The sequence below is a fragment of the Aggregatibacter sp. HMT-949 genome, assembly GCF_041734645.1.
Classification (GTDB): domain Bacteria; phylum Pseudomonadota; class Gammaproteobacteria; order Enterobacterales; family Pasteurellaceae; genus Rodentibacter.
This window is the reverse complement of record NZ_CP162010.1, coordinates 228,068-1,150,813: the sequence shown is the minus strand read 5'-3', so window position 1 is coordinate 1,150,813 and position 922,746 is coordinate 228,068. Positions and strand designations below refer to the sequence as shown.

Here is a 922,746-nt window from a genome sequence, read left to right as displayed (position 1 = left end):
TTACCATAATCATACCGGAGTGAATCCAATAGTTCACATATTTGCCGTCGTGCGCGCAACAAGATTGGGCGATTTCATTTTCGTGGTGCGGGAACATTAAATCCGAACCGCCGCCGTGAATATCAAAATGATTGCCAAGCCATTTGCCATTCATCGCCGAACATTCAATGTGCCAACCCGGGCGGCCGGCTCCCCAAGGCGAAGGCCAACTCGGTTCATCCGGTTTGGACATTTTCCACAACACGAAATCCATTGGATTTTTCTTGATTTCGTTGATTTCGATACGTGCGCCTGCTTGTAGTTGCTCTAAATCTTGGCGCGATAATTTGCCGTATTCTTTAAAGGATTCTACATCAAACATCACATCACCATTATCCGCCACATAAGCATGCCCGCGTTTGATGAGTTGTTCTACGATATCAATAATTTCCGGAATATGATGCGTTGCGCGCGGTTCAAAATCCGGGCGAAGCACGTTCAATGCATCAAAGTCTTTATGCATTTCAATTACCATGCGATTTACCAGTTCGTCGCAGGTTTCTTTATTTTCTAACGCGCGTTTAATAATTTTGTCATCTACGTCGGTAATGTTGCGTACGTAAGTCAGGTTATAGCCTAAATAGCGTAAATAACGGGCGATCACATCGAAAGACACGAAAGTACGTCCGTGGCCGATATGGCATAAATCGTAAACGGTGACGCCGCAGACATACATTCCAACGTGGTTTTCACAGATAGGTTTAAAAATTTCTTTTTCTCGGGTTAGGGTATTGAAAATTTTCAGCATGTTTAACTCGTTAAGAGATTGGAAAATGAACCGCGCTTTTATAGCACTTTTGGTGCGATTGTGGAATAATACGCCCCTTAATTTTTCAGAAGGAAAACAAAATGGTTACGTTACATACAAATTTTGGCGATATTAAAATTAAATTGGATTTTGATAATGCACCGATTACCGCAGAAAACTTTTTAAATTACTGTAAAGAAGGCTTTTATAATAACACGATTTTCCACCGCGTAATTGACGGCTTTATGATTCAAGGCGGTGGAATGGAGAGTGGAATGCGTGAAAAAGCCACCAAAGCGCCGATTAAAAACGAAGCGAATAATCGTTTAAGCAACAAGCGTGGTACCATTTCGATGGCGCGCACTTCTGATCCGCATTCGGCTAGTTCGCAATTCTTTATCAACGTGGCGGATAATAGTTTCTTGGATTACCGTTCAAAAGAAATGTTTGGTAAAGAAGTGGTACAAGAATGGGGCTATGCGGTGTTCGGCGAAGTGGTTGATGGCATGGATGTGGTAGATAAAATCAAAGGCGTGAAAACCGGCAACCAAGGCTTTCATCAAGATGTACCGAAAGATGATGTGGTGATTCAATCGGTTTCAGTTGAGTAATTTATATTGCAAGGACGAATGACATTCGTCCTATTTTTTTCAGTTTATAATTGATGGGCAAATGCGATTTGCTTCTACAATAAAAAATATTATGCCCTTTTTCGATACCCACACCCATCTTGATTATCTCCAACAATTCACCGGTGAACCGCTCGCTCAATTGGTTGAACACGCTAAACAAGCCGGCGTTGCGAAAATTCTCATTGTTGCGGTGCTTCAACGTGATTTCAAAATTATCCAAAACATGGCCGCACTTTTTCCGGAAAATTTGTATTATGGGCTGGGATTACATCCGCTTTACATCAAAGAACATACAGAAAATGATTTGGTTCTGTTGGAACAAGCCTTGGCAAACCGTGATAAAAATTGTACAGCAGTGGCGGAAATTGGCTTGGAGCGTGCGATTCCTGAATTACTCACTGACAAACTTTGGCAAAAACAATGCCACTTTTTTGAAAGTCAGCTTTATTTTGCGAAAAAATTTGATTTGCCGGTGAATATCCACAGCCGTAAAACCCATGATCAAATTTTTACTTTCTTAAAACGAATTTCTGTACCGAAACGTGGCGTGGTGCACGGTTTTGCCGGCAGTTATGATCAGGCAAAACGTTTTGTTGAACTCGGTTATAAAATCGGCGTGGGAGGAACGATCACTTATGAGCGTGCGAATAAGACCCGTCAAGCCATTGCTAAATTGCCATTGGATTCCCTCGTGCTGGAAACCGACAGCCCGGATATGCCGGTATTTGGTTTTCAAGGTCAGCTTAATCGACCTGAGCGTATTACGGAAAGTTTTAAAGCGCTATGTTCGTTAAGAAACGAAACGCCGGAGTTGATCGAACGAATCACTTGGCAAAATGCTGTAGCATTATTTGCTTAAAGTTTAAATCGGTGAATCACCTGATTCGCCGAACCCCGCCAAACTAAACTCGGATCTGCTTGTTCCTGAATAAATTTGCCGTCAATTAACACATCAATATAAGGCAACATTTTGCGTTGTTGCTCGTCAAGTTCGTCAAGTTTATAGCCTGTCCATACCCAAATATCTTTATCGGGGCATTCGCGTTTCACCCGTTGCACAAAAGGTAACAGGGTTTCTACATTGCGCGGGTGCAATGGATCACCGCCCGAAAGGGTTAAGCCTTGGCGTTTGATTCGCGTATCTTTCAAGTCATTGATAATTTGTTGTTCCATTGCTTGGTCAAACAATGCACCGGCGGAAAAAGACCAACTTTTTTGGTTATAACAACCTTTACAACCGTGAGTACAACCGCTGACAAAAAGCGTGCAGCGGGTGCCTTCGCCGTTGACGACATCGGTGGGATAGTATTGTAAATAATTCATTTCACTTTATTTAAAATAATCATATTGTGCAGAGGCCGCGCAGGGCGGGGCTCCAATGCGGTGCTAATTTTGAGGATCATTTTATTTCGTTGGACCTTTTCATTGTCGCTTTATAAACATTGTATGTACAAGATAAAAACGATCGGTTTAAATTCTCGCCAAACCCATCGCATTTTACAATTAATCTTTGCAATGATGCGCCGATTCTTGCATAATAGCGCGCAATCGCGTCAGCGATATCAATGGAAACCTTCTCGGTCTCTCGCAACGGTGTCCGGTTTACTCGGTCAGGTTCGGAAGAAAGCAGCCAAAGTCGGAATTGCTGTGTGCCGAGAATAAGCTGGGAAGGTTTCCGCCCAACTTCCTTTCTTTACAACCGTTCAATTAATCTTCTAAAAAATCCGTTTTCTTTCGTGATTAAACTTTCGTAATTGCCTTGCTCAATGAGTTTGCCTTCATCAATTACGCAAATTTTGTCGAATTGTTCAATGGCCGTTAAACGGTGTGTCACCATAATTAAGGTTTTATTTTCTGCGTGTTGCAGAATTAAGCGCAAAATTCGGCGTTCGGTTTCGCGATCCAATCCCTCCGTTGGCTCGTCTAACAACAAAATTGGCGCATTATTAAGTAAAATACGCGCGAGTCCCAAGCGACGTTGTTCACCGCCGGAAAGCGGACGGCCGCCGTCACCAAGCCAAAGATTTAACCCTTGTTCTTGTTCGAGCAGTTTGCCTAAACCCACTTGATTTAGCACTTCCGTCATTTTTTCGTCAGAAATTTTTTCAAGGCGAGCAAATTGTAAATTCTGACGAAGTGTGTCGCTAAACACGTGCACACGTTGAGTTAAAAAACACATTTGGTTGCGTAAGGTATTTTCTGAATAAGCGGAAATCGGTTTTTCGGCTAACAATAATTCGCCCTGATTCGTGTCATAATTACGCACTAAAAGCTGAAGCAAAGTGGATTTTCCGCTGCCGGTTTTGCCAAGAATAGCGATTTTTTGTCCTTGATGTAAATCTAATGTGAGATTTTTTAAGACGGGATCTTCTTGCTCCGGGTAAGCAAAACTTAAATTTTTTGCTGAAATTAAGTTTACTTTTTCTTCAAATTTGGCATTGTCGTTAAATTCGACCAAGGGTTTTTGCTCAACAATCTCGGTTACACGATTTGCGGCCGCAATTACTTGACCAATATGCAAAAAAGCAGCGCCTAAGGGCATAATGATTTCAACGGCGGCTAATGCGGCGAAAGTGAAAAGGGCAATAAATGCCATGCGATATTCATCGTCACCAAAATCCGCTTGTGAACTAAACCACAGCATTCCACAGACCAATAAACCATTTAAGAACATCACAAGTGCGGTAGAAAACCCGCTTAGTTTTGCTTCTTTGTCTTGATCGGCCTGCCAATTTTTCTCTATTGTAACCATTTTTGCTTTTAATCGATCTTCTGCATTGAACAGCAAAAGTTCAGCTTGTGCTTGGATGAATTCTAAAAATTGTGTGCGGTAAGCGGCGCGTGTCTGAATTAAACGTTCGCCGAATTGTTGTCCTAAACGATAAAAAATCGTTGGAATGGCAATAAGCAATAGCAATAAAAAGGCGCCCAAACCCAATGCGAGCGGAGCATTAATAAAACTTAAACCGATGGTCATTGCCGTAATCACAAAAACAGCGCTGAAGAAGGGCGCGAGTAAGCGTAAATAAAGGCTGTCTAGCGTGTCCACATCAGAAACCAAGCGGTTTAATAGATCGCTGTTGCGATAACGGTTTAATACGGCCGGGCTAAGCGGAATGATTTTACTGAACACTTGCACGCGCAATTTGGCCAAAATGCGAAATGTCGCATCATGGGTAACCAGTTTTTCGAAATAACGCGCAACGGTGCGTCCGATTGCCAAACCGCGCACGCTGGCAGACGGATAGAAAAAGTTAAACAAAGTGCCGAGTCCGGCAATTGCGGTTGCCGCCAGGAACCAGCCTGAAACCGTGAGCAAAGCCATACTGGAGCCAAGCCCGAGTATCATCAGTAGCAATCCTAAAATCAGCGGTAATTTAGCGAATCTAAATAAACGTATAAAAGGCAGTAGGGCGCGCATTATTGAATATCCTGTTGTCGTTGTGCTAAAAGTTCGGCGAAAAAGCCTTCGTTTCGTAGGGTTGCAAAATCGCCTTGTTGCACGATTTCACCGTTTTGCATTACAAAAATTTGATCGCATTGTTTTAAATCTTCAATGCGGTGCGTAATCATGAGTGTAGTTTGACGGCGACTCATTTCATTGAGCGCCTGAAGCACAAGATTTTCCGATTGTGCATCAAGGCTTGCTGTCGGTTCATCCAAAAGCAGCAAATCCCCCTTGCGAAGTAACGCGCGTGCAATGGCAAGGCGTTGCGCTTGCCCTACGGAAACGCCCAATCCGCCGTCTTTAATTTTATACTCCAAGCCTAATTTATCGATGAAATCTTTAGCTTGCGAACGCGCTAAAGCGCGCTCAATTTCTTCATCGTTCGCTTGAATATCGCCAAGCAACAGATTTTCTTTAATTGTGCCTTGCAACAACAACGGATTTTGTCCTACCCAAGCAATGTGTTTGCGCCAGTCGGCGAGATTGCTTTCATGTAATTCTTGCCCATTGATTTTGAGTGAACCTTCGTAAGCTAAAAAGCCCAAAATCGCATTCATTAAAGAGCTTTTACCGGCACCGCTTTGACCGACTAACGCTACATTCTGATTCGCAGCAATATGAAAGGTTAGCGGTTTAGTCAATGCGGTGCCATGCGAGGAAAGCACGACCAAATTTTCTGCTGAAATTTCTATTGTGTGCTCTGACGCGGTTTTGATAGGAATTGTTTTTTCATTTTGTCGAACGGTTAAATAGTCCGCTTCCAAGAAATCCACGATAGCATCTGCCGCACCAATACCGGCTGCGCGGTCGTGATAATAAGTGCCGAGATCGCGCAGTGGCTGGTAAAACTCGGGCGCGAGAATTAAGCAGAAAAAACCGCTAAATAGGGTAAGTGGCGCACTGTAGCTGCCGAAATCCAACTGTCCCAAATAGCTAAAGCCAAAATACACCGCCATCAGAGCAATAGAAACGGATGTGAAAAATTCCAATACGGCGGAAGATAGAAAGGCCAGTTTTAGCACGTCCATGGTGGTTTTGCGAAAATCTTCCGTGCTGTTTTCGATATGTTGGGTTTGTTCGGCGGTACGGTTAAAAAGACGCAAGGTTTCAAGCCCGCGTAAGCGATCTAAAAATTGCGCGCTCAACCGAGCTAGTGTATCCATATTTTTTTGGCTGCTGTCCGCCGCTGCAATGCCCACCAGAATCATAAAAATAGGCACAAGCGGAGCAGTGATCATTAAAATCAAACCGGCCGCCCAGTTTAACGGAAATACCGCAATTAAAATAACTATCGGTACAATGGCGGAAAGGCTTTGTTGCGGTAGAAAACGGGCGTAGAAATTATGCAAGTTTTCAACTTGTTCCAGCATGATACTTGCCCAACTGCCCGCCGGTTTTTGATTAATCGTCGCCGGGCCGACAAGGTGAATTTTGTCGAGAATTTTTTGCCGAATATGACTACGTAATTTACGACCGCATTGGAAGCCGATTTTTTCCCGCGCCCATAAAATCACCGCACGTAAAGCAAAGCCGGTAATTAACCCGAGAAAATAAGGAATGAGTTCATTACGCGGTACATTTTGCATAATCAGCTTATCAAGTAGCGTAGCCAGAAAATAGGTTTGTGCGACTAAAATCAGCGCGGAAAGCGTGGCAAGGGCGATATTCGCGCCCATGAGTTTTTTGATGGGTTTTTGTTGAGCACGAAGCCATTTTTGTAAGTATTTTTGGCGAAGTTTATTCATGGGTTTTACTATTATAGGATTGGCGAGTATGTGAATTTGAAAAATCTACACACAAGAAATGGATAACAGGTGTATGAAACGTTGTTTCATACACCCTAAATTTTAATTACGCTTGAGCATCCAAAAATTTTTCTGCATCCAACGCCGCCATACAGCCCGTTCCGGCTGAAGTGATGGCTTGACGATAGTTATGATCCATCACATCACCGGCGGCGAATACGCCTTTCACGGAAGTGGCGGTGGCATTGCCGTTAAGGCCTGATTTCACCACGATATAACCATTGTTCAATTCCAATTGGCCTTGGAAAATTTCCGTATTCGGCGAATGACCGATTGCCACGAATAAACCATCCAGATTAAGTTCTTCTTTTTCACCGGTTTTAGTGTTTTCTAAACGCAAGCCGGTTACTCCCATATTGTCGCCCAACACTTCATCTAAAGTGCGCTCGGTGTGCAGCACAATTTTGCCTTCTTCTACTTTTTTGTATAAGCGGTCGATGAGAATTTTTTCTGCACGGAAGCTATCGCGGCGGTGGATCAAATGCACGCAACTTGCGATGTTGGCTAAATAAAGCGCTTCTTCAACGGCCGTGTTACCGCCACCGATCACGGCGACCGGTTTGTTGCGATAAAAGAAACCGTCACAGGTCGCACAAGCGGAAACGCCGCGGCCTTTGTAGTTCTCTTCGGAGGGAAGGCCAATATAACGCGCAGAAGCACCGGTTGCGATGATTAAAGCATCACAGGTGAAATTTTGTACATCGCCATAAAGTTTGAATGGACGGGAAGACAAATCCACACGATTAATGTGATCGAACAGGATTTCGGTGCCGAATTTTTCTGCATGTTGCAACATTCGTTGCATTAAGCTTGAGCCGGTTGTCATTTCAAAATCACCCGGCCAGTTTTCGATTTCGTCGGTGGTGGTAAGTTGACCGCCTTGTTGAAGGCCAGTGACGAGAACCGGTTTTAAATTAGCGCGCGCTGCATAAATCGCTGCCGTATAACCGGCAGGGCCGGAGCCCAAAATTAATAGTTTGGCGTGTTTGATATCTGACATAAAGTATCCTTGTTTATGATTTGCTGATTAAATCTTCGGGCTCTTCATTGTGGTATGTCGAGCGCGTCTCAAAAAGGCGAATAGAATGAAGTGCTGAATTAGCACCGCATTGAAACCGTTTGAAAATTGAAATCGTTTGGCGGCGCGTTTGATTGCTATTTTGCGCTTGACTGAAATGACATCGCGAATCAGCACCGCATTGAATTCCCGCCCTCTGTTTTTGATGCTCTCGGCACAAACGGAGCGAAAGCGAGGGGCGGATTATAAGCTTTTCTATTAATACAACAGTGAATAAAGTAATCGACGAAATTTATTCGTCAGCGGATCGCTGTTTCCCATGGCGCTTAAAATGGCTAAAAATTGTTGTTTCACTTCGCCGTTCAGGACGTTTAAATCGGTTTTTAAAATACTGAACAGTAGCGTCAATGCTTCTTCGTTTCTGCCTGCTTGGTGCAATTGTACGGCAAGTTTAACGGCGATTTCGGGCGTCGGATTGTTGGCGTAATCCGTTTGCAATTGTTGAATTTCGGGCGTATCGGCTGCTTGAATCAGTAATTCAATTTGCGCCTGCAAACCTTGCCAGCGACTGTCGCGATCTTGTAATGGAATTTGGTTCAAAATTTCTTGCGCCGGCTCGGTTTTCTTCATGGCAATATAGGTTTCGGCATAGAGCAGCGCCGCATCGCTATTTTTTTTATTGGACAATTCCCAAGCGTCTTTTAACAGTGGCAATGCCGCATCGTAGTTTTCTACCTGTAAGAAATCCAGGGCTTGTTGGAATTTTAACTCTTCTTCCTTCGGCAAAATCGTGCTTAAACGCTGAATTAATGTTGCTTCATCAAGCGTTCCCGGAAAGGCGTCTAAGGCTTGCGCTTCTTTGAATAAATAGGTGGTCGGTAACGCTTGAATACGGAATTGCGCGGCAAGCATTGGTTCTGTTTCACAGTTTACTTTACCCAAAATAAATTGGCCTTGATATTGCTCAGCCAGCCGTTCTAACAGACTTAAAAATTCTGTTGAAGACTGATGGCTCGGCGCATAGAAGTTGAGCACTAGTGCTTTTTCAAGGGATTGTTGCAGAACCTCGGTGAGATTTTGTTCGTTAATATCAATGATAAAAGAAAAATCAGCCATGTTTTATCCTTACGGCAAAAATAATGGCTGATTTTAGCAAAGTGTGGTCGATTTTAGAAATGGTTTAAGGTCGACAGCACACTCAAGGATTAAAGAATCACACTACCGATTAACGCGATAATAAAGCCCACCACACCGATAGAGGTTTCAAGAACGGTCCAAGTTTTTAATGTGGTTTTAGTGTCCATTTCAAGAAAGCGACTCATTAACCAGAAACCTGAGTCATTTACATGAGAAAGCACGGTAGCACCTGATGCAATCGCAATGACGATAAAGCAAAGGTCAAATTGGCTTAAATCGGTCGCTGCGGCAACGGTCGGTGAAATTAAGGCGGCGGCAGTTGTTAACGCAACGGTGGCGGAGCCTTGCGCTACGCGCATCATCATAGCAATAACGAAGGCGGCAACGATAATTGGCATTCCGGTATCAGACAGCATGGTAGAGAGTACGTCACCGATACCGCTGGCGCGTAATACACCGCCGAACATTCCGCCGGCACCGGTCACTAACACGATGGAGCAAATTGGACCTAAGGCGTTATCGCAGATTTTTTCGATTTGTTCGTAGCTACGTTGATCTTTTAATAACAAAATCGCTACGATTAAGGTAATTAATAGTGCAATTGGCGTTTTACCGATTAAACGTAAGACTTCCACCCAAGTTTGCGAACCGTCAATCACTTTCGCCACGCTTAATGTGTTTAAGCCGGTGTCGAATAAAATTAAGATAATTGGTAACAACAAAACGGTGATTACGCGCGCGAAACTCGGCGGATTCTGTACAGAGGTTTCGCTAATGGCAACCGCATTCAAGAAGGCTTTCGGTAAATCGACATGGATTTTCTTACTGATGTATGTACTAAATAAATAGGTACCGATATACCAAGTGGGAATTGCGCAAATTAAACCGACCACGACCAACAACCCCATATTTACGCCGAGCAAATCGCCGGACGCTACCGGGCCCGGATGCGGTGGTAAAAAGGCATGCATCACAGCAAATGCACCGGCAACTGGGAAGGCATAACGTAATACAGAACCGCCGAAGCGTTTCGCTACGCTGAACACGATCGGTAACATCACCACAAGACCGGCATCAAAGAAAATCGGGAAACCAAAAAGTAACGCCGCCACGCCTAATGCGAAGGGGGCTTTTTGTTCGCCAAATTTGTTGATTAAGGTATCCGCCAGCACTTTAGCGCCACCGGTGATTTCCAGCAAACGCCCGATCATCGCACCTAAGCCCACTAATAAGGCGACAGCGGCCAATGTATTACCAAAACCGCCGAGCAATGTCGGCAGAATTTTTTCCACCGGAATGCCGGCGGCAAGCGCCGTGAGTAAGCTCACGATAATTAATGCCACAAAAGCGTGGACTTTGAATTTAATGATAAGTAAAAGCAGCAATAAAATTGCGGCAATCATAATGGCAATAAGCATAGGAAATCCCCTTGTTGAATTGTTACGGGTAACATACTCTTAATTCTTAACTTGGTAAACGATTGCTTATTAAAATTGTGAGCTTGTTCACATTATTTTTACTCTCAAAAGTCGGTTGATTTTTATAGAAAATTTATTTTGTGAGTATGATCACAAAATAAAATGTTACTGGTAACATTTTGATGTGAATTCCGGTATGGTAACAAAAACAATGAAGGAGTATCCGATGAGTGAACATGAGCAACAAGGCAAAAGTTTTATTTTAATGGGCGTTTCCAGTACCGGGAAAACTTCCGTAGGAACGGAAGTAGCGCATCGTTTGGGGATAAAATTAATCGACGGCGACGATTTGCATCCGCGCGCCAATATTATCAAAATGGGCGAAGGGCATCCGCTTAATGACGATGATCGCGCGCCTTGGTTAGAGCGCATTCGCGATGCGGCCTTTAGTTTGGAACGTAAAAGCGAAGTGGGGATTATCGTGTGTTCGGCGTTAAAGAAAAAGTATCGTGATTTGATTCGCGACGGCAATGAGAGCGTCAAGTTTTTGTTTTTGGAAGGTTCTTTTGATTTGGTGCTCGAGCGTATGAAACGACGCAAAGGGCATTATATGAAAACGGAAATGCTGAAAAGTCAATTCGATACTTTAGAAGTGCCAGGTGCAGACGAGCCTGATGTGATTCATATTGATATTGATGGCAGTTTTGACGAAGTAGTAGAGCGTTGCATTAATGCATTGAAGCCGTTGATTTAATTTTGACTGTTGATTCGGTATTTCAATGCGGTGCTAGTTCGGCACTTCAATGCGGTGCTGATTTGAGACTTCAATATAATTTTCCTTAGTGGTTGCTCAGCATAAAAAGCCTGTGCAATATTACAGGCTTTCTCCTAAATGAATTTTAAATCCTAAATCAATCATTTCTTCTTTTAACGGTTCGCCGTTTAAGCGCGCGATTAATTCTTGTGCGGCCCGTTTGCCGATGTCCAAACGCGGTGTAATCACCGTGCCGAGCTGCGGCGTGACGGAAAAACCGACATCGTGTCCGTGGAACCCGGCAATGGCGATTTGCGTCGGCACCGCAATGCCGAGGCGCTGACATTCAAATAGCGCACCGATAGCCAGATCGTCGTTGGTGCAAAAAATGCCGTCGGTTTGTGGCCGTTTGGTTAAAATTTCACGCAATTGTTTGCCGCCCAAGGTGAATGACGAGGCTTCTTCAGTAATTAGGCTATAAGGCTCCAGTCCGTATTTTTTCATGGCTTGTTCGTAGCCTTGCATTTTGAGTTGGGTGCGTTTATCCATGCGCGCAGTGAAATACACGATATTTTTATGTCTGCGCGAAATCATCGTTTCCACTATTGATTGTGCCGCTGCCACATTATCGAAACCGATCACTTGTTGAATGCCGGCTTGGCTACTGTCCATAATTTCGATCACCGGAATGTTTGCCACTTCAATCATTTTTAGCGTGCGCAACGAATGGTAATTTTCCGACAAGATCAGCCCGTCCACATTATAGGAAAGCAGGCTTTCGATGCGGTCCTCTTCCTTTTTGACGCTATAACCGTAGTGCGCCAGCATGGTTTGATAGCCCGCTTCGTCGGCGATCAGTTCAATGCCTTTCAACACGTCGGCAAAGACGTGATTGGTGAGCGATGGCAACAGTACGCCGATGGCTTTGCTTTTCGCGTTGGATAAAATTTCCGGTGCGCGATTGGGTATATAGCCGAAGCGCTCGATAGCCGCAGCAATGCGGTTCCGGGTTTCTTGTGCGACGGCATTCGGATTGCGCAAATAACGGCTGACCGTCATTTTGGTGATGCCGAGATGTTCGGCGATGTCTTGCAGAGTCGGGCGTTTGTGTTTCATTGTTACAATAAGCAAAAATCGGTAAATTAAAATTTTCGCGGCAGTATAGCAAAAACGTTTGATTTTTTGACCGCACTTTCATCGCAAAAAAGGTATAATGCGCCATCCATTTATCACAAGGAATGCAGTATGACGGACGAAATTCGTTTAACTCAGTACAGCCACGGCGCGGGTTGAGGCTGTAAAATTTCGCCTAAGGTGTTAGGGACTATTTTACAAACGCAACTTGAAAATTTTGTCGATCCGAATTTATTGGTCGGCAATGATACAGCGGATGACGCGGCGGTTTACGATTTGGGCAACGGTAGCGCGATTATCAGTACTACGGATTTCTTTATGCCGATTGTGGACGATCCTTTTGATTTCGGACGCATCGCGGCAACCAATGCCATCAGCGATATTTTTGCCATGGGCGGTAAGCCGATTATGGCAATTGCGATTTTAGGTTTTCCGATTAATCAATTACCGGCGGAAATCGCACAAAAAATCGTCGATGGCGGACGTTTTGCTTGTCATCAAGCGGGTATTTCTCTCGCCGGTGGGCATTCTATTGATGCGCCGGAACCAATTTTCGGCTTGGCAGTAACGGGCGTGATCAATACGGAAAAAGTCAAACGTAATGCGTCGGCGCAAGTCGGTTGTAAGCTTTATTTAACCAAACCGCTTGGTATCGGTGTGCTGACTACCGCGGAGAAAAAAGGCAAGCTAAAAGCCGAACACCAAGGCTTAGCAACAAAAATGATGTGCCGGATGAATAGCATCGGTAGCCGATTTTCTGAAGTGGACGGCGTGACAGCAATGACGGATGTGACGGGGTTCGGTTTACTTGGGCATTTGATTGAAGTCTGCGAAGGCGCGAATCTCAATGCGGTTCTATTTTTCGATCGCATTCATACGTTGGATGGCGTGCCGGAATATATTGCAGAAGGCTGCGTGCCGGGCGGTACGACGCGTAACTTTGACAGTTACGGAGATAAAGTCGGTGCTTTAACGGATTATCAAAAAGCAGTGTTATGCGATCCGCAAACCTCAGGCGGTTTGCTGGTGGCGGTGAAACCGGAAAGTGAGCGACAAATTCTTGATATTGCACAGCAAGAGGGAATTGAGATTTATGAAATCGGCAAGCTGATCGCACGTAAGCCGGAAGAACGAATCTTGGTGGAAATTCGTTAAAACAATAAGAACGTAAAAAGCGCGGCATTGAACCCGCGCTTTTTTATGCGATTTTTATATGATTTTTTCTAAAATTAATTTTCCCATCATTGCAATGTGTGCGGGCACCGCATTCAAGGCCGGAATATATTGATAAGACTCGCCGCCATGCGTTAAGAAATACTCGCGGTTTTCTTCATCAATTTCTTCAATGGTTTCTAAGCAATCTGCAGCAAAACCGGGACAAATCACCGCAATTTTGTTAATTCCTTGCGCACTTGCATTTTGCAAAAACTTATCGGTGTAAGGCTGTAACCATTCTTCGCGACCAAAACGCGATTGGAAGCTCATCGCCCATTGGTTTTTCGTTAAACCAAGCTTATCCGCCACTGCGATAGTGGTTTGTTTGCAATGTTCGCGATAATAATCGCCCATATTTTCATAACGCAGCGGGATGCCATGATAAGAGAATAACAAAAACTCGTCAGCTTTTAAGCGCGCTTGAACGGATTGTGCCAAGGCATTAATGTAGTTTTCATTTAAATGATAGGAATGGATGAAATCAAAAGGCACAAAGCCGCGTTCTTGTTTCAGCGCATTGGCAAAAGCATCAAGCAAGGCGCCCGTAGTGGTACTGGAATATTGCGGATAAAGCGGCAAAACGATAATTTTTTCCACCTGACTTTTAAGCAAATTTTTGACTGCACTTCGCATTGACGGATTGCCATAAGTCATGGCGATTTCGACTTGCACATCGATTCCTTGCGCGCTCAAATAAGTTTGCAATGCCTGTTGTTGCTGTTTGGTAATGGCGAATAAAGGCGACCCTTGTGTTGTCCAAATGGCTTGATAATTTTTCGCGATGCGTTTGGAACGTAGCGGTAAAATAATCGCTTTTAGTAACGGAAACCACTTCCAGCGCGGTAAATCCACTACGCGCGGATCTGTTAAAAATTCCCATAAATAGCGGGAAATGGCGGAAGATGTCGGTTCGTCAGGCGTGCCTAAATTGGCTAAAATGACCCCAAATTTTTTTGTTATTGTCATAGCGTGATAATAGAAAGCGTTAATCGTGCAAGGCAGCAAAGTTTATCTTCTTCCGTGCGGATGTCAATTTGCCAAACATGGGTATTGGGGCTTAAATTAATTGGCGTCGCTTTGGCGGTGACTTTGCCTTGTCTCACCGGGCGAAGATGATTGGCGCTGATCTCCGCTCCGAGCACCGCATTGCCTTCCTCCACGGCAAGAAACCCTGCCAGCGATCCGACGGTTTCCGCCAGCGCTACCGAAACGCCGCCGTGCAGTAAACCGAAAGGCTGTGTCGTGCGATGATCTACCGGCATGCTTGCTTCCAACCAATTGTCGCCGAATGCTGAGATTTCGATGCCGAGATGTCCCACCGCACAGTTTTTCCCCATTTCGTTAAGTTGCGGCAGTGTAAATGTTTTTTTCCAGATCATTGATTTTCCTAGATGATTTATTTTTAACATTATTCGTTATTAACGAAGTCGATTTTAATTAAATATACCGAATCGCTTTAGGATAACCAATTTGAATGTCTAACGAACGATCCGAGCTTATCAGATTTTCTCTTTCTGCAATAAAGAAGCGTGACGTCATCGCTTTCTCACCGTTATTTATGAAAATCTCCACAATTGAGCGATCAAAGAAAATTTCTATCAAATGCAATTCTTCCACTTCGCAATAACGCTGCGTTCCGAATTTTTTCATTAACTCGGTTTGCTCGGATTGACTACGATCCAAACAAATCAAACTATTTTCGTAAGATAAGCTTAAATACTCTCCTTTTTCGTTAGTAAAGAAATTCAATTTAAACGGTTTATTACCCGCCTCGAATTTTAAATAAGCACGATCTAAATCGGCGACGTGCATTTTTCCTTGCAAGGTGAAGGTTGAAACTGCGGTCAGATTTTCATCGATTTTTGCAATCGGACGCTGATATAACCGATTGTTTTCTAAATGAATTTTGCGAGGTAATGTGAGGGCGGAATGCCATTTGAATTTATCTGTTGGATAAGTGAGATCAGGTAAGCCGATCCAACCGAACATCAGGGTGCTTTCTTTATTTTCTAAGCCGCTGAAAGTTTGTGGTGCGTAAAAGTCGAAACCTTGGTCGAGTTCGGCGATGTGTTCGGCTTCCAGCATATTACCGTTCAAGTGCCCGATAGCGTAAGTGGCGTGGTAGTTATTTTGAAATTGATGCGGTGCTCGATCTTTGCCTTGTGGCGACCAAATGAAAATGTCTTTATCACTTAATTTAAACAAATCCGGGCATTCCCACATAAATACCTTGTGATTGTTAAATGCCGGCACGGCAAGTTCGCCGAGTAAATGCGGTTTATCGTTTAAGTTATCCATTTCAAAAATAATTGCGGTGCCGCTAAGGTTTTCTCGTTGCGCACCGCAGATGAAGCGAATTTTGCCGTTTGGGGCGAAATAAGGTTTTGGATCGCGCACATGCTCAGTGTAGCCGGCCGGTGAATTTTCGATTAATGGACGCTTGTCGATGAGTTTACCGTCTAAATCGAAAATCGCTAGATTTTGGTACGGTACGCGTTGATTATCGCTCGGTCGGCGAGTGTTGCCGGTATAGAACATTGCCAATTTGTCACCCACTTTCAATGCGCCGCCGGAATAGCAACCGTGCGATTCGAATAATTCGCAAGGAATTAAATCGTCGGCCGCTTGGTAAGTGTGAAAATCATGTGTGACGAAATGTTTCCAATGCTTCATACCGTGCAATGCATCAAATGGAAACCATTGATAAAAAAGATGATATTTTTCGCCATCAAACACCAATCCATTTGGGTCGTTTAATAAGCCGGTTGGCGGCGCAAGGTGGTAAGTCGGATAAAAATCTTTGTCGCCGGCTACCGTTTTCAGCACCGCATTGAGCTCGCCCGGTGCGGCAGCAAGGAGACTTTTGTATTTGCCGTTATTGAAAATAATCATTTGAATCTTCTGTCAGAAATGGAAAAGGTACAGATTAAAATTTATGCACGTAAATGAAATCAAGGTGCGTGAATATCGTTATTCACGCACCTTGTGGTTAATCGGCTAAAAATTCAGTGAGTTGCGCTTTATTCGGCAAGGCAGACATCGCGCCTTTGGCCGTTGTGGCGAGTGCACCACAGGCATTGGCTTGGCGGATAACTTGCTGCAACACATCATCTTCTTGCCAGTTTGGATGTTGAGCGAGTCCGGCAAGTAATCCCCCTACGAAAGCGTCGCCCGCACCGGTGGTATCGACCGGTTTTAATGCTTTGCCGACCACCACGTCTTTTTTGCCGGCAAAATGATATAGCGCGCCCTCTTTGCCAAGGGTCACGATAATTAATTTTTCCGGATAAAGCGTGGTGATGCGTTCGAATGCTTTTTCCAAACTATCGGTGTTGGTAAGCAGGGTGAGTTCTTCCTCGGAGAATTTCAATACGTCTGCCAGTGCCACTGCTTCCATCACCACGGTTTTCATTTCATCTAAATTAGCCCAAAGGGATTCGCGCAAATTCGGATCGAATGAGAAGAAGCCGCCCGCCACTTTAATGCGTCGAATCGCTTCAAAGGTTGCTTCGCGCGACGGGTTATTGATCAGCGCGATGGAGCAGCAGTGCAACCACTCGCCCGCTTGGAACGGCGGTAAATCGGTCGTTTGCAGGAATTGATCGGCACTCGGATTCACCATAAAGGTGAAACTGCGTTCGCCGTTATCTAAACCGACCACAACCGTTGAAGTGCGATGTTGCGGATCGAGAATCATGTGTGTGATGTCCACGTTTTCCGCATTTAGTGTTTCTTGCATAAATTGACCGAGCGGATCGTTGCCCACGCGTCCGATAAAGGCACTCTGACAACCTAAGCGCGCCACGCCCACCGCCACGTTAGCCGGCGCACCACCCGCACAACGTAAATAATGATTTTCACCATCGGGAATCAAATCCACCACGGCATCGCCGGTTACCCAAATTTTTTGGCTCATAGTATTTTCCTTTTGTTGATAACAGCGTATTTATAAATATTGCTATTGAGCTTCTTCGTGTTTTCCATTTATGGCACGTAATGACCGCGAAAATAAAGGCTTCAATGCGGTGCTAATTTCAACTTTCATTGCGACTTCATCGCCATTTCTTTGTGTTATGTTGATTCTTTAATTAAAAAATAACCGCACTTTAAAAGCGCGGTTATTTTCCGTTTTTATTTCACCGTTACGCGCGCAAACTTGCGTTTGCCTACTTGGTAAATATTTGTGCCTTTTGGCGCGTTGACTTTTATGTCTCCCACTTTTTCGCCGTTGATTTTCACGCCGCCTTGTTGTGCGGAACGAATCGCTTCAGAAGTGGAAGGAACGAGGCCGGCTTCTTTTAATAAAGTCGCTAAACCGATTTCTTCCGTGAAAGTGAATTCCGGCATTTCATCCGGTATGGCACCTTTTTGGAAGCGATTGATAAATTCTTGTTCGGCAGCATCAGCCGCGGCTTCATTGTGGAAACGCGCGATAATTTCTTTAGCCAGTAAAATTTTTACGTCACGCGGATTTTTGCCGTTTTCTACGTCCGCTTTTAGTTGTGCGATTTCGCTTAATGGGCGGAATGAAAGTAAGTTATACCAATCCCACATTAAATCGTCCGAAATCGACATGATTTTACCGAACATGTCATTTGGTGCATCAGTCACGCCGATATAGTTACCTAGCGATTTAGACATTTTTTTCTCGCCGTCTAAGCCGACGAGCAATGGTATAGTGATGGCTACCTGCGGTTTTTTGCCGGCGGATTTTTGTAATTCGCGACCGACTAATAAATTGAATTTTTGGTCGGTTCCGCCCAGTTCGATGTCTGCGCTTAATGCGACGGAATCGTGTCCCTGCAATAATGGATAGATAAATTCGTGGATGGCAATCGGTTGATTATTGTTGAAGCGTTTTTTGAAATCGTCACGTTCCAACATACGGGCGACGGTGTAGTTACTTGCCAAGCGAATCATGCCTTCGGTTCCGAGTTTGCCTAACCATTCGGAGTTGAACACAATTTTAGTTTTCGCCGGATCTAAAATTTTGAAAATCTGTTCTTTGTAAGTTTCTGCATTGCGTAGCACGTCTTCGCGGCTAAGGGGAGGGCGGGTGGCGTTTTTGCCTGACGGGTCGCCTACCATACCGGTGAAATCACCGATTAAGAAATATACTTCGTGACCGAGTTGTTGGAATTGACGTAATTTATTTAACACTACGGTATGTCCCAAATGAATATCCGGGGCAGTCGGGTCGGCGCCTAATTTCACTTTTAAAGGGCGATTTTCTTTCAATTTTTCGATTAAATCCGCTTCTGAAAGGATTTCATCCGTACCGCGCTTTAGTTCTGCGAGAACGGTATTAATATCAGTCATCGTTATTTCCTAATTGTGTTTTGTAAAGGGCTTTATTATAGGGATTCTGAATGAATTGTGAATAAAAAAAACGCCTATTTGTGGGGAAATAGGCGGGAATATTGGAGTGATTATCTAATATTGTTGTTGGAATGGTTAGATGATAATTGTTCTCAATAATCTTGTCAATAACTAAATGCAAATAATTCTCAAATTTATTTATTTGATATAAGGAACGTCTTCCGTCAATGTGAGTGCAGTTGGAATTCCATCTGAAATCTTAAATTCTCCTGCATAGGCATAAGCCTCTACGCCTTGTTCGATTGCTTCTTTCAACAAGCGATCGTATTCAGGATCAATATATTCAGCAATTTTGAAATGCTTGAAACCATTGTGTAGCCCGGCAAATAGCACTACAGCGCGATAACCTTGTTTTTTCATTGTCAGCAATTCGCGCACGTGTTTTTGTCCGCGCGTAGTGACGGCATCGGGGAACATGCCTAGTTCGTCTTTTACCAACGTAATAGATTTCACTTCCACATAACAATCCGGCAAGTCTTTGCCTTTTAAAAGGAAGTCTATGCGACTGTTTTCTTCGCCGTATTTGACTTCAGGATGAATTTCATCGTACATTGCCAGCGCTTTAATTTGCTTGTTTTGTAATGCTTCGAACACCAGTTGATTAGAGCGATGCGTATTGATACAGCAAAGTTGGCCGTTTGGCAGTTGGGTGAGTTCCCAAGAATGGGGATATTTACGGGTTTGGTTGTCAGAGCGAGAATACCAAACGATATCGCCTTTTTCATCGCAGCCGGTCATTGCACCGGTGTTGGCACAGTGAATAGTTATTACTTCGCCGTTTGGCAATTCAATATCGGCAAGGAAACGTTTATAACGTCGAATTAATTTTGCAGATTGCAGAGAGGGTAGCAGCATAATGTTTCTTAAAAAGGGCGAATTATAGCGAATTTTTGTCGAAACATCACTAACACATTGATGCTGACCTGTAGAAGATCAGATTTAATCTGACAGGCACGAGTTTTTAAATGGGGGCTGTCAGATTGGGTTTAATCTTCTACAGTTAAAGTTTCGAATAGCTGTGGTCAGGAGACGCGCTCTATCTAGGGGATTCCATCTCCCTTTAACCGATTGAAATCCCCCCATTTTTACTAAGCTATTCATTACATATCCCCTTATCCCATTTGGAATTTTTATAACCGCATTCTGCGGGCCAAAATTTTTTATATCCTTTTGTTTCCATACAAGATTGAAATTCTTCGTATTTACCAGTTTTATTAATGTAGTAAAGTTCTTGATCTCCATATTTACTACCACAGCTAACAGCATCTTTCCAACGCTGTTGCTGATCAGTTTTACCTATACTATAATGCTTTTGATAATGAGCTATTGATGAGAACACTTCTCCTTTTTTATAGCAATTACTTGAGACAACCTGAATGATTGGTCTAAAACATTCACCCTCAAAAGAATATAAACAACCACTTATCAAAAACACTGAAATAATTAATAAGATTATTTTCATGTTAATTACCTCCTAATTTAAAAAGTACTTCCATCATATCCGAACTAATTAGATCAGATACAGCAAATGGTGCGGAAATAGGAATTGCTATTTCTGTTGTTCGATCTGATAAAAATTGTTGGATATTATTTTTCTGAGAAGTATTACCTTGTTTGTCATACCAGCCCCAAATTTGCCCTCCAAGCATATCGTGAGTACCTGCATAAATATCGCCATATTTAATACTACACTTACTTAAATCAATCCAACATTGCTTAGAATCTGTATGACCTAAACTATAAGGTTTTTGAAATTCAGCAACATAACTATATGGTTTACCCAAAAATTGTTGTCATTTCATAATAATAATCGTCTTTTGCTGAATAACATCCTGTTATGATGGATATAAAAATTAGGATAAATATAACTTTTTTCATTATCTTACCCCAAACAACAAATTCATAACCTCTATAGATAAAGTGTACAGTAAAAGAAGATCTCATTAATTATGCGTATTTTTTACTTTCTACTTTGATATTGTTCTTTGTTTTCATTTTCACAATAATACATGACATGTACATTTCCTTTATATTTCATACATATTTTCTTTCCATTAGCCTCTTTGTTCATTTTATTAAGATTATGCTAAGCCTCATCTGAAGAATGTGAAAGGCAAGATTGAATAAAAATAGTCATGAAGGATATAACTAAAATTTTCATTATTTCTATCCCTATAACTAACGCAAGGTGTATGAACCAAAGATTAATGCACGCTACCTTGCTGACGAATTAATTTTCTTTCTCTAAAAAAAAAACATAGTCATTTTTCAGATTGTTTTTAAAATTTAAAAACTCCTAAATTTTTGACCGTACTCTATTTAAATAATAAATTCAATGCTTTATAAGTTACATTTTCCCTTATCCCACTTAGAATCTTGATAGCCACATTCAGCGGGAGAAAGATATATATACTCCTTAGTATTCATACATTCATCAAGATTTTTGTATCTTTTGCCATTTATTTGATAGTTTTGCGGATAGTAGTGTAGATTTATATCACCATACTTTCCTCCACAAGAAACAAAATCTTTCCATCGTTGTTTTGAGTTTGTATGTCCTAGTAGCCCTTTTTTTTGATATCCTGCAATTAATGGATATTCTTTCCCCTTATCAACACAATTAACCATTTGTGGAGTATAAAAACATCCGTTTGAATACCAACATCCGTTTAATATAAAACAAAGAAGAAATAAGGAGTATCTCATTTTATTTACCTCCTATTTTTATCAAAAGTTCAAACATATCTGATGACATTACATCGGACAAAGCAAATGGTGCAGATACTGGTATTGCAATAGCAGTTGTTACTTAGTAGGCTATTCATTACATATCCCCTTGTTTAAGCTTTTAGGTTCTTTTACACCACATTCTGAGCTGTCAAATATATGATATCCTTTACTTTCCATACAAATACGAAATTCATTTCGGAAATTTTGGGGTTTAATAACACTCCATAAATTACTATCTCCATATTTAGCTCCACACAATTCAGCATCTCTCCAGCGCTGATTTATATCAGTATGTCCGATACTATCTATTTTTTGATAATAAGCGATAGAAGAAAATGGCACTTTATCCATATAGCAATTAACCATTTGCGCTGTATACAGACACCCATTATGCCAATAGCAACCATGAAGGAATAATAGAGATATCATCAAAAATTTTTTCATTTTTATTTCCCCCCCCATTTTCATCAAAAGTTCAAATGTATCTGATGATAATACATCAGATAGCGCAAATGGCGCAGACATAGGTATTGCAACAACGGTGGTTATATCTGATGCTACTCCAGTAATCTTATTTTTAGGTACTGTATTTCCTTGTTTGTCATACCATCCCCACATTTGTCCACCTAATAGCTGTAGTCAGGAGACGCGCTCTATCTAGGGGATTATATTCCCCTTTAACCAGTTGAAATCCTCCATTTTTACTAAGCTATTCATTACATATCCCCTTATCCCATTTGGAATTTTTATAACCGCATTCTGCGGGCCAAAATTTTTTATATCCTTTTGTTTCCATACAACTATGAAATTTTTCATAATTATCACTATGAAGCTTTTTCAAATCATAATCACCATATTCAGCTCCACACTTAACAGCATCTTTCCAACGCTGGTGTGAATTAGTTTTACCTATACTATAAGGCTTTTGATAATGTGCTATAGCTGACCATGATTTGCCTTTATCAACACAATTAACCATTTGTGGAGTATGAAAACATCCGTTTAATATAAAACAAAGAAGAAATAAGGAGTATCTCATTTTATTTACCTCCTATTTTCATCAAAAGTTCAAACATATCTGATGACATGACATCGGATAAAGCAAATGGTGCGGATACTGGTATTGCAATAACAGTTGTTACACCTGATGCTACACCAGTAAGTTTATTTTTTTCTGCAGTATTTCCTTGTTTATCATACCAGCCCCATGCTTGGCCTCCTAACAGGTCGTGAGTACCGGCAAAGGACTCTACCGCCATATCCGAGATAGAACCGATGCTATACGGAATTCTCGTAAAATGTAGATTCCACTCACCTTGAACAGGTTGAAAACCACCGGTTTCTCCATACAATCCACCCGCTTTTTTATTTTGTTGCGGATCAATAACATCATCTAATGTATAGTCTTTATTACCTTTAAATATGATTGAATTATCATCATTATAAGTACAAGTCCCCATGTTACTATTGCAAATAGCATCAACATCAATCCTTACACCACCTAATTTTACTCCATCAAAATAACCACTATCATAACTATCATTACGAAGAATTTTCCCCGTCTTCGCATCTTTAATTCCTTTGAATAATCTTGAATTAGCTAAAGTCTCCTCTCTCATCTTCGTTGCGGCTAATTGCAAAGTTCCTTGTGTTATTGCAACATCAGGCGAACCCGATACGATGCCTACCACGGTTTCAAGCAAACGTTTTTGATACTGCAATTTATAAATTTCATCATAAAGTACGGTCTTTTCCTCTTCCGTTTTGGCTTCCTTGATTTGTTTTCTCAATTCAGCCTGTTTTGGAAGCACATAGGCATCAATCATTGAGAAGGCATTTTTACGAAAATCTTGAGTAACTTTCACTTGAATGTTGAGCTCTTTCATCACCTTGTCTTTATCAAAATGATTTTCCAACTTGCCGGAATGCTGCTCTGCATTATCCGTAGTTACATCGGTTTTAATGCTATCTAGCGTCTGCTCAACCGTTTCACCGGTTTTCGCCAGTTGTTCCGCTTGGTCTATAATTTCAATATTCTTGGTATTAATACCACTTTTTGTCACGCTACTTTGACTTTCTTTATCTCGCCCAATGCCAAATCCTGTTGAGGTTTCTAAAGAATTCCAACCTGTAGCAAGTTGTTTTGCGTTGTCTTTACCCTGCGCATTTTTGGCTTCTGTGGTCATTTCTCCTCGGTCGTTTCTATAAATTAGATTGCCATTATCATCCACCGCCTGTTTACTACTTTGTACTTGACCATCTTTCCCAAACGGTGTCTCAAAATTCGCCGCCACACTACCACTCAAACCAAAGCTTGAACCGCTGTAGTTCGAGTGGTTTTCAATATCGGCGTGGGAGAGGGTGGCGGTGGAGATTTGGTTTTTACCGTCATCTTCTGCTTTCTGCGTAGATGTGATAAGCGCACCTTTTAAGTCTGTGTGTTTATTGATGTTGATGTCATAGCCATCATCACCTGCATAAATCCCCGCCTGCTCATTTACGCTGGCATGATCGGCGTTAATTTTAGATTGGCTGTAGCTGCCACCAGCAGAGAAACCGTAGCCCACCGTCACACTACCACTTACATTCATTTGCTTACCTTTGTAAGTGGATTTGTCTTGCAAGCTTTCAATGTTGAGATTTTCAGCATCGACTTCAACACGCTTGCCTTTCACTTGGCTACCGATGAGGTTCGCATCACCGCCTGCATGAATTGTGGTCTGGCTGTTCATATCGCCTACATGGCTTGCCACATAAGTGGTTTCATCGCCGTTACCGTAGCCTTTACCATAGTTGCCGCCAACTGTAACACCGGCTGCTACACCGCTGCCGACTTTAATCGCTACACCCACATTGAATCCGCTGGATTTGTTGGTACTGCGTTCTTTATGTGTTTGTTCGGCGGCTTTAATGTTTACTTGATTATCTGCGGCAAGATGCGTTCCTTGTTTGCCGGATACATCGGCGCCTTCTATATGGATGGTCGAGTCTTTGTTCGCCCCTGTTGCCGTGACATTGACTTTTCCGCCCGCATTGACTTCGCTTGTAGCAGCGGTTTTGCCTTCGGTATGGGTTTTTGATTCGCTTTTTTGTTGCCCATAGGTAATTTGAATACCGACCAAGCTGTCCACGCCATCTTTGGTGATGTTGGCCGCATCAGCCACACTTTTTACCGCGTCTTTCGCCCCATTCACTGCCTGATAAGCACGATACGCACTCATCCCCGCATTGGCCGCGGCCATCGCGTTCACTCGGTCATTTTTACTCTGTCCGACTTTTTCTACGGATTGTACCGCGCCTTGCACTGCCTGAAGCGCCGAGAGTATCGGCGAAGTAATGGCGATGGTTAAGCCTTTTTGTTGGAAGGTTTGTTTGGTGTTGGTTTCGTATCTGTCATCGGCGGCTTGAATGCCAACTTTCCGGGCGAGGATATTCACATCGCCGTTTACACTACTCACCGTGCTGGCCGTTTGCGTGTAAGTTTTGTCAGCAACGATGTTCGTATTGCCGTTCAAACTTCCCGCCTGACTGCCTTGCGCATAGCGTTTGGTTTGGTCGCTTTCGACGGTTTGTTTTTGGGCGCCGAATGTAATGCCTATGCCTCCGCCGGTCAGTACGCCGGATTTTTTCTTCGCGTGAAAATCATCGGAATAAACGTTATTTTCAGCTTCTTTAATTGCAATGTTTTTTGCGCTAACCGTGAAGTCCTTTTCCGACACCGCATTGGAGCCTTGTAGCGTGGCATCGCCATGAGTGGATTGAATGTTGATTTTATTCGCATCTAAATTTGATGATTCTGCCAGATTGTAGTTGTGATTATGGCGACGAATTTCGGTTTTAGATTGGAACATCCCGCGTTTCGTCCACTTTGTCCCTTCGGCAAGGCTTTCTTTTTGACGGCTTTCTTGAATATTAATGTCACCATGGGAAAGCATATTTATTGTGCCGTTACTTGTGGCTGAAACACCGCGCATTTCAATTTCGGCGTCACCGATAAAACGACCATCACCTTCAATGTTTAACCGATTTCCTACTTCATTTTGTTGATGAAGTTTGTAGTAGTTGTCGCCGTCTTTAATAAAGTGTTGTTTATTTTCCGTTTCAATCGTACCAAGGTGAAGTTTGTTGCCGGCTTGGAAAGTCGCATTGCCTTTGATATCCATATTCGCCCCTTTTACGGTCAATTCTTCTTTTGCATAAAGGGCGATATTGGCACGATTATCTTTATCTCCGGCTTGAATCGTCGCTATACGGTCAATATTTTTATGTTTAAAGTGTCCATTATTCGTCGTTTCAGACAGGGTGCTTTCAATATCAATATTTTTTGCTTTTGCTGTAAGATTTTGTTCGGCAGAAAGTGCACCGCCTAAATGATGCAAACGATTTTTCGCAAATAAATACACATCTCGGCCTTGTAGTTTTCCTCCTTGGTTTTCAATATTGTTTGCGCTCAAGTGCGTAAGATTGCGCCCGGCAATAATACCGCCGTTTTGTACATTACCTTGCGTGTTAATTATCACATCATCAGCGGAGATCAGCGCGCCACGGCTGTTTACATGCGCATTGCGTCCGACAAGATAAACTTGCGGAGTTAGCACAGTCGTTTTTGTACCGTCTTGCAAGATAACTTCGCGGTTCACCATCCAAACCATATCTGATGTTAAAGCTTTCATTTGTTCGGCAGAAAGGGCTACGCCCGGAATCAGATTCAGTTTTTTTGCATACAGTATTCCGTTATCCATTAAGGCCTTGTATTGCTCATAATCGGATAAATAACCGTCTAAGAAACGTCTGCCTGTGAGCTGATTGATTTGTTCGTTAATTAAACGTTGTTCATAAAAACCGTCACCTAAGCGTTTTAGTTGATTTTGCGGATCGTTATTAAGTTGTTTAAACATATAATCACTACTTAACCATTTACTGCGATCGGTAAAACGCGGATCCGTTTCCACTAAAAAAGAAGAGGTTGAACTCGGATTAATTTTATACAGGCTTCCCTGCGGTAGTGTAATCTCCGGCAAATGGGTTTTAATACCGAGCTCATCTCGGTTTTTTACCATACCCGAAGTGATAGTCCCCGTATTTACAGGATTTCCCGTTAAATCGGTATTTAATGGCGTTTTTTGTGTAACGGAGACGCCTTGAAAATCCGATTTCTCATCAACGGTTGCACCGACTGAAACAATCGGTTCGCCAATTTTCAATAGTTCTAAACCGAAATTAAAGTGTTGCGTAGCATGTACATCGTTAAAGGCGCTATGATGATGGTAATGATTATGCCCTTTGCGGCCTTTTTTCCTTCTCACCCGATATTCTTGCGCAAAATCGCCGTTATCAACAATATTTATCTCGCCGATGAGATCCTCGTTATTAAGTCTGGAAAGGGCGCTACTTAAGACTTTATCGCTGCTTTGAAGAAAGGCGTTGTCATCCAATAGTAATTTTTGTCCCACTAAGATTTGACTGTGTCGGTTATGAAGATTTTCACCGGAAAGATGAAGTTCGCCTCCCATTAAAATCTTACCCGGATCTTGATGTTCAATCGTACTGGTGACAGTTGTTCTTGTGAACTCCCAAATTTTCCAGCCAAAGCCTTCAATGCGGTGCCCGTTGGTTAATTGAAAATAGGAATTCGGATTACGACTGCCGTTATTTAAATTAAAATAGCCGTCTTTGCCGTCACGATAACGATGTGTATTACTGCCTAAGGACACTTCTTTAATTCTTTCATGTTTTATTTTATCACCCAGTTTTAGATGTAAATCATGATTTAAGAGATGACGGGTTTGCACTCGACCGCTACCTAATGCTTCGATAGTTGCGCTGCCGTTATCAATATCATTAGCATAACCTAGCATTTGATTATTTTTATCCAATTTTCCGCCGATATAGAGATTGCCCAAACTCATAATGAGGGAATGATTGCGATTGACGAGGTTAGCTACGCCTAAATCGAGACGTTCGCGTGCGGCAATCGTAGCGGCATTGCCGTCGGCATCTTCAAGGTTGTTAAGATTTTTCGCTTCTATGGCGAGCCGTCCGCCGTAAATACGTGCTTTACCGATATTATTGGCTTCGCCGGCTTTAATCAAGGTGGTATTGCCGTCAATTAAACCGAAGTTATCCAGTGTTTGGCTTTGCAGGCGAGTATCCGAAGAGGTAATTTCGGCCTGAGCTTCGTTTCGAATTGTCGCTCCTTCAATCAAAGCGCGATTTCCTACAATAAGATTCGTGTTATTGACAAAATCTCCTTGTGTACGAAACGTTAAATTATGGCCCACCCCGAAGCCTCGATTTAGTGTAAAGCTATCCTTTAAATCAATGGCTAAATCACCTTGGGTATTGATTGAACCCTCGACCAAGGATTTCGCCTGCAATGCGGTGCTGATGGCAGAGTCCAGTTTGCCCAACGTATTATCCACTGCCAACGTAAAACCGGGGTTAATGATATTAATATGACCGGTAGATAAAATTTCACCTTGTCGGTTATTCAATAATTGATTAATGGCAAGATTTGCGGATTTCGCCGCATAAATTCCACCGCCTTGGTTTTCAAGAACATCGCCATTCATGACTAAATCGGCTGCTTGAATTCCTTGTGTCGGCGTGGATTGTGTGGCGTTGGTGTGTTGATTATTGATGCGGGTGATGTTTAGCACTAAGCGCTTGGTTGCACGAACAAGCGAGCCCGCATCACTTTGGCCTTGATTATCTAGTACGCTGAAATTTAGTATTGAATTGTCGGCTTCAATTACACCTTCTTTGTTATCGGCGGTGTCGCCGGACAGAGTCAAATCTTGCGCAGATATTTTCCCTTGCGCATTGTTAAGCTGTTGTGCGTTAAGGATCAACTCCCGTTCACTTTGAATGAGGCCTTGTTGATTATCTAAAGCGCTTGTTTCAACGACAGTATGAATACGTGATGAAATAATTCCGTTTTGATTTTGCAGGGTTTGCATGTTCAGCGTGGCGTTGCCTTGGCTATAAATTAAGCCTTGGCGCTGATTATTGAGTGCCGTCACGTTGAGGTGGGCTTGTTTATCTGAAATCAGCTTGCCGCCATCATTATCCATCTGTTGCGCAGTAGCGGCGATCTTCGCCCCGATAATTTCTCCCGCTTGGTTAGAAATTGTCTGCGTATTCAGTGTGATATTGCCTTGGCTATAGATTAAACCTTGGCGTTGATTATTTAGCGCCGTCACATTGAGATGAGTTTGTTCACTTGAAATCAGCTTACCGCCTTCATTGTTTATCTGCTGTGCCGTGATGAAAGTGTTAGCGCTTGAGATTTCGCCTTGTCGGTTATTAAGACTTGTCGTATTCGCACTTAATTGATATTTTCCAAAAAGGTTACCGGCTTGATTGTCAATCCGTCCGCCTTGCGCATTCAGTTGCAAACGATGGTTTGACCAAAGCACACCTTGGCTGTTTTGAATCGATGGCGTTTGAAGGGATAACACACCCTCAGTTGCGATGCGGCCTCGGCTGTTATTTAATCCTGCGCTCAAGTTTAACGTAAGCGTTTCGCGACCGCGCTGAATCCAGTTGCCTTGTTGATTATTCAGCTGCGTGCTATTTACCACAAAGTTTTGTGCATTGAGATTTGCCGCTTGCGTATCAATATTTTGTGGGGACGTTAAACCTGTTTGCCCTTCACTATATAACGTCGCCTGATTTAACACTAATGGCGATTGGCTTGAGCGAAGGTGAATGCCGTATGCGCTTACCCGGCTTTGCGCTAAATCCACCGAAACGGCATCGACGTGTAATTGCCCACCGGCTAAATGTTTGGCGCGGGACGTCACCGTTTCGTTGGCATTGAGCGTAATATTCGCACCTTGCGCGTGTTGCGTTTCTAACCTACGCGTTTTGCCGTCGGTATTCACACCCGCAGCAATTAATGCGTCTTTTTCGGTGTGAATGTTTTGGGCTTGATACATAATATTGCCTTTTGCGATGCTTTCACCACGCTGAGAAATATTTTCTTTCGCTTGATAAGAAATCGCGCCTTGGCGGGCGAGGACGGCGCCGTGTTGTTCAATGCGGTGCTGTGAGGCAAGTTTAATTCCGACTTGTTGCGCTTCAATTTTACCGCTATTTTGAATGTCGCCTTTGGCCCGAAGGTGGGCTTGTTGGGTTGCGCTGAGGGTGCCTTCGTTGACAATTTGCCCTTGGCTGTCAATTTGCACGTTGCCAGCCGAGGCGCCGATGTGGCCGGCATTGCGTACGCCTAAACCCGCGCCGTTATCCACCAGCGTGATTTTCTCGGCGTACATACCGCCGAGTCGGCTGACGTCCACGGTGTAAACCGGATTTTCGGCGTCCTCTGCGTTTAATGCGGTGCTGTTTTGAGCGTTCAATGCGGTGCTATTTGGGGTATTCGCGTGGTCGCCAATGTACACGACGCTTTGATTATTCTTGTCGACTTTGTTTTGACCGGTGGTGACTTTAATGCCTTTGTTCGCCCACAGGCCGCCGTCAATTTGCGCCCGTTCGGCGATGATGTCGGTGTAATCGGCTTGGCGGTTGTCCAGCCCGTTGTCGCCGACGCTGAGCTTGCCACCTTTGACTTCAAAGCCTTTTAATTCGCCGTTTTCTATTTGTGCGTGGCCCGTCGTCATTGTTGCTCTGCCGGCGTTGATGATGCCGCAGCCGTCGCACGCAATGCCGTTCGGGTTGGCAATCACCACATCGGCTTTTCGCCCCGCCACTTCCACGTAGCCTTTTAAACGGCTCGGATTTGCCGAATTGACTTCGTTTAAAATCACTTTCGCTTCGCCACGCGCCAAATTCGGGTTGCCCTGCACCCAACCGGCCATCTGTGTTTGCGCGGCGTTGCGCGCATTGTTTAAAATCGCGCCTTTTTCGGTGACGTCAAATTGAGCATATTGATTACGCGACACGCCCGCCGCGCTCGGCGTTTGGATGTTCACTTGCGGCAAGCCGTTGGCGGTGTGCAGAATTGTTGCCTGTTGGCTGCTTGGCGCAGATTTATCGGCGCGAATGGCCATTTCTGCCGCACCGTTTGGCTCCGCATTGGCGGTCGGATTCGGCGCCGCCAAGGCGCTTTCGGACAAACTCACCCAACCCAAAGCCAACACCAGCCCGAAACAAAGTGGCTTTAAAGACAGCGTCAATGCGGTGCCATTTTGGAACTTCAATGCGGTGCTATTTTGACCTTCCGCCACCGCTTGATTGTTTTCATCCGCCGCTTTGCCTTGCGCTTTTGCCAATTCGGACACGACCACCGGTTGATTTAACACGCGGCTGAAAATGACTTTGTAGTGATGTTTGTTCATTATTTTTTTCCTTTCTTTATTTCTTTATTTCTTTTTTCTTTTTTCTTTTTTCTTTTTTCTTTTTCAGGTGGAACCTTAGAGCATAGAGCATACTTTTTATTTAAAAACGATAACTGAGGTTGAATCCCGTCGTGACATGACTTGTCCGAAATCCTTCCGGTTTACGTATCGGCGTGCCGACAAAATATTCGTAATTTAAGCCCCAAAGTTTGCCGCGTAGGCCAATGACGCCGCCGGTCAATTTATTGCCCACTTGCCATTCCGGTCGGCTTGAACGCACTTCGCCGTGGTCAAGACCAAGGTAGAGTTCGTGGCCTTTGTTCATGACGTTCCATGCCAATTCATTGCGCCACAGCCAGCCGCGTTCACCGGACAAGGTTAGTTCACCGTCAAAGCCGCGCACGCTGTAACGCCCGCCGAGGCTGAATTTGTCTTGTTGCACCAGTGGCGTAAGGTGCCATTGGGCGTTCCAGTTGGTGTTAAAACGAAAGGCTTGGTTGTGAATGCTGAAGGGGGAGGTGAAATCGAGTGAAGCGGTGAGAATTTGCATTCGGGAGGTGCCTTCGCCGAAGGCTTCTTCCGGGGCGCGCAGTGCGCGATGGGCACCGGTGCCGCGTTTGTAATTGGCGGCAAGTTGAAGCGTGGCCTGCCCGAGATATTGCGTATGGCTCAGTCCCACTTCCCAACCGGCCGTTCGACGGCGTTGTACTTCGATTTCGGTGTCATTGATGTAATTGGACGATTGGCGCGCCCACAGCGCCGCATTGAGATAGGTTTTGTGTTGACTGCCACGGGTAATCAAACGGCTTAAATTCGCTTTCATTTGTCGGCTTTCGCCGGAATAGGTGTAGGATTCAAAGGCGCCGGCAACAGTTTGATGATAAGTGTAACGCGAGCCGGAAAGGGCGAATAAATAATTTTGCCAAGGAATCGAATAATACAGGCTGACATTTTTGCTGCCGTAATCGCCTTCGGCTTTGTCACTGTCGCGTTTGAAACTGCGCGTGCCGCTAAGGTAAAACAGGTCATTTAAGCGCAGCGCATTGTCCCAAGAAAAGGTTGCCGAGCCTTGCAAACGTCCGGTTGTCTTTGTGCCGGCATCGTCTAAACCAAGGGTTAAATGAAAAGGCAGGCTTTGTTTATATTGAATCACCACGTCCGTTTCGCCTACCGAGTCGGTAGGCGTCAATTCAATGTCGCTCTCCGCACTCGGCACGCGTTTTAAATTTTCCAGGCCTTGCTCAATATCGCGCACATTTAATATATCGCCTTGTGCTATCGGCATGGCAAACCACAAAGTGCCGCGCGTAGCAAAGGGAATCGCGCTTCGGTCTTGTAATTGAATGCGCCCGACTTTGCCCGGAATCACCGTGAGCACTAACCTTCCCGAACGCAAATCTTGTGGCGCCACCACCACGCGCGTGGTTACAAAGCCATCATCAATCAGCTGATTTTGAATGCGACGCAACAGCACATTAATACCTTGCGAACCGATACAGACCGGCAGAGCAAAATCACCTTCGGCATAGGCGGCCTGCAAGGCCCAAGAAAAACGGCTTGGTTGAATCCGTTGCAGCGGTTTAGATGCCGTTTTGAGCACCGCATTGGCGGGTTGGGCGGTATCGGCATTGGCATTGGCATTGACATCAGCATCAGCATCAGCACCGGCATCGGCATCGGCATCGGCATCGGCATTAAAATCGGTGAGAACCAGTTGATTAATTGGAAAGCATGGTGCTTCGTTGACCGGAAAAGCAACAGATTTCGTTTTTTCGCTTTCCAAGTGCACGTTTGGATTTTGCACTTGCTGCGCTTGAATTTCCGCATCAAGCGCGGTTTGTTGTTGCTGTTGGCGGGCACTGAATTGCTTTTCGGCGGTGGAGGGAGTGGAGGGTGCGGCCTCTATAAAAGAGGGAAGGCTTAGACAAAGTACGGGAAATAGGTAAGTCGGTTTCATATTTTTCTCAATTAAAAATTTAGCGAGAGAGTAGGGCGGTTAAATACAGGATGCAAAGGAGGAGCGAAAATTCTGTGATCCGATTCAATTTTTAGAAGAAAAAAGGGTTAAAAATCGTTAATTTATGGAAATTCTGTAATCTGTGATCCCTCTCACAATGCCAATATGACAATAATCATAAGCTTTTGAAAAGCATTGTATTATTTTTATGCCATGTTAGTTATATTGGGAGGACAACATATGTTTATAACAATACTTAGCTTCCTCATCGTAACCGGTTTGGTGGCATATATCTCTTGGTTAAAAACGAAGAATGATGACCTTAGTACGTCTAAGGGTTATTTCTTGGCCGGGCGTGGCTTAAGTGGGTTGGTGATTGGTTGCTCAATGGTTCTTACTTCACTTTCTACCGAGCAACTTATTGGCGTGAATGCTGTATCATATAAAGGCAACTTTTCTATTATCGCGTGGACGGTGCCGACAGTGATACCACTTTGTTTTCTGGCGCTTTATATGTTGCCGAAATATTTGCGTAACGGCTATACCACGGTGCCCGAATTTTTTGAAAGCCGTTTCGACCGTCAAACTCGTTTGATTATGTCCACGCTGTTCTTAATTTTTTACCTTTTAATCGTCATTCCAACCGCACTTTATACCGGTGCGATTGCGTTTAATAAAATCTTTAATTTGGAAACCGCATTCGGCTTGAGTTATGGCGCAGCGATTACCTATACGGTGATTGCTATCGGCGTGGTGGGCGCGATTTATGCGATTTTTGGCGGTTTGAAAGCGGTTGCGGTGTCAGATACGATTAATGCGGTGATTTTGGTTGTCGGCGCGTTACTTGTGCCATTTTTTGCATTGATGTATTTAGGCGAAGGCAGTTTTACAGCAGGATTAAATACCATCACAACAAGCCATATTGAAAAATGGAATGCCATAGGAAGTGAAACCGACGCCACACCTTGGCCAACCATTTTTACCGGTATTATGGTGGTGCACTTTTTCTATTGGACAACCAATCAAGCTATCGTGCAACGTTGCTTGGGGGCGAAAGATTTAAAATCCGGTCAAAAAGGGATCTTGATTGCGGCGTTATTCTTATTAACGTTACCGATTATCTTAAACTTACCGGGCTTATTAAGCTTCCATATTTTGGGTGAAGGAATAAATCCGATTGATGCGTCTTATCCACTATTAGTGAATAAAGTATTGCCAACATGGTTGCAAGGCTTCTTCATTGCGGCGTTATTTGGGGCGATCTTAAGTACTTTTAACTCTTTCTTAAACTCTGCCGCAACCATTTACTGTAAAGACTTATTGCCTTCTATCAGTAAAAAAGTGCGGTCGGAACAAGAGTTAATTGTATATGCGAAAAAAGTTTCCACTATTATGGCGATTGTTACTATGATTTTCGCGCCGTTATTGATGTTCGGTACAGACGGTATTTTCTTAATCACTAAACGTTTTGCCGGTTTCGTAAATATTCCAATCGTCGCCTTATTTGCCGTAGGGATGTTTAATAAAACCGTTTCAGGCACAGCTGCGCGTATCGCTTTACTTGCCCATGTTATCCTGTATTTCTGCATTGTTTGGGTCTTTGACGTTAAAATTAATTTCGTGTATGTCATGGGTGGCTTATTCGTATTCGACGTGGTATTGATGCTGTTCTTAGGTCAATTCTTACGTCGCGAGCCTTACATAGAAAACAAGGAAAATCTAGGTGATGTGGATTTAACCAACTGGAAATATTTGAAAGTCACCAGTGTATCTTTAATCTTAGGTTTGCTCGCTCTTTATGCTTTCCTTTCGCCAATCGGCATGGCTTCCGAAAGCGGTAATCCGTTAATGGTATTAGGCGTGTGGGTAGTATTGCAACTTATCGTGTTGTTGGTTGTACGGAATAAAGAGGCTAAATAATGAACATTATCTATATTCTATTGGATCAGGTGCGTAAAGATATGATTGGTGCTTACGGGCACCAAATCGTCAAGACTCCTAACCTAGATCGTTTGGCAAAAGAAGGCATTCGTTTCAACAATGCTTTTACGCCGGCATCGGTTTGTGGCCCCGCACGTACGTCGTTATTCACCGGATTAATGCCATCTTCCCATGGCATTATCCGTAATGGCGAAAAGGGTGGTACGGGTGAGATCAGCCGAGATGCACCGAATATCGGTAATCTGAAAGGATACAACACTTATGTATTGGGTAAATGGCATGTGGGTACCAAATCTGTACCGGAAGATTACGGCATTCAAGGGCATAACTTCGACGGCTACGGTTATCCGGGCAGTGGCGTGTATAAAAATCTGGTGTTCAATCAACCTCCGACCCATTCCAACCGTTATAAAGAATGGCTGGAAGAAAAAGGCTACGAGATTCCCGAAGTAAGTCGTGCGTATTTCGGCGACAACCCACATTTGCGCGTGCAAGAACTATGCGGGCTACTTTCCGGCAGCAAGGAACAAACCATTCCGTATTTCATCATTGATGAAGCGAAAAAATACATTCAGCAATCTCTTGATGAAGATAAACCGTTTTTTGCTTGGATTAATTTCTGGGGGCCGCATACTCCTTGTATCGTGCCGGAACCTTATTATTCAATGTACCGCAAAGAAGACGTGGTGTTGGATGAAAGTTTCTTTAAACCGCTAGAAGGTAAACCGGGACATTTCCGTACCATTTCCAAAATGTGGGGCATGTGGGAAGCGAGCGAAGATCATTGGAAAGAGGTGATTACCAAATTCTGGGGTTATATTACACTCATTGATGATGCTATCGGCGAGCTATTCGCGTTCTTGGAAAACAATCGAATTTATGATCGCACTTTTATGGTGGCGACAGCCGATCATGGCGATGCTATGGGCGCGCACCGCATGATTGAAAAAGGCGAGTTTATGTTTGATACCACCTACAACATTCCGATGATCATCAAAGATCCGCGTTCCAATCGAGTGAATCAGCAAGATGACAACTTGGTTTATTTGCATGATTTAACTTCCACTGTGTATGATTTAGCCAATCAATTGGTTCCTAAGGAATTTGAAGGTGAGAGTATTTTACCGATTGTGCGCGAGAATAAAGATAACGCACGCAAAGGTGTATTGGCGCAACTTGCCGGTCATTTCGTGTATTTTGAACAGCGTATGTGGCACCGCAAAGATTATAAATTGGTATTTAATGCGTCAGATTTATGTGAACTTTATGATGTACGCAACGACCCGGGCGAGCTGCACAATTTGTTCTATGATTTGAATTATCGGGATGTGAAAAAAGAAATGTTGGAAGAAATGCGAGCCGAAATGCAACGGCTTGGCGATCCGCTGGAAAACTGGGTTTACCGCATTATTAACGAGATTTAATTGATTTTTGTTAAAAGAACTAAGGTGGGGCGTAGTAAACATGCGCCCTCTGTTCGTTTTATTTATCATCGGACAACAATATGAAAACTACATTGTTAAAAACACTGACGCCTGAACTTCATTTAATCCGACAAAATGATATCCCCATACTTTATTTGAAACACACTGTTGGTACCGCAAAAATTGCGCTGCAAGGCGCGCAACTTATTAGCTGGCAACCTAAAAATACCGCTAAGGATGTTTTATGGTTAAGTGAAATTGAACCTTTTCAAAGCGGTGTTGCAATTCGTGGTGGTGTGCCGATTTGTTATCCTTGGTTCGGCAGCGTAAAACAACCTGCGCACGGTACTGCGCGTATTCGTTTATGGCAGCTGAGCCATTACGATATATCAGCACAAAAAGTGCGATTAGAATTGGAATTATTTTCAGAATTGAACATTATTGAAGCGAAAGTGAAGATGATTTTTGCCGATACTTGTCATATTACCTTCACGCATTATGGTGAAGAACCGGCGCAAGCTGCGTTACATAGCTACTTTAATGTGGGAGATATTAGTCAAGTCGAAGTAGTAAATTTGCCGACGGTTTGCTTTAATAGCCTAACGAAACGCCAAGAAAATGTGCCTTCTCCGCGTAAAATTAACGAAAATGTAGATTGTATTTATGCGGCGGAGAAAATACAGAATCAAATTATTGACAGGGCGTTTAATCGTATAATTGAATTACATCATCATAATGCAAGTCAAATTGTGCTTTGGAACCCATGGCATAAAGAGATCGGCGCCATGAGCAAACAAGCCTATCAATACATGATTTGTTTAGAAACTGCAAGAATCAATAGGTTACTTGAATTCGGTGAAAGTATAAGCGTAGAAATTGCGGTAACGGGTTAAATTTTGTTGCATCAAATTTATGAATACTATAAAATCCGCGCGTTTTTGCTCATTTTTCATGGGTAGCCAAAATCAGAACCTTTTGCTTGTCGCGAGAGGTTTTTTAGTTAAATACATAGAAGGAATACGATTATTAAAACCGTAAAAAAAGCGCCGGCAGTCAATCGCCCAAATCGCATTAACGATGAAATTCGTGTGAAAGAAGTTCGTTTAATTGATCAAGATGGTGAACAAGCAGGGATTGTTTCCGTCCAACAAGCGTTAGAGATGGCAGAGCAAGCGGAGCTTGATCTTGTGGAAATCAGCCCGAATGCGGAGCCGCCGGTTTGCCGAATTATGAATTACGGTAAATTCCTTTACGAGAAGAGTAAAACCGCTAAAGAGCAAAAGAAAAAACAAAAAATCGTACAAGTAAAGGAAATTAAATTTCGTCCGGGTACGGATGAAGGTGATTACCAAGTTAAGTTACGTAGTCTAATCCGCTTCTTAGAAGATGGCGATAAAGCGAAAATTACTGTGCGCTTCCGCGGTCGTGAAATGGCTCATCAAGATATCGGTTTTGAGGTCTTGGAACGTGTGAAAAATGATTTAGCCGAGATTTCCGTGGTTGAATCCGCACCGGGTAAATTAGAAGGTCGCCAAGCAGTGATGGTGTTAGCACCAAAGAAAAAATAAGAATTTTGCTGGGGATTCTCAGCGAATTTTTTTGTTTAAGCTTAGCTTAAATGAAAAGACAATTGCACGTTGGGCACACTACGCAGCCTAACTGCTTTTGATAAAGGCAATTTAGTTTGCCTTATGACGGAAATAATCAGTGCTTCCAAGTAACGTTTTAAGTTCGCCTGATTATGTTGTTTTAAACGAAAAATGCGGAGTTATTTTAACAATGCCTAAAATCAAAACAGTACGCGGCGCAGCAAAGCGCTTCAAAAAAACTGCTTCTGGCGGTTTCAAGCGTAAACAATCTCACTTACGTCATATTTTGACTAAAAAGACAACTAAGCGTAAACGTCATTTACGTCATAAATTAATGGTTGCGAAAGCTGACCAAGTTTTAGTCGTAGCTTGCTTACCATACGCATAAGCCGTTATTTAAGCGAAACGTATGATTAGTTCATTTTAGACAAAATATTACATAGGAGATTAAATAATGGCTCGTGTAAAACGTGGTGTTATTGCAAGAGCACGCCATAAGAAAGTTCTTAAGGCTGCTAAAGGTTATTACGGTGCGCGTTCACGCGTGTATCGCGTTGCTTTCCAAGCGGTGATCAAAGCCGGTCAGTATGCGTATCGCGACCGTCGTCAACGTAAACGTCAATTCCGTCAATTATGGATTGCACGTATCAACGCAGCGGCTCGTCAAAACGGTTTATCTTACAGCAGATTTATCAACGGTTTGAAAAAAGCATCTGTTGAAATCGACCGTAAGATCCTTGCCGATATCGCAGTATTCGACAAAGTCGCATTTGCTGCATTGGTTGAAAAAGCAAAATCTGCACTTTAATTTTTAAAGTTTAGATAAAAATAAGGACGCTCATTTGAGCGTCCTTTTTTGTCTTGATTTCCATAAGCTTGATTTCCATAAGCTTCATTTCCGTAAGTTTCATTTTTGTGAGTTTTAGTGCGGTGTCGAAACAGCACCGCATTGAATTCAACCTTCCCCTTCTGTAAAAGAGAATGAAGTTACATTTTTTCGACGGTTTTAATGCCGAGCAAATCTAACCCTTGTTTTAAGGTTTTTTCGGTTAATAATGCTAATTTCAAACGGCTTAATTTCACCGCCTCATCTTCAGCATTTAAAATCGGGCAGTGTTCATAGAAAGAAGAAAATACGCCGGCAAGTTCATACAAATAAGCGCAAAGCACGTGCGGTGTACCTTCTTTTCCGACGGTTTGTACTGCTTCTTCAAATTGCAGCAGTTTAATCACAAGAGCGCGTTCTTTTTCGTCAACGATCATTAACGGCGCAGTCGAAAGTATGCTTGGTTCGACATCGGCTTTATTGAAAATGGAACGAATTCGGGTGTAAGCATATTGCATATAAGGCGCGGTGTTACCCTCAAAGCTTAGCATATTGTCCCAATCGAATACGTAGTCGGTGGTGCGGTTTTTAGAAAGATCTGCGTATTTCACTGCACCGATAGCCACAGCTTCAATAACCGCTGTTTTTTCTGCATCGGATAAATTGTTATTTTTTTCGTTAATGAGCAGGGTTGCGCGTTCAATGGCCTCGTCTAATAAATCCGCTAATTTCACCGTGCCGCCGGTGCGGGTTTTGAAGGGTTTGCCATCTTTACCCAGCATCATTCCAAAATTTTTGTGTTCAAGGGAAAAACTATCCGGCACATAACCCGCTTTACGGGTAATTAACCAGGCTTGTTGCATATGTTGGCTTTGACGCGTATCAGAGAAAACCAACGCGCGATCTGCTTTTAAGGTTTCATAGCGATATTTTGCGGCCGCGATGTCGGTAGTCGTATAAAGAAAGCCACCGTCTTTTTTCTGAACGATAACACCCATGGCGTCGCCTTCTTTATTTTTGAACTCGTCCAAATAAACCACAAAGGCACCATCGTCTTCCACGGCTAAACCTTGTTTTTTTAGATCTTCGACAATCCCAGGCAGCATAGGGTTGTACAGGCTTTCACCCATTACGTCTTGTTCCGTGAGTGTTACATTTAAACGATCATAATTGCGTTGATTTTGTTGCATCGTAATATCAACCAAGCGTTTCCACATGGCGCGGCAATATTCGTCGCCGCTTTGTAATTTCACCACGTAATGACGGGCTTTTTCGGCGAATGCTTGATCTTCATCATAATGTTTTTTCGCTTCGCGGTAGAACGCTTCCAAATCTTGCAATTCCATTTCGCCGGCCTGTTCGTTTTGCATTTTTTCAAGGTAAGCGATCAGCATACCGAACTGTGTTCCCCAGTCGCCCACATGGTTTGCGCGAATGACGTGATGACCTAAAAACTCCAAGGTGCGCACGACGGCATCACCGATAATTGTGGAACGTAAGTGACCCACATGCATTTCTTTTGCAACATTTGGCGAAGAGTAATCGACGACGACGGTTTGTTTTTGTGCCGCCTGAATGCCTAGGTTCTCCGAGAGCACCGCATTGGAAGCTTGTTTTGCAAGCCACGCGGAATTTAAGAAAATATTAATAAAACCCGGACCGGCAATGTCTAATTTTTCCGCAATATCGGAAAGGTCGGCCTGCTGCAAAACTTTTTGGGCAAATTCGCGTGGATTTGTGCCTAATTTTTTTGCAGCAGCCATAATGCCGTTGGCTTGGTAATCGCCGAACTGGGCTTTGCCGGATTGGCGCACCAGTGGGTCACAAGATTCGTCTGCGCCCGCGGCAATCATTGCTTGTTTGATTTTGTCGGATAAAATGGATTGAATATTCACGGGTTTTCCTAGTTCAAAATTGAATAATAAAAATAATCGGCTATGATACCGTTCTTTATTGATTTATCAAAGGAGCAATATGACAAATTTAGATGGAGATTTGGCTGCACTTCAGGCAGATTTGAAGGATTTTGAACAAAAAATTCAACAACTTGCCGGCGAAATGGCAGTTAATTTATCTGACTATGAAATTGATCATCTTGCGTTACGCGTCAATAGCGAACAAAATGCCAAAAATTGGCAGACGGTTTTATTAAAGTGCGGTAAAATTTTATCCGACAATGTTGTCAACGGGCGGCCTATCTATTTAATTCAATTGGAGAGAGCGCTTGTTTTTGCGGGGCAGTTTGTCGATATTATTGAGTTGCCTTTTCCTAAAAATAAGCAATATCCCCAAGAAACTTGGGAACATATTGAAATCGTTATGCCTTTTTTAGCCAATGAATCAAATCAACAATGGATTAAAAGGATAAACAACCAATTTTTATGGCAACGTTCGCCCCGACTGACGACGAAAATTAGTGAACCTAAGGTGGAAGGCGAGCGATTGCCGAATCCTTCTATTGCGGTTAGTTTTGCGGATAAATTGGTAAATCACACCTGCATTAAAGTTCACCCTTACTCGATAAAAAAAATATTTGAGGTTTAATATTATGAAAAAAATTACAATAGCATTGGCGCTTGCCGTTACATTAGGCGTGACCGGCTGTGCAAACACCGATATTTTTAGTGGCGACGTTTATTCTGCGGATCAAGCGAAAGAAGCGCGTTCAATTGAATATGGTACGTTGATTTCCGTTCGCCCGGTGAAAATTCAGGCGGATAATAAAGGCGTGATTGGTACCGTCGGCGGTGGTGCACTCGGCGGGATTGCGGGGAGCGCAATCGGCGGCGGTCGCGGTCAGGCGATAGCTACGGCGGTGGGTGCGGTTGCCGGTGCGGTTGCCGGTAGTAAAATCGAAGAGAAGGCCAGCCAAGTAAACGGCGCAGAATTGGTGATCAGAAAAGATAATGGCAAAAGTATCGTAGTGGTGCAAAAGGCGGATTCTCGCTATGTTGCGGGAAAACGTGTGCAAATCGTCGGTGGTTCGACACTGAACGTTTCCGTCATTAACTAAACAAGTTAAAACGAATCCTGTAAAAAAAGCGAACCTAATGTTCGCTTTTTTATCTTTCTATTCTTGACATCATTTATGTCCGCTCGCCGCTCTCTGCTTAAAACAGCACCTCATTGAAACCTCGACTGTTGGCGGATTTTATCGGGCATTCAAAATAGCACCGCATTGGAGGCAGCTTCAATGCGGTGCTATTTGGACACTTCAACCTAATTCCGCAGACAAATTTTCTCAAATTCTTGAAAGAACGTCGGAAAGGTCTTTGCCGTACATTTTGGATCTAAAATCGTGACCGGCGTGTTTGACAGCGCGACCAGGGCAAAACACATCGCCATACGGTGATCATTGTAAGTGGCGATTTTGGCATGCCGGAATTGATTCAATGGGAGCGGTTGAATACGAATAAAATCTTTCCCTTCTTCCACTTCAGCCCCCAATTTACGTAGTTCCGTTGCCATTGCCGCTAAACGATCCGTTTCTTTTACGCGCCAGTTATAAATATTGCGAATAACCGTTTCTCCTTCGGCGAATAAGGCGGTCGTGGCGATGGTCATCGCCGCATCGGGGATATGATTCAGATCTATATCAATGCCGTGAAGTTTTGCATGCTCTGCTTGAATGAAATCTTCGCCCCAGGTGATTTTGGCGCCCATTTTTTCCAGTACGTCGGCAAATAAACGATCGCCTTGAATCGAATTTTTGCTGATACCGGTCACTTTTAACTTGCCTTTAATTGCGCCGGCTGCAAGGAAATAAGAGGCAGAAGACGCATCGCCTTCCACCAGATATTTACCTGGCGAAAGGTAGATTTGATTGCCTTTAATGTAGAATTTTCGATACGCTTGATTTTTAACGTTTACGCCGAAATCGTGCATCATGGCGAGTGTGATATCGATATAGGGTTTGGAAACCAATTCGCCGACAATCTCAATTTCCGTATCGTTTTCCGCCAGCGGCGCAGCCATTAAGAGTGCGGTTAAAAATTGCGATGAAATGGAGCCGTCGATTTGTACTTTCCCCCCCTTAATGCCGCTGTTACGAACGGCTAGCGGCGGGTAGCCCGGATTTTCTAAATAACGCACATCGGCGCCGGCTTGAACGAGTGCATCGACTAAATGCAGAATCGGGCGCTCTTTCATACGCGGTTCGCCGGTCAAAATTACTTCGCCTTCAGCTTTTCCTTTTAAGCAAAGCGCCGCCGTTAGAGGGCGCATTGCAGTGCCGGCATTGCCAAGGAAGAGGGAAAGCCCGCCTTGTACATCAAATGCGCCGCCTTGTCCTTCGATTTCGCAAATGGTTTTGTCGGCGGAAAGCCGGTAATTTATGCCGAGTGCTTTTAGGGCGTTAAGCATGTGGCGAATATCGTCACTATCCAATAAATTCGTTACTTTTGTTGTACCTTTGGCAAGTGCGGCTAACAATAATGCGCGATTTGATAAGCTTTTGGAGCCGGGTAAATTGATCGTGCCTTCAACGGTATTGATTGGGGCTAAGGTGATTTGTTCCATTACAGTACCACCGTTTTATTTTTATAGACGAAAATCCTGTCGTGCAACGCGAGATCCAATGCGCGACTTAACACGGTTTTTTCCACGTCACGGCCGGCACGCATCATGGCGTCGGCGCTATAAGTGTGATCTACGTTAATCACGCTTTGCATAATAATCGGCCCTTGATCTAATTCGTTATTAATGAAATGAGCTGTTGCGCCGATAATTTTCACGCCGCGTTCGTAAGCTTGCTGATAAGGTTTCGCACCGATAAAAGCGGGCAAAAAAGAATGGTGAATGTTAATTACACGGTTTGGATAACGTTCGACAAATTCGGGATTTAAAACGCGCATATACTTGGCTAATACGATGTAGTCCGGTGCATATTCGTCGATGTGTTCCGCCAGTAATTTATCGTGCTCAATGCGGTTTAATCCTTCGTGACTAACAAGATGGAAAGGAATATTAAAGCGTTCGACCAGTTCGCGTAAATTATCGTGATTGCCAATAACCGCAGAAATTTCAATATTTAAAGCGCCGTAATAATTTTTCATTAAAATATCGCCGAGACAATGGGCTTCTTTAGTAACTAAAATTACAATACGTTTACGTTTTCCATCAATTAATCGACAATTTGTACCTTCGGGTAAACTATATTTAAGATCCTCAAGTAATGTCGTTTCGTTAAAAATACCTTCAAGTTCGGTACGCATAAAAAAATGTTTGGTCTCAAAATCGACAAATTCATTGTTATGTAAGATATTAAGTTGATGTTTATAACAAATGTTAGTGATTTTAGCTATTAATCCCTTATCATCCGGGCAATCGGTAAGTAGTATTTTTTTTTCTATCATAATTAATGTTATATTCTCAGATATAAAAAAATAGAACCCATAAAATGGGTTCTTATTTTAGTTAAAATGATTAAATTTCAAAATCTGACAATGTTTTACCTTCATCCAACGCCTGTTGAATCACACGCGGAGTACGGCCTTGACCCGTCCAGGTTTTTTGTTTGCCATTGGTATCGATATATTGATATTTTGCAGGGCGTGGTTTATGTTTTTTACGCGCATTTGTCGGTATAGCATCGATAATCGCTCTTAATTCTTCTTCGGTGATACCTTCTCGTTTAATTAATTCTTTATATCTGGCAATACGCTCTTTACGTTCATTTTCCGCCTGTTGGATTTTATCTATCTGTATGCGCTTTTCAGCAACAGCCTCTTCAAATTTCTTTAATGAATTTTCAGCTTGTTCTAATGTTAAATCGCGAACGACGGCACGAATGCTACGAAGATTAGTAAAAACTTTAGTTAATTCAGACATAATAAACCTCTTAGAAAGACTATATGTAAATAAGGTGGTTTTATACTAGCGAAAATAAATCTTAAGGTAAACTTAAATTTCAAATAAATGCTGAATAATTTATTTGGTAAGCCATATTGATTAAATTATTTAACAATTTTTATACAATATTTATTGATTTATCTCTCTGTTTATGTTGTAAAAAATTCTCTAATTGAAAGAATTTATTAGATTTTCTATGAATTTTACTGTAATCTTCACGCCAACCCTATAAAAGTAGAGGTGCAATTTCTATAAGTATTTTTTCCGAGTGGATAACGATGACGAAAAAGGAAAGGAGAAATTGCCGAAATCGGTTAAAAGTCGTTTTGACCGGTTGGGAACGTATCCGAAAGGTGCGTTACTGTCATAGTGATCAACATCAACTATGGAGCGCTACGGTTAGGCGGGTCGCTTTAGTCCTTTTCTACCGTTGTCTCCATTATTTTAGGTATAACTTAATGGAACTTATCGATTATTCTTCCTCAATTTGGTCTGTTACCCCCGCATTGTTGGCGATTGTGTTGGCAATTGCGACGCGCCGCGTATTAGTCTCGTTAAGCGCCGGGATCATCGTCGGTGCATTGATGCTCAATGACGCGTCAATTTTTCCAACACTAACTTATTTAAAAGGTAATATTATTTCGTTGGTGTATAGCGACGGCGCAATAAATTCGAATATGAATATTGTCCTTTTCTTGCTTTTGCTTGGTATTTTGACCGCGCTTTTAACCGTTTCGGGCAGTAACCGCGCTTTTGCCGAATGGGCGCAAAAACGCATTAAAGGACGTCGCGGTGCGAAATTATTAGCGGCATCATTGGTATTTATTACTTTTATTGATGATTATTTTCATAGTCTTGCAGTGGGAGCCATTGCGCGTCCGGTAACGGATCGATTTAATGTTTCTCGCGCTAAATTGGCTTATATTTTAGATTCAACCGCAGCCCCGATGTGTGTGATGATGCCGGTTTCCAGTTGGGGAGCGTACATTATTACGCTGGTTGCCGGTTTATTGGCGACTTATTCCATTACCGAATACACGCCGATGGGTGCCTTCGTTGCAATGAGTTCTATGAACTTTTATGCAATTTTCTCTTTGTTAATGGTGTTTTTTGTCGCCTATTCCTCTTTTGATATTGGTTCGATGGCGCGTCATGAAAAGGCAGCGTTAGAGCATAACGATACCGAGTCTGAGGAAGAAACGGGAGCCAAGGGACATGTACGCAATCTCGTGTTACCGATTTTGGTACTTATCGTTGTAACTGTTTCAATGATGATGTACACCGGCGGTCAAGCATTGGCCGAAGCGGGTAGCGCATTTAGCGTACTCGGCGCTTTTGAGAATACCAATGTGGGCGTATCCCTTGTGGTAGGCGGCTCCAATGCGGTGCTGATTTCGACTCTGCTGATTTGGTTTGACCGTCAAGTGTCATTAGACGAATACGCTCGAGCTTGGATCGCCGGTATTAAATCGATGCTTGGTGCCATTGCGATTTTATTTTTTGCTTGGACGATCAATAAAATCGTGGGCGATATGCAAACCGGTAAATATTTATCTTCTTTAGTGAGCGGCAATATTCCGGTGCAATTCTTGCCGGTATTGTTATTCATTTTAGGTTCAGCGATGGCATTTTCCACCGGTACCAGTTGGGGTACTTTCGGTATTATGCTGCCGATTGCCGCCGCAATGGCCACTAATACTGCACCGGAACTTTTGCTTCCTTGTCTTTCTGCCGTGATGGCTGGTGCAGTATGCGGCGATCACTGTTCGCCGGTGTCGGATACCACTATTCTTTCTTCGACCGGTGCAAGATGTAATCATATGGATCACGTTACCACGCAGCTTCCGTATGCGGTAACCGTAGCTGCGGCAACTTGTGTGGGCTATATTGTGGTGGGTTTTACGGATTCCGGTTTAGCAGGTTTCGCTGCTACGGCACTTTCTTTGGCAGTTTTAGTTTTTATTGTTAAAAAACGCTAAAAATGTGATCCAATTCAAAAAAACAAATAAAAAATAAAATTTTGTGATTTTTATAAAATGCGGCATAAAGTCGCATTTTTTTATTTTTAGCTTTTTATTTTTTTATATTCATCTTAATTTCTTATCTATTTTAGATTTTTATTCCAATTAATTGAGCGTTTTCTCGTGAGATGATGTTAGACAAAGCATTTCTAACTGCTATGATGGGCGCCGTTGAATAAACCGATTTGCTTTTAAGCAGTATTTGATAAACAGCGCATCAATAAAACTACAGCTAAATTTGAGGAGAAAATGATGAAGAAATTATCCGGTGCGGAAATGGTGGTTCAATCGCTACGCGACGAAGGCGTTGAATATTTATTCGGTTATCCGGGCGGTGCGGTGCTGGATATTTATGACGCGATTCACACGCTTGGCGGTATTGAGCATATTCTGGTTCGTCATGAGCAAGCAGCGGTGCATATGGCGGACGGTTATGCGCGTTCAACCGGGAAAGTGGGTTGCGTGCTTGTAACATCCGGTCCGGGGGCAACCAATGCGATTACCGGAATTTTAACTGCATATACCGATTCAGTACCGATGGTGATTATTTCCGGTCAGGTGATGAGTAGCTTAATCGGTCGCGATGCGTTCCAAGAATGCGATATGGTGGGAATTTCCCGTCCGGTGGTAAAACATAGTTTTATCGTGAAAAAAGCCGAAGATATTCCGGCAATTCTAAAAAAAGCGTTTTATATTGCCTCAACCGGTCGTCCCGGCCCGGTTGTGGTGGATATTCCGAAGGATACGGTAAACCCGAATATTAAATATCCGTACGAATACCCGAAATCTGTTGAAATGCGCTCCTACAATCCAACGCTAAACGGACACAAAGGCCAAATCAAAAAAGCGTTGAAAGCTTTATTGGTGGCGAAAAAACCGGTGTTGTTCGTAGGCGGTGGTGCGGTTTCTGCGGAATGTAGCGAAGTATTAACGCAATTCGCACAACGTTTAAATTTACCGGTAACATCGTCTTTAATGGGTCTAGGTGTGTACCCGAGCACGGACAAACAATTCCTCGGTATGCTGGGTATGCACGGTACATACGAAGCCAATAACACGATGCACGAGAGTGATTTAATTCTCGGTGTTGGCGTGCGTTTTGACGACCGCACCACGAACAATCTAGAGAAATATTGCCCGCATGCAAAAGTTATTCAAATCGATATCGACCCGACTTCAATTTCTAAAAACGTACAGGTTTCCATTCCTATCGTTGGTAATGCGAAAAACGTGTTGGAAGAATTTTTAAGCCTACTGGGCGAAGAGGGTTTAAATCGGCCGCAAAATCATTTGGAAGAGTGGTGGAAACAAATTGATGTTTGGAAGGCGAAAAAGTGTTTGGATTTCGACCGCACTTCCGGTGTGATCAAACCGCAACAAGTGATGGAAGCGGTTTATCGTATCACCAACGGTGAAGCTTATGTAGCGTCCGATGTTGGTCAACATCAAATGTTTGCTGCATTGCATTATCCGTTCAATAAACCGCGTCGTTGGATTAATTCCGGTGGTGCGGGCACCATGGGTTTTGGTTTGCCGGCCGCATTGGGGGTAAAATTAGCGCACCCTGATGCCGGCGTTGTATGCGTCACCGGTGACGGCAGTATTCAAATGAACATTCAAGAGCTTTCCACTGCAACCCAATACGGTATTCCGGTCGTGATTATTTGTTTGAACAACCATTTCTTGGGCATGGTAAAACAATGGCAAGATTTGATTTATTCCGGTCGCCATTCGCAAACTTATATGAATTCCTTGCCGGATTTTGTGAAATTGGCAGAATCTTACGGTCACGTCGGCATTAAGATTGCGACGCCGGACGAGTTAGAAAGCAAATTAAAAGAAGCTTTCGACATTAAAGATAAATTAGTTTTTGTCGATATCAACGTGGACGAAACCGAACACGTTTACCCAATGCAAGTGCGTGGCGGGGCGATGAACGAAATGATTTTAAGTAAACCGCAAGGGGAGAACGAATAATGCGTAGAATCTTATCAGTTTTATTGGAAAACGAATCCGGTGCATTGTCACGCGTGGTTGGTTTATTCTCCCAACGTGCTTTTAATATTGAAAGCTTAACCGTTGCGCCGACCGATGATCCGACTTTATCGCGTATGACTATCGAGGCGGTAGGCGACGAACAAGTGTTAGAACAAATTGAAAAACAACTGCATAAATTGGTGGATGTGTTTAAGGTCATTAATTTAAGTGAACAGGAACATGTCGAACGCGAGGTAATGTTATTGAAAGTTCGCGCTACAGGTTCTTCACGTGATGAAATTAAACGTTTGGCGGATATTTTCCGCGGGCAAATCGTGGATGTGACACCAAAATCTTATACCATTCAATTAACCGGCACAAAAGACAAACTTGATGCTTTTGTGAGTGCCGTAAAAGAAGAAACAACGTTGTTGGAGATTGTTCGTTCCGGTTTGATTAGCCTATCACGCGGCGAAAAGAATATTCTTTAATTTCTCGTTATTATGCCGTTGCGACATAAAGTATAAAATTATGCCAATTAAGCTTGAAGCGTTGTGCATTTTTATTTTATTGTCGACATGCTAAAACAGCACCGCATTGGAGCCGCATTCAATGCGGTGCTATTTTTATAGTTCAACATCGCTCAATATAAAGTGAGCAATCGAATCGTTCGGCCCGTTTCTACGTCGTATCAAAAAAAGCAGGAAAATTTTATGTCTAAAACGCCCTATATCCCTTCTTCCGATCTTAAAACCATTCTGCATTCTAAACGCGCTAACTTGTATTATTTAGAACATTGCCGGGTTTTACTCAATGGCGGGCGCGTGGAATATGTGACTGACCAAGGCAATGAATCTTTGTATTGGAATATCCCTATTGCGAACACGACTTGTCTATTGTTGGGCAGTGGAACTTCCATTACGCAAGCGGCGATGCGTGAGCTTGCCAAAGCCGGGGTGATGGTGGGATTTTGTAGCGGCGGCGGAACACCACTGTTTAACGGCACGGAAGCGGAAATCGGTTGTGATTTTTTCAGCCCGCAAAGCGAATATCGCCCGGTGGAATATCTACAGCAGTGGTGTGCTTTTTGGTTTGACGATATGAAACGTTTAGACGCAGCGAAATCACTGCAACAAATCAGATTGCAAATTTTGCAACAAAGCTGGGAAAAATTGGATTGGGATATTGATGCGAAAGCGCTTGATTCCGTCATTCAGAAATTTCGGACTGAATTTCAACACGCGCCGAATAGTCAGGCGTTGCTTGCCGCAGAAGGACGCTTTACCAAAGAAGTGTATAAATTAGCCAATTATTTTACCCTTCGCGATCCGGACTTTGTGCGTAGCGAACGGGGCAATAGCATTGATTTAACCAATCAATTATTGGATCACGGTAATTATTTGGCGTATTTTCTAAGCTGCCTATTCGGCAGTGAAGTAGGTATTTTAATTGAAAATGCGGGGTATACCAAGCTATAGGCTTATTTAGGAAAGAAAATCCCTTTTTTATCGTTATATTTTAATCTATTGTTTTTAAAGGATAAATTTGGGGTGTAAAAATAAAAGGTAAAATTGGATGGAATTAAAAAGGAAGTCGAAGGACTTCCTTTTTATCGTGATAAGAAATTACTTCTGGCGCATTGCCGGGAATAAAATCACATCGCGGATAGATGGTGCATTAGCGTAGAGCATTGCTAAACGGTCGATACCCAAGCCTTCGCCGGCAGTTGGTGGCAAGCCGTGTTCTAATGCAACCACGAAGTCTTCGTCTTTAAACATCGCTTCATCGTCACCTGCTTCTTTCGCGGCAACCTGCGCATCGAAACGCTCATTTTGGTCTTCTGCGTCGTTTAATTCAGAGAAACCGTTACCGATTTCACGTCCGCCGATGAAGAGTTCAAAACGGTCGGTGACTTCCGGGTTTTCATCGTTACGACGGGCAAGCGGTGAAATTTCCGCAGGATGTGCCATTAAGAATGTCGGTTGAATTAAGTGATGTTCCGCTACTTCCTCAAAGATCGCATTTACAATGCTGCCTAAGCCCCAAGATTTTTGTACTTCGATACCTAAGCGAGCTGCAACCGCTTTCGCGCGATCAATATCGTATAAATCTTCTTTTACGATACCTTTGTCTGCGCCGTATTTGATGGTGGCATCATGTAAGGTGATACGTTCGAACGGTTTACCGAAATCGAATTCGTATTCGCCGTATTTTACGATGGTGGTGCCGAGAATATCGATAGCAAGTTTGCGTAATAATTCTTCAGTGTTATCCATTAAATCGTGGTAATCCGCGTAGGCTTGGTAGTATTCAAGCATCGTGAATTCAGGGTTGTGACGAACGGAAACGCCTTCATTACGGAAGTTACGATTTAATTCAAACACGCGCTCAAAACCGCCGACCACTAAGCGTTTTAAATAAAGTTCCGGTGCGATGCGCAAATACATGTCCACGTCCAACGCGTTATGGTGTGTCACGAACGGACGCGCCGCCGCGCCGCCCGGAATCACTTGTAGCATTGGGGTTTCCACTTCCATAAAGCCTTTAGAAAGGAAATATTCACGAATACCGGCAACTACTTTAGAACGAATCACAAAAGTGCGGCGGGATTCTTCGTTAGAAATTAAATCTAAATAACGTTGACGATAGCGTACTTCTTGGTCGGTCAAACCGTGGAATTTATCCGGCAACGGACGAAGGGCTTTGGTTAATAATTGAACTTCGGTAGTTTTCACGGTGAGTTCGTTGGTTTTGGTTTTGAATAAGGTGCCTTTTACGCCTACGATGTCACCTAAATCCCAGTGACCGACGTCATCTTTGTACACGCCTTCAGGCAGATTATCGCGTGCTACATAAAGCTGGATTTTGCCACTCATATCTTGAATGGTAATAAACGTGGCTTTGCCCATTGCGCGGCGGGTCATAATACGACCGGCGACAGCAACTTCAATGTTTTTTTCTTTTAAGGCTTCACTCTCTTCTGCATCGTATTGTGTATGTAAATCTTGTGCTAACGCATTACGACGGAATTGGTTCGGAAATGGGTTACCTTTGGCACGCAATGCGGTTAATTTTTCACGGCGAACGCGCATTTCGCCGTTCAGGTCTAATTCTTTTACTTCTTGTTCTGACATTTTTGTTTACCTTGTTTTTAAAATAAAAAATTCTGAGAAATATGACCGCACTTTAGAGTCCGGCTTTCAAACTTGCTTCAATAAAACGATCTAAATCACCGTCCAACACCGCTTGCGTATTTCGATTTTCCACGCCGGTGCGCAAATCTTTAATGCGGGAATCGTCCAACACATAAGAACGGATTTGGCTGCCCCAGCCAATGTCCGATTTACTTTCTTCCATTGCCTGTTTTTCAGCGTTTTTCTTCATCATTTCCATTTCAAACAATTTTGCTTTTAACTGTTTCATGGCTTGATCTTTATTTTGATGTTGGGAACGTCCATTTTGACATTGCACCACAATACCGCTCGGCATATGGGTAATGCGCACCGCACTTTCGGTTTTGTTCACATGCTGACCGCCTGCGCCGGAGGCACGATACACATCGATCCGCAAATCGGCAGGGTTGATTTCAATATCGATATCGTCATCAATTTCCGGATAGACGAAGGCTGCGCTGAAAGACGTATGACGGCGGTTGTTGGAATCGAACGGGCTTTTACGCACCAAACGGTGAATGCCGGTTTCCGTGCGTAGCCAACCATAAGCATATTCACCACTCACGCGAATGGTGGCGGATTTTAAGCCTGCCACATCGCCGTCGGAGACTTCCATGAGTTCGGTTTTGAAACCTTTGCTTTCCGCCCAACGTAAATACATACGCAACAACATTTCCGTCCAGTCTTGCGCTTCAGTACCGCCGGAGCCCGCCTGCAAATCTACATAGCAATCACAAGCATCGTGTTCGCCGCTGAACATACGGCGGAATTCCAGTTTGGCGAGTTGTTGTTCCAGTTCGTCTAATTCTGCGACAGCTTCATTGAAGGTGTCTTCGTCTTCCGCCTCTACGGCAAGTTCCAACAAACCGTCTACATCTTCTAAACCTTGCTCAAGATTTTTAATCGTGTTTACGACTTGTTCAAGAGAAACGCGTTCTTTGCCGAGCGCTTGCGCTTTCTCTGCGTTGTTCCATACATCAGGCTGTTCCAATTCGGCGTTGACTTCTTCTAAACGCTCAACTTTGGCATCAAAGTCAAAGATACCCCCGAAGCACGGCAGTGCGGTCGGCTAAATCGGTGATTTTATTTTTGATAGGATTGATTTCAAACATGATAAATACACTCAGTCACAAAGCGTCGGATTATATGTCATTTTACGTATTATTAACAGTGCAATGCTTGCAGAAATTACGAATCTCTTTATAATTTCGCCCGGTTTTATTTAACAAATTTAGGAACAAAAAATGAAGAAAATTTTAACTGCGTTTTTATTTGTCGCCGGCTCCAATGCGGTGCTCGCGGACGATGTCGCGATTAAGAACAAATTGCAAGCCCTTGGCGCGCAAAACATTGAAATCAATGCTTCGCCGATTACCGGTATTAAAACCGTAATAACCGATGAGGGAATTCTTTATATTACCGAAGACGGAAAATATGCGCTCCAAGGTAAACTTTATGAATTAACCGCTAAAGGGCCACTTGATGTAAATGGTAAGGTATTGATAAATAAGCTGAATTCATTTAAAAATGAGATGATTATTTATCCGGCAAAAAATGAAAAACATGTTGTAACCGTATTTATGGATATCACATGTCATTATTGCCATTTATTACATCAGCAAATCAAAGAATATAACGACCTCGGCATTACCGTGCGTTATTTAGCATTTCCGCGGGCGGGTATGAATGCTGAAAGCGCGAAACAAATGGAAGCGATTTGGACGGCGAAAGATCCCAGCTTTGCCTTGAATGAAGCGGAAAACGGCAATTTGCCGAAGGAAGTGAAAACGCCGAATATTGTGAAAAAACAATACGAACTTGGCATTCAGTTCGGTGTAAAAGGCACGCCAAGTATTGTCACTTCAAGCGGCGAAGTGATTGGGGGTTACTTAAAACCGGCCGATTTATTGGCGGCGTTGGAAGGATAATTTAGGTGGGCGATAGCCCACCGATTTATTTATAGCAATTAAATTCTTACTCTATTATTGTCGTGAACAAACTCATCAAACGTCGCGAAATTCCCGTCGGAGAAGCTGTTTCGGAAGCACCGTTATTGGATCGTCTTTATCGCGCACGCCACATCAAAAACAGTCAAGAATTAGACCGCACTTTAAAATGTATGCTGAACCCGAATAAACTTCATGGCATCGAACGCGCTGTGGAATTATTGTTGGAAGCATACCGGCAACAGCAAAAAATCATTATTGTCGGCGATTTCGATGCGGATGGCGCCACCAGCACCGCATTGACGGTGCTCGCATTGCGTCAGCTGGGCTTTAATAATGTGGATTATTTACTACCGAATCGCTTCGAACAAGGCTACGGCTTGAGCATTCCGGTGGCGGAAATGGCGTTGGAAAAAGGCGTGCAACTTTTAATGACGGTGGATAATGGCGTATCTTCGTTTGACGGCATTGCGTTTTTAAAAGAAAAGGGCGTGCGCGTTTTGGTTACGGATCACCATTTGCCGCCGGATACGTTGCCACCGGCTGATGCGATTGTTAATCCGAATTTAAACGACTGCGCTTTTCCGTCGAAATCCTTAGCCGGCGTGGGGGTGGCATTTTATTTAATATTGGCGGTGCGCGCCGAATTTCGCAATTTAGGGATTTTCAGCGCAGAAACGCAACCTAATTTCACCGAATTGCTTGATCTCGTCGCGCTTGGTACCGTTGCCGACGTCGTTCCGCTTGATCAAAATAACCGCATTTTAATCCATCAAGGTTTACTGCGTATTCGTGCCAAGCGTTGTCGGCCGGGAATTATTGCCTTGGCGGAAGTGGCGAATCGCAATCCGGAACAATTTTCTACCGCTGATCTCGGATTTTCTATCGCACCTCGTCTTAATGCAGCGGGACGTTTGGATAATATGTCGCTTGGTGTGGAATTATTGCTCGCCAAGGATATGCAAAGCGCGCGTGAATTAGCGCTCGATCTTGATCAGCTCAATCAAACCCGCAAAGAAATCGAAGCAGGAATGAAATTGGAAGCGCTAAAAATTTGCCGGAATTTTACCGGATTTTCCAATGAATTACCGATGGGCATTGCGCTTTATCAGCCGGATTGGCATCAAGGCGTGCTAGGCATTGTATCGTCGCGTATTAAAGATCAATATCACCGCCCCGTCATTGCGTTTGCACAAGATGGCAAGGGTGTGCTGAAAGGTTCGGCGCGTTCTATCGAAGGCCTACATATGCGTGATGTATTAGAGCGTATTTATTCGCAGCAGCCGAATATGATTTTAAAATTTGGCGGACATGCGATGGCCGCGGGGTTAACAATTCGCGAGGAATGTTTCGATGATTTTCGACGAGCGTTTAATCAAGCCGTTACCGATTGGTTGGACGAAGAACATTTACAAGGCGTAATTTGGAGCGATGGCGAATTGCGCGAAGACGAATTTACTCTGGCAACGGCGGAATTGTTAAAAGCCGGTGGGCCTTGGGGACAAGCGTTTCCGGAACCTTGTTTCGACGGAGAATTCAACATTTTAGAGCAACGTGCTATCGGGCAAAATCAAAATCACTTAAAAATGTTGGTGGAGCCGAAACGCGGCGGGCCACTTTTAGATGCCGTCGTCTTTAATATCGACCCGCGATTATATCCTGATTTATCCATTAAACAGGCGCGTTTAGCCTATAAATTGGATATTAATGAATTTCGCGGCAATCGTAGTGTGCAATTATTAGTGGATTATATCGAACCCATCGATGGCTAAAACAATGTCATGGCGGACAGCATTGCCTTGGATTTGCGTCGGCTTACTTTGCGCTTCCAATGCGGTGCTCGCGGAGCCTTCCGGTAGGGATTTTTCCGCCCGTATTCAACCGCATTTACCGGCGCCGAGTCAAACCCGCTTTAAGGACGGGCGCGATTATTTTTCTTATAAAGAACCCGTCAGACAGCCGCAGCGCGCGGATAATAAAATTCGCGTGCAATTTTTTTTCGATTACGATTGTCGCGTTTGCTCGTCGGCGCAGGATATTCTGGAACTGTACGGACAAATGCGCGCCAACAAAATTGCACTGGAACAATATCCCGTTGCCACGGCAGAAAATCAATTCAGCGCACGTGTTTTTTATACGCTGAAAGCGCTTAATGCGGATGAATTATCCGATGCATTGCTATTTGAAACGGCGGAAAAATCTCGCTATGCGGAGCTTTCCTCGCCGGCTAAAATACTTAAATGGGCGGAGCAACAAGGTTTTGATAAACAGCTTTTTAGCCAAACGGAAAATTCGCCGGAAGTGAAAGAACGGGTTAAGCACGCCGTCGAATTAACGGAAGAGTATGGCGTATTTACCTATCCTTATGTGGTAATCGGTGGGCGATACGTACTGACCGCCAGCACGCTTTATAATGACGATTACAGCGTGGCGGTATTAGACTATTTAATCAATAAATTAGAACAGGAGCATAAAGAATGAAAATTGGCATTGTCGGCGCAATGGCGCAAGAAGTCGAAATTTTAAGTGGTTTAATGACCGACAAAACAGAAACGCGTGTGGCAAGCGCAGTAATTTTAGAAGGTAAAATTAACGGCAAAGCGGTGGCGTTATTGCAATCCGGTATCGGTAAAGTCGCTGCGGCGATTGGCACTGCCGCACTGTTGCAACTGACCAAGCCCGATGCGGTGCTCAATACGGGATCCGCCGGTGGCGTCGCAAGAGGTTTAAAAGTTGGCGATATTGTGATTTCCGATGAAACCCGTTATCACGATGTGGACGTCACAGCATTCGGTTATGAAAAAGGCCAATTGCCGGCTAATCCGGCGGCGTTTTTATCGGATAAAAAATTGGCCGATTTAGCCGAAAAAGTTGCCCAAGAACAAGGCCAATCGGTCAAACGCGGTTTAATTTGTTCCGGTGACAGCTTCATTAATAGCGAACAAAAAATAGCTCAAATTAAGGCGGATTTCCCGAATGTTACCGCGGTGGAAATGGAAGCAACGGCGATTGCGCAAGTTTGTCATGCCTTTAATGTGCCTTTCGTCGTGGTGCGTGCGATTTCCGATGCGGGCGATGGAGAGGCAAGCCTTTCATTTGAAGAATTTTTACCGCTCGCTGCGAAACAATCCTCGGCTTTAGTGTTGGGCATGTTGGAAAAATTGTAAATCGAGAATTTTGAGAAAAGCGCATTGTTTAGGCAATGCGCTTTTTTTTCGGCGAAGATGTGCTTGCGTCAACTTGTTATTAGACTGCCGAAATAGCACCGCATTGAAACCGCGTTCAATGCGGTGCTATTTTGGTACATCAGTTTTGTTCGATAAATGCGGAAATTATTTTGTATTTTGGTTACAGAATCTTTTTTGGCGTTTATTTTTATAGAACGGAATGGAATATTATAGCGGGATTAATTATTAGAGCGTTATAAAGGTTTTTCCTAAAATAACCGCCCATATATGACAAAAATAGGAAAATATATGCTTAACTTCATCAAAAAGGTCGGCCTTGCGTTTGTGGTATTGTTTTATGCTGCGCTATCTCAAGCCGAAAACGAAAAAACATTGCGCGTGGGAATCGATTTGACTTATGCGCCTTACGCGTATTTAGAACAAGGCAAAGCAGCAGGTTTCGATCCTGATTTAATGACTTTACTCGGGCAGAATTTAGGCAAAAAAGTCGAATTTAAAGATACCCGCATTGAAAACATTATTATCGGTTTAAATGCCGGGCATTATGATGTGGTGGCTTCTGCGTTGTATGTGAATCCACAGCGTGCGAAGCAAGTGGATTTTCTTCCGTATTTGCAAACCGGTGGTGTGCTTGTTGTGCGCGGTAATGATTCTTTTGCGCCGCAAAAATTGGAGGATTTATGCGGTAAAAGCATTTCTTCAATGAAAGGTGCGGCGTGGATTCCGACGATGGAGAAAATTTCGCAAGAATATTGCGCACCAAACAATCTTAAGCCACTCGTGGTGAAAGAATATCCGAGTGCGCCGGAGGCTGCGCAAGCGCTGTTATCCGGCGGTGTGGATGTGCAATATGAAGATGCCGCTGTGGCGCAGATGGTGATTGATCAATTAGGTTCAAAATTAAAAATTACCAATAAGGCACAACTTTACCCGGTTTTAATCGGCTTGGCTTTCAATAAAGACGATGCGAAAGGCAAAGCGGAAATTGCACAGGCGATTAAAGATACGCTTGCTGACGGTTCTTATGAACAATTGTTGAAAAAATACAATCTTGAATTTCCGAATGCGGAATTGTTAAAAGCTAATGGATTGGAAAATGCCATTGAACAAGCTATTGCGGTAAATTCCGAAGGAACTTCATCTATTGCGGAAAAAGGATTTAATTGGGCTTATTTAGGCGGTTTGTTGCTTAATAGCGATTTCTGGAATGCGGTGCTTACCGTTTTAGAATTAAGTACCTTAACGTGGATTTTTGCTATTTTGTGGGGTTTTATCCTTGCGTTAGGTTCACAATCAAACAATAAAATTTTTAATAAATTCACCAAAACCTATATTTGGTTGTTCCGTAGTTTGCCGTTATTGGTTTTATTAATTTTCATCTATAACGTGCCGCAATTTTGGCCGGCAAGTTCCGTGCTGTTATCGAATCCGTTTGTAGCCGGCTTAATTGCTATGGTGTTAAGCGAATCGGCGTATATTGCGGAAATTCATCGCAGTGCCTTGTCGGCCGTTCCGAGAGGACAATATGAAGCGGGAAAAGCGTTAGGTATTCGTTTCTGGGGCATTCAACGTTTAATCGTGATTCCGCAAGCATTAAAAGTCGCCTTACCGCCGTTGACCAATCAATATATTACGATTGTTAAATTAACTTCGTTGGTTTCGGTGATTTCATTAACTGAAATTTTGCTGGTCGGTCAACAACTTTATACCCGTAATTTCTTGGTGTTGGAAACTTTGTTGGCGGTGGCGTTTTATTATGTGGTGATCGTGACGTTACTGACTTGGTTGTTAAAGAAATTCGAGAATAAGCTTGATGTTTCCTTGCGCCAAGCGCACGACGATGTAAATGTTGACGTGAACAAAGCGGAACTTGCGCCTTATTCGGTGGTTAAGACAGAAAAACAAAATGGCGAAGATGCGTTGAAGGTTCAAGGTTTAAGAAAATCATTCAACCATGTGGAAGTATTAAAAGGGATCGATCTTTCATTGAAATGGGGCGAAGTACTGTCGATTATTGGTTCTTCCGGTTCGGGTAAAACAACTTTGATTAGAAGTATCAACGGTCTGGAAACACTCGATCAAGGCAAGGTTTATCTGGAAGGGGAAGAATTTATTAATGGCAAACACTTCGCTTCAAATGCACAAGATAAAATTGTCGATTTGGGCATGGTGTTCCAAAGCTATAATTTGTTCCCGCATAGAACAGTGTTAGAAAATCTTTTATTAGCACCGGAATATCATGGTAAAGCGGAACATGAAACGCGTTTATTGGCTTTGGCAATGTTGGATAAAGTTGGGTTATTGGCGCATGCCAATAAATATCCGCATCAATTATCCGGCGGTCAGCAACAACGTGTGGCGATTGCGCGCGCTTTGGTGATGAAACCGAAAATTATGTTGTTTGATGAGCCAACATCCGCACTTGATCCCGAATTAGTCGGCGAAGTGTTGCTGGTTATGGAAGAATTGGCGAAAGAAGGCATGACTATGATTATCGTGACCCATGAAATGCAATTTGCATTAAAAATTTCCGACAAAATTGCCTTTATGGATTCCGGCGAGATTGCTTTCTTACAAACACCGAACGAACTAAGACAAAATGATGATCCACGCGTACGTCGTTTTATCAATAATGAAATTTTATTAAATGATTTTAGTATTTAAGGAGTGAGTTATGTCACAAGATTTTCCTGAATTTGTTGAAATTGGCATTTTGCAGCAACGTAAAATCGAAGCGGAAATTATTAAACCGATCTATGAAATTATGAAACGTGAATTTGGCTTGGAAAAAGCTAAATCCATCATTGAAGAAGCAGTCGCCAATGCGGCCGTGGAGGCGGGCAAAGAATATGCCAAACGCGAACCGAACGGCACCAGCGTAGAAAGTTTTGTGGCGTTGCAATATTTGTGGGAAAAAGATGATGCCTTACGGATTGAAGTGCTGGATAACACTCATGAAAAATACAGTTATAACGTACATCGTTGCCGTTATGCGGAAATGTATAAAGAAATGGGGTTAGAAGAAATTGGCTTTCTTTTATCTTGTAATCGCGACAGTAAATTTATCGAAGGTTATGCGCCGAATGTGAAATTAACTCGGCCGCATACCGTCATGAACGGCGACGGTTTTTGCGATTTTAGATACCAATTGCAATCTGATGAGAGCAACTCATGATAAAAATTAATCGTGCGCGATTATTGGGATTACTGCATGATTTCGCGCAATTCGGCAAAACTGAAAATAACGGTGTGACGCGTCTTGCTTTATCCGATGAGGATAAATTGGCGAGAGACTATTTTATTAAGCTGGCAACGCAGGCGGGTTTTTCCGTTAAAGTTGATGCTATCGGCAATATTTTTGTTCGACGGGAAGGCAAACAAGCTCAATTAGCACCGATTTTGATCGGTTCGCATGGGGATTCTCAACCGTTAGGTGGCCGCTATGATGGGATTTATGGCGTGTTGGCGGGGCTTGAAGTATTACTATCGCTCAATCAGCACCGCATTGAAACCGAACGTCCTGTCGATCTTGTGATGTGGACGAATGAAGAAGGTGCGCGTTTTGCTCCTGCAATGATGGGCGCGGCGGTTTTTACCGGAAAATTGTCTCTTGACGAAGCGTTTAAGAAACAAGATAAACAGGGCATAAGCGTTAAATCGGAATTGGAACGCATCGGTTATTTAGGTAACGATGATTTTTCCGATTATAAACCTCATGCCGCCTTGGAACTTCATATTGAACAAGGGCCGATTCTTGAACGTAATCATACGGATATCGGCATTGTGAGCGGCGCATTAGGGCAAAATTGGTATCGAATTCAATTAGACGGGTTGGCTTCTCACGCCGGAACAACACCGATGAATCTGCGTCGTGATGCTGGCATTGGTATGGCGGAAGCAATGGTGAAATTCAATGAATTGGGGTTGAGGGAAATAGGAAATCAAGGGCGGGTTACAGTTGGCTCAATTCAACTTACCCCGAACTCACCGAATGTGATTCCCGGTCGCTCTAATTTTAGTTTAGAAGTACGCCATCCTAGCCAGCATTCTTTAGAGCAAATTGATCGCGAAATTCGCCAAATTTTAGCTGATGTCGCCGACAAGCATCAATTGGCTGTTCAACTTAATCAAGTAGTAAAGCTGGCGCCCTTGACGTTTAATTCCGAGTTGCTTGAAACGCTCCGACAAACGGCAGATGAACTAGGGTATCGTCGCGAAGATATTGTTTCCGGCGCCGGGCATGATTCTTGCCACTTGAACGACAAAATGCCGACGGCGATGCTCTTTATTCCTTGTATCGACGGATTAAGCCATAACGAATCGGAAAATATTAAGGATGAGTGGTGCGAGAAGGGCTGTAATATGCTTTTCCATGCGGTATTAAAATTAGCGCAATAACTGAATTCTCACTATAATACGCAGAATTTTTTTGTGAGGACAAATGATGGGAATAATTATTACCGTAGACGGCCCGAGCGGAGCCGGAAAAGGCACCTTGTGTTATGCCTTGGCGGAAAAATTAGGCTATGCTTTGCTTGATAGCGGAGCAATTTATCGGGTTACGGCGCTGGCGGCGCTGAAAAATGCGGTGGATTTGACTGACGAATTCGCTTTGGCTGAATTGGCACGTAAGTTAGATATTCAATTTATTCCGCAAGAAGGCGAAGTGAATGTTTTGTTAAACGGTGAAAATGTTAGCCGTTTAATTCGCACCCAAGAAGTGGCAGAAGCTGCCTCAAAAGTGGCGATTTTTCCGCAAGTCCGTGCTGTTTTATTGCAAGTTCAACAGGATTTCGCGAAAAATGATGGTTTGATTGCCGACGGACGGGATATGGGAACGGTTGTGTTTCCAAATGCACAAGTAAAATTGTTTTTAGACGCCAGTGCGGAAGAACGTGCAAAAAGACGTTATAACCAGTTGCAAAATAAGGGAATTAATGGTAACTTTGCGCAGATTTTAGCCGAGATAAAAGATCGCGATTTTCGTGACAGAAATCGCCAAGTAGCCCCCCTTAAACCGGCTGAAGATGCGTTGTTGCTGGATAGCACCGCATTGAGCATCGACCAAGTGATTGCGCAAGCGTTAACTTATATTCGACAGCGCATAGACAATTAAAACTTTGTTTGTTCAAGGATGAACGGACGTTTATTATCAACCCCGCATTTTATGGATTAAATGCGGATGTTATTAACTTTTAAAGAAGATTATTTATATGTCAGAATCTTTCGCTCAACTTTTTGAAGAATCACTAAAAGGCCTTGAAACCCGTCAAGGTTCAATCGTTAGCGGTACGGTAGTCTCTATCCAAAAGGGTTTCGTGCTTGTTGATGCGGGCTTAAAATCTGAATCTGCAATTCCGGTTGCCGAATTCTTAAACGCACAAGGCGAACTTGAAATTCAAGTCGGCGATACTGTAAACGTAGCATTAGACGCAGTTGAAGATGGTTTCGGTGAAACTAAACTTTCTCGCGAAAAAGCAGTTCGTCACGAATCTTGGATTGAATTGGAAAAAGCTTACGAAGATAAAGCGACTGTTGTCGGTTTAGTTAACGGCAAAGTAAAAGGCGGTTTCACAGTTGAGCTAAACGGTGTTCGTGCATTCTTACCGGGTTCTTTAGTTGATACTCGTCCGGCTCGTGATGCGGATCACTTATTAGGTAAAGAATTAGAATTCAAAGTAATTAAATTGGATCAAAAACGTAATAATGTCGTTGTTTCCCGTCGTGCAGTAATTGAATCCGAAAGTAGCCAAGAACGTGAACAAGTGTTAGAAAATCTTGTTGAAGGTTCAGAAGTTAAAGGTATCGTTAAAAACTTAACTGACTATGGTGCATTCGTTGATTTAGGCGGTGTTGATGGTTTATTACACATTACCGATATGGCTTGGAAGCGCGTTAAGCACCCAAGCGAAATCGTTAACGTTGGTGATGAAGTTACCGTTAAAGTATTAAAATTTGATAAAGATCGTACTCGTGTATCTTTAGGCTTAAAACAATTAGGTCAAGATCCGTGGGCGGCAATTGCAGAAAACCATCCTGTAAACAGCAAATTAACCGGTAAAGTAACAAACTTAACTGACTACGGCTGTTTCGTTGAAATTTTAGATGGTGTAGAAGGTTTAGTTCACGTTTCCGAAATGGATTGGACAAACAAAAACATTCATCCATCTAAAGTGGTGAGTTTAGGTGATGTAGTTGAAGTGATGGTATTGGAAATCGATGAAGAACGTCGTCGTATTTCTTTAGGTTTAAAACAATGCAAACCTAATCCATGGACTCAATTCGCCGAAATGTACAATAAGGGCGATAAAGTTGTCGGTAAAATCAAATCTATCACCGATTTTGGTATCTTTATCGGTTTGGATGGTGGTATTGACGGTTTGGTTCACTTATCTGACATTTCTTGGAATGTTCCGGGTGAGGAAGCAGTTCGTAACTACAAAAAAGGTGACGAAGTTTCTGCAGTAGTATTAGCCGTAGATGCAGTAAAAGAGCGTATTTCTTTAGGTATCAAACAGCTTGAAGAAGATCCGTTCAACAATTTCGTAGCGATTAACAAAAAAGGCGCAGTAGTATCTGCAACTGTTGTTGAAGCTGATGCGAAAGGTGCCAAAGTTGAATTGGCTGGCGGCGCAGAAGGTTACATTCGCGCAGCTGATTTAACTAGCGAAGTTGTTTCCGGTGATGTTGTTGAAGCGAAATACACCGGTGTAGATCGTAAAGCTCGTATCGTTCATTTGTCCGTTCGCGCTAAAGATCAAGCAGAAGAAGCGGCTGCAATTGCAAATGTAAATAACAAGCAAGAGGATGTTGTTATTCCAAACGCAATGGCTGAAGCTTTTAAAGCGGCTAAAGGTGAATAATTTATTTATTCTAAGAGGGCTGGGGAAACCCAGCCTTATTTTTATAAATTTTATTGATAACTTATTCAAAAATAATAAATTATCAATAAGATTTATCATAAAGCTTGTATATGAGTAGGTAAAAGAGGAGAAATGAGATGACAAAGTCAGAGCTTATCGAAAATTTATCCGCGAAACATCCTTCTTTAGCGATAAAGGAAATAGAAGGCACTGTAAAAGATATTCTAGAACTCATAGCACAATCATTAGAAGATGCTAATCGCGTGGAAATTCGAGGTTTTGGTAGTTTTTCTCTTCATTATCGTCAACCTCGTCTTGGAAGAAATCCGAAAACTGGTGATTCGGTAAAATTAGATGCGAAATGTATACCGCATTTTAAAGCGGGGAAAGCGTTAAAAGAACGAGTGGATGTATTCGCTTAGAACTCACAATAAATGAAATTATGACACTTAGGTGTCTTTTTTTCGTAATGATTTTAATGTAGTAAGACTATATTTCTTAAAGGGTTTCCATATGATCAAATATATTTTAGGTTTTATTATTATTTTGGCGATTGTACTTGTCGCAATTACTGTCGGCGCAAATAATGATCAAATTATTACGTTTAATTACATTGTCGCCCAAAGCCAATTTCAACTTTCAACATTGGTCGCAATTTTATTTGGATTAGGTTTGATTTTAGGTTGGTTTATTACGGGCTTTTTCTATTTGAAATTAAAAATTAAAAATATGGCATTAAGTCGGCAAATTAAACGTCAAACCTTACAGATTAACGAATTAACCACAACACGCGATAAGGCAAAGGCTGAATAATGCTTGAGTTACTCTTTCTGCTTTTGCCAATTGCCGCTGCATATGGCTGGTATATGGGGCAACGTAGCGCAAAAAGAGATCAGGAAGATATTAGTAACAAACTTTCCCGTGACTATGTCACGGGTGTTAATTTTTTACTATCCAATCAAACCGATAAAGCAGTAGATTTGTTTTTGCATATGTTACAGAAACAAGAAAACGAAAATGAAATCGAAAGCCGTTCTCAGTTTGAAGCCGAATTAACGCTTGGTAATTTATTCCGTTCACGCGGCGAGGTTGATCGCGCATTGCGTATTCATCAGGCGTTAGATCGCAGTCCTAATTATACATTCGAACAAAAACTTCTTGCTAAACAACAGCTCGCTCGTGATTTTATGACGATAGGTTTTTTGGATCGCGCGGAAAATCTCTATATTTTATTAGTGGATGAACCCGAATTTGCTGAAAATGCTCTACAGCAGCTTTTAGTTATTTATCAAAAAACTAAAGAATGGAAAAAAGCCGTTAATATCGCAGAAAAGCTTGCGAAAATTTATCCGCAAGAAAACAATATCGAACTAGCGCAGTGTTATTGTGAATATGTTCAAAGTTTGAACACTGAAAATGCCATCGAAAAGCGTCAAATTTTACAAAAAGCTTTGTTGGTTTCTTCTCGTTGCGTAAGGGCTTCGATATTGCTTGCTGAGCTAGATATGGAGGAAGAAAATTATCCTCAAGCGATTAAAAACTTAGAAGAAGTGCTTCGACAAAATCCGGATTATATTGGCGAAGTTCTTTCAAGTTTAAAACTTTGCTATAAAAAATTAGATCAACTGGATAATTTTGAATTATTTTTAATTCGCGCTGAACAACAAGTTAAAAATGATGAAGTAGATTTAGCATTGGCAAAATTACTCGAAGAAAAAGATGGCAAAGCTGCGGCGCAGACGAAGCTTTATCAACAGCTGAGCAAAAAACCAAGTACCTTAATTTTCCATCGTTTTATTCAATATCAAATTGACGATGCGGAAGAGGGGCGCGGAAAAGACAGTTTAATTTTACTTCACAAAATGGTAGGCGAACGTATTAAACAAAGTGCCGCTTATCGTTGTTCCAATTGCGGGTATCAAATTCATAAATTACTTTGGAATTGCCCGTCATGTCGTCATTGGGAAACTATCAAACCTTTATCCGCACAAGAGCATAATTAAAAAATACACAGAGAGGTAAAATTATGACCAGTAAAGTTATTGTCGCCCTGGATTATGAAACGGAAGCCGAAGCGCTTGTATTAGTTGATCAAATCGATCCTGACTTATGTCGCTTAAAGGTCGGTAAAGAAATGTTTACAACGCTGGGTAGCAGCTTTGTGAAACAATTGCACGATCGCAATTTCGATGTTTTTCTTGATTTAAAATTTCATGATATCCCGAACACCGTGGCGCGAGCAGTGCGTTCAGCTGCCGATTTAGGCGTATGGATGGTGGATGTACACGCCAGCGGTGGCTTGAAAATGATGGAAGAAGCAAAAAAAATCCTTGAGCCTTATGGTAAAGACGCGCCGCTTTTAATCGCCGTTACCGTTTTAACCAGTATGGAGGATTTAGATTTGCTTCAAATCGGCATTAATGCCTCGCCGATGGAACAAGTATTGCGTTTAGCGCATTTGACTCAACGAGCAGGATTAGACGGCGTAGTTTGTTCGCCGCAAGAGGTGGAAATTTTACGCAATAGTTGCGGAAAGGATTTTAAATTAATTACCCCTGGAATACGTCCAATCGGTAGCGATTTTGGTGATCAGCGCCGAGTAATGACACCGGCTGCCGCATTACGTTCCGGTTCGGATTATTTAGTAATTGGTCGTCCGATAACTCAAGCGGATAATCCAGCCGATGTGCTTCGTGCTATCAACGCCTCAATTGCATAATCATAATGAGTGATTCAGTTTTAGTTTATTCCACTGAAAGTGGACGTATTAAACAAGAAAAAGCGATATCGACATGTTCGAAAGGCGACGGTGTTGTGCGTATTCAAAAGCAAACCAGCGGTAGGAAAGGTGCTGGCGTGTCGTTAATCAGCGGCTTGGATTTAAGTGATGATGAATTAAAAAAACTCGCCACAGAATTAAAAAAACGCTGCGGTTGTGGCGGTTCGCTGAAAGGCGGCAATATTGAAATTCAAGGCGATAAACGCGATTTATTAAAGCAACTGTTAGAACAAAAAGGCTTTAAGGTGAAACTCGCCGGCGGCTAAAAATAAATGGATTGGCATTGACCAATCCATTTTCCTTTCTATCTGCATTAAAAATGCGGTCTATTTTCAAAAATTTTAATGAGGTAATTGTGGCACTTATTAGTTTAACCAACGGATATCTTTCTTTCAGCGATGCGCCTTTGTTGGATCACACAGAGTTACATATAGAACCTAACGAACGTGTTTGTTTGGTTGGTCGCAACGGCGCAGGCAAATCCACATTGCTTAAAATTATTGCCGGCGATGTCTCTATGGATGATGGCAAAGTGCAGTATGAAAAAGACTTGATGGTTTCCCGTTTAGAACAGGATCCGCCACGTCATGCTGAAGGCAATGTATTTGATTATGTGGCCGAAGGGATTGGACATTTGGCCGATTTGTTGAAGGAATATCATCATATTTCTGTGCAATTGGAGCAACATTACAGCGAACAGACCTTAAATCAGCTGTCTCAAATCCAAGCTAAACTGGAACATGCCAATGGATGGCAATTTGAAAATAAAATCAATGAAGTATTACAAAAATTAGAATTAAACCCAAAGACTAAACTCGCCGATTTATCCGGTGGTTGGTTGCGCAAAGCTGCTTTGGCGCGCGCCTTGGTGTGTAATCCTGATGTATTGTTGTTAGATGAACCAACGAACCATTTAGATGTGAATGCTATCGAATGGTTAGAAAATTTCCTGTTAGAGTTTAGTGGCAGCATTGTGTTTATTTCCCATGACCGTTCTTTTATCCGCAAAATGGCGACCCGCATTGTAGATTTGGATCGCGGTAAATTGGTTTCTTACCCCGGCAACTATGATTTATACCTTACTACCAAAGAAGAAAATTTGCGGGTGGAAGCGTTACAAAATGAATTATTCGATAAACGCTTGGCGCAAGAAGAAGTCTGGATTCGCCAAGGCATCAAAGCCCGCCGTACCCGCAATGAAGGACGTGTACGCGCGTTAAAAGCCATGCGTGAAGAACGTCGCCAACGCCGCGAGGTGCTCGGCACGGCAAAATTGCAGTTAGATACGTCTAGCCGCTCCGGCAAAATCGTGTTTGAAATGGAAGACGTCAGTTACAACATCAATGGCAAACTGCTTCTTAAAAATTTCAGTACTACCATTTTACGTGGCGATAAAATCGCCTTAGTTGGTCCGAATGGTTGCGGTAAAACCACTTTTATCAAATTGTTGCTCGGTGAAATTCAGCCGACAAGTGGTTCCATTCGTTGCGGCACGAAATTAGACATTGCTTATTTTGATCAATACCGCGCAGATCTTGATCCGGAAAAAACCGTTATGGATAACGTCGCCGACGGCAAACAAGACGTAGAAGTCAATGGTATCAAACGCCATGTATTGGGCTATTTACAGGATTTCTTGTTCCCACCGAAACGCGCCATGACGCCGGTCAAAGCCCTCTCCGGCGGCGAACGAAACCGTCTGCTATTGGCAAAACTCTTGTTAAAACCGAATAACTTATTGATTCTCGATGAACCGACTAACGATTTAGACGTGGAAACCTTGGAATTGTTGGAAGAAATCCTGACTGATTACCAAGGCACGTTGCTTATCGTCAGCCACGATCGTCAGTTTATTGATAATACTGCCACGGAATGTTACATCTTTGAAGGCGACGGCGTGCTGAACAAATACGTTGGCGGCTTTTTTGATGCAAAACAACAACAGGCCAATTATTTTCTCGCTAAATCGACATTGGAAGTGCCGAAGAGCACCGCATTGAAAGCCAAAGAGAACTCGTTAAAGAGCACCGCATTAAACGCTAAAGGGAACTCGTTAAAGAGCACCGCATTGAACGCTAAAGAGAACTCGTCAAAGAGCACCGCATTGAACGCTAAAGAGAACTCCTCAAATAGCACCGCATTGAAACCCAAAAGTGTCAAGCTTTCTTACAAAGAGCAGCGTGAACTGGAACAATTGCCGCAATTATTGGAGGAATTAGAGAAAAAACTCACTTCTCTGCAAGCCGAAGTTGGCGAACCCGATTTTTTTCAGCAATCCCATGACGTGACAAATGCGAAGCTAAAAGAACTGGCGGATACCGAGGCTGAGCTGGAAACCGCTTTTTTACGATGGGAAGAATTGGAAGAGAAGAAAAATTGGACGGAGAGTAAATAAGTTCTTAACAGAGTAGATAAAAACGCGGCGGGTTTCTTAAATCCACCGCGTTTATTTTATGCGCTTAATTCGTCTGCAATTTCTTCCGCTTGCTTAATCACATAGCTCACGGCTTCTTCCTGTTTATCGGGCGGATATTTGTAGCGTTGCAAGGCGCGTTTCACCAGAATGCGCATTTTGGCACGAACGCCTTCTTTGTATTGCCAGTCGATAGTGACGGATTTTCTGAGTGTGTCGGTGATTTCTTTGGCAAGTTTACTCAACACGTCATCGCCCATCAGTTCCCGAGCGCTTTGGTTTTGAGCCAGTGCCTCATAGAACGCCAGTTCTTCTTTCTTCAAGCCTAATTTTTCACCCAATGCCAAACGGGCTTGGAAGTCTTGGCTCATTTTGAAGAGTTCATCCAAAATTTCGATGACGCTTAAATTGTGGTTGTGATATTGGTTTAAAGCTTCTTTTAAACGCTGTTCAAAGTCTTTTTGTAAGGTGAGGTTTGTGCCTGATTTGGCTTTGATTTCACTTGCTAAATACCGCTCCATTGCGCTGACCCATAGGTTCTTCGTCGGGCTGTTTTTGATGGTCTGTAAAAACTCTTCGGAAAGCAGGCTGATTTGTGGCTGCGGTTTTTCCAGCAGATCAAATAAATCAATCACACCTTCGGAATAGACGGCTTGATTGACCAATTTTTTCAATAAAATTTGTCTTTCATTTGTGCCTGTACCGTTTTGTTCGCGCTTAGTGAGAATGGCTCGCACGGCATCGTAAAAGGCTATTTCTTGGTTGTATGGCTCAACTTCCGCTAAGGCACCACACAACATATAGCCTTTTTTCACCAAGCCTGCCGCTTTCAAAAAGGCTTTTTTGCGTGGCTCGGCTTCTTTTTTATTAAACCAATGTTGCTCGTGCGCTTTGCCATCAAAAGGCAATTGATCGAGACTTAAAATATGGTTGGCGGCAAAACGAATCGCCATCAGCAATTCATGTGGCTCGTCCTTCTCTAAGGCGGCTTGAACATCAAAAGTTTTCCCTTCAACCGGCGTTGCAAACAGGCTACGGACGAACTCTAAATGCTCTTTCATTTTAAAGAACACATCAATCACGCTATCCGTCAGCTTGCCATTGTCTTGTGAATTGGTGTATTGCCGGGTGGCTTCTTTGAGTTTGTCAGCAATGCCTACATAATCCACAATCAAGCCGCCGTTTTCTCGGCTTTTGTTGCGGAATACACGATTTACTCGGGCGATGGCTTGCATCAGGTTGTGCCCTTGCATCGGCTTGTCGATATACATCGTATTACAGCAAGGTGCATCAAAGCCCGTCAGCCACATATCGCGCACAATCACCACTTTCAGCGGATCGTTCGGGTCTTTAAAGCGGCGTTCCAGCGTTTGTTTTTCCTGTTTACTGTAAACGTGTTTCTGCATTTCCGGCGCATCGGAAGCAGAACCCGTCATCACAATTTTAATCACCCCTTCGTTAATATTGTCCGAATGCCATTCAGGGCGCAGTTTGATGATTTCATTGTATAAATCCACGCAAATCTGACGGCTGGAAACCACTATCATCGCTTTGCTGTCCACCACTTCATTGCGTTTGGCAAAATGTTGCACAAAATCTGCGGCTAATTCGATAAGACGTGCTTGTGAGCCTAGTAATTTTTCCTGTAAACGCAGGGAAGTCGATGGCTCCTCTTCTAGTAGAGCATCAATTTCTGCAAACAAAGCATCATGGTCTTTTTTATTTAAGCGAATTTGGCGAGCATCATCAAACACAATCGGTACGGTTGCGCCATCTTCCATCGCATCTCGCAAATCGTAAACAGATACATAACGTCCGAACACATCTTGTGTGTCTCTATCTTCTAGGCTAATCGGCGTACCGGTAAAACCGATAAACGAAGCATTTGGCAGCGCATCACGCAAATGGCGGGCGTAGCCTGCCTGAAACTTGCCGTTATGCAGCTTTTGCGTAAAGCCATATTGGCTGCGGTGAGCCTCATCGCTGATCACAATAATATTGCTGCGCTCATTTAAAACAGGGAAGCGGCTTTCTTCTTCATTTAGGGCGAATTTTTGAATCGTGGTAAAAAATACGCCGCCCACTTCATTTTGCGCGAGCAGTTGGCGCAGTTGTTCGCGGTCTTCCACTTGTTGCGGCGTTTGTTTGATTAAATCTTTGCCTGAAGAAAAGGTTTGGAAAAGTTGACCGTCCAAATCGTTGCGGTCGGTGACCACCACAATGGTGGGATTTTTCAATTCAGGCTGCGCAAGCAGTTTGCCGGCATAAAACAACATGGAAATCGATTTACCCGACCCCTGCGTATGCCACATCACGCCAATGCGGTGGTCGCCTTTTTCTGAAGTTGCAAAAAGAGTGGAATCGACTGCTTCATTTACGCCGTAATATTGATGGTATGCGGCGATTTTTTTAATGGTTTTACCACCTGAATCCCGTTCAAATAAGACGAAATAGCGGATATAGTCGAGCAAATCTTTGGGCTGCATTAAGCCATTGAGCAGGCTTTGCAATTCATCGTCAAAATATAAGCGCGCGCTTTTATTTTTTTCATCCACCACTTTCCACGGCGTAAAGCGTTGGAAATCAGCCGAAAGCGAACCCAAGCGTGCCGCAATGCCGTCTGAAATAATCAAGGCTTGGTTATAAACAAATAGCTCGGCAATTTCATCTTTATAGGTTTCAAACTGATTGAACGCCTGCAACAAATCCGCCGATTCACGCAGCGGATTTTTGAGCTCAAATACCACCAATGGCAGACCATTTACAAAGCCGATAATATCAGGAATCCGTTTTCCCCCTTTACGGCTGCGGATTTCCAGCTGATTGACAGCAACAAAACGGTTGTTCTTCACATGCTCAAAATCCACCAAGCGCGCCATTTCGATTTTTTGTTCGCCGTTTAACGTATATTCCACCCGCACGCCATCGCGCAACAGTTTATAAAACGCCTGATTACGCACCACCAAGTCGCCAATATCGCTTTTTGTCGCCGATTTGACCACAGAATCCACCGCACTTTCAGGCAGCTGAGGATTAAGCTTACGCACTGCCTCACGCAGTTGCTCAACAAAGACTACGCCGCTCAAATCGCCACGGGCAAACTCGCCTTCATGAACAGGCAAGTCTTTACCGTAGCGATATTCCCAATCGAGGGATTGCAGGCGTTGAAGGGTGATTTGTTCGATGTCGTTTTCGTTGAGCATGATGGGTTCCTTAGTGTGTGGTTTAAATCTCCCCTAACTCCTCTTTACGAAAGAGGAGAATGGTATTGAGCGTAGTGTTAGTTTAGGTGTTTTTCGTGAGTAATATTCGCTGTTAACTCGACTGCTTGCAGTCAACAAACCTCTCAAATAGTTCCCCTCTTTAGCAAAGAGGGGATAGGGGAGATTTGGCTGAAGTGAAATTAACCTCTATATTAATTATCCCTATTTTCTAAATAGTATTCTTTGCTTAATTTTATAATTTCTAAAGAGTCACTAGATAAATTCTTCCAAAAATCTAAGCTTCTTAAAGAGTTGTATATTAGATCTAAGTGAGTAAATTCCTGATTATCATTGTTTTCAGGATATTTTAATGATTCATACCAATTATCTATAGTGATTTTATTGGTATCTAAAAAATTCTTTATTATTGAATTTGGAGATGCCGTGTAACTTTCAATCTTTTTAATGAATGGAGAATCTTCATTTAGATATTCTTTTAGTTTTTGGATTAAAATTGTAAATTTATGCGTTCTAGGTTTATATTCATTATCGCAAAATAATATAGTACCCTTGAGCATTAATTCAATTCCATGATAAAAGTTAAAAAGAATAGGAATTCCGATATTATGATCAGACCATTTTGTTTCTTCATTATATTTATCTGGAGATATTTCTTCATCTGATGAAACTACCCATGGATTGCCAGTTACTACTAATTGTTCAGATGTAACATTTGCTATTCTTAGAAATCTTTGTCCCATTGTCCAATAAGCAATCGCTCTATCTTTTGAGCACATAATTAAATTTCTCCATTTAATAATTTAGGCAATAACAAATCTCTAATTTTAGCTAAACTAGAATTCTCTCTATCTTTAATGAAAATTTTTGAGAAACTCTCTTTTACATATTTCCCAAATAATTCTGTTAATTCTTCTGGTGGAACAATAATTTCCTTAATTAAAAAATCAGGGAAATGCCCTTTATATTCCACAAACTCTTGTTTTCCTAACGTAGCAAGATAAAGCCAATACAAATTGCATTCTTTCCCTTTGAAGGCAAATACATTTTGAATAGCACTAAAATCGTAAGAGATTAAACGCATATAACAAGTGTGATTAGCAAATACAATAATTGGATCTTCAATGCTTGCTTTTACGCCTGGTTTATCATTGTGATAACCAATAACACCTGATCTACCTTGATCCAAAATAGGTACTAAACCTTCTGAAAATGCGGTTTTTGAGCTATATTTTTTACCTACAGGAATTTTTTGAATAACTTCATCAATTCGCTTAACCTCCCACCCCTTCGGCACTTCACCCCCATCAACCTCCACCATCTCACACGGAAACGCTTTGGCGGTTTCGGCTAATTCGGCGTAGCGTTCAGGCTGTGTTTGTGAAAGTGCGGTCAGTTCTTTGGGTGTTTTTCCGCTGATTGCCTGCATGACTGCCAGTTCTGCTTGTTCAAAGCTAAGGCCGTCTGAAAGCGCTTGGACTTTAGCACGCACGGGATCGAAATCGACAAACCAGCTTTTAAACAGGGCTTGGGCGATTTGTTCCAAGGTTTGGTTGATTTGGGTGTTGAGGTGGATTTTACTTGATAAATGATCAAGTATTTCAATAATATAATCTTGTTCTTCTAAGGTTGGAAGATGTATTGTTAATGATTTTAATCCTGTTATAGTCAATGCTGGCTGTGTAGAGCCAATAGTAATTTCTTTTAAAGCTTTTCTTCCAACAGGCGAAGAAAACCAGTAATAAAGATATTTACTACGCAAAATATTATTAAATTTTCTAAACCAGGTTAGATTTCCATCTTTAAAATAAAATTCTTCTTTATAATTTACAAAATATGGAACACCTAATGTACCAACAGAGGTAAGTAAAATATCTCCATAACTAGGTGTTCCAAATTTGTTCTTTATTTCTAAAAACCGTTCTTTTGAAATAAATAACTCAGTTGTTATTTCATTTCCAGAGTTTAATTCTATAATTTCTTTTGATCTGAAAAATGGAATACCATTTTCTTGATATTCTGACCTCATAATTCTTTTACTAGAAGTAATTTCTACAAGCTCATCTAATTTATATTCTTTCCAATTACTCATACCCCAATCCCCCTAAATTCTTTTTAATCTCTGCTTCCAACTCCGCACTTTTGGCAAATTGTTCTTTTAAAAGAGCGGTCAGATTTTGCATTTTTTCTGCAAATGGCACGCCGTCGTCTTCTTGTTCTGCGGTGCCGACGTAGCGCCCCGGTGTGAGGACGAAGTCGTTGTCTTTAATTGCTTCTAACGTAGCGGATTTGCAGAAAGCGGCTTGGTCTTCATAGCCGTCTGATTTTTGCCAAGCGTGGAGGGTGTCGGCGATGTTGGCGATGTCGTCAGCAGTGAAATCGCGCAAGACACGGTCTTTCATATAGCCGATTTGGCGGGCGTCGATAAACAACACTTCGCCTTTGCGCTTTTTGTTGCGGTTTAAGAACCAAATACAGGCGGGGATTTGGGTGTTGGTGAAGAGCTGACCGGGCAGGGCAACCATACATTCCACCAGGTCGGCATTGATGATGGCTTTGCGGATCTCGCCTTCGTTGTTGGTTTGGCTGCTCATGGAGCCGTTGGCCAGCAACAATGCCATTTTGCCGTTGGGTGAGAGGTGGTAAATCATGTGTTGCAGCCAAGCAAAGTTGGCATTGCCTTTAGGCGGCGTACCGTATGCCCAACGTGGATCATCGGCCAGGGATTCGCTCCACCAATCGCTGATGTTGAATGGCGGGTTTGCCATAATGAAATCCATCTTTTTGTCGATGTGTTGCGGCTGGGTGAAGCTGTCGGCGTTGTGTTTGCCGAAGTCGTAATCAATGCCACGAATCGCCATGTTCATGGCGGCGAGTTTCCAGGTGGTGGGGTTGAATTCTTGTCCGTAGATGGAAACGTTGTTGATGTTGCCTTGATGGGCGGCGATGAAGCGTTCGGTTTGCACGAAAAAGCCGCCGCTGCCCATGGCCGGGTCATACACGCGGCCGGAGTATGGCTCAAGCATTTCGACAATCAGGGAAACAATAGATTTCGGTGTGAAATATTGTCCGCCACGTTTGCCTTCGGCTTGGGCAAAGCGACCGAGGAAGTATTCATAAACGTGACCGAGAATGTCTTTTGCGCCTAAATGCACGGGCTCGCCGTTGTAAGTCTGACGGGTAAAGTGGGTATCGGAGAAGAGGATAATCAGCCCGCGCAGGGTGTCTTCGTTTACGGCATAGCCGCTGATGCGTTGGAGGACGCCTTTGAGTTTTTCGTTATCTTTTTCAATGGCATCGAAGGCATCGTCAATGAGTTTTGCCACGCCGGAAAATTTCCCTCCCCAAGGCAGCTCTGCGCCGATGTTTAAGATGGAAACGGCTTTAATCTCGTCCCAACGGGCTTGCTGCGGCACCCAGAACACATTGTCGGCAGTGTAGTAGTCGCGGTTTTCCAGTTCAGCGGTTAAGGCGTCTTGATATTCTTCTTCGGTGTCGTAAAAAGTGCGGTCAAGATAGAGTGGATTTTCGGGATAAGTCAGTTCAGCCTGAATTTTGGCTTGTTGATGGGTGAAACTATCGGAAATGTATTTTAAGAAGATCAGGCCAAGAACAATGTGTTTATAGTTGGCGGCGTCAAGCTGTTGACGCAATTTATCAGCAGATGACCAAAGTTTTTCATCTAAATTATTAAGAAAGGCTTGTTGTATTAAAGAATTATTGACACAATCTTGGTGGCTTCTGGCTTCTGGCTTCTGGCTTCTGGCTTCTGCATAAAATTCGTCCTGTGTAAAGTGAAATTTAAGGAATATTCGAGAAAAGAGCCGTTATTCTATAGAAAAATTTTTAGGCGAACAAATGATTGGCTTAAATAGCCAGTTAATTTTTTGACAAAATGTTAAAAAAACAAAACCGAGCAATTGCTCGGTTTTTTTGTGGATTAGAATAGGTTACTGATGAAAATTACCACAATGATGACCGGTACGACAAATTTTACGTAGTTAAACCATATTTGGGTAAAGGTGGAATTGGGCGTTGAGGACAGTTCTTTCTTTGCTTCGTCTTTTAACACGAAACCGACGAAAATCGCACAACCCAATGCGGTAAGCATAAACAGAATATTGCCGCTAACGTAATCGAAGAAGTCGAAAATGCTTTTATCGAAAATGGTTATGTCTTTCCACAAATTGTCGCCTAAAATTGACGGTACGTTACCGAGTAAGAAGATGCCGCCGAGCGTTAATGCAATGGCTTTTCCGCGACGCATACGAAGTTTTTCTTGTAATGCTGTGATGATCACTTCGTAGATAGTGATAGAAGTGGTTAATGCCGCAATTAATAATAAGCCAAAGAAAATAATCGCGAAGAATTTACCTGCCCATAAATGTGAGAATACTATCGGTAAACTTTGAAATACCAAGGTTGGGCCCGCGTTTGGTTCAATTCCAAAGGTAAAGAGCGACGGGAAAATCATAAAGCCGGCAAGCACCGCGATAATGGTGTTGGTAAAGCCGGTGATTACTGCGGTTTGAATCAGATTTTCTTCTTTGTTTAAGTAGCTTGAAAGCGTAATTAATACGCCGAAACCAAGACTTAAAGCGAAGAACACTTGTCCTAATACGAAAATAAATAGCTGCGGGGTGATTTTGCTGAAATCCGGTTTTAAGTAGAAGGTGATGCCTTCCATTGCACCCGGTAAGGTAATGTTACGGATTACCATGCCGATGAGAAAAATAAAGAGCAACGGCATTAAATATTTTACCGAGCGCTCAATCCCGCCGATAATGCCTTTCGCCAAAATAATGTGGTTCACAGCTACGAAAAGAAAGGTATAAAACATAATTTCAAACGGGCTGTTGCCGATATGCAGATCATAGAAATTTTTTGCTACGTCTTTGGTAATTGGTGCGGAAATATCAAGACTGCCGCTGATTAGACTGACGATATAGGAAATTACCCAACCGCCGAGCACCATGTAATATGCCATAATACCGAAAGCACCAAGTAAGCCCATATAGCCCAAAATTTTCCAGTATTTAGAAATGCCTTTGCCTTTATCGTGAATTTTATCGCCGAAGGCATCAATAGAATTAACGCGCAAACGGCGCCCAATCACGTTTTCTACCAGAATCATCGGGATACCGATTACGATCATGGCAATACAGAACAGCAACACATAAGCGCCGCCGCCGTTTTCACCTACAAGATAAGGGAAGCGCCAAGTCGCGCCGAAACCCACAGTGGCACCGGCAACAGTCATTACATAAGTCAGGCGGCTCGACCAGGTTTGGCGTTGTGGTTTTGTTGTTGTCATGGTTTTTCCTATTTAAAAGTGCGGTCAGAAATAAAACGTTTTTGACCAAATTAATATTCCGTTTTGTATTTATATTCACACAGATCTTCAATAATGCACGAGCCGCAATGAGGTTTGCGTGCTACGCAAGTATAGCGACCGTGTAAAATCAGCCAGTGATGAACGTTCGTTTTAAATTCGTCCGGTACTACTTTGAGCAGCTTTTCTTCAACTTTTACGACGTCTTTGCCCGGTGCGAAGTTGGTGCGGTTGCAAACGCGGAAAATGTGTGTATCCACCGCGATGGTTGGATGTCCGAATGCGGTGTTCAACACCACATTGGCGGTTTTTCTGCCCACTCCGGCAAGGGCTTCAAGCGCTTCGCGACTTTCCGGCACTTCACTGTTGTGCTTTTCGATTAAATCGCGGCAGGTTTTGATGATGTTTTCCGCTTTACTATTAAACAGTCCGATGGTTTTGATGTAGCTTTTTAAGCCGTCTACGCCTAAATTTAAAATGGCTTGCGGCGTATTGGCAACGGGAAACAATTTTTCTGTGGCTTTGTTGACGCCTTTATCGGTCGCTTGCGCCGATAAAATTACCGCGATTAATAATTCGAAGGGCGAATTATACTGCAATTCAGTGGTAGGGTGGGGATTTTGATCACGTAATCTTGTGAGTATTTCGATTCTTTTTTGCTTATTCATATTTTTCTCCTACTTTCTTACTTGTACAAGAAAGTAGCAAAGAACACACGCCTGACTAAATCGCTTTTCCGCCCTTATTATTTTTTGACGGAAAATTTTGAACGCACTGCGCTCAGATATATAAAATTTTCCTAAAGATGACAAGTCGATTGGGCGATTTACAGGGAACCTTGATAAAGGCGGTTTAACTATTTGTTCCTATTATCGATTCTGTTTTTAATGGCAAGTAACAATCCTAAGCCAATAAACGCACCGGGCGGCAGGATAAAAAGTAAAAAGCTACTCTCGGTGTGGTAAAGGTGGAAAGAGAGAAATTTTGCGCCGTTGCCAAACAAGTTTTCGATGCCTTCAAAAATCGTGCCTTGACCCAGAATTTCACGTAAAGCGCCGAGCAGGGTAAGACTTAATGCCATGCCCAAGCCCATGGAAAAACCGTCCCAAGCGGAATGTAAAATGTTGTTTTTTGAGGCAAAGGCTTCGGCGCGGCCGATTACGATACAGTTCGTGACGATTAACGGAATGAAAATGCCGAGGGATTGATAAAGCGTGTAAGTGTAAGCGTTCATCAATAATTGCACCAGGGTAACGGTAGTGGCGATGATCATTACGTAAATCGGGATACGGATTTGGTGCGGAATCTGCTTACGAAACAAGGAAATGACCGTGTTGGTACAGGTTAAAACTAACAGGGTGGCAAGCCCTAAGCCAAGCGCATTAGTCGCTGTACTTGAAACGGCAAGTAACGGACAAAGCCCGAGTAATTGCACGACGGCTGAGTTATTTTTCCAAATGCCTTGGATAAAAATTTCTTTCCAAAGAGATTTTTCCGCGGGTTTGTTGTCCGTTTTGATCGTGGAATCAACAACATTGACTTGCGTTTCTTCGGGTTTGATGTTTTCTTCGGTTAAATCTGTCATCTTATTGCCCTAATTGATTGGCGAGGGATTCCAATGCGGTGCTATTGGCTAACATCACTAATGCTGAACGTTTTACTTGGTTGACAATGGCACGCGGCGTAATGGTCGCGCCGGAGAATTGGTCGAATTTACCGCCATCTTTTTTCACCGCCCATTCGTTTAAATTGTCGTTATTAATCGGCTGATTGTTGAAACTTAAAATCCAGTCGGAAATGCGTAATTCAATTTTATCGCCCAAGCCCGGTGTTTCATGATGTTCAATCACGCGCACCCCCAACACTTCGCCTTGTGGCGTTAAACCCACTAACAAGCGAATATTGCCGGAATAGCCGTCCGGCGCAGTAGTTTCATAAGCATAAGCGGAAATTTGGCCGTTTTTTTTCGCCAAATAAATTTTTTGAATGCCTTGTAAACGCTCGTCTTGCGGAATCGCCACGGTTTCCGCCGGATTATTATCAAAATAATTTTGCGGAATAACCTGCAATAAAAGCTCGCGTTGTTGCGCCGCCATGGCGTCATCAATTTTGCCCTTGGTCAGAAAGAAAATCCCGCTAGAAATCGCAGTGCAGAGCAGGGCGACCAAGCCCAATAACGCGCCGTAGCGCGACGTAATTTTAATAACGTCCATTATTTTATTCCTTTGGTTTGATAACCGGCAACGCGCGGACGTGTGTAATGATCGATAAGCGGTACGCAAATGTTACTTAACAAAACAGCAAAAGCGACGCCGTCCGGAAAGTTGCCGTGATAGCGAATAAGATAGACGAAAAGCCCGACTAAGGCGCCGAACACAATTTTTCCGCGCGGTGTAATGGAAGCCGTAACCGGGTCGGTGGCGATAAAGAATGCGCCGAACATCATAGCACCGCTGAACATTTGGCTGACTGCGCTTAAATGTGTGCCACCGGCAAGGGCGGTTGTGCTAGCTAAGCAGAAAAAAGTGAGTAGCATCGCTATCGGAATTTGCCAGTGAACGGTGCGTTTTAATACAAGGAAAAGTCCGCCCACTAAAAAAGCGAGGTTCACTTGCCACCAGCCTTGCGCAAAATCCGTACCGTTGCCCATAAAGATTGGCATTTTGACTAATTGATAAAAATCGTTAAGTTCGGTATGGCTCTTATAGAAAATTTTTGCGCTGTCCAACGGGGTGGCTTGTGTAATGCCATCAATGCTGTGCGCCAGCTGCGACAGGGTAAAGCCATCGGTGGTTAAACCGGAAAAAATTAACGATATCGCATCCGCAAAGCTTGGCGGTTTTGGTAATAAATCAAGCGGCGGCATCCACGTGGTCATTTGTAATGGGAACGAAATTAGTAAAATTACATAACCGATCATTGCCGGATTAAAAGGATTTTGTCCCAACCCACCGTAAACTTGTTTGCCGAGCAACAGTGCGCACAACGTGCCGATAATAATAATCCAATAAGGCGCATAAGGCGGAATGGCCATAGCGAGAATTAATCCGGTCAGCACCGCAGTGAAATCCGCCAAATAAGCAAGTGGCGCTCTTGCGCGTAATTTTATCGCCACAAATTCCGCAATTAGCGCAATGACAATTGCCAGCATAGACTGAATCAACACGCCGTAGCCAAAATAATAAATTTGTGTGAACAGCGCCGGCATCATTGCCAAAATCACCCAAAGCATAATGCGCGCCGTTAATTTCCCTGAATGAGTGTGGGGTGAACTGACCATTTTAAACATTGTTTATTCCTGCGATTCATCTAATTTTTGTTGAGTTTGCGCTGCTTTTTTGGCTTTTGCGCGGGCAATTGCGGCGGCAACAGCGGCTTTTTTCGGATCAAGCGTCGTCGATTTTTCCTCAAATGCAGACGTTTTTTCAGCGGCAGCTTCAGCGTTATTGGAAGTTGAATTTAGCACCGCATTGGAGGCTTCTGCCGCTTGGTTTTGTTCAGCTTGAGCTGTTGGGCTTTGTGCTGCTTTTTTGGCTTTTGCACGGGCAATTGCAGCGGCAACAGCGGCTTTTTTCGGATCAAGCGTGGTCGGTTTTTCCTCAAATGCAGGCATTTTTTCAGCGGTAGCTTCAGTGTTATTGAAGGTTGAATTTAGCACCGCATTGGAGGCTTCTGCCGCTTGGTTTTGTTCGGTTTGAGCTGTTGGGCTTTGCGCTGCTTTTTTGGCTTTTGCGCGGGCAATTGCGGCAGCAACGGCGGCTTTTTTCGGATCAAGCGTCGTTGGTTTTTCCTCAAATGCAGGCGTTTTTTCAGCGGCAGCTTCGGCGTTATTGAAGGTTGAATTTAGCACCGCATTGGAGGCTTCTGCCGCTTGGTTTTGTTCGGCTTGATCTGTTGGGTTTTGCGCTGCTTTTTTGGCTTTTGCGCGGGCAATTGCAGCAGCAACGGCAGCTTTTTTCGGATCAAGCGTCGTCGGTTTTTCCTCAAATGCAGGCATTTTTTCAGCGGCAGCTTCAGCGTTATTGAAAGTTGAATTTAGCACCGCATTGGAGGCTTCTGCCGCTTGGTTTTGTTCTTTTTGACTTTGTGCTTGTTGGCGGGCAAGCCGGCGGGCTTGACGTTGCGCCATTAAATCGGTGTTATCCGGTAATAGTTCGCCTTTGGCAGAAGTGATAGTTTTTGCCTGAACCGTTTCATTTAATTCACTGGACTTTCTCGCTTTTAAGCGTTCGAGTGCGGCTTTCACCGGATCTTCACCTCGGCTTTTCGCCAATTCTTCACGACGCGCTTCGGCGGCCCGTTGAGAGCGTGCTTTGCGCTCTTGTTCTTCACGTTCCATGCGGGCTTGTTTAGCTTCAAAGCGAATTTTCGCTTCCTCGGCTTTTTTCTGTTTTTCTTTAATTTGCCAAATTTTCGCCTTTTCTTGGCGGAAATATTGAATTAACGGAATGTGGCTTGGGCAAACATAAGCGCATACGCCACATTCGATACAGTCTTTTAACGCATATTCTTCCGATTTTTGGTGATCTTCGCTGCGCGCGAACCAATACAGTTGCTGTGGCATAAGATTGACCGGACAGGCATCGGAGCAGCTGGAACAGCGAATACAGGCTTGTTCCGGCGCCGGTTCGGCATATTCGAGATGATCGGGCGCGAGCAGGCAGTTTACAATTTTTGTCACCGGCGCAGTCAGGTTCGGTAATTCCAAGCCCATCATCGGGCCGCCGGCAAACACCGGAAAACCTTCGTCGAATTGATAACCGACGTGGGTGAGTGCATGAAAAATCGGTGTGCCAAGACGTATCCAATAATTGCCTTTTTGTTGAATTTTGTTGCCGGTTAGCGTGACCACGCGTTCAATTAGCGGTTCATCATCAATAATCGCTCTTTTGATGGCGAATGCGGTGCCAACATTGTGCATCAGCACACCGATGCTTGACGAACGCGCGCCACTCGGGACTTCCATACCGGTAAGCAGATAAATAAGTTGTTTTGCCGCACCGGACGGATATTTGGTCGGGATTACGCGTACATCAATGTCGTTGGCGCCGCGCAGTGCATTATGGATAGCGTTAATGGCTTCTGGCTTGTTATCTTCGATGGCAATCACGACTTTTTCCGGACGTAAAATATAACGAAGAATACGACTGCCTTCGATAATTTCAGCTGCGCGTTCCTGCATTAGGCGATCGTCGCAAGTGATGTAAGGTTCGCACTCGGCGCCATTAATAATCAGCAATTTGGTTTGCTGCCCGGCGGAATGAATTTTGGCTGCCGTCGGGAATACCGCACCGCCCAAACCCGCTACGCCGGCGAGGTAAATTTTTTCGATTAATTGTTGTGGCGACAGCGAGAGAAAATCTTCAATCGGTTGTCGCGCAATCCATTGATCCAGACCGTCTGCTTGTAAATGTACGGTTGGTTCTTTCAAGCCGGACGGATGAGCGGCAGCATAAGGCGCAATGGCTTTAATCACACCGGAAGTCGGTGCGTGCACCGGCAACATACGTAAGCCGTCGCCTTGGGTTAAGGGCTGTCCTTTATAAACATAATCGCCGACTTTGACTAACAAATTTCCTGCGCTGCCCGCGTGTTGTTTGAGCGGAATATAAAAATCCGTGCCAAGCGGCAGCGTTTGTAGCGGTTGATGAGCAGATTGAGATTTCATATCGGGCGGGTGAATGCCGCCTTTGAAATCCCACAATTTGCCGGAATTAAAACGAGATAATACGTCCGTCATTTTATTTCCCCACCACTAATTTTTTCTCGGTTTCGGTAACGTTCACCACAGGAATGACTAATTTTGCATCGAATTTCCAATCCCAACTGTCAATTTCTTTTTTTACTGGGATCATCGAAATACAATTCGTCGGGCAAGGCGCGACACAGAGTTCACAGCCGGTGCAAAGATCCGGAATAATGGTGTGCATCATTTTGTTGCTGCCGATAATGGCGTCTACTGGGCAAGCTTGAATACATTTGGTGCAGCCGATACACATATTTTCATCGATAAATGCCACCATTTCAGGCGGCTCTTCGATGCCGTCCATCGGCGGCACGTCAACGCCCATAATTTCGGCAATTTTTACCACCGTTGGTCGTCCGCCCGGAACGCATTTTGTGATGATATCGCCATTAACAATAGCTTCAGCATAAGGTTTACAGCCGGGATAACCGCACTGACCGCACTGGCTTTGCGGTAATACGGCATCAATTTTTTCGGCAAGCGGATCGGCTTTCACTTTCAATTTTAGTGAAGCAAACCCTAAGATTGCCCCAAAAATCAAGGCGAGTAGGGTGATGACGATAAAAAGAGCGGTCATTATTACTTATTTTTTCCTGAAAACTTTTGATAGAACCCGATAAATAAAATTAACAGAGTAATCGACATTAAAAGATAAATCATGCTTTGACTAAGCCCGCGAAGCCCATAAAGGCGAGGGACATTAAGCCCGCCGTGATTAAGGCAATGGAGGAACCACGAAATGTAAGCGGCACGTCGGCGGCAACCAAGCGTTCGCGCAACGCGGCAAACAGAACCAAAACGAGGGCAAAGCCAAGGGACGCGCCGAAACCGTAAATTACCGATTCCGTTAAATTGTGTGCCGAATTAACGTTTAACAAGGCTACGCCCAATACCGCGCAGTTGGTAGTGATTAAAGGCAAGAAAATGCCGAGCAAACGGTAAAGCGTCGGGCTGGTTTTGTTAATCACCATTTCGGTGAATTGCACCACTACGGCGATCACTAAAATAAATACGAGGGTGCGTAAGAATGTGGCGTTTAAAGGCAGCAAAATATAATGATCGACTAAATAGGAGCAAAGGGATGCTACGGTTAACACGAAGGTGGTTGCTAGGCCCATGCCGACGGCTGTTTCGATTTTTTTCGATACGCCCATGAAGGGGCAAAGCCCTAAAAATTTCACCAACACGAAATTGTTAATCAATGCGGTGCCGATAATCAATAAAATATAATCTGTCATTGCAATCTGCCTTTTTTGTGAGGCCGTTATTATCCTTATTTATAAGGACGAGAACAATAAAAAATTTGGGGTAGAAGCGCTTAAATCAAGCGTTAGGCAGGTATTAAAAACAGCACCGCATTGAACCTTCAAAACAGCACCGCATTGAACTTTCAAAATAGCACCGCATTGAATTTTCAAAACGGTACTGAATTAAACGGGGTTGTTTTAGTCCGGTCGGTATGGCTTCGGCGTGAAAATAACCTGTCGATTATTTCAATTTTTCCAATCGCGCCATTAGCACATCATCGCTTAAACTTTGAGTTTTGCGCATTCGGTAAAACAGCAGCACCGCGGCAAAGGTGAGCGAGACGACAAAGGCGAGCCAAAACCCTTGAGCGCCGATGCTTGGCATCAGTAAATCCGTGCGGGCGAGGACGTAACCTAACGGAATGCCGATTACCCAATAGGAAAACAGCGTGATGTAGAGAATGACTTTGGTGTCTTTATAACCGCGTAACACGCCGCCAACGACCACTTGAACGGTGTCGGAGAACTGGTAAATCGCGGCAAGAAAAAGCAAGGTTGCAGCCATGCCGATTACGATTTCGTCTGTTACAAAAATCGCGGCAATTTGGTAACGATAGAAAATGGTGATGAACGCAGTGACAACGGTGAGCGTTAGGCCTAGCAGCAATGCGGCATAAGACAGCTTTTTCGCTTTTTCAGGCGCACCCGCACCGAGTGCTTGACCGACTAAAATCGTCGTCGCCATGCCGATGGACATAGGGAACATAAAAATAAGCGAGCTGGTATTCAGTGCAATTTGGTGGCTTGCCACAATGTTTGCGCCCAACGGCGAAAGCAATAGGGCGGTAATGGCGAATAGCGCCACTTCACAACAAAGCGCGATAGCAATCGGTAAACCCAACTGAAGTAATTTTTTTAAGGTTGCTGCGTTCGGTTTTTCAATAATTTGGCTGAACACCTGCAATTTGCGTTCTTGTCGATTGAAGTAAGAGTAACCGATCATCATCAAGCACATTGACCAGTTCACGATCGCTGTAGCAATGCCGCAACCTACCGCACCGAAGGCGGGAATCCCCAGTTTGCCGTAAATAAAAATATAGTTAAGCGGAATGTTCAGCATTAAACCGAGAAAGGTAATCACCATGGCCGGTTTGGTTTTTGCAATGCCGTCGTTTAAGCAGCGGAAGTTCATCAGTAATAAATAAGCCGGTAAGCCCCAAAGCATAGCGTGCAAATAATCTTGTGCAATATGCGCCATATGCGGTTCCATTTGCATAAAGCGTAGGGCGAAATCGCTGTAATAAATCAGTATGCCGAGCGGAATACAGCTCGCCAAAGCAATCCAAATGCCTTGCCGAATTTGGTGTGCAATGCGGTGCTGTTGGCCGGATCCGTTTAAATAAGATACCGTTGGCGGTAGTGCGAGCAATAAGCCGTGGCCGAATAATACAAGAGGCAGCCAAATGGAGGCGCCGACGGAAATCGCCGCCATATCGGTAGCGCTTACACGCCCCGCCATGATGGTATCCACCAAGCCCATGGAGTTTTGCGCAATTTGCGCCAATAAAATCGGCAGTGCAATTTTGATGAGTCTTTTAATATCGGCGTGATAAGACGACAGTTGGGAGAAAAGACGAAAATTCATAAATTTTGATATACTGTGCAAAAATTTTTTATTGAGGAACATCTATGTTTAGCGGAATTGTACAAGGCGTGGCACCGATCCATTCCATTACGGAGAAGGCAGATTTTAGAACACAAGTGGTAAAATTACCACCCGAAATGCGCAAAGGGTTAGCAATCGGCGCGTCTGTTGCGAATAACGGTGTTTGTTTAACGGTTACCGAAATCAACGATGATTTGGTCAGTTTTGATTTAATGCAAGAAACTTTGCGAATTACCAATCTTGGTGCATTAAAAGTGGGTGATTGGGTCAATATTGAGCGTGCGATGCAAATGGGTGCGGAAATCGGTGGTCATATTTTATCCGGCCACGTGTATTGCACGGCGACCATTTCCAACATTATTGCTTCCGAAAATAATCGTCAAATCTGGTTTGAATTGCCGAATACCGAGGTGATGAAATATATTTTAACCAAAGGTTTTGTTGCGGTGGACGGCATTAGCTTGACCATCGGTGAAGTACGCGGTAATCAATTTTGCGTTAATTTAATCCCTGAAACCTTGCAACGTACGTTAATGGGACAACGTAAGCTAGGCGACCGGGTAAATATCGAAATCGATTCACAAACTCAAGCAATTGTGGATACGGTGGAGCGTTATTTGGCTAATCGTACTTAATTTAGGTAAAAAATACGGTGGTTTTTTAAAAATCTACCGAAACTATGCCGCTATTACACAAAGCTAAAATGACCTCACAAAACAGCACCGCATTAAAGTGACTTATTGAAGTGACTTTCAATGCGGTGCTGTTTTGTGATTTAAGCTTATACTTCACCGGGAGGGTTTCGTGCATTTACTATCCAAGACCGAAATCTAGCGTGTTTTTATGTGCTAAAAAACTAGCCTTGTTGCTTTTTCGATTTTTTCCATTTCCAAACCAAAAATAAGCCCAATAGGCCGATAAGCACATAAATCACCATTTGGCCTTTTTGGATTTGTTCATGCAACCAGTGTAAATTTTTTGCACCGAATTCGCCGAGGTAAACCCAAATCGGCACCGAGATAATGGCGGCACAGAAATCAATTAATACGAAACGGGTATAACTTACCCGACGCGTAATGCCGGAAACCATATAAATCGGGGCGCGCAGACCCGGCAAGAAACGCGCCACGAATAACACGCGGTTGCCATATTGAGCAAATTTATCGCGCACCATTTTTAAGCGTTTTAAGGTGACAATTTTTCTCATTGGGCGGAAACGCAAAATGCGTGTACCGTAAATGCGGCCGAGCCAGTACATGCAAGAATCGCCGATAAGTACGCCGATCATACTGACCAATAACATTAAATGGGAATTGACGCTTTCAGGATAAAGCCCGGCGATTACGCCGCCTGATACGAGCGTGACGTCTTCCGGAATCGGCACACCGAAACCGCAGATAATCAAAACGAAAAGTACGGCCCAGTAGCCGTAATCAGTAAAAAAACTAATCAGAAATTCCATTTTTTCCCGCTATTTTTAGTGAAATTTATTGCCAAAAATTGCGAGTTATTCTAATCGTTTTAAGGGAGATTGCCTAGAAAAAGTTTGCTTTAATAACGTCTATCCTTTATAATCCGCGCCCTCAAAGTTGGTCTTTGAGTCTGTTTAGGAAAATTGCTGGGTCGCCTGCAATTTTTTAATTTTTAATCTTACTTAGAAGAGAACATTAAAATGGCATTTAAATTTAACGCTGAAGTTCGTTCCGCGCAAGGTAAGGGTGCGAGCCGCCGCCTGCGTCATAACGGTCAAATTCCTGCAATCGTTTACGGCGGCAGTGAAGCACCGGTTTCAATCATCTTAAATCACGATGAATTAAACAATGCACAAGCTCAGGATGCTTTCTATTCTGACATCATCACTTTAGTGATCGAAGGTAAAGAAGTGGCTGTGAAAGTTCAAGCGATGCAACGCCACCCGTTCAAACCAAAGTTGGTTCATATTGATTTTAAACGCGCTTAATTTTTTGCGTTAATAAGAAACACCAAAGATCGTTCTTTGGTGTTTTTTTATGGAAAAAGAGGTGGAAAATGAACATCGCGTTAGGCATTGAATATAACGGCCAACATTATTTCGGTTGGCAACGACAAGAAAAAGTGCGCAGTGTACAAGAAGAATTGGAAAAGGCGCTTTCCTTTGTGGCGGATGAAAAAGTTGATGTTTTTTGCGCGGGCAGGACTGATTCCGGTGTACACGGAACAGGACAGGTGGTGCATTTCAAAACCAATGCGGTGCGCTCGGATAAGGCTTGGGCATTCGGTACTAATGCGAATTTGCCCGATGACATTGCGGTAACTTGGGCAAAGGTGGTGAGTGATGAATTTCACGCCCGTTTTTCTGCTACAGCGCGCCGTTATCGTTATATTTTATATTGCAACAAATTACGTTCAGCGATTTTGCCGGCGGGCATCACTCATTGCCACTTGGATTTAGATGCCGACAAAATGCAACAGGCCGGTCGATTTTTATTGGGTGAGCACGATTTTTCCTCTTTCCGTGCAGCGCAATGCCAATCTAATACTCCTTGGCGCAATATACATCATTTAAATGTGATACGCCGAGGTGCTTATATTATTGTGGATATTCAAGCTAATGCTTTCGTGCATCATATGGTGCGCAATATCGTCGGTAGTTTGATTGAAGTAGGCGCAGGCAATCAGCCGATTGAATGGATAAAATGGTTGCTTGAACAACGTAATCGCAAATTGGCGGCACCGACGGCAAAACCGGACGGGCTTTATTTAGTGGATGTGATTTATCCCGAAAAGTTTGAAATTCCCTCACATAAATTAGGGCCGCTTTTCTTACCGGATAATCTTGTCTGACTAGCAAGCCGAATCGAATTGTGATTTAATACACAGAATTTTTTAGTGGATAAACAGGTAAAAAAATGAGCTGGATTGACCGAATTTTTAGTAAAAGCCCGTCTTCTTCAACACGTAAAGCAAACGTACCGGAAGGGGTTTGGACAAAATGCACTGCATGCGAACAAGTGCTTTATAGCGAAGAATTAAAACGTAATCTTTATGTGTGTCCGAAGTGCGGTCATCATATGCGAATCGATGCGCGCGAACGTCTTTTACATTTGTTGGACGAAGGTTCAAGCCACGAAATCGCTGCCGATTTAGAGCCGAAAGATATTTTAAAATTTAAAGATTTAAAAAAATATAAAGATCGCATTAGCACCGCACAAAAAGAAACCGGCGAAAAAGACGCACTAATTACGATGACTGGTACCCTTTATAATATGCCAATCGTAGTTGCGGCCTCTAATTTTGCCTTTATGGGCGGTTCAATGGGTTCCGTAGTCGGTGCGAAATTTGTGAAAGCAGCGGAAAAAGCAATGGAATTAAATTGCCCGTTCGTTTGTTTCTCAGCCAGCGGCGGTGCGCGTATGCAAGAAGCACTTTTCTCATTGATGCAAATGGCGAAAACCAGTGCGGTGCTCGCACGGATGCGCGAAAAAGGTGTGCCGTTTATTTCCGTATTAACCGATCCTACATTGGGCGGTGTTTCCGCCAGTTTCGCCATGTTAGGTGATTTGAATATCGCCGAACCAAAAGCCTTAATCGGTTTTGCCGGTCCGCGCGTGATTGAACAAACTGTTCGCGAAAAATTACCGGAAGGTTTCCAACGTAGCGAATTCTTATTAGAAAAAGGCGCGATCGATATGATCGTAAAACGCGGCGATATGCGTCGTACCTTGGCAAGCGTATTAAGCAAATTAACCAATCAACCTTCACCTTTTGCTGAGTCCGAATTTATTCAACATGAAGCATAATATGAATTTAAAAGCCACTTCGCCACTCGCTGAGTGGCTTTCTTATTTGGAAAACAGTCATTTTAAAGCCATTGATCTCGGCTTGGAACGAATTAAAAAAGTCGCGGCAAAACTCGATCTTTTAACGCCGGCGCCTTATGTCATCACGGTGGGAGGAACTAACGGAAAAGGCACCACTTGCCGTTTGTTAGAAACAATTTTGCTTAATCACGGCTTACGCGTAGGCGTCTATTCATCGCCGCATTTGTTGCGTTACAACGAACGCGTGCGTATTCAAAATCAGGATTTGCCCGATGAAGTGCATACGGCGTCTTTTGCCTTTATTGAACAAAATAGAACTGAATCGCTCACTTATTTTGAGTTTAGTACGCTTTCTGCGTTGCATTTATTTAAACAGGCGAATTTAGATGTGGTGATTCTCGAGGTGGGATTGGGCGGCCGTTTAGATGCGACGAATATTGTAGATAGTAATCTTGCGGTGATCACCAGTATTGATATTGATCATACGGATTTTCTCGGCGACACGCGCGACGCTATTGCTTTTGAAAAAGCCGGAATTTTCCGTGAAAATTGTCCGCTAGTGATTGGCGAACCGAATGTACCAAACAGTATGCTTGCACAAGCGGCGCGTTTGCATTGCAAGGTTTCCCGCAGAGATGTGGATTGGTCGTTCCGACAAAATAACGAAAGTTGGCAATGGCAAAGCAGCAAAAAACGCTTGGAAAATCTTCCATTTTGTCAAATTCCGTTGATGAATGCGGGCACCGCATTGGCGGTGCTTGAGCAGCTGCCTTTTGATATTAGCGAACAAACCATTCGTCAATCTTTGCAAGAAGTGGAACTTGTGGGACGCTTCCAAATGATTAAAGCGGACAAGCGGGAAAAACTCGCCTCTTTTGTCGCTAAAGATATAAAGACATTGCCGACGGTCATTATTGATGTGGGACACAATCCCCATGCCGCCACCTATTTAGCGGAAAAACTCAGCGCATTGAAAGCTCGAACTTCGGGCAAACTCATCGCCGTATGCGGGATGTTGAAAGATAAAGACGCAAGTGGTGTATTTAAGCAGCTTATGTCGTTAATCGATGAATGGCACTGCGTTACCCTAGACGGTTATCGTGGTCAATGCGGTGCTGATTTGTTAAGTAAACTCGTCAGCGTTTCCCCGACGCTTAAGGCTGTCGCCGAAAATTCCGTTATCGATGGCGTAAAAGCCGCGTTAACCCACGCGTCTTCAAATGATGTTGTTTTAGTATTTGGTTCGTTCCACACGGTTGCAGAATTTTGCCGGGTAGTGGAATAGATCGAATAGCTTATTGCGAAAACCAAACTTAATCGCGATTATTTTTCTTGATATTTTTGAAAATATTCGTAAATAGGCGGCAATAATTGCGCGATTAGATTCAGTTGCTGAAACGGAATCGCAAAAGCGGATTTTTCTTTAATTTGGGTTTCATTCCATTGAATTTCTTTTAAGCTTGATTCAATATTTTCTCGCAATTTAGCGAAGACTTCGGGCGAGAGTTTTTCGATATTTTCTAGCGCATAGATAATTTTTTTCGCGGTAGGATAGAAACCGGCGAGAAACTGCGCGGTTTGTTGGAGTTTCGTCATCCGATAACGGTAAGAACCGAGTGCGGAGATGTAACTCAATAACGAATAATTGATTTTTAATAAGTCAAAACCTTCTTGTAAATAAGCTTGATATTTTTGTGGTTCATTATTCATATTGGACAAAGTTGTGCTTAATGCCGCCGCGTATTGATGCGCATTACGGCGGGCGATACGATATTTCAAATCGTCGCTTTTACCGAATTGTAATTGAGCGATGATATGCAGCAAATATTGCGCATCGCTACGAATAGCTTGTCGGCTGACTTTGTCCAGTTGCAAATATTTCCAATCAGGCCATAAATAAGATACGGCAAACCAAGATATTGCGGTGCCGACTAAGGTGTCGAGCAGGCGCGGCAAGAGCGCGGTGGCAGCGCCGAAGCCCATGACGTCGAAACTGATTAATACTTGCAAGGTAATAAAGAATGTAGAAAAGCTGTAATTATTACTACGGAAGAAGAAAAACAGCGTGCAGGTGAGCACCATTAACCCCAGTTGCATTTCCAATGTTGGATTTAAATAAGGTAAGGATGAGCCGACCAATACGCCTAAAATCGTGCCGATAATACGTTGGCGTAAGCGGTTTTTAGTTGCTGAGTAGTTCGGTTGGCAGACGAAAACCGCGGTAAGCAAAATCCAGTAACCAAGATTGAATTGGAAAAATTCGACAATCGCGCAGCAAATAAACACCACAATCGAAAGTCGAACTGCATGACGAAAGAGCGGCGACTCAAGCGTGAAATTGCTCAAGATGACCGAGATGATATTTTTAAAACCGATGATTTGTTCGGTGTGGATTTGCGCGATTGGGCCATTTTCGCTGCCTTCTTGTTCCAACTGACGAAGTTGCCAGTTAATGCTTTGCAGATTATCCAGCAGCGTTTGAATAACTAATAATTGCTCGCTTTGCGCACAATGCCGGCTGTAAAGTTCAAAAGACTGCATGGTGCCGAGCATCGCTTTTTCGACCCGTCGATTATATTGATAAGATCGATTTTCACGCAGTGCAGCTGCGATTTCACGGCACGCTTGGGCTTGCAGTTCAAGTAGGCGTTGAATGCGGAAAATCAGATCGGTATTTTTTAATTGTTCGGCGATTTGTTTGTAATCAAAATGGCTTGAATTGGCGCGTTCGTGAATGTCTTGTGCGGTGAAATAATAGCGAATCATACGTCGCGTGCGAGGATGGCGATGCTGTCCACGAATACGGTAAAACAATGTCGTGCGCGCAAGGTTAAAAGCGCTAACTACGTTGGTGTTTTTCATCGCAAAGTTGAAATGCTTTTTTTCAATTTCATCGGTTTCATCAGGATCAAAAAATTCTGATTTCGCATCTAAATATTCGCCCAAGGCGTAAAAGGCTTTCGCCACGCTTTCTTGCACCGGGCGATTGGGGAAAATCAGATATACGATAAGTGTAACCAAGCTGTAAAGCAGCGTACCGATAATGATCATCAGCGGATTGACATACCAATTTAGCACCGCATTGGGCGAGTAAGTCAGCGTGGTGTAAACGGCAATAACCAAGGTGCCGAAGGCAATGGTTTTGTAACGTTCGCCGATAGCACCAATCATCGTAAACAGGAAAGTGCCCAATGTCATTAAAATCAGGTAAGACAGAGCATGGCCGATATTAAGTTGCACGATGACGGCAGATAGCGTGAAAGCGATGAGTGTATAAAAAATATTTTTTAATCGACCGGTTAAACGATTATCCAAATCCACCAAACCACCGGCAATAATACCCAACACTAAAGGCATAGACTGATTGGAAATATCAAACCACCAAATGCCGAAAGCGGCGATGTTCACCGCAATAAAAACGGGAATAGCGGCAATGACTTTTGCGTTTAACCAGTGATTCATTTTGAGTCCTTAGTGAAATAGAAAAAGTGAGCGACAAGGCTCACTTTTTTGTTCTGCTTTTTGTTCGATAAAGTGCGATTCGAAATCTAAAAGACGTTGATGATGCTGATAAGCTTATTTGTGGGATTTTGCCCAGTTTAAGAAACGCGCTTGGGTTTCTTTGTCCGCTTGTTGGAACCAATATTGTAGTTGTTGTTCCGCTACGTTTTCACCTTGCACGACCACTTTACCTTTGGCGGCTTTACCGTTGCTTGGTGTCATCGCCATCATTGGTGCGGACGGCATATTGGCAGTAGCAAAAGCAGGTACCGATGCAGTTGCGCCGGAGGCATTATAAGTTGCCAAATCGCTTACGATATTCGCTGAAGGAAATAACCCTTCTTGTTTTAAAATATCGATTTTGGCCGGAATTTCTTGGCCGGATGCGGTTTTGAGAGTAATTGACGGCGAGGTATTGAATTTTTCACCCTCTGTTTTAGAACGAATGGTCGGGGCAGAAATGATCACATCGTCTGCACTACCTTGGAAGGTTATGATAATTGGGCTGGATTCAAAGAGAGATTGGTTAGAACCGCTACTAATGATTTCTCCCACGCGCACAACGACTTGGTGAGTATCGGTGTCATTGATATTAAACGAATGAGTTTGTTTGAGAAGCGATTTGCTTGCTTTTTGCCCGTCAATGGCTAAAAAGTCCATATTTGAGGACGTAGAAACCATACCGGCAAAACTTGCGCTACTAAGCAATAATGTTGCGATACCGAATGTAACGGCGCGTAATTTCATAATTACTCCTTTTATTTATGAATGAGAATCGTCGCCTATGCTATGCTAATTTTCAGAAAAATAAAATAGTAAAGTGCGGTTAAACCGAAAAACTTTTAACCGCACTTTAGATTTATTGAACCCGCTTATTTTTCGTTTAGCACTCGTGGAAATAGAATATTATTTTCTAAATGGATGTGATGCATTAAGTCGTCAATAAAAGCGTTAATGCCACTGTAAAGAGCGCGCCAACTAAAACATGCGTCTGCCGGCGGAGTGAGATGGTTAGTAAGCGATTTTAATACTTCCACATCTTGCCCGGCTTCGTCGTGTTCCATTTCCATTACGCGAATCGGCATTGCTGCCATTGCATAATTGCCTGCTTTGATCATTGGGAACAAAATTTGCTCTTCTTTCATCATGTGCTGGCTTAATTCCGCATAGATTTTTTCTAATTGCGCCGCCGTGCCGATAGGGCAATCATCGCGATCCGCATGGACGCTTTCTACTTTTTCAGCCAGCGTAATGAGTTCGGGTAATTGCTCGCGGTGGCGGTCATGAAAACGCGGAATAATGTAATCAATAATTTCTGCGTAAGACGCGTTCGTCCAATCTTTTTCCGTATTTTCATTTTTATGTTTAACCAATTCCGCTAAACGGCTTTCAATTTCAGCGAGATTAAGATTTTTTTGTTGCGCCGCAACTTCTAAAAGCACTGAACCACCGCAGCAAAAGTCCAAATCGTACTCACGGAAAAGTTTTGTGGAACCAGGGATAGAAACTGCTAATTCGCTAAGTTTTTGTTGAGCAAAAGACATAATTTACACTCCATTTGTTAATTGAACTTATCTGATAAAAATAGTAGGTTATTTTCTTTCGAAAGGAAAGCGGATTACATAATTTCTTAGTGAATTTATGACTTAAATCAAGCAAAATACATCCGAATAGGTAGGCGAAAGGATGCAAATATGACAAAAAAATTTCTTGTTTTCGGACGTGTACAAGGTGTGGGATTTCGTTATTTTACTTGGCAAGAAGCGAAAAAATTGGGGCTTAAAGGCTCGGTTCGCAACCGCATTGACGGCTCAGTGGAAGTGATTGCGCAAGGCGACGAGACACAAATGGCAGATTTTGAAGGGTGGCTTAATAAAGGGCCTAAAACGGCGAAGGTGGAACGCGTGTTGGTGTTCGAACAGGCGGAAATCAAGATGTCGAATTTTTCCATTGTTCGTCGTTGAGATCTTGTTTTAGCACCGCATTGGAGGCTTTTGCTAAGCGGTTTGATTTTGCGTAGAATGAGCCACTTTTTTAAGGAGTGCGATATGCGCAATCAAACTAAATTTCATCTCGAACAGCTTCAAAAAACAATGCAAAACCTTAATTTGTGGCAAACAATGCCACCGGTGCAAGAAGCATTTTTGAGCGAACAACCGTTTTTTCTTGATACGATGGAGCCGCATGAATGGTTACAGTGGGTTTTTATTCCGCGTATGAGGGCACTACTTGAAAGTGACGCACCGTTACCAAGTCAAATCGCGATTTCGCCGTATCTTGAAGAAGCTTTAAAAGAATTTGATGATTTGGAAAGGTTGCTGGCTCCGCTGTTGGCGCTAGAAGAATTGTTGCAAAATCAATGATGCTTGAAATTTTATATCAAGATGAATATTTGGTTGCCGTTAATAAACCGGCGGGCATGCTGGTGCATCGCAGTTGGTTGGATAGGCATGAGACGCAGTTTGTAATGCAAACTTTACGTGATCAAATCGGCCGCCATGTTTTCCCAATTCATCGGTTGGATCGTCCAACTTCCGGTGTGTTACTGTTCGCTTTAAGTGGCGAAACAGCAAATTTAATGTGTCGGCAATTCGAACAAAAAATTGTGCAAAAAATCTATTTGGCTGTGGTGCGCGGTCATTTGCAAGGGGCGGGGCGAATTGATTATCCGTTGAAAATTCAATTGGATAAGATCGCCGATAAGTTTGCGCAAGAAGATAAAGCGCCGCAAGAAGCAATAACGGATTATACGTGTTTAAACATTGCAGAAATGCCTTACGCGGCAGGGCGTTATGCGACTGCGCGTTATTCTTTGCTGCGATTAATTCCTCAAACGGGGCGTAAGCACCAGTTGCGTCGTCATTGCAAACATATTTTTCATCCGATTTTGGGTGATACACAATATGGTGATTTGCAGCAAAATCGTGCATTAACGCAAAATGTCGATGTGAAACGTTTATTTTTGCATGCGGAAACATTGCGTTTTGTTCATCCTATTTCGCAACGAGAGATCAATATTTTCGCGCCGTTAGATGAACAATGGCAAAAATTAATTTCAAAATTTGGTTGGTAAAAAATGTTAGATATTCAATTAACCCACGAAGAACAACAAAAAGCGGTAGAAAGAATTCAACAATTAATGGCGCAAGGCGTAAATAGTGGCGAGGCGATTCAGATCGTGGCGAGGGAACTACGCGAATTACATGATAAATCCGATAAAACTAAAATATTTTGTGATCTTCATAACACTTTTTAATATTACTCATTGCATCAAAAAACAAAATATTTAAATATAGCGCTTATTGAGGTGATAAGGCATGAGTCTTATTAGTTTTATGATTGTATAGGCGAAGCCTAAGAGGTCTATTATGGAAATTGGTGTTGTTAAGTGGTTCAATAATGCAAAAGGATTTGGGTTTATTTCCGCAGAAGGCGTGGATGCTGATATTTTCGCACATTATTCTGTAATTGAAATGGACGGTTATCGTTCATTAAAAGCGGGGCAAAAAGTACAGTTTGAAGTTATTCACGGCGATAAAGGATCTCACGCCACAAAAATTATTCCGGTTGCGGAATAGGTGAGCGCGCGAATAAAATCGCGTTCTTAAATTTTCTTTTTCTCTATTTAGTTAATGCAAAGGCAAGGTTTTTTATATCTTGCCTTTTTTATTTTAATAAATTTTTTAAACTATTTTTCATTGCCGACATTTGGCTTTCATACAGCGCTTTGCTTTCGCGCTCATCAATCATATAACTAATGGTTTCCGAAAGGGTCATATTCATTTTGTGTGAATATTTTGCAAGACGTTTCCATACCGCGTATTCCAAATCGATGGATTTCTTTTTGGTAGATTGCTTTTCCGCGTTAAAAAAGCGTTTTCGGCGTGCGCGAATTGCTTGATCAAGTTTAATCGGTAAAGCTAACGAAAGATGTCGTTTAATCCAGCTTTCAATCTTTTCCGGATAATTTTGACTTTCCAGCAACTCGGTAATCACCGATTCTTGCAGGCTTTTTTCTTCATATCGCGTAATATTTTCCCCTTCGCGATATTTGCGAATAAGGTAAATCCATTTCCAATTCGCTTCTTGATTTTCGAGTTTTTGGTATTTCATAGTGGTATTGTTTAGTGACGTGGTAACTCGCGTAATATACGCGTTTTAATGATGTTTTTCCAGTTGATTTTAATAATACGGATAAATATGAGATAATGCGCCCATTTTTATTAATGAGATACCACCTGTGAGTTCATCTTTCTTTCAAGAACGCGCCTTTGATTGGAACGAGCTTCAACCTCAACTAGCCGTTACCGAACAACCGATACATCCCCTCAATTTTTGGGCATTACAACCGAACGCTAAAAACGCACTTGCATTATTTTTACGCAATCCAAACCGTCCGCTGATGGTATTGAAAGCGGATGATCAAGCAGAATACGCCGCATTATTAATGTCTCTTATTCGTCAAATACAACCAAAAGAACGCACGATTTTTGGCGTAAACTATTTGGTGGAACAAGGTGATTCTTTTTCTTTCCCGCATATTGAAATCGAACCGGCGCAGTCTTTAGCTGATAATTTTGCTGCCTCAGGGGAAGTGCTTAGCGCATTGTATTGCGATCAATTTCAATTGTTTGGCAATGTAAAAATGCACCCGCGTTCGCAAGATATTCAACTTACGCCGGGCTTGATTCATCGTGCCAACGGCGGCGTGTTGATTTTGAGTGCAGCTACATTACTTGCGCAATTCGATTTATGGCAGCGTCTCAAATATATTTTACAAAGCCGTCGATTTGATTGGCATTCTTCTCATCCATTTAAAGCTTTACCGTGCGAAATTCCGAGTTATCCGCTTGAAACTAAAGTGATCGTACTGGGCAACCGCACTGAACTGGCGACTTTAGGCGAGTTGGAAGAAGATTTATACAGTTTTGCTGACTATGCAGAAATCGAAAGTTATTTGTCCGTTGCAGATGTTAATGAACAAGAAAATTGGGCGGGTTTCGTTCGAGAAGTGGCGCAAGAACTGCGGCTTAGCCTGGATTTTTCGGCCTTCAATAAACTTTATCAACTTTTGGTACGTGAAAGTGAAAGTCGCTTTTTGATTAGTGCGTCACCCGCCAAATTAAAAAATATGCTGCTTAATGCAGCGACACTTGGACAAAAAAATCGCCTAATAGCGGATGATTTCGAACAGGTTTTTCAACAACAAACGGCTCAGTATGGTTTTTTAAAAGAACAAACTTACGCGGATATTTTAAACGAGCAAGTTTATGTGGCGACGGAAGGCGAGATTGTCGGACAAATTAACGGACTATCGGTGATTGAATATCCCGGCACGCCGGTTGCCTTCGGTGAACCGTCGCGCATCAGTTGTATCGTGCAATTCGGCGACGGTGAAGTGGTGGATGTCGAGCGTAAAAACGAGCTTGCCGGTAATCTTCACAGCAAAGGTATGATGATTGCGCAGGCCTGTTTATCGAATATTTTAGATTTGCCGTCACAACTGCCTTTTTCTGCTTCACTAGTCTTCGAACAATCTTACGGCGAAATTGACGGCGATAGCGCTTCTTTAGCAATTTTCTGCGTACTCGTCAGTGCACTGGCAGATTTGCCTTTACCGCAACATATCGCAATAACAGGCGCTATTGATCAATTCGGCTTGGTGCATGCAGTAGGCGGTGTGAATGATAAAATCGAAGGCTTTTTCAGCATTTGCCAACGTCGCGGTCTAACGGGCAAGCAAGGCGTGATTATTCCGGCAACCACGATTCAACAACTCAGCCTTTCCGATGAAGTGGTCGAAGCGGTTAAACACGGTGAATTTTTCATTTTTCCGGTAGAAGATATTTATCAAACGTGCGAATTGATTTTTCAACGAGATTTATTGGAAGAAGAGGGCTTTTACGATGAAAGCAAAACGCCAATCGCACGCTTGATTCAGCACCGCATTGAAAGTCGGTCGGAACCGCCAAAGAAAGGTCTGTTAGATTTCTTTCGATTTTAATTTTGCAAGAGCGAACAAATAGTTCGCTTTTGTTTTTTATCAAGTCCTCTTTTTTATTTCAATGGACTGATCGGACAAGTTCAGCGAACAAATGTTTGCCGTTTACAGTTTTTATTATTCCTTTTAGAATGCACGCCTGTCAGTAATAAGCTGAATAAAACAGAGAAAAAAGGAAGGAAAATGCAAAACACTTGTACACCAAATAAAAAAGAAAGCTACAGCTACGAGGATTTACTCGCTTCCGGTCGCGGTGAATTATTTGGTGCCGAAGGTCCGCAACTCCCTGCGCCGACCATGTTGATGATGGATCGTATCGTAAAAATGACTGAAGACGGCGGCGCGTTTAATAAAGGTTACATTGAAGCGGAATTGGATATTCATCCTGATTTACCGTTTTTCGGATGCCATTTCATTGGCGATCCGGTGATGCCGGGCTGTTTAGGCTTGGATGCAATGTGGCAACTGGTTGGTTTCTTCCTCGGTTGGGTCGGCGGTAAAGGGAAAGGCCGCGCACTTGGGGTTGGCGAAGTGAAATTTACCGGTCAAATTTTGCCTTCTGCCAAGAAAGTGATTTATCGCATTAACATGAAACGTGTAATTAATCGTAAATTGGTAATGGGCATGGCGGATGGCGAAGTGGAAGTAGATGGCCGCGTAATCTATACTGCGACGGATCTTAAGGTTGGATTGTTCCAAGACACGTCGAGTTTTTAAGATTTTAATGATTGATGAGAAGCCTTAGTTAGAGATAGCTAAGGCTTTTTGTTTTATTACATCGGGTTGCGTCCGATGAGTTACTTACTCTTCTTTTTCGATCTCTTCTTTTTTTGATACTAAGAAAATAGATGAATTTAATTTAAAGCCAGGCAATAAAATAAACTTATTCCTCATCAACCACATCCATAAATTCCGCCCCTAGCAATTTAGCCAGATCTTTCGGAGCTAATTCCACACTCAAACCTCGTTTTCCACCGGATACATAAATCGTCTCGAATTCCAATGCGGTGCTGTTTATGAAGGTCTTTAAACGTTTTTTCTGGCCTAGCGGGCTGATTCCGCCCACTAAATAACCGGTGCTTTTTTGTGCAATCTCTTTATCTGCCATTTCCACTTTTTTTGCACCGACAGATTTGGCGGCTTTTTTCAAGCTGAGCATATTGGATGTCGGCAACACGAAACAGGCGAGTTTTTTCTGGTCGCCATTTTCCGCGACAAGTAAGGTTTTAAAAGAACGATGGGGATCGATGCCTAATTTTTCCGCTGCTTCGTCGCCGAAATGCGTGTTATGCGGATCATGATCGTAAGTATGCGGAATAAAAGGAACTTTTTGTTTTTTAAGTAAATCAATTGCGGGTGTCATTTAATTTCCTATCGGTATTTTGTAGAATAACGCGTTTTATTTTACAGCGGAGAAAAAAATGGACGCAAGTCTAAATATTGCCATTGCAGCGGAGTTTGAATTGGCAGAAAAAATCGTCGAAAGCCTTGAACAAAGCGAATTAAATATCGGTACGCTAGCGATCGTCGAAATTTACCCTTTTGAAGAAGAACAGGGCGTTCGTTTTAATAATCAAAGCGTGGTGCAATATTCCTTGCAAGAAATGGACTGGTCAAGGGTCAATTATTTATTGTTTGCAGGCGATATCGAATATGCCTCTCATATTGCTGCCGCGGCAGAAAACGGTTGTGTGGTGATCGATATGAAAGGGGTATGCGCCGTACTTTCCGACGTTCCGACAGTGGTACCGGGCATAAATGAAGCAGACTTAGTGGAATTGAGACAGCGTAATATCGTGAGTTTGCCGGATCCGCAAGTCAGTCAGCTTGCTTTGGCGATTTATCCGGTATTGCAAAGTACGAATATCGGTGAGGTTTTTGTTACTTCCTTGCTGCCGGCTTCTTATCAAAACGGCGAAATCGTGAATCGACTTGCCGGCCAAACCGCGCGTTTGCTTAACGGTATTCCGCTAGATGAAGACGAAACACGCTTAGCCTTTGACGTGCAGCCGCAAAATGTGCGGGCTTTGCCGCAGCAACTGCAAAAGATTTTTCCTCAATTGAATGCGGTGCTGTTTCACGCAGTGAATGTTCCGGTGTTTTACGGGTTAGCTCAGAAAGTGACAATAGTTTCCGATTATGCAATCGATTTTAAACCGCAAGATAACGCGTTTTTACAGTATCATGAAGATCTTGTGACGCCGGTGACGAATGGCGAAATCGAAAGTGTGGAAGAGCGGGCAAAATTACATGTTAGCCAAATGAGTGCGTTGGAAAACGGCATGGAATTTTGGACGGTCGCCGACGAACAACGTTTTAACTTGGCATCGCTTTCGGTGAAATTATTGGAAGCGATTTATCGCAAAGGTTATTAATTTAGGGCTATTAATTTTTAAGGAATCATTATGTTAGAACGACTTTTTAAATTGCATGCGAAAGGCTCGACCACCAAGACAGAAATTATTGCGGGTATTACGACCTTTTTTACCATGGTTTACATTGTTTTTGTCAACCCGTCCGTATTGGGAGACGCGGGTATGGATAAGCAAGTCGTCTTCGTCACCACTTGCTTGATTGCCGGACTCGGTACTATCGCCATGGGGCTGTTCAGTAATTTGCCGATTGCTTTAGCGCCGGCCATGGGCTTAAACGCATTTTTCGCTTATGTGGTGGTGGGCAAGCTTGGTTATTCGTGGCAAATCGGTATGGGCACAATTTTTTGGGGCTCAGTCGGCTTATTCATATTAACGTTGTTGCAAATTCGTTATTGGTTAATGGCGTCCATTCCGTTGGCGTTACGCGTAGGTATCGGCGCGGGGATCGGTTTTTTTATCGCGCTGATCGGTTTTAAAAATATGGGGCTTGTAGTAGCCAATCCGGCTACTTTAGTCGCACTAGGCGATTTGCATGATCCGAAAGTACTGCTTGGTATATTGGGATTTTTCATTATCGTGGTGCTTGCCGCGCGTAATATTTTCTCCGGTGTATTGATTTCAATCGCCGTCGTCACCGGTTTAGCTTTATGGTTGGACGATACAGTTACGTTCCATGGCGTCATTTCGATGCCGCCGGCGTTGGATGCGGTGCTCGGTAAGGTGGACATCGCCGGCGCGTTAGATACCGCTTTGCTCGGTATTATTTTCTCTTTCTTGCTGGTCAACCTGTTCGACTCTTCCGGCACCTTACTTGGCGTAACGGACAAAGCGGGCATCAGTGACGAAAAAGGACGTTTCCCAAAAATGAAACAAGCGCTTTTTGTGGATAGCATTAGTGCCGTGGGCGGTTCGTATATTGGTACATCCGCCATCAGCACTTACATCGAAAGCGGCGCCGGTGTTTCTGTCGGCGGGCGCACCGGTTTAACGGCAGTTACCGTCGGCGTGTTATTTTTGCTTACTATTTTCTTCTCGCCGCTTGCCGGTGTGGTTCCGGCTTACGCCACCGCCGGCGCATTGGTTTATGTAGGGATTTTAATGGCATCCAGCCTGATCCGCGTGCAATGGGACGATTTAACCGAAGCCACGCCGGCATTTATCACTGCCGCTATGATGCCGTTTACTTATTCCATTACGGAAGGCATCGCGTTTGGTTTTATCAGCTACTGCATTATGAAAATTTGCACCGGCCGCATCAAAGAAATCAATGCCCCGGTTTGGGTCGTGTCGATTTTATTTATTGCGAAATTTGTTTGGGTTGGTTAAAACGGATTTAAATTCAGAATAAAGGAAAGTCTGTGGGCTTTCCTTTTTTATTGGCTTTTGTTTGTGTTAGACTTTCACCGTTTTTACAGAACCAATAAGGAGATCCGATGCAAAATATTCTATTTATCATTCATTCCGCGCCTTATGGTGACGAACATTTTTTTAGCGCATTACGTCTTGCGCTACAAATTCAAGAGCAACACAAAAATGCGGTTAATTTGAAGCTCTTTTTAATGTCCGATGCGGTGCTCGGCGGACTAGCAAAACAAAATCCCGGCGAAGGTTATCATTTACAGCAAATGTTGGAAATTTTAACGGCGCAAGGAGCCGCGGTGAAACTTTGCAAAACCTGCACCAATGCGCGCGGTCTCACCGAATTGCCGTTAGCGGAAGGCGTCGAAATCGGCACGCTGATTGAACTTGCCGATTGGACGGTGGAAGCGGATAAGGTAATTAACTTTTAATCAACAAAAATGGCTTACGCAACGTAAGCCATTATTTTTTCTGAATAGATTCATTCTGCTTCTTTATGGCAGCCTGTGCCAATGAAATAAGGCTCGGTAAAAAAATCACTTTAGTACATAGCTAAAATAGTCGTTAACTTCTAAAATAAACACACTTATTTTCTAACCCCAAAAATCATGACAAATCCCATTCCGCTTAACCCTGTCACATTACCATTAAATCAAGTAAATTTAATTGAAGCCTCAGCCGGCACAGGAAAAACCTACACTATCGGTTCGCTTTATCTTCGACTTTTGTTGCAAGCCGGCGAGCCTCGCTTTGCTCGTCCATTAAACGTGGAAGAAATTTTGGTGGTGACCTTTACGGAAATGGCGACGGAAGAATTAAAACAAAAAATCCGCGAACGCCTTACCGATGCCATTCGGAAACTTTCCGCTTATGCGCAAGACAAGGACGAATCCGTCTTTGCCAATGACGCTTTTCTTGCCGATTTGTATAAAACCCTCGATGATCTACCGCTTGCCATTCGACGTTTAAAACTTGCCGAACAAAATATGGATCTTGCCGCAATTTTTACCATTCACGGTTTCTGTCGTCGTATGCTAATGCAATATGCGTTCAATTCCGGTGTGCATTTCAATTTAGAATTAGTCAAAGATCAGTCGGATTTGCTTAAACAATTTGCTAACGAATTTTGGCGCGAGCATTTTTATCCGCAACCGTTTGCCATTGCGAATTTTATCGCCGCCGAATTGGGTTCACCCGATGCGGTGCTGGAGCTGTTGAAGTCGGATTTGGGGCGGGATCTGTGGGTAGATACGGATTATCACGAAGCCTTATCCTTATCAACAGATGAATTTTTGCGCCAATATCTTGGCGGAGAACTTGCCGCCGTGCAAGAAATCAAGCAATTATGGGCTTCCAATGCGGTGCTCATTGGCGATCTCATTTTTGCCGAACTCAATAAAAATTATTCCAAAGGCGTAAAAAAATCGCTTAATCGTAAAATTTATCAAGCCAAGCGCACGCAAAATTGGCTCACGCAAATTAATCAATGGGCGGAAAATCCACACGATTATGTCGTGCACGATAAATTGCGCGGCTATTTCGTGCAATCCGCTTTCGCACAACATGCAGAAGAAGGCGCGGTGCCTTTAACTGCACCGATTTTCAGCGAACTGGAAACGCGCGTAAAAGCACTGCTTGAGCCCGATTTATTGCGCAAATTGCTCCTTTATCATTATCGCCAAGGCATTCGACAAAAACTGTTCGAACATAAGCGCAATCATCAAGAAAAATCTTTCGATGATTTGCTACGTTTGTTGTTTGAGGCTTTGCAAAGTGAGCGGGGAGAGCAATTGGCGGAAATGATCCGGTTTCAATATCCTTTTGCCATGATCGACGAATTTCAGGATACGGATGTGCAACAGTACGCCATTTTTTCTAAAATCTATCGCGAAAATTCGGCGGAAAACAGCGGCTTCATTATGATTGGCGATCCGAAGCAGGCGATTTATCGTTTTCGCGGCGCAGATATTTTCACTTATTTCAAAGCCGCCGAGCAGGCGGACGAACGGTTTAATTTAACTAAAAATTATCGTTCCGAAAAAAATGTAGTGAACGGTGTAAACGCGCTATTCGGTTTTTCGTCGTCGCCTTTTATTTATGACGATATCGAGTTTTCGCCGGTGGATGCGCGCGAAGATCATCGTCGATTTTATTTGCACGGCGAATGTGAGCCCGCCTATCGATTTTATTTAACCTCGGAGTCCCTCGATAGCACCGCATTGGCGCGCAGCTGTGCTGTTTCGATTCAGCATTGGTTGAAAAGTGCGGCGCAAAAGCAAGCATTTTTTCAATGCGGCGACGATATTAAACCTTTGCAAGCGGCAGATATTGCCGTGTTGGTGCGCGATAAAAACGAAGCGGCCTTAGTGAAAAACGAATTGCAGCAATTAGGCATTGCCTCCGTTTATTTATCAGATCAAAGTAGCGTATTTGATAGCCTCGTCGCGAAGGAATTGGTATTTGTGTTGAAAGCCTGTTTGCAAGTCACTGAACGATCGATTTTAAATGCCATCGCCACGGCATTGTTCGGCCTAAATGCGGCGGAAATTCACCAAATTCGGCATTCGGAACAAGATTGGCAACGCTGGGCGGATAGTTTTGCTCGCTATCAACAAACTTGGCAATATCAGGGCGTGTTGCCAATGTTGCATCGATTGTTATTGGAACAAAGCATTGCCGAACGTTTGCTAAGTCGGCCAACGGGCGAACGGGATTTAACGGATTTTTTACATTTGGCGGAAATTTTACAACAAGCGGCAATCTTAAATGACAGTGAAGCTGCGCTAGTTAGTTGGCTCGAACGACAAATTCAAGGCGAGGGCAGACAGGAAGCGCAAATTCGGTTAGAAAGCGAACGTCAATTGATCAAAATTGTGACAATTCATAAATCCAAAGGGTTGGAATACGATTTGGTATGGTTGCCGTTTCTAGCTGTACCGAGCCGTGATCCGGGCAAAGCGAACAATAAAACCAAAGACTTCAATCTTTATTATTCCGCAACGCAAGACGCGATTTTGTGGGATATGCAAAATCGTCATTCGGCGGAATTGTACCGCGAATCTTTCGCCGAAGAACTGCGTTTGCTGTATGTGGCGTTGACCCGTGCGAAATATCAAATGGCGTTTGCCTTGCCGACGCAGTTTGAGAAAAAATGGAACCCGTTGCTTTATGTGTTAACACAAGGTGAAATCGGCGAGGCTTCGGATTTACCGCAAGCATATGCCGCTGAGCCGTTGCTTGAGGCGTTTAAAGCGCGGATGCCAAGTGTGCAAATTAGCGCGGCCGAAAGTTTAGTAAAACTGCCACCGTTAGCCTTATCCGAACAACAAGAAACGTTGTGCGTGGCGCAATTTCACGGCGAAATCGAGCAAAATTGGCAGGTCACCAGTTTCACCGCTATTGAACGGGCTCATCGTTGGCAAAATGACTTTGCTGAAAGTAACGTGCTGGATGAAAATACATCGAAAAGCGCTATTGTTTTTGATGAGGCAAAAGATTACGACGGGCAAATTGAATCAGAAACTTCACTGAGTTCAATTGCGGTTTCTTCTGAATCAAGAACGGAACCGAGCGGTTTAGATTTACCGCACGGTACGCAAACCGGCACGTTATTGCATCGCTATTTGGAAAAAAATGATTTTGGTGCGTTAGCTGATAAAACCGCGCTTGAAAAACTTTGCCAAGATTTGCATTTAGATGAAGCTTTTGTGACACCGTTACAAAAATGGGTTGAGCAAATTGCATACACGCCTTTTTCGACGGATCCGATGCTCTATCTTGCCGCTTTGGCCGCGCAAGATTGTATTAAAGAAATGCCATTTTATTTGGCGATTCGTGAGCGTTTTAAGGTTGCCGATTTTAACCGAGCGCTGCAAGCCCATCACCATTTGCCAAGCGAACCATTGCGATTTGACGATATTCAAGGCATGTTGCGTGGCACCATCGATTTGGTTTTTCGTCATCAAGGCAAATATTATTTGCTGGATTACAAATCTAATTTCCTCGGTGAAAATACGGCGGATTACGCGCCGTCGGCGTTGCAAAAAGCCATGTTGTATCATCATTACGATTGGCAATATTTGCTGTATTGCTTGGCGTTACACCGTTATTTGAAACGTGTCGATCGTGATTATGATTACGAACGCGATTTTGGTGGCGTATTTTATTTGTTCTTGCGCGGTATGAATGGTGAAGCTCAATCCGGCGTGTTTTTTGATCGCCCGAGCGTGCAATTGATGCAAGCTATAGAGGAGGCGTTTTAATGTTAAGCCTGTTAAAAGAACTGAACGAACGGAACATTATCAGTCACGGCGATTATTATTTCGCCAAATTGATTGCCGATAAACAGCCGACGGACTTACCGGAACCGGTAAAAAACTTGGCGATTTTACTCGCTGCCCTGTGCAGTTGGCATTACGCGCAAGGCAATACCTGTATCCTGTTGGAACCGGCGTTAGCGGGCAATTTGTTCGGTTTGGCCTATCGCGTTACGGAACGGAATTATCTGCTCGATATTCAGCATCGCATTTGGCACCGCATTGAAGCCTTGCCGGTTGAGCAATGGCAAAAGCGGCTGCGTGGTCATCCGGCGTTTACTGAAGATCCTCTTGTGAATGCTGCACCCTTGGCGTTTCAATTCGACGCGTTATATTTTTATCGCGCTTGGCAAGATGAATATCGCATCGCGCAATATATAAAAAACGCCTTGAAAAGCGAGCCCCGTTTGCCTTTTTCGGTGCCACAAATTCGCGAAAAATTAGCGGCTTATTTCCCGCAATCTGATTTTTCCGCAGCAACAAATATTATTGATTGGCAAAAAGTCGCGGTGGCTACGGCGATTAAAAGCCCGTTTTGCGTAATTACCGGCGGCCCGGGCACCGGTAAAACGACCACGGTAACCCGTTTGTTGTTGGTGTTGCAGGAATTGTATCAACATCAATTGCATATCAAATTGGTGGCACCGACGGGCAAAGCAGCCTCGCGTTTGGAAGAATCAGTGCAAAATGCCTTACGTTTTTTAAGCCGTCAAATGGCGTTGCCTGAGGCGTTAGTGCAATCCGTACCGCAAAACGCATCGACTTTGCACAGTTTGCTCGGCATTAATGCATTTAACGACAATACGCATCATAACGCGCGTAATCCGTTGCAATTAGATGTGTTGGTGGTGGACGAAACTTCGATGATTGATTTGCCGTTAATGGCGAAATTGATTAACGCATTAAAACCCGAAACACGCTTAATTTTATTGGGCGACCAAGCGCAATTAGCTTCCGTAGAAGCCGGTGCGGTGCTCGGCGAATTGGCGCAGTGGCGTCATCAACCTTACAGCCGTGCGCAGGCGGATTATTTGCGCGAAACCAGCGGTTATACGGTGCCAAGCACGGAAAATGCGAATCCGTTGCGCGATGCTTTATGCCATCTTACGTTTAGTCGCCGTTTTGATGAAAATTCCGGCATCGGCAAATTGGCCGAGCAGATTCAGCGCGGCGCAGCAGAAGAAAGCCTCGAATTATTCGGACAATATCCGGAATTGCATTTTCAGGCTTTCAATAATACGGAAAATGAGGCCGAATTGGTGCGGCGGGTGGTGCAAAGTGCGGTGCAAAATTATCGTGTTTTTTTAACGCAATTGCGTCGTTTACAATTGGAAAAACGGGACTTTAATGCACTTAATCAGGAAGGCGAAAGTTATGCGGAAGCGATTCAAGCGCTGTTTAATTCGACAAGATTTTTGACTGCGCTGCGCAGCACCGCATTGGGCGTAGAAAATCTTAATCGGGAAATCGCACTGGCGTTGCGTGGCGAAAATTTATTGCGATTTCGCCACGAACAAGATTGGTATATCGGCAAGCCGATTATGATTACGCAAAACGATCATAATGTGCGCTTGTATAACGGCGACATTGGCTTGTGTTTGGCGCATGGCAAAGTGTGGTTTGGCAAGCGTGAAGTGCCGACCAGTCGCATTCCGGCGCATGAACCGGCGTTTATGATGACGATTCATAAATCCCAGGGTTCGGAATTTGAGCACGCGTTAATGGTGCTGCCGACGGAACCGAATCCTGTATTATCGCGCGAATTAGTGTTTACCGGCGTGACTCGCGCGAAACAACGCCTCACCGTTTTCGCCGACGAAAAAATCTGGAAAATGGCACTGCGTCAAACGGTAAAACGGCAAAGCGGATTAGGAAAATTATTAGAACGGTTAATCTCAATGGATGATTAAAACAGCACCGCATTGAAACCCCGTATATGGCGGCTTTCAATGCGGTGCTGTTAGGAGACTTCAATTCGTTTTGTGTTTAAACCGATATCTACGCGGGCCGAGGCAAATAAAAGGATTAGCCGGCTTAATGTGATTCTTCAGCGTTGTTTTACTTGACGAGAGAACGCATCCATAGATTCTGAAAGGAAGTGATAGAAGTTAAACAGAAGCGATAAAAAACCTACCGGCCGGTAGGTTTTTTTATTTAACAAGCACTAAGCGTGGCAAGTTTGACAAGCGGCTTGGAACATCCAGACAAGTTTTTCTTGTTCTTTAATGTAGTCGCTCATTTGAGAGTTCGTCCCTTCATCGCCTGCTTCACCGGCAAGCTCAAGAATTTCACGTTGTTGTTCAAGTAATACTTTTAAGCCCGCTAAGGTGCCCGATAAACAGTCCTGCGCGCTGCTTACCGCGATTTCTTCTTTAATACGTGATGCTTTTAAATATTGGCTGTAGGCATTATTCGGCGTGTAACCTAAGGTTAAGATACGTTCGGCCACTTCATCCACTTTATTGATTAAATCCGTGTAGATTTCCTCAAATTTAGCGTGTAATTCAAAGAAGTTTACGCCTTTAATATTCCAGTGATAACCGCGCACGTTGGTGTAGAAAACTTGGTAAGTTGCAAGAAGATCGTTTAATTTGCCCGCAAGTTCTGCAGATTGTGCTTTATCTAGTCCGATAGATGTTTTTGACATTGTATTTTCCTCCATATTTAGTTGATTAATTTTGCTCTAAGCGTTTTTGCTTTCGATGGAGCACATTATACGTAGGAATTATGTGGGGTAAAATGGCTTTGCTGGATAGAATTAATAGGTAATTTATATTGAATTATTAAAATTTTTTAAATTTTAACGATTGATTGATGTTCAAGGGGCTTATTACGTTACTTTTTAAAGTCTCGACAAGTTACCGAACGTTGCCAAGATTTCGATTTGATGTCGGTAAAACCGGTTTTGCATTTATTATCAATTGCCGCTCGTTACAGCCATACTGCGATCCCGCAAAATAGCACCGCATTGAAACCTCGTATATGGTGGCTTCAATGCGGTGCTATTTTTAATGTTCAGCAATAGACTTAATGTAAGGAAACGTTTTAGGCTTTTTTTACTTGCAGATAGTTGGCAAGCGTGCCGAAAAGTTGCTGAATTTGTTCGGCGCGATGTCCCAGCGCTCGTACTGTTATGCCGGCTTGATGAAGCAACGACGCGCCGACCAACATGTTTTTTTGATTTCCGATAATGGCATGAATTTCTTGTAATTGGTCTTTTAAGTCTGCCGCGTTTTTCGCTAAGTTCAAATAAATCAGCGTGCCTTGGTGAGAATAATTTTCCATTTGGCTTAAGGCGGTCAAATTCATTTGAGCGGGTAGCCACTGAATACAATCGCTTACCAGCGGGTGTTTTTGGCCGTTATTTTGCCACGCTACAATTTTTAAATGGGAAGAAAATTGACGAAAAGCAAAGCGCTCATGAGTTAACACACGTCCGATTGCTACGATTTCGCCGTAAATTAACTCACTGTTTTCGCTCATTTCAATTTGAGTTTTTTGTTTGAATGCCGAATCTTTGTGTAGCACTAACGGATGCGGTAAATAGAACAATCGGCTGTTTTCGACTAATTGAATCTGCGTAATTTGCTCGGCAAGATCGCCTTCATTCATTGCCTGCACGCGAGTAAACGCCTGTGTGTTCAACGAAAGTGTGCTTGCCTTTGTAAGCTGAATTTGAATATCCAATTGATCGCCACCTAATAAGCCGGGGGACGACGACATCAGCACCGCATTCAATCCGTCACGCCAATGTTCGCCGTAGTTTGGCAACGTCATGAGTTTAAACGGCGGCGTGGCGAAACACTCGGCAAGTTGGGTTTTGCCGTTGGCGGAGAGCTTGGTAGAAAGTTTGAGCTTGCTGTTCATTGCATTTTGCACAAATAGTTAATCCTGTTCTTCCCTCCGCTTACGGAGGGAACCTATTTATCGAACTAACGACGACGGTTCTTCCACATTCTTTAACAACGCGTATTTTTCAATCCAGCCGATCACGCCGTCCAAATTTTCTTTTTTCATTAAATTGGTAAAGATAAACGGCTGGCCATTACGCATACGGCGGGCGTCAGCTTCCATTACGCTTAAATCTGCGCCTACGAACGGGGCGAGATCAGTTTTGTTGATGACGAGTAAATCCGAACGGGTGATACCCGGTCCGCCTTTACGTGGGATTTTTTCACCTTGTGCTACATCGATTACGAAAATCGTCACATCCGCTAAATCGGGACTGAAAGTGGCCGAAAGGTTGTCGCCGCCTGACTCAATAAATATGATTTCCACATCAGGAAAACGCGTCGCCATTTCGTCCACCGCTTCTAAATTCATCGATGCATCTTCACGGATCGCCGTGTGCGGACAACCACCCGTTTCCACGCCCATAATGCGTTCCGGTGGAAGCAAACTGTTTTTGGTTAGAAATTCCGCATCTTCTTGGGTATAGATGTCGTTGGTAATTACCGCCACGCTGTATTTTGACGCGATTTCTCGGGTGAGTTTTTCAATTAACGCTGTTTTGCCCGCGCCAACAGGACCCGCCACGCCGATTTTGATGTAGTTACGCATTTGTTTTTATTTCCTTTGGTTTACGTAGGATGTGTGGATGGATTTTGTAATTTACGCACGAAAATCAATTCCGTGTGTGAACCGGGTACACACTGCCTACAGGTTATGACATATATAATCTGGTATAAAGTTGTTCGTGCTGCATTGCCCGAATATCATTCGCTAGAGTTGCTGCGCCAAGCCATTCTTCGTCGGGTTCAAGGCTTAATTCCACCGCTTGCACCAGTGAATCACGCAAATTAAATAGAATATCCTGTCCGTCCATTTGGCTGAGTGGAATTAATTTTACGCCGTTAGTAATCGCGCCGACGGCTGCATTGTAGTAGAACGCGTAGAGCGTATCGGCTTTGCTTAAACCCATTGCTTGGGCGACCATGGCAAACACGATAGGGAAATAGCCTTGCACGCGTTTTTCTGTAATCGCTTGTTGGTATGCGGTGAGTAGCGAATTCGTTTCGTAGCGGATAAAAATTTTCAGTAATCGAATGCCAAGTTTAAAGCTGCCTTCGCGACTTTCGCGTGCGACTTTGGTGGCAGAAAGTTGCCAATCCAGCTCACATAAGCGGTTGAAATTACCTTCGTTCATTGCATCAAACGCGAGTGATAAATAGGCGCCGTCATTGTAAATCCAGTTTTGTAATAGCTGGGTTTGCACATATTCTTCAAGTGTAGCTTTGCTTGCCACCATACGTTGTTGAACGAAGGTTTCCAAGCCGTTGGAGTGATTAAAACCGCCAATCGGCAGGGTAGGATCGACTAAGTGCAATAATGCGCCGAGATCCGTCAATGAGCGATTTAATGCCTGTGCCAATTTCCGTCTCCGTGGTGGTGATAGCCGTGATGATCGTGCGAATGGCTGTGAGAATGCCCGTGACCTTGCGCCGAGTTCGCCCGCAACGCTTGGCTTAAACGGCGTTCTGCTTTTTGCGGCGCAAATCCCGCCGCTTGTAGCCATTCGAACATCGGTTTGTCATATGGCAATGTGACTTCATTGCCATCTAAAAAGAGCGGCGAATGTTTATTGCCGATTTCATAGCAAGCACGAGCCATTTCAGGCAGGGTTTTCGGCGAAAGCACAATCACTTCGCTTGGCTGAATATCGATTACGATCGCCAAGTTATCGTTAAGAAACACCACGTCATCATGTTGCAAACGTTGCCCTTCTTTAAGCAAACGCAACGCCACCTCGCGCCCCGTTTCAGTCGTTTTACGTAAGATGTTACGTTCGCTTTCATACCACTGTAACGGCACGCGTTCAATGGTTTGAGTAGTGATTTTGCCTCCAGCGCGAAGTGCGGTTAAATTGCCCAAGATATTTTCTATAACAGGCAGAATTGGCTTGATGATTTTCATATTATTTCTTTAATTTTACGAAAGCTCGGGGCAGTACGTATCCAAATTGGATATTAAATGATTGGTCGATTGGTCAATAATCGCAAAACAGTACCTATCGCTAGAACATAAAATACCGCTGCGCCAGTGGCACTTTTTTCGCGGGTTCGCAGGTGATTAACTCGCCATCTACCCGCACTTCGTAACGCTCAGGATCGACAGTGATTTCAGGCGTAGCGTTGTTTAGCACCAAGTCTTTTTTGCCTACATTACGGCAGCCTTTAACGGCAATGAGCTCTTTTTCTAAGCCGTATTGGGATTGAATATCCGCTTGTTTGCCGGCTTCGGAAACAAAAAACACGGCAGTTTGGGCGGTGGCTTTCCCTTGGCTACCAAACATTGAGCGGTAGAACACCGGTTGCGGGGTTGGGATAGAGGCGTTTGGATCGCCCATTTTTGAAAAACTGATGAAGCCTTTTTTGATTACGGTTTCCGGTTTTACACCGAAGAACATCGGTTTCCAGAGTACAATGTCGGCGATTTTACCCACTTCCAATGAACCAACGTGATCGGCTATACCGTGTGCAATCGCTGGGTTGATGGTGTATTTTGCAATGTAGCGTTTGATGCGGAAGTTGTCGTTGCCTTCATTGCCGAGTTTGCCGCGTTGCGCTTTCATTTTGTCGGCGGTTTGCCATGTTCGTGTTACCACCTCGCCCACGCGCCCCATGGCTTGCGAGTCAGAACTCATAATCGAGAATACGCCGATATCATGTAAAATATCTTCCGCAGCGATGGTTTCAGGGCGGATACGGCTGTCGGCAAACGCCACGTCTTCAGGTACGCGTTTATCCAAATGGTGGCAGACCATCAACATATCCAAATGCTCGTCAATTGTGTTTACCGTGAAGGGGCGAGTCGGGTTGGTGGAAGCGGGGAGCACGTTCGGATACATCGCTGCCTTGATAATGTCTGGTGCGTGTCCGCCGCCCGCACCTTCGGTGTGGAAGGTATGGATCACGCGTCCGTTAATCGCTTTCATCGTGTCTTCTAAGAAACCGCTTTCGTTCAGCGTGTCGGTGTGGATCGCCACTTGCACATCCATTTCATCGGCCACTTTTAACGCTGCATCAATTACTGCCGGCGTTGCGCCCCAGTCTTCATGAATTTTCAAGCCCAATGCGCCTGCACGAATTTGCTCGCGCAGCGGTTCAAGGGTGGAGCAGTTGCCTTTGCCGAAAAAGCCGACATTCACAGGCAAGGCTTCTGCCGCTTGGAACATGCGTTGTAAGTTCCATGCTCCCGGAGTACAAGTGGTGGCGTGGGTGCCGTCCGCCGGACCCGTGCCGCCGCCGATCATCGTAGTGATGCCGTTTTCAATGGCGTGCTGTGCCTGTTGCGGACAGATCCAATGGATATGGGTGTCAATCCCGCCTGCAGTGGCGATTAAATGTGCGCCATTATGTACTTCGGTACTCGCGCCAATAATCATATTCGGGGTTACGCCGTCCATCGTATCAGGATTACCGGCTTGACCGATGCCGACAATACGTCCGTCGCGAATACCGATGTCTGCTTTGATGATGCCGAGTTTGGCATCAATAATCATCACGTTGGTGATTGCCAAATCCAACACGCTCGGATTGTCGCGCGTTGCCGTGCCGGATTGCGCCATACCGTCGCGCACGCTTTTGCCACCGCCAAATTTGCATTCGTCGCCTTTGGTCAATAAATCTTGCTCAATAGTTGCCCATAAATCGGTGTCGCCCAAACGCACGCTATCGCCCACGGTCGGCCCGTAAGTCGCCACATATTGGCTTCTTGAAATCGTTAATGCCATCATCGCCCCCTATAATTTACCGCTAATTTCATTATGGAAACCATAAATCACTTGGTTTCCGCCAAAGGCAACCAGTTCCACTGTTTTGATTTCGCCCGGTTCAAAACGCACCGCATTGCCGGACGGTACGTTTAAACGCATACCGCGCGCCAATGAGCGGTCAAATTCAAGGGCATGGTTGGTTTCAAAAAAGTGATAGTGTGAACCGACTTGGATCGGACGATCACCCTTGTTCACCACATCAATTTTCACAGTCTTTCGCCCCGCATTGGCATGAATGTTACCTTCGGCTAGTTTGTATTCGCCTGGGATCATATTGTTTAAATCCTTCTATTTTTAAATTTGCACGAAATGCCCTCTTTTTGCTAAGAGGGAACTTCTTTTTATCTAATTGGGTTATGTACCGTCACCAACTTCGTACCATCCGGAAAGGTCGCTTCAATCTGCACTTCGTGCACCATTTCCGGCACGCCTTCCATAACATCTTCAACACTTAATAATGTTGCGCCATATTGCATTACCTCCGCTACGCTCATGCCATCGCGCGCCGCTTCTTGCAAGTGGCTGGCGATGTAGGCGATGGCTTCCGGATAATTTAATTTTAGCCCGCGCGCTTTGCGTTTTGCCGCCAGTTCGCCCGCGAGGAAAAGCATCAGCTTTTCTTGTTCTCTGGATGTTAGATGCATGTTTGCCGTCCTTTTATTGATTTTACGGATTAAAAAAATTGCTGAGTTTTTGTGAACTTAAGGTACTGTGATCGACTTTATTTTTAAACCATAACATTAGCCAAGCCGCCACAATAAACCCGATAGTATAAGGGGCGAGGCCCATTTTCGCTACGCCAAATTGAATCACTACGGTCAATGCGGTGCCGGTGAGCACATAAACAAAATCTCGTAGCCGTTTGCCGGCAAAGGCACACGCCAATAAAATCGCGGAAAAGCCGTAGATGCCGTTTGCTAGTCGGTTTGGTTCAATGTCGAACAAGCAAGTGGCAAAGAACGAGCTGAAAACAGCTGCCGTCATGCCCCACATTGCCGCCCGGGGAGAATTGATCGCGATGGCAAGAAATAATAGCAAGCCGGTAATTAAATCGGCGCCAAAATTAACTTCCGCCCAAGCGTAAAAGGGTTGCTTGATGGCATCTAGCGTTGTAGTGTGATCCGCTAAATTTGGTGTAGTTTGCGATAAACCGAACAAACCAAAGTGCGCTATACCTTGGCAAAATAGCCAACAAGTCGCAACAAAAGGAAAGGTGTAAGCGGTGAGGTTTCGTTTGGTGAATTCACGCATGAGAAGCGTGGAGAGCACCGCATTGAAGGCGCCTAGCGCAAGGATTAAGGGCGATAAACCGGTTAGTCCGAAAGTGAAGATTGTGCACATAAAAGCAAGGCTGGCGTTGAAGCCGTATAAACCTTGTTTAATTTCGTTTTGTGGATAGTGCAATAGGATAGCCGATGCGGTGCCGATGAGCGAGCCGAGTAAACAACTTAAGCCTAGCGCCCAGTGGCTAAAAAACATGGCGATAGCGATGATAAGTCCCGATAAACCGTTTTCTTGTAAAAAGATTTGTCCGATTCCGACAAGGACGATTTTTATAAACCGCACAAAAATGCCTCCTAAAAAATAATGCTTTTGAAGTTTAGGGAGATTTCATTAAAACTCAAAGTGTTTATAGTTAAAATTCTAAAGAAAGAAGATTTAATTTAGATTTTATCTAAAAATATTAATTTATTTTTAGATTCGTATTGATAACATCGTCCCCTGCTAATTTTTCCTTAAAAACAAAAAGCGCATACCGAGATGCGCTTTTATGTATGTTTTGCTTAGATTAAAGCACTTTCACAATACTTTCACACAAGTAACGGATATTATCTTCCGTAATGCCCGCCACGTTGATACGCCCGGATCGAACCGCATAAATGGCGAATTCTTCTCTGAGGCGATCCACTTGTTCCGGCGTTAAACCACTGAAGGAAAACATGCCGTTTTGTTCCATAATAAAACCAAAATCCTGTTTTGCGCCGTATTCTTTCAGAAGTTGCACAAATAAATGGCGCATTTTTTTGATGCGTTCACGCATCTCAGTCAGTTCATTTTCCCATTCTTGGCGAAGTTGCGGATCGTTTAATACGGTCGCGACCGTTGCGCCACCGTGCGATGCCGGGTTGGAGTAGAGCGTGCGAATAATGGATTTCACTTGAGTTAATGCGGTTGCAGCGATATCTGCGTTTTCCGCCACCAAAGTGAAGGCGCCGACGCGTTCGTTATATAAACCGAAATTTTTCGAGAACGAACTGGCGACCAATAATTCTTTGTGATTGGCGGCAAACGTGCGTAAACCGACCGCGTCTTCATTTAAGCCGTTGGCTAAGCCTTGATAAGCAAAGTCGAATAATGGCAACCAGCCGTTTTTTACGGAAAGTTCGGCCAATTGTTTCCACTGTTCCGGCGTCGGATCGATCCCCGTCGGGTTATGGCAGCAGCCGTGGAAAAGCACCACATCGCCTTCATTGGCATTGCTTAAATCGGCAATTAAGTTGTCCCAATCCAATGCTTTACGTTCGGCGTCGTAATAACGATATTCGCGAATCGTCATGCCCACCGCATTGAAAATCGCATTATGGTTCGGCCAGGTCGGCGTGCTAATCCAAACGTTTTGCGCTTTGGTTTGGCGTTTGATAAATTCGGCCGCAATGCGAAGTGCACCGGTGCCGCCTAAACTTTGCACGGTTCTGGCGCGATCTTGCGCAATAATTGGGCTATCTGCGCCGAAAAGAAGTGCTTTAGTGCGTTGATTGTAATCGGCGATACCATCAATGCCGAGGTAATTTTTGCTGTTTTCTTTCGCCAATAAACGCGCTTCGGCTTCTTTCACAGCGCGCATAATCGGCGTTGCGCCTTGTGCGTCTTTATATATGCCGATACCTAAATTGATTTTATTTGCACGAGTTTCTGATTTGAATGCTTCGCCTAAGCCTAAAATCGGATCTGCCGGCGCGGCTTTGATATTTTCAAACATAGCGTTTTCCTTCTTTTGATGTGTGTTATGGAAATTTATTTGCTGTTCTTATACTGCAACCTTTTGCCTTTAGCAAGCAAAAACGCCGCAAAATTTAACCACACTTTAAGGAGGTTAATCCGCCTTAAAAAAGTGCGGTTAAAAATGAATTTATTTTAATTGCTCAATTGCCCAGTTTAAGCCAGATTGATAATCATCCGGTAATTCGCCGCGCAGTTTTTCCAATAGCTGAATCAAAATGGTTTTATCCGGATGCGTCAAATTAATATGACCGACTTTGCGCCCCGGGCGTACTTCTTTGCCGTACCAATGCAGCTGCGCGAACGGCGTATTGAGCCATTGTGCGTTGTGTTCCGTGCCGATTAAATTGACCATCACGCTCGGCGCGAAAATTTGTAATTGTGGCGTAGGCAAATCGAGCAGGGCGCGCAAGTGCAATTCAAATTGGCTTATGGAACAACCGAGCTGCGTCCAGTGGCCACTGTTATGCACACGTGGCGCCAGTTCATTAATCAGCAATTGATCGCCAACCACAAAACATTCCATCGCCATCACCCCGATATAATTAAGCTTATCCATAATTTTGCCTAGCATGGCTTCCGCTTGTTTTTGCTGCGCGGGTTGTTGAGCAAACTGTTGCGTCAATGCGGTGCTCACAACGCTATAGCGCAAAATACCGTTTTGCTGCAAATTGTGCGTGACCGGATAAAAACGTTTTTCGCCGTTTTTGAAACGCGCGCCGACAATCGAAACTTCGTAATCGAAGGGAATAAATTTCTCCGCAATTACTTCGCCGAAAAGATCGTTACTAATATCGGTTTTATTTTTATCGTTGATAATCCACTGCCCGCGACCGTCATAACCGCCCGTACGGCGTTTTACCACGACTTTTTCGCCGATAGTTTGGAATACGTCCGGCCATTGATGGTTGTCTTTTAATAAACACCAAGGCGAAGTGGGAAGTATCAATTCGTCCAACAGCGATTTTTGCGTGAAACGATCGGCTAATAAACTGAACACGTTTTGATTCACAAAATTTTTATGATTGCCGAGGAGTTCGGTTAACGGCGTTTTTTCCCAACGTTCGATCTCTGCCGTGAGCACCGCATTCGGCGGTAAATCAAACAACGGCGCATCGAATGCAAGAGGCTCGACTTGAATATCCAACGGCGCGCCGGCGTAGCGCAACATGCGGCCTAATTGACCATTGCCGAGTACGTAAACAGGGGGATAGAGAGAGGATTTTTGCATGAGGTTTCTTCTTATGAAAATGAAAAAACAACCGCACTTTGAAAGTGCGGTCAGTTTTTTAAATGTTTTTAAACGCGCGGATCCGGATTATCCAGCACCGCATTGGTTTGATTTTCGCGGAACGCTTGCAAGCGCGAACGCAATTCGCCATCCCAAGTCGCTAAAATTTGTGCCGCTAACAGACCCGCATTGGCGGCGCCCGCCGGGCCGATGGCTAATGTGCCGACCGGAATGCCTTTCGGCATTTGCACGATGGAATACAGGCTGTCCACGCCGCTTAGCATGGAACTTTTGACCGGCACGCCCAAAACGGGGACGAGGGTTTTTGCGGCAATCATTCCCGGTAAATGCGCGGCACCGCCGGCGCCGGCAATGATGACTTTATAGCCGTTTTGCTGCGCATTTTCGGCGAACGTAAAGAGTTTATTCGGCGTGCGGTGGGCGGAAACGATTTCCACGTGATAAGGCAGTTGAAGCGTATCTAAAATTTGCGTGGCTTCCTGCATGGTCGCCCAGTCGCTTTTGGAGCCCATAACGATGGCGATTTGTGGTTGATTGGCTGACATTGATTTGCTCTCAATATAAAGAAAAAACGGGCGTAGAATAGCATAATTTCGCTACTTTGAGCAAACGTTTGCTTCCGCTTGAGGAAGGAAAATCTCATTGCAAGTTGAGTCGTAAAATTTTATTCTAGGCGCGGTTTTTTGTTAGAAAAGAGCAGATTATGTTAGCCAAGGCAAAATATAGAAAAGATTATAAACAACCTGATTTCACCGTAACGGATATTTATTTGGACTTTCAACTAGATCCAAGACATACCGTTGTCACGGCGACCACAAAATTCAAACGTTTAAATAAAAATGCGACAACCTTTCGCTTAGACGGTCATAGTTTCCAATTCGCCTCGATTAAATTTAACGGCAAACCTTTCACCGCTTATCAACAAGACGGTGAAGGTTTAACGCTTAATTTAACAGGCAAAAGTGTGGACGAATTTGAGCTGGAAATTGTGACGATTCTTGTTCCTGCCGAAAATACCTCATTACAAGGTTTATACCAATCCGGCGAAGGCATTTGTACTCAATGCGAAGCGGAAGGCTTCCGTCAAATCACTTATATGCTGGATCGTCCTGACATATTGGCGCGCTATACGACCAAAATCACGGCCGATAAAACCAAATACCCGTTTCTACTTTCCAATGGGAACCGCATTGAGACCGGTGATTTAGCCGATGGTCGTCACTGGGTGGAATGGAATGACCCGTTTCCGAAACCAAGCTATTTATTTGCTTTAGTGGCGGGCAATTTTGATTTATTGCAAGACAAATTCGTTACTCAAAGCGGCAGAGAAGTGACACTGGAACTTTATGTGGATCGTGGCAATCTCGATCGTGCCGATTGGGCGATGGAAAGTTTGAAGAAAGCGATGAAATGGGACGAAGAACGCTTCAATTTGGAATACGACTTAGACATTTATATGATTGTCGCCGTGGATTTCTTCAACATGGGCGCAATGGAAAATAAAGGCTTAAATATTTTCAACTCGAAATTCGTGCTCGCCAATCCACAAACCGCGACGGATGACGATTATCTCGCCATTGAAAGCGTCATTGCGCACGAATATTTTCATAACTGGACGGGTAACCGCGTAACTTGCCGTGACTGGTTCCAACTAAGCTTAAAAGAAGGCTTAACGGTTTTTCGTGATCAAGAATTTTCCTCCGATACCGGTTCTCGTGCGGTAAATCGTATCAACAATGTAAAATTCCTACGTACCACGCAATTTGCCGAAGATGCAGGGCCGATGGCGCACCCGATTCGTCCGGAAAAAGTGATTGAAATGAATAATTTCTATACTGTAACGGTGTATGAAAAAGGCGCGGAAGTGATTCGTATGTTGCACACCTTATTAGGCGAGCAAGGCTTCCAAAAAGGTATGGCTCTTTATATCGCCGAAAATGACGGTAAAGCGGCAACTTGCGAAGATTTTATTTCCGCAATGGAACGTGCAAACGATTTTGATTTAACCCAATTTCGCCGTTGGTACAGCCAATCCGGTACGCCGGAATTATTCATTAGCGATGCTTACGACGAACAAACGCACAGCTATCGTCTGAAGGTGTCTCAATTTACACCGCCGACCGCCGATCAAATGGAAAAAGTAAATTTGCATATTCCGGTTAAAATCGCTTTGTATGCGCAAGACGGCACTAAACAAATGTTGCAATGTAATGGCGAACCGTTGAGTGAAGTATTAAACGTTACTGAAAAAGAGCAAATATTCGAATTTCACGGTATATACGGCCGTCCGGTGCCTGCTTTGTTGGCGGATTTTTCCGCACCGGTGAAATTAGATTACGCTTTCACCACGGAGCAACTTCTTGTTTTATTAAAATTTGCCGAAAATTCTTTCGTTCGATGGGATGCAGCACAAATATTATTTGTGAATGAATTACGACGTAACGTAGCGCATTTTCAACAAAACGAAGAATTTGAAATTTCTCCGCAAATTTTAGTGGCACTCTCCCAAGTGTTAGACCATTACGAAGAAAATGTTGAACTCGCTGCGTTAATTTTAACTTTACCGAGTAATCTTGAATTTGCCGAAAATTTCAAAACCATTGATCCGGACGGTATTACGGCAGCGCGTGAGTTTATGTTGCGCGCGATAGCAGAATATTTGAAAGAGCCGTTGCTCAAAACCTATAATCACATCCGCTTAGAAGGCTACCGTGTCACACAGCAAGATATAGCCCTTCGTGCTATGCGTAACTTGTGTTTAAGCTATTTGGCATATACGTCACTTGGTAATAATATTGTGCAAAAACATTACAATTCTGCCGATAATATGACAGACAAGCTTGCCGCGTTGAGTGCCGCCACCAGCACCGCATTGGCTTGTCGCGATGCGTTGCTTGCCGATTTTGAGCAAAAATGGCAACACGATGGCTTGGTCATGGATAAATGGTTCGCTTTGCAAGCCATCCGACCGGATGAAAATGTATTAGAGATTGTGAACCGTTTGATGGATCATCCAAGTTTTAATTTCAACAACCCAAATCGTTTACGTGCATTGGTGGGGAGCTTTGTTAATCGAAATCTTAAGGCTTTCCATAAAATAGGTGGTTCAGGATATCGCTTCCTAACGGATATTTTAATCAAATTAAATGACACCAATCCGCAAGTGGCTGCGCGTTTAATTGAGCCGTTAATTCGCTTTGCCCGCTACGATGCACAACGCCAAACTTTAATGAAACGTGCGTTAGAGCGATTGAGTACGGTGGAAAATCTTTCTAAAGATTTATTTGAGAAGATTGAAAAAGCGTTGCAATAAGCTGAAGGGTCACATTAGGACAGGTTTTATACCTGTCCCAAGAGATAAACAAGTATGTATCAGTTATTTCGTCAGGCGATTTTCCAAATGGATGCGGAAAAAGCGCATAATTTTACTATTCAATGTTTGAAACTGGCAGGAAAGCCTTGGTTCCAGTCGCTTTTAAAATCCTTAATCGGTACGCCGAAAGGTTCGCCGAAAACGGTGATGGGCGTGCTTTTTCCGAATCCGATCGGGTTGGCAGCAGGTGCCGATAAAGACGGTGAGGCGATTGACGGCTTTGGTGCGTTGGGGTTCGGTTTTATTGAAGTGGGCACGGTAACGCCCCTTGCGCAAGACGGCAATGCCAAACCGCGCCAGTTTCGTTTGATCGAAGCAGAAGGTATTATTAACCGCAACGGTTTCAATAATAAGGGTATTGATTATTTAGTCGAAAATGTAAAAAACGCCCGTTATAAAGGAGTAATCGGTGTTAATATCGGCAAAAATAAGCAAACGCCGTTGGAACACGGTAAAGACGATTATATTTTTTGCTTGAATAAAGCCTATAACTACGCGGGCTATATTACCGTGAATATTTCATCGCCGAATACGCCGGATTTGCGCCGGTTGCAATACGGCGATTATTTCGATGATTTACTACAAAGCATTAAGGCGCGTCAGGCAATTTTGGCGGAGCAATATAACAAATACGTACCGATCACGGTGAAAATTGCGCCGGATTTATCGGAAAGTGAATTGGTGCAAATTGCCGATGCCTTGGTACGTTATAAAATGGACGGCGTCATTGCGACCAATACCACTATTTCACGTGACACTGTCGCGGGATTAAACAATGCCGAGCAACAAGGCGGCTTAAGCGGCAAGCCGTTACAACACAAAAGCACAGCGGTTATCAAGCGTTTGCACAAAGAATTGAAAGGGCAGATTCCAATTATCGGCAGTGGTGGCATTGACGGCGTGTCAAACGCGCAAGAAAAAATCGCCGCGGGAGCCGAGCTATTGCAAGTGTATTCCGGCTTAATTTATCAAGGCCCGAAATTAGTCAAAGAATTAGTAAACGCAATTAAATAATGACGAAAAAATACGATTTACATTGCCACAGCACCGCATCGGACGGCGTACTTTCACCGCGAGAAGTGGTGCTGCGTGCATTTGAACAGGGTGTCAATGTACTGGCGTTATGCGATCACGATACCGTTGCAGGTATTGATGAGGCTAAACAAACTGCCGATGAAATTGGCATAGCGCTGATTAGCGGCGTGGAAGTCTCAACAGATTGGGAAGGGCGTGGCATTCATATTGTTGGACTGAATTTCGATAAAATGCATCCGAAAATGCTCGCCCTTTTGGAAAACCAAAAAGTACTACGCGAAAAAAGGGCGTTAGAAATTGGTGCAAAATTGGAAAAAGTGGGTATTCCTAATGCCTATGAAGGCGCCAAAACCCTTGCTGATGGCGAAGTTACGCGCGCTCATTATGCCCGATATTTGGTACAAATCGGCAAAGTTTCAAATGACGGCCAAGCATTTAAACGCTATTTAGGACCGGGCAAATCCGCTTTCGTGAAAGCCGAATGGACGAATATTCCCACGACTATCGAAACTATTCATGCCGCCGGTGGAATAGCGGTTATTGCTCATCCGTTACGTTATAACATGACGGGAAAGTGGGTGCGCCGACTAATGTCGGATTTTAAAACCTGGGGCGGTGATGGTGTGGAAATAGCGGATTGCGGTCAAACGAAGGACCAACGTCAGATATTGGCGCGTTGGGCGAATGAATTTGATTTGTTGGGTTCTGTCGGATCGGATTTTCATTTCCCTTGCGGCTGGGTAGAATTAGGCAAGAATTTGGCATTGCCGGAGGGTGTAAAACCTGTTTGGGCAGGATTTTGATGGTTTTTCTAAACTCATATGGCATTCCGCCCGATGAATGAATCATTTTTATTTTGTTTTGGCGCGGACTAAGCGACTTTTCCTGTTACGGTTAAATTCGAATACCGGCCGGAAAATGGAAGGTAAAAATAGCACCGCATTGAAAGCTTGTGGGATAAGGCTTCAATGCGGTGCTATTTTAACAAGCCGTTTTAGACGTTTAGTCTTTGTAGAGCGCGTTATAAAGTGCGCTTTCAAACTGTACTAACGGGCCGCGTTTAGTTTTGCTTTCGAGTTCACCGGTAGAGTAGCCGTTAATAAATTGAACGAAAGCGACTTTTTCACCTCGAGCGTTGTTCATAAAACCGGCTAAGTTATATACGCCTTTCAGTGAGCCTGTTTTAGCGATAACGTTTTTTACTAACGGCGGATTAATTAAACCGCCACGACCGCTGATGGTGCCATCCACTCCGGCGATGGGAAAGGTTTCCATTAAATGGAGTTTGTCTTCGTTGCGGGCGATGTATTCCAGCACGGAAAGCATAGTTTTCGGTGCAACAAGATTGTGGCGAGAAAGGCCGGAGCCGTCGGCTAAGATGCTGTTGCCGAATTTGATGCCTTGTTTTTGTAATATGGATTTTACTGCCAGGGTGCCGAGTTGGAAGGAGGCGGGGCGTTTGTAGTAATGGTAGGCGACTGCGCGGAATAGCGAGTCGGCAATTTGATTATCGGATTTTTTCATCATTTTTTTCAATAAATCCGGTAGCGGTTTGGAAAAATGTTGCACGAGCAATTGACCTTGCTGCATTTTTTGCGGTTGCAAAACTTTGCCATTAAATTCAATGCCAAGACGTTTTAATTGGCGTTGAATAATGGCCGCGGCGTAGGCATCGGGATCTTGCACGGCGAAACTTAAACCGAAGGGTTTGGTTTGACGCGCTAAACAGCCTTTTACTTGGTAGCGATTATTGTCGTGCACCACTACGTCCAATTGGCAATAAGGCGCTTCGTTGCTATCCGCGATATAAACTTGCCCGAACACTTGAATAGGAAATTGCGCCGGTACATTAATTTTAACGGTTTCACCCGGTGCTTGATTGGCATCAAGTTCTGCGTAGAAACAGTTATTATCGATATTGGCGGCGGAAGGCGGTGAGTTGAAACACATCGTGAGATCATTCCAAATCCAACCTAAACCACGGTCGTGACTGGAGAAAACCGATGTATCTAACACTAAATCGCCGTTAATTTTATTCACGCCTTGTTTTTTCAATTCGGCGAGTAAGTCGTAAAGTTGCCCGCTAGTGAGATCGGGATCGCCGGTAAAGCGGACGATTAAGTTGCCGTCCAAATCACCGTTTTGGATTTTTCCATTAGTGAGTAATGCTGTATCAAATTTGAATTCGTCGCCTAATGCTAATTTTGCCGCCACGGCGGTAAATACTTTTTGGGTACTTGCCGGCAACATAAAGGTGGAACCATTGTAATCAGCGACAATTTTATTTTGATCGATATTTTTTGCGATAACTGCAGTGCTGGCGCCTTCCGGCAAATTCGCGACCAAGGGGGCAACGTTCACTTCTGCGACGGCGTTAAAAGAAAGTCCAAAGGAAATAAAAAGGGTACGAAATAGGGTTGAAATTAAAGGTAATCGAGTCATATTTGCGGGTTTTGGTTGCTATTTTTTTTTAGGCGAACAATAATAGCCACCGAACGAATGAGTGTAAACCTGATTTACCCATTTTATCGATTTTGTTTAACACTTTAGTGGACTGCGGCAAAATTCTCGGATTTTGCCGTGGTTTTCTTTTTGACTAAATTTTAAGGAAACAGGCTATGAAACAAATCCCGATGACCGTTCGTGGTGCTGAATTATTAAGAAAGGAATTAGATTTTTTGAAAAATGTACGTCGTCCGGAAATTATTAAGGCCATTGCGGAAGCCCGTGAACACGGTGATTTAAAGGAAAACGCGGAATATCACGCAGCACGCGAACAACAAGGTTTCTGCGAAGGTCGTATTCAAGAAATTGAAGGTAAACTCGGTAATGCGCAAGTAATTGATGTGACTAGGTTACCAAATAACGGCAAGGTGATTTTCGGTGCAACGGTGGTTTTAGTGAATACCGATACTGATGATGAGGTGACTTATCAAATCGTGGGAGATGACGAAGCGGATATTAAGGCCGGCTTAATTTCGGTGAATTCGCCGATTGCACGCGGTTTGATCGGAAAAGAACTGGATGATACCGTGAATATCGTTACACCAGGCGGCACGGTGGAATTTGAAATTATTGAAGTGAATTACGAATAGTTAAACGGTAGGGGCGCATGTATTTGCCCCTACAACGATAATAATTATTTACGCGGAAGCTGAATTTTAGCCTCTTCGCTCGGGCGATAAAGGACCAAAATATGGCCGATGGTTTGCACCTTTGAGGCTTTTGTTTCACGTACAATGGCATTGATGATTAATTGTTTGGTTTCGCGTTCGGCACCGGCGATTTTTATTTTGATAAGTTCATGATAATCAAGCGCATTGTCAATTTCGGCCAACACGCCTTCGGTCAAACCGTTGTTGCCGAGCATAACCACCGGATTAAGATGGTGCGCAAGGCCTTTAAGAAATTGTTTTTGTTTGGTTGATAAGGTTGTCATAAGGAATCCTATAGCAATAAATAATGAGGAGCTATCAATGCGGTGCTTTCCGCACTTTTAAACTCCTCAGGTCTTGAATTCGGCAGATTGTATCCAAATATAGGCGAAACTACTACAAAAATGATATAAAAACAGAAATTATGGGAAAGAAAAAACGTTCGGCGAGTTCTTCTCGCTGGCTAAATGAACATTTTAAAGATCCGTTTGTGCAGAAAGCTCATAAACAAAAACTGCGTTCGCGTGCTTATTTTAAGCTTGATGAAATTCAACAAACGGATCATTTATTTAAGCCGGGTATGACGGTGGTTGATCTCGGTGCTGCGCCGGGTGGTTGGTCGCAATATGCGGTGAGCCAAATCGGCGGTAAGGGCAGAGTGATTGCCTGCGATATTTTAGAAATGGATCCGATAGTCGGGGTGGATTTTTTACAGGGCGACTTTCGTGATGAGAAAGTATTGAATGCCTTGTTAGAGCGGGTCGGTAAAGACAAAGTGGATGCGGTGCTGTCCGATATGGCTCCGAATTTCAGCGGAATGCCGTCGGTAGATATTCCGCGAGCAATGTATTTGGTGGAACTCGCCTTGGATATGTGCAAACAAGTGTTGGCAAGCAAAGGCAGTTTCGTGGTAAAGGTATTCCAAGGTGAAGGTTTTGACGAATATTTAAAAGAGATACGCGCTCTTTTTAATATTGTGAAAGTCCGTAAACCAGAAGCGTCGCGCGGGCGTTCGCGTGAAGTTTATATTGTGGCGATGGGGTATAAAGGCTAATCGCTCCGATAGCTTTTCAGCGTTGGCAATATATAGTATCTTGTGTCGAATTTATTAACTTAAGGAAAGGCAGGTTAAACTTTGAACGATATGGTCAAAAATTTAGTCCTTTGGATTGTGGTTGCGGTCGTCATGATGACAGCATACCAAAGCTTCAACGGCTCTTCGGCAGAGAGTTCTACCGATTATACGACTTTTGTTTATGACGTAAGCAATGGTCAGGTAAGAGAAGCGCGTTTTGATACGAACGAAATTACGGTAACCAAAAATGACGGTTCTAAATATATGACCGTTATGCCACCGTTGGAAGATAAGAAATTATTAGATGACTTACTTAGCAAGAAAGTTAAAGTGGAAGGCACACCTTTTGAGAAACGCAGTTTCCTTTCACAAATCTTAATTTCTTGGTTCCCGATGCTATTCCTTGTAGGCGTTTGGATTTTCTTTATGCGCCAAATGCAAGGCGGTGGCGGGAAAGCCATGAGCTTTGGTAAAAGCCGTGCGAAAATGCTTAATCAAGATCAGATTAAAGTGACTTTTGCCGATGTGGCGGGTTGTGACGAAGCGAAAGAAGAAGTGGGCGAAGTAGTTGATTTCTTACGTGATCCGAATAAATTTCAAAATTTAGGCGGCAAAATTCCAAAAGGAATTTTAATGGTAGGACCTCCGGGGACCGGTAAAACCTTGCTTGCCAAAGCCATTGCCGGCGAAGCGAAAGTACCGTTCTTTACCATTTCCGGTTCCGATTTCGTTGAAATGTTCGTTGGTGTCGGAGCCTCCCGCGTGCGTGATATGTTCGAGCAGGCGAAGAAAAACGCGCCTTGCTTGATTTTTATTGATGAAATCGATGCGGTGGGACGTCAACGCGGTGCCGGTTTAGGCGGTGGTCATGATGAACGCGAACAAACCCTAAATCAAATGTTGGTGGAAATGGACGGGTTCGGTGGCAATGATGGTGTCATCGTTATTGCGGCGACCAACCGTCCGGATGTGCTTGATCCGGCATTGACCCGACCGGGACGTTTTGACCGCCAAGTGGTTGTAGGCTTGCCGGATGTACGAGGACGCGAGCAAATTTTAAAAGTTCATATGCGTAAAGTACCGGTAGCCGATGATGTTGATGCGATGACATTGGCGCGTGGTACGCCGGGCTATTCCGGTGCAGATTTGGCAAACTTGGTGAACGAAGCGGCGTTGTTTGCTGCACGTATGAACAAACGTACTGTCGGGATGCTTGAGTTTGAAAAAGCGAAAGACAAAATCAATATGGGGCCGGAACGCCGCACCATGATCATGACCGACAAGCAAAAAGAATCCACAGCTTATCACGAGGCCGGTCATGCGATCGTCGGTTATTTGGTGCCGGAACATGATCCGGTGCATAAAGTAACGATCATTCCACGCGGTCGTGCTTTAGGTGTTACTTTTTTCTTGCCGGAAGGCGATCAAATCAGCATTAGCCAAAAACAATTGGAAAGCAAACTTTCTACGCTATATGCGGGGCGTTTGGCGGAGGAGTTGATTTATGGTGAAGAAAATATTTCCACCGGTGCGTCTAACGATATTAAAGTGGCGACTAATATTGCCCGTAATATGGTGACGCAATGGGGCTTTTCCGACAAACTCGGGCCGATTCTTTATTCTGAAGATGAAGGCGAAGTGTTTTTAGGGCGTTCCATGGCGAAAGCCAAACATATGTCTGATGAAACCGCTCATGTGATTGACGAAGAAGTTCGTGCGATTGTGAATCGCAATTATCAACGTGCGAAACAGCTGCTTATCGACAATATGGATATCTTACACGCGATGAAAGATGCGTTGGTAAAATATGAAACTATTGAAGAAGCGCAAATCAAGCAATTGATGAAGCGCGAGCCGGTTACTCCACCGTCAGGTTGGGAAGAACCGAAAACGTCGCAAGCGGCTTATGCAAGCACAACGACTGAAATAAAATCAGAAGAAACGCCGCTTGAAAATTCAAAAGATTCCGAATAATCAAACAAAGCCTTTCCAAACGGAAAGGCTTTATTTTTTCTTATTGTTTTTTTCCCTCCTTGATTTCGTTATAATTCCGCACCTCAAACTCACCTTAGAAAATCACCGTTTTTATGAAAATTTATGCCAATGGCAAATGTCTGGACTTATCCGCACCTCAAATTATGGGAATTTTAAATTTTACCCCTGATTCATTTTCGGACAGTGGGCGATTTTTTCGTCTCGACAAAGCGCTTTTCCAAGCGGAGAAAATGCTTAATGAGGGTGCCGCAATTATCGATATTGGCGGTGAATCCACTCGTCCTATGGCGGAAGAGGTCTCCGAGCAAGAAGAATTGCAGCGTGTCGTGCCTTTAGTGGAAGCGGTGCGCGAGCGTTTTGATTGTTGGATTTCGGTAGATTCTTCCAAAGCGCTTGTGATGCGCGAAGCGGCAAAAGTCGGTATGGATTTAATTAATGATATTCGTGCATTGCAACAACCGAATGCCTTGCAAGCCGCCGCAGAGCTTGGCTTGCCTGTTTGCATTATGCATATGCAAGGCCAACCGCGTACCATGCAAGCAAATCCAAAATATACGGATGTCGTGCAAGATGTGTTGGCATTTTTGCGGAACCGTTCAGCAGAATGCATTGCGGCAGGCGTACGTAAAGAAAATTTAATTTGGGACGTGGGCTTCGGATTTGGTAAAACCGTGCAACACAATTATCAATTATTGCAGCGATTAACTACCTTTTGTGAAGACGGTTATCCACTATTGGTAGGATTATCGCGTAAATCAATGATTGGTGCGGTGCTGGATAAACCGGTTGAAGAGCGTCTTATCGGTAGTGCGGTTGGCGCCTTAATTGCGGCACAAAACGGTGCGAGAATTTTGCGCGTGCATGATGTGGCAGCTACTGCTGACGCGCTTAAAGTTTGGCAAGCAACAATAAATGCTTAATTATTTAGAAAAAAGAAGAAATTAAAGGAATTTCATTATGGCAAATCGCAAATATTTCGGTACTGACGGCGTACGCGGTAAAGTCGGCAGTTATCCCATCACACCTGATTTCGCGCTTAAACTCGGCTGGGCAGCAGGCAAAGTGTTAGCTTCGCAAGGATCAAAAACCGTGTTAATCGGAAAAGATACGCGTATTTCCGGTTATATGTTGGAATCCGCATTGGAAGCGGGGTTAGCTGCGGCAGGGTTATCCGCGGCATTCACTGGCCCGATGCCGACGCCGGCCATTGCTTATTTAACCCGTACTTTTCGAGCTGAGGCGGGCATTGTGATTTCTGCTTCGCATAATCCTTATTACGACAACGGAATTAAGTTCTTTTCTGCACAAGGCACAAAATTGCCGGATGAAATCGAAGAAGCAATTGAAAGCATGCTTGAACAACCGATGGATTGCGTTGAGTCGGCAGAGCTGGGGAAAGCCAGCCGTATTAATGACGCGGCAGGACGTTACATCGAATTTTGTAAAAGCACTTTTCCGGCACATTTAGGCTTGGAAGGTTATAAAATCGTGGTAGATTGCGCAAATGGTGCTACTTATCATATAGCACCGAATGTATTGCGCGAATTAGGCGCGGATGTTATCGAAATTGGCTGCGAACCGAACGGTGTGAATATCAATGAACGATGCGGTGCGACCGATGTACGTGCATTGCAAGAAAAAGTATTGGAAACCAAAGCGGATCTCGGCTTGGCCTACGATGGCGACGGCGACCGCATTATGATGGTGGATCACCTCGGCAACAAAGTAGATGGTGACCAAATTCTCTTCATCATTGCCCGTGAAGCTTTGCGATCCGGTCAATTAAAAGGTGGTGTAGTTGGCACCTTAATGAGCAATATGAGCCTTGAAATCGCGCTCAAAATGCTTGGTGTACCTTTTCTCCGCGCGAATGTAGGCGATCGTTATGTGCTTGAAAAAATGCAGGAAAACGATTGGACCTTGGGAGGAGAAAATTCCGGCCATATCATTATTTCCGATAAAAATACCACCGGCGATGGTATTGTCGCCTCCCTAGCCGTGTTAGCGGCGATGGCAAAACATAAACTTTCGTTAAACGAATTGGCCGGCGCAGTGAAATTATTCCCACAAGTGTTAATTAACGTGCGTTTTGCCGGCGGTGCGAATCCACTTGACAGCAATGCGGTGAAAGTGGCGGCGGCCGATGCGGAAAAACGTTTGGCCGGTAAAGGCCGAATCTTGTTGCGCAAATCCGGTACTGAACCGTTGATTCGCGTAATGGTGGAATGCCAAGACGGCGAATTAGCGCAACAATGCGCGGAACAAATCGCCGAAGCCGTAAAAGCAAATTAATACATTTTTGACCGCATCTTTAAGGTGCGGTCGATTTTTTGGTTAAAGTTAGGAAAGCTACGTGAAAATTTTTATTATGCGTCACGGTGAAGCCGAAGTAATGGCGAAAACGGACAAAGCGCGTCGTTTAACGGAATACGGTAAAAAACAAGCCTTTGCGCAAGGGCTTTGGCTTGCGAAGCAGTTAAATGCGACCGCATTGGAACGCGTGTTGGTCAGCCCTTATCAACGGGCGCAGGAAACCTTCGAGCAAGTTAATCGCGCTTTTGCCGGCGAACTCTCGTCGCTACAAGAAATTTGGGAAGGTATTACGCCTTACGGCAACGCAGAATCGGTGGCGGATTATCTTTCCGTATTGGAAAACGAGGGAATGAAAAATATTTTGCTCATTTCTCATTTGCCTTTAGTCGGCGAGATCGTCGCCGAGCTTTACGGCAAGCGTAATCCAATTAGTTTTTATCCGGCGACGCTCGCGCAAATCAATTATAAAGACGGAAAGGGTGAAATTTTGAATTATCACTACCCGACGGAGATATTGTAAATCGATACGCAGTAATGGCGAAAATGCACAAAATACTCTGAGGCGGCAAGCGTTTTTGGCTTGCTCTTGGCGTCGAATTTGAACTTGCTAAATAGCACCGCATTGGAAGCCGCTCCAATGCGGTGCTATTTTGATACTTCGATAGACGCGCTTTAATGCATAGTCGTTTTAGTTTTTAGCGTAATATCGGCGAATTTTTATAACCAACAGTAGAGATGTTGAAAAGGGAAAACAAAATGTTGTGTAGTATTTATAAAAGTCCCAAAAAACCGGGAAGTTATCTTTATGTGCCGATACGTGATGATTTTTCCGCCGTGCCGGATGCATTACTAAGCCATTTCGGTAAACCCGAATTGCTCATGATGTTTAATCTTGCCGGCAATAAACCGCTTCACAATGCCGATAAAGCAGAAGTTTGTAAGAAACTTGAGGCACAAGGGTTTTATTTACAAGTGCCTAAGCAAGACGACGGATTATTTAATAGTTTGAGTGAGATCAAATAATCGATTAATTCTTGTCTGAAAGGTGCGAAATTTTGCGTTAGCTCAAATTTCTCGTAAAAAAACTCTTTTAGAATCGGCGCTCTTTTAGGCCATAGTTTAAGCCTAATAAAATTTAAAGGAGAGGAAAATGAGCAGCTTTTTTATTACCGGGATTGATACCAATGTCGGTAAAACGACGGCTTGTCGTGCGATTATTCAAGCTTTGCAAAATAAAGGCGTGAATATTGTCGGTTTTAAACCGATTGCTTGTAGTTCGGAAGAGAGCGTTTATCCTGTCGAGCAAACTTTCACGTCGGATTATGATAATAAAGAAAATTACGATGTACTGACCTTGATGGATTCAACCAAACAGGCGGTAAGTTACGAAGAAATTAACGCTTATACTTTTGATCACACTTTGCCAATGTTGGTTGAAGCCAAAGAACGTATAAAGTTGGCTAAAATCAATCAAATGCTTGATGAATTAACTCAAAAATATCAATCAGTTGCGGTGGAAGGGTCGTTTGGTTTGTTGACGCCGATGGCTGAAGGTAAAACTTTTGCCGATTGGGTGAAATCCCGCAAAATGCCCGTGGTGCTTGTAGTTGGCATTAAAGATGGTTGTATTAATCACGCATTATTAACGGTGCAAGCCATTCAGAATCTAGGCGTACCATTATTAGGCTGGGTGGCAAATCGTATTAATCCGTTATTAAGTCATTATGCGGAAATCGTAGAATTTCTTGAAAATCATATTGATGTACCGCTATTAGGTAAAATTCCTTACGTTCATCGCCCAGAAACCCAAGAACTCGGACATTATTTAACCAATATTGAGCGTTTACTGTACGTGCAAACGGAACAGGTCAAGTAGAAAAAGCAAGTAAAAAAACTAAGTAAAAAAAGAACTAAGTGCGGTAAATTTACCGCACTTCTTTTATTCAACATTATGTGCTTTTTTCAAAATATCCTCTTCTTCCAGCGTTAATAAACGCGCAATAGCATTGCGATAAGAAATCTCCAGGGATTCACGACTGGTCGCCATTACGCCTTGATCGACCAAAAATCCGTCATTCACATCATAAACCCAACCGTGCAACGATAATTTTTGGCCACGCTCCCATGCGCTTTTTACGATGGACGAGCGACCGAGATTATAAACTTGTTCTGCTACGTTAATTTTGGTCAACATATCCGCACGTTTTTCCGGCGACAGTTTGCCGAGCAAATGCCCGTGTTTGAACCAAATATCGCGAATATGCAACAGCCAGTTGTTAATTAAACCGAGATCTTGATCCGCCATCGCCGCTTTAATACCGCCGCAATTCGTATGTCCGCAAATGATAATATGCTCGATATTCAGCACATCTACCGCATATTGCACCACGGAAAGACAATTGAGATCCGTGTGAATGACTTGGTTTGCCACATTGCGATGAACAAAAAGCTCGCCCGGTTCGAGATTAGTGAGTTTTTCCGCCGGCACTCGGCTATCGGAACAACCGATCCAGAGATAATGCGGTGTTTGGTGATCGGCAAGTTCTTTGAAATAGGTGGAATTTTCCTCTTTCATGCGTTGCGCCCAGCTTAAATTGTTGGCGAAAAGTTGCTCGATTTTGTTCATGGTACTTTCCTTAAAAATCATGAAAAAAATTGACCGCACTTTATTACAAATGCGGTCAGAATTAGGTCTGTTTTAAAATTAAAAATTCGCGTTTCTCGGTGCGCGTGGGAACGGGATAACGTCGCGAATATTTTGCACGCCGGTTACATAAACGATTAAACGTTCAAAACCAAGACCGAAACCGGAATGTGGCACGGTGCCGTATTTGCGCAGATCACGATACCACCAGTAATCTTCCGGGTTTAATCCCATTTCTTCCATACGTTTATCAAGGACTTCTAAACGTTCTTCACGTTGCGAACCGCCGATAATTTCGCCGATACCCGGCGCTAAAACGTCCATTGCGGCCACAGTTTTGCCGTCGTCATTTAAACGCATATAGAACGCTTTAATGTCTTTCGGATAGTTTTTTACCACTACTGGCGATTTGAAGTATTCTTCCGCCAAGTAGCGTTCGTGTTCGGAAGAAAGATCAATGCCCCAAGAAACCGGGAATTCGAATTTTTTACCGGATTTTAATAATACCTCGATCGCATCGGTGTAATCAATTTGAGCAAAATCGGCATTAATAAAGTTTTCCAAACGTGTAATCACATCTTTATCGACGTGTTTTTCAAAGAATTTTAAATCGTCTCGGCGTTCATTAAGAACCGCGCGGAATACGTATTTCAACATATCCTCGGCCAGTTTGGCGTTATCGGCGAGTGTTGCGAAAGCTACTTCCGGCTCAATCATCCAGAATTCCGCCAAGTGGCGTGTGGTGTTGGAGTTTTCGGCACGGAAAGTCGGGCCAAACGTATAAATTTTGCTTAAGGCGCAAGCGTAAGTTTCGCCGTTTAATTGCCCTGAAACCGTTAAGAAAGATTCTTTGCCAAAAAAATCTTGACTGAAATCCACTTTGCCTTTTTCGTCGCGAGGCAAGTTTTCTAAATCTAAGGTTGAAACCCGAAACATTTCACCGGCGCCTTCCGTATCCGATGCGGTGATGAGTGGCGTTGCCACCCAATAAAAACCTTGTTCGTGGAAGAAACGATGAATCGCTTGCGCCAAACAATGGCGGACGCGGGCAACGGCACCGATGATATTGGTGCGTGGGCGTAAATGAGCTACTTCGCGTAAATATTCGATAGAATGACGCTTCGCTGCCATTGGGTAAGTGTCGGGATCTTCAACAAATCCTGTTACTTCGACGTTTTGTGCTTGCAATTCGACCGCTTGACCTTCAGCCGGCGATTCGACGACTTGACCGGTAACAATTACGGAACAGCCCGTAGTTAGGCGTAAAATTTCACTTTCGTAATTTTCAATATCATTGTTGACGATCGCTTGAATCGGATCAAAACATGAACCGTCATACACGGCTAAGAAGGATAAACCGGCTTTAGAATCGCGACGAGTGCGCACCCAACCACGCACCGTGACGGTTTCGCCAATCGCCACGTTTCCTTGTAACACATCGACAACGGATGCAACTTTAGACATATAAACCTCAACTCATTAGGGCATAAAAAATGCGCCTAGTTTACCTTAAATCGCAAAATTTTCCATAAAAACTTATGGCCTTCATGACCAACTTAAGTAGAATAGCGCGCCTATAATCAATAACAATCTGTAGGGAGTTTTTATGTGGTCGGAAATTTTAGTCGGTTACGGTATTTTTATTTTGGAAATTTTGACGCTATTTGTTGTTATCGCGGCGATTACGGCGTTTATTATTTCCGCACGTCGACACAGAGCCAATGAGCAAGGCGAATTAGTTATAACGGACTTATCGGCGCATTTGCAAGATACGGTAAAACAGTTGCGTGATTTTCAGTTATCCGAAGAAGAATTAAAGCAGCAAGAAAAAGCCGAAAAGAAAGCGGAAAAACAAAAACATAAGGCATTAAAAGATAAACTGAAAAAAGGCGAAGTGCTTGATGAGACAAAACCCTGCCTTTATGTTTTAGATTTTAAAGGTGATCTGAACGCCTCCCAGAGCACCGCATTGAGAGCAGAAATTTCGGCGATTGTCAGCGTAGCAAAACCGCAAGATGAAGTTTTACTGCGTCTGGAAAGTGCAGGTGGCATCGTTTACGGTTACGGCTTGGCCGCTTCGCAATTGGCGCGTTTAAAACAAAAGGGGATTAAATTAACCGTTTCGGTGGATAAAGTGGCCGCCAGCGGCGGTTATATGATGGCCTGTGTTGCGGACAAAATCATTGCCGCGCCCTTTGCGGTAATCGGCTCAATTGGCGTGGTGGCACAGGTACCGAATATTCATCGTTTATTAAAAAAACATGATGTGGATGTTGACGTGATGACGGCAGGGGAATTTAAGCGCACGGTGACAATGCTCGGTGAAAATACCGAAAAAGGTAAACAAAAATTCCAGCAAGAACTAGAAGAAACACATCAATTGTTTAAGCAATTTGTTAGTCAATATCGACCAAAGTTGAATATTGATCACGTGGCCACGGGTGAGCATTGGTTTGGTTCGCAAGCTTTGGAATTAGGGCTGGTGGATGAGATTTCGACCGGTGATGATATTTTGTTAGAAGCAATGAAAGATAAATCTGTGATTGGCATCGCTTACAAAGTGAAAAAACCGTTATTGCAGAAACTCGGACGTCAAGTAGAAGAAAGCGCCGATGCGTTGATTCAACGTTATATGCACAAAAATACACAGGATTTTATGCGTTAAATTTTGTAAAAATATTGTAAATGAAGTGCGTTAGATGAGGCTTTTATTTACAAAATCGGTTTTTATGATTAGTATAAGTGCCGAAACTTTTATAGTTTCTTTATTCTAATTCAATAGTTTAATGGTGTTTTTCTTAATATTAGGAATTGCACTTTAATCGTTAAATAGAAGGTAAAACATGAAATTGTCTCGTATTTTATTATCTGCTGCGGCAATAGCGAGTTTAGCGGCTTGTGGTAATTTAAGTGAAGTCACTGCGGAAGGGATGCCGGAGTACAAAAATGTTAATGGCGTTGAGGTTCCTCAGTTGGTATGGCCGAAAATTAATGACGGTCAATCCGGTACCTGGCCGAATTGGGATAATGTTCGGATGATCGAACGCGGTATGAACAAAAAACAATTGTACGCGCTAATCGGTCAACCGCATTTCTCCGAAGGATTATACAATGTAAGAGAATGGAATTACGTATTTAACTATCGTGAAAACGGTGCACACAAAATCTGTCAATATAAAATCTTATTTGACAAAAATTACCAGGCACAAAGCTTCTTCTGGTATCCAAACGGCTGTAACAATAACACCTCATTTACTTTGAGTGGTGATTTCTTATTCAATTTTAATGAGGATAGTCTTACCCCTCAAGGTAAAGAAATGGTTGATAACATTGCGCAGCAATTGAAAACATCAAATGCAAAAGATGTTAAGGTTGCGGGGTTTACCGATCATTTAGGTTCTGATGCCTATAACATGGAGCTTTCGCAACGTCGTGCAAACCGTGTTAAAGCTCGTTTGGTAGAGGATGGTGTGGTTGCGCAAATCACAGCTATCGGTTACGGTAAAAATTATCAAGTGAAAGTTTGCAACGGATATGCGCATTTAAGCCAAGAAGAAAAAGACTGCTTGCGTCCTAATCGCCGCGTAGAAATTACTTCAAGCGGTTCTTCGCTGAAATTGCAACAAGAAGGGGCAAATGTAAACGGCGGATTACGCGGCCCGAGTCTGCTCTATCAAAAATAATTCTAACCCAAAAACAGCACCGCATTGAAACCCATTTCAATGCGGTGCTATTTTTTATCTGCAAATTAATTAGCGTTCTAGCAGCTTATCTAATGTTTTTTGCGTGAGATGAACATAATTTCCTAAAAAACGTTGGCTGAAATTCAATAAATAATAAAGTTGATAAATGTGTTTTCTTTCCGCGTAACCTTCTCGGTCTATCGGGAAAGCGCGATCATAATTTTCGTAGAATTTTATCGGGAATGGTTCAAAAAGTTCAGTGAACGCGAGATCGCATTCTCTATCGCCCCAATAACAAGCCGGATCATAAGTAGCGGTTTCGCCATTTACAATACAAACGTTTTCAATCCATAAATTGCCGTGTAAAAGAGATGGCTTCGGATTATGTTTGGCTAGTTTTTTAGCTACCGATTGAACAATTTGATCGATATTGCCGAAATCCAAACCTTTATCTTTACAAAGCTGCAATTGCCAACCAATACGTTGTTCGCTAAAGAATTTTGCCCAACTGGCATGCCACTTATTTGGTTGATGAACGGAACCTAACCAAGTATCAAAATCCAATCCATAATATTTTGTACCGGAAACCTGATGCAACCGGGCTAACTGAGTACCGAAATCTTCGGTTAATGAAGATTGTTGCGAAATAGGAAGTGCTTCAAGAAGAAGAAAACTGTGATTTGACGAACACCCGACGCCATAAACCATAGGAAGTCGAAATGCGTTTATTTTTCGTAACATCTCAAGTTGGTCGGCCTCGGCTCGAAACATGGAACGATAGGACCGCTCATTGGCTTTGACGAATACCGCTTGAATACCGTCGCTAATAATCCAAGCTTCATGAATTTCGCCGCGGTGAACGCATTCTTTTTCTTTAATTAAGTAATAAGCACCGAATTGATCCGCTAAGACTTGAGAGATCGATTTCCACATAGCTACCTCCTAAATACAACACAACAATTCCGTTTTTATTCTATTGAAATTAATAAAGATTTCTGTGATAAAGGTCAAAATTTTCATTATTTATTGACTCGGATTAAATCCAAGGAATTCAAATAAAAACGTGATTTTTTAATGTATAGGTATTATTATTAGCGCCATTTTAAGCAATGGAAATTAGTCAGAGGAAATTATGCAACATCTGAAAGATCTTGTTGAAAAAGCAAAATCGGCGATTGATATGATCGAGAACAAAAGTTTAGCAGCGTTAGATGAAATTCGCGTTGAATACTTTGGTAAAAAAGGTCATTTTACTCAATTAATGCAAGAACTTCGCAACGTTGCGGCAGAAGAACGTCCGGCATTAGGGGCTAAAATTAATGAAGCAAAACAAATCGCACTCGATTTTTTAAATGCCAAGAAAGCGGAGTGGGAGCAAGCTGAACTTAATGCAAAATTAGAAAAAGAGCGTGTAGACGTCACTTTACCGGGTAAGAAAGTGGAAAAAGGCGGTTTACACCCGGTAACGATAACAATTAATCGTGTGACGCAATTCTTTTCTGAGTTAGGTTTTTCCGTAGAAAACGGGCCGGAAATCGAAAGTGATTATTATAATTTTGATGCGTTAAATATTCCGAAACATCACCCAGCGCGTGCCGATCATGATACTTTCTGGTTTAATCCCGAATTATTGTTGCGTACGCAAACTTCCGGCGTACAAATTCGCACGATGGAAAAAATGCGCCCGCCAATTCGCATTATGGTGCCGGGACGCGTATATCGTAACGACTACGATCAAACCCACACGCCGATGTTCCACCAAATTGAATTATTGTATGTAGATAAAAATGCTAATTTCACCGAATTAAAAGGCTTGTTACACGATTTCCTACGCGCATTTTTTGAAGAAGATTTACAAGTGCGTTTCCGTCCGTCTTATTTCCCGTTCACTGAGCCTTCTGCGGAAGTGGATGTCATGGGCAAAAACGGCAAATGGCTTGAAGTGTTAGGTTGCGGTATGGTGCACCCGAATGTGTTGCGTAACGTGGGCATCGATCCGAATGAATATTCTGGCTTTGCCGTCGGTATGGGGGTAGAGCGTTTAACCATGTTACGCTACAACGTCACGGATTTGCGTTCATTCTTTGAGAACGATCTCCGTTTCTTAAAACAATTTAAATAATGACTTCGGCTAAAAACGATAGAAATCACAATTTTGAAGGATAAAGAATAATGAAATTTAGCGAACAGTGGGTAAGAGAATGGGTTAATCCGGCAATTTCGACCGAACAATTATGCGAACAAATTACCATGCTCGGTTTAGAAGTGGACGGTGTGGAAAAGGTGGCGGGCGATTTTACCGGTGTGGTTGTCGGCGAAGTGGTTGAATGCGCGCAGCATCCTGATGCAGATAAATTACGCGTTACCAAAGTTAATGTGGGCGGTGAACGTTTATTGGACATCGTATGCGGTGCACCGAACTGTCGTCAAGGTTTAAAAGTGGCATGTGCCACCGAAGGAGCCGTGTTGCTGGGTGATTTTAAAATTAAGAAAACCAAATTACGCGGTCAGCCTTCGGAAGGGATGCTTTGCTCTTTCTCCGAATTAGGCATTGATGTTGAAGCTGATGGTATCATCGAATTGCCACAAGATGCGCCGATTGGCGCGAACCTTCGCGAATATTTAAGTTTAGACGATAAAGCGATTGAAATCAGTTTAACGCCGAATCGCGCGGATTGTTTAAGCATCGCCGGCATTGCACGTGAAATCGGCGTTGCGAATAAACAGCCTGTCAATCCGCCACCTTTCAATGCGGTGCCCGTGACGACGTCTGCTAAAGTAGCAATTGAATTACAGGCGCCACAAGCCTGTCCGCGTTATTTATTACGCGTGGTGAAAAAGGTAAACGTAAAAGCCGCATCACCGATTTGGTTGCAAGAAAAATTACGCTGCTGCGGCATTCGCTCAATTGATCCGGTAGTGGATATCACTAACTATATTTTGCTTGAGTTAGGCCAGCCGATGCACGCATTTGATGCGGCAAAAGTGGCTCAACCGGTTCAAGTGCGCTTGGCTAAAGAAGGGGAAGAATTAGTATTGCTCGACGGCACAACCGCAAAATTACGACCGAATACTTTGCTTATTGCAGACCAAAACGGTCCGCTAGCCATGGCCGGGATTTTTGGTGGACAAGCGAGCGGCGTTACCGCTGAAACCCAAGATGTGATTTTAGAAGCTGCATTTTTTGCCCCTTTGGCCATTATCGGCCGCGCAAGACAATACGGCTTACACACCGATGCGTCACACCGCTTTGAACGCGGCGTAGATTTTGAGTTGGCACGTAACGCCATGGAACGCGCAACGGCCTTATTGCTTGAGATTTGCGGCGGTGAAGCTGGGGAAATTAACGAGGCCGTCAGCCAAGAATTCTTACCTACAGTGAAAACCGTACGACTTCGTCGCGAAAAATTAGATGCTTTGCTCGGGCACCGCATTGAAACCGAAACCGTTACGGAAATTTTCCAACGTTTAGGTTTTAACGTTCAATTCGCTGATGATGTTTGGAACGTCACTTCAGCAAGCTGGCGCTTTGATATTGAAATTGAAGAAGATCTCATTGAAGAAGTGGCGCGCATTTATGGCTATAACAGCATTCCGAATAACGCCCCGCTAGCGCATTTACGTATGCGTGAGCACAAAGAAGCGGAGCTGGACTTAGCGCGTATTAAGACCGCATTGGTGGATGCCGATTATCAAGAGGCGATTACTTACAGCTTCGTCGATCCAAAAGTTCAAACTTTATTACATCCGAACCAAGCGGCATTAATATTGCCGAATCCGATTTCGCTAGAAATGTCGGCTATGCGCGTTTCCTTGCTCAGTGGCTTGCTCAATGCGGTGCTATATAATCAAAATCGTCAACAAAATCGTGTACGTTTATTTGAAACCGGCTTACGTTTTATTCCCGATGCGAAGGCAGAATTTGGCGTGCGTCAAGAATTCGTGTTAAGTGCAGTCATTAGTGGCTCAGCCAAAAACGAAAGCTGGAACAGCAAAGCAGAATCGGTTGATTTCTTTGATTTAAAAGGCGATTTGGAAAGCTTGCTTTCTTTAACCGGTGTGCGTGACGACATTCGCTTTGTGGCAAAAGCCTTTGACGCGTTGCATCCCGGTCAATCCGCCGCAATTGAATTAAACGGCGAAGAAATCGGTTTTATCGGCACAATTCATCCGTTCATCGCACAAAAATTAGGTTTAAACGGTAAAGCGATTGTCTTTGAAATTTTATGGCGCGCCATTGCGAAGCGTAATCTGGTACAGGCCAAGGAAATTTCAAAATTCCCTGCCAACCGTCGAGATTTGGCGCTTGTAGTGGCAGACGATGTTGCCGCCGGCGATGTGCTTGAAGCTTGTAAACAGGCCGGTGGTGAGAAACTGACGCAAGTTAATTTATTTGACGTTTATAAAGGTATCGGCGTACCGAACGGAGCGAAAAGTCTTGCCATCAGTTTAATCGTGCAAGACAATCAAAAAACTTTAGAAGACGAGGATATTAATGCCGTTATTTCCGCCGTCTTAAATGAAGTTAAACAACGTTTTAACGCTGAATTAAGGGATTAACTTATGACGCTAACAAAGATCGATATTACGGAATATCTGATTGAGAAATATCAGTTACAAAAATCGGAAGCTAAAAGTTTGGTAGATAACTTTTTTGAAGAAATTCGCCTATCCCTTGAATCCGGTAATAAAGTGAAATTATCGGGTTTCGGTAGCTTTGAATTACGTGACAAATCTTCCCGTCCGGGACGTAATCCCAAAACCGGTGAAAGCGTAGCGATTTCAGCTCGTCGTGTCGTTGCATTCAAACCGGGACAAAAACTACGGGCTCGAGTGGAAAAAGCGATTAAGAATAATCAATAAAATAGCCGGAAAAAGCGCGGTTATCTGCGAGGGTTATGCATTTAAATGCATAAACGATTGCCGATTAGAAGCATAAATTGATGTGCCCAAATAGCACCGCATTGGAACCGCCTCCAATGCGGTGCTATTTTATGAGAGTAATTTCCGCGTTGTATATTTCGGTTATTTGGATCATACTTTTTTATTTATATGTCGAGATAAGAAAATGAAATTTATCAATAGCTTTTTATGTTTTTTTGTAAGTATGCTGTTATTCGCCTGTTCCTCAAACCGTTTTGGCGGGGAGGATTATGCCATTAATTACAAAGGCAGTATTAACGATCCGATTATGGCAATCACCTTGTTGAGCGAACAGCAATATGATTGGGCGGGCACGCCTTATGTATTAGGCGGGCAGTCGCGTAAGGGAATTGATTGTTCGGGATTTGTACAAAAAACTTTTATGGATCGCTTTAACATTGCGCTTCCACGCACCACAAAAGAGCAAGCTCATCACGGCAAATTAGTGCATAAAGAAGAGATTCAGACCGGCGATTTAGTATTTTTTAAAACCGGACTCGGGCCGAACGGTTATCATGTGGGGATTTATGTGAAAGAGGATAAATTTTTGCATGCATCAACGAAAGGCGGGGTAATTTATTCTTCCATGAATTCACCGTTTTGGTCGAAAACCTTTTGGCAGGTGAGACGAATCTAATCGGAATTAAAAAAGTGCGATTGAGCAAATCAGCCGCACTTTTTTTCTTTAATGTTTTTTTTAATGTTTTTTTAATGATGATGCTCAGGCTTCGGCGGTAGTTTGGCGAGTCCTTTGCCCACCGGCAAAATCAAGGTGGAGTAGCTTGCGGATTGTTGGCAAACCGCTTGATCGGCAAACGGCGTTTTATGAATCACTTTGATTTTCCAGATCCCTTCAATTAACGGAATAATATTCACGCGGCCTTGGCTATCGGTTTTACCGGAAAAACCTTGTGGTTCGCGATGTCCGGTTGACGCCTCCAAATCTTTTACAACCACCGTATCCGCCGTTGCGATCACTGTTTCGCCGGCAAGAGGCATATCGTTATAAAAAATTTGAACAGGGAAAGGCTCGCCCACTTTGACTTTACTCGGATCTTTCAACGGTACGATTTCAAGTGGCAATCCCACACGGGTCATCGCCATATCAGCATTTACAGGCTGTTTTCCAACATTCACTAAGCCTTTGCCGAACATTTGGGTTTGTTCGCAATAAACCGCGTTCGGTGTATTTGGTAAATTATCCATTTTCCAACCTTCGGCATTTTGCGACCAAAAGGTCGGTTGATAAGTTGCGGTTACCCAATAAGAACCAGCTTTTAACGGTTTTTCGGATTGATATTGATAATTCTCGCCGGTTTGTAGCAAAGTTTGTTGTTCGCCATCTTGATTAATCATCTTCAGTGGCGCAAAAATGTGCAAACGCGCCTCTGGAATTTTCTCTACATAGGGATAATCGCCATAAGCCAGTTCTGCTTTTAAAACCGTATCCGCTTTTAATTGCGACGGTGCGGCAACCCAAACTTCATGCGCTTGAGCTGTGCCGGCAAGGAGTAATAATCCCGCAATAAATGTTTTTTTCATGTGTTCTTTCCTTTTAAAAATACGTTGAAATAAATGGTAGAAAGTAAATCTTGGAGTGGGCGTAAAAGTATAGGGAAAAGCGGGCGTACATTGAAATACTATTTCAAGGAATCATTAAATTTGTGAGGATGATCACAAAAGCGCAATGGGTTCTTTATACATTTTTAACCAAAGAACCGTTCATATTGTTGCGCATTATCTCGCTAAATTGAGATGCAAAAAGTTGGAGTGTAAAAATAGCACCGCATTGGACTACTTCCAATGCGGTGCTATTTTGAGTAAAGAATCGGGAAGAGCAAATTTGGTTCAGACTCGCTCAACCTGCGTCATTTCAAGTTAATACAATAATCTATCGTGCAATTAATCTTCTTTTTTGGACGGTTTAATCGCAAGCAAATTACAGCTTAATTTACTGATGACATGTTCAGCGGTGTTACCTAAAAGCGCTGCGGATAACCCCGTGCGCCCGACGGTGCCGAGAATGACAAGTTCCGCTTCAATTTCTTTTGCGACTTCAGGAATGACCTCTTCAGGGAAACCCTCGCGTACATGGGTGTGATTTTCATCGATAGCGAATTTTTGGCGAAGCGCTTTCATATTGATTAAATGCTGACCGCGAATGCCGTTTTCATAACCCGAAGTGTTAAATTCCGGTAAATCAATCGCCATATTAATTGGCGTAACAGGGTAGGCTGCGACAAGGTGAACGTTACCACGGTTGAGATTTTCGGCCAATGACATACCGGTTTCGACTAATTCTTGGTTAAATTTGTCTTGGTATTCTTGTTCACCGGATACGTTTACCGCAATGAGAATTCGACGTTGGTGTTTCCAGTCGCCGTCACGCACGATAAGCACAGGCACCGGGCATTTACGCAATAATTGCCAATCCACCGGCGTGAAAATCAGCGAGGTAAAACTTTCTTCGTTTTTAGTATATTTCACAACGAGATCGTAGTCGTTTTTTTCTACATCTTCACGAATGCCTTCCGCTTCATTGCTGTTCCAAACAATGTGAGATTCAAATTTAATTTGGGGATCGGCGTATTTATCCAAATAAAATTGTACCGCTTGACGATGTTGTTCAATGGCGGTTTTATGCATTTCTTCGCGTTCTTCGGAAGAAAGCAGGGCGGACATTTCATAAGATAAATCGTAAACGGCGAGAAGCGTCGTGATTTTTACTTTATCAACATTTTCTTGCTCTTTTACCAAACGCACGGCGCGGGCGAGAGCGTATTGTTTTTCATTGTCGGGATTGAGAACGACTAAGATATTTTTAAATTTCATATAACCTCCGTGATGGACGCCGATAGCATAAGAAAAAATGGATTCGATAACAAGGAATGAGCCTCGGAAAGTTGATATAAAAAAGCGTGAAAGTTTCACGCTTTTTCCTATTCCGCCATGGTAATTTTAGTTTTGTTGGTGCCGGTAAGTTCGACTAAGGCATTGATATCATTAATGATAATGTATTTACCTTGTACAGAAAGTACGCCGAGTTTTTGAAAACGACCTAAAAGACGGCTGATTGTTTCCACGGTTAAACCGAGGTAATTGCCGATATCGCTACGTGTCATAGTTAGTCGGAATTCTTTGGCAGAGAAACCGCGGGCAGAGTAGCGCTTGGACAGATTATAAATAAATGCGGCCAAGCGTTCTTCAGCATTCATTTTGGAAAGCAACAAAATCATTTCTTGATCACTTTTAATTTCGCTACTCATTAAACGAATAATTTGTTGGCGTAGTTTAGGCATTTTGCCCGCTAAGTCATCTAAAATATCGAAAGGAATTTCACACACCATTGCCGTTTCTAAAGCCTGGGCAAAGCTTGGATGCTGCATATTGTTGATGGCATCAAAGCCCACGAGATCTCCCGGTAAATGGAAAGAAGTAATTTGTTCTTCGCCGGCTTCACTGATTGTGTAGCTTTTAATGGTGCCGGAACGAATGGCATAGATTGAATTAAGCGAGTCGCCAGCTTTAAATAAGACTTGGGATTTTTGGATGGGTTTTTTACGTTCGATAATATTATCGAGTTGATCAAGTTCGTGTTCATTTAATGTGAAAGGAATACATAGTTGGCTAATACTGCAATCCTGGCAATGGATTGCACAACCTCCCGATTGAACTCGGCGTCCTGCCTTAGTTTCTGAAACGAAATTTTTCATTTAGCCCTCAGATTTTATTTAAAAAATAATGTAAAATTGATCTAACGCAAGAATTTTAACACTAAATAGGCATTTTAAGAAGATGGCAACGGAAAAATTAACGAAGAAAAGACTAGTACAAATTTTAATCATGTTATGTATTTTAATCGGTGCTTTTATTTGGCGATATTTTTTATCTTAAATAAACTGTTTTGTTTAAATTTAAATCAATCAATCAAAATCCTGAAATTTTTACTTGCTACGTGTTTCGATATACGTATAATCTCCGCGTTCCCAAGCCTGGGTGGCGAAATTGGTAGACGCAGCGGATTCAAAATCCGCCGGTGAATAACCGTGTCGGTTCGAGTCCGACCCTAGGCACCAAATCACTAAACAAACCCCCGCGTAACTCAACGCGGGGGTTTGTATTTAAACGTTGTTATATTATAACTATCGAATTTAAGCTCAAATTAATCTGAGAGGCACGAATTTTTAAACGGGGGAGTGTCAGATTAGGTTTGATTTTCTACAATTTATTACTATCAACGTGACATATTCGTAATTATGTAGCAAATGCACAAAACCATTTGAATTAAGCATGAGTTTGCATAAAACAACAGCACCGCATTGAAAGCGGCTCCAATGCGGTGCTATTTTGCAAGGGTAATTTTAGCGTTGTGCAACTGCTACATAATTTCGGACATATTCAAGATAAATAGAAAGGGCGGAGTTCTATAGATTATAGAACTCCGCCCTTAAATTAATAGTCTAGATTTTTGGGGTCAGATCATTTTAACCACACTTTTTGTTTATCTACGCTGAAATATTGTTACATTTTCGGAATTTCAACGCCAGAAGAGAGTAGGTCTTGAATATCTGATTTCAGTACATCGGCTTTTGGCCCGTAAATGGCTTGAATGCCCGTACCTTTAACAATAAAGCCCATTGCGCCTGCTTGTTTCCAAGCTGTTGCATCACCCACCAGCTCAGGGTTGTGAACGGTGATACGTAAACGGGTCATACAAGCATCCACCTCTGCAATATTGTTGCGTCCACCGAGAAGATTGATGATTTGCACCACTTGTGCACTGGCATTAGCGACGTTTTTCTCCTCAGCAGGGGCTTCGTCAGTACCTTTTGCGTCGTAGTTGCCGTTGCGACCGGCGGTGGCTAAGTTGAGTTTCTTAATCATGAAATTCGCAATTAAGAAGGTCGCGATCGCAAACACACTGGATACCCAAATGAAGTTGATGAGATCCATGCCGATGCCCGCTTTAATCGCCATTGGTGTACGGGTTAAAAACTCAATGTTACCGAATGAGTGAACGCGTAAGTTCACAATATCTGCCATGGCAAATGCGCAACCTTGGATAACCGCATAAACAAGGTAAAGCGGTAGTGCAACGAACATAAACATATATTCGATCGGTTCTGTTACGCCGGTTAAGAACACGGCAAGGGCAGAAGAAAGGAAAATCCCTTTGTAGATGGTTTTCTTATCTGGATCAACGTTCACGTACATGGCGAGGGTAATTCCCATTAGAATACCGCTTGAACCGATCATTTGACCTACTTTAAAGCGCGCCGGTGTTACGGTTGAGAGGAGTTCGTTATATTGCGTCATATTGCCCGCGTCTTTCAGGTTGATTAAATCACTGATCCAAGCAAGCCATAAAGGATCTTGTCCGAATACTTGTTTGCCTTGTTGCATACCGGTTAAGAATTCATAGGTACCGCCCAATGAGGTGTAGTTCATCGGAATGGTGAGCATATGGTGTAAACCGAAAGGCAGTAAAAGACGTTCTAATGTGCCGTAAACAAAAGGAGCAAGGATAGGCGCGGAGTCTTGTGAGTTGGCAATCCATTCGCCGAAATGATTGATCCCGGTTTGTACCACCGGCCAGAATACCGCCAACACTAACGATACTAAAATGGAACGGTAAATGACTACGAATGGCACAAAGCGTTTACCGTTAAAGAAGGTAAGTACTTCAGGCAGTTTGCGGAAATTGTAGTAGCTGTTAAAGGTGGTAGCCCCTACAAAACCGGCGATGATCCCTACAAATACACCCATATTTAATGCAGGTTGTCCAAGGATATTCACAAAGTAGTTGGCCACCGGAATATCACCGGCCAAGATAGTGCTGACGTGGGCATTCGGATCGGTCAGCATTTCAATTTTTACGCCGAAGAAATGACCGGTAATCAAGTTGATTAAGATAAAGGCAAGGCCTGCGGCAAACGCACCACCCGCACGTTCATTTGCCCAACTACCACCAATCGCCAAAGCAAATAAGAGATGTAAGTTACCAATAATCCCCCAACCAATTTGCGCAATGATATGACCAATGCGAGCCAGCCATTCAGCATCACTAATTAATGGTAATGAGTTACCGATACTCACCATTAAACCTGCAGCAGGCATTACGGCAATCACGACCATCAGACATTTGCCGAATTTTTGCCAAAATTCAAAACTGAGCAATTTTTTCATATGTGTTCTCCTACAAAATGAGCTCAACGTCTAAACCGAAATGATCGGAAACGACCGGTTTATTTTTGCCATTAAAAACCACCTGACTGGATAAAACCTGTTTCGGTTGATTTAAAAAAATGTAATCTAAGCGCTTTTCTTCGCTGTGGCCTTTCCAGCCATCAATGGCTTTTTCAACAGTAATCCCACTATCTTTCTGTTCCGCGATCTCAAAAGTATCAAGTAAACCGAGAGATTTGATTTTCTGATAAGTGTTTGGATCGCTGATTGCATCCGTATTGAAATCGCCCATCAAAATTTTAAGATTTCGGCTTTGGCTGCGCTCTACGATATTGCGAATGTTGTCCAGTTGATTTTCACCTGCGCAATTCGGTAAGTTGATATGGCAGGAGTAACAATCTACAAGTTGGCCTTGATATTCCACGGTTAAGCCAATAATTTTGCGAGAGAGGATAGAATCGAGGCGCTGATGTTGGCTGCAATAAAAAGCATCCACGTCATAAACGGGTAGGTGGGTTAAAAAGGCGATACCTTCGTCATATTTATCGTAGCCAATATGTGAATTGCTCCAAAATAGCGAATATTTTTGTGTCACCCGTTGATTGATTTTATTCAGTAACACAACGCCATAGTTATCTTGCTTTAATGCTTGTGAAATTAGGGGAGCTGACATTAATTGATTCACCTCTTGTAGGGCTACGATGTCGTAACCCTTTTCAACAATGGTGTTGGCAATAATGTCGATTTTTTCCGCTTGGTTATCTTCTAACCAAGCGTGTACATTGAGGGTGAGTAGTTTCATACGTTCCCCTTAATCCTCACAATGCCAAATATCAGCGTTATATTGTGCAATGGTGCGATCCGATGAGAAGAACCCGGCTTTGGCTATGTTATGAATCACTTTTTTATTCCAGCTATCTTGATCTTCATAATCCGCCAAAATCTGTTCTTTTGCCGTGACATAAGCATCAAAGTCAATTAAGGTCATAAACCAGTCTTTATTGAGCAATTCATCATGTAGGCGTTTTAAACGTGCTTCATTGCCCAGTTTTACCAGCGTAGAATCAAGGATAAAATCGACCGCTCTTTTAATGTGTTTATCCTTTTCATAGTAATCTTTCGACACATAACCGGCAGTTTCATACAGCTTGATAATGCTTTTAGCATCCTTACCAAAGGTATAAATATTTTCTGTGCCGGCTAATTCTGCAATTTCGACATTTGCACCGTCCATTGTGCCCAAGGTTAATGCGCCATTCAGCATAAATTTCATATTGCCCGTTCCTGAAGCTTCTTTTGAGGCAAGGGAAATTTGCTCTGAAATATCTGTTGCCGGAATTAATTTTTCCGCCACGCTGACATTGTAGTTTTCCACTAAATAGACGTTTAAATACTGATTCACATCCGGATCGTTATTGATTAATTCAGACAAGCAAAGAATTAAATGAATAATATCCTGTGCAATCACATAAGCCGGTGCGGCTTTCCCACCAAAAATCACGGTAATTTTACGTTTTGGTAGTTTGCCTGCTTTGATTTCAAGGTATTTATGAATCACATAAAGCGCATTCATTTGTTGGCGTTTATATTCGTGGAAACGCTTAATTTGTGTATCGATAATGGAATTCTCATCCAATTCAATGCCTTTATTTTCTTTAAGATAAGTTTTTAGCGCTAATTTATTCTGGAATTTAATTTCAGCTAATTTTTGATGCACTTTTTTGTCATCTTTAAAGGCAAGCAGTTTTTCCAATTGAGTTGCATCATGTAAGTACTCATCGCCGATAAGTTGTTTAATATAAGCAGATAAAGCTTGGTTAGAAAATTCTAACCAACGACGGAAGGTGATTCCGTTAGTTTTATTATTAAACTTCTCCGGATAAATTTCATAAAACGCTTTGAGTTCGGAATTTTTCAAAATTTCCGTGTGTAATGCCGCCACACCGTTCACAGAGTTTGAAAAATGAATATCCATATGCGCCATATGGACGCGTTTTTGCTTATCAATGATTTGTACATCAGGATTCGGATATTCTTTCTGCACCAATTTATTCAGTTTTTTGATGATCTTCACTAAATGTGGAACCACTTCTTCTAAATAAGCTAAAGGCCATTTTTCTAAGGCTTCGGCAAGAATCGTATGGTTCGTGTAGCCCACCATATTGCGCACGATTTCTACCGCTTCTGCAAATTTAATACGATGTTTTTCCGTTAATAAGCGAATCAATTCCGGAATCACCATGGATGGGTGCGTGTCATTAATTTGCACATAGGCATAATCGGCTAAATCATGTAAATTACTGCCACGTTCAATGGCTTCATCAATTAATAACTGCGCCGCATTGGAGACCATAAAATATTGCTGATAAATACGTAATAATTCACCGTTTTTATCGGAGTCATCCGGATAAAGGAATAAGGTCAGATTTTCTTTGATTTTTGTTTTATCAAAGGTGATACCTTTTTTAATCAATTTATGATTAATCGATTCAATATCAAATAAGTTGAGATAATTTTTGGTGTCTTTTTTGTAACCAAGAATATCAATACGATCTAATTTAGAGGTTAACGTGAAGTCTTTAAATGGTACTTCATAACGGATATTTGTCGGGATTAACCAAGAGTCTTTTTCAATCCAATCATTCGGTTCGGCATGTTGCTCATTGTTTTTAAAGACTTGTTTAAATAAACCGCAATGGTAATTCAAGCCTACACCTTCCGCATTTAGCCCGAGTGTGGACATGGAATCAATAAAACAGGAAGCTAAACGACCTAATCCACCATTCCCTAAAGACGGTTCCGGTTCAATATCTTCAATATGGCTTAGTGATTTTCCTGCCTGCGCCAATTCATCTTTGATTTCTTGATATACGCCAAGATTGATTAAATTGTTAGACAGTAATTTACCAATCAAAAACTCCGCAGAAATATAGTAAACCTTACGTTTTCCTGTGTTTTTCGGTTTATCTGCCGCAATGTTTTTCACGTAATTTAAGAGCTGCACATAAATTTCGCGATCGCTTAATTGTTCAAGGGTTTTCTGTGTTGCTGTTTGCACAAAGGTCGTAAATTTGAGCATGTTTTTTTCCTTATTGGCGCGTCCATATAACGTGGTTATTTGGGTTAAAAAATCTTTTTTGGCTTTTGTTAAATCACTTTCTTGCATTCGCCATTCCCAGTTTCCACCTATGGTGGAAGGAATATTCATTCTTGAGCTGGCGGACAAATCTAAAATATCTTGCATGGTGGCAATCGCCGTATTACTTACGGTAGCAAATAATTGGCGAATCATTGCCTGACAAATAGATTCATCCGCAGCACGATGGGTATAAGCATTGATATATTGTTGCTGTTTCAACGTTAAACCGTCATACCAACCATTTGTGACATCATTGTCATGTGTGCCGGTGTAGGCGATGCAATGCGGAATACAATAATGTGGGCTATCCAGGCTTTCACCACTTACATCTTCAAAACCAAATTGCAAAATTTTCATGCCGGGATAACCACAATCAAGCAGTAATTTCTTCGCTTTTTCATCAATATTGCCGAGATCTTCAGCGATAATAGGCAAATCACCTAGCTGTGCTTTTACTGCTTTGAACAAATCATATCCCGGGCCGGGCTGCCAGCTACCATATTTGGCAATGTCTGCTTTACCATCCACTTGCCAATAATCGGAGAAACCTTTGAAATGATCGATACGAAGTACATCGTAAATTTTAAAGCTTTCCTCAATGCGATGAATCCACCAAGCATAGCCTTGTTTCTTATGTTCAGCCCAGTCATAAAGCGGATTGCCCCAAAGCTGTCCGGTGGCGCTAAACTGATCGGCAGGAACACCGGCGACGAAAAGCGGATTGCGTTCTTTATCTAATTGGAAGAGTTCCGGCATTGTCCACACTTCGACGCTGTCTGCCGCCACATAAATCGGCATATCGCCGATAATTTTAATTCCTCTTTGATTAGCGTAGTTTTTCAATGCCAACCATTGTTGGAAAAAGAAATATTGCGTTACTTTGAAATACTGAATTTGCTCTGTCAGCATTGCGCGGTATTTTGCAAGTGTCTTCGATTGACGGGCAACAACCTGTTTATCTTCCCATTCTTGTAAGGCCTTATTGCCGAAATGCTCTTTGATTGCCATAAATTCCGCATAGTCTTCCAACCAAGTATGGTTGCTTTTTTCAAAGTTTTTGAAGGCTGCTTGGTGTTTTTTATCGGCAAGGAAATGTTTAACGGCAATTTCTAAGATCGGGCGACGAGCATGAAAAATGCGTTCGTAATCCACTTTTGTCGGATCATCACCAAAATTAACCGAAGCATAATCCGTTTCTTGCAATAAACCCATTTGGATGAGTAAAGCAAAATCAATTAAATGCGTGTTACCTGCAATAGCAGAGAAGGATTGATAAGGAGAATCACCGTAGCTGGTGGTGGTTAATGGAAGGATTTGCCAATAGGTTTGTTTCGTTTCAACTAAAAAATCCACAAAATCATAAGCAGATTGTCCAAAACTACCAATTCCAAATGCATTGGGTAATGAGGTGATATGCATTAAAACACCACTTGACCGAGTAAGCATAATTTTTTCCTTCAGAAGTAAAAGTTGTAGAGATTCTAATCTAAATTTTATTTTACACAATAACTTTTACGTAAAAGTTTAAATGTTTTCGTAAAAGTGTGATGTTAATCACAAAAACTATACGTATAACTATGAGAGTTTATGGTATTCTATTACAGGTTCAAATAAAGGAATAAAAGTAAAAAATGGAGTGGAAAAGTGAGTAAATACAAAGCGGTTTATAATGATATAAAAAGCAAAATAACCGATGGAATTTTACCGCCAAAGCAAGAATTACCCAGTGAAAGTGAGCTTATGCAAGAATATGGTTTTTCTAAAGACACCATTCGCAAAGCCCTTTCTCTGCTTGAAATGGACGGTTACATTCAGAAACAACAGGGGCGAACTTCTATTGTTCTCGAACATAATTTATCTACACCTCAACAGCTTTCCGAAATCAAAACCGTTGGGGAGCTGAATCGCCCTTTAACCCATCAAGTGAAAACAACCCTAACCAGTTTGTATATTGTGCAAGGGGAAGAAGAACTAATGCGGATCTTTAACGTAAATGACCAGATTGACTTTTACCGTATAGGTCGCGTTCGTGAAATTAACGGGGAAGCGGTGGAATACGAAGTCTCTTACTTTGATCGTCGTATTGTTCCTTTTATTAATCGTGAGATTGCGGAACAATCCATTTATCATTATTTAGAAAGTGAACTTGGTCTAAAAATTAGTTATTCACAGCGTGAAATTGCGTTTCGTTATGCCAATGAAGAAGAAGAAAGCACCATGGATCTAGGTGAGTATAATATGGTTGTGAATGTTACCAGCACCACTTATTTAGCCGACGGACGCCCATTTCAGTACGGTAGCATTAGTTATCGCCCTGATAAAATTACCTTTGCTTCCACTGCGAAGCGACATGTTTAAAAAAATAGCGCTTTTCTCTTCCGTAAAACAAAAAAGCTGAACCTATTCTGAGATTCAGCTTTTCTTTTATTTGTGAACGACTATCTGTGATTAGGCTAATTCCGCACGTAATTTCTTCGTGACATCCACCATCACTTTTAATGCCGCGATAGTTTCCGGCCAGCCACGGGTTTTTAGGCCGCAGTCCGGGTTGACCCATAAGCGTTCTTTTGGTACCACTTGTAATGCTTTGCGAAGAAGATGTTCGATTTCTTCTGCGGTCGGTACGCGTGGGCTGTGGATATCGTACACACCCGGGCCGATGTCGTTCGGATATTTGAAATCACCGAAAGCGGTAAGCAATTCCATGTCGGAACGGGAGGTTTCGATGGTGATCACGTCAGCATCTAGGGCGGCAATGGCCGGTAAAATGTCGTTAAATTCGGAATAACACATGTGTGTATGAATTTGTGTATCATCTTTACAACCCATTGAACTTAAACGGAAAGCTTCGCCAGCCCATTGTAAATAAGCATCCCAATCGGCACGTTTGAGCGGTAAACCTTCGCGGATAGCCGGTTCGTCAATTTGGATCACTTTAATGCCTGCTTTTTCTAAGTCCAACACTTCATCAGAAAGCGCCACGGCAATTTGTTTACACACCGTTGAACGTGGAATGTCGTTACGCACGAAAGACCATTGTAAAATCGTTACCGGGCCGGTCAGCATGCCTTTCATCACTTTGTTGGTGAGGCTTTGGGCATATTGCGACCAACGCACGGTCATCGGTTCCGGGCGGGTCACATCACCGTAAATGACCGGTGGTTTTACGCAGCGGGAACCGTAACTTTGTACCCAACCGAATCTGGTGAACGCAAATCCATCAAGCAATTCGCCGAAGTATTCAACCATGTCGTTGCGTTCTGCTTCGCCGTGCACTAACACGTCCAAATCTAATTTTTCTTGTTCACGTACCACAAATTCAATTTCTTTTTTCATTGCCGCTTCGTAATCCGCCAAGCTGAGATCGCCTTTTTTGAAGGCGGCACGGGCATGACGAATTTCCGTGGTTTGCGGGAAAGAGCCAATATTGGTGGTTGGCAATAACGGTAGATTTAACCACGCATTTTGTAATTTAATCCGTTCTGCAAATGGCGATTTACGTTGATCGGCATTTTTCGGCAGATTTGCCAAACGTTCCGCCACACAAGTACGATGGATTTCACGAGAGTTTTTACGCGCGTCAGCGGCTGCTTGGCTGGCATCAAGCTCTGCTTGCACCGCCTCACGTCCTTGCTCAAGTGCGGTTTTAATGACGCGTAATTCTTGAATTTTTTGTAAGGTGAATGCCAACCATTGATAAAGCTCCGGCTTGTTGGCTTGCAGTTGGGTTTCCACCGCCAAATCATAAGGCGTATGGAGTAGGGAACAGCTTGGCGCAATCCATAAACGCTCATCTAATTTCGCTTTTAATGGTTCAACCACATCTAACACTTGGTTTAAGTTCGCACGCCAAATATTACGGCCGTCAATTACGCCCACAGACAGGATTTTGTCATAATTTTCAAAAGCAGAAAGTTGTTCCGGCGCGCGCACCAAATCAATGTGGAGACCGGCTACCGGCAAGGATTTCAATAAATCCGCATGTTCTGCTACGGAGCCGAAATAGGTGGCAAGCAAGAGTTTGGCATTGACTTGTGCAGCAAACGTCGCATAAACCGCTTTATAAGCGGCAATCCATTCTGCCGGTAAATCAAGGGTTAAAGCCGGTTCGTCAATTTGAATGTATTCCACACCTTCAGCCACACCTTCAGCGGTTAATGCGTTTAAGATGTCCACATAAACCGGCACGAGTTTGTTTAACAAATCTAAACGATTAAACGACGCGCCTTTTTCTTTGCCTAACCAAAGGAAGGTTAATGGGCCAACGATAGTGGGTTTTACTTTGTGGCCGAGGGCTTTGGCTTCACAGATTTGTTGCACATAGTGCGCCGGGTTGGCTTTAAATTGAGTGTCCTTGTGGAATTCCGGCACAAGGTAGTGGTAGTTGGTATCGAACCATTTGGTCATTTCAATGGCAAATTGTGTTTTGTTGCCACGCGCCAATTGGAAATATTGGTCGAGCGTTAAGTTTTGACTGTCGAAGCCAAAGCGTGCAGGAATGGCGCCTGTTGCTACTTGTAAATCTAAAATATGATCGTAGAAAGTGAAATCTGCCACCGCCACGAAATCCGCATTCGCATTGGCTTGATGTTGCCAGTTAATTTCACGCAATTTTTTTGCAATGTCTAATAAATCGGCTTCAGCGATTTCACCGCGCCAGTAACGTTCTTGGGCAAATTTAAGTTCACGTTTTGCCCCTACGCGTGGGAAACCCGATAAATGAAATGTTGTCATGTTAATTCCTCATAAATGTGGTGATAAATAATTTAGACGTCTAAACGTCCGTGCGAACTTAGAATGCGTCAATTAAGCGCATTATGCAAATTCATTATTTTCACAAAATTTATGAAATATTTTAATTTTAAATGTTAAACGATAGCGATTTTTCACTGATATCGATTATTCGTCTGATACGATTTTACGAATCCCCACCGACTCATTGAACTCTTCAAATAGCACCGCATTGAAGCCTTGCGGCACAAGGAATGTTCCTAGGTTTAATTGAAAAAATTCGGCGATTTGGCTAAATCAATAAATTCTTTGTAACTCTAAAGAGGTGAATTATAATTTGTTATTTACATTAATATATAACGAATTATAATTTGCCGGTCTATATATTTTTATATAGCGTATCTAGTCTTAATTTTCTAAGGAAACAAAATGAAGAACCAACAGTTCAAGCTTAGTGTCTTGACCTTTGCTATTAGCACCGCATTGGTAGGTGCGGCTTACGCAACTACGCAAGAAACGCTCGATGAAATTAATGTAACCGCAGAACAACAAGTGAAACAATCGCTCGGTGTTTCGGTGATTAGCGAAAAAGATCTCGCGCGCAACCCGATCGAAAACGATGCGTCGGAAATTATTGCCAAACAACCCGGTGTGACATTAAGTACCAATGCGCCGGGCGGCGCGCGCGGTAATAAACGCCAAGTGGATATTCGCGCGATGGGGCCGGAAAATACCCTTATTTTAGTGGACGGAAAACCGGTTAAATCTCGTAATTCCGAGCGCTACGGCCGAAACGGTACGCGCAACACGCGCGGTGATACCAACTGGGTGCCGGCGGATGCGATTGAATCCATTGAAGTTTTACGCGGACCGGCAGCGGCGCGTTACGGTTCCGGCGCTATGGGCGGGGTAGTGAATATTAAAACCAAATCGCCAACAGAGGCATTTCACGGCAGTTTAAATCTTTACACCGAGCAACCGGAAGATCCTAAAGAAGGCGATACCAATCGCGTAGGCTTTAATTTAAGCGGGCCGTTAATTAAAGACGTGCTTGGTTTTCGTCTATATGGCAATCTTGCCAGAACTGATGCGGATGCGTTGGATTTGAATGCAAGCGAAAACGCCAACGCAAATACCATTAATGCCGGACGCGAAGGCGTGCGAAATAAAGATGTGGCCGGGCAACTGGTTTGGAATATGACGCCGGATCAAAAATTAACCTTTGATGCGAACTATAGTCGTCAAGGAAATATTTATAACGGTGATTCACAAAATGTGGCAATTTTGGTGCCCGGACCGAGAAATATTCGTAATAATTTAGCCGCGCGTAGGGCCGAAACATCAACGCTTTATCGTCAAAGTTACAGCCTGACTCATGAAGGTAAATGGGAAAATTTTGATAACCGTACTTATTTTACCTTTGAGCAAACCCGTAACTATCATTATCCGGAAGGATTATTAGGCAGTTATGAAGGCACTTATAACAGCGATATGAAGAAAACAATCGGTTTATTACGCAATTATCGTTTCAGTAATGAATTCTATATTCCGTTTACCACCGGCAATACGTCTCACATGTTGACGGTTGGCGTGGAAGCGTCCCGTTCAGAATTGAATGACGCGGCATCTATGATGGCGACGATGGAAACTTATGCATTTATTCCTTGGCTACAAAATCAAGGTCGTAGCGGCAAGGTATCACAAAACGAATATGCGGTCTTTTTAGAAGACAATATTTTGTTGTCGAACAATAAAACCATTGTAACGCCGGGAATGCGGTTCGATACGAGCACCAATTCCAAACCGAATTGGAGCCCTTCGGTAAACTTCTCGCATCAATTAACCGAAAATTGGAAATTGAAAGGTGGCGTCGCGCGTGCTTATAAAGCGCCGAACTTATATCAATCCTCGCCGAATTATTTGTTAATTAACGCAAGTAACGGTTGTCCGATTGATCGCGCGAATAATTGGAATAATCCGAATGCATTAAATAATACCGGCGGGACAGGAACTCCAAGCAACCCATTCGTCAACAATAATCCGGGTGGCTTTGATTGGGGACGCGCCTGTTATTTCCTCGGTAATCCGGACATTAAACCGGAAACCAGTTGGAATAAAGAAATCGGTATTGAATATGAAAATGCCGGCCGTTTATTCTCCCTTGCTTATTTCCACAATGATTATCGCAATAAAATCGTCTCAAACGGCGAATTTGTAACGACCATCGATGCACCGGCAGGCGGCTATAATCGCGAAATTCGCTCTCCTAATACACCGAATGGTGTACCGGTTTGGCGTAACTACACGGCAACTAACGTTTATCGTTGGGGCAACGCGAAACGAGCATTAATCGAAGGGGTTGAAGGAAATTTAACACTTCCGTTCTTTGATGAAATTTTGACGCTCTCAACCAATTTCACTTATATGATTAAAAACGTGAATAAAGATACGGGCAACCCAACGTCTATTGTGCCGAAGTACACGATCAATAGTTCATTAAATTGGAAAATTAATGATAATTGGGATGTGAATACTACTTACACGCGCTATGGCAGACAAAAAACGGTGAATAATCCGGAAAACTTCATGCAAGTGATTTATACCAATGGCAGAAGCTTAGTGAAACAATACGAGCTTGGTAGCTACGGGGTTTGGGGCGCAAATATCGGCTATAAATTTAACGAAAATTTCAGCACCCGCATCGGCGTTAGCAATATTTTAGATAAACGTATTTATCGTAATGCAAACACCGCCCGCACCTATAACGAACGGGGCCGCGCTTATTATGCTACGTTAAAATATAGCTTTTAGTTGTTAATTTATTGAACTCTCCAAATAGCACCGCATTGGAAGCCGTTTCAATGCGATGCTATTTTTTGAGTGCACCGGTAAGTGCGTTTGAAATTTTAGTGATTTTGAAAATGGCGAATTGAGTGGAATTTGTTTAAAACCGATATTTCCCTTTTCCTAATCCGTTGGCTTTTTTAATTATGCCGCTAGCCAGCATCTTGCGCAGCAATTCCGAGGCCGGAGAAGGGGTGAGTGAAAGATATTTGATTACGTCAGCACGTGAAAAAACGTTATCTTTAACGCATTGATATAGCGTTTGAACATGTCGTTTGGTTTTTTCTGAAAATGCAGAGCCCTCAAAGTAAATTGTTTTGTCCTGTTTTTCTTCTTCAATGTCCTGTTTTTCTTCTCCAATGTCCTGTTTTTCTTCTCCAATGTCCTGTTTTTCTTCTCCAATGTCCTGTTTTTCTTCTCCAATGTCCTGTTTTTGTTTTTTTAGATTTTGAAGATGGTTTGCATAATGAATATGAAGCTGCCGGTTGCTTAATACATAATTTTCATTAAGTAATAAGTTACGAATAAAAAGCACTAAATATTTTGCCGTTTCATAAATACCCTCGGTAATATTATTGTAATTTGCACGCACCAAAGCATTCCGAAAATACCAAGAATTCTCAGCAAAGTTATCATTGCTAACCTGAAAACCGAGTGTTTTTAGGTATTTGATAAAAAATACCGCAGTAGTGCGGGTATTTCCCTCTTCAAACACATGAATTTGCCATAATCGAGCAATAAAAAATGCTAAATGATCGATGGCTTCATCAATAGAAATCCCTTTGTAACTAAATTTTCGCTCTTGCGCGAGATCATATTCTAACGTTTCTTTCAATTCTAAGGCGCTGCCGTAAGAAATCGTATCGCCGTTTAAAACCCATTCTTTTTTCGTTATATTGAAAGTGCGAATTTTTCCGGCATGAGGGAATATGTCATTAAAAAGATATTTATGGATTGATAAATATTGCTGTGCATTAAAGGAAAAAGCCGGTTCTGACAATAAACGGGCAATACGAACTGCCACTTTGTCGGCCTCTTCCGTACGATCTTCATCATCAGAAATAGGGTTTTGCTGATAATATTGGCTTACCCAATTTTCAGCCGTTTCTATGGTGATTTCACCTTCAATATTTTTGATGGCGGTATTAATTAAATAATGAGAGGGTTTTAAACCGTCCACATCTTGTAAGCCTATGGCTGTTTGCCATGCGTAGCTTTTTTCTTTTTTTTCCGCATCAATATGGCGAATATATTCTGCAAAGGGATCTTTTATCATTATCTTAGAGTAAAAGTTCGGTGAAAATATGATGTAATTTTATCTTTATAATTTGCATTCAACAAATCTAACCTATAAAAAAACCGCACTTTAAAAAGTGCGGTTTTCTAGAACGAAATGATTGAATTATTTTACGCCGACCATAACAGAAGTGGCTTTGATGATGGCATAAGCTTCTTTACCTACTTCTAAACCTAATTCTTTAACGGCAGCTAAAGAAATAGTTGAAGAGATAACATTACCACCGCCGATATCAATGTGCACGATTGCATTTACAGAACCGTTTTCAATTGAAACAACTTTACCTTTTAATTGGTTTCTTGCACTAATTTTCATAACATTTCCTTTGTTGTTAGAAATAAAAAGGGAAGGGCATTGTAGCTATTCTTTGTACAAAAACAAAGCACAAAAACAAAGCATTTAAAAAATCACTTCAAAGGAGGTAGCCCTTGAAGAATTTGTTCGGCATTTTCTTTGCTTAGTGCATAGTTGTAATATTTTTTGTAGAAGGCCTGCGTTTTTGCCACCATATCCACGTCTTTAAATAAATTAGGGTGGAATAATTTGGCCGCCCATAACACTTGAAGCGCCTCTTCCGCACTGTAGCGATCCCAAGGGAAGGTACCGGTTGGGTTGACAAATACCCGTTTATTTTTCACCGCATTGACACCTTGCCAATTAGCATCTTGTAAAATTTTATCTACGCTGGCCTGTGCATCGGTACTACCAACAATAATCACATCAGGATTGGCTTTTAATACATCTTCCATGCTGACTTCGACTAAATTGGCTTGGTCCGGAAAGGCATTACGACCACCTGCCTTATTGACCCAATCGCCGATAATGGACTTACCGCCGTCAATTTTTAGCTGGTTGCTACCGCTGGAAATATGCAGTACGCTCGGTTTGTCTTGCTCCTTCACATCTTTCGTGCGCGCTTCCACAAACGCGATATTGCCTTCAAGTTCTTGAATATATTCTTGCGCAATTTTAGGTGCATTATCGCCAAGAACATCGGCTGTGATTTTTACCGTTTTCTTTAGTCCGTCAAAATTCTGAAAACTTACCAAAACACCGGTAAGTCCCGCTTGTTTTAATTCATCAAGCATTTTCGCATTTGAAAGTAATGCCACTTGCGGATTACGTTGTAACAATTCTTCCATTTGTACCGTTTGTCCGTTAGTCAATGCCGGTACATTTTTAATGTTCGGATAGACCTCGCCAAACCAAGGATTTTTTTGAATCACATCGGTGGTAGCGACTAATTTATCCGCACCGCCCAATAACAAGACGATTTGGTTGTTGGCGTGCCATAAATCTGCCACGCGCGTCACTTGAGTCGGAATTTCGATTTGATTGCCTTTGACATCCTGCACGATTTTGACTTCCTGCACATTTTTAGCATAAGCGGGAAGACTTAAAAAAGCGGCAAAGGAAAGGGCGATAAGACCTTTTTTTAACGTATTACGTAACATAGTTTCTCCTTAAAGGTGAGTGATTGCGCAAATTTCGCGTTGTAATTCCGGCACCGCAATCAAACGAAGATCCGTATGATACAGTGCGGTCAGATTTTCTTGCGTAATAATTTCCGGTGCGGTGCCCGTTTGTAGTTTGCCTTGTTCGTTTAAAATCGCCACACGACTATGAGGAAGGCTACTGTGTAAAAGCATCGGATGATCGGGATTATGGGTGGTCATGATGATGCTAAAGCCTTGCAACGACAATTCTTTTATCAGCGTCAAGGTTTTAAATACATTACCGTAATCCAGCGCGGAAGTCGGTTCATCGAATAAAATCAGCTGTGGCTGTTGCACCAAAATACGCGCTAAATTCACCAGTTGTTTTTCTCCGCCACTCATTTGCATATAAATTTTATCGGCAAAATGACGAATACTAAGCTTCTCCAATGCGTGATCGACCAAAGCAAAATCCATTTCGCTCGGCTTGTCAAATACGCCTAAATGCGCGGCGCGCCCAAGCACCACATAGTCACGCACTTTATATTGATAAGTTTGCGGACTATGTTGCGATACATAAGCGATTTTTTGTGCAATTTGTTTTGAAGTTAAGCGGTTGAGCGGTTGGTTTTCTAATAAAATTTGGCCGCTTTTAGGGCTGAGAAGCCCGGCGATACAGTTGAGCAATGTGGATTTTCCTCGTCCGTTGGCGCCGAGAATGGTTAATAATTCGCCTTGTTCAATCTGTAACTCAATGCCGTTTAATAAAGGGCGTTCTACATTGTGCCAAAAATGAAGATTTTGAATTTGTAACATGCGCAATCCTTAATCGACCACTTTTTGTTTAATGAGTACCCAAGCGAAGAATGGCGCACCGATAAAGCCGGTGAGAATGCCTAGCGGAATTTCTTGAACGTATAAATTACGTGCCAAAGTATCCACCATCAGCAAAAAAATTGCGCCGATTAAGGCCGCCATCGGTAAACTTTTCACGTTATTATCGCCGATAAATAAACGCGCAAGATGCGGGATCACTAATCCCAGCCAGCCGATGGTACCGCTTAAACACACGGCGGAAGCGGTCAGCAAGGTCGCCGCACAAACCATCATACCGCGTTCGAAACGAATATTCGCGCCGATAAGTTTCGCTTCACGATCGCCTAAAGAGAGAACATTAATGCGCCAGCGCATAGCGAGTAAAATAGCAGTTGTGAGGACAATAATCGGCGCAAGAATCATCAAGTTATCGTAGTTGGATTTAGTGAGGCTGCCGAGTTGCCAATAGACGATGTCAGCAAGTTGCGTTTCAGGATCGGCGAGGTATTTTATCAAACCAAGACTTGCCATCATAAAGCCGGAGACAATAATGCCGGATAGCACTAATACAATGGTGGAATCACGTTGAATCAAACGCGGTAAATTCATCGTCAGCAACACGGCAATCAAACCGCCCGCGAAAGCGAAAGTTTGCACGCCGAGCATTCCGGCGCCCATTAAAATCGCAATCGCCGCGCCTATGCACGCACCGTTTGATACGCCTAAAATATCCGGCGAAACCAATGGGTTACGAAAAATACCTTGATAAGTTGTACCTGCCACCGCAAGAGCGGCGCCGACCAAGATGGCGGCTAAAATGCGGGGTAGGCGAAGATTAAAAATAATATTGTGTTGAATTTCGTTTTGACTGTTGTTTAACAGCGTATCAATAACGTCTGAGGGAGGAATGGTGTAGCGTCCCCAAGAAAGGGAAAGCAGACAAAGCCCGACAAGTACGACCGAAAGGAACGGAAAATAAAAGGTGTTTTTCGTCATTTAGTGAGCAAAAGCGGTAAATTTTGAAGGGCTTCATTATATAGAAAAATATATTAAGATCTAGAAGTATTTGGCAGGGGAGTCGGAGAGTCAAAATAGCACCGCATTGAAGCTTGTCCGATAAGCTTTCAATGCGGTGCCAAAATGAAGTTACAAGCACTTCGCCGGTTTCGGCAAGCCGGCTAATTTGGTCGCTTGTTTGGCCGGGCCTTCGGGAAATAAACGTTGTAAATAACGGCTGTTGCCTTTATCGGCACCGAGCTTTTCTGCCATCGCTTTTACCAACATCCGAATCGCAGGAGAGGTGTTGTATTCTTGATAAAAATCGCGCACAAAATAAATCACTTCCCAATGGGCATCGGTCAGTTCAAGATTTTCCGCTTGCGCGATGGCACGCGCCACGTCTTCGTTCCATTGCGTGTGCTCGAGCAAATAGCCGTCTTTGTCGGTGGCCAATGCGGTGCTATTTTGGATGTTCAACATACTAATTCACTTCTTTGAAACGGATCATTTCATGCTCGGAAAAATCCATTTGTTCTTCATCATCAAGTTGCATTGGCGTGATGCGTTCTTGGTCAAACGCAATGTCGCCTTCAAGACCGTCTAATGTCTGGCCACGGTTGATGTTTTTAAAATTGAATAATTTTGGATCAAGCATATGTGACAGGGTGATATTTTGCATAGCGCCGAACATGGTTTCCAAGCGTCCCGGATATTGACGATCCCAAGTATTGAGCATTTCTTTCACAACTTGACGCTGCAAATTCGGCTGCGAACCACACAAATTACAAGGAATAATCGGGAATTGTTTTGCCTGCGCGTATTTCTCGATATCTTTCTCTTTGCAATACGCCAACGGGCGAATCACGATTTGTTTGCCATCATCGGAAATTAATTTCGGCGGCATGGATTTTATTTTTCCGCCGTAAAACATATTGAGAAAGAGAGTGGCAAGCATATCGTCGCGGTGGTGCCCCAATGCAATTTTAGTGGCGCCGAGCTCCGTTGCGGTGCGGTATAAAATGCCGCGACGCAAACGGGAACAAAGGGAACAGGTGGTTTTGCCTTCCGGAATTTTTTCTTTCACGATGCCGTAAGTATTTTCTTGTACGATTTTGTAATCTACGCCGATACTTTCTAAATATTCCGGCAGAACATGTTCCGGAAAACCCGGTTGTTTTTGGTCAAGATTTACCGCGATGATATCGAATTTTATTGGTGCGCTTTGTTGCAGATTACGCAAAATATCCAACAATGTATAACTGTCTTTACCGCCGGACAAACACACCATAATTTTGTCACCTTCTTCAATCATGCCAAAGTCGGCAATGGCATTGCCAACATTGCGGCGTAAACGTTTTTGTAATTTGTTGAAATTATAATTTTGCTTTTTTTCTAATTGAGTTAATTCGGTCATGTTTTTTTCGCTAATTTATGAAAAGCGCACATTATACGTGAAAAACAGGAAAAGTGCGGTTGCGCCAAAAGAAGATTTTTAAGATCCATGAAAAATCCTGTATAATCGGCCACAATTTTTTGTTCAATTTTAATGCGTTACAACTTCAATGATTGAAACCTCCCAAACAATTCCCGAACTCGTGTCTTGGGCGAAAGATCGCGAGTTTTCTTTGAATTTACCCACCGAACGCTTAGTTTTTTTGTTGGCGATTGCGATTTATAACAACGAACGTTTAGACGGCGAAATGCTGGAGGCGGATCTGGTGGATATTTTTCGCCATACGGCAAGTGCCTTTGAACAATCCGCAGATGCCATCGCGACACGCGCCAATAACGCCATTAATGAATTAGTGAAACAGCGCTTATTGAATCGTTTTAGCAGCGAGTTTACCGAAGGTTTAGCAATTTATCGTTTAACACCGCTCGGCGTAGGCGTATCCGATTATTATATTCGTCAGCGCGAATTTTCCGCTTTGCGCCTTTCCGTGCAACTTTCTATTGTGGCGGATGAAATTCAGCGCGCATCGGATTCTGCGGAAGAGGGGGCAACGAATAGCGAAAACGAACATTATTGGCGCCGCAACGTGTTTGCGCCGTTGAAATATTCCGTAGCGGAAATTTTCGATAGCATTGATCTTTCGCAACGCACGATGGATGAAAATCAGCAAAGCATTAAAGAAGAAATTGCCGAACTTTTAACCAAAGATTGGCAAGCGGCAATTTCCAGTTGCGAGCGTTTGTTAGATGAAACCTCCGGTAATTTACGCGAATTACAAGATACCTTAAATGCGGCGGGCGATAAGCTGCAAGCACAATTATTACGAATTCAAGATTGCGTCATCGGACGTGACGATTTGTATTTTATCGATCAACTGATTACGGATTTACAAGCCAAACTCGACCGAATTATCAGCTGGGGACAGCAAGCCATTGATTTGTGGATTGGTTACGACCGCCACGTGCATAAATTTATCCGTACCGCCATTGATATGGACAAAAACCGCGTATTTTCCCAACGTTTGCGTAATTCCATTCACCATTATTTCGATCATCCTTGGTTCTTATGGACGGCCCAAGCCGAGCGATTAGTGGATTTGCGCGATGAAGAAATGACGCTGCGCGAAGATGACGCGTTGGGTGAATTGCCGGAAGAATTACAATATGAATCTCTTTCCGACTTGCACGATCAAATTGTGGAACATATGCAAGGTTTATTAATTACATATCGGGAAAATAATCGCCCAATTGATTTGAGTTTGGTTTTAAAAACACAATTGGAAAATTATCCGATTTCCCGTCATTTTGACGTGGCGCGGATTATTGTGGATCAAGCTGTGCGGCTAGGTATGGCGAACGAGGATTTGTCGGGCGTTTATCCGAATTGGCAAAGCATTAATCAATGCGGTGCTGAAGTACAGGCTCATGTGATTGATAAATATTAAATTGTAGAGGCGAATTCCATTCGTTTTATCAGGATATAAATGCGGCAAATGCCATCATTTGCCACAATAAAAAGCAGAGAACAGAGAATGACAGACAACCTTCAAGATGTAATTTCCCCCAAACTTGCGATGGCAATTGCCAATCCGTTATTTCCGGCAGTGGATAGCCTGTTGCGGAGCGGTCGCCATATTGGCACGGAATATTTGGACAATCACGCTTTCTTAATGGATTTTCAAAATGAATTGGACGGTTTTTACCGCCGTTATAACGTAGAATTGATTCGTGCGCCGGAAGGCTTTTTTTATCTTCGCCCGAAAGCAACTACGCTGATTGCGCGTTCGGTGCTTTCCGAGTTGGAAATGTTGGTGGGGAAAGTGCTTTGCTATCTTTATTTAAGTCCGGAGCGTTTGGCGCAACAGGGGATTTTCAGCACGCAAGAAGTGTATGACGAATTATTAAACCTTGCCGATGAAGGAAAATTATTAAAGGCTGTGAATCAACGTTCTAGTGGTTCCGACTTGGATAAACAAAAACTTGCGGAAAAAGTGCGCGCCGCCATTGGGCGTTTGCGCCGTTTGGGGATGATTCAAACCGTAGGTGAACAAAATAGCGGCAAATTTACCATTTCCGAAGCCGTCTTCCGTTTCGGTGTGGAAGTGCGCAGTGGCGATGATGCCTTAGAAGCGCAAGCCCGCTTAATCCGCGATGGGGAAGCGGCTACGCCGGAGTCCTTGATGTTAGAAAAGCAAGCCCAAACCACCGAAAATGATGCCGAAAATACGGATGAAATTGACGAAGAATTTGACGGAGAACCAGCATAATGTCCGATATTTTAGAACGAGAAAATGAAATCGAATTAGAGCAAGAAGAAAACGTAATCGAGACTGATGCCGCCGAAGAAATCATTGAAACCGGCGTGCCCGGCATTGCGCAAAATAACGGCGTAGAACGTGGCAAATTTCGTTCTTTAACCTTAATTAACTGGAATGGCTTCTTTGCCCGCACCTTTGATTTAGACGAATTGGTCACCACACTTTCCGGCGGTAACGGGGCGGGTAAATCCACCACGATGGCCGGTTTTGTGACGGCATTAATTCCGGATTTAACGCTTCTCCATTTCCGGAATACCACGGAAGCCGGCTCTACAGGCGGTTCGCGCGATAAAGGGCTACACGGCAAATTACGTCCGGGAGTTTGTTACGCGGTATTGGATACGATAAATTCCCGTCATCAACGTATCCTTGTCGGCGTGCGTTTGCAACAGATTGCCGGCCGCGATAAAAAAGTGGATTTAAAAACCTTTTCCCTTCAAGGCGTCGAATTATCACAAAATCCGACCGCACTTTTCACGGAAACCGTAGGGGAGCGTCAAGCGCGCGTGTTAAATTTAACCGAACTAAAAGACAAAATCGAAAATCTCGGCGCGCAATTCAAGCAATACCATTCCATCACCGATTATCACGGAATGATGTTCGATCTTGGCATCATTCCGAAACGCTTACGTTCGGCATCGGACCGTAGCAAATTCTATAAACTTATTGAGGCCTCCTTATACGGCGGTATTTCCAGCGCGATTACACGTTCTTTACGGGATTATTTGTTACCGGAAAACCTTGGTGTGAAAAAGGCCTTTCAGGATATGGAAAGTGCGTTACGCGAAAACCGAATGACCTTGGAAGCCATTAAAGTGACCCAATCGGACCGCGATTTGTTCAAACATTTAATCACCGAAACAACCAATTACGTGGCGTCCGATTATATGCGTAACGCCAACGAACGGAGAGGCAATATCAGCACCGCATTGGAGTCGCGCCGCGACTGGTACCAAGCCAAGGCGGCGCAGGTTTTGTCGCAACATCGTTTCATTGATTTAAGTCGCGAAGCAGCGGAACTGGCCGAAAGCGAACACACGTTGGAAGTGGATCACCAAAGCGCGGTGGATCACTTAAATTTAGTACTGAATGCGTTACGCCATCAAGAAAAAATCAGCCGTTATCAAGAAGATGTGGCGGAGCTTTCCGAGCGTTTGGAAGAACAAAAAATGGTAGTTGAAAACGCCAACGAACAATTGGAAGAAAGCCAAGCACAATTCGAACAAACGGAAACCGAGATTGATGCGGTACGCACACAATTAGCAGATTACCAACAGGCGCTTGATGCGCAACAAACCCGAGCGCTTCAATATCAGCAGGCCATTGCTGCCCTTGAAAAAGCCAAAACCTTATGTGGTTTGGCGGATTTAAGCGTAAAAAATGCAGAAGATTATCAGACGGAATTTGCCGCTCATGCGGATGGCTTAACGGAACGCGTGCTTGAACTTGAGCACAAAATGTCGATTTCCGAAGCGGCAAAATCGCAGTTCGAGAAAGCTTATCAATTAGTTTGTAAAATTGCCGGCGAAGTGCCTCGTTCGAGTGCCTGGGAAAGCGCGAAAGCATTGTTGCGAGAATATCCGAGCCAAAAACTACAAGCGCAACAAACACCGCAACTGCGTGCGAAATTACATGAACTTGAACAACGCTATGCGCAACAACAAAGTGCGCTCAGATTACTCAATGATTTTAATCAACGTGCTCATTCACATTTAGAAACCGCTGATGAATTAGAAGATTATCATGCCGAACAAGAGGCATTGATCGAAGATATTTCTGCGGAACTTTCCGAACTGGTAGAAAGCCGCTCGACACTCCGTCAAAAACGTGAAAATTTAACCGCACTTTACGATGAAAATGCGCGTAAAGCGCCGGCTTGGTTAACGGCGCAAGCCGCCTTAGAGCGTTTAGAAGAACAAAGCGGTGAGCATTTTGAACACAGCCAAGATGTGATGAATTTTATGCAATCACAGTTGGTGAAAGAACGCGAATTGACAATGCTACGCGATCAGCTTGAGCAAAAACGTCAGCAGTTAGAGGAGCAAATTTCGCGTTTAAGTCAGCCGGACGGTTCTGAAGACGCGCGTTTAAATACGCTTGCCGAACGTTTCGGCGGTGTGTTGCTTTCCGAACTTTATGATGATGTGCCGATTGAAGATGCGCCTTATTTCTCCGCACTTTACGGTCCGGCGCGTCATGCCATCGTGGTGCGCGACTTGGATGCGGTGCGCGAACAGCTGATCGATTTAGAAGATTGTCCGGATGATTTATATTTAATTGAAGGTGATCCGGCGGCATTTGATGACAGTGTATTATCGGCGCAGGAATTAGAACTCGGCGTGGTGGTACAGGTTTCAGATCGTGAATTGCGCTACTCTAAATTTCCGGAAATTCCGTTATTTGGTCGTGCGGCGCGCGAAAAACACTTAGAAGAATTACAAGTTCAACGCGATGAAATTGCCGAAGAATATGCGCAAATCGCCTTCGACGTACAGAAATGTCAACGTTTGCATGAACATTTCAGTCAATTTGTCGGTTTACATTTAGCCCTTGCGTTCCAGCCAAATCCGGAAGAATTAATGGCGGAAGTTAACCGCGAACGCAATGAAATCGAGCGCGAATTAAACCAATTCAATAGCGGTGAGCAACAATTGCGCATTCAATTGGATAGTGCAAAGGAAAGAATTCAATTGCTCAATAAATTGATTCCGCAATTAAATGTACTTGCGGACGAAAATTTAATCGATCGCCTTGAAGAGTGTCGCGAGCAGTTAGATGTTGCCGAACAAGATGAACATTTTGTTCGCCAATACGGCGAGACGTTGTCACAATTAGAGTCGATGGCCGAGAGTTTACAAAGCGATCCGAAAAATTACGAAGGTTTAAAACAAGAATTAACCCAAGCCATTGAACGTCAAAAACAAGCACAACAACGCGTATTTGCTTTGGCGGATGTGGTGCAACGTAAACCTCATTTTGCTTACGAAGATGCGGGACAAGCAGAAACTTCCGAGCTTAATGAGCGACTTCGTCAGCGTTTAGAACAAATGCAAGCGCAACGTGACGCCCAGCGCGAACAATTACGCCAAAAACAAGCGCAATTTGCACAATACAATCAAGTATTTATTGGTTTGCAAAGCGCTTACGACAGTAAACTTCAGCTGTTAAAAGAATTGATTGATGAAATCGGTCAACTTGGTGTGCGTGCGGATGAAGGCGCAGAGGAGCGTGCTCGTATCCGTCGCGATGAATTGTATCAACAGCTGTCAACCAGTCGTCAACGTCGCGCTTATGTGGAAAAACAATTAACGTTGATTGAAAGCGAAGCGGAAAACTTAAATCGTCGAATTCGCAAAGCAGAACGCGATTACAAAACTCAACGCGAATTAGTGGTGGCGGCGAAAGCCAGTTGGTGCGTGGTGCTACGCCTATCGCGCAATGCCGATATGGAAAAACGCCTGAATCGCCGTGAATTGGCATATTTATCTGCCGACGAATTACGTTCTATGTCGGATAAAGCCTTAGGTGCATTGCGTACTGCCGTCGCGGACAATGAATATTTGCGCGACAGTTTGCGTGCGTCGGAAGACAGCCGCAAACCGGAAAATAAAGTACGCTTCTTTATTGCGGTATATCAACATTTACGCGAACGTATCCGCCAAGACATCATTAAAACCGATGATCCGATCGATGCCATTGAACAAATGGAAATCGAGCTTTCACGCTTAACCGCCGAATTAACCGGTCGTGAGAAAAAACTAGCGATCAGTTCCGAAAGTGTGGCGAATATTATGCGGAAAACTATACAGCGCGAACAGCACCGCATTCGAATGCTTAACCAAGGCTTACAGAATATTGCTTTCGGTCAAGTGAAATCAGTACGTTTGGTGGTCAATATTCGCGATACGCATGCGATGTTGTTGGATGCGCTTTCCGGCCAGCAAAACGAATATCAAGATTTGTTCAACGACAATCGGATGACCTTCTCAGAAGCTATGGCGAAACTCTACCAACGCATTAACCCGCATATTGATATGGGGCAACGCACCGCGCAAACTATCGGTGAAGAATTGTTGGATTATCGCAATTATCTTGAATTGGAAGTGGAAGTGTTCCGTGGTGCGGACGGTTGGCTGCGGGCGGAAAGTGGTGCACTTTCAACCGGTGAAGCCATTGGTACCGGGATGTCGATTCTGTTAATGGTGGTGCAAAGCTGGGAAGAAGAAAGCCGTCGTATTCGCGGTAAAGATATCGTGCCTTGTCGCTTGCTATTCTTAGATGAAGCCGCACGTTTGGATGGCAAATCCATCTCCACTTTATTTGAGCTTTGCGAACGTTTGGATATGCAATTATTGATTGCCGCTCCTGAAAATATCAGCCCGGAAAAAGGAACGACCTATAAACTGGTGCGTAAAATTGCCGGTAATCAAGAGCACGTTCACGTGGTCGGCTTACGCGGTTTCGGCGCCACGGAATAGAAAATACACGGAATAGAAAATAAAAGAGCAGTGCGGTCAAAAAATTTTTGAATCCTTCAAAATTATAGCTGTTGTACAAGGCTGAAATGACCTCACCAAACAGCACCGCATTGGAAGTCGCTTCAATGCGGTGCTGTTTTATGACTTGAACTCATACCTCAATCGGATGGTTTTGTGCATTGCGGCATAATACCGGGATTCTTGAGCGTAGTTTAATTATGTAAGGAACAAAAATGTATCATCTCATTCTCGCCATTCTTTGTAGCGTTGCGGTTTCCGTATTATTGAAAATTGCGCGCAAAAAAAATATCGTTATCGACCAAGCCATCGCATTTAACTATATTACGGCAATCACATTTAGCTATTTCCTGCTGAAACCGGATTTCAAAGGACTTGCATTTATTGATTACATCGCGCAAAGCGAAAGCATACTGATTTTCTTAGCATTAGGGATATTGCTCCCAACGGTATTTCTTATTATGTCGAAAGCGGTGGAGTTCGCCGGTATCGTGCGCTCCGACGCGGCGCAGCGTCTCTCCTTATTCTTACCGATTTTAGCTGCTTTTTTGATCTTCCACGAAACCCTAAGTCGGTCCAAAGTTCTTGGCATTACCTTCGCGTTTATCGGTTTATTTTGCTTATTAAGTAAGCCAAACCAAGACAAAAGTGTGATCAATTTTAAAGGGGTATTAGGACTTGTCGGCGTATGGTTCGGCTACGGCATTATTGATATTTTATTTAAACAAGTGGCCAAAAGTGGCGGGGCGTTCCCGGCTACCTTATTTATTTCATTTTCCCTTGCGGCTTGCTTGATGTTTATCTATTTATTATTAAAACGTACCCAATGGACGGTGCCAAGCGTATTCGGCGGTATTATGTTAGGCGTGTTGAATTTCTTTAATATTTTGTTTTACATCAAAGCACATCAAAGTTTCGGCGGTAACCCTACATTAGTTTTTGCCGGAATGAATATCGGCGTTATTTGCCTCGGTACGATTACCGGCGCGTTAATATTCAAAGAAAAAATTAGTAAACTTAATTGGTTGGGTATTATGTTTAGTTTGGCTGCTATTTTCAGTTTGTATTATTTAGATAAAATTATCGTATAAAAAAGAGGAATTATGACGAAAGATTTCAGCTTCTTTATTTACGATTACGAAAGTTTTGGCATTAGCCCGGCAAACGATCGCCCAGCGCAATTCGCCGGTATTCGGACAGACGCGGATTTTAATATTATTGGCGAGCCGGTAATGCTTTATTGCAAGCAAACCAATGACTATTTACCAACGCCCGATGCGGTGCTGGTGACGGGGATCACACCGCAGGAATGTAATGAAAAAGGTATATCTGAACCGGAATTTGCAACGAAAATCCTAGCAGAATTTTCTCAGCCAAACACTTGCGTGATGGGCTACAATAACATTCGCTATGACGATGAAATGACACGTTACACTTTTTATCGTAATTTTATCGATCCTTATGAATATAGTTGGAAAAACGGTAATTCACGTTGGGATTTACTGGATTTGGTACGGGCTTGTTATGCACTGCGCCCTGACGGCATAAATTGGGCTTTTGATGATGAGGGAATGCCGAGCTTTAAGCTGGAAAAACTAACAGAAGCTAATGGTATTGCTCATGAAAATGCGCATGATGCAATGTCCGATGTTTATGCAACCATTGCTATGGCGAAACTTATCAAAGAAAAACAGCCTAAAATGTTCCAATATTTCTTTGAAAATCGCGGCAAAAAGGAAATTGAAAAACTCATTGATACGGCAGAAATGACGCCGTTGGTGCATGTTTCGGGTATGTTAGGAAATTATCGTGGAAATTGTACTTGGGTTTCGCCGATTGCCTGGCATCCAAGCAATCAAAATGCCGTGATTGTGTGTGATTTAACCGGTGACATTGATAATTTGCTGGCAAAAAATGCAACCGAATTACGCGAAGATTTGTATACTAAAAAAAGCGACTTGGAAGAAAAGGGCGTTTCAGCGGTACCGTTAAAATTAGTTCATATCAATAAATGCCCGATTTTAGCTCCGGCAAAAACTTTATTACCTGAAAATGCCGAACGTCTGGGCATTAACCGTCAATTATGCTTAGAAAATTTAGCAAAATTACGTGCATCTTTTGATATTCGTGAGAAAGTCACGGATATTTTTACCGAAGCGCGTCAATTTGAACCAAGCGATAATGTTGAAACCGAGCTATACAACGGTTTTTTCAGCCATGCCGATAAAAATAATATGGCGATTTTACGCAGTTTACCGCCTGATAAATTAGCTGACTCCGGTTTGGCTTTTGAAGATAAACGCATTCCGGAGTTATTATTTCATTATAGAGCACGTCATTTCTACAAAACGTTAAACCGAGCGGAACAAGTTAAATGGCAGAAATATTGCCGACGTAAACTTGCGAAAAGCGCGGTTGATTTTGAGGAGCGCTTACAACGTCTTATTGAGGAGTATGCGAATAATCCGGAAAAGCTAGCGCTATTACAACAAGTTTATGAATACGGCGCCAAGTTGCTAGGTTAGTTTCGTGACAACATAACAAGATAAAATTTTATAACATAAAAAAAGCACATTCGAAGGAATGTGCTTTTTTCTTCTAAAGGGATTTACTCACATAATTTTCTTAAATTTTATCTGATTAGATAATCAAAAAAACATTATTCAATTTCCGCAATCACTTTATATACCAGTTAATAATTCACCAAAAATACGGTGAAGAAATGTCTTGAAATACCGTTTTATCTTGTTTGAATAGGATTTATCACTTGTGCATAAGTCTGTGATTTATTTAGCCCGTAGTTTTCACTTACCGGATAACTAATTCCGCATAATCAATATTATGTTAAATAAAATATATGGGGACGTCACTTTGTGAAATAATCTCTCCTCTTTATTGAAGAAAAAAATCAAGATTGATAAACGGGAATAAATTAAATTCACCTAAAAAAGAAAAAATTAAGCGAGTTTGCGGTACGTAAAATTTGAGTCGAAATTTTAAGATTTTGGCAAGGACGAAGAACTGTGACGTGGTCTTGCAATCATAAATATTTTTTAAGTAGGTAAATGAGAATAATTTATGTTGTTTTTATTATTGAAAATTAATGGTTTATGATTTTTTTTAAGAAAAATAACTTGCAAATTCTCATTTAACCCTCTAAAATGCGCAACGCAATTTGAGCTTTATTGTTTTATAAAACCGATATGGAAAGGAGTTAGTTATGCTTAATCAAGCAATTACAGACAAATTGAATGAACAGATTAACTTAGAGTTCTACTCTTCTAACGTTTATCTACAAATGAGTGCATGGTGTTACAAACACGGTTATGAAGGTGCTGCTGCATTTCTACTTCGTCATGCCGATGAAGAATTGGAACATATGCAAAAATTATTCCAATATGTGAGCGAAACCAGTGGTATGCCGCTTTTAGGCAAAATTGAAGCGCCTAAAAACGACTACAAAACGTTGAAAGAAGTATTTGAGACAACGTTACAACACGAAAAATTAGTAACATCCAAAATCAATGAATTGGTTGAAGTGACTTTTGCACACAAAGACTACTCTACCTTCAACTTCTTGCAATGGTATGTAGCGGAACAACACGAAGAAGAAAAATTATTCAATAGTATTATTGATAAATTTAACCTTCTTGGTGAAGACGGCCGCAGTTTGTACTTTGTTGATCGTGATTTAGCTACTTTATAATAAATAGGAGAAATAAAATGTTATCAAACAATGTGATTAAGCTGTTAAACGACCAGATGAATTTGGAATTTTATTCTTCTAACTTATATCTTCAAATGAGTGCTTGGTGTGAGCAACAAGGTTTTGAAGGTGCGGCAAAATTCTTATCCGCGCATGCTGCAGAAGAAATGCAACACATGCGCAAATTATTCACTTATTTGAATGAAACCGGTGCGCAAGCGATTATCAGTGCGGTTGAGGCTCCGTCTCATGAATATAATTCATTAAAAGAAATTGTTGAATTAACGTATCAACATGAAAAATTGATCACCAGTAAAATCAATGAATTAGTAGGTAAAACCTTTGAAGAAAAAGATTACTCTGCGTTCAACTTTTTACAATGGTACGTGGCAGAACAGCACGAAGAAGAAAAATTATTCAGTAGTATCTTGGATAAATTAAATCTTCTCGGTGAAGACGGCGAAGGTTTATTCTTAATCGATAAAGATTTAGGAAATCTTGCTACCGCCGGTTAAATTCGGTTGAAAAAAAGCTCGGTTTAAACCGAGCTTTTTTATAAGGCTTTTCAAATTATATACGTAAGAATTCATCTAACAAAATAGCACCGCATTGGAAGCGCTTCCAATACGGTGCTATTTTTATGCTTCAAGTCGACAAGCATTTTATCCGTTTATTTGATTTTCTTAATTTACCATTTTTCTAGCGCTTGTTTATCCGAAGTCCGTGCATCGATCCAACGTTCACCTTTGTCGGTTCGTTCTTTTTTCCAAAAAGGCGCTTTCGATTTTAGAAAATCCATAATGAATTCATTAGCTCGATAAGCCTCGCCACGATGCGAAGAACTCACACCGACCAGCACAATCTCATCACCGGTTTGTAATAAGCCGACACGATGAATTACCGCGACTCGTTGAATCTCCCAACGTTGCTTAGCCTCAGCAACAATTTCCTTTAACGCTTTTTCAGTCATTGCGGGATAGTGTTCTAAATAAAGGCTTGAAACGTCATCGCCTAAGTTAAGTTCGCGAACTTTACCGACAAAAATTACCGCAGCGCCTACTGAATTTTGCTCTGAAAGCCAATGATAAACCGCATTTTGGTCGAATTCGGCCTCTTGCACGGCAATTCGAATATCGTTCATTTATCCTCCCGTAACCGGTGGAAAAAAGGCGATTTCATCGCCAGACTTAATTGCACTCTCGAGTGGCATCAACGTTTGATTAATCGCCACAAGCAACTTTCCTTTTTCTAATGCCAACGCCCATTTATCTCCTTTTTGGCTTAAATGTTCACGTAACGCGTCTGCCGTTGCAAAATCTTGTTCAAGCACAATTTCATCAATACCGATTAATTCACGGGTTTGAGCAAAAAATAATACTTTTAACATATGATTTTTCCCTTTTCCTAGTGATTCTCGGCCATAAAGTGACCGGATTTTCCACCGCGTTTTTCAAGCAGGCGCACATGCTCGATCACCATGTCTTTTTGTACTGCTTTGCACATATCGTAAATAGTCAATGCGGTGATGCTGGCAGCGGTCAATGCCTCCATTTCCACCCCGGTTTTACCGGTGAGTTTGCAAAAGGATTCAATGCGCACCTGGTTGCTTTCAACTAAAGGTTCAAGGCTGACTTCCACTTTAGAAAGCAACAGCGGATGACATAACGGAATCAACTCCCAAGTACGTTTTGCCGCTTGAATACCGGCGATACGTGCCGTGGCGAATACATCGCCTTTGTGATGTTGTCCGTTTAAAATCATGGATAAGGTTTCTTGTGACATGGTCACCAAGGCTTCGGCACGCGCTTCGCGTACGGTTTCCGACTTGCCGGAAACATCCACCATGTTAGCCTCACCTTGGCTATTGATATGGGTAAATTGGGTCATATTGGATACGAGTAAGATTAATTTTTAAAAATTTTTAGCCGCCGATGGAGGCGAGATGATTACGAATTCCGCTATCGCCTTGATGCAAATAATGATGTTCGCGCTTGCCTTGTAATGCGGAAAAAATACGGGATTGTAAAACGCCTTGCTGCTCTTCCGATTGTAATAAATCGCGCAACTCAATGCCTTCTTCACCGAATAAACAAAGGTGTAACTTCCCTTTTGCCGATACGCGTAAACGATTACAACTGGCGCAGAAATTCTTTTCATAAGGCATAATCAAACCGATTTCGCCTTGATAATCAGGATGACTAAATACTTTAGCCGGCCCGTCGGTGGCAGCACGTTGTTGTAACTGCCAACCTTGTGATAACAATTTTTGTGCAAGAATTTCACCGGAAAGATGATGACGCTCAAAGAAGCTGTCCATTTCACCGGTTTGCATCAGTTCGATAAAACGCATTTGAATCGGGCGATTTTTCACCCAGGCCAGAAATTGATTAAATTCGTGATCGTTAAGATTTTTCATCAACACGGAATTCACTTTTACCTTGTGATACCCCACGTCAAACGCACGATCGATACCACGCATCACTTCATCAAATTTATTGATGCCGGTAATTTGATGGAACATTCTCGGATCGAGGCTATCTACGCTGACATTCACGGAAGTTACGCCCGCACGTTTCCAATCCGCTACATCCTTCGCCATGCGGTAGCCATTAGTTGTCAACGCCACGTGGCGAATTCCTTCGACATTCGCCACGCTTTCGGCAATAGTAAGAAAATCTTTACGTAAGGTTGGTTCGCCGCCGGTTAAACGAATTTTTTCTGTGCCCATTGCCGCAAAAGCACGCGCAACGCGGGTAATTTCGCTTAAGGTAAGAAAACTCGGTTTATTTGCTTCCGGCTGATAACCGTTCGGTAAGCAATAGTTGCAACGAAAATTACACTGGTCGGTAATCGACAGTCGCAAATAGTAATAGTGGCGTTGAAACGCGTCCACAAGACGTTCGTTTCCCACGTTTTTGATTGGAATTTGCATTAGACACCTTTCTAAAATGGAGAGGACAAGCCGTTTCCGACTTATCCCTGAATAACGAATTGCGTTATTGGCATTGCCGTCATATTCCCTAAGAGAACTTAGACTAAACAAGCTCGGAGTTATGCGATAAAATATCGGCGCTTATTTTAAAAGATTCTCACCAATTAACGCAATCAATTCGTTCCGATGCCATGCGTATTTAATTAAATTCTTATAAATCAATCATATAAATAATTATATAGCGATTGTTTTTATAATATTTTAGAGGTAGGAAATAGAAAATTTTATGTCGGATTTACCCCCCCCATCGCCACTATGAATTCTTGAATCATTCGCATATTGTTGCCATTGGCGGCGGACACGGCTTGGGACGCGTCATGTCAGCGCTAAGTTTTATCAAAGAGCGCCTAACCGGTATCGTCACTACCACGGACAATGGCGGCTCCACCGGACGCATTCGGCAACAACAAGGCGGCATAGCCTGGGGCGATCTACGCAATTGCTTAAACCAAATTATCATCGAACCTAGCACCGCATCCGCGCTATTCGAATATCGTTTCAGCGGCAACGGCGAATTGGCAGGACATAATCTCGGCAATTTAATGCTCAAAGCGCTTGAAAATATGCACGTTCGTCCGCTAGATGGCGTAAATTTGATCCGCGATTTGTTGCACGTAAAATCGCACCTGATTCCCATGTCCGAAACGCCCGTTCACCTCGCCGCCAGCCTTGGTGCCGGTTCCAGCATCGTGGGCGAAGTCGGTATTGATAATTTAACCGAAGCGCCGCAATCGCTTTTTCTCGTGCCCTTGGTGCAAGCCACACCGGAAGCCGTGCAAGCCATTTCACAGGCAGACGTAATCATATTCGGCCCGGGCAGCTTTTTAACCAGCATCATGCCGCCACTACTTTTAGCGGATATCGCGACGGCAATTCGTTTAAGTTCGGCAAAAAAGATTTTTATCGACAATTTAGGCACGGAACTCGGAGCGGCGGCCGAACTCTCTCTAGAGCACCGCATTGAATGGATTCATCACACGGTCGGCGCAGCCGTCATTGATGGCGTAATTACGCCGATAAGGAAAAATAGCGGTTTCAATGCGGTGCCCGTTGGCGATCTCGGCAATGTGAAAATATTAGAAAAACGCCTCAATGCGGATGACATCAGTTATCGCCACGACCGCACATTGCTGGCGAAAGCCATTGATGAAATGTTGGAAGAATTGGAGCGAACTTAATCGCCCTTTGAAAACGTAGGGCGCCTATTTCAAGATTATTTTTTCGCGAATACCCGCACGTTAACGAAGCCATTTTCTTTCAGATACAACGCTTGCAATTTACTCATTACGCCGCGTTCACAATACAATACGTAGTTTTTACTTTGATCCAGCGAACCAAATTGCGATGAAAGCTTATAAAACGGCATTTGCTTCACTTCGTGAGTTGCGGATTCAAAAGGCTTTTCATCCATTTCTTCCGGACTGCGAATATCCAAAATTATATCGTTTTCACCTAAGACAGAGCTTGCCTCCACTTCAATTACTTGTCTTTCGGTTTCTTCCGCAATTTGGCGAATATCTAAAATTTGCGCATTTTTGACCGCACTCTCGAGAACGGCAAAATCAAAATGCCCTTCTTCTTCAACGATCTTCTCACGAACAGCTTTGATGGTCGGATTTTTTGAAATCACGCCGCAAAATTCCGGCATAGATTTGGCAATATCTTCTGTGCCGATTTCTTTCGCCATGGCGATAATTTGTTCTTTGTCGTGTGTAATAAGCGGGCGTAATACAAGCGCCTCAGCGGCTTCATCAATTAAGCGCAGATTAGTTAGCGTTTGGCTGGAAACTTGACCAAGTGCCTCCCCCGTTACAATCGCTTCAATATTGAAACGTGCCGCCACTTTACTTGCCGCGCGCACCATCATGCGTTTCAACACTACGCCCATTTGGCCGTTGTCGATTTTTTCTAAAATCTCGCCGACTACGCCTTCAAAATTCACCGCGATAAAACGCACTTTGTGGGAGCTGCCGTAACGTTGCCAAATATGATAGGCCATTTGTTTTACGCCGATTTCATGCGCCGCGCCGCCGAGATTAAAGAAGCAGTAATGTACGCGCGAACCGCGACGCAGTAGCATATAACTGGACACGCCGGAATCGAAACCGCCGGAAATAAGCGAAAGTACGTCTTCCTGCGTGCCGATGGGATAACCGCCGATGCCTGCATGACGCGCTTTGACCAGCATCATTTTGTCGTCTTCAATCTCAATGCGCACAGTCACGTCGGGATTTTTCAAGCGTACTTTAGCACTTTCGATATGTTGATTTAAGCCGCCGCCGATATAGCGTTCCGCTTCGATGGAACTAAACGAATGTTTGCCCTTTCGTTTTACACGCACGCAAAAGGTTTTGCCTTGCAATTGTTGTTCTACATCGGCGAGCGTCAGTTCAAAAATATGATGTAAATCCGTAAACGGTTTTTCTTCCACTTCTAAAAAATGATGAATGCCCGGAATACGTTGTAACAACGCGATAAGTTCGGCACGATTCTCTTCATTTTTCGACCGCACTTCAATGTAGTCCCAATGGCGCACTACGGCGGTTTCTTCATCAAATTTTTGTAAAATATTGCGGATATTGGAGGTCAGAATTTTAGCGAAACGCTTACGCACGGTTTCGCTTTTAATCATAATTTCAGGGAAAAGTTTAACGACAAATTTCATAAAATCATTATCTGATTGGCTTAATAAAAATGGCGGGTATTTTACGCGAAGATGAAGAAAAGTCTATACAGTAACAGGCTGTATATCAGGCTGAAATAATTTTTAACAATGCCCGTAAAATAAAGTACAATAGCGCGCAATTTTTACTGCGAAGAAAGGAATGATTAATGGCTCGTAAACCGGCTGCGACACAGGATTTTGAAACGACGTTGTCGCAATTAGAAACCATCGTTTCGCGTTTAGAAAGCGGCGAGTTGCCGTTAGAAGAAGCGCTAAAAGAATTCGAGCAAGGCATTAAATTGGCGCAGTTGGGGCAAGAACGCTTGCAACAGGCGGAACAGCGCATTCAAATTTTGTTACAAAAAAGCGAAACCGCTACGTTAAACGACTACCAAGGGAATGCCTAAATGAATCGATTTTCTGCAGATTTAAGGCTGATTCAGCACCGCATTGACGCCTTTTTGGAAGCGTACTTCGAGCGCATTGAAAGCCATCATGCGCCATTGCGTGATGCGATGAAATACGGGGTGTTATTGGGCGGCAAACGGGTTCGCCCTTTTTTAGTTTATGCGACCGGCAAGATGTTGGGCGCCAACGAACAAGCCTTAGATTATGCCGCCGCCGCCATTGAGCTGATTCACGCATATTCCCTAATTCACGACGATTTGCCGGCAATGGATAACGATGATCTGCGCCGCGGTCATCCGACTTGCCATATTCAATTCGATGAAGCCACCGCCATTCTTGCCGGCGATGCATTGCAAAGTTTAGCTTTTGAAATTTTGACGCAAACACCGCATATTTCCGCCGCACAAAAACTGGCTTTAGTGCAAATTTTAGCGCAAGCCTCCGGCGCGCAAGGAATGTGTTTAGGGCAAAGTTTGGATTTAATTTCCGAACACAAACAAATCAGTTTGGCTGAGTTGGAACAGATTCATCGCAATAAAACGGGAGCGTTGCTCGGCACCGCATTGAAACTCGGTTTTATCTGCTCGCCGCAGCATGCCGATCAAAATTTGGAGCAAACTTTGACGCGCTATGCCGACGCTATCGGACTAGCCTTCCAAGTGCAAGACGATATTTTGGATATCGAAGGTGACAGCGCGGAAATCGGCAAACCGGTAGGATCCGATCTTGATTTGGATAAAAGCACCTATCCCAAATTACTCGGTTTAGCCGGCGCAAAACAAAAAGCGCAAGATTTGTATCAACAGGCTCTTGCCGAATTGGAAGGTATTCCATTTGATACCGGTGCGCTTCGCGCTTTAGCAGAATTTATCATTACGCGTAAAAGTTAATTGCGACCGCGTCACATTTTTCCTACAAAAATACCGTCGAAAATCAAAATTTTTTAAAAATGACTCACGATATGAACCATTATCCTCTTTTATCTCTTATCAATTCTCCGGAAGATTTGCGCCTTTTGCGCAAAGAGCAACTGCCTCAACTTTGCCAAGAGCTGCGTGATTATCTTTTAAACTCTGTTAGTCAAACCAGCGGCCATTTAGCATCCGGCTTAGGAACGGTAGAACTTACTGTGGCGTTGCATTATGTGTATAAAACGCCTTTTGACCAATTAATTTGGGATGTCGGTCATCAAGCCTATCCGCACAAAATTTTAACCGGACGACGTGATCAAATGTCTACAATTCGTCAAAAAGGCGGAATTCATCCGTTCCCTTGGCGTGAAGAAAGCGAATTTGACGTCTTAAGTGTTGGCCATTCTTCCACCTCAATTAGCGCCGGACTTGGCGTAGCCTTAGCGGCAGAACGCGAAAACGCCGGGCGTAAAACCGTGTGTGTGATTGGTGACGGCGCAATTACTGCAGGTATGGCATTTGAGGCATTAAATCACGCCGGTTCGTTACACACCGATATGTTGGTGATTTTAAACGATAACGAAATGTCTATTTCAGAAAATGTCGGCGCGTTAAATAATCATTTAGCGCGTATTTTTTCCGGTTCTCTCTACTCAACATTGCGCGACGGTAGCAAAAAAATTCTTGATAAGGTTCCGCCGGTAAAAAACTTTATGAAAAAAACCGAGGAACATATGAAAGGCGTGATGTTTTCACCGCAAAGTACGCTGTTTGAAGAGCTTGGTTTTAACTATATCGGCCCAGTGGACGGGCATAATATTGACGAATTGGTGGCAACGCTAAGCAATATGCGCAATCTGAAAGGTCCGCAATTCTTACATATCAAAACCAAGAAAGGTAAAGGCTATGAGCCGGCAGAAAAAGATCCAATCGGCTTTCATGGCGTACCGAAATTTGACCCGAGCCGTGGCGAATTGCCGAAATCTAATACCAAACCGAGTTATTCTAAAATCTTCGGTGATTGGCTGTGTGAAATGGCAGCGCAAGATCCGAAAATCATCGGCATCACACCGGCCATGCGCGAAGGCTCCGGTCTGGTGGAATTTTCCCAACGTTTCCCTGAGCAATATTTTGATGTTGCCATTGCCGAACAGCACGCTGTGACATTTGCCGCAGGCCTTGCTATCGGCGGTTACAAGCCGGTTGTGGCGATTTATTCGACCTTTTTGCAACGCGCTTACGACCAACTGATTCACGATGTTGCCATTCAAAATTTGCCGGTGCTATTTGCGATCGACCGCGCCGGTATTGTCGGTGCCGATGGGCAAACCCACCAAGGCGCTTTCGATTTAAGTTTTATGCGCTGCATTCCAAATATGATCATTATGACGCCAAGCGATGAAAACGAATGCCGCCAAATGCTTTACACCGGCCTCCGATGCGGTAAGCCGGCGGCGGTGCGTTATCCGCGTGGTAATGCGCAAGGCGTAGATTTAGCGCCGTTAGAAATGTTGCCGCTCGGTAAAGCGCGTTTGATTAAAGAAGGAAAAAAAATCGCCATTTTAAATTTCGGCACATTACTTCCAGCAGCGTATAAAGTGGCGGAAAATTTGGGTGCAACATTGGTCGATATGCGATTTGTGAAACCGTTAGATACGGAAATGATTAACGTATTGGCGCAAACTCATGATTATTTGGTGACATTGGAAGAAAATGCCGTTCAATGCGGTGCTGGTTCAGCCGTTGCCGAAGTGTTAAATGCCTCCGGCAAACCTCACATTTTGTTACAGCTCGGTTTACCGGATTACTTTATTCCGCAAGGTACCCAACAAGAAATATTGCACGAACTAAAACTAGATGCAGAAGGCATTGAACAACAAATTCTCGCATTTATGGCCAAATAGTATTGGCTGATTTTTCTAAATTTTTTATCAAAAAAATATGAACTTCTTCATAGAATGAGCATCTGATAAAGTGCTAGTGCACTGCATATCGCAATATCGCAGTTTTTTTTAAATCTTATTTTAAGACCATCCCGCTACTCAATTGAGTAGCGGTTTTTTATTTTGGAAGAAGGAAACGTTAAACAGCTGTTTTGTGTCAGGCTACAAAACATTTATCGAACTGATTAAATAGCACCGCATTGAAAGCGCGTTCAATGCGGTGCTGTTAGCGTAGTACGCCGACGGAAATTGTTCACAGCTGCTGATAAACCCGCATTGCATAAGCGTCAGACATCCCCGCGATGTAATCACAAATCACCCGTTTTTTATGTTCGGGTAGCGCCTTTTGCCATTTTTGTGCGGTATTGTGTGGTAACAAACGTAGCGGGTCAGATTCAAAAATTCGGAACAGTTCCGTCAGCATGCGTTGCCCTTTATACTCAATGCGCTGGGTTTCCACATTACGAATCACATATTTCCAGACGAATTGTTTGAAGATCTCTAACACCTTTACGACATTTTCCGGCAATTGTGCGTTATAACGTAACAATGGTTCGTCGAAGTTTTCGGTTAGCGTCCAGCGCACGTTGGTAATGAAGAAGTTCACCAATGCTCCAATGGCATTTTTTCGTTCGAAATGCTTATCGGAAAAAAGCCCAAAACTAATGCGTCGAATATTTTTCTGCAGCCATGGCTGCGGAATTTGCATCAACGCGGTGCTCGCTTCTTGCCATTGTTGCGCATTTACCATTTTTGTGACTATTGCATCTTCTAAATCATGCACCGCGTAGGCGATATCGTCCGCCAATTCCATAATGCTGCAATCCAGAGATTTAAAGCGGGTCTTTAAAAATTCAGCGGAATCTGAGCGTGCGTTTTGGAGTGAACAAAACAATGTTCGATCCTGTTCAGAAAGATTTTTTAGAAGCCATTCGAACATCGTTAAATCATCACGAAAAATGCCTTTGCCGGGCTTCCAATCACTGATTTTTACATAACGCGCATCGGTTTGGCTAAGTTGCGATAAATCTGCATATTGCGGCGAAGCGCGATCTAAAATCGTCGGATATTTAACTACGCCGAGTAAAGTGCGGCGGGTCAAATTCATGCCGGCGTTTGCCGTGTAGGGTTCCAGTTTGGTAAGAATACGAAAAGTCTGCGCATTACCTTCAAAGCCGCCCTGTTCGTGCATCATAAAATTTAGCGCCACTTCTCCGCCGTGTCCGAACGGAGGGTGACCGATATCATGAGCGAAACAAAGACTTTCGATCAAATCGTTGCTTGGCAATAAACTTTTCAGCTGTTTTTGTAATTCTGCAGCATCAACATTAAGTTGTTCGGATAAATTAGTGAAAGATTCGGCAAATTTTAATTGCGCCACAAGGCTGCTGCCGATTTGCGCCACCTCCAAAGAATGCGTTAACCGAGTACGATAGAAATCATTCTCGCCGACTGCATGAATTTGGGTTTTCGCCTGCAAACAACGAAATGCGGCGGAATGCAGAATACGTCCGCGATCACGCCGAAACGGCGGGCGATGATCTCTTTCACGCGGTGGATCGGCAATAAAACGCTCGGCCCAAGCGGGCGATAAAGTATTTTTCATAATATTAAGCAGAAATTAAGGAAGAAACGGGCGGATTGTAGCATAAAGCCACCATCGAAACAGATGGCGGTTTTATTTGGATTAGACGAATAAGTAAATGATTTTAAATACTAAAGGCGCCAAAATGGAACTGATAATGCCACACAATACTAAAGAAATAGAGCTGTAACTGCCCGCTTTCGGATTGATTTCCATACAACTTACAGTACCAAGCGCGTGCGAAACGGAGCCTACCGACAAACCGATGGCTTCTTGATGACGTAAGCCAATTTTTTTCAAAATCAAATAACCGAAAATTGAGCCTTGTAAACCGGCAACTACGACACCGACCGCTGTAACGGCTGGGATGCCGCCTAAATGAGAAGACACTTCCATTGCGATCGGTGTAGTGATGGATTTCGGTAATACGGTAGCCACCATTTCCGGCGTAGCGCCTAAAATTAATGCCAAAATTGCGCCGGTAAGCATGGAAAAAACGGAGGCAAGCACTACCACAGAAAGAATAATGCGCCATTGTTTGGCGATTTGTTTGAGCTGCTCATAAAGTGGCAAAGCGAGGGCAACAATACTCAACGCGAGCAAATTATTAATCGGCGCATTACCGGCCATATAATTATCGTAAGGAATTTTGCCAACCAATAAAATTAATACCAAAATTAATACGGTTAAAATAAACGTATTAAAAATTACCGATTTCCAGCGTTTACTGATTTGTAAGGCAAGCCAAAAACCGAAAATTGTTAAAAACGTATAAAGATAAATTGCGTAATTCATTGATTTTCCAAGTTAAATTTATTTTTCTATTTCAGCCATGCGTTTTGCCAATACTTTTTGGCGTTTATGCCCGAAAGATTGGCGATCAAACAGCATATTTGCCATCACGCCGATAAAAACTAACGTAATACAAGTGCTGACGATATTCGGAATTAACAAAATATTCATCTGCGCCCATAATAAGTCGGAATATTTGATAATTCCCACACTCACCGGTACAAACAAAATTGCCATAAAACGAATTAACAAGCTTGCGCCAAAGTAAATCCACTCCAAACGAATCGTCTGCGTAGTTAAGCCGATAAAAAGCACTAACAAGCCCCAAATACTCCCCGGCACACCAACGGGCACAAAATGCGCGATTAGATTACCGAGATAAAGCATAATATAAAGAATCAATAAGGAGCGCGCCAAAAGAAAAGCCTTCTTGTATAACATTTTTGCCCTTTCAACTTTTTTAATAAAATTTGAAATTATTCTACGCTTTTTTTCAAGATTAGCGAGTTTTTTAGGTAAAATACACCAATCCGAATTAGCCTTTTCCTAAACATGATAAAGCACTATTTGCTAATTTTATGCGTCTTTTTCACCTCACTTTCCGCTTGTTCCAGCCCGCGCAATAGCTGTTTTGTGATTGGCGTGAGCGACGGCGATACGCTAACCTGCTTAACCAAAAATAAGAAACCGTTCAAAGTACGCTTAGCAGAAATCGATGCGCCGGAAAAAACTCAAGCTTTCGGACAAAAAGCCAAACAAGCCCTTTCCGCTATGGTATATAAACGTCAAGTTTGCTTAGACAGCATAGGCAAAGATCACTACAAACGTACTTTAGCAACCGTTTATCTCGGCAACGAAAATATTAATTTAGCGTTGGTGAAACAAGGCATGGCTTGGGCATATAATCAGTATCTTCATCACCCGATTTATTTACAAGCGCAACAACAAGCGCAGGCGCAACGCTTAGGATTATGGGCGGACAAACATCCGATTCCACCGCACGAATGGCGCAAGCAGGAGAAAAAACATGGCTTTTGATTATCAAGCGTTCCGGCAAGATTTCCCTTATTTTCAACGTTCCGATGCGGTGCTGTATTTAGATAACGCCGCGACAACGCTAAAACCCACAGCGCTTATTGAACGCACGGCTGAATTTTATGCTTCCGCCGGTTCCGTGCATCGTAGCCAATACGATGCGGCACAAACAGCGCAATATGAACGGGCTCGCACGCAAGTTAAACAATTCATCAATGCAGAAAGCGAAAAAGCAGTAATTTGGACATCCAGCACCACCCACGCGATCAATTTAGTCGCAAACGGCTTATTGCCCCAATTAAAAGCCGGTGATGAAATTTTAATTAGCCAAGCGGATCACCACGCTAATTTCGTCACTTGGTACGAAACGGCGAAAAAGTGCGGAGCCAAAATACGCGTTTTGCCGATTTTAGATAATTGGTTGATTAATGAGCACGCGTTGAAAGCCGCCTTAAATGAGAAAACCAAATTGGTGGCGCTGAATTTCGTATCGAACGTCACCGGCACGCAGCAGCCGATTAAACATTTAATTAAAATTATTCGGAAACATAGTCCTGCCTTGGTTTTAGTCGATTCGGCGCAAGCCGTCAGCCATATAAAAATCGATTTACAGGATTTGGATGCGGATTTCCTCGCCTTTTCCGCTCATAAAATTTATGGCCCGAACGGCCTCGGCGTATTAAGCGGAAAATTGACCGCCCTTACTCAACTGCAACCGCTGTTTTTCGGCGGGAAAATGGTGGATCGCGTATCAAGTGAAAACATCACCTTTGCCGATTTGCCCTATCGTTTAGAGGCCGGCACGCCGAACATTGCCGGTGTCATTGGCTTCAATGCGGTGCTGGATTGGCTAACCAAATGGGATCTTGTCGCCGCTGAACAACATGCGATCGACTTGGCGGAATCAGTTAAAGCGCGCTTAAAACATTACCCAACTTGCCGTTTATTTAACTCGCCGCAACCTAGCAGCGTGGTGTGCTTCGTCTTTGACAAGATTAATTCGTCCGATCTTTCCACTTTATTAAGTGAACAACATATCGCCTTGCGGGTCGGCGAACATTGCGCCCAGCCTTATTTGGCACGTCTTGGCGAACGCACCACATTGCGCCTTTCCTTTGCGCCTTATAATGCGCCGGAGGAGGTTTCTGCATTTTTCAGCGCATTAGATAAAGCCTTGGATTTACTGCAATGATCGAACAATTAAAAAATGCCAAAACTTGGGAAGAACGTTATCGACTTATCATTCAAGCAGGTAAGAATTTGCCGCGCCCGTGCGATGAAGAACTTGCCGAGATGCAGCCTATTAACGGCTGCGAAGCGCAAATGTGGTTCCAAATCTTGCCGAAAACCGATCGCACTTTCACCTTCCGGGCTTTCAGTGAAGCACGCATTATGAATGGCTTGTTATGGATTTTGTTAAACCAAATCAACGGCAAAAACGTCGAACAATTGCGCAACTTTGACCTCGGCGCGTTCTTTAACGAACTCGGCATCGCACAACGTTTGAGTGAAACGCGCTTGAACGGGCTGAATCAAATCGCACAACAATTAAAAAATTTATGTATTTAATCGAACCCTATTTTCGCATTACCGCTCTTGAAAATCACATCGTCGAGCAAAACCGCGTGCTAAATGCGCTGATCGATCAATGGCGTTACAATGGGCAAATTATCGGGCGCGAAATTTCGCTGTATTTAGTCGAAGACAACGGCGCACAAGGTTTCGCTATGCGCGTGGTTTGTCCGGAACAAGACAGTCTTTTTCCCCAAAACAATAACACCGAAGTGGATTTTGCCTTGCAGCAGGCAGAAAAATTTGGGCTTTTTTTAGAAAATTTTTTGCTACTTGGCGACGATCTTAATGCCGACCAAACTGCTGAAAACGCGCGTCCCGCTTGGCAAGTGTTATACACCACGCACTTACAAAGCTGTTCGCCGATTCATAGCGGTGAAAATTTTGCGCCAATACCGTTATATAAACAGCTAAAAAACCAACCGCACTTAAGCCAAGACGTACTGAAATGGCAAGAAAATTGGCAAGCTTGCGATCAGTTGCAAATGAACGGTGCGGTATTGGAACAAACAGCACTTTCTGAAATTTCCGACGTACAAAGCCGGCTTTCTAAACACGGTCGCTATTTGGCGCAAGAAATCGAAAAACAAAGCGGCGTGCCGACTTACTATTATTTGTATCGCGTCGGCGGCGAATCGCCGGCGCAAGAACGGCGCCGTTGCTGCCCTCAATGCGGTGCTGTTTGGACACTTGACCAAGCGCTTTTTGATGTGCTTCACTTCAAATGCGACGCTTGTCGTTTGGTATCCAATCTTTCGTGGAATTTTTTGTAAAATGACCTCTCAAAATAGCACCGCATTGAAATGGTATGAAGTAAAGATGGCGTACGCGACCCTACAATAGAAATAAACGACAATAGAAATAAACAACAATGGAAACAAAATGAACAACCAAGACAACTGTTTAACATCCCTTAAACTCGGACAAAAAACCGAATACGCCGCCAACTATGATCGCACCTTATTACAGCCCGTACCGCGCGCGTTAAATCGCGACGCTTTGGGCATTACCGATGCACAACCGTTTACAACCGGCGCGGATATTTGGACGGCTTATGAAATTTCCTGGCTAAACCAAAAAGGCTTGCCACAAGTGGCCATCGCCGATATTTATTTGGATTATCGAAGCCGAAATTTAATCGAATCAAAAAGTTTTAAACTCTATTTAAATAGCTTCAATCAAAGTAAATTCGCCGATTTTGAGCAAGTTGCGCATACCATGCAACGAGATTTAAGTGATTGCGCGCAAGGCGAAGTCAAGGTGCGGTTAAATCCGCTGGCATTTTATGACGGCCAAATCATTAAATCGCTACACGGCGAATGCATCGACGAGCAAAATATCGAAATTCGCGATTATGAATTTAACGCTGAGTGGCTAGAAGATTGCGTGTCTGATGAGATCGTAGAAGAATATTTAGTCAGCCATTTGCTAAAATCTAACTGCTTGATTACTCATCAACCGGATTGGGGAACGCTGCAAATTCACTACGTCGGCAACAAAATCGATCGCGAGAAATTATTACGTTATATCGTGTCATTCCGCCAACATAACGAATTTCACGAACAATGTGCGGAACGTATTTTCTGTGATTTAATGCGTTATGCCAAACCGCAAAAACTCACGGTTTATGCCCGTTACACGCGTCGCGGCGGTTTGGACATTAACCCATTCCGCTCAAATTTTGAAACCATTCCGCAAAATTTACGTTTAGCCAGACAATAGAGATCGTTATGTCGAACATTCATTTTATTAATCCGAAAGGTAGCATGGATCAGCTTTCCCATCTTGAAGTGGAACAGCTAACTAAAACCGCACAATCAGATTTATATCAACTCTATCGCAACTGCTCGCTCGCCGTGCTGAATTCCGGTGCGGTAACCGATGACAGTCGCGCGCTGTTACAGCAATATGCCGATTTCGATATTCATCTGATTGCCCGTGAACGCGGTGTGAGTTTGGAACTGCATAATCCGCCGGAAAGCGCTTTTGTGGACGATAAAATGATGCTGAACATTCAATATCATTTATTCGCCGTATTGCGCGATATTTTGTTCGTCAACGCGCTGCATCAACATGAAAAATTGCAAGACAGCAAACAAATCACCAACCAAGTATTTTCTATTTTGCGTAATGCGAAAGCCTTGATTGTGGGCGAACATCCAAATCTTGTCGTGTGTTGGGGCGGCCATTCGATTAGCGAAGTGGAATATCAATATTGTCGCCAAGTTGGGCTGGAATTGGGTTTGCGCGAAATGAACATCATCACCGGTTGCGGTACGGGCGTGATGGAAGCGCCGATGAAAGGCGCGGCAATCGGACATGCCAACCAACGCTATCAACACAGCCGTTTTATCGGCATTACCGAACCGTCGATTATCGCTTCCGAACCGCCAAATCCGATTGTCAACGAGTTAATTATTATGCCGGATATCGAAAAACGCTTGGAAGCCTTTGTGCGCATGGGACACGGTATTTTAATTTTCCCCGGCGGCCCGGGTACATTTGAAGAATTATTATATGTACTGGGGGTAAAACTTAATCCGGAAAACAAAGCGCAACATTTACCACTGATTTTGACCGGCCCGCAAGAAAGTGCGAATTATTTCGCAACAATTGATCGCTTTATCGGCGATGTATTGGGTAAAGACGTGCAAAAACTGTATACGATCATAATTGATGATGCCACAAGTGTCGCCCGTCATATGAGAAAAGCGATGGGAGATGTGACAACGCAACGTCGTCAAACCAATGATTCCTACTGTTTTAATTGGTCGCTTAAAATCGATCCGCGTTTGCAACAACCTTTCGAGCCGACTCATGAAAATATGGCGAATTTAGCCTTGCATTTTAACCAATCAAAAATGGATTTAACCGCCAACCTGCGCCAGGCTTTTTCCGGTATTGTGGCAGGCAACATTAAGCCGCAAACACAAGACGATATCACCCATTTCGGCAAATTTAAGCTGCACGGAGACCGCACTTTAATGGAAAAAGTGGATAAACTACTGGAAGATTTTATTCAGCAACATCGAATGAAATTGCCGACCGGAAAAGCTTATGAGCCTTGTTATGAAATTGTGAAGTAAAGAAGACTTCGCCGGTAGTAACTTGCTTAATCGTTCAACATTCAAAATAGCACCGCATTGAAGCCCCTAAAATAGGGGCTTCGCGTTTTCGTTTTTTAAGCCCGATGAAATGAAGCTTTTGACGATGCCGGCAAATCTGTTTACGCCGCCGCGATACAAAAAAAACTAAACTTGTTTCAAATCATTCGCCTGCTGTAATAACTGGCGGCTTTCTTTTAAGAATTGCTCAGAGTAATCGCCGAACCATTCACGGACTTGGCAGAAAGCATCAATAAAGCCTTGTCGGTCGCCATTTTCAAAAAATTCTAAAGCCTCTTCATAAGTCTCTTTCAAACTTTCGATCACATCAAGGTTTTCCGCTTTATCCATGATAATGTCAGCGTAAAGTTCGGCATCTTGTGCAAATAGGCGGCCGATCATAGCCAATTCTAAACGATAAATTGGAGAAGAAAGCGCGAGCAAATTCGCTAAATTTACCGGCTGCTTGGAAAGATGTAGGCCATTAGCGAAGGTGGCGAAGTGGCGCAGGGCTTGCACGTAAGTCATATTATGATCGTGTTCGGCGGCGTCTGTTTGATAAATTTTCGCGCCCCAAATTTGGATTTGCTCAAGCAGCCATTCGTAACGTTCGGCAAAACGCCCATCGCAACGTACCACCACTTGTTTCGCCATGCTAGTGATATCCGGCCCGAACATCGGATGCAAGCCCACCACTGCGCCGGTATGCACTGCCAACATTTTGGCAAGCGGTTCGCGTTTCACGGAAGTGAGATCTGCCAGTAACATATTTTCACTGAGATACGGTTTTAATCGTTCAATAGTGGCAAGAGTTTGATTAATGGGTACCGAAATCAGCACCGCATTGGCGCCTGCTAAAATCTCTTTTGCGTGTTCCCAATCATTGCGATCTAATATTGTGACAGGATAACCGGAAGCGCGTAAATAACGGGCAAATAAGCCGCCGAGTTTTCCGTTACCGCCTACGATAACGATTTTCTGAATATCCGGATTGACGGTTTTAAAACCAAATCGGTTTTCATTGCTGTAGGATTCGCGCATAAAACGGCGCAACACGTCTTCGATTAAATCGGCTGAAATACCGGCTTTTTCCGCCTCTTCGCGGCGCGCTTTAAGCATATCAATTTCGCGTTGCGGTGCATAAATCGGCAAGCCATGTTGATGTTTAATTTTGCCAATCTGTGAAACCAACTCAAGGCGTTTGGCAAAAAGTTGGATAAGTTTGTGGTCAAGTGCGTCAATATCGGCACGTAAATCTTTAAGGGCTTCCATAATTCACCTGTAATTTTTTGTTTACAATACTTGTAATGAATAAATTACAGGAAAGACTACTGGAATTTCATTAGAAAGGCAAATAAATTATGAAAAGAGAAATATCTAAAAGAAATCCGTTATTTCCTCAAATTTTATCTGATAGTTTATTTTATAATCGATTTAATAAAATCGATAAATCTATCGTAATAACGAATATCCGATAATTCTTTTTCATAAAGTAATCTATTTTCTAGCCTAGAATAATCTCTTTTACTTAGCTTATTCGCTAAAATTTCTGTTAATTCATCTTGATTATTTACATTAAACGTAAAAATTAAAGGAGATTTATTATTAAAATAGCTATGTCCAAAATTATTTGCCATAATAATCGGCACGCCGGTTGAAAGCGCTTCTATAATAGATAAATCAAAATAGCTTTGTCTATTCGCATTAATGACATAATCGACAGAATTATACCAACTAATCGGATCTTTAGAAAAACCGACATCTATAATGCCGTCCTCTACAATTTTTTCACCTTTTCCAACAATATAAAGTTGTAAGTTCTTATTCTTTTTCCTTGCTTTTCTAAAACTTTCTAAAATGAGATCAAATCCTTTGATTTCATTTCGTCTTTAGAGGCATTTCAAAAAAACGCACTAATTAATAAAAGTTTTTTTATAAATAATTTACTAGTCTTACCGGTCTAATCACACAATCCTGCCCGATTTGTGCAATTCCCAAAAATAAATTCTCGGCAGAAAACAAGCGTACTTGGCCTTGTAATTGTTGCCGGTTGGTAAATTTCAGGCGCTGACCAAAGCCAATCGCTCTACTCTGCTCCGCAGTCAAATGTAAGGTCGGCAGTTTGGCAACTGCACTATCCGTCGGCAATAAATGCGCATCCAACAATGATAGATCCTGCCGCTCTGCTAATCTTTGCAACTCATCCCAAGTCATCATTTTTTCCGTCGGATAATTCGCCACAGCGATTCTGCGTAGCATGGTTACATGAGCACCGCATTGAAGGGCTTCACCTAAATCATCGATTAAGGTACGAATATAAGTACCTTTTGAACAATATACTTCAAGCGTTAAATAAGGCGCTTCATATTCAATGAAGTTTAGTTCAAAAATCGTAATGGGGCGTGCTTCACGGGCCACGGTAATGCCTTGACGCGCGTATTCATATAATGGTCTGCCATTATGTTTGAGGGCGGAAAACATGGTCGGCACTTGCAAAATACTACCGCGAAACGCCTCAAGTGCGCTCAAAATTTCAGCGGTACCTACATTTACCGCACGAGTTTCTACAATCTGCCCTTCTGCATCGGACGTATCGGTTCGCTCACCTAATTTAGCCGTCACAACGTAACGTTTATCCGCATCTAATAAGAACTGCGAAAATTTAGTCGCTTCGCCTAAGCAAATCGGTAACATTCCGGTCGCTAATGGATCCAACGCGCCTGTATGGCCCGCTTTATTTGCTTGGAACAGACGCTTTACTTTCTGCATAATGTCGTTAGACGACATACCTTGCGGTTTATCCAGTAAAAATACACCATCAATGTCACGGCCTTTTTTACTTGGTCTAGACACGATTAATCCTCTTTATGTTTCGCTTCGTCTTCACGAATGACGTTAGAAACAAGATTTGACATACGCATTCCTTCAACCAACGATTCGTCATAAATAAATCGAATCTCCGGTACGATGCGCAAACGCATCGTTTTGCCAAGCAATGTGCGAATATAGGGGGCTGCTTTTTCCAAACCTTTCATGCCTTGTGTAATCGTCTGTTCATCGTGATCAAATAAGAATGTGACGAAAACTTTGGCATACGCCAAATCACTAGACACTTCCACATCGGACACCGTCACCATGCCAATACGCGGGTCTTTGACTTCACGTTGTAAAATTACCGCAATTTCTTTTTGGATTTCTTGCGCGACACGGTCGCTACGTTTAAATTCTCGAGCCATTGAATTTCTCTATTTTTATTTTAATATCTGGTTTCACCGATGGTGAAATCCTGACTTAATAATACAAAATCGGTCTTCACTCCCGTAAAGACCGAATCATTAATCATCGTTTAAAACTAGATCGAACGTTTAACCTCAACGACTTCGAACACCTCAATCTGGTCACCGACTTTCACGTCGTTGTAGTTTTTCACACCGATACCGCATTCCATATTACTACGCACTTCGGCAACATCGTCTTTAAAACGGCGGAGCGATTCCAATTCACCCTCAAAAATAACTACGTTGTCGCGTAATACGCGGATTGGATTGTTACGTTTTACGACACCTTCAGTCACCATACAACCGGCGATCGCACCGAATTTCGGATGACGGAACACATCACGCACTTCAGCAAGGCCAATAATTTCTTGTTTGAATTCCGGCTCTAGCATACCGCTCATTGCCGCTTTGATTTCATTTAACAATTCATAAATGATGGAATAATAACGTAAATCGATGTTTTCTGCTTCAATCAGGCGACGTGCTGATGCGTCGGCACGTACGTTAAAACCGATAACAATCGCATTAGACGCAGCTGCTAAAGTTGCGTCGGTTTCGGTGATACCGCCCACGCCGGAGCCCACCACTTTCACTTTCACTTCATCTGTTGAAAGTTCGTTTAAAGATTGAACGATGGCTTCTACGGAACCTTGTACGTCCGCTTTTACGATAACGTTTAATTCCGCCACATCACCTTCCGCCATATTACTGAACATATTTTCTAATTTGGCTTTTTGCTGACGCGCTAACTTCACTTCACGGAATTTACCTTGACGGTATAACGCCACTTCACGCGCTTTTTTCTCATCGCGCACCACGGTGGCTTCATCCCCTGCCGCCGGCACACCGGAAAGTCCAAGCACTTCCACCGGAATAGACGGGCCGGCTTCGTTGATTTCTTTACCATTTTCATCGCGCATTGCACGTACGCGACCGTATTCAAAACCGCAAAGGACAATATCCCCTTTGTGTAAAGTACCGGATTGAACCAAAATAGTTGCAACCGGACCTCGACCTTTGTCAAGATAAGACTCGATCACTACACCGCTCGCCATACCATCTTTTACGGCAGTTAATTCTAAAACTTCCGATTGAAGTAAAATCGCATCTAACAATTCATCAATCCCTGTTCCCTTCTTAGCGGAAACCGGTACAAATTGCACTTCACCACCGAATTTTTCAGAAATGACTTCGTATTGCAACAATTCTTGTTCTACCCGTTCAGGATTGGCTTCTGGCTTATCAATTTTATTTACTGCAACCACTAGCGGTGCGCCCGCCGCTTTAGCATGTTGAATCGCCTCAATGGTTTGTGGCATCACGCCGTCATCGGCAGCTACTACGAGAACCACAATATCGGTTGCTTTCGCACCACGCGCACGCATAGAAGTAAAGGCCGCGTGTCCCGGTGTATCTAAGAAGGTGATCATTTTGCCGTCATCCATTTCAACGTGATACGCACCGATGTGCTGAGTGATCCCACCCGCTTCGCCAGCTGCCACTTTAGCTTTACGAATGTAATCAAGCAGCGATGTTTTACCGTGGTCAACGTGGCCCATAATAGTGACAACCGGCGCTCGGGTCACTTTTTCCGCGTTCACGTCACGATCACCCAATACAGCTTCTTCAAGTTCGTTTTCGTTACGAAGAATGACTTTGTGCCCTAGTTCTTCCGCCACTAATTGTGCGGTTTCTTGGTCAAGCACTTGGTTAATGGTCACCATTTCGCCCATTTTCATCATCGTTTTAATAATTTCAGTAGCCTTGATTGCCATTTTATTGGCAAGCTCGGCAACAGTGATCGTTTCGCCGATAATTACATCCGCTTTCACTGCTTGAACCGGTTTGGTGAAGGCTTGTTGCAAAGCAGCGCCTTTCTTACCGTTTTTACCTTTACCTAATTTACCGTCTTTTGGATTTCTACGATTGGATTCCCGTTCATTTCTGTTATTTTTACTATTGTCATCGTCGCGTCCGCCTTTTTTCGTTTTCGCTACTCTATTTTTGCCTCTACCGCGATTTTCATTACGACGCTCCTCTTCATCTTCGGCTTCGAGAGCATATCTTGAGCTTAGATTGTAATCGGCATAATCTTCGGAAGAAGAATCATCGTCGGAGTTATCGGAATCCGCATAGCGTTTAGCTTCCTCTGCAGCACGGCGAGCTTGTTCCTCGGCTTTTTGGCGAGCTAATTCTTCCGCTTTACGACGAAGTTCGGCTTCTTCTGCTTTACGTTTTTCTTTTTCAGGATCAACAGATTTCGCTTTAGATTCGACCGTACTATTAGCGGCTTTTACAGATTTGGCTTGTGCTTTAGCTTTTTCTGCCGTCGTTTTTTTCTCTTTTTTGACTTTTTCCGCTTGAACGCGGGCTTTTTCTTCCGCCTCCGCTTTTTTAGCATCCGCATCTTGTTGCGCTTTTAGTTTTGCTGCTTCTTCCTCTTTTTTGGCTGCATCAGTCTGAACCGTACGTTTTTTACGTACTTCCACTTGCACCGCTTTGCTTTTACCACTTGTGGTCGTTGCACTTACCGTGGTCTTAGTTCTGCGTTGAATACTTAATTTCTTTGGTGCTTCTGTATCCGTTTTTTTTACTTCATCAGTCATTCTAAACTCTCCTTACTCTTCGCCGAACCAACAGATATTACGCGCCGCCATAATTAAATCGGCCACTTGTTCAGCACTTAATTCTTCAATATCCGTTAAATCATCAACCCCCTGCTCGGCGAGTTCTTCAAGGGTAGTAATTTGTTTTTCCGCCAATTTGAAAGCAATATGACGATTCATCCCGGCAAGATTTAATAAGGCATCTTCAATATTGGCTTTTTTCAAAACTTCTTCTTCCGCTACTGCCGCTGCAGTAATTGCATTTTTTGCGCGAGTTTGCAGTTCTTCAACCAAATCTTCGTCTTCTAAACCGTCAATTGCAGTTAATTCGCTCACTGGCACGTAAGCAATTTCTTCTAAATTAGTGAACCCCTCGTCCACCAGAATTTGAGCGAATTCTTCGTCAAGCTCTAAGCTATCCATAAAAAGATCAATCACTTTTCTGTCTTCAGCTTGATGTTTTGCCGTTAAATCATCGGTGGTCATCACGTTTAATGTCCAACCGGTCAATTGAGTGGCTAAACGTACGTTTTGACCGTTACGGCCGATGGCTTGCGCCAAATTGTCGGCTTCAACCGCGATATCCATAGAATGATTATCTTCATCTACGATGATGGAAGAAACATCAGCCGGCGCCATTGCATTAATCACGAATTGCGCCGGATTGTCGTCCCAAAGCACGATATCGATACGTTCGCCGCCCAATTCATTAGTGATCGCTTGAACACGTGCGCCACGCATACCGACGCAAGCGCCTACCGGATCGATACGCTTGTCGTTTGATTTTACCGCGATTTTTGCACGAGCTCCCGGATCACGTGCAGCACCGCGGATTTCAATCATTTCCTCACCAATTTCCGGCACTTCGATGCGGAATAATTCAATCAACATTTCAGGTTTTGCACGGGTGACAAATAATTGAAAGGTTTTGCTTTCCGGATTAACTTTATAAAGTACGCCACGAACGCGATCGCCCGGCCGAAAATTTTCACGCGGCAACATATCCTCGCGCATAATCACGGCTTCGGCCTTGTTACCTAAGTCTAAAATAATGCTGTCGCGATTTACTTTTTTCACCGTGCCGGTAACAATTTTGCCTTCTTCGGAAAGGAATTGTTCGACGACTTTAGCGCGTTCCGCTTCACGAATTTTAGTGCTGATCACTTGACGTGCAGTTTGCATTGCGATGCGGTCGAAAGCGATAGATTCGATTTGATCTTCCACATAATCACCGAGTTGAATAGCCGGATCTTCAAATTGTGCTGCTTCCAAAGTTATTTCTTTGGTCGGCACTTTTACTTCGTCCACCACTAACCAACGACGGAAAGTGTCGAATTCACCGGTTTTCGGATTAATTGAAACGCGAATATCGGTTTCGTATTCGTATTTTTTCTTAGTAGAAAGCGCAATCGCACTCTCTAACGCTTCAAAAATTTTCTCACGCGGTAATAACTTCTCGTTAGATACCGCTTCCGCCGCCAATAAAATTTCTTTACTCATTTTTCTTTTTCTCCTTTTTAAAATTTTGCCACTACATTCGCTTTTTGAATGTTACCAAAAGCAAACGTCTGTTCTTGACCATCAACGTTCAAGATCAGCATATCGTTTTCAAGGCGTTCCAATTTACCTTGCCACTTGCGTCGCTCCATCACGGGAATACGCAGATGAATCGCAATATCTTGCCCCAGGTAACGCCCGTATTGAGCTAAACTGAACAACGGACGATCTAATCCCGGCGAAGACACTTCCAAGTTATATTTATCCGCTATCGGATCCTCGACATCCAAGATCGCACTGATTTGACGACTAACATCGGCACAATCATCTACGCTGACACCCCCTTCTTTGTCGATAAAAATACGCACAGTCATGAAACGACCTGTACGCTGACATTCAATGCCCCAAAGTTCGCAGCCCAAGTCTTCCACTGCGCCTTGCAACATTTCGTGTAAATTTTGTTCTAATGTAGCCAATTTTCGCTCCTGTTATCGATGATTCGTTTAGCTCCGCTTACGGAGGTAGCACAAGCAGAAGATATTTAATAGGGTTCAATGCGGTGCTAATTCGCAACTTCGTTGTTCTTCACTTCTTCTATAATTAAAAATTAAAGAAGCCAAGTCTTCTGTTCCGCGCTAAATTTCAGGCGTAAAAAAAGGGTTAGGTTCATAGAACCTAAGCCCAGTTTCTAAATTTCTCGTATAAAAAAACCCCAATTTGGGGTTCTTTTTACTGAACTTGTTATTGGTTGCGGGGGCCGGATTTGAACCGACGGCCTTCGGGTTATGAGCCCGACGAGCTACCAAGCTGCTCCACCCCGCGTCCGAAATATGCGGCGTATTATAATGAGCGAAATCAAAAGATCAAGCGATTTTTACGAAATCTTCAAACTTTTGTGAAACCTTAAAATTTTGTATTGTTGGGCGGTTAACATACGACGTGCGGTTTTTTACTTAAAAACCCATCCCCGTACCGATACCCAAACCGACGCCCACGCCGTTACTACCGCCTCCGACGCCGATGCCACCACCAAACGAACAAGCGACTAAAAAAGCCGACAATACTAAAACAGAAAAGATTTTTTTCATGGTGCTTCCTTTTAATGAATAAGTTCAAACAAACGATAAATTGCAATTAAATCTTTTTTTGCGAAGGGTTTGAAAGGAAAAAATAAATAATAGAGCCAACGAAAACGAGTTAAATAATTGATCATTATCGCCCAATTTCTCCCATTACAATGGGCTTGATAATAAGTGACAATTTCCGTTATCAGGCGGTCGGAAATGGAATCTTCACGGCACAAACTATTGAAAAAAAATAATGTATCACGCGTTATTAACCAATCGTTATTTTGACTGTTCGAACGAGATTCAAAATCTAAAAACGTAATTTTGCCGTTATTCCACGTAATATCACGTACCGCCGGACGTCCGTGCACAAGCCCCCGCTGATGTAAGTCGATCAGCGCTTGGGCTGCATCGGACAAAATACGAAATTTTTGTGCCTGCGAAAGTGCCGGCTCGTCCATCCAATGAGAAATGCTAAAACCCGCATCCTCCAGTACAAAAAAATCATCGCCGTAATAAACCACATTGGGCACTGGCGCTTGTTGTCGCGCTAAATCAAGCAACACGTGCAATTCATTGATAAACGATTGTTTCGGATTCGGTTTTAACAGCAACCAAATGCCGGACAGTTTTTCCGGCTGTTTCAACCAAAAATCCCGCCCTTGATAACTAAATTTATAAACTCTACTATCTTTATGCACGTCTCTTAGTTGATCAACATAGGCGCGAAAGCTCGCATTCATTATTTCCACTCCAACCGTTCAGATTACGACCGTTCCTAAAAAAGGTTCGCTATTGTACGGATTTATTTTTATCTTTCAACTTAGCGCCGCTCACTCAATTACGGAAAAATGTTTAACTCCTCCGAGAGCACCGCATTGAACGCCCGCAAAATAACGCACGAATGGGCAAATAAAACGCTGATTATTTTGCGTCGAAGGAATTTAATGAAATGACAACTTTAAAACCCATCACCTTGCCGCTAGCCGTAACATTTTCTAAACGAACCTTAAAACGATGTAATTCGGCAATGCGAAAAACGATTGATAATCCCAGCCCGCTTCCCTTTTCATTTTGTCCCGCGGGTCGATAAAAACGTTGTCCCAATTGCATCAAATCGGTTTCCGATACGCCGCCACCGTTATCTTCTATCACGATATGATCTTTCGTTAAAATTATTTTCACATAAGCGCCGGATTTCGCATATTTAATCGCATTATCAATAATATTTCTCAACATTTGATAAATCAAAAGCGGCTGCCCGTTAAGATGAGGCGGAATGCCTTTCTCTTCAAAAATTAACTCAATGTCGTATTTTTGCGCATTGAAATAAAGCTCGCCAATTAAAGAAGAAATCGTTGCTTGCCAATTTATCGGCGCAACACCTTCCAATTCCTGTAAATTGTCCAAGCGGGACAACATTAAAAGCTGTTCGATTAATTGGGTAGCGCGATCTATGCCTTGAGTTAAATTGAGCAATGCCTGAGCGCGTATTTTTTCATCATCACCGGCAAGTTGCGCCACTTCCGTTTGAATACGTAATGCCGCAAGCGGACTGCGCAATTCGTGTGCTGCATCGGAAATAAAGCGTCGTTCTCTTTGCAACATTGCCGATGTACGCCCTAAAAATTGATTTAAATTTTGAACTAAAGGTAAAATTTCCGTCTGAATTCGTGTCGTTTTAAGCAACGAAACATCGTCCGGCCGTCGTTGTTGAAGTTCTCGACTTAGGTGTTTTAACGGCATCAGTTCTCTTCGAATAAACCATGCCAAAATTCCTAACAAAAGTGGCAAACCGGTAAACCAAATCCACATTTGGCCGAAAATCATTTGATTGACCAATTCTTCACGGTATTCCAACTCTTGCCCCACGACGACGATTAAATTGCCGCTTCCGACGGGTTGCCAAAATAATCGCCAATCATCGTCATCACCTTCAATTTGATTTTGACTGAAGCCGATTTTCGCTTCAAAAATAAATCTGTCGCCGTTATCGCCGTCGCTCAATACGCGTTTTCCTTCCTTAGTAAAAACCGCAAAAGCCAGCGCATCGTCATCATAATGCCTTTTATAAGGCTTAAAACCACCGTAATGGGAATCCGTTGACCGGTTTAATAACAAATGTTCCAAATCAGAACTTGCCAAGCGTTCGGCAAAAAGGATTTGTTGCGCATCAAATACATCATTGACTTCTTTCTTCGTTTGCAGCCAAGCGACGCCTGTTGCGATAAGCCAAATTAAACACGAAGTCGCAGATAAGATTAGCATCAAACGAAAATTAAGACTTTTCTTCGCCATTTTCCTGTCCCAACGTATAACCCACACCGTGAACGGTACGGATAAATCCTTTACCCAATTTTTGACGAAGATTATAAATATGCACATCCAAGGCGGCACTACTAATATCTTCATCCCAAGTAGATAATTTTTCTTCAATCACGGAACGCGAAAGCACGCGATCTTTGTTTAGCATAAATAACTCGAGCAATTTATATTCTCTGGCGGTTAAAGAAAGCGCTTTGCCGTTCAGTTCAATGCGGTGCTGATTTTGATCCAGAACCACATTCAAGTGGTTTAATCGCGCCGCACTATGTCCACAACTACGACGAATTAAAGCCTGCAGACGCGCGGCTACTTCAGCTAATGCAAAAGGCTTGCAAAGATAATCGTCGGCGCCTTTCTGCAAGCCTTTTACTCGTTCATCTAAGGTATCTCGAGCCGTTAAAATAAGCACAGGCACAGTTTGATTATTGGCCCGCCATTGTTGTAATACCTCTAATCCGTCCATTTTAGGCAAAGTCAGATCCAATACCACCGCGTCATAAGGCGCCGAATCAAGTGCTTGCGCACCGGCTTTCCCGTCGGTAAACCAATCGACAACAAAACCGGATTGACTTAATCCAATTTGTAACCCGTTACCGATTAGGGCATCATCTTCAATTAATAAAATTCGCATAATATCGATCGTACTTTACTCGTTAATCCAAAAACAAAATGGTGAGCATTATACTCACCATTTTTCATCTTAGTTTGCTTTTTCTAAGCGATACACTTCAACTTCTGCTTTCTCAAAGGCTTCGTTATCTAATTTTCCACTGATACGGATTTTATCTTGCGGCCCAACGTTTAAGCCGTTCCATACGCGTTTTTTGATTTCTATTTTAATTTGCTCGGAACCATCGGTGAAAAGATATTCGTCATCATCAATTTGCTTAGTGATATTTCCCACTAAAGTTACCATTGAATTATCTTTTGCGGATAAGGCTTGTTTCACGCTGATAACTTCTGCGACCGGTTGTTGGAAGCCGCCTTGAGTACCGGTGTTATCGTTAAAACCTGCAAATGCACTTGAAGTTGTGATTGCCAAGATTGCCACTAATGTTAATTTTTTCATAAATTTTCCTCTAAATAAAAGTTAATAGGTTGGTTTATCAAAGCACCATCGCTTTGTTGAGATGAATTAAACAATATAAATCTTAAGTAATTCTTAAGAGACCGTCACTTTTTTTAATTAAGAAAAAAAGCTGGCAAAGCCAGCCTTTTCAATGCTTCAATGCGGTGCTAAAACCACTAGTGAAAGAAGAATTTTACTCTTCGTTTAACAATTTCAATTCCCGGTTGCGAACTTGATTTTTCAAGATTTCCGCAAATTCTTCTACCGTAAACGTACCTAAATCCGTACCTTTACGAGTACGAACGGCAATTTTGCCTTCCGCCACTTCTTTGTCCCCACAAACGAGCATATAGGGCACGCGACGTAAGGTGTGTTCACGGATTTTGAAACCCACTTTTTCGTTACGAATATCCGCTTTTACGCGTAAACCGGCATTAGAAAGGGTTTTCACCACTTTTTGCACATAGTCTGCTTGGCTATCGGTAATATTCATCACGATTGCTTGAGTCGGGGCTAACCAGGCCGGGAAAAAACCGGCGTATTCTTCGGTAATGATACCGATGAAGCGTTCAATTGAACCTAAAATTGCACGGTGAATCATCACCGGTGTTTTGCGGTTGTTGTCTTCCGCAACATAGGTTGCGTCTAAACGCCCCGGCAAGGCAAAGTCTAATTGTACCGTACCGCATTGCCATTCACGACCTAAGCAATCACGCAATGCAAACTCAATTTTCGGGCCATAGAAGGCACCTTCGCCCTCTTGAATTTCATATTCAAGACCATTGTGTTTTAGCGCGTTCGCCAAACCTTCTTCCGCGCGATCCCACATATCATCGGCACCGATACGTTTTTCCGGACGGGTTGAAAGTTTCACGTAAATATCGGTGAAGCCAAAAGTACTATAAATGTCGTAAACCATTTTAATACAGCTGGTTACTTCGCTTTCAATTTGGTCTTCAGTACAGAAAATGTGGGCATCATCTTGAGTGAAGCCACGTACACGCATTAAACCATGCAAAGAACCTGATGGCTCATTACGATGGCAAGAGCCAAATTCCGCCATACGGATCGGTAAATCACGGTAAGATTTCAAACCTTGATTGAAGATTTGAACGTGTCCCGGACAGTTCATTGGTTTAATCGCATATTCACGGTTTTCTGATTGTGTAGTAAACATCAAATCGCCGTAGTTTTGCCAGTGTCCGGTTTTTTCCCATAACACGCGATCCATCATAAACGGACCTTTTACTTCTTGATAATCGTATTCTTTTAATTTAGTACGTACGAAGGTTTCCAATTCACGGAAGATTGTCCAACCATCGTTATGCCAGAACACCATACCCGGCGCTTCTTCTTGCATATGGTATAAATCTAACGCTTTACCGATTTTACGATGATCACGTTTTGCGGCCTCTTCTAAGCGTTGTAAGTATTCCGCTAATTGTTTTTTATCTGCCCATGCTGTACCGTAGATACGTTGTAACATTTTATTTTTACTGTCACCACGCCAGTATGCACCTGCAATTTTCATTAGTTTAAAGTGGTGGCAAAAACGCATATTAGGTACGTGCGGGCCGCGGCACATATCGATATATTCTTGGTGATGATATAGCGCCGGCGTTGCAGTGCGTTCGATGTTTTCATCTAAAATCGCCATTTTGTACGGTTCACCGCGTTTTTCAAAGGTATCACGCGCTTCTTGCCAACTGACGCGTTTCTTCACCACGTCATAATTGGTTTTCGCCAATTCCAACATGCGTTTTTCGATCGCGTCCAAATCTTCTTGGGTTAAAGAGCGGTCTAAATCCACGTCATAGTAGAAACCATTTTCAATCGTTGGACCGATTGCCATTTTCACATCAGGGAATAATTGTTTGATGGCGTGACCAAGCAAGTGTGCGCAAGAGTGGCGGATAATTTCTAAACCGTCTTCATCTTTTGCGGTAATAATTTCTAAAGTGGCATCTTGCTCAATAATGTCACACGCATCACGGCGTTCACCGTTTACGCGGCCTGCAATGGTTGCTTTGGCAAGGCCTGCTCCGATATCTTGCGCCACTTCAAGCACAGAAACAGGACGATCGAATTGACGTTGGGAACCGTCAGGTAAAGTAATAATTGGCATTGTTTTTTCCTTAATACAGTGGTCACCCATACGAAAGGTGACGTGTTCATTTAAAAATTTTACAAAACTAACCGTACTTTTTCGCCGAATCCGCTTCGCTCCTACTATTGAACGGCAAAACTCGGGATAAAAGTGCGGTCGCGAATTCTATCATTTAATGTGTGGCTTGTTAAATCGTGCGCGCATATTTTCCGAAAACGAAAAAATACTTTTCGTAAATAAAACTTTATCTCTGAAAAATAATCGCTAGAATGAGCGCACTTTTTTACGCCCCATTATTTCAAAGGAAACAAGATGAGCAACGTATTAGTCTTAAAATCCAGTATTCTTGCGGACAATTCTCAAAGCAACAAATTAGCCGATTATGCTATCGAAAAATTACAAGGCAATAACATCGTAGTACGTGATTTAGCACAAAACCAATTACCACAATTTGATGCAACGGCGACAACAGCCGTACGCGGTGAACCAAAAACTAATGAAGAAAAACAACTTCTTGCGCTTTCTGACGAACTCGTCACCGAATTAAAAACGGCAAATGTCGTTGTAATCGGTGCACCGATGTACAACTTAAATATCCCGACACAATTAAAAGCTTATTTCGATTTTATCGCACGCCCGCGTGTAACCTTTCAATATACTGAAAATGGCCCTCAAGGTTTATTAAAAGGCAAAAAGGCCATTGTGTTATGTACATTCGGAGGCTTATATGATGAAAAAAATATCGTTACTCAATACATGAAAGCGATTTTAGGCTTTGTGGGCATTACGGACGTGCAATTTGTCTATGCGCAAGGTATTGGCTTCGGTGCCGAAGCAATTGAGAAGGCCATTCATCTCGCTAAAGTGGAAATCAACGATATTATCCGTTCACTTTAATCTCTTTATCGCAAAGCCATCCTTATGATGGCTTTATTTTTAAATTTTGAAAATCCGCTTGACTTATTTTTTCTGTACTAGTCTAATAGTACAAAATTTCAAAAAAGGATTTCATTATGTCACATCATGCTTTTATTGCGGTGACCACGCAACCGGTTCCTTACCATGCAGATACCACCGCAATTTTTAACACCCTTTGCAATCATCCCAATACGCTCCTCCTCGACTCCGCTGAAATCGGCAGTAAAAACAGTTTACAAAGTCTAATCTTAATTAACGCCGCAGTAAAAATCACCTGTTTAGGCAACAACGTCACATTTAAAGCCTTAAATGCCAATGGCAAACAAGTGTTAAAAGAAATCCAGCCGATTTTAACCGCACTTACGCAGTCAAAAGGCAGTGAAAGTGCGGTCAATTTTGACGATAAATTTTCTGTGGATTTTGCACCGCTGGATAATCAATTAGACGAAGACAGCAAACTCCAATCTGCGACAATTTTTGACGGTTTGCGTGTGATTTCCAATCTTTATCAACACAGTCAAACACCGGTATTCTTAGGCGGTTTGTTTGCTTATGATTTGGTCGCCAATTTTATTCCGATGAACGGGATTGCCTTAAAAGACGATGGCATTCATTGCCCGGATTACAGTTTTTATCTTGCCGAACATCTCATTACGATTGATCACCAAAGCCAACAAGCCACGCTAAAAAGTTTTTGCTTTGCGCAAGAAGAACAAGTGAATGTGGCAAAAACCGCCCTTTCCATCGCACAAAATTTAAAAAATATCGACAATGTGCTTTCCATTAAATCCGCCAGCGATGAAGTGAAAACCAATTTTGACGATCCGGAATTTACCGGCATTGTGAAAGCCTTAAAACATCATATTAATATTGGCGATGTGTTCCAAATTGTGCCGTCGCGCCGTTTCTCTCTTGCCTGCCCGAATGCGCTCGCAAGTTACGCGCAACTTAAACAAAATAACCCAAGCCCTTATATGTTCTATATGAACGATGAAGAATTTATTTTGTTTGGCGCCTCACCTGAAAGTGCGCTCAAATATGCGCCTGAAAATCGTCAATTAGAAATCTACCCGATTGCCGGCTCTCGACCGCGTGGTTTTGATGCTCATGGCAATATTGATGCGGAACTCGATGCCCGTTTAGAACTTGAACTTCGTCTTGATCACAAAGAACAGGCAGAACATTTGATGTTGGTGGATTTGGCGCGTAACGACATCGCGCGCGTATGCCAAAGCGGTACGCGTAAAGTCGCTGAATTAATGCAGGTGGATCGCTATTCGCACATTATGCACTTGGTTTCACGCGTAATCGGCAAACTTCGCCCTGAATTAGATGCCCTTCACGCTTATCAAGCCTGTATGAATATGGGAACGCTTACCGGCGCACCGAAAATCAAAGCCATGCAGTTAATTTATCAGTTTGAGCAACAAAAACGCCATAGCTACGGCGGCGCCGTGGGTTATCTCACATCCGACGGGCGTTTTGATACCTGTATCGTCATTCGTTCTGCCTTTGTGCAAAATGGCATTGCGCATGTGCAAGCGGGTTGTGGTGAAGTATTGGATTCCGATCCGCAAATGGAAGCGGACGAAACCCGCCACAAAGCCGCTGCGGTATTAAAAGCCATTCGTCAAATCAATACACAAGCAAAATAAGGAAGGCAAATTATGGCAAATATTCTTTTTTTAGATAACTTTGATTCCTTTACTTACAATCTTGTGGATCAATTCCGTGTGTTGGGGCACAGCGTGAAAATTTACCGCAACGACTGCGATTTGGATCAGCTCGTGAGCACCGCATTGAACACGCCTGACACCGTGCTCGCGCTCTCCCCCGGCCCCGGCACGCCGGCAGAAGCGGGGATTTTATTGCCGTTGATTGAACGTTTGAAAAATCAGGTACCGATTGTCGGCATTTGCTTAGGTCACCAAGCCTTAATTCAAGCCTTTGGTGGCAAAGTGGTACACGCCGGTGAAGTGCTACACGGTAAAGTATCCCGAATCACACACGACGGCGAAGCCATGTTTAAAGATCTTGCCAACCCAATGCCGGTGGCGCGTTATCATTCCCTAATGGGGCAAGACTTACCGCCGGAATTTATCGTCAACGCAGAATACAACGGCATTATTATGGCAATCCGCCACCGTGAATTACCGATCTGCGCCTTCCAATTCCACCCGGAAAGCATTTTAACCGTGCAAGGATCGCAGTTATTGCAACAATCGATTGAGTGGTTGTTGAATAGATAAATGTAGGGCGGACTAAATTCCGCCGAAAATAATCGATAACAGCGGCGGACTAAAGTCCGCCCTACGAATAATAACCTATTGATAAAAATGCTAAAATAATGCAAACAACTTTTACGGAGATTTTATGGTAGTAGCAATGCAACAACGAGAAGAGCTTCAACGCCGTATTTGGCAAATCGCTAATGATGTCCGGGGCGCTGTTGATGGTTGGGATTTTAAGCAGTATGTTTTGGGTACACTTTTCTACCGCTTTATTAGCGAAAACTTTGCTAATTATATTGAAGGTGGTGATAAAAGCGTGAACTATGCTGGCTTATCTGATGACATCATCACGCCAGAAATTAAAGCAGATGCGGTAAAAACCAAGGGTTATTTTATTTACCCAAGCCAATTATTTAAAAATGTCGTGGCGACAGCCAACACTAATCCGAATTTAAATACAGATCTAAAAAGCATTTTTACAGATATCGAAAACTCCGCTACTGGCTACCCTTCCGAACAGGATATCAAAGGCTTATTTGCTGATTTTGATACCACTAGTAACCGATTGGGCAATACCGTTGCCGATAAAAACAGCCGTCTAGCCGCTGTATTAAAAGGCGTTGCCGAGTTAGATTTTGGTGACTTTGAAGATAATCATATCGATTTATTCGGCGATGCTTACGAATTTTTAATTTCCAACTATGCCGCTAATGCCGGTAAATCGGGTGGTGAGTTCTTTACACCACAATGCGTTTCCAAGCTAATTGCTCGACTGGCTTTATATGGACAAGATAAGGTCAATAAAATTTACGACCCTGCGGCGGGTTCGGGGTCTTTATTATTGCAAGCGAAAAAACCATTTGATGAACACATCATCGAAGAAGGATTCTTCGGGCAGGAAATTAATCACACCACTTACAACCTTGCCCGTATGAATATGTTTTTGCATAACATCAACTACGACAAGTTTGATATCGCCCTTGGCAACACCTTAATGAATCCGCAATTTGGTGATGATAAACCCTTCGATGCTATTGTCTCTAATCCGCCTTACTCCGTGAAATGGATTGGCTCTGACGACCCAACGCTAATTAACGATGAACGATTCGCCCCTGCCGGTGTACTTGCGCCAAAATCCAAAGCGGACTTTGCCTTTATTTTGCATGCGTTAAGTTATCTTTCAGCAAAAGGCCGCGCGGCGATTGTCTCCTTCCCCGGCATTTTTTATCGCGGCGGTGCCGAACAAAAAATTCGTCAATATTTGGTGGATAATAACTATGTAGAAACGGTGATTGCCTTAGCGCCCAATCTCTTTTTCGGCACCAGTATTGCAGTGAATATTTTGGTGCTTTCCAAACATAAACCCAATACTCAAACCCAATTTATTGATGCCAGCGGTTTATTTAAATCCGCCACTAATAACAATATTTTGGAAGAGGAACATATTGAGCAAATTCTCAAACTGTTTGCCGATAAAGAAGATGTGCCGCATCTAGCCAAATCCGTGTCCTTTGAAGAAATCGTCAACAATGAATACAACCTTGCGGTGAGTTCTTATGTGGAGCAAAAAGACACCCGAGAAGTCATTGATATCGATAAACTCAACGCAGAAATTAAACAAACCGTTGCTAATATTAACCGCTTGCGCGCGGAAATTGACAAGATTGTGGCGGAGATTGATCAATAATTAGATAAGGAAATAGAATGGCTATTTATAAAATATTCTGTGATGAAAGTTGTCATTTAGAACATGATGGATCTGATATTATGGCAATTGGAGCAATTCATTGTTCTGCAGAAAAAGCAATTGAGTTAAGTAAATCAATTAAAGCATTGAGACATAAACACAATTACTTACCGGAACTAAAATGGAGTAAGCTAAATAAGCAACAGTGGAATCTCTACCGCGATCTAATTGATCTCGTTTTAGATAATGAAGAAATTCATTTTAAAACGACTGTCGTAATGAATAAAAAGTCTTTAAATCACAAAATCTTCAATGAAGGCTCACACAATAATTTTTACTATAAAGTACTCTATTACACAGTACGAGATTTCTTAGAGAAAAAAAATATTTACCGTATTTATTTAGATTATATGGATACATTGGGTGCAGATAAATCTAAGAAATTATGCGAAGTATTACAAAATGGTACAAACTGGGATTTAAAAGCAGAAGTTACAATCGTGCAATCTTATCAGGTACAAATTATTCAACTTTGTGATTTATTAGTCGGGGCTATCGCTTATAAGAACCGAACTGATATTGACCATAAAAGTGCGATAAAAAAACAATTTGTAGAATATTTGGAACAAAAACTATGTCATCCTTTAGACATCACTACTGTACCTTGGGAAAAGCATTTTAATATCTTCCGTATGCAACCACAGGGAAGAAAACGATGCTAGATGAGATATTAGAATTAAATAAAATTGAAAGTGAAAATTTATTTAATTATTTATATTCCATTTTCCATTCAGACTTTGTAGAAAATAAAACTTATTTAGCTGAAAAAATTTATATAGACCCTAAATCGCACGATTTAGAAGATAATAAAGAAAAAGTCTTTTGGCATCTAATCTCACGAGAAGAAAAAGAACTCTATTGGGAAAATGGCATAACGAAATTTCGTTCACTTGGTCGCTATCCTGATTATAGACGGGCCGAAAGAATTGGCTGGGTGAAAGAGATTCTAGAAAATCATACTCATGAAAAAATTAAGCTTTTTTATCATCGTGAAAGTAACAAAAAACGAGACATTCGCTTATATTTATGGGCTTATGAAGAAGATTTTGTTGTGATTTTACAGAAACTAGGTAAATCCTCTTCATTCTTAGTGACAAGTTTTTATATTGATCACCAAGGAAAACGTGATGATTATCAGAAACGCTACGAAAAATACCGAAATGGTGATGAAACCTTGAAAGGGTGCGAATGGTTCTAACGATAGAGAAATGGTCGCCTATTGTAAGCCGGGCGAACGGCTACCTCTTTCTACTAAAGAGTAGGTGAGCTGGTAGGATTATAGTTATTCAGTAACAATTAGGCAAGCTTTTTCTGACTCTTGAAAATTTTATGATCATGTATAGTATTCAAAACAGATTAAAATCCAACAGTCAACTAAAAGTTGGCTGTTCAACATTTGTAGGGCGGACTTCAGTTCGCCGAGAATATCAATACCACTGTTGCCAATATCGACCGCTTGCGTGCAGAAATTGACAAAATTGTGGCTGAGATTGAGGGATAAAATGTAGGGTGGGCTTCAGCCCACCAATTTACGATAACAGGCGGTGGGCTAAAGCCCACCCTACGAGGAGCAACAAAAATACAATGAAAAACAACCGCACTTTTTTAGAGAAATTATTGGATGGGGTTGAGGTTGAGTGGAAGCCCTTAATTAAAGTAGCCTCTTTGACAAGAGGGAGAGTTATATCAAAGGAATATTTAGCTGATCATTTAGGAGATTATCCGGTATATAGTTCTCAAACTGTAAATAATGGTGAAATTGGAAAAATAAACTCATTCGACTTTGATGGAGAATTTGTTAGTTGGACTACTGATGGTGCTAATGCAGGAACAGTATTTTATCGGTCAGGAAAATTCTCAATCACAAATGTTTGTGGCTTGATAACAATTCAAAATAACCTTGAACTAAACTATAAATTTTTATTTTATTGGCTTTCAATTGAAGCAAAGAATCATGTTTATTCAGGTATGGGAAATCCCAAATTAATGAGCCACCAGATGGAAAAAATCCTAATCCCCATCCCCCCACTCTCTGTCCAAACCGAAATCGTAAAAATTTTGGACGCATTGACAGCGCTTACCAGCGAGCTTACCAGCGAGCTTATACTACGCCGGAAGCAGTATGAATACTATCGGGAGAAATTGTTAAGTGAAGAAGAACTTGGGAAGGTTGGATTTGAGTGGAAAACGTTGGAAGAGCTTGTTGAAAAAACTCAAAATATAAGATGGCAAAACAATACTAAAACATATCGCTATATAGATTTAACGTCTGTAGATAGAGAAAATAATAGTATTACTGGAACTATTGAGATCAATGCTCTAAATGCACCTAGTAGAGCACAAAAAATAGTCAAAGAAAATGATATTATCTTTGCAACAACCAGACCAACACAGCAACGTATTGCATCAATTACTAAAGAATTTTCAGGTGAAATAGCGAGTACAGGATACTGTGTGTTACGAGCTAATACAGATATTGTTTTACCAAAATGGTTATTTTACTTTTTATCTACCATTAACTTTAAAAATTATGTGGAAGAAAATCAAAGTGGATCTGCATATCCTGCAATCTCAGATTCAAAAGTAAAGGAATTTAGGATACCTGTTCCCGATGTAACTATCCAGCAAAGTATTATTGAAAAGTTAGATAAATTCTATGGTCTAACAAACTCATTACTCCATGGTTTACCAAAAGAAATTAATAACCGTACAAAACAATACTTATATTATCAAAAAGAGTTACTAAATTTCAAAGGCGAAGATTTATGAGTAAAAAATTATCAGAATTATCTCAAGATTTAATGCAAGACGAAGGGAGAGTTCATTTAATTTATGCCTTCAATGGAGTAGGAAAAACAAGGTTATCAAATGAATTCAAGAAGCTAGTTCAATCATCTACATCTATAGATGATAATAGAAAAATAATATATTACAACTCGTATACTGAAGATATTTTTCATTGGAATAATGAGAGCCCGATACCAACATTAAATATCCATAAAAATAAATTTATTGATTGGGTAAACAATACATTACATGAGGATGAAAAAGAAGAAATAATTTTAAACTTTCAAAGATATATAAATAATAATAAATTAACCCCTAATTTTGATGAAGACTTTTCTAAAGTTATTTTTTACTATGCTAGTGGAGACACTCAAGCAGAAGAAAAAATTAAAATATCAAAGGGGGAAGAAAGTAATTTTATATGGAGTATCTTTTACACCATTTTAGATAAAGTAAAAAGTAGCTATGAAGAGTCCGATGATAGGTTTGAAACTATTGAATATATTTTTATCGATGATCCAGTTAGCTCTTTAGATGAGAATCATTTGATAGAACTAGCTATGGATTTGGCAAAAATAATTAAGATCATAAAATCCAAAGTAAGAGTAATAATATCAACACACAATCCATTATTTTATAATGTATTACATAATGAATTTAAGAAAGACAAGTATAAAAAATATTTTCTAGAAAAATATGAAAATGGAACATACGCTCTAATTAAACAAGATAATGATCATCCATTTTCTTACCATATTTATTTAAGAAAAGAAATTCAGAAAGCCATAGCTAATGGAACTCTACAAAAATATCATTTTAATTTTCTCCGTAATCTCCTAGAAAAAACATCTACTTATCTTGGATATAAAGGATGGAAAGATCTCTTAGAAGCCATTAATAAAAAAACAGGCAATGATTTTAAGCCTAGACTAATTGATCTAAATAGCCACTCAGCGCATTCAAGCGAAGAAACTTCAAATTTAAGTGATTCTGATAAAAATGATGTAAAAAAATTAATTAGGGCTATTGATGAATTCTGCAATTTCGTGGAATAACACTAATGAGCGATTTAATCATCTACAACACCGACGACGGTAAATCTCACGTTGCTTTATTAGTTGTTGAAAATCAGGCTTGACTGACCCAAAATCAGCTTGCCGAACTTTTTGACACCTCTGTACAAAATATCGCCTTACATATAAAAAATATATTAGAAGACAATGAATTAGATGAAAATTCAGTTATCAAGGATTACTTGATAACTACCCAAGATGGTAAACAATATCAAGTAAAAGATTTCAGATAGATACTGAATATTTAGAAAATGCAAAAGATCTGAAAAAGCAAAAAAATCATAATTAAGGAACATTCATGACCCAATACAAAACCATTGCCGAATCCAATAATTTTATCGTTTTAGATACCATAGATATCGTAGGGTGGGCTTTAGCCCACCAATTAACCATCATAAATAAAACGGTGGGCTAAAGCCCACCCTACAAAAACTAAAAAAGCAAAAGCATTAAGGAACCACTCATGACCCAATACAAAACCATCGCCGAATCCAACCATTTTATCGTTTTAGATCAATACAAAAAGTTTGTTGAAGAACCCAATGCAGGCTACCAAACAGAAGGGAGTCTTGAGCGTGAATTTATCCGTGATTTACAGAAGCAAGGATATGAGTATTTACAAGGACTTAATAATCACGATGAACTGATTAAAAACTTACGTATTCAATTACAACGGTTGAATAATGTTGTTTTCTCCGATGCAGAATGGCGACGTTTTTTAGAGGAGTATTTGGATAAACCCAGTGATAGTCTAATTGAGAAAACCCGTAAAATTCATGATGACTATATTTATGATTTTGTGTTTGATAATGGACGCATTCAGAATATTTATCTACTAGATAAGAAAAATCTTGCCAATAACGCCCTACAAGTCATCAATCAATTTGAGCAAACCGGTAGCTATGACAATCGTTATGATGTGACGATTTTGGTGAATGGTTTACCGCTTGTGCATGTTGAATTGAAAAAACGCGGTGTGGCTATTCGTGAAGCCTTTAATCAAATTCATCGCTACAGCAAAGAAAGTTTCAATAAAGAAAATTCGCTCTTTAAATACATTCAGATTTTTGTCATTTCTAATGGCACAGATACCCGCTACTTTGCCAATACCACCAAGCGAGATAAGAACAGCTATGACTTCACAATGAATTGGGCAACAGCGAAAAATACTCTGATTAAAGATTTAAAGGATTTTACAGAGACTTTTCTACAAAAACATACTCTGCTCAATGTGTTGGTGAATTACTGCGTGTTTGATGTTTCCGACACCCTATTGATTATGCGCCCGTATCAAATTGCCGCCACCGAGCGTATTTTATGGAAAATTAAAAGTTCTTATTTGGTTAAAAATTGGAGCAATAAAGAAAGTGGCGGCTACATTTGGCACACCACCGGCTCCGGCAAAACCCTCACCAGCTTTAAAGCTGCACGCCTTGCAACGGAATTAGACTTTATTGAAAAAGTATTCTTCGTGGTAGATAGAAAGGATTTGGACTATCAAACCATGAAGGAATACCAACGCTTTTCGCCTGATAGCGTGAATGGTTCGGAAAGTACGGCAGGATTAAAACGTAATATCGAAAAAGATGACAATAAGATCATTGTTACCACCATTCAAAAACTCAATAACCTGATGAAATCGGAAGATAAATTACCGATTTACGATAAACAGGTCGTTTTTATCTTTGATGAATGTCATCGTTCTCAATTTGGTGAAGCGCAAAAAAATCTAACAAGAAAATTTAAAAAATACTATCAATTTGGTTTTACCGGCACACCAATTTTTCCAACTAACGCATTAGGTGCTGAAACTACAGCAAGTGTTTTTGGCGTTGAACTCCACTCTTACATTATCACCGATGCAATTCGTGATGAAAAAGTGCTGAAATTTAAAGTGGATTACAATGATGTACGGCCACAATTTAAAAACATTGAAACTGAAAAAAATCTTGAAGAGCTAACAAAACTCGAGAAAAAACAAGCCTTTTTACAGCCTAAACGTATCGAGCAAATTGCCCAATATGTTTTAGACAATTTCAAACAAAAGACCCATCGTTTTAATGCGGGTAACAATGGCTTTAATGCCATGTTTGCCGTAAGCAGTGTCGATGCGGCTAAAATCTATTATGAAACGTTCAAACGGTTACAAAGTGCGATCAAAAATCCACTTAAAATTGCGACAATTTTTTCCTTTGCCGCCAATGAAGAACAAGACGCCATTGGGGATATTGCGGATGAAAGTTTTGAAGTGGAAGCGATGAATTCTACTGCCAAAGAATTTTTAAAATCAGCCATTGTCGATTACAACAACTATTTTGCGACAAATTACGATGTGGATGGTAAATCTTTCCAGAACTACTATCGTGATTTAGCCAAACGCGTCAAAAATAAAGAAGTGGATTTATTGATTGTCGTTGGGATGTTTTTAACCGGTTTTGATGCGCCGATGTTAAACACGTTATTTGTAGATAAAAACTTGCGTTACCATGGTTTGATTCAAGCTTATTCACGCACAAACCGCATTTATAACAGCACTAAAAGTTTTGGCAACATCGTGACCTTCCGCGATTTGGAACAAGACACTATTGATGCCATTACGCTTTTCGGTAAGTCCAATACACGCAATGTCGTGCTGGAAAAAAGTTATCAACAATATATGGAAGGCTTTACCGATGCCGGTGTTGCTTGCCGTGGATATGTTGATATTGTGACTGAGCTAAAAGAAAAATTTCCTGATCCAAGTGAAATTCAAACGGAAAAAGATAAGAAAGACTTTGTGAAATTATTTGGTGAATATTTGCGGGTTGAAAATATTCTGCAAAATTATGACGAATTCGCCGCTTTGCAAGCATTTCAATCACTCGATACCAGCGATGCAAAAGCCGTTGAAGCCTTTAAAGAAAGATATTATTTAACCGATGAAGCTTTTGCTGAAATGCAACCCATTAATATGCCAAGCGAACGCCGCATTCAAAATTACCGTTCGACTTACAACGATATTCGGGATTGGCTCCGTCGTCAAAAAGATGGCGAGGAAAAAGCAAAATCGACGATTGATTGGGACGATGTAGTGTTTGAAGTAGATTTATTAAAATCCCAAGAAATCAATCTGGATTACATCTTAGAATTGATTTTCGAACGCAATAAGAAAACGAAAAATAAATCTGAACTCATCGATGAAATTCGATCTATCATTCGAGCAAGCCTAGGAAACCGAGCAAAAGAAAGTTTGATTGTGGATTTTATTAATCAAACGGATTTAGATGTAATTTCAGATAAAGCAAATATCATTGAAGCTTTCTTTACTTTTGCACAACAAGAACAGAAAAAAGAAATTTCTGCATTAATTACCGAAGAAAAGCTCAATGAAACCGAGGCAAAACGCTATATTTCAGCTTCTCTTAAACGTGGTTATGCCAGCGAAAACGGGACTGATCTCAATAACGTACTGCCGAAAATGAGCCCATTAACAAACCCAAACTATCTCAAGAAAAAACAAAGTATTTTCCAAAAAGTTGCCAATCTTGTAGAAAAATTTATGGGTGTGGGTGGAACCTTTTAATAAACGGCAATATATTTATAAAACATAACATAACATAACATAAACAAGGATATAACATGATTACCATTTACGGACTCAAAAACAGCCTTTCACCACGTCGCCAAGCTATTGCAGATGTGATCTATAATTGCCTTTATCTCGGCTTGGATATTCCAAAAGGCAAACACGCCATTCGTTTTTTATGTTTAGAAAAAGACGATTTCTACTACCCTTTCGATCGTAGTGATGATTACACCGTCATTGAAATTAACTTAATGGCAGGGCGTATGGAAGGGACAAAAAAACGCTTGATCAAAATGCTGTTCAGCGAACTTGAATACAAACTCGGCATTCGCGCTCATGATGTGGAAATCACCATTAAAGAACAACCGGCACATTGTTGGGGCTTCCGTGGCATGACGGGCGATGAAGCGCGTGATTTGGATTATGATATTTATGTTTAAGAACAAGGAATAATTTATGCAGCACGACCAATTATTAGAACAACTTTATAACGGAAAAGCACTGGATAAAGCAGAAAGTGCGGTTATTTTTAACGCCATTATGCAAGGCGAATTGAATAACGAACAAATCGCCGCCATGCTCATCGCTTTAAAAGTACGTGGCGCCACCATTGATGAAATCAGCGGCGCAGTTGAGGCTTCGTTAAAAAATGCGAAACCTTTCCCGCGCCCTGATTATCCTTTTGCGGATATTGTGGGCACAGGCGGCGATGGTCAAAACACCATTAATATTTCTACCGCAAGTTGTATTACTGCCGCAGCGATGGGCGCGAAAGTCGCAAAACACGGCAATCGCAGCGTTTCCAGTAAATCTGGTGCGAGTGATGTGCTTACCGCATTAGGTGTCAACGTCAACATTCCTCCTGAAACCGCACGTCAAGCCTTAGATGAAATTGGCGTCTGTTTCTTATTTGCACAGCAATATCATTCCGGCTTCCGCCATGTAGCACCGGTTCGCGCGGCGTTAAAAACACGCACGATTTTCAATATTCTCGGCCCACTCATCAACCCTGCTCGCCCAAATTACAGCCTGCTTGGCGTGTATGCCCCTAAATTAGTTAAAACCTATGCGGAAACGGCCGTGGCATTAGGTCATGAACACACTTTTGTGGTGCACGGTTCCGGTTTGGACGAAGTGGCGTTACATGGTGAAACGCAGGTGGCAGAAGTGAAAAATGGCAAAATCCACTACTTTACTTTAACCCCGGAAGATTTCGGCTTGAAAACGCAATCCCTTGAAAGCTTACGTGGTGGCGAACCGCAAGAAAATGCCCAAATGCTGACCCCACTTTTACAAGGTAAAGGCAAACCTGAACACGCCAATGCGGTGGCGGCAAATACCGCCTTATTGTTGAAATTATTCGGTCACGATGATCTCAAACAAAATACGCAAAATGTGTTGGAAACCTTGGCAAGTGGCAAAGCGTTTGAAACATTGCAGAAATTGACGCAGTATTAATTCGTAGGGTGTGTGGATTTGTAAAATCCACGCACCATTTTGTTATTCGCGTGCGTGAAATGTATCATTTCACACACCCTACCGGAAAGGTAACATAATGATCACCCAAGACTTCTCCAAACCTATTGATTCCGCCACCGTGTTGCAAAAAATCGTTCTCGATAAAGCCGCGTGGGTAAAAGCCAAAGAAGCATCATTTCCGCTTTCGGCATTTCAAAAAAACATCACAAAATCCAACCGCTCTTTTTATGGTGCATTAGCAAAAGGTTCTCATACAAAGCCGGTTTATATTTTGGAATGTAAAAAAGCCTCCCCTTCTAAAGGGCTGATTCGTTCGGAATTTAACTTAGAAGAAATCGCCAACGTGTATAAACATTATGCGTCCGCCGTTTCTGTTTTGACTGACGAAAAATACTTCCAAGGGAATTTTGAATTTTTGCCGCAAGTGCGCAATATCGTCAGCCAGCCGGTGCTATGCAAAGATTTTATGATCAGCGAATATCAGGTTTATCTCGCACGTTATTATCAAGCCGATGCGATTTTACTCATGCTTTCCGTGGTAAATGATGAAACCTATCGCGTGCTTGCCGATCTCGCTCATTCCTTAGACATGGGCGTGCTGACCGAAACCAGCAACGAAGAAGAATTTGAACGCGCCCTTGCGCTCGGTGCAAAAATTATCGGTGTGAATAATCGTGATTTACATGATTTAAGCGTGGATTTAAATCGCGTGGTAAAACTCACGGAAAAATATGCCGATCGCATTCCTGCTGATGTGCGTATTATCAGCGAATCGGGCATTTACAATCACCGCCAAGTTCGTCAATTACAAAAAGTTGCGCACGGATTTTTAATCGGCAGCAGCTTAATGGGAAGTCGTGATTTAAATAATGCGGTTCGCGCCGTGATTTTCGGGGAAAACAAAGTATGCGGTTTAACGCGCGCGCAAGATGTCAAAACCGTTTACGAAAACGGTGCACTTTACGGCGGATTAATCTTCGTCGAACATTCCAAACGTTGCGTGAGTTTACGTCAAGCGCAAGAACTTGTGACTGCTGCGCCCCTTCGTTTTGTGGGCGTATTTCAGAATCAAGAAATTGATTTTATTGTGAAAATCGCCCGGCAATTACAACTTTACGCGGTGCAGCTGCATGGCTCGGAGAGCACCGAATTCAGCACCGCATTGAAAGCCCGATTAGGAGGCCTCTGTCAAATTTGGAAAGCGGTTTCGGTGAATACAGAAACCCAAAACGCGATTGATTTTGCCGATGATTTGAATGTCGAGCGTTACATCTTCGACAGTCAAACCGCCGGACAACAAGGTGGCACCGGCAAAACATTCGATTGGTCGCTGATTCCTGAAAACCTAAAACACAAAATTATTTTGGCCGGAGGAATTTCGCCGGATAATGTGGAGCAAGCCATTCAGCAAGGTTGTTTAGGTGTGGATCTGAACTCCGGTGTGGAGAGTTCGCCGGGTGTAAAAGACAAAGCCCAAATACATTTAGTTTTTCAGAAAATTTTCGCTTAAATCGCATTTGAATATTTGCTGAAAGAAATTAACGAATTTGTTGAACTCTTAAAATAGCACCGCATTGGAAGCAATTTCAATGCGGTGCTATTTTAAGAGTTCGATAAAAAAGAAATTATTTTGGACAAGCTTTTTATCATTCGTTGAATATTTTATGTAAATAACAATTAATCGCATTTGTGGCGACATTTTATTCATAAATTGAACATATTTTTTACAAAATATGTTTTTTCGTGATAACGATCAAATTTTTTATAATTAAATGCATATATCATTTTGCAATGACCATAAAAAATGTGTGTCTTTGGAGTGATACTATGAACAATAACGAAGGCGTTTTTTCTGCTCTTGCGGATATTTCTCGCCGTGATTTTATGAAATTATGTACCGCACTTGCAGCAACGATGGGCTTAAGCTCAAAGGCCGGTGCGGAAATGACCGCGGCGATGACTTCGCCTTCACGTCCTCCTGTGTTGTGGATTGGCGCGCAAGAATGTACAGGTTGTACAGAATCGCTATTACGCGCAACCCACCCTACCGTAGAAAATCTCGTGTTAGATTTGATTTCCCTTGAATACCATGAAGTGCTTTCAGCAGCATTTGGCGAACAGGCGGAAGAAAACAAACACAATGCAATTCATAAATATCACGGTAAATATGTACTTGTGGTAGATGGTTCGATTCCATTAAAAGACGGCGGTATTTATTGCATGGTCGCCGGAAAACCTATCGTCGAACATATCCGCGAGGCGGCAAAAGGCGCAGCGGCAGTGATTGCAATCGGTTCTTGTGCCGCGTGGGGCGGCGTACCTTCAACCGGCGGCAATCCGACCGGTGCGGTAAGTCTTGCAGAATGTTTACCGAAAGGTACACCGATTATCAATATTCCGGGCTGTCCGCCAAATCCTCACAATTTCTTAGCAACCGTTGCTTACATTATTACTTATAAGAAATTACCGGCAATGGATAAGTTAAACCGTCCGTTGTTTGCCTATGATCGTTTAATTCATGAGAACTGCTACCGTCGGCCACATTTCGATGCGGGGCGTTTTGCTAAAGAGTTTGGCGATTACGGGCATCGTCACGGTTGGTGTTTGTATCACCTAGGCTGTAAAGGGCCGGAAACCTACGGCAACTGCTCTACTCTTGAGTTCTGCGATGTGGGCGGCAATAACTGGCCGGTGGGAATAGGTCATCCTTGTTATGGCTGTAACGATAAAGGTATTGGTTTTACTAAAGGTATTTTCCAGTTGGCCAACGTTGAAAATCCAACACCGCGCGTTGAAAAACCGGATGTCAATAATACCGAAGGCGAAGGTGCAAGCATGAGCGCTATTGCGTTATTAGGTGGCGCAGCCGCCATTCTTGCCGGCGTGAGCGTAGTGACGTTGCGTGAACTCAGCATCCAACATAACGCACGCAAAAAAGCCAATGCGGAACAAAACGAACGCCAACATACAGGTAAATAATGATGGATAGACGAAAATTTCTTAAAGCCGGTGTGCTTGGGGGAATCGCCTCTTCTTTGCCTGTATCCAATGCACAAGCAACAGAAGCTGTTGAGCCCATTCCCGGTGCGCTCGGTATGCTTTATGACTCCACGCTTTGTGTCGGCTGCCAAGCTTGCGTGGCGGAATGTCAGCAAGTAAATAGTACGCCGGTGAATCCGAAAGGTGAGCAAATTTGGTCAAATAATGACAAACTCACTCCCTTCACTCGTAATATCATTCAAGTTTGGTCAGACGGCGACGGACAAAATAAAGACCAAACGGAAAACGGTTACGCTTATGTGAAAAAACAATGCATGCATTGTGTCGATCCGAACTGCGTGGCGGTTTGCCCCGTTCAAGCTCTCACTAAGGACCCGAAAACCGGTATCGTGAAATACGATCCGGATATTTGCACCGGTTGTCGTTATTGCATGGTGGGTTGCCCGTTTGATGTACCGAAATATGATTACGACAATCCATTCGGTCAAATCAGCAAATGTGAACTTTGCAACCAAAAAGGCCTGGAACGCTTAGACAAAGGCGAATTGCCGGGTTGCTGTCATGTTTGTCCAACCGGTGCGATTATCTTCGGTACACGCGAAGAACTATTGGCCGAAGCCAAACGTCGTTTAACGTTGTTACGCGGTAGCCAATATGATTATCCGCGCCAACACGTGAACAGCAACGATAAATATCGCGCCACTGTACCAGCTTATCAATTCCACGTTTATGGTGAAAAAGAAGGTGGTGGTACTCAAGTACTTGCATTAAGCGGTGTGCCGTTTACTAATCTCGGCTTACCGGAATTAGATGAAGTCGCGACCGGTTCCCGCGCAGCTCACTTACAACACTTCTTATATCGTGGTTTAGCGCTACCGTTAGTAGCCCTTGCCGGCCTTACCTTTATGACTTATAAAAATATGCATGGCGATAAAATCGCCGAACGTATCGCCAAACAAAAAGAAGCGATGCGTCAAGCTCGTAAAGAAATTGAAGAAGCGGAGGACGAACATCATGAGTAATCCACGTCCGGTGGGCGGTCGTCTGATTTCTGCCGCCATTTTGTTTTTTGCGCCGTTGGCCATTATCTGCATATTGCTCATTCTAAAACGTCTGGTATTCGGTATCGGATCCGTCACCGCATTGAACGGTGGTTATCCTTGGGGTTTATGGATCGCTTTCGACTTATTGGTCGGTACCGGTTTTGCTTGTGGCGGGTGGGCATTAGCTTGGACCGTCTATATTTTCAATAAAGGAAAATATCACGGTCTTGTTCGTCCCGCGCTGTTAGCCAGCTTATTCGGTTATTCTCTTGGTGGTTTATCCATTACCATTGATATGGGACGTTACTGGCATTTACCGTATTTCTATGTGCCGGGGCAATTCAACACAAATTCCGTGTTATTTGAAACCGCATTCTGTATGACCATCTACATCTGCGTGGTGACATTAGAATTTGCGCCGGTATGGCTCGGTTTCTTTGGTTTGAAAAAATGGTTTGACAAACTCAACAAAGTGATGTTTTTCATTATTGCCTTGGGTGCCTTGTTACCGATGATGCACCAATCTTCCATGGGGTCATTAATGATTGTTGCGGGTCATAAAGTGCACGATGTATGGCAAAGTTATGAGTTGTTGCCGATTCTCTCTTTACTCACCGCCTTTATTATGGGCTTTTCCATTGTGATTTTTGAAGGTTCATTGGTAAAAGCCGGTCTTGCAGGTAAAACCCCGGATGAACGTCATTTATTTACTCAATTAGCACGGGTAACTGCCGGTTTAATTTTCTGTTTCTTAGCTGTACGTTTCGGCGAATTGATTTACCACAATAAACTTCATTTAGTCTTCGGCTTTGATAAATTGAACAAATTCGAAGCGTGGATGTTCTGGATGGAAGTTTGGTTAATGGTATTACCATTACTCACCCTTTTCCTTGGCGAGAAAAAATCCGATTCCCGCTGGTTATTTATTTCAGCATTGAGTATGTTACTTGGCGCCGCATTATGGCGGATGAACTATTCGCTGATTATGTACGATCCGGGTAATGGCTATAAATATTTTCCTTCAGCCGAAGAATTATTAATTTCAATCGGTTTTGTATCCATTGAAGTCTGTGCCTATATTTTAATTATCCGTTTATTCCCTGTTCTTCCTGTTTTCAAAGAAAAACATACAGAGGATTCCGAAAAAGTTATTGCCGAAAAAGCGGCATTCAGTAAAAAAATGAGTGGAGCTGAATAATGTCAGAAAAAAAACGCATTTCCATTGACCCGATTACTCGTATTGAAGGTCATTTACGCATTGATTGTGAAATTGAAAACGGTGTCGTCACTAATGCGTGGTCATCCGGTACCATGTGGCGAGGAATGGAAAATATCGTAAAAGGTGCGGATCCGCGTGACGCATGGATGATTATGCAACGTATTTGCGGCGTCTGCACTACCGTACACGCCATCATCAGTGTGCGTGCGGTAGAAGATGCTATCGGCGCAAAAGTACCGGTGAATGCACAGTATATCCGCAATATGATTTTAGCCGCTCATAGCATGCACGATCACATCGTCCATTTTTACCAACTTTCTGCTATGGACTGGGTGGATATTACCGCAGCGCTTCAGGCTGATCCTGAAAAAGCGGCAAATATGCTCAAAGGTATTTCGACTTGGTCATTGAATAGTGCGAACGAATTTCGCAACGTACAGAAAAAAATTCAAGCCTTAGTGGATAGCGGACAGCTCGGTATTTTCGCCAACGGTTATTTTGGTCACCCGGCAATGAAATTACCGCCGGAAGTAAATCTCATCGCCGTTGCGCACTATTTGCAAGCGTTGGAATGCCAACGCGATTGCAACCGCATTGTAGCCTTGCTTGGCGGTAAAACACCGCACATTCAAAACTTAGCCATCGGCGGTGTAGCCAACCCAATCAACTTGGATTCACAATCCGTTCTAAACTTAGAACGTTTAATGTTTGTGAAAGCCTGTATCGATCGTTTAAATGATTTCGTTACCCAAGTTTATCGTGTCGATGCGGCGGTGATTGCTGCTTATTATCCGGAATGGCTAAACTTAGGCAAAACCTCCGGAAACTATCTTTCCGTACCGGAATACCCGATTGATGGAGACAATTCTAAATTTGCATTAACCGGCGGTTATATCGAAAACTTCGACCTAACTACTTTCCGTCCGATCACCCAGCAAAAAGATGACTTTGTGGTAAAAGGCATTAAAGAAAGCGGCAAACACGCTTGGTATGAAGATGATGAAGCACTCGAACCTTGGGCCGGTTTAACCCGCCCGAAATACACCGGTTGGCAAGATGAGGGCAAATATTCTTGGGTGAAAGCTCCAAGTTTCTACGGCAAAGTGGTGGAAGTCGGTCCATTGGCTTATTTAATGTGTAACTTGGCAAGCGAAAATAAAGACACCTTAAATCATTTCAACCACATCAAAGGCTTATACGCGACCTTAACCGGCAACGAGCTTTCCGTTGATCAATTACACTCTACTCTTGGACGCATTATTGGCCGTACCGTGCATTGCTGTGTGCTAAACAACATTTTGGCGCAACAATGGCAATTGCTCATTGATAATATTGGCACCGGTGATACTGTGGCCTACTTAAAAACCGATATTCCACAAGAGGGCGAATTTAAAGGCGTCGGCTTTGGTGAAGTGCCACGCGGTATGCTTTCCCACTGGGTGGTGATTAAAAACGGTCGTATCGAAAATTATCAAGCCGTAGTACCTTCCACCTGGAATGCAGGGCCGCGTAACCAAAATGACGAAATGGGGCCTTACGAGCTTTCCATTATCGGTACGCCGGTGGCGGATCCAACCAAACCACTGGAAGTGGTGCGTACTATTCACTCCTTCGACCCTTGCATGTCCTGTGCAGTGCACGTTGTGAATACAGAAAATGGCGAAGTCACACAAATAAAGGTGCTTTAATGGCTGAAATTGCAAGAAAGCCGTTGATTTTAGGTGTCGGCAATATTTTACTGGGTGATGAAGGCGTAGGCGTACGAATCGCTCAAGCCTTAGAAAAACGTCCTGAAATCCTATCGCACTTTGATATAGTGGACGGCGGTACCTGCGGCATGGAATTGCTCGATGATATGGCAAATCGCGAGCACATTATCATCGTTGACGCGGTGCTGGCGAACAAGGCACCGGGCGAAATTATCGTATTACACGATGAGCAAGTGCCGGTATTTTTCTCACGTAAAATTTCACCGCATCAACTTGGTATTTGCGATGTGCTATCCGCCTTGAAATTAACCGACGAATTCCCGAAAAATCTGTGCTTAATTGGCATTCAACCGGAAACGCTTGAATCGCAAATCGCCTTAAGTGAAATCGTGCAAAACCAATTTCCGGCGGTTTTTGAAACGTTAGAAAAGGTTTTGAAAAACTATCAATTCTCGATAAATTTATCATAACGCTACGCCTTCCTTCCGCTTGCCCAAGCCTAAGGAAGGCATTCAATGCGGTGCTGATTCGCACTTCCGTTGCGGTCTTGTCTTAGCAGCGCCTGATAAATGAAGAACGAACACAATTAATTTATGTACCGACACGAAAAGACACTTGAAAATAGCACCGCATTGGAAGGTGTAATAACGGGTTTTGAACAGGATCCCTCTGCCCTTTTTCAATCGGCAATGGAAGCCGTCTCCAAAGAAATGCAAGATTTGCCGTTTTATCGTCACGGCATCAAATGCTATTGCCCGAAATTTGTTTTATTTGAAAACCAATGGATCGGCACGGTTGTTACGCCATGGATGTTAAGCGTTGTCATTCTGCCCGGTAAAGGGCAACAATGGCAACCGCGCGAGCTGGGCGATAAACTGACCATTCAACTGCCGTACAAATCCCTCACTTTTACGGTAAGCGGTATAGCGCAAATTCCACAATATTTGAGCTGCTCGCTTCATTCTCCACTCAATGCGGTGCTCTCCAACGCACAAGCCGTTCAGCTCGCGCAAGATTGCCTTCGTATGATTTTATCCATGCCGACAAAAACACCGAGTTTTGATCAGGATCGTCGCAGCTTGTTCCGTGCGATGGTAAAATAAGCGCAATTTTCAACAGGAGTGAATGAATTATGTGTTTAGGTGTGCCCGGTCAAATTGTCAAAATCGGCGACAGCGCGCTACAACTCGCCACCGTGGATGTATGCGGCGTGCAACGTGACGTCAATATTTCCCTCATCTGTGATGACGACCCAAAGCCTCTTCTTGGTAAATGGGTCCTCGTTCACGTCGGCTTTGCCATGAGCATCATCGATGAAGAAGAAGCCAAACAAACCCAAGAAGCCTTGCTTGCTATGAGCCAGTTAGAACATGAAGTGGGGGATTTTTTGGGGTTGAATCAGCGTTAAGAGAAAACGAAAGTGCGGCCAATTTCACAAAATTTCGAAATTATGTAGCAGTTGCACAACGCTAAAATTACCCTTGCAAAATAGCACCGCATTGGAGCCGCTTTCAATGCGGTGCTGTCGTTTGATGCAAACTCATGTTTAATTCAAATGGTTTTGTGCATTTGCTACATAATTACGAAACGTTTTTAAAATTCACCGCACAATGACACGCCCAACGCTTATTCACTTTCGTTATAACTAAAACGCCGTATATATATTTAACAATTCTTTCGTTTTTTTCTTTTGCTTTGCTAGATTTTTACCATCTTATTTCATTAGAGGAAAAACTATGCAACACCGTGATCTTTACCCCCATGAAATCTTACAAGATGTCATTGAAAAAAGTTATGCAAAATCAGAAGGACGCTTAAAAACGCTGGCGATTTTAAGCTTTTTAGGCGGTGGCTATGTCAGTTTTGGTTATATGGCCTATTTAAAAGTGGTGAGCGGCATTCCACCGGAATGGAGTGGATTAGCCACCCTGCTAGGCGCGGCAGTCTTCCCAATTTGTTTAATTTGTATTTTAATCGGCGGCGGTGAATTGGCCACTGGCAACATGATGATGGCATTAGGCCGTTTAACCAGAAGAGTGAGCTTTATGTCGGGCTTTCAGAAGGTGCAGCTGCCGCAAAAACTATCGCCATTGCCGAAGCCAAAGTGCAAATGGATTTTGGTCGAGCCTTTCTTTCCGCCATCGCCTGTAACTGGATGGTCTGTATGGGCATTTGGTTCTATTTTGGCGCGAAACAAACCTCCGGCCGAATCCTTGCCATGTGGTTTCCGGTGATGATCTTCGTTCTTGTTGGATTACAACACTTTGTCGCCAATATGTTTATTATTCCGGCAGGCATTTTTGCCGGCGCGAATGTCACTTGGCACCACTTTTTCTTTAACATGATTCCGGTCTTTCTAGGCAATGTGACCGGCGGTGCAGCATTTGTGGGTGCCTCTTACCTTTATGCCTATCGTCATCTGTTAAAAGAAGATTATTGCATTTAGCCATAAAAAATCTGCACCTCAATGGTTGGATGTTGAGTCCAACGTTTGGGGTGCAGATCATTTTTTACTTACATAATTAAATAAGAAATGTATAAAAATAGGGCAGAAATTCCGCCCTATTTTACATTTTAAAATGACCGCACTTTTTTAGCGTCGTGCTTCAAATTCAGCTAAAGCGGCATCAAATTGTTCCATCACTTTCGGATGCACCGGGGCGAACACGGAAGAGGTAATGGTGATGAAAGAACAGACCAAGAAACCTGGGACGATTTCATAGAGGTGAGATAAATCTTCCCAGCCCAAGTATTTCATTAATGGACTCCAGACCACTACGGTGATAGCGCCGGATAACATCCCCCATAATGCCGCTTTGGAGCTAATATTGCGGTTGAATAAAGAGAGGATAACAACTGGACCGAATGCGGCACCAAAACCCGCCCATGCATAGGAAACTAAGCCCATTACTTTAGAGTTTGGATCTTGTGCGATAGCGATGGCAACCACTGAGATTAACAATACCATTAAACGACCGACCCAGACCAATTCAAGGCTTGAGGCTCCTTTACGGAAGAAACCTTTATAGAAATCCTCCGTAATTGCAGCGGAGCACATTAATAATTGGGCGGACAGGGTACTCATGACCGCTGCTAAGATCGCGGATAATACGATGCCGACAATCCAAGGGTTAAACATTGCTTTACTTAACTCAATGAAAACTGCTTCTGCATTGTATAGTTCAATATTTTGGGTGGTGAAATAGGCCAATCCAAAATAGCCCACTGCAACGGCACCACCAAGGCAGAGGAACATCCAAGAAATTCCGATTCGACGGGCTTTTTCGAGAGAGGCGACAGAGTCTGCTGCCATGAAACGGGCAAGAATGTGTGGTTGTCCGAAATAACCCAAGCCCCAAGCCAATGCAGAGATAACACCGATACCGGAAACATTGTGTAACCAGTTGCTATAAGGAATACCTGTGACTGCAGATTTTGCTTCCAAAGACATTGTGATTTCATCCCAGCTGATGTTTAGCAATACCATAACCGGTGCAAGAATCAGGGCAAAAATCATTAATGAGGCTTGAATAGTATCACTCCATGAAACGGCTAAATAGCCACCGATAAAGGTATACGTAATAGTCGCTAATGCCCCTAACCAAAGTGCGGTGGAGTATTCTAAGCCTAATAAGCTTTGGAATAACTTCGCTCCCGCAACCACGCCGGAAGCGCAGTAAATGGTAAAGAAAAAGAGAATAATGCCTGAAGAAATAATTTTTAATGCTTTTTTCTGACGAGGAAAACGTTGTGCAAAAAATTCCGGTAAGGTCAGCGCATTACTATATTTCTCAGTGAAAATCCGCAAACGTCCTGCCACAACGCGATAGTTCAAATAGGCACCAACGGTTAAGCCGACAGCAATCCATGCTTCGGAAAGGCCTGATAAGAAGATAGCGCCGGGTAACCCCATTAATAGCCAGCCGGACATGTCGGAAGCACCGGCAGACATGGCGGTCACAAAACTTCCCATTTTTCGACCACCCAAAATGTAATCGTCAAAATTTTTGGTGGAACGATAGGCGTATAACCCAATGCCTAAAATAATTGCCAAATAGAGGCCAAAGGTGATGTAGATTTGCATAAAACACTCCTTTTATTCTTCTTGAGAGGACATTAATGAGGTATTTCCACCTGCCGCAGTGGTGTTATAACTGCGAGAAAACTCATCATACAATGGCAGTAAATCTTGGGTATCTTGCCAGTCGTAACATTTGAAAATGGCTCTACTGTTTTCAGCCAGCCATTGGCGTTTGGCTTTATCAAGTGCGGTCAAATAAATACCTTTTTGACAGTGACCTAACTTCGTATCAACACGAATACCCGGTTTAGCTTTGGCGGCTAATGGATGCTGTGGTTCCACCAAAATGCTAAAGCCTTTGGCAAGCAGTTTCTCAGCGGCTCTTTCTGCCGCAGCTAAGTCGCCATTTAGAATAGCCACTTCACAAGGTAGATAAGCTAAGGAGTTGTGTTCACCGGTGATACTTTCTAATACCGGTTTGGTTGTGCCTAGCGTATTTTCATCACCAAATTGGCTGTAATAGCGAGGTGTACGGGTTAAGCGTTGCAAATAGAACTCACCGCCGGCTTTCGGCCCTGTGCCGGATAATCCGTGTCCGCCGAACGGTTGAACACCAACTACCGCGCCTACAATATTACGGTTAATATAGAAGTTACCGCAGTTTAAGTGGCGTTCCACTATATCCATTTGTTTACGAATACGGGTATGACAACCACCGGTCAGCGCATACCCTTTTTCATTTACCGCTTTAAGAACATTGAGCAAGTTATCTTTTTTATAACGTACAATGTGTAGAATCGGGCCGAAGACTTCGCGTTGCACTTGATCGAGGTTATCCAATAAATACACACTCGGCGCCACGAAATGCCCTTGCGTTGGTGTGTCGATTTCCGCATAAGCACGGGCAACTTTGCGCATGGTTGCTTTGTGGTTTTCAAGATTTTGTTTGGCTTCTTCATCAATCACAGGACCGATGTCGGTTTCCAATAAACGTGGATCGCCCAAACTCAATTCTTTAATGGCTTCGGTGATCATCTTGTAATAGTGATCTGCTACATCTTCTTGTAACAATAAGATGCGTAATGCGGAACAGCGTTGACCTGCTGAGTCAAAAGCTGAGCTGAGAACATCGGCAACGACTTGTTCCGGTAAGGCTGAAGAATCAACAACAAGGACGTTTTGACCGCCGGTTTCTGCAATCAACACAGGATCGTTATCTGCGAATGTCAGACGTTGCTCAATGAGTTTGGCCACTTCGGTTGAACCGGTAAATACAACCCCATCAAAAGCTTGTTGGACTAACGCAGCACCTAAATCCCCCGCCCCTAACACCAGTTGTAGGGTTTCTTTCGGGATGCCGGCTTGGTGTAAGAGTTTCACGGCGGCATACGCAATTAATGAGGTTTGTTCAGCCGGTTTTGCAATCACCGCATTGCCTGCCGCTAAAGAGGCGGCAATTTGGCCGGTAAAGATGGCTAACGGGAAGTTCCATGGAGAAATACAAAGCACTTTTCCACGAGGCTCGGCAAGGTGATTTTGTGTTGCGAGCTGTTCTAATTGAACGGCGTAATAACGTAAGAAATCGACGGCTTCACGCAATTCTGCAATGGCGTTTGGCAAGGTTTTGCCCGCTTCAACCACAGCGAGTTTCATCAACAAGCCGAAATGTTCTTCATATAAGTCGGCAGCATTGCGTAAAACGTTGGCTTTTTCCACCGCACTTTTAGCTTTCCATTGGGTATTGTCAGCAGCGGTAAACACTTTTTCCGCCTGATTTACGGCTAAAAAGGCGACTTCTGCAACCGTTTCATTGAGATTGGCCGGATTAGTCACTTGATGTGCCGGCTCATTTTCGGCATTTTCAAATGCAACTAAAGACACCGCATTTTCAATGGTTGCCGTATTAAGCGCTTGTTCTAATTTTGTTAATTCCAGTTCATTGCTCAGATCAAAACCGGCGGAGTTTTTACGATTCTTAAATAATTCTAACGGATTGAGGACAGACTTATTCGGCTCGCCATGAGATTTGGCATAAAGCTTCCATGGTGGTGTAACAAGTCGTTCGACCGGGATATTTTCATCAACCAGTTGATGAACGAAAGAGGAGTTTGCACCGTTTTCTAAGAGACGGCGGACTAAATAGGCTAATAAGGTGGCGTGAGTCCCCACCGGCGCATAGACACGAACTTGTCGGTTCAGATTTTCTTTCCCCACAATATTGTCATAAAGAGATTCCCCCATGCCGTGTAGGCATTGGAATTCAAAGTTTTTACCTTGTCCTAATTCGTGAATCGTGCACATAGTTTGCACGTTATGAGTGGCAAATTGCGGATAAATGACATCTTGTGCGGCAAATAATTTTTTCGCACAAGCAATATAAGAAATATCGGTATGATTTTTACGTGTGTAAAGTGGAAAACCGTCCAAACCATCCGCTTGCGCCCATTTGATTTCGCTGTCCCAATAAGCACCTTTAACAAGGCGAATCATTAAATAGCCTTGTTTTTCTCGGGCTAAATTAATTAAATAATCCAATACAAATGGACAACGTTTGGAGTAAGCCTGTACTACGAAACCAATGCCTTTGTAGCCTTGTAATTCCGGTTCATCTAATAATTTTTCCACAAGATCGAGGGAAAGCTCTAAACGGTTGGCTTCTTCCGCATCAATATTGATACTGATGTTGTATTTTTTCGCTAATAAGAAGAGTTCTTTTAAGCGAGGGTAAAGCTCATTAATGGTACGATCATATTTGGAGCGGTTATATTTCGGGTGAATCGCAGAAAGTTTAACGGAAACACTGTTGCCGTTATAAATGGTTCTGCCGGTCGCATCTTTGCCCACTTCTTCAATGGCGTGTAAATAGTCATTGAAATAGCGTTGCGCATCGGCTTCAGTCATTGCAGCTTCGCCCAACATATCAAAAGAGAAGGTAAAGCCTTTTTCGTAGCGTGGTTTGATGTTTTGCAGCGCCTCTTGCATAGTCACGCCGGTAACGAACTGTTTACCCAAAATCTGCATAGATTTGATAATTGCCATACGCATAATGGGCGCAGACAAACGGGAGAAACTACGGGTGAGCGCATTCGATAAACTGTTTTCATCAAGCGTTTCGCTGATTTTTTTACCAAAGAGTAGGCCATAACTTGCGGCGTTGATGAAGAACGAATTGGAATTGCCGATGTGAGATTTCCAGTTCCCTTCTTGTAATTTCTCATAAATTAAGTCATCGCGGGTTTGTGCATCAGGAATACGTAACAAGGCTTCAGCCAAGCACATTAACGCCACCCCTTCTTCACTGCTTAATGAAAACTCTTGCATTAAGGCATCCGCGCCATATTGTTTTTGTTTAAGTTGGCGTAATTTTTTAATTAACTTAATAGCATTGTCTGTGATGCGTTGTTCTTGTTCTGGAGAAAAATCTAATGTTTTCACTAAAGAATCGACCGCACTTTTCTCATCTAAACGATAGTTTGCAGTGATCGCTTGGCGAATAGGGCTATATTGTTTTGATAGTGTGAATTGCATGAGAGAACCTCCTTTTGTTATATAATTGTTAACAAAGTATAGATGGTCTGTTTATTAGTAAACGACTTTTTTGGTGATCTGTGATTGAAGTCACATAAAAAATAAGGTTTTGTTGTTCGTAATCTGTACTAAGTGGATAGTTTACATACTGAAAAAGACGAAAAAACAACATGCCAGTACATTTTAGAAAGATGACAACTTTATCTTTTCCTTGTATTAATAACGTTGTAGGCTGAATTCCAAATTTTTCCTCTAATTTTTCAATGAGATACAGAAGTGTTGAGGTTTTACCTGTGTTTTCAGCACCGGACAAAGCAATAAGGATTTTTGCCATTACAATAATCCCTGCCGTTTGGCTTCCATTTCAATTGGCTTAATCATCATTTCATACAGTGTTGTATTACAAAATTTTTCAACTGAATCTTTTCTTTTTCTAGGGAGTGCATCAATAGAAGATTTTTCACAAATTCCATTCGGCAATTCACTTAATTGATATAGAAGTACAGTAAAAGCATCTGATACTTGATTATGACCATAATCATCAATAATTGCCTGATTAATTCCCTTAATATTCTCGGATTTTGTTGCCGGATTTAAAAATTCTCGATTAGTCATTTCTCCATACTCATCTAACGTCTTCGCAACAGTTACAGAAGAAATGCCCATTAATAATACGCAAAGTAATTTTTTCATTTTGATTTTCCTTTAAGTTTTAGCAGTGTTGTTTTACTTCTTATGTCAATAAGAAGTAAACGGAGTATACCCCGTTGAAAAATAAGTAAAAAAAATAGAAAATCGATAAAGTTTAAGTTACTGGTAACGCAAGCCCCCATGATGGCGCACGTTTCCCAACGTGTGCCTTTCAAATAATCTAAAATGACAAGCACACGCTATGAAGCGTGCGCTATCGTTAACGTAAATTAAAATCCATCCGAAATGATGTAGCGGTTGCAAAACCGAAATTACCTCACCAAATAGCACCGCATTGAAGCTACTCCCAATGCGTGCCGTTTTGCAATTCGCACTTCACTCGGATGGTTTGTACAACCGCCTCATTGATAATATTTAGATCACACTAAAATCCATCATAAAGCCCCGCCGCACTTTTCCCCCACTCTCCCCAACCACGCAATTTATGATCTCAATCACGGTTTTGTGAAAATGACTTGGGTAGAATAAAAATCCCATATTAAATATAAGGATACGACTAATGACTTCGGCAGAACTTTTTGGTGAAGGAATTAATCTGATGTTTTCAGGAATGGGTTTTGTGTTGGTCTTTTTGCTCATTTTGATTTGGGCGATCGGACTGATGTCGAAACTTATCAATAAATATTTTCCCGAGCCTCAACCCTCGCCAAAAACTCCCCAAAATTCTACCGCGCTTTCTGCGCTTTCCACTGACGATTTTGAGCGTTTGCGCCCTGTGATTGCAGCGGCTATCGCGCACCATCGCCGTACCCAACAGTTCAAATAATAAGGATTGTACTATGACTAAAAAAATTAAAATGACCGAACTGGTGCTTCGTGATGCTCACCAATCTCTTTTCGCGACCCGTTTGCGTCTTGATGATATGTTGCCGATCGCACAAGAATTGGACAATATCGGCTATTGGTCGTTAGAAGCTTGGGGCGGTGCAACCTTTGACAGTTGTATTCGTTTTTTAGGGGAGGATCCTTGGGTACGTTTGCGTGAATTGAAAAAAGCCTGTCCGAAAACCCCGTTACAAATGCTGTTACGTGGTCAAAACCTCTTAGGTTATCGCCACTATGCCGATGACGTGGTAGAACGTTTCGTCGAACGTTGTGTGGCGAACGGTATGGACGTTTTCCGCGTATTTGATGCGCTTAACGATCCACGTAATATGAAAGCGGCGTTGCAAGCCGTGCGTAAATTCGGCGGTCATGCACAAGGGACATTAAGTTATACCACCAGCCCGGTACACACCATGCAAACTTGGCTTGATACCACCGAACAATTATTGGAAATCGGTATCGACAGCTTAGTTATCAAAGATATGTCAGGTATTTTGAACCCGATGGCGGCGGCAGACTTAGTGCGCGAAATCAAAAAACGTTTCGACGTAGAATTGCATTTACATTGCCACTCCACTACCGGCATGGCAGAAATGGCGCTATTAAAAGCCATTGAAGCAGGCGTAGATGGTATTGATACTGCGATTTCCTCTATGTCTGGCACCTACGGTCACCCAGCGACAGAATCCATGGTAGCGACCTTGCAGGGCACCGAATATGACACCGGTTTAGATATTCCACGCTTGGAAAAAATCGCTGCCTATTTCCGTAATGTACGTAAAAAATATGCCAAATTTGAAGGTCAGCTACGTGGCGTAGATAGTCGTATTTTAGTCGCACAAGTGCCGGGCGGCATGCTTACCAACTTAGAAAATCAATTAAAACAACAAAATGCTTCCGATAAATTGGATTTGGTTTTAGAAGAAATTCCACGCGTACGTAAAGACTTGGGTTACATTCCGCTTGTGACGCCAACCTCTCAAATCGTCGGCACACAATCGGTCATTAATGTGCTCACCGGCGAACGTTATAAAACCATCGCGAAAGAAACTGCCGGCATTTTAAAAGGTGAATACGGTAAAACACCTGCACCGGTAGATAGCACATTACAAGCTCGCGTATTAGAAGGTGCAGCTCCGGTGACTGACCGTCCTGCCGATCACATTGCGCCTGAAATGGCGAAAATTGAAGCTGAAGTTGCCGAACAAGCCAAAGCGAAAGGGGTGAAATTAGCAGATAACGCCGTGGACGATGCCTTAATCGTAGCGCTTTTCCCTCAAATTGCTTGGAAATTCTTAGAAAACCGCAACAACCCTGCAGCCTTTGAACCGGCACCAACCGGCAATGAAAGTGCGGTGGAAAATAAACCTGTTTCTAAAGCAGCGCCTGCAGCATCCGGCTCCGCCGTTTATACCGTGGAATTGGAAGGTAAAGCCTTTGTGGTGAAAGTCAGTGAAGGCGGCGACATTTCGCACGTAGCGACAACCACAGCACAAGCTGCACCGCAAGCCGCACCAGCGCCAACCAGTGGTGGCACACCGGTGACTGCGCCAATGGCGGGTAACATTTGGAAAGTGGTGGCAACAGAAGGTCAAACTGTCGCTGCAGGTGATGTATTATTCATTCTTGAAGCCATGAAAATGGAAACTGAAGTCAAAGCGGCACAAGCCGGTACCGTGCGTGGTATTTGTGTCAAAGCAGGCGATGCCGTCGCGGTGGGTGATACCGTCATGAACCTCGTCTAAGGAGTTACCTATGGATAGCATTATTGCATTAATTCAGGGTATGGGACTTTTCCATTTGCAATGGGGGCAAGCGGTGATGATCGCTATCAGCCTGCTCCTGTTGTGGCTCGCCATCGCACGCAAGTTTGAGCCATTGCTATTATTGCCTATCGGCTTTGGTGGCTTGCTATCAAACATTCCCGAAGCCGGTCTTGCCATGACGGCATTAGAGAATTTGCTTCATCTTGGTTCACCGGAGCAAATTGCCGTTATTGCTGCGAAATTAGATGTCGCCGCTGATCCGGCAGTCATTAAAACTGCACTTTCGACAGCTTCCGGCTCTACCGTAAATCAACTGGAAGCCTTGTCAATGGACATGGGGTACAGCGCCGGGATCTTGGCGTTGTTCTATAAAGTGGCTATCGGTTATGGCATTGCACCGTTAGTGATTTTCATGGGCGTAGGCGCGATGACAGATTTCGGCCCGTTATTGGCAAATCCGAAAACCTTGCTGCTTGGTGCAGCGGCACAGTTCGGTATTTTCGCCACCGTACTCGGTGCATTAGCATTGAATTATTTCGGTATTATCGAATTCACCCTCCCGCAAGCAGCATCCATCGGTATTATCGGTGGTGCGGATGGTCCGACCGCGATTTACCTCACCAGCAAACTCGCACCGGAATTGCTTGGTGCCATTGCTGTGGCGGCTTATTCCTACATGGCGTTAGTGCCATTGATTCAGCCACCGATCATGAAAGCCTTAACCACGGAAGAAGAACGCAAGATCCGCATGACGCAAATGCGACACGTGAGCAATCGTGAAAAAGTCTTGTTTCCAGTAATTTTGCTGTTGCTCGTGGGTTTGCTTTTACCGGATGCCGCCCCATTGCTCGGGATGTTCTGCTTCGGTAACCTCATGCGCGTCAGCGGTGTTGTCGAACGGTTAAGCGATACCACGCAAAATGCCTTGATTAACATCGTCACCATCGTGCTTGGTTTGTCTGTAGGTTCTAAACTTATCGCCGATAAATTCCTACAACCGCAAACTCTAGGCATTTTAATTCTTGGCGTAATTGCTTTCGGGATTGGTACCGGCAGCGGTGTATTAATGGCGAAATTGATGAACAAATTCAGCAAAAACAAAATTAATCCGCTCATCGGTTCTGCCGGCGTTTCTGCCGTACCGATGGCAGCCCGGGTTTCCAACAAAATCGGATTGGAAGCAGACAACCAAAACTTCCTACTCATGCATGCCATGGGGCCGAATGTTGCCGGTGTGATTGGTTCCGCCATTGCTGCCGGGGTAATGCTGAAATATGTGGGTGCGATAATGTAACATTAAAAACGTTGCGAAAAAAAGCACCACACTTTTTAAGTAAAATGATGGCGCGTGTTTCCTAACACGTGCCTTTTTATTTTTCTAAAACCTAAAATCCATCTCAAAAAACAACCGCACTTTTGTTCCTCCTTGTTCAAATTTCTTAGTAAAAATTCTATATTTTTTTGTACTAGTGTAGTAGTATGTTCCGTATTCACGTAAAGATGCGGTCATTTTTTATGACAAACTTAGTATTATGTAGTAAACACACAAAACAGCACCGCATTGGAAGCCACTTCAATGCGGTGCTATTTTGTAAGGTCATTTCAGTTTTGTGCAACAACCACATAACTTTGGATAAACGCAAAAAACACATGTTTAATGAAAATTAAGGAGAAAAAGATGACAAGAATTGCACTGGTTACGGGGGCGACCGCCGGGTTTGGTCGCGCTATTTGTCGTACATTGTTAGACGCCGGATATTTCGTTATCGGTACAGGACGAAGAAGCGAACGTTTAGCGCAACTGCAACAAGAATACGGCAAACACTTCTTCCCGCTTGCCTTTGATATTTCCGATCGTCTCGCCGCCGAACAAGCCTTAAAATCCCTCCCGCCGGAATGGCAGGCGATTGATTTATTGGTCAATAACGCGGGGCTTGCGCTTGGATTGGAATCTGCTGATAAAGCCGATTTGGGCGATTGGGAAAAAATGATCGATACCAATGTGAAAGGTTTGGTGACCGTAACGCGTTTAGTGTTGCCGCAAATGGTCGCACGTAATCAAGGACACATTATCAATTTAGGCTCTATCGCAGGCAATTACGCTTATCCGGGCGGCAATGTTTACGGCGGCACCAAAGCTTTTGTGAAACAGTTCAGTTTAAATCTACGCGCCGATCTTGCCGGCACCCATATTCGCGTTTCTAATGTAGAGCCGGGCTTGTGTGGCGGTACGGAATTTTCCAACGTGCGATTTAAAGGCGACGATGCCCGCGCGGCACAAGTGTATGAAAACGTGCAATATGTCACGCCGCAAGATATTGCCAATATCGTCCTCTGGCTTAACCAACAACCGGAACACGTGAATATTAACCGCATTGAAGTAATGCCGACGGCACAAACCTTTAACCCGTTAAAAGTGAGCAAAAATGACTAAACAACCCGGCAAACTTTCCCGCTTTTTAACTGAAATTACTGAGCCTTATTTGGCCTTTTTACGTGGGCTAACGCCTGCCTTGCTGTTTTTTGTGCTGTATATGGTGATGACGGAATACATCAAAGATCCGGAATTTAGAAAAGAATTATTTTTCTATATTAATGAGCCCGATTTAATCGACATCGTCTATTATGTAATCCGTTGTTTTGTCGCCATTCCATTGTTAATTATGCTCTCCGCCTATTTGCTAAGTTTGCGCAGTTTTTATCTGAAACAACAAAATATCCTTGCCGAAATCAGTTTTAGCTCGATTACGACATTTTTACTTTGGGCGATTTTTTGGCTAATTCAACTGATTTCAAGTGTATTTGTTGTATTATTCGCTGTCATAAATTTCTACAAAATCTACGACAGCCTGTTTTTAATGTCATAAGGAAAACTCATGTCTGAAACGATTTTAAACCCTTATTTCGGCGAATTTGGTGGAATGTATGTACCGGAAATTTTAGTGCCGGTGTTGCAACAGTTGGAAAAAGCCTTTGTTGAAGCGAAAGACGATCCTGAATTTCAGCGCGAATTTCAGGATTTATTGAAAAATTATGCGGGCAGACCGACCGCACTTACCCTTTGCCGCAACCTAACAAAAGGCACAAAAGCCAAAATCTATTTAAAACGCGAAGATTTATTACATGGCGGCGCCCATAAAACCAACCAAGTTTTAGGTCAGATTTTACTGGCAAAACGCATGGGCAAAACCCGCATTATTGCGGAAACCGGTGCGGGACAACACGGTGTGGCAACGGCACTTGCCTGCGCCATGTTGGATATGCCTTGCCGCGTTTATATGGGTGCAAAAGACGTGGAACGCCAATCGCCAAACGTCTTCCGTATGCGTTTAATGGGCGCCGAAGTGGTACCGGTGGAGAAAGGCTCCTGTTCCTTGAAAGACGCTTGCTGTGAAGCCATGCGTGATTGGTCGGCAAACTATGAAACGACCCATTATTTATTAGGTACGGCAGCAGGGCCACATCCGTTCCCGACGATTGTGCGTGAATTCCAAAAAATGATTGGTGAAGAGACTAAGCGTCAAATTTTGGAAAAAGAAGGTCGCTTGCCGGATGCCGTGATTGCGGCGGTAGGTGGCGGCTCAAATGCCATCGGTATGTTTACGGATTTCATTGATGAACCGAATGTGCGTTTAATTGGCGTAGAACCTGCCGGTAAAGGCATTGAAACGGGCGAACATGGTGCACCATTAGGGCACGCCAAAGTCGGTATTTATTTCGGCATGAAATCGCCGCTCATGCAAACGACAGACGGCCAAGTGGAAGAATCCTACTCGATTTCAGCAGGGCTAGATTTCCCTTCTGTCGGCCCACAACATGCTTATTTGCAAAGTATCGGACGCGCAGAATACCCGAGCATTACCGATGACGAAGCCCTAAGCGCGTTCCAAGAACTGGCGAAACATGAAGGCATTATTCCGGCGCTGGAAAGCTCCCACGCCCTTGCGCAAGCATTAAAAATGATCCGCCAAGAACCGAATAAAGAACAAATTTTAGTGGTGAATTTATCCGGTCGTGGTGACAAAGACATTTTCACCGTTGATAAAGTATTAAAAGAAAAAGGAATGCAATCATGAGCCGTTTTGAAACTACCTTTGCCCAATTAAGCGCGAAAAATGAAGGCGCATTTGTTCCTTTTGTAACCTTATGCGATCCGACTTTCGAGCGTTCTTTTGACATCATCTGCACTCTTGTGGATAACGGCGCGGACGCCTTGGAACTGGGTTTTCCGTTTTCCGATCCGCTATTGGACGGTCCGGTCATTCAAGCTGCCAATAATCGCGCGTTAAATGCCGGTCACAGCACAGAAGACAGCTTCAAATTGCTGGAAAAAGTGCGGTCGAAATATCCGGAGATTCCAATCAGCTTGTTACTTTGCGCTAATTTGATTTTTGCCAAGGGCTTGGATAATTTCTATCAACGTTGTGCCGAAGTTGGCGTGGATGCGGTGTTGGTCGCCGATATTCCGTTATTGGCAAAAGACGATTACGTTGCCGCAGCCAAAAGACATGGCATTCAGCCCGTCTTTATTTGTCCACCGAATGCGGATGAAAAAACCGTTCAAGGCGTAGCGCAAAGCAGCGAAGGCTATACTTATCTGGTTTCTCGTGCCGGCGTCACCAGTGCGGAAAACCAAGCCCATGCAGCGAATTTGGATACGCTCGTAGAACAATTAAAAGTGCATAATGCGCCCCCTATTCTACAAGGCTTTGGTATTGCACAGCCTGCTCAAGTAAAAGAAGCGTTACAGCTTGGCGCAGCAGGCGCGATTTCCGGTTCGGCAACGGTGAAAATCATTGAACGGAATTTAGATAATCACGCTCAATGTTTAAATGAACTGGGCGAATTCGTACACAAAATGAAAGCGGCGACGAAATGCTCAAATTCATAAAAATCAACTATATCGCAAATGTACGAAATAATTGTTGTCGAAGTACTTGCTGCCTCTATCGATAAACAATAATTTCAACTTTAGCCGGTCTGATCTAAAAACAGCACCGCATTGAAATTGCTTCAATGCGGTGCTGTTTTGTGAGAACAATGTCATCTTTATGTATGACATATGACGCTGTTTCAAAAAAATACCCGCATTTTCATGCGGGCAATGTTATATCAATTTTAAATCAAATCGCTTAATCAACGATGCGCAAATGAGACGGCTTAGGTGCTGTTTTCTTGTTAGATGTTTTTGGTTTATTCACCGCTTCAGTAAAGTCATTGGGTTGATCTATATCCGGCTCGCTATTTAATTCGTCGTAAATTGCTTCCGGCTCAAACATAATCCCATCGCCATTCTCGCGGGCATAAATCGCAAGCGCTGCACCCATCGGGATATAAAGTTCACGCGAAACACCTTTAAAACGAGCATTAAACTGAATGAAATCGTTCGCCAATTGTAAATTGCCGGTGGCGTGAGCGGATAAATTGAGTACAATTTGGCCGTCTTTTACGTACTCAAGTGGCACATCGACACCCCAATATGTCGCATCTACGACTAAATATGGAGTGAAATTGTTATCCACTAACCAATCGTAATAAGCGCGCAATAAATACGGGCGCTTAGGAGAAGATTTATATTCCATTATTTATCGTCCATTAGATTTTTCGGCGCCACTTCGCCTACAGATTGTAAGAATGAATCACGGCTAAATACGCGATCCATGTAACTCTTTAATGCCTTGCTACCGGCACCGGTGAACTCTACGCCAACTTGTTTTAATTTCCATAGTAACGGTGCCACATAACAATCGACAAGACTAAACTCTTCGCTCATAAAATAGGGCATTTGTTGGAAAATAGGTGAAACGGCCAGTAATTCTTCCTTTAACTGTTTTAAGGCTTCCGCACGTTCCGCGTCATTTCCTTTTTCCGCTTTCGCCAATGCAGGATACCAATCTTGTTCAATTCGTAGCATTAAAAGACGGCTTTTACCACGCGCAATAGGATAAACTGGCATAAGCGGAGGGTGTGGAAAACGTTCGTCAAGGTATTCCATAATAATTCGTGAGCTGAATAACACCAAATCACGATCGACTAATGTCGGCAACGAACCGTAAGGATTTAGTTCCATTAAATCTTCTGATAGCGCATGTGGATCAACCTCTTCATTCTCATAAGCCACGCCCTTCTCAGCCAATACAATTTTCACTTGATGACTGTAAATATCATCTTTATTTGAAAAAAGTGTCATGACGGAACGTTTACTTGATGCATTGGACATTGATTCCTCCGAAGATCCAAATTAGGTATAGATGTTATAAAACGGTTGGGCATTCTAACACAAAGCGCGACAAAAGCGTTAATAGAATATTATTTTCTCTTTAGATTCAGTAAGTTATAAAAATTTTGAAATCTTTGAAAACATAAAAAAAAGCAGAGATTGCTCTCTGCTTTTTGTAAAAACGTATAAAAATTAACGTTTGGAGTATTGTGGACGACGACGTGCTTTGTGTAAACCCACTTTTTTACGTTCAACGCGACGTGCGTCACGAGTCACGAAGCCTGCTGCACGAAGTGCCGGGCGTAGGGTTTCATCGTATTCCATCAATGCACGGGTAATACCATGACGGATTGCACCCGCTTGACCGGAAATACCACCACCTTTAACAGTGATGTATAGGTCTAATTTATCAGTTAATTCAACCAACTCTAATGGTTGACGTACGATCATACGAGAAGTCTCGCGACCGAAATATACGTCTAATTCACGTTGGTTGATAGTGATCTTACCATTGCCCGGTTTGATAAATACACGAGCTGAAGAGCTTTTGCGGCGACCTGTGCCGTAGTTTTGATTCTCTGCCATATCCTAAAACCTCGTGATTAAATGTCTAATACTTGTGGTTGTTGTGCCGCGTGTTGGTGTTCAGCACCTGCGTACACTTTTAATTTACGGAACATTGCACGGCCTAATGGACCTTTTGGCAACATACCTTTAACCGCAATTTCAATCACTGCTTCAGGACGGCGCGCGATCATTTCTTTGAAAGTCGCTTGTTTGATACCGCCTACATAGCCTGTGTGCCAGTAGTAAATTTTATCGCTTTCTTTGTTACCTGTTACGGCAACTTTGTCCGCGTTAATCACGATGATGTAATCACCCGTATCAACGTGCGGAGTATATTCAGCTTTATGTTTACCACGAAGACGACGCGCTAATTCAGTCGCCAAACGACCTAAAGTTTTACCTGTCGCATCTACTACATACCAGTCGCGTTTAACCGTTTCCGGTTTTGCTACAAAAGTTTTCATTAATTAATTACCAAAAATTAGTTTGATACCCAGTGTTCTTGCGAACACAACCATTAATCTAAATCGCACCCCTTCGAGTGGATCTCGACAAAATAATGCGCGGTGGGAATCCGCGCATTTACAGGGTCGGCACATTATACATGCTTTTAAAACAAATGCTAATTTTTTGCCCAAATTTTTCAACATTTGTCTCGTATCGAAAAGTATGATTGGAATTAATACTATAAATGAATTTATTCAAATTGACTGATATAAAAAGTTACTTTATCGTAGCGCGACGACATTATTTTATAGGAAATCCAAAATGAGCTATGCAAAAGAAATTAATAACTTAAATCAAAATATTGCCGATTTTAATAAAAAAATCGATGTTTCCTTTGAATTCTTCCCGCCTAAAAATGAAAACATGGAAAATATACTATGGGAATCCATTCATCGATTGAAACTACTGGAACCCAAATTCGTTTCGGTCACATACGGCGCAAACTCCGGCGAACGTGATCGCACTCACAGTATTGTCAAAGCGATTAAAAAAGAAACGGGACTAGATGCGGCTCCGCATTTAACCGGCATTGATGCGACTCCGGAAGAACTCAAGCAAATCGCAAAAGATTACTGGGATAGCGGAATTCGTCGCATTGTGGCATTACGTGGCGATATTCCGCAAGGCTATAATAAACAGCCTTTTTATGCGGCAGATTTAGTTGAACTTCTCCGTTCAGTGGCCGATTTCGATATTTCTGTCGCTGCCTATCCGGAAGTACACCCGGAAGCCAAATCGGCGCAAGCGGATTTAATCAATTTAAAACGAAAAATTGATGCCGGAGCAAATCACGTCATCACACAATTCTTCTTTGATATTGACAGCTATCTCCGCTTCCGCGACCGCTGTGCCGCAATTGGCATCGATACGGAAATCGTGCCGGGTATTTTGCCGGTAACCAATTTCAAGCAATTACAAAAAATGGCCTCATTTACCAATGTGAAAATTCCAAGTTGGTTGGCAAAAGCCTATGAAGGCTTAGATGATGATCAAACTACACGCAATCTGGTCGCCGCAAGTGTGGCAATGGATATGGTGAAAATTTTGTCCAACGAAGGAGTGAACAATTTCCATTTCTATACGCTTAATCGCAGTGAACTCACTTATGCGATCTGCCATATGTTAGGCGTTCGTCCGAAGGTTTAATTATTTTTAAACATTTTTCTTAAAACAAACGTGCAATAAATTTTCGGAATGATATCGCGGTTGGAAAAAGCTAAAATGACCTCAAAAAATAGCACCGCATTGAAACTCACTTCAATGCGGTGCTATTTTCATCTTCCACTATTTTTTTCGTTCAACCCATTTTCCGTCCACAAAATCCACAATCCATTTAGTAGCCTTGCCGTCTTTTTCAGAAGTTACATATTGCTTTTTCTCTTTGCGACTGAAACGAATAATAGCTTCGTTGCCTTCCGGATCTTGTTGTGGCGCATCAGCTAAATACATTAATTTTTCCGGTAAACGCGCGCGATATTTGGCCAATTCCACCACTTTTGCCGGACGGGTTTCGCGCGATTTCGGGAAATTATGGGCAGACATAAATACGCCGCTGGCGCCATCGCGCAGTACGAAATAGGCATCGGATTTTTCACACTTAAGTTCCGGGAAGTGTACCGGCTCTTCTTTTGGTGGCGCCACTTCACCGTTTTTCAAAATTTTGCGCGTGTTGTCACAGCTAGTACAGGCCATGTATTTGCCGAAGCGACCGAGTTTTAAGTGCATATCCGCACCGCATTTATCGCATTCCACAACCGGACCATCGTACCCCTTAATTTTGAAAGAACCTTGCTCCACCAAATAACCATCGCAGTTTGGATTGTTCCCGCAAATATGAATTTTACGATGTGCGTCAATCACATAGCTATCCATTGCCGTGCCGCATTTCGGGCAACGTTTACGTTCCATTAAAGCTTTGGTTTCGGAGGAATCATCCAATACATTCAACAATTCCGCTTCCGGAATTAAATTAACGGTAGTTTTACAGCGTTCTTTCGGCGGTAAGGCATAGCCGGTGCAGCCCAAAAATACACCGGTACTTGCAGTACGAATCGCCATATTTCTAGCGCAAGTCGGACATTTAATATCAGTTTCTACCAAACTGTTAGGACGCATTCCGCCTTCCAGCTCATTGAGTTCCGCTGTGGATAATTGTTGAGAGAAATCTTTAAAGAACTGATTAAGTTCCGCTTTCCAATTCATCGAACCTGATGCAATTTTATCAAGCGCATCTTCCATATTTGCAGTGAAATCGTAATTCATTAAGTCGCTGAAAGATTCGTTTAATCGATCAGTAACGATTTCGCCCATTTTTTCTGCATAAAAACGACGATTTTCCGTCCGCACATAACCGCGCTCTTGAATGGTGGAAATAATCGCCGCATAAGTCGAAGGACGACCGATACCGCGTTTCTCAAGCTCTTTCACCAGCGCCGCTTCGGTAAAACGTGCAGGTGGTTTCGTGAAATGTTGGCTCGGTTGCACTTCTTTTAAGACAAGTTTTTCGGTAACGGCTACCGCAGGTAATTCCTGATCTTCCGGACTTTTACCCATTTGCGGTAGCACTTTCGTCCAACCGTCAAAACGTAAAATTCTACCTTTAGCCTTTAAATCATAATCACCCGCTTGCACACTTAAGGTCGTGCTGTCATATTGCGCCGGCGGCATTTGACAAGCCAAAAATTGACGCCAAATCAAATCGTAAAGGCGCACCGCATCTTTTTCCATGCCTTCTAAATGTTCCGGCAAGGTACGCACATCAGACGGACGAATAGCTTCGTGTGCTTCTTGCGCATTTTCTTTGCTGGAATAAAAATTCGGTTTCGCCGGTAAATATTGTGCACCTAAGTGCTTTTCAATATAGCTGCGCGCCATATTTAACGCGTCTTGGCTTAAATTGGTCGAGTCCGTACGCATATAAGTAATGTAGCCTGCTTCGTACAAACGCTGCGCTAACATCATGGTTTTTTTCACGCCGAAACTTAAACGTGTACTGGCAGTTTGTTGCAATGTTGAGGTAATAAACGGTGCGCGCGGACGCGAGCTGGTCGGTTTGGTCTCCAAATTTGTGACAACGTAATCGGCAACATTTAAAAAATCTACGGCACTTTGGGCTTCTTGTTGATTTTTTGGATCAAATTTTTTGCCTTTATACTCCGCTACATCCAAGCGAATTACTTGTTTGCCGGCGGTTTGCGTCAGCACGGCTACTTCCCAATATTCTTCCGGTTGAAACGCTTTAATTTCGCGTTCGCGTTCCACTAAAAGTTTCACCGCAACAGATTGCACGCGACCGGCGGAAAGCCCCCGCGCCACTTTTTTCCAAAGCAATGGTGACACCATAAAACCGACCACTCGGTCTAAAAAACGACGGGTTTGTTGTGCGTTTACGCGATCCATATTGATATGTTCGGGATGCTCAAAGGCTTGTTTAATCGCGTTTTTAGTAATTTCGTTAAATACCACACGACTAAAACGCGCCTCATCGCCGCCAATGACTTCTCGCAAATGCCACGCAATAGCTTCTCCTTCTCTATCCAAGTCGGTAGCGAGATAAATATGATCAACTTTTTTTGCAAGAGATTTTAATTCGGCGACAACTTTTTCTTTACCGGGCAAAATTTGATAATTCGCTTGCCAGTCGTGATAAGGATCAATGCCCATGCGCTTCACCAAAGCGCTACGTTCTTTTTCCGCTTTTACTTTGGCTTTTTGTTCCGCATCCATACCTTTCGTTGAAATCGGTTTAGCTTTTTCGCCGGTGCTTGAGCCCACCGTCGGCAAATCGCGAATATGCCCCACGCTGGATTTCACCACGTATTGATTGCCTAAATATTTATTAATGGTTTTCGCCTTAGCCGGCGACTCCACAATCACCAAAGATTTACTCATTTGATTACCTAAATTTGCTGGAATTCGTAAAATCGGCGGTATAGTGCAAACTTATGTTGCCAAAATCAAGTATTTTTTCAAAAAAGGGAACAAATGGATAAACTGAAGGTGATCTCGACTTTTTTATTTTTCTCTTTTAAAAATGGAAGATCAAAATAGCACCGCATTGAAAGCTTGTCGGACAAGGCTTCAATGCGGTGCTCTCAGCGAAACCCAATATCAAAACCCCAATTACACATCCAACAAAATCAACATCGCCGCTTCCCCGCCCCATTCTTTCGGCGCTTGGTGCAACGCGCGCACTTTCGGGTGCTGCACTAACCAAAATGGAATTTGTTTTTTCAGCGTAAAAGTGCCGTAGCCAGTCATAATACTGGCGCAATCGACGCGCTCTTTTTCACAAGCCAAAAGCAAAGCAGCCAGTTCCATTTTCGCTTGCTCGCGCGTCAAGCCATGCAAATCCAAAAATAGCTCCGGTGAAAAATCGCCGCGGCGTAACTGTTTAAGCAAATGGGAATCTTCCCCCTCACGCAAATATTTCACAATGCCGTCGTGTTCATTGAGCAGCGGCTCGTATTCGTCGGAAAAATAAAATAAGGTGTCCGTTTTTTCGCGCAGCTCGCGCAAATCGGATTTTTTCCGCGCATTCCTTGAATGCGGTGCTATTACGGTATCTTGCTTAATCGGTTTAATGTCTTTCGTTTCAGCACGAAACAACTCGAATTCCTCTTGCATATTTTTCTCGCTAACTTCAAATTTTGCGTATCTTATCATAGTTACCAGCGGCCTTTTGTGGTATAACCCTGCGCAAATTTTTTCACGAGGAAAAAAATGGAAATCGCACACAATCAAGAATTAGTCGCCACCGTTTTAGCCGATAAGGTGGCGCACGAACTGCACAGCATTCAAGATTTTTTACGTTGGACCTATAGCGTATTTAATCGCGCCGACATTTACTACGGCCAAGGTTATGACAATGCGTGGGACGAAAGCCTTCAATTGGTACTCGGCGGACTTCAATTGCCACTTGATTTACCGACAGAATTATTTCCAAGCCGTTTAACTCCTTCCGAAAAAGAAACCCTTGTTCAATTGGTTTTGGCGCGCATTCAACAACGCGTACCGGTGGCTTATCTCACTAACAGCGCGTGGTTTTGCGGCCATGAATTTTATGTGGATGAACGCACGATTATTCCTCGTTCGCCGATTAGTGCGCTCATTCAAGACCGCTTTAAAGGCTTGTTGGATGCGGTGCCGCAACGCATTCTCGATCTTTGTACCGGCAGCGGTTGTATTGCAATCGCTTGCGCTTATGCCTTTCCTGAAGCGGAAGTGGACGCAGTGGATTTATCTTTTGATGCACTCAATGTTGCGGAAATTAATATTGAGCGTCATCAATTGGCGCATCGCGTATTTCCGATTCAATCGGATTTATTTGCAAACATAGTGGGGCAAAAATACGATTTAATCGTCACCAACCCGCCTTATGTGGATGAAGAGGATCTCGCCGAGATGCCGGAAGAATTTCATTTTGAACCTGAACCGGCACTGGGTTCCGGCATGGACGGCTTAGACATTACCAAACAAATTCTTAAACAAGCACCGAATTATTTAACCGAAAACGGCCTGTTGGTTTGCGAAGTGGGCAACAGCATGGTCAGTCTGATAGAACAATACCCAGAGGTTCCTTTCGAATGGGTTGAATTGAAAAACGGCGGCTTGGGCGTTTTCGCGCTGCGCTATAAGGAATTGGTAAAATACCATCATTTGTTTTAAAAAGGGTGGCAACATTATCTAAAACGAGCTGCCGAAACAGCACCGCATTGAAACCTTAAAATAGCACCGCATTGAAATTGTGGCAGAGCAAACAAAAGGGCGATTGAAATTTTTAATGAATTTCAATCGCCCTTTGTTTATCGGCCTTACTTCATTTCTAATTTTACATTATCAAATAATTTCTTCACTGCCGTGTTGTCGCGCAATTTTTCCGCTTTTTCGACCATCGGACGGGTTAAATGCGGGGAGAAATATTCAATGAAATCGTACATATAATTGCGCAAAAAAGTACTGTGTTTAAACGCAATTTGCGTCATGCTGGAACGGAACAAATGGCTGGCGTCGATGGCCACGAGATCGTTGTCGAGTTGCGTATGCGCCATACTCGCCATAATGCCAACGCCCAAGCCTAAACGCACGTAGGTTTTAATCACATCCGCATCGGTGGCAGTAAACACAATATTTGGCAAAATACCGGCAGCGTTGAAAGCATAATCCAGATCGGAGACGCCGGTGAAACCAAACGTGTAAGTGACTAAAGGATATTTGCCGAGTTCTTCGATCGTTAAATTTTCCACTTTGGCTAAGGGGTGATCCGCTTTCACAATGGCGGAACGATTCCACAAATAACATGGTAATTGCACCAAATCATCAAATAAATACGGCGCCTCTGTGGTAATGGCGAGATCCACTTCGCCGGATATTAACGCATCATGAATTTGGGTCGGGGAGCCTTGGTGAATATGCAGGCTGACTTCGGGATATTGCTTGGAAAACCGTTCCACCACCGCCGGCAACATATAACGCGCTTGCGTATTGGTCGTGGCGATGCGCAACACGCCGTGATTCGGGCGGGTATATTCATAGGCCACAGATTTAATACTTTCCGCTTTCACCAGCAATTCGCGTGCAATGGCGATGATTTTCTTACCGGCCGGCGTGACAGCTTTAATATGTTTGCCGTTGCGTTCAAAAATTTCCAAACCGAGTTCGCTTTCCAACAAACGGACTTGTTTACTAATGCCCGGTTGTGACGTGTAAAGCGTATTCGCCGCTTCCGTAACATTTAAATTTTGATTCACGATCTCAACAATATAGCGAAGTTGTTGCATTTTCATAGCAGATACCTATTTTTTGTAGCGCTTGCTCAGTTCCGTATAACGTTTCACCGCTTTGCGAATTTGTCCCGATTTCGGACGGCGATGCAGTTTGGTGACATCAAGTTTACTTTCTGTTTCCGGTGGTAAACCCACCAACTCACGCAAATAATTTACATTTTGCAAATCCATTTCTTCCCAGCCACCACGTGGTAAACCCTTCATCAATTTAATGTTACCGTAGCGAATACGAATCAAACGACTCACCTGAATGCCTTGCGATTCCCACAAACGACGTACTTCCCGGTTACGTCCTTCCATTAACGTAACGTCGTACCATTGATTCATACCGATGCCGCCGTTAAATTTGATATCGTTGAAATGAGCCGGACCGTCTTCCAACTGAACGCCTTTGCGTAAACGCGCAAGCATCGCTTCATCCACCTGACCGAACACACGTACGGAATATTCGCGTTCCACTTCGCGGCTCGGGTGCATTAAGCGGTTTGCCAACTCACCGTCGGTAGTGAACAACAATAAACCCGACGTATTAATATCCAAACGCCCTACCGCAATCCAACGCGAACCGTTTAAACGCGGTAAACGATCAAATACCGTTGCGCGGCCTTGCGGATCGCTACGCGTGCAAAGCTCGCCTTCCGGTTTGTAATACATCAGCACGCGACAGGTTTCTTTTCGTGCCTGCTGAAGATTGATAATACGTCCGTCGATACGTACTTTCACGTCGGAACGAACATCAATGCGGTCGCCTAAAGTCGCTATTTTTCCATCGACACTCACACGATTTTCCGCAATCATCGCTTCGATTTCACGACGCGAGCCTTGTCCGGCGCGCGCTAACACTTTTTGTAATTTTTCGCCTTCTGCTTTGCTTTGAAGCGCGCGCCTAGGCGTTTTGCTACGACTTACACATGTATTATCGGAATTGAACGCCGTTTTGCTTTCTTTGCGTTCATTTTTTTGGCCAGTGGCTTTTTCGAACGCAGAATGTGCTCGATTTTCATGACGTTTTTCACCTCGCTTTGCGGAAGCATTATTGGTGAATTTTCTTGATTGATTTGATTTCATATTGTTTCCTTTGTCGCTTTCACAAGCGTCCGTTTTAACTGAAATGGCTCATTTTCTCTTAATCGAAAGATGCCTAAGGCGGCAGGAGAAGGTTTCAATGCGGTGCTATTTTGGAAGTTCGCCGCGCGCCGATTAGTTTGCAATCATGCCGCGAACGAAAGCGTTTCTAAACAAAAGGCGTAACCGCCCCGCTGCCCCGGCGCAAAATTACCGGCGTTTCTTCCGTTAAATCGACCACCGTGGTTGGCTCTTGTCCCAAATAACCGCCATGAATAATTAAATCCACTTGGCGTTCCAAACGATCGCGAATCTCTTCCGGATCCGATTGCGTGGTGTGTTCTTCCCCCGGCAACATCAGCGAGCAGGACAAAATCGGCTCGCCTAAAGCTTGCAATAAATCCAACGCGATTTGATTATCCGGTACGCGCAAACCAATAGTTTTGCGTTTCGAAGTCATTAAACGACGCGGCAGCTCTTTGGTTGCCGTTAAAATGAACGTGTAACGCCCCGGCGTATTATTTTTAATGAGGCGATACGCCGCGTTGCTCACCGTGGCATAAGTCGATAGTTCGGATAAATCGCTGCATACTAATGTGAAATTATGGCCTTCCGGCAATTTACGAATCGTGACAATGCGATCCATCGCGTGTTTATCCCCCATCATACAGCCCAAAGCGTAACCGGAATCTGTCGGGTAAACAATCACGCCACCTTGACGCAAAATCTCCACCGCTTGATTAATTAAACGCGGTTGCGGATTTTCCGGATGAATATAAAAAAATTGGCTCATGGTTTTTTCCTTAAAAAAATTCGGCGCAATTATACACCTTTCGCTATGGTTTTATAAAAAATTGTTATAAAAAAATCACCGCACGTTGAAGACGCTTCAATGTGCGGTGAGATGATCGGTAATGGTTTCTCGCGCGTTTTTTTATTTTAATAATTCTCGCAATGCCGAACCAATTTCTGCCAAACTGGTTACGGTTTTTACCCCAGCAAGCTTAAGAGCGGCGATTTTATTTTCCGCCGTTCCTTTGCCACCGCTGATAATCGCACCGGCGTGTCCCATGCGTTTGCCTTTCGGTGCGGTGACGCCGGCGATGTAGGCCACCATAGGTTTTGTGATATGCGCGTTAATATAAGCCGCCGCCTCTTCTTCCGCCGAGCCACCGATTTCACCGATCATGACGATGGCTTCGGTTTCCGGATCTTCTTGAAAACGTTTGAGAATATCAATAAAGCTTGAACCCGGAATTGGATCGCCGCCGATACCGACACAAGTAGATTGTCCGAAACCTTCGTCAGTAATTTGTTTTACTGCTTCGTAAGTCAAGGTACCGGAGCGAGAAACAATACCGATTTTGCCTTTTTTATGAATATTCCCCGGCATAATACCGATTTTACATTCTTCCGGCGTAATTACTCCCGGACAATTAGGGCCAATCATCATTATGCCGGTTTCGTTCAGTTTTTGTTTTATGACAAGCATATCGAGGGTCGGAATCCCCTCGGTAATACAAACGATAAGTTGAATCCCCGCATCAATAGCTTCTAAAATGGCATCTTTACCAAATGCAGCCGGTACGTAAATCACACTTGCCGTGGCACCTGTCTCTAGCACCGCATCGCGCACGGTATTAAATACCGGCAAGCCTAAATGCATCGTGTCGCCTTTGTTCGGCGAAACGCCACCGACTAATTTTGTACCATAAGCAAGAGCTTGTTCGGAATGAAAAGTGCCTTGTGTACCGGTAAAACCTTGGCAAATAACTTTAGTGTCTTTATTAATTAAAATAGACATATTTCGCTCCTCTTTTATTCGCCTATTCGCCGCTTGCAGCGTTCACCACCGCTTGTGCGGCATCTTGCAAGCTGTGGGCTGCAATAATGTTGATGCCGCTTTGCGCTAAGATCTCTCTGCCGAGCACCGCATTGGTGCCTTCTAAACGCACCACGACCGGCACGGTGACGCCCACTTCTTGAATCGCCGCGATAATTCCTTCAGCGATCAGATCACAACGCACGATACCACCAAAAATATTCACCAAAATGGCTTTTACTGCCTCATCGGTAAGAATAATCTTGAAAGCTTCGGCAACCCGTTCTTTAGTTGCGCCGCCGCCCACATCAAGAAAATTTGCCGGTCGTCCGCCGTAAAGTTTCACGATATCCATGGTTCCCATGGCAAGCCCTGCACCGTTCACCATACAACCGATATTGCCTTCTAGCGCTACATAATTAAGCTGGTGTTTTTCCGCTTCAGCCTCGCGCAAATCACTTTGGGTTAAATCACGAAGTACGCGTAAATCATTGTGGCGGAAAAGCGCATTGTCATCGATGGAAACTTTTGCATCCAAGCAAATCAAACCACCTTTTTTAGTCACCACAAGCGGATTTACTTCCAAAAGTGATAAATCTTTTTCGACAAACAGTTTCGCTAGTTGTATGAAAATATGTGTAAATTGTTTATTTTGTTCACCGCTTAAACCCAGTTTAAATGCCAATTCTCTACCTTGATAAGGCATTCCGCCGAAGAGTGGATCAAGCGTGATTTTATGAATCAAATACGGCGTATCACGCGCTACCTCTTCAATATTCATACCACCGGCAGAAGAAGCCATAAAAACAATTTTTTGCAAAGAACGATCAATTACCGCTCCAAGATAAAGCTCTTTTTCAATCTCGCAGGTTTCTTCAATATAAATGCCGTTTACCGGTTGTCCCCATTTATCCGTTTGAAACGTCACTAAACGTTGCCCAAGCCATTTATTCGCAAAAGCGCGCGCCTCTTCTGCATTATGGATTAATGCCACACCACCGGCTTTTCCACGCCCTCCGGCATGCACTTGGCACTTGGCCGCCCAAATACCACCGTTCAATTGAAAAAGTGCCATTGCGGCTTCATCGGCCGAACGACAAAAAATACCTTCGTTAACCGGCAAACCGTACGCTTTAAAAAGTTGTTTCGCTTGATATTCATGTAGATTCATAACTTCACCTGAGTTTTCCGGGTTATCCAATACGCATTTGAACGTTGCATATTTGACTAAAAAAACAAAAATGCGATCAAAAACTTCCGTATTTTGACCGCATTTTTTGCTAACTCTAAATTTCTAATAACAATCGGGTCGGATCTTCTAATAAATCCTTAATCGTCACAAGAAATCCGACCGATTCTTTACCGTCAATTAAGCGGTGATCGTAGGATAACGCCAAATACATCATCGGACGAATCACCACTTGACCATTTAAGGCAATCGGACGCTCTTTGATCGCGTGCATCCCTAAAATTGCGCTTTGTGGTGGGTTGATAATCGGTGTGGACATTAATGAACCGAACACGCCGCCGTTGGTAATAGTGAAATTACCGCCGGTTAAATCTTCTACTGTTAATTTACCGTCTCGTCCCTTCTCTGCTAAAGCCTTAATTTGTTTTTCGATTTCTGCCATGCTGAGTTTGTCACAGTTGCGCAATACCGGCGTGACTAAACCGCGCGGGGTGGAAACGGCAATACTGATGTCGAAATAATTGTGGTAAACAATATCATCACCGTCAATGGAGGCATTCACTTCAGGGTAACGTTTTAAGGCTTCTACTACGGCCTTGATGTAAAACGACATAAAACCTAAACGCACATTGTGCTGTTTCTCAAATTTTTCGCCGTATTGTTTGCGCAAACTCATAATCGGCTGCATATCCACTTCATTAAACGTAGTGAGCATTGCGGTGCTGTTTTTCGCTTCTAATAAACGTTCGGCGATGCGTTTACGTAAACGGGTCATCGGCACACGTTTTTCCGAACGGGTACTATAGGCTACCGTGCTAATCGTATTATGTTCCGTCGCGACATTTTGTTTGGCTTGTTGCGTATTGCGTTTCGCGATTTCGCGTTCGATATCTTCACGCGTCAATCTGCCGCCCACGCCGGAACCTTGGATGCCTTCAGGATTTAAATCGTGCTCCGCTAATAAACGGCGAATTGCCGGGCTTTGATCCGCTGCATTCGCATGACTGTTTTCAATTGCAGAATTTTGACGATCTGCCGGTGTCGGTTCGTTCGTTTCTTTCACAGATGCGGTGCTCATATCCCCCGCCTGTACGCTGGAAAGTTTAGCAAGAAGCTGTTTACTCACCACCGTTGCACCTTCCGCTTCAAGAATTTCGGCAAGCACACCGTCAGCCTGCGCCGGAACTTCCAGTACGACTTTATCAGTTTCGATTTCAACTAAGACTTCATCACGTTTAACCGCATCGCCCACTTTTTTATGCCAAGTAGCAACAGTGGCATCGGCTACAGATTCGGGTAAATCGGGAACAAGAATTTCGATTGTCATATTTTTTCCTTTTTTAATTTATTCTCTTCATTATCTTTGACACTTTGACAGCGCACGCTCCCTTCACGAAAAGCGCTCTCATAAGGCGAAATTGCAACAAACGGAAGTGTGAATCAGCACCGCATTGAAGCCCCTGTTTTAGCCTTTAGATCTTACTGAAGGGAGCTTTTAAACTAATGTTCACAGCTTCAAGGCTTCTTCTACCAATTGTTTTTGCTGTTTAACGTGTAGCGACATATAACCAACGGCCGGCGAGGCGGAGGCCGGGCGGCCGGCATATTTCAGTTTCACGTTATCAGGGATGGAACTTTCAAAATTATGTTTACTGCTATACCACGCGCCTTGGTTAAGCGGCTCTTCTTGACACCAAACATAATCTTTCACCTGTGCATAAGGCGCAAGTGCTTTTTTCACATCTTCATGGGGATACGGATAAAGCTGCTCAATACGAATAATTGCCACATCAGTTTGATTATTTGCGCGGCGTTGCTCGAGCAAATCATAATATACTTTGCCGGAACAAAGTACGATGCGTTTTACAGCTTTCGGATCCAGCTCGTCAATTTCGCCAATTACCGTTTGGAATGAACCGTTAATTAATTCATTCAAACTTGAAACTGCCAACGGATGGCGCAGTAAGGATTTCGGTGAAATCGCAATTAACGGGCGGCGCATTTTGCGTAACGCTTGACGACGCAACATATGATAAACCTGAGCCGGCGTAGAAGGGATACACACTTGCATATTCTGTTCTGCGCAAAGTTGCAAATAACGTTCTAAACGAGCAGAAGAATGTTCCGGGCCCTGCCCTTCGTAACCGTGCGGTAACAACATCACAAGACCACACATTCTGCCCCATTTTTGTTCGCCGGAGCTGATAAATTGGTCAATGACGATTTGTGCGCCATTGGCAAAATCACCGAATTGCGCTTCCCAAATGGTCAGTGTTTTCGGATCGGTGGTGGCATAACCGTATTCAAAAGCAAGGACGGATTCTTCCGAAAGCACGGAATCCCATACTTCAAAGCGGCCTTGATTGGCATGTAAATGAGTTAGAGGCACATAACCGGTGCCATCATTTTGGTTATGCACCACGGCATGACGATGGAAAAACGTACCTCGCCCCGCATCTTCGCCGGATAAACGAACATTTACGCCGTCGTCTAATAAGGTGGCATAAGCCATTGTCTCCGCCATTCCCCAATCGAATAATTTTTCACCTTGGTACATGGCCTTACGATCGTTATAAATTTTTTCTACGCGAGGATGGGCACGCAAACTTTCCGGATATTCGCATACGCGTTTGGCAAGCGTTAAAAAACGCTCTTGCGGGAAACGACTTTCATAAGGCGCGGTCCAGTCATAATGGAGATATTGCAGCCAATCCATTTTCGCCATATCCATTTCGCGCCATTCAGTCACTACACGCTCACCGTTATCAAGCGCATCACGGTATAAATTCATCATTTCGGTAACTTGCGCTTCGCTAATTACACCTTCGGCAATTAAACGATCGGCATAGACTTTACGCGGTGTCGGATGTTTTTTAATGATGCTGTACATCATTGGTTGGGTCGCCAATGGTTCGTCCGCTTCATTGTGTCCGTGGCGACGATAAGAAATTAAATCAATGAAAATATCGCGTTTAAACAAACTGCGATATTCCACCGCCATTCTCGCAGCAAAAGCAACCGCTTCCGGATCATCGCCATTTACGTGAATAATCGGCGCTTGGATCATCTTGGCAATATCGGTACAGTATTCTGTTGAACGGGTATCGTTTGGATTAGATGTAGTAAAACCGATTTGATTGTTAATTACGATACGAATCGTGCCACCCACGGTGTAACCGCGTGCATTCGACATATTTAACGTTTCCTGCACCACACCTTGTCCCGCTACGGCGGAATCACCATGTACGGTAATCGCTAATACTTGAGCGCGCGTGGTATCATTTCTTTTGGTCTGACGTGAGCGCACCGCACCGATAACTACGGGGCTGACAATTTCCAAATGCGACGGATTAAATGCAAGGGTTAAGTGAACGCGTTCATCGCCTACAGCAAAATCGGAAGAGAAACCTTGGTGATATTTCACGTCACCGGTGCGATCGCCAGAATGCTTACCGGCGAATTCATCAAACAAATCTTCCGGTTTTTTACCCAGCACGTTCACCAACATATTTAAACGTCCGCGATGAGCCATTCCCATAACAATATCTTTCACACCTTGTTTACCGGCATGACGAATAATTTCTTTCATTAACGGAATAAAAGCGTCGCTTCCTTCCAAAGAAAAACGTTTTGCGCCAGGGAATTTCGCACCGAGATAACGTTCTAAACCGTCTGCCGCGGTCAGTTCATTTAAAAAATTAATTTTTTCTTGATTGCTGAAAAGCGGTTTATTTAAGCGGCTTTCTAATTTGTTTTGCAGCCACATTTTTTGTTCCATGTCTTGCACATGCATAAATTCTAAACCGATAGAACCACAATAGGTTTCTTTCAGCATATCTTTAAGTTCGGCAAGCTTAATGGTGTCGCGCTGATAAACGTAATGATTGATATTGAAGGTTTCGTTAAGATCTTGTTCGGTAAAACCGTGATAGCGGTAATTTAACTCCGGTACACTGGAAACTTTCCAACGATAATAATCAAGCGGGTCAAGTTTCGCTTCCAAATGGCCTCGGAAACGGTAGGCATTAATAAATTGCAACACTTTAACGAGTTTCGCACTCGCTTCAGGATCAATCACCGTCACCGCTTCGGTAGTATTTTCACGGGCAAGGCGACGGAAATAATCTCGAACCGGCGAATGGGGCTGCTCCGGTGCGGTTAAATTCGGCAATGAATCAAAGATTGCTTTCCAGCTTTCATCAATAGAATTTGGCTCATCTAAATAACGCTCATATAATTCTTCGATATAGGCCTGATTCGCCCCTCCCAATGCGGTCGTCTCCAGCCATTCATCAAAGCTATTTTGTTGCATATTCACCTCAAACAATATTCTCTAGGGAATTAATTTCGGCGTTATTATACATAGGATTCACTTGGAAAAAACGCGCCAAATCGCATTTGTTACAAATTTGTGATCCAGCTCAACAATCCTTTTATCTTCAAATTTATAATTTAAATACAATAAATAAAATCAATTCATTCCGATACAAAAATGAGCAAAAAAAAGTGCCTCGAAAGAGGCACTACTCGGAAAGCAAAATAGATACAGGCTATTTAAGATAGCACTTATTTTTAATGGCTAAAAAATAACGTTATTTAAAATGTTATGCAAATATCAATCTTTAAATCTGTGAACTAAGTCACGGTTTTTCTTGATTTTTTTATTTCTAACATAAAAAAGAGCGCTTATATTCGCGCTCTTTTATTCATTCGGCATAAATTAACCGTTAATAAATTTCTCGCCTAATTCAATATCTGCACGTAATGTCGGTAACATTGCGTCTAATGCCTTTTGTTCAAATTCGCTTAACGGGCCGATCGGAAGAATTTCTTCCACGCCTTCTTTGCCCAAGCGAACCGGCTGAGCGAAGAAACGGGCATATTTGCCATCACCTTCAACATAAGTGCATTCAACCACGGTTTCACCGTTTAAGCCTTTCACCAAAGAACGGGCAAACCGTGCTGCCGCCTGCGCCATAGAAAGTGTAGCCGAACCGCCGCCGGCTTTCGCTTCCACCACTTCCGTACCGGCATTTTGGATACGTTTGGTTAACGCTGCAATTTCCGCTGCGCTAAATTCCGCATAAGGTACTTGAGAAAGCAACGGAAGAATAGTAACACCGGAATGTCCGCCAATCACTGGCACGGTAGTGCGAGAAACATTTAAGTTTTTCAATTCGGCCACAAAAGTTTCCGAACGAAGTACATCTAATGTCGTCACGCCGAATAATTTACGTTTATCGTAAACCCCAGCTTTTTTCAATACTTCAGCGGCAATCGCCACAGTTGTATTAACCGGATTGGTGATAATACCAACGCAGGCTTTAGGACAGGCTGCCGCCACTTTTTCGATTAAACCGCGCACGATACCCGCATTAATATTGAACAAATCCGAACGATCCATACCCGGTTTACGCGCAACGCCGGCTGAAATTAATACCACGTCTGCACCTTGAAGTGCCGGAGTCGGATCTTCACCTGAAAAACCTTTTACTTTAACAGCCGTCGGAATATGGCTTACATCCGCCGCAACCCCGGGAGTTACGGGTGCGATATCATATAAAGCCAGTTCGGATTCCGCCGGTAATTGTAATTTCAATAACAACGCCAGAGCTTGACCAATACCGCCGGCGGCGCCTAATACTGCAACTTTCATATTTACTCCTTATTAAGTAGATTAATTAAGCCAATAGATTTTAAAAGTTTCATTCATAAATTACAAATACAGAAAATAAAATATGGGATCTTACTCAAATTTCTTATAAAAAACCTTTGCTTTTCAAATAAAAAATGCCTTTTTAGTTGCATATTATGAATTTTTATGCAAATCTTATGCAATTTAAATTATCTTATAGGAACAAAATGGATAATCTTACTCGTGCTTTTAAGGAATTATTAAATCAAGAGCGTTTCGCATCACAAAGCGAAATCGTCGAAGCGCTTAAAAAGCAAGGTTTCTCCGGCATTAATCAATCGAAAGTTTCCCGCATGCTCGGCAAATTCGGCGCGGTGCGTGCACGTAACGCTAAAATGGAAATGGTGTATTGTTTACCCAATGAATTAAGCGTGCCGGCGACCAGCAGCCCATTGAAAAATTTAGTGTTGGATATTGATCACAATAACATGTTAGTCGTAATCAAAACCACGCCGGGTGCTGCGCAATTAATCGCTCGTTTACTTGATTCCGTCGGCAAACCGGACGGTATTCTCGGCACCATCGCCGGCGACGACACGATTTTTGTCACACCGACACGCACCACACCAATTTCAATCTTAATTGAACGCATTCAAGATTTGTTCGAACGCTCGCTCTCATGAACATTTTCATCACCGGCGGCACAGGACTCATCGGCCAAGCATTAATTCCCGTTCTATTAAATCAACAACATCAACTCTCCCTTCTCACGCGTTCGGAGAAAAAAGCCCGTCGGCTTTTCCCGCAAAAAAACTTGCGATTTTTCACTTCGCTTACTGCGCTTAAAAACCTCGACGAATTCGATGTGGTAATTAATCTCGCCGGCGAGCCTATTTTTGCCAAAGCTTGGAGCGAGGCGCAAAAAGCGACATTATTTAATAGCCGAGTAAAATTAACCGAACAAATAGCCTTATTAATTAATGCCGGTCTTAATCCGCCTCGCTTAATTTCCGCTTCAGCGACAGGAATTTACGGTGACGGCGGCGATCAATTAATGAACGATGAAAATAGCACCGCATTCAACACCTTCAGTGCGCGCCTTTGCCAAGCTTGGGAGAGCGCTGCATTGCAAGCGAAAACGACAGTTTGCCTGCTTCGTACCGGCATCGTACTATCACCCAAAGGTGGTGCCTTAGCTAAAATGTTACCGCTCTATCGTTTAAATTTAGCCGGTCGCTTAGGTTCCGGCAAACAATATTGGGCTTGGATCGCCTTGGAAGATGCCGTCAATGCGGTGCTATTTTTAATCTCAAATCTCGACTGCAAAGGCATTTATAATTTAACGGCGCCGCACCCCGTAACGAATAGCGAGTTCAATCAGGAATTGGCGGCGGCGCTACATCGTTGTGCACCGTTCCCTGTACCGGCATTTGCCTTAAAACTGGCACTCGGCGAACGCGCCGATATGTTACTTGAAAGTCAAAATGTGTTTCCGAAACGCTTGCTTGAGGCAGGATTTAAATTCCAATATGTAAATTTGAAGCAATATTTCACCTCGCTTTTCCCCAAAAAATAATATAAAAAAACGCGCTTTGATGCTCACCAACGCGCGTTTTTTATTAGGTTAAACTTAATCGTTATTGCTTGAAAAGATGGAAAGTAATCTTAATAAGCTGATGAATAAGTTATAGATTGACACATAAATGCTTACGGTAGCACGAATGTAGTTAGTTTCGCCGCCGTGAATAATATTACTGGTTTCGTACAAAATCGTCATAGTCGAAAACACTACAAACAATGCACTAATGGCAATGGCTAATGCCGGAATTTGGAAGAAGAAACTCGCCACCATGCCTAATAGTAACACGATGAAAAGTGCAAACATCGCCGTAGAAAGAAATGACATATCTTTTTGCGTAGTCAACACATAAGCCGAACAAGCGAAGAACACGATCGCAGTGCCGGCAAAGGCCAACATGATTAAATCTTCCATACCGTTCGCCACGTACATATTTAAAATCGGCCCGATGGTGTATCCCATAAAACCGGTAAAAGCAAACGCAGCTAAAATGCCGGCTGGACGATCAGCCAAACGATGGGTAATAAAAAGTAGGCCGTAGAAACCCACTAATAACACAATAATGTTCGGATAAGGCAAATTCATCGCCATCGAAATGTAAGCGACGACCGCCGAAAATGCCATTGTCAAACCAAGCAAGAAGTACGTGTTACGCAGTACTTTATGAGTGCTTAATAAAGATTCGCGGCTTGAATCGACAATAATGCGTGATTGCATAAAAGCTCCTTTTTCTATTAGTTAATACGCAGGCTGTAAAGTAAGGGCGTGCGCCTAGAAAGTCAATGGTAAACAAAAATTTATTTAACTTTAACGAAAAAACAACATGCATAAACGTCAAACAAATTTTATTTTCTGTTTTTATGTATGTACGATTAAATCCAATGCGGTGCTATTTCGGCAGGTCGATTTTGGCATATAAATCAAACAGATTTCATCGTATCGATTAATGCCAATCGCACATTCCCATGTTCATTTTTACCAACAAAATCGTTCATTCACAAAGTTTTCTGAGCGTTCTTTTTGCCATGTCGATTTATTTTCCGGATTGGCGAAAAATGCATCTTGTTCTTGTAAACGCGCTTTTAATTTGGCTTCTGCTTCTTTCAATGCGGTGTGACGATCGGCAAATTTCGATGGCAATGCTTTTATAAAGAGAATTTCGTAAGGATGGTCAATCGTCCAATTCAGTGCATTTTCGGCTGCTTTGCGTTGTTTGGTTAAATCGCAGAACGCATACGGATTGATGAACTGCCCCACTATTTGAGCGAATCCCGTATTGTCATCCACCGTGCGTTTAGGTAAATCCAGCACGTAAAGTGCCGTAATAAGGCGATTTTGCCCGCGATAATACCAATCTACAGCCTCATCGCGCAGACCGAAATCATAAGCGCGTGTGGCAAGCGTGAACATCGTCATCGGTGAAATTCGCGCTGGATTTTCTTCCGCAAATTTGGCTGCATTTTCATACCCTCCGAGACTATTTTCGCGCAGCATCGGATCAATTTTGTTATGCACAAACACATTCTCCGCTTTGCCTTTTTGTGCGGAATAATAAGGTTTCACATAAATATCAATGGATTTCACCGGCGCTTTACTGATAGAACTACAAGCATTCAAATAAAGTGCGGTCAAAATCAACGAAGTTTTTATCAATACTTTCATCTTTTCTCTATATAATGGCGCGACAAATTTGTCCGTTATCCTATCATGAAAATTCATCTTATCCGCAGCCGAATCAGCCTCGAATTCAATAATGAAACGAGTTTACTCGATCATCTTGAACATAATCATATTCATCACGAATATCAATGCCGTAGCGGCTATTGCGGTTCCTGCCGAGTGAAAATCAAAAAAGGCAAGGTATCCTATGCACAAACGCCCCTTGCCTTTATTCAATCCGACGAGATTTTGTTGTGTTGTTGTCACGTAGAAAGTGACATCGAAATTGAGTTATAAATTATTTAAATCCAACACGTCCGTCATATCGAACAAACCTTTTGACTTACTTTCAAGCCATTTGGCGGCTCGCACAGCGCCGTTAGCGAAAGTCATGCGGCTGGACGCTTTGTGAGAAATTTCAACGCGCTCGCCAATGTCAGCAAACCAAACCGTATGCTCGCCTACCACATCGGAAGCCCGAACGGTCGAAAAGCCGATTTCATCGCGTTTACGTTCGCCAATAATGCCTTCGCGGCAAAAAACACCGTGAGTTTTCAAATCGCGTCCTAAGGTTTTTGCGATATGTTCCCCCATGCTCAATGCGGTGCCCGATGGCGCGTCCACTTTATGGCGATGGTGCGCTTCGATAATTTCAATGTCGCAATAATCGCCCATCACTTTGGCGGCTTTTTCCAATAATTTAAACACCAAATTTACACCGACGCTGAAATTTGAAGCAAACACAACGGCAATTTTTTCAGATGCCACTTGAATTGCCGCTTTGCCCGCCTCATCAAAACCGGTGGTACCAATGACCATTTTTTTGTTGTTCGCCAAACAAAATGCGATGTGTTCAAGCGTGCCTTGCGGACGAGTAAAATCAATTAATAAATCAAAATTATTTTTTTGCGCTTGTAGATCATCAGACACTACTACGCCTAAATGGCCAATTCCGGCAAGCTCGCCGGCATCTGCTCCCACTAAAGTGGAACCTTTGCGCTCAAAGGCCGCACCAAGTTCTACGTTTTCCACCGCCTGCACCGCTTGAATTAATTGACGCCCCATTCTGCCGCCCGCGCCGGCGATGGCAATTTTTAATGTCATATTTACTTCCTTCCGTCTAATGAATCATTTCGTTAATACCGCTGTAAATCAGCAACAAACCGAAAAATAAAAAGACCGCACCCGCCGTATTATCAATATAACGCGTGTAACGGCCGTAAATTCGTTTGGCAATATTACGCGAAAACACCAGTGAAATCACATAAAAATAAACAAACCCTTCCGACACGATAATCGCCAGAGCCAAACTCATTTGCCACACATTGGTAATATTGGCAAGCACCAGCGACATCACGCTAGAAAAGAATACCACCACTTTGGCATTGGATAAATTCACCAACAAGCCTTTCATAATTTCTTTGCGGATACTGGTTTGTTGGTTAAGTTCTTGCGCCGAAAGCGCGCTCAATTCGACGTTCGTTTTAGTGCGCCAAAGAGAAACGCCGCAATAGCTTAAATAGGCGCCGCCGAGCAGCATAATCGCACCGTGTAACATGGGCAATGTTGCAAGAATAACGGCAAGCCCAAGTAACGAAAGTGACGCCCAAAAGCCGATGCCGATACAAATGCCAAGAATCGCACAAATAGCATTACGACGCGAATTACCGGCCGACATCCGTACCACATAGAAAAAATCCGGTCCCGGCGTCATCAGACCGAACAAATTGACAATCATTAAATTCAGCATGCTCACATCCAAATTCGCACAATAAATACCACAAACAACGCGTAAACCGCAGCCAATACGTCATCCAGCATAATGCCAAAACCGCTTTCCAATTTTTCATCGAAATAGCGAATCGGGAAAGGTTTTAAAATATCAAAAAAGCGAAACAGCACAAACGCCGTCAAAACCCATTGCCACGATAAATTCGGCACGGCGGCGAGCACGATAAACATACCGACAAATTCGTCCCAAACGATGGAACCGTGATCGTGCACGCCCATATCGTTGGCAGTTTTTTGACAAAGGTAACAGCCTAAAACGAAGCAAAGCACAGTCAAAATCAAAAAACTTTTCATACCGAGCAACATTAATAACGCCACGCCAATAAAAGTGCCGGCAAGGCTGCCCCAAGTGCCGGGCGCGGGATGGATTAAACCCGAGCCGAATCCCAACGCAAGCAAATGTACGGGATTGGTTAAAGAAAGCCGTTTTAACGGATTTCCCGAAGTGGTTCGATTATTCATAATGTTCATCCTTAAAATGATCAAAACCCGACATGGGTGTCAATTGCACCGCTTCGCCATGACGCAGAAAATTCAGTGCAAACCCACCGCGTGTTTGTGCCGTAACGATTCGGCCAATGCAAGCGCAAGGCAGCTTTAAATTTTTTAGCGCCAGCTCCAATTTTTCTTTATTTTCCACCGGCACGGTGAAACACAGTTCGTAATCTTCGCCACCGCTTAAGGCAAAGCGTTCCGCTTGGTCGCGAGAGAAAAGCCGTAATATCGAAGAAGAAAGCGGCAGGGCGGCAAGTTCGATTTCAGCACCGCATTGACTGCGTTTTAGAATATGCCCGAGATCGGAAAGCAAGCCGTCAGACAAATCAATCGCCGCATTGGCGATGCCGACTAAAACACGTCCTAGCGCTACGCGCGGTGTTGGGCGAAAATGGCGATGAAGCAAAAATTCTCGGTCAATATCAAGTGCGCTTTTGCCCTTCAATTCGCCCGCTAAAATCAGCTGCAAACCGGCGGCGCTGTCGCCTAATGTACCGGAAACATAAATTAAATCTCCCGCTTTTGCTTGATGACGGCAAAGCGCTTTGCCCTTTTCTACAAAGCCTTGCGCAGTAATGGTAATAGCGCGCGTGCCTTTGGTGGTGTCGCCGCCGATTAATGTGACGTTGTAATCGCGTAACGTATTTATCAAACTTTGACTAAATGCGGAAAGCCATTCTTCATTTATTTTCGGCAAAGTTAAAGCAAGGGAAATCCATTTAGGTTGCGCGCCCATGGCGGCCAAATCGCTTAAATTCGTTGCAATTGCTTTATAGGCTAAATCTTCGGCAGAAATATCGGGAAGAAAATGCGTATTTTCCGTCATAGTATCGGTGGTAATCGCCAATTGGCAATCAGGCGGAATACAAACCAATGCGCAATCATCACCGATGGATAATTGTACAAAATCATCAGCATTATTTTGCGACCGTTCAAAATAACGTTTGATTAAATCAAATTCACCCATTGCCATTTCTCCGTTTTCTTACCGCCAGAAACGAAAAGGCACGCGTAAAAACGCGCGCCATTTTTCAAATTAAAGGAACTATTTACGCCCTAATGCCGGCGCAATTTTGTCTAATACGCCATTGATATATTTATGGCTTTCATCGGCGCCGAATACTTTCGCCACTTCAATGGCTTCGTTAATCACCACCTTGTACGGTACGTCCGATTCAAAACGTAATTCGTACACCGCTAAACGCAAAATTGCTTTTTCAATCGGATCAAGTTCGTCAAAAGCGCGGTCGATATAAGGCGAAATGGCAAAATCCACGGTTTCGATATTTTCCACCGTTTGACGGAATAATTTACGAAAATAAGGCTTATCTACGCCTTCGAGATCTTGATCCAGTACGAATGCAAGCTCTACTTGTTCGGCCGTATTGCCGGAAAGCGCCCAAGAATATAAGGCTTGTACCGCGCACTCACGAGCGCAACGACGGGCGGAAGGCTTTTTCACTTGTTTTTGTTGCTCAGTCATGGTTATGCCGCGTCGATTTGTTGTAAAAGATTCACCATTTCAAGGGCGGTTAATGCGGCTTCTGCGCCTTTATTACCCGCTTTGGTGCCGGCGCGTTCAATGGCTTGTTCGATATTTTCGGTGGTTAATACACCGAACGCCACCGGAATTTCCGCTTCCATCGCCACTTTGCCTAAACCGCTGCTGGCTTCACCCGCGACGTATTCAAAGTGTGCAGTACCACCGCGAATGACCGTGCCTAAGGCCACGATGGCATCGAATTTTTTGCTCTCCGCTAAACGACGCGCCACTAACGGCAATTCATAAGCGCCCGGTGCGCGCACCACCGTGATATTTTCCTGTTTCACTTGACCAAGACGTTTTAACGCATCAATCGCACCTTCTAATAAACTTTCGTTGATAAAGCTGTTGAAACGGGCAATTGCAATTGCAATTTTTGCATTTGGTGCGGCGACCGCGCCTTCTAAAACTTTCATATTTTTTCCTGTTAAATTCACGCTAATAAATCGGGGCGGATTCTAGCACAAAATTTGTCGCCAATCAGCATTTATCTCTCAAGAGGCGCTTCAAACGGGCTTTCAATGCGGTGCTATTTTGGAACTTCAATGCGGTGCTATTTCGGACACTCAATGCGGTGTTATTTTAAAAGCTCAACATGCATCGATAACAAATTCAAACCAATCAATCACGTCTTTTTCATGCACGCCGTCGGCAATCAATATCCCGGCGTTTTTCACTGAATTAGGATCGCCCGAAATCAACGGATGCCAATGCGGTAGCGGTTTGCCTTCATAAATCAAACGATAGGCGCAAGTTTGCGGCAACCAATGAAAATCCGGCAGATTCTTTTTGGTCAGCTTAGTGCAATCCGTTTCAAGCTTAAAACGCTCGGGATAATTACCGCATTTGCCGGTTTTCACATCCAACAAATCGCAGGCGATGCGCGTGTAATACAGTTTTTGCCGCTTGCCATGCCCTTGAATATATTTGCGATAACAACATTTGCCGCAACCGTCACAAAGCGCTTCCCATTCGGCTTCGTTCATTTCAAGTAAGGATTTGGTTTGCCAAAAATGATTTCGCATTGTTTTTACCACGAAGAACGGCCGAAATCCGTGATTTCCAGCCCCAATTGTTGTTCCAATTCGTTAATTTTATCGCGCAACTGTTCCCGTTGTTCAATGGCGTAAGGGCGCATTTTAGAATCAGCTTGCTCGGTATCACCTAAAGCCTTTAATCGCTCACGGAGACGTTTTAAACGATAAAAATCCGCTTCGTGTTCACGTTCGAAAACCACCCGTTGCCGCCCGCGTTGATATTCGGCTTCCAAGCCCGCCGCATTCGAGCAAATTCGATAATTCATCGGCAAACCGTCGTAACCCAAACGATAAAATGTGTTATTCGCACAATACCCGTTACGATAACCACGCTCAAAGGCCGCCTGATCAACTTTCCGATATTCGCCGCAACGTCGCGTATAATAGTCGATGCCGTCCTTTGCCGTTTCACGTCCGTCCGCACCGTACAAATAACCGGCGTGATACCAATCCTGACTGACGCGCACGCAATATTCCTCCGTCGATTCGCCGACTACGGATTCCAACATCGCCATCGGTAGCGTAATCGGCAAGGTGACAATCGCCCACAACGTTTCGCAGCCCGCTAATCCGAAACAGGCTAGTAGCCCGAAGAATTTGAATTTTTTCATTTTATTTTTCTTTGTGTAAAAGTAAGGAAGATTAACAAATTTGCCAATCTTCCCTCTATCGTTATATTTAAAATGCGGACTTCAATAATAGCACCGCATTGACTTAGCTAAGATGCGTATTTCACTAAAAACCTTCTTTCAAACTCACCGTTAGGTTAAATACCAAATGTTCAGGACGGCTGTCTTTGCTGTCAGCGCAGAAGTAGCCTTCGCGTTCGAATTGGTAGCCTTTTTCAGCGATCGCGTTACCAAGGCTTTGCTCTACAAAACCGTGTTTTACCACTAAAGAAGTGGGATTTAACACACTTTCAATGTTTTCTTCTGCACCCGGATTTGACACAGTGAAAAGGCGTTCATATAAACGGAATTCCGCCGGGTGATTGTGTGCGGCGGAAACCCAGTGAATCACGCCTTTCACTTTGCGACCGTCCGTCGGATTTTTGCCCAAGGTTTCCGGATCGTAAGTACAGAAAATCGTGGTGATTTCATCGTTGGCATCTTTTTCTACACGTTCCGCTTTAATCACATAAGCATTGCGCAAACGCACTTCTTTGCCCAACACCAAGCGTTTGTATTGTTTATTCGCTTCTTCGCGGAAATCCGCACGATCAATGTAGATTTCTTTGCTGAATGGCAATTGGCGCTCCCCTAATTCCGGACGATTCGGATGATTCGGCGCGGTCAATATTTCTTCACCATTAAAGTTTTCAATCACCACCTTGACAGGATCGATAACCGCCATCGCGCGCGGGGCATTTTGGTTTAAATCGTCGCGAATGCAAGATTCCAACGCGCTGTATTCCACCACGTTATCTTGTTTGGTCACGCCGATACGGCGACAGAATTCACGAATTGATGCGGGCGTATAGCCGCGACGACGCAAGCCGGAAATCGTCGGCATACGTGGATCGTTCCAGCCATCCACAATGCCTTCATTGACTAATTTTAATAACTTACGTTTAGAGGTTAAGGTGCCTTCCAAATTCAAACGGGAAAATTCATATTGGTGCGGCAACGGACGTTCAATACTGATATTTTCCAACACCCAGTCGTATAAACGGCGGTTATCTTGGAATTCCAAGGTACACAATGAATGTGTAATACGTTCCAGGGCATCGGAAATACAGTGGGTGAAATCGTACATTGGATAAATGCACCATTTGTCGCCCGTTTGGTGGTGGCTGGCAAATTTAATGCGATAAAGTACCGGATCGCGCATTACCATAAACGGTGACGCCATATCAATTTTGGCACGCAGGCTGGCTTTTCCCTCGGCAATTTCACCGTTTTTCATTTTTTCAAATAACGCCAGATTTTCTTCTACGCTACGATCACGATAGGGACTGTTTTTACCCGGCTCGGTTAAGGTGCCGCGATATTCACGCATTTCTTCCGGCGAAAGTTCATCCACATACGCTAAGCCTTTTTTGATAAGCTCAATAGCGTAATTGTAAAGTGCGTCAAAATAATCGGAAGCGTAATGCACCTCGCCTGCCCAATGGAAACCAAGCCATTCCACATCAGCTTTGATGGAATCCACATATTCCACATCTTCTTTCACCGGATTGGTGTCGTCAAAACGCAGGTTACACAAGCCTTGATACTCTTTTGCTAAACCGAAGTTTAAGCAGATGGATTTGGCGTGACCGATATGCAAATAGCCGTTTGGTTCAGGCGGGAAACGGGTGTGAACGCTTTGGTGTTTACCGGAAGCTAAATCTTCATCAATAATTTGGGTAATAAAATTGTGCGGACGGGCATTTTCTGCAAGGTCTAAAGTGTGTTCTGTGTTACTCATAATCTTCTCAATTACCGGATAAAATATTCGCGCTATTCTATACGAAAAGCCGTGTTTTGTGAAACCTCGCATTTTTCGAGCGCAGCTGTGGCGCTAATTCGCCATTCATTCTTTTACGTCCTCTTTCTTATTGCCATTACCGTTAGATAAACCAAACTTTTTAGCAAAATTTTGTCTAAGCGCAAGATTTTTCGTGCAAAAAACCGATGAATCATTAAAATATCACTCCTGAACAAATGTTCATTTTTAAATGGATCATCATGAAAAAAATTATTGTTATTCTCGTAATTTTAATTTTAGGCACTCTCGCCTACTCTTTTTTAGTCGTCAACCAGGCCGAACAAGCCCGCTATTTAACTGAGTCCGTCACGCGCGGCAATATCGAAAAAACCGTAGTGGCCTCCGGCTCCATCAGCAGTGTCAATGAGGTGGATGTAGGTGCACAAGTATCCGGCAAAATCACCAAACTGTATGTCGCGCTTGGGCAAGACGTCAAAAAAGGCGAGCTTATCGCAGATATTGATTCCACTACTCAGCTCAATAACCTCAACACCAAAAAAGCGGCGCTCGCGAGCTATCAGGCGCAATTAAAGGCAAAAGAAACTGCGCTTTCCGTGGCACAATCGGCGTATTCCCGTTATGCTGAACTTTACGCCAAAAAAGCCGCTTCGCTTGATGACTTCAATAACGCCAAAAACAATTTTGATGCGGCACAAGCCGAAACGAACGCATTAAAAGAATCCATTAAACAAGCAGAAATTGAAGTCAGCACCGCTGAAACCAACTTAGGTTACACTAAAATCACTTCCCCCATCGACGGCACCATTATTTCTACCCCGATTGCCGAAGGGCAAACCGTCAATTCCGTCCAAACCGCGCCGACCATTGTGAAAGTGGCGGATTTAAGCAAAATGCGCGTCAAACCGGAAATTTCTGAAGGCGACATCACCAAAGTCAAAGCAGGGCAAGCGGTGCGTTTTACCATATTGTCCGATCCAAACACCCATTACGAAAGCGTAATTTCGTCGGTTGATCCGGCCACCACCACGAAAAGCGATAATTCATCAAGTTCCTCGTCAAGTAGTTCAAGCAGCGCTTCAAGTAGCACCAGTGCGGTTTATTACTACGCCAATTTAATCGTGGACAATCCCGATCGCACTTTACGCATCGGAATGACCACGGAAAACAATATTAAAATTGCCAATGCACAAAACGTATTATTGGTACCCAATATGGCAATTCAAAAGAAAGACGGCAAAACCTTCGTCAATCTGTTGAATGGCAATAATCAGCCGGAACCGCGCGAAGTGGAAGTCGGCGTGCAAAACGATTTCCAAGCAGAAATCAAACGCGGTTTGAGCGAAGGTGACCGAGTCATTGTGTCTCAAGTAGCGGCCGGCGAAAAAGTGGGCAACAACGGCCGCGGGCCGAGAATATTCTAAAACGCGGTAGAAAATCCATGAATATTATTGAAATCAAAAATCTTAACCGCAACTTTGGCGAGGGCAAGAACCGCGTACATATTCTGAAAAATATTTCATTGAATGTTGAAAAAGGCGACTTCGTAGCAATTATCGGCCAATCGGGTTCAGGCAAGTCCACCCTCATGAACCTTATCGGTTGCTTGGATACGGCAACCAGCGGTTCTTATAAAATTGACGGTAAAGAAATCGCCAGCTTATCTTCCGATCAACTATCCGATTTGCGTAGCCAAAAATTCGGTTTTATTTTCCAACGCTACAATTTGTTATCTAGCTTAACCGCGGCGGAAAATGTCGCGCTCCCCGCCATCTATGCCGGAATGCCCCGAGAGCACCGCATTGAACGTGCCAAACTGCTCCTGGAGAAACTGGGCTTGGGCGACAAATGGCAAAATAAACCGAATCAACTCTCCGGCGGTCAACAACAACGGGTCAGTATCGCGCGTGCCTTAATGAACGGCGGCGAGATTATCCTTGCCGACGAACCCACCGGTGCGTTGGACTCTCATAGCGGACAAAAGGTGATGGAAATCTTGCGCCAACTGCATGGCGAAGGCCATACCATTATTATGGTCACCCACGATCGCAATATTGCAGCACAAGCCAATCGGATAATTGAAATTAAAGACGGCGAAATCATCGCCGATACGCAAAAAGAAGCCGTCGAAAGCAAAGCACAAAACCGGCCCCAAATAAAACCGCACTTTGGATTGAGTAAAGACCAATTGATTGAAGCGTTTCGGATGTCCGTCAGCGCTATCGTGGCACATAAAATGCGCGCACTGCTGACGATGCTCGGCATTATTATCGGCATCACTTCCGTGGTGTCCGTGGTGGCACTCGGTAACGGTTCACAGCAAAAGATCTTGGAAAATATTAAAGGCATCGGCACCAGCACAATGACCATTTTTAACGGAACGGGTTTTGGCGATCGGCGTGCCGAGCAAATGCAAAATCTCACAGTCGGCGATGCCGATGCGCTGAACAAACAAAGTTACGTGCAAAGCGTGACGCCGAACAGTTCATCGAGCGGTATTTTGGTCTATGGCAACCAAACCTTTTCCTCCACCAATTTAAAAGGTGTAGGCGAACAATATTTTGATGTGGATGGACTGTCTTTGAAACAAGGTAATTTGTTCTCCGCACAAGATGTGGCGGAAAATAATCAAGTGGCATTGATTGACGAAAGCGCGCAAAAATCGATATTTCCCAATGAAAATCCGCTCGGCAAAGTGGTGATGTTTAACAAACGTCCGCTGCGTATTATCGGCGTGGTGTCCGATAAACAAATGGGCGGCGCCAGCAGTTCGTTGAATCTGTACGCGCCTTATACGACAGTGATGAACCGTATTTCCGGCAGTAAAAAGATCGCTTCAATTACGCTGAAAGTATCGGACGACGTAAATACAACCGTAGCGGAAAAAGGCATTACGGAGTTACTTACGATGCGCCACGGCAAAAAAGATTTCTTTATTATGAACAGCGACACCATCAAACAAACCATCGAAAGCACCACCGGCACGATGAAATTACTGATTTCTTCCATCGCCTTTATTTCCTTAATTGTAGGCGGCATCGGCGTGATGAATATTATGTTGGTTTCGGTGACAGAGCGCACCAAAGAAATCGGTGTGCGTATGGCTATCGGTGCGCGTCAAGCCAATATTTTGCAACAATTTTTGATCGAAGCGGTGCTGATTTGTTTAATCGGTGGCCTAACGGGAATTTTGCTATCGGGCGTAATCGGCTTGCTATTTAATTTTTTTATGCAGGATTTCAATATGGCGTTTTCCACTGCCTCCCTCGTCAGTGCGGTGCTATTTTCAACGCTTATCGGCGTGCTATTCGGTTATATGCCGGCCAAACGCGCCGCGCAACTGAATCCGGTCAGCGCGCTTGCCCGTGAATAGATTTTGTAAAACATCAAATTGCGGTTAAAATCTACCACGTTTTTTTTAACGAAACTGAAGGAAAAATCATGTTAAAAATGAAGAAATTAGCCCTTGCCGTACTCATGGCAACAACCCTCGCAGGTTGTGCCAATATCGGCGATTCTTACAAAGCCAGCCTGGAGGATTACCAAAAATACGAAGAAATCACCAAACAATTCAATGTAAAAGAAGATTGGTGGACACTTTATCAAGATGCACAACTTAACCGCGTAGTAGAACAAGCCTTGCTAAATAACAAAAACTTAGCCAAAGCCGCCATTGCGGTCAATCGCGCGCTTTATAACGCTAATTTGGTCGGCGCCAATTTAGTGCCGTCCTTTAGTGGTGCCACAAAGTCCAGCGCACAACGTCGTATCGATACATCGGCTAACTCTGCGGTTTCCCACAGCGGCTCCTTAAACGTAAGTTACACCCTAGATTTATGGCGCCGTTTGGCGGATTCTGCGGATGCTGCAGAGTGGACCCACAAAGCCACCGCGCAAGATTTGGAAGCAACCAAACTTTCTTTAATAAATTCCGTAGTTATCACGTATTACCAAATCGCTTATTTAAATGATGCAATTGCGACCACCGAAGAAAGCATCAAATACTACAGCGACATCAGCAACATTATGCAACGTCGTTTAAGCCAAGGTGTCGCAGATTCTGCCAGCGTGGATCAAGCGCAACAATCGGTTCTAACCGCACGTAACAGTTTGATCACCTACCAAACCCAACGCAAAACCGCTGAACAAACCTTGCGTAATTTGCTTAACTTAAAACCTGACGAAGCATTAAATATCAATTTCCCACATATTCTTAACGTGAAAAATGTCGGCGTGAATTTAAACGTACCGATTTCCGTTATCGCCAACCGTCCAGATGTTAAAGGCTATCAATTCCGTTTAAGCAGCGCTTTTAAAAATGCCAGAGCAACCGAAAAAAGCTGGTTCCCTGAAGTTACCTTGGGCGGCAGTTTAAGCTCGACCGGCAACAAAGTCGGCAACGCACTTCACACGCCTGTCGCCGGCGGCACAGTAGGCATTAGCTTGCCGTTCTTAAACTGGAACAGCGTAAAATGGAACGTGAAAATTTCCGAAGCGGATTATGAAACCGCGCGTTTGAACTACGAGCAAAGTATCACCACCGCATTGAACGACGTGGACACCAACTACTTCGCCTTCACCCAAGCGCAAAGTGCTTTTGCCAATCAACAAAAAACTTTTGATTACAACAAACGCATCACGCAATACTACCGCAACCGCTATAACGCGGGGGTCTCCGAGTTGCGCGAATGGTTGAATGCGGCAAATACCGAGAAAAATTCGCAGCTAGCCATCTTGAACGCAAAATTCAGCTTGATTCAAGCGGAAAATGCCGTCTATAGCGCCATGGCCGGTTATTATTCACGTTAACTCATAACTTAAGCAAAATAAGGAAGTTTCGACTTCCTTATTTTATTTTCGGAGAGGAAAAATGAAAAAACAGCTGACTTTCTACTTCATCCGCCACGGCAGAACCGTTTGGAATGAACAAGGCTTAATGCAAGGGCACGGCGATTCGCCATTGACGGAAATACTGTCTCCGAAAATTTTCGTTGAATCTTAAACTTTCTATCTATTCATTTCAGCACCGCATTGAAAGCTTGCCGGACAAGGCTTCAATGCGGTGCTATTTTGCGATCTCAAATCACGCGTACCGATAACTCCCGTATAAATCGCCCACTATTATTTTCTAAAAAAATACACATAAAAAAACGCTCACCTTCCGGCAAGCGTTTTTTGTTCTTAATTCAAACTATGCGGCAATCTGCAATTTTACTTTGCGCGACTCCGCCCATTCTTTTAGTTTTTGCAGGAAGATCTGTCCCATCGGGCGTGGATCACCGGTAAATAGCGTACTCAAGCCGTTATTTTCGATGATCTGACGACGCAATGCCAAGCGTTCTGCATGGTTTTCCGCTAGGCGAATTGAGCGTTCTACGTATTCGTCCACGGTGTGAGCAATAAGCCATTCCGGCAAGCCTAAACGACGGAACAAGCCTTCGTCGATATGTTCGTGTACTTCCGGACCGGTTTTACAAATACCGACCAAGCCTATGGTTACCATATCGATAATACCGTTAGTATTACCGAACGGGAACGGGTTCACCATCATGTCGCAATTTTTCAAAATATCTAAGTATTGCAAATAAGGCGTTTGCGGGTGTGCCGTGGCGTCGTTACCTAAATAGGACTTAATAAAACGCGCCACATAAGGATGTGTCACACCTTGCGATTGCCCCAACGCGAAGTGGAAATGCACCTTCACTCGGGCACGATCGCGAATGGCACGTAAAGCTTCCAAGAAGAACGGGTTTAATTTCATCGTGGTGGAGGCGATACCGATATTCACCACTTCAGGATTTTCGCGCAATTTGTATTCCACCTGCGTCGGTGCCAAAGCAGAAGGCACGTAAGGTAAGGCGTCTTTCGGCAAACGCAACAGTTTTTCGCTGAAACAGGCTTCCGAACCGACATAATCGTCTTCTACCACCACATATTCGATAAATTTTGAATGGGTGGTCGCCGGGTGACCCAAAGCAATCGCTTGAATTGGCGCTACTCGGGTATTACTCAAGAAAATCGGCAATAAATCCATACCGATAGACGGCATATATAAAATCGCTGCTTTGTTTTCCTCGCACACTTCACGCACTACTTTCATTCGGTCGTACACATGGCCGGACGGAATCAATTTGAATTCATCGAACACTTCTTGACCGAGCTGATCCACTTGTTCATTCCCCATTCCGATCAAATAGAAATGCTCGCGTGCCGCCCGCATTGAAGTGGAGTGAGTACGATAAATAGAGTGCGCCGAATGGAAATGCTCTAACACAACAACCATTACCGGCTTACCGTTGCGGTAACCGATATTTTGCACATCAAGATCGCGCCAACCAAACAAGAAATTATGACGACGCACCACTTTATTTAGCGCACCTTTTACATCGTGTTTATTAGCCGCCACATCATAACTACAGTGCATGTACACATCGTGAGAAATGGCGTTTGGTACGTTATTTAAATCGTTTAAAGTTTCCAATCGTTTCGGGAACCACTGTAAAATCGCCGCGCGTTTGCTGAAAGCCGCCGGTGTACCGATAAAACGTGGCGACTGCAAAGCGAAACAAAGTGAGGCGCAAATATCGCGATCAATCTGCCATAACATATCCAAGTTCAAATTCAAATTGGATTCCGGCAAGTACAAAATACAGAATTTAATCAACGACGGACGCTTCGCTTCGATTTGTACTTCCGACGAATTGCGATCCGGATTACGGTTATATACCTGTAACACGTGATCCGCATTCACATAATGGGAGCTTGCAAAAATGAAGGAAATCCAACGTTGCAAGGAAAAGAAACGTTGCATTCCGGCATCGCTCACTTCTAACACCGGATCGCTAAACAATTCGGAAATTGCATCCGCCATTCGGGTACAAAAATATACCGTCAACTCCATTTCCATGTTTTTATCTCGATATTGGTCGGGATAAGCAAATTCAATGCCTTGCAAACCGCCGAAGTTTTCGTCTAATTTACCGAGAATCGACAGCAAAGTATTACAAGCGCGTTCATAATCCTTCTCGCGTACAGCACGCTCGAAACGCGCTACATTCGGCGTAACCTGCTCTTCTTGTTGAGCTTGTGGTTGCGGATTTTCATTTTGCATAAATAGGCTCCTATAAATAACTCATTCGTTGACTATGTTTTAAAATTTCTAACTTATCGCGCGTTTTACTTATGGCCAACGCCCATGAAGCTTTCGGCGATTCTACACGGATCGCGGTTAAATTCGGATACCACATATTACGCTCTCCATCAGATCCCCAACGCCAATCGCCGATAAACGGTAGTAATAACAGCGTCTTCACGCCTAACCCGCCGGCTAAATGCGCCACCGATGTATCCACCGTCACCAAATAATCCATATTCATCAAATAAGCACCGGTTTCCATTAAAGAGGCCGCATTTTCCGCCAAATTAGGAATATCGTATTCCGCAAGCAAGAGCTTTTCCTGTTCATTGCATTCTTTCTGCAAACAATACCAATTTATCCCTTCTATATCGAACAGCTCGCGTAATAATTCCGTTTGATGAATGGAACGATAAGCATCGTTTTCGTGCGTCGCATTACCGCGCCACACAATCCCGACATTTAATCCTTTCGGCACCGCATTGGTTTTGGGCTTAACTTGCATAATTTTATTTTTAGCCTGCGCCACATCCGCCGCCTCAATAAACAAATAAGGATGGCGCTTGATTACTTGCTCAAAAGGCAAATCAATATAAGCCATAATATCGTGCGGAAAAACCCAATAATCAAAGTCAGTCAATTCCACTTCAATCTTACTACTGTCGATCACCACATCAATATCCGGATGGGTGTTCAATAAGTCAACGATCGGTGTTTGCCCGATCAATGTGATTTTTTGCGCATTCAACTGTTTTTTCAATGCATAGGCCAGTTGGGAAAACATCAGCTCGTCACCCAAGCCGAATTCCGTCCAAATCACTAAATGCTTACCCAACAAATTTTGCCCTTGCCATTTTTTCGGCTGCCATTCCGCTTTCGGTGGTGGTTTAGCGCGAAAGGTATCGCTAATCAAAGGCTGACGCGCCTTAAACCCATGATGATAATCCCCTGTCATAATGGTATCCAAAGCGGCAAACACGGCGACATTCGGGTTTGTCATACGTTGACGAAATAGCCGCCAAACCGTCGACACACCGTCCACTAAACCTAATTGTTGATAAATTTTTGCTTGATACATTGTCGGATGAATATGTAAAGGCGCTAAGATCTCCATCTTATCCAACAATGACAATGCCTTGGCAAAAGCACGTTGACTTATTAAGTGTTCCAACTCCGCTTCATAATCTTCGTAACTCCGACTATGCGGTAATTTAGCAAATACCAATACATTACCCGAATCCAATGGACTCAATTCTACAAATTCAGTAACGCGTTCAAAAAATGCATCTATATTCGCTTGTGCGCTTTTTGGCAGCACTAAGGCGCCATTTATCTTCAGCACACGCAACCAACAAATAAAGCTGCTGTAGTTAATCGGGCAAGATTCATCAACCATAAGGATATCGTAGCTCTCCGCCGATACCGCATTCAACTGATGTCTCATTCCCATCTCCGGTAACCATTGAACCAAAGACAGCCCTTTCACATATTGTTCGTTAAAATTACTCAAAAAATGAGGATTACATAACAACAACGTAGATATTTTTTCAGTAGTTTCAATCGATGATTGTTGATTATTCATAATTTAATCTCTGGTAAAAATCGCGAGGGTTTGCGCCCCCGCGATTTTATCTTAATTATGGCTTAACGCCTAGCGATTACCATTTGTAACCGACACCTGCGCCAACCCCGGCTTCGCCGTTGCTGCTGACTGCACCGTTGAGTTTAATAATGACTTTGCCATTATCCAACGCACGGGAGTAGCCGACAGCCACTGCGCTCGCCCCACCTTGTGAGCCGACCGCTGCAGAAACCATGGATTCACCGGCTGCCGTCACTTGCGGTAATGCCGTTGCCGCCATCGCATTCGCTGCATAACCTCGCATTCTCTTATCGAGTTTATTTACGCGTTTGTTCAGGTTATTCACCGCACTATTCGTTGCTGTCGCATTGAAACCGGCAAGCGTTGTGTTCACATAACGTTTCACATCCCCCATATTCGCCGCGTCGGTATCTGCTGTCGCATTACCTACGTTTTGAATGCGGTTGCCGCCCATGTTAACAGTCGTTCCGCTCGCAACTTTCACGCTCGTACCTGCACCGCCGCCTAAGGTCACATTGCCTGTAGCAGTGAGATCTCTGGTGGTCACACTGTTCACGCTGATATCACGCGCCAAGGCAACACTTAAACCGCGTCCGGTTTGGGTAATAGCGATATTGTCTCCCGCGTCGAAGGTGACAGTATCGTTACCTCTCACGTTTGCAATAGACACGTTGCTCACATTGCCGGTGGACGCACTTGTTGTCAAGTTCCAGCCTGCATTGGCTTGCGTTGCGTTAGCAAGCGCAGCCGTAGCATTCGCATTAGCAGAATTTGCGGTGCTATTCGCAATATTCGCCGTGTTGTTTGCAGTGTTCGCCGTTGTGTTGGCCGCATTGGCTGTGCTGTTCGCAGTGTTCGCCGTTGTGTTGGCCACATTGGCTGTGCTGTTTGCAGTGTTCGCCGTTGTGTTGGCCGCATTGGCTGTGCTGTTCGCAGTATTTGCCGTTGTGTTGGCTGCGTTAGCAGTGCTGTTTGCAGTATTAGCGGTGCTATTCGCTGCGTTAGCAGTGGAGTTCGCAGCGAAGGCGGTGCTATTAGCCACATTTGCGGTGCTATTAGCCACATTCGCAGTGCTATTCGCTGCATTAGCAGTTGAGTTAGCAGCGAAGGCGGTGCTGTTAGCTACGTTTGCAGTGCTGTTAGCTACGTTTGCAGTGCTGTTAGCCACATTTGCAGTGCTATTCGCTGCATTTGCAGTTGAGTTAGCGGCGAAGGCTGTGCTATTAGCCACATTTGCGGTGCTATTGGCTGCATTAGCAGTGGAGTTAGCGGCAAAGGCGGTGCTGTTAGCTACGTTTGCAGTGCTGTTAGCCACGTTCGCGGTGCTGTTGGCTGCATTAGCAGTGGAGTTAGCGGCAAAGGCGGTGCTGTTAGCCACATTCGCTGTGCTATTCGCTGCATTTGCAGTTGAGTTCGCAGCAAAGGCGGTGCTATTGGCCACGTTCGCTGTGCTGTTCGCTGCGTTAGCAGTTGAGTTAGCGGCGAAGGCTGTGGAGTTAGCCACGTTTGCTGTGCTATTGGCTGCGTTCGCTGTGCTATTGGCTGCATTAGCAGTGGAGTTAGCGGCGAAGGCTGTGGAGTTAGCTACGTTCGCGGTGCTGTTCGCTGCGTTAGCAGTTGAGTTAGCAGCAAAGGCGGTGCTGTTAGCCACGTTTGCAGTGCTATTAGCAACATTCGCGGTGCTATTCGCTGCATTTGCAGTGGAGTTAGCGGCGAAGGCTGTGCTGTTAGCTACGTTTGCAGTGCTGTTTGCAACATTCGCTGTGCTATTCGCTGCATTTGCAGTTGAGTTAGCGGCGAAGGCTGTAGAGTTAGCCACATTTGCAGTGCTGTTAGCTACGTTTGCAGTGCTGTTAGCCACATTTGCAGTGCTATTCGCTGCATTAGCAGTTGAGTTCGCAGCAAAGGCGGTGCTGTTAGCAACATTTGCAGTGCTATTCGCAACGTTCGCTGTGCTATTCGCGTTGTTAGCCGTTGTGTTCGCAGCGTTCGCGGTACTGTTGGCTGCCAATGCGGTGCTATTTGCATAGTTCGCTGTGGAGTTTGCAGTATTCGCGGTTGTATTAGCCGCGTTAGCTGTGCTGTTGGCTGCGTTAGCGGTGCTGTTAGCTGCAGTCGCTGTGCTATTCGCGTTGTTAGCCGTTGTGTTCGCAGCATTTGCGGTACTGTTTGCTGCCAATGCGGTGCTATTTGCATAGTTCGCAGTGGAGTTTGCAGTGTTCGCTGTTGTATTGGCTGCGTTAGCGGTGCTGTTGGCTGCTGTCGCTGTGCTATTCGCGTTGTTAGCCGTTGTGTTGGCTGCATTTGCGGTACTGTTGGCTGCCAATGCGGTGCTGTTTGCATAGTTCGCAGTGGAGTTTGCAGTATTCGCGGTTGCATTCGCCAAGTTCGCGGTAGTGTTTGCGATCGTTGCGTTTGCCAATGCTGCATTAGCAGTATTGTTCGCAACAGTTGCAAGGCTATTAGCTGCGTTTGCAGTGCTGTTCGCTGCGTTTGCAGTTGAGTTAGCAGCAGTTGCAGTGCTATTCGCGTTGTTAGCGGTTGTGTTTGCAGCGTTGGCTGTACTGTTTGCTACCAATGCGGTGCTATTTGCATAGTTGGCAGTGGAGTTTGCAGTATTCGCAGTTGCATTCGCCAAGTTCGCAGTAGTGTTTGCGATCGTTGCGTTTGCCAATGCTGCATTAGCAGTATTGTTCGCAACAGTTGCAAGGCTATGAGCTGCGTTTGCAGTGCTATTAGCTACATTCGCTGTGCTGTTAGCCACGTTAGCTGTGCTGTTGGCAGTGTTCGCAGTCGTATTAGCCGCGTTCGCAGTGGAGTTTGCAGTATTCGCGGTTGTGTTAGCTGCGTTAGCTGTGCTGTTAGCTGCATTTGCAGTTGTGTTAGCCGCAGTCGCTGTGCTGTTCGCGTTGTTAGCGGTTGTGTTCGCAGCATTCGCGGTACTGTTGGCTGCCAATGCGGTGCTATTTGCGTAGTTCGCAGTGGAGTTTGCAGTGTTCGCGGTTGTGTTGGCTGCGTTAGCGGTGCTGTTGGCCGCTGTTGCTGTGCTGTTTGCGTTGTTAGCAGTTGTGTTCGCTGCATTCGCGGTACTGTTAGCTGCCAATGCGGTGCTATTTGCATAGTTCGCTGTGGAGTTTGCAGTGTTCGCGGTTGCATTCGCCAAGTTCGCGGTAGTGTTTGCGATCGTTGCGTTTGCCAATGCTGCATTAGCAGTATTGTTAGCAACAGTTGCAAGGCTATTAGCTGCGTTTGCAGTGCTATTAGCTACATTCGCTGTGCTGTTAGCCGCGTTAGCAGTTGAGTTAGCCGCAGTCGCTGTGCTATTTGCGTTGTTAGCCGTTGTGTTGGCTGCATTTGCGGTACTGTTGGCTGCAGTCGCTGTGCTGTTCGCGTTGTTCGCGGTTGTGTTCGCTGCGTTAGCTGTGCTGTTAGCTGCGGTCGCTGTGCTGTTCGCGTTGTTAGCCGTTGTATTGGCTGCATTCGCGGTACTGTTTGCTGCCAATGCGGTGCTATTTGCATAGTTCGCAGTGGAGTTTGCAGTGTTCGCGGTTGTGTTAGCCGCGTTAGCTGTGCTGTTGGCTGCGTTAGCAGTTGAGTTAGCCGCAGTCGCTGTGCTGTTCGCGTTGTTAGCGGTTGTGTTCGCAGCATTTGCGGTACTGTTCGCTGCCAATGCGGTGCTATTTGCATAGTTCGCTGTGGAGTTCGCAGTGTTCGCGGTTGTGTTCGCTGCGTTAGCTGTGCTGTTAGCTGCATTTGCAGTTGTATTCGCTGCAGTTGCTGTGCTGTTCGCGTTGTTAGCCGTTGTGTTCGCAGCATTTGCGGTACTGTTAGCTGCCAATGCGGTGCTATTTGCATAGTTCGCAGTGGAGTTTGCAGTATTCGCGGTTGTGTTAGCCGCGTTAGCGGTGCTGTTCGCAGTATTCGCAGTTGTGTTCGCTGCGTTAGCTGTGCTGTTAGCCGCAGTCGCTGTGCTGTTCGCGTTGTTAGCCGTTGTGTTCGCAGCGTTCGCGGTGCTGTTTGCTACCAATGCGGTGCTATTAGCGTAGTTCGCTGTGCTGTTCGCTACCAATGCGGTGCTGTTTGCGTAATTCGCAGTGGAGTTTGCAGTGTTTGCGGTTGTGTTCGCTGCGTTAGCGGTGCTGTTAGCCGCGTTAGCAGTTGTGTTAGCTGCAGTCGCGGTGCTGTTCGCATTGTTCGCGGTTGTGTTAGCTGCGTTAGCTGTGCTGTTAGCTGCTGTCGCTGTGCTATTCGCATTGTTAGCGGTTGTGTTTGCAGCATTTGCTGTACTGTTGGCTGCCAATGCGGTGCTGTTTGCATAGTTCGCAGTGGAGTTTGCAGTATTCGCCGTTGTGTTGGCTGCGTTAGCAGTTGAGTTAGCTGCTGTAGCCGTGCTATTCGCGTTGTTAGCCGTTGTATTGGCTGCATTTGCGGTACTGTTCGCTGCTAATGCGGTGCTATTTGCATAGTTCGCTGTGGAGTTCGCAGTGTTCGCGGTTGTGTTAGCGGCGTTGGCTGTACTGTTAGCTGCGTTAGCAGTTGAGTTAGCTGCAGTCGCTGTGCTATTCGCGTTGTTAGCAGTTGTGTTTGCAGCGTTCGCGGTACTGTTAGCTGCCAATGCGGTGCTATTTGCATAGTTCGCTGTGGAGTTTGCAGTGTTCGCGGTTGCATTCGCCAAGTTCGCGGTTGCATTCGCCAAGTTCGCGGTAGTGTTTGCGATCGTTGCGTTTGCCAATGCTGCATTAGCAGTATTGTTAGCAACAGTTGCAAGGCTATTAGCTGCGTTTGCAGTGCTATTAGCTACATTCGCTGTGCTGTTAGCCGCGTTAGCAGTTGAGTTAGCCGCAGTCGCTGTGCTATTCGCGTTGTTAGCGGTTGTATTGGCAGCATTTGCGGTGCTGTTCGCTGCCAATGCGGTGCTATTTGCATAGTTCGCAGTGGAGTTTGCAGTGTTCGCAGTTGTATTCGCTGCGTTAGCTGTGCTGTTCGCTGCATTTGCAGTTGAGTTAGCTGCTGTTGCTGTGCTGTTCGCGTTGTTTGCCGTTGTGTTTGCAGCATTAGCTGTACTGTTAGCTACCAATGCGGTGCTATTTGCATAGTTCGCAGTGGAGTTTGCAGTGTTCGCGGTTGTATTAGCCGCGTTAGCTGTGCTGTTAGCTGTTGTTGCTGTGCTATTCGCGTTGTTAGCTGTTGTGTTTGCAGCATTAGCCGTACTGTTGGCTGCCAATGCGGTACTGTTTGCATAGTTCGCAGTGCTGTTCGCTACCAATGCGGTGCTATTAGCGTAGTTCGCAGTGGAGTTTGCAGTATTCGCGGTTGTGTTAGCTGCGTTTGCAGTGCTGTTGGCTGCCAATGCGGTGCTATTTGCATAGTTCGCTGTGGAGTTTGCAGTATTCGCGGTTGTGTTGGCTGCGTTAGCAGTGCTATTTGCTGCAGTCGCTGTGCTATTCGCGTTGTTAGCCGTTGTGTTCGCAGCGTTCGCGGTGCTGTTTGCTACCAATGCGGTGCTATTAGCGTAGTTCGCAGTGGAGTTTGCAGTGTTCGCGGTTGTGTTGGCTGCGTTAGCGGTGCTGTTAGCTGCATTTGCAGTTGTGTTAGCAGCAGTCGCTGTGCTGTTCGCATTGTTAGCGGTTGTGTTCGCAGCATTTGCGGTACTGTTGGCTGCCAATGCGGTGCTGTTTGCATAGTTCGCTGTGGAGTTTGCAGTGTTCGCAGTTGTGTTGGCTGCGTTAGCAGTGGAGTTAGCTGCGGTCGCTGTGCTGTTCGCATTGTTAGCCGTTGTATTCGCTGCGTTAGCGGTACTGTTAGCTGCTGTCGCTGTGCTATTCGCGTTGTTAGCCGTTGTATTGGCTGCATTCGCGGTACTGTTGGCTGCCAATGCGGTGCTATTTGCATAGTTCGCAGTGGAGTTTGCAGTATTCGCGGTTGTATTAGCCACGTTAGCTGTGCTGTTCGCAGTGTTCGCAGTTGTGTTAGCTGCAGTCGCTGTGCTGTTTGCTGCCAATGCGGTGCTATTAGCGTAGTTCGCAGTGGAGTTTGCAGTGTTCGCTGTTGTATTGGCTGCGTTAGCGGTGCTGTTGGCTACCAATGCGGTGCTATTCGCGTAGTTCGCAGTGGAGTTTGCAGTATTCGCCGTTGTGTTGGCTGCATTAGCGGTGCTGTTAGCAGCAGTCGCTGTGCTATTCGCGTTGTTAGCGGTTGTGTTTGCAGCGTTGGCTGTGCTGTTCGCTGCCAATGCGGTGCTATTTGCGTAGTTCGCTGTGCTATTTGCTACCAATGCGGTGCTATTTGCATAGTTCGCTGTGGAGTTCGCAGTGTTCGCAGTTGTGTTGGCTGCGTTAGCCGTGCTGTTCGCTGCATTTGCAGTTGTGTTGGCTGCATTTGCGGTACTGTTGGCTGCCAATGCGGTGCTGTTTGCATAGTTCGCAGTGGAGTTTGCAGTATTCGCAGTTGTGTTCGCTGCGTTAGCTGTGCTGTTCGCTGCTGTCGCTGTGCTATTCGCGTTGTTAGCGGTTGTGTTCGCAGCATTTGCGGTACTGTTCGCTGCCAATGCGGTGCTGTTTGCATAGTTCGCAGTGGAGTTCGCAGTATTCGCGGTTGTATTCGCTACGTTAGCGGTGCTGTTCGCTGCTGTCGCGGTGCTATTCGCGTTGTTAGCCGTTGTATTGGCTGCATTTGCGGTACTGTTCGCTGCCAATGCAGTGCTATTAGCGTAGTTCGCAGTGGAGTTTGCAGCATTAGCCGTACTGTTGGCTGCTGTAGCGGTGCTATTTGCGTTATTAGCGGTTGTGTTTGCTAAATTCGCAGTGCTATTTGCTGCAGTCGCCGTGCTATTCGCGTTGTTAGCGGTTGTGTTTGCAGCATTTGCTGTACTGTTAGCCGCCAATGCGGTGCTGTTGGCGTAGTTCGCAGTGCTGTTCGCTACCAATGCAGTGCTATTTGCATAGTTCGCAGTGGAGTTAGCAGTATTCGCAGTTGTATTCGCTGCGTTAGCCGTGCTGTTAGCTGCTGTAGCGGTGCTGTTCGCGTAGTTCGCAGTGGAGTTTGCAGTGTTCGCAGTGGAGTTTGCAGTGTTCGCGGTTGTGTTGGCTGCGTTAGCGGTGCTGTTGGCTGCTGTAGCGGTGCTATTTGCGTTATTAGCGGTTGTGTTTGCTAAGTTCGCAGTGCTATTTGCTGCAGTCGCCGTGCTATTCGCGTTGTTAGCGGTTGTGTTCGCTGCGTTAGCCGTGCTGTTAGCTGCTGTAGCGGTGCTATTTGCATAGTTCGCTGTGGAGTTTGCAGTGTTCGCTGTTGTGTTAGCTAAGTTTGCAGTGCTGTTCGCAGTGTTCGCGGTTGTGTTCGCTGCGTTAGCGGTGCTGTTTGCATAGTTAGCGGTGCTGTTTGCGTAGTTCGCAGTGGAGTTTGCAGTATTCGCCGTTGTGTTGGCTGCGTTAGCGGTGCTGTTGGCTGCTGTTGCTGTGCTATTCGCGTTGTTAGCCGTTGTGTTAGCTAGGTTCGCGGTGCTGTTCGCTGCCAATGCGGTGCTGTTTGCATAGTTCGCAGTGCTGTTCGCAGTATTCGCGGTTGTGTTAGCTGCGTTAGCCGTGCTGTTAGCTGCAGTTGCTGTGCTATTCGCGTTGTTAGCCGTTGTGTTCGCAGCATTTGCTGTGCTGTTGGCTACCAATGCGGTGCTATTTGCATAGTTCGCTGTGGAGTTCGCTACGTTGGCAGTGCTGTTAGCTGCCAATGCGGTGCTATTTGCGTAGTTCGCAGTGGAGTTTGCAGTATTCGCAGTTGTATTAGCTGCGTTAGCTGTGCTGTTAGCCGCAGTTGCAGTGCTATTCGCGTTGTTAGCCGTTGTGTTGGCTGCATTCGCCGTACTGTTGGCAGCTTTGGCTTCGGTGGTGGCGTTGTAGGCCACTTGGGCGACGGCGTAGAGTTGTGAGCCGTTGACGGCGTCAGTCGAAGTATTGCTCAGAAGACCGGCAGCGACGTTTTGGATGCGGCGTTCTTGGCCGACTGCGCCGACGCTAACCACGCCTGCCGGGGTGCTGCCTGCGAAGTTCAGGGTGATAGCGCCCGGGCCGCTGCCGAGGGTTTCGGAGGCGTATGCGCTGAGGCCTTTGGTGCTGGTGCCGGCGGCGACGTAGGCGCTGTTGGAGCCTAAGAAGACGGAATTATTCGTCGTCGTGCTGATGTCGTTACCGAGGGCGAATACGCCGGTTTGGCCTGCGGCGAGAGTGTTGTTGTTACCGACGCTGTAGGACGCGTTAGCGTTGATGACGCTTGGGTCACCAAATGCGCCGGAATTGTGGCCGTGGACTTGGTTGCCTACACCGATTCCGATGGATTGGTTGCCGGTGACGTTGGAGGCGTTACCGATAGAGATGGATTCTTCGCCGGTGGCATTAGACCATGCACCTTGGGCGATGGAGTAATTGCCTGAAGCGGTAGAACTCATACCCTGAGCAATAGCAGCATCAGCTGTCGCTTTAGAAACTGGGCCGAAGGCGATAGACCAAAGTCCGGTGGCGTTGCTTTGAAGACCGATGGCATAAGCATGCATGGCGGAAGCGGTGGCTTCATAGCCGATTGCGTATGCGCCAAAATCAGAAGCGTTGGCTGATCTACCAAGCGCAACTGATGAGCTACCGCTGGCAGTAGTGCCATTACCGATAGCAATGGAAGCAAAGCCGCTAGCATTGGCTTGGTAACCCTGCGCGATGGAATAGCGGTCGGAGGCGTTGGCTTGGTAGCCTTGGGCGATGCTGTAATTCGCGGATGCGGTGGCGTTATGACCAACTGCAAGAGATGAAATATTGCTTGAAGTCGCATTCATACCAATGGCAATCGCATCTTGTCCTGTCGCGCCACTACCATCACGGTTGCCGGCAATTGTCGAATTCACGCCGAAATATTTCACGGAGTTTTTGCTGACGTTGTAGAGTTGTGCACCGGTTACGGCGTCGGTGGAGTTTTCGGATACTAAACCTTCGGCTAAACCTTGAATGCGGCGGCGTTCGTTGGCGCTGATGTTGCCGACGGAAATCACGCCGACGGCACCGGTTACACCTGCGGTAAGGTTATTATCTGCGGCGGTGTAAGCACTACCGGAACCTAAGAATACAGAATTATTTGCAGTGTTTTTGATGTTATTACCGAGCGCAAATACATCTGTTTGACCGCTTGCTAAGGTATTGTTATTACCCACGCTGTAGGATGCGTTGGCGTTAATGATGCTTGGGTCACCGAAGGCACCGGAATTGTGGCCAGTCACAATATTGCCAACACCGATAGCGATGGATTGGTTGCCGGTGACGTTGGAAGAGCTACCGATGGAAATGGAGGCCTCGCCACTCGCTTGGGAAGCATTACCAATGGCCATGGAATCATTAGCCGTAGCATTGGCGCCGGAGCCAATAGCCATTGGTCGCCAGTCGGCGTGAGCCTTCGCACCCGAGCCAATAGCAATCCCTTCATAAACGCCATTGCCCGAAAATGGACTAATGTATGTCGTATTAGCATAAGGACCAATTGCGACAGAATACAGGTCAGCCTGAGAGTCACTACCAAGACTAACGCCGTTTGATGCCCCTCTAGCACGTTCACCTATCGCTATACCGCCGCTAGCGTCCGCGCTATTACCAATGGCGACACCATTAACCGACTGAACATTTGTCCCGATCCCGATCCCTGATTGAACGCTCACGGTTTTCCCGATAGCTGTGGAATTTCCTAGTGAAGTTACGTTATAACCCAACACGACTGAGTAATCAGCCACAGAAGTTCCACCTAGTGCCGACGAATTTTCCCCGATAACAATTGAATGATTACCTAACGCGCTTACGTTATACCCCTGCGCAATAGAAAAATTCCCCGTGGCATTAGCGTTCACACCTTGAGCAATAGAATGATTACCCGCTGCAGAGGCATTCGGGCCGAGGGCCATGGCGTTGATGCCGGTGGCGCCGGCTGTTGCGCCAGGTTTATCAAGGTTTCCGGTTAGGGTCGAGTTGACATGGAAGTAACTCGTGGTGGTTGAAGTGGCGTACACGCTGTAGTTACTATAAGTGTCATTGGCATAATAAATGCGAGACCCTAGCCCCATAGTACCTGTACTGCTTACGTTCATATTTTCGGTATGAATCGTCATTGTTGCATAGCTATCAACAAACCCAGCGGAAGAGAGCGAACCTGTGGTCATAGGAGGAATATAATCGCCCCCCATATACAGGGCATTCTGAGCTCCACTAGAAACATTATTAGGATTCGTTACACAAGTTATTCTACCATCCGCCTCGGAGAATGGCTTACCGGCTTGTGTTCCCCTATAGTTTGGATCAGTCATAAGCATACGAATCATGCGATCCGCTTCTTGAACGGACAAACTACCATCAGCAGTAGAATAAGCCGCTTTAGTTGTGGTGTAATTTGATACGAACCCAAGTACAGGGTTTGCAGCAATAGCTTGAGCAGTAGTAGCACCACCACCCAAACCAGCATTGGAAGAATAACTAAAATCTACTTTAACAGCCGTGCCATCGGTATAACATACGCCTTCCAAACAAAGATTTGTTGCTAATAAACTTTTTCCATCATCCGATACACCTAAATATTTCCATGCATTGGCGGGCTGGGTACTAAGCCCCCATACTAAGGTGCCCGCAACGACGGCCGTCAATGCGGTGCTCGTGGCGGAGGCTTTTACGTGCCCGCGTGCGAGTTCGGATACGACGACCCAAGCTTGTTGGGCGGCGTTCCAGACAATTTTGTATATTTTGTTCATTAAAAATCACATCCTCTTATAAAGTTGTGGGTAAAAAATACGGCAAAACGCCGTTTAAATGCGTGTGTTTTACACAGACTTAAACAGCGTGAAACGGCGTTATGCCTAAATGTTTTCTGGCGAAATTTTAACCGTTTTCCTGCCAAAAAAGCGACGATATTCTATGGGAGTTTTGGGGGAATGTAAAGGCTGTTTTGGGTAAGGATAAATGACGTATCGGTTCTGCTTTCAGCCACTTGGGGCGTGGTGACAGCCTTTTCGGTAAACATAAGCGAGAACAATCTGATGCCATTGCGATTTTTTGAAGGAACAAAGCAGGATTTTTTGCGGCTTCAATGCGGTGCTGATTTGGTAGTACGGTAATAAATACCATTTTACTTTTAGATAAAATCAAACTACCATTGCATTACATTTTGCATTACAAATGAGGGAAATTATGGCTACACTAAATGTTCGTTTAGACGACGAATTGAAACAAAAAACTTATGCGATTCTTGAACGTTTAAATATTTCGCCGAGTGAAGCGATTCGTCTTTATTTTCAATATATTACGGAAAATCAAAAATTGCCGATTAAGTCTGTCAGCGTAACGGATGAGGAACAAGAATTATTGGAAACGGTGCGTTATCGTTTGGCAAATCCGCAACAAGGGATTAAGGTGAGTTTAGATGAATTATGAATTAGAGTTTGATCCGCGGGCGTTAAAAGAATGGAAAAAGCTAGATGAAACGGTGAAAACACAATTCAAAAAGAAATTAGCAGCCGTGTTAATAAACCCGGATATTCCGGCCAACCGTCTAAGAGAATTTCCTTATTGTTATAAAATCAAGCTGAAAAAATTAGGCTATCGCTTGGTTTACCAAATTCAGCATGAAAAAGTCGTGGTTTTTGTTGTGGCCGTGGGCAAACTAGAAAAAGAAGAAACTTACGATAAAGCCAAAGAAAGACTTTTCTTTTAACCCGTAGAAAATTCAATGCGGTGCTGATTTGAACTTGCGTGGGAGCACCGCATTGGAGTGAAATTTGGGTGACTTTTAAGGTGAATAATTATATTATTCGCCTTATTTTTTAAGGCAAATAGAGGAAATAATTGCCGTATGAACACGCAAAGCTATATTTGGCAACAGGAAAATTGGACGGATTGGCAATATGATGCGGTGGCGGTGACGGATTTATTAAGTCAGGCGCATTATCGACAGGGATTGTTATTGGGGCGGTTATGGGATATCGGGCTAGCTGAGCGAACGGCGATCAGTTTGCAGATGTTAAGCGAGACGGTGCTGAAAAATAGTGAGATTGAGGGCGAGCTTTTAAATGCGCAATCCGTTCGTTCGTCCTTGGCGCGTCGTTTGGGCATTGAGACGGGCGGGCTTACGCCGGTCGATCGCGTGGTCGAGGGCGTGGTGGAGATGACGTTGGATGCGGTGGAAAATTATCAAACACCTTTGACTCTTGAGCGTTTATTCGGCTGGCATGCTGCGCTATTTCCTACCGGTTATAGCGGGATGGCAAAAATTCATGTGGCGCAATTTCGCGATGATCGAGAAGGCGCGATGCAGGTTATTTCCGGTCGTTTCGGTGAACCGAAAATTCATTTTCAAGCACCGCCAGCCGAGCGGCTAAAAAGTGAAATGCCGCTTTTTTTGGCTTGGATAAATGATGAAAACGGGCTTGATCCTTTTATTAAAGCGGCTATCGCCCATCTTTGGTTTTTAACGTTGCACCCTTTTGAAGACGGAAATGGACGTATCGCACGTGCAATTGCGGATTATTTATTAACCAAGGCGGATAATCATGGGTTTCGTTTTTATAGTCTTTCAGGGCAAATTCAAAAAGTGCGCGCGGATTATTATGATATTTTGGAACAAACGCAAAAAGCCGAGGTGTCATTAACGGCGTGGATCCGTTGGTTTTTGCAGGCGGTGATTGATGCGATGCGTAATGCGCAAGAAACATTGGAAAACGTGTTGATAAAAAATCGTTATTGGCGCCATTGGCATACTTTTTCGTTAAACGAACGTCAGAAAAAAGTGTTGAATCGTTTGCTTGATCATTTTGAAGGTAACCTGACGAATAAAAAATATGCGGCGTTGACAAAAGTTTCGCGCGATACGGCATTGCGTGATTTAACCGATTTGGTAGAAAAACGCATTTTGCAACGTGCGGAAGGCGGCGGACGAAGTGTGAGTTATACGTTGTTGTCGCCTGAAATGTTATCCGCCGAAGATTAGCTCGCCGTCGGGCAAATTATTGAACGAAGCCGCGTTGCGGCTTTTTTTGTGGCTTCAATGCGGTGCTGATTTGAAGTTGCGTGGGAGCACCGCATTGGAGTGAGGGTGATTGCATTATTTTTTAGCAGTTTTATAATGTTTCACAAAATCACATTTTAGGAGGAAGCAGATGCAATCGACCTTAAGACAACAAGGCGGGGCGGCGGTATTGACTGTTCCGATGGCAATTTTGCAACAGATGGGTTGGCAGATCGGCTATAAAATTAATTTGCAGGCACAGGGCGAACAGATCGTGTTAACACCGGTGAAACGCGCGGCGCGCGGGCGGAAGACGGTGTCGGAATTGTTGTCCGGGATTGATTCGACAGAGATTGCCGAGCTAAATGCGTCGGTGAGCGATTTTAGTGAGACGAAATGCGTGGGCAAGGAGATGATTTGATGCGTGTTCCGAAAAAAGGTGAGATTTGGCATGTCGATCCGGATCCGACCAAAGGCAGTGAGCTGCGTCAGCCGCATTATTTTATTGTGGTGACCGATGAGTTGTTAAATCGGGCATTGGGTACGGCGTTGTGTTGCCCTATTTCAACCGGCGGAAAGGCGGCACGTTCGCAAAATGTAACGGTGGCGCTTGAGGGCAATAGTACGGCGTCCGGTACGATCACCGGGGTCATTCTTTGCCATCAAGTGAGGGCATTGGATTTAGCCGCGCGTCAGGCTAAGTTCGCGACAATTGCAGAGGATTATTTGATCGAAGAGGTGGTGATGAAACTGGTGGATTTGATTGATCCGCAATAAGCTTTCCTCCGTAAAATTCTATTAAGCCGCGTTGCGGCTTTTTTTTTGCGGGAACTTTACGGCTTCAATGCGGTGCTGATTTGAAGTTGCGTGGGAGCACCGCATTGGAGGTGTTTTGGATTTTGGGGTTTTGGGGGAAATCAGGACAATTTTTAATTTGAAATCAAGGCAAACAAGGCTATACTTAAAACGTATCATTAAGTGATACTAAAAAGGGCTAAACTAAAGGATTAACGATTGGGGAGAGGCTGAATTTTGTCAGCAATGTAAATTATGAATATGCGACTACAAGTGAAACAATGGGGTAATAGTAAGGCAATCCGTTTACCAAAGGACTTTACTGATGCAATGAATTTAAATATGGGCGATTTTTTAGAGTTAGAAAAAATTAGTCACGATACGATTAAAGTGGTGATTCTTCCGAATACCCCGGAGAAAAAAAGAAGATTAACATTAAGTGAACGCCTTGCCATGACTGAACTTGAACGGTTACCCGTTGTTGAAGAATGGGATTCACTCACACCGAGAGGAAAAGAAATTTAATGGCCGGTTCAACATTTAAAAGAGGCGATATCATTACTGTTTGCTTAAATCCGGTGGTAGGAAATGAACTGCAAGGAGAAAGACGCCCGGCTTTAGTATTAAGCAGTAGCAAATTTCACAAATTAGGATTTATGATGATCGCCCCGATTACACAAGGCAATGCGGCGCTTGCCAGAAATAATGGCTTTGCCGTGACATTAAGCGGAACCGGCTGTAGAACGCAAGGCGTTATCGTTGCATATCAAGCTCGAATAATTGATTTCAGGAATCGAAACGCCCAAAAAATTGAATCTGTGCCTGATTATGTTTTATCTGAAACGCAAGATATCATTGAAGCTATTTTAAAAGATGAGTAAAAAATGCCCCAAATTTGGGGCAATTTTTTTACACAATACACACGGCCAAACTTAATTGTTTGTTGTGGAATTGATGAAGGGTGCCGCGGTGGCCGATGCTTAAAATAATCATATTCGGCAGGCGGGTTTTGATGGTTTGATAAAGTAATTGTTCCGTCGGTTCGTCCAGTGCCGAGGTGGTTTCGTCGAGAAACACGACATCGGGTTTGGTGAGCAAAATGCGAATGAAAGCGACGCGTTGCAATTCACCCGGCGAGAGAACGGCTTGCCAGTCGTTTTCTTGATCCAGCGCGGGCAAGTATTTCTCCAAACAACAATCGCGCATTATGTTTTCCAGTTCTTCGTGATGCGGATTGATGTCAGGATAACAAATGGCTTCGCGCAAGGTGCCTTGCGGCATATAAGGACGTTGAGGCAGGAACAGGCTGCCGCTGCACGGATGTTCGGCAATGCCGACGGTTTCAAAAGGGTAAATTCCCGCAATGGCTTTCAATAAAGTGGTTTTGCCGGTGCCGGAAGCGCCTTGAATCAGCAAGGCGTCGCCATTTGTTAATTCGACGTTAATATTGTTAAGCAAAAGGCGTCCTTGTTCGTCTTTTATGCCGAAATCTTTCAATGCTACGCGATTTGAGCATTTGTAAGGCCGGCTTACTTCCGATTGATCCAGGTCGTCTAATTTGGTCATAAAGCCGTGCAGACGATTTAGGCGCGCTTGGTAAAGGGTGAATTGTTCGTAAAACAAGCGGAAAAAGGATAATGCGGTCATTAAGCGGTTAAACGCTTGTACGGTTTGGTGCATATCGCCAAGTTTGATTTGGCCGCTGAAAAAACGCGGTGCTTGCAACATTAATGGCAGCAATTTGGCGGTGCGGGTGACGCCGGTGTTAAAGCCGTCCAAGCCGAGCATTTTCAATACAATCGCCCAGCGGTTGCGAATAATGTCGGCAAATTTGTGCTGCAAGAAAATGCGTTCTTTTTGTTCGCCTTGATAAAAGGCGATACTTTCCGCATTGTCGCGCACGCGAATGAGGGAATAACGATAATCGCCGTTGAGTTTTTCTTTGTTAAAGTTGAGTTTGATTAGCGGGTGGCCGATCCACACGGACATTAGCGTAGCAAAAATGATGAAGGCATAAATAAAAAAGACGACGCCCTTTTCGATGTTCAATCCAAATAGGCTTAACACACCGGACAGCGACCAAAGAATAATGGTGAATTCAATGGTGGTGAGAACAGAATTGATGACGCCGCGCGCAATTTGTACGGTGCTGGAAATAAATTCGCGTGCATCTTGTTCGATCCGCTGATCGATATTGTCGGGCAGTTCGCGTTCGTATTTAAGGCGATAATACTTTTTGTTTTCCAGCCAACGTCGTAACAGCACCGCATTGAGGCTTTCCAGCCAGCGGATTTCAAATACCTGGCGTAGAAAATAATCGGCGATGGAGTGAATCACTTGCACTAAAACCAGCACCGCATTGAGTTTGGCGAAAAACCAGAATTTATCGGCGTCGAGTTCTTGCATTGCGCTATATAAGCCGTTGTAAAAAAATGAGTTAAGCACACTAAAGCGCACTTCAAGCAAAATCATTAAAAATAGCAAGAGTAACAACGCGATGATTTTGAAGCAGTTTTGCCGCGTTACGGAAGGCGCGGCAATTTGCCAAAATTTTTTGCCGAAGGCGGTTTGTTTCAAGGCAGCGATGCTGATGACAAAGCACAACACCACCCAGAAAAGGGCGTTTAAAAGCCAGCTTAAACTGTTATTAAGTTCGGTTTGCCAGTTCATAAATTTCCATAAACGAAAAAAGGGCGAAAGCTTCGCCCTAAATTTTAGCGGTTAATTAAAATTCCACTTTTGCGTTAAGCATTACTTCACGACCATAGCCTAAAGACACCGGCACGATGTAATTATCCGCATTACCGGAAGTGGATTGATAATACACTTTGTCGGATAGGTTTTTACCATTCAATTGAAGGTTAACTTTTTTACCCGCAATTTTCGTTTCGTAAGCTAAATAAGCATCGTAAACGGTGGCGCTTGGAATTTTATAAGCCTTTTTATAGTTAGAACTATAAGCCGTCCAACTGCCGAGATAACGCGCGCCGGTGCCGACACGCCAGTGGCCGCTTAAAAACTCGCCTAAATCGTAGCTTAAGAATAACGCCGCTTGATGTTTTGGTACGCCATTTAATTGTTTACCTACCGCATCGCCGTATTTATCGTCTTTTAAGCTTTTCACTTTGGTATAAGTATAAGTGGCGGAAGCGCTTAATTTATCGGTAATGTTACCGTTAATATCAATTTCGATACCGCGAGAACGTTGTTTGCCCGCGATGTAAACGTCACCGTTTGCATCTGTTTGTGAAACGTTGTGTTTATTGATATTAAATAAAGCCAAGGTGGCATTAATATCAGCGCTTTCGTATTTCATACCGGTTTCAATGGATTTGCCTTTTTCCGGTGCCAAATCCGAAGACACTTTATCCGCAATACTATATTGCGGACGGAAAGATTCCGCATAATTGGCATAAGTCGCCCAGTTTGATGTCAACTTATAAACCGCACCGAATTGATAAAGCAGTTTGCCGTCATGTTGTTTGGTGTTCGGTACGAAAGTCGCGCCAATGCGGTGCCGTCCGGCTACTTGATCAAAATATTCATAACGCAAGCCGCCGGTTAAGATAACGTTATCGGTAAGGTAAGCGGTATCTTGAAGGAATGCGCCAAGTGTTTTGATATGGTTAATCTGATAGTTGTTTGCTGCCGGTGCTGCCACTGCCGGCGGATTGGTATAAACCGGATGATCGATATTAATGGTGCGCCATAGCCCGTTGTTATAAACTGGCCCGGTTGTGCGATAGTTGCGTGTTGCATCCAGTCCAAAGATAAAACGGTTGGCCACTTCGCCGATAGCGAATTCACCGATTAAATTGGCCGATGCAGTATGAATGCGCTGATCGGCGGCTTGCATTTCGGTACGACGCAATGCAGTGCGCGGTGCCAAAGGATTGGAATAAATTACCACGCCCCGCGCATTGCGTTGCTGATAGGTTAAAGTTGCGCTATCGTTGGTATTTACTGCCACTACACGGGTTTGGCGATAATGATATTTATCGCGCGCATAACCGTAAGCAAAGTTGATTTTCCATTGGTCATTTAACTTATGTTCGAGTTTTACTTGAATATTGTCGGTTTTGCCATAGGTTTGGTTATTCGGCTCGTCTAAACGACGTTCCGCCGGAATATTCACTACGTGGCCGTTAACCAATTGGGTACCGCGATCAAACGGCTGTGTATAATCAAGATGTTCGTAAGTCGCTAAAACTTTTGTTTTACCGTTTTCCCAAGAAAGCGACGGGGCATAAGTGGTACTTTTGATCTGACCGAAATTACGCCAATAATCTTTTTCTTGTTTGTCGTAAATAAAGCGATACGCAAAACCGTTGCCTAAACCGCCTGTAGAATCGAATTGCGTCCCCCACATATTATGAGTGCCGAAGCTCGCCCCGACTACGTGTTTACTTTCTTGCTGCGGTTTTTTGCTAATCACATTAATAATGCCGCCCGGATCTTGAATACCGTAAAGCACTGATGCCGGCCCCTTCAAGACTTCCACGGTTTCCGTGGTCGCACCGAAGTTATGTGACGGCCCCGCTTGCATACCGTTACGCATAATTGAATTATCACGGTTACCGCCGAAGCCGCGTTTTTGCACCGCATCAAACACTCCGCCCAACGTATTGGCTTGGCTTACCCCGCTCACGCTGGAAAGGGCGTCAATCAAATCATTCGGTTTACGATCTTCGATTAATTTTGTTGTCACCACATTTACCGTGGTCGGCGTATCAATAATCGGCACATTTACTTTTGAAACGGACGAAGTTCCGACAGCGTGATAACCGATTTGCTGTAATTCCTGTGCGTTTACGTCAATCGTATCCAGCACTTCCGTATTTTCGCCGACTTTTGCTTGTTTTTGCTCTTGCGGATGCGCCAACGCGGAACCGGCAATACTCGCCAAAATCGCGGTATAAATTACGCTATGTTTAAAAGTCATTCTTGGTTTCCTTAAAATGAGAGTAAAAAAACGGCGGCAAGTATAACGAAAACGATTGCCCGACTCAATAGGAATTATTCGCATTAATTATCCCGTCATAAAAATTCTGTGAACATCGAAATCAGCACCGCATTGGACGCTTATCCGGCGGGCTTCAATGCGGTGCTGAAACGCGATCTCGATAAACCGTTGGAATCAGGCGAACTTCCGGCAAAAAATAACCGCACTTTAATTCGTTCCTCAAAAACAAACTAAAGTGCGGTTATTTGAGTTGGTCTGTAAGCCGAGTTCTGTCGCGGACAATCATTCCTCTAGACGGCGAATTACTCCGCCGTTCAAGCAACCTACCCGAACTCAGGGCGGGCCACCCCTTTTGAGTCCCTACTTGGTTTTGCTACGAGTGGAGTTTACCCTGCTGCCAACCGTTACCGGCGGCACGGTGCGCTCTTACCGCACCCTTTCACCCTTACCGTTTGCACGGCGGTCTGCTCTCTGTTGCACTGGTCGTAGGCTCGCGCCCCCCGGACGTTATCCGGCACTCTGCCCTGTGTAGCTCGGACTTTCCTCTCGTTTACTTGTCCCGCTATGTTGTATTGCACAGGCGTGCAACACGGTTAAGGGCTTCAATAAACCAGCGATTGTCTGACCAACTCGGCGCGTAGTATAGAGATTAACAAAAGTGCGGTCAATAAAACCTAACGAATTTTAAATGCGCATATATCATAGCTTCAGGCGCAATATCGTAAGCTCTCGTATCAGCAAGAGGACATAATTTTTCATTCGTTTTTTGATGCCATTCAGCTAAAATAGCGCCATTTCAACGCAGGTTAGGATGGTTATGAATTATCTACAAATCGCTCGCGACACGCTTGCCGTGGAGAGCACCGCATTGACGCAATTAAGTCGACGTTTGAACGATGACTTTAATCAAGTCGTGGAATTGATTTTGGCTTGCCGAGGACGTTTAGTTATCGGCGGCATCGGTAAATCCGGTTTAATCGGCAAGAAAATGGTGGCGACTTTTGCCTCCACCGGCACGCCAAGTTTCTTTTTACATCCGACAGAAGCCTTTCACGGCGATTTGGGTATGCTTAAACCGATTGATATTGTTATGCTGATTTCTTACAGCGGCGAAACGGACGATGTGAACAAACTGATCCCGAGTCTGAAAAATTTCGGTAATCAAATTATTGCGTTAACCAGTAATAAAAATTCGACGCTGGCCCGTCACGCGGATTATGTATTGGATATTACGGTGGAACGCGAAGTTTGCCCGAATAATTTGGCGCCAACCACGTCTGCCTTAGTCACTCTGGCTCTCGGTGATGCGTTAGCGGTGTCTTTGATCACCGCGCGCGATTTTCAACCGGCGGATTTCGCCAAATTCCATCCGGGCGGTAGCCTTGGACGTCGCTTGTTATGCAAAGTGAAAGACCAAATGCAAACGCGCTTGCCGGTTATTGCGCCAAACAGCAATTTTACGGACTGTTTAAGCGCAATGAATGAAGGTCGAATGGGGGTGGCCTTAGTGATGGAAAACCAACAACTAAAAGGCATTATCACTGACGGCGACATTCGCCGCGCCTTAACCGCAAACGGTGCCGACACGCTGAACAAAACCGCGCAAGATTTTATGACCCGTTCGCCGAAAACGATTCATCAAGAGGAATTTTTAGCCAAAGCGGAAGAGTTGATGAAAGCGAAGAAAATTCACTCGTTGGTTGTGGTGGATGATGAAAATCGCGTGGTCGGATTAGTGGAATTTTCAAGCTAAGGAAACCCAAGTTAAGGAAGCATCATGCAACAAAAATTAGAAAAAATTAAATTGGTGATTACCGACGTGGACGGCGTGCTGACCGACGGACAACTGCATTATGACGCCAATGGCGAAGCGATCAAAAGTTTTCATGTGCGCGACGGGTTAGGTATGAAAATGCTGATGAACGCCGGTATTCAAGTCGCCTTGCTATCCGGCAGAGATTCTGCCGTTTTGCGCCGTAGAATCGCCGATCTTGGCATTAAATTATTTTTCCTCGGTAAATTAGAAAAAGAAAGCGCCTGTTTTGATTTAATGAAACAAGCCGGCGTTACGCCCGAACAAACCGCTTATATCGGCGATGACAGCGTGGATCTGCCGGCATTCGCCGTGTGCGGCGTTGCTTTCGCGGTAGCCGACGCGCCAAGTTATGTGAAAAATACGGCGGATTATGTCCTTTCTACCCAAGGCGGCAAAGGCGCATTTCGGGAAATGTCCGATATGATTCTGCAAGCGCAAGGCAAATCTGCCGTATTTGACAGTGCGCAGGGATTTTTGCAATCGGTGAAGAATATGGGGCAGTAAAAATTGACGTTCTCCTCTCAAAACAGCACCGCATTGAAAGCCGCTTCAATGCGGTGCTGTTTTGCTAGGCTAATTCTGCTTTATTTCAACAAAATGCTCGATTAATTTGATCATCAATTCCTTTTGCTCCGGCAAACTTTCCGCCACCAACAACGCCAATGCTACAAGGGTATTTTCGTTAATCAGCCGTTCTACCGGTTTTGCCAATAAATGTTGATTCAAATGCAAGTACAACAAAAACAAGAAAGAACCGGTGCGTTTATTTCCGTCTGCAAGCGGGTGATTTTTGATCACGAAATACAACAAATGCGCCGCGCGACTGGCCACATTCGGATAAAACAATTCTTCGCCCGTTTAGAACTAATGCGGTAACCTACGGAAATAATGGCATCAAGGTTATAGTGTTTTAACGTACGCTTAACCTGACGTTTTCCCTCTTGGCGAACTACCGAGAAATCCTCGGTAGTTAGATTCTCATCAAGCTCACCTTCTGCGTAAATATTTTTCAAGTGCAAACTGATATTGTCGGTGCTCGTATCAAATAACATTGCCATTTGAGGTTGATTAAGCCATACCGTCTCATTTTCCAACGAAACCTGTAACGAAACTTGCCCGTCTTCCGATTGATAAATTTGAATTTGACTGTTCATCGTTCTCTCCTGTAAATGAAATCAGGTAGCTCTGGTGAAATTTTAAGAAAAAGACAAGTATATTTTGTTGATTTTTTGAGCCGAATTGCAAAATGACATTTGAATGGCAATAAATATAAGGAGTTCTTTTACTTCAATAACGCGTTTACTACTTTTGGAACACCAGCTCCGGCTTTCATCGCGATAATTTCAACTTGTTGACGAATGAACCCGCTATTCGGATGCGGATCGATTAAATAAATTTTTGCCCAGCTCGGCGCTTCATTGACCAATCCATTTGCCGGATAAACTTGCAATGATGTACCGATGACAATCACGATATCCGCTTTTTTCACCAGTTCTTCGGCTTTCGGCAACATCGGTACATTTTCGCCAAAAAAGACGATGTGCGGACGCATTGGATAGCCATTTTCATCTTTGTCCTCTAATTTCTGATCGTCAAAACAAGGAACAATATAATCAGGATCAAAACTACTTCTCGCTTTGTTAAGTTCGCCGTGTAAATGAAGTACATTTTTACTACCAGCCCGTTCATGTAAATCGTCCACGTTTTGCGTGATGATGTGAACGTCATAGGCTTTTTCTAACTCCACCAACACCAAATGTGCCGCATTCGGTTGAGCTGCTTGTGCGTTGCGGCGGCGTTCGTTATAAAAATCCAACACTTTCGCACGATTTTTCTTTAAGGCTTCCGGCGTGCAAACTTCTTCAATTTTATGCCCCGCCCATAATCCATCTTCCGCGCGGAAAGTCGGAATTCCACTTTCGGCACTAATGCCCGCGCCGGTCAACACAACGCAAATTGGTTTTGTCATAGTTTTCTCCGCTGAAAAGTGCGATCAAAAATTAAATCGTTTTTAAATGTAAAAAAAAAGGGCTATCACCACAGCCCTAGTCATTATTTCACTTCTCTAAATAAAATCTCGCTTGGAATTACCGAACCTTGCCAGTAAAGCTCGGTGGAAACTTTTTCAGCAAGTTGTAAGAAGGCTTGGGTGATTTCGCTTTCAGGTGCTGCCACCAAGGTTGGATTGCCTTTATCCAGATCTTCACGAATGCGGATATGTAATGGCAATTGCGCCAACACTTTCACATTGTATTTTTCTGCCATTTTTTCTGCGCCACCGGTGCCGAAAATGGCTTCGTGATGGCGGCAGTTGCTGCAAATATGCATCGACATATTTTCTACAATGCCAAGCACCGGCACAGATACGCGTTCAAACATTGAAACGCCTTTCACTGCATCCAATAAAGCGATGTCTTGCGGCGTGGTTACCACTACTGCGCCCGTTACCGGAATTTGTTGGGACAAAGTGAGTTGAATGTCGCCGGTGCCAGGAGGCATATCGATGACAAGATAATCCAAGCTATCCCACAAAGTCTCGTTCAATAATTGGCTTAAAGCACTGCTTGCCATCGGGCCGCGCCAAATGGTTGCGCTGTCTTCATCCATTAAGAAACCGATGGAATTTGCCGATAAACCATGCGCTTTAATCGGCGTGATATGTTGATTATCCGGTGAAGTCGGACGTTGATGCGGTGCTCCCAGCATATGTGGAATGGACGGGCCATAAATATCTGCGTCTAAAATCCCTACGCGCGCGCCTTGAGCTTGTAATGCAAGGGCTAGATTGACGGACACGCTGGATTTTCCCACGCCGCCTTTGCCCGACGTGACGGCAATAATATTTTTCACGCCTTTTACGGCCGGTTGATTATTCGCACGTTTCAGGGTGGCAATTTGATAATTCACCGCCCATTTAATTTCTTTGCAATCCGCCGCTTTTAATAAAGCGTCGGAAACGGCTTTTTTCAACGCCTCTACGCCCGTATTCCACGCAAAAGGCAGTTGTAATTCAATGCGTAAGATCTCGCCGCCCTCTTCCACTTTTTTTAAAGTATTCAGCGCAATCAGATCTTTTTGCAGGCTTGGATGTTGGAATTGTTGAAGAATTTGTTGAATTTGGGTTTGCTGTTCAGCGGTTAGATTGTCGGAAAAGTAGGTTGTCATAAAACTTCCTTTCTGTTTAGTAGAGTAAATTTGTCGGGATATTTAAACGCGGCTATTAAACCACGGAAAGTGCGGTGTGTTAAGTTAAAGTTTTTGAAAATTCTTTTTCTGATTTATTCTTTTATCCCATTCGCTTGTTTCTTGTATCAGATCTAACTATTCGTTACTATACAATCCATCTTATCTAATAGTTAACAAATTAAAATAAATAGGAAAATATATGCAACATATTAAACCTCAATCACAAGCTAACACTGATTTTCAAAAGAAAATCTTGTCACGTTTTGAACAATCATTAACGGAAGAACAACGTTTTTTACAAAGTGTACTGAATGATGAAATTAAAACCTATTCACATGAAGAAGTAGTCGCGGATTTACGTAAGGTATTGAAACGATGAAGCAAGATTATATCGTTCGCTGGTCTGAAATGGCGCGTTTTCAACTTTTAGATAAAGCCGAATATATTTATAGCCAAAGCCAAAATATGGAAATAGCCGATCAATTCATTAACGAAATAGAGCAGCTGGCAGGAAAATTAAGTTATGTTGCAGCAGCTTATCGTGACGGTCAATTTCATATTTTTCCTTTGAAAAACGGTCATTCGGTTAAATTTCTAGTCGCAGAACCTTATGTGTTAATTTATGCATTTTTACCAAAAGGCATTAACCATTAAATTTAATCTCCAATTTACCTTTCCCTCAGTTTTCCAACTGGAAAAAAAGCCTTTTTTCAGATAAGATACCGCCCAATTTTTTGCCTAATAAAAGAGAATAAAATGTCAAATCAACCCCGTAAAATTTTAGTGACTTGTGCCCTGCCTTATGCCAATGGCGCAATTCATTTAGGCCATATGTTGGAACATATTCAAGCGGATATTTGGGTACGTTTTCAACGTATGCGTGGCAATAAAATCTATTTTGTCTGTGCCGACGATGCACACGGCACACCAATTATGTTGAATGCCGATAAACTCGGGATTACGCCGGAAGAACTCATTGCGCGCGCAAAAGCGGATCACGCGCGCGATTTCGCCGGTTTTAATATTAGTTTTGATAACTATCACTCCACGCACAGCGAAGAAAACAAACTGCTCACCGCGGAAATTTATAATAAATTAAAAGCCAACGATTTCATTAAAAGTAAAGTGATTTCTCAGCTGTTTGATCCTGAAAAAAAGATGTTCTTGCCGGATCGTTTTGTGAAAGGCACTTGCCCGAAATGCAAAGCAGAAGATCAATATGGCGATAACTGCGAAGTGTGTGCTTCAACTTATAGCCCAATGGATTTAATCAATCCACGTTCTGTCGTTTCCGGTGCAACACCAATTGTGAAAGAATCCGAGCACTTCTTCTTTGATTTACCGGCATTTGAAGCCATGTTGCAAGACTGGACACATTCCGGAACGCTTCAATCTGAAATCGCTAACAAAATGCAAGAATGGTTTGAAAGTGGTTTGCAACAATGGGATATTTCTCGTGATGCGCCTTATTTCGGCTTTGAGATTCCGGGGGCAAAAGATAAATTCTTCTATGTTTGGTTGGATGCGCCAATTGGTTATATGGCGTCCTTCAAAAATCTTTGCGACCGCGAAGGTATTGATTTCAACGAATTTTGGGCGGAAGGCAGTGAGGCGGAACTGTATCACTTTATCGGTAAAGACATCGTGTATTTCCACAGTCTGTTTTGGCCGGCAATGTTAGAAGGCAGTGGCTATCGTAAACCGACTAACGTTTTCGCACACGGTTATGTCACCGTGGATGGCGCGAAAATGTCAAAATCACGTGGCACCTTTATTCAAGCGAGTACATATTTGAATCACATCGATCCGGAATGCTTGCGTTATTACTACGCGGCGAAACTGAACAATCGCATTGAAGATTTAGATTTTAACTTAGAAGATTTCGTACAACGCGTAAACACGGATATTGTGAATAAGTTGGTGAATTTGGCTTCACGTAACGCAGGTTTTATCGCAAAACGTTTTGCCGGCAAACTTGCCGATAAATTAGAAGATGAAACCCTATTTGCGGAATTTACTGCGCAAGCAGAACAAATCGCTACTTATTACGAAAGTCGCGAATACAACAAAGCGATCCGCGAAATTATGGCATTGACCGACAAAGCCAACAAATATATCGACGAGAAAGCCCCTTGGGTGATTGCGAAAGAAGAAGGCAAAGAAGCGGAATTACAAGCGGTTTGCTCAATGGGCATTGAGCTTTTCCGCGTGTTAATGGCTTATTTAAAACCGGTGTTGCCGAAACTGGCTGAACGCGCTGAAATCTTCTTACAAACAGAATTACGTTGGGACAACATCAATCAGCCATTGCTTGGTCATACGCTCGCGCCATTTAAAGCATTATTCTCACGTTTAGAGAAAAAACAAATTGATGCGGTGCTGGAAGAAACCAAAGCGCTCTTTGCCAATTCGGCTAAAGCCGATGCCGAAGCCAATAAAGCGGCAGAAAAAACAGCGGCAAAATCCACCGCACTTTCTTCTGAAAACGCCAATGTTGAGCCTATCGCCGAAACCATCACTATCGATGATTTTGCTAAACTCGATATGCGTGTCGCGAAAGTCTTGAAATGCGAAGCGGTGCCTGAATCCAACAAACTCTTACGTTTTGAATTGGATCTCGGCGATCACACCCGCCAAGTGTTCTCTGGCATCAAAGCAGCTTATTCAAAACCTGAAGAATTAGAAGGTCGTTTTGTAATTATGGTGGCAAACCTTGCGCCGCGCAAAATGAAATTTGGCGTGTCAGAAGGCATGATTCTTTCTGCCGGCACAGGCGGCAGCGATTTATTCTTGCTTTCCGCCGACAGCGGCGTGACGGCAGGTATGCAGGTGAAATAATTCATTTCAAACAAATTAAAGCGGCTTCGGTCGCTTTTTTTATTTTCTAATTGAAAAAAATGCGTTCATAACCTAGTATAATTCTCAACTATTTACCTATTTGGAGAAACATTATGAAAAACGAATTAATCTGCTATAAACAAATGCCCGTTTGGACAAAAGATAAATTGCCACAAATGTTCCAAGAAAAGCACAATACCAAAGTTGGCACTTGGGGAAAATTGACGGTGCTAAAAGGCAAACTTAAATTCTACGAACTTAACGAAAATGGCGATGTGATTGCCGAACATATTTTCACGCCTGAAAGCGACATTCCTTTTGTTGAACCTCAAATTTGGCACCGCATTGAAGCCTTGACTGATGACTTGGAATGCTCTCTTGCCTTTTACTGCAAAAAAGAAGATTACTTCAGCAAAAAATACAATATGACTGCCACTCATGGCGATGTGGTGGATGCCACCAAAATCATCAAACCGTGTAAAGTACTGGATTTAGGCTGCGGACAAGGGCGTAACTCACTCTATTTAAGTTTGCTCGGCTATGATGTCACCGCTTGGGATCACAACGAAAATAGCCTCATGTTTTTGAACGAAACCAAAGAAAAAGAAAATCTAAAAATTCAGACCGCGCTTTACAACATCAACGATGCCAATATTCAAGAAAATTACGATTTTATCGTCTCTACCGTCGTCTTCATGTTTTTGGATCGCACCCGTGTACCGGCAATCATCGAAAATATGCAAAGCCATACCAATCCGGACGGTTACAACCTTATCGTTGCCGCCATGTCCACACCGGAAGTACCATGCCCGGTTCCATTCTCTTTTACTTTCGCTGAAAACGAATTGAAAAACTATTACCAAGGTTGGCAATTTTTGGAATATAACGAAAATATGGGCGAATTGCACAAAACCGATGAAAACGGCAATCGCTATAAAATGAAATTTGTGACCATGTTGGCAAGAAAGAAGTAATTCGCTGATTAGAAAAGAAAACGACCGCACTTTTACATCACAAAGTGCGGTCGTTTTTTGTTTTTTAAATTATTCTTCAATAGAGCGCAATAATTCATTAATGCCAACTTTACCTAAAGTTTTGGCATCAACTTTTTTCACGATAACTGCGCAGTACAAACTGTATTTGCCGTCTTTGCTCGGAAGACTGCCGGAAACGACTACAGAACCTGCCGGTACGCGTCCATAATAGACTTCGCCGGTTTCACGATCGTAGATTTTGGTGGATTGACCAATAAATACTCCCATGGAAATCACACAACCCTCTTCCACGATGACACCTTCTACCACTTCAGAACGGGCACCGATAAAGCAGTTATCGCCGATGATCGTCGGGTTGGCTTGGAGCGGTTCTAATACGCCACCGATGCCTACACCGCCGGATAAATGCACGTTTTTACCGATTTGTGCACAGGAACCGACCGTTGCCCAGGTATCTACCATCGTACCTTCACCAACGTAGGCACCAATGTTCACATAAGACGGCATTAATACACAGTTTTTGGAAATATATGCGCCTTTACGCACGGTCGCGGATGGCACCACACGAAATCCTTCTTTTTGGAAACGTTCTTCGGTGTAATCGGCAAATTTTAACGGCACTTTGTCGTAATATTTGGTTTCAGCCCCCTCAACGAGTTGATTATCGTTGATACGGAAGGATAACAACACCGCTTTTTTCAACCATTGGTGAGTAACCCATTCGCCGTCAATTTTTTCGGCGACGCGGTATTTACCGCTGTCTAAGCCTTCAATCACTTCTTCAATGGCGGCTTGCGTTTGCGCATCAACAGTTTTCGGCGTAATTTCAGCACGTTTTTCAAAGGCATTTTCGATGATTTGTTGTAAGTTTGACATTTTGCTTCCTAGTTTTGTAAATGAATAAATCGGCGCTATTTTTACCATATTTTTGATTTTCAAGCAAAAAAACATAAAAAATCACCGCATTTTACCTGATGCAAAATGCGGTGATTTCACAAATATCATTCCAATTAAAAAATTGAAACAGCTAACCCTACAACAATAGTCATACTAAATACCACCATAATCATGGCATAACCAAAATCGCTCATTTTTGCTCCTTTTTTGATGCGTTAAAACGGCCGTCATTCTAGCAAGAAAAAGAAAAAAAACGATCTTTTTTAAAAAATTTTTATCCTTTGCTTAACTATTCCCCTGCAATCCTTATAATGGGAAAAATTTTTCTAAGGGTATCTCATATGGCAACTATTAAAGATGTGGCGAAAATGGCCGGCGTGTCCACTACCACTGTTTCCCATGTAATTAATAAAACCCGATTTGTGGCGAAAGAAACGGAAGAAGCCGTTCATCAAGCCATTAAAACTTTAAAATATTCGCCGAGTGCCGTAGCGCGCAGCTTAAAAGTAAATACCACCAAATCCATCGGCATGATCGTAACCACCAGTGAAGCACCATATTTTGCCGAAATTATTCATGCGGTGGAAGAACATTGCTACCGTCAAGGTTATTCGCTGTTTTTATGCAACACGCAAAACGAACCGGAAAAGATCAAAAACCACTTGGAAATGTTAGCCAAAAAACGCGTAGACGGCTTGCTCGTAATGTGTTCGGAATATACCCCAAGCTCGTTGGACTTATTGTCTAATTTTGCTTCGGTACCAATGGTGGTAATGGATTGGGGACCGAACGGCAATACGGACATCATTGAAGATAACAGTTTTAGTGGTGGCTATCTCGCGACCAAACATTTAATCGATTGCGGTCATAAAAATATTGGCATCATCGCCGGCGAACTCAGCAAAACCACCGCTCGCACCCGTTACGAAGGTTTTCAAAAAGCGATGCGCGAGGCAGGTTTAACCATCAATAAAAACTGGGTGACGGAAGGCTATTTCGAGCCGGAAGACGGCTACGAATGTATGAACAAAATTTTGCAGCAAGAGGAATTACCGAGCGCAGTATTCTGTTGCAACGATGTCATGGCGCTCGGTGCGATTTCAGCGATTACCGAAAAAGGTCTACGCGTGCCGGACGATATTTCCATTATCGGCTACGACAATATTCACGCCTCCCGTTTTTACGCGCCACCTTTAACTACGATTCATCAATCCAAATCGCGTTTGGGCGCACAAGCGGTCAATTTATTGTTCGAGCGTATTGCACAAAAAGATAAAAATGAACTTCCCCACGGGCACCGCATTGGCATCTACCCTGAATTAGTATTGCGCAAATCCGTCAAAACACTTTTATAACCCTCAAAAAAATAACTGCATTTTCTAGATAAAAACTAGGAAATGCGGTTATTTTTTAAATTAAACTTAATTTTTCTATTTTTTACCAAGTTTTCTTTTAATAGAATTTGACCCTCCTCCTATTTTTAGTTATACCTGTGCCCGTTTTTTTTAAATTTTACTTTTCAGGAGTTTGTATGACACAAGAATATGTCACGCTACGCAGTAACATCAATATGTTAGGGCGTTTTCTCGGAGAAACCATTAACGATGCGCAAGGCGCTGATATTTTGGAACTGATTGAAAATATTCGCAAATTATCGCGCGACTCCCGTGCGGGAGACGATAATGCGCGACAACAATTGCTTACTACCCTCGCCAATATTTCAACCGACAACATTATCCCCGTAGCGCGTGCCTTCAGCCAATTTTTAAATCTCACTAATATTGCCGAACAATATCAAACTATCTCGCGCGAACATTCGCAAAAAGCACCATCGGATCGTTCGTTACAAGCGCTGTTTCAGCGTTTAAAAGCGGAAAACGCCTCGAAAGAAAAAGTTTATAAAACTATCGAAAAACTCTTAATTGAACTGGTGTTAACCGCACATCCGACAGAAACCACCCGTCGTTCACTGATTCATAAACACGTTGAAATCAACAAATGTTTAAGCAAATTGGAGCATGACGATTTAACCGAAAAAGAACGTAATGTAATTGAGCGTTTATTGCTACGTCTCATCGCCGAAGCTTGGCACACTAATGAAATCCGTACCGTTCGCCCAACGCCCTTCGACGAAGCCAAATGGGGCTTTGCAATGTTGGAAAACAGCTTATGGCAAGCAGTACCGGAATTTTTGCGTCAATTAAATGAAAACGCGCGCAAATTTTTAGGTTACGATTTACCGGTAGGTTTAAAACCGGTGCGAATTTCTTCTTGGATGGGCGGTGATCGTGACGGTAATCCCTTTGTAACTGCAAAAATCACCCGCAAAGTCTTACACTTTGCTCGTTGGAAAGCGGCGGATTTATTCTTACAAGACATCAGCGAACTCGCCGACGAACTTTCTATGACGAAATGCACCGATGAATTTCGAACCAAATACGGTGATCATTTAGAACCTTATCGCGCTGTAGTGAAAGGCTTGCGTGGTAAGCTTACCGACACCCTTGCTTATTTCGACGATCGCTTGGCTGATCGTGCGCCGCGCTTTTCCGAAGACAACATTATTTTGACAGACAACCAGCTTTGGGAACCGCTTTACGATTGCTATCAATCGCTTATTGCCTGCGGTATGCGGATTATCGCAAACGGTTCGTTATTGGATATTTTGCACCGCATTCGCTGCTTCGGCGTGACGCTTTCACAAATGGATATTCGCCAAGAAAGTACGCGTCACACTGAGGCCATTGCGGAAATCACGCGCTATATCGGCTTAGGTGATTATTCTCAATGGACGGAAGATGACAAACAAGCCTTTCTGATTCGAGAACTCAGCTCGCGCCGTCCGTTAATTCCGCGAAATTGGACACCCTCGGAAGAAACACAAGAAATTTTAAATACCTGTAAAGTTATCGCCGAACAAAAAACCGGCGTTATCGCCTGCTACATTATCTCCATGGCGCGCACCGCATCGGACGTACTTGCCGTGCATTTATTGTTAAAAGAAGCCGGCGTGCCATTCCATATCCCTGTCGTGCCGTTGTTTGAAACCCTAGACGACTTGGACGCTGCCGAAGAAGTCATGTGCCAACTGTTTAATATCGGCTGGTATCGTGGCGTCATCAATAATCGTCAAATGGTTATGATCGGGTATTCCGATTCGGCAAAAGACGCCGGCATGATGGCAGCCTCTTGGGCGCAATATCGCGCACAAGAAGCCTTGGTCAACTTAACGGAAAAACTGGGTATTGAACTCACCTTATTTCACGGCCGTGGTGGCACTATCGGGCGAGGTGGCGCACCGGCGCACGCAGCCTTACTTTCCCAGCCACCGCGTTCGCTCAAAAATGGGTTACGCGTGACCGAGCAAGGAGAAATGATCCGCTTTAAACTCGGTTTGCCTGCTGTAGCGGTAGAAACATTCGATCTGTACGCCAGCGCGATTTTAGAAGCGAACCTGTTACCGCCACCAGAACCTAAACCGCAATGGCGCGATGTGATGGAGGAACTTTCCGCGGTTTCTTGCGAGATTTATCGCAATGTGGTACGCGGCGATAAAGATTTCGTGCCTTATTTCCGTAGCGCTACACCGGAGCAAGAACTTTCAAAATTACCGCTCGGCTCCCGTCCGGCAAAACGAAATCCGAACGGTGGCGTAGAAAGCTTGCGTGCTATTCCCTGGATTTTTGCCTGGATGCAAAACCGCTTAATGTTACCAACTTGGCTTGGTGCCGGCGCATCAGTGCGTCAGGCGATTGAAAGCGGCAAAGGCGAACTTATCCGTGAAATGTGCGACAACTGGCCGTTCTTCTCCACCCGCATCGGAATGCTGGAAATGGTATTCAGTAAAACCGACACTTGGCTTTCGCAACAATACGACCAACGCTTGGTTAAAAAATCGCTTTGGTATTTAGGTGAAAGCTTGCGCGAACAGCTACGGGCGGACATTCAAACCGTACTCTCGCTTTCCCATCGAAGCGAACTGATGTCCGATTTGCCGTGGATCGCCGATTCCATCGCTTTACGCAATATTTACACTGACCCGCTCAACCTTCTGCAAGTTGAATTGCTTCACCGCTTGCGCGAAAATCCGCAAGCGCCGAATCCTGACGTGGAACAAGCTTTGATGATCACCATCACCGGCATCGCAGCGGGTATGCGCAATACAGGTTAATTCCGCACAGGCCAAAATAAGTCGGATAACGCTGCGATTATGTGGCATACGCCAACAGCACCGCATTGGAAGGGCTTCCAATGCGGTGCTATTTTTGAACACGGCAATTCAACCAAAATCCGAACAAAATATGCCTTTGCCGACTTTGTATAATAGCGGCTATAACACCGTAAACGCCGAGAAATTTGACCGCCTTTGTGATTTCGGTATGATACCGCTCGGCTTTTATCGAACAAGGACACAACATGACAACTGATATTCAAAAACTCGATCCCGATACGGCAATTAATATCGCTTACGATATTTTCTTGGAAATGGCGGGAGAAAATCTCGATCCGGCGGATATTGTGCTGTTTAATCTGCAATTTGAAGATCACGGCGCCGTGGAATTTGTGGAAACAGCGGACGATTGGGAACAGGAAATCGGCGTGCTCATTGACCCCGATGCCTTTGCCGAAGTGTGGATTGGCTTAGTTAATGCTGATGACGAAATGGACAATGTATTCGCTAAATTCTTAATTTCTCACCGCGAAGATGAACGCGAGTTTCATGTAATTTGGAAAAAATAAACTAAAGAGCGATCACAATCGCTCTTTTTTATCTTTATTTCCAAAAGCATTTTCTCACCGCGGCGGTAAGCCCGAAAGTCAATAGAATCACCGGAAAAGTCAGCCCCAACAAGCTTTCCCATTCCAGCCACATTAACACGCGGTAAAGCACAAAACCGATAAACCAGAGAGTTAAGCCGACCGCGTCCAATGTGTTGCGCGGCTCGGTTCGTTTAAATACGAAAAAATCCGCCATTAATACGCCAATCATCGGCGCAAAAACCGAACCGATAAAAAACAAAAAATGTTCGTATTGCGTCACCGGTAAGGCAGACGCCAATGCGGTGCCTACAAGCACGGTTAAAATTGAAAGCGCTTTTACGTTTAATTTCGGCCAAATATTGTTCAAGCTCATGCCCGTTGAATGGGCGGGCAATGCGGTGTTGATCATAGTGGAAGTAACGATAATCAATACACCGACAATACTGACGCCGGAAAGCGCCAAGATTTGCGAAATTTCCGATTTACCGGTCACCAAGGCGGCGCCAAGTCCGATGGAATACATCCAGCAACTCGTGAGCGTATAAATTAGCGTGGAAAGTAACGTGGTTTTTAACGGCGTTTGAGTATTTTTGGTGTGATCGGAAACCACCGGAATCCAAGACAATGGCATAATTGCAGCGATTTCGACCGCTGTACCGAATTTAATCGCCTGGCTTTCCATCGGTATGAAATCATGCCGAATAATCTGCAACGTAAGCCAAAGCATTAATAGAAACATGGTGCCGAGCGAAACACTTTTGATTACCCCCAGATTAGTAAAACCGAGCAGTAACCAAATGATAATCAGCAAGCCTAAACCGAGAGTAAATAAGGGAAAAAAGGCGTTATCAATACCTTGTCGATTTAAAATGGAAATGACTTCCGCGCCCATATAAATCATCACTGCCGTCCATCCCATTAACTGTAATGAATTCAGCACGGAAAACAGCGCCGAGCCTTTTCGCCCAAATGAAATTTGTACTGTTTGCATCGCGCTTTTTTGGGTTTTCGCACCGATAAAACCGGCGCAGAAGAACATCGCACCACCGATAAGATGGCCGCATACAATTGCCAGTAGTCCTTGTCGCCAGCCCAATGGAGAAAACCAAGTGCCGGTGAGAATTTCCGCCATGGAAATAGCGGCACTAAACCACACCAGGCTAATCGTAAGATTTGAATATTTTTGTTGCATCTTCTGCTCCTTTAGATAACCGGCATCAATTTAACCGGAAAAATTATTATTAGGGGTTAAATGGGAATACTGGAAAAAAAGACCAATAAAAGCGGCGGTAAAATATTGGTGACAAAACCGAAAGAAATGGCAATCGGCGTCACTTCAATGCCGCCGGACTTTTGGATAATCGGCAGTGTACAATCCAATGCGGTGGCGCCGGTGATGCCAATTGCGGTGGAACGAAAATGCCGCATAAAAAGCGGAACAGCAAAGAGGCTAATAATTTCGCGCGATAAATCGTTAAAAAATGCGATACCGCCCTGCACCGGCCCCCAGGCGTTGGTCAACACCACGCTGGATAAAGAATACCACCCCATTCCGGAAGCAAACGCCAAGCCTTGCGTAATCGGCATGGCCAGTACAAATGCGGCAATTATGCCGCCACACAAAGAAGTAACGGTAAACACGATACCGGTTTGAAAGCCGCGCTTATTAAATAGCGCTTCTTTTAAAGAAATACCGTTATTACGCAGTTGAATGCCGACGAAAAAAATCAGCACGATCAACACATAAAGATTAATGCCTGCGGGCAACATTAGATGAGATTTAGACAACCACCCGCATAGCGTACCGATAACCACCGTGCCGGAAAGCTTAAAGGAATCGATTAAAGCATGCCGGCGGGAATCGATTTTAGCTTTCGATTTAAGCGGCACGGCGGGATTAAAACAATCGTAAAGCATCAACCCGAGCAAATTTGAAGCCAGAATAATGGCGGAAAGCGTTGCCGCCGTTTTGCCGATAATCGGTAATTGGTTTTCGAGATCATCAAGTTGTCCCAACAAATAGCCCATTAAAAACAAAATGATATACAGCAAAAACATCACGATATGATCGATGTTCGCAACTTGCTTATTATTTTTAATTTTTATCGCATAACCCGATAACATCGGCGCTAAAACGATTAACAGTCCATTGATCATATCTTGCATAGCGCGCTCCTTTTTTCGGCAATCGGTCGATATCAAAAACAGCACCGCATTGGAACCCACGCCAATGCGGTGCTGTTTTCAGCGCTCGGAATTTGAGCGCGATTAGAATTATGAATTGATTTTACGGCGAGCCAGTACGGCGTCAGATAATTGTTTAAGCAACAATTCGCTATCTTCCCAACCGATACAGGCATCGGTAATGCTTTGACCGTAAGTCGCGGCTTTGCCGTCAACCAAATCTTGGCGCCCTTCGACTAAATGACTTTCCACCATAACGCCGAAAATTTGCGTTGAACCGCCGGCGATTTGCTTGCATACGTCTTCGCATACGTCCATTTGTTTTTTGAACTGTTTACTGCTGTTGGCGTGACTAAAATCAATCATTACGTGCGGCACGCGACCGGATTTTTCGATGTTGGCACAAACTGCCGCCACATCGTCCGCGCGATAATTCGGGCCTTTATCGCCGCCACGTAAAATAATATGGCAGTCTTCGTTACCTTTGGTGGAAACGATGGCGGAGTGACCGAATTTAGTTACCGACAAGAAGTAATGCGGTGCTTCCGCCGCACCGATAGCATCAAGCGCCACTTTCACGCCCCCGTTAGTGGCATTTTTAAAACCGACTGCGCAAGATAAACCGGAGGCAAGTTCACGATGAACTTGAGATTCGGTTGTGCGCGCCCCGATTGCGCCCCAACTCATAAAATCCGCCACATATTGCGGTGTAATCATATCCAAAAATTCACCGGCGGAAGGCACGCCGAGATTATTAATGTCGGAAAGCAATTTACGCGCGATGCGTAAACCGTCGTTTAAACGGTAAGTATCGTTTAAATACGGATCGTTAATTAAGCCTTTCCAACCCACCGTAGTGCGTGGTTTTTCAAAATACACGCGCATAATGATTTCAAGGCTGTCTTTATATTTTTCGCGTAACGGTTTTAAGCGGTTAGCGTATTCAAGCGCAGCTTTCGGATCGTGAATGGAACAAGGGCCGATAATCACCAATAAACGATCATCTTTGCCGTGAATAATATTATGCGCTTTATGACGGGTTTGTTGAACTAATGCGGCGGCTTCTTCACTGGCCGGAAATTTCTCCAATAAGGCAATAGGCGGTAAAACCTGATCTACTTTTTCAATACGTGTGTCGTCATTTGCCACTTTAATTTCAATTTTTTCTTTCGTCATAATCACTCTCTTATAATTATTTATGTTTAATAAAAAATATGTGGGGTACTCTACACTTATTTTATGTACTAGTAAACTAGTTCATTAGAAATATTTTAACGCTGAATTAATGATTACTCAAAACTTGAGCCGGTTGAAGTTTGGCTGCTCGATTCGCCGGATAAAGGCTTGCCAACAGACTGAGGAGTAACGCTGCCGCTAAAACAAGCAAGACATCTTGCCAATGAAGCTCACTCGGCAGAAAATCCACAAAATAGATGCCATCGGAAAGTAATTTCTTGTCGAATAAACGTTCCAAGCCTTGAATTAAACTCGTCAAATTCAACGCGAACAACACGCCCAACACAATCCCAATCAAACAACCTTTCATCCCCGCCTGCAAGCCATACCAGATGAAAATACGCTTAATAAAACCGTTATTGGCCCCCAATGTTCGCAAAATCGCAATATCGCCCTGCTTATCTTTCACCGCCATAATCAGCGTTGAAACGATATTGAAACATGCTACGCCGATCACCAACACCATCGCGATGTACATCACGCTACGAATAAGCTGAATATCGCGATACATATAACCAAATTTAGCAATCCAATTTTGTACATAAAGCGACTGCGGATAATCACCTAACGCAGAATAATCCAGTTCCTGAACTTTAAATGGATCGGCGACTTTCAATTCGACGCCGCTGATTTGCACCGCCTGATAGCCTAATAATTCCTGCGCTTGTGGCAAAGAGAGCAAGGCATAGCTATGATCAAGCTGACCGTCTAAGCGCAAAATACCGGTCACTTGCACTCGTTCGCGATGAGGTTGCGACACATTCTCCGTGCCGTTTTGTTGTGAAATTAACAACGTAACCCAGTCGCCGGCATTTACTTCTAAATCTTTTGCAATGCCCGAACCGAGCACTAAACCGCCCTCCTTCCCAAATCGCTGCCAACCGTCATCTTGTACGTATTTTCCGAGAGAACTGACTTGATCTTCCACGTCTTTATCCACGCCTTTCACTTGCACCACTTTCAACTTACTGCCATTTTCTACCAATGCGGTGAAGCTGACAAAAGGCGAAAGTGCAACAATTTTTTCGTTCATTTTTAAACGGGAAATTAACATATCTTTGTGATTAATCATTGCCTCATTGGCATTCGGGTTAATCGTAATTTCCGCGTGCGGCACAACGGCGAGAATGCGTTGATTAAGTTCACGCTCAAAACCGTTCATCGCGCTCAAGCCGACAATCAACACCGCAACGCCAAGGGCGATGCCAACAGCAGAAAATTTTGCGATGAGCGCCACCAGCGGATTTTTTTGCTTGCCGCGTTGATAACGCCAGCTAATAAAAAACGGCGTATTCATTACAAGTCTTCCTTTAGCACGCCGTCTTGCATGGTTAGGCAACGTGATAATTTTCCCGCCAAATCCATATCGTGGGTCACCAATAAAAAGGCGATATGTTGTTCTTGGTTAAGTTGCCGAATCAACTCGAAAATACTTTCCGTAGTTTTGTGATCTAAATTTCCGGTCGGCTCATCGGCAAGCACTAAAGCGGGGTGATTCACCAATGCTCGGGCAATCGCCACACGTTGCCGTTCACCGCCGGACAATGCCGAAGGGCGATGTTCAATGCGGTGCCCCAAGCCCACCGCATTGAGCATCTGCTCCGCACGATCTTTAGCTTCGGTTTTATTTTGATTACCAATTAGCAGCGGCATCATCACATTTTCCAAAGCACTAAAATCCGCCATTAAGTGATGGAATTGATACACGAAACCGAGGTTTTGATTACGCAATTTAGCTAATTCTGCTGCGGAAGCTTTTTGCAAAGAGCGGCCTTTGATAAACACCTCGCCACTGCTTGGCTGATCCAACCCGCCTAGGGTATGCAAAAGCGTACTTTTGCCCGATCCCGAACTGCCGACAATCGCGACCAATTCATTCGGCCGCATAGCGAAAGAAACGCCTTTTAGTACTTGCGTTCGAAGGTCGCCTTCTTGGTAAAATTTACTGATGTTTTCGCACTGTAATAGATATTGACTCATGATTTACTCATAACGTAATGCTTCTGCGGGCTCGGTTTTTGCGGCACGATAAGCGGGATAAACGGTTGATAACAACGATAATAATAAAGAAAACGCAATAACAATCACGATTTGTAACGGCGCCAATGCAATCGGCAAAAAAACACCGCTCGAATTGAATAGCGCGATAATTTCTGTCAGGTTTAGCGTAATTAGCACGCCTAATGCGGTGCCAATAAGCGTGCCCACCAAGCCGACCAATAAGCCTTGATAAATAAATACCGCGCGCACTTGCGATTTGGTCAGCCCTTGGGTTTGTAGAATGGCGATTTCTCCCTGTTTATCCACCACCATCAAACTCAATGAGGTGACGATGTTGGAAATCGCCACCACGATAATCAAGCTAATCAACAAGCCCATCATATTTTTTTCCATCCGTACGGCTTGGAAAAATTCGCCTTTTTGCACGCGCCAGTCGGTAATTTGTTTATCCGGAAAAGCTTGCGGCAATTTGGTAATCAAAAAAGGATCATCCAAAAATAAACGATATCCTTGAGCCTGATGCGGCTGAATCCGCATTAAACGCCCGATGTCCGACAAATCGGCAAAGGCCTGATAAGCGGAAGCTTCGCCGTAATCGAAATAAATTTCGCTGACGGTAAATAAACGCTGCATCGGTACGCGGCCAAACGGCGTATATTGACTGTTTTCGGTAATCATTAAACGAATTTTATCGCCGATATTCACGCCGAGTTTTTGCGCCAGTTGATCGCCGATAATAAGCTTAAATTCGCCTTCCGGCAGCACCGCATTGAAATGCCGATTATCAAGGCTTTCCAATAATGGATCGTCCGAAAACGCCTGTACGCCGATCACTTGTCCGGCACTGACGCCTTTTGCCGTTTGAAAAATCACATCGGTACGATTAATCGGTACTGCTTTTTGGACGAAAGGCGGCAGATTTTCCAACCTTTCTTGGCTGGAAATCGGTTCTGCTTCGCTCACCACTGCGTGCGGAATGGCGGAAAGCACTTGTTGTTTTTGATAGCCTTCCAAACCGTTCATCACCGAAAGCACAATGATCAACGCCATAACGCCCAGTACAATACCGAAACTGGCGAGATTAGCGACCAATCGTCCGAAACGGTCGGCGCTTTTGGCGCGCCAATAACGCAAGGCGATATAAAGGGAAATCGGTAAATTCATGTTTTCGTTCGTATTGCTCGACATAAACGGTACAAGGTCATTTCAGCACCGCATTGACGCCGTTACCTTTAAGTATGCAGGCATTAAAATAACCCATACCGTTCATATGGGGAGGAAACTATAGACTTTTAACGAAGTCTTCGATATTTTGCGTCACTTTTTTCACTAAAGTCGTCACCGCGCTATCACTTGCCCAAGCGATGTGTGGCGTGATAATTAAGTTTGGCATGGTTTTGGCTGCCAAAATTAACGGATTGTCTTTTTCCGGTGGTTCTTTCACCAATACGTCCAACGCTGCACCGCCCAAATGACCGCTTTTTAACGCGTCCAATAAAGCGGTTTCATCCACTAAAGGACCACGTCCCGTATTGATTAAAAATGCGCCTTTTTTCATTTGTGACAGAGTGCGCGCATTGATTAAATTTTGGGTATTTTCTGTCAACGGGCAATGTAAAGTAACGATATCCGCTTGTTTTAATACCTCGTCAAATGGCGTGTAACCATCGCGACAAATCGTCGCATCTTGGTGCTCGGCATATAGCACCTTCATACCGAGTGCTTGCGCCAAACGTCCGACTTCGCTGCCTAAACAACCTTTACCGAACACACCTAATGTAGAACCACGCACATCGGTAATCGGATAATCGAAATAACAAAATTGCGGACAATCCGCCCATTTGGCCGATGTTTGATCACGCAACCAACCAGCCAAACTGTGTTTGAGCGCGAAAATTAAGCCTAAAACATGTTCCGGCACCGTCGTACTGGAATATCCCATCACATTACGCACTGCCACGCCTAATTCTGCGGCCGCGACCAGATCAATGTTATTGGTTCCGGTCGCCGTTAGCGCAATTAGTTTGAGTTTTGGTAATTGTTCTAAAGTCTTGCGATCAAAAATTACTTTGCTGGTAATCACAATATCGGCGTCTTTCGCCCGCTCGACGGTTTCTTCTGCTGAAGTTCGTTCATATTCAATCCAATCATGCGCAAAATCCGGGCGTGGAATCGGGATGTGTTTTGGAATAGCGGTGCTATCTAAAAAAACAATTTGCATCATCAATATTCTCCTTTTGAGCGGCACTATAAAAATTTTCGTTTTTTAACCGCACGTTAAATTAAATTGAAGTATCCAATTCCGGGAAAGATTTTACTAGATCATCAATCGCTTTCATTTGTGAGACAAAATCTTCCAATACGGAAAGCGGCAATGCCGAAGGGCCGTCGCATTTGGCATTTTTCGGATCCGGATGGGCTTCTAAGAATAAACCGGCAATACCTACTGCCAAACCGGAACGGGCCAGTTCGGTCACTTGAGCACGACGACCGCCCGATGCGGCACCGAACGGATCACGACATTGTAATGAATGGGTTACGTCAAAAATGACCGGACTGCCCTTGGAGACTTTCTTCATCACCCCGAAACCCAACATATCCACGACTAAATTATCGTAACCGAAATTCGTACCGCGATCGCAAAGAATGACTTGATCGTTACCGCATTCCTCGATTTTTTCTACAATATTACCCATTTGTCCCGGACTCAAAAATTGCGGTTTTTTTACGTTAATCACTGCACCGGTACGCGCCATCGCCTCAACCAAATCGGTTTGGCGCGCTAAGAACGCCGGCAATTGAATCACATCCACCACCTCAGCAACCGATTGGCATTGATAAATTTCATGTACGTCGGTAATAATCTTTACGCCGAAAGTGTCTTTTAATTGTTGGAAAATTTTCAATCCCTCTTCCATGCCCGGACCGCGATAGGAATGCACGGAAGAGCGGTTAGCTTTATCAAAGGATGCCTTGAACACGTAAGGCACACCGAGTTTTTCCGTCACTTTTACATAGGCTTCGCACACTTGCATGGCCATATCGCGACTTTCCAACACATTCATGCCGCCGAAAAGCACGAAAGGTTTATCATTAGCGACATCAATATCGCCGATTTTTACAATTTTGTTTTGCATAAATTTTCCTTTATTAATTAATAAGATGACGTGCTTTTTCTACTTCACCTTTGAGTTCTAAAAGTTGAGTGCGAATTAAACCCGCAGTCGGATCTTGCGGGTGTTGCTCTACGAAAAATTCTAAATCTTGCAACGCCGCTTGATACGCACCCATTTGCGCCAATACCAAACCGCGATCGCGAATATCGTAAGGATTATGTTTTGCGCGAATCAAGGATTCAATGTAATGAAATGCCATATCGTTATGTTCTTCGCGGATCAGCGCGTTCTTCGCCAACTGCTCAAAACGGGAATACAACAAAGGCAAATCGGCGCGCGCCAATTCTTCGGGTTGAATTTCAGCACCGAAACCAAAAGCGCCTTCGTAAAGTCGCTGTAATTTTTGTTGCGACATATAAGTGCCGTTCCAAGGATCAATAAACACCGCTTCGCCATTCGTTTCCGCACGCAAAATTAGTTGGGTCGGAAAATTAACCGGATAAATCGGCAAATCCAGCGCCTCGGCCAAATACAATACAATGGCGCCAAGGCTAACCGGCATACCTTGGCGATATTCCAATACGTAAGGCAAATAAAGATTACGTGCGTAAAAATATTCGTCGGCATCGCAATGAAAGCCCCAATCGCCGTAAACCAGTTGCAGCAAGCGTTCAATGCGGTGCTCTAACGGCAGGTCAAGGGAAATCTCGCGGCGGGCTTTGCGCACTAAACCGCCCATTAACGAACGAACGCGTCGTAGTGCATTACCTTCATCGTCGCAAACCGCTAAATAAAAAGTGACAAATTCATCGTATAACGCACGTCTATTGTATTTCATGATTTTTCCAAAATCCTAAGGTAACACGTTCATTGTCGCCGTAATCCCGCACCGTTGCAACTTGCCGCCCTAAATTCTCGCGGAAAATCGACCGCACTTTTGCACCTTGTTGCCAACCGTGTTCCAGTAGTAACGCGCCGTTTTCCTTCAAATAATGTGGCGCTTGCTCGATGATATGACGCAAATCCGCATAGCCTTGTTCTTCCGCTACCAATGCCGAACGCGGTTCAAAGCGCAGGTCACCTCGGCTTAAATGCACATCGTCTTGGTCAATATAAGGCGGATTGCTGACGATAATATCGAATTTTCCGGTTACCTTTTCAAACCAATGACTTTGTAAAAAAATTGCATTTAGTTGATTTTTCACCGCATTGGACTTCGCCAAGAGCACCGCATTGGGCATGAAATCTACGCCGATGATTTCTAATTGAACACCTTGTTTTTGACAGCGCGGCGTTAGCTCGGAAGTCAGCGCTAACGCAATAGCGCCGGTGCCGGTGCCAAGATCGAGAATGCGAAGGAGTGAGTTTTTTTTATGAAGCTTTTCAAGCGCAATGTCCAATGCCTTTTCCACTAAAATTTCCGTATCCGGACGCGGAATCAACGTATCCACCGACACATTCAACGGCAACGACCAAAATTCTTTTTCACCGAGAATATAAGCGATAGGTTCGCCTTTTAACCGACGCGCCAAAAGCGCGGTTAAATCAGCGCTCATTTTTTCATCTATTTGCGTTTCCTCGAACGCTAAAATTTGCGTCCGCGATCTACCGGTCGCGTGTTGGAGCAACACCAATGCATCAATTTTGGCATTTTCGTTCGGATTGGCCTGACTAAGTCGTTGCGTTGCGTCAGCCAGCCATTGTTGGTAATTCATTAATTTTTAACAACAATCGTTGACATAATAATATCGGTAAACGAACGACGTTCCTGATTCACAAATGCAACAATAGCATTAATAATGACCAGCCCCGACGTATTTAAACCGAAATCTAAAAACTCTCTGATGACATATCGCCCGAAACTGAGCGGTCGGTTTGTCATATAATCCAGCACTCGAATATTTAACCAACGCTTTCCAAGGGTTTGTCCATAGGTTTTCATAACATAGAGTTGCAAAATAACATATAAAACCAAGCCGATAATGTGGCCGATATCAATTGTGCCTAACAAGTTAAATATCATGATTCCCATGAACATAAAACCGTAACACATCAAATTATCAATTAATGCCACACACCAACGTTTAAATCGACTTGCAAACTGAATCGGATAAACGCTCGCGCCATTATCGGAATAATCTGCACTAGGGTTTTCTACCAACATCTGTTCATTTTCCGTAGTAAATTTAATTTAAAAGGACATCCGAAAACAGGATGCCCCAGAGGTTAATTTTGTTCTGACAACGCCGCCAACTGATCCGCTTGATATTCGGTGATAATTGGCTGGATTAACTCATCGATTTTGCCGTTCATCACTTCGTCTAAACGATAAATTGTCAAGTTAATGCGGTGATCCGTTACACGACCTTGCGGATAGTTATAGGTACGGATTTTATCAGAACGATCGCCGGACCCTAATAAGTTACGGCGCATATCCGTTTGTTCCGCGGCTTGACGTTCCTGCTCCGCCTGTACAATACGTGATGCCAATACAGACATTGCTTTGGCTTTATTTTTATGTTGCGAACGCTCGTCTTGGCATTCCACCACGATGCCGGTCGGAATATGTGTGATACGCACTGCGGAATCGGTGGTATTTACGTGCTGACCGCCAGCACCGGACGAACGATAAGTATCAATACGCAAATCTGCAGGGTTGATTTCCGGCATTTCCGATTCCGGTAGTTCCGGCATCACCGCAACGGTACAAGCGGAAGTATGAATACGCCCTTGCGATTCGGTTTTCGGCACACGTTGTACGCGGTGACCGCCCGATTCAAATTTAAGCTGTCCATACACGCCCTCGCCGCTAACTTTTACAATCACTTCTTTATAACCGCCCTGCTCGCTTTCATTGGCGCTAAGCATTTCCACACGCCAGCGTTTGCTTTCTGCATAGCGGCTGTACATACGAAACAAATCGCCGGCGAAAATCCCCGCCTCATCACCACCGGTACCCGCACGGATTTCCAAATAACAGTTATATTCATCATTCGGATCTTTCGGCAGCAAGAGAATTTGAAGTTGTTGTTCCGTTTCTTCAATTTCCGCGTTGGACGCTTCAATTTCCATTTGCGCCATTTCTTTCATTTCTGCATCGTCGAGCAACATTTCTGCTTCTTCAATATTGCGATTAAGCTGCGTCCAACGATTGAAACATTTCACAACTTCTTCAAGTTGCGCATATTCTTTGGAATAGGCGCGAAATTTATCCTGATCACTAATCACTGAAGCATCGCCTAGCAACGCCTCTAATTCTTCATAACGTTCTTTCAAACTTTCTAATTTGGTAATAATCGAATCTTTCATAATTTTAAAGTTAAAGCCAAAAATAAAATCGGCGTATTCTAGCCGATTTAGGGAAAAATTGACAGCGCGGAAGCGCCTTCAATGCGGTGCTGAAACGCCCCCTCAATTTGGTGTCGAAATCAACCGAGCTTGCACTCGACAAATACGTCTTTAGCCTAAATCCTCGTTACATCAAATTTTTCCAATTCAATGCGGTGCTGTTCCGTACCATAAAATTTCGCCAACGCACGGCGTAAAGTTTCTGCGCGTTGCGGCAAGCCTTTTTCCGCATAAACCTTGACTTGTTCATACACCGCCAATTTAAACGGCAACGTATCGCCCGGATTACCATTTAGATTATCGGCGCTGGCAAAATAACGAAAACCGGCAGCGGTAGCTAAGATCCATTCGATCGCTTGCGGTTTTACTTCGACTTTTTCAAAATCTCGTTGACGCGCTTCCGAACGACCATCGGGCTCGTACCAATACCCGAAATCCTCCAATTTGCGCCGTTCTTTGCCGGCGACCAACCAATGTGCGATTTCATGTAACGCGCTGCTGTAAAAACCGCGTGCAAAATAAATGGCGTTATACGGCACCTGCTCGTTGGCCGGAAGATAAATTGGTTCTTCGCCGCCTTTCACCAAACGCGTATTATATTCTTGTTCAAAACATTGATTAAAAATCGAAATAATATCTTCTAATTTATGTTCTATTGTTGCGTTCATCGTATTGACTCCATAAAAAGCGCAGAATTATACACTACCAAAAACTCATTTGTTCTTGTTTATTTCCTTCCGGTAAATTCACATGAAGACCGAGTAAGCGCACGGATTTACCTTGGCTGCGTTGCCAAATTTGACCAAGTAATTGTCGGAAGCTGTCGAGACAAAGCGGCAAGCCGGTTTTTTCTAAGGTCGTCACTTGAAAGTCTGCAAATTTGAGTTTCACGCCAATTTTACGAAACGCCGACAAAGGTGTATTCGGTGCACTGCGCTCAAGACGACGAAGCAGTTCAGCATAAAGATTCTCCAGCAATGCAAGACCCTGTTCGGCGGTATGAATATTTTCCGATAAAGTACGCTCTACACCGACGGATTTTCGCACGCGGTGCGCTTGCACTTCGCGTTCATCAATACCGTGGCTGAAATCCCATATGCGCTTGCCCATTTTGCCGAATTGATTAAGTAACAGGTTTTGTGCCGATTTTTGAATATCCGCGCAGGTTTCCAATCCCATATCCAGCAAACGCTGTGTCGTCACTTTACCCACGCCGGGAATTTTCTTTAACGGCAAAGTTTTGACAAAACTTGCTACGTCATCGGGTTTAATTACAAATTGGCCGTTCGGTTTGTTCATATCCGAGGCGATTTTAGCGAGAAATTTCAGCGGTGCCACGCCGGCTGAAGCGGTTAGCTGCAATTCGTCAAAAATTGCTTGACGAATTTCTTGCGCAATCCAAGTGGCGGAACCGGCGCATTTTTGGCAATCGGTTACATCCAAATAGGCTTCATCCAACGAAAGCGGCTCGATAAGGTCGGTATAACGATGAAAAATTTGATGAATTTGTGCGGACACTTCTTTATATCGCGTCATATTTACCGGCAACAAAATGAGATTCGAACATTTTTTCAGCGCCTGTGCCGTCGGCATTGCGCTATGCAAACCGAACTTACGCGCCTCATAATTGCACGTGCTAAGCACGCCGCGCTGACGCGAACTGCCGCCCACTGCAACGGGCTTGCCTTGCAAGGTGGGATTCTCGCGAATTTCCACCGAGGCATAAAAGCAATCCATATCAATGTGAATGATTTTGCGGGCTGGAGACATAGTTAAAAGGCGGCTTCAATGCGGTGCTGATTACGCACTTGATTACAATTTTGGCTTAGTATATCTGCAAGCAAAATACTGTTCAAGCATACAGATAAATTAAATTTAAGCGAAGCGTTTGCGCAAACTTTCAAGCATTTATTTGCCATCGCCGGGAGCACCGCATTGGAAGCCCAAATCAGCACATCATCAATTCTTAGAAAGCCGCCTCCTGCTGAAAGCGCACGATATAAATAGATTCTTTGATTTATCACTTTTTTTTGATAGACTAGCGCCCAATTTTGGGGCTGATTCTGGATTCGACGGGATTAGCGAAGCCCAAGGTGCACGTCGAGGTGCGGTAGGCCTCGTAAACAAACCGCAAAAAAATAGTCGCAAACGACGAACAATACGCTTTAGCAGCTTAATAACCTGCATTTAGCCTTCGCGCCCTAGCTTCCGCTCGTAAGACGGGGAGTTCGCGGAGTCAAACCAAAACGAGATCGTGTGGAAGCCGCCGTTTGAGGATCGAAACACTAAATTGAATCAAACTAGCTTAAGCTTAGCGTGTCTGTCCGCATGCTTAAGTGAAATTAAAGACTGACTAAACGTGTAGTACTGAAGGTAGAGTAATTTCGGACGCGGGTTCAACTCCCGCCAGCTCCACCAAATCACCATCTAAAGCAAACTTATCAAATTCTAAAAAGCCTTGAAAATAACAATTTCAAGGCTTTTTTATTCTAGGCAAACAAACGTGCTTTGTAATCAGTCAACATTCGCAATGTGCTTGCGAATTGCCAAATAAATGAGTAAACCTAACAATCCGCACACCAAAATTACGCTTGCTGTGGCGTAAAAAATATCGCCAATGCCGACTAATGGCGAGACTATACCGCCTAAAAAGAATGGGGCGAATCCTAACAAAGCGGAGGCGCTGCCGGCATATTGACGTTCGCTTTCCATTGCAAGGGACGAAATGGCCGGAAACGTTAAGCCCATTAACAGCAACATCGCAAAGAAACCGATTTCCACCCAAAACCAATGCGGCTGAATCATTAATACCACAATGGTATAAATTGCGGCGACAAAAAAGCCCGCCACACCGGCCTTCAATGCGGTGCTATTTGGCCACTTCGCGCCGACATTGGCGCCGATAACTAACGCCGCGCCATTCGCGCCAAAACATAAACCGAAAGCAAAGGCGCTCAAGCCGTAAAAACTTTGCAAAATAAACGGCGATGCCGCGATGTAGGCGAACATTGCACCAAGCAAGAAACTTTCGATGCCTACGTAGCTCATAAATAATCGATTTTTGACAATTTTGGCAAAAGCAGAAAAAGTGGAAAACAGCGAACCTTGCAAGCGATTTTCCGATCTCAGACTTTCTTTTAAACGAAAACAAAAAGCCAACACCACGACACCAATCAATGCCAAGAAGGCAAACACGCCTTTCCAGCTGATATATTCCAATAAAAGGCTGCCGAGAATCGGTGAAACAATTGGCGCCATGCCATTGATGGTCATCAACAAGCCGAAGAAACGTGTCATTTCGCGGCCGCGGTACAAATCCGTCGCTATCGCACGGGAAATCACCACGCCGCCCGCCGAAGATAAACCTTGTATGAGGCGTAGTGCGATCATCGTTTCGATATTCGGTGCAAACACAATGAAAATCGTGCTAACAATATAAATCAGCAAGGAAATAATCAGTGGCTTTTTACGACCAAATTTGTCGCTAATCGGGCCAAGCAGCAATTGTCCCAGCGCCAATCCGATCATCGCGGAGGTTAAGGTCAATTGGGTCATGGATGCGGTGCTGTTGAAGAAGGTCGCCAATTGTGGCAATGACGGTAGATATAAATCCACCACGAAAGGTCCGAAGGCGGAAAGTACGCCGAGTAAAATCACTAAAAAGGCTTTGGAATTTGCGCTTGTCATAAAGAAATCCGAATAAAATAAAAATAAGGCGCCGATTATACTTCGTCGAGTCTTGCTTTCAGCTCGTTTCATGTTTTATTTTTGTAAAATAAGAAAAAGCTTATTTCATTGTTTTATCTCGCTTTCTCTATTTATTTTGCTAAGACCCGCTGCGCTTTTAATAAAGCAAAAAGAAATTTTTATAAAAAGATCGCTTTTTAGTACGTGCTTTTTATGCCTATAAGCCGCGTTTTTATTACTGTTTTACTTATATCTTTTTTTCAAGGCATTTTTATCTTGTTCACGCAAGCGTTCCAGCTTTTCTTTAATTTGAATTTCCATCCCGCGATTGGTCGGAAAATAATATTGCGTGTCTTTCATTTCTTGCGGAAAATAATTTTCCCCTGCCGCATAAGCATTCGGCTCATCGTGCGCATAACGATATTCTGCGCCATAGCCAAGCTCTTTCATTAGATTAGTCGGTGCATTGCGTAAATGCGGCGGTACGTCATAATCCGGTAACGCTTTGGCCTGTTGTTTTGCGGCGTTGAATGCAGTGTAAACGGCATTGCTCTTCGGCGCGACGGCAAGATATATAATCGCTTGTGCAATAGCACGTTCGCCTTCATAAGGGCCAACGCGGGAGAAACAATCCCAAGCCGCAAGCGCTACTTGCATGGCACGCGGATCCGCATTACCAACGTCTTCCGATGCGATCGCTAGCAAACGTCTTGCCACATAAAGCGGATCGCCACCGGCAGTTAAAATACGCGCGTACCAATACAACGCCGCATCAGGCGCTGAGCCACGCACGGATTTATGTAAAGCGGAAATCAAATCATAAAAACGATCGCCCTGTTTATCAAAGCGTGCTTGACGTTCGCCTAGCACTTCTTTTAATAAAGTGTGGTCGATTTTTTTACCGTTTTCGATTTCATCCGCCATATCAGCCATCAATTCAAGGGAATTAAGCGCAAGGCGGGCATCGCCATTCACATATTCGGCAAGCAGATGCAAAATATTGTCTTCTAAAACCAACCGCGTGTTGCCCAGCCCGCGTTCCGAATCTTGCACGGCCCGTTGCAATACTTGTTCGATTTCTTGCACGGTTAAGGATTTCAACACATAAACCCGCACCCGTGAGAGCAATGCATTATTCAGTTCAAAAGACGGATTTTCTGTAGTCGCGCCGATAAAAATAACAGTACCGTCTTCAATATGCGGCAAAAAAGCATCTTGCTGACTTTTGTTGAAACGATGTACTTCATCCACAAACAAAACGGTTTTACGATCGGCAAGGCGGTTTTGTTTAGCACGTTCAATGGCGTCGCGAATTTCTTTAATGCCGCCGGTAACAGCAGAAATACGTTCCACATTGGCATTAATGCGGTTAGCGATAATTTCCGCCAAAGTGGTTTTACCGGTACCCGGCGGCCCCCAAAAAATCATTGAATGCACATGGCCGGCTTGAATGGCTTTGCGTAGCGGTTTACCTTCACCAATTAAATGCGATTGACCAAAATATTGCTCGAGATTAGTCGGACGCATTCTCGCCGCCAATGGCTGAAAGCTATTCTCAGCAAAATCGAAATCAAAATTAGGCATCATTATTTCCTATGAATTGGGAAAAAATTGAGGGCGTACTTAAAATACGCCCTTTATTCTTTGAGTTATTTTTTGCGTTGGTCATCCAACTCGACACCTTTCGGTGGCGTGAATTGAAACAAGTTATCCGATAAAGTTTGATTGGTAATATTGCGTAACACGTAAAGGTTAGTTTGACCGTCTTTTTCCGTTGTGCTGAAATTTTTCAATACACCGCCGCTATCCACACGAATATCAAACTGTCTGATATTACTCTTGGCCGATTTTGGTTTTAACACAAAGGTATCCGCTTGTTGCGTTACGGAATATTGATTCCAATGACTATTATCGTTGCTAGTAAGCAATACAAACGGCGTGTCGTTTACCGCATCTTTTACCCATTGCGCAGTCACTTGTTGCACGAAAGAATCGTAATACCAAAGGGTTTTACCATCGGCAATAATTTGAGTTTCCTGTGGCAATTGAGTATCCATACGGAATAAATTCGGACGTTTAATTTGAATTTTGCCACTACCTTGTTGTACGTTTTTACCGCCGGCGGAAGTTACGGTTTGGGTAAAATCGGCACTTAATACATGCACTTGATTTAAACGCGACTGTAATTCCCCCGCGGCATCAGCAAATACCACCGCACTGAAGCCCATTAATCCCGCGCCGATAGCGTGAATTGCAGTGAGTCTTAACAGCGTTTTTTTCATTTTACTTTCCTTTTTAAGTCGAATTGAAATTAATAATCGGGACGGTGCGCCAAAATTTCTCGTTTACCGTTTTGCATGGCGCTCACAATACCTTGCTCTTCCATTTGATCCATAATACGAGCGGCACGATTAAAACCGACGCTAAATTTACGTTGAATAGAGGAAACTGACGTAGTACCCGTGTTTAATACAAATTCCATCACCTCATCAAACAGCGGATCCAACTCATCGCCGATAGCGACCGTTTTTTCAGTATTTTCCTCATCGTCAGTGCCATCTAAAATGCCGTCAATATAATCCGGTTTAGCGCGTGCACGCCAATCATCGGCAATACGCACCACTTCATCATCGCTCATAAAGGCACCGTGGACACGCACGAGATCTGATGAACCTTGGCCCGAGTACAACATATCGCCACGACCAAGTAGGGCTTCCGCACCACCTTGATCCAAAATAGTACGCGAGTCGATTTTACTTGCTACGGTAAAGGCAATCCTGCTTGGCACATTGGCTTTAATTAAACCGGTGATCACATCCACGGACGGACGCTGCGTGGCCAAGATCAAATGAATACCGATAGCGCGGGCTTTTTGCGCAAGGCGCGCAATCAACTCTTCAATTTGTTTTCCCGCCACCATCATCAAATCGGCAAATTCATCAACAATTACCACAATATAACTGAGTTTTTTCAATGCCGGCGGCATTTGATCGATAGTATCACCGGGTTTCCAAATCGGATTTGGAATTGGCATCCTCATGGCTTCATATTCGTCGATTTTTTCGTTAAAGCCTTCGATATTACGCACGCGCAAAGCAGAAAGTAATCGATAGCGGCGTTCCATCTCATCCACACACCAACGAAGCGCATTCGCCGCTTTCTTCATATCAGTAACCACCGGCGTAAGCAAGTGCGGAATATCGTTATACACGGAAAGTTCCACCACTTTAGGATCAATCATAATGAATTTCACGTCTTCCGGTTGCACGCGGAACAACAAGCTCAAAATCATCGTATTTACGCCCACGGATTTACCGGAGCCGGTCGCCCCTGCCACCAATAAGTGCGGCATTTTGGCCAAATCGACCACCACCGGTTTACCGCTAATATCTTTTCCCAATGCCATTGGCAATAAAGCCTTGGCATTGTGAAATTCCGCGCTATCCAATACATCGCGTAACGGCACGATTTGACGATGCGCGTTCGGCGTTTCAATACCGATATAAGGTTTACCCGGAATCACTTCAGCCACACGAATCGAACGAAACATCAATGCACGCGCTAAATCCGTATCAATACCGGTCACTTTCGATGCCTTCACACCCGGTTGTAATTCCAGTTCATAACGCGTGACAACCGGACCGACAAGTACGTCTTGCACCGTTGCTTTTATATTAAAATTACGCAATTGCTGTTCAATGCGGCGCGATGTGTCCATAATTTCTTCACGCGTAATATCTTGCAATTGGGCAGGGCGACGTTCCAAAAGATCCAAACTTGGCAATGGGGTGCTTGGTTTTTCCCGTTTGGCGGTCGGTTGTTGGAACGCCGGATGTACTAACGAATCAGCGTAGGATTTATAGTTAGGCGTACTGTCTGCCTCCAATGCGGTGCTCTCGGGCACTTGCGGTTCCGATAAAACCACCTTTAACGCTTCTTCCGCATTTAACACTTTCGCCCGTTGTTCCATCTCCGTTAAACGTTGTCGCTCCTGGGCGGCAAATTGGCGAGCCAGTTCATCATCTGCACTCTCTTCTTCCGGCGCAGCCATTCTGCTTTCCAATGCGGTGCTATTTTGTGATGTCGCCGATGCCAAAGAAACCCTCGGCATTGCAGGTTCTTGCAAAGAATCCAGTAGATTTGTTTTTTCTTCGACTTGAATCGGCGAATAAATATTTTCTTGACTCGAAGCAAAATTTTGCCGGGCCGATAACGCACCTCCCTCGGAAATACTGACTTTAGGCAATTCGTCCAAGTTTTCCCGTTTAAAATCCGCAAAATTTTCATCAAAATCAGGCAAGTTCTTCAAAGCATTTGGTAAAATATTTCTTTCATTCGACAATCCGCTGATATTGATCTCTTTTTCCGAAGACAACGGCTCGATCACATTTCCATTTTCCTTTGCGAGAATTTCATCTTCTTGAAGAGAGACCACCTCCGCTTCATCTTTATTCACGACAAGCGTTTCCGGCTTATGAATTACGATTTGTTCCAATTCATCCGCAGATTCTTTGCCTTGCTCGCCGACACTTTCACCTTCATCATTTTTCATCGTGAGCCAACGATAGAAACGCACGATAAGGCGAATTAGAAAAGTGCCGGAACAAAAAATAAAACCGATTACCGAGAACGCTAATCCGGCGAGAATACAGCCTAATTTGCCTAAAGTCGGATAAAAAGAAACCACTAGGCTTCCACCCAATACGCCGCCCGATAAATAGTAATTCGTATTGGAAAGCAGTAATGTTGCCATCGTCGTTAAGCCGACGAGTAGCATAATGAAACCGAAACTACGCAAAAGAATTTTGGTTACGGATAAAGCGCGAACCGCTTTGGTTTTCAGTAAGAAGATCGGTACAAAGAAAAATAAAAATGGAAATACGTTGCCCACATAACCGAAAAATACCAAAAAAGCGTCCATTAACCAGGCACCGAACGCACCGGCTTTATTGACGACTTCCGTTTGATAACTGGCGGTAGACCAAGAATTATCTAAAGGCGTATAACTTGACCAGGCAACAATCAAATAGAGCCCGAAAAGTGCCGTTAAAGCAAAAATAAATTCACCGAGATACTGCTTCGGCGTAAAACGTTCTGTAATTTGTTTAATCATCTTTATTTTAAAACGAGGTAATTGGTTTGTTTCACCTCTTCCATCACCACATAAGTTCGCGTATCGTTCACCCCCGGCAAACGTAACAAGGTCGTGCCGAGTAACTTGCGGTATGCTGCCATATCCGCTACGCGGGTTTTTAGCAAATAATCAAAATCGCCCGAAACCAAATGACATTCTTGAATTTCATCTAATGCTTGAATCGCCGCATTAAATTCTTCAAATACATCGGGTTTACCGCGCACTAAAGTAATTTCTACGATAACCAACAAAGGCGCATCCAGTAACTCGGGATTCAATAATGCCCGGTAACCGGTAATTACGCCTTGCTTTTCCAAGCGTTTTACGCGTTCTAAACAAGGTGTCGGCGAAAGCCCAACCTTTTTAGAAAGATCAATATTTGAGATTTTGCCGTTGCGTTGCAATTCATTGAGAATTTTAATATCAATCGCATCCAATGCTTTGCTTAACTTTTTTTCCATTTCTATACGTTAATCTATTTACGGTGCGCACTATTTTAGCGAATTTTGTCGGAAGTTTCAGTATGCCAATATATTTCTAAAGATTATCCAGCACAGCAAGTGCATCCGACAATTTTTTTACGGTGAAAACTTGCATATTTTCCAACGCATTTTTCGGTTTATTACCGAATGGAACAATCGCTCGTTTAAAGCCGTGTTTTGCCGCCTCACTGATACGTTCTTGTCCGCTTGGTACCGGACGAATCTCGCCGGCAAGCCCTACCTCACCAAAAATCACTAAATCTTGCGGTAACGGCTGATTGCGGAAACTGGAAATTAACGCTAATAATAAGGCGAGATCGGCGCCGGTTTCGCTTACTTTCACACCGCCCACCACATTCACAAAGACATCTTGATCCGCCATTTGCAAACCGCCGTGGCGATGCAATACGGCAAGTAATAACGCTAAACGATTTTGTTCCAAACCCACTGCAACACGGCGCGGATTAGCCAGCATGGAATGATCCGCCAACGCTTGAATTTCCACCAACAGCGGGCGTGTTCCTTCCCACAGCACCATCACAGAGCTACCGGATGTCATTTCATCGCCGCGACTTAAAAAAATTGCCGACGGATTTTTCACTTCGCGCAAGCCCTGTTCCGTCATACCGAATACGCCCAATTCGTTTACCGCACCGAAACGGTTTTTGTGGCTGCGCAAGGTACGATAACGCGAGTCTGCCTCACCTTCTAAAAGCAACGAACAATCAATAACGTGTTCTAATACTTTCGGGCCGGCAAGAGTGCCGTCTTTCGTGACATGACCGACCATAATAATTGCCGCTTGGCGCGTTTTCGCGTAGCGCGTTAAAAATGACGCGCATTCGCGCACTTGTGCTACGCTGCCCGGCGAAGACTGAATATCCGCCAAATGCATCACTTGAATGGAATCGATAACGATAATTTGCGGTTTAAGTTGATCAGCAAGGTTACAAATTTGCTCGACGGAGGTTTCCGACAGCATATTTAACTTATCGTTCGGTAGTCCTAAGCGATTAGCGCGCATCGCCACTTGTTGTAAAGATTCCTCGCCGGTTACATAAAGTGCCGTCATATTTTTTGCCAAACCGCACATTACTTGCAGTAACAGCGTACTTTTACCCGCACCGGGATGACCACCAATCAAAATCGCACTGCCCGGCACGATACCGCCTCCCAGTACGCGGTCCAGCTCATTAAATCCGCTGCTAAATCGGGGCGTTTGCTGCAAACTGATCTCAGAAAGAGTTTGAATTTTCGCTTGAGTTTCACCTGCGTAACCGCTGAAACGGTCATTTTTCGGTTTGGACGCGGAAATTAAACGCACTTCGCTGATAGTATTCCAAGCTTTACAAGCAGAACACTGCCCTTGCCAGCGGGAAAATTCCGCACCACAATCGTTACATACATAAGCCGTTTTCGGGGCTTTTGCCATTTTTTATTCCTTTATTTATTTTCGATTGTTTAATAAAAAATAAAAGCTATACCGCCAATCGCATCAGTCGAATCATTCGATCAAAATAGGCTCGACTTTGCAGAAGCATCGTTAATTTTTCGAGTGTTTTAACGTTGTCCTTGCATTCGCTGTGAAAACGAATCAGGCTCTGAATCTCACTTAGAAAATATTGATTGCTTTTCAGAATATCAGTCCAATCGGTGACGTCTTTGGACTTGGCCATTGCTTCAATTATTCTTGGGTTTTCATCGTAATAATGATAAAGATTGAAAAACGCGCCCACGCGTTCGACGGTTTTCATAAAATCTTGGCTGAAAAACGCAATCGGAACAGCCAGCGTTTCCTCCACCAAAGTTTGCTCCATGGCGAGCACCGCATTGAACCTCGAATCCGGCACCGCATTGAAACCCGCATCGGACATCGGATCGAGCACCGCATTGGAGGGCGTAGGAAAATTCGTCGCATTTGCTTCGCGTTGTGCTTGTAAAAAATCACGCCATTTATTAAGCCAATCCGTGACGGAAAAAGGTCGAGCTAATCGATAACCGCGCTTGGCTTTGCTGGCGCTGCTGAAATAAATATTTTGCATAAAAGGCAAGGTTTCGCCAAAATCGAAAAGATCTTTGACCCGGCCTTTTTTCAATTCAAATTCGATTTCGCAAATCGGCTCTTCACGTTCGCCTGCTATAATTTTGCCTTGGTCAAAAGCCACTTCGATGTGCGAATGACGGAACGGAATCAACCAAAAAGTGCGGTTAAAATCCGTCGAAAAAACGATTTGCAACGGCTCATTCGGTAATTGTTGAAAAGGATATAACTTACGTAATTGTTTGTTAGTCGGGGTTTCTTTAGTGGTAAGTGATAAGTTATATTCCGGACGATTATGCAATCCGCCCGCGACTGTTCCGTCGGTTTTTAAGGTCAACGTAAATGTTTGCTCTTCTTGGCGAATGCGCAAGCCCATTTTTTGTTTGGCAAGGAAATGATCGGAATAATCGTAATAAGTGTTACCGAGAAAAATGCTTCCGTGTTCTAGCGGAGTGAATTGTTGTAGGTGTCGTTCCAAAAAAGAGAATGAGGCTGAAGTTACCGCAAGTTTAAGTTCGATTTCATTATTCATAAATAGTGAACCCCACTGAATTTAACTGTTTAAATATACAAGTAAGTGTAAATAAATCAAGATCTTTTTCGTGTAATTTGCGCTGAAATCAAGTAATATGCGCACGAATTTTTTTACCCCTTTTATGGAGTCAATCACTTATGGCAATGAATAATATTCTCGGATTATTTGCCCATTCGCCTTTAAAACCTTTGCAAAAACATTCCGATAAAGTGACTGAATGTTGCGATCTTTTAATTCCTTTTTTTGAAAAAACCTTCTTAAAGGATTGGGAAAATGCGGAAAATACCCGCTTGGAAATTTCCCAACGCGAACGTGAAGCGGATACTCTGAAACGTGAAATTCGTTTGAAATTGCCTCGGGGTTTGTTCTTACCTATCGATCGTACCGATTTATTAGAATTGGTGACACAACAAGATAAGCTCGCCAATTATGCAAAAGACATTGCCGGACGTATGATCGGGCGCCAATTCGGCATTCCTGAAGAAATGCAGGAAGAATTTTTGCACTATGTGAAACGTAGCTTGGATTCTATTCATCAAGCACATTTGGTGATTGAGGAAATGGACAAATTGCTGGAAACCGGTTTTAAGGGAAGAGAGTTAAATTTAGTCAACAATATGATTCAAGAACTCGATAGCATTGAAGACGATACTGATCAAATGCAAATTAAATTACGTAAAATGCTTTATACCATCGAAAGCCGCTACAATCCGATTGATGTCATGTTTTTATACAAAATTATCGAATGGGTCGGTGTGCTTGCTGACCAAGCTCAACGCGTCGGCTCACGCATCGAATTAATGCTGGCGCGTTCATAATAAAAATATCAACATAGGAAATTCACTATGGAAGTTATTCATCAATATGGAACATGGCTTGTATTGATTACCGCCGTTTTCGGTTTTTTTATGGCGTTCGGAATAGGCGCCAACGATGTTTCAAACTCAATGGGGACCTCGGTCGGTTCCGGCACGATTACAGCAAAACAAGCCATTATTGTCGCATTAATTTTTGAATCTGCCGGTGCATATCTTGCCGGCGGCGAGGTAACGGAAACCATTAAAAGCGGCGTGATCGATCCGATGCAATTTACAGATACGCCGGATATTTTAGCGCTCGGTATGCTTTCTGCACTGTTCGCTTCCGGTGCTTGGTTATTTATCGCCACAAAAATGGGCTGGCCGGTTTCCGGTACGCACACTATTATCGGCGCAATTATTGGTTTTGCCTGCATTACACTCGGACCGGGTTCCGTCGATTGGTCGAATATCGGCAGTATCGTCGGCAGCTGGTTCATCACGCCGGTGATTGCCGGTCTTCTCGCTTACGCAATTTTTGCCAGCACGCAAAAGCTCATTTTTGATACGGATCAACCACTTAAAAATGCACAAAAATTCGGCCCTTATTACATGGGAATCACTGTGTTAGTTCTTTGTATCGTAACCATGACAAAAGGCTTAAAACACGTAGGATTAAACCTGTCTGACAGCGAAACGCTGATAATTTCCTTACTAATCAGTGTTATCGGCATGCTCTTCTGCCATTTCTATTTTAAAAGTCGAGCTTTCACACAAGCGGTAAATAAAGGGTCCTTCGGTGCGGTAGAAAAAATCTTCAGCATTTTAATGTTATTAACCGCCTGCGCAATGGCATTTGCGCACGGTTCCAATGATGTGGCAAACGCCATCGGCCCCCTTTCTGCGGTGGTTTCTATCGTAAATGAAGGCGGTAAAATCATTTCCGGTGGCACGCTTGCTTGGTGGATCTTACCGCTAGGCGCATTAGGTATCGCGGTCGGTTTAATCACCATGGGACAAAAAGTAATGGCGACCGTGGGTTCCGGCATTACCGATTTAACCCCGAGCCGTGGCTTCGCCGCACAATTTGCCACCGCGATGACGGTGGTGGTCGCCTCCGGTACCGGATTACCTATTTCCACCACGCAAACACTGGTAGGCGCAATTTTAGGTATCGGTTTTGCACGCGGTATCGCGGCGTTAAATCTTACGGTTATTCGTAATATCATCAGTTCATGGGTGGTTACATTGCCCGCCGGCGCATTCTTTGCGACGGTCATTTTCTATACGTTACGGGCAGTCTTTCACCAATAAAATAAAAAAGTGCGGTTAATCCGCACTTTTTTCATCCGATAAATATCCTATTAGAGGGTGAATTTTTCAGCATTTTATGTAAGGGAGAATCATGTCAAAACTGAAGCTTTTATTGTCTGGTCTGCTATTCAATGCGGTGCTAAATTCCGCATACGCCGAAACGCAATATGTCACGGAAAATCTTAACACTTATCTTCGCCGCGGTGCGGGCGAGCAATTCAAAATTGCCGGTATGATTCAATCCGGCGAACAAGTCAATGTATTGGAACAACAAGGCAAATACAGCCTGATTCGCGACGGCAAAAACCGTGAAGCTTGGATCCTAACCGCTGAATTAAGTAAAACGCCAAGCAGCAAATTAGAAAACCCGCAGTTAAAGGCGCAAATTCAAGAATTGACCTTAAAACTCAATCACTTAGACAGCGATTGGCAACAACGTACCGTGGAAATGCAACGCCGAACCAAACAATCTGAGCAACAAAGCAACGAGTTGTTGGAACAAAATGCTCAGCTCAAACGCGAGCTTGAAATCACCAAAAATAAAAACCGCGATTTAGAAGCCGTGCTAGATGCGGGTAAACGGGAAATCGCCGTTCAATGGTTTATTTATGGCGGTTGCGTATTGGGCTTCGGCTTGTTACTTGGCTTAATTATTCCGCATATTCTACCGAGACGTAAACGTCGTGATGATTGGGCATAATCATGCATCACATTGAGTATTAATTTGACACTTGTTTTTTAAGGAAAAACGATGGAAATCTATTTAGTAGGCGGTGCGGTGCGCGATCAGTTATTAGGCTTACCGATTAAAGATCGTGACTGGGTCGTCGTCGGCGCTACGCCTGAAATGCTGCTGTCGCAAGGCTACCAACAAGTCGGCAAAGATTTCCCTGTTTTCTTAAATCCTAAAACCAAAGAAGAATATGCGCTTGCACGAACCGAGCGCAAATCCGGCTGCGGTTATACCGGTTTTATTTGTGATTTTTCCGCGGAAATTACGCTGCAACAAGATCTGATTCGCCGCGATCTCACCATCAATGCGATGGCGTTAGACACGCAAGGCCGACTGCACGATCCCTATCATGGTAAGACTGACTTAGCGCACCGCATTCTACGCCATGTTTCCCCCGCATTTGCCGAAGATCCGCTACGCGTGTTGCGCGTCGCCCGTTTTGCCGCACGTTTTCATCACTTAGGTTTTACCATTGCGCCGGAAACCTTAGCGCTGATGAAAACGCTTACCGAAAGCGGCGAGCTTTCGCATTTAACCGCCGAGCGCGTTTGGTTGGAAACAGAAAAAGCGCTTAACGAAAAAAATCCTGAAATTTACTTTGAAATGCTTCGCCAAATTGGCGCATTAAAGGTGCTTTTTCCTGAATTAAATGCGCTTTATGGCGTGCCAAATCCGCCGCAACATCATCCCGAAATCGATAGCTTTATACATACCATGTTGGTGCTGCAGCAAGCGGTAAAACTCACGCAAGACAAGCCGGAAATAAACAAAGGCGCAGTGCGTTTTGCGGCGATTTGTCATGACCTCGGTAAAGCACTCACACCGAAAGAGATTTTGCCGCATCATTACGGGCACGAACAAGCGGGCATTAAACCAACACGCGAACTTTGCAAGCGGTTCCGTGTGCCAAATTATTATCAGGCGTTGGCGGAATTGGCTTGCGAATATCACTCGCATATTCACAAAGCCTTTGAACTTCGTGCAGAAACCATAATAAAATTATTTAACCGTTTTGATGTATGGCGAAAACCGCAACGCTTCCAAGAATTTTTACTCGTTTGCCTTGCAGACACACGCGGTAGAACTGGCTTTGAGTATCAAGAATATCCACAAATTGATTACATTAACGTCCTGCTTAACGTCGCAAATCAAACGGATGTACAACAAGTGATCGCCGATGGATTTGAAAAAGAAGGCATTCACAACGAATTAACCCGTCGCCGAAGCAAAGCGATAAGTGATGCCAAGAATACATATCAAGCCTGTTAGAACAAGCTTTACTCGATAAATTTAACTCCTTACAATACGCGCAATTTTTTGGTCGAAGCATTATCATGAAACAGTTAAAATTTTTCACCGCACTTTTCGCCACAGCAATACTTGGTGCCTGTACATCAGACCTCGAACGTCCTAACGATGTGCAATATCTTGATAAAAGCGATACAACTTGGCTTCAACATCTGCAAAAAATAGAAAAAATCCGCGCTTATCATGCCAAAGGGCAAATCGGCTACATCAGTCCGCAAGAACGTTTTTCCAGTCGCTTTGAATGGCAGTATCAAAACCCACGCTCTTACAGATTGAAACTTTATTCTTTAATTAGCAAATCCAGTTTATTAATTGAAATGCACCAAAACGGCATGACCGTATCCGATCACGACGGCAACCAACAATCTGCGAGTAATGCCAAATTATTGCTGCAAAAAATGATTGGCATGGATATACCGCTGGAACATTTGGCCTATTGGTTGAAAGGCCAACCAGCACCGCATTCGGATTACCAAGTGGGCCAAAATCATTTTCTCGGTGCTTTTAGTTATCCGCTCGACGGCTCCGTCTGGACAGCGGATTATTTAAGTTATCACGCGCAAAATGCTATGCCGGAAAATATTTTACTGAAAAATCAAAATACCTCTCAAACCTTAAAAATTCGCGTAGACGAATGGGAATTTTAATGAAAACTTACTCATTTTCGCACGTGCTTTCCTCCCCCGAGCTTGACCAACCGAACCGCTTTCCAAGCCCGGCAAAACTCAATTTATTCCTTTATATTAACGGCAAATTACCAAACGGTTACCACGAGTTACAAACACTTTTCCAATTCCTTGATTTCGGCGATTGGCTTGAAATCGACATTCGCGAACAAGACGATCAAATTCTAATTACACCCGAAATTTCCGGACTTAAAACTGAAGATAATCTGATTTATCGTGCAGCCAAATTATTGCAAAAAAACACACAAATCAAACAAGGCGCAAATATTCATTTGGATAAAATCCTACCTATGGGCGGTGGCGTAGGTGGTGGCTCCTCCAATGCGGGCACCGCATTGGTCGCGCTCAATGTACTTTGGAAAGCAAATTTGCCCGTTCATGAACTGGCTAAAATAGGCTTAATGCTAGGTGCCGATGTGCCGATTTTCGTACACGGTCATGCTGCATTTGCCGAAGGGGTAGGCGAAAAAATCACTTATTGCGAACCGAAAGAAAAATGGTTCGTCGTGTTAAAACCGGCCTGCTCTATTTCGACTGCGCTAATTTTTAACGCTCCCGATTTAGTGCGAAATACGCCAAAACGCACGCTAAAAACTTTGCTTAATTCGCCATACGAAAACGATTGCGAAAAAGTTGTACGAAATCATTACGCGGACGTTGAAAAAGCCCTGAACTGGTTGCTAGAATATGCGCCGGCAAGATTAACAGGAACCGGCGCTTGCGTGTTCGCGGAATTTGATCGGGAAATCGACGCACAAGCCTGCTTTCAACAAAAACCGGCGGAATTATCCGGTTTTGTTGCGAAAGGACTCAATGTTTCTCCGTTACACCAAATGCTGAAACGATATTATCTCCCTAATTTATTTACAATCTAACCTGAGGTTATCACAACATGCCAGATATTAAACTCTTCGCGGGTAATGCGACTCCTGAACTTGCAAAGCGCATCTCCGAACGTCTATATATTTCACTAGGCGATGCGACTGTCGGTCGTTTCAGCGACGGTGAAATACAAGTTCAAATTAACGAAAATGTGCGCGGCGCAGATGTATTTATTGTCCAGTCAACTTGTGCACCAACCAACGATAATCTAATGGAATTAATCGTCATGGTGGATGCGTTACGTCGTGCATCCGCCGGCCGTATCACTGCTGTTATTCCTTATTTCGGGTACGCTCGCCAAGACCGTCGCGTACGTTCAGCGCGGGTGCCGATCACTGCAAAAGTCGTGGCAGATATGCTTTCCACCGTAGGGATTGACCGTGTATTAACCTGCGATTTACACGCTGAACAAATCCAAGGTTTCTTTGATGTACCGGTTGATAACGTGTTCGGTTCGCCGGTGTTAATTCGCGATATTTTGAAAAAAACTGACCTTGAAAACCCAATCGTTGTTTCGCCGGATATCGGTGGCGTCGTGCGCGCCCGTGCTGTTGCAAAATTGTTAAACGACACAGATATGGCGATTATCGACAAACGTCGTCCACGCGCAAATGTTGCACAAGTCATGCATATCATCGGCGATGTAGCAGATCGCGATTGTATTCTTGTAGATGATATGATCGACACCGGCGGCACTTTATGCAAAGCGGCCGAAGCCCTTAAAGAACGCGGCGCGAAACGCGTATTTGCTTATGCTACTCACGCAGTATTCTCCGGCGCCGCAGCGAAAAATCTCGCTAGCGATGCGATTGACGAAATTGTGGTCACCGATACCATTCCGCTTTCACCGGAAATGAAAGCCCTCGGCAAAGTGAGAGAGCTCACCCTTTCTTCTATGCTCGCGGAAGCTATTCGTCGGATTAGCAACGAAGAATCGATTTCCGCAATGTTCAACTAACTCGGTTCAAAAAAACTCAAAGGCACGGATTTTTTCCATGCCTTTTTTCATTTTAAAAATGTTTTAAAAATATCCCGCACGTTCCCATCTTTTCACAGAATTTGATCAATATCACAAAACCATAAAATCTGCCTTGAGATTTTTTCTCACTCACGCATAATAACAATTCAAATAAGAACAAATCGCATTTGGAGTTTTCAATGTTGCGTATAATTCGTTATAGCGCGTTGCTGTTTACTTTTTTCCTTTCACAACTTGCTTTAGCGCAAGATCACTACCAAGAACGAGTCGCAGACATTACCGCTCGATTGGATAAAACCACCGCCCTTCTCCAACAAAACAATCCTGATGATGCCCGTACGGAAGTGCAAATGGCTTATTTTGAAGTATTTGAAAATTTAGAAGGACCAATTCGAATTAATTTTTCCGCACAAAAAAGTTATCAAATGGAAGCCGCCTTCGGTGAAATCCGTAAAATGATTGGCGAAGGTAAACCTCTCAATGAAATCCAAGCAAAAATCGATGGCTTAAAACAAGCGCTACAAGAGGTTCTTCCTTCGTTAACGGAAGGACATCAATTAAATGCCGATGGGCAACATGGCGTTTATCAAAACGATCAAATTCTGCCTTATTGGCAAGAGAGCTTTAAAACTATCGATGATCTCGTGGCGCAAGCTATCGAAGCCTATCAGCAAGGGGATTTTAGCAAAGCCAAACAGGCCTTCCAACAAGCGCAATATGAAGGCTATAAAAATTCCGAAATGGAAATGGCAATTCGTACTCATCGTTCTTCCGAACAATCCGCCGCGATTAACCAACAATTCTATAATTTGATTCGTTTAAGCGAACAAGCAGATCAAATGATGGAAATTGCCTATCAAAGTACCAATCTTTTGCAAGATATTGAAGAGCAACTACCGAGTTTACCGACCACACGCGAAGAACAAAACCGTCAATCAACGCAAGCGGCGCAAACCACCGAACAAGCAGAACAGGATTGGCAAAACATCGCCAAACAAGTGAATCAAAATATTCAACAAGCCATCATGCTTTATGAAAAAGGCGAACACAAAAAAGCAATTCTTGCCGTACAAGATACTTACTTCGACATGTTCGAAAACAGTGGTATGGAAAACAAAATCGGTTCGCGCGATAGCAATTTCAAAGCCGAATTGGAAGGCTATTTCACCCGTCTTGTAAGCTTAATGAAAGCCGAACAAGGAGATAAGTTACAAGAGCAAGCGAAAGGCTTGTCCGACGGATTAAACCAAGCGGTTGACATGTTACAAGGTGGCGAACAAAGTGATTGGTCGTTGTTCTTATATAGTTTACTGATTATTTTGCGCGAAGGTTTGGAAGCTTTACTGATCGTTGCTGCGATTGTGGCATACTTAGTAAAAAATAATCATCAAGACAAATTGCCGGTAATTCGCCAATCCGTTTATGTCGCCTTATTCGCCAGCCTAGTGACGGCGTTTTTCTTTCAACTTATTTTTGAAAATTCCGGACAAAACCGTGAACTGTTGGAAGGTTTCACCATGATCATCGCTGTATTTATGCTGTTTATGATGAGTTACTGGTTGCTTTCCAAAGTGGAAGCGCAAAATTGGAAACGTTATTTGGAAGGCAAAATTAGCACCGCATTGACGGCAGGATCACTCGCCGGTTTGTGGTTCACCAGTTTCTTGGCAGTTTATCGTGAAGGCGCCGAAACCGTGTTGTTCTACTATGCGCTAGCTGGCGATGCCAAAAGTGCTCTCGGTTTAACCTACCTTTTTGGCGGCTTTTTGGTCGGCGCATTATTACTTGCCGTCTGTTACTTCATCATGCGCTACACTGTGGTGAAATTGCCGCTCAAACCGTTTTTTATGTTCACAGGCAGTTTTATGTATGTAATGGCGTTCGTATTTGCCGGTAAATCCGTACTGGAATTGATCGAAGGTAAGTTATTTGAACCAACCCTGATAAACGGTGTACCTGAAATTACGTGGTTGGGCATCTATCCTTACGTGGAAACCCTTGTGCCACAAGGTATTTTAATTATCGCTGCCGTTCTTGCTTTAGCAGTGATGAAATATCAAAGCAAAAAAGTGAATTAAACGTAGGGACAAATATAATTTGTCCTTGCATGATATAAACCTAACCTTCATCTCAGGAGAAAAAATATGAAAAAAGCACTTATCGCGACCGCACTTGCAGCAGGTTTGTTTGCCGCTAGCGCTAACGCCTTTACCGAATATCCGATCGGTGAAGCCGTAACCATGAATGAAATGGAAATCGCTGCCGTGTATTTAAAACCGATTGATATGGAACCGCGTGGCATGGGTTTACCGGCGGCCAAATCCGATATTCATTTGGAAGCGGATATTCACGCGGTGAAAGGTAACAAAAACGGTTTCGGCGACGGCGAATGGATGCCGTACCTTACGATTAACTATACTTTAGTGAATACCGATACCGGCGAAAAACAAGAAGGCACCTTCATGCCAATGGTTGCAGGTGACGGTCCACACTATGGTGCAAACGTAAAAATGATGGGTGTGGGTAACTACAAATTAACTTACCACATCGATCCGCCATCAAAAGCTGGTATGCACCGCCATACTGACGAGGAAACCGGCGTTGGCCGTTGGTGGAAACCTTTTGATGTAAATTATGAATTTAAATTTACGGGGATAAAATAATCTCTGTTCCTTCCCTCCCTCTGTTTACAGAGGGAGGTACTGAAGGCGGAAGGAGGGAGAAAAGCGATTAAATCTAATGTTATTTTTGTAATACCGTTACAATCCCTCCCCAGTCGCTACGCGACAGCTCCCTCTGTAAACGGAGAGAGCGAAGTTATTAACTTCAAGCTTTACACTAATCTATGAATTACTTCTTCACCTTCCTACTACAAACTCTGCTTCCCATCAGCCTTTTACTCGGTGCGGCATGGGCCAAATCTCGCGATCTTTACCTAAAAGGCATAATTTGGGGTTCGTTACTCGCCTTTTTTGTCGGTGTTACTTTACGTCTGAATTCACCTAGCACACAAACTTTCAATCTCGGTTTTACAATTTTCTTGCTTGCGACATTCATTCTATTCGCCACCAGCCAATGTTTTAATACACGCAAACTCGCTTATTTCTGGCAATTTTTATTGATGCTTATCGCCGGCAATTTATGGGCGAAGGATCCAAATATTGGCACGCTCACCAATATTGATGTCATCAACACCGATTTTATTTTGCAGGCCAGTGCTGTTATTTTTGGCATTATTTTTTGCGGGTTCCTCAGTACTTGGATTTATTTTCTCTTCCAGCAAAGCGAAAAAACACACAAAAAATTCATCGCTCGATTTAAAAGTCTCATCGCGTTGCTTTTAGTCTGCCTCATTATTCCAATCATCGGTGAATTGATGCTTAGTTTGATGAAATTGCAACTCATCGAACTCACTAAACCACGCTTAAGTTTCGTAGCAAAATCCGGCGAAATCACCGGTTATTTAAACTATATTTGTGCTGCATTAATTCTGTTATTTATCGGGCTATTCTACGGAAGCATTCACCGCGCCCGCATACAAGCCGTGGCACAAGCGGGAAATCCAATTGAAAAACGTCAAAAATTAGCAGCCGCACTAAGTTCTCGTCGCCTCATCCGTTGGGGCGTGCTTGCCGCGATAATTATTGTGACAAACCAACTCTACTGGGAACAAATCGCCTCGCGTCCACCCCAACTTTCTGAAGCTCAGCCAGTTACATTAGATGAAGAAGAAAACTTACATATTCCTATTGAGCAAGTAAAAGACGGTAAACTGCATCGTTTTGTCTGGATTGCCGATGATGGAAAAGCGGTACGTTTTTTCATAATTAACCGCCAACCGGCGAAAATCAGTCTCGCAGCGGTATTTGATGCCTGCTTATTGTGCGGCGATCAAGGTTATGTGATGCAAGACAACCAAGTGGTCTGCGTGGGCTGTGGCGTACATATGTTTATCCCATCCATTGGCAAACCGGGCGGTTGTAATCCGGTGCCCATAGAAAATTGGCAACAAACGGAAAATGACGTCGTAATTAATCGTGCCTCTTTGGAGGATGGACTGAATTTATTTAGCACCATCGTGGAAATCAACGTGCAAGATCCGATTAGTGGCGCAAAGCTTAAAAACATCGAAACCGAGCACAAATACAGCTATGAAAATCACACTTATTTCTTTGAAAATGAGGAAAATCTTGAGCTGTTCCGCGATAATCCGGAAAAATACCTCGGTAACCTGAAAAAACAAGGGGAATAACGATGTTAGCAAGAATGTTATTTCAATCTTGGCGATTCGGCATTAAACGCAAATTATTGGCGATAATCACCATTTTCTTGGCGGCCTGCTTAGTTTCTGCGCTGCTTGCCGTATCCATCGACATTGGCGACAAAATGGCGAAAGAGCTAAAATCTTACGGTGCGAATATTTTAATCGAACCGGCCGGCAATGCGGTGCTCTCGGAAGAGTTCAATACCGGCACCGCATTGGCAAGCCAAGATTTTATTGATGAAAAAGAACTGCCGGCGATTAAAGATATTTTCTGGCGCAATAATATTGTTGGCTTCGCCCCACAACTGACGGCTACGGTTCAAGCTAAAAAGGTACAAGCTGAAAAAGGGTTGTCAATATCTGACGCTCATTCTGCTGCCACTGCGAGCGAAAACATCAGTATTCTCGGCACCTTTTTCGATCATCACATCGCCGTACCGGATGAAGAGGACTATCACACCGGACAGCGTATTATTAGCCCCTATTGGCAAGTACAAGGCGAATGGGTGAATGACACAGAGGATAATTTCGGCGAACAAATTCCCGTACTCGCAGGCGCCCAACTTGCCAAACATAAAGGTTGGAAAATCGGCGATCGCTTAAATCTGCGTTATCAAGAAGGTGACATTGACAATCAACGTTTAATCAAAATTCAAGGTATTTTAACCACCGGTGGTACAGAAGATAACCTAATCGTAATGCCGTTAAGCGCAGCGCAAGCCTTACTCGGTTTAGAAGGTAAAGTACAATCAGTCAAAGTGTCCGCGCTGACAGTGCCGGAAAATACACTTTCCCGCAAAGCACGCATCAATAGCGATGCGTTAGATGCGGAAGAATACGATCGCTGGTACTGCACAGCCTACGTTTCCTCCATTTCCCACCAATTGGAAGAAGCGATTTCCGGCGCAGTAGTACGCCCGATTTGGCAAGTGGCGGCATCGGAAGGTATCGTAATCGGTAAAATTCAATTATTGCTTGCCGTCGTGACCATAGCGGCATTAATCGCAGCGGCAATGGGGATTGCTTCGTTAATGAGCTCCTCTATTATCGAACGGGCAAAAGAAATCGGCTTAATGAAAGCGCTTGGCGCTTATCAATGGCAAATTGTATTACTATTTTATTGCGAAGCGATTCTCAGTGCGCTTATCGGCGGCGCTTTTGGTTGTATTGCGGGCTGGGGATTGGCGAAATTTATCGGTACAACATTATTCGGCGCGCCATTAAGTTTTGCTTGGATTGTCATTCCGTGCGTGTTGGCATTATCCATCCTTATCGCGCTAATCGGTACTTGGTTCCCAGCGCACCGCATTGCCAAATTGTACCCAGTGGAGGTGCTGTATGGCCGCTAATAAAACGATGTTCTGGCGTTTAATTTTCCGTGCGCTTCGCCTGCGTTTACAACGCGTAACAATTATTTTCACTGCACTTGCTGTGGGCGCAAGTATCGTGACAGCGATGGCCGCTGTGTATTTTGATATCAACACAAAAATGAGCCAAGAATTGCGCACTTTCGGTGCCAATTTCTATATCGGTTCGACAACCGGCGGTATGATTGAGGTCGATCGCTTTGATGAGATATTACAACAAGCCCCACACGGCTTAATCAGTGCCGCCAGTCCTTATATTTATGGCGTTGCACGTAGTGAATTGGAAAAAATCGTCATCATGGGAGTACGCTTTGAAAATATGAGTATTCTTGCGCCTTATTGGCAAATTAGCGGCACACCAATTAATGTGAACTTTGACGATCGCAATGCGATGATCGGCAAAACCTTGGCGGAACGTCTCCACTTAAAAATCGGCGATAAATTGCAATTGAGCAAAAATTCGATAGAAAAACATCAATTTACCATTAAAGCCATTGTAGAAGCCGGCGATGCCACCGATAACATGCTGATCGTGAATCTTGATTTTGCACAAAATTGGTTGGAAAAAGAAGGACTTGCCAATAATGGTTTACTTAACGTAAAAAACGAATCCGGCCAAGCGGATGGTTTTGCCGAAACAATCATGCAGCGATATCCCGATATGGTTGCGCGCCCAATTCGTAAAGTATCGGCCTCTGAGGGACAGATTTTGGATAAAATCAAAGGCTTGATGGGATTAATTTCACTGGTGATTTTAGTGCTGGCGACACTTTGCGTGAACACCACCTTAATCGCAATTGTCGGCGAACGCGCTAAAGAATTTGCCCTACAAAAAGCCTTAGGGGCAAAACAATCGGATATTATTAAACAAATCTGTACGGAAATTTTAATTATCGCTGCAGCAGCTATCATTGCGGGCTTAATTTTCGGCTATTTATTGGCGCAAATTTTAGGATTCACCGTGTTTAAAGCCTATATCGATATGCGCTTGCCGGTAATTCCCATCACCATTGTTTTATCATTATTCGTCGCCTTGATCGCGGTAATAGTACCGACCCGCCGCGCACTAAAAATTCAAATGGCGAATGTTTTGAAGGGAGAGTAATTTTTATGTCTAGGGTAATTCGTTACTCTAGGTTAAGCATAGCCCTACCCTTTTCTTTTGGGTAGAAATTGTAAGTTCCCCAACGGGGAACGCTTATACGTAACCGTGGGTAGATCCACCCATGGCACAAAGAGAAAAGTATGACTAATTTTGTAATCGAAACCCAGCATTTATACAAACGCTTCGACCAAGTTACAGCGCTGGAAGACATTAACATTCAAATTGCCGAAGGCGAATTTGTCGCCATTATGGGAGCATCCGGCTCGGGTAAAACTACCTTGATGAATATTCTGACCGGATTAGATACCGCCAGCGAAGGCAAAGTGATATTGGACGGCATAGATACGGCACAACTGGATGAAACCGGTCGTCAACGCTTCCGTGCAGAAAAAATCGGTTTGGTATTCCAACAATTCCATTTAATTCCTTATTTGACAGCGTTAGAAAACGTGATGTTGGCGCAACATTATCATAGCGTGATTGATGAAGCCACTGCCAAAGCGGTACTGAAACAAGTCGGCTTAGAGCACCGCATTGAACACCGTCCTAGTCAGCTTTCTGGCGGCGAACAACAACGGGTTTGTATCGCGCGCGCCTTGGTGAACCAGCCACCGGTAATTTTTGCCGACGAACCAACAGGCAATTTGGATGAAAAAAATGAGGCCTTAGTGCTTGATTTATTACAACGCTTAAACCATCAAGGCAGAACCATCGTGATGGTGACGCATAATCCCGAGTTGGGTAAGCTGACCGATCGCGTAATTTATTTACACCATGGTAAATTCATCAAAGAGGAAACACATGCAAAATAAGCGATTAAAATTACTGGCGCTAAGTGCGGCAATTCTCTGCACCGTTTGCTGCAAAGAGCAAACCGCCAGTCTCGGCGACGCAGCGCCGGAAATTGTCGCCTACGACTTGCAAGGCAAACAAGCGAAGTTAAGCGATTGGCAAGGTACACGTCTGCTCACTTTCTGGTCGGAAACGTGCGGCGTTTGCGTAGCGGAATTAAAAGAATTGGAAGGCATCGCAGCGGCATATCCAAATAAGGTGCAATTGATCGCAATTAACGTGGACGGCGAAAAAGCCGATACGCAAGCCGTGGTGAACAAACGTCAAATCACACAACCGGTCATTAAAGATCAAATGAAAATCACCGCAGAACGTTATCAATTAGTCGGTACGCCAACGTCTTTTATTATTGATAAAGACGGCCATATTCAAGCAAAATTTGAGGGAAAAATTCCGCAAAAAGAGTTGGATAAACTTTTTAAAGGATAAGTTATGAAACGAATTTACTTTTTACTCGGTGCGCTTTGTTGTTTTTCTTTTTTCGTACAAGCGGAATCCCCCGCTAATCCTAATTTAGCCAAGGCTGAAAAAATTTATAAACGTTCCTGCGCTACTTGTCACGGCAAAAGCGGCGAAAAACCGGCGATGGGCAAATCAAAAATTATCAATCAGTTAAACGCAGAGGAAATTTCAAGCGCACTTTTTGATCATAAAAGTGGCAAAATTGTCGGTGCCGGCAATCCGGCTAAACAACGTTTAAGCGATGAAGAAATTCACGCACTTTCAGAATTTATTCCGGACTTAAAATAAATTCTTGAAAAATAATGAAACTAAGCCGAGAATAGACGGTCTTAACAGGGCTTGGCTTTTCCGCTAAGAAAAATATACTTAAATTTCAACTTAAAGGATTATTTATGAACAAATTTACCAAAATCAGCGCAACCGCATTATTCGCGTTATTCTTAACCGCTTGCGATAAACCCGCGGACAAACCTGCAAATAACGCAAAACCAGAAACTGCACAACAAACCGAGGCAGCAAAACCGGCTGAAGCCACACAACAAACCGAGGCGGCAAAACCGGCTGAGGCAACAAAACCAGCTGAAACAGCGCCTGCATTAAGTGCGGAAGAACAAGAAAAAGCGGACTACGAAAAATTAGTTGCGTGGAATCAACAACAGGGTGCAGCGCAAGCGCAAAGCCAACAAAAACTACAACAAGAATTACAAGCTGCAATCGTTGCGCAAGATGAAAACAAAGCTAAGGCAGCAATTGAAGAATTCAATAAAACCGTTCAAGCAAGCATCGCAAGCTTAGACGCATTAGAAATTAAATCCGATTTAATTAAATCGGCACAAACTAAAACAAAAAACGTCTTAGCTCTTGCAAGCGAATTACTAGTTGCACAAGCTAATGTCAAAGATGAAGCGGAACAAAAAGTTTACGTTGAAAAAGCACAACAATTACAAAACGAAATGCAAGCTTTAGCACAACTTAGCGCGCAAATCGAAGCAAAATTAAATCCTGCCCCGGCTCAAGCACCGGCAGCAAAATAATTCCTCTCTAAAACGCAAAAGTGCGGTCAATTAATTTGCCGCACTTTTTTTGTATCCGGAATTCTTATAATCCCACTCTGTCCTTAATTCGCTCGGCAAACATACCGATACTCAGAGCAAAATAATTAGATTTATTCCAATCTAAAATCGTACGGAAATTATTAGATACCAAAAATACGCGTCCCACTTCTTTATCCGGGCGAACTAACCAAAGCGGCGTATCGGCAAGGACACGCCATTTTTCTTGCTCTTGCGCACTAAAATTCAAAGGCGCTACGCCTAAGCTTTGCCACTCGCTTAATGAACGGGCTTTATCTTTCTCAACACCGGCAAAAGATAACGCCATTGGTTGCGTTAACATCACTTCCGCTCCCCAAGGTAATTTATCATTCCATCCCACGGTATGCAGATAATTCGCAATAGAGGCGAACGCGTCAAATTGGTTTGTCCAAATATCTTTCACGCCGTCGTCATCGCCGTCTGCCGCATAATTTAAAAACGCACTCGGCATAAATTGAGTTTGCCCCATAGCTCCCGCCCACGAACCAAGCATACGTTCGCGATGAATATGATCGCGTTCCAACATTTTCATCGCATTGATAAATTCTTTCCCGAACAAAGCCTCGCGTCGTCCCTCGAAAGCCAACGTAGCCAAAGCGGACAGCACGTCATAATTACCTTGATAATGCCCGAAACTACTTTCCATCCCCCACAGCGCTAAAATATATTCCTGCTGCACGCCATAACGTTGACTGGCCCGTTGCAACGGCTCCAAAGTTTCCCAATAACGCGTTTCGGCAATGGCTACTTTATTATCGGTCAGCACCTTGTTGAGATAGTTTGTCGTGCCGTTTGGATTTAAAATCGGCGGTGCATTCGGGTCACGTTTTTTAACGCTGCCCGCTTGTGCACGATCTAAATCCACTGCCTTTTGCACATATCGGATATTATTTTGCGCCGCCAATACAGATTTCGACACACCTTGTGCCGCTGCTTTGCCTTTTAAAAATTGTACGTAATCATCAAAATTATCCGGCGTGCGGGACTTATCGTAAGTAGCATCCGCGTCAATTGAAGCAATAAAGCTTGGGTTCAATGCGGTGCTATTTTGAGAGTTCAATGCGGTGCCGTAGCGAGTATCCGATTCACTGCTTGAGCATCCAAAGGTAAACGTCGATAAAAGAAAGGTTGAAATAAAAGGAATACTTTTCATTAATTTCACTTTAAAACAAATAATTAGACTAAACGCGCTTAAATAAAAAATAACCCCGAACGAGAAAATACGAATGGGCAAGATGCAACCGAACGTATAAAAATCAATGCCGGGCTAAAATTGAACGTACTTTCTCCAAGTCTTCTGCCGTATCTACGCCGACTTCCGGCGCTTCTTGGGCTAATTCCACATGAATGCGTTCGCCGTTCCACAACACGCGTAACTGTTCAAGTTTTTCTAAATTTTCTAACTCAGTCGGCGCCCATTGCACGTATTGTTTAATGAAACCGGCACGGTAGGCGTAAATGCCGATATGGCGCCAATAAACATCGGCAAGTTGCGCCTTCTCCGGCTCTTGCAAATTCATAAATTGATCGCGGTCGTAAGGAATCGCCGAACGGGAAAAATACAGCACATAACCGTTTTTATCGGTCAACACTTTCACCACATTCGGGTTAAATAATTCTTGAGGCTCCTGAATTTTCACCGCAAGGCTTGCCATATTCACCTTAAAATTGGCTAAGTTTTCCGCCACTTGACGCACAATTCGCGGCGGAATTAACGGCTCATCACCTTGAATATTGACGATAATTTCGTCATCTGCAATGGCTAATTTTTCCACCACTTCCGCCAAACGTTCCGTACCGGAATTATGATGTTCGGCAGTCATACAGACTTCCGCACCGAAATCTTTTGCCACTTGTGCCACATTTTTATTATCGGTGGCGATAATTACACGGCTTGCGCCGGACTGCCGTGCTTTTTCAAATACATGTTGAATCATCGGCTTGCCGGCAATATCGGCCAGTGGTTTGCCCGGCAAGCGTGACGACGCAAAACGGGCGGGAATAATTACGCTAAATGTCATAATCTTTTCCTTATTCTTTCAAAGTTTCCGCTTTTTCGGCGAGCAACAGCGGCACGCCGTTTTTAATCGGGTAGGCTAGACGCTCATAACGACAAATCAAACGTTGATGTTGCGCATCATATTGCAAGCGCGCCAAACAACGCGGGCATGCAAGAATTTCCAGCAATTTGGGATTTAAGCCTTCAGCCATGACGATATTTCTCCACCAAAGCTTCAATTTTTGCCCAAAAGCACGCAAGATTTTCGCCGGATTCGTCTGCATCGACGATTTCTCCTTCCACCGGCACATACCACCAATTATCTTGAGCAAAAACTTGGCACTTTACGGCATCTTTTTCAGTCATAAAGAGCGGTTGATTTGATGCTATTTTTTCCAACTGAGCCACAGAAAAATGTTGATGATCTCGGAAAGCTTGAGTTTCGCTCAAACGAATTCCCAACCTTTCCAACATCGTAAAAAAGCGTTGCGGGTTGCCGATGCCGGCGATAGCTGCACCGCATTGGAAAGCGCTTAATGGGCGCTTCTCGTCGGTTTTTAAATTAATTGCATAGTTGGGGATCAATTTCAGCACCGCATTGGAATACTGATTTTTGCCGCCGTTGGTAATAATAAAATCCACGCTTTTCAAGCGACTCGGTAATTCGCGCAAAGGCCCTGCCGGTAATAAAAAACCGTTGCCCAGCGCACGTTCGGCATCCATTACGACTATTTCGACATCGCGCTGTAGCGAGTAATGCTGCAAACCGTCGTCGGCAATAATGACATCGCACTCAGCTTGCTTTAACAACAATTCTATGGCTTGCCGCCGATTCGGCGCAATCACTACCGGTACACCGGTGCGTTTTGCGATTAATACGGGTTCGTCACCGCCTTTAACAGGATCCGTGTTTGCTGTTACCGGCAAAGGATAGTTTTGCGCTTTGCTGCCGTAGCCGCGAGAGATCACCCCCGCGCGCAATCCACGTTTTTTTAATTCTTCAGCCAACCAAATCACTACCGGCGTTTTGCCGTTGCCGCCAACGGATAAATTGCCAACAATCACTACCGGCTTCGGCGCGCGATAAGAGGATTTTAAGCCGAGAGAAAATAACGCACGACGAATTCGGCTAAGTAACCAAAATAAAAGAGAAAAAGGCAAAAATAGCCAAGCGAGTTTAGAATGAGAGTACCAAAATGGCATAGCCTATCCTTTCTAATCATACAAAATAAAATAACGCGAGTTTTCTAACTCGCGTTTTTCATTCATCCGTGGTTAACCACTAAATTGCATATTATGCAACTGTTTGTACACGCCGTTTAAATCAAGTAATTGTTGGTGAGTGCCGCGTTCACGAATTTCGCCGTGATCGATGACTAAAATTTCATCGGCGTTTTCAATGGTGGACAAGCGATGTGCAATCACCAATACAGTACGATCTTTTTTCAATGCTTCCAATGCGGCTTGAATTGCGCGTTCGGATTCCGTGTCTAATGCTGAAGTCGCTTCATCCAAAATCAATACCGGTGAGTTGCGCAATAATGCGCGAGCAATTGCTAAACGTTGGCGCTGACCGCCGGACAGACTAGCGCCGTTTTCACCAATAACCGTATCAAAACCTTGCGGTAATTTTTCGATAAATTCCAGTGCATAAGCCGCTTTCGCCGCAGCGATAATTTCTTCACGGGAATATTTATCTTTCGCCGCATAAGCAATATTGTTGGCAATGGTATCGTTAAACAAATGCACTTGCTGTGAAACCACCGCGCAATTTTCGCGTAAATTAGATAAGCGATAATCTTTAATATTCACGCCGTCAAGTAAAATTTCGCCTTGTTCAATATCGTAAAAACGCGTTACCAAATTGGCGATAGTCGATTTACCAGAACCGGAACGCCCTACCAAAGCGATAGTTTTTCCCGCCGGCAATTTGAAGGAAATATGATTAAGTGTCAATTCATTTTTGCCTTGATAAGCAAAACTGACATTTTTAAATTCCACTTCGCCTTTCGCGGGCTCGGCTTTGTAACTGCCGTTGTCTTTCTCCGGTTCGAGATCCAAAATGGCAAATAATGTCTGACAGGCAGCCATTCCACGTTGAAATTGAGAGTTTACATTAGTTAGAGATTTTAACGGACGCATCATCGCCAACATGGAAGAAAACACCACGGTAAAAGAACCTGCGCTCAGATTATCGTTAGCAATTAAGGGCGTGGTTGCCAGATAAAGTACCGCAGCGAGAGCAAGCGAGGCGATAATTTGTACCACAGGATCGGAAATCGCATCCGCGGTCACCATTTTCATGCCTTTACGACGCATATCGTTACTCACCTGATTAAAACGTTCTTCCTCCACATATTGTCCGCCGAAAGATAGCACCACTTTATGCCCTTTCAGCATCTGTTCCGTGGTAGAGGTTAGTTCGCCCATGGAATCCTGCATGTTTTTACTTAATTTGCGGAAAATTTTCGACACTGTTCGAATCAGCACCGCAATAATCGGCCCGATAATAAAAAGCACGATCGTCAATTCCCAACTGGTATAAAACATTACCGCCAACAAGGAAATAATATAGGCGCCTTCGCGTACGATGGTAATTAATGAATTCGACGAAGAATTGGCAATCATCTCGGAATCATAAGTGATGCGCGAAAGAAGTTTTCCGGTAGGATTGCTATCAAAAAAACTCACGGGCATAAACATCAAATGCTTAAACAAGCGACGACGCATATTCATCACCACTTTGCCCGACACCCAAGCCAAACAATAATTAGACACAAAACTAGTGGCACCACGCAAAAAAATCACCCCGATCACTACAAATGCCATCAGTTTCAAAAAACTGTGATCAGCCTCGCCGAAACCTTCGTCAAGCAATGGTTTTAATAAGTAAATCAAACCGGAATCTGCCAATGCATTAAAAACTAAAGCGCCCCCCGCCACTACTAAACCGGCTTTATAAGGCTTAATCATCGGCCACAAACGCTTAAAAGTCTGCACAGTAGAAAAATCGTCTTGTAATTTTTGATTTTGCATAATTATTATCTTGTAAAAAAATTGGCGGCATTGTACCCGTTATTCGTTTGAGAATCCAATTTCCCGCGCATACCAAGGCGAAAAAGCATGACGCGCCCGTTGAACCGCCAATTTCTCGGAATAAAAATTCACTCTGATTTGTCCCGACACCGCGGTATTTTCCACCCGACTTTGATAACGACGCAAACGTTCCATCACCGAAGGATGAGGGAATTTCCACGGATTCCAGCGTCCGCTGGAAATTACGGCGATATCCGGCTTGCTTTGCGCTAACAGAAATTCTCCGGTGGACGTTTTACTCCCATGATGGCCAACCTGTAACACATCGATTTTCCCCAGCGAACGGGCAAATACTTGTTCGTTTTTGATTTCTGCATCGCCCGTTAATAACACGCGATGACGGCCGTCCTCGACTAAAATCACACAAGAATCCGCATTTTCCGCGCGTTCAATGCGGTGCTGCGGAGAGAGTACAGTTAAAGATAAACCTTGCCAGTGCCAAACTTTGCCTTGTAAACATTCGATGCGATACGTTTCACCGTAGCTTTGCGCGGAAGGGCTAATTAGCACCGCATTGGGATAAGCCTCGAAAATTGCTTTTGCACCGCCGGCATGATCATTATCATCATGGCTTAAAATCAGTTTTTCCGGCGTAATACCTTCGCGCCGCAAATAAGGCAAAATTTCCAGCTCCGCCATAGAACCGCCTTTCCATGCAGCGCCGGTATCATACAAAATCGCACGATTATTCTTTACAATTAAAGTGGCCAAGCCCTGCCCTACGTCAAGCGTGTCAAGATGCCAATGCGGTGCCGAACATTGTCGAATAAGCACCGAAGACAAGCACAAAAGCGCTATGCCGATTAAGCCTGCGGTTATTTTTTTCCGTCGAACGGGAGACCAAGGCTCGATTATATTTAAGGTAAAACCGCGGGACGGTTTAATTTGCCAATTTTGCGGGGAAATCGCTCGTTCACGATAAATAAAACGAATCAGTAGGAGAAAAAGTAAGCTACAAATTGCAGTCAATATTAATGCCGAATTAAAGGAAAATATCAGTTGTTCACCTTGAAAAAAAGCGATCAGCCGAGTAATCGCTTCTGCCAATCCGTTTGCCAATGACCAAGAATAAAAAGCGCCATCGGTCAATACCGCAAACAAAATCAACGGCACCAACAAGAAGCTATACAATGGCACAGCAATCAGGTTGGCAAAAAAACCATTTGCTGCCACGCTGTTAAACAAAAAAAGCTGCAAAGGGGTGAATAGTATTAACAAACCGAATTGCAAATGAAATAACCCTAAAACCCACTGAACTTTGGGCGAAAAAGGTTTATGACGCCATTGAAATAAGGAAAATGGTACATAGCGGTACCATACGATCAAACAACCCACCGCACCGGCGGAAAGCCAGAAGCTGGTAGAAAGGGGCATCAGCGGATCATAAAACAATAGAAACGCCACCACTAATACGAAAAGCTGGTAGGCGGAATAATAGCGTCGTGAAAATTGAATAAAAGCCACAAAAACTAAAGCGGAAATGGCACGTAAAGTCGGTACGCTAAAGCCGGCCAAATACGCATAAAGCAGCGCAAAAAGCAGCCCATTTAATATCGGCAAAAGCGGTTGGATAGCCAATGTCGGCAGTGCAAATTGTAACGCGCGCAGCAATAAAAAACCAATGCCCGCCGCCAAGCCGATATGTAAACCGGAAATAGCGATTAAATGTGCGGTGTTAGTTTGTTGGTAAATTTTCCAAGAAGTATCGTCCAACCAAGCCCGTTCGCCAAATGCCAGCGCCATTAACAGCCCTTGTTGCGACAGATCCGAGGTTTGTCGTAACGCGCGTTGTAATTTTGTCGTACGCCACGAAAAGTTTTCACCTATTTTAATCGCTTCTTTTACCGTTCCCACGGCAATAACACCTTTGGAAAAATACCATTGCTGTCGATCAAATCCGCCCAAATTCAATCTTGCAGAAAGCGGGCGCAAAGTAACCTCGCCTTGCCATTGTTCGCCTAAAAAAGGCCGTTCTTCGGCTTTCCAATTCAAAAAAATACGTTGTTCCGGCAGTCCTTCTGCCAATTGAGCTCGCGCAATGATTGTTTGATATGCTTGTTGATGTAGCACTTCCTCGACGGTAAAACTTAATTGCTGTTTGCGAGCCGAGACCGAATTGGCTTGGTTTAATAAATCCAGGGCGAAAGAATGAGCGTAGGCTAATGCAGAAACGATGATAATCAACACCACCAAAATACGGTAAATCGATATTTTTTTACACAAATAAGCGCTCAATAAGAGCGGAATCAGCACTAATAGACAAAGCCACAGGGTTTTATCGGTTAACAAAAGAAAGTCCGGTAAAACTAACAACGAAAAGGAGGCAAAAATCATTGCTCCGGCAAGGATGAATAAATTAAAAGGCATGGCGATCGGCAAAAAAATAAAGATGTGCCGAAGCTAGTGGGATTTTTATTAAAGGACAATCTTATCTCGACAATCTTGCGATCAGGATCGCAAAATCCAGTTCTAATTGGGAAATTCTATTTGCTAAACCGATTAAGTTCTGCTATTTATATCGCCCTTAAAAATCGGGTTCTCAGAAAAGTCGTAGAGAACGAACTATAATGATAAGACAGGAAGTCGTGAACTTCACGCTTAAATTCTGTTCGTATTAGGAGTGAGATATGTCGAAAGCATCGCTAAGTTTATTAGATCTTGCAGGCGTTAAACCATATCAACCAAAAAAAGGTGAAGAATATATGAACGAAGATCAAATTCTTCACTTCCGTAAAATCTTAACGGCTTGGCACGAACAAATCATGGAAGAGGCATCCCGCACTGTAGCGCATATGCGTGATGAAGCGGCGAACTTCCCGGATCCGGCTGATCGTGCGACTCAGGAAGAGGAATTCAGCTTAGAACTACGCAACCGCGACCGCGAACGTAAATTAATGAAAAAAATCGAATCTACCTTGAAAAAACTTGATAGCGAAGATTTCGGTTATTGCGATTCTTGCGGTGAGGAAATCGGTATTCGTCGTCTAGAAGCACGTCCGACTGCCGATCTCTGCATTGATTGTAAAACCCTGGCGGAAATTCGTGAAAAACAAGTAGCGGGTTAGATATCACTTGAAGAAAAAAAGTGCGGTTAAAAATGATCTGCCCCCAAATTTTGGGGGCAGATTAAATTGACCGCATTTTTTTGTTTTACCGAATGGTACATTACATTTCTATATTTTGATCAGAAAAACGTTCGATTCTCGCGCCTAAACTGCGAAGTTTTTCTTCAATATGTTCATAACCGCGATCGATATGGTAAATACGATCCACGATAGTTTCGCCGGAAGCGATACAACCCGCTAAAACTAAACTAATTGAGGCACGTAAGTCTGTCGCCATCACCTCGGCACCGGAAAGTTGCTCTACACCGTGACACACTGCCGTGTTGCCTTCAATTTCCGCTTTCCCCCCCATGCGAATGAGTTCCGGAATATGCATAAAGCGATTTTCAAAAATGGTTTCAGTAATAATGCTGGTGCCTTCGGCCACCATATTTAATAACGTGAACTGTGCCTGCATATCCGTCGGAAAACCCGGATGCGGTGCTGTGCGGATGTTTACCGCTTTCGGGCGATTGCCGAACATATCAAGAGTAATGCTATCTTCAGCAATATCTACTTGTGCACCAGCTTCACGTAATTTATCAATGACCGCATCCAAAGTATCGGCTTTGGTATTCTTACAAACCACGCGACCACCGGAAATCGCGCCGGCAATCAAAAATGTTCCGGTTTCAATGCGATCAGGTACAATGCGGTGCTCACAACCGGTTAGACGATCAACGCCTTCAATTGTAATATGATCGGAACCGGCGCCACTAATTTTCGCACCCATTTTATTTAAGAAATCGGCTGTATCCACGATTTCCGGTTCGCGCGCGGCGTTTTCAATCACGGTCGTACCTTTGGCAAGGGTCGCCGCCATCATCATCGATAAGGTTGCACCAACACTCACTTTCTCCATTACAATACGAGTGCCAACCAAACGATCTGCGACTTGCGCTTTTACGTAACCTTCTTCCAATACAATATCGGCACCCATTTTTTCTAAACCGCTGATATGCAAATCGACCGGTCGCGCACCAATAGAACAACCGCCCGGCAACGAAACCTGACCTTGGTGAAAACGCGCTACTAACGGAGCCAACGCCCAAATAGAAGCACGCATGGTTTTTACCAAATCATAAGGTGCGACGAAATGGTCAATTTTGGATGCGTCCAACAGCACCGCATTGGAGGCATCACGTTTGGCGATAACGCCGAGTTTACGTAAAATTTTAAGTGTGGTTTCAATATCTTTGAGTTCAGGCACATTGGTTAATTTAACCGGCTCGGTCGCTAAAATGCTAGCAAAAAGAATTGGCAACGCAGCGTTTTTAGCGCCGGAAATACTCACTGTGCCACTTAAACGAGACTGCCCACCATAAACACGAAATTTTTCCATGAAAGAAATCCTAATTAACTGGCTTGGTGTAAAAGACGATCCATTTCCCACTTTTCGGTGGTATAAGTTTTGATCGTCAACGCATGAATCTCACCCGTACTGAAATAAGGCATAAGTGGCGCATAAATCGTTTGTTGCTGTTTTAATTTCGATAAGGCCGCGATTTCATCACTTACTACGATCACGCCAAAGTGCGCATTTTCGCCTTGAGCGTAAACTTCATTCAGGTTTAACGTTTCTTTTAAAATTCGTTCAATTTCTTGCAGTTCCATTAGGCTTTCCGTTTTAATGACTATCGGTAAACGAGGCAATCCAGTCAGATAAATTGACTAAATCCGCCAACGTAAGTAATTGTTGAGGGGGGTTAACTAAGCGCACCGTTTTATTAGGAAGTTGTTGGCTATCGTGTAAAAAATTGCACAACAGTGCAAAGCCTGCGGAATCAATTCTCGTGACACCGCTTAAATCCCATTCGATATATGGTTGAGTTAATTTTGTCTCAGATAAAAAAGAAGCACGTTGCTGCCATAATGGTAGCAACGTGTTACGAGATAGCTCCCCCGAAAATCGGAGCGCTATCTTATCATTGTTTTGTACTAAATCCCAATTTAACATGGCGAGATTATTTGCTTAAGGTGACAGGTTGAGCCGCAGTTTTTTGAATCTGTGCAGTCAAGGCGTCAATTCCTTGTTGACGTAAAATGCTGCTCCATTCATTTTGTTTAGTTACGACCATGCTGACGCCTTCGGCCACCATGTCGTAGGCTTGCCATTCCCCGGTTTTACTATTTTTACGCCATTTAAAATCTAATTTAATCGGCGCTGCACCACCGGTTTGCATGATATTTACGCGAATGTTCACCAAGTTTTTATCGCCGATTTCTTTTGCCGGTTCTATTTGAATTTGTTGGCTACTGTATGCGGTCAATACTTGCGCGTAGGCTTGTTCGATAAAATCTCCGAAAGCCTTGAAAAACTTATCGCGTTGTTCCGGTGTAGTAGATTTAAAATACGAACCTAGCACTAAAGAACCGGCATAATTCACTTGCACATAAGGCAATAAATCATTACGCACGATAGTACGTAAATAGTCCGGATTTTGTTTAATTTTACCTTGGTTCGCTTTAATGTCTGAAAATAATTTATCCGATGCTTGTTGCATCAACACATAAGGATTGGTTTCCGCGATTGCGGTGCTCGTCACGAAAAGTGTGCTCACGGCAAAAGTTAAAACGGTAAACCATTTTTTTAATTGATTGATTTTCATCATAAATCTCCTAACTAAAATATTATTTTGCTGCCGGTTCTGCGTTTGTCGCATCACCTTCAGATTTTTTATCGCCATAAAGGAATTGACCAATTAAATCCTCCAATACCATTGCGGATTTGGTGTCTTGGATTTGGCTACCGTTTTTTAACATGGCGGTTTCGCCGTCATCAAAGCCCATTGTCAACGCGATATATTGTTCGCCCAATAACCCCGACGTTTTAATCGACAACGAGCTATTTTCCGGAATTTCATCGTATTCTTGGTTAATCTCGATGTTCACCTTCGGTAAATAGGTTTTTTCGTCTAACTCAATGCCACTCACTCGACCAATCACTACGCCGCCCAACTTAAGAGGAGCGCGGACTTTCAGCCCGCCGATATTATCAAAAGTTGCAGTGACGGTATAAGATTTGTTTTCGCCAAAACCTTGCACATTGGCCACTCGTAAACCTAAAAATACTAAAGCACCGATACCCAGTAACAAAAATAAGCCTACCCAAAATTCATATTTAACGGTTTGTCGCATAAAAATACCCTTATTAACCTGCCCCAAACATTATGGCAGTTAAGATAAAGTCTAATCCCAGTACCACTAATGATGCATGGACAACGGTTCTTGTTGTGGCTTGACTGATCCCTTCAGAAGTCGGCATACAATCATAACCGTTGAATAACGCAATCCACACCACCGCAATGGCAAAGAATACGCTCTTAATAAATCCATTGAGGATATCGTAACTCCAGCTCACGGCATTTTGCATTACCGACCAGAAACTACCTGCATCCACGCCTTTCCAATCCACACCGACTAAAGCGCCCCCCCAAATACCGATAGCAATAAAAATAATGGAAAGAATCGGCATCGCAATCACGCCTGCCCAAAAACGCGGTGCAATCACTCGGCGTAACGGATCGACTGCCATCATTTCAAGGCTGGAAAGTTGCTCAGTGGCTTTCATTAAGCCAATTTCAGCAGTCAATGCGGAGCCCGCACGACCAGCAAATAAAAGCGCGGTCACGACCGGACCTAATTCCCGCAACAATGAAAGCGCAACAAGCTGACCAAGACTGGTTTCGGCTGAAAAATCCACCAACACGACATAGCCCTGTAAGCCCAATACCATGCCGATAAATAAGCCGGAAAGCATTATGATCAATAACGATTGCACGCCCAACACGTGTAATTGCTTAATCAACAACGGAAAATGTTTACGTATCTGCGGTTTACCGACTAATGCGCCGAACAACATAAAACCAGCGCGTCCCAATGCTTGGAAAAATTGGATCACATTACGTCCGAGGGAAGAAATCATATCAACAATCATCAGAATAATTCCTCCACATAGTTTCCAGCCGGATAATGAAATTTCACCGGACCGTCCGCTTCGCCGTTTAAAAATTGCACCACTTGTGGATCCCGACTTTGCAATAGTTGCTCGGACGTTCCCTCCGCAATTACGTGTTTATCCGCGATAATATAAGCATAATCGGCGATACTTAACACTTCCTGCACATCGTGCGAAACGACGATGGAAGTCAAATTCAACGCTTCGTTCAAGCGTTTAATCAGGCTTACGATCACGCCCATGCTAATCGGGTCTTGTCCGGTGAAAGGTTCATCAAACATAATTAAATCCGGATCCAATGCAATCGCACGAGCCAATGCAGCACGACGTGCCATCCCGCCAGAAAGCTCGGACGGCATTAATTCCGCCGCACCGCGCAAGCCCACGGCCTCTAATTTCATCAGTACGATTTGACGAATTAAACTTTCCGGCAATCGGGTATGTTCGCGAATCGAGAATGCCACGTTATCAAAAGTAGAAATATCGGTAAACAGCGCTCCCGACTGGAATAACATGCCCATTCGTTTACGCACTTCGTAAAGCTCGCGATTCGACAGGCGGCAAATATCCTGTCCATCAAATAAAATCTCACCTCGTTCCGGCATCAGCTGACCACCGATTAATTTCAGTAAAGTGGTTTTACCTATTCCTGAAGGCCCCATAATCGCCGTGATTTTACCTTTTTGCACCTGTAAATTCAGGTTATCGTAAATCACACGACTGCCCCGTTTAAAGGTGAGATTTTTTACTTCGATTAAATTTTGATTCATTAAAATCTCGTTATTTTTCATCCCAAACGCAAAAGTGCGGTGGCTTTGACTAAGGTTTTTGCGAAAGGTTCATCCGCCGACGCATAAAGGCCATCATACCGCGCAGCATCAAAAACAGTAACGACAAACCATAAAGCGGCATATCGCCCAACACTGAATAAGGCGTTTTTCCTTTCATCGGCGCAATATCGTAAGTTAAAGCGGTTTCTACAAATTGCGGCGCTTGCGCCAAAATTTCACCTTTTGCGCCAATAAACACGGAAATTCCCGTGTTGGTGGCGCGGATCAACGGCTTACCCAATTCTAACGCCCGCATTCTTGCCATTTGTAAATGTTGCCAAGGACCGATGGAATTGCCGAACCACGCGTCGTTAGAAATCGTCAGCAAATAATCGGTATCATTTTTTAAATTTTGACGCACCAGTTCACCGAAAATAATCTCATAACAAATTGCTGGTGCAAAAACCCGGGCTTTAGCCATAAAAGGAGGTTGCGCTACGGCACCGCTTTGAAAAGCGGACATCGGTAAATTAAACACGGAATTTAACGGACGCAATAACGTTTCCAACGGAACATATTCGCCGAAGGGTACCAAGTGACGTTTGCTGTAACGATTCAGTGTTTCAAGGCGATAAGGAAAATTAGGATTTCCGACGCTTACCATAGAATTGAATAATTTGTCCGAGTGCACGTCTTGATAAACCGTACCGATCACAATTTCTGTATCGGCCGCTTGGCCTGCGCGGTCAAGACGTTCAAAAAACGGAACAAGGGCATTTTCAAGTGTCGGCAGGGCGGATTCCGGCAAAATAATCAGATCGCTTTTGCCTAGATGTTGTGCAATCAGTTTTTGATAAATTTCCAGCGTGGAATATAAATAATCAGGATCCCATTTCAGATTTTGTTCTATGTTGCCCTGCAGCAAGGTAACACGAAGCGGTTCATTTTGAACGGGTTTTACGAAATCAATGCGTTGCGCATAAGCGCTCAAACCGCCAACCCCAGCCAACAGCACCGCATTGAACAGCGCTATTTTCGGATTTTTCCCGTTAAACAAGGCAGCAACACCATTAAAAATACTCGCGCTCGCCCACACAGTAAAAAACGTTAAGCCGGTTACGCCAAAAATCGGCGCAATGCCTGAAAACGGGCTGTCGATCTGCGTATAGCCTAATTGTAACCAAGGAAAGCCGGTGAACAGCCAGCCGCGTAAAAATTCGGTGAACGTCCAAATTACGCTGAAAATAACTGCACTTTGCACGTTAAAACGTTGTACTAAGTAAGTGAACAACACCGGATAAAGCGCAAGATACGCCGAAAGTAAGCCCACCAAAAAATAACTTACGCCTAAAGAAGCACCACCGAATTGATAAATGCTGACATTCAACCAATTCACACCGAAGCAGAAAAAGCCCATAGACCATAAAAAGCTAGCAAAAAGTGCCGTGGACTTTTTCGATGTTTTCGCTACAAAAATCAAACCGAGCAGTGAGACATAAGCTAAGCCCCAATAATCAAAAGGAGAAAAAGCGAATACGCCGAGCACGCCGGAAACTAAGGCGATGAGGTAAATGATATATTTATTCATAAATAATATTTCGTTTACGGATAGAACGAGGGCTACGCAAAGCTTAAAATAAAGAAAGGTATTACTCCGCCTTTTCTTCCATCACATCTATCTCTGATAAATGTTCGTCCGGAACGGTGACGCGCAGTTGAATTAAACGACGGCTATCTGCGGAAGTGACTTTAAACTGTAATTTTTCCAAGGTAATTTCTTCACCGCGTTTCGGTAAATAACCGAAGGCTTGCATGATCAAACCGCCGATAGTATCGACTTCCTCGTCGTTAAAATGCGTGTTGAATTGTTCGTTGAAATCGTCAATATCGGTTAACGCCCGCACGGCGTAAGTATGACGGGAAAGTTGGCAAATATCGGCAATTTCTTCTTCATCGAATTCATCCTCAATATCACCGACGATTTGTTCCAAGATATCTTCAATGGTCACTAACCCAGACACCGCACCAAATTCATCCACTACAATCGCCATATGAAAACGTTCAGATCGAAAATCTTTCAACATACGATCTACGCGTTTACTTTCCGGTACAATCACTGCGGGTCTTAAAAGTTTTGATAAATCAAACTCTTCCGAGTCTTCACGCAAAAATTTCAATAAATCTTTGGCGTGCAAAATGCCGGCGATATTATCGCGATCATCCGCATCCGCAATGACCGGAAAACGTGAATGTGCCGATTCGATAATCGTATTGAGACACGTATTTAAATTTTGTTGATCTTCAATAAAAACGATTTGCGAACGAGGAATCATAATATCGCGCACGCGCAATTCGGCGATTTCCATCACGCCTTCAATCATTTCGCGGGTGTTTTGGTCGATTAAGTCGTTTTGTTCGGAATCTCGGATTACTTCTACCAAATCGTCGCGATTTTTAAGCTCGCCTTGAAAGAAGCGCCCGAAAAGGGATTGGAAAAAAGATTTTTTAGTAACTTCAGCTGGGTTAGTCGAGTGTTCTTCGTTCATAAAAATTAACAATATTACTATCGAATTGATGGGCAAAAAGTACCATATTTACCGCCAAAGCGCAAAAGGAAGCGCCCAAACGCTATAAAATTTTAATCAAATACAAAAATCAATTGAAAACGGCGCAAATCTTTATTGATCTGCGCCGTTTTTAATTTGGTGTCCGCGACAGGACTTGAACCTGCACACCGGTTAGGGTATTAGGACCTGAACCTAACGTGTCTACCAATTCCACCACACGGACTTTTTCAAGCGTTTTACAACGCATTAAAAAGGTTGCCAATTATACAGAAAAAAATGGGTTACGCAAAAATACTTACGGTATTATCCAGCAAGTGCATAACACATACCGAAGTGAAGTGTAAGTCCAAAATAGCACCGCATTGGAAGCTACTTCAATGCGGTGCTATTTTGTAAGGTCATTTCAGCTTTGTGCAACAGCCACATAATTTTGAGCACTTGGCATTTTCACCATATTTTTTATTTACTCGGTTCCTTAAACCGATATTCCGTCCATTGATAATATTCCTCACCGGCTTTCACAATGCCGCCGTAGTTTTGCCATTCGGGGTGATTGGGCGTGTCGGGAAGACATTGGGTTTCCAACGCAACACCGCTGTAATCGGCATATTGCGTGCCATGTCGAGTAGGTGTGCCGGCGAGGTAATTGCCGGTGTAAACCTGTAACGCCGCTTGTGAAGTCAATACTTCCAAATGCAAATCGTCATTTGGTGAACTGAGCAAAACACAAGGTTTTTGCCAGGCTTTGTTGACGATAAAAGAATGATCGTAACCTTTGGTGGCAAGCTGTTCGCCTTGCATAAAATCCTGTTGAATCGGCTTGGCAACGCGAAAATCAAAACTGGTGCCGACAACGTGTTTTAACGGCGAATTTGGAATCCCTTCGCGATCTACCGGCAAATAGAAATCTGCATTCAAGCGCAAGCGGTGATGACGAACATCTGATCCCTGCTCAGCGTTTTCTAAATTAAAATAAGCGTGGTTGGTTAAATTCAATGCCGTGTCCTGATCGCTTTTCCCCGCATATTCGATTTTTACCGAATTCTCTTCCGTTAAGGTGTAAGTCACCGTCACATCCACATTGCCGGGAAAGCCTTGATCGCCATCGGCGGAATGCAAGGAAAAACACACGAAATTTTCACCGCACTTTTCTAATGCCCAACGGCGTTTATCAAAGCCGTTTACACCGCCGTGAAGTTGATGCGTTCCTTGATTGGCGGTTAAGATCACAATTTTATCATTAAGCGTAAATTGCGCATTGGCAATGCGATTGGCATAACGTCCGACACTCGTCCCCAAATAGGCTTGCTGAATCGGATACGCTTCCAATTTGCAGCCTAGCAAGACTTCACGCAATTCTCCGTTGACCGGCACGCGACAAGACGTCCACGTTGCGCCCCAATCGGTAAATTGCATACGCATTCCCTGTGCATTCTGCAAGATGAAAAGATTAAATGGCAAGCCGTCCGGCGCAGTGCCTTGGGCGTGTTGTTCTAGCATACACGCACCCCTTGAGAAGCCGTGCAAACATAAAAGTCTTCTTTCAAGCCTGTTTGTTTTTCATAATTGTCTGCCACGATTTTGCGTACGGCTTCTACTTTATCGTGTGGCGCAAGAGCAACTATACAACCGCCGAAACCACCTCCGGTCATGCGTGCACCGCCCTGTTTACCGATGACCAACTGCGCTAATTCCACTAAATAGTCAATTTGTGGCACGGTGATTTCAAAATCGTCGCGCATAGAATCATGCGACTGCCCCATTAATTCACCAAGGCGGGTTAAGTCGTTATGTTTCAAGGCTTCTACCGCATCTAACACCCGTTGATTTTCCGTGACCACATGGCGGGCGCGTTTTGCCACCAGCGGATCAAGTGCGGTCAATTCTGCTTCTTTTTCTTTAAATTGTGCCACAGATACATCACGCAGAGCTTTTACGCCGAAAAACGCCGCTGCACGTTCACATTGCTGACGGCGGGTGTTGTATTCACCGGTGACTAAATCATGCGGCACGTTAGAGTTCACGATAATCACCGCTACATCTTGCGGCACGGGTGTGGGTTGCGTTTCAAGACTACGGCAGTCAATCATCAATAAATGATCTTGTTGTCCGAGCGCAGAAATCAACTGATCCATATTGCCGCAGTTGGCACCAACAAATTTGTTCTCCGCTTTTTGTCCGATAAGTGCAATCTCCGTATGACTTAAAGGTAAATCACTCAGCTGCTGACAGAATTTTCCCGTTGCCACTTCTAACGCCGCAGAAGAACTTAAGCCCGAAGAATGCGGTACGTTGCCGGAAATCACTAAATCCGCCCCCTGTTTAAAATCAGGGCAACGTTCCTGAATAAATTTCACCACGCCACGCACATAATTTGCCCATTTTTGTTCACTTTGTGGGATGTCTTTATCTAGTGAAAATTCATCTGACAAATCCAAATCGGCAGCATACACATTCCAAACATGATCGTTGCGTTTCGCGCCGGCAATCGCCGTGCCATAGTTAATAGCGCATGGCATCACAAAGCCATCGTTGTAGTCGGTATGTTCGCCGATGATATTCACGCGACCGGGCGCATACACGGTCAACTCCGGTTGTTTATTGTATTTTTGGGTGAAAATGTGTTGGGATTTTTGGATTGGGGTCATGTTGTTTCCTTTCTCTTTATCATATCTCTCAAACCACTCCCCTCTTTTGTAAAGAGGGGCAGGGGGAGATTTAATTGTGATATTTAAATTTCGTATGAGGTTGATATAGCTTCTGCCACAAACGCTTACGTTTGAACGTTGCTTTAGCAACGGCACGAAGTGCGAGCGAAGCGAGTAAATCTCCCCTAACCCCTCTTTGCTAAAGAGGGGAATTGGGCGCATTATTTCAGTTTATAGTGAATTTCACTCAACGCACGCAGTCTTTCTGCTGCTTGTTCCGCCGTTAAATCACGTTGGCTTTCGCCGAGCATTTCGTAACCCACCATAAACTTGCGCACGGTGGCGGAGCGTAAAAGAGGCGGATAGAAATGAGCGTGCAATTGCCAATGGTTGTTTTCTTCGCCGTTAAACGGCGCGGCGTGGAAACCCATGGAATACGGGAAAGAGGTTTCAAATAGATTGTCGTATTTGGTCGTGAGTTTTTTCAATATCACCGCCAAATCTTTCGCTTGCGCGTCAGTTAATTCCGTTAAGCGTTTAACCTGTACTTTTGGTAATAACAATGTTTCAAACGGCCAAATCGCCCAATACGGCACGACAGCAACCCAGTACTCCGTTTCTACTACGATCCGTTCTTTTCGGGCAAGCTCCTGTTGAACATAATCCACCAACAGCACGGAACCCTGTTTTTCATAATATTGACGTTGTGCTTTATCTTCTCTCGCCACTTCATTCGGCAGGAAACTGTTTGCCCAGATTTGTCCGTGTGGATGTGGATTAGAACAGCCCATCGCTGCGCCTTTGTTTTCAAAGATTTGTACCCATTGGTATTTTTGACCAAGCTCACGGAGTTGTTCTTGCCAGACTTTAATGACCTCTTCGATCTCAAGTGCGGTCAATAATGGCAACGTTTTACTGTGGTCGGGTGAAAAACAAATGACGCGACTTTCCCCGCGCGCTTGTGAGCTTTGGAATAACGGATTGTCGTTATTTTGCGGTGCCGGTGTGTCTTCTAACAACGCAGAAAAATCATTTTTGAATACATAAGGTTTGTGATAATCGGGATTGAGTTCGCCGGTAATGCGTTTATTACGTGGGCAAAGGTAGCAATTCGGATCATGACTTGGCTTTTGTTCTTCATTGACTTTCTCTTGTTGTCCTTGCCATGGACGTTTAGCACGATGAGGAGAAACTAAAACCCATTGATCGGTTAAAGGGTTATATCTGCGGTGCGGATGATCGGTAGGTTCAAAAACAGTTGTCATAATACGCCTCTATATCTGCTTTCTATGCGTGTCTTCTTTATTTATGAAAACGATTACAAAAATATGGCATAAAATAGCATATTTAACAAATTAAACTGTTATCAAGATCACAAAAATAAATTTCTTTTTATTTAAGCAATAAGGCTGTTTAAAAAACTGTGACATAAACGACACTTTTAAAAGTAAGCGTTTCCAAAAAATCTTTTTTCCGATTATGATTCCTTCGTTTTCATTTTTATCTAGAAAGGGGGCTGCATGGTTACGATTCGAGATGTGGCAAAACAAGCCGGTGTTTCTGTTGCGACAGTATCTAGGGTGTTAAATAACCACTCTTGCGCGAAAGAAAACACCCGTGCCGCTGTACTGAACGCTATTGAACAATTAGGCTACCGTCCGAATGCCAATGCGCAGGCCTTGGCTTCGCAAAGTTCGGATACATTAGGCGTCGTGGTGACCGATGTAACGGATGCTTTTTTTGCGATTTTAGTAAAAGCGGTTGATCACGTTGCCATGGAACATGGTAAAAATATTTTGATTGGTATGGGGTACCATCAGGCGGAGAAAGAGAAAGAAGCTATTGATACCCTACTGCGTAAACGTTGTCATTGTTTAGTCGTGCATTCCAAAGCGTTAGATGATCAAACGTTGGCAGATTATTTAGAAAGCGTACCGGGCATGGTCATTATCAACCGTTGCATTAAAGGCTATGAATCCCGCTGTGTCGGATTGGATAATCAAAAAGGCACCTATATCGCGACTAATACGCTGATTAACGCAGGGCATCGCCATATCGGTTATATTGGCTCGAACCATAGAATTAATGATGAAGCGGAGCGTAAGCAAGGTTATTTGAATGCGCTTACAGAACAGGGTATCCCCATTGTCGAAAATGCCATCGTGCATAGCACGCCGGATTTTGAAGGCGGAGAGGAAGCTATGATTAACTTATTGAGTTATAACGATAATTTAACGGCAGTTGTAGCCTATAATGATTCTATGGCAGCAGGTGCGTTATCCGTACTCAATGAAAACAATATCAAAGTGCCGAAACAGTTTTCTATTATTGGTTTTGACGATATGCCAATTGCACGTTATTTAGTGCCCAAACTCACAACAATTCGTTATCCCATTGATCTTATGGCAAATTACGCCGCAAACTTGGCACTAAGTTTGGTTGATAAAAGCTTTTCCTTACCTATTAATCCCCAATTTAATCCGACATTAGTCAGACGTTTTTCTGTGGGAAATGCCTATCCAAAGGAGGAAAAACACTAAAATTGCGTTATTTTTAAACTAGATATGTAATCGTTTTCATAAATGTGAATATGATCACATTCTTTCCCCAAAAAACAAGGTATTCTTACCGCCAATTACCCGAGTAGCGATTGCAGTGTAAAAAGGTAAGATTTTGATAATAATGCTTTAATGAATTATCACTGAAATAAAACCCTCTTTATTCTTTATATGAACAATTAATGGAGAACATGCATTATGAAAAAAACAGTATTAAGTGCAGTTGCTTTAGCAGTAGCTTTCGGTGCCGGCATCAGCGCAGCACAAGCAGAAACCCGTATCGGTGTGACAATCTATAAATATGACGACAACTTTATGTCTTTAATGCGTAAAGAAATTCAAAAAGACGCAGATCAATTAAAAGACGTAAAATTATTAATGAATGACTCTCAAAACGCACAGTCTATTCAAAACGACCAAGTTGACGTATTACTTTCAAAAGGCGTAAAAGCGTTAGCCATCAACTTAGTTGACCCATCTGCAGCACCAACCATCATTGGTAAAGCAAAACCGGACAATATTCCAGTTGTGTTCTTCAATAAAGACCCGGGTGCAAAAGCAATCGCTTCTTATGATAACGCTTACTTTGTAGGTACAGATCCGAAAGAATCGGGCATTATTCAAGGTAACTTAATTGCCAAACAATGGAAAGCCATGCCGGCATTAGACTTAAACAAAGACGGGAAAATCCAATACGTTTTATTGAAAGGCGAACCGGGTCACCCGGATGCAGAAGCACGTACCAAATATGTGATTGAACAATTAAATGCACAAGGTATCCAAACCGAACAACTCTTCATTGATACCGGTATGTGGGATGCCGCATTGGCGAAAGATAAAGTAGATGCATGGTTATCCAGCTCTAAAGCAAATGACATTGAAGTGATCATTTCTAACAACGACGGTATGGCGTTAGGCGCATTAGAAGCGACTAAAGCACATGGTAAAAAATTACCAATCTTCGGTGTTGACGCACTACCTGAAGCATTACAACTGATTAAGAAAGGTGAGCTTGCCGGTACTGTGTTAAATGACGGTGTAAACCAAGGTAAAGCGGTTGTTGAGTTATCGAATAACTTAGCGAACGGCAAACCGGCGACCGAAGGTACCAAATGGGAACTTAAAGATCGTGTGGTCCGTGTTCCTTATGTGGGCGTAGATAAAGATAACTTATCTGAATTCTTAAAATAAATTTGTTTTATTAATGTAAGGGGAAGCGTAGGACAACACTTATGTCCCTTCCCCTTTATTTATGAGGTTGGATATGACAGAACAAATTCACAGTCAAAGCGGAAGCCAAAATGGCGAAGTCCTGCTTACCATGACTAATGTCAGCAAGTCCTTTCCGGGCGTAAAAGCCTTAGATCACGCAAACTTAAGCGTCCGTTCGCATTCTGTACACGCATTGATGGGGGAAAACGGTGCGGGTAAATCCACGTTGTTAAAATGCTTGTTCGGCATTTACGCTAAAGACGAAGGTGAAATCTTGTTTTTAGGCAAACCCGTGAATTTTAAAACCTCAAAAGAAGCTTTAGAAAACGGCATTTCCATGGTGCACCAAGAACTTAACCTTGTGCGTCAAACCAGCGTTATGGATAACTTATGGTTAGGTCGTTACCCGCTGAAAGGGCCTTTTGTGGATCACGCGAAAATGTACCGTGATACCAAAGCGATTTTTGATGAATTGGACATTGATGTTGATCCAAGAGAAAAAGTCGCCAAACTTTCTGTTTCACAAATGCAGATGATCGAAATTGCGAAAGCGTTTTCTTACAACGCAAAAATTGTGATTATGGATGAACCGACATCCTCACTTTCCGAAAAAGAAGTAGAACATCTGTTTAAAATTATTCAAAAATTAAAAGATCGCGGCTGCGGTATTATTTATATTTCTCACAAAATGGACGAAATCTTCAAAATTTGTGATGAAATTACCATTCTACGTGATGGTAAATGGATTAATACCGTACCGGTAAAAACCTCCACCATGGATCAAATCGTCTCCATGATGGTAGGCCGCGAACTGACTCAACGTTTCCCGGAAAAAACTAACGTTCCAAAAGAAATCACCTTAGAAGTGGAAAACCTGACAGCGTTAAACCAACCTTCTATTCAAAATGTGTCTTTCAATTTACGTAAAGGTGAAATTTTAGGGATTGCCGGCCTCGTCGGTGCGAAACGTACGGATATCGTGGAAGCTATTTTTGGTGTGCGTGAACTGAAAACCGGCACGATTAAACTCAACGGAAAAACAGTGAAAAATCACACCGCACTTGAGGCAATCAATAATGGTTTTGCGCTAGTGACTGAAGAACGTCGTTCAACGGGGATTTACTCTAACTTAAGCATTGAATTCAACTCTTTGATTTCTAACATGAAATCCTATTTAACCCCTTGGAAACTACTCAGCAATAAAAAAATGCGTAGTGATACTCAATGGGTCATTGATTCCATGAATGTTAAGACGCCATCACACAAAACAACCATTGGCTCACTTTCCGGCGGTAACCAACAAAAAGTTATCATCGGTCGTTGGTTATTAACCCAACCGGAGATTCTGATGTTGGACGAACCAACCCGTGGGATTGATATCGGTGCAAAATTTGAAATTTACCAATTAATTCAGGAACTGGCTAAAAAGGATAAAGGCATCATCATGATTTCTTCCGAAATGCCTGAGCTCCTTGGGGTAACCGACCGCATTCTCGTCATGAGTAACGGCAAAGTTGCCGGTATCGTCGAAACGGCAAAAACCTCTCAAGAAGAAATTTTGCAGCTTGCCGCCAAATATTTATAAATTACAAAGGAACAAATTATGAGTGCCTTAGAAAAAAATAAATCATTCGATTTCTTAAAGCAAAATGCGATTTATTTTGTGTTGTTGATTTTACTTGGCATCATCATCGCACAAGATCCGACATTTCTTAACTTGGTGAACTTCAGTAACATTCTGACCCAATCTTCCGTGCGTTTAATCATCGCGCTTGGGGTTGCCGGCTTATTGGTGACACAAGGTACCGACTTATCCGCCGGTCGTCAGGTTGGTCTCGCCGCGGTAATCTCTGCGACCATGTTGCAATCGATGGAAAACATGAACCGTGTTTTCCCTGACCTCGGTGAAATTCCAATTCCGGTGGTTATCCTTGCCGTTTGTGCAGTGGGTGCCGTTATTGGCTTAATCAATGGTTTGGTAATCGCTTACTTAAACGTAACGCCGTTTATCGCCACCATGGGTACCATGATTATCGTTTATGGTTTCAACTCCCTTTATTACGATGCCGTAGGTGGTTCCCCGATTGCCGGTTTCAGCGAAAATTTCTCCACCTTTGCACAAGGCTTTATTCGCTTGGGTTCATTTAAGCTCTCTTACATCACCATTTATGCGGCCATTTGTGCTTTCGGTGTGTGGGTGATGTGGAACAAAACGCGCTTTGGTAAAAACATTTTTGCTATCGGTGGTAACCCAGAAGCAGCTAAAGTCTCCGGTGTCAACGTGGCACGCAACCTTGTTGCGATCTACATCATTGCCGGGATGTTCTATGCGTTCGGTGGTATGTTAGAAGCCGGTCGTATCGGTTCTGCTACCAATAACCTCGGTTTCATGTATGAATTGGATGCTATCGCAGCTTGCGTAGTAGGCGGTGTGTCTTTCGCCGGTGGTGTGGGGACGGTTATTGGTGTGATTACCGGGGTGATTATTTTCACTGTAATTAACTATGGTTTGACTTACATCGGCGTGAACCCTTATTGGCAATACATTATTAAAGGTAGCATTATTATCCTCGCCGTTGCCATTGACTCCTTGAAATACGCGAAGAAAAAATAAATAAATCTTTACACGCCCCCTTAGTTTTAAGGGGGATTTTTTAGCAAAAAATTCTTCACTAAAAATAGCACCGCATTGAACCTGGCTCAATGCGGTGCTATTTTCATACTTCTCAAAACCTCCCAAACTCCCTCTGCAAATACCTGGCTATCAATGCCTATTAGTGAAAATGGATTTATCAAAAAAAGGCAATAAAGAATTATGCGAGTTACTATAACGAAGAACGAATCCAATTAAGATTAAAAGGACTGAGCCGATACAAATCGAACACAGTCCTTTAAATAACCATCTAACTTTTGGGCGCAGATCAAGTGCTCGCTCTTTTTACATTTTAAAAGATCTAGTCTTGTTGCGCTTTAACCGCTGCATACGCAATCATATTAATAATGCGACGGACAGAAGCGCTTGGATTTAAAATATGTGCGGATTTATTCACGCCCATAAGAATCGGCCCGATAGTAATTGCCGTTGTAGTGCCGCGGAGTAAGCTATAACTAATACGAGCCGCACTTAAATTCGGAAACACTAGCAAGTTGGCAGAGCCTTTGAGCGGACTGTCCGGCATAATTTCACGACGATGCGCTTCATTCATAGCCAAATCACCACGCATTTCACCGTCAATCATCAATTGAGGATTGCGTGCCTTAACCAAGTCTAAAACTTCACGCATTTTAGGCGCGCCAAGCTCATTCGATGAGCCATAGTTAGAATGGGAAAGCAACGCCACTGCCGGTTCAATACCAAAACGATGGACCTCTTCCGCCGCCATTAAGGTAATTTCTGCCAGTTCCTCCGCATTCGGATCCGTATTTACGTGCGTATCCGTTAAAAATACGTTGCCGCTTGGTAACACAAGGCTTTGCAAGGTTGCCGGTACTTTCACACCGTCTTTTAAACCGATAATGTCTTGAATTGAGGCTAAATGTTTGCCGTAAGAACCAAATAAACCACAAACTAATCCGTCAGCATAACCAAGGCTTACTAAAGTCGAAGCTAATACGGTCGTATTAGAACGCGCCACACGTTTTGCGACCGCCTGAGTGATTCCTTTACGTTTCGTTAATTCGTAATAATGTTTCCAACACTCTTCGTAACGCGGGTTATTTTCATTGTCGACAATCTCAAAATCCACAGCGGCTTGTAAACGCAAGCCCAATTTTTTAATTTTCGCTTCAATAACAGATTGGCGACCAATTAAAATCGGTTTGGCCAAGCCCATAGAAATCACTTCTTGCGTCGCGTGCAACGCATTGGCCTCTTCCCCTTCGGCAATAATAATACGTTGCGGAGCTTGTTTGGCCTGATTGAAAATCGGCCGCATAAAAAGGCTGGTTTTATAAACAAATTGGGTTAATTTCTCAATATATTCGTTCCAATCTGAAATTGGACGAGCCGCTACACCGGATTCCATTGCCGCTTTTGCAACAGCCGGTGCAATGCGGACGATTAGACGCGGATCAAACGGACGCGGAATAATATAATCTGCGCCAAAAGTAGCGCCCTCACCACCGTAAGCCGAAGTTACCACTTCGTTTTGTTCTTCTAGGGCAAGATCCGCAATAGCATAAACTGCCGCACGCTTCATTTCTTCGTTGATAGCTGTTGCCCCCACATCCAATGCACCGCGGAAAATAAATGGGAAACAAAGTACATTATTAACTTGATTTGGGTAATCAGAACGGCCGGTACACACAATTGCGTCAGGGCGAACCGCTTTCACTTCAGGCGGAGTTATTTCCGGGTTAGGATTTGCCAGTGCCAAAATAATCGGGTGTGCCGCCATGGTTTTTACCATATCTTGCGTTAATGCACCCGCTGCCGAACAGCCAAGAAAAATATCCGCATTTGGAATGGCATCCGACAAGGTACGCCAGCCATTGTCATCAATCGCGTAATTCTTTTTGGTTTGATCCATACGCTCATCACGATTTTTATATACCACTCCTTTTGAGTCACAAACGGTGATATTTTCACGTTTCATACCGAGGGATAATAATAAATTCAAGCAAGCGATAGAGGCCGCCCCCGCTCCGGACGCCACCAAGCGTACCTTTTCAATTTCCTTGCCGACGATACGTAATGCGTTAATAATCGCGGCTGCACTGATAATCGCCGTACCGTGTTGGTCATCATGAAAAACCGGAATATTCATTCGCTCGCGCAATTTTTGTTCGATATAAAAACACTCCGGTGCTTTAATATCTTCCAAATTGATCCCGCCGAAAGTTGGTTCAAGAGAGGCAATAATATCGATTAATTTATCCGGGTCATGTTCATTCACTTCAATATCAAATACGTTAATGCCCGCGAATTTTTTAAATAATACGCCTTTTCCTTCCATAACCGGCTTACCGGCAAGCGCTCCGATATTGCCCAATCCCAACACGGCCGAACCGTTTGAGATCACCGCGACCAAATTACCACGCGCCGTGTATTTATAAGAAGCTTGCGGATCTTTTTCGATTTCTAAACAAGGTTCCGCTACCCCGGGAGAATAAGCGAGCGCCAAATCACGCTGCGTCGCCAGTGATTTGGTCGGGGTAACTTCGATTTTTCCCGGAATGGGGAACTCGTGAAAATCCAATGCGGCTTTACGTAATTGTTCGCTCATATAAGTACTCCGTTCTAGTGAAATAAAACTTGATTATGAAGAATCAGACTGAAAAAACGCACCGATTATACTTATTTTTACAGCCCAAATTTGTGATAAACCTCAAATTTTCACCAATTCGTAACAAAATTAATCATTGAATTAGACGGGTAAAAAGCGATAGGATAGCGCCCCCTAGGAGGAATTATGCTGTTATCAAAAATCAGAAGCGCGATCAACAAAATACAAAGAATATTTATCAATCGCCGACTCAAATCTCGTTTACAAAATCACGGCATGACGGTAATTTCCGCCAATTGTGTGGGCGCGTTTATTCTGCACGATTTAAATGAACCGTTTAACTCACCGTTCGTAAATCTCTACTTAAGCCCGAACGATTTCGTTCGTTACCTGCAAAATATCGAATTTTATCAACGACAATCGCTCACCTTTATCCAATCAGAGAAACCTTATCCCGTCGCAAAATTAGCCGATCTTAAAGTTCACTTTATGCACTATCGCAACAGTCAAGAAGCCCAACAAAAATGGCTGGCGCGTTCCGCCCGAATGAATTTGGATAATCTGTTTATCATGATGACCGACAAAGACGATGCGCAAGGCATCGCTTATGAAGATTTAGCCGCCTTCGATCAACTGCCCTTCAAAAATAAAGTGGTGTTCACTCGCAAACCTTATCCCGAATTTAAATCCGCGTTTTATATCAAAGGTTTTGAAAAACAAAACCAAGTAGGCGATTTGTTTACCTTTTCCGGGTGGAATGGCGTGAAATATTATGATCAATTCGATTATGTGGCGTGGTTTAATGGCAAATAACTTCATGCGGTACGGCATTGAACTCTTTTCTCAGAGCACCGCATTGAACTCTTTCCAGAGCACCGCATTGAACTCTTCTCAGAGCACCGCATTGAACTCTTCCCAGAGCACCGCATTGAACCCTTCTCAGAGCACCGCATTGAACCCTTGCTAAATCTTATGTCGGGCATTTATTTCTGCATAAATCGTGCACCGGCCATTAATTTTCGATAAAAAAATTCGCTCTTTCAAACGAAAGAGCGAATTTCGATTCTGCTTAGCCAGTTTTAACGATACAACGGCAGTTCCGGAAATAACATACTAATGACGTCCAACGTTACTCGACGACTTTCCCCCGCATACGGGAAAATATGCATCATCATCATCGGATTAAAATTGGCTTCAATGACGCCCCAAGACTGCAAATTCGGCTGAGCCGGTTTGGTTAAATCGGGAATAATCAAATCCACGCCACACACTGCCGCGCCCATTGCTTTACTAATATCGACAGCAAGTTGTTTGTAGCTTTCGTGCATTTGATCAGTCATATCAATCGAGTCACCGCCGGTGCTGATATTCGAATTCGCACGCAACTGAACAATAACATCTCTCGGCGGAATGGAGATTGGTGTGAAACCTTGCTCTTTTAACTGCAATTCTTCAATATCCCCCAAGGCGATTTTCTTCAACGGCGTGCGACTACCATCACCGCGCAACGGATCAGCATTTTTCATCGCCACCAATTGTTTAATTGTATGTTCACCGTCGCCAATAACATTTGCCGGCACACGTAATAATACCGCCAAGGTTTTATCGCCTAATACGAAGAAACGATATTCGGTGCCGATCAAATAATCTTCTACCATAATTTCTTTATCTTCACGGAAGGCAATTTCCACCGCTTTGGCGAAGTCTTCGCGATTTTGCACGCCTTGTTGAAAAATGGTAATGCCCAAGCCGAAATTAGTGGATTTCGGTTTAATCACTACCGCGCGACCGTCAAATAGCGGAAAATTCTCCACCGCAGTTTGCACATCGTTAAACTCCATGCTTTGCGGCACGTTAAAACCGGCTTTTGCCAATACCTTTTTAGTCACCACTTTATTTTCCATAATTAGCGGCGAAATGTAGCTATCGTGCGAAGTCATATTACCGTTTTTCACATATTCCAAATGCTCGCCGTATTGCAGACTTAGGAATTGATCGCGCTCGTCTAAAATTTCGATCTTTAAGCCTTTTTGGATCGCATCGAACATCAATGCTTGGGTAGAAAGTTCCATATTATCGAATGCAGACAAGGCATAGAAACGCTCAAAAGCAAGAAGTTTATTGCCTTTTGCAATATCCGCGCCTAATTGCTGATAACCGCCCGCTTTCTCAATAGCAACCACGACATTCGCGCAAACAGTTTTCCACGGTTCGGCAAATTGCGTGAATTTTTCCCTTACAATCGCCTTAATTCCATCATCGGCTTGCAGTTCTTCAAGCATTTCAAGCATCTCAAAAAGTACTAGCTCGCCTTCCACCGAATACGCGCTTTGCGCCAACGGATCTTCCCACGCCACTTCCGCAAGACGTCCTTTACCCAGTTCTATCGCGTCCTGATCCGCTGTATCCTCTAACCACGCCATTAATAAAATGAAATAATGAATAAATTTGGCGTCTTCTAAAAGAAGACCGCAAGCGGCAAAGGGATTGAGATCAAACAAACGGAATTCAAGATATTGGATGCCGCTTTGCAATAAATCGCGTGCTTTTTTCGCGCCACGTAAGCGGACATTTGAATAAAATTCTTTTTCAGCGATTAACTTACCACTGTTCACCCAATGCTCAAGACTGTCAACATAGGCTTCCAGGCTATCAAAAGAGACTTTAATTTCCGGATCGTTCACATAACCAAAGGGACTGGAACGCAAGCTACGCACATATTGTTGTGGACGCAGCGGCGAACCCTCACGAAAATAATTTTCGTCCACAGTCGGCGTGGCGGCAAGTAAATACAGCAAGATCCATTGATAGCGTAGAAAATTTTTAGCAATTTTCAGGTATAAATTATTCTGGAAGTTGAACAAATTTTTTTCTTCCGTTTGCGCCTCAAAAAGCGCTTTAACGGCAGACGGATCAAGTTGGAAATTGTAGTGAATACCGCTCACCATTTGTTTATATTTGCCGTAACTTTTCACCAAATATTCGCGGTAAGCCACATCTTCCGGATTCTCTAATTGCGCGACTTTAATTTGTTCTTCCGGCGGCAAACCGGCAGGCATACTGAGCGGGAAAATATATTCGTCTTCCGGCAAACTACGCAATACGACTTCATGAATTGCGGAAAGCCAACGCATAGTGTCTTCTAAAGATTTTGTCGGTGGTGTGATTAATTCTAACTGACTTTCAGCAAAATCCGTTTGAATATAAGGGTGAAAACTGCGATTACCAAACGTCTTTGGATGTTCCGTTGTGACGATCGAGCCGTCCGCATAAACGCGCTGGCTTTCTTTTTCAATGCCGAAAGTGCCTTGCTGGAATAGGCGTTCAATGCGGTGCTGTTTGATGAGTTGACGAATGTTCATAAAAAATCCTTTTTGAAAAAAATAGCCGGTATTATGGTCAGAAATTCAAAGAAAATAAATAACAAATTTGAGCCGTTTGCCAATGACTTAAAATTAACTTCGGAGTGTTTCAAAAATCGTTTCCGCCAGTTTACGCGAAATACCCGGCACGGAAGCAATTTCATCCAATGTCGCATTTTTCACTCCTTGCAAGCCACCGAGATATTTCAGCAATGCTTGGCGACGTTTGGCACCTACGCCTTCAATAGTTTCCAAACCGCTTTGAGTAAAGGCTTTTTGGCGTTTTTTACGATGCCCGCTGATGGCGTGATTGTGGCTTTCGTCGCGAATATGCTGAATCAAATGCAACGCAAGGCTGTCGTCCGGCAAATGAATTTCACGGTTTTGTTTACTGATAATCAGTATTTCTTGACCGGCACGACGATCCACGCCTTTCGCTACGCCAATTAAGTGTGGTCGGCTTTTGTCCCATTTTACGTTGAGTCTGCGAAATACAGCCAAGGCACGATTAAGCTGCCCTTTGCCGCCGTCGATAAAAATGACGTCAGGAATTTTCTCCTCTTCCAACTCTCGGTCATAACGTTTTTTTAACGCCTGCTCCATCGCCGCATAGTCATCGCCGCCGGTGATGCCTTCGATATTGAAACGGCGATAATCAGATTTCAGCGGGCCTTCTTGGTTAAACACTACGCAAGAAGCCACGGTTTGGCTGCCCATAGTATGACTAATATCGAAACATTCCATGCGCTTAATTTCCGCCATATCGAGCAATTCGCATAAGGCTTGATAACGTTCGGACATGCGTGAAGACTGTTTAAGTTGAGTCACCAGCGCCGCTTTGGCATTCACTTGCGCTAATTGTAGATATTTGCTTTTATCACCTTTCACGCTTTCTTGAATCATCACTTTTCGTCCTGCTTGTTCCGTCAGAAGTTGCTCTAACTCGGCTTTTGCACTGAGTTTACGATCCACAATAATAGTATTCGGAATGCTTCGTCCTTGATGTCCTTGCAGATAAAATTGCCCCACGAAGGTTTCGGTCAGTTCGGAAAGATCCGTATTTGCCGGTACTTTTGGAAAATAACTGCGATTACCCAATACTTTGCCTTGACGAATAAACATCACTTGCACGCACGCTAAGCCGTGTTGATAGGCAATAGACATAATATCCATATCGTCCAAACGTTCGTTGGCGACAAATTGTTTTTCAGTCACTGAGCGCACGGCTTGGATTTGATCGCGATAACGCGCCGCCTGCTCAAAATCCAATTCGCGACTCGCGCGTTCCATTTTGTCGATTAAATAATCCAACACTTGCTGATCTTTGCCTTGCAAAAATAAACGCGCGAGTTCCACTTGCTGATTATATTCTTCATCCGTCACATAACCCGATACGCAAGGCGCGGAGCAGCGTCCAATTTGATATTGTAGACAAGGGCGTGAACGATTGGCATAAACTGAATTTTCACACTGACGCACAGGGAATAATTTTTGTAATAGCGACAATGTCTCGCGCACCGCACCGGCATGGGGATAAGGCCCGAAATATTCACCGGCAATTTTCTTTGCGCCACGGTAAGCGCCGATACGCGGATGACGTTCTTTAGTGAGCAAAATAAAAGGATAGGATTTATCGTCGCGCAATAACACGTTGTAGCGCGGTTGATAAAGTTTGATGAAATTATGTTCGAGCAACAAAGCTTCCGTTTCGCTAGAAGTAATCGTCGTATCAATATGATGAATCGACGCCACCAACGCCTCGGTTTTCTTGCTACTAAGGTTGGCGCGAAAATAACTCGACAAACGTTTCTTTAAATCCTTCGCCTTGCCTACATAGATCACTTGCTCCTTATCGTCATACATACGATAAACACCGGGCTCATGAGAAACATCTGCGAGGAATTTTTTTGAATCGAACATGAAAAATAAAATTTAATGAAGTAGCGTTATATTCAAACAAGCAAGAAACGCATTTAGTGGTTCCTTATTCGAACGACTTTCCGGTGAGAGAAACAGCAATCTATTTTCTCAAAAACTTGTTATAAATCGCTTTCAATAAAGCGGTCGGCAGTAAACGAGAGGCGGATCGCAGAGCAAAAGTGAATAAACCCGATACGAATCCTTGAATACCGAGACGATATTTTAATTTAAACAAACGCCACTCGGCTTTGGCATGATTTAAACCGCGCCGACGCCCTACCATACCGTTTCCAACGCGAGCATAAACGAGAATATCCGGTAAATTTGCCACTTGCTGTTTTTTGGCTATAAGTTTTATCCACAAGTAATAATCTTCTTGCAAATCTTCATAGCCACCGCAATCAAGCACCGCATTCTTTTGATACGCCACCGTCATATGGTTAAACGGACAACGTTTCCGAGTGAACTTCACAATGGACACCGCATCAGTTGGCACATTACGATAGGCAACAATATCATTTATATTCTGGCCGAATTCGACGATTTGCCCGCCAAAAATAATCGTATCAGGATGGGCATTAATAAATGCCGTTTGTTTTTCAAAACGTTCCGGCACACAAATATCATCGGTATCCATGCGAAATACCCAATCGTAGGAACAATGCAGCAAGCCTTCATTTAGCGCTTTACCTAAGCCAAGATTTTGCGGCAATTTAACCAATTTTAACGGTAATTGAGATTCAAATTCGTCAACCACGGCTTCTAATTCCGGCGTAACCGCGCCGTCAAATACCAACACAATCTCATCCGCCGGACGGGTTTGCGCTACAAGGCTTGCAAAACACGCTCTTAAATACTCCGGATTTTCCTTAATATATAAGGACATTAAAACTGAAAATTTCATTATTTTCCTTCTCTTCTATTCATCACAATTACATAAAACGTTTCAAATTAATTGCTAATTTTGGCGAAATTAGCACGACTAATGCAATCAGCAACTGCTTCACGCTTTTTGTTTTTTGGAAAATAGCGAAATAGTATTTTGCAGCTTTGCGAGAAAGATTCATCACATTCGGATAAGCAAGCATATATTGAGCATTAATGGCAAAATTACGCGCCTGTTGCTCGCTCTCCACATAATGTTCGCGAATATAATCAATGGCTTTTTGCGTGTTAGACGTGTCTGTCGAAACGCTGGAACGTTTGGTGTGAAAAGTACAATAAGTCAACGCTTCATCCACCTTGTACGGCTTAAAGGTCGGTTCTTTCACTAATTTTAACAAGAAATCATAGTCCTCAAGGGAACGAAGCGCGCTTGATAATCCGCCTATTTTTAGAAACAACGATTTTTTTACAGCAATCATCGGCATACCGCCGATTTTATTGGCAAGTAAAATGCGTTCAATGCTGATTTCTTGCGGTTCAATCGGATTTGTCTGATAACTAAAACCTTCGTTTACCATTTCGCATTTGGCCGGATGGTAAAGAAAATTAACGTCAATATGAGTAGCAATAATCTCGGCTAATCGGGCGCATTTATTATCCGCAAAACGATCGTCATCATCTAAAAATAGCAACCATTCGCCTTTTGCCGCGCGCGCACCGATATTGCGGCTTTCCGCCGCACCTTGATTAGTTTGATTACGAACCACGCGCACCGCAAAAGGATAAGATTGCTCCACGACAACCGGATATTCGGAGCAATCGTCCACAATCACCACTTCAAAATCATGGCTAGTTTGCCGGGTTAAACTGTCCAGCAACGCCGGAATTTCATCTCTTCGATTATAGGAAGGAACGATAATACTAAACATGCTTCACCTCCTTTGGGGTTAAAAAAATTCGTTGTTTGCCGTGCGAGCCAAATAATGACAAAAACATCAACATGACAAACATAATACCCGGAAAGGCGAAGGTATCGGCTTTAACATTGCTGACAGCGAGAATAACAAAGGTGGACAAAATGAACCTCCAGCTACCGTCAAACCAATTTAATGCTACTTTGCGTACGAAATAGAACGTCACTAAAAAGCATACTAATGCATAACTCAAACCGCCGTATAAAATTTGGCGCAAAAATCCGGAATCCGTATGGCCGTAATAACGCCCTGCTTCCAACTCGTCCGTCATATACATACCGTCACCGATTAAAAATTGTTTTAAGGTCGGCATAAATAAATGATTTTTCATTAACGTGTCGGTAGATGAACTCACAAAACCGGCACCATGTAACAAATTAATCACCGGCTCAAGTGCGTGAGCCACATAAGGATTAAATGGTAAAAAATAAGCTAAACCTAATACCAATGAGACAAATGCAATGAGTGACGGCAGATAACGTCGCTTGAAATACACAGCAATACTTACCACCGAAAGCAATAAAAATGTTCTGCCTGAAATCAAGCCAATACAAAGGATTAACAATACCAAGATGCTCGGAACGGAATTATGTTTTGCGTCGTACGCCAACAAGAAATGAAACAGCATTAAATAGAATAAACTAAGCTGAAAAAACGCTGCCGACGTCAGATTATACAGGCGATATTCCTGTTCGGAACCATAGAAACGCGCGGGCAGCACCGCATTGGTAGATAATAAAAAATCCACCACAAAAGATACGCCGAACAACGCCAGCACGCCTAACACAAATTGCACAGCAACACCGATTTGTAAATCCCGTACCGCACATTGTTTCCCATTTGGCAGCGCATAAAACAGATTATAAAGGCCGATACCGAAAACAAATAAAATCAGTTCTTTCACATACATGACAAGGACAGAAAAATCGCGCGTACCATTTACTAATAATGGGATCACACTAAATAAAATTAAACCGATCAATACGGCAAGACTGTCCATCGGCACGACGAAACCTTGAAAATTTTGTGGCGACGTTTTTTTCCAATATCGATACGCCAATACGGTGAAAGCCGCTAATCCGGCCACTACAGACATACGCACCACATGGAAAAACCAAGGATCGTAAATATAAAAAAGGTTAAAAAGTGCGCTCATGTTACTTTCCTAAATTTCTTCGAATCGCCATCAGTTTTTTAAGCGGATATTTCAACAATTTTTTCACCAAATTATTGGCCTGCGAACCGCGAACGGCTTCGAGATTACTGACTAATTGCGGATTTTCGATCACCATTAGCGGGCGCACCACTTGATTAGATACGGCAAATTTCGTTTCAAATAACCTAAAATCATCAGCCAGCCAAAACGGTTTCTCCGCTTCAAGTCGTTTTAAGAAACCTCGCGCAGCGGATTTTTTGATCAAATACCCTACCGTGCCGGCAAAATAACTTTTGTACGGATACGCATAACGGACCTCACCCGCCTTCCGGCACAAGAAAGAAAAGGCGATCGGATAATTAATTTCCAATTCGCCCGCATAAAAATCGGCAATTTTGGACTGGCCGATAAGCAAAATCGGCACCGAGCAATCCGAAGCTAAAAGCGCTGTCAAATTTTGCTGAAAATTCGCTGCAAACAATGCATCGTCTTCGCATACCAGCGCGTAATCATCTTCGAGCACCGCATCATCTTCCACAATTAAGCGGTACACGTTGAGATGACTTAAAGTACAACCAATCTCGCCTTTGGTCACCTTACGCCCGTAATGTCGTTCAAATTGTGCCAAATCGAACTGTTCGGCAAGTTCATCCCATTCGACTTGCATGGTATTAATCGCGGAAAATACTTGAAAATCCGCCGTATTCTTCTGAGAAAAAAACAGTTCACGACGTTGATTATCTTTATCAAGAGAAATTAAATACTTATTCATTATTAGCTCGGTTAAATTTTTTTCGCTATTTGATTAAGGAAATAAAAAATCACTTCATAGAAAGAAGTGACGGCCAATTATACTAAAGATAAACAATCTTGGCATGAGGTTTGTGAAGAGAAGTGCGCTTAAAAAAACGAAATCATGCCACAATCGCTCCAAGCCTAAATCAGGTTTTTCGGACTGAACGAAGGTAACCGTCTCAATTCAAAATAGCACCGCATTGGAGGCCGTTCCATTGTAGGCCGTTCCAATTCGGTGCTCGTTGGGCAGTACAGAATCCTGTTTTGATAAGAACAACCATCCTTTCCATTATTGAAGCGAGATGCGTTGCACATTAGCAAAATCGAGCTTGCCATCATGATTTACATCAAGTGTGAGCAATTTTTAATTTATAAATGGGCTTCTCATCATCAATAATATGGGCACGTTGTCTTATCGTTTCTTTTAGATTGCGTCAATAAAAATAGCACTAGCGTGAACAACTTCAATTTATCGCTAAGAACCCTGTCAAAATGTCTATGACCACTTGTTCGCAATTACGAACAAAACTATAATCCTCCACCAATTTTCAGGTAAAAGTCATCCGTAATGTCCAACAAAACCATTGCTAAAAACACACTGTTTCTTTACATCCGTATGTTCTTTAACATGGGGGCGATGCTCTATATTTCGCGTGTCGTATTACGCGTATTGGGGGTGGAGGATTTCGGAATTTATAACATTGTGATGGGTGTGGTGATTTTGTTTTCTTTCTTTAACGGCACCATGACAGCGACCACCCAGCGTTTTATTAACGTGGAAAAAGCCTCAAACGATACCGCTCGCGTAAATAAGGTGTTTAATATCAGCATCCTCAACCACCTATTTATTATGTTTGTCGTGGCGGTGTTAGCTGAAACCGTAGGGCTTTGGTTTTTAAATCATCAATTAATTATTCCGGCAGAACGCCTCCATGCTGCCAATATGATGTACCAAGCAGCGTTAGTGATTGGACTGATTGATATCCTTAAAGTACCTTTTAACGCGATGATTGTAGCTCATGAGCGCATGTCTTTTTACGCCTGGCTTGGTTTGGCGGAAACCGCATTCAAACTTTCCGCCGTCTTGATTTTGATGCAAATCGAACAATACGATAAATTGATTTCGTACAGTTGGTTATTACTTTGTGTCAGCGTATCAGTTTTCTCGCTATATTTTAGTTTTACACGCCGTACTTTTTACGCGGAAACCCGCTTTAATTTCCAAAAAGATCTAAACAAAACCAAAGAAATGGCAAGCTTTTCAGGTTGGATGTTACTCGGACAGGCGGGTTATGTAGGTTCCACGCAAGGCTTGAATATGGTGACCAATCTGTTTTTTGGCGTCACCGTGAATGCGGCAGTGGGTATTGCTACACAAGTGGATACCGCCGTGTATAGTTTCGTAAATAATTTCCAAGTCGCATTTAACCCGCAATTGGTGCAGTCTTATGCGGCACAAGATTATGAACGCAATAAAAAACTGATTCTCAGTACATCAAAATATTCCTTTTATTTAATCGCGATTTTAGCCGCTCCGGTATTTTATTTTAGCCATACCTTGCTTACCTTTTGGCTTGGCGAGCATGTTCCGCGCTATGCCGATCAATTAGTACAAGCCACTTTGCTATGTTCACTGATCAGCGCTATGGCCGGCTCTTTCTGGATGACCGCATTGGCCATTGGTTCAAGCGGTATCAAACAATACAATATTATTTTAGCAATAATTGATCTTTGCACAGTGCCGCTCGCCTACTATTTATTTAGCCTAGGTTATAGTCCGGTTTACGCCTTTATCGGCAAATTTTTCACTGCGCTTTCAATGCAAATCTATCGTTTCTATTTTATTAATAAAAAAATTAAATTTAGTCGAGTGGAATTTGTTACCTATTTATTCAATATCGGGATAATTTTCGTCTTGTTACTCGGGCTCATTTATTTATCGGATACCCAACATTCTTATTCATTCTTTGAATTTGTGGCGGAAGCAATTTTATTAGAAGCGCTATTAATCGCCGTAATTATAATCTTCGGCTTAAATCGCGCGGAAAAAAATTTCTTATTCGGCTATATTTTGAAAAAGGTAAAAAAATGAATTCAACACTCGTTTCTTTAAAACAAAAACTTGCTCCGATTGCAGATTTAATCAAAGATAAAAACGATGTGTTTTACTTTGATTATCCGTTGCATTTAAACGTTGGCGATTTATTGATTTATCATGGAACGGAGCAGTTCTTTAAACAGCACCGCATTAAAGTGAGATTAAGGCGCAGCGAATACGATATGAATATTAATGAAATAAAACGAAAAATCACACCGAATACCACGATTTTATTACACGGTGGCGGTAACTTCGGTGATCTTTATTTGCAACACCAAAAACTTCGTGAAGAAATGGTAAAACATTTTCTGGATAATCGAATTATCGTTTTGCCGCAAACGCTATATTTTAAAGATGAAAAAAATCTTGAAAAATCCGCGGCGCTTTTCCGAAAACATGCCGACTGCCATTTATTAGCCCGCGATACTCGCACCGCGAAAGCATTCAAACAATTTTCACCGAAGGTACATTTATTTCCCGATATGGCGCACGAACTTTACGGAGCCTTACCGATAAAGTCGAACAACTCGGGCAAACGGCTTTATTTTTTGCGCAAGGATATCGAGGCTAGCGAAATAGAAAAAAATATTTTGGCCTCCTTACCGGAAAATGCCGATATTAAAGACTGGGACGATATTCTTTCTGATATAGACAATATCGTGTTGGCGCTAAGTTGGCGTTTGAACAAATTCGCCAATAAACAAAACCGGGGTTGGTTAAAAGATCTTTGCCATCAGTTCTGGTTTGCCTACACCAAACGCATTATCAATCGTGCGGCAAATGTGTTTTTGCAAAACGAGTACATCACCACAACCCGTTTGCACGGACATATTTTTTCCTGCTTACTGGACATTCCAAACTGCGTTTGCGATAACGCTTACGGCAAAAATTTAAGTTATGCCGAACTATGGACGAAAAATGTAAACTTTGTTGAATTGGATAAATCATGTTTGAACTCAAAAAACTAATCACCGCAATGCTCCTACCACCGTTTAATATTTTGATTTTATGGATTGCGGCGCTGATTCTGGCAAAATTAAACTTTAAAAAATTAAGCCGAATTTCAACTGCATTAGGGATAGCCCTACTCTATATATTAAGCATTCCTTTTACCGCACAAACGCTAAAGGATAGCCTGACAATTGAAGCGCATCTTAATCTTGATGACTATAAACAAGCGCAAGCGATCGTTTTGCTCGGCGGTGGTTTACGCGACAGCCAAGAACTTTATGCCCCTCTTGCCTCCAATGCGGTTCAGTTGGAACGGTTGCGTTACGCTGCTTATTTGCAAAAAGAAACCAAACTTCCGCTGTTAATTACCGGCGCCAGCCCGACCGGTGCAATTGAAGCTAAAGTCGCGGCGGAGGAATTACAAAACTTTTTCAATGTTCCGACCAAATGGATTGAGCCGAAAGCACTCACAACAAAAGAAAACGCCTTATTCACTAAGCAAATATTGGAAAAAGAAGGAATTCATAAAATTATTTTGGTGACGAACGAGTGGCATATGCAGCGCGCAAAACTCTTATTTGAACAACAAGGTTTTGTGGTAATGCCGGCGAGTGTCGGGGAAGGTATTACACCGCAAGAATACGGGTTAAATATGATGCATTTTATTCCTCAAGGCGGCGCACTGGCAAAAAATATGCAATTGCTGAAAGAATGGATTGGATATTGGAAAGAAAAATAAATTTAAAGCCTCTTCTTAGAGGCTTTTCATTTTGCTCAAAATAGGGAAATTTCTGATAAGTCACCGTTATTCTTCAAAAAATCATAGAAAAACTCGACGGCACTTTTCACCGCGTGTGTCATTGGAAAGCCAAAAGCAACGAGGTCAGGCTGAATGCCGATAAACAGCACTTCGTTAATCTCGTCTTCCAGTTGTTCAATCAAAAAATTTAAAGGCAAAGTATGAGTGCTGACGAAAATCGTTTCCGCGATGGCGTCTTTATCTATTCGTCGAATTTTGCCGGGTGGCAGTTCCATTTCCGTCGCATCAAAAATCATTAACCGTTCAGGTTTCATTGCTCGAATTTGATGAACAAAATTTTCCGGCGTTGTACCGCCGTCCAATGCGGTCCAATTCGGCAACGGCACTTGGCGACAAAGTTGCGCGAAATAAGGCCCCGCGCCGTCGTCACCCATCATGCTGTTGCCGACAGTCAAAATGAGGTTATTATTCATCACGACGTTTCACCATAATATACATCACCGGCTCGCGTTGAATGGAAGCCAGCGTATCCATTAAAATTTCCACCCACTGTTGATATTGCGGCGCAAAATTCGCTTTATTTTCGTCCATCGCTTTCGCCAATAAATTCACATGGCTGGAATTAATCACGATTTCACCAAATTTCATAAGACCGGCGAATTTACGTCTTGCCTCTCCTTCCGGAAAACTTTCCACAAATTTTTGGTAGTCCTCATAGGCGCAAATTAACAACTTTTTAAAGCAATCAATCACGCCCACATGGTGACCAATCGCCAGGGAATAATACATAACTTGCTGCGCCTGTTCCGGCACTTGTTTATCGTTTTCGACGAAACGTTGATTTAACAGGTAAAAAATCACTTTTGTAGTCATAACACAGCCTTATAAAGTTTCTTGCCTTCCATTATTACGTAATCCTTCAATCCTCAAACAAGGCGGCAACGGAACATCAAATTAGCACCGCATTGAACGCTCGTTATATGGCAAACCTAGAAGATTACAACGAAGTAACGAATCAGCACCGCATTGAACACGCTTGGGGCGCTGTTCCATAAACAAAAACAGAAACCATAACTAACCGGAAAACGGCAAACTAATAGAATGTAAGCGGTTCATAATTTCCGCTAAACGCGGATCTGCTTCACGTTCCAAGTATTCACCCAAGCGCACGCCAAACGGAACTTTGTCTTCTTCCGTCATCATCGCCATGAATTGATCGACAATGTTGCCGCCCTGGCGATAACCGGCAAGACGACGGGCTTCCCGTTCTAAGCTGATACGTAAATCCAACGGAATCGTTGGGAAACGTAATTTAGCCTCGGCATGCGGATCCGCTGTTTCTTGCTTACCTTTGAGTTTTTGATCGAGCAAACCCAGCGCCATAGCAAAACCATAAATGGTTGCGGCCGGGGTTGGTGGGCAGCCCGGGATGTACACATCAACCGGCACGATTTGATCACTGCCGCCCCAAACACAATAAAGGTCGTGGAAAATCCCACCGCTACAACCGCAAGCCCCGTAAGAAATACAGATTTTTGGATCAGGCGCTGCTTGGTAAGCACGCATCGCCGGAGTACGCATGGCACGGGTGACAGCACCGGTGAATAATAAAATATCCGCATGACGAGGCGATGCCACTACTTTGATCCCAAAACGTTCTGCATCAAAAACCGGTGTAATAGTACTGAAAATCTCGATTTCACAACCATTACAACCGCCACAGTCCACACGGTACACATAGGCCGAACGTTGAATATTCTTCAACAACGTTTTTTTCATACTGGCAATATTTTCATCAACGCTGAACGGCGTTGAAATACCGTTTACCGGCATTGGAATTTGTGTATTCATCGTTTTTCGCCTCCTGCTAAAACTTTTGAATTTTGCACCGCACTTTCTTCCCGTTGCTCAACCATTTGTTTGAAATTCAAACGAACCGGCTCTTTAAAGTCGATCAATTTCATCCGCATATTGGATTCCATATTGGCAATTTTCTCTAAACTGTCTTGACGCTTACACACCGGGCAAGTATGCAATACTTCCAATTTTTGTTTCACTAATTGTGGGTCATCCAACGTTTGTTTGAACAAATCAATGGTGTAATTTAGCTCTTTATAAGAAATAAACGGTTTGCCACAGTGCTGACAGGTAACCGTCGCAAAGGTCGTTTCTTGATAAAGATCCTGTTTGTTGGTGACCGACAATTCAAAATCCTGTGTTAAATGAATTGCTTTGGTTGGGCAAACTTCTTCACAACGGCCACAGAAAATACAACGCCCCAAGAAAAGTGACCAAGTACGTTCACCACTGACAGGATCGGTGCGCATCGTCAATGCATTTGATGGACAAGCCATGGTACAAGCGGCACAGACAATACATTGATCGGAATTAAGCTCCGGTTTTCCTCTAAAATCGTCATCCACTTCATAAGGTTTGAACGGATATTTCGTGGTAACGTCACCGGCTTTAAATACCGTTTTAAGTAACTTAAACATCTTCCGCCTCCCTTATTTCAATGGTGAATTCTTACGTTCAATACCGTAGCGTTCGATTTCTTTGTAATCCACGGTTTTCGCTTTGCGTTTGCGCACATCCACCACCGTGACGCGGTCGGTACAAGAATAGCAAGGGTCAAGACTACCAATGATGAGCGGCGCATCAGAGACGGTATTGCCACGCAACATATAACGTAAGGTTGGCCAGTTAGCATAGGTCGCTGCACGACAGCGCCAACGGAATAGTTTTTGGTTATCGCCCAGCATTGACCAGTGAATATCTTCGCCACGTGGTGCTTCGGTAATTCCTAGCGCAAAACGCCCCGGCGTATAATTGAAACCTTCTTTTAAGATGTCGCCACTTGGCAGGTTATCCACCATGTAATCAATGATATTCATGGATTCAAACACTTCGTTAATCCGTACTTTCACGCGGGATAACACATCGCCATTAGCTTCAGTGACCAGATTAAACGGCACATCGCCATAACCGGAGAATGGATGCACTTTACGCACATCACGAGCAAAACCGGAACCACGAATCATCGGACCCACCGGGCTAAAATCACGCGCAATGTCTTTGGCTAAGATCCCCACGCCAACAGTACGCTGTTCCATATTCGGCGTGTTCAACAAAATCTCCGACAAAGTTTTAACTTCTTCACGCATTTCCCCAATCAACTTGATGCACTGCTCCCGTTGATGTTTCAGCATGTCGCGGCGCACCCCACCAATGAGGTTAATACCGTATGTTTTACGAGCACCGGTAAGCACTTCAGCCAAGGTCATGGATTTTTCCCGCACTCGGAAAAATTGCATAAAGCCGGTATCAAAGCCTGTAAAGTGGCTGGAAAGACCTAAATTCAATAAATGACTGTGTAACCGTTCCACTTCTAACAAAATAGCGCGAATCCATTGGGCGCGCTGTGGAATTTGTATGCCCAAGGCACTTTCCACCGAATTAGCATAGGCAACACTATGGGTAAAACCACAAATCCCACACACGCGGTCGGCAAGGAAGTTGACTTGGTCGTAATCCATGCGGGTTTCTGCCAGTTTTTCCATGCCGCGATGCACATAGAACAAGCGATAGTCTGCGTCGATAATATCTTCCCCATCCACAAATAAACGGAAGTGTCCCGGTTCATCGGAGGTGATATGTAACGGACCAATCGGTACAATACGCGCTTCGCCTTTTTCGTTAATAAATTCGTAAGTTTCCGTTGCCGTTGTTGGATCCGGGCGTAAACGATAATCCATGGAATCTTTACGCAATGGGTAAAGATCCTCCGGCCAATCGTCCGGCAACACCAAGCGACGCTGATCAGGTAATCCGACCGCTTTCAAACCATACATATCAAATAATTCACGTTCCCCCCAAACAGCTGCTTTGACTCTTGGCGTCACAGACGGGAATTCTAAGGTAACGGGATCGACCAAGGCTTTTATGGTGACAAAGGTTTTTACTTCCCCTTCCATGGAAAGCACATAGTACACCGCATAATTACCGTGAATGGAGCGTTCATCATTGCCAAATACCAATGGTAACCAGCCATCATGTTGGTAATAAAGGTATTCCACCACATCAGGCAACATGTTCGTTTTGATGGTAAGCGTAACCTGATTCGCTGTTGACCACTCCTCATCCAAAATGGTATTTGGAAATTTTGCATTCACTGCTTCAATATAATTTTTGCCAAGCATTTTGCTCGGATCGACGGATGTATTTTTCGTTAATTCCATTTTTTCCCCCTCATGTCGATCATTTCGCTAAACTTTGCCAAGGTAAAACCAGCATATCCCCAAAAGAGATGTCAGGTTGTCCCAACACAATACCAACAGCATTGGTAAGTAGGTGTAAAATCGGTTCGGTGATATAAATCCCCATACCGAGCAGTAACAACAAGTAAATTGCCAATACCACAATAGAGGATTTATTTAATTCGCCGACTTCAATGCCCTCTTTCGGCTGACCTAATACGGTTTTTAACAGCATGGTAGTTAACCCGGCTAGGGCAATGGTCAGGAAGATCAAGCATAAAACGATGAGCCATGTTTTACCTGCATAAATCCCTGCGACAGCGATAGTAAATTCACTGGTAAACATCCCGAACGGTGGCATGCCCCCTAGGGCTAACGCACCACCGGCAAACAATACGGCAGTAAATGGCATGGTGCGCCATAAACCACTCACTTGCTGAATATCACGGCTTCGATATTTCAATAAGATATTACCGGAAGCACAGAACAATAAGGCTTTCGCTAAACTGTGAGTGATGGTGTGCAACAATCCCGCAAAGGCGCCAATCGGGCCACCCAAGCCAAAGGCAAAACTAATTAAGCCTAGGTTCTCAATACTGGAATATGCAAATAATCGTTTAATGTCACGCTGCATAACGATAAAAAACGAGGCGATACCGGTGGAAAGCAAACCGAATACCAATAACAGCGTTTGTGGATATCCATCGCCCACGGCTTGGGAAACCAAAATGTAGTAGCGCAAAACCACTAACATCGCGCAGTTTAGCAGTACCGCAGAAAGCACCGCACTCACCGGGCTTGGCGCTTCACTGTGAGCATCCGGCAACCACGTATGCATTGGAAATAGACCGCACTTGGTACCGAAGCCAACCAAAATGAAGGCAAAGGCAAGATACATCAACCCGTGATTGAGGCCTGACGCCTGTTGATTAACGGCTGTCCAGAAAATAGCTTGACCTGGATCTGCCAAGAGGTTTGTTCCATTCGAGAAAGTCAGAATCGTACCAAATAAACCGAATGCTACCCCAACAGAGCAAATAATGATGTATTTCCATGCGGCTTCCAGAGACGTTTTTTGTTTATAGGTTCCGACTAAGAAAGCAGAGCTCAAGGTCGTGGCTTCAATTCCTGCCCACATTAAAATCAGGTTATTGGTAGTCACCGATAAAATCATGGTGAAAAAGAACAGGTGCAAGAAACCGTAGTAACGACAATAACCGCTAATATCAATATGCCCTTCGTTAAATTCACGGTTGATATAGGCAACAGAATATACTCCTGCCAAACCACCTACGATGCTAATTAAAGCTAAGAAAATGGTAGACAGGCTATCTACATGAATCCAATTTCCCCACGTTGTAATTTCCCTTTGCGCCAACACCCCGGAAATTACCATAAGAGAAAACATAAAGGTTAATATCAATCCGGTAATATGAAGTGCGGTGCAAAATGACCGTGTTTTTACCAATCCGCTGGCAAAACAGGCAATTGATATTACTAAAGGTGCGATTAATAACGCATTTATCCATTGTTCATACATAGCGTTACCCCTTCAAATTCATAAGTTGTTTTGCATCTAATGAATGGAATGTTCGGTAAATTTTATTTACCAACACCACCATAATGATGACCGCGAAGATAGCATCTGTGGCAATCCCGATTTCGACCAATTCAGGTGCTTTATTTGCCAATAAGGCTAAAGTGAGATGAGACCCGTTTTCCATCAAACAATAACCGAATACTTGTTTTACGATATTGCGCTGACTCACAATACATACCAAACCAAGCAGAAAGTGGCTTAAAGACACAGAAAGCGCCGGTTTGAGATGTTCCACTAACGGCAAGTCAATCGGCATGATCACAAAGTAACACAAGGTGACAATGCAAGCTGTGATGGGCAACAACCACGCAATATCCATCCCCGCCGGGGTTTGACTTTCATCAATGTGGCGCATGGCGTAGATTAAAATCGCCGGCACTAAAATAACTTTGGTAATAAAGGCGCTGATTGACCACATATAGAGCTCGTGTGCTTGCATTTCATAAGCAAGATAGACAAACAGCAAAACCAAAACGAGAGATTGCAAGCCATAAAACATTGCCGCTTTTTTGGCGGTTCTTACCATAATGACGCAGAGTGAGGTAATAATGAGTAAACTTGCAAGACCATTAATCATTAACATAGATTCCTCCTTAACCTGCTAAACCCAGCCAATAGGCAGCAATAAAACCGGAACAAACCGACATCACCATAAGCACGACTAATACGACGTACATAGAAAGTGTAATGGGCTGAGCTTTGGCAACAGCGTCCGACGGTTGACCAATGACACATTGTCCGAATTTATACAGCAACCATACGAAAGTCGCCGTAGATTCAATCAATGCAATCACCATCAAGATCGTGATCCAACTATACTCATTGCCTAATTCAAAGCCGGCAGCAAACAACGGGAACTTGCTAAAAAATCCATTAAATGGCGGCACGCCGGCAATCGCTAACGCAGCAATACCAAACCCGGCTCCAACGACAGGCATCGTGCGCATAATCCCTTGTAATAACGGCATGGAGCGGGTTCCGGTGGCATAACTTAAGGAACCGGCAACCAAGAAGAACAAACTTTTTGCAAAAGCATGGTTGAAGATATAAGCAACCGCTGCAACCAAGGCTAATTTAGAACCTAAGGCAGCAAGAGAAATCCCAATGAAAATATAAGAAAGTTGGGTAATGGTGGAATATGCCAACAAACGTTTTAAGTCTGTTTGCGGCAAATACATCATAAAGCCGTAAATTAAGGTAATCATCGCCATGATGATGCCCACTTCGCCCACAATCGATGGAATATCACCGGCAGACATCACAGCACGAGCAAAGATATACACGCCCACTTTAACCATTGATGCGGCGTGCAAATAAGCACTCACCGGTGTAGGGGCTTCCATGGCATTCGGTAACCAAATTTGCATTGGCAACTGTGCGGATTTACCCCAAGCAGCAAACATTACGCCGAAGAGCACAATGCTTTTCGCACTCGGGTCTAAATGTTCCAATGCGGTGATAGAAAATGTACCGGATTGGCTGAACAAATAAGCCGCTGCAATGTATAAACCAATAGCGCCTACATGGGTAATAATCAAGGCTTTCATTGCAGCTGCCATGGCTTTCTGGCTTTGATAATAGCTAATTAATGCCCAAGAACAAACACCGGTAATTTCAAAAAACAGCAATTGACCAGCCAAGGTAGAAGACAACACTAAACCTGCCATCGCACCGATAAAAATGAGTAGGAATGCATAAAAACGTGGTAAGCCGTTATGTGGATGTTCACGGTTTTTATCGGTTAAATAGCCACAAGAATATAAGCAAATCAAGAAACCAAGACTGACCACAGCGAAGCCAATCAAGGTGCTGACTGCATCCAATGTCACCCCAAAAATGACGGTGTGATCGAATGCCACCAGATCATAGGTCACGCTTTGATGACCATTTAAATACCACTGTCCTGCTAATGCACTGATACAGACAGTCGTCAATGCTGCAAAAAACGTCGCTAATTTGGCAAAATTTGTTTTTGTTAGGCCTACGATAAAAGCCCCCACAAACGGCAATATGATTGTAATCAGAGCTAAACGTTCCATATTCTTTCCTCCTTACAATCCTGTGAGGTAAAACACAAACGCCAACACAGAAATGCCGAAGCCGACAACCGTTAAACGTCCGGTTAACATGAAGCGGGTACGGGAAAGTGTATTTTCAAAAACACAAGCTAACACGAACACCACCAACAATTTCACGAAGAAGAAAACAGTGCCAAGAACAACCGCACTTATACTCAAATCCTGTGCGGCACCGAATGGCAATAAGACACTCACAAAGATGGCTGCAACCACCATGGATTTTAAGCTTAAGCCTATTTTCAACAAGGCAAGAGATGGACCTGAATATTCAGTCAATGGGCCTTCTTGCAATTCTTGTTCTGCTTCGGCCAAGTCAAACGGAATTTTCCCCATTTCAATAAACACAGCGAAGAAGGCAGCAACCAGAGCCACCAACGTCGCAATGGGATATTGCCAACTTTGTTCTGAAAGTTGTGTGCCAATCACGGCAAAGTTAGTCGAACCGGCAATCAACGCAATCACTAAAAACGCCAACATTAAAATCGGTTCAACCAACACACCTAGTGTTACTTCACGGCTTGCACCTAAACTTGAGAATGTACTGTTTGAATCCAAACCGGCAATGGAGAAGAAGAAACGAAACAGCGCTAATAAATAAACCACGGTAATTAAATCACTGCCTGCCCCAAACGGTGAAACTCGAGTAACCAAAGGCAAACTCATTGCCACTACCATGACGGTGCTGATTAACACGTAAGGCATCATGCGAGAAACCGCACCGGCATTATCCGGCCAAATATTTTGCCGTTTCATCAATTTCGCAATGTCACGATAATCCTGTAACAATCCCGGACCACGGCGCGACTGAATACGCGCACGAATCATCCGTGAAATACCGGAAAATAACGGGGCAAGCGCAAGTAAAATCAAGGCTTGCGCAATGGCCAAGGCAAACATTCCGGCGGATATGGCAATTTCTGAAGGTAACGTAATCATGTTCGACCTCCTACATCAATGCAATGGAAAGCAATATTGCCACCAAGGCAATCACGAAATACACGCAATACACACGGAAATCGCCTTGTTGCAGCCATTGAATTTTACGCCCTAACCAAGGAATGACATGGCCAATCGGCATCGTGACTTTTTCTTCCCAGAACGGTTCGGTTTTCGTTGCACCTTTAATTAACGCCTGAACGCCTTTATTTCCTAACGGTGCCGGATCTAATACTTGGCGCAAGGTGTAAAGCGGTTTAAAGATCGTGCGTAACGGTTGGGTAAAACTACCTGCAGAAGCGGCCATATCGCTTTCATAGGCATAACCACAAGCCCAAGGATTGCCTTTAGAGCGAGCAGCCACCCGTTGATTTTTAGTTAAGGCATAGTAAGTGAACGGCAGGAAGAAGAACGCCAACAGCATAATTGTCACCATTGGTGTAGAAAGTGCCGTATTCGGCTCAGCTTGAGCAACGAGCACGCCATTATGCGCTAACGTGATTGATGCCGAATTGGCAAGTGCGGTGGAAATTTTCGCTATTACTGGGGTCACGACAGAGGCACCCACGCCCAATAAGATACAGCATAACGCCAAAATTCCCATGGCAATGACCATTGGTTTTGGCACTTCACGGGCATTTGCCGCGCCTTCACTGCGAGGCGCACCACCGAAGCTAATCCCATACACTTTCACGAAGCAAAGTGCCGCCAGTGCACCGGTTAACGCAAGCATAATAATGGCAATCGGACCGGCAAGTTTTAGCACGAGATCATCACTTTGACTGAGACTGAATAAAGATTGATAGGTAAACCATTCACTGACAAAACCGTTAAACGGTGGTAAGGCAGAAATCGCCATGGTACCAATTAAGAAACAGAACGCGGTATATGGCATGAGTTTACCTAAGCCACCCATAAGATCCATATCTTTGGTATGTAACCGATACATCACGGAACCTGCGCCTAAGAACAATAAGCCTTTAAATACAGCATGGTTTAATAAGTGGTACAACCCACCCAGCAAACCAACGGTAGCCAGTACCGGATGATGCGTCGCAATGCCGATCATGCCAACACCAACGCCCATCATAATAATGCCGATATTTTCTACCGTGTGATAAGCCAATAATTTTTTAATATCATGTTCGGCAAGGGCATAAAGCACACCAAGAACAGAAGATACAGCGCCAAAGCCCAATACAATCACGCCATACCACATATTGGTAGCACCCAAGAGATCGATCCCGACTTTCACGATCCCGAAAATCCCGATTTTCACCATAACGCCGGACATTAACGCGGACGCATGAGATGGTGCAGCCGGGTGAGCTTTTGGTAACCAACTGTGTAATGGAATCATCCCCGCTTTTGCCCCAAAACCGAGGAAAGCCAAAACAAACACAGTGAAGGCAAGCGGTTCGGAAAGGCGGGTTTGTCGGAAATCACCAAATTCAAAACTGCCCGAATAGCAGTAGAAAATAAAGAAGGCGATCATGATTAACACGGAACCGGCATGTGCAATGAAGAAATACAATAAACCGGCATTCACAGCGTTATCATCTTGTTCGGTTAACACCAAGAAATAAGATGCCAACGACATCATTTCAAAAAAGACTAAAAAGTAGAACGCATTATCGCAGGTCACTAATGCAACCATCGAAGCGATAAAGAGATTCATAAAGAACCCCATGGAACCTGCACCTTTACCTTTATATTCTTTCACATAAGAGAAAGAATAAAGTGCACTGACCACGACCAATAAAGAAATCACGCACACCATAAATGCAGCCAATCCGTCGATACGGATGGAGAAGCGAGCAAATTCAAATGGGGTTTGGAATACATCAACGACAGTGTCGCTGCTGATAAGAACGGGGATGCAGGCTGCGATACCTAACACTCCACCAAGTATACCGGTCACGCCGGATATATTGATTGAAAGTTGTTCATTTCGACTTACGATGAGCGAAATAAACGCACCGACGACATAAATCAACAGGGTCGTGACGAGTAAACTAATTGAATAACTCATAATTTCACTCCATTGATTAACGAGTAAACAAAACTATCTTGGAATAGCAGGTGAAGACGTTAATGCCATTTCACGTTTTTTAAGGTTAGCTTGTTCAATACTCTTATCACTGATGATAAACAGGGTTTTCGTCGGACAAGTTTGCACGCACGCCGGGCCTTCTTCGCGGAAGTAACACAAATCACATTTCACCGCAATTGCTTTCACGCCCGGTTGCCATGCCAACATATTGTGTAATTCCGAATTATCCGGAGCAGTACGAATATCCCGTTTCACTGCATCAGTAAAGGTGAAACTTTCATAATACGCAGGTGCATCGATCGGCGCACTACCATGTTGTGTGATCGCCCCAAACGGACAGGCAATTCCGCACAATTTGCAACCGATACATAAAGATTCATTGAGTTGAATGGTGTCATTCACATGAGTTATCGCGTGTACCGGACATACCGTGGCACACGGCGAGTCATCACAATGACGACAGAGGATTGGAACGGTTATGTCGTCATTACGCATGACTTGTAACCGAGGATAAGATTGTAATCCGAAGGCTTTATGGGTTTCGCTACACGCAGCCATGCATGTGTTACATCCTATACAGTCTTTGGGATCACCGATAACAAAACGATTCATACTCTCCCCCCTTATAGACAGTGCGAGTGGTTAAATCCTTAATAACCACTTTCAAATTAAGGTTACTACTTATAAAGTATTAGGCCTAGCCTTGATCTTTCTTTTTCTTGATTGAGATCATAAATATTGAAATTTCTTTAAGTCTTCCTAGATAAGATAAGTAATTGATTTTTTAATGATAAATTTTCTCATTTAGTATATTCTATTTATAGAGGTAGACTGATTTTTATATAATTCTTCTCACAAATTTACTCTCATAAAAAGGAAAACTTATGAACAAAAAACCTTACCTTGCCGTTTTTGGCATCATTTTAGCGACAGGATTAATGGCATCCGCCTTTATTCTTGGTAATCAATTTAAAAATTTTCGTCAAACCGGCTCAATTTCAGTGAAAGGATTAGCGGAAGAACATTACACCGCCACTCAGGGGACATGGGTAATTAACATAGGCGGTTGGGGGAGAACCTATAGTGATGCAATGGCCGCAAACCAAAAGAATTTGAATGAAGCTGTGCGTTTCTTAAAATCACAAGGATTTACCGATGAAAATCGTGAAATAACCGAATTAGATGTGAAACCTTACACAGAATATTATGAAAATGAGAAAGGAGAAACGAAACGCCGTCAGAACGGCTACACCGCCTCCAGAAATATCCATCTCTCAACCAAAGAACTGGCCAAATTACAAAAAGCTTTAACGAATATTCACCAAATTGTGGCAAACAATGAAGAAATTGGCTTTAATGATCCCAATTATTATTTAGAAAATTTAGAAAGTCTTAAACGAGAATTAATCTCTAAAGCGACTCAAGATGCTCGTATACGAGCAGAAGAATTTGCCAAAACCAGTAATGTTAAAGTGGGCGTGTTAAAATCCGCCTCCCAAGGTCCTTTTTATATTCAATCTCCTAATCCTGATGCAGAAGACAGCAGCGATTACACCGGTAGTTATGACACCAGTACTATTGAGAAAAAAGCACGTTTGGTTGTCACTATTGAATATGCCATTGAATAAATCTTAATGTAAACACTTCCCCCCAGATGGCGTGCCCTCACGCCATCTTTCTCAAGTCGTTTTGATTCAGATCAGCGCTTACGCTGTCATTTCTCACTATCATCTCTTAATAAAATCAACCTGACTGAGAAAAATATGAACGGAATCGAGTTAAGAATCAAAGGTAAAGTACAAGGCGTAGGGTTTCGTCCTTTTGTCTGGTTACTGGCGAACAAATACGGACTACATGGCGATGTCAATAACGACGGACAAGGTGTGTTAATCCGCCTGCTGGAACCAACGAAACAACAGTTACAACAATTCCTACACGATTTGCACAACAAACTACCACCACTGGCCCTTATTACCGACATTCAGCAGCATGAAAAACGCTGGGAAAATCCACCACACTTTGACGGCTTTGAAATCCGCGAAAGTGAAAACAACGCCATGGACACCCAAATCGTGCCAGACGCTGCTACCTGTCCCGCCTGCCTGCAAGATTTATTCGACCCAACCAATCGGCGCTACCACTACCCTTTCACTAACTGTACTCACTGCGGTCCGCGTTTTACCATTATTAAAGCCATTCCCTACGACCGCAAAAATACCTCCATGGCGAATTTTTCTCTCTGCCCCGAGTGTGCCGCCGAATACAAAAATCCTGCCGATCGCCGTTTCCACGCACAACCCAATGCTTGCGCCGTTTGCGGTCCACATATTTGGTTGCAAGATCAAAACCACCGCCTTGCCAACAGTGAAGCGGCGCTAAAACAAAGCGCGCATTTACTGCGCGAAGGCAAAATCATTGCAGTAAAAGGCATCGGCGGATTTCATTTGGCCTGCGACGCACGGGATTTCAATGCGGTGCTGAATTTAAGGGTGCGTAAACATCGCCTGAGCAAACCGCTCGCCGTGATGGTGCCAAGCCTTACTTTTCTTCAAAATTTAAGCGACGACGAGATTCGACTTTTAACTTCCGTCACCGCGCCGATTGTACTGTTAGAGAAATCCAAAGTACCAAACTTAGCGGAAAATATCGCGCCCCATTTGAACGAAATCGGCGTGATGTTACCGAGCAACCCGTTGCAACATCTATTGCTGCGAGAAACCGCGATACCCTTGGTCATGACGTCGGCGAATCCAAGTGGCGAACCGCCGGTTTTGGATAACGAAAATGCGCTCAAAAAATTAGCTGCATTAGCGGATTTTTATCTTTGTCATAACCGCGACATTTTACAGCGTGCCGACGATTCCTTAGTCCGTGCCGCGTTCGATGGCCCGGAAATCTTGCGTCGCGCTCGCGGCTATGTGCCGGATGAAACCGTACTGAATACGCAAAATCAACGCAATATTTTGGCATTCGGTTCCGATTTAAAAAACACTTTCTGTTTGTTAAAACAAAATAAAGCAGTGGTCAGCCAGCATATCGGCGACACCGCTAACGAATTGGTGCAACAACAATTAGAAAATAACATTGCGCTGTTTTCGCACATCTACCAATTCACGCCGGATATCATTGCGGTGGATGCACACCAAGGTTATTTTTCTTCAAAAATCGGAAAAGCCTTGGCGAAAAAGCTTGGCCGGCCTTACGTGGAAATACTTCACCATCATGCTCACATTGCTGCCGTACTGGCAGAACATCATTGCTGCGACAAAACGATCGGCATCGCCTTAGACGGCATCGGCATGGGCGAAAACAGACAGCTTTGGGGCGGCGAATGCTTGTTGGTAAACGGTGTCCAATGCCGCCATTTAGGTGGCCTGCCCGCAGTTGCATTGCCCGGCGGCGATTTAGCGGCGACTCAACCTTGGCGCAACTGGCTTGCGCATTTACAACAATTCGTACCGCATTGGCGCGAGATTGCGACGCAAAGCTGTGCTGATTTGCCTTGGCAAACGCTTGCAGCAGCAATTGAAGGCAAAGTTAATTCGCCATTAATTTCCTCCACCGGTCGCTTATTTGATGCGGTGGCCTACGGCTTAGGCATCACCGCTGAAAAACTCTCGTGGGAAGGCGAGGCCGCCTGTCATTTAGAGGCGCTTGCCGCACAATCTCCTTTAGCCAAAAATAAAAGCACGCTCGATATCACGGTTAAAATGCCGATAAAAGAGAATAAATTAGATCTCGCCGTTTTCTGGCAAAGTTGGTTGGCTTACGAAGGTTCAAAAGAAGATAAAGCCTTCGCGTTTCATTATGCCTTGGCACAAGGTTTTGCAACTCTTGCACGTAAACACGCGGAAAAACACAATTGCCGCACCATCGTGCTTTCCGGCGGTGTGATGCACAATCAATTATTGCGTCGTTTATTGAAAGAAAATTTAACGGAATTTAAAGTGCTAAGTGGCCATCAATATCCGATGGGCGATGGCGGATTAAGTTTAGGACAAGCAGCCATTGCCGCGCAATTTGCCGAAACCATGCGAACCGAGTAAGATAGCCCGACTTTTGCCTTTGCTTAGCTTGTTCCGGCCACGCTGCCGAAGACCGAAAACCGCGCGTTCAATGCGGTGCTAATTTGACACTTCATTTTCATTCTAAACTCACCGTCTTCGCGCGCGAAAAAAACGAAAGTGCAAAACTAACCTTTCCGGTATTTTTATTAAAGAGGAAAAATCATGGTAAAACTTAACGCTCAGCAAGTCGTTGAATTATTGAATCAACGCAGTTCCACCCGCTATTACGATCCGAACAAAAAAATCGGTGAGGAAGACTTTAACGCTATTTTGGAATGCGCGCGCCTTTCACCGAGCTCCGTGGGTTCCGAACCGTGGAAATTATTGGTAATTCAAAACAAAGCCTTACGCGAAAAAATTAAGCCTTTTAGCTGGGGCATGAAAAACCAGTTAGATGATTGTAGCCATCTCGTCATTTTACTTGCTAAGAAAAACGCCCGTTACGACAGTCCGTTTTTCACCGAGGTGATGACACGCAAAGGCTTAGATGAAGAACAACAAAAACTCGCACTGGCCAAATACGAAACTTTGCAAAAAAACGATATGAAATTGTTGGAAAGCGAGCGCACGTTGTTCGATTGGTGCAGCAAACAAACCTATATCGCACTGGCCAATATGCTCACCGGTGCGGCGGCGATGGGCATTGATTCCTGCCCAATTGAAGGTTTTCATTATGATTTGATGAATCAAACCCTTGCTGCGGAAGGCTTGTTCGATCCGCAAGAATATGGCGTTTCCGTCGCTGCCACATTTGGTTATCGGGCCCGCGACATTACGAAAAAATCGCGCAAAACGATGGATGAAATCGTGACTTGGGTAAAATAACAGCGCCTAACGTCAAGTTGCTCAAATTCAGATGCACTCACCTTCCGAAATAGCACCGCATTGAAACCTTGAACTGCGGCTCAATTCAGTTCGGCATCCATCGCATAAACAAAAAGAACCGAGCGCTATTTAATAAGCGCTCGGTTCTTAAATTAAAGGAGCCGATTTTAAAAATTTCCGACTATTTTTCGTCTTTCAACGATTTAATTTTTTCAATCACATTGGTCGTCGAACAGCCGTTTTCAAAATTAAGTACTTTCACATCGCCGCCGTTCGCCCACACTTCTTTGGCTCCGGCAATTTCTTCCGGTTTGTAGTCGCCACCTTTGACAAGTAGATCCGGCAACACTTCGCCAATTAAACGTTGCGGCGTATCTTCAGTAAATGGCACCAACCAATCCACGGAAGCCAATCCGGCAAGCACTGCCATGCGGGCGTCCAAATTATTAATCGGACGACTTTCGCCTTTTAAACGTTTTACCGATTCATCGCTGTTGACCGCGACGATTAAACGATCGCCCAATTTGCGGGCATTTTCTAAATAAGACACGTGACCCGGATGAAGAATATCAAAGCAGCCGTTAGTCATCACGATTTTTTCACCGCGCGCTTTGGCCTGCGCCACGGCCTCTTTCAGTTGGGCTTCAGTCATAATGCCGAAACCGGTTTCCGGACGGGCGTGGATCGCGTTTTCAAGTTCCACGGTGGAAACCGTGGAGGTGCCGAGTTTGCCCACCACAATGCCGGCTGCCACGTTTGCCAAATAGCAAGATTCCTCAAAGGAACGGCCGTCCGCCAATGCGGTGCCCAAAACGCTGATCACCGTATCACCGGCACCGGTCACATCAAACACTTCTTTCGCCACCGTTGGCAAATGATAAGGTTCTTGATTCGGACGCAGTAAGGTCATTCCCTTTTCAGAGCGGGTGACTAAAAGTGCAGTCAAATCGATATCGGCAATGAGTTTCAACCCTTTCTCAATAATTTCTTGTTCCGAGTTACATTTACCCACCACCGCTTCAAATTCGGCCATATTCGGGGTAAGCAATGTGGCGCCGCGATAGCGCTCAAAATTCGTACCTTTCGGATCAATTAACACCGGCACATTGGCTTTACGCGCAATTTGAATCATTTGTTGCACATCTTTTAACGTGCCTTTGCCGTAATCGGAAAGAATCAACGCGCCGTAGTTTTTCACCTCATTTTCTAATTTCGCAAGTAAATCGTTACACTCGGTGTTTTGGAAATCTTCTTCAAAATCAAGACGAAGCAATTGTTGATGACGCGATAAAATACGTAATTTAGTAATTGTCGGATGCGTGTCCAACGCCACAAAATTACAGTCGATATGCTGGTTTTGTAATAATTTGGAAAGCGCCGCGCCGGTTTCATCTTGCCCAATTAAGCCCATAAGTTGTACCGGTACGTTGAGCGATGCAATATTCATCGCCACATTCGCCGCACCGCCCGCGCGCTCTTCGTTTTCCTGTACGCGCACTACCGGCACCGGCGCTTCCGGCGAAATGCGATTGGTTGCGCCAAACCAGTAACGATCAAGCATTACATCACCTAATACGAGCACCTTTGCTCGGTTAAATTCGGTTAAATATTGAGCCATTTTATTCTCTCTTAAACACTGGTAAAAAAATCGGCGCGATTTTACCACAACTGATTTTTGCGTTAAACTAGCGCGCAATTTTAGCGAGAATATGATGAAAAATAGCAAACTACCTAGGTTCCACCCCGCTTTTCTTGCCCCCAAATATTGGGGATTCTGGCTCGGCATCGGCATCTGGCGTGCCCTCCTGTTCCTGCCCTATCCGATTCTACGCCGTATCGGCAACGGCTTAGGTGCACTTTTTTGCCATTTAAACGTGGGCAAACGGCGTGCTGCGATTGCCCGCCGTAACCTTGAACTGTGTTTTCCCGATATGCCCGAAAGCGAACGCGAAGCGGTTTTACAAGAAAATTTGCGTGCCGTCGGCATGGCGATTATCGAAACCGGTATGGCTTGGTTTTGGTCGGACGCGCGCATTAAGAAATGGTCAAAAGTGGAAGGTTTGCGCTACCTGCAAGAAAATCAACAAAACGGCATTATTTTCGTTGGCATACATTTTCTTACACTTGAGTTGGGCGCCCGCATCGTGGGTTTATATCATCCTGGCGTCGGTGTTTACCGCCCAAACGACAATCCGCTCTTTGACTGGCTGCAAACTCAAGGACGCTTGCGTTCCAATAAAGACATGTTAGATCGCAAAGATTTACGCGGTATGATTAAAGCTTTGCGCCGTGGCGAAACCATTTGGTATGCGCCGGACCATGATTACGGCCGTCGCAATGCGGTGTTCGTACCGTTCTTCGCCGTAAAAAATGCGGCCACCACAACAGGGAGCTATTATTTATTAAAAGCCTCGCCGAATAGCAAAGTGATTCCTTTCGTACCTTTACGCAATGCGGACGGCTCCGGCTATACAGTGAGCATTTCCGCTCCGGTAGATTTCACCGATTCGGAAAACGAAAGCGCGGTCGCGGCACGCATGAATCAACTGGTGGAAAAGGAAATTATGAAAGGCATAACGCAATATATGTGGTTGCACCGCCGTTTTAAAACTCGTCCAAATGAAAACGATCCGAGCTTATACGATTAACGTTTCCATCCTTAGATAAAAAAGTGCGGTCGAAAATGATCGCACCTTTTGATAGAATCCTTCGCAATTTTGCCAAATAAACTATTCAAAAAACCAATGACATCCAATTATTCTGCTCAAGAAATTACTGTTCTTAAAGATCTCGAACCGGTGCAAATTCGTCCCGGTATGTACACCGACACCACCCGTCCGAATCACCTCGCACAAGAAGTGATTGATAATAGTGTGGACGAAGCACTTGCCGGCTTCGCAAGCAAAATTGAAGTGATTTTGCACACCGACCAATCTATTGAAGTAACCGATAACGGCCGCGGTATGCCGGTGGATATTCACCCGACAGAAGGCGTATCCGGCGTGGAGGTGATTCTCACCAAACTGCACGCGGGCGGAAAATTCTCCAATAAAAACTATGAATTTGCCGGCGGTTTGCACGGCGTCGGAATTTCTGTGGTGAACGCACTTTCCGAACGCGTGGATATTCAAGTAAAACGCAACGGCGAAGTGTACCAAATTGCCTTTGAAAACGGCGTTAAAGTGAAAGAATTGGAAGTGGTCGGCACTTGTGGCAGACGCACCACGGGTACAACAGTTCACTTTAAACCGAATCCGAAATATTTCGATAGTGCCAAATTTTCCGTCAGCCGTTTGCGCCATTTATTGCGTGCCAAAGCGGTGCTCTGTTCGGGTCTCGAAATCAAATTCATTGATAAAGTGAATGGCAAGCAAGATGTCTGGCTATATCAAGACGGTCTTTCCGATTATCTTATTGAAGCAGTAAACGGTTACGAAACATTACCGGCAAAACCATTCGTGGGCGAATTTAAAGGCTCAAATGAAGCGGTTAGTTGGGCGTTGTTATGGTTACCGGAAGGTGGCGAATTAATTGGCGAAAGCTACGTGAATTTAATCCCGACTATTCAAGGCGGGACGCACGTTAACGGCTTACGCCAAGGCCTATTGGACGCTATTCGCGAATTTTGCGAATTTCGAAATCTATTACCGCGCGGCGTCAAGCTAACCGCAGACGATATTTGGGAGCGCTGTGGTTACATTCTTTCCTTAAAAATGCAAGATGCACAATTCGCCGGCCAAACCAAAGAACGCCTCTCTTCGCGTCAAAGTGCGGTGTTTGTCGGCGGCGTGTTAAAAGATGCCTTCAGTTTATGGCTGAATCAAAACGTGCAAGACGCCGAAAAACTCGCCGAAATGGCAATTAGTTCGGCACAACGTCGCTTACGCGCGGCAAAAAAAGTGGTACGTAAAAAATTGGTTAGCGGCCCGGCGCTTCCGGGCAAACTTGCCGATTGTGGCTCGCAAGATTTAGAAAAAACTGAATTGTTCTTAGTGGAAGGCGATTCCGCCGGTGGTTCGGCGAAACAAGCCCGCGACCGCGAATATCAGGCTATTTTGCCGTTACGCGGAAAAATTTTAAACACTTGGGAAGTGTCGCCCGAACAAGTTTTAGGCTCGAGCGAAATTCATGATATCGCAGTGGCGCTGGGCATTGATCCCGACAGTGACGATTTATCCCAACTGCGCTATGGCAAAGTTTGCATTCTCGCCGATGCAGACTCCGATGGTTTACACATCGCCACCCTACTCTGCGCACTATTCTTACGCCATTTTCCAAAATTGGTGCAAGACGGCCATGTTTATGTGGCTATGCCGCCGCTGTACCGCATCGACTTAAATAAAGAAGTATTTTACGCATTAGACGAAAGCGAAAAAGAGGCAATTTTAGATCGCTTACAAAACAAAAAAGGTAAACCAAACGTGCAGCGCTTTAAAGGATTGGGCGAAATGAATCCGTCTCAATTACGCGAAACTACGATGGATCCCAATACCCGCCGTTTGGTGCAATTGACTTATCAAGCAAATGATGAAGAAGGTGCGGAAACCTTGGAAATAATGGATATGCTGCTGGCTAAAAAACGCTCGGAAGATCGGAAAAGTTGGCTGCAAGCCAAAGGAGATCAAGTTGATTTGGAGGTATAGCATGAACGAACAACGACGTGATTTTTTTAAAAACAGCGCATTAAGTCTGGTTTCCATTACTTTGGGCGCCGGATTCGCGATGATCCCTAACGCACAAGCACAAAATCATGAAAGCCCCAACAATGGTAAAAGTGCGGGGAATCTTTCAAACGTTTTACCGGAAATTGAAGCGGAACTTACTTCCGCCCCCAATGTACCGAAGCCCATCGAACGCAATTATCCGGCCAAAGTAATTGTAAAATTGACCGCATCGGAGCAAATCGCTGAGTTAATGGACGGCGTACAATTTAAATTCTGGACGCTTAACGGCGGCGTGCCTGCTCCCTTTATTCGCGTGCGTGAAGGCGATATTGTGGAAGTGCAACTTTCTAATTCTGCCGCTTCCATGATGGAACACAGCCTTGATTTTCACGCAGCCTCTGCCCCCATGGGCGGTGCCGAAGCCAGCGCCACAGCGCCAACGCGCACTTCCACATTTCAATTTAAAGCGATACATGCGGGACTTTATTTATACCATTGCGGCAGTCAACCGGTCGCCGTGCATTTAGCCAAAGGCATGTACGGCTTAATTTTGGTAGAACCAAAAGAAGGCTTGCCAAAAGCGGATCGCGAATATTACATCATGCAAAGCGAATTCTATACTCGCGGGGATTTCGGTGCCCCCGGATTACAACCTTTCAGCATGCAAAAAGCACTCGCTGAACGTCCTGACTACGTGTTATTTAACGGCAAGGTCGGCGCGTTAATGGATAAAAACGCACTACGCGCCAAAACCGGTGAAAAATTACGTTTCTTCGTTGGCAACGCCGGCCCGAATTTAGCCTCATCATTCCATATTATTGGCTCGATCTTCCACAATTTATATGTTGAAGGCGGCACGCTGATTAATCACAACGTACAAACCACGTTGATCCCGTCCGGCGGCGTATTTATCGGCGAAACCCAAATCAACGTCCCCGGCACCTATGTATTGATGGATCATTCTATCTTTCGTGCCGCCAGCAAAGGCACTATGGGACAACTTATCGTCAGCGGCGAAGCCAATCCGGAAATTTACTCAGGTAAATTAAGCGATATGCCGTTCAAAGAAGCCAATCCCCAAAAACCGCAACCCGTTCCGTATGAAATTGAAGGCCACGGCAGCATGATGATGGGCGGCGGTGAGCATAGTATGGATGGCGCTTCCGGAGCGACAAATAAAAAGTAACGTTTAATTTAACATCGTATTTCACCAACGACGGGTTATTTTCTTTTACGCGTATAAAAGTGTCACAAGTAACTTGCCGTTATTTGAAATCTCAATTCAGCACCGCATTGAAGCCGCGCCAAATAAGGCTCCAATGCGGTGCTAAATAATGCGTTCACTTCGTCAAAATTTTCGAAGAAAAAAATTTCAATCAAATTAAGAAAATAAAAATGACTAATATCAGCTACGAAGGCATCGAACAAATGCCCCTGCGCACGTTCACCGAAAGCGCCTACCTTAACTACTCCATGTACGTCATTATGGATCGCGCGCTGCCTTTCATCGGCGACGGATTAAAACCGGTGCAGCGCCGCATTATTTACGCCATGTCGGAACTGGGTTTAAACGCCACCGCGAAATATAAAAAATCCGCTCGCACCGTCGGTGATGTGCTCGGTAAATTTCACCCGCATGGTGACAGTGCTTGTTACGAAGCCATGGTGTTAATGGCGCAACCATTTTCTTATCGTTATCCGCTCGTGGACGGACAAGGCAACTGGGGCGCGCCGGACGATCCGAAATCTTTCGCGGCAATGCGTTATACGGAATCGCGCCTATCCAAAATTTCTGAAATCTTACTTAACGAACTTGAGCAAGGCACCGTAGATTATCAGCCGAACTTCGACGGCACATTAGTAGAACCGCAATCTTTACCGGCGCGTTTACCGCATATTTTGCTTAACGGCACCACCGGCATTGCGGTGGGAATGGCGACGGATATTCCGCCACACAATATCAATGAAATCGCCGCTGCGGCGGTGATGCTATTGGATAAGCCCAATGCGGTGCTGGATGAGATACTCGAGGTGGTACAAGGCCCTGATTTCCCGACTGAAGCGGAAATTATTTCGCCGAAAGCGGAAATTCGTAAAATTTACGAGCAAGGCCGTGGCTCAATTAAAATGCGTGCAACGTGGAAAAAAGAAGACGGTGAAATCATCATTTCCGCGCTGCCGCATCAATCTTCACCGTCCAAAATCATCGCACAAATCGCCGAACAAATGACGGCAAAAAAATTGCCGATGGTGGAAGATATTCGCGACGAGGCAGATCACGAGAATCCGATTCGGATCGTGATCGTACCGCGTTCTAACCGAGTGGATTGCGATGCATTAATGGCGCACCTGTTCGCCACCACGGATTTGGAAAAAAGTTATCGCGTGAATATGAATATGATCGGACTTGATCATAAACCGGCGGTAAAAGGTTTGTTGCAAATTCTCACTGAATGGCTGGTTTTTCGTCGTGCCACGGTCACTCGCCGTTTGCAATATCGCTTGGATAAAGTATTGTCGCGTTTACATATTTTAGAAGGCTTAATGATTGCCTTTTTAAATATCGATGAAGTGATTGAAATTATTCGCAACAACGATAACCCGAAAGCAGAATTAATGACGCGTTTTAATTTAAGCGACGAACAAGCCGATGCGATTTTAAATTTACGTCTGCGTCATTTAGCGAAATTGGAAGAACACCAACTGCGCGCGGAACGCGATGAATTGGAAAAAGAGCGGGTGAATTTAGAAACAACTTTAGGCTCCGAACGTCGCTTAAACACGCTGATTAAAAAAGAAATCCAAGAAGATGCGAAAAAATATGCCAGTCCGCGTATGTCCCAACTGGTCGAACGAGAAGAAGCCAAAGCCATTTCCGAAAGCGAAATGACGCCTGCGGAACCGGTCACCGTGATTTTATCGCAAATGGGTTGGGTGCGTTGCGCGAAAGGCCACGATATTGATCCGACAGCATTAAGCTACAAAGCAGGCGATAATTACCGCGCGCACGCTTGCGGCAAGAGTAATCAAGCCGCCGTGTTTATCGACAGTACGGGGCGCAGCTACGCGCTGGATCCGCTTTCCTTGCCATCTGCCAGATCGCAAGGAGAACCGCTCACCGGTAGACTTACTTTGCCGGCCGGCGCGACCATTGAACATGTAATGATGGAAGGCGAACAACAAGCTTTGTTGATGGCATCGGATGCCGGTTACGGCTTTATTTGTAAATTTGACGATTTAATTGCACGTAACAAAGCAGGAAAAGCCTTGATTTCTTTACCGGAAAATGCCAAAGTGTTGGCACCTCTCATTTTGTCGAAGCCAAGTGCACTTCTTGTTGCCTTGACATCCGTAGGCAGAATGTTGATTTTCCCGGTGCAGGATTTACCGGTATTATCAAAAGGTAAAGGCAATAAAATCGTTAGCATTTCCGCCGCGAATGCGAAAGATCGCAGCGAATTATTAGTGAAGTTATTACTGATTTCAGAACAAGCCAGTCTTGAGTTTCATTCCGGTAAACGAAAAATCACATTAAAACCGGAAGATCTGCACAAATTCCGTGCGGAACGCGGCAGAAAAGGCTCGCAACTGCCACGCGGCTTACACAGTAATGTGGAAATTGTGGTAGTTGAACCGGAACACAACACATAACGTTTTCGAAACCCAATATAGGAGGATATTTCGTGAATATTGTATTTGATACCTACCAAACTCTTGCGCTTGCAAGCCTTGTTTTGCTATTAGGTTACTTTTTGGTCAAACGCATCAATGTACTAAAAAGTTTTAACATTCCTGAGCCGGTGGTTGGCGGCTTTATCGTCGCTATTGGGCTTTTCGTCTGGCATCAAATAGACGGCACCTCGTTTACTTTCGAGAAAAGCTTACAAACAACTATGATGTTGGTTTTCTTCTCCTCCATCGGTTTAAGCGCAAATTTTGCTCGCTTAATTAAGGGCGGTAAACCGTTAATCATTTTCCTCTTTGTGGTGGCGGGTTTGATTATCTGTCAAAACGTTATCGGTATTGCCGGTTCGGAACTCTTAGGAATTGATCCGGCATATGGCTTATTGGCTGGTTCCGTCACATTAACCGGTGGCCATGGTACCGGTGCGGCTTGGGCAGAAACGTTCATCAAAGAGTTCAATCTCCCGGCGGCAACCGAAATTGCTATGGCATGTGCGACCTTCGGTTTGGTATTCGGCGGAATCATCGGTGGTCCGGTTGCACGTTTCTTGTTAAATCGTCAAAAACAAGGTGAAAATCCGGAAAATGACGAAATAGACGACGTACAAGAAGCCTTCGAACACCCGGCTTATCAGCGTAAAGTAAATGCTCGTTCCATTATTGAAACCATTACCATGATGTCTTTCTGTTTGTTAATTGGTCAATATCTGGACAGCATCACTAAGGGCACCGCATTGCAACTGCCGACTTTCGTATGGTGTTTGTTCACCGGTGTAGTTATTCGTAATACACTGACTCACTTATTCAAATTCCGCGTCGCCGATTCCGCTATCGACGTATTGGGTAGCGTAGGTTTATCCATCTTTTTAGCGATTGCGTTAATGTCCTTAAAACTTTGGGAATTAGCGGGCCTAGCCGGTGACGTATTAGTGATTCTGGCCGTTCAAGTGGCATTTATGGCATTCTATGCAGTCTATGTCACTTACCATTTTATGGGCAAAGATTATGACGCCGTCGTATTGAGCGCCGGTCACTGCGGTTTCGGTTTAGGTGCAACGCCTACTGCCGTTGCAAATATGCAAGCCATTACCAGTCGCTTTGGACCGTCTCACAAAGCCTTCTTAATCGTGCCGATGGTCGGTGCATTCTTTATCGACTTAATTAACGCCTCATTATTAAAAGTGTTCTTGGCATTCGTAGCCTACTTACACTAATCAATTAGAGCAAAAAGAGCGGTCAATTTTCAAAAGGTTTTAAAACTTACGAAAATTGACCGCTCTTTCAACTTAAAATTCTAAACGCTGCGTTAAACCTTCTTCCGGTTCTTGGCTTTCCACCCGACACCGCATTGGAGACTGGATTTGGCGCCGCTAATGCGCTCTCAGACAAACTCACCCAACCCAAAACCAACATTAGCCCGAAACAAAGCGTCTCTAAAGACAGCGTCAATGCTATGCTGTTTTGGGAGTTCAATGCGGTGCTATTTTGATCTTCCGCCACCGGTTGATTTAACACGCGGCTGAAAATGACTTTGTAATAATGTTTGTTCATAAAATTTTCTTCAAACTAAATCGTTAAAATTTTCTAGCTTGTTGAAACGATACGTTTATGGTTTTTCAAAAAAATGATCATTCAAAATGAATCTGCTCGCCAATCAGCACCGCATTGAACGGTGCCGAGCCTGATTTTATTAATCCGTGCCACCAACGGTAATTTCATCGATTTTTAAGGCAGGTTGGCCGACGCCGACCGGTACACTTTGGCCGTCTTTGCCGCACACGCCGATGCCGAGATCAAGCTCACTTTCATCGGCTACCATGGAAATTTTTTGCATTACTTCGATGCCGCTGCCAATTAATGTCGCGCCTTTTACCGGTTTGGTGATTTTGCCATTTTCAATCAGGTACGCTTCGGAAGTGGAGAACACGAATTTGCCGGAAGTGATGTCCACTTGGCCGCCGCCGAAATGCGGCGCGTAAATACCGCGTTCGACGGAAGCAATAAGATCGTCAAATTTACTTTGCCCGGCCAGCATATAAGTGTTGGTCATGCGCGGCATCGGCAAATGCGCGTAGGATTCGCGGCGGCCGTTGCCGGTCGGCGCAACGCCCATTAAGCGCGCATTCATTTTGTCTTGCATATAGCCTTGCAAAACGCCGTCTTTGATTAGCACATTGCATTGGCTCGGTACGCCCTCGTCATCCACGCTAAGTGAACCACGGCGATTTTGCAAAGTGCCGTCGTCCACGATCGTGCACAACGGCGAAGTAACAAGTTCGCCGATTTTACCGCTAAACAGCGAGCTTTCTTTGCGATTGAAATCACCTTCCAAGCCGTGCCCGACGGCTTCATGCAGCAACACACCGGGCCAACCGGCACCAAGCACCACGGGCATCGCACCGGCCGGTGCGGCGATCGCGCTTAAATTCACTAAAGCTTGACGCACCGCTTCTTTGGCGAAGTTCACCGCGCGAATATCGCCGTCCACCGTTTCAAAGAAACAATCCAAACCGAAACGCCCGCCGGAACCGCAACTGCCACGCTCACGCTTGCCGTCTTGTTCCACCAACACAGAAATCGACAAACGCACCAGCGGGCGAATATCCGCCGCCAAAGTACCGTCCGTCGCCATAATCAATACTTCTTCATAAACCGAGCTAAGGCTCGCCGAAACGCGCGTAACGCGGCGATCTTGCGCGCGTGCGGTACGATCAACCAAATGTAACAAGGCGATTTTTTTCTCTTTGCTTAAACTTTCTAGCGGATTAATCGGCGCATAACGGGCAACCGCGCGCACCGCATTGAAGGCACTTGGCGTGATAAGGTTGCCCTGTTTAACCTGTGCGATGCCTTTTACCGCAGCGGCGCATTGTTGCAGCGAGGCAAGATCAATTTGATCGGAATAAGCAAAGCCGGTTTTTTCACCCGCCACGGCACGCACGCCCACACCGCGATCGATATGAAATCCGCCTTCTTTGATAATGCTGTCTTCCAGCACCCAACTTTCGTCTTGACTAAGTTGGAAATACAAATCCGCGTAATCAATATTGCGATGCGACATAATGTCAAAAACATTGCGCAATTCTGCAGTAGAAAGATGGCTCGGGGCAAGCAAGGTGGTTGTGACTTGGTTTAACATTTGTTCTCCGATATTAATAAAATTTTGCGGCTAATGTAGCTTTCAATGCGGTGCTGATTTGAGCATCCGAGATGAGGTGAAAAAGCCGCAAGGAAACATTAATCCGACTGCGCCAAACCGAATTGATACAGCGCATTCTTTTTATAACCGTACAGCTCGGCCACAATGGCGGCGGCTTTTTTGAGTGGGAGTTCTTTAGCGATTAATTTAAGGGCTTTCACCGCTTGCGGAGAAATATCGTCATTGCACTCGGATTTTGCTTTGCCTTCCACAATCAGCACCATTTCACCTTTGGTGCGGTTCGGATCTTCGGCAAGCCATTGACGTAAATTTTTGAGCGTATCGCCTACGATGGTTTCCCAAGTTTTGCTGAGTTCGCGCGCCAGTACCACATAGCGATCGTCGCCCAACACGGCTTGCATATCCGCCAAAGCGTCTGAAATGCGGTGGGTGGATTCGTAGAAAATTAAGGTGCGCGCTTCTTCCGCTAAATCTTCTAATTTATCTTTACGGGCCTTGCTTTTGGCCGGTAAAAAACCTTCAAAACAGAAACGATCCGACGCAATGCCCGAAGCGCAAAGGGCACTAATCGCCGCGCAGGCACCCGGTAACGGCACCACGCGAATTCCCGCTTCGCGGCAACGACGCACCAAATGAAATCCGGGATCGCTGATTAACGGAGTGCCGGCATCGGAAATTAAAGCGATATTGCTGCCTTGTTTGAGTTTTTCCACTAAAACATGGGCTTTTTCTTGTTCATTGTGATCATGTAAAGCAAAAAACGGTTTTTTAATGCCGTAATGACTAAGCAATAAACCGCTATGGCGAGTATCTTCGGCGGCGATAAGATCCACTTGTAAAAAGATGTTAAGGGCACGTTGGGTAATGTCCTGCAAATTGCCGATGGGCGTTGCTACGATATATAAAATTCCGCTTAAATCATTCATTTTTGTTTGCTTTTGAAAGTCGAGATAAGTAAGATCGGTCGCACTATTCTCTTTTTAATCATGGAGTGAAGAATGTCTATTTTATTACAAGGCGGGCGTTTTAAAAAACGTTTAATGCCGATTTTGTTATCCCTGGCATTAGCCGGCTGTTCAAATTTATTCGACAGTAGTTTCACCGAAACACTTCAACGCGATGCTAATGCCAGTTCAGAATTTTATATGGATAAACTGAATCAAGCACAAAACGCGGAAGATAAAGAAACTTATAAATTATTAGCGGCGCGTGTATTGATTGCCGAAAACAAGGTGGCGCAATCAGAAGCGCTGTTATCGGAGCTTGGCGCGCTAAATAATGCGCAAAAACTTGATCGAACATTAATCGAAGCCCGTATCGCGGCCGCAAAAGGGGCCAATGAAGAAGCGGAAAGTCGCCTTCGCACTATCGATCTAAGCAAACTCAGCCCGTCACAAAAAGCGCGTTTCTATGAAACGCAGGCCGTTGTGGCGGAAAATCGCAAAGACGTCATTGAAGCGATAAAAGCACGCATCAAAATGGATGAAAACTTGACTGACGTTCAACGCCGTCAAGATAATGTGGATAAAAGTTGGGCCTTATTACGCAGTGCCAACACAGGCGTAATTAACAATGCCGCAGACGAAGGAAATCCGGCGTTAGGCGGTTGGCTAACCTTGATTAAAGCTTACAACGATAATATTCGTCAGCCCGTTCAATTAAGTCAGGCGTTACAAAACTGGAAAGCAGCATATCCAAACCATGCGGCGGCGACATTATTCCCGAAAGAATTGCAAAATCTATTGAATTTTCAGCAAACCAATCTTTCCCAAGTCGGTTTGATTTTACCTATGAGCGGCGAAGGGCAAATTCTGGGTAAAACCATTCTTTCCGGCTTTAATGATGCAAAAGGTAATTCTTCTATTCCGGTGAAAATTTTTGATTCTTCCACGACACCGATTAACGAGATTATCGCGCAAGCTAAACAAGCGGGCATTAACGCGTTGGTCGGTCCGTTATTGAAACAAAATGTCGATGCGATTGTAGCGAATCCGGCCGTTGTGCAAGGCATGGACGTTTTGACGCTAAATACTACGCCGAACGCGCAAGCGATTAATCAGCTTTGCTACTACGGTTTGTCGCCGGAAGACGAAGCGGAATCCGCTGCCACTAAAATGTGGAATGACGGCGTACGCAATCCGGTAGTCGCTATGCCGCAAAATGAATTAGGTCAGCGGGTAGGCAACGCCTTTAATGTGCGTTGGCAAAAATTGACTTCGACGGATGCCAACATCCGTTATTACAATTTAGCCGCAGACGTGCCTTATTTCTTCCAAGAAAATGGTGCCGACGCAAATGCGCTTTATGTAGTGGCGAATCCTGATGAACTAGCGGAAATCAAAGGCTATCTCACTAATAATAATGCAGCGAACGTAAAAATTTACGCCAGCTCGCGTTCTAACGCGGCGACCAATTCCGCTGACTACGCGGCGCAAATGAACGGCGTACAATTTAGCGATATTCCGTTCTTCAAAGAATCCTCCGGTACGCAATATAAAAAAGTAGCGGGTTCCACCGGCGGTGAATATCAATTAATGCGTTTATATGCGATGGGGTCCGACGCATGGTTATTAATTAACCACTTTAACGAATTACGCCAAGTGCCGGGCTATCGTTTAAACGGTTTAACCGGCGTATTGAGCGCGGGGCCGAACTGTAACGTTGAGCGCGATATGACTTGGTTCCAATACCAAGACGCCAATGCGGTGCCAATTTCAAACTAGAATGTTTTCCTTAAAACGTCGACAAGGGGCGAGCTTTGAGCAACAAGCTCGCCTTTTTTTAGAATCGAAAGGCTTGCGTTTTATTGCTGCCAATCAAAATTTCAAATGCGGTGAACTTGATTTGATTATGCAAGACGGAGAAACCATTGTGTTCGTGGAAGTGCGTCAACGCTCCGACACACGTTTCGGTTCTGCCATAGACAGCGTGGACTGGCGCAAGCAACAAAAATGGTTAGATGCGGCGAATCTTTGGCTTGCCGAACGTAACTTAAGTTTGGAAGATGCGAATTGCCGTTTCGATCTCGTCGCTTTTGGCCAAAATACGCAAGATATTCAATGGATTGCTAATTTTCTCGATTAATTTCAAACATAACTTACTATGTTACAAAACATTAAAGACATTTACAGCGAAAGCATTCAAATTCAAATTTCCGCCTCCAGCTTACTCACCGAAAATATCGCGAACGCCAGCCAAAAAGTGATTCAATGCTTGCTCGGTGGTAATAAAGTGATTGCTTGTGGCATTTCACGTTCTTATGCCAACGCGCAATTTTTGGTCTCTAATCTGCTCAATCGCTATGATATTGAGCGCCCAAGTTTTCCTTCCGTGTTATTAAGCTTAGAAAGTGCAGTGGGTTCTTCGTTAGTTTTTGATCAAAGAGCGGAGCTGCTCTATCAACATCAATTTAACGCTGTCGCCCAAACGGGCGACTTACTGCTTGCCTTTGCTCCCCTCGGCTCGGAAAAAGTCGTGTTAAACACTATCGCCAATGCGGTCGGCAAAGAAATCGGCGTGATTGCGTTAACCGGTTCGAATAATGATGCGATTCAAGGTTTACTGGCGGAAGAAGATCTTGAAATTTCTATTCCGACCAACAAAGAAACTCGGATTTTGGAAAACCATTTATTCGTAATCAATGCGATTTGCGAATTGATCGATCAGACCTTGTTTCCACGCGCTTGACAGGATAATGATTGCCCGCCAAACTATTCTCCGATTTATTTGACTAACTCGTTGATTCATTCACATAAAAGGAGAAAACAATGACCTTCACTCCATTTAAAAAATTTGCCTTTATTTTGGGCGCATCGGTTATGTTACAAGGCTGTGTGGCGGCAGTGCTCGGCGGTGCCGCGGCCGGTGCAAAAGTGGCAACGGATCCCCGCACTGTCGGCACGCAAGTAGATGATGAAACCTTAGAGCTAAAAGTCGAAAACGCCTTGGATAAAGACGCGCAAATCAGATCAGAAGCGCGCATCAATGCGGTGTCCTACAGCGGGCGCGTATTATTGATTGGTCAGGTACCAACCGCAAGCACAAAAGAGACGGCAACCAGTTTAACCCAAGGCGTGCTTGGTGTAACCGAAGTTTATAACGAATTACAGATCGGTCCGAAAGTGGACTTAGCGCAAATCAGTCAAGACGGTTGGATTACCACACAAGTGAAATCCAAAATGTTGGTTGACGATCGCGTTAAAACCACTGACGTAAAAGTCATCACTGAGAAAGGGGAAGTCTTCCTACTCGGTAATGTAACCCAAGCTCAAGGCAATGCGGCAGCGGAAATTGCCAGTAAAATCAGTGGTGTTAAGCGCGTGGTGAAAGTTTTTAAATTATTAAATTAATCACGAACTTTTCTATTATCCATTTCTCAATGCGGTCATAAAAACAACATTTTTTGACCGCATTTTTTGTCCTTTTTCAAGTAAAAAATTCACAAACTGATAATTTTTCAAAAACTGTTTGTTTTTAAATAAGTTATCTCTTGTCAATCATTTCAAGAAAAAATTTATCGCTTGATCCGCCTCAAAAAACACATTATCTTGTGCGCTATTCTTTTTCGAGCACAATATCTTGTGTTTAAAAATTATTATAACAAGGCTCATACTCATGAATAAAAGTTTAATGGTCACCAAACGTGACGGAAAACTGGAACCAATTAACCTCGATAAAATCCATCGCGTGATTACCTGGGCGGCAGAAGGGCTGGACAATGTGTCCGTGTCGCAAGTGGAATTGCGTTCTCACATTCAGTTTTATGAAGGTATTCGGACTTCCGACATTCACGAAACCATTATCAAAGCAGCCGCGGACTTAATCAGCAAAGATTCTCCGGATTATCAATACCTTGCTGCGCGCCTTGCGGTGTTCCATTTGCGTAAAAAAGCCTACGGCCATTTCGATCCGCCGCGTTTATACGATCATGTGAAAAAACTTGTGCGCATGGGCAAATACGATCACGCTTTATTGGATGATTACACCCGCGAAGAATGGGACGAAATGGACGGTTTTATCGACCATTGGCGCGACATGACGTTCTCTTATGCGGCAGTGAAACAATTAGAAGGCAAATATTTAGTCCAAAATCGCGTGACCGGCGAGATCTACGAATCTGCACAGTTCCTCTATTTATTAGTGGCGGCAAGTCTGTTCTCCAAATACCCGCAAGAAACTCGTTTGGATTATATCCGTCGTTTCTATGACGCGACTTCTACCTTCAAAATTTCCTTGCCAACCCCAATTATGGCAGGCGTGCGTACGCCAACCCGTCAATTCAGCTCTTGCGTGTTAATTGAATGTGGCGACAGCTTGGATTCCATTAACGCCACCGCCTCTGCCATCGTGAAATACGTTTCTCAACGTGCCGGTATCGGTGTGAATGCCGGTGCGATTCGTGCACTAGGCAGCCCAATTCGTGGCGGCGAAGCGTTCCATACCGGTTGTATTCCGTTCTATAAATATTTCCAAACTGCCGTGAAATCCTGCTCTCAAGGCGGCGTGCGTGGCGGTGCGGCAACCGTGTATTACCCAATTTGGCACTTGGAAGTGGAAAGCCTGTTGGTGTTGAAAAACAACCGTGGCGTGGAAGACAACCGCGTGCGTCACATGGACTACGGCGTACAACTCAACAAATTAATGTATCAACGCTTAATCAAAGGCGGCGACATTACCCTATTCAGCCCGTCCGACGTGCCGGGACTTTATGAAGCGTTCTTTGCGGATCAAGACAAGTTCGAACAACTTTACGTCCAATATGAACAGGATCCGTCTATTCGTAAACGTACCGTAAAAGCCGTGGAATTGTTCTCTTTATTAATGCAAGAACGAGCTTCCACCGGTCGTATTTACATTCACAACGTGGATCACTGCAACACCCACTCGCCGTTTGATCCGAAAGTGGCGCCGGTGCGCCAATCCAACCTGTGCTTGGAAATCGCCTTGCCAACCAAACCGTTAAGCCACATTAACGATGAACAAGGCGAAATCGCCCTTTGTACCCTTTCCGCCTTTAACTTGGGCAAATTAGACAACTTAGACGAGCTAGACAATTTGGCAGATCTTGCGGTGCGTGCATTAGATGCCTTATTGGATTACCAAGATTATCCGGTGATTGCGGCAAAACGCAGTTCCCTTGCCCGTCGTTCTTTAGGTATCGGTGTGATTAACTACGCATACTACTTGGCGAAACACGGCGTGCGTTATTCTGACGGCAGCGCCAACGATTTAACCCACCGCACTTTCGAAGCCATTCAATATTACTTATTGAAAGCTTCCATGAACTTGGCGAAAGAACAAGGCGCGTGTGAATATTTCCACGAAACCACTTACGCACAAGGTATTTTGCCGATCGATACGTACAAAAAAGACATCGACAGCTTAACCTCCGAGCCGTTGCATTACGACTGGGAAAGCCTGCGCCGAGACATTAAAGAATTCGGCTTACGCAACTCTACCCTCACCGCCCTCATGCCGTCGGAAACCTCTTCACAGATTTCCAACGCCACCAACGGTATCGAACCGCCACGCGGTCATGTGAGTGTCAAAGCTTCGAAAGACGGTATTTTGAAACAAGTGGTGCCGGATTATGAAAACCTCGGTGAAAACTACGAATTGCTTTGGGACATCCCAGGTAACGACGGCTACTTACACTTGGTCGGCATCATGCAAAAATTCGTAGACCAAGCCATCTCCGCCAACACCAACTACGATCCGAAACGTTTTGAAGACGGCAAAGTACCGATGAAAGTGTTGTTAAAAGATCTGTTAACCGCTTACAAATACGGCTTAAAAACCCTCTACTATCAAAACACCCGTGACGGTGCCGAAGACAGCCAAGAAGATTTGGATGATGGTTGCGCGGGTGGGGCGTGTAAGATTTAATGGGTAGCAATCCCTTCTTAAGAGGATGGATTAACATCATTTTGGTTAGTTAATATGAATGAATTGACAATAAAAATTGTAATGCTTTTGCTACCAGGCATCATAGTTACTATGCTTATAGATAAATTCACTGAACATAAAGAGTGGAACAACTATAAATATTCATTATTCATAATTTCGTATGGCATATTATCTTATTTAATATTACAAATTCTTTCGTTATTAAATCAATGTGCTAAAGTTGGATATGAAAATTTCACATTAAATCGCGTAGAATATCTCCATGTATGGGAAGTTAATTCAAACCTTGGTCTACCTTATAATGAAGTTATTGCTGCAAGCATGGTCTCATTTTTTCTTGGTCTATTTATAACTCATATAGACAATAAAGAATATTTATCTAAGCTACTTATGACATTAAAAATAACAAGAAAATATGGAGATTATAGTGTTTATCAGCAGATACTCAAAGCGAATGAAAATCATTGGATGGATATTACAATTTGGGATAAGAAAATAATCATTCGAGGAATTCCCGTTTCTATACATGAATCAAATGGACTTTGCGAACTATGTATATATGATGCCCAGGTTTTTAATTTTGATGATAAATCAGCTAATCTTTTATACTGTGTAAATTATATTAGCATATCTGAGAAATATGATAATTTAATGATATCAACCACTCCTAATGAGGTACAAAATGAGAAATAAAAGTATTTCTAAGCTAAATGGAAAATGTAGTAGCTTGAATGAGGGGCTCAAATTAAATTCTCCAAATAACAAATTAAATACGGCAGGATTCAATCTAAACATTAATCAGAAACCTATCTCTCAAAGACCTGCAACTCCACCAGTAAGTCCTCAAAATAAAAAATAGGAAAAAACCATGGCATACACCACTTTCTCACAAACTAAAAACGACCAATTAAAAGAACCGATGTTCTTTGGTCAAAACGTTAACGTTGCCCGTTACGATCAACAAAAATATGAGACCTTTGAAAAGCTCATTGAAAAACAACTTTCTTTCTTCTGGCGTCCGGAAGAAGTGGATGTGTCACAAGACCGCATTGACTACGCGGCGTTGCCTGAGCATGAAAAACACATTTTTATCAGCAACTTAAAATATCAAACCTTGCTGGATTCCATTCAAGGTCGCAGCCCGAACGTGGCGTTGTTGCCATTGGTGTCGATTCCCGAATTAGAAACTTGGATTGAAACCTGGACGTTCTCCGAAACTATCCATTCCCGTTCTTACACGCACATTATTCGTAACATTGTGAACGATCCGTCTATCGTGTTTGACGACATCGTGACGAACGAAGAAATCATCAAACGCGCACGTGACATTTCTTCTTACTACGACGATTTAATCCGTGACAGCCAACTTTACAGCCTGTACGGCGAAGGCACTTACACCGTAGATGGCAAAGAATGTGTCGTGACATTACGTAATTTGAAAAAACAACTTTACCTTTGCTTAATGAGCGTGAATGCGCTTGAAGCCATTCGTTTCTATGTGTCTTTCGCGTGCTCTTTTGCCTTTGCGGAACGTCAATTAATGGAAGGCAATGCGAAAATCATTAAATTTATCGCACGTGATGAAGCCTTGCACTTAACCGGCACGCAGCATATTTTAAACATTATGGCGGCAGGTCAAGACGATCCGGAAATGGCGGAAATTGCGGAAGAATGTAAACAGGAAGCCTACGATTTATTCTTAGCGGCAGCAGAACAAGAAAAAGACTGGGCGGATTATTTGTTCAAAGACGGCTCCATGATCGGCTTGAACCGAGACATTTTAGTGCAATATGTGGAATACATCACCAATATCCGTATGCAGGCGGTCGGTTTGCCATTGCCATTCCAAGCGCGCTCCAACCCAATTCCTTGGATCAACGCCTGGTTGGTTTCCGACAACGTACAAGTGGCGCCGCAAGAAGTGGAAGTGAGTTCTTATCTTGTCGGTCAAATTGACTCCAAAGTGGACACCAAAGATTTCGACGATTTCGATCTCTAATCGGTTCTTCTTAACCTTATATTAAGGTTATAAAATAGGACCGCATTGAATGCCCGTCTGACGGGGCTCCAATGCGGTCCTATTTCATAATGTCATTTTTACTTCCGAATTGTCGCCAAAAATTCTTTACGCGTATCGCGATCTTGCAAAAACACGCCGCCGTAAGCAGACGTTACCGTATAGCTGTGGGTATCTTTAATGCCGCGTGCTTTCACGCAAAAGTGAGTCGCTTTCACATACACCGCCACATCATCAGTTTCCAAAATGGTTTGAAACGCAACCAAAAGTTGCTCGGTTAAACGCTCTTGGACTTGCGGGCGTTGCGCGAAAAAAGACACGATACGGTTAATTTTAGAAAGCCCGATAACCCAATCTTTCGGGTAATAAGCCACACAAACTTGCCCGTCAATAGTGACAAAATGATGCTCGCAAGTACTCGTCAACGTAATATCGTTCACTTGCACCATTTCGCTCACTTTCATTTGATTTTTGATTTTCGTCATTTTCGGAAAATTGGCGTAATCCATTCCGCTAAAAATTTCATCGATAAACATTTTCGCCAATCGATTCGGCGTTTCTTCCAAGCTATCATCTCGCAAATCAAGCCCGATCAACGTCATCACTTCGCGCATATGTTTTGCAATTCCCGTACGGCGTTTCTCTTTGCTTTGCGCGGGATCAAGCATCGGCGTTTCAATCCCCTTGGCAATCAAGGCATTGCGCACGCTAACCGCATCAGAAGAGAGAATATCGGGTGAAATTTCGTTCATAACAATCTTTCCTAAAAAAATGATGCGGTATTCTAGCAAAGGACAGACGGCTGGTAAAATGAGAAAAATTGCTAATTTGAATGAATCCGCCTTTAGCGATAGAATGACCGACAATTTTTCTCAAATAAGGATTTTCTATGCTTACATTGGAACAAGCCCGTGCGCAAATGCTTGAACAATTAACCTTTCCGACTCAAAGCGAAACCCTCAATTTACAAGAGGCGGCCAATCGAATTTGTGCCGAAGACGTGATTTCACCGATTAACGTGCCTTCCTTCGATAACTCCGCCATGGACGGTTATGCCGTGCGTTTAGCGGATTTGCAACAATCTTTAACACTTCCCGTGGCGGGCAAATCCTTTGCCGGCAAGCCGTTTCAAGAAGAATGGTCGCCGCTTAGTGCAGTGAGAATTATGACCGGCGCAATGCTCCCGGAAGGCGCCGATGCGGTGCTGATGCAAGAAGACGCCGTAGTGAATGAAGACGGCAGCGTAACATTTACCAAACTGCCAAAACCGAACCAAAATATTCGCCGCATCGGCGAAGACATAAAAGAAGGCGACATCGTGCTACAACAAGGTGCACCACTCAATGCGGTGTCCTTGCCGCTGTTGGCCTCCCTTGGTATTGCCGAAGTAAAATGTTACCGCCGTTTAAAAGTCGCCGTACTTTCTACCGGCGACGAACTGGTGGAAGTAGGCAAACCGTTACAAGCGGGACAAATTTACGACACTAACCGTTTCACCGTGAAATTATTATTAGAAAAGCTCCATTGCGAAGTAATCGATTTCGGTGTTTTACCGGACAATGAAGCGGAATTCGAAAAAGCCTTTATCGCCGCACAACGCCAAGCGGATTTAGTACTCACCAGCGGCGGTGTTTCCGTGGGTGAAGCGGATTTCACCAAGGCCGTATTAGAAAAAATCGGCCAAGTGAATTTCTGGAAAATTGCCATAAAACCCGGTAAGCCCTTCGCTTTCGGTAAATTGGACAACGCATGGTTCTGCGGTTTGCCGGGCAATCCGGTTTCTGCGCTAGTCACCTTTTACCAACTAGTGCAACCGCTTATTGCCAAACTGCAAGGACAAAAATATTGGAAAAATCCACCACACTTGCAAACCGTTGCTGCAGCTAATTTGAAAAAAGCACCGGGGCGTTTAGATTTTCAGCGTGGTTTTTACCAAGTGAATGCGCAAGGCCAAATTGAAGTACAACCGGTCGGTTTCCAAGGCTCGCATCTGTTTAGCGCGTTTGTAAAAAGTAACTGTTTTATCGTATTGGAACAAGAACGCGGCAATGTGGCAGCGGGTGAAACAGTAACCATTGAACCCTTCAACCATCTTTTGAGTTAATCATGGCTGAATTAAGTTACCAAGAAGAATTGCGCTACAACCGCCAAATTATTCTCAAAGCGGTAGATTTCGACGGACAAGAAAAGCTCAAAGACAGCAAGATGCTTATCGTTGGTTTAGGCGGCTTGGGTTGCGCCGCCGCACAATATCTTACGGCAGCCGGCGTTGGCCATCTTACATTGCTTGATTTCGATACGGTTTCCCTTTCAAACTTACAACGTCAAGTGTTGCATTGCGACGCCCGGCTTGAAATGCCCAAAGTGGAATCTGCCAAAATTGCCCTCCTCCAACTTAATCCGCATGTTAAAATCGACACGATTAACGCTAAACTCGACGAAGAAAAGCTCGCTGAAATTCTGCCTCATTTTGACATAATTTTAGATTGCACCGACAATGTCGAAATTCGCAATCAACTGGATCGCCAATGTGAAAAAGCGAAAGTTCCATTGATTTCCGGCGCGGCAATTAGAATGGAAGGACAGGTTTCTGTGTTCACTTACGAACCCGGTACACCCTCCTATCGCGATCTCAGCCGACTGTTCGGACAAAATCTATTAAGCTGTGTCGAAGCCGGCGTACTCGCGCCGATCGTAGGCATTGTCGGCGCCATCCAAGCACTGGAAGCGATCAAAGTGCAGTTAAAAATCGGCAAAAATTTGTGCGGGAGACTGCTGATGATTGATGGTTTTTCGATGAATGTAAGAGAAATAAAGTTGCCTAGAATCTCGGCATAAAAGAAGGGGATAAATAGGAAATCATATTACTTACCGAGCTCTCGATATTTCACCTAAACGGGAGTGTTGGCTGTTAAGTCTCATTATTAGCATATTTGCATTTACAGTATGTTCCCCGCCATCAAATAAATAAAAGATAATTCATTCATATTTAGCTTTATGTATATTTTAATACGCCGTCAAGATAGCTACCAATGCGGTGCTGATTGAGCATCTCAATCTAAGACAACTAAATCAACTACTTACGCCGAATTAGCCATAAAAGAGATTTCAACACATAGCAGCGCGGAGGCGGCTGCTTAATCAATAGATCTATGAACAATTTTTATACAAAATGATATAGGTACCAAAACAGCAAGCCTATAATATTAATTTGCTGATTGGTCTGCTCTGTACAAAAACGAATTTTCGCTTATACTACGCAGGTTTTTTTACGCTAACAAACAGGAAAAATTATGGGTTTCTTAACAGGTAAACGTATTTTAGTCACCGGCCTTGCCAGCAATCGTTCTATCGCGTACGGCATTGCGAAAGCGATGAAAGAACAAGGCGCTGAATTGGCTTTTACTTATTTAAATGAAAAATTACAACCGCGTGTGGAAGAGTTTGCCAAAGAATTCGGCGCAAACATTGTACTGCCGTTAGATGTCGCTACCGACGAAAGTATTCAAAATTGCTTTGCAGAATTAAGCAAACACTGGGATAAATTTGACGGTTTCGTACATGCCATCGCATTTGCTCCGGGCGATCAGTTAGACGGCGATTATGTGAACGCAGCAACCCGTGAAGGTTATCTCATTGCTCACGACATCAGCGCCTACAGCTTCGTGGCAATGGCACAAGCGGCACGTCCGTACCTAAACCCGAATGCAGCGTTATTAACCCTTTCTTACTTAGGTGCTGAACGTGCGATTCCAAACTATAACGTCATGTGTTTAGCCAAAGCCTCTCTTGAAGCCGCAACCCGCGTAATGGCAGCAGATTTAGGTAAAGATGGCATTCGTGTAAACGCCATTTCCGCCGGACCAATTCGTACCTTGGCGGCTTCCGGCATTAAAAACTTCAAGAAAATGTTGGCAACCTTCGAGAAAACCGCTGCATTACGCCGCACAGTGACTATCGAAGATGTGGGCAACTCCGCAGCATTCTTATGTTCTGATTTAGCCTCCGGTATCACCGGTGAAATCGTGCACGTCGACGCCGGTTTCAGCATCACCGCCATGGGCGAATTAGGCGAAGAATAATTTTTTCGTATCCATTATTTCTAGGCAGGCTTTTCAGTCTGCCTTTCTCTTTTTTAAAATGAATTATGTTCCAAGACAATCCATTACTCGCACAACTTAAACAACAAATCCACGACAGCAAAGAACGCGTGGAAGGCATCGTCAAAGGCACCGATAAAGCTTACGGTTTTTTAGAATGTGACAAAAAAACCTATTTCATCGCACCGCCGGCAATGAAAAAAGTGATGCACGGCGACAAAATTTTCGCAACGATCGAAAAACAAGGCGACAAAGAACAAGCTGAGCCGGAATCTCTAATTGAGCCGATGCTCACCCGTTTTATCGCCAAAGTACGATTCAATAAAGACAAGAAATTGCAAGTATTGGTCGATCACCCGAACATCAATCAGCCTATCGGTGCGCAACAAGCCAAAGCGGTGAAAGAGGAGTTGCAGGAAGGCGATTGGGTAGTCGCTAATTTAAAAAATCATCCGTTGCGCGATGATCGTTTTTTCTACGCCACCATTAACCAATTCATTTGCCGCGCTGACGATGAATTCGCGCCCTGGTGGGTAACGCTGGCTCGTCACGAACAATCACGTTATCCGGTACAAGGCGCGGATCGTTATGAAATGCTGGATAACCAAACGCGTGAAGATTTGACCGCACTTCATTTCGTTACCATTGACAGCGAAAGCACGCAAGATATGGACGATGCGCTTTACATCGAGCCAATTGAACAAAACGGCGAACAAACGGGCTGGAAATTGGTAGTTGCGATTGCGGATCCAACGGCTTATATCGCACTGGATTCGCAAATCGAAAAAGACGCCAAACAACGCTGTTTCACCAACTATTTGCCGGGTTTTAATATTCCGATGTTGCCGCGCGAGCTTTCCGATGAGCTTTGCTCCTTAATGGCAAACGAAACCCGTCCGGCGCTCGTGTGTTATATCGAAACGGATTTACAGGGCAACATCACCGCGAAACCGCATTTTGTATCCGCTTATGTGCAATCTAAAGCAAAACTCGCTTACCACAACGTGTCCGATTATCTAGAAGGGCAAGAAGGAGCCTGGCAACCCGAAACCGCCGAGATTGCCGAGCAAATTCAACGTTTGCACCAATTTACGCTAGCGCGGATAAACTGGCGTAAAACCCATTCTTTATTATTCAAAGAAAAACCGGATTATTCTTTTGTATTGGCGGAAAACGGTCATGTTCAGGAAATCAAAGCGGAATATCGCCGTATTGCGAATCAAATTGTGGAAGAATCAATGATTATCGCCAATATTTGCGCGGCACAATTCTTGCACGAACAAGCGCAGACGGGCATCTTCAACACGCATACCGGCTTTGATAAAAAATTCTTAGAAAACGCGCATAATTTCTTAATGGTAAATCTCGCTAATGAAGAAAACCAAGCCGAACTTGCCGAACGTTATTCTGTGGAAAATTTAGCAACCTTAAACGGTTATTGCCAAATGCGTCATGATATTGAACCGATTGAAGGCGATTATCTGGAATTTCGCTTGCGTCGTTACTTAACTTTTGCGGAATTTAAAACAGAACTCACACCGCACTTTGGCTTAGGTTTAGAAGGTTATGCCACTTGGACGTCGCCAATTCGGAAATATTCCGATATGGTGAATCATCGCCTAATCAAAGCGGTGCTCACAGGGCAACCTACGGAAAAACCGCAAGATAGTGTAATTTCCCGCTTGCAAGAAGCACGCCGACAAAATCGTCTAGTGGAACGCGACATTGCCGATTGGCTATATTGTCGCTATCTTGCCGACAAAGTTGCGGAAAATGCGGAATTCGAGGCGGAAGTGCAAGATGTGATGCGTGGCGGTTTACGCGTGCAATTATTAGAAAACGGCGCCTCGATGTTTATTCCGGCTTCCACATTACACAACAACAAAGAAGAAATGTTGGTAAACCCTGATGAGCTTGCTCTTTACATCAAAGGCGAACGCATTTACAAAATTGGCGATATTGTGAAAGTGAAGCTCACGGAAGTGAAAGAAGAAACGCGGAGCATCGTCGGACAAATCATTGCTTAAATATCAAGATGGCGTTTTTAATAAACGCCATTTTTGTACTCTGAAAATAGCACCGCATTGAAACCTTGCTACAACGCAATCTCATCCAACGATCGGCTAAAACTTGGCATAAATACTTGCAAAAAATAATCCATTTCTTGGCTGTGCCATTGTTGCATTAAGCCTTCTAATCTTGCTTTGGCGGTTTTGAACTCTTGATTACCGTGCTCAAGCTCAAATTGAACTTTAATGTAAGCACAAATTAAATCTGCCTGTTTTACCAAATGTTTTTCTTCAGCTGAGCTCCTTTCGCTGTCCAAATAAGGCGCGAAATCAGCTTGTAATTCGTTCGGCAATAAACTCAATAAATGCCGTTCTGCCGCACTTTCGATTTGCTTATAGACATGAGTGATTTCCGGATTGAAATATTTAATCGGCGTCGGTAAATCGCCGGTGAAAATCTCGGAAGTATCGTGGTACATCGCCATCACGGCGATGCGTTCGGGATTGGCCGTACCGCCAAAAAATTTGTTTTTGATGATTGCTAAGGCTTGTGCCACAAAAGCTACTTGTAAACTGTGTTCGGCCAGATTTTCTTTTTCAATATTGCGCATTAATGACCAGCGTTGAATCAAGCGCAGACGATCTAAACAAGCAAAAAAGTGGCTGGTTTTAATTTGCATATCACCTCTAATTAGACGGTAATTCTTCAACCATTACCGGTAAATCGAACATTCGGCCGAGACGCACAATGGTGACTATAACTTGTGTATTCGGCTGTGTATTGGCAATAATTTGCATCATTTCGCGAGCAGAAATGCCTTCTTGATTATTCAATTTCAAAATCACATCGCCCACCTGAATGCCTGCTTTTGCCGCAGGACTATTCGGACTGACATCGGTGATCAAAATGCCTTGCTCGCCACTGGCGCTAATATCGCTCTGTACACCGAAATAACCGCGAATCACGCGTCCGTCACGAATAATTTTGTACAGTACATCATTGGCGATATCCATCGGAATAGCAAAATTCAGTCCCTCAGCAATTTCATTTGACGTTTTGCCGATACTTAAGGTACTGATCCCTACCAACTCGCCTGCCGAATTAATCAACGCCCCGCCGGAATTACCACGATTAATCGACGCATCGGTTTGAATAAAATTTTGGCGACCGAGAGAATCGCCCACCGCACTACGTCCCACCGCACTGATAATACCTTGCGACACACTTTGCCCAAGATTATACGGATTGCCGATAGCAAGAGCGACGTCGCCCACATACACTTGACGGTTTTTATTTTGCGGAATGGTAGAAAGATTGTCGGCGCGAATTTTTAACACCGCAAGATCCGTCAAATTGTCGGAACCGATAAGACTCGCCTCATAAATATTACCGTTTTGCAACGCCACTACAATTTGATCGGCATTTTGAATCACATGTTTGTTAGTCAAAATATAACCATCTTTACTCATAATCACGCCGGATCCCAAGTTATTGACTTGTAATTGCTCATCTTCATTGATGCTGGCGGAAGAAAAAGAACGGTTATATACGTTCACCACTGCGGGTGACGCAATACGCACGGCATTTTTAAACGAAACGATGTCATCCGAAGTAAAAATATTGCTCGAATTTAACCTTGGCACGGCAAATAAAATCACGCCAGCAGCAGCCAGCCCCCACAAGGCGGCATGAAAGAGTTTTCTAAACATAAGTTATCCTTTTGGCGTGTAAATTAATTTTATATCGTCGCCAATTTGTTGAAATGCATCGAGTCGCCACAAAGACGCATCAGCTAATCGCGTGAGGTGCGGTAATCGACATAAACCGCGCGCCTGCTCGCCTAATAATTTAGGCGCAATATAAACGATTAATTCGTCGACTAATTTTTGTTCGATTAAGCTGCCGGCCAAATTCGCCCCGGCTTCCACCCAAAGACAGTTAATTTGACGCTTGCCTAACTCAAACATTAATTCAGACAACAAATTTTGTTTCGGCAAAATAATTTGTTCGCAAAAATCGGGAAAAGCGGAAATATCACGTTCAACACTTGATACCAACCATACCGGCGATGTGGTTTTAAATAATTTATGCGAAGGTCGAATGCGGTGCTGAGAATCTAACAGGACTCGTACCGGCTGACGCACGGTTTGTTTGGCGTAAACGCGTTTAAGATCGTTCGGGAAATCCTCCCAGCGCACGTTTAGACTCGGATTATCCGCCAATACGGTTGCCGAAGTGGATAACAAAGCGGAGGATTTGGCTCGCATTTTTTGCACATCGGAACGCGATGCGGTGCTCGTGAGCCACTTGCTTTCGCCGTTTGCCAGCGCAGTTCGCCCGTCCAGACTCATGGCCAATTTTAATTGCACAAACGGTACACCTTGACGCATGCGTTTAAAAAAACCTTTATTTAATTTTTCCGCCGATTCTTCCAATAAACCGACCGCACTTTCAATTCCCGCCTCCGCCAACATACGCAAACCTTTGCCAGCCACCTGTGGATTCGGATCCTGCACCGCCGCCAGCACTTTCGTTACGCTCGCTTCAATCAAACCCGATGCACAAGGCGGAGTGCGGCCGTAATGTGCGCAAGGCTCTAGCGTCACGTAAGCAGTAGCACCTTTTGCCCGTTCACCGGCCTCGGCTAAGGCAACGCGTTCAGCATGCGGCTGTCCCGCTTTAAAATGAAATCCTTCGCCTACAATTTTACCGTCTTTTACCAATACGCAACCCACTGCCGGATTCGGTGCGGTGCTGTATTCGCCTTTGGCCGCCAAGTCTAGCGCACGCTGCATAAATTGGCGATCTTGAACAGAGAATTCGGACATGCTTAATCCTTCAGGCTTTCAATTTCTTTGGTGAATTGGTTAATGTTGTCAAAACTCAAGTAAACGGAGGCAAAACGAATATAGGCCACTTTATCCAGCGCTTTCAGTTCGTTCATCGCGAGTTTGCCCACCAAGTGGCTTGGCACTTCGCGTTCGCCGGTAGCGCGCAATTGAATAATGATGTGATTGATGGCTTTTTCCACATCGTCGGCACTCACCGGACGTTTTTCCAATGCGTGTTGAATGCCGCTACGCAATTTATCTTCGTTAAATGGCTCACGCGAACCATCGTTTTTAATCACCTTCGGCACCACTAATTCCGCCGTTTCAAACGTTGTAAAACGCTCGTGGCAATGACCGCACTCGCGGCGGCGGCGAACTTGGTAACCGTCGGAAACTAAACGGCTATCAATAACTTTGGTCTCTTCTGTGGAACAAAACGGACAGCGCATAAAAAATCCTCGCAAAAACGGGCAACATCTTAACAAAAAATGATTCTTTTGACGATTTACTTCGCCCCTTTATTCACGGCTTTATTTTCCATACCGGAAAATAACAATCCGAACCACGCCTTGGTTTGCATTAATAATGATTCCAAATTTTCAGGTCGTTCAAATTTTGCCGTTTGTGCCAACACGCGAGACCAATAAGGATCGGCATAATTGCCGAAATTATCGCTTTCGGTAAGTTTTCGTAGTTTTGCCAACACGTCGTCAACATCGACCGCCCTTTCGTCTTGCACGATAAAATCGGAAATTCTCCCCACGGTCGGAACCAGTTGAATTTCAATCTGACTTTGCAAATAGGCCCGCATATAGATTTGAAGCTGCTCCAATGCGGTGCTGAAATCGACTTGTGGCAACTCCACGATTTTGTCTTGCGTAACGAGTTTTGGCGCAACCGCATTTTCCTGTGTAACACATTGAATTAAATAATAAATCCAAGGGCGAATGCGATAGCGTTCTTTTTCTTTCGCAAAACGCCATTCGACGACCCGATTTTCTGCGCCGAACAAATTTTCCATATAGCCGAATAAACGAATTGAGCGCGCTTGATCTTGCCACATCACATTCAACGTGAAATCAACGGGCGCATTGTGCGGCTCGCCCAAATCGGCGATTTTGTGTTTAAATTCCAGCACCGCATCGCGCACCTTTTGCGCGGCCACGCGCCCGAATTCCGCGCGCGGCAAGACGCCTTTCACCGCAGCTCGAGCGAAATAAGCGTAAAACTCGCATTCATCCGAATAAACTAAATCGTTATTTAACGCATATTTATTTAACCTGTTTAACGTAAAATTTTCACTGTCGGCAATGCGTTCGTCTTCGGCACGAAAATACACGCCAAGTTGTTTTTCAAAGAAAAATTTCACCGGATTTTCTACAAAACTCACGAAGCGATCCAATTCGATTTCCGTAACGGTTTCGCCATTTTCCATTGGCACGGCAAACTCTTTTTGTAGCGAGTAGCCGGCGCTTTGTGCCGTTGGCAACCATTTGGCGGAGAAGGAACGATTGAATGTTGCGGAACAATTGAAGTTATGTGGGCTAAACGGCGTCATTGCGTGTTGTTCGACCTGCAATTTTTGCGCCTCGGGTTGACCATAATTCACATAATCCAGTAATTGGCTCACTAGTACGGAAGGTTCTTTTGGTTGATTATCGGTAATTGCTCGGCCAATATAGCTGATGTAGCAATAATCACGCGCGGCCAACAAGGCTTCGAGGAACAAATAACGATCATCGTCGCGTCGCACGCGATCGCCTTTTTGGTGATGGTATTGCATCAAATCAAAACTGTTCGGCATTTGCGTACGCGGGTAATCCGCTTCATTCATACCAAGCAAACAAACCACCTTAAAAGGTATGGAACGCATCGGCAAAAGCGTGCAAAAATTTACTTTGCCCGCCAGAAATTTCAGGCTGTTTGGTGCCTCCTCCAACTTTCTTGTCATTGCATCAGCCACTACATTTGCTTCCAATGCGGTGCTGAAATGCAAGTCTGCCAACTGTGTAGCCAGTTCGTCGATTTTCTCTTGAATATAAAGCAGCGTGTCGTTCGTGTCTTCCTGTCGCGCAAAAAAATCGGTTAAAAGGTTGCTTAAAATTCCCTGCCATGCTGCCATTGAATGCGGTTGTTGAAGCGTTTCCCGCCACGCTAAAAGCACGCTGAAAAAACATGATAAATTGCCTGCCAACAAACCTTTTAAGCCGTAACTGCTATCTAAACCCAAACTCTCTTGCCAAATGCCGTGCTCTTCTCGCATCGCATAGCCCAATAGCATACGTTCCAAGCCGGCTTGCCATGAGTTAAAATTCACACCATGTTCATTTTTTGGTAAACCGAAACGGATGCCGGCATCCGCCACCCATTCGCGGACCAGCGGTAAATCGGCCAAGGAAATATTGAAACGCGCCCGCACCACCGGAATATCCAACAAGGCGAGCATATCCTCCGCACTAAACATGCTTTCTTTTAGACGTAACAAGGATAAATAACAGGACACTAATGTGTCGCTTTCCGACAATTTACTATCGGAAATAGAAAACGGAATCGCCGGCACGTCACCGCTTTTTTGTCCGAATACCGCTTGAATATAAGGTGCGTATTGATTGATATCCGCGACCATCACCACCACATCTTTCGGTGTGAGCGTCGGCTCTCGGTTAAATAAATCCAGTAAATAATCATGCAATACTTCAACTTCGCGCATAGCGCTATGACAGGCGTGAAAGGTTAAAGAACGGTCATTTTTCGCAATGTTTAAAGGAGAGTGGGTTAAATGTAAAATTTGCGCTTGTAACTGAGCAAGCAAGGTTTCGCCGGAAATCTCTTGGTAGGCCTCGATCGAACGCACCGCAACACGTTCTTCGTCGCGTACCAAACTATAAAGAAAGTCACGCCCCATCTTCCCCCAACTTGCCAATAATGGATTGCCCACTTGTAACGCTTCATCATGATACGTCGTTTCAGTGATGCCTTTTTCTAGTTCAGCCATTCGCTGTTCTGAAAAGAGCGAGCGATTTTCATCTTGTTTTGCCCAGAAATGACGCTTGCGTACACGTAAATATTCCATCCGTAAATCGCGAATATCGCCCCAATATTCTTGGCTTGGATTATTAAAAAACAGGTGAATGTCCGTTTTCGACGATATGGCTTGTAAAATCGATAAATAGGCATTTGGCAGGGCTGAAATACCAAAAACAAATACGCGGGCGGGTAATTTTTTAGGTTGATGTTTATCCTTCAGCAAGGTTAAAAATTGTTCATGTAAGGCAGCTCGATGAGTAGCTTGACTGCCGATATCGGTTTTCACATCAATCGTTAAAGCGCGCCACAATGTTCCTTGCCACGTCACATTAGTTTGAATTTGATTTAGTAACGACGGGTTCAAATTTGTTTGCTGCGCCTTGATTTGCGCGGCGATAACCTCGTCCTCACCCTTTTCCCACGCAAAAATCCATTCAGGGCGATAGACTAAATATTGGTCAAACAAATCGGCGATTTTACTGCACAGTTGATAGCGTTTGTACTGTTCCGAATGCGGTGCTGATTCCAAATAGCGACGTAGCGGAGCAAAATCATTTTGGCTTAAAAAAGTGGGGATCAAGCGCATTAAACGCCACATCATAGAATCTTTATCGAAAGGATTTTGTAACGAAACTTCGGGCAAATTGTCCGCATAAAGTTGCCAAACGAAACTGGCCGGCATCGGGAATTCCAGATTCGCTGCAATGCCGTTTTTCTTCGCCAATTCCATTTGCAACCATTGAGCCATGCCGGGACTTTGCACCAAAATAATATCTGATTGGAAAGGGTCGCTAGGAGGGAGTTGTTCAAACAGAAAAGCCAGAATATCTTTTTGTTTTTCAAGCTGATTGGAATAGTAAACAGTAAACAAAACGGCACCTTTTTATAGACAAAACAGGCCGTCATTTTACTCGGTTTTCAAGGAGAATTCACCTTGCGGAGAACGAACGATAATTTGATTGCCCGGGCATTGAATGTAAAATTGCACACCGTTTTGTTTCACCTGATGTTCGCAAGATAAACCTAAAAATCGGCGATGTCCTTGATTCTCTGCAATCTGCAATGCCTGAAAATCATAATAAATTTTCATCGCGTTTTTACGTTGATTCGCAGTCCACTGGTTAAATGCTAAAAACAATGAACTAAATAATGCCAACGTAAACATCACCGAAGTGAGCGATATTCCCTTATTCGTTTTGAGGTTTAAAATCACTCCAACTTTTCTCCGCTAATTGCCATTTGTTGTATTGTTGCACTAAAGGCGTAACAACTTTTTTACTATAAGCGATTGTGACGCCATCAAGAGTCAATTCTCCACCGGTGATCACCGTACCGGTAATCGTGCCTTTACCATGCAGTTTAAGGTCACCTTCAGCGATGATAACGGCCGCGATATCGCCATTGACTTCCCGTTCGGATTGAGTCTTATCAAACCAATATAGTTGAGGTTCTTTGGTTGGCACCAAAGGATTTGATGAGGATGCGAACTCATTTTTAAAATCGGCCTTATCATCGCTTCGTACAAACTGTTCAAGCAAACCTTCGTTATTCGGTTTTAACGGTGTTTTTTTAAATATCGCTGCATACCGACACCAAACTGAATATTGCAGCATATCTTCTGCCCCCGCCAAAGTTGTGGATACTTGTCGAAATGCGATTTTCTTGTTTAAAGGTAAATCCGAACATAGGCGTTGCTTTTCTTGTTGCATCATTTTTTGTAAAAGTAACGCTCTTTCCGAATAGTTTTGACGTTGCATTTGTTGTGCGCGAAAAAAACTTAATAAATCGTCGTCAAAGAGTAAAGCCAGCGTCAACAAGCCTGATAAAAAAATTAGCAGCGATAATGTAATCACACCCTTTTCAAGATTTCTTCCTATATTTATTTTTGATTCCATAAACCTATCACCAATGCGGTTTCGTATTTAATATGCGGATGCCCCTTTAAATTTCCCGCCAATTGAATCTGCATTCCTTTCCCCTCAATTAACCAATCAAATTGTAATTTCGTAATTTCATACTCTTCTTCATCCAATAAACTTCGCCAACCGCCTCCGGGATTGCAAGCTTGTTGTTGCAACGCTGTTCGACATTCTTCAGCTTTACAATGAGCGGGAATGGCCGTTTGATAGGTCAATTTCGTTTTCACCATTTTTTGACTTAATTTATAACCGAACAATTCGCTTGTCGTTTCAATTGCCGTATTTCGATTATTTTTTGCGCAATACTTCGTCGTCCCTTTGCCAATGCACCCTTTGCCATCCAAATCATAGAAAAATAATGCGCAACTACGCGGAGCTGCACCCTCTTCTTGCGATAAAAAAATGGCCGTTCCTTGTTCATCCAATTCAAAAAGCGGCAAATTCGTTTCAATAACACCGCTATTCAATGCACGAAAACCGGCTCGCCGAATATCCTTTCCGATGAGTTGAATCGTACGTTGTAATTCAGCTTGCAATTTCAGACGTAATAAAATTTCTCGGTTTTGTACTTGAGTTGAAACATAAAACGCTGAAATTAACAGTAATAGCCAAGAGGAAATAGCTAATGAAATCATTAAGCCGAGTAAAGTTTGACCTTTTAATATACGTTTCACTTTGCACAGGCACTCATAGACTGACCGGTTTTCAATTTCAAACTACCGACATTAAAAAAGGAAAATACGGTACTTTCATCACCGCTCTGTAAGGAAAAGCAATTTGCCTCAAAAGTGTTTCTTACCCCATCAAATCGTGCAATTGCGGTAGGATAAATTTTGGGGCTGAGTATATTGGTTTTTTTCGCAAAATAGGGGTAGTAAAAATGCGCATAGACATCCTTCGGACAATTGGTCGGATGCAAACAATCGCAAAGTTTGTCGTTTTTTAATTGAGCACTCACACACCATTCTCGTGTGGCCGGATTTTGATCGATCAAAACAAGCCAAACATCGGAAGAATTTTCCGCTCTCGCCTGAATTTGACGTAAAAATAGGTATAAACGATGTTGTTCTTTTGCCAGAATCATTTTTGAATTATCGGTTTGCCAGAGAGGAAATGCAAAACTCAAAGCGATACCGATAATCGCCAAACCGATTAATAACTCCATCAACGTCGCACCTTTATACATAAAACCCCCGCAATTTTTAGGTGCACTTTAATCTCCCTTTAAAATTCGATAAATATAAAGGTTCTTTTTTACGATACGAATCGCAAAATTTGCGGGAAATCATTTAAAAATACGCTATTAAATAATTTTGCGCTGGTTATTTGGACAAATCTCGCTATAATGGCGCCCGATTTTCTGTTCTTTAAAATCCGGTGGAAATATGAATCCAATGTTAAATATCGCGATTCGTGCGGCACGAAAAGCGGGCAATGTGATTGCTAAAAATGATGAACGCCGCGATGCTATCGAAAGCACCCAAAAAGGTATCAATGATTACGTCACTAACGTCGACAAAGCTGCAGAAGCGGAAATCATTGAAATCATTCGCAAATCCTATCCTAATCACACCATCATCACCGAAGAAAGCGGCGCACTTGAAGGCGAAGACAACGATGTACAATGGATCATCGATCCATTAGACGGCACCCGTAATTTTATGAGCGGTCTTCCGCACTTTGCCGTGTCTATCGCCATTCGCGTGAAAAATCGTACTGAAGTAGGCGTGGTTTACGATCCAATCCGTAACGAATTATTTACCGCCGTGCGCGGCGAAGGTGCAAAATTAAACGACGTACGTTTGCGCGTTGATGCGAAACGCGAACTACAAGGCGCGATTCTTGCCACCGGTTTCCCGTTCAAACAACCTAACCTCATGTCAACTCAATTCGCGATGATGAACGCATTAATTGAGAATGCCGCGGATTTCCGTCGCACTGGTTCCGCCGCATTGGATTTATGCTATGTGGCATCCGGTCGCATTGATGGCTATTTTGAAATGGGCTTAAAAGCCTGGGATTGCGCGGCAGGCGATTTAATCGTGCGCGAAGCGGGCGGTTTGGTGTGTGACTTTGAAGGCGGCAGCGGCTATTTACGCAGCGGCAATATCATCGCAGCACCAACGCGCGTATTAAAAGATATGCTCAATAAGATCCGCCCTTGTTTAGGTGCTGAGTTTAAAAACTAAAAAATACTAAAAACCGCACTCTTAGAGCAAAAGTGCGGTTTTTTTCCTTTCTATAAAGTTCATCAAATCATCGTCTCAAACGCTACGCTGCCAACTCCCTCTCCGCTGACACGCCGCCCGTATTCAATGCGGTGCTCATATGGTATTCCAATGCGGTGCTAAATACGCAGTTAGATTTAATCTGATGTTGAAATAACGAACTGGCGGATTATAAAAGCAAAATCGAAATAATTGCTTAACCTGCCAACCTAAACGACCGCGATGCGATCATTTTTTATACATTTTATGCCGGAAACACTTCTTCTAGAATAAGTGCCAAACCGTCTTCATTATTGCCGGCGGTTACCCGATTCGCTGCTTGTTTGATTTCTTCCGGTGCATTGCCCATCGCGACACCAAGACCGGCGTGTTCTAACATATCCAAATCATTAAAGTTATCGCCGAAAGCAATCACCTCTTCGGTTTTCAGGCCGAAATATTTTTCTAAAAAACGCACTGCATTGCCTTTAGTGGCCGCGCTGTTCATCACTTCCAAATAACTTTGATGCGAACGGCAAATGCTTAGATGCGGGAATTTTTCCTTCAGCAAAGCTTCGATGTGAATAATCTCATGTGGTTCGCCGATAATTTGAACTTTATGCGCCGGATAAATTTTATCCGCTTGCGCCGCTTCGATAGGAATTTTGGTAATTTGTGCTTCCAGTTTCACCCAAGGATTTGCTAAATCATTGCTAAAACAATCGTCGTTAACGTAATAATTCACCGCTAAATGTGCAAAATCTTTGAATACTCGATTTAATTTTTCCATATCTGCCGCGTCAATTTGTACACTGTAAATCGGTTGTAATCGATGATCCAAAATCAACGCGCCGCTAAACGCCACTAATACATTGTTGGTTTGCAACTGTTTCCAGTAAGGCAAAATGCCAAGTGGCGAACGAGCGGAAATCGGCACGAAAGGCACGCCCCGCTCGGCTAAACGCGTAATGGCGGCCAAGGTTCTCAGCGAAATTTTGTGATCCGAGGTTAATAAAGTCCCATCAAAATCACTAAATACGGCTTTATACATAATGACTCCCAATGCCAATAACGTTATTTTTCCGCTAAATAAGGATCAACAAAGCCCAATCCTTGCATAATTTTCGTTTCCAAGCTTTCCATTTCTTCTGCTTCGGTATCGTCGATGTGATCGTAACCAAGCAAATGTAAACTACCGTGCACCACCATATGGGCCCAGTGCGCCATCAACGGTTTTTCTTGTTCTGCCGCCTCATATTCGACCACTTGGCGACAAATCACCAAATCACCCAATAGCGGTAATGACACTTCAGTCGGGCATTCAAAGGGAAACGACAGCACATTCGTCGGGCGATCTTTGGCGCGATAAGTCCGATTCAACGCTTGACTTTCCGCTTCGTCCACAATACGCACCGTCATTTCCACATCGTCCGATTCCGGTTGAACCGCAGCCGTTGCCCATTGTTCGATTTGTTCTAAAGTTGGCAAATCATCTATATTTTCGCTGGCGATTTGCAAATCAATTAGCATATTGCCCATATTTTCTCCTTAACCGTGCCGTTACTCTTTTTAGACACTTTATGCCATTTCGGGCGCTATTCTAACGGACTTTCTAAAAATAGCCAGAACGCATTTGCGTACTAAAAACGGAGGATGATTTTGGCACCGCATTGAAACCAAAGCGAGCCTGAATTTTAGGCTGTAATAAGCGCACTCTCAAAACAGCACCGCATTGAACATCGAAAAAATCATTGAACATCAAAAAAATAAAGTGCGACCAGTTTGATCGCACGCTATTTTTTTATCGCTTTCTTTTTTTAGTAGCCTTCTTCTTGCATATTCGGTAAGAACTCAGCCTGTCGAATGCGTTTCACTGTCGTTCTAATCGAACCGTCCGGATGCAACTCAATTTCGCGCCAGCCCGGTGGCACCGCATCCAAAGCAAAATTTTGGCTATCCGCTTTAAATTGAATACAGGTAGAAGGCGTCGCCATCACTTGATAACGGTACCATTGGCTATCGACTTGTTGATGAATATGCCCGTATACAATTGCTTTCACCTTTTCAAATGGCGCAAGTACCTCGTACAACTCATGCGGATTACGCAAATTGTGTTGATCCAACCAAGCGGAATTGGTCGGCAATAAATGATGATGCAATACAATCAACGTGTAACGTTGCGGATATTTTGCTAAGGTTTCTTTTAATAAATTGAGTTGATATTGACTTAGTTCGCCGTGCGGCACGCCGTAAACCTGACTATCCAATAACATAGCCTGCCAATGTTCGCCGAGTAAAATATGTTTTGCGCTTTGCACTGGCGGTTGATTTAAATATTCCACCATTTTTGGTTGAAAATCATGATTGCCCGGAATCCAAAATACCGATTTACCAAAGGGTTTAAGCATTTCCACAAAACGGCGATAGCCTTCTTCGCTTCCGTCTTGCACGAGATCACCGGTGGCGAAAATAAGGTCGAAATCCGTATCGTTTTGTTGAATTTCTTTTAACACTTGCCCGAAACTCGCCTGCGTATTCACGCCAAGCAATTCTGTTTGTTCGTCTTTAAATAGATGCGGATCGGTAATCTGTAACACTTTTACAATGGGTCGTTTCGCTTGATAGACAAATGTATTTTTCACAGATGCCTCCTAAGCTTGTTGCCAACGCTGTTGCAATTGAGCGTAATTTAATTGAAGCCATTGCAATCCGATGACAGCGGTACAATTATCGATTTTTCCTTCGCACATCCATTGATAGGCCTGTTCACGTTTTACTACATGAACCCGAATGTCTTCATGTTCTTCGACCAACCCATGAATGCCCTTTGCCTGCGAGCTGTCCACTTGCCCGACAAACAAATGAATTCGTTCAACCGTACCACCCGGGCTGTCCCAGACACTCAAACAATGGAGCAAATTTTTAACTTTAATCCCGGCCTCTTCTTCGCTTTCGCGTAACGCAACGTCTTCCGGCTGTTCGCCTTTTTCGACCATACCTGCAATCAATTCCAATAACCAAGGCGAACAATGCGGTTCGGGATGATACGCTGCACCGATGCGCACTTGTTCCACTAAAACAACCGCGTCTTCTTTTGGATCATAAGCGATGACGGCGGAAGCAGCGCCTTTGATAAGTAATTCACGGGTTACCGCGCCACTTTCACCACCGGCAAAAAGTTTATGTTTGAATTGAATTTTTTTGAGCGTGAAAAAACCGTCATATAAAATCTCCTCGTTGAGGATTTTCACATCACGCTGACCAAACTGTTGAATTTCTAACATTTTTTTCTCCAAAATACTGCGGCGAAAAATCATACGCTCAAAGTGTGTCAAAAAAAATACAAGAACTATACTTTTTGTTGAAACTTTGAAATGGCTCACAAAAATAAATGCCGTGACGATTTTCTCCGTCACGGCATTTCCGCTTACATAAGAAAATGATTATACAAGCCGACTAACAATCTTCCCGTCTGCCACTTGCGTTGTAAGCAATTCTCCCGACTTCACATCTTTTACACTAACAACCGTCTTGCCTTGCCCGTTTTTCGCGATGGAATAACCGCGTGCCAGCACTTTCAGCGGGCTTAATCCATCCAATTTTCCGCACAAGGCGGCAACTTTGTTTTGGCGCTCTGTCACTTGACGATTTGCACTGAAATTCAATTGCACTTGTAGCTGTTCTAAATACTGTTGATGACGTTGAATGCGATATGGCAACGGGTTTTGTTTTAAACGCAGAGCAAGCGCGCTCAATTTTTGTTGCATTTTTTCAAATTGACGCTGCATGGCTAGCTGCAAACGATGCGTAAGCTGTTCGTTTTTCGCTTGTTGAATGCGCAATTGATGGTGCGGATGCCGGTTTTGCAAACGTAACGCAAGTTGTTTTAAACATTGACTTTTTTGCGTAAACACAAGGTCAAATGCCATCCCCAAACGCTGTTGCTGATGGCGTAATTGCTGAACAAGTTCGTCTTGATTGCGACTGACTAATTCTGCCGCGGCGGACGGTGTCGGCGCACGAAGATCTGCCACAAAATCCGCAATGGTGACATCGGTTTCATGCCCTACAGCACTGATAATCGGCAAAGCGGAACGAAAAATCGCACGCGCCACCGCTTCCTCATTAAAACACCAAAAATCTTCCAATGAACCGCCTCCTCGCCCCACAATCAGCACATCCACTTCTTGTCGCTTATTGGCCAGTTCAATCATTTGCACAATTTCCGCTGCGGCTTCTTTGCCTTGTACGGCGGTAGGATAAATCACCACTTTTAAACTTGGATCGCGCCGTGCCAAAATATGTAAAATATCTTGCAATGCGGCCCCCGTAGAAGAGGTCACAATCCCCACTGCTTTGCTAAAAGGCGGTAAATTTTTCTTCAAATTTTGCGCAAATAAGCCTTCCGCCGCGAGTTTTATTTTTAACGCTTCAAATTGCTGCTGCAACAATCCCTCACCGGCCGGGTGCATGGACTCAATAATCAACTGATAATCGCCGCGCGGTTCATACAAACTCACATTGGCGCGCACCAGCACTTGCATTCCGTTTTGCGGACAAAAGGCCACGCGCAGATTTTTCATCCGAAACATCGCACAACGTACCTGTGCATTTTCATCTTTCAGCGTGAGATACCAATGCCCCGACACAGGCTGAGTAAAATTCGAAATTTCGCCGGTAAGCCAAATTTGTGAAAAATGGCTTTCTAACATTTGGCGCGTCGCAGAATTGAGTTGAGAAACGGAATAAATATTTTCTGACATCATTTAATTTTATGTTATCGGGTAAATTTGCTCCCTTCGTAAACAGAGAGAAAATTCACCAGAAAAACCTTTTAGGTGATTTTTATTCGATCAATACCCAGCCGTCATCCAGCCAATTACAAATGGAATCCAACAAAAGCATCATGGCAGTTTCCGAATCTTCCGTTTCATTCACTAAATCCGTCAAAAACGCCCAATCTAAGCTTTCGCCGTCGGACAAACGTTTCAGCACTTCCGTTTCGATTGTATTAAGTTCGTCCAGCCATTCGCCGTTAGCATAAATGCGCAACGGATTTTCGGTATAGAGCAATTTGCAATTGTTATCTTGAGAAAGTAAAGCGGCATCATCTTCTAAGGAAGATCGCACTTCGTCCGGATCGCTCATTTCATCGGAAACCAACAATTCGTAACGCCGCGCACTCAGCGCACCGGCGACCGCGTGTTTGAGCACCGCATTGAAAGCTTCCGAATGAGCAAGTTTGTCCAATAATTGGCGTTTCATCGCTTGAATGTTTTCATCGGCAAGCTTACCGGTACGTTGTGCGGTTTGAGTTAAGCGCAACGGTAATTCAAATTCGGTTAAATTCAAATCAGGCTCCGGCTGACATAAACTCTTGCTAATGCCGTCAATAAGACGGCTCAAACTCGGATAACGCAAGCCAAAAGAAAAAGTTAAGCAATCTTCTTCCGCCACGCCGTAATGTGCCATACGTGCGGGAATGTAAAGAATATCGCCCGGATTCATCACTTCATCAATCACCAAATCGCCCATATCGTCAAAAATACGAATCGGTTGATTCGGTTTAAATTCCGTGCTTGAATCGCACCATTTGCCGAGTTGCCAACGGCGACGACCATAGCCTTGCACTAAAAACACGTCATATTCATCGTAATGCTTGCCTACCGAGCCACCTTTCGGCGCATAGGAAACCATAATATCGTCGCGTTGCCATTGGGGAATAAAACCGAACTTATTCCATAATCGACCTAATTCCGGCGACCATTGTTCCATATTTTGCACCAATACCGACCACTTCTCCGGCAATTTTTTGAAGTCCTTCTCGGAAAGCGGACTGAAGAATACTTGCCAATCGTCATCGGCAAAAGTTTTCACTAAACGCGCGCTGACCTCCTCATTTTGTGCCAATTCGATAATATCTTGCGGTTCAAACCGTCCGATGATTTCCGGCAAACCGTTGCGAATCACAAGGGGCTTTTTTTGCCAATAATCGCGTAGGAAAATCTCTGGGCTAATGTCTTGCGGTAAACAAAAATCGGGCTGGGAAAATGCAGTCATTTGGGCGTTCCTTTCGAGGTGTTTTTTTCTTTAGCGGCTTGTTCCGCCGCGCGTTTACGACGAATTTCTTTCGGGTCGGCAAGTAGTGGGCGATAGATTTCAATGCGGTCCCCATCTCGAAGTACATCAGTCAGTTTTGCCGGACGGCTGAAAATCCCCACTTTATTTTTACTCAAATCAATTTCGCTAAATTGTTGCAAAACGCCCGATTGCAAAATTGCCGTTTGTACCATTGTGCCTTCATCCACGCAGAACGCTTTCAAAAAATAACGCTCGGGTAAGGCGTAGGCGATTTCAATATGAATCTGATTCATCTTTACTTCTTCGTCAAAAAAATTTGGGCTATTATAGCGGAGTTTTTTAGGCTGTTAATAAGGAAACAAATGAATTGGGTTATTTTCGCCGTCGGTTCGGCATTTTTCGCCGGTCTTACGGCTATTTTAGGTAAACTCGGCGTGGAAGGAATAAACAGCAATCTCGCCACGTTTATTCGCACCATTGTGATTTTACTGGTCACCGCCGGTATTATTTCTGCCCGCAATGAATGGCAACTGCCGCAACATATCGCCGCTAAACCGTTTACTTTCTTGATTTTGTCCGGCATTGCCACCGGCCTTTCATGGCTTTGTTATTATCGCGCCCTTCAACTCGCACCGGCATCTTGGGTGGCACCCATCGATAAATTAAGTGTGGTCATTGCGATTATTTTAGGCGTTGTGATTTTGGGGGAACCGCTTAGTTTGAAATTAGTGGCCGGGAGCATTTTAATTTTGTCCGGCGTGCTCGTTCTAGCGTTATAGATTGAGCATTTAGGGCTTTTTCGCTACAATGCGCCACTATTTTTAACCGTATTTACCGTAGCGAATAACAATGGCAGAAATCAAACTTATTGTCGGGCTTGGCAATCCCGGCGACAAATATGCGGACACCCGTCATAACGCGGGCGAATGGTTGATGCAACGTTTAGCCCGTCGCTTTAATGTGACATTCAACGCCGAAAGCAAATTTTTTGGCTACACCGCTCGTGCCATGATTAACGGCAACGAAGTCCGTTTTTTAGTGCCAACCACTTTCATGAATTTAAGCGGCAAAGCGGTGGGCGCACTGGCAAATTTTTATCGCATTAAAGCGGAAGAAATTTTAGTCTTGCACGACGAATTGGATCTACCACCGGGCAGCGTCAAACTCAAATTAGGTGGCGGACACGGCGGGCATAATGGCCTGAAAGACATTGTGGCGCAGCTCGGTAACAACAATAACTTTTACCGTTTGCGCATCGGCATCGGTCACCCCGGGCATCGCGATTTGGTAGCGGGTTATGTGTTAAACAAACCTTCCCCGAGCGAACGCGAGGCATTAGATAAAGCCTTAGAGGAAGCCTCGGATTGCGTAGAACTGCTGTTCAAAGAAAGCATCGTGAAAGCCACTAATCGGCTGAATAGTTTTAAAATTTAATCTAAAAGTGCAGTTAAAAAATACGCTAAATTTTGATAATTATGTAGCAAATACACAAAACCGTTTGAATTAAGCATGCGTTTGCATCAAACGATAGCACCGCATTGAAAACGGCTCCAATGCGGTGCTATTTTGCAAGAGTAATTTTAGCGTTGTGTAACTGCTGCATAATTTCGTAAATTTCAACTGCACTTTCTCTCTTCACCAACAAGGAAAAATTATGGGATTCAAATGTGGCATCGTAGGCTTGCCGAATGTGGGCAAATCAACACTCTTTAACGCCTTAACCAAAGCCGGCATTGAAGCGGCAAACTATCCGTTTTGTACCATTGAGCCAAATACCGGCGTGGTGCCAATGCCTGATCCGCGTTTAGATGCCTTAGCGGAAATCGTCAAACCGGAACGCGTGTTGCCAACCACCATGGAATTTGTGGACATCGCAGGCTTGGTTGCCGGTGCGAGCAAAGGCGAAGGCTTGGGTAATAAATTCTTGGCAAATATCCGTGAAACCGATGCGATTGGTCATGTCGTGCGCTGTTTTGAAAACGATGACATCGTACACGTGGCGGGCAAAATCGACCCATTAAACGATATTGAAACCATCAACACCGAACTGGCGTTAGCTGATTTAGACAGCTGCGAACGCGCCATTCAACGCCTGCAAAAACGCGCTAAAGGCGGCGATAAAGACGCGAGATTCGAGCTTTCCGTGATGGAAAAAATCCTGCCGGTACTTTCTGAAGCAGGCATGATTCGTTCCGTGCCGTTAGACAAAGACGAATTACTGGCGATCAAAAGCTATAACTTCCTAACCTTAAAACCGACCATGTACATTGCCAACGTGAACGAAGACGGTTTTGAGAACAACCCGTATCTCGATAAAGTCCGCGAATTTGCTGAAAAAGAAGGCTCCGTGGTGGTGCCGGTTTGTGCCGCCATCGAAGCGGAAATCGCCGAACTGGACGACGACGAAAAGCTAGAATTTCTGCAAGATCTCGGCATTGAAGAGCCGGGCTTAAACCGCGTCATTCGCGCAGGCTATGCCCTTCTCAATCTACAAACCTACTTCACCGCCGGCGTGAAAGAAGTGCGTGCTTGGACGGTTTCCATCGGTGCTACCGCCCCGAAAGCCGCCGCCGTAATCCATACGGATTTCGAAAAAGGCTTTATCCGCGCGGAAGTTATCGCCTACGACGATTTTATCCAATTCAAAGGCGAAAACGGTGCCAAAGAAGCCGGCAAATGGCGCTTGGAAGGCAAAGATTACATCGTGCAGGACGGCGATGTGATGCACTTTAGATTTAATGTTTAGAATAATTTGAAAATGAACCGCACTTTTTAGATAGAAGTGCGGTTTTTTGTTCTATTGCCGAACCGCTGACGATAAAGAAAAACACTATCGCCAAAAGATATAAAAGACAAACAAAACAGGAAAACCCATGCCTAGTCTCACCCAAATCAAAAACGCTATTATGCGCGATGCGCAAAATCAATCTTTCACCGAACGCGGTATCGAACCGTTATTTGCCGCCCCCACCGGCGCCCGAATTAACATTGTCGGGCAGGCGCCTGGGGTGAAGGCGGAACAAACTCGTTTGTATTGGAACGATCAAAGTGGCGATCGGCTGCGTGAATGGCTGGGTGTTGATCGCGAAACCTTTTATCATTCCGGCCTATTTGCCGTGATTCCGATGGATTTTTATTACCCGGGCAAAGGCAAATCGGGCGATCTGCCGCCACGCAAAGGTTTTGCGGAAAAATGGCATCCGCAAATTCTGGCGGATTTGCCAAATATCGAACTAACCATTTTGATCGGGCAATATGCGCAGAAATACTACCTACCGCAAAATAAACGCAATGTGACGGAGACGGTAAAAAATTATCGTGAATTTCTACCGCACTTTTTGCCATTAGTGCATCCGTCACCACGCAATCAACTGTGGCTGGCGAAAAATCCATGGTTTACGCAAGAAGTCATTCCCGAACTGCAACAACGGGTTAAACGAATTCTCTCCCGTTAATTTCAATCTTTTTTAAGAAAGCAAAATGTCGAATAAAAAATCGGATTGGCCGCGTTATCACCCTACTGTTTTTATGGACGGTAGCGCACGCGGTGATAAACGCGGATTGGAATTAAAATCCCTCTCGCAACGTCATCGAACAGTTTCAATGCGGTGCTATTTCAACATCACATTCGACATCAGCCATTTCTTTTAGTGAATGCGCAAACGATTGTCTTTACAAGGATTTCGCGTATAATTCGCCGCTCTTAATTTATAAGGATCCACGATGAACAACCAACTTCTCTATTCGGTGGAAGATAAACCGCCTTTCAGCTTAAGTCTTCTGCTTGCCGCACAACATCTATTAGCCGCATTGGGCGGCATTATTGCGGTGCCTTTAGTTATCGGCAATGTGTTAAAACTGCCGACCGCAGATACCATTACGTTAGTCAACGCGGCGCTGCTCATTTCCGGTGTCGTCACGATTATTCAATGTAAAGGCTTGGGCCCGATCGGTATCCGCTTGCCAAGCGTAATGGGAACCAGTTTTACCTTCGTAGCGGCGGCACTTGCCATCGGCTTTAGCGAATATGGCGTGCCGGGTATTTTAGGCGCCTCTTTGGTCGGCTCACTGGTCATGATCATCGGCAGCTTTTTTATGCCGTATATCCGCAAGCTGTTCCCGCCGGTAGTCACCGGCACGGTGGTGATGATGATCGGTTTAAGCCTGATTCCGGTAGCGGTGGACTGGTTCGCCGGCGGTCAGCGTGGCGACGCCGACTACGCCACACCGGAAAATTTGATGATGGCGACTTTCGTATTAGTTATTGTGGTGGCCTTAGTGCAATGGGGTAAGGGCATTTTCTCTGCCGCAGCCATCGTTATCGGCATGATGACCGGCTACGTACTTTGCTTAATTTTAGGCTGGGTAAATTTCGATGGCGTGCATAATGCACAAGCGTTCGCCGTACCGCAACCGCTACACTTCGGTCTAGCATTCCCGCTTTCCGGAATTATCGGTATGTCTATTGCGTATTTGGTGACGATTGTAGAATCCAGCGGCAATTTCCTTGCGCTCGGTAATGCGACCAATACGGAAATCACCGGTAAACACTTACGCGGCGGTGTTTTGGCGGACGGTTTGGGCTCCGCATTGGCGGCTATTATGTCCACTACGCCATTTTCCTCGTTCTCGCAAAATATCGGCGTAATTTCCTTAACGGGCGTGGCAAGCCGTCACGTAGTCGCGCTTACCGGCGTGTTATTGGCGTTAGCCGGGCTATTTCCGGTATTCGGTGCGTTAATCGTCTCCATTCCGCTTCCTGTGCTTGGCGGCGCAGGCTTAATGATGTTCGCCATGATTATCGCAGCGGGCATTCAAATGCTGGATAAAGTGGAACGCAGCAAACGCAACGGCTTGATTATCGCCATTTCTATCGGCTGCGGTTTAGCCGTCACTACCCGTCCTGAATTGCTTGATAAACTTCCGCACTTTTTCAAAGAAGTGTTGGGATCCGGCATTACCGTGGGATCATTATTGGCCTTAATTCTCAATTTAGTTTTGCCGGAAGATAAAGCGGCGAAAGAAAAAAATTAATCGGGCTCTGCGCTAGGTAAAGCAGTTACCCTAGATGACACATAATTCAGCCCGTTGGGACAGTTTTTTTATTTTCGAAGAACCTGAGAAATTATGCAGCGGTTCCAAAATGACCTTACCAAACAGCACCGCATTGAAACGGCTTCCAATGCGGTGCTATTTTGTGGTGCAGACTCAAAGTCATACTTCGCGCAGGTAGTTTTGTGCGTGTTGCTCAAGTAAAAGAAAAAAACTCGTCCATCAAGCAAAATCCGATAATTGATAAAATCTCGCCAAATACTCAAAATCGCCTCAAAAAACAAAACCGCCCTTCTGTCTCCAAAAGGGCGGTTTGTTTTTTAAACGTTTTTTAAGCCGGCAGTTTTACCACTTTTGCCTGCTTAATCATATTATCCGCCACTTCTAAAATAGTAATTTGCAAGCCATCGATTTCGCATACGGTGCCTTCATCCGGAATTTCTTCCAAATGCTCAAGAATTAAACCGTTGAAAGTGCGCGCATCTTCGGTGTCGAGTTCCCAACCAAACATTTTGTTCAGATCGCGAAGATTGGCGGAACCTTCGATTATCATCGATCCATCTGATTGTTGCGTCACTTCTTCATCGATAGTTGGTGCGGTTGAGGTGGTGAAATCGCCGACGATTTCTTCCAAAATATCTTCCAATGTGACCAAACCTTTAATATCACCGTATTCGTCCACCACCAAGCCAAAGCGCTCTTTATTGGTGCGGAAATTCGCCAATTGTGTTTTTAACGGCGTACCTTCCGGAATGAAATACACTTCATCTGCCGCACGAATTAAGGTTTCTTTGGTAAATTCATTTTTCTCAAGCAACAAACGAAATGCCTCGCGCACACGTAAAATACCGAGCACCTGTTCGTCAAGACTGCCTTTATACAGCACGACACGGTTATGCGCGGCGTGGTTAAGTTGGCGCATAATCGCCTTCCAGTCGTCATCAATATCAATGCCGCCGATCTCGTTGCGCGGTACCATAATATCGTCCACCGTGACGGTTTCCATATCCAAAATCGACAGCAACATTTGCGGATGCTGCTCATCCGGCGTGGCTTCGCCCGCTTCGGTTACGATACTGCGCAACTCTTCGCGACTAATGACTTGTTTCTGTAAATCCGGTTTTAAGCCGATGATTTTCATCAAACTTTTGGTAAAGATATTCATAAACCAAACGACGGGATAAAAAATCTTCAGTAATACCGTCAAAATATGACTGGAAAAAAGCCCCACTTTCTCCGGATACATGGCAGCGACGGTTTTCGGGAAAATTTCAGAAAAAACCAACATCACGAAGGTCAGCAAACCTGTTGCGATCGCGACACCCGCATCACCATATAAACGCATACCGATTATGGTCGCAATGGCCGAAGCGCTGATATTCACTAAATTATTAAAGATAAGGATAAAACTTAATAAGGTATCGGGTCTTTCAAGCAATTTTTCGGCTTTTTGTGCGCCTTTATTGCCTTGTTCCGACAGAAAGCGTAAGCGATATTTATTAACGGAGAGTAAACCGGTTTCAGAACCGGAAAAATACGCGGATAAGATTAAACAAATAACAAGCGTGATAAATAAGCTACTAAGGGGGATACTGTCCAAGGGAAAATCCTTTTGTGAGTTAATCATACCCGTGGGCTATCATGGTTGCCGACGGAATAATAAAGGCGAATCTAATTCGCCCTCATTTTCTAAATCAATCGACTGCCAAAATACGCAATCGTGAGCAGGATAATACCTGAAACAGCGTAAATAATCATCCTTTTTCCGCGCCAGCCGCGTTTCCAATGGCCGAAAAGCGCAATACCAAATACGATCCAAGCGAAAAATGAAAATAACGCCTTGTGAATATTTTCCGCATTCATCGCATGCACAGAATGATAAATTCCGGAAATCAGCGTAAACGTCAGCAATAATTCGCCGACAGCAAATAAACGGGAAAAATGACGTTCCGCCATCATTAAGGAAGGCATAACCGGTGAAAATGCGGTTTTTTTCGATTTTAACGTACGATCAATCCACGCGATTTGAATGGCATAAAGCATTGCAATAAAGCACACGGCGTAAGTGAAAATCGACAAACCGATATGGAACAACATTGCCGAATCCTGATTCAATAATTGAATCATATGACTAGGCATAAAGGTTGCCAAAATTAGGTTAAAGATAGAAAAAGCAAACACGATCGGCAATAAAAACCAAATGGAACTCACCGCTGGCATGGCAAGGGTGACCAATGCGGTGCTGCTGACGCTCATCAACGAACTGATTTCCACCACCGTAAAAGTGTGATCCGACGCAAGCCCCTGCAATGCAGGATAAAGGCTTGCGATATGCAACACAATAGCCAAAAGCGCGGTCAAAAAGAACGGCGTTTTGCGCGGGCGACGCACGGTTTTATCCGCCGCGAGTGACGGCGCAATCATCAGTACGCTGATTAAATAGAACAAAATTGAAAAAAAGGCAAAACCCATATTTATTGTCTCGATGTGATGCTTAATGTTAAGAATGGTTCTTATTCTAGCGTTGTCATTCTCAATTCGCTATAAATTTGTTTGAAATGATGAAAAACGCCCGAATTTCGGTATAATCACGGCAATTTTTGTCATCAAAAAACAGGATTGAATATGTTTGAAAATTTATCCGATCGCCTCTCAAAAACACTGCGTAATATTACGGGCAAAGGCCGTTTAACCGAAGATAATATTAAAGACACCTTACGCGAAGTGCGTATGGCTTTATTAGAAGCCGACGTCGCCTTGCCGGTAGTGCGCGAATTCATCGCCAAAGTGAAAGACAACGCATTGGGCGAAGAAGTCAATAAAAGTTTAACGCCGGGGCAAGAATTCCTAAAAATCGTTCAGCGCGAACTGGAAAATGCCATGGGCGAAACCAATGAAAGCCTGAATTTAGCCACTCAACCGCCCGCCGTAATTTTAATGGCCGGTTTGCAAGGGGCGGGTAAAACCACCAGCGTAGGAAAATTAGCGAAATTTCTACGCGAACGTCACAAGAAAAAAGTGTTGGTCGTTTCTGCCGACGTATATCGCCCGGCCGCAATCAAACAGCTGGAAAGCCTTGCACAAGGCGTGAATGCAGATTTCTTTCCGTCCGATGTAAAACAAAATCCGGTGGACATTGCCAAAGCGGCCTTGGCGGAAGCCAAGTTGAAATTCTACGACGTGCTTATCGTGGATACCGCCGGCCGCTTACATGTTGACCACGAAATGATGGATGAAATCAAGCAGGTTCACGCCGCGTTAAATCCTATCGAAACCCTGTTCACCGTAGATGCCATGACCGGGCAAGACGCGGCAAATACGGCAAAAGCCTTTAATGAAGCGTTGCCGCTGACCGGTGTGATTCTCACCAAAGTGGACGGCGACGCGCGCGGCGGTGCGGCATTATCTATTCGTCAAATTACCGGTAAACCGATTAAATTCCTCGGAGTCGGCGAAAAAACCGATGCTTTGGAGCCATTTCATCCGGATCGTGTAGCGTCACGCATTCTTGGCATGGGCGACGTGCTTTCCTTAATTGAAGATTTGGAACGTTCCGTTGACCGTGAAAAAGCGGAAAAGATGGCGCAAAAATTCAAAAAAGGCGATCAATTCACTTTAGACGATTTCCGTGATCAACTGGTCGAAATGAAAAAAATGGGCGGTATGATGTCCATGTTGGAAAAACTGCCGGGCGCGAAAAACCTGCCGGATCACATAAAAAATCAAGTGGATGACAAAATGTTCGTGAAAATGGAAGCCATCATTAATTCTATGACGCTTAAAGAACGTGCTAATCCTGACATTATTAAAGGCTCCCGCCGCCGTCGCATTGCGCTCGGCTCCGGCACACAGGTGCAAGACGTGAACAAACTGCTCAAACAATTCGACGAAATGCAACGTATGATGAAGAAAATGCGCAAAGGCGGCATGGCGAAAATGATGCGTGGCATGCAAGGCTTAATGGGCGGTGGGCTCGGGTTAAGTGGACTAGGAGGTATGTTCAGACATTAATCCGAAAAAACCGGCAAAAGCGAATTAAAAATGCAGTTGAAACTTTTTTGTTTTCAACTGCATTTTTTTACCTTAGAATAATACCATACTAAATCACTAGGATTTTAGTAGTTCACTAAGGCTTAATATCCAACAAAATCTTTCAGGTATTTTGCCTAAACAATGTACTTTTATAAAAAACAACATTAACACCGTTAATCTAGGAGTGATTATGGGACAGTATAAAAAATTTTGGTATTTACTGGTCGCTGTGTTAATAGGAGCATTCTCTATTCTCGGCTACTATGGCTTTGAGGTATATCGAGAAGCGCCACCTATTCCACAACAATATGTTTCAGAACAAGGCGAAAAAGTAATTACGCACGATGAGATTCTACACGGGCAAACGGCTTGGCAAAGTACAGGCGGTATGCAACTAGGATCAGTTTGGGGACATGGTGCATACCAAGCACCTGACTGGACGGCAGATTGGCTACATCGTGAATTAACAAACTGGCTTGATATTGAAGCCCAAAAAGACTACAGCAAGCCTTTCGCCGATTTAAATGAAGAGCAACAAACGCTACTAAAAGCACGTTTAACCCGCGAATATCGTGGCAGTCGTGTTGATGAAAATGGCACTGTAGTGCTATCCAATACACGTTTAGCCGCAATTGAAAAGACAGCAGCTTATTATATTTCTCTATACGGTGATGATCCGGCGACAAAAGTGACGCGTGAGCACTTTGCAATGAAAGACAACACCTTACCTAATTTGCAGGCTCGTCAAGATCTCACTAAATTCTTCTTCTGGACTGCATGGACTGCCTCTGCAGAACGCCCAAACACGCATGCAAGTTATACCAATAACTGGCCTCACGAGCCGTTAATTAATAACGTGCCGACACCTGAAAATGTAGTTTGGTCAATTGCCAGCGTAGTATTTTTAATTGCCGGTATTGGTTTTGTGGTGTGGATTTGGTCATTCAAAAAACGCCAAGATGAGAAAGATCCAATTCCACCAAGCGCAGATCCACTCACAACACTGCAACTTACACCATCACAACGCGCACTCGGCAAATATCTATTTACCGTGTTGGCCTTATTCTTCCTTCAAGTAAATTTAGGTGCGGTAGTCGCGCACTATACAGTGGAAGGACAAGAATTCTATGGTATTGATATTTCACAATATTTGCCTTATTCCTTAGTACGCACATGGCATATTCAAGCAGCGCTATTCTGGATTGCAATGGCATTTTTGGCCGGTGGGTTATTCTTAGCGCCGATTATTAATGGCGGCAAAGATCCTAAATATCAAAAACTCGGTGTTGACGTACTTTTCTGGGCATTAGTCGTTTTAGTAATCGGTTCATTCACAGGTAGTTACCTTGCGATTGCCCATATTCTGCCGGAAAACTTAAGCTTTATGTTCGGTCACCAAGGCTATGAATTTATTGACTTAGGCCGTTTCTGGCAAGCGGTAAAATACGCCGGTATTTTATTCTGGTTAGTATTAATGCTACGCGGAACAGTAAATGCATTTAAACAACCGGGTGATAAAAACTTACTTGCCTTATTTTTTGCATCTGTTATCGCTATCGGCTTATTCTACGGCCCGGCGTTGTTCTATGGCGAACACACCCATATTTCCATCATGGAATACTGGCGTTGGTGGGTTGTGCATCTTTGGGTAGAAGGCTTCTTTGAAGTATTCTCGGTTGCTGCGCTTTCATTTATTTTTGTAAGCCTAGGACTTGTATCACGTCGTACTGCAACAGTTGCAACTATCACTGAAGCAGCATTATTCCTAATAGGCGGTATTCCGGGCACCTTCCACCATTTATACTTTGCCGGCGTAACCACTCCAATTATTGCAGTCGGAGCATCATTCTCCGCACTTGAAGTCGTGCCATTGGTCTTACTTGGTCATGAAGCGTGGGAACACTGGGCTATGCAACAAAAAGCACCATGGATGGAACGTCTAAAATGGCCACTTTACTGCTTCGTCGCAGTGGCATTTTGGAATATGCTGGGCGCAGGGGTATTTGGTTTCTTAATCAATCCACCAATCTCCCTTTACTACATACAAGGTTTAAATACTACTGCTGTACACGCCCACGCAGCATTATTTGGAGTATATGGCTTCTTAGCACTCGGTTTTGTTTTCTTAATCGCACGCTATTTACGTCCGGATACACCATTTAACGACAAATTAATGAAATGGGGCTTTTGGTTATTAAATGCCGGTTTAGTACTAATGATCGTTTCAAGCTTGCTACCAATCGGTATTATCCAAGGCTATGCCAGCATCTCAGAAGGTTTGTGGTATGCACGTAGTGAAGAATTTATGCAACAACCGCTCTTTGGTACGCTTCGTTGGATTCGTATCGTAGGTGATGTCATCTTTATCTTCGGTGCGCTAGCATTCTTCTGGCAAATCTTCACAATGATTTTCCTTAAACCGAAAAAACTCGCGTAATGCAATAAAATACCTATCATAAAGACAAAAAGTGCGATGAAATTTTTTCATCGCACTTTTATTCTTAAATAGATTTCTCCGAATCTTGATTTTTATCAAACTTTCAACCCATTACCGTATGGGTTTTCTTTTCCTTGAAATTTATACTTCGTGCTTTAATTTTTCTCTCAACCTTTAACATGAATGACAATCCTTTCAAAGCCCGTTGGTCGATGCTCGGCAATACGCTCTGTTTAGGCCATTGGGAGATTTCCTACCTTGATTTGCCAATTACCCTGCCGCGCGAGCGTCGCGACCAAGATATGGGCACGGAAAACATCTATAACTTTATCGATCCGGAAGACGAACTATACCGCGAAGGCTTAGGCGAAGACGATTGGATTGTAGAAAATATCGACTGGCTTTCCGATCTGTTTAACGAACACAATATTCCGCTGGAAGAACAAACCCTGCGCGCATTTTATCGTGCAGTCAACAAAGAAGATTGGCGCTGCGGCAGTTGCGGCGGCTGCATTTAAAATTTCGGGGCAAATTATTTTGCCCTTTTATCAACCCTGTGCCGTAAAACTCCGTCCTTCAGGGCGGAGATATAAGGCACAAACGGCGTAGCCGTTTCAAAGCTAACTAATCGGGTGTTTGTTGTTGCTCGATGTATTGGCGAATAATTGAAATGGGTACACCACCGCAACTACCGGCAAAATAAGATGGTGACCAAAGCTGATTGCCCCAAAGTTTTTTTCGGATACTTGGATAATTTTTCTTTCTAATCATTCGACTTGATACACCTTTTAGGCTGTTTACTAGCGTAGAAACTGCCACTTTCGGCGGATATTCAATGAGTAAATGAACGTGATCGTCTTCGCCGTCAAATTCGACTAATTTTGCTTCAAAATCATTGCAGACGCTTTCGAAAATCAAATTGAGATCATCTAAAATCGCTTTCGTAAAAACATCACGGCGGAATTTTGTAACAAAGACTAAGTGAACGTGCATATTAAAAATGCAATGTCTACCGTGTCTGATTTCAGTTTCTTTTTTTCATAGACCAAGTGTAGAATGTGGGAAAAATCATATTCTAAACCTTGCCAATGCAACTACGCCAAGCCTTTAAGTTCGAAATAATGCCAAACGGAGAACAAATCCGCAGAATTAAGCAGTTCTGTGGTTGCTCTCGTTTTGTCTTCAATCGGGCGTTGGCTTGGCAGAATGAGCAATATGAGCAATATGAGCAAGATAATAGCGTCAAGTTCAGTTATACGAAAATAGCCAATCTGCTTCCGCACTGGAAAAAAGAGCTACTTTGGCTCAAAGATTGCCATTCTCAAGTACTTCAACAGTCGTTAAAAGACCTTGAAAGTGCGTTCAAAAACTTCTTTCAAAAGCGTTCTGACTTCCCGAAATTCAAGAAAAAAGGCTTGAAAGAGAGCTTTCGTTTTCCGCAAGGTTGCAAACTGGAACAACAAAATAACCGCTTGTATCTCCCGAAAATCGGCTGGATTCGCTATCGCAACAGCCGCGATGTCGTCGGCGAAATTAAAAACGTCACGGTGAGCCAAAAGTGCGGTCGTTTTTTTGCCAGTATTCAAACGGAATTTGAATATGAAATCCCAACGCATCAAGGCGGAGAAATTGGCATAGATATGGGTGTTGCACGGTTTGCAACGCTTTCAAGCGGTAAATATTTTGAGCCGTTAAATGCCTTTAAAACCCATAAAGGCAAACTGGCAAAACTACAACGCCGACTTAAAAATAAGGTTAAATTTAGCCAAAACTGGCAGAAATTAAAGGCGAAAATCGCCAAATTGCACCACAAAATCGCTAACTGTCGTAAAGACTTCTTGCACCAAACTTCAAGCAAAATCAGCAAAAACCACGCGATGATCTACGTTGAAGATTTACAGGTGTTGAATATGTCCAAATCAGCCAAAGGCACAGCGGAAGAACACGGCAAGAATGTGAAACAGAAATCAAGTTTAAACCGAGCGATATTAGATCAATCTTGGTTCGAGTTCCGCCGTCAGTTGGACTATAAAACGCAATGGCTAGGCGGTTTTTTAGTGGCTGTTCCACCGCAAAATACAAGCCGAACTTGCCCTTGTTGCGGTTATACCGCAAAGGAAAATCGGCAAACGCAGGCTGATTTTGAATGCGTAGAATGTGGCTATACAGAAAATGCGGATGTGGTTGGGGCGTTAAACATTTTGGAGCGTGGGCGAGCCATCGTCCAAGCGTAAACATATCAGGCTGGGACACAGCCGTAGAGCTTGTGAAGTGAACTTCAATAGAGGTCAGCAGCAAGAACCCACCGAGAGTAGCCCACGCAAAGCGTGGGAGCTAGTAGGAATCCCCGTCCTTTAGGGCGGAGGAGGATGTCAATTTAACTGTAGTCTAATAACGCAACATTTTTCTGATTCTTGTTTTTCTTCCTATGGACATCGCATTTTTACTTGGCGGCAAAATTATCGAGCTCACACTTATTGTGTTAATGGGCTACGGTTTGGTAAAAGCCAAACTACTCAAATCTGAAGACAGCAAACCGCTTTCCATTATCGGCCTTTACATCATCAGCCCCGCCGTTATGATTGAAGCCTTCCAAATTGACTACAAACCGGAAATTCTGCAAGGCTTAATGCTCTCCCTCGGCATGGCCGTATTTCTACACTTCATCTTAATCATCATCGGCGCCTTGCTAAAACGCGTACTAAAACTCGACGCCATCGAACACGCCACCGCCATTTATTCCAACGGCGGCAATTTAATTATCCCGATTGTCATGTCATTATTCGGTAAAGAATGGGTGATTTACGCCACCTGTTTTATCGTGGTGCAAACCTTTTTATTTTGGACGCATTTGCGCTTAATCATTGTCGGTAAAGGCAATTTAAGTCTGAAAGTAATGTTGAAAAATATTAATTTATGGTCAATTTTTATCGGCGTACTGTTATTTGCTTTGCAAATTAAATTACCGAATTTTATTAACGGCACGCTTTCGGCGGTGGGTATTTTTATCGGCCCGAACGCCATGTTGATTGCCGGTATGCTAATCGCCTCGATCCCATTGCGACAACTCATTTCCTCCAAACGAATCTATCTCGTCACCGCGCTCCGCTTGCTGTTGATTCCGATTTTTTTGTTGACAGTTGTGAAACTTTGCGGCTTTGCCGGCTGGTTAGAAAACGGCGAAACCATTGCCCTCATCAGTTTCCTCGCCACCACCAGCCCATCCGCGGCGACCGTCACCCAAATGGCACTGATTTTCGGCAATAACGCACAAAAAGCCAGTGCAATTTACGGCGTCACCACGCTACTTTGCGTATTTACAATGCCGTTAGTGATTGCCTTGTACCAGTTGTGGTGACCTGCCGATTTAGCACCGCATTGAAAGCCCGTCTGACGGCACGTTAAATCATCGCCCCACAACAAGCCGATTTGGCACCGCATTGAAAAAGCAAAAACAGCAAAAGCAAAAACGGCAACGAAAAAGGCAACCGATTGGTTGCCTTAAAATTTCTATTTCGTAAAAAATTAAACAAAAACCCTTTGCACTAAAATCATATAGAAAATCGTGCCCGCCGCGATGGACAAGAACATATTTTTTCGCCAAAAGTGTAAAACCAATACCAGCGCACCGGCAAGAAAATCGGGCAACCCGTGATAACCGCTCAATACATCCAGATTCTTATAGCAATACACCACCAGCATACCGAACATCGCCGCCGGCAACACTTTACCAAGATAGCGAATATATTCCGGAATCGGGCGATTCGCCGGAAAGACCCAAAACGGCAACCAACGGGTAAATTGCACCGCAAGGACACAAATTCCGATAGTCACAATCTGTTCGGTCAAGGTCATTTTAGCGCCTCCAATTTCGTTGCTAATTTAGGGCGACGCAAAGTCAAAACAAGCCAAATGCCAAGTAAAGTCGGAATTAAAAAATGTTCTTTGCCGGCCGCCAGTAAGGAAATAAAAGCAATAAATAAACCGAGTAACGAACTCTCGTGAGATTGTTCTTTCATCCAATTTTCCGCAAAAATCACTAAAAAAAGCGCGGTCATCGCAAACTCAACGCCTTTTAAATCTACCGGCAAAATATGACCGAATAGATTGCCCATCGCCGCACCTAACACCCAATAAAGATGCAAATAAAGGCTGACAAAAAACATATACCAACCTTTGTCCAAATGCGCCGGAATTTTCGCCATATAGTTAAGCGAAAAGGATTCGTCCACCAGCGAACTAATTAAATAGCCGCGCTTTCTGCCCAACCAACTGCCGTATTTTTCCAACATGGAAATGGCATAAAAAATCTGACGCCCGCTCACCATCAACGTAATCAGCAACACGCTCAAAGGTGAAAAAGGCGCCACCAAAGCGGCGGCGGCAATAAATTCCACCGAGCCGGCATAAATTAACAACGCCATTAACATCGGATATAAAAAACCGAATCCAAGCGCCTTCATATAAATGCCGTACGCCATACCGAGAAATAAAAATCCGGCAATCATTGGCGCACTGTAAGGAAGCGCAGCTTTGGCTGCCGCGCGAACGGGATAGCGTTGGGCATATTGTGGCGAAAATTGTAGAGAAAAATCCATACTACTTCTCTAAATCTAAAACCGATAATCCCGGCAAGGTGGAAAAGCTTTGCGCTTTCACGGTTTGGTAAAAATCTTCCAGATAGGCTAAATTTTCGTCTTCTTTGCGAATCGCCGCATATAAATTGCTCTGCAAGCCGTTTTGAGTAATTTTGCGTGCCACCACATAGCCTTTTTCCAAATAAGGCAAAGCCGCCCAATAAGGCACAGTTGCAATACCGCGCCGACTGGCCACCAATTGAATCATCGCAATGGTCAGTTCGGTAGTGCGACGGGTCGGATTAATGCCTTTGGGTTTTAACACTTGGCGCAACAAATCCAACATATCGTCCGGCACCGGATAAGTCACCCAAGTTTCATTGGCGAAATCCTCCGCTTCCCAAACCTCTTTTGCCGCAAGCAAATGATCCTTCGAACAAATACCCACCATTTCATAGGAAAAAAGCGGTTTAAAAATCACCTCATCATTCGCTTCTAATTCCGACACAATCGCCCAATCAGCTCGGTGGGAAAGCAACAAGCCAACGGGATCCGTATGAAAACCGGACACAATATCCAATTCCACCAGCCCCCAATGTTGGCGAAACTCATCCATCGCCGGCATAAGCCAGTCAAAACAAGTGTGACATTCCACCGCAATGCGCAGTTGCCCCGCATCGCCATGCTTCACACGGGTTAAATCGCGTTCCGCATCGATCACTTTCGGCATCACCTCATTAGCAAGACGAATTAAACGCTCGCCGGCTGCGGTAAAACGTAGCGGATTACTTTTGCGTTCAAATAATGGCAAACCAAATTGCTCTTCAATCAATTTAATTTGATGAGAAAGTGCGGATTGGGTGAGATAAACCCGTTTTGCCGCTAAAGACACGCTACCCGTTTCTTTCAACGCCAGCAGCGTTTTAAGGTGTCGAAATTCAAGAAAAGTCGGTTTCATTAAAAATATTCATCTTCATAGCAAATTTATGTAATGCGCATCATACAATAATTTAAAATCAGAGAAAATAAAGCAGCGTGACAAAACCATATTTACTCCACAAAAAAATGCCAAGGCACTCACCTTGGCATTTTAGCGGAAAAATTTCGTCGAAAACCGACAGTCATGCTATTCAAAAGAATCTTTCAAACGCTCATCGGCGCGACGTGATTCGCTTTTATGTTGTAGTTTATTGAGCTGGCGCTCTAATTTTTCTTCAACTTCATTAATCGCTTTGTACATATCTTCCGCGGTCGCCGTCGCAAGCAAATTGCCAAGCGGCGTGCCGATAGAAGCTTCCACGGTAAAACCGTTCGGCACTTTATTCAGCACAAAATGCGGATTAATTAATTGTGTGTGCCATTTTTCCAATTTCGCCAAACGACCTTCCACATGTTCACGAATTGCAGGGGTGATTTCCATTTGTTTGCTGGTGATATTTAATGTCATAGCATTTACCTCTTCGCGTTGTTAGAACCTTTCGGTTCGGTTTGATTTAGTATCAAAATAGCTTCGTAAAGAAGGGTTTTCAAGTCATTTCTATGAAAAAAAAGAAGTAATGTTTAAAAATATGATCTAGCTCTAATTTCTCAAAGCGGCCATTTCTTTTTAGCGAAAAGTTTCCCACGACGAGCAAGCCAAAAACGCTCAATACAAAACCAACCTTATTATCTTTCAGACCCATTTTAACGCCCAACATCGCTCCCAATGCGGTGCCCATTAAACACTTCGCGCTCTTCCTTTCCTTTTTTCTCTCACAAAAAAAACCGCAGGCTTTCACCTGCGGTTTTCGTTGTATTTAACGCGTTAATTTATCGCATTACCATTGATAGCCCACGCTTGCGGCCGCGCCGGTATCGCCTTGAGTATTCGTATTCACAGAGAATTTAATACCCACTTTACCGTTGTCGGACAAGCGAGAGTAACCCACCGCAACCGCGTTTTGGCCGCGATAAGTCGCCGCCCCCGCAGAAACCATGGATTTACCCGGTTGAGTAGCTTGATACAAGCCGCTCGCTGCCATCGCACCGGCAATACCTGCACGTGCGTTCTTATCAACTTTATTCAAGTCACGACTAAGTTGATCCACACGAGCTGACGAACTCACGTTACTTAATGCCGCATCCACATAAGCTTTATTCACCGCATCGGTAGGTGCTGTTGCATTACCTACGTTTTGAATGCGGTTGCCGCCCATGTTCACATTAGTACCAGTTGTAACATTCAAGTTACCGCTAATGTTTGTGGTGCCGCCCAAGTTGGTTGTACCGGTGAAGTTCGCCGTTCCGCTCACAGTGAGATCATTTGTTCTCACACTGTTCACAGAAATGTTATTCGCCAAGGCCATGGTGACATTTCGACCGCTTTGTGTGATCTCAATGTTATTGCCCGCCGTGAAGGTCACAACTTTATTCGTCGCATTCACAGTCGCCACACTAGAACCGGTCGCAATACCCGTACCTGTTGCATTGGTGGTCAATTCCCAACCGGCATTTGTTGCATTCAATGCTTGAGAAGCTTGACTCATTGCATTATTCGCCGTGGTATTTGCCGCATTGGCTGTGGTATTGGCAGTGTTCGCCGTTGTGTTGGCCACATTGGCTGTACTGTTCGCAGTATTCGCCGTTGTATTAGCCGCATTGGCTGTACTGTTCGCAGTATTCGCCGTTGTGTTGGCCGCATTGGCTGTGCTGTTCGCAGTATTCGCCGTTGTGTTAGCCGCATTGGCTGTACTGTTCGCAGTATTCGCCGTTGTGTTAGCCGCATTGGCTGTAGTGTTCGCAGTGTTCGCCGTTGTGTTGGCCGCATTGGCTGTGCTGTTCGCAGTATTCGCCGTTGTGTTGGCCGCATTGGCTGTGCTGTTCGCAGTGTTCGCCGTTGTGTTAGCCGCATTGGCGGTGCTGTTCGCAGTATTCGCCGTTGTGTTAGCCACATTAGCTGTGCTGTTCGCAGTATTCGCCGTTGTATTAGCCACATTGGCTGTACTGTTCGCAGTATTCGCCGTTGTGTTGGCCGCATTGGCTGTACTGTTCGCAGTATTCGCCGTTGTGTTGGCCGCATTGGCTGTGCTGTTCGCAGTATTCGCCGTTGTGTTGGCCACATTGGCTGTGCTGTTCGCAGTATTCGCCGTTGTGTTGGCCGCATTGGCTGTGCTGTTCGCAGTGTTCGCCGTTGTGTTGGCCGCATTGGCTGTGCTGTTCGCAGTATTTGCCGTTGTATTAGCCGCATTGGCGGTGCTGTTCGCAGTATTCGCCGTTGTGTTAGCCACATTAGCTGTGCTGTTCGCAGTATTCGCCGTTGTGTTAGCCACATTAGCTGTGCTGTTCGCAGTATTCGCCGTTGTATTGGCTGCATTAGCAGTGCTGTTTGCAGTATTAGCGGTGCTATTCGCTGCGTTAGCAGTTGAGTTAGCGGCGAAGGCAGTGCTATTAGCCACATTCGCTGTGCTATTGGCTGCATTAGCAGTGGAGTTCGCAGCAAAGGCGGTGCTGTTAGCTACGTTCGCGGTGCTATTGGCTGCGTTTGCAGTTGAGTTCGCCGCAAAGGCTGTGCTGTTAGCCACATTCGCTGTGCTATTCGCTGCATTTGCAGTTGAGTTAGCGGCGAAGGCAGTGCTGTTCGCAACATTCGCTGTGCTATTGGCTGCATTAGCTGTTGAGTTAGCAGCAAAGGCCGTGCTGTTAGCCACATTCGCGGTGCTATTCGCTGCGTTAGCAGTTGAGTTCGCAGCAAAGGCTGTGCTGTTAGCAACGTTCGCTGTGCTATTCGCTGCATTCGCAGTTGAGTTAGCAGCGAAGGCTGTGCTGTTAGCCACGTTTGCAGTGCTATTCGCAACATTCGCGGTGCTATTGGCTGCGTTAGCAGTGGAGTTAGCGGCGAAGGCTGTGGAGTTGGCCACGTTCGCTGTGCTATTCGCTGCATTTGCAGTGGAGTTCGCAGCAAACGCTGTGCTATTAGCCACGTTCGCAGTGCTATTCGCTGCATTAGCAGTTGAGTTAGCGGCGAAGGCAGTGCTGTTCGCAACATTCGCTGTGCTATTGGCTGCATTAGCTGTTGAGTTAGCAGCAAAGGCCGTGCTGTTAGCCACATTCGCGGTGCTATTCGCTGCGTTAGCAGTTGAGTTCGCAGCAAAGGCTGTGCTGTTAGCAACGTTCGCTGTGCTATTCGCTGCATTCGCAGTTGAGTTAGCAGCGAAGGCTGTGCTGTTAGCCACGTTTGCAGTGCTATTCGCAACATTCGCGGTGCTATTGGCTGCGTTTGCAGTTGAGTTAGCAGCAAAGGCTGTGGAGTTGGCCACGTTCGCTGTGCTATTCGCTGCGTTAGCAGTTGAGTTAGCGGCGAAGGCAGTGGAGTTCGCAGCAAAGGCTGTGCTGTTCGCAACATTCGCGGTGCTATTCGCTGCATTTGCAGTGGAGTTAGCGGCGAAGGCGGTGCTGTTAGCTACGTTCGCTGTGCTGTTGGCTGCATTTGCAGTGGAGTTCGCAGCAAAGGCTGTGGAGTTAGCCACATTCGCAGTGCTATTCGCTGCATTAGCAGTGGAGTTAGCGGCGAAGGCTGTGGAGTTAGCCACGTTTGCAGTGCTATTAGCCACATTCGCGGTGCTATTGGCTGCATTAGCAGTTGAGTTAGCAGCAAAGGCTGTGGAGTTAGCTACGTTTGCAGTGCTGTTAGCTACATTTGCTGTGCTGTTGGCTGCATTAGCAGTTGAGTTAGCGGCGAAGGCGGTGCTGTTAGCCACGTTTGCAGTGCTATTCGCTGCATTTGCAGTTGAGTTAGCAGCAAAGGCTGTGGAGTTAGCCACGTTTGCAGTGCTATTAGCTACATTCGCTGTGCTGTTGGCTGCGTTAGCAGTTGAGTTAGCGGCGAAGGCGGTGCTGTTAGCTACGTTTGCAGTGCTGTTAGCCACATTTGCGGTGCTATTGGCTGCATTAGCAGTTGAGTTAGCAGCAAAGGCGGTGCTGTTAGCTACGTTTGCTGTGCTATTAGCCACATTCGCGGTGCTGTTCGCTGCGTTAGCAGTTGAGTTAGCGGCGAAGGCTGTGCTGTTAGCTACATTTGCAGTGCTATTAGCCACATTCGCTGTGCTATTGGCTGCATTAGCAGTTGAGTTAGCGGCAAAGGCGGTGCTGTTAGCCACGTTTGCAGTGCTGTTAGCCACGTTCGCGGTGCTATTGGCTGCGTTAGCAGTTGAGTTAGCAGCAAAGGCTGTGGAGTTAGCTACGTTCGCGGTGCTGTTTGCAGTATTAGCGGTGCTATTCGCTGCGTTAGCAGTTGAGTTCGCGGCAAAGGCGGTGCTATTAGCCACGTTCGCGGTGCTATTCGCTGCATTTGCAGTGGAGTTAGCGGCGAAGGCTGTGCTGTTTGCCACATTCGCAGTGCTATTCGCTGCGTTAGCAGTTGAGTTAGCGGCGAAGGCGGTGCTGTTTGCAACATTCGCAGTGCTATTCGCTGCATTAGCAGTTGAGTTCGCCGCAAAGGCTGTGGAGTTAGCCACATTTGCAGTGCTATTTGCTACATTCGCGGTGCTGTTCGCTGCATTAGCAGTTGAGTTAGCGGCGAAGGCAGTGCTGTTAGCCACATTCGCTGTGCTATTCGCTGCGTTTGCAGTGGAGTTAGCGGCGAAGGCGGTGCTGTTAGCTACGTTCGCTGTGCTATTAGCCACATTCGCTGTGCTGTTGGCTGCATTTGCAGTTGAGTTAGCAGCAAAGGCGGTGCTGTTAGCCACGTTCGCGGTGCTATTGGCTGCATTTGCAGTGGAGTTAGCGGCGAAGGCTGTAGAGTTAGCCACGTTTGCAGTGCTGTTTGCAACATTCGCTGTGCTGTTGGCTGCGTTTGCAGTTGAGTTAGCGGCGAAGGCGGTGCTGTTTGCAACATTTGCCGTGCTATTGGCTGCATTTGCAGTTGAGTTAGCAGCAAAGGCTGTGGAGTTAGCCACGTTCGCGGTACTGTTGGCTGCGTTAGCAGTTGAGTTAGCAGCAAAGGCAGTGCTATTAGCTACGTTCGCTGTGCTATTCGCTGCGTTAGCAGTTGAGTTAGCTGCAAAGGCTGTGGAGTTAGCCACGTTCGCGGTGCTGTTAGCTACGTTCGCGGTGCTATTGGCTGCGTTAGCAGTTGAGTTCGCAGCAAAGGCTGTAGAGTTAGCAACGTTTGCAGTTGAGTTAGCAACGTTTGCAGTTGAGTTAGCAGCAGAGGCGGTGCTGTTAGCTACGTTTGCAGTGCTGTTCGCTGCATTTGCAGTGGAGTTAGCAGCAAAGGCAGTGCTGTTTGCCACGTTCGCTGTGCTATTGGCTGCATTAGCAGTTGAGTTAGCAGCAAAGGCGGTGCTATTAGCCACGTTCGCAGTGCTATTCGCTGCATTTGCAGTGGAGTTAGCAGCAAAGGCGGTGCTGTTAGCTACGTTCGCGGTGCTATTGGCTGCATTTGCAGTTGTGTTAGCTGCGTTAGCGGTGCTGTTAGCTGCAGTCGCCGTGCTGTTTGCATTGTTCGCCGTTGTGTTGGCTGCGTTAGCTGTGGAGTTCGCTGCTGTCGCTGTGCTGTTCGCGTTGTTAGCGGTTGTATTGGCTGCATTTGCGGTACTGTTGGCTGCCAATGCGGTGCTATTTGCATAGTTCGCTGTGGAGTTTGCAGTATTCGCGGTTGTATTCGCTGCGTTAGCAGTTGAGTTAGCCGCAGTCGCTGTGCTGTTTGCGTTGTTAGCCGTTGTATTGGCTGCATTCGCGGTGCTGTTCGCTGCCAATGCGGTGCTATTTGCATAGTTCGCAGTGGAGTTTGCAGTGTTCGCGGTTGTGTTCGCTGCGTTAGCGGTGCTGTTAGCTGCAGTCGCGGTGCTGTTCGCTACCAATGCGGTGCTGTTTGCATAGTTCGCTGTGGAGTTCGCTACGTTGGCAGTGCTGTTAGCTGCAGTCGCTGTGCTATTCGCGTTGTTAGCCGTTGTGTTCGCAGCATTCGCGGTACTGTTTGCTGCCAATGCGGTGCTGTTTGCGTAGTTCGCTGTGGAGTTTGCAGTGTTCGCCGTTGTGTTGGCTGCGTTAGCTGTGCTGTTAGCTGCATTTGCAGTTGTGTTAGCCGCAGTTGCAGTGCTATTCGCATTGTTAGCCGTTGTGTTCGCAGCATTTGCTGTGCTGTTAGCTGCCAATGCGGTGCTATTTGCATAGTTCGCAGTGGAGTTCGCAGTGTTCGCGGTTGTGTTTGCTGCGTTAGCCGTTGAGTTCGCAGCGAAGGCCGTGCTGTTGGCGATATTTGCCGTTGAGTTTGCGGCCAATGCGGTGCTATTTGCAGCGTTCGCGGTGCTGTTGGCGGCAGTAGCTGTCGCGTTCGCGGCAGTCGCGTTGTTTAACGCAGCGGTGGCGTTGGTGTTTGCGGCTGTGGCGTTATTCAATGCGGCGTGCGCGGTGGCGTTCACAGCGGTGGCTGTGGCGTTCGCAGCGGTGGCGTTGTTTAACGCGGCAGTTGCGTTAGCGTTGGCGCTAGACGCATTTGCAAGCGCGGCGTTCGCGGTGGAGTTCGCGGTGTTAGCCGTTGTGTTGGCTAAGGTCGCGGTGCTGTTTGCGTAGTTCGCTGTGCTGTTAGCTACCAATGCGGTGCTATTTGCGTAGTTCGCTGTAGAGTTCGCTACGTTAGCTGTGCTGTTAGCTGCATTCGCAGTTGTATTAGCAGCAGTCGCTGTACTGTTCGCGTTGTTAGCCGTTGTGTTTGCAGCATTTGCGGTACTGTTGGCTGCCAATGCGGTGCTGTTTGCGTAGTTCGCAGTGCTATTGGCTACCAATGCGGTGCTGTTTGCATAGTTTGCAGTGGAGTTTGCAGTGTTCGCCGTTGTATTAGCTGCGTTAGCTGTGCTGTTCGCTGCTAATGCGGTGCTATTCGCATAGTTCGCAGTGCTGTTAGCTACCAATGCGGTGCTGTTTGCATAGTTCGCAGTGGAGTTTGCAGTGTTCGCAGTTGTGTTAGCTGCGTTAGCAGTTGAGTTAGCTGCAGTTGCTGTGCTATTCGCGTTGTTAGCGGTTGTGTTAGCTGCGTTAGCCGTGCTGTTTGCTGCTAATGCGGTACTGTTTGCAGCATTCGCTGTGCTGTTGGCTACCAATGCGGTGCTGTTTGCGTAGTTCGCTGTAGAGTTAGCTACGTTCGCAGTGCTGTTTGCAGTATTTGCTGTTGTGTTAGCTGCGTTAGCAGTTGAGTTAGCCGCAGTTGCTGTGCTATTCGCGTTGTTAGCGGTTGTGTTAGCTGCGTTAGCCGTGCTGTTCGCTACCAATGCGGTGCTGTTTGCGTAGTTCGCTGTGCTATTTGCTACCAATGCGGTGCTGTTGGCGTAGTTCGCAGTGGAGTTTGCAGTGTTCGCAGTTGTGTTAGCTGCGTTAGCCGTGCTGTTAGCCGCCAATGCGGTGCTGTTTGCAGCATTAGCTGTACTGTTGGCTGCCAATGCGGTGCTATTTGCGTAGTTCGCAGTGGAGTTTGCAGTATTTGCGGTTGTGTTAGCTGCGTTAGCAGTTGAGTTCGCGGCAGTCGCGGTGCTGTTGGCGGCCAATGCGGTGCTGTTCGCGTAGTTCGCAGTTGAGTTCGCTGCTGTCGCGGTGCTGTTGGCGGCCAATGCGGTGCTGTTCGCGGCGTTCGCTGTGGAGTTCGCGGCGTTGGCGGTGCTGTTGGCGGCTTTGGCTTCGGTGGTGGCGTTGTAGGCCACTTGAGCGACGGCGTAGAGTTGTGAGCCGTTTACGGCGTCAGTCGAAGTGTTGCTCAGAAGACCTGCAGCGACGTTTTGGATGCGGCGTTCTTGGCCGGCGGCGCCGACGCTCACTACGCCTGCCGGTGTGCTGCCTGAGAAGTTCAGGGTGATGGCACCCGGGCCGCTGCCGAGGGTTTCGGAGGTGTATGCGCTGAGGCCTTTGGTGCTGGTGCCGGCGGCGACGTAGGCGCTGTTGGAGCCTAAGAACACGGAGTTGTTGGTCGTCGTGCTGATGTCGTTACCGAGCGCGAATACGCCGGTTTGACCTGCGGCGAGGGTGTTGTTGTTACCGACGCTGTAGGACGCGTTAGCGTTGATGATGCTTGGGTCACCGAATGCACCGGAGTTGTGGCCGTGAACTTGGTTGCCTACACCGATTCCGATGGATTGGTTGCCGGTGACGTTTGAGGCGTTACCGATGGAGATGGATTCAAGGCCGGAGGCGTTGGCGAAGAAGCCTTGGGCGATGGATGATTGACCGGATGCGTTGGCGGCTGTGCCAACTGCTAGAGAGAAGTTGCCTAGCGCTCCAGCGGCATCACCCACTGCTAGGGAATTCCGCCCTGACGCAAATGCAGCGCGACCTATCGCAGATGAATAGTCACCGGTCGCACTAGCCCAATGTCCTACAGCCAAAGAAACACAGCCACTCGCAGAAGAATTAAAACCAAACGCATTAGCAGTATTACCTGAAGCCTTGGCAAAACTACCTACCGCTAATGCACTAGCACCACTTGCATTAGCTTGATTACCTATTGCAGTGGCATTTAAAGTTAAGGCATTGGCTTGGTAGCCTTGGGCGATGGAATAGGTGCCGGTGGCGTTGGCACCTGTACCGATTGCTGTGGAATATCCTCCGGCAGCACGAGAAACAACACCGAGCGCAAGACCCCAACCCGCACTAGCATTAGCTCCCGCACCAAGCGCTGTTGCATCCATACCGCTTGCTTTGGCTTGTGAGCCGAGTGCTACTGTTTGCAAGTTGCTAGCAACTGAGCCATCACCGACAGCTATGGATTGATGCCCGCTAGCACTGGCGCCGACGCCTTGAGCGATAGAATCTGAACCGCTAGCATTGGCACTTAAACCTAAGGCAATTGATGATGCGTTGCTTGAAACCGCATCTGCGCCAATCGCAATGGCATTTGATCCTGTCGCGCCACTACCATCGCGGTTGCCCGTAGCAGTCGAATTCACTCCGAAATATTTCACGGAGTTTTTGCTGACGTTGTAGAGTTGCGCGCCGGTTACGGCGTCGGTGGAGTTTTCGGAGACGAGGCCTTCGGCGACGCCTTGGATGCGGCGGCGTTCGTTGGCGCTGATGTTGCCGACGGAGATGACGCCGGTGGCGTTAGTAATACCTGCCGTGGTGTTGCTGTCGGCCGCGGTGTAGGCGGTGTTAGAGCCGAGGAAGACGGAGTTGCTCGCGGTGTTTTTGATGTCGTTACCGAGCGCAAATACGCCGGTTTGGCCTGCTGCTAAGGTGTTATTGTTACCGACGCTGTAGGACGCGTTGGCATTGATGACGCTTGGGTCACCAAATGCGCCGGAATTGTGGCCGTGGACTTGGTTGCCTACGCCGATGGCGATGGATTGGTTGCCGGTGACGTTGGAGTATTTACCGATGGAGATGGAGGATTCGGCGGTGGCGTTAGCAGCGTAGCCTTGGGCGATGGAGTAGTTAGCAGAAGCGAACGCTCCACCGATACCAGTTGAATAATAACCACTTGCACGGCCCATTATGGCTGTTGCTCCCTCACCCGTTGCCCGACTTAACCGACCGGCAGCAAGAGAAGAACGACCCGATGCAAACGCTTCAGCACCTAGCGCGGTAGAGGCCTCCCCTGTTGAGTTAGACTGTGGACCAAGCGCTGTTGATGATGGGCCTGTTGCATTAGTTTTGAAACCGATAGCGATAGCACTCACACCAGTAGCATTAGTCCAAGCGCCTTGAGCGATACTGTAACCGTTATTAGCATTACTTTCATGACCTATTGCTATGGCAGTGTAACCACTAGCACCAACACGTGCCGATGTTCCTATCGCCACACTGGAACAGCTCGATACATTCGCTCCATCACCCATAGCTATCGCTGATTCAGCGCTGGAACTTGACATATTACCGATAGCTATCGCATTAAAGGCGGTAGAACTAGATGTGTTACCAATGGCAATAGCGGATTTGTGGGTGGCATTGGAGACATTACCAATGGCGATGGAGGATTCGTCGGCGGCGTTAGATAAGAAACCTTGGGCGATGGAATAGTTGCCGGAGGCACTAGAAGCAGCAACTTGAGCTATGGAAAGGCGACCCTTAGCATTTGCGCCATTACCAATTGCTATTGCACCCAAACCTGAGGCATTTGCATTTTCTACCAAGGCTAGTGCATTAACTCCTTCAGCCCGAGTAAAACGTCCAATGGCTAAACTTACGCATCCTGAAGCGTTAGCTTTATAGCCTATTGCGACTGAGGCTTCGTCAGAAGCGGAGGCATCGTAGCCTTGGGCTATAGAATTCACTCCGCTAGCAGTAGCATTAAAACCAAGCGCAATAGATTGGTTTCTAGTTGCATTAGCCTGCGCGCCAATCGCAATAGCGTTCAGCCCCGTCGCCCCACTACCATCACGGTTGCCGGCAATGGTGGAATTAATACCTACGTATTTCGAGCCACTGGCATTAGCCATGGCGGCGTAGAGTTGGGCGCCGTTGACGGCGTCGGTGGATTGATTGCTGATTAAGCCTTCGGCGACGCCTTGGATGCGGCGGGTTTGGCCGTAACTTCCCACGGCAACTACGCCGACTACGTTATTACTTGAACCACCCGGAACACTGGCGTTACCAAGCGTGGTGGTGTTATTGCGTGCGGTATAGGTAGTTTGGTCACCCAAGTAAACGGAGTTGTTAAGGTTGGCGAGGATGTTATTACCCAAAGAGTGGGTTTTGTTGGCTTGGACATTGTTGTTACTACCGATAGAGGTGGCACAAGAGATATCACCTGTTATGGTGGAGTCACTTCCGATTAAAACACTGCGCGTAACATTATTAGATGTACCAAGGCGACTACCTAAAAATACCGAGGTAGTGATATTTGCGTTATTAAACGCATGAGTAATTCCCAAGATAGTTGTGTCGCTTACCCGCGTATTGGATAAACCTGAACCACTTCCCAAAATTGTTGAGTCTCGTGCTTGACTAGTAGAGCCTGAAAAGCTTATCGAGTGACCTATTATAGGGGTTCTATCAATTTGGGCATTAGCCAAGGTAATACACTGCCCCATTACCGGAGAAAGATTTGCTGTTGTTCCGCATAATGAGAGCCCCTCCCCAATGAGTGGCGAGTAGTGAACAGTTGTTGAACATGTTGCTACATTCTCACCAAATATTGGAGAAAAATTAATATTGGCATCATTTGCGGTAAGTCTGCCACCATAAATCGGTGACAGGCTACCGCTTACATTAGTAAATGTACCACTTACAGCAGTCATTAATCCGTTTAAGCTACGCGTTGCACAGGTGTTATTAATGGTAATACCAAGACCTGCAACAAAACTGTTTGGTTGTATACCACTAGCTTGGTTAATCCTAATACCATAACCTAACATATAACCACGTACAGAACCATTGCTTGAATTAACGTTAATACTGCCCCCGATTGCGTAGCTGTTTACAATATGTGTTGAAGAATTGATATTAATATCGTCACCGATGAAACCGGAGGTATTAATCACCCCATTATTCTTTGTTCTGACATCAATCCGTGAGCCCGTAGCAAGTGTCCGATGAATGTTACTATCGGAATTCAGTGTAACGCAACTACCCAATAAACTTAATTCGTTAATAGAATTATACCCGCTATTGCTACCGGATCCGGAGGAGTTATAGGCAGTAATATTAACGCGACGTCCAATAACATTTGAATGACTCAAAGAGAGCCCTTTAAAGGTGAGATTCTCTCCCATCATCGTCATAGTGGATGTACCATAGCTGTCGTAGTTGATATTGCTACCAATAACACTGGAGCCAAAAAAGTTTGAACCCCCGCTATGGTTAGCGACGAAATTCATATCACTACCAATGACCGTGAAATCTCTGAAAGTCAAATTCGCACCGGAACTCGCGCTCCCTTTTATATTGTGACCAATATAAGTGGATTTTGATGAGATTGATGCGCAGGTGAGATCTAGATCGTGTGCTAAAGCAATTTGATTAGTTTGGTTATTTAATGTTTTTACATTCCGACCAATCACCGTAGAGTTGGCTCCGGCAACCGTATTATTCTGACCAATGGCTGTAGATTGGCAGCCGGTGACGTTGGACATATTACCGATTGCAAGCGCATCTTTAGCGGATGCACTTGACCGGTTACCGATGGCGGTGGAGCCTTCGGCGGAGGCCTTAGAGAATGCGCCGAGGGCTAAGGATTGGTTTGCGAGGGCACGTGAATATACACCAAATGCGGAGCTGAAAGCACCTGACGTTTGAGCACTGTCGCCCAGCGCCATGGAGGCAAAACCTGTGGCATTTGCGGTGGTACCTATGGCGAAACTTTGCTGACCTGAAGCATTTGCACTGGTGCCGATAGCATAAGAACTAGTAACACCCATGCCATTTCCCGCATGCGCATTAACACCAATGGCTACAGAATTTGCCGAGTCTGCAACTGAAGTACCACCAATCGCGGCAATCGCACCATTGCTTACCGTACCTTCCGGAATAACAGCTTGAGCGGTTGAACTTAGGGTTAATAAAGTCACGGCGACGCTGCCGATTAAGGTGCCGCTGCCGAATTTACCAAGGGCTAGCGTGCTTTTATCGCTTAGCGCTTCGTTCGATGCGGTGCTCGTGGCGGAGGCTTTTACGTGCCCGCGCGCGAGTTCGGATACGACGACCCAAGCTTGTTGGGCGGCGTTCCAGACAATTTTGTATATTTTGTTCATTAAAATACTCCATTGTGGGTTGTGTTGTGGGCTTGCGCCCGTTGAAGAAATTTCTTGTTATGGGTTCTCCGTGAGGTAGGTGGAAAGCCCATAAGAAGTGACTGAGTTTCTTCGTTAATTAGTATCGGGTTTCGCCGATGGCGACTTACTTTCTTTTGCTTGCACAAAAGAAAGTAAGCAAAGAAAAGTGCACCCCGACTAAATCGCTTTTCCATTTTTTGGTCACATTTTCTTAACGGAAAGTAAGCCGTCTGCGCTTCGCTCCGCTGGCGTTACTTTCCTAAAAATGCGCCCAAAAAATGGGCGATTTACACGGGGACCCCGTTCTTTCTCCGCTTTCAATGCGGTGCTGTTTTGTACTTTCGTTGTTGGGCGCGCGGAGCGCGCCTATGTTTTTTGTTGTGTTTGGGCGCTGGGGCGCCGGTTTGATTTTGCCGTCAGTTGGCTTTGTGAATGCCGTCTAAGTCATTTAGGCGGGGGTGTGAATAAAAAAACACACTGCCCGGCGGGAGGCCCGCAAAGGTGGAACCGGCCGGGGCGCGCGTGCGGGGTGCTGGCGAGCCTCAGTCGGGTGGGCAGTGAGGATGTGAAATTGGGTGTGGCGGCAAGCCGCGACGGATAAATTGTACGCGGTGAGGCGTGCCGTTGGGCGTTTGAATGCGGTGCTGTTTTGATGGTGCGTTTTTGTTAGCGATTTGCGTGCTGCGTTGAATACGTTGAATAATTTTTGGGCTGCGGTGAACAAACTGCGCGCGGTGAGGCGTGCCGTTGGGTGTTTCAATGTGGTGCTGAATGCGGTGCTGTTTTGGGTGTGCGTTGGGTGTGTTTTGTGGGCCGCGGTGGTAATTGGGGCGGCGGTTGTGTTTGGGGTTAGTCGCTGTGGCGCAATACGAATGCGAAGTGCGTGCGTGCGTGCGTGCGTGCGTGCGTGCGTGCGTGCGTGCGTGCGTGCGTTTTTCATGGTAATGGCCTTTGGGGTTGGGTGTCTAGGATAAATTTGGGGGATTATAGGTTTTTTTTGGGGGAATGTAAAATTTTTGGGTTATTTGGGTTGTTTTTGGGGTTGGGGTTGTTGGGTTTGAGATTTGTGGGTTATTTGGAATCGGGTTTCGCCGATGGCGAGTTACTTTCTTTTACTCGTGTAAAAGAAAGTAACCAAAGAAAACACGCCCCGACTAAGCCGCTTTTATTCGCAACTCAGCACAGCTGACTTGCTCACCCCTTCGGGGCCGTCGGCATAGCCGACGTTCAAAACGCGTTGCGTTTTGTCCATTTTTGTTAAAAATTTTTTTGACGGAAGGTTAGCAGTCTCCGCTGAACGCGTCGCTGGCGTAACCTTCCTAAAAATTTTTAACAAAAATGGGCGGCTTACACGGGGGATGGGGCTTTCTTCGAAAAATTGTTTTCGGTGGGGGTAGTTTTTTTGAAATGAAGATAAAAAATGCGGCGGTTTGTGGGGGGAATAGTACCGCATTGGAGGAGCGATTGCTTTTGGTGGTTGTCGGGGGTATAGTGGGCGCGGTTAGATTGGAGGTGAGAGATGTTTAAAAAAGAAGAAGGTTATGAGGAATTTTTGGCGGAGAAGATTCGTCGCGGGGAAGAGGATGTTAAGGCCGGGCGGGTTGTGACGCTTGAGGAATCCAAAGCTGAAATTAGGCTGTTGATTGAGTCGAAAGCAAGAGAATTGGAAGCGGCGGAGCGTGAGGCATTGATTTATGGCTAAGGTGGTTATTTCTCACGATGCGCAACGAGATTTACGGGAGATTATTGCCAATATTATTGAATACACCGGTTATGAGGCCAGTGGAATCAAACTTTCTGAGGATATTTTTAGTAAGATTGATGTGATTGCTTATATGCCGCTCGCAGCGGGGCGGGTGATTCATGGTAATAAAAGAGAGGCGTTTTGTCGCGGTTATCGCATCGTGTATGATGTGGCGGGCGATGAGGTGCGGATTCAAACTATTATTCACAGTCGGCGGCTGTATCCTCGCCCTTGAAACGCCCGGTTGGGCGTTTTTTTGTGGGGTTAATGCGGTGCCGGTTTGAAGACTTATTGCATGAGGCGGGGTTTAAGGTTGAATTAATATGTCTGCGCTAATACCCATTTTTTGGTGGATGTTGCGGATCATGTTGAGCGTTAGCGGGCGGGTTTTGTTGAAGATTTCATAAACGCGGTTCGGTTTGCCGATTATGCTGTCTAAGTCTTTGATCTCTAATCCTTCTTGTTCCATTCTGAATTTTATCGCTTCAATCGGTGTGGGCGGGTCTATTGGGTAATGCTTTGCTTCGTAAGCTTCAATTAGGGTAACCATGACGTCGAAAAAATCCAGTTCTTGTTCATTTAATTCGTCTTCACGTGCAAAATAAGGCTCAACCAAGGCGAGGGCTTGTTGATAATCTTGTTCGTTTTTGATGGGTTTGATATTCATGTTTTTCCTTGTTATTCAATGGTATCTGCGTTGATTCGGTTATATTCTTGGTGTGTGCCGATAAATTTGATATAGACTGCGCCAAGTCGGTAAGCTATTGCGACGATGAGGCGGTGGTCATTACCTTTGATATTAAACACGACACGGCGATTTTTCAGGATACTGGCATGGCGATATTGTGCTTTGATATCGTTTGCGGTTTGCCAATTTGCCCGTTTCACTTCCGCCACCCACGCTTTGAGCGGTTGTTCGGCGTCAGGATGCTGTTTGTAATATTCGATTAATATTGCAGTAGAAATAATCCGCACTTTTACTCCTTTAATTAAGTTTATCCCAAATCGGGATATATACCAAAAGATTTTTTACCATAAAAGACCAAGAGATTTTTGTCGAGCTTGAATATGCGTTTTTTTGCACAGGATCGCAAAAAATGCAGGGCGATCAATGCGGTGCCGGTGGCCCGAGGTAAGTGGCTTTGGGGAGCACCGCATTGGAGCCTTGGTTTACGGGGTTCAATGCGGTGCCGGTTTGTTGGTTAGGCGATTTCGTCTTGGTCGTGGTGGTTGATTTTTAAGCGGGTGAAGTAATCTTTGGTTTCTTCAATGATGACTTTGCGTAAGCCGATGAGGGCGATTAGATTTGGGAATGCCATGAGGCCGTTTACGATGTCGGCGAGGATCCAGATGATGTCGAGCTTTAAGAATGAGCCGATGCCGACTAAGACGATAAATAACAGGCGGTATAAACGGATGCCGCGGGTGCCGGCTAAATAGACGAAGCAACGTTCGCCGTAGTAGCACCAGCCTAGGATGGTGGTGAAGGCGAAGAAGAGTAAGCCGATGGTGACGATGGTGGCGCCGATGCTTGAGCCCAGTCCTTGCGCGAAGGCGTAGTTGGTTGCTGTGGCGCCGGCGAGTTCGGGGTTGTTCCAAGCGCCGGTTAGGACTAAGACGATGCCTGTCATGCTGCAAACGATGATGGTGTCGAGAAAGGTGCCGGTCATGGAAATTAAGCCTTGGCGTACGGGTTCGTGGGTTTGCGCGGCGGCGGCGGCGATGGGGGCGCTGCCAAGGCCGGATTCGTTTGAGAAAATTCCGCGCGCGACGCCGGATTGAATGGCTTTCATGACGGTGAAACCTAATGCGCCACCCAGTGCGGATTGGGGATTGAAGGCACTGCGGATAATTAATGAAAGGGCGTCCGGCACTTTGTCCCAGTTTAATAAAATAATTACGATGGAAACCGAGACATAAGAAATCGCCATAAAGGGTACGATGATGGAGGAGGCGGTGGCAATGCGTTTTACGCCGCCTAAAATAATCATGGCGACTAATGTGGTGACGACGATGGCGGTGATGATGACCGGTATGTTGAAGGTGTCTTCCAGAGCGTGCGTAATTGCGTTGACTTGTGGGAAGGTGCCAATGCCAAAAAATGCGACCAATACGCCAAATACGGCAAATAGTTTTGCCAGCCATTTCATGCCTAAGCCACGTTCGATGTAATACATTGGGCCGCCGGACATAAAACCGCGGCGATCTTTTACGCGGTATTTTACCGCTAATAAGCATTCGGCGTATTTGGTCGCCATGCCGAGCAATGCGACTAACCACATCCAGAAAAGCGCGCCCGGGCCGCCGGCTTGTACGGCGGTTGCCACGCCGACAATATTGCCGGTGCCGATGGTTGCCGCCAATGCGGTGCTGAGCGCGGCAAAGGAAGAGACGTCGCCTTTGCCGCCGTGCTCTTTTTTGAATAAATAGCCGAGTGCGCGCGGTAAATAGCGGATTTGAATGAAACCTAAACGTAAGGTGAGATAAAGCCCTGTGCCGGACAATAAAATAAGAAGCGGCGGGCCCCAAATAAAGCTGTCGATGGTTGATAGAATTGTCGTGAATGACATGGTGATTCCTCGTCGTCAAAAATCAATTAACGCGACAAGGAGACGAAAAGAATCCGTGAGAATAAACAAAAAACAGATTGTCTTTTGGCCCCTGTCCTTTTGCCTGAGCGTTTGGAAAACGATGTTGAAATCATCGCTCTTTTGCGCCTTCGGCGTCCATTTACACAGATGTCGTGCAATGGATCTCTCCAAGGGTTCGTCCAGTAACAGTCCCTGCGCTTGCGCGCGCCTGAAAGATTTTTCATCGTCGGCGTAGGGGCAATTCCCTACTCTCCAGCTACCTTCATCCGAACTCATTTTTCGTCTGTGATGCAGACGAAAAACGGGGCAAATTCTAGCAAAATGCTTGGGCTAATTCAATGCGGGCTTGAGGGAAAAGAAAAGAATGTGCCGTTTAAAGGGCGTTTTTAAGTGCGCTTGTTATTTGGAAACTTTAAGTACGCGTTGAAAATGTGACCAAGTCAATTTGGCGAACAGTGTTCGCCATTTTTCAACATCAGCGAACGTTAAATAAAACTGGCGAATTTCACGTAAAGAGCGGTAACTAAATCCTTTTCCAAATTCTTGAGTAAGAATAGCGGAAAGGTTTTGCAAAATTTCCTTTCCATAATCCGCCCGTTCTTTGCCATTTTGTTCTTCTAAGACAATACGCTCACCGATTTTCCAGTATGCATCAATCATTGCTGAGTTGATCGCGCGATAAGCTTGTCGGCGTGCATTTGAGAGAATGGCTTTAATTTCGTTAATATAATTATTCGTTAAACTCTTCATCGTTTTATTCCTCAATATCTTCTGTTTGCTATCTGTGTGAAAAAAGCGGTCAATCTAATGATGTGACCGCTTTTTCTAGCTAATCGAAAATTACAAAATTTCTTTTGCGGTTGCGACTACGTTATCCACGGTGAAACCGAACAATTTAAATAATTGATCCGCCGGTGCGGATTCGCCGAAGCCGTGCATGCCGACGATACGACCGCCAAAGCCGACGTATTTGTACCAGAAATCAGAAATACCCGCTTCGATGGCAATACGTTTGGTTACGGAAGACGGCAATACGCTTTCGCGATAGGCTTCGTCTTGTTTATCAAAACGGTTGGTACTTGGCATAGACACCACGCGAATGTTTTTACCTTCCGCGCTTAATACTTCTGCCGCTTTCACGGCAAGTTCCACTTCAGAACCGGTGGCAATGAAGATGAGATCCGGTGTGCCGGCGCAATCTTTTAAGATGTATGCACCGCGTGCCACGTTCGCTAATTGCTCGGAAGTGCGGTTCATTTGTGTGAGATTTTGGCGGGTGAAGATTAACGCACTTGGGCCATCTTTGCGCTCAACTGCTTGTTGCCATGCGATTGCTGATTCCACTTGGTCGCACGGACGCCAAGTTTCTAAGTTTGGAATTAAACGCAATGCGGCAGTTTGTTCCACCGGTTGGTGAGTTGGGCCGTCTTCGCCTAAGCCGATAGAATCGTGCGTGTAAACGAATAATGAGCGTTGTTTCATTAATGCCGCCATACGCACGGCGTTGTGGGCGTATTCGTAGAACATTAGGAAGGTGGCGCCGTAAGGAATAAAGCCGCCATGCAACGCGATACCGTTCATGATCGCTGACATACCAAATTCGCGTACGCCGTAGTTGATGTAGTTACCGCCTACGTTTTCGTGGGCGCGGATTGGTTTAGAACCGCTCCATAATGTTAGGTTAGAACTTGCTAAGTCTGCAGAACCGCCTAAGAATTCAGGCAGGATGTGCGCGTAGGCTTCAATCGCGTTTTGTGAGGCTTTACGGCTTGCAATGCTTGCCGGGTTGGCTTGTAATTTTTCGATGAAGGCTTTGGATTCTGCCGCCCAATTTGCCGGCAAGTTGCCTACAATACGACGTTTAAATTCTGCCGCTAATTCCGGATAGGCTTTTTCATACGCCGCAAATTTTTCTTGCCAAGATTTTTCTTCCGCCGCGCCTTTGGCTTTGGCATCCCACTGCGCATAGTATTCCGCCGGAATTTCAAACGGTGCGTAATCCCAATTTAAGGCTTTGCGGGTTAAGGCAATTTCTTCATCGCCTAATGGCGCGCCGTGGCAATCGTGCGAGCCTGATTTGTTCGGTGAACCGAAACCGATAATGGTTTTGCAGATGATTAAGGTTGGTTTTTCTTTTTCTGCTTGCGCCAGAACGATTGCCGCACGAATTTGTTCTGCATCGTGACCATCTACATTGCGGATTACTTGCCAACCGTAGGCTTCAAAACGTTCTGCGGTATCATCGCTGAACCAGCCATCGACGTGACCATCAATGGAAATATTGTTGTCATCATAGAAGGCAATTAATTTGCCTAAGCCTAAAGTGCCGGCTAAAGAACAGGCTTCGTGTGAAATCCCTTCCATCAAGCAGCCGTCGCCTAAGAACACATAAGTGTGGTGATCCACGATTTCATGACCTTCGCGGTTAAATTGGCCGGCTAAAGTTTTCTCTGCAATCGCCATTCCCACCGCATTGGTGATACCTTGACCGAGCGGGCCGGTGGTGGTTTCCACGCCCGGTGCATAACCGTATTCCGGGTGGCCCGGGGTTTTAGAATGAAGTTGACGGAATTGTTTTAAGTCTTCAATAGAAAGATCGTAGCCGGTTAAATGTAAAAGGCTATAAATCAACATAGAGCCATGGCCGTTTGATAAGACAAAACGGTCACGATCCGCCCATTTCGGGTTGGTTGGATTGTGTTTTAAGAAATCGCGCCATAATACTTCCGCAATGTCCGCCATGCCCATCGGGGCGCCCGGGTGGCCGGATTTGGCTTTTTGCACCGCATCCATGGATAAAAAACGAATTGCATTGGCTAATTGTCTGCGAGTTGGCATTGTGTTCTCCTGTTTTAAGAAAATAAATTTTGCGTATTCTACCTTAATTTGCTTGCCCGTTTAGGCAAATAAATGAAATTTTATGAATAGTTTTGAACTATCGAGAATTAGGCGCGGCGCCGTCTTTGATGAAAACGTCGGCTGCCGGATTTAACCGGTAAGTCAAGCGTTTTTCTGAGGTTATAAGCCGAAGGATTCGTCCGACGATAATAACCAATAAAATAATGAATCGAGCTCGCCAACAAGGCGCCTAACAAGAAGACGACAATGAATCCGCCGTAGAGTTGGTGAAAAATGCGATCAATTTTGCCTTGCGACGATTGTTCGTATTGCCCGTCCATTGTCACCCGTAAAAAACCTTGAATGCCCGAATCGGCATAAATCGGCTCGACGATTTGTTGCGTCATGATTTGATGCTGCGAATTTTTATCCAACCCTAAACGTTCGCGTAACTTTTCCGCACCGGCGCTTTGCGCCAGCAATTTGCCTTGTGCGTTATACAAGGAGGCATCCAGCACAAACCGTTGTTGTACCAAATTCTCTAAATTCTCGTTGAGTTTTTCCGATTGCGCATTATTAATTAAAAGCGCGGAAAATAGACTCGCCTGTTGACGCACTAAAATATGGGATAAATGCGAAACCTGATTTGTGCCGGCAAGTTGCGAGGCAATTTTAAATTGCTGTACGCCGAATAAAATGACACCCAGAGCGCTAAAACCCAACAGCACAATGAGCCCCAACATAATTGATGCGGTTAGTTTTTCTTTCATAAAATGCAAGTGATTTTCCCCAATTTGCGATTAAATCGGCTAAAATAGCCCGATTTTTTTGCCAATTTACAGGATTTCCTATGCAAATTCAAAACCTTGCCAGTATTACCCGCCAATATCCCGTGCTGCCAAGCGCGCTTTTAAGCGATTCCCCCGCCGCCCAAACAAACCACGCGTTCATCCTTTATGGCACCGCATTGAACCTCAATGCGGTGCTCAATTTTCAACAGAAATGCGCGCAAAATTTTCAGTGTTTCGATGCTTGGAACGTGGCGCACAACACCGTTGTTTTACTGAAAGGCAAATGGCGGGACGATTTTCCTCGCGCCGCGCACGAGCTGGGCTTAGATATCGCCCTTCTGGATTTTGAAGCGAAATTATCGGAAAAAGGGCTATTAGTGATGGATATGGATTCCACGGCAATTCAAATCGAATGCATTGATGAAATCGCTAAACTGGCCGGAACGGGGGGATTGGTGTCCGCCATTACAGAAAGCGCAATGCGCGGCGAATTGGACTTTGAGCAAAGTTTGCGCCGTCGCGTCGGCACCTTAAAAGGCGCGCCGGAAAGCATTCTGCAACAAGTGCGGTCGAATTTGCCGTTAATGCCGGGGCTTGAAGAAACTATTCGAACGCTACAACAGCACGGTTGGAAGACCGCCATCGCATCGGGTGGTTTCACCTATTTCGCCGATTATTTGAAAGACCTATTGCAATTGGATTTCGCCGTCTCAAATCAATTTGATATTGAAAACGGCAAACTCACCGGAGTCGTCAAAGGCGATGTGGTTGATGCACAATATAAAGCCGCTGTTTTACAACGCTTACGCGCCGAATACGCTATTGCGCCGCAACATTCCATCGCCATTGGCGATGGCGCAAATGATTTGGCAATGATGAAAATCGCCGGTTTAGGCGTTGCCTTCCACGCCAAACCGAAAGTGCAACAACAGGCGCAAGTTGTGGTAAACTTCGCCGACTTAACCGCACTGCTATGCCTTTTGACGGCGAATGACCGAATTTCGTAAGAGGAAAAATCCATCGTCAATGCGGTGCTATTTCGCTTACTCGTGGAACCTATACCCACCCTACTTTATTTAGGAGAAAATCATGCCATCTTTTGATATCGTTTCCGAAATTACCATGCACGAAGTACGCAATGCGGTAGAAAACGCGAACCGCGTGCTCAGCACCCGTTATGACTTCCGTGGCGTAGAAGCCGTCATTGAACTCAATGAAAAAAATGAAACCGTGAAAGTGACCACGGAGTCGGAATTTCAACTCGAACAACTGATTGAAATTTTGATCGGCGCTTTTGTGAAGCGTGGGATTGAGCATAGCTCGCTTGATATTCCTTCGGAAAGCGAACATCACGGCAAACTTTACAGCAAGGAAATCAAGCTCAAACAAGGGATTGAAACGGAGATGGCGAAGAAAATCACCAAATTGGTGAAAGATTCCAAAATCAAAGTACAAACTCAAATTCAAGGCGAGCAGGTTCGTGTAACCGGAAAATCGCGCGACGATTTACAGGCGGTGATTCAATTAGTCAAAAATGCCGAACTGGGACAACCGTTTCAGTTCAACAATTTTAGAGATTAATCGTCGCGGATTCACGTCCATCATTCATTCGGTCTGGCTCATCCTTTTCAAGCGAACGAAGTTAAATCTTCCAAATCCAACCGCATTGAACCCGCATAAACATTGGCTTTGCCTTCTCGCGCAAAGCCAATTAAAGTCAAATGATGCGTTTCCGCCATTTTTACCGCTAAATCCGTTGCAGCAGAAATCGCCACCAACATTTCCACACCGCAAGCAATCATCTTTTGTACCATTTCATAACTGGCGCGACTAGACACTAAGACAAATCCCTGCGGCTTATCGGCTTTGGCCTGCCAGCCAAGCAATTTATCCAAGGCTACATGGCGTCCTACGTCTTCACGAATCGCAAGCATATTGCCTTGTAAATCAAAAAACGCGGCGGCGTGCGTGGCACCGGTTTGTCGGCCGAGCTGTTGGTGAATTTGCAATGTGCGCAAGCAATCATCAAGCAGATTGATATTGAACTGAAACGTGCAGGCTAATTGGGGAAAATTTTTGTACACTTGATTAAGCTGTTCCGTGCCGCAAATGCCGCAGCCGGTGCGGCCGGTGAGATTACGACGATGTTCTTTTAACGCCATAAACTTACGGCTGGATAGTTCAATTTGTACTTCGATGCCGTTGCACACTTCAAGTACGTCGATGCCGTAAATATCTGTCGGTTTGTCAATAATGCCTTCAGTGAGCGAAAAACCGAGCGCGAAGTCTTCCAAATCCTGCGGCGTGCACATCATTACAGCGTGAGAAATGCCGTTATATACAAGGGAAACCGGCGTTTCGACGGCAAGAAAATCCTCCTTTTCTTGCCAAAATGGGAGAGATTTTTCTCCGTCTTTCTGTATCTTGATGACATTAATCTTTTGTTTTGTTCGCCAATTCATTCTTTCTTCGTCCCACAATATTCATGTAAATAAATTGTTAAATAATTGATACATTTATGATCTAGATCACAATATTTATAGCTTCTAATGCCATTTGATTATAGATTCGCGGTTAAAAAATCGTTATTCTAACGGCCCATAAATTGGCGTTTTTCTGTACGCCTTTTTAAAGTTAGCAACGATGTTATTCTAACGAAACCAATCAATTTATCTAGTTTCTAGACAAATTTTTTACTATCTAAGTATCTCAACAACTTGTTGTTGAAAGGAGTGATTATGCAGGTCTCAAGAAGAAAATTCTTTAAGATCTGTGCAGGTGGTATGGCGGGGACGTCTGCTGCGATGTTGGGCTTTGCACCAGCAACCGCTTTAGCAGCACCGCGTGAATACAAATTATTGCGAGCTTTTGAATCTCGTAATACCTGTACATATTGTTCTGTAAGCTGCGGTATGTTGCTATATAGCACAGGCAAACCTTATGACACATTAAGTAGCCACACCGGCACCAATACCCGTTCTAAATTATTCCACCTTGAAGGTGACCCAGACCATCCGATAAGCCGTGGAGCGTTATGTCCGAAAGGTGCAGGTGCACTTGACTATATTAATAGCGAAAGCCGTTGCTTATACCCGCAATACCGCGCACCAGGTTCAGACAAATGGGTTCGCCTTTCTTGGGAAGATGCAATTAAACGCATTTCTCGTTTATTAAAAGATGACCGTGATGCTAACTTTGTTGAAAAAGATGCAAGTGGCAAAACTGTTAACCGTTGGACCACCACTGGGATTATGACCGCTTCCGCCATGAGCAACGAGGCCGCACTGCTGACTCATAAATGGGTGCGGATGTTGGGCATGGTGCCGATGTGTAACCAAGCGAATACTTGACACGGACCAACGGTAGCAAGTCTTGCTCCATCATTTGGTCGCGGTGCCATGACAAATAACTGGGTTGACATCAAAAACGCCAATCTTATTCTTGTGCAAGGTGGTAACCCTGCTGAAGCTCACCCTGTTGGCTTCCGTTGGGCAATCGAAGCGAAGAAAAACGGTGCGAAAATCATCGTAGTTGACCCTCGTTTTAACCGTACTGCTTCTGTTGCTGACCTTCATGCACCACTGCGTTCCGGTACTGATATCGCATTCTTAATGGGTGTGATTCGTTACCTATTGGAAACCAATCAAATCCAACACGAATACGTTAAACACTACACCAATGCTTCCTTCTTAATTGATGAAGGCTTCAAATTTGAAGATGGTTTATTCGTGGGCTTTGATGAAGAAAAACACACTTACGATAAATCAAAATGGAACTACCAATTCGACGAAAATGGCCATGCTAAACGCGATATGACCTTACAAGATCCACGCTGTGTGATTAATATCTTGAAAGATCACGTTTCGCGCTATACGCCGGAAATGGTTGAGCGTATCACTGGTGTGAAACAAAAAACCTTCTTACAAATCTGTGAAGAAATTGGTAAAACCTCTGCGCCAAACAAAACTATGACGCACTTATATGCGTTAGGTCTAACTGAGCACACAATTGGTACACAGAACATTCGCTCAATGGCAATGATCCAATTACTATTGGGTAATATTGGTATGCCGGGTGGTGGTATTAATGCATTGCGTGGACACTCAAACGTACAAGGTACAACTGATATGGGCTTATTGCCGATGTCTTTACCTGGCTATATGCGTTTACCAAATGACAAAGATACGTCTTACGAACAATATATTAATGCGATTACACCAAAAGATATCGTACCAAACCAAACAAACTACTACCGTAATACATCGAAATTCTTCGTAAGTATGATGAAAACGTTCTATGGTGATAAAGCAACCAAAGAAAATGGTTGGGGCTTCGATTTCTTACCAAAAGCTGACCGCTTATACGATCCGATCACTCATGTCAAATTAATGAATGATGGCAAATTAAACGGTTGGATTTTACAAGGTTTCAACGTATTAAACTCATTACCAAACAAAAACAAAACTGTTTCAGGTATGAGCAAATTGAAATTCTTAGTGGTTATGGATCCACTTCAAACTGAATCTTCTGAATTCTGGAAAAACTTTGGTGAGTCAAACAACGTAAATCCAGCAGAAATTCAAACTGAGGTATTCCGTTTACCTACCACCTGTTTCGCAGAAGAAGATGGTTCTATTGCTAACTCCGGTCGTTGGGCTCAATGGCACTGGAAAGGCTGTGATCAACCAGGTGAAGCGCTACCTGATGTAGAGATTCTTTCTATGATTCGTGAAGAAATGCATCATCTTTATCAAAAAGAAGGTGGTCGCGGTATCGAATCGTTTGAAGCCATGACTTGGAACTATGCACAACCGCATGCACCAAGTGCTGCAGAGTTAGCGAAGGAATTAAATGGTTATGCTCTTGAAGATCTTTTAGATGCTAACGGTAATGTGGTTTATAAGAAAGGCCAATTACTCAGTGGCTTTGCTCACTTACGTGATGACGGCACCACTTCTGCTGGTAACTGGATCTACGTCGGTCAATGGACTGAAAAAGGTAACCAAATGGCGAATCGTGACAACTCAGACCCTTCAGGTTTAGGTTGTACATTAGGTTGGGCCTTCGCATGGCCGGCAAACCGCCGTGTTCTTTACAGCCGTGCTTCACTTGATATTAATGGGAATCCTTGGGATAAAAACCGTCAATTAATCAAATGGAACGGTAAAAACTGGAACTGGCATGATGTAGCTGACTATGGCACACAACCCCCTGGCTCTGATGCGGGTCCATTTATTATGTCTGCAGAAGGCGTAGGTCGTTTATTTGCTGTAGATAAAATTACAACAGGCCCATTACCTGAACACTATGAGCCAATTGAAAGTCCGATTGACACTAACCCGCTACATCCAAGTGTAGTCTCTGATCCGACTGTTCGTATTTATAAAGAAGACCGTGAATTTATCGGTTCAAACAAAGATTTCCCTTATGTGGCAACCACTTATCGTTTGACCGAACACTTCCACAGTTGGACAGCGCAATCTGCGATCAACATAATCGCGCAACCGCAACAATTTGTGGAAATCGGTGAGAAATTAGCGGCAGAAAAAGGCATCCAAAAAGGTGATATGGTGAAAATTACTTCTCGCCGTGGCTATATTAAAGCCGTTGCGGTTGTAACGAAACGTTTGAAAGATTTAGAAATCGACGGACGTACTGTACACCATGTGGGTATCCCAATTCACTGGAATATGAAAGCCTTAAATGGTAAAGGCAACCGTGGTTTCTCCACCAATACCTTAACACCATCTTGGGGTGAAGGTGTCACTCAAACACCAGAATACAAAACATTCTTGGTAAACATTGAGAAAGCGGAGGCATAATATGGCAGGAACTGCTCAAGGCGTTCAAACGCAAGATATTATTAAAATCTCCGCAACGTCCGGTCTAACACCGGCACCTCAAGTGCGGGATCATAAAGTTGAAGTAGCAAAACTGGTTGACGTTACCACCTGTATCGGCTGTAAAGCTTGCCAAGTTGGTTGTTCAGAGTGGAATGACATTCGCTCTGATGTCAATGCACAGTGTGTGGGGATCTACGATAACCCAGTAGATCTGAACCCGAAAGCATGGACAGTTATGCGCTTTAACGAAGTGGAAGAAAACGATCGTTTAGAATGGTTAATCCGTAAAGACGGTTGTATGCACTGTCAAGAACCGGGCTGTTTGAAGGCTTGCCCGGCGCCGGGTGCGATTATCCAATATGCAAACGGTATTGTGGATTTCCAATCCGACAAATGTATCGGTTGCGGTTACTGTATCGCCGGTTGTCCGTTCAACATTCCACGTATGAATCCGGAAGACAATCGTGTGTACAAATGTACCCTTTGTGTTGACCGTGTTTCCGTGGGACAAGAACCGGCTTGTGTGAAAACCTGTCCGACCGGCGCGCTTCGTTTCGGTTCTAAAGAAGAAATGAAAGTGTACGCAGAACAACGTATTGCGGAACTTAAAGCACGCGGTTATGAAAATGCGGGACTTTACGATCCGGAAGGGGTCGGCGGCACTCATGTTATGTATGTGTTGCATCACGCCGATAAACCGGAACTTTACAACGGACTTCCGAAAGATCCGCAAATTGATATTAGCGTGACATTATGGAAAGACGTTCTCAAACCGGTTGCTGCGGTTGCCATGGGCGGTTTGGCATTAGCCGAAATCGGCCATTACTTAACCGTCGGCCCGAACGTGGAAGAAGATGTGGAAGATCATCACCACGAATTTGAAGACGAAGATAAACATGCCAAAAAGGGAGAACAACATGAGTAAAATTGAAATTAGCAACGATACTCGCGTTATTCGTCACAGAACGCCTGCGCGTATCAGCCACTGGTTGTTGGTGATCTGCTTCTTTATGACAATGTTCACCGGCGTGGCGTTTTTCTTCCCTGATTTCGCGTGGTTAACGGAAATTCTAGGTACGCCGCAATTGGCTCGGGCAATTCACCCGTTCACCGGAATTTTAATGTTCTTCGCCTTTATTTACCTTGCGTTATTGTATTGGGATCATAACATTCCGGAAAAAAACGATATTCGTTGGGCAAAAGGCATGCTTGAAGTATTAAAAGGCAACGAGCACGCAGTCGCTGATAACGGCAAATATAACCTTGGTCAAAAAATGCTCTTTTGGACATTAAACTTGGCCATGCTGACATTACTTGTCACCGGTATCATTATGTGGCGTCAATACTTCTCGCACTACTTCTCCATTCCGGTGCTCAGAATCGCGATTCTGCTTCACTCAGCCAGTGCGTTTATGCTATTCACCGGTATTTTGGTGCATATGTACATGGCGTTCTGGGTGAAAGGTTCCATTCGCGGCATTGTAGAAGGTTGGGTTACTGTTCGCTGGGCGAAAAAACACCACCCGAAATGGTACCGTGAAGAAGTGCTCGAAGAATTGGAACAAGACCTGATCAACGAACAGGAAGGGAAAAATCTCAAGACCAAAGTTCTATTTAAAGGTTTTGGAAAATAGCCCTTTATAATGCAAGAAAAGTGCGGTTAATTGACCGCACTTTTTATTATGTAACCCGAAAACGGACTTACCGGACCGTGATTAAAGAGAACATTATGAGTATCAAAATCCTCTCCGAAGCGGAGATTAAAGAACAGAAAAAAAATTCTTACGAAACGCCGGCAGTACTATTCGCCAACCCGAAAAATCTGTATCAACGTCGTGCCAAACGCTTAAGAGAATTAGCGAAAGATCATCCTCTTGCCGACTATCTTTTATTTGTAGCAGATGTGGTGGAAAGCCAACTCACAACCCTTGAAAAAAATCCGCTGCCTAAACAAGATTTAGCACATTTAAGCGGCATCGAACCGCTCAATGCCAAAAAATTCAAACGCGATATCATTTGGCGCGAATATTTAACGGAAATTCTAAGTGAAGTAAAAACAAAGGCAAACGAACAAGTTGTCGCCACAATCGACTCGTTGGAAAAAGCTTCAAGCGGCGAATTGGAAGAAATGGCAAGCCATTTGCTCGCACAAGAATTCAATTTAGTCGACAGCGACAAAGCGGTGTTTATTTGGGCTGCGTTATCACTTTATTGGCTCCAACTGGCGCAGCAAATTCCTCACCACAGCCGTCTGGAAAACACCGAGAATCTGCATTATTGCCCGGTTTGCGGCTGTGCGCCGGTTGCCAGTATGATTCATATCGGCTCATCACAAGGCCTGCGCTATTTGCATTGCTCCCTTTGTGAAAGCGAATGGAATTTGGTACGCGCCCAGTGCACCAACTGCAACGGCCACGATAAGCTGGAATTATGGTCATTGAACGAAGAACTGGCGCTGATTCGCGCGGAAACTTGCGGCAGCTGCGAAAGTTATTTAAAAATGCTGTTCCAAGAAAAAGATCCGAATGTCGAAGCCGTCGCCGATGATTTGGCGTCAATTTTCTTAGATGTGGAAATGGAAGAAAAAGGCTTCGCCCGCAGTGGCTTAAATCCATTTATTTTCCCTGCACAAGAAAGTTAAAACGAAGTATCAAAATAGCACCGCATTGAAACCTAGAGCGACAAGGGAAAGCTTGCGCTGCAAGGCTTCAATGCGGTGCTATTTTAGATCTTCAGCTAACGGAAACCGCCCGAATTAGGCATGCGCCGTTCTCTTCAACTCACAAATAACACGCCATGACCACCGCGTTCTCGCGCCCGCCATTGGGTTTCGGGTAGTAATTTTTGCGTATATCCACTTCGTTGAAGCCTTGTTTTTCATACAGCCGGCGAGCAATGGAATTAGATTCGCGCACTTCCAACCAAAGGGTTTGAATGCCCTTTTTACGCAATTCTTCCATCAATTTATTGAGTAATATTTTGCCGAAGCCTTTACCTTGACTAGCCGGTTCGACAGCAAGATTAAATAAAGTCGCTTCATCTAACACCGTTTGGCAAACGGCAAAACCGACAATGCGGCCTGCGTCCAGCAATTTTAAATTCAAATAACGTTCGCCTTGATTATTTTTAAGCGTAGCGAGCGACCAAGGCACAAGATGCGCTTGCCGTTCGATTTCGTAAAGGCAGTCGAAATCGTCCGCTTCGACAGGGAAAATTTGTGGCATATTATTGAGTTTGTTGAATTTGTCGCCAAAGTTCACGTTTGGCTGCGGGAGAAGATTGAAACTGCGCAAAATCCGGCGAACGATAAATCTGCTCGGCCTTTAAACAATAAGCTTCAATGCGGTGCTGTTTGGCCTCCTCGGCGAGCAGCCAATAACGCGCGGAATGATTTAATTCGAGATGCTGAACTTGCTCGTCATTCACGCAAAGACAATCTTCTTTTTGCAATGCAAGAGCGCGCAAAATATCGGCAAACAGCGCGCTTTGACTGAAGTCTTCCTCGGCAACTACGATTAATTGAATGTGTGGCGCGACGACAACAGTCACCACACCCCGAAGCACTTCCGGGCGATGCAATTGCCATTGGCTGATACCCATTTCGTTTAAAAGGAGATGGCGTCGGTCCATATGATTAACGCGCGATAGCATCGAACGGATAGTCGATTAAGCCTTTTACGATGGCTTTTTCTTCCGACACCGTCGGTTTCTGTTGATAAGCTTTTAAGCTACGGAACGACAAAATATTTTTATCTTTATACACCACCGCGATAAAGCGTTGGAAATCTTTACCATCACAGGCGTAATAAGGCGTAGCGCCATCGTTTAAAGCTTGCAAGGAGCAAGCGCTTTTATTCGAATTTAAGTATTTTTCGGTTAATGCCGCTTCATGGGACATATCCTGCAAATAAAAGGTTTCGCTTAACAATGACTTGCGATTAGTGCGATCCTGACTCACCGCCAAACTAATAAAACGCGGATCTTCACCTCTCACTGCTTGAGTTTGTTTGTAATATTTTTCGCCATTGAACAGAATTTCTCCGCCATTTTTTTTCACGCGTTCATATTGCGCGTCTAATTTTGCCTGTTCAGCTGTCACTTCGCCGGCGGACGGTGTTTGCCACTTACCTTGCAATTGTTCGATTAATTGGCAACCGGAAAGCAAGCTTGCCAGTGCCGCAGCTAAGAAAAATTTTTGCATAAAAACGTCCTCTCAAGAAAAGTAGCAAAAGCCATGAAATCATTTTTTATCATCGCTATCTTTGCTAAAATGGCGACAATTTTAACCAATAAGCTACAGGAATTCAAAGCGTGATTTCTCTTGAAAGCGAAGTTTTACAACGCCACCTTCCCCTTTTTCGCGGTAAATCCGTTTTGTTTGCCGGCGGAATTAACGACCAATTTCCTTCTCAAATAGCACCGCATTGCAGCGCCGTCAGCATTTGGAGTAGCTATTTCGACTATGCGCGCGACGCTGATGCCGTCGATTTCGGCGTCGAATTTGAAGGTGAGGCGGATCTCATCATTTATTACTGGACAAAAAACAAACAAGAAGTACAGTTCCAACTGATGCAACTGCTGGCTCGGGCAAAAGACGCGCAAGAAATGTTAATCGTCGGTGAAAATCGCAGCGGCGTGCGTTCGGTGGAAAAAATGCTCGCACCTTTCGGCAACACAGCAAAAATTGATTCGGCGCGCCGTTGTGGGCTTTATTATTTTTCCTTGCAAAAACGCCCGCAGTTTGCCCTCGCCGATTATTGGAAAAGCTATCGGCATCCGCAGTTGGATGGATTAATAGTACACAGTTTACCCGGTGTATTTAGCGCCCACGAATTGGACGTTGGCACTGCATTGTTGCTTTCAACTTTGCAGAATCGCATCAACGGCAAAATATTGGATCTCGGATGCGGTGCCGGTGTAATCGGTGCAACGATTAAAAAACACAATCCCGACGCGCAAATTACGATGACCGACATTCACGCCATGGCCTTGGCATCAGCACGCAAAACCCTTGCGGAAAACCAATTGGAAGGCGATGTTTTGGCCAGCGATGTGTTCTCAAATGTTGAAGGTAAATTCGATCTGATCATTTCCAATCCGCCTTTCCATGATGGCCTCAACACCGCCTATCGCACCGTACAGGAACTTATCGGTCAGGCCAAAAAGCATTTGAATCAAGGTGGTGAATTACGCATTGTGGCCAATGCATTCTTGCCTTATGCCGATTTATTGCAACACCATTTCGATGTATTCGACGTACTGGCGCAAACGTCGAAATTTAAAGTTTATTCGGCCAAAAATTAGCAATGGCCTTTTTAATAAAGGCGTAATAAGATACGTCGTTTTTGTGACTTTTCCGTACTTCGCCAATTACTCTTAACAAACGAAATTATGCTTCCTGAACTCGGTTTTTTCTTTCTCTTACTGGCAACCTCCGGCGCTTTCTTCCTCGCTTTGCTACCGCAACTCGGCTTGTATAAAAAAAGCCCAACGCTCATCCATTCGGCCTGGTGGTTAAGTTATCTGATCGCCTTATCCGGCACCGCATCCGTTGCGCTACTCGCCTACGCTTTCGCAACGGACGATTTTACCCTTGAATACGTTGCAGCCCATTCAAATTCTCAACTTCCGCTGTTCTTCAAAGTGGCGGCGACTTGGGGTGGACATGAAGGCTCAATGTTATTTTGGTTGTTTTCCTTAAGCCTTTGGCTTGCTGCGTTTGCGTTCTTTAACCGTAAACATGACCGCACGTTTTCCGCGCAAACCTTATCTTTGCTGGGGCTAATCTGTTTCGGCTTCGCGCTATTTATCCTGTTTTACTCCAATCCGTTCGGACGTATTTTTCCACCACCGCAAGAAGGACGCGATCTTAATCCAATGCTGCAAGACATCGGATTAATTTTCCACCCTCCGCTGCTTTACATCGGCTATGTCGGCTTTGCCGTAAATTTTGCTATGAGTTTAGCGGCATTAATTTACCCTCGTTCCGCCCGCCAAATCGCTCGTTCAATGCGGTGCTGGGTGCTGAGTGCGTGGTTATTTTTAACTCTCGGTATCGTGCTCGGCGCTTGGTGGGCTTACTACGAACTCGGTTGGGGCGGCTGGTGGTTTTGGGATCCGGTGGAAAACGCCTCGCTCATGCCGTGGTTGCTCGGATTGGCGTTATTACACAGCTTAACGGTGACGGAAAAACAAGGCGCCTTTAATTATTGGACAACCCTCTTTTCCTTGCTTGCTTTCGCCTTCAGCATACTCGGTACGTTTATCGTACGTTCGGGCGCGCTTAGTTCCGTGCATGCCTTTGCGTTGGATAATACGCGCGGTTATGTGTTACTGCTAATTTTCTTCCTGCTCACCGTCAGCGCATTAGGCTTATTTGCTTTGCGGGCGGGAAGCGATAACGAAAACACCGTTGAATTTCGACTCATTTCCAAAACGGGCGGCATTTTATTGCTGAATATTTTGCTCACCGTCGCCACTGTTTCCACCTTCCTAGGCACCTTCTATCCGATGTTGTTCCAAGCCATGAATTGGGGCTCGATTTCGGTGGGAAGTCCGTACTTTAATAGTATTTTCCTGCCGATTATCGCGTTCATGTTAATCGCTATGACGGCGTCGCTTGCGTTGCATCGGGCAGGCTTTAATCGCGCAATGTTTTTACGCCGTTTATGGTTACTTGTTCCGGCGTTTATCATTTCAGCGCTAATGATTTGGCAACAGTTGCGCCATAACGAGACCTTAACTTTCCGACCGTTTGCATTTGCCCTTTTAACCCTTGCCGTTTGGCTTTTAGTGGCGACCTTATGGCAAAATTGGCAGCGCATTCGCTTGCCGCAGCTCGGCATGATTTTAGCCCACAGCGGCGTAGCAATTGCCGCCATGGGCGCGGTAATGAGCGGATATTTCGGCAGCGAAATCGGTGTCCGTTTGGCACCGCATCAAAGCCAGACTTTAGGGCAATACGAATTTCATTATCGCGAATTTTCTAACGAGATCGGCCCAAACTTTACCGCCGAAGTCGCTTTTTTTGAGGTCACCGAAAACGGCCGGCCTTATGCTCGAATCATTCCCGAACGTCGTTATTACGATGTGCGCGCCATGACCATGAGCGAAGTCGGCATAGACGCCGGCTTTTGGGGCGACCTTTATATCGTGATGGGTGACAGCCTGGGCAACGGCAAATTCACCTTCCGCTTGCACTACAAACCGTTGATTCGATGGCTTTGGGCGGGCGGCATTTTAATGGCGTTAGGCGCGCTTTGCAGCGTTTTGGCATTACGTCGAAAACAGGAAAAATAATGCAGAAAAAACTCCTCTTTTTTATTCCGCTTTTTTTATTGTTGAGCCTGTGTTTGCTTTTGATGGCGGGTTTGAATCAAGATCCGAAGAAAATCGCCTCCGCGCTCATCGATAAACCGGTACCGGAATTCTACCAAGCCAATTTATTGGCTCCGTCGCAAACTTTAAGTCCGAAAGATTTTCCTAAGCGTCCATTTTTGCTTAACGTTTGGGGCAGTTGGTGCGGCTATTGCAAAGAAGAACACCCGCTTTTAATGGAGATCGCTGAAACCATTCCGATTATCGGCATTGATTATCGTGACAATCCGAAAAACGGCATTGAAATGCTTAAACGAATGGGCAATCCGTTTATCCTCACGATTAACGATAGCCACGGCGAACTCGCATTAAAACTGGGCGTGGACGGAGCGCCGGAAACCTATTTGGTGGATGAACACGGCGTGATTCGTTACCGTCATTCGGGTTTGCTTGAGCGTGAAACTTGGCAAACGGTATTTGTGCCGAAAATTAAAGAATTAATGAAACAATGAAGCAAATTCTCACCCTACTTTTCTTTGTATTCGCCCTCTTCGCAAAAGCGGAAATGGTAGATACTTATCAATTTAAAAATCAAACCGATCGCATGCGTGCGGTGGAATTGGCGAAATCCTTGCGCTGTCCGCAGTGTCAGAACCAAAACTTGGTGGAATCCAATTCGCCGATTGCTTACGACTTACGCATTGAAGTTTATAAGCTGGTGGACGAAGGCAAAACCGACCAACAAATCATTGATACGATGACCGCGCGATTCGGCGATTTTGTCAATTACAAACCGCCGTTTCAATGGAATACCGCACTGTTGTGGTTATTACCGGTAGGATTGCTAATATTGGCTTTCGGGCTAATTTATCAGTCTCGCAGAAAAAATACGTTTCCTCCCCGACTTCAGGGAGAAACAGTCCATCGGACAGAAAGGGAAAACATCGCTTCCCTTGGAGCTACGCCTAGCGCCGCCCACAAGCAGAATAAACCAAGTCCTTCGTGGAAAAAAAATAGTCAGAAAGTGAGTCTTATCCTCTTCCTATTGGTACTTGCCATGCCTCTCGCCTATTACTTTTCGCTTGATCGTTTCGAGCGCGTGCAACAGGGCGAGCAAGCGATGCAAGAATGGCATAATCGGCAAATTGAAATGACCGATGCGCATAAAACGGAAGATATTATCGGCAAAATTCAAGATAAATTACGCGCTAATCCGAACGACGAAGAAGCCTGGACTCAGTTAGGCGAAGCCTATGTACAAAATAATGAATTTGAGTACGCGCTCATTGCCTACAATAACGCGGAAAAATTGGCAGGCGACAAACCGAGCATTTTGGGTTTAAAAGCGACGGCGCTTTATTACCTTGCCGACAAACGTATGACGCCGGAAATTCAAAACTTAATAACGCGCGCATTGCAACAAGATAAAAAAGAAATCGCCAGTCTTTCTTTGCTCTCCGCCGTTGCTTTGGAAGCGGGGCGTTATGACGAGGCGAAAGATTATTTGCAGCAATTATTGGACTCGGCTAACAACGCGGTGGATCGCCGCATGGTGATTCAACGCATGAAAATGTTGGAATTTCTACAACGCGGAGAAACGCCTTGAATTACAGCGAAACAATCATTATCGGCGCCGGTGCGGCCGGTTTATTTTGTGCCGCGCAATTAGGCAAACTCGGGCGTCAAGTTACAGTGTTGGATAACGGCAAAAAGATCGGCCGCAAAATTTTAATGTCCGGCGGCGGCTTTTGTAATTTCACTAATTTGGATATCACGCCGGCTCATTACCTTTCGCAAAATCCGCATTTTGTAAAATCTGCCCTCGCCCGTTATACCAACCGGGATTTTATTTCCTTGGTGGAGAAATACGACATCGCTTACCACGAAAAAGAACTCGGACAATTATTTTGTGATGAAAGCGCAGAGAACATCGTCGATATGTTACAAGCGGAATGTCATCGATACGGCGTACAAATTTGCTTGCGCAGTGAAGTGTCAAAACTGCACCGCATTGAAGGCGCTGAAATAGGCGCTTTCCGCTTGCAGGCCGGCGACGCACATTGGCAATGCAAAAACCTCGTCATTGCCACCGGCGGACTTTCCATGCCGCGACTGGGCGCCACTCCGTTCGGCTATCAAGTGGCGGAACAATTTGGCATTCCGATCGTACCGCCGCGCGCCGGCTTGGTGCCTTTTACTTATCGCGAAACCGATAAATTTTTAAGCGTGCTAGCAGGCATCAGCTTACCGATAAAGGTCACGGCGCAATGTGGCCAATCTTTTCATAATCAACTTTTGTTTACTCATCGTGGCATTTCAGGTCCGGCGCCGTTGCAAATTTCTAATTATTGGCAACCGAATGAATCCGTAATCATTGATTTATTGCCGACACACCATTTAGAAGAAGAAATCAAACAAGCCAAGCAAAACTCTCCTAAGCAAATGCTGAAAAGCATTCTAACGCATTTACTGCCGAAAAAACTGGTCGAGCTGTGGCTGGAACAAGGCATGTTCAAAGATGAAGCGCTCGCCAATTTAAGCAAAGCGCAATTAAAAAATGCGCTCGATTTAGTCCATCATTGGCGATTTACCCCGAATGGAACCGAAGGTTATCGTACCGCGGAAGTAACGATGGGCGGCGTGAATACCAACTATATTTCCTCCAAAACCATGGAAAGCCAAAGGGTGAAAGGCTTATATTTTATCGGCGAAGTCCTAGACGTTACGGGTTGGTTGGGCGGCTATAATTTTCAATGGGCATGGAGTTCGGCTTATGCCTGCGCAACGGGCATTCACACCGCAGATTTATGAATAAATTTCACCATTTCAACAAAAAACCTCATTTTAATTCATTCTTTATTTTCGTTAGAATGCATCCTCAACTCAAACAAAGGAAAATAATATGACAACTGCCACCCTGCCTTTCCACGCCGATACCGTGGGATCTTATTTAAGAACGCAACCGTTAAAAGAGGCTCGTGCAAAATTCGCTGCCGCTGAAATTAGCCGTGAACAGCTTACCGAAATTGAAGATCAAGAAATTGCCAAATTGGTGCAAGCCCAATTAAACGCGGGCATCAAAGTGATTACCGACGGTGAATTTCGTCGAGCATTTTGGCATATTGATTTCTTAGAAAATTTAAACGGCATTGAAGGTTATCAACCGGAACACGGTTACAAATTCAACGGTGTGGAAACCAAACCTTACAATACCCAGTGCTGCGGTAAAGTCTCTTGGAATCCGAATCATCCGTTTATTGAGCATTTCAAAAAATTAAAAGACATCGTGGATGAACGCGGCATAGTGAAATACACCATTCCAAGCCCGAACCAATTAATGTACCCAATTCAATGGGATACCGGCATTTACGCCAGCCGCGCAGAATTTGCCAAAGACGTACAACAGGCTTACAAAGATGCAATTCAAGCCTTTTACGATGCAGGCTGCCGTTATTTGCAATTTGATGACGTGTACTGGGGTTCGCTCTGTAACAATTATTTAAAGCCAGAATTTGAAGCCGACAAAGCCCAAGCCTTAGAAAATATTCAAGTGGTGCTCGCCGATAAGCCGGCAGATATGCTGATTACCACCCATGTTTGTCGCGGGAACTTCCGTTCCACTTACTTATTAAGCGGCGCTTACGACCCAATTGCCGATGCACTGTTTGCAAAAACCAACTACGATGGCTATTTCTTAGAATACGATGACGAACGTTCCGGCGGTTTCGAACCGCTAAAATACTTCGCCGAAAATCCGCATAAAGGCAAAGTAGTATTAGGCTTAATTAGTTCCAAATTTCCGCAATTAGAAAGTAAAGATTCGATCAAGGCCCGTATTGCCGAAGCGGCCAAATATGTGCCATTAGAACAGCTCTGCCTAAGCCCGCAATGCGGTTTCGCTTCAACGGAAGAAGGCAACATTATGAGCGAAGCGCAACAATGGATGAAAGTGCGTTATGTGGAGGAAATCGCCAAGGAAGTTTGGGGAGAAAAATAATTCTTGGTTAAAACTTACGCTACGCCCGTTATTGTCTAAGGCGGTTCGTAAACCCATCTAAGCCATTTGCCGAACCCGCTGTCGGAAGTCAAAAATAGCACCGCATTGGAGGAGGTTCCAATGCGGTGCTGTTTTACTATGTCAAGATAAAGCACTGAAAAACAAAAGCCAAGGCATCAAAACCTTGGCTTTGTTAAGAAAAATCAGCGTGCTTTATTCGTCCATATAACCCAAACTTCGTAATGCACGTTCGTCGTCGGCCCAACCTGATTTTACTTTCACCCAAAGTTCTAAATGAACTTTATTATCGAATAAACGTTCCATATCGGCACGCGCTTCCATGCCAACGGTTTTGATTTTCTGACCGCCTGCTCCGATAACCATTTTCTTTTGGCCTTCGCGTTCGACTAGAATCAAGCCGTTGATTTCGTAAGTCCCACGTTCGTTCACTTTAAACTGTTCGATTTCAACGGTAACGGAATACGGTAATTCTTCGCCGGTGAAACGCATCAATTTCTCGCGGATTATTTCCGAAGCCATAAAACGTTGCGAACGATCCGTCACATAATCTTCAGGGAAGTGATGCACGCCTTCGCGTAAAGATTGGCGCACGATTTTTTCCAACTCATGTACATTATTACCGCGCTGCGCCGAAATCGGCACAATGTGGGCAAAGTTAAATTTGCTACTGATTTCCGTAATAAATGGCAGTAAATCGTCTTTATTTTTGATGTTGTCCACTTTGTTGATGGCTAACACCACCGGCGCACGAGCGGAACGGAGTTTGTTTAACACCATTTCGTCATCGGCGTTCCAATGGGTGCCGTCCACCACAAAAATAATCAAATCTACGTCACCAATGGCACTGCTGGCGGCGCGGTTCATTAAACGGTTAATGGCACGTTTTTCTTCGATGTGAAGCCCCGGCGTGTCCACATAGATTTCTTGATAGACTCCTTCGGTTTTAATTCCCACAATACGATGACGGGTGGTTTGCGCTTTGCGCGAAGTAATGGAAATTTTTTGCCCTAAAATTTTATTTAAGAGCGTCGATTTGCCCACATTTGGGCGACCTACAATGGCGATAAAGCCGCAGTAGGTCTGAGTATGTTGTTCGGTCATTTGATGTCCAGTTCTTTTAAAATTTGTTCCGCCGCTGCTTGTTCGGCTCTGCGCCGGCTTGAACCTTTTGCCACAAAAACGCGGTCGATTTTATCCGCATTTTTCACCTTACATTCCACGATAAAGGTTTGGCAATGGGCTTCTCCTTGAATATTCACCACTTCATAAGTTGGCAACGGTAAATGTCTGCTTTGTAAATATTCCTGCAAACGGGTTTTCGCATCTTTTTGATTGTCGCCGGGTTTGATCTCAGCCAATAATCTGCCATACCAATTCCGGACCACTTGTGTTGCCGTCTCCAGCCCCTGATCGAGCGACATTGCACCGATAATCGCTTCTACGCAATCGGCAAGAATCGACTCGCGACGAAAACCACCGCTTTTCAATTCCCCGGAACCCAACAACATATAGTCGCCCAATGCAAATCGACGGGCGAGAGTCGCCAAAGTCGGTTCACGCACCAACGTCGCGCGCATACGACTTAATTCGCCTTCATTACTGCGAGGAAATTGATGGTAAAGCGCCTCGGCAATCGTGAAATTAAGAATGGAATCGCCTAAAAATTCCAGACGTTCGTTATGTTGAGCGGCCGCGCTACGGTGTGTCAGCGCTAATTTTAGAAGTGATCTATCGTTAAATTGGTAGCCGATTTTATGCTCTAATCTATCTAACTGATTCATATTATTTAATTGTCGTAAAGAAACGTTCAAAACGGAAGCCGGTTGGCCATTCGTTTGGCGCTTTGTCCAAACTCATCCAAATATAAACGGCTTTGCCGACAATATTTTTTTCCGGAACGAATCCCCAAAAACGACTGTCGTCACTGTGATCGCGATTATCACCCATCACGAAATATTGTCCTTCCGGCACGACCCATTCTGCTGTCGGATTACTGTCTTGCGGAAAAAATTCCGGGCCGGAATAACGACGATACGGGCTAATTAAAATATTGTGCGTAACATCACCTTGTTCGGTAAATTCCAATTCATTTGGGAATGCCGGATTCGTCGGATTTTGCGTATATTCGAATACACGGATTTCGCAATTTAAATCGCAAGGCTTACCGTCTTTAGCGTAAACGATTTGTAAGGTTTTCTTATCCATATCGAAAATCACACGATCACCACCCTGCCCGACAATGCGTTTAATGTAATCGACGCCGGACATATTGTCTTTTGAGGTCAATGCCAGATTTTCCGCATAAGCCGCCCGACTTGCGCCGAGACCGGTACGCATAAGCGCTTGATGCGGTGCTTTAAACACAATCACATCACCACGTTGCGGTTTATCGCCTGCGATAATAGTATTTTGGAAAATCGGATCTTTCACGCCGTAAGCATATTTATTAACCACAAGAAAATCGCCCACTCGCAAGGTGGATTCCATTGAACCGGACGGAATTTGAAAAGGCTCAAACAGAAAAGAACGCACTAAAAACACCACGGCAAGTACAGGGAACAACGATGATAAAAACTCGGAACCTTCAGAAATCGGTTCAATTTTGGCCTTTTCTTCATCACTTAATGCTTGGCCTGTGCGTTGCTCGACACGCGCAATTTGACGGTTACGCTTTGGCACCGCTACAAAGCGGTGATAGCACCATAACACGCCGGAAAGTACGGTCAAAATCAGTAATAAAATGCTGAAAGTGTTTGGCAATTGGAGGAAATCCAACCCTTTCCAAATACCAAAACCGACCGCTAATAAAATCACAAAAAATAAATTCGACATAATTTCCTTCTGAGTTTTCTTTATTTATCTTTTCCGACATGAAGAATCGCTAAAAACGCTTCCTGCGGCACTTCCACGTTACCCAGAGACTTCATACGTTTTTTACCTTCTTTTTGTTTTTGTAATAATTTTTTCTTACGGCTCACGTCGCCACCATAACATTTCGCCAATACGTTTTTACGCAATTGTTTGACGGTGGAACGAGCGATGATGTGGTTGCCGATTGCCGCCTGAATAGCGATGTCAAATTGTTGTCGCGGAATCAGTTCACGCATTTTTTCCACCAATTCACGACCACGATAAGGTGCGTTGTCTTTGTGTACGATTAACGCAAGAGCATCCACGCGTTCGCCATTGATCATAATATCTACGCGCACCATGTCCGCCGCTTGGAAGCGTTTAAAACCGTAATCCAAAGACGCATAACCGCGAGATGTAGATTTCAGGCGGTCAAAGAAGTCCAGCACAACTTCGCCCATCGGGATTTCATAAGTGAGCGCCACTTGATTGCCGTGATACACCATGTGGGTTTGTACGCCGCGTTTCTCTACGCACAACGTAATCACGTTACCCAAATAAGCTTGTGGCAACAGCATATTACATTCCGCAATCGGCTCACGAATTTCTGCGATATTGTTCAATGGTGGCAATTTTGACGGGCTATCTACATAAACAACCTCGCCGTTGGTCAGCTCGACCTCATAGACTACCGTCGGTGCGGTGGTGATGAGATCTAAATCATATTCACGCTCCAAGCGTTCCTGAATAATTTCCATGTGCAACAACCCAAGGAAACCACAACGGAAACCGAAACCGAGCGCGGTGGAGTTTTCCGGCTCATAGAACAGGGAGGCATCGTTCAGGCTTAATTTGCCGAGCGCGTCGCGGAAGGCTTCGTAATCATCGGAACTAATTGGGAATAGCCCCGCATAAACCTGTGGCTTCACTTTTTTAAAGCCCGGTAATACGGAACTTGCCGGATTATTATGTAAAGTTAGGGTATCCCCTACTGGTGCGCCTAAAATATCTTTAATAGCACACACGACCCAGCCCACTTCGCCGCAATTTAAAACCGTGGTATCTACTTGTTTCGGCGTAAAAATTCCCAAGCGATCCACATTATAAGATTGGCCGGTGGACATGACTTTGATTTTGTCGCCTTTACGCAAGGTACCGTTTTTAATCCGCACCAAAGAGACCACGCCTAAATAATTGTCAAACCAAGAGTCAATGATCAAGGCTTGCAAGGGCGCATTCGGATCCCCTTCCGGCGCCGGGATTTTCGCCACGATTTCTTCCAATACATCTTCAATGCCCACGCCGGTTTTGGCGGAACAACGCACCGCGTCAATGGCATCAATGCCTACGATGTCTTCGATTTCTTCTGCAACACGTTCTGGTTCTGCCGCTGGCAGATCAATTTTGTTTAAAATCGGTACGACTTCCAAATTCATTTCAATGGCGGTGTAGCAATTTGCTAACGTTTGTGCTTCCACGCCTTGCCCCGCATCCACCACCAACAACGCCCCTTCACAAGCGGCAAGAGAACGAGACACTTCGTAAGAAAAGTCAACATGCCCCGGGGTATCGATAAAATTCAGTTGATAGGTTTCACCGTCTTTGGCGGTGTAATTTAAGGTCACGCTTTGCGCTTTAATAGTAATCCCGCGCTCGCGTTCCAGATCCATAGAATCCAACACCTGCTCCGCCATTTCGCGGTCGGACAAGCCGCCGCAAGTTTGGATTAGACGATCCGATAAAGTCGATTTACCGTGGTCAATATGGGCAATAATAGAAAAGTTGCGAATATTCTTCATAAATAGATAGGTTTTCTCAATTCAAAAGTCATCAAATTTAGCTGGCGGATTGTACTCGAAAAGCAAAGAGAGCGCTAGAAAAGAAAAGCGCTTGCGCATCAATGAACATTGATTTGAGCACCGCATTGAAAACGCACCACACAAGGATTAGGCGTTTTCGATAGAGAAAGAAATGACCTCTTTGATGGTCTCAACGCCCAGAGCAATCATTACGAGGCGATCCACGCCTAACGCGACGCCGGCAGTATTCGGCATTCCCGCTTGTAATGCACCAAGAAAACGTTCATCAATCGCACGCAACGGTAGGCCCGCTTTTTGGCGTTGACGGTTATCCTGCTCAAAACGACGCCGTTGTTCGTCCGCATCGGTAAGTTCATGAAAACCGTTGGCGAGTTCCACGCCTTTGTAATAGAACTCAAAACGCTCCGCTACACGTTGATCTTCCGGGCTTAATTGCGCTAAAGCAGCTTGCGAAGAAGGAAAATGATAAATCACCACCGGCGCATTTAAGCCGATTTTCGGTTCCACCATTTCACTGAATAGAAATTGCAATAACGTATCACGATCTTCGTCCTCTTCTGCTATAAAATTCTGTTGACGCGCTGCCTCCATTAATTCTTTACGCGTTGCCGAAAGCGGATCTAACCCAACGTATTCTTGAAAAGCGAATTGATAGCTCATGCTTTCCGCCGGCAAGCAATCTAAAATTTGTTGCAGTAAATCATCCACTTCGTTAATTAATCGATACATATCAAAATGCGGCCGATACCATTCAAGCATAGTAAATTCGGGATTATGACGATTACCGGCCTCTTCATTGCGAAAAACTTTGCTGATTTGGAAGATCGGCCCACTCCCGGCAGCAAGCAAACGTTTCATGTGATATTCCGGGCTGGTACCAAGCCATAAGGTTTTTGAAAGCGCATCAAAAGGCGCAATAAATTCCGTACTGAAGGTAGAAAGATGAAGATCGGTCACGCCGAATTCACTCAATACCGGTGTTTCCACTTCCAATAAACCGCGATCGGTAAAGAAACGGCGGATTTCGGCGATAATTTTGGCGCGTTTTAAAAGATTTTCAATGTTGGCGGAAGGCTGCCAAGCCTTTTTTTCGGACGTAAGCACGGTCACTTTTCCTCGACTTTTTTAGGTGAACGATGTGAAGTCGCTCATTGTAAATGACTGGATTCGGCAACTCAACTTATCCTCCGTTTCGCTTGTTTATTAGCTCAAATAACAATCCTTCTCATTTGATTTGCTTAGATAAATTAACTTTTTTGAGGTAAATCACAAAATTGTCAATTTATTGAAATTTCGCCCTAAAAAAAGTTATTAATTTATAAAAAAGATGGCACAATGCTCGCGTCCGCCCTTTGGGGTGTTTTATTTTTTACTTTCTACTGATTGGAGGATATCGTGCAAACAGTTAATGTCGATATTGCAATTGTTGGTGCTGGTGGCGGCGGTTTACGTGCGGCGATTGCCGCAGCGGAAGCGAATCCTAACTTAAAAATTGCATTAGTTTCAAAAGTTTACCCGATGCGTAGCCATACGGTTGCAGCTGAAGGCGGCGCGGCGGCGGTCATTAAAGAAGAAGACTCTTATGACAAGCACTTCCAAGACACCGTAGCCGGCGGCGACTGGTTATGTGAGCAAGACGTGGTGGAATACTTCGTTGAACATTCTCCGGTGGAAATGACCCAGCTAGAACGTTGGGGATGTCCTTGGAGCCGTAAAGCTGATGGCGATGTAAACGTACGTCGTTTCGGCGGAATGAAAATTGAACGGACTTGGTTTGCCGCAGATAAAACCGGTTTCCACTTGTTACATACTCTTTTCCAAACATCAACCCAATTCCCTCAAATTCAACGTTTTGATGAACACTTTGTGTTAGACATTTTGGTCGATGACGGTCACGCCCGCGGTATGGTTGCAATGAACATGATGGAAGGCACATTGATACAAATTAACGCCAATGCGGTGGTCATCGCAACAGGCGGCGGTTGTCGTGCATTCAAATTCAATACCAACGGAGGAATCGTGACAGGTGACGGTTTGTCTATGGCATATCGTCATGGTGTTCCTTTACGTGATATGGAATTCGTTCAATATCACCCGACCGGTTTACCGAATACCGGCATTTTGATGACCGAAGGTTGTCGCGGTGAAGGCGGTATCTTAGTCAACAAAAACGGCTACCGTTATTTACAAGATTACGGTCTTGGTCCGGAAACTCCAATCGGCAAACCGCAAAATAAATACATGGAACTCGGCCCGCGCGATAAAGTTTCTCAGGCATTCTGGCAAGAATGGAAAAAAGGTAATACCTTAAAAACTGCCAAAGGTGTGGATGTAGTTCACCTAGACTTACGTCACCTAGGCGAAAAATACTTACATGAACGTCTGCCGTTCATCTGCGAATTAGCAAGCGCTTATGAAGGTGTAAACCCTGTAAATCAACCAATTCCGGTTCGTCCTGTCGTTCACTATACCATGGGCGGTATTGAGGTGGACTTCAACAGCGAAACTCGTATTAAAGGCTTATTTGCCGTCGGAGAATGCGCGTCTTCCGGTTTGCATGGCGCCAATCGTTTAGGCTCTAACTCATTAGCCGAATTAGTGGTACTAGGTCGCGTAGCAGGTGAATACGCGGCGCAGCGTGCCGTTGAAGCACAACCGGCTAATCAAACTGCTGTCGATGCACAAGCCAAAGACGTCGTTACTCGCTTAGAGGCGCTTTACAATCAAGAAGGCAATGAATCTTGGTCTGAAATCCGTGATGAAATGGGTACCATAATGGAAGAAGGTTGTGGTATTTATCGCGACCAAGAAAGCATGCAAAAAGCGGTAGACAAAATCGCTGAACTTAAAGAACGTTACAAACGTATTCGTGTTGCGGATCGTTCAAGTGTGTTCAATACCGACGTACTTTACACCGTAGAATTAGGCTACATCTTAGATGTGGCGCAATCTATCGCAAATTCTGCGATTGAACGTAAAGAATCTCGAGGCGCACACCAGCGCTTAGATTATACTGAACGTGATGATGTAAATTACTTAAAACACACTCTTGCTTTCTATAATGAGAACGGCGCACCGCGCATTGAATACAGTCCGGTGAAAATCACTAAATCTCAACCTGCAAAACGCGTTTACGGTGCGGAAGCAGAAGCTCAAGAAGCGGCTGCGAAAGCTAAGGAGCAAGCAAATGGCTAATTCACCAGTAATGAATGTTGAAGTATTACGCTACAATCCCGAAAACGATCAAGAGCCACATTTAAGCACTTATCAAGTGCCTTATGATAACCAAACATCCCTACTTGATGCGTTAGGTTACATTAAAGATAAACTTGAACCTTCCCTTTCTTACCGTTGGTCTTGTCGCATGGCAATCTGCGGTTCTTGCGGAATGATGGTCAATAATAAACCGAAATTGGCTTGTAAAACGTTCTTGCGTGATTATAGTGGTCATATGCGTATCGAACCGCTGGCGAACTTCCCGATTGAACGCGACTTAGTAGTAGATTTAAGTCACTTTATCGAAAGTTTAGAAGCGATCAAACCGTATATTATCGGCAACGAAGCACCTGCTTTAGACGGTAAACCACATCCATCTACAGAACTTGCAAAAAGTCGTACAAAACAAACGCCGGCACAACTTGAGAAATACAGAACGTTCTCCATGTGTATCAACTGTGGCTTGTGCTATGCCGCTTGCCCACAGTTCGGTTTGAATCCTGAATTCTTAGGCCCTGCCGCGATTACTATGGCGCACCGTTATAATCTTGATAACCGGGACCACGGTAAAGCGCAGCGCATGCCATTGTTAAACGGTAAAAACGGCGTATGGAGCTGTACTTTCGTGGGTTATTGTTCCGAAGTTTGTCCGAAGCATGTGGATCCGGCTTCAGCCATTAACCAAGGCAAAGTAGAAAGTGCCAAAGATTATGTTATCTCTATGCTAAAACCAAAAGGCTAAAGGGGGAAGATATGTCAGTAACTGTTAGTAAACGTAAAAAATATGTTCGCCCAATGACGGCTACTTGGTGGCAAAAATTAGACTTCTACAAGGCTTATATGCTACGTGAAGCAACCTCAATTTTTGCTGTATGGTTCTGTATCGTATTGCTCTATGGTGTGCTTTGCCTTGCCGGCAACCCAATACCGGGCCTAGGTATTTTGAATTTCATTGAGTTTTTAAGAAACCCAATCGTAGTGGTGTTAAATATCATTACGCTCGTGGCGACACTTTACCACACTGTGACTTATTTCTTAATGACGCCAAAAGTGATGAACATCATTGTAAAAAATGAACGTTTACCGCATCACGTTATCAGAAATGCGCTTTGGGCGGTAACCGCACTTGTAAGCCTGGTTGCACTAGTTTTAGTTTATATCTAAGGGAGAGAAAAAATGGTTGATAAAAATCCAAAACGCTCCGGCGAACCACCGGTGTGGTTGCTTTTCGGTGCCGGCGGTACAGTTAGCGCAATTTTCTTCCCCGTGGTAATTTTAATCTTAGGCTTGTTGTTACCTTTCGGCTTAATCGATCCGGCTAACTTAATTACCTTCGCGTATTCCTGGATCGGAAAACTTATAATTCTTGTGCTCACTATTTTCCCAATGTGGTGCGGATTACACCGTATCCACCACGGTATGCACGATCTTAAAATCCATGTTCCTGCCGGTGGCTTTATCTTCTACGGTTTGGCTACCATTTACACCGTTTGGGTATTATTTGCAGTAATTGGTTTATAAGAAAAATTAAAGAAAAAAACGCGTCGAGTTTATCCTCAACGCGTTTTTTTATTTTCTCTTATTTCAATTGCGTACTTCAGCTTGCTCACGCTCTAGTTTTCGAATTTCTTCACGTTCTTTACGACGAATTTCATCCTGAATTTCCCAGGCTTCATACGCTTGTACAACTTTCGCGACTACCGGATGACGTACAATGTCTTGACTATCAAAATAATTGAAACTCAATTCCGGCACCGCATTCAACACTTCAATTGCATGACGAAGGCCTGATTTAGTACTACGCGGCAAATCGATTTGAGTAATATCCCCGGTAATGACTGCCTTGGAATTAAAACCGATACGGGTAAGAAACATTTTCATTTGCTCCACGGTAGTATTTTGGCTTTCATCTAAAATGATAAAACTATCGTTTAAAGTTCGGCCGCGCATATACGCAAGTGGTGCAATTTCAATCACATTGCGTTCCATCAGTTTTTGCACGCGTTCAAAACCTAGCATTTCAAACAAAGCATCGTAAAGAGGGCGCAAATAAGGTTCGATTTTTTGCCCTAGATCGCCCGGTAAAAAGCCTAATTTTTCTCCGGCTTCTACTGCCGGACGGGTAAGTAACACGCGACGAATCTCTTGGCGTTCCAAAGCTTCTACGGCAGCGGCTACGGCTAAAAAAGTTTTCCCCGTTCCTGCCGGCCCGATACCAAAACTAATATCGTGCGTCAGAATATTATGCAAATATTGCACTTGATTGACGCCGCGCGGCTTAATTACACCCCGCTTAGTTTTAATCACACTACTATAAACATCGCTTTTCGCGCGTTCCGGTTCCACTTGCGATAATATTCGACTTTCCTGTAGCGCCATATGTACGTTTTGCAGCTCTAGCTCTTTTGCTTTACCTTTAATCGGCGCGGTTTCCATGTACAAATCTTGAATTAATTTAATTGCGCATTGAATTAGCTTTTCATGATGCGATTTAGGATTTTCTTCGTTGGATTTGATAGTAAAAGTGAAATTGTTACGGGAAATATTGAGATTAAACTCTTTTTCGATGAGTTTAAGATGCTCATCAAACGCGCCGCAAAGCGATTGAAGGCGGCCGTTGTCTTGAGGTTCGAGAGTAAATGTCGTCATTGAAATATGATTGTAATGGTAGATTAGTCTAAATTGAACGCACTTTCATCCAACTCGTCCGCCATCGCCGCTAAAATCTCGCGTGTAAGCGAAGCAAGTGAGCGGTAAAACGGCAGTGTGGCGTAGGTTTCCACTTGAGTGAGGAATTTTGCCGCGCAAGGCAATAGAAAATCTTCAAACAGTACTCGCTGTGTAACAACGGAATCCTCATTATCTTCTAGCCAAGAGGCAGCGAGCAAAAGTAGCGCAAAATGATCTGGGCTTTCGATATCAGGCATACCGCATTTTTGTCGAAATGCGACAAATTCCGACAAATTCAAACCATAAGCGGAAATTGCTGTCGGTACTTTACCTTCGGCGCCGAATAGTTTTTGATATTCTTGATCGAGCAACTTCAAATCAATTTTCAGTTGAAGATTATCCAAAGCCGCTTGGCTTTCTTTATCCGTATCCAACGCCCAAACTTGGTTTAAACCTTTTTGTTGCAACCAATTGAACACTCCGGAGAGCACCGCATCGGAGGGAAGGCGATAGAATAAATTGCCGAATAAACGGCTGATTAAAGAGAAATTATTGACTTGATTTTGTTGGGTCATTAAGCGTTTTCCTGTGCATTTTGTTGTAAAAGTATAGTGAGTTTTTCGCGAGTTTTTTGCTCGGCAAGATCAAGCATCGCACGACGGGCTGCGTCATCAATCAAATGAATATCACCGAATAATTCATAACTAACGTTGTCAATACCGCAATAATTAAACAAGCCGTTCACCAAACAATGGTCGAGAGACTTATCCATGCCGCATTCTTTATATTTATCCACGTTACTACCAATGGTAATGAATTGCTGCATTTGTTTACCTTTTAGCAAGCCGACAGATTCGCCGTTTTCTGTTTTATAGGCAAATCCATGGCTTAACACGCGATCTAAGTAGCCTTTTAAAATCGCCGGAAAGCCCATCCACCATAACGGGTAAACTAAGCTGATTAAATCGGCCTGAAGAATAAGATTGTGTTCGTGTTTAACTTCTTCGGGAATAATGCATTTATTCGCCGCTTGTAATTCTTCAAAAGAAATAATCGGATTAAAATTCATCGCATAAAGATCGCGAAACTGAGTTAGCACGCCTAACGCTTGACCGGTTTTCGCTACGCGATCGGCAATGGCGCGGCCAAAGCTACCTTTCGCGTTCGGATGTGCAAAAATAATAAGGTGATTCATTCCGTCACCTTTTGAACAATTAATGTAATGCCGCTAACGGCTTTCACTTCAATCAGATCATTAGCACGAAGACATTCGCCTTGGATACGCCAAGTGGTATCACCGAATACACCGCGTCCGATGCCGTTTGATGCAATTTCTTGCACGCTGCCGCGTTTGCCTAGCATGGCGTGATCGCGCTGATTTAAGGCCGTTTTAACTTGATCACGATGATCTTTGCCGTGCTGGTATTTCCACCAACCTACCGATAAAATGCAAGCCAATAACGCATAAAATATCGCCAGTTCGGTAAGAGAAAAAGCCGGAATAAGGAACTGTACCAATGCGGTGCCTAACGCCGCTAAGCCCCACCAAAGCAAAAATACACCCGGCACCATAATTTCCACAATCAGCAAAACGAAACCTAGTACCAACCAGTGCCATAATGTCCATGTCGTCAACCATTCCGCCATATTGCCTCCTTGGAAAAATAGATAGAAAAAATGCGGTTCACTTCAACCGCATTTTTAAACATAAAATACCGTTTACGCTTTTTTATCGCCTTTTAATAATTCCGCAATGCCCGCAACGGATCCGATTAAATTACCTGCTTCAAGCGGCATCAGGACAACTTTACTGTTTTGTGCACCGCCGATTTCTTTTAAGGCTTCGGTATATTTTTGGGCAATAAAATAATTAATCGCTTTGGTATCACCACTGGCAATGGCTTCAGAGACCATTTGAGTCGCTTTGGCTTCTGCTTCCGCCGCACGTTCACGCGCTTCTGCTTGTAAAAAGGCTTCTTGACGCTCTCCTTCCGCTTTCAAGATACGCGCTTGTTTTTCCCCTTCGGCACGTAAAATTTCCGCCTGACGAATTCCTTCCGCCTCCAATACTTCCGCACGTTTATTACGTTCCGCTTTCATTTGCGCATTCATCGAGTCAATCAATTCGCGCGGCGGACGTACGTCGCGAATTTCGATACGCGTCACCTTAATTCCCCAAGGATTGGTCGCCTCATCGACAATCGCCAATAAACGCCCGTTGATGGAATCGCGCTGAGACAGCATTTCATCCAATTCCATCGACCCCAATACAGTACGAATATTGGTCATTGTCAAATTAATAATAGCTTGTTCAAGGTGATTCACTTCATAAGCCGCGCTGCGTGCATCAATCACTTGCACAAAGCACACCGCATCAATGGACACATTGGCGTTATCTTTGGAAATCACTTCTTGCGACGGAATATCCAATACCTGCTCCATCATATTGATCTTACGGCCAACGCGGTCCACAAAAGGCAACACCAAGTTTAAACCCGGCATTAAAGTGCGTGTATAACGCCCAAAGCGTTCGATCGTCCAATTATAACCTTGCGGTACAGTTTTGACGGTAGAAAATAAAACGACAACGACCAGTACAAGAAAGACGATTGTTGCAACAATTACCCCATCCATTTCAGTTCCCCTTTTTGATTAATGTAACCGCAAAAAGTCTATCAAATTAGCACGCACTTTGTACATAACAATATCCGCCATTCCGCCTGACAAATACCAAAACACCATGCACTGCATAACCAACGACTGCATAAAAAACAAAAGCGGACTTTCGTCCGCTTTATAGAATCATTTGGCTATGCGTTATTTTTACGTTCTTCTTCCATGCATACCGCTGCGGTAAATAACACGTCGGTAGAAGAGTTCAATGCGGTCTCCGTAGAGTCTTGCAAAATACCGATAATAAAGCCAACGCCAATCATTTGCGCCGCTACATCGTCAGAAATACCGAACAAGCTACAAGCTAACGGAATAAGTAATAATGAACCGCCGGCCACACCCGATGCGCCGCATGCGCAAAGAGATGCGACGACGCTCAATAACACGGCGCTAATAAATGGCACTTCCATTCCCAAAGTATTTACCGCCGCAAGGGTTAATACAGTAATCGTAATTGCCGCTCCCGCCATATTAATGGTCGCCCCGAGCGGAATCGCAACCGAATAGGTTTCTTCATCAAGATTTAAACGTTTTGCCAAAGCAATATTAACCGGAATATTCGCTGCGGAACTACGGGTAAAGAATGCCGTTACACCGCTTTCACGCACGCAAGTCCATACTAATGGATAAGGATTGCGACGAATTTTCCAATACACCAAGAGTGGGTTGATCACAAATGCGGTGAATAACATCGTACCGATTAATACAACCAATAATTGCGCATAACCGCCTAATGCCGATAAACCTTTGTCCGACAAAGTTTCCGCCACCAAACCGAATACTCCTAACGGCGCAAAAGAAATAATGAGGCGTACAATGGCGGAAATCGCCTCCGCAAAATCTGCCACAGTTTGCTTCGTATTTTCAGAAGCGTGACGAAGCGCTAAACCTAAACCAATAGACCAAGCTAACACGCCGATGAAGTTCGCTTTAAAAATTGCATTTAATGGATTATCCACTACGTTTAAAACCAAAGCCAATAACACTTCTCCCACCGATTGTGGCGCCGCACTGGCGTCTTCTTTCACCGCCAATGCGACTTCCGATGGAAATAGCATACTTACAATTACCGCAATAGCCGCGGCTAAAAACGTCCCGAGTAAATAAAGCACGATAATTTCCTTCATATTGCTTTTGGAGCCGACTTTTTTATTCGCTAAAGCCGCCATAACAAGGAAGAAAATCAAAATCGGTGCTACTGCACGTAATGCTTTTACGAAAACTTGTCCTAACACGCCAACATTTGATGCTAAATTAAAATCAAGCGTCTGTTGAATGCTCGGATTAACAAGCGCGACAAGGAGCCCTAGGATAAGACCAATAGCAATTCGTTTGACCAAATTACCTTGGAAAAGAAAATGAACTAAACGTGATGTATTCATAATAAGATTAAATAAAAACGAGATTGAACTTAAGATCATTGATGATCCGCCTAAAACACCGTAAAGATAGCTTAAATTTCATTTGAAAGAAAACGTTTTCTTTTTATTTTTCTCTCCAAATTATCGTTTTATAAATATTTTCTAATATTTTGCGACATAAAAAAATTTTTTCTATTCAATATTGACAGCCTGTACAAAACAACAGTATATTAACACCTGTACAAACAACCACTACTTTCAAAAGTTTAGAGGAACCTAAGATGATGAACTACGCAAATATAATCGCTCAAAATGATATGACGTTTTCTTATCATCCGATGCCGTTTTTTAACGATATCGAACAACATCCTACATTCAACAAAAAACTTGATTTGAACCTATATTGTATTAAACGCCCTCAACAAACCTGTTTCATTCGCGTGACCAACCCTAATATGTTGGCTTGGGGCATTGAACAAGGCGATATGCTCGTGGTGGAAAAAAATGACAACCTCGCTGTGGGCGATTTTGTGGTACTCGAAACGGGCAATGAATTTCACATTTATGAATTTATCTCGCACAACGATGAATTTATTTTCATGGCGCTAGATTCTCAAATGCACAACATCAAAACTAAAGATTGGACTTCATTGCCGATTATCGGCACGGTGACCAACACGATTCACCAAATTCAGCCGCGTCGTAATGGCTTAAAATTTGCCGCTTAATTCGCGGATAAACGCCAATCTAGTTCCAAAATACGCACTAATATGCGTTAGTGCCACTCGCTATGAGACCTGCGCAGTATATAATAATCAACCATAGTAATAGCCACGGCGCAGGGCTGAAATTACACTCACAAAATAGCACCGCATTGGAAGCAATTCCAATGCGGTGCTATTTGCAGATCAGGCTGATAGCGCTTCGAAAAAAATTGAAAACGACTGCCCTTACTTTGCGACTATCAAGAATTAATCGTCATAAAGATCTTGCCCGTCTTTACGCGTTCTTAATAATTGAAGAATCCACACATATTGCTCCGGCTGCGGCGTGACAAAACGCTCGATTTCCTCATTCATGGCGCGCGCAGATTGTTCCGGATCATCGGTTAATTGCATGGCCGGATGGATTTCTATTTCGTATTTTCCAGTTTCGGCGTTGTAACGCGGAAACATCGGAATCACCACTGCTTTGGCAAGTTTCGCCATTTTATTTAAACCGGGCAATGTGGCTTTATAGGTGCCGAAGAAATCCACATACAGGCTTTGTTCCGCACCGAAGTCTTCATCCGGCAAGTAATAGCCCATTTCGCCTTGTTTTACGTAATTTAAAAAAGGTTTTATGCCATTTTGGCGTGCATGCATTTTGCCACCAAAACGCTGGCGCATCATCGTCCACAGCCAGTCGACTAAAGGATTGCGATGCGGATTATACATCGACGTCATCGGCATACCGTGCGTATGCAAAATAATCCCCGACGCATCAATCGCCCAACCGTGCGGCACCATTAAAATAATGTTTTTGCCTTCCGCTTTGGCTTGTCGAATATGTTCAAGCCCGATAAACTCACTGCGTTTTTGTAAATGTCGTTTCGAGCGAACGGCGATTTCACCGATACCAAACATCACTTGTGCCACCACCGCAAACATTTTATCAATCACCTCTTCGCGCTGTTGTGTTGTCCAGTTTGGAAAACAATGCGTTAAATTAATTTGTGCACGTCGGCGCTGTTTTTTCGCCTTGTGGCCAATCCACATCCCGAGTTTAGCCGCCCATTTATCACGCAGACGAAAGGGAACAAAAGCCAATAACAACAAAAAGAAAATACCGAGCCAAATCCCCCAATATTGCGGCTTAAGATAGGACCAAGAAAAATGCGCCTCATAACCCGATCGGGCAGTTAAACGTAGTTGTTTTTGAGAATCTGTCATAATAAAAACTGCGAGGAAATCCACCGCCCTCTAAAAATTAAACCAACCTTGGTCATAGGCCATTTTGACGGTCATAATAAAAGACATCGCCACCACCATCGGACGAATTAGCCGTTTGCCTTTGCTCATAACCATTTTTGCCCCAAAATTTGCGCCGATTAAACTGCCCGCCATCATCACGAAACCAACCGTCCAGGCGATATGTCCGCCAATTAAGAAAAAAATAACCGAAGCGATATTTGAGGTTAAATTCATCACTTTTGCATGGGCGGTGGCTTTAGTTAAGTTAAAACCAAGCAATAATACGCAAGCCAAATTCATTAATGAGCCCGTGCCCGGCCCAAAAAATCCATCATAAAAACCTAATGTGATTCCCAAAGAAAGGGCAAAAATGGGATAAGAAAGACGTTGTTTTTTATCGTTTTCGCCTAACTTAGGGGTAAAAAGGAAATAAAGCCCAATAGCAAGGATTAAAAACGGCAAACCTTTTTTAACCAGCGATGAATCAATGCTTTGAATTAATAATGTACCGATCACTGAACCGATAAAAATCATGAATAAAATAAAGCCAAATTCGCGCAAATTCACCGCCTTCTTGCGCAAAAAATACAAACTTGCCGATAAAGAACCGCCAAACGCCTGCAATTTATTGGTGCCTAATGCCATTGCCGGTGGCATACCGGCCATCAATAAGGCAGGAATAGTAATTAAACCGCCCCCTCCGGCGATAGCGTCAATAAAAGCCGCCACAAAAGCAACTGCAAATAACAGCCCTAAAATATCCATGCCAAATTCCATAGGTTTACCTCAAATCATTATTCTAGCCATTCACTACGGTTTGGTGAGTTCAATATTTGCTGACATAAAAACGGCTCGGGTGGAACGGTTTTTGGTTTACCGGAAGGCGCACCGGGTTTTGCCGGCTCAAACCAAGAATAAAGTTCGGCACCGCATCCATCACCCGCAGGCACCGGTGCTTGCTCTTCACAATAGGTGGCATCCACCGGACATTTTAAACGCACATGGAAATGAGAGTCATGCCCGAACCAAGGACGAATTTTGTGCAACCAAGCGCGATCGGCTCCTGCCGTTTCGCAAAGTTTCAATTTAATTGCAGGATTGACAAAAATACGAGTAACTTCCGAATCTTCTGCTGCCAATTTAATCAGCTTAGCATGGTTCGCGTTCCAAATACTGTCGTCCACGCGCCGAGTTTGGCGGTTCACCACCAACAAACCTTTGCCGTCAGAATTCAGTGCTTCACTATCGGACATACTGCCCATGCGCAACCAAATGTCTGCATCTAGCCCCATTTGATGGCTCGCATGCCCGGTTAAAAAACGTCCGCCGCCCGGCATAGCAATATCGCCCACCAACATCGTTGGCAAGCCCGCGGCTTTCGCGCGTTGCCCCAAACGTTGCAAATAGCTAATCATATTTGGATGTCCGTAATAACGGTTTTTATTCAAGCGAATCACTTGATAGCCGTCCCCTTTATAAGGTAAAGGCTGCGCGCCGATAATGCAGCCGTTGGAATAGCTGCCAATCGGCTTCGCCTTACCGTCCTCGCTTGGAATCGGACGCTTCACCCTCTGCCAATCTTGTGGCGTGGCTTGCACGCAAAATACCCAAAATGCGCTTAATATAAACGAAGTAGTTAGTAAAATTTTATTCATTTATTCTCACTAAAATGAAGTGTCAAATGAGCACCGCATTGAATGCTTTTCGGTGCCGAAAGTGAAACCGTTATTTACATTGCGCCTTAAAACGCAATAAATGATCCAATAACACAATCGCCGTCATCGCTTCCGCAATAGGAACCGCGCGAATGCCAACACAAGGATCGTGGCGACCTTTGGTAATGACGTCCACCGCTTCATTATTGAGATTTACCGAACGCCCCGGCACCGTAATGCTGGAGGTCGGTTTTAACGCGATAGTGGTAATAATCGGTTGTCCTGAGCTGATGCCACCGAGAATACCGCCGGCATGATTGGAAAGAAAACCTTCGGGCGTCATTTCGTCACGATGTTCACTGCCGCGTTGTTCCGTCACGGCAAAACCGTCACCGATTTCCACGCCCTTAACGGCATTAATGCTCATTAAAGCATGGGCTAAATCCGCATCCAGACGATCAAACACCGGTTCGCCCAAACCTGCCGGCACATTTTCGGCCACTACGGTCAGTTTCGCACCGATAGAATCCCCTTGCTTTTTCAAATCGCGAATCAATTCATCGAATTTTTCCAAAGCATTTTTATCCGGGCAAAAAAACGGATTGTTGTTCACTTCCACCCAATCGATGTTTTCAATAACTTGCGGGGCGATTTTGACCTTGCCGATTTGGCTTATAAAACCACGTACTTCAATGCCAAATCGCTCGCGTAAATATTTTTTCGCAATGGCGCCGGCAGCCACACGCATAGCGGTTTCACGGGCCGAAGAACGACCGCCACCGCGATAATCGCGGATGCCGTATTTCTGCTGATAAGTAAAATCCGCATGTCCTGGGCGAAAACGGTCTTTAATGTCGCCGTAATCTTGCGAACGTTGATCACCGTTTTTAATAATCATACCAATGCTGGTACCGGTGGTTTTCCCTTCAAACACGCCGGATAAAATCTGTACTTCGTCATCTTCGCAACGTGGTGTAGTGTAGCGGGAGGTACCCGGTTTGCGGCGATCCAAATCCGGTTGAATATCCGCTTCCGACAGCGCCATGTTCGGCGGTACGCCATCTACAATACAGCCCAATGCGGTGCCGTGGGACTCACCGAAAGTGGTGACGCGGAAAAGTTGCCCTATTGTGTTTCCTGCCATAATTTCTCTCTTATTTTATTTGTTGTGCTTGCGTGTTTGCTAATTTAACTGCGTTCATATTCACAAAAGGAATTTCTTCGCCGCTATCGTTATTTTTAATAAAGACATCAAGTTGATTAAAGGCGATATCGATATTATTCTCGGCAAATAATTCGTTGATACGGCGATTTAAGGCGTCGGTGACACTAGTCCGTTCAGAAAGCTGACCAACATACACGCGCAATTCGTGATCTAAAGTGCTGGCGCCGAAACTCAAAAATAAAGCATGTGGTTCCGGATCTTTCAAAATGCCCGGTTGCTCGTTTGCTGCTTGTAACAACAAACGTTTCACCAACGCTAAATCCGAACCGTAAGCCACACCAATATTCACAATTAATCGCGTCACGGTATTAGAGAGCGCCCAGTTTGTCACTTGTCCCGTTACAAAGGATTTATTCGGCACGATAACTTCTTTTCGGTCAGGATCAATAATCGTGATGGCACGAATGCGGATTTTGGCCACGGTTCCGGTCACGTCATTAATTGTCACGGTATCACCAACTCGAATCGGGCGTTCGAATAAGAGAATAATGCCTGAGACAAAGTTAGCAAAAATTTCTTGCATACCAAAACCAAGACCAACAGAAAGTGCGGCGAATAGCCATTGTAATTTCGACCACGACATCCCCAGTGTGGCAAAGGCCCAAGCGCCGCCAATCGCGACGATAACATAAGTCAGTAAAGTGGTAATCGTGTAAGGCGTGCCTTGCGATAATTTCACCCGCGAGAAAACCAACACTTCTAAAATACCGGAAATATTGCGCACCAAAACATAGGTAATGGCGATAATGACCAACGCAACCAATAAATTGAACAACGTGATGCTTTCCGTCACGGATACGCCATCCACCTGCGAACTCTGCTGCCATAAGGTAATATCGCGCAGATAGCTGGCGACTGTGATTAAATCCGACCAAACAAAATAGAAAATGGCGAATAATGCAGTCCAGATAAAAAGATCCGCAAAGCGTAATAACTGGCTTCTCACCTCATTAAGCGCCAACCCTTCTTCTTGCGCAGTAACCAATACCACATCATCGGAAGGCGGAGTCTCATTAAGATCCTCGGCTTTTTGACGGCGTTTTTCCTGTAAACGACGGTGCGCCAAACGGCGGGAAGATACGGTAATGCCGCGATAAACTGTTTGACGAAGGATAAACCAAACGCACCACGCAATGTAGGAATTAATCATATGTTGAATCAGATTCAATGCGGTGTAGTAATAGCCTAATACTATCAACACAATCAAACCGACCGGAATCAACTGCAACAACACTTGAATCGTTTTTACAACCACATTATTGCGTTTTGATTGACTTTTTTCAAAGGAACGTAATGCACTATTAAAGCGCGGAGCAATCATCACTACACAGAAAATCAATGCAGCAATAGTATTGAGCTCACCTAGTACATCATTTGCCAAGCCGTTATCCATTACGTTACTAAATACCGAAGTATTCAATAACAATATCACGGCGACAATAATGTGTTTCACCACACTACGGAATTTTTCCGCATCATTTTGGGCAAAACCGAAGTGGCGCACGAAGATGCCGTTCGGACGATAAATCGCATACCATACGTTAAAGAACCACCAATAACCTGCCATACGGAACGACCAATCCCAGAATTCTTGTGGATCACGGAAAAAGAAAAAACCGATCATCTGACAGACGGCGAGGAACCAAAGCGTACCGGATAAATTCAACAATCCGGTCAATACTAATGCTATCGGTGTGTGCCATTGGCTGTCTGAGCGTAATGTATTGATTTCGCTGTTAATTAATGCCAAACGTTGTTTAATGGTTGGCTTAAATTTAAAAATTGCCCCGCCAATAATTATTAAAATCAACACATAACTCAGCAAGTAGGGCAAATTATCAAAATTCGTCGGAAAACCGAGGTGTTTCAACATGCCGCTAAATTGTATATCCAACGATGTCGGCAACGCTTTCAACCAGTCTAAATTGATCGGATTATTGCTTCTTACCCAGAAACTTTGCTGATCAAGTTGCGCCTGAATTTGGTCGCTGATTTGCGTAATTCGTTGCTGTGTCAATTCTAAGGAAATCGCGAGATTAAGTTGATTATTCAAAGACTTAATCACATCCGAAGCCATTTTGCGGCGCTCAAGCAACAAATTCTCCAGTTGTGTTTTTTCCTCTGCCGTAAAAACTTGATTTTCTTCTGCTTCCACTTTGCTGATGTAGCTATCTAAATCGTAAAGTTCATTACGACGCTGGGTAATATCGAAAATTTGCACCCGCAAATCGGCAATTTGTTTGGATAATCCTTGAATGTTTAAATTAGTCGGCAGCTTTTGTTTTTGTTGCTGAATAATCCGCGACAATACCAATGTGCCTTGCAACGCGCTAATTTGCTCATCTATCGTACGCTGGGTTTGCGTTAAGTTATCCAACACATTGCGCATACGCAATTCGTCTTGGGTTAAGGTATTGGTTTTTTCCGTTTGTTGTAACAAGAACTGACTTAATTGTGCATTGCGCTCCAATTCTTTTTGAATGTAATTGTTATTAACGGATTTTTGTTGCTGCTGTTGTGCCTGCTGCACTTGGTTTTGACTTTGCGCTAGATTTTTTTGGTTAATCGCATCTTGAATCGCTGCAATTTGCTGCTGCTGAACTTGTTGTTTTGCATTTAATAAATCGTAACGACTTTGATAAAGGACCGTTAATTGATCGCTGTTTTTCAACAAAATCTGGTTGTAGTTATTTTTTAAATCAATCAGTTCCAATTCCAATTGATTTTGCTGCTTTTTAGCCGAACTCACCGTACCGTCCGACAATTCCTGATTTAAGATTTGGCTACGTTTGGCGTTATCCGTCAAGGCACTTTGCGCTCGTTCGGACACGGCACTTTGCCCCGCCAGCACCGCATTGGCGGCGCTCAATGCAGCTTGTGTGTCTTGTTGTTGATTGTTGAGCTTTTCTAAAGACGCTTGTAAATCCGCCAACGTGGTTAATTTATAATTATCGGCATCGGCCTGATTAAAACGCTTTTTCAGATTCTGCAAATCCGCATTATTTTTCTGAATTTCGTTATCAGAATTGTTTAAGGTCGCCAGCAAATCGTCATTACTTTTTCGCTGGGTTTGAATTTGTTGCAACAAATCCAGTGCGCTCTGCAGTTCCTCAATGCGGTGCTGTTTGGCTTCTCCGTCATCGATTTTTTGTGCGGCAGCAAGTTCTGCTTTCAGACTTTGTTCCGTCGGCAAGGCTACGGTTTTCGGTTGATTTGCCGTCGCATCTTGCGACAATGTCGCCCCCACCACAGAGGCGGCAAGTAATACGGCGAAAAAACGAGAAATTTTCATAACTTATGACTCTATATGTTGAAGTAGCCAATCGGCTAATGTTTTCCGAGAAATTTTTATGCCACCCTGATGCAAATCAGGGAGCGGATAGTAGGCCACCGGCTGTTTAAAACGCGCCAAATGGGTTTGTAAAAAAATGCGTAGCTTTTCCACTGCACGTTCACTAAATTGTTCGTGAAACGCTGTTAATGCCACCGGACGTGCGCCAAATTCCGCATCGGCTTTTGGCAACACAAAAACCTGTTTTACCAAGCCCGATTGCAAAATCGTTTTTTCGATTTCTTCAGGCTGAATATTTTCCCCGCCGGAAATAAACATATTATCCAAGCGTCCGACAACCACCAGTTCGTCGTTTTGCCACAGGCCTTTATCTTTAGTTTGCAGCCATCCCGATTCGTTAATCAAAGGAAGGATTTCACCGTTTTTCCAATACCCCATGGCAAGCCCTGCACCTTTTAGCCAAATTTCATCGTTTACTAATTGAAACTCGCGCCCTAACAATGCTTGCCCGACGCCGGGTTTGTCATCAGAAACTTTGGCGAAAATGGTGGAAGCCATTTCTGTCATGCCGTAGCCGCTGTACGGCGTAATGCCGTATGTGCGAATGGCTTGAGTCAACGCCACCGGAATATGTGCGCCGCCCAATAAAATATGACGCGTCTTCACTTCGCTTTGCGGGTACCGAGCCAAATAATCCAATAAACGTTGAAGCTGAGTCGGCACTAGCGAAACATGCGTAGCCTGCAATAGCGAGGCATAAAAATCTGTTTGCGGAAAATGCAATTGTGCGCCACAAACTAACCAACGCCACACAATTCCCTGCCCCGATACGTGGTACAACGGCAATGACAATAACCAAGATTGCATCGCGTGGAATTGCATCAATTGGCATACGCCACGCGCATTATCCAAGTGGGCTTGCATATTATGCAGTACCGCTTTCGGCTGGCCGCCGGAGCCGGAAGTGAGCGTCATTGTCGCCGGACGTAGAAAATCAGCTTCTTCGAGTTTTGCTAATGGGCATTCGGAAATATTCGCCAAATCTTCATGACGCAAACATAAATCAACACCGTATTCACGACAGAATTGGTCGATTCTCTGTTGCGGGAACGCCGGATTTAGCCCTATGATTTTAGCACCGCATTGAAGGCTTGCCAGATAAAGAAAAAGTATGGCTTCTGAATTTTTCGCGCAAAAAGCGACCGTACTTTGCGGTGTGATGCCCCGTTGTTGCAAAAAAGCTGCAGTTTGATTAATTTTTTGCGCGACGTCAGCCCAAGTAAAAAGATCACCTTGCGAGGAACGCAAGGCGATTGTTTGGGAAGATTGAGGATTATCGGCAAAAACTTGCCAAGGAAAAAGGTTAATTGCTGACAAAATACGCCCGCACTTCGTCAATCAAACTTTCCGGCAAATTCATGGATTGCATGGCGCTTTCCAGCATCAACATTTTTCTACCGCTGTTGGTATTGGTAATTACCCAGTACGGCGTATCAGGAATTTGTTTCGGCTTAGTGTGGTTACCCGCCATTAGTAAAGTCGCTTCGTCTCGCGCAAAGTACACTCGGGTACGACCTTGCAAGGATTCCGTCGCCTGGGCGAAGCTTTCCGGATCAGTGCGATAAAGTACACGCAAAATCGCCAAAAAACGTACGACTGCTTTGCTTTCTTGTTTAAACTCGTCAGAATTTAGTAATAGGCGTACTTTGTCGCTAATTTGGTTAATGGCTTCATTCGATTGTTTTTTAGCCGTTTTAGGCGCAGCAGTTTTCGATTCCAAAAACGTCTCTTGTTGCGACGGCGCATTTGTCAATTTAACCTCGCTTTCGAGCACCGCATCGGATTTAACCGCGTCTTCGGTAATGGAACCATCAAAAGAAACGAAATCTAACGTAGCGCTCGGGTTCGCAGGCAAATGAAGCAAACGACGGAGAATATCTGAAGCGCTTTCGCCGATTGATTGCGTTTGTTTTGCAATGTATCGGTATAATTCTTCATCCACTTCAATTATCTTCATTTTTACCTCTCCGTTTGCTAGAATTTTCGCCCATTATAGCGGCTTCTTAACAAATTCTCACGCGAAAAAATATGCCTATTCCTCAATTACTCAATTTCCAATTTGATCAAGCAAAACAAGCACTTCATTCATCCACTTTAATTTTTATTCACGGTTTATTCGGCGATATGAATAATCTCGGCGTGATCGCCCGGGCTTTTAGTGACGACTACAATATTCTGCGTGTAGATTTACGCAACCACGGACAAAGTTTTCATTCCGAATCGATGAATTATGACTTAATGGCGGAAGACATATTTACGCTGATTCGGCATCTTAAATTGGAAAAAACCATTTTAATCGGACATTCTATGGGCGGGAAAACGGCGATGAAATTAGCCGCACGGCATCCCGAAATCGTAGAGAAATTGATCGTTATTGATATCGCGCCACTGCCTTACGGCAATCGCGGCCATCAAGATGTGTTTCAAGGTTTATTTGCGGTGAATGCAGCAAAGCCGCAATCGCGCCAGCAAGCCAAACCGATTTTGGCGCAACAAATCGCCGATCCGAGCGTAGTTCAATTTATGCTGAAATCATTCAAACCGACTTCGCCGGAATTTTTTCGTTTTAATTTAACCGCGCTTTTCAACAATTACGAAAATTTAATGGCTTGGCAAGATGTATCGGTTTCGGTACCGACCTTATTTATCAAAGGCGGCGATTCGCCTTACATCAAACCGCAAGATTCCGAGCGGATTTTACAACAATTCCCAAATGCCTCATCATTTACGATAAACGGTTGCGGACACTGGGTTCATGCACAAAAGCCGGCGTTCGTCATTCGTGCGATTAATCGATTTCTAAATAAGAATTAATCGGTTTAAATGAGAATTGAACTATGATATAGTGCGCGCAAATCACGGGCTCTGAGCCCTTTTGATTTTTAATATTTTCAAACATTTAATTTTAAAGGAAAGAAAGATGGCAGTTGTGGGTCTATTTTACGGTAGCGATACGGGCAATACCGAAAACATCGCGAAAATAATTCAAAAACAATTAGGCGCTGATTTAGTCGATATTCGTGATATTGCAAAAACCTCAAAAGAAGACATCGAAGCTTATGATTTTTTACTTTTTGGCATTCCGACTTGGTACTACGGCGAAGCTCAAGCGGACTGGGACGATTTCTTCCCAACCTTAGAAGAAATTGATTTTACCGATAAATTAGTGGCGATTTTCGGCTGCGGCGATCAAGAGGATTACGCCGATTATTTTTGTGACGCCATCGGTACCGTGCGCGATATCATTGAACCGCATGGCGCTATTGTCGTAGGGAATTGGCCGACCGAAGGTTACACTTTTGAAGCCTCCAAAGCCTTATTAGAAGATGGTACCTTTATCGGTTTATGTATTGATGAAGATCGCCAACCCGAACTCACCGCAGAACGCGTTGAAAAATGGTGTAAACAAATTTACGACGAAATGTGTTTGGCGGAACTCGCTTAACATCATAAAACAAGGAAACTTTATGTCTGAAGAAAATATTAAATTGCTCAAAAAAGCGGGTTTAAAAATTACTGAACCGCGTTTGACCGTCCTTGCCTTAATGCAAGATCACAAAAACGAACATTTTTCTGCAGAAGACGTCTATAAAATTTTGCTTGAACAAGGCAGTGACATCGGTTTAGCTACCGTCTATCGCGTGTTAAACCAATTTGATGAAGCGCACATTTTGATTCGTCACAACTTTGAAGGCAATAAATCGGTATTTGAATTGGCGCCAACCGAACATCACGATCACATCATTTGTGAAGACTGCGGCAAAGTTTTTGAATTCTCCGACAATCTGATCGAACAACGCCAAAAAGAAATCAGCGAACAATACGGCATTAAACTCAAAGCGCACAGTTTATATCTTTACGGCAAATGCAGCGATATTGAGAAATGTGAAGAGAGCATTAAAAAAGACGAAGACGAAGACGAAAACAAATAATATTCAAGCCACAAGAATTCACTGAAATTAGTCTCACAAAACAGCACCGCATTGGAAGTCATTTCAATGCGGTGCTGTTTTTAATGAAGAATCAATTAAGGTTGAAATTACGATCTTGTCGACAAGGAATTAAACATCCACGACTTTACTTAGCGATATATTTTAGCCTATGGTGTAGCGCTTTCCACTTTGCGCCATAAATGTTTGCTGTAAATCGCCCCGATCGAATTAGGCTGCGCACCCATCACGGAAGGTGAAATATAAACCGGCGTAGTATATTGAAACAGCGGCAGCAACAGATTTTCCCGTTGAATGATATCACTTAATTTTAAATAAATGTCCAAACGCACTTTTTCATCCGTACTTTTCAGTGCCTGCTCGAAAAGTGCATCATAGCTTTCGTTCGCATAACCGCTTTTATTATCGGGACTTTTGGAATAAAACAAGCCTAAAAACGCCATCGGGTGATTAAAATCGCCGCACCAACCGGAACGAATCAACTGAAACTCACCTCTCGTTCGTTTTTCTTGTAGTTGTTGCCAACTCATCGGCTGTGTTTCCACCCGCAATAAATCTGATTCCGATAATTGTCGCGCCAAACGATGGGCAATATTGCGATGCAGCGCGAAATCGTCATAACTCAACTGTAAAGTCAGGGGGTGCTTTTCGGTAATTTTACTTTGCGCCAATAACTGCTCCGCTACCACCGGTTCCCAATGCGAATCCTGCCCTTGCAACATCGCTTTCGGTAAGAAGTAAGAACTTGGCACCGCATTCGGCATTTCATGATTGGTAATCGATGTCACCGAAACTAAAGAGGCAACGGCTTTTCGTACTAAAGGATCGGCTAACTTCGGATCGCGCAAATTAAATTCGTAAAAATAACCGCATAATTGCGGAAAATATTGCACGTTTTCCGGCCTATTTTCGTGAGCTCGCTTCGGTGACCAAAGCACATCAAAGCGCTGTCCCCCATCGTTCTCGGTAAACAAATAATCCACCGCATTAAACGACACCGCCTCTTTTTGCCAATAATACGGATTTTTTACTAAATGTATGCCGTTTTCATCACGCGACGAAAACAGATAAGCCCCATTTGATACCATCAAGTTTAAATCATGATATTGCGGCAGTAACGCGACATGCGCTAACATTTCCGGCAAATAAGGCGTCGGTTTATTAAGCCGAATCAATAAAGTACGGTCAGTTTCCGCAAAGATTCCAAGACGGCTTAAAGGCTGTTGTTTCTCTAATACCGCTTGCGCATTTTGCACGTTTAAATACAACAAATAAGATTTTAACGGGCTTTCCGATTGCGCAAGCGCTTGCCAAGAAAGCACAAAATCCTGCGCGGTTAAAGGCGTCCCGTTTGACCATTTCAGCCCGTCACGCAAAATAAACGTCCAATTTCGGTTATCTTCAGTTTGCCAACTTTCCGCTGCAGCAGGAACCAAATTACCTTGCGCGTCATAAGCCGTTAAGCCTTCAAATAAATCTCGAATCAACGACGTTTGCCCCGCTTCCGTAACGAACCATGGAGATAGCACCGCATTGGGCTCAATGCCGCGTGTTAATTTCTCGCGATCATAATTAAGCGAAGGAGATTGTTCAGCAACAGAAGGATTTGAATGCGGTGCTGTTGGCGTAGTTCGATTAAATTTATCACAACCGTTCGACGCCAAAATAATAGAAAAAATAAGTGCGCTTTTCAGCCAGTAAGGGAGGCATTTAGTCATTTTCAATCAGGTCTTCGCTTTCCCCTTCGGTTTTAATCCAGAATAAGAAAAACCAGTATTTCACCGCAATCAAGGCGGCAATAATGCCGCGTCCAATCGGGCTCGGTGTGAAATAAAAACCAATTAATAACATCGTGGTGGATAGCGCTAAAATGGAAATCTTGGTTTTCTTCGTCATGGCGCGGCGCTCATTAAAGGATTTTAAATGATTTTGATAAACGGACGTGCGCATAAACCAAGCTTCTAGCCGCTTCGACCCTTTGGTAAAGAAAAATAAGGTAAGCAACAAAAACGGTGTGGTCGGCAAAAAAGGAACAAAAATACCAATAATGCCTAGTAAGAGCGAAACGAAACCCAATAAAACGTAAACGTATTTCATAAAATATTTGATAAGAGAAAATGCGAACCATTATTGCTGATTTTTTAGATTTTTCAACCTTGATATTATAAAATTTGCCGCGACTTAAAAAAGCGTATTTAAAAGGAATAATTATGCAAAACCCATTACTCAATATGCAAGGTTTACCGCCTTTTTCACAAATCAAACCCGAACACATTCAACCCGCCATTGAAAAACTTATTCAAGACTGCCGTGATACCATCGAACAAGTGCTCGCACAGCCGCACTTTACTTGGGAAAACTTTATTTTGCCGCTAACTGAAGTCAACGATCGCTTAAGCCGCGCTTGGTCACCGGTTTCACATTTGAATGCGGTAAAAAACAGTCCGTCATTACGCGAAGCCTATCAAGCCTGCTTGCCGTTACTTTCCGAATACGGCACTTGGGTCGGTCAACATAAAGGGCTTTACAACGCTTATTTAGCATTGCAAAACACCCCGGAATTTGCCACTTATTCTGTAGCGCAAAAGAAAGCCATTGAAAACAGCTTACGCGACTTCACACTTTCCGGTATCGGACTTTCGGAAGAAAAACAAAAACGCTACGGTGAAATTGCTGCTCGCTTATCCGAATTGAATTCTCAATTCAGTAATAATGTGCTGGATGCCACTATGGGCTGGGAAAAAATAATTGAAGACGAAGCCGAACTTACCGGTCTGCCTGAATCCGCCTTGCAAGCAGCAAAACAATCCGCTGAAAACAAAGGGTTGCAAGGCTATCGCTTCACCCTTGAAATTCCGAGCTATTTGCCGGTAATGACTTACTGCGAAAATCGCGCATTACGTGAAGAAATCTACCGCGCTTACGCGACTCGCGCTTCCGAGCAAGGCCCGAATGCGGGGAAATGGGACAACAGCAAAGTGATGGAAGAAATTCTTACTTTGCGTATAGAGTTGGCGAAATTGCTCGGTTTTAATACCTACACCGAACTTTCCCTCGCGACCAAAATGGCACAAAACCCTCAGCAAGTGCTGGATTTCTTAGATAATTTGGCGGAACGCGCCAAACCGCAAGGTGAAAAAGAGTTGCAAGATCTGAAAGATTATTGCGAAAAAGAGTTCGGCGTTACTGAACTTGCTCCTTGGGATATCAGTTTTTATAGTGAAAAACAAAAACAACACTTATATGCCATCAACGACGAAGAACTTCGCCCGTATTTCCCGGAAGAACGCGTTATTTCCGGCTTATTTGAATTGATTAAACGCATTTTTAATATTCGTGCGGTAGAACGTTTCGGTGTGGACACATGGCATAAAGACGTGCGTTTCTTTGATTTAATTGATGAAAAAGATCAAGTTCGCGGCAGTTTCTACCTTGATCTTTACGCGCGCGAAAATAAACGCGGTGGCGCCTGGATGGATGATTGTATCGGCCGTAAACGTAAGCTTGACGGTTCAATTCAAACGCCGGTGGCATATTTAACCTGCAATTTCAACGCGCCTATCGGCGATAAGCCGGCACTCTTTACTCATGACGAAGTCACTACGCTGTTTCACGAATTCGGGCACGGCATTCATCATATGCTCACCCAAATCGATGTTTCTGATGTGGCGGGCATTAACGGGGTGCCTTGGGATGCGGTGGAATTACCAAGTCAATTTATGGAAAACTGGTGTTGGGAAGAAGATGCACTGGCATTTATTTCCGGTCATTATGAAACGGGCGAGCCGTTGCCAAAAGAAAAACTTACACAATTATTGAAAGCGAAAAACTTCCAAGCGGCAATGTTTATTTTGCGTCAACTTGAATTCGGTATCTTCGATTTTCGCTTGCATCATACGTTCCAACCTGAAAAAGTGAATCAAATTTTGGATACCTTGAAAGCCGTAAAATCACAAGTGGCGGTAATTAAAGGCGTCGATTGGGCAAGAACACCACATAGCTTCAGCCACATTTTTGCCGGCGGTTACGCAGCAGGCTATTACAGCTATTTGTGGGCGGAGGTGTTATCGGCCGATGCGTTCTCGCGTTTTGAAGAAGAAGGCATTTTTAACCCGATCACCGGTAAATCCTTCTTAGATGAAATCTTAACCCGCGGTGGTTCCGAAGAACCGATGCAACTCTTCAAACGCTTCCGCGGCCGCGAACCTCAACTTGATGCCTTGTTAAGACATAAAGGCATCGCCCCAACTAATCTGCAATAAGCAAACAGCACCGCATTGGAACTGCTTTCAATGCGGTGCTATTTGGCGATCCCAAACAAAAGCGGTCGATTCTAATAAAGAATCGACCGCTTTTTAAAGTATTAATTAACCGTTATAGCGTCTGAATACTAAAGTTGCATTCGTGCCGCCGAAGCCGAAACTGTTTGACATGACAGTCTGCAAGCCTGCGTGTTCCTTGGTTTCGGTCACGATGTTACAACCTTCTGCCGCTTCGTCTAAGGTTTCAATGTTAATACTCGGTGCGATGAAATCATTGTGAAGCATTAATAAAGTATAAATCGCTTCGTGCGCACCGGCTGCACCTAAGGAGTGACCCGTCATAGATTTGGTAGAAGAAATCGCTGGGATGTGATTACCAAAGACACTTTTAATCGCCCCTAATTCTTTTACGTCACCCACCGGAGTCGATGTACCATGTACATTGATGTAGTCAATCGGCGTATCGACCGTCGCCATTGCTTGTTTCATACAACGCTCTGCACCTTCGCCGCTCGGTGCGACCATATCGTAACCATCGGACGTTGCGCCATAGCCCACGATTTCCGCATAAATCTTCGCACCACGAGCAAGTGCATGTTCCAATTCTTCCACCACAACTACGGCACCGCCACCTGCAATCACGAAACCGTCACGGTTTGCATCGTAAGCACGAGAAGCTTTTTCCGGCGTGTCATTGTATTTCGTGGAAACCGCGCCCATTGCATCAAATTCAGTTGCACATTCCCAAGAAAGCTCTTCCGCACCACCAGCGAAAACAATATCTTGTTTGCCTAATTGAATTAATTCCAGCGCATGGCCGATACAGTGCGCAGACGTCGCGCAAGCGGAACTGATAGAATAGTTTACGCCACGAATTTTGTAAGGCGTGGCCAAACAAGCCGAAACGCTTGATGCCATAGTTTTCGTTACCGCATAAGGGCCGATCGCCTTTACACCACGTGGGCCACGTACCGCATCGCACGCCACTAATTGGTTATGCGCCGAACCGGTACCCGCACCGATAACAAGACCGGTACGATCATTAGAAACTTGCTCTTCGCTTAAACCGGCATCTTCAATCGCTTCACGCATAGAAAGATAAGCATAAGCCGCCGCATCGCCCATAAAACGATACACTTTACGATCAATGTGTTCGCTCGGATCCAGTTTAATGGTGCCGGCAACATGGCTACGCATTTTCATTTCCACAAATTCAGGCACTACTTCGATACCTGATTTGCCCGCTTTTAATGACGCAAGCACTTCTTCTTTGTTGTTACCGATACTTGAAATAATACCAAAGCCTGTAATCACAGCTCTCTTCATTGCTTCTTCCTTATTGATTTATATGTAAAATGACGGGGCAAAATTACTACGAAATAAAAATATTTCAAGCAATAATTCATTTGTTTGACCAGTTATCACGCCTGACAAATTTAATAAGCCCGAAAATTCGGTTATTATAAGTTAATTCCATAATGCAAGAAAGGAATAAAAATGCTCTCTGTTTCCTATGCGAAAATTCATTTTAATGAAGAAAACACTCCTGTTTCCGAACAATTCGATGACGTTTATTTTTCCAACCAAGACGGGCTTGCCGAAACGGATTATGTATTTTTACAAGGAAACCAATTATGGCAACGCTGGTTGTCGCATAAATATACGCATTTTGTTATTGCGGAAACGGGTTTTGGCACGGGATTAAACTTTTTCGCGGTTACCGCGCTCTTTCGTCAATTCCGCGCACAACATCCCAATGCGGTGCTAAAACGACTGTTCATGCTCTCCTTTGAAAAATATCCGCTAAAACCAACCTCGCTTGCGCAAGCACATCGGGCTTATCCGCAATTTTCCGAACTTAGCGAACGGTTACAGTATTATTGGCCGTTGCCGATTAAAGGCTGCCAACGCATTCATTTTGCCGAAACCACGTTGGATTTATGGTTCGGTGACGTAGCGGAAAACTTACCGCAACTTGGCGATTATATGCACGAAAAAGTAGATGCTTGGTTTTTAGACGGCTTCGCGCCGAGTAAAAATCCTGATATGTGGAATGAAAATCTGTATCGTCAAATCTATCGTTTTACCAAGCCTAACGGCACGTTCGCTACTTTCAGCGCCGCCAGTGCCGTGCGCAAAGGCTTGGAGTCCGCCGGTTTTGCCGTAACCAAACGTAAAGGCTTTGGTAAAAAACGCGAATGTTTAAACGGACAAAAAATTAACTCAACCCCCAACGAACTTTTTTTACCTTGGTATTTGCCGCAACCGGCTAGAATGGAAAAACAAGATGTGGCGATTATCGGTGGCGGTATAGCCTCACTTTGCACCGCCATTGCCTTACTCAAACGCGGCGCCAACATCACACTTTATTGCGAAGACGAACAACTTGCACTGAATGCCTCGGGAAACAAACAAGGTGCTTTTTATCCGCAATTAAGCGACGATAATGAGCTCACCATGCGTTTTTACATTCACGCCTTTGCTTACGGACGTCAATTATTAAATTGGGCAACGGAACAAGGTGTTGAATTTGAACACGAATTTTGCGGCGTAGCGCTATGCGGGTACGACGAAAAAAACGCAAACAAATTAGCCAAAATTGCGCAATTAGACTTACCAGCAGAACTCTTTGAAATGTTAAATGCCGACCAACTCAGCAAAAAAGTCGGTTTACCATTGCATTGTGGTGGTGGATTTATTGCCCGGGGCGCTTGGCTCGCACCACGTCAATTTGTACAAAATACATTTGCTTTGTTAGAAAAATACGGTGCGAAGATCAAAACTTCGCAAAGCATCACCGCACTTTTGCAAACCCAAAACGGCTGGCAACTAAGAAATGTACAAAATGAACAGATAAATCATGAAGTCGTAGTGCTCGCCAACGGCTACAAAATCACCGATTTCACTCAAACCAAAAAACTACCGCTCTATCCAATTCGCGGACAAGTCAGCCAAATTCCGACATCGGAAAACTTGCTCAAACTCAAATCCGTGCTTTGTTACGACGGATACCTTACACCGGTTGATCAGGCAAAAGCCAGCCATTGCATCGGTGCAAGTCATGTACGCGACAATACAGATCGCCATTTCAGCGCGCAAGAGCAACGAGACAATCAACAAAAATTGCAGCGAAATATCGCAGAACCTTGGACTGAAGACGTGAACACGTCAGACAATCTCGCCCGAATCGGCGTGCGTTGTTCCGTACGCGATCTCGCCCCAATGGTTGGAAACGTGCCGAATTTTATCCAACAACAGGAAGATTATCATAATCTCTTCAATCTTCGTCGCCGCAGACAATCAATCAAAAATGCGGACAATTTTCCGAATCTTTTTTTAATTGCAGCTTTAGGTTCACGTGGATTGACTTCGGCTCCGTTGTCGGGGGAAATGTTGGGCTCGTTGATTTATGGCGAACCAATGCCGTTAGGCGAAGCGCTTATACATAATTTAGCAGCGAATCGAGCTTGGATAAGAAAATGGTTAAAAGGTTCTGAAGTCAAATAAGAAAAATCATCTATATTGTTGCGATGATCACCGCATTAAACTATACAGATAAGCCACAGAATTAAACATCGGTTTGAGCACCGCATTGGAGCGGCTTGGTGATTTGTTTATGCGATGAATATGAAGAATGCCGCGTTTCTGTTTTCTCTCCGCGCTTCGCGACCGCTTGTCTTCGGTCACTTGTCTTGAGCCGTTTGTCTTTCTCCCGTTTTGCGATTTTTCCCCAATAAAAAACCCCGGCCTTCTGACCGGGGTTCCTTTCATATCTACCTGGCGGTGCCCTACTCTCACATGGGGAAGCCCCACACTACCATCGGCATTTCGGCGTTTCACTTCTGAGTTCGGTATGGGGTCAGGTGGGACCACCGCTCTATCGCCGCCAGGATTATTCGGTTTTAGACTTTAGACCTTGGACGTTAGCTTTATGTCTTGGTCTTGGTCTTTGTTGTCTTTGTCGTCTTTATGCTTTATGCGCACTTTTATTGGCTACAAGCTAAACTTTTATTTTGTGTCGTTTTATTTTTTTCTTTTGTTTCTTGCTTATTTTGTTTTTTTCTTTTTTGTTGGTTTTGTTCTTTTGTTACTTTTACTTTATTCTGTTTTGTTTCGTTTTTTCGTTAGCTTCACCCGCTCTCCTAAAAACATTTGAGCGTTGTATAGTTAAGCCCCTCGGGCAATTAGTACACGTTAGCTCAATGGCTCACACCACTTACACACCGCGCCTATCTACGTCTTCGTCTTAAACAACCCTTACTCACTTGATGTGTGGGAGAACTCATCTCTTGGCAAGTTTCGTGCTTAGATGCTTTCAGCACTTATCTCTTCCGCACTTAGCTACCCGGCTATGCGTCTGGCGACACAACCGGAACACCAGCGGTGCGTCCACTCCGGTCCTCTCGTACTAGGAGCAGCCCCAATCAATTCTCCAACGCCCACGGCAGATAGGGACCGAACTGTCTCACGACGTTCTAAACCCAGCTCGCGTACCACTTTAAATGGCGAACAGCCATACCCTTGGGACCTACTTCAGCCCCAGGATGTGATGAGCCGACATCGAGGTGCCAAACACCGCCGTCGATATGAACTCTTGGGCGGTATCAGCCTGTTATCCCCGGAGTACCTTTTATCCGTTGAGCGATGGCCCTTCCATTCAGAACCACCGGATCACTATGACCTACTTTCGTACCTGCTCGACTTGTCCGTCTCGCAGTTAAGCTTGCTTATACCATTGCACTAACCTGACGATGTCCGACCGTCATTAGCAAACCTTCGTGCTCCTCCGTTACGCTTTGGGAGGAGACCGCCCCAGTCAAACTACCCACCAGACACTGTCCGAACACCCGTTCCGGGCGCTTCGTTAGAACATCAAACGTTAAAGGGTGGTATTTCAAGGTCGACTCCATCATCACTGGCGTGACGACTTCAAAGTCTCCCACCTATCCTACACATCAAAATTCAATGTTCAGTGTCAAGCTATAGTAAAGGTTCACGGGGTCTTTCCGTCTAGCCGCGGGTACACCGCATCTTCACGGCAATTTCAATTTCACTGAGTCTCGGGTGGAGACAGCCTGGCCATCATTATGCCATTCGTGCAGGTCGGAACTTACCCGACAAGGAATTTCGCTACCTTAGGACCGTTATAGTTACGGCCGCCGTTTACTGGGGCTTCGATCAGGTGCTTCTCTTTCGATAACACCATCAATTAACCTTCCAGCACCGGGCAGGCATCACACCCTATACGTCCACTTTCGTGTTTGCAGAGTGCTGTGTTTTTAATAAACAGTTGCAGCCAGCGGGTCACTTCGACCGGTTCAACCTTCATCCGCAAGGGATTACAATCTACGCCGGCGCACCTTCTCCCGAAGTTACGGTGCTATTTTGCCTAGTTCCTTCACCCGAGTTCTCTCAAGCGCCTGAGTATTCTCTACCTGACCACCTGTGTCGGTTTTCAGTACGGTTTAGTAAAGCCTTTCGCTTAGTGGCTTTTCCTGGAAGTGTGGTATCAGTTACTTCAGCCCCTTGAGGCCTCGTCATCATTTCTCAGTGTTAAGAAAGTCCGGATTTGCCTAAACTTCCCACCTACCAACTTAAACGTGCATATCCAACAGCACGCTAACCTAACCTGCTCCGTCCCCACATCGCAGCTTTACCAAGTACGGGAATATTAACCCGTTTCCCATCGACTACGCTTTTCAGCCTCGCCTTAGGGGCCGACTCACCCTGCCCCGATTAACGTTGGACAGGAACCCTTGGTCTTCCGGCGAACGGGTTTTTCACCCGTTTTATCGTTACTTATGTCAGCATTCGCACTTGTGATACGTCCAGCAGCCCTCTCGAACTCCCTTCATCCGCTTACACAACGCTCCCCTACCCAACAGACTTTCGCCTGATGCCGCAGCTTCGGTGCTATATTTGAGCCCCGTTACATCTTCCGCGCAGGCCGACTCGACTAGTGAGCTATTACGCTTTCTTTAAATGATGGCTGCTTCTAAGCCAACATCCTAGCTGTCTAAGCCTTCCCACTTCGTTTCCCACTTAATATAGACTTTGGGACCTTAGCTGGCGGTCTGGGTTGTTTCCCTCTCCACGACGAACGTTAGCACCCGCCGTGTGTCTCCTGAGTATCACTCTTCGGTATTCGTAGTTTGCATCGGGTTGGTAAGCCGGGATGGCCCCCTAGCCGAAACAGTGCTCTACCCCCGAAGGTGTCCGCTCAAGGCTCTACCTAAATAGATTTCGGGGAGAACCAGCTATCTCCCGGTTTGATTGGCCTTTCACCCCCAGCCACAAGTCATCCGCTAATTTTTCAACATTAGTCGGTTCGGTCCTCCAGTTAGTGTTACCCAACCTTCAACCTGCCCATGGCTAGATCACCGGGTTTCGGGTCTATACCTTGCAACTCTTCGCCCAGTTAAGACTCGGTTTCCCTTCGGCTCCCTGATTTAGTTAACCTCGCTACAAAATATAAGTCGCTGACCCATTATACAAAAGGTACGCAGTCACCCTTGCGGGCTCCCACTGCTTGTACGTACAAGGTTTCAGGTTCTATTTCACTCCCCTCACCGGGGTTCTTTTCGCCTTTCCTTCACAGTACTGGTTCACTATCGGTCAATCAGGAGTATTTAGCCTTGGAGGATGGTCCCCCCTTCTTCAAACAGGATATCACGTGTCCCGCCCTACTTGTCGTTAACTTAGTACCACGACCTGGACTTCGAGTACGGGGCTATCACCCTGTGTCGCTGTGCTTCCCAGCACATTCCTCTGTCTCTGTCGCTATCATTAACAGGCTACTTCGCTTTCGCTCGCCGCTACTGACGAAATCTCGGTTGATTTCTTTTCCTCGGGGTACTTAGATGTTTCAGTTCTCCCGGTTTGCCTCAACAAGCTATGTATTCACTCGTTGATAGTGGGCTCTTCACCCACTGGGTTGCCCCATTCGGATATCTTGGATTAAACGCTTCTTATCAACTCATCCAAGCTTTTCGCAGATTAGCACGTCCTTCTTCGCCTCTGATTGCCAAGGCATCCACCTTGTACGCTTAGTCGCTTAACTATACAACCTCAAATGCTCTTCTTACGATTTGCATTTAATAGCTATCTTTAATTCAACTAACACTCTTAAATTGCTTTTGTTCAATTCAGAGTTTTTAACAAAACATGTCGTTATTTTGTTTTACTCAGACTTTCTTTCGAAAATCTCTCGTTTTTAGCTTGTTTCCAATTTTTTAAAGAACAAATAAGATAAATATAAAGCTATCTTTAGTTGGCGTCCCCACGGGGATTCGAACCCCGGTTACCGCCGTGAAAGGGCGATGTCCTAGGCCTCTAGACGATGGGGACATCAAGTAAAGATACTCTATATTTCAACGTCACTTTCAGCTTCGTTGCTTACTCTTCTATCTACAATACACCAGACAATCTGTGTGAACACTCGCTGTCGCTCATTTTTGGTAAGGAGGTGATCCAACCGCAGGTTCCCCTACGGTTACCTTGTTACGACTTCACCCCAGTCATGAATCATACCGTGGTAAACGCCCCCCTCGCGGTTAAGCTATCTACTTCTGGTACAACCCACTCCCATGGTGTGACGGGCGGTGTGTACAAGGCCCGGGAACGTATTCACCGCGACATTCTGATTCGCGATTACTAGCGATTCCGACTTCATGGAGTCGAGTTGCAGACTCCAATCCGGACTTAGACGTACTTTCTGAGATTCACTCCACCTCGCAGCTTCGTTACCCTCTGTATACGCCATTGTAGCACGTGTGTAGCCCTACTCGTAAGGGCCATGATGACTTGACGTCATCCCCACCTTCCTCCGGTTTGTCACCGGCAGTCTCCTTTGAGTTCCCACCATTACGCGCTGGCAACAAAGGATAAGGGTTGCGCTCGTTGCGGGACTTAACCCAACATTTCACAACACGAGCTGACGACAGCCATGCAGCACCTGTCTCATGGTTCCCGAAGGCACTCCCGTATCTCTACAGGATTCCATGGATGTCAAGAGTAGGTAAGGTTCTTCGCGTTGCATCGAATTAAACCACATGCTCCACCGCTTGTGCGGGCCCCCGTCAATTCATTTGAGTTTTAACCTTGCGGCCGTACTCCCCAGGCGGTCGATTTATCACGTTAGCTTCGGGCGCCAAACTTAAAGTCCAACCCCCAAATCGACAGCGTTTACAGCGTGGACTACCAGGGTATCTAATCCTGTTTGCTCCCCACGCTTTCGCACATGAGCGTCAGTACATTCCCAAGGGGCTGCCTTCGCCTTCGGTATTCCTCCACATCTCTACGCATTTCACCGCTACACGTGGAATTCTACCCCTCCCTAAAGTACTCTAGCTACCCAGTCTGAAATGCAATTCCCAGGTTAAGCCCGGGGCTTTCACACCTCACTTAAATAGCCGCCTGCGTGCCCTTTACGCCCAGTTATTCCGATTAACGCTCGCACCCTCCGTATTACCGCGGCTGCTGGCACGGAGTTAGCCGGTGCTTCTTCTGTGTTTAACGTCAATTTGTTGCGCTATTTACACAACAACCTTCCTCAACACCGAAAGAACTTTACAACCCGAAGGCCTTCTTCATTCACGCGGCATGGCTGCGTCAGGGTTGCCCCCATTGCGCAATATTCCCCACTGCTGCCTCCCGTAGGAGTCCGGGCCGTGTCTCAGTCCCGGTGTGGCTGGCCATCCTCTCAGACCAGCTAGAGATCGCAGGCTTGGTAGGCCTTTACCCTACCAACTACCTAATCCCACTTGGGCTCATCCTATGGCATGCGGCCCTAAGGTCCCGCACTTTCATCTTCCGATTCTACGCGGTATTAGCGACAGTTTCCCGTCGTTATCCCCCTCCATAAGCTAGATTCCCAAACATTACTCACCCGTCCGCCACTCGTCAGCATAAGTACAAGTACTTACCTGCTACCGTTCGACTTGCATGTGTTAAGCCTGCCGCCAGCGTTCAATCTGAGCCATGATCAAACTCTTCAATTCAAGTTCAATCGCTCAATATTCTGCTTGCTAAAAGTTTTCGCTTCTCACTTATAAATTAAATTTAAAGTAAGTTTTATGAATTTCTAGTTAGCACCTATTAAGACTTCAAAATTAAAAATAGTTTTTTAAAACAAGTCAATCAACAAGTGCCCACACAGATTGTCTGATTCGTTGTTAAAGAGCAAAAAACAACGACGCACGTGTAAATTTGACTATTTCACAACCATGCGTCGTTGTGTGTCGCGTATTATAGGAATTTTCTAACCTCGCGCAAGCACTTTTTACAAAAAAATTGAAAAAAACTTACTTTTTTCTTAAAACACCAGTAAATCGGTCAAAATTTCACTGAAAAATGCTTAATTATTCAACTCATTAATACGATGGGCAAATTGCTCCACTTTTTTCCAATCCGTATATTCAACCTCTTTGGTCGAATCCGTCTCCCCACCGGTGATTTTCATAATGAATCGAATCATCATCCGATCAAACCATTTATAGCGTGGATACAACAATGCGCCGGCAAACACCGCTGCTAACGCTGGTTTCCAATCTGTACGTTGCAAGAATTTACGGACATATACATTCGTTTCCGGATTATCCTTACCTTCTTTACGTGCGGTTAAATTCACGCCGAAAAAAAATGCGCTTTTTTGTTCCAGTTGAATGCGGTGCTGTTTGACAAAGCGATAAAGAATTTTATTGAAATGGCCGTAACGAATAGAGGCGCCAATAATCACGCGGTCAAAGACTTCAATATCATACTCTTCGCGTAATGTATTGGTCGTTACTTTGCCGTTTAAATGCGTTGCTAAAAATTCGGAAATTTTTTTCGTCTGGCCGTCATGGCTTAAATACAAAATTAAAGTTTTCATTAGGCTTTCCAAAATGCAGGGGTAAATAAAGCTAAAAGCGTGAAAATTTCTAAACGGCCACAAACCATCGCGACGGTTAAGATCCATTTTGCGCTATCAGGAATCGTTGTCATATTACTGCTGACCGAACCTAATGCCGGCCCTAAATTGTTAAGGCTTGCGAGCACCGCATTGAAAGCGTTAAATGGCTCGACACCGCATGCGATCACGCCAAGCAAGCAAATTAAGAAAACCAGCAAATAAGCGGAGAAGAATGCCCAGATACCACCAATAACGCGTTCGTCTAATACGTTTTTACCCCATTTAATCGGATAAACCAAATTCGGGTGAACGACTCGTTTGAGTTCGCGCTTGCCTTGCAAATAAAGCACTAGCACGCGCGCAACACGCAAACCGCCGCCAACCGAACCGGCGCAACCGCCCATAAAGGATGCAGTAATTAGCAACACAGGAACAAAAGACGGCCAGTCAGCGAAATCTGAGGTGGTGTAGCCTGTTGTGGTTGAAATGGATACGGCTTGGAACAACACTTGTTCGAAATCCTGCCAAGAGGAAGCAAAATAATGGTGGCTCCACATTACTAAAGTACAAACCACAACCAAAATCACTTGAATACTTATAAAGAAGCGAAATTCAGGATCGCGCAAATAAATTTTAAAGAAATTTTCACGCCCAAGTGTTGAAAAAGCCCGGAAGTGCAAGCCGAAGTTACAGGCGGAAATCAGCAAAAACAGCACAGTGATGGCGTTAATCAGCGGGCTATTAAAATACCCCATACTGGCGTCGTGAGTAGAAAAACCACCAATGGACACGGTAGAAAAACTGTGTGTCAGCGCATCGAAAGGATCCATGCCTGCCGCCCAATACGCCAGCGCGCAAGAAAGGGTGAGGGAAAGATAAATCACCCACAACACCTTCGCCGTTTCCGCAATACGCGGTCTGATTTTTTGTTCCTTCATCGGGCCGGACATTTCCGCACGATAAAGTTGCATGCCGCCAATGCCCAATAACGGAATAATGGCAATAGCAAGTACGATAATCCCCATCCCGCCGAGCCATTGTAACAACTGGCGATAAAATAAGATCGCTTTTGGTAAATGATCCAACCCCGTCATCACCGTTGCGCCTGTGGTGGTTAAGCCGGAAAAGGCTTCAAACACAGCTGATGCAAGCGTTAAATGTGGGGCATCAAATAAAAGTAGCGGCAACGTCGCCAAACCGCCTAACACGAACCAAAACGCGACCACAATCAAAAAACCGTCACGCGAACGTAATTCTTGTTTGTGATGATGACACAGCCACCATAACAATGCACCTGCCGTCAAGCTTAAAGAGAAGGCTTGCATAAAAGCTTTTCCCCCGCCATCGTCATAAATTAAAGCGACAAACGCCGGAATCAACATGGTGCCAGAAAAACACATCACAAGAATCCCGATAATTCGGATTATGGATAAAATATGCACAATTATTCGTCTATTGATAAGGGTTGAATCACCAATTTTCCGGCAGATCTTTCGCTTAATTCAGTGGAAAACGGTACGATTATACTTTCGCTAAGGCCTAGTATTAAATGGACTCGTAGCTGAAAATCTTGTTCTAATATTTCGATTTGATATTTCTCACACAACAACCGCACCAAGTTTAATTGATCGTAATCACAATCCAAACGAAAAGGTGCACGTTCCACTTTGGTTTCGGTTTTCAATAATTTTAGCGCTTGTTGGACGCCATTACCGTATGCACGAACCAAACCGCCCGTACCTAATAGAATCCCACCGTAGTAACGAACCGTTACCGCACTGATTTCGCCGATTTGACTACCTTGTAGCGCACTTAACATCGGCTTTCCCGCCGTTCCGGCCGGTTCGCCGTCATCGGAAAAGCCCAGTTGTTGTGAATCTGTCGGTTTGCCCGCCACCGCCGCCCAACAATGATGACGCGCGTTCGGATGCGCTTGTTTAATTTGCGCCCAAAAGGCTTTGGCAACATCCAATCCTTCCGTTCGCTGTAAATAAGTAATAAAGCGGCTTTTTTTAATTTCTTCTTCAAAAACGACCGCAATTTGGGGAACAAGATACTCCGTCATTTCATTTTTCAGGGTAATTTCTATGGCGTTAGTCTATCATCGATAACGGGGATTTGTCGAAATTTTGCCGTAAGTGCGATATAATATGCCGTTATTTTTTTAAACCTAAAAGAAGATGTCTGAAATTTCGATTACTCAAACCCTTGATACTTTGGGACTACGCTGCCCCGAACCAATAATGTTGGTACGTAAAAATATTCGCCACTTAAACGATGGTGAGGTATTGCTGATTATCGCCGATGATCCCGCCACCACACGCGACATTCCGAGTTTCTGTCAATTTATGGAACACACTTTATTGCAAAGTGAAGTGGACACGCCCCCCTTCAAATACTGGGTGAAGAAGGGCCAATAATAAGTCGGCTGAAAAATGTGAATTGTATTTTCGGGGGCGTTTTAACATAAGAAATAACGGTAAGACTTACTTTCCGTCACATCTTCAAACGCATAATCTAATCTCGCCAAAGTTTGTTCAAACTCGGCCCGTTCCTTATCTTCCAATTGAAAACCGGCGAGGATATTGCCGTAATCCGCCCCGTGAGCACGGTAATGGAACAGCGAGATATTCCAACGATTTTGCAAAGTTTCTAAGAATTTCAACAACGCGCCTTTTTGTTCCGGAAATTCAAAGGTGTATAAACGCTCGTTGTGATCTGCCACTCGTCCGCCCATTAAATAACGCACATGGGTTTTCGCGATATCGTCGTCAGACATATCCTCCACATCAAAGCCATTTTGCGTCAGTTCGGCGATGATGTCGGCTTTTTCTTGTTCATTTGCGGTACGCACACCGACAAACACGCAAGCGCGTTTATCATCGGCATAGCGGTAACTGAATTCTGTCACCGCACGGTTACCCAACACTTGTACGAATTTTAAGAAGCTACCCGGTTGTTCCGGCATAGTAACGGCAAGCAAGGCTTCGCGGTTTTCGCCGATTTCACAACGTTCGGACACATAACGAAGCGTATGGAAATTCAGATTCGCGCCGGACAAAATCGCTGCCATATTCTTGCCTTCAATGCGGTGCTGTTTTACATACTTCTTCAAGCCTGCCAAACCTAACGCGCCGGACGGCTCGGCTATTGCGCGCACGTTCTCAAACAAATCCTTCATGGCCGCGCACACTTCGTCGCTGTCCACCAGCACCATATCGTCAAGATAGCGTTGGCATAAACGGAATGTTTCGTCGCCGATGCGTTTCACCGCCACACCGTCGGCAAATAAGCCCACGTGCGCCAAATCCGTTGGTTCGCCTTTGTCGAGCGCCGCTTTTAAGCACGCAGAATCTTTCGATTCCACGCCGATGACTTTGATTTCCGGCATAAACTGTTTCAGCAAAATCGCTACGCCTGCAGCCAAGCCACCACCGCCCACTTGTACGAACACATAATCCAAATCCGCTACCTGCTGCAACATTTCCATGGCAAGCGTGCCTTGTCCGGCAATCACTAACGGATGATCGAAAGGTGGAATAAAGGTCATATTTTTAGCTTTGGAAAGCTCCACCGCTTTCGCTTTGGCTTCATCGAAATTTGCGCCGTGCAACAATACTTCACCGCCAAAACCGCGCACCGCATCCACTTTAATACTCGGCGTGTTTTGTGGCATCACGATGAGCGCTTTCAAGCCAAGTTGTTTAGCCGATAACGCCACGCCTTGCGCATGGTTACCTGCCGATGCGGCAATCACGCCGGCGGCCTTTTGCTCCGGCGAAAGGCTGGAAATCATGGCGTATGCGCCACGTAGCTTAAAGCTGTTTACCGGCTGGCGATCTTCACGTTTGATCCAAATGTTGTTGTGTAAGCGTTCGGAAAGTTTGCCCATTTTTTGCAATGGCGTGACCTGTGCGGCTTCATAAACGCGTCCGCCAAGTTTCACGATAGCGTTGATGTAGTCGTTTTGGGTGGGTTGTGGGTTGGTGAGTAAGATTTTCATGGTGTTATTTATTATAAAGTGCGGTTGATTTTTCCTTCAAATTTTATGCTCCCCCTCTTTGCTAAAGAGGGGAATGGTTTCATTATTTTAACAACGTTTTATCACGCACCGCGCCTTTGTCCGCTGATGTCGCAAAATGTCCAAATACTTTCAATGCAAAAGACACTTCACGTTGGCGGTTTGCAGGCTGCCAGCCTTTTTGATCTTGCTCGGCACGGCGTGCGGCAAGTTCTTCATCGCTGATAGCAAGATTGATAGCACGGTTTGGAATGTCGATGTTGATGGCATCACCATCGCGCACTAAACCGATTGCCCCACCGGAAGCCGCTTCCGGAGAAGCGTGACCGATAGACAAGCCTGATGTGCCGCCGGAGAAACGTCCGTCCGTTAAGAGGGCACATTTTTTGCCTAAGCCCATGGATTTTAAGTAGCTGGTCGGGTAGAGCATTTCTTGCATACCCGGGCCACCTTTCGGGCCTTCATAGCGAATAATCACCACGTGACCTTCTTTCACTTTGCCGCCTAAAATACCAACTACCGCGTCTTCTTGGCTTTCAAACACGATAGCTTTACCGGTGAATTTCCAGATGGATTCATCTACGCCCGCAGTTTTTACGATACAGCCGTCTTCCGCGATATTGCCGAATAACACCGCCAAGCCGCCTTCTTGTGAAATGGCATTTTCTTTATTGCGGATACAGCCGTTTACGCGGTCGTTATCCACGCTGTCCCAACGGCAATCTTGTGAAAATGCTTGCGTGGTACGAATACCTGCAGGGCCGGCGCGGAAAAATTTGTGTAACTCTTCGTCTTGGTTGCGGATGATGTCGTATTGGTCAAGTTGTTCTCCCATCGTCAAACCTAACACAGTGTGGGTGTTTTTGTGGATTAAACCCGCGCGGTCTAATTCGCCCAATAAGCCCATAATGCCGCCTGCGCGGTGAACATCTTCCATATGGTATTTGTTGGTGTTCGGTGCAATTTTGCTCAAGCAAGGAACTACGCGCGATAAGCGGTCAATATCCGCCATTTTGAAATCTACACCCGCTTCTTGTGCGGCCGCCAATAAGTGCAACACGGTGTTGCTTGAACCGCCCATAGCGATGTCTAAGCTCATAGCGTTTTCAAAGGCATCAAAGGTGCCGATTGAACGCGGCAGCACGCTTTCGTCGTCTTGTTCGTAATAGCGTTTGCAAAGCTCAACGATTTGACGACCCGCTTTTAAGAACAAGTCTTTGCGGTCTGCATGGGTGGCAAGCATTGAGCCATTGCCCGGCAAACTTAAACCTAAGGCTTCCGTTAAGCAGTTCATAGAATTTGCCGTGAACATACCGGAACAGGAACCACAAGTCGGGCAAGCGGATTTTTCAATGGCGTCGATGCGGTCGTCACTCACGTTCGGATCTGCCGCTTCGATCATGGCATCAACCAAGTCTAAGCGGATTAATTGATCGGAAAGTTTAGTTTTACCCGCTTCCATCGGACCACCTGAAACAAAAATCGTCGGAATATTCAAACGCATTGCCGCCATTAGCATTCCCGGAGTAATTTTGTCGCAGTTGGAAATACACACCATCGCGTCCGCGCAGTGGGCGTTCACCATGTATTCCACCGAGTCCGCAATCAAGTCGCGTGAAGGCAGTGAATACAACATTCCGCCGTGTCCCATAGCGATACCGTCGTCCACCGCAATGGTATTAAATTCTTTCGCCACACCGCCGGCTTTTTCAATTTCTTTGGCGACGAGCTGCCCCATATCTTTTAAGTGAACATGCCCCGGCACAAATTGGGTGAAGGAGTTCACCACCGCAATAATGGGTTTTCCGAAGTCATTTTCTTTCATTCCTGTGGCACGCCATAAGGCACGTGCACCTGCCATATTACGACCCTGAGTGCTGGTCGCTGAACGTAGTTTTGGCATAAATAAGTTCTCCGAGTAAGTTTTCGTTAAGGTTTATATGAATTTCTTCGTTAATTAATACTGCCACAAACGCTTGCGTTTGAACGTTGCGTTAGCAACGGCACGAAGTGCGAGCAAAGCGAGTAAATCTCCCCTACCCCCTCTTTGCTAAAGAGGGGGATTTTCTTTAGCTGTTTAATTTATCTGGCTCATTTATGTCTCGTTTTATTGATATTTTAATCTTAAATTCGCGAGACAATATTCAAATTTTTCAAAACATTCCCCTCTTTAGCAAAGAGGGGTTAGGGGAGATTTGGCAGAAGAACTTACGGAGAATTTACTAAATTGCACCGTTTTTAACGTTAATACATTTAAAGAAAAACCTTGTTTTACCCGAGCTATCAGTAGCTTCATTAGCGAATTCTTTTTCAAATTCAGCTTTAGTTTCTAAACACTGCTCTTGATTATTTCTTTGAACCAATGTGTTCATGTAATTTACGCTTGGACTATAAACAACCAATGCATAGCTATCACTAGCAAACGCATTTGCTGATAAAGCTAATAAAGATGTAATAAATGTAGCTTTCAAAATTTTAGACATAATATTTTCCTCTTAATTAATGGTTACCACATCCGGCAATTTCACCAACTGATTCACCAACAAATCCAAAGTGCGGTCGGATTTTACGGTAAATTTTAACCGCACTTTGCCATCAATCAGTTCCATTACCATTTTTGTCACGATAAAACCGCGATGGCGCACGACGCGGAGAATGCGTTCCAGCACTTCAATGCGGTGCTGAGCGACGACTTCAATTTGATATGAATTCATGCGTTCATTTCCTCCACCATATCGGCATTGCACGCGCCCGGTGGCACCAGCGGCCAGACACATTCATCAGGCGGAATGCATACTTGCAATAAATAGGCGCTGTCGCTTTCCAACAATCGGGTGAGCGCGCCATCCACTTCATCGGCGGACTCAATACGTTCTGCCGAAATGCCAAAAGCGTTGGCAAGCATCACAAAATCCGGATTGTCATCTAAAATGGTTTCGGAACGGCGTTTGTTCCAGAATAAATCCTGCCATTGACGCACCATGCCTAAGCGTTGGTTATCGAGTAATAAGATTTTTACCGGCAGCTTGCCGCGTTTGATTGAACCGAGTTCTTGTACATTCATCATAAAAGAACCATCGCCGGTGACGAGAATTACGTCATCTTGCGGACGCGCTTTTTTCGCGCCCACGGCAGCCGGAAGCCCAAAACCCATCGTGCCGAAACCGGCAGAGGTGATGTAATTTTCAGGCGCGAAATGCTGCATATGTTGCGCTGACCACATTTGGTGCTGCCCTACATCGGTACAAATCACCGCATTTTGTGGTTTGCGGTTGGAAAGCGTATTAAGCAATGCCCAAGGATCAATCGGTCGATTGCCGACATTATCCACATAAGTGAAATCTAATTTGCTTTTCAGAGCGCGAACGTGCGCACGCCAAGGTTCAATATCTAAAGGTTGTTTGAGTGCGCTTAGCGCTTGGATTAAATCGCCTTGCAATGCCACATCAGCTTTGCGAAGTTTGTGGATTTCTGCCGCATCAATATCACAATGAATCACTTTGGCGTGCGGGGCGAAAGTATCGAGTTTGCCTGTTACGCGATCGTCAAAACGCGCACCGCAAACAAGCAATAGATCACATTCTTGCACGGCGAAGTTTGCGGCTTTCGTGCCGTGCATGCCAATCATCCCCATATACACATCATCACTTGGATCAATCGCGCCCAAGCCTTTTAGGGTTGAAACGGAAGGCATACGGGTTTGCGCTAAAAATTCACGCAACGCAGGCACGGCTTTTGCCATACCGACACCGCCGCCCACATAAAGCACAGGTTTCTTCGCGTTTTTCAACAATTCATTGGCTTGCGCGAGATTGGCTGCGGAAAGTGCGGTGGGTTTTGCCGGTGTTTTTACATAAGCTTTCACGTGCGCCGGCACGTCGCCTACTTGAATATTACGCGGTACGTCGATTAATACCGGACCGGGACGGCCACTTTGTGCGATTTCAAAAGCTTGCGCAAAAACGTCCGCCAATTCGTCCGCACTTTGCACGATAAAACTGTGTTTGGTACAAGCAAGGGATAAGCCTAGTACGTCTGCTTCTTGAAAGGCATCAGTACCGATTAACGGCGCGGCGACTTGCCCTGTGATTGCCACCACAGGAACGGAGTCCATCATCGCGTCGCCCAAACCTGTAATCAGATTCGTCGCACCGGGGCCGGAAGTAGCGATACACACGCCCACTTTACCGCTGGAACGCGCATAACCAATGGCCGCCATGGCAGCGCCTTGTTCGTTGCGACACAGTAAATGGTCTAAGCCGGAATCGTAAAGCGCATCGTAGGTCGGCATAATTGCACCGCCGGGATAGCCGAAAATTGTGTTTACATTATGTGCCTTGATACATTCAATTAATAATTGCGCTCCCGTCATAGCTTATCCTATTACCATTTAATTCAGGAGCAGCATTATAACGAAAAATAAAGTGGTTTGTTGATAAAATCGGATGCATTACAGATTTAATCGACGTAGAATAAAGAAGATAATGATTATCAACTAAGGAGTAAAATATGTTAAAAAATATTGAAAAAGCTACCGTATTAAAATTGGTTGATCAAATTTCCTACCAAGATGGGCAAGTCATCAGCAAAACCCTCGGACAAAATCAAGGTGTTGGTTTAACCCTGTTTTGCCTACCTAAAGACGAAGAAATAAGCGCTCATAAATCACGAGGTGACGCACTTGTCACACTTTTGGAGGGGCGAGCCAAAATTACCATTGATGATAAAGACTACATTGTTTCTGCCGGCGAAAGTATTGTATTACCGGCAAACCATCCGCACGCATTATATGCATTAGAAAATTTCAAATTTTTACTTACTGTTGTTTTTCCAAAAGATGCATAGCGGAAATTAAACCGGTCTTTATCATAAAGATCTGTCTCCCGCATAATAAAATATGCGGGAGACAGATCTTTTTATGGAAAATTATAACTGCTTTAATTAAATAGCACCGCATTGGAGCCTTGTCTGACAAGGGGTCAATGCGGTGCTGTTTTAAGGTTCCGATTTCATGGCTCGGCTAATACAACACACGTGCACGAATGGTGCCGTCGATTTCGCGTAACTTAGCCAATAGCGGTGCGGAATCTTCGGTTTCCACATCCACCACCACATAGCCGATTTTTGGATCGGTTTGTAAATATTGCGCCGCGATATTGACATTGGCTTGAACGAAAACTTGGTTGAGTTTGTTCAAAATACCCGGACGATTTTCGTGAATGTGCAATAAACGTTTAGTGCCTTCGTGTTCTGGCAAGGATACTTCCGGGAAGTTTACTGAAGAAAGGGTTGAGCCGTTGTCGGAATATTTAACGAATTTGCCCGCCACTTCAAAACCGATATTTTCTTGCGCTTCCGCTGTGGAACCGCCGATATGTGGCGTTAAAATGACGTTATCGAATTCGCGTAACGGTGAAACAAACTCTTCATTGATCGAAGCCGGTTCGACCGGGAATACGTCGATTGCCGCGCCATGCACCTTGCCGTTTTTTAAGGCCTGCGCCAAAGCATCAATATCCACGACGCTACCGCGCGCCGCATTAATTAAAATGGCGCCTTGTTTTAATTGCGCGATACGTTCGGCGCTCATTAAATTACGGGTCGAAGGCAATTCTGGCACGTGCAAGGAAATCACATCGCAAGAACCAAGCAATTCTTCCAGATTGCGCACTTGCTTGGCATTACCAAGCGGCAATTTGTTTTCGATATCGTAGAAATGCACGTCCATACCTAAAGATTCGGCAATGATACTTAATTGCGAGCCAATATGCCCGTAACCCACAATACCTAATTTTTTACCGCGCACTTCATGAGCGCCCACGGCAGATTTATTCCATACGCCACGATGTACTTCCGCATTGGCCTTTGGCACGTTGCGCATTAGCAATAAAATTTCCCCTAATACCAATTCCGCCACAGAGCGCGTGTTGGAGAACGGCGCGTTAAACACCGGAATACCGCGCGCTTTCGCCGCGTTTAAATCGACTTGATTGGTACCGATACAAAAACAGCCTACGGCAATTAATTTTGGTGCGGCGTCGATCATTTCAGCGGTCAAGTGGGTACGCGAACGCAAACCGATAAAATGCGCATCTTTAATCGCCGCTTTTAATTCGTCGCCATCCAGCGCTTTTTTGTAATAATCGATATTTGTATAACCCGCCTCGTGAAGCGTATCCAGCGCACTTTGATGCACACCTTCCAGCAGTACGAATTTAATTTTAGATTTGTCGAGTGAAACTTTGTTTGTCATAGTTGCATCCTTATTTCTTATTTTAAAACTCTTCACATCGCATGACGGTCCAATACGCCTTCGACATCATTCGATGATTTTTGCCCCTTCCGGCGTGCCGACAATGACTACATCTGCGGCACGTAAAGCGAAAATACCGTTGGTTACTACGCCCGCAATGTTATTTAATTCTTTTTCCATTTCCACCGGATTTAAAATGGCAAAATTGTGCACGTCTAAAATCACATTGCCGTTATCTGTCACTACGCCTTCGCGATATTCAGGCATACCACCCAAAGCGACTAATTTTCTACTCACTTGCGAACGCGCCATCGGGATGACTTCCACCGGCAATGGGAAAGTCGAGCCCAACACATCCACCTGTTTGCTAGCATCCACGATACAAATAAATTTCTTCGCCAAAGCTGCCACGATTTTCTCGCGAGTCAGTGCGGCCCCGCCACCTTTAATCATCATTTTTTGTGGATTGATTTCATCCGCCCCGTCCACATAAATATCTAATCCCGACACGTCATTGGCGCTAAATACTTCAATGCCTTGTTTACGAAGCAAGGCTTCCGATGCTTTTGAAGCCGCTACGGCACCTTTAATTTGATTTTTCAGCGCACCTAAAGCTTCAATAAAACAATTCACCGTAGAACCGCTCCCCACGCCCACCACGGTATCCGCTTTGACATATTGCAAAGCGGCTTGCGCGGCGATTTTTTTCATTTCCAATTGATTCATTTTTGTTCCTATTTTTTAAGAAGTAAACGGTTGCGTTACTTTAATACGCACGTTTTAAATAAACAAGCGCAAATTTTTATCCACCAATATGAAAATCATGCCATTTATTCTTCCACTAAAAACAATTCCAACAATTCGTTTAAAAACAATTTACCGTGTTCGGTGATTTGCCAAAAATCGGCATTTTCTACGACATAATTTTGTGCGACGGCCAAATCGATCTGATGTTTAACCGTGCTTTGCGATAAGCCCGTGTAAGCTTCGAACTCGCGTTTCGGCACCGCATCCAATAGGCGAAAACGGTTCATAAAGAACTCGAAAGGGCGCTCTGCATATGGCACATTTTTTTCTTCGTAAAGATATTCACCGCGCAAATAACCTTTCGGATGCTTGGTTTTAGAAAAACGTAAAATCCCGCCGTGTGAGAAACTGAGCTTGCCGTGAGCACCGCATCCAATCGCCAAATAATCGCCGAAACGCCAGTAATTCAAATTATGTTCACATTGAAAACCCGGCTTGGCGTAAGCGGACGTTTCATATTGTCGATAACCGGCCGCGGTTAAAAATTGGTGTCCCTGCTCGAAAATATCCCAAAGCTCGTCATCGTCCGGTAATTTCGGCGAACGATAAGCAAACAACGTGTTTGGCTCAATAGTGAGCTGATACCAAGAAAGATGCGGCGGTTCAAGCTCAACGGCTTGGCGTAAATCGTCTAAGGCTTCCGCTAAAGTTTGATTCGGCAAACCGTGCATTAAATCCAAGTTGAAACTTTGCAGCCCGGAAACTTTCGCCAAGTGAACCGCACGTTTAGCCTCGGCGGCGTTATGAATGCGCCCTAAACGTTGCAGTTTGTCGTCGTTAAAACTTTGAATGCCCATAGAAATACGGGTTACGCCGGCGGCCACATAGCCTTTAAAGCGTTCCGCTTCTACCGTACCGGGATTGGCTTCCAAAGTGATTTCGATGTTTTCTTCAAACGGAATTTGCTCTTTCACGCCGTTTAACAGGCGTGCAATACCGTCTACCGAAAATAAACTCGGTGTGCCGCCACCGATAAAAATCGAACGCAATTTGCGCTTTTGCACGGAAGGTTGGAAGCGCGCTAAATCCGCCTGCAAATCCAGCAGAAGATGACGAATGTAGTCGTTTTCCGGAATTTCGCCCTTTTGCGCATGAGAATTAAAATCGCAATACGGGCATTTTTGTACGCACCAAGGAATATGAATATACAGGGAAAGGGGAGGAACGCGGAGCATCATGTTCAAAATAAAAAGGGCTTGTTTGATTAACAAGCCCAAAGTGTATCATTAATTTACCGATCTTGTCGTTTTCGTGACGGTTTTACGGCGCGGCGCTTTAGGTTTGGCTTCCAGTTTGACGAATTCAACGCCTTCCGGCGGATTCTCAAGTGCTCGCGCCAACACTTCATCGATGGTTTCCACTGCGTGAATCACCAAGTTTTGTTTCACGTTTTGCGGAATTTCCTCCAGATCTTTTACGTTATCTTTCGGAATCAACACGGTTTTAATACCGCCGCGGTGCGCCGCCAAGAGTTTTTCTTTTAGGCCGCCGATCGGCAACACCTTACCGCGTAAGCTGATTTCGCCCGTCATCGCCACATCAGCGCGCACCGGATTGCCTGTCAGACAAGACACCAATGCGGTGCTCATGGCGATCCCCGCGCTCGGGCCATCTTTCGGCGTGGCGCCGTCCGGCACGTGAATGTGAATATCGCGTTTTTCGTGAAATTCCGGATTGATGCCAAGTTTATCCGCGCGCGCACGTACTACGGTCATCGCCGCTTGAATAGATTCTTTCATGACATCGCCCAGCGAACCGGTGAAGATCAATTTGCCTTTACCCGGCACGGAAGCGGTTTCGATGGTGAGTAAATCACCGCCCACTTCTGTCCATGCCAGACCGGTCACTTCGCCCACGCGGTTTTGGGTATCCGCCTTGCCGAACTCGAAACGTTTCACGCCGAGATAATCGTGCAAGTTATCCGCATTTACGGTGATCGATTTGAGCGTCGGATCAACCAATAAATTTTTCACCGCTTTACGGCAAATTTTAGAAATTTCACGTTCTAAGTTACGCACGCCGGCTTCACGGGTGTAATAACGAATAATGCCCAAAATCGCGCTTTCTTCCACCGTTAATTCGCCTTTTTTCAAACCGTTACGCTCGATTTGTTTTTGCAATAAATGGTGCATCGCGATATTTAGTTTTTCATCTTCCGTATAGCCTGAAAGACGAATCACTTCCATACGATCAAGCAACGGTCCCGGAATATTCATGGAATTGGAAGTTGCGACGAACATCACGTCAGACAAATCATAATCAACTTCCAAGTAGTGATCATTAAAAGTGGTGTTTTGTTCCGGATCAAGCACTTCAAGCAATGCAGAAGCCGGATCACCACGCATATCCGATGCCATTTTGTCGATTTCATCAAGCAAAAACAGCGGGTTTTTCACGCCCACTCTCGCCATTTTTTGAATTAATTTACCCGGCAATGCGCCGATATAGGTTTTGCGATGACCGCGGATTTCCGCTTCGTCACGTACGCCGCCGAGCGCCATACGGACATATTTACGACCGGTAGCGTTGGCGATAGATTGACCAAGCGAGGTTTTACCCACGCCTGGAGGCCCAACTAAACAGAGAATCGGACCTTTTACTTTGTTTAAGCGCGCCTGTACCGCAAGATATTCTAAAATGCGCTCTTTCACGCGCTCTAAACCATAGTGATCCGCATCTAATACTTGTTGCGCTTTAGTGATATCTTTTTTCACTTTGGTACGCTGATGCCAAGGTACTTGAATCATCCATTCAATGTAACTGCGCACCACGGTGGCTTCGGCGGACATGGCTGACATCATTTTGAGTTTTTGTAACTCGCTTTCAACTTTGTCGCGCACTTCCGTCGGCATACCGGCCGCTTCCACTTTTTGACGAAGCTGTTCCACTTCATCAAGCGTATCGTCGCTTTCGCCTTCGTCCATTTCTTTACGAATCGCTTTAATTTGTTCGCTTAGGTAATAGTTGCGTTGGCTTTTTTCCATTTGTTTTTTAACGCGGCCGCGAATTCGTTTTTCCACTTGCAGAATATCCGCCTCCGACTCCATCATACCGAGCAAATATTCCAAGCGTTCTTGCACGTCGGCAAATTCCAACACTTTTTGTTTATGTCGCACGGTTACCGGCAAATGTGCCGCCATGGTATCGGCAAGGCGATCCGGATCCTCAATGCGTTGTAACGCGTTTAACACATCTGCCGGCACTTTTTTATTCAACGTGAGATAATTCTCAAACTCGCTGAGCACGGCACTCTTCACGACTTCGATTTCTCTTTCGTTCTCTTGTATGGTATCGATTGGTGTAACCTTTGCCAAAAAGCATTTTTCGCCGTCTTCAAGATTGTTAATTTTGGCGCGTTGATGCCCTTCCACTAACACTTTCACCGTACCGTCCGGCAATTTTAACAACTGAATAATATTAGCGATGGTTCCAACATCAAATACATCATCAGCGGTCGGCTCTTCCAAATCTGCTTGTTTTTGGGCGACTAACAGAAGCTGTTTATTTTCGTTCATCGCTTCTTCAAGGGCGTTAATGGATTTTTCACGCCCCACAAAAAGCGGCATCACCATATAAGGGAAAACCACGACATCGCGTAACGGCAATACAGGCATGGTTACAGTCGTCGTGCGTTGTGTTTTTTTAGCGCTCATAGTTTCTCTCTAATCTAATCTGTTTGAATGGCTTTGGTGTAAGGTTGGGGCAACATCAGCGAATTCAAGTGAAATACTCGGATTTTCATCGGATAAAATGCGATTAAAAAAACTGTGCATTTTTCGCTCGCACTTTCGATGGGAATTACAAAATCTCCAATAACCGGGCAAAATCATCAAATACCCAATCCGGTCCAGATTCGCTGATAGGAATGTTGTAATTATAGCCATAAGTTAAACCCACTGCGGCACAACCGGCAGCGTGCGCGGCGATGATATCGTTTTTTGAGTCCCCTACAAACAACACTTGGCGCGGCTCAAAGCCGAACTTACCGCACAAATAATAAAGCGGCGCCGGATGTGGTTTGATTGCCGGCAAAGATTGTCCGCCGAGCATTTCGTTGAATAACTGATCGATACCGAAGGCCGCCAATACCGGTCGAACGTGTTTGGTCGGTTTATTGGTAACGACTGCCAACGTATATCCCTTAGCCTTTAACGCTTCCAAAGTTGTTTTCACATTCGGATATAAGCGGCTGATATTACAAAGGTTTTCGCCGTAATAATAAGCGAAGCGCGCTTTCGCTTTTTCAACATCCGCCTCGCTTAAAGTTCTACCGCTTTGCTCGCGTGCCCAATCTAAGGCTCGGGCAATTAATACCGGCGCACCGTTGCCAATCCAAGTTAACACCCGTTCTTCCGGCGCCTGCGGCAAATCGAACTCCGCTAACGCCGAATTCACCGATAAGGCCAAATCCGGCAAGCTGTTAACTAAAGTACCATCCAAATCAAAGCCGATTAATTTAAATTGTGTGTTCATTATTGTTTTTCTCTATGTTCTGCATTATGTCGATTAATCATTTTTACCTTCGCTTGCGCAACGGCTTATGCCTAAACAGCTAATCGGTGAAGTGTCCGATCAGCACCGCATTGAAGCCCCGTCCCACGGGCTTTCGGCGGATTATAAAAGAGACGCCAATTGCGCACGCATTTGTTCAATCACTTGTCGATAGTCCGGTTTACCGAAAATTGCCGAACCGGCCACGAACATATCGGCGCCTGCAGCCGCAATTTCGGCGATATTATCCGTTTTCACGCCACCGTCTACTTCAAGACGAATGTGATAACCGCTTTCGTCGATCATTCGACGCGCTTGTCGCAGTTTTTTTAAGGTCGCCGGAATAAAAGATTGGCCTCCGAAGCCGGGATTGACAGACATCAACAACACAACATCCACTTTATCCAATACATAATCCAAATAATTCAACGGTGTCGCGGGATTAAACACCAAACCGCATTTGCAACCGTGATCACGAATGAGCTGCAAAGTGCGATCAATATGCTCGGTTGCTTCAGGATGAAAAGTAATATAGCTCGCGCCGGCTTTGGCGAAATCGGGAATAATGCGATCCACCGGTTTCACCATTAAATGTACGTCAATCGGCGCCGTAATGCCGTAATCACGCAAGGCTTGGCACACAGCGGGGCCAAAGGTGAGATTCGGCACATAATGATTATCCATTACGTCGAAATGAATGACATCGGCCCCCGCATCGAGCACAGCCTGAACATCATCACCAAGGCGTGCCAAATCGGCGGAAAGAATAGAAGGGGCGATTAGATAAGGTTTCATCGTTGTCTCCTAAGAAAAAATTGTGGCTAGTTTACTACGTTGAGGCGGCAATTGCCTGATTATTTATCGAAAAAGACACAAAAAAATAACCGCACGTTGAATGCTCAACGTGCGGTTTTAGACGCGAGATAGATGGCGCGCACCTTGGTTATTTGTTCACTTGGCTACCGATTAATCCACCGAGCGCCGCACCGCCTAATGTTGTGGCGGCATTACCTTTGATCATATACCCTGCTGCGCCACCGATGGCCGCGCCAACGGCGGTATTTTTTTGGCTGCGACTCATATTGCCGCAAGCCGCTAACGACACTACAGTTATGCCGATAAGAAATGATTTTGCGATGAATTGCATAGGCTCTCTCCGTATAAACTAAAAAACTATCTGTTTTGATAGCCTTCCGTAAGACGCAACTTGGGTTAAAAAGTTCAAGAAAGGACATCGGGCGAAACAGACGAAAATGATTCGTTGCGCTGTTTTTAGTCGAATAACAGCGAATACCTCTGAGAGCACCGCATTGGTTGCTTGTTGACAAGCATATCCATAGTGATTAAAATTCGCCGTCTATTTCCGTATGGGAGTAGATTTTTTGAACAACATTCTATTATTGAATAACATTTAAACTGGAGCTTTTTTAATGGCAACTATCAACCAGCTAGTACGCAAACCGCGTGTGAAAAAGGTTGTAAAAAGTAACGTTCCTGCATTAGAGGCTTGCCCGCAGAAACGTGGTGTATGCACCCGTGTGTACACAACTACACCTAAAAAACCGAATTCTGCATTACGTAAAGTATGCCGTATTCGCTTAACCAATGGTTTCGAAGTAACCTCATACATCGGCGGTGAAGGTCACAACCTTCAAGAGCACAGTGTTGTGCTTATCCGTGGCGGTCGTGTTAAAGACTTACCGGGTGTGCGTTATCACACCGTACGCGGCGCGTTAGACTGCGCAGGCGTGAAAGATCGTAAACAAGGTCGTTCTAAATACGGCGTTAAACGTCCTAAAGCTTAATGGTTCTCCGTTAAGTAAGGCCAAACGTCTAAATTAGTAAAACTTATTTAAACCATAAACTCCAGTATTTAATTAATCCCTTATGTAAAGCGGTTAGTTTTTATTGAGTTTTGGAATACCCTGAAGAATATTAAAACGGAGAAATTTACAATGCCACGTCGTCGTAGTGTTGAACAACGCAAGATTTTACCGGATCCGAAATTTGGTTCGGAGTTGCTTGCGAAATTTATTAATGTATTAATGGTGGACGGTAAAAAATCCGTTGCTGAATCAATCGTTTATGGCGCTTTAGAAACTTTAGCGCAACGTACCGGTAAAGAACCGCTTGAAGCATTTGAAATCGCACTTGAAAACGTGCGCCCAACTGTTGAGGTTAAATCTCGTCGTGTTGGTGGCTCTACTTACCAAGTACCGGTTGAAGTGCGTCCGGTTCGTCGTAACGCATTAGGTATGCGTTGGATCGTTGAAGCGGCGCGTAAACGCGGTGATAAATCTATGGCTTTACGTTTAGCTAACGAATTATCTGATGCCTCCGAAAACAAAGGTGCGGCAGTTAAAAAACGTGAGGACGTTCACCGTATGGCTGAAGCTAACAAAGCGTTTGCTCACTACCGTTGGTAATAGCTTCTGAATTTAAAGGGCTTCATCTTTGATGAAGCCTTACCTTATATAAACAGATATTAAATTAAACAAGGTTATAATAATGGCTCGTACAACCCCTATTGAAAGATATCGTAACATTGGTATCAGTGCGCATATTGATGCGGGTAAAACTACTACTACTGAGCGTATCTTGTTCTATACCGGTGTAAGTCACAAAATTGGTGAAGTGCACGATGGTGCAGCAACCATGGACTGGATGGAACAGGAACAAGAACGTGGTATTACCATCACCTCTGCGGCAACCACCGCATTCTGGTCTGGTATGTCGCAACAATTCCCACAACACCGCATTAACGTTATCGACACCCCGGGACACGTTGACTTTACCGTTGAAGTAGAACGTTCTATGCGTGTTCTTGATGGAGCAGTAATGGTTTATTGTGCGGTTGGTGGTGTTCAACCACAATCCGAAACCGTATGGCGTCAAGCAAACAAATACGAAGTTCCGCGTATCGCGTTCGTAAACAAAATGGACCGTACCGGTGCGAATTTCTTACGTGTTGTTGAACAATTAAAAACTCGCTTAGGTGCGAATGCGGTGCCACTTCAATTGCCTGTAGGTGCTGAAGATAATTTCGTTGGTGTCGTTGACTTGATCAAAATGAAAGCGATCAACTGGAACGAAGCTGACCAAGGTATGACATTTACCTACGAAGATGTACCTGCCAATATGCAAGCAGATTGCGAAGAGTGGCGTCAAAATCTTGTTGAAGCCGCTGCAGAAGCTTCAGAAGAGTTAATGGAAAAATACCTCGGTGGTGAGGAATTAACCGAAGAAGAAATTAAAGCAGGTCTTCGTCAGCGCGTATTAGCAAACGAAATCATCTTGGTAACCTGTGGTTCAGCATTCAAGAATAAAGGTGTGCAAGCAATGCTTGATGCCGTTGTTGAATACTTACCAGCACCAACAGATATTCCAGCAATCAAAGGTATCAACCCTGACGAAACTGAAGGTGAGCGTCATGCAAGCGATGAAGAGCCATTCTCTTCATTAGCGTTCAAAATTGCAACTGACCCATTCGTAGGTAACTTAACTTTCTTCCGTGTCTATTCCGGTGTGATCAATTCTGGTGATACCGTGTTGAACTCTGTGCGTCAAAAACGTGAACGTTTTGGTCGTATCGTTCAAATGCACGCGAACAAACGTGAAGAAATCAAAGAAGTTCGTGCAGGCGATATCGCAGCTGCAATCGGTTTAAAAGATGTTACTACTGGTGACACATTGTGTGCGATCGATGCACCAATCATCCTTGAGCGTATGGAGTTCCCAGAGCCGGTAATTTCTGTTGCAGTTGAACCAAAAACAAAAGCAGACCAAGAAAAAATGGGTCTTGCATTAGGTCGTTTAGCGCAAGAAGACCCTTCATTCCGTGTTCATACTGATGAAGAATCTGGCGAAACCATCATCTCCGGTATGGGTGAGTTACACTTAGATATCATCGTTGACCGTATGAAACGTGAATTCAAAGTGGAAGCAAACATCGGTAAACCTCAAGTATCTTACCGTGAAACTATCCGTACCCGTGTTAACGATGTGGAAGGTAAACACGCAAAACAATCCGGTGGTCGCGGTCAGTACGGTCATGTTGTGATCGACTTATACCCATTAGAGCCGGAAGGTCCGGGCTACGAATTTGTGAACGAAATCAAAGGTGGTGTAATCCCTGGTGAATACATCCCAGCCGTTGACAAAGGTATTCAAGAGCAACTTAAATCTGGTCCATTAGCGGGTTACCCAGTAGTAGATATCGGTGTTCGTTTACACTTCGGTTCATACCATGATGTGGACTCATCTGAGTTGGCGTTTAAACTTGCAGCGTCTTTAGCGTTTAAAGCAGCGTTTGCAAAAGCAAACCCAGTATTACTTGAGCCAATCATGAAAGTTGAAGTAGAAACTCCGCCTGAGTATGTAGGTGACGTAATCGGTGACTTAAGCCGTCGTCGCGCTATGGTAAACGGTCAAGAAGCAAACGAATTTGTTGTTAAAATTGATGCTGAAGTTCCGCTTTCAGAAATGTTCGGTTATGCAACAGACTTACGTTCACAAACTCAAGGTCGTGCCTCATACTCAATGGAACCGTTAAAATATGCTGAAGCTCCATCAAGTGTTGCAGCTGCAGTTATTGAAGCGCGTAAAAAATAATTTTTGTAAACCAGCGGTATAAAACTTTCTGATTTTATACCGCACTTTTAGGAAACATTAGCAATGTCTAAAGAAAAATTTGAACGTACAAAACCGCACGTTAACGTGGGTACAATCGGCCACGTTGACCACGGTAAAACAACTTTAACAGCAGCAATCACTACTGTATTGGCAAAACACTATGGTGGTGCAGCTCGTGCATTCGACCAAATTGATAACGCGCCTGAAGAAAAAGCGCGTGGTATCACCATTAACACATCCCACGTAGAATATGACACCCCAACTCGTCACTACGCACACGTAGACTGCCCGGGACACGCCGACTATGTTAAAAACATGATTACCGGTGCGGCACAAATGGATGGTGCTATTCTTGTCGTAGCGGCAACAGACGGTCCTATGCCACAAACTCGTGAACACATCTTATTAGGTCGCCAAGTAGGTGTTCCATACATCATCGTATTCTTAAACAAATGCGACATGGTAGATGATGAAGAGTTATTAGAATTAGTTGAAATGGAAGTTCGTGAACTTCTTTCTCAATATGACTTCCCGGGTGATGATACCCCAATCATTCGTGGTTCTGCCTTACAAGCATTAAACGGCGTAGCGGAATGGGAAGAAAAAATCCTTGAATTAGCCAACGCATTGGATACTTACATTCCGGAACCTGAGCGTGCGATTGACCAACCGTTCCTTCTTCCGATTGAAGACGTATTCTCTATCTCCGGTCGTGGTACTGTAGTAACAGGTCGTGTAGAGCGCGGTATTATCCGTACCGGTGATGAAGTTGAAATCGTGGGTATTAAACCGACTGCGAAAACCACCGTAACCGGTGTTGAAATGTTCCGTAAATTACTTGACGAAGGTCGTGCAGGTGAAAACATCGGTGCATTATTACGTGGTACAAAACGTGAAGAAATCGAACGTGGTCAAGTATTGGCAAAACCGGGTTCAATCACTCCGCACACTGATTTCGAATCTGAAGTGTACGTATTATCTAAAGAAGAAGGTGGCCGTCATACTCCATTCTTCAAAGGTTACCGTCCACAATTCTATTTCCGTACTACTGACGTAACCGGTACTATCGAGTTACCTGAAGGTGTGGAAATGGTTATGCCTGGCGATAACATCAAAATGACTGTATCCTTAATCCACCCAATCGCTATGGACCAAGGTTTACGTTTCGCTATCCGTGAAGGTGGCCGTACAGTAGGCGCCGGCGTTGTTGCGAAAATCATCAAATAATTATTTGATAAATTAACTAAAAGGCGACTTGAAAGAGTCGCCTTTTTGTTTATCACGATATAATCAAATCGCTTATTGCTTGCAAAGCATGAAATGAGAACTGACAATTTAAGTTAACAGTGATAGGATAGACAGTAATTATTGACTCTATTTATATAATAATGACTCAACCAACTATTCTAAAAATTGCAACCCGCCAAAGTCCGCTTGCCTTATGGCAAGCCAATTTCGTTAAAAATCGCTTAGAAGATCTTTATCCTCAAATAAAGGTAAAACTCATTTCTATGGTAACCAAAGGGGATGTGATTCTGGACACACCATTAGCAAAAATCGGCGGAAAAGGCTTATTCGTTAAAGAACTCGAAAATGCCTTATTGGAAAAATGTGCCGATATTGCCGTGCATTCCATGAAAGATGTGCCTATGCAATTTCCTAAAGGGCTTGGTTTGAGCGTAATTTGTAAACGAGAAGATCCACGCGATGCCTTTGTCTCAAACAAATATCAATCATTAGATGAATTACCGCAAGGCTCAATTGTAGGAACATCTAGCCTACGCCGCCAATGTCAGCTTAAGCAATTGCGTCCGGATTTGGACATTCGCTCTTTACGCGGTAATGTAGGTACGCGTTTAACTAAATTGGATAACGGCGATTATGATGCCATCATTCTAGCAGCAGCCGGATTAATTCGGCTCGGTATGCCAAATCGAATCACCTCTTTTATTGAAACAACCCAATTTTTACCGGCAGCTGGCCAAGGCGCGGTGGGAATTGAATGTCGTACTGATGATGCCGCAGTACAAGCGTTATTGGCACCACTTGCCGATCCGGAAACCACCGCTTGCGTGCTTGCCGAACGAGCCATGAATGCGCATTTACAAGGCGGCTGCCAAGTGCCGATTGGCGGTTATGCTGTATTGGAAAATGGCCACATTTATCTCCGCGCTTTAGTCGGTGCGCTTGACGGCTCTAAAATCATTTATGCCGAAGGCAAAAACACACTTGAAAATGCGGAAATCTTAGGTGTGCAAATTGCCGAAAAACTGTTGGCGCAAGGTGCCGATCGCATTCTCGCTGATGTTTATAGCGCTGGAGAAAAATAATGGCGGTATTAGTTACCCGTCCGGATGAACGCGGCAAACAATTGGTTGATTTATTAAATCAATCAGGTATGACCGCACTGTATTTACCATTATTCAGCTTTCAATGCGGTGCTGAATTGGAACAACTCCCAAGTAAACTTAATCAGTTGAAAGTGGGCGATTATGTCTTTTTCGTATCGAGAAGTGCAGTGGATTTTTCCGTAAAAATTTTAAAAAAAAGCGGATTTCAATGGCGTGAGGATTTACGCTACATCACTGTAGGACAAAACACCGCACAATACTTTTCCTGTCAAAGCGAACGTGCTATTCATTATCCGATTTCACAAGAAAATAGCGAAGGATTGCTGGCGTTACCGCAAATGCAGACTCTCTCGGGTAGACGAATATTAATTTTACGCGGCAACGGCGGACGCAATTATTTCGCTGAGCAAGCGACTTCACGCGGTGCAATAGTTGAAACCTTGGAATGTTATCGTCGCGAACCGATTAATTATAACCAAGAAGAACAAATCGATATTTGCAAGCGTTCCGGAACAGACACCTTAGTGGTAACAAGTCTTGAGATTTTACGGGGCTTGATTGAACTAATTCCCAAACACGAGCAAGAATGGCTCAAAAGCTGCCGATTGGTTACGGTTAGCGAGCGTATTGCCGACGCGGCAAAAAATTATGGTTGGCAAACCATTATTCTGTCTCCGAAAGCAGATAATCAAAGTTTGTTGAATACATTACTCAGCTAAATGACTTATTAAGGAATACTTATGGCTAAGAATCAATCGAATGATGTCATCGAAACCCGAGATACCACGACGGAAAGCGCGATAACGTCCACAGCGGAAATTAAACAGGAATCTATCCCTCATCAAACTATTGTGAAAAAAAACGGTACCGGTTTGAGCTTACTTGCCTTATTAGTCGCATTAGGCCTAGGCGGAGTCGGCTATTATTTCGGTCAGCAAAAAACTGATGAAATTCAGCAAAAGTTGACCGTACTTGAAGCAAAACTTGCCCAATACTCATCTGTCGTTACCGGTGATACGACTAATGCGCAAGTGACTCAGTTAGAAAAAGCGGTTTCTGAAACGCAGGAAAAACTCAACCGCTTTGAACAAACAGTTTTAAGCAAAGAACAAGAGTTTGCCACATTACGTCAACAATTAGCGCAAGTAAGTCAACTCGCCATAGCGCAACAACCAAATGATTGGTTGTTCTCCGAAGCAGATTTCTTATTAAACAATGCATTGCGTAAATTGGTCCTTGATAACGATGTAGATACCGGTGTATCACTATTGAAACTTGCCGATGAAACCTTGGCGAAAGTGAATAATTCTGAAGCGATGGCAATTCGTTCGGCGATCAACCAAGATTTAAAACAATTACTTTCCGTCGAGAGCATCGACCAAAATGCTGTAATGCAACGTTTATCTCAATTGGCGAATGCGGTCGATGAATTGCCGGTATTAAACGTAAACTTCGGCGATGAGCCGAATTCCGATAAATTATCCGATTCACTCGCTGATTGGCAAAGTAATGCAGAGAAAAGCGCAATCTCTTTTTTGAATCATTTTATTCGCATCACGCCAAAACAAGGCGCGGATAGAAAAGAATTGCTTGCACCAAATCAAGACATTTATTTACGCGAAAATATTCGTTTACGTCTGCAATTAGCGATTATGGCCGTGCCACGTCAGCAAAATGACCTTTATAAACAATCTCTCGAGGCAGTGGCGACTTGGGTACGGAGCTATTTTGATACTAGCGCAGAAGTGACTCAAAGCTTCTTGAAATCTCTTGATGAATTGGCGGAACTGTCTGTTTACGTAGACCTACCAAGCCAATTGCAAAGCTTAAATTTGCTGGATAAATATTTAAACCGCACACCGGCAGATGTGCAAAAAATCGAAATTGAAGCTGAAAAAGCATTCAATGAACCGCCGATGAACAGTCAGGCAGAACCGCAATCCCAGATAAATACTGAACCCAATGCGGTGCTCCCCGAGCAACCCGCCAATGCTCCGACAACCGTGCCACAACAATAAGGATAGATTATGTTTAGATCATTATTTCTAATGTTGGTGTTACTGGCCGGCTTACTCGCCGGGCCTTATCTTTCCGGTCGACAAGGCTACGTACGCATTGAAACGGCGAATAATATTTACGAAATGTCTATAACCACCTTAGTAATCTTATTCGTAGTGGCCTTAGCGGTAATTTACGCGATAGAATGGATTATCAGCCGCTTCTTACGTTTGAGTAACAACACTTATAGCTGGTTCTCCCGCCGTAAACGGACAAAAGCGCAAAAACAAACCCTTAAAGGTTTAATGAAAATGAACGAGGGCGATTATCTTAAAGCGGAAAAATTGATTGGTAAAAACGCTAAGCACTCCGATGAGCCGATTCTTAACCTCATCAAAGCAGCAGAAGCCGCACAGCAACGAGGCGACGAATTTAGCGCTAATCGCTATTTAATTGAGGCGACCGAATTAGCTGGTTCCGATAATCTGTTAGTTGAAATTGCCCGCACCCGCATTTTATTACAACAGCATAAATTGCCGGCAGCGCGTAGTTCCATAGATAGCCTGCTGGAAATGACTGATCGTAATAAAGAAGTGTTAAAACTGGCGGTGGAAATTTATCGCCAATCAAAAGCGTATCAAGCCCTTGATAACATTTTAGAGTCGGTTCAACGTTCCGGCCTCTATTCCGCGGATGAATTCAAAGCGTTACAGACGGAAACAGAAAACGGTTTACTTGATGAAAAAATGAATGAAGAAGGGGTGGATGGCTTACTGGCTTGGTGGGGAGAACAACCTCGTCGCCGTCGTAATGAGTTAGATTTAAAAGTTGCGCTGATTGAACGCTTGATTGATTGTAACGACCACGAATCTGCTTACGAATTTACCCTCGATGTATTGAAAAAATGGGGGGACAATACGCCATTAAGCAATGCGCTATGCACACAAATCACTCGCTTGCAACCGACAGATAACAGTAAACTGGTCAAAATCATAGAAAAACGCACTAAAAATGCCGATGAAAAACAACAATGTGCGATCAATCGTGCGTTAGGTTACTTATATGTGCGCAACAATGAGTTCGAAAAAGCGGCGGAAGCCTTTAAAAAAGTGACCGCTTGCCCTGCTCAATTGGAATCCAATGATCGCATGATGGCCGCTTATGTATTCGAACAAGCTGGTGACAAAGTGGCAGCTGAGCAAATTAGACAAGAAAGCTTACGTAATGCAATGTCTTTAAAAGAAAATGTATAGCTAATAAAACCGAGCCAACGCTTGAATAGGCCATAGTGAGTATATTTTGCTACTCACTATGGCTTTTCTTTATCTTTCAATACATACTTCCACATTCAAAGCTTTTCAATGCGGTGCTGATTTTGTATCTCACCAAATAAAATCTATCGTTTGCCGATCAATTTTGAAATTAAATAATACGCGAAAATTGCTGACGTTTTGCCGCGGCGCGGGAGTAAGTATCAAAACATAAACAAATATTACGAATTAATAAGCGCCCCTTTGGCGAAACCTGCAAACCTGTTGCGGATTGCTTGATTAGGCCGTCCTCCATTAAAGGCTGTAAAAGCGCTAAATCCTCATTGAAATGCTCAGTGAATTGAATACCGTATTGGGATTCAAACGGCGCAAAGTCCAATTTAAAATTACAAATTAATGCCTTGATTACATCACGGCGTAAACAATCTTCCGCGCTCAATACTAATCCTTTATGTAAGGCGTTACCTTTTTCTTCCACAAGAGAGTAATAGGTTTTGAGATCTTTTTCGTTTTGCGCATAAGTGTCGCCTAACAAACTGATTGATGACACCCCAAGCCCTAATAAATCCGCATCCTCTTGCGTGGTATAACCTTGGAAATTGCGATGCAATACACCGTTTTGTTGCGCAACAGCCAATTCATCGTGCGGTTTGGCAAAGTGATCCATACCGATAAATTTATAGCCCGCTGCTCCTAAGGTTTCGATAGTTTTTTGTAAAATCGTCAATTTTGTTTCAGGCGGCGGGAGTTGCGCTTCTTTAATTTTCGCTTGCCCCGGTACGCGGCTTGGCAAATGCGCATAGTTAAAAATACTTAAGCGATCTGGATCCAATGCTATGACTTTTTCCAACGTAAACATAAAACTTTCTACATTTTGCAGCGGCAAACCATAAATTAAATCAAGATTAGTAGATTGAAAACCCAATTCGCGCGCGCGTTCTAATAAAGCTTGAATAAAAGTTTCGTCTTGTTCGCGATTTACCGCTTTTTGCACAGCTTTATTAAAATCCTGTACGCCCATACTCATTCGATTAAAACCAAGCGCACGTAAATGATCAAGCATAGAAAGCTCAATTCGGCGCGGGTCAATTTCAATAGAAATCTCTGCATCTTCGGCAATTGAAAAATGCGCTTTCAACATCGCCATTAAACGTTCGGATTGCGCCTTACTTAAATAGGTTGGAGTGCCACCGCCCCAGTGAATTTGGGTTACAATGCGGTGCTGAAATAACGGTGCACGAGAAGTAATCTCTTTTTTAAGAAAATCTAAATAGATATCCGCTTTATGCTGATGACGTGTAATAACCTTGTTACAGGCGCAGAAATAGCACAGTTGATGGCAAAAGGGAATATGCACATAAAGAGAAAGAGGACGATGAGGATAACGCGCCGCGGCATTGAGAAAATCTTGTTCGGTATAATTTTCATGAAACTCTAATGCTGTTGGATACGAGGTGTAACGCGGACCGGATTGATTATACTTGTGAATAAGTTCGTGATCCCAAATAATTTCTGACATTAAAACTCCCCAAATTGTTTGATGTCGTCTAATAATTGACGTATTTCTTTAATAATATCCTGTTCAAATTTTATTTCGGCACTCTTGCGTTCCAGATCAAGACGCATCCGCGTTTTTTTCTCAAGCTGTTTATAATTCTCGTGAGTCGGCATATCACGTACAATTTTATGAAGTTGCATCATTGCCGGATAAGGTTGCAAATTTTTACCGAAAGGCATTAGCAACATCGCTAAACGAATAACACCTTCAGAATGATTACATTCGCCACTTTGCATCGCTTTGCCAATAATTTCAATACTTTCCTTCAAACGATTGCAACGTGCGGCCTTAGCTTGTGCAATCATTCCTTGTTGCTGTTTCAATGCCTTTAATAAACGCATTGCATAAAAAGCCAAGCCGAAAATCACGGAGAGCGCTAACAAGGCTAAAATAATGATCCACAGCATACGTTATCTAAACTGGTTAATATCAATACGCTCGAAAGTGCGATACAAGTCGTCTTCGTCGTCCTCTTCCTCGTCTGCAATACCGAGCTCTTTCATCAACTCTGCAATACGATCGAGGCATTCATCGACAAATTGTTGATCCGCTTTACTGATAGCCTTACCTTCGTCCAACACGTCCAACAATTCATTAAGAATTTCATTATTTTCAAGACTTTCTAACTCTTGCATAGGATCCGATTTTTTCACTGCTTTCATCGGCGGGATCGTTTGAGCTTTTTCAGGCTTATTGACAAATTCTATAATTAACGGAATTTTCTTTTTGCTACCAATTTTGGGATCTTTAATTTCTTTCGGCTGATTGTTTTGTTTATTCTCAACAAGACTATGACGAGAACCTGAAACCAAACCTTTGTGTTTACGCTTTTTCTTCTCTTCGCGAGCCTTGCTATCAAGTTCATAACGAGTTAATTTTTTGCCCGAACGTGATGCTTTCGGCATTTGTGTTTTTTTATCCGACTTGCGAATCGGCATCACATCACTAATTCGGCGTGTTTTTTTCTTACGAGCCATTAAGGTTGATCCTTTATTGTAAAATGGGAGCAGATTGTATCATTCAAGCCGTTTTTTCTCATTAACTAATAGCGATAATTCTGTTTCATTAACGCAAAAACGCATTGTGATTTCAGCACCGCATTGGGGCTGCTTGTCTTTCTCCCTTTTGCGATTTTTCGCCAATAAAAAACCCCGGCCTTCTGACCGGGGTTCATTTCGTATCTACCTGGCGGTGCCCTACTCTCACATGGGGAAGCCCCACACTACCATCGGCATTTCGGCGTTTCACTTCTGAGTTCGGTATGGGGTCAGGTGGGACCACCGCTCTATCGCCGCCAGGATTATTCGGTTTTAGACTTTAGACCTTGGACGTTAGCTTTATGTCTTGGTCTTTGTCTTTGTTGTCTTTGTCGTCTTTATGCTTTATCTGCGCTTTTATTGGCTACAAGCTAAACTTTTATTTTGTTTTGTTTCGTTTCGTTTCGTTTTTTTCGTTAGCTTCACTGCTCTCTTAAAAACATTTGAGCGTTGTATAGTTAAGCCTCTCGGGCAATTAGTACACGTTAGCTCAATGGCTCACACCACTTACACACCGCGCCTATCTACGTCTTCGTCTTAAACAACCCTTACTCACTTGATGTGTGGGAGAACTCATCTCTTGGCAAGTTTCGTGCTTAGATGCTTTCAGCACTTATCTCTTCCGCACTTAGCTACCCGGCTATGCGTCTGGCGACACAACCGGAACACCAGCGGTGCGTCCACTCCGGTCCTCTCGTACTAGGAGCAGCCCCAATCAATTCTCCAACGCCCACGGCAGATAGGGACCGAACTGTCTCACGACGTTCTAAACCCAGCTCGCGTACCACTTTAAATGGCGAACAGCCATACCCTTGGGACCTACTTCAGCCCCAGGATGTGATGAGCCGACATCGAGGTGCCAAACACCGCCGTCGATATGAACTCTTGGGCGGTATCAGCCTGTTATCCCCGGAGTACCTTTTATCCGTTGAGCGATGGCCCTTCCATTCAGAACCACCGGATCACTATGACCTACTTTCGTACCTGCTCGACTTGTCCGTCTCGCAGTTAAGCTTGCTTATACCATTGCACTAACCTGACGATGTCCGACCGTCATTAGCAAACCTTCGTGCTCCTCCGTTACGCTTTGGGAGGAGACCGCCCCAGTCAAACTACCCACCAGACACTGTCCGAACACCCGTTCCGGGCGCTTCGTTAGAACATCAAACGTTAAAGGGTGGTATTTCAAGGTCGACTCCATCATCACTGGCGTGACGACTTCAAAGTCTCCCACCTATCCTACACATCAAAATTCAATGTTCAGTGTCAAGCTATAGTAAAGGTTCACGGGGTCTTTCCGTCTAGCCGCGGGTACACCGCATCTTCACGGCAATTTCAATTTCACTGAGTCTCGGGTGGAGACAGCCTGGCCATCATTATGCCATTCGTGCAGGTCGGAACTTACCCGACAAGGAATTTCGCTACCTTAGGACCGTTATAGTTACGGCCGCCGTTTACTGGGGCTTCGATCAGGTGCTTCTCTTTCGATAACACCATCAATTAACCTTCCAGCACCGGGCAGGCATCACACCCTATACGTCCACTTTCGTGTTTGCAGAGTGCTGTGTTTTTAATAAACAGTTGCAGCCAGCGGGTCACTTCGACCGGTTCAACCTTCATCCGCAAGGGATTACAATCTACGCCGGCGCACCTTCTCCCGAAGTTACGGTGCTATTTTGCCTAGTTCCTTCACCCGAGTTCTCTCAAGCGCCTGAGTATTCTCTACCTGACCACCTGTGTCGGTTTTCAGTACGGTTTAGTAAAGCCTTTCGCTTAGTGGCTTTTCCTGGAAGTGTGGTATCAGTTACTTCAGCCCCTTGAGGCCTCGTCATCATTTCTCAGTGTTAAGAAAGTCCGGATTTGCCTAAACTTCCCACCTACCAACTTAAACGTGCATATCCAACAGCACGCTAACCTAACCTGCTCCGTCCCCACATCGCAGCTTTACCAAGTACGGGAATATTAACCCGTTTCCCATCGACTACGCTTTTCAGCCTCGCCTTAGGGGCCGACTCACCCTGCCCCGATTAACGTTGGACAGGAACCCTTGGTCTTCCGGCGAACGGGTTTTTCACCCGTTTTATCGTTACTTATGTCAGCATTCGCACTTGTGATACGTCCAGCAGCCCTCTCGAACTCCCTTCATCCGCTTACACAACGCTCCCCTACCCAACAGACTTTCGCCTGATGCCGCAGCTTCGGTGCTATATTTGAGCCCCGTTACATCTTCCGCGCAGGCCGACTCGACTAGTGAGCTATTACGCTTTCTTTAAATGATGGCTGCTTCTAAGCCAACATCCTAGCTGTCTAAGCCTTCCCACTTCGTTTCCCACTTAATATAGACTTTGGGACCTTAGCTGGCGGTCTGGGTTGTTTCCCTCTCCACGACGAACGTTAGCACCCGCCGTGTGTCTCCTGAGTATCACTCTTCGGTATTCGTAGTTTGCATCGGGTTGGTAAGCCGGGATGGCCCCCTAGCCGAAACAGTGCTCTACCCCCGAAGGTGTCCGCTCAAGGCTCTACCTAAATAGATTTCGGGGAGAACCAGCTATCTCCCGGTTTGATTGGCCTTTCACCCCCAGCCACAAGTCATCCGCTAATTTTTCAACATTAGTCGGTTCGGTCCTCCAGTTAGTGTTACCCAACCTTCAACCTGCCCATGGCTAGATCACCGGGTTTCGGGTCTATACCTTGCAACTCTTCGCCCAGTTAAGACTCGGTTTCCCTTCGGCTCCCTGATTTAGTTAACCTCGCTACAAAATATAAGTCGCTGACCCATTATACAAAAGGTACGCAGTCACCCTTGCGGGCTCCCACTGCTTGTACGTACAAGGTTTCAGGTTCTATTTCACTCCCCTCACCGGGGTTCTTTTCGCCTTTCCTTCACAGTACTGGTTCACTATCGGTCAATCAGGAGTATTTAGCCTTGGAGGATGGTCCCCCCTTCTTCAAACAGGATATCACGTGTCCCGCCCTACTTGTCGTTAACTTAGTACCACGACCTGGACTTCGAGTACGGGGCTATCACCCTGTGTCGCTGTGCTTCCCAGCACATTCCTCTGTCTCTGTCGCTATCATTAACAGGCTACTTCGCTTTCGCTCGCCGCTACTGACGAAATCTCGGTTGATTTCTTTTCCTCGGGGTACTTAGATGTTTCAGTTCTCCCGGTTTGCCTCAACAAGCTATGTATTCACTCGTTGATAGTGGGCTCTTCACCCACTGGGTTGCCCCATTCGGATATCTTGGATTAAACGCTTCTTATCAACTCATCCAAGCTTTTCGCAGATTAGCACGTCCTTCTTCGCCTCTGATTGCCAAGGCATCCACCTTGTACGCTTAGTCGCTTAACTATACAACCTCAAATGCTCTTCTTACGATTTGCATTTAGTGGCTATCTTTAATTCAACTAACACTCTTAAATTGCTTTTGTTCAATTCAGAGTTTTTAACAAAACATGTCGTTATTTCGTTTTACTCAGACTTTCTTTCGAAAATCTCTCGTTTTTAGCTTGTTTCCAATTTTTTAAAGAACAAATAAGATAAATATAAAGCTATCTTTAGTTGGCGTCCCCACGGGGATTCGAACCCCGGTTACCGCCGTGAAAGGGCGATGTCCTAGGCCTCTAGACGATGGGGACATCAAGTAAAGATACTCTATATTTCAACGTCACTTTCAGCTTCGTTGCTTACTCTTCTATCTACAATACACCAGACAATCTGTGTGAACACTCGCTGTCGCTCATTTTTGGTAAGGAGGTGATCCAACCGCAGGTTCCCCTACGGTTACCTTGTTACGACTTCACCCCAGTCATGAATCATACCGTGGTAAACGCCCCCCTCGCGGTTAAGCTATCTACTTCTGGTACAACCCACTCCCATGGTGTGACGGGCGGTGTGTACAAGGCCCGGGAACGTATTCACCGCGACATTCTGATTCGCGATTACTAGCGATTCCGACTTCATGGAGTCGAGTTGCAGACTCCAATCCGGACTTAGACGTACTTTCTGAGATTCACTCCACCTCGCAGCTTCGTTACCCTCTGTATACGCCATTGTAGCACGTGTGTAGCCCTACTCGTAAGGGCCATGATGACTTGACGTCATCCCCACCTTCCTCCGGTTTGTCACCGGCAGTCTCCTTTGAGTTCCCACCATTACGCGCTGGCAACAAAGGATAAGGGTTGCGCTCGTTGCGGGACTTAACCCAACATTTCACAACACGAGCTGACGACAGCCATGCAGCACCTGTCTCATGGTTCCCGAAGGCACTCCCGTATCTCTACAGGATTCCATGGATGTCAAGAGTAGGTAAGGTTCTTCGCGTTGCATCGAATTAAACCACATGCTCCACCGCTTGTGCGGGCCCCCGTCAATTCATTTGAGTTTTAACCTTGCGGCCGTACTCCCCAGGCGGTCGATTTATCACGTTAGCTTCGGGCACCAAGCTTAAAGCCCAATCCCCAAATCGACAGCGTTTACAGCGTGGACTACCAGGGTATCTAATCCTGTTTGCTCCCCACGCTTTCGCACATGAGCGTCAGTACATTCCCAAGGGGCTGCCTTCGCCTTCGGTATTCCTCCACATCTCTACGCATTTCACCGCTACACGTGGAATTCTACCCCTCCCTAAAGTACTCTAGATCCCCAGTCTGAAATGCAATTCCCAGGTTAAGCCCGGGGCTTTCACACCTCACTTAAAAATCCGCCTGCGTGCCCTTTACGCCCAGTTATTCCGATTAACGCTCGCACCCTCCGTATTACCGCGGCTGCTGGCACGGAGTTAGCCGGTGCTTCTTCTGTGTTTAACGTCAATTTGTTGCGCTATTTACACAACAACCTTCCTCAACACCGAAAGAACTTTACAACCCGAAGGCCTTCTTCATTCACGCGGCATGGCTGCGTCAGGGTTGCCCCCATTGCGCAATATTCCCCACTGCTGCCTCCCGTAGGAGTCCGGGCCGTGTCTCAGTCCCGGTGTGGCTGGCCATCCTCTCAGACCAGCTAGAGATCGCAGGCTTGGTAGGCCTTTACCCTACCAACTACCTAATCCCACTTGGGCTCATCCTATGGCATGCGGCCCTAAGGTCCCGCACTTTCATCTTCCGATTCTACGCGGTATTAGCGACAGTTTCCCGTCGTTATCCCCCTCCATAAGCTAGATTCCCAAACATTACTCACCCGTCCGCCACTCGTCAGCATAAGTACAAGTACTTACCTGCTACCGTTCGACTTGCATGTGTTAAGCCTGCCGCCAGCGTTCAATCTGAGCCATGATCAAACTCTTCAATTCAAGTTCAATCGCTCAATATTCTGCTTGCTAAAAGTTTTCGCTTCTCACTTATAAATTAAATTTAAAGTAAGTTTTATGAATTTCTAGTTAGCACCTATTAAGACTTCAAAATTAAAAATAGTTTTTTAAAACAAGTCAATCAACAAGTGCCCACACAGATTGTCTGATTCGTTGTTAAAGAGCAAAAAACAACGACGCACGTGTAAATTTGACTATTTCACAACCATGCGTCGTTGTGTGCCACGTATTATAGGAATTTTCTAACCTCGCGCAAGCACTTTTTATAAAAAAATTTGATTTTTTTATTATTTGTATAAATCTCACTCAACCTGGTTTGTTTTGAGGTTTGTTTTGAGGTTTGTTTTTGAGCAAAAATCAGCGTAAATTAGTCCCCCTAATTCAGTTTCAGTATCTATATATGAGGAAAACAAATGAATTTCGAAAAAATGATTGGTTTCGGTGTAGCCGGGAATTTCGCCGGCCATCTAGAACAAGCGGGCGAAGCTGCGGATTTCGTGGCAGTGAAAACCGAAAGTGCAATTCAACCTAAAGCAATTTTTCCCTTCTATGTACCAAGTGAAAAAGCCGGTTTTCTTTCAGCTTATCCTTTAAGCCACCAGTACATTCGTTTTCCTCAAGGTGCCGACAATCTTCAAATTGAGCCGGAAATTGCGCTGATTTGTGATATTCAATATAAAAATGGGAAAGTGACCGCGCTGATTCCCCATCATTTTGCCGCTTATAACGATTGTTCTATTCGTCGTCCGAATGCGAAAAAAATTGCAGAAAAGAAAAACTGGGGGCGGGAAACTAAAGGTATTTCAGAAAATCTTTTGCCTTTATCTTCTTTTAAAGAAGGAAGTGAAATTGATCACTACCGCATAGCAAGCTTCCACAAACGCAACGGCGAAATAAATGCTTACGGTGTGGATAGTTGGGCGAAAGATTACAGCTATTTCCACCAACAATTGTTAGATTGGATTGTGGATCGCATGAATAATCAACCGGATGAAGGCCCGATGAATCATATCGCTCCATTAATCGAGGCGGCCGGTTTTCCTGAACAAACAATTATCAGTATTGGTGCAACACGTTATACGCCGTTCGGCGAAACGCATTTTCTACAACCGGGCGATACCAGCATCGTCGTAGTTTATGATGGCGAAAAATATCAACCCGAACAAATTGAAGAAATGGCGCGGGTAGAACAATTTCCCGATGACCTTTCCGCCTTGCTTCAACACGTCATCTGACCTTTCAATGCGGTGCTGTTCCGTAGGTTCACTTAATGACAAACTACGGAACGGCAAATCGAGCGCTTTTGTGCTAAATCCTTGCTTCCATCACGCTTCTCAAATTTTCCTTTTCTTGCGAAGAAAGGGCTTTTCCGGCTTGATTGGTTAAAATGAAGAAATCCTCGGCTTTCTCGCCCACCGTGGTGATTTTTGCGTTTAACAAATTCAAATTAAGCTCGCTGAAAATTTGACTCACTTCCGCCAACAAGCCAGGCTTATCTAAAGCGACCAACTCCATTTCCGTATGTTCGGTTTTGCTTTCGTGCAAGAAGCGAACCTCCGTTTTCACGCTGAAATGTTGCAATTGCCGATTCGGCGCTAACGAAATCGTCGAATGCTTCTCGTTTCGCAAGGCCTGCGTCAAGGCACATTCCAATTCACGTCGGCGGGCAAATTTGACTAAATCACCGTTTAGTTCGGTAATGATAAAACTATCGAATACATAACCGTCTTGCGCTGTTAGAATTTGCGCGTCGTGAATGCTGAATTTCTTCGCACCGATGGTCGTAACCACCTTGTTGAACAAATGTGGTTGATCTTGCGTGTAGATAAACACTTCGGTACCGCCAAGGCAAAAGCGATTCGTAATTTTAACCAATAAGTCGCCCGCAAACTCCGCTAGCAATGCGGTATGGCCGGCAATTTGTTTTGGTGTATTGCGTAAGAAATACTCTTCCGGACAACGCGCCCATAATTGCGTAACGGCTTGTTTGGAGATTGCCGGTAACTCCGTTTGCAAAATCGTCAATGCGGCACGGCGATGTTCTTGCGCTTTTTCCGAATAATCCAACAATTCCAGCATTCCTTGGTTGAACTGCTGCGCGGTGAAATCATATAAGAAAGAAAACAACGATCGTTTCCAACCGTTCCAGAGCACCGCATTGGTGGCGCTGATATCCGCAACGGTAAGCACGGTTAAATAATCAAGACGCACCTGATTTTGTACCGCTTCAGCGAATTTCATCACCACTTCGGGATCATGAATATCGCGGCGCTGCGCGGTTATCGACATCAACAAATGCGCACCTACCAACCAACTTAGGGTATCAATTTCACTGCGTTCAAAACCATGCAAACGGGCAAATTCTGCTACATCCAATGCGCCGAGTTGCGCATGATCGCCGTTTCGTCCTTTCGCGATATCATGAAATAACGCGGCGACATAAAGCAGTGTACGATCGGGAAGTCGAGTCAATATCCGATGGCAAATCGGATGTTGTGTTTCACTTTCTGGCGACAAAAAACCTTCCAGTTTCAACATTACCCGCAAAATATGTTCATCCACCGTATAAATATGAAACAAATCAAACTGCATCAAGCCTTCGATGCCCTGCCATTGAGGGAGGTAGGCGGTCAGCACGCCATATTGATGCATCGGCATGAACGCACGTGCGATGGCGTTCGGTTGATTAAATAAATGTAAAAACTTCTCACGTGCCGCCGGAATTTCACATAATTTTTGGCTTAATTGTTCCAGAGCCAGTTGCAGTTTTCGCAACGTTTCAGAATGGATTACCGCTGTTTGAAATTGCGTCAGATAAAAAAATAAGTCCAAAATCCGTTCCGGATGCCGAATAAAAATATCGTGATGACGCAAATATAAGGCGTTATTTAACAGTTCAAAATCGTCATCCATTTGATGAATAAACACATCATAATTCGGTGAAAGAAAATGTTCGCGATAATGTTGAATCAACAGGTTGCTGATCAACGAAATACGCTTCAACGCTTGAAAAAAACGCTTCATCATGTTTTCCACGCCTTGGTTACCTTCACCGTGAAAACCTAATAATTGGCTGACTTTAATTTGGCGATCAAACAGCAATCGGTTGTCGTAACGTTTCAGAATCAAATGTAAGGCGAATCGCACTTTAAACAAAAACGCCTGACTTTCCCGCAATTGCTGATATTCCTGCGGATAAATAAAGCCGCTTTCAGAAATCGCTTGCAAGGTTTGCGCGCCGGTGTGACGTAAAGCGATCCAATACAACAAATGCAAATCGCGCAAGCCGCCCGGACTGTATTTAATGTCCGGTTCCAAATTGTAGGCGGTATTGTGATAGCGTTGATAACGCTCAATTCGCTCCTGCACTTTAGCGTTGAAGAATTCCTCTTTCGACCAAAAATCCCCACCATTGACGGATTCCTGCAGTGCTTTGAAGCAGGCTTGATTTCCGCTAAGAAATCGGGCTTCCAACAAATTTGTCGCAATCGTAATATCTCGCTTGCCTTCCGCTTTACACTGTGCAAGCGTACGGACACTATGCCCCACCTCAAAACCGCAATCCCATAAAAATTGCACGAATCGGCCGATTTTTTCTTCCGTTTCCGGCATTGGTGGAATTTCCGTCAAAATCAAAAAATCCAAATCCGATAACGGAAACATTTCCCGTCGGCCGTAACCGCCTACAGCAATAAGAGTCAAAGTGCTTTGCGCACTCAAATCCATTTCACGCCATAGCCGTTTTAACAGGGCGTCATAAAAATCACTGCGATTTTCGATCAACTGAAAGATGTCGTAACGGGAAAAATTTTCCAACTCGAACCGTTTCAAATTTTCTCGTTGAATTTTAACCGAAGCAGAATTAAGAGAATCAGAAAAATCGGGAGAGAAAAGCATAAAATTCCTCATAAAAAAAGCCCAACAAGTGGGCTTTAAAATAATTAAGCATTCGTCATTATGCGTTGAATTCGGCCTTCGGCGATTTCCTCGTCGCGAATCGTCATCACTTCACAACCTTTTTCCGTCACCACAATTTGATGTTCGAATTGCGCCGAGTGGCTACGATCTTTGGTTTTTACCGTCCAACCGTCGCCCATTACGCGCACTTCTTTTTTTCCGGCGTTGATCATCGGTTCAATGGTAAACACCATGCCCGGCTCTAAAATTACGCCGCCGTCGTCGGCATAATAATGCAACACTTGCGGATCACAATGAAATTCGGTACCGATACCGTGGCCACAATATTCACGCACCACGCTAAAACCTTGACTTTCCGTATATTCTTGTACTGCCCTGCCGATTTCATTTAAACGAATGCCGGGTTTTACTGTACGCAAACCGACATAAAGCGCTTCTTGCGCCGCGTCCACCAATTTTTTGCTACGAATATTGGTTTCTCCACCGACGATGTACATCTTGGAATTATCGCCGAAATAGCCGTCTTTAATGACGGTCACATCGATATTAACGATATCGCCATTTTTCAGCACTTTATCCGTGCTCGGAATGCCGTGGCACACCACTTCATTAATGGAAATACAAGTTGCTTTCGGAAAACCGTGATAATTCAAACAGGCGGGAATCACTTTTTGCTCGTTCACCATGTATTCGTGGCAAATGCGGTCGAGTTCGCCGGTCGTTACTCCCGGTTTGACATAGGATTCAATCATCACCAATACGTCGGACGCCAATTTACAGGCTTCGCGCAATTTCACTAATTCATCTTCGGTTCTTAACGGAATCGTCATTTTATTCCCTCCGGATAATTCAAATTGCGGCGGATTATAGCACGATTTCCGGCATTATGTAGTAAACAGGCAAAACCGAAAGCGTTGACTTAGCGGGCTTATCAAACCGTTTGAGCATCCGTCGTATGCCCCAAATAGCACCGCATTGAACCCAGTGTTTAGGCGGCAAGCGGCTTCAATGCGGTGCTGTTTCGAGTGTCCATCGATAAGCCGCATCGCACCGACGATTTCCGCGGAAAATCTTGAATGCACTTGAACGGATTAGTCGGTTATTGGATAATACGCCGGTTCAATTTTAGGAAATTTAGGAAAGTGAGAAAAATATGACAGATCACATTGCCGTTCCCTTAACATTCACCGACGCAGCGGCCAATAAAGTAAAAAGCTTAATTAGCGAAGAAGAAAATCATAACCTCAAATTGCGCGTGTACATAACCGGCGGCGGCTGCAGCGGTTTCCAATACGGTTTCACTTTTGATGAGAAAGTCAACGAAGGCGACTTGACTGTTGAAAAATCCGGCGTGCAATTGGTCATCGACCCGATGAGCTTGCAATATCTCATCGGCGGCACCGTAGATTACACCGAAGGTTTGGAAGGGTCGCGTTTTATCGTCATCAATCCAAATGCCAGCAGCACTTGCGGTTGCGGTTCTTCTTTTAGCATTTAATATGGATTTCCAATTTACTGCTTATCAAGGCACTGTTTCCGCCAAATGTTCTATGGAACATATTGCCCTCGCCAACTGGTTTAATACCGAAGTGCGGTCAAATCCGGCCGCGATTTTAAACGCACTTTCGACTGCGCGACATCTGACTGAAAATCAAGAAGAAGCCTTAATCGGTGCGGAATACACGTTATTTTTAAACGTCTATGAAGTGATGGTGCGCGCCAATAATCTTGCGCTCGATTCAGATGAAATATTGGAAGACGACTTTCACTATTACGATGAAGAAAGCATCGCTTTTTGTGGCACACAAGATTTTATTCACTTCCTCGAAGCCTACGTTGACTTTATCGCCTAATTCTAAATGACTGAAAATAACCATCCAGAACAAACCTCCGAGTCGAAACCATCAAAACGCCGCGCGTGCAAAGTGTTTTTGCTCAAAGCGGCTTTTACCTTCACTGTGCTTGCCATGTTTTACGGCGCCTATTTGGATTGGCGAATCCGCGCCAAAATGGACGGCCAAATTTGGCGCTTACCGGCGGAAGTTTACAGTCGCATTGAAAGCATAAAAATCTCGGACAATCTTGCCTTCGATGAAGTAATTCAAATTTTGCTTGATAACGAATATCGTCAAACGACGATGGTTGCCGCACCGGGCGATTTCAAACTTGAAGACGACACCATCGTGGTGTTGCGCCGTGCCTTTCCTTTCCCGGACAAGCCGGAACCGCAACGCGTGTTGCGTTTGCGTTTTAGCGCGAATAAACTGCACCGCATTGAAGACTTGGTGGCAGTGAAAACCGTAGATGAATTCCGCCTTGCCCCCAAATTAATTGCGATGTTGCAATCGGATAACGAAGATCGCCTGGCTATTCCTCTGCAAAATTACCCGCGCTTGTTAATTGACACCTTGCTTTTAACGGAAGATCGTCGTTTTTACGACCATTACGGCATCAATCCGGTCGGTATCGTGCGCGCAATGATCGCCAACATTCGCGCCGGCCAAACAGTACAAGGCGGCAGTACACTCACCCAGCAATTAGTGAAAAACCTATTTTTATCCGGCGAACGCACCATCACGCGTAAAGCCAACGAAGCCTTAATGGCATTACTGTTAGATTGGCGTTACGATAAAAACCGTATTCTGGAAACTTATCTCAACGAAATTTATCTCGGGCAAAATGGCGATACGCAAATCCATGGTTTTGAGCTGGCCAGCCAATTTTATTTCGGCCGTTCCGTTCGCGAAATCAGCCTCGATCAAATCGCCCTTTTGGTCGGCATGGTGAAAGGGCCTTCCCTTTATAATCCATGGCGCAATCCGCAAAACGCCCTTGAACGCCGCAATCTAGTGTTAAAACTGATGCTTGATCACCAAATAATCGGCGACGAATTATATGAATTGCTGAGTAAACGCCCGCTCGGCGTACAAATAAAAGGGCAAATTTCGCGCAAATACCCCGCCTTTATGCAGACGTTACAAGCGGATTTACGCCGTCAACTGGGTGAAAATAAAATGTCAGGTCTGCTCGGAGCGCGCATTTTCAGTACGATGGATTTAAAACAGCAAGCGCAATCGGAAAATGCCGTGGTGAATACTGTTTCTAAGCTGCAAATACAAACCCAAAACCCATATTTGGAAGGTGCGATGATCGTGGCAGATTACCGCACGGGCGAAATTCGTTCGGTGGTCGGTGGTCTGCAAACCCAATATGCCGGTTTTAACCGCGCATTAATGGCGAAACGCCAAATCGGCTCATTAGTTAAACCTTCCGTTTATTTGACCGCACTGTCCAACCCGGATCAATTTCGCTTAAACACGCCGATTAACAACCAACCGATTACCATCAATGTGAAAGGTAGTCCGCCGTGGCAACCGCGCAACTACGATCGTAAGTATAGCGGTTCGGTGATGTTAATGGATGCGCTCGCCCGCTCGCTGAATATTCCGACGGTCAATATTGGGATGAAAGCCGGTTTGAGTAAAGTTATCGATACGCAAAAAGCGATGGGATGGGACAATGTAGAAATTCCGAAAGTCCCCGCCATGTTGCTCGGCTCTTATTCCATTTCGCCCTATGACGTGACCAAGCTCTATCAAACCATTGCCAATCAGGGCGGTAGAATTGATTTAAGCACAATCGATAGTATTGTCGATCGCCAAGGCAATCTGATTTATCAACACGATAAAGAAGCCAAACAAGTTGTGCCGCGTGAAGCCGCCTTCCAAACACTGTTTGCCATGCAACAAACCGTCGAACGCGGTACGGCGCGCAGTTTGCAAAACGATTACGCCGATCTTCGTCTAGCGGGGAAAACGGGCACCACGAACGATGCGCGCGATACTTGGTTTGTCGGCATTGACGGCAAAAACGTTAGCACCATTTGGCTCGGTCGCGATGACAACGGCGAAACCAAACTTACCGGCGCATCTGGCGCATTACAAATCTATAAAGATTATCTCAATCGCGTTTACATTGAAAAACTCACCTTAGACAAACCTTCGGATATCAAATGGATAGGAATCACTCCACATGGTGGCTGGGATTGCAGCAGCAATCGCGTGATTCCGGTGTGGGTTAACAATGGACAAAACTTCTGTTCTTCATCTTCTGCGACGACAAGCCAGCCGGCGGAAAGCAGCGCTTCGGATCAATCGGCCGAAACGCCACAAGGGAGCGTATGGGATGTTCTTGATAATGCACCGGTGGAAGAAGCCTCGCCTCAATAATTCAGAGGAAAACGCATGTAAAAAAAGCGGAAATCCATCTTCCGCTTTTTTTAATCAACGCATTAAATCCCTCAGCAAAGCAAGTACCGTTTGAATTTCATTTTGCGATAACGCGCCCTCCTTCGCAAACTTCACTTTGCCTTGTTTATCCAACACGATAATCAAACTGTCTTTTTCCTGTAAATTCCAAGCATTTTTGACCGCACCTTTATCATCCAAAATAACTTGGCTGTGAGGATTCTCAATTTTACCTTTTTCGGCGCTGCGCTTTACGAACATACCGGTGCCGACAATGGCATCATCGGCATTAATGATTGTTGTCGTTTGATATTTAGTCTGATCAAAATGTGCTGCTTTAATCGCATCAATCATCGGTTGATTTTTCTCTTTTGCCGCGGTTCTGTCGGCTAAATGGTGAACTACACGCACTTTGCCCGGCAAACTCGAGGAATACCAAGGCTTCAATGCGGTGCTATTTTCGATGATCACAATCTCACCGAACTCGACCACTTTCACCGGCGGTACGACTTGCTCCGACTGTAAATTATGCGCGGACACCGTACCGTTTATCATCGCTGCCCCCAAAATCGTTACTAAAAATTGTATTTTCATAATTTTCCTCAAATACTTTTCCCAAACATTGCATTTTTGGCGAGCAAGCCATTTTTTGCTATACTCGCGCCCCGTTATATTTTACTTAAGAAGGAAAACCCCATGGATCAAATGCCAGCCTGCCCCAAATGCCGAGGTGAATATGTTTATCACGATTCGGTTAATTTCGTTTGTCCTGATTGCGGTAATGAGTGGAACGGCAATGAAGCGGCGGAAGTCGACGACGAGCAACTCATCGTCAAAGACAGCAACGGTAACTTGCTTGCCGACGGCGATGATGTGCTTTTAATTAAAGATCTAAAATTGAAAGGCTCGTCCGAAGTGTTGAAAAAAGGCACTAAATTCAAAAACATCCGTTTAGTCAACGGCGATCACAATGTGGACTGCGGAAAAATCATGCTGAAATCCGAGTTTTTGAAAAAAGCTTAACTTTACGCGGTCAAAATTAGCTGACCGCGTTTTTTTAGACATTCACCGGTTTTACAATCTCACTTGGATAACAACCTAAAATTTTCAAGTAGTTACTGCAAGCTTTTAATTCATCCAAAGCTTGAAGAGTGTCAGGATGATGAATATTCGCTTCGATTTCCAAATAAAACATCTCCTCCCAAGGCTTTCCGTAAATCGGACGGGATTCAAGCTTAGTCATATTAATATTGTGCTTTTTAAACACTAAAAGTGCATCCACTAAAGAACCGACTTGTTGTGAAGTCGTCATCAACAGCAAGGTTTTCGTGTGAATCTGTGGCGACACTTCGCGCGGCTGCTTCGCTACAACAATAAAGCGAGTGATGTTATTTGCTTGGTTGGCGATGTTGTTTTTCAACACGTTCAAACCATACAGCTTGCCCCCGTCTTCATTACCTAATGCAGCAATATTTGACTTGTTTAAACGGGCGACCAACTGCATCGCATGAGAGCTGCTTTCACAATATTCAATATGAACGCGTTTAAGAAGGTGAATGAATTGACTGCATTGCTGAATCACTTGCGGATGACTATAAAGCGTGTCAATTTGGCTTAAATCCGTATTACCATTCACTAATACACAGTGTTTGATTGGATAGGCCAGTTCGCCTACAAGCGATAAATCCGTATGTTGTAGCAGATCGTACACCTCGTTAATCGCCCCCGACGTGGTATTTTCCAACGGTAAAATACCAAAATCGGCCTCACCATTCTGCACTTTCTCAAATACTTGCTCAAAAGACTCGCAACCGAGCTCTACAAACTGTTTTTGATAGCGAGCGGCATAATTGCGCGCGGCTAAGTTTGAATAAGAACCGCGTTTGCCCAAGAATGCAATATGCAGATTTTCTTCACGTTGTTCATTAAGTTTTTGCTGTAAATAAACTTGTTGGGTCAAAACCGAATCTTCAATAATTTTTTGGAAAATAGAAGTAATATATTGCGGTTCAAGTTGATAATTTTCATTTTCAGCAAATTGTACCAATTCTTGCAAAAGTTGCTGCTCACGTTCCACATCACGCAAAGCTTTTTGGGTCACTTCTTTACTTCTTACCACATCAAAAGCCAAGCGATGGCGCTCAGAAAGCAACTTCAGCAAACTACGGTCAATTTGCGTAATTTGTTGACGAATTTCGGATAGTTCTAAAGCCATATTTATCCTTATTTGAAGATTACTGCGTCTTTCGACATATTTTGAGGCATCAAGCACAGTTGCTTTTTGCGAGTTTTTCCAAAATTGAGTGACGTTTTAGGAGCAATTAATACAATAAAAAAGCTATACTTCTTGTAGAAATATAGCTTTTTCAACTAAAAAATTATTAGATTAAAATTTGAGCAGGTGCGAGATAACCCTGTGGTACTTTTTCTTTATCTTCAAAAGTGACAAATTCCCACGCCTCTTGATTTGCAAGTACAGCTCGAAGTAATTTGTTATTTAAACCATGACCTGATTTATACGCTTTAAAAGCACCGATGATATTGTAACCACACATATATAAGTCGCCTATGGCATCTAGCATCTTATGTCGAACGAGTTCATCTCTAAAACGTAAACCGTCTTCATTTAAGATACGATAATCGTCTAATACGATGGCGTTGTCTAAACTACCGCCTAATGCTAAACCTTGAGATTGAAGATATTCAATATCTTTCATAAAACCAAAAGTTCTTGCCCGAGCGATTTGATGAACAAATGTTTGCGCAGAAAAATCCATTACATAATTACGTACGTTTTTGCCAATCGCAGGATGCTCAAAATCTATAGTAAAGTCCAAACGAAAACCATCGTAAGGTTTAAATTCCGCCCACTTATCACCGTCTTCCACGCGTACGTATTGCTTAATACGAATAAATTTCTTAGGCGCGTTTTGCTCTTTAATTCCCGCATCTAATAACAAGTAAACGAACGGACTTGCACTACCGTCCATAATGGGAATTTCTGGTGCATCAACTTCAATAATAATGTTATCAATACCAAGACCAGCTAATGCGGCGTTCAAGTGTTCTACGGTTGAAACACGAACACCTTGCTCATTTACTAATGCAGTACAAAGCATTGTGTCACGTACCGAATCTGCATTTGCAGGAAAGGTTACAGGAGGATTTAAATCCGTACGACAGTAGATTATGCCGGTATTTGGCATAGCTGGACGTAGCGTTAAACTTACCTTTTTCCCGCTATGTAAACCTACTCCTGTTACTTTAATGCTTTGCTTTAATGTTCTTTGCTTAATCATAATTTTTGCCCTACTGCAAAATAACAGTTCATTTGTTATTTATCACTTTGCTCCACTACATTGGGATCAAATCGTTTAAAAGAAGATAAACGATCGGTAATTGGTCTTTCCAACTCGCTACGATATCCTTCTTTTGGTTGCTGAACGTGCTCCGAATTATAAGTTGAACGTATTGGCTCTGGTTGTCTAAAAGAGGTGATTTGTTGTTCTTGTGTTCTTAACTGGATTGCCTGTTGATTTTCTTCGGGATGATGCAGTGGCGATAGTTGTTGAACAGGTTTTTGTACTTGGATTACTTCATTTGGAGTAATTTCACCCAAGCCTGTTGCGACAATTGTCACACGGATTTCATCACTCATTTCAGGCACTAAAGTTGTTCCCACTACAATGGTCGCATCTTCAGATGCGAAGCTATGAATTGTATCGCCTACAACATTAAATTCATCGAATGCAATATCAAAACCGCCAGTAATATTAATTAAAATACCTTTTGCATTGGTTAAATCTACTTTCTCTAATAAATCGTTACGCACTGCAATTCTTGCTGCTTCTTCCGCGCGCCCTTCGCCTGGGCTACCGTGTGCGGAACCAAAGCCGATCATTGCTTGACCCATTTCAGACATAACCGTTCTTACATCTGCAAAGTCTACATTGATCATACCCGGAGAGGTAATCATATCGGAAATACCCATTACAGAATTACGTAATACATCATTTGCAGCAGCGAATGCGTCAATTAATGTTGCATTCTTTGGAAGAACTTTTTGAATTTGCTGATTAGGAATAATGATCATAGAATCAACATATTGTGAAAGGTCTTTGATACCTAATTCAGCAAATTGCATACGCTTTTTACCCTCAAAAGCGAATGGTTTTGTTACAACAGCAACAGTTAAGATGCCCAATTCTTTTGCTACTTTTGCAACTACCGGTGCAGCGCCTGTCCCAGTGCCACCGCCCATACCGGCAGCGATAAAAACCATATCAGCACCCTCAAGCATTTTACGGATTTCCTCTTGATCATCCTCTGCTGCTTTACGACCTACATTAGGATTTGCCCCTGCACCAAGACCTTTTGTTGTAGCTCCACCGATTTGTACGGTTTGTTGAACTTGGCTTTTACGCAATGCCTGAGCATCCGTATTCACCGCATAAAAAATAATTTTTCCATGTTCTTCGCTATCAAGCGCCGTTTCACTAAGGAAGGTTCCACCCACATTTTGTTTAGCCATGTTAGCAACCATATGATTAACGGCATTACCACCGCCACCACCAACACCGACAACCTTAATCAGTGCACCTGATTGCTCTTCAAAATCACCGTAATCTGGGTATAACATTTATTGTTCTCCATTCTGCTAATTCTTTGCTAGCACATTAATAAAAGCCAAATCTGGCGTATTGTAGATGAAAATTGAAAATAATCAAAATTCGGACCGTACTTTATTGGCAATTTTTTTAATCCCAGACCAAATAGATCTCAGAATACTATCTCCCGAATAACTATCTCCACTGATAAGTTCATCATCGCTATTACTGTGACTATATTGTAATAAACCAACCACCGTTGAGTATTGCGGACGATTTACATAATCCGTTAACCCCGTAATATTTAACGGACTACCAGTTCTAACTTGACAACCGAATACATCCATCGCGCATTCCCTTAAATCTTCAATTTGCGCGCCTCCTCCGGTAATAACCACACCGGCAATAAGCTCAAATTTGATATTCTTGCTTTCTAAATCTGCTTTTAATTTACTTAGTTCGTCCTTTACAACACCAAGAAGTTCCGTATAACGGGCAGAAGTAATCAAAGATAAATCACTTTTTGTTAAAGTACGTGGTGCACGGCCTCCGATACTAGCAACTTCAATTTTCTTATCACCATTCAAACGCGCCGGATAAACCGCACTCGCATAATTGACTTTTACCCTTTCTGCCTCAGTACGAGAAATCGTGCATGCATGTGCAATATCATTCGTTACGATATTACCCGCATAAGGAATAACTTTACTAAAACGTAACGCGCCATTAGTAAACACCATCATATTCATAGTGCCAGCACCAAAATCTATCAAGCAGACACCAAGATCCTTTTCATCTTCGGTCAACACCGAATGAGTCGCTGCAAAACCGGAGAAGACCACTTTATCCACTTGCAAACCGCAACGTTCAACAGCTTTCTTCAAATTATTTTGCCAGTCTTGATGACAAGTGATTAAATGAACATGAGCATTTAAACGAACACCTTGTAAACCAAGCGGATTTTTAATATTTAGCTGGCGATCCACTGCATATTCTTGCGGAATCACATGTAATAGAGAAACGCCTTCAGGCAATTTGATCGTACTGGCATTGTGCAATGCAGAGTCAATTTCATCTTGGGTCACCTCGCTTTCACCGATCGGAACGAAACCACTTTCATTTAGGCTTTGAATATGTTCTCCGGTAATGGCTAACGTTACACTCATGATTTGGCAATCTGCCATGGATTCGGCGGATTCAATCGCGCGCTGAATGGAATTTACCACCGCATCCAAGTCAGTAATACTGCCACGATCAATCCCCTTTGAGGGGCAACTTCCCACTCCGAGTACATTTACCACACCGTCAGGTAAAACTTCGCCAACGACGGCCACAACTTTAGATGTTCCTACTTCAAGTCCAACAATCGCCTTCGTTTCAACTACTTTTGCCATTTTTATCACACCTAATAATTTTTATTTATCCGCCATGCCGACGGCTGCCCCCGCAGCATATCGCAAATCGATATAATCAATTCGTTTACCTTCCGGCACTTCAATTTGTGGATAAATCGTCACAAAACGTTCCAGCTTTGATTTCCATTCGCCACGTCCAAGTTTTAGTACTATATCATTATCAAGGGTAACTTGCCACGCGCCACGCTCATCAATCGTTATCCCCTTTACACTCAAATTCTTTGCTTTAAAACCTGCGTAAATCTGGTTCCAAGCCTCAAGCACTTTTAAACTTTGATAATTCGGCCCGCCTAAATAAGGTAAAGTGTTATTCTTCAGACGTTCCATCGGTAATTGAAAAACCGTTCCCTCTTTCGTGATAAACTCTGTGTTGTTCCAAACAGCTACCGGCATATATTCTGTTAACCAAATACTTAACCGATTCGGCCAAACTTTACGAACTACGGCGCCTTTCACCCAAGGCAAACTCTCAAGCCGTTCTTGAATCGCTTTAACGTCCTGTCCCCAAAATCCTTTCAGCTTACCCATTTTTAGTAACACATCTTGTACATCGGCGTAATCAGTAAACTCCGTTTTTCCCACTAAAGCATAAGCGCTGATAGGTTTCGAATCCAAGCTTTCCAACCAATTTTGCCAGTTTGAATAAACAAAGTACGCCAACCCAACGCACAACAGCACAACCAACAAACGAATCTGTAAAAAATACTTAAACCTTGATTCGCCGTATCGAATATTTTGCGTCGTTTTGCGTTTTAGCACATTCATTACGCACTCAACTCCAAAATTTTCACCACGAGTTGTTTAAAAGAAATTCCCGCTATTGCCGCCGACTTCGGAAATAAACTATGGCTTGTCATACCGGGATTAGTATTTACTTCCACCAAGCGGAAATCACCTTTCGCATCGCACATCACGTCAATGCGGCTCCAACCACGGCAGCCAACTGCGTCATAAGCGCGTTTTACCAATATTGCTAATTCTTGCTCACGCTCCGGCGTTAAACCGGCCGGACAAAAATATTGCGTATTATCGGAAATATATTTTGCCTCGTAATCATAAAACTCCCCTTCAGGCACGATACGAATGGAAGGAAGCACTTGCCCATCCAATACCGGCACCGTTAATTCATCACCGGAAAGCCATTCTTCAATTAAAATAGTGTTATCAAATTTAAGCGCAAATTCCACTGCCGATTTTAGTTCATTCTCCGCTTTCACTTTGGTCAAGCCGACGCTTGAACCTTCCAATGAAGGTTTTACCATTAACGGCAAACCTAATTTTGCTACGATTGCTTGCGGATCAAGTTGAGCAAAAGTTTCACGAGTTATCACCTCCATCTCCGCTACCGGCAAACCAAAAGCTTTCCACAACATTTTGGTACGCATTTTATCCATGGTCAACGCGGAGGCCAATACACCACAACCAGTGTAAGGTAAGCCGATTTGTTCTAATAAACCTTGCATCGTACCGTCTTCGCCGCCGCGGCCGTGCAAAATATTGAACACGCGATTAAAACCGTCATTTTTTAAATTCGCGACATTATATTCTTTTGGATCAATCGGATGCGCGTTGTAACCTTGATTCAAAAGCGCATCCAGCACCGCATTGCCGGAATTTAAAGACACTTCACGTTCAGCCGAAGTGCCGCCTAATAACACCGCAATTTTTTCTTGTTTTAAATTCATTTTTTATCCTATTAATTCTTCTAATTTTTCCAAGATTCCGCCAAGCCGCGTGAAATTTTACTCACACTACCCGCACCTTGAGCCAAAATTAAATCGCCATCTTGGATAATTTGATCTAACACTTCGCCTAACTGTGTCGTATCGGAAAGCAAAATCGGATCAACTTTACCTAAATTGCGAATGGAACGACAAAGCGCTTTACTATCCGCGCCTACAATCGGTGTTTCGCCTGCCGCATACACATCCAACATAATTAACGCATCGACTTGAGAAAGTACCTGTACAAAATCGTCGAATAAATCGCGAGTACGAGAGTAACGATGCGGTTGGAAAATCATCACAATACGTTTATCACCCCAACCTTCGCGCGCAGCTTTTATAGTTACCCCCACTTCGGTTGGATGATGACCATAATCGTCCACTAAACGCACTTTACCGTTCGGACGAATAAATTCACCAAGTTGGTCGAAACGACGTCCCGCCCCTTGGAAATCGGCAAGGGCCTCTAAAATCGCTTCGTTACCAATACCTTCCTCCTTTGCCACGGCAAGCGCCGCCGTAGCATTTAAGGCATTATGTTTACCCGGCACATTCAATAACACATTAATACGCTCACCATTCGGGCAAATCACCGTATAATGCCCTTGAAAACCGGTTTGTTCGTAATCTTCAATGCGGTAGTCGGCTTGTTCGTCGAAACCGTAAGTTATCACTTGGCGTCCGATTTTCGGTAGAAGTTCAATTAAAACAGGATCATCGGCGCACATCACCGCTAAGCCGTAGAACGGTAAATTATGCAGGAATTTTACGTAAGTCGCTTTCATTTTCTCGAAATCGCCTTCGTAAGTATCCATATGATCCGGCTCCATATTCGTTACCACGGAAACCATCGGCTGCAAATGTAAGAATGATGCATCGCTTTCGTCTGCTTCCGCAATTAAATAACGGCTGGCACCCAAATGTGCATTTTTACCGGCAGATTTCACCAAGCCACCATTAACAAAAGTCGGATCCAATTTTGCTTGTGTGTAAATCATTGAAATCATCGCGGTGGTAGTAGTTTTACCATGCGTTCCGGCCACCGCAATACCATGACGAAAACGCATAATTTCCGCTAACATTTGCGCGCGCTGAATTACCGGAATACGTTTTTGCTTTGCCGCAATCAGTTCCGGATTATCTTCGTGAATCGCACTGGACACCACGACCACACTCGCGCCTTCAATATTTTCCGCTGCATGACCGATAAAAATCGTCGCCCCAGCTTGCGCAAGGCGTTGAGTAACCACACCGTCGGCAATATCGGAACCGGAAATTTGATAACCTTCATTTAATAAAATTTCCGCAATTCCGTTCATTCCGGCGCCACCGATGCCGATGAAATGAATTTGTTGCACACGACGCATTTCAGGAATAATTTTTCTAATTTCTTCGTGGGAATGTTTCATTTTTTATCCTTTTAACCCTTAAAAACATTGCCATCTATTGTAAAAGCGCAAGTAATTTTTCTAAAGGATTTTTACATTATTTTGCGTTCTCAATAATGACATCTGCTACTCGTTGCGCAGAATGGGGTGTAGCCATCGCTTTTGCTTTTAGCGCCATTTGTAACAGCTCATTGCGGGTAAAATTACGTAAATAATTAATCAAAATTTCCGGTGTTAAATCCGCTTGTTCGATGATTTTTGCCGCACCCGCTTCGGCTAAATATTTAGCATTCAAATATTGCTGACGATCTTTATGTTGAAATGGCACGAAAATCGCCGGTGTACCTACGGCTGCGAGCTCGCACACGGTCAATGCGCCGGAACGACAAATTACCACGTCCGCCCACGCATAAGCTTGCGCCATATCCTCAATAAATTCGGTAATAGTTACATTCGCCGCGTATTCGCCGTAAAGTTCAGTCACCTTTTCTAGCGAGCCTTTCCCCACTTGGTGACGGACTTCCAGTTTATCGGTTAATTGTGCGACCACTTTCGGTAAAGTTTGGTTCAATACGCGTGCACCTTGACTTCCGCCCACCACCAACAGACGTAACTTTCCATCGCGTTGGGTAAAACGTTCCGGCGGACTTGGCATCCGAAATAAATCTTGACGAACCGGATTGCCCACTACTTCCGCCATGTTAAAGGCGTTCGGAAAAGCTTGCAGAACGCGCGTCGCAATTTTCGCCAACCATTTGTTAGTTAGACCGGCAACGGCGTTTTGTTCGTGCAAAATAATCGGCACACCACAAAGTTTCGCTGCCACACCGCCCGGACCGGAAACATAGCCCCCCATTCCGAGCACCGCATTGGGCTGCTCCGTTTGAATAATTTTCTTTGCTTGAAGTACTGCGCGTAAAATCGCAAAAGGCGCACAGAGCAAAGCTTTGATTCCTTTGCCGCGCAAACCTGAAATTTGAATGAAACGAATCGGAATGCCATATTTCGGCACCAAATGCGCTTCCATTCGATCTTTCGTGCCGAGCCAGCAAATGTCCCAGCCTTGCGCTTGTAAATGTTGTGCGACGGCAATGGCGGGAAACACATGTCCGCCTGTACCACCCGCCATCACTAATAATTTTTTATTTTTCATTTTTATTCCTACTCATCACGCAGACGCGCTTGACCGCCGCGTTGTAAGCGATTTTCGTGGTCAATACGCAATAAAATTCCGATAGTCGCCGACATAATGATAATACTAGAGCCGCCGTAACTGACTAACGGGAAAGTCAAACCTTTGGTCGGCAACATACCGAGCGCCATGCCTAAATTCACAAAACCTTGAAAAAAAATCCAAAAACTAATTCCAAGCGCAAAGAAACCACGAAAACGTTGTTCAAGTTGTAACGATTCGCGCCCGATTTTCAATGCGCGGAAAACCAACAAACCGAGTAATATCACCACTATAAAAATACCGATAAAACCAAACTCTTCACCGATAATCGCCATAATGAAATCGGTGTGCGCTTCCGGCAAATAATCAAGTTTTTGAATAGAATTGCCTAATCCTTCGCCGGTAATTTCACCGCGACCAAATGCCATTAACGAGTTAGTGAGCTGAAAACCGGTGCCGTAAGGATCTTCAAAGGGCTCTAAAAAACCGGTAAATCGTTTTAAACGATAAGCGGCAGAAAGCACCAACCAGACAAAAAGCAAAGCCCCTGTTCCAATCAAGCCGATAAACTGCCAAAAGTTCGCACCGACGATAAAAAGCATACTGAAGGTAATGACAAACAAGACCACCGTACTTCCCAAGTCAGGCTGTACTAGCAAAAATACGCCCATACTGCCCATTACGATGAAGGGTTTGAATGCGCTAAGTTTATTTGCTCGAACTTCGTCGTAACGTCGCGTGAAATAGCTGGCAAGGAAACAAGTTAACGCTAATTTTGCAAATTCTGCCGGTTGAAAATTCAACAGACCAAGAGAAATCCAACGCTTCGCACCGTTTACTGAGGTACCCACAATCAGCACAGCAAAGAGCAACGCGATGGCTAAGAAAAAGATTTTCACGTGCCATTTTTCCCACTGTTGAGAGGAAATTTGCATCGTGAAATAGCACGTTAAAAGAGATAAAAACACATAAAATGCATCGCGTTTGGCAAAATAAAAAGCATCATTGAATAAACGCGAACTATAAGGAATTGACGCCGAAGTTACGGCAATCAGGCCAATCATCAATAAAATCACAAAAAGCCAAAACAACGCACGGTCATACAATAAACCATGCGGCGTAATTCGGCTCCAGTCATCAAGACTTTGTTTAATTTTTCGAATAAATTCCATTGCACTAGAAATATCGAGTGTTAACTTAATTTTGCCAAACGCGTAAATTCTTCACCGCGTTTTTCAAAAGAGGCGAATTGGTCAAGGCTTGCGCAAGCGGGCGACAATAATACCATATCGCCCGCGCTTAGTGCCGGACGCAAAAATTCAACGGCTTGTTCCATTGTGCCAAATAAATGGCTTTGCGGAGAAAGTGCAGCAAGCTGTGCCCCGTCGCGCCCAAAACAATAACAAATAATATTCGGCCGATTAATCAAAGTGGCAAGTTCAGAAAAATCTGCCCCTTTACCATCGCCGCCTAGCAATAAATGAAGTTTGCCTTCCACCGTCAGGCCTTCAAGCGCCGCGACCGTACTGCCCACATTGGTGGCTTTAGAATCGTTAACCCAACGCACGCCGTGAGCTTGATGAGCGAGTTGGAAACGATGATCCAATCCTTTAAATTGGCGCAACGCTGTGCGAATCGCACTTAAATCAATACCTATCGCTTGCGCCAATGCGGTGCCCGCCAAGATATTCATATAATTATGGCGCCCCACTAAAGTCGCTTCATCGCAAGGCAAAATCACCTCGTCTTTTGCCATTAAATATTGTTTGCCGTTTTCAATTTTTAATCGATAATCCGCATCGTGCTCGGCAAAACATACTGTTTGCTTGGCTTGATTTTCGCCTTCCCCGAAGGTTAATTTATCTTCGTTATTTACCACCGCCGTTTGTGCATTATGATAAATACGCAATTTTGCTCGGCGGTAATCTTCCAAATCGACATAGCGATCCATATGATCTTCCGTGACATTGAGCACCGTTGCCGCTGCGGCTTTCAGGCTATAAGTGGTTTCTAATTGAAAACTGGACAGCTCCAACACGTAAAGATCGCAATCGTCCTTCAACAAAGAAAGCGCCGGAATACCGATATTGCCCCCCATCCCAACTTTCACGCCGGCTGCTTTAGCCATTTCATAAACCAACGTGGTTACCGTGCTTTTGCCGTTAGAGCCGGTAATCGCAACGATTGGCTTGGCCGCCGCGCGACAGAACAATTCAATATCGCCGACCACTTCCACACCGGCGGAAAGTGCTGTCTGAATTTCCGGCGTTTTTACCGCCAGTCCCGGGCTAATTACAATCATATCGCTTTCAAGCAGCCATTGTTGATTTAGTCCGCCGATGTGTAACGGAATATTTTTTGGCAGTTGATCCGCACCTTTTGGATTTTGACGGGTATCGATGATGCGGATATTTGCACCTTCTGATTGAAGATAATCGATACAGGATAAGCCGGTTTTGCCGAGCCCGATGATGGTGATATTTTTGTTTTTATATAAGCTTGTCATTTTAATTCTTCTTTTTAATGTTACATTCGGTTTAAGTTTTTAAATCCGGAGTATGAGCTTACACCACAAAACAGCACCGCATTGGAAGTGGCTTCAATGCGGTGCTATTTTGCGAGGTCATTTAAGCTTTACACAACCGCTGTGTAATTTCGCGATAAACTCCGGTGGATTTTTGAAACGTTTTTTGGATAGCTTTTCACCCATAATAAACGCGAAAACTTTCTGGAAATCACCCATACTTTTTCTTTTAGAAAGAGCCAAATCCGCTATCTTAATTTAAGCGTAACCAACCCCATCAACACCAACATCAACGAAATAATCCAAAATCGAATAATCACTCTCGGTTCCGGCCAGCCTTTTAATTCAAAGTGATGGTGAATCGGCGCCATGCGGAAAATGCGTTGCTTACGGAGTTTGTATGAGCCCACTTGCAAAATGACGGAAAGCGCTTCAACGACAAATACACCGCCCATAATCACAAGTAAAAATTCTTGCCGAACCAAAATCGCCACCACGCCTAAAGCGCCGCCTAGGGCAAGCGAGCCCACGTCGCCCATAAATACTTGCGCCGGATAGGTGTTAAACCATAAAAAGCCAAGACCTGCACCCACGATTGCGGTGCAGAATACAACCACTTCGGAACTGTGCTTAATGTAAGGAATATGCAAATATTCGGCAAAATTAATGTTCCCCGTCGCCCAAGCGATTAAAGCAAAAGCGCCGGCTACCAATGCGGTCGGCATAATGGCCAAGCCATCCAAGCCATCCGTTAAATTCACCGCATTGCCGGTACCGACGATCACGAAATATGATAAAACGATATAGAACAAACCAAGTTGCGGCATGATGTCTTTAAAGAAAGGGAGGACTAAACGCGTCGCGTCGGTGTCGTGACCGAGCCAGTAAAGCCAAATAATCGCAGCCAAAGCCACAACTGACATCCAGAAATATTTCCAGCGCGCAATTAAACCATCGGTATTTTTGCGGGTAATTTTGCGGTAGTCGTCCACAAAACCGATAGCACCGTAGCCAAATAATACGAACAAACAAATCCAAATGTATGGATTGGCCAGATTTGCCCATAATAAAGTGCTTACGCCAATGGAGAATAAAATCATCACGCCCCCCATAGTCGGCGTGCCTTTTTTGGCAAAATGGCTTTCCGGACCGTCGTTGCGTACTTCTTGACCAAATTTCAAAATTTGCAAACGCTTGATCACTTTCGGACCAATCCAAAGAGAAATTAACAGCGCGGTCAATAGCGCCAAAATTGCGCGGACGGTAATATAAGAAATCGCATTAAATGCGGTTTCGTAACGAACAAGGTATTCGGCTAACCAAACTAACATTTAATTTTATCCTTTAATGAATAGATCACATCTTCCATTTTCATCGAACGCGAGCCTTTCCCTAGCAACACGACGTTGTTATGTTGTTGTAATTGCGCCTCAATAATCGGCAGCAAAAAATTCATCATCTGGGTTTTATCGGTAAAATGGCGGCCAAAAGCTTGCTCGGAAATATGTGCGCTTTCATCTCCGAAAGAACAAACCAAATCAAGCTTTGCTGCTTTCGCGTATGCGCCCACTTGACGATGAATCGCCGAGGAGTTGACACCGAGTTCTTTCATATCACCCACGCATAAAATACGAAACGCCTGATAATTTTTGAGTACATCAATCGCCGCTTTCATGGAATCCATATTGGCGTTATATGTATCGTCCAACAATAACAACTTATCGTTCACGTGAATTGGAAATAAACGGCCTTTCATTTGCGAGCGATGCTCAAGCCCCGCTTTCACATCCGCCAAATCGGCACCAACATTCATCGCAAGCGCGCTTGCCGCCAAAGCATTTTTGACATTATGTTTGCCCAAATACGGCAAATTAATGTCGATTTCGCCTTTCGGTGAAACTAACCTAAAAGTGGAACCTTGTTCTGAATAGTGAACATTTTTAGCGAAATAATCTTTCCCGTTGAAATATTGAATCTGATGACTACCGATTTCTTTTTGCCAAATCGCCAACTGATTATGTTCCGTATTAATGATCGCCACGCCGTTCGGCGTTAAACCACGGAAAATTTCACCTTTCGCGCGCGCCACACCTTCTAAAGAACCAAATCCCTCCAAGTGCGCCGGCGCAATGTTGTTTATGAGCACCGCATCGGGCTCAACTAATTTTGTTGTGTAGTCAATTTCGCCTTGATGATTCGCCCCCAATTCAATGACCGCAAAACGATGTTTTTCGTTCAAACGCAACAAAGTGAGCGGAACGCCAATATCATTATTTAAATTGCCCTCGGTAAACAGCACCGCATTGGCGTCGCCGGCCGTGTGCTGTAAGATGCCGGCGGTCATTTCTTTGACGGTGGTTTTACCGGAAGAACCAGTCATCGCCACGGTGCGCGGATTAATTTTTTCACGCAACCATTTGGCCAATTGCCCTAACGCTAAACGCGTATCGTTTACCACTAATTGCGGCACATCAAGGGCGGGTTGCGCTTGTTGCACGACTAAAGCGACGGCGCCTTGCACAATTGCTTGAGGGAGATATTGATGGGCGTCGAAATTCATCCCTTTTAAGGCAAAAAACAAATGATTCGGTACCGCTTTGCGCGTATCCGTGTTGATGTTTTCGATAACGACTTGCCCGTCGCCGATAAGCACAGCATTTAGAATTTGGGCAAGTTGTTGCGTGGTTAAGTTAATCATTTTTAAATTTAAGGATTATTGATTTAAATAGTATGAGGCGGTTTCTTGATCGGAAAAGTGCAAAATTTGATGACCGATAATTTGATAATTTTCGTGCCCTTTTCCGGCAATTAAAATCAGATCATTTTTAAACGCGGCTTGAATTGCGAATTCAATGGCCTGCGCGCGATCGGGAATTAAGCCGACGTTATTCATATCGCTAAAACCGGCAACGATATCCGCTTCGATTTTATCCGGATCTTCGGTGCGCGGATTATCTTTTGTCACCACAATCATATCGGCGAACTGTTGCGCGACTTTTGCCATTAACGGACGTTTGCCTGTATCCCGATCGCCACCGCACCCGAACACACACCATAATTTACCATTGCAATGCTCACGTGCGGCGATTAAGGCTTTTTCCAAAGCATCCGGCGTGTGAGCGTAATCGACGATTACCGTTGGTTTTCCCGTTACTTGAATCACCTCCATTCTGCCGCATACACCTTTTAAAGCGGAAACACTGTGTATGAGATCATGTAATGGATAGCCCAAAGCCAATAAAGTCGCCATAGCAAGCAGCAAATTAGTCACATTAAAAGCACCGATTAATGGGCTATTTAATGTGCCATTTCCCCAACTGGATACAAAATCAATCTGCGTACCTTCGCCGCTAAAACGAACGGAAACGGCATTTAAATAGCGTTTTGAATGCGCTTGGAAATCAGCTTTACAACTCACCGCAACGGCGTTTGGTAATTCACTTAACCATTGCGCACCGATAGGATCATCGGCATTTAAAATTTGTAGTTCGGGTTGAAGTTCAAAAAAGAAACGTTTTTTCGCTTCGGCATATTCTTCCATGGTACCGTGATAATCTAAATGATCGCGGCTTAAGTTAGTAAAAATCGCCGCATTAAAATTTAAAGCTTCAATGCGGTGCTGAACCAGCCCATGAGAAGAAACCTCGATAGCGGCAAAATCCGCGCCGGCATTAACGAAAGAAGCCAATGAAGATTGAATTTCAATGGCCGACCCCGTTGTATTTTCGGCCTCGACTATTTGCCCCAATAGCCCGTTGCCGATGGTGCCCATCACTGCGGCCTTGTGTCCTAAGCGTTGCGCCCATTGAGCTAATAATTGGGAAACGGTGGTTTTTCCATTGGTACCGGTTACACCGACTAATGTGAGTTTTTTAGAGGGCGAAACATAAAACTTATCAGCGATTTCGGATAGGTCGGCAGATAAACGATAATAATAAATCAACGGTATTTGTTGGTAATATTCGACGCTGAGGTGCGCATCAGGCGAATCGGTTTCGGCTAAAATCGCACCGGCTCCGGCGGAAATGGCCTGGCCGATAAACTGTCTCGCGTCAATTTGATGGCCTTTTACCGCCACAAAAAGATCGCTCTTTTTGACTTTTCGACTATCTAAAACCAATCGGTTAATTTCAATATCGCTCGAAAGCGCGGGCAAATTAAAAAGCTCAGTCAATCTTTTCATTATTTTTCCTTAATTCGCCCGCTCCGCTCGATGCGGTGCTATACGAACCGTACGTTTGGCGGTTTTATCCGTTGGTTCGGCATCCGGTGCAACGCCATTGGCGCGTAAAGCGTAACCCATAATGCTGGAAAAAACCGGTGCGGAAACCGCGCCACCGTAATATTGTCCCGCTTTCGGATCATTAATTAAAATCACCAAGGCATAACGCGGATCACTAATTGGCGCGATGCCTGCGGTAAATGCCACATATTTATTCACATAACGACCGTTTTCGATTTTGCGCGCCGTACCGGTTTTCACGCCGACGCGATAACCCTCTACCATCGCGCGTTTATTTTTAATCGCTACTTTTTCAAGCATGCCGACAATATCTTTAGTAATTTTTTCGGAAAAAACCCGTTGACCGATTACCGGCGGATCGACTTTAGTAATCGAGAGCGGACGATAAATGCCGAAACTACCGAGTGTTGCATAAGCGCGCGCCATTTGTAACGGAGTGGCGGTAATGCCGTAACCGTAAGCCACAGTAGCGCGATCGATATCTGCCCAACGTTTACGGTTGGCATTTAATAAACCGGCTTGTTCGCCGATTAAGCCTAGATCCGTCGGCTTACCTAAACCGGCAGCTTGGTAGGTATCCATTAAAGCACTTGGCGGCATACGCAAAGCCAAACGACTCACGCCGCGGTTACTGGAATTGATTAAAATTTCGTCTAAGGTTTGTTGCGGCCGTGGTGCAACATCTACAATTTCTTTTCCGCTGACGGTGAAAGAACCGGTGTTGATAATTTCATTACGCCGTGCAGCACCGCGTTGCAGGGCGGTTAGAACAACAAAAGGTTTTACCGTCGAACCCGGCTCAAACACGTCGGTAATCGCACGGTTACGCATAAGCTCGGCTTTCACGCCATCGCGATTATTCGGATTATAAGAAGGCGCGTTCGCCATAGCGAGTACTTCACCCGTGCGCACATCCACAAGCACCGCCGTACCGGACTCGGCGTTATTTTCGGCAACCGCTTTTTTAATCTCGCGATATACCATGGATTGTAATTTTTCATCAATGCTTAAAGTTACATCTTGCGCATCGTATTTTTCCTGATCGGCAATATGTTCCACCACATTTCCGCGTTTGTCTTTACGTACTAAACGTGAGCCGTCTTTGCCCACTAATAAAGAATTGAAGCTTTTTTCAATCCCTTCAATTCCATTGCCGTCAATATCTGTATAACCGATTAAGTGCGCGGCTTCTTCCACACGCGGATAAAAACGACGAGGCTCGTTTTCCAAGCCTATACCTTTAATTTTCAGATCTCGAACATATTGCGCTTTGCCGGCTTCCACTTGGCGCGCCAAATACAAGAAACCGGATTTCGGATTTTTTTCGATTTTTTTAACCAGCTCGCTGTAGCTCAGCCCTAACACCTCAGCAAGCGCTTTCACACGTTCTTTATCAGACAAGGAACCTTCTTTGAGAATCGTTCTCGGATCGGCTACCACGGCGTTCATCGGTACGCTCACAGATAACAATTGACCGTTACGATCCAAAATGGAGCCGCGCACGGAAAGAATTTCGTCCTTACGAAGGGAACGCTTATCCGCCTCACTGGAAAGCGTGTCGGAATTAACGGATTGCACGTAAGCTGCACGCGCCACCAAAGCGCCCAAGCCCAAAAAAATAAAACAACTCGCAATAATATAACGGCTGCGCAAGAAACATCTTTCAAACACCATTTTCGGCTTATTTGCTTTAAATGCCGCCGTTGGTGCTGCAAGTTTTCGAATCGTCTTTTTAGATTTATTCAATTTTTTTGACGAATTAAACTTAACCATTTTAATGACTATCCTATTAATAGTATGCCGATTTAATCTTTATTCTAAAATAATAACTTCTTGATCGCCTTCAACACGCTTCATTTTTAAGGTCCTGATTGCGATTGACTCAACTCTTGTACTATCGCCTTCTGTCGCTTCTTGCAATTGCAAATTACGGTATTCATCTTGCAAAGCTTGATGTTGCAGTACAAGCTCGCCGTTTGTTGAAATTAAACCGCGGGTTTGATGGGTAATCCAAATCGTCCCCATCGCAGAAATTAGAATTAATACTAATAACAACGCAATTAATTTATTTGATGAAAATAAATCTTCCACTAACAGATTTTGTAAAGGATAACGTTCATTATTCTCTAACATTTTTCATCCTAAAGACGTTCCGCAATACGTAACACAGCACTTCTTGCACGCGGGTTGGCTTGAATTTCCGCATCGCTCGGCTGAATCGCTTTACCGATAATTTTTAATTTTCGGTTACGTTGAATTTGATCTTCGCGCAAAGGTAAACCTTTTGGAATATCCTCACCCTTACTTTGTTTTTTCATAAAATGTTTCACCATTCTGTCTTCTAACGAATGGAAACTAATAACGGATAAACGTCCTTGCGGCGCAAGCATCTCCAATGCGGTGCTAAGTACGCTTTCCAATTCATCCAATTCCGCATTGATAAAAATGCGGATCGCTTGGAAACTCCGAGTCGCCGGATGTTTATGCTTGTCTTTAAACGGCACCGCATTGGAAATAAGCTCGGCAAGCTGCGCAGTACGGGACAAAAACTCGCCGCCATTTTTCAGCGCATTTTTATTGTATTCCACAATCGCTGTCGCAATACGTTTAGCAAACCGTTCTTCACCGAAGGTCTTTAGCACCCAAGTCAAATCTTCTAAGCAAACCTGTTTCAGCCACTCGGCAGCGGACAAGCCTTGCGTCGTATCCATCCGCATATCAAGCGGACCATCTTGCATAAAACTAAAGCCTCGTTCGGCTTCGTCAAGCTGCGGAGAAGAAACGCCTAAATCAAGCAAAATACCGTCGATTTTCCCCACTAAACCCAATTTTTCGCAAATTTCTGGAATATGAGAAAAACTGTTGTGTTCGATTTGAAAACGTGGATCTTGAATTTTTTGCGCTTCGGCGATAGCGCGAGGATCACGGTCAATAGCAATTAAACGGCCGTTTGGAGAAAGTTTGGAAAGAATTAAGCGGGAATGGCCACCGCGGCCGAAAGTTCCGTCGATATAAACACCGTTTTCTTTCAACGCCAAGCCGTCCACCGCTTCGTGGAGTAAAACCGTAATATGTTCAGGCGACGAAAAAGAATTTGGCGTAGTCATAGCTTAAATGCGGAAATAAACAAATTAAAAAAGTAATGCGATTTCAGCACCGCACCGGCTGTTAGTGCTGTGGTTCCGGTGAACAGTTCGGTTATAATGACAGCATTTTTAAATCTTCATCCATTGCAAATTCGGCACTTCCGCCGACGGCAATGTCTTCATCAATTTGGGCGTACCATTCCGTGTCGCTCCAAATTTCAAATTTATTCAATTGCCCTACCAACATTAAACCTTTTTCTAATTTTGCGTGCTGGCGTAACGGGCCGCTTAATAAAATTCGACCTTGAGCATCCATTTCGCACTCGGTGGCATAACCAAGCATCACGCGTTGTAAACGACGGGCATTAGGATCAAAATTAGAAAGCGCGAGGAGTTTTTGTTCGATTTTTTCCCATTCGTCTAACGGATAAAGCAATAAACAGGGCTGACGAATATCAACGGTACAAACCATTTGTCCTTGATTTTTCTCAATAATTTCAGCGCGATAGCGGGTAGGAATCGCTACCCGCCCCTTTGAATCCAAATTTACCGCCGCTGCACCACGAAACATATTGAGAGAACCTTTAAAAAAATTAAATTTTTGGCAGAAATTACCACTATTCGCCACTTTCCACCACTTTTCGTAAGTTTATCGGTTGTCTAACCAACTTGCAAGCAATTCCATATGAAGGAAGCTAAATTTAAAAAACAAAAAAAAATCCTTGAGACTCTCAAGGATTTTCAGCATTCATTCACTTCATATCGAAGCGGAAATTTCAGTTTTTTAGGCGTTAATTTTTTGCCGTTCCAATGATAAACACGCCATGAATTTTGCCGTTGATTAGCAAAAGCCGCAAGATAAAAGGGCAATTCTTCGGTAAAAAATAATTCGCCCGAGGGGCAATAGTTCGAAAAAATTTGTTTCTTCAATGGAAAATGATGCACTTCCGATAATTTTACAATGCCTGCGCCTTGTGATTTCAGCACCGCTTCGCGTAAGCACCAACAGCGGTAAAACGCTGCTTCGGCATGTTCTTGCGCTTGAAACCAGGCTACTTCGTGGGGAGGCGAGAAATACGTCATTAAAGCAAGAAAATTGCGTGTTTTTGGAAATTCGATATCAATACCGACCACACTTTGCGTTTTTTCCGTTTTCAGTATCACCGCCACCCAATCGCCCGAATGACTCATATTAAAATCCAACATCTCAGCCGGAAAATAAGGGCGACCGCTTTCGGTACGGTGGATTTCGGATAACAACGAAGTCGGTTTTTCCGCGCGTTTTAATAGTTGCCACAATAAAAAATGAGCCAAACGGCGGCATTGATGACGTTGCTGTACGCGCGCATTACCTTCCGGCAAATGACGCAGCTTTTCCGGAACCAGCTCGTCGGGAACTTCATCAAAAGGGAAAGGTTGGCGAATATCGGCGTAGGCGATCAAAACGGTCATAGTGGATTTGAATAAATTTCACGTCGCGTCATTATAGTGACAAACCCTTCGCTCGCCAATATTAGCTAATTTTTCAGCGGATATTCGGGCTAATGAAAAATGAACGTCGCCAGAAGCACCGCATTGAAAAGCCGAATGATGCAAACAGCACCGCATTGAAAAGTCGAACGATGTAAATAGCACCGCATTGAAAGGGCGTGGCTGAGGTGTTGAATGCGGGCGGCTAAAAAGAAAGCCGACACCGTTTTTCATAAGTATGAGGTGAAAATTTAAACCGGAATTTGAACAAGGCTTGGTGAAGCCGATAAGAAATTAAAAAGGGGCGCGAAGCCCCATTCCATTGTTAATTGACAAAAATCAATCACACGATTATTTCAACAAATAAGCACGTAATTGCGCAAAATCATTCTCCATTTCATCGGAAAGTAACGGCAATTTGTTGTGTCTATCCAAGGCTTCCGGAAGCGGCAATTCCAAACCAAGAATGCGCTCGACCGATTCTTTAAATTTCGCCGGGTGCGCAGTACAAAGGAAAATACCGGTTTCACCCGCTTTGAGTTGATCTTTCAACACCTGATACGCAATTGCGCCGTGCGGTTCGCACACATAACCTTCGGCATACATTGCTTTTAAGGTTTCTTCCGTTTGCGCATCGGTCAACATACCGGAACCTAAATCTGCCAAATTCCAACCATTGCGCTTGAATAATTCTTCCACACGTGGCCAGTTGTTCGGACGGCTAACATCCATCGCATTAGAAAGCGTTGCGACCGTTGCTTTCGGCGCCCAATTTCCCGATTGCAAATAACGAGGCACCGTATCATTCGCGTTAGTCGAAGCGATAAAACGCTTGATCGGCAAACCTAAGGTTTTTGCAATTAAGCCGGCAGTTAAGTTACCGAAGTTGCCACTCGGCACGGAAACCACCAGGTTATCGCGTTTTTCTTTTGGTAACTGTGCTACGGCTTCAAAATAGTAACAAATTTGTGCCAGTAAACGGCTGATGTTGATGGAATTTGCTGAGTTCAAACCAATCGCTTCACGTAGTTCCGCATCATCAAAGGCTTGTTTAACCAGCGCTTGGCACGCATCAAAGTCACCGTTAATCGCCACGGTGCGAATATTACCGCCTAGGGTGCAAAACAATTTTTCTTGTAACGGACTGATTTTACCTTTTGGATACAAAATCACCACATTGATATTTTCTAAACCATAAAATGCATGCGCCACCGCCGCACCGGTATCGCCGGAGGTTGCCGTTAAAATCGTAATTTTGCCATCACCGCGCACTGCAGCAAGGGCTTGCGCCATAAAACGTCCGCCAAAATCTTTAAAGGCCAGCGTCGGGCCGTGGAATAATTCTAATGCGTAAATATTTTCTTCCACTTTTGCCAGTGGTGCAGGGAAAACAAATGCGTTTTTTACCATCGCATTGAGGGTTTCCGTTGGGATTTCATCACCGATAATCGCAGAAAGGATTTTTTGGCTGCGTTCAACGAGCGGGAGATCTAATAATTCATTGATGTTTTCTAGTTTCGGTAAGACTTCTGGGAAGAATAAGCCTTGATCTCTGCCGAGACCTTGACGGACGGCTTGGGAGAAGGAAACTTGTTCTTCGGGGTGTTTGATGTTGTATAGGTTCATGGTTGGTCCGTTTAGTTTGTTAATTTTGAATGTGGTTGTCTATTTTAAATATGATGTAATTTTTAAAATCGGGTTTCGCCGATGGCGACCTACTTTTTCTTTGCGTTGCCAAAGAAAAAGTAGGCAAAAAGAAAGGCAACCCTGCTTTGCCTTGTTTCCAGAAAAGCAGAAATTTGCTTCACGGAAATTTGCTGAACTCGCTACGCTCAAACAGACGCAAATTTCCTACAAATTTCTGCTTTTTCAGGCGGCAAAGAAGGGAACCCGTTTTGTTCTTTCTTCGATTTAAAGTGCGGTTGATTCCTGAAAGATTTTTTATCTAACCAATCCCCTCTTTAGCAAAGAGGGGTAAGGGGAGATTTGGCAGAAGTGAATCAACCTCATAAATGATTCAGAGCTATTAAAGCACTTCAAAACCAACCGCACTTTTCAAATAACGCGCTGATTAAATTGGGGCCCCATATAAATCGCCTTTGCGACTTTCAATTTTTAGGCAATTTGCGTCTGTCTGAGCGCAGCGAGTTCAGCAAATTGCCGTTAAGAAAATTGAAACAAAGCAAAGATCAGCGATTTAACTGGGGTGTGTTTCTTTTGCCTACTTTTCTTTACACAAGTAAAGAAAAGTAGGTCGCTCTTTCAAGAATTGAAAGAGCGAAACCCCAAACGCTCGTTATTTAATTTCTCTTGCCCCCTCATTATCCACCTTACACACATACACAAACCCCTCATTATTCTGCAAATAATGATTCTCTAAATAAGTAGCGAGTTTGGTTGCAGTCTGTAAATCCGGTGCGATGGAGAAAATCGTTGGTCCTGAACCGGAAATACCTGTTGCTAGCGCACCTAAATCACGGGTTGCCTGTTTGACTTCGGCATAATTTGGCAGTAGAGATTCACGGTAAGGTTCGGCGATCACGTCTTTCATCATAATGGCCGCGAGATTTTCTTGATGGGTGTGGCACGCGTGAACAAAACCGCCTAGATGGCGTCCATGCGCGATCACATCTTGGCGCGTGTAACTTTTCGGCAAAATCGCGCGGGCTTCGGCAGTAGAAACTTCAATGCCCGGATAGGCCAAAACCCAATACCAATTATCGAAAAAAGGCAATTTTTGGCAGATGTTACCGAGCGATTGCACCATAAATTGCACGCCGCCCAAATAACAAGGCGCCACGTTATCATAATGAATGGAGCCGGAAATACGCCCTTCCAATTCGCCCATCATTTCGAGCAATTCCATTTTGGAGAAAGGCTCGTCGTGGAACTGATTCAACGCCACTAATGCCGCCACAATAGAACAAGCACTTGAACCTAACCCCGAGCCGATTGGCATATTTTTTTCGAGGGTTAAACGCAACGGTTTGAGTTGTCCACCGCGTAATTTTAATTGCTCGCCAAATAACACATAAGCTTGATACACAATGTTTTTTTGCGGTTCTTTCGGTAATTTACGGACAAAATAGCCCGCACTTTCCAGTTCAAAACCGCCAGCGATAGATTCGATTTGAACCACATCGCCTAATAACGAGCCGTCAATCGGGGAAATCGCCGCCCCCAAAGTATCAAAGCCTACGCTGATGTTTGCGCTAGATGCCGGTGCATAAATTCTTAACATCGGAAGCCTCTATTAATGTCGGATTAATGTTGTAATGTTCTTAAAATATCAGCGAAGATGCCTGCAGCGGTCACCGCATTGCCTGCGCCGTAGCCGCGTAATAATAGCGGAATCGGTTGGTAATAGCGAGTGTAGAACGCCAGAGCATTTTCGCCATCTTTCACTTTGTAAAGCGGGTTATTTTGATCCACTGCAACGATAGACACGATACATTTGCCGTCACTGATTTGCCCTACGTAACGCAACACTTTGCCTTCCGCTTTAGCCGCGTCGACACGCGCTTTAAATTCTTCATCCAGCTGCGGCAACAGCGCCATAAATTCTTCGGTAGATTTACCTTCGGCAAAACCTTTCGGTAATACACCTTCGACTTCCACATCGGAAAGCTCAAGTTCAAGCCCCGCTTCACGCGCCAAAATTAACAACTTACGCGCTACATCCTGACCGGAAAGATCATCGCGCGGATCCGGTTCGGTAAAACCTTTTTCGCGCGCAAGTGCGGTTACTTCTGAAAGAGAAAGTCCTTCTTCCAATTTACCGAAAATGAAAGAAAGCGAGCCGGATAAAATTCCTTCAAAATGCTCTAATTCATCGCCTGCTGCCAGTAAGTTTTGCAGATTTTCAATCACCGGCAAACCTGCGCCCACATTGGTTTCATACAGAAATTTATGCTGACCGGCTTGAGCATTGCGACGTAATTCATGGTAATACGCCAACTCACGTGTGTTCGCTTTTTTGTTTGGTGTTACCACATGGAAACCTTCTTTTAACGCGCGCGCATAAAGCCCAGCAACAGATTCTGCCGATGTACAATCCACAAACACCGGATTCACCACATGATGCAACTTAATAAAAGAAAGTAACACATCGAAATCCGACGGTTGTGTCGCATTTTCCAAATCAGTTTTCCAATCGTCCAAATTCAAGCCGTTTTCATCCAGCAACATCCGATTAGAATTGGCGATGGCGCAAACGCGAATTTCAACGTCCTTCTTCGCCAAGTACTCCTTTTGGCGTTTAATTTGTTCGATTAATTCCGCGCCGACGCCACCGACGCCAACTAAAAACATATCTACCACTTTCTTTTTATTAAAAAGCGCTTGGTGTGTCGCTTTCACGGCTTCAATGGCTTTATTTTGCGGCACCACAGCGGAAATGGAACGTTCGCTGGAACCTTGCGCAATCGCCACAATGCTGATATTTGCTTGCGCCAAAGCAGAGAAAAAACGCGCCGCAATGCCTTTGGCTTCCTTCATTCCGTCGCCGACAACCGAAATAATCGACATATCTTTAATTACATCAATCGGCTCTAACTGATGTTCATTTAGCTCGTCGGCGAACTCGCTTTCCAGCACCGCTTTGGCCGCTTCGGCGGATTTCACCGGCACACAGAAACTAATGCTATATTCGGAAGAAGATTGAGTAATTAAAATCACCGAAATGCCGGCGCTCGACATCGCAGAAAACACGCGCGACGCCATACCCACCATGCCTTGCATACCCGGGCCGGACACATTAAACATCGCCAAGTTATCTAAGTTAGTGATACCTTTTACTTGCAAACCTTCCGATTTTACATTGCCGTCGATAATCGAGCCGGGCGCCGACGGATTACCGGTATTTTTAATCACGCAAGGAATTTTTTGCGGTAGTAACGGGCCGATGGTGCGCGGGTGAATCACTTTTGCACCGAAATAAGAAAGCTCCATCGCTTCGCGATAAGAAAGGCTTGGCAATAAACGGGCATCCGGCACCAAACGCGGATCGCAAGTATAAACGCCGTCCACATCCGTCCAAATTTCACACACGCTCGCGCCCAAACAAGCAGCTAAACAAGCGGCGGAATAGTCAGAACCATTACGACCAAGCAACACAAGCTCACCGTTTTCATTACCTGCGGTAAAGCCTGCCATCAGCACCACTTTATCTTTTGCAATGCTTGCCGCATCCATACGCTTAGTGGATTCCACAATTTCTACGGAAGATTCCAAATAACCGCCTTTCGCCAATAATTGTTTCACCGGATCCACAATATGCACGCTATAACCACGGGCTTCAAACCAAGCTTTCATCATCGCGATAGATAATTTTTCGCCGCGACAATCAATGGTCGCTTTCACCGCATCGCTCACCTTGCCGGCTTGGCGAATTTCTTCCAATAAATCTTTAATTTGCGCGAATTCAGCGTCAACCAGAGCCTTTGTGCCAGCAAGATCAAATTTGTTATTTTCGGCATATAATCCGTTGATAATGTTATAGAAAATATCGATGGCTTCGTTGAAATGGGAATCGGTAGGTTGATTTAAAGCGGCTTTTTCGGAAAGGGCGACGAGATGATTGGTGATTTTCGCCGGTGCCGATAATACGCCGGCCGCCTGTTCTTCCAAATGAGCCCGCTCGATCAGTTTCGCCGCTTGGGAAAAACGTTCCGGATTGGCCAGCGAAGTACCGCCGAATTTTAATACGCGCATAATTGATTCTCCTAGATATTGTGTTCTTAAAATGATCAAAAAAACCCGCATTCAAGTGAATTGCGGGTTTTCGATATTCTGTTTTTTATGCACTAACCCGCGCCATTGAGCATCGTCATGGTAATGATGGTCGTAATGGTTACGGCGAGAGTGCGTTGGTTTTTCATCTTATTGTTGCTGTAAAAAAGAATGCGCTTAGAAATACCGAAAATCCAAGGGCTTGTCAAACGGAAAATCCGCAAATCGGGAGAAATTTTCTCAAGCCAAAAGATTTCGTGTAAACTGAGTGCATTTTTTTGAAGGAGCAGCCAATGAATATTCAACAAAACGTACTGCGCATTCAGCACCGCATTGAAGCCGCTTGCCAACAGGCGGGACGCGCCTCCAATACGGTTCGATTACTGGCAGTGTCTAAAACTAAATCGGTTGCCGAGATTAGCACCGCATTCGAGGCGGGCCAAAGTGCATTCGGCGAAAATTACGTTCAAGAAGGCGTGGATAAAATTCAATATTTCCAAGCGCAAGGCCTTCAATTGGAATGGCATTTTATCGGCCCGCTACAATCCAACAAAACCCGTTTGGTCGCGGAACATTTCGATTGGATGCAAACCTTAGAGCGCGCCAAAATTGCCGACCGCTTAAATGAACAACGCCCCGCCGACAAAGCGCCGCTAAATGTTTTGATTCAAATTAACATTAGCGATGAAGAAACCAAATCGGGTATTTCGCCGCACGAAATGTTGAATTTGGCAAAACACATCGAAAATCTACCGCACTTGCGTCTGCGTGGCTTAATGGCAATTCCCGCACCGACGGAAAATATTGCCGAACAAGAAAGCGAATTCAAAAAAATGGCAGCGTTATTTGAACAACTAAAACAGGCGTTCCCCGCCCAGCCAATCGATACGCTTTCCATGGGCATGACGGACGATATGCCAAGCGCCATCAAATGCGGCTCCACCATGGTGCGCATCGGCACAGCCATTTTTGGCGCACGAGATTATGCACAAAAATAATTTGCTAAAACAAAAACGCCGACAGAAGTCGGCGTTTTTTTACGAATGAATTAAAGCACCTCAATCGCCTTATACTGCTCACGAATTTTTTCTAATCCGGATTGGTATTCGGCTTGTTTTTCGCGTTCTTTGGCGATAACCGCTTCCGGGGCTTTGGCGACGAAGGCTTCGTTGCTGAGTTTGTTTTCGATGCGTTTAACTTCGTTTTGATATTTTTCAATCTCTTTGGTCAAACGGGCAAGTTCGGCTTCTTTATTAATGAAACCTGCCATCGGCACGAGGATTTCGGTGTTGCCGACTAACTTCGCTACAGCCAACGGTGCTTGTTCGCCCTCTTTAAGCACGCTGACGTTGTCTAACTTCGCCATGGCTTGTAAAAGTGCGGTCTGTTTTTCCAGTATTTTTTGCTCATCAACCGGAATATTACGGAATAACAGATCGAGGCCTTTGCTTGGAGCAATGTTGCTCTCAGCACGGATGTTACGCACGGCAACAATCACGTCTTTGAGCCAATTGATCTCTGTTTCCGCCTCGGCATCAAAGGCATTTTCTTCCACGCGTGGGAAAGATTGCAACATAATGCTGTCTGCAATAATTCCAACGAACTCTTTCACTTTTTGCCAAATTTCTTCAGTAATAAATGGCATGAGCGGATGTGCTAAACGTAATAATTTTTCTAACACATGAACCAAGGTTTGGCTTGCTGCGCGAATTTGCGCTGCGTTGCCGTTGGCAAACACCGGTTTGGTGAGTTCCAAATACCAGTCGCAGAATTGGTTCCAAGTGAATTCATAAATCGCATTGGCGCAAAGGTCGAAACGGTATTGGCTTAATGCACTGCGGAACGTTTCTACTGTGCGATTGAATTCGGATTGAATCCAACGGTCTGCCACGGAGAATTCAATTTCGCCTTGGCTTAAATCTAATTTTTCATTGGTAAGAACGAAACGGCTTGCATTCCACAATTTATTACAGAAGTTACGGTAGCCTTCTAAGCGTTTCATATCCCAGTTGATGTCACGACCGTTTGAAGCCAATGCGGCTAATGTGAAACGCAATGCGTCTGTACCGTGAGCTGTAATACCCTCAGCAAATTCTTTGCGCGTTGCTTTAGCTATTTTCTCTGCTAATTGCGGCTGCATCATGTTGCCAGTGCGTTTTTCAAGTAAATCTTCAAGGCTGATGCCGTCAATCATATCGATTGGATCAAGCACGTTGCCTTTTGATTTCGACATTTTTTGGCCTTGCTCATCACGGATTAAGCCTGTTACGTACACGGTTTTGAATGGCACTTGCGGTTTGCCGTTTCCATCTTTTACAAAGTGCATCGTAAACATAATCATACGCGCAACCCAGAAGAAGATGATGTCGAAGCCTGTGATTAACACATCCGTTGGGTGGAACATTTTGAGTTCTTTGGTTTGCTCCGGCCAACCTAAGGTGGAGAACGTCCACAAGCCTGATGAGAACCATGTATCTAACACGTCTTCGTCTTGTTTGAGTTCCACCGCAGAATCTAAGCCATATTTTGACCGCACTTCTGCTTCGTTACGCGCGACATAAACGTTGCCTTCCGCGTCATACCACGCCGGAATGCGGTGCCCCCACCAAAGTTGGCGAGAAATACACCAATCTTGAATATCGCGCATCCAAGAGAAATAAAGGTTTTCATATTGTTTCGGCACGAATTGGATTTCACCGTCTTCCACCGCTTTAATCGCCACATCAGCAAGCGGTTTCACGCTCACATACCATTGGTCGGTTAACATCGGCTCGATTGGCACGCCACCACGGTCGCCATAAGGCACTTTCAAATCATGCGGTTTGATTTCGTCTAATAAACCCAGCGCTTCAAAATCTGCCACGATTTTCTTACGGGCAGCGAAACGCTCTAAGCCACGGTAATCCGCAGGAATCATCGCTTCATAGCCGGCAAGCGGTTTACCATCGGTACCGATAATTTCCGCTTCATCACGAATATCTGCGTTTAAGGTTAACACGTTAACCATCGGCAAGCTGTGGCGTTTGCCCACTTCATAGTCGTTAAAGTCGTGCGCAGGGGTGATTTTCACCACGCCCGTACCGAATTCACGATCTACATATTCATCGGCAATAATCGGAATTTCACGATTAGCCAATGGCAGAACTACGGTTTTGCCGATTAAAGATTGATAACGCTCATCTTCCGGATGCACCGCCACCGCTGTATCGCCCAACATGGTTTCCGGACGCGTAGTTGCCACCACTAAATAATCTTTGCCATCTGTCGTTTTTGCACCGTTGGCTAATGGATAGCGGAAATGCCAAAGGGAACCTTTGCTCTCTTTGTTTTCTACTTCTAAATCAGAAATCGCAGTGTGAAGTTTTGGATCCCAGTTCACCAAGCGTTTGCCACGGTAAATCAACCCTTCTTCGTGCAAGCGAACAAACACTTCTTTTACCGCATTAGATAACCCCTCGTCCATGGTGAAACGCTCACGTTCCCAGTCGATGGAGTTACCTAAACGGCGCATTTGTTGGCTGATTGTACCGCCTGAATAGGCTTTCCAATCCCAAATTTTGTTGATAAACGCTTCACGACCATAATCGTGGCGAGTTTTGCCTTCTTCAGCCGCAATTTTACGCTCCACCACCATTTGGGTGGCGATACCCGCATGGTCTGTCCCTGCTTGCCATAAGGTGTTATGCCCTTCCATACGGTTAAAACGGATTAATGTATCCATTAAGGTCTGTTGGAAAGCGTGCCCCATGTGTAGGGAACCTGTGACGTTCGGTGGCGGAATTGCAATGCAATAGCTCGGCGCGTTTTCATTTTCAGACGGTTTAAAATAACCACTCTCTTCCCAATGTTGATAAAGGGCTTGCTCTACCGCAGACGGATTAAAACGATCTGCCATTTCGAATTTTTGTGTCATTTATATCTTCTCTTTTTGTAGGGTGGGCTTTAGCCCACCAAATTAAATAAACATGGTGGGCTAAAGCCCACCCTACGAAACTTTATTTTGCATAACCTACGATTTTTTCCGTACCATCCGGATAATGTTCGACAATGCGTCCATCACGTTTTTGAAACGTGATGACTTCGTGGTTCATTTTTTCTTTCATCCAAGCTGAAAATAGCACCTTAAGTTGTTTTTGCTGTTGAATAATCTTTTCACGTTCGGTCATCCGTTATCTCCTTACGCTAAACTAAACCTTCTCTTTTTGTAGGATGGGCTTTAGCCCACCAAATTAAATAAACATGGTGGGCTAAAGCCCACCCTACGGAACTTTTAATTCCTATCACTCAACATTTTCCGTCGAAAGCAGCCACCCTTGCATACGCAATTGTTTATAACGTTCTCGCGCTTGCACCTTTTGCTCTTCTTCGGCGGGAACAAAATCAATCAGTTGAGTAAAAACGTGAATAAACTCGGGCAACTCGCGCTGCAAATTAATCAACAAATCACGTCGTTGCGCATTGCGTTTGCCTTTCCAACTAATTTCAATCGGCGTGACATATTGTGTCGCTTCGCCCGACAAATTATGCGGCACAAATTCGTCCGGATCACGCTGCCACAGCGCTTCGTCAATATCCAGCGCTTGTCGCTCGGTTTCACAGGCAATCAAAACGCGCTTCCCTAAACGCCAAGCCGAAGCGGCTAAATCGCAGGCCAGTTGTTCCATACCGAGCGAACTCTGCTCTGTCAGAATATAAAACCGCGCATTTTTCACCATTTTCGCCTCAATTTTGCCAAGTTAAAAACTGCAAAATTCTACCGAAAAACACGATGAAAATAAATGCCCTAAGTCCAAAAGCATAAGTCCAAAAGCCTATCTCTCTGCCCTCAACGGAAGAATCCGTTTTTTAAAACGTCGTCCGCTCCTCTGATTATTTTCCGCGCTTTAATCTGCCGCTTTGACCTTCTTCATTTTTCAGATAAGCTACTCGACATTTCGTTTTCAATAAAAGGGCATAAAAATGTTAGAACAAATGGGCAAACAAGCCAAAGAGGCCGCGTTTATTTTGGTGCAATTAAGCACAGCACAGAAAAATCATGCGTTGGCAGTGATCGCCGAGCAACTGGAAACACAAGCCGACCGCATCTTGGCAGAAAATAACAAAGATATTGAAGCGGCGCGACAAAACGGCTTGTCCGAAGCCTTAATCGATCGCCTGTTACTGACGTCGCAACGTTTGCAAGGCATCGCCAACGATGTGCGGCACGTCATTTCGCTTACCGATCCGGTGGGCAAAATTATCGATGGCGGCACCTTAGACAGCGGTTTGAAAATCGAACGCGTACGCACTCCCCTCGGCGTTATCGGCGTCATTTACGAAGCGCGCCCGAACGTCACCATTGATGTCGCCAGCCTATGTTTGAAAACCGGCAATGCGGTGCTGTTACGCGGCGGCAAAGAAACCCGACATTCTAACCAAATTTTAGTCGAGGTCGTGCAAAACGCCTTACAACAAGCAGGCCTACCAAAATTCGCCGTGCAAGCCATTAGCGATCCAAACCGCGATCTCGTAATGCAATTATTAAAACTTGATCGCTACGTTGATATGATCATTCCGCGCGGCGGCGCAGGCTTACACGAACTTTGCAAACAACACGCCAGCATTCCGGTCATTGTTGGCGGCGTGGGCGTTTGCCATACCTTCGTGGAACAAAGCGCCGATCAAAACAAAGCGGTTTTGCTGATCGATAATGCCAAAACCCAACGTCCTAGCACCTGCAACACCTTAGAAACGCTTTTAGTGCAAGCTTCTATCGCCGCACAATTTCTGCCGAAACTGGTTGCACATTTAGCGCCGAAAAAGGTGAAATACCACGCTGCATCGGGCACCGCATTGAACGTGCTGAAACAAGCGGGCGCAGACGTAACCGAAGTCACCGAAAATCAATTGCACGCAGAATGGGGTTCGCCGGATTTGAACGTAGTCGTGGTAAACGACATCAACGAAGCAATCGCGCATATCCGTCGATATGGCACGCAACATTCCGAATGCATTTTAACCGCTTCGCAAAACTTGGCCCGTCAATTCGTCAATCAAGTGGACGCGGCGGCGGTTTATGTGAACGCCAGCACGCGTTTCACTGACGGCGGACAATTCGGCTTGGGCGCAGAAGTGGCGGTCAGCACACAAAAACTGCACGCTCGCGGTCCAATGGGTCTGGAAGCGCTCACCAGTTACAAATGGGTGTGCGAGGGCGATTACAGCATTCGTGCCTAACCAAATTTCCGCGACTTCCCCAAATAGCACCGCATTGAACCTAGTCTCAATGCACTTAGCCTCAATGCGCTTAGCCTCAATGCGGTGCCAATTCAAAGGTTCAATTCAAGCAAAATTAAATCAAAATATACGATTAGCTTTCAGGAGCATTTATGAAAAAACTCATCACGTTACTTATTATAATCGGCATCTTAATCGGCACGGCGGCGGTGCAACCTTCGGCGACTTCAGAAACCGCCGATGACGGCAAGCGCAATATAGTGGTCGAGATTGTGGCGAAATATTTTCCCTTTGAAGCGGAAGAACTTGCCGCTTGGTACGACAAAAATACCGTCTATGCCGACAATCCAACGGACGAGGCAATCCGCTTCAAATTAGACGATCAGGAAATCAACCTTGCCGCGCATCAAACGCAAAAACTCATTTTGGCACCGGGCAAACATCGCTTACAACTGGCCGACGGCAAAATCGTCGAACTAGAACAAAACCAAGCGAATAATCGCTCCATTTTAAACCCGACCGCATCGCCTTATATATTTTGGAAAACCGTTTACGGTTCAACGAATTTGCCGCTGGAATATCATCAAATCAGCTATAACGGCACGATTTACGAAGGCCCTTTTGAAGTAAGCAACGATTATTTTATTCGCCGTTCAGGCAATCTGCCTTGGCGCTTTGGCTTGGACGAACCAATTCCGGATACAGTGGCAGTGAATAATGATCGACAAAACTATCATTTAATTTTCAGCAAAGCCTATCGTTTGGCGGATTTTGTGAAGGCCTATCCGGTGTTGATGCGGCAATAAGTAAAAATAACTAAGAGAAAAGGTTGCCTTGTAAAGTGCAACCTTTTTGTTTTTTGGAATCGGGTTTCGCTCATTTTGTTACTTTTCTTTGCTCAAGCAAAGCAAAAGGAGGCAAAAAGAAAACGCGCCCGACTAAACGCCTTCCCCCATAACAAAAAATCGCTCGGTGATGCTTGCCAGGCGATTTTTATATTCTTTAGATAAAAAAAGTGCGGTGGATTCGGAAATCCGCCGCACTTTGGTTCAGTTTAGAAAGTTACGTTTCTTATTTACATCGCATTACCATTGGTAACCGACACCAACGGAGCCGGTGTAATCACCTTGGGTATTCGAGCTACCGGTGATCTTCAAGACGACTTTACCGTTGTCACTTGCACGGGAGTAACCCACCGCAATTGCGTTAGTGCCGCGATAAGAACCGGCAGCTGCAGCAATCATGGATTTACCCGGCATATAAACTTGCGGAATACCCGCCGTCGCAACCGCTCCTGCAATACCGCCACGTGCTTTCTTATCAACTTTATTCAAATCACGAGCAAGTTGATTTACACGATTCGCCAAGCCCGGAACTGCTCCGGAATTGCGCAATGCATTATCCACATAAGCTTTATTCACCGCATCGGTAGGTGCTGTTGCATTACCTACGTTTTGAATGCGGTTGCCGCCCATGTTCACGGTGGTATTGGCTTGAACGTTCATCGTACCGCTAATGTTTGTGGTACCGCTCAAGTTAGTCGTACCGCTCACAGTGAGATCGTTGGTGGTCACACTGTTCACATTGATATTGCGCGCCAAGGCCATGGTTACATTTCGACCGCTTTGTGTGATCTCAATGTTATCGCCCGCCGTGAAGGTCACGAGTTTATTCGTTGCATTCACGTTCACCACGCTAGAACCGGACGCAATACCTGTACCCGTTGCATTGGTGGTCAATTCCCAACCGGCGTTCGCAGCATTCAATGCTTGGTTCGCGGTGGCATTTGCCGTATTTGCAGTGGTATTGGCAGTGTTCGCCGTTGCATTAGCCGTATTCGCCGTTGTGTTCGCTGCATTTGCAGTGGAGTTCGCGGCAAAGGCGGTGCTATTCGCCACATTCGCAGTGCTGTTTGCAGCATTCGCTGTGCTATTAGCCGCGTGAGCTGTGCTGTTCGCGTAGTTAGCTGTGCTGTTAGCTACCAATGCGGTGCTGTTGGCGTAGTTCGCTGTGGAGTTCGCTACGTTAGCCGTACTGTTGGCTGCATTCGCTGTGCTGTTAGCCGCGTGAGCAGTGCTGTTCGCTACCAATGCGGTGCTGTTCGCGTAGTTCGCTGTGGAGTTGGCTACGTTGGCAGTGCTGTTGGCTGCGTTGGCAGTTGAGTTAGCTGCGTGAGCAGTGCTATTCGCGTAGTTAGCCGTGCTGTTTGCTACCAATGCGGTGCTATTTGCATAGTTCGCAGTGGAGTTGGCTACGTTCGCAGTGCTGTTGGCTGCATTCGCTGTGCTGTTAGCCGCGTGAGCTGTGCTGTTTGCGTAGTTCGCAGTGCTGTTTGCTACCAATGCGGTGCTATTTGCGTAGTTCGCTGTGGAGTTCGCTACGTTGGCAGTGCTGTTGGCTGCATTTGCAGTGGAGTTAGCAGTGTTAGCTGTGCTGTTAGCCGCCAATGCGGTGCTATTTGCATAGTTCGCTGTGCTATTCGCTACCAATGCGGTGCTGTTGGCGTAGTTCGCTGTAGAGTTGGCTACGTTAGCGGTGCTGTTGGCTGCATTTGCAGTGCTGTTTGCTGCGTGAGCTGTGCTGTTTGCTACCAATGCGGTGCTATTTGCATAGTTCGCTGTGGAGTTAGCAACGTTAGCTGTGCTATTGGCTGCATTAGCAGTGCTATTGGCTGCGTGAGCTGTGCTGTTCGCGTAGTTCGCTGTGCTGTTCGCTACCAATGCGGTGCTATTTGCATAGTTCGCTGTTGAGTTAGCAACGTTCGCTGTGCTGTTGGCTGCGTTAGCGGTGCTATTGGCTGCATTTGCTGTGCTATTAGCTACGTGAGCAGTGCTGTTCGCGTAGTTAGCGGTGCTATTTGCTACCAATGCGGTGCTATTTGCATAGTTCGCTGTGGAGTTAGCAACGTTAGCTGTGCTGTTAGCTGCGTTAGCAGTTGAGTTAGCCGCGTGAGCAGTGCTATTTGCGTAGTTCGCTGTGGAGTTAGCAACGTTCGCAGTACTGTTGGCTGCGTTGGCTGTGCTGTTAGCCGCGTGAGCTGTGCTGTTCGCGTAGTTCGCTGTGCTATTTGCTACCAATGCGGTGCTGTTGGCGTAGTTCGCTGTAGAGTTCGCTACGTTAGCTGTGCTATTGGCTGCGTTGGCTGTGCTATTAGCCGCGTGAGCTGTGCTGTTCGCGTAGTTAGCAGTGCTGTTTGCTACCAATGCGGTGCTATTTGCGTAGTTCGCTGTTGAGTTCGCTACGTTGGCAGTGCTATTGGCTGCATTTGCTGTGCTATTCGCTGCATGAGCTGTGCTATTCGCGTAGTTAGCGGTGCTGTTTGCTACCAATGCGGTGCTGTTCGCGTAGTTCGCTGTGGAGTTCGCTACGTTGGCAGTACTGTTGGCTGCGTTAGCAGTTGAGTTAGCCGCGTGAGCAGTGCTGTTCGCGTAGTTAGCGGTGCTATTTGCTACCAATGCGGTGCTGTTCGCGTAGTTCGCTGTGGAGTTGGCTACGTTAGCGGTGCTGTTGGCTGCATTTGCAGTGCTATTCGCTGCGTGAGCTGTGCTATTCGCGTAGTTAGCGGTGCTGTTTGCTACCAATGCGGTGCTATTTGCGTAGTTCGCTGTGGAGTTAGCAACGTTAGCTGTGCTGTTAGCCGCGTTAGCAGTTGAGTTAGCCGCGTGAGCAGTGCTGTTAGCGTAGTTAGCAGTGCTATTTGCTACCAATGCGGTGCTATTTGCATAGTTCGCTGTGCTATTCGCTACCAATGCGGTGCTGTTTGCGTAGTTAGCAGTGCTGTTTGCTACCAATGCGGTGCTATTTGCGTAGTTCGCTGTGGAGTTCGCTACGTTGGCAGTGCTGTTGGCTGCATTTGCTGTGCTATTAGCCGCGTGAGCTGTGCTGTTTGCATAGTTCGCTGTGCTATTCGCTACCAATGCGGTGCTATTTGCGTAGTTCGCTGTTGAGTTCGCTACGTTGGCAGTGCTGTTCGCTGCATTCGCTGTGCTATTAGCCGCGTGAGCTGTGCTATTCGCGTAGTTAGCCGTGCTGTTGGCTACCAATGCGGTGCTGTTGGCGTAGTTCGCTGTTGAGTTGGCTACGTTAGCGGTGCTATTGGCTGCGTTGGCTGTGCTATTAGCCGCGTGAGCAGTGCTATTCGCGTAGTTCGCGGTGCTATTCGCTACCAATGCGGTGCTGTTCGCGTAGTTCGCTGTAGAGTTCGCTACATTCGCTGTGCTGTTTGCAGCATTCGCTGTGCTATTAGCTGCGTGAGCAGTGCTGTTCGCGTAGTTCGCAGTGCTATTCGCTACCAATGCGGTGCTATTTGCATAGTTCGCAGTGGAGTTAGCAACGTTCGCTGTACTGTTTGCAGCATTCGCTGTGCTATTAGCTGCGTGAGCTGTGCTATTCGCATAGTTCGCAGTGCTATTTGCTACCAATGCGGTGCTGTTGGCGTAGTTCGCTGTGGAGTTGGCTACGTTGGCAGTGCTGTTGGCTGCGTTGGCAGTTGAGTTAGCTGCGTGAGCAGTGCTATTCGCGTAGTTAGCGGTGCTGTTTGCTACCAATGCGGTGCTGTTGGCGTAGTTCGCTGTGGAGTTCGCTACGTTAGCGGTGCTATTGGCTGCATTTGCTGTGCTATTAGCCGCGTGAGCTGTGCTGTTCGCTACCAATGCGGTGCTATTTGCATAGTTTGCAGTGGAGTTCGCTACGTTCGCTGTGCTGTTGGCTGCATTTGCAGTGCTATTTGCTGCGTGAGCTGTGCTGTTCGCATAGTTCGCTGTGCTATTCGCTACCAATGCGGTGCTGTTGGCGTAGTTCGCAGTGGAGTTAGCAACGTTAGCTGTGCTGTTAGCCGCGTTAGCTGTGCTGTTAGCCGCGTGAGCTGTGCTGTTCGCATAGTTCGCAGTGCTGTTCGCTACCAATGCGGTGCTGTTGGCGTAGTTCGCTGTGGAGTTCGCTACGTTGGCTGTGCTATTGGCTGCATTAGCGGTGCTGTTCGCTGCATGAGCCGTGCTGTTCGCGTAGTTAGCGGTGCTATTTGCTACCAATGCGGTGCTGTTGGCGTAGTTCGCTGTGGAGTTGGCTACGTTGGCAGTGCTGTTTGCAGCATTTGCTGTGCTATTGGCTGCATTAGCAGTTGAGTTAGCTGCGTGAGCTGTGCTGTTTGCGTAGTTAGCGGTGCTGTTTGCTACCAATGCGGTGCTGTTGGCGTAGTTCGCTGTGGAGTTGGCTACGTTAGCAGTGCTGTTGGCTGTGTTGGCTGTGCTGTTAGCTGCATTCGCTGTGCTGTTCGCTGCGTTAGCAGTTGAGTTAGCTGCGTGAGCAGTGCTATTCGCGTAGTTAGCGGTGCTGTTAGCCACTAATGCGGTGCTGTTTGCATAGTTCGCTGTGGAGTTAGCAACGTTAGCTGTGCTATTGGCTGCATTTGCAGTTGAGTTAGCCGCGTGAGCAGTGCTATTCGCATAGTTCGCAGTGGAGTTAGCAACGTTAGCGGTGCTATTAGCCGCGTTAGCAGTTGAGTTAGCCGCGTGAGCAGTGCTGTTGGCGTAGTTCGCGGTGCTGTTTGCTACCAATGCGGTGCTGTTGGCGTAGTTCGCTGTGGAGTTCGCTACGTTGGCAGTTGAGTTAGCTGCGTTGGCTGTGCTGTTGGCTGCATTAGCGGTGCTGTTAGCCGCATGAGCTGTGCTGTTGGCTGCATTAGCGGTGCTGTTAGCCGCGTGAGCTGTGCTGTTCGCGTAGTTAGCCGTGCTGTTCGCTACCAATGCGGTGCTGTTTGCGTAGTTGGCTGTTGAGTTCGCTACGTTGGCAGTGCTGTTGGCTGCGTTGGCAGTGCTGTTAGCTGCGTTCGCAGTTGAGTTAGCCGCATGAGCAGTGCTGTTCGCGTAGTTCGCTGTGCTATTCGCTACGTTGGCAGTACTGTTGGCTGCGTTAGCGGTGCTATTGGCTACGTTAGCAGTTGAGTTAGCCGCGTGAGCTGTGCTATTCGCGTAGTTAGCGGTGCTGTTTGCTACCAATGCGGTGCTATTTGCATAGTTCGCAGTGGAGTTAGCAACGTTAGCTGTGCTGTTAGCCGCGTTAGCTGTGCTGTTGGCTGCGTTAGCTGTGCTATTCGCTGCGTGAGCTGTGCTGTTTGCGTAGTTCGCAGTGCTGTTTGCTACCAATGCAGTGCTATTTGCGTAGTTCGCTGTGGAGTTGGCTACGTTAGCGGTGCTGTTGGCTGCGTTAGCTGTGCTGTTCGCGTAATTCGCTGTGCTGTTTGCATAGTTCGCTGTGCTGTTGGCTACCAATGCGGTGCTATTTGCGTAGTTCGCTGTGGAGTTGGCTACGTTGGCAGTGCTATTGGCTGCGTTGGCTGTGCTGTTAGCTACCAATGCGGTGCTATTTGCGTAGTTCGCTGTGGAGTTCGCTACGTTAGCGGTGCTATTGGCTGCATTTGCAGTGGAGTTAGCAGTGTTAGCTGTGCTGTTGGCTGCATTTGCAGTGGAGTTAGCTGCGGTCGCTGTGCTGTTTGCGTTGTTAGCGGTTGTGTTGGCTAAGTTTGCGGTGCTGTTTGCTGTGTTCGCGGTTGTGTTCGCTGCGTTTGCAGTTGAGTTCGCTGCTGTCGCGGTGCTGTTGGCGGCCAATGCGGTGCTGTTCGCGGCGTTCGCTGTGGAGTTCGCGGCGTTGGCAGTGCTGTTGGCGGCTTTGGCTTCGGTGGTGGCGTTGTAGGCCACTTGAGCGACGGCGTAGAGTTGGCTGCCGTTTACGGCGTCAGTCGAAGTATTGCTCAGAAGACCGGCCGCGACGTTTTGGATGCGGCGTTCGGAGCCGGCTGCGCCGACGCTAACCACGCCTGCCGGGGTGCCGCCTGCGAAGCTCAGGGTGATGGCGCCCGGGCCGCTGCCGAGGGTTTCGGAGGTGTATGCGCTGAGGCCTTTGGTGCTGCTGCCGGCGGCGACGTAGGCGCTGTTGGAGCCTAAGAAGACGGAGTTGTTGGTCGTCGTGCTGATGTCGTTACCGAGTGCAAATACGCCGGTTTGGCCTGCGGCTAAGGTGTTGTTGTTACCCACGCTGTAGGACGCGTTAGCATTGATGACGCTTGGGTCACCGAATGCGCCGGAATTGTGGCCGTGGACTTGGTTGCCTACGCCGATTCCGATGGATTGGTTGCCGGTGACGTTGGAGGCATTACCGATGGAAATTGAGGCTTCGCCGGTGGCATTGGCAGCGTAGCCTTGGGCGATGGAATAGTTGGCGGTAGCGTTACTTCTCACACCGAATGCAAGTGAAGCATCACCTTTAGCTGTAGATGCATAACCTAAACTGGTTGCACCGAGTCCGGTTGCATTCGCTTGCGCGCCGACGGCAGTGGCTGCTTGCTCATTAGCATAAGCGCCCGAACCGAACGCAATTGAATTTGTACCATCTGCACGAGCCCCAAACCCAAATGCATAAGCCGATGCATTAGTTGCTGCTGCCTGTACGCCTAGCGCGTAAGAATTTTGTCCTGTAGCAATTGCATTTTCGCCAAGCGCTACAGCGGCTGCATGCGAAGCATTGGCTTGATAACCAATAGCTACGGAATGACATCCCGTAGCTACCGATTCATCACCAACAGCAATGGCGGCCTCGTCGGAAGCTTTTGCTTTATAGCCTTGAGCGATGGCATAACGACCCGCAGCGGTGGCATTGTTACCTATTGCAAGTGTTGATTCATTACTTGAATTTGAGGCATTACCGATGGCGATAGAGTCCTTGTAGGAAGTCGAAGAAAGATTACCTAGGGCAATGGAGGATTCGCCGGCGGCATTGGCCATGAAGCCTTGGGCGATGGAGGATTCGCCGGCAGCGTTGGCAGCCGGACCTAACGCCATGGAATAGTTGCCGGAAGCGGAGGAGCCAGCAACTAGCGCCGTGGAATAATGACCTTTCGCATTTGCGGCATTACCAATTGCTATTGCTCCTGTGCCTGAGGCATTCGCGTTTTCTACCAAGGCTAGTGCATTAACCCCTTCTGCCCGCGTAAAACGTCCAATCGCTACACTTACACATCCTGAAGCGTTAGCCTTATAACCCATTGCAACCGAGGCTTCATTAGAAGCGGAAGCATCGTAGCCTTGGGCTATAGAATTCACTCCGCTGGCAGTAGCATTAGAACCAAGCGCAATAGATTGGTTGCCGGTTACATTAGCATTCGCACCAATCGCAATTGAATCGATACCTACTGCGCCACTACCATCACGGTTGCCGGCAGCAGTCGAATTCACGCCGAAATATTTCACGGAGTTTTTGCTGACGTTGTAGAGTTGCGCACCGGTTACTGCATCGGTGGAGTTTTCGGACACGAGGCCTTCGGCGACGCCTTGGATGCGGCGGCGTTCGTTGGCGCTGATGTTGCCGACGGAAATCACGCCGACGGTGCCTGTGCCGCTTAAGCCGGCGGTGGTGTTGCTGTCGGCGGCGGTGTAGGCGGTATTGGAGCCGAGGAAGACGGAGTTGCTGGCGGTGTTTTTGATGTCGTTACCGAGTGCAAATACGCCGGTTTGGCCTGCGGCTAAGGTGTTGTTGTTACCCACGCTGTAGGACGCGTTGGCGTTGATGACGCTTGGGTCACCGAATGCACCGGAGTTGTGGCCGTGGACTTGGTTGCCCACGCCGATACCGATGGATTGGTTGCCGGTGACGTTGGACATGTTACCGATAGAAATAGATTCTTGGCCGGAAGATTGAGCGCCATAACCTTGGGCGATGGATTGGTTGCCAATAGCTTTAGCAGCTGTACCTACTGCAATAGAGTCATGACCAATAGCGTACGAGCCCGCGCCTTGTGCGATAGATTGGTTTCCGGAGGCGTTTGAATAGGTGCCTATTGCGCTAGCATGGAAAGCAGATGCGCTTGCATTGAAGCCCATCGCCAACGCGCCTATGTGAGAAGCATTTGAGCCATAACCTACAGCCAATGCAGTTGAACCTTTCCCGTCTGATTTGGCGTAATTACCAATTGCTATGGCGTAAGTTCCTCGCGCACTTGCGTTTACCCCCATTGCCATAGTGTTACAACCTTGTGCTAAAGCAGAAGAGCCTAATGCAATAGCATCACTTCCCAATGCCTGAGAGGAAGCACCGATAGCGGTGGTCCTCACACCGGTGGCATTGCTCATGTAGCCAATGGCCATAGAGGCTGCATCATAGGCCATGGCCTTGTAGCCTTGAGCAAAGGCATAGCCACCTGTAGCATTGGCTTGTGTGCCGATGGCAAGTGCGTCTCGGGCGGCTGCGCGAGATTGGTTACCGATGGCGATGGAGCTGTCGGCCAATGCGAAGGCTGTTGTACCGATTGAAGTCGAATGATTGCCCGCCGCATAGGAAACGCAACCTAATGCAATTGCCCCTTCTCCGGAAGCTTGAGCCTGATAACCCACTGCTGTGGAGGATTTTGCTGTAGCATTTGACATTCTTCCCAACGCCGTTGCGCTTTCTGCTAATGCTTTGGCATTCGTACCCAAGGCGACTGAGGCACTTCCATGTGCTCTAGATAGCGAACCAATGGAAAGAGCAGCTGCGTTGGAAGCTTCTGCGCCCCAACCAATTGCATAAGCATTTATGCCTGAAGCATTTGCATCAAAACCTATTGCATAAGCTTGGTCTGCTAAAGCTTTGGCTTTAAAACCGATTGCCGTGCCTAAGGAAGCATTAGCTGTGGCTTCATTACCAATTGCAATAGCGGACGAATTAAGTGACGATGTGGAGGTATTATGTCCAATGGCAATGGAATAAGAACCTGCGGAAATGGCATTTGAACCAATAGCGATGGCTTCTGAGCCTGTCGCGCCGCTACCGTCGCGGTTGCCCGCCATTGTTGAACATACACCGAAATATTTCGAGCCACTGGCATTAGCCATGGCGGCGTAGAGTTGGGCGCCGTTGACGGCGTCGGTGGATTGGTTGCTGATTAAGCCTTCAGCGACGCCTTGGATACGGCGGGTTTGGCCGGCGGTGTTATTACCGACGGAGATGACGCCGACGACGTTGTTACTTGAACCGGACGCCATGCTATTGATACCAAGGGTGGTGGTGTTGTTGCGTGCGGTGAATTGCGTGTTGGAGCCTAAGAACACGGAATTATTCGTCGTCGTGGTGATGTCATTACCAAACGCGAATACATCCTTTAAGCCGGAGGCTAAGGTGTTGTTGTTACCGACGCTGTAAGAGGCGTTGGCGTCGATGATGCTTGGATCACCGAAGGCGCCGGAGTTGTGACCGTGGACTTGGTTACCCACGCCGATTCCGATGGATTGGTAGCCGGTGACGTTGGACATGTAGCCTTGCGCGATGGAGTAGTCGCCGGTGGCATTAGATGAAGTACCTAATGCGAAAGCTTGATAACCTGATGAGTTAGCCAAGGAACCTAATGCATAAGAGCCATCGCGGTACGCCTTGGCTTGAGTACCGATGGCATAGGCGCTCAATCCTAATGCTTTGGCTTCCCTACCCATTGCATAAGAATTTTGTTCGGCAACCCATGCGCGCATACCGATTGCAAAACTGTTTGTCGCCGAAACCGTTGTGTAAGCACCTTCCCCCATTGCATAAGAGCCATCAGCCGATGTGCTGGCGTTATGGCCCATCGCATAACTGTCTGCGTTGTTTGACATTGCGCTCGTACCAATCGCAACGGAACTATTTCTGTAAGCTTGTGAGAAGTTACCGATGGCGATGGAGGATACGCCGGAGGCGTTAGATGAGAAGCCCTGCGCGATGGAATAGTTGGCGGAGGCGTTGGAAAAAGCACCTTGGGTGATGGCAGCATAAGCGCTTGCATTTGCTGACATACCGGTTGCAATAGCAAAATCACTCTTGGCATTAGAATTCATCCCCATTGCAATACTACCTATTCCACTAGAGTTACTCACCATACCAAATGTTAATGCATAACGTCCACTTGCATTGGATTCCCAACCTATTGCAACCGATCCTTGAGCGTGAGTTCTTGCGCGTTGGCCCATTGCAATACTATTTTCACCATATGCCATTACGCCTGTACCAATACCTAGAGCAGCACGTTCATTCGCTTTCGCATTACCACCTATCGCAATCGCATTCGTTTGATTCGCAAGTGCATTATCACCGATAGCCATATCTGCACTATTAGTTGCAGTAGCCCCTGTTCCACAGACAACATTAGCTTCGGCGACCGGAGCGGTTAAGGTTGCGATGGTAACAACGGCACTTCCCAAGACAAAGGCGCCGCTGCCGAGCTTACCGAGATGCAGCAAGCCTTTGCTTGGCGCGTTCAATGCGGTGCTCTCCGCGGTGCTCGTGGCGGAGGCTTTTACGTGTCCGCGCGCGAGTTCGGATACGACAACCCAAGCTTGTTGGGCAGCGTTCCAGACAATTTTGTATATTTTGTTCATTAAAATACTCCATTGTGGGTTGTGATTTTGGGCTTGCGCCCGTTGAAGAAATTTCTTGTTATGAGTTCTCGGTTGGGTGAGAGCTCATAAGAAGAGGGTTGGGTTCTTCGTTAATTAGTATCGGGGTTCGATTTAACATCGGGTTTCGCCCGATGGGCGACCTACTTTTTCTTTGCTCGTGCAAAGTAAAAGTAGGCAAAAAGAAAGCACGCCCGACTAAGCCGCTTTTTCCTTATTCCGAGGGCATTTTTTTGACGCTAAATTTGCAACTCGCTGCGCTCAGACAGAGCAAATTTAGCTAAAAATGCCCTCGGAATAAGGGCGGCTTACACGGGATTTCGTTCTTTCTCCGTTGCGCTGTTTGTTTTTTTTAAATTTGCCTTTGGGGCGGTTTATACGGGGACTTCCGTTCTTTCTCCGTTGCGCTCCGTTGGCGTTACTTTTCTAAAAATGCGCCCAAAAAATGGGCGGTTTATACGGGACTCCGTTCTTTCTCTGCTCCGCTATTTGTTCTTTTTTTGGGGCGGGGAGTCCGTTTTTTCTCCGCTTTCAATGCGGTGCTGTTTTGTACTTTCGTTGTATGGCGCTCTATGAGCGCGGTTTGGGTTTGCCGTCAGTTGGCTTTGTGAATGCCGTCTAAGTCATTTAGACGGGGGTGTGAATAAAAAAACACACTGCCCGGCGGGAGACCCGCAAAGGTGGAACCGGCCGGGGCGTGCGTGCGGGGTGCTGGCGAGCCTCAGTCGGGTGGGCAGTGAGGATGTGAAATTGGGTGTGGCGGCAAGCTGCGGCGGATAAATTGTGCGCGGTGAGGCGTGCCGTTGGGTGTTTCAATGTAGTGCTGAATGCGGTGCTGTTTTGATGGTGCGTTTTTGCTAGCGATTTGCGTGCTGCGTTGAATACGTTGGATAGTTTTTGTGCAACAGTGAATAAAATACGCGCCACCGGGTGTTTCAATGCGGTGCTGTTTTGGGTGTGCGTTGGGTGTGTTTTGTGGGCCGCGGTGGTAATTGGGGCGGCGGTTGTGTTTGGGGTTAGTTGCTGTAGCGCAATACGAATGCGAAGTGCGTGCGTGCGTGCGTGCGTGCGTGCGTGCGTGCGTGCGTGCGTGCGTGCGTGCGTGCGTGCGTGCGTGCGTGCGTGCGTGCGTTTTTCATGGTAATGGCCTTTGGGTTGGGTGTCTAGGATAAATTTGGGGGATTATAGGTTTTTTTTGGGGGGATGTAAAATTTTTGGGTGTTTTTGGGCTTTTGAGTTGGATTTGGGTTGGGGGTGTTGGGTTTGAGATTTGTGATTTTTTGGGAATCGGGTTTCGCCCGATGGGCGACTTACTTTTTCTTTGCTTCGCCAAAGAAAAAGTAAGCAAAAAGAAAGGCGACCCGACTAAATCGCTTTTATTCGCAACTCAGCACAGCTGACTTGCTCACCCCTTCGGGGCCGTCGGCAGAGCCGACGTTCAAAACGCGTTGCGTTTTGTCCATTTTTTGTTAAAAATTTTTTTGACGGAAGGTTAGCAGTCTCCGCTGAACGCGTCGCTGGCGTAACCTTCCTAAAAATTTTTAACAAAAATGGGCGGCTTACACGGGGATTCCGTTCTTTCTCCGTTACGCTCCGCTGGCGTTACTTCCTAAAAATGAAGCCAAAAAATGGGCGATTTACACGGGGGAGAGGGCTTTCTTCGGTTTGTTTTGGTAGGGTTAGTTTTTTAAAAATTTCATTTTTATTTGGGGGGTAAAAATTGCTTTCTTTTTGTATCCGTTCGAATACAATGGTTGTTCGGTAAATTATTGAAATGAATGATGAGATGACGGAAAAGCATGGTTTGCGGCCTTTTGATGTGGCGGAGTTTTTAGACGATGAGGAGACAATACGCGCTTATTTGGCGGAGGTGTTGCAGGAAGGCGATCAAGATGAATTTTTAGAAGCTTTGAATGATGTGGCGCGGGCGCGTGGGATTGCGGAGCTTGCCAGACAAACGGGGCTTGGACGTGAAAGTTTGTATAAAACGCTTTCTAAAGGCAGTAAGCCGCGCTTTGAGACGATTCAGAAAATATTGGCTGCGTTTAATCTTGTTTTAGTCCCGCAGATTAAGAATGTTTAAAAACGAGGCGTGTTTTGAGATTTCGATTTAGCACCGCATTGGGTTGTTTGCTTTTGGTGGTTGTCGGGGTATAGTGGGCGCGGTTAGATTGGAGGTGAAAAATGTTTAAAGAAGAAGGTTATGAGGCGTTTTTGGCGGAGAAGATTCGTCGCGGGGAAGAGGATGTTAAGGCCGGGCGGGTTGTGACGCTTGAGGATGCGCAAGTAAGATGGCAAAAAACCATTGAGCGTAAGGCGGCGGAATTAGCTAAGCAGGAGGAGGAACTGATCGGGGGGCGATGAGGTGCGGATTCAAACTATTATTCACAGTCGGCGGTTGTATCCTCGCCCTTGAAACGCCCGGTTGGGCGTTTTTTTGTGGGTCAATGCGGTGCTGTTTTGATACTTCAAATTGATAAAGGCGCGTTGGGGGCGCCTTTATTTTGTCTTAATGTTTTCCGAAAATTTTTATCATCGGTAATACGACTCCGCAAGCGAGAAGGCCGATTATTAAGCCGATGATGAGGGCGGCGAGGTTACTTGTCCAGCCGTCGGCGAATCCGTATTGTTCGAGGAAATGGTGAATAAAATCCAAGTTGTGGACGAAAATGCCGCCGCCTACGAGGAACATGGCAAGGGTGCCGATGACGTTTAGCGAGCGCATAAATTTCGGCATAATTAGTAAAATCGCGCGGCCGATATGTTGGGTGGGGGTGCCTTTTTGCATGAGGTATAAGCCGAAATCGTCGGCTTTAACAATTAATGCCACTAAGCCGTAAACGAAAGCGGTAATGCCGATACCGATAAGTAATAAGGCGACGATGCGCGTTGATAAGTCTGCTTGGGTTAATTCGCCTAAGGCGATGATGATGATTTCTGCCGATAAAATAAAGTCGGTGCGAATTGCGCCTTTGATTTTTTCGGCTTCGTTAAACCTATCTTGCGGTTTGTGTTGTTCTTGCTTTTGTGCTTGCGATAAAAATTTATGCAGTAATTTTTCTACGCCCTCAAAACACAAATAAGCGCCGCCGAGCATTAATAGTGGCACGATAAGGCTGGGCAGAAACGCGGAGAGCAATAAGGCGATGGGAATTAACACCGCTTTGTTGATAAAAGAACCTTTGGCCACGGCCCAGACAATCGGCAATTCGCGTTCTGCGCCGGCGCCGGCCACTTGGTTGGCATTGAGCGCCAGATCGTCGCCCACGACGCCGACGGTTTTTTTGGCGGCGGTTTTGGTCATTAAGGCGACGTCGTCAAGAATTGAGGCGATATCATCTATTAAAGTAAAAAGCGAACTAAACGCCATAGTTTTTCCTTTTTGGTTAAATTTTGGGTGAAACGAGATTATACCGGGCGGATGCTGTCTGTATCCAATTTAGCATCAAACTCTTTTTGTAAGCGCAATAATTTGGGGTCTTGTTGCAGTTCGGTACGAGCCTGTTCGCACAAGTTTTGATAGACCTGTTTGCGTAAATCCATCGGGGTGAGCAAGCTGCGATCGTCTAATTGAATTTTGACAGAAATCGGTTTTCGGTAAAGTTGTTCGAGGGCTTGCGTTAACATTTTAATGCTGCGATCTTGGCACAAATGTGCTTTTTCGGAATGCAGTGCAAGCCGAATTTCGTGTTCGTGTTTGCCAAGCAAGCAACAATTTAGCGCCAATTCTTTGGAAAAGCCGGTTACTCCACAACGTTCGATGATGTCCGTCCATTCGTCCTGTTCTTGGGTGATAGCAACAATGCGCAAACGCAGTTCCGGGGTGATGTCTTGCAAGATCGCCTGTTTAATGTCGGAAGGGCGCAAGCCGCTATCCACTTTGGCCAATTCCGGATTGCTCCATTCCCAGCGATAGGTTTCTGCGTCCAGCATTTGTTGTTCTTCTTGTTCGATTTCCGCGTTGTCTTCCATACTATTTTCGACGGTTTGTATGTCTTTCGGGATTTCGCGGGTGGCTTGCACGGTTTGCGGCGTGGCAGTTTGATTTGCCGTTGGTTGCGCTTGAGGCTGAGGCGGCGTCATTGTGCGCACCGGAAGAACGGTCATTTGGTGCGGTGCTGTTTGTGCGTCCAATGCATCCAGCTGATGTAAGGCTTCGCTCACCGCTGCTTGTTGTTCGGCATGTCGGGCTTGACGTTCGTTTTGTTCGATTTGATTGAGTTGCTCCAGCGCATCCAATGCGGCCAAACCGGCAAGGCTGAATGCGGTGCTGTTTGAGGATTCAGCGCTTTTCAATGCGGTGCTATTTGGCACGTTCGATGCAGCGGAAGCGGGAGGAGAAGAGGCTGTCCCTTTTGCTTGATAAGCGGATTTCGTGTTTTGCGACAACACCGGTAACTCAATATCATTGCCGGAACGTTGCGTTGCACTTTCTTGTGCGGGAGTACGCGGTTCGGACGAATTAGTCTCGGCTGTTGCCGTAAGGAACTTTGGGTGAAATGCCAATGCCCTCAATAATGTCATTTCGGCGCCGGCACGACGATTCGGCGCGGCGTTTAATTCTTTTCGGCCGGATAGCATCACTTGGTAGAAAAATTGCACGTCTTCCGGTGCGATATGTTGCGCCAGAAACGTCAAATGTTCGTCTTCATCATCGGCCTTGTGCGGCAACAATTGCAGCAGTGCGATTTGATGCAGTTTTTCTGCGGTTTCCACCAATAATTCATCCCAATCGCCGCCGTTGTCCGCTACGGATTGAACGGTTTTCATTAAGTTTTCGCCATTGCCTTGGTGCAGCGCGTAGATGATGTCGATGGCTTGACCGTCGTCTAACAAGCCTAACATGGCATTTACCACGTTCACTGTGATATGCCGGTTGCCCATGGCGATGGCTTGGTCGGTTAAACTTAATGCGTCGCGAATACTGCCCTGTGCGGCTTTGGCTAGTTTATCCAAAGCCAAAGGTTCGAATTCGATCTGTTCTTGCGTCAGAATATGCGCGAGATGCTGAGAAATTTGCGTTTCATCCAAGGCTTTTAAATGGAACTGCATACAGCGCGATAAGATCGTGACCGGCAATTTTTGCGGATCCGTGGTGGCGAGCAAGAATTTCACGTATTCGGGCGGTTCTTCCAAGGTTTTTAACAAGGCATTGAAAGAATGACGCGACAACATATGCACTTCATCAATAAGATACACTTTGAAGCGGCCGACAACCGGTTTGTATTGCACGTTATCCAGCAATTCGCGCGTGTCCTCCACTTTGGTGCGCGACGCTGCATCGATTTCGATTAAGTCGATAAAGTTGCCTTGCTCGATGGCTTTGCAATTTTCACATTCACCGCACGGGTGATCCGTGATGCCGTTTTTAATGCAATTCAAGCCTTTGGCGAACAAACGCGCGATGGAAGTTTTGCCGACGCCGCGGGTGCCGGAAAACAGATAGGCGTGGTGCAGCCGCTGTTCTTTTAAACCGTTGGAAAGCGCGGTGAGGATATGCCCCTGTCCGACGACTTCTTCAAAGGTTTGCGGCCGCCATTTGCGGGCTAAAACTTGGTAGCTCATTTCGATCCGTAACTCATTTCGATCCGTAGCTCATTTCGATCATTAATGGCCGGCAAAATTAACTAAGGTGTAGCACTGCACACCCAGCGCGCTTAAGCGTTTTTCGCCGCCTAATTCCGGCAAATTAATCACAAATGCGGCGTGTTTGACTTTACCGCCTAAGCGTTCTACCAATTTCACTGTGGCTTCGACGGTACCGCCGGTGGCCAATAAGTCATCGATAATTAATACGTTATCGCCGACAGAAATGGCGTCGGTGTGAATTTCCAAGGTGTCTTCGCCGTATTCGAGTTGGTAAGATTGCGAGATGGTTTCGCGCGGTAATTTTTTCGGCTTGCGCACTAATTCAAACGGTAAGCCCAATGCGAGCGCGACCGGCGCACCGAAGATAAAACCGCGCGATTCGGTGCCAAGCACTTTGGTGATGTTTTTGTCGCGATATTGCTCTACGATTAAATCTACCGTTGCTTTAAACGCTGCCGGAACTTCGAGCAAGGCGGTGATATCGCGGAAGATAATGCCTTCCTTAGGATAATTAGGAATGGATTTGATGGAAGATTTGATAAGTTCAAGTTGTGCGTTCATAAATAAGCTCAATAAAATGAAAGAAAAATCGAGGTTTTTTAGGCTCGGCATTCTATCATAAAAATGTCGAACTAAACGGAAAATTCCTGTTGGCGAACATACAAAAACAGCACCGCATTGGAGGCGCTTTCAATGCGGTGCTGTTATGCCTGTAAACCGGCGGCAAAGGACGAAAGAAAGGCCGAATCGGATTTTCATCGATTCGGCCTTAACCTGCTTTAACGCGCGTGCATTTTTACATGATGCGACGGGATTGGGTGTAGGTTTTTGCCCAATAATCTTCATCCAGCGAACTAATGGTGACACCTTGACTGGTGCTGGCGTGCATAAATTGGTTGTTGCCCAGATAAACACCGACGTGGCTATTGCGGCGGAAAAAGACTAAATCGCCTTTGCGTAACTCGTGTTTGCCGATTTTACGCCCTAAATAACGTTGTTCGGCGGTGGAACGCGGAAGTTCAATACCGTAAGCAGACCAAAATGCGGTTTGCATAAAGGCGGAACAATCAATGCCGCGTTTGCCGGTACCGCCCATGCGATAACGGGTTCCCGCCCATTCGTTATAAACGGCGGCAAGGGCTTTGTCATCGCCTAAGCTGAATTGTGGACGGTTTGTTTTTAATTTGTGACGAACGTTGCCATTTTCTAAGTTTTCGATTAATCCGCTAAGTTGCGCATCGTCACTTTCTGAGATTTTGCCTTGATGTGCGTTATTGCTCCCGCTCGAACAGGCGGTGGCTAATGTGGCCAAGCCAATAATTATGAAAAGTCGCTTTAACATAGTAAAAATCTTGAAATAATGAAAAGATATAAGAAATAAAATCTTCAGAAGCCTATCAAATATAGCCTCAAATATCCAGCTAAAATTATATTTTTATGTAAATTCGTGTGATTTTTAGGAAAAATAAAGGCAATCCATCGGGATTGCCTTTTAATCATTTTAAAATTAATTATTTTTTCTTCGCTTTCGCATTTGGAAGATCGGTAATCGATCCTTCAAACACTTCTGCCGCTAAACCGACGGATTCGTGCAAAGTTGGGTGAGCGTGGATAGTGAGTGCGATATCTTCCGCATCGCATCCCATTTCAATGGCAAGACCGATTTCGCCTAATAATTCACCACCGTTACTGCCAACGATGGCGCCACCTAATACGCGATGGGTATTTTTATCGAAAATCAGTTTGGTCATTCCTTCCGAACATTCGGAGGCAATCGCACGACCAGAAGCCGCCCAAGGGAATTTTGCCACTTCGTAATTCAACCCTTCTTGCTTACATTCTTTTTCGGTTTTACCGACCCATGCCACTTCGGGCTCGGTGTAAGCGATGGACGGAATCACTTTCGGATCAAAATAATGTTTTTGACCTGCAATTACTTCCGCAGCGACATGGCCTTCGTGCACGCCTTTGTGCGCCAACATCGGTTGACCGACAATATCGCCGATGGCGAAAATATGCGGCACATTGGTACGCATTTGTTTATCGACACGAATGAAACCGCGTTCATCCACTTCCACGCCCGCTTTGCCGGCATCGATTAATTTACCGTTTGGTACACGACCGATCGCTACGAGCACCGCATCGTAACGTTTCGTATCGTTGCAGGCTTTGCCTTCCATGGAAACATAAATGCCGTCGTCTTTCGCTTCCACTGCAGTGACTTTGGTTTCAAGCATCAACTTGAATTTTTTCTCGATTTGTTTGGTGTAAATCGCAACGATGTCTTTATCCGCCGCCGGAATTACTTGGTCGAACATTTCGACTACTTCGATTTCAGAACCAAGCGCATGGTAAACCGTACCCATTTCCAAACCGATGATACCGCCGCCCATGATAAGCAATTTTTTTGGCACTTCTTTTAATTTAAGGGCATCGGTGGAATTCCAAATACGCGGATCTTCATGCGGAATGAAGGGTAATTCGATTGGACGCGAACCCGCCGCGATAATGGCATTGTCGAATTTAATTGTGGTCGGACGACCATCGCGATCACGCGCAATGAGGGTATTCGGATCGGTAAACGCGGCTAAACCTTCGACGACTGTTATTTTACGCTGTTTCGCCATACCGGCTAAACCGCCGGTTAATTTTGCGACAACGGCTTCCTTGCCCGCGCGTACTTCATCCAGATCAATACGCGGTTCGCCGAAATACACGCCGTTTTTATTTGCCTGTTTGGCTTCTTCAATCACTTTTGCCACGTGCAATAAGGCTTTTGACGGAATACAACCGACATTTAAACACACGCCACCAAGAGTCGAATAGCGTTCGACCAGAACGGTTTCTAAGCCTAAATCCGCACAACGGAATGCGGCTGAATAACCTGCCGGTCCGGCACCAAGTACTACGACTTGGGTTTTAATTTCTTTACTCATTTTTACCTCGTAAAAACGTTTAAAATATTGACTGCACTTTCTTGCGATCTTTGTAGGGTGGGCTTTTAGCCCACCAATAGATCTCATTAATCGGTGGGCTAAAGCCCACCCTGCAGATTACATAATTAAGCGACGTAAATCCGCTAATACGGCACCGATGTAACTAATGAAACGCGCCCCGTCCGCACCGTCGATTACACGGTGATCGAAGGACAATGACATCGGTAAAATTAGACGTGGTGTAAATTCTTTACCGTTCCATACCGGTTCCATGGAAGATTTGGATACGCCCAAAATCGCTACTTCCGGTGCATTTACGATCGGCGCGAAATGTGTCGTGCCGATGCCGCCGAGACTGGAAATAGTAAAACAGCCGCCTTGCATATCCGATGCGGTAAGTTTGCCATCACGGGCTTTTTTCGAGACTTCCATCAATTCGCGAGAAAGTTCGATGATGCCTTTTTTGTTGACGTTTTTGAACACCGGCACGACCAAGCCGTTCGGCGTATCTACCGCTACGCCGATGTTGATGTATTTTTTCAAGATCAAGCGTTGTGCATCTTCAGTGATTGAGCTGTTGAAACGCGGATAGGCTTCTAAGGCTTTTGCCACCGCTTTCATAATAAATACGACAGGCGTAATTTTCACGCCGAGTTTTTGTTTTTCGGACAAAGCGTTTTGTTCTTTACGGAACGCTTCCAAATCGGTGATATCCGCTTTGTCGAAGTGCGTCACATGAGGGATCATCACCCAGTTACGATGTAGGTTCGCACCGGAAATCTTATTGATACGGCTTAATTCTACTTCTTCGATTTCGCCGAATTTACTGAAATCTACTTTCGGCCATGGTAACAAACCTAAGCCCGCACCATTCGCTGCCCCGTTGCCCGGTTGAACTGTCGAAACAGCACCGCATTCGAAAGCCTTCACGGCGGTTTTTACGTAAGCTTCGATATCTTCTTTAACGATGCGACCTTTACGGCCGGTACCTTTCACACGATCAAGGTTTACCCCGAATTCACGCGCTAAACGACGAATAATCGGCGTCGCGTGCGCATAACCCGCACTCGCCACCACTTGTTCTTGGCTTAAACCGGAAATATTGCCGCTTTGCGGTGCCGGGGCCGATGTTGCAGGTGTCGGCGCGGTTTGTGTCGCAGCCGGTGCAACTTGCGCATCCAATGCGGTGCTCGATGCAGATCCCGCCACAGTTCCCGCCACTTCAAAGCGCATAATTAATGAACCGGTAGAAACTTTATCGCCTGATTTCACTAAGATTTCTTTTACCACGCCGGCAAATGGAGCCGGAACTTCCATTGAAGCTTTGTCGCCTTCAACAGTAATTAACGATTGTTCTGCAGAAACGGTATCGCCGACGGCCACCATAATTTCAGTGACATTCACTTCGTCGCCACCGATATCCGGCACGTTGACATCTTTGATTGCCGCTGTTGCCGGAGCCACGGTTGGTGCATCTTGCGCCGGTGTTGAAGCCGCCGGTGCTGCGTCCGCCACGGCGAACTTCATAATGAGTTTGCCGGTAGTTACTTTATCGCCTACATTAATTAAAATTTCTTTCACCACTCCGGCGATTGGCGCAGGAACTTCCATTGAGGCTTTGTCGCCTTCAACGTTGATGATGGATTGATCAACTTCTACGCGGTCGCCCACTTTCACCATGATGTCGGTAACATTGACTTCGTCGGAACCGATATCCGGTACGTTCACCTCAACCACGCTTGCCGCAGCAGGCGCTGTAGGTGTCGGAGCGGCTTGTGCAGGAGCAGGCGCTGATGCGTCGGCAGATGCTAAAACGAGCATCGGCGTGCCGGTGGTGACTTTATCGCCCACTTTCACCAACACTTCTTTCACCACGCCCGCTTCCGGCGCCGGAACTTCCATTGAGGCTTTATCACCTTCAACGCTAATAATGCTTTGATCTGCCGCAATGGTGTCGCCCACTTTTACCATCACTTCAGTTACGGTAACTTCATCACTACCGATATCAGGAATTTGAATTTGTTTTGACATTGTTTGTTCCTTTAATAAATGCGGTCAAAATTTTTATTTTTTGACTGCAGTTTTCATCAATTATGCATAGAGCGGATTGATGCGATCCACATTTAAGCCGAATTTCGCAATGGCGTCCGCAACCACTTGGTTCGTTACCGTACCTTCTTTCGCTAATTGAGAAAGTGCCGCCACTACAACATAACGCGCATCCACTTCAAAGTGTTCGCGTAAATTTGCACGGCTGTCCGAACGACCGAAACCGTCGGTACCTAACACGTGATAATATTTGGTTGGTACGAATGCACGGATTTGCTCGGCGTAAGATTTAATATAATCGGTTGATGCCACAGTCGGTAAATCTGCCAATACTTGCGATACATAAGGTACACGCTGTTCTGCTGTCGGGTGCAATAAATTCCAACGTGCCGCATCATGACCTTCACGTGCCAATTCGTTAAACGAAGGCGCAGAGAAGACATCGGAAGTCACGCCATAATCATTAGCAAGGATCTGTGCCGCTTCACGCACGTGACGCATAATCGCACCGGAACCTAATAATTGAACATGACCTTTGCCTTTACCTTCAACGGTTTCAAATTTATATAAACCTTTGCGGATACCGTCTTCTGCACCTTCCGGCATGGCCGGTTGTTCGGTTACTTCGTTTAAAGTGGTGATGTAATAGAACACGTCTTCTTGTTTTTCGCCGTACATACGTTGAATACCGTCTTGAACGATCACCGCAACTTCAAAGGCAAATGACGGATCGTAAGTGACACAATTAGGAATTACGCTCGCTTGAATATGGCTGTGACCGTCTTCGTGTTGTAAGCCTTCACCATTTAAAGTTGTACGACCTGAAGTACCACCGATCATAAAGCCGCGCGCAAGTTGGTCACCTGCGGCCCACATCATATCGCCCACACGTTGGAAACCAAACATGGAGTAATAAATAAAGAAAGGAATCATCGGTTGGTTATTTACAGAGTATGAGTTCGCTACCGCTAGCCAAGATGCCGTTGCACCTAATTCGTTGATACCTTCTTGTAAGACCTGCCCATCTTTTGCTTCACGGTAATAAGCAACTAAATCGCGGTCTGACGGCACATAGTTTTGACCGTGCGGGTTATAAATACCGATTTGACGGAATAATCCTTCCATACCGAACGTACGCGCTTCGTCCGCGACGATTGGCACAATAGTTTTACCGATATTTTTATCTTTTAATAAGGTATTTAATACACGAGTAAACGCCATGGTGGTTGAAATACCACGTGGTTGCGCATCCAATAACGCTTTAAATTCATCTAATGCAGGAACTTTATATTCCACATCAAATTTTGCTCTACGCGCCGGCACATAACCGCCTAATGCTTTACGATGGCCGTGTAAGTAGTTGTATTCTTCGGAACCTTCGGCGAACTTGATGTATTCAAGATTTTCCACTTGTTCGTCAGTTAATGGGAGTTGGAAATAGTCACGGAAGCCTTTAAGACTGTCGTAAGACATTTTTTTCGATTGGTGTGCGGTATTTTTACTTTCCGCTTCAGGGATTTTATAGCCTTTCACTTGTTGCGCTAAAATTACGACAGGTTTAGTCGCTTTTTGCGCTTTTACATAAGCCGCGTAAAGTTTTTCGCTGTCGTGCGCACCGCGGCGTAACGCCCAGATTTCATCATCCGTCATATCCGCTACCAATGCGGCCGTTTCCGGATAACGACCGAAAAAATGTTCGCGTACATAAGCGCCATCTTTCGACTTGAAGGTCAGGTAGTCACCATCCACCACTTCCATCATTAACTGGGTCAATTTACCGGAAGTATCTTTCGCGAATAATTTATCCCAGTTGCTGCCCCATAATACTTTGATCACTTCCCAACCCGCACCGGTGAATAAACCTTCTAATTCTTGCACAATTTTACCGTTACCGTTAACCGGGCCGTCTAAACGTTGAAGGTTACAGCTTATGGTAAAAATTAAGTTATCCAAGCCTTCGCGCGCAGCAAATGTTAAGGCGCCTTTAGACTCAATTTCGTCCATTTCGCCATCACCTAAGAATGCGTAAACTTTTTGATCTTTAGTATCTTTCAAACCACGATTATCTAAGTATTTTAAGAAACGCGCTTGATAAATGGCGTTCACCGGGCCTAGCCCCATTGAAACGGTGGAGAATTGCCAGAATTCAGGCATTAATTTCGGGTGCGGATAAGAAGATAAACCGTCGGTGAATGCTTCTTGACGGAAATTATCCATTTGTTCTTCGGTTAAACGACCTTCTAAGAAGGCACGTGCGTACATGCCCGGTGCGGCGTGACCTTGGAAGAAAATTAAGTCACCGCCGTTTTTCTCGGTCGCCGCTTTAAAGAAGTGGTTATAGCACACTTCATACATGGTTGCTGCCGATTGAAAAGTGGAAATATGACCGCCTAAGTCGAGATCTTTTTTCTGACTGCGTAAAACCATCGCAATCGCATTCCAACGCACGGCAGAACGAATGCGGCGCTCGATAGCCTGATCGCCCGGATACGCCGGTTGCTCGGAAACCGGAATCGTATTCACATATTCTGTGGTTACACCCGTCGGCAGTGAAACGCCGCTAGTACGTGCTTGACCGATAACTTGTTCAACGATGTATTGCGCGCGCTCGACGCCTTCCTCACGAATCAAGGAATCTAATGATTTTAGCCAATCTTGGGTTTCGATTGGATCCACGTCATTTTTTAAAATCTCAGACATAGGTTTTCCTTATCTGTTAATTAAATAAAAGTTAGTTTGGCTAGCGCCAAACACGGATGTCAGAAAATGTTTGTCTTTTACAAACATTTAACAAATCGTACAAATTTTAGAAGATTTTTTGCAATAAAGATAGTAAATTTTCACCGATGTACCGGCTCTACCGGCAATGTTTTCACCCGTAAAAGCGCGATGATTTTTCATTAATTTTTAAGTAAATCCGCTAAAATTTGCGCAGAAAATATTGCACCGACAGCATAATTCTTCTAAAGTTTCAGCGCCTTTCATTCTTCGAGGAACTTATATGAACACCACATCCCGCACCATTTCCAATCATAAACGTATCGCTCTTGTGGCTCACGATAGCTGCAAGCAAAGTCTGCTCCAATGGACCCTCGCTCACAGCACCGCATTGAAACCGCATCAGCTCTACGCGACCGGTACCACCGGCCATTTGCTGGCGCGTGCAACCGGCTTACACATTCATTCGTTATTAAGCGGTCCGATGGGTGGCGACCAACAGCTAGGCGGGCTGATTGCCGAGAAAAAAATCGACTTAATGATTTTCTTTTGGGATCCGATGAACGCCGCGCCGCATGATCCCGATGTAAAAGCGCTTATGCGGATTGCTACCGTGTGGAACATTCCGGTCGCCATCAACCAAGCATCAGCGGATTTTTTATTGACTTCGCCGTTATTCAAACAAGACGTCGAAATTGAAATTCCCGATTATGAAGGTTATTTACAAGAACGCTTAAACTAAAACTTTCAAAAAACCGCAGTTAAAAAACAAAAAAGGCGATAAATCATTTATCGCCTTTTTGTTTGGTTCTTGCCGTTAACTAGTGTTGCATCGCTGCACCCATTATCAACATAAGAAGAATGCCTTGAACTTGTTCTTCCGGTACCGGCCGGCCATTTAACTTCAATTCACCGTTTTCAAGTACCAATTTCATGGTCACAGATTTTTCATTATTTACCGCAAAACCGTTTTTCGCCCCTTCTGCCGCCAATTCTTCAATTTTGGCTTTAACCATTGCTTTTACCTCGTTTTGCTCTTCTTTCGCTGCGAGTTTAACCATGAGGTTCTCCGCAGTGGCTTTATCTAACTGAATATCCACCGCGAAATCGGTAAATTGTTTATACAGATTGCCGCGCATTAAATCGAATTTCGGATTTTTCGCTAACGCGATATTTAAATCCAACGAGAGTTTGCCTTGTTCATCAGAAATTGAGAGCGGATTAAGTTTGATTTGTGGCTGATTATTAAAAATCGCCATACCGTGTTGGTTTACCCAAGTATCCTGCAACTGACCAACTAACGCATCCGTATTCGCGCCCTGTTCTTTTGCCGCGTTAAAGGTCGCAACGAAAGATTCCAATAACGCATTTATCGCATTAGCCTCTAAATGATTGAATTCCAAGTTGTAAACCACTTTTCCCAAGTCTGTGTTATCAATTTTAATTGAATCGACCGAATTGGTTCCTTTTAAGCTAACAAAATCTCCGTCAAGACTGATTTCGGACGCTCCCTTCACACCTTTTTCAACGAACGATATCGCTTTACCGTTTTCATCCAAACCGGTCATTTCCAAACTTTCTACGGAAGAAGAGCCTTTTCCGGTATAAAGATAAGCCCATTTTGTCGGCGCAAAGGCAGTATCAAATCGAATGCCTTGCCATTTCAATTTCACGGATTCAAGCTCATTACCGTCTAAATTGGCAAAATCCATACCGAGCGCATCAATTCGTACATTATATGTTCCCGCCAAATCTTTATTGACGTCAAAATCCGTAACGATATTCGACCAAGAAATCTTATTGTTTGCCGATTGGGGATCAACAAATTCACCGCCTGCCAATTCAAATCCGCCTTTGGTGTTTAAACCATAACCGGTCGAAGCATAATATTGAATGGGTTTGTCCGATTTTATGGTTTCGAATAAGGCTTGCGTACTTTCATTTTTAGTAATAAAACCTTCCGCCGCATACATTACCGGTAAGAAATTTAGCTGCGCTAAACGATTCAACGGTAACGGACCGTGATAAAGTTTGGTAGAAAACGGAATCGTCAATTGTTTTTGCGCTTGCGGAAGGGAAATCACCACTTCATCTTCCACTTGAGAACTGAATAAGCCGCGTTCAAAAGACTTATTTTTGAATTCCACATTCAAGGAATCCGATACGCCAAGAGCTTTGAATTTTTGATTCGCTTGCTCAATTTGGCGTTTATATTCGGTTTCCGCCGTTTGACCGGTGAACCACGCACCACCAATCCAAGCCGCGCCGAGTACCGCAATTACGCCAATAGCAACTTTTGATTTTTTCATAAATTATCCTTTTAATGAGTCATGAGATGTGAAAATCGCTCGGGATTCTACCGTATTTTTCCTAGTATTTCACTTTTTGTCTATTTTGTTCCAATGTAATGCTCACGCAAATACTTGAGAAGTCTTTAGCAAAACGAACCGAACGGGAATTTCACCTTCTGTAATAGCACCGCATTGGAGACGCTTCCAATGCGGTGCTATTACAACCTTCCACTGTCTCAAAGGCAACTGAATAGGTGTAATTTCAATTTCATACAAGGCTAATTTCATATTTTTCCAGCTTCCCCCTTGAAGATTTTCCATATGTTCTTATGTTGCGGAACACAAACCGGAATGTGCGCATTTTTAACAAAATGAAATTTTTTAAAATTTTCTCTTGAAATGCGAAAGAACATCCACATCTTACAGTTCGTAACAAATTACACTAAATTTAAATTTTTACTTAGGAGTACAAAATGGGAAAAATTATTGGTATTGACTTAGGTACAACCAACTCTTGTGTGGCTGTAATGGATGGTGACAAACCTCGCGTAATCGAAAATGCCGAAGGCGATCGCACCACTCCGTCAATCATCGCTTATACAAATGATAACGAAACGTTAGTGGGTCAACCGGCAAAACGCCAAGCGGTGACTAATCCGAAAAACACCTTATTTGCAATTAAACGTTTAATCGGTCGTCGTTTTGAAGACGAAGAAGTAAAACGCGACATCGACATTATGCCGTTTGCAATTACCAAAGCGGACAATGGCGATGCATGGGTCGAAGTGAAAGGTGAGAAATTAGCCCCTCCGCAAATTTCTGCTGAAGTGTTGAAAAAAATGAAAAAAGCGGCCGAAGATTACTTGGGCGAACCGGTTACCGAAGCGGTGATTACTGTGCCGGCATACTTTAACGATGCACAACGCCAGGCAACCAAAGACGCCGGTCGTATCGCAGGGTTAGACGTTAAACGTATCATCAACGAACCGACAGCCGCCGCATTGGCTTATGGTTTAGATAAAGGTACAGGTAACCACACAATTGCGGTTTACGACCTAGGTGGTGGTACATTCGACCTATCTATCATCGAAATCGATGAAGTAGGTGGCGAAAAAACTTTTGAAGTATTAGCAACCAACGGTGACACACACTTAGGTGGTGAAGACTTCGATAACCGCATCATCAACTATTTAGTCGATGAATTCAAAAAAGAACAAGGTATCGATTTACGCAATGATCCGCTTGCTATGCAACGTTTGAAAGAAGCTGCAGAAAAAGCCAAAATTGAGCTTTCTTCCGCACAACAAACCGATGTGAATCTTCCTTATATCACAGCGGACGCAACCGGTCCTAAACACTTGAATATCAAATTGACTCGCGCGAAATTAGAGTCTTTGGTTGAAGATCTCGTGGCGAAATCTCTTGAACCTGTACGTATTGCGTTAAAAGATGCCGGCAAATCTCCATCTGAAATCGACGATGTGATTTTAGTGGGCGGTCAAACTCGTATGCCGTTGGTTCAACAGGAAGTGGAAAAATTCTTTGGCAAAGCACCGCGTAAAGACGTGAATCCGGATGAAGCCGTTGCAATCGGTGCGGCGGTACAAGGTGGTGTGTTAGCCGGCGACGTGAAAGACGTATTATTGTTAGACGTTACTCCGCTCTCTCTTGGTATCGAAACCATGGGCGGTGTGATGACCACTTTAATTGAGAAAAACACGACGATTCCGACTAAAAAATCACAAGTGTTCTCTACTGCGGAAGATAACCAAAGTGCGGTAACTATTCACGTGTTACAAGGTGAACGTAAACAAGCGTCAGCCAATAAATCTTTAGGTCAATTCAACCTTGAAGGCATCAACCCGGCTCCACGCGGTATGCCGCAAATTGAAGTAACCTTCGACATTGATGCGGACGGTATTATTCACGTTTCCGCAAAAGATAAAGGCACAGGTAAAGAGCAACAAATTACCATCAAAGCCTCTTCCGGTTTAAGCGATGAAGAAATTCAACAAATGGTGCGCGATGCCGAAGCGAACGCTGAATCCGACCGTAAATTTGAAGAATTGGTACAAGCCCGCAATCAAGCGGATCACTTAGTTCACAGTACGCGTAAACAATTAGACGAAGCGGGTGATAAAGTGCCTGCGGCAGATCGCGGTACTATCGAAAACGCATTAAGCGACTTGGAAAAAGCGGCGAAAGGCGAAGACAAAGCTGTTATTGAAGCAAAAATTAAAGCGCTTGCCGAAGTTGCTCAAAAACTTGCACAAACAGCACAACCGCAAGGTGAGCCACAACAAGCGCAAAGCAACGGCAAACCAAATGATGATGTTGTGGATGCTGAGTTTGAAGAAGTGAAAGATAATAAGTAGTTTCACTCTCACTAAAATAAAAGGGCGTAGCAATACGCCCTTTTGGTGTATTCATCAACCACAATTTTTTCTGACTTTATTTAAAAAAGTGAAGTCAGAAAAAATAAACTAGGAGAACAAATGGCGCTAAAACTCTACCCAATCGTACAACAACGCTTAAATAACAACATAGCAAATAAGATCATCCCAACCCTTTGGCAAAACAATTTCGATAAACTGCCACAAGGTCACTATTGTTATGGCATTTATTTTAATTATGCTGCGAATTACCAAGCAGACTATGATTTTGCGATTGCAAGTGAAGCAGTATTAGAGACTGATATCCCGGTGATTGAAATTGAAGATTTGAGTTTCTACGAAGTTTTTCGCTGTAAAATAGATGAAATTTATCAAACATGGCAACTGATCTGGAAAAAAGAACAACAAGGTTTACTTAAGCGGGCTTATTCGGTGGATTTTGAAAAATACCACCCTGATGGTTTAGTAGAAATTTATATCGCCATTGCACCACATTGCTAAGCCCAAAGTGCGTAAAATTTTATAAAAAATGACCGCACTTGAAGGTCGTGTGGCGATAATGTGTTCCGCATCAGGACAATCTGCGGTTTTTTATGCAATGTTGAATATTTTAGAAGTCGACAATCACTTTATTTCTTCCTCTGCAGCAAAATAAGGGCATTCAAGACAGGTAATTCAGCCTGCCTCTTTGAACAACAACATATCGTAACAGAAATATGAACGGCTCATTTTGGTTTGTTGATTTTCATTTGGCTATATACAAACGAAAATAAGCTGGGTCATACCTTAATAAATTCATGTGTTGGCTCTTGATATTTCTGCCTTTGACATCATTTTGGTGTTTAAAACTATTGTTCATATAATACAATACATAATCATAGAAGTAGCATTTGATATTTTAAACGGAAAATTGAAACATTATGGCAAAACAAGACTACTACGAACTACTCGGCATCTCAAAAGGCGCAGACGAAAAAGAAATTAAACGCGCCTACAAAAAACTCGCGATGAAATATCACCCCGATCGCACGCAAGGCGATAAGGAAAAGGAATCTAAATTCAAAGAAATTCAAGAAGCCTACGAAATCCTTAGTGATAAAGAAAAACGTGCGGCTTACGATCAATACGGTCACGCCGCCTTTGAACAAGGTGGTTTTGGCGGTGGATTCGGTGGCTCCGATTTCGGCGATATGTTTGGCGATATTTTTGGTGACATTTTTGGCGGCGGACGCACTCGTCAACGTGTCGTACGCGGTGAAGACTTACGTTACGACTTAGAAATCACTCTCGAAGAAGCGGTAAAAGGCGTTACCAAAGATATTCAAATCAATACCCTCGCACATTGCGACAGCTGTGACGGAAGCGGTGCAGAGAAAGGTTCGAAAGTGGAAATCTGTCCGACCTGTCACGGTGCCGGACGCATTCGCCGCCAACAAGGTTTCTTTGTCACCGAAGTCGCTTGCCCGACTTGCCAAGGCTCCGGCAAAAAAATCGAAAAACCGTGCCGCAGCTGTCACGGCGAAGGCCGCGTGCATAAAAAAGAAAATCTTTCCGTTAAAATTCCGGCCGGCGTGGACAGTGGCAACCAACTTCGCTTGGCCGGCAAAGGTGCGGCGGGCGAACAAGGCGCACCAGCCGGCGATTTATATGTGATAATTCACGTGAAAGATCACCATATTTTTGAACGTGACGGCAATAATCTTTATTGTGAAGTGCCGATTAGCTTCACGACTGCCGCGCTAGGTGGTGAGATTGAAGTGCCGACTTTAGACGGTAGAGTAAAACTCAAAATTCCGGCGGAAACGCAAACCGGCAAATTATTCCGGATGCGCGGTAAAGGCGTAACGTCCGCTCGCAACGGCTACGCCGGCGATTTAATTTGTCGCATTGTGGTCGAAACACCGGTGAATTTAAGCAAAGAACAAAAAGAATTATTGGAAAAACTGGAAGAAAGCTTGCAAGGAAAAGGCTTGAGTAAACACAGTCCTAAATCCTCCGGTTTTCTGGACGGAGTGAAAAAATTCTTTGACAATCTAGGCAAGTCAGACAAATAAGCTCGCATAAAAAAGTCCGCACTACGCGGACTTTTTTCTATCGGCGTTCCGCATTGCGCAAATAAGAACGCGTTCAATTTAAACGGTTGTTAAACATGGTGATAACGCCTGTTGTATCCGATGCGGTGCTGTTTTAAGGGTTCAATGCGGTGCTGTTTTGAGCGTTCAATGCGGTACTGTTTTGAGGGTTTAATGCGGTGCTGTTTTGAGGGTTCAATGCGGTGCTGTTTTAAGAGTTCAATGCGGTGCTGTTTTGAGCGTTCAATGCGGTACTGTTTTGAGGGTTTAATGCGGTGCTGTTTTGAGGGTTCAATGCGGTGCTGTTTTAAGAGTTCAATGCGGTACTGTTTTGAGAGATCGCAAAAATGGCGATATGCGCACTTATAAAAACTTCCCGATAAACTAATTCGATACGACGACAAGAGTCTCACCCAAACTCTCTAAGGAAAATCGGGTCTTTTTTTGCCGCCGCCGATCATTTCATTGAGGGAATTAAACGACTGAAATTGCTTTAATTTGCAAGTAAACCTCTTGCCCTACGGCAAAACGTAATTCATTTTGCGCCCATCTACTGACGCTTGCCCAGATTTTATGCCCTTCCACTAACACCGCAATATCGATACGTCGTTCTTGCCGTTCAATTTGTACGATTTGCCCACGCAAAATATTGCGAATACTGGTTTGCTGCGGCTTAACCAAGGTAACGGAGACATCCGAACTATAAATACAGACGCGTACGCGTTCGCCCGCTTCCGCTTGCACTTGATTAAGCCAAAGAGCTTGATGGCCGAGAGAAAGGGCGCTCATTGCGTAAGCCGGATTATGTAAATAGAGCGGTAATTCCAGCACGCTACTTTGTTCACTTTCACCTTTCCAAGGCGCAAAAATCGGGCTGTTCCAAATTTTTTCTACGCTGTCATAAGCTTTTACTTTACCGTTTTCCATTAACACCACGCGATCGGCCAAGCGCAACAATTCATCTAAGCTATGCGTGACATATAAAATCGGAATATTGATTTCTTTGGAAAGGCGTTCCAAATAGCCCATCAATTCGCGTTTACGCGGAACATCAAGCGCTGAAAGCGGTTCGTCCATCAGCAAAATATCGGGATCCGTCAACAGCGCGCGTCCGATGGCAACCCGTTGTTTTTCACCGCCAGAAAGCGTGAGCGGATAACGTTTCAATAAATGACCGATTCCGAGTAATTCGACGATATAGTCAAAATCCGTCTGTGAGACATTATTCGCACCGTAACGCAAATTACCTTTCACCGTATAATGCGGAAACAAACGCGCGTCTTGAAACACATAACCGATTTTGCGTTGATGCGCCGGCACGTTTTGTTGCGTTTCCGTATCCACCAAAGTGCGTGTGTTTAGGCGGATAAATCCCTCGTCCGGCACAGTTAAACCGCTCACCAGATTAATCAATGAGGTTTTACCTGAACCGGATAAGCCGAAAATCGCGGTAACGCCTTGCTCGGGAATCTGTAAATCGGTTTGCAACGCAAGTTGGCCAAGTTGTTTTTTTACATTAATTTGCAACATTAGGTTGTCCTAATTTTTTCTGCATACGTTTGCTTAACCATTCAGATAACAGCAAAGAAATCAATGAAAGAATGATCGCAAATAAACACAAACGCGCGGTTTGTTCTTCCGCTCCCGGCGTTTGAATAAAGGAATACATTGCAAGCGGTATCGTTTGAGTTTCGCCGGCAATATTGGAAACAAAAGTGATGGTAGCGCCGAATTCGCCTAGCGAACGGGCAAATCCCAACACTAAGCCGGCTAACACGCCGGGTAACGAAAGCGGCAAAGTTATCGTGAAAAACACGCGCCAAGCTGACGCACCTAATGTTTGCGCGGCTTGTTCTAATTTAATATCGATGCTTTCCAAAGAAAGTCGAATTGCGCGTACCACTAATGGAAAGGCCACCACGGCGGAGGCCAGCACTGCGCCTTTCCAACTAAAACCGAAGGAAAGCCCGAACCATTGATATAAATATTTACCGATAAAGCCGTTACGCCCCATCGCCACCAACAGCAAATAACCGATAACGACAGGCGGTAACACCAACGGCAGATGAATAATGCCGGTAATTAGCGATTTTCCGTAAAAATTTTTACGCGCCAGCAACCAGGCAACTAAGATCGCCAATGGTAAGCTCCACAACATCGAACTAACGGCAACGCTTAAACTTAAACGAATCGCGTTAACTTCCATGCTGCTGAGATTAAAATAAGAGAGGAATTGAGTAAGCAAATTATGTTCCTTGGCATAATAAAAAGGGCAGAAACCTGCCCTTTCATTGAAAAAATCAATCTGAATTATTTCACGGAAAAACCATAGCTCACAAGCACTTTTTTCGCTGCGTCGGATTCTAAATATGTTAAGAAATCGCGAGAATCGGCGTTGTCATGATCTTTTAAGATCGCGACCGGATAAACAACCGGTTTGTGGCTGTCAGCCGGGAAAACGCCCACAGTTTTCACATTAGGCGAAATTTTTGCATCAGTGCCGTACACAATGCCGTAAGGGGATTCCGCACGTTCAACTAATGCCAACGCGCCACGCACGTCTTTCGCACGGGCTAAACGATCTTTCACTTTGTCCCATAAATTTAATTTGGTTAATGCTTCTTCAGCATATTGACCGGCCGGTACATGCGCCGGATCGCCCACGGACAAATAACCGTCTTTTAACGCCGCAACCCATTCGCCTTTTGCGATATCTACGGAATTCACCGCGCTTTTCGCCGGCGCAATTAACACTAAATCATTTCCTACCAACACTTTTTCCGTTTCTTTAACAGTTAAGTCTTTTTCGGAAAGGTATTTCATCCATTTATTACTGGCTGACACGAAAATATCCGCCGGTGCGCCCTCTTCCACTTGTTTTGCCAAAGTTGAAGAAGAAGCGAAAGAAAATACCACTTCATTTTTCGGATTTTGCTTGGCGTAATCGGTTGCTACGTGTTGCAACGCATCGGTCATAGACGCTGCTGCAAAGACGGTGACTTTCGCCGATACACCAACCGAAAAACCTAACCCGGCGATTAAAAGTGCGGTTGAAATTTTGGTTAATTTTTTCATTCATCATCTCCTCTATGATTTAACGTTATCTACTCAATTATATATTGAAATAAAAAATAAGCATATCGAAAAAGTACGATTTTGGCATAAAATATATAACGCTCATATTCATAAGGGGATCAAATGAAAAATACTGAAATTTTACTCACAATCAAATTACAACAAACGCTTTTTATTGACCCTAAACGCGTGCGTTTACTCAAAGAAATTCAACAATGCGGTTCCATTAATCAGGCGGCGAAAAACGCTAAAGTCAGCTATAAAAGCGCTTGGGATCACTTAGAAGCGATGCACAAAATCAGCCCGCGTCCTTTGTTGGAACGCAATATCGGCGGCAAAAACGGGGGCGGCACTGCACTTACTACTTACGCCGAGCGCTTACTTCAGCTTTATGATTTACTGGAAAAAACACAAGATCACGCATTTCAAATTCTGCAAGACGAATCGGTGCCGCTCGATAGTTTACTCAGTGCCACCGCACGTTTTTCCTTGCAAAGTAGCGCACGCAATCAATTCTTCGGCAAAGTGGCTTGCCAACGCATTATTGATTCCCGTTGCGTAGTGGATGTAAATGTGACGAATTTGCCGGAACCGTTGCACGTTTCGATCACCACCAAAAGTTCTGCCCGCTTGAAACTGATGACCGAAAAAGAAGTGATGCTGATGTTTAAAGCGCCTTGGGTAAAAATCACCAAACAACCGTTAGAAAACCAAGCCAATCAGTTTGCGGTGACGATTAAATCTGTCAATGACGAAGAAGCGATTCTGCAATTCGGTGACACTGACATTGAATTTTGCGCCACCGTCAGCCGACCAAACGATTGGCAAGTTGGTCAGCAAGTTTGGGTACACATCGATCAAGAACAAATTATTTTGGCAACACTGGGGTGAGGCGAAAGCGCCTTCCAATCCACCGCATTCGCCTTGCAATCGGTGAGATGCTCAAATAGCACCGCATTGAAGCCTCTAATTTCAAGCCTTGTCAAAACCTGCAAACCGCGTCCTTCATAAAAAACAAAAAAGACCGAGCATAAAGCCTAACTCGGTCTTTAACTAAAATTCCATCCTTTAAAAAAGGAGAACTTGCGTTCTCCTTTCATGTATGTTTAAGCTGCCAATGCGGTCTCTCTTAAGCGTTTTTTGAGTTTGGTGTATTCGCTGATCACATACTGCTCCGCCCAAGCTTGGTCATCGATTTTTTCGATCCGCACTGCACTGTATTTGTATTCCGGCGTACGAGAACCCGGGTTCAAATGTTCGGCAGTGAGTTCGTTACATTTTCCGATCCACCATTGGTAGGTCATATAACAAGCGCCTTTGTTGGTGCGGGTGCTAACATCCGCGCGAGAAATCACTTTACCGCGAGATGAAGCAATCCATACCAAGTCGTTGTTTTTGATACCAAGGGCTTTGGCATCTTGGTCGTTCATTTGCACAAATCCCGGCTCATCGGCAAGCGCAGCAAGCGCTCGGCAGTTACCGGTCATTGAACGGCAGGAATAGTGACCCACTTCGCGCACGGTGGAAAGCACGAGTGGAAATTCTTCGGAAACGACTTCCATTGGCGGTTCCCAGTCGCAGGCAAAGAACTCGGCTTTGCCGTTCGGACGGTCAAAGATTTGTCCTTTATACAAATAAGACGTGCCTTGATCTTCCGGTCCTTCGTCGGTACAAGGCCATTGGATATAACCTAAGCCTTCCATTTTTTCGTAAGTCGCACCTTTATAAATCGGGCAAAGCGAACGAAGCTCATCCCAGATTTCTTGGGTGTTGTTATAGTGCATTGGGTAGCCCATGGCTTGTGCGATGAGACTGATAATTTCCCAGTCGTCTTTCACATTACCGGTCGGTTCAACGGCTTTATAGAAGCGTTGGAAACCACGGTCGGCAGCACTATATACGCCTTCATGTTCGGCACAAGAAGTTGCCGGCAATAACACGTCCGCTTCCGCGGCGGTTTGGGTCATGAAAATATCTTGCACAATCAGAAATTCCACTTTCTCAAAGGCCTTTTTCACGGCATTGATATCAGGCTCTGTCTGCAATGTATCTTCGCCCATGATGTAGAACGCCTTGATTTTATCTTCCATGATGGCTTCCGGCACTTCGCTGAGCGGCACGCCTGGTTTGGTTGGAATGGACGGCACTCCCCAAGCTTTCGCAAATTTTGCATTAATTTCCGGATCGGCAAAGCTTTGGTAGCCTGGTAAGACGTTAAACAACGCGCCCATATCGCAAGCGCCTTGTACGTTGTTTTGGCCGCGCACAGGGTTTACACCCACATTCGGTTTACCTAAGTTACCCGTCAACATTGCCAAACTTGCCAAGGCACGCACGGTTTCTACCCCTTGACGGAACTGACATACGCCCATCCCCCACAAGATGGTGGCTGTTTCCGCTTTGGCATAAGTGCGAGCGATTTCACGCAACATTTTCGGCTCGATACCGGTGATATGTTGAGTGGATTCCGGTGTGTAGGATTTAACGGTTTCATAGAACACATCGAAATTTTCAGTATGTTCATCGATAAATTTTTGATCTTGCAACCCTTCTTCTAAAATCACATTCATCATGGCATTCAAGAATGCCACGTTACTGCCGTTAGCAAGCGGAGCATAAATGTCCGCAATACGGGCAGTTTCGATTTTACGCGGGTCACAAACAATGATTTTCGCCCCTTTTTGTTTAGCGTGATTAATTCGACGCGCCACAATCGGGTGTGAAGTAGAGGCATTATAGCCAAAAATAAATACGCATTTGGTATCTTCAATCTCAACGATTGAATTAGACATTGCGCCGTTACCGACCGATTTGAGCAGACCTGTTACAGAAGGGCCGTGTCATACGCGCGCACAACAGTCAACGTTGTTATTGCCTAATACCGCACGGGCGAATTTTTGCATCACGAAATTCACTTCGTTGCCCGGTCCACGGGAAGAGCCCGTTACCATGATTGATTCGTTGCCGTATTTTTCTTTGATTTTTCTGAGACGGTTAGCGGTGTAAGAAATTACCTCTTCCCAGCTTACCGGTGTGAATGGTTCGCCACGTTTGTAGCGGATCATCGGTTGAGTCAAGCGAGGAGTCAGGATTTTTGTGTCATGCACGAAATCCCAGCCGTAATATCCTTTTAGGCACAACTCCCCTTCGTTGGTTTTGCCGTTTGCACCTTCAGCTCCCACAATTTTGTTGTTCTCCACCAAAAGATGGATTTTACAACCTGAAGCGCAATACGGACATACAGTAATCACTTTTTTAATTGCCATAATTAATGTCCTTATTTTAGATACGCCAACTTGAAACGGAATTAATATTCCAAGGGAATCATACGCTTTTTATTAGGCATATAGGCATATAAAATTTAGGGTTTTATTGATATAGAACAGGTTTTATTGAATCTGCCAAAACCCAAATGACATAAAAATATATACATGCTAGAATCGCCCGCGTTTCGGCTAACTATTACTTAAGGAGTAACTTATGAGAGAAACACACAAATCGATTGTTCAACGTCGGATTAAAAATATTAATTTTATCAATAGATACTTTGTCGGAAACGGCATCGATATTGGCGGTGGCCCTGATTCTCTAGCCCAGTTCTTAGGTATTTTTCCTAAAATGCTAAGTGTAAGAACTTGGGATCTTGAGGACGGTGACGGACAATATCTTGAAACCGTTCCTGATTGTACTTTTGATTTTGTTTATTCCTCCCACTGTTTAGAACATTTATATGACCCTGTTATCGGGTTGCAAAACTGGTTACGTGTGTTAAAGCCGAACGGTTTCTTAATCGTCACGATTCCGGACGAAGATCTATACGAGCAAGGCATTTGGCCTTCAGTAAAAAATACCGACCACAAACATAGTTTCACCATTCACAAAAATAATTCTTTAATGCCGGCTTCCGTAAACGTACTGGATCTTGCCCGACACTTTTCCGACCAAGTTAATATCGAAAGTATTATTCAAGTGCACGATTATTATCGTGAAGGCTTACCGCGGGAAATTGACCAAACGCTAGGTGATGCCGAATGTGCCATTGAATTTATTTGGCAGAAGAAATAAGCCAACAAAAAATAGAGCAAGAATTCTTGCTCTATTTTTTTTAGCTCCAGCTACTTCCGTCGGACATCGCCAAGAGCACCGCATTGGAGCCGCTAATGGCGCCGCCAAACTAGAAACTGTGATGTTACGAGTCGCTCAAACGTAAAAGTGCGGTCAATTTCCGCGGAGTTCTTGTAAAACTCACTGAAAATCGACCGCACTTCGCGCTGTAAAATAAACCTTAAGTTAAACGGCTAAAGCACAATATTATTAAGCTACGATACCGAATTGTTCTTTCATTAAGGCTTCAAAATCGGTACAACCGCCGATTGGCTTTTCATCAATAAAGATCTGCGGCACAGTTTCAACCGGTTTTCCAACGGATTTCGATAAATCCTCTTTAGTAATACCTTCCGCATGGATATCCACATAACGATAATCGAAATCGGCTACTTCACCTTTTAATTTTTCGGCAAGATTTTTTGCGCGTACGCAATACGGGCAGCCCGGACGGCCAAAAATAACGACAAACATAGTTTTTTCCTTTTGTTGATATAAAAAATCGGCGCGATTCTACCCTTTTTTTACAAACCTATAAACAGTTTTTCGGCATTGTTACGATTGGTATAATGTATCGCCTTTTAATTTGGAAATCGCCTATGAAATTGTTAATGCTTTGTCGCGAACCGCGTTTGTATAGTTGCCAACGATTAAAACAAAGCGCCGAGCAGCGCGGCCATAAAATGGAGATTTTGGATCCGAACCGCTGTCTATTAAAACTCACGGAAAATTTACCGCATTTTGAAATTGACTATCAACCACAGGAAGGTGAACCTTATCGTTTACCCGCTTACGATGCGGTGCTACCGCGGTTTGGTACCGCCAGCACGAAAACAGGCTGTGCGGTGTTACGCCATTTTCAAGCAAAAGGAATCTATTGTTTAAATTCCGAACAGGCCTTTTTAGCCGCTCGCGATAAATGGCGCAGTTTACAAATTCTAAGTGAGCAAGGTATCGCGGTGCCACATACCCAATTAAGCGGAGCTGAGGTTTTGCCTAAAACGGCGATACGAAAAATGGCTGAACCGTTGGTCATTAAAACCCTTAATGGTTCGCAAGGAATCGGTGTCGTACTGGCGGAACAAGCTTCCAATGCGGTTGCCATTTTGGAGTTACTCAAAGAGACCGGCGTACCGGTGTTATTGCAAGATTTTGTAGAGGAGGCTCGCGGTAAGGATATTCGCTGTTTTGTAATCGGCGATAAAGTGGTGGCAAGTATGCAACGTATCGGACCGGAAGGAGAATTCCGCGCTAATTTTCACCGCGGCGGAAGTGCAAATAAAATAACGCTGTCCGAAGATGAAAAACAAATTGCTATAAAAGCCGCAAAAGCCCTGGGATTGGCTGTTGCCGGTGTAGATTTAATTCGCTCGAAACAGGGTTTGTTAGTGCTTGAAGTCAATGCCAGCCCCGGTTTGGAAATGATCGAGAAAACCAGTGGCGTCAATGTAGCTTTAGAGATGATTTTATTTTTGGAAAAGGCTGTTTTATGACAGAGAAAGGCGAATTAACTGTTCGCCTGTTATTGTTTTACCCCTTTAGATTATTTTTTAGATCATAATTCGGCGGTAATTCGGGCATGGCATTCTCTTCATCGAAAGGCTCGCTCGCCGGCTGATGTTGAAATTCTTTATTATCTTGACCGCTTTTCTCTTTGCCCAAAAGCTGTGGTTGAAGTTTCACAAAACTGCTTTTCGGTGAAAGCCAAATATCAATAAAAGCTTGAGTGAATTTAGCATCAAATTCGTGATCCAATACTGTATCGTTCGCGATGAAATAACCTTTATCTTCTAAAGCGACAAAATTTAAAATATCGTTTGGTGAAAAGTCAGGGAAAATTTGCTGCATTTTTTTCAACCATTCCGTGGTGTCATCTGCACTAATTTGTTGGGCTTCCATTTCTTTAATCAAAGTAATAGCAAAATTTTTACCTTCAATCGGTTTTTCATATTTGATGGAAAACATTAATGGGCGCTGATTATTTTGATAAGAGCCGGTTTCGGAAAAAAGTCCGACACTGTAAACATGGAAAGGCCCCCAAGTATATTCGGCATTACCAACAGGCAACCAATGGGCAGAAAGCTCGGTTGAAAGGAACGCAAAAATTGCGGCAAAAAGAAATCTGATTTTCATATCGTTATTTCATAATTTGAGATGCACGAATTATAACAAAAGCCCTTGAAAAACCACAAATAAAAAGGCGAGCCAGTACTCGCCTTTGACTGTGATTTTTATCGTTTAGTTTATTTCAAACTGCCCACCATGTCTTCCGGACGCACCCATTTGTCGAAATCTTCAGCAGAAACCAAACCAAGATTAATGGCTTCTTCACGAAGAGTTGTGCCGTTTTTGTGTGCGGTTTTGGCAATTTTCGCTGCGTTTTCATAACCAATGTGAGTATTCAGCGCAGTCACCAACATTAATGAATTTTCAAGCTGTTGTTTAATACGCGGATAGTTAGGTTCGATACCGGTTGCACAGTGCTCGTCGAAGGACACGCAGACATCCGCCAACAATTGCGCGGATTGCAGGAAGTTGGCGATCATCACCGGATTGAACACATTCAATTGGAAGTGACCTTGTGAGCCCACGAATGCAATAGTGGTGTCGTTACCAAACACTTGTGCGCATACCATAGTCATGGCTTCGCATTGGGTCGGATTCACTTTGCCCGGCATGATGGAAGAACCCGGTTCATTTTCCGGAATTAAGATTTCACCGATACCGGAGCGCGGACCGGAGGCCAATAAACGAATGTCGTTAGCAATTTTGAATAAGCTCATAGCAAGTTGACGTAATGCGCCGTGGGTTTCCACGATGGCATCATGCGCCGCCAAGGCTTCAAATTTGTTTTCGGCGGTGATGAATGGCAAACCGGTAAATTTAGCGATGTATTCCGCCACTTTCACGTCATAACCTTTCGGTGTGTTCAAACCGGTGCCCACTGCCGTGCCACCAAGGGCTAATTGGCGCAAATGTGGCAGAGTGTTTTTTAACGCAAGCAAACCGAAATGTAATTGCGCCGCATAAGCGGAAAATTCCTGACCTAATGTGAGCGGCGTGGCGTCCATTAAGTGGGTACGACCGATTTTCACCACATTTTTAAATGCTTCAGATTTTGCTGCAAAGGTTTTTTGTAAACGTTCTACCGCAGGAATGGTGGTTTCCACCACTTTTTTATATGCCGCAATGTGCATGGCGGTCGGGAAGGTGTCGTTGGAGGATTGAGATTTGTTCACATCATCATTCGGGTGAATAATGGATTTTTCGCCCAATTTGCCACCGTGTAAAACGTGAGCACGGTTTGCCACCACTTCATTCACGTTCATATTGGATTGCGTACCGGAACCGGTTTGCCAAATCACCAATGGGAATTGATCGTCTAATTTGCCAGCCAAAATTTCATCACAGGCTTGCGCGATTAAATCCCGTTTTTCCGCAGGCAACACGCCGAGATCGGTATTCGCGAATGCTGCCGCTTTTTTCAAATAACCAAAGGCTTCGATCACTTCATGTGGCATAGAAGCCGCAGGACCAATTTTAAAATTATTACGGGATCGTTCGGTTTGCGCCGCCCAATACTTATCCGCCGGAACCTGAACTTCACCCATAGTGTCTTTTTCAATACGAAATGCCATTGTGATACTCCTGTCAATAGAATAAAAAAGTCGCTGGAATTCTAACACTTAGGGGTTATCAATGGAACGTAGCCAAAATACTAAAAATAAGTTTTGTGATTTAGATCATAAAAGTTGAGGTATGCCTGAATTATAACCGTACAAATCTCACACTATGTTGCAGTAATAATTTCATCGGATCTTCATCCGTACCAATGGTTTTTTCTTTTAATTCAATAAGTTTCATACGCAAATGGGCAAGCTCATGGATGCGTTTGGCAACATCTTTAATATGACGGTCAAGTAAACGATTAATTTCTTCAGTGCGTTGTTCGTTGTGATCTTCCAATGAAAGCAAGGTTTTAATTTCATTAAGGGATAAATCCAAACTACGGCAATTGCAAATAAAAGAAAGACGTTGAACGTGTTCTTCATCGTATTTGCGGAAATTGCCGTTGGTGCGATGCGGTGCCGGCAGTAAACCTTGTTTCTCATAGAAACGAATGGTTTCTACGGTACAACCCAATGCATCGGCTAATTGACCTATTCTCATCTTCTCTCCTAAATAGCGCTTGACTCTGAAGTTACTTCATATTTTATTATAAGTTCTAATCTCGTAATAAAGTAAAGGAGAAAAAAATGGACTTCAAAAAAATCGCCTTGAATTTGGCCATACTTTTAGCCGCCACCTTTGCCAAGGCGCATAATGTATGGCTAGAACCCACGTCATCGCAAGGCGAATACGTGATGAAATTCGGCCACGAAGAAACCGAAAATTATCCGCAATCCAAAATCCAGTCGATCCAAGTCTTAAATTCTCAAGGAAAATTAACCCCGCTTGAATACCGATTCAAAAATGGCGAAGCCTATTTGACACCCCAATCCGAACTCGTATTCCTTGAATTTAACAATGGCGTTTGGTCAAAATTGCCGAACGGTAAATATGTAGAAAAAACCAAACGCGAAGCACCAAACGCGGAATTTAGCACTAATCCGATAAAATTTGGCAAAGCGATTCTAAAATGGGGTGAACAAGCCTTTTACGCACATAACGTGGCCTACGAACTGATACCTCAAAGTGTAGCCGAGGCCGGTAAACCGCTTGCCATTCTTGTGTTACACAACGGCAAACCGGTGCAAGGGATTAAAGTTGGCACCGGTGAAGACGCACCGTTTAATTTAACCGATGAAAAAGGCATCGCCGAATTTACTCCACGCAAAGGTGCCAATAAAGTTTGGGCGGAATTTAATGAAGCTGTGTTGAATAATCCGGATTACGATCGCCGTTCAATTGAATACATGCTAACTTTTGACGCCAATTAATCGGAAGACTTATGAAAATTTTGTCGTTTTTCACTGCACTTTTAAGTCTTTTCTTCGTGGCGCACGCACAAGCCCACGCACTTCATGTATTTGCTCAATATGATGGGCAAATGCTTTCCGGCAAAGCCTATTATTCCGATATGACGCCTGCTGCCGAAACCTATTTGGAAGTGCAACGTTCCGGCGTCGAAGAACCGATTTTAGCGGGTAAAACGGATGCGCAGGGCGCGTTTAATCTGACCGTGCCGGATATTGCAAATAGCACATTAAAAGTGGTGGTAGAAGGCGAAGAAGGACATCGTGCGGCCATTACGGCCGATCGCATCGCCCCTTCAAATAACAAAGGGGCGGATTTGATGTTATTGCGTGAAGACATCGCTCATTTAAAAACCCAAATTTATCTGCGCGATATTTTGGGCGGCATCGGTTATATCGTCGGGATTATCGGCCTATTTGCGTGGTGGAACGCACGAAAAAGCAAAAGCGAAATTGAGAAGGAACGAATCTGATGCATTTATCTGAAGGCGTACTACACGCACCGGTTCTATTGACCAATGCGGTGCTCGCAGCAGGGGGCGTCGCAATTGGTTTGCGCAAACTTGAACAAGAGCGCTTACCGCTTACCGCATTATTCGCCGCTGCATTTTTTGTGGCAGGCACCATTCACGTACCGGTCGGCATCGGCAGCGTACATTTGATATTAAACGGCATGGCAGGGCTTTTCCTCGGTTGGACGGTATTTCCCGCGTTTCTGATTGCATTATTGCTGCAAGTTTTGTTTTTCTCCTTCGGCGGCTTTGCCGTATTGGGCGTAAATCTGTGTATTATGGCGATTCCCGCCGTCATCGCCCATTATTTATGGCGCGCACGTTTACGCCCGCAAATGAGCTTAAAAAATCGTCTGTTTGTCGGTATCGGGGCGGGCGTTGTTGGTGTAGGCGGCGCGGCGGCCTTAGCCTCTTTGGAATTAATGCTGGATGGCGGCAAAAGCTACACCGATCTGGTCTGGTTACTTTTGGCTTCGCACTTGCCGGTATTTGTGTTAGATAGCGTAATTAGCGTTGGTGTGATTAGCCTACTGTGCAAAATGTACCCCGACGCGCTAAATCGTTCCGTATTAGCGTCCTCATGAACAAAAATCTCAGCCATTGTCTGCCGCACTTTTCCCCGTCTTCCTTTTTAGCACCGCATTGGCGCCTTATCGGACTGTTTTTTTGGGGCTTAATCATTAGCGTTCTAACGGACTTCGCCTACTTGATTGGGCTCAATGCGGTGCTAATTTTAACCTTCGCCATCTTACTGTTGCGCAGCCAAAAATCTCTATCGCCTTATTGTAAACGCGGGATCGCCTTACTGATTTTTATCGCCTTGATTTGGGCGACGTTAAGTTGGCGCATCGAACAGAACCGCATTGAACTCAATCCGCAAGGCATTTTGCTGGCCGAAATCTTAACCTTGCGTATGAATTTACTGCTGTTTTCCCTTTGGCTTTTTTTATGGAACATTAGCGATGCGGTGCTGTTACAAGCATTGAGCAAATTGCCGTTGCCGAAAAAATTACTACAACTGTTTATTTTAACGGTGCGCTATATTGCGCTTTTGAGTAAGCTTCGCCAAAAAATGGATCGCGCAATGCGCGCGCGCGGATTTTGTCCCGGCGTGAATCGTCGCACCCTTTATGTGATTGCACAGTCGGTTACGTTATTATTAATTCATGCCTTATTAAAAGCGGAAACGGCGCAAATTGCGTTGAAATGTCGCGGCTTTCAATTCACTCAGAAGAAGGAAAACGAAAATGTTGTCCGTTAAAAATCTTTGTATTGAACGCCATGGCACGCCGATTATTAACGATTTAAGTTTCACTTTGGCGGGACAAACCCGCTTGTTTGTACAAGGCGAAATCGGCACCGGCAAAACCACCTTGCTACTAGCATTGCTCGGTTTTGTACCGATTACACGAGGCGAAATCAGCCTATTCGGAAAAATTTGCCGCCGAGAAAAAGACTTTGCGCCGTTTCGCGGTCCGATCGGCATTTGTTTCCAAAATGCCGATGATCAACTATTCGGCCCAACGGTATTGGATGATGTGGCATTTGGCCCCTTGAATCAAAACATAGCGCGTGAACAGGCTTATCAGATTGCCGAGCAACAACTTGAGCGTCTTGGTATCAAGCATTTAAAAGATCGTACGGTGCACACGCTTTCCGGTGGCGAGAAAAATTTCACCGCCCTTGCCGGCGTGTTGGCGATGCGACCAAAAATTTTACTATTGGATGAACCGACCAACGGGCTGGATCGAAAAAATAGCGAAAAATTGCTTACATTGTTGCACGAATTGCGTTTGCCAATGCTGATTTCCTCGCATCATCAAGGATTTATCCACCGCTTAGCGGACGAAATTATTAGTTTATGATCTCTATCAAAAACAGAGACTTTGATTGTGTTATCCTTGTTGCAAATTTGTTGAAATCTGATTTCAACATCCAGCAACGGAGGATTTATGTGTACAACCTGTGGCTGCGGACATCCGGATCAGGTCCGCATTGGCGAGCTGCCGCACCGTCATTCTGACGACGATGCGCAAGAATATACAACGCCAAATTTTTCTCATTCTACCTTTCATTTCAACAAGCCCACCGAACCGGATGATACGCAAAAACGTCTGCTAAAAATCGAACAAGACGTGTTAGGCAAAAATAATCGGCTAGCAGATCACAACCGTGCTTTTTTTGAAAAACAACATATTTTCGCGTTAAATCTGGTATCCAGCCCCGGTTCCGGCAAAACCACGCTTTTAACAACTACGCTAAACGCGTTGAAAAACGACTGTACTTGCTATGTGATTGAAGGCGACCAACAAACGGAAAATGATGCCGATCGCATTCGCGCTACCGGCGTGCCGGCAATTCAAGTAAACACAGGCAAAGGCTGTCATTTGGATGCGCAAATGATCGGTGAGGCTATGGTGAAATTACGTCCAAAAGCCGACAGTATCCTGTTTATTGAAAATGTGGGAAATTTGGTTTGCCCGTCAGAGTTTGATCTCGGTGAAAAAGCTAAGGTGGTGATTTTGTCCGTGACCGAAGGCGAAGATAAACCATTGAAATATCCACATATGTTTGCCGCTTCCGGTTTGATGATTCTGAATAAAGTGGATTTATTGCCGTATTTAAATTTCGACGTAGCGCAATGCATTGCCAATGCGAAGCGCGTGAATCCAAGTATTGAAGTGATTCAACTTTCCGCCACCACGGAACAAGGCCTGGGCGATTGGTTGAACTGGCTAGAAAACCAAAGAAAACAAGGATAGTTAATGCGATTTGTCGATGAATTTCGCGATCCTGAACTCGCCCGCAGTTTAGTGACGCAACTTGAAAAACTGATGGAAAAACTCCCGCACTTCACAGAGGAAAACCCACTGTATTTAATGGAAGTGTGCGGCGGTCATACGCATACGATTTTTAAATTCGGCTTGGATCGCTTATTGCCGAAAAGTATTGAGTTTATCCATGGCCCCGGCTGTCCGGTATGCGTATTACCGATGGGGCGAATTGATGTATGCATTGAAATTGCGCTCAAACCCGATGTGATTTTCTGCACTTTCGGCGACGCTATGCGTGTGAAAGGTCGTCAAGGTTCGCTGTTAGAAGCGAAAGCCAAAGGCGCGGATGTACGAATCGTGTATTCACCGTTGGATGCGTTAAATATCGCGCAAAATAATCCCGATAAAAAAGTGGTGTTCTTTTCCCTTGGCTTTGAAACCACGATGCCAAGCGCGGCGGTTACACTGCAGCAAGCGAAAAAACTGAGTACGAAGAATTTCTGGATTGTCTGCCAGAACATCACCATTATTCCGACTTTGCACAGTTTGTTGGCGCAAGATCAAGTGAAAATTGATGGCTTCATCGCACCGGGACATGTAAGTATGGTAATAGGCACGAAGCCGTATCAAAGTATTGTCGATAAATATCACAAACCCTTTGTGATTACCGGTTTTGAACCCTTAGATATTTTACAGGCGATTGTAATGCTTGTTCGGCAATTTGTGGATGGCCGTTGCGAAATCGAAAACCAATATAAACGGATTGTGGATAATCACGGCAATTTGCTTGCGCAACACGCCATGCAAGAAGTATTTCAACTAAAAGAAAGCAGCGAATGGCGCGGATTAGGCGAAATTGAACAATCCGGCGTGGAACTTACCGAGGCTTATCGCCAATTTGACGCCGAAATTTACTTCCAAAGCCAAGCACAACAAGTGGCCGACGATCCAAATTCTCGCTGCGGCGATGTACTGACCGGACGCTGCAAACCCTCCGATTGCCCGCTATTCGGCACCAATTGCAATCCGGATAATGCTTACGGCGCATTAATGGTATCTTCCGAAGGTGCTTGCGCGGCTTATTATCAATATCGTAGAGAATAAAGAATGAATAATATTATCACCATGGCGCACGGCAACGGTGGTGCGGCAATGCAACAATTAATTCAAGATTATTTTATGAAAGCCTTTGCCAACCCGATTTTAGCGCAAGGCGAAGATCAAGCGCGTATTCCTTTGGCCGAGCTGACACAACAAGGCGAAATCCTTTCGTTTAGTACCGATAGTTTTGTGATTGATCCTATTTTCTTCCCGGGCGGCGACATCGGCAAACTGGCAGTGTGCGGTACAGCGAATGATGTCTCAGTATGCGGTGCGGTACCGAAATATCTTTCTGCCGGCTTTATTTTAGAAGAAGGCTTGCCGCTTAGCGAACTGCAACAAATTATTCAATCTATGGCGGAAACCGCAAAGGCTGCCGGTATTCAAGTGGTGACCGGTGATACCAAAGTGGTGCAAAAAGGCGCAGTGGATAAGATATTTATCAACACCAGCGGCATCGGTGTTATTCCAAAAGGGCTGGACTGGGGCGTTCATCGAATTCAGGCGGGTGATAAAATTATCGTCAGTGGCACCATCGGTGATCACGGGGCGACCATTTTAAATTTACGCGAAAAATTAGGCATTCAAACGGATCTGCACAGCGACTGCGCAGTGCTTTATCCGTTAATTGAATGCTTACGCGAGATCGACGGCGTGAAAGCCGTGCGAGATGCCACCCGCGGCGGTGTCAATGCGGTGCTACATGAGTATGCTAATGCGCAAGCGTTGGGCATTCATATTGATGAGCAAGCGTTGCCAATTCGCCAAGAAGTGCGCGGTATTTGTGAATTACTCGGACTTGAAGCCTTAAACTTCGCCAACGAGGGGAAACTTGTGATTGTCGCTTCGGCAAACAAAACACCGGAAATTTTGACTGCACTTCATGCGCACCCGTTAGGCAAAAATGCCGCTGTGATTGGCGAAATGACGACGGATAAAAAAATACGTTTGATGGGCGTGTTCGGACAAAGTCGTTTACTGGATTTACCGACTAATGAGCCGTTACCTCGAATTTGTTAAATTTTTAATAGAAATTTTCGATTAATACTTTAAATTCGAATCATAATCCTTATTTAATTTATATCATGTTTTCTGAGGTGTAATTGTAATAGCCCCTTAGTTATTAAGATTTAGAAAGGAAATAAAAAGGAAAAGTATGGCGGAGAAAAATTATTACGATGTATTGGGCGTAGCAAAAGATGCCGATCTCAATACCATTAAAAAAGCATATCGCAAATTAGTGCGTCAATATCACCCTGATGTGAGTAAAGATCCCGATGCGGTGAAAAAAACGGCGGAAGTCAATGAGGCTTACGAGATTTTAAAAGATCAAGAAAAACGCGCTGAGTATGATGAAATGTTGGCCAACCCTTATGGTGCGGCTCAAGGTGCTAATCCGTTTAGCCGGGGTAACCCATTCGGCGGTGAAGGCGGTGGATTTCATCGTTATGAATTCCATTCCGACGGCGATGGCGCTTTTGGACAAGCTAATTTCAATTTTGAGGATTTATTTGGTTCATTTGGCCGTACGGCGCAAGCACGTGCGCGTCAAACCGGCCCAATAAAAGGCGACGATCAACATGCGGAATTTACCATCGACATCGCTACCGCTTATAACGGCGCGGCACGTAGCGTAACCTTAAATGTACCAACGCTAGACGAATACGGACACGGCGTTTATCAAGCGAAAACGTTGAATATCAAAATTCCGAAAGGCATTACCGAAGGACAACAAATTCGATTAAGCGGTCAAGGATTGCCGGGCTTAAACGGCGGTGAAAACGGCGATCTATACTTAAAAATAAAATTCGATGAAAAGCCGGATCTTTACGTCAAAAATAAAAAAGACGTATATCAAATTATTGATGTAAAACCTTGGGACGCTGTCTTAGGCGGTAAAATCATTGCCGATACCGTTGCCGGTCGCTTACAAATCAACTTGCCGGAAAACAGCCAAAGCGGTAAAAGCATTCGTTTGAAAGGCAAGGGTATTCCGACAAAAGAAGCAGGGGATTTGTATTTGAATATTCGCATTGTCGTACCAAGCGTGCAAAGCGATGCAGATCGTGCAGCATGGAAAGCTTTAGCCACACATTTTAACGGCAAGACAGCATAAGGAATTAAGGAGATCACATGAAGGACATTGATATTACATTGACTTTTAATGAAATCTTAAACGTATGCGCTTGCGATCGCCAATGGTTGCTGGCATTAATTGAAGAAGGTGTAATTACCGTGGACGGCGATCCGGAACAGGCTATTTTCAGCGGTTTTCAAATGGGACGTATTCGCCGTGCCGGACGAATTGGTCGCGATTTTGAAGCCAGCGTACCGGCGCTAGGATTGATTCTTCAATTATTAGATGAAGTCGAAGAGTTACGGAAAGGAACTCGGCCTATCGCCATTACCGAAAATAATTCGTGAAAAATACGCTTGTCATCGGCATGAATCTGAATGCGCAATTTACCTTGCGCATTCGCATTAATACGATGAGCCATATCTGGGCTAAATATGCGTTCGCAGCACCGCTCTAAGCCTAGCCCCCTCCATCAGCACCATTGAGATCCGTTTTCAGCACCGCATTGAAACCATCTTGCAATACGGCATTACTATGTTCGAGTATAACGAAATCATACGTGCGCATGACGACGTGTTCAGCCAAGCAGCGCCGTCACATAAAACTTGCCGTCAGCGCCCAAATTAGCGTCATCAGCTATATCGCCAAAATTGATTTTGCTTAAGGTAGCTTCGCCACGATTGCATAGCCTTCCATTAGGCCTTCCACGCGATATGAAGAACCGGCCGTAATAAAAGCGGCTTCGCCTTGTTCAAGGTTCAATGCGGTGCTCTCAGCGCAGTCTAACTTCACTTGCCCTTTCATCACCATCAAAATCGCAGCGCTTTGTGTCGTTAAGTGGTGGGTTTCACCACATTCGTATCGAATATTTTGCAAGGCGAAGTCTTTTGCCGGCGTGGAATAAGTAAATACGCGCGATGCTTGCGGCGCGACCGAGATAATTTGTGGCTCCACTTCACGGCAATCGATGATTTTTAGCAATTCCGGAATATCCACATATTTCGGTGTCAAGCCGCCGCGAATGACATTATCCGAACAAGCCATCAGTTCGATATTTTGTCCGCGTAAATAAGCGTGTGGAATGCCGGCTTCTTGGTAAATGCCTTCGCCGATTTTGCAATGAACGATATTAAATAGATAAAAACAAATTAAGCCCGCATCAAGTTTTTGTGGAGAAATCTCCATCGCATCCATTGTATAAAGCAGCCAATAATCCGGATTCGTTAAATCCAGTTTATCGGCGGTATAAGCGGCGTAGTTTTGTTCAATCAGCGGGACGAGCCATTGAGCTAGCGAGGCCTGATCCGCTTGCATTATCTCGGCATAGAAATCGTGCAAATCTTGTTTGCGTAATTTTTCCGCCAATGGCGCAAGCGATGGACGACATTCGAACGCGGCGAGAATTTTATCTTTGCATTTAAAACCGTGCAGTAACCAAAAATCCGATAAGGCAATCATCATTTCCGGTTTGTGATTATCGTCTTTGTAAATGCGTTTTGGATCGTTCAAATCAATGCCTTTAGCATTTTCTGCGGCAAAACCAATTTCCGCTTGCCGTTTCGTCGGATGAAGTTGAATAGAAAGCGGTTTCGCCACATCCAAAATTTTCAGTAAATACGGCAACGCATGACCAAAAAGCGCCGTACTTTGCGCCCCCAATGCGGTGCTATTTTGGCATACAAAGTCGTTAAGCGGTTGAATTTTACCTTCCGTTTCAAGTATGGAGGGCGCAGAAGCATGCGCGCCTAGCCAATATTCGGCGTAATGTTGGTTTTCTTCGGTGGGAATATTCAATAATTGCGGAATATAATGGCGTCCACCCCAAATATAATGCCGGAGGGCACCGACGAGTTTATAAATCATAATTTTCTCTTTGTAGAAATAAAAAATCCGCTCAACGGCGGACTTTTCAGAGATAACAAAAACTATTTTTTGAGTACCAACACGATGGATTCACCGGCAACCACTTCGCCTGATTTTTTCTCGATGTTGGAAATTTCGTCCATATTAGAAACTACAACCGGCGTTAATACGGATTTTGCTTTGGATTCTAATAATTCAAGATCGAATTCAATCACCGTATCGCCACGTTTTACAGCCTGGCCTTCTTGGGCGATGCGGGTAAACCCTTCGCCTTTTAATTCCACAGTATCAATGCCGAAGTGAACGAATAATTCAATCCCTTCTTTTGATTCCATTGAAAATGCGTGGTTGGTTTCGAAAATTTTACCGATAACGCCATCAATCGGGGCTACGATCTTGTTGCCTTTCGGACGGATAGCGATACCGTCACCAACGATTTTTTCAGAGAACACAACATCAGGTACATCTTCGATATTTACGATTTCACCTGAAAGCGGTGCATAAATTTCGACTTCTACCGATTTGTTCTCTTTAGAACCGAATAATTTGTCAAATAAGCCCATTTTAATCTCCTATCCATTAAAGATGGCCGGCATTTTAACGCAAAACCTTAATTTTGTATCTAGTTTAGCGCTTTTTCTGCCAAAAATTCTTCAATTAACCGCTCGATTTGTGCTGCAGTCGGTTGCTGTAACGCCTTATCTGCAAGCGCTTTTGCATCTTGAAAATTCACGTTACGGATTAACTTTTTAATGCGTGGCACAGAAATCGCACTCATACTGAACTCGTCTAACCCCATACCGAGCAACAATAAGGTTGCATGCTCGTCACCAGCCAATTCGCCACACATTCCCGTCCATTTACCTTCGGTGTGCGACGCATCAATGACTTGTTTAATTAAACTCAACACAGACGGTTGCATTGGATTATAAAGGTGAGAAATCAATTCATTACCACGATCGACCGCTAAAGTATATTGGGTTAAGTCATTAGTACCGATGCTAAAGAAATCGACTTCTTTTGCTAAGAATTTTGCGTTCACCGCAGCAGACGGCGTTTCCACCATCACGCCAATTTGAATGTTTTCATCAAACGCTTTACCTTCCGTACGCAATTCCGCTTTTAAGATTTCCATCACGGATTTTAATTCACGAATTTCTTCCACCGAAATAATCATCGGGAACATCACCGCCAATTTACCGAATGCGGAAGCTCTTAACACGGCGCGTAATTGCGCATGCAGAATTTCACGACGATCTAAAGCGATACGAATTGCGCGCCAGCCCAAGAATGGATTCATTTCTTTCGGTAAATCCAAATACGGCAAATCTTTATCGCCGCCGATATCCATCGTGCGAAGTACCACTAAGCGGCCATCCATCGCTTCTACCACTTCTTTATAAGCAATGAACTGCTCTTCTTCGGTCGGTAATTGATCACGATCCATAAATAAAAATTCGGTACGATATAGCCCTACACCCTCAGCACCGTTACGATTAGCGCCGTCGCAGTCGCGAATGGTTCCGATGTTTGCCACCACGTCCACTTTATGACCGTCTAAAGTAATTGCCGGAAGATCTTTTAATTTCGCCAATTCCGCTTTTTCTTCCGCTAGCTTTGCTTCCAATGCTTTTAATTCATCAATTTGAGCTTGAGTCGGATTGATATAAATTCTGTTATTTACCGCGTCAAGAATTAAGAAATCACCGGTATTAACTTGTTCGGTGACATTATTTGTGCCCACAATCGCCGGTAATTCTAAAGAACGCGCCATGATAGAAGTATGAGAAGTACGACCGCCGATGTCGGTGATGAAGCCAAGCACTTTCTCAAGATTAAGCTGTGCAGTTTCGGATGGGGTTAAATCATACGCTACAAGAATCGATTCCTCGTTAATATCGCCAAGATCGACAATCGGCATACCTAAAATATTTTTAATTAAACGATTACCGATATCACGAATATCACCGGCTCGCTCTTTCAAATATTCATCATCGATTTCCGACAGCATCGCCACTTGTTGATCGATAATTTTGCTTGCTGCGACGCTAGCGTTAACGTTATGTGAACGAAGATAATCTAAAATTTCCTCTTCTAATTCTTCGTCTTCAAGAATCATTAAGTGGCCTTCAAAAATCGCCGCTTTTTCTTCACCCAATGAAGCGAATGCTCGATCCTTAATGGAATTTAATTGCTCAACGGCGGCATTTCTGCCCTCATAAAAGCGTGCCACTTCAGCTTCAACTTGATCATCTGTAATTTTAGTCGTATCAAGAACGATTTTTTCTTCTTTAAGCACTAATGCCTTACCAAAGACAATACCTGGGGATGCGGGAATACCTGAGATCATGTTCACCTTCCGAAACAATTTAATAGGGGTCAAACAAAACTATAGCCATAAAATACCGCAACATTTCCCGAGTACCTAAACCGGAGCAAACTTAAAACGGATTTTATGGCTATATTCAAAATTATTCTAAAGTTGGAATTAATGCGACTAAATGTTCGACAGCTTGTTGCTCGTCTTCACCGTCTGCAGAAATAGTGATCACTGTCCCTTGCGTTAAACCTAAAGTTTGTAACTTAAACAAACTTTTCGCACTAGCACTTTTCCCTGCGGATGTCACAGTGATATCAGAAACAAAGCCTTTTGCTTCTTTGACAAATTGTGCAGCCGGACGAGTGTGCAAACCGTTAGGAGCTGTGATTTCGACATCTTTTGAAAACATATGTTACCTCTATTTAGTAATTGTTTAATTTTAAAATAGCCAGATTCAAAAAACCCGCGATAGTATCCTTGCTAAAGGCTAAATAATCAAGGAAAAACGGGAAAAAACTTGCGTTATGTCGTAAAAACAGAAGTATTCCTATATGTCCAAATGTTATCTTATTTGCATGAAATTGAATCAAAGCGTAGAAAAATGTCGTTGTGATTTGGTTTCCGATAAACTCGCTATAAGCTTATGATAATTATCATAACGAACTGAAGAGATGCGCCCCGCTGCTACTGCATCGCGTAATGCACAGCCGGGATCATTCAAATGTTTGCAATCGCGAAATTTACAGGTGCCAAGCACATATTGAAATTCGCGGTAACCTTTAGTAATTTGCTCCGCATCCAAATGCCACAAACCGAATTCACGAATGCCCGGCGAATCAATCAAATTCCCGCCTTGCGGTAAATGGTATAAACGAGAAGAGGTCGTCGTGTGCTGACCTAAACCCGAAGTTTCGCTAATGCTTCCCACCACCGCATTCACGGACGGCAAGATACGATTGATTAAGCTGGATTTCCCTACGCCCGATTGCCCAACGAAAATTGATGTGCCTTCACTTAAAAGCGCGCTCAGTTTTTCCATATTTTTTCCGTTTTGTGCAGAAATAATCATCGTTTGGTAACCGATATCGCGGTAAATCTGCAGTTGCCCTTCCACTTCCTTTTCTTGCTGTTGCGACAACAAATCACCTTTATTGACGACAATCAGCGGTTCAATGCGGGCGGCTTCACATACCACAAGATAGCGATCAATAATATTCAAAGAAAGCGCAGGCAACATGGCGGAAACAATAATAATGCGGTCGATATTCGCCGCAATTGGTTTCAAGCCGTCATAATAATCAGGACGTGCGATTTCATTACGACGCGGATGAATTGCCTCAATTACACCGCTGACGCCTTGTAATTGTTGATTGCCTTTACGCCACACCACATGATCGCCCACCACCACGCCTGATAAAGCACGACGCAAATTACAACGATAAACCTCGCCTTGCGCATTTTCTACATCCGCATGCGCGGAATAACGCGTAACCACAATACCTTCTTGCGACTCGCCGAGCATTTCGTCTTGCCATTCAATGTCCTTTCTTTTATGACGATGCAAGGTTTTGGCGTTGTTAGCTTGAATACGGCGGGTTTGGTTTTGGGTAAGTTTACGTTTAGCCATAAAAGTGCGGTCGTTTTCTGCGAAGTTTCTGCTAAAATGAAAAAAATTTCACATAGGATACCTTATATTATGCAATTAGATAAACAAAATCTGATTTGGCTCGACTTAGAAATGACGGGCTTAGATCCGGAAAAAGAACGTATTATTGAAATTGCCACCATCGTCACCGATAAAAATCTCAACATTCTGGCCGAAGGCCCTGTCTTGGCGGTGCATCAGAGTGACGAATTGCTGGGCAAAATGTCTGATTGGTGCGTGAAAACGCACACGGCGAACGGCTTGGTGGAACGTGTCAGAGCCAGCAAACTCACCGAACGAGCAGCGGAATTACAAACCTTAGATTTTTTAAAACGCTGGGTGCCGAAAGGCGCATCGCCGATTTGCGGCAACAGCATCGCGCAAGATAAGCGTTTTTTATATCAATATATGCCGGATTTGGCGGATTATTTTCATTATCGCCATATCGATGTCAGCACCTTGAAAGAACTTGCTGCCCGTTGGAAACCGGAAGTATTGGAAGGATTCCAAAAAGGCAACACGCACTTGGCTCTGGACGATATTCGCGAATCCATCAAAGAACTCGCTTATTATCGCGATCATTTCATCAAATTGGATTAAAACTTCGCCAAGCGGCGCTTTTTACAAATTTTGCCCTTGCAAGGCATTAAAATATTCGTATAATGTCGCCCCATTCACTGATGTGAATTTGCGGGAATAGCTCAGTTGGTAGAGCACGACCTTGCCAAGGTCGGGGTCGCGAGTTCGAGCCTCGTTTCCCGCTCCAATTTTCACACTCAATGCGGGAATAGCTCAGTTGGTAGAGCACGACCTTGCCAAGGTCGGGGTCGCGAGTTCGAGCCTCGTTTCCCGCTCCAAATTCACAATCCGTTGCAAAAGCAGCGGATTTTTTATTTATGCCAAACGAGAAAATGCTTTTAGGCGACTTATGAAACGGTGCGGCGATGGCTTGAGGCAGAAATTATCCTTCCAAAATAGCACCGCATTGAAGCCGCCTCCAATGCAGTGCTATTCTTTGACACAAGCCAACGCTTTGATCGACAGGCATTTTGTCAATTTACCCGCAGCATACCGGCAAATAGCCGTTCTCACCAAAATCCGTTTCGCGAAAACGCCTAAAATGGGGTAAAATCTCGCACCGTTTTAACGCTAATCAATCATGATAACTATGCTCGAATCAACCCGTTATATTCCTGATGAATCCACCATGCTCCGTTTCGGCAAAAAGTTGGCTGAAAATATTTTACAAGTCCAAGCAAATCGCGCCGTAATTTTATATTTCAACGGCGATTTAGGCGCCGGCAAAACCACACTTACACGCGGTATGGTGCAAGGTTTGGGGCATCAAGGCAAGGTGAAAAGTCCGACTTATACTTTAGTGGAGGAATACAACGTCGCCGGCAAAATGATTTACCATTTCGATTTATATCGTCTCGCCGATCCGGAGGAATTGGAGTTTATGGGCATTCGCGACTATTTCGCCAAAGACTGCATTTGTCTGATCGAATGGCCGGAAAAAGGCGAAGGGCTGCTTCCGCCGGCAGATTTATCGGTCAATATCGATTATTACGATGATGCGCGCAACATTACGCTCATCGCACAAACCACATTGGGCGAACAAATTCTTCGCCAGCTATAACTCTTACACATTGCACATGAAAGCAAAATTTTTGTTTCTTTTCGGGATATTTTCCTTTTTTTCAACCGTGCTTTTTCCTACATCGGTTTTTGCGGCGCCTTGGATAATCGCCATTGATCCTGGCCACGGCGGCAAAGATCCGGGCGCTGTCGGACGCAATTTAGGCATTTACGAAAAAAACGTTACGCTTTCTATTGCGCGCGAACTGAAAGCTTTACTGGATAAAGATCCCAATTTTCGCGGTGTATTAACACGCAACGGCGATTACTATATTTCCGTACCTGAACGCTCGGAAATTGCACGCAAATTTAAAGCCAATTATTTGGTTTCCATTCATGCCGATTCGTCGTTAAATCCGAACCAACGCGGTGCTTCCGTTTGGGTGCTTTCCAATCGCCGCGCAAACGATGAAATGGGGCAATGGCTGGAAGACGACGAAAAACGCTCCGAACTATTAGGCGGTGCGGGCAAAGTGCTTTCACATAACAATGACAAATATTTAGATCAAACCGTATTAGATTTGCAATTCGGCCACAGCCAGCGCACCGGTTACGAAATCGGTAGAAATATTTTGCGTCGCTTCGCCAAAGTGACGACCTTAAGCCGCAGCACGCCGCAGCATGCCAGTCTCGGCGTATTGCGTTCACCGGACATTCCGTCGGTGTTGGTGGAAACCGGTTTTTTATCCAACGCGGAAGAAGAACAAAAACTCAATTCGCCGGCCTATCGGCGCCGCATCGCCTATATGATTTACGAGGGATTGGTAGCCTATCGCAACGGCAATTTAAAATCCGTCGTCACCGTTGAACAGGAAAACGCAGATAAAGACGCCAACAAGTTATCGGTGAAAGACAGCTTAATCCGTCATAAAGTGAAAAACGGTGAAAGCCTCGGTAGTCTCGCCAATAAATATGACGTCAAAACGGCGGACATCATTGCCCTTAATAAACTTAAACGTAAAGAGTTGTGGATTGGCGAAACTATAAAAATTCCGGACAATGGCAAAAATCAGAAAGCCGCCGAAGCTAAAACGGTCGAACCTAAAAAAGTAGAAAATAATAAAGTAGAAAACGCTAAACCGGCCGATAAAAAAAGCGATAATAAGCCTGCTAAAAGCGATAAGAAAACTGACCCGAAAAAAGGCGAAATTCCGCTTTATCACATTGTCCAAAAAGACCAAACGATTTACGCGATTTCCCGTGAATACAACATCCCGGTGAATCAAATTTTAAAACTCAACCCTAAATTGAAAGACGGTAAAGTCCTTACCGGACAAAAAATTAAGTTAAGAGAAAAATAATGGCGATTAAAATTCTTTCCCCGCAACTGGCCAACCAAATTGCCGCCGGCGAAGTCGTGGAACGCCCGGCCTCCGTAGTGAAAGAATTGCTGGAAAACAGTCTTGATGCGGGCGCCAACAAAATCCAAGTGGACATTGAAAACGGCGGCGCCGGCTTAATCCGTATTCGTGACAACGGCTGCGGCATTCCCAAAGACGAACTTGAGCTCGCCTTGACGCGCCATGCCACCAGTAAAATCGCCGATCTTGACGATCTCGAAATGATTTTAAGTTTAGGCTTTCGTGGCGAGGCATTGGCCAGTATCAGTTCTGTTTCACGTTTAACGCTAACTTCACGAACCGCCGAACAAACAGAAGCCTGGCAGGTTTATGCCCAAGGACGCGAGATGGAAACCACGGTCAAACCGGCCTCGCATCCTGTCGGCACCACAGTGGAAGTCGCCAATTTATTTTTTAATACACCGGCGCGACGCAAATTTTTACGTGCCGATAAAACTGAATTCGCACATATTGACGAAGTCATTCGTCGCATCGCCTTGGCGAAATTCAATATTGCCCTCACTTTAACGCACAACGGCAAAATCGTGCGCCAATATCGTCAAGCTGCCGATCTGCCACAGCAACTTAAACGCATCAGCGCCATTTGTGGCGAGGATTTTGTTAAAAATGCGTTACGCATTGATTGGAAGCACGACGATTTGCATCTTTCCGGTTGGCTCGCCGCACCGAATTTCTATCGTTCGCAAAATGATTTGAGCTATTGCTATATCAACGGTCGCATGGTGCGCGACAAAGTGATTATGCACGCCATTCGTCAGGCTTACGCCGAACATTTACCGAGTGACGCCTATCCGGCCTTCGTTTTATTTATCGATCTCAATCCGCACGAAGTGGACGTAAACGTACATCCGACCAAACATGAAGTGCGTTTTCATCAACCGCGCTTAATTCACGATTTTATCTATGAAGGCGTGAGCCATGCGCTAAATAGCCAAGCACTAAATAACCCGGCGCAAATGCAATTTCAAGCGCCCGAAAATACGCCCTCCAATGCGGTGCTAAATCGGAACCTCAATGAAATTCGCGAACCGCTGCCGAGTTATGAGGCTTCTCGGCCGAACAAACCGAATCGCGCTGCCGCCGGACAAAATATGTTTGTACCTAACCCGCTGCCGACGGAAAAAAACGCGCACTTTTCGCCGTATTTTTCGACCGACGACAGCAACTCGTCTCACCCGACGCTTGAAGGTTATCGCGACTCCCGCGCGCATTATCGTACGGAACAACCGAGCAAAATCGAACAGAAATTGTACGGTGAATTACTGGGCGGAAAAGCTGCTTCGAGCCATATCATCGAGCCATCCGCCCCTTCTTTTTCCCCTGCACCACCGGCTTTTAGCGCAACGGAAACCGACCTCAAAACACAACCGCATCTTCGCGCGCTCGCATTAATCGAAAATCGCGCCTTGTTGTTGCAGCAGCAACAAGATTTCTTCTTGCTGTCATTAGAAAAATTGCAACGACTGCAATGGAAATTAGCGCTTCAACAAACACCTGTCGAACAGCAACCGTTGCTGATTCCCATTGTATTTCGCTTAACCGAAACACAATTTAATCGCTGGGAAAAACAACGCGAAGATTTCACCCGCGCCGGCTTTGAATTCATCGCCAACCACGCGCAACGCCGCTTAACGCTCAATCGAGTGCCAAGCCTATTGCGCGCGCAAAATCTGCAAAAATGCATAACGGCGCTACTTTCCGACGAACAACACAGTACGTCATTTTTGAGTGCCCTTTGCGCCCAACTAGAAAGCAAAAACTGCAGTGCGCTTGCCGATGCGGTGAAATTATTAAGCGACACGGAATTATGCTTAACTAACGCCAACCGCAACGAATTTAACGCCTTGCTCAAACCGCTTCACTGGCAGCCTTTATTAGACGAGTTATAAATGAAACCGACCGCAATTTTTTTAATGGGCCCGACAGCATCCGGCAAAACCGATTTGGCCATTCGACTACGCAGCCAATTACCGGTAGAAGTGATTAGCGTTGATTCCGCGCTGATTTATAAAGGCATGGACATCGGCACTGCCAAGCCTTCCAAACAAGAGTTGATACGAGCACCGCATCGACTTATCGATATTTTAGATCCTGCCGAAAGTTATTCTGCGATGAATTTCCGCGATGACGCGCTGCGCGAAATGGCACAAATTAGTGCGCAAGGCAAAATTCCGCTTCTGGTCGGCGGCACCATGCTGTATTACAAAGCCTTAATTGAAGGGCTTTCGCCGTTACCTTCTGCCGATGAACGCGTGCGTGCCGAAATCGAACGAAATGCGGCACAACAAGGCTGGGCAGCCTTGCATCAAGAACTGGCGAAAATCGACCCGATATCTGCCCGTCGTATCAATCCGAACGATTCGCAACGGATCAATCGCGCCTTGGAAGTGTTTTACATCAGCGGCAAAACCCTCACGCAACTGACGGCAGAAAAAGGCGAAGGCTTACCTTATGACGTGTTGCAATTTGCTATTGCGCCGCAAGATCGCCGGCTGTTACACGACCGCATTGAACAGCGCTTTCACCGGATGATCGAACTCGGTTTTCAACAAGAAGTGGAAAAACTTTACGCGCGCGACGATTTGCATATTAATTTGCCTTCCATTCGTTGTGTAGGTTATCGCCAAATGTGGGAATATTTGCAAGGCGATTACGGACATGATGAAATGGTTTTTCGCGGCATTTGCGCCACCCGCCAACTCGCCAAGCGCCAAATAACTTGGTTGCGCGGTTGGCAAACGCCGCTGCACTGGCTCGACAGTTTGCAACCGAAAGCGGCTGAAGAAAGTGTGCTACGCAGCTTAGACGAACATCAAAAAGGTTAAATAATGGCCGTATTTTCCACCCTTATCGAACAAAAACTCCACGCGCTCGGTACCCTTTTATGCCAATCTTTTCCCGAAATCGACGCGCATCAACTTAATCAACACATTCAACAATACGCTTTTGACGAAAATCATCCCATCGGACGATTAGGCTATGCGGTGGCGATGTCCGATTTTGTGGAAAACGTCCTGCAAAAACAGCCGCACCTGCTTGCGCAATGGTGGGAACACAGCCCGACTTTTGCCGCTTGCGACGAATATTCGACACGCTTAAATGCCCGACTGGCGACAGTCGCCAACAGCACCGCATTGAATAACGCCTTACGCGTATTTCGCAATACGGAAATGGCAAAACTGAGTTTTTGCCAAAGTTTAAACTTAGCGAGCGTAGAACAAATTTTCGTGCGTCTTTCCCAATTGGCGGAAAGTCTGATTATCGGCGCACGCAATTGGCTTTATCGGCAAGCCTGCGACGAAATGGGCGTGCCTGTGGACGGACAAGGCAACGCGCAGCAACTTTATATTCTCGGCATGGGAAAATTGGGCGGCTTTGAGCTAAATTTTTCTTCCGACATCGACCTGATTTTTACTTATCCTTCTCTCGGAGAGACCCGCATTGAAGGCACGAATGCCCGCAAACCCGTTGATAATCACAAATTTTTTACCCGCCTCGGACAGCGTTTAATCAGCGCGCTGGATGAATTCACCCCTGACGGTTTCGTATATCGCACGGATATGCGGCTGCGTCCGTTCGGCGAGAGCGGCGCACTGGCGTTAAGTTTTGCCGCAATGGAGCAATATTATCAAGATCAAGGACGCGATTGGGAACGTTACGCAATGATAAAAAGCCGTGTTTTAGGTGCACAGGAAGGCGATCCGCATGCGGCTTATTTGCAAAAAATGCTGCGCCCTTTCGTTTATCGTCGTTATATCGATTTCAGTGTGATCCAATCACTGCGCGAAATGAAAGGCAAAATTGAACGCGAAGTGCGCCGTCGTGGCTTAAAAGACAATATCAAACTCGGTGCGGGCGGTATTCGCGAAGTGGAATTTATCGTGCAGGTATTTCAATTGATTCGTGGCGGGCGGGAAATCGCTCTGCAACAACCATCGTTGCTTAAATTATTACCGGAAATCGCCCGACTCGGTTTGATTTCGCAGGTTCAATCTCAAGACTTGCGGGAAAGTTATCTTTTCCTACGTCGCGTGGAAAATGTGCTGCAAGCGATTAACGACCGACAAACTCAAACGCTGCCGACAAACGATACGGATCGCCTTCGTTTAATTGAAAGTTGCCGCCGTTTTTGCTGTCTGGACGAGACGGGCAATGCAGTGGAAAAAACCTATTTAATAAAAGATTGGCAAGATTTTTACCGCATTTTGCAGCAAATGCAGGGAAAAGTGCGGTCGGTTTTCAAGGAACTAATCGGCAGCGAAGAAAGCGAGAATCCGAACGCAGAGAATCAATGGCAAGATTTTCTCGAAGCGAATTTCGATGAAATCGAACAAATGTTAGCAGAAAGCGGCGTTCAGCCGGACCATTTGCACGAAATTCTGGAACAATTGGCGCAATTCAAAGAAAGTTTGAACCGCCGTGTAATCGGGGCGCGTGGACGCGAAGTCTTGGGGCATTTAATGCCAACGCTTTTTTCCTTGATTTTCAAACAAGCACATTACCGCGCTTTACTGCCGCGCATACTGCATATTATCGAGAAAATTTCCAGCCGCACCACTTACCTCGAATTATTACAGGAAAACCCGCAAGCTTTGCGACAAGTGATCGATTTATGCGCACAATCGCAATTGGTTGCCGATCAATTAGCGCGGCACCCGATTTTGCTGGACGAATTGCTAAATTCCGACAGTTTGCGCAATCCGTTGCCGTTTTCCCGCTATCCCGCCGAACTGCAACAATATTTGTTGCGTCTGCCGCCTGACGATGAAGAACAATTTATTGATGCACTGCGTCAATTCAAACAGGCAATTTTACTGCGCGTCGCCGCGGCGGATATTTTAGGTGCCTTGCCGGTGATGAAAGTGAGCGACCATCTCACTTATTTGGCAGAAGCCATTATTGAAGCGGTGGTTAATTTAGCTTGGAAACAGGTTTCCGCAAGATTTGGTACGCCTCAACATTTGCAGGGTGAAGAAAAAGGATTTCTTGTAATCGGCTACGGCAAACTCGGCGGCATCGAATTAGGCTATAAATCAGACTTGGATTTGGTTTTTCTTTATGACGCGATAGAAGGCGAAACCGTCGGCGGCAAAAAAGTCATCGACAGTAACCAATTCTATCTTCGATTAGCTCAAAAAATCGTCAGCATTTTTAGCCTTAATACGAGCGCCGGCGTACTGTACGAGGTGGATATGCGCTTACGGCCGTCCGGCGATGCCGGCTTGCTCGGTTGCTCGCTTAGCGCCTTTGAAAATTACCAACTCAATGAAGCCTGGACCTGGGAAAAACAAGCCTTGGTACGAAGCCGAGCGGTATTCGGTGAAAACGCGTTACGGGAAAAATTTGAAAATATTCGACAACGAGTACTTTCCGCTCCGCGCGATATTGCCGAACTGAAACGAGATGTCACTGAAATGCGAGAAAAAATGTTTAGCCATTTGTCTCATTCTCAAACCAACGAATTTAATCTTAAAATCGATCGCGGTGGAATTACCGATATTGAGTTTATTGCACAATATTTAATGTTGGCGAACGCACCGCAAGATCCGAAGCTGACCAAATGGTCGGATAACGTACGTATTTTTGACTCAATGGCGACGGCAAACATCATTAGCGCAGAAGATTGCGATGCATTAAAGCAATGTTACGTGGATTTGCGCAATACCATTCACCATTTGAATTTATTAGGCAAGCCGCCCGTGGTTGCGCATTATGAATTTAGCAAAGAAAGGAAATTTATCCGCAATTTCTGGCAAAATTTATTTAATGCATAACATAGAATCCAGCATAAGATTTCCAATCCGCAGAAACGCGCCGGACGATTGGTGAATCAAAACCATGCATCGGATATCAAAAACAGCACCGCATTGAAGGCCGTTCCAATGCGGTGCTATTTCGAGAGTACAATAAAACCGAATGCAAACTATTCGACTAACGTTTTTACTAATTCCACCACAAACGCCAATCGCACCTGGCTTTCAGTCAAATCTTTTATAAACTTAAACTTCAGCGGCCCGTCAAAACGATACACAATCGGTTCTTTTTGAATCAACCGAATAAATTTTTCCGGATCTACCTTAGCGCTCGGTGCAAATTCGATAAAACCGCCTTGCGTACCGGCGTCGATGCGCAATACCTTGAGCGGTTCAACCTGCAAACGCAATTCAGCGATTTGTAACAGATTTTTCGCTGCTTCCGGCAATAAACCGAAGCGGTCGATCAATTCCACTTTCAGCTCATCCAACTCTTGCTTACTTTCTGCAGCGGCAATACGTTTATAGAAGGATAAGCGCATATTCACGTCGCCTAAATAATCCTCCGGCAATAGCGCCGGAATGCGTAATTCAATGTCTGCGTGTTGCTGTGTCAATTCGTCCAACGATGGTTCACGCCCCTCTTTTAAAGCTTTCACCGCTGCGTCGAGCAATTCCATATAAAGCGAAAAACCGATGCTTTCAATTTGACCGCTTTGTTCGTTACCAAGCAATTCACCGGCGCCACGAATTTCTAAATCGTGAGTGGCAAGAATAAAGCCGGCGCCAAGATTATCCAGATTTTCCAACGCATCTAAACGACGCTCCGCATCTTTCGTCATCATTTTCGGGGGCGGTGTGAGCAAATACGCGTAGGCTTGATGATGAGAACGCCCTACCCGTCCGCGCAATTGATGCAACTGCGCCAAACCGAAGTGATCGGCTCGTTCGATAATGATGGTATTTGCAGTCGGCACGTCGATGCCGGTTTCGATAATCGTAGAACACACTAGCACGTTATAACGTTGGTGATAGAAATCAGTCATTACGCGTTCCAGCTCGCGTTCACGCATTTGTCCGTGCCCGACGACAATGCGCGCTTCCGGCACCAGTGCGGCAAGTTGTTCGGCGGTATTCTCAATACTCGCCACATCATTATGCAAATAATAAACCTGTCCGCCGCGCAGAATTTCGCGCAAAATTGCTTCGCGTATTACGAGATCATCTTTTTGGCGCACGAAAGTTTTAATGCTCAAACGACGCGCCGGCGGCGTGGAAATAATCGAAAGATCACGAATGCCGTTCATCGCCATATTCAACGTACGTGGAATCGGCGTCGCTGTGAGTGTGAGAATATCAATATTTGCGCGCAGTTGTTTAATTTTCTCTTTTTGTCCGACACCAAAGCGGTGCTCTTCATCAATGATCAACAAGCCCAAATCACTAAATTTTACATCGGACTGAATTAATTTATGCGTGCCAATTAAAATATCCACTTTGCCTTCGGATAAATTTTGCAGAATTTGTTTTTGTTCTTTAGCGGTTTTAAAACGAGAAAGCACTTCCACATTCACCGGTAAATTGGCGAAACGATCTTTGAAATTTTCGTAATGTTGTTGTGCCAACAGCGTGGTCGGCACCAATACGGCGACTTGTTTATGATTCATTACAGCTAAAAATGCGGCGCGCATCGCCACCTCGGTTTTGCCAAACCCCACATCGCCGCACACAAGGCGATCCATGGCTTTTGATTGACACATATCCGAGAGCACCGCATTGATAGCCATTTTTTGATCATGGGTTTCTTCAAACGGGAAAGTCGCAGCAAATTGTTGAAATTCTTCACGATCATATTTGAATGCAAAGCCTTTCTTCGCCGCACGCTGCGCATACACATCCAGTAATTCCGCCGCCACATCGCGAATTTTCTCCGCTGCTTTTTGGCGCGATTTTGCCCAAGCCTCATTACCGAGTTTGTGCAACGGCGCAGTTTCGTCCGAACCGCCGACATAACGGCTAATTAAATGCAGCGCAGTCACCGGTACGTAGAGTTTGGATTCATTCGCATAATTGAGCAGTAAATATTCCGCTTTGATACCGCCAGTATCCAACGTTACCAAACCGCCGTAACGTCCCACGCCGTGATCCAAATGCACCACCGGTTGACCGATTTTCAGTTCTGCAAGATTGCGTACCAGCGTATCGGGATTAACGCTTTTACGTTTATCGCGGCTGCGTTGTTGCACGCGTTCACCAAGCAAATTCGCTTCGCCGATAATCGCAAGCGACGGCGTTTGTTCAATAATAAAACCTTGTTCGAGCGAACTTACCCACAGGCTAAATTTTTCTTGTTCTGCCTGAGCAAGCGATTTTATTTGTTTCGGCTTGAGTTTTAACGGTAAAAGCAAATCCAGCAAGGTTTCGCGGCGGCCTTCCGTTTCCACGGAAAACAAAATATGGCCTTTAAATTGTTCGATAAATTGACGAAGTTGCCCAAGCGGTTCTTTTTGTTGCGATTGAATCGTCACTTCCGGCAATGCTGTTACCGGTAAATTTTTCTGGCGGACAGATGAGCGCACTTTTTCCGTTTTTAAGCTAATACGAGGATAAGATTTGAGTTTGCGATTCACTTCATCGACATTCAGCCACAATTTTTGCGGAGCCAGCAACGGGCGCATTGGATCCGCTTTGCGCTGTTCATAACGCTGTGCCGCATCGCGATAAAAACGTTCCCCTTGCTCTTGATTACCTTCTATATCGATAAACAAAGTCTGCTGCGGCAAATAATCAAACAAGGTCGCCATTTCCGCAAAAAACAACGGTTGCCAATATTCGATACCGGAAATCAATGTGCCTTTACTGATTTGTTGATAAATATGTTCCGAATCACGACGAATTTCGCTGAAAGTTTCTCGAAATTGTGCCCGGAAAAACTCGATGCCTTTATCGTCCGTTGGAAATTCATGCGCAGGCAATAAATTGACGGACTGAATTTCATCCAGCGTACGCTGAGTATCCACGTCAAAGGTACGGATAGAATCAATTTCATCGTCAAAAAAATCTAACCGAAAAGGCTGCACACTTCCCATCGGGAAAAGGTCCAGCAATGAACCACGCACCGCATATTCACCGTGTTCCAGCACTTGCTCCACCGCGCGATAACCTGCCATTTCCAGTTGTAAACGCATTTTATCGATAACAAGACGATCGCCTTTTTTAATCAACAGAACATTATGTTGCAGATATTGCGGCGGGCAAAGGCGTTGCATCAAAGTGGCGATCGGTAATAAAAAAATGCCTTTTTTGGCCTGTTGTAAATAAAACAGGGCGCTCAAACGCGAGGAAATAATTTCTTGATGGGGCGAAAAAGTATCGTAAGGCAAGGTTTCCCAATCGGGAAATAAACGCACGTCCAGGCAGCTTAATTCTGCTAATACGCGCGATAAACGCAGCGCGCTTCGGGTGTCCGGCGTAACCACTACCGTCAGCCCCGCATTTTGCTCGGCGATTTCGCTAATCGCCAATGCATCGGCGCCCTGCAGCACGTTACCTAAAATTTTATGATCATTCGGTTCGGTAGGAAGATCGAGGGGGAAAAAAGCGGTATTCATAAATAATGCGTCAATCTTGAATAAAAATTGACGCATAGTTTACTGAATTAAAATATGGGATTCAAGCCAAAGTCTGTATATAAAAACAGGTTATTTTTTGAAAAGCGAATCTTCCTTTTTTAAGTTTCCGTTTTCATCTTCACGCATTTTCGGCACGCCGCAACAGCTCGGTGAATCAAGATCATAGGCTTTGATGAAATTGTCGTATTTTTCCAAAGCGCGCTTAAACCAGCCTTTTGGTTTTTCAATTTGTTCAGTCATAAAGGGTCCTTTTATTATTTCTTCAGTAAAAATTGTTTAATTTCTAAACGAAGGTATTCTACGCTTTTTTTCTTGTTAAACGGAAGTTGTTTTTTTGTTAAATAGGCAAAAATGTGCGGAAAATTTCGCTCGCCGAAACGGTTTAACAAACGACGAATTGCCGGTTGCACGGAAAACAACGTTCGATGGAAATTGGCAAAGTCTTTTAGGCTTTGCCAATCCGTTTCGTTTAGGGTCCAATCCGTTTCACCCGAAGCCAAGTTCGCCGCAAGAGGATGAAAAGACAAAGGCAAATTGCGCCGAAATTGTCGTTCGGCGACTCGTACCAATTCCGCGCCTTGTGCGGAAAGCCCTTTTAAGGCGATGGCAGAATAACAGCCACTGCTCGCGTCTTGATGCTCGCCTAAATGTACCAAAATAAAACCGCATTGAAGCCAAAAACGGACGAGTTGCTCCGTGTAGCCGAAACTTACTGAAAGAAAATCGGTATGGCGACATTCGATCGAATCGACCAGCTTACGCCCGATGTGCTGCCGTTGCCAATGCGGTGCTACTGCGATACGTGAAATCCGTAGCGAACGCAAACGGCAAGCTTGCGGTAAATTTTCGTGAAAACACAACGCTTGCGGTACTAAATTGCCCTTAGGGCGACGTTTGCCTCGTCGAATTTGCTCGAGCAGGTATTCGTCTCGTATTTCGCCCTCTTCTAACGCCCAAATTGCACCGAGCAACTTTTCGTCGCATTCGGCCAGACAAAAACGTTGTTTCCGACCGTCTAATAAGCGGCGAAGATCAATCGGTGAAGTGCGATAATGCGCAAGGCTCATCAAACCGTAAAAAGATTCGGGCGATTTTACTAATTTGCTTTGAGAAATTTCATGAATATGAATATCCGTTTGCCGCGCATAATCAAGTCGCCCAAATGCCTCTTCCGCATTCAAAAGCAGCAGATCTTCAATAAAAAGTTCGAGCGGGTCATTTTCAGCCCAACGCAGTGGTTGTTGCAGTTCGAAAGACAAAAAAGTGCGGTCGATTTTTTGCTTAAATTTGACTTCAAAACCGCGTCCCGTACCTTCGTAACTATGGATCGTGGTACTGAATAAAATATGCTGAAAATGTCGCGCAAATCCTTGCAACTGCGCAAGCGGAATCATCGCGGCCTCGTCCACAAAAAGCCAAGCATTTTTGCTAAACGCCGGATCTTGTCGCAGGCGTGCGCTCAACTCGTCCGGTGCGATAAATTGCGGGTCGCTTGCGGCAAAATTGCGTAAGGTTTCGACCGCATTTTTATTCGCAGCAGTCAAAAAAATCGGTGCTTTGAGTCGATCGGCCAGAATACCTAACAGCGCGGATTTACCGCGTCCTCGTTTGGCTGTGAGAAAATACAGATCGTGCTTTTTTTGCAAAATCTGTTCGATAATTTTTTGCTGGGCCGCCGTCGCGTGCCGGCTTACATTTTCCGAATAATCGGATTGCCGAAATAGCACCGCATTGAACGCCGTCAACACGGGGAAGCCGTAGCGCGTCACGCATTGTTTGAAATGGCGAATAAAATTTGGTGTGGCAATAGCCTGTTGCTTGCCGCTCCAACGCAGGCTATCTTGATCCGGCCGGCATGCTAAATTCGCCCAATCCGCTAACAACAAGCAAAGCGTACCGCCCCTTTTTAATGTACCGGCAGCAATAGCGAGCGCTTCTAAATGAATGCCTTGGCGCGCATCAAACAAAATGTGCGCAAATTCTTGCCCAAGCAAATTTACCGTTTTCGCAAAAGGCACGCCCGATTCCCCGACAACCAATACGTCAGGCGGCAAATTTTCGGGTAAATTCTGAGCAATAAGCAACTGGCATTGGCGTGACATAAAGAATCCTCAACAAATTCTTCTCATTTCAGCGAAAATTTTAGCTAGCAAAAAACGGCGAAGTACAAGGACTCCACGACGTAACATTTGTTTCGATCAAAGCAGGCTGTCAACCTAATGGTAATTATTTTTGGTTTATTCGACTTGAGTATTTTGGCTAGTGGATGGGTATTCTTTGCGTAATACTTTCATGGATTAAATAATAAAAGCGCATCAAACCCTTATTTTTAGATGAAAAGTAGAAGGTACTTAAAAAATAACTATTTTTTGCTCTAAAAAATGTGGCTATTTTCTAGATGTTTAAATAATCTTCTAATTCCTTCACATTGTCTTGCCAAGTTTCATCCAATTTATTAAGCCATAATTCGATGCTCCAACGCCAATCTTCGGCTTCATTATGCTGCATTTTCTCCGCCCAACCTTGAACGGTTAACAGGCCCACAGATGCCGCCGCGCCTTTAATTTTATGGGCGAGATCGGCCACTTGTTCGGCTAAATAATGATTTTGTCGATAAGCGTTAAAAGTTTGGTGCAATTCACTTAAATAATTTGGCATCATTTGTTTGAATAATGCCAAATTCTGCGCCATTTGCGTTTTACCTAATAAGCCGATAAGTTCCGTGTTTAGAGTTTGATGCTGACTTTTATCCGTAAATGCCGTTTGTACAGAAGAAGGTTCCATTTCCTCGGCAAAAAAACGATATAAACAATGCCGCAGTTCTCCTAAGGCGAGTGGCTTGCGCAGCACCGCATCCAGCCCTTTGGCCAGATATTCTTGCTCGGTTTGCATCACATTTGCGGTAAAAGCTACAAGTGGCGGAAGAAAATCATAAATGCCGTCCTCATATTTCTGACGGAAATGCTCGGCAATATCAAAACCCGACATATCGGGTAATTTAATATCTAATAAAACAATGTCGTAAGTATTACGCTCAAATAAATAAATTGCTTCCTGCCCATTCATCGCCACGTCCACATGATGCCCTAATTTCTCCAGTGCACTTTTTGCCACGATAACATTGAGTTTGATATCTTCCACAAGCAACACCGACAAATGCAATGACGACTGTAACAGCGAATTATCCCTTATTGGTTCGCTTTTTTTGGCACGAATGGTTAAATCAAAAGTGGAGCCGCTACCAAGGCGACTTTTTACATGCAAATCGCCGCCCATTAAACGTGCCAAATTTTTTGAGATAGCAAGACCAATCCCGCTACCGGAAGAGCGATTTGCGTTTTCCTTAACTTGATAATACATTTTAAAAATATTATCTAACTCGCATGGCGCAATACCGCTTCCCGTATCGATTACGCTAAATTGATAAACGTCGTTTTCCGGAGCGCTAACCTGCAAAGTAATTTTGCCTTTTTCAGTAAACTTCGCCGCATTACTAATCAAATTCCACAAAATTTGACTTAATCTTGCACGATCCAAATAAAGCGAGTCCGGTAATTCTGAAGTAATTTCCAAAGAAAACTGAAGATTTTTAGGTTCGCTCATCAGTATGGCAAAATTCTGAATATCATTTAACAGCGAATTCAAATCCGTCGGCTGGAAATTAAGTTCTAACCGTTGAGTATCAAATTTATCCAAATCAATAATATCGCTAAAAATATATCCCAAACTAACCGCGCTAATATTGATGGTTTTAAGGTAATTACGCTGCTGTGCCGAAAGTTGATCATCTAATAAAATACGACTCAACCCGATAATTCCGTTAAGCGGTGTGCGCAGCTCGTGGCTAATAGTTGCAAGTAAAGTACCTTTATCCCGGTTACTTTTTTCTAAATTATTAAGCGCAATGGAAAGTTTCTGCTCCGCTTGAATTCTCTCCAAAATTTCATTTTGCAAACGAGAAACCGTTTTAGAAAGGTCAAGGCGAGATCGCTCTAATTGTTCGACTAAAAGCGTGAAAAAATAAATGACAAAAGGCGCGGTAAAAAGACCAAAAATAATAGAGCGAACCACATCCCGCCAATCAATTTGATTGGTAATAAAAAAGCTTAATAAAATTTGTGCACTTAATGCTAAGACCGCCAAAATAACCAGGCCGAGTAAAGAGAATCGAACGCGACCGAGCCGAATTACCCAATCTACATAGCGACGTGCAAAATATTTTAAGTTTTTCATAGAGGTAAAATGAAATGAAGGAGTTGAGTTATTCTAACATTTTCACAGTAATGATGGGGGGTAACTTCTATATTAGGTAAACCACAGAATTAAACATCGGTTTGAGCACCGCATTGGAGCGGCTTGGTGATTTGTTTATGCGATGAATATGAAGAATGCCGCATTTCCGTTTCCTCGCTGCGCTTCACGACCGCTTGTCTTCAGCCACTTGTCTTGGGCCGTTTATCTTCGGCTATTTGTCTTTCTCCCCTTTTGCGATTTTTCGCCAATAAAAAACCCCGGCCTTCTGACCGGGGTTCCTTTCATATCTACCTGGCGGTGCCCTACTCTCACATGGGGAAGCCCCACACTACCATCGGCATTTCGGCGTTTCACTTCTGAGTTCGGTATGGGGTCAGGTGGAACCACCGCTCTATCGCCGCCAGGATTATTCGGTTTTAGACTTTAGACCTTGAACGTTAGCTTTATGTCTTGGTCTTTGTCGTCTTTATGCTTTATGCGCACTTTTATTGGCTACAAGCTAAACTTTTATTCTGTTTTGTTTCGTTTCGTTTTTTTCGTTAGCTTCACTGCTCTCCTAAAAACATTTGAGCGTTGTATAGTTAAGCCTCTCGGGCAATTAGTACGCGTTAGCTCAATGGCTCACACCACTTACACACCGCGCCTATCTACGTCTTAGTCTTAAACAACCCTTACTCACTTGATGTGTGGGAGAACTCATCTCTTGGCAAGTTTCGTGCTTAGATGCTTTCAGCACTTATCTCTTCCGCACTTAGCTACCCGGCTATGCGTCTGGCGACACAACCGGAACACCAGCGGTGCGTCCACTCCGGTCCTCTCGTACTAGGAGCAGCCCCAATCAATTCTCCAACGCCCACGGCAGATAGGGACCGAACTGTCTCACGACGTTCTAAACCCAGCTCGCGTACCACTTTAAATGGCGAACAGCCATACCCTTGGGACCTACTTCAGCCCCAGGATGTGATGAGCCGACATCGAGGTGCCAAACACCGCCGTCGATATGAACTCTTGGGCGGTATCAGCCTGTTATCCCCGGAGTACCTTTTATCCGTTGAGCGATGGCCCTTCCATTCAGAACCACCGGATCACTATGACCTACTTTCGTACCTGCTCGACTTGTCCGTCTCGCAGTTAAGCTTGCTTATACCATTGCACTAACCTGACGATGTCCGACCGTCATTAGCAAACCTTCGTGCTCCTCCGTTACGCTTTGGGAGGAGACCGCCCCAGTCAAACTACCCACCAGACACTGTCCGAACACCCGTTCCGGGCGCTTCGTTAGAACATCAAACGTTAAAGGGTGGTATTTCAAGGTCGACTCCATCATCACTGGCGTGACGACTTCAAAGTCTCCCACCTATCCTACACATCAAAATTCAATGTTCAGTGTCAAGCTATAGTAAAGGTTCACGGGGTCTTTCCGTCTAGCCGCGGGTACACCGCATCTTCACGGCAATTTCAATTTCACTGAGTCTCGGGTGGAGACAGCCTGGCCATCATTATGCCATTCGTGCAGGTCGGAACTTACCCGACAAGGAATTTCGCTACCTTAGGACCGTTATAGTTACGGCCGCCGTTTACTGGGGCTTCGATCAGGTGCTTCTCTTTCGATAACACCATCAATTAACCTTCCAGCACCGGGCAGGCATCACACCCTATACGTCCACTTTCGTGTTTGCAGAGTGCTGTGTTTTTAATAAACAGTTGCAGCCAGCGGGTCACTTCGACCGGTTCAACCTTCATCCGCAAGGGATTACAATCTACGCCGGCGCACCTTCTCCCGAAGTTACGGTGCTATTTTGCCTAGTTCCTTCACCCGAGTTCTCTCAAGCGCCTGAGTATTCTCTACCTGACCACCTGTGTCGGTTTTCAGTACGGTTTAGTAAAGCCTTTCGCTTAGTGGCTTTTCCTGGAAGTGTGGTATCAGTTACTTCAGCTCCGTAGAGCCTCGTCATCATCTCTCAGTGTTAAAGAAGTCCGGATTTGCCTAAACTTCCCACCTACCAACTTAAACGTGCATATCCAACAGCACGCTAACCTAACCTGCTCCGTCCCCACATCGCAGCTTTACCAAGTACGGGAATATTAACCCGTTTCCCATCGACTACGCTTTTCAGCCTCGCCTTAGGGGCCGACTCACCCTGCCCCGATTAACGTTGGACAGGAACCCTTGGTCTTCCGGCGAACGGGTTTTTCACCCGTTTTATCGTTACTTATGTCAGCATTCGCACTTGTGATACGTCCAGCAGCCCTCTCGAACTCCCTTCGTCCGCTTACACAACGCTCCCCTACCCAACAGACTTTCGCCTGATGCCGCAGCTTCGGTGCTATATTTGAGCCCCGTTACATCTTCCGCGCAGGCCGACTCGACTAGTGAGCTATTACGCTTTCTTTAAATGATGGCTGCTTCTAAGCCAACATCCTAGCTGTCTAAGCCTTCCCACTTCGTTTCCCACTTAATATAGACTTTGGGACCTTAGCTGGCGGTCTGGGTTGTTTCCCTCTCCACGACGAACGTTAGCACCCGCCGTGTGTCTCCTGAGTATCACTCTTCGGTATTCGTAGTTTGCATCGGGTTGGTAAGCCGGGATGGCCCCCTAGCCGAAACAGTGCTCTACCCCCGAAGGTGTCCGCTCAAGGCTCTACCTAAATAGATTTCGGGGAGAACCAGCTATCTCCCGGTTTGATTGGCCTTTCACCCCCAGCCACAAGTCATCCGCTAATTTTTCAACATTAGTCGGTTCGGTCCTCCAGTTAGTGTTACCCAACCTTCAACCTGCCCATGGCTAGATCACCGGGTTTCGGGTCTATACCTTGCAACTCTTCGCCCAGTTAAGACTCGGTTTCCCTTCGGCTCCCTGATTTAGTTAACCTCGCTACAAAATATAAGTCGCTGACCCATTATACAAAAGGTACGCAGTCACCCTTGCGGGCTCCCACTGCTTGTACGTACAAGGTTTCAGGTTCTATTTCACTCCCCTCACCGGGGTTCTTTTCGCCTTTCCTTCACAGTACTGGTTCACTATCGGTCAATCAGGAGTATTTAGCCTTGGAGGATGGTCCCCCCTTCTTCAAACAGGATATCACGTGTCCCGCCCTACTTGTCGTTAACTTAGTACCACGACCTGGACTTCGAGTACGGGGCTATCACCCTGTGTCGCTGTGCTTCCCAGCACATTCCTCTGTCTCTGTCGCTATCATTAACAGGCTACTTCGCTTTCGCTCGCCGCTACTGACGAAATCTCGGTTGATTTCTTTTCCTCGGGGTACTTAGATGTTTCAGTTCTCCCGGTTTGCCTCAACAAGCTATGTATTCACTCGTTGATAGTGGGCTCTTCACCCACTGGGTTGCCCCATTCGGATATCTTGGATTAAACGCTTCTTATCAACTCATCCAAGCTTTTCGCAGATTAGCACGTCCTTCTTCGCCTCTGATTGCCAAGGCATCCACCTTGTACGCTTAGTCGCTTAACTATACAACCTCAAATGCTCTTCTTACGATTTGCATTTAATAGCTATCTTTAATTCAACTAACACTCTTAAATTGCTTTTGTTCAATTCAGAGTTTTTAACAAAACATGTCGTTATTTTGTTTTACTCAGACTTTCTTTCGAAAATCTCTCGTTTTTAGCTTGTTTCCAATTTTTTAAAGAACAGTTTGATAAAATTTTTTAGTTATTATCGTTAAATAAACTTTTACTATATTTTGAAACTTATAGTACATTTTAAAATTTACTTAACGATGATAACTGGTGGAGATAAGCGGGATCGAACCGCTGACCTCCTGCGTGCAAGGCAGGCGCTCTCCCAGCTGAGCTATATCCCCATTTCATCATCACTACCGCTTCCACTTCACTCACTCGTCAGAGTGGTGGGTCTGAGTGGACTTGAACCACCGACCTCACCCTTATCAGGGGTGCGCTCTAACCACCTGAGCTACAGACCCAAGGGTAGTTTCTTCTGCTCATTTGTCTACAATACACCAGACAATCTGTGTGAACACTCGCTGTCGCTCATTTTTGGTAAGGAGGTGATCCAACCGCAGGTTCCCCTACGGTTACCTTGTTACGACTTCACCCCAGTCATGAATCATACCGTGGTAAACGCCCCCCTCGCGGTTAAGCTATCTACTTCTGGTACAACCCACTCCCATGGTGTGACGGGCGGTGTGTACAAGGCCCGGGAACGTATTCACCGCGACATTCTGATTCGCGATTACTAGCGATTCCGACTTCATGGAGTCGAGTTGCAGACTCCAATCCGGACTTAGACGTACTTTCTGAGATTCACTCCACCTCGCAGCTTCGTTACCCTCTGTATACGCCATTGTAGCACGTGTGTAGCCCTACTCGTAAGGGCCATGATGACTTGACGTCATCCCCACCTTCCTCCGGTTTGTCACCGGCAGTCTCCTTTGAGTTCCCACCATTACGCGCTGGCAACAAAGGATAAGGGTTGCGCTCGTTGCGGGACTTAACCCAACATTTCACAACACGAGCTGACGACAGCCATGCAGCACCTGTCTCATGGTTCCCGAAGGCACTCCCGTATCTCTACAGGATTCCATGGATGTCAAGAGTAGGTAAGGTTCTTCGCGTTGCATCGAATTAAACCACATGCTCCACCGCTTGTGCGGGCCCCCGTCAATTCATTTGAGTTTTAACCTTGCGGCCGTACTCCCCAGGCGGTCGATTTATCACGTTAGCTTCGGGCGCCAAACTTAAAGTCCAACCCCCAAATCGACAGCGTTTACAGCGTGGACTACCAGGGTATCTAATCCTGTTTGCTCCCCACGCTTTCGCACATGAGCGTCAGTACATTCCCAAGGGGCTGCCTTCGCCTTCGGTATTCCTCCACATCTCTACGCATTTCACCGCTACACGTGGAATTCTACCCCTCCCTAAAGTACTCTAGCTACCCAGTCTGAAATGCAATTCCCAGGTTAAGCCCGGGGCTTTCACACCTCACTTAAATAGCCGCCTGCGTGCCCTTTACGCCCAGTTATTCCGATTAACGCTCGCACCCTCCGTATTACCGCGGCTGCTGGCACGGAGTTAGCCGGTGCTTCTTCTGTGTTTAACGTCAATTTGTTGCGCTATTTACACAACAACCTTCCTCAACACCGAAAGAACTTTACAACCCGAAGGCCTTCTTCATTCACGCGGCATGGCTGCGTCAGGGTTGCCCCCATTGCGCAATATTCCCCACTGCTGCCTCCCGTAGGAGTCCGGGCCGTGTCTCAGTCCCGGTGTGGCTGGCCATCCTCTCAGACCAGCTAGAGATCGCAGGCTTGGTAGGCCTTTACCCTACCAACTACCTAATCCCACTTGGGCTCATCCTATGGCATGCGGCCCTAAGGTCCCGCACTTTCATCTTCCGATTCTACGCGGTATTAGCGACAGTTTCCCGTCGTTATCCCCCTCCATAAGCTAGATTCCCAAACATTACTCACCCGTCCGCCACTCGTCAGCATAAGTACAAGTACTTACCTGCTACCGTTCGACTTGCATGTGTTAAGCCTGCCGCCAGCGTTCAATCTGAGCCATGATCAAACTCTTCAATTCAAGTTCAATCGCTCAATATTCTGCTTGCTAAAAGTTTTCGCTTCTCTACTTATAAATTAAATTAAAAGTAAGTTTTATGAATTTCTAGTTAGCACCTATTAAGACTTCAAAATTAAAAATAGTTTTAAAACAAGTCAATCAACAAGTGCCCACACAGATTGTCTGATTCGTTGTTAAAGAGCAAAAAACAACGACGCATGTGTAAATTTGACTATTTCACAACCATGCGTCGTTGTGTGCCGCGTATTATAGGAATTTTCTAACCTCGCGCAAGCACTTTTTACAAAAAAAATTGAAAAAAACTTACTTTTTGCCTACAAAAACACCAAAACGATAAAATATTCACTCATTCAACAAGTTTAATTCCTTAAATCCCCACAATAATAACGCTGATTTTAATTTCTCCGGATTTTCCAGTTCTTTTGTGCTAAAAACTTGATTAACTTGTGGCAGTCTTTTTTCTGAATTTATTTCAGCGTCCTCAAGCAAATGTTTTAAACGTTTTGCAATCGCGTAGCCAGGATCCATAAAATTTCTCACTTGCGGCAAGCAAATTTGAATTTCATCTTTAATCAGTGGAAAATGCGTACAACCTAAACAAATCGTATCTAAATCCGCCATATTTTTCCAAGGCTTAAGCTCGTTACTCAAAGCGATAAGATCGACCGATTGTCCTTGAATTTTCTGTTCGGCGATTTCCACCAATATTGTCGAGCCTAATTTTTCAACCTTGCAATGCGGTGCGAAACGCTCAATTAAATCGTTTACATATTCCCGTTTTACCGTACCTTTAGTCGCTAATAATCCAATATGTTTTGTTTGTGATCTTTGCGCAGCCGGCTTAATAGCTGGCACCGTACCAACGACCGGAATAGAAAATCTTTCGCGCAGAGGCGGCAATACGACGGTACTGGCGGTATTACAGGCAATTACGATAGCATCAAGCGGAAATTTCTCATTAATGCTCTGACAGACATTTAACGTACGCGCAATAATTTCCTCTTCTGACTTCTCGGAGTAAGGAAAGCCTGCATTGTCAAAGCAATACAAATAATGACAATCGGGTGACAATTTTTTAGCTTCTTTGTAAACGCTTAATCCGCCCATACCAGAATCAAAAAAAAGTACTGTAGGTTGTTTTTTTATCGCCATAAAACTTTTCCAAAACCGATCACACGCTTAAGCGTTCGAGTAAATTTCCTTATTATTCAGCCAACGTTGAATCAAACAATCCGCTATATCGGGATATTTCTGAATTAGCACTTTTGCGTAATGCTGCACCATTGGAATCATTTTGCGATCGCGCATTAAATTCGCTACCTTAAATTCCGCCACACCAGTTTGCTTTGTACCAAGCACCTCACCCGGCCCGCGAATTTCCAAATCTTTCTCCGAAATCACAAAGCCATCTTGGCTATCGCGCAATACTTGCAAGCGTTTTTGAGAAATTTTTCCAAGTGGCGATTTATACATCAGAACACAGAAAGATGCGGTGCTTCCACGCCCCACGCGTCCGCGTAATTGATGAAGTTGTGATAATCCTAACCGTTCGGCATTTTCAATAATCATTAAACTCGCATTCGGTACATCCACCCCGACTTCAATGACTGTTGTGGCAACTAAAACATCCAGTTCGGCATGCTTAAACTGTCTCATCACAACCTGCTTTTCTTGCGCTTTCATGCGCCCATGAACTAAGCCAATTTTCAACATCGGCAAAGCTTTCGTTAAATCTTCGCAAATAGCTTCAGCGGCTTGCGCCTCCAACACTTCCGATTCATCAATCAGCGTGCATACCCAATAGGCTTGTCGCCTTTCCTTCACACAGGCTTCTTTCACTCGCTCCACGATTTCGGCACGACGGTCTTCCGAAATAACGACCGTAGTAATTGGCGAGCGACCCGGCGGTAATTCATCAATAATTGATGTGTCCAAATCCGCATACACCGTCATTGCTAAAGTTCGCGGAATCGGCGTTGCAGTCATAATCAGTTGATGCGGATAAAATCCTGCTTTTTCTCCTTTTTCGCGTAGCATCAAGCGTTGGTGAACTCCAAAGCGGTGCTGTTCGTCAATGATAACTAAGGCAAGCTCAGCGAACTCCACGCCCTCTTGGAAAAGCGCATGCGTGCCGACTACTATTTGCATCGCACCACTCTTGATCTTTTCAAGCTCTGCCCGGCGCGCCTTGCCTTTTACTTTTCCGGCAAGCCAACCCACATTGATACCCAAAGGTTCAAACCAATGGCGGAAATTATCGGCATGCTGCTCGGCTAAAATTTCTGTCGGTGCCATTAACGCCACTTGTTTACCATTATCAATCGCAGTCAAGGCAGCTAACGCAGCGACCAACGTTTTACCGGATCCCACATCGCCTTGCACCAGACGCATCATTGGGAAATTTTTCGCTAGATCTTGTTCTATATCGCCGACCACGCGCGTTTGCGCCTCAGTGGGACGGAAAGATAAGCCGGCTAAAAATCGTTGTTTTAAATCCGTTTGATCTCGCAAAGGTAAAGCTAAAAACTGCTGCATTCCCAATCGAACTTTTTGCATGGCGAGATTATGTGCGAGCAATTCTTCAAAAATCAGTCTTTGTTGAGCGGGATGCTTGCCTTGTTCTAATATTTCAAGCGAAATGTCTGGCGGTGGACGATGTAGTAAATGAAGCGCTTCTTTTAAACTGAACTGATGCGGATTTAATTCATGAGGCAAAATTTCCGCAATCTGCACGTTGTCAAGCAGCGCCAATGCTTGATCCATTAATTTTCGTAATAAATTTTGTTTGAGCCCTTCGGTGGTCGAATAAATCGGTGTCAGCGTTTCTTCCAACTCAAGCGATGCTTTATCGCGGACGATTTGATATTCAGGATGGTGAATTTCCGCCATAAAGCGGCCACGCTTTACTTCGCCAAACGCTTTCACGCGTTCGCCAATTTGAAAACTGTTGCGCATGCCCGCGTTAAAATTGAAAAAACGCAACATAATTTTTGAGGTGCCATCGGATAAACCAACGGACAAAATGGGGCGGCGACCGAAAGTTACTTCACAGGTTTGCACCATGCCTTCAATAGTAAAATATTGCTCCGGGCGGAGCTGCGCTATCGGCGTGATGCGAGTACGATCTTCATAGCGAATCGGCAAATGGAACAACAAATCTTGCAAGTTATGAATGCCGAGTTTACCAAGTTTATCGGAAATCGCTGCGCCCACGCCGGTGAGTGTCGTCAATGGCACCGCATTGAGAAGCCGTGCATTCATTCGTTAATATTACGTTTTACGTTCACCACACCGGTGATGCCTTTAATGCGATGAACAACATTCGCTAGATGTTTGGTGTCTTTTACACTAATTTGCAAAATTACCAATAACAAATTGCTCTCAAGTTCTTCTGTCCAAATATTTTGGATTCCGCTTTCGCTTGCGGTAATCGCAGTCATTAAACTCGGTAAAGCATTTTGTTCATTTAGGATTTCGATTTGCAATTCAGCGTCAAAATTGGCCGCACTTTGCACATTTTCCCATTTAGCTTGCATCAAGTGTCGATTTTGTTTGAGATTGCCGCAATGTTGATGATGAATCAGCAAACCATGATTTGCCATGCTTTGTCCCATTATCGGATCGCCGGGAATAGGATGGCAACATTGTGCGAACTGCGCGTTTGCCGTTAATGTCGGCGCAACAATAAGCGTATTTGAAAGTGGCGTTGCTTGGTCATTTCCATTGGCTTTCATCGGTTCGCCGATTAATTGATGCGCGATGGCTACAGCCTGTTGATTGCCCAAACCAATTTCACGTAATAGTTCATCCGTCGAAGATAATTTCAGTTTGTCTAATACCTTTTGAATTCGCTCCATTGCAAGATCGCCCAAGGTGTGCGGTTCCAATGCGGTGCTCAATTCGCGTTCCCCGAGTCGCACCGCATCATCTTTACAGCGTTGTTTCAAATAATGGCGAATGCGAGTTTTTGCGCGCGCCGTAACTGCAAAGTTTAACCACGCGGCTTTCGGATGCGCATTCGGATCCGTAATAATATTAACGGTTTGGCCCGACTCTAACGCTTTGAATAAAGGATAAGGTTTGTGCTCAACAGTTACGCCCACGCAACTATTCCCCACGTCAGAATGTACGGCATAAGCAAAATCCACGGCGGTCGCTCCTTTCGGCAATTCAACGATTCGGCCTTTTGGAGTAAATACAAAAATTTCTTTCGGGAAAAATTCGGATTTGACGTTTTCGATAAATTCAAAGGAATTGCCGACACTTTGTTGAATTTCCACCAGACTTTGTAACCAACGTTGCGCACGAATTTGCGCAGTTGTACTGTCATTTTTGCCGCTTTCTTTGTACACCCAATGGGCGGTTACGCCCATTTCTGCCACTTGTTCCATCTCTTCCGTGCGAATGTGCACTTCCACCGGCACGCCGTGCGGGCCAATCATCGATGTTTGCAAAGATTGATAACCGTTAGCTTTCGGCACCGCAATGTAATCTTTTACACGCCCCGGACGCGGTTTATAAAGACTATGCATTTGTCCTAATACGCGATAACAATCGTCCGCATTTTTCACAATAATGCGGAACGCGTAAATATCCATAATGGAATGAAATTCCTGATCTTTCGCACGCATTTTTTGGTAAATCTTGTAAAGATGTTTTTCTCGTCCCCATACACGGGCGAAAATTCCAGCGTTTTCCAAGCGCGCTTTGATTTCGTTTGAAATGCGTTCGATTAATTCTTGACGATTGCTACGCGCCGTATCCACTAACTTTTTCAACACTTCATAGCGGTGCGGATACATGGCTTCAAAGGAAAGATCTTCCAATTCGTTCTTAATGTGTTCAATGCCCAAGCGATGCGCCAATGGACAATAAATTTCCAGCGTTTCTTTAGCAATGCGACGGCGCTTGTCCGGACGTAATGCGCCGAGTGTACGCATATTATGAGTACGGTCGGCTAATTTAATCAATACGACTCGAATATCGCGCGTCATCGCCAAAATCATTTTACGAAAATTTTCTACTTGCGCCTCTTGGCGAGTGCGGAATTTTAATTTATCAAGCTTCGACACGCCGTCCACAATTTCGGCAACGCTGGCGCCGAATTCTTGTTTCAGCTGTTGTTCGGTGTAAGGCGTGTCTTCAATGACATCATGCAACAAGGCCGCCATCACGGCTTCGTGATCCAGATGCATTTCTGCGATAATCGACGCCACCGCAACGGGATGAGTAATATAAGGTTCGCCACTTGAGCGAAATTGCCCTTCGTGCGCATCGCGTGCGATAACAAATGCGCGTTTGACTAATTCAATTTTATCTGCGGGCAAATACCCTTGAATGATTCGATCTAAATCTGCAAACAGTTCCAAAGGACACCTGACTTTTTCAGTTGAATGGATAGAAAAGAAATGCGGTTGAAATCAACCGCACTTTTATTTGATTATTCGGTAATTAACGTCATTATTTTATTCTGTAATCAATGCCACCGCAGCTTCTTCCGCGTGTTGAATCGCGACGATTTCTTGATGCTCTTGTACATCCATAATATCGTTCGTAATTAAGCCTTTTTCAATTTCACGCAATGCGATTACAGTCGGCTTATCATTATCTTCCGGCACTAACGGCTCGCGTTGATGTAACTGTAATTGTCTTGCTCGACGGGCAGCCGTTAAAATTAAATCAAAACGGTTACCAATTTTTTCTACTGCATCTTGCACTGTGACGCGTGCCATATTCTATTCTCCGATTTTTTTAAAGTGTTTTCTACAAAGCGGCTCATGATACTAAATCTAATACTACTTATCCAGTAGTTGATTTAATAGCACCGCATTCGCTGTTTGTTGATAAGTTTTAGTTAAACGTTCCGTACGCAAAATGCTTTGCAAATCGCCTAACGCCTGCTCGAAATTATCGTTCACAATGACGTAATCATATTCGTCATAATGCGAAATTTCATTTTTTGCTTTTGCCATGCGTTCAGCAATCACGTAGTCCTTATCTTGCCCACGACCAATCAAACGGCGCTCCAGTTCCGGCAAAGACGGGGGTAAAATGAAAATACTTTTTACAGAAGGTACTTTTTCACGAATCTGTTGCGCCCCCTGCCAATCGATATCTAAAAATACATCGATGCCTTTCGCTAGATTCTGCTCAATCGCTGGCAACGAAGTACCGTAATAATTACCGCCGAAAACCGTGGCATATTCTAAAAACAAATCTTGTTCAATTAAAGATTCGAATTCCGCTTTTGACACAAAATAATAATGCACGCCATGACTTTCGCCCGGTCGCGGCGCCCGAGTGGTATGAGATATCGACACCATTTTTGGAGTGGAGGAATCACGTTCCAATAAGGCGGAAATCAAAGAGGATTTACCAGCACCGCTCGGAGCTGAAAGAATATATAAATTGCCTTGAGACACTGTTTAAACCTTTCGTTAAAATTTACCGACTATTATGCCGATTATTTAAGAAAAAAGCATTAAAAGTGCGGGTAATTTTAACCAGGTTTTAAAACCTGGAACGATTTTGACTTAGATCACAAAAATAAGTCGCATTTCTAGTTTTATCCTAACGTCCATGCTACAATCCGTTGCGGTATTTTACGGGATAATAGATGAATTTCCCGAAAATAATGCTTTGTTTAACTTAACTAAAAAAGGTGAAAATCTTATGGCTATTAAAATTGGTATTAATGGTTTTGGTCGTATTGGTCGTATCGTATTCCGCGCGGCTCAACAACGCGATGATATCGAAGTGGTAGGTATCAACGACTTAATCGATGTCGAATATATGGCTTATATGTTGAAATACGACTCAACTCACGGCCGTTTCGACGGAACCGTTGAAGTAAAAAACGGGAACTTAGTTGTTAACGGTAAAACTATCCGTGTAACCTCAGAACGTGATCCGGCAAACTTAAACTGGGGTGCAATTGGCGTAGATATCGCTGTTGAAGCAACCGGTTTATTCTTAACTGATGAAACCGCACGTAAACACATTACTGCGGGCGCGAAAAAAGTGGTATTAACCGGCCCATCTAAAGACGCAACACCGATGTTCGTACGCGGCGTAAACTTCGGCGCATACGCCGGTCAAGACATTGTTTCCAATGCCTCTTGTACAACAAACTGTTTGGCTCCTTTAGCGCGTGTTGTTCACGAAACTTTCGGTATTAAAGACGGTTTAATGACCACTGTTCACGCCACTACGGCAACTCAAAAAACCGTAGACGGCCCGTCTGCGAAAGACTGGCGAGGTGGCCGTGGTGCATCTCAAAACATTATTCCGTCTTCAACTGGCGCAGCAAAAGCTGTAGGTAAAGTATTACCGGCATTAAACGGTAAATTAACCGGCATGGCCTTCCGTGTTCCAACACCAAACGTATCTGTTGTTGACTTAACCGTTAACCTCGAAAAACCTGCAACTTACGAACAAATCAAACAAGCGATTAAAGATGCAGCGGAAGGTAAAACCTTTAACGGCGAATTAAAAGGCGTTTTAGGCTACACCGAAGATGCAGTAGTTTCCACCGATTTCAACGGTTGTACCTTAACTTCCGTATTTGATGCGGATGCAGGTATCGCATTAACTGATTCTTTCGTTAAATTAGTATCTTGGTACGATAACGAAACCGGTTATTCAAACAAAGTATTAGACTTAGTTGCACATATTTACAACTACAAAGGTTAATCAAAACCTTTAAAAAAACTAACCGCTCTTCGGAGCGGTTTTTTACTGCATAAATTTCATACCGGCATTCAAAAAAACAAAAAATCCCCTTTCGGGGATTTTTTATCAGTTGAGTTTAATCGGCTCGACTTTCCAAATATTCTTTGCATATTCCAAAATCGTCCGATCCGACGAGAAAAATCCCATATTGATAATATTTTGAATCGTACTTTCGATCCATTGATCACGCTGTTTGTATTTCTCGTCCACCAATTTTTGCGCATCGACATAGCTGCGAAAATCCGCAAACGCCTGGTAGTAATCATGATATTGTAAACCCTGCAGCAATTGTAAATAACGCTGCGGTTCTTCCGGAGAGAATACGCCGGAAATAATCTGATCAACCACGGCACGGAGTTCCGCATCGTGTTGGTAATATTCGAACGGACGATAACCGCCACGACGTAACTCTTCTACTTGTTCCACCGTGTTACCGAAAATGAAAATATGCTCTTCACCCACGTTTTCCAAAATTTCTACATTTGCACCATCGAGTGTGCCAAGGGTTAATGCGCCGTTAAGAGCAAATTTCATATTACTGGTACCGGAGGCTTCCGTACCGGCCAAAGAAATTTGTTCGGAAATATCTGCAGCCGGAATAATTAACTGTGCCAAACTCACGCTGTAATTCGGAATAAATACTACCTTTAATCGACCACGTAAACGTTCATCATTGTTAATTACGTTAGCAACATCATTAATCAAGTGAATGGTTTGTTTCGCCGCGTAGTAGGCAGAAGCTGCTTTCCCCGCAAGAATAAATACTCGCGGTTGCCAATCTTTTTCAGGGTCTGCAAGCATCGCATTGTAGCGTGCCACGATGTGCAATACATTTAATATCTGCCGTTTATATTCATGGATACGTTTCACCTGCACGTCGAACACCGCATTGGGGTCAAGCTCAATACCAAGTTCACATTTCACATAGTCGGCAAGTTTAATTTTATTGGCGTGTTTAATATCGGCGATCGCTTCTTTAAAAGTTTTATCGTGCGCTACGGTTGCCAATTTTTTAATTTGGCTTAAATCACAACGCCATTCGTTACCAATATATTTATCGAACAAAGCTGCCAATGCCGGATTCGCCACCGCTAACCAACGACGCGGAGTAATGCCGTTCGTCACATTGGTAAAGCGTTCTGGGTAAATACGCGCAAAGTCGGCGAAAGTAGAGGTGACCATTAAATCAGAGTGGATTGCCGCTACGCCGTTGATTTTATGGGAACCCACCACCGACAACCAGCCCATACGCACTTTGCGTTGATAGCCTTCTTCAATAAGCGATACGCGGCGAATAAAATCGTTATCTGTCGTGATATAAGTACGCACATATTCCAAGAAACGATCGTTAATGTCGAAAATCATTTGCAAATGGCGTGGTAACACCTTAGCCATCATTTCCACCGGCCAAGTTTCCAATGCTTCCGACATCAATGTGTGGCAAGTGTAGGAGAAAATACGGCGGGTCATATCCCACGCTTTTTGCCATTCGAAACCTTCCTCATCAATCAATACGCGCATCAGTTCGGGAATAGCTAGAGCCGGATGTGTATCGTTCAAGTGAATTGCCACTTTGTCCGCCAAGTTTTCTAAATTCTCGTGGGTACGTTTGTGACGACGGATAATGTCTTGAAGCGATGCCGAAACAAGAAAGTACTCTTGGCGCAAGCGCAATTCACGGCCATTCCAAGTAGAATCGTCCGGATAAAGCACGCGTGAAAGGTTCTTATTGGCGGAACGTGCTTCCATTGCAGCCAAATGCTCGCCGCGGTTAAATTCGGCAAGATTAAAGGTTTCTTCCGCATGGGCAGACCATAAACGCAAGGTTGCTGCTGAATTGTTTTCATAGCCAGGAATCATTTGATCGTACGCAAGCGCCGTTACTTTTTCTTGTGGCTCCCATATGCATTTTTTACCTTCAAAATGAATGCCACCACCGAATGCCACTCTAAAACGCTTAGACGGACGCATAAATTCCCAAGGTGCGCCTTTTTCCAACCAATCATCCGGGCGTTCAACTTGTTCGCCATTTTCAATTTTTTGACGGAACATTCCGTATTCATAACGGATACCGTAGCCCATTCCCGGCAAACAAAGCGTTGCGATGGAATCCATAAAACAGGCCGCAAGACGCCCTAAACCACCGTTACCCAAACCGGGATCCACTTCTTTGGCAATGATATCTTCCAAATCGACATTCATTTCTTGCAACGCTTCTTTAGCAATGTCATAAACCCCTTCTGCAATCAACGCGTTAGAAAGGGTACGTCCAATTAAAAATTCCATTGAAAGGTAATAAACGCGACGAACGTCGTCTGCGCGTGCTTGGCTTGCCGTAGAAATCCAACCTTCCGTTACGAGATCGCGAACAGCGTATAAGGTAGCATTCAACCAGTCACGCGTACTCGCTTCACGCGGAGAGCGACCGATAGAAAAGATAAGTTTATAGACAATCGATTTTTTCAATGCTTCAACATTGATTTCAGGACGATGGTATAGGAATGGAGAATCAAAATTATCCATTATCATGGTTATGAACCTCAGTGAGAGAAGTGAAGAAATGAGAAAGGGATAACTAAACGATATAGGCTTCCATTTGCCTATTGAACGGCGCTCAACACAAGCCCCCAATTTTTTAGAATATAGGAAATGTCCAGCTTTCTAACATCCGTATTATTAATAATAAAGCGTTAGCCCCACAATAAAAAACGCCTAAATTTTAGACTTTATTCGCCAAAAAACAATTAAATTTGCACCGCTTAATAAAAAAATTTTCAAGCGGTGCAAGCAACAAATTATAAACGACGATATAACGCCTGATAATGTTGCGCGGCATTGCGCCAACTGAAATCTTGGCTCATCGCATTGGCGCGCACCATTGACCAGATTTTCGGTTTCTGCCACAAAGAGAAAGCCTGTCGAATGGCTTGCCTTAAATCCGTTGCGTTCGCCTGCTGAAATACAAAACCGGTTGCCGTACGTTCCTTGATGCTATCGGCAGTACTATTCACCACAGTATCGGCTAATCCGCCGGTTTTTCGCACTAAGGGTAACGTGCCGTATTGTAAACCGTAGAGCTGAGTTAAGCCGCAAGGTTCAAAACGACTTGGTACCAAAATCACATCGCCGCCGGCAACCATTAAATGAGAAAGCGCCTCATCGTAACCGATTTTTACCGCAATATTTGCAGGATACGCTTCTGCCAGAGCACGCACGGCAGCCTCCCAATGCGGTGCTCCTGAGCCAAGTAACGCAAGCTGCCCACCTTGCGCCACAATCTCGTCTGCGCTTTCAATTAATAAATCGATCCCTTTTTGCTCGGTTAAACGTGTAACCATCACAAACAGCAACGCCTCCTCTTTTGGCGGCAAATTGAAATAAGCCTGTAATTCGGCTTTATTTTTCTTTTTACCCGCTATGTTTTTTTGTTTGTAATGATATTGAAGATAACCGTCGCAGCTCGGATGCCAAATTTGTTCGTCCACACCATTTAAAATGCCGACTAATTTGCCTTGCTCACGCAAGCTTCCTAACAATCCTTGCAAACCATAAGCGAATTCTTCCGTCGTAATTTCTTGTGCGTAAGTCGGGCTAACCGCCGTTACCGCATCGGAATAATACAAGCCGGCTTTCAAATAAGAAATTTGACCAAACAATTCTAATCCGTTCATATCAAACATACTTTCCGGCAATCCGATTTCATCTAAGTGACGACGCGCAAACTGTCCTTGATAAGCTAAATTATGAATGGTGAAAACGGATTTGGCCGGTTTACCTTTGTTAACCAAATAAGCGGCAGCGAGTCCCGCATGCCAATCGTGACCATGAACAATTTCCGCACGCCACCAAGAATCCAGCCCTGTAGCCAATTCCGCGCCGATCCAACCGAGTAGCGCAAAGCGTTTATAATTATCGCCGTAATCGTTGTAGTCCGCATCGTGATAAGGATTCCCCTCGCGCGCATACAAATGTGGCGCATCTATTAAATAAACGCCCAAGCCGTTATATTCACCATACTGTAAAACAACATGACCGGCAAAGTTATCAAATTCTGCTACGACATGGGTTTCGGGTATACCACGAAAAATTGCTGGATAGGCAGGCAATAAAATTCGCACGTCCATTCCTATCATTTTTTGCGCAAAGGGTAAGGCACCAATAACGTCGGCAAGTCCACCTGTTTTCAATAAAGGATAAAGCTCCGAGCAAACGTGTAAAACTTTCATAAAATTTCCTATGATTATGAATAACCCTTGAAGAATAGGTTTTCTTTAAAGAAGAACAAAAAAGTACGGTCGGTTTCCAAAGATTTCTGAAATCAACCGCACTTTTTCTTTATCAATCCAAATGCGCTTCCGAAACAACCTCTTCGCCCGCTAGCTTTTGCAACATCGGACGAGTCACCAAAATGACTTTACCGGTGGAACTGATACGGAAATGCTTTTTATCTTCTTCCGGATTAACGCCGATTTGTGTACCGTCCGGAATTTCACAGTGACGATCGATAATGCAGTTTTTCAAAATACAGTTTTTGCCGATTTTCACTTCAGGAAGTACAACGCAATGATCAATACGGGAACCTTCATTAATTTTAATACGGTCAAATAACACGGAATAACTAATCGACGCATCGGTGATCACACAACCACCGCCGATTAAGGAATTATCTACCGGACGAATACTGGCGTCTTTATAAAAAAATTTAGACGGATACGCTTGTACCGGATTACCACGAATCGGCCAGTCTTGATCATAAATATCAAGCTGCGGTTTTTCCGAGACGAGGTCGAGATTGGATTGCCAGAAACTATCAAGTGTACCGACGTCACGCCAATAAATTTCACCTTCCGTATTACGTCCCATGCAAGAGCGACTAAACGGATGCGCATAAAGTGTCTCTTCTTGCAAACATTTCGGCAAAATATCTTTGCCGAAATCATGGCTGCTATTTGGCTTGTTCACTTCTCGTTCAAGCAAATCATATAAATAATCCGCATCAAATACATAAATGCCCATAGAGGCCAAAGAAATATCGGGTTTCCCTACCATTGCCGGTGGATCTTTAGGTTTTTCAACAAAGGCTTTTACTTTTAAATTTTCATTTACCGCCATCACACCGAACTCGCTGGCTTCGGAACGCGGCACTTCAATACAGCCTACCGTGCATTTAGCACCGCTGGATACGTGATCCATCAGCATCACGCTATAATCTTGTTTGTAAATATGGTCGCCGGCTAAAATCAAAATGTATTTAGGACGATAATGATCGCGAATAATTGCCATATTTTGGTACACCGCATCGGCAGTTCCCCGATACCAAGTGGAATCATCAATTTGTTGACGCGCAGGGAGCATATCCACAAATTCACCGCGTTCTTGCGGTAAAAATGACCAACCGGTTTGCAAATGACGGAGCAACGAATGAGCGGCATATTGCGTAACCACGCCGATACGGTTTAAACCGGAGTTGATACAATTTGAAAGAGCAAAATCGATAATACGGCGATTCCCCCCGAAATAAAGGGCCGGTTTGGCACGCTTATCGGTTAATTCATGAAGTCGTGAGCCACGGCCGCCGGCTAAAATAAGCACCAAGGTATCTTTTATAAGAGAGTATTTGTTTGGACTTTTCATTATAAATCTCCGTTTGTATCAACAATCCGTTTTATTCAACAAACAAAATGCCATACCGCTAACCGCCACTTTCTGTGACGAAATGAACGTTAAGTTTGTTGTCCCTACCAAGGCTTTCCATTGGCTGACAGCACAACTAGGCAATATGAAAGTCTGAGATTCTGCTTTCGCATTAACTAAAAGAAGCCATTTTGCGTCCAATAAAATTTGTAACGCCTTGACTCCAAGATTTTGCCAATCGGCTAATTGCATCGGTTCCCCATGCAGATTAAACCAAGCAACATTTTCATTTGACCACCAAGCATCGTTTTGCAAACTTTGTATCTGTTTACGTGCTGCAATCGTTTGTTTCGTTAATTCAAATAATTCCGTATTAAAATCTGCCCATTTCAACCAAGTAATTTCGTTGTCTTGGCAATACGCATTATTGTTGCCATATTGCGTATTACCGAATTCATCGCCGGCCAGCAACATAGGCGTGCCATTAGCAAGCAATAAACTCATTAGCAAACCGCATTGGGCGAATAAACGGTCATTTTCTATTGTATTTCTTTCGGTTCCAGACAAATTTTCTGTTGAACCTTCTACTCCGTGGTTGTAGCTGTAATTTTCATTTCTCCCATCACGGTTTTCTTCGCCGTTAGCTTCATTATGTTTTTCGTTATAACTGACCAAATCACGCATAACAAAGCCATCATGAGCGGTAATAAAATTAAGCGTCGAGTGCGGTAAACGAGCATTTTTCTTAAACAAATCGGCGGAACCGGCAAAACGCTCGGCAAACGCGCCTACGTCGCCACTTTTCCATAACCAAAAACGACAAAGATCATCACGAAAACGATCATTCCACTCAGCAAAATAACTTGGGAAATTACCCACCTGATAACCGTAATGCCCGATATCCCAAGGCTCGGCAATCAGTTTCACGCGCTGCAAACCCGGTTCGTTCCGAATATCGGTAAAAAGCTGCGCTTGTGCATTAAAATCGGGCTTATCGCGTCCAAGCACCGTGGCCAAATCAAAACGGAAACCATCCACGCGGCATTGTTCCGCCCAATACCGCAAGCAATCTACCACCCATTTACGCCCCACTCCGGAAGAAAGATTGAGCATATTGCCGCAGCCCGTCCAGTTAATGTAATGCCCACTATCATTGCGCCAATAGTATGTTTGATCGTCAATTCCGCGTTGACAAAAAGTCGGATAACCTTGCTCCGATTCGGCGGAATGGTTAAACACTACATCCAAAATGACTTCAATACCTGCACCGTGTAAAGCTTTTACCATCGCTTTAAATTCAACAAGCGGATTTTCGCTTGAGGCATATTTCGGCTCTACGGCGAACATGGCAAGCGGATTATATCCCCAATAATTTTGCAAATTTTTTTCTTGTAAGTGCGGCTCATCCACAAAAAAATTGACCGGTAATAATTCAACGGCCGTCACGCCGAGCGCTTGCAAATAAGCCAAATTCACCGGATGAGCTAACCCCGCATAAGTACCGCGTAGCGCCGCCGGAACCTTGTCGTTGAGCTGACTAAATCCCTTCACATGCAGTTCATACAGAATAGTTTGCGCCCACGGCGTATTCGGTGCGCTGTCGCCGAACCAATCGAAATCTTCCGGAATTACGACCGCTTTTGGTGCAAGGTGGGCATTGTCACGATTATCGTTCATTAAAAACCAAGAACGGCTTTCCTCCGTCGTTAAATCAGGCTTATGAGTTACCGCTTTTGCATAAGGATCAAGCATCAATTTCTGCGGATTGGCATATTCACCGTAAACACGAAAACCGTATTCCGTGCCGATTTCCACGCCGGTTAGCGCCAAATGCCACACATTTTCCGTACGAATCATCGGAAAACGGATTTCCTCTTCGCCGCTAAATAAGCAAAGTTCAACACGGCTCGCCGCCGCAGAAAACAATGCAAAATTAGCGATTTGTTCGCCGTTTTTAACTATTTTTGAATAGCCCGGCGGAAATGCCGTGCCGTTATCGTAAATGTTGAACATCGTTATCTCGCCATATTGCTTCGCACTTTAATTTTCTCTCTGTTCTCAGAAAGCTGCATTGAAAGCGAAGTGTGATTTGAGCACCGCATTGAACCCTTGCCACACGGGGCTTCAATGCGGTGCTCATCGGCGATCTCATGATCGCTTTACTGCAATTCTTCCCGTAACCGTTTTGTGGCGGTTTTCGCTGCTTACAAAGGAATAAAAATTCAATCTTTCGCAATGAAATAGAACGATTTATTCCGTTTTCAATTTTAAATAGACCGTCGCCAACGGCGGAATGGAAACAGAAATGGAATGTTTGCGCCCGTGGCTTTCCATCTCTTCAGTTCGTACTTCACCGAAATTACCGATATTGGATCCTTGGTAATACATCGAATCGGTATTCAAAATTTCTTCATAGCAACCGGCGATATTCACGCCAATGCGGTACTCGTGGCGCGGGACAGGCGTGAAGTTACTGATTACGATAATACGTTCGCCATCGGAGCTTCTGCGCTCAAAAGCGAAGACAGAATTCGCGGCATCGTTCACCACAAGCCAATCAAAGCCTTCCGGAGAATTATCAAATTCGAAAAGCGGGCGATTTTGTTGGTAAATACGGTTCAAGTCTTTCACCAATTTCAACACGCCTTTGTGCCAACCGCCACCGATGTTTTCGTCCAACAAAAACCAATCCAAACTTTCTTCGTGATTCCATTCGCGCCCTTGTGCAAATTCATTGCCCATAAACAGTAATTTTTTACCCGGGTAGCCCCACATATAGCCGTAATAAGCTCGCAAGTTGGCGAATTTTTGCCACGCATCGCCCGGCATTTTGCCGAGTAATGAGCATTTGCCGTGTACCACTTCGTCGTGAGAAAGCGGCAATACGAAGTTTTCGCTGTATTGATAGACCATGCCGAAAGTCATTTTATTATGGTGATATTGGCGATAAATCGGATCGAGTTTCATATAGGAAAGGGTGTCGTTCATCCATCCCATATTCCATTTGAAATTGAAGCCGAGCCCGCCTTGTTCGCTCGGATGGGTGACGCCCGCAAAAGAAGTCGATTCTTCCGCGATAGAAATCGCCCCCGCCATTTCGCTGTGAATTTTCCAGTTGGTATGTTTTAAAAATTCGATGGCTTCCAAATTTTCGCGTCCGCCGTATTGATTTGGAATCCACTCACCTTCCGCCCGACTGTAATCACGGTAGAGCATCGACGCCACCGCATCCACGCGAATGCCGTCCACCCCGAAACGTTCCAACCAATACAGCGCATTACTGGAAAGGAAATTTTTCACTTCATGGCGGCCGTAATTGTAAATCAGCGTGTTCCAATCTTGATGGTAACCTTCTTTCGGATCGGCGTGCTCGTACAATGCGGTGCCGTCAAAGGCGACAAGCCCGTGAGTGTCGCTTGGAAAATGGCCCGGCACCCAATCTAAAATAACGTTAATCCCCGCATCATGGGCCCGTTGGACTAAACGACGAAAGCCTTCCGGCGAACCGAAACGACTGGTCGGTGAATACAGCCCAAGCGGTTGATAACCCCAAGAACCGTCATACGGGAACTCGGAAAGCGGTAAAAATTCAATATGCGTAAATCCCATATCCTTCACGTAAGGTATGAGTTCGTCAGCAATTTGATCGTAATCAAGCCAGAAATTATTTTCTAAATTGCGGCGCCATGAACCTAAATGCACTTCATAAATGGAAATTGGCCGATTCGCTTGGTTCGCTTCACGACGTTGTTCCGTCATTTCCACCACATTTGGCAAAGCGCTGATTTGCGAGGCGGTATCCGGGCGAAGCTGCGAACTGAAAGCATAAGGATCGGCTTTCAAGCGAAGGTTGCCGTGGCAATCAATAAGTTCAAATTTATAAAGCTGCCCCAAACTGGCTTTCGGTAGAAACAATTCCCACACGCCGCTTTTTGCATGAAACCGCATCGGGTGGCGACGACCGTCCCAATAATTAAAATCGCCCACGATGGAAACCCGTCGCGCATTCGGTGCCCATAAACGAAAATTCACTCCGCTTACACCGTCGCATTCCATAAAATGTGCACCGAGCACTTCATAAGGACGAAGCATTGAACCTTCGGAAAGCAGCCATTGCTCAAGATCATCAAGCATCGGATGAAAACGGTACGGATCTTCCACTATTTGTCCTTCGAGCCCCCATGAAACCTGCAATTGATAGGCAAAAAACTCACGGCAATTTGGGATCACGCCGGAAAAAAAACCGCGTTCATCCAAGCAGTCTAATTCCGCTACGCGCTCACCGGACTCAAGCGCAATAACGCTTACATGATCCGCATCCGGCAAAAGTGCGCGAACCTCAATGCCGCGTTCGGTTTCATGCATACCTAGTGTAGCGAAAGGATCGCCGTTGGTAGCATCAAAAAAACTATCGATAATCGCTTGTGTCGTTGCATGTGTCATGGCATCTCCTTACGCTTTGCGCGATGAGTTGATTCACGCAAAGAAGGTTTGTAATGATTCGTTGCTAAAAATAAATTCTAAAGATTGTGCGAGTTTTTTGCGCCAATTCGGAGCAAGGGCGTCGCCTTCATAATCCGGCGCAAGATAATTATTACGATAAAGGCTATTCAATAGGCCTGTTATCCATCACCTGTTGATCGTACTTCTGTTTCAGCACCGCATTGACCAAATACCGAGCCGTTCGAATGATTCCAACTCACGACAGTGCCAAAAACGGTTCAACGAGAGCGCATCCTGTGTGCCAAGTTCCTCACCGATATCACCGTAATTCACCGTGTCAGATCCACACAAAAATTGCATTTGTGTCTGCACCGTTTCACGTTGAATAGGAAATTGAATTTTTGGCTGCTTTTTGCGCTTTTATTGAAGCAATTCTAATGATTTCATTCTAGTTGCGCGGAAAAGAAACACAACGTCTTTAACTCTAATTAGTGATCTCTGTCAAAGTTTAATTAACAATTCGGATATTCGATTTAATTCCGTGATAAAAAACCAAGCTCAACCTCTTTCTATACAGAAAAAAATAAGGTTTTATATGCCATTTTTATATATAAACCGCTGGTATTTTTCGATTTTCCGATTTAGAATTCCGCGATTTTATTTTTAATCGGCACATTTATCTATTTCCAAGCAGTTAAGAGGCAAATTATGAAACTTGTTGAAGTCAAACACCCATTGGTAAAGCATAAATTGGGTGTAATGCGTGAGGCTGAAATCGATACCAAAAAATTTCGCGAATTGGCAACAGAAATCGGCAGTTTATTAACCTATGAAGCTACCGCCGATTTGGAAACCGAAAAAGTGATCATTGACGGTTGGAACGGCCCCGTCGAAATCGATCGCATTAAAGGCAAGAAAGTTACCGTCGTGCCGATTTTACGCGCCGGCCTCGGTATGATGGACGGCGTATTGGAACACGTTCCAAGTGCGCGCATCAGCGTCGTTGGGATTTATCGTAACGAAGAAACCCTTGAGCCGGTACCTTACTTTCAAAAACTCGCCAGCGATTTGGACGAACGTCTTGCCATCGTGGTTGATCCCATGTTAGCCACCGGCGGTTCGATGATCGCTACGCTTGATCTATTAAAAGCCAAAGGCTGCAAGCACATCAAAGTATTGGTGCTTGTCGCCGCACCGGAAGGCATAAAAGCACTAGAAGCAGCACATCCGGATATCGAACTTTATTGCGCTTCGATCGATGATCACTTAAACGAGCACGGCTACATCATCCCGGGCTTGGGCGATGCGGGCGATAAAATTTTCGGAACAAAATAACTTTTGTTCCTGATACAACGAGACGGCTTACAAGCCGTCTTTTTTCGGGCGGAAAACTGACATGCTAAAAAACCTCATCGAAACAAACCGCCTTTTTCAAGTTAATTCAAACTGAGAGTTGAAACTAAAATGAACCGACAAAACCAAACCGCACCGGCGCAACCGGAAGAAACACAAAGCATTGCCAAACAATCTTTCGTGGGTTTACAAATGCTCTTCGTGGCTTTCGGTGCACTGGTACTGGTGCCGTTAATCACCGGCCTTGATTCCAACACCGCACTACTTACCGCCGGTATCGGCACTTTGCTGTTCCAACTTTGCACCGGCAAACAAGTGCCGATTTTCCTCGCTTCTTCCTTCGCTTTTATTGCGCCCATTCAATACGGCGTGCAAACCTGGGGCATTCCAACCACCATGGGCGGTTTAGCCTGTGCCGGTCTTGTTTACTTCGCGCTTTCCGCATTAGTAAAAATCCGCGGTAGCCAAGCCCTTGAGCGTATTTTCCCGCCGGTTGTGGTTGGTCCGGTGATTATCATTATCGGTATGGGTTTAGCACCGGTAGCGGTGAATATGGCACTGGGTAAAGACAGCGCTTACGACTATAACAATGCGGTGCTGGTTTCAATGGTCACTTTAACCGTTACACTTGCCGTCGCCGTATTCGCTAAAGGTTTGATGAAACTTATCCCGATTATGTTTGGTATCAGCGCGGGCTATATTCTTTGCTTGTTCTTAGGCTTAATCAATTTCCAACCGGTGATTGACGCCCCTTGGTTCGAACTGCCGAAACTCACCAAACCGGAATTTAATCTTGAAGCGATACTTTATATGTTACCGATCGCCATCGCGCCGGCGGTGGAACACGTGGGTGGCATTATGGCGATTAGCTCGGTTACCGGCAAAGACTTCCTGAAAAAACCGGGCCTACATCGCACCTTGTTGGGCGATGGCGTCGCGACCGCTGCTGCCTCTCTAGTCGGTGGCCCGCCAAATACCACTTACGCCGAAGTGACCGGCGCGGTCATGCTGACACGCAACTTCAATCCGAACATTATGACTTGGGCAGCCGTGTGGGCGATTGCGATTTCCTTCTGTGGTAAAGTGGGTGCCTTCCTTTCCACCATTCCGACCATCGTAATGGGCGGCATTATGATGTTAGTCTTCGGTTCTATCGCCGTAGTGGGCATGAGCACGCTGATTAAAGGCAAAGTGGATGTCACCGAGCCGCGCAATCTCTGCATCATTTCCGTGGTGATGACATTCGGCATCGGCAATATGTTTGTAAACGTCGGCGATGCGGTGTCGTTAAAAGGTATCAGCCTATGTGCCATCGTTGCCATCGTGCTGAACTTAATTTTGCCAAAAGCCAAAAATGAAGTAGAATGACCCGCAAAAATTAGGGCTAAATTCTGCTAATTTAGCCCTTTTCTTTTTCCTAAACAAAAACGTTATCACTTTGAATCAGCAATTGTCCTTGCCCATTCATCAAATCGATGAGCACACATTCGAGAATTTTTACCCCAACAACAATCTGTTGTTGCTGAATTCGCTACACCAAAATTGGCAACAAATTCAACAGCAATTTTTTTATATTTGGGGCGCAGCAGGCTGCGGCAAAAGCCATTTGTTGTGCGCACTGTGCAACCAATATTTAAACGAACAACGCGCAGCGATTTATGTGCCATTAAATAAATCGCACTATTTTTCCCCGGCCGTACTGGAAAATCTAGAGCAACAAGAATTGGTGTGTTTAGACGATTTGCAAGCCGTCATTGGTGAAGCGGAATGGGAAATGGCATTATTCGATTTATTCAATCGCATCAAAGCCGGCGGGCGAACACTTTTATTGATCAGCGCCACAGTTTCGCCTTCTGCTCTGAAGGTGCAATTGCCGGACTTGGCGTCACGCTTAAAATGGGGCGAAATTTATCAACTTACGCCCCTAACGGACACACAAAAACTTGAAGTGCTGCAAGAGAATGCGCGTCGGCGCGGTATTGAATTACCGGCGGAAACGGCGCAATTTTTGCTAAAACGGCTGGATCGCGATATGCATACTTTGTTGCAAACTTTAGCAAAACTCGACAAAGCCTCCTTGCAAGCGCAACGCAATCTAACCATTCCTTTCGTCAAAGAAACGCTGGGGTTGTAAAATAGCACCGCATTGAAAGCCCGCCAATGCGGTGCTGTTTTGAAGGTTCACAGCGATAAAAAATGCGGCCCGACTCGACCGCATTTTCACCTATCTTTTTGATTTCTTAATAAACTTCATTAACCGCTTACGCTTACGCAATTGACTCGGCGTAAGTTTATTTTTGCGTCCGGCAAACGGATTCGAGCCTTCTTGGAACAACAAACGAATCGGCGAGCCGATAATTTTCAGACTTTTACGATAATAGTTGGATAAATAACGTTTGTAAGCATCCGGCAATTTCTCCATTTGATTACCATGCACCACAATAATCGGCGGATTGTAACCGCCCGGATGCGCATATTTCAGTTTAATGCGACGACCGGCTACCATTGGTGGTTGATGTTCATCCGTCGCCATTTGCAAAATGCGCGTTAACATTGAAGTGGTCATTTTTTGCGTGGCACAAGCGTAAGCCTCTTTAACGGAATCAAATAGATTGCCGACGCCGCTACCGTGCAAGGCCGAAATAAAATGTACACGGGCAAAATCAATAAAATCCAGGCGCCGATCAAGTTCGGACTTCACCCGATCTTTCACGTCTTGATCAAGCCCATCCCATTTGTTCACGACGATGACCAGAGAACGTCCGGCATTCAAAATAAAGCCAAGTAAAGATAAATCTTGATCAGAAATATTTTCGCGCGCGTCAATCACCAATAATACGACATTGGCGTCTTGAATCGCTTGTAAGGTTTTGATGACGGAGAATTTTTCTACCGCAAGATGCACTTTACCGCGTTTACGCACACCGGCAGTATCGATTAAGGTATATGCTTGTCCGTCGCGTTCCATCGGAATGTAAATACTGTCGCGTGTGGTGCCCGGCAAATCGTACACAACCACGCGATCTTCGCCGAGAATCCGGTTGGTTAAGGTGGATTTACCCACATTCGGACGCCCTACGATGGCAATTTTGATATTTTCATCTTGCTCTTCCGCTTCATCTTCCAATGCTTCGTCAATCAATGCGGTGCTCTCGGCGAAGTCAAAATCAAGCGCTTGTTCCCATTCGTCTTGCGCGTCTTCGGAAGTCGGTTCGATTTCGTCCGCGCTTTCCAAGCGTTCGGCGAACGGTGCCAAAACTTGTTCCATTAACTGTGTGACGCCACGACCTTGGGAGGCAGCGATTTGTTCGATTTCACCTAATCCTAATTGATAAAACTCGGCACAATGGGAATCTGCATCAATGCCGTCGGTTTTATTTGCTACCAACACAGTGGTTTTATTTTGGCGTTGACGCAAATAATTCGCGATGCCGATATCTGCCGCGGTTAAGCCGGCGCGAGCATCCACCAGGAAAAGTACGACATCCGCCTCTTCAATGGCGAGCAAAGACTGCTCGGCCATTTTTTCTTCTACGCCTTCCTCCGTGCCGTCAATACCGCCAGTATCAATTACGATAAATTCGTGTCCGGCGATGTGCGCATGACCGTATTTACGATCGCGCGTTAAGCCCGGAAAATCGGCCACCAAAGCATCACGCGTGCGGGTGAGACGATTAAATAAGGTAGATTTTCCCACATTCGGGCGCCCCACAAGGGCTACAACAGGAGTTGTCATAAAAAATCTCTATCTTGCAAAAAATGGGCGCCATTATAGCGGAAGTTAGCGGGTTGGTAAAAAATGATTTGACACCGGACATAAAAAAAGCACCTCTTGGGTGCGATTTTACATTTAAAGGATTGGCGGAATGGACGGGACTCGAACCCGCGACCCCCTGCGTGACAGGCAGGTATTCTAACCAGCTGAACTACCACTCCGTTTAAGTGCTGCGTATCATAATGACCGCCCGTTATCTCGTCAATCTTTTTTTTCGATTTCAACTTCGGATGTTTATTTAATGCACGGGCTGATCATTCATTCGTAAATCCCACACGCATTTTCCGCCACTTTTTTTATTAATCATTTTTAATAATTCCAAATGTGCCTGAATCTCGCCTTCATTGGGTTGTAACACATTTAAACTATCGGAAAAAACGACTGCATTCTGCTCCGGTTCGATTTTATTTTCTTCCGTTGCGGCGATAATCACAGGTACGTCCTCATCTTCTTCTGCAAACAAACTGGTTTGTCCGCCGGTCATGGAAAGATAAACGTCTGCCAAAATTTCCGCATCCAGCAACGCGCCGTGCAAGGTGCGCTTGCTGTTATCAATGCCCAAACGATCGCATAATGCATCCAAATTATTGCGTTTACCGGGATACATTTGGCGCGCCATTTGCAAGGTATCAGTCACCACGCAAATATCCGTGGTTTTCACATTCAAGCCGATTTTACGAAATTCATAATCCATAAAGCCCACATCAAAAGGCGCGTTATGAATTAACAATTCGGCGCCTTTAATATAATCTAAAAATTCCTGTGCGACGGCTTTAAATTCCGGTTTATCCGCAAGCATTTCATCGGTAATACCGTGAACTTTGATCGCCTCCGGATCGACCGGACGATTCGGGTTAATATAAATATGAAAATTATTGCCGGTGTAGCGACGATTAACCAATTCTACCGCACCGATTTCAATAATACCGTGCCCTTCGTAATGGGCACCGAGCTGGTTCATCCCCGTGGTTTCCGTATCAAGCACAATCTGGCGAGTCGGATTTATCATTTGTTCAACCTATGCCTTTCCATTAAAATGTGCGCCATTTTACACAACAACCATTTTGTTATGCAAAAACAGATTGAAATTTTTACCGACGGCTCTTGCTTAGGTAACCCGGGAGCAGGTGGCATCGGTGTCGTACTTCGTTATAGACAACACGAAAAGCACCTTTCCAAAGGTTACTTCAAAACCACCAACAACCGAATGGAATTACGCGCTGTCATCGAAGCGTTAAAAAGTTTGAAAGAACCTTGCCATATTACCCTTTATAGCGACAGCCAATATATGAAAAACGGCATTACACAATGGATTTTTAATTGGAAAAAAAATAATTGGAAATCAAGCCAAGGCAAACCTGTCAAAAACCAAGACTTGTGGACCGCATTGGACGCTGAGATTTCGCGTCACCAAATCCATTGGGAATGGGTAAAAGGCCATGCCGGGCATCGTGAAAATGAGATTTGCGACGAATTGGCAAAAAAAGGGGCGGAAAATCCGACTTTAGAAGATGTGGGTTACATAGAAAATTAAATATGACGACTGAAGTTTTTCTTAATGGTAAGAGCGCTGTTACTTTAGCGACTCTTGCTTTTTTGGAAAATTTTTTCAACATCAACGTATCTTTTTAGGTTTTACTGCATAAAAAATGTGATCTTGATCCGATATTTGAAAAATTGTAAGCGTTTTCCGTTGACATAAAAATAGCTTTTTGTAATGATTCGGAGCGTCCATTTAGGCGGTTGACATTTTCAGTAAGAAAAAGTTCAATCTTGGTCGTTAATACACCAATAAGGAATAACAATTATGAAAAAAACACTAGCAGCATTAATCGTAGGTGCATTTGCCGCATCAGCAGCAAACGCAGCAGTCGTTTATGAAAATGAAGGAACTAAAATTGAATTAAACGGTTCTCTTCGTGTGATTATGGAAAAAGGTAGCGTTAAAAAAACTAACGCAGCCGGAGTAGTTACCACAAAAGAAACAAATTCTGCATTACGTAACGCAGGTTCACGTTTCGGTTTAAACGTTAAACACAACCTAGATAACGATTTCTATGCATTAGGTCGTTTAGAGTTCCGTTTTGATGATACGGATTCTCGCGATGAATTTGGTGGTATCTACGCTAAACGTGCTTATGTTGGTTTAGGTAGTAAAGCAACCGGTGATATCACTTTCGGTCGTCAACTTACTATCGCTGATGATTTAAGTCAATCTAACGATTACGAATACGGTATCGTACCAAAAGGTAAATACATCCCGACTTCAGGTACCGGCGTAGTACGTTATGACTATAAAGGTGTTGAAGGTTTACAAGTAAGCGCAAACTACAATTTTGGTCAAAAACATGATGAAAAAGGTCGTGATTTAGCTACTTTAACAACCCCACAACCGTATATTAAAGGTGCCTACGGTGTAGGTGTACTCTACGCACAAAATGACTACGATGTTCGTTTCGCATATGGTCATACAAGTTATGAAACCGGCTCAAACGCATCTCATCGTAAAGACGGTTACTTAGCATCTTTAAGTTACAAATTCGGTGATTTCAAATTACTTGGTGATTTTGGTTACGCTCACGAGAAAAAAGGTAACGACAAAACAGATAAATTCTATGTTTCACCAGGTTTCGAATACCAAGTCCTAGCAAAATCTAAAGTTTATGGTAACTATCTTTATGAACGTGTAAAAACTGATGAAGTGAAAAAACAAAAAACTCACGGTTTCTTACTTGGCGCAGACTACAAACTTCATAAACAAGTTGTTGTATTCTTAGAAGGCAAATACTTACGTACTAAAGAATACACTGGTGCGCACTACACTTATAACGGTAAAAAAGATGACAAAGCTATCGGTGTAGGTATGCGTGTATTCTGGTAATTGGTAAACCAGATAAAAACTAATGATAAAAGGCGAATCGAAAGATTCGCCTTTTTCATACCTTCAATGCGGTGCTCAAAACAAAGTTCATTAAAGGTCAATATTATCGATGCATTTATTTTTGACTGCAAACCGCAATAAAATGCAATTTATGCTCAGGATCATTAAAGGTTTTGAACATACGTAAAAACTGCTCTCGGTTTTCCGCTTTCATTGCATTTTTGATGATTTTCAACGTGCCTAAAACGCCTTCGTCGTAAATCATGCCTTTTGGTGAAAGCAAGGTCATTTCGCCCGAAAACGTATCCACGTTGCGAAAACCACTCGCTTGAAAAAGCGCTTTCCAGCCCTCTTTCGTTAATGGCGTCACCGTCACGTTAATCGCTTTGCGCATATTTTCAAGAATCACCTGATGGTCGTCACCAACCAACATCACATCGTGCGTAAGCAAAAAACCACCCGGTTTTAATACGCGGAAGTATTCTGTAATCGCTTTCTTTTTCGCTTCCACCGGTAGCATTGTCAGCATTGCTTCGTTAATCACGATATCAAAAGTTTCATCTGCAAAAGGTAATTTCATTGCATTGGCACGCTGCACATGAATTTTATCTTGCAAGCTGTTTGCCGCAATGTTGGCTTTGGCTTTTTCTAAGGCATTTTCGTCTAAATCCACGCCTTCAATATGACAACCAAACCGTTTTGCAAGCCCAATTGCGGTCGTACCCATATTGCAGGCGACTTCCAGAACTTTTTTGTTTTGATTGAAATCACCATTTGCAATTAACCAATCCGTTGCTTTTTTACCTCCCGGACGTAAACGGGTTTTACCCAAACGGGCTAAAAAATTGTGTCCTACTTCATCCTTTGCCATTACTGTTCTCCTACTAATAAACTTGGTTTTATATTATAGATAAAAATTATTCTTATTAAAGTAGAACGCCAAAAAATAATCCGGCTCGAAAGCCGGATTAAGAAGACAGAACAAACCTTTAAGTACTTTGCAAAATTGTGATCCAATTTTAGCACCGCATTGAAAGCCTAATTTGGCTTCCATTCCCCATTTAACACGCTGCCAATCACTTCATAATTTGCCGTAAATACCGCAAGATTCGCCACTTTGCCTTTTTCCACGGAGCCTAAACGGTCATCCACGCCGATAGCGCGAGCCGGATAAAGATTACTCATTCGGAGGGCTTCAGCAAGCGGAATTTCCACATATTCCACTGCATTTCTAACGGATTCCATCATCGTAATCGAGGCTCCAGCGATGGTGCCGTTAGCGTCATAACAGCGTCCGTTTTTCACATAAATAGTTTTCCCCACGAAGGTAAAACGCTCCAATTCAGTGCCGGCACCGGCGGCGGCTAAAGAGTCAGTGACGATACAAAGTTTGTCGCCTTTGATCTTTTTATCAATACGCACATTACCGAAATTCACATGTACGCCATCTACGATAATTCCCGTATAGACATCGGAATCCAGCACCGCACCCACGACCCCCATAGCACGACCGGAACTGATTGGCGACATCGCGTTGTGCAAGTGCGTAGCAAAACTTGCGCCCTTGCGGAATGCGTCTTTCGCTACTTCATAGGTTGCATTGGAATGCCCGACGGAAACGATAATACCGCTTTTCACAAAGTCAGGTGTGTAATTAATAGTCGGATTTTCAGCTGCAATAGTAATTTTCGTAATCACATCAGCATTTTCACAAAGAAAATCTTTCATTTCCGATGTAATTTCACGTATATATTCCGGACGGTGTACCCCTTTTTTCTCTACGCTGATAAACGGGCCTTCAATATGTAAGCCAAGTGCTTGATTTTTATGCTTATTTAAATAAGCACGCATAATCTTGACCGCACTTTTGATATTTTCATCGGGCGCTGTAATAAACGTCGGGAGAAAACTGGTGCAGCCCGATTTTAAATTGGTGGCTTGCATAATTTCTAAGGTTTCCACACTGTTTTGATCGTTAAACATCACGCCGCCACAGCCATTAAGTTGTAGATCAATAAAGCCCGCGGTTAAATTATTACCTTGTAAATCAATGGTTTTAATATCTGAATTCAGTTCATTTTGCGGAATTACGGCATCAATGATTTCGCCGTTAATCACTACCGCGTAATCGCGTAGCACATCATATTTTGTGTAAATAACACAGTTCGTTAATGCGTATTTCATATTCCCTTCCTAAAAATCTGTCAAAAAACAACCGCACTTTCGTGCGGTGTTGTGAGATTATGAGAGCACGCTATGGATCGCGTGTTGTTCCAATTCATTAAAATATTTTACCGTTTTCACTTTTAGCTCTTGTTGTGCCGCTTCATCGCACACCAAAATAAAGTGTCGATGTAGCTGCAACGCGGTCACCGTCCATAAGTGGTTTACGGAACCTTCAACCGCTGCTTGTACCGCGAGGGCTTTTTGATGACCGGTGGCGAGAATCATCACTTCTTCCGCATCTAACAAGGTTGCCACGCCAATGCTCAAAGCATATTTCGGTACTTTATTAACATCGTTATCAAAGAAACGAGAATTGGCAATCAAAGTATCTTGCGTTAACGTTTTAATCCGTGTGCGAGAACTCAACGAAGAAGCGGGCTCATTAAAAGCGATATGGCCATCAACGCCGACGCCGCCCATAAACAAATTAATTTTGCCGTAAGATCTGATTTTTTCTTCATATTGACGACATTCTTCATCATGATCGGCGGTATTGCCGTTCAAAATATGAATGTTTTGCGGTTGAATATCCACATGATTGAAGAAATTGTTATACATAAAGCTGTGATAACTTTCCGGATGATCTTCCGGTAAACCGACATATTCGTCCATGTTAAAGGTAACAACATATTTAAAACTCACCTCGCCGGCTTGATAAAGTTTGATAAGTTCCCGGTAAGTTTTAAGCGGCGTTCCGCCTGTCGGTAAACCTAATACAAACGGGCGTTCCGCCGTCGGTTTAAAATGATTGATACGATCGACGATATGACGCGCCGCCCAACGACTGACTTGTTGCTCTGTGGTTAGAGGGATAAGACGCATAGTTAAGCTCCTTTTATTTTGACCGATGCCGTATATTTTCCGTTATAAAGAATGTACGGAAAGCGGAAAGAAGGGGCTCCAATGCGGTGCTAATTTGACACTTCGTTGCACCTTTGCCCCTGTTGCTTCCGCATAAACAGAAGAAGATATACTTCAGTCAATGTTCCATTAATCTATAAAAATTTTGCTTTTAATTCTTTTGCTTTGGCAAGTTGTTCCGGCGTTGCTTTGGCCGTCATCGGTTCGCGACAATAACCGGCTTCTACACCGTCAAGTTTTAACAATTCTTTGATAGTTAAATATAAGCCGTTTGCCAAAATGCCTTCGATTAAATCATTTGTCACGTGTTGAATTTCAAGCGCTTCTTTGATTTTACCGGCTTTTGCCAATTCGAAAATTTGACGAGCGCGTACACCGTTGACGTTGAAGGTTGAACCAATCGCGCCGTCCACGCCTAAAGAAGCGGCCGGTAGCATCATTTCATCGAAACCTGCCCAGATTAAGTGGTTCGGATAAGCTTTTTTCAAGCGTTCCAACAAGTAGAAATCACCTGCGGTGAATTTCACGCCAAGCACTTTTGGGTTTTTATACAATTCGCCGAATTGCTCAATCCCCATATTCACCCCGGTAAGAAACGGAATCGAATACACAATCATATTGTTACCGGTCTCGTCAATGATGGTATTGTAGTAATGCTTAATTTCCGGGAAGGTAAACTTGTAGTAGAACGGCGTGACCGCAGAAAGGCTGTCGTAGCCTAGTTCGGTGGCGTATTTACCGAGTTCTACCGCCTCTTTTAAGTTTACACTACCCACTTGAGCGATAAGCGCTACGGCATCTTTGGCTTCATCTTTGGCAATACGGAAGATTTCTTTCTTCTCTGCGGTAGAAAGCATAAAGTTCTCACCGGTGGAGCCGCCTACATATAAGCCGTCCACTTTCATTTTGTCGATGTTATAACGAATAATTTGGCGCAATCCTTTTTCATTGATCGAACCGTCTTCGTTAAATGACACTAATAATGCACTGAAAATACCTTTTAAATTACGCATAATTTTCTCCTATTTTATACGTTGTTCTAGAATGACATTGAGCGTTTTTTGCTTCGTTTCTACCGCTCGTTCCTGTTCGCCTTGCACCAGTAAAGCGTAAATTAAATCTAATACAAAAAGCTGGGCGATTTTGGTACCAATGGAATCCCCTTGTAATTTTCCTTGTTTGTTGCCGTTCACCAACACATAATCTGCCGATTCGGTCACCGGTGAACGTAAACTATGGGTAATTGCAACAGTTGTTGCGCCATTTTGCTTGGCTATTTTTAGTGTATGAGCCGTTTCTTGCGAATAACCCGAATGGCTAAGGCCAATAGCAACATCATTAGGCTTCAACAATGCCGCTTGCATATACATAAAATGATTATTGCCCGTAGCATCCACTTGAAAGCCAATACGCATCAATTTATTTTTCGCTTCTTCCGCTGTAATACCGGAAGATCCTGCTCCGCATAAAAAAATGCGATTAGCCTGTCGAATCGCAGCAACAACACCTTCTAATTGTTTGAAGTCCAATAAATTAATCGTTTCATTAACGACATTAGAAATCGAACTCTGCAATTTTTGCGCGATATGAAAAGAACTGTCATTATGAGTAATATCCGTTTCCAATAACGGATTATTGCGATTGTCTTTCGTGGCAAGTTCAATGGAAAGTTCCAGTTTAAAATCGCTAAACCCCTTAAATCCCACGGAACGGCAAAAACGTACAAACGTTGCCTCTCCTACATCCAGATGCTCGGCAATTTCTGAAAGAGGACACTGTACGACAAGATCAGGTGACATTAAGATCGTGTCGGCAATTTTTTTCTCAGTTTTGGTTAAGCTCTGATACAAAGAGCTAATCGTATTCAATACATTGCCGTTTCTAGCCATATCTCGCCTCCCAACCAACTTGAGCTAATAAAATATCTTTCACCCAATAGGCGGCACCAACCAACCCGGCATCTTGCTCAAATCGAGCCGATTCAATTTCGCAACGATAAATTTCCGGCATTTCATCAAGAAAACGGTGAATCAAGGGCAAATATCCTTCAGCCAAGCCAACACTACCGCCGACCACGACTTTTTGCATATCCAAACTAATTTTTAAATCAGCGATTAAATTAGCAATCGCGCGCGCAGAACGCTCTATAAGGGCGATTGCTTTCTGGTCATTTTTTCTAAAGCGTTCAAATACTTCTTTGGGCGAACAGGGAATATCCCAAGTCGAGGCTTCAGCCTCAATAGCCCGCCCGGCGGCCACTGCTTCTACACAACCACGCCGACCACAACCGCATTCAGGGCCGTTCGGATCGGCAAGTGTATGTCCAATATGACCAGCAATACCATTGGGTTCGGTCAAAAGTTGGCGGTTCACAATCAATCCTCCGCCAACACCTGTTGAAACGGTTATAAACGCAAAATTTGTTAATTTACTTTGATCTTGCAGCTGATATTCTGCATAAGCAGCCGCCTGAACATCATTCAGCAAGCCTATCGGTTTATCGGTATGACGGGCAATGCTTTCGTTTAACGGAAATTCCGCCAATCCGCCTAAATTTTTAGGATTCAGAGCGGTTAAAATACCGTGATTTATTATGCCGGTAGATGCGACTGCAACATAATCAAACTGCCCCGCATAATCCATTAATAGTTGCGCAAGCACATTATGCAATGCATGCGCAGCGTTATCTTGTGGCGTAGCGATTTGTTGGCGTTGGATAATTTCGCCATCCTTGACGATGGCCGCTGCAATTTTTGTACCGCCGATATCAAGAGCTAAACAACGCATAAGTCATCCTTTTCTTGTTTCAATATGAAGAACTATTTCGCTGATTTCACCGCCGCTGCAAACCAACTTACGAGATGTTCAAGACGCGTCAGCGCCGAACCGACAGTCACGAAATCAGCTCCAATTTCAATTGCAGTTTTGGCAAGTTCAGGCGTGTTGTAACGTCCTTCCGCCATAACGCGGCAACCGGCTTTCTTGAGATCTTTGACCAGTTGATAATCAGGTTCTTTAGGCACTACGCCACCGGTATAGCCCGACATCGTGCTACCGATAATATCAAAACCCAATTTTTGACAATGTAAGCCTTCTTCTAAATTGGAGCAATCTGCCATCGCAAGACAACCTAATTCATGGATTTTCTTAACTGCACTTTCAAGCTCAACCGGACGCGGACGATGAGTTCCATCTACCGCGATAATATCCGCGCCGGCTTTAGCAAGCGCTTCAATGTCGTGCAAGAAGGGAGTAATCCGAATTGGGCTATCTGGCAAATCGCGTTTTACGATACCAATAATTGGTACCTGTACGGTTGGCCGAGTAGCCTTTAAATTTTCAACGCCTTCAATACGAATACCGGCCGCTCCGCCAATAACGGAAGCTTGTGCCATGGCAGCAACGATTTCCGGCTTATCCATCGGGCCGTCATCTACCGGCTGGCAAGAAGCGATTAAGCCATGTTGAATGTGCTGAAAAACCTGTTCATGTGATAATTTAGACATATTAGACTCCTCGTTTGTATTTGGGCTTTAGTCATACTAGCCAAAGTCTCACGTCATATTGCAATATTGCGTTACCGAATCACATTATATAGAAATAAAATTTCATTTTGAAATATTTTGTGAAGTAAATTTTCTTTAATGTGATCAATGTCTCAGTTTTGAAATAAAACTCCATAATCTATTTTAAAAATATTTTTTTACTCTTAGAATGAGTGCGAATAAATCATTTTGGCTGCAGTTTTGCCAAAACCCATTCTCATGATCGCACTATCAACCCAAATAGTTACCAATAGGAGCAATACTATGAAATTCACTAAGCTTTTCCTTACCGCAGCAATCGCATTAGGTATATCCTCTGCCGCTAACGCTGCAGACTATGATTTAAAATTCGGTATGAATGCGGGTACTTCTTCTAACGAGTACAAAGCAGCCGAAATGTTTGCCAAAGAAGTGAAAGAAAAATCCAACGGCAAAATTGAAATTTCTCTTTACCCAAGTTCCCAATTAGGTGACGACCGCGCCATGTTAAAACAATTAAAAGACGGTGCATTGGATTTCACTTTTGCAGAATCCGCGCGTTTCCAATTGTTCTATCCTGAAGCCGCTGTGTTTGCTCTGCCTTATGTGATCAGCGACTACAGCGTGGCACAAAAAGCCTTATTCGGCACCGCATTCGGTAAAGATTTAATCCAAAAAATGAACAAGGATTTAGGTTTAACATTATTATCCCAAGCCTATAACGGTACACGCCAAACCACCTCTAACCGCGCAATCAACAGCATTGCCGACATGAAAGGCTTGAAATTACGCGTACCAAACGCGGCAACTAACTTGGCTTACGCAAAATATGTGGGTGCTTCTCCAACACCAATGGCATTCTCTGAAGTGTATTTAGCACTACAAACTAACTCCGTTGACGGTCAAGAAAACCCATTAGCCACGGTTCAAGCACAAAAATTCTATGAAGTGCAAAAATATTTGGCGATGACCAACCACATCTTAAATGACCAACTTTATTTGGTAAGTAACGAAACCTTCGCAGATTTACCGGAAGATTTACAAAAAGTAGTGAAAGACGCCGCCCAAAAAGCGGCAGAATACCACACCAAATTATTCGTTGACGGTGAAAAAGAATTAGTGACTTTCTTTGAAAAACAAGGTGTAACCGTAACCCATCCGGATCTTGCTCCGTTCAAAGAAGCGATGAAACCTTTCTATGCCGAATTTGTAAAACAAACCGGAACAAAAGGCGAAGAAGCGCTTAAAGAAATTCAAGCCATCAGCAAATAATACGCTTATTCGTGTGCCTGTTTCGGCAGGCACGCTTTTTCTCTCCTTTATTATTCAACGGAGTTGAATATGAAAATCTTTAATAAACTTGAAGAATGGATTGGTGGCACATTATTCCTCGTCATATTCTGCATTCTTGTTTTACAAATTCTGTTCAGACAAGCCTTTCATTCTCCATTAATCTGGAGTGAAGAACTCGCCAAATTGTTATTCGTTTATGTGGGGATGCTGGGTATTAGCGTTGCCATCAGAAAACAAGAGCACGTTTATATCGACTTCTTGACTAACTTAATGCCATCGGCCGTTAAAAAAATCACCAATACATTCGTACAAATCGTGATTTTCCTTGGTGTGATTTTCTTTATCCACTTTGGTATTAAAACCTATATAGGCGCCAGTTTCCCGATTGATGCCTTAGGCGGTATTTCCGAAAAATGGATCTATGCCTCCCTGCCGATCATTTCCATTTTGATGCTGATTCGTTTCTTCCAAGCGCAAGCAGATAATTTCAAAGATAATAAAAGCTATTTGCCGGCAACCTTCTTTATCGTAAATGCGGTTGTTTTATTGGGTATTTTATTCCTGGCCCCTGACTGGTACAAAGTCCTACGCGTAACCGAATATGTCAAATTTGGTTCCAATGCAGTCTATGTGGCATTGCTCTTCTGGTTAATCATCATGTTCTTGGGCGTGCCGGTGGGTTGGTCGTTATTCATCACTACTCTGCTCTATTTCTCCATGACCCGTTGGAATGTGGTGAACGCCGCCTCTGAAAAACTCACCATGAGTTTGGACAGTTTCCCACTTCTTGCCGTGCCGTTCTATATTCTCACCGGAATTTTAATGAATACCGGCGGTATCACCGAACGTATCTTTAACTTCGCCAAAGCCTTACTTGGCCACTACACCGGCGGTATGGGGCACGTTAATATCGGTGCAAGCCTGTTATTCTCCGGAATGTCCGGCTCTGCACTTGCCGATGCGGGTGGTTTAGGTCAATTAGAAATCAAAGCCATGCGTGATGCAGGCTATGATGATGACATCTGCGGCGGTATTACGGCAGCCTCTTGTATTATCGGTCCATTGGTTCCGCCAAGTATTGCCATGATCATTTACGGTGTTATCGCAAACGAATCCATTGCAAAACTCTTTATTGCCGGCTTCGTACCGGGGGTATTAGTCACCATCGCTCTCATGGCAATGAACTACTACATCTCCAAAAAACGGGGTTATCTAAGAACACCAAAAGCTTCTCGTGAAGAACTTTGTACGTCATTCAAAAGAGCATTTTGGGCAATTTTAACCCCAATTTTGATTATCGGCGGGATCTTCTCCGGCTTATTCAGCCCGACAGAATCTGCGGTGGTAGCGGCATTCTACTCTATCATTATCGGTAAATTCGTCTATAAAGAATTAACCTTAAAAATGCTCTTCAACAGCTGCGTGGAAGCCATGTCCATTACCGGTGTTGTTGCATTAATGATTATGACCGTCACCTTCTTCGGCGACATGATCGCCCGCGAACAAGTGGCAATGCGTATTGCCGATGTCTTCGTTGCGGTAGCAGATTCGCCGTTAATGGTGTTAGTCATGATCAATGCCTTGTTATTATTCCTCGGTATGTTCATTGATGCCTTGGCATTACAATTCTTGGTATTGCCAATGTTAATTCCAATCGCCATGCAATTCGGTATCGACCTTGTGTTCTTCGGCGTTATGACAACCTTGAACATGATGATCGGTATCTTAACCCCACCGATGGGGATGGCATTATTCGTGGTCGCACGCGTGGGTAACATGTCCGTCTCCACCGTGACGAAAGGTGTATTGCCGTTCTTAATCCCGATTTTCGTGACCTTGGTGTTAATCACCATCTTCCCAAGTATCATCACATTCATTCCGAATTTGTTAATACCTTAGGACACTAAAAGTGCGGTTGCAAAACGCAGTAAATTTGAACCGCACTTTCTTACCCTACACATAAAAGACCTATTCTGCCGTTGACGAATAGCCCAAATCACTCCAAACGAGGTTTATTATGAAATTTCAAAAAACAATATTAGCCACCCTCTTCTTGGCGGCAACCACTTTTACTGTAACCGCACACGCTGCCGCTTACCCTGATTTACCGGTGGGCATTAAAAGCGGTGCCGGTGCGTTAATTGGCGATACCGTTTATGTAGGCTTAGGTACAGGCGGCGATAAATTCTATGCGTTAGATTTAAAAACCCCGAACGCCCAATGGAAAGAAATCGCCACATTCCCGGGCGGTGACCGTAACCAACCGGTGGCAGCGGCTGTTGACGGCAAATTGTATGTCTTCGGCGGATTACAAAAAAATGAAAAAGGCGAATTGCAATTCGTCAACGATGCCTACAGTTACAACCCGGCCGATAATACCTGGAACAAATTACCAACCCGCTCGCCACGCGGTTTAGTTGGTTCCAGCGGGGCTTCTCACGGTGATAAAGTGTATATCGTGGGCGGTTCTAACTTGTCTATTTTCAACGGTTTCTTCCAAGACACTGTTGCAGCAGGCGAAGACAAAGCGAAAAAAGACGAAATCGCCAAAGCGTATTTTGAACAACGTCCGGAAGACTATTTCTTCACCACAGAATTATTAAGCTATGAACCGTCGACTAATAAATGGCGCAACGAAGGTCGCGTACCATTCTCCGGTCGCGCAGGCGCTGCATTTACCATTCAAGGTAATGATTTAATCGTGGTCAACGGTGAAATCAAACCGGGCTTGCGTACGGCAGAAACTCACGCCGGTACATTCACCGACAAAGGCGTGCAATGGAAAAACTTACCTGACTTACCGGCACCGAAAGGTCAAAGTCAAGACGGTTTGGCGGGAGCAATGGCAGGTTACAGCCACGGTCATTACTTAGTCACCGGCGGTGCAAACTTCCCGGGTTCCGTAAAACAATTTAAAGAAGGTATGCTTCACGCCCATAAAGGCTTAAGCAAAGCCTGGCATAAAGATGTTTACACGTTGAATAAGGGTAAATGGAATATCATTGGAGAATTACCAATGAATATTGGCTATGGTGTATCAGTTTCTTACGGAGACAAAGTCTTGCTTATCGGCGGTGAAACTGATGGCGGAAAAGCACTAACATCAGTGAAAACTATGAGTTATGACGGTAAAAAATTAACTATCGAATAATTCACGACAAAAAACTGATGAGTAAGGAAACTCGCAAGCTTTTTACGAAATAATGTCGTGCTTGCTCGAAGCAGAAATTACCCTCATAAAATAGCACCGCATTGGAAAGGGCTCCAATGCGGTGCTATTTTATGAAACAAATTCATGCCTCGATTTGTTACAGCTCAATTAAAGATAATCGGTGAAAACTCAATAGCTCAAACAATCCTTAGATAAACATCGCCTTTTTATACAGCGATTTCTCAAATACTATCTTACACCATAAACCACGATAGTTTTACCGTGAGCGTGAATCAAATTCTGATCTTCAAGCATCTTAATAATTCGTCCAACAGTTTCACGGGAACAGCCGACCATTTGTCCGATTTCTTGACGGGTTATTTTAATTTGCATTCCATCCGGGTGAGTCATGGCTTCCGGTTGTTTTGCCAGGTTAATCAAGGTTTGCGCAATACGACCTGCCACATCTAAAAATGCCAAATTACTCACTTGACGCGAAGTATTTTGTAAACGGCGAGCGAGTTGTGCCGTTAAAAACATTAATATTTCAGGGTTAACTTGAATAAGTTGGCGATATTTTCTGTAAGAGATTTCTGCGACCTCGCAAGGTGTTTTCGTTTTTACCCAAGCGGAGCGTTTTGATCCCTCATCAAATAAACCGGCTTCACCAAAAAATTCGCCGGCGCCAAGATAAGTTAAAATCATCTCTTTGCCTTCGTCATCTTTAGCGGAAACCGTTACCGATCCCTTAATGATATAATAAAGCGTCGTCGCTTCTTCCCCGGCATGAATTAATGTCGATTTAGCCGGGTATTTATGCAAATGACAGTGTGTCAAAAACCAATCTAAAACAGGGTCGCGCGTGATTTGTTGAGGTTGTTCTTCCCTCTGTTCGAACGCAAGATTAATACCAATGCGATCTGACATATTGACTCCTTATCAATCCCTATTAAAAAATTCCATTTTATCTTTTATGTCAATGGATTCGTGCAATTCCGACCAGACTATCACCGCATCTCCATTGCGGATCTTGGTTAATAATTGTTGTTTCTTTCGGGAGAGCGAAATTTCCTCTGTACCGTAATCCGTCCCTTCGCGTAATACTATGCTTTCAGCTATATTATCAAGCGTTGTCGGGTCTAAATTCTGCCACGGAATAATCATATATTTCCCCAAGAAAGTCAATTAAGCCCAAATCGACTCAAGAAAAGAGCGGTTCAATAAAACGCCACTGTTGCTCAAAAGATTGGTTCGAGGTCATACGGAAATTGGTTCGGACATAACGCATAAACTGCCCTTCACAAAGGGTCACCAAATGCGCAGCAATAATGCGTACATCTACATCAAAACCTTTGCCTTCGCGCAATTTTCGCATTTGCAAAATATTTACAAATTGCATTTCCAGGCGATCAAAAAACTGCGCAACCCGAACCTGCAACTGCGGTGCTTCAAACATCAACGCATGCCCAGTCAAAATTCGTGTCAACCCCGGATTTTTACGTGCGAAATCTAAGATCATTTGTAAAATATCATGTACACGATGCATCGTATTGGTTTCGTTACGAATTGACGTATTGATTCGGCTGAGCAAATTACTTTCAATGCTATCAATCAAAGCTTCAAACATTTTTGTTTTGCTGGGAAAATAGCGATAAAGCGCTGCTTCCGACACCCCCACTTCTTGCGCCAAACGCGCTGTAGTCATACGCTCCATACCGCGTTCAGAATGAAGCATATGGGTAAGTACCGTTAGTACTTGCTGCTGCCGTTCTTTTACCGTGCGTTTTTCAATTTTCGGCATTTTCATTTCCAGTTTAACGGTTTCTACACCATCTAAAGATAATTGTTCTTCAACCATAAGTTATTGTTTACCCGAATGCCCAAAACCACCCTCTCCGCGTTCGGTTCGTTCAAAATCCTGCACAATATTAAATTCCGCTTGTACAATCGGCAAGAAAACCAACTGCGCAATGCGGTCCCCAATTTCAATGCGGAAGGGGGCGGTTCCGCGATTCCACATCGAGACCATTAACGGACCTTGGTAATCAGAATCAATGAGCCCAACTAAATTACCTAATACAATGCCATGTTTATGTCCCAAACCAGAACGCGGTAGAATTACCGCAGCAAGATTCGGATCCGCAATATAAATGGATAACCCAGTCGGAATTAACTTTGTTTCGCCCGGTTGAATTTCAACGCATTCATCCGTCAATGCGCGTAAATCCAAGCCGGCCGATCCGGCGGTCGCATAACTGGGCAAGGGAAACTGCTCTCCAATACGATTATCCAAAATTTTCACATCGATTTTCTTCATTTTAATTCTCCTTCAAAGTGCGGCTAAAAAACGCTTTCGAAATAATTAAGTTTTAATTTATTTGCCGATAACGTGCGATGATTTCAGTCGCCAGCTCCCGTGCTAAATCTGTTTTTGATTTTAATGAAAGAGTCTTACCGCCAGTTTTCCAAAAAAGCTGCAACATATTTTCATCCGTATTGAACGCTTGCCCGCCAGATACATCGTTAGCACAAATCATATCCAAATTTTTCCGTTGTAATTTGTCTTGCGCGTAATCCACCAAATTTTGCGTTTCGGCCGCAAAACCGACAGTAAACGGACGGTTTTCGGATAAGTGTGCCACTGCCGCAATAATGTCAGGATTTCTAATTAATTTTAACGAAAGTTCCTCGCCTGATTTTTTGATTTTCTGAGTGGATACTTCTGCTAAGCGATAATCTGCGACGGCTGCACAACCGATAAAAATCTGATTTTCGACTGCGCTTTTAAGGGCGGCTTGGCACATTTCTTGCGCAGAAGTCACATCCACCCGAGTTACATTTGGCGGTGTCAACAAATTCACAGGCCCGCTAATTAAAGTGACATTCGCGCCTCTTTCGGCAAAAGCCGTAGCCAGCGCAAAGCCCATTTTGCCCGAACTATGATTGGAAATATAACGCACAGGATCAATCGCTTCACGCGTTGGACCGGCCGTAATTGCAACACTTAAATCGCGTAAATCTTGGCTTTGCACGAAGAAATCGGAAAGTGCGGTAAAAATTTCCGTCGGTTCGGACATTCGCCCCGCGCCTACGTCACCGCAAGCTTGAACACCGCTATTCGGGCCGATAAGTCGCACCCCTCGGGCCTTCAATGCGGTTAGATTTTGCTGTGTGACCGATTGATGAAACATTTGCTGATTCATCGCCGGCGCAAGAAAAATCGGCGCACAAGTGGCTAAACAAATTGTTGAAAGTAAATCGTTCGCCATGCCCACGCTAAAACGTGCAATAAAATCTGCGCTGGCAGGCGCGATCAGCACCGCATTCGCCCACTTTGCCAATTCGATATGCCCCATGGCAAATTCCGCGTGCGGATCAAGCAACGATTGAGATACCACATTACCGGAAATCGCCTGTAACGTCAGCGGAGTGACAAATTCTGCGGCGGCAGGCGTTAACACTACGCGCACTTCCGCCCCTGCTTTACGTAATAAACGAATTAATTCAATTGTTTTATACGCTGCAATACCGCCTGTAATGCCAATAATAAAACGTTTCCCAGTTAGTTTCATTTGCTCTCCGTCATGATTTATCGGTGCCTAACCATTGTTTGTTAGTAGTTAACCACAATGGAGCCTATTTTACTTGAATTTATTCAAATAAAAACTTTTATTTTTGCGATCCGTTCCGCAAATTTTGTCGCTTTAATTCGCATTAAAACAAGGCATCGAACAAAATCCGCGATATTTTTAGCCCGACAACAATAGAAGGAAAAATGCAATCTCACGAATTAATGCCTCGCGAAAAATTATTGCAATTCGGTGCATCCGCTCTTTCAGATCGCGAACTTTTAGCCATTTTCCTGCGTACCGGTATAAAAGGTTGTCCCGTTATGCAACTTTCCGAACAAGTGTTAAAACATTTCGGTTCACTTCGCGCCTTACTTTCAGCAAATCAGAAATCCTTTTGCGATATGAAAGGTTTAGGCATTACGCAATTTATTCAACTGCAAGCCACGACTGAAATGACAAAACGTTATCTTCAACAAGAAATATTTGCTTCACAAATTTTTCAAGAGTCCGAAATCGTCAAGCTCTATTTACACACAGAATTACAACATGAAGAACGTGAAGTATTTATGGTGTTATTTTTAGATAATCAGCATCGATTAATTAAAAAGGAACGGTTATTTCTAGGCACAATTAATGTTTCTACGGTTTATCCGCGCGAAATTATTAAGGAAGCACTTTATTGTAATGCGGCGGCAATGATCTTAGCGCATAATCATCCTTCCGGCGTTTGTGAACCCAGTTATGCCGACCAAACCATTACGCGAAAAATTATTGAAGCTGCAGACTTAATGGAAATTAGGATTTTAGATCACATAATTGTCGGAAAAAGCGATTGTTATTCTTTTGCGGAACACAATTTACTATAACGTTACCACTAAACTGCATATTTTTTTATCGTTCGCATTTCGGAAAAACGCATTTCTACTTGAGAAATAAAAATAAAGTCAGTATAATTTGCGGCCTTTAATATAGTAAGCGGGTCGGATTAGCGCGACCTGACGAGGTAGCAGGCCGGTTTACCCCGGTTTAAACAGTCCGAACCGTAAGCTCGAGCTTATATTTAGTTATTGGAGATTATTATGTCTAGAGTTTGTCAAGTAACAGGCAAGCGTCCAGCTGTGGGTAACAATCGCTCACACGCAATGAATGCGACACGTCGTCGCTTTCTTCCAAATCTTCACACTCACCGCTTCTGGGTTGAGTCTGAAAACCGTTTTGTAACCTTGCGTTTAACCGCGAAAGGTATGCGTATTATTGATAAAAAAGGCATTGATGCAGTGTTAGCTGAAATCCGTGCTCGTGGTGAAAAAATTTAAGGAGCTAAAACATGGCAGCTAAAGGCGCTCGTGAGAAAATCCGTTTAGTTTCTACTGCAGAGACCGGTCACTTCTACACAACTGATAAAAATAAACGTAACATGCCTGAAAAAATGGAAATCAAAAAATTTGATCCGGTAGTACGTAAACACGTTATCTATAAAGAAGCAAAAATCAAATAATTTTGCCGATTCTAAAAACCCGACTCGTTCGGGTTTTTTTATACCAAAAATTTATCATGGAAATAAACAATGCCCGAATTACCAGAAGTTGAAACCGCACTGCGTGGCGTAACTCCTTATTTAAAAGGTTTTATCATTGAAAAAATCGTCGTTCGACAACCCAAACTACGTTGGACGGTTTCGCCCGAATTAACAGAATTAAAGGACGTAAAAGTATTAAATCTCACTCGCCGTGCCAAATATCTAATCATTCACACGGAAAAAGGCTATATCATCGGACATTTGGGTATGTCCGGATCAGTACGAATCGTGTCGCACGACAGCCCTATCAATAAGCACGATCATGTAGATATCGTAATGAGCAATGGAAAGCTATTGCGTTATAACGATCCTCGACGCTTTGGCGCCTGGCTTTGGACGGATAATTTAGAGGAATTTCATTTGTTCTTAAAACTTGGACCGGAGCCACTTTCAGAGGAATTTAGCGGAGAATATTTGTTTAAAAAGTCTCGCCAAAAATCAATCGCACTTAAAGTCTTTCTAATGGACAATGCGGTGGTCGTCGGCGTGGGCAACATTTATGCCAACGAAACGCTCTTTTTATGCGGACTTCATCCGTTAAAATTAGCTAAAAATCTTACTCGTAAACAATGCGAATTATTGGTCGAGACGATAAAAGCCGTACTGACGAAATCCATCGTTCAAGGCGGAACAACACTCAAAGACTTCTTACAACCCGACGGTCGCCCCGGTTATTTCGCACAATCGCTTTTGGTTTACGGTAACAAAAGCAAACCATGCCCCCAATGCGGTGCTAAAATCGAATCTCTCGTGATCGGTCAACGCAATAGCTATTTTTGTCCGCATTGTCAGAAGAAAAAATAAGGCGCCTGATGCGCCTCTTTTTTTAGAAAAATACCGTCCAATAATGAGAAATCGGCATCACTAGTAATAGTGCCGGTAACATATTTGCTACGCGAAACAATTGAATATTACAAATACGAAATCCCGCGGCAATCATCAGCACGCCACCGACCGCGGCAAAATCAGCACGCATTTCGGGCGAGACAAAAGGAATAATAGATACCGCAGAATAAGCTAATAACAGCTGTAACAAAGTTTGCGGAATAAAAATACTCGCCACGGCATAACCTAAACTTGTGGCAAAAATGATTGCGGTGAAAAAATCCAGAAAAGACTTCACAATTAAAATACTGATATCGCCTGTCATACCTTCATTGATTGCGCCGAAAATGCCTGTTCCACTGAAAGAAAATAAAATCATAATCGCTACAAATTTTGATAAAAATTCTTCGTGACTCAAGCGATTGCCGCCATGCGCAAACAATTTCTCAACAATACCTTTCGCGGACGATGCTAATTTATTAATACCGTTTTCCAGCAAAATAATTTCACCTAAAATCGCCCCAAGTAGTACGGCTAAAATCATCGCAGGCATATTGGCAACTTTCGCCACCATCACAATCCCCATACACAGGGAACAAAGTCCGAAAATCAAGGTTAAATTTATTTGTAAACGTTCCGGAATGCGCCCGCCAAGCAAAGCACCGATCAAAGCACCGCTCACTATTGCAAGCGCGTTAATATAGGGTCCGATAATCATATTACCTCCGTTATAAAAACAACATTATAAAGAAGAACCGCATTAAAACGGGCTTTCTATTTGTAGCCTATCGTATATGTCCGTAATCGCAAGGATTAAACAGGAACGTACTAGTTTTTCTTTGCGTCGTTGTTTTATTTGAAAAAGCAAAGAATCGGCGGAAGTCGGTTCGAAAGGGAAATTTAATAGAGCCTTATCTGTTACAAAATGTAAGTTTTGTGCAAACTCAATGATTTTTAAATCAAAAAAATTGTAGTCTTTTTCGTCGTTATTTAACGTTTCTTTTAGCTCTATAAACTGCACGATGTCAGCAAAAACCGACTGTTCCACAATACCCAAACCGAGCAGCACTTTTAAGCGGATACTTAATTCGGAAAGAGGACCTGAGGTTTCAAACAAGGAATCCACTACCGATTTCACAGCAAAATCCGTTTTGCGAAAAACGCGGTTAATTAATTCGTCAATGGTTTCATCAAAAATCGCCACTGCGATGGTGATAAAACCGCGTAGCGACATCGCCTTGTTTAATTTTTCATAAACCTGATCAATAGGCACCTTAAAATCCTTTTAAATAAAAAAATCTCTCAAATTGCATAAAATGATGAGGGCGAATTCTCATTCGCCCTATTCACTTAAATCGCTTGATAAGCCGTGATAATGCGTTCAATTACTGCCTCGTCCTGTAATTCGGTGTATTTTCGCACAGTCTGAGCTACACCATTTTCAGCAAGGGATTTCGCCAGTTCCAAGGCTTGTAAATCCTGTTCGTTACGATATGCCAAGGCCGCAGCAATGGCATTAATCAAATGCTGATTCGGCAAGCCGTATTCCAGCGTGCCACGCAATGGTTTGATTAAACGATCGTTGTAGCTTAATTTACGCAAGGGTTCGCGCCCCACACGATCTACATCGTCCACCAAGAATGGGTTGGCAAAACGTTTGAGAATTTTTTCAATATAGGCTGCGTGCGCCTGCGGGTCGAAACCGTAGCGTTTAATCAACACCGCACCGCTTTCCTGCATGGTGGCTTTTACATCCGCTTTAATGCCTTCATCTTCGATGCTTTCTTTCACGAAGCGATAGCCTTTTAACTTACCAAAGTAGGAAGTAGTGGCGTGCCCGGTGTTCAAGGTGAACAATTTGCGTTCTACAAACGCCATCAGGTTATTGGTTTTTTCCATGCCGCTAATCGACGGGATTTGCCCTTTAAACTGAGTCTCATCCACGATCCACTCGCTAAATTCTTCTACGGTAACCAGCAAAAGCGTCCGAAGCTTTGTATCTTCACTTTTGCATTTGCTGACAACATAAAAAACCTCATTAAAAAGAGTGAGTAAAGTGCGTTCAAAGTAGCATAAGAAAATTTGCACAAAAAATAATTTTATTTAAATTTGTGAATTCAGTCACAATATTTTCGAGTTACGATTTTTAAAAAATGTGATCTTGATCACAAGATTAATCTAAGAAAAATAATTTTGTGATAAAAATCACAAAATTATTCGATATATCACACAATCAATAGCCAAAATAGATGCTCAGTTATTAATTTTCCATCTACCTCCATATAGCTACCTATTTTGATGTATTTATCAAATTTCATTTGATCTAACGCAATATTTTTACAAATCACACTAGAAAATAACCGTACTTTTGATATTGTTACTCTTGAGTCGAGCTCTTTTTTTCGAGTGATTTCAACCACTTAACGAGAATAGTTCGCATTTAAACTTAATTTACTTTTCCCTACTTGTGATGGAGTGATTATCGTGAACGTACTAAGAAAAAGCCTTGTATTGGCGGCTTCGTTCGCAGCCTTAGGCGCCTATAATTCTGCAATGGCGGAGATGGTTTATAAACCGGTTGAGCAACCTGTTGAAGCACCAAACCCAAATTTAAAAATTGAAGCGGTAAATGAAAAGTTTGCCGCCAAATATCCGAAGCAATTTGAATCTTGGAAAGCCACTGAAAAAGGCGATAAGATTATTTATGCTGACGAGCAAGATCCTCGTCTTATCGTATTGTGGGGCGGTTATGCGTTTGCAAAAGAATATAACGCACCGCGCGGTCACGTTTATGCCGTAAAAGATGTGCGTGATATTTTACGTACCGGCGCACCAAAAACAGCTAACGACGGCCCACAGCCAATGGCTTGCTGGACCTGTAAAGGCCCGGATGTTCCGCGTTTAATCGCTGAATGGGGAGAAGAAGGCTATTTTAGCGGTAAATGGGCGAAAGGCGGTGCCGAAGTGGTAAACTCCATCGGTTGTGCCGACTGTCACGACACTACTTCCAAAGACTTTGCCGAAGGCAAACCGGCACTGCGTATAGCCCGTCCACACGTTTTACGAGCGTTGGATCATTTGAACACCGCATTGCAAGCTCGCGCTAAAGCCGAAGGTAAAGAGCAATCTAATCTTAGTTTTAACACGGCGGCACGTACTGAACAACGCGCAGAAGTATGCGCCAACTGTCACGTTGAGTACTACTTCGCCGGTGATTTAAAACAAGTTACCTTCCCGTGGAATAACGGTCAAACCGTAGATGACATTGAAAAATACTATGATGACATCGGTTTCAGCGACTGGACTCACTCTTTATCTAAAGCACCAATGTTGAAAGCACAACACCCTGACTTCGAAATTTGGTCTTTAGGTATGCATGGAAAAAATGGCGTAACCTGTATTGACTGCCATATGCCTAAAGTGCAAGGTGCGGACGGTAAAGTTTACACCGATCATCAAATCCAAAATCCATTCGATGCTTTCGATTCAACTTGCGCGAACTGTCACGATCAAAGCAAGGAAAAACTCAAAGACATCGTCGCTTCACGTAAAAAAGAAGTGAAAGATGTAATGGGGCGTTTAGAAGATCAAGTCGTCAAAGCTCACTTTGAAGCGAAGGCTGCTTGGGATGCAGGCGCAACCAAGGAAGAAATGGAAGCGGCATTAATGGATATTCGTCATGCCCAATGGCGCTGGGACTACGCGGCGGCAAGCCACGGTGGTCATATGCACGCACCTGACGTCATGCTTCGCGTATTAGGTTCCGGTTTAGACAAAGCCGCTGATGCTCGTGCAAAACTAGCGGTTATTTTAACCAAACATAACGTGAAAACACCGGTTGAAGTGCCTGATATTTCTACTGCGGAAAAAGCCTGGAAAGTGATGGGCATTGATATTGAAAAAGAACGTAAAGCCAAAGAAGAATTCTTAAAAACTGTTGTACCTCAATGGGAAAAAGAAGCGAAAGCCTCCGGCAAATTAGCTGAAGATACCGCAACAAAACAATAAGAAAAATCACCGCACTTTTGTGCTTAAAAGTGCGGTCGTTTTTAACGAAAAATTTGAGGTAACCCAAATGAATTTAACTTCTTTACTTCGCAACATGGTAAAAGCAGCCACCGTTATCGCGCTTGCCGCTTCTGTACCAATGTTTGTTCACGCGCAAGATGATGAGGCAAAAACCTATCAGCCGCAATTAGACAATCAGCGTGATCCGAATCAATATTGTGCAAAATGTCACAAATTCGACAAGGTTGATAAAAACCAAACCTTGGATCAATCCGGCGGTGAATTGCACTTTGGTAAATTTCACGGTGCACACTTAAATCAAAAGAACCCGAACAACGGTAAACCTATTACTTGTGTCAGCTGTCACGGTAATATCTCTGAAGATCACCGTCGTGGTGCGAAAGATGTAATGCGTTTTGACGGAGATATTTTTGGCGATAAAAAACCAATGTATTCAGCACAAGAACAAAACCAAGTGTGTTTTGCTTGTCACCAACCGGATAAATTACGCGAAAAACTTTGGGCACATGATGTCCACGCAATGAAATTGCCTTGTGCAAGTTGTCACACCCTTCATCCAAAAGACGAAGCAATGAAAGGCATTAAACCCAAAGAACGCGTAAAACTTTGTGTTGATTGTCACGGTGAACAACAAAAACGTAAAGCCGAACAGGAAAACGCAGATAAACAATCTTCAACCGAACAAAAGGATAAACAATGACAGCTTGCTCACGCCGAAACTTTGTTTCCGGCATGGGGGCGGTAATCCTTATGACGGGAACATCCATCACTTCTTTAGCAAAAGAAGAAAAGGCGGATAAACCAAAACGTTACGCTATGGTGCACGATGAAACGGCTTGTATCGGCTGTACGGCCTGTATGGATGCTTGTCGCGAAACCAATCATGTACCCGAAGGCGTATCCCGCTTGGAAATTTTACGCAGCGAACCTTACGGCGAATTTCCAAATCAGGAATATGAGTTTTTCCGTCAATCTTGTCAGCATTGCACAAATGCGCCTTGTGTGGCGGTTTGTCCGACCGGTGCCTCTTTTATTGATAAAGAAACCGGCATTGTCGATGTACATAAAGATCTTTGCGTAGGCTGCCAATATTGCATCGCGGTTTGTCCATATCGCGTACGTTTCATTCATCCTGTACATCGTACCGCGGATAAATGTAACTTCTGTCGCGACACGAACCTCGCTAACGGCAAACAACCTGCTTGTGTAGAAGCCTGTCCGACCAAAGCACTCACCTTTGGTGATATGAACGATCCAATGAGTGATGTGGCACGTAAAGTGAAAGAAAAACCAGTTTATCGCACGAAAGTGGAATTAGGTACGCAACCGAATCTTTACCATATTCCATTCCAACATGGGGAGCCTAGAAGATGACGTTAGATTATCCAGTGCCATTCCATACACCTAATCTCGTATGGGATTCAACCATTGCGATCTACTTGTTTCTACTCGGTATTTCCTCCGGAGCCGTACAATTAGCTATCGCTTACAAACGCAGCCATAAACTCGAAAATCCCAACCAAAACTGGATTATTCGAGCTGGTGTCATTTTAGGATCTATCCCGACTTTAATCGGTTTAACCCTATTAATTTTCCACTTGGCTCGTCCTTGGACATTCTGGAAATTGATGTTTAACTATCAATTCAACTCCGTTATGTCAATGGGGGTAATGCTGTTCCAAGTTTATATGCTGTTTTTAGTGGCATGGGGCATAGTGATTTTCAAAAATGAAATCGCTGCTTTGATTAATCGTTTTTTACCAAAACTTAGCTTTGCCCTAAAAGTTATACCAGTGCTTGAGCGCATGGTTGGTGTAGTAGAAGTCTTGCTTTTTGTATTAGCAGCCGTGCTTGGTGCATATACCGGTTTCTTGCTTTCCGCATTAATCAGCTATCCGATGCTAAACAATCCTGTACTCCCTGCATTGTTCCTCGCATCGGGGACCTCGTCTGGTATCGCTGCAACCTTCTTGATCATTTTAATTGCCGGCAAACTTAAAGGCGATTCTCACGAATCCCACTTCATCCATAAATTTGAAGTGCCGATTATGGTGACTGAGCTTGGGTTATTAGTGTGCTTCTTCGTAGGTTTATACTTCGGTGGCGGACAAAAAGTCGTTGCATTACACAATGCATTATCGGGATTCTGGGGAGCGGTATTTTGGATTGGAGTATTCTTTATCGGTATTTTAATTCCATTAATCGCAAATCTGTTCGTCAGCGACCGCTTGAAATATAACCGCAACTTTATCATATTAGTGTCTATTTTCGACCTAATCGGCGTGTTGTGCTTGCGTTACTTTATTTTATATGCAGGACAGTTAACGATTGCCTAATGGTTAGACGATAAAAATAAATAAAAACAATCTGCACCTAAAAGTCGCCTTTACGCCGACCCATTAAGGTGCAGATTTTTTATTTTCAATAACGATGACATTTTTACATTATTCTAACAGCACCGCATTGGAGCCTTTCAATGCGGTGCTATTTTGAACCTTAACCGCATCATACCGAAGGATTACATAACCACCACATCAAATTGTTCTTGATTATAAAACTGTTCGGTTTTCACTTGTACCCGCTTACCAATAAACATTTCAACCTCCGGCAATAATCCGTGAGATTCCTCGTTAATCAGATATTCTGCTACCAAGGGTGATGCATAGACTACGAACTGCTCACTGCTAAACAAATGATATACACGGATAATTTCCCGCATAATTTCGTAACACACGGTTTCCACAGTTTTTACGCGTCCACGTCCTTGGCATGCAGCGCATTCTCCGCACAGAATATGCTCCAAACTTTCCCGCGTACGTTTACGGGTCATTTCCACCAAGCCCAACTGGGTAAAACCGTTCACATTGGTTCTCACGCGATCTTTAGCCAATGCATCTTGCAATGATTCCAATACTCGAATGCGGTGCTCTTCCAGTTGCATATCGATAAAATCAATGATGATAATGCCGCCGAGATTTCGGAGTTGAAGTTGTTGAGCGATAGCTTTCGTTGCCTCGATATTGGTGTTAAAAATCGTCTCTTCCAAATCCCGATGCCCGACAAACGCGCCGGTATTGATGTCGATAGTCGTCATCGCTTCCGTTTGTTCGATAATAAGATAACCACCGGATTTTAAATTTACCCGCCGTTCTAAGGCTTGTTGAATTCCGTTTTCCACACCGAACACGTCAAAAATCGGTTGATTTCCAGTATAAAGTACCAATTTGTCACTTAATTCCGGCATAAATTCGTCGGTAAATTCCTTCACTTCGGAAAAACAAAGTTTGGAATCAATGCGGATTTTCTCCAATGTTGTACCGATAAAATCACGCAAAATCCGCTGTGGCAAAGCGGGTTCGCCATAAATTTTAGAGCGGGTCGGATATTTACTCTTGCGCTCTAGCACCTTGCGCCATAAACGCTTCAAAAATTCTGCGTCTTGACGCAATTCCTCTTCGCTCGCCCCTTCCGTTGCGGTGCGAATAATAAACCCGCCGAGCTCGTCACAAAAAGGCGCCACCAAAGCTTTTAAACGCATACGCTCTTCTTCGCTTTCGATCCGTTGGGATACGCCCACGTGACTATTCTCCGGCATAAATACCAAATAGCGAGACGGCAACGTAATATCCGTAGTTAAACGCGCGCCCTTAGTGCCGAGGGGATCTTTTACCACTTGCACAACAATGTCCTGCCCCTCGCGGACTAATTCGGAAATACTTTTTACTTTGAACTGTTTTTGTTCGCTTTCATCTACGCATTCGGTGTGCGACACAATATCGGAAGCATGCAAAAATGCGGCCTTTTCCAATCCGATATCAACAAAAGCAGATTGCATACCGGGCAATACGCGCGTTACCCGGCCTTTATAAATATTCCCCACGATACCCCGCTTGGCTTGGCGCTCAATATGTACTTCTTTTAATACGCCCGACTCCATCAATGCAATACGCGTTTCATTGGGTGTAACGTTCATTAATAACTCAACAGCATCCATTTTATCGTCTCTAAATATTGTTTTAACGCGTGGAATGATAGTCCTAAATAAGGTAAAATGCGAGCTTTCTCAAATTTCCGACATATTTCTTGGGGCTATTAATGCTTGGTTTTGACCCGACGCTGATTACATTCACGATTTATATTTTCGGTATGCTGCTTATCGGCCTACTGGCTTATTATTATACGAACAATTTATCGGATTACATTTTAGGCGGTCGCCGTTTAGGTAGCTTTGTTACAGCAATGTCGGCGGGGGCATCGGATATGTCAGGTTGGTTGCTGATGGGCTTACCCGGTGCAGTTTATTTATCGGGCTTAGTTGAAGGTTGGATTGCCATCGGCTTAGTGCTCGGCGCCTATTTTAACTGGCTATTAGTTGCCGGACGTTTACGCGTTTATACCGAGCTTAACAATAACGCCCTCACACTACCGGAATATTTTCACAATCGTTTTGGTGCCTCACATAAATTCCTAAAACTGATTTCGGCAGCGATTATTTTGGTCTTTTTTACCGTTTATTGCGCTTCCGGCGTGGTGGCGGGCGCGAAACTGTTCCAAAATTTATTTTTAGTAGGATATTCAACCGCGCTTTGGTATGGTGCCGCGGCAACCGTGGCCTACACCTTTATAGGCGGTTTCTTAGCCGTAAGTTGGACCGATACCATTCAGGCCACACTTATGATCTTTGCCTTAATTCTCACCCCTATTTTCGTATTACTAAGTATCAGCGATACCACCCAATTTTCCACCGTATTAGAACAAGCGGAAATGGCTGCGCACAAAAACTTCACCGATTTATTTTCCTCCGCTACACCATTGGGCTTGTTGAGCCTAGCTGCTTGGGGATTGGGATATTTCGGGCAACCACATATTTTGACGCGTTTTATGGCGGCCTATTCGGTGAAATCATTGGTTAAAGCACGTCGCATCAGCATGAGTTGGATGGCACTTTGCCTTGGCGGCGCCATTGGCATTGGTTTCTTTGCCATTCCTTATTTCTTCGCCAATCCACAACTTGCCGACACGGTAAATCGTGAACCTGAACAAGTATTTATCGAACTGGCAAAATTATTATTTAACCCATGGATTGCCGGTATTCTGTTATCCGCTATTCTAGCCGCCGTAATGAGCACCTTAAGCGCGCAATTATTGATTTCATCGAGCTCCATTACGGAAGATTTCTACAAAGGTTTCATTCGACCTCAGGCCTCCGAAAAAGAGCTGGTTTGGCTGGGGCGTACTATGGTGCTGGTCATTGCAGCGCTTGCCATCTGGATTGCGCGAGATGAAAACAGCAAGGTATTAAAACTCGTGGAGTTCGCCTGGGCCGGTTTCGGCAGCGCATTCGGCCCCGTCGTACTATTCTCGTTGTTTTGGAAACGCATGAATGCAGCCGGCGCTATGGTAGGAATGTTAGTCGGCGCGATTACGGTGTTCTCGTGGAAAGCAATACTTCCAAGCGACAGCGATTGGTTTAAAGTATATGAAATGATTCCCGGATTTGTACTCGCAAGCGCGGCCATTGTCATCGTTTCACTCATTTCCGGCAAACCAAAACAAGATGTATTAGAACTGTTTAACAAAGCAGAAAAAACCTATAAGGAGGCAAAATGATCGATTTTCGCCCTTTTTATCAACAAATCGCTACAAGTTCTTTATCTGATTGGTTGGAAACGCTTCCCCTTCAATTAAAAGAATGGGAAAAACAAACCCACGGTGATTACGCTAAATGGTCAAAAATTGTAGATCTTCTGCCCGATTTATCGGCCGACAGCATAGAACTCAACGAAGGTGTCAAATCGCACCGCATTGAAGCCTTGTCGGACGGGGAACAACAACGCATCATCCATCATCTAAAACAACTCATGCCGTGGCGCAAAGGTCCATATCACCTGTTCGGCATTCACGTAGATTGCGAATGGCGTTCCGATTTTAAATGGGATCGCGTGCTACCTCACCTTGCGCCACTACAAGATCGGGTTATTTTAGATGTCGGTTGTGGCAGCGGTTATCATATGTGGCGGATGCTGGGTGAAGGCGCCAAAATGATAGTGGGCATTGATCCGACCGAGCTTTTTCTATGTCAATTTGAGGCGGTGCGCAAACTGCTCAATAATGATCGCCGCGCTAATTTGATTCCGCTCGGCATCGAGCAAATGCAACCGCTTGCCGCATTTGATACGGTATTTTCCATGGGCGTGCTTTATCACCGCAAATCGCCTTTGGATCATTTAACCCAGTTGAAAAATCAACTGAAGACAGGCGGAGAATTAGTATTGGAAACCTTAGTGGTGGACGGCGATGTCAATACCGTTTTAGTGCCTGCAGAGCGCTACGCGAAAATGAAAAATGTGTATTTTATTCCGTCTGTTGCGGCACTCATAAATTGGCTGGAAAAAGCTAACTTTCGCAATGTCCGCTGCGTAGATGTGGCAACCACGACACTCGAAGAACAACGCAAAACCGATTGGCTGGAAAATGAAAGCCTTATCGATTTCTTAGATCCAACGGATCACAGTAAAACTGTCGAAGGCTACCCGGCGCCGAAAAGAGCGGTAATTTTGGCGAATAAATAACGAATTAAGGGAAATGGCATTATCTATTTCCCTTTTGTTTGGCTTAAAAAGGAATATTAAAAAATTTCTATGCGTTTATTATTAATAATGTGGATAAATTTAAAACGCTTTGATATGTCGGATGCGCAATGGAAACCTTTGAGCGAATTTTTTTGATAAAAATAGCAGCCAATTTTGACCGCTATTTTCATCTTAAAATATTATTTCACAGGCTTTCGCACGATATTATGTAGCAAAGGCAAACAGCACCGCATTGAAAGTCGCTTCAATGCGGTGCTGTTTTGTGAACTCACTTCAGCGTTGCAACATCACTTTAAGGAGGCTAATTTTGCTTAGGCGTGATGCTTCTCGTTTTCTCTTTTTCTTGCACATCCAATGCATCGCGCGCTGCACGAATACTTTTTTCGATAAGCGGTACGCGTTCATCGTCCTTCGGCATTAAACGCAACATCATTGCCCATGTCACCGCTGCCATTTTATAGTCTTCCGTTTCAAAATAACGAAATGCGAGCAAACTCAAAGCTTCCAGATTGGTATGATCTTGACGAATTACATCGCGCAATAAATCACCGCCTTTGAGTTTATCAGTCGCGTCGTCGGAGAACATTAATACGCGTGCATAGCCCAATTTATATTGCAGATTATCGGGATCGAGCTTATTGGCTTTTTGATAGCTATCAAACGCTAAGCGGGCATCGCCTAAATTCATCCCGATTTGACCGAGCAACCACCACTTTTTCGCGTCGTTCGGATTTTTTTGTAAATCAATTCGAAGCGCAGTGGAAAATTGCTGCATTTCTGCATCACTTAACGGAGCTGTGTCTTCCTCTTTCATTCGATCGTAAAAATACGGCAATTTTGCGTACGTTTGTTCCAACATAGATTCCGCTTGCCAAGCGCCCACCATAAAATAAGACGAGCCGGCAATAATACCCAAGGCTAACAGGCCGGAAACGAACCAAATTTTGCCGTAGGACTTACGATCCGGCACCGCATTGGAGGGGCTTTCGCTCGGTACATCGTCCAACAAAGTTTTTTGTAACTCTTGTTTAAGCTGCACAACGTTTTCCACTAAACCTTGCGCATCGTCTTGTTCTATTTCCTGTAAACGCGAAAAATACAGCGCCTTATTCAAATCATCGCGTTTTTGTTCGTCTTTCTGTTTAAATCGGGATAACAAAGGATAAAAACAAATTAATGCGATCAATAAAGTTATCGCCGCTAAACTTAATACAAAATTCATCTAATTATCCTTTCGATTGAGCAATTCCGCCAAACGCACATTATCTTCGTCGGTTAAAATTTCCTGAGATTTAAGCGCGCTTTTGATTTTTGGTTTGCGTTTTAACAATACCACTACGCCAAACAATACAAATAACAACGGTGCAATCCATAAAATTAAAGTGCTTGCGGTCATAGGCGGATCATAAGTTACAAAATTGCCGTAACGCGCCACCATATAATCCACCACATCATTTTTCGATTTGCCTTCTTGCAATAATTCAAACACTTTTCCGCGCATATCTACGGCAATAGTCGCATTCGAATCTGCGATATTGTTGTTTTGACATTGTGGGCAACGCAGAGATTGGGTGAGCTGGTGATAATCGTGCTCTTGCTGTGCAGAATCAAAATTCAATGCATCGATCGCGGAAAATGTCGTGACGCTAAACAAAAGCATCATAAAAAAAACCGTTAATTTTTTCATTGTGCCCGCTCCGTGAGTTCGTCATAAATCGGTTTTAAGGTTTGCGTCCACACTTTTTCGTTTACATCACCGGCATAACGATAATGAATTACACCTTTGCCATCGACGATAAAAGTTTCCGGTGCGCCGTACACGCCTAAATCCAAGCCGAACGCGCCTTTTTCATCTTTCAATACCGCTTGGTACGGATTACCCAAGTCTTTTAACCATTTAATCGCTTTCGGTGTTTCGTCTTTGTAATCTACGCCCACGATGGTTATGCCGTCTTTGGCGAGTTTGTTCAAATATTGGTGCTCTGCATAGCAAGTCGGGCACCAAGTGGCCCATATATTGAGTAAAATCGGTTTGCCTTGTCGGAACAATTCGTTACCGTAGGTTTTATTTTCAAACAAATCCGTCAATGTTTTTGAGGGCACTGGTTTGCCGACTAAGGCGGATTCCAAAGCTTTAATGTCTTCGCCTTGCGCATTGCGATTAAGCTGCACTAAAAAAGCAATCACTATCGCTAAAAAGAGAATAAGAGGAATGAGTAATTTTTTTTTCATTTTTTACCGTACTTTACAAAGAGATTATTCTTTGTTCCTTCCATTCATGGAAAAGATCAAAGGCGCTAAACAAGGATATCAACGAGCACACAAATCAGCACCGCATTGAAGCCCCGTTCTACCGCCTTGATGATATCTGCTTCTGAATAAACTGTGGAAAAAGCGTTTTCCCGGGGAAGCAAACTATTTTTTCAACAAAGCATTAAATCGATAACGTCGATCAAACATACATAGCAAGCCGCCTAACGCCATAAACAGGCCACCAAGCCAAATCCAACGAATAAACGGTTTGTAATATAAGCGCAGCGCCCAAGAATCATCGTCAAGTTTTTCGCCGAGCGCTACATAAAGATCGCGCGTTAAACCACCGTCAATCGCAGCTTCGGTCATCGACATACGACTTACGGTGTAGAAACGTTTTTCGGCGAATAAAGTCGCTTCCGGCTTACCGTCTTTCGTAATATCAATTTGCGCTTTACCGCCGATGTAGTTTGGACCGTTGGCATCACTTACGCCAGCGAATTTGAAATCGTAGCGGCCAATTTGCACACTGTCGCCCACCGCCATACGCACATCGCGTTCAACGCTGAAGTTTTGGCTGAAAGCAATCCCCCACACAGTCATCGCGACACCTAAGTGCGCCAACATCATGCCCCAGTGAGAACGGGAAAGTTTGCGCAGGCCCGCGAAAAATGATTCTCGATGCGTAGCACGCTGTTGCAATTCGTAAAATGCTAATAAAACAATAATCGCGGTCATCATGCTACCAAGCACCGCACTCACGACTATTTTATCTTGCAAGAAATAAGGTAAAGCAAAACCTGCAATCGCTGTCACGACAAGACTTGCAATTACCGGCGTACGAATAGCGGAGAATTGGTCGCGGCGCCATTTCACTAGTGGCCCGATGCCGAGCAATAAGGCAAACGGCGTCATAATAATTAAGAACATTTGATCGAAGAACGGTGCACCGATAGAAATCGATCCTAAACCTAGCTGTTTATGCACTAACGGCAGTAAAGTTCCTAAGAACACCACGCAAAGTGCAGTCATTAATAGGATATTATTTAATAACAGCATACTTTCACGCGAATAACGTTCTGCATTATCGCGCGAACGGATTTGACTGCCTTTGTAAGCATAAAGTGCCAGTGACCCGCCGATCACCACTACGAGATATGCCAAAATATACAGGCCGCGGGTCGGATCGGAAGCGAATGCGTGAACAGAAACCAGAATGCCAGAACGGACTAAGAAAGTACCAAGCAAACAGAGGGAAAAGGCGAGAATTGCCAGCAAAACCGTCCAAGCTTTGAATGAACCACGTTTTTCGGTTACGGAAAGCGAATGAATCAATGCGGTACCCGCAAGCCAAGGCATAAATGAGGAGTTTTCTACCGGATCCCAGAACCACCAACCGCCCCAACCCAGTTCGTAATACGCCCACCAAGAACCGAGCACGATACCAAGAGTTAAAAATACCCAAGCAGCAAGCGTCCAGGGGCGTGACCAACGCGCCCAAGCGGAATCTAGTTTGCCGGTCATCAATGAAGCGATGGCGAAGGCGAACGCCACGGAAAAGCCAACATAACCCATATAAAGCAGCGGCGGATGAAAAATTAAACCAACATCTTGCAACATCGGATTAAGTTCTTTACCGTCTACCGGAAAATCTGGGAAAGTTCGTGTGAACGGATTTGATGTGAATAATACGAACAGCACAAACCCCACGCTGATGATGCCCATAATGCCAAGCACACGCGCTACTGCTTCTTGCGGTAAGTGTTTACTCAATAAGGCAACCGCGGCCGACCAAAGCGTTAATAACCAAATCCACAGTAAAAGAGAACCTTCGTGTGAGCCCCAAACGGCGGATAAACGATAATAGATCGGTAAAGTGCTGTTGGAGTTATTCACTACATACTGCACGCTGAAATCATTCACCGCAAATAAATAAAATAAAGCGACGAATGCAATAGTAAGACTGGCAAATAAGCCATAGGTCATCGGGCGCGCCAAGGCCATGAGTTGCAAATTACCTTTTTCCGCGCCCCATAATGGGAAAATGGCGAGCATTAAAGACACAGCCAAACTTAACGCCAATGCATAATTTCCGAGCTCAGCAATCATTTTATGCCTTCTTTTTCTTGCTGATCGCGTACGCTTTCACCTTTTAAATCCGCCGCATTCACGCCCATAGGTTGATGTACTTTTTGCATTTTCTCACCTAATTCCGGTGGTACGTAATTTTCGTCATGCTTCGCCAATACTTCCGTTGCGTTTAAAACTGTCGGTTCAGTTAATACGCCTTGCGCCACTATGCCTTGTCCTTCACGGAATAAATCCGGCAAAATACCTTCGTATTCCACCGTAATCGCCGGACCAATATCATTCAAATCAAAACGTACTTTTAGGCTTTTCGGATCTCGCACTACGGTACCTTCCACTACCATTCCGCCTACGCGGATCCGTTGCCCAACTTCAGGTTTTTGATTTGGGTTATTGTCTTTGCCTTGAATCACTTCGGAGGGAGTATAAAACAAGTCGATATTTTGGCGCAGTGCATACAGCATCAATCCACTAGCAATCGCAATGCCAAGTACGACAAAAATCACGAGTTTAAATCTGGACCTACGTCTTGGATTCATAGTGTATCTCCTTTATTATCGGCTTGCTGTAAACGTACTTCGCGTTGTGCTTCGCGCAATACACTTTGTAACACTGTTTTATGTTGTTTTATGGTTTGTACAATCAAAGCGACAATCGCCACCAAACTAATACCATAAGACAGCCACACGTAAAAACCATAGCCGCCCATATTGAAAAAATCATTCCAGGTTTGGAAGAACATAGCTATTCCTTATTCAAAAATTCTAAAAAACTTAACCACACTTTACTTAACGGTTGACTGAGCTAACGCTCTTACCCACGGACGTTTCGCATCTTCTTTTAATAATTCCACGCGATAACGTGCAAGAGTAAGCCAAATATAGAGGCTTAAAAAACCGAAAATACAAAAAATTAGAGGAATAAGCATTGGGGTAGCAATAGAAGGTTTTTCTAATTTCGTGATACTCGCACCTTGGTGCAAGGTATTCCACCATTCTACGGAGAAATGAATAATCGGCAAAATCACCACGGTAGTGATACAAAGAATCCCAGCGGCTTTGGCCCCCACAGTTCGATCAGAAAATGCGGAATAGAGCGCGAGAACACCTAAATAAAGGAAGAATAAGATTAGTTCGGCAGTTAAGCGCGCATCCCACACCCACCAGGTTCCCCACATCGGTTTACCCCAGACCGCGCCGGTAACGAGCGCTAGAAAAGTGAATAATGCACCAATTGGTGCCATAGCAATCATCGCAAGATGGGCTTGTTTAATCTGCCATACCAACGCAATCACAGCAGCGACCGCCATAGAACCGTACACACCCATTGACCAAATAGCGCTCGGCACGTGTACGTACATAATTCGGAAACTATTGCCTTGCTGGTAATCTGCCGGCGCATAAGCCAAGCCCCACACAACACCTGCGCCAAGCAATAATAAGGTCAAAATCGCAAATAACGGACTTAATTTACCGCAAATGCGATATTGCGTTTCCGGCTTGGCGTAAGGATGTAACCACTTCCACATAATAAAAAGATCCTTAAAAAAGAAAGAAAAACCAGTACATTTTCGAGGTGTGTCGAATGAAAATTAATTATCTAAACTAATTCGTAATGCCGCCGCAATGGCAAACGGAGAAAGAGTGATCGCGCTCACCATCATCGCGCCTAAAATAGCCAGCTGTCCGCCATAAGTCATATTTAAACTGGCAGCTTCTAATACGGACGAAGCAAAAATCAGTACGGGAATAAACAGCGGCACTACCAGTAAACTTAATAACACGCCACCCTTGCGCAATCCGACCGTTAATGCCACGCCAATCGCGCCAATACTACTTAACACCGGTGTACCTAACAATAAAGTTAGCACTAACGCCCACCAAATATTGATTTCCAAAGAAAGTAATAATGCGGCAATCGGAGAAAGCAGAATGAGCGGTAATCCGGTCAATAACCAATGTGCAATTACTTTCGCCAATGCGGTCATCAGTAAAGATTGCGCATTGAGCATTAATTGTTCAAGCGAACCATCAATAAAATCATCACGGAACAGACGTTCAAAAGAAAGCAACGCCGAAAGTAACGCAGCAACCCAAGCCACACCCGGCGCGATACGAGAAAGCAATGCCGGATCCGGCCCGATCACTAGTGGAAACAACGTAATAACAATCAAAAAAAACCATAACGGGTTTAAAATTTCTGCCCGTTTCCGCATCGCGATCTGTAATTCTCGTTTAATGATATCTAAGAAAATCATCGATTTATTCCGCTTTAAATCGGGCCAAATTGAGTTTTTGTAAACCTGAACTCGGCACGTCTTGATGACTAGTGAGCAATACGATCCCTCCCCGTCGCGCATGTTCATCAAAAAGTGCAGTTAAAATTTCCACGCCTTTTTTATCAATTGCAGTGAAAGGTTCGTCCAAAATCCACAAAGGCGCTTGCGAAAGCCACAAGCGCGCCAAGGCTATGCGTTTTTGTTGGCCGGCCGAAAGTTGTGCCGCCGGTAAATCTTCGCGACCCAATAAACCGACTTTTTTCAATACCGCCCAAAGCGCTTCATTACCTTGCTTAGCACGGCTAATGCGTTGATAAAACTGCAAATTTTCCCATGCGCTAAGCTCGGGTTTAACGCCGGAAAGATGGCCTAAATAAAGCAAATATTGATGGTAAATTTCACGCTGTCTAGAAATCTCTTCCATATCCCATCGTACTTTACCTTCAATTGGTTGAGCCAAACCCGCCAAGATGCGCAATAAACTGGTTTTGCCTATACCGTTATGCCCTTCGATTTGCACAAAATCACCCGCATTAAAATCGCACGTCAAGCCGCGAAATAATACGCGTTCACCGCGCTGACAGGCCAGATTTTGCAAAGATAACGTATGCATTTCAAACATAAGGACAAAAAAGAACCAAAAAATTGGCAGTATTCTATCATAAGGGAAAATTTTGACGATATTTTAGCAACTGAAAAATCTAACTCTTTAGAGGTGGATCACAAGTTTTATTGATTTAAAACAAGATTTAACCAAGAAGAATTTAATCAATCGATTTACTTAAAAAGAAAAAGATTTAATGATCTAAATCAACTTTTCTGCTACCATGTGGGAACTTTTTGACTGATTTTGGATACATATCTTTTGATGTCGAAATGGAGAAAAACGTTTATTTTATAGAAGGAATGACTTTATGGCTTATACTCTACCTGAATTAGGCTATGCCTACGATGCATTAGAGCCGCATTTCGATGCGCAAACTATGGAAATTCATCATAGCAAACACCACCAAGCTTATGTGAACAACGCCAATGCGGTGCTGGAAGGCTTACCCACCGAATTTGCCGAAATGTGTCCGGGTCAATTAATCGCCGACCTTGATAAAATTCCTGCAGAAAAACGCGTTGCATTACGCAACAATGCGGGCGGTCATGCCAATCACAGTTTATTTTGGAAATCCTTAAAAAAAGGTACAACGTTACAAGGTGCATTAAAAGACGCTATCGTGCGTGATTTCGGTTCCGTGGAAGCGTTCCAAGCGGAATTTGAAAAAGCGGCAGCAACCCGTTTCGGCTCGGGTTGGGCATGGTTAGTATTAACTAAAGAAGGTAAATTGGCGGTGGTTTCGACCGCTAACCAAGATAATCCATTAATGGGCAAAGAAGTGGCAGGTTGCGAAGGCTTCCCACTTTTAGGCTTAGACGTCTGGGAACATGCTTATTATTTGAAATTCCAAAATCGCCGTCCGGACTACATTAAGGAATTCTGGAACGTAGTGAACTGGGATTATGTGGCTGAGCGTTTTGCCCAAAAAAGCGCGGATTGTAACTGTGCAAAATAAACGATAAACCGAAATTATGTAGCAGTTACACAACGCTAAAATTACCCTTGCAAAATAGCACCGCATTGGAGCCGCTTTCAATGCGGTGCTGTCGTTTGATGCAAACTCATGTTTAATTCAAATGGTTTTGTGCATTTGCTACATAATTACGCGATAAACATAAAAAATGCGGTGAAATTTCACCGCTTTTTTATAGCCAACGTCTGACCTTCTCTCTATAACGGCGATAATCTGCGCCGAATTTCTGTTCCAAAAAAGCTTCTTCTCGCGCAATTTGCCAACGATTCATCAGCCAAACAAAAACGATCACGCCCGTCCAAGCCAATAAATGCGCTAACCACAATGCCCAGGCTATCAATATAAATAATAAACTCAAATACATCGGATTACGTGTAATACGGAAAACGCCGGATGTCACCAGTTGCGTTGTTTGCTCTAATTGCTGTGGATCAATCGTTGTTTTTTGTTGATAAAACTGTGCGACCGCAGTCATAGCCACAACAGCGGATAACAAAATAAAGAAAATAACCAGAAACTCAAAGCGCCAATGCGGTCCTATCGGCGGAAACCAATACATGGCAATACCGATAAGCAAGCAAACTATGGGTGGAGGAAGAGGAAATAAAGATCGCATAAAAAATAAACGCCCTTGCGGGCGTCATTGATTAAAGATTATTTAATTTCATTTGAGCGGCTTGTCGTTCTAACGGACTACCATTTTGTAACGCCTGCTCAAAGCTGCTTTTGGCGGCAGCTTGATCACCTTTTGCAAGTTGAATATCGCCGCTTAATAAGGCTTTACGTGCATTGAAACTTGCGCTTTTCACTTGATTCAAAGTTGATAATGCATTATCAAGCTGACCGGATTGGAATTGCACCGCACTCAAACGTACTGCCGCAAGCGAAGTTAATATCTCATCTTGAGATTGCGCCAATGCTTGCTCCAATGCGGTGCTCGCAGCGATGAAGTCTTGTCGCGCAACAGCATTTTTCGCTTCGTTCAGTAAGGCGAAAACTGCATAGCTGGTTTTACTATTAGCTTGCACAAATTCGGTTAATTTGACTTTTTGCGCCGCAGAATTTTGCTCCGCCCCATAAACTAACGCTTCGTATCCTGCAGAAGCTTCGATGATTTGATTGGTCTGATAAACCTGCCAATAACGCCAAGCAAACATTCCCCCTACACCTAAAACAAAGGCGACAATGATGGCTTTGCCGTTTTCTTTCCACCAATCTTTTAACTGGTTAATTTCTTGTTCTTCTTCAATGCTATACGCCATTTTCTTTACCTTTAAAATTGAGCCTGAATATAATCAATCACTTGCGTAGCATCGACAACTTGTTGATCGACGCCACCATGCAAATGTTTCACGACCACTTGGTTATTTTGTACTTCGCTTTCGCCGAGCACTAATGCTAAAGCTGCACCGGATTTATCCGCGCGTTTAAATTGTTTCTTAAAGCTACCGCTAGAGGCATGCAACATTACGCGTAAGTGCGGTAATGCCGAACGAACTTTTTCCGCTAATTGAAATGCGGCTAAGGTCGTCCCTTCACCTTGATAAACAAGGTAAATATCGACTGCCCTTTCTACCGGAATATTTTGATTCACTTCTTGCACCAACAATACTAAACGCTCTAACCCCATCGCAAAACCGATACCCGGACTAGCATGTCCACCCAACTGTTCGACCAAGCCGTCGTAACGGCCACCACCACACACAGTGCCTTGCGCGCCCAATGCAGTTGTTACCCATTCAAATACGGTTTTGTTGTAGTAGTCTAATCCGCGCACGAGCTTCGAATTAATTTCGTATTGAATGCCAATCGCATCCAATAAACTGCATAACTGAGCAAAGTGCTCACGACTTTCATCGTCTAAGTAATCAAGCAATTTCGGTGCGTCGTCCAGCACTTTCTGTAATTCTGGATTTTTCGTATCCAAAATCCGTAACGGATTTTTCACCAAACGTTCTTTTTCTTCTTCACTCATTAAGCCTTGGTGATTTTGCAAAAACGCCACCAATGCGGTGCGATAATTCGCCCGAGCTTCTAACGAACCAATTGAGTTAAGTTGCAAGGAAACATGTTTTTCAATACCCAACATTTTCCAGAGACGCGCCGTTAAAATGATTAATTCTGCATCAATTTCCGGGTTCGCAATGCCGAACACTTCCACACCGGCTTGGTGAAATTGACGGTAACGCCCTTTTTGCGGGCGCTCATGGCGGAACATTGGTCCCATATACCATAAACGTTGCTCGTTATTATAAATCCAACCATGTTCAATTGCCGCGCGTACACAACCTGCGGTGCCTTCCGGACGAAGCGTCAATTGTTCCTCATTATCCCAGAACGTGTACATTTCTTTTGATACGACGTCAGTCACTTCACCAATGGCGCGCGTAAATAATGCGGTATTTTCGACGAGCGGCATACGCACTTCTGAATAGCTGTAACTTGCCAAAACTTGACGCACCTGCGCTTCAATCCACTGCCATAGTGGCGACTCCGTCGGAGCACAATCGTTCATTCCACGAATTGCTTGAATAGTTTTTGCCACAATATATCCTTAAAGAATTCGATTATTCGGATCTTGTCGTGCAACTCTGGCACGAATCTTTGCTTCCAATTGATTGATAATATCTTCGTTATCGAAACGCTCTTTTTGACGTTCGCCGTCCACATAATAACCACTTTTTTTATTTCCGCCGGTCACTCCTAAATCAGAAACCAACGCTTCGCCCGGACCATTTACTACGCAGCCGATAATGGAGACGTCCATCGGCGTAATAATGTCTTCTAGGCGCTGTTCAAGGGCGTTGACCGTGCCAATGACGTCAAACTCCTGACGGGAGCAAGTCGGACAGGCAATAAAATTAATGCCGCGCGAACGAATACGCAAAGATTTCAAAATATCGAAACCAACTTTGATTTCTTCGACCGGATCGGCAGCTAAAGAAACACGCAAGGTATCACCGATGCCTTCGGCCAACAACATGCCTAAACCGATGGCGGATTTTACTGCACCTGCACGAGCACCGCCGGCTTCGGTAATGCCCAAATGCAGCGGTTGTTTAATCGCTTTTGCCAATAAACGATAAGATTCTATCGCCAAAAAAACATCGGAAGCTTTAACACTGACTTTAAATTGATCAAAGTTGAGTCGGTCTAAAATGTCTACATGACGTAACGCTGATTCCAATAAGGCTTGCGGCGTTGGTTCGCCGTATTTTTCTTGAATATCCTTCTCCAAAGAACCGGCATTTACACCGATACGAATCGGAATATTTTTATCACGGGCACAATCCACTACGGCTCGAATGCGGTCCTCTCGCCCAATATTACCCGGATTGATACGCAAGCAATCCACGCCGTATTCAGCGACTTTAAGCGCAATGCGGTAATCGAAATGAATATCTGCCACAAGCGGTACATTCACTTGTTGTTTGATGATTTTAAAGGCTTCCGCTGCCTCCATGGTCGGCACGGATACGCGCACGATATCTGCCCCCACGCGCTCTAGCGACTTAATTTGCGCAACCGTAGCTTCCACATCAGTAGTGCGAGTATTGGTCATTGATTGTACAGCAATCGGCGCATCGCCGCCGATCGGTACGTTGCCGACATAAATCTTTGTCGATTCACGACGCTTAATGGTTGGTTGAAAAGCTGACATAATTCTTCCTATTAAGGTTGTGAAAGTTTAAATTTTGCTACTCGACCATCTACTTTGAGCGGATAATTTTCCCCTTTATAAGTGATTCGAACATTCCCAGGGGCACCTACGATTAAGGAAAATTCATCGCCGCTAAAAGTGAGTACTTCGCCTTGCTTATATTCTTTTTGTACAAGGACTTTACGATTACTATCTTTAACGCTTAGCCAGCTAGTATTTCTTAGTATTTCCACAACCAGATCGCCTTGTGCAATCGGAGGCGCCGGAGAAATCGTCGGATTTTCCACCGAACTTTGACTATCCGGGATTGCCGTTTCACCGTTTACGGTCGATTCTGATTTAGACGACAAATTTTCAATTTGTTCTTGTTGAACCGACGCTATATTTGTTGCTTTAGACTCGGTTTCGATCTCGTTAGCGTTCGCCACCGAACCGGGCATGCTATCCAACGGCATCATTTGTCCGGGTTGTTTCATTATTCCGGTTGGTTGAACAACAGGCGCTTCAACAAGCACTGAATTTTTCGACGCAGTTTGCGTATTTTCTGAATTAGATACATAGTTTTTCACTAGAATATCACGTTCTTCATTGGATTTTTGATAATTCTGCCACCACCATAAGCCCGTCATGCTTAGTGCCACAAACAACACTAACACGGTTAAATAACCGATCCAGCGGTTATGTAAAGAATATTGATTAACCGAACGAGTCGCTCGCACGTTTTTATCTAAATCAATTTGCTCACTTTCACCAAAAGAAAGATCATTCCACAAACTTTCCGGTAAACGCAAAAATTTACCGTAGCTACGGACGTAGCCTTTTACAAAGGTAGCAGGAACATTTTTCTGGATAAACTCGTTGTTTTCGATTTGCACTAAAATGGAAGGACGTAAAGCAATTTGTTTAGAAACATCTTCAAGAGATAAATTCAGCGCTTCGCGAGCCTGACGAAATTTTTCGCCTAAGGTCACTTCGGCTTGTTCGTTTTGCGCTTGAGATTGTTCAGCTTGCGTATTCATGAGTTCATTATTTGATGGATATAATTAGACGCTGAATTTTAAAGTCGAAAGCGCTTTTTGGCAATGTTTTATTTGGCTCGATTCAGCTTTTCCGCGCGATGAACATCGATTTGCCGCAGTTTATCAAAAGCCTGTTGATACAGTTCCCGCCGATTTTCCGCCTGTGCGCAAAGCGCTATATTTTCATAAGTATCCGCTTGACGATAATAATTCGGCGAAGACAACGCTGCCTCAAATTGTTCATAGGCCTGCACAAACTCGCCTCGCCCACATAAAAATGCACCGAAATTATTATGCGTATCGCCTTGTTTTGGGTCTAATTTAAGCGCTTGTTGATAAGCTTCGTGCGCGGCGCTCGCATCCCCCTGCAATTGATAAAAATGTGCCAGTGCGGAATACACTAGATAATAATTTTTGTCATGCTCTAAGGCTTTATCCAAATTCTGTTTAGCTTGCGGTAGATTATTTTGTTGAAGATAACCGAGAGCGAGTTCTACACGCGCCTTTGCCGCACGTTGTTTATTAAAAGCAACGGTGTCATTTTGTGAAACACAAGCAGAGAAAAGCAAAGGGAAAATGATCGCTCCTACAAATCGAATAACCTTGATTTTCATTTTTCCTCCGTTAATTTCGTAAACTTAATTCAGCTAAATTCAGCTAACTTGCGTAACCCCGATATTTTGCCCGAATTGACGTTTCAATGCGGTGCGCTTGGTGCGGTCAATAACATCGCCGGCTAATTGTCCGCAAGCCGCGTCAATATCGTCGCCACGGGTTTTTCGCACGATTACGGTTAAACCGTATTCCATCAAAGTTTTCTGGAAGCGATCAATGCGCGTGTTGGAGCTCTTTGCATAGGGCGCTTGCGGGAAAGGGTTCCATGGGATCAGGTTAATTTTACACGGTGTATTTTTTAACACTTCCGCTAATTGATGAGCGTGTTCCACATGATCGTTAACATGATCCAACATCACATATTCGATGGTGACCTTGCCGTGGTTGGCGTTGGATGTACTCAAATAACGATTAACCGAATCAATAAGGGTTTTAATATTGTATTTTTTATTTAACGGTACAATTTCATCACGCAATTCATCGTTCGGCGCATGTAAGGAAATTGCTAACGCTACGTCGATCATTTTGCTTAAATTATCCAGCGCCGGCACCACGCCTGAAGTGGATAACGTCACGCGGCGTTTAGATAAACCGTAAGCGAAATCATCCAACATAATTTCCATTGCCGGCACAACGTTTGCCACGTTGAGCAGCGGCTCGCCCATACCCATCATCACTACGTTGGTAATCGGACGTATACCAGTAACGCCGAAATTACCGATAATTTTCGAAGCGCGCCATACCTGACCAATAATTTCCGCTACCGTTAAATTTCGGTTAAAGCCTTGTTGTGCAGTGGAACAGAATGTGCAAGCCAAGGCGCAACCTACCTGCGAAGAAACACACAAGGTGGCGCGATCCGCTTCGGGAATATACACGGTTTCCACTTGCTGATCGCCCACCTGCATCGCCCATTTAATGGTTCCATCGGCAGAACGTTGTTCTACTGCCACTTCTGGCGCTTTGATTTCCGCCACGGATTTTAATTTTTCACGCAATTTCTTATTAATATTCGTCATATTGTCGAAGTTATCTTCGCCAAAATGATAAATCCATTTCACCAATTGATCGGCGCGAAACGGTTTTTCGCCTAATTCGGCAAAAAATTCGCGCATTTGTCGGCGCGTCAAATCCATTAAATTGATTTTTTTATTCTGTTCCAAAGTTTCTAACATTTAAGCCTCGTTGCTACACATTGTGGCGGTAAACATTGCGGCGATTCGCCTAACAAAAGCCCGATATAAAAATGAGCAACGATTCTACAGATTTGCCACCGGATAAGCTAGCGAATTTCAAAGACTCAACAAATTTTACCTATCATGTTTTGCGAAGCGAATCGCAAAATTTCATTATTGTTGGTAAAAAACTGAGCTAAAATACATACTCGTTTTATTCTCCGGTGTTCGCAATGTTAAAAAAACTTCTTGCTCTTTTTTTCTGTTTTATTCCATTCCTCTCCACAGCACAATCTTATGTCGTTTATGATTTTACGCGCGATAAAGTATTGGAAAGCAGTTCACCGAATCACGTTCAACCCATTGCGTCCGTAACGAAGTTAATGACCGCCAATGTATTTTTGGAGCACAATAAAAACCCGCGTTGCACAGCCTCAATTACTGATGACGACATCGATTACATCAAAGGCACGCGCACTAAATTACCGAAATACACGCCAATCGCCTGTAATGAATTATTAAAAGCGATGTTAGTGCATTCCGATAACTATGCGGCACATGCACTTTCTCGCTCCGCCGGTATGAGCCGCTTACAATTCATCCAAAAAATGAACGAAAAAGCTCGCGAATTAGGTATGCGTTCTACCCGTTTTGCAGACAGTTCTGGCTTATCTCAAAATAATATTTCCAGCGCAATGGATTTAGTAAAATTGGCGAAGTATTCCATGCATAAATCACAAATCAAAGAGTTATCGAATATGCCCAGCGCTTACATTCAAACCGGCAAACGTAATATATTCGTAAAAAACACCAATAAATTGGTGCGCGAAGAAGTATTCGACGCAGCAATTAACAAAACCGGTTATATTCAGGAATCAGGCTACAATTTAGTGTTTATTCACAAACATCCTTGTCGGAATGCCACCATCGGGGTAATTAGTTTAAATAACAGCTCGTCCCAATTCAGAACCAATTTCACCAAAGGTAAATTAGAAAAATACGGTTGTACGGCCGGCCATCATTTACATAGTTTTACGGAAGAAGATGCGCAATACGAAGAAGATTATGATGAAGAAGGATTAAATAATCTGATCAAGCAAGTCACCCAAAATTAACCCATAAAATGCCGTTCTTTTTCATTCGGCATTTTTATTACAACCGTAAACATTCAAAAGCATAGAAAAAATCTATCGTTCTTTTTGCTATCCTGCCACTAACTAAAAAAAAATATTACTTTTTAATAATCATTTTCATTTCAAATCTATGTAAAAAGTAGTAGTATTAATTCCGATAAATATGGATAAGTTTGTTTTCCATATTTAGGCAAAAGTAAATTTCAATTTTATAAGGAGCATTCATGAAATATTCATGCAAAATTATGGCCGCGTTTGCCCTCAGTTTATTTGCTATGCAAGCCAATGCCAAATTTAAAGTCGTCACTACTTTTACTGTGATTCAAGACATCGCGCAAAATGTGGGTGGCGATGCGGTGCTGGTAGAGTCGATCACAAAACCGGGAGCGGAAATTCACGAATATGAACCGACTCCAAAAGACATTGTAAAAGCGCAATCCGCTGATTTGATTTTATGGAACGGATTAAATTTGGAACGTTGGTTTGAGCGTTTCTTCCAAAACATTAAAGATAAACCGGCCGTCGTCGTCACCGAAGGCATTCAACCGCTTTCCATTTATGAAGGGCCTTATAAGAACGCACCGAATCCGCATGCCTGGATGTCGCCTTCCAATGCGGTGCTCTACATAGAGAACATTAAAAACGCCTTAGTGAAATACGATCCGCAAAATGCCGCAATTTATGAAAAAAATGCCGCGGATTATGCCCAAAAAATCAAACAACTTGATGAACCGCTACGCGCCAAACTCGCCCAAATTCCTGAAAATCAACGTTGGTTGGTAACTAGCGAGGGCGCCTTCAGTTATTTAGCAAAAGACTATCATTTAAAAGAAGGCTACTTATGGCCGATTAATGCAGAACAACAAGGCACGCCGCAACAGGTTCGAAAAGTGATTGATTTAGTTAGAAAAAATAATATTCCGGTGGTATTTAGCGAAAGCACGATTTCACCTAAACCGGCGCAACAAGTCGCTAAAGAAAGCGGTGCGAAATACGGTGGTGTATTATATGTGGATTCCCTCTCGGCCAAAGACGGGCCCGTTCCAACTTATATCGATTTATTGAACGTCACCGTTTCCACTATCGTTAAAGGATTTGAAAAGTAATGGATGCTTTCTCGACATCAATTTGGGTAAATGACGTTACCGTGCGTTATAACAACGGGCACACGGCTATTCATAATATGACCTTTGCTCTTCGCGGTGGCACAATTTGCGCATTGGTGGGCGTGAACGGGAGCGGTAAATCCACGCTGTTTAAAAGCTTAATGGGTTTGGTGAAACCGCAACAAGGAGAAATTAAACTCGCTGATTTGCCGATAGCTCAAGCGTTAAAACGAAATTTAATCGCTTATGTTCCCCAATCGGAAGAAGTGGACTGGCAATTCCCGGTTTCCGTGTACGATGTGGTGATGATGGGACGTTACGGCTATATGAATTTTTTACGTATTCCTAAAGCCATTGATAAACAAAAAGTGCAAGAGGCAATGCAACGGGTAAATATCGAGCACCTCGCACAGCGGCAAATCGGCGAGCTTTCGGGCGGGCAGAAAAAACGCGTATTCCTTGCCCGTGCCTTGGCACAACAAAGCCCGATTATTTTGCTTGATGAACCCTTCACCGGCGTAGATGTAAAAACTGAAAATGCGATTATCAAACTATTAAAACAGCTCCGCATTGAAGGTCATTTAATTCTGGTTTCCACGCATAATTTAGGTTCGGTACCTGATTTTTGCGATCAAGTGGTAATGATTAACCGTACTGTGATCGCTGCAGGGAAAACCGAAGATACCTTCAACCAACATAATTTGGAGCTCGTATTCGGCGGCGTATTACGCCATATCAAATTACTTGGCGAAGATTTGCATAACGACGAAGACAAACGTGCGGTCACCGTTTTAACGGACGATGAAAAAGCCGTGGTGTTCTATGGTAAAACCAAACAAGATCCGCCTGCTCTGACCACACAAACTTGTCATTTCGATGAACCCGAAAATACGCTCAAAAATAAGGGGAATAGATGATACCGGATTTATTGCTCGAACCTTTTTCTTATGACTATATGCTCAAAGCGATGATATTGAGCGCTGCCGTAGGCGGAATCTGCGCTTTTTTATCTTCTTATTTAATGCTCAAAGGTTGGTCGCTCATCGGCGATGCGCTTTCCCATTCCGTAGTACCGGGTGTGGCGATTGCTTACGCGCTTTCGCTGCCTTATGCGGTCGGCGCATTTTTCGCCGGCATTTTAGCCGCCCTTTCCATTCTTTGGGTAAAATCCATTTCCAAACTCAAAGAAGATGCCGTAATCGGCTTTATTTTCAGCACTTTTTTTGCCCTCGGCTTATTGATTATTTCCTTAAATCCGACCGCCGTGAACGTGCAAAGCATTATTCTTGGCAATATTTTAGGCATCGCCGATGAAGACGTTTACCAAGTCGCCATGATTATCGGCCTTTGCTTGCTCTTACTTTTATTATTTTGGAAAGATTTACTGCTGATTTTTTTCGACGAGACCCAAGCCGTTACCGTCGGGCTTTCGCCGTTATTTTATAAAATTCTATTCTTCACCTTATTAAGCGCATGCGTAGTGGCTGCATTACAAACCGTCGGTGCCATTCTTGTAATAGCTATGGTAATCACACCGGGCGCGACCGCTTATTTACTCACGGATAAATTTAAAACCTTGGCAATCATCGCGGTCGTCTTGGGTTCACTAACAAGTTTTGTCGGCGTCTATATCAGCTATTATTTAGACGGTGCAACAGGCGGCGTGATTGTCACATTACAAACTTTATTATTCTTAGCGGCATTTTTGCTTTCGCCAAAATACGGCTTGCTCACACGCCATAAAAAGGCGGTGCAGCATGCTTGATTGGATTCTTGAACCGCTTCAATTCGATTTTATGCAAAATGCGCTGCTTACCGCATTAGTTGTCTCGATCATCTGCGCCCTACTTTCTTGCTACCTGATATTAAAAGGCTGGTCGTTAATGGGCGATGCCATTTCCCATGCGGTTTTGCCCGGTATCGTGTTGGCTTATTTGGCGGCAATTCCACTGGCGATCGGCGCATTTTGCTCCGCTATTATTTGTTCTCTCGGGGTGGGTTACTTAAAAGAAAACAGCCGAATCAAAGAAGACACGGCGATGGGTATTGTGTTTTCCGGCATGTTTGCTATCGGCTTGGTAATGTTCACTAAAGTGCAAACCGAACAACATTTAACTCATATTTTATTCGGTAACGTACTTGGCGTCAGCCGAGCGGAGTTGTACCAAAACGCTCTTGTTTCAGCATTAATTTTTGTAGTGATAATATTGAAACGAAAAGATCTCTTGCTTTATTGCTTCGATCCTTGTCACGCTCGGATTACCGGACTTTCGCCAAAATTATTGCACTACGGCTTACTAACATTACTCGCTTTAACGATTGTCAGCACAATGCAAGTGGTCGGTGTAATTTTAGTCGTTGCCATGCTTATCGCGCCGGGCATTAGCGCGCTCACACTGACAAAATCCTTCGACAAAATGCTGTGCCTTGCCGTCGCAAGTGCCGCTACATCAAGCCTTATCGGCGTCATTTTAAGCTATCATTTGGATGCGTCGACAGGCGCATGCATTATTCTTTTACAAGCGGCATTTTTTATTGTCGCCTTGGCCTATAGCAAATTCCGCGCCGTAATACAGGTGAGTTAATCTCGCTTTCACAAAAGTCATAGAACGTTTAGGCAAGCAAAAATTATACTCACAAAATAGCACCGCATTGGAGGCAGTTCCAATGCGGTGCTATTTTTAATGTTCAATTCAGCAAATATTTTTGCCGCGTTTTATCTATCGTGAACCCGTTCTAATAGCACCAAAGTTTCATAATGCGTCGTGTGTGGGAACATATCAAAAAGCCGAATTTTAGTCGGTTCGTAACGAGTCAAATATTGCAAATCGTCACTCATGGAAAGCGCATGACAGCTCGAATACAAAATAAAGCGCGGTTGTGTTTCATTAAGAAATTCGCTTAACAACCGACCGATGCCACGACGCGGCGGATTCACGATAATCGAATCGGGCTTGTTCGCATTTTGCTTTAAAGCGAAATTCGCCGCATCCAACGACTGAAAATTAACGGCCTGCAAACCCAATTTCCGGGCGGCGGTCCGTGCCGCCAGAATGGCGGAAGGCGAGATTTCAATACCGCTAAGCTCTACTTGGATTCCTTGCTTTTCTTGCAAAGCCTTGGCGCAATGCAAACCAAACCCGCCTACGCCACAGAACAAATCCCACAATTTAGCAATCGGTAAATCTTCAATCCATTGTTGCGCCGTGGCATATAACGCGGTCGCTACCGTTGGATTGGTTTGAAAAAAGCCTTGCGGACGAATAAAGAGCGGCACACCATTGAAATTTTCCGGCAAAAATTGTGGCTCGGTCAGAAAAATTTCCTGCTTGCCTTCCAAAATGGCGGCGTGTTCCGGTTGTAAATTCACGCTCACCACTTCCAGTTGCGGCAATTTGGATAAAAGCCCGTCAAGTTCGCGACGAATTAATGCGACTTTATTTTCGGAACGCAATACAAAACGCAGCATTAATTTGCCGGTTGCCGTGCTTTCGGTAAGCAAAATATATTTCAGTTCGCCTTTTCGTTTCGCTACGTTATAAGGCACCAATCCGGCGCGAGCGATAAAATCTTTGAGAACGGCAAACACCGTACGAAAATGCGCAGGATAAAGCGGACAATCGCATAAATCGACCGCGCTTTGCGGTTCATTCGGATCTTGCAAAATGCCCAAAATCGGGCGTTCCACTGTGCCGCTAGCCACCATTTTGGCTTTATTACGAAAGGCAGTTTGCGGTGATTGGAAGGGAGGGAACCATTTCAATGCGGTGCTATTTAGCGATCTCAATTGTGCTTGCAAATGCGCGCTTTTCTCGGCCAATTGGCGCTCATAAGGCATTTTTAACCATCGGCACGAACGACAATCGCCGCGTTGATAATGCGGACAATCAATCATGCTTTGCTTGCCAGCCATTGCTGTTGAAGGGCGGTCAGCTTTTTGTGATTTTCTAACCAACGTGGAATTTTGCTCAACTCCGACCACGTGTATGCTCTCTTCTTAAATAATCTGTTCAAACGCGTTTGACGGACATGAGAATGCAGTGGATTTTCGGAAAGCTTTAATTTATCCAACACCTGAATCACGCCCTCGCGTTCATTGCAAAGCAGCAGCAAGTCGCAGCCTGCATTCAAGGCTTTCTCACTACGGGCGACAAAGTCCCCCATAAATCCGGCGCCTTTCATACCAAGATCATCGGAAAAAATCGCACCCTCAAAGTTGAACCGTTCGCGCAAAATGCGTTTGAGCCAATATTCGGAACCGCTCGCCGGTTGGCTGTCGCATTGCGTATAAATGACATGAGCCGGCATAATCGCATCCAATTTTTGCTGTGCGATAAGTTGTTGAAACGGCTGAATATCTTCGCTGAAAATGTCCGCTTGGGGGCGTTCGTCATAAGGCGTTTCCAAATGCGAATCCGCCAATACGCGACCGTGCCCCGGGAAATGCTTACCGGTGCTCGCCATACCGGCTTCGTGCATACCATTGATAAAAACGCCGGCCAAATCGATCGCGGTTTTCACCTCCTTGCCAAAACTACGATCGCCGATAGCACCGCATTCGTGTCCCAAATCCAGCACCGGCGCGAAACTTAAATCGATATCTGACGCAATCATTTCCGCCGCCATTTGCCAACCGGCTTCATGTGCCCAAGCTTGTTGTTGTCGCACATCATTCGACAAAGCGGCAAAGGCCTGCATCGCCGGTAGCAGAGTAAAGCCTTCGCGGAAACGCTGAACGCGTCCGCCTTCTTGGTCAACAGTAATCAGCAACGGCTTTTTTACGCAGCTACGTACGGATTTCACCAAGGCCTGGAGTTGCGCGCGGTCGTAAAAATTGCGGGTGAATAAAATCAAACCGGCTACCAGCGGATGTTGCAACAATTCCACTTCTTCTTGCGTCAGCTCGTAGCCTTCAAGATCGATTAATAATGTTGACATAGTTATTGCAAATAAAGACGGTAATTCGTGCTTTCAGAGGTAGGTTTTATTAATTCAACGGCTTTTTGTTCTTGCGGTTGCAAATATAAATTGCCGGAAAGACTTTCGCGCTGCGCCTCGCGTACTTGAGTCACGCCCTGCGCGTTATACCAAAAAAGATGATAGTTTACTTTAATCGGTTGAGCGCTTTTATTTTTTATCCAAGCCGAATTCCGATCAGCTTTTGCTTCGACGGAAGTGGCAAGATTTTCGGCAATATTGAGAATCGGACTGTCCGAATGCACTAAATTCGGTGCGGTGCCGGAACAAGCGGTCAACATCAACCCGACGGCTAAAATCAGCGTGCTTTTCATTATTTATCCAACATTTTGCCCAGCGGTTCGCCGCCTACAAGATGCATATGAATGTGAAAGACTTCTTGTCCACCGTGCTTGTTACAATTAACGATTAAACGATAGCCGTCTTCCGCAATACCTTCTTGTTTGGCCAATTTCGCTGCCACGGTAAACAAACGACCGAGCATCGCTTCATCTTGTTCGGTTACATCATTGACGGTCGGAATCAATTTATTCGGAATAATTAAAATATGCGTCTTCGCTTGCGGCGCAATATCGCGGAAAGCAGTCACCCACTCGTCTTGATAAACGATCGTTGCCGGAATTTCTTTACGAATAATTTTGCTGAAAATGGTCTCTTCTGCCATGAGGTTTTCCTTTGTTTAATGAAAAGTGCGATTGAAAAAACCGCGCATTTTTATCAGAAATCAAGAGGATTGCAATTTACCTGTTCGGAAAAAAGCCTATGTTTCCATAGGCTCTCAACATTAAGGATTAATTTTCCTCTTCTTGTTTAATGAAACTTTCGTTAATCTCAATTTGTGCTTTTTCGCGTAGCGCTTGCATTAACTGCGCACGTAATTCCAACTGACGGGCTTTTAATAATTGCGCACCAAATTGTGTCAATTCTTGCTCGGTTAATTCGCCCTGCTCAACTTTATCAAGCGCCGCAATAATTACATCGCCTTTGCCATTACGCACGATTTTGTAAGTCGCGCCGTTTTCCGGTTTGGCAATGGAGAAAATGCCGTTAATGAGTGTCGCGTCTTGGTTATCCGCAAAAGTAAAAATTTGTTCTGCACCGAAGGCTAAGTCTGACCGCGGTTTATTCGGATTTGCCGATAATTCTCCGACTGCTTGAGTTGCGCTTGCCAATAAAGCTTTTTCCGCTTTTTCGCGTTTTAAGAAGGTTTCGATGTCCGCTTTTGCTTCGTCCAAGCTTTTAATCCCTTCCGCTTTATGATCTAGCACGCGCACCACCACAAAATCTTGCTCGCCCACATTTAAAGGTTCGGAATTTACACCACCGTTGGAAATATCGGACTCAAATATTGCAGAAATCACGCCGGATGAATTTAATGCTGCCGGTGCATTTTGACGGGTAAAATAATCGCTTTCTTGCACTTTCACACCGGCTGCTTGCGCTGCCCCTTCTAAAGATTTGCTGTCTTCAAAGGCTTTTTCACGTACTTGTTTTTCCACCAATAAAAAGCGATTTTCCAATAAATCTTTGCGCACCGCATCAGCGACTTGGTTTTTTACCTCGTTTAAAGCTTTTTCTTTACGCTCTTTAACTAGAATAATATGGAAACTACCGTCCACATAAACCGGCTCGCTATAAGCACCGACCGGCAAATTCACCGCCGCCTCTTCAAACGCTTTCGGCAATTCGTTAACATTAACCCAGCCTAATTCACCGCCGTTTTCGCCCGAAATTTTATCCGTCGAACGTGCTTTAGCCAATTCAGCGAAGCTCACGCCATTTTTTAATTCTTGATAAGCCGCTTTCGCTTCTTGCTCGTTCGCAAACTGAATATGGGCTAAACGTTGAGTCATAAATTGCGCTTTATTGTCTTGATAATATTGCGCTATTTCAACATCACTCACGCTGATGCCTTTTGCCACTTCAGCGCCAGAAACTTGAATATATTGTACTTTCACTTGTTCTGGTTGAGTAAAGGCTTTTTGATTCGCATCGTAATAAGCCTTGATTTCGCCAAGGCTAACATTTTGCTTTGTCACCTCTTCAGCAAGGGGGAATATCGCCAAACGAGCGAAACGTTTTTGGAAAAACACTTGCGCATTATCTTTCACTTGTAGCGGCACGACAAATTCACTGTCGGCAATGCCGTTTTGCATTTGTTCTAGGGTTAACGCGCCACGTAAAATATTAGCGTACATATCCGGTGTTAAACGGCTTTGCGCAAGAATTTGTTGATACAAAGCGTTATCGAATTTGCCGTTTGATTGGAAATTCGGATCGGTTACGATCGCACGTTTAATCATATCATCGCTTACCCCCAATTTAAGTTCTTTCGCATATTGGCGAAGTAATTCTTGATCGATCAAACGCTCGATTAAATCTTGACGTAAATTATTGACAAATTCCGGAGAATCGGAGCGCATTAAAAAAACTTCGCCTTCTTGTGCCGCACGGGTTTCGAATTCTTGGTTATAGCGATTCATAAAATCTTGCTGAGAAATAATCTCACCGTTTACTTTCGCTGCATATGAATCGTTTGAGCTAAATAAATAACCGGACATTCCACCGATTAAAAAAGAAACCGTAATCAAACCGAGAATAAATTTAGCTACTTTGGTATTTGCCATACCATGCATTTTTTCAATAAACATATTTACCCTTTTAAAAAGACAAAAATTGCGTCGATTATAATAGAAAGTAAGAAAAATCTCACCCTAAAATACAAAAACACCGTGTTCAAACAAGATTCTCACGCCCATCACAATTAGCACTAAACCACCGAAAATTTCTGCTTTACTTTTGAATGTTCTTCCCAAAAAATGGCCGCTCTTTACACCTGCAAAAGAAAGCATTAACGTGGTTAAACCGATAATCCAAAGTGCCTCAATAATATTCACGTTCAAAAACGCAAAGGAAATTCCTACGGCGAGTGCATCAATGCTGGTTGCAACGCCGAGCGTAAATAACCGTTTTAAGCTGATAAACTCGATGACGGAACGTTCGTCTTCATCGCGAAAACCTTCGCGAATCATATTCATGCCAATTAATGAAAGAAGCACAAAAGCAATCCAATGATCCCAATATTGAATCAGCTTATTAAATTGTGATCCGAGCAGATACCCTATCGCCGGCATGAAGGCTTGAAAGAAACCGAAACAAAAGGCGATGCTCAACGCTTGTTTCCAACGAAAAGAGCGCATTGCCAAGCCTTTGGAAATCGACACGGCAAAAGCATCCATTGAAAGTCCCAATGCAATGAGCCATAAGGTATAAAAACTCATGCTCTATTTCCCAATACAAAACGAACTGAAAATATTGCCGAGCAAATCGTCGGAAGTGAATTGCCCGGTAATTTCGCTTAAATTACCTTGAACCAAACGCAATTCTTCCGCTAATAATTCACCGGCATGAAATTCCGTTAATTGCTGCAAACCAATTTGCAAATGTTCCGCCGCTTTTTCCAACGCCTCCAAATGGCGACGACGTGCCAAAAATCCGCCTTCAATCCCAGTTTGAAAGCCCATCGCTTGCTTTAAATGCTCACGTAATAATTGCACACCGCTGTGATTTTGTGCGGAAAGACGAATCACTTGATAGCCGCCTTCTTCGCTTACGCCTTCCCTTTCGCCGCTTAAATCAATTTTATTACGCACAATAGTCAACGGAATATCAGTCGGCAATTTCGCCAAAAATTCCGCTCGTGCTTTGCTAAGATCCCGGCTTTCCGGCTCGCTACTATCTAGCATTAAAATAATGCGGTCGGCCTGTTCAATTTCGTTCCAAGCTCGAGAAATTCCGATGCGTTCTACTTCATCTGTCGCGTCACGTAGCCCGGCCGTGTCGATAATGTGCAGCGGCATACCATCAATATGAATGTGTTCACGCAATACATCGCGCGTGGTGCCTGCAATATCCGTAACGATTGCTGCTTCGCGGCCGGCAAGGGCGTTAAGCAAGCTGGATTTTCCGGCATTCGGACGACCGGCAATCACCACCTTCATGCCTTCGCGCAAAATCGAACCTTGTTTGGCTGCACGACGCACGTCCTCAAGCTGTTCGATAATCTGGCACAAATTAGTTTCAATTTTGCCATCGGCTAAAAAATCGATTTCTTCGTCCGGAAAATCGATTGCAGCTTCCACATAAGTACGCAGATAAATTACCGAATCAACCAACGCATTGATTTTATTTGAAAATTCACCTTGCAACGATTTTAACGCAGAACGCGCTGCTTGTTCTGACGTAGCATCGATTAAGTCGGCAATAGCTTCCGCTTGTGCCAAGTCCAATTTATCGTTCAAAAAAGCTTGCTCAGAAAATTCTCCGGGACGCGCCAAGCGAACGCCATCAATGTGCAAAATACGTTTAAGCAATAAATCCAATACCACTTGTCCGCCGTGCCCTTGTAATTCCAGCACGTCTTCACCGGTGAAGGAATGCGGTGCTTTGAAATAAAGTGCTATGCCTTGGTCCAATGCGGTGCCATCAGCATCCTTAAACGGTAAATAATCCGCCGTACGCGGTTTCGGACATTTGCCCAATACGGCTTGCGCCACTTCGCCGGCCTGCGGACCGGAAATTCTTAAAATGCCGATTCCGCCGCGTCCCGGTGCAGTGGCTTGCGCCACGATGGTTTCTTTCATAAAAGACTCTTTAAAAAAGACCGCATTTTGAACTTCCAATGCGGTGCTAAAACGATAGGACGATACGAACGTCCCAACACGATTTGTTAATGATATAAAAAAGGCACCTTACGATGCCTTTCTTGCGATTCCCTAAAGATTATTTCTTGCGGGAATGTAATCCTTTTTTCTCCAATCCTCGGTAGATTAATTGTTGCTGTGCAATGGTGATGAGGTTAGACACCAACCAGTACAACACCAAGCCTGCCGGGAACCAAAGGAAAAAGAACATAAAAATTAACGGCATGAAATTCATCACTTTCTGTTGCATCGGATCAGCTACCGGAGTCGGTGACATTTTCTGCAACAAGTACATGGAAGCGCCCATTAAGATCGGCAAAATGTAATACGGATCTTGTGCGGATAAGTCTTGAATCCAACCGAAGAACGGTGCGTGGCGAAGTTCGACGGCTTCCATAAATGTCCAGTACAATGCAATGAAAATCGGCATTTGAAGAAGGATCGGTAAACAACCACCAAGCGGGTTCACTTTTTCTTCTTTATACAACTTCATCATTTCTTGACTCATACGTTGACGGTCATCACCGAAACGTTCGCGCATTTCTTGCAATTTCGGCTGCAACATACGCATTTTCGCCATAGAAGTATATTGTGCTTTGGTAAGCGGATATAAAATTGCTTTCACCACGAGAGTTACGCAAATAATCGCTAAGCCCCAATTGGATACAATACCTTGAATAAAGGTCAACAATAAAAATAACGGTTTTGCAATAAACCACGCCCAACCGTAATCCACCGTTAAATCCAAGTGATTTGCTACTTTAGCCATTTCATTTTGCAATTTAGGACCGGTCCATAAGGAACTTGAAATGGTTTCTTGCGCGCCGGCCGGAATCGTCACGATCGGACCACGATAACCAATGGAAGCAACATTATTTTTGCTGTCGGTAACGGTATAAAGTTGATTATTAACATCTTGATTCGGAATCCAAGCAGAGACGAAATAATGTTGAAGTACCGCAATCCAGCCGGCTTTGGTGTCGATCGAAAGATTTGCCTCTTTCATCTCGGAGAAACTATACTTTTTATAATTAGTTTCTGAAGAAGAATAAGCACCGCCGGTGTAGGTCGGCATCGCTACGTTACCGGAACTTTCGACTAAGGTGTGTTTTAACTGGCCGTAAGGTTCCACTTCAATCTCAGCACCGCTTTGATTGTTAATCGTATAATTCACGCCCACCTCATAACTGCCGCGTTTTAATACGAAAATCTTTTGGTAAGTGACACCCTCTTTTTCAAAGGTTAATGGCACGAAAAGCGAATCTTGTCCTTCCGTTAATTTGAAATTATCGCCTTCAATTTGATATTGCACTCGACCGGATTTGGTATCAATCCCGTTCTTACCGATTAAACCGCTTTGCGCGATATAAACCTGTTCAGGCGTATTCTTTAATAAGACGAACGGAGTTTTGGAATCTAATTCCGCATCATATTTTAATAATTCAGAACTTACGATATCGCCGCCTAACGTATCTACTTTCAAACGGAACACATCATTTTCTAAGGTGATAAGACGACCTTTAACCGTTGAATCAGCTGCAATTTGTGCTGACGAAGAAGAACTTGCGGGCACATCTGAAGCCATCGAAGATGTTTGCTCAACGGCAGGCGGTGGATTTTTATCCATTTGCCATTGTTGATAAACAAGAAAAGAAATAAAAAGTAGTGCTAACACTAACAGGCTACGTCTCGAATCCATTATTTTTTCTCATGGTTATTATTAATTTTCGGCGGAATGGGATCGAACCCGCCGGCGTTTAAGGGGTGACATTTTAATACACGTTTAAACGTAAGCCAACTACCTTTTAACAGGCCGTGGGCTTTCAACGCCTCAATGCCATAGCATGAACAAGTCGGAAAAAATCGGCACCGAGAACCGATTAAAGGACTGAAGATAACTTGATAAATCCGAATTAAACCGATTAGGATTTTTGCGCCAAGCGAATGTGTCGTTGCCATAATTTTTCCAGCGTTTGACGAAATGTCGCATTATCAAGTTTACCGATGCCGGCTTTCGCCACAAATACAAAATCGCATGCAGGCAAAGCATGCTGTGACAAACGGAAACTTTCACGCACTAGACGTTTAATACGATTGCGATCATGGGCACGTTTTAAGTATTTTTTTGCGACGGTTAAGCCCAAACGGGGATGCTCAAGATCATTTTTACGGGCAAGAAGGGTAATTTCGGGAGTGCTGGCTCGAAATGGTTGTTCAAAAACATTTTTGAATTGAGTGGGAGTCAACAAACGCAACTCCCTAGGAAAGTTTAGCGTAACCACTAAAAATGGAGATTATGCCGATAAACTTTTACGACCTTTAGCACGACGACGAGCTAAAACTTGACGGCCGTTTTTAGTTGCCATACGAGCGCGAAAACCGTGAGTACGGCTACGTTTTAATACAGAAGGTTGAAATGTACGTTTCATTGTAATCTTCCTAAATCAAGACTGTGAGTGAATAAAAAATAGAGCGCGATTCTAATCATAAATCGGCTCTTCGTCAAACAAAGAAAGGAATTTTCTGCAAAATAGTCTTCCGTTCCTTTAAAAATCGGGGCGATTATACGGATTTTAGACAAAATCTCAAGCGACCTTTTTGTGTTTTTCCTTTTCTCGATGGAAGATTTTTCCCCAAGATTATTGTAAAATCCCCCGCAATTTTTACCGCAGTTTCAATGCGAATCCGATAACAAACGCATAGCAATATACTTAAGGATAATTTATCGTGAGCCTCTCCAATCTTTGGCAAAACTGCCTTTCTCAATTACAAGATCACGTTTCCGCCACCGATTTAAGCACTTGGCTGCGCCCGCTACAGGCGGATGTGGTGTCCAACGATCAAATTGTCCTTTACGCATCCAACATGTTCGTCAAAGGCTGGGTGGAGACCCATTACCTTGTGCAAATTCAACAAATTTGCCAAACACTCGCACAAAATCCAAATTTACAAATTATTCTTAAAGAAGGCGTAAAACCGGCTCCCAATGCGGTGCCCACAGCGCCTGTCAAACCATTAGCATCGGTCGATTTTGAACAAGAAATTGAAAAACCAGTAAAATTCGAATCGCACCTCAATGCCAAACATTTATTTGAAAACTTTGTTGAAGGGAAATCCAATCAACTGGCACGCGCAGTAGGACAAAAGCTTGCGCAAGCACCAGGCGAACCTGCAGCGAATCCATTCTTTTTATATGGTGGCACCGGGTTAGGTAAAACTCACTTACTACACGCCATCGGCAACGGTATTTTAGCCAACAAACCGAATGCACGAGTACTTTACATTCACGCCAACAATTTCATGCAGCACATGGTAAAAGCCATGCGTGACAACAATATGGAGCAATTCAAAAAGTTTTATCGCTCGTTGGATGCATTACTGGTGGATGATATCCAATTCTTTGCTGAAAAAGAGAAAACACAAGAAGAATTCTTCCATATTTTCAATAATTTATTTGAAACCGGTCGGCAAATTATTTTAACTTCGGATCGCTATCCGAAAGAAATCGAAAAAATCGAAGAACGTTTAAAATCCCGCTTCGGTTGGGGCCTAACTACCGCCATTGAGCCACCGGATCTGGAAACTCGCGTAGCGATTTTACTGAAAAAAGCAGAAGAACATCACATGCATTTGCCTGAAGAAGTGGCGTTCTTTATTGCGCAACGTTTACGTACTAACGTACGTGAACTTGAAGGCGCGCTTAACCGCGTAAAAGCTATGCAAGATTTCAAAGGTGGCGATATCAATATCGACTTTGTGCGTGATACGCTAAAAGATATTCTTGCGTTGCAAGAACGTTTGGTGACGATTGATAACATTCAAAAAACCGTCGCGGAATACTACCGCATTAAAGTCTCGGATTTAAAATCAAAAAGCCGCCAACGCTCAGTTACCCGTCCACGCCAAATTGCCATGGCATTAGCCAAAGAATTGACCAACCGCAGTTTGCCCGAAATCGGCCGCGCATTTGATCGCGATCACACCACAGTATTAAACGCTTGCCGCGAAGTACCGAAATTCCGCGAAAAAGACAACAGTATTCAAGAAGATTGGGCGAACTTGATTCGCACGTTATCCGCATAAGGAGCCGTCATGCAATTTAGTATTTCAAGAGAAAATCTCTTAAAACCCTTACAGCAAGTTTGTGGTGTATTAACCAGCCGCCCGAACATTCCCGTGTTGAATAATGTATTGTTACACATCGAAGACAACCGCTTAACCATCACGGGAACGGATTTGGAAGTGGAACTGTCCAGCTGCACCCAACTTTCCTCCGCCACTGCAAACGGTAGTTTTACAATTCCGGCAAAAAAATTCCTTGATATCTGCCGTACATTGTCCGACGAGTTTGAAATTACCGTCAGTTTTGAAGAAGATCGTGCCATCGTACAGTCAGGCAGAAGTAAATTTAACCTCACGACACTGCCGGCGGAAGAATATCCGAACTTAACAGATTGGCAATCGGAAGTAGATTTTGAGTTACCGCAAAGCACTTTGCGCCGCCTAATTGAAGCGACCCAATTTTCCATGGCAAATCAAGATGCGCGCTATTTCTTAAACGGTATGAAGTTCGAAACTGAAGGCAATTTACTGCGTACCGTAGCAACCGACGGTCACCGTCTTGCAGTCTGTACCATCGCCCTTGAACAAGAATTACAAAATCATGCAGTAATTCTACCGCGTAAAGGTGTACTAGAACTTAATCGTTTACTTGAAACGAGCGACGAACCGGCCCGTTTACAAATCGGCACGAATAACCTTCGTATTCACCTTAACCACATTGTATTTACCTCAAAATTAATTGACGGTCGTTTTCCTGATTACCGTCGCGTATTACCGCGCAATGCGACGAAAATCGTCGAAGGCAGTTGGGAAGCATTAAAACAAGCCTTTGTACGCGCCTCAATTTTGTCTAACGAGCGGGTTCGCAGCGTACGTTTAAATTTAACCGAGAACCAACTTAAAATCACCGCATCCAACCCGGAACACGAAGTAGCGGAGGAAATCGTCGATGTGGCTTATGTCGGTGAAGAATTGGAAGTCGGCTTCAACGTCACCTACATTTTAGACGTACTGAACGCACTAAAATGCCAACAAGTTCGCATTCGCTTAACTGACGCCTCATCCAGCTGCTTAATTGAAAATTGTGAAGACAGTAGCAGCGAATACGTGATTATGCCGATGCGTCTGTAAGATGGCCATTTCCCGCTTATTAGTTGAAAAATTTCGTAATTTAAATGCCGTGGAGCTAGAATTTGCTCCCGGCTTTAACTTTTTGGTCGGCAACAACGGTAGCGGTAAAACCAGCCTGTTAGAGGCGATTTTCTATTTGGGGCATGGCCGCTCCTTCAAAACTACGGTGACAAATCGCATTATTTCTTACGAAGAACCGTATTTCACCCTATTCGGACAAATTCAAGAAAGTCGGCATCAATGGTCGGTAGGCTTACAAAAACTGCGCCAAGGCAATACCCTCGTGAAAATCAATGGCGAAGATGGCAACAAAATCGCCGATCTTGCCCATCTTCTCCCCATGCAACTGATTACGCCGGAAGGTTTAACCTTGCTGAACGGCGGTCCAAGCTTTCGCCGCGCATTTTTAGATTGGGGGTTATTTCATCATCACTCTGGTTTCCATTCGGCATGGCGCAATCTCAATCGCCTACTCAAACAACGCAATGCGGTGCTGATCCAGCGACAACCTTATGCGGCAATAAGAGTATGGGATTTAGAATTGGCTAAATTTGCTCATCAAGTTAGTCGCTGGCGTACGGAATACGCCGAAGCCTTACGCCCGAAAATCGAGCAAACTTGTCAATTATTTTTGCCTGAAATTGAAATCAACGTCAGTTTCCACCAAGGCTGGGACAAAGATACCGAATACGGCGATTTACTGGCACAAAGTTTTGAACGCGATAAAGCTTTAGGTTACACCTTTTCTGGTCCGCAAAAAGCCGATTTTCGTTTTAAGACCAACGGATTACCGGTTGAGGACGTACTTTCTCGCGGACAATTAAAACTGCTCATGTGTGCCTTACGTCTAGCCCAAGGCGAACATTTAATGAAAGAAAAACAGCGCCGTTGCATTTTCTTAATTGACGATTTCGCCTCCGAGTTAGATCAATTCAAACGCGCATTACTTGCCGAACGCTTACAACAAAGCGACTCACAAGTTTTTGTCAGCGCAATCACGCAAGATCAATTAAAAGAAATGAAAGTTGAAACAGGGAAATTATTTAAGGTTAATGAAGGAATTGTCCAAGCGCCAGACTAAAAAAACCCGCTAAAGCGGGCGTTTTTACTCATATTCTTCTAACCACTTAAGCAAAATGGCTTCAAGGATACTTTCATTAGATTTTTGCGGATCATCGTCAAAACCGTCTAGTTCACAAATCCATTGATGCAAATCGGTGAAACGGACGGTTTTCGGATCTAAATTCGGATTGCGATCATAAAGCTCTTCGGCGATAAATTGCGTGTCAGTCCACTTCATGAATGCGCCGCCTCGTTGGCATGATTAATATTGTATTTCGGAATTTCCACCACTAAATCTTCATCGCCGATAATGCATTGGCAAGAAAGACGGCTGTCCATTTCCAAGCCCCAAGCTTTATCCAACATATCTTCTTCCTGATCGCTGGTTTCGTTTAAAGAATCAAATCCTTCGCGGATAATCACGTGGCAAGTGGTGCAGGCACAAGAGCCGTCACACGCATGAGGAATTTCTACGCCGGCATTGTGCGCGACTTCCAATAAATTATCGCCGGCGGCGGCGTCTACCACCATACCTTCCGGGCAAATTTCTTCGTTAGGTAAAAAAATCACTTTTGGCATATTACTTTCCTTAAATTATAAAAAAATGGGTTTAATACGCACTTTCCTTCACCGGATAAACACATTTTAAAGGTGAAGAGCGGTTTCAATGCGGTGCTGATTTAGGATTTCATCGCTACTAGCCGTTAGTTGACAGCAATTATGTTGCAACTTCAATGCGGTGCTAATTTACAACTTCACGATAGTGTTTCGATTAATTTTTCTCAATCTCCGACACATTTTTGCCGGTTAACGCTTTATTAATCGATGCATTCATACGGCGCGCGGCAAACGCTTGCGTCGCCGTATCCAGAGCCTTAATACCTTGCGCAATAGCGCTACAATCCAAACCTTGTTTCGCGTCCATCAACTGTTTCAGCACTGCTTCAATTTGATGAAATTCATCGGTGCTCAGTAATTCTGAACCGTCCGTTTGCAATGCCACGATCACGCTTTCAATCACACGTTCCGCTTCCACGCGTTGTTCTGCCAATTCGCGCGCTTGCATATCTTGTTGCGCATTGTCGAAAGAGGATTTAATCATCGCAGTCACTTCTTCATCGGTTAAACCATAGGACGGTTTAATTTGAATGGACGCCTGCACTTTAGTGGATTTTTCCATTGCGCTGACGCTTAATAAACCGTCTGCATCGACTTGATAAGTCACACGAATATGCGCCGCACCGGCAACCATTGGCGGAATGCCGCGTAAGGTGAAGCGACCTAGAGAACGGCAATCAGCCACTAATTCGCGCTCGCCTTGCACTACGTGAATGGTCATCGCGGTTTGTCCGTCTTTAAACGTAGTAAATTCTTGCGCACGCGCCACCGGAATTGTGGTGTTGCGCGGAATAATTTTTTCCACCAAGCCACCCATGGTTTCGATACCAAGAGAAAGCGGTACGACATCCAGCAATAGCATATCGCTGTCAGTTTTATTGCCCACTAAAATATCTGCTTGGAGTGCGGCGCCAAGGGCAACGACTTTATCTGGATCGATAGACGTTAGCGGAGTTTTACCGAAAAATTCCCCCACTTGTTCACGCACATAAGGCACGCGGGTTGAACCGCCTACCATCACAACTTGTTGCACTTCATCGGCTTCTACATCCGCGTCTTTTAATGCGCGGCGACAAGTGAGTAATGAGCGTTTCACTAAGTTGTGAATCAATTCGTTAAATTGTCGGCGAGAGATTTCCACGGAAGAACCTTGCCAATAAATAGTTGTATTTTCGACATTAGTCAGAGCGACTTTTGTTTGATTTGCCAGTATTAAAAGTTCGCGTTGTTGATTAGCGTTTTGCGGTTTAATTTGAGTTTGCTCAACGACCCAATCGGCAATAAGATGATCAAAATCATCACCGCCCAATGCGGTGTCGCCGCCAGTCGCCAACACTTCAAACACTCCTTTGGATAAACGCAAAATAGAAATATCGAACGTACCGCCGCCCAAATCATATACGGCGATAATACCTTCTTGTGCACTATCCAAGCCATAAGCCACCGCAGCGGCAGTCGGTTCATTGAGCAAACGCAACACATTTAGGCCGGCTAAACGGGCAGCATCTTTGGTACTTTGACGTTGCGCATCGTCAAAATACGCCGGCACGGTAATTACGACACCGGAAAGCTCGCCACCAAGGCGTTGTTCTGCAATGTGGTTTAAACGGGCTAAAATATCAGCAGACACTTCTACCGGGCTTTTTACCCCTTGCTCAGTTACGATAAGCGGCAAACCATTTTCACTCGCCACAAATTCATAAGGCATTGCTGGATAGCGTGCTTGCACATCCTCAAGACTACGACCGATTAAGCGTTTCACGGAGATCACGGTATTTTTCGGATCTTGCGACGCCAGTGCAAAAGCTTCCGCACCAACCTGTTTTTCCGCTGCGCCATAATGCACCACGGACGGCACTAAACTTCGTTCTTGTTCATCATTTAAAATCATTGCTTGTCCACTACGTACTGTGGCAACCAATGAGTTTGTCGTACCTAAGTCAATCCCCGCCGCCAAACGATGTTGATGCGGTGCGGCAGTCTGTCCAGGTTCTGCAATTTGTAATAATGCCATAATATTTCTTTTCTATTTCAATTAGTTATACGACAGAATACGCCATTTCAAACTTTTCTTTTTGCGCAAAACTCGCGTTGTAGTGCGTTTCGATATTTACTTCACGTTTCTGCCGCGCGTCAATCGGAGTGCTTTTATCTTCACTCAAATCCGGCGTAAAAACAAAAAGTTGGTTACCGTCGAGCTGTTTTACGTCTTCTTGCCAATTTTGCCAGAATAAATCTTGGTAGAATGCATCAATATCGCCGTTCAGCCCCCAAGCTAAAAATTCGGTGTAAGTAAAATTCAAATCATGCCAACTTAAATCTTTCGGAGAAAAATAGTAGATTTTTCCAAGATTTTTTCCTAACGAGCCGCCATTTAACGCAAAATATCCACCAATCACATCATCCGCCACCAATAAATATTTCGGTTTTTCGCCGGATTGGCTGAAAGATTTGCTGAAATTCCAATCCATCAAACCACGTGCTAGTTTAAAACTGCCTGAACCTAAAATCCGTAACCAACCGTGATGAATCAAAATACCGCCAGTTTCATAAATCACTGCCCCGATCGGTGAGGAAGTCGGCATTTGCATGGTGAAAAGTTCACGTTCGGCACTGGATTGATCTTTTTTAATCACTTCGCAGTGATTGCGCGCCTGCTCAATCCATTGAGAAATAGTGTTCCAAGCGGAATGTTTCGGATTAGATAATTGTTCGAGAGTTTGCATAATTCGCTAGATATGTTATGAAAGTGTGGATTTCATTAGGTGATTTATGATTCAAAAAGCCGTTCTTCAACCCGTTCAATTTCTTCGCTTAACTTGCGGATAAAGCGCAATTTATCGCAAAACTGTATCGCTTGCGCCCACTGAGCACCTTCAATGCGGTCGGCAAGTGCAACCAATAACGTCTGAGTTTCTTGTTTGATTTCTTTAGCAAACACGCTTAGCGCTTGTTTGTCTTTTTCATTTTCCAATTCTTCCAACTGCTCGCGCCATTGTAACTGTTGCATTAAAAACGCTACATCTTGAGTGCTTTTTTGTTCAACATTTTGTTGCTCGCCAGTGTTGAGCGCAATAATCGCCTCAGCACGCAAAATTGGGTCTTTTAACGTTTTTAAAGCATCATTCACTTCTGTCGATTTATGCATCGCAAGACGCTGTTGCCCAACATCGGCTGACGCAAAATTATCCGGATGCAACGATTTCTGTAGCGCTAAATAGCGTTCATTTAAGGCTTGCGTATCAAGTTGGAAATTAACAGGTAAATCAAACACTTTAAAAGGGTTTTGCATGATGACTCCTTAAACATGGAAGCTTTCGCCACAACCGCAAGATTCTTTTATGTTTGGGTTGTTATATTTAAAGCCTTCATTTAAACCTTCTTTTACATAATCCAATTCAATTCCATTTAAGTAAACTAAGCTTTTGGGGTCAACGATAACTTTTACGCCATGTTGTTCGAAAACTTGATCTTCTTCATTTAGTACATCAACAAATTCAAGTACATACGCTAAACCTGAACAGCCCGAGGTTTTCACTCCCAAACGTAAACCTATACCTTTGCCGCGATTATCCAAAAAAGCTTTCACACGTTGCGCAGCCTTTTCCGTCAATGTAATACTCATATTTCCTCCGGAACGACGAAAAGTGCGGTTAATTTACCGCACTTTTTATTTTTATGATTTGGCTTGTTTGGTTTTGTAATCAGCAATCGCGGCTTTAATAGCATCCTCCGCCAAAATGGAGCAGTGTACTTTTACTGGCGGTAATTCAAGTTCTTCCGCAATTTGGCTATTTTTGATGGATCCCGCTTCTTCCAAAGACTTGCCTTTGACCCATTCGGTAATTAAGGAACTAGACGCAATGGCGGAACCGCAACCGTAGGTCTTGAATTTGGCATCTTCAATAATGCCATTGTCATTTACGCGAATTTGTAATTGCATCACGTCGCCGCATGCTGGTGCACCCACCATGCCGGTACCGACAGAACTGTCTTTTTTATCCAGAGCGCCCACATTACGCGGGTTTTCATAATGATCGATAACTTTGTCGCTGTATGCCATATTTTGTTCCTTTCCTAAAATAATGTGCTAATCGGGCAACTTTCATCGCCCGCCAAATTAGTGGGCTGACCACTTAATAGTATTTAAGTCTATGCCTTCTTTAAACATATCCCAAAGCGGAGATAATGCGCGTAATTTTTCTACTGCGCCTTTCATCAAGTTAATGGTGTAGTCGATTTCTTCTTCTGTTGTAAAACGACCTAAGGTGAAGCGAATTGAGCTGTGTGCTAATTCATCATTACGACCTAAGGCTCGCAATACGTAAGATGGCTCAAGGCTGGCGGAAGTACAGGCAGATCCAGATGAAACCGCGATGTCGCGCAATGCCATCATTAAAGATTCACCTTCTACATAGTTAAAACTGATGTTGAGGTTATTGGCGACGCGATGTTCCATGGAGCCATTCACATAGGTTTCTTCAATGTCTTTTAAACCATTGTACAGACGGTCGCGCAGGATTTTAATGCGTGGGATCTCTGTCGCCATTTCTTCTTTGGCAATACGATAGGCTTCACCCATCCCGACAATTTGATGTACCGGCAATGTACCGGAACGCATACCGCGTTCATGACCACCGCCATGAATAATGGCCTCTAAACGAATACGCGGCTTGCGGCGAACGTATAATGCGCCAATGCCTTTTGGACCATATAATTTATGGCTGGACATAGACATTAAATCCACTGGTAACTGGGCGAGATTGATATCCACTTTGCCTACACTTTGGGTGGCATCTACATGGAAGATCGTTTTGTTGGCTCGGCATAATTCACCGATGGCTTGAATATCCTGAATCACGCCGATTTCGTTATTCACGTGCATGATAGAGGCTAAAATGGTATCCGGACGCAATGCCGCTTTGAATTTTTCTAAATCAATTAAGCCATCGGATTCCGGTTCTAAATAAGTGACTTCAAAACCTTCACGTTCTAATTGGCGACAAGTATCAAGCACGGCTTTGTGTTCGGTTTTACAAGTGATAATGTGCTTACCTTTAGTTTGATAAAAGTGCGCTGCACCTTTTATCGCCAAGTTGTCGGATTCTGTCGCACCGGAGGTAAACACAATTTCACGGGAATCAGCGCCGATTAAATCGGCGATTTGATTACGTGCAACATCAACCGCTTCTTCAGCTTGCCAGCCGAATTTGTGGGAACGAGAAGCCGGATTACCGAAAACACCATCGATAGTTAAATATTCCATCATTTTTTTCGCCACGCGTTCATCAACCGGGCAAGTCGCCGCATAATCTAAATAAATGGGTAATTTCATTTTCACTCCTAAAATCTTTCCAAAACTTGAGCGCACTTATATAAGGTAACTTTTCTTACTGATTAATAATTAATAAATTTTCAAAATTGTTATGTGGTTGGTGCTTTGACGCTCTTTTATTCACCAATTCGGCTAAGGTAATCTCGTTTAAAAAACTCTCAATGCGGTTGCTCAGTTCATCCCAAAGAGCATGAGTTAAACACTCTGTACCATTTTGACAATTTCCGGCACCAAGACACTTGGTTACATGAATATTTTCATTTACGGCAGAGACGATCATCCCCACTGAAATTTTGTCGCTTGGTAAACCTAACCTATAGCCGCCCCCTGGGCCACGTACGCTTTGAACTAAACCGTCACGACGCAACTTCGCAAAAAGCTGTTCTAAATAAGATAGTGAAATATTCTGACGTTCTGAAATATCAGCAAGGTTCACGGGCCCATTCGCTGCGTTTAATGCGATATCTAAAACCGCTGTCACTGCATAACGCCCTTTTGAAGTTAGTTTCATAAAGTCCCCTTTTAAAAGTTGTCTCAATGTTTACATGTCCAACTAAAATAGTCAACTATCTATATTAAGTAACTCTAAGCGTTTTTCAACCGCACTTAACATGCCATGTAAAATATTTAATTCATTTTCTTCTACACTTGCACGGTTATACAAACGTCGTAATTTTTGCATAACACCTTGATTTTTAATAAATCCTAATGATTTATAAACACGCTCTGTATGCTTAAAGAAATATTCCATTTCCTGCGCATTAGCATGCTTTTTTGACTCATCAGATTTATTAGCTAAGGAAAATGAAAAACCATTTTCCTTATTTGCTAAAAATGCCATTCTAAGTTCGTAGCTCACCAATTGAACAGCCATTGCCAAGTTGAGCGAGGAATAATCAGGATTTGCAGGAATCGTTAAATGATAATGACATTTCAGCAGTTCCTCATTACGCAGACCTACACGCTCACGTCCAAATACAATCGCAATATTCCCTTGATATAATGATATTTTTTCAGCACATTCTCTTGGCCCAAGCAGAGTACTTTGTAAATGGCGCAAACGTGCGCTAGCACCTATCACTAATGAACAATCTGCAATAGCTTCATCAAAACTTGAGACAATATGTGCATTCGTGACAATATCATCCGCACCGGCTGCCAAGGCAAGCGATTGTTTATCAACCGATTTTGGAGAAACAAGATACAACTGAGAAAGCCCCATTGTTTTCATTGCTCGAGCCGCAGAACCTATATTTCCACTATGAGAAGTTTCAATAAGCACTATTCGAATATGATCAAACATAACACTCTAGTATTTGACTATAATTTAAGGTTATTATAGCACGATAACTTCGACTTTGAGTCTAGAATCTTCTTATTTAAAAAATAAAGACAACTTATCAATAGAAGATATTGGTATTATGCAGCAAATGCACAAAACTATTTGAGGAATTAAGTTTACTTCACAAAATAGCACTGCATCGGAAGTCACTTCAATGCGGTGCTATTTTGTGAGGTCATTTCAGCTTTATACACAGCTGCATAATTTCAGAAAATATGGTGGGTTGTGAGAGACTCGAACTCTCGACTAACGGATTAAGAGTCCGCTGCTCTACCAACTGAGCTAACAACCCAACTGAGGAAATACGAGTTCTGAAAACAAAGTGGTGGGTCGTGAAGGATTCGAACCTTCGACCAACGGATTAAAAGTCCGCTGCTCTACCGACTGAGCTAACGACCCCAAGAAGAGGAATATATCTTAAGTGGTGGGTCGTGAAGGATTCGAACCTTCGACCAACGGATTAAAAGTCCGCTGCTCTACCGACTGAGCTAACGACCCACGTCATTTTGACGTGCCGTATATTACTGATTTTATTTTTTGGCGCAAGGAAAATTTTAGGTTTTTTAGTTAGTTGAACGAATCCTCATCAATTCTATAACATTCGGCTTATAAAAAACAAAAGACGGAGACTTACGTCTCCGTCCTCTTTAAACTAGGCTTATTCTAAAAATTAGTATGCCAATACTGCGCGGCGGTTTTTAGAATATGCGGCTTCATCATGACCTAATACAGCCGGTTTTTCTTCACCGTAGGAAACAGTTGAAACTTTGCTACCTTCAACACCTTTACCAGCTAAGAAAGATTTAACTGCATCTGCACGACGTTGACCTAAAGCGATGTTATACTCTGGAGTACCACGTTCGTCAGTATTACCTTCAACAACTACTTTAGATGCCGGAGTTGCATTTAAATATGCTGCGTGCGCATCTAAGATTTGAACATACTGGCCTTCAATATTGTATTTATCAAAACCAAAATACACAGTGTTATAACGTTGTTGAAGATCTTCAACAGAATAGCCACCGAAAGTTTGACCGTTTGCACCTGCATCGTTGCTAGAAGAGCTACATGCTGCCAAAGCAGCTACAGAACCCGCAACTAATAATGATTTAACAAATTTGTTCATTAGATTCTCCTAATCACATTTTTATTTAGTTAAGTATGGCGACCAAGCTGGAAATTTCACTTGGCCATTACTTCCTGGAAGACTCGCCTTAAAGCGACCATCTGCAGAAACTAATTGTAGCACCTTTCCTAAGCCTTGTGTAGAACTATAAATAATCATAATTCCATTAGGTGAAATACTCGGACTTTCGCCTAAAAAAGATGTACTTAATATTTCCGAGGCACCGGTAGAAAGATCTTGTTTTACGACATTGTTATTACCGTTGATCATAACAAGCATCTTACCATCGCCACTAATTTGCGCGCTACCTCGACCTCCAATTGGTGAAGCGCTACCACCACTAGCACTCATTAGATAAACTTGAGGGGAACCACTTCTATCAGAGGTAAACAAAATTGAGTTACCATCCGGTGACCAAGACGGTTCAGTATTATTACCCGAACCACGTGTTAATTGAGTTACAACTCCCCCATTTGCGCTCATCACGTAAATATTTAATGTACCGTCTTGTGATGAAGCAAAGGCTAAACGCGAACCATCTGGCGAGAATGCCGGAGCACCGTTATGCCCTGGAAACGATGCAACAACTTTACGCGCACCTGAACCAAGATCTTGCACGACAAGCTGTGATTTTTTATTCTCAAACGAAACATATGCTAAACGTTTACCATCTGGCGACCAGGCTGGAGACATAATCGGTTGCGAACTACGGTTCACGATAAATTGATTATACCCGTCATAATCAGCCACTCGAACTTCATAAGGTTGTGAACCACCATTTTTTTGCACCACATATGCAATTCGGGTTCTAAAAGCCCCTCGAATACCCGTTAATTTTTCAAATACCTCATCACTTACCGTATGAGCACCATAGCGTAACCATTTATCCGTCACTGTATAGCTATTTTGTACGAGTACCGTCCCAGGGGTACCTGATGCGCCTACCGTATCGACTAACTGATAGGAGATATTATAACCACTTCCGGTTGAAGTCACTTGTCCGACCACAACTGCATCAATGCCTAATGCAGTCCAAGCTTCCGGATTTACTTCAGAAGCTGAAGTCGGTTTCTGAGGCATCCTAGCTTCCGAAATAGGATTGAATTTACCGCTATTACGCAAATCATCCGCAATGATTTTGCCAATATTTTCAGGGGCAGAACCTGCGAACGGCACGACGGCAATAGGACGTGCGCCATCCACCCCTTCATCAATCACAATGCGAACTTCATCATCCGCCACAACGTGACCTGCAACAACAAAGAGCGCTGCAAATACACCTATTAATTTTTTGAATAATTTCATTTTGTTATCCTTACGTTAACGAGTACATACTTCTCAAAACAATCATTTGATATCGAAATCAATAATCGGTGCTTTGTATTTTTCATACACAGCATCAGACGGTGCCGCAGGAACTTTCTTGGTTCTAGCCACTGCACTGAGTGCAGCAGTACAAATATCCTCGGAACCTGACACCTTCTGATAACCTAGAATCGTACCATCTCGCTCCAACTGAATCTTAATTCGACAAACTTTTCCCGCAAAACTTGGATCTTTTAGGAAACGGCGCTGAATTTCACGCTTAATAACACCTGCATATTGGTCACCTACTTTACCGCCGTCGCCCAAGCCCAAGCTAGCGCCACTACCTTGCGTTCCACCTTTGCTTGCATTGCCACCTTTAGAAGCGCTACCGCCGCCAAGATCGCCTCCGTTCATAAAATCATCTAATGCAGTTTGATCCGCTTTACGCTTAACTGCAGCTGCTGCTTCCGCTTTTGCTTTCGCATCCGCGGCAGCTTTTGCCTTAGCATCTGCTTTCGCCTTTGCATCCGCCGCAGCCTTCGCATCAGCATCTGCTTTAGCCTTCGCTTCTGCTTCAGCTTTCGCTTTGGCCTCTGCCTCTACTTTGGCTTTTTCCTCTGCTTGTTTCTTCGCTTTTTCGGCTGCCTCTGCCGCCTTCGCCTTAGCCTCTTCTTCCGCTTGTTTTGCTGCGGCTAAACGTTTAGCCTCTGCCTCAGCTTTAAGCTTTGCCGCTTCCGCGGCTTGTTTTGCTTTCGCTTCTTCGGCTTGTTTTTGCTTTTCCAATACTTCTTGGCGAACAAGTTCTTGCTGTCTTTGCTTCTCTATTAATTCTTGCTTTTGACGTTCAATTTCTTGTTGGCGCTGAATTTCCTGCTGATGCTTCAGCTCTTCTTGTTTTGCAATTTCTTGCCGACGAACTTCTTCTTGCTGTTCAACAAGCGGTTTTTCTTCTACCGGATCTGTCTTTTTCTGTTTATCGGTTTGCCCTTTATTCTGCTGTTGGAGACGCCCCCATTCTTGCGATGCATTCCCCGTATCAACCATTACCGCGCCAAGTGCATCGCCATCACCTTCACCGCCGCCCATAATTTCAACGGTTTGATAGAAAGAGCTCCAAATCAACAGACCGAACAAAGCAAGGTGCATAAGAATCGAAATGACAAACGCATTCGCACCTTTTTTTTGTCGATTATTCTGCACGTTTTACCTACTCTCGATTAAATTGGGTTCGTCATTAAACCGACAGATTTAATACCCGCCAAATGAAGTAAATTCAATGCTTTGATAACTTCTTCATAAGGCACTTCTTTTGCTCCTCCAACAAGGAACATCGTATTGTTATCCTTATCAAATTCTTGTTTTGATAACTGCGTCACCATTTCTTCCGTTAGGCCTTCTTGGCGCTCACCGCCGATAGAAAGCGCGTACTGCCCAACGCCGGAAACTTCTAAAATCACCGGTGTTTTATCTTCATTTGACACATTTTGACTTTGTACCGAATCTGGCAATTCCACTTGGACGCTTTGACTGATAATGGGTGCGGTCGCCATAAAGATAAGTACGAGTACTAGCAATACATCCAAGAACGGCACAATATTAATTTCAGATTTAATTTCTTTACGTGAACGACGAGCCATATTTTCCCCTAAAAAACCACGCTAAAAGACTATATTTTTAACGTTTTCCCATTTAATGGGAATGCGGTGCTCTACCAAAGGCTTGACGATGTAAAATCGTGGTAAATTCATCAATAAAGTTACCGTAATTTTGCTCAATCGCATTTACACGTAAGCTTAACCGGTTATAAGCCATGACGGCCGGAATCGCAGCAAACAAACCGATGGCAGTTGCAATCAATGCTTCCGCAATCCCCGGTGCTACCATTTGTAAAGTGGCTTGCTTAGCGCCACTTAATGCCATAAAAGCGTGCATAATCCCCCAAACGGTACCGAACAAACCGATATACGGGCTTACAGAAGCCACTGTTGCTAAGAACGGCACGCGACTTTCAAGCATTTCCACTTCTCGATTCATCGCTAAATTCATTGCTCGCGAAGTTCCTTTAATTATCGCTTCAGGCGCCTCCGGATTGACTTGCTTTAAACGAGAAAATTCCTTAAAACCGACAAAGAAAATTTGTTCGCTTCCAGTTAACCCGTCGCGGCGATTTGATAAACCTTCGTATAATTTATTTAAGTCTTCGCCTGACCAGAAACGATCTTCAAAAGTATTCGCTTCTTTTAACGCATTTGTTAATACACGACTACGTTGGATAATAATCGTCCAAGAAATAATTGAGAATGAAATTAAAATCACAATTACAAGTTGAACAACAATACTCGCTTTTAGAAAAAGCTCTAAAAAGTTCAATTCTGCAGTCATCAGCTACTCCGAAAAGTGTTCTATATTGTTTAAAAAGGCGGCTTTTATTTCTGTCGGAATCGCCGCCGGTTTCATTTTGCCTAAATCAACATAAGCTACTTTTACAGTAGCCTTTGATAAAATCACCGTATCACGTATTAATCGTTGCTCAAAAAGGATTGTCGCACCTTTAATCGCGCTAACTTCGGTTTCAATAATAAGATAATCATCCAATTTTGCCGGAACGCGATAGTCAAGCGCCATCGATTTGACAACAAACGCGCTTTGTTGTTCCTGCAACAAGGTTTGTTGAGAAAATTCCAGCAGTCTTAGATATTCCGTTCTGGCGCGTTCGAAAAAATGCAAATAGCGAGCGTGATAAACTACTCCACCAGCATCCGTATCCTCATAATAAACACGAACCGGAAAACGAAAAATCCTTGAACTCACCTTGCTTTCCCCATTAAGAAGTCTGAGGTCGCGTATTTTAGAGACTGTTTTTACTCGGCGCAAGCACTTTCAATGCGGTGCTATTTTGACTTGTCAATAATGAACGATGATCGCCGATAAAAACGCAAGGTACCCCCAATAAGGCAAAAAAAGTAAACGCCAAAAGGCGAGCTTCACTTCAAAGCCGATGCCGTGGATCCAAGAGGTTATTAAGCCCCATAAAATAAATAAGACTAGAAAAGGATTGGCTGTTCTTAGCCCGCTGGAGAAACCATTAAAATTGAAGAAAAAAGCGAATGTTAATGCTATCGCCAAAATAAATGAAAGGGTTCTGAACGAACCCTTATTAACATATTGATAAAGAACGCGAATCATTATTCGTCGAATTTCCCTAAATTTTCTTTACTTTTTGTGACTTTTACGCTTGCAAAAATTGCTGTTAAAACACCCACTATCCAAATTGCGTATAACATATTGTCTCCTTAGTATAATGAGTTTTTGTTGTTTGCCACAAAGCTTTCATCCAAACGGCCGAACATTTTCATGTATGACCAAATGGTGTACGCAAGAGAAATTGTTACAAATACGAGCGCTAAACCTAGCATTAAGGTTAAGGTTAATTCGCTTGAGGTTGCATCCCACATTAACAAGCTTTGTTCTGGATGAGAACTTGAAGGCATTACGAACGGGAACATAGAAACCGCAGCGGTAATAATCACGCCGGCCATAGTTAATGCCGAAAAGAAGAACGCGAAACCGCAACGATTTGCTTTAGAAGCGGCAATATTTAGCAATGCGCCCACCACTACCAATGCAGGGAAAAGCCGTAGAATCGGCATTTCGTTGAAGTTTTTGAACCATGCTCCAATTTCTACTTTCACTTCTTTACCCATAGGAGAAGAAGGCGCTAAGTGGTCAATAGCACTGGTTACAACATAACCATCCTTAAAGTATAGCCATACGCCTGCAAGCACAAATGCGATCAAAGTTACAAGTGCGCCGATTTGAGTAATTGCACGAGCACGATCTCTTAATTCAGCCGTGGTTTTCATTTGTAACCAGTTTGCACCGTGCGTGACAAGCATGGCCAAACTAATCACACCGCATAATAAAGCGAACGGGTTTAATAAAGCAAAAAATGACCCCGTATAGGTAACTTGTGCGATTTCATTGAATTCAAATGGCACACCTTGTAGTAAATTACCGAATGCTACGCCAAACACTAATGCCGGTACAAAACCACCTGCAAACAACCCCCAATCCCAGACAGTACGCCATGTTGGGCTATCAATTTTGGCACGGTATTCAAAACCAATCGGACGGAAGAATAACGCTGCCAACACTAATACCAATGCGATATAGAAACCGGAGAAAGAAACGGCATATACGATAGGCCAGGCTGCGAACACCGCACCACCGGCGGTTAACAACCAAACTTGGTTACCGTCCCAATGCGGTGCTATTGTGTTAATCATAATTCGACGTTCCACTTCTTTTTTACCGACAATTGGTAAAAGCGCGGTTACGCCCATATCAAAGCCATCAGTTACAGAAAAACCGATCAGCAATACGATGACCAATATCCACCAAATAAAACGTAGAAATTCATAATCAATCATAATTCGTCTCCTGCTTATTTAGATGATTGCTCAAAGTAGTATTTGCCGGTTTTCAATGCACTTGGCCCTAAACGTGCATATTTAAACATTAAGTACATTTCAACAATAATAAAGGCTAAATAAAGTGCGCAGATTAAACCGATAGAGAACCAAAGATCGCCCACACTTAGGTGAGAAGCAGAAATGCCTACCGGCAACACTTCATAAATTGCCCATGGTTGACGACCGTATTCCGCCAAGAACCAACCGCATTCGATGGCAATCCAAGGCAACGGTAACCCCCATAATAAAGCTTTTAGCAATAATCGACTTTGCATCACTTTATTACGCAAGTTTTGAACAAATGCGCCGAAGGCTAATAAGGCGATTAAACCACCCGCAGCGAGCATTGCGCGAAACGCCCAAAAGTTAGGCCCCACATTCGGAATGGTATCGCGCGCAGCCTGTTTAATTTGCTCTTCTGTCGCATCCACCACTTTATCGGTGTAGCGTTTTAACAATAAACCGAAACCAAGATCTTTTTTCACTTCATCGAATTTCGCTTTAGTTTCAGGATTGACTTGACCCGATGCTTTTTTCTCCGCTTTCAATTGAGTGAAAAGATCATAAGCCACCATACCGTTACGTACCCGATTTTCGTTTAATGCTTGGAGTTCTTTTAAACCGGTAATTTCTTTATCAAAAGAACGAGTTGCAATTATGCCACCAAGCATAGGTACACTAATCGCAAAATCATTTTTCATTTCAGCGGTATTTGGAATCGCAACCGGATGGAATGCTGTCGGTGCCGGATGCGTTTCAAATTCCGCTTCCATCGCCGCTAATTTCACCGGCTGAGCCTTACCGATATCGTAACCGGACTCATCCCCTAAAATTACAACCGCAAGCGAAGCGATAAAACCAAAGGTTGCCGCAACAGAGAAAGAACGTTTGGCAAAACTAAGATCACGACCTTTTAACAAATAAAACGCACTAATCGCCAATACAAAAAAAGCACCTGAGGTATAACCGGCAGAAAGGGTGTGTAAGAATTTACTTTGCGCAACAGGATTCAACCATAAATCCATAAAGTTCGTCATTTCCATGCGTACGGTTTCAAAATTGAACTCCGCCGCAACCGGGTTTTGCATCCAACCGTTTGCCACCAAAATCCACATTGCAGAAAGGTTTGAACCGAACGCTACGCAATAAGTTGCAAGTAAGTGTTTACCTTTAGTTAAGCGATCCCAACCAAAGAAAAATAAACCGACGAAAGTCGATTCTAAGAAAAATGCAAGTAATGCTTCAATCGCCAACGGTGCACCGAAAATATCACCTACATAATGAGAATAGTAAGACCAGTTAGTACCGAATTGGAATTCCATAATAATACCGGTGGTCACGCCAAGGGCAAAGTTAATACCAAATAACTTACCCCAAAATTTTGTCATATCTTTATAAACTTCTTTACCTGTCACCACATAGGTCGTTTCCATAATGACGAGAATGAAAGACAAACCTAATGTAAGAGGAACAAAAATGAAGTGATATAACGCAGTTAAAGCAAACTGCAAGCGAGAAAGTTCAACAACGTCCAACATCTCAACCTCTTGTAATAATTACAAGTTATTCACTATGATTAATAAAGGAATCCCTTAAATAATCACCCCAAAAGCTACTCAACAACAGACAAAATGCACAATTATTAAGCGAAAACTGAATTACCGCACACAATAATCCCTTTTGCGAACTACATCAAATTACGGATTACAACGCGGATAACTCAAGAATGGTAGTTATTCTACTACTAAACATAAGGATAAAAAACACTAAAAATGCTATCCACATCATATTTTTTGATATAAATAGCAAATACCCCATTATAGCTAGCCATACATGAAATTGATTTACATCAAATTTCCCTTTTCTAAAATAGATAGGATATTACGGAGCCAATAAATAGTACGTCCGTTTATCGCAAAATTATCAATTTTCCCTAGACAATAATCTCGTATTTTGCTAACTTCGCCCACCGTCATATCTAGAAAATCTTATTGAAGGATTTCATAATGAAAAAAATCTCAAGTATTTTAGCTGCATTATTTTCTATGGTTTCGTTTTCCACAATTGCAGCAACACCAGAAAAAAATATGTTGCCGCAACAATGCGAGCAATTATTCAAAGAAACAGAAAATTTAATTGCGCAGGCTGAAAAACAACCGGGTACGCATACTCAAGTAAGCAAAATCAAAAATAAACTGAACCAAAGTAAGCAACAAATTCTTGAAATGGAACTGGCTACACAGTTGAAAAGTTGCAATATAGGTTTAGCAAAACTTAGTAGCATGAAGGGTTATACTGAGGAAACAAATTAAGCAAGATTACGAAAAAAAGGCTTATTAAAAACATTAATAAGCCTTTTTATTTGTTATTTTTCTACTGGGCTCCGGCAGGTCTATCTTTCCTTTCTATTCCGTGTTTTTAACCGCATCTTGATTATCGCGTGAAGCATCTTTACCTTGCTCAAAGCGGTTCTGATTTTCCTTAACGCGATGATAATTCACAATGCTATTCATATATCGGCGGATATTTTCTACGTATTGATATGCCTCATAACCTCGAGCATAGCCATATTTTAGTCCATTATAATGGCGTTTTTCCGACAGTAACGGCAAGTTATTCTTTACATCTAACCAATTATCCGGGTTGGCGCCTAGTTTTTTTGTTAAACGACGTAGATCCACTACATGCCCTAGCCCCATATTATAAGCGGTGAGCGCATACCAAATTCGGTCTTCTTGCGGAATACTATCCGGCATCTGTGCAATCAACCAATGAAGATAATCTGAACCGGCTTTAATACTTTGCTCAGGATCGGTTCGATCATCGATTTTCATCCGCTCTGCCGTATCTTTGGTGAGCATCATCATGCCACGTACCCCGGTAGGTGAGGTAGCATCAGGGTTCCAATGAGATTCTTGATAAGCCACCGCCGCCAACAAACGCCAATCCAACTCGCCCTTGTATTTTTCAAAAAGCGGTTGATATTGCGGCAAAATGTTTTCAACGGCATCTAAATAAGCGCGACTATCCACGTAATCAAACTGCGCAATATGCCGAAAATATTTCTCTTCAATACGATCAATTAAACCGCTGTCCAATGCGGTGCTCATAAAGTCGAGTAAACTAGCCTGCAGCTCGTTGTAAGAATTATCGGCAAGATACCAATGTACGCCGGCTTCGTCTGTTAAATCAAAGGCGATTGCAAGGTCAGGACGAATTTGCTGAGCCATCGCCACATCAATGGAATTAGCGATCGTGTAAGGAATGTAGCCTTCCGCAACTTGAATCAATAACTCTTCTTGCGTTAACTGCTTGTTACTTTTCCATCGCAGCTTCGGAAATTTTTTCTGCGATTGCGCCAATAGTTCGTCTAATTCCGATCCTTCAGCAATCACAATCTCTTGTTGTACTTGGCCTAAATCTTTCGGACGATTTTCCCCTTTACGGTAAACCAATTGCCATGAAGCTGAAGTATAAGACGGACCGATTTGGAATTGCTCCGCACGTTTAGAGTAGAATAATAAACTTGCCGCTGCCAAGTCTATCCGATTATTCTCAAGCGCGCCGAGCACCGCATTGGGATTGTCAAATACTGCAATTTCTAACTTCACCCCTAAATAATCCGCAAAGCTTTTTGCCAACTCGTATTCCAAACCGGATTCTCCCTCCGATCCGACAAAATAATAGAGTGGGTTATTGATTGTGCCAACCACTAGCGTACCGCGCGATTGAACCGTCTGATAACGATTTTCTTCGGAGCGTATAATTTTTTGCCACGGAAATATCATATCAATCGCCCAAAGCAACAGTATAAATGAGACGATAATACGTAAAAATAAACCTTTCAAATATGTAGCCCTTTTGTAAAAGCCGGTGGATTTTAGCGAGAATTTGATTTATAGACAATAAAAAGCCCCTTTCGATTCAAGGGGCTGCAATGATTAATTAACTAAGGCGCTCTTATTAACCGCGGCGCTCTCTATAAGAACGCTCGCCGAAAGTGCGACTATTTTTCTCATTAAATTTACGACCACCTCGTTCATTGCGTCCACGATCTCCGAAATCGCCACGCTCAACACTGCGACCTCCACGACGTTTACCTCTGAAGTCATCGCCACCTCGAGCACCGTCGGATTTTGCTTCGCCTAAAAAAGACATTTGCATTTGCTTATTCAACACGCGGGTTTTAGCAAATTGTTGCAACAATTCTTTCGGCATGCCTTGCGGCAATTCGACAGTAGAATAATCATCGTAAAGTTTGATATGGCCAATATAGCGGCTGTTAATGTCTCCTTCGTTAGCGATAGCGCCCACGATATGACGTACTTCCACGCCGTCGCCGCGTCCCACTTCAATGCGATATAGATCCATCGGCTGCGGATTACCGTAGCCTTTGCGTTCCCCCCGACGTTCCGCCGAACGCGGATTTTCACTGCGCTCATTGCGATCGCGACGACGTTTATCCATCGGCGGATCCGGTGGAAGAATCAATTTTTGCTTGCCTTGCAACAACATCAACATGGCTGCGGCGATATCTTCCTGATCTTGATCGGCGGTAAACAAATCTTCCAATAAACTGCGATATTGTTCCAAATCGTGGTGTTCAAGCTGTTTGGTAATTTTCGCCACGAATTTTTTGCGACGGCATTCTTGTAACACTAAATGATTCGGCAATTCCACTTCATTAATACCTTTTTTCATTAAATGTTCAATGTTACGAAGTAAACGACGTTCACGCGGTTCGACAAACAATAAGGCGCGACCTGAACGCCCTGCACGACCGGTACGACCAATGCGGTGCACATAGGACTCTGCATCCAACGGAATGTCGTAATTCACCACAAGACTGATACGCTCAATGTCGATACCGCGTGCGGCTACATCCGTCGCCACCACGATATCCAAACTGCCGTTACGCAAACGATCAAGCGTTTGTTCACGCAATTGTTGGGTCATATCGCCGTTCAATGCGGCGGAGCGGAAACCGCTTTTTTCAAGCAGTTCGGTAATATCTAACGTGGCGGTTTTGGTGCGGGCAAAAATAATCGCGGCGTCAAAATCTTCCACTTCTAAGAAACGTAACAAGGCTTCGTTTTTACGCACACCATGCACGTACCAACAGCTTTGCTCAATATCCGGGGCGTTGTCGTTATTCACTTTGATCTTCACTTCTTTCGGATCGTTCATAAAGCGTTTGGTAATACGACGAATCGGCTCCGGCATAGTTGCTGAGAACAACGCGGTTTGATGATGTTCCGGCAATTCTGCCATTACGGTTTCCACGTCATCAATAAAGCCCATACGCAACATTTCGTCCGCTTCATCTAACACGATGAAACGTAATTCAGCAAGATTTAACGTACCGCGGCGAATGTGATCGAGAATACGTCCGGGCGTACCTACCACCACTTGAGCACCTTGTTTTAGAGCGCGCAGTTGGATATCGTAACGTTGCCCGCCGTACAAGGTCACAATGCGGATGCCGCGAGCGTGTTTAACAAATTGTTCGCACGCATCCGCCACTTGAATGGCAAGCTCGCGCGTCGGGGCCATCACCAACATTTGCGGATGTTTTTCTTCCGAGTTAATTTGCGCAAGCAATGGAAGAGCGAATGCCGCCGTTTTACCGCTACCGGTTTGCGCCATACCCAAAACGTCATTGCCGTTAAGTAAATGCGGAATACATTCTTGTTGAATCGGAGAGGGCGTTTCAAAACCTAAGTCTGAAACGGCTTTTAAGATAAACTCAGGCAAACCTAAGTCATTAAAAGTGATTTTGTCTGTCATTAAAATTCTCGAATAAAATGAGGAAAGCTCAAGGGGCTTTCGGGTTTATTTGTTGATTGTATTCCTGATATCTAACCTTTCCCGTTTCCGAGGGAGAAAATGCGAAGGCACTTTAAGTGTTGGCTTTACCAACAATCCCGAAGGGCGAGCGAAGAAATCGGAGAATCGTAAAAAGGTGGTCGGCTGTTAAAATGCCGCGGCTTTAGTTGCCGCACTTTTCACTTCTTTTTCGTCTTCCGCTTGAGCCGGTTTTAATTTCATCAGCTCAAAGGAGGCAAAACGATACTCAACAAAGTTATAAACCTGATTCGCCATGGCCAGTTTGAACAAGGTCGCCGCCTCGTCCACCAGCACCGCATTGAGTTTTTGTTTTGCTAGATAAAAATAGGTTTCTGTCAAAATTTCTGCGTATTGTTGTGCGTTTTCCGCAAAATCGGCTGCGCGCCGCTGCAATTCTTCCACAGAAATGCGTCCTAAGTAGTATTGAACGATATTTGTTCCCCAGAAGTCCTTTGATAGCCCTTTTGCTCGTTCGACAAGATTTGCGCGGGCTTCTTGTGGTTTTAATTTTTGTTCGTTCAAATATAGCCATAAGACACGATAAGGATCTTTGGTATCGGCTTGGTAGAACTGTAAGAAATCCTGCTCGGCAAGATTATAGCGCCCTACATAATAAAAATTTAAACCACGATTAAGGTGGGTATAGTCATAACTCGGATCCAATTCCAGCGCCGCATTGAACGTCTCCAGTGCGCCGTCGTAATCTTCTTCAAGCAATAAGTAAAGCCCCAAATAGTTATACACAGAAGCCATTTTCGGCTGCAATGCAAGGGCTTGCGTAAAGTCGTAACGAGCGAGTCCCCATAATCCAAGAGAATCGTATAATACACCGCGCTCGAAATGCATGGCAGCGCGTTCTTCGTTACTCATTTTTCCAACTAAAAGTACTTGGCTAATACGTACAATCATCACTTCTTGTTCAAAGTGCGTATTCGGATTTTGTTCAGCAAGTACAATTCGATTGTTAGATACAAAAGCACCCTCGGATCGGACACAGCCGATAAGGAACAACACCGCACATAGGCTAAATAAATAGGCTATAAAACGACGAAATAATCGAAAACACAGCATCTGCTTTCTTTTTGTACGAATAGTGAGTTGGAAAATAACAAAACTTGATGGCAATGCCACCAAGTTTTGATTGGGTTAACCAAGATTATTCTTGCTCTTCGGCAAGTTCTTCTTGGTTGCTTTCTGCTTCCTGTTTAGGCGCAAGATCTTTCATGGTTAAACGGATACGACCTTGACGATCGATTTCTACTACTTTCACCATCACTTCTTGCCCTACTTGCAGGTAATCACTGACTTTTTCCACACGTTCTTCGGCAATTTGCGAAATGTGAACCAAGCCCTCTTTATTACCCACGATAGCCACAAATGCACCGAAATCTGCTAAGCGGGTCACTTTGCCTTTGTAAACCGCACCGGCTTCCACTTCGGCGGTGATGTCTTCGATACGCGCCATCACATCTTGTACTGCGTTTTTATCTACGGCAGCGATTTTTACTGTACCGTCGTCATCAATATCAATGGACGTACCAGTTTCTTCAGTCAACGCACGAATCACAGCACCACCTTTACCGATCACATCTTTGATTTTCTTTGGATCGATCTTCATGGTGTAAATACGCGGGGCGAAATCAGAAATATCCGCACGCGGCGCCGGAATAGCTTGTTCCATCACGCCAAGAATGTGCATACGGGCGCTTTTCGCTTGATTTAATGCGATTTGCATGATTTCTGCGGTAATACCTTCGATTTTGATGTCCATTTGAAGTGCTGTGACACCTTCACGAGTACCGGCTACTTTAAAGTCCATATCGCCTAAGTGATCTTCATCTCCAAGGATATCGGAAAGCACGACGAATTTATCATCTTCTTTCACCAACCCCATCGCAATACCAGCAACCGCCGCTTTAATCGGCACGCCGGCGTCCATTAACGCAAGGGATGCACCACACACAGAAGCCATAGAAGAAGAACCGTTAGATTCAGTGATTTCAGACACCACACGTACCACATATGGGAATTCGGCTAAGGTTGGCATCACTGCTGCCACGCCACGTTTCGCCAAACGACCATGACCAATTTCACGACGTTTCGGTGAACCGATCATACCGGTTTCACCCACGGAATACGGAGGGAAATTATAGTGGAACAAAAAGTGATCTTGGCGCTCACCGGTTAATTCATCAATGATTTGCGCATCGCGTTCGGTACCTAAGGTAGCAACTGCTAGGGCTTGAGTTTCGCCACGGGTGAAGATGGCAGAACCATGAGTACGCGGTAACACGCCGGTGCAAATATCCAATGCACGAACAGTATCAACGGTACGTCCGTCAATACGAGGTTCGCCCGCGATAATACGACCGCGCACGATTTGGCTTTCAAGAGCGGTGAAAATATCTACAATTTTACCTTCACTGACCTCTTCATCTTCAGCGGTGATTTGTGCAATCACATCCGCTTTAATCGCATCGATTTGCTCATAACGGGTTTGTTTCTCAGTGATACGATATGCATCGCCTAAGCGCGCTTCGGCAATTGCTTTCACTTTGTTGATTAAATCGGTATTTGGCTCCGGTGCGACCCAATTCCAACGTGGCTTACCGGCTTCGGCAACCAATTCTTTAATCGCCTCAATCACCACTTGTTGCTGTTGATGACCGAATACGACCGCAGATAACATTTGTTCTTCGGTTAAAATATCCGCTTCAGATTCAACCATCAACACGGCTTTGTCGGTTCCCGCCACCACTAAATCCAAACGGCTTTGTTTTTGTTCATTCATGGTCGGATTTAACACGAATTGACCGTTAATGAATCCTACACGTGCAGCCCCGATCGGACCGTTAAACGGCACGCCGGACAATGAAAGCGCTGCAGATGCACCAATCATCGCCACTAAATCCGGGCTAATTTGCGGGTTTACTGAAACAACGGTGGCAACTACTTGAATTTCATTGAAGAAACCTTCCGGGAATAACGGACGAATCGGACGATCGATTAAACGGGCAATTAAGGTTTCGCCCTCAGATGGACGACCTTCACGTTTGAAGAAACCGCCTGGAATACGGCCGGCGGCATAAGTACGTTCTTGATAATTTACGGTTAACGGAAAGAAATCTTGACCTTCTTTCACGTCTTTTTTGGCCACTACAGTGACGAATACGGTGGTATCGTCCATGCTTGCCATCACAGCAGCCGTCGCCTGACGGGCAATGGCGCCAGTTTCTAAGGTGACAGTATGTTGACCATATTTAAATTGTTTAACAATTGGATTCACAATGTTTTCCTTTAAATTACATTAAAAATAATGCTTTATTTTTCAGATTGCGACTAGCAAAAAAAATCTATCGCCAAATTCCACCGTTTAAAATCTCTTTTGATAGCCGCACGCTAACACAGAAAATAAAGCTCGCGTATTATACAGATGTTTTGAGGTGATTGGTAACTTTATTTCGTATGGTCAACTTGCTATCATGGGACAACTTTTATTCACATATTCATACAAGGAGAGAATATGATCATCAGCAGCCTTACCAATCCAAACTTTAAAGTGGGTTTACCGAAAGTAATCGCGGAAATTTGTGATTATTTGAATACATTAGATTTAAATGCATTGGAAAATGGTCGCCATGATATTAACGATCAAATTTACATGAACGTAATGGAACCGGAAACTGCCGAACCAAGCACTAAAAAAGCGGAATTGCACCATAACTATTTAGACTTGCAAGTATTGATTCGCGGTGCAGAAAATATTGAAGTAGGCGCAACTTATCCGAACCTCGCCAAATACGAAAACTATAACCAAGCCGATGATTATCAGCTCACCACGGCAAATATCGAAAACAAATTCACCATCACCTTAGTGCCGAAAATGTTCGCCGTATTCTATCCGTACGAACCACATAAACCTTGCTGCATTACAGGCGAAAAAGCGGAAAAGATAAAAAAACTAGTAGTAAAAATCCCGGTTAAATTAATCTAATTTCTCAAAATAAATAAAAAGAGTTGATCGAAAAATACGCTCAACTCTTTTATCTACTCTCTATCTATAATGTTTAATACCAATTAAACGGAACACCTACATTACAGACAAACCCAAGAATTACTAGAACGTCCACCAAGATTTCTTATTACCCTCGCCGTTACGTTCGATAATGGTGTTATTCTCACTTTGCGATGCCACTTCCGGCAACGGTTTATCCAAATGTGTTTCCGTTACAACACCGCTTTGGTCAAATTTTACGGTAAAAGTATGTTGGTCAGGTGCTTGATAGGCTCGCTGTTGCAAGAACACATAATACCAAGTCAAATTGCTATAAGGGTCAATTAAAACCGGCGTACCAAGCAAATATTGTACTTGTTGTGCAGTCATACCTTGTTTGACTTGCGCCACATTGGTGGCTTCCAAATAGTTGCCTTGTGGCACGTCAATGCGATAAACCACTTTTTCAACCGTAGAACAAGCTGAAAGGCTTAATGCCAATACAGCGACGCCCAAAAGAATTTTAAATTGCATTTTCTTTACCTATCCTTGCAAAATTTTGTGAAATAATACCCAAACTTAAAAATATTGCCAAACTAATTCTCGGCTTTTAAAGCCTTTTCCAGTTGGTCTTTTAAGTTAGGCGGTAAACCATTAATACTTAACGTATCCGTCATCGGATCCCAGCGAACGCGCGTATTAAGCAATTCCGCATCAAAAGTTAGGCTAATGCCTTTACCTGAACCGGAAAATTTAGTGAGTGATTTTAACGCCGAACGCAGTGGAGGAATGTGTTCTTCTAAACCGTAATTTTGTTCTTCCGCAAAGGCGACAAAAGACCGCTCGTTTAGAGTCGGCAAGCTGTCAGAAAGTTCAGCCAAGGCGATATCTTCACCGCCGGCAATCTGCCCTTTGCAATATTCAAACACTTGTTTTTTTACTGCTTGAGCTTGCTCTTTATTCAACTCTCCTTGCTCACAATAATCGCTCACGGCCTGCAATAAACATTGGTTTTGCAGTTGCGGATTCAATCCTTCTTCCGCCCCCAAAAAATCCATAAAGAAATCGCTGATTTTGCGCCCTACGCGCCCTTTAATAAAGGTCAGATAACGATTAGACTTGGCGTTTATTTGCAAATCGGTCAAATTCACCCGTGCGGCGATATCAAATTGCGTAATATCAAGATATTCTGTGCGACGAATATCCAAGTGTTCGTCCACCCACATACTGTGGCGGCTATCAAGCAAGGCGATAAACAAATAATCGGTGGCGAGGAAATTGTATTGACATAACACAAGTGTACCACTATCGGCAAAGTTATATTTGCTTAATTCATCCGCCAAAAGCCTTGTCGAATATTGGCTGAAATCTAAAAATTCCGTTTCTTGTTCTAGTAAACGATTTAATTGTTGCGCAAATACCGAATTATCTTGAAACACACCGAAAGCCTTGGCTTTATTTTGATAGCCTTGATGCAACTGCAACATCATTTGTTCCACCTCCGCCGTGATCGGATGTAACTCGTTACGTAAAATGCTTTCCATTTTATTATCGTCACCATCGATTCGCTTAATTAATTGGTGCAACACGATTTGATTTACAGTAATGCTCATTTTCTTTTCCTTTGTTAAAAAACATCGACATTATGCTGCGGCAAATGCACAAAACGATTGCCGAATCGTTTGACTGACTTATCTAACCGTTAGCAAAAATCCGAGCACTTCGCCAACAGCACCGCATTGAACGCCATTCCAATGCGGTGCTATTTGGGAAGTCCAGAAATAACATTGTTTACACTTCAAACACGCCTTGTGAAGCCCGAAATCTCTCAAATATTACCCAACCGGCATTATTTCAGCGTTGGGCAAGCACAACATAACGTCGCAAAACCTCGCGAATTATAACCGCTCTCTTTTAGCAAGAAAAAAGAAATTGTTTAGAATCGGGCAAATAATCGGGTATGATAAGGCAACTTTTTTTCCCCTTTTCAAACAAAAATGGCTCAATCTTCCAAATACTCCGACGCGCAATTAAGCGCCATCGTCAACGATATGATCGCGGTGCTGGAAAAACACCAAGCGCCGGTTGACTTATCCTTAATTGCCCTCGGCAATATGACAAGTAACTTGCTCGCCACCAGCGTACCGCAAACGCAACGCGAAGCCTTGGCGCAAGCCTTTGCCAGTTCTTTAATCAATGCAATAAAAACTCACTGATATGATCAGCTTTAAAAAAGGCGACTTCAACGGTAAACAATACCGCGACGACACCTCGCGAAAAATTTCGTGGGGTCATTGGTTTGCCTTTTTTAACATTATTATTGCGATTTTTATCGGTTCCCGTTATGCCTTTTTAATCGACTGGCCGGACACATTGGGCGGGAAACTTTACTTTTTCGTCAGCCTGCTCGGACATTTTAGTTTTAGCGTCTTTGCCGTCTATTTATTGGTGGTCTTTCCGCTAAGTTTCGTCATTAAAAATCACCGCACTTTTCGTGGCTTAACAGTCATTCTGGCGACCATATTCATCACATTATTACTTTTTGATACTGCCGTATTCAGTCGTTTCAATTTGCATTTATCTTCCATCGTATGGAACTTATTGGTAAATCCCGAAAATGGCGAGATGTCGCGCAACTGGCAAATTTTCTTTGTGTCGATGCCGATGATTTTGCTGGTACAAATGCTTTTTTCCCGTTGGAGCTGGGAAAAACTGCGTAGTCTTGAACGCCAAACATGGCTGAAATATGTCGGCGTATTTTTCACTGTGACGTTCATTGCCTCTCATTTAATTTATGCTTGGGCTGATGCCTATTTATATCGTCCGATTACTATGCAACGTTCTAATTTCCCGCTGTCTTACCCGATGACTGCACGCTCTTTTTTAGAAAAACACGGTTTATTGGATGGCGAAGAATATGAACAAAAATTAGCGCAAGAAGGACGTTTGGACGCATTAAAAATCGGATATCCTAAACATTCTTTAACCTTTAGTACCACCGAACATAAGCCGAATATTTTGCTAATTACGGTTTCCGGCTTACGTTACGATGCGATTGTCTCTGAAAAAATGCCGAAACTTGCCGAATTTGCCCTTCGTTCGACTCAATTCACCAATCATTATAGTAGCGGCAACACAAATAACACAGGATTAGTCGGCTTGTTTTACGGGTTAAACGCAAACTACACGGATAGTATTTTAAGCAATCACACTCCGTCCGTACTTATTGAAAAACTGCGAGCAGAAAAATACCGCTTCGGTTTGTTCTCCGCTTCCGGCTTTAAGGACAGCTTATTTCGCCAAGCCTTGTTCCGCGGCATGGCGTTAGCGAAAGAAAAAACGACGAACGAAAATGTAGTCAAACAATTCAATGAATTTATCGCTCAAAAATCGGAAACGCCTTGGTTCGTCTATCTTGATTTAGATTTAAACGCAAAGGATCCGATAGAATACGAACGCGTTCTCGCACAAACAGATCCGTTATTCGAACAAATTTTAACCGATTCAACGTTAGAAAATACCTTGGTGATCATAACGGCCGAGCACGGTTTAAGTTTCAACGAAATGCATAAGAAAGATCAGCGCAATTATTTTGGCCGTGATGAAATTCAAGTGCCGCTGTTAGTGTTCTGGAAAGATTTGCCGGCCGGCGTTGAAAGCGCATTGACCAGTCATACAGATTTATTGCCGGCATTAATGACACAAATTTTTAATGTGCAAAATCCGTCGAAAGATTATGCTCAAGGTCGCAATTTATTTGATTTGCGAGGCGATGATTGGGTATTAGCGTCGAATTACCGTTGGAACGTATTAATCCAACCTGACGGTACGCAATATCATCTAGACCGCAAAGGAAACTACAAAAAATTCGACCGCGCTTATCAAGAACAATCCTCCGATCGCCCACCGCTAGGGCTATTCTTAGAAATGTTTAAGAGCGAAAATTCCTTTTTTGATAAATAACGACAAGGCGTTTATCCGCCCGCCCGGTCAAAAAGAAATAGCTTTTTTGCGACCGAAACTTTATACTTCCGGCCCAGTTTAAGACTGAAAAGATGTTATTAATGGAAAATCCGTGAGTTTTTCATAACATTGCCACAATGCTTCTCGCCGCGCCCGTCGAGCCGTTTCAATTAATACGCTTCTCGTCTTTTTATCCTCATTCTTTTTACGGAGTTTGTATGAAAAGCCATGTTCGTAGTTTCAAAACATTTATTCGCGATGAAATCATTAAAAAAGGCGGTTGGGTCAATGCCCACGCCCATGCCGATCGCGCCTTCACCATGACGCCGGAAAAAATCGGCATTTATCACAACAGTAATTTGCAACAAAAATGGGATTTGGTGGATGAAGTGAAACGCACGTCCAGCGTGGATGATTACTACGCACGTTTCTGCCAATCCATCGAATTAATGATTTCCCAAGGTGTCACCGCATTCGGCACGTTCGTAGATATCGACCCGATTTGCGAAGATCGCGCGATTATCGCGGCGCATAAAGCCCGCGAGGTTTACAAACACGACATCGTTTTAAAATTTGCCAACCAAACCTTAAAAGGCGTGATCGAGCCGACCGCGCGCAAATGGTTCGATATCGGCGCCGAAATGGTGGATATGATTGGCGGTCTACCGTACCGTGACGAACTGGATTACGGCCGTGGCTTAGAGGCGATGGACATTTTGTTAGATAAGGCGAAATCTCTTGGCATTATGTGTCACGTGCACGTGGATCAGTTTAATAATCCGAACGAAAAAGAAACGGAACAACTTTGCGACAAAACCATCGAGCACGGCATGGAAGGGCGCGTGGTAGGCATTCACGGCATTTCGATCGGTTCGCATCCCAAAGAATATCGCTACCGACTTTATGAAAAAATGCGTAAAGCAAAAATGATGATGATCGCCTGCCCGATGGCCTGGATTGACAGCAATCGAAAAGAAGATTTAATGCCGTTCCACAATGCATTAACGCCGGCCGACGAAATGATTCCCGAAGGCATTACGGTGGCGCTTGGCACTGACAATATCTGCGATTATATGGTACCGCTTTGCGAAGGCGATTTATGGCAGGAACTAAGTTTGCTCGCTGCCGGTTGTCGTTTCCCGCATTTAGACGCTATGGTGGATATCGCCAGTCTTAACGGGCGTAAAGTGCTGGGACTGGAGCCGGTTTAAGCGCGCTGTAACGGTCGGCATAAAAGCAACTCAGCGAAGTGCCAAATCAGCACCGCATTGAAATAGGTGTTGAAAGAAAGAGCGGTCAAAACTTAAGCTTTGACCGCTCTTTTTATCCTCTTGGATGAAAACGTTCGTGCAAATATTTCAAACGTTCTTTTGCCACATGAGTATAAATTTGCGTGGTGGAAAGATCGCTGTGACCAAGCAACATCTGCACCACCCGCAAATCTGCGCCGTGATTCACCAAATGGGTGGCAAATGCATGGCGTAACACGTGTGGCGAAAGCGCATCAGCATTGATGTCTGCCAATATTGCATAATGCTTAATGCGGTGCCAAAACGTCTGTCGGGTCATTGGTTTGGCGCGTCGACTAGGAAAAACGATATCGGTGCTTTGCCCGTTCAACAGCTGCGGCCGTCCATAAAGCACAAACTGACGCAGCCAATAGGCTGCCTCTTCCCCCATCGGCACAATGCGTTCCTTGTTGCCCTTACCGATAACGCGCACTGCGCCTTGTTGCAGGTTCACATTTTCAATGGTCAGCGAAACTAATTCAGTGACGCGTAAGCCGGTGGCATAGAGTAGTTCCAGCATTGCTTTATCGCGCAATTCGAGCGGAATTTCCACGTTAGGGGCGTTCAATAAATCGCTGACTTGTTGTTCACTTAAATATTTCGGCAAACGGCTTGGCAGTTTAGGCGAACTAAGCAGCGCTCCGGGATCGTCGGTGCGGTATTTTTCACGATACAAATATTGGAACAATTTGCGTACCGCGCTTAACAGTCGAGCCGTACTGCTGGCTTTGTAACCTTGCGCCAAGCGTTCCCCCAAAAAACCTTGCAAATCCACCGCATCCAAGGTTTCTAAGGATAAATCATTTTTCTCCAACCAATCACACAGCGCATTCAAATCTAACCGATAAGATTGCACGGTATTTTGCGACAGCCCTTTTTCAAGCCAATAATCGTTGAGGAAAAGATCGATAAGTGCGCGGTTGTTCATAAAGTCAACATCATTTTAAGATTATAAAAATTTCGGCGTCGTTTTTTCGCCCCATCGATTACCAATTAAAAAAGCAACTAAACCAAATGCCAAAGCCGGCACAATTTGATGAAAACCAAGTAATTTGACGCTCAATTGCGTGAGCAAAATATAGCTGCCTAAGCCAACGAGCATTGAACTCAGCGCACCATAAGCATTGGCCTTGTCCCAATAAATGCCGAGCACGATTACCCAAAGAAAAGCGGCTTCCAGCCCGCCAAAAGCAAACAGATTTAGCCAAATAATCATATCCGGCGGATTAAGCGCAGCGATAATTAAAAGCGCAGTTAAAATTAGGGTAATAACGAAAGAAATATAACCGATTTTTTTCTCGTTTTTAGCCGCTTGCGGTTTAGCCGAAAGGTATAAATCTTTCACGAAAATAGACGAAGATTGAATTAATTGCGCGTCAATGGTGGACATAATTGCAGACATCGGTGCCGCCAAGAAAATCCCGGCTACAATCGGCGGCAGCACTTGCAACATTAAAGTCGGAATAACTTGATCGGCGATCTTCAAATCGGGAATAATCGCGCGACCGAGTGCGCCCGCCAAATGCATACCAAACATAATCAGCGAAAGTACCAGCGTGCCGATCAGCATACCGCGATGCAAGGCTTTACTGTCTTTAAAAGCCATACAACGCACGGCGGTATGCGGTAAGCCTACTACACCAAAACACACCAACACCCAAAAAGATGCCATAAATTGGAAGCCGAGCATCTCGTCCGGGCCATAAGGACTGACTAACGCCGGATCAATTTCGGTTAATTTATGCATCGCATTTTCCACGCCGCCCAAGGCATAAAGCGTGCCGCCAAGCAAAATCAGGGTGCCGACAATCATCACCGTGCCTTGAATGGTGTCCGTTAAAACCACCGCACGAAAGCCGCCGATAAAGGTGTAAATGCCCACAGTTAGGGCAAACAGTAGCAAGGCTTGGGTGTAGGAAATGCCGATGGTGGTTTCCAGCAAACGCGCGCCGCCGATAAATTGCACGGTCATCGCTGCAAAGAAAGCAAGCAACAAAGCAAGGCCGGAAAGCCATACGAGATATTTGTTTTTGTAACGATAAAGGAATAAGTCGTTAATGGTCAACGCATTGGTTTCGCGCGAAAGCAAAGCAAATTTTTTGCCCAGTGCGCCCAACGCCAGCCATACCGCCGGAACTTGAATCATCGCCAACAACACCCAGCCCAAGCCGTATTTATAAGCCGCCCCCGGACCGCCCACAAAAGAACTGGCGCTGGCGTAAGTGGATGCGGTGGTCATCGCGAGCACAAACCCCGTCATTGAACGATTGCCGACGTAATATTCCGTTAAAAAATCGCCCTTGGTACGTTTCACATAAGCATAAATCGCCGCGCCGAAAATAAATGCGAGATAAATGATTAAAGGAAGAATAATTCCCAGATTCATTGTTTATTCTCCTTTTCGTGCGTTTCGGGCGCATTGATTTCAAGCGAAATATCCAGATAAACGATTTTGATCACCCAATAGCCGATGACAAGAAATAAAATCGGTAAATAAATGCAAGAAAGTTCGAACCAAAGGGGAAAACCTATCGGCCCGGTGGTGTTTTTCGGTAGGTAGGCGCATAAACACCAGCCAATCACATATAAAACGGACAGGCCTAAGGCCCATCGCGCTTCCTTGGCGGCTTGCTTGTATCGTTGTACTAATGTCATAAAGTTCTCGTTTTAAATTAAGAATACGGTTCCAATGCGGTGCTATTTCAATGCGGTGCCGTTTCAATGCGGTGCTATTTGAGCAGGCTACCGGCAAAACCGCAGTGTAAGCGGGTTTAAAGTAAAGTGATGCCGATAGTTGTCGGCGCATACTAAATAAAAAAGTGCAATCCGTTTTTTTTAACCGCACTTTTAAATGTTTAACTGAATTTCTGCTTATTTTTTATGATTTTCATAAGCCGCTTTCACGAAACCGGCAAACAGCGGGTGACCGTCTCGCGGCGTGGAAGTGAATTCCGGGTGAAATTGACAAGCGACAAACCAAGGATGGTTCGGAACTTCGATAATTTCCACCAATTTTTTGTCGGCGGATAAGCCGGTCACTTTCAACCCCGCTTTTTCGATTTTCGGCAATAACACGTTGTTCACTTCATAGCGGTGACGATGGCGCTCTTCAATCGTTTCTTTACCGTAAAGCGCGCGTGCGCGGCTGCCTTCCAACAAATGACATTGCTGTGCGCCCAAACGCATGGTGCCGCCGAGATCGGACGCGTCGCTGCGTACTTCGGTATTGCCTTCGGCGTCTTGCCATTCGGTAATCAGTGCCACGACAGGTTGTTCACAATTTTTGTCGAATTCGGACGAGTTTGCTTTGGTTAATCCCGCTACGTTACGCGCGTATTCAATTAAGGCAATTTGCATACCTAAACAAATGCCTAAATACGGAATGCCGTTTTCACGCGCGTATTGTGCAGTAAGAATTTTGCCTTCTACACCACGATAGCCGAAGCCGCCCGGCACTAAAATGCCGTCTATGCCTTTTAAGACTTCAACGCCTTTAGTTTCTACGTCTTGCGAATCGATATATTTGATGTTTACGCTTAAACGATTAGTTAAACCTGCGTGCTTTAAGGCTTCGTTGACGGATTTGTAGGCATCCGGCAATTCGGTATATTTGCCCACCATGCCGATAGTCACTTCGCCCACCGGGTTAGCTTGTTTATAAAGCACTTGCTCCCATTCGGAAAGATCGGCTTCCGGACAATCTAAACGGAAACGCTCACAGACGAAATCATCCAAGCCCTGAGATTTTAACAAGGCGGGAATTTGATAAATTGAGTTCACGTCTTTTAGTGAAATTACCGCGCGTTCCGGCACGTTACAGAATAAGGCGATTTTGGCGCGTTCGTTCGGCGGAATCATACGGTCGGAACGGCAAATCAACACATCCGGTTGAATTCCGATGGAAAGTAATTCTTTTACGGAATGTTGGGTCGGTTTAGTTTTCACTTCACCGGCGGTAGGAATATAAGGCACTAAAGTCAGGTGCATAAACAAGGTGTGCTCGCGACCGACTTGCACCGCCAATTGGCGCAAGGCTTCCAAAAACGGCAATGATTCGATGTCGCCTACAGTTCCCCCCACTTCTACGATCACCACATCATGCCCTTGCGCGCCGGCGATGACGCGATCTTTAATTTCATTGGTAATGTGCGGAATCACTTGAATGGTGGCGCCAAGATAATCACCACGACGTTCTTTGCGTAATACTTCGGAATAAATTTTGCCGGTGGTGAAATTGTTCCGTTTGGTCATTTTGGTGCGAATAAAACGCTCGTAGTGACCTAAATCCAAATCAGTTTCCGCGCCGTCTTGCGTCACGAAAACTTCACCGTGTTGGGTCGGACTCATGGTACCCGGATCGACATTAATATACGGATCCAATTTCATGATGGTGACGTTTAAACCACGCGCTTCTAAAATTGCCGCCAACGATGCCGCCGCAATGCCTTTACCTAGCGATGAAACCACACCACCAGTGACGAAAATATAATTTGTAGCCATAGGGAACCTAATCTTGTTGGGATATAAATGATTATAGCTAATCATCTTGCCAAAAATTTCACCGGAAAAGCGGTGAAAATTGAAGAGGATTAGCTATCAAAGACGGGGCGCTAGTTTACAGGATTTGCAGGATTAACTCAACGGAATAAAACGAACTTACGCTCTGACACGTTCTACGCTAGAATATGCCCAATTTTTTGTTCACCAAGAGAGAATTTATGACAAACAAAACACTAAGCGCCGTTATTTTAGCCGCGGGAAAAGGAACGCGAATGTATTCAGATTTACCGAAAGTATTGCACTGCGTAGCAGGCAAACCGATGGTGAAACATGTGATTGATACGGCTACCGCATTGGGCGCGGAAAACGTGCATTTAATTTACGGTCACGGCGGCGAATTAATGCGTGAACGTCTTGCCAACGAAAAGGTGAATTGGGTATTCCAAAACGAGCAACTCGGTACCGCCCATGCCGTGCAGCAGGCGGCGCCGTTTTTCAAAGACGATGAAAATATTGTCGTACTTTACGGCGATGCGCCACTAATCAGCGTCGAGACCCTAGAAAAACTGATTGCGGCGAAACCAGAAAACGGCATTGCGCTTTTAACCGTGAATCTTGATAACCCGACCGGCTACGGCCGCATTCTTCGCGAAAACGGCAATGTGGTGGCAATCGTCGAACAGAAAGATGCGAACGCCGAGCAATTAAAAATTCAAGAGGTAAACACCGGCGTCATGGTATCCGACGGTGCAAACTTCAAAAAATGGCTGGCGCGTGTGGATAATCACAACGCGCAAGGCGAATATTATCTAACAGACTTAATTGCCCTCGCAAACCAAGACGGTTGCCAAGTAATGGCGGTACAAGCCGTCGATGCAATAGAAGTGGAAGGCGCGAACAATCGCTTACAGCTTGCGGCGTTAGAGCGTTATTACCAACATAAACAAGCGCAACATTTATTACTTGCCGGCGTGACCTTGCTCGATCCGGCGCGCTTTGATTTACGTGGCACGCTCGAACACGGTAAAGACGTAGAAATCGATACGAACGTCATCCTTGAAGGAAATGTACGTTTAGGCAATCGCGTGAAAATTGGTGCGGGTTGCGTGTTGAAAAACGTGACGCTTGGCGATGACGTAGAAGTGAAACCTTATTCCGTACTGGAAGATGCCGTTATCGGCGAAAAAGCAGCCATCGGACCGTTCTCCCGTTTACGTCCGGGCACGGAACTCGCGGCGCAAACGCATGTCGGCAATTTTGTAGAAATCAAAAAATCAATCGTCGGCAAGGGCTCGAAAGTAAATCACCTGACTTATATCGGCGACACTGAAATCGGTGCGGATTGCAACATCGGCGCAGGCGTCATCACCTGTAATTACGATGGTGCAAACAAATTCAAAACCCTCATTGGCGATAACGTTTTCGTCGGTTCCGATACCCAATTGGTCGCACCGGTAATCGTTGAAGACGGTGCCACCATTGGAGCTGGTTCAACCATCACACAAAATATTGCGAAAGACGAACTGGTTATCACCCGTGTGCCACAACGTCATATTCAAGGCTGGCAGCGTCCGAGCAAGAAAAAATAACACATACAAAATCCCGCCTGATGCGGGATTTTTGTTAAGTGTAATTAATTTTCGCCGAATCATTCCAACGAACCTTTTTCCACCACCACGCCAACGGACTTCGCTTGCGGCACCGCATTGGGTTTGCTAAGTTTCAGGCGTAACCATTGAACGCCAAAACGCGTGTGCAACTTTTCCGCCACCTCGTAAGCGACCCGCTCCACCAATAAAAACGGCTTCGACTGCACGTAATCCAGCACAAATTGGCTTACTTCCGCATAATTTAAGCAATATTGCACGTCATCAGTTTGTGCGGCTTTCCTGCAATCCCAAGCCATTTCGATGTCGAACACGAGTTTTTGTTTAATTTGTTGCTCCCAATCATATACGCCGATTTGAGCGAACACGCTTAATTCTTCGATAAAAACACGATCCACGGTAAATTCCTCCAAAATTGTTAGGGTATGCTACCAAGTTTAGGTAAAATACCGAACGATTTTTAGCATTTCGAGGTACAAAATGAGCCTTTTTGCCGTTTTTTATATGATTTTTGCCTATCTTTTAGGCTCCGTTTCCAGCGCGATTTTAATTTGCAAAATGGCGGGCTTGCCGGATCCGCGCCAAAACGGCTCGCACAACCCGGGCGCGACGAACGTATTACGCCTCGGCGGTCGTTGGGCGGCACTCGGTGTATTAGTGTTCGATATTTTAAAAGGTATGCTACCGGTATGGGCGGGCTACTATCTTGGTTTAAGCCAGTTCGAACTGGGCATGGTGGCGCTCGGGGCTTGTCTGGGGCACATTTTCCCGATTTTCTTTCAATTTAAAGGCGGCAAAGGCGTAGCCACCGCATTCGGCGCCATCGCCCCAATCGCTTGGGCAGTTGCCGGTTCTACTTTCGGTACTTGGCTCACAGTATTTTTGATAAGCGGCTATTCTTCCTTAAGCGCCGTCGTCACCGCATTACTTGTACCGTTTTATGTGTGGTGGTTTAAACCGGAATTTACTTTTCCGGTAGCGTTGGTCAGTTGCCTGTTGATTTATCGCCATCATGACAACATTCAACGTTTATGGCGCGGGCAGGAAGACAAAATGTGGTCGAAATTTAAAAAAAACTAAACAGGGTTTCCAATGCGGTGCTCAATCGCACGGTCACTTGGCGTCAATATTCAGAAACAAAAAAACCTGCCATTTCGGCAGGTTTTTGCTTTTTAAAAGCTGACGGCGCTCTTTAGTTTTTTCAAGGCATTACTTTCAAGCTGACGAATCCGCTCCGCTGACACATTATATTTTGCCGCCAAATCATGCAATGTCGCTTTGTCATCGTCCAACCAACGGGCTTTGATAATATCTTGACTGCGCGCATCAAGCGCTTTCAATGCGGTGCTCAATTGCTCAGTCGCTTGATTTTCAAAATTTTCATTTTCCAACTCGGCCGCAAAATTCGAACTTTGATCTTCCAAATAAAGCGCCGGAGAATAAACGGTTTCGGCATCGGCATCCGTAGGCAAATCAAAGCCCACATCGGCACCGGTCATACGGGATTCCATTTCGATGACATCTTCTTTGGACACGCCTAATTCGTTTGCCACCATATCCACTTCGTTTTCGTTGAACCAACCCAAACGTTGTTTGGTTTTGCGCAGATTAAAGAACAATTTGCGTTGTGCTTTGGTCGTCGCTACTTTCACGATACGCCAGTTTTTCAACACATATTCATGAATTTCCGCTTTAATCCAATGTACGGCAAAAGACACCAAGCGCACGCCCACTTCCGGATTAAAACGTTTCACCGCCTTCATTAAGCCAATATTGCCTTCTTGAATCAAATCCGCTTGCGGCAAACCATAACCGGAATAACCGCGCGCTACGTGGATAACAAAACGAAGGTGTGATAACACCAATTTTTTCGCAGCATCAATATCTTCGTGATAATACAAACGCTCTGCCAATTCTTTTTCTTCCTCGGCGGTCAGCATCGGATATTCATTTGCCGCACGAATATAGCCTTCGATACTGCCTTGAGGAACCAACATCATTTGTGTTTCTTTATCCATTTTTCCCCTCTTTCTTTTAGCTGTTACCGCTTAGTGAGTCAAGTTATAGCACAATAAGTCATTTTATTGAACCGATTTGTGCCCTAAGACAGGTTTTACCGATTGAAAGTTCAATTATTTTATTAATTTTTAATAATTAATTACAAATAGAACAACTACCCTAAACGCTGACGCACAATTTCAAACAAACACACTCCGGTAGCCACCGAAACATTCAGCGATGATACAGAACCGGCCATCGGAATACTGATAAGTTGATCGCAGTGTTCGCGGGTTAAACGTCGCATTCCCTCGCCCTCCGCCCCCATCACAAGCGCTAACGGGCCGGTCAACTTAGTTTGATAAATGGTTTCCGCAGCTTCTCCTGCCGTACCCACCACCCAAATATTGTAGTTTTGTTGTAAATCACGCAAGCTACGCGAAAGATTGGTCACGCGAATTAACGGCACGCTTTCTGCCGCACCGCAAGCCACTTTACGGGCAATTGAAGTAAGCTGCGCCGATTTGTCTTTCGGTACAATCACCGCATCCACACCGGCGGCATCCGCCGAACGCAAACAAGCGCCAAGATTATGCGGATCCGTCACGCCATCTAACACTAACAACAACGGATTTTGTTTGTTCGCCAAAATCGCGTCAAGATCGTTTTCATTGAATTCTTTCGCCGCCTGCACGCGTGCAATCACGCCTTGGTGCACTTCACCGTTGGCTTTTTTATCTAAGGTTTGGCGATTGACAAACTGTATACCGATACCAAGCTCGTAAAGTTGATTTAACAATGGCTGCAAACGTTTATCTTCACGCCCCTTTAACACGAAAACTTCAATTAGACGTTCCGGCGCATGGGCTAAAATACTGTTGACGGCGTGAATACCGTAGATTTGTTCTGACATAGGATTCTCTTTTTACTTTTTATTATCCGGCTGCTACACCAAGGCGAGGCAAAGCATCTCAATGCGGTGCTAATTTGCCCTTTCACTTGCTGAAGCTTTAATCATGCGGGCTTTCGCACGGATTTCTTAGGCACGGATTTCTTAGGCGCTGCCTTCTTTTTCGTGGTATTTTTACCGCGTTTCGAGGTGTTTGGCGGTAATTCTTTAAAAACTTTTTTAGCCTTTGTTTTGGCGGTTTTGCCTGCTCGGCGAGGTTTGCGTTCGCTGCCGACAAGGGAAAAATCCACCATTTTTTGTGCTAAATGCACCGCTTCCACGCGAATACGCACCTTATCGCCCAGTCGATATTGCATTCCGCTGTTTTCGCCGATTAAGCGCTGTTTCGCCGCATCCAATTGGTAATAATCGTTTTCCAAAGAAGAAATATGCACCAATCCGCTAATCAATAAATCGTCCAAGCGCACGAATAAGCCGAAACTCGTTACGGAAGAAATCACACCGTTAAATTCGCTGCCGATATGATCCTGCATATATTCACACTTCAGCCAATCAGCCACTTCGCGCGTGGCTTCGTCGGCGCGGCGTTCGGTCATGGAGCAATGCTCGCCCAGTAAATCTATTTCTTCCACCGAATAATGGTAACCGCCACTATTGGTTGTTTTGCGTTTGGCGCCTTGTTCTTTGGCAAGCAAATATTTAATGCCGCGATGCAGCGTGAGATCGGGATAACGGCGAATCGGCGAAGTAAAATGGGCGTACTCTTCCAACGCCAAACCGAAATGCCCGATATTATCCGCGTTGTACACCGCTTGGCTCAATGAACGTAGCAACATGGTTTGAATTAATTCGTGATCCGGCCGCGCTTTCACTTTTTCTAATAGCGCCGCGTAATCTTTCGTGGTTGGCTTTAACGCGCCGCCTAATGTCAAACCGAGCTCGCTTAAAAAGCTGCGGAACGATGTTAGTTTTTCTTCGCTCGGCGCGGCGTGAATACGGTATAACGCCGGTTCTTTATGTTTTTCCATAAAATTCGCCGCCGCAATATTTGCCAAAATCATACATTCTTCAATGATTTTATGCGCATCGTTGCGCACCACGGGTTCAATGCGGTCGATTCTGCCCATGGCGTTGAAAATAAACTTGGTTTCGATGGTTTCAAAATCAATCGCACCGCGTTGATGGCGCGCACCGAGTAAGGCTTGATACAAATGATGAAGTTCTTCCAAGTGCGGCACAAGGGCGGTATAACGCTCACGCAATGCGTCATCACCTTCCAGTATGTTCGCCACTTTTGTGTAAGTTAACCGCGCATGGGAATTCATCACGGCTTCATAAAAGCGATAATCCGTCAGTTTACCTTTGGCGGAAATTCGCATTTCGCACACCATGCACAAGCGATCCACTTGCGGATTAAGGGAACACAAGCCGTTGGATAAAATCTCCGGCAACATCGGCACCACGCGATTCGGGAAATACACGGAATTGCCACGATGATAGGCTTCCGTATCCAATGCCGAGCGCAAACGCACGTAATAACTCACATCCGCAATCGCTACCCAAAGTTTCCAGCCTTTGCCATGTTTTTCGCAGTAAACGGCATCGTCGAAGTCGCGCGCATCTTCGCCATCAATGGTGACCAACGGCAAAGCGCGTAAATCCACGCGGCCTTTTTTCGCGTCTTCCGGCACCTCTTCGCTGAATTTTTTCACGTATTTTTCCACCGCGCTTGGGAATTGGTGCGGAATATCATGATTGCGCAAGGCAATTTCCACTTCCATGCCTTTCGCCATATTGTCGCCTAGAATCTCACGGATAGCGCCGACAGGTTGATTAAAGCCGGCGCTGCGTTCTTGTAATTCCACTACAACGACTTGTCCCATACGGGCGCCATTGCGGTGCTCATTTGGCACCAGAATATCGCGCCCAATGCGGTTGTCATCCGGCACTACATAAGCGAAACCATTTTCCAAAAAGAAACGACCGACAATTTGTTTTTTGCGGTTTTCCAGCACACGCACAATACGTACTTCACGCCGCCCACGGCGATCCAAGCCCATCGGTTGCGCCAATACGAAATCGCCGTGCATCACGCGTTGCATTTGATGATTCGGAATAAATAAATCGTCTTTTTGCCCTTCCACCTGCAAAAAGCCAAAGCCCTCGCGATGGCCGATGACGGTACCTTTGAGCAAATCCAATTTTTCCGGAAGCGCATAACGTTTGCGTTTGGTAAACACAAGTTGCCCGTCATTTTCCATCGCGCGCAAACGGCGGCGTATTCCTTCAATTTGTTTTTCGTCATGAATCGAAAGTGCGGTCAAAATTTCTTCCCGATTCATCGGCGCGTTATTCTCGCGAATCACGTTTAAAATAAACTCACGGCTTGGAATCGGATTGTCGTATTTTTCTACTTCCTGCTGATAATGCGGATCTTGGTATGCTAAATTTTTTTGCTTTTTTGCCATTTTCTTTTGTTACTTAACATCTAAAAAAATCGCGAGGAGTTTGACACCGTAGGGCGGAGAATGCAAGGAAAGAAAATCGGCCCCCATTGATAAGTACAAATGATAAGCACCGTCGATGAGTGCAGATGATAAATGGGTTTTGCAGCAAGCGGAAATTCATGGCTTCAAATAGCACCGCATTGGAGCGCCTTCCAATGCGGTGCTATTTTTAACGTCCGTTTGCGCGTTGCAACGCTTGTATATCAGCGACGTCATATCGCGTTTTTACTTTAAAAATTTGCTTCTGCCCGAAATGTCATGGGCTCAGCCGTAATCGGGTGAGTAATGGTGAGCTGTTCCGCGTGCAAACAAAGGCGCGATGCCATGCTTTTTGCCTGCGGATGAGCATAAAATTTATCGCCTAAAATCGGATGACCGAGCGCCAACATATGTAATCGAAGCTGGTGCGAACGTCCGGTAATCGGCGTGAGTTTTACATGCGTGCTGTTATTCGGTAAACGTTGTAAAACTTCAAATCGAGTAACCGCGCTTTTGCCGAATACAAAATCCAAGCGCTGTCGCGGGCGGTTTTCCCAGTCGCAAATCATCGGCAAATCGATTTCGCCGCGGTCTTCTTTAATCTGTCCCCATACCAAAGCTTGATAATATTTTTTCGGTTCACGTTCGCGAAATTGGCGTTTAAGTTCTTTATCTGCAGCCTTGCTTAAGGCAAATAAAATGATGCCGCTGGTCGCCATATCAAGACGGTGCGCCGGTTCGCAAAAACCAAATTTTTCTTTCACGCGGCTCATCGCGCTGTCATGATATTGCGGTTGGTTGCCCGGCACGGAAAGCAAGCCACTCGGTTTATTCACCACGCAAAGATGATTGTCTTGATAAATAATGTCCAAATAAGGTTCCATCGGCGGATGGTATTCAATCAACGCCATACGATTATTCCTTGTTTGTGATGATGACGCGCAAACTGTCTAATCGCCAATTGGCTTTGGCAAGTTCCTGCAGGGATTGGTCGCGTTGTGCGCTCAAAATCTCAATTTCAGTTCGACGAATATTTTTATTCACTGCTTGCAACGCTTGCAGACGATGAAGTTCCGCGCTTAAAGTTTGGTCGGCAAGCTGTTGCGCCTCGGCGATAACCGCTTGCGCCAAGGGCTCAATGCGGTGCTCTCCGACGAGTAGCAGCCGTTCCAATGTCGGTCGTGCCATTTTTATCATTTTATTTGCCACTTCCCGTCCGAGCGGTTTAAGTTTGTCTTGTAAGGTTTCAAAGGTCACTTGGGCAGCAATGTCGTGGCCTTTGTTATCAAGTAATAAACGAATCGGCGTCGGCGGCAAAAAACGATTAAGTTGCAGCCCTTTCGGCGACTGACTTTCCACCAAATACACCAATTCCAATAACAATGTACCGGCCGGCAATCGTTTGTTGATAAGCAGCGCCGCAGCGGCCTTGCCGATGTCGCCGGAGGCGATTAAATCGATTCCTTGACGAATCATCGGATGATCCCAAGTGAAAAATTCCAGTTCTTCGCGCGCAAGCGCAAGATTGCGATCAAAAGTTATCGTTACGCCTTCTTCTTTTAAGCCCGGGAAATCCGGCACCAGCATGGTGCCGGTCGGCGTAATCACAATGCTGTTCTCGCCCAAATCCTCTTGTTCCACGCCGATAATATCGAATAAATTCAGCGTAAAGTTCACCAATTCGCTTTCGTTATCTTGCGCCGCGATGGCTTCGGCTAGAGCTTGCGCTTGCTCGCCGCCGTTAGAATTGAGTTCCAACAAGCGATCGCGGCCTTTTTCTAACTCAAGTGCAAGTTTTTCGCGCGCTTCTTGGGTTTGCTTAATCAACGACGCAAAAAACGTTTCAGAAATTGAGCGCACTTTCGCCAGTTCATCGGCGAAACGTTCAAATAACGCCATGCCCGTCGAACTGCTTTGTACAAAGGCGTTCAAGCCCTCGTGATACCAACGCGCCAGTTTTTGCTCCGCCGAATCTGCTACGCAGGGCGCGTAAATTTGCACGTCGCGCAACTGCCCGATGCGATCCAAGCGGCCGATAGATTGCTCCAATAAATCGGGATTTTGCGGCAAATCGAATAAGACTAAAGTACCGGCAAACTGGAAGTTACGCCCTTCCGAACCGATGCTTGAACTAAGCAACACCTGTGCCCCCTGTTCCGTATCGGCAAAATATGCTGCGGCGCGGTCGCGTTCGACAATCGACATGTTTTCATGGAACAGCGCGGCGCGAATGGCTTCTTTTTCACGCAAAATTTGCTCCAACGCCATCGCGGTCTGCGCACTTTGGCAAATCACTAATACTTTTTCAGCGCGCCGGGTTATAAGAAAATCTCTCAGCCATTGCGTTTTCACCGCCTCTGTTTCGGATTCATTTTCCGCTTGTAACGTAATTTGATGGTAAATACGACGCGGAAAACCCTTCACGCCTTGGCGCGTATTACGAAACAAAACGCGGCTGGTGCCGTGACGGTCAATTAAATTTTGTATCAATTCTTGGCGTGCGCGTTGCCGCGCTTCGGCGTTATCGGAAGCCATCGCACGAAATAGCGGTGCGGCATCTTGCTCACCCAATAAATCGAAAATATGATTTTTTTCTGCTGCGCTTAGTGCATTGTCGGCAAGCAAAGATAGCACCGCATCGGCAACCGGTTGATAGTGCTGTTGCTCTTTTTGGAACGCGGCATAATCAAAGAATCGCTCCGGATCGAGCAGTCGTAAGCGGGCAAAATGGCTTTGCCGACCAAGTTGTTCCGGCGTAGCGGTGAGCAATAACACGGAAGGCGTAGCTTGAGCGAGTCGCTCCACCAATAAATAGGCGGGACTTGGCTCTTCTTCGTGCCAAACCAAATGATGCGCTTCGTCCACAATTAAACAATCGAAACCGGCGGCAAGTGCCTGTTCAACGCGTTGAGGCGAATCAGCCAACCAATCCAACGCGCAAATAATCAGCGCCTCCGAGGCGAACGGATTCTCACCGCCGGCAGCAAAATCGGCGCAACGTTCTTCGTCGAATAAGGAAAAATGCAAATTGAAACGCCGCAACATTTCCACCAGCCATTGATGTTGCAAGGTTTCCGGTACCAAAATCAACACGCGCCGCACTTTTTCGGCAAATAACTGATTTTGCAAAATCATGCCTGCTTCAATGGTTTTTCCTAATCCCACTTCGTCCGCCAATAGCACACGCGGATTCACGCGATTGCCTACTTCGGCGGCGATATGTAATTGGTGCGGAATCAGCCCCGCGCGAACGCCACGCAGCCCGCGTAACGACGATTTGAATTGTGCCCGTTGATGTTGCAAGGTGCGATAACGTAAGGCGAAATGATGGCTGCGGTCAAGTTGCGCCGAAAAGAGACGATCTTTTGCAGAACTGAACGAAATAAGCGGTGAAATATCGCTTTCTTGCACAATCACCCGTTCACCCTGTGAATTTTTCACTAAATAGAAATTCAGCCCGTTTAGGTGTTGAATATCCTCAACATTGCCTTGCCAACCTTCTTTATGGCTAAGAAGTTCGCCCTTGTTAAATTGAATGCGCATAAGCGGCGCTTGGGCGACAGAATAAATTCGCGTTTCATCCGATGCAGAAAAATGGAGCGTTACAGTGCGCGCATCAAATGCGGTGACTACGCCTAATCCAAGATTATTTTCAGTTTCGCTCAACCAACGCTGACCAAGGGCAAAGGGCATCATATCGTTCTTTCTTTTTCGTTCGTTTCGGTACGGGGCGGCTATTGTAGCCCGATTAAAAGGGAAAGCAACGAAAACTGTGATCTGCTTCACAGTCATAAGAATTCTCACCTTTGTCGCTTTACTTTGAACTTTACTTTGAAAAAGTGCGGTGCAAAAATGGCGCGGATTTTCATTTAAAAACGGAGTAAAAAATGAATTGGTCTGAACGTTTAAAACGCGAATTTTTATCCGGCTGGAAGCCTTTTGAAGTGATTTGGCTGACCCTTTTCGTGCTTGCGCAAATTTGGGCTTATATCCAAGCACCGGACTCTTGGCTGGCGATGATTTCCGGGATTTCCGGGATTTTATGCGTGGTATTGGTGAGTAAAGGAAAAATCAGTAACTATTTGTTTGGACTGATTTTTGCCTACACTTATTTTTATGTAGCTTGGAGTGCGAATTTTTTAGGTGAAATGAACACGGTGCTTTATGTTTATTTGCCGTCGCAATTTATCGGTTATTTTATGTGGAAAAACCATATGCAAAACGACCACGGCGGCGCAAGCGTAGTGGCAAAAGCGTTGAGTGCAAAAGGTTGGGCAACCTTAATCATTGCGACTGCCGTCGGCACCTTGTTATTCGTGCAGGCATTACGCACGGCCGGCGGCAGTTCCACCGGTTTGGATGGACTGACCACCGTTATCACCGTCGCCGCTCAATTATTGATGATTTTGCGTTACCGCGAACAATGGTTGTTATGGATCGCTTTAAACGTGCTTTCCATTGCACTTTGGGCAGAAACCCCGGCAATGTATTTAATGTACGGCGCGTATTTGCTGAACTCCCTTTACGGTTTTTACAACTGGAGCAAATTGGCCAAACAAGCCGGCGTTTAAAATTTTGCTAAACTGAGCGCACCCGTTGGGTGCGTTTTTTTTTGACTTATAAAAATAGCACCGCATTGGAGCCTGTCTCAATGCGGTGCTGTTTTCAAAGTTCAATTAAAGTGCAATTAATGCGCGGGTTTGCTTGCGTTTTCTTCAAACACTGGTAACGGTTTGTGTTCGGTCGCCACATAGCTGTACACCACAGGCAATACGAACAGCGTGAAAATGGTGCCGATAGATAAACCGGCTACAATAACGATACCGATACTAAAACGCGATACCGCGCCGGCCCCCGTTGCGTAAAGCAGCGGAATCAAACCGGCTACCATTGCAGCGGTAGTCATCAAAATCGGGCGTAAACGCACTTTTGCAGCAGCGGTAATCGCGTCAATGCGATTCTTACCGTGCAGTAACTGCTCTTCTTTCGCCACTTCGCACATTAAAATACCGTGCTTGGTGATAAGCCCGACGAGGGTAATTAAGCCTACTTGCGAGTAAATATTCAAGGTGGTGCCTGAAATACCGAAGAAAGATAACAAGTTAAGCATCAATAACGCGCCGCTTACCGCCAATGGCACGGAAATCATAATCACCATCGGATCGCGAACCGATTCAAATTGAATCGCCAACACCAAGAAGATAATGATCACCGCTAAAGCGAAAGTGACCGCCAAAGCGTTGCCTTCCTGTATCAGCTGACGCGATTCCGATTTGAAGTCGTAAGTATAGCCTTGCGGAAGAGTGCTATTTGCTTGTTGTTGCAACCAAGCTACCGCATCGCCGGTGGAACTGCCCGGCATCGGCACCGCACTGATGGTTGCCGCATTTAATTGACTAAAGCGCGGTAACGAAGTCGGTTGGGTTTCAAGTTTTATGCTAATCAAACTGCTCAGCGGTACGGCTTGGCCATTGCTGGCATTTAAGTAGTAATTGTTGAAACTTTCCGGTGATAAACGATCGTCGCGTTTTACTTGCGAAATCACTTTATAAGCCCGCCCGTCGATATCGACTCGAGTAATGGTGGCGCCCGACAAGAAACTGCCTAACGTATTACTGATTTGTTGCATGGTGATACCGTAAGTCCCCGCTTTTTCCTTATCGACGGAAATCGTCATCTGCGCGGTATCATATTTCAAGTCAAGATTGGTATAAATAAACTTACCCGACGCTTTCATCGCTTGTAAAAATTTCTCGGCGGTATTGGCTAAAGCATTATAGTCTTGCGCCGTTTTCAACACGATGGAAACCGGCGGACCTTGTTCCCCCGTATCGATTTCCGGGAAGTTAAAGGCGGACACGGAAACTTCCGGAATGCTTTTTGCCTTCGCATTCAGTTCGTTCATAATTGCCGCTTGTTTGCGAGAACGTTCGTTCCAATCTTTCAACGTCACGATATTCAAAGATGCGTTAGAACTCGGCGCGCCGGCGATACTCATTCCAAACGATACTTCCGGCATCTCCATCAGGTTTTTCATATAAGGCTGCATCGCATCTTGAATGTAGTCCACGTTTACATTAGACGGTGCCGAACCGATAGCGATAAATGCCCCCTTGTCTTCATTCGGCGTCAATTCGCTGGAAAGCGAATTGAAAAGAAACGGCAAACTTGCAAAGATCGCCATCGCAAAAACCACCATAGATTTACGGTTTTGCATCACGATGTCTAACATATAGTTATACAGCGCATTCATTTTTCCGAGCGTATGTTCGACTTTGAGTTCCATCCAAGTCGGTTGCGCATTGGATTTCAGCAATTTGCTGGTCATCATTGGTGACAGCGTTAGTGCCACGATACCTGAAATGAACACCGCACCGGCAAGTGTTAAGGCGAATTCTTTAAACAGCGTACCGGTAATACCGCCCATTAAAGCCATCGGAGAATACACGGCGATTAAAGAAATCGTCATGGAAATAACCGGCAAGGCAATTTCGCGCGTACCGATAATTGCTGCACGGAACGGCGTTTCCCCTTCTTTAATATGTCGATCCACATTTTCCAATACAACAATCGCATCGTCCACCACCAAACCGATGGCAAGAATGAGCGCTAACAATGTCATCAAGTTAATGGAAAAATCTAAACTTTGTAACATCATTAACACCCCAATCAAAGAAATCGGAATGGTTAACACCGGAATTAAAATGGCGCGCAGCGAGCCGATAAACATCAAAATCACTACCAAAACGATCACCGTTGCTTCAACGATGGTTTTTACCACTTCATTGATCGAGCTGTTAATCGCAATGGTGCGGTCGTAGAGGATGTCGGATTCAATACTGTCCGGTAATTGTTTCTTAATGTTGTCGTACAACGGACGAATTTTTTCCGCTACCGTCAACGGGTTGGCGGAAGAGGTCGGGTTAATGCCCAATACTACAGAATCCGCGCCGTTAGCCGTGGCGCGCGAGTTATCGCTTTCTTTATTTAATTCAATGGTCGCAATATCGCGTAAGCGCACTAAATCATCGCCGTTTGAAGCCACAATCAGGTTGCCCAATTGTTCGACTGATTTCGTGGTGGTTTCCACTTTGTTGCGATAAGTCACATAGTAACCGTTGTCGCTACCCGCGGCGGTTTGTACGTTGTTCGCCGACAGAGCGGACATCACAGCGGGAGCGGAAAGATTTTGCCCAGCCATTTTTTGCGGATCCAACCAAATACGCATCGCATATTCCGCGGCACCAAAGATTTGTACTTCCGCCACCCCCTCAATGGTAAAGAACTGCGGTTTCACCACACGGTTGATATAGTCGGTTACCTGGCTGGAATCGAGTTTCTTGGAACGGAAACTAATATACATAATCCCCGTACCGCCCGATGAAGATGCCACGGTTGGATCTTCAATCCCGCTCGGTAACTCGGAGCGCACCGCATTGACCTTCGCCAATACATCCGCAAGCGCCCCCGCCGGATCCGTATTAAGTTTCATTTTTACAGTGATGGTGGAAGAGCTCGGCGCACTTGAGGAAGACATATAATCAATATTGTCCGCTTGGGCGATCGATTCTTCCAGTTTTGAGGTGACAAAAGCTTGAATCAAGTTTGCATCTGCCCCCGGATATGCGGTGGTTACGGTAATAACCGTAGTCGTCATTTTAGGATATTCACGCACGGCCAATTTCGAGATTGCCTGCAAACCCAAGATAATGATCAACAAGCTAATCGAAACCGCTAAAACCGGGCGACGAATAAATATATCGGTAAATTTCATTCGTATTTCCTAATTAAAGATTGGTTTTCTTCGCCGGTGCGGTGCCGCCAACAATATCTTTCTTAATCCACTCAACAAGGCTGCCGTTGCCGATGCCTTGTTGACCGCCGGTAACGATTTTATCGCCAACTTTCACTTCATCACCTTGTAATTGAGAATAAATACCTTGGCGATCTTTGGTAAAGACAGTGATTTGTTTCGCGCGATACAGTGAATCCAATTTCGGGTTATCGGCAAATTTAGCTTTATCTTCTTCAGATAACGGCTCTAACAAATAAGAAATTTCACCATACATGTTATAGCTTATCGCCACTTGCGGCACCACAATTTGGTTGGTTTCGGTCGGCAGCGCAACATGCAACCGCGAGAACATACCGGAAAGCAATTTTTTACTGTCTTCCGCATCAAACGTCGCTTGTACATCCACCAAACCGGTTGTCGAATTAATCGCCGGCTCAATTGCGCTAATACGGGCGGAAAAAGTTTCGCCTTGACGCGCATCAGTGGTGGCGGTAACGCGTTGACCGATGGTTAATTTGTCCAAGTCATTTTGCGAAATGGCGAAATCAACTTTCATTGAACTGGTATCTTCCACCCGCACAATTTCCGATCCGACGTTCACATATTGACCGACATTCACTTTCACGATACCGGTTTTACCATCAAACGGCGCGACAATTTGACGACGTTGGATGGTTGCTTTTAATGATTCGATATTCGCCACTTGTGCATCATAGGCGGATTTTGCATTGTCCGCTTCTTGACGAGATACGGCTCCGCTGGCCACCAAATTAGCATAACGTTGATAGGTTTGCTGAAGCGCCGGAAGTTGAGCTTGTGCTGCTTGAAGACTGGCTCGTTCAACTGAACTATCCAGTTCAACCAATAAATCGCCTTTCTTCACGTTTTGGCCGTTTGTCACTAACACGCGCGAAACGCTCCCCGCATTTTGAGCACTTAGCATCGCTCCTTGATTCGGACGAACCAGCCCCGTAGTATGAATAACCGGCGTCCATTCGCTGGCGCGTACTTCCAATGCGGTGACCGGGCTGGACTGTTCCGGCATATTCGCTAGCGCTTTGCCAATCATAATGCCGCGTAACACATTAAAGCCGATGACACCGGCAAAAATTAAGACAAACACGACTAAAATGATTTTCATAAAGAAAATATGCGAGCGTTTCGGTCTCTGGATTTGAGTTTGACTCATTTAAAAAAACTCCGTTAATATTTAAGAGGATTACTTCTGAATTGCCCGCCAAGAGCGTTCAATCACAGATTCTAAAATTTCATTGTTGAGCGACACATCGATAAATTTCATGTCCGTCGCAATCACAATAGAAGTTTTTAAACTTAATAAAAAAAGAATGTCGTCAGGTAAGTCCGCCAAAATATCAGCCTTGCGAGCCTGCCGGCAAAAGAATTCCCAACGACCGTTTTTCACTCCCCGGCAAATTTCAAAGAAATTCGGTAGTGATTGATATTGATTCAAATTGGACAAAATCGTGGGATTCTCTTGCAAAAATTGCCAAATGTTCCACCACGTTTGTCGATATTGTTCAAAAAAAGATTTCGATTCGTCGAAATCTTTCTCCAGAGTCGCCATAAATATGGCAAACACGCGTCGAGCAAATTGTTCCAGTAATTCATCCTTATTTTTAAAATAAAGATAAATCGTGCCGGCCGCCACGTTGGCTTCTTTTGCCAACTTATGCATCGAAAGCTGAGTTAAACCTTCTTTTGCCATTAAACGATCGGTTGCCATAAAAATTTGCTCGGCTAAATCTGTTTTAGTATGTTGCATAATAGAATTTAGGTTAAAAATTGAAAGAAAGGACATTTGGGCCAGTAAAATGAATAAGCGTTCATTTTATGTTTTTTTTCGTTTTTAGCAAGCTAAAAATAAAAAAGCACGGCTATTTTCACCGTGCTTGATTTCAGATTACATCCCGATAATTACGCAACTGATCACCTCTTTGGCCTTATCTTGCGCTTGTACCGCGCCCTCTCGATTTGGAAACGGCCCCACGCGCACGCGATTCCATTCTCCCGCTTCCAGCACCTGCGCATTTACGCCGGCCATCGCCAAACGACCTTGTAAACTCTCCGCTTGGGCACGGTTCTTAAAAGCACCGCATTGAAGGCCAAAGCGCTTACTACCGGCGGCTACCGTTTCCACCGGTTTACTTTCTGCCGCTTTAGTCTCCACTTTCTTCGCCGTTTCAACTTTGACAGCTTCGGCTTTTTTCACCGTTTCTGCCGACTTTTTCGCTTCTGCTTTAGCCTCATCGGTTTGCGCCGTTTCCTGAGCTTGTGCTTTTTGCTCCGCCGCTTTGCGCATATCTTCCGCCGCCTTTTGCTCTTTTTCCATTTGAATCAGCACTTGGCGCTGTTCTTCCGTTAAACGCATATTTTTTTCCACGCTGGACGGTTTATCATCCACCGGCACGGTACGAGTTTCCAAAGCTTTAATATAACTCCACACTTCTTCCGGGCGATTCGGTAAGACACTTTTCGGCTGCGTTTTTTCCGGCGCCGGCGCTACGGAAGCCGTCCCCTCCGGAGCCTTACTTTTCAAAAAATAAAGTCCCGCGCCAAAAGCAAATAACACCGCGAAAGCGATGCCAATCAGCATATTTTTATTATTGCTGTCTTTCTTTTTTTTCTTATTTGAACCGCGACGCGCGGCAAAATCTCGATGAGCCACAATAAAATCCTAACATATCCGTTTAACCCCAAACGGGAAATAAAAAAGCGCCTAATTCTACTGAAAAAGGCGATTATTGGCTAGTGTAAATATCCGGCAATCAAGCCAGATCCTGCGGATCTACATCTAATATCAAACGCACTTGAGTGTTTTTTTCCACATGCGAAAAACGGTATTCCCGTAACGCCTTTTGTAAGGCCGTTCGCGAAGTATGTTGCAACAACAACTGCCAACGAAATCGTCCCGCCTTTTTGCTAAAAGGCGCCGGCAACGGGCCAAGAATCTGTAATCCTGCAATATTCTTCTCGCGGAAAAAATCCGCAATTCGTGCCAATTGGTTTTCCGCCGCCTCCGAATCGCGCGCCTGCGCTTTGAACAATGCTTGGAAACTAAAAGGTGGCAAGCCCATGGCACGGCGTAAACGCAAGGTTTCTTGCGCAAACGCTTGATAACCATGCGCCAGCAACGCGGTTAATAAAGGATGATCGGGGTAATGAGTTTGTAGCACCACTTCCCCTTGTTTTTCTGCCCGTCCGGAACGCCCCGCCACTTGCACATAAAGCTGTGCCAAGCGTTCTTCCGCACGGAAATCCAAGGAAAATAAAGCGCCGTCCACGTTTACCAAAGCCGCCAAAGTAACATTCGGAAAATGATGCCCTTTTGCCAACATTTGTGTGCCGATAAGAATTTGACTTTTGCCCTGCTGAATATCTGCCAAATAACCTTCCAACTTCCCTTTGCGCGCCGTGCTGTCGCGATCAATACGCGCCACGGAATAGTTCGGGAATCGGGCTTTTAACGTTTCTTCCAATTGTTCGGTGCCCAATCCGGTGGTTACCAAGTGTGTGCTCCCACAAGCACCGCATTGACGCGGCACCGTTTTCTGCGAGCCGCAATGATGACAGCGCAATGCGCGTTGATGTTGGTGATAAGTATAAGGTTTTTCACAATGGGGACATTGCGCCATCCAACCGCATTCGTGGCACAGCAACACCGGCGCGAAGCCGCGTCGATTCAAAAATAACAACACTTGATTGCCTTTTTCCAAATGGCTTTGCATATGTTCCAACAAAGGTTGCGACAAGCCGTTTTGTACGCGCTGATTCTTTAAATCAATGACAAATTGACGAAGAGTTCCCGCATTTCCCGCTCTTTTTGATAGCACCAAGTGCTTAAATTTACCGTTTTGTACGTTATTAATACTTTCCAAACTTGGCGTTGCCGAGCCCATCAGAACCGGAATATTGAGCTTTTGAGCCAGCACGATAGCCAAATCGCGTGCGTGATAGCGCCAGCCGTCATGCTGTTTGAATGACGCGTCGTGTTCTTCATCTAAAATAATGCAACCCAAATCGGCAAATTGCGTAAATAGCGCTGAGCGGGTGCCGATCAGCACCGCATTGAGCCCGCTTCTGGCGCGCTCCCACACATGCAACCGTTGGGTGTCGTTTAAATTCGAATGCAACACGTCGATTTCTACGTTAAAACGCGCTTTGAAACGTTGCACCGTTTGCGGCGTCAGTCCGATTTCCGGCACCAGCACCAACACCTGTTTACCGGTTTTCAACATTTCTTCGATATATTGCAGATAAATTTCGGTTTTGCCCGAGCCCGTCACGCCGTCCAACAGCCATACGTTAAAATCGCGTTGAAACATCAGTTGACTAAACGCCAACGCTTGTTGTTTGTTCAACGTTAAGCGATTTTCTGAATTCACCAAAGGCTTGTTGCCCAAGGCTTCCCGCCAACTTTTAGGTTCGATATGAAGGCGTATTTCGTCCACCAAATGTTTACCTTTCAAGGCCGACCAAATTGTTGTCGAAAACCCATTATTGCCCTTTTCCAAATCTTGCTCGAGCAAACATTGCAAGGCTTCCGCCTGTTTTTTAGAACGTTTCAGTTCGCCTTGCGCAAGCGCTTTTTCGCCCGCCGCATTAATGCGCCAAAATGCGCGTTCTTCTTGCGCCGATTTTTCACCGTTACGCAATTTCACCGGCAACGCCTGAAACAACACTTCGCCAATCGCCGCCTGATAATAATTCGCCGCCCAATGCAGCCAATCCCAATAAATCGGTGCAAATAACGATTGCTCATCCAAAGGTTCAAGTACGGTTTTTAATTTCTCCGCCGACATCGCCGATTGCGCCGCCAACTCCACCACGATCGCCAGCCGCTTTTGCGAACCGAAAGGCACCCAAACGCGCCCGCCCGGCGGTAACGGCATATCGTCGGGTGCGAGATAATCAAACAAATGGGGAAGCGGCACAGCAAGCGCCACGCGGACAATTTTCATAGCAAGCCTTAGGAAAAATTCGAGGGGAAAATCCGGCTTATTATACGTAAAAAGCCCGATAAAGATCGAAAAGATCGCGATTTCGTGTATAATCGCCGCCAATTTTTTTCACGCAAAAATATCCGTTATGACACAAACTTTTGCCGATCAAAAACGTAAAACCGTAGAAACCGCCGAATTCACTGAAGACGGCCGCTACAAACGCAAAGTGCGCAGTTTCGTGCTACGTACCGGACGTTTAAGCGAATTTCAAAAAAACATGATGAACGACAACTGGCCGACGCTAGGCTTGGATTATCAGAAAGAACCTTTTGATTTTGCGAAAATTTACGGCGACGACAAACCTGTTGTGCTGGAAATCGGTTTTGGTATGGGAAAATCCCTAGTGGAGATGGCCGCCGCCAATCCCGATAAAAACTACCTCGGTATCGAAATACACACGCCGGGCGTGGGTGCCTGCATCGCTTACGCAGTGGAAAAAGGTGTGAAAAATTTACGTGTGATCTGCCACGATGCCACCGAAATCCTGCGCGACAGTATCGCCGATGGTGCACTCGGCGGCCTGCAACTGTTCTTCCCTGATCCTTGGCAGAAAGCCAAACATCATAAACGTCGCATTGTACAGCCGCATTTTGTTGCACAAGTTGTACAAAAACTTCGTCGCCACGGCTTCATTCATATGGCCACCGATTGGGAAAACTATGCGGAACAGATGTTAGAAGTGCTAAGCGCCAACAGGGAATTAGTAAATACGGCAAAGAGCGGAGATTATATTCCGCGTCCGGATTTTAGACCTTTGACAAAATTTGAGGCGCGCGGGCATCGACTCGGGCATGGAGTGTGGGATTTGTATTTTGTGAAGAAATAATTTATTTCTCTGAAAAATTTATTTGCTTCCTTTTTGTTTAAGTATCATCGGCGAAACTCGATATAAAAAACAAATACATTCCTGCGAAATCATGTAGCAAATGCACCAAACCGTTGAATCAAGAGTTAGCATCAAACATAGCACCGCATTGAAAGCAGCTCCAATGCGGTGCTATTTTGCAAAGGTAATTCCAGCGTTGTGCAACTGCTACATAATTTCCCATTCCTGTCCACAAAACCCAATGCCAAAATTCCCAATTTAATATAGAATACCCGCCCGATTTAACCTCAACCATTAGGAGAAACCCATGGCTAAATCCCGTAATCAACGTCAACGCAAAAAACTTCATCTTGCCGAGTTCCAAGAATTAGGTTTTTTGGTGAACTTTCAATTCGCCGAGGGCACCACTATCGAAACAGTGGATGAAATCATCGATCGTTTTATCGCCGAAGTGATTCAACCGAACGGGTTAGCTTATGAAGGCAGCGGTTACTTGCACTGGGAAGGTTTGGTGTGTTTGGAAAAAATCGGTAAATGTGACGAAAGCCAGCGTGAAGCGGTGAGAACATGGCTTAAAGCGAACGGTTTACAACAAATCGAAATCAGCGAATTGTTCGATATTTGGTGGGAATATCCGACAAAGGAAGTCTAATTTAATCCATAAAAAACAGCGTGGAAAGGTGGTTTTTCACGCTGTTTTCATTTCAGTATCAAAAGGAATTTATGTTTAATTTGTTCAATCTTTGATCTACCACAACAAAAGTTCACTTTTTACCAAATTACCCCTTTTAGGTAGTTTTTATTATCTCTGCTCAAAAGCATAATTCAGCGCTTAAAAATTGTATTGAAAAACCATACATAAAAGGCTGTTTGATGACCGTTGAAAACTTATCACGCCGACAACTGTTACGTGGAAAACTTTTAACATCGTTACAGTCAAAAAGCGAGCAAACCGAAGATTTTGCCCCGATTCGTCCGCCTTGGTCAGTGACTGATGAGGAATTTATTGCTCAATGTACGCGTTGCGGAGAGTGCCTCAATGTTTGTGAGACGCACATTTTGGTTAAAGGTGATGGCGATTTTCCGGAATTGAGTTTCGAACACGGCGAATGCACTTTTTGTGGAAAATGTGTCGATATCTGTGAACAGCCGATTTTTCGTCCTAAAGAGGAAACGCCTTGGTCATACAAGATCAGCATTTCAACCGGATGTCTTACTGAGCACCGCATTGAATGTCGTTCCTGCCAAGATAGTTGTCCCCAAAACGCCATTCGTTTTCGTTTACAATTAGGTGGCGTGGCAAAACCAAGTGTAGCCTTGGAAAGCTGTAATGGATGCGGTGCTTGCGTAGCGAGTTGTCCAACCAAAGCAATTAGTATTAGAAGAGGAATAGTTAACGATAACCATGAATAATGCTAAAATTTTAACGATGAATGACGCTGAAGATTGGCATGTAGTCGGCTTATATATTCAAGCCAATCCACAGAAAATGGCTTCAATTAAAGCCACCCTTTTGTCGATTCCACATACTGAAATTCCTACCGAAGATGATGTTCAAGGAAAATTAGTAGTAGTAATGCAATCTCATGATGAGCATATTTTATTAGACAATATGGAAGCGATAAAAGACATTGACGGAGTGATTACTGTCTTACTGGTTTATCATCAGCAAGACGAGCATTCAAAATAATTTTTAATTAAACAAAAATAGTGGGGGAAAACGCTATGAATTTAAGTCGTCGAGACTTTATGAAAGCCAATGCGGCCATGGCAGCTGCAACGGCTGCGGGATTAACCATCCCGGTCAAAAACGTGGTTGCGGCCGAATCCGAAATTAAGTGGGATAAAGCTGTTTGTCGTTTCTGTGGTACGGGTTGCGCCGTACTGGTGGGAACCAAAGACGGACGTGTTGTAGCGTCGCAAGGCGATCCGGATGCGGAAGTAAACCGTGGGTTAAACTGTATTAAAGGCTATTTTTTACCGAAAATTATGTACGGTAAAGACCGTTTAACACAGCCAATGCTTCGTATGAAAGACGGTAAATACGATAAAAATGGTGATTTCACGCCAATTAGTTGGGATATGGCATTTAAAACCATGGCGGAGAAATTCAAAGCAGCAATTAAGGAACTTGGCCCTAATGGCATCGGTATGTTTAGTTCCGGTCAAACTACCATTTTTGAAGGCTACGCAAAATCCAAACTATGGAAAGCCGGTTTCCGTTCCAATAACATCGATCCAAATGCCCGTCACTGTATGGCATCTGCTGCCGTAGCGTTCATGCGTACTTTTGGTATGGATGAACCTATGGGTTGCTATAACGATATTGAACAAGCAGAAGCCTTTGTGCTTTGGGGTTCCAATATGGCGGAAATGCACCCGATTTTGTGGTCTCGCATTACTGACCGTCGTTTATCCAATCCGGATGTTAAAGTTGCGGTGCTTTCTACCTTCGAACATCGTAGTTTTGAATTAGCTGATTATGGTTTAATTTTTAAACCACAAACCGACTTAGTCATTTTAAACTACATTATCAATTACTTAATTCAAAACAATGCCATTAACTGGGATTTCGTTAATAAACACACTAAATTCAAACGTGGTGAAACCGATATCGGTTATGGTTTACGCGATAACCACCCATTACAAAAAGCCGCCAAAAATCCAAACAGCGGTAAGATGTATGACAGTAACTTTGAAGAATTAAAAGCCCTAGTTTCTGAATACACCTTAGACAAAGCTCACGAAATGTCCGGCGTGCCAAAAGATGTATTGGAAGAGCTTGCGAAATTGTATGCGGATCCAAAACGTAAAGTCGTGTCTTTCTGGACCATGGGCTTTAACCAACATACACGTGGGGTGTGGGCGAACCAGTTAATCTATAACATTCACCTCTTAACCGGTAAAATTTCTATTCCGGGTTGCGGTCCGTTCTCTTTAACCGGTCAACCGTCTGCTTGTGGTACGGCGCGCGAAGTCGGTACCTTTATTCACCGTTTACCGGCAGACTTAGTGGTTACCAATCCAAAACACCGTGAAATTGCGGAAAAAATTTGGAAACTGCCTGCCGGTTTAATTCCTGATTTGCTTGGTTTCCATGCAGTGGCACAAAGCCGTGCACTAAAAGACGGCAAAATGCGTGTGTTATGGCAAATGTGTACCAATAACATGCAAGGTGGCCCAAATATTAACGAAGAAACCTTCCCGGGTTGGCGCAATCCGGACAACTTTATCGTAGTGTCCGACCCATACCCAACAGTTTCTTGCTTAGCTGCCGACTTAATGCTTCCGACAGCAATGTGGGTAGAAAAAGAAGGGGCTTACGGTAACGCAGAGCGTCGTACGCAATTCTGGCGCCAACAAGTCAAAGCGCCGGGTGAAGCAAAATCTGACGTATGGCAACTAGTAGAATTCTCTAAATATTTCACCACCGATGAAATGTGGCCGGCTGAAATTCTAGAGAAAAATCCGGAATATAAAGGTAAAACCTTATATGAAGTGTTATACCGCAATGGTCAAGTGGATAAATTCCCATTAAGCGATCTTGCAGAAGGCCAATTAAATGATGAGTCCTACGACTTCGGCTTCTATTTACATAAAGGCTTATTTGAAGAATATGCTTCATTCGGTCGTGGTCATGGTCATGACTTGGCACCGTTTGATATGTATCACAAAGCACGTGGCTTGCGTTGGCCGGTAGTTGACGGCAAAGAAACCTTATGGCGTTACCGTGAAGGCTATGATCCGTATGTAAAAGAAGGCGAGGGTGTGGCGTTCTACGGCTATCCGGATAAAAAAGCGATTATCCTTGCTGTGCCTTATGAGCCACCTGCAGAATCACCGGATGAAGAGTACGACTTATGGCTATCTACCGGTCGTGTGTTAGAACATTGGCATACCGGTACGATGACTCGTCGTGTGCCTGAGTTACACCGTGCCTTCCCAAACAATCTTGTTTGGATGCACCCATTGGATGCTGAGGCTCGAGGTTTACGTCATGGTGACAAAGTTAAGGTTTCATCTCGTCGTGGTGAAATAATTTCTTACTTAGATACACGCGGACGTAACAAACCACCTCGCGGCTTAGTGTTTACCACTTTCTTTGATGCAGGCCAGTTGGCAAACAAATTAACGTTAGATGCGACTGACCCGATTTCAAAAGAAACCGACTACAAAAAATGTGCGGTAAAAGTGGAAAAAGCAGCCTAAACGTATCACTAAAATAGCACCGCATTGAGCCCTTGCCCGATGCGGTTAAGAAAAGAAAATGAAGAAACCTATCCTTAATCCTGAACGCAGAAAATTTTTAAAAGACGCCGGTAGAACCGCCGGCGGCTTAGCCGGCGTGGGGATTTTGTTGGGGTTACAACAAAGCCAAAGTCTTGCTCGCGAAGGCGTGGCGTTGCGCCCCCCTTTTGCTTTGCAAGACGCCAAAGCCTTTTCGGCCGCTTGTATCCGCTGTGGACAATGCGTACAAGCTTGTCCTTACGATATGTTGTACTTGGCGTCTTTATTATCGCCATTGGAAGCGGGCACGCCGTACTTTATCGCACGCGATAAACCTTGCGAAATGTGCCCGGATATTCCTTGTGCCCACGCTTGTCCGAGCGGCGCATTGGATCGTTATGCGACAGATATCAATGAATCGCGTATGGGGCTTGCGGTATTGCTCGATCATGAAACCTGCCTGAACTGGCAAGGATTACGTTGTGATGTGTGTTATCGGGTTTGCCCGTTAATCGATAAAGCGATTACACTGGAAAAGCAACATAATCCGCGTTCGGATAAACATGCTTTATTTATCCCGACCGTGCATTCCGACGCCTGTACCGGCTGCGGAAAATGCGAACAGGCTTGCGTGCTAGAGGAAGCGGCGATCAAAGTATTACCGATGGATCTCGCCAAAGGTATGTTAGGCAAGCATTATCGTTTGGGCTGGGAAGAAAAGACAAAAGCCGGTCATTCCCTCGCGCCGAAAGATATGATTTCGTTGCCGACACGTACACCGGAAGCCGCCGCAACGGCGACTATGCCGGAACCGGCGGAACCGATTTTGGCTCCGATATTGGAAGGGAGTAAATAATGGCGAACGCACCGAAATACGCAGGTAAAGAATCCCGTGAAAAATGGGGTTGGTGGTATGCCAATCGCTTCTTGTTTTGGCGTCGCTTAAGTCAATTTAGCATTCTCGCAATGTTTTTAAGCGGGCCTTATTTAGGCGTGTGGATTCTAAAAGGCAATTATAGCGGAAGTTTATTGCTGGATACCGTACCGTTAAGCGATCCCTTAATTACAGCGGAAAGCTTGGCTGCGCGTCATTTACCCGATGTGTTGACCTTAATCGGTGCGGTAATTGTCGTGTTGTTTTACGCGTTACTCGGCAGCAAAGTTTTTTGTGGCTGGGTATGTCCGTTGAATGTAGTCACCGACGCAGCCGCTTGGTTACGTCGTAAACTCGGTATTCGTCAAACCGCCAAACTTTCTCGCGGCTTGCGTTATGGTATTTTAGCCATGATTTTAGCGGGCAGTGCGGCAAGCGGCATGCTTCTCTGGGAATGGATTAATCCCGTCGCAGCATTCGGTCGCGCTTTTATATTCGGCTTCGGCGCAACCGCTTGGTTATTGTTGGTCATTTTTCTTTTCGATTTATTAATTGTAGAACACGGCTGGTGCGGCCATCTTTGCCCGATTGGCGCCACTTACGGCGTTATCGGCGCAAAAAGCCTAATCCGTATTAAAGTGATTGATCGCGCGAAATGTGACAATTGTATGGATTGCTACAATGTCTGCCCGGAAGCCCAAGTGTTACGTTCGCCTTTACACGGCAAAAAAGACGAAAGCCTTCTCGTGCTTTCTAAAGATTGCATCAGCTGCGGACGTTGTATTGACGTTTGCGCTGAAAAAGTTTTTAAATTTTCGACCAGATTCGATCATTCAGGGGAGTGATTAAAATGACTAAACAGGTATCTAAAATTTTAGCGGGTTTCATCACCGCGCTTTTGGCCGGTTCCGTTATCGCAGCCGATAACAACATTGAACCGATAGGAAAAGATTTAGCCGCCTCACCGGAAAACATTGAACCGGCATTTCACAATGCGCCTCGTCAAAGCGAACTGCCGGCCTTAAACTATGTTAACCAACCACCGATGGTACCGCATAGCGTGGCGAACTACCAAGTGACCAAAAACGTCAACCAATGTTTGAACTGTCATAGTCCGGAAAACGCACGCTTAAGCGGCGCAACTCGCATCAGCCCGACACACTTTATGGATCGCGATGGCAACATCGGTTCAAGTTCTTCGCCGCGTCGTTATTTCTGTTTACAATGCCACGTGTCCCAATCTAACGTGGATCCGATCGTGCCTAATAATTTCAAACCGTTAAAAGGCTACGGCAATTAATAAGGAACGGCTATGTCAGAGAAAAAACCAAACTTCATCCTACGCTTTTGGCATTGGTTTCGTAAACCGAGTCGTTTAGCTGTTGGTACGATTATTTCCCTCGCCTTTATTGGCGGTATTCTGTCTTGGGTCGGATTTAACTACGGTTTGGAACAAACCAACACCGAGCAATTCTGCGCAAGCTGCCACACACAAGACGCGTATCCCGAGTACTTACACAGCGTGCATTACCAAACGCGTACCGGTGTTGGCGCAAGCTGTCCTGATTGCCACGTACCGCATGAATTTTTACCGAAGATGAAACGTAAAATCGTTGCGGCGAAAGAAGTGTATGCATACTACACCGGCAAGGTGGACACGCTTGAGAAATTCAACCAACGTCGTTTGGAAATGGCGGAAAACGAGTGGGCGCGAATGAAAGCGAACGATTCGAAAGAATGTCGCAATTGCCACAAAGTGGATCGGATGAATTTCAATGACCAACGTTCCGTTGCGGCAAGAATGCACCAAAAAATCCAAACGGAAGGGAAAACCTGTATTGATTGCCATAAAGGTATTGCACACCAATTACCGGATATGAGTGGCGTGGAATCCGGCTTTAAAGACGACAATAAAGCAGCAGAAGCGAAAAAGTAAAGCATTTCGCCTGCACATGAAATGAAGGTCGTAAATAGCACCGCATTGGAAAGCCTTTCAATGCGGTGCTATTTTCAATTATGAACGACGAAAAACGGCACCTATTTCTTATAGGTGCCGTTTTTGTCGGAAATTTATATTATGGGATTTAGAAGAACAAAATCGCTCCCCAAACGACACCAACGATGCAAAGTGCTACAAATACCGCAGCGGAACCTTGATCTTTCGCGCGCCCTGAGAGTTCATGGCGTTCGCTACCGATACGATCTACCACGGCTTCCACGGCGCTGTTTAACAATTCCACGGCCATCACTAATAACACGGAGGCAATCATCAAGGCGATTTCAATTTTGGTTTCGCCCAAAAAACAGGCGAGCGGAATTAAAATCACCGCGAGAAAACATTCGTGGCGAAAGGCCGCTTCGTTTTTGAAGGCGCTTTTTAAGCCTTGCAAGGAATATTTAGTAGAATTGATTAAATGGGTTAAGCCCGTGGTTTTATACATAACTGTTCCTGTTTTATAAACGTTTGGCTTCGATCACGTCGTCGAGTTTCGAAAGCCGTGCCAAAATCTTGCTGAGGCTTTCCACATTATGGAGTTCAATTTCCATATCGATGGTCGCCAGTTGTTTTTTGGGTTCAGTGCGGGTTGATACATCCGACACGCTGATTTTCTCATTTGCCAGAACCGTAGTAATATCGCGCAATAAACCGTTCCGATCGCTTGCCACAATACGAATATTAATGTGGAAACCGCCCGCATAATTTTCACCCCAAACGGATTCCACCACACGTTCCGGGTGCATTGCCTGTAAATCCGAAAATTGTTCGCAGTCGGTTCGATGAATGGAAATACCGCGCCCTACAGTGATATAGCCGACAATGGCATCGCCCGGAATCGGTTGACAGCAACGCGCGATATGATGCATCAAATTGCCTACACCTTCCACAATTACGTAGCCCTGTTTACCTTCATTTTTTTGCTGCGCATTGAGTACGCTTTTATTCACCGTCTTATTGGCAACATGGCGCAAAATTTCTTGATCAGCTTGCTCGGCGCTCACTTTAATCAATTTGCTTTGTAAAAAATTCACCAAATGATTCAGACGAATATCACCGCTGCCGATGCCCGCATAAAGATCCTCTAAATTTTTTAGGTTGTAACGAGGCAACGCATAAGGCTCGACTTGTTTGATATTGAGATTTAAACGTGCCAATTCGTTATCGAGCAATTCCTTGCCTGCCGGAATATTCTTATCGCGATCTTGTTTTTTAAACCATGCTTGAATTTTCGCGCGAGATTTCGCCGTGTGAGTAAAACCTAAATTCGGGTTTAGCCAGTCGCGGCTTGGGTTCGGGTTTTTCTGTGTAATGATCTCGATTTGATCACCCATTTGCAGTTGATAGGTAAACGGCACGATACGCCCTGCCACTTTCGCACCAACACAACGATGACCGATTTCGCTATGAATGGCATAAGCAAAATCCAACGGTGTAGAACCGGTCGGTAAATCCACCACCTCACCTTTCGGAGTAAATACATAAACCCGGTCGTCAAACACTTGGCTACGCAATTCCGCCATCACTTCGCAGGAATCAGTAATATCGTCTTGCCACGCCAACAGTTTGCGCAACCAGGCGATTTTTTCTTCGTAAGCCGACATACTGCCGGTAGTGCCTTCTTTATATTTCCAGTGGGCGGCAACACCGAGTTCCGCATCATCGTGCATTTGTTGGGTGCGAATTTGTACTTCAATCGGTTTGCCACCTTTACCCAGCACCACAGTGTGAATGGATTGATAACCGTTTGGTTTCGGATTCGCAACGTAATCGTCGAACTCTTTTGGTAGGTGTTTGAAATGAGTGTGCACGATGCCCAATGCGGTATAACAATCCTGCAATTTCGGCACGATAATGCGCACCGCTCTGACATCATATAAACCGCTAAATTCTAAATGTTTCTTGCGCATTTTGAGCCAAATGCTGTAAATATGTTTCGGGCGACCGTAAACTTCCACTCGTTCAATGTTTTCGCGCAAATAGCCACTGAGTTCCGTCACAAAATCCGCAATGTAGCGTTCACGATCAAGACGACGCTCCTGTAAAAGGTTGGCAATGGCGCGATATTGTTCAGGATGTAAATAACGAAAGCAATAATCCTCCAACTCCCATTTCAACTGACCGATGCCCAAACGATTGGCAAGAGGCGCATAAATATTGGAACATTCTTTCGCGGCAAGCACTTTGTCTTCTTCGGAACAGCGATTTTCCGCATCGCGTAAGAAGGTGATACGCTCGGCAAGTTTGATAATCACGCAGCGGAAATCGTCCACCATGGCAAGCAACATACGACGTACGTTATCAACTTGCAACGCATCAGCGGAATGGCTGGCGTTGAGTTGGCGAATGTTATCCATATCCTCCACGCCTTTGAGCAATTTACTGATTTTCGATCCAAAGGTCTCTTTTATATCTTCCCAATCGACAAGCTTATTGGCGACCACAGGAAACAGCATGGCGGTCAACAAACTATCCGCATCCATATTGAGTTCGTGCAGAATTTCCACCATTTCCACGCTGGATTGCAGAGTTAAGGTCGCATTTTTCATCTCGTCGGGATTGGCGCTCATTAGCCTGCGCGCATAATACCAAGCCTCAATCAGATTTTTTTCGGTTTGTTCCGCCAGTTTCAAACCGTCACACCATTGTTCAATCACAAAATCTTGCGGATTTAACAAATGAGAACTGCGCACAGCAACCATAATACCCCCTTGTGATGAAGAAAGAGCGACCTCCTGTCACTCCGTTTTTGAGCCGTTATTGTACACTACTTTCGCGTAAATAATGTGATGGATTCCAAATGCCCGGTATGCGGAAACATGTCAATCACCGCGCTTTTTTCGATTTGATAGCCGAAGTCGCGTAAAATTTCCGCATCGCGCACCAGCGTCGCCGGATTACAAGAAACATACAAAATCTTTTTCACTTGCAATTCCAGCACCGCATTCAAGGCAAACAACGCACCGCTTCTCGGTGGGTCAAGTAAAATTTTGTCGAAGGGCTGCATTGCCCAAGATTGATCGATAAAGGATTGGGCAAGATCCGCTTGAAAAAATTCAACATTACGAATCTGATTATCTAAGGCGTTTTGGCGAGCTTTTTGTACCATTCCCAAAACACCTTCAATGCCAACCGCACTTTTTGCCCGTTTAGCAAGCGGCAAGGTGAAATTGCCCATACCGCAGAACAAATCCAACACACGGTCTTGCTGAGTTAATTCAAGCCAACAAAGCGCCGTTTGAACCATTTTTTCATTTAACGCACGGTTAACTTGAATAAAATCACGAATATCAAAATGCAATCTTGTGCCGTCATCAAATTGATAATAAGGCGCGTCGCCGTAAATCTGCTCAATGCCGTCATCGCTTTGCAAAAACAGCATTAAACATTCGCGTTCGGCAAAATTTCGCAGCAAAACGCGGTCGCTTTCTACTAAGTTTTTGGTATAACGCAATAACATCGCCACACCGTTATCCGCTGCCACCAACTCAAGGTGACCAAGTTGTTTCGGCGCGGAAAATCGGTTTAAAAGCTCGGTAAGTTGTGGCAATAAGCGATTAATGGCAGGCGCCGCCGTCGCACAGGATTGCGCGGCGATAAGCTGATGCGAATTTTTCCGGCGAAACCCCATTTCAATGCGGTGCTGTTTCGGGTTCTCACATATACTCAAACGCACGCGACGACGGTAGCCCCAAGGCTCACCACAAATCATCGGTTGAAAAGAAATCGGTTCGGGCTGTAATTTGCTTAAGCGACTAAACAATGCGCGCTGCTTCGCTTCGCGTTGCATTTCGACAGGAATGTGTTGCCCTTGGCAGCCGCCACACTGCTCGTAATAAGGACATTGCGGTGCAACGCGTTGAGGGCTCTTGATTCGCCATTGTTGTGTCGTTGCGCGTCCGTATTGGCGCTTTTCTTCCAATACGCGGCATTCCACTTGTTCATGTGGCAAGGCATTTTCAATAAACCAAGTTTTACCGTTAATTTTTGCTACGCCGAACCCTTGATAATCCAAATCCAAGATTTCGGCCTTAAGGTTAGAGACGTTTTTTGTTTTTTTCGGAGGAGAATAAAGGAGTACCATTATTTTAAATAAAGAATATTTTGCGTGAATAATTCTCGGCTTTTTAACGGTTTGTTTCCAAGATAAGGTTTAAGCGCCATACGGGTGAAGCGTTTAGCTGCTTGGCGTACACTTTCATCGGAAAAATCAAGTGAATTGAACGCCATCAAATCGCGCCCGTAAAAAGTCTGGTTATCTTTCACTAAGGACGCGATAAAACCTTTTTCTTCGCGGTAACGATAAGTCATACTCGCCTCCACCGCTTCGCCACTGCCGACGCAATGCAGAAAATCCACACCGTAGCCGAGGATTCGCAATAAGTTAAATTCAAACGAACGCAAACATGATTCAATGTTCGGCTCCGTAGCCAAACCGGTCAGACATTGCAAATAATGCTGAAACAGTTGTGGATTTGCCGTTTCCGGTTCAATCACGCGCGTCACTAATTCATTCACATAAAAACCGCTGTAAAGAGCAGTTTGTTGCAAAGGTAAAGTGATAGCAGCGGCTTCCGCTTTAGTGAGGGTTTTTAAACTGCTTTTGCCGCTCCAACGTAACAACAACGGGGTAAAAGGTTGAAGCGCCGATTTCCACGCGGAACGTTTGGCGCGCGCACCTTTGGCAACCACGCTTAAGCGACCGCTTTCTTCGGTAAACAAATCCACCAATAAGCTAGTTTCGCCGTAGGGACGACGATGAAGCACAAAGCCGCGTTGGAGTTCTGTTTGCACGGATTATCCTAGTGATTTGTCCGTGGTAACTTCACGCGGTTGTAACACGCATTGCTCCGCCAATATTTCGCCAACACTGGTTTTTAAGCTGCTAAAATCTTCGCGCTGTTGCCACGTCCAACGAATATTACCGTAATTATTGCCGCGTTCTGAAATAACGGAAGTCAATCTTTCCGTCACACCGTTAAACGTGACGGTAACGCGTTTTAAGATTTTCTTATTCTTTTTTTGTTCGCTATGAACGACGCGAACTTGCTTATTATCTTTACAAAGATATAAAGCCGCCGCGCCTTTTTGTGACGCTTTATCGACTTTCTCCACCGCCATTTTCTGAGGGTGCGGTTCGTTTAATAACCTATTTTGTGCACAACCGACCAGTAAAAGGACGGAGGAAACCAGCAATGTTTTTTTCAGCATAAGCACCTACCTGAATTAAACAAATTAAGCGAATGAAAGAAAAAGGGCGAATATTCGCCCTTAAAGATTATTTTTTGAATTGATACGAACCGTCGGATTGACGAACAAACTTCGCACCGTCAGGTAAACGCAGCTCACTAACACGCCCTTGTGCGTTCAATGAAACCTGCACTTTATCGCCCGATTTAAAATTACTTAACGCATTGCCCGCACCGCCTGCCTTGGTCATCGCGTTCACATCGGCAATATTTAAATTGTTATCGCGGAATACTTGCATTAAAGACACGCCTTGCGGCACCGTTAAAGTTTTGCTCGTGCGAGCCGTGGAGGCGGTTTCTTTGGTCGAATTACCGACCGGTTTTGCCTCAACGATTTGAACTTTATGATCATTTTTTGCCGCGATTTTCGCCTCTTGAACAGGCACTTTCGATGCGCTTTCGACTTTTACCGTTTTCGGCTCTGCAGTATTTTTTTCAACGTTTTTGCGTTCCTGCATCGCCGGTTTGAGCGCTTCATGTTTTATCGTTTCATGACGAGGCTCCGCCACTGTTTTGCGCGCTTGCGAAAGCGTTCCGGTTTGCTCACCGGAGAGCACCGCATTGCTTTGCGCAACTTGAGGTTTCAATATATTTTGAAACGTCTCGGCCGGCATTTCACTTCCCGTTTGCGCTTGCTGATCCGTCTGTGGTGCGATTTCAGATTGCGACGGAAGGCCGTCTAACACGGTGTTTTCCGGTGCCTGAGATTGATCTAAAGATTGAAATTGTAACGGAATTTCGTTGCTATTTTGCAATTCAAAAGATTCCACCGTATCGGAATTCGGTTTTAACGCGAAAAACACCATCAACAAAATCACCAATGCCAAAATCGTAACAAATAAGCGGCGATGTCTTTCCGGCAAAATTTGCAATAATTTCCATTTTTCCGGACGTTTCAATGCGGTGGCCGCAGCGGCAGCGCTTGCCGCTAAAGTTTGTTTGCTTGGCTGCGCGCCGGAAGTGTCGGCCTCAAGCGAGATTTCCTCGTTGTTTTTGGCATTATCAACGACCTGTTCGACGCCGGATTCGACTTTTTCTTCCGCATATTCCGCCTTCGGCTGCGGAATCGTTTGTGCCGGCGTTGCCATATCTTTTGTCAATTCAGTTTCGCCGAAAGTCGGTTCGCGCCGCACGTGAAATTGGGTTTCCGGCTGTCCTTTACGACCGAACAAACCTTTTAAACCTTTCGCTTTATCTAACAAAGATTCACTTGGTTGTACCGGTTTTCTCGGTGTAACCGCATCCTCTTGGCCTAAACCAAGATCCAATTCGTTTTGGGATTTGTTGTCGTTCAACGGATTGTTATTCGCCATATCTACAGAACTACCTCGATTAATAAATGACGGCACATTTTCGTTCTTGTTGCCGAGTGCAACAAAAGTACAATGAAAAAAGTACAGTCAAAAAAGTGCAGTAAAAAAATTGCGGGTATTTTATCGGATCTTACTGTGGGTATAAAGTTTTATTTGGCTCGCCGGCAATTTCTCGCACCAGCTTCGGCACCAGATAACCACTGGTAAGCGTCTGTAATTTTTGATAAATCGCCAAAGCCCGTTCATCTTCGACTAAGAAATGCGCAGCGCCTTGTACGCGATCCAACAAATGCAAGTAATAAGGCAAAATACCCGTTTGAAACAATTTATCACTTAAGGTTTTGAGAATGTAAGCGTCGTCGTTAATGTCTTTTAACAACACCGATTGATTAAGTAAAGACACGTTCGCCGCGCGCAATTTTTGCATACTTCTGGCAAAAAGTGCGTCAATTTCGTTCGGATGATTAATATGTGTAACCAAGACGGTTTGTAAACGCGTTTCAACTAACAAACGACAAAGTTCGTCAGTAATGCGTTGCGGAATCACCACCGGCAAGCGGGTGTGAATACGTAAGCGCTGTAAGTGTGGAAATGCTTCGAGGTGCGTGACCAACCAGACCAGTTCGGCGTCTTTCGCCATCAAAGGATCGCCGCCGGAAAAAATGATTTCTTCGATTTCAGGATGGGCAGCGATGTAATCTAAAGCCTGTCGCCAAGTTTTTTTATTACCGGGATTTTCATCGTAGGGAAAGTGGCGTCGAAAACAATAACGGCAGTTTACCGCGCAACCGCCTTTCACCATAAAAAGGAGGCGATTTTGATATTTATGAATGATATTTGGCACCGCATTGAAGCCTTGTTCTTCCAGCGGATCGGCGCTAAAACCTTGCGCCTGTATGAATTCCGAATCACTGCACATAACTTGTAAAAAAAGCGGATCCTGCGGATTGCCCTTTTCCATTTTCGCGATGAAAGGTTGCGGTACGCGCAAGGCGAACGACTTACGCGCGCCAAAGGACTGAATAAAATCTTGTTCCGACAAATTTAAGGTTTTTATCAACAATTGAGGATCGGAAATGGCATTTTTTAGTAAGACGAGCCAATTTTGTTCTTCTCTAATCGTGAGTTCTTGAGTTAGAATACGCACCTTTCAAATTATCTCTATTTCTTATTCTTAGGATATTTAATATGGCTACATATACTACCAGTGATTTCAAACCGGGTCTAAAATTTATGCAAGATGGCGAACCTTGTGTCATCGTTGAAAACGAATTCGTAAAACCGGGAAAAGGTCAAGCGTTCACCCGCACCCGCATTCGTAAATTAATTTCCGGCAAAGTATTGGATGTGAACTTCAAATCCGGTACTTCCGTTGAAGCCGCTGATGTGATGGATTTAAACTTAACCTATTCCTATAAAGACGATGCATTCTGGTATTTCATGCATCCGGAAACTTTCGAACAATATTCTGCCGATGCAAAAGCCGTGGGCGATGCGGAAAAATGGTTGTTAGACCAAGCGGATTGTATCGTGACCTTATGGAATGGCGCACCGATTAGCGTAACGCCGCCGAACTTTGTTGAACTAGAAATCGTCGATACCGATCCGGGCTTGAAAGGCGACACCGCAGGTACCGGCGGTAAACCGGCAACCTTGAGCACCGGCGCTGTGGTGAAAGTACCGTTATTCGTGCAAATCGGTGAAGTAATTCGTGTCGATACCCGCTCCGGCGAATACGTCTCTCGCGTAAAATAATCTTTTAACGATAATTGAAAAGCCAAAAAAGTGCGGTCAACAAGAAGAATGTTAACCGCACTTTTATTTTGCCGCTAAATCGCGTTGTTCGTTAAATGCAATAATCTTGCTCAATCGGCATTTTCGCCTGTAACAAAAACTGCTTGGTGCGTTCTTTTTGCGGGTTGCCGAAGAACTGTGCCGCGCTGTTTTGTTCCACGATATTGCCGTCTTCCATTAAAATCACGCGATCTGCGACGTCTCTGGCAAAATTTAATTCATGGGTCACGATAATCATCGTCCAGCCTTCTTGTGCCAATAATTTCAGTGCTTGTAACACTTCACCGACGAGTTCGGGATCGAGTGCAGAGGTCGGTTCATCCAGCAAAATCAAATCCGGTTGCACCGCTAAGGCGCGCGCAATGCCCACGCGCTGTTGTTGCCCACCGGAAAGTTGTGACGGATAAAGCGCCGCTTTGGCTTTTAGCCCCACCTTTTCCAACAACGCCAGGGCTTTTTCACGCGCCTGTTCTTTCGGTTGTTTTTGCACAACCACCATGCCTTCCATCACGTTCTCCAATGCGGTTCTGTGGGGGAAGAGGTTATATTGTTGGAAAACCATAGAAGAGCGGCGACGCAATTTCAATTCATCGACTTTGCTGATTTTTTTGCTGAAATCGATTTTTAGGCTGCCGTCGCTAAACTCCAGCACGCCTTGTTCGGGACGTTCAAGTAAATTTAAGCAACGCAAAAAGGTGGTTTTGCCCGAGCCGGACGGCCCGAGAATGGCGACCACTTCGCCTTTGTTAATGTCAAAATCAATGCCTTTAAGAACCTGATTGCCGTTAAAACTTTTTTGAATATTCGTGACTTTCAACATAATCGGTCCTTATAAATGACGGGAAAGACGCGCTTCCAAGCGATCTTGTGCGAACGATAGGATAAAGCAAAAAATCCAATAAATCAGTGCCGCTTCGCTATAAATCAGAATAAATTCATAATTCACCGCGGTGATATTTTGTGCCACGCGGAATAGTTCCGTCACTAACACTAAAGACGCCAACGAAGTGTCTTTCACTGTGCTGATAAAGGTATTGGAAAGCGACGGCACGGAAATGCGCAAGGCCTGCGGCATGACGGTGCGAAGAAAGGCTTGAGTATAATTCATGCCAATGGCATAAGAGGCTTCCCATTGCCCTTTCGGAATGGCCAAAATGGCGGCGCGTACGGTTTCCGCGGCATACGCGCCGATATTAATGGAAAAAGCGATAATCGCCGTCGGGAAAGGTTCTAGCGTAATGCCCACTTCCGGCAAGCCGTAGAAAATAATAAAAATCTGCACCAACATCGGCGTGCCGCGAATGATGGAAATATAGATTCGGCACAACGCTTGTAGCAGTTTTATCGGCGCGCTCGGATGCGGCAACGTGCGGATTACCGCGACAATCACTGCAATCAATAAGCCGCAGAAAAAAGAAATCACCGCCAAAGGCAGTGTGTATAAAACGGCGGCTTCCAACATAGGCCAAAACGAGCTGATCACATAATCAGCCCGTTCTGCGTTCATAAATGGAAGCGCGGCTAACCAATTATTGAGTAATGTCATCGCCGAACCATTCGATGGAAATTTGTTTTAACGTGCCGTCTTGGCGCAATTCTTCAAGGGCCTGGTTAAATTTGGCGATTAATTCGTCTTCTCCTTGTAAAAAGGCAAAGGCGGTCGGGATTTTATCGCCTCTGTCATAGGCGATTTTTAAACCGACATTCGGATGTTGTTTGAAATAATCCAACACCGCTAATTTATCGTTCACTGTGGCTTCCGCACGGCCTTGTTTAACCAGTTCCAAACCTTGCGCCAAACCGTCAACAACTAAAATTTGCGCACCGGCGGCTTTAGCGTCTTTACCCCAGTTGCTGGTGGTGGATTGTGCCGCTTTTTTACCTTTCAAATCCTCAAAAGATTTAATGCTATCGTCGCTTGCTTTCGTCACGATTACGCCGCCGGAATAGTTATAAGGCGTGGTGAAGCTGTATTTTTTTAAGCGTTCCGGGCTCGGGTTGGTTTGGTTGGCGATAACGTCAAAACGTTTTGCGTTAAGACCGGCGTACATCGCATCCCACTGGGTTTCTTTAAATTCGACTTTTAAACCTAATTTATCGGCGACTTTGCGAATTACTTCCACATCGAAGCCGGTTAATTTGCCGTCTTTATCATGAAAAGTGAACGGCGCATAAGTGCCTTCGGTGCCGACTAATAAGGTTTTGGTTTTTTCAACGCGATCGGCAATTTCGCCTGCGTTAGCAATGCTAGAAAGCGCAAGACCTGCGGCTAAAAATGTGGTGAAAAAAAAGGATTTTTTCATAATAAAACTCCTGTTGATAAGCCATTGTTTGTAACGGAGGCGATTATAAAAGCCGATTTAGGAAAAAAACAAGACGATTTATTTATGAATTAGATTGCTTAGTTATAAAAGGCAACGCTGTAGGCATATCCGGTCGCCGGAATGCGTGCCGAAGAGTCTTATCAGCACCGCATTGAGGTCTTGGGAGAGAAGGCTTCAATGCGGTGCTCATATTGAGTTTCACCGAATGTTTGGCGACTCACATAAAAAATCAGAAGCCGCCGGCACCAAGTTTTCTGACAATCGCACAAGCCGTTCGATTTATTTGGCAGAGCGTTATTCAAATGGCATTTTAATTAATATGTTTTGGCTTAAAAGACATTTTAACAACGCAAAAAAAAAACCGCACTCAAAGTGCGGTTCGTTTTTCTTCGCTTGTACGAGGTTTCATTTTGGCACCGCATTGGCGCCACGCCCCGCAAGGCTTAGGCTTCGATTCCTTCGAACAATGCCGTACTTAAATAGCGTTCAGATGCGGAAGGTAAAATGACCACGATTAATTTGTCTTTAAATTCCGGCAACTGGGCGAGACGATCTGCCACCGCGACCGCCGCACCGGAAGAAATACCGGCAAGAATGCCCTCTTCCGCCATTAAACGGCGGGCTGTGGCGATGGCGGTGTCGCTATCCACGGTTTCCACGCGATCGATTAAAGACAAATCGAGATTTTTCGGCACAAAGCCGGCGCCGATACCTTGAATTTTATGCGGACCCGGTTTAACTTCTTGGCCGGCCAAGGTTTGCGTGATCACCGGCGATTCGCTCGGTTCCACCACCACAGAGGTAATGGCTTTGCCGAAATCAAGTTTAATGGCACGGGAAATGCCGGTAATTGTGCCGCCGGTGCCGGCCCCCGCTACAACGACATCTACCTTACCGTCGGTGTCCTTCCAAATTTCAGGACCGGTGGTTTCACGGTGAATTTGCGGGTTGGCCGGATTTTCGAATTGTTTCAGCATCACATAACGAGAAGGATCGGAAGCCACAATTTCTTCTGCTTTGGCAATCGCGCCTTTCATTCCTTTCGCGCCTTCGGTTAACACCAAATTCACGCCCAAACCACGCAATAAACGTTTGCGTTCAAGGCTCATGGTTTCCGGCATTGTGAGGGTGATTTTATACCCGCGCGCCGCGGCCACATAAGCCAAAGCAATGCCTGTATTGCCACTGGTGGCATCGACGATTTCTTTTCCTCGGGTGAGTATGCCGTCTTTTTCCGCTTGCCATACCATGTTGGCACCGATACGGCATTTCACGCTAAAACTCGGATTTCTGCCTTCGATTTTCGCCACGATATTACCGTTGCCGAAATGTTTTAAACGCACAAGCGGCGTATTACCGATGGTGTAAGAATTATCCGCATAAATTGTCATGTTTGTCCCCTATAAATTGATGTTTTTGACGGCGTAGTTATAGCATCGCGTTTATGATAAAAAAAATAGTTATTTGATCTATTTTATAACCAAACGCTATTTCACGCTTTGTCCGTTTGGCGCACGTACCGCCGTCTCATTGCCGCATGTGGCAACTTCAGTGGCGCTTGAGCCGCGAGGAGATTGAAAATTCATATCAAAGCGTAACTTATCGCGGTAATTTTCCACCCACATTAGTGTTGCGCCACACACCGCGACGGGAATAATCAGCAAATTCACAATGGGCAAAAAGGTACAGCACGTCACCAATCCGCCAAAAGTCAAACTTTGCGTACGCCGTTCGCCCAATGCGGTGCGCATAACATCAAAAGACACTTTGTGATTATCAAAAGGATAATCGCAATATTGAATCGCCATCATCCAAGCCGTGAACAAAAATGTTAGCGGCGGTGCCACAATCTGTCCCACCAACGGAATAAAGCCGAGTAAAAACAACGCGATAATTTTCGGCAGACTGTACAACAGCTTTTGCCATTCGCGATGCAACATACGCGGCACATCTTTCAGTACGTCCAACCAGGTATCGTCGTTAATCAGCTCGCCGGTGAGCATTTTTTCCAATTTTTCCGCCAACAGGCCGTTGAACGGTGCGGCGATAAAGCCCGATAGCGTGGTAAAAGTAAAATAAAACAACAGCAAAATCATAACGATAGACAACGCCAGCAAAATCACGCCTAAAAAACCGAGCCAGTCGGGCACAAAGCTCATCATCCAATCGATGATATCGCCGATTTGACTGATAAAAAGCCAAAACAACCCCGACAGCAAAATGACATTCATCACAATCGGCATCACTACAAAACGGCGCAAGCCTTTTTGCGTAATGAAATGCCAACCCATCACGAAATAATGAAAAGCGGATTTGATTTCCTGTTGATTAATCATTCTTTTTCCTTCTTTAACCGAAATAAATTAAACGGGCAAGCGCCCTTTCGCCCTGTTTTTTCACCCCTGAAAATATGGTAGGATCGGCGCAATTTTATTGCCTGATAAGGAGCCAAAATGGATCTTAATACAATTTTGATTATTTTAGGGGTGGCGGCGCTCATCGCCCTTGTCGCGCACGGATTATGGTCAAATCGCCGCGAGAAATCAAAGTATTTTAAAAACGCCGGCACATTTAACCGCGCGTCAACCCCGGCATCGATACAAGAACGCTCGACGCCCCACCAACCGGCTCCTGAACGCGCTAGCGCCACAGCACCGCATTCGGCACCGATACACCAAGCTGTGCCGAAAGCCCAACAGCAACCGCTTGATAACGACGAGGCAACAGAGCAAGCGGATTACCGAAAAACCGAACGCACCGTGGACGATATAAAAATCTCCATTCCAAACATTGAACCGGCGCGCCAGCCGATTCGCATGGAATACCAAATGAAACCGTCACAACCCGCCGCCAATCCGGCGACGATGACGCTCGAGCAACTTGAAATGCAAAACGACAACGAATTCGAGGGAATTAATTCTTCTTCGCCGAAATTGCGCGAACAACTTGCGCAAATGTCCCGCGGCGAACTGACCGAACTAAACTCCTCCGAGCCTTTCAATGAAGCACCCGCCACGGAAGCAAAAACACCGAAACAAACATCGGGTTATCTTCAACTTTATGTCATTTCGCCGCAATATCGCGAATTTCACGGAGCAAACCTGATTCAATCGTTGGAAAATCTTGGGTTTATTTTCGGCCGACACAATATGTATCACCGCCATTTCGATTTAAGTGTGGCAAGCCCGACTTTATTCAGCGTTGCAAATTTACAAGATGACGGCGCCTTTAATCCGTACCAGCCGGAATTTACCACCATCGGCGTTGCGTTATTTATGAAACTGCCTTCGCCCGGCAATGATTTGGCAAACTTAAAATTAATGATTCGCGCCGCAAAAACCTTAGCGGAAGATTTGGGTGGCTCAATTCTCACCGAAGACGAAGAAATTTTCGACGCGGTTCAAGAACAAGCGTATCTTGCTCGCGTGGTATAAAAAATGTTTCATTTTTAAACACGCTTTTTTAAACACACTTTCGGCGAACCTCGTGTTCGCCGTTGTCGTGTTAAAAAGCCGTTTCAATGCGGTGCTAATTTGAAGGTTCGCCCATCGGCCTCCGACAACAAACGACTTTCCTGCGCCAACAAAAGCGCGAACGACTTAACGAGAATGTTATGACCCTCCAAGCCAAACTCGAAACCCTGCGCAACACTTTGCGCCGATATGAATACGAATATCACGTGTTAGATAACCCGAGCGTGCCGGACAGCGAATACGATCGCCTGTTTCATCAACTCAAAGCCTTAGAACTCGAACATCCCGATTTGGTCACGGCGGATTCGCCGACACAACGGGTTGGTGCTAAACCGCTGGCGGGCTTTCGCCAAATTCGCCACGAAATGCCCATGTTATCGCTCGACAACGCCTTTTCCGACGAAGAGTTCTATGCCTTTGTGAAACGCATTGAAGATCGCCTAATCGTGCTACCGAAGCCACTCACTTTCTGTTGCGAGCCGAAACTGGACGGCTTGGCGGTCAGTATTTTGTACATCAACGGCGTGCTGAGCCAAGCGGCGACGCGCGGCGACGGCAGCCGTGGCGAAGATATTACGGCGAATATTCGTACCATTCGCAATGTGCCGCTACAACTTTTAATCGACAATCCGCCGGCACGTCTGGAAGTTCGCGGCGAGGTATTTATGCCGCATGTCGGCTTCGAACGCTTGAATAAACACGCCTTGGAACTGGGTGAAAAAACCTTCGCCAATCCGCGCAATGCCGCGGCCGGTTCGTTACGCCAATTAGATCCGAACATTACCAGCAAACGCCCGTTGGCGTTCAATGCTTACAGCATCGGCATTGCGGAAGGAATAAATTTGCCGAACACGCATTACGCGCGCCTGCAATGGCTGAAATCCGTCGGCATTCCGATCAATCCGGAAATTCGCCTTTGCAACGGCGCAGAAGAGGTTCTGGCATTTTATCGTGATATGCAAAACAAGCGCGCTTTGCTCGGTTACGACATTGACGGCACCGTGCTAAAAATCAACGATATTGAACTGCAAAATGAGCTCGGTTTTATTTCCAAAGCACCGCGTTGGGCAATCGCTTACAAATTCCCGGCGCAAGAAGAACTTACCGTACTGAACGATGTGGAATTCCAAGTGGGGCGCACCGGCGCCATCACGCCGGTGGCAAAATTGAAACCGGTGTTTGTGGCAGGCGTCACCGTCAGCAATGCGACGTTACATAACGGTGATGAGATCGCCCGTTTAAATCTCGCCATTGGCGACACCGTAGTAGTTCGTCGCGCGGGCGACGTAATTCCGCAAATTATCGGTGTATTACACGAACGCCGCCCCGCCGACGCCAAACCGATTATTTTCCCGCATAACTGCCCGGTATGCGGTTCACAAATCGTGCGTATTGAAGGCGAAGCCGTGGCTCGCTGCACCGGCGGTCTGTTCTGCGCGGCGCAACGCAAAGAATCGCTTAAACATTTTGTTTCGCGTAAAGCGATGGATATTGACGGTGTAGGCGGCAAACTTATTGAACAATTGGTTGAACGCGAATTAATACGCACACCGGCGGACTTATTCAAACTGGATTTAACCACCCTTATGCAATTAGAACGAATGGGTGAAAAATCGGCGAAAAATGCGCTAAATAGTCTTGAACAAGCCAAGCACACTACGCTAGCGCGCTTTATTTTCGCCCTCGGCATACGCGAAGTGGGCGAGAGCACCGCATTGAATCTGGCCAATCATTTCAAAACCTTAGAGGCGTTACAAAATGCCGACTTCGAGCAATTACAAGCGGTGCCGGACGTCGGGGAAGTGGTGGCAAACCGTATTCTGGCCTTCTGGCGCGAACCGCATAACGTAGATGCGGTAAACGACCTCATCGCGCAAGGGATACATTGGGACGCAGTGGAAACCAAGGAAGCGGGTGATAATCCGTTCAAGGGCAAAATCGTAGTACTTACCGGCACGCTCAGCCAAATGGGACGCAATGAAGCCAAAGCGCTGTTACAAGAAATAGGTGCCAAAGTGAGTGGTTCGGTTTCCGCCAAAACCGATTTCGTCATCGCCGGCGACGCCGCCGGTTCTAAGCTAACCAAAGCGCAAGAATTAGGTATCACGGTATTAAGCGAAGACGAATTTTTGGCGTTGCTACAAAAATAACCGAATGTATATACATCGACGTTGTTAATCATTTATCCATCATTTTGATTAACAACATTATTTGTTTATCACCAATGAGTGACAATATTTTTTAAAAATCAAAATAAAGAGATAAAGGTTTTATTGAACAATTAAAACAGCACCGCATTGGAAGTGGCTTCAATGCGGTGCTGTTTTGAGAGGAGAACAACAAAACAATCAACAAAGCAATCAACAAAACAATAAAGGGGAACATTATGTTCCCCCTTTTGTTTGGCTATTGCTTAGCGAATCCATTACTGAGCCAATCCGTCACCAAACCGACTTGCGTGAAAAATAAATTACCCTGCGACCGCCGGTAAATAGCCTGCTTGAATGAAGAATGGAATCACCATAATTACAATTCCCACAAGCAACGCCGCAATTAACGCGAGATTGCCGCCGAATACGCGATAAGGCAAATTCGGAGCCGTTACGCGAACGCGCCAAGCCAAGGCGATGGGCAAAATTAAGCAATAAAACGCGCATAGTAAACCGGCATAACTCAATGCGGTGATGAAACCTTCCGGGTAAAACAAGGCGAAAGCCAATGGCGGGAGGAACGCCGCGACGGTTAGGGAGAAACGGTTGTTCGGTAAATGATAGCGTTTGAATAAATCGCCTAACCCTTCAAATACGCCGAGCATAACGCCGAGGAAAGAAGTGATGAGTGCAAGCGCTGAAAAAATACGCACAATTTCGCCCATTACGCTGGAACCGGTGATTTCGTGTGCCGCATTGACTAAACCATTAAGCGTCGGATCGGCTTGTAAAATGCGTACAAATTCGTTTTGGCTTAATACGCCGTGGGTCGCCAGCTGCCAAACTAAATAGGCTGCAAGGGGAATGGCGGTACCGATTAAAATTGCGCGACGGAATTTTTCTACATTGCCGCCTAAATAACTGTTCACGCTTGCCATAATCACGTGGAAGCCGAATGAAGTGAAGAAAATCGGTGCGGCAGAAATGACAAAGGCGTAATCCAGCGGCAGTGCCATTAAGTTGTCTAAGGCGACTTTCGGCAACATCATGAATAACACGAAAACAAAAGCCACCAGTTTACCGATAAACAAAATACGGGTGATGCCGTCCACGCCTCTGGTGCCGATCACCACAAAAGAACCAAGCACCGCGGTGAAAAGAATTATCGCGCTTTTCAAGGAGATTGCGTCCAAACCGAATGCGGTCGGCAAACCGGAAAGCAATGAGCCGCCGCCGGTGATGTAGGCGGCGGAAAGGGCATACAATAAAATCAACAAACTCAACGTGGCAAGAATACGCCCCGGCACGCCGAAGTATTTTTCCGCGAGGGTTGCAACGCCGTCATCGAGTCGTTCGGCAGTTTGATACACCTCCACAAACAGCAAACCGCTGTACACCAACAGCGCCCACAAACCGACCAATAACAGCACAGTGTAGCCAAAGCCCATGCCCGCCGAAGTGAGCGGCATGGCCAGCATTCCTGCGCCGATGGTAGTGCCGGCGATAATCAAGGCGCTGCCGAAGGTTTTGTTTTTTAGCATAAAATTGTCCTTATAGGTTGTGTTTGAAACGGTGAAAAGGCGTTTAAAGTTGGCCGCTTTTTTCCTTGTAATGCAAGCGACAAACGGAAAGATAAGAATCATTGCCGCCGATTTGAATTTGTTCCCCCTCTTTCATCACATCACCGTGTTCATTTAAACGTAATACAAAATTCGCTTTACGCCCGCAATAACAGATGGTTTTCAGTTCTTCCAACTGATCCGCCCAAGCGAGCAAATATTGACTGCCCTCAAACAATTCCGCCTGAAAATCGGTACGCAAGCCGTAGCAAAGCACGGGCACATTAAGTTTATCCACGACATCGCTTAATTGATAAACCTGTTGTTTGGTTAAAAATTGCGCTTCATCCACCAACACACAATGCAAATTGTCGCTACTCATATATTTGCTGATTTCGGCAAACAAATCCGTGCCCGCATTAAATAAATGCGCATCCTCGCTGATACCGATGCGCGAAGTCACTTTCCCCACGCCAAAGCGGTCGTCAATGGCCGCCGTATAAACCAGCGTATTCATATTGCGTTCGCGGTAATTGTAAGATGATTGCAACAAGGTGGTGGATTTACCCGCATTCATAGTGGAATAGTAAAAATATAGCTTCGCCACACTCTTTTCCTTATTCTTTTAAAGCGCCGGCAATTCAGCCATCGCCCAGCGCGGTTTAACGTCAATCGCCAAACCGCTTTGTTGGCCCTGTTTTAAACGTAACAAACCAGCATAAGCGATCATCGCGCCATTATCCGTGCAAAATTGCGGTTGCGGATAAAACACTTCGCCGCCGAGGTTTTTCATCATTTGCGTCAAACTTTCGCGCAATTTTTTGTTTGCACTTACGCCGCCGGCAATCACCAAACGTTTATAGCCGGTCTCTTTTAACGCGCGCTTACATTTAATCGCCAAGGTATCCACCACCGCGTCTTGAAATGCGTAAGCAATATCCGCTTTGGTTTGTTCGGAAAGCGTGAGCTCCGTTTTCAGCACCGCATTGAGCGTGTTCGCCGCAAAGGTTTTCAAGCCGGAAAAACTGAAATCTAAACCGGGACGATCGGTCATCGGACGCGGAAAAACAAAACGACCCGGCGCGCCTTGCTCGGCCAGACGGGAAAGCGCCGCACCACCGGGATAATCCAACCCGAGTAATTTGGCCGTTTTGTCAAAGGCTTCACCGGCGGCATCATCGACGGATTCGCCGATTACCGTATATTGACCGACACCGTCCACGCGAACCAATTGGGTATGTCCGCCGGAAACCAACAACGCGACAAAAGGAAAACAAGGCGGATTGTCGTCAAGCATCGGCGCCAACAAATGGCCTTCCATATGATGTACGCCAACGGCCGGCACCTCCCACGCATAAGCAAGCGCACGCGCAACGGTCGCCCCCACTAACAACGCACCGACCAGTCCCGGCCCACAAGTATAAGCTACGCCGTCGATATCCTTCGCGGTTAGCCGTGCCTCGCTCAATGCCGCTTGGATTAACGGCGCGGTTTTGCGAATGTGATCGCGTGAGGCCAATTCCGGCACCACACCGCCATAATCGGCGTGCAACGCAATTTGGGTATAAAGCTGATTGGCGATCAAGCCCTTGTCTTCATCATAAATCGCCACGCCGGTTTCATCACACGAGGTTTCAATGCCTAAAATCTTCATTAATTTTCTTCATTTCACTACTAAAATAAGGCAGCGATTCTACTCTGTTTACGCGCTTTTCACCAGTTGAAAGCGAAATATTCGGAGGATCGCGTATTCTTTCCTTTACATTTGCCCCGGAAGTAGATTAGAATTGCGGCCTTTGTTGAACTTGCCATCTAATGGCAGTCATAAAATTTTAAATTGCAATTAAATTAAACTCATTGAGGTGATTGGCTTATGCCTGTAATTAAAGTACGTGAAAACGAATCATTCGACGTAGCTTTACGTCGTTTCAAACGCTCTTGCGAAAAAGCCGGTATTTTAGCGGAAGTTCGCGCTCGTGAATTCTATGAAAAACCGACTACAATCCGTAAACGTGAAAAAGCGACGCTTGCAAAACGTCACGCTAAACGCAACGCTCGCGAAAACGCACGCAATGCCCGTTTATACTAATTTGTAGTATTTCTTAACTCGAGTTAACACAAACCGTGATTCCTTCGGCATCACGGTTTTGTTTCTTTCAAATTCAACGAAAATTCCATAAAACTGACCGTAAGTTCCCATCAAATCCCAGGAGACAAGGCAATGAAAGGCTCAATTCCACGCCCGTTTATCGATGATTTGTTGACCAAAGCCAATATTGTCGATGTGGTCAATTCGCGCGTTAAACTCAAAAAAGCCGGTCGCGATTATCAAGCCTGTTGCCCTTTTCACCACGAAAAAACGCCTTCTTTCACCGTTAGCGAAAAAAAACAGTTCTATCATTGCTTCGGATGCGGTGCTCACGGCAATGCCATTTCTTTTTTAATGGATTACGACAAACTGGAATTCGTTGAAGCCATTGAAGAATTAGCGGCGATGGCGGGCTTGGAAGTACCTTATGAAAAACGCGCCCGTTCCGATAATCAACGTCCGCAAGTCGGCTATCAAACCAAGCGCAATTTGTACGAATTAATGCAAAAAATCGCGCAATTTTATCAAACTCAGTTACCGCTCAATATTCCGGCGCAAAGCTACTTACAACAACGCGGACTTTCAGCGGAAATTATCGCGCGTTTTCAAATTGGTTTCGTACCGAATGCCCTAGATACGGTGCTGCGCGAGTTCGGCACAAACCGTGAAGAACAGCAAAAATTACTCGATCTTGGCATGCTTTCACGCAACGAACGTGGCAATATTTACGACAAATTCCGTCACCGCATTATGTTCCCGATCCGTGATAAACGTGGACGCACCGTGGCCTTCGGTGGCCGTGTATTAGGCGATGAAAAACCGAAATATCTCAATTCACCGGAAACCATCACCTATCACAAAGGCAGCGAACTGTACGGTTTATACGAAGCCTTACAAGTCGATGACGAACCGGCCAAATTGTTAGTGGTGGAAGGCTATATGGACGTCGTGGCGCTCGCCCAATTCGGCGTAGATTACGCGGTGGCGTCACTCGGCACCTCCACCACGTCGGAGCAAATTCAGTTGCTGTTCCGTTCCACCGAACAAGTGATTTGCTGTTACGACGGCGACCGCGCGGGGCGCGATGCGGCATGGCGCGCACTGGAAAATGCATTGCCTTACTTGCAAGACGGGCGCCAAATCAAATTTATTTTTTTACCCGATGGTGAAGATCCCGACTCCTATATACGCCGCTACGGAAAAGAAAAATTCGAAGAATATATCGACGGCGCACAATCGCTAACAGAATTTTTGTTCGCACATTTAAATCCGCAAGTGGATTTTTCCAGCAAAGAAGGACGCGGCAAATTGGCAGCGCTGGCGGTTCCATTGATTCGTCAAATTCCGGGCGAAGCGCTGCGTTTATCGCTACGCAATAGTTTAGCGCAAAAATTAGGCATTTTTGACCAATCGCAACTGGAAAGTTTAATTCCGCAACAAGCGCACCAAGCCGCCGCACCGCACGCCGACAAACAGCCGAAAATGAAACAAACGCCGATGCGTCTGGTCGTGTCGTTATTGCTGCAAAATCCTCATCTGGTCAACCGCATTACCGAAGCCGGGCTGGCAGCGCTACGCGCGGAAGCGGGTTACGAATTATTAGAACAATTAGCCACCCTTTGCCGGGCGCGCGAAGGCATTACAACGGGACAAATTTTGGAACATTTTCGCGATACGCCATATTCTCGTCCCCTTGAAATTCTGGCGACTTGGGAGCATTTACTCGACGACGCGGAAATGCTCAACGCCTTTTCACAAAATTATCGCCGCTTAAATATTCAAGCGATCGAACGCGATATCGAAATGCTCATTGCCAAAGAGCGTGCCGAAGGGTTGAGCGAGCAAGAACGACAAGTGCTCGTCAAGCTGATTACCAGCAAAGAAATGCAGAAAAAACAGTTAGTTAATCCTCAATAACAATGGTAGAATCTTGCGTTCTCAAGCGGAAGCATTCATCACCAAAAACAACGCGATACGGGTATAAAAATGGAACAAAATCAACAATCTACAGCCGAACAATATTCGGAACAAATCGAACAGCTGATGGAATTGGGTCGTACGCAAGGTTATTTAACCTACGCGGAAATTAACGACTTATTACCGGAAGACGTGATCGATCCCGAATATTACGACAAATTACTGCAAACTTTACAAAACGATGCGGGCATTCCGGTGTTGGATGAAGCGCCGGAAGGCGATGAGATGATGTTAAACGACACCATTCCCGATGAAGATGCGGTGGAAGAAGCCACTCAGATTCTTTCTAACGTAGAATCGGAAATCGGCCGGACCACCGACCCGGTGCGTATGTATATGCGCGAAATGGGCACCGTAGATTTGCTGACACGCGAAGATGAAATCAGTATCGCCAAACGCATTGAAGAAGGCATTGACGAAGTGCAAACCTCCATCGTCGCTTACCCGGAGGCGCTGTCCGATTTAATCGAGCAATACGCTCAAGTAGAAAAAGGCAATGTTCGCTTAGCCGATCTGATTACCGGCTTTGTTGATCCCAATGCGGTGTCAGCAGAGACTCCGGAATTAGCCGACAACTTTAACAAAGAAGAAGACGAAAACGAGGATGAGGAAAATACCGCGCCCGCCACTGATGTGGATGACAGCGAAGAAGACAACGAGTCAAGTTCCGAAAGCAGCGATTCCGACAACAGTATCGACCCGGAAATGGCGCGCGAAAAATTCGCCCAATTAAAAGAACAACACACCAAAACCCTTACCGTCATTGCCAAACACGGTCGTGATCACAAAAAAGCACAAGAACAAGTAGTGATTTTGGCTGAAATTTTCAAACAATTCCGCCTAGTGCCGAAACAATTCGACGTACTCGTGTTATCCATGAAAAATATGATGAAACGCGTGCGCGGCGAAGAACGTCAATTACAAAAAGTACTCGTCGATATCGCCGGTATGCCGAAAGACGAATTCGAAACGCTTATCACCAACTTCGGTAGCAGCGACGCCTGGTTGGAAAAAACCTTAAAGTCCACCAAACCTTGGGCGAAACGCTTGCCGAAATACGAAGACCGCATTCGTTTAGCGTTGGCTAACTTGGCAAAATTAGAAGCCAGCACCAAACTGAGCGTGCAACAAATGCGCAATATTTGCGATGCGGTGGCACGCGGCGAACAGAAAGCCCGCCGCGCCAAAAAAGAAATGGTGGAAGCGAACTTACGCTTAGTGATTTCCATCGCCAAAAAATACACCAACCGCGGCTTACAATTTCTTGATCTCATTCAAGAAGGCAATATCGGCTTAATGAAAGCGGTAGATAAATTTGAATACCGTCGCGGCTATAAATTTTCCACTTACGCTACTTGGTGGATTCGCCAAGCGATCACGCGTTCCATTGCAGACCAAGCGCGCACCATTCGCATTCCTGTGCATATGATCGAAACCATTAATAAACTTAACCGCATTTCCCGCCAAATGTTGCAAGAAATGGGACGCGAAGCCACACCGGAAGAACTGGCAGAACGCATGGGGATGCCGGAAGATAAAATCCGTAAAGTATTAAAAATCGCCAAAGAACCGATTTCCATGGAAACCCCGATTGGCGACGATGACGATTCCCATTTAGGCGATTTTATCGAAGACTCCACGTTAGAATTGCCACTGGATTCCGCCACTGCGCAAAGTCTAAAAGTGGCGACACACAACGTCTTGGAAGGCTTAACTCCGCGCGAAGCGAAAGTCCTGCGGATGCGTTTCGGCATTGATATGAACACCGACCATACGTTAGAAGAAGTAGGTAAACAATTCGACGTCACACGCGAACGTATTCGCCAAATCGAAGCCAAAGCGTTGCGCAAATTGCGTCACCCGAGCCGTTCGGAAACCTTACGCAGCTTCTTGGACGAATAATTTCACCGAATCGAAAAAGGGAAAAAGGGGAAAAAGGGGAAAAAGGGAAAAAAGGGAAAAAAGGGAAAAGGATAATCGACGGATTATCCTTTTTTTTGCCTGCCGAAATAGCACCGCATTGAAGCCTTATCCGACGGGCATTCAATGCGGTGCGCTTTTCGCCCTCCGTTTTCCTGATTGTATTTCGGCGCCAAAGCGCCTACAATGTAGCCTCATTACTACATAAGGAGGCCTATATGTTTATGAGCAGTCGAGAATTCAATCAACAACTCAGTCACGCAAAAAAAATGGCAGAAACCGAACCGGTGATCATCACCAATCGCGGCAAACCGGAATTTGTATTCCTGAAATATGAGGACTATGAAAAACAGGAAAGATCGTCGCAAAGTATAGCTGAACTTTTCGCCTCTTATTCTTGCCCGGATATTGCCGACGTAGAATTAGAAATTCCACCGCGCTCCAAGGCACACCGCCGTCCGGTAGAATTTTAAAGGGGGAATTATATGTTCGTTTTAGACACCAACATTCTGTCCGAAATGCGTAAAATGCCCAAAAACAAAGCAAACCGTGGTGTTGAAGAATGGCTTGATTTAATGCCTAAAGAATCGCTTTTTATCAGTGTCATCACCTTAATGGAAATTGAACGCGGCGTACTCAATATGGAACGAAAAGATCCACGTCAAGGGAAAATGCTAAGAGATTGGCTTGAAGATCTCGTTCGCCCCACCTTCAAAGGCAAAACCCTCTACCCCGACGACATCACCGCCACATTGTGCGCCGGCTTGCACATTCCCGATAAAAGCCCCGACAACGATGCTTGGATCGCCGCCACCGCATTACGCCACCATTTCACCCTCGTCACACGCAATATCAAAGACTTTGAAAAAATGGGCGTCAAACTCCTCAACCCATTTATCGAAAACTAAACAAGCGGTCGGTTAACCGGCCACTTTTTTTACCTATCACGCATACCGAACACGCAAAGTCCCCCGCCCCCCTCAATGCGGTGCTAATCCGACAGTTCACTTTCCACTCCCCTTTTTGCACAAAAAAAACCGCAGGCTTTCACCTGCGGTTTTCGTTTTATTTAACGCGTAATCTATCGCATTACCATTGGTAAGACACGCCCGCGCCGGCTGTGTAGCCGCCTTGCGTGTTAACCGCACCGGTCACTTTGAAGATCACTTTGTTGTTGTCAGCTACGCGTGAGTAACCCACCGCAACGGCGTTTTGTCCATCGTTGGAGCCAATGCCCGCACCGATAGTTTGTTTACCCGCGCCGATCGCTTGAGGGATATTCAACATTGCTGCGGTACCCGCCGTACTTGCGCGAAGTTTTCTTTCCACGCGTGTAATGCGGTTATTCAGGCTGTTAACGTGCGACATGTTGACTCCGCCGCCGGTCACGTTGCTGATCGCTCTATCCACATAAGCTTTATTCACCGCATCGGTAGGTGCTGTTGCATTACCTACGTTTTGAATGCGGTTGCCGCCCATGTTCACGGTGGTATTGGCTTGAACGTTCATCGTACCGCTAATGTTTGTGGTACCGCTCAAGTTAGTCGTACCGGTGAAGTTCGCCGTTCCGCTCACAGTGAGATCGTTGGTGGTCACACTGTTCACATTGATATTGCGCGCCAAGGCCATGGTTACATTTCGACCGCTTTGTGTGATCTCAATGTTATCGCCTGCTGTGAAGGTCACGAGTTTATTCGTTGCATTCACGTTCACCACGCTAGAACCGGACGCAATACCCGTACCCGTTGCATTAGTGGTCAATTCCCAACCGGCGTTCGCAGCATTCAATGCTTGGTTCGCGGTGGCATTTGCCGTATTTGCAGTGGTATTGGCAGCGTTCGCCGTTGTGTTAGCCGTATTCGCCGTTGTGTTCGCTGCATTTGCAGTGGAGTTCGCGGCAAAGGCGGTGCTGTTCGCGTAGTTCGCTGTGGAGTTCGCTACGTTGGCAGTACTGTTTGCAGCATTCGCTGTGCTATTGGCTGCATTTGCTGTGCTGTTCGCAGCGTGAGCAGTGCTGTTCGCGTAGTTCGCTGTGGAGTTCGCTACGTTTGCAGTGCTATTGGCTGCATTAGCTGTGCTGTTCGCTGCGTGAGCAGTGCTATTCGCGTAGTTCGCAGTGCTATTTGCTACCAATGCGGTGCTGTTCGCGTAGTTCGCTGTGGAGTTGGCTACGTTGGCAGTGCTGTTGGCTGCATTTGCAGTGGAGTTAGCAGTGTTCGCTGTGCTGTTAGCCGCCAATGCGGTGCTGTTCGCATAGTTCGCTGTGCTATTCGCTACCAATGCGGTGCTGTTTGCGTAGTTCGCTGTGGAGTTCGCTACGTTAGCTGTGCTGTTGGCTGCGTTGGCTGTGCTATTAGCCGCGTGAGCTGTGCTGTTGGCGTAGTTAGCGGTGCTATTCGCTACCAATGCGGTGCTGTTGGCGTAGTTCGCTGTTGAGTTGGCTACGTTAGCGGTGCTGTTGGCGTAGTTCGCTGTGGAGTTCGCTACGTTAGCTGTGCTGTTGGCTGCATTTGCAGTGCTATTTGCTGCGTGAGCTGTGCTATTCGCGTAGTTAGCAGTGCTATTTGCTACCAATGCGGTGCTGTTAGCGTAGTTCGCTGTTGAGTTTGCTACGTTAGCAGTGCTGTTGGCTGCATTAGCTGTGCTGTTAGCTGCGTGAGCTGTGCTGTTCGCGTAGTTAGCGGTGCTATTCGCTACCAATGCGGTGCTGTTCGCGTAGTTCGCTGTGGAGTTAGCAACGTTAGCTGTGCTGTTAGCCGCGTTAGCAGTTGAGTTAGCTGCGTGAGCTGTGCTGTTCGCATAGTTCGCTGTGCTATTCGCTACCAATGCGGTGCTATTTGCATAGTTCGCAGTGGAGTTAGCAACGTTAGCTGTGCTGTTCGCTGCATTTGCAGTGGAGTTAGCAGTGTTCGCTGTGCTGTTTGCCACCAATGCGGTGCTGTTGGCGTAGTTCGCTGTTGAGTTCGCTACGTTTGCAGTGCTGTTGGCTGCATTTGCAGTGGAGTTAGCAGTGTTAGCTGTGCTGTTAGCCGCCAATGCAGTGCTATTCGCGTAGTTAGCGGTGCTGTTGGCTACCAATGCGGTGCTATTTGCATAGTTCGCAGTGGAGTTAGCAGTGTTGGCTGTGCTGTTAGCCGCCAATGCGGTGCTGTTGGCGTAGTTAGCGGTGCTGTTGGCTACCAATGCGGTGCTGTTTGCGTAGTTCGCTGTGGAGTTGGCTACGTTAGCGGTGCTGTTGGCTGCGTTGGCAGTTGAATTAGCAGTGTTGGCTGTACTGTTAGCCGCCAATGCGGTGCTGTTTGCATAGTTCGCAGTGGAGTTAGCAACGTTAGCTGTGCTGTTAGCTGCATTAGCTGTGCTGTTCGCTGCGTGAGCTGTGCTGTTTGCTACCAATGCAGTGCTGTTAGCGTAGTTCGCTGTGGAGTTCGCTACGTTGGCAGTGCTGTTGGCTGCATTTGCAGTGCTGTTCGCTGCGTGAGCTGTGCTGTTAGCGTAGTTTGCAGTGCTGTTCGCTACCAATGCGGTGCTATTTGCGTAGTTCGCTGTGGAGTTCGCTACGTTGGCAGTACTGTTGGCTGCGTTAGCGGTGCTGTTAGCTGCGTGAGCTGTGCTGTTTGCGTAGTTAGCGGTGCTGTTGGCTACCAATGCGGTGCTATTTGCATAGTTCGCAGTGGAGTTAGCAACGTTAGCTGTGCTGTTCGCTGCATTTGCAGTGGAGTTAGCAGTGTTGGCTGTGCTGTTAGCCGCCAATGCGGTGCTGTTCGCATAGTTCGCAGTGCTGTTCGCTACCAATGCGGTGCTATTTGCGTAGTTCGCTGTGGAGTTCGCTACGTTGGCAGTACTGTTGGCTGCGTTAGCGGTGCTGTTAGCTGCGTGAGCTGTGCTGTTCGCATAGTTCGCTGTGCTATTCGCTACCAATGCGGTGCTATTTGCATAGTTCGCAGTGGAGTTAGCAACGTTAGCTGTGCTGTTCGCTGCATTTGCAGTGGAGTTAGCAGTGTTGGCTGTGCTGTTAGCCACCAATGCGGTGCTATTCGCGTAGTTAGCAGTGCTATTTGCCACCAATGCGGTGCTGTTGGCGTAGTTCGCTGTGGAGTTAGCAACGTTCGCTGTACTGTTTGCAGCATTCGCTGTGCTATTAGCCGCGTGAGCTGTGCTGTTCGCGTAGTTAGCGGTGCTATTTGCTACCAATGCGGTGCTATTTGCGTAGTTCGCTGTGGAGTTCGCTACGTTAGCGGTGCTATTGGCTGCATTCGCTGTGCTGTTAGCCGCGTGAGCTGTGCTATTCGCGTAGTTAGCGGTGCTGTTTGCTACCAATGCGGTGCTGTTGGCGTAGTTCGCTGTTGAGTTGGCTACGTTGGCAGTGCTGTTGGCTGCATTTGCAGTGGAGTTAGCAGTGTTAGCTGTGCTGTTAGCCGCCAATGCGGTGCTATTTGCATAGTTCGCTGTGCTGTTGGCTACCAATGCGGTGCTGTTCGCGTAGTTCGCTGTGGAGTTCGCTACGTTAGCGGTGCTATTGGCTGCGTTGGCTGTGCTATTAGCCGCGTGAGCTGTGCTGTTTGCGTAGTTCGCTGTAGAGTTCGCTACGTTTGCAGTGCTATTGGCTGCATTAGCAGTTGAGTTAGCCGCGTGAGCTGTGCTGTTTGCATAGTTCGCTGTGCTATTTGCTACCAATGCGGTGCTGTTTGCGTAGTTCGCTGTTGAGTTCGCTACGTTGGCAGTACTGTTGGCTGCATTAGCGGTGCTATTCGCCGCGTGAGCAGTGCTGTTTGCAGCATTCGCTGTGGAGTTAGCCACATTCGCTGTGCTGTTGGCTGCGTTAGCTGTGCTGTTAGCCGCGTGAGCTGTGCTGTTAGCGTAGTTCGCAGTGCTGTTGGCTACCAATGCGGTGCTATTCGCGTAGTTAGCGGTGCTGTTAGCTGCGTTGGCAGTTGAGTTAGCCGCGTGAGCTGTGCTGTTCGCGTAGTTAGCCGTGCTGTTCGCTACCAATGCGGTGCTATTTGCATAGTTCGCAGTGGAGTTAGCAACGTTGGCTGTGCTATTAGCTGCGTTGGCTGTGCTGTTTGCAGCATTTGCTGTGCTATTAGCCGCGTGAGCTGTGCTGTTAGCCACCAATGCGGTGCTGTTCGCGTAGTTCGCAGTGGAGTTAGCAACGTTGGCTGTGCTATTAGCTGCGTTGGCTGTGCTGTTTGCAGCATTTGCTGTGCTGTTGGCTGCGTGAGCTGTGCTGTTCGCGTAGTTAGCCGTGCTGTTGGCTACCAATGCGGTGCTGTTGGCGTAGTTCGCTGTGGAGTTCGCTACATTCGCTGTGCTGTTTGCAGCATTAGCTGTGCTGTTAGCCGCGTGAGCAGTGCTATTCGCGTAGTTCGCTGTGCTATTCGCTACCAATGCGGTGCTATTTGCATAGTTCGCTGTTGAGTTCGCTGCGTGAGCAGTGCTGTTAGCGTAGTTAGCGGTGCTATTGGCTACCAATGCGGTGCTGTTTGCGTAGTTCGCTGTGGAGTTCGCTACGTTGGCAGTGCTGTTGGCTGCATTAGCAGTTGAGTTAGCTGCATTAGCTGTGCTGTTAGCCGCGTGAGCAGTGCTGTTCGCGTAGTTCGCTGTGCTGTTGGCTACCAATGCGGTGCTGTTAGCGTAGTTCGCTGTGGAGTTCGCTACGTTAGCTGTGCTGTTGGCTGCGTTAGCAGTTGAGTTAGCTGCGTGAGCCGTGCTGTTAGCGTAGTTAGCGGTGCTGTTGGCTACCAATGCGGTGCTGTTAGCGTAGTTAGCAGTGCTATTTGCTACCAATGCGGTGCTATTTGCGTAGTTCGCAGTGGAGTTAGCCGTGTTCGCCGTTGTGTTCGCTGCGTTGGCTGTGGAGTTCGCGGCGAAGGCTGTGCTGTTGGCGATATTTGCCGTTGAGTTTGCGGCCAATGCGGTGCTGTTTGCAGCGTTCGCGGTGCTGTTGGCGGCAGTAGCTGTCGCGTTCGCGGCAGTCGCGTTGTTTAACGCAGCAGTGGCGTTGGTGTTCGCGGCTGTGGCGTTATTCAATGCGGCGTGCGCGGTGGCGTTCACGGCGGTAGCGGTCGCGTTTGCAGCGGTGGCGTTGTTCAACGCGGCTGTCGCGTTAGCGTTGGCGCTGGACGCATTTGCAAGCGCGGCGTTCGCGGTGGAGTTCGCGGTGTTAGCCGTTGTGTTGGCTAAGGTCGCGGTGCTGTTCGCGTAATTTGCTGTGCTATTTGCATAGTTCGCAGTGCTGTTCGCTACCAATGCAGTGCTGTTAGCGTAGTTAGCGGTGCTATTCGCCACCAATGCAGTGCTGTTTGCATAGTTCGCTGTGCTGTTCGCTACCAATGCGGTGCTATTTGCGTAGTTCGCTGTTGAGTTCGCTACGTTAGCGGTGCTGTTGGCTGCATTTGCAGTTGAGTTCGCTGCTGTAGCTGTGCTGTTCGCGTTATTAGCCGTTGTATTTGCAGCATTTGCTGTGCTGTTGGCTACCAATGCGGTGCTATTTGCATAGTTCGCAGTGGAGTTAGCAACGTTAGCTGTGCTGTTCGCTGCGTTAGCAGTGCTATTTGCAGCATTCGCTGTGCTATTCGCTGCGTGAGCAGTGCTGTTCGCGTAGTTAGCGGTGCTGTTCGCTACCAATGCGGTGCTATTTGCATAGTTCGCTGTGGAGTTGGCTACGTTTGCAGTGCTGTTGGCTACGTTTGCAGTGCTGTTGGCTGCGTTGGCTGTGCTGTTAGCTGCGTGAGCAGTGCTGTTAGCGTAGTTCGCAGTGCTGTTTGCTACCAATGCGGTGCTGTTGGCGTAGTTCGCTGTAGAGTTCGCTACGTTCGCAGTGCTATTGGCTGCGTTAGCTGTGCTGTTTGCCGCGTGAGCTGTGCTGTTGGCTACCAATGCGGTGCTATTTGCGTAGTTCGCTGTAGAGTTCGCTACGTTCGCAGTGCTATTGGCTGCATTAGCTGTGCTGTTCGCTGCGTGAGCGGTGCTGTTCGCGTAGTTCGCAGTGGAGTTAGCAACGTTAGCTGTGCTGTTCGCTGCATTTGCAGTGGAGTTAGCAGTGTTGGCTGTGCTGTTAGCCGCCAATGCGGTGCTATTTGCATAGTTCGCTGTGGAGTTAGCCACATTCGCTGTGCTGTTAGCCGCGTTAGCAGTTGAGTTAGCTGCGTGAGCAGTGCTGTTTGCGTAGTTCGCTGTGCTGTTGGCTACCAATGCGGTGCTGTTGGCGTAGTTCGCTGTGGAGTTCGCTACGTTTGCAGTACTGTTGGCTGCGTTAGCAGTTGTGTTAGCCGCAGTTGCTGTACTGTTCGCGTTGTTAGCGGTTGTGTTCGCAGCATTCGCGGTACTGTTGGCTGCCAATGCGGTGCTATTTGCATAGTTCGCAGTGGAGTTTGCAGTATTCGCAGTTGTGTTCGCTGCGTTAGCGGTGCTGTTCGCTGCTGTCGCTGTGCTGTTTGCGTTGTTAGCCGTTGTGTTCGCAGCATTTGCTGTGCTGTTAGCTGCCAATGCGGTGCTATTTGCATAGTTCGCCGTGGAGTTTGCAGCGTTCGCAGTTGTGTTAGCTAAGTTTGCAGTGCTGTTCGCAGTGTTCGCAGTCGTATTAGCCGCGTTAGCTGTGCTGTTAGCTGCAGTCGCTGTGCTGTTCGCGTTGTTAGCCGTTGTGTTGGCTGCGTTCGCGGTACTGTTAGCGGCCAATGCGGTGCTGTTCGCGGCGTTCGCTGTGCTGTTCGCGGCGTTGGCGGTGCTGTTGGCGGCTTTGGCTTCGGTGGTGGCGTTGTAGGCCACTTGGGCGACGGCGTAGAGTTGTGAACCGTTGACGGCGTCGGTTGAGGTGTTGCTTAGAAGACCGGCCGCGACGTTTTGGATGCGGCGTTCGGAGCCGACTGCGCCAACGCTCACTACGCCTGCCGGTGTGCCGCCTGCGAAGCTCAGGGTGATGGCGCCCGGGCCGCTGCCGAGGGTTTCGGAGGTATATGCGCTGAGGCCTTTGGTGCTGGTGCCGGCGGCGACGTAGGCGCTGTTGGAGCCTAAGAACACGGAGTTGTTGGTCGTCGTGCTGATGTCGTTACCAAGGGCAAATACGCCGGTTTGGCCTGCGGCTAAGGTGTTGTTGTTACCGACGCTGTAGGACGCGTTGGCGTTGATGATGCTTGGGTCACCAAACGCGCCGGAGTTGTGGCCGTGGACTTGGTTGCCTACGCCGATTCCGATGGATTGGTTGCCGGTGACGTTGGAGCCGCCACCAATGGAGATAGAGGAGAAACCAGTGGCGTTGGCATATAGACCCTGAGCAATAGAATAAAGGCCGCTAGCGTTAGTATTCACACCTTGCGCGATGGAGTAATTACCTATTGCATTAGCTCCCGAACCCTGCGCAATAGAATGCAACGCAGTAGCGTTGGCTAGCCGACCTTGGGCGATGGAGGAGTAGCCGGAAGCATTAGCAATTGAGCCAATAGCTAGTGCATCTTCACCCATAGAACGCGATTGGTTACCGATGGCGATAGCACGTTCACCTATGGCGTTAGACCATGCGCCTTGAGCAATGGAATAGTTGCCGGTAGCTCTAGAAACTAAGCCGATGGCAGTTGAAACATAGCCTTTTGCATTGGCACTATTACCTAACGCTGTTGAGCCCTCTCCCGTTGCATTTGATGATCCACCAAGAGCAACGCCAGCCGCCGTCGCATTAGCATTATAACCCAAGGCTAAAGCATAAAGCCCAGTTGCATTTGAGCCGTTACCCAGCGCAACCGAACTTTCACCCTTGGCTGTAGAATCACTACCAATGGCAATAGAACTTCTGCCAGAAGCATTAGCATGATAACCTTGAGCAATAGCGTAAAGATTACTTGCGTTAGCTTCTCTACCAATCGCAACAGAGGTGAAATAACTTGCCTTAGAGGCATTACCAATGGCAATAGAGTCGATACCTGAAGCATTGGCATTATGACCAAGTGCAACGGCTGATGCATTACTTGTCGTAGCGTTTGCACCGATGGCAATGGCATCCGTGCCCGCCGCACCACTACCATCACGGTTGCCCGTAGCAGTGGAATTCACGCCGAAGTATTTCACGGAGTTTTTGCTGACGTTGTAGAGCTGGGCGCCGGTTACGGCGTCGGTGGAGTTTTCGGACACGAGGCCTTCGGCGACGCCTTGGATGCGGCGACGTTCGTTGGCGCTGATGTTGCCGACGGAGATGACGCCGGAGGCGTTAGTAATACCTGCCGTGGTGTTGCTGTCGGCGGCGGTGTAGGCGGTGTTGGAGCCGAGGAAGACGGAGTTGCTCGCGGTGTTTTTGATGTCGTTACCGAGCGCAAATACGCCGGTTTGGCCTGCTGCTAAGGTGTTATTGTTACCGACGCTGTAGGACGCGTTGGCATTGATGACGCTTGGGTCACCAAATGCGCCGGAATTGTGGCCGTGGACTTGGTTGCCTACGCCGATGGCGATGGATTGGTTGCCGGTGACGTTGGAGTATTTACCGATGGAGATGGAGGATTCGGCGGTGGCGTTAGCAGCGTAGCCTTGGGCGATGGAGTAGTTAGCAGAAGCGAACGCTCCACCGATACCAGTTGAATAATAACCACTTGCACGGCCCATTATGGCTGTTGCTCCCTCACCCGTTGCCCGACTTAACCGACCGGCAGCAAGAGAAGAACGACCCGATGCAAACGCTTCAGCACCTAGCGCGGTAGAGGCCTCCCCTGTTGAGTTAGACTGTGGACCAAGCGCTGTTGATGATGGGCCTGTTGCATTAGTTTTGAAACCGATAGCGATAGCACTCACACCAGTAGCATTAGTCCAAGCGCCTTGAGCGATACTGTAACCGTTATTAGCATTACTTTCATGACCTATTGCTATGGCAGTGTAACCACTAGCACCAACACGTGCCGATGTTCCTATCGCCACACTGGAACAGCTCGATACATTCGCTCCATCACCCATAGCTATCGCTGATTCAGCGCTGGAACTTGACATATTACCGATAGCTATCGCATTAAAGGCGGTAGAACTAGATGTGTTACCAATGGCAATAGCGGATTTGTGGGTGGCATTGGAGACATTACCAATGGCGATGGAGGATTCGTCGGCGGCGTTAGATAAGAAACCTTGGGCGATGGAATAGTTGCCGGAGGCACTAGAAGCAGCAACTTGAGCTATGGAAAGGCGACCCTTAGCATTTGCGCCATTACCAATTGCTATTGCACCCAAACCTGAGGCATTTGCATTTTCTACCAAGGCTAGTGCATTAACTCCTTCAGCCCGAGTAAAACGTCCAATGGCTAAACTTACGCATCCTGAAGCGTTAGCTTTATAGCCTATTGCGACTGAGGCTTCGTCAGAAGCGGAGGCATCGTAGCCTTGGGCTATAGAATTCACTCCGCTAGCAGTAGCATTAAAACCAAGCGCAATAGATTGGTTTCTAGTTGCATTAGCCTGCGCGCCAATCGCAATAGCGTTCAGCCCCGTCGCCCCACTACCATCACGGTTGCCGGCAATGGTGGAATTAATACCTACGTATTTCGAGCCACTGGCATTAGCCATGGCGGCGTAGAGTTGGGCGCCGTTGACGGCGTCGGTGGATTGATTGCTGATTAAGCCTTCGGCGACGCCTTGGATGCGGCGGGTTTGGCCGTAACTTCCCACGGCAACTACGCCGACTACGTTATTACTTGAACCACCCGGAACACTGGCGTTACCAAGCGTGGTGGTGTTATTGCGTGCGGTATAGGTAGTTTGGTCACCCAAGTAAACGGAGTTGTTAAGGTTGGCGAGGATGTTATTACCCAAAGAGTGGGTTTTGTTGGCTTGGACATTGTTGTTACTACCGATAGAGGTGGCACAAGAGATATCACCTGTTATGGTGGAGTCACTTCCGATTAAAACACTGCGCGTAACATTATTAGATGTACCAAGGCGACTACCTAAAAATACCGAGGTAGTGATATTTGCGTTATTAAACGCATGAGTAATTCCCAAGATAGTTGTGTCGCTTACCCGCGTATTGGATAAACCTGAACCACTTCCCAAAATTGTTGAGTCTCGTGCTTGACTAGTAGAGCCTGAAAAGCTTATCGAGTGACCTATTATAGGGGTTCTATCAATTTGGGCATTAGCCAAGGTAATACACTGCCCCATTACCGGAGAAAGATTTGCTGTTGTTCCGCATAATGAGAGCCCCTCCCCAATGAGTGGCGAGTAGTGAACAGTTGTTGAACATGTTGCTACATTCTCACCAAATATTGGAGAAAAATTAATATTGGCATCATTTGCGGTAAGTCTGCCACCATAAATCGGTGACAGGCTACCGCTTACATTAGTAAATGTACCACTTACAGCAGTCATTAATCCGTTTAAGCTACGCGTTGCACAGGTGTTATTAATGGTAATACCAAGACCTGCAACAAAACTGTTTGGTTGTATACCACTAGCTTGGTTAATCCTAATACCATAACCTAACATATAACCACGTACAGAACCATTGCTTGAATTAACGTTAATACTGCCCCCGATTGCGTAGCTGTTTACAATATGTGTTGAAGAATTGATATTAATATCGTCACCGATGAAACCGGAGGTATTAATCACCCCATTATTCTTTGTTCTGACATCAATCCGTGAGCCCGTAGCAAGTGTCCGATGAATGTTACTATCGGAATTCAGTGTAACGCAACTACCCAATAAACTTAATTCGTTAATAGAATTATACCCGCTATTGCTACCGGATCCGGAGGAGTTATAGGCAGTAATATTAACGCGACGTCCAATAACATTTGAATGACTCAAAGAGAGCCCTTTAAAGGTGAGATTCTCTCCCATCATCGTCATAGTGGATGTACCATAGCTGTCGTAGTTGATATTGCTACCAATAACACTGGAGCCAAAAAAGTTTGAACCCCCGCTATGGTTAGCGACGAAATTCATATCACTACCAATGACCGTGAAATCTCTGAAAGTCAAATTCGCACCGGAACTCGCGCTCCCTTTTATATTGTGACCAATATAAGTGGATTTTGATGAGATTGATGCGCAGGTGAGATCTAGATCGTGTGCTAAAGCAATTTGATTAGTTTGGTTATTTAATGTTTTTACATTCCGACCAATCACCGTAGAGTTGGCTCCGGCAACCGTATTATTCTGACCAATGGCTGTAGATTGGCAGCCGGTGACGTTGGACATATTACCGATTGCAAGCGCATCTTTAGCGGATGCACTTGACCGGTTACCGATGGCGGTGGAGCCTTCGGCGGAGGCCTTAGAGAATGCGCCGAGGGCTAAGGATTGGTTTGCGAGGGCACGTGAATATACACCAAATGCGGAGCTGAAAGCACCTGACGTTTGAGCACTGTCGCCCAGCGCCATGGAGGCAAAACCTGTGGCATTTGCGGTGGTACCTATGGCGAAACTTTGCTGACCTGAAGCATTTGCACTGGTGCCGATAGCATAAGAACTAGTAACACCCATGCCATTTCCCGCATGCGCATTAACACCAATGGCTACAGAATTTGCCGAGTCTGCAACTGAAGTACCACCAATCGCGGCAATCGCACCATTGCTTACCGTACCTTCCGGAATAACAGCTTGAGCGGTTGAACTTAGGGTTAATAAAGTCACGGCGACGCTGCCGATTAAGGTGCCGCTGCCGAATTTACCAAGGGCTAGCGTGCTTTTATCGCTTAGCGCTTCGTTCGATGCGGTGCTCGTGGCGGAGGCTTTTACGTGCCCGCGCGCGAGTTCGGATACGACGACCCAAGCTTGTTGGGCGGCGTTCCAGACAATTTTGTATATTTTGTTCATTAAAATACTCCATTGTGGGTTGTGTTGTGGGCTTGCGCCCGTTGAAGAAATTTCTTGTTATGGGTTCTCCGTGAGGTAGGTGGAAAGCCCATAAGAAGTGACTGAGTTTCTTCGTTAATTAGTATCGGGTTTCGCCGATGGCGACTTACTTTCTTTTGCTTGCACAAAAGAAAGTAAGCAAAGAAAAGTGCACCCCGACTAAATCGCTTTTCCATTTTTTGGTCACATTTTCTTAACGGAAAGTAAGCCGTCTGCGCTTCGCTCCGCTGGCGTTACTTTCCTAAAAATGCGCCCAAAAAATGGGCGATTTACACGGGGACCCCGTTCTTTCTCCGCTTTCAATGCGGTGCTGTTTTGTACTTTCGTTGTTGGGCGCGCGGAGCGCGCCTATGTTTTTTGTTGTGTTTGGGCGCTGGGGCGCCGGTTTGATTTTGCCGTCAGTTGGCTTTGTGAATGCCGTCTAAGTCATTTAGGCGGGGGTGTGAATAAAAAAACACACTGCCCGGCGGGAGGCCCGCAAAGGTGGAACCGGCCGGGGCGCGCGTGCGGGGTGCTGGCGAGCCTCAGTCGGGTGGGCAGTGAGGATGTGAAATTGGGTGTGGCGGCAAGCCGCGACGGATAAATTGTACGCGGTGAGGCGTGCCGTTGGGCGTTTGAATGCGGTGCTGTTTTGATGGTGCGTTTTTGTTAGCGATTTGCGTGCTGCGTTGAATACGTTGGATAATTTGTGTGCTACGGCGAATAAACTGCGCGCGGCGAGGCGTGCCGTTGGGCGTTTGAATGCGGTGCTGTTTTGATGGTGCGTTTTTGCTAGCGATTGGCGTGCTGCGTTGAATACGTTGGATAGTTTTTGTGCTACAGCGGATAAACTGCGCGCGATGAGGCGTGCAACTGGACGTTTCAATGCGGTGCTGTTTTGGGTGTGTGTTGGGTGTGTTTTGTGGGCCGCAGTGATAATCGGGGCGGCGCTTGGGTTTGGGGTTAGTAGCTGTGGCGCAGTAGGCGCAATACGAATGCGAAGTGCGTGCGTGCGTGCGTGCGTGCGTGCGTGCGTGCGTGCGTGCGTGCGTGCGTGCGTGCGTGCGTGCGTGCGTGCGTGCGTGCGTGCGTGCGTGCGTGCGTGCGTGCGTGCGTGCGTGCGTGCGTGCGTGCGTGCGTGCGTGCGTGCGTGCGTGCGTTTTTCATGGTAATGGCCTTTGGGGTTGGGTGTCTAGGATAAATTTGGGGGATTATAGTTTTTTTTGGGGGGGATGTAAAATTTTTGGGTTGTTTTTGGGTTTTGGGTTGGGGGTGTTGGGTTTGAGATTTGTGGGTTATTTGGGATCGGGTTTCGCCCGAGGGGCGAGTTACTTTCTTTTACTCGTGTAAAAGAAAGTAACCAAAGAAAACACGCCCCGACTAAGCCGCTTTTTCCATTTTTGTTAAAAATTTTTTTGACGGAAGGTTAGCAGTCTCCGCTGAACGCGTCGCTGGCGTAACCTTCCTAAAAATTTTTAACAAAAATGGGCGACTTACACGGGGGAGCGGGCTTTCTTCGTTGCGCTGTTTGTTTTTTAAATTTGCTTTTGGGCGGTTTGTGTGGGGGGGGGAGTTTTGTTGCGCTATTTGAGCGTATATCGCTATAATGCGCGGGTTAAGAGGATTTGTGTTAGGAGGAGATATGATAAAACTTAAACGTTTAGTTGATTTGAGTATTGTGGCGGATGTGTTGCAAAGTCCGGCGCGTTATGCGGATACGCGAAATGGGTTTGCGGTGGATCGGGCGAAGTTGCGCGCGGACGTGGAGACGGTGAGTGTTTCGTTGAATGAAAAAGTGAGAAAATATGGCAACGAAAAATACGCAAGTTAAGGCGAAAAATTCTGTTGGGAATGAATTTAGTTTGTCGCACAGTCAGACGGATAGTCCGATTATTGATGTAAATGGCCTTGAGCGGCTTAATTCGTTTCGTCCCGATTTGGTAGATTTTGTGATTAAAGAAACCGGAGAGGAGGCCAAGAATAGACGTAAACGCGAGGTGAAAATCGATTGGTTTACTTTTATTGAGCGGATGGGCGCGCTGTTATTGGCAGCCGGGATGGCCGTCGGTGGGATTTTTGGTTCGATTTATGCGGCGATGAATGGATATGAAAAGCTTTCTTGGATTATCGCGAGTACTTGTATCGGTTCGTTGGCTATTGCGTTTTTGAAGCGTAATCGATGAAATTAAGATGTTTTTTAATATAACCCCGCTGTGAGCGGGGTTTGTTTTTGGTATTGGGTTATTTGTTACTTTTCTTTGCTTCGCCAAAGAAAAGTAACCAAAAGAAAGGCGACCCGACTAAATCGCTGTTCTTTGCTTTGTTTCAATTTTCTTTACGGCAATTTTGCAACTCGCGGCAAAGCCGCTCAAACAGAGCAAAATTGCCTAAAAATTGAAAGTCGCAAAGGCGATTTATATGGGGAGTTTTTTCTTTCTTCGAAAAATTGTTTTCGGTGAACGCGTCGCTGGCGTAACCTTCCTAAAAATTTTTAACAAAAATGGGCGGCTTACACGGGGATTCCGTTCTTTCTCCGAAGAACTGTCTTCGCTGCGCTGATGTTACTTTTCTAAAAATGAGATAAAAATGGGCGGTTTGTGTGAGGGGAGGAGGCCCGTGGGGTGTGCCCACGGGGGTGTTGGGAGGTGTGTTTTTGTGTGGTTATCGTCTGACGCGGAATTTTTTCTGGGCTTGATCCACTTTTAGTAGGTAATTTCGCGCTTGTGATGATGGGTGCGCGGTGGTGAGGATGCGGTACACTTGTTCGGGATATAGGCGGTTGATTTTTTCAATCGCTGCGTCTTTGTCATTGTCGAACACGCGTAGCACTGCGCCGGCGCCGCTGTTGTAAGCGGAGATCATGGCGAAGCGTTTGGACGTTGGGTTGTTGATGCCGTCTAGATATTGATTTTGCAAAATCCATAAATAGGAGACGCCTGCGTCGATGTTGTTGGCCGGGTCGTATAGGTAGCCGGTGGACGGTTGTCCGCTTTTGCCTTTTAAGACGAATACGTCGCGGCCGGCGGTGTGCGGTACGATTTGCATTAGGCCGATGGCGTTGGCGTAGCTAATCGCATATGGGTTGAAGCTGGATTCCGTTTGCATGATGCCGAGGATGAGGCTTTCGTCGATGCCGTAACGTTGGGCGGCTTTGCGAATTAGCGGTAGATATTTTTGGGCGCGCACTTCGACGTGGTTGGCAATCATCGGGATGGCGACAAATTGTACGGTGTTGCCATTTTGTAGGCGGCGGGTTTGTAATTTGTTTTGAATTAAGTATGTGGCGAAATTGCCCGCGATGAACTGGTTGGCGATTTGTTGGCCGTTGTTATCCACCACTTGCCCTAACAGGAATGGGCGGGAGCTTATTGGTACGTCGCCGGCGGCGAATAAGTCGATGCCTTTGGCGTCGGAGCCCATTAATAAGGTATGCACGATGGCATTGTGTAGGCGGTTGAGATCTTTTTGTGTTTCGATGACGATATTGCCTTCGTCGAAACTGACGTGGCTGCGGGTGTAGTATGAATCGGTGTATTTTACGTAATCTTTACGGCTTGCCACCAATAATTCGTTTACGCCCCAGATGCGGTCGATATTGTGGGAAAATTGTCCGGTGAGAATATCCAAACCTTGGGTATCTTTGGCGAATACGTCGTCATAATCGATGCCGCGGTTTAGTGAGTCGCTACAGGCATATAAAAGCGGCAATAACGCCGCTAATAATAAATATTTTTTCATTTTTTACTGCCGATTAATTTGTTGGTGGAACATAGCCTTCAATGTGTACGTCTTTGCCTTCGAATAAAAAATTCACCATTTCTTGTTCTAACAATTTGCGATGTTCCATATTCATCATGTTGAGTTTTTTCTCGTTCACCAGCATGGTTTGTTTTTTAATCCATTCGCCCCAGGCTTGTTTGCTGATTGAATCAAAAATGCGTTTGCCCAGTTCGCCAGGATAAAGTTGAAAATCTAAGCCTTCGGCTTCTTTTTTTAGATATTCACAAAATACTGTTCTCGCCATAATAATTCCTTACAAATTGCGTTAATAAATTTTTTACGGGCTGTGCCAGTCCGATCGATTCGGGGTGGCGCGGATCATACCAATATTTGTCTGTACTGGATAGACTCGAGGTGTATTCTTTTGTGTTTTCCATCACTTTGCGCCAGTCTGTATTTGCCCGTTCCAATGCGGTGCTATTTTCGACTTCCGCGTAAATCGGGTGAATATTTAAATGAAAATGGCTGAAGGTGTGGCGGAAACTCGGCCATTGTTGATAATGAGAAACGCCTGCTTGTGCGAGAAAATGCAGCAATGCGGCTTTGTCGGTAAATTGCGGAAAGCAAAAAAGTCCGCCCCATAAGCCGGTATTTTCCCGCTGTTGCAGCCAAACTTTGCCGTTTTTCGACAAAATTAAAAAATAGCTTTCTTTTTCCGGCATGGTTTTTTTCGGTTTTTTAGCGGGGAATTGTGCCCAACTTTGATTTTGATGAGCAAGGCAACCGGTGCGTAACGGGCAAAGGGCGCATTTCGGTTTGCTGCGCGTGCAAAGCGTTGCGCCGATATCCATCATGGCTTGATTGAAATCAGCCACGTGCGCGGTGGGCGTGACTTGTGCGCTGAGTTGCCATAAGCGGTTTTCCACTTTCTTTTCACCCGGCCAGCCTTCAACGGCAAAATAGCGGGAAAGCACGCGTTTTACGTTGCCGTCTAAAATTGGATAAGGTTGATTTAATACGGAAGACAAAATTGCGCCGGCGGTTGAACGTCCGACGCCGGGCAGCGCCCAGACCTGTTCAAAAGCGGTGGGGAAATCGCCACCGAATTCATCGCGCACTTTTTGCGCCGCTTTATGTAAATTGCGCGCGCGGGCGTAATAGCCCAAGCCGGTCCATAAATGCAGCACTTCGTCGAGCGGGGCGTTGGCCAATGCGGTGCTGTTTGGGAAGGTCGCGATAAACCGTTCGAAATAAGGGATGACCGTTGCCACTTGAGTTTGCTGCAGCATCACTTCGGATAGCCAAACGCCGTACAGGGTTTTGTTTTGTTGCCACGGCAAATTTTTGCGGCCGAATTGTTCGTACCAAGTTAACAGGGCGCGGGCGAAAGGGGCGTCGGGAGAGGATTTTGCTAACATAAATGAAAGATGCAATAAAAAAATGCGGGAGATTTTACACGAAAAACGGAGGGCTTGTTTATCTTTGTTTTTTCGGTATAATTCGCGGCCTATTTGGTGCCGATTACGGCGTATTATTCACTCACGCGGTGTGGGGAGAAAGTTCCTATAGCGGCGTGGCTTCATTTTGAGGTTTTCTATGAAACAAGGTATTCATCCTGAATATAAAGAAATTACTGCAACTTGTTCTTGCGGTAACGTGATCAAAACTCGTTCTACTTTAGGCAAAGACATTAATCTTGATGTGTGCGGTAAATGTCACCCGTTCTATACAGGTAAGCAACGTGTTGTTGACACCGGTGGTCGTGTTGAACGCTTTAACAGCCGTTTCAAAATTCCAAGCACAAAATAATTTGGATTTGTTGGAAACCCCGCCAAATGGCGGGGTTTTGTTTTATGTCGATAAAAGATAATATAGCGGTTCGATATCGAAAATAGATGATGATTTCTTATGCATACCAATTACGTCATTAGTTTAAAAACCGCCGTTCAGCGTCGCGAGCATATCTGCAAAGAATTCGGCAAACATCATATTCCTTTTGAATTTTATGATGCCCTTACACCATCGGAAGAACTCGATCAACTTATCCAAATTCACTTGCCTAATCTTGCTCATGCCAATCTTTCCGCAGGAGAAAAGGGCTGTTTTATGAGTCATTATATGCTTTGGAAAAAATGCTTGGATGAGAATTTGCCTTATATTTATATTTTTGAAGACGATATTTTAATCGGGGAAAATGCAGAAAAGTTTTTAATTGAAGATACTTGGTTAAGCGCGCGTTTTTCAGAAGATGATGCATTTGTCTTACGTTTTGAGACATTTTTAAATTATTCGAAATGCATTGAAGCGAATATACCTTCTTATTGTGAACGAAATATATTAAAACTCGTGGTAGAAAATTGTGGCACGGCAGGTTACGTTATTTCAAAAAATGCGATTATAAGATTAATTGAATTTATTACTAATCTCCCCTCAAAAGCATTATCACCAATAGATCTTATTATGTTTAATCGTTTTAATCAGGATACTTATCAATTAGTACCGGCATTGTGTGTTCAGGAAAGTCAAATTCAGTCTAAAAATATAAATCTTGTTAGTCAATTGCAAAGTGAGCGAGAGATTATTAATGAAGGAAAGAAAAAAACAATCTTATATAGACTGAGATCGTTATATTACAAGCCTAAAAAAATCTATAAAAAAATTTATAAGAAACTGTTTAAAAATCGCTATATTGTTCCATTCAAGTAATAGATTCGATTATGTCAGACTTAAATATAAATATAAATCAAAATCATCGTATTACAATCGTTACCGCATTCTTTGATATTGGGAGAGGGAATATTCCTAAAAATCAAGGTTATCCAGGATATTTGACAAGAACAACGAAAACTTATTTTAAATATTTCTCAAATCTAGCCAAGTTAAATAATGAAATGGTTATTTTCACTTCTCCGGATTTAAAGGAAAGAATTTTAAAATTAAGAAAAGGAAAACCCACAAAGATTATTACTATTCATTTACAAGATAAGTTTAAGCATATACTTGCCAAGATTAAGAGAATACAGAATTTAGATGAGTTTAAAAAAAGAATTTCTGTCGAACAAATTAAGAATATTGAATATTGGTCTAATTCTTATGTATTAGTAAATAATTTAAAAACGTTTTTTGTTAATCGCGCCATTCAAGAATATACACGAAATAATATGAACGAAAATCAATTTGCTTGGGTTGATTTTGGTTATGTTAGAGATATGAAAACTTTAAATCATCTTTCAAGTTGGTCTTATGAATTTGAGAAAGATAACATTCATTTATTTTCTATAAATGATATTTCTGAGATTAACTCTATTGATGATGTATATTCGGCTATTTTTAATAATAAACCTTATATTATTGGTGGTTGTATTGTAGGAAATCAAAAATCATGGGAGAAATTCGGTAAGATAGTATTCGATTGCCAGCGAATGTTTATAAGAAACAATATCATTGACGATGACCAAGGAATATATTTAATGTCTTATTTTAAAAATAAGGATTTTATTCGTATAAATCATTTAGGAAAAGATAATTGGTTTGGCTTATTCCATAAATTTAGCATACCTGAGAAGGCTTCTTTTTTTAGACGATTAATGGATAAATTATCATGGTAGATAATCGATATTCTTCTTATTGTTTAGCCAAACAATTCTTTCTTTTGACTAAAAAGCCTATATTAAAAAATATATATCGAGGATTAATACCCAAAAGATTTAGAAAAAAAATAGAATTATTTGTTGATTTAAAACAGCAATTTTACACAGCAAAATATTTTAGGGAGTTTATTGATCTTTATTTTTCTAATATATTGGAACGCTTTACCTTAAAGTCGGTTAAGCAAGAATTAATTGGAAAAAGAATCATTTGGCAATATTGGGCACAAGGAATTAAAAATAGTCCTGATTTAGTAAAGGTATGTTTTTCTAGTGTAGATCGTTTTAAAGGAGAATATGAAGTAATTCGTTTGGACGATAGCAATTTGAAGGAGTATCTTGATTTACCTGAGTTTATTTATAATAAAAAAAATTCAAATCCCAATTTTAATCATGCTTTCTTTTCTGACTTAATTCGCCTTGCCTTATTAGATATTTATGGCGGTGTATGGCTTGATGCAACAATTTTTCTTACCGGTAAAATATCTGATAAATTATTAGAATCAGATTATTTTATGTTTCAAAGAGATTTAAATGCCAAAGATAAGGAAAAATGGCGTAAATATGATATTGCTTATTTTAATTGGTCAGATAAGCATAGAGTGAATGTATTAAATAGCTTTATTATCTCTAGGCCTCATGATCTTACTATTCATACTCTATTAGATATTTTAATGAACTTTTGGAAGACTCAGGAAAATGTTCCTCATTATTTTTTCTTTCAAATTATGTACAATGAGATTATAAATAGTAAATATCTAAAAGATAGGAAATGTAAGATCATTGATGATACTATTCCTCATTTATTACATTACAACTTAAATAATAAATTCGATAATAAAGAATTTAATCTAATAAAAGAAAAAACCAACATACACAAACTAAGATATATAAATAAAGTTATTCTTGGTAGTTACTGCGATCATATTATTAACGAGAAACCAATACTCTATGAATAAATTAAACAAAGATTTTTCCATTGACTGTATGAAATTCCAATATGGTGGAGGTATGGAAAGATATACCATTGATCTTGTTAATGGATTTAATCAAATTGGCATTAAGCCTATTGTATATTCAACAAAATTTGATCTTAATTTAGTTGAAAATCAATTTATTGAAGCTAAAAAAGTCAATATAACGCTAATTCCTAAGCCTTTGAGACAACTTTTATTATCATATTTCTTTAATAAGAATGGTAAAGATGTCATTTCGATGACAACAATCTACACAAAAGCAGATATTGTTTTTTGTGGAGGAAATCATAGTGGGTATTTAAATACGATTGGTAAGAAAAAAAGCATTAGCGATAAGTTAAAAATAAAAAATGAGAAGACGTCACTTTCTTATGCTAAATTAATTATTGCTCATTCAGAAATGATGAAAAATGAATTAATAAAGCATTATTATGTAGATAAAAATAAAATTTTAGTATTATATCCGCCGGTAGATACTAAAAAGTTCTCACAACCGACAGATAATAAAAGAGCTGAGTTAAGAAAGAAATTCGGTTTTAATGATAATGAAATCATCTACTTATTTCCTTCAACAGGACATGTGAGAAAAGGTTTTGATATTTTAAAGAATTATTTTGAAAAGTCTGATTTACCGATTCGTTTAGTTGTTGCCGGCACGCCGGTTAGAAACGCTAAAAATATTACTTCATTAGGCTTTGTTAAGAATATGTCTGACTTATATCAAGCTGCAGACTATACAATTATGGCATCAATTTATGAACCTTTTGGATTAGTCGGTATAGAATCTGTTTTATCCGGTACTCAGGTTATTTTCTCCGATAATATGGGATGTTTAGAAGTATTAAAAAATAATTTTGGTTATACCTTTTCTAGAAATAATAATGGTGATTTAGATTCGGTAATCAGAAAATCTTTTGAAAAAGCAAAATTATTTAAACATAGGATATTAAATCCTTTAGATTGTATTGATTATAATCCAGCCTTATCCGCACATATTACCGAATTAATGAATTGTATTGAGAGGCTATAATAAAAAGTTAATTTAAAATTTAGCGATGCAATAATATAAGTATTTACTCCAACTACGGCTTGCCTTGGCAAGCTACTGACTTGAAATCAGACTAAGAGACTTTTATGACAACTTCATTTAAACCCGAATTACTTTCCCCTGCCGGTTCCTTGAAAAATATGCGTTACGCCTTTGCTTACGGCGCCGATGCGGTATATGCCGGTCAGCCGCGTTACAGTCTGCGTGTGCGCAATAACGAATTTAATCACGCCAATTTAAAAATCGGCATTGATGAAGCCCATGCTCTCGGCAAAAAATTCTATGTGGTGGTGAATATTGCGCCGCATAATTCCAAACTGAAAACCTTTATTAAAGATTTACAACCGGTTATCGATATGAAGCCGGATGCGTTGATTATGTCCGATCCCGGCTTGATTATGTTGGTGCGCGAACACTTCCCCGATATTGACATTCACCTTTCCGTGCAAGCCAATGCGGTGAACTGGGCGACGGTAAAATTCTGGAAACAAATGGGTTTGACCCGCGTGATTTTGTCGCGCGAGCTTTCCCTTGATGAAATCGCCGAAATCCGCCGACAAGTGCCGGATATTGAACTGGAAATTTTCGTGCACGGGGCACTTTGCATGGCCTATTCCGGGCGTTGTCTGCTTTCCGGTTACATCAATAAACGGGATCCTAACCAAGGCACCTGTACCAACGCCTGTCGCTGGGAATACAAAATAGAAGAAGGCAAATTAGATGAAGTGGGCAATATTGTGCCGAAAATCGATCCGAGCCAACAAATTGAAGTAAAGAACATCGCACCGACTTTGGGCGAAGGCGCCGCCACCGATAAAGTGTTCCTTTACACTGAAGCGCAAAATCCCGACGAACAGATGACTGCTTTTGAAGACGAACACGGCACCTATTTCATGAACTCAAAAGATTTGCGCGCCGTACAACATGTGGAAAAACTTAGCGCACTTGGTGTACATTCCTTAAAAATCGAGGGTCGCACTAAATCCTTCTATTATTGCGCCCGCACCGCTCAGGTGTACCGCAAAGCCATCGATGATGCCGCTGCCGGTAAACCTTTCGACGAAAGCCTGATGGACACGCTGGAATCCTTAGCGCATCGTGGTTATACCGAAGGCTTCCTGCGCCGCCATACGCACGATGAATACCAAAATTATGAATACGGCTACTCCATTTCTGACCGCCAGCAATTTGTTGGCGAATTCACCGGCAAACGCAACGAGCTCGGCATGGCGGAAGTTGCTGTGAAAAATAAATTTTTGCTTGGTGATGAAGTGGAAATGATGACGCCGCAAGGCAATATCAATTTTAAAATTGAGAAAATGTTAAATCGCAAAAATGAAGCGGTTGAAGCAGCTTTAGGAGACGGACATTTTGTATTTTTAGACGTACCGCAAGATATTCATTTAGATTACGCACTTTTGATGCGTAACTTGGTAAATGCCAATACACGTAATCCGCACAATTGATTTGTTAAAAAAATGTTGCATTTATTTCAAGTCTTATTATAATCCGCCGCATACCTGATTTGTTAGTGTAACAACTCATAGTATGACTCCAAATATACTTTGCCCTCTCCGCGTTGAGAGGGCTTTTTTATGCCTGAAAATGCCAAAAAAAATGACCTACTTGCGGCCATTTTTGTTATTACCATTGAACCTCTAAAATAGCACCGCATTGAAACGGCGTTTAATGCGGTACTATTTTATCGGGTGTTTTGTTCTGCTGTAATTCGCACAGATTATTTGCGCGGCATTATATAAGGTGGTATTTGGCGTTAAACGAATGCTGTGTTTATCTTGTTTCTTCGGTGCAGCACGTAATCCTTCTCCCCAAAACTCATCATAAAAATCAGTACGCACTTGGGTTAAGCGATAGTTTTTACAATTTAAGATTTTGTATTGGCGCACGGAACGCGCATAACGTTTGGATTCTTTCGGATAAACAAATAAGCCATGCTCCAAATTTGCCACCGCATCGAAATGCACTTCTTGCGGTTCTTCGTTATCTACCCAAATGGAATCGGTATCAATGTAATAATTGATATTTTTCACTAAACGAACATAGCCTTGGCGATCTTGAGTGGGCGGAGTCAGTTTTACATCTTGCATTTCGGCTTGATGCGGCGGTTGCGCGCTACAAGCGACAAGTAAGCCAATTGAGGATGTTAAAATCAGTTTTTTCATTATCTACTCCTTTATCTGATGTAATTGACCGTTCGCTTAGAATTTTACGGTATGTCCATAACTTTCTAGGATGGATTTGATATGCTCCAAAGATTCACGTGTCGGCGGCATAACATCTTCCAATTCATAATCGAATCCGAGGGTTTTCCATTTATGCGCACCAAGACGATGATATGGAAGCAATTCGACTTTTTCGATGTTTTCCATGCCTTGAATAAATTGCCCGAGTAAATGTACATCGTGATCATTGTCGGTATATCCCGGCACGACGACATAACGAATCCAAGTCCGTTGGTTACGTTTTTGTAGATATTTGGCGAACTCAAGCGTGCGTTTATTTGGTACTCCGATGAGGTTTTGATGAACCTTATCATTGAGTTCTTTTAAATCAAGCAGTACAAGATCGGTCACGTCTAATAGTTCGTCAATAATATGATCGTAATGACGGACAAAACCGTTGGTATCCAAGCAGGTATTTATTCCTTCTTTTTTACAGGCTCGAAACCAATCGCGTACGAATTCCGCTTGAAGAATCGCTTCACCGCCGGATGCGGTCACGCCACCGCCCGTTGCATTCATAAAATGGCGATAAGTCACCACTTCTTTCATTAGTTCCTCAACGGTGATTTCTCTTCCGCCTTCCAAGTCCCAGGTGTCTCGATTATGGCAATACTTACAACGCATTAAACAGCCTTGCATAAATAAAATAAAGCGAATACCTGGACCATCTACCGTGCCACAGGATTCGTAAGAATGGATTCTTCCTAAAACCATCATTTCTCCAAATTTATTTACATATATCTTCAATATATACTTTTTTATCCTTAATATATATAGAAACTGAATCTTTATCAATAAAGGCTAATAATATATTATTTTGCTTGACGTATTTAGTCAAAATTGAAACACATCGTTTAGGCACTTCATTATACGAGGTCTCCAATAAAATAGAATTTATATAATCTTCATTAGAAAAAAAAGAAGATAAACGATCAAACATGAATACTGAAAAAATTAAATTCTGAAAAGTGAAAAAAAACAAAAACAATAAATTCAAAAACCTAAAAACACCTTTTTTAAGGGAATTAAAAACAACAAATAAAACATAAAAAGATAATAAATTTATTATAAATAATAACAAAACAATCTGTGTTATTATAATTAAAACAAATATAACCCTCTCAAAACTGGGGAAGTAGGATGATGAATATCCAACAAGCTCAATCACTGTAGAATTTATGCTTGAATTAATAAATGCTTGCGATAAAGGATAAAATACAGATAACGATAGTATAGTTATAACCTTAGTTAGCAATGGAACACTAATAACTTTATTTATATTTATCTTAATAATTACCTTCATCCTGTAAAGGATTATATTAAATATATAAAAACTCCCAAATAACAAATATATAAATTAAGTTATAACACTTAAAATAGTATCTGTTATTTCTTTTGGAATAAACAATAAAAATTTAAGAAATGAAAACTCCAAAGTGTTTTCATATAAAAATACAGATAAAATTAATAACCCGAAAGGTGCTAGCGCACAAGGATTACGTTTAAAGAAAAGTCTAGAAAAACGCTTTAACCTCTTTAAAAATCTAAAGTAAGTGTCATAAAAATATAAAAAGATAAGGATAAAAAGTAATAAAACCCCATACCATTGTTCTACACTTAACATAGCAAGATTACTCCTTATATCTTGTATATTTTCACAGAAGATTATTCGATAACGGCAATTATTACAACTTCCCTTATATAAGAAAAATCAGACTGCTTACTCAAGAGCAAGCAGTCTGATTATCAAAATATAAAAAGACTTAGAACGATTCAGTAAATGTACGAGTTACGACGTCTTGTTGTTGCTCTTTAGTTAAAGAGTTAAAACGCACTGCGTAACCGGATACACGGATGGTTAATTGCGGATATTTTTCCGGATGATCCATTGCATCTAGCAACATTTCGCGGTTTAACACGTTGACGTTTAAGTGTTGACCACCTTCAACAGTGGCTTCGTGATGGAAGTAACCATCCATTAAGCCGGCAAGGTTACGACGTTGTGCTTCCGCATCTTTACCTAATGCATTTGGTACGATTGAGAAGGTGTAAGAAATACCGTCTTTCGCGTAAGCAAATGGAAGTTTAGCTACAGAAGTTAATGATGCTACCGCACCTTTTTGGTCACGACCATGCATTGGGTTTGCACCCGGTCCGAATGGTGCACCTGCGCGACGACCGTCCGGTGTATTACCGGTTTTCTTACCATATACCACGTTAGACGTGATAGTAAGAACGGACTGTGTCGGCACCGCATTGCGGTAAGTTTTGAGTTTTTGAATTTTCTTCATAAAACGTTCAACTAAGTCACACGCAATGTCATCTACTCGATTGTCGTTGTTACCATATTGTGGATATTCGCCTTCAATTTCAAAGTCGATTGCTACGTTAGATGCGACCACGTTGCCATCTTTATCTTTGATGTCGCCACGGATTGGTTTCACTTTTGCGTATTTGATTGCAGAAAGTGAGTCAGCCGCCACAGAAAGACCCGCAATACCACAAGCCATGGTGCGATAAACATCACGATCATGTAATGCCATTAATGCGGCTTCGTATGAATATTTATCATGCATGTAGTGGATTACGTTTAACGCAGTCACATATTGTTTTGCTAACCAATCCATGAAGCTGTCCATACGGGTCATTACTGTGTCGAAGTCTAATACTTCATCAGTAATCGGTGCAGTTTTAGGACCAACTTGCATACCTAATTTTTCATCGATACCACCGTTGATTGCGTATAACAAGGTTTTCGCCAAGTTCGCACGTGCACCGAAGAATTGCATTTGTTTACCCACAACCATTGGGGATACACAACATGCGATAGCATAGTCATCGTTGTTGAAGTCCGGACGCATTAAGTCATCGTTTTCATATTGAACGGATGAGGTATCAATAGACACTTTCGCACAGAAACGTTTGAAGTTTTCCGGTAATTGTTCGGACCAAAGAATGGTTAAGTTTGGTTCCGGAGAGGTTCCCATGTTGTAAAGGGTGTGTAAGATACGGAAGGTATTTTTGGTCACCAATGTACGGCCATCTAAGCCCATACCTGCGATGGTTTCAGTCGCCCACATTGGGTCGCCGGAGAATAATTGATCGTATTCAGGTGTACGTAAAAAACGAACCATACGTAATTTCATGACTAAGTGGTCAACTAATTCTTGCGCTTCTGTTTCAGTGATTTTGCCCGCTTTTAAATCACGTTCGATATAAATATCAATGAAGGTTGCAGTACGGCCGAAGGACATTGCTGCACCGTTTTGCGATTTGATTGCCGCTAAATAGGCGAAGTACATCCATTGGATGGCTTCTTGCGCGTTAGTTGCAGGATTGGAAATATCGTAACCGTAGCTTGCCGCCATTTGTTTCATTTGGCCAAGCGCACGGTGTTGTTCTGCGATTTCTTCACGTAAGCGAATCGTTGCTTCTAAATCTACACCGTTTTCAAGGTTTTCTTGCAATGATGAGAATTGCGCATATTTGTCTTTCATTAAGAAATCCACACCGTAAAGTGCAACGCGACGATAGTCACCGATGATACGGCCGCGACCGTACGCATCAGGCAAACCGGTTAACACGCCTGATTTACGGCAACGCAAAATATCCGGCGTATAAACATCAAACACGCCTTGGTTATGGGTTTTACGATATTCGGTGAAGATTTTTTTCACTTCAGGATCAAGCTCACGACCGTAAACTTTACATGATCCTTCCACCATTTTAATACCGCCGAATGGCATAATGGCACGTTTTAAAGGCGCATCAGTTTGAAGACCTACGATTTTTTCTAAATCTTTATTGATATAACCAGGAGCATGAGAAGTAATGGTTGATGGCGTATGTTCATCAAAATCTAACGGCGCATGAGTGCGGTTTTCGATTTTAATACCTTCCATTACAGTTTCCCAAAGTTTGGTTGTTGCTTCGGTAGGTCCGGCTAAGAAAGAATCGTCACCTTCATAAGGAGTATAGTTTTTTTGAATAAAGTCACGAACATTGACATTTTCCTGCCAATCACCGGCGGTAAAACCAGCCCATGCTACTTTTTGCGCTTCATTAAGTTCTGACATAGTCATTTCCTTTGTTAATTAATAAAAATAAATTTTCAATTCGTTAGTTAATGTGATTTAGTCAAGTAACGTTGAAATAAACCGACGCAAATCGCGCCTCCGACTATATTTCCTAACGTCACTGGGATTAAATTCTTGGTAATAAAATGATAGACATCTAAATCGCTATATTGAGCCGCTTCAATGCCTAATTGCTGCCAAAATTCGGGGCTACTGTAATGTGCCGTAATAATTCCCATTGGAATCATAAACATATTCGCTACACAGTGTTCAAAACCAGACGCAACAAACAAACCAATCGGCATAATCATAATAAAGGCCTTGTCCGTTACGGTTTTACCGCTATAGGATAACCAAACCGCCAAGCACACCATAATGTTACACAAAATACCAAGATTAAACGCTTCAAACCAAGTATGATGAATTTTATGTTGAGCTGTCGCTAAAATTGTTAAGCCCCACTGGCCGTTTGCCGCCATCGTCTGACCACCAAACCAAATCAGCACCGCAATAATTAAACCACCGGCAAAATTACCGAAATAAACCACAATCCAGTTACGAATCATTTGCCACGTGGTAATCTTCCCACCCACGCGAGCGACAAAAGTCAGCGTAGATGAAGTAAACAACTCCGCTCCGAGCAATACAACCATAATTACTCCGATGGAAAACACTAAGCCACCGACTAATTTGGTCAATCCCCATGGTGCACCGGCCGATGCGGTTTGAGTTGTGGTGTAAAAAACAAATGCGAGCGCAATGCAAGCGCCGGCGCTGATACCGGACATAAAAGAAAGAAACGGACGTTTTTTCGCTTTGTAGGCTGCCGCACTTTCTGCGAAGTCTGTTGCTTCTACTGGAGTTAATGCTACGGTCGAAGAATGTTTAACATCTGACATAGAACATCTCCATATGATTCTTTAGTAATTTATAGTTATAGCCGGCGGTATTCTACTCTCTTAACTAGTCTTTGCAAGAAATGCCCAATTCTATTTAAACAAAATTTGATATTTTACAGGTTTTGTTAAATATCAATGGATTGGTCATTAAATCCCCAAAGTAGGCTATAAATTTCCGTTGAATTTAATGTCTATTCGAGTTAGCACCCAAACATTATATTTGCGATTAGCGTTTCTCAGTTTTCGTTGGTAAGTTATAAACAAAACAATTCAAAAATCGCTAAAAATCCAGTAGAATCGTTCGCGTTTTATTTTTAGCCAGATAATAGAAAGGACAGCGTAATGATTAATGAAATTCGACAAGATGCCGAACAGCGTATGGAAAAAAGCCTTGAAGCATTAAAAGGACATATCGCTAAAATTCGTACCGGCCGTGCCCAGCCAAGTTTGCTGGATGCGATTCAAGTGGACTATTACGGTTCGGCGACGCCGCTTCGTCAGTTAGCCAACGTAGTTGCCGAAGATGCGCGTACATTGGCGGTGACTGTGTTCGATCGTTCCTTGATTCAAGCGGTGGAAAAAGCAATTTTAACCTCTGACTTAGGCTTAAATCCATCTTCCGCCGGCACAACCATTCGTGTTCCGCTGCCGCCTTTAACGGAAGAACGCCGCCGTGATTTAATTAAAATCGTAAAAGGTGAAGGCGAACAGGGCAAAGTGGCGATTCGTAATGTGCGCCGCGATGCAAACGATAAAATTAAAGCGTTGTTAAAAGACAAAGAAATCAGCGAAAACGATCAACACAAGGCAGAAGACATTATTCAAAAATTAACCGACCAATACATCAAAAAAGTCGATGAAATTTTGGCGGATAAAGAAAAAGAATTGATGGATTTTTAATTTTCAGAACCGATTATCAGGGCAGATCCTAGGTCAATTAATCGACCCTAGCGTCTGCCCTTGTTCTATTTTCCTATTTACAATAGTGCGGTCAAGATTTTATGCAAAAACAAAATATTGTGATTTTAGGGGCAACCGGCTCAATCGGGCAAAGTACATTGTCCGTCATCGAACACAATCCTGATAAGTATCGGGCGTTTGCGCTGGTCGGCGGAAAAAATACGGACGCCATGTTGGAAAAATGCATAAAATTTCGACCGCACTTTGCCGCACTGAATGACGAAACGGCGGCGAAAAAATTACGCGAAAAACTGACCGCACTCGGCTGCCCGACGGAAGTATTAAGCGGGGAACAAGCCATTTGTGAATTAGCCGCGCATCCTGAAGCCGATCAAGTGATGGCAGCGATTGTAGGCGCGGCAGGATTGCTTCCGACCTTATCCGCCGTGAAAGCCGGAAAGAGTGTCTTATTGGCGAATAAAGAAGCACTGGTAACCTGCGGTCAAATTTTTATTGACGCAGTGAAACGGCACGGCGCGCAATTATTGCCGGTGGATAGCGAACATAATGCAATTTTCCAATCTTTGCCACCGCAGGCGCAACAAAAAATCGGGTTTTGTCCGTTACAAGAACTCGGCATCAGTAAAATCGTGCTGACCGGTTCAGGCGGGCCTTTTCGTTACAAGCCGCTTGCCGAATTTGATACGATTACGCCGGAACAAGCCGTAGCGCATCCGAATTGGTCTATGGGTAAGAAAATTTCGGTAGATTCCGCCACGATGATGAACAAAGGGCTGGAATACATTGAAGCCCGCTGGCTGTTTAATGCGGCCGCTGATGAAATGGAAGTGATCATTCACCCGCAATCCATTATTCATTCTATGGTGCGTTATATCGACGGCAGCGTTATCGCGCAAATGGGCAACCCGGATATGCGCACGCCGATTGCCGAAACTATGGCTTATCCGAACCGCACGCTTGCCGGCGTGGAACCTTTGGATTTCTTTAAAATCAAAGAACTGACATTTATTGAGCCGGATTTTAATCGTTATCCGAATTTAAAACTCGCGATAGATGCTTTTGCCGCCGGGCAATATGCCACCACGGCGATGAATGCGGCGAATGAAATAGCAGTTGGCGCCTTTCTAGAGCACCGCATTGGATTCACCGAGATCGCGCGCATCAATCAAAACGTCGTAGAAAAAATGCCAAGTTCGACGATTTCAAGCATCGATGATGTACTGGCAGTAGATGCGCAGGCGCGCGCAATTGCCGAACAGTTGATCGCAGGCCGCTTGAAATGCGGTCAAAATTTATAACGTTTTTATGATAGAACTCGACAAGAATAACATCCCCGAACACGTCGCCATTATTATGGACGGCAACGGGCGTTGGGCAAAACAGCAAAATAAATTGCGCATTTTCGGCCACACAAACGGCGTCGGCGCCGTGCGTCGCGCAGTCAGCTATGCGCGACAAATCGGCGTAAAAGTGTTGACACTTTATGCCTTTAGCAGCGAAAACTGGAATCGCCCCGAGCAGGAAGTCAGCGCCTTAATGACACTGTTTATGCAGGCGCTTGATCGGGAAGTGAAAAAATTACACAAAAATAACATTCGCTTAAAAATTATCGGCGACACCTCGCGTTTTAGTGCGAAGTTACAGGAAAAAATCGCCAAGGCTGAAATGCTCACTGAAAATAGCACCGCATTGACGCTCAATATTGCCGCCAATTACGGCGGACGTTGGGACATCGTACAAGCGGCACAGCAGTTGGCGGAAAAAGTGAAAAATCATGAAATGGCACCGGAAGAGATCACCGAGCAGACCTTCCAGCAGCATTTGGTGACGCAGCATCAACCACTGGTAGATTTGCTGATTCGTACTAGCGGGGAACAGCGCATCAGCAACTTTTTATTGTGGCAAATCGCCTATGCGGAATTGTGTTTTTTGGATGTGTTATGGCCGGACTTCGGCGAAAAAGATTTTAATCGGGCGGTTGCCAGCTATCAACAACGTCATCGTCGCTTTGGCGGGACAGAGTAAGTGGAGAAATTATGCTTAAAGAACGTGTGTTATCGGCGATTGTGCTGATTGCTTTAGTCCTATGCGCCTTATTTTTATTTACCCCTTTCTACTTTGCCTTGGCATTGGGCTTGGTCGCGACATTGGGGATGTGGGAATGGACGCAATTCGCCCGATTTAAACAGCCTTTAGCGCGTTTCTGCCTTGCGGCTTTCTTGGGTTCATTTGTGTTCCTGTGGCTTTATACGGAAGGAAATTATCTTGATGCCGGTCGCGTATTTGAAAATTATTTGCCGCTTTTATTGATTAATTCCGTCGCTTGGTGGGGACTTGCGCTATTGCTAGTGATAACTTATCCGTTTTCTGCAAAATTCTGGAGCAAAAATAAACCGCTGCAACTTTTATTTGCATTTTCGACATTAATTCCTTTTATTGCAGCGGTGCTCCGTTTACGTTTGGAACGTTACACGCAAGATGCACATCACGGCTTGTTTTTATTGCTTTACGTGTTCGTCCTTGTATGGGCGGCGGATTCCGGTGCATATTTTGCCGGTCGCGCATTCGGTAAACACAAATTAGCGCCGAGAGTCTCTCCGGGAAAAACTTGGGAAGGCGTGTTGGGCGGTTTGCTTACAGCAGTATTCCTAGCTTTTATTTTTCTGCATTTTTCCGGCGAAACCTTATTAGGCGAACGCAACATGAGCGGTTTCATCGTGCTTTCTGTGGCGACTGTGGCGATTTCCGTATTGGGCGATTTAACGGAAAGTATGTTTAAGCGCGAAGCAGACATTAAAGACAGCAGCCAGTTAATTCCCGGTCATGGTGGAATTTTGGACCGCATTGACAGCTTAACTGCTGCGGTACCGTTCTTTACATACTTTTATTTCTTTTTATTGTAAGGATTGTCAATGTCGTTTTTGTGGTCTCTCGGCTCATTTCTGATTACGATTTCGGTATTAGTGGCAATTCACGAATACGGTCACTTTTGGGCAGCGCGCAAGTGCGGTGTTAAAGTGCTGCGTTTTTCCATTGGTTTCGGCAGGGTAATTTGGCACCGCATTGACAAGCAAGGTACTGAGTTCGCCTTGTCGCTCATCCCGTTGGGTGGTTATGTGAAGATGCTTGACGGACGTGCCGAGGAGGTGCCCGTTGAACTAAAATCGCAAGCCTTTGACCAAAAAACTGTGCGACAACGCGCCTTTATTATTGCCGCCGGGCCTTTGGCTAATTTTCTATTTGCGATTGCGGCCTACTGGGTGATTTATTCCATCGGTATTCCGACGATCAAACCGGTAATTGAAAATGTCACACCGAATTCTATTGCTGCTCAAGCTCGTATCGAACCAAATTCGCAAGTTATCGCAATTGATGGCGAAAATACGTCAGATTGGGAAACCATTAATATGCTGTTGGCGGCAAAATTAGGGGATAAGCAGGTTGAAATTTCGGTTTCACCTTTGGGTTCGGGCGTCACGCAAGAAAAACAACTCAATTTATCCGGCTGGAAATTTGATCCGGAAAAAGAAACAGCGTTTGAATCTTTAGGAATGAATCCCGTGCGCGCCAAAGTAGATATGACGTTATCCAAAGTAGTCGATAATTCGCCGGCGCAACAAGCAGGATTAATGGTAGGCGATAAAATTTTAATGGATAATTTAAGCGCATTTTCGTGGCAAGACTTTGTCAAACAGGTCGAACAAGGACAAGCGTTTAAAATCAAAATTGAACGTGACGGGCAAATTTTTGACAAAACGTTACAGCCTGAGCAAAAAGAAGATCGTTGGTTTGTTGGCGTAAGTCCGACTTTTTTAAATGTGGGCGAACAGTATCGAACCGAATTAAAATATGGTATTCTTGGCGCCCTGACTAAGGGCATAGAAAAAACCGCACAATTATCTTGGTTAACCATAAAAGTTATCGGCAAATTATTTAGTGGCGATATTTCCTTAACCAATTTGAGCGGCCCGATTTCTATCGCCAAAGGCGCGGGAGTGTCATCCGGTATCGGATTCATCTATTTTTTAAATTTTATGGCATTAATCAGCGTCAATCTAGGTATTATGAATTTATTTCCGTTGCCGGTATTAGATGGCGGTCATCTGGTTTTCTTGGCGGCGGAAGGCATCAAAGGAACCCCCGTTTCCGAACGGGTACAAAATTTAAGTTATCGCGTTGGTGCGGCGCTACTATTAACTCTTATGGTATTCGCGCTCTTCAATGATTTCTTACGTTTATAAATTTTAATTGTAATAGGATACAGTCGATGAAAAAACGTCTAATCGTAAGTTTATTATTTGGTACGACAACAAGTGTGTTTGCTGCGTCTTTCGTCGCAAAAGATGTTCGGGTAGATGGCGTTCAAGGCGATTTGGAACAACAAATTCATACAAGTTTGCCCGTTCGTTCCGGCCAACGTGTTACCGATAATGATATGGCGAATATTGTTCGTTCTCTATTCGTAAGTGGTCGTTTTGACGACGTTAAAGCTTATCAAGATGGCGATGTGTTAGTAGTGAGCGTAATTGCTAAACCAATTATTTCCGAAGTGCAGATTAAAGGTAATTCTTTAATTCCAACGGATGCGTTAAAACAAAACTTGGACGCGAATGGTTTCAAATCCGGCGATGTACTGAATCGTGCCAAATTGGATGAGTTTGTAAAGGGAGTGCGAGAACACTACAAAAGCGTAGGTCGTTACAATGCCAAAGTGGAGGCCATCGTTAATACTTTGCCAAACAATCGCGCGGAAATTACTCTTCAAATCGATGAAGATGACACGGCCAAATTGCAATCTGTTACGTTTCATGGTAACCAAAACGTTTCTGCCAGCACTCTGCAAGAACAAATGGAATTACAACCGGATGCATGGTGGAAATTGTGGGGCAATAAATTTGACGGCACACAATTTGAAAAAGATTTGCAAACTATTCAGGCATACTATCAAAATCACGGCTATGCAAAAGCACGTGTAACACATAGTGATGTTAAGTTAAATGATAAGCAAACTAAAGCGGATGTCACTATTGACATTGATGAAGGCGAAAAATACGACTTAACCGGCGCCCGTATTGTGGGTAACTTAGGCGGAATGGCGGAAGAGTTACAGCCCTTATTAAACGAACTACACTTAAACGAAACCTTTAATCGGGCGGAAGTGAACGAGGTTGAAAACGCAATTAAAGCCAAATTAGGCGAACGCGGTTATGGCAGTGCAGCAGTGAGCACCGCACCAACTTTTGATGAAGCTAACAAAACCGTTGCAGTAACTTATGTTGTAGATGCAGGACGTCGTTTAACCGTGCGTCAGGTGAAATTTGAAGGCAATACCGTTTCGGCGGATAGCACATTACGCCAAGAAATGCGCCAACAAGAAGGAGCTTGGTATAACTCTCAATTGGTCGAATTAGGTAAAATTCGCTTGGATAGAACCGGTTTCTTTGAGGAAGTCGAAAGTCGCGCAGAACCGGTTGAAGGCGTTAACGACGCAATTGATGTAGTCTATAAAGTAAAAGAACGCAATACCGGTAGCATCAACTTCGGTGTGGGTTACGGTACGGAAAGCGGTATCAGTTATCAGGCCAGCGTAAAACAAGATAATTTCTTAGGTACGGGTGCAGCGCTCGGTTTAGCCGGTTCGCGCAACGACTATGGCACAATAATCAATCTCGGTTATACCGAACCGTATTTCACGAAAGACGGGGTAAGTTTAGGTGGCAACCTCTTCTATGAAACCTACGACAATTCAAACAGCGACAGTTCTTCGACTTATAAACGAACAACTTATGGCGGTAACGTGACATTGGGCTTCCCGGTCAATGAAAATAACTCCTACTATGTGGGATTAGGCTATGCTTATAATAAAATCAGCCGCTTTAGAGAAGAATATAATCGTCGTTTATATTTAACATCAATGGGAATTGATGCCGATGCGAGATCGTTTAAATCTAATGACTTTGATTTCTCATTCGGTTGGAACTATAACAGCCTCAATCGCGGCTACTTCCCGACTAAAGGGATTAAAGCAGGAATCGGTGCGCACGTTACGACTCCGGGTTCAGATAATAAATACTATAAATTAAATGCGGATATCCAAGGTTATTATCCTCTTGATCGCGAACACCGTTGGGTTGTTTCCGGTAAAGCCGGCTTAGGTTACGCAAATGGATTCGGCGGTAAACGTTTACCGTTCTATCAAAACTATACTGCAGGCGGCATCGGCTCATTACGCGGTTTTGCAAACGGTGCGGTAGGGCCGCAAGCAATTTATTGGGATCCGAACAATAATGCTTGGGTGCCCAATACCGATGTAATCGGCGGTAATGCGATAGCCACCGCCGGGGCGGAATTAATCGTGCCTACACCGTTTGTTGCGGATAAAAGTCAAAATTCGGTAAGAACTTCATTCTTTGTAGATGCAGCGAGCGTTTGGAACACCAAATGGAAAGAGCAAGATAAAGCGCGTTTCCCGAATTTACCCGACTATAGTAAAGCCAACCGCATTCGAGCCTCTGCAGGCGTGGGCTTACAATGGCAGTCACCAATTGGGCCGTTGGTATTCTCTTACGCAAAACCGATTAAAAAATATCAAGATGACGAAATCGAGCAGTTTCAATTCAGTATCGGCGGTTCGTTCTAGCAAAGTCTGATATTATTCGATAAAATTCAGCGCTAGTGCGCTACTTTCAGTAGCGTGCTGGCATCCACAAACTACTTTAAACACAAGGAAACTTCAATGAAAAACGTTTTAAAAATTACAGCACTTTCTTTAAGTCTTGCTCTTGCTTCCGGCTTTGCTGCAGCAGATGAGAACATCGCCTTCATTAATGCGGGTTATTTATTCCAAAACCATCCTGATCGTCAAGCGATTGCGGATCAATTGGATGCAGAATTAAAACCAACCGTTGACCAATTAGCGGCAAGCAAAAAAGATATCGACGGAAAAATAGTGGAAGCGCGGAAAAAGGTTGAAGCTAAAGTCGCCGAATTACAAAAAGATGCCCCTCGTTTACGTCAAGCCGAAATTCAAAAACGTGAAGAAGAAATCAATAAATTAGGTGCGAGCGAAGATGCGGAAATTACTAAATTAATGCAAGAGCATGATAAAAAAGTGCAAGAATTCCAAGCCGAAAGCGACAAACGTCAAACTGAAGCGCGTGCTAAATTGTTAGAAAGCATCCAAGTAGCGACCAACAATTTAGCCAAAGCTAAAGGTTACACTTATGTGCTTGATGCAAACTCGGTGGTATTTGCTGTGGACGGCAAAGATATTACCGAAGAAGTATTGAAATCTATTCCGGCAACGGTAAAAGCACAAGAGAAAAAATAATAGGTTCTCGTTATGCAAAAATCCTATTCTTTACAAGAATTGGCTAATCAAATCGGCGCTACCGTTCGCGGTAACGCCGATGTCGTTATTGCAAATATCGCACCTCTTGATAAAGCGCAATCCAATCAACTCACGTTCATTTCCAACGCTAAATTTCGTCCTTTATTAAAAGATTCGCAAGCCGGTATTTTGGTAGTGACTGAAGCCGACGTTGAATTTTGCGCACCGGAAAGTAACTTACTGATTGTTAAAGATCCTTATGTGGCTTATGCGATGTTAGCACAATATATGGATAGTACACCGAAGGCGGCACAAGGCGTCGCACCAAGTGCAGTTATTTCTGAGAGCGCATCTTTGGGTAAAAACGTATCCATTGGCGCCAATGCGGTGCTCGAAGAGGGGGTCATATTAGGCGATAATGTGATTATTGGCGCCAATTGCTTTATCGGTAAAAACAGCAAAATTGGTGCCGGTACTCAACTTTGGGCGAATGTAACGGTTTATCACGATGTAGAAATCGGTTCGAATTGTTTAATTCAATCCGGTGCGGTAATTGGTAGCGATGGTTTCGGTTATGCCAACGATCGCGGGCGCTGGATTAAAATTCCGCAAGTGGGACAGGTAATTATCGGTAATAATGTGGAAATCGGCGCTTGTACCTGTATCGATCGGGGGGCGTTGGATGCGACGGTAATTGAAGACAACGTAATTATCGACAATCTTTGTCAAATCGCCCATAACGTACATATCGGCACCGGCACGGCGGTGGCCGGTGGCGTAATTATGGCGGGTAGCTTGACTGTTGGTCGTTATTGTTTAATTGGTGGCGCCAGCGTGATTAACGGGCATATGGAAATCTGCGATAAAGTCACCGTAACCGGTATGGGCATGGTGATGCGTCCGATTACCGAACCGGGTGTTTACTCTTCCGGTATTCCACTGCAAACCAACAAAGAATGGCGCAAGACCGCGGCATTAACTTTGGGCATTGATGGTATCAATAAACGCTTAAAAGCCCTTGAGAAAAAAATCGGTTAAGCGAACGCTTAACACCTACAGCCTTTTACTCTGCACCCCAAAAGTTGAACCGTAAAATCAACCCATTAAGGTGCAGATTTTTATGGGCTAACATTATTCAATCAAATTTATACATCACATCATCAAACCTATCTTAGACGCATATTTGGGATATGTGGTCTAAAAAAGTTCAAGAAACTGAACAAGCATAAACCCGATACAAAAAGAGATATCGTCAACGCGTTAATAAAAAGGACCGGTTGGTTTATTCCGGCATTGATAAATGAGAGCGGACAATATATGACTATATTTGTTGCTATAACAAGAAACGCATTTAATTCGAATGAAAAAATTTGAGCTCTGAATAATACAGAGCTCAATATATTTAAGGGCTTTGTGATCTGCGCCAGCTTTTAGCGCAGATCACTTTTCTTGCAAAAATGCAGTACTATTTTATTTAAATCAACCGAAAATTACGCCTGACCTTTAACCGCTTTTAAGCCCGGGAATGGTGCCGGTGTGCCGGCGCGTTCTAACGCTTCTTCAATACGGATTAATTGATTGTATTTTGCGATACGGTCAGAACGGCTCATTGAACCGGTTTTGATTTGACCTGCTGCAGTACCAACCGCTAAATCAGCGATGGTTGCATCTTCAGTTTCGCCTGAACGGTGAGAAATGACTGCTGTGTAACCGGCATCTTTCGCCATTTTAATGGCCGCCAAGGTTTCGGTTAAAGAACCGATTTGGTTAAACTTGATTAAGATAGAGTTGGCGATACCTTTTTCGATACCTTCTTTTAAGATTTTGGTATTGGTTACGAATAAGTCGTCACCGACTAATTGAATGCGGTCGCCCAATACTTTAGTTTGGTATGCGAAGCCTTCCCAGTCCGATTCATCCTGACCGTCTTCGATAGACACGATTGGGTATTGTTTGGTTAATTCTTCAAGATAGTGTGTAAATTCTTGAGACGTGAATGAACGGCCTTCGCCTTTCATTTCATATTTGCCGGTTTCTTTGTTGTAAAACTCAGAAGAGGCGCAGTCCATTGCCAAGGTCACATCTTTACCTAATACATAACCTGCTTTTTCTACGGCTTCTTTGATACAGGCTAATGCGTCAGCGTTAGAGGCTAAGTTTGGCGCAAAACCACCTTCGTCACCTACAGCCGTGCTCATGCCTTTAGATTTTAATACTTTCGCAAGATTGTGGAATACTTCTGCACCGATGCGAAGTGCTTCACGTAAGGTTTTTGCGCCGACCGGTTGAATCATAAATTCTTGAATATCAACGTTATTATCCGCGTGTTCACCACCGTTAATGATGTTCATCATTGGTAATGGCATTGAATATACGCCCGGTGTGCCATTGAGTTCGGCGATATAAGCGTAAAGCGGAAGACCTTTGGATGCCGCCGCTGCTTTGGCGTTAGCAAGAGATACGGCAAGAATCGCGTTAGCGCCGAATTTAGATTTATTTTCTGTGCCGTCTAAATCAATCATAATTTGGTCAATTTCAGCTTGGTTTGATGCGTCTTTACCAAGAATTGCCTCTGCAATCGGACCATTTACCGCAGCAACTGCTTTTAATACACCTTTACCTAAAAAACGGGATTTGTCGCCATCGCGTAATTCCAACGCTTCGCGTGAACCGGTAGAAGCACCGGATGGAGCCGCTGCGAGGCCCACGAAACCGCCTTCTAAATGAACTTCCGCTTCAACAGTCGGATTACCGCGAGAATCAATAATTTCGCGACCAATGACTTTAACGATTTTTGCCATTTTTGTTTTCCTCTTTAAGTTAATAAAACGCGTATTAGGCAAGCCTAAATCGGGCGTTATGATAAAGCTATTTTAAATTTTTGTCTTGCGAAAAATACGCTTGCTTTGATCTGCATCTAATTTCGGTTTTATCGCCGTTCTCTACGCAAAATAGCACCGCATTGGACGCGGCTCCAATGCGGTGCTATTTGAGAGATCCAAATACGTCAAGACGGTGTTTAAGCAACTGCTTGAGCGGCAGCAAAATTAAAGCTTTTCAACAAGCGCCACTGCCGCACCGATGTACGTCGCCGGCGTTAATTGCTGCAAACGGGCTTTTTCGTTTGCCGGAATATCCAGTTTTTCCACAAATTCACGCATGGCTTGTTCATCCACCCGTTTGCCGCGGGTCAGTTCTTTGAGTTTTTCGTAAGGTTTTTCAATGCCGTAACGACGCATCACGGTTTGAATCGGTTCGGCCAGCACTTCCCAGTTTTGCTCAAGTTCGTCACGTAAATGTTGCTCATTGACTTCTAATTTACTGATGCCTTTACGGGTCGCCGCATACGCGATTAAGCAATACCCTACGCCCACACCAAGGTTACGCAAAACGGTGGAATCCGTTAAATCGCGTTGCCAGCGGGAAATCGGCAATTTTTGCGCCAAATGGGTCATTACCGCATTGGCTAAACCCAGGTTGCCTTCAGAGTTTTCAAAATCAATCGGATTTACTTTGTGCGGCATGGTGGAAGAACCGATTTCGCCCGCGACGGTACGTTGTTTGAAATGGTTAAGCGCAATGTAACCCCAAAGATCGCGATCAAAATCGATAATAATCGTATTGAAACGTACCATCGTATCGAAATATTCCGCAATATAATCGTGCGGTTCGATTTGCGTGGTATATGGGTTCCAGTTCAAGCCGAGAGAAGTGACAAATTCCTCGCTGAATTGGTGCCAATCAATGTTCGGATAAGCAGACAAGTGCGCATTGTAATTACCCACCGCGCCATTGATTTTGCCGAGAATTTCGTTTTGTTGTAATTGCTTGAATTGACGGCGTAAACGATACGCTACGTTTGCCATTTCTTTGCCGACGGTACTCGGCGAAGCCGGTTGACCGTGTGTGCGGGAAAGTAATGGTATGGTTTTGTATTCGTTCGCAAGACGGGTGATTTCATCAATGAGTTTTTGCCATTCTGGAAGAATTACCATGTCGCGCGCAGTTTTTAGCATTAATGCGTGAGAAAGGTTGTTAATGTCTTCCGAAGTACAAGCAAAATGAATGAATTCGGAAACTTTGGCTAATTCCGGCAACGCTTCGCTTTTTTCTTTTAAGAAATATTCCACCGCTTTCACGTCATGATTGGTGGTGCGTTCAATTTCTTTGATGCGTTGCGCATCCTCAAGGCTAAATTCGCGCACGATTGTATCAAGGTAATCGTTTGCTTCTTTCGATAAAGTGGAAACCTCAGGAATTTCGGCGGTTGCCGCCAATTTTTGTAACCAGCGAACTTCCACGGTGACGCGGAATTTGAGTAAGCCGAATTCGCTGAAAATGTCGCGCAGCGCGCTCGCTTTATCTTGATAACGTCCGTCTATCGGGGAAATCGCGGTGAGTGCGGAAAGTTGCATAAAATACTCCGGTGTGTAAGGAATAATAGTTAAGAGAAGATATGTGAATAAATCTCGTGCGCAGCATTAAGGATTTTTCCGCGGAAAAATAGCAACTGCCATTTAGTGCCACCCACTTGACGCCACAATACGGCGGCACGAATGCCGGCGAGCAAACAAGCGCGCACTTTATCTTGCACGTATTGTTGTTGCAGATAATCAGGCGCGCCGATGATATGAATTTTGCGGCCTAACGGACTGACGACGTCGATATAGATATTCGCCATAACGGAAAGCATTTGCGCATCGAACAATTCATGATAGGCCAACTGTTCCGGCAAGCGTCGAATGCGGTGCCCCAGCAGCGTCTTAACTTCCGGATTTTGATTCAAACGGGCTTCTAACCCCAACATTGCGCTCCAATAATTCATAATGTTGCGATTATTTAAATGGGTCAGTTGTTCGATTAATGTTTCTAAACCGAGCTTCAAATGACGCGGCTGGCCGCCAAACACCGCCGGCGTATTTTCCGGCTGCATGACTAAAAGGGAACGAATGGTGGTTTGAAAGGCATCCTGCGGCGTTACCTCACCCGTCATGGCAAGTTGATCGATTAATGCCGCCGCTTGACAAACACCGGCAAGCGCCAGTGCCATATCATGATAATTCTTCATATAAAACGTAAACACGTAATGAAACAGGTCAAAATTGCGCGCAATATAGCATTTTTAGCGCCTGTTTTGAACTCCGACATTAAAAAAGCGCCTATCTTTTGATATGATACTGCCCGATTTATGATTAAAAATAAAAAGGACAATTCATGGCAAAACCAATCGTATTTAGCGGTGTGCAACCTTCCGGCGAACTAACCATCGGCAACTATTTAGGCGCGTTGCGTAACTGGGTGAAAATGCAAGAGGATTACGAATGTATTTTTTGCGTAGTGGATTTACACGCTATTACCGTGCGGCAAGATCCTGTAGCGCTTCGTAAAGCTACGCTGGATGTGGTGGCATTATATCTCGCGTGCGGTATCGATCCGCATAAAGCGACAATTTTTGTACAATCCCACGTGCCGGAACATACCCAATTAAGCTGGGTATTGAACTGTTACACATACTTCGGCGAAATGAGTCGCATGACTCAATTTAAAGACAAATCCGCCCGTTATGCGGAGAATATTAATGTGGGGCTGTTCGATTATCCCGTACTGATGGCCGCGGATATTTTGCTTTATCAAGCCAAAAGTGTACCGGTCGGTGATGATCAAAAACAACATTTAGAAATCACGCGCGATATTGCAAACCGATTTAACGCCCTGTACGGCGATATTTTCACCGTGCCGGAAATTTTTATCGGCAAAGCCGGCGCGCGCATCATGTCGTTGCAAGAACCGGAAAAGAAAATGTCGAAATCTGATGACAATCGCAATAACGTCGTCACGCTGTTGGAAGATCCGAAATCTGTAGCGAAAAAAATCAAACGCGCAGTCACGGATTCCGACGAGCCGCCGGTAGTGCGTTACGACGTGCAAAATAAAGCAGGCGTATCGAACCTGCTAGATATTCTTTCTGCCGTAACCGATAAATCGATCGCTGTTCTGGAACAAGAATTCGAAGGCAAAATGTACGGACATTTAAAAACCGCCGTGGCGGATGAAGTGTCCAACCTGCTTACCGGTTTACAAGAACGTTTTCATCAGTACCGCAATGACGAAGCCTTGCTTGACGAGGTATTGCGTCAAGGCGCAAAAAAAGCGCGTGAAAAAGCGCAAGAAACCCTTGCCAAAGTGTATGACGCTGTGGGTTTCGTGCCGGCCAAATAATTAAAAAAGGAGCGAAACATGGCCATTCAAACCGAAAAACCGATCGAATGCGTGGGCTGTAATACTTTTGATATGAAATCACTATTTGATAATCGTGATTGCACACAACAAATCGCCTACATTTATGACACGCAAGAACAAGCGCAAGCCGCATTAAATTTCTTCACGCAAAAAGCCCGAGAAGTGGAAAGCGAGCCTTGCGAAATTCGCGCAGAAATCACGCATACGGAAAACGGCTATTTGTTGGAAGCCGAATTCGCCTTTTGTTGTCAGGCGGAATCGGTCATTTTTCAAATGAAAACGGCATAACCGCTTAATGCCGGAAAAGAAAGGCAACGATTGCGATGAGGTGTCGGATCAGCACCGCATTGAACCCTTCCGGCACGCCGTTTTTCACAATGCCGTTCTGCACAATAAAGAAGCGTTACTTTTCCAATAAAAGTTTAATCAACAAGCAAACCGCCGCCACATCGTCCGTCAATCCGAACCATCCGAGTAGCGCTTCAGGCAGAAGATCAATCGGGCTGAACAGATAAATCAAAATCGCGGCGATTTTGAGCAGTTTAATTTTATTTATCTTACGGAACATAGAAAAACGACGCGCCTTCGCTCTTGGCTTTACAGTTCGTCCGAATGGTGAATCATCACAAAACGTTCCCAAAGTTGCGCTTCGCTTTCTTGATGAGCGGGATCCGGCTTAATGCAGTTGGTAATCGGACACACTTTTTGGCAAGTTGGCGTGTCGTAGTGGCCGACGCATTCGGTACAAAGAGTGGGATCAATCACGTAAATATCATCACCAACGGAAATCGCCTCATTCGGGCATTCCGGCAAGCACATATCGCAATTTGTGCATTTGTGAGTGATGAGTAACGCCATGCTAATCCTCGATCGAATAATTTGAGTTGAAATAGAAAGCGGCGAATTATAGCCGACAAATAACCAATTAACAAAAAACGAACGGATTTTATGAAAAAACGACTTTCCGCACTTCCTATTATTGCTCTTGTTGCCTTCAGCGTTTGGCAATATTTTATTGATGGGCGAAAAGATGCTTCGCCTCAATTGGTCAAACCAACCGAAATTCAAGCGAAAAGTCCCGACACTCTCACCAGCGACAGTGTTTTTGCCGATTATGATGTGCTGATGCGCGATGATCCCATCGGGCAAAACGTCGATGCGCCGGCGGATTATTATGTATTGGTGCTCTCTTGGTCGCCCGGTTTTTGCGAAACGCAACGGGAAAAATACGGGCGAAATCTCCCCTATTCGTTCCATTTTCAATGCGGTGCTGATCACAACTTCGGCTGGGTAGTGCACGGTTTATGGCCGCAAAATGCCAATGCGCGATCCGCTTCCGAACATCCGCGCTTTTGTCGAGGAGATTTGCCGGCATTGCCCCAAAATATCATCAAGCCTTATTTAACCATGTCACCAAGCGCTGAATTGTTACAAGGCGAGTGGGAAAAACACGGCAGTTGCGCCTTTGATTCCGCTGAAAAATACTTCGCCAAAGAACAGGAATTATTCACCTCGCTGCATTTGCCGCTCAAAAATCTGAATCGCAGTGAGTTGTTCCGTTGGCTAAAACAACATAATCCGCAGTTGAAAAATGCCTATTTAAACGCGAGCCGCAACGAAATATTTATTTGTTACGACAAGCGGTGGCAAGTGATGAATTGTCCTAAATAGTAAGCTTTTAGTTATCGAAAGTTATTCGCATTTATTTGATCTAAATCGTTACAACCTAGCGAGAACTAGGTATAATGCGGGCAGTCCTATTTTTAACAAGCAAAGAGGTAAATTATGTCTGTAATTAAGATGACTGATTTAGATTTAAACGGTAAACGCGTATTTATCCGCGCCGATCTTAATGTGCCGGTGAAAGACGGTAAAGTCACGTCAGATGCGCGTATCCGAGCCACCATCCCAACCTTAAAATTAGCCTTGGAAAAAGGCGCTAAAGTGATGGTTACCTCCCACTTAGGTCGTCCGACCGAAGGTGAATTCAAACCTGAAGATTCCCTCCAACCTGTTGTTGATTATTTAAACGAACACCTTGATGTGCCGGTACGTTTGGTGCGTGATTACCTTAACGGTGTCGATGTAAAAGCGGGCGAAATCGTGGTATTAGAAAACGTCCGCGTCAACAAAGGCGAAAAGAAAAACGATCCTGAATTAGGCAAAAAATACGCCGCACTTTGCGATGTGTTTGTGATGGACGCTTTCGGTACGGCACACCGTGCGCAAGCCTCTACTTACGGCGTTGCCGAATTCGCGCCGGTTGCCTGTGCAGGTCCATTGCTTGCCGCAGAACTTGATGCGCTTGGTAAAGCATTAAAAGAACCGGCACGTCCAATGGTAGCGATCGTGGGTGGTTCTAAAGTCTCTACTAAATTGGAAGTGTTAAACTCCCTGTCTAAAATCGCTGACCAAATTATCGTGGGTGGCGGTATCGCCAACACCTTTATTGCCGCAGCCGGTCATAACGTAGGCAAATCCTTATACGAAGCCGATTTAATCCCGGTGGCTAAAGAACTAGCCGCAAGCACCGACATTCCTGTGCCGGTAGATGTGCGCGTCGGTACTGAATTCTCCGAAACCGCACCGGCGACAGAAAAATCCGTGACCGAAGTGAAAGATGACGAATCCATTTTCGATATCGGCGACAAATCCGCTGCACAACTTGCAGACATTATTAAAAATGCGAAAACCGTATTATGGAACGGCCCAGTTGGTGTGTTTGAATTCCCGAACTTCCGCAAAGGAACAGAAATTATTTCTCACGCCATTGCTGACAGCGACGCTTTCTCTATTGCAGGCGGTGGTGATACGCTTGCAGCAATTGATTTATTCGGCATCGCAAATAAAATTTCCTATATCTCCACCGGTGGCGGCGCATTCTTAGAATTCGTAGAAGGTAAAACCTTACCGGCCGTGGAAATTCTTGAGAAACGTGCGAAAAATTAACTGCACTTTTCCCGCATAAGATAACGATGGCGCGCGTCTCCCGACGCGTGTCCAAATCAAAATGCAAGTCCGCACGCGTTAGGAGACGCGCGCTATCAATAAAAAATCTAATTTTTCAAACGGTGGGGTAAAACCCACTCCACATAAAAAGGAAACACAACTATGGCTAAATTATTAGATATCGTCAAACCGGGCGTACTTACCGGTGAAGATGTTCAAAAAGTATTCGCATACGCAAAAGAACACGGCTTCGCGCTTCCTGCCGTCAACTGCGTCGGCTCCGACTCCGTGAATGCCGTATTAGAAACGGCTGCCCGCGTGAAAGCACCGGTGATTATTCAATTCTCTAACGGCGGTGCCGCATTCTACGCTGGTAAAGGCATTAAACCGACCAGCGGTGCCCGTCCAGACGTATTAGGTGCCATTGCAGGTGCAAAACACGTTCATACTTTAGCCAAAGAATACGGCGTACCGGTGATTTTACACACCGACCACGCAGCGAAAAAATTACTTCCATGGATTGACAGCTTACTTGAAGCCGGTGAAAAACACTTTGCTGAAACCGGTCGTCCGCTATTCTCTTCCCATATGCTTGATCTTTCTGAAGAACCAATGGAAGAAAATATGGCAATCTGCCGTGAATACCTTGCCCGTATGAGCAAAATAGGCATGACCCTTGAAATCGAAATCGGTATCACCGGTGGGGAAGAAGATGGCGTGGATAACTCCGGCGCCGATGAATCCCGCCTTTACACCCAACCGTCTGATGTACTTTATGTTTACGACCAATTACATCCGGTCAGCCCGAACTTTACCGTTGCAGCCGCATTCGGTAACGTACACGGCGTATATAAACCGGGTAACGTAAAATTAAAACCGTCTATCTTAGGTGCAAGCCAAGAATTCGTGGCAAAAGAACGCAACCTTCCTGCAAAACCGATTAACTTCGTGTTCCACGGCGGTTCCGGTTCTT

Annotated in this window: 785 protein-coding genes, 13 tRNA genes, 9 rRNA genes, 3 other RNA genes, 9 pseudogenes and 3 riboswitches (2 of these 822 only partly in view); of the genes and pseudogenes, 345 read left to right on the top strand and 474 right to left on the bottom strand. The window is 44.4% G+C overall.

All coding sequences use genetic code 11. From position 1 onward, the window contains the following. Positions 1-787, bottom strand: partial view of a cysteine--tRNA ligase gene (gene cysS / locus AB3F25_RS05310; RefSeq protein WP_373602854.1) — the 5' portion only. 593 nt of this gene lie to the left of the window's left edge; 787 of the gene's 1,380 nt are visible here — the first part of the coding sequence; the start codon lies at positions 785-787; its stop codon lies beyond the left edge, outside the window. 101 nt (positions 788-888) lie between these two features. On the opposite strand from cysS, the gene AB3F25_RS05305 reads away from it, so the two are divergent. Together AB3F25_RS05305 and AB3F25_RS05300 are read left to right on the top strand one after the other, a co-directional pair. Next, the gene (locus tag AB3F25_RS05305; protein WP_373602853.1) at positions 889-1,398 is read left to right on the top strand and encodes a peptidylprolyl isomerase; all 510 of its coding nucleotides are present in this window, start codon (positions 889-891) and stop codon (positions 1,396-1,398) included. Between the two features lie 91 nt (positions 1,399-1,489). Then, complete coding sequence (locus AB3F25_RS05300) at positions 1,490-2,278, top strand: TatD family hydrolase (RefSeq protein WP_373604335.1); 789 nt, start codon at positions 1,490-1,492, stop codon at positions 2,276-2,278. On the opposite strand, the gene nrdG is transcribed toward AB3F25_RS05300, so the two are convergent. Then, positions 2,275-2,742: an anaerobic ribonucleoside-triphosphate reductase-activating protein gene (gene nrdG, locus AB3F25_RS05295; protein ID WP_373602852.1), complete on the bottom strand. Its 468-nt coding sequence runs from the start codon at positions 2,740-2,742 to the stop codon at positions 2,275-2,277. The genes AB3F25_RS05300 and nrdG overlap by 4 nt on opposite strands. Before the next feature lie 251 nt (positions 2,743-2,993). On the opposite strand from nrdG, the gene ffs reads away from it, so the two are divergent. Continuing rightward, positions 2,994-3,092, top strand: an RNA gene (ffs, locus tag AB3F25_RS05290) — signal recognition particle sRNA small type. Between the two features lie 20 nt (positions 3,093-3,112). On the opposite strand, the gene cydC is transcribed toward ffs, so the two are convergent. The 5 genes from cydC to AB3F25_RS05265 all read right to left on the bottom strand — a co-directional run bounded on the left by cydC (position 3,113) and on the right by AB3F25_RS05265 (position 10,245). Beyond that, positions 3,113-4,840 (bottom strand): cysteine/glutathione ABC transporter ATP-binding protein/permease CydC, encoded by a 1,728-nt coding sequence (cydC, locus tag AB3F25_RS05285; protein ID WP_373602851.1) that lies wholly within the window; start codon positions 4,838-4,840, stop codon positions 3,113-3,115. Then, on the bottom strand, positions 4,840-6,612 hold the full coding sequence (gene cydD, locus AB3F25_RS05280; protein ID WP_373602850.1) for a cysteine/glutathione ABC transporter permease/ATP-binding protein CydD: 1,773 nt from the start codon (positions 6,610-6,612) through the stop codon (positions 4,840-4,842). The genes cydC and cydD overlap by 1 nt, the downstream gene beginning before the upstream one ends. A 106-nt stretch (positions 6,613-6,718) precedes the next feature. Beyond that, entirely contained in the window at positions 6,719-7,672 is a 954-nt protein-coding gene (trxB, locus tag AB3F25_RS05275) for a thioredoxin-disulfide reductase (protein ID WP_373602849.1), read from the bottom strand. A 276-nt stretch (positions 7,673-7,948) separates the two neighbouring features. Then, complete coding sequence (locus AB3F25_RS05270) at positions 7,949-8,806, bottom strand: co-chaperone YbbN (protein ID WP_373602848.1); 858 nt, start codon at positions 8,804-8,806, stop codon at positions 7,949-7,951. 89 nt (positions 8,807-8,895) lie between these two features. Continuing rightward, on the bottom strand, positions 8,896-10,245 hold the full coding sequence (locus AB3F25_RS05265; RefSeq protein WP_373602847.1) for a GntP family permease: 1,350 nt from the start codon (positions 10,243-10,245) through the stop codon (positions 8,896-8,898). Between the two features lie 226 nt (positions 10,246-10,471). Between AB3F25_RS05265 and AB3F25_RS05260 the strand changes: the two genes are divergently transcribed. Beyond that, positions 10,472-10,999 carry a gluconokinase gene (locus tag AB3F25_RS05260; protein ID WP_373602846.1) on the top strand — a complete coding sequence of 176 codons (528 nt, stop codon included), beginning with the start codon at positions 10,472-10,474 and terminating at the stop codon, positions 10,997-10,999. Between the two features lie 120 nt (positions 11,000-11,119). Here AB3F25_RS05260 and gntR read toward each other — a convergent pair whose 3' ends face one another. Then, positions 11,120-12,115, bottom strand: coding sequence for a gluconate operon transcriptional repressor GntR (gene gntR / locus AB3F25_RS05255; RefSeq protein ID WP_373602845.1), 996 nt, complete (start codon positions 12,113-12,115; stop codon positions 11,120-11,122). 129 nt (positions 12,116-12,244) lie between these two features. Between gntR and selD the strand changes: the two genes are divergently transcribed. Continuing rightward, positions 12,245-13,288 (top strand): selenide, water dikinase SelD, encoded by a 1,044-nt coding sequence (selD, locus tag AB3F25_RS05250; RefSeq protein ID WP_373602844.1) that lies wholly within the window; start codon positions 12,245-12,247, stop codon positions 13,286-13,288. A gap of 54 nt (positions 13,289-13,342) precedes the next feature. Here selD and hemH read toward each other — a convergent pair whose 3' ends face one another. The 13 genes from hemH to AB3F25_RS05185 form a co-directional block, all read right to left on the bottom strand. Next, positions 13,343-14,314 (bottom strand): ferrochelatase, encoded by a 972-nt coding sequence (hemH, locus tag AB3F25_RS05245; RefSeq protein ID WP_373602843.1) that lies wholly within the window; start codon positions 14,312-14,314, stop codon positions 13,343-13,345. Continuing rightward, the gene (locus AB3F25_RS05240) at positions 14,311-14,727 is read right to left on the bottom strand and encodes a hotdog fold thioesterase (RefSeq protein ID WP_373602842.1); all 417 of its coding nucleotides are present in this window, start codon (positions 14,725-14,727) and stop codon (positions 14,311-14,313) included. The genes hemH and AB3F25_RS05240 overlap by 4 nt, the downstream gene beginning before the upstream one ends. 58 nt (positions 14,728-14,785) lie before the next feature. After that, entirely contained in the window at positions 14,786-16,240 is a 1,455-nt protein-coding gene (locus AB3F25_RS05235) for a glycoside hydrolase family 32 protein (protein ID WP_373602841.1), read from the bottom strand. A 97-nt stretch (positions 16,241-16,337) separates the two neighbouring features. Next, positions 16,338-17,264 (bottom strand): aminoimidazole riboside kinase, encoded by a 927-nt coding sequence (locus tag AB3F25_RS05230; RefSeq protein WP_373602840.1) that lies wholly within the window; start codon positions 17,262-17,264, stop codon positions 16,338-16,340. 215 nt (positions 17,265-17,479) lie between these two features. Further along, complete coding sequence (gene tyrS / locus AB3F25_RS05225; RefSeq protein ID WP_373602839.1) at positions 17,480-18,667, bottom strand: tyrosine--tRNA ligase; 1,188 nt, start codon at positions 18,665-18,667, stop codon at positions 17,480-17,482. A 198-nt stretch (positions 18,668-18,865) separates the two neighbouring features. After that, positions 18,866-19,582 (bottom strand): DNA/RNA nuclease SfsA, encoded by a 717-nt coding sequence (gene sfsA / locus AB3F25_RS05220; protein WP_373602838.1) that lies wholly within the window; start codon positions 19,580-19,582, stop codon positions 18,866-18,868. Between the two features lie 238 nt (positions 19,583-19,820). After that, the gene (locus tag AB3F25_RS05215; RefSeq protein WP_373602837.1) at positions 19,821-20,189 is read right to left on the bottom strand and encodes a hypothetical protein; all 369 of its coding nucleotides are present in this window, start codon (positions 20,187-20,189) and stop codon (positions 19,821-19,823) included. Between the two features lies 1 nt (position 20,190). After that, a complete protein-coding gene (locus tag AB3F25_RS05210) occupies positions 20,191-20,511 on the bottom strand; it encodes a hypothetical protein (protein ID WP_373602836.1) in 321 nt (106 codons plus the stop codon). 556 nt (positions 20,512-21,067) lie between these two features. After that, positions 21,068-21,355, bottom strand: a complete 288-nt coding sequence (locus AB3F25_RS05205; protein WP_373602835.1) for a hypothetical protein — start codon at positions 21,353-21,355, stop codon at positions 21,068-21,070. 189 nt (positions 21,356-21,544) lie between these two features. Further along, positions 21,545-22,075, bottom strand: a complete 531-nt coding sequence (locus tag AB3F25_RS05200) for a hypothetical protein (RefSeq protein ID WP_373602834.1) — start codon at positions 22,073-22,075, stop codon at positions 21,545-21,547. A 91-nt stretch (positions 22,076-22,166) separates the two neighbouring features. Further along, the gene (locus AB3F25_RS05195) at positions 22,167-22,436 is read right to left on the bottom strand and encodes a hypothetical protein (RefSeq protein ID WP_373602833.1); all 270 of its coding nucleotides are present in this window, start codon (positions 22,434-22,436) and stop codon (positions 22,167-22,169) included. 61 nt (positions 22,437-22,497) lie between these two features. Further along, a complete protein-coding gene (locus AB3F25_RS05190; protein WP_373602832.1) occupies positions 22,498-30,756 on the bottom strand; it encodes a hemagglutinin repeat-containing protein in 8,259 nt (2,752 codons plus the stop codon). 100 nt (positions 30,757-30,856) lie between these two features. Beyond that, positions 30,857-32,713 carry a ShlB/FhaC/HecB family hemolysin secretion/activation protein gene (locus AB3F25_RS05185; protein WP_373602831.1) on the bottom strand — a complete coding sequence of 619 codons (1,857 nt, stop codon included), beginning with the start codon at positions 32,711-32,713 and terminating at the stop codon, positions 30,857-30,859. Between the two features lie 240 nt (positions 32,714-32,953). On the opposite strand from AB3F25_RS05185, the gene AB3F25_RS05180 reads away from it, so the two are divergent. The 6 genes from AB3F25_RS05180 to rplT all read left to right on the top strand — a co-directional run bounded on the left by AB3F25_RS05180 (position 32,954) and on the right by rplT (position 38,475). Next, complete coding sequence (locus AB3F25_RS05180) at positions 32,954-34,633, top strand: solute:sodium symporter family transporter (RefSeq protein ID WP_373602830.1); 1,680 nt, start codon at positions 32,954-32,956, stop codon at positions 34,631-34,633. Further along, complete coding sequence (locus AB3F25_RS05175; protein ID WP_373602829.1) at positions 34,633-36,078, top strand: sulfatase-like hydrolase/transferase; 1,446 nt, start codon at positions 34,633-34,635, stop codon at positions 36,076-36,078. The genes AB3F25_RS05180 and AB3F25_RS05175 overlap by 1 nt, the downstream gene beginning before the upstream one ends. Positions 36,079-36,158: 80 nt before the next feature. Further along, positions 36,159-36,971, top strand: a complete 813-nt coding sequence (locus tag AB3F25_RS05170; RefSeq protein WP_373602828.1) for a D-hexose-6-phosphate mutarotase — start codon at positions 36,159-36,161, stop codon at positions 36,969-36,971. Between the two features lie 132 nt (positions 36,972-37,103). Further along, positions 37,104-37,646: a translation initiation factor IF-3 gene (infC, locus tag AB3F25_RS05165; protein ID WP_373604334.1), complete on the top strand. Its 543-nt coding sequence runs from the start codon at positions 37,104-37,106 to the stop codon at positions 37,644-37,646. A gap of 211 nt (positions 37,647-37,857) precedes the next feature. Further along, positions 37,858-38,055: a 50S ribosomal protein L35 gene (gene rpmI / locus AB3F25_RS05160; protein ID WP_044024350.1), complete on the top strand. Its 198-nt coding sequence runs from the start codon at positions 37,858-37,860 to the stop codon at positions 38,053-38,055. 66 nt (positions 38,056-38,121) lie between these two features. Further along, positions 38,122-38,475, top strand: a complete 354-nt coding sequence (gene rplT / locus AB3F25_RS05155) for a 50S ribosomal protein L20 (protein WP_066108956.1) — start codon at positions 38,122-38,124, stop codon at positions 38,473-38,475. 179 nt (positions 38,476-38,654) lie between these two features. Here the strand turns inward: rplT and argS are convergent, their stop codons facing one another. After that, positions 38,655-40,388: an arginine--tRNA ligase gene (gene argS, locus AB3F25_RS05150; RefSeq protein WP_373602827.1), complete on the bottom strand. Its 1,734-nt coding sequence runs from the start codon at positions 40,386-40,388 to the stop codon at positions 38,655-38,657. A gap of 79 nt (positions 40,389-40,467) precedes the next feature. Here argS and AB3F25_RS05145 point away from each other — a divergent pair, with 79 nt between their 5' ends. Beyond that, positions 40,468-41,037 (top strand): VOC family protein, encoded by a 570-nt coding sequence (locus AB3F25_RS05145; protein WP_373602826.1) that lies wholly within the window; start codon positions 40,468-40,470, stop codon positions 41,035-41,037. 4 nt (positions 41,038-41,041) lie between these two features. Beyond that, positions 41,042-41,506 (top strand): glycine zipper 2TM domain-containing protein, encoded by a 465-nt coding sequence (locus AB3F25_RS05140; protein ID WP_373602825.1) that lies wholly within the window; start codon positions 41,042-41,044, stop codon positions 41,504-41,506. A 206-nt stretch (positions 41,507-41,712) separates the two neighbouring features. Here AB3F25_RS05140 and aroA read toward each other — a convergent pair whose 3' ends face one another. From aroA to AB3F25_RS05125, 3 genes are all read right to left on the bottom strand, one after another. Next, a complete protein-coding gene (gene aroA / locus AB3F25_RS05135) occupies positions 41,713-43,011 on the bottom strand; it encodes a 3-phosphoshikimate 1-carboxyvinyltransferase (protein ID WP_373602824.1) in 1,299 nt (432 codons plus the stop codon). Further along, on the bottom strand, positions 43,011-43,847 hold the full coding sequence (gene purU / locus AB3F25_RS05130; RefSeq protein ID WP_373602823.1) for a formyltetrahydrofolate deformylase: 837 nt from the start codon (positions 43,845-43,847) through the stop codon (positions 43,011-43,013). Before purU ends, aroA begins: the two co-directional genes overlap by 1 nt. A gap of 70 nt (positions 43,848-43,917) precedes the next feature. Further along, complete coding sequence (locus tag AB3F25_RS05125) at positions 43,918-44,322, bottom strand: H-NS family nucleoid-associated regulatory protein (protein ID WP_373602822.1); 405 nt, start codon at positions 44,320-44,322, stop codon at positions 43,918-43,920. Positions 44,323-44,570: 248 nt separating this feature from the next. Continuing rightward, positions 44,571-44,747, top strand: a riboswitch (Lysine riboswitch). A 54-nt stretch (positions 44,748-44,801) separates the two neighbouring features. Between AB3F25_RS05125 and AB3F25_RS05120 the strand changes: the two genes are divergently transcribed. The 4 genes and pseudogenes from AB3F25_RS05120 to cas1f all read left to right on the top strand — a co-directional run. Next, positions 44,802-46,322 (top strand): Na+/H+ antiporter NhaC family protein, encoded by a 1,521-nt coding sequence (locus tag AB3F25_RS05120; RefSeq protein WP_373602821.1) that lies wholly within the window; start codon positions 44,802-44,804, stop codon positions 46,320-46,322. 294 nt (positions 46,323-46,616) lie between these two features. Beyond that, entirely contained in the window at positions 46,617-48,341 is a 1,725-nt protein-coding gene (locus tag AB3F25_RS05115; protein ID WP_373604333.1) for an acetolactate synthase 3 large subunit, read from the top strand. After that, entirely contained in the window at positions 48,341-48,832 is a 492-nt protein-coding gene (ilvN, locus tag AB3F25_RS05110) for an acetolactate synthase small subunit (RefSeq protein ID WP_373602820.1), read from the top strand. The genes AB3F25_RS05115 and ilvN overlap by 1 nt, the downstream gene beginning before the upstream one ends. 222 nt (positions 48,833-49,054) lie before the next feature. Continuing rightward, positions 49,055-49,756: pseudogene (gene cas1f, locus AB3F25_RS05105) on the top strand (type I-F CRISPR-associated endonuclease Cas1f); the annotation flags it as partial. Between the two features lie 210 nt (positions 49,757-49,966). Here the strand turns inward: cas1f and lysS are convergent. Together lysS and prfB are read right to left on the bottom strand one after the other, a co-directional pair. After that, entirely contained in the window at positions 49,967-51,475 is a 1,509-nt protein-coding gene (lysS, locus tag AB3F25_RS05100; RefSeq protein ID WP_373602819.1) for a lysine--tRNA ligase, read from the bottom strand. Between the two features lie 52 nt (positions 51,476-51,527). Beyond that, a protein-coding gene (gene prfB / locus AB3F25_RS05095; RefSeq protein ID WP_373602818.1) for a peptide chain release factor 2 occupies positions 51,528-52,626 on the bottom strand; the annotation gives its coding sequence in 2 pieces (ribosomal slippage) (positions 51,528-52,550 and positions 52,552-52,626; 1,098 coding nt in all). A 132-nt stretch (positions 52,627-52,758) separates the two neighbouring features. Between prfB and dsbC the strand changes: the two genes are divergently transcribed. The 15 genes from dsbC (at position 52,759) to AB3F25_RS05020 (ending at position 68,685) form a co-directional block, all read left to right on the top strand. Next, positions 52,759-53,442, top strand: coding sequence for a bifunctional protein-disulfide isomerase/oxidoreductase DsbC (gene dsbC / locus AB3F25_RS05090; RefSeq protein WP_373602817.1), 684 nt, complete (start codon positions 52,759-52,761; stop codon positions 53,440-53,442). A gap of 62 nt (positions 53,443-53,504) precedes the next feature. Further along, positions 53,505-55,232 carry a single-stranded-DNA-specific exonuclease RecJ gene (gene recJ / locus AB3F25_RS05085; RefSeq protein ID WP_373602816.1) on the top strand — a complete coding sequence of 576 codons (1,728 nt, stop codon included), beginning with the start codon at positions 53,505-53,507 and terminating at the stop codon, positions 55,230-55,232. Continuing rightward, positions 55,225-55,941 (top strand): thiol:disulfide interchange protein DsbA/DsbL, encoded by a 717-nt coding sequence (locus AB3F25_RS05080; protein ID WP_373602815.1) that lies wholly within the window; start codon positions 55,225-55,227, stop codon positions 55,939-55,941. The genes recJ and AB3F25_RS05080 overlap by 8 nt, the downstream gene beginning before the upstream one ends. After that, complete coding sequence (locus AB3F25_RS05075; protein ID WP_373602814.1) at positions 55,938-56,627, top strand: 5'-methylthioadenosine/adenosylhomocysteine nucleosidase; 690 nt, start codon at positions 55,938-55,940, stop codon at positions 56,625-56,627. Before AB3F25_RS05080 ends, AB3F25_RS05075 begins: the two co-directional genes overlap by 4 nt. 309 nt (positions 56,628-56,936) lie before the next feature. Next, positions 56,937-59,312, top strand: a complete 2,376-nt coding sequence (locus tag AB3F25_RS05070; RefSeq protein WP_373602813.1) for an ABC transporter permease subunit — start codon at positions 56,937-56,939, stop codon at positions 59,310-59,312. Between the two features lie 10 nt (positions 59,313-59,322). Continuing rightward, positions 59,323-59,823 carry an L-2-amino-thiazoline-4-carboxylic acid hydrolase gene (locus AB3F25_RS05065; RefSeq protein ID WP_373602812.1) on the top strand — a complete coding sequence of 167 codons (501 nt, stop codon included), beginning with the start codon at positions 59,323-59,325 and terminating at the stop codon, positions 59,821-59,823. Continuing rightward, positions 59,820-61,046: a M20 family metallo-hydrolase gene (locus tag AB3F25_RS05060; RefSeq protein ID WP_373602811.1), complete on the top strand. Its 1,227-nt coding sequence runs from the start codon at positions 59,820-59,822 to the stop codon at positions 61,044-61,046. Before AB3F25_RS05065 ends, AB3F25_RS05060 begins: the two co-directional genes overlap by 4 nt. Positions 61,047-61,092: 46 nt before the next feature. Then, positions 61,093-61,764: a (d)CMP kinase gene (gene cmk / locus AB3F25_RS05055; RefSeq protein WP_373604332.1), complete on the top strand. Its 672-nt coding sequence runs from the start codon at positions 61,093-61,095 to the stop codon at positions 61,762-61,764. A 97-nt stretch (positions 61,765-61,861) separates the two neighbouring features. Next, on the top strand, positions 61,862-63,511 hold the full coding sequence (gene rpsA, locus AB3F25_RS05050) for a 30S ribosomal protein S1 (protein ID WP_373602810.1): 1,650 nt from the start codon (positions 61,862-61,864) through the stop codon (positions 63,509-63,511). Positions 63,512-63,648: 137 nt separating this feature from the next. Further along, positions 63,649-63,933, top strand: coding sequence for an integration host factor subunit beta (locus AB3F25_RS05045; RefSeq protein WP_373602809.1), 285 nt, complete (start codon positions 63,649-63,651; stop codon positions 63,931-63,933). Between the two features lie 91 nt (positions 63,934-64,024). Further along, positions 64,025-64,324, top strand: coding sequence for a LapA family protein (locus AB3F25_RS05040; protein WP_373602808.1), 300 nt, complete (start codon positions 64,025-64,027; stop codon positions 64,322-64,324). Next, entirely contained in the window at positions 64,324-65,514 is a 1,191-nt protein-coding gene (gene lapB, locus AB3F25_RS05035) for a lipopolysaccharide assembly protein LapB (protein WP_373602807.1), read from the top strand. Before AB3F25_RS05040 ends, lapB begins: the two co-directional genes overlap by 1 nt. A gap of 23 nt (positions 65,515-65,537) precedes the next feature. Further along, the gene (gene pyrF / locus AB3F25_RS05030; protein ID WP_373602806.1) at positions 65,538-66,230 is read left to right on the top strand and encodes an orotidine-5'-phosphate decarboxylase; all 693 of its coding nucleotides are present in this window, start codon (positions 65,538-65,540) and stop codon (positions 66,228-66,230) included. Positions 66,231-66,235: 5 nt separating this feature from the next. Further along, entirely contained in the window at positions 66,236-66,556 is a 321-nt protein-coding gene (yciH, locus tag AB3F25_RS05025) for a stress response translation initiation inhibitor YciH (RefSeq protein ID WP_373602805.1), read from the top strand. An 89-nt stretch (positions 66,557-66,645) separates the two neighbouring features. Further along, positions 66,646-68,685, top strand: a complete 2,040-nt coding sequence (locus AB3F25_RS05020) for an ABC transporter ATP-binding protein (RefSeq protein WP_373602804.1) — start codon at positions 66,646-66,648, stop codon at positions 68,683-68,685. A 56-nt stretch (positions 68,686-68,741) separates the two neighbouring features. On the opposite strand, the gene AB3F25_RS05015 is transcribed toward AB3F25_RS05020, so the two are convergent. The 13 genes from AB3F25_RS05015 to AB3F25_RS04955 all read right to left on the bottom strand — a co-directional run bounded on the left by AB3F25_RS05015 (position 68,742) and on the right by AB3F25_RS04955 (position 85,894). Further along, positions 68,742-71,906: a type I restriction endonuclease subunit R gene (locus AB3F25_RS05015; RefSeq protein WP_373602803.1), complete on the bottom strand. Its 3,165-nt coding sequence runs from the start codon at positions 71,904-71,906 to the stop codon at positions 68,742-68,744. Positions 71,907-72,118: 212 nt separating this feature from the next. Next, a complete protein-coding gene (locus tag AB3F25_RS05010; RefSeq protein WP_373602802.1) occupies positions 72,119-72,703 on the bottom strand; it encodes a hypothetical protein in 585 nt (194 codons plus the stop codon). 2 nt (positions 72,704-72,705) lie between these two features. After that, positions 72,706-74,016 carry a restriction endonuclease subunit S gene (locus tag AB3F25_RS05005; protein ID WP_373602801.1) on the bottom strand — a complete coding sequence of 437 codons (1,311 nt, stop codon included), beginning with the start codon at positions 74,014-74,016 and terminating at the stop codon, positions 72,706-72,708. Continuing rightward, a complete protein-coding gene (locus AB3F25_RS05000; protein WP_373604331.1) occupies positions 74,009-75,634 on the bottom strand; it encodes a type I restriction-modification system subunit M in 1,626 nt (541 codons plus the stop codon). The genes AB3F25_RS05005 and AB3F25_RS05000 overlap by 8 nt, the downstream gene beginning before the upstream one ends. Before the next feature lie 230 nt (positions 75,635-75,864). Then, positions 75,865-77,238: a sodium-dependent transporter gene (locus tag AB3F25_RS04995; protein ID WP_373602800.1), complete on the bottom strand. Its 1,374-nt coding sequence runs from the start codon at positions 77,236-77,238 to the stop codon at positions 75,865-75,867. Positions 77,239-77,288: 50 nt separating this feature from the next. Next, positions 77,289-77,924 carry an endonuclease III gene (gene nth, locus AB3F25_RS04990; protein ID WP_373602799.1) on the bottom strand — a complete coding sequence of 212 codons (636 nt, stop codon included), beginning with the start codon at positions 77,922-77,924 and terminating at the stop codon, positions 77,289-77,291. A gap of 188 nt (positions 77,925-78,112) precedes the next feature. Further along, entirely contained in the window at positions 78,113-78,841 is a 729-nt protein-coding gene (locus AB3F25_RS04985; protein WP_373602798.1) for an electron transport complex subunit E, read from the bottom strand. A 1-nt stretch (position 78,842) separates the two neighbouring features. Then, positions 78,843-79,469: an electron transport complex subunit RsxG gene (gene rsxG, locus AB3F25_RS04980; RefSeq protein ID WP_373602797.1), complete on the bottom strand. Its 627-nt coding sequence runs from the start codon at positions 79,467-79,469 to the stop codon at positions 78,843-78,845. Then, positions 79,469-80,545, bottom strand: a complete 1,077-nt coding sequence (gene rsxD, locus AB3F25_RS04975; RefSeq protein WP_373602796.1) for an electron transport complex subunit RsxD — start codon at positions 80,543-80,545, stop codon at positions 79,469-79,471. Before rsxD ends, rsxG begins: the two co-directional genes overlap by 1 nt. Before the next feature lie 3 nt (positions 80,546-80,548). Beyond that, on the bottom strand, positions 80,549-82,996 hold the full coding sequence (gene rsxC, locus AB3F25_RS04970; RefSeq protein WP_373602795.1) for an electron transport complex subunit RsxC: 2,448 nt from the start codon (positions 82,994-82,996) through the stop codon (positions 80,549-80,551). Position 82,997: 1 nt separating this feature from the next. Next, the gene (gene rsxB, locus AB3F25_RS04965) at positions 82,998-83,579 is read right to left on the bottom strand and encodes an electron transport complex subunit RsxB (RefSeq protein ID WP_373602794.1); all 582 of its coding nucleotides are present in this window, start codon (positions 83,577-83,579) and stop codon (positions 82,998-83,000) included. 79 nt (positions 83,580-83,658) lie between these two features. Then, positions 83,659-84,240, bottom strand: coding sequence for an electron transport complex subunit RsxA (rsxA, locus tag AB3F25_RS04960; RefSeq protein ID WP_373602793.1), 582 nt, complete (start codon positions 84,238-84,240; stop codon positions 83,659-83,661). 250 nt (positions 84,241-84,490) lie between these two features. After that, complete coding sequence (locus AB3F25_RS04955; protein WP_373602792.1) at positions 84,491-85,894, bottom strand: MATE family efflux transporter; 1,404 nt, start codon at positions 85,892-85,894, stop codon at positions 84,491-84,493. Between the two features lie 44 nt (positions 85,895-85,938). Here AB3F25_RS04955 and AB3F25_RS04950 point away from each other — a divergent pair, with 44 nt between their 5' ends. Continuing rightward, positions 85,939-86,550 (top strand): riboflavin synthase subunit alpha, encoded by a 612-nt coding sequence (locus AB3F25_RS04950; protein WP_373602791.1) that lies wholly within the window; start codon positions 85,939-85,941, stop codon positions 86,548-86,550. A 25-nt stretch (positions 86,551-86,575) separates the two neighbouring features. On the opposite strand, the gene AB3F25_RS04945 is transcribed toward AB3F25_RS04950, so the two are convergent. Together AB3F25_RS04945 and AB3F25_RS04940 are read right to left on the bottom strand one after the other, a co-directional pair. After that, a complete protein-coding gene (locus AB3F25_RS04945) occupies positions 86,576-86,725 on the bottom strand; it encodes a hypothetical protein (RefSeq protein WP_373602790.1) in 150 nt (49 codons plus the stop codon). 46 nt (positions 86,726-86,771) lie between these two features. Next, positions 86,772-87,377 carry a DedA family protein gene (locus AB3F25_RS04940; RefSeq protein ID WP_373602789.1) on the bottom strand — a complete coding sequence of 202 codons (606 nt, stop codon included), beginning with the start codon at positions 87,375-87,377 and terminating at the stop codon, positions 86,772-86,774. 210 nt (positions 87,378-87,587) lie between these two features. Here AB3F25_RS04940 and rplY point away from each other — a divergent pair, with 210 nt between their 5' ends. The 4 genes from rplY to folC all read left to right on the top strand — a co-directional run bounded on the left by rplY (position 87,588) and on the right by folC (position 91,000). Next, positions 87,588-87,875, top strand: a complete 288-nt coding sequence (rplY, locus tag AB3F25_RS04935) for a 50S ribosomal protein L25 (RefSeq protein WP_373602788.1) — start codon at positions 87,588-87,590, stop codon at positions 87,873-87,875. A 68-nt stretch (positions 87,876-87,943) separates the two neighbouring features. Continuing rightward, the gene (gene truA / locus AB3F25_RS04930; RefSeq protein ID WP_373602787.1) at positions 87,944-88,738 is read left to right on the top strand and encodes a tRNA pseudouridine(38-40) synthase TruA; all 795 of its coding nucleotides are present in this window, start codon (positions 87,944-87,946) and stop codon (positions 88,736-88,738) included. 65 nt (positions 88,739-88,803) lie between these two features. Further along, positions 88,804-89,694, top strand: coding sequence for an acetyl-CoA carboxylase, carboxyltransferase subunit beta (accD, locus tag AB3F25_RS04925; protein WP_373602786.1), 891 nt, complete (start codon positions 88,804-88,806; stop codon positions 89,692-89,694). Between the two features lies 1 nt (position 89,695). Beyond that, on the top strand, positions 89,696-91,000 hold the full coding sequence (gene folC, locus AB3F25_RS04920) for a bifunctional tetrahydrofolate synthase/dihydrofolate synthase (protein WP_373602785.1): 1,305 nt from the start codon (positions 89,696-89,698) through the stop codon (positions 90,998-91,000). Positions 91,001-91,038: 38 nt separating this feature from the next. On the opposite strand, the gene yccS is transcribed toward folC, so the two are convergent. The 3 genes from yccS to ytfE all read right to left on the bottom strand — a co-directional run bounded on the left by yccS (position 91,039) and on the right by ytfE (position 94,760). After that, on the bottom strand, positions 91,039-93,177 hold the full coding sequence (gene yccS, locus AB3F25_RS04915) for a YccS family putative transporter (RefSeq protein ID WP_373602784.1): 2,139 nt from the start codon (positions 93,175-93,177) through the stop codon (positions 91,039-91,041). Between the two features lie 114 nt (positions 93,178-93,291). Beyond that, positions 93,292-93,963: a DUF2057 domain-containing protein gene (locus tag AB3F25_RS04910; RefSeq protein ID WP_373602783.1), complete on the bottom strand. Its 672-nt coding sequence runs from the start codon at positions 93,961-93,963 to the stop codon at positions 93,292-93,294. A gap of 125 nt (positions 93,964-94,088) precedes the next feature. Next, the gene (ytfE, locus tag AB3F25_RS04905) at positions 94,089-94,760 is read right to left on the bottom strand and encodes an iron-sulfur cluster repair protein YtfE (RefSeq protein ID WP_373602782.1); all 672 of its coding nucleotides are present in this window, start codon (positions 94,758-94,760) and stop codon (positions 94,089-94,091) included. Positions 94,761-94,910: 150 nt separating this feature from the next. On the opposite strand from ytfE, the gene AB3F25_RS04900 reads away from it, so the two are divergent. From AB3F25_RS04900 to cspD, 5 genes are all read left to right on the top strand, one after another. Further along, the gene (locus AB3F25_RS04900) at positions 94,911-95,180 is read left to right on the top strand and encodes an acylphosphatase (protein ID WP_373602781.1); all 270 of its coding nucleotides are present in this window, start codon (positions 94,911-94,913) and stop codon (positions 95,178-95,180) included. Between the two features lie 84 nt (positions 95,181-95,264). Then, positions 95,265-95,579: a YqcC family protein gene (locus AB3F25_RS04895; RefSeq protein WP_373602780.1), complete on the top strand. Its 315-nt coding sequence runs from the start codon at positions 95,265-95,267 to the stop codon at positions 95,577-95,579. Next, positions 95,579-96,289, top strand: a complete 711-nt coding sequence (gene truC / locus AB3F25_RS04890) for a tRNA pseudouridine(65) synthase TruC (RefSeq protein ID WP_373604330.1) — start codon at positions 95,579-95,581, stop codon at positions 96,287-96,289. Before AB3F25_RS04895 ends, truC begins: the two co-directional genes overlap by 1 nt. 3 nt (positions 96,290-96,292) lie before the next feature. Next, positions 96,293-96,472, top strand: a complete 180-nt coding sequence (locus AB3F25_RS04885; RefSeq protein ID WP_373602779.1) for a YoaH family protein — start codon at positions 96,293-96,295, stop codon at positions 96,470-96,472. Positions 96,473-96,584: 112 nt separating this feature from the next. Beyond that, positions 96,585-96,794: a cold shock domain-containing protein CspD gene (cspD, locus tag AB3F25_RS04880; RefSeq protein ID WP_373602778.1), complete on the top strand. Its 210-nt coding sequence runs from the start codon at positions 96,585-96,587 to the stop codon at positions 96,792-96,794. An 88-nt stretch (positions 96,795-96,882) separates the two neighbouring features. Here the strand turns inward: cspD and matP are convergent, their stop codons facing one another. Beyond that, positions 96,883-97,329: a macrodomain Ter protein MatP gene (gene matP / locus AB3F25_RS04875; protein ID WP_373602777.1), complete on the bottom strand. Its 447-nt coding sequence runs from the start codon at positions 97,327-97,329 to the stop codon at positions 96,883-96,885. A gap of 127 nt (positions 97,330-97,456) precedes the next feature. On the opposite strand from matP, the gene AB3F25_RS04870 reads away from it, so the two are divergent. Both AB3F25_RS04870 and fabA read left to right on the top strand, forming a co-directional pair. Next, positions 97,457-99,220, top strand: a complete 1,764-nt coding sequence (locus AB3F25_RS04870; protein ID WP_373602776.1) for an AAA family ATPase — start codon at positions 97,457-97,459, stop codon at positions 99,218-99,220. Positions 99,221-99,400: 180 nt separating this feature from the next. Continuing rightward, a complete protein-coding gene (fabA, locus tag AB3F25_RS04865) occupies positions 99,401-99,934 on the top strand; it encodes a bifunctional 3-hydroxydecanoyl-ACP dehydratase/trans-2-decenoyl-ACP isomerase (protein ID WP_373602775.1) in 534 nt (177 codons plus the stop codon). Between the two features lie 166 nt (positions 99,935-100,100). Here fabA and ybaK read toward each other — a convergent pair whose 3' ends face one another. Further along, positions 100,101-100,580 (bottom strand): Cys-tRNA(Pro) deacylase, encoded by a 480-nt coding sequence (gene ybaK, locus AB3F25_RS04860; RefSeq protein ID WP_373602774.1) that lies wholly within the window; start codon positions 100,578-100,580, stop codon positions 100,101-100,103. Between the two features lie 58 nt (positions 100,581-100,638). Here ybaK and AB3F25_RS04855 point away from each other — a divergent pair, with 58 nt between their 5' ends. The 5 genes from AB3F25_RS04855 (at position 100,639) to recD (ending at position 109,177) form a co-directional block, all read left to right on the top strand. Continuing rightward, a complete protein-coding gene (locus AB3F25_RS04855; RefSeq protein WP_373602773.1) occupies positions 100,639-101,592 on the top strand; it encodes an oxidoreductase in 954 nt (317 codons plus the stop codon). Between the two features lie 30 nt (positions 101,593-101,622). Further along, positions 101,623-102,918, top strand: coding sequence for an NCS2 family permease (locus tag AB3F25_RS04850; RefSeq protein WP_373602772.1), 1,296 nt, complete (start codon positions 101,623-101,625; stop codon positions 102,916-102,918). Positions 102,919-103,025: 107 nt separating this feature from the next. Then, on the top strand, positions 103,026-103,382 hold the full coding sequence (locus AB3F25_RS04845) for a DsrE/DsrF/TusD sulfur relay family protein (RefSeq protein ID WP_373602771.1): 357 nt from the start codon (positions 103,026-103,028) through the stop codon (positions 103,380-103,382). A 177-nt stretch (positions 103,383-103,559) separates the two neighbouring features. After that, positions 103,560-107,213 (top strand): exodeoxyribonuclease V subunit beta, encoded by a 3,654-nt coding sequence (gene recB, locus AB3F25_RS04840; protein ID WP_373602770.1) that lies wholly within the window; start codon positions 103,560-103,562, stop codon positions 107,211-107,213. Next, positions 107,213-109,177, top strand: a complete 1,965-nt coding sequence (gene recD / locus AB3F25_RS04835; RefSeq protein WP_373602769.1) for an exodeoxyribonuclease V subunit alpha — start codon at positions 107,213-107,215, stop codon at positions 109,175-109,177. The genes recB and recD overlap by 1 nt, the downstream gene beginning before the upstream one ends. A 254-nt stretch (positions 109,178-109,431) precedes the next feature. Here the strand turns inward: recD and AB3F25_RS04830 are convergent, their stop codons facing one another. The 12 genes from AB3F25_RS04830 to purE all read right to left on the bottom strand — a co-directional run bounded on the left by AB3F25_RS04830 (position 109,432) and on the right by purE (position 119,838). Beyond that, positions 109,432-109,914, bottom strand: coding sequence for a Dps family protein (locus AB3F25_RS04830; RefSeq protein ID WP_373602768.1), 483 nt, complete (start codon positions 109,912-109,914; stop codon positions 109,432-109,434). Positions 109,915-110,312: 398 nt separating this feature from the next. Then, entirely contained in the window at positions 110,313-111,134 is an 822-nt protein-coding gene (locus tag AB3F25_RS04825; RefSeq protein ID WP_373602767.1) for an urease accessory protein UreD, read from the bottom strand. Between the two features lie 57 nt (positions 111,135-111,191). Beyond that, positions 111,192-111,827, bottom strand: coding sequence for an urease accessory protein UreG (gene ureG, locus AB3F25_RS04820; protein ID WP_373602766.1), 636 nt, complete (start codon positions 111,825-111,827; stop codon positions 111,192-111,194). Positions 111,828-111,930: 103 nt separating this feature from the next. Beyond that, positions 111,931-112,638: an urease accessory protein UreF gene (locus tag AB3F25_RS04815; RefSeq protein ID WP_373602765.1), complete on the bottom strand. Its 708-nt coding sequence runs from the start codon at positions 112,636-112,638 to the stop codon at positions 111,931-111,933. Beyond that, entirely contained in the window at positions 112,623-113,180 is a 558-nt protein-coding gene (gene ureE, locus AB3F25_RS04810; RefSeq protein WP_373602764.1) for an urease accessory protein UreE, read from the bottom strand. The genes AB3F25_RS04815 and ureE overlap by 16 nt, the downstream gene beginning before the upstream one ends. Positions 113,181-113,280: 100 nt before the next feature. Next, positions 113,281-114,999, bottom strand: coding sequence for an urease subunit alpha (ureC, locus tag AB3F25_RS04805; RefSeq protein ID WP_373602763.1), 1,719 nt, complete (start codon positions 114,997-114,999; stop codon positions 113,281-113,283). Between the two features lie 9 nt (positions 115,000-115,008). Continuing rightward, the gene (ureB, locus tag AB3F25_RS04800) at positions 115,009-115,314 is read right to left on the bottom strand and encodes an urease subunit beta (protein ID WP_373602762.1); all 306 of its coding nucleotides are present in this window, start codon (positions 115,312-115,314) and stop codon (positions 115,009-115,011) included. 68 nt (positions 115,315-115,382) lie between these two features. Beyond that, positions 115,383-115,685 (bottom strand): urease subunit gamma, encoded by a 303-nt coding sequence (ureA, locus tag AB3F25_RS04795; protein WP_373602761.1) that lies wholly within the window; start codon positions 115,683-115,685, stop codon positions 115,383-115,385. Positions 115,686-115,707: 22 nt separating this feature from the next. Next, positions 115,708-116,607 carry an urea transporter gene (locus AB3F25_RS04790; protein ID WP_373602760.1) on the bottom strand — a complete coding sequence of 300 codons (900 nt, stop codon included), beginning with the start codon at positions 116,605-116,607 and terminating at the stop codon, positions 115,708-115,710. 223 nt (positions 116,608-116,830) lie between these two features. After that, complete coding sequence (locus AB3F25_RS04785; protein WP_373602759.1) at positions 116,831-118,021, bottom strand: amino acid aminotransferase; 1,191 nt, start codon at positions 118,019-118,021, stop codon at positions 116,831-116,833. Between the two features lie 150 nt (positions 118,022-118,171). Next, complete coding sequence (purK, locus tag AB3F25_RS04780; protein WP_373602758.1) at positions 118,172-119,272, bottom strand: 5-(carboxyamino)imidazole ribonucleotide synthase; 1,101 nt, start codon at positions 119,270-119,272, stop codon at positions 118,172-118,174. Between the two features lie 68 nt (positions 119,273-119,340). Then, a complete protein-coding gene (gene purE, locus AB3F25_RS04775; protein WP_373602757.1) occupies positions 119,341-119,838 on the bottom strand; it encodes a 5-(carboxyamino)imidazole ribonucleotide mutase in 498 nt (165 codons plus the stop codon). Between the two features lie 158 nt (positions 119,839-119,996). Between purE and pepN the strand changes: the two genes are divergently transcribed. The 3 genes from pepN to AB3F25_RS04760 are packed head-to-tail and all read left to right on the top strand — an operon-like array spanning position 119,997 to position 124,504. Continuing rightward, the gene (gene pepN / locus AB3F25_RS04770; RefSeq protein ID WP_373602756.1) at positions 119,997-122,606 is read left to right on the top strand and encodes an aminopeptidase N; all 2,610 of its coding nucleotides are present in this window, start codon (positions 119,997-119,999) and stop codon (positions 122,604-122,606) included. 54 nt (positions 122,607-122,660) lie between these two features. Further along, on the top strand, positions 122,661-123,680 hold the full coding sequence (pyrD, locus tag AB3F25_RS04765) for a quinone-dependent dihydroorotate dehydrogenase (RefSeq protein WP_373602755.1): 1,020 nt from the start codon (positions 122,661-122,663) through the stop codon (positions 123,678-123,680). After that, positions 123,680-124,504: a PHP domain-containing protein gene (locus tag AB3F25_RS04760; RefSeq protein ID WP_373602754.1), complete on the top strand. Its 825-nt coding sequence runs from the start codon at positions 123,680-123,682 to the stop codon at positions 124,502-124,504. The genes pyrD and AB3F25_RS04760 overlap by 1 nt, the downstream gene beginning before the upstream one ends. Positions 124,505-124,703: 199 nt before the next feature. Here AB3F25_RS04760 and dacB read toward each other — a convergent pair whose 3' ends face one another. Continuing rightward, on the bottom strand, positions 124,704-126,143 hold the full coding sequence (gene dacB / locus AB3F25_RS04755) for a serine-type D-Ala-D-Ala carboxypeptidase (RefSeq protein ID WP_373602753.1): 1,440 nt from the start codon (positions 126,141-126,143) through the stop codon (positions 124,704-124,706). Positions 126,144-126,319: 176 nt separating this feature from the next. On the opposite strand from dacB, the gene greA reads away from it, so the two are divergent. Continuing rightward, a complete protein-coding gene (greA, locus tag AB3F25_RS04750) occupies positions 126,320-126,796 on the top strand; it encodes a transcription elongation factor GreA (protein WP_373602752.1) in 477 nt (158 codons plus the stop codon). Positions 126,797-126,840: 44 nt separating this feature from the next. On the opposite strand, the gene yhbY is transcribed toward greA, so the two are convergent. Next, positions 126,841-127,140, bottom strand: a complete 300-nt coding sequence (gene yhbY / locus AB3F25_RS04745) for a ribosome assembly RNA-binding protein YhbY (protein WP_373602751.1) — start codon at positions 127,138-127,140, stop codon at positions 126,841-126,843. Positions 127,141-127,280: 140 nt separating this feature from the next. Here yhbY and rlmE point away from each other — a divergent pair, with 140 nt between their 5' ends. The 7 genes from rlmE (at position 127,281) to bioD (ending at position 134,115) form a co-directional block, all read left to right on the top strand. Beyond that, entirely contained in the window at positions 127,281-127,910 is a 630-nt protein-coding gene (gene rlmE, locus AB3F25_RS04740) for a 23S rRNA (uridine(2552)-2'-O)-methyltransferase RlmE (protein ID WP_373602750.1), read from the top strand. A gap of 90 nt (positions 127,911-128,000) precedes the next feature. Continuing rightward, on the top strand, positions 128,001-129,905 hold the full coding sequence (gene ftsH / locus AB3F25_RS04735; RefSeq protein ID WP_373604329.1) for an ATP-dependent zinc metalloprotease FtsH: 1,905 nt from the start codon (positions 128,001-128,003) through the stop codon (positions 129,903-129,905). A gap of 113 nt (positions 129,906-130,018) precedes the next feature. Next, entirely contained in the window at positions 130,019-130,846 is an 828-nt protein-coding gene (gene folP / locus AB3F25_RS04730; protein ID WP_373602749.1) for a dihydropteroate synthase, read from the top strand. A 37-nt stretch (positions 130,847-130,883) separates the two neighbouring features. Further along, a complete protein-coding gene (gene glmM, locus AB3F25_RS04725) occupies positions 130,884-132,218 on the top strand; it encodes a phosphoglucosamine mutase (RefSeq protein ID WP_373602748.1) in 1,335 nt (444 codons plus the stop codon). Positions 132,219-132,279: 61 nt separating this feature from the next. Beyond that, complete coding sequence (sixA, locus tag AB3F25_RS04720; protein WP_373602747.1) at positions 132,280-132,759, top strand: phosphohistidine phosphatase SixA; 480 nt, start codon at positions 132,280-132,282, stop codon at positions 132,757-132,759. Positions 132,760-132,995: 236 nt separating this feature from the next. Then, on the top strand, positions 132,996-133,262 hold the full coding sequence (locus tag AB3F25_RS04715; RefSeq protein WP_373602746.1) for a YcgL domain-containing protein: 267 nt from the start codon (positions 132,996-132,998) through the stop codon (positions 133,260-133,262). A gap of 127 nt (positions 133,263-133,389) precedes the next feature. Continuing rightward, complete coding sequence (gene bioD / locus AB3F25_RS04710; RefSeq protein ID WP_373602745.1) at positions 133,390-134,115, top strand: dethiobiotin synthase; 726 nt, start codon at positions 133,390-133,392, stop codon at positions 134,113-134,115. A gap of 63 nt (positions 134,116-134,178) precedes the next feature. Here bioD and can read toward each other — a convergent pair whose 3' ends face one another. Continuing rightward, complete coding sequence (can, locus tag AB3F25_RS04705) at positions 134,179-134,865, bottom strand: carbonate dehydratase (RefSeq protein ID WP_373602744.1); 687 nt, start codon at positions 134,863-134,865, stop codon at positions 134,179-134,181. Positions 134,866-134,943: 78 nt separating this feature from the next. Further along, the gene (gene asnS / locus AB3F25_RS04700; protein ID WP_373602743.1) at positions 134,944-136,347 is read right to left on the bottom strand and encodes an asparagine--tRNA ligase; all 1,404 of its coding nucleotides are present in this window, start codon (positions 136,345-136,347) and stop codon (positions 134,944-134,946) included. Between the two features lie 142 nt (positions 136,348-136,489). Here asnS and sohB point away from each other — a divergent pair, with 142 nt between their 5' ends. Both sohB and AB3F25_RS04690 read left to right on the top strand, forming a co-directional pair. Then, the gene (gene sohB / locus AB3F25_RS04695; RefSeq protein ID WP_373602742.1) at positions 136,490-137,548 is read left to right on the top strand and encodes a protease SohB; all 1,059 of its coding nucleotides are present in this window, start codon (positions 136,490-136,492) and stop codon (positions 137,546-137,548) included. 178 nt (positions 137,549-137,726) lie between these two features. Then, a complete protein-coding gene (locus AB3F25_RS04690; RefSeq protein ID WP_373602741.1) occupies positions 137,727-138,566 on the top strand; it encodes an OmpA family protein in 840 nt (279 codons plus the stop codon). Positions 138,567-138,635: 69 nt separating this feature from the next. Here AB3F25_RS04690 and AB3F25_RS04685 read toward each other — a convergent pair whose 3' ends face one another. Continuing rightward, positions 138,636-139,499, bottom strand: coding sequence for a fructosamine kinase family protein (locus AB3F25_RS04685; protein WP_373602740.1), 864 nt, complete (start codon positions 139,497-139,499; stop codon positions 138,636-138,638). A gap of 199 nt (positions 139,500-139,698) precedes the next feature. Between AB3F25_RS04685 and pheS the strand changes: the two genes are divergently transcribed. From pheS to AB3F25_RS04665, 4 genes are all read left to right on the top strand, one after another. Further along, a complete protein-coding gene (pheS, locus tag AB3F25_RS04680; RefSeq protein ID WP_373602739.1) occupies positions 139,699-140,688 on the top strand; it encodes a phenylalanine--tRNA ligase subunit alpha in 990 nt (329 codons plus the stop codon). 50 nt (positions 140,689-140,738) lie between these two features. After that, on the top strand, positions 140,739-143,126 hold the full coding sequence (gene pheT / locus AB3F25_RS04675; RefSeq protein WP_373602738.1) for a phenylalanine--tRNA ligase subunit beta: 2,388 nt from the start codon (positions 140,739-140,741) through the stop codon (positions 143,124-143,126). A 3-nt stretch (positions 143,127-143,129) separates the two neighbouring features. Next, a complete protein-coding gene (locus AB3F25_RS04670) occupies positions 143,130-143,429 on the top strand; it encodes an integration host factor subunit alpha (protein WP_373602737.1) in 300 nt (99 codons plus the stop codon). A gap of 205 nt (positions 143,430-143,634) precedes the next feature. After that, positions 143,635-144,126, top strand: a complete 492-nt coding sequence (locus AB3F25_RS04665; protein WP_373602736.1) for a C40 family peptidase — start codon at positions 143,635-143,637, stop codon at positions 144,124-144,126. 71 nt (positions 144,127-144,197) lie between these two features. On the opposite strand, the gene AB3F25_RS04660 is transcribed toward AB3F25_RS04665, so the two are convergent. From AB3F25_RS04660 to AB3F25_RS04650, 3 genes are all read right to left on the bottom strand, one after another. Beyond that, positions 144,198-145,031 (bottom strand): DUF4198 domain-containing protein, encoded by an 834-nt coding sequence (locus AB3F25_RS04660; RefSeq protein WP_373602735.1) that lies wholly within the window; start codon positions 145,029-145,031, stop codon positions 144,198-144,200. Positions 145,032-145,391: 360 nt separating this feature from the next. Next, positions 145,392-146,321 carry a universal stress protein UspE gene (gene uspE / locus AB3F25_RS04655; RefSeq protein WP_373602734.1) on the bottom strand — a complete coding sequence of 310 codons (930 nt, stop codon included), beginning with the start codon at positions 146,319-146,321 and terminating at the stop codon, positions 145,392-145,394. A 107-nt stretch (positions 146,322-146,428) separates the two neighbouring features. Continuing rightward, positions 146,429-147,202, bottom strand: a complete 774-nt coding sequence (locus AB3F25_RS04650; protein ID WP_373602733.1) for an FNR family transcription factor — start codon at positions 147,200-147,202, stop codon at positions 146,429-146,431. Positions 147,203-147,479: 277 nt separating this feature from the next. Here AB3F25_RS04650 and AB3F25_RS04645 point away from each other — a divergent pair. Continuing rightward, positions 147,480-147,565, top strand: a tRNA-Leu gene (locus AB3F25_RS04645). 445 nt (positions 147,566-148,010) lie between these two features. On the opposite strand, the gene AB3F25_RS04640 is transcribed toward AB3F25_RS04645, so the two are convergent. From AB3F25_RS04640 to malQ, 3 genes are read right to left on the bottom strand one after another with little or no spacing between them, the layout of a single operon-like run. Further along, positions 148,011-149,675, bottom strand: coding sequence for a PTS transporter subunit IIBC (locus AB3F25_RS04640; RefSeq protein WP_373602732.1), 1,665 nt, complete (start codon positions 149,673-149,675; stop codon positions 148,011-148,013). 10 nt (positions 149,676-149,685) lie between these two features. Then, complete coding sequence (locus AB3F25_RS04635) at positions 149,686-150,477, bottom strand: endonuclease/exonuclease/phosphatase family protein (protein ID WP_373602731.1); 792 nt, start codon at positions 150,475-150,477, stop codon at positions 149,686-149,688. A 9-nt stretch (positions 150,478-150,486) separates the two neighbouring features. Beyond that, positions 150,487-154,260: a 4-alpha-glucanotransferase gene (gene malQ / locus AB3F25_RS04630; protein ID WP_373602730.1), complete on the bottom strand. Its 3,774-nt coding sequence runs from the start codon at positions 154,258-154,260 to the stop codon at positions 150,487-150,489. Between the two features lie 198 nt (positions 154,261-154,458). On the opposite strand from malQ, the gene AB3F25_RS04625 reads away from it, so the two are divergent. Further along, positions 154,459-155,172, top strand: coding sequence for a UTRA domain-containing protein (locus AB3F25_RS04625; RefSeq protein ID WP_373602729.1), 714 nt, complete (start codon positions 154,459-154,461; stop codon positions 155,170-155,172). Positions 155,173-155,262: 90 nt separating this feature from the next. Here the strand turns inward: AB3F25_RS04625 and metE are convergent, their stop codons facing one another. After that, a complete protein-coding gene (gene metE / locus AB3F25_RS04620; protein WP_373602728.1) occupies positions 155,263-157,548 on the bottom strand; it encodes a 5-methyltetrahydropteroyltriglutamate--homocysteine S-methyltransferase in 2,286 nt (761 codons plus the stop codon). 426 nt (positions 157,549-157,974) lie between these two features. Between metE and AB3F25_RS04615 the strand changes: the two genes are divergently transcribed. Then, positions 157,975-160,356 (top strand): FepA family TonB-dependent siderophore receptor, encoded by a 2,382-nt coding sequence (locus tag AB3F25_RS04615; protein ID WP_373602727.1) that lies wholly within the window; start codon positions 157,975-157,977, stop codon positions 160,354-160,356. A gap of 133 nt (positions 160,357-160,489) precedes the next feature. Here the strand turns inward: AB3F25_RS04615 and AB3F25_RS04610 are convergent, their stop codons facing one another. The 7 genes from AB3F25_RS04610 to ttcA form a co-directional block, all read right to left on the bottom strand. Next, a complete protein-coding gene (locus tag AB3F25_RS04610; protein WP_373602726.1) occupies positions 160,490-161,665 on the bottom strand; it encodes a Fic family protein in 1,176 nt (391 codons plus the stop codon). A gap of 126 nt (positions 161,666-161,791) precedes the next feature. Next, positions 161,792-162,001 carry a TOBE domain-containing protein gene (locus tag AB3F25_RS04605; protein ID WP_373602725.1) on the bottom strand — a complete coding sequence of 70 codons (210 nt, stop codon included), beginning with the start codon at positions 161,999-162,001 and terminating at the stop codon, positions 161,792-161,794. Between the two features lie 92 nt (positions 162,002-162,093). Then, positions 162,094-163,140, bottom strand: a complete 1,047-nt coding sequence (locus tag AB3F25_RS04600) for an ABC transporter substrate-binding protein (RefSeq protein ID WP_373602724.1) — start codon at positions 163,138-163,140, stop codon at positions 162,094-162,096. 9 nt (positions 163,141-163,149) lie between these two features. Continuing rightward, on the bottom strand, positions 163,150-163,938 hold the full coding sequence (locus tag AB3F25_RS04595) for an ABC transporter ATP-binding protein (protein WP_373602723.1): 789 nt from the start codon (positions 163,936-163,938) through the stop codon (positions 163,150-163,152). A gap of 9 nt (positions 163,939-163,947) precedes the next feature. Then, positions 163,948-164,934: a FecCD family ABC transporter permease gene (locus tag AB3F25_RS04590; protein ID WP_373602722.1), complete on the bottom strand. Its 987-nt coding sequence runs from the start codon at positions 164,932-164,934 to the stop codon at positions 163,948-163,950. Positions 164,935-165,084: 150 nt separating this feature from the next. After that, positions 165,085-165,417, bottom strand: a complete 333-nt coding sequence (locus tag AB3F25_RS04585) for a TusE/DsrC/DsvC family sulfur relay protein (protein WP_373602721.1) — start codon at positions 165,415-165,417, stop codon at positions 165,085-165,087. 1 nt (position 165,418) lies between these two features. Continuing rightward, on the bottom strand, positions 165,419-166,351 hold the full coding sequence (ttcA, locus tag AB3F25_RS04580; RefSeq protein ID WP_373602720.1) for a tRNA 2-thiocytidine(32) synthetase TtcA: 933 nt from the start codon (positions 166,349-166,351) through the stop codon (positions 165,419-165,421). 148 nt (positions 166,352-166,499) lie between these two features. On the opposite strand from ttcA, the gene mukF reads away from it, so the two are divergent. The 7 genes from mukF to ftnA (AB3F25_RS04545) all read left to right on the top strand — a co-directional run bounded on the left by mukF (position 166,500) and on the right by ftnA (AB3F25_RS04545) (position 177,424). Then, positions 166,500-167,834, top strand: a complete 1,335-nt coding sequence (gene mukF, locus AB3F25_RS04575; RefSeq protein WP_373602719.1) for a chromosome partition protein MukF — start codon at positions 166,500-166,502, stop codon at positions 167,832-167,834. A gap of 87 nt (positions 167,835-167,921) precedes the next feature. Next, positions 167,922-168,656 carry a chromosome partition protein MukE gene (gene mukE, locus AB3F25_RS04570; RefSeq protein WP_373602718.1) on the top strand — a complete coding sequence of 245 codons (735 nt, stop codon included), beginning with the start codon at positions 167,922-167,924 and terminating at the stop codon, positions 168,654-168,656. Then, on the top strand, positions 168,656-173,185 hold the full coding sequence (mukB, locus tag AB3F25_RS04565) for a chromosome partition protein MukB (RefSeq protein WP_373602717.1): 4,530 nt from the start codon (positions 168,656-168,658) through the stop codon (positions 173,183-173,185). Before mukE ends, mukB begins: the two co-directional genes overlap by 1 nt. Before the next feature lie 233 nt (positions 173,186-173,418). Continuing rightward, positions 173,419-174,294: an EamA/RhaT family transporter gene (locus AB3F25_RS04560; RefSeq protein WP_373602716.1), complete on the top strand. Its 876-nt coding sequence runs from the start codon at positions 173,419-173,421 to the stop codon at positions 174,292-174,294. 12 nt (positions 174,295-174,306) lie between these two features. Beyond that, a complete protein-coding gene (gene sbcB / locus AB3F25_RS04555; protein ID WP_373602715.1) occupies positions 174,307-175,728 on the top strand; it encodes an exodeoxyribonuclease I in 1,422 nt (473 codons plus the stop codon). A gap of 695 nt (positions 175,729-176,423) precedes the next feature. Next, entirely contained in the window at positions 176,424-176,909 is a 486-nt protein-coding gene (ftnA, locus tag AB3F25_RS04550) for a non-heme ferritin (protein WP_373602714.1), read from the top strand. Between the two features lie 17 nt (positions 176,910-176,926). After that, the gene (ftnA, locus tag AB3F25_RS04545; RefSeq protein ID WP_373602713.1) at positions 176,927-177,424 is read left to right on the top strand and encodes a non-heme ferritin; all 498 of its coding nucleotides are present in this window, start codon (positions 176,927-176,929) and stop codon (positions 177,422-177,424) included. A gap of 173 nt (positions 177,425-177,597) precedes the next feature. Here the strand turns inward: ftnA (AB3F25_RS04545) and moaE are convergent, their stop codons facing one another. The 4 genes from moaE to moaA form a co-directional block, all read right to left on the bottom strand. After that, complete coding sequence (gene moaE / locus AB3F25_RS04540; RefSeq protein ID WP_373602712.1) at positions 177,598-178,050, bottom strand: molybdopterin synthase catalytic subunit MoaE; 453 nt, start codon at positions 178,048-178,050, stop codon at positions 177,598-177,600. Next, on the bottom strand, positions 178,051-178,296 hold the full coding sequence (gene moaD / locus AB3F25_RS04535) for a molybdopterin synthase sulfur carrier subunit (RefSeq protein ID WP_373602711.1): 246 nt from the start codon (positions 178,294-178,296) through the stop codon (positions 178,051-178,053). Positions 178,297-178,313: 17 nt separating this feature from the next. Then, on the bottom strand, positions 178,314-178,796 hold the full coding sequence (moaC, locus tag AB3F25_RS04530) for a cyclic pyranopterin monophosphate synthase MoaC (protein WP_373602710.1): 483 nt from the start codon (positions 178,794-178,796) through the stop codon (positions 178,314-178,316). 34 nt (positions 178,797-178,830) lie between these two features. Continuing rightward, positions 178,831-179,841, bottom strand: coding sequence for a GTP 3',8-cyclase MoaA (gene moaA / locus AB3F25_RS04525; protein WP_373602709.1), 1,011 nt, complete (start codon positions 179,839-179,841; stop codon positions 178,831-178,833). Further along, positions 179,830-179,972, bottom strand: a riboswitch (molybdenum cofactor riboswitch). Its footprint overlaps the gene before it by 12 nt. 246 nt (positions 179,973-180,218) lie before the next feature. Here moaA and yvcK point away from each other — a divergent pair. After that, positions 180,219-181,079 (top strand): uridine diphosphate-N-acetylglucosamine-binding protein YvcK, encoded by an 861-nt coding sequence (gene yvcK, locus AB3F25_RS04520; RefSeq protein ID WP_373604328.1) that lies wholly within the window; start codon positions 180,219-180,221, stop codon positions 181,077-181,079. Between the two features lie 35 nt (positions 181,080-181,114). On the opposite strand, the gene thiI is transcribed toward yvcK, so the two are convergent. After that, entirely contained in the window at positions 181,115-182,566 is a 1,452-nt protein-coding gene (gene thiI / locus AB3F25_RS04515; protein WP_373602708.1) for a tRNA uracil 4-sulfurtransferase ThiI, read from the bottom strand. 167 nt (positions 182,567-182,733) lie between these two features. On the opposite strand from thiI, the gene xseB reads away from it, so the two are divergent. From xseB to dxs, 3 genes are read left to right on the top strand one after another with little or no spacing between them, the layout of a single operon-like run. After that, positions 182,734-182,973, top strand: coding sequence for an exodeoxyribonuclease VII small subunit (gene xseB, locus AB3F25_RS04510; protein ID WP_373602707.1), 240 nt, complete (start codon positions 182,734-182,736; stop codon positions 182,971-182,973). Then, a complete protein-coding gene (gene ispA, locus AB3F25_RS04505; RefSeq protein WP_373602706.1) occupies positions 182,974-183,864 on the top strand; it encodes a (2E,6E)-farnesyl diphosphate synthase in 891 nt (296 codons plus the stop codon). It abuts the gene before it with no gap. A gap of 59 nt (positions 183,865-183,923) precedes the next feature. Then, positions 183,924-185,789, top strand: coding sequence for a 1-deoxy-D-xylulose-5-phosphate synthase (gene dxs, locus AB3F25_RS04500; protein WP_373602705.1), 1,866 nt, complete (start codon positions 183,924-183,926; stop codon positions 185,787-185,789). A gap of 292 nt (positions 185,790-186,081) precedes the next feature. On the opposite strand, the gene AB3F25_RS04495 is transcribed toward dxs, so the two are convergent. The 3 genes from AB3F25_RS04495 to AB3F25_RS04485 all read right to left on the bottom strand — a co-directional run bounded on the left by AB3F25_RS04495 (position 186,082) and on the right by AB3F25_RS04485 (position 188,646). Beyond that, positions 186,082-187,434, bottom strand: coding sequence for an anti-phage deoxyguanosine triphosphatase (locus tag AB3F25_RS04495; protein ID WP_373602704.1), 1,353 nt, complete (start codon positions 187,432-187,434; stop codon positions 186,082-186,084). An 81-nt stretch (positions 187,435-187,515) separates the two neighbouring features. Next, a complete protein-coding gene (locus AB3F25_RS04490) occupies positions 187,516-188,208 on the bottom strand; it encodes a CidB/LrgB family autolysis modulator (RefSeq protein WP_373602703.1) in 693 nt (230 codons plus the stop codon). Positions 188,209-188,226: 18 nt separating this feature from the next. Beyond that, positions 188,227-188,646, bottom strand: coding sequence for a CidA/LrgA family protein (locus AB3F25_RS04485; protein WP_373602702.1), 420 nt, complete (start codon positions 188,644-188,646; stop codon positions 188,227-188,229). A 111-nt stretch (positions 188,647-188,757) separates the two neighbouring features. Between AB3F25_RS04485 and AB3F25_RS04480 the strand changes: the two genes are divergently transcribed. The 6 genes from AB3F25_RS04480 (at position 188,758) to ppnN (ending at position 193,898) form a co-directional block, all read left to right on the top strand. Beyond that, positions 188,758-189,243, top strand: a complete 486-nt coding sequence (locus AB3F25_RS04480; protein ID WP_373602701.1) for a thermonuclease family protein — start codon at positions 188,758-188,760, stop codon at positions 189,241-189,243. After that, positions 189,233-190,432: a cysteine desulfurase gene (locus AB3F25_RS04475; RefSeq protein WP_373604298.1), complete on the top strand. Its 1,200-nt coding sequence runs from the start codon at positions 189,233-189,235 to the stop codon at positions 190,430-190,432. Before AB3F25_RS04480 ends, AB3F25_RS04475 begins: the two co-directional genes overlap by 11 nt. Beyond that, positions 190,429-190,809, top strand: coding sequence for a SufE family protein (locus tag AB3F25_RS04470; RefSeq protein ID WP_373604297.1), 381 nt, complete (start codon positions 190,429-190,431; stop codon positions 190,807-190,809). The genes AB3F25_RS04475 and AB3F25_RS04470 overlap by 4 nt, the downstream gene beginning before the upstream one ends. Further along, a complete protein-coding gene (locus AB3F25_RS04465; protein ID WP_373604296.1) occupies positions 190,800-191,585 on the top strand; it encodes a Zn-ribbon-containing protein in 786 nt (261 codons plus the stop codon). The genes AB3F25_RS04470 and AB3F25_RS04465 overlap by 10 nt, the downstream gene beginning before the upstream one ends. A gap of 109 nt (positions 191,586-191,694) precedes the next feature. Next, complete coding sequence (gene queF, locus AB3F25_RS04460; RefSeq protein WP_373604295.1) at positions 191,695-192,534, top strand: NADPH-dependent 7-cyano-7-deazaguanine reductase QueF; 840 nt, start codon at positions 191,695-191,697, stop codon at positions 192,532-192,534. An 8-nt stretch (positions 192,535-192,542) separates the two neighbouring features. Next, a complete protein-coding gene (ppnN, locus tag AB3F25_RS04455) occupies positions 192,543-193,898 on the top strand; it encodes a nucleotide 5'-monophosphate nucleosidase PpnN (RefSeq protein ID WP_373604294.1) in 1,356 nt (451 codons plus the stop codon). A 165-nt stretch (positions 193,899-194,063) separates the two neighbouring features. Here ppnN and tyrA read toward each other — a convergent pair whose 3' ends face one another. The 14 genes from tyrA to thrS form a co-directional block, all read right to left on the bottom strand. Then, on the bottom strand, positions 194,064-195,188 hold the full coding sequence (gene tyrA / locus AB3F25_RS04450) for a bifunctional chorismate mutase/prephenate dehydrogenase (protein WP_373604293.1): 1,125 nt from the start codon (positions 195,186-195,188) through the stop codon (positions 194,064-194,066). Positions 195,189-195,334: 146 nt separating this feature from the next. Continuing rightward, complete coding sequence (locus AB3F25_RS04445) at positions 195,335-195,793, bottom strand: glycosyltransferase (protein WP_373604327.1); 459 nt, start codon at positions 195,791-195,793, stop codon at positions 195,335-195,337. Between the two features lie 55 nt (positions 195,794-195,848). Then, positions 195,849-196,769 carry a tRNA pseudouridine(55) synthase TruB gene (gene truB / locus AB3F25_RS04440; protein ID WP_373604292.1) on the bottom strand — a complete coding sequence of 307 codons (921 nt, stop codon included), beginning with the start codon at positions 196,767-196,769 and terminating at the stop codon, positions 195,849-195,851. 2 nt (positions 196,770-196,771) lie between these two features. Further along, positions 196,772-197,152 carry a 30S ribosome-binding factor RbfA gene (gene rbfA, locus AB3F25_RS04435; RefSeq protein ID WP_373604291.1) on the bottom strand — a complete coding sequence of 127 codons (381 nt, stop codon included), beginning with the start codon at positions 197,150-197,152 and terminating at the stop codon, positions 196,772-196,774. Between the two features lie 116 nt (positions 197,153-197,268). Next, positions 197,269-199,800 carry a translation initiation factor IF-2 gene (gene infB, locus AB3F25_RS04430; RefSeq protein WP_373604290.1) on the bottom strand — a complete coding sequence of 844 codons (2,532 nt, stop codon included), beginning with the start codon at positions 199,798-199,800 and terminating at the stop codon, positions 197,269-197,271. Positions 199,801-199,812: 12 nt separating this feature from the next. After that, positions 199,813-201,300: a transcription termination factor NusA gene (gene nusA / locus AB3F25_RS04425; protein WP_373604289.1), complete on the bottom strand. Its 1,488-nt coding sequence runs from the start codon at positions 201,298-201,300 to the stop codon at positions 199,813-199,815. 17 nt (positions 201,301-201,317) lie between these two features. Continuing rightward, the gene (gene rimP / locus AB3F25_RS04420; RefSeq protein WP_373604288.1) at positions 201,318-201,773 is read right to left on the bottom strand and encodes a ribosome maturation factor RimP; all 456 of its coding nucleotides are present in this window, start codon (positions 201,771-201,773) and stop codon (positions 201,318-201,320) included. A 269-nt stretch (positions 201,774-202,042) separates the two neighbouring features. Continuing rightward, positions 202,043-202,119: transfer RNA gene (locus tag AB3F25_RS04415), tRNA-Met, on the bottom strand. A 131-nt stretch (positions 202,120-202,250) separates the two neighbouring features. Beyond that, positions 202,251-202,385, bottom strand: coding sequence for a hypothetical protein (locus AB3F25_RS04410; protein WP_373604287.1), 135 nt, complete (start codon positions 202,383-202,385; stop codon positions 202,251-202,253). A gap of 11 nt (positions 202,386-202,396) precedes the next feature. Then, positions 202,397-203,107 carry a hypothetical protein gene (locus AB3F25_RS04405; protein WP_373604286.1) on the bottom strand — a complete coding sequence of 237 codons (711 nt, stop codon included), beginning with the start codon at positions 203,105-203,107 and terminating at the stop codon, positions 202,397-202,399. A gap of 181 nt (positions 203,108-203,288) precedes the next feature. After that, positions 203,289-204,662, bottom strand: a complete 1,374-nt coding sequence (gene qseC, locus AB3F25_RS04400) for a quorum sensing histidine kinase QseC (protein WP_373604285.1) — start codon at positions 204,660-204,662, stop codon at positions 203,289-203,291. Continuing rightward, on the bottom strand, positions 204,643-205,320 hold the full coding sequence (locus tag AB3F25_RS04395) for a response regulator (protein WP_373604284.1): 678 nt from the start codon (positions 205,318-205,320) through the stop codon (positions 204,643-204,645). The genes qseC and AB3F25_RS04395 overlap by 20 nt, the downstream gene beginning before the upstream one ends. A gap of 69 nt (positions 205,321-205,389) precedes the next feature. After that, positions 205,390-205,758: a YgiW/YdeI family stress tolerance OB fold protein gene (locus AB3F25_RS04390; RefSeq protein WP_373604283.1), complete on the bottom strand. Its 369-nt coding sequence runs from the start codon at positions 205,756-205,758 to the stop codon at positions 205,390-205,392. Between the two features lie 193 nt (positions 205,759-205,951). Beyond that, positions 205,952-207,883: a threonine--tRNA ligase gene (thrS, locus tag AB3F25_RS04385; protein ID WP_373604282.1), complete on the bottom strand. Its 1,932-nt coding sequence runs from the start codon at positions 207,881-207,883 to the stop codon at positions 205,952-205,954. Between the two features lie 294 nt (positions 207,884-208,177). Here thrS and AB3F25_RS04380 point away from each other — a divergent pair, with 294 nt between their 5' ends. The 21 genes and pseudogenes from AB3F25_RS04380 to AB3F25_RS04280 all read left to right on the top strand — a co-directional run bounded on the left by AB3F25_RS04380 (position 208,178) and on the right by AB3F25_RS04280 (position 231,082). After that, positions 208,178-208,762, top strand: a complete 585-nt coding sequence (locus tag AB3F25_RS04380) for an FMN-dependent NADH-azoreductase (protein ID WP_373604281.1) — start codon at positions 208,178-208,180, stop codon at positions 208,760-208,762. Positions 208,763-208,878: 116 nt separating this feature from the next. After that, positions 208,879-210,438, top strand: coding sequence for an anthranilate synthase component I (gene trpE / locus AB3F25_RS04375; protein ID WP_373604280.1), 1,560 nt, complete (start codon positions 208,879-208,881; stop codon positions 210,436-210,438). Between the two features lie 12 nt (positions 210,439-210,450). Further along, on the top strand, positions 210,451-211,032 hold the full coding sequence (locus AB3F25_RS04370; RefSeq protein ID WP_373604279.1) for an aminodeoxychorismate/anthranilate synthase component II: 582 nt from the start codon (positions 210,451-210,453) through the stop codon (positions 211,030-211,032). Between the two features lie 124 nt (positions 211,033-211,156). Then, positions 211,157-212,701 (top strand): type I restriction-modification system subunit M, encoded by a 1,545-nt coding sequence (locus tag AB3F25_RS04365; RefSeq protein WP_373604278.1) that lies wholly within the window; start codon positions 211,157-211,159, stop codon positions 212,699-212,701. 17 nt (positions 212,702-212,718) lie between these two features. After that, positions 212,719-213,423: a DUF3800 domain-containing protein gene (locus tag AB3F25_RS04360; RefSeq protein WP_373604277.1), complete on the top strand. Its 705-nt coding sequence runs from the start codon at positions 212,719-212,721 to the stop codon at positions 213,421-213,423. Next, the gene (locus AB3F25_RS04355; protein ID WP_373604276.1) at positions 213,417-213,959 is read left to right on the top strand and encodes an RlfB protein; all 543 of its coding nucleotides are present in this window, start codon (positions 213,417-213,419) and stop codon (positions 213,957-213,959) included. Before AB3F25_RS04360 ends, AB3F25_RS04355 begins: the two co-directional genes overlap by 7 nt. 386 nt (positions 213,960-214,345) lie before the next feature. Beyond that, complete coding sequence (locus AB3F25_RS04350) at positions 214,346-215,530, top strand: restriction endonuclease subunit S (RefSeq protein ID WP_373604275.1); 1,185 nt, start codon at positions 214,346-214,348, stop codon at positions 215,528-215,530. Continuing rightward, a complete protein-coding gene (locus AB3F25_RS04345) occupies positions 215,527-216,603 on the top strand; it encodes an AAA family ATPase (RefSeq protein ID WP_373604274.1) in 1,077 nt (358 codons plus the stop codon). The genes AB3F25_RS04350 and AB3F25_RS04345 overlap by 4 nt, the downstream gene beginning before the upstream one ends. A 5-nt stretch (positions 216,604-216,608) precedes the next feature. Continuing rightward, positions 216,609-216,848, top strand: a pseudogene (locus AB3F25_RS04340) (hydroxyacid dehydrogenase); the annotation flags it as partial. Positions 216,849-217,084: 236 nt separating this feature from the next. Next, complete coding sequence (locus AB3F25_RS04335; protein ID WP_373604273.1) at positions 217,085-220,183, top strand: type I restriction endonuclease subunit R; 3,099 nt, start codon at positions 217,085-217,087, stop codon at positions 220,181-220,183. A gap of 56 nt (positions 220,184-220,239) precedes the next feature. Beyond that, complete coding sequence (locus AB3F25_RS04330) at positions 220,240-220,626, top strand: tautomerase family protein (protein ID WP_373604272.1); 387 nt, start codon at positions 220,240-220,242, stop codon at positions 220,624-220,626. A gap of 16 nt (positions 220,627-220,642) precedes the next feature. Then, entirely contained in the window at positions 220,643-221,644 is a 1,002-nt protein-coding gene (gene trpD / locus AB3F25_RS04325) for an anthranilate phosphoribosyltransferase (protein ID WP_373604271.1), read from the top strand. 97 nt (positions 221,645-221,741) lie between these two features. Continuing rightward, entirely contained in the window at positions 221,742-223,175 is a 1,434-nt protein-coding gene (trpCF, locus tag AB3F25_RS04320; RefSeq protein WP_373604270.1) for a bifunctional indole-3-glycerol-phosphate synthase TrpC/phosphoribosylanthranilate isomerase TrpF, read from the top strand. 317 nt (positions 223,176-223,492) lie between these two features. Next, positions 223,493-224,644 carry a hydrogenase 2 small subunit gene (gene hybO, locus AB3F25_RS04315; protein ID WP_373604269.1) on the top strand — a complete coding sequence of 384 codons (1,152 nt, stop codon included), beginning with the start codon at positions 223,493-223,495 and terminating at the stop codon, positions 224,642-224,644. Positions 224,645-224,646: 2 nt separating this feature from the next. After that, positions 224,647-225,687 (top strand): hydrogenase 2 operon protein HybA, encoded by a 1,041-nt coding sequence (gene hybA / locus AB3F25_RS04310; protein WP_373604326.1) that lies wholly within the window; start codon positions 224,647-224,649, stop codon positions 225,685-225,687. Next, positions 225,680-226,906 carry a Ni/Fe-hydrogenase cytochrome b subunit gene (gene hybB / locus AB3F25_RS04305; RefSeq protein ID WP_373604268.1) on the top strand — a complete coding sequence of 409 codons (1,227 nt, stop codon included), beginning with the start codon at positions 225,680-225,682 and terminating at the stop codon, positions 226,904-226,906. The genes hybA and hybB overlap by 8 nt, the downstream gene beginning before the upstream one ends. Then, positions 226,906-228,615: a hydrogenase 2 large subunit gene (hybC, locus tag AB3F25_RS04300; protein ID WP_373604267.1), complete on the top strand. Its 1,710-nt coding sequence runs from the start codon at positions 226,906-226,908 to the stop codon at positions 228,613-228,615. Before hybB ends, hybC begins: the two co-directional genes overlap by 1 nt. Next, positions 228,615-229,106 carry a HyaD/HybD family hydrogenase maturation endopeptidase gene (locus AB3F25_RS04295; RefSeq protein WP_373604266.1) on the top strand — a complete coding sequence of 164 codons (492 nt, stop codon included), beginning with the start codon at positions 228,615-228,617 and terminating at the stop codon, positions 229,104-229,106. The genes hybC and AB3F25_RS04295 overlap by 1 nt, the downstream gene beginning before the upstream one ends. 123 nt (positions 229,107-229,229) lie before the next feature. Next, positions 229,230-229,739: a hydrogenase-2 assembly chaperone gene (gene hybE, locus AB3F25_RS04290; RefSeq protein WP_373604265.1), complete on the top strand. Its 510-nt coding sequence runs from the start codon at positions 229,230-229,232 to the stop codon at positions 229,737-229,739. A 29-nt stretch (positions 229,740-229,768) separates the two neighbouring features. Next, the gene (gene hybG, locus AB3F25_RS04285; protein ID WP_373604264.1) at positions 229,769-230,044 is read left to right on the top strand and encodes a hydrogenase maturation factor HybG; all 276 of its coding nucleotides are present in this window, start codon (positions 229,769-229,771) and stop codon (positions 230,042-230,044) included. A gap of 328 nt (positions 230,045-230,372) precedes the next feature. Then, a pseudogene (locus tag AB3F25_RS04280) lies at positions 230,373-231,082 on the top strand (formate/nitrite transporter family protein). A gap of 147 nt (positions 231,083-231,229) precedes the next feature. Here the strand turns inward: AB3F25_RS04280 and putP (AB3F25_RS04275) are convergent. From putP (AB3F25_RS04275) to AB3F25_RS04260, 4 genes are read right to left on the bottom strand one after another with little or no spacing between them, the layout of a single operon-like run. Next, positions 231,230-232,720 carry a sodium/proline symporter PutP gene (putP, locus tag AB3F25_RS04275; RefSeq protein ID WP_109103596.1) on the bottom strand — a complete coding sequence of 497 codons (1,491 nt, stop codon included), beginning with the start codon at positions 232,718-232,720 and terminating at the stop codon, positions 231,230-231,232. Between the two features lie 12 nt (positions 232,721-232,732). Further along, positions 232,733-236,185, bottom strand: a complete 3,453-nt coding sequence (putA, locus tag AB3F25_RS04270) for a bifunctional proline dehydrogenase/L-glutamate gamma-semialdehyde dehydrogenase PutA (RefSeq protein ID WP_373604263.1) — start codon at positions 236,183-236,185, stop codon at positions 232,733-232,735. A 28-nt stretch (positions 236,186-236,213) separates the two neighbouring features. Further along, on the bottom strand, positions 236,214-236,519 hold the full coding sequence (locus AB3F25_RS04265; protein WP_373604262.1) for a hypothetical protein: 306 nt from the start codon (positions 236,517-236,519) through the stop codon (positions 236,214-236,216). Next, complete coding sequence (locus tag AB3F25_RS04260; RefSeq protein ID WP_373604261.1) at positions 236,519-236,878, bottom strand: hypothetical protein; 360 nt, start codon at positions 236,876-236,878, stop codon at positions 236,519-236,521. The genes AB3F25_RS04265 and AB3F25_RS04260 overlap by 1 nt, the downstream gene beginning before the upstream one ends. A gap of 517 nt (positions 236,879-237,395) precedes the next feature. On the opposite strand from AB3F25_RS04260, the gene AB3F25_RS04255 reads away from it, so the two are divergent. From AB3F25_RS04255 to trpA, 7 genes are all read left to right on the top strand, one after another. Beyond that, complete coding sequence (locus AB3F25_RS04255) at positions 237,396-237,662, top strand: oxaloacetate decarboxylase subunit gamma (RefSeq protein ID WP_373604260.1); 267 nt, start codon at positions 237,396-237,398, stop codon at positions 237,660-237,662. Between the two features lie 13 nt (positions 237,663-237,675). After that, the gene (oadA, locus tag AB3F25_RS04250; RefSeq protein ID WP_373604259.1) at positions 237,676-239,466 is read left to right on the top strand and encodes a sodium-extruding oxaloacetate decarboxylase subunit alpha; all 1,791 of its coding nucleotides are present in this window, start codon (positions 237,676-237,678) and stop codon (positions 239,464-239,466) included. 10 nt (positions 239,467-239,476) lie between these two features. Continuing rightward, positions 239,477-240,781 carry a sodium ion-translocating decarboxylase subunit beta gene (locus AB3F25_RS04245; protein ID WP_373604258.1) on the top strand — a complete coding sequence of 435 codons (1,305 nt, stop codon included), beginning with the start codon at positions 239,477-239,479 and terminating at the stop codon, positions 240,779-240,781. 384 nt (positions 240,782-241,165) lie between these two features. Beyond that, positions 241,166-241,921, top strand: coding sequence for an SDR family oxidoreductase (locus tag AB3F25_RS04240; RefSeq protein ID WP_373604257.1), 756 nt, complete (start codon positions 241,166-241,168; stop codon positions 241,919-241,921). Next, complete coding sequence (locus AB3F25_RS04235) at positions 241,914-242,354, top strand: hypothetical protein (RefSeq protein WP_373604256.1); 441 nt, start codon at positions 241,914-241,916, stop codon at positions 242,352-242,354. Before AB3F25_RS04240 ends, AB3F25_RS04235 begins: the two co-directional genes overlap by 8 nt. A gap of 9 nt (positions 242,355-242,363) precedes the next feature. Beyond that, a complete protein-coding gene (gene trpB / locus AB3F25_RS04230) occupies positions 242,364-243,563 on the top strand; it encodes a tryptophan synthase subunit beta (RefSeq protein WP_373604255.1) in 1,200 nt (399 codons plus the stop codon). After that, positions 243,560-244,378: a tryptophan synthase subunit alpha gene (gene trpA, locus AB3F25_RS04225; protein ID WP_373604254.1), complete on the top strand. Its 819-nt coding sequence runs from the start codon at positions 243,560-243,562 to the stop codon at positions 244,376-244,378. The genes trpB and trpA overlap by 4 nt, the downstream gene beginning before the upstream one ends. A 241-nt stretch (positions 244,379-244,619) precedes the next feature. On the opposite strand, the gene AB3F25_RS04220 is transcribed toward trpA, so the two are convergent. From AB3F25_RS04220 to rplM, 4 genes are all read right to left on the bottom strand, one after another. Beyond that, positions 244,620-245,069, bottom strand: coding sequence for a ClpXP protease specificity-enhancing factor (locus tag AB3F25_RS04220; RefSeq protein ID WP_373604253.1), 450 nt, complete (start codon positions 245,067-245,069; stop codon positions 244,620-244,622). Beyond that, positions 245,069-245,707, bottom strand: a complete 639-nt coding sequence (gene sspA, locus AB3F25_RS04215; protein WP_373604252.1) for a stringent starvation protein SspA — start codon at positions 245,705-245,707, stop codon at positions 245,069-245,071. The genes AB3F25_RS04220 and sspA overlap by 1 nt, the downstream gene beginning before the upstream one ends. A 192-nt stretch (positions 245,708-245,899) precedes the next feature. Then, a complete protein-coding gene (gene rpsI / locus AB3F25_RS04210; RefSeq protein WP_005700563.1) occupies positions 245,900-246,292 on the bottom strand; it encodes a 30S ribosomal protein S9 in 393 nt (130 codons plus the stop codon). A gap of 17 nt (positions 246,293-246,309) precedes the next feature. After that, complete coding sequence (gene rplM / locus AB3F25_RS04205) at positions 246,310-246,738, bottom strand: 50S ribosomal protein L13 (protein ID WP_005546126.1); 429 nt, start codon at positions 246,736-246,738, stop codon at positions 246,310-246,312. Positions 246,739-247,042: 304 nt separating this feature from the next. Here rplM and metF point away from each other — a divergent pair, with 304 nt between their 5' ends. Then, the gene (metF, locus tag AB3F25_RS04200; RefSeq protein WP_373604251.1) at positions 247,043-247,927 is read left to right on the top strand and encodes a methylenetetrahydrofolate reductase; all 885 of its coding nucleotides are present in this window, start codon (positions 247,043-247,045) and stop codon (positions 247,925-247,927) included. A 138-nt stretch (positions 247,928-248,065) separates the two neighbouring features. Here metF and topA read toward each other — a convergent pair whose 3' ends face one another. Together topA and smrB are read right to left on the bottom strand one after the other, a co-directional pair. Further along, entirely contained in the window at positions 248,066-250,672 is a 2,607-nt protein-coding gene (gene topA / locus AB3F25_RS04195) for a type I DNA topoisomerase (protein ID WP_373604250.1), read from the bottom strand. Between the two features lie 231 nt (positions 250,673-250,903). Next, entirely contained in the window at positions 250,904-251,407 is a 504-nt protein-coding gene (gene smrB / locus AB3F25_RS04190; RefSeq protein WP_373604325.1) for an endonuclease SmrB, read from the bottom strand. Between the two features lie 96 nt (positions 251,408-251,503). On the opposite strand from smrB, the gene prmB reads away from it, so the two are divergent. After that, the gene (prmB, locus tag AB3F25_RS04185; RefSeq protein WP_373604249.1) at positions 251,504-252,448 is read left to right on the top strand and encodes a 50S ribosomal protein L3 N(5)-glutamine methyltransferase; all 945 of its coding nucleotides are present in this window, start codon (positions 251,504-251,506) and stop codon (positions 252,446-252,448) included. A 146-nt stretch (positions 252,449-252,594) separates the two neighbouring features. On the opposite strand, the gene cysB is transcribed toward prmB, so the two are convergent. The 8 genes and pseudogenes from cysB to mdh all read right to left on the bottom strand — a co-directional run bounded on the left by cysB (position 252,595) and on the right by mdh (position 263,298). Next, a complete protein-coding gene (gene cysB / locus AB3F25_RS04180) occupies positions 252,595-253,566 on the bottom strand; it encodes an HTH-type transcriptional regulator CysB (protein WP_373604248.1) in 972 nt (323 codons plus the stop codon). A gap of 9 nt (positions 253,567-253,575) precedes the next feature. Further along, a pseudogene (gene rluB, locus AB3F25_RS04175) lies at positions 253,576-254,505 on the bottom strand (23S rRNA pseudouridine(2605) synthase RluB); the annotation flags it as partial. Between the two features lie 295 nt (positions 254,506-254,800). Next, complete coding sequence (locus tag AB3F25_RS04170) at positions 254,801-255,424, bottom strand: L-threonylcarbamoyladenylate synthase (RefSeq protein WP_373604247.1); 624 nt, start codon at positions 255,422-255,424, stop codon at positions 254,801-254,803. A gap of 141 nt (positions 255,425-255,565) precedes the next feature. Next, entirely contained in the window at positions 255,566-256,435 is an 870-nt protein-coding gene (gene sucD, locus AB3F25_RS04165) for a succinate--CoA ligase subunit alpha (RefSeq protein WP_373604246.1), read from the bottom strand. Between the two features lie 22 nt (positions 256,436-256,457). Further along, the gene (gene sucC, locus AB3F25_RS04160) at positions 256,458-257,624 is read right to left on the bottom strand and encodes an ADP-forming succinate--CoA ligase subunit beta (protein ID WP_373604245.1); all 1,167 of its coding nucleotides are present in this window, start codon (positions 257,622-257,624) and stop codon (positions 256,458-256,460) included. 115 nt (positions 257,625-257,739) lie between these two features. Further along, entirely contained in the window at positions 257,740-258,969 is a 1,230-nt protein-coding gene (gene odhB / locus AB3F25_RS04155) for a 2-oxoglutarate dehydrogenase complex dihydrolipoyllysine-residue succinyltransferase (RefSeq protein WP_373604244.1), read from the bottom strand. A gap of 180 nt (positions 258,970-259,149) precedes the next feature. Next, positions 259,150-261,954: a 2-oxoglutarate dehydrogenase E1 component gene (gene sucA, locus AB3F25_RS04150; RefSeq protein WP_373604243.1), complete on the bottom strand. Its 2,805-nt coding sequence runs from the start codon at positions 261,952-261,954 to the stop codon at positions 259,150-259,152. Between the two features lie 408 nt (positions 261,955-262,362). Continuing rightward, entirely contained in the window at positions 262,363-263,298 is a 936-nt protein-coding gene (gene mdh / locus AB3F25_RS04145) for a malate dehydrogenase (RefSeq protein WP_373604242.1), read from the bottom strand. A 206-nt stretch (positions 263,299-263,504) separates the two neighbouring features. On the opposite strand from mdh, the gene argR reads away from it, so the two are divergent. Together argR and AB3F25_RS04135 are read left to right on the top strand one after the other, a co-directional pair. After that, positions 263,505-263,960, top strand: a complete 456-nt coding sequence (gene argR, locus AB3F25_RS04140) for a transcriptional regulator ArgR (protein WP_373604241.1) — start codon at positions 263,505-263,507, stop codon at positions 263,958-263,960. After that, on the top strand, positions 263,957-264,853 hold the full coding sequence (locus tag AB3F25_RS04135; protein WP_373604240.1) for a TIGR01777 family oxidoreductase: 897 nt from the start codon (positions 263,957-263,959) through the stop codon (positions 264,851-264,853). The genes argR and AB3F25_RS04135 overlap by 4 nt, the downstream gene beginning before the upstream one ends. Before the next feature lie 54 nt (positions 264,854-264,907). On the opposite strand, the gene AB3F25_RS04130 is transcribed toward AB3F25_RS04135, so the two are convergent. After that, positions 264,908-265,573 (bottom strand): Bax inhibitor-1/YccA family protein, encoded by a 666-nt coding sequence (locus tag AB3F25_RS04130; RefSeq protein ID WP_373604239.1) that lies wholly within the window; start codon positions 265,571-265,573, stop codon positions 264,908-264,910. 258 nt (positions 265,574-265,831) lie between these two features. Continuing rightward, positions 265,832-266,518, bottom strand: coding sequence for a hypothetical protein (locus AB3F25_RS04125; RefSeq protein ID WP_373604238.1), 687 nt, complete (start codon positions 266,516-266,518; stop codon positions 265,832-265,834). 45 nt (positions 266,519-266,563) lie between these two features. On the opposite strand from AB3F25_RS04125, the gene yfaE reads away from it, so the two are divergent. Next, entirely contained in the window at positions 266,564-266,812 is a 249-nt protein-coding gene (gene yfaE, locus AB3F25_RS04120) for a class I ribonucleotide reductase maintenance protein YfaE (protein ID WP_373604237.1), read from the top strand. Here yfaE and dapB read toward each other — a convergent pair. The 9 genes from dapB to glnS all read right to left on the bottom strand — a co-directional run bounded on the left by dapB (position 266,807) and on the right by glnS (position 273,790). Then, a complete protein-coding gene (dapB, locus tag AB3F25_RS04115) occupies positions 266,807-267,619 on the bottom strand; it encodes a 4-hydroxy-tetrahydrodipicolinate reductase (protein WP_373604236.1) in 813 nt (270 codons plus the stop codon). The genes yfaE and dapB overlap by 6 nt on opposite strands. Positions 267,620-267,635: 16 nt before the next feature. Beyond that, positions 267,636-268,265 (bottom strand): homoserine/threonine efflux transporter, encoded by a 630-nt coding sequence (locus AB3F25_RS04110; RefSeq protein ID WP_373604235.1) that lies wholly within the window; start codon positions 268,263-268,265, stop codon positions 267,636-267,638. A 2-nt stretch (positions 268,266-268,267) separates the two neighbouring features. Next, positions 268,268-268,768 (bottom strand): phosphatidylglycerophosphatase A, encoded by a 501-nt coding sequence (locus tag AB3F25_RS04105; RefSeq protein ID WP_373604234.1) that lies wholly within the window; start codon positions 268,766-268,768, stop codon positions 268,268-268,270. Further along, positions 268,761-269,774, bottom strand: coding sequence for a thiamine-phosphate kinase (thiL, locus tag AB3F25_RS04100; RefSeq protein WP_373604233.1), 1,014 nt, complete (start codon positions 269,772-269,774; stop codon positions 268,761-268,763). The genes AB3F25_RS04105 and thiL overlap by 8 nt, the downstream gene beginning before the upstream one ends. Before the next feature lie 72 nt (positions 269,775-269,846). After that, the gene (nusB, locus tag AB3F25_RS04095; RefSeq protein ID WP_373604232.1) at positions 269,847-270,284 is read right to left on the bottom strand and encodes a transcription antitermination factor NusB; all 438 of its coding nucleotides are present in this window, start codon (positions 270,282-270,284) and stop codon (positions 269,847-269,849) included. 2 nt (positions 270,285-270,286) lie between these two features. Beyond that, positions 270,287-270,760, bottom strand: coding sequence for a 6,7-dimethyl-8-ribityllumazine synthase (gene ribE / locus AB3F25_RS04090; protein WP_373604231.1), 474 nt, complete (start codon positions 270,758-270,760; stop codon positions 270,287-270,289). A 174-nt stretch (positions 270,761-270,934) separates the two neighbouring features. Further along, positions 270,935-271,369: a YcgN family cysteine cluster protein gene (locus AB3F25_RS04085; protein WP_373604230.1), complete on the bottom strand. Its 435-nt coding sequence runs from the start codon at positions 271,367-271,369 to the stop codon at positions 270,935-270,937. Between the two features lie 5 nt (positions 271,370-271,374). Then, positions 271,375-271,992 (bottom strand): DUF2799 domain-containing protein, encoded by a 618-nt coding sequence (locus tag AB3F25_RS04080; protein ID WP_373604229.1) that lies wholly within the window; start codon positions 271,990-271,992, stop codon positions 271,375-271,377. Between the two features lie 124 nt (positions 271,993-272,116). Beyond that, positions 272,117-273,790, bottom strand: coding sequence for a glutamine--tRNA ligase (gene glnS / locus AB3F25_RS04075; RefSeq protein ID WP_373604228.1), 1,674 nt, complete (start codon positions 273,788-273,790; stop codon positions 272,117-272,119). A 257-nt stretch (positions 273,791-274,047) separates the two neighbouring features. Between glnS and AB3F25_RS04070 the strand changes: the two genes are divergently transcribed. From AB3F25_RS04070 to AB3F25_RS04055, 4 genes and pseudogenes are all read left to right on the top strand, one after another. After that, entirely contained in the window at positions 274,048-275,232 is a 1,185-nt protein-coding gene (locus tag AB3F25_RS04070; protein ID WP_373604324.1) for an efflux RND transporter periplasmic adaptor subunit, read from the top strand. A gap of 17 nt (positions 275,233-275,249) precedes the next feature. Further along, complete coding sequence (locus AB3F25_RS04065; RefSeq protein ID WP_373604227.1) at positions 275,250-277,181, top strand: MacB family efflux pump subunit; 1,932 nt, start codon at positions 275,250-275,252, stop codon at positions 277,179-277,181. Between the two features lie 68 nt (positions 277,182-277,249). Next, positions 277,250-278,617, top strand: coding sequence for a TolC family protein (locus tag AB3F25_RS04060; protein ID WP_373604226.1), 1,368 nt, complete (start codon positions 277,250-277,252; stop codon positions 278,615-278,617). A gap of 61 nt (positions 278,618-278,678) precedes the next feature. Beyond that, positions 278,679-278,777: pseudogene (locus AB3F25_RS04055) on the top strand (histidine phosphatase family protein); the annotation flags it as partial. 222 nt (positions 278,778-278,999) lie between these two features. Here AB3F25_RS04055 and AB3F25_RS04050 read toward each other — a convergent pair. The 3 genes from AB3F25_RS04050 to AB3F25_RS04040 form a co-directional block, all read right to left on the bottom strand. Continuing rightward, complete coding sequence (locus AB3F25_RS04050) at positions 279,000-280,919, bottom strand: adhesin (RefSeq protein WP_373604225.1); 1,920 nt, start codon at positions 280,917-280,919, stop codon at positions 279,000-279,002. A 10-nt stretch (positions 280,920-280,929) separates the two neighbouring features. Beyond that, on the bottom strand, positions 280,930-282,525 hold the full coding sequence (locus AB3F25_RS04045; protein ID WP_373604224.1) for a hypothetical protein: 1,596 nt from the start codon (positions 282,523-282,525) through the stop codon (positions 280,930-280,932). Positions 282,526-282,601: 76 nt separating this feature from the next. Next, a complete protein-coding gene (locus AB3F25_RS04040; protein WP_373604223.1) occupies positions 282,602-293,308 on the bottom strand; it encodes a hypothetical protein in 10,707 nt (3,568 codons plus the stop codon). Between the two features lie 436 nt (positions 293,309-293,744). Between AB3F25_RS04040 and AB3F25_RS04035 the strand changes: the two genes are divergently transcribed. From AB3F25_RS04035 to AB3F25_RS04005, 7 genes are all read left to right on the top strand, one after another. Continuing rightward, positions 293,745-293,987 (top strand): type II toxin-antitoxin system RelB/DinJ family antitoxin, encoded by a 243-nt coding sequence (locus AB3F25_RS04035; RefSeq protein ID WP_373604222.1) that lies wholly within the window; start codon positions 293,745-293,747, stop codon positions 293,985-293,987. After that, the gene (locus AB3F25_RS04030) at positions 293,977-294,267 is read left to right on the top strand and encodes a type II toxin-antitoxin system RelE/ParE family toxin (protein WP_373604221.1); all 291 of its coding nucleotides are present in this window, start codon (positions 293,977-293,979) and stop codon (positions 294,265-294,267) included. Before AB3F25_RS04035 ends, AB3F25_RS04030 begins: the two co-directional genes overlap by 11 nt. A 138-nt stretch (positions 294,268-294,405) precedes the next feature. Then, entirely contained in the window at positions 294,406-295,539 is a 1,134-nt protein-coding gene (locus AB3F25_RS04025) for a Fic family protein (protein ID WP_373604220.1), read from the top strand. A gap of 169 nt (positions 295,540-295,708) precedes the next feature. After that, positions 295,709-295,978, top strand: a complete 270-nt coding sequence (locus AB3F25_RS04020; RefSeq protein ID WP_373604219.1) for an antitoxin — start codon at positions 295,709-295,711, stop codon at positions 295,976-295,978. Further along, entirely contained in the window at positions 295,978-296,334 is a 357-nt protein-coding gene (locus tag AB3F25_RS04015; RefSeq protein WP_373604218.1) for a type II toxin-antitoxin system PemK/MazF family toxin, read from the top strand. The genes AB3F25_RS04020 and AB3F25_RS04015 overlap by 1 nt, the downstream gene beginning before the upstream one ends. Positions 296,335-296,607: 273 nt before the next feature. Then, entirely contained in the window at positions 296,608-296,877 is a 270-nt protein-coding gene (locus AB3F25_RS04010) for an AbrB/MazE/SpoVT family DNA-binding domain-containing protein (protein ID WP_373604217.1), read from the top strand. Further along, on the top strand, positions 296,877-297,233 hold the full coding sequence (locus tag AB3F25_RS04005; protein WP_373604216.1) for a type II toxin-antitoxin system PemK/MazF family toxin: 357 nt from the start codon (positions 296,877-296,879) through the stop codon (positions 297,231-297,233). Before AB3F25_RS04010 ends, AB3F25_RS04005 begins: the two co-directional genes overlap by 1 nt. Positions 297,234-297,261: 28 nt before the next feature. On the opposite strand, the gene AB3F25_RS04000 is transcribed toward AB3F25_RS04005, so the two are convergent. Together AB3F25_RS04000 and AB3F25_RS03995 are read right to left on the bottom strand one after the other, a co-directional pair. Then, positions 297,262-299,022 carry an ABC transporter ATP-binding protein/permease gene (locus AB3F25_RS04000; RefSeq protein ID WP_373604215.1) on the bottom strand — a complete coding sequence of 587 codons (1,761 nt, stop codon included), beginning with the start codon at positions 299,020-299,022 and terminating at the stop codon, positions 297,262-297,264. 55 nt (positions 299,023-299,077) lie between these two features. After that, positions 299,078-301,294, bottom strand: a complete 2,217-nt coding sequence (locus AB3F25_RS03995) for a TonB-dependent siderophore receptor (RefSeq protein ID WP_373604214.1) — start codon at positions 301,292-301,294, stop codon at positions 299,078-299,080. 108 nt (positions 301,295-301,402) lie between these two features. Here AB3F25_RS03995 and AB3F25_RS03990 point away from each other — a divergent pair, with 108 nt between their 5' ends. Further along, positions 301,403-301,549, top strand: a complete 147-nt coding sequence (locus AB3F25_RS03990; RefSeq protein WP_373604213.1) for a hypothetical protein — start codon at positions 301,403-301,405, stop codon at positions 301,547-301,549. Between the two features lie 8 nt (positions 301,550-301,557). Here AB3F25_RS03990 and rnpB read toward each other — a convergent pair. Continuing rightward, positions 301,558-301,948: RNase P RNA component class A (rnpB, locus tag AB3F25_RS03985), an RNA gene on the bottom strand. Between the two features lie 184 nt (positions 301,949-302,132). Here rnpB and AB3F25_RS03980 point away from each other — a divergent pair. Beyond that, positions 302,133-303,068 (top strand): KpsF/GutQ family sugar isomerase, encoded by a 936-nt coding sequence (locus AB3F25_RS03980; RefSeq protein WP_373604212.1) that lies wholly within the window; start codon positions 302,133-302,135, stop codon positions 303,066-303,068. Positions 303,069-303,092: 24 nt separating this feature from the next. Next, on the top strand, positions 303,093-303,635 hold the full coding sequence (locus AB3F25_RS03975; RefSeq protein WP_373604211.1) for a KdsC family phosphatase: 543 nt from the start codon (positions 303,093-303,095) through the stop codon (positions 303,633-303,635). A gap of 69 nt (positions 303,636-303,704) precedes the next feature. Here AB3F25_RS03975 and rhuM read toward each other — a convergent pair. The 3 genes and pseudogenes from rhuM to apbC form a co-directional block, all read right to left on the bottom strand. Then, a pseudogene (gene rhuM, locus AB3F25_RS03970) lies at positions 303,705-304,285 on the bottom strand (RhuM family protein). Between the two features lie 128 nt (positions 304,286-304,413). Then, entirely contained in the window at positions 304,414-305,100 is a 687-nt protein-coding gene (locus AB3F25_RS03965; RefSeq protein ID WP_373604210.1) for a Sir2 family NAD-dependent protein deacetylase, read from the bottom strand. A gap of 83 nt (positions 305,101-305,183) precedes the next feature. Next, positions 305,184-306,296 (bottom strand): iron-sulfur cluster carrier protein ApbC, encoded by a 1,113-nt coding sequence (gene apbC / locus AB3F25_RS03960; protein WP_373604209.1) that lies wholly within the window; start codon positions 306,294-306,296, stop codon positions 305,184-305,186. Positions 306,297-306,516: 220 nt separating this feature from the next. Here apbC and AB3F25_RS03955 point away from each other — a divergent pair, with 220 nt between their 5' ends. From AB3F25_RS03955 to tehB, 4 genes are all read left to right on the top strand, one after another. Beyond that, positions 306,517-306,696 carry a hypothetical protein gene (locus AB3F25_RS03955; RefSeq protein ID WP_373604208.1) on the top strand — a complete coding sequence of 60 codons (180 nt, stop codon included), beginning with the start codon at positions 306,517-306,519 and terminating at the stop codon, positions 306,694-306,696. Beyond that, positions 306,693-306,971 carry a type II toxin-antitoxin system RelE/ParE family toxin gene (locus AB3F25_RS03950; protein WP_373604207.1) on the top strand — a complete coding sequence of 93 codons (279 nt, stop codon included), beginning with the start codon at positions 306,693-306,695 and terminating at the stop codon, positions 306,969-306,971. Before AB3F25_RS03955 ends, AB3F25_RS03950 begins: the two co-directional genes overlap by 4 nt. 102 nt (positions 306,972-307,073) lie before the next feature. Then, positions 307,074-309,155, top strand: a complete 2,082-nt coding sequence (gene metG, locus AB3F25_RS03945; protein ID WP_373604206.1) for a methionine--tRNA ligase — start codon at positions 307,074-307,076, stop codon at positions 309,153-309,155. Positions 309,156-309,268: 113 nt separating this feature from the next. Continuing rightward, a complete protein-coding gene (gene tehB / locus AB3F25_RS03940; RefSeq protein WP_373604205.1) occupies positions 309,269-310,129 on the top strand; it encodes an SAM-dependent methyltransferase TehB in 861 nt (286 codons plus the stop codon). A gap of 69 nt (positions 310,130-310,198) precedes the next feature. Here tehB and dapD read toward each other — a convergent pair whose 3' ends face one another. After that, positions 310,199-311,026 (bottom strand): 2,3,4,5-tetrahydropyridine-2,6-dicarboxylate N-succinyltransferase, encoded by an 828-nt coding sequence (gene dapD / locus AB3F25_RS03935; RefSeq protein ID WP_373604204.1) that lies wholly within the window; start codon positions 311,024-311,026, stop codon positions 310,199-310,201. A 362-nt stretch (positions 311,027-311,388) separates the two neighbouring features. Between dapD and purR the strand changes: the two genes are divergently transcribed. From purR to AB3F25_RS03920, 3 genes are all read left to right on the top strand, one after another. After that, a complete protein-coding gene (gene purR, locus AB3F25_RS03930) occupies positions 311,389-312,402 on the top strand; it encodes an HTH-type transcriptional repressor PurR (RefSeq protein WP_373604203.1) in 1,014 nt (337 codons plus the stop codon). Positions 312,403-312,578: 176 nt separating this feature from the next. After that, complete coding sequence (ppc, locus tag AB3F25_RS03925; protein ID WP_373604202.1) at positions 312,579-315,218, top strand: phosphoenolpyruvate carboxylase; 2,640 nt, start codon at positions 312,579-312,581, stop codon at positions 315,216-315,218. A gap of 245 nt (positions 315,219-315,463) precedes the next feature. Next, the gene (locus AB3F25_RS03920) at positions 315,464-315,787 is read left to right on the top strand and encodes an HI1450 family dsDNA-mimic protein (protein WP_373604201.1); all 324 of its coding nucleotides are present in this window, start codon (positions 315,464-315,466) and stop codon (positions 315,785-315,787) included. Between the two features lie 34 nt (positions 315,788-315,821). Here AB3F25_RS03920 and cytX read toward each other — a convergent pair whose 3' ends face one another. The 15 genes from cytX to AB3F25_RS03845 form a co-directional block, all read right to left on the bottom strand. After that, the gene (gene cytX, locus AB3F25_RS03915; RefSeq protein ID WP_373604200.1) at positions 315,822-317,000 is read right to left on the bottom strand and encodes a putative hydroxymethylpyrimidine transporter CytX; all 1,179 of its coding nucleotides are present in this window, start codon (positions 316,998-317,000) and stop codon (positions 315,822-315,824) included. A gap of 56 nt (positions 317,001-317,056) precedes the next feature. Next, positions 317,057-317,974, bottom strand: a complete 918-nt coding sequence (locus tag AB3F25_RS03910) for a lysine exporter LysO family protein (protein ID WP_373604199.1) — start codon at positions 317,972-317,974, stop codon at positions 317,057-317,059. A 108-nt stretch (positions 317,975-318,082) separates the two neighbouring features. Beyond that, positions 318,083-319,168, bottom strand: coding sequence for a 3-deoxy-7-phosphoheptulonate synthase AroG (gene aroG / locus AB3F25_RS03905; protein WP_373604198.1), 1,086 nt, complete (start codon positions 319,166-319,168; stop codon positions 318,083-318,085). A gap of 106 nt (positions 319,169-319,274) precedes the next feature. Further along, positions 319,275-320,525, bottom strand: a complete 1,251-nt coding sequence (gene lolE, locus AB3F25_RS03900; RefSeq protein WP_373604197.1) for a lipoprotein-releasing ABC transporter permease subunit LolE — start codon at positions 320,523-320,525, stop codon at positions 319,275-319,277. Continuing rightward, positions 320,525-321,208, bottom strand: coding sequence for a lipoprotein-releasing ABC transporter ATP-binding protein LolD (lolD, locus tag AB3F25_RS03895; protein ID WP_373604196.1), 684 nt, complete (start codon positions 321,206-321,208; stop codon positions 320,525-320,527). The genes lolE and lolD overlap by 1 nt, the downstream gene beginning before the upstream one ends. A 3-nt stretch (positions 321,209-321,211) precedes the next feature. Next, complete coding sequence (locus AB3F25_RS03890) at positions 321,212-322,393, bottom strand: lipoprotein-releasing ABC transporter permease subunit (RefSeq protein ID WP_373604195.1); 1,182 nt, start codon at positions 322,391-322,393, stop codon at positions 321,212-321,214. A 118-nt stretch (positions 322,394-322,511) separates the two neighbouring features. After that, entirely contained in the window at positions 322,512-323,450 is a 939-nt protein-coding gene (locus AB3F25_RS03885; protein ID WP_373604323.1) for a 2-hydroxyacid dehydrogenase, read from the bottom strand. 61 nt (positions 323,451-323,511) lie between these two features. Then, on the bottom strand, positions 323,512-324,366 hold the full coding sequence (gene kdsA / locus AB3F25_RS03880; protein WP_373604194.1) for a 3-deoxy-8-phosphooctulonate synthase: 855 nt from the start codon (positions 324,364-324,366) through the stop codon (positions 323,512-323,514). A 13-nt stretch (positions 324,367-324,379) separates the two neighbouring features. After that, positions 324,380-325,183 (bottom strand): SirB1 family protein, encoded by an 804-nt coding sequence (locus tag AB3F25_RS03875; RefSeq protein ID WP_373604193.1) that lies wholly within the window; start codon positions 325,181-325,183, stop codon positions 324,380-324,382. Continuing rightward, the gene (gene prmC, locus AB3F25_RS03870; protein ID WP_373604192.1) at positions 325,170-326,060 is read right to left on the bottom strand and encodes a peptide chain release factor N(5)-glutamine methyltransferase; all 891 of its coding nucleotides are present in this window, start codon (positions 326,058-326,060) and stop codon (positions 325,170-325,172) included. Before prmC ends, AB3F25_RS03875 begins: the two co-directional genes overlap by 14 nt. Next, positions 326,060-326,509, bottom strand: a complete 450-nt coding sequence (locus AB3F25_RS03865) for an RDD family protein (RefSeq protein ID WP_373604191.1) — start codon at positions 326,507-326,509, stop codon at positions 326,060-326,062. Before AB3F25_RS03865 ends, prmC begins: the two co-directional genes overlap by 1 nt. A gap of 62 nt (positions 326,510-326,571) precedes the next feature. Next, positions 326,572-327,654: a peptide chain release factor 1 gene (prfA, locus tag AB3F25_RS03860; RefSeq protein ID WP_373604190.1), complete on the bottom strand. Its 1,083-nt coding sequence runs from the start codon at positions 327,652-327,654 to the stop codon at positions 326,572-326,574. Between the two features lie 155 nt (positions 327,655-327,809). Beyond that, positions 327,810-328,349: an elongation factor P hydroxylase gene (locus tag AB3F25_RS03855; protein WP_373604322.1), complete on the bottom strand. Its 540-nt coding sequence runs from the start codon at positions 328,347-328,349 to the stop codon at positions 327,810-327,812. Between the two features lie 46 nt (positions 328,350-328,395). Then, positions 328,396-329,463: a DNA polymerase IV gene (gene dinB / locus AB3F25_RS03850; protein ID WP_373604189.1), complete on the bottom strand. Its 1,068-nt coding sequence runs from the start codon at positions 329,461-329,463 to the stop codon at positions 328,396-328,398. A 2-nt stretch (positions 329,464-329,465) separates the two neighbouring features. Further along, a complete protein-coding gene (locus tag AB3F25_RS03845; RefSeq protein ID WP_373604188.1) occupies positions 329,466-329,717 on the bottom strand; it encodes a hypothetical protein in 252 nt (83 codons plus the stop codon). 29 nt (positions 329,718-329,746) lie between these two features. Between AB3F25_RS03845 and ssrA the strand changes: the two genes are divergently transcribed. Further along, positions 329,747-330,111, top strand: a transfer-messenger RNA (tmRNA) gene (gene ssrA, locus AB3F25_RS03840). 96 nt (positions 330,112-330,207) lie between these two features. Here ssrA and AB3F25_RS03835 read toward each other — a convergent pair. The 7 genes from AB3F25_RS03835 to AB3F25_RS03805 all read right to left on the bottom strand — a co-directional run bounded on the left by AB3F25_RS03835 (position 330,208) and on the right by AB3F25_RS03805 (position 339,569). Continuing rightward, positions 330,208-331,380 carry a multidrug effflux MFS transporter gene (locus tag AB3F25_RS03835; protein ID WP_373604187.1) on the bottom strand — a complete coding sequence of 391 codons (1,173 nt, stop codon included), beginning with the start codon at positions 331,378-331,380 and terminating at the stop codon, positions 330,208-330,210. A 243-nt stretch (positions 331,381-331,623) separates the two neighbouring features. Continuing rightward, complete coding sequence (locus AB3F25_RS03830) at positions 331,624-332,964, bottom strand: replication-associated recombination protein A (RefSeq protein WP_373604321.1); 1,341 nt, start codon at positions 332,962-332,964, stop codon at positions 331,624-331,626. 65 nt (positions 332,965-333,029) lie between these two features. Continuing rightward, the gene (gene lolA / locus AB3F25_RS03825) at positions 333,030-333,662 is read right to left on the bottom strand and encodes an outer membrane lipoprotein chaperone LolA (RefSeq protein ID WP_373604186.1); all 633 of its coding nucleotides are present in this window, start codon (positions 333,660-333,662) and stop codon (positions 333,030-333,032) included. A gap of 29 nt (positions 333,663-333,691) precedes the next feature. After that, positions 333,692-336,493 carry a DNA translocase FtsK gene (locus tag AB3F25_RS03820; protein ID WP_373604185.1) on the bottom strand — a complete coding sequence of 934 codons (2,802 nt, stop codon included), beginning with the start codon at positions 336,491-336,493 and terminating at the stop codon, positions 333,692-333,694. 2 nt (positions 336,494-336,495) lie between these two features. Further along, entirely contained in the window at positions 336,496-336,975 is a 480-nt protein-coding gene (lrp, locus tag AB3F25_RS03815) for a leucine-responsive transcriptional regulator Lrp (protein WP_373604184.1), read from the bottom strand. A 76-nt stretch (positions 336,976-337,051) separates the two neighbouring features. Next, positions 337,052-338,428, bottom strand: coding sequence for a DNA repair protein RadA (gene radA / locus AB3F25_RS03810; protein ID WP_373604183.1), 1,377 nt, complete (start codon positions 338,426-338,428; stop codon positions 337,052-337,054). Between the two features lie 46 nt (positions 338,429-338,474). Then, complete coding sequence (locus AB3F25_RS03805) at positions 338,475-339,569, bottom strand: inorganic triphosphatase (RefSeq protein WP_373604182.1); 1,095 nt, start codon at positions 339,567-339,569, stop codon at positions 338,475-338,477. A 140-nt stretch (positions 339,570-339,709) separates the two neighbouring features. Here AB3F25_RS03805 and AB3F25_RS03800 point away from each other — a divergent pair, with 140 nt between their 5' ends. From AB3F25_RS03800 to AB3F25_RS03725, 16 genes are all read left to right on the top strand, one after another. Further along, entirely contained in the window at positions 339,710-340,390 is a 681-nt protein-coding gene (locus tag AB3F25_RS03800) for a TIGR00153 family protein (RefSeq protein ID WP_373604181.1), read from the top strand. 27 nt (positions 340,391-340,417) lie between these two features. Beyond that, positions 340,418-341,683, top strand: a complete 1,266-nt coding sequence (locus tag AB3F25_RS03795) for an inorganic phosphate transporter (protein ID WP_373604180.1) — start codon at positions 340,418-340,420, stop codon at positions 341,681-341,683. A 91-nt stretch (positions 341,684-341,774) separates the two neighbouring features. Continuing rightward, positions 341,775-342,383, top strand: a complete 609-nt coding sequence (locus tag AB3F25_RS03790) for a TIGR04211 family SH3 domain-containing protein (RefSeq protein ID WP_373604179.1) — start codon at positions 341,775-341,777, stop codon at positions 342,381-342,383. Positions 342,384-342,434: 51 nt separating this feature from the next. Continuing rightward, the gene (locus AB3F25_RS03785; protein WP_373604178.1) at positions 342,435-343,685 is read left to right on the top strand and encodes a multifunctional CCA addition/repair protein; all 1,251 of its coding nucleotides are present in this window, start codon (positions 342,435-342,437) and stop codon (positions 343,683-343,685) included. Between the two features lie 65 nt (positions 343,686-343,750). Next, complete coding sequence (gene lolB / locus AB3F25_RS03780; RefSeq protein ID WP_373604177.1) at positions 343,751-344,371, top strand: lipoprotein insertase outer membrane protein LolB; 621 nt, start codon at positions 343,751-343,753, stop codon at positions 344,369-344,371. Then, the gene (gene ispE, locus AB3F25_RS03775) at positions 344,371-345,285 is read left to right on the top strand and encodes a 4-(cytidine 5'-diphospho)-2-C-methyl-D-erythritol kinase (RefSeq protein ID WP_373604176.1); all 915 of its coding nucleotides are present in this window, start codon (positions 344,371-344,373) and stop codon (positions 345,283-345,285) included. Before lolB ends, ispE begins: the two co-directional genes overlap by 1 nt. Positions 345,286-345,302: 17 nt before the next feature. Further along, complete coding sequence (locus tag AB3F25_RS03770; protein ID WP_373604175.1) at positions 345,303-346,250, top strand: ribose-phosphate pyrophosphokinase; 948 nt, start codon at positions 345,303-345,305, stop codon at positions 346,248-346,250. Positions 346,251-346,450: 200 nt separating this feature from the next. Continuing rightward, complete coding sequence (locus AB3F25_RS03765) at positions 346,451-348,349, top strand: FTR1 family protein (protein ID WP_373604174.1); 1,899 nt, start codon at positions 346,451-346,453, stop codon at positions 348,347-348,349. 66 nt (positions 348,350-348,415) lie between these two features. Further along, complete coding sequence (locus AB3F25_RS03760; protein ID WP_373604173.1) at positions 348,416-348,934, top strand: iron transporter; 519 nt, start codon at positions 348,416-348,418, stop codon at positions 348,932-348,934. A 182-nt stretch (positions 348,935-349,116) separates the two neighbouring features. Further along, positions 349,117-350,523: a Fe-S-containing protein gene (locus tag AB3F25_RS03755; protein WP_373604172.1), complete on the top strand. Its 1,407-nt coding sequence runs from the start codon at positions 349,117-349,119 to the stop codon at positions 350,521-350,523. Positions 350,524-350,525: 2 nt separating this feature from the next. Beyond that, complete coding sequence (locus AB3F25_RS03750) at positions 350,526-351,884, top strand: ABC transporter permease (RefSeq protein ID WP_373604171.1); 1,359 nt, start codon at positions 350,526-350,528, stop codon at positions 351,882-351,884. Further along, positions 351,874-353,007, top strand: coding sequence for an ABC transporter permease (locus AB3F25_RS03745; protein WP_373604170.1), 1,134 nt, complete (start codon positions 351,874-351,876; stop codon positions 353,005-353,007). Before AB3F25_RS03750 ends, AB3F25_RS03745 begins: the two co-directional genes overlap by 11 nt. Positions 353,008-353,147: 140 nt before the next feature. After that, positions 353,148-353,819, top strand: a complete 672-nt coding sequence (locus tag AB3F25_RS03740; RefSeq protein ID WP_373604169.1) for an ABC transporter ATP-binding protein — start codon at positions 353,148-353,150, stop codon at positions 353,817-353,819. Continuing rightward, the gene (locus AB3F25_RS03735; protein ID WP_373604168.1) at positions 353,809-354,288 is read left to right on the top strand and encodes a TlpA family protein disulfide reductase; all 480 of its coding nucleotides are present in this window, start codon (positions 353,809-353,811) and stop codon (positions 354,286-354,288) included. Before AB3F25_RS03740 ends, AB3F25_RS03735 begins: the two co-directional genes overlap by 11 nt. Before the next feature lie 3 nt (positions 354,289-354,291). Next, entirely contained in the window at positions 354,292-354,609 is a 318-nt protein-coding gene (locus tag AB3F25_RS03730; RefSeq protein WP_373604167.1) for a cytochrome c, read from the top strand. 104 nt (positions 354,610-354,713) lie between these two features. Beyond that, on the top strand, positions 354,714-355,355 hold the full coding sequence (locus tag AB3F25_RS03725) for a lipoprotein HlpB (RefSeq protein ID WP_373604166.1): 642 nt from the start codon (positions 354,714-354,716) through the stop codon (positions 355,353-355,355). A 64-nt stretch (positions 355,356-355,419) separates the two neighbouring features. On the opposite strand, the gene AB3F25_RS03720 is transcribed toward AB3F25_RS03725, so the two are convergent. The 6 genes from AB3F25_RS03720 to AB3F25_RS03695 form a co-directional block, all read right to left on the bottom strand. After that, positions 355,420-356,568 carry a lytic transglycosylase domain-containing protein gene (locus tag AB3F25_RS03720; RefSeq protein ID WP_373604165.1) on the bottom strand — a complete coding sequence of 383 codons (1,149 nt, stop codon included), beginning with the start codon at positions 356,566-356,568 and terminating at the stop codon, positions 355,420-355,422. Between the two features lie 103 nt (positions 356,569-356,671). Further along, complete coding sequence (gene kdsB / locus AB3F25_RS03715) at positions 356,672-357,436, bottom strand: 3-deoxy-manno-octulosonate cytidylyltransferase (protein ID WP_373604164.1); 765 nt, start codon at positions 357,434-357,436, stop codon at positions 356,672-356,674. Between the two features lie 10 nt (positions 357,437-357,446). Beyond that, the gene (locus AB3F25_RS03710) at positions 357,447-357,626 is read right to left on the bottom strand and encodes a Trm112 family protein (protein ID WP_373604163.1); all 180 of its coding nucleotides are present in this window, start codon (positions 357,624-357,626) and stop codon (positions 357,447-357,449) included. Next, the gene (lpxK, locus tag AB3F25_RS03705) at positions 357,619-358,617 is read right to left on the bottom strand and encodes a tetraacyldisaccharide 4'-kinase (protein WP_373604162.1); all 999 of its coding nucleotides are present in this window, start codon (positions 358,615-358,617) and stop codon (positions 357,619-357,621) included. Before lpxK ends, AB3F25_RS03710 begins: the two co-directional genes overlap by 8 nt. 72 nt (positions 358,618-358,689) lie before the next feature. Next, complete coding sequence (gene msbA, locus AB3F25_RS03700; RefSeq protein WP_373604161.1) at positions 358,690-360,450, bottom strand: lipid A ABC transporter ATP-binding protein/permease MsbA; 1,761 nt, start codon at positions 360,448-360,450, stop codon at positions 358,690-358,692. A 39-nt stretch (positions 360,451-360,489) separates the two neighbouring features. Beyond that, positions 360,490-362,877, bottom strand: coding sequence for a DNA internalization-related competence protein ComEC/Rec2 (locus AB3F25_RS03695; RefSeq protein ID WP_373604160.1), 2,388 nt, complete (start codon positions 362,875-362,877; stop codon positions 360,490-360,492). Between the two features lie 260 nt (positions 362,878-363,137). Here AB3F25_RS03695 and dksA point away from each other — a divergent pair, with 260 nt between their 5' ends. After that, positions 363,138-363,575, top strand: coding sequence for an RNA polymerase-binding protein DksA (gene dksA / locus AB3F25_RS03690; protein WP_373604159.1), 438 nt, complete (start codon positions 363,138-363,140; stop codon positions 363,573-363,575). Between the two features lie 100 nt (positions 363,576-363,675). On the opposite strand, the gene murA is transcribed toward dksA, so the two are convergent. The 13 genes from murA to galT all read right to left on the bottom strand — a co-directional run bounded on the left by murA (position 363,676) and on the right by galT (position 374,822). Then, the gene (gene murA / locus AB3F25_RS03685; RefSeq protein ID WP_373604158.1) at positions 363,676-364,956 is read right to left on the bottom strand and encodes a UDP-N-acetylglucosamine 1-carboxyvinyltransferase; all 1,281 of its coding nucleotides are present in this window, start codon (positions 364,954-364,956) and stop codon (positions 363,676-363,678) included. A 14-nt stretch (positions 364,957-364,970) separates the two neighbouring features. Continuing rightward, the gene (locus AB3F25_RS03680) at positions 364,971-365,228 is read right to left on the bottom strand and encodes a BolA family protein (RefSeq protein WP_373604157.1); all 258 of its coding nucleotides are present in this window, start codon (positions 365,226-365,228) and stop codon (positions 364,971-364,973) included. 13 nt (positions 365,229-365,241) lie between these two features. Then, positions 365,242-365,571: a lipid asymmetry maintenance protein MlaB gene (locus AB3F25_RS03675; RefSeq protein WP_373604156.1), complete on the bottom strand. Its 330-nt coding sequence runs from the start codon at positions 365,569-365,571 to the stop codon at positions 365,242-365,244. Positions 365,572-365,578: 7 nt separating this feature from the next. After that, the gene (mlaC, locus tag AB3F25_RS03670) at positions 365,579-366,223 is read right to left on the bottom strand and encodes a phospholipid-binding protein MlaC (RefSeq protein ID WP_373604320.1); all 645 of its coding nucleotides are present in this window, start codon (positions 366,221-366,223) and stop codon (positions 365,579-365,581) included. A gap of 22 nt (positions 366,224-366,245) precedes the next feature. Further along, positions 366,246-366,752: an outer membrane lipid asymmetry maintenance protein MlaD gene (gene mlaD / locus AB3F25_RS03665; RefSeq protein WP_373604155.1), complete on the bottom strand. Its 507-nt coding sequence runs from the start codon at positions 366,750-366,752 to the stop codon at positions 366,246-366,248. Between the two features lie 13 nt (positions 366,753-366,765). Then, complete coding sequence (mlaE, locus tag AB3F25_RS03660) at positions 366,766-367,551, bottom strand: lipid asymmetry maintenance ABC transporter permease subunit MlaE (RefSeq protein WP_373604154.1); 786 nt, start codon at positions 367,549-367,551, stop codon at positions 366,766-366,768. Further along, positions 367,551-368,342 (bottom strand): phospholipid ABC transporter ATP-binding protein MlaF, encoded by a 792-nt coding sequence (gene mlaF, locus AB3F25_RS03655; RefSeq protein WP_373604153.1) that lies wholly within the window; start codon positions 368,340-368,342, stop codon positions 367,551-367,553. The genes mlaE and mlaF overlap by 1 nt, the downstream gene beginning before the upstream one ends. A 49-nt stretch (positions 368,343-368,391) precedes the next feature. Then, positions 368,392-369,930 (bottom strand): apolipoprotein N-acyltransferase, encoded by a 1,539-nt coding sequence (lnt, locus tag AB3F25_RS03650; RefSeq protein ID WP_373604152.1) that lies wholly within the window; start codon positions 369,928-369,930, stop codon positions 368,392-368,394. Between the two features lie 61 nt (positions 369,931-369,991). Beyond that, positions 369,992-370,888, bottom strand: a complete 897-nt coding sequence (gene corC, locus AB3F25_RS03645; protein WP_373604151.1) for a CNNM family magnesium/cobalt transport protein CorC — start codon at positions 370,886-370,888, stop codon at positions 369,992-369,994. Positions 370,889-371,045: 157 nt separating this feature from the next. After that, a tRNA-Leu gene (locus AB3F25_RS03640) sits at positions 371,046-371,132 on the bottom strand. Between the two features lie 236 nt (positions 371,133-371,368). Beyond that, complete coding sequence (gene galM / locus AB3F25_RS03635; protein ID WP_373604150.1) at positions 371,369-372,409, bottom strand: galactose-1-epimerase; 1,041 nt, start codon at positions 372,407-372,409, stop codon at positions 371,369-371,371. Next, a complete protein-coding gene (galK, locus tag AB3F25_RS03630) occupies positions 372,403-373,557 on the bottom strand; it encodes a galactokinase (protein ID WP_373604149.1) in 1,155 nt (384 codons plus the stop codon). Before galK ends, galM begins: the two co-directional genes overlap by 7 nt. Before the next feature lie 221 nt (positions 373,558-373,778). After that, complete coding sequence (gene galT, locus AB3F25_RS03625) at positions 373,779-374,822, bottom strand: galactose-1-phosphate uridylyltransferase (RefSeq protein ID WP_373604148.1); 1,044 nt, start codon at positions 374,820-374,822, stop codon at positions 373,779-373,781. 255 nt (positions 374,823-375,077) lie between these two features. Between galT and AB3F25_RS03620 the strand changes: the two genes are divergently transcribed. The 5 genes from AB3F25_RS03620 (at position 375,078) to AB3F25_RS03600 (ending at position 380,222) form a co-directional block, all read left to right on the top strand. Further along, a complete protein-coding gene (locus tag AB3F25_RS03620; protein ID WP_373604147.1) occupies positions 375,078-376,097 on the top strand; it encodes a substrate-binding domain-containing protein in 1,020 nt (339 codons plus the stop codon). A 216-nt stretch (positions 376,098-376,313) separates the two neighbouring features. Continuing rightward, a complete protein-coding gene (gene mglB, locus AB3F25_RS03615) occupies positions 376,314-377,306 on the top strand; it encodes a galactose/glucose ABC transporter substrate-binding protein MglB (protein WP_373604146.1) in 993 nt (330 codons plus the stop codon). A gap of 73 nt (positions 377,307-377,379) precedes the next feature. Next, positions 377,380-378,912 carry a galactose/methyl galactoside ABC transporter ATP-binding protein MglA gene (gene mglA, locus AB3F25_RS03610; RefSeq protein ID WP_373604145.1) on the top strand — a complete coding sequence of 511 codons (1,533 nt, stop codon included), beginning with the start codon at positions 377,380-377,382 and terminating at the stop codon, positions 378,910-378,912. 18 nt (positions 378,913-378,930) lie between these two features. Then, positions 378,931-379,941, top strand: coding sequence for a galactose/methyl galactoside ABC transporter permease MglC (gene mglC / locus AB3F25_RS03605; RefSeq protein WP_373604144.1), 1,011 nt, complete (start codon positions 378,931-378,933; stop codon positions 379,939-379,941). 173 nt (positions 379,942-380,114) lie between these two features. Continuing rightward, positions 380,115-380,222, top strand: coding sequence for an IS3 family transposase (locus tag AB3F25_RS03600; protein ID WP_373604319.1), 108 nt, complete (start codon positions 380,115-380,117; stop codon positions 380,220-380,222). 59 nt (positions 380,223-380,281) lie between these two features. Here AB3F25_RS03600 and AB3F25_RS03595 read toward each other — a convergent pair whose 3' ends face one another. Next, a complete protein-coding gene (locus tag AB3F25_RS03595) occupies positions 380,282-382,552 on the bottom strand; it encodes an NADP-dependent malic enzyme (RefSeq protein WP_373604143.1) in 2,271 nt (756 codons plus the stop codon). A 186-nt stretch (positions 382,553-382,738) separates the two neighbouring features. Between AB3F25_RS03595 and AB3F25_RS03590 the strand changes: the two genes are divergently transcribed. After that, a complete protein-coding gene (locus tag AB3F25_RS03590) occupies positions 382,739-383,365 on the top strand; it encodes a DUF1919 domain-containing protein (RefSeq protein ID WP_373604142.1) in 627 nt (208 codons plus the stop codon). Further along, complete coding sequence (locus AB3F25_RS03585) at positions 383,355-383,519, top strand: hypothetical protein (protein ID WP_373604141.1); 165 nt, start codon at positions 383,355-383,357, stop codon at positions 383,517-383,519. The genes AB3F25_RS03590 and AB3F25_RS03585 overlap by 11 nt, the downstream gene beginning before the upstream one ends. 112 nt (positions 383,520-383,631) lie before the next feature. Here AB3F25_RS03585 and gshAB read toward each other — a convergent pair whose 3' ends face one another. The 6 genes from gshAB to AB3F25_RS03555 all read right to left on the bottom strand — a co-directional run bounded on the left by gshAB (position 383,632) and on the right by AB3F25_RS03555 (position 391,621). Continuing rightward, positions 383,632-385,914, bottom strand: a complete 2,283-nt coding sequence (gene gshAB / locus AB3F25_RS03580; protein ID WP_373604140.1) for a bifunctional glutamate--cysteine ligase GshA/glutathione synthetase GshB — start codon at positions 385,912-385,914, stop codon at positions 383,632-383,634. Positions 385,915-386,007: 93 nt separating this feature from the next. Beyond that, entirely contained in the window at positions 386,008-387,834 is a 1,827-nt protein-coding gene (uvrC, locus tag AB3F25_RS03575) for an excinuclease ABC subunit UvrC (protein ID WP_373604139.1), read from the bottom strand. Positions 387,835-387,934: 100 nt separating this feature from the next. Beyond that, on the bottom strand, positions 387,935-388,738 hold the full coding sequence (locus AB3F25_RS03570; protein WP_373604138.1) for a glycosyltransferase: 804 nt from the start codon (positions 388,736-388,738) through the stop codon (positions 387,935-387,937). Positions 388,739-388,766: 28 nt separating this feature from the next. After that, positions 388,767-389,648 (bottom strand): glycosyltransferase family 2 protein, encoded by an 882-nt coding sequence (locus tag AB3F25_RS03565; RefSeq protein WP_373604137.1) that lies wholly within the window; start codon positions 389,646-389,648, stop codon positions 388,767-388,769. Beyond that, complete coding sequence (locus AB3F25_RS03560) at positions 389,641-390,849, bottom strand: hypothetical protein (protein ID WP_373604136.1); 1,209 nt, start codon at positions 390,847-390,849, stop codon at positions 389,641-389,643. Before AB3F25_RS03560 ends, AB3F25_RS03565 begins: the two co-directional genes overlap by 8 nt. Before the next feature lies 1 nt (position 390,850). Then, positions 390,851-391,621 carry a glycosyltransferase family 25 protein gene (locus AB3F25_RS03555; protein WP_373604135.1) on the bottom strand — a complete coding sequence of 257 codons (771 nt, stop codon included), beginning with the start codon at positions 391,619-391,621 and terminating at the stop codon, positions 390,851-390,853. A gap of 591 nt (positions 391,622-392,212) precedes the next feature. On the opposite strand from AB3F25_RS03555, the gene AB3F25_RS03550 reads away from it, so the two are divergent. From AB3F25_RS03550 to AB3F25_RS03540, 3 genes are read left to right on the top strand one after another with little or no spacing between them, the layout of a single operon-like run. Beyond that, positions 392,213-393,736, top strand: a complete 1,524-nt coding sequence (locus tag AB3F25_RS03550) for a polysaccharide biosynthesis protein (RefSeq protein ID WP_373604134.1) — start codon at positions 392,213-392,215, stop codon at positions 393,734-393,736. Next, positions 393,733-394,710 carry a polysaccharide pyruvyl transferase family protein gene (locus AB3F25_RS03545; protein ID WP_373604133.1) on the top strand — a complete coding sequence of 326 codons (978 nt, stop codon included), beginning with the start codon at positions 393,733-393,735 and terminating at the stop codon, positions 394,708-394,710. Before AB3F25_RS03550 ends, AB3F25_RS03545 begins: the two co-directional genes overlap by 4 nt. Continuing rightward, positions 394,689-395,432: a YdcF family protein gene (locus AB3F25_RS03540; protein WP_373604132.1), complete on the top strand. Its 744-nt coding sequence runs from the start codon at positions 394,689-394,691 to the stop codon at positions 395,430-395,432. The genes AB3F25_RS03545 and AB3F25_RS03540 overlap by 22 nt, the downstream gene beginning before the upstream one ends. A gap of 35 nt (positions 395,433-395,467) precedes the next feature. Here AB3F25_RS03540 and hycI read toward each other — a convergent pair whose 3' ends face one another. From hycI to AB3F25_RS03485, 11 genes are all read right to left on the bottom strand, one after another. Continuing rightward, the gene (gene hycI / locus AB3F25_RS03535) at positions 395,468-395,926 is read right to left on the bottom strand and encodes a hydrogenase maturation peptidase HycI (protein ID WP_373604318.1); all 459 of its coding nucleotides are present in this window, start codon (positions 395,924-395,926) and stop codon (positions 395,468-395,470) included. Beyond that, complete coding sequence (locus AB3F25_RS03530; RefSeq protein WP_373604131.1) at positions 395,919-396,326, bottom strand: formate hydrogenlyase maturation HycH family protein; 408 nt, start codon at positions 396,324-396,326, stop codon at positions 395,919-395,921. Before AB3F25_RS03530 ends, hycI begins: the two co-directional genes overlap by 8 nt. Before the next feature lie 201 nt (positions 396,327-396,527). Continuing rightward, a complete protein-coding gene (locus AB3F25_RS03525) occupies positions 396,528-397,304 on the bottom strand; it encodes an NADH-quinone oxidoreductase subunit B family protein (protein ID WP_373604130.1) in 777 nt (258 codons plus the stop codon). Further along, a complete protein-coding gene (locus AB3F25_RS03520) occupies positions 397,301-397,948 on the bottom strand; it encodes a formate hydrogenlyase complex iron-sulfur subunit (RefSeq protein ID WP_373604129.1) in 648 nt (215 codons plus the stop codon). Before AB3F25_RS03520 ends, AB3F25_RS03525 begins: the two co-directional genes overlap by 4 nt. A 12-nt stretch (positions 397,949-397,960) precedes the next feature. Then, positions 397,961-399,691: an NADH-quinone oxidoreductase subunit C gene (locus tag AB3F25_RS03515; protein ID WP_373604128.1), complete on the bottom strand. Its 1,731-nt coding sequence runs from the start codon at positions 399,689-399,691 to the stop codon at positions 397,961-397,963. A gap of 19 nt (positions 399,692-399,710) precedes the next feature. Further along, the gene (locus tag AB3F25_RS03510) at positions 399,711-401,249 is read right to left on the bottom strand and encodes a hydrogenase 4 subunit F (RefSeq protein ID WP_373604127.1); all 1,539 of its coding nucleotides are present in this window, start codon (positions 401,247-401,249) and stop codon (positions 399,711-399,713) included. A 4-nt stretch (positions 401,250-401,253) separates the two neighbouring features. After that, positions 401,254-401,892 (bottom strand): hydrogenase 4 membrane subunit, encoded by a 639-nt coding sequence (hyfE, locus tag AB3F25_RS03505; protein ID WP_373604126.1) that lies wholly within the window; start codon positions 401,890-401,892, stop codon positions 401,254-401,256. Between the two features lie 10 nt (positions 401,893-401,902). After that, positions 401,903-403,348: a hydrogenase 4 subunit D gene (locus tag AB3F25_RS03500; protein WP_373604125.1), complete on the bottom strand. Its 1,446-nt coding sequence runs from the start codon at positions 403,346-403,348 to the stop codon at positions 401,903-401,905. Positions 403,349-403,360: 12 nt separating this feature from the next. Further along, positions 403,361-404,323, bottom strand: coding sequence for a respiratory chain complex I subunit 1 family protein (locus tag AB3F25_RS03495; protein WP_373604124.1), 963 nt, complete (start codon positions 404,321-404,323; stop codon positions 403,361-403,363). A 10-nt stretch (positions 404,324-404,333) separates the two neighbouring features. Further along, the gene (hyfB, locus tag AB3F25_RS03490; RefSeq protein WP_373604123.1) at positions 404,334-406,355 is read right to left on the bottom strand and encodes a hydrogenase 4 subunit B; all 2,022 of its coding nucleotides are present in this window, start codon (positions 406,353-406,355) and stop codon (positions 404,334-404,336) included. A gap of 33 nt (positions 406,356-406,388) precedes the next feature. After that, the gene (locus AB3F25_RS03485) at positions 406,389-406,988 is read right to left on the bottom strand and encodes a 4Fe-4S dicluster domain-containing protein (RefSeq protein ID WP_373604122.1); all 600 of its coding nucleotides are present in this window, start codon (positions 406,986-406,988) and stop codon (positions 406,389-406,391) included. Positions 406,989-407,260: 272 nt separating this feature from the next. On the opposite strand from AB3F25_RS03485, the gene AB3F25_RS03480 reads away from it, so the two are divergent. The 3 genes from AB3F25_RS03480 to AB3F25_RS03470 all read left to right on the top strand — a co-directional run bounded on the left by AB3F25_RS03480 (position 407,261) and on the right by AB3F25_RS03470 (position 411,268). Then, positions 407,261-408,004 (top strand): SIMPL domain-containing protein, encoded by a 744-nt coding sequence (locus tag AB3F25_RS03480; RefSeq protein WP_373604121.1) that lies wholly within the window; start codon positions 407,261-407,263, stop codon positions 408,002-408,004. Between the two features lie 135 nt (positions 408,005-408,139). Next, complete coding sequence (gene hypF, locus AB3F25_RS03475; protein ID WP_373604120.1) at positions 408,140-410,422, top strand: carbamoyltransferase HypF; 2,283 nt, start codon at positions 408,140-408,142, stop codon at positions 410,420-410,422. 183 nt (positions 410,423-410,605) lie between these two features. Continuing rightward, the gene (locus AB3F25_RS03470; protein WP_373604119.1) at positions 410,606-411,268 is read left to right on the top strand and encodes an NAD(P)H-dependent oxidoreductase; all 663 of its coding nucleotides are present in this window, start codon (positions 410,606-410,608) and stop codon (positions 411,266-411,268) included. A 181-nt stretch (positions 411,269-411,449) separates the two neighbouring features. On the opposite strand, the gene hldE is transcribed toward AB3F25_RS03470, so the two are convergent. Beyond that, entirely contained in the window at positions 411,450-412,886 is a 1,437-nt protein-coding gene (gene hldE, locus AB3F25_RS03465) for a bifunctional D-glycero-beta-D-manno-heptose-7-phosphate kinase/D-glycero-beta-D-manno-heptose 1-phosphate adenylyltransferase HldE (RefSeq protein ID WP_373604118.1), read from the bottom strand. Between the two features lie 94 nt (positions 412,887-412,980). On the opposite strand from hldE, the gene AB3F25_RS03460 reads away from it, so the two are divergent. The 5 genes from AB3F25_RS03460 to gltS all read left to right on the top strand — a co-directional run bounded on the left by AB3F25_RS03460 (position 412,981) and on the right by gltS (position 420,830). After that, positions 412,981-413,916: a Kdo(2)-lipid IV(A) acyltransferase gene (locus AB3F25_RS03460; RefSeq protein ID WP_373604317.1), complete on the top strand. Its 936-nt coding sequence runs from the start codon at positions 412,981-412,983 to the stop codon at positions 413,914-413,916. 96 nt (positions 413,917-414,012) lie between these two features. Beyond that, a complete protein-coding gene (parE, locus tag AB3F25_RS03455) occupies positions 414,013-415,911 on the top strand; it encodes a DNA topoisomerase IV subunit B (RefSeq protein WP_373604117.1) in 1,899 nt (632 codons plus the stop codon). A 1-nt stretch (position 415,912) separates the two neighbouring features. Further along, positions 415,913-417,118: a copper-containing nitrite reductase gene (gene nirK, locus AB3F25_RS03450; protein WP_373604116.1), complete on the top strand. Its 1,206-nt coding sequence runs from the start codon at positions 415,913-415,915 to the stop codon at positions 417,116-417,118. A gap of 209 nt (positions 417,119-417,327) precedes the next feature. Further along, positions 417,328-419,583, top strand: a complete 2,256-nt coding sequence (gene parC, locus AB3F25_RS03445) for a DNA topoisomerase IV subunit A (RefSeq protein ID WP_373604115.1) — start codon at positions 417,328-417,330, stop codon at positions 419,581-419,583. 32 nt (positions 419,584-419,615) lie between these two features. Continuing rightward, entirely contained in the window at positions 419,616-420,830 is a 1,215-nt protein-coding gene (gltS, locus tag AB3F25_RS03440; RefSeq protein ID WP_373604114.1) for a sodium/glutamate symporter, read from the top strand. 67 nt (positions 420,831-420,897) lie between these two features. Here gltS and AB3F25_RS03435 read toward each other — a convergent pair whose 3' ends face one another. From AB3F25_RS03435 to rsmI, 3 genes are all read right to left on the bottom strand, one after another. Further along, a complete protein-coding gene (locus AB3F25_RS03435; protein ID WP_373604113.1) occupies positions 420,898-421,167 on the bottom strand; it encodes a hypothetical protein in 270 nt (89 codons plus the stop codon). Positions 421,168-421,306: 139 nt separating this feature from the next. Beyond that, positions 421,307-422,755: a metalloprotease TldD gene (gene tldD / locus AB3F25_RS03430; RefSeq protein WP_373604112.1), complete on the bottom strand. Its 1,449-nt coding sequence runs from the start codon at positions 422,753-422,755 to the stop codon at positions 421,307-421,309. Between the two features lie 98 nt (positions 422,756-422,853). Then, positions 422,854-423,702, bottom strand: a complete 849-nt coding sequence (gene rsmI / locus AB3F25_RS03425; RefSeq protein ID WP_373604111.1) for a 16S rRNA (cytidine(1402)-2'-O)-methyltransferase — start codon at positions 423,700-423,702, stop codon at positions 422,854-422,856. Positions 423,703-423,774: 72 nt separating this feature from the next. Between rsmI and AB3F25_RS03420 the strand changes: the two genes are divergently transcribed. From AB3F25_RS03420 to nrdB, 7 genes are all read left to right on the top strand, one after another. Then, complete coding sequence (locus AB3F25_RS03420) at positions 423,775-425,499, top strand: penicillin-binding protein activator (RefSeq protein WP_373604110.1); 1,725 nt, start codon at positions 423,775-423,777, stop codon at positions 425,497-425,499. A gap of 1 nt (position 425,500) precedes the next feature. After that, positions 425,501-425,860 carry a YraN family protein gene (locus tag AB3F25_RS03415; RefSeq protein ID WP_373604109.1) on the top strand — a complete coding sequence of 120 codons (360 nt, stop codon included), beginning with the start codon at positions 425,501-425,503 and terminating at the stop codon, positions 425,858-425,860. A gap of 18 nt (positions 425,861-425,878) precedes the next feature. Next, positions 425,879-426,463, top strand: coding sequence for an SIS domain-containing protein (locus AB3F25_RS03410; RefSeq protein WP_373604108.1), 585 nt, complete (start codon positions 425,879-425,881; stop codon positions 426,461-426,463). An 80-nt stretch (positions 426,464-426,543) separates the two neighbouring features. After that, positions 426,544-427,125: a division/outer membrane stress-associated lipid-binding lipoprotein gene (gene dolP / locus AB3F25_RS03405; RefSeq protein WP_373604107.1), complete on the top strand. Its 582-nt coding sequence runs from the start codon at positions 426,544-426,546 to the stop codon at positions 427,123-427,125. 265 nt (positions 427,126-427,390) lie between these two features. Continuing rightward, the gene (gene nrdA / locus AB3F25_RS03400) at positions 427,391-429,661 is read left to right on the top strand and encodes a class 1a ribonucleoside-diphosphate reductase subunit alpha (protein WP_373604106.1); all 2,271 of its coding nucleotides are present in this window, start codon (positions 427,391-427,393) and stop codon (positions 429,659-429,661) included. 54 nt (positions 429,662-429,715) lie between these two features. Then, positions 429,716-430,375: a hypothetical protein gene (locus AB3F25_RS03395; RefSeq protein WP_373604105.1), complete on the top strand. Its 660-nt coding sequence runs from the start codon at positions 429,716-429,718 to the stop codon at positions 430,373-430,375. Between the two features lie 175 nt (positions 430,376-430,550). Beyond that, positions 430,551-431,681, top strand: a complete 1,131-nt coding sequence (nrdB, locus tag AB3F25_RS03390) for a class Ia ribonucleoside-diphosphate reductase subunit beta (protein WP_373604104.1) — start codon at positions 430,551-430,553, stop codon at positions 431,679-431,681. A 98-nt stretch (positions 431,682-431,779) separates the two neighbouring features. Here the strand turns inward: nrdB and folE are convergent, their stop codons facing one another. Then, positions 431,780-432,451 carry a GTP cyclohydrolase I FolE gene (folE, locus tag AB3F25_RS03385; RefSeq protein WP_373604103.1) on the bottom strand — a complete coding sequence of 224 codons (672 nt, stop codon included), beginning with the start codon at positions 432,449-432,451 and terminating at the stop codon, positions 431,780-431,782. Between the two features lie 137 nt (positions 432,452-432,588). On the opposite strand from folE, the gene moeA reads away from it, so the two are divergent. The 4 genes from moeA (at position 432,589) to rnb (ending at position 437,826) form a co-directional block, all read left to right on the top strand. After that, complete coding sequence (gene moeA / locus AB3F25_RS03380) at positions 432,589-433,803, top strand: molybdopterin molybdotransferase MoeA (protein ID WP_373604102.1); 1,215 nt, start codon at positions 432,589-432,591, stop codon at positions 433,801-433,803. Between the two features lie 2 nt (positions 433,804-433,805). Continuing rightward, complete coding sequence (gene moeB / locus AB3F25_RS03375; protein WP_373604101.1) at positions 433,806-434,537, top strand: molybdopterin-synthase adenylyltransferase MoeB; 732 nt, start codon at positions 433,806-433,808, stop codon at positions 434,535-434,537. Between the two features lie 455 nt (positions 434,538-434,992). Then, positions 434,993-435,781 (top strand): enoyl-ACP reductase, encoded by a 789-nt coding sequence (locus AB3F25_RS03370; RefSeq protein WP_373604100.1) that lies wholly within the window; start codon positions 434,993-434,995, stop codon positions 435,779-435,781. Positions 435,782-435,846: 65 nt separating this feature from the next. Continuing rightward, on the top strand, positions 435,847-437,826 hold the full coding sequence (gene rnb / locus AB3F25_RS03365) for an exoribonuclease II (RefSeq protein ID WP_373604099.1): 1,980 nt from the start codon (positions 435,847-435,849) through the stop codon (positions 437,824-437,826). 68 nt (positions 437,827-437,894) lie between these two features. On the opposite strand, the gene yfbR is transcribed toward rnb, so the two are convergent. From yfbR to AB3F25_RS03320, 9 genes are read right to left on the bottom strand one after another with little or no spacing between them, the layout of a single operon-like run. After that, a complete protein-coding gene (gene yfbR, locus AB3F25_RS03360; RefSeq protein WP_373604098.1) occupies positions 437,895-438,488 on the bottom strand; it encodes a 5'-deoxynucleotidase in 594 nt (197 codons plus the stop codon). A 7-nt stretch (positions 438,489-438,495) separates the two neighbouring features. Beyond that, positions 438,496-439,518, bottom strand: a complete 1,023-nt coding sequence (gene degS, locus AB3F25_RS03355; protein WP_373604097.1) for an outer membrane-stress sensor serine endopeptidase DegS — start codon at positions 439,516-439,518, stop codon at positions 438,496-438,498. Positions 439,519-439,521: 3 nt separating this feature from the next. Beyond that, positions 439,522-440,637, bottom strand: coding sequence for a bifunctional diaminohydroxyphosphoribosylaminopyrimidine deaminase/5-amino-6-(5-phosphoribosylamino)uracil reductase RibD (gene ribD / locus AB3F25_RS03350; RefSeq protein ID WP_373604096.1), 1,116 nt, complete (start codon positions 440,635-440,637; stop codon positions 439,522-439,524). Positions 440,638-440,639: 2 nt separating this feature from the next. Next, positions 440,640-441,089, bottom strand: a complete 450-nt coding sequence (gene nrdR, locus AB3F25_RS03345; protein ID WP_373604095.1) for a transcriptional regulator NrdR — start codon at positions 441,087-441,089, stop codon at positions 440,640-440,642. A 56-nt stretch (positions 441,090-441,145) separates the two neighbouring features. Continuing rightward, on the bottom strand, positions 441,146-444,538 hold the full coding sequence (gene recC, locus AB3F25_RS03340) for an exodeoxyribonuclease V subunit gamma (RefSeq protein WP_373604094.1): 3,393 nt from the start codon (positions 444,536-444,538) through the stop codon (positions 441,146-441,148). A 36-nt stretch (positions 444,539-444,574) separates the two neighbouring features. Then, a complete protein-coding gene (locus AB3F25_RS03335; protein ID WP_373604316.1) occupies positions 444,575-444,832 on the bottom strand; it encodes a DUF5374 domain-containing protein in 258 nt (85 codons plus the stop codon). 22 nt (positions 444,833-444,854) lie between these two features. Continuing rightward, positions 444,855-445,562, bottom strand: coding sequence for a DUF2572 family protein (locus tag AB3F25_RS03330; RefSeq protein WP_373604093.1), 708 nt, complete (start codon positions 445,560-445,562; stop codon positions 444,855-444,857). Next, the gene (locus tag AB3F25_RS03325) at positions 445,547-446,221 is read right to left on the bottom strand and encodes a hypothetical protein (protein WP_373604315.1); all 675 of its coding nucleotides are present in this window, start codon (positions 446,219-446,221) and stop codon (positions 445,547-445,549) included. The genes AB3F25_RS03330 and AB3F25_RS03325 overlap by 16 nt, the downstream gene beginning before the upstream one ends. 35 nt (positions 446,222-446,256) lie before the next feature. Further along, positions 446,257-446,772, bottom strand: a complete 516-nt coding sequence (locus tag AB3F25_RS03320; protein ID WP_373604092.1) for a Tfp pilus assembly protein FimT/FimU — start codon at positions 446,770-446,772, stop codon at positions 446,257-446,259. Positions 446,773-446,971: 199 nt separating this feature from the next. Here AB3F25_RS03320 and suhB point away from each other — a divergent pair, with 199 nt between their 5' ends. After that, complete coding sequence (gene suhB / locus AB3F25_RS03315; RefSeq protein ID WP_373604091.1) at positions 446,972-447,775, top strand: inositol-1-monophosphatase; 804 nt, start codon at positions 446,972-446,974, stop codon at positions 447,773-447,775. Positions 447,776-448,058: 283 nt separating this feature from the next. Here suhB and AB3F25_RS03310 read toward each other — a convergent pair whose 3' ends face one another. From AB3F25_RS03310 to AB3F25_RS03280, 7 genes are all read right to left on the bottom strand, one after another. Beyond that, entirely contained in the window at positions 448,059-448,844 is a 786-nt protein-coding gene (locus AB3F25_RS03310; RefSeq protein ID WP_373604090.1) for a Cof-type HAD-IIB family hydrolase, read from the bottom strand. A 23-nt stretch (positions 448,845-448,867) separates the two neighbouring features. After that, a complete protein-coding gene (ybeY, locus tag AB3F25_RS03305) occupies positions 448,868-449,332 on the bottom strand; it encodes an rRNA maturation RNase YbeY (RefSeq protein ID WP_373604089.1) in 465 nt (154 codons plus the stop codon). 278 nt (positions 449,333-449,610) lie between these two features. After that, positions 449,611-450,435, bottom strand: coding sequence for a 3',5'-cyclic-AMP phosphodiesterase (cpdA, locus tag AB3F25_RS03300; RefSeq protein ID WP_373604088.1), 825 nt, complete (start codon positions 450,433-450,435; stop codon positions 449,611-449,613). 9 nt (positions 450,436-450,444) lie between these two features. After that, a complete protein-coding gene (gene nudF, locus AB3F25_RS03295; protein ID WP_373604087.1) occupies positions 450,445-451,077 on the bottom strand; it encodes an ADP-ribose diphosphatase in 633 nt (210 codons plus the stop codon). A gap of 159 nt (positions 451,078-451,236) precedes the next feature. Further along, complete coding sequence (xseA, locus tag AB3F25_RS03290) at positions 451,237-452,556, bottom strand: exodeoxyribonuclease VII large subunit (protein ID WP_373604314.1); 1,320 nt, start codon at positions 452,554-452,556, stop codon at positions 451,237-451,239. An 82-nt stretch (positions 452,557-452,638) separates the two neighbouring features. Beyond that, positions 452,639-453,853, bottom strand: a complete 1,215-nt coding sequence (locus tag AB3F25_RS03285) for a JmjC domain-containing protein (protein WP_373604086.1) — start codon at positions 453,851-453,853, stop codon at positions 452,639-452,641. Next, positions 453,850-454,167 (bottom strand): RnfH family protein, encoded by a 318-nt coding sequence (locus AB3F25_RS03280; RefSeq protein WP_373604085.1) that lies wholly within the window; start codon positions 454,165-454,167, stop codon positions 453,850-453,852. Before AB3F25_RS03280 ends, AB3F25_RS03285 begins: the two co-directional genes overlap by 4 nt. Before the next feature lie 69 nt (positions 454,168-454,236). Here AB3F25_RS03280 and AB3F25_RS03275 point away from each other — a divergent pair, with 69 nt between their 5' ends. The 6 genes from AB3F25_RS03275 (at position 454,237) to AB3F25_RS03250 (ending at position 458,908) form a co-directional block, all read left to right on the top strand. After that, complete coding sequence (locus AB3F25_RS03275) at positions 454,237-454,653, top strand: EamA family transporter (RefSeq protein WP_373604084.1); 417 nt, start codon at positions 454,237-454,239, stop codon at positions 454,651-454,653. Between the two features lie 70 nt (positions 454,654-454,723). Further along, complete coding sequence (pth, locus tag AB3F25_RS03270) at positions 454,724-455,308, top strand: aminoacyl-tRNA hydrolase (protein WP_373604083.1); 585 nt, start codon at positions 454,724-454,726, stop codon at positions 455,306-455,308. A gap of 220 nt (positions 455,309-455,528) precedes the next feature. Further along, a complete protein-coding gene (gene ychF, locus AB3F25_RS03265; RefSeq protein WP_373604082.1) occupies positions 455,529-456,620 on the top strand; it encodes a redox-regulated ATPase YchF in 1,092 nt (363 codons plus the stop codon). A gap of 127 nt (positions 456,621-456,747) precedes the next feature. After that, positions 456,748-457,329, top strand: coding sequence for a uracil-DNA glycosylase family protein (locus AB3F25_RS03260; RefSeq protein WP_373604081.1), 582 nt, complete (start codon positions 456,748-456,750; stop codon positions 457,327-457,329). Positions 457,330-457,354: 25 nt separating this feature from the next. Beyond that, positions 457,355-457,525, top strand: coding sequence for a hypothetical protein (locus AB3F25_RS03255; protein ID WP_373604080.1), 171 nt, complete (start codon positions 457,355-457,357; stop codon positions 457,523-457,525). A 72-nt stretch (positions 457,526-457,597) separates the two neighbouring features. Beyond that, on the top strand, positions 457,598-458,908 hold the full coding sequence (locus tag AB3F25_RS03250) for a nucleobase:cation symporter-2 family protein (protein ID WP_373604079.1): 1,311 nt from the start codon (positions 457,598-457,600) through the stop codon (positions 458,906-458,908). 349 nt (positions 458,909-459,257) lie between these two features. Here the strand turns inward: AB3F25_RS03250 and AB3F25_RS03245 are convergent, their stop codons facing one another. Both AB3F25_RS03245 and AB3F25_RS03240 read right to left on the bottom strand, forming a co-directional pair. Next, a complete protein-coding gene (locus tag AB3F25_RS03245) occupies positions 459,258-460,526 on the bottom strand; it encodes an HlyC/CorC family transporter (protein WP_373604313.1) in 1,269 nt (422 codons plus the stop codon). A gap of 89 nt (positions 460,527-460,615) precedes the next feature. Next, a complete protein-coding gene (locus AB3F25_RS03240) occupies positions 460,616-461,398 on the bottom strand; it encodes an inner membrane protein YpjD (RefSeq protein ID WP_373604078.1) in 783 nt (260 codons plus the stop codon). A gap of 153 nt (positions 461,399-461,551) precedes the next feature. On the opposite strand from AB3F25_RS03240, the gene ffh reads away from it, so the two are divergent. The 3 genes from ffh (at position 461,552) to AB3F25_RS03225 (ending at position 465,913) form a co-directional block, all read left to right on the top strand. Continuing rightward, positions 461,552-462,937: a signal recognition particle protein gene (ffh, locus tag AB3F25_RS03235; protein WP_373604077.1), complete on the top strand. Its 1,386-nt coding sequence runs from the start codon at positions 461,552-461,554 to the stop codon at positions 462,935-462,937. Between the two features lie 211 nt (positions 462,938-463,148). Then, the gene (locus AB3F25_RS03230; protein WP_373604076.1) at positions 463,149-465,395 is read left to right on the top strand and encodes a nitric-oxide reductase large subunit; all 2,247 of its coding nucleotides are present in this window, start codon (positions 463,149-463,151) and stop codon (positions 465,393-465,395) included. A 179-nt stretch (positions 465,396-465,574) separates the two neighbouring features. After that, positions 465,575-465,913 carry a hypothetical protein gene (locus tag AB3F25_RS03225; RefSeq protein WP_373604075.1) on the top strand — a complete coding sequence of 113 codons (339 nt, stop codon included), beginning with the start codon at positions 465,575-465,577 and terminating at the stop codon, positions 465,911-465,913. A gap of 106 nt (positions 465,914-466,019) precedes the next feature. Here the strand turns inward: AB3F25_RS03225 and tnpA are convergent, their stop codons facing one another. Further along, complete coding sequence (tnpA, locus tag AB3F25_RS03220; RefSeq protein WP_373604074.1) at positions 466,020-466,388, bottom strand: IS200/IS605 family transposase; 369 nt, start codon at positions 466,386-466,388, stop codon at positions 466,020-466,022. A 95-nt stretch (positions 466,389-466,483) separates the two neighbouring features. Between tnpA and AB3F25_RS03215 the strand changes: the two genes are divergently transcribed. Then, positions 466,484-467,629, top strand: coding sequence for an RNA-guided endonuclease InsQ/TnpB family protein (locus AB3F25_RS03215; RefSeq protein WP_373604073.1), 1,146 nt, complete (start codon positions 466,484-466,486; stop codon positions 467,627-467,629). A 194-nt stretch (positions 467,630-467,823) separates the two neighbouring features. Then, complete coding sequence (locus tag AB3F25_RS03210) at positions 467,824-468,753, top strand: AEC family transporter (protein ID WP_373604072.1); 930 nt, start codon at positions 467,824-467,826, stop codon at positions 468,751-468,753. A gap of 167 nt (positions 468,754-468,920) precedes the next feature. Here AB3F25_RS03210 and AB3F25_RS03205 read toward each other — a convergent pair whose 3' ends face one another. The 6 genes from AB3F25_RS03205 to AB3F25_RS03180 form a co-directional block, all read right to left on the bottom strand. After that, the gene (locus tag AB3F25_RS03205; RefSeq protein WP_373604071.1) at positions 468,921-469,250 is read right to left on the bottom strand and encodes a branched-chain amino acid transporter permease; all 330 of its coding nucleotides are present in this window, start codon (positions 469,248-469,250) and stop codon (positions 468,921-468,923) included. After that, positions 469,247-469,993, bottom strand: a complete 747-nt coding sequence (azlC, locus tag AB3F25_RS03200; protein WP_373604070.1) for an azaleucine resistance protein AzlC — start codon at positions 469,991-469,993, stop codon at positions 469,247-469,249. The genes AB3F25_RS03205 and azlC overlap by 4 nt, the downstream gene beginning before the upstream one ends. Position 469,994: 1 nt before the next feature. Further along, positions 469,995-470,930: a LysR family transcriptional regulator gene (locus AB3F25_RS03195; RefSeq protein ID WP_373604069.1), complete on the bottom strand. Its 936-nt coding sequence runs from the start codon at positions 470,928-470,930 to the stop codon at positions 469,995-469,997. A gap of 168 nt (positions 470,931-471,098) precedes the next feature. After that, positions 471,099-471,419 carry a ribosome hibernation-promoting factor, HPF/YfiA family gene (hpf, locus tag AB3F25_RS03190; protein ID WP_373604068.1) on the bottom strand — a complete coding sequence of 107 codons (321 nt, stop codon included), beginning with the start codon at positions 471,417-471,419 and terminating at the stop codon, positions 471,099-471,101. A 370-nt stretch (positions 471,420-471,789) separates the two neighbouring features. Beyond that, entirely contained in the window at positions 471,790-483,624 is an 11,835-nt protein-coding gene (locus AB3F25_RS03185) for a hypothetical protein (protein ID WP_373604067.1), read from the bottom strand. Positions 483,625-484,093: 469 nt separating this feature from the next. Then, entirely contained in the window at positions 484,094-484,585 is a 492-nt protein-coding gene (locus AB3F25_RS03180) for a hypothetical protein (RefSeq protein WP_373604066.1), read from the bottom strand. A 579-nt stretch (positions 484,586-485,164) separates the two neighbouring features. On the opposite strand from AB3F25_RS03180, the gene AB3F25_RS03175 reads away from it, so the two are divergent. After that, a complete protein-coding gene (locus AB3F25_RS03175; RefSeq protein WP_373604065.1) occupies positions 485,165-485,347 on the top strand; it encodes a hypothetical protein in 183 nt (60 codons plus the stop codon). After that, complete coding sequence (locus AB3F25_RS03170) at positions 485,340-485,624, top strand: type II toxin-antitoxin system RelE/ParE family toxin (RefSeq protein WP_373604064.1); 285 nt, start codon at positions 485,340-485,342, stop codon at positions 485,622-485,624. The genes AB3F25_RS03175 and AB3F25_RS03170 overlap by 8 nt, the downstream gene beginning before the upstream one ends. Positions 485,625-485,696: 72 nt before the next feature. On the opposite strand, the gene AB3F25_RS03165 is transcribed toward AB3F25_RS03170, so the two are convergent. The 6 genes from AB3F25_RS03165 to AB3F25_RS03140 all read right to left on the bottom strand — a co-directional run bounded on the left by AB3F25_RS03165 (position 485,697) and on the right by AB3F25_RS03140 (position 491,597). After that, positions 485,697-486,056 carry a type II toxin-antitoxin system HigA family antitoxin gene (locus tag AB3F25_RS03165; RefSeq protein ID WP_373604063.1) on the bottom strand — a complete coding sequence of 120 codons (360 nt, stop codon included), beginning with the start codon at positions 486,054-486,056 and terminating at the stop codon, positions 485,697-485,699. An 11-nt stretch (positions 486,057-486,067) separates the two neighbouring features. Then, a complete protein-coding gene (locus AB3F25_RS03160) occupies positions 486,068-486,364 on the bottom strand; it encodes a type II toxin-antitoxin system HigB family toxin (protein ID WP_373604062.1) in 297 nt (98 codons plus the stop codon). A gap of 227 nt (positions 486,365-486,591) precedes the next feature. Beyond that, positions 486,592-487,959, bottom strand: a complete 1,368-nt coding sequence (locus AB3F25_RS03155; protein WP_373604061.1) for an alanine/glycine:cation symporter family protein — start codon at positions 487,957-487,959, stop codon at positions 486,592-486,594. 81 nt (positions 487,960-488,040) lie between these two features. Then, a riboswitch (glycine riboswitch) is annotated at positions 488,041-488,161 on the bottom strand. A 218-nt stretch (positions 488,162-488,379) separates the two neighbouring features. After that, a complete protein-coding gene (locus tag AB3F25_RS03150) occupies positions 488,380-488,730 on the bottom strand; it encodes a DUF1016 N-terminal domain-containing protein (RefSeq protein WP_373604060.1) in 351 nt (116 codons plus the stop codon). A 90-nt stretch (positions 488,731-488,820) separates the two neighbouring features. Then, positions 488,821-490,818, bottom strand: a complete 1,998-nt coding sequence (tkt, locus tag AB3F25_RS03145; RefSeq protein ID WP_373604059.1) for a transketolase — start codon at positions 490,816-490,818, stop codon at positions 488,821-488,823. A gap of 107 nt (positions 490,819-490,925) precedes the next feature. Then, complete coding sequence (locus AB3F25_RS03140) at positions 490,926-491,597, bottom strand: YtjB family periplasmic protein (RefSeq protein ID WP_373604058.1); 672 nt, start codon at positions 491,595-491,597, stop codon at positions 490,926-490,928. A gap of 71 nt (positions 491,598-491,668) precedes the next feature. Here AB3F25_RS03140 and serB point away from each other — a divergent pair, with 71 nt between their 5' ends. Next, positions 491,669-492,616: a phosphoserine phosphatase gene (serB, locus tag AB3F25_RS03135; RefSeq protein WP_373604057.1), complete on the top strand. Its 948-nt coding sequence runs from the start codon at positions 491,669-491,671 to the stop codon at positions 492,614-492,616. An 82-nt stretch (positions 492,617-492,698) separates the two neighbouring features. Then, positions 492,699-493,190: a YajQ family cyclic di-GMP-binding protein gene (locus tag AB3F25_RS03130; RefSeq protein WP_373604056.1), complete on the top strand. Its 492-nt coding sequence runs from the start codon at positions 492,699-492,701 to the stop codon at positions 493,188-493,190. Positions 493,191-493,237: 47 nt separating this feature from the next. Here the strand turns inward: AB3F25_RS03130 and fdhD are convergent, their stop codons facing one another. Then, positions 493,238-494,071, bottom strand: a complete 834-nt coding sequence (gene fdhD, locus AB3F25_RS03125) for a formate dehydrogenase accessory sulfurtransferase FdhD (RefSeq protein WP_373604055.1) — start codon at positions 494,069-494,071, stop codon at positions 493,238-493,240. Positions 494,072-494,347: 276 nt separating this feature from the next. On the opposite strand from fdhD, the gene fdnG reads away from it, so the two are divergent. From fdnG to fdhE, 4 genes are all read left to right on the top strand, one after another. After that, positions 494,348-497,431, top strand: coding sequence for a formate dehydrogenase-N subunit alpha (fdnG, locus tag AB3F25_RS03120; RefSeq protein WP_373604054.1), 3,084 nt, complete (start codon positions 494,348-494,350; stop codon positions 497,429-497,431). Between the two features lies 1 nt (position 497,432). Further along, a complete protein-coding gene (fdxH, locus tag AB3F25_RS03115; protein ID WP_373604053.1) occupies positions 497,433-498,377 on the top strand; it encodes a formate dehydrogenase subunit beta in 945 nt (314 codons plus the stop codon). Continuing rightward, positions 498,370-499,086 carry a formate dehydrogenase subunit gamma gene (locus AB3F25_RS03110; RefSeq protein ID WP_373604052.1) on the top strand — a complete coding sequence of 239 codons (717 nt, stop codon included), beginning with the start codon at positions 498,370-498,372 and terminating at the stop codon, positions 499,084-499,086. The genes fdxH and AB3F25_RS03110 overlap by 8 nt, the downstream gene beginning before the upstream one ends. A 95-nt stretch (positions 499,087-499,181) precedes the next feature. Beyond that, entirely contained in the window at positions 499,182-500,093 is a 912-nt protein-coding gene (fdhE, locus tag AB3F25_RS03105) for a formate dehydrogenase accessory protein FdhE (protein WP_373604051.1), read from the top strand. A gap of 139 nt (positions 500,094-500,232) precedes the next feature. Here fdhE and rimI read toward each other — a convergent pair whose 3' ends face one another. The 3 genes from rimI to AB3F25_RS03090 are packed head-to-tail and all read right to left on the bottom strand — an operon-like array spanning position 500,233 to position 501,653. Further along, complete coding sequence (gene rimI, locus AB3F25_RS03100) at positions 500,233-500,676, bottom strand: ribosomal protein S18-alanine N-acetyltransferase (RefSeq protein ID WP_373604050.1); 444 nt, start codon at positions 500,674-500,676, stop codon at positions 500,233-500,235. A gap of 1 nt (position 500,677) precedes the next feature. Then, positions 500,678-501,082 carry a DNA polymerase III subunit psi gene (gene holD, locus AB3F25_RS03095; protein WP_373604049.1) on the bottom strand — a complete coding sequence of 135 codons (405 nt, stop codon included), beginning with the start codon at positions 501,080-501,082 and terminating at the stop codon, positions 500,678-500,680. A gap of 4 nt (positions 501,083-501,086) precedes the next feature. After that, a complete protein-coding gene (locus tag AB3F25_RS03090) occupies positions 501,087-501,653 on the bottom strand; it encodes a hypothetical protein (RefSeq protein WP_373604048.1) in 567 nt (188 codons plus the stop codon). 110 nt (positions 501,654-501,763) lie between these two features. Between AB3F25_RS03090 and rsmC the strand changes: the two genes are divergently transcribed. The 6 genes from rsmC (at position 501,764) to AB3F25_RS03060 (ending at position 508,766) form a co-directional block, all read left to right on the top strand. Further along, entirely contained in the window at positions 501,764-502,756 is a 993-nt protein-coding gene (gene rsmC / locus AB3F25_RS03085) for a 16S rRNA (guanine(1207)-N(2))-methyltransferase RsmC (RefSeq protein ID WP_373604047.1), read from the top strand. Between the two features lie 87 nt (positions 502,757-502,843). Beyond that, complete coding sequence (gene nrfE, locus AB3F25_RS03080) at positions 502,844-504,751, top strand: heme lyase NrfEFG subunit NrfE (protein ID WP_373604046.1); 1,908 nt, start codon at positions 502,844-502,846, stop codon at positions 504,749-504,751. Then, entirely contained in the window at positions 504,751-505,281 is a 531-nt protein-coding gene (locus AB3F25_RS03075; RefSeq protein WP_373604045.1) for a DsbE family thiol:disulfide interchange protein, read from the top strand. The genes nrfE and AB3F25_RS03075 overlap by 1 nt, the downstream gene beginning before the upstream one ends. Beyond that, on the top strand, positions 505,278-506,375 hold the full coding sequence (nrfF, locus tag AB3F25_RS03070) for a heme lyase NrfEFG subunit NrfF (RefSeq protein ID WP_373604044.1): 1,098 nt from the start codon (positions 505,278-505,280) through the stop codon (positions 506,373-506,375). The genes AB3F25_RS03075 and nrfF overlap by 4 nt, the downstream gene beginning before the upstream one ends. After that, positions 506,372-507,580: an NAD(P)/FAD-dependent oxidoreductase gene (locus AB3F25_RS03065; RefSeq protein WP_373604043.1), complete on the top strand. Its 1,209-nt coding sequence runs from the start codon at positions 506,372-506,374 to the stop codon at positions 507,578-507,580. Before nrfF ends, AB3F25_RS03065 begins: the two co-directional genes overlap by 4 nt. Positions 507,581-507,671: 91 nt before the next feature. Continuing rightward, entirely contained in the window at positions 507,672-508,766 is a 1,095-nt protein-coding gene (locus AB3F25_RS03060) for a 5-methyltetrahydropteroyltriglutamate--homocysteine S-methyltransferase (RefSeq protein ID WP_373604042.1), read from the top strand. Positions 508,767-508,979: 213 nt separating this feature from the next. Here AB3F25_RS03060 and era read toward each other — a convergent pair whose 3' ends face one another. From era to epmA, 5 genes are all read right to left on the bottom strand, one after another. Beyond that, complete coding sequence (era, locus tag AB3F25_RS03055; protein ID WP_373604041.1) at positions 508,980-509,888, bottom strand: GTPase Era; 909 nt, start codon at positions 509,886-509,888, stop codon at positions 508,980-508,982. After that, complete coding sequence (gene rnc / locus AB3F25_RS03050; RefSeq protein WP_373604040.1) at positions 509,885-510,568, bottom strand: ribonuclease III; 684 nt, start codon at positions 510,566-510,568, stop codon at positions 509,885-509,887. Before rnc ends, era begins: the two co-directional genes overlap by 4 nt. A 1-nt stretch (position 510,569) precedes the next feature. Then, positions 510,570-511,619, bottom strand: a complete 1,050-nt coding sequence (gene lepB, locus AB3F25_RS03045) for a signal peptidase I (protein WP_373604039.1) — start codon at positions 511,617-511,619, stop codon at positions 510,570-510,572. Between the two features lie 20 nt (positions 511,620-511,639). Beyond that, the gene (lepA, locus tag AB3F25_RS03040) at positions 511,640-513,436 is read right to left on the bottom strand and encodes a translation elongation factor 4 (protein ID WP_373604038.1); all 1,797 of its coding nucleotides are present in this window, start codon (positions 513,434-513,436) and stop codon (positions 511,640-511,642) included. Between the two features lie 147 nt (positions 513,437-513,583). Next, the gene (gene epmA, locus AB3F25_RS03035) at positions 513,584-514,561 is read right to left on the bottom strand and encodes an elongation factor P--(R)-beta-lysine ligase (protein ID WP_373604037.1); all 978 of its coding nucleotides are present in this window, start codon (positions 514,559-514,561) and stop codon (positions 513,584-513,586) included. Positions 514,562-514,852: 291 nt separating this feature from the next. On the opposite strand from epmA, the gene frdA reads away from it, so the two are divergent. The 4 genes from frdA to frdD are packed head-to-tail and all read left to right on the top strand — an operon-like array spanning position 514,853 to position 518,194. Continuing rightward, a complete protein-coding gene (frdA, locus tag AB3F25_RS03030; protein WP_373604036.1) occupies positions 514,853-516,652 on the top strand; it encodes a fumarate reductase (quinol) flavoprotein subunit in 1,800 nt (599 codons plus the stop codon). Next, the gene (locus AB3F25_RS03025; RefSeq protein WP_373604035.1) at positions 516,645-517,415 is read left to right on the top strand and encodes a succinate dehydrogenase/fumarate reductase iron-sulfur subunit; all 771 of its coding nucleotides are present in this window, start codon (positions 516,645-516,647) and stop codon (positions 517,413-517,415) included. The genes frdA and AB3F25_RS03025 overlap by 8 nt, the downstream gene beginning before the upstream one ends. An 11-nt stretch (positions 517,416-517,426) precedes the next feature. Further along, the gene (gene frdC / locus AB3F25_RS03020) at positions 517,427-517,837 is read left to right on the top strand and encodes a fumarate reductase subunit FrdC (RefSeq protein WP_373604034.1); all 411 of its coding nucleotides are present in this window, start codon (positions 517,427-517,429) and stop codon (positions 517,835-517,837) included. A 12-nt stretch (positions 517,838-517,849) separates the two neighbouring features. Continuing rightward, positions 517,850-518,194, top strand: coding sequence for a fumarate reductase subunit FrdD (frdD, locus tag AB3F25_RS03015; RefSeq protein ID WP_373604033.1), 345 nt, complete (start codon positions 517,850-517,852; stop codon positions 518,192-518,194). Between the two features lie 63 nt (positions 518,195-518,257). On the opposite strand, the gene AB3F25_RS03010 is transcribed toward frdD, so the two are convergent. The 6 genes from AB3F25_RS03010 to sstT form a co-directional block, all read right to left on the bottom strand. Then, positions 518,258-519,322 (bottom strand): PhoH family protein, encoded by a 1,065-nt coding sequence (locus tag AB3F25_RS03010; RefSeq protein WP_373604032.1) that lies wholly within the window; start codon positions 519,320-519,322, stop codon positions 518,258-518,260. 23 nt (positions 519,323-519,345) lie between these two features. Continuing rightward, positions 519,346-519,918, bottom strand: a complete 573-nt coding sequence (locus tag AB3F25_RS03005; protein WP_373604031.1) for a molecular chaperone — start codon at positions 519,916-519,918, stop codon at positions 519,346-519,348. Further along, a complete protein-coding gene (locus tag AB3F25_RS03000) occupies positions 519,918-520,538 on the bottom strand; it encodes an NAD(P)H-dependent oxidoreductase (protein WP_373604030.1) in 621 nt (206 codons plus the stop codon). Before AB3F25_RS03000 ends, AB3F25_RS03005 begins: the two co-directional genes overlap by 1 nt. Continuing rightward, a complete protein-coding gene (locus AB3F25_RS02995) occupies positions 520,535-520,990 on the bottom strand; it encodes an NfeD family protein (protein WP_373604029.1) in 456 nt (151 codons plus the stop codon). The genes AB3F25_RS03000 and AB3F25_RS02995 overlap by 4 nt, the downstream gene beginning before the upstream one ends. A gap of 72 nt (positions 520,991-521,062) precedes the next feature. Further along, a complete protein-coding gene (locus AB3F25_RS02990) occupies positions 521,063-521,977 on the bottom strand; it encodes an SPFH domain-containing protein (RefSeq protein ID WP_373604028.1) in 915 nt (304 codons plus the stop codon). Between the two features lie 176 nt (positions 521,978-522,153). Next, on the bottom strand, positions 522,154-523,398 hold the full coding sequence (gene sstT / locus AB3F25_RS02985) for a serine/threonine transporter SstT (protein WP_373604027.1): 1,245 nt from the start codon (positions 523,396-523,398) through the stop codon (positions 522,154-522,156). A gap of 263 nt (positions 523,399-523,661) precedes the next feature. Between sstT and AB3F25_RS02980 the strand changes: the two genes are divergently transcribed. Next, a complete protein-coding gene (locus AB3F25_RS02980) occupies positions 523,662-524,105 on the top strand; it encodes a LexA family protein (protein WP_373604312.1) in 444 nt (147 codons plus the stop codon). A 243-nt stretch (positions 524,106-524,348) separates the two neighbouring features. On the opposite strand, the gene lpxM is transcribed toward AB3F25_RS02980, so the two are convergent. From lpxM to seqA, 7 genes are all read right to left on the bottom strand, one after another. Further along, positions 524,349-525,308, bottom strand: a complete 960-nt coding sequence (gene lpxM, locus AB3F25_RS02975) for a lauroyl-Kdo(2)-lipid IV(A) myristoyltransferase (protein WP_373604026.1) — start codon at positions 525,306-525,308, stop codon at positions 524,349-524,351. Positions 525,309-525,338: 30 nt separating this feature from the next. Further along, positions 525,339-526,106: a TSUP family transporter gene (locus tag AB3F25_RS02970; RefSeq protein WP_373604025.1), complete on the bottom strand. Its 768-nt coding sequence runs from the start codon at positions 526,104-526,106 to the stop codon at positions 525,339-525,341. Positions 526,107-526,123: 17 nt separating this feature from the next. Beyond that, the gene (mepA, locus tag AB3F25_RS02965) at positions 526,124-526,984 is read right to left on the bottom strand and encodes a penicillin-insensitive murein endopeptidase (protein WP_373604024.1); all 861 of its coding nucleotides are present in this window, start codon (positions 526,982-526,984) and stop codon (positions 526,124-526,126) included. Between the two features lie 70 nt (positions 526,985-527,054). Beyond that, positions 527,055-528,128 carry a chorismate synthase gene (gene aroC, locus AB3F25_RS02960; protein ID WP_373604023.1) on the bottom strand — a complete coding sequence of 358 codons (1,074 nt, stop codon included), beginning with the start codon at positions 528,126-528,128 and terminating at the stop codon, positions 527,055-527,057. Positions 528,129-528,138: 10 nt separating this feature from the next. Further along, the gene (gene mscK / locus AB3F25_RS02955; RefSeq protein WP_373604022.1) at positions 528,139-531,501 is read right to left on the bottom strand and encodes a mechanosensitive channel MscK; all 3,363 of its coding nucleotides are present in this window, start codon (positions 531,499-531,501) and stop codon (positions 528,139-528,141) included. A 3-nt stretch (positions 531,502-531,504) separates the two neighbouring features. Then, a complete protein-coding gene (menE, locus tag AB3F25_RS02950) occupies positions 531,505-532,869 on the bottom strand; it encodes an o-succinylbenzoate--CoA ligase (protein ID WP_373604311.1) in 1,365 nt (454 codons plus the stop codon). After that, positions 532,865-533,518, bottom strand: coding sequence for a replication initiation negative regulator SeqA (seqA, locus tag AB3F25_RS02945; protein ID WP_373604021.1), 654 nt, complete (start codon positions 533,516-533,518; stop codon positions 532,865-532,867). The genes menE and seqA overlap by 5 nt, the downstream gene beginning before the upstream one ends. A 71-nt stretch (positions 533,519-533,589) precedes the next feature. Between seqA and AB3F25_RS02940 the strand changes: the two genes are divergently transcribed. From AB3F25_RS02940 to fur, 3 genes are all read left to right on the top strand, one after another. Further along, positions 533,590-534,375 (top strand): alpha/beta fold hydrolase, encoded by a 786-nt coding sequence (locus AB3F25_RS02940; protein ID WP_373604020.1) that lies wholly within the window; start codon positions 533,590-533,592, stop codon positions 534,373-534,375. 106 nt (positions 534,376-534,481) lie between these two features. After that, positions 534,482-535,006, top strand: a complete 525-nt coding sequence (gene fldA / locus AB3F25_RS02935) for a flavodoxin FldA (RefSeq protein ID WP_373604019.1) — start codon at positions 534,482-534,484, stop codon at positions 535,004-535,006. Between the two features lie 22 nt (positions 535,007-535,028). Further along, a complete protein-coding gene (gene fur, locus AB3F25_RS02930) occupies positions 535,029-535,493 on the top strand; it encodes a ferric iron uptake transcriptional regulator (protein WP_373604018.1) in 465 nt (154 codons plus the stop codon). Between the two features lie 167 nt (positions 535,494-535,660). Here the strand turns inward: fur and AB3F25_RS02925 are convergent, their stop codons facing one another. Then, positions 535,661-537,229 carry a peptide ABC transporter substrate-binding protein gene (locus AB3F25_RS02925; RefSeq protein WP_373604017.1) on the bottom strand — a complete coding sequence of 523 codons (1,569 nt, stop codon included), beginning with the start codon at positions 537,227-537,229 and terminating at the stop codon, positions 535,661-535,663. Continuing rightward, a complete protein-coding gene (locus AB3F25_RS02920) occupies positions 537,222-537,608 on the bottom strand; it encodes a YbaN family protein (RefSeq protein ID WP_373604016.1) in 387 nt (128 codons plus the stop codon). Before AB3F25_RS02920 ends, AB3F25_RS02925 begins: the two co-directional genes overlap by 8 nt. A gap of 113 nt (positions 537,609-537,721) precedes the next feature. Here AB3F25_RS02920 and prlC point away from each other — a divergent pair, with 113 nt between their 5' ends. After that, a complete protein-coding gene (gene prlC, locus AB3F25_RS02915) occupies positions 537,722-539,773 on the top strand; it encodes an oligopeptidase A (RefSeq protein ID WP_373604015.1) in 2,052 nt (683 codons plus the stop codon). Between the two features lie 105 nt (positions 539,774-539,878). Here the strand turns inward: prlC and fabB are convergent, their stop codons facing one another. After that, a complete protein-coding gene (fabB, locus tag AB3F25_RS02910) occupies positions 539,879-541,099 on the bottom strand; it encodes a beta-ketoacyl-ACP synthase I (protein WP_373604014.1) in 1,221 nt (406 codons plus the stop codon). A gap of 171 nt (positions 541,100-541,270) precedes the next feature. Between fabB and mnmC the strand changes: the two genes are divergently transcribed. Then, on the top strand, positions 541,271-543,280 hold the full coding sequence (mnmC, locus tag AB3F25_RS02905) for a bifunctional tRNA (5-methylaminomethyl-2-thiouridine)(34)-methyltransferase MnmD/FAD-dependent 5-carboxymethylaminomethyl-2-thiouridine(34) oxidoreductase MnmC (protein WP_373604013.1): 2,010 nt from the start codon (positions 541,271-541,273) through the stop codon (positions 543,278-543,280). Between the two features lie 268 nt (positions 543,281-543,548). Here mnmC and rrf (AB3F25_RS02900) read toward each other — a convergent pair. From rrf (AB3F25_RS02900) to AB3F25_RS02870, 7 genes are all read right to left on the bottom strand, one after another. Next, positions 543,549-543,664 (bottom strand): 5S ribosomal RNA (gene rrf, locus AB3F25_RS02900). Between the two features lie 272 nt (positions 543,665-543,936). Beyond that, positions 543,937-546,833 (bottom strand): 23S ribosomal RNA (locus AB3F25_RS02895). Between the two features lie 211 nt (positions 546,834-547,044). Continuing rightward, a tRNA-Glu gene (locus AB3F25_RS02890) sits at positions 547,045-547,120 on the bottom strand. A 111-nt stretch (positions 547,121-547,231) separates the two neighbouring features. Then, positions 547,232-548,772, bottom strand: a 16S ribosomal RNA gene (locus AB3F25_RS02885). The 16S, 23S and 5S rRNA genes sit together here with 1 tRNA gene alongside, the layout of an rRNA operon. Positions 548,773-549,128: 356 nt before the next feature. Then, entirely contained in the window at positions 549,129-549,644 is a 516-nt protein-coding gene (gene hemG, locus AB3F25_RS02880; RefSeq protein ID WP_373604012.1) for a menaquinone-dependent protoporphyrinogen IX dehydrogenase, read from the bottom strand. Continuing rightward, entirely contained in the window at positions 549,644-551,107 is a 1,464-nt protein-coding gene (locus AB3F25_RS02875; RefSeq protein WP_373604011.1) for a TrkH family potassium uptake protein, read from the bottom strand. Before AB3F25_RS02875 ends, hemG begins: the two co-directional genes overlap by 1 nt. A 2-nt stretch (positions 551,108-551,109) precedes the next feature. Next, positions 551,110-551,730: a YigZ family protein gene (locus AB3F25_RS02870; RefSeq protein ID WP_373604010.1), complete on the bottom strand. Its 621-nt coding sequence runs from the start codon at positions 551,728-551,730 to the stop codon at positions 551,110-551,112. Positions 551,731-551,845: 115 nt separating this feature from the next. Here AB3F25_RS02870 and tusA point away from each other — a divergent pair, with 115 nt between their 5' ends. After that, positions 551,846-552,085, top strand: a complete 240-nt coding sequence (gene tusA / locus AB3F25_RS02865) for a sulfurtransferase TusA (protein ID WP_373604009.1) — start codon at positions 551,846-551,848, stop codon at positions 552,083-552,085. 41 nt (positions 552,086-552,126) lie between these two features. Here the strand turns inward: tusA and ilvA are convergent, their stop codons facing one another. The 5 genes from ilvA to ilvG form a co-directional block, all read right to left on the bottom strand. Beyond that, entirely contained in the window at positions 552,127-553,668 is a 1,542-nt protein-coding gene (gene ilvA / locus AB3F25_RS02860) for a threonine ammonia-lyase, biosynthetic (protein ID WP_373604008.1), read from the bottom strand. A gap of 82 nt (positions 553,669-553,750) precedes the next feature. Then, complete coding sequence (gene ilvD / locus AB3F25_RS02855) at positions 553,751-555,589, bottom strand: dihydroxy-acid dehydratase (protein ID WP_373604007.1); 1,839 nt, start codon at positions 555,587-555,589, stop codon at positions 553,751-553,753. Positions 555,590-555,908: 319 nt separating this feature from the next. Then, a complete protein-coding gene (locus AB3F25_RS02850) occupies positions 555,909-556,169 on the bottom strand; it encodes a hypothetical protein (protein ID WP_373604006.1) in 261 nt (86 codons plus the stop codon). Positions 556,170-556,181: 12 nt separating this feature from the next. Then, complete coding sequence (ilvM, locus tag AB3F25_RS02845) at positions 556,182-556,400, bottom strand: acetolactate synthase 2 small subunit (RefSeq protein WP_373604005.1); 219 nt, start codon at positions 556,398-556,400, stop codon at positions 556,182-556,184. Next, positions 556,397-558,058, bottom strand: coding sequence for an acetolactate synthase 2 catalytic subunit (ilvG, locus tag AB3F25_RS02840; protein ID WP_373604004.1), 1,662 nt, complete (start codon positions 558,056-558,058; stop codon positions 556,397-556,399). Before ilvG ends, ilvM begins: the two co-directional genes overlap by 4 nt. A 137-nt stretch (positions 558,059-558,195) precedes the next feature. On the opposite strand from ilvG, the gene AB3F25_RS02835 reads away from it, so the two are divergent. Further along, positions 558,196-558,531, top strand: coding sequence for a cupin domain-containing protein (locus AB3F25_RS02835; RefSeq protein WP_373604003.1), 336 nt, complete (start codon positions 558,196-558,198; stop codon positions 558,529-558,531). A gap of 175 nt (positions 558,532-558,706) precedes the next feature. Here AB3F25_RS02835 and serA read toward each other — a convergent pair whose 3' ends face one another. The 7 genes from serA to AB3F25_RS02800 all read right to left on the bottom strand — a co-directional run bounded on the left by serA (position 558,707) and on the right by AB3F25_RS02800 (position 566,384). Continuing rightward, complete coding sequence (gene serA / locus AB3F25_RS02830) at positions 558,707-559,939, bottom strand: phosphoglycerate dehydrogenase (protein WP_373604002.1); 1,233 nt, start codon at positions 559,937-559,939, stop codon at positions 558,707-558,709. Positions 559,940-560,005: 66 nt separating this feature from the next. Further along, a complete protein-coding gene (gene rpiA / locus AB3F25_RS02825; RefSeq protein ID WP_373604001.1) occupies positions 560,006-560,665 on the bottom strand; it encodes a ribose-5-phosphate isomerase RpiA in 660 nt (219 codons plus the stop codon). Positions 560,666-560,769: 104 nt separating this feature from the next. Continuing rightward, positions 560,770-561,921, bottom strand: a complete 1,152-nt coding sequence (gene hemW, locus AB3F25_RS02820; RefSeq protein WP_373604310.1) for a radical SAM family heme chaperone HemW — start codon at positions 561,919-561,921, stop codon at positions 560,770-560,772. 51 nt (positions 561,922-561,972) lie between these two features. Then, on the bottom strand, positions 561,973-564,399 hold the full coding sequence (lon, locus tag AB3F25_RS02815) for an endopeptidase La (protein ID WP_373604000.1): 2,427 nt from the start codon (positions 564,397-564,399) through the stop codon (positions 561,973-561,975). Positions 564,400-564,544: 145 nt separating this feature from the next. Further along, positions 564,545-565,219, bottom strand: coding sequence for a phosphoglycolate phosphatase (locus tag AB3F25_RS02810; protein ID WP_373603999.1), 675 nt, complete (start codon positions 565,217-565,219; stop codon positions 564,545-564,547). Positions 565,220-565,360: 141 nt separating this feature from the next. Next, on the bottom strand, positions 565,361-566,032 hold the full coding sequence (rpe, locus tag AB3F25_RS02805) for a ribulose-phosphate 3-epimerase (RefSeq protein ID WP_373603998.1): 672 nt from the start codon (positions 566,030-566,032) through the stop codon (positions 565,361-565,363). Positions 566,033-566,180: 148 nt separating this feature from the next. After that, a complete protein-coding gene (locus AB3F25_RS02800) occupies positions 566,181-566,384 on the bottom strand; it encodes a hypothetical protein (protein WP_373603997.1) in 204 nt (67 codons plus the stop codon). 283 nt (positions 566,385-566,667) lie between these two features. Here AB3F25_RS02800 and rpsL point away from each other — a divergent pair, with 283 nt between their 5' ends. The 8 genes from rpsL (at position 566,668) to AB3F25_RS02760 (ending at position 575,471) form a co-directional block, all read left to right on the top strand. Further along, positions 566,668-567,042 carry a 30S ribosomal protein S12 gene (gene rpsL, locus AB3F25_RS02795; protein WP_005543325.1) on the top strand — a complete coding sequence of 125 codons (375 nt, stop codon included), beginning with the start codon at positions 566,668-566,670 and terminating at the stop codon, positions 567,040-567,042. A 150-nt stretch (positions 567,043-567,192) separates the two neighbouring features. Further along, positions 567,193-567,663, top strand: a complete 471-nt coding sequence (gene rpsG, locus AB3F25_RS02790; RefSeq protein ID WP_373603996.1) for a 30S ribosomal protein S7 — start codon at positions 567,193-567,195, stop codon at positions 567,661-567,663. Between the two features lie 82 nt (positions 567,664-567,745). Beyond that, the gene (gene fusA / locus AB3F25_RS02785; protein ID WP_373603995.1) at positions 567,746-569,848 is read left to right on the top strand and encodes an elongation factor G; all 2,103 of its coding nucleotides are present in this window, start codon (positions 567,746-567,748) and stop codon (positions 569,846-569,848) included. A 63-nt stretch (positions 569,849-569,911) separates the two neighbouring features. After that, positions 569,912-571,096: an elongation factor Tu gene (gene tuf / locus AB3F25_RS02780; protein ID WP_373603994.1), complete on the top strand. Its 1,185-nt coding sequence runs from the start codon at positions 569,912-569,914 to the stop codon at positions 571,094-571,096. Between the two features lie 161 nt (positions 571,097-571,257). Beyond that, positions 571,258-572,199: a hydroxymethylbilane synthase gene (gene hemC / locus AB3F25_RS02775; RefSeq protein ID WP_373603993.1), complete on the top strand. Its 942-nt coding sequence runs from the start codon at positions 571,258-571,260 to the stop codon at positions 572,197-572,199. Beyond that, positions 572,199-572,939, top strand: coding sequence for a uroporphyrinogen-III synthase (locus AB3F25_RS02770; protein ID WP_373603992.1), 741 nt, complete (start codon positions 572,199-572,201; stop codon positions 572,937-572,939). Before hemC ends, AB3F25_RS02770 begins: the two co-directional genes overlap by 1 nt. 21 nt (positions 572,940-572,960) lie before the next feature. Beyond that, a complete protein-coding gene (locus tag AB3F25_RS02765) occupies positions 572,961-574,238 on the top strand; it encodes a uroporphyrinogen-III C-methyltransferase (RefSeq protein ID WP_373603991.1) in 1,278 nt (425 codons plus the stop codon). A 9-nt stretch (positions 574,239-574,247) separates the two neighbouring features. Beyond that, entirely contained in the window at positions 574,248-575,471 is a 1,224-nt protein-coding gene (locus AB3F25_RS02760; RefSeq protein WP_373603990.1) for a heme biosynthesis protein HemY, read from the top strand. Positions 575,472-575,640: 169 nt separating this feature from the next. Here AB3F25_RS02760 and hemN read toward each other — a convergent pair whose 3' ends face one another. The 7 genes from hemN to AB3F25_RS02725 form a co-directional block, all read right to left on the bottom strand. Then, positions 575,641-577,008, bottom strand: a complete 1,368-nt coding sequence (gene hemN, locus AB3F25_RS02755) for an oxygen-independent coproporphyrinogen III oxidase (protein ID WP_373603989.1) — start codon at positions 577,006-577,008, stop codon at positions 575,641-575,643. Next, on the bottom strand, positions 577,008-577,454 hold the full coding sequence (locus tag AB3F25_RS02750; protein ID WP_373603988.1) for a DUF2489 domain-containing protein: 447 nt from the start codon (positions 577,452-577,454) through the stop codon (positions 577,008-577,010). Before AB3F25_RS02750 ends, hemN begins: the two co-directional genes overlap by 1 nt. A 3-nt stretch (positions 577,455-577,457) precedes the next feature. Then, positions 577,458-578,024: a Der GTPase-activating protein YihI gene (gene yihI, locus AB3F25_RS02745; RefSeq protein ID WP_373603987.1), complete on the bottom strand. Its 567-nt coding sequence runs from the start codon at positions 578,022-578,024 to the stop codon at positions 577,458-577,460. Positions 578,025-578,230: 206 nt separating this feature from the next. Next, positions 578,231-578,346 (bottom strand): 5S ribosomal RNA (gene rrf, locus AB3F25_RS02740). A 192-nt stretch (positions 578,347-578,538) separates the two neighbouring features. After that, positions 578,539-581,435 (bottom strand): 23S ribosomal RNA (locus tag AB3F25_RS02735). A gap of 211 nt (positions 581,436-581,646) precedes the next feature. Further along, positions 581,647-581,722, bottom strand: a tRNA-Glu gene (locus tag AB3F25_RS02730). Between the two features lie 111 nt (positions 581,723-581,833). After that, a 16S ribosomal RNA gene (locus AB3F25_RS02725) occupies positions 581,834-583,374 on the bottom strand. Positions 583,375-583,805: 431 nt separating this feature from the next. Between AB3F25_RS02725 and AB3F25_RS02720 the strand changes: the two genes are divergently transcribed. Then, complete coding sequence (locus AB3F25_RS02720) at positions 583,806-584,627, top strand: DUF5718 family protein (protein ID WP_373603986.1); 822 nt, start codon at positions 583,806-583,808, stop codon at positions 584,625-584,627. 73 nt (positions 584,628-584,700) lie between these two features. On the opposite strand, the gene glnD is transcribed toward AB3F25_RS02720, so the two are convergent. Then, positions 584,701-587,289 carry a bifunctional uridylyltransferase/uridylyl-removing protein GlnD gene (gene glnD / locus AB3F25_RS02715; RefSeq protein ID WP_373603985.1) on the bottom strand — a complete coding sequence of 863 codons (2,589 nt, stop codon included), beginning with the start codon at positions 587,287-587,289 and terminating at the stop codon, positions 584,701-584,703. Between the two features lie 44 nt (positions 587,290-587,333). Beyond that, positions 587,334-588,140 (bottom strand): type I methionyl aminopeptidase, encoded by an 807-nt coding sequence (gene map / locus AB3F25_RS02710; RefSeq protein ID WP_373603984.1) that lies wholly within the window; start codon positions 588,138-588,140, stop codon positions 587,334-587,336. A 323-nt stretch (positions 588,141-588,463) separates the two neighbouring features. Between map and erpA the strand changes: the two genes are divergently transcribed. From erpA to mrcB, 3 genes are read left to right on the top strand one after another with little or no spacing between them, the layout of a single operon-like run. Then, the gene (gene erpA, locus AB3F25_RS02705; protein WP_373603983.1) at positions 588,464-588,808 is read left to right on the top strand and encodes an iron-sulfur cluster insertion protein ErpA; all 345 of its coding nucleotides are present in this window, start codon (positions 588,464-588,466) and stop codon (positions 588,806-588,808) included. Between the two features lies 1 nt (position 588,809). Beyond that, positions 588,810-589,163, top strand: a complete 354-nt coding sequence (locus AB3F25_RS02700; RefSeq protein WP_373603982.1) for a YacL family protein — start codon at positions 588,810-588,812, stop codon at positions 589,161-589,163. A 6-nt stretch (positions 589,164-589,169) separates the two neighbouring features. Further along, positions 589,170-591,539: a penicillin-binding protein 1B gene (gene mrcB / locus AB3F25_RS02695; RefSeq protein ID WP_373603981.1), complete on the top strand. Its 2,370-nt coding sequence runs from the start codon at positions 589,170-589,172 to the stop codon at positions 591,537-591,539. A gap of 54 nt (positions 591,540-591,593) precedes the next feature. Here mrcB and AB3F25_RS02690 read toward each other — a convergent pair whose 3' ends face one another. Then, positions 591,594-592,151: a YtfJ family protein gene (locus AB3F25_RS02690; RefSeq protein ID WP_373603980.1), complete on the bottom strand. Its 558-nt coding sequence runs from the start codon at positions 592,149-592,151 to the stop codon at positions 591,594-591,596. A gap of 102 nt (positions 592,152-592,253) precedes the next feature. Between AB3F25_RS02690 and AB3F25_RS02685 the strand changes: the two genes are divergently transcribed. Next, positions 592,254-592,580, top strand: a complete 327-nt coding sequence (locus AB3F25_RS02685; RefSeq protein ID WP_373603979.1) for a zinc ribbon domain-containing protein YjdM — start codon at positions 592,254-592,256, stop codon at positions 592,578-592,580. A 34-nt stretch (positions 592,581-592,614) separates the two neighbouring features. On the opposite strand, the gene AB3F25_RS02680 is transcribed toward AB3F25_RS02685, so the two are convergent. The 21 genes from AB3F25_RS02680 to thrA all read right to left on the bottom strand — a co-directional run bounded on the left by AB3F25_RS02680 (position 592,615) and on the right by thrA (position 618,900). Next, a complete protein-coding gene (locus tag AB3F25_RS02680; protein ID WP_373603978.1) occupies positions 592,615-593,772 on the bottom strand; it encodes a chorismate mutase in 1,158 nt (385 codons plus the stop codon). Between the two features lie 166 nt (positions 593,773-593,938). After that, on the bottom strand, positions 593,939-594,856 hold the full coding sequence (gene lpxC, locus AB3F25_RS02675) for a UDP-3-O-acyl-N-acetylglucosamine deacetylase (RefSeq protein WP_373603977.1): 918 nt from the start codon (positions 594,854-594,856) through the stop codon (positions 593,939-593,941). A gap of 35 nt (positions 594,857-594,891) precedes the next feature. After that, positions 594,892-596,196, bottom strand: coding sequence for a cell division protein FtsZ (gene ftsZ, locus AB3F25_RS02670; protein WP_373603976.1), 1,305 nt, complete (start codon positions 596,194-596,196; stop codon positions 594,892-594,894). An 84-nt stretch (positions 596,197-596,280) separates the two neighbouring features. Next, complete coding sequence (gene ftsA / locus AB3F25_RS02665; protein ID WP_373603975.1) at positions 596,281-597,558, bottom strand: cell division protein FtsA; 1,278 nt, start codon at positions 597,556-597,558, stop codon at positions 596,281-596,283. A gap of 21 nt (positions 597,559-597,579) precedes the next feature. Continuing rightward, entirely contained in the window at positions 597,580-598,344 is a 765-nt protein-coding gene (locus AB3F25_RS02660) for a cell division protein FtsQ/DivIB (RefSeq protein ID WP_373603974.1), read from the bottom strand. Next, positions 598,344-599,264, bottom strand: a complete 921-nt coding sequence (locus AB3F25_RS02655) for a D-alanine--D-alanine ligase (RefSeq protein WP_373603973.1) — start codon at positions 599,262-599,264, stop codon at positions 598,344-598,346. Before AB3F25_RS02655 ends, AB3F25_RS02660 begins: the two co-directional genes overlap by 1 nt. A 20-nt stretch (positions 599,265-599,284) precedes the next feature. Next, the gene (gene murC, locus AB3F25_RS02650) at positions 599,285-600,712 is read right to left on the bottom strand and encodes a UDP-N-acetylmuramate--L-alanine ligase (RefSeq protein ID WP_373603972.1); all 1,428 of its coding nucleotides are present in this window, start codon (positions 600,710-600,712) and stop codon (positions 599,285-599,287) included. 76 nt (positions 600,713-600,788) lie between these two features. Beyond that, on the bottom strand, positions 600,789-601,844 hold the full coding sequence (gene murG, locus AB3F25_RS02645) for an undecaprenyldiphospho-muramoylpentapeptide beta-N-acetylglucosaminyltransferase (RefSeq protein ID WP_373603971.1): 1,056 nt from the start codon (positions 601,842-601,844) through the stop codon (positions 600,789-600,791). Between the two features lie 8 nt (positions 601,845-601,852). Next, positions 601,853-603,037, bottom strand: a complete 1,185-nt coding sequence (gene ftsW / locus AB3F25_RS02640; RefSeq protein ID WP_373603970.1) for a putative lipid II flippase FtsW — start codon at positions 603,035-603,037, stop codon at positions 601,853-601,855. Positions 603,038-603,057: 20 nt separating this feature from the next. Then, a complete protein-coding gene (gene murD / locus AB3F25_RS02635; RefSeq protein WP_373603969.1) occupies positions 603,058-604,371 on the bottom strand; it encodes a UDP-N-acetylmuramoyl-L-alanine--D-glutamate ligase in 1,314 nt (437 codons plus the stop codon). 266 nt (positions 604,372-604,637) lie between these two features. Further along, positions 604,638-605,720, bottom strand: coding sequence for a phospho-N-acetylmuramoyl-pentapeptide-transferase (gene mraY / locus AB3F25_RS02630; RefSeq protein ID WP_373603968.1), 1,083 nt, complete (start codon positions 605,718-605,720; stop codon positions 604,638-604,640). Beyond that, on the bottom strand, positions 605,714-607,087 hold the full coding sequence (gene murF / locus AB3F25_RS02625; protein WP_373603967.1) for a UDP-N-acetylmuramoyl-tripeptide--D-alanyl-D-alanine ligase: 1,374 nt from the start codon (positions 607,085-607,087) through the stop codon (positions 605,714-605,716). Before murF ends, mraY begins: the two co-directional genes overlap by 7 nt. Before the next feature lie 15 nt (positions 607,088-607,102). Further along, positions 607,103-608,572 carry a UDP-N-acetylmuramoyl-L-alanyl-D-glutamate--2,6-diaminopimelate ligase gene (murE, locus tag AB3F25_RS02620; protein WP_373603966.1) on the bottom strand — a complete coding sequence of 490 codons (1,470 nt, stop codon included), beginning with the start codon at positions 608,570-608,572 and terminating at the stop codon, positions 607,103-607,105. Between the two features lie 9 nt (positions 608,573-608,581). Continuing rightward, on the bottom strand, positions 608,582-610,405 hold the full coding sequence (locus AB3F25_RS02615) for a penicillin-binding transpeptidase domain-containing protein (protein ID WP_373603965.1): 1,824 nt from the start codon (positions 610,403-610,405) through the stop codon (positions 608,582-608,584). Between the two features lie 39 nt (positions 610,406-610,444). After that, positions 610,445-610,765: a cell division protein FtsL gene (ftsL, locus tag AB3F25_RS02610; protein ID WP_373603964.1), complete on the bottom strand. Its 321-nt coding sequence runs from the start codon at positions 610,763-610,765 to the stop codon at positions 610,445-610,447. 8 nt (positions 610,766-610,773) lie between these two features. Continuing rightward, on the bottom strand, positions 610,774-611,739 hold the full coding sequence (rsmH, locus tag AB3F25_RS02605; RefSeq protein ID WP_373603963.1) for a 16S rRNA (cytosine(1402)-N(4))-methyltransferase RsmH: 966 nt from the start codon (positions 611,737-611,739) through the stop codon (positions 610,774-610,776). Between the two features lie 91 nt (positions 611,740-611,830). Then, positions 611,831-612,289 carry a division/cell wall cluster transcriptional repressor MraZ gene (mraZ, locus tag AB3F25_RS02600; RefSeq protein WP_373603962.1) on the bottom strand — a complete coding sequence of 153 codons (459 nt, stop codon included), beginning with the start codon at positions 612,287-612,289 and terminating at the stop codon, positions 611,831-611,833. A gap of 170 nt (positions 612,290-612,459) precedes the next feature. After that, on the bottom strand, positions 612,460-613,170 hold the full coding sequence (locus AB3F25_RS02595) for a 4'-phosphopantetheinyl transferase superfamily protein (RefSeq protein ID WP_373603961.1): 711 nt from the start codon (positions 613,168-613,170) through the stop codon (positions 612,460-612,462). Between the two features lie 369 nt (positions 613,171-613,539). Continuing rightward, entirely contained in the window at positions 613,540-614,814 is a 1,275-nt protein-coding gene (gene thrC, locus AB3F25_RS02590; protein WP_373603960.1) for a threonine synthase, read from the bottom strand. Positions 614,815-615,484: 670 nt separating this feature from the next. Further along, positions 615,485-616,429: a homoserine kinase gene (gene thrB, locus AB3F25_RS02585; RefSeq protein ID WP_373603959.1), complete on the bottom strand. Its 945-nt coding sequence runs from the start codon at positions 616,427-616,429 to the stop codon at positions 615,485-615,487. A 23-nt stretch (positions 616,430-616,452) separates the two neighbouring features. Beyond that, positions 616,453-618,900 carry a bifunctional aspartate kinase/homoserine dehydrogenase I gene (thrA, locus tag AB3F25_RS02580; protein ID WP_373603958.1) on the bottom strand — a complete coding sequence of 816 codons (2,448 nt, stop codon included), beginning with the start codon at positions 618,898-618,900 and terminating at the stop codon, positions 616,453-616,455. Positions 618,901-619,211: 311 nt separating this feature from the next. Between thrA and AB3F25_RS02575 the strand changes: the two genes are divergently transcribed. Next, the gene (locus tag AB3F25_RS02575) at positions 619,212-619,916 is read left to right on the top strand and encodes a YggS family pyridoxal phosphate-dependent enzyme (protein WP_373603957.1); all 705 of its coding nucleotides are present in this window, start codon (positions 619,212-619,214) and stop codon (positions 619,914-619,916) included. A gap of 50 nt (positions 619,917-619,966) precedes the next feature. Here the strand turns inward: AB3F25_RS02575 and AB3F25_RS02570 are convergent, their stop codons facing one another. The 3 genes from AB3F25_RS02570 to AB3F25_RS02560 all read right to left on the bottom strand — a co-directional run bounded on the left by AB3F25_RS02570 (position 619,967) and on the right by AB3F25_RS02560 (position 623,633). After that, positions 619,967-622,831 carry a valine--tRNA ligase gene (locus AB3F25_RS02570; protein ID WP_373603956.1) on the bottom strand — a complete coding sequence of 955 codons (2,865 nt, stop codon included), beginning with the start codon at positions 622,829-622,831 and terminating at the stop codon, positions 619,967-619,969. An 82-nt stretch (positions 622,832-622,913) separates the two neighbouring features. Next, complete coding sequence (locus AB3F25_RS02565; RefSeq protein WP_373603955.1) at positions 622,914-623,084, bottom strand: hypothetical protein; 171 nt, start codon at positions 623,082-623,084, stop codon at positions 622,914-622,916. Positions 623,085-623,198: 114 nt separating this feature from the next. Beyond that, entirely contained in the window at positions 623,199-623,633 is a 435-nt protein-coding gene (locus AB3F25_RS02560; protein WP_373603954.1) for a DNA polymerase III subunit chi, read from the bottom strand. Positions 623,634-623,877: 244 nt separating this feature from the next. Here AB3F25_RS02560 and proA point away from each other — a divergent pair, with 244 nt between their 5' ends. Together proA and AB3F25_RS02550 are read left to right on the top strand one after the other, a co-directional pair. Then, on the top strand, positions 623,878-625,134 hold the full coding sequence (gene proA, locus AB3F25_RS02555) for a glutamate-5-semialdehyde dehydrogenase (RefSeq protein ID WP_373603953.1): 1,257 nt from the start codon (positions 623,878-623,880) through the stop codon (positions 625,132-625,134). Positions 625,135-625,286: 152 nt separating this feature from the next. Beyond that, positions 625,287-625,940: a hypothetical protein gene (locus AB3F25_RS02550; protein WP_373603952.1), complete on the top strand. Its 654-nt coding sequence runs from the start codon at positions 625,287-625,289 to the stop codon at positions 625,938-625,940. 279 nt (positions 625,941-626,219) lie between these two features. Here AB3F25_RS02550 and AB3F25_RS02545 read toward each other — a convergent pair whose 3' ends face one another. Then, on the bottom strand, positions 626,220-636,509 hold the full coding sequence (locus tag AB3F25_RS02545; RefSeq protein WP_373603951.1) for a hypothetical protein: 10,290 nt from the start codon (positions 636,507-636,509) through the stop codon (positions 626,220-626,222). Between the two features lie 1,792 nt (positions 636,510-638,301). On the opposite strand from AB3F25_RS02545, the gene AB3F25_RS02540 reads away from it, so the two are divergent. Together AB3F25_RS02540 and AB3F25_RS02535 are read left to right on the top strand one after the other, a co-directional pair. Continuing rightward, positions 638,302-638,610, top strand: coding sequence for an addiction module antidote protein (locus tag AB3F25_RS02540; RefSeq protein WP_373603950.1), 309 nt, complete (start codon positions 638,302-638,304; stop codon positions 638,608-638,610). A 101-nt stretch (positions 638,611-638,711) separates the two neighbouring features. Next, positions 638,712-638,891 carry a hypothetical protein gene (locus AB3F25_RS02535; protein WP_373603949.1) on the top strand — a complete coding sequence of 60 codons (180 nt, stop codon included), beginning with the start codon at positions 638,712-638,714 and terminating at the stop codon, positions 638,889-638,891. Between the two features lie 145 nt (positions 638,892-639,036). On the opposite strand, the gene AB3F25_RS02530 is transcribed toward AB3F25_RS02535, so the two are convergent. The 7 genes from AB3F25_RS02530 to aceE all read right to left on the bottom strand — a co-directional run bounded on the left by AB3F25_RS02530 (position 639,037) and on the right by aceE (position 649,801). Beyond that, positions 639,037-639,897, bottom strand: a complete 861-nt coding sequence (locus AB3F25_RS02530) for a DUF808 domain-containing protein (protein WP_373603948.1) — start codon at positions 639,895-639,897, stop codon at positions 639,037-639,039. 38 nt (positions 639,898-639,935) lie between these two features. Further along, positions 639,936-642,092, bottom strand: coding sequence for a DNA polymerase III subunit gamma/tau (gene dnaX / locus AB3F25_RS02525; protein WP_373603947.1), 2,157 nt, complete (start codon positions 642,090-642,092; stop codon positions 639,936-639,938). A 42-nt stretch (positions 642,093-642,134) separates the two neighbouring features. Beyond that, positions 642,135-642,677, bottom strand: coding sequence for an adenine phosphoribosyltransferase (apt, locus tag AB3F25_RS02520; protein ID WP_373603946.1), 543 nt, complete (start codon positions 642,675-642,677; stop codon positions 642,135-642,137). Between the two features lie 235 nt (positions 642,678-642,912). Beyond that, positions 642,913-643,458, bottom strand: a complete 546-nt coding sequence (locus tag AB3F25_RS02515) for an NlpC/P60 family protein (RefSeq protein WP_373603945.1) — start codon at positions 643,456-643,458, stop codon at positions 642,913-642,915. A gap of 169 nt (positions 643,459-643,627) precedes the next feature. Then, complete coding sequence (gene lpdA, locus AB3F25_RS02510; protein ID WP_373603944.1) at positions 643,628-645,052, bottom strand: dihydrolipoyl dehydrogenase; 1,425 nt, start codon at positions 645,050-645,052, stop codon at positions 643,628-643,630. A 117-nt stretch (positions 645,053-645,169) separates the two neighbouring features. Beyond that, positions 645,170-647,083, bottom strand: a complete 1,914-nt coding sequence (gene aceF, locus AB3F25_RS02505; RefSeq protein WP_373603943.1) for a pyruvate dehydrogenase complex dihydrolipoyllysine-residue acetyltransferase — start codon at positions 647,081-647,083, stop codon at positions 645,170-645,172. Between the two features lie 60 nt (positions 647,084-647,143). Next, the gene (gene aceE / locus AB3F25_RS02500; protein ID WP_373603942.1) at positions 647,144-649,801 is read right to left on the bottom strand and encodes a pyruvate dehydrogenase (acetyl-transferring), homodimeric type; all 2,658 of its coding nucleotides are present in this window, start codon (positions 649,799-649,801) and stop codon (positions 647,144-647,146) included. Between the two features lie 301 nt (positions 649,802-650,102). Here aceE and mgsA point away from each other — a divergent pair, with 301 nt between their 5' ends. Beyond that, the gene (mgsA, locus tag AB3F25_RS02495; RefSeq protein ID WP_373603941.1) at positions 650,103-650,561 is read left to right on the top strand and encodes a methylglyoxal synthase; all 459 of its coding nucleotides are present in this window, start codon (positions 650,103-650,105) and stop codon (positions 650,559-650,561) included. A gap of 79 nt (positions 650,562-650,640) precedes the next feature. On the opposite strand, the gene AB3F25_RS02490 is transcribed toward mgsA, so the two are convergent. Beyond that, positions 650,641-652,128: a YdgA family protein gene (locus AB3F25_RS02490; protein ID WP_373603940.1), complete on the bottom strand. Its 1,488-nt coding sequence runs from the start codon at positions 652,126-652,128 to the stop codon at positions 650,641-650,643. 455 nt (positions 652,129-652,583) lie between these two features. On the opposite strand from AB3F25_RS02490, the gene dnaK reads away from it, so the two are divergent. The 4 genes and pseudogenes from dnaK (at position 652,584) to dnaJ (ending at position 656,557) form a co-directional block, all read left to right on the top strand. Further along, entirely contained in the window at positions 652,584-654,485 is a 1,902-nt protein-coding gene (dnaK, locus tag AB3F25_RS02485) for a molecular chaperone DnaK (protein WP_373603939.1), read from the top strand. A gap of 120 nt (positions 654,486-654,605) precedes the next feature. Further along, entirely contained in the window at positions 654,606-655,004 is a 399-nt protein-coding gene (locus AB3F25_RS02480) for a GyrI-like domain-containing protein (protein WP_314953315.1), read from the top strand. A gap of 25 nt (positions 655,005-655,029) precedes the next feature. Further along, a pseudogene (locus tag AB3F25_RS02475) lies at positions 655,030-655,146 on the top strand (O-acetyl-L-homoserine sulfhydrolase); the annotation flags it as partial. Between the two features lie 277 nt (positions 655,147-655,423). Continuing rightward, a complete protein-coding gene (gene dnaJ / locus AB3F25_RS02470; protein ID WP_373603938.1) occupies positions 655,424-656,557 on the top strand; it encodes a molecular chaperone DnaJ in 1,134 nt (377 codons plus the stop codon). A gap of 89 nt (positions 656,558-656,646) precedes the next feature. Here dnaJ and AB3F25_RS02465 read toward each other — a convergent pair whose 3' ends face one another. The 4 genes from AB3F25_RS02465 to modA all read right to left on the bottom strand — a co-directional run bounded on the left by AB3F25_RS02465 (position 656,647) and on the right by modA (position 659,650). Next, positions 656,647-656,979, bottom strand: a complete 333-nt coding sequence (locus tag AB3F25_RS02465) for a hypothetical protein (protein ID WP_373603937.1) — start codon at positions 656,977-656,979, stop codon at positions 656,647-656,649. Between the two features lie 70 nt (positions 656,980-657,049). Beyond that, on the bottom strand, positions 657,050-658,105 hold the full coding sequence (gene modC / locus AB3F25_RS02460) for a molybdenum ABC transporter ATP-binding protein ModC (protein ID WP_373603936.1): 1,056 nt from the start codon (positions 658,103-658,105) through the stop codon (positions 657,050-657,052). Further along, complete coding sequence (gene modB, locus AB3F25_RS02455) at positions 658,092-658,820, bottom strand: molybdate ABC transporter permease subunit (RefSeq protein ID WP_373603935.1); 729 nt, start codon at positions 658,818-658,820, stop codon at positions 658,092-658,094. Before modB ends, modC begins: the two co-directional genes overlap by 14 nt. Before the next feature lie 65 nt (positions 658,821-658,885). Continuing rightward, complete coding sequence (gene modA / locus AB3F25_RS02450) at positions 658,886-659,650, bottom strand: molybdate ABC transporter substrate-binding protein (protein WP_373603934.1); 765 nt, start codon at positions 659,648-659,650, stop codon at positions 658,886-658,888. Between the two features lie 123 nt (positions 659,651-659,773). Here modA and AB3F25_RS02445 point away from each other — a divergent pair, with 123 nt between their 5' ends. Then, entirely contained in the window at positions 659,774-660,541 is a 768-nt protein-coding gene (locus AB3F25_RS02445; protein WP_373603933.1) for a TOBE domain-containing protein, read from the top strand. Positions 660,542-660,756: 215 nt separating this feature from the next. Here the strand turns inward: AB3F25_RS02445 and fdhF are convergent, their stop codons facing one another. Further along, the gene (fdhF, locus tag AB3F25_RS02440) at positions 660,757-662,910 is read right to left on the bottom strand and encodes a formate dehydrogenase subunit alpha (RefSeq protein WP_373604309.1); all 2,154 of its coding nucleotides are present in this window, start codon (positions 662,908-662,910) and stop codon (positions 660,757-660,759) included. A 220-nt stretch (positions 662,911-663,130) separates the two neighbouring features. Between fdhF and AB3F25_RS02435 the strand changes: the two genes are divergently transcribed. Beyond that, positions 663,131-663,715 (top strand): methyltransferase domain-containing protein, encoded by a 585-nt coding sequence (locus AB3F25_RS02435; protein WP_373603932.1) that lies wholly within the window; start codon positions 663,131-663,133, stop codon positions 663,713-663,715. 249 nt (positions 663,716-663,964) lie between these two features. On the opposite strand, the gene AB3F25_RS02430 is transcribed toward AB3F25_RS02435, so the two are convergent. Further along, positions 663,965-664,228: a GrxA family glutaredoxin gene (locus AB3F25_RS02430; protein ID WP_005628952.1), complete on the bottom strand. Its 264-nt coding sequence runs from the start codon at positions 664,226-664,228 to the stop codon at positions 663,965-663,967. Positions 664,229-664,353: 125 nt separating this feature from the next. On the opposite strand from AB3F25_RS02430, the gene AB3F25_RS02425 reads away from it, so the two are divergent. Further along, positions 664,354-665,247 (top strand): RimK family alpha-L-glutamate ligase, encoded by an 894-nt coding sequence (locus tag AB3F25_RS02425; RefSeq protein ID WP_373603931.1) that lies wholly within the window; start codon positions 664,354-664,356, stop codon positions 665,245-665,247. A gap of 37 nt (positions 665,248-665,284) precedes the next feature. Here the strand turns inward: AB3F25_RS02425 and AB3F25_RS02420 are convergent, their stop codons facing one another. From AB3F25_RS02420 to AB3F25_RS02410, 3 genes are all read right to left on the bottom strand, one after another. Next, positions 665,285-665,887: a chalcone isomerase family protein gene (locus tag AB3F25_RS02420; RefSeq protein ID WP_373603930.1), complete on the bottom strand. Its 603-nt coding sequence runs from the start codon at positions 665,885-665,887 to the stop codon at positions 665,285-665,287. Between the two features lie 110 nt (positions 665,888-665,997). Then, positions 665,998-667,392 carry a class II fumarate hydratase gene (fumC, locus tag AB3F25_RS02415; RefSeq protein ID WP_373603929.1) on the bottom strand — a complete coding sequence of 465 codons (1,395 nt, stop codon included), beginning with the start codon at positions 667,390-667,392 and terminating at the stop codon, positions 665,998-666,000. A 130-nt stretch (positions 667,393-667,522) separates the two neighbouring features. Beyond that, positions 667,523-667,924: a Cd(II)/Pb(II)-responsive transcriptional regulator gene (locus tag AB3F25_RS02410; RefSeq protein WP_373603928.1), complete on the bottom strand. Its 402-nt coding sequence runs from the start codon at positions 667,922-667,924 to the stop codon at positions 667,523-667,525. Positions 667,925-668,010: 86 nt separating this feature from the next. Here AB3F25_RS02410 and AB3F25_RS02405 point away from each other — a divergent pair, with 86 nt between their 5' ends. The 10 genes from AB3F25_RS02405 to AB3F25_RS02360 all read left to right on the top strand — a co-directional run bounded on the left by AB3F25_RS02405 (position 668,011) and on the right by AB3F25_RS02360 (position 675,541). Next, a complete protein-coding gene (locus tag AB3F25_RS02405; RefSeq protein WP_373603927.1) occupies positions 668,011-668,694 on the top strand; it encodes a DUF4198 domain-containing protein in 684 nt (227 codons plus the stop codon). A gap of 11 nt (positions 668,695-668,705) precedes the next feature. Next, positions 668,706-669,203, top strand: coding sequence for a carboxypeptidase regulatory-like domain-containing protein (locus AB3F25_RS02400; protein ID WP_373603926.1), 498 nt, complete (start codon positions 668,706-668,708; stop codon positions 669,201-669,203). Further along, the gene (cbiM, locus tag AB3F25_RS02395; RefSeq protein ID WP_373603925.1) at positions 669,203-669,826 is read left to right on the top strand and encodes a cobalt transporter CbiM; all 624 of its coding nucleotides are present in this window, start codon (positions 669,203-669,205) and stop codon (positions 669,824-669,826) included. The genes AB3F25_RS02400 and cbiM overlap by 1 nt, the downstream gene beginning before the upstream one ends. Then, entirely contained in the window at positions 669,823-670,503 is a 681-nt protein-coding gene (locus tag AB3F25_RS02390; protein WP_373603924.1) for a CbiQ family ECF transporter T component, read from the top strand. Before cbiM ends, AB3F25_RS02390 begins: the two co-directional genes overlap by 4 nt. Continuing rightward, a complete protein-coding gene (locus AB3F25_RS02385; protein WP_373603923.1) occupies positions 670,490-671,107 on the top strand; it encodes an energy-coupling factor ABC transporter ATP-binding protein in 618 nt (205 codons plus the stop codon). Before AB3F25_RS02390 ends, AB3F25_RS02385 begins: the two co-directional genes overlap by 14 nt. An 87-nt stretch (positions 671,108-671,194) precedes the next feature. Further along, positions 671,195-672,004 (top strand): hydrogenase nickel incorporation protein HypB, encoded by an 810-nt coding sequence (hypB, locus tag AB3F25_RS02380; RefSeq protein WP_373603922.1) that lies wholly within the window; start codon positions 671,195-671,197, stop codon positions 672,002-672,004. A gap of 3 nt (positions 672,005-672,007) precedes the next feature. Beyond that, positions 672,008-673,120, top strand: a complete 1,113-nt coding sequence (gene hypD / locus AB3F25_RS02375) for a hydrogenase formation protein HypD (RefSeq protein ID WP_373603921.1) — start codon at positions 672,008-672,010, stop codon at positions 673,118-673,120. 3 nt (positions 673,121-673,123) lie between these two features. Continuing rightward, entirely contained in the window at positions 673,124-674,137 is a 1,014-nt protein-coding gene (hypE, locus tag AB3F25_RS02370; protein WP_373603920.1) for a hydrogenase expression/formation protein HypE, read from the top strand. A gap of 136 nt (positions 674,138-674,273) precedes the next feature. After that, positions 674,274-675,233 (top strand): DnaJ C-terminal domain-containing protein, encoded by a 960-nt coding sequence (locus tag AB3F25_RS02365; RefSeq protein WP_373603919.1) that lies wholly within the window; start codon positions 674,274-674,276, stop codon positions 675,231-675,233. 17 nt (positions 675,234-675,250) lie between these two features. Then, positions 675,251-675,541 (top strand): chaperone modulator CbpM, encoded by a 291-nt coding sequence (locus AB3F25_RS02360; RefSeq protein ID WP_373603918.1) that lies wholly within the window; start codon positions 675,251-675,253, stop codon positions 675,539-675,541. Between the two features lie 313 nt (positions 675,542-675,854). Here the strand turns inward: AB3F25_RS02360 and manA are convergent, their stop codons facing one another. From manA to rsgA, 5 genes are all read right to left on the bottom strand, one after another. Further along, positions 675,855-677,057, bottom strand: coding sequence for a mannose-6-phosphate isomerase, class I (gene manA, locus AB3F25_RS02355; protein WP_373603917.1), 1,203 nt, complete (start codon positions 677,055-677,057; stop codon positions 675,855-675,857). A 62-nt stretch (positions 677,058-677,119) separates the two neighbouring features. Then, positions 677,120-677,620, bottom strand: coding sequence for a PTS glucose transporter subunit IIA (gene crr / locus AB3F25_RS02350; RefSeq protein ID WP_373603916.1), 501 nt, complete (start codon positions 677,618-677,620; stop codon positions 677,120-677,122). 59 nt (positions 677,621-677,679) lie between these two features. Beyond that, a complete protein-coding gene (gene ptsI / locus AB3F25_RS02345; RefSeq protein ID WP_373603915.1) occupies positions 677,680-679,407 on the bottom strand; it encodes a phosphoenolpyruvate-protein phosphotransferase PtsI in 1,728 nt (575 codons plus the stop codon). A 121-nt stretch (positions 679,408-679,528) separates the two neighbouring features. Continuing rightward, positions 679,529-679,786 (bottom strand): phosphocarrier protein Hpr, encoded by a 258-nt coding sequence (ptsH, locus tag AB3F25_RS02340; protein WP_373603914.1) that lies wholly within the window; start codon positions 679,784-679,786, stop codon positions 679,529-679,531. 177 nt (positions 679,787-679,963) lie between these two features. Next, positions 679,964-681,004, bottom strand: a complete 1,041-nt coding sequence (gene rsgA, locus AB3F25_RS02335) for a small ribosomal subunit biogenesis GTPase RsgA (RefSeq protein ID WP_373603913.1) — start codon at positions 681,002-681,004, stop codon at positions 679,964-679,966. 69 nt (positions 681,005-681,073) lie between these two features. Between rsgA and orn the strand changes: the two genes are divergently transcribed. The 8 genes from orn to glnE all read left to right on the top strand — a co-directional run bounded on the left by orn (position 681,074) and on the right by glnE (position 689,795). After that, positions 681,074-681,622, top strand: a complete 549-nt coding sequence (gene orn / locus AB3F25_RS02330; RefSeq protein ID WP_373604308.1) for an oligoribonuclease — start codon at positions 681,074-681,076, stop codon at positions 681,620-681,622. A gap of 90 nt (positions 681,623-681,712) precedes the next feature. Further along, positions 681,713-681,788: transfer RNA gene (locus AB3F25_RS02325), tRNA-Gly, on the top strand. Between the two features lie 15 nt (positions 681,789-681,803). Further along, positions 681,804-681,879 (top strand) — tRNA-Gly (locus AB3F25_RS02320). Between the two features lie 311 nt (positions 681,880-682,190). Continuing rightward, positions 682,191-682,661 carry a tRNA (adenosine(37)-N6)-threonylcarbamoyltransferase complex ATPase subunit type 1 TsaE gene (gene tsaE, locus AB3F25_RS02315; protein WP_373603912.1) on the top strand — a complete coding sequence of 157 codons (471 nt, stop codon included), beginning with the start codon at positions 682,191-682,193 and terminating at the stop codon, positions 682,659-682,661. Between the two features lie 16 nt (positions 682,662-682,677). Next, positions 682,678-683,961, top strand: coding sequence for an N-acetylmuramoyl-L-alanine amidase (locus AB3F25_RS02310; RefSeq protein WP_373603911.1), 1,284 nt, complete (start codon positions 682,678-682,680; stop codon positions 683,959-683,961). Further along, entirely contained in the window at positions 683,961-685,910 is a 1,950-nt protein-coding gene (mutL, locus tag AB3F25_RS02305) for a DNA mismatch repair endonuclease MutL (RefSeq protein ID WP_373603910.1), read from the top strand. The genes AB3F25_RS02310 and mutL overlap by 1 nt, the downstream gene beginning before the upstream one ends. Next, positions 685,911-686,846 carry a tRNA (adenosine(37)-N6)-dimethylallyltransferase MiaA gene (gene miaA / locus AB3F25_RS02300; protein ID WP_373603909.1) on the top strand — a complete coding sequence of 312 codons (936 nt, stop codon included), beginning with the start codon at positions 685,911-685,913 and terminating at the stop codon, positions 686,844-686,846. It begins immediately after the preceding gene. Between the two features lie 3 nt (positions 686,847-686,849). After that, complete coding sequence (gene glnE, locus AB3F25_RS02295) at positions 686,850-689,795, top strand: bifunctional [glutamate--ammonia ligase]-adenylyl-L-tyrosine phosphorylase/[glutamate--ammonia-ligase] adenylyltransferase (protein WP_373603908.1); 2,946 nt, start codon at positions 686,850-686,852, stop codon at positions 689,793-689,795. Between the two features lie 149 nt (positions 689,796-689,944). Here glnE and mfd read toward each other — a convergent pair whose 3' ends face one another. The 14 genes from mfd to gmk form a co-directional block, all read right to left on the bottom strand. Further along, entirely contained in the window at positions 689,945-693,385 is a 3,441-nt protein-coding gene (gene mfd, locus AB3F25_RS02290) for a transcription-repair coupling factor (RefSeq protein ID WP_373603907.1), read from the bottom strand. A 90-nt stretch (positions 693,386-693,475) separates the two neighbouring features. Further along, positions 693,476-693,646, bottom strand: coding sequence for a DUF5363 family protein (locus AB3F25_RS02285; protein ID WP_373603906.1), 171 nt, complete (start codon positions 693,644-693,646; stop codon positions 693,476-693,478). 14 nt (positions 693,647-693,660) lie between these two features. Beyond that, complete coding sequence (locus AB3F25_RS02280; protein WP_373603905.1) at positions 693,661-695,508, bottom strand: tRNA(Met) cytidine acetyltransferase TmcA; 1,848 nt, start codon at positions 695,506-695,508, stop codon at positions 693,661-693,663. Between the two features lie 292 nt (positions 695,509-695,800). Then, on the bottom strand, positions 695,801-697,639 hold the full coding sequence (locus tag AB3F25_RS02275) for an ATP-binding protein (RefSeq protein ID WP_373603904.1): 1,839 nt from the start codon (positions 697,637-697,639) through the stop codon (positions 695,801-695,803). A gap of 310 nt (positions 697,640-697,949) precedes the next feature. Beyond that, a 5S ribosomal RNA gene (rrf, locus tag AB3F25_RS02270) occupies positions 697,950-698,065 on the bottom strand. Between the two features lie 172 nt (positions 698,066-698,237). Next, a 23S ribosomal RNA gene (locus AB3F25_RS02265) occupies positions 698,238-701,134 on the bottom strand. A gap of 276 nt (positions 701,135-701,410) precedes the next feature. Next, a tRNA-Ala gene (locus AB3F25_RS02260) sits at positions 701,411-701,486 on the bottom strand. A gap of 43 nt (positions 701,487-701,529) precedes the next feature. Next, positions 701,530-701,606: transfer RNA gene (locus AB3F25_RS02255), tRNA-Ile, on the bottom strand. 77 nt (positions 701,607-701,683) lie between these two features. Further along, a 16S ribosomal RNA gene (locus tag AB3F25_RS02250) occupies positions 701,684-703,224 on the bottom strand. Between the two features lie 342 nt (positions 703,225-703,566). Then, complete coding sequence (gene murI, locus AB3F25_RS02245) at positions 703,567-704,376, bottom strand: glutamate racemase (RefSeq protein ID WP_373603903.1); 810 nt, start codon at positions 704,374-704,376, stop codon at positions 703,567-703,569. A gap of 27 nt (positions 704,377-704,403) precedes the next feature. Further along, complete coding sequence (gene recG, locus AB3F25_RS02240) at positions 704,404-706,485, bottom strand: ATP-dependent DNA helicase RecG (protein WP_373603902.1); 2,082 nt, start codon at positions 706,483-706,485, stop codon at positions 704,404-704,406. Continuing rightward, entirely contained in the window at positions 706,482-708,593 is a 2,112-nt protein-coding gene (spoT, locus tag AB3F25_RS02235) for a bifunctional GTP diphosphokinase/guanosine-3',5'-bis pyrophosphate 3'-pyrophosphohydrolase (protein ID WP_373603901.1), read from the bottom strand. The genes recG and spoT overlap by 4 nt, the downstream gene beginning before the upstream one ends. 96 nt (positions 708,594-708,689) lie before the next feature. After that, the gene (gene rpoZ / locus AB3F25_RS02230) at positions 708,690-708,956 is read right to left on the bottom strand and encodes a DNA-directed RNA polymerase subunit omega (protein WP_373603900.1); all 267 of its coding nucleotides are present in this window, start codon (positions 708,954-708,956) and stop codon (positions 708,690-708,692) included. Positions 708,957-709,019: 63 nt separating this feature from the next. Next, complete coding sequence (gene gmk / locus AB3F25_RS02225; RefSeq protein WP_373603899.1) at positions 709,020-709,646, bottom strand: guanylate kinase; 627 nt, start codon at positions 709,644-709,646, stop codon at positions 709,020-709,022. 250 nt (positions 709,647-709,896) lie between these two features. Between gmk and gap the strand changes: the two genes are divergently transcribed. After that, entirely contained in the window at positions 709,897-710,916 is a 1,020-nt protein-coding gene (gene gap, locus AB3F25_RS02220; RefSeq protein ID WP_373603898.1) for a type I glyceraldehyde-3-phosphate dehydrogenase, read from the top strand. Between the two features lie 105 nt (positions 710,917-711,021). Here the strand turns inward: gap and AB3F25_RS02215 are convergent, their stop codons facing one another. The 5 genes from AB3F25_RS02215 to glgB all read right to left on the bottom strand — a co-directional run bounded on the left by AB3F25_RS02215 (position 711,022) and on the right by glgB (position 721,032). Next, positions 711,022-713,484, bottom strand: a complete 2,463-nt coding sequence (locus tag AB3F25_RS02215) for a glycogen/starch/alpha-glucan phosphorylase (RefSeq protein ID WP_373603897.1) — start codon at positions 713,482-713,484, stop codon at positions 711,022-711,024. Positions 713,485-713,750: 266 nt separating this feature from the next. Further along, complete coding sequence (gene glgA / locus AB3F25_RS02210; protein WP_373603896.1) at positions 713,751-715,181, bottom strand: glycogen synthase GlgA; 1,431 nt, start codon at positions 715,179-715,181, stop codon at positions 713,751-713,753. A gap of 112 nt (positions 715,182-715,293) precedes the next feature. Next, the gene (gene glgC / locus AB3F25_RS02205; protein ID WP_373603895.1) at positions 715,294-716,589 is read right to left on the bottom strand and encodes a glucose-1-phosphate adenylyltransferase; all 1,296 of its coding nucleotides are present in this window, start codon (positions 716,587-716,589) and stop codon (positions 715,294-715,296) included. An 18-nt stretch (positions 716,590-716,607) separates the two neighbouring features. Next, entirely contained in the window at positions 716,608-718,602 is a 1,995-nt protein-coding gene (gene glgX / locus AB3F25_RS02200) for a glycogen debranching protein GlgX (protein ID WP_373603894.1), read from the bottom strand. A gap of 237 nt (positions 718,603-718,839) precedes the next feature. Further along, on the bottom strand, positions 718,840-721,032 hold the full coding sequence (gene glgB, locus AB3F25_RS02195) for a 1,4-alpha-glucan branching protein GlgB (protein ID WP_373603893.1): 2,193 nt from the start codon (positions 721,030-721,032) through the stop codon (positions 718,840-718,842). A 708-nt stretch (positions 721,033-721,740) separates the two neighbouring features. Between glgB and upp the strand changes: the two genes are divergently transcribed. The 3 genes from upp (at position 721,741) to hda (ending at position 724,519) form a co-directional block, all read left to right on the top strand. Then, complete coding sequence (upp, locus tag AB3F25_RS02190; protein WP_373603892.1) at positions 721,741-722,367, top strand: uracil phosphoribosyltransferase; 627 nt, start codon at positions 721,741-721,743, stop codon at positions 722,365-722,367. A gap of 129 nt (positions 722,368-722,496) precedes the next feature. Continuing rightward, a complete protein-coding gene (locus AB3F25_RS02185; protein ID WP_373603891.1) occupies positions 722,497-723,753 on the top strand; it encodes an NCS2 family protein in 1,257 nt (418 codons plus the stop codon). 70 nt (positions 723,754-723,823) lie between these two features. Beyond that, complete coding sequence (hda, locus tag AB3F25_RS02180; protein ID WP_373603890.1) at positions 723,824-724,519, top strand: DnaA inactivator Hda; 696 nt, start codon at positions 723,824-723,826, stop codon at positions 724,517-724,519. Between the two features lie 90 nt (positions 724,520-724,609). Here hda and der read toward each other — a convergent pair whose 3' ends face one another. From der to dnaQ, 3 genes are all read right to left on the bottom strand, one after another. Beyond that, the gene (gene der / locus AB3F25_RS02175; protein WP_373603889.1) at positions 724,610-726,121 is read right to left on the bottom strand and encodes a ribosome biogenesis GTPase Der; all 1,512 of its coding nucleotides are present in this window, start codon (positions 726,119-726,121) and stop codon (positions 724,610-724,612) included. Positions 726,122-726,244: 123 nt separating this feature from the next. Further along, positions 726,245-726,321 (bottom strand) — tRNA-Asp (locus AB3F25_RS02170). A gap of 77 nt (positions 726,322-726,398) precedes the next feature. Continuing rightward, entirely contained in the window at positions 726,399-727,169 is a 771-nt protein-coding gene (gene dnaQ / locus AB3F25_RS02165) for a DNA polymerase III subunit epsilon (protein WP_373603888.1), read from the bottom strand. Positions 727,170-727,229: 60 nt separating this feature from the next. Here dnaQ and rnhA point away from each other — a divergent pair, with 60 nt between their 5' ends. After that, positions 727,230-727,694 (top strand): ribonuclease HI, encoded by a 465-nt coding sequence (rnhA, locus tag AB3F25_RS02160; protein ID WP_373603887.1) that lies wholly within the window; start codon positions 727,230-727,232, stop codon positions 727,692-727,694. A 273-nt stretch (positions 727,695-727,967) separates the two neighbouring features. Beyond that, positions 727,968-729,041, top strand: coding sequence for a porin (locus AB3F25_RS02155; protein ID WP_373603886.1), 1,074 nt, complete (start codon positions 727,968-727,970; stop codon positions 729,039-729,041). Positions 729,042-729,156: 115 nt separating this feature from the next. On the opposite strand, the gene AB3F25_RS02150 is transcribed toward AB3F25_RS02155, so the two are convergent. The 7 genes from AB3F25_RS02150 to AB3F25_RS02120 form a co-directional block, all read right to left on the bottom strand. After that, positions 729,157-729,912, bottom strand: coding sequence for a class I SAM-dependent methyltransferase (locus tag AB3F25_RS02150; protein WP_373603885.1), 756 nt, complete (start codon positions 729,910-729,912; stop codon positions 729,157-729,159). Between the two features lie 167 nt (positions 729,913-730,079). Next, complete coding sequence (gene nagA / locus AB3F25_RS02145) at positions 730,080-731,225, bottom strand: N-acetylglucosamine-6-phosphate deacetylase (protein WP_373603884.1); 1,146 nt, start codon at positions 731,223-731,225, stop codon at positions 730,080-730,082. 57 nt (positions 731,226-731,282) lie between these two features. After that, positions 731,283-732,089, bottom strand: coding sequence for a glucosamine-6-phosphate deaminase (nagB, locus tag AB3F25_RS02140; RefSeq protein WP_373603883.1), 807 nt, complete (start codon positions 732,087-732,089; stop codon positions 731,283-731,285). Positions 732,090-732,262: 173 nt separating this feature from the next. Next, positions 732,263-733,141, bottom strand: coding sequence for an N-acetylneuraminate lyase (gene nanA / locus AB3F25_RS02135; RefSeq protein ID WP_373603882.1), 879 nt, complete (start codon positions 733,139-733,141; stop codon positions 732,263-732,265). Between the two features lie 9 nt (positions 733,142-733,150). Further along, the gene (locus tag AB3F25_RS02130; RefSeq protein ID WP_373603881.1) at positions 733,151-734,017 is read right to left on the bottom strand and encodes a MurR/RpiR family transcriptional regulator; all 867 of its coding nucleotides are present in this window, start codon (positions 734,015-734,017) and stop codon (positions 733,151-733,153) included. After that, complete coding sequence (locus tag AB3F25_RS02125; RefSeq protein WP_373603880.1) at positions 734,010-734,915, bottom strand: N-acetylmannosamine kinase; 906 nt, start codon at positions 734,913-734,915, stop codon at positions 734,010-734,012. Before AB3F25_RS02125 ends, AB3F25_RS02130 begins: the two co-directional genes overlap by 8 nt. Before the next feature lie 32 nt (positions 734,916-734,947). Further along, on the bottom strand, positions 734,948-735,634 hold the full coding sequence (locus tag AB3F25_RS02120; RefSeq protein ID WP_373603879.1) for an N-acetylmannosamine-6-phosphate 2-epimerase: 687 nt from the start codon (positions 735,632-735,634) through the stop codon (positions 734,948-734,950). A gap of 303 nt (positions 735,635-735,937) precedes the next feature. On the opposite strand from AB3F25_RS02120, the gene AB3F25_RS02115 reads away from it, so the two are divergent. The 3 genes from AB3F25_RS02115 to AB3F25_RS02105 all read left to right on the top strand — a co-directional run bounded on the left by AB3F25_RS02115 (position 735,938) and on the right by AB3F25_RS02105 (position 740,096). Beyond that, the gene (locus AB3F25_RS02115) at positions 735,938-736,924 is read left to right on the top strand and encodes a sialic acid TRAP transporter substrate-binding protein SiaP (protein ID WP_373603878.1); all 987 of its coding nucleotides are present in this window, start codon (positions 735,938-735,940) and stop codon (positions 736,922-736,924) included. Positions 736,925-736,993: 69 nt separating this feature from the next. Next, positions 736,994-738,844, top strand: coding sequence for a TRAP transporter large permease subunit (locus tag AB3F25_RS02110; RefSeq protein ID WP_373603877.1), 1,851 nt, complete (start codon positions 736,994-736,996; stop codon positions 738,842-738,844). A 118-nt stretch (positions 738,845-738,962) separates the two neighbouring features. After that, positions 738,963-740,096: an N-acetylneuraminate epimerase gene (locus AB3F25_RS02105; RefSeq protein WP_373603876.1), complete on the top strand. Its 1,134-nt coding sequence runs from the start codon at positions 738,963-738,965 to the stop codon at positions 740,094-740,096. 249 nt (positions 740,097-740,345) lie between these two features. On the opposite strand, the gene crp is transcribed toward AB3F25_RS02105, so the two are convergent. The 5 genes from crp to coaBC are packed head-to-tail and all read right to left on the bottom strand — an operon-like array spanning position 740,346 to position 743,668. Then, on the bottom strand, positions 740,346-741,023 hold the full coding sequence (gene crp / locus AB3F25_RS02100; protein ID WP_373603875.1) for a cAMP-activated global transcriptional regulator CRP: 678 nt from the start codon (positions 741,021-741,023) through the stop codon (positions 740,346-740,348). Positions 741,024-741,035: 12 nt separating this feature from the next. After that, the gene (locus AB3F25_RS02095) at positions 741,036-741,260 is read right to left on the bottom strand and encodes a YheU family protein (RefSeq protein ID WP_373603874.1); all 225 of its coding nucleotides are present in this window, start codon (positions 741,258-741,260) and stop codon (positions 741,036-741,038) included. Between the two features lie 37 nt (positions 741,261-741,297). Continuing rightward, on the bottom strand, positions 741,298-741,954 hold the full coding sequence (gene slmA, locus AB3F25_RS02090) for a nucleoid occlusion factor SlmA (RefSeq protein WP_373603873.1): 657 nt from the start codon (positions 741,952-741,954) through the stop codon (positions 741,298-741,300). A 3-nt stretch (positions 741,955-741,957) separates the two neighbouring features. Further along, complete coding sequence (dut, locus tag AB3F25_RS02085) at positions 741,958-742,413, bottom strand: dUTP diphosphatase (RefSeq protein WP_373603872.1); 456 nt, start codon at positions 742,411-742,413, stop codon at positions 741,958-741,960. A gap of 52 nt (positions 742,414-742,465) precedes the next feature. Next, a complete protein-coding gene (gene coaBC / locus AB3F25_RS02080; RefSeq protein ID WP_373603871.1) occupies positions 742,466-743,668 on the bottom strand; it encodes a bifunctional phosphopantothenoylcysteine decarboxylase/phosphopantothenate--cysteine ligase CoaBC in 1,203 nt (400 codons plus the stop codon). Positions 743,669-743,889: 221 nt separating this feature from the next. On the opposite strand from coaBC, the gene radC reads away from it, so the two are divergent. From radC to mutM, 4 genes are all read left to right on the top strand, one after another. Beyond that, the gene (gene radC / locus AB3F25_RS02075) at positions 743,890-744,534 is read left to right on the top strand and encodes a DNA repair protein RadC (protein ID WP_373604307.1); all 645 of its coding nucleotides are present in this window, start codon (positions 743,890-743,892) and stop codon (positions 744,532-744,534) included. A 213-nt stretch (positions 744,535-744,747) separates the two neighbouring features. After that, complete coding sequence (gene rpmB / locus AB3F25_RS02070; RefSeq protein WP_005542826.1) at positions 744,748-744,984, top strand: 50S ribosomal protein L28; 237 nt, start codon at positions 744,748-744,750, stop codon at positions 744,982-744,984. Between the two features lie 11 nt (positions 744,985-744,995). Then, on the top strand, positions 744,996-745,166 hold the full coding sequence (gene rpmG, locus AB3F25_RS02065; protein ID WP_005613503.1) for a 50S ribosomal protein L33: 171 nt from the start codon (positions 744,996-744,998) through the stop codon (positions 745,164-745,166). Positions 745,167-745,235: 69 nt separating this feature from the next. Further along, a complete protein-coding gene (gene mutM, locus AB3F25_RS02060; RefSeq protein WP_373603870.1) occupies positions 745,236-746,051 on the top strand; it encodes a bifunctional DNA-formamidopyrimidine glycosylase/DNA-(apurinic or apyrimidinic site) lyase in 816 nt (271 codons plus the stop codon). Positions 746,052-746,073: 22 nt separating this feature from the next. Here mutM and AB3F25_RS02055 read toward each other — a convergent pair whose 3' ends face one another. From AB3F25_RS02055 to AB3F25_RS02045, 3 genes and pseudogenes are all read right to left on the bottom strand, one after another. Continuing rightward, positions 746,074-746,790 (bottom strand): DUF554 domain-containing protein, encoded by a 717-nt coding sequence (locus tag AB3F25_RS02055; RefSeq protein WP_373603869.1) that lies wholly within the window; start codon positions 746,788-746,790, stop codon positions 746,074-746,076. 42 nt (positions 746,791-746,832) lie between these two features. Continuing rightward, the gene (locus tag AB3F25_RS02050; protein WP_373603868.1) at positions 746,833-747,345 is read right to left on the bottom strand and encodes an MltR family transcriptional regulator; all 513 of its coding nucleotides are present in this window, start codon (positions 747,343-747,345) and stop codon (positions 746,833-746,835) included. 77 nt (positions 747,346-747,422) lie between these two features. Continuing rightward, a pseudogene (locus AB3F25_RS02045) lies at positions 747,423-748,052 on the bottom strand (mannitol-1-phosphate 5-dehydrogenase); the annotation flags it as partial. Between the two features lie 504 nt (positions 748,053-748,556). On the opposite strand from AB3F25_RS02045, the gene nrfA reads away from it, so the two are divergent. The 4 genes from nrfA to nrfD all read left to right on the top strand — a co-directional run bounded on the left by nrfA (position 748,557) and on the right by nrfD (position 752,437). Beyond that, positions 748,557-750,080 (top strand): ammonia-forming nitrite reductase cytochrome c552 subunit, encoded by a 1,524-nt coding sequence (gene nrfA / locus AB3F25_RS02040; RefSeq protein ID WP_373603867.1) that lies wholly within the window; start codon positions 748,557-748,559, stop codon positions 750,078-750,080. A gap of 67 nt (positions 750,081-750,147) precedes the next feature. Beyond that, positions 750,148-750,801: a cytochrome c nitrite reductase pentaheme subunit gene (gene nrfB / locus AB3F25_RS02035; RefSeq protein ID WP_373603866.1), complete on the top strand. Its 654-nt coding sequence runs from the start codon at positions 750,148-750,150 to the stop codon at positions 750,799-750,801. Next, the gene (gene nrfC, locus AB3F25_RS02030) at positions 750,798-751,475 is read left to right on the top strand and encodes a cytochrome c nitrite reductase Fe-S protein (RefSeq protein ID WP_373603865.1); all 678 of its coding nucleotides are present in this window, start codon (positions 750,798-750,800) and stop codon (positions 751,473-751,475) included. The genes nrfB and nrfC overlap by 4 nt, the downstream gene beginning before the upstream one ends. Further along, positions 751,472-752,437 (top strand): cytochrome c nitrite reductase subunit NrfD, encoded by a 966-nt coding sequence (nrfD, locus tag AB3F25_RS02025; protein ID WP_373603864.1) that lies wholly within the window; start codon positions 751,472-751,474, stop codon positions 752,435-752,437. The genes nrfC and nrfD overlap by 4 nt, the downstream gene beginning before the upstream one ends. Positions 752,438-752,619: 182 nt before the next feature. On the opposite strand, the gene rng is transcribed toward nrfD, so the two are convergent. Continuing rightward, positions 752,620-754,095 (bottom strand): ribonuclease G, encoded by a 1,476-nt coding sequence (gene rng / locus AB3F25_RS02020; RefSeq protein ID WP_373603863.1) that lies wholly within the window; start codon positions 754,093-754,095, stop codon positions 752,620-752,622. Between the two features lie 101 nt (positions 754,096-754,196). Here rng and putP (AB3F25_RS02015) point away from each other — a divergent pair, with 101 nt between their 5' ends. The 3 genes from putP (AB3F25_RS02015) (at position 754,197) to AB3F25_RS02005 (ending at position 757,009) form a co-directional block, all read left to right on the top strand. Next, the gene (gene putP / locus AB3F25_RS02015) at positions 754,197-755,711 is read left to right on the top strand and encodes a sodium/proline symporter PutP (RefSeq protein WP_373603862.1); all 1,515 of its coding nucleotides are present in this window, start codon (positions 754,197-754,199) and stop codon (positions 755,709-755,711) included. Next, positions 755,708-756,673 carry a tRNA 5-methoxyuridine(34)/uridine 5-oxyacetic acid(34) synthase CmoB gene (cmoB, locus tag AB3F25_RS02010; protein ID WP_373603861.1) on the top strand — a complete coding sequence of 322 codons (966 nt, stop codon included), beginning with the start codon at positions 755,708-755,710 and terminating at the stop codon, positions 756,671-756,673. Before putP (AB3F25_RS02015) ends, cmoB begins: the two co-directional genes overlap by 4 nt. 174 nt (positions 756,674-756,847) lie before the next feature. Beyond that, positions 756,848-757,009: a hypothetical protein gene (locus AB3F25_RS02005; RefSeq protein ID WP_373603860.1), complete on the top strand. Its 162-nt coding sequence runs from the start codon at positions 756,848-756,850 to the stop codon at positions 757,007-757,009. Here AB3F25_RS02005 and ccmI read toward each other — a convergent pair. From ccmI to ccmA, 9 genes and pseudogenes are all read right to left on the bottom strand, one after another. Further along, positions 756,996-757,916 (bottom strand): c-type cytochrome biogenesis protein CcmI, encoded by a 921-nt coding sequence (gene ccmI, locus AB3F25_RS02000; RefSeq protein WP_373603859.1) that lies wholly within the window; start codon positions 757,914-757,916, stop codon positions 756,996-756,998. The two genes, AB3F25_RS02005 and ccmI, sit on opposite strands and share 14 nt — an antisense overlap. Beyond that, a complete protein-coding gene (locus AB3F25_RS01995; protein WP_373603858.1) occupies positions 757,917-758,381 on the bottom strand; it encodes a cytochrome c-type biogenesis protein in 465 nt (154 codons plus the stop codon). Beyond that, positions 758,378-758,926: a DsbE family thiol:disulfide interchange protein gene (locus AB3F25_RS01990; protein ID WP_373603857.1), complete on the bottom strand. Its 549-nt coding sequence runs from the start codon at positions 758,924-758,926 to the stop codon at positions 758,378-758,380. Before AB3F25_RS01990 ends, AB3F25_RS01995 begins: the two co-directional genes overlap by 4 nt. 183 nt (positions 758,927-759,109) lie before the next feature. Next, on the bottom strand, positions 759,110-761,056 hold the full coding sequence (locus AB3F25_RS01985) for a heme lyase CcmF/NrfE family subunit (RefSeq protein ID WP_373603856.1): 1,947 nt from the start codon (positions 761,054-761,056) through the stop codon (positions 759,110-759,112). Next, a complete protein-coding gene (gene ccmE / locus AB3F25_RS01980) occupies positions 761,053-761,574 on the bottom strand; it encodes a cytochrome c maturation protein CcmE (protein ID WP_373603855.1) in 522 nt (173 codons plus the stop codon). Before ccmE ends, AB3F25_RS01985 begins: the two co-directional genes overlap by 4 nt. Next, positions 761,571-761,777: a heme exporter protein CcmD gene (gene ccmD, locus AB3F25_RS01975; RefSeq protein ID WP_373603854.1), complete on the bottom strand. Its 207-nt coding sequence runs from the start codon at positions 761,775-761,777 to the stop codon at positions 761,571-761,573. The genes ccmE and ccmD overlap by 4 nt, the downstream gene beginning before the upstream one ends. Before the next feature lie 42 nt (positions 761,778-761,819). Next, positions 761,820-762,572: pseudogene (locus AB3F25_RS01970) on the bottom strand (heme ABC transporter permease); the annotation flags it as partial. 54 nt (positions 762,573-762,626) lie between these two features. Next, complete coding sequence (gene ccmB / locus AB3F25_RS01965; RefSeq protein ID WP_373603853.1) at positions 762,627-763,292, bottom strand: heme exporter protein CcmB; 666 nt, start codon at positions 763,290-763,292, stop codon at positions 762,627-762,629. A 4-nt stretch (positions 763,293-763,296) separates the two neighbouring features. Beyond that, positions 763,297-763,935 carry a cytochrome c biogenesis heme-transporting ATPase CcmA gene (gene ccmA, locus AB3F25_RS01960; protein WP_373603852.1) on the bottom strand — a complete coding sequence of 213 codons (639 nt, stop codon included), beginning with the start codon at positions 763,933-763,935 and terminating at the stop codon, positions 763,297-763,299. Between the two features lie 292 nt (positions 763,936-764,227). On the opposite strand from ccmA, the gene sodA reads away from it, so the two are divergent. Further along, entirely contained in the window at positions 764,228-764,875 is a 648-nt protein-coding gene (gene sodA, locus AB3F25_RS01955) for a superoxide dismutase [Mn] (protein WP_373603851.1), read from the top strand. Between the two features lie 190 nt (positions 764,876-765,065). Here the strand turns inward: sodA and AB3F25_RS01950 are convergent, their stop codons facing one another. From AB3F25_RS01950 to AB3F25_RS01920, 7 genes are all read right to left on the bottom strand, one after another. Further along, positions 765,066-765,452 carry an isoprenylcysteine carboxylmethyltransferase family protein gene (locus AB3F25_RS01950; protein ID WP_373603850.1) on the bottom strand — a complete coding sequence of 129 codons (387 nt, stop codon included), beginning with the start codon at positions 765,450-765,452 and terminating at the stop codon, positions 765,066-765,068. Between the two features lie 88 nt (positions 765,453-765,540). Beyond that, complete coding sequence (locus AB3F25_RS01945; protein ID WP_373603849.1) at positions 765,541-766,155, bottom strand: YfgM family protein; 615 nt, start codon at positions 766,153-766,155, stop codon at positions 765,541-765,543. Positions 766,156-766,166: 11 nt separating this feature from the next. Further along, on the bottom strand, positions 766,167-767,438 hold the full coding sequence (gene hisS, locus AB3F25_RS01940) for a histidine--tRNA ligase (protein WP_373603848.1): 1,272 nt from the start codon (positions 767,436-767,438) through the stop codon (positions 766,167-766,169). 9 nt (positions 767,439-767,447) lie between these two features. Then, the gene (ispG, locus tag AB3F25_RS01935; protein ID WP_373603847.1) at positions 767,448-768,554 is read right to left on the bottom strand and encodes a flavodoxin-dependent (E)-4-hydroxy-3-methylbut-2-enyl-diphosphate synthase; all 1,107 of its coding nucleotides are present in this window, start codon (positions 768,552-768,554) and stop codon (positions 767,448-767,450) included. A gap of 11 nt (positions 768,555-768,565) precedes the next feature. Then, positions 768,566-769,573: a RodZ domain-containing protein gene (locus AB3F25_RS01930; protein ID WP_373603846.1), complete on the bottom strand. Its 1,008-nt coding sequence runs from the start codon at positions 769,571-769,573 to the stop codon at positions 768,566-768,568. Between the two features lie 68 nt (positions 769,574-769,641). Then, positions 769,642-770,181 carry a type IV pilus biogenesis/stability protein PilW gene (pilW, locus tag AB3F25_RS01925; protein WP_373604306.1) on the bottom strand — a complete coding sequence of 180 codons (540 nt, stop codon included), beginning with the start codon at positions 770,179-770,181 and terminating at the stop codon, positions 769,642-769,644. Positions 770,182-770,226: 45 nt separating this feature from the next. Continuing rightward, positions 770,227-771,363 carry a bifunctional tRNA (adenosine(37)-C2)-methyltransferase TrmG/ribosomal RNA large subunit methyltransferase RlmN gene (locus tag AB3F25_RS01920; RefSeq protein WP_373603845.1) on the bottom strand — a complete coding sequence of 379 codons (1,137 nt, stop codon included), beginning with the start codon at positions 771,361-771,363 and terminating at the stop codon, positions 770,227-770,229. Positions 771,364-771,596: 233 nt separating this feature from the next. Between AB3F25_RS01920 and AB3F25_RS01915 the strand changes: the two genes are divergently transcribed. The 5 genes from AB3F25_RS01915 (at position 771,597) to AB3F25_RS01895 (ending at position 776,187) form a co-directional block, all read left to right on the top strand. Continuing rightward, the gene (locus AB3F25_RS01915) at positions 771,597-772,478 is read left to right on the top strand and encodes a D-alanyl-D-alanine carboxypeptidase family protein (protein WP_373603844.1); all 882 of its coding nucleotides are present in this window, start codon (positions 771,597-771,599) and stop codon (positions 772,476-772,478) included. Positions 772,479-772,720: 242 nt separating this feature from the next. Next, positions 772,721-773,602 carry a metal ABC transporter substrate-binding protein gene (locus AB3F25_RS01910; protein ID WP_373603843.1) on the top strand — a complete coding sequence of 294 codons (882 nt, stop codon included), beginning with the start codon at positions 772,721-772,723 and terminating at the stop codon, positions 773,600-773,602. Then, positions 773,602-774,519, top strand: coding sequence for an ATP-binding cassette domain-containing protein (locus AB3F25_RS01905; RefSeq protein WP_373603842.1), 918 nt, complete (start codon positions 773,602-773,604; stop codon positions 774,517-774,519). Before AB3F25_RS01910 ends, AB3F25_RS01905 begins: the two co-directional genes overlap by 1 nt. Then, a complete protein-coding gene (locus tag AB3F25_RS01900) occupies positions 774,519-775,367 on the top strand; it encodes a metal ABC transporter permease (RefSeq protein ID WP_373604305.1) in 849 nt (282 codons plus the stop codon). Before AB3F25_RS01905 ends, AB3F25_RS01900 begins: the two co-directional genes overlap by 1 nt. After that, a complete protein-coding gene (locus AB3F25_RS01895; protein ID WP_373603841.1) occupies positions 775,360-776,187 on the top strand; it encodes a metal ABC transporter permease in 828 nt (275 codons plus the stop codon). Before AB3F25_RS01900 ends, AB3F25_RS01895 begins: the two co-directional genes overlap by 8 nt. 131 nt (positions 776,188-776,318) lie before the next feature. Here the strand turns inward: AB3F25_RS01895 and rlmC are convergent, their stop codons facing one another. The 11 genes from rlmC to rpmH form a co-directional block, all read right to left on the bottom strand. Beyond that, positions 776,319-777,497 carry a 23S rRNA (uracil(747)-C(5))-methyltransferase RlmC gene (gene rlmC, locus AB3F25_RS01890; RefSeq protein WP_373604304.1) on the bottom strand — a complete coding sequence of 393 codons (1,179 nt, stop codon included), beginning with the start codon at positions 777,495-777,497 and terminating at the stop codon, positions 776,319-776,321. Beyond that, on the bottom strand, positions 777,494-778,540 hold the full coding sequence (gene nagZ / locus AB3F25_RS01885; protein ID WP_373603840.1) for a beta-N-acetylhexosaminidase: 1,047 nt from the start codon (positions 778,538-778,540) through the stop codon (positions 777,494-777,496). The genes rlmC and nagZ overlap by 4 nt, the downstream gene beginning before the upstream one ends. Positions 778,541-778,542: 2 nt before the next feature. Further along, entirely contained in the window at positions 778,543-778,893 is a 351-nt protein-coding gene (locus AB3F25_RS01880) for a DUF1425 domain-containing protein (protein ID WP_373603839.1), read from the bottom strand. After that, positions 778,893-779,243: a purine nucleoside phosphoramidase gene (gene hinT, locus AB3F25_RS01875; RefSeq protein WP_373603838.1), complete on the bottom strand. Its 351-nt coding sequence runs from the start codon at positions 779,241-779,243 to the stop codon at positions 778,893-778,895. The genes AB3F25_RS01880 and hinT overlap by 1 nt, the downstream gene beginning before the upstream one ends. 127 nt (positions 779,244-779,370) lie before the next feature. After that, positions 779,371-781,230 (bottom strand): SurA N-terminal domain-containing protein, encoded by a 1,860-nt coding sequence (locus AB3F25_RS01870; RefSeq protein ID WP_373603837.1) that lies wholly within the window; start codon positions 781,228-781,230, stop codon positions 779,371-779,373. Positions 781,231-781,293: 63 nt separating this feature from the next. Continuing rightward, on the bottom strand, positions 781,294-781,860 hold the full coding sequence (locus AB3F25_RS01865; RefSeq protein WP_373603836.1) for a manganese efflux pump MntP family protein: 567 nt from the start codon (positions 781,858-781,860) through the stop codon (positions 781,294-781,296). A 3-nt stretch (positions 781,861-781,863) separates the two neighbouring features. Next, on the bottom strand, positions 781,864-783,222 hold the full coding sequence (gene mnmE / locus AB3F25_RS01860) for a tRNA uridine-5-carboxymethylaminomethyl(34) synthesis GTPase MnmE (RefSeq protein WP_373603835.1): 1,359 nt from the start codon (positions 783,220-783,222) through the stop codon (positions 781,864-781,866). A 139-nt stretch (positions 783,223-783,361) separates the two neighbouring features. Then, positions 783,362-784,981 (bottom strand): membrane protein insertase YidC, encoded by a 1,620-nt coding sequence (gene yidC / locus AB3F25_RS01855; protein ID WP_373603834.1) that lies wholly within the window; start codon positions 784,979-784,981, stop codon positions 783,362-783,364. Next, on the bottom strand, positions 784,981-785,241 hold the full coding sequence (gene yidD / locus AB3F25_RS01850) for a membrane protein insertion efficiency factor YidD (RefSeq protein WP_373603833.1): 261 nt from the start codon (positions 785,239-785,241) through the stop codon (positions 784,981-784,983). The genes yidC and yidD overlap by 1 nt, the downstream gene beginning before the upstream one ends. After that, a complete protein-coding gene (gene rnpA / locus AB3F25_RS01845; protein ID WP_373603832.1) occupies positions 785,205-785,564 on the bottom strand; it encodes a ribonuclease P protein component in 360 nt (119 codons plus the stop codon). The genes yidD and rnpA overlap by 37 nt, the downstream gene beginning before the upstream one ends. Before the next feature lie 12 nt (positions 785,565-785,576). After that, entirely contained in the window at positions 785,577-785,711 is a 135-nt protein-coding gene (gene rpmH / locus AB3F25_RS01840) for a 50S ribosomal protein L34 (RefSeq protein ID WP_005539760.1), read from the bottom strand. 298 nt (positions 785,712-786,009) lie between these two features. On the opposite strand from rpmH, the gene dnaA reads away from it, so the two are divergent. From dnaA to recF, 3 genes are read left to right on the top strand one after another with little or no spacing between them, the layout of a single operon-like run. Continuing rightward, positions 786,010-787,365 (top strand): chromosomal replication initiator protein DnaA, encoded by a 1,356-nt coding sequence (gene dnaA / locus AB3F25_RS01835; protein ID WP_373603831.1) that lies wholly within the window; start codon positions 786,010-786,012, stop codon positions 787,363-787,365. 9 nt (positions 787,366-787,374) lie between these two features. Beyond that, a complete protein-coding gene (gene dnaN / locus AB3F25_RS01830; RefSeq protein WP_373603830.1) occupies positions 787,375-788,475 on the top strand; it encodes a DNA polymerase III subunit beta in 1,101 nt (366 codons plus the stop codon). Between the two features lies 1 nt (position 788,476). Then, positions 788,477-789,556, top strand: coding sequence for a DNA replication/repair protein RecF (gene recF / locus AB3F25_RS01825; RefSeq protein ID WP_373603829.1), 1,080 nt, complete (start codon positions 788,477-788,479; stop codon positions 789,554-789,556). A 24-nt stretch (positions 789,557-789,580) separates the two neighbouring features. Here the strand turns inward: recF and iscX are convergent, their stop codons facing one another. From iscX to AB3F25_RS01715, 22 genes are all read right to left on the bottom strand, one after another. After that, complete coding sequence (gene iscX, locus AB3F25_RS01820; RefSeq protein WP_373603828.1) at positions 789,581-789,775, bottom strand: Fe-S cluster assembly protein IscX; 195 nt, start codon at positions 789,773-789,775, stop codon at positions 789,581-789,583. Next, positions 789,772-790,116 carry an ISC system 2Fe-2S type ferredoxin gene (fdx, locus tag AB3F25_RS01815; RefSeq protein WP_373603827.1) on the bottom strand — a complete coding sequence of 115 codons (345 nt, stop codon included), beginning with the start codon at positions 790,114-790,116 and terminating at the stop codon, positions 789,772-789,774. The genes iscX and fdx overlap by 4 nt, the downstream gene beginning before the upstream one ends. A gap of 193 nt (positions 790,117-790,309) precedes the next feature. Next, entirely contained in the window at positions 790,310-792,169 is a 1,860-nt protein-coding gene (hscA, locus tag AB3F25_RS01810; protein WP_373603826.1) for a Fe-S protein assembly chaperone HscA, read from the bottom strand. Positions 792,170-792,194: 25 nt separating this feature from the next. Continuing rightward, positions 792,195-792,881 (bottom strand): DUF2625 domain-containing protein, encoded by a 687-nt coding sequence (locus tag AB3F25_RS01805; protein WP_373603825.1) that lies wholly within the window; start codon positions 792,879-792,881, stop codon positions 792,195-792,197. Positions 792,882-792,925: 44 nt separating this feature from the next. Continuing rightward, the gene (hscB, locus tag AB3F25_RS01800) at positions 792,926-793,447 is read right to left on the bottom strand and encodes a Fe-S protein assembly co-chaperone HscB (RefSeq protein WP_373603824.1); all 522 of its coding nucleotides are present in this window, start codon (positions 793,445-793,447) and stop codon (positions 792,926-792,928) included. Positions 793,448-793,456: 9 nt separating this feature from the next. Beyond that, positions 793,457-793,780 carry an iron-sulfur cluster assembly protein IscA gene (gene iscA / locus AB3F25_RS01795; protein WP_373603823.1) on the bottom strand — a complete coding sequence of 108 codons (324 nt, stop codon included), beginning with the start codon at positions 793,778-793,780 and terminating at the stop codon, positions 793,457-793,459. A 51-nt stretch (positions 793,781-793,831) separates the two neighbouring features. Further along, positions 793,832-794,218, bottom strand: coding sequence for a Fe-S cluster assembly scaffold IscU (gene iscU, locus AB3F25_RS01790; RefSeq protein ID WP_373603822.1), 387 nt, complete (start codon positions 794,216-794,218; stop codon positions 793,832-793,834). A 57-nt stretch (positions 794,219-794,275) separates the two neighbouring features. Beyond that, positions 794,276-795,490 (bottom strand): IscS subfamily cysteine desulfurase, encoded by a 1,215-nt coding sequence (locus tag AB3F25_RS01785; RefSeq protein WP_373603821.1) that lies wholly within the window; start codon positions 795,488-795,490, stop codon positions 794,276-794,278. 55 nt (positions 795,491-795,545) lie between these two features. Next, on the bottom strand, positions 795,546-796,001 hold the full coding sequence (gene iscR / locus AB3F25_RS01780; protein WP_373603820.1) for a Fe-S cluster assembly transcriptional regulator IscR: 456 nt from the start codon (positions 795,999-796,001) through the stop codon (positions 795,546-795,548). Positions 796,002-796,052: 51 nt separating this feature from the next. After that, positions 796,053-796,793 (bottom strand): tRNA (cytosine(32)/uridine(32)-2'-O)-methyltransferase TrmJ, encoded by a 741-nt coding sequence (gene trmJ, locus AB3F25_RS01775; protein ID WP_373603819.1) that lies wholly within the window; start codon positions 796,791-796,793, stop codon positions 796,053-796,055. Between the two features lie 255 nt (positions 796,794-797,048). Then, positions 797,049-797,124 (bottom strand) — tRNA-Lys (locus AB3F25_RS01770). A gap of 31 nt (positions 797,125-797,155) precedes the next feature. Further along, positions 797,156-797,231: transfer RNA gene (locus tag AB3F25_RS01765), tRNA-Lys, on the bottom strand. 23 nt (positions 797,232-797,254) lie between these two features. Then, positions 797,255-797,330: transfer RNA gene (locus tag AB3F25_RS01760), tRNA-Lys, on the bottom strand. 172 nt (positions 797,331-797,502) lie between these two features. Next, a complete protein-coding gene (pal, locus tag AB3F25_RS01755; protein WP_373603818.1) occupies positions 797,503-797,958 on the bottom strand; it encodes a peptidoglycan-associated lipoprotein Pal in 456 nt (151 codons plus the stop codon). A 21-nt stretch (positions 797,959-797,979) separates the two neighbouring features. Continuing rightward, entirely contained in the window at positions 797,980-799,263 is a 1,284-nt protein-coding gene (gene tolB / locus AB3F25_RS01750) for a Tol-Pal system beta propeller repeat protein TolB (RefSeq protein WP_373603817.1), read from the bottom strand. A 42-nt stretch (positions 799,264-799,305) separates the two neighbouring features. Next, positions 799,306-800,466: a cell envelope integrity protein TolA gene (gene tolA / locus AB3F25_RS01745; protein ID WP_373603816.1), complete on the bottom strand. Its 1,161-nt coding sequence runs from the start codon at positions 800,464-800,466 to the stop codon at positions 799,306-799,308. A gap of 17 nt (positions 800,467-800,483) precedes the next feature. After that, positions 800,484-800,903, bottom strand: coding sequence for a colicin uptake protein TolR (gene tolR / locus AB3F25_RS01740; protein WP_077474114.1), 420 nt, complete (start codon positions 800,901-800,903; stop codon positions 800,484-800,486). 52 nt (positions 800,904-800,955) lie between these two features. After that, on the bottom strand, positions 800,956-801,648 hold the full coding sequence (gene tolQ / locus AB3F25_RS01735; RefSeq protein ID WP_373603815.1) for a protein TolQ: 693 nt from the start codon (positions 801,646-801,648) through the stop codon (positions 800,956-800,958). Positions 801,649-801,651: 3 nt separating this feature from the next. Continuing rightward, complete coding sequence (gene ybgC / locus AB3F25_RS01730; protein ID WP_373603814.1) at positions 801,652-802,077, bottom strand: tol-pal system-associated acyl-CoA thioesterase; 426 nt, start codon at positions 802,075-802,077, stop codon at positions 801,652-801,654. A gap of 93 nt (positions 802,078-802,170) precedes the next feature. Then, entirely contained in the window at positions 802,171-802,452 is a 282-nt protein-coding gene (ybgE, locus tag AB3F25_RS01725; RefSeq protein ID WP_373603813.1) for a cyd operon protein YbgE, read from the bottom strand. 107 nt (positions 802,453-802,559) lie between these two features. Next, positions 802,560-803,696: a cytochrome d ubiquinol oxidase subunit II gene (gene cydB / locus AB3F25_RS01720; RefSeq protein ID WP_373603812.1), complete on the bottom strand. Its 1,137-nt coding sequence runs from the start codon at positions 803,694-803,696 to the stop codon at positions 802,560-802,562. Between the two features lie 14 nt (positions 803,697-803,710). Beyond that, complete coding sequence (locus AB3F25_RS01715) at positions 803,711-805,276, bottom strand: cytochrome ubiquinol oxidase subunit I (RefSeq protein ID WP_373603811.1); 1,566 nt, start codon at positions 805,274-805,276, stop codon at positions 803,711-803,713. 468 nt (positions 805,277-805,744) lie between these two features. Here AB3F25_RS01715 and AB3F25_RS01710 point away from each other — a divergent pair, with 468 nt between their 5' ends. After that, positions 805,745-806,050, top strand: a complete 306-nt coding sequence (locus AB3F25_RS01710; RefSeq protein ID WP_373603810.1) for a DUF5339 domain-containing protein — start codon at positions 805,745-805,747, stop codon at positions 806,048-806,050. Between the two features lie 93 nt (positions 806,051-806,143). Here the strand turns inward: AB3F25_RS01710 and mltF are convergent, their stop codons facing one another. From mltF to pnp, 4 genes are all read right to left on the bottom strand, one after another. Continuing rightward, positions 806,144-807,586: a membrane-bound lytic murein transglycosylase MltF gene (gene mltF / locus AB3F25_RS01705; protein ID WP_373603809.1), complete on the bottom strand. Its 1,443-nt coding sequence runs from the start codon at positions 807,584-807,586 to the stop codon at positions 806,144-806,146. Positions 807,587-807,701: 115 nt separating this feature from the next. Further along, positions 807,702-809,525 carry a DEAD/DEAH box helicase gene (locus AB3F25_RS01700; RefSeq protein WP_373603808.1) on the bottom strand — a complete coding sequence of 608 codons (1,824 nt, stop codon included), beginning with the start codon at positions 809,523-809,525 and terminating at the stop codon, positions 807,702-807,704. 186 nt (positions 809,526-809,711) lie between these two features. Beyond that, positions 809,712-810,656 carry a lipoprotein NlpI gene (nlpI, locus tag AB3F25_RS01695; protein WP_373603807.1) on the bottom strand — a complete coding sequence of 315 codons (945 nt, stop codon included), beginning with the start codon at positions 810,654-810,656 and terminating at the stop codon, positions 809,712-809,714. 85 nt (positions 810,657-810,741) lie between these two features. Further along, entirely contained in the window at positions 810,742-812,871 is a 2,130-nt protein-coding gene (gene pnp / locus AB3F25_RS01690; RefSeq protein WP_373603806.1) for a polyribonucleotide nucleotidyltransferase, read from the bottom strand. Positions 812,872-813,108: 237 nt separating this feature from the next. On the opposite strand from pnp, the gene nanQ reads away from it, so the two are divergent. Continuing rightward, positions 813,109-813,579, top strand: a complete 471-nt coding sequence (gene nanQ / locus AB3F25_RS01685; protein ID WP_373603805.1) for an N-acetylneuraminate anomerase — start codon at positions 813,109-813,111, stop codon at positions 813,577-813,579. 123 nt (positions 813,580-813,702) lie between these two features. Here nanQ and bamE read toward each other — a convergent pair whose 3' ends face one another. Together bamE and yejK are read right to left on the bottom strand one after the other, a co-directional pair. Beyond that, complete coding sequence (gene bamE / locus AB3F25_RS01680) at positions 813,703-814,113, bottom strand: outer membrane protein assembly factor BamE (protein WP_373603804.1); 411 nt, start codon at positions 814,111-814,113, stop codon at positions 813,703-813,705. Positions 814,114-814,175: 62 nt separating this feature from the next. Beyond that, positions 814,176-815,192, bottom strand: a complete 1,017-nt coding sequence (yejK, locus tag AB3F25_RS01675) for a nucleoid-associated protein YejK (protein ID WP_373603803.1) — start codon at positions 815,190-815,192, stop codon at positions 814,176-814,178. Between the two features lie 384 nt (positions 815,193-815,576). Between yejK and AB3F25_RS01670 the strand changes: the two genes are divergently transcribed. From AB3F25_RS01670 to AB3F25_RS01660, 3 genes are all read left to right on the top strand, one after another. Next, the gene (locus AB3F25_RS01670) at positions 815,577-815,795 is read left to right on the top strand and encodes a YejL family protein (protein WP_373603802.1); all 219 of its coding nucleotides are present in this window, start codon (positions 815,577-815,579) and stop codon (positions 815,793-815,795) included. 1 nt (position 815,796) lies between these two features. After that, positions 815,797-817,542: a DUF3413 domain-containing protein gene (locus AB3F25_RS01665; protein ID WP_373603801.1), complete on the top strand. Its 1,746-nt coding sequence runs from the start codon at positions 815,797-815,799 to the stop codon at positions 817,540-817,542. A 218-nt stretch (positions 817,543-817,760) separates the two neighbouring features. Continuing rightward, entirely contained in the window at positions 817,761-818,753 is a 993-nt protein-coding gene (locus AB3F25_RS01660) for an amidohydrolase family protein (protein ID WP_373603800.1), read from the top strand. Positions 818,754-818,865: 112 nt separating this feature from the next. On the opposite strand, the gene xerD is transcribed toward AB3F25_RS01660, so the two are convergent. The 4 genes from xerD to pyrG form a co-directional block, all read right to left on the bottom strand. Then, entirely contained in the window at positions 818,866-819,759 is an 894-nt protein-coding gene (gene xerD / locus AB3F25_RS01655; protein ID WP_373603799.1) for a site-specific tyrosine recombinase XerD, read from the bottom strand. Between the two features lie 21 nt (positions 819,760-819,780). Then, a complete protein-coding gene (panF, locus tag AB3F25_RS01650) occupies positions 819,781-821,217 on the bottom strand; it encodes a sodium/pantothenate symporter (RefSeq protein WP_373603798.1) in 1,437 nt (478 codons plus the stop codon). Beyond that, complete coding sequence (locus AB3F25_RS01645; protein WP_373603797.1) at positions 821,214-821,486, bottom strand: YhdT family protein; 273 nt, start codon at positions 821,484-821,486, stop codon at positions 821,214-821,216. The genes panF and AB3F25_RS01645 overlap by 4 nt, the downstream gene beginning before the upstream one ends. Positions 821,487-821,702: 216 nt before the next feature. Then, entirely contained in the window at positions 821,703-823,331 is a 1,629-nt protein-coding gene (gene pyrG, locus AB3F25_RS01640; protein WP_373603796.1) for a glutamine hydrolyzing CTP synthase, read from the bottom strand. Positions 823,332-823,549: 218 nt separating this feature from the next. On the opposite strand from pyrG, the gene glmU reads away from it, so the two are divergent. After that, on the top strand, positions 823,550-824,920 hold the full coding sequence (glmU, locus tag AB3F25_RS01635) for a bifunctional UDP-N-acetylglucosamine diphosphorylase/glucosamine-1-phosphate N-acetyltransferase GlmU (protein WP_373603795.1): 1,371 nt from the start codon (positions 823,550-823,552) through the stop codon (positions 824,918-824,920). 59 nt (positions 824,921-824,979) lie between these two features. Here glmU and folB read toward each other — a convergent pair whose 3' ends face one another. Next, positions 824,980-825,336 carry a dihydroneopterin aldolase gene (folB, locus tag AB3F25_RS01630; protein WP_373603794.1) on the bottom strand — a complete coding sequence of 119 codons (357 nt, stop codon included), beginning with the start codon at positions 825,334-825,336 and terminating at the stop codon, positions 824,980-824,982. Between the two features lie 82 nt (positions 825,337-825,418). On the opposite strand from folB, the gene plsY reads away from it, so the two are divergent. After that, positions 825,419-826,018: a glycerol-3-phosphate 1-O-acyltransferase PlsY gene (gene plsY / locus AB3F25_RS01625; protein WP_373603793.1), complete on the top strand. Its 600-nt coding sequence runs from the start codon at positions 825,419-825,421 to the stop codon at positions 826,016-826,018. A gap of 92 nt (positions 826,019-826,110) precedes the next feature. Here the strand turns inward: plsY and rpoH are convergent, their stop codons facing one another. From rpoH to rapA, 5 genes are all read right to left on the bottom strand, one after another. Then, positions 826,111-826,956, bottom strand: a complete 846-nt coding sequence (rpoH, locus tag AB3F25_RS01620; RefSeq protein WP_373603792.1) for an RNA polymerase sigma factor RpoH — start codon at positions 826,954-826,956, stop codon at positions 826,111-826,113. A 155-nt stretch (positions 826,957-827,111) separates the two neighbouring features. Then, complete coding sequence (gene rlmB, locus AB3F25_RS01615) at positions 827,112-827,849, bottom strand: 23S rRNA (guanosine(2251)-2'-O)-methyltransferase RlmB (RefSeq protein WP_373603791.1); 738 nt, start codon at positions 827,847-827,849, stop codon at positions 827,112-827,114. A gap of 101 nt (positions 827,850-827,950) precedes the next feature. Further along, complete coding sequence (gene rnr / locus AB3F25_RS01610; protein WP_373603790.1) at positions 827,951-830,314, bottom strand: ribonuclease R; 2,364 nt, start codon at positions 830,312-830,314, stop codon at positions 827,951-827,953. A gap of 269 nt (positions 830,315-830,583) precedes the next feature. Then, entirely contained in the window at positions 830,584-831,243 is a 660-nt protein-coding gene (gene rluA, locus AB3F25_RS01605) for a bifunctional tRNA pseudouridine(32) synthase/23S rRNA pseudouridine(746) synthase RluA (RefSeq protein ID WP_373603789.1), read from the bottom strand. A gap of 4 nt (positions 831,244-831,247) precedes the next feature. Beyond that, positions 831,248-834,025 (bottom strand): RNA polymerase-associated protein RapA, encoded by a 2,778-nt coding sequence (gene rapA, locus AB3F25_RS01600; protein WP_373604303.1) that lies wholly within the window; start codon positions 834,023-834,025, stop codon positions 831,248-831,250. 194 nt (positions 834,026-834,219) lie between these two features. On the opposite strand from rapA, the gene pnuC reads away from it, so the two are divergent. Continuing rightward, complete coding sequence (gene pnuC, locus AB3F25_RS01595) at positions 834,220-834,903, top strand: nicotinamide riboside transporter PnuC (protein WP_373603788.1); 684 nt, start codon at positions 834,220-834,222, stop codon at positions 834,901-834,903. A gap of 116 nt (positions 834,904-835,019) precedes the next feature. Here the strand turns inward: pnuC and AB3F25_RS01590 are convergent, their stop codons facing one another. The 5 genes from AB3F25_RS01590 to priA all read right to left on the bottom strand — a co-directional run bounded on the left by AB3F25_RS01590 (position 835,020) and on the right by priA (position 843,106). Further along, positions 835,020-838,106, bottom strand: coding sequence for an efflux RND transporter permease subunit (locus AB3F25_RS01590; protein WP_373603787.1), 3,087 nt, complete (start codon positions 838,104-838,106; stop codon positions 835,020-835,022). A gap of 13 nt (positions 838,107-838,119) precedes the next feature. Further along, positions 838,120-839,316 carry an efflux RND transporter periplasmic adaptor subunit gene (locus AB3F25_RS01585; protein WP_373603786.1) on the bottom strand — a complete coding sequence of 399 codons (1,197 nt, stop codon included), beginning with the start codon at positions 839,314-839,316 and terminating at the stop codon, positions 838,120-838,122. A 30-nt stretch (positions 839,317-839,346) separates the two neighbouring features. Further along, a complete protein-coding gene (locus AB3F25_RS01580) occupies positions 839,347-839,910 on the bottom strand; it encodes a TetR/AcrR family transcriptional regulator (protein ID WP_373603785.1) in 564 nt (187 codons plus the stop codon). Positions 839,911-840,048: 138 nt separating this feature from the next. Next, entirely contained in the window at positions 840,049-840,813 is a 765-nt protein-coding gene (gene ftsN / locus AB3F25_RS01575) for a cell division protein FtsN (protein WP_373603784.1), read from the bottom strand. A gap of 100 nt (positions 840,814-840,913) precedes the next feature. Beyond that, a complete protein-coding gene (priA, locus tag AB3F25_RS01570) occupies positions 840,914-843,106 on the bottom strand; it encodes a primosomal protein N' (protein WP_373603783.1) in 2,193 nt (730 codons plus the stop codon). 127 nt (positions 843,107-843,233) lie between these two features. On the opposite strand from priA, the gene trmB reads away from it, so the two are divergent. The 9 genes from trmB (at position 843,234) to AB3F25_RS01525 (ending at position 851,011) form a co-directional block, all read left to right on the top strand. Further along, a complete protein-coding gene (gene trmB, locus AB3F25_RS01565; RefSeq protein ID WP_373603782.1) occupies positions 843,234-843,974 on the top strand; it encodes a tRNA (guanosine(46)-N7)-methyltransferase TrmB in 741 nt (246 codons plus the stop codon). A gap of 307 nt (positions 843,975-844,281) precedes the next feature. Beyond that, positions 844,282-844,626 carry a YggL family protein gene (locus AB3F25_RS01560; RefSeq protein WP_373603781.1) on the top strand — a complete coding sequence of 115 codons (345 nt, stop codon included), beginning with the start codon at positions 844,282-844,284 and terminating at the stop codon, positions 844,624-844,626. A 221-nt stretch (positions 844,627-844,847) separates the two neighbouring features. Further along, a complete protein-coding gene (gene napF, locus AB3F25_RS01555; protein WP_373603780.1) occupies positions 844,848-845,387 on the top strand; it encodes a ferredoxin-type protein NapF in 540 nt (179 codons plus the stop codon). Then, on the top strand, positions 845,380-845,664 hold the full coding sequence (locus tag AB3F25_RS01550; protein WP_373603779.1) for a chaperone NapD: 285 nt from the start codon (positions 845,380-845,382) through the stop codon (positions 845,662-845,664). Before napF ends, AB3F25_RS01550 begins: the two co-directional genes overlap by 8 nt. 35 nt (positions 845,665-845,699) lie before the next feature. Then, positions 845,700-848,183, top strand: a complete 2,484-nt coding sequence (napA, locus tag AB3F25_RS01545) for a nitrate reductase catalytic subunit NapA (protein ID WP_373603778.1) — start codon at positions 845,700-845,702, stop codon at positions 848,181-848,183. Between the two features lie 58 nt (positions 848,184-848,241). Then, positions 848,242-849,057, top strand: a complete 816-nt coding sequence (gene napG, locus AB3F25_RS01540; RefSeq protein ID WP_373603777.1) for a ferredoxin-type protein NapG — start codon at positions 848,242-848,244, stop codon at positions 849,055-849,057. Continuing rightward, positions 849,057-849,920, top strand: coding sequence for a quinol dehydrogenase ferredoxin subunit NapH (gene napH / locus AB3F25_RS01535; protein WP_373603776.1), 864 nt, complete (start codon positions 849,057-849,059; stop codon positions 849,918-849,920). Before napG ends, napH begins: the two co-directional genes overlap by 1 nt. Positions 849,921-849,925: 5 nt before the next feature. After that, positions 849,926-850,375 carry a nitrate reductase cytochrome c-type subunit gene (locus AB3F25_RS01530; protein WP_373603775.1) on the top strand — a complete coding sequence of 150 codons (450 nt, stop codon included), beginning with the start codon at positions 849,926-849,928 and terminating at the stop codon, positions 850,373-850,375. Positions 850,376-850,387: 12 nt separating this feature from the next. Further along, complete coding sequence (locus tag AB3F25_RS01525; RefSeq protein ID WP_373603774.1) at positions 850,388-851,011, top strand: NapC/NirT family cytochrome c; 624 nt, start codon at positions 850,388-850,390, stop codon at positions 851,009-851,011. A gap of 148 nt (positions 851,012-851,159) precedes the next feature. Here the strand turns inward: AB3F25_RS01525 and AB3F25_RS01520 are convergent, their stop codons facing one another. The 7 genes from AB3F25_RS01520 to epmB all read right to left on the bottom strand — a co-directional run bounded on the left by AB3F25_RS01520 (position 851,160) and on the right by epmB (position 858,780). Continuing rightward, positions 851,160-851,516: a diacylglycerol kinase gene (locus AB3F25_RS01520; RefSeq protein WP_373603773.1), complete on the bottom strand. Its 357-nt coding sequence runs from the start codon at positions 851,514-851,516 to the stop codon at positions 851,160-851,162. 13 nt (positions 851,517-851,529) lie between these two features. Further along, positions 851,530-853,773, bottom strand: a complete 2,244-nt coding sequence (gene relA, locus AB3F25_RS01515; protein ID WP_373603772.1) for a GTP diphosphokinase — start codon at positions 853,771-853,773, stop codon at positions 851,530-851,532. A 65-nt stretch (positions 853,774-853,838) separates the two neighbouring features. Continuing rightward, positions 853,839-855,155 (bottom strand): 23S rRNA (uracil(1939)-C(5))-methyltransferase RlmD, encoded by a 1,317-nt coding sequence (gene rlmD / locus AB3F25_RS01510; protein ID WP_373603771.1) that lies wholly within the window; start codon positions 855,153-855,155, stop codon positions 853,839-853,841. Then, the gene (gene recO / locus AB3F25_RS01505) at positions 855,155-855,865 is read right to left on the bottom strand and encodes a DNA repair protein RecO (protein ID WP_373603770.1); all 711 of its coding nucleotides are present in this window, start codon (positions 855,863-855,865) and stop codon (positions 855,155-855,157) included. The genes rlmD and recO overlap by 1 nt, the downstream gene beginning before the upstream one ends. 3 nt (positions 855,866-855,868) lie before the next feature. Further along, complete coding sequence (locus tag AB3F25_RS01500; protein WP_373603769.1) at positions 855,869-856,282, bottom strand: Opacity-associated protein OapB; 414 nt, start codon at positions 856,280-856,282, stop codon at positions 855,869-855,871. A 67-nt stretch (positions 856,283-856,349) separates the two neighbouring features. Next, on the bottom strand, positions 856,350-857,633 hold the full coding sequence (gene oapA / locus AB3F25_RS01495; RefSeq protein WP_373603768.1) for an opacity-associated protein OapA: 1,284 nt from the start codon (positions 857,631-857,633) through the stop codon (positions 856,350-856,352). 130 nt (positions 857,634-857,763) lie between these two features. Continuing rightward, on the bottom strand, positions 857,764-858,780 hold the full coding sequence (gene epmB, locus AB3F25_RS01490; RefSeq protein WP_373603767.1) for an EF-P beta-lysylation protein EpmB: 1,017 nt from the start codon (positions 858,778-858,780) through the stop codon (positions 857,764-857,766). A 41-nt stretch (positions 858,781-858,821) separates the two neighbouring features. Here epmB and efp point away from each other — a divergent pair, with 41 nt between their 5' ends. Then, positions 858,822-859,388, top strand: coding sequence for an elongation factor P (gene efp, locus AB3F25_RS01485; RefSeq protein WP_373603766.1), 567 nt, complete (start codon positions 858,822-858,824; stop codon positions 859,386-859,388). 91 nt (positions 859,389-859,479) lie between these two features. On the opposite strand, the gene AB3F25_RS01480 is transcribed toward efp, so the two are convergent. The 5 genes from AB3F25_RS01480 to cysZ all read right to left on the bottom strand — a co-directional run bounded on the left by AB3F25_RS01480 (position 859,480) and on the right by cysZ (position 864,087). Further along, positions 859,480-860,247: an amino acid ABC transporter ATP-binding protein gene (locus AB3F25_RS01480; RefSeq protein ID WP_373603765.1), complete on the bottom strand. Its 768-nt coding sequence runs from the start codon at positions 860,245-860,247 to the stop codon at positions 859,480-859,482. A gap of 9 nt (positions 860,248-860,256) precedes the next feature. Then, positions 860,257-860,973: an amino acid ABC transporter permease gene (locus AB3F25_RS01475; RefSeq protein WP_373603764.1), complete on the bottom strand. Its 717-nt coding sequence runs from the start codon at positions 860,971-860,973 to the stop codon at positions 860,257-860,259. After that, the gene (locus AB3F25_RS01470; RefSeq protein WP_373603763.1) at positions 860,957-861,730 is read right to left on the bottom strand and encodes an amino acid ABC transporter substrate-binding protein; all 774 of its coding nucleotides are present in this window, start codon (positions 861,728-861,730) and stop codon (positions 860,957-860,959) included. The genes AB3F25_RS01475 and AB3F25_RS01470 overlap by 17 nt, the downstream gene beginning before the upstream one ends. Before the next feature lie 464 nt (positions 861,731-862,194). Then, positions 862,195-863,142, bottom strand: a complete 948-nt coding sequence (cysK, locus tag AB3F25_RS01465; protein WP_373603762.1) for a cysteine synthase A — start codon at positions 863,140-863,142, stop codon at positions 862,195-862,197. A 96-nt stretch (positions 863,143-863,238) separates the two neighbouring features. Next, the gene (gene cysZ, locus AB3F25_RS01460; RefSeq protein WP_373603761.1) at positions 863,239-864,087 is read right to left on the bottom strand and encodes a sulfate transporter CysZ; all 849 of its coding nucleotides are present in this window, start codon (positions 864,085-864,087) and stop codon (positions 863,239-863,241) included. A gap of 117 nt (positions 864,088-864,204) precedes the next feature. On the opposite strand from cysZ, the gene zipA reads away from it, so the two are divergent. Next, positions 864,205-865,185, top strand: a complete 981-nt coding sequence (zipA, locus tag AB3F25_RS01455) for a cell division protein ZipA (protein WP_373603760.1) — start codon at positions 864,205-864,207, stop codon at positions 865,183-865,185. Positions 865,186-865,364: 179 nt separating this feature from the next. After that, the gene (gene ligA / locus AB3F25_RS01450) at positions 865,365-867,374 is read left to right on the top strand and encodes an NAD-dependent DNA ligase LigA (RefSeq protein WP_373603759.1); all 2,010 of its coding nucleotides are present in this window, start codon (positions 865,365-865,367) and stop codon (positions 867,372-867,374) included. A 320-nt stretch (positions 867,375-867,694) separates the two neighbouring features. Here ligA and AB3F25_RS01445 read toward each other — a convergent pair whose 3' ends face one another. Genes AB3F25_RS01445 through tsaD form a run of 3 tightly spaced genes read right to left on the bottom strand, consistent with a single transcriptional unit; the run spans position 867,695 to position 870,587 of the window. Then, positions 867,695-868,915: an aromatic amino acid transport family protein gene (locus AB3F25_RS01445; protein ID WP_373603758.1), complete on the bottom strand. Its 1,221-nt coding sequence runs from the start codon at positions 868,913-868,915 to the stop codon at positions 867,695-867,697. A gap of 43 nt (positions 868,916-868,958) precedes the next feature. Next, positions 868,959-869,540, bottom strand: coding sequence for a thymidine kinase (locus AB3F25_RS01440; RefSeq protein ID WP_373603757.1), 582 nt, complete (start codon positions 869,538-869,540; stop codon positions 868,959-868,961). An 18-nt stretch (positions 869,541-869,558) separates the two neighbouring features. Continuing rightward, positions 869,559-870,587 (bottom strand): tRNA (adenosine(37)-N6)-threonylcarbamoyltransferase complex transferase subunit TsaD, encoded by a 1,029-nt coding sequence (tsaD, locus tag AB3F25_RS01435; RefSeq protein ID WP_373603756.1) that lies wholly within the window; start codon positions 870,585-870,587, stop codon positions 869,559-869,561. Between the two features lie 219 nt (positions 870,588-870,806). Here tsaD and rpsU point away from each other — a divergent pair, with 219 nt between their 5' ends. The 5 genes from rpsU (at position 870,807) to AB3F25_RS01410 (ending at position 875,827) form a co-directional block, all read left to right on the top strand. Beyond that, positions 870,807-871,022 carry a 30S ribosomal protein S21 gene (gene rpsU, locus AB3F25_RS01430; protein ID WP_373603755.1) on the top strand — a complete coding sequence of 72 codons (216 nt, stop codon included), beginning with the start codon at positions 870,807-870,809 and terminating at the stop codon, positions 871,020-871,022. 132 nt (positions 871,023-871,154) lie between these two features. After that, entirely contained in the window at positions 871,155-872,939 is a 1,785-nt protein-coding gene (gene dnaG / locus AB3F25_RS01425; protein ID WP_373603754.1) for a DNA primase, read from the top strand. Between the two features lie 69 nt (positions 872,940-873,008). Next, a complete protein-coding gene (rpoD, locus tag AB3F25_RS01420) occupies positions 873,009-874,901 on the top strand; it encodes an RNA polymerase sigma factor RpoD (protein WP_373603753.1) in 1,893 nt (630 codons plus the stop codon). 242 nt (positions 874,902-875,143) lie between these two features. Next, complete coding sequence (locus AB3F25_RS01415) at positions 875,144-875,392, top strand: type II toxin-antitoxin system prevent-host-death family antitoxin (protein ID WP_373603752.1); 249 nt, start codon at positions 875,144-875,146, stop codon at positions 875,390-875,392. Between the two features lie 12 nt (positions 875,393-875,404). Further along, positions 875,405-875,827, top strand: coding sequence for a type II toxin-antitoxin system VapC family toxin (locus tag AB3F25_RS01410; protein ID WP_373603751.1), 423 nt, complete (start codon positions 875,405-875,407; stop codon positions 875,825-875,827). 181 nt (positions 875,828-876,008) lie between these two features. Here the strand turns inward: AB3F25_RS01410 and AB3F25_RS01405 are convergent, their stop codons facing one another. Next, complete coding sequence (locus AB3F25_RS01405) at positions 876,009-887,705, bottom strand: hypothetical protein (RefSeq protein ID WP_373603750.1); 11,697 nt, start codon at positions 887,703-887,705, stop codon at positions 876,009-876,011. A gap of 469 nt (positions 887,706-888,174) precedes the next feature. After that, positions 888,175-888,609 (bottom strand): hypothetical protein, encoded by a 435-nt coding sequence (locus AB3F25_RS01400; RefSeq protein WP_373603749.1) that lies wholly within the window; start codon positions 888,607-888,609, stop codon positions 888,175-888,177. A 756-nt stretch (positions 888,610-889,365) separates the two neighbouring features. On the opposite strand from AB3F25_RS01400, the gene AB3F25_RS01395 reads away from it, so the two are divergent. Beyond that, positions 889,366-889,554 carry a hypothetical protein gene (locus AB3F25_RS01395; protein ID WP_373603748.1) on the top strand — a complete coding sequence of 63 codons (189 nt, stop codon included), beginning with the start codon at positions 889,366-889,368 and terminating at the stop codon, positions 889,552-889,554. Continuing rightward, positions 889,529-889,906, top strand: coding sequence for a hypothetical protein (locus AB3F25_RS01390; protein WP_373603747.1), 378 nt, complete (start codon positions 889,529-889,531; stop codon positions 889,904-889,906). The genes AB3F25_RS01395 and AB3F25_RS01390 overlap by 26 nt, the downstream gene beginning before the upstream one ends. A gap of 478 nt (positions 889,907-890,384) precedes the next feature. On the opposite strand, the gene mltC is transcribed toward AB3F25_RS01390, so the two are convergent. From mltC to mutY, 3 genes are read right to left on the bottom strand one after another with little or no spacing between them, the layout of a single operon-like run. After that, positions 890,385-891,461 carry a membrane-bound lytic murein transglycosylase MltC gene (gene mltC / locus AB3F25_RS01385; protein ID WP_373603746.1) on the bottom strand — a complete coding sequence of 359 codons (1,077 nt, stop codon included), beginning with the start codon at positions 891,459-891,461 and terminating at the stop codon, positions 890,385-890,387. A 13-nt stretch (positions 891,462-891,474) separates the two neighbouring features. Further along, the gene (locus AB3F25_RS01380; RefSeq protein WP_373603745.1) at positions 891,475-891,747 is read right to left on the bottom strand and encodes an oxidative damage protection protein; all 273 of its coding nucleotides are present in this window, start codon (positions 891,745-891,747) and stop codon (positions 891,475-891,477) included. Further along, the gene (gene mutY, locus AB3F25_RS01375; RefSeq protein WP_373603744.1) at positions 891,725-892,861 is read right to left on the bottom strand and encodes an A/G-specific adenine glycosylase; all 1,137 of its coding nucleotides are present in this window, start codon (positions 892,859-892,861) and stop codon (positions 891,725-891,727) included. Before mutY ends, AB3F25_RS01380 begins: the two co-directional genes overlap by 23 nt. Before the next feature lie 178 nt (positions 892,862-893,039). On the opposite strand from mutY, the gene rpmE reads away from it, so the two are divergent. The 6 genes from rpmE to yegQ all read left to right on the top strand — a co-directional run bounded on the left by rpmE (position 893,040) and on the right by yegQ (position 898,581). Further along, positions 893,040-893,252, top strand: coding sequence for a 50S ribosomal protein L31 (rpmE, locus tag AB3F25_RS01370; protein WP_373603743.1), 213 nt, complete (start codon positions 893,040-893,042; stop codon positions 893,250-893,252). A gap of 99 nt (positions 893,253-893,351) precedes the next feature. Continuing rightward, positions 893,352-894,149: a glycosyltransferase family 25 protein gene (locus tag AB3F25_RS01365; protein ID WP_373603742.1), complete on the top strand. Its 798-nt coding sequence runs from the start codon at positions 893,352-893,354 to the stop codon at positions 894,147-894,149. A gap of 11 nt (positions 894,150-894,160) precedes the next feature. Further along, complete coding sequence (locus AB3F25_RS01360; RefSeq protein WP_373603741.1) at positions 894,161-895,051, top strand: WlaTC/HtrL family glycosyltransferase; 891 nt, start codon at positions 894,161-894,163, stop codon at positions 895,049-895,051. After that, entirely contained in the window at positions 895,045-896,049 is a 1,005-nt protein-coding gene (locus AB3F25_RS01355) for a capsular polysaccharide synthesis protein (RefSeq protein ID WP_373603740.1), read from the top strand. Before AB3F25_RS01360 ends, AB3F25_RS01355 begins: the two co-directional genes overlap by 7 nt. Beyond that, positions 896,042-897,097 (top strand): glycosyltransferase family 4 protein, encoded by a 1,056-nt coding sequence (locus tag AB3F25_RS01350; RefSeq protein ID WP_373603739.1) that lies wholly within the window; start codon positions 896,042-896,044, stop codon positions 897,095-897,097. Before AB3F25_RS01355 ends, AB3F25_RS01350 begins: the two co-directional genes overlap by 8 nt. Before the next feature lie 104 nt (positions 897,098-897,201). Then, the gene (gene yegQ / locus AB3F25_RS01345; RefSeq protein WP_373603738.1) at positions 897,202-898,581 is read left to right on the top strand and encodes a tRNA 5-hydroxyuridine modification protein YegQ; all 1,380 of its coding nucleotides are present in this window, start codon (positions 897,202-897,204) and stop codon (positions 898,579-898,581) included. Between the two features lie 231 nt (positions 898,582-898,812). Here the strand turns inward: yegQ and AB3F25_RS01340 are convergent, their stop codons facing one another. The 6 genes from AB3F25_RS01340 to focA all read right to left on the bottom strand — a co-directional run bounded on the left by AB3F25_RS01340 (position 898,813) and on the right by focA (position 904,333). Beyond that, the gene (locus AB3F25_RS01340; RefSeq protein ID WP_373603737.1) at positions 898,813-899,298 is read right to left on the bottom strand and encodes a surface-adhesin E family protein; all 486 of its coding nucleotides are present in this window, start codon (positions 899,296-899,298) and stop codon (positions 898,813-898,815) included. A gap of 36 nt (positions 899,299-899,334) precedes the next feature. Beyond that, positions 899,335-900,075: a pyruvate formate lyase 1-activating protein gene (gene pflA / locus AB3F25_RS01335; RefSeq protein ID WP_373603736.1), complete on the bottom strand. Its 741-nt coding sequence runs from the start codon at positions 900,073-900,075 to the stop codon at positions 899,335-899,337. Positions 900,076-900,085: 10 nt separating this feature from the next. After that, positions 900,086-900,661, bottom strand: a complete 576-nt coding sequence (locus tag AB3F25_RS01330) for a hypothetical protein (protein ID WP_373603735.1) — start codon at positions 900,659-900,661, stop codon at positions 900,086-900,088. A 54-nt stretch (positions 900,662-900,715) separates the two neighbouring features. Continuing rightward, entirely contained in the window at positions 900,716-900,982 is a 267-nt protein-coding gene (locus AB3F25_RS01325) for a hypothetical protein (RefSeq protein ID WP_373603734.1), read from the bottom strand. Between the two features lie 139 nt (positions 900,983-901,121). Continuing rightward, positions 901,122-903,434, bottom strand: coding sequence for a formate C-acetyltransferase (gene pflB / locus AB3F25_RS01320; protein ID WP_373603733.1), 2,313 nt, complete (start codon positions 903,432-903,434; stop codon positions 901,122-901,124). Positions 903,435-903,481: 47 nt separating this feature from the next. Continuing rightward, positions 903,482-904,333: a formate transporter FocA gene (gene focA / locus AB3F25_RS01315; RefSeq protein WP_373603732.1), complete on the bottom strand. Its 852-nt coding sequence runs from the start codon at positions 904,331-904,333 to the stop codon at positions 903,482-903,484. A gap of 342 nt (positions 904,334-904,675) precedes the next feature. Here focA and frr point away from each other — a divergent pair, with 342 nt between their 5' ends. From frr to lpxD, 8 genes are all read left to right on the top strand, one after another. Next, on the top strand, positions 904,676-905,233 hold the full coding sequence (frr, locus tag AB3F25_RS01310) for a ribosome recycling factor (RefSeq protein ID WP_373603731.1): 558 nt from the start codon (positions 904,676-904,678) through the stop codon (positions 905,231-905,233). 101 nt (positions 905,234-905,334) lie between these two features. Next, the gene (ispC, locus tag AB3F25_RS01305) at positions 905,335-906,552 is read left to right on the top strand and encodes a 1-deoxy-D-xylulose-5-phosphate reductoisomerase (RefSeq protein WP_373603730.1); all 1,218 of its coding nucleotides are present in this window, start codon (positions 905,335-905,337) and stop codon (positions 906,550-906,552) included. 7 nt (positions 906,553-906,559) lie between these two features. Further along, a complete protein-coding gene (gene uppS / locus AB3F25_RS01300; RefSeq protein WP_373603729.1) occupies positions 906,560-907,279 on the top strand; it encodes a polyprenyl diphosphate synthase in 720 nt (239 codons plus the stop codon). A gap of 11 nt (positions 907,280-907,290) precedes the next feature. Next, on the top strand, positions 907,291-908,157 hold the full coding sequence (locus tag AB3F25_RS01295; protein ID WP_373603728.1) for a phosphatidate cytidylyltransferase: 867 nt from the start codon (positions 907,291-907,293) through the stop codon (positions 908,155-908,157). A 9-nt stretch (positions 908,158-908,166) separates the two neighbouring features. Continuing rightward, positions 908,167-909,495 (top strand): sigma E protease regulator RseP, encoded by a 1,329-nt coding sequence (rseP, locus tag AB3F25_RS01290; protein ID WP_373603727.1) that lies wholly within the window; start codon positions 908,167-908,169, stop codon positions 909,493-909,495. 26 nt (positions 909,496-909,521) lie between these two features. Continuing rightward, positions 909,522-911,894 carry an outer membrane protein assembly factor BamA gene (bamA, locus tag AB3F25_RS01285; protein WP_373603726.1) on the top strand — a complete coding sequence of 791 codons (2,373 nt, stop codon included), beginning with the start codon at positions 909,522-909,524 and terminating at the stop codon, positions 911,892-911,894. A 96-nt stretch (positions 911,895-911,990) separates the two neighbouring features. Continuing rightward, positions 911,991-912,584 carry an OmpH family outer membrane protein gene (locus AB3F25_RS01280; RefSeq protein WP_373603725.1) on the top strand — a complete coding sequence of 198 codons (594 nt, stop codon included), beginning with the start codon at positions 911,991-911,993 and terminating at the stop codon, positions 912,582-912,584. A gap of 12 nt (positions 912,585-912,596) precedes the next feature. Beyond that, positions 912,597-913,622: a UDP-3-O-(3-hydroxymyristoyl)glucosamine N-acyltransferase gene (lpxD, locus tag AB3F25_RS01275; protein ID WP_373603724.1), complete on the top strand. Its 1,026-nt coding sequence runs from the start codon at positions 912,597-912,599 to the stop codon at positions 913,620-913,622. Positions 913,623-914,074: 452 nt separating this feature from the next. Here the strand turns inward: lpxD and eno are convergent, their stop codons facing one another. From eno to hflD, 3 genes are all read right to left on the bottom strand, one after another. Then, positions 914,075-915,385, bottom strand: coding sequence for a phosphopyruvate hydratase (gene eno, locus AB3F25_RS01270; RefSeq protein ID WP_373603723.1), 1,311 nt, complete (start codon positions 915,383-915,385; stop codon positions 914,075-914,077). A gap of 246 nt (positions 915,386-915,631) precedes the next feature. Continuing rightward, on the bottom strand, positions 915,632-916,999 hold the full coding sequence (gene purB, locus AB3F25_RS01265; protein ID WP_373603722.1) for an adenylosuccinate lyase: 1,368 nt from the start codon (positions 916,997-916,999) through the stop codon (positions 915,632-915,634). 29 nt (positions 917,000-917,028) lie between these two features. Further along, positions 917,029-917,652: a high frequency lysogenization protein HflD gene (gene hflD / locus AB3F25_RS01260; RefSeq protein ID WP_373603721.1), complete on the bottom strand. Its 624-nt coding sequence runs from the start codon at positions 917,650-917,652 to the stop codon at positions 917,029-917,031. A 146-nt stretch (positions 917,653-917,798) separates the two neighbouring features. Between hflD and trpS the strand changes: the two genes are divergently transcribed. The 3 genes from trpS to AB3F25_RS01245 are packed head-to-tail and all read left to right on the top strand — an operon-like array spanning position 917,799 to position 919,242. Then, complete coding sequence (trpS, locus tag AB3F25_RS01255) at positions 917,799-918,803, top strand: tryptophan--tRNA ligase (RefSeq protein WP_373603720.1); 1,005 nt, start codon at positions 917,799-917,801, stop codon at positions 918,801-918,803. Positions 918,804-918,821: 18 nt separating this feature from the next. After that, on the top strand, positions 918,822-919,112 hold the full coding sequence (locus AB3F25_RS01250) for a YfcZ/YiiS family protein (RefSeq protein WP_373603719.1): 291 nt from the start codon (positions 918,822-918,824) through the stop codon (positions 919,110-919,112). A gap of 7 nt (positions 919,113-919,119) precedes the next feature. Continuing rightward, positions 919,120-919,242: a hypothetical protein gene (locus AB3F25_RS01245; RefSeq protein WP_373603718.1), complete on the top strand. Its 123-nt coding sequence runs from the start codon at positions 919,120-919,122 to the stop codon at positions 919,240-919,242. Here the strand turns inward: AB3F25_RS01245 and AB3F25_RS01240 are convergent. Both AB3F25_RS01240 and AB3F25_RS01235 read right to left on the bottom strand, forming a co-directional pair. Next, positions 919,228-919,392 carry a DUF1232 domain-containing protein gene (locus AB3F25_RS01240; protein WP_373603717.1) on the bottom strand — a complete coding sequence of 55 codons (165 nt, stop codon included), beginning with the start codon at positions 919,390-919,392 and terminating at the stop codon, positions 919,228-919,230. The two genes, AB3F25_RS01245 and AB3F25_RS01240, sit on opposite strands and share 15 nt — an antisense overlap. A 29-nt stretch (positions 919,393-919,421) precedes the next feature. Further along, entirely contained in the window at positions 919,422-919,682 is a 261-nt protein-coding gene (locus tag AB3F25_RS01235; RefSeq protein ID WP_373603716.1) for a YfhL family 4Fe-4S dicluster ferredoxin, read from the bottom strand. Positions 919,683-919,772: 90 nt separating this feature from the next. Here AB3F25_RS01235 and AB3F25_RS01230 point away from each other — a divergent pair, with 90 nt between their 5' ends. From AB3F25_RS01230 to fbaA, 3 genes are all read left to right on the top strand, one after another. Further along, positions 919,773-920,495 (top strand): ribonuclease, encoded by a 723-nt coding sequence (locus tag AB3F25_RS01230; RefSeq protein ID WP_373603715.1) that lies wholly within the window; start codon positions 919,773-919,775, stop codon positions 920,493-920,495. A 114-nt stretch (positions 920,496-920,609) separates the two neighbouring features. After that, on the top strand, positions 920,610-921,773 hold the full coding sequence (gene pgk / locus AB3F25_RS01225) for a phosphoglycerate kinase (protein WP_373603714.1): 1,164 nt from the start codon (positions 920,610-920,612) through the stop codon (positions 921,771-921,773). Between the two features lie 162 nt (positions 921,774-921,935). Then, positions 921,936-922,746, top strand: partial view of a class II fructose-bisphosphate aldolase gene (gene fbaA, locus AB3F25_RS01220; RefSeq protein WP_373603713.1) — the 5' portion only. It continues 269 nt past the right edge of the window; only the first 811 of its 1,080 coding nucleotides appear in the window; its start codon is at positions 921,936-921,938; its stop codon lies beyond the right edge, outside the window.

Bases quoted from the DNA above. Each gene is read 5' to 3' on its own strand.
- AB3F25_RS05305 (WP_373602853.1), top strand. From the start codon at position 889: ATGGTTACGTTACATACAAATTTTGGCGATATTAAAATTAAATTGGAT.
- AB3F25_RS05300 (WP_373604335.1), top strand. From the start codon at position 1,490: ATGCCCTTTTTCGATACCCACACCCATCTTGATTATCTCCAACAATTC.
- nrdG (WP_373602852.1), bottom strand. From the start codon at position 2,742: ATGAATTATTTACAATACTATCCCACCGATGTCGTCAACGGCGAAGGC.
- cydC (WP_373602851.1), bottom strand. From the start codon at position 4,840: ATGCGCGCCCTACTGCCTTTTATACGTTTATTTAGATTCGCTAAATTA.
- cydD (WP_373602850.1), bottom strand. From the start codon at position 6,612: ATGAATAAACTTCGCCAAAAATACTTACAAAAATGGCTTCGTGCTCAA.
- trxB (WP_373602849.1), bottom strand. From the start codon at position 7,672: ATGTCAGATATCAAACACGCCAAACTATTAATTTTGGGCTCCGGCCCT.
- AB3F25_RS05270 (WP_373602848.1), bottom strand. From the start codon at position 8,806: ATGGCTGATTTTTCTTTTATCATTGATATTAACGAACAAAATCTCACC.
- AB3F25_RS05265 (WP_373602847.1), bottom strand. From the start codon at position 10,245: ATGCTTATTGCCATTATGATTGCCGCAATTTTATTGCTGCTTTTACTT.
- AB3F25_RS05260 (WP_373602846.1), top strand. From the start codon at position 10,472: ATGAGTGAACATGAGCAACAAGGCAAAAGTTTTATTTTAATGGGCGTT.
- gntR (WP_373602845.1), bottom strand. From the start codon at position 12,115: ATGAAACACAAACGCCCGACTCTGCAAGACATCGCCGAACATCTCGGC.
- hemH (WP_373602843.1), bottom strand. From the start codon at position 14,314: ATGACAATAACAAAAAAATTTGGGGTCATTTTAGCCAATTTAGGCACG.
- AB3F25_RS05240 (WP_373602842.1), bottom strand. From the start codon at position 14,727: ATGATCTGGAAAAAAACATTTACACTGCCGCAACTTAACGAAATGGGG.
- AB3F25_RS05235 (WP_373602841.1), bottom strand. From the start codon at position 16,240: ATGATTATTTTCAATAACGGCAAATACAAAAGTCTCCTTGCTGCCGCA.
- AB3F25_RS05230 (WP_373602840.1), bottom strand. From the start codon at position 17,264: ATGAGCCAAAAAATTTGGGTAACCGGCGATGCCGTGGTGGATTTGATT.
- tyrS (WP_373602839.1), bottom strand. From the start codon at position 18,667: ATGACTGATATTAATACCGTTCTCGCAGAACTAAAGCGCGGTACGGAT.
- sfsA (WP_373602838.1), bottom strand. From the start codon at position 19,582: ATGCTGCTACCCTCTCTGCAATCTGCAAAATTAATTCGACGTTATAAA.
- AB3F25_RS05215 (WP_373602837.1), bottom strand. From the start codon at position 20,189: ATGAAAATAATCTTATTAATTATTTCAGTGTTTTTGATAAGTGGTTGT.
- AB3F25_RS05205 (WP_373602835.1), bottom strand. From the start codon at position 21,355: ATGGTTAATTGTGTTGATAAGGGGAAAGAATATCCATTAATTGCAGGA.
- AB3F25_RS05200 (WP_373602834.1), bottom strand. From the start codon at position 22,075: ATGTGGGGATGGTATGACAAACAAGGAAATACAGTACCTAAAAATAAG.
- AB3F25_RS05195 (WP_373602833.1), bottom strand. From the start codon at position 22,436: ATGGTTAATTGTGTTGATAAAGGCAAATCATGGTCAGCTATAGCACAT.
- AB3F25_RS05190 (WP_373602832.1), bottom strand. From the start codon at position 30,756: ATGAACAAACATCACTACAAAGTCATTTTCAGCCGCGTGTTAAATCAA.
- AB3F25_RS05185 (WP_373602831.1), bottom strand. From the start codon at position 32,713: ATGAAACCGACTTACCTATTTCCCGTACTTTGTCTAAGCCTTCCCTCT.
- AB3F25_RS05180 (WP_373602830.1), top strand. From the start codon at position 32,954: ATGTTTATAACAATACTTAGCTTCCTCATCGTAACCGGTTTGGTGGCA.
- AB3F25_RS05175 (WP_373602829.1), top strand. From the start codon at position 34,633: ATGAACATTATCTATATTCTATTGGATCAGGTGCGTAAAGATATGATT.
- AB3F25_RS05170 (WP_373602828.1), top strand. From the start codon at position 36,159: ATGAAAACTACATTGTTAAAAACACTGACGCCTGAACTTCATTTAATC.
- rpmI (WP_044024350.1), top strand. From the start codon at position 37,858: ATGCCTAAAATCAAAACAGTACGCGGCGCAGCAAAGCGCTTCAAAAAA.
- rplT (WP_066108956.1), top strand. From the start codon at position 38,122: ATGGCTCGTGTAAAACGTGGTGTTATTGCAAGAGCACGCCATAAGAAA.
- AB3F25_RS05145 (WP_373602826.1), top strand. From the start codon at position 40,468: ATGACAAATTTAGATGGAGATTTGGCTGCACTTCAGGCAGATTTGAAG.
- AB3F25_RS05140 (WP_373602825.1), top strand. From the start codon at position 41,042: ATGAAAAAAATTACAATAGCATTGGCGCTTGCCGTTACATTAGGCGTG.
- aroA (WP_373602824.1), bottom strand. From the start codon at position 43,011: ATGGAACAAATCACCTTAGCCCCAATCAATACCGTTGAAGGCACGATC.
- purU (WP_373602823.1), bottom strand. From the start codon at position 43,847: ATGATAGAAAAAAAAATACTACTTACCGATTGCCCGGATGATAAGGGA.
- AB3F25_RS05125 (WP_373602822.1), bottom strand. From the start codon at position 44,322: ATGTCTGAATTAACTAAAGTTTTTACTAATCTTCGTAGCATTCGTGCC.
- AB3F25_RS05120 (WP_373602821.1), top strand. From the start codon at position 44,802: ATGGAACTTATCGATTATTCTTCCTCAATTTGGTCTGTTACCCCCGCA.
- AB3F25_RS05115 (WP_373604333.1), top strand. From the start codon at position 46,617: ATGAAGAAATTATCCGGTGCGGAAATGGTGGTTCAATCGCTACGCGAC.
- ilvN (WP_373602820.1), top strand. From the start codon at position 48,341: ATGCGTAGAATCTTATCAGTTTTATTGGAAAACGAATCCGGTGCATTG.
- lysS (WP_373602819.1), bottom strand. From the start codon at position 51,475: ATGTCAGAACAAGAAGTAAAAGAATTAGACCTGAACGGCGAAATGCGC.
- dsbC (WP_373602817.1), top strand. From the start codon at position 52,759: ATGAAGAAAATTTTAACTGCGTTTTTATTTGTCGCCGGCTCCAATGCG.
- AB3F25_RS05080 (WP_373602815.1), top strand. From the start codon at position 55,225: ATGGCTAAAACAATGTCATGGCGGACAGCATTGCCTTGGATTTGCGTC.
- AB3F25_RS05075 (WP_373602814.1), top strand. From the start codon at position 55,938: ATGAAAATTGGCATTGTCGGCGCAATGGCGCAAGAAGTCGAAATTTTA.
- AB3F25_RS05070 (WP_373602813.1), top strand. From the start codon at position 56,937: ATGCTTAACTTCATCAAAAAGGTCGGCCTTGCGTTTGTGGTATTGTTT.
- AB3F25_RS05065 (WP_373602812.1), top strand. From the start codon at position 59,323: ATGTCACAAGATTTTCCTGAATTTGTTGAAATTGGCATTTTGCAGCAA.
- AB3F25_RS05060 (WP_373602811.1), top strand. From the start codon at position 59,820: ATGATAAAAATTAATCGTGCGCGATTATTGGGATTACTGCATGATTTC.
- cmk (WP_373604332.1), top strand. From the start codon at position 61,093: ATGGGAATAATTATTACCGTAGACGGCCCGAGCGGAGCCGGAAAAGGC.
- rpsA (WP_373602810.1), top strand. From the start codon at position 61,862: ATGTCAGAATCTTTCGCTCAACTTTTTGAAGAATCACTAAAAGGCCTT.
- AB3F25_RS05045 (WP_373602809.1), top strand. From the start codon at position 63,649: ATGACAAAGTCAGAGCTTATCGAAAATTTATCCGCGAAACATCCTTCT.
- AB3F25_RS05040 (WP_373602808.1), top strand. From the start codon at position 64,025: ATGATCAAATATATTTTAGGTTTTATTATTATTTTGGCGATTGTACTT.
- lapB (WP_373602807.1), top strand. From the start codon at position 64,324: ATGCTTGAGTTACTCTTTCTGCTTTTGCCAATTGCCGCTGCATATGGC.
- pyrF (WP_373602806.1), top strand. From the start codon at position 65,538: ATGACCAGTAAAGTTATTGTCGCCCTGGATTATGAAACGGAAGCCGAA.
- yciH (WP_373602805.1), top strand. From the start codon at position 66,236: ATGAGTGATTCAGTTTTAGTTTATTCCACTGAAAGTGGACGTATTAAA.
- AB3F25_RS05015 (WP_373602803.1), bottom strand. From the start codon at position 71,906: ATGCTCAACGAAAACGACATCGAACAAATCACCCTTCAACGCCTGCAA.
- AB3F25_RS05010 (WP_373602802.1), bottom strand. From the start codon at position 72,703: ATGTGCTCAAAAGATAGAGCGATTGCTTATTGGACAATGGGACAAAGA.
- AB3F25_RS05005 (WP_373602801.1), bottom strand. From the start codon at position 74,016: ATGAGTAATTGGAAAGAATATAAATTAGATGAGCTTGTAGAAATTACT.
- AB3F25_RS04995 (WP_373602800.1), bottom strand. From the start codon at position 77,238: ATGACAACAACAAAACCACAACGCCAAACCTGGTCGAGCCGCCTGACT.
- nth (WP_373602799.1), bottom strand. From the start codon at position 77,924: ATGAATAAGCAAAAAAGAATCGAAATACTCACAAGATTACGTGATCAA.
- AB3F25_RS04985 (WP_373602798.1), bottom strand. From the start codon at position 78,841: ATGACAGATTTAACCGAAGAAAACATCAAACCCGAAGAAACGCAAGTC.
- rsxG (WP_373602797.1), bottom strand. From the start codon at position 79,469: ATGGACGTTATTAAAATTACGTCGCGCTACGGCGCGTTATTGGGCTTG.
- rsxD (WP_373602796.1), bottom strand. From the start codon at position 80,545: ATGTTTAAAATGGTCAGTTCACCCCACACTCATTCAGGGAAATTAACG.
- rsxC (WP_373602795.1), bottom strand. From the start codon at position 82,996: ATGACGGACGTATTATCTCGTTTTAATTCCGGCAAATTGTGGGATTTC.
- rsxB (WP_373602794.1), bottom strand. From the start codon at position 83,579: ATGACCGCTCTTTTTATCGTCATCACCCTACTCGCCTTGATTTTTGGG.
- rsxA (WP_373602793.1), bottom strand. From the start codon at position 84,240: ATGACAGATTATATTTTATTGATTATCGGCACCGCATTGATTAACAAT.
- AB3F25_RS04955 (WP_373602792.1), bottom strand. From the start codon at position 85,894: ATGAATTTTCGTCTTTTCTCCCAACTGTCGTCTTATCACGCCGATATT.
- AB3F25_RS04950 (WP_373602791.1), top strand. From the start codon at position 85,939: ATGTTTAGCGGAATTGTACAAGGCGTGGCACCGATCCATTCCATTACG.
- AB3F25_RS04945 (WP_373602790.1), bottom strand. From the start codon at position 86,725: ATGCACGAAACCCTCCCGGTGAAGTATAAGCTTAAATCACAAAACAGC.
- AB3F25_RS04940 (WP_373602789.1), bottom strand. From the start codon at position 87,377: ATGGAATTTCTGATTAGTTTTTTTACTGATTACGGCTACTGGGCCGTA.
- rplY (WP_373602788.1), top strand. From the start codon at position 87,588: ATGGCATTTAAATTTAACGCTGAAGTTCGTTCCGCGCAAGGTAAGGGT.
- truA (WP_373602787.1), top strand. From the start codon at position 87,944: ATGAACATCGCGTTAGGCATTGAATATAACGGCCAACATTATTTCGGT.
- accD (WP_373602786.1), top strand. From the start codon at position 88,804: ATGAGCTGGATTGACCGAATTTTTAGTAAAAGCCCGTCTTCTTCAACA.
- folC (WP_373602785.1), top strand. From the start codon at position 89,696: ATGAATTTAAAAGCCACTTCGCCACTCGCTGAGTGGCTTTCTTATTTG.
- yccS (WP_373602784.1), bottom strand. From the start codon at position 93,177: ATGAATCACTGGTTAAACGCAAAAGTCATTGCCGCTATTCCCGTTTTT.
- AB3F25_RS04910 (WP_373602783.1), bottom strand. From the start codon at position 93,963: ATGAAATTACGCGCCGTTACATTCGGTATCGCAACATTATTGCTTAGT.
- ytfE (WP_373602782.1), bottom strand. From the start codon at position 94,760: ATGTCTTTTGCTCAACAAAAACTTAGCGAATTAGCAGTTTCTATCCCT.
- AB3F25_RS04900 (WP_373602781.1), top strand. From the start codon at position 94,911: ATGACAAAAAAATTTCTTGTTTTCGGACGTGTACAAGGTGTGGGATTT.
- AB3F25_RS04895 (WP_373602780.1), top strand. From the start codon at position 95,265: ATGCGCAATCAAACTAAATTTCATCTCGAACAGCTTCAAAAAACAATG.
- truC (WP_373604330.1), top strand. From the start codon at position 95,579: ATGCTTGAAATTTTATATCAAGATGAATATTTGGTTGCCGTTAATAAA.
- AB3F25_RS04885 (WP_373602779.1), top strand. From the start codon at position 96,293: ATGTTAGATATTCAATTAACCCACGAAGAACAACAAAAAGCGGTAGAA.
- cspD (WP_373602778.1), top strand. From the start codon at position 96,585: ATGGAAATTGGTGTTGTTAAGTGGTTCAATAATGCAAAAGGATTTGGG.
- matP (WP_373602777.1), bottom strand. From the start codon at position 97,329: ATGAAATACCAAAAACTCGAAAATCAAGAAGCGAATTGGAAATGGATT.
- fabA (WP_373602775.1), top strand. From the start codon at position 99,401: ATGCAAAACACTTGTACACCAAATAAAAAAGAAAGCTACAGCTACGAG.
- ybaK (WP_373602774.1), bottom strand. From the start codon at position 100,580: ATGACACCCGCAATTGATTTACTTAAAAAACAAAAAGTTCCTTTTATT.
- AB3F25_RS04855 (WP_373602773.1), top strand. From the start codon at position 100,639: ATGGACGCAAGTCTAAATATTGCCATTGCAGCGGAGTTTGAATTGGCA.
- AB3F25_RS04850 (WP_373602772.1), top strand. From the start codon at position 101,623: ATGTTAGAACGACTTTTTAAATTGCATGCGAAAGGCTCGACCACCAAG.
- AB3F25_RS04845 (WP_373602771.1), top strand. From the start codon at position 103,026: ATGCAAAATATTCTATTTATCATTCATTCCGCGCCTTATGGTGACGAA.
- recB (WP_373602770.1), top strand. From the start codon at position 103,560: ATGACAAATCCCATTCCGCTTAACCCTGTCACATTACCATTAAATCAA.
- recD (WP_373602769.1), top strand. From the start codon at position 107,213: ATGTTAAGCCTGTTAAAAGAACTGAACGAACGGAACATTATCAGTCAC.
- AB3F25_RS04830 (WP_373602768.1), bottom strand. From the start codon at position 109,914: ATGTCAAAAACATCTATCGGACTAGATAAAGCACAATCTGCAGAACTT.
- AB3F25_RS04825 (WP_373602767.1), bottom strand. From the start codon at position 111,134: ATGAACAGCAAGCTCAAACTTTCTACCAAGCTCTCCGCCAACGGCAAA.
- ureG (WP_373602766.1), bottom strand. From the start codon at position 111,827: ATGCGTAACTACATCAAAATCGGCGTGGCGGGTCCTGTTGGCGCGGGC.
- ureE (WP_373602764.1), bottom strand. From the start codon at position 113,180: ATGAAAATCATCAAGCCAATTCTGCCTGTTATAGAAAATATCTTGGGC.
- ureC (WP_373602763.1), bottom strand. From the start codon at position 114,999: ATGGCATTAACGATTTCAAGAAGCCAATATGTGGCGACTTACGGGCCG.
- ureB (WP_373602762.1), bottom strand. From the start codon at position 115,314: ATGATCCCAGGCGAATACAAACTAGCCGAAGGTAACATTCATGCCAAT.
- ureA (WP_373602761.1), bottom strand. From the start codon at position 115,685: ATGCATCTAACATCCAGAGAACAAGAAAAGCTGATGCTTTTCCTCGCG.
- AB3F25_RS04785 (WP_373602759.1), bottom strand. From the start codon at position 118,021: ATGTTTGAAAATATCAAAGCCGCGCCGGCAGATCCGATTTTAGGCTTA.
- purK (WP_373602758.1), bottom strand. From the start codon at position 119,272: ATGCAAAAATCCTCTCTCTATCCCCCTGTTTACGTACTCGGCAATGGT.
- purE (WP_373602757.1), bottom strand. From the start codon at position 119,838: ATGTCAGCCAATCAACCACAAATCGCCATCGTTATGGGCTCCAAAAGC.
- pepN (WP_373602756.1), top strand. From the start codon at position 119,997: ATGTTAGCCAAGGCAAAATATAGAAAAGATTATAAACAACCTGATTTC.
- pyrD (WP_373602755.1), top strand. From the start codon at position 122,661: ATGTATCAGTTATTTCGTCAGGCGATTTTCCAAATGGATGCGGAAAAA.
- AB3F25_RS04760 (WP_373602754.1), top strand. From the start codon at position 123,680: ATGACGAAAAAATACGATTTACATTGCCACAGCACCGCATCGGACGGC.
- dacB (WP_373602753.1), bottom strand. From the start codon at position 126,143: ATGACTCGATTACCTTTAATTTCAACCCTATTTCGTACCCTTTTTATT.
- greA (WP_373602752.1), top strand. From the start codon at position 126,320: ATGAAACAAATCCCGATGACCGTTCGTGGTGCTGAATTATTAAGAAAG.
- yhbY (WP_373602751.1), bottom strand. From the start codon at position 127,140: ATGACAACCTTATCAACCAAACAAAAACAATTTCTTAAAGGCCTTGCG.
- rlmE (WP_373602750.1), top strand. From the start codon at position 127,281: ATGGGAAAGAAAAAACGTTCGGCGAGTTCTTCTCGCTGGCTAAATGAA.
- ftsH (WP_373604329.1), top strand. From the start codon at position 128,001: ATGGTCAAAAATTTAGTCCTTTGGATTGTGGTTGCGGTCGTCATGATG.
- folP (WP_373602749.1), top strand. From the start codon at position 130,019: ATGAAAATTTATGCCAATGGCAAATGTCTGGACTTATCCGCACCTCAA.
- glmM (WP_373602748.1), top strand. From the start codon at position 130,884: ATGGCAAATCGCAAATATTTCGGTACTGACGGCGTACGCGGTAAAGTC.
- AB3F25_RS04715 (WP_373602746.1), top strand. From the start codon at position 132,996: ATGTTGTGTAGTATTTATAAAAGTCCCAAAAAACCGGGAAGTTATCTT.
- bioD (WP_373602745.1), top strand. From the start codon at position 133,390: ATGAGCAGCTTTTTTATTACCGGGATTGATACCAATGTCGGTAAAACG.
- can (WP_373602744.1), bottom strand. From the start codon at position 134,865: ATGAACAAAATCGAGCAACTTTTCGCCAACAATTTAAGCTGGGCGCAA.
- asnS (WP_373602743.1), bottom strand. From the start codon at position 136,347: ATGTCTAAAGTTGCATCCGTTGTCGATGTGTTACAAGGAAACGTGGCG.
- sohB (WP_373602742.1), top strand. From the start codon at position 136,490: ATGTGGTCGGAAATTTTAGTCGGTTACGGTATTTTTATTTTGGAAATT.
- AB3F25_RS04690 (WP_373602741.1), top strand. From the start codon at position 137,727: ATGAAATTGTCTCGTATTTTATTATCTGCTGCGGCAATAGCGAGTTTA.
- AB3F25_RS04685 (WP_373602740.1), bottom strand. From the start codon at position 139,499: ATGTGGAAATCGATCTCTCAAGTCTTAGCGGATCAATTCGGTGCTTAT.
- pheS (WP_373602739.1), top strand. From the start codon at position 139,699: ATGCAACATCTGAAAGATCTTGTTGAAAAAGCAAAATCGGCGATTGAT.
- pheT (WP_373602738.1), top strand. From the start codon at position 140,739: ATGAAATTTAGCGAACAGTGGGTAAGAGAATGGGTTAATCCGGCAATT.
- AB3F25_RS04670 (WP_373602737.1), top strand. From the start codon at position 143,130: ATGACGCTAACAAAGATCGATATTACGGAATATCTGATTGAGAAATAT.
- AB3F25_RS04665 (WP_373602736.1), top strand. From the start codon at position 143,635: ATGAAATTTATCAATAGCTTTTTATGTTTTTTTGTAAGTATGCTGTTA.
- AB3F25_RS04660 (WP_373602735.1), bottom strand. From the start codon at position 145,031: ATGAAAAAAACATTTATTGCGGGATTATTACTCCTTGCCGGCACAGCT.
- uspE (WP_373602734.1), bottom strand. From the start codon at position 146,321: ATGAAATTTAAAAATATCTTAGTCGTTCTCAATCCCGACAATGAAAAA.
- AB3F25_RS04650 (WP_373602733.1), bottom strand. From the start codon at position 147,202: ATGAAAAATTTCGTTTCAGAAACTAAGGCAGGACGCCGAGTTCAATCG.
- AB3F25_RS04640 (WP_373602732.1), bottom strand. From the start codon at position 149,675: ATGAAAAAATTGCTCAGTTTTGAATTTTGGCAAAAATTCGGCAAATGT.
- AB3F25_RS04635 (WP_373602731.1), bottom strand. From the start codon at position 150,477: ATGAAACTACTCACCCTCAATGTACACGCTTGGTTAGAAGATAACCAA.
- malQ (WP_373602730.1), bottom strand. From the start codon at position 154,260: ATGCTTACTCGGTCAAGTGGTGTTTTAATGCATATCACCTCATTACCC.
- metE (WP_373602728.1), bottom strand. From the start codon at position 157,548: ATGACAACATTTCATTTATCGGGTTTCCCACGCGTAGGGGCAAAACGT.
- AB3F25_RS04615 (WP_373602727.1), top strand. From the start codon at position 157,975: ATGAAGAACCAACAGTTCAAGCTTAGTGTCTTGACCTTTGCTATTAGC.
- AB3F25_RS04610 (WP_373602726.1), bottom strand. From the start codon at position 161,665: ATGATAAAAGATCCCTTTGCAGAATATATTCGCCATATTGATGCGGAA.
- AB3F25_RS04605 (WP_373602725.1), bottom strand. From the start codon at position 162,001: ATGAAAATTAGTGCAAGAAACCAATTAAAAGGTAAAGTTGTTTCAATT.
- AB3F25_RS04600 (WP_373602724.1), bottom strand. From the start codon at position 163,140: ATGTTACGTAATACGTTAAAAAAAGGTCTTATCGCCCTTTCCTTTGCC.
- AB3F25_RS04595 (WP_373602723.1), bottom strand. From the start codon at position 163,938: ATGTTACAAATTCAAAATCTTCATTTTTGGCACAATGTAGAACGCCCT.
- AB3F25_RS04590 (WP_373602722.1), bottom strand. From the start codon at position 164,934: ATGACGAAAAACACCTTTTATTTTCCGTTCCTTTCGGTCGTACTTGTC.
- AB3F25_RS04585 (WP_373602721.1), bottom strand. From the start codon at position 165,417: ATGTTGAACATCCAAAATAGCACCGCATTGGCCACCGACAAAGACGGC.
- ttcA (WP_373602720.1), bottom strand. From the start codon at position 166,351: ATGACCGAATTAACTCAATTAGAAAAAAAGCAAAATTATAATTTCAAC.
- mukF (WP_373602719.1), top strand. From the start codon at position 166,500: ATGATTGAAACCTCCCAAACAATTCCCGAACTCGTGTCTTGGGCGAAA.
- mukE (WP_373602718.1), top strand. From the start codon at position 167,922: ATGACAGACAACCTTCAAGATGTAATTTCCCCCAAACTTGCGATGGCA.
- mukB (WP_373602717.1), top strand. From the start codon at position 168,656: ATGTCCGATATTTTAGAACGAGAAAATGAAATCGAATTAGAGCAAGAA.
- AB3F25_RS04560 (WP_373602716.1), top strand. From the start codon at position 173,419: ATGTATCATCTCATTCTCGCCATTCTTTGTAGCGTTGCGGTTTCCGTA.
- sbcB (WP_373602715.1), top strand. From the start codon at position 174,307: ATGACGAAAGATTTCAGCTTCTTTATTTACGATTACGAAAGTTTTGGC.
- ftnA (WP_373602714.1), top strand. From the start codon at position 176,424: ATGCTTAATCAAGCAATTACAGACAAATTGAATGAACAGATTAACTTA.
- ftnA (WP_373602713.1), top strand. From the start codon at position 176,927: ATGTTATCAAACAATGTGATTAAGCTGTTAAACGACCAGATGAATTTG.
- moaE (WP_373602712.1), bottom strand. From the start codon at position 178,050: ATGAACGATATTCGAATTGCCGTGCAAGAGGCCGAATTCGACCAAAAT.
- moaD (WP_373602711.1), bottom strand. From the start codon at position 178,296: ATGTTAAAAGTATTATTTTTTGCTCAAACCCGTGAATTAATCGGTATT.
- moaC (WP_373602710.1), bottom strand. From the start codon at position 178,796: ATGACCCAATTTACCCATATCAATAGCCAAGGTGAGGCTAACATGGTG.
- moaA (WP_373602709.1), bottom strand. From the start codon at position 179,841: ATGCAAATTCCAATCAAAAACGTGGGAAACGAACGTCTTGTGGACGCG.
- yvcK (WP_373604328.1), top strand. From the start codon at position 180,219: ATGTCAGCGCTAAGTTTTATCAAAGAGCGCCTAACCGGTATCGTCACT.
- thiI (WP_373602708.1), bottom strand. From the start codon at position 182,566: ATGAAATTTGTCGTTAAACTTTTCCCTGAAATTATGATTAAAAGCGAA.
- xseB (WP_373602707.1), top strand. From the start codon at position 182,734: ATGGCTCGTAAACCGGCTGCGACACAGGATTTTGAAACGACGTTGTCG.
- ispA (WP_373602706.1), top strand. From the start codon at position 182,974: ATGAATCGATTTTCTGCAGATTTAAGGCTGATTCAGCACCGCATTGAC.
- dxs (WP_373602705.1), top strand. From the start codon at position 183,924: ATGACTCACGATATGAACCATTATCCTCTTTTATCTCTTATCAATTCT.
- AB3F25_RS04495 (WP_373602704.1), bottom strand. From the start codon at position 187,434: ATGAAAAATACTTTATCGCCCGCTTGGGCCGAGCGTTTTATTGCCGAT.
- AB3F25_RS04490 (WP_373602703.1), bottom strand. From the start codon at position 188,208: ATGAATTACGCAATTTATCTTTATACGTTTTTAACAATTTTCGGTTTT.
- AB3F25_RS04485 (WP_373602702.1), bottom strand. From the start codon at position 188,646: ATGTTATACAAGAAGGCTTTTCTTTTGGCGCGCTCCTTATTGATTCTT.
- AB3F25_RS04480 (WP_373602701.1), top strand. From the start codon at position 188,758: ATGATAAAGCACTATTTGCTAATTTTATGCGTCTTTTTCACCTCACTT.
- AB3F25_RS04475 (WP_373604298.1), top strand. From the start codon at position 189,233: ATGGCTTTTGATTATCAAGCGTTCCGGCAAGATTTCCCTTATTTTCAA.
- AB3F25_RS04470 (WP_373604297.1), top strand. From the start codon at position 190,429: ATGATCGAACAATTAAAAAATGCCAAAACTTGGGAAGAACGTTATCGA.
- AB3F25_RS04465 (WP_373604296.1), top strand. From the start codon at position 190,800: ATGTATTTAATCGAACCCTATTTTCGCATTACCGCTCTTGAAAATCAC.
- queF (WP_373604295.1), top strand. From the start codon at position 191,695: ATGAACAACCAAGACAACTGTTTAACATCCCTTAAACTCGGACAAAAA.
- ppnN (WP_373604294.1), top strand. From the start codon at position 192,543: ATGTCGAACATTCATTTTATTAATCCGAAAGGTAGCATGGATCAGCTT.
- tyrA (WP_373604293.1), bottom strand. From the start codon at position 195,188: ATGGAAGCCCTTAAAGATTTACGTGCCGATATTGACGCACTTGACCAC.
- rbfA (WP_373604291.1), bottom strand. From the start codon at position 197,152: ATGGCTCGAGAATTTAAACGTAGCGACCGTGTCGCGCAAGAAATCCAA.
- infB (WP_373604290.1), bottom strand. From the start codon at position 199,800: ATGACTGATGAAGTAAAAAAAACGGATACAGAAGCACCAAAGAAATTA.
- nusA (WP_373604289.1), bottom strand. From the start codon at position 201,300: ATGAGTAAAGAAATTTTATTGGCGGCGGAAGCGGTATCTAACGAGAAG.
- AB3F25_RS04410 (WP_373604287.1), bottom strand. From the start codon at position 202,385: ATGAAAAAAATCTTTTCTGTTTTAGTATTGTCGGCTTTTTTAGTCGCT.
- AB3F25_RS04405 (WP_373604286.1), bottom strand. From the start codon at position 203,107: ATGAATGCGAGCTTTCGCGCCTATGTTGATCAACTAAGAGACGTGCAT.
- qseC (WP_373604285.1), bottom strand. From the start codon at position 204,662: ATGGCGAAGAAAAGTCTTAATTTTCGTTTGATGCTAATCTTATCTGCG.
- AB3F25_RS04395 (WP_373604284.1), bottom strand. From the start codon at position 205,320: ATGCGAATTTTATTAATTGAAGATGATGCCCTAATCGGTAACGGGTTA.
- AB3F25_RS04390 (WP_373604283.1), bottom strand. From the start codon at position 205,758: ATGAAAAAATTAACATTAGTGGCAATCTTGGCAATCACAACTTCAAGT.
- thrS (WP_373604282.1), bottom strand. From the start codon at position 207,883: ATGCCAATTATTACTTTACCTGACGGTTCCCAACGTCAATTCGATCGT.
- AB3F25_RS04380 (WP_373604281.1), top strand. From the start codon at position 208,178: ATGAGCAACGTATTAGTCTTAAAATCCAGTATTCTTGCGGACAATTCT.
- trpE (WP_373604280.1), top strand. From the start codon at position 208,879: ATGTCACATCATGCTTTTATTGCGGTGACCACGCAACCGGTTCCTTAC.
- AB3F25_RS04370 (WP_373604279.1), top strand. From the start codon at position 210,451: ATGGCAAATATTCTTTTTTTAGATAACTTTGATTCCTTTACTTACAAT.
- AB3F25_RS04365 (WP_373604278.1), top strand. From the start codon at position 211,157: ATGGTAGTAGCAATGCAACAACGAGAAGAGCTTCAACGCCGTATTTGG.
- AB3F25_RS04360 (WP_373604277.1), top strand. From the start codon at position 212,719: ATGGCTATTTATAAAATATTCTGTGATGAAAGTTGTCATTTAGAACAT.
- AB3F25_RS04355 (WP_373604276.1), top strand. From the start codon at position 213,417: ATGCTAGATGAGATATTAGAATTAAATAAAATTGAAAGTGAAAATTTA.
- AB3F25_RS04350 (WP_373604275.1), top strand. From the start codon at position 214,346: ATGAAAAACAACCGCACTTTTTTAGAGAAATTATTGGATGGGGTTGAG.
- AB3F25_RS04345 (WP_373604274.1), top strand. From the start codon at position 215,527: ATGAGTAAAAAATTATCAGAATTATCTCAAGATTTAATGCAAGACGAA.
- AB3F25_RS04335 (WP_373604273.1), top strand. From the start codon at position 217,085: ATGACCCAATACAAAACCATCGCCGAATCCAACCATTTTATCGTTTTA.
- AB3F25_RS04330 (WP_373604272.1), top strand. From the start codon at position 220,240: ATGATTACCATTTACGGACTCAAAAACAGCCTTTCACCACGTCGCCAA.
- trpD (WP_373604271.1), top strand. From the start codon at position 220,643: ATGCAGCACGACCAATTATTAGAACAACTTTATAACGGAAAAGCACTG.
- trpCF (WP_373604270.1), top strand. From the start codon at position 221,742: ATGATCACCCAAGACTTCTCCAAACCTATTGATTCCGCCACCGTGTTG.
- hybO (WP_373604269.1), top strand. From the start codon at position 223,493: ATGAACAATAACGAAGGCGTTTTTTCTGCTCTTGCGGATATTTCTCGC.
- hybA (WP_373604326.1), top strand. From the start codon at position 224,647: ATGGATAGACGAAAATTTCTTAAAGCCGGTGTGCTTGGGGGAATCGCC.
- hybB (WP_373604268.1), top strand. From the start codon at position 225,680: ATGAGTAATCCACGTCCGGTGGGCGGTCGTCTGATTTCTGCCGCCATT.
- hybC (WP_373604267.1), top strand. From the start codon at position 226,906: ATGTCAGAAAAAAAACGCATTTCCATTGACCCGATTACTCGTATTGAA.
- AB3F25_RS04295 (WP_373604266.1), top strand. From the start codon at position 228,615: ATGGCTGAAATTGCAAGAAAGCCGTTGATTTTAGGTGTCGGCAATATT.
- hybE (WP_373604265.1), top strand. From the start codon at position 229,230: ATGTACCGACACGAAAAGACACTTGAAAATAGCACCGCATTGGAAGGT.
- hybG (WP_373604264.1), top strand. From the start codon at position 229,769: ATGTGTTTAGGTGTGCCCGGTCAAATTGTCAAAATCGGCGACAGCGCG.
- putP (WP_109103596.1), bottom strand. From the start codon at position 232,720: ATGCAAATCTACATCACCTTTGGCCTCTATTTGGCAATTATTTTAGGC.
- putA (WP_373604263.1), bottom strand. From the start codon at position 236,185: ATGCAATTCACACTATCAAAACAATATAGCCCTATTCGCCAAGCGATC.
- AB3F25_RS04265 (WP_373604262.1), bottom strand. From the start codon at position 236,519: ATGGCAAAAATCCTTATTGCTTTGTCCGGTGCTGAAAACACAGGTAAA.
- AB3F25_RS04260 (WP_373604261.1), bottom strand. From the start codon at position 236,878: ATGAAAAAATTACTTTGCGTATTATTAATGGGCATTTCTTCTGTAACT.
- AB3F25_RS04255 (WP_373604260.1), top strand. From the start codon at position 237,396: ATGACTTCGGCAGAACTTTTTGGTGAAGGAATTAATCTGATGTTTTCA.
- oadA (WP_373604259.1), top strand. From the start codon at position 237,676: ATGACTAAAAAAATTAAAATGACCGAACTGGTGCTTCGTGATGCTCAC.
- AB3F25_RS04245 (WP_373604258.1), top strand. From the start codon at position 239,477: ATGGATAGCATTATTGCATTAATTCAGGGTATGGGACTTTTCCATTTG.
- AB3F25_RS04240 (WP_373604257.1), top strand. From the start codon at position 241,166: ATGACAAGAATTGCACTGGTTACGGGGGCGACCGCCGGGTTTGGTCGC.
- AB3F25_RS04235 (WP_373604256.1), top strand. From the start codon at position 241,914: ATGACTAAACAACCCGGCAAACTTTCCCGCTTTTTAACTGAAATTACT.
- trpB (WP_373604255.1), top strand. From the start codon at position 242,364: ATGTCTGAAACGATTTTAAACCCTTATTTCGGCGAATTTGGTGGAATG.
- trpA (WP_373604254.1), top strand. From the start codon at position 243,560: ATGAGCCGTTTTGAAACTACCTTTGCCCAATTAAGCGCGAAAAATGAA.
- AB3F25_RS04220 (WP_373604253.1), bottom strand. From the start codon at position 245,069: ATGGAATATAAATCTTCTCCTAAGCGCCCGTATTTATTGCGCGCTTAT.
- sspA (WP_373604252.1), bottom strand. From the start codon at position 245,707: ATGTCCAATGCATCAAGTAAACGTTCCGTCATGACACTTTTTTCAAAT.
- rpsI (WP_005700563.1), bottom strand. From the start codon at position 246,292: ATGGCAGAGAATCAAAACTACGGCACAGGTCGCCGCAAAAGCTCTTCA.
- rplM (WP_005546126.1), bottom strand. From the start codon at position 246,738: ATGAAAACTTTTGTAGCAAAACCGGAAACGGTTAAACGCGACTGGTAT.
- metF (WP_373604251.1), top strand. From the start codon at position 247,043: ATGAGCTATGCAAAAGAAATTAATAACTTAAATCAAAATATTGCCGAT.
- topA (WP_373604250.1), bottom strand. From the start codon at position 250,672: ATGAGTAAATCTTTGGTGATTGTGGAGTCGCCGGCTAAGGCGAAAACC.
- smrB (WP_373604325.1), bottom strand. From the start codon at position 251,407: ATGCAAGAGGAATTCGAGTTGTTTCGTGCTGAAACGAAAGACATTAAA.
- prmB (WP_373604249.1), top strand. From the start codon at position 251,504: ATGGAAATCGCACACAATCAAGAATTAGTCGCCACCGTTTTAGCCGAT.
- cysB (WP_373604248.1), bottom strand. From the start codon at position 253,566: ATGAAAATGCAACAACTTCGCTATATTGTTGAGATCGTGAATCAAAAT.
- AB3F25_RS04170 (WP_373604247.1), bottom strand. From the start codon at position 255,424: ATGAGCCAATTTTTTTATATTCATCCGGAAAATCCGCAACCGCGTTTA.
- sucD (WP_373604246.1), bottom strand. From the start codon at position 256,435: ATGTCTATTTTAATTAATAAAGACACTAAAGTTATTTGCCAAGGTTTT.
- sucC (WP_373604245.1), bottom strand. From the start codon at position 257,624: ATGAATCTACATGAATATCAAGCGAAACAACTTTTTAAAGCGTACGGT.
- odhB (WP_373604244.1), bottom strand. From the start codon at position 258,969: ATGACAATCGAAATTCTTGTTCCCGATTTACCCGAATCTGTAGCCGAT.
- sucA (WP_373604243.1), bottom strand. From the start codon at position 261,954: ATGCAACAAAATAGCTTTGATGAATGGCTGGAGACGACCGCATTGGGA.
- mdh (WP_373604242.1), bottom strand. From the start codon at position 263,298: ATGAAAGTTGCAGTATTAGGCGCCGCCGGCGGTATTGGTCAAGCTCTG.
- argR (WP_373604241.1), top strand. From the start codon at position 263,505: ATGGATAATCTTACTCGTGCTTTTAAGGAATTATTAAATCAAGAGCGT.
- AB3F25_RS04135 (WP_373604240.1), top strand. From the start codon at position 263,957: ATGAACATTTTCATCACCGGCGGCACAGGACTCATCGGCCAAGCATTA.
- AB3F25_RS04130 (WP_373604239.1), bottom strand. From the start codon at position 265,573: ATGCAATCACGCATTATTGTCGATTCAAGCCGCGAATCTTTATTAAGC.
- AB3F25_RS04125 (WP_373604238.1), bottom strand. From the start codon at position 266,518: ATGAAAGTATTGATAAAAACTTCGTTGATTTTGACCGCACTTTATTTG.
- yfaE (WP_373604237.1), top strand. From the start codon at position 266,564: ATGAAAATTCATCTTATCCGCAGCCGAATCAGCCTCGAATTCAATAAT.
- dapB (WP_373604236.1), bottom strand. From the start codon at position 267,619: ATGACATTAAAAATTGCCATCGCCGGCGCGGGCGGCAGAATGGGGCGT.
- AB3F25_RS04110 (WP_373604235.1), bottom strand. From the start codon at position 268,265: ATGCTGAATTTAATGATTGTCAATTTGTTCGGTCTGATGACGCCGGGA.
- AB3F25_RS04105 (WP_373604234.1), bottom strand. From the start codon at position 268,768: ATGAATAATCGAACCACTTCGGGAAATCCGTTAAAACGGCTTTCTTTA.
- thiL (WP_373604233.1), bottom strand. From the start codon at position 269,774: ATGGCAATGGGTGAATTTGATTTAATCAAACGTTATTTTGAACGGTCG.
- nusB (WP_373604232.1), bottom strand. From the start codon at position 270,284: ATGACTGAGCAACAAAAACAAGTGAAAAAGCCTTCCGCCCGTCGTTGC.
- ribE (WP_373604231.1), bottom strand. From the start codon at position 270,760: ATGAAAGTTTTAGAAGGCGCGGTCGCCGCACCAAATGCAAAAATTGCA.
- AB3F25_RS04085 (WP_373604230.1), bottom strand. From the start codon at position 271,369: ATGCGAAATCATTTTTGGCAAACCAAATCCTTACTTGAAATGAACGAA.
- AB3F25_RS04080 (WP_373604229.1), bottom strand. From the start codon at position 271,992: ATGAAAAAATTCAAATTCTTCGGGCTACTAGCCTGTTTCGGATTAGCG.
- glnS (WP_373604228.1), bottom strand. From the start codon at position 273,790: ATGAGTAACACAGAACACACTTTAGACCTTGCAGAAAATGCCCGTCCG.
- AB3F25_RS04065 (WP_373604227.1), top strand. From the start codon at position 275,250: ATGAATATTATTGAAATCAAAAATCTTAACCGCAACTTTGGCGAGGGC.
- AB3F25_RS04060 (WP_373604226.1), top strand. From the start codon at position 277,250: ATGTTAAAAATGAAGAAATTAGCCCTTGCCGTACTCATGGCAACAACC.
- AB3F25_RS04050 (WP_373604225.1), bottom strand. From the start codon at position 280,919: ATGCAAAATGAAAATCCGCAACCACAAGCTCAACAAGAAGAGCAGGTT.
- AB3F25_RS04045 (WP_373604224.1), bottom strand. From the start codon at position 282,525: ATGAATAATCAACAATCATCGATTGAAACTACTGAAAAAATATCTACG.
- AB3F25_RS04040 (WP_373604223.1), bottom strand. From the start codon at position 293,308: ATGAACAAAATATACAAAATTGTCTGGAACGCCGCCCAACAAGCTTGG.
- AB3F25_RS04035 (WP_373604222.1), top strand. From the start codon at position 293,745: ATGGCTACACTAAATGTTCGTTTAGACGACGAATTGAAACAAAAAACT.
- AB3F25_RS04030 (WP_373604221.1), top strand. From the start codon at position 293,977: ATGAATTATGAATTAGAGTTTGATCCGCGGGCGTTAAAAGAATGGAAA.
- AB3F25_RS04025 (WP_373604220.1), top strand. From the start codon at position 294,406: ATGAACACGCAAAGCTATATTTGGCAACAGGAAAATTGGACGGATTGG.
- AB3F25_RS04020 (WP_373604219.1), top strand. From the start codon at position 295,709: ATGCAATCGACCTTAAGACAACAAGGCGGGGCGGCGGTATTGACTGTT.
- AB3F25_RS04015 (WP_373604218.1), top strand. From the start codon at position 295,978: ATGCGTGTTCCGAAAAAAGGTGAGATTTGGCATGTCGATCCGGATCCG.
- AB3F25_RS04010 (WP_373604217.1), top strand. From the start codon at position 296,608: ATGAATATGCGACTACAAGTGAAACAATGGGGTAATAGTAAGGCAATC.
- AB3F25_RS04005 (WP_373604216.1), top strand. From the start codon at position 296,877: ATGGCCGGTTCAACATTTAAAAGAGGCGATATCATTACTGTTTGCTTA.
- AB3F25_RS04000 (WP_373604215.1), bottom strand. From the start codon at position 299,022: ATGAACTGGCAAACCGAACTTAATAACAGTTTAAGCTGGCTTTTAAAC.
- AB3F25_RS03995 (WP_373604214.1), bottom strand. From the start codon at position 301,294: ATGACTTTTAAACATAGCGTAATTTATACCGCGATTTTGGCGAGTATT.
- AB3F25_RS03980 (WP_373604212.1), top strand. From the start codon at position 302,133: ATGAATTATCTACAAATCGCTCGCGACACGCTTGCCGTGGAGAGCACC.
- AB3F25_RS03975 (WP_373604211.1), top strand. From the start codon at position 303,093: ATGCAACAAAAATTAGAAAAAATTAAATTGGTGATTACCGACGTGGAC.
- AB3F25_RS03965 (WP_373604210.1), bottom strand. From the start codon at position 305,100: ATGACAAAACCAATTTGCGTTGTGTTGACCGGCGCGGGCATTAGTGCC.
- apbC (WP_373604209.1), bottom strand. From the start codon at position 306,296: ATGACAACCTACTTTTCCGACAATCTAACCGCTGAACAGCAAACCCAA.
- AB3F25_RS03955 (WP_373604208.1), top strand. From the start codon at position 306,517: ATGCAACATATTAAACCTCAATCACAAGCTAACACTGATTTTCAAAAG.
- AB3F25_RS03950 (WP_373604207.1), top strand. From the start codon at position 306,693: ATGAAGCAAGATTATATCGTTCGCTGGTCTGAAATGGCGCGTTTTCAA.
- metG (WP_373604206.1), top strand. From the start codon at position 307,074: ATGTCAAATCAACCCCGTAAAATTTTAGTGACTTGTGCCCTGCCTTAT.
- tehB (WP_373604205.1), top strand. From the start codon at position 309,269: ATGAAAAACGAATTAATCTGCTATAAACAAATGCCCGTTTGGACAAAA.
- dapD (WP_373604204.1), bottom strand. From the start codon at position 311,026: ATGTCAAACTTACAACAAATCATCGAAAATGCCTTTGAAAAACGTGCT.
- purR (WP_373604203.1), top strand. From the start codon at position 311,389: ATGGCAACTATTAAAGATGTGGCGAAAATGGCCGGCGTGTCCACTACC.
- ppc (WP_373604202.1), top strand. From the start codon at position 312,579: ATGACACAAGAATATGTCACGCTACGCAGTAACATCAATATGTTAGGG.
- AB3F25_RS03920 (WP_373604201.1), top strand. From the start codon at position 315,464: ATGACAACTGATATTCAAAAACTCGATCCCGATACGGCAATTAATATC.
- cytX (WP_373604200.1), bottom strand. From the start codon at position 317,000: ATGCAACAAAAATATTCAAATCTTACGATTAGCCTGGTGTGGTTTAGT.
- AB3F25_RS03910 (WP_373604199.1), bottom strand. From the start codon at position 317,974: ATGCAAGATATGATCAATGGACTGTTAATCGTTTTAGCGCCGATGTTA.
- aroG (WP_373604198.1), bottom strand. From the start codon at position 319,168: ATGACGAAAGAAAAAATTGAAATTAAAGTGGCAAATGACGACACACGT.
- lolE (WP_373604197.1), bottom strand. From the start codon at position 320,525: ATGAATACGCCGTTTTTTATTAGCTGGCGTTATCAACGCGGCAAGCAA.
- lolD (WP_373604196.1), bottom strand. From the start codon at position 321,208: ATGAGTCAATATCTATTACAGTGCGAAAACATCAGTAAATTTTACCAA.
- AB3F25_RS03890 (WP_373604195.1), bottom strand. From the start codon at position 322,393: ATGAATTTACCGATTTCCCTTTATATCGCCTTGCGTTATTGGCGCGCC.
- AB3F25_RS03885 (WP_373604323.1), bottom strand. From the start codon at position 323,450: ATGCAAATTGTTTTTTTAGATAGCACCGCTATTCCAAAACACATCCCG.
- kdsA (WP_373604194.1), bottom strand. From the start codon at position 324,366: ATGCAAAACAAAATTGTAAAAATCGGCGATATTGATGTCGCTAATGAT.
- AB3F25_RS03875 (WP_373604193.1), bottom strand. From the start codon at position 325,183: ATGAAATACAATAGACGTGCGTTATACGATGAATTTGTCACTTTTTAT.
- prmC (WP_373604192.1), bottom strand. From the start codon at position 326,060: ATGAATTACCAACAATGGCTGGCTGACGCAACGCAACGACTTAGTCAG.
- AB3F25_RS03865 (WP_373604191.1), bottom strand. From the start codon at position 326,509: ATGTTGGTAGAAAACCCTAGTGCAGATTATTCCGATAATGGCGCGAGC.
- prfA (WP_373604190.1), bottom strand. From the start codon at position 327,654: ATGAAAGATTCGATTATTACCAAATTAGAAAGTTTGAAAGAACGTTAT.
- dinB (WP_373604189.1), bottom strand. From the start codon at position 329,463: ATGTCTCCAGCCCGCAAAATCATTCACATTGATATGGATTGCTTTTAT.
- AB3F25_RS03835 (WP_373604187.1), bottom strand. From the start codon at position 331,380: ATGACAAGCGCAAATTCCAAAGCCTTTTTAGTGATTTTACTCGGCGTA.
- AB3F25_RS03830 (WP_373604321.1), bottom strand. From the start codon at position 332,964: ATGCCTAATTTTGATTTCGATTTTGCTGAGAATAGCTTTCAGCCATTG.
- lolA (WP_373604186.1), bottom strand. From the start codon at position 333,662: ATGAAAAAAACGCTGTTAAGACTCACTGCAATTCACGCTATCGGCGCG.
- AB3F25_RS03820 (WP_373604185.1), bottom strand. From the start codon at position 336,493: ATGATTAAACAAATTACAGAACGTTTTACGCCGAAGCAGTATCTCGGT.
- lrp (WP_373604184.1), bottom strand. From the start codon at position 336,975: ATGGAAAAAAAGTTAAGCAAAGCATTGGATGCGATTGATATTAAAATT.
- radA (WP_373604183.1), bottom strand. From the start codon at position 338,428: ATGGCAAAAGCCCCGAAAACGGCTTATGTATGTAACGATTGTGGTGCG.
- AB3F25_RS03805 (WP_373604182.1), bottom strand. From the start codon at position 339,569: ATGAATAATGAAATCGAACTTAAACTTGCGGTAACTTCAGCCTCATTC.
- AB3F25_RS03800 (WP_373604181.1), top strand. From the start codon at position 339,710: ATGGCAATGAATAATATTCTCGGATTATTTGCCCATTCGCCTTTAAAA.
- AB3F25_RS03795 (WP_373604180.1), top strand. From the start codon at position 340,418: ATGGAAGTTATTCATCAATATGGAACATGGCTTGTATTGATTACCGCC.
- AB3F25_RS03790 (WP_373604179.1), top strand. From the start codon at position 341,775: ATGTCAAAACTGAAGCTTTTATTGTCTGGTCTGCTATTCAATGCGGTG.
- AB3F25_RS03785 (WP_373604178.1), top strand. From the start codon at position 342,435: ATGGAAATCTATTTAGTAGGCGGTGCGGTGCGCGATCAGTTATTAGGC.
- lolB (WP_373604177.1), top strand. From the start codon at position 343,751: ATGAAACAGTTAAAATTTTTCACCGCACTTTTCGCCACAGCAATACTT.
- ispE (WP_373604176.1), top strand. From the start codon at position 344,371: ATGAAAACTTACTCATTTTCGCACGTGCTTTCCTCCCCCGAGCTTGAC.
- AB3F25_RS03770 (WP_373604175.1), top strand. From the start codon at position 345,303: ATGCCAGATATTAAACTCTTCGCGGGTAATGCGACTCCTGAACTTGCA.
- AB3F25_RS03765 (WP_373604174.1), top strand. From the start codon at position 346,451: ATGTTGCGTATAATTCGTTATAGCGCGTTGCTGTTTACTTTTTTCCTT.
- AB3F25_RS03760 (WP_373604173.1), top strand. From the start codon at position 348,416: ATGAAAAAAGCACTTATCGCGACCGCACTTGCAGCAGGTTTGTTTGCC.
- AB3F25_RS03755 (WP_373604172.1), top strand. From the start codon at position 349,117: ATGAATTACTTCTTCACCTTCCTACTACAAACTCTGCTTCCCATCAGC.
- AB3F25_RS03750 (WP_373604171.1), top strand. From the start codon at position 350,526: ATGTTAGCAAGAATGTTATTTCAATCTTGGCGATTCGGCATTAAACGC.
- AB3F25_RS03745 (WP_373604170.1), top strand. From the start codon at position 351,874: ATGGCCGCTAATAAAACGATGTTCTGGCGTTTAATTTTCCGTGCGCTT.
- AB3F25_RS03740 (WP_373604169.1), top strand. From the start codon at position 353,148: ATGACTAATTTTGTAATCGAAACCCAGCATTTATACAAACGCTTCGAC.
- AB3F25_RS03735 (WP_373604168.1), top strand. From the start codon at position 353,809: ATGCAAAATAAGCGATTAAAATTACTGGCGCTAAGTGCGGCAATTCTC.
- AB3F25_RS03730 (WP_373604167.1), top strand. From the start codon at position 354,292: ATGAAACGAATTTACTTTTTACTCGGTGCGCTTTGTTGTTTTTCTTTT.
- AB3F25_RS03725 (WP_373604166.1), top strand. From the start codon at position 354,714: ATGAACAAATTTACCAAAATCAGCGCAACCGCATTATTCGCGTTATTC.
- AB3F25_RS03720 (WP_373604165.1), bottom strand. From the start codon at position 356,568: ATGAAAAGTATTCCTTTTATTTCAACCTTTCTTTTATCGACGTTTACC.
- kdsB (WP_373604164.1), bottom strand. From the start codon at position 357,436: ATGACATTTAGCGTAATTATTCCCGCCCGTTTTGCGTCGTCACGCTTG.
- AB3F25_RS03710 (WP_373604163.1), bottom strand. From the start codon at position 357,626: ATGGCTGAAGGCTTAAATCCCAAATTGCTGGAAATTCTTGCATGCCCG.
- lpxK (WP_373604162.1), bottom strand. From the start codon at position 358,617: ATGCCATTTTGGTACTCTCATTCTAAACTCGCTTGGCTATTTTTGCCT.
- msbA (WP_373604161.1), bottom strand. From the start codon at position 360,450: ATGCAAAATCAAAAATTACAAGACGATTTTTCTACTGTGCAGACTTTT.
- AB3F25_RS03695 (WP_373604160.1), bottom strand. From the start codon at position 362,877: ATGCCTTTTAATTTATTCATCCTTGCCGGAGCAATGATTTTTGCCTCC.
- dksA (WP_373604159.1), top strand. From the start codon at position 363,138: ATGTCGAAAGCATCGCTAAGTTTATTAGATCTTGCAGGCGTTAAACCA.
- murA (WP_373604158.1), bottom strand. From the start codon at position 364,956: ATGGAAAAATTTCGTGTTTATGGTGGGCAGTCTCGTTTAAGTGGCACA.
- AB3F25_RS03680 (WP_373604157.1), bottom strand. From the start codon at position 365,228: ATGGAACTGCAAGAAATTGAACGAATTTTAAAAGAAACGTTAAACCTG.
- AB3F25_RS03675 (WP_373604156.1), bottom strand. From the start codon at position 365,571: ATGTTAAATTGGGATTTAGTACAAAACAATGATAAGATAGCGCTCCGA.
- mlaC (WP_373604320.1), bottom strand. From the start codon at position 366,223: ATGAAAATCAATCAATTAAAAAAATGGTTTACCGTTTTAACTTTTGCC.
- mlaD (WP_373604155.1), bottom strand. From the start codon at position 366,752: ATGCGACAAACCGTTAAATATGAATTTTGGGTAGGCTTATTTTTGTTA.
- mlaE (WP_373604154.1), bottom strand. From the start codon at position 367,551: ATGATTGTTGATATGATTTCTTCCCTCGGACGTAATGTGATCCAATTT.
- mlaF (WP_373604153.1), bottom strand. From the start codon at position 368,342: ATGAATCAAAATTTAATCGAAGTAAAAAATCTCACCTTTAAACGGGGC.
- lnt (WP_373604152.1), bottom strand. From the start codon at position 369,930: ATGAATAAATATATCATTTACCTCATCGCCTTAGTTTCCGGCGTGCTC.
- corC (WP_373604151.1), bottom strand. From the start codon at position 370,888: ATGAACGAAGAACACTCGACTAACCCAGCTGAAGTTACTAAAAAATCT.
- galM (WP_373604150.1), bottom strand. From the start codon at position 372,409: ATGCTAGAACAACACGCCCAAGGCACTGCGCCGGACGGCTTGCCATTT.
- galK (WP_373604149.1), bottom strand. From the start codon at position 373,557: ATGACCCCAATCCAAAAATCCCAACACATTTTCACCCAAAAATACAAT.
- galT (WP_373604148.1), bottom strand. From the start codon at position 374,822: ATGACAACTGTTTTTGAACCTACCGATCATCCGCACCGCAGATATAAC.
- AB3F25_RS03620 (WP_373604147.1), top strand. From the start codon at position 375,078: ATGGTTACGATTCGAGATGTGGCAAAACAAGCCGGTGTTTCTGTTGCG.
- mglB (WP_373604146.1), top strand. From the start codon at position 376,314: ATGAAAAAAACAGTATTAAGTGCAGTTGCTTTAGCAGTAGCTTTCGGT.
- mglA (WP_373604145.1), top strand. From the start codon at position 377,380: ATGACAGAACAAATTCACAGTCAAAGCGGAAGCCAAAATGGCGAAGTC.
- mglC (WP_373604144.1), top strand. From the start codon at position 378,931: ATGAGTGCCTTAGAAAAAAATAAATCATTCGATTTCTTAAAGCAAAAT.
- AB3F25_RS03595 (WP_373604143.1), bottom strand. From the start codon at position 382,552: ATGAGCGAACAATTACGTAAAGCCGCATTGGATTTTCACGAGTTCCCC.
- AB3F25_RS03590 (WP_373604142.1), top strand. From the start codon at position 382,739: ATGCTGTTATCAAAAATCAGAAGCGCGATCAACAAAATACAAAGAATA.
- AB3F25_RS03585 (WP_373604141.1), top strand. From the start codon at position 383,355: ATGGCAAATAACTTCATGCGGTACGGCATTGAACTCTTTTCTCAGAGC.
- gshAB (WP_373604140.1), bottom strand. From the start codon at position 385,914: ATGAACATTCGTCAACTCATCAAACAGCACCGCATTGAACGCCTATTC.
- uvrC (WP_373604139.1), bottom strand. From the start codon at position 387,834: ATGTTCGATTCAAAAAAATTCCTCGCAGATGTTTCTCATGAGCCCGGT.
- AB3F25_RS03570 (WP_373604138.1), bottom strand. From the start codon at position 388,738: ATGAAATTTTCAGTTTTAATGTCCTTATATATTAAGGAAAATCCGGAG.
- AB3F25_RS03565 (WP_373604137.1), bottom strand. From the start codon at position 389,648: ATGTTTAGTATTATCGTTCCTTCCTATAATCGAAGAGATGAAATTCCG.
- AB3F25_RS03560 (WP_373604136.1), bottom strand. From the start codon at position 390,849: ATGAGCGCACTTTTTAACCTTTTTTATATTTACGATCCTTGGTTTTTC.
- AB3F25_RS03555 (WP_373604135.1), bottom strand. From the start codon at position 391,621: ATGAATAAGTATTTAATTTCTCTTGATAAAGATAATCAACGTCGTGAA.
- AB3F25_RS03550 (WP_373604134.1), top strand. From the start codon at position 392,213: ATGTCCAACAAAACCATTGCTAAAAACACACTGTTTCTTTACATCCGT.
- AB3F25_RS03545 (WP_373604133.1), top strand. From the start codon at position 393,733: ATGAATTCAACACTCGTTTCTTTAAAACAAAAACTTGCTCCGATTGCA.
- AB3F25_RS03540 (WP_373604132.1), top strand. From the start codon at position 394,689: ATGTTTGAACTCAAAAAACTAATCACCGCAATGCTCCTACCACCGTTT.
- hycI (WP_373604318.1), bottom strand. From the start codon at position 395,926: ATGAATAATAACCTCATTTTGACTGTCGGCAACAGCATGATGGGTGAC.
- AB3F25_RS03530 (WP_373604131.1), bottom strand. From the start codon at position 396,326: ATGACTACAAAAGTGATTTTTTACCTGTTAAATCAACGTTTCGTCGAA.
- AB3F25_RS03525 (WP_373604130.1), bottom strand. From the start codon at position 397,304: ATGAATACACAAATTCCAATGCCGGTAAACGGTATTTCAACGCCGTTC.
- AB3F25_RS03520 (WP_373604129.1), bottom strand. From the start codon at position 397,948: ATGTTTAAGTTACTTAAAACGGTATTTAAAGCCGGTGACGTTACCACG.
- AB3F25_RS03515 (WP_373604128.1), bottom strand. From the start codon at position 399,691: ATGGAATTAACGAAAAATACATCCGTCGATCCGAGCAAAATGCTTGGC.
- AB3F25_RS03510 (WP_373604127.1), bottom strand. From the start codon at position 401,249: ATGTATGAACAATGGATAAATGCGTTATTAATCGCACCTTTAGTAATA.
- hyfE (WP_373604126.1), bottom strand. From the start codon at position 401,892: ATGTTAATGATTAATGGTCTTGCAAGTTTACTCATTATTACCTCACTC.
- AB3F25_RS03500 (WP_373604125.1), bottom strand. From the start codon at position 403,348: ATGGAACGTTTAGCTCTGATTACAATCATATTGCCGTTTGTGGGGGCT.
- AB3F25_RS03495 (WP_373604124.1), bottom strand. From the start codon at position 404,323: ATGATTACGTTACCTTCAGAAATTGCCATATCCGCCGGAATGTTTGCC.
- hyfB (WP_373604123.1), bottom strand. From the start codon at position 406,355: ATGAGTTATTCAATTAGTTTACTCGTCACGACCCTGTTGATTTATGTC.
- AB3F25_RS03485 (WP_373604122.1), bottom strand. From the start codon at position 406,988: ATGAATCGTTTTGTTATCGGTGATCCCAAAGACTGTATAGGATGTAAC.
- AB3F25_RS03480 (WP_373604121.1), top strand. From the start codon at position 407,261: ATGAACAAAAAACCTTACCTTGCCGTTTTTGGCATCATTTTAGCGACA.
- hypF (WP_373604120.1), top strand. From the start codon at position 408,140: ATGAACGGAATCGAGTTAAGAATCAAAGGTAAAGTACAAGGCGTAGGG.
- AB3F25_RS03470 (WP_373604119.1), top strand. From the start codon at position 410,606: ATGGTAAAACTTAACGCTCAGCAAGTCGTTGAATTATTGAATCAACGC.
- hldE (WP_373604118.1), bottom strand. From the start codon at position 412,886: ATGGCTCAATATTTAACCGAATTTAACCGAGCAAAGGTGCTCGTATTA.
- AB3F25_RS03460 (WP_373604317.1), top strand. From the start codon at position 412,981: ATGAAAAATAGCAAACTACCTAGGTTCCACCCCGCTTTTCTTGCCCCC.
- parE (WP_373604117.1), top strand. From the start codon at position 414,013: ATGACATCCAATTATTCTGCTCAAGAAATTACTGTTCTTAAAGATCTC.
- nirK (WP_373604116.1), top strand. From the start codon at position 415,913: ATGAACGAACAACGACGTGATTTTTTTAAAAACAGCGCATTAAGTCTG.
- parC (WP_373604115.1), top strand. From the start codon at position 417,328: ATGACTAATATCAGCTACGAAGGCATCGAACAAATGCCCCTGCGCACG.
- AB3F25_RS03435 (WP_373604113.1), bottom strand. From the start codon at position 421,167: ATGAACAAACATTATTACAAAGTCATTTTCAGCCGCGTGTTAAATCAA.
- tldD (WP_373604112.1), bottom strand. From the start codon at position 422,755: ATGTTAAACCAAGTCACAACCACCTTGCTTGCCCCGAGCCATCTTTCT.
- rsmI (WP_373604111.1), bottom strand. From the start codon at position 423,702: ATGAATGATTTAAGCGGAATTTTATATATCGTAGCAACGCCCATCGGC.
- AB3F25_RS03420 (WP_373604110.1), top strand. From the start codon at position 423,775: ATGTCTATTTTATTACAAGGCGGGCGTTTTAAAAAACGTTTAATGCCG.
- AB3F25_RS03415 (WP_373604109.1), top strand. From the start codon at position 425,501: ATGTTTTCCTTAAAACGTCGACAAGGGGCGAGCTTTGAGCAACAAGCT.
- AB3F25_RS03410 (WP_373604108.1), top strand. From the start codon at position 425,879: ATGTTACAAAACATTAAAGACATTTACAGCGAAAGCATTCAAATTCAA.
- dolP (WP_373604107.1), top strand. From the start codon at position 426,544: ATGACCTTCACTCCATTTAAAAAATTTGCCTTTATTTTGGGCGCATCG.
- nrdA (WP_373604106.1), top strand. From the start codon at position 427,391: ATGAATAAAAGTTTAATGGTCACCAAACGTGACGGAAAACTGGAACCA.
- AB3F25_RS03395 (WP_373604105.1), top strand. From the start codon at position 429,716: ATGAATGAATTGACAATAAAAATTGTAATGCTTTTGCTACCAGGCATC.
- nrdB (WP_373604104.1), top strand. From the start codon at position 430,551: ATGGCATACACCACTTTCTCACAAACTAAAAACGACCAATTAAAAGAA.
- folE (WP_373604103.1), bottom strand. From the start codon at position 432,451: ATGAACGAAATTTCACCCGATATTCTCTCTTCTGATGCGGTTAGCGTG.
- moeA (WP_373604102.1), top strand. From the start codon at position 432,589: ATGCTTACATTGGAACAAGCCCGTGCGCAAATGCTTGAACAATTAACC.
- moeB (WP_373604101.1), top strand. From the start codon at position 433,806: ATGGCTGAATTAAGTTACCAAGAAGAATTGCGCTACAACCGCCAAATT.
- AB3F25_RS03370 (WP_373604100.1), top strand. From the start codon at position 434,993: ATGGGTTTCTTAACAGGTAAACGTATTTTAGTCACCGGCCTTGCCAGC.
- rnb (WP_373604099.1), top strand. From the start codon at position 435,847: ATGTTCCAAGACAATCCATTACTCGCACAACTTAAACAACAAATCCAC.
- yfbR (WP_373604098.1), bottom strand. From the start codon at position 438,488: ATGCAAATTAAAACCAGCCACTTTTTTGCTTGTTTAGATCGTCTGCGC.
- degS (WP_373604097.1), bottom strand. From the start codon at position 439,518: ATGTTTAGAAAACTCTTTCATGCCGCCTTGTGGGGGCTGGCTGCTGCT.
- ribD (WP_373604096.1), bottom strand. From the start codon at position 440,637: ATGTCCGAATTCTCTGTTCAAGATCGCCAATTTATGCAGCGTGCGCTA.
- nrdR (WP_373604095.1), bottom strand. From the start codon at position 441,089: ATGCGCTGTCCGTTTTGTTCCACAGAAGAGACCAAAGTTATTGATAGC.
- AB3F25_RS03335 (WP_373604316.1), bottom strand. From the start codon at position 444,832: ATGTTTACGTTGGCATTATTTAGTTCATTGTTTTTAGCATTTAACCAG.
- AB3F25_RS03330 (WP_373604093.1), bottom strand. From the start codon at position 445,562: ATGGAATCAAAAATAAATATAGGAAGAAATCTTGAAAAGGGTGTGATT.
- AB3F25_RS03325 (WP_373604315.1), bottom strand. From the start codon at position 446,221: ATGATTTCATTAGCTATTTCCTCTTGGCTATTACTGTTAATTTCAGCG.
- AB3F25_RS03320 (WP_373604092.1), bottom strand. From the start codon at position 446,772: ATGTATAAAGGTGCGACGTTGATGGAGTTATTAATCGGTTTGGCGATT.
- suhB (WP_373604091.1), top strand. From the start codon at position 446,972: ATGAATCCAATGTTAAATATCGCGATTCGTGCGGCACGAAAAGCGGGC.
- AB3F25_RS03310 (WP_373604090.1), bottom strand. From the start codon at position 448,844: ATGTATAAAGCCGTATTTAGTGATTTTGATGGGACTTTATTAACCTCG.
- ybeY (WP_373604089.1), bottom strand. From the start codon at position 449,332: ATGGGCAATATGCTAATTGATTTGCAAATCGCCAGCGAAAATATAGAT.
- nudF (WP_373604087.1), bottom strand. From the start codon at position 451,077: ATGTTAGAAATTCAACAGTTTGGTCAGCGTGATGTGAAAATCCTCAAC.
- xseA (WP_373604314.1), bottom strand. From the start codon at position 452,556: ATGTCAGAAAATATTTATTCCGTTTCTCAACTCAATTCTGCGACGCGC.
- AB3F25_RS03285 (WP_373604086.1), bottom strand. From the start codon at position 453,853: ATGACTGCATTTTCCCAGCCCGATTTTTGTTTACCGCAAGACATTAGC.
- AB3F25_RS03280 (WP_373604085.1), bottom strand. From the start codon at position 454,167: ATGAATCAGATTCATATTGAAATCGCCTACGCCTTACCCGAGCGTTAT.
- AB3F25_RS03275 (WP_373604084.1), top strand. From the start codon at position 454,237: ATGAATTGGGTTATTTTCGCCGTCGGTTCGGCATTTTTCGCCGGTCTT.
- pth (WP_373604083.1), top strand. From the start codon at position 454,724: ATGGCAGAAATCAAACTTATTGTCGGGCTTGGCAATCCCGGCGACAAA.
- ychF (WP_373604082.1), top strand. From the start codon at position 455,529: ATGGGATTCAAATGTGGCATCGTAGGCTTGCCGAATGTGGGCAAATCA.
- AB3F25_RS03260 (WP_373604081.1), top strand. From the start codon at position 456,748: ATGCCTAGTCTCACCCAAATCAAAAACGCTATTATGCGCGATGCGCAA.
- AB3F25_RS03255 (WP_373604080.1), top strand. From the start codon at position 457,355: ATGTCGAATAAAAAATCGGATTGGCCGCGTTATCACCCTACTGTTTTT.
- AB3F25_RS03250 (WP_373604079.1), top strand. From the start codon at position 457,598: ATGAACAACCAACTTCTCTATTCGGTGGAAGATAAACCGCCTTTCAGC.
- AB3F25_RS03240 (WP_373604078.1), bottom strand. From the start codon at position 461,398: ATGGGTTTTGCCTTTTTTTCAATTTTGTTCTATTTAATCAGCGTACTG.
- ffh (WP_373604077.1), top strand. From the start codon at position 461,552: ATGTTTGAAAATTTATCCGATCGCCTCTCAAAAACACTGCGTAATATT.
- AB3F25_RS03230 (WP_373604076.1), top strand. From the start codon at position 463,149: ATGGGACAGTATAAAAAATTTTGGTATTTACTGGTCGCTGTGTTAATA.
- AB3F25_RS03225 (WP_373604075.1), top strand. From the start codon at position 465,575: ATGAATGACAATCCTTTCAAAGCCCGTTGGTCGATGCTCGGCAATACG.
- tnpA (WP_373604074.1), bottom strand. From the start codon at position 466,388: ATGCACGTTCACTTAGTCTTTGTTACAAAATTCCGCCGTGATGTTTTT.
- AB3F25_RS03215 (WP_373604073.1), top strand. From the start codon at position 466,484: ATGCAACTACGCCAAGCCTTTAAGTTCGAAATAATGCCAAACGGAGAA.
- AB3F25_RS03210 (WP_373604072.1), top strand. From the start codon at position 467,824: ATGGACATCGCATTTTTACTTGGCGGCAAAATTATCGAGCTCACACTT.
- AB3F25_RS03205 (WP_373604071.1), bottom strand. From the start codon at position 469,250: ATGACCTTGACCGAACAGATTGTGACTATCGGAATTTGTGTCCTTGCG.
- azlC (WP_373604070.1), bottom strand. From the start codon at position 469,993: ATGGATTTTTCTCTACAATTTTCGCCACAATATGCCCAACGCTATCCC.
- AB3F25_RS03195 (WP_373604069.1), bottom strand. From the start codon at position 470,930: ATGAAACCGACTTTTCTTGAATTTCGACACCTTAAAACGCTGCTGGCG.
- hpf (WP_373604068.1), bottom strand. From the start codon at position 471,419: ATGACATTAAATATCACCAGCAAACAAATGGAAATCACCCCTGCAATT.
- AB3F25_RS03185 (WP_373604067.1), bottom strand. From the start codon at position 483,624: ATGAACAAAATATACAAAATTGTCTGGAACGCCGCCCAACAAGCTTGG.
- AB3F25_RS03180 (WP_373604066.1), bottom strand. From the start codon at position 484,585: ATGAAAAACGCACGCACGCACGCACGCACGCACGCACGCACGCACGCA.
- AB3F25_RS03175 (WP_373604065.1), top strand. From the start codon at position 485,165: ATGTTTAAAAAAGAAGAAGGTTATGAGGAATTTTTGGCGGAGAAGATT.
- AB3F25_RS03170 (WP_373604064.1), top strand. From the start codon at position 485,340: ATGGCTAAGGTGGTTATTTCTCACGATGCGCAACGAGATTTACGGGAG.
- AB3F25_RS03165 (WP_373604063.1), bottom strand. From the start codon at position 486,056: ATGAATATCAAACCCATCAAAAACGAACAAGATTATCAACAAGCCCTC.
- AB3F25_RS03155 (WP_373604061.1), bottom strand. From the start codon at position 487,959: ATGTCATTCACGACAATTCTATCAACCATCGACAGCTTTATTTGGGGC.
- AB3F25_RS03150 (WP_373604060.1), bottom strand. From the start codon at position 488,730: ATGAAGAGTTTAACGAATAATTATATTAACGAAATTAAAGCCATTCTC.
- tkt (WP_373604059.1), bottom strand. From the start codon at position 490,818: ATGCCAACTCGCAGACAATTAGCCAATGCAATTCGTTTTTTATCCATG.
- serB (WP_373604057.1), top strand. From the start codon at position 491,669: ATGCAAATTCAAAACCTTGCCAGTATTACCCGCCAATATCCCGTGCTG.
- AB3F25_RS03130 (WP_373604056.1), top strand. From the start codon at position 492,699: ATGCCATCTTTTGATATCGTTTCCGAAATTACCATGCACGAAGTACGC.
- fdhD (WP_373604055.1), bottom strand. From the start codon at position 494,071: ATGAATTGGCGAACAAAACAAAAGATTAATGTCATCAAGATACAGAAA.
- fdxH (WP_373604053.1), top strand. From the start codon at position 497,433: ATGGCAGGAACTGCTCAAGGCGTTCAAACGCAAGATATTATTAAAATC.
- AB3F25_RS03110 (WP_373604052.1), top strand. From the start codon at position 498,370: ATGAGTAAAATTGAAATTAGCAACGATACTCGCGTTATTCGTCACAGA.
- fdhE (WP_373604051.1), top strand. From the start codon at position 499,182: ATGAGTATCAAAATCCTCTCCGAAGCGGAGATTAAAGAACAGAAAAAA.
- rimI (WP_373604050.1), bottom strand. From the start codon at position 500,676: ATGCCACAAATTTTCCCTGTCGAAGCGGACGATTTCGACTGCCTTTAC.
- holD (WP_373604049.1), bottom strand. From the start codon at position 501,082: ATGGACCGACGCCATCTCCTTTTAAACGAAATGGGTATCAGCCAATGG.
- AB3F25_RS03090 (WP_373604048.1), bottom strand. From the start codon at position 501,653: ATGCAAAAATTTTTCTTAGCTGCGGCACTGGCAAGCTTGCTTTCCGGT.
- nrfE (WP_373604046.1), top strand. From the start codon at position 502,844: ATGCTTCCTGAACTCGGTTTTTTCTTTCTCTTACTGGCAACCTCCGGC.
- AB3F25_RS03075 (WP_373604045.1), top strand. From the start codon at position 504,751: ATGCAGAAAAAACTCCTCTTTTTTATTCCGCTTTTTTTATTGTTGAGC.
- nrfF (WP_373604044.1), top strand. From the start codon at position 505,278: ATGAAGCAAATTCTCACCCTACTTTTCTTTGTATTCGCCCTCTTCGCA.
- AB3F25_RS03060 (WP_373604042.1), top strand. From the start codon at position 507,672: ATGACAACTGCCACCCTGCCTTTCCACGCCGATACCGTGGGATCTTAT.
- era (WP_373604041.1), bottom strand. From the start codon at position 509,888: ATGACCGAACAACATACTCAGACCTACTGCGGCTTTATCGCCATTGTA.
- rnc (WP_373604040.1), bottom strand. From the start codon at position 510,568: ATGAATCAGTTAGATAGATTAGAGCATAAAATCGGCTACCAATTTAAC.
- lepB (WP_373604039.1), bottom strand. From the start codon at position 511,619: ATGTCGAATTTATTTTTTGTGATTTTATTAGCGGTCGGTTTTGGTATT.
- lepA (WP_373604038.1), bottom strand. From the start codon at position 513,436: ATGAAGAATATTCGCAACTTTTCTATTATTGCCCATATTGACCACGGT.
- AB3F25_RS03025 (WP_373604035.1), top strand. From the start codon at position 516,645: ATGGCTAATTCACCAGTAATGAATGTTGAAGTATTACGCTACAATCCC.
- frdC (WP_373604034.1), top strand. From the start codon at position 517,427: ATGTCAGTAACTGTTAGTAAACGTAAAAAATATGTTCGCCCAATGACG.
- frdD (WP_373604033.1), top strand. From the start codon at position 517,850: ATGGTTGATAAAAATCCAAAACGCTCCGGCGAACCACCGGTGTGGTTG.
- AB3F25_RS03010 (WP_373604032.1), bottom strand. From the start codon at position 519,322: ATGACGACATTTACTCTCGAACCTCAAGACAACGGCCGCCTTCAATCG.
- AB3F25_RS03005 (WP_373604031.1), bottom strand. From the start codon at position 519,918: ATGACCCAACAAAATCAAGTCAATAATTTCTCTTTAATCAGCCGTTTA.
- AB3F25_RS03000 (WP_373604030.1), bottom strand. From the start codon at position 520,538: ATGAATCACCTTATTATTTTTGCACATCCGAACGCGAAAGGTAGCTTT.
- AB3F25_RS02995 (WP_373604029.1), bottom strand. From the start codon at position 520,990: ATGGCGGAATGGTTGACGACATGGACATTATGGCACTGGTTGGTACTA.
- AB3F25_RS02990 (WP_373604028.1), bottom strand. From the start codon at position 521,977: ATGGATGGGGTAATTGTTGCAACAATCGTCTTTCTTGTACTGGTCGTT.
- sstT (WP_373604027.1), bottom strand. From the start codon at position 523,398: ATGAATACATCACGTTTAGTTCATTTTCTTTTCCAAGGTAATTTGGTC.
- AB3F25_RS02980 (WP_373604312.1), top strand. From the start codon at position 523,662: ATGAACTACGCAAATATAATCGCTCAAAATGATATGACGTTTTCTTAT.
- lpxM (WP_373604026.1), bottom strand. From the start codon at position 525,308: ATGACAGATTCTCAAAAACAACTACGTTTAACTGCCCGATCGGGTTAT.
- AB3F25_RS02970 (WP_373604025.1), bottom strand. From the start codon at position 526,106: ATGGAATTTGGCATGGATATTTTAGGGCTGTTATTTGCAGTTGCTTTT.
- mepA (WP_373604024.1), bottom strand. From the start codon at position 526,984: ATGAATAAAATTTTACTAACTACTTCGTTTATATTAAGCGCATTTTGG.
- aroC (WP_373604023.1), bottom strand. From the start codon at position 528,128: ATGGCAGGAAACACAATAGGGCAACTTTTCCGCGTCACCACTTTCGGT.
- mscK (WP_373604022.1), bottom strand. From the start codon at position 531,501: ATGAAAATTTCTCGTTTTTTCGCCGTATTACTTGCCGCCTCTGTGGTG.
- seqA (WP_373604021.1), bottom strand. From the start codon at position 533,518: ATGAAGATAATTGAAGTGGATGAAGAATTATACCGATACATTGCAAAA.
- AB3F25_RS02940 (WP_373604020.1), top strand. From the start codon at position 533,590: ATGCCTATTCCTCAATTACTCAATTTCCAATTTGATCAAGCAAAACAA.
- fldA (WP_373604019.1), top strand. From the start codon at position 534,482: ATGGCAGTTGTGGGTCTATTTTACGGTAGCGATACGGGCAATACCGAA.
- fur (WP_373604018.1), top strand. From the start codon at position 535,029: ATGTCTGAAGAAAATATTAAATTGCTCAAAAAAGCGGGTTTAAAAATT.
- AB3F25_RS02925 (WP_373604017.1), bottom strand. From the start codon at position 537,229: ATGACTAAATGCCTCCCTTACTGGCTGAAAAGCGCACTTATTTTTTCT.
- AB3F25_RS02920 (WP_373604016.1), bottom strand. From the start codon at position 537,608: ATGAAATACGTTTACGTTTTATTGGGTTTCGTTTCGCTCTTACTAGGC.
- prlC (WP_373604015.1), top strand. From the start codon at position 537,722: ATGCAAAACCCATTACTCAATATGCAAGGTTTACCGCCTTTTTCACAA.
- fabB (WP_373604014.1), bottom strand. From the start codon at position 541,099: ATGAAGAGAGCTGTGATTACAGGCTTTGGTATTATTTCAAGTATCGGT.
- mnmC (WP_373604013.1), top strand. From the start codon at position 541,271: ATGCTCTCTGTTTCCTATGCGAAAATTCATTTTAATGAAGAAAACACT.
- hemG (WP_373604012.1), bottom strand. From the start codon at position 549,644: ATGAAAACTTTAATTTTGTATTTAAGCCATGACGGCCAGACGAAAAAA.
- AB3F25_RS02870 (WP_373604010.1), bottom strand. From the start codon at position 551,730: ATGACGGAGTATCTTGTTCCCCAAATTGCGGTCGTTTTTGAAGAAGAA.
- tusA (WP_373604009.1), top strand. From the start codon at position 551,846: ATGTCTGAAATTTCGATTACTCAAACCCTTGATACTTTGGGACTACGC.
- ilvA (WP_373604008.1), bottom strand. From the start codon at position 553,668: ATGAAAATCTTACTCACCAACCCACAACCCACCCAAAACGACTACATC.
- ilvD (WP_373604007.1), bottom strand. From the start codon at position 555,589: ATGCCAAAACTACGTTCAGCGACCAGCACTCAGGGTCGTAATATGGCA.
- AB3F25_RS02850 (WP_373604006.1), bottom strand. From the start codon at position 556,169: ATGTCTAAAATTTTGAAAGCTACATTTATTACATCTTTATTAGCTTTA.
- ilvM (WP_373604005.1), bottom strand. From the start codon at position 556,400: ATGAATTCATATCAAATTGAAGTCGTCGCTCAGCACCGCATTGAAGTG.
- ilvG (WP_373604004.1), bottom strand. From the start codon at position 558,058: ATGACGGGAGCGCAATTATTAATTGAATGTATCAAGGCACATAATGTA.
- AB3F25_RS02835 (WP_373604003.1), top strand. From the start codon at position 558,196: ATGTTAAAAAATATTGAAAAAGCTACCGTATTAAAATTGGTTGATCAA.
- serA (WP_373604002.1), bottom strand. From the start codon at position 559,939: ATGACAAACAAAGTTTCACTCGACAAATCTAAAATTAAATTCGTACTG.
- rpiA (WP_373604001.1), bottom strand. From the start codon at position 560,665: ATGAATCAATTGGAAATGAAAAAAATCGCCGCGCAAGCCGCTTTGCAA.
- hemW (WP_373604310.1), bottom strand. From the start codon at position 561,921: ATGCTCCGCGTTCCTCCCCTTTCCCTGTATATTCATATTCCTTGGTGC.
- lon (WP_373604000.1), bottom strand. From the start codon at position 564,399: ATGAGCGCTAAAAAAACACAACGCACGACGACTGTAACCATGCCTGTA.
- AB3F25_RS02810 (WP_373603999.1), bottom strand. From the start codon at position 565,219: ATGAACACACAATTTAAATTAATCGGCTTTGATTTGGATGGTACTTTA.
- rpe (WP_373603998.1), bottom strand. From the start codon at position 566,032: ATGAAACCTTATCTAATCGCCCCTTCTATTCTTTCCGCCGATTTGGCA.
- AB3F25_RS02800 (WP_373603997.1), bottom strand. From the start codon at position 566,384: ATGCAATTCATCGCAAAATCATTTCTTATCGGCATAACTGTAGTGTCG.
- rpsL (WP_005543325.1), top strand. From the start codon at position 566,668: ATGGCAACTATCAACCAGCTAGTACGCAAACCGCGTGTGAAAAAGGTT.
- rpsG (WP_373603996.1), top strand. From the start codon at position 567,193: ATGCCACGTCGTCGTAGTGTTGAACAACGCAAGATTTTACCGGATCCG.
- fusA (WP_373603995.1), top strand. From the start codon at position 567,746: ATGGCTCGTACAACCCCTATTGAAAGATATCGTAACATTGGTATCAGT.
- tuf (WP_373603994.1), top strand. From the start codon at position 569,912: ATGTCTAAAGAAAAATTTGAACGTACAAAACCGCACGTTAACGTGGGT.
- hemC (WP_373603993.1), top strand. From the start codon at position 571,258: ATGACTCAACCAACTATTCTAAAAATTGCAACCCGCCAAAGTCCGCTT.
- AB3F25_RS02770 (WP_373603992.1), top strand. From the start codon at position 572,199: ATGGCGGTATTAGTTACCCGTCCGGATGAACGCGGCAAACAATTGGTT.
- AB3F25_RS02765 (WP_373603991.1), top strand. From the start codon at position 572,961: ATGGCTAAGAATCAATCGAATGATGTCATCGAAACCCGAGATACCACG.
- AB3F25_RS02760 (WP_373603990.1), top strand. From the start codon at position 574,248: ATGTTTAGATCATTATTTCTAATGTTGGTGTTACTGGCCGGCTTACTC.
- hemN (WP_373603989.1), bottom strand. From the start codon at position 577,008: ATGTCAGAAATTATTTGGGATCACGAACTTATTCACAAGTATAATCAA.
- AB3F25_RS02750 (WP_373603988.1), bottom strand. From the start codon at position 577,454: ATGCTGTGGATCATTATTTTAGCCTTGTTAGCGCTCTCCGTGATTTTC.
- yihI (WP_373603987.1), bottom strand. From the start codon at position 578,024: ATGGCTCGTAAGAAAAAAACACGCCGAATTAGTGATGTGATGCCGATT.
- AB3F25_RS02720 (WP_373603986.1), top strand. From the start codon at position 583,806: ATGAATTTCGAAAAAATGATTGGTTTCGGTGTAGCCGGGAATTTCGCC.
- glnD (WP_373603985.1), bottom strand. From the start codon at position 587,289: ATGCTTTTCTCTCCCGATTTTTCTGATTCTCTTAATTCTGCTTCGGTT.
- map (WP_373603984.1), bottom strand. From the start codon at position 588,140: ATGACGATTCCGTTAAGAACCGAAGATGAATTAGTGAAATTGCGCGAA.
- erpA (WP_373603983.1), top strand. From the start codon at position 588,464: ATGACAGATCACATTGCCGTTCCCTTAACATTCACCGACGCAGCGGCC.
- AB3F25_RS02700 (WP_373603982.1), top strand. From the start codon at position 588,810: ATGGATTTCCAATTTACTGCTTATCAAGGCACTGTTTCCGCCAAATGT.
- mrcB (WP_373603981.1), top strand. From the start codon at position 589,170: ATGACTGAAAATAACCATCCAGAACAAACCTCCGAGTCGAAACCATCA.
- AB3F25_RS02690 (WP_373603980.1), bottom strand. From the start codon at position 592,151: ATGAAAATACAATTTTTAGTAACGATTTTGGGGGCAGCGATGATAAAC.
- AB3F25_RS02685 (WP_373603979.1), top strand. From the start codon at position 592,254: ATGGATCAAATGCCAGCCTGCCCCAAATGCCGAGGTGAATATGTTTAT.
- AB3F25_RS02680 (WP_373603978.1), bottom strand. From the start codon at position 593,772: ATGGCTTTAGAACTATCCGAAATTCGTCAACAAATTACGCAAATTGAC.
- lpxC (WP_373603977.1), bottom strand. From the start codon at position 594,856: ATGATTAAGCAAAGAACATTAAAGCAAAGCATTAAAGTAACAGGAGTA.
- ftsZ (WP_373603976.1), bottom strand. From the start codon at position 596,196: ATGTTATACCCAGATTACGGTGATTTTGAAGAGCAATCAGGTGCACTG.
- ftsA (WP_373603975.1), bottom strand. From the start codon at position 597,558: ATGGCAAAAGTAGTTGAAACGAAGGCGATTGTTGGACTTGAAGTAGGA.
- AB3F25_RS02660 (WP_373603974.1), bottom strand. From the start codon at position 598,344: ATGAATGTGCTAAAACGCAAAACGACGCAAAATATTCGATACGGCGAA.
- AB3F25_RS02655 (WP_373603973.1), bottom strand. From the start codon at position 599,264: ATGAATTTAAAACAAGAAAAAATTGCGGTGTTATTAGGCGGCACTTCG.
- murC (WP_373603972.1), bottom strand. From the start codon at position 600,712: ATGAAACATTCCCACGAAGAAATTAGAAAAATTATTCCTGAAATGCGT.
- murG (WP_373603971.1), bottom strand. From the start codon at position 601,844: ATGAAAAATAAAAAATTATTAGTGATGGCGGGTGGTACAGGCGGACAT.
- ftsW (WP_373603970.1), bottom strand. From the start codon at position 603,037: ATGGAATTTATTCGAAAAATTAAACAAAGTCTTGATGACTGGAGCCGA.
- murD (WP_373603969.1), bottom strand. From the start codon at position 604,371: ATGACAAGCTTATATAAAAACAAAAATATCACCATCATCGGGCTCGGC.
- mraY (WP_373603968.1), bottom strand. From the start codon at position 605,720: ATGTTAGTTTGGTTAGCCGAATACCTTGTTCGTTACGAAACCGCATTT.
- murF (WP_373603967.1), bottom strand. From the start codon at position 607,087: ATGATTAACTTAACCACGCAACAACTTGCCCAAATTCTAAATGCTGTG.
- murE (WP_373603966.1), bottom strand. From the start codon at position 608,572: ATGAAAAGATTGACTGAGCTTTTTAATTTGCCCGCGCTTTCGAGCGAT.
- AB3F25_RS02615 (WP_373603965.1), bottom strand. From the start codon at position 610,405: ATGGTTAAGTTTAATTCGTCAAAAAAATTGAATAAATCTAAAAAGACG.
- ftsL (WP_373603964.1), bottom strand. From the start codon at position 610,765: ATGTTAGAGAATAATGAACGTTATCCTTTACAAAATCTGTTAGTGGAA.
- rsmH (WP_373603963.1), bottom strand. From the start codon at position 611,739: ATGACTACGCCAAATTCTTTTTCGTCGCCTGAACATATTACGGTTTTA.
- mraZ (WP_373603962.1), bottom strand. From the start codon at position 612,289: ATGTTTCGTGGTGCAGCGGCGGTAAATTTGGATTCAAAGGGGCGGGTA.
- AB3F25_RS02595 (WP_373603961.1), bottom strand. From the start codon at position 613,170: ATGACCGTTTTGATCGCCTACGCCGATATTCGCCAACCTTTCCCTTTT.
- thrC (WP_373603960.1), bottom strand. From the start codon at position 614,814: ATGAACCTATACAACATCAAACACCCCGAAGAACAAGTTTCCTTCTCC.
- thrB (WP_373603959.1), bottom strand. From the start codon at position 616,429: ATGTTAAGAATTTATGCACCGGCATCTAGCGCAAACATCAGCGTAGGC.
- thrA (WP_373603958.1), bottom strand. From the start codon at position 618,900: ATGCGCGTATTAAAATTCGGCGGTACTTCGCTGGCCAATCCGGAACGT.
- AB3F25_RS02575 (WP_373603957.1), top strand. From the start codon at position 619,212: ATGAATATTCAACAAAACGTACTGCGCATTCAGCACCGCATTGAAGCC.
- AB3F25_RS02570 (WP_373603956.1), bottom strand. From the start codon at position 622,831: ATGACACAAAAATTCGAAATGGCAGATCGTTTTAATCCGTCTGCGGTA.
- AB3F25_RS02565 (WP_373603955.1), bottom strand. From the start codon at position 623,084: ATGACCGAACGTGAAAAGATTATTCAACAGCAAAAACAACTTAAGGTG.
- AB3F25_RS02560 (WP_373603954.1), bottom strand. From the start codon at position 623,633: ATGGTGAAAAATGCGCGGTTTTATATTCTGACAGAGCAGAGTTCGCTC.
- proA (WP_373603953.1), top strand. From the start codon at position 623,878: ATGTTAGAACAAATGGGCAAACAAGCCAAAGAGGCCGCGTTTATTTTG.
- AB3F25_RS02550 (WP_373603952.1), top strand. From the start codon at position 625,287: ATGAAAAAACTCATCACGTTACTTATTATAATCGGCATCTTAATCGGC.
- AB3F25_RS02545 (WP_373603951.1), bottom strand. From the start codon at position 636,509: ATGAACAAAATATACAAAATTGTCTGGAACGCTGCCCAACAAGCTTGG.
- AB3F25_RS02540 (WP_373603950.1), top strand. From the start codon at position 638,302: ATGAATGATGAGATGACGGAAAAGCATGGTTTGCGGCCTTTTGATGTG.
- AB3F25_RS02535 (WP_373603949.1), top strand. From the start codon at position 638,712: ATGTTTAAAGAAGAAGGTTATGAGGCGTTTTTGGCGGAGAAGATTCGT.
- AB3F25_RS02530 (WP_373603948.1), bottom strand. From the start codon at position 639,897: ATGGCGTTTAGTTCGCTTTTTACTTTAATAGATGATATCGCCTCAATT.
- dnaX (WP_373603947.1), bottom strand. From the start codon at position 642,092: ATGAGCTACCAAGTTTTAGCCCGCAAATGGCGGCCGCAAACCTTTGAA.
- apt (WP_373603946.1), bottom strand. From the start codon at position 642,677: ATGAACGCACAACTTGAACTTATCAAATCTTCCATCAAATCCATTCCT.
- AB3F25_RS02515 (WP_373603945.1), bottom strand. From the start codon at position 643,458: ATGTTAAAGCGACTTTTCATAATTATTGGCTTGGCCACATTAGCCACC.
- lpdA (WP_373603944.1), bottom strand. From the start codon at position 645,052: ATGAGTAAAGAAATTAAAACCCAAGTCGTAGTACTTGGTGCCGGACCG.
- aceF (WP_373603943.1), bottom strand. From the start codon at position 647,083: ATGTCAAAACAAATTCAAATTCCTGATATCGGTAGTGATGAAGTTACC.
- aceE (WP_373603942.1), bottom strand. From the start codon at position 649,801: ATGTCTGAGATTTTAAAAAATGACGTGGATCCAATCGAAACCCAAGAT.
- mgsA (WP_373603941.1), top strand. From the start codon at position 650,103: ATGAACACCACATCCCGCACCATTTCCAATCATAAACGTATCGCTCTT.
- AB3F25_RS02490 (WP_373603940.1), bottom strand. From the start codon at position 652,128: ATGAAAAAATCAAAAGTTGCTATTGGCGTAATTGCGGTACTCGGCGCG.
- dnaK (WP_373603939.1), top strand. From the start codon at position 652,584: ATGGGAAAAATTATTGGTATTGACTTAGGTACAACCAACTCTTGTGTG.
- AB3F25_RS02480 (WP_314953315.1), top strand. From the start codon at position 654,606: ATGGCGCTAAAACTCTACCCAATCGTACAACAACGCTTAAATAACAAC.
- dnaJ (WP_373603938.1), top strand. From the start codon at position 655,424: ATGGCAAAACAAGACTACTACGAACTACTCGGCATCTCAAAAGGCGCA.
- modC (WP_373603936.1), bottom strand. From the start codon at position 658,105: ATGTTGCAAATTAATGTAAAAAAACAACTTGGCCAACTTGCGTTGCAA.
- modA (WP_373603934.1), bottom strand. From the start codon at position 659,650: ATGAAAAAATTAACCAAAATTTCAACCGCACTTTTAATCGCCGGGTTA.
- AB3F25_RS02445 (WP_373603933.1), top strand. From the start codon at position 659,774: ATGAAAAATACTGAAATTTTACTCACAATCAAATTACAACAAACGCTT.
- AB3F25_RS02435 (WP_373603932.1), top strand. From the start codon at position 663,131: ATGAGAGAAACACACAAATCGATTGTTCAACGTCGGATTAAAAATATT.
- AB3F25_RS02430 (WP_005628952.1), bottom strand. From the start codon at position 664,228: ATGTTTGTCGTTATTTTTGGCCGTCCGGGCTGCCCGTATTGCGTACGC.
- AB3F25_RS02425 (WP_373603931.1), top strand. From the start codon at position 664,354: ATGAAATTGTTAATGCTTTGTCGCGAACCGCGTTTGTATAGTTGCCAA.
- AB3F25_RS02420 (WP_373603930.1), bottom strand. From the start codon at position 665,887: ATGAAAATCAGATTTCTTTTTGCCGCAATTTTTGCGTTCCTTTCAACC.
- fumC (WP_373603929.1), bottom strand. From the start codon at position 667,392: ATGGCATTTCGTATTGAAAAAGACACTATGGGTGAAGTTCAGGTTCCG.
- AB3F25_RS02410 (WP_373603928.1), bottom strand. From the start codon at position 667,924: ATGAGAATAGGTCAATTAGCCGATGCATTGGGTTGTACCGTAGAAACC.
- AB3F25_RS02405 (WP_373603927.1), top strand. From the start codon at position 668,011: ATGGACTTCAAAAAAATCGCCTTGAATTTGGCCATACTTTTAGCCGCC.
- AB3F25_RS02400 (WP_373603926.1), top strand. From the start codon at position 668,706: ATGAAAATTTTGTCGTTTTTCACTGCACTTTTAAGTCTTTTCTTCGTG.
- cbiM (WP_373603925.1), top strand. From the start codon at position 669,203: ATGCATTTATCTGAAGGCGTACTACACGCACCGGTTCTATTGACCAAT.
- AB3F25_RS02390 (WP_373603924.1), top strand. From the start codon at position 669,823: ATGAACAAAAATCTCAGCCATTGTCTGCCGCACTTTTCCCCGTCTTCC.
- AB3F25_RS02385 (WP_373603923.1), top strand. From the start codon at position 670,490: ATGTTGTCCGTTAAAAATCTTTGTATTGAACGCCATGGCACGCCGATT.
- hypB (WP_373603922.1), top strand. From the start codon at position 671,195: ATGTGTACAACCTGTGGCTGCGGACATCCGGATCAGGTCCGCATTGGC.
- hypD (WP_373603921.1), top strand. From the start codon at position 672,008: ATGCGATTTGTCGATGAATTTCGCGATCCTGAACTCGCCCGCAGTTTA.
- hypE (WP_373603920.1), top strand. From the start codon at position 673,124: ATGAATAATATTATCACCATGGCGCACGGCAACGGTGGTGCGGCAATG.
- AB3F25_RS02365 (WP_373603919.1), top strand. From the start codon at position 674,274: ATGGCGGAGAAAAATTATTACGATGTATTGGGCGTAGCAAAAGATGCC.
- AB3F25_RS02360 (WP_373603918.1), top strand. From the start codon at position 675,251: ATGAAGGACATTGATATTACATTGACTTTTAATGAAATCTTAAACGTA.
- manA (WP_373603917.1), bottom strand. From the start codon at position 677,057: ATGATTTATAAACTCGTCGGTGCCCTCCGGCATTATATTTGGGGTGGA.
- crr (WP_373603916.1), bottom strand. From the start codon at position 677,620: ATGGGCTTATTTGACAAATTATTCGGTTCTAAAGAGAACAAATCGGTA.
- ptsI (WP_373603915.1), bottom strand. From the start codon at position 679,407: ATGATCTCAGGTATTCCCGCATCCCCAGGTATTGTCTTTGGTAAGGCA.
- ptsH (WP_373603914.1), bottom strand. From the start codon at position 679,786: ATGTTTTCAAAAGATGTCGAAATCACAGCTCCTAACGGTTTGCACACT.
- rsgA (WP_373603913.1), bottom strand. From the start codon at position 681,004: ATGGCTAAACGTAAACTTACCCAAAACCAAACCCGCCGTATTCAAGCT.
- orn (WP_373604308.1), top strand. From the start codon at position 681,074: ATGCAATTAGATAAACAAAATCTGATTTGGCTCGACTTAGAAATGACG.
- tsaE (WP_373603912.1), top strand. From the start codon at position 682,191: ATGCTCGAATCAACCCGTTATATTCCTGATGAATCCACCATGCTCCGT.
- AB3F25_RS02310 (WP_373603911.1), top strand. From the start codon at position 682,678: ATGAAAGCAAAATTTTTGTTTCTTTTCGGGATATTTTCCTTTTTTTCA.
- mutL (WP_373603910.1), top strand. From the start codon at position 683,961: ATGGCGATTAAAATTCTTTCCCCGCAACTGGCCAACCAAATTGCCGCC.
- miaA (WP_373603909.1), top strand. From the start codon at position 685,911: ATGAAACCGACCGCAATTTTTTTAATGGGCCCGACAGCATCCGGCAAA.
- glnE (WP_373603908.1), top strand. From the start codon at position 686,850: ATGGCCGTATTTTCCACCCTTATCGAACAAAAACTCCACGCGCTCGGT.
- mfd (WP_373603907.1), bottom strand. From the start codon at position 693,385: ATGAATACCGCTTTTTTCCCCCTCGATCTTCCTACCGAACCGAATGAT.
- AB3F25_RS02285 (WP_373603906.1), bottom strand. From the start codon at position 693,646: ATGACTGAACAAATTGAAAAACCAAAAGGCTGGTTTAAGCGCGCTTTG.
- AB3F25_RS02280 (WP_373603905.1), bottom strand. From the start codon at position 695,508: ATGTCACGCCAATGCCAGTTGCTTATTGCTCAGAATTTACCCGAAAAT.
- AB3F25_RS02275 (WP_373603904.1), bottom strand. From the start codon at position 697,639: ATGAAAAACTTAAAATATTTTGCACGTCGCTATGTAGATTGGGTAATT.
- murI (WP_373603903.1), bottom strand. From the start codon at position 704,376: ATGGCGATAAAAAAACAACCTACAGTACTTTTTTTTGATTCTGGTATG.
- recG (WP_373603902.1), bottom strand. From the start codon at position 706,485: ATGAATGCACGGCTTCTCAATGCGGTGCCATTGACGACACTCACCGGC.
- rpoZ (WP_373603900.1), bottom strand. From the start codon at position 708,956: ATGGCACGCGTCACAGTGCAAGATGCAGTAGAAAAAATTGGTAACCGT.
- gap (WP_373603898.1), top strand. From the start codon at position 709,897: ATGGCTATTAAAATTGGTATTAATGGTTTTGGTCGTATTGGTCGTATC.
- AB3F25_RS02215 (WP_373603897.1), bottom strand. From the start codon at position 713,484: ATGATAATGGATAATTTTGATTCTCCATTCCTATACCATCGTCCTGAA.
- glgA (WP_373603896.1), bottom strand. From the start codon at position 715,181: ATGAAAGTTTTACACGTTTGCTCGGAGCTTTATCCTTTATTGAAAACA.
- glgC (WP_373603895.1), bottom strand. From the start codon at position 716,589: ATGAAAAGTCCAAACAAATACTCTCTTATAAAAGATACCTTGGTGCTT.
- glgX (WP_373603894.1), bottom strand. From the start codon at position 718,602: ATGTTCAACATTTACGATAACGGCACGGCATTTCCGCCGGGCTATTCA.
- glgB (WP_373603893.1), bottom strand. From the start codon at position 721,032: ATGACACATGCAACGACACAAGCGATTATCGATAGTTTTTTTGATGCT.
- upp (WP_373603892.1), top strand. From the start codon at position 721,741: ATGAAACTTGTTGAAGTCAAACACCCATTGGTAAAGCATAAATTGGGT.
- AB3F25_RS02185 (WP_373603891.1), top strand. From the start codon at position 722,497: ATGAACCGACAAAACCAAACCGCACCGGCGCAACCGGAAGAAACACAA.
- der (WP_373603889.1), bottom strand. From the start codon at position 726,121: ATGACAACTCCTGTTGTAGCCCTTGTGGGGCGCCCGAATGTGGGAAAA.
- dnaQ (WP_373603888.1), bottom strand. From the start codon at position 727,169: ATGATAAATCCGACTCGCCAGATTGTGCTTGATACGGAAACCACGGGG.
- rnhA (WP_373603887.1), top strand. From the start codon at position 727,230: ATGCAAAAACAGATTGAAATTTTTACCGACGGCTCTTGCTTAGGTAAC.
- AB3F25_RS02155 (WP_373603886.1), top strand. From the start codon at position 727,968: ATGAAAAAAACACTAGCAGCATTAATCGTAGGTGCATTTGCCGCATCA.
- AB3F25_RS02150 (WP_373603885.1), bottom strand. From the start codon at position 729,912: ATGGCAAAGGATGAAGTAGGACACAATTTTTTAGCCCGTTTGGGTAAA.
- nagA (WP_373603884.1), bottom strand. From the start codon at position 731,225: ATGAAATACGCATTAACGAACTGTGTTATTTACACAAAATATGATGTG.
- nagB (WP_373603883.1), bottom strand. From the start codon at position 732,089: ATGCGTCTTATCCCTCTAACCACAGAGCAACAAGTCAGTCGTTGGGCG.
- nanA (WP_373603882.1), bottom strand. From the start codon at position 733,141: ATGCGTAATTTAAAAGGTATTTTCAGTGCATTATTAGTGTCATTTAAC.
- AB3F25_RS02130 (WP_373603881.1), bottom strand. From the start codon at position 734,017: ATGGCTAGAAACGGCAATGTATTGAATACGATTAGCTCTTTGTATCAG.
- AB3F25_RS02125 (WP_373603880.1), bottom strand. From the start codon at position 734,915: ATGCGTTGTTTAGCTCTTGATATCGGCGGTACAAAAATTGCAGCGGCC.
- AB3F25_RS02120 (WP_373603879.1), bottom strand. From the start codon at position 735,634: ATGTCTAAATTATCACATGAACAGGTTTTTCAGCACATTCAACATGGC.
- AB3F25_RS02115 (WP_373603878.1), top strand. From the start codon at position 735,938: ATGAAATTCACTAAGCTTTTCCTTACCGCAGCAATCGCATTAGGTATA.
- AB3F25_RS02110 (WP_373603877.1), top strand. From the start codon at position 736,994: ATGAAAATCTTTAATAAACTTGAAGAATGGATTGGTGGCACATTATTC.
- AB3F25_RS02105 (WP_373603876.1), top strand. From the start codon at position 738,963: ATGAAATTTCAAAAAACAATATTAGCCACCCTCTTCTTGGCGGCAACC.
- crp (WP_373603875.1), bottom strand. From the start codon at position 741,023: ATGTCAGATCGCATTGGTATTAATCTTGCGTTCGAACAGAGGGAAGAA.
- AB3F25_RS02095 (WP_373603874.1), bottom strand. From the start codon at position 741,260: ATGATTATTCCGTGGCAGAATTTAGACCCGACAACGCTTGATAATATA.
- slmA (WP_373603873.1), bottom strand. From the start codon at position 741,954: ATGGTTGAAGAACAATTATCTTTAGATGGTGTAGAAACCGTTAAACTG.
- dut (WP_373603872.1), bottom strand. From the start codon at position 742,413: ATGAAGAAAATCGATGTGAAAATTTTGGATAATCGTATTGGAGAGCAG.
- coaBC (WP_373603871.1), bottom strand. From the start codon at position 743,668: ATGAAACTAACTGGGAAACGTTTTATTATTGGCATTACAGGCGGTATT.
- radC (WP_373604307.1), top strand. From the start codon at position 743,890: ATGCCTCGCGAAAAATTATTGCAATTCGGTGCATCCGCTCTTTCAGAT.
- rpmB (WP_005542826.1), top strand. From the start codon at position 744,748: ATGTCTAGAGTTTGTCAAGTAACAGGCAAGCGTCCAGCTGTGGGTAAC.
- rpmG (WP_005613503.1), top strand. From the start codon at position 744,996: ATGGCAGCTAAAGGCGCTCGTGAGAAAATCCGTTTAGTTTCTACTGCA.
- mutM (WP_373603870.1), top strand. From the start codon at position 745,236: ATGCCCGAATTACCAGAAGTTGAAACCGCACTGCGTGGCGTAACTCCT.
- AB3F25_RS02055 (WP_373603869.1), bottom strand. From the start codon at position 746,790: ATGATTATCGGACCCTATATTAACGCGCTTGCAATAGTGAGCGGTGCT.
- nrfB (WP_373603866.1), top strand. From the start codon at position 750,148: ATGAATTTAACTTCTTTACTTCGCAACATGGTAAAAGCAGCCACCGTT.
- nrfC (WP_373603865.1), top strand. From the start codon at position 750,798: ATGACAGCTTGCTCACGCCGAAACTTTGTTTCCGGCATGGGGGCGGTA.
- nrfD (WP_373603864.1), top strand. From the start codon at position 751,472: ATGACGTTAGATTATCCAGTGCCATTCCATACACCTAATCTCGTATGG.
- rng (WP_373603863.1), bottom strand. From the start codon at position 754,095: ATGGATGCTGTTGAGTTATTAATGAACGTTACACCCAATGAAACGCGT.
- putP (WP_373603862.1), top strand. From the start codon at position 754,197: ATGCTTGGTTTTGACCCGACGCTGATTACATTCACGATTTATATTTTC.
- cmoB (WP_373603861.1), top strand. From the start codon at position 755,708: ATGATCGATTTTCGCCCTTTTTATCAACAAATCGCTACAAGTTCTTTA.
- ccmI (WP_373603859.1), bottom strand. From the start codon at position 757,916: ATGAATTTTGTATTAAGTTTAGCGGCGATAACTTTATTGATCGCATTA.
- AB3F25_RS01995 (WP_373603858.1), bottom strand. From the start codon at position 758,381: ATGAAAAAATTAACGGTTTTTTTTATGATGCTTTTGTTTAGCGTCACG.
- AB3F25_RS01990 (WP_373603857.1), bottom strand. From the start codon at position 758,926: ATGAAAAAAAAATTACTCATTCCTCTTATTCTCTTTTTAGCGATAGTG.
- AB3F25_RS01985 (WP_373603856.1), bottom strand. From the start codon at position 761,056: ATGATTGCTGAGCTCGGAAATTATGCATTGGCGTTAAGTTTGGCTGTG.
- ccmE (WP_373603855.1), bottom strand. From the start codon at position 761,574: ATGAATCCAAGACGTAGGTCCAGATTTAAACTCGTGATTTTTGTCGTA.
- ccmD (WP_373603854.1), bottom strand. From the start codon at position 761,777: ATGTTCTTCCAAACCTGGAATGATTTTTTCAATATGGGCGGCTATGGT.
- ccmB (WP_373603853.1), bottom strand. From the start codon at position 763,292: ATGATTTTCTTAGATATCATTAAACGAGAATTACAGATCGCGATGCGG.
- ccmA (WP_373603852.1), bottom strand. From the start codon at position 763,935: ATGTTTGAAATGCATACGTTATCTTTGCAAAATCTGGCCTGTCAGCGC.
- sodA (WP_373603851.1), top strand. From the start codon at position 764,228: ATGGCTTATACTCTACCTGAATTAGGCTATGCCTACGATGCATTAGAG.
- AB3F25_RS01950 (WP_373603850.1), bottom strand. From the start codon at position 765,452: ATGTATTGGTTTCCGCCGATAGGACCGCATTGGCGCTTTGAGTTTCTG.
- AB3F25_RS01945 (WP_373603849.1), bottom strand. From the start codon at position 766,155: ATGGCGTATAGCATTGAAGAAGAACAAGAAATTAACCAGTTAAAAGAT.
- ispG (WP_373603847.1), bottom strand. From the start codon at position 768,554: ATGTCAGCTTTTCAACCAACCATTAAGCGTCGTGAATCGACAAAGATT.
- AB3F25_RS01930 (WP_373603846.1), bottom strand. From the start codon at position 769,573: ATGAATACGCAAGCTGAACAATCTCAAGCGCAAAACGAACAAGCCGAA.
- AB3F25_RS01920 (WP_373603845.1), bottom strand. From the start codon at position 771,363: ATGTTAGAAACTTTGGAACAGAATAAAAAAATCAATTTAATGGATTTG.
- AB3F25_RS01915 (WP_373603844.1), top strand. From the start codon at position 771,597: ATGTTAAAAAAACTTCTTGCTCTTTTTTTCTGTTTTATTCCATTCCTC.
- AB3F25_RS01910 (WP_373603843.1), top strand. From the start codon at position 772,721: ATGAAATATTCATGCAAAATTATGGCCGCGTTTGCCCTCAGTTTATTT.
- AB3F25_RS01905 (WP_373603842.1), top strand. From the start codon at position 773,602: ATGGATGCTTTCTCGACATCAATTTGGGTAAATGACGTTACCGTGCGT.
- AB3F25_RS01895 (WP_373603841.1), top strand. From the start codon at position 775,360: ATGCTTGATTGGATTCTTGAACCGCTTCAATTCGATTTTATGCAAAAT.
- rlmC (WP_373604304.1), bottom strand. From the start codon at position 777,497: ATGATTGATTGTCCGCATTATCAACGCGGCGATTGTCGTTCGTGCCGA.
- nagZ (WP_373603840.1), bottom strand. From the start codon at position 778,540: ATGTCAACATTATTAATCGATCTTGAAGGCTACGAGCTGACGCAAGAA.
- AB3F25_RS01880 (WP_373603839.1), bottom strand. From the start codon at position 778,893: ATGAAAAGCACGCTGATTTTAGCCGTCGGGTTGATGTTGACCGCTTGT.
- hinT (WP_373603838.1), bottom strand. From the start codon at position 779,243: ATGGCAGAAGAGACCATTTTCAGCAAAATTATTCGTAAAGAAATTCCG.
- AB3F25_RS01870 (WP_373603837.1), bottom strand. From the start codon at position 781,230: ATGTTTATTGAAAAAATGCATGGTATGGCAAATACCAAAGTAGCTAAA.
- AB3F25_RS01865 (WP_373603836.1), bottom strand. From the start codon at position 781,860: ATGAGTTTTTATACCTTATGGCTCATTGCATTGGGACTTTCAATGGAT.
- mnmE (WP_373603835.1), bottom strand. From the start codon at position 783,222: ATGAAAGAAACCATCGTGGCGCAAGCCACTGCACCGGGACGCGGCGGA.
- yidC (WP_373603834.1), bottom strand. From the start codon at position 784,981: ATGGATTCGAGACGTAGCCTGTTAGTGTTAGCACTACTTTTTATTTCT.
- yidD (WP_373603833.1), bottom strand. From the start codon at position 785,241: ATGGCAACGACACATTCGCTTGGCGCAAAAATCCTAATCGGTTTAATT.
- rpmH (WP_005539760.1), bottom strand. From the start codon at position 785,711: ATGAAACGTACATTTCAACCTTCTGTATTAAAACGTAGCCGTACTCAC.
- dnaN (WP_373603830.1), top strand. From the start codon at position 787,375: ATGCAATTTAGTATTTCAAGAGAAAATCTCTTAAAACCCTTACAGCAA.
- recF (WP_373603829.1), top strand. From the start codon at position 788,477: ATGGCCATTTCCCGCTTATTAGTTGAAAAATTTCGTAATTTAAATGCC.
- iscX (WP_373603828.1), bottom strand. From the start codon at position 789,775: ATGAAGTGGACTGACACGCAATTTATCGCCGAAGAGCTTTATGATCGC.
- fdx (WP_373603827.1), bottom strand. From the start codon at position 790,116: ATGCCAAAAGTGATTTTTTTACCTAACGAAGAAATTTGCCCGGAAGGT.
- hscA (WP_373603826.1), bottom strand. From the start codon at position 792,169: ATGGCATTATTACAAATTGCAGAACCTGGACAGACTGCCGCACCGCAT.
- AB3F25_RS01805 (WP_373603825.1), bottom strand. From the start codon at position 792,881: ATGCAAACTCTCGAACAATTATCTAATCCGAAACATTCCGCTTGGAAC.
- hscB (WP_373603824.1), bottom strand. From the start codon at position 793,447: ATGCAAAACCCTTTTAAAGTGTTTGATTTACCTGTTAATTTCCAACTT.
- iscA (WP_373603823.1), bottom strand. From the start codon at position 793,780: ATGAGTATTACATTGACGGAAAAGGCTGCGCAACGTGTGAAAGCTTTT.
- iscU (WP_373603822.1), bottom strand. From the start codon at position 794,218: ATGGCATACAGCGACAAAGTTATCGATCATTATGAAAACCCGCGTAAT.
- AB3F25_RS01785 (WP_373603821.1), bottom strand. From the start codon at position 795,490: ATGAAATTACCCATTTATTTAGATTATGCGGCGACTTGCCCGGTTGAT.
- iscR (WP_373603820.1), bottom strand. From the start codon at position 796,001: ATGAAACTAACTTCAAAAGGGCGTTATGCAGTGACAGCGGTTTTAGAT.
- trmJ (WP_373603819.1), bottom strand. From the start codon at position 796,793: ATGTTTGATCATATTCGAATAGTGCTTATTGAAACTTCTCATAGTGGA.
- pal (WP_373603818.1), bottom strand. From the start codon at position 797,958: ATGAACAAATTTGTTAAATCATTATTAGTTGCGGGTTCTGTAGCTGCT.
- tolB (WP_373603817.1), bottom strand. From the start codon at position 799,263: ATGAAATTATTCAAAAAATTAATAGGTGTATTTGCAGCGCTCTTTGTT.
- tolR (WP_077474114.1), bottom strand. From the start codon at position 800,903: ATGGCTCGTCGTTCACGTAAAGAAATTAAATCTGAAATTAATATTGTG.
- tolQ (WP_373603815.1), bottom strand. From the start codon at position 801,648: ATGACTGCAGAATTGAACTTTTTAGAGCTTTTTCTAAAAGCGAGTATT.
- ybgE (WP_373603813.1), bottom strand. From the start codon at position 802,452: ATGATTCGCGTTCTTTATCAATATGTTAATAAGGGTTCGTTCAGAACC.
- cydB (WP_373603812.1), bottom strand. From the start codon at position 803,696: ATGATTGATTATGAATTTCTACGTTTTATTTGGTGGATATTGGTCATC.
- AB3F25_RS01715 (WP_373603811.1), bottom strand. From the start codon at position 805,276: ATGTTGGACGTTGTTGAACTTTCTCGCTTGCAGTTTGCTTTAACTGCG.
- AB3F25_RS01710 (WP_373603810.1), top strand. From the start codon at position 805,745: ATGAAAAAAATCTCAAGTATTTTAGCTGCATTATTTTCTATGGTTTCG.
- AB3F25_RS01700 (WP_373603808.1), bottom strand. From the start codon at position 809,525: ATGACAGACAAAATCACTTTTAATGACTTAGGTTTGCCTGAGTTTATC.
- nlpI (WP_373603807.1), bottom strand. From the start codon at position 810,656: ATGCTGTGTTTTCGATTATTTCGTCGTTTTATAGCCTATTTATTTAGC.
- nanQ (WP_373603805.1), top strand. From the start codon at position 813,109: ATGATCATCAGCAGCCTTACCAATCCAAACTTTAAAGTGGGTTTACCG.
- bamE (WP_373603804.1), bottom strand. From the start codon at position 814,113: ATGCAATTTAAAATTCTTTTGGGCGTCGCTGTATTGGCATTAAGCCTT.
- yejK (WP_373603803.1), bottom strand. From the start codon at position 815,192: ATGAGCATTACTGTAAATCAAATCGTGTTGCACCAATTAATTAAGCGA.
- AB3F25_RS01670 (WP_373603802.1), top strand. From the start codon at position 815,577: ATGGCTCAATCTTCCAAATACTCCGACGCGCAATTAAGCGCCATCGTC.
- AB3F25_RS01665 (WP_373603801.1), top strand. From the start codon at position 815,797: ATGATCAGCTTTAAAAAAGGCGACTTCAACGGTAAACAATACCGCGAC.
- AB3F25_RS01660 (WP_373603800.1), top strand. From the start codon at position 817,761: ATGAAAAGCCATGTTCGTAGTTTCAAAACATTTATTCGCGATGAAATC.
- xerD (WP_373603799.1), bottom strand. From the start codon at position 819,759: ATGAACAACCGCGCACTTATCGATCTTTTCCTCAACGATTATTGGCTT.
- panF (WP_373603798.1), bottom strand. From the start codon at position 821,217: ATGAATCTGGGAATTATTCTTCCTTTAATCATTTATCTCGCATTTATT.
- AB3F25_RS01645 (WP_373603797.1), bottom strand. From the start codon at position 821,486: ATGACATTAGTACAACGATACAAGCAAGCCGCCAAGGAAGCGCGATGG.
- pyrG (WP_373603796.1), bottom strand. From the start codon at position 823,331: ATGGCTACAAATTATATTTTCGTCACTGGTGGTGTGGTTTCATCGCTA.
- glmU (WP_373603795.1), top strand. From the start codon at position 823,550: ATGACAAACAAAACACTAAGCGCCGTTATTTTAGCCGCGGGAAAAGGA.
- plsY (WP_373603793.1), top strand. From the start codon at position 825,419: ATGAGCCTTTTTGCCGTTTTTTATATGATTTTTGCCTATCTTTTAGGC.
- rpoH (WP_373603792.1), bottom strand. From the start codon at position 826,956: ATGGATAAAGAAACACAAATGATGTTGGTTCCTCAAGGCAGTATCGAA.
- rlmB (WP_373603791.1), bottom strand. From the start codon at position 827,849: ATGTCAGAACAAATCTACGGTATTCACGCCGTCAACAGTATTTTAGCC.
- rnr (WP_373603790.1), bottom strand. From the start codon at position 830,314: ATGGCAAAAAAGCAAAAAAATTTAGCATACCAAGATCCGCATTATCAG.
- rluA (WP_373603789.1), bottom strand. From the start codon at position 831,243: ATGGCGTTGATTGAATACCATCCGCCGATGGAACCTTATTTGGACATT.
- rapA (WP_373604303.1), bottom strand. From the start codon at position 834,025: ATGCCCTTTGCCCTTGGTCAGCGTTGGTTGAGCGAAACTGAAAATAAT.
- pnuC (WP_373603788.1), top strand. From the start codon at position 834,220: ATGAATTGGTCTGAACGTTTAAAACGCGAATTTTTATCCGGCTGGAAG.
- AB3F25_RS01590 (WP_373603787.1), bottom strand. From the start codon at position 838,106: ATGAAATTTACCGATATATTTATTCGTCGCCCGGTTTTAGCGGTTTCG.
- AB3F25_RS01585 (WP_373603786.1), bottom strand. From the start codon at position 839,316: ATGAGTCAAACTCAAATCCAGAGACCGAAACGCTCGCATATTTTCTTT.
- AB3F25_RS01580 (WP_373603785.1), bottom strand. From the start codon at position 839,910: ATGCAACATACTAAAACAGATTTAGCCGAGCAAATTTTTATGGCAACC.
- priA (WP_373603783.1), bottom strand. From the start codon at position 843,106: ATGAAAATTGTCCGCGTGGCGCTTGCTGTGCCGCTTCCCCATTTGTTT.
- trmB (WP_373603782.1), top strand. From the start codon at position 843,234: ATGACACAAACTTTTGCCGATCAAAAACGTAAAACCGTAGAAACCGCC.
- AB3F25_RS01560 (WP_373603781.1), top strand. From the start codon at position 844,282: ATGGCTAAATCCCGTAATCAACGTCAACGCAAAAAACTTCATCTTGCC.
- napF (WP_373603780.1), top strand. From the start codon at position 844,848: ATGACCGTTGAAAACTTATCACGCCGACAACTGTTACGTGGAAAACTT.
- AB3F25_RS01550 (WP_373603779.1), top strand. From the start codon at position 845,380: ATGAATAATGCTAAAATTTTAACGATGAATGACGCTGAAGATTGGCAT.
- napA (WP_373603778.1), top strand. From the start codon at position 845,700: ATGAATTTAAGTCGTCGAGACTTTATGAAAGCCAATGCGGCCATGGCA.
- napG (WP_373603777.1), top strand. From the start codon at position 848,242: ATGAAGAAACCTATCCTTAATCCTGAACGCAGAAAATTTTTAAAAGAC.
- napH (WP_373603776.1), top strand. From the start codon at position 849,057: ATGGCGAACGCACCGAAATACGCAGGTAAAGAATCCCGTGAAAAATGG.
- AB3F25_RS01530 (WP_373603775.1), top strand. From the start codon at position 849,926: ATGACTAAACAGGTATCTAAAATTTTAGCGGGTTTCATCACCGCGCTT.
- AB3F25_RS01525 (WP_373603774.1), top strand. From the start codon at position 850,388: ATGTCAGAGAAAAAACCAAACTTCATCCTACGCTTTTGGCATTGGTTT.
- AB3F25_RS01520 (WP_373603773.1), bottom strand. From the start codon at position 851,516: ATGTATAAAACCACGGGCTTAACCCATTTAATCAATTCTACTAAATAT.
- relA (WP_373603772.1), bottom strand. From the start codon at position 853,773: ATGGTTGCTGTGCGCAGTTCTCATTTGTTAAATCCGCAAGATTTTGTG.
- rlmD (WP_373603771.1), bottom strand. From the start codon at position 855,155: ATGGTACTCCTTTATTCTCCTCCGAAAAAAACAAAAAACGTCTCTAAC.
- AB3F25_RS01500 (WP_373603769.1), bottom strand. From the start codon at position 856,282: ATGCTGAAAAAAACATTGCTGGTTTCCTCCGTCCTTTTACTGGTCGGT.
- oapA (WP_373603768.1), bottom strand. From the start codon at position 857,633: ATGGCGAATAACAATCCGTTGAACGACAACAAATCCCAAAACGAATTG.
- efp (WP_373603766.1), top strand. From the start codon at position 858,822: ATGGCTACATATACTACCAGTGATTTCAAACCGGGTCTAAAATTTATG.
- AB3F25_RS01480 (WP_373603765.1), bottom strand. From the start codon at position 860,247: ATGTTGAAAGTCACGAATATTCAAAAAAGTTTTAACGGCAATCAGGTT.
- AB3F25_RS01475 (WP_373603764.1), bottom strand. From the start codon at position 860,973: ATGACATTACTCAATAATTGGTTAGCCGCGCTTCCATTTATGAACGCA.
- AB3F25_RS01470 (WP_373603763.1), bottom strand. From the start codon at position 861,730: ATGAAAAAATCCTTTTTTTTCACCACATTTTTAGCCGCAGGTCTTGCG.
- cysK (WP_373603762.1), bottom strand. From the start codon at position 863,142: ATGACAATTTATGCGGATAATTCTTACACCATCGGTAATACGCCGCTT.
- cysZ (WP_373603761.1), bottom strand. From the start codon at position 864,087: ATGATTAATCAACAGGAAATCAAATCCGCTTTTCATTATTTCGTGATG.
- zipA (WP_373603760.1), top strand. From the start codon at position 864,205: ATGGATCTTAATACAATTTTGATTATTTTAGGGGTGGCGGCGCTCATC.
- ligA (WP_373603759.1), top strand. From the start codon at position 865,365: ATGACCCTCCAAGCCAAACTCGAAACCCTGCGCAACACTTTGCGCCGA.
- AB3F25_RS01445 (WP_373603758.1), bottom strand. From the start codon at position 868,915: ATGCTAAAAAACAAAACCTTCGGCAGCGCCTTGATTATCGCCGGCACT.
- tsaD (WP_373603756.1), bottom strand. From the start codon at position 870,587: ATGAAGATTTTAGGCATTGAAACCTCGTGTGATGAAACCGGCGTGGCG.
- rpsU (WP_373603755.1), top strand. From the start codon at position 870,807: ATGCCTGTAATTAAAGTACGTGAAAACGAATCATTCGACGTAGCTTTA.
- dnaG (WP_373603754.1), top strand. From the start codon at position 871,155: ATGAAAGGCTCAATTCCACGCCCGTTTATCGATGATTTGTTGACCAAA.
- rpoD (WP_373603753.1), top strand. From the start codon at position 873,009: ATGGAACAAAATCAACAATCTACAGCCGAACAATATTCGGAACAAATC.
- AB3F25_RS01415 (WP_373603752.1), top strand. From the start codon at position 875,144: ATGAGCAGTCGAGAATTCAATCAACAACTCAGTCACGCAAAAAAAATG.
- AB3F25_RS01410 (WP_373603751.1), top strand. From the start codon at position 875,405: ATGTTCGTTTTAGACACCAACATTCTGTCCGAAATGCGTAAAATGCCC.
- AB3F25_RS01405 (WP_373603750.1), bottom strand. From the start codon at position 887,705: ATGAACAAAATATACAAAATTGTCTGGAACGCCGCCCAACAAGCTTGG.
- AB3F25_RS01395 (WP_373603748.1), top strand. From the start codon at position 889,366: ATGATAAAACTTAAACGTTTAGTTGATTTGAGTATTGTGGCGGATGTG.
- AB3F25_RS01390 (WP_373603747.1), top strand. From the start codon at position 889,529: ATGGCAACGAAAAATACGCAAGTTAAGGCGAAAAATTCTGTTGGGAAT.
- mltC (WP_373603746.1), bottom strand. From the start codon at position 891,461: ATGAAAAAATATTTATTATTAGCGGCGTTATTGCCGCTTTTATATGCC.
- AB3F25_RS01380 (WP_373603745.1), bottom strand. From the start codon at position 891,747: ATGGCGAGAACAGTATTTTGTGAATATCTAAAAAAAGAAGCCGAAGGC.
- mutY (WP_373603744.1), bottom strand. From the start codon at position 892,861: ATGTTAGCAAAATCCTCTCCCGACGCCCCTTTCGCCCGCGCCCTGTTA.
- rpmE (WP_373603743.1), top strand. From the start codon at position 893,040: ATGAAACAAGGTATTCATCCTGAATATAAAGAAATTACTGCAACTTGT.
- AB3F25_RS01365 (WP_373603742.1), top strand. From the start codon at position 893,352: ATGCATACCAATTACGTCATTAGTTTAAAAACCGCCGTTCAGCGTCGC.
- AB3F25_RS01360 (WP_373603741.1), top strand. From the start codon at position 894,161: ATGTCAGACTTAAATATAAATATAAATCAAAATCATCGTATTACAATC.
- AB3F25_RS01355 (WP_373603740.1), top strand. From the start codon at position 895,045: ATGGTAGATAATCGATATTCTTCTTATTGTTTAGCCAAACAATTCTTT.
- AB3F25_RS01350 (WP_373603739.1), top strand. From the start codon at position 896,042: ATGAATAAATTAAACAAAGATTTTTCCATTGACTGTATGAAATTCCAA.
- yegQ (WP_373603738.1), top strand. From the start codon at position 897,202: ATGACAACTTCATTTAAACCCGAATTACTTTCCCCTGCCGGTTCCTTG.
- AB3F25_RS01340 (WP_373603737.1), bottom strand. From the start codon at position 899,298: ATGAAAAAACTGATTTTAACATCCTCAATTGGCTTACTTGTCGCTTGT.
- pflA (WP_373603736.1), bottom strand. From the start codon at position 900,075: ATGATGGTTTTAGGAAGAATCCATTCTTACGAATCCTGTGGCACGGTA.
- AB3F25_RS01330 (WP_373603735.1), bottom strand. From the start codon at position 900,661: ATGAAGGTAATTATTAAGATAAATATAAATAAAGTTATTAGTGTTCCA.
- AB3F25_RS01325 (WP_373603734.1), bottom strand. From the start codon at position 900,982: ATGTTAAGTGTAGAACAATGGTATGGGGTTTTATTACTTTTTATCCTT.
- pflB (WP_373603733.1), bottom strand. From the start codon at position 903,434: ATGTCAGAACTTAATGAAGCGCAAAAAGTAGCATGGGCTGGTTTTACC.
- focA (WP_373603732.1), bottom strand. From the start codon at position 904,333: ATGTCAGATGTTAAACATTCTTCGACCGTAGCATTAACTCCAGTAGAA.
- frr (WP_373603731.1), top strand. From the start codon at position 904,676: ATGATTAATGAAATTCGACAAGATGCCGAACAGCGTATGGAAAAAAGC.
- ispC (WP_373603730.1), top strand. From the start codon at position 905,335: ATGCAAAAACAAAATATTGTGATTTTAGGGGCAACCGGCTCAATCGGG.
- uppS (WP_373603729.1), top strand. From the start codon at position 906,560: ATGATAGAACTCGACAAGAATAACATCCCCGAACACGTCGCCATTATT.
- AB3F25_RS01295 (WP_373603728.1), top strand. From the start codon at position 907,291: ATGCTTAAAGAACGTGTGTTATCGGCGATTGTGCTGATTGCTTTAGTC.
- rseP (WP_373603727.1), top strand. From the start codon at position 908,167: ATGTCGTTTTTGTGGTCTCTCGGCTCATTTCTGATTACGATTTCGGTA.
- bamA (WP_373603726.1), top strand. From the start codon at position 909,522: ATGAAAAAACGTCTAATCGTAAGTTTATTATTTGGTACGACAACAAGT.
- AB3F25_RS01280 (WP_373603725.1), top strand. From the start codon at position 911,991: ATGAAAAACGTTTTAAAAATTACAGCACTTTCTTTAAGTCTTGCTCTT.
- lpxD (WP_373603724.1), top strand. From the start codon at position 912,597: ATGCAAAAATCCTATTCTTTACAAGAATTGGCTAATCAAATCGGCGCT.
- eno (WP_373603723.1), bottom strand. From the start codon at position 915,385: ATGGCAAAAATCGTTAAAGTCATTGGTCGCGAAATTATTGATTCTCGC.
- purB (WP_373603722.1), bottom strand. From the start codon at position 916,999: ATGCAACTTTCCGCACTCACCGCGATTTCCCCGATAGACGGACGTTAT.
- hflD (WP_373603721.1), bottom strand. From the start codon at position 917,652: ATGAAGAATTATCATGATATGGCACTGGCGCTTGCCGGTGTTTGTCAA.
- trpS (WP_373603720.1), top strand. From the start codon at position 917,799: ATGGCAAAACCAATCGTATTTAGCGGTGTGCAACCTTCCGGCGAACTA.
- AB3F25_RS01250 (WP_373603719.1), top strand. From the start codon at position 918,822: ATGGCCATTCAAACCGAAAAACCGATCGAATGCGTGGGCTGTAATACT.
- AB3F25_RS01245 (WP_373603718.1), top strand. From the start codon at position 919,120: ATGCCGGAAAAGAAAGGCAACGATTGCGATGAGGTGTCGGATCAGCAC.
- AB3F25_RS01240 (WP_373603717.1), bottom strand. From the start codon at position 919,392: ATGTTCCGTAAGATAAATAAAATTAAACTGCTCAAAATCGCCGCGATT.
- AB3F25_RS01235 (WP_373603716.1), bottom strand. From the start codon at position 919,682: ATGGCGTTACTCATCACTCACAAATGCACAAATTGCGATATGTGCTTG.
- AB3F25_RS01230 (WP_373603715.1), top strand. From the start codon at position 919,773: ATGAAAAAACGACTTTCCGCACTTCCTATTATTGCTCTTGTTGCCTTC.
- pgk (WP_373603714.1), top strand. From the start codon at position 920,610: ATGTCTGTAATTAAGATGACTGATTTAGATTTAAACGGTAAACGCGTA.